Origin of the sequence: Bradyrhizobium sp. STM 3562, assembly GCF_045571435.1 — a bacterium.
Taxonomy (GTDB): domain Bacteria; phylum Pseudomonadota; class Alphaproteobacteria; order Rhizobiales; family Xanthobacteraceae; genus Bradyrhizobium.
In genome coordinates, this window is the sequence record NZ_CP120694.1 from 3,082,493 (window position 1) to 4,002,302 (window position 919,810).

The following is a 919,810-nucleotide window of genomic DNA, read 5'->3' on the forward strand; positions in this document are numbered from 1 at the left end:
AATGGCGCGGTCGCAATCACTCACCAGCACCTCGACGGCGGCGCGCAGCGTCAGCATGGTCGCGGTGTCGATCACGTCCTGGCTGGTCGCGCCCCAATGCACGAAACGGGCGGCCTGTGCGTCAGCCTTCGCCACCTCGGCCGTGAGTGCCTTGACCAGGGGAATGGCAAGATTGCCGGAGCGGGTCGCGGCCTGCGCAAGCTGGGCGAAGTCGAACGATGCGGCGCTGCAGGCCGCACTGATCGGCGCGGCCGCGCTTTGAGGAATCACCCCGGCGGTCGCTTCGGCGCGCGCCAGCGCTGCTTCGAAGTCGAGCATGGCCTGCAGATATGCGACATCGTCGCAGACGGCGCGCATCGGGGCGCTCGACAACATCGGCGCCAGCAGGGGCGAAAGGGACGTACTCATGTTGGGCGCGACCTAACCACTAAAGCATGATCCGGAAAAGCCTGGACCGCGCGATGTGAGGTGGATACTGGTGCAGCCGCTCTGGCAAAGCCAAAGCGCATGCGCAAGGCTTTTTGCGGTTGCGAATATGCATCGCAAATCCTCGTCATGCACACTTTCCTTCTGTCGTCGCCTGCTTTACTTGGGAACGAGTGACCACAGTGATCCGGGGAGGCCCTCATGGCGATGACAATGAACGGGGAAGTCGAGCTTCCAGCTTCGCGCGAAGCGGTGTGGGCCAAGCTCAACGATCCCGAGGTGCTCAAGGCCTGCATTCCCGGCTGTGAGGAGCTGGAGAAGACCGACGAGCAAGGCTTTCGCGCGGTCGCGAAGATGAAGGTCGGGCCGGTGTCGGCGCGCTTCAAGGGCAAGGTCACTTTAAGCGATCTCGATCCGCCCAATGGCTACAAGATCTCGGGCGAAGGCGAGGGCGGGGTGGCCGGCTTCGCGAAGGGCGGCGCGACGGTGAAGCTGGCCGACAAGGACGGCGGTACGCTCCTGAGCTACGACGTCGAAGCCCAGATCGGCGGCAAGCTCGCCCAGCTCGGGCAGCGCCTGATCAACGGTGCGGCGAAAAAATTGGCGGACGAGTTTTTTGCGAATTTTGCCAAGGCCGTACAGGGTTAGTCCGATCCGATGAGGTAACAGGTGAGGTTGCCCATGACCGTGTTGACCCATATGATGGGTTTTGAACGATTTTAAGACGACGCTGCCGTGCAATGCGGCAGCGGTAGCTGCGGCCTGCCGCGGCGGCGACAACAGAGAGTGCTGATGGCCAAAATTTCCCTGATCGTGAACGGCAACCCCGTAACCGCCAATGTCGACCCGCGTACGCTGCTCGTGCAATTCCTGCGCGAGAATCTGCGGCTGACCGGCACCCATGTCGGCTGCGACACCTCGCAATGCGGTGCCTGCGTCGTGCATCTCGACGGCAGGGCGGTGAAGTCCTGCACCACGCTCGCGGTGATGGCCGACGGCCATGAGGTGAAGACGATCGAAGGGCTCGCGCCGGATGGCGGGCCGCTGCATCCGATGCAAGAGGCTTTCCGCGAGCACCACGGCCTGCAATGCGGCTTCTGCACACCGGGCATGATCATGACCGCGGTCGACATCGTGCATCGCAAGGGCCACGAGCTCTCCGAAGATGTCATTCGCGAGGAGCTCGAAGGCAATCTCTGCCGCTGCACCGGCTACCAGAACATCGTCGCCTCGATCGCCGCCGGCGCCAAGGCGATGGCGAAATCCGATCTCGCATAACAATCACTTTCCGCTTCGCGGGGCATAACATCCCATGTACGAATTCAAATATCATCGTCCCGGCACCGTGCGGCAGGCGGCCAATCTGCTCGCCAAGAACGAGGATGCCAAGGTGATCGCCGGCGGCCACACGCTGGTGCCTGTCATGAAGCAGCGACTTGCGAACCCGCCGCATCTGGTCGATCTCTCCCATATCGAAGGTCTCAACGGCATCGAGATGAAGGGCCGTTCGCTGGTGATCGGCGCAACTGCGACCCATTTCGACGTCGCCACTTCGCCCACTGTCGGCGAGGCGATTCCCTCGCTTGCCGAGCTCGCCGGCATGATCGGCGATCCCGCGGTGCGCCATCGCGGCACGATCGGCGGTTCGCTCGCCAACAATGACCCCACCGCCGATTATCCCGCGGCGGTGATGGCGCTGGGCGCGACCATCGTCACCAACAAGCGGCGGTTAAAGCCGGAGGATTTTTTCCAGGGCCTGTTCTCGACCGCCCTGGAGCCGGACGAGATCATCACCAGGGTGATGTTCCCGCTGCCCAAAAAAGCAGCCTATGTGAAATTCCGCAACCAGGCCTCGCGGTACGCGCTGGTCGGTGTCTTCGTCGCCCGGCGTCCGTCGGATGTGCGGGTTGCGGTGACCGGTGCCGGGTCCAACGGCGTGTTCCGCGTCGCCGCTTTCGAGGAGGCCTTGAAGAAGCGCTTCTCGCCAAAAGTGCTGGAAGGTTTGAATGTGCCGGCGGAAGGACTAAATAGCGATATACACGGCAGCGCAGAGTACCGCGCGCATTTGATCGGGGTGCTGACACGCCGGGCGGTCGAGGCTGCGAACGCGACTGCCAAAGAGTGACACCCGGCCCTCACGGCCCATCAACACTGGCTCATTCATGACGGCATCGGCAATTCCTGCATCCGTCGATGCGATGCTCGACCTCTTGGGAACGCGCGGCTACTTCGCCGAGCGTTCGCTCGCCACCGTGGCTTTCCTTTCGCTCCGCATGGGCCGGCCGCTGTTTCTGGAAGGCGAGGCCGGCGTCGGCAAGACCGAGATCGCGAAAGTTTTATCGGCCGCGTTGGGGCGGAAGCTGATCCGCCTGCAATGCTATGAAGGTCTGGACGTCGCTTCCGCCGTCTACGAATGGAACACAGCCGCGCAGATGATCGCGATCCGACTGGCGGAGGCCGCCGGCGAGACCGATCGCGAGCAGTTGGGCGCGGACATTTTCGCCGATCGCTATCTGATCAAGCGGCCGCTGCTGCAGGCGCTGGAGCCTGACGTTGCGGGGGCGCCGGTGCTGTTGATCGACGAACTCGACCGCGCGGACGAGGCGTTCGAGGCGTATCTGTTGGAAATCCTTTCGGACTTCCAGGTGACGATCCCCGAATTCGGTACCGTGAAGGCGCCGCATCCGCCGATCGTGATCATCACCTCGAACCGCACCCGCGAAATCCATGACGCGCTCAAGCGGCGCTGCCTCTATCACTGGGTGGACTATCCGTCCGCCGAGCGGGAGCTCGCGATCGTCAAGTCGCGCCTGCCGGGCATCTCCGCAAAGCTCTCCCAGCAGGTGGTGCGCTTCGTACAGGCGCTGCGCGAGCAGGATTTCTACAAGTCGCCGGGTGTGGCCGAGACCATCGATTGGGCCACCGCGCTCACCGAGCTCGATGCGCGCTCGCTCACCCCGCAAGTGGTCGGCGATACCTTGGGCGCGCTTCTGAAATACCAGGACGACATCGCGCGGATGCAGGGCGATGCCCTGCAGAAGGTGGTGAAGGAAGCAACGAGCGAGAGTTAGCGTCGCCGTTGCCGCGAACTCGCTTCACCTCTCCCCGCTAGGGAGAGGTGAAGACCAGGTTGGACGCTCAAGATGCCCATCGATCATCTCTCACCGCCGACCGGCCAGATCGCCGACAATGTCGTCGGCTTCGCGCGCGCGTTGCGCGCGGCCGGCATTCCGGTCGGGCCCGGTGCCGTGATCGATGCCATGAATGCGCTGCAGCTCATCGACATCGGCAGCCGCGCCGACGTGTTCGCGACGCTGGAGGCGATCTTCGTCAAGCGCCATGAGCATGCGCTGATCTTTGCCCAGGCTTTCGACCTGTTCTTCCGCGCCGCCGAAGACTGGAAGCACATGCTGGATTCGGTGCCGCTGCCCGATCATGCCCAAAAGAAGCCTCCGCCGGCCTCGCGCCGCGTACAGGAGGCGCTGGCGCAGCCCTCGATGCGCGAGGAGCCGCAGGTCCAGGAACAGGATCTGAAGCTTTCAGTCTCCGACAAGGAAGTGCTGCAGAAGAAGGACTTTGCGCAGATGACCGCGGCCGAGATCGCGCAGGCGATGCGCGCCGTGGACCAGATGCGCCTGCCCCAGGCCGAGCTGCAGACGCGCCGTTACCAGGTCGACCCGCGCGGGCTCAAGCTCGACATGCGCCGCACGGTGCGCCGCAGCTTGCGCACCGGCGGCGACATCGTCGACATCCAGCGGCTGGGCCGGATCGAGAAGCCGGCGCCGATCGTCGCGCTGCTCGATATCTCGGGTTCGATGAGCGAATATACCCGCCTGTTCCTGCATTTTCTGCATGCCATCACCGATGCCCGCAAGCGGGTCTCGGTGTTCCTGTTCGGCACGCGGCTCACCAATGTGACCCGGTCCTTGCGCGAGCGCGATCCGGACGAGGCGCTGGCGAGCTGCTCCGCGGCGGTCGAGGACTGGGCCGGGGGGACAAGGATCGCGACCTCGCTTCACACCTTCAACAAATTGTGGGCACGCCGGGTGCTCTCCCAGGGCGCCATCGTGCTCCTGATTTCCGACGGGTTGGAGCGCGAGGCCGATGCCAAGCTTGCCTTCGAGATGGACCGGCTGCACCGCTCCTGCCGCCGGCTGATCTGGCTCAACCCCCTGTTGCGCTTTTCCGGCTTCGAGGCCAAGGCGCAGGGCATCAAAATGATGCTGCCCCACGTTGACGAATTCCGCCCGGTGCATAATTTGAGCTCGATCGAGGCTTTGATCAAAGCCTTGTCGTCCCCGGTGCCGCCGCATCACCGCAGCCTGATCCGTTCCGCAGCCTGATGGAGGTTTTCATGCTCAACCGCGACGAGGATATCCTGAAGGCGGCCGAGGACTGGCAGAAGGCCGGCCACGGCGTTGCGCTCGCAACCGTGGTGGAGACCTGGGGCTCGGCGCCGCGTCCTGCCGGCTCGAGCCTCGTGATCAATGACGACGGCACGTTTTTGGGATCCGTGTCCGGTGGCTGTGTCGAGGGCGCGGTGGTCACCGAGGCGCTCGACGTCATCGCCTCGGGCCAGCCGAGGATGCTGGAGTTCGGCGTGGCCGATGAGACCGCCTGGAATGTCGGCCTGTCCTGCGGCGGCACCATCCGCGTCTTTGTCGAGAAAGTGGGGTAGGCCGTGAAGCTTGCGACCCTTCATGAGCTCAATGCCGAGCGCGCCGCGCGGCGGCCGGTGATCATTGTGACCGACGTCGGGAGTGGCGAGCAGCGACTGGTCAAGGCCAAGGATTTTGCCCGCGATCCCCTCGGGGCTGAGCTTGCAAAGCAGCTTCGCATGGGCAAGAGCGGCATGATCGAGGCCGGCGGCAGGAAGCTGTTCCTCAATGTCTATGCTCCGACCGCAAAACTCGTCATTGTCGGCGCGGTCCATATCAGCCAGGCCTTGGCGCCGCTGGCGCGCTCGCTGGACTATGACGTGACCGTAGTCGATCCGCGCACGGCCTTTGCCAGCCCCGAGCGCTTTCCCGACGTGCCGCTGATCGCGGAGTGGCCCGACGTGGCGCTGCCGCCGCTCAACATCGATCCCTACACCGCCTTCGTGGCGCTGACGCACGATCCCAAGATCGATGACCCGGCGCTGCTGCACGCCTTCAAGTGCGACTGCTTCTACATCGGCGCGCTCGGCTCGCGCAAAACCCACGCCAAGCGCGCTGAGCGTCTGCGTGCATTGGGCGCCAACGAGACGGATATTGCGCGCATTCACGCGCCCATCGGCCTGCCGATCGGCGCGGTCTCGCCGTCGGAGATCGCGGTTGCGATCATGGCCGAGATCACCGCGGAGTTGCGCCTGCCGCCAAAGGAAAAAGAACAAGCCGCATGAAATTCGGGCCTGCCAGTCCAAGGGATGCGGTTGGCGGGGTGACGGTTCACACCCTGCGCCAAGGCGCGCTGCTGCTGAAAAAGGGCACCACGATTGGCGCCGCCGAAGTCGAGGCGCTGGAAAAAGCCGGTGTGAAGGAAATCGTGGTGGTGCGGCTGGAGCCGGGCGACGTCTCCGAGGACGAGGCCGCATCCGCGATCGCGAATGCCGTCACCGGCGAGGGCGTCAATGTCGAGCGCGCCTTCACCGGCCGCGCCAATTTGTTCGCCGCGCGCCCGGGCGTGCTGGTCATCGACCGGGCCGCGGTCGACCGCATCAACGGCATCGATGAAGCGATCACCTTTGCGACCTTGCCGGCATTCAAGCCGGTGGTCGAAGGCGAGATGATCGCGACCGTCAAGATCATTCCGTTCGGGGTCGAGGCGAAGTTGCGCGACGCGGCGGTGAGCGCCGCCGGCGCCGGTGCCCTGCGGATCGCTCCTTACGTCATCAAGCGCGTCGGCGTGGTCTCGACCCTGCTGCCGGGACTGGCGCCGAAGGTGATCGAGAAGACGCTGCGCGTCACCGCCGAACGGCTGGCGCCAGCGGGTGCGACCATCATCGCCGAGCGCCGCGTGCCGCATGATGAGGCGGCGCTCGCCCCCGCCATCAAGGACATGCTGGCGCAAGGGGCCGAGCTCGTGATCGTGTTCGGCGCGTCCGCAATCGCCGACCGGCGCGACGTGATCCCGGCAGCGATCACCGACATTGGCGGCGCCGTCGAGCATTTCGGCATGCCCGTCGATCCAGGCAATCTGCTCCTGGTCGGCAGCGCCGATGGCGTGCCGGTATTGGGCGCGCCGGGCTGCGCCCGCTCGCCGGTCGAAAACGGCTTTGACTGGGTGCTGATGCGCCTGCTCGCCGGCCTGAAGGTCTCGCGCACCGAAATCATGGGGCTCGGCGTCGGCGGTCTGCTCATGGAAATCGTCACCCGCCCGCAGCCGCGCGCCAAATCCGAGACCGAAGGCAACCGCAACGTGGTGGCGATCGTGCTGGCGGCGGGACGCTCGACCCGGATGGGCGGTCCGAACAAGCTGCTGGCCGAACTTTCCGGCAAGAAGCTGGTGCGGATCGCGACCGAGCAGGCGCTCGCGTCCAAGGCCTCCGAAGTGATCGTGGTCACCGGCCATCAGGCCGAGCTGGTCGAGCAGGCGCTGGCCGGGCTGAAGGTGAAGTTCGTACGAAATGCGGATTTCGCCGGCGGGCTTGCCGGCTCGGTCAAGGCCGGCATTGCCGCCGTGCCGGATAAAGCCGACGGCGCGCTGGTCTGCCTTGGCGACATGCCGCTGATCGATGCCAAGCTGATCGACCGGCTGATCGAGGCGTTCGATCCGGATCGCGGCAATTTGATCGTGGTGCCGGCAGCGGATGGCCGGCGTGGCAACCCTGTGCTGTGGTCACGGCGCTTCTTCGGCGAGCTGTTGACGCTCGATGGCGATGTCGGCGCGCGGCATCTGATCGCAAAGCATGCCGAAGCCGTCGCCGAGGTGCCGGTCGAGGGCGACAGCGCCTTCCTCGACATCGACACGCCGCAGGCGCTGGAAGCGGCAAGGCGCGGATAGAGCGTTTCACGTTTTGATGGAAGCGTATCCGGCGTTTTCGAAGTAGTTGCTGCATTCGTTGGGCTGGATGGTTGTGACGAGGCTGCCGATATGGCGGCAAATCTCGTCGATGGTGCGCTTTTGGGCGGTGCGCATCCAATGCTTGATCTTGGCGAAGGTCTGTTCGATCGGATTGAGGTCCGGCGAGTATGGCGGCAGATACCAGAGCCTTGCGCCGGCGGCTTTGATCAGGCGGCGCAGGGCCGCCGACTTGTGGCTGCCGAGATTGTCCATGATGACGATGTCGCCGGGCCGGAGCTGGGGGACGAGAAGCTGCTGAACATAGGCACGGAAACATTCGCCGTTGATTGGGCCGTCGAACAAGCACGGTGCGGTGAGGCGGTCGCAGCGCAAGGCGCCGACAAAAGTCAGGGTGCGCCAGTGGCCATGTGGCGTGAAGCTCCGCACCCGCGCGCCTTTTGGCCCCCATCCGCGCAATGGGGCCATGTTGGTCTTGATCCAGGTCTCGTCGATAAAGACCAGGCGCCGAGGGTCGAGCTTGGCCTGCCATGAGCGCCAGCGCTGGCGTCTACGTGCGACGTCGGAGCGAGCCCGCTCGAGGGCGAGCAGCGTTTTTTTGAACCGCAGCCCTTCGCGGCGCAGAAACAGCCAAACTGCATTGTGGGAGACCTTAACCCCTCGCGCGGCGAGTTCGTCCTTCAAGGCATGCAGCGTCACATGCGGCGTCTGGCTAATCCGTTCCCTGATGAAGGCGCGATGCGGTTCAAGCACCGGCTTACGGTGGCCGCCTATCTTGCCAGGCGCTACCGAGCCGGTCTGGCGATGACGCTGCGACCACTTCACCACGGACGACACCGCAACGCCAAACCTCGCTGCGACCGAACGACAGCTCTCACCCTTCGCAACCGCCGCAACAACACGCTTACGCAGGTCATTGGAAATTGGTCGAACCATCGGATGCTGGCCTCCAGTCCCAGCCAGCATCTTGAATCACATTCGCCCCAAAACCGGAATCCCTCCCGATTCAATTAAGCTGTGAACCGCTCCTCTAGCCGTGAATTTGTGGGGTGGGCAAAGGCGCGGAAGCGCTTCGCGCTGCCCACTCTACCAAAGTCAATTTCAACTTCCCGTTCACCAAGTGGAAACGACCGCTCCGTAAATTTCGCGGCGCTGAAGGGGTTGGGGAGGGGGTCGTGCTCTCGTTCACGGTTGCGCGCGCGCATGTTGCTGCGCGGTTGCTGGCGCTCGCAGTATTGGCAATTCCGACGCCGCTATTGGCAGCGGGCGCATTTGCCATGGGCCAATGCGGCGCTTATGGCCAGGCCTACGACTATGCCGGCGAAGACGCTGCGCGCGCCGCGGCGCTCAAGCAATGCCAGGGCAATTGCGTCGCGGTCACCATGAAGCACGCCTGCGCCGCCTTTTCCATCGATATGAGCAACCCATGTGGCCCGCATGGCTACGCGGTGCGCCCGCAGATCTCGAGCTCGCTAAACGAAGCGACGCGCGAATGCTATAAATACGGCGGCAAGCAATGCGTGATCCGCGCCTGGGCGTGTGACGGGCGAGGCTGATTTCTTGGAATGTCATTCCGGGGCGGTGCGTAAGCATCGAACCCGGAAATCTCGAGATTCCGGTCTGCGCTTCGCGCATTCCAGAATGACGGTACTACTAATCTAGCGCAATTGACGTCGCTCAACATCGCCGCGATCGCAGCCGCTAGCTTGCTCCCTCGCAATCAAGGAGCAAACAATATGGCAACGACAATGAAAGCCGCAGTCGTGCGGGCCTTCGGCAAGCCGCTTGTGATCGAGGACGTGCCGGTTCCGGTCCCTGGGTCGGGCGAGGTCCTGGTCAAGGTCAAGGCTTGCGGCGTCTGTCACACCGATTTGCACGCGGCGTCCGGCGACTGGCCGGTGAAGCCGGTGCCGCCCTTCATTCCGGGCCATGAGGCGGCCGGCACGGTTGCGGCGCTGGGGCCCGGTGTCACCAATCTGAAGGTCGGCGATGCCGTCGGGGTGGCCTGGCTGCACGACGCCTGCATGGCTTGCGAATATTGCGAGACCGGGTGGGAGACGCTGTGCGAGCATCAGCACAACACCGGCTACAGCGTGAACGGCGGCTTTGCAGAATATGTCATCGCATCCGCGCCGTTTGCCGCGCGTCTGCCTGCCAACGTGGACTTTGCAGGCGTAGCGCCGATTCTCTGCGCCGGCGTGACCACCTACAAGGGATTGAAAGAGACGGAAGCACGGCCCGGCGAATGGGTCGTGATCTCCGGCGTCGGTGGCCTCGGTCACATCGCCGTCCAATATGCCAAGGCGATGGGCCTGAAGGTGGTCGGCGTCGATATCGCCGAAGACAAGCTTGCGCTGGCAAAGGAGGCTGGCGCCGATCACGCCGTCAATGCGCTCTCCAATGACGCGGTGGAGAGCGTGTTGCAGGCGACCGGCGGCGGGGCGCATGGCGTGCTGGTGACGGCGGTATCGACGCCCGCATTCGCACAGGCGCTGCGCATGGTCCGACGCAAGGGGACGGTGAGCCTGGTCGGCCTGCCTCCGGGCGAATTTCCGACGCCAATTTTCGACGTGGTGCTCAAGCGCATCACGGTGCGCGGCTCGATCGTCGGCACGCGGCGCGACCTCAACGAGTCCATCGCCTTTGCCGCCGACGGCAAGGTGAAGGCCGAGATCACCAAAGCGCCGCTGTCCGACATCAATGCGATCTTCGACCGCATGAAGGCCGGCAAGATCGACGGCCGCATGGTGCTGGAGTTCGACTGAAGGGGGTGTCCAGCCGCAGGCCGCGTGGGCGACTGGTCCGCGGCTCGCTTAAGAGCGAAGGCGGAAGGCGACGCGCGGGCGGGTCCCGCATGTCGCCCTTCGCTTATGCGGGCTACGGATCGGGGCTCATCTTGGGCGGCAGGAGTAATCACCGATCGGTTGGTCAAATACGTTGACATTGACTGACTGGTCAGTCATATTTGAACCATGTCGGACAGACCACGAAAACCAGCAGCGAGTAGGGCGCCTCGCGCCCGCACAGGAATCGCAGCCCCATCGCGGGCAGCGCCGGCAAGCCGTGCCGAGCGTGCGGCCGAACGGCGGGCGGCCATCGTGGACGCTGCACTGGATGAGTTCATCGCGCGCGGCTTCACCGCGACCCGGCTTGACGACGTTGCGAGGCGCGCCGGGGTGGCAAAAGGCACGATCTACCTGCACTTCAAGGACAAGGAGACGCTGTTCGAGGAGCTGGTGCGCACCGCGATCGTCCCGCTGGTGGGGCGGCTCGCCACGCTGCCGCCGCCGGCCGGCTCGGTCCGCGACGCGCTGGAAGCATTTGCAAAGACTTTCATCCAGGAGGTCGCTAGCACGCGACGGGGCGACATCATCCGGCTGATCCTGGCCGAGGGGCCGCGCTTTCCCGCCATCGCCGATTTCTACTACCGCGAGGTGATCTCGCGCGGGCTCGGGGCCATGCGCGCGCTGATCGCGCTCGGCATCAAGCGGGGGGAGATCCGCGAGGCCGCGCTCGCGGATTTCCCGCAGATCGTGGTGGCACCCGCCATCATCGCGGTGATCTGGAAGAGTCTGTTCGACCGCCACGCCCCGCTCGACGCCCACGCGCTGCTGCGCGTCCATCTCGATCTCATTTTCGGCGAACGGAGTGCGCCATGAACGGCCGGACCATGATACGCGCGGTGGCGGCGCTCGCATTGCTCGTCGCGCTCGCCGGCTGCAACGACAATCGAGATCCCGGTTTCCAGGGCTGGGTCGAGGCCGACATGATCTTTGTCAGCCCCGATGAATTCGGACGGGTGACGAAGCTCAACGTTCGCGAGGGCGAGGAGGTCAAGGCCGGCGATCCGCTTTACACCGTCGATGACGATCTGCAGCAGGCAGATCTCAACCAGAACAACGCGACGCTGGCGAATGCGAAGCAGACCTATGATCGCGCGCTCGCGCTCTCCAAGACCGGCGCCGGCACGCAGGCGACGCTGGACGCCGCCGTCTCCGCGCTGCGGGTGGCAGAAGCGCATGTGATAACCTCGCAGACGCGTCTGGCCCGGCGCAAGGGTTTCGCACCGGTCGCCGGCACCGTGCAGCAGATCTATTTCCGCGAGGGCGAAATGGTGCCCGCGCAGCGGCCGGTGCTGTCGATCATGCCGCCAGGCAACATGAAGATCCGCTTCTTCGTCTCCGAAACCGAGCTGCCGAAGCTTGCCATTGGCGACCAGGTGCGGGTCACCTGCGACAATTGCGCCGCCGATCTCACCGCGCGCATCTATTTCATCGCGACCTCGGCGGAATACACCCCGCCGGTGATCTACAGCCTCGATGAGCGCCACAAGCTGGTCTACCTGATCCAGGCGCGACCTTCGCGGCCCGATGCGCTGCGCGTCGGCCAGCCGATCAGCGTCTATCTCAACCCCAAGACGCCCGTGGCGGAGCAGCGATGAATGGCGTGCCGTCATCCCCGATCGCGATTGAGGTCAGGGGCCTGACCAAATCGTTCGGTGGCCGGGAGGTCGTGCATGACCTCTCGATGCAGGTGAGGCGCGGCTCGATCTACGGCTTTCTCGGTCCCAATGGCTCCGGCAAGACGACGACCATCCGGATGCTCTGCGGCCTGCTGACGCCTGATAGTGGCGAGGGCACCTGCTTAGGGTTCGACATCCGCCGCGACGCCGAGAAGATCAAGCGCCGGGTCGGCTATATGACGCAGCGCTTTTCGCTCTATCAAGACCTGTCGGTGCGGGAGAACCTGGAATTCGTGGCGCGACTCTATGGTGTGCCGGACCCGCGCGGCGCCGCGCGCGAGATGATCAGGCGGCTCGGGCTCACGGGACGCGACGGACAGCTCGCGGGCGAGCTCTCCGGCGGCTGGAAGCAGCGGCTGGCGCTCGGGGCCTGCACGCTGCCCAATCCGCAGCTCTTGCTGCTGGACGAGCCGACCGCCGGCGTCGACCCCAAGGCGAGGCGCGATTTCTGGAATGAGATCCACGCGCTGGCGGCGGAGGGGCTGACCGTGCTGGTCTCGACCCACTACATGGACGAAGCCGAACGCTGTCATGAAATCGCGTATATCGCCTATGGCCATCTGCTCACGCATGGCACGGTGGAGCAGGTGATCGCGAAATCAGCGCTCACCACCTACACTGTGACCGGGGACGATCTGAATGGTCTTTCCGGGGCGCTCGCGGGTCAACCCGGCGTCGACATGGTTGCGCCGTTCGGCAATTCGCTGCACGTCTCCGGGCGCGACAAGGCTGCGCTGGAAACGACGATCGCACCCTGGCGCGAGAAGGAGGGACTGCATTGGCAGTTCTCCGCGCCGTCTCTGGAAGACGTGTTCATCGAGCTCATGAACCGCTCCAAGGATAATTTCCAATAAGGATAATTTCCAATGAGCGCCGTCGACACATCCGCGCCTGCCGCCGAAATCCGCGAGCCGTCCTTCGGCCTCTGGCGGCGCGCTTACGCCATGGTGCTGAAGGAGTTCATCCAGCTCCGTCGCGACCGGGTGTCGTTCGCGATGATCGTGATGATCCCGGTGATGCAGCTCTTGCTGTTCGGTTATGCCATCAACACCACGCCGCACAATCTGCCGACCGCGGTGCTGCTGCAGGAAGACACCGATCTCGGCCGCTCCATCCTGAAGGCGCTGGAAAACACAGCTTATTTCCGCTTCGTCCGCGAAGTGCACGATGTCGACGAGTTCGATAACCTGCTCAAATCCGGCAAGGTGCTGTTCGGCGTCGAAATTCCGCGCGGCTTCGAGCGCGCGGTGCGGCGTGGCGACAAGCCGGCGCTTCTCGTGGCGGCCGATGCAACCGATCCGGTGGCCGCAAGCTCGGCGCTGTCCTCGCTCAGTGTGCTCGTGCAGACCGCGCTCGAGCACGACCTCTTCATCGGCGATCCGCCCTCGCTGCCCTTCGAGATCCGGGCGCATGCCCGCTACAATCCGGCCGCATCCTCGCGGCTGAACATCGTGCCCGGCCTGGTCGGCACCATCCTCACCATGACGATGCTGATCTTCACCGCGCTGTCGGTGACACGCGAGATCGAGCGCGGCACCATGGAGAGCCTTCTTTCGATGCCGATCAAGCCGGTGGAGGTGATGTTCGGCAAGATCATCCCTTACGTGATCGTCGGCTTTCTGCAGGCCGCGATCATCGTCTCCATCGGCATCTTCCTGTTCGGCGTGCCCGTCTTCGGCAGCCTGCTCCTGCTGGCGCTGCTCTCGACGCTCTTCATCACCACCAATCTTGCGATCGGCTACACCTTCTCGACACTGGCGCAGAACCAGTTGCAGGCGATGCAGCTATCGATCATGTTCTTCCTGCCCTCGATCCTGTTGTCCGGTTTCATGTTTCCCTTCCTGGGCATGCCGGTGTGGGCGCAATATGTCGGCGAATGCCTGCCGCTCACGCATTATCTGCGCATCGTCCGCGCGATCATGCTGAAGGGCTCGACGCTGCAAAACCTGCAGTATGATACGCTCGCGCTGTTCGCCCTGATGCTGGTCGCCATGACCATCGCCGTGACGCGCTTCCGCCGCACGCTGGATTGAGGCAGTATCTCTCTCGTCATTCCGGGGCGATGCGACAGCATCGAACCCAGAATCTCGAGATTCCGGGTTCGCGCTAACGCGCGCCCCGGAATGACGGGGCATCATATGACCGCAATAGCTGATTTTTGGCATGGGCTAGTTGGCAGCGCTCGTTCGGTGGTCTCGGCCGACTTCGAGCACGCGCTGATGCGCGAGGTGATGGCGTCCGAGCTGCTCCGCGTCAAGGCGCTGATCATCACCGCCGCGATCCTCGTGATCGTGATCGGGACCACCTATTACTTCGAGGAGGCCGCGATCGAGCGTCTCTGGCGGGGCGGAATGCGGCCGGTTTACGTCTATGAAATTCTCCTGCCGCTCATCCTGTTCGAACTGTTTGCCTATACCGCGATCCGGCGGCACATGAACAAGGATCGCGATCTGCCGGTCTATCGACGCTATCTCGGCGCGCTGATCGAAACCTCCATGCCCACCATTGCGCTGATGCTGCACATCCAGAATATGGGCACGATCGAGGCGCTCGGCTTCGTTGCGCCACTCGCCTATTGCATCTTCATCGTGCTGTCGACGCTGCGGCTGGATTTCTGGCTGTCGGCGTTCACCGGGCTTGTCGCGGCGGTCGAGATGTTCTGTGTCGCGGTCTTCTTTCATCCGACCGTCGCCTCCGATCCCGTGCCGGATCTCTACTATCATGGAGCTCGCAGCATACTCGTTCTGATTCTCGGCGTGCTCGCCGGGGCCGTCGGGCTGCAGCTCAGGCGCAGTTTTGCCGCGAGCATTCGCGCCGCAACCGCGCGCGATCGCATCACCGACTTGTTCGGCCAGCATGTTTCGCCGCAAGTGGTCGAACGGCTGATGGCAGAGGGCGCGAGCACCCAAAGCGATATCCGCCGGGTTGCCGTGATGTTCGTCGATTTCCGCAGCTTTACCGCGTCTGCGCGCTCACGCTCGCCGCAGGAGGTGGTCGAGCGCCTGGACGGCGCCTTTGCCGTGCTGGTGGACGTGCTCGATCGTCACGGCGGCATCGTGAACAAGTTTCTGGGCGACGGATTTCTGGCCTTGTTCGGCGCGCCGCTCGATGCGGCCGACGCGGCGCACCGGGCCGTCGCCGCGGCCCGCGACATGCTGGCTGCGATGGAGCACATCAATGCAGGCTCCGACTGGAAGCTGCGGATCGGCATCGGCATCCATTTCGGCGAGGTGGTCGCCGGCAATATCGGCTCGCCGCGGCGCAAGGAATATACCGTGATCGGCGACACCGTGAATTTCGCCTCGCGCCTGGAGGCGTTGAACAAGGATTTCGGCTCCCAGCTCCTGATCTCCGCCGCAGTGCGCGAGGCGCTGGGCGCGGACTGCGGGGATGCGGTGCCGTTGGGCGAGGTCCCGATCCGCGGCTACGAGCAACCCATGACCGTCTGGCAACTAGGATAGGAGGACAGGCCCCAGTGGACCGGCTTGACGCGTCTTCATATAGTCATCTATATGACTATATGAGCATGCTCGACCAGCGCCTGCCGCGATATCAGAGGCTAAGGGACGACCTTGCGACCCGGATCAATCGCCGGGAATTGCGTCCCGGCGATTTGATCCCCTCGGAAGCTGAGCTTGCCGCGCAGCACGGCGTTGCCGTCGGCACCGTCCGCAAGGCGATCGATCAGCTCGTCGCCGATGGCGTCCTGGAGCGGCAGCAGGGCCGCGGCACCTTCGTCCGTCGCGCCCGCTTCAATTCCTCGCTGTTTCGCTTCTTCCGCTTTCAGTCCGAAAGCGGCGAGCGCCGCATTCCGCAAAGCCGCATCCTGCGGCGCGACGTCGTCGCCGCGCCGCCCGCGGTGGCATCTGCCTTGCGTATTGCGATCGGAGAGTCCGTGATCAGCCTGTCGCGCCTACGGCTGATCGATGGCGAACCGTTGCTGGCGGAGGAAATCTGGCTGGAGAGATCGCGCTTCGAAGCGGTGCTGGACATTCCACCTGAGGATTTCGGCGACTTGCTCTATCCGCTCTATGAGGAGCGCTGCGGGCAGGTCGTGGTCTCCGCGGACGAAAACTTAAGCGTCGAAATTGCGACCGACATGCAGGCGCAGCTCTTGCGTCTGGAGAAGGGCGCGCCGCTGATCGTCATCGAGCGCCTCGCCTTCGATCTCGAACGCAGCCCAATCGAATGGCGCCGCTCGCGCGGGCCCGCGAAGCGGTTTCGCTATCACGTCGAAATCCGCTGAGCTCGAACGTTCACAACGACAACAACACGGCAGCGAGGAAACAAATGGTCAACTGGTACAGCGAGAGCACGCCGCTGGAGCGGAGGACGTTCTGGGCGAGTTTTGGCGGCTGGGCGCTGGATGCACTCGATGTGCAGATGTTCTCGCTCGCGATTCCCGCCCTGATCGCATCATTCGGCATCAACAAGGCGGAAGCGGGACTGCTGGGCTCGATCACGCTGTTCTTTGGCGCGATCGGTGGCTGGGTCGGCGGCGCGCTGGGCGATCGTTTCGGTCGGGTGAAGGCGCTGCAGATCACGATCGCGACCTTTGCGCTTGCGACCTTCGCCTCGGCTTTCGCAATGAGCTACGGTCAGCTTGTGGTCCTCAAGGCGGTCCAGGGACTGGGGTTCGGCGCGGAATGGGCCTGCGGCGCGGTGCTGATGGCCGAGATCATTCGTCCCGAACATCGTGGCAAGGCTTTGGGCGCCGTGCAGAGCGCCTGGGCAGTCGGCTGGGGCGCCGCGGTTGTACTCTCGGCACTCGTCTTTACTTACGCGCCGGCCGAGACCGGCTGGCGGATTCTGTTCGCGCTCGGGCTATTGCCGGCGTTGTTGATCCTGTTCATTCGCCGCGGACTGAAGGAGCCGGGGCGGCTCGACAAGAGTGAGGCGCGGCCCGCGCTGCTGGCGACGCTGTCGGGGATTTTTCACGCAGATGTGCTGCGTTCGACCTTGATCGGCGGTTTGTTCGGCATTGGCGCCCATGGTGGTTACGCGGCATTGACGACCTTCCTGCCGACTTACTTGCGCGAGGTGCGGCATCTCTCCGTGCTCGGCTCCAGCGCCTATCTTGCGGTGATCATCGTCGCCTTCTTCTGCGGCTGTGTCGCCAGCGGCATCTTGAGCGACCGGTTCGGACGGCGCGCCAATGTCACCTTTTTCGCGGCCGCGTGTATCGCGACCGTGCTCGCCTATATCTTCGCGCCGCTGTCGAACGCGGAAATGCTCGTGCTCGGTTTTCCGCTCGGCTTCTTCTCGGCAGGCATTCCCGCCAGCATGGCCGCGCTGTTCAGCGAACTCTATCCGGCCGGCGTGCGCGGCACCGGCGTCGGCTTCTGCTACAATTTCGGCCGCGTTGTCTCCGCCGCGTTTCCGTTCCTCGTTGGCTTTCTCGCCGATCGGATCGGGCTTGGCCCCGCGATCGGCATCGACGCAGCCTTTGCCTATTCGCTTGTGTTGCTCGCGGTGCTGATGCTGCCGGAGACGCGCGGAAAAGTGTTCGAAAAAGAAGCCGTGGCCACGCGCGCCTAACTCACAAGAAATCGGGAGAAACGGATGAGAGTATCGGAGCGTGGCCTCACGCGACGGAGATTTTGCGCCGCCGGTGCCGCATTGGTGCCATTGGTCGGATCAGGAACGAGGGTTTTGGGCGAGGTGACGACACCGCAATTGGCTATCGATACGCATGCCCACGTCTTCCATCGCGGTCTGAAGCTCGCTGCCGGCCGGCGCTATGCGCCCGACTACGATGCGCCGCTCGAGCTTTACCTGCAACAGCTCGACGCGAACGGAATGACCAACGGGGTGCTGGTACAGCCGAGCTTTCTCGGCACCGACAATTCCTATTTGCTCGAATGTTTGAAGCAGGCGCGGGGCAGGCTGCGCGGCATCGCCGTGGTCGATCCTGCGGTCTCCTCGCAGGAGATCATTGCGCTGGAGAAGGCCCGCGTTGTCGGCATCCGTCTCAATCTGGTTGGACAACCGCTGCCCGATTTCTCCGCATCCGAATGGAAGGCGCTGCTGGCTCTCGTGAAGTCCGCAAACTGGCAGGTCGAGGTGCAACGCAACGCCTCCGATCTCGTGGGCTTGGCGCCAAAGCTTCTCGACGCGGGCGTCAATGTCGTGCTGGATCATTATGCGCTGCCTGATCCCAAGCTCGGCGTCGACGATCCTGCATTTCAGTCGATCCTCAAGCTCGGCGCCTCAGGGCATATGTGGGTGAAGATTTCTGCGCCCTATCGCAACGGCCCGGGCGGCGCAGCATTCGCCAAGCAGGCTTATCCCTTGCTGCGTGTGAGCTTCGGCCCCGACCGGCTGCTGTGGGGCAGCGACTGGCCGCATACCCAGTTCGAGTCTTCAGAGACCTACGAGAAGAATCGACGATTCCTGAATGAGCTCGTGACCGACGGGCGCGAGCGCGCCGACGTGCTGATTGCACCGAGAGCATTGTTTCGCTTCTAGGGCGCGCCAGGGTCATGGTAAGGCTGCATGCCAATGACCCAACGATATTAACGAGGGCAGCATGCAGCGGTGCTACATCACTGTCGACGTCTTCACCGATCGCGCGTTCGGCGGCAATCCGCTCGCCGTGGTGCTCGATCCGCAGGGCCTTTCGACCGCGCAGATGCAAGCCATTGCGGCCGAGTTCAACTATTCCGAAACCACCTTTGTGCTGCCGCCGCGCGAAGCTGGGCATGACGCGGAGGTGCGGATATTCACCGTGCGATCAGAGATTCCGTTCGCGGGCCATCCCAATGTCGGCACAGCGTTCGTGCTGGCCTCGCAAGCGGCGCACACACCGGCCCGGTTGCAGTTCGAGGAAAAAGCCGGGCTGGTGCCGGTGGAAATCCTGCAGGAGCAGGGCAGGGTCATCGGTGCGGAATTGACGGCCCCGCAACCGCTGAAGCGGCTTTCAGCGGTGAGCGTCGAGCAGGCGGCCGCCTGCCTTTCGCTCTCGCCCGGCGAGATCAAGACCGATCGGCACGCGCCGCACATCATTTCTGTCGGCCTGCCGTTCCTCGCCGTCGAGCTTGTCTCGCGCGAGGCGTTGCGGCGCGCGAGGCCCGATGCTGATGCGTTCGCGCGCACTTTCCCGCTCGACAACAGCGATGCGGTCTATTTCTACACGCGCGATGTGCCGGAGAGCGAAAAGCCATGCGAGCTGCAGGCGCGGATGTTTCATCCCGGCGCGAGCGGCCTTTCGGAGGATCCCGCGACCGGCAGCGCCACCGCGGCCGCCGCGGCGCTGCTCGCCGAACTCGACGCAAAGCAGGACGGCGAGTTGCGGTTGACGATCGGGCAAGGCTTTGATTTGGGACGGCCGAGCCTGTTGTTGACACGTGTGATCAAGAAGAACGGTAAGATCGTCTCCGCCCATGTCGGCGGCCGCTGCGCGCCGATGATGCAGGGGACGTTGTGGTTGGAAGGGGATAGCCGATAGGTTCGGTCATTCCCGGGCGCCTCGAAGAGGCAAACCCGGAATCTCGAGATTCTCAGATGTGCAATTGCACATCAGAGTTCGATGCTTCGCATCGCCCCGGAATGACAGTGGAATGAAAGCCACGCTGTCATTGCGAGGAGCGGAGCGACTAAGCAATCCAGTGTCCTCCGCTGGGCGGCGCTGGATTACTTCGGTGCGCTCGCAATGACGGGGGAGTTAGACCAACGGCGGCGCCAAATTCTCGATTCTCACGCCCTCGCGCTGCTCGATGATCTCCGCGATCATCTGGCGATGGCAATGGCGGTGGTCGCGCTCGTAGCAGAGCAGGCAGACCGGGCCTGCCTTCTTCACCAAGGCCGACAGCTCCTCCAATTCGTGCCGCGCCTCCGGCTTCTTCAGATGCGCGGAATAGATCTTCTCCAATTCCGGGTAATTGCCGCTGCGCGCGGCCTGCCGGCCCTCTTTCGGCGTGCCCAATGCCTTGAGATGAATATAGGCGATGCCGCGCTCGTCGAGCCCGGCGGCGAGCTGGTTCTTGGAAAAACCGGGACGGCGGGAGGAGGTCACCGCGCGGACGTCGACCAGAAGCTTGACGCCGGCGTGTTGCAGCTCATCCAGCACCGCCTTTTGCGGCGTCTGCTCATAGCCGATCGTGAAGAGTTTTGTCGCCTTGGCCATGAATGCTTCACTTCACGCGTTCGATCAGCTCCATCGCACCGGCCGGCGCGCGCACCTTGCCTTCGTGGATGACGTAAGCGAACACGTCGCGCGGCTTCTTCTCGGACTTGCCCGAGTCAACGCGCGGCAAATCGTCCGGTTCGCCCCCGGCAGCCCAAAGCTGCAGGCGCTTGGCCCAGGCATCAAGCTGTTTGGGCGGATAGCAGGTCTTCAGCTCGTCATTGCCCTTCTGCAGCCGCGCATAGACGAAGTCGCCGACCACGTCGGCAATCGCCGGGTAAGTGGCGTGCTCGGCGAATACCACGGGGATGCCGAATTGCCGCAACAGGGCGATAAAAGCCGGCGCGCGAAAACTGTCATGACGCACCTCGACAACATGGCGTAGCGTGCGCCCATCCATTTCGCGCGGCAACAATTCCAGAAATTTGCCGAAATCCGTCTCATCGAATTTCTTGGTCGGCGCGAATTGCCAGAGCACGGGACCCAGGCGATCGCCGAGCTCCAGCACGCCGGTGTTATAAAAGTGCTTGATGGAATCGCCGGCTTCCGCCAGCACGCGGCGGTTGGTGGCAAAGCGTGGGCCCTTCACCGAGAACACAAAGCCGTCAGGCACTTCGCGTGCCCATTTGCGAAAGCTCTCCGGCTTCTGCGAGCCGTAATAGGTGCCGTTGATCTCGATCGAGGTCAGTTTCGAGGCGGCGTATTCGAGCTCCTTCGCCTGCGGCCATTTCTCCGGATAGAAAACGCCCCGCCAGGGGGCAAAGGTCCAGCCTCCGATGCCGATATGGATTTGGCCCGATTTTTTTGCAGCGGTTGAGGATTTGGCCACGCGAGTCTCGTTTCCAAAAAGCGGGAATGCTTGCCGGAAAGACTATTCAAATTGACCGCCATTGACCAGTTCGCGAAAAGCCGCTCTTTCGCAACCGCTTGCCTTGCTTCAACGATGGTGGCGGGGGTGATGCCGATGCGGATAATAGGGCCGGACCGGCATTGGCGCGGCGTAAGCGCGCGGGGGGCCAGCGGGCCCGTAGCTGCCTGGGTAGAGCGGGTTGCCAGGGCCGTAATTCTGGCAGTTGGCGTTCGGATAGTACTGGGCGCAATAGCCGGGATCCTCGACCACAGCCTGCGCGCGCGCCTCACCGCAGAATCCGGCCGCGAGCAGCACCGCGCCCATCACCGCACTTCTGATCAAGAACGACATTCCCGTTGATCCTTTCCATGGAACACCGCCTCCAACCGTCTATTCCGCGCGGTCGTTCGAACGGTGATGTGCTTAACGGCTTCCGGTGTTCAAGCTAGGATGCGTTCAAGAGAAGGAGAGCAAAATGCGGATGATGTTGGCTGCCGCGCTCACGCTGGCCGCCTCGCACGCGCTTGCGGACGAGGTGGAGGACGCTCACAAGCTGGCGCTGCAGGGACGGGACTCCTATTGGCATTGCCTGGCGCGCGAATATTCCCGCCCCAACGCCAAGGGCATGTCCGCGCAGGATTTCACCGCCGATGTTGCGAGTGCCTGCCCCTCCGAACGGCAGAATTTTCGGGTGAGGCTTTTGGATTACCTGAGCCTGCAGTTCCCAGGTGCGGAGTCGGACGCCAATCTCAGCACCGCCAATCGCGCCATTGAGCTAGCGCAAAAGGATGTTGTGACGGCCTTTGTCCATCGCAAGGGGGCAGCCAACTAGCAGTTGCAGCCAACTAGCAGTTGATGGGGCGCCGTTCCGTGCTATCAATCGGCTTGCGCCAGGGGGGAACGTGAGCATGACTTCTCAATCATTCGCGGGCCTGTTGGGCACGATCATCGCGATCGTTGCGCTGGCCGCTGCGGTCTATTACGGGCCGATCGGTCAATTCGGCAAACCGCCCAAACCCGCACCGGTCGCGCAACCGGCAGAACCGGCGCCTGCTGCGCCTGCTCCGCGCGGACCGGTGGTGCGGGAAGTTCCGAATTAGCGGCGCACCCTTGCGGAACGCAGTCAGGGTTCCTATTTGGCAGGTAACGGCGACGTTGACGCTCTGAGCCCACGAGCTCCGCCGCCGGGCGACCACGAAATAGCGAGGCAGCGCCGGATGTACGCGCGCCTGTTATTCGTGGTCGTAGCGTTTTCTCCACGGCTTTTGCGCCGGTCACGGCGGTTTTCCCGGGGCGATCCGGCTTGGCATCACCTGATGCGGCAGATATACGCTTCCCCGGCATGAACGAAATCCTCAGACCGACCACCGAAAGCTCGCCGGCCGTCGTCGCGGGCCTGCCGGTGCTTTCCGTCGTGGTCCCCACCTTCAACGAGCGCGATAACGTCATCAAGCTGTTCGAGAAGCTGGAGGCGACGCTGAAAGGCATTGCCTGGGAGGTCGTTTATGTCGACGACAATTCCCCTGACGGCACCTGGGACGTGGTGCGGGAGCTGGCGCGCCGCGATGGAAGAGTGCGCTGCATCCGCCGGATCGGGCGGCGCGGCCTCTCCGGAGCCTGCATCGAGGGGATTTTGGCCTCCTGTGCGCCCTATGCTGCGGTGATGGATGCCGATCTGCAGCACGATGAGACGCAGCTCCCGAAGATGCTCTCGTTGTTGCAGAACGGAGCTGCGGAACTGGTGGTCGGCAGCCGGTATATCGAGGGGGGCAGCGCCGACAGCTTCAACAAGCAGCGTGCCAGCGCCAGCGCATTCGCAACCGAAGTGGCAAAGCGGGTGCTGGGCGTGGCGGTCGCCGACCCCATGAGCGGCTTTTTCATGATCCGCCGCGACCGCTTCGAGCAGCTCGCGCCGCAGCTCTCCACGCAAGGTTTTAAGATCCTGCTCGATATCGTCGCGACCGCGCATGGCAAGCTGAAGACGGTCGAGATCCCCTACAGGTTCGGCTCGCGGCTGCACGGCGAGAGCAAGCTCGATTCCATGGTGGCGCTGGATTTCCTCGGGCTGGTGCTTGCCAAGCTGACCAACGATGCGGTGTCGTTGCGCTTCCTTCTGTTCGCGATGGTCGGCGGCACCGGCCTGTTCGTGCATCTCGGCACGCTGTTCATTGCGTTGAGGGTTTTCGAGCTGCCGTTTGCCGAGGCTCAGGCCTCCGGCGCGCTCGTGGCCATGACCTCCAATTTCATCTTGAACAATTTTCTCACCTATCGCGACCAGCGGCTGAAGGGCTTTGCCATCCTGCGCGGCCTGATCGCGTTCTACCTCGTCTGCAGCGTCGGCCTGTTCGCCAATGTCGGCGTGGCCTTCTCGGTTTATGACCAGGAGCCGATCTGGTGGCTCGCCGGTGCCGCGGGGGCGCTAATGGGCGTGGTCTGGAATTACGCAATGTCCGGACTGTTCGTCTGGCGCAAGCGATGAACCCCGACGATCGGCAGCTCGTCCGCAACGCGGCTGTCACGATCCTCGCGCTCACGGCATTGCGGCTGGTGGCCGCGGCCTGGACGCCGATCACTTTCGATGAGGCCTATTACTGGCTGTGGTCCAAGCACCTGGCCGGCGGTTACTATGACCACCCGCCGATGGTGGCGCTGGTCATCCGCGCCGGCACGATGATCGCGGGCGACACCGAGTTCGGCGTCCGGCTGGTCTCGGTGCTGCTGGCGCTGCCGATGAGCTATGCCATCTATCGCACCGCCTCGATCCTGTTCGGCGGTGTGCGGATCGCGGCGACCGCGGCGCTGCTGCTCAATGCCACGCTGATCGTGTCGGTGGGCACCATGATCGTCACACCGGATGCGCCCCTCCTGGTCGCCTCGAGCTTTGTGCTGTTCTTCCTGGCCAAGCTCTTGGAAAGCGCGCGCGGCGTCTGGTGGCTCGCGGTCGGCGCGGCGGTGGGCGCGGCACTGCTGTCGAAATATACGGCACTGTTCTTCGGCCCGGCGATCCTGATCTGGCTTTTGATCATTCCGAAGCAGCGGCGCTGGCTGCTCACACCCTGGCCCTATCTGGGCGGACTTGTCGCGCTTCTCTTCTTTGCGCCGGTGATCCTGTGGAATGCGGATCACCAGTGGGTCTCCTTCATCAAGCAGATGACGGGGCGCGCGCGTATCGAGGATTTCCGTCCCGGCTATATTGCCGAACTCGTTCCAACCCAGTTCGCGTTCGCAACGCCGCTCGTCTTCATCCTTGGCGTGATGGGGCTTGATGCGCTGATCCGGCGCAGGGCGGGCACTTCGCCGGCCCGTGCGCTGGTGAATTGCATGTTCTGGACCATCACGCTCTATTTCGTCTGGCATTCGCTGCACGCGCGCGTCGAGGCCAACTGGTTCGCGCCGGTCTATCCCGCCTTTGTCATCGCGGCCGCGGTGGCCGCGCATCTGGTGAGCTGGGAAGGATGGCGGCGGCGGCTCGCCGATGTCTGCCTGCGCTGGGCCGCGCCGGTCGGCATCACCATGTTCGCGCTGCTGATCGTGCAGGCCAATACCGGCATTTTGAGCGGCTACCGGCGCGATGCCACGGTGCGCAGCGTCGGCGTCGGCTGGCGCGACTTGGCAGGCGAGATCGAAGCGGTCCGCGCCCGTGTCGGCGCGAGCTGCATTCTGGTGCCGGACTACGGCACGACGGGCTGGCTCACCTTCTATTTGCCGCCGGGCACCTGCGTCGTGCAGCCGATCCAGCGCATCCGCTGGGCCAACATGCGGGAGCCGGATGCGGCCAAGCTCGCCGGTCCCTTGCTTTATGTCGACGAAGTGCGGCCGATGCAGCCGCCGTACCTGAAAGACCGGTTCGGCAGCATCGAACGCCTCACCGAATTGCCGCGCAAGCGCGGACCGCTGGCGATCGAGACCTACGCGCTAGATCTCTTGCGCGACCCGAAAGGCGACGTGCTCGACCGCTCGCCGCCGCCGGAGCTGTCGCCGTAAGCGCAGGCGCGCGGGTCCGCGCGCGATGCACGCACGACGCATCCACGAGTGCGCGGCACCATTCTCGGCTTGCTCTCCAGCTCCATGCGCGACCGAGGTAAGCCGTCTGACGTGAGGACCTTCGGTCCGTCACGTTCTGGTTCTGTCCAAATCTGATCTTAAAAAAGCCATGCGTGGCAGGCACTTCCTGCGCTGATGGGGCTCCCTCCTGATTAATCCGCATTTAACTAAAAGTCGCCTTAATGACGCTTTGCGCCGATGCGAGATGCTGTGCCGCCGGAGAGCCGATCCGCACGGTATCGAGCGAACAAAAGTGGATGGTTCCGGGCGCTGGGTGGGTCAGCAAGAGTAGAGTAGCGTTGAGTAGAGTTGCGCTGGCGGGGCAGAACCGCAAGAAGTCTTCCGGGAAAGCCGTCTCCCAGAACCTGCTGGGCGGCGCTGCGATCGCCTGTCTCGTGCTCGGCTGCGGCTGGACCGTCTACAACAACATCATCTCCGCAAGCGTTTATCCGACGCTGGGCAGCGCGGGTTATGACGAGCCCGTCGTCGTGAAACCCGCCGACCAGGTTGCGGGACGCAGCGCCGCGCAGGCGATTAGCGACGCATTTGCGTCGCTGCCCGCGCTGGCCCAGCGCGCGACATCAGCGACCGTGGCCGCGATCACGCCGGACCAGTTCAACGACCGCTTCGCGGCCGCCGCGCCGACGAGCGTCGCTTCGCACGCGGCGGAGGGAGCACCGCCGTCACCGCAAGTCGCTGAAGCGTCAAAGCCGGTCAACGCGCCAAAGCTCGGCGAAGTCGCGAAGGCAAAGGAGGTCGCACCGAAACAGGCGCCAAAGCAGGTCGCGATGAACGTGCCGCCACCGCCGGCGCCGTCTGCGGTGGAGGCAAAGCCGGCAAAGGCCAGCGGTGTGTCATTGCGGGACATGGCCGAGCGCGCCAAGGCGACGATGATGTCGATCACCTCCGGCGGCCGGTCGAGCATGGTCGAGAAGCTGTGGGGCAAGCAGCCGTCGCAGGGCTCGCTGCTCGCCTATGCGTCGGCCGATGCCGGCGTAACCGCCCCGATCAGCCGCGAGCAGAACCCGATGCATGGCGGCTCGCCGCCTTATGATCGCGACACCGCAGTCTACGACATCTCGGCGCACACCGTTTACCTGCCTGACGGGAGCCGGTTGGAAGCGCATTCCGGCCTCGGCTCCCGGCTCGACGATCCGAGCTCCGCGCCGGTCCGCATGCGTGGCGTGACGCCGCCGCACATCTATTCGCTGAAACCGCGCGAAGCGCTGTTTCATGGCGTGCCGGCGCTGCGGTTGACACCGCTCGGCGGCGAGGGCGCGATCTACGGGCGTGAAGGCCTTCTCGCGCACACCTACATGCTCGGCCCGAACGGCGACTCCAACGGCTGCGTCTCGTTCAGGGATTACTACGCCTTCCTCGAGGCCTATCGCAACAAGGGCATCAGGAAGCTCGCGGTACTGGCGCGGGTCGAGTGAGACCGACGCACAGGGTGCCATAGCGCGGCCCGTCAATCCGGGGCGCCCGCGGGGCGAGCCCGCAACCCATAACACGGCTGTCAGAGACGGTCATTCGCTGCGCGCAATGCGGCTCGCGCGCCCATGGCGCGACCAGGGCCATTGCTCTTTGCCCCTCACGCAGCTCGTTATTTACAAATCGTAGAAATCGTGTATGAGCACGCGCGCAACCTCGCCGATATGCACTTGCGAGAGACCGATGCTGTATTCGTACTCACGCCCGATCAAGCAAGCGGCCCTGCCGATGAACCGGCACGGTCGCGTCTCCGCGCGCGTGCTGCAGGTCTCAGCAGCGAAGGCGCAGCCAAAAGAGCTCAGGCTGAGAGCTTAAGGGGGCAGCGGTTTTCCTCTGCCCGGCAGAGAGAAAATCCGCAAACCGCCCCTCAGGGCTCGTTGCATCTCCACATATCTCTCTGCCTGCACTGCGATCCGGCCGGCGCAAATTGATATCGCGCGCCAGGCGGACGTCCGGAACGACCCCCTGGCGGGGTTCCAGTTTGATATGTGAAGCAAGACGAGGAGGGTCCGATGCGATCCGATCCCTATCGAGAGCGAGCCAGGGCCAAGGCGATCGAAGCCGGCCTTGACCCCGACGCAAAAATCGACCGTCCGGGTCAGCGGCCGATGCCGCTATGGTGCACATTCCGTGATGCTGCTCGCAAGGAGCATCTGGCGCGGGAAGCGGAAGAGCTTGCGGCCGGCGTCGCAAGCGGGCCGCAGGCGCCGCAATACCGGAACAGTCCCCTGAAGATCTTCGGTGAGCATCACGATGCGACGATCGCGCAGATGCGGAGCTGCATGTCGGTCGGCAACGCTGTTGCCGGTGTGATCTGTGCCGATGGTCATCTCGGCTATGCGCAGCCGGTCGGCGGCGTGATTGCCTATGAGAAGCAGATCAGCATCTCCGGGGTCGGTTTCGATATCGGCTGCGGCAACATGGCAGCGCGGCTCGATACGCGATTTAGCGATGTGGAGAACCGGATCGGAACGATCGTCAGGGACATCCACAAGGCGATCTCGTTCGGCGTCGGACGCGCCAACGACGAACGTGTTGAACATGAGCTGTTCGACGACGAGGAGGCCTGGCGCGAGTCCGACATGGACGCCTATCGGGCGAAAGCGGTCGCTCAGCTCGGCACCGTCGGGTCCGGCAACCACTATGTCGACCTGATGCGGGACGAGAGCGGCTTCGTCTGGATCGGTGTGCATTTCGGCAGCCGCGGCCTCGGGCACACCAGCGCCACACGCTATCTCAAGGCAGCGGGCGGCAAGGACGGGATGAATGTGCCGCCCGCTGTGATCGACGAGGACAGCGAGATCGGGCGGCGCTACATCGCGGCCATGCAGCTCGCCGGACGCTATGCCCATGCCGGGCGGGAGTGGGTGGTCGAGCGTGTTCGCAAGATCGTTGGCGGCGCCCTGACCGACACGGTTCATAACCACCACAACTATGCCTGGCGCGAGAACCATGGCGGCAGGGATTTGTGGGTCGTTCGCAAAGGCGCAACGCCGGCGTTTCCCGGCCAGCGCGGCTTCGTCGGCGGATCGATGGGCGACGACGCCGTCATCATCGAGGGCATCGAGTCGGAGGAGGCGAAAGCATCGCTCTATTCGACCATCCATGGTGCCGGGCGGCTGTTCGGACGCAAGGAAGCCAAGCGCAGGTTCAGCCGCGCCGAGATGGACGCGTGGCTGCAGTCGCGCGGCGTCACCCTGATCGGCGCCGATCTCGATGAGAGTCCGATGGCCTATCGGCGCCTGCCGGAGGTCCTGGCCGCGCACGCCGGCTCAGTCAGGGTGTTGCACAGCTTGCGCCCGTTTGCGGTAGTCATGGCCGGCGCGAACGAGTTCGATCCATTCAAGGATTGAAGTGTTTGCGCTCTCCCACTGTCGACCGATCGGGGAGAGCTCACTGCCGATGGCCTTCCTCCAGGCGAACAAAAACCCCGGCATTGCTGCCGGGGTTCTGCATTCGTGTTCGCTTCAGTGGCGAGCAGGACCTTAGAAGTCCATGCCGCCCATGCCGCCGCCCGGAGGCATGGCGGGGCCCGCGGCCGGCTTCTTCGGCAGCTCAGCGACCATGGCTTCGGTCGTGATCAGGAGCGAGGCAACGGACGAGGCATTCTGGATCGCGGTGCGAACCACCTTCGTCGGGTCGATGATGCCCTTGGACACCATGTTGCCGTACTCGCCGGTCTGGCTGTCGAAGCCGTAGGCGTACTGATCCTTCTCCAGGATCTTGCCGACCACGACCGAGCCGTCCTCGCCGGCGTTGATCGCGATCTGGCGGGCGGGCCAGGACAGCGCCTTGCGCACGATCTCGACGCCGGTCTTCTGGTCGTCGTTCTTGGTGCGGATGCCCTTGAGCTGCTCGGAGGCACGGAGCAGGGCGACGCCGCCGCCCGGCAGAATGCCTTCCTCGACCGCCGCGCGGGTCGCATGCATCGCGTCATCAACGCGATCCTTGCGCTCCTTCACCTCGACTTCGGTCGCGCCGCCGACGCGGATCACCGCGACGCCGCCCGCGAGCTTGGCGAGGCGTTCCTGCAACTTCTCACGGTCGTAGTCCGAGGTGGTCTCCTCGATCTGCGCCTTGATCTGGGCGACGCGCGCCTCGATGTCGGCCTTCTTGCCGGCGCCGTTGACGATCGTGGTGTTCTCCTTGTCGATCATCACCTTCTTGGCGCGGCCAAGCATGTTGAGGGTGACGTTCTCGAGCTTGATGCCGAGGTCTTCCGAGATCGCCTGGCCGCCGGTCAGGATCGCGATGTCCTGCAGCATGGCCTTGCGGCGATCGCCGAAGCCCGGCGCCTTGACGGCGGCGACCTTCAGGCCACCACGCAGACGGTTGACGACGAGGGTGGCGAGCGCTTCGCCTTCGACGTCTTCCGCGACGATCAGCAGCGGCTTGCCGGTCTGCACCACGGCCTCGAGCAGCGGCAGCAGCTCGTTCAGCGAGGAGAGCTTCTTCTCGTTGATGAGGATGTAAGGATCATCCATTTCAACGCGCATCTTGTCGGCGTTGGTGACGAAGTAGGGCGAGATGTAGCCGCGGTCGAACTGCATGCCCTCGACGACGTCGAGCTCGGTCTCCAGCGACTTGGCTTCCTCGACGGTGATGACGCCCTCGTTGCCGACCTTCTTCATGGCGTCGGAGAGGAACTTGCCGATCTCGGAATCGCCGTTGGCCGAAATGGTGCCGACCTGGGCGATCTCCTCGTTCGAGGTGACCTTCTTGGAGTTCTTCTCGAGATCCGCAACCACCGCCTCGACGGCGAGGTCGATGCCGCGCTTCAGGTCCATCGGGTTCATGCCGGCGGCAACCGCCTTGGCGCCTTCGCGCACGATCGCGGCCGCGAGCACGGTCGCGGTGGTGGTGCCGTCGCCCGCCGCGTCAGCGGACTTGGAAGCGACTTCGCGAACCATCTGCGCGCCCATGTTCTCGAACTTGTCGTCGAGCTCGATTTCCTTGGCGACGGTGACGCCGTCCTTGGTGATGCGGGGAGCGCCGAACGACTTGTCGAGCACCACGTTGCGGCCCTTCGGGCCGAGGGTGACCTTCACGGCATTGGCGAGAATGTCGACACCGCGCAGCATGCGGTCACGCGCGTCGACGCCGAATTTGACTTCTTTGGCTGACATATCTGGTTTCCCTGAGTTGAATTTTTCTCACCCGGTCGGAGGCCCTTGCAGGCGCTCCTCAGGGTGAGCGTTGCAAGAGGCGGATTAGGCGGCCTTCTTCTTGGAGCCGACGTCGGTGAGGACGCCCATGACGTCGCTCTCCTTCATGATCAGGAGCTCCTGACCGTCGATCTTGACCTCGGTGCCCGACCACTTGCCGAACAGCACGCGGTCGCCGACCTGGATGTCGATCGGGATCAGCTTGCCGCTCTCGTCGCGACCGCCGGGGCCGACGGCGATCACTTCGCCCTGGGAGGGCTTTTCCTTGGCCGTGTCGGGAATGATAATGCCGCCAGCAGTCTTCTCTTCGGCGTCGATGCGCTTAACCACGACGCGGTCGTGAAGCGGACGGAATTTCATGCAGTCCTCCTAAGATACTGAAGATGTTAGAGAGTTCCCTGATGTTAGCAGTCTCGCACTGCGAGTGCCAGCACGAGCGCGCTTGGAGATAGGCGGGAAATTTGCCCCGGACAAGGCCTTTTAGCGAAAAAATTGGCACTCCCAAGAGGCGTCTGCCAAAACCGGTCAGCATGCTTAATGCCGCGCGGTAGGTCCTGCAACTGATGTTAGCAGGCGCGGTAAGCTGCTGCCAAAGCGGGAAATTTCAACAAGACGTTAAACATTTAGGCTTGTGATGGATTGGTTAATTGCGTCACATTTCTCTCATGTGAGCGCATCTCGACCGGGTGGCTCTTAAGGGGTCTTTGGCCATCTCTGACATGCGCTCCAGCAATGGAGGTTGGAATGGTTTCGCAGGTTGGGGTTGTTTCCGAGGACTTTCGGAAGCAGGTCATGGGGTACGGGCTGACGACGGCGCAGATCCTCTATCGCATGCCGGATCATCCCTCGCTGCTGCAGACGTATGTCTGGCAGAATTACGATATGTTTCCGAAATTCCCGGCGCTTCAGGATTTCCTCGCCTTCTGGCAGGAAAAGCTCGATGGGCCGCTGTACTCGGTCACCGTGGCGCATTCCAGGCTGATCCGGCCGACCGAGCTGCGCGCCGTCGACGGCGTATTCCGCCTGCATTGAGTCCGGCCGTCCCGGCGGAAAGCCGGGCCCCATACCGCGGGCGAGCTTCGCGCAATCGGGGCTTGTGGGCGACGAAGGACAGAACGCCCACCCCAGTTTTGCCAACTGTGTTAGCCTTCCTCCGCTCAAGCGATCAGGGAGGCACACATGCCTAAGCGAAAGGCGACAACGAGGCAGGCCGCTCGGCCCGCGGTCACGAAAAAGTGGAGTGGCCGACACGGCACCGCCAAATCATCCACCCGCAAGCCCACAAAGTCCAAGGCCCGCAGCGTGCCTGCGAACGCACGGACCACCACCAGGCCCAAACAGCGCATCGCGGTCAGCCATCATCGCGAGGAAGACTTCAAGGCCGACGGCCTGCGCGCCTATGCGAAGTACCGCGATCTCGGCATTGCGGATGCAACAAGCGGGCTTGCGCGCGCGCATGTGATCCGCTTTACGGGTCCGTGCAAGCCGGAGGAAGTTTCGAAATTGCATTTTCACGATGTCGACTTTCAGATGGTCTATGTCCTGAAGGGCTGGCTGAAGACCTACATGGAAGGGCAAGGCGAGACCTTGATGCGCGAAGGCAGCGCCTGGACCCAGCCGCCGCGCGTGAAGCACATGATCCTGGACTATTCCGATGACGCCGAAGTGCTCGAAGTGATTCTGCCGGCGGACTTCAAGACGGTTGAATTGACGGCATAGACGATTCAAGACTTGCCCGCCAAAGCCAAGCCCCTCATCCCTCTCTCGCATTTTGCGGGGGAGGGATTTTCCCGTTCGCCACTCCTCATGACGTCAGGCTATCGCGAAGACATCGACTGGCTGCGCGCCATCGCGGTGCTGTCCGTGGTCGCCTTTCATTTCGAGGCGCCGGCGGTCTATGGCGGCTTTGTCGGCGTCGTGCCGACGCAGAAGCGCCATCCCTATTCGCCGCTTAGCGTCGCAAAATTCTTCGGCCAGATCTCCTATTCGCTTTATCTCTGGCATTGGCCGCTGTTCACCTTCGCACGCTTTTCCAAGCCTGGTCTGGTGCTGGAGGCCGGCGACAAGGTCGCGTTGTTCGCGGTGGCCGTGATCATCTCCTACCTTTCCTGGCGCTATATCGAGCAGCCATTTCGCATGCGGCAATTCGCACCCTCGCGCGGCAGCCATCACGTCATCACCCCCACGATTGCGCCCATCAGGCACGTCGTCAGCGTGCCCGAGACGATCGACTTCAGCCCCAGCGAATTGATCTCGTCGCGGCGTTGCGGCGCCATGGTGCCGAGCCCACCGATCATGATGCCGAGGCTGCCGAAATTGGCAAAGCCGCACATCGCGTAGAGCATGATCAGCCGGGAGCGGGGATCGAGCGCATCCGGGGCAAGCTTCGACAGGTCAACATAGGCGATCAGCTCGTTGAGCACCGTTTTCGTGCCCATCAGGCTGCCCGCGGTGACCGCTTGCGACCAGGGGAGCCCCATCAGCCAGCACACCGGCGCCATGACGAGCCCGAGCAGGCGCTGCAGCGAAATCGCGCCGCCGCCGACATGCGGCAGCAGACCAAGGATCGCATTGGCGAGATAGACCAGCGCCACCAATACGATCAGCATGGCGACGATATTCAGCAACAGTTCGAGCCCGGCTGTCGTGCCCTTGACGATCGCATCCATGGTGCTGGAAGCGGCCATCTTGGGATCGTCGCCCAGCGCACCGCCGGTGAGATGATCGCCGGTTTCGGGCACCATGATCAGGCTGATCAGGATGGCGGCGGGGGCGCCGAGCACCGAGGCGATCACGAAATGCGCGGCGGAATCCGGAATGATCGGCGCCAGCAGCGTGGCATAGAGCACCAGCACCGTGCCGGCGATGCCGGCCATGCCGCCGGTCATCACCAGAAACAATTCGCTGCGCGTCATCTGCGCCAGATAGGGCCGCACGAACAGCGGCGCCTCGACCATGCCGAGGAAGATGTTGGCCGCCGTGGACAGCCCGACCGCGCCGCCGACGCCGAGCGTGCGCTCGAGCAGCCAGGCCATGCCGCGCACGATCGGCGGCAGCACGCGCCAATAGAACAGGAGCGTCGTCAGCACGCTCATCACCAGCACGATCGGCAGCGCCTGGAACGCCAGGATGAAATCGGCACCCGGCGCCTTGACGTCGAACGGCGCGGGTCCGCCGCCGATATAGCCGAACACGAACGAGGTGCCGGCGCGGGAGGCGGCCGAGATCGTGTCGACCGCATCATTGATCGCGCCGAAGGCGTGCGCAACCAGCGGAAGCTTGATGAGAACGACCGCCGTGACCAGCGTGGCCGCAAGGCCGATGGCCGCTTGCTTGAGCGACACCGCGCGGCGGTTCTCGCCGAAAGCCCAGGCGATCGCCAGCAAGGCAACGATGCCGATCGCCGATTGCAGTTGAAGCATGTATCCCCCGCGGAACGCGCCCTTGCGCGATTATGCCGAGGCGAGATGGCAGCGCAATGCCGGACCACCCCGCGTCAAGAGCAATTGACAAGCCCGCCTTCCTCAGCCACCGATCGGCCATGTCCTCCACAACGTCCACGGGCGCCGGCGCGCTGCTCAGGCAAGGCTCGTTTCTCTTCTTCCTGTCGTCGCGAAGCCTCTCGCGCTTTTGCAGCCTGATCGGGATCGTGGCGATGGGCTGGCAGATTTACGATCTCACCGGCAGCGCATTCGCACTCGGCGCCGTCGGCCTGGTCGGTTTTCTCCCGAGCGCGCTGCTGGTGTTCGTGGCGGGACACGCGGTGGACCGCTACGAGCGCAAGCGGATCGTGCAGGCCTGCCAGCTTGCGCAAGCGCTGACGGCCGCCTTTCTCGCCTGGGGCGCGTTTGCCGGCTGGCTCACGGTGATCGACATCTTTGTTGCCACCCTCGTGTTGGGAACCACGGCCGCCTTCGAGATGCCGGCAACCGCGGCGCTGTTGCCCTTGATCGCACCCGAAGGCTCGCTCCAGCGCGCCACCGCTTTGTCGAGCGGTTCGGCCCAATTGGCGACGATCGCGGGACCTGCACTCGGCGGCTTTGCCTATGCAGTCTCGCCGGCTTTGCCTTACGCATTGATGGTGCTGTTTTGGCTGTCGGCCGCGCTGTTCGCAGGCGCGATCCAGCTCACGCACTCGGCCGCGCCCAAGCGCGCCGCCACGCCGGGCGATTTGTTTGCCGGTGTGCATTTCATCCGCAAGAGTCCTCCTATCCTCGGCACGATCTCGCTCGACCTGTTCGCGGTGCTGTTCGGCGGCGTCACGGCGCTGTTGCCGATCTATGCCCGCGACATCCTTGCGACCGGGCCGTGGGGGCTTGGCATCCTGCGTGCCGCGCCTGCGGTTGGTGCGCTGTTGATGACCACGCTGTTGGCGCGCCATACCATCCACCGGCGTGTCGGCATGCGGATGTTTCAGGCCGTGATCGTGTTCGGCGCGGCCACCGTCGTATTCGCGCTCTCGCAATGGATGTGGCTGTCGGTGCTGGCGCTCGCGGCGCTTGGAGCGGCTGACACCGTCAGCGTCGTGATCCGCTTCTCGCTCGTGCAATTGGCGACGCCTGACGAGATGCGCGGGCGAGTGGGGGCGGTGAATTTTCTCTTCATCAACGCCTCCAACAATCTCGGCCAGTTCGAGAGCGGCGTCACCGCAGCCTTGTTCGGCACCATGCCGGCGGCCGTGCTCGGCGGTGTCGCCACGGTCGCCATCGCGCTGCTCTGGATGAAGCTGTTCCCGAGCCTGCGCGATGTGGACAGGTTGGAGTAGGGGACGAGCGTTTGCAGGGTGGGTAAAGCGAAGCGAAACCCACCATCTTTCCTGGCGCAGAAGTCGTGGGTTTCGCTGCGCTCTACCCACCCTACATTTCTTCGCACCTCGACCGGTTGGAATAATCAGCCCCGCCCCACGAACGGCATCTTCGAGGCCATCACCGTCATGAACAGCACGTTGGCGTCGAGCGGCAGCGTCGCCATGTAGGCGACCGCATCGCCGACGGCTTTGGCGTCCATTCGCGGCTCCGGCACCTTGCGGCCGTCCGGCTGCAGCACGCCCTCGACCATGCGGTCGGTCATCGGCGTCGCGGCATTGCCGATGTCGATCTGGCCGACCGCGATGTCATAGGCCCGGCCATCGAGGTTGCTGGCCTTGGTCAGGCCGGTGATGGCGTGCTTGGTCGAGGTATAGGCGGCCGATAACGGCCGCGGGGCATGCGCGGAGATCGAACCGTTGTTGATGATGCGGCCGCCGCGCGGGGTCTGGTCCTTCATGATGCGGAAGGCGTGCTGGGTGCACAGGAAGGGACCGGTCAGGTTCGTGTTCACCACCGCCTGCCATTGCGACAGGGGCAGGTCCTCGAACGGCACCGCGGGCGCGCCCATGCCGGCATTGTTGAACAAGAGATCGAGCCGGCCGTAGGTCTCCGTGACCTTCGCGAACAGCGCTGCGATCGAGCCGGGGTCGGTCATGTCGGCCACGACAGGCAGGCTCTTGCCGCCATTCTCCGCGCCGAGCTTTTGCGTCTCCTGCAGCTTGTCCAGGCGACGCCCTGCAAGCACCACGGTGAAGCCGATCTTCATCAGCGCCAGCGCCGCGGCGCGCCCCACGCCGGTGCCCGCGCCGGTCACCACCGCAATCTTCTGTGCTTCGCTCATAGGTTTCCTTCCTTGTTCTGCCTCTTGGCTTCGTATTCGCTCTTGTAGGGCGGCAGCGGAATATTCCGATGCGCGGCGCGCAGCGCTGCCGACCAGCGCGAGCGCAGATCATGGAAATAGGGCTCGCCGGCCTCGATGCGGTGATTGAGATCGGCGTCGCACACGTCGGTGCGTACCACCAGCACGTCGATGGGAAGACCGACGCCAAGATTGGAGCGCATGGTCGAGTCCATCGAGATCAAGCTGGTCTTGAGCGCTTCATACAGCTCGACATCGTAATGCATGGCACGGTCGAGCACCGGCTTGCCGTATTTGTGCTCACCGATCTGCAGGTACGGCGTATCGGTCGTGCATTCGATGAAGTTGCCGGCCGGATAGATCATGAACAGCCGCATCCGCGCGCCCTTGATCTGGCCGCCGAACAGGAAGGAGACGTCGAAGTTGATGTCTTCGGCCCTCAAGGCCGCGCCTTCGGTCGCGTGCACCGCGCGGATCGCCTTGCCGATGCGCTGCGCCGCCTGGAACATGGTCGGCGCATTCATCAGCGTCTCGATCTCGCCGGTGTGTGGGTCTTCCATGCCTTCCGTCAGCGTCGATAGCACCGACTGGCTGATGGCGAGATTGCCCGCGCTTGCGATCGCCATGATGCGCTCGCCGGGCTTGGCGAAGATGTGGAGCTTGCGGAAGGTGGAGACGTTGTCGAGTCCGGCATTGGTCCGGGTGTCCGCGATCATGACAAGCCCGTCCCGCACCAGAATTCCGCAACAATAGGTCATTTCCGTCCCCCGAACCGTCTTAGGTGATCGGCCGGCAACTAGTAGCCAATTTCGGCCGGTCCTCCAACCCAAATCCCAAAGGCACGCCTACGCGTTCCCGCAGCACAATTGTGCCCCGGGTTGAAGGGAAAAAGCGCCCCATCGAGAGCAGAGGGCGCAGGGAAGGCCGGGTGGCCGCTGCACCCGGGGCCCCCGCGCAAAAGAAATTTGCGCGAGCGCGTTGACCACAGGTACAGGCGGAGACACTCCGGCCTTCCCTGCGCAGTGGTTTACGGCTTATTCCGCGCTCTCCCCGGTGAACCAGCCTTTGCCACCGTCATCGGCACGATGCGTGGGGCATCACTGCCGACTTAGCGCCTGCCTGGGCGCGCCAGGACCACACGGCTTCGCCGTCCGCAAAAGCCGCCGCTCGTCTATCGGCGCATCTGCGTCCACCGCATCCCGCCTCACGTTTCGTGACGACCGCGATACGCCCTCTGCGAACGAGGCGGGATGGGCGGAGGATACGACTGATTCTGGTTTCGGAAAAACAGAAATATTTTTGTGAGTGAGCATTGACAGGATTTTGCGCTCGCTGCCCGTCGGGCAAATCACCGCCAAGGCGATGAGGATGAGTAGGGCGGATTAGCGAAGCGTAATCCGCCGTTAGGCCGGCAGTCCGGATAACGAGTAATGTCGGTCAGGATACTGTTTTCCGACTCCGTCGTGCCTCGTGCCTCACCGCGAATTACGGCTTCGCCAATCGGCGCTACGAGTTATTGGTTGATTTCGGGCTCGACCAACTTTGCCAGGTTTCGCAGTGACTCCTGCCAGCCAAGATAACAAGCCTCGGGTGGAATCGCGTCGGGTATGCCTGCCTGCACGATTTCCAGTTCGGTGCCGACTGATACCTTTTTCAACGTCACGGTCACCCGCATCTCGCCGGGCAGATTGGGATCGTCGAATTTGTCCGTGTAGTGCAGGCGTTCGCCCGGGACGAGTTCGACATATTCGCCGCCAAAGGCGTGGCTTTTGCCCGTTGTGAAGTTCCGGAAGGACATTTTGAACGTGCCGCCGACCTTTGCTTCCAGGTGATGCACAGTGCAGGCAAAGCCGTTGGGCGGGAGCCATTTCGCGAGCGCGTCGGCCTCGATGAACGCGCGATAGACCTTCTTCGAGGACGCGGTGCAAGCGTACGGTGTTGGGCATACTCGTTTTTTCCTTGCGAACGGAGGGAAGGGACGTCGACGCCGATCAGGCGCCATACCCCGAGGACGAATGACGCTCCGCCGGTCCGACACTGCATCTCGGATTTCTTGAGAGCGCGCGGCAACCTTTGGATTTTCCGGGTTCGCTCGCTGGCGCGAGCGCCCCGGAATGACGGAGCCGAGGAATCACGACTGCGATTGCGACTGCCACTGTCCGGGCCGCCCGGCTTGCTCGACCTTCACCGCAACCGAGAGCGTCTCGGTGCCGCCGCCGTAACGGGTGCCGCGCACCGGGGCGGCGCCGAGATAATCGAGGCCGATGGCGACGCGGACATGGGCATCGGTGGTGCAGATGCAGTTGGCGGCATCAAAACCGACCCAACCGAGATCGGGCACATAGGCTTCCGCCCAGGCGTGGCCGGCGGGCTGATTGATCATGCCGTCGGAGCGCAGGAAATGGCCGGAGACGAAGCGGGCAGGCACGCCGCCGCTGCGGGCGCAGGCGATGAAGATGTGCGCGTAGTCCTGGCAGACGCCGCGCTTGAGCGCGAAGGCGTCCGCAGCCGAGGTGCCGCTGTGGGTCGGGTCCTCGTCGAAGGTCATGTGCTCGTTGACGTGGGTCATCAGCGCATGCAGGAAGCCGAGCACGTCACCTTCGGATTCCGCGCGCAGCTCGCGCACGAAATTCGTCATCGCGGGGTTGATCGCGGTCAGCGCGGTCGGGCGCAGGAATAGCCCTGGCGGAAAGCGCTCATCCGTGCCGCGCAGCACGCCGCCATTGTCGTGGGTCTCGACCTGTCCCTCCACGGTGATGGTGAGATCGGCGGTTGTGCCGTTCGTCATCACATGGATGACGTTGCCGAACGCGTCCTCATGGGCGTCGAGACGGGAATCGGTGGAGACGTCGATCTGCCAGTCCGCGACGTATTGGCCGTCATGGCTGCCGGGTGTCATCCGCAGGATCTGGATCACGCCGGAGGCGGGCGGATCGTAGCGGTAGGTGGTGGCGTGGAAGATTTTCAGGCGCATGGCGGTCGATCATGGCTCGATGCAGCTAAAGAGCGGTCATTCTGGTTGGGCAGACCCATCTCCGTTCCGTCATCCTTAAGGTGCCGTCGCGAAGCGGCGGCCTCGAAGGATGAACGGCCCCGCAGCAACCACCGGGGCCGTCGCCCCTCGAGGCTCGCTCCGCGAGCACCTCAGGGTGACGGTGATGGTTGGGAGCCCGTTTCTATGTAGCACGTTTATGCTCTGGAATATCCACGGCAACCGCGATCGTCATGCCCAGCCCTGATACGTGCAGTTAAGTATCACTCCGTCATTCCGGGATGCTCCGACAGGACCAAGCCCGGAATCTCGAGATTCCGGGTTCGCCTCTTCGAGGCGGCCCGGAATGACGGAAACCGTGGCCGCACCGCGCCCATCAAATCAAATACTGCTTCGCGATGATCTCCCCCAGCCGCGCATTATCCGCGATGAACTCCTGGATGAACTCGTGCACGCCTCTCTGGAAGATATCGTCCATATGGCTGTGCTCGAGCCGGTTGCGGATGCCGCGGGCGTGGCGCTGGGCGGGGCCCTGGCGGCCATAGGCGACGCCGATCTGGTCGAGGTTGCGCGCTAGGTTGCCGTAGCAGCTCGCGAGCGAGCGCGGCAGCGTGTCGTTGAGGATCAGGAGGTCGGCGATCAGCCAGGGTTTTAGGGTTTCGCGGTAGACCCAGTGATAGGCTGTCAGCGCCGAGACCGAGCGCAGGATCGAGCTCCATTGGTAGAAATCCAGGGGACCGCCGACATGCTCCTCCTCGGGCAGCAGCACGTGATATTTGACGTCGAGGATGCGCGCGGTGTTGTCGGCGCGTTCCAGGTGCAGGCCGAGCCTGGAGAACCAATAGGCATCGTTGCGCAGCATGGTACGATAGGCCGAGCCGTCGAAGCGCAGCGAGGTTTCCTGCACGAAGCGCAGGAAGCGCGCGAGCTGCTCGCGGCTCGTCGTACCCTTGGTCCAGACCTCCTGCAGCTCGATCCAGGCGCCGTTGATGGTGTCCCACATTTCGCTGGTCAGCGCGGTGCGCACCGAGCGTGAATTGAGCCGTGCCTGCTCGATGCAGTTCTTGATCGAGGAGGGGTTGGCGGGATTGAAGGACAGATATTCGACGACGTTGTGCTCATTGGCTTCGTCGTAAGTCTCATAGAAGCTCTGGCTGACGCCGGCGGTGAGCAGCGCCGACTCCCATTCGTTGGTCTTGCCGATATAGGCGGCGGGCAGGGCGGTGACGCGCAACGTCGCGTCGATGGTGCGCGCGATATATTCGGCACGTTCGACATAGCGGGCCAGCCAGAACAGGTTTTCGGCGGTGCGCGAGAGCATGCGTTACTCGTCCAATATCCAGGTGTCCTTGGTGCCGCCGCCCTGGCTGGAATTGACCACCAGCGAGCCTTCCTTCAGCGCCACGCGGGTGAGCCCGCCGGGCACGATGGTGCTGCGGTCGCGCCCCGTCAGCACGAACGGGCGCAGATCGACATGGCGCGGAGCGAGGCCGGATTCGGTGCAGGTCGGGCAGGTCGAGAGCGCCAGCGTCGGCTGGGCGATGAAGCCTTCGGGCTCGCGTTTGAGCTTGTCGCGGAAGGCTTCGATGGTGGCCTTGGTCGCGGCGGGGCCGATCAGCATGCCGTAGCCGCCGGAGCCGTGCACTTCCTTCACGACGAGATCGTCGAGATTGTCGAGCACGTAAGCCAGATCCTTGGGCTCGCGGCAGCGCCAGGTCGGCACGTTCTTTAAGATCGGCTCTTCGGCGAGGTAGAATTTCACGACGTCAGGCATGTAGGAATAGATCGCCTTGTCATCGGCGATCCCGGTGCCGACCGCATTGGCGAGCGTGATGTTGCCGGCCGCATAGGCCGACATCAAACCAGGCACGCCAAGCACCGAGTCGGGCCGGAAGGTCAGGGGATCGAGGAAGTCGTCGTCGACCCGGCGGTAGATCACGTCCACGCGCTTGAGGCCTTCCGTGGTGCGCATGAAGACCTCGTCGTTCTTGACGATGAGGTCGCGTCCCTCGACGAGCTCGATGCCGAGCTTGTCGGCCAGAAACGAATGCTCGTAATAGGCGGAGTTGTAGACACCCGGCGTCATCAACGCGACCGTCGGTTCGGCCGAGGCGCTTCGGGGCGCCACCGAGCGCAAGGCGGCGAGCAGCTCGTCCGGGTAGCGCTCGACCGGCGCGATACGATGCCGCGCGAACAGGTCCGGAAACAGCCGCATCATGATTTCGCGGTTTTCCAGCATGTAGGAGACGCCCGAGGGCGTGCGGGCATTGTCCTCCAGCACGATGAAGTCTTCGGCATCGACCCTGACGACGTCGATGCCGGCAATGTGAACATAGACGTCGTGCGGCACGTCCTGCCCGTTCATCTCCGGGCGGAACACCGGGTTCTGGAAGATCAAATCGTCCGGGATGATGCCGGCGCGCAGGATATCGCGGTTATGATAAATGTCGCTCAGGAACATATTGAGCGCGCGCACCCGCTGCTTCAGACCCTTTTCCAGGATGGTCCATTCCTTCCCCGACAGGATGCGGGGGATCACATCGAAGGGAATCAGCCGCTCCTGGGCCTCGGAGTCGCCATAGACGGCAAAGGTGATGCCGATCCGGCGGAACAGGAGCTCCGCCTCCTGGCGGCGATATTGGAGGGCGTCCGGCGGGGTCTCCTTCAGCCAGCGGGAGAGCTCGGAATAGGCCGCGCGGATATCGCCGCCGGGGCCGTTCATTTCATCGAACGCGACTGCCATCGAACCTGGGGTCCCCCTTGAGCCAGTGCGTAACAGTGCATGACTTGAAGGGATGGTAGCAAGGGTCGGGCCAGCGCGATATGCATTGGGAGGCGGCATTTGCCGACGAAGTTTCGAATGCTGCCCGAAAAAATGGCTCGCGGGTGCTTATTTCGGCAGCAAAATCCCGTGACTTCAAGCTGTCGGCCCGGCAAGTTGGGGCGGCGCGGGAAGGGACAAGGTTTTAGGGAGAGGTCATGACTGAGATCGTCACCGCCGGGCTGCTGGTCATCGGCGACGAGATCCTGTCCGGACGGACCAAGGACAAGAACATCGGCTTTATTGCGGAATACCTGACCAATATCGGGATCGACCTGAAGGAGGTGCGGGTGGTGGCGGACGATGAGGACGACATCGTCGCGGCGCTGAATGCGCTGCGCGCCCGTTACACCTATGTCTTCACGACCGGCGGCATCGGCCCGACCCATGACGACATTACCGCCGATGCGGTCGCAAAAGCGTTCGGCGTCGGCATCGATCATCATCCCGAGGTGGTGGCGCGGTTCAAGGAACGGTTTCAGAACCCGGGCGAGCTGAACGAGGCCCGGCTGCGGATGGCGCGGATTCCCGATGGCGCCGAGCTGATCCAAAGCGCGACCATCCTGGCGCCGGGCTTCAAGATCGGCAATGTCATCGTAATGGCCGGTGTGCCCTCGATCATGCAGGCGATGATGGACATCATCTCGCCCAAGCTGAAATCAGGCGTCAAGATGCTGTCGGATACGGTGCGCGCCAATTGCAGGGAGGGCGACATCGGCGGCCCGTTGCGGGCGATCGCGCAGGCGCATCCCGACACCATCATCGGCAGCTATCCCTTCATCGACGAGAACAAGAAGCCCAACACCAATCTCGTGGTCCGCTCGCGCGACCCGGACAAGCTCAACGCCGCGATGGAGGCCGTGAAGGAGATGCTCAAGCAACTGCATGGCAGCACGACTTCCTGATACAATGGATCTGATAGCATGGTTGAACGAAGCTCTGAACTCACCGCGCAGGAGCGCGCGGGCAAGGCCTTTCCGGTCTCATGGGACCAGTTTCACCGGGATTGCCGGGCGCTGACCTGGCGGCTGAACGAGGTCGGGCCGTTCCACGCGGTGATCGCGATCACCCGCGGCGGGCTGGTGCCGGCGGCGATCGTGGCGCGCGAGCTTGGCGTGCGCGTCATCGATACCGTCTGCATCGCAAGCTACGATCACACCAAGCAGGGCGATCTCAAAGTATTGAAGGGCATTTCGGAGGAAACCGCGAAGCTCGGCGGCGGCACCGGCAAGGGGCTTCTGATCGTCGATGATCTCGTCGATACCGGCAAGACCGGGCGGCTGGTGCGCGAGATGCTGCCCGATGCGCACTTCGCCACCGTCTACGCCAAGCCGAAGGGGCGGCCGCTGGTCGACACCTTCATCACCGAAGTGTCGCAGGACACCTGGATCTTCTTCCCGTGGGATACCGCGCTATCGTTCCAGCCGCCGATCCGCGATGGGGCGGCGTGATGGGGCGCGCCGTCATTCCGGGTTCGCTCGCTGACGCGAGCGCCCCGGAATGACGGTGGAGCGCTTGGCACCATGCCCCTGCAGAACCGCGTCACCCCAACCGGCGAGATCGTCGCCACGCCCGAGCGTGGCCTGTTCGTCGGCAACCGCGGCATCATTCACGATCCCGCCACCAAGACGCTGCTGCGAAAGCGCTGGTCGACGCCGGCCTGGCTCACCTGCGTGCTGGAGTTTCGCGGCCGCCGGCGCAAGGTGATGGCGGGGCGAAGCTGGACCGAGCTGTTCTTTCTCGATGAAGCCACCGCGCTCGCGGCCGGGCATCGGCCGTGCTTTTTCTGCCGACGCGAAGACGCCAATCGCTTTCGCGCAGCGTGGGAGAAAGGCAATGGCTGCGGCCACCTGTTGGCCGGCGAAATGGATGCGGTTCTCCATCGTGAGCGGCTGGACCGCGGCAAAAAACGGCTGCATGAGCTGCCGATGCCGCTGCGAGAGCTGCCGGATGGCGCGATGGTGCAGGCCGGGACGGACAGCTTCTTGATCGCACAGGGCAGGCCGCTCAAATGGTCCCCGGCGGGCTATGTGAAAGCATCGCGTGAGTTGCAAGAGCCGATGCTGCTGACGCCGCCCTCGACCTTGCGGGCACTCATCGCGGGCTACCGGCCGGTGCTGCATCCGAGCGCGAGAATGGAGAGAATGTAGCCCGCATAAGCGCCAGCGCGATACGGGACACGCTCACGCGGGCTACAACGGCCAACATCGCTTAGCGCATCAGCCGAGCTTCTCGCGCGCCAGCCTTGCGCCGGCGCCGAGCGCGGCGAGCTTGGCTTCGGCAATATCCCGGCGCATCGGCGCCATGCCGCAATTGGTCGTCGCGATGATGTTGCTCTTCGGCACGAATTTCAGCACGGCCTCGATCACCTTGACGACATCCTCCGCCGTCTCGACCTCGTCGCTGGCGACGTCGATCACGCCGGCCTGCACCAGCTTGTTCGGGAGAGCCGACAACAGGTCCAGCGGCACGTGCGAATTGCGGCATTCGATTGCGACCTGCTGAATGCTGCTCTTGTCGATCGCCGGAAAGATCAGTTCATATTGTCGCCATTCGCTGCCCAGCGTCTGCTTCCAGTCGGTGTTGGCCTTGATGCCGTAGCCGTAGCAGATGTGCACGGCGGTCGCGCAAGGCAGCCCTTCGGCGGCGCGCTCCAGCGCCTTGATGCCCCAGTCATTGACCTCGGCCATGTAGACGTTGAAGGCGGGCTCGTCGAACTGGATGAGGTCGACGCCGTCGGCGGCGAGCGCCTTGGCCTCCTCGTTGAGCAGTTCGGCGAAAGCGAACGCCATCTTGACGCGGTCGCCATAATAGCGGTCCGCGATGGTGTCGATGATGGTCATTGGGCCGGGCAGCGTAAATTTCAGTTTTCGCGTCGTGTGGGTGCGGGCGATGCGCGCCTCATCCGCATGGACGCGGCCCTTGAGCCTGAGCGGCGCCACCACCTGCGGCACCATCGCCTTGTAGCGGTCGGCGCGGATTCCCATCTCGACCTTGTGGGCGAAATCGATGCCATCGATCTTCTCCAGAAAGCCGTGCACGAAATGCTGGCGCGACTGCTCGCCTTCGGTGACGATGTCGATGCCGAAATCTTCCTGCAGCTTGAGCCAAAGCAGGGTCGCGTCGCGCTTGGCGCGTGAAAGCTGCTCGCCGGCGCTTTTCCAGGGGGCCCAAAGGATGTTGGGCTCGGCGAGCCATTCCGGCTTCGGCAGTGAGCCGGCGATGGTGGTCGGAAACAGCATGGGCACCTCCCTTTCTGTCTGATTGAGCCCCTCTGTGCCATGCCTTATGCTCAAGGTACAGAACAACAATCATCGTCCCGGCGGGCAAGCGCGAAGCGCGTCTTTCAGCCAAATCCTGCCGGGGCGTACGGGGAAACCATGATCGACCTCTATTACGCGCCGACGCCGAACGGCTGGAAAATCTCGATCATGCTGGAGGAGCTCGGGCTTCCCTATAAGGTGATCCCGGTCAATATCCGCGCCGGCGAGCAGTTTCGCCCCGAATTCCTGGCGATCAGCCCCAACAACCGCATACCGGCGATCGTCGATCATGAGCCGGCCGATGGCGGCGAGCCCTTTTCGGTGTTCGAGACCGGCGCGATCCTGATCTATCTCGCGGAAAAGACCGGCCGCTTCTTGCCGACGGACCTGCGCGGCCGTTCCGGGGTCGTTCAATGGGTGATGTGGCAGATGGGCGGCTTAGGGCCGATGCTCGGCCAGCACGGCCACTTCGCGCTCTATGCGCCGGAAAAAATTCCGTATGCGATCCAGCGCTATCGCGACGAGGCGGCGCGGCTCTATCACGTGCTCGACGTTCAGCTCGGCAAGACCGGCGCCTATGTCGCCGGCGATTATTCGATCGCCGACATCGCCTGCTTTCCCTGGACCATGACTCACAAGGCGCAGGGCTTTACGCTGGACGATTATCCCAACGTCAAGCGCTGGTACGCAGCGGTCCGGGCGCGGCCGCAGGTGCAGGCCGGGCTTGCGATCGGCAAGTTCGTCAAGGAGCCGTTCGATGAGGAAGCGCGCCGCAACATGTTCGGGGCTCGCGCGAAGGAGATGGCGGAGGGGAAGTGAGCGCCCGTGCCCCACCGTCATTGCGAGGAGCGAAGCGATGAAGCAATCCAGACTGCATCCGCGGATGCAAAACTGGATTGCTTCGCTTCGCTCGCAATGACGGTTAAGCTGGGCGAACAACAAAGGAAACGCCAATGATCGAGTTCTTCTTCGACTGTTCCAGCCCCTGGACTTATCTCGCCTTTCACAACATCCAGCCGCTGGCAAAAGAGTTCGGCGAGGAGATTTCGTGGCGACCGATCCTGGTCGGCGGCATCTTCAACACCGTCAACCCGAGCGTCTATGCCTCGCGCGAGAAGCCAGTGCCGCTGAAGCAGCGCTATATGCTCAAAGACCTCGGCGATTGGGCGCGCTCGGCCGGACTTGCGATCAAGATGCCGCCGACGGTGTTTCCGGTGAACAGCGTGAAGGCGATGCGCGGCTGCATCTGGGCGGGCAAGGAGATCGTGCCGTTCGCGCGTGCGGTGTTCGAGGCCTATTGGGGCGAGGACAAGGACGTCTCGCAGGACGCGGTGCTCGCCGAGATCTGCCGCCGCGTGGGTGTCGATCCCCAGACATTCTTCGCCGGGATCGGCCAGCAAGCGATCAAGGACCAGCTCAAGGCCAATACGGATGAAGTCATGGCGCGCGGCGGCTTCGGCTCGCCCACCATCTTCCTCGACGAGACCGATATGTATTTCGGCAACGATCGCCTGCCGCTGATCCGGGAGGCGCTGGCGCGGCGCAAGGAGCGCGCCGCCTGATGCCGAAGGCGGTGGTTTGCCGCGAGCTCGGAGCGCCGGAGCGGCTGCGGCTGGAAGAACGTGCATCGCAGCCGCTGAGCGAGGGCGAGGTGCGGATCGCCATCCGCGCGGCCGGGATCAACTTTCCCGATATATTGATGGCGGCGGGCGAATATCAGCTCAAGCCGGAGCTGCCGTTCACGCCCGGCGTGGAGGCGGCCGGCGACGTGGTCGAGGTGAACGGCGTGGCATCAGGCATTGCCCTCGGCCAGAAGGTGATCGTGCGCATGCGCTACGGCGCCTATGCGGAGGAAGCGGTGGTCGCGCCGACGCAGCTCACGCCCTTGCCTGGAAATTTCGATTATGCGGAAGGCGCGACCTTTCTTGCCGCGCACGGCACAGCGTATCACGCGCTGGTGGACCGCGGGCAGCTTCAGGCCGGCGAGGTGCTGTTGGTGCATGGCGCGGGCGGCGGCGTCGGGCTGGCAGCCGTCGAGATCGGCAAGCTGCTCGGCGCGACCGTGATCGCGGCCGCATCATCGGAAGAGAAGCTTGGCGTGGCGCAGGCGCGCGGCGCCGATCATCTCGTGCTCTATTGCCGTGAGCCGTTCCGCGATGCCGTGAAACGCATCACCGGCGGGCGCGGCGCGGACGTGGTGTTCGATCCGGTCGGCGGTGAGGTCTTCGAAAACAGCCTGCGCTGCATCGCCTGGGGTGCGCGCCTGCTCGTGATCGGCTTCACCGGCGGCATCGGCCTCGCACGCACCAATCTCGTGCTCATCAAAGGCGCAAGCGTGCTGGGCGTGCGCGCCGGGGAGGCGGCGCGGAAAAATCCCGCGCTGGCGGAAGCCCGGATGCAGGCGCTGTTACAATGGGCGGAGCAGGGGCGCGTCCGCCCCAACATCTCGCATCGCCTGCCACTCGCGCAGTGTGCGCAAGCGATGCGGCTTTTGATCGAGCGCAAGGCGATCGGAAGAGTGGTGCTGGTGATGTAATGATGTAGGGTGGGTAGAGCGTAGCGAAACCCACCATTTTTCGCGCGGCTTGAGACGTGGTGGGTTTCGCTTGCGCTCTAACCACCCTACGGCTTCGTCATTTGTACTCCCGCTCCTCCCACCACGGAAAATAATCCGGCATGTCGGCGGAGACCTTGTTCTTGAACACGGCCGGCCGCTTCTCCAGGAACGCCATCACGCCTTCCTTGACGTCGTCCGAGCGTCCGCGCGTGTAGATGCCGCGGCTGTCGATCTTGTGCGCTTCCATCGGATCGTCGACCCCCAACATGCGCCACATCATCTGCCGGATCAGCGCGATCGAGACCGGCGCGGTCTTCTCTGCGATCTCGCGCGCCAGCCCCTGCGCCGTCCGCAACAATTCGTCCGCTGGCACCACCTTGCTGACGAGACGGCCCGCAAGCGCCTCCTGGGCTGGAAACACGCGGCCGGTGTAACACCACTCCAGGGCTTGCGCGATGCCGACGATGCGCGGCAGGAACCAGCTCGAGGCCGCTTCGGGCACGATGCCGCGTTGGGAGAACACGAAGCCGAAACGTGCGGCCTCGGAGGCAATACGGATATCCATCGCAAGCTGCATGGTGACGCCGATGCCGACCGCCGGTCCGTTCACCGCGGCGATGACAGGCTTTAAGCATTTGAAGATGCGTAAGGTCACCTGGCCGCCGCCGTCGCGCACGTTGGCATCGCTATAATCCACTCTGCCGTCGGGCAGGCGCCTGACCGGCCCGCGCCGCGCATCGCGATCAAAAGTATCGGCGCCGGAGGAAAGATCGGCGCCCGCGCAAAATGCGCGGCCTTCGCCCGTTACGATAATGGCACGGACGTCGTCATCCTTGTCGGCGCGGTCGAACGCATCGATCAACTCCCGCTGCATTGTGGCGTTGAAGGCGTTCAGCTTTTCCGGCCGGTTCAAGGTGGTGGTGAGGATATTTTCCGCGACCTCGTACTTGATCGTCTCGTAGGTCATTGGGTGCTTCCTTCCCTGTGATTTTATTTGCCGTCGTCATGGCCGGGCTTGTCCCGCCTGCCCGGGCCTTCGCCTCGCCGAAGCGGCTCCGGCCGCGCAGGCGGGACAAGCCCGGGCATGACGGAGTTGAGAGAGCGCTACTTCTTCGGCGGGCTCGGCCAGGGGCGTTGCGGACCACGCAGGCTCTCGAATGCCTTGGCCATCGCCAGCACGCCGAGATCGTCGAAGCGGCGGCCGATGATCTGTACGCCGATCGGAAAGCCCTTGTCGTCGTAGCCGCCATTGATCGAGATGGCGGGATTTTCCGACATGTTCCATGGCACGGTGTAGCAGATGTGCTCGAACGGCTTGTCCGGATCGTTGAGCGGCGCCGCGTATTCGGCCGGGAAGTTGACCACCGGCGACACCGGCGAGATCACATAGTCGAGATCGCAGAACAGCTTTGCGGCCGCGGCGCGGATTGCCATGGTGGCATTGAAGCCGCGGATGACCTCGACGCCGGACAGTTTCGCGCCGCGTTCGCCCCATTGATAAATGTAAGGCAGTATCTTGCGCCGTTCGTCCGGCGCGAGCTTCTCGATCTCGTCCCACATCCGGGCGCGCCAGAAATTGTCGAGCCCATCCAGCATCTCTCGCGTGAGAATACCGTCGACCTCGGTGACGACGCTGCCAGCGGATTCGAACGCCTTCGCCGCTTTCACCACCACCTCGCGCACCGGCTTCTCCAGCGCCTGGCCGACGTTGAGGTTGAGCATCAGGCCGAGCCGCAATTTGCGCGGCGATTTTTCCAGCGTCTTCCAGTGGAAGTCGTTGGGCGGCAGGCTCATGCCGTCGCGGCGATCGGGCTTGGACAGCACAGCCATCATCAGCGCGGCGTCATCGACGATGCGCGTCATCGGGCCGGCGACGCGGCCGACATAGGGCGGATCGATCGGCACGCGCCCGAGGCTCGGCTTCAAGCCGACCAGGCCGCACCAGCAGGCCGGCAGCCGCACCGAGCCGCCGATATCGGTGCCGAGATGCAGGGGACCGTAACCGGCCGCCGCCGCCGCGCCCGCGCCCGCGCTGGAGCCGCCGGGATTTTTGGAAAGATCCCAGGGGTTGCGCGTCAGCGGATGGAAGCTGGAGAGGCCTGACGACAGCATGCCGTAATCCGGCATGGTGGTTTTCGAGAAGATGATAGCGCCGGCTTCGCGGAGCCGCGCCGCCGGCGGCGCATCGGCCGCCGCGGGCGTGAGCTTGGTGCTTGCCGCGCCCAGCGGCATCGGCACGCCCTTAGTGGCGATGTTGTCCTTGACGGTGACCGGCACGCCGTCGAGCGCGTGGGTCTTTTCGTCCTTTTGCCAGCGTTCGGTGGAAGCCCTGGCAGCCGCACGCGCCCCCTCGGGATCGAAGGCGTAGAGCGCCTTGATGTGTGGCTCCCAGGCTTCGACATGCGCCAGCACCTCTTCCAGCACTTCCGAGGGCGAGAACTGTTTCGCGCGATAACCGGCGAGCAGGTCGACGGCGGAGAGGTCGTGCAGGGAGGTGACGGTCTCGTCGGGGGCTGAGTTATGCATGGGCGCCTGCCGGAAGCCTTGTTTCAACGATGCGCGCGAACATGCTGGCGCCAATGGGCAGAATCTTGTCGTCGAGCACGTAAGCAGGATTGTGCACAGGCACCGAGCCGTCGTGACCGATCCAGAAATAGGCGCCGGGAACGGTCTGCAGCATGTCCGCGAAGTCCTCACTGCCCATCTTGGGCTGCGACCGGGTCAACACCTTGGCCGGATCGACGATGGTGCGCGCGACGTCCTCGACCACCCTGGACTGCTCTTCCTGGTTGACCAGCACGCTGAAAATGTCGCGGATATCGACGGTGATCTCGCAATCGAAGGCGGTGGCGACGCCGGCGCACAGCGCGCGCATGCGCTCGCGGATCAGCGCACGCACTTCATCGGAGAACGCGCGCACGGTGCCGCAGAGCTTGGCATCGCCCGGAATCACGTTGTAGGCGGAGCCGGCGTGGATCTGCGTGATCGACAGCACCGCCGCCTGCAGCGGATCGACATTGCGGCTGACGATGGTCTGCAGCGCCTGACCGAGCGTCATGGCGATGACCACGGCGTCCTTGGAACGTTCGGGCATCGCGCCATGCGCGCCATAGCCGTTGATGTTGATGTCGAAGAAGTCGGCGCCGGCCATCGCCGGTCCCGGCAGGATAGCGATCTCGCCGTGGTTGAGATCGGGCGCGTTGTGCAGCCCGTAGAGCTCGTCGCAGGGGAATTTCTCGAACAGGCCGTCCTTGATCATGGCCCGCGCGCCGCCGAGACCTTCCTCGGCGGGCTGGAAGATAAAATGCACGGTCCCGTCGAAATTGCGGGTCTCGGCGAGATAGCGCGCGGTGCCGAGCAGCATGGTCGTGTGGCCGTCATGGCCGCAGCCATGGAAGCGGCCGGGAATGGTCGAGCGCCATTTCAGATTGGTATTTTCCTCCATCGGCAGCGCATCCATGTCGGCGCGCAGCCCAATGCGCCTGCCGCCATTGCCCTTGCCTTTGAGCACGCCGACCACGCCGGTGCCGCCGAAGCCGCGATGCACCTCGATGCCCCATTGCGCCAGCTTCTCGGCGACGATGCCGGAGGTGCGCACCTCTTCGAAGCCGATCTCGGGGTGGGCGTGCAGGTCGCGGCGAATGGCGGTCAGTTCGTCGGCATAGCCTTGGATGCGGTCGATGGTCGGCATTTCTCTCTTATCCGTTTGAACGGGAATTTGCTTGGGGCGTGAACACGGGACCGTTCGGCCTGAGACGAACGCCCGGGCGCAGCCGCGTCCAGGGCAGGCTCGCAGGATCGGCCGGCATCGCGCCGGGCGCGGCGCAGATCAGGAGCTTTTCGGCGATCGGCTCGAAGTCGGCGCGGAAATGCACCGAGCTCTTGTTGACGAGGATCGCCTGTTCGGTCGGCTCGATGCCGACATAACGGTACATCGCCTGGTCGGCGAGCTGCGCCTTGTGCGAGGCGACGACGACACGGATGTCGCCGATGCGCAAGCAGGCGGAGGGCCCCATCTCCATTTCCCGGCCGCCGAAATAAGGCCCGGGCGCGATGAACTTGCCGTCGGACAGCCGCTCGACGACAAAACTTTCTTCATAAGGCGCGTCGCCCGGAATGCCGGATTTGCCGCCGAGCGCGAGCGTAACGGTTGCGCCGACGCCCGCCTCATGCGCGGCCCTGGCCGATTGCGGGTCGTAGATCACGCCGATCGCGGCGCGGCTTGCCCGGTTGCGGACCAATGCGCGCAGCATGCCCGTGGTGTCGGAATCGCCCCCGGCGCCGGGATTGTCCTGCGTGTCGGCGATAACGATCGGCCTTTTCGCCGATCTCGCGAGCTCCATCGCGTGGCGCACACCTTCGTCCGGCGAGTAGATCCGACCGTCGAAATCGTGTTCATGACTTGCGACCAGGCGCGTGACCGCATCCGCCGCGGCATCCGCATCGGCTTGCGTTCGTCCATAGGCGAATACGCTGGGGCCGCAATCGGCAATGTCGGCGGCGGGAAAGCCCGGCGCGAAGGAGAGGGTGGGCACCGCATCGCTCTCGATCGCGGCGAGTTTTTCGTAGATGCCCTTGGTCGGCTGATCGTTGGTGCACTGCCAGCTAATCGGAATCAGGAACGGCAATTGCCGGAACGCCTTGGCGAAACGTTGTCTGGTCCGAAGCAGCAAGGCGAGATGCCTGGCCGAGGCGCGCCCGGTTTCGGCCATGTCGACATGCGGATAGGTGCGATAGGCGATCAGCGCGTCCGCATGCGCGATCATTTCCGGCGTGACGTTGGCGTGGAGGTCGAGGCTCGCGACCAGCGGCAGATCCTTGCCGATCACGTTGCGCACCCGCGCCAAAATTTCGCCTTCGCCGTCGTCGAGATGCTCGGTGACCATGGCGCCGTGCAGGTCGAGATAAACGGCATCGATCGGGCCGGCCGCTGCGATGCCCTCGACCATGACTTTGACGACGCGCTCGAACGCATCCCTCGTGACGTGCGCGGATGGGCTCGCGCCGCAGGCGATGGTCGGCACCAGGTCCCAGCCGTAGGTCCCGGCGACGTCGACAAAGCCTGCAAGACCCACATTGATGCCGCGCATCACCTTCAGCACGTCGGCGCCCGTCGTCATCGAGGGCCAGCCGCCGCCATGCACGAAGTCATCATAGGTCGCCTTGGTGGGCGCAAAAGTGTTGGTCTCGTGCAGAAAGCCGCCGACGGCGATGCGTGTCATTCCAGGAGTCTCAGTTCAGATTGGTGCGCGCGACGTTAGCTCGGCCATTGCAAGATGCAAGACAGCGAGCAATTACACTTTTGCATGCCGTATGAGCGTGTGCGCTGCGGCGTGGCGAGATGAATAAAGTCCCAAGAGAGATGGATGCAATCGCACTCCGTCATTCCGGGGCGGTGCGTTAGCACCGAACTCTGATGTGCAATTGCACATCTGAGAATCTCGAGATTCCCCGATGCGCACTTGCGCATCTGAGGTTCGCGCTTCGCGCGCCGCGGAATGACGGTGCAAATGATTCACATCGTCGCCACCGCGCCCTCTGCCACGGGACGGAAATTGGCAAAATCCCAGCTACGGCCGGGGGCGGCGTCGAGCAGGGCCTTTGTGTAGGGCTGCTGCGGGTTGGTCAGCACCTCGGCGGCGGGTCCCTGTTCGACCACGCGGCCGCTCTGCATCACGACGACCTCGTCGCAGATTTGCGCCGCAACCCGCAAGTCGTGGGTGATGAAGAGCAGCGCGATGCCAAGTCGCTTCTGGATCTCGTCGAGCAGTTCCAGTACCTGGGCCTGCACGGACACATCGAGCGCGGAGACGGCTTCATCCGCGACCAGCACGTCGGGGTCGAGCGCAAGCGCGCGCGCAATGGCGATGCGCTGGCGCTGGCCGCCGGAGAACTGGTGCGGGTAGCGCGAGCCGGCGTCGGCCGGCAGATCGACCAGTTCGAGCAGCTCGCGCGCCTTCGCCAGCGCTTCTGCGCGCGGCACGCCATAATTGATCGGCCCCTCCGCGATGCTTTCGCCGGCGGTGATGCGCGGATTGAGCGAGCGATAGGGGTCCTGGAAGACGATCTGGATGCGCCGGCGGTGCGGCTGCAGGAGGCGGCGCGACAGGTCGGAGATTTCGCGGCCCACCAGCCGGATACCGCCGGAGGTGGGATCGATCAGGCGAACGATGCAGCGCGCCACCGTCGATTTGCCGGAACCGCTCTCGCCGACGATGCCGAGCGTGCGACCCCTGCGCAGCGTCAGGGTGACGTTGTCGGCGGCGTGCACCTCGCGCGGTTTGCCGAAGAAGGAGCGCTCGCGATAGACCTTGCTGAGCTCGTTGGCTTCCAGCACCACCGGCTCCGTGGTCTCGGGGCGTGGCTGACGGGGCACGAGGCTCGGCACCGACGCAAGCAGGTTGCGGGTGTATTCCATCGTGGGCGCGCGCAGGATGGCATCGAGCGCGCCGGTTTCCACCAGGCGCCCCTGGCGCATCACTGCGACGCGATCGGCGATCTCGGCGACCACGCCCATGTCGTGGGTGATGAACAGCACGGCGGTGCCGTGATCGCGCTGCAGGTCGCGGATCAAGGTGAGGATCTGCTTCTGCGTGGTGACATCGAGCGCGGTGGTCGGCTCGTCCGCAATCAGGAGTTTGGGTTCGAGCACCAGCGCCATCGCGATCATGATGCGCTGGCGCTGGCCGCCGGAAAGCCGGTGCGGGTAGGAGGCGAAGATGCGCTCGACCTGCGGCAGCCGTACCTGCTCCATCATGTCGAGGATGCGCCTGCGGCGCGCGCGGGCGTCGAGCTTGGTGTGGGCGCGCAGCACCTCATCGATCTGCCGCCCGACCGGCACCACCGGGTTCAGCGCCGTCATTGGCTCCTGAAAGATCATCGCCATCGTGGTCGCGCGCAATTGCCGCAAGCGGCGGTCGCTCGCGGTGAGGAGCTCCTCGCCGACCAGCTTCACGCTGCCGGCGGTCGGCATCAGCGCGCCCTTTTGCAAGAGCCCCATCACCGTGAGCGAGGTGACGGATTTGCCCGAACCGCTTTCGCCGACCAGGCACAGCGTCTCGCCGCTGCCGACCTGCAGCGACAGGCCGTCAATGATGCGCGGTCCTTCGCCTTTCTTGCCAAGGCTGACGACGAGGTCGCGGATGTCGAGGACGGTGTTGGTCATGCTCTTATCTCTCCACCGTCATTGCGAGCGAAGCGAAGCAATCCAGAATGCCTCCGCGGCGACGGTCTGGATTGCTTCGTCGCGGAGCCTGTCATCGGGCGCGCGTTCGCGCGACCCGTTGGCTCCTCGCAATGACGAAATCCTATCTTCACTTCCCGCCCTCCCGCTGCTTCATGCGCGGATCGAGCGCGTCGCGGGCGGCATCGCCGATCAGGTTGATGCTCAGGATGGTGATGGACAGCAGCAGGCCCGGCCAGAAGATCAGCGACGGCTTGATCTGGAAGTAGGCGCGGCCCTCGGCCATGATGTTGCCCCAGGTCGGTGTCTCCGGGCTGATGCCGGCGCCGAGGAACGACAGGATCGCCTCAGTGAGAATCGCGGAGGCGCAGACATAGGTGCCTTGCACGATCAGCGGCGCGATCGTGTTCGGCATCAGATGCCGCCACATGATCTTGGGCAGGCTGGAGCCGACGGAGATCGCGGCTTCCACGTAGGGCTCCTCGCGCGCCGACAGCACGACCGAACGGACCAGGCGCGCAACGCGCGGGATCTCGGGGATGGTGATCGCAATCGTCACGGTCGCAAGGCTGGCGCCTGATAGCGAGACCACGGCGACCGCGAGGAGGATTGAGGGGATCGCCATCAGGCCATCCATGATCCGCATCATCACGGCGTCGACCCATTTGAAGAAGCCGGAGACGAGCCCGATCGCAAGGCCGATGCCGATGGAGAAGATCGCCGCACCAAGGCCAATCAGGAGCGAGATGCGCCCGCCATAGATGACGCGCGACAGCAAATCGCGGCCATAGGCATCGGTGCCGAGCAGGAATTGGGCGCTGGACGGCTTCAGACGCAGCGCCGGCGTGAGCTGCAGCGGGTCGTGCGGCGCGAGCCAGGGCGCCAGCACCGACATCACGATGATCAGCGCCAAAAGGACACTGGCGACCGCAATGATCGGCGTGGCCGTGAGAAAGCCGAGCCTCGGCCGCAGCGGCGTCGTGATCGGAATGGAAGGTGAGGGGACGGATTCGATCGCCATCAGTATCTGATCCTCGGATCGAGAAGCGTGTAGGCGACGTCGATCAGGAGATTGACGGCGACGTAGATCAGCGATGTCAGAAGGATCATCGCCTGGATCACCGGATAGTCGCGCGCCAGAACCGCATCGACGGTGAGACGGCCGATGCCCGGCAGGTTGAACACGCTTTCGGTGACGACGACGCCGGAGATCAAGAGCGCAAAGCCGCTGCCGATGACGGTGATGACCGGCACCGCGGCGTTGCGCAAGCCGTGGCGCAGCAGCACGGCGCGCTCGCCGATGCCCTTGGCGCGTGCGGTGCGGATAAAGTCCTCGCCCATCACGTCCAGCATCGCGGCGCGCGTCATGCGCGCGATCAGCGCGATGTAGATGAAGGAGAGCGTGAAAGTCGGCAGGGCGATGCGCTCGAAGAACGGGCCGAAACCGGCGCTGATGCTCTTGAAACCCTGCACCGGAAGCCAGCGCAGATCGATCGCGAAGAGCTGGATCAGCACATAGCCGATCACGAACACCGGGACCGAGAAGCCGAGCACGGACAGGCCCATCACAAAGCGATCGATCCAGGTGCCGTGCTTCCAGGCCGCGATCACTCCGAGCGGGACCGCGATCAGCACCGCGAGAACAATGGTGGTGAGCGCAATGCTGATCGAGGGCTCGACGCGCTGGCCGATCATCTTCAAGACCGGCACGTTGGAGATCAGGGACACGCCGAGGTCCCCATGCAAGAGCTTGTTGATCCAGGTGAAGAACTGGATGTAGAGCGGCTCGTTGAGGCCGAGCGAGGCGCGAATGCGCTCGAGCTGCGCGGGCGTTGCGTTGTCGCCGGCGAGCACGGCCGCGGGGTCGCCGGGCGTCAATCGCAAGAGCAGGAACACGAACAACGCGACCACGCCCATCACGGGAATGGCGGCGAGGACGCGGCGAACGAGGTATCCAAGCATCGTGACGTCTCAAGTCTCAGCGCGCGTTTGCGCGCTGTCAACACGCAACTGTGAATGCATCTGCATCACCTTGAATGAATCCGGCATTTTTTCAACAGCCTGGGATTTGTCCGCCCAATCGCCTGCAAGCCCTATGCCATCGCTTTCCGTGTTCCGCAGGTCCCGCGCGCGATTTGTTCACGCCGCGTGGTATTCGGAGCCGCGGTTTTCCCCGATCGACATCGCGCAGATCCGGGACAGATGCACGTAAGCCAATCCGGTCTCCTCGGCCCAGGCATTGAACTGCGCCTGCACTTTGGCGAGATCGCTCTTCGATTTTGCCTCCGGGCCGATGTCGAGGCCCGCATCGCGTAGGCAGGCGACCACGTCCTGTGAAGTTACGAAGCCGTCATAGCCGACGAAGCGAAGGAACATCTGCCCGGTGTTGCCGCCGAGCCGGCTACCCCGCTTGGCCAGGAGATCAAGCAGGCCGACTTCGTTCGAGGGAGGCCATTGCGCAAGGAATTGTCCGAAGGAGCCGTGCTCCCTCGCGACCTCGAGCACGAACGCGGCGTTTTCGCGGGCCGAGACGATCTTGGCGCCGTTGCGCACGATGCGCTGATCGCGCATCAGGCCTTCCCAATAGTCGTCCGGCTGAAAGCTCAATCTCGCCGGATCGAAACCGAGGAAGGCTGCCTCGAAGCCTTCCCATTTGGCCTCGATGACGCTCCAGGCAAAGCCCGCCGAAAACACCCGCCTGGTCATCTCGGCGAGGATGCGATCGTCGCTGAGCCTTGCGAGCGCCTTGGGGTCGGGCCTCTTCGGCAACAGGCTTTGCAACGCCTCCGGACCGCCCTTGCGTTTCTCAGCGCGGGCGCGAATGGTCTTGAATGGCGTGATGCGGGAAGCGGCTGGCGCTTTGGGCATGAGGGCAGCCTAGCGCAGATCCAGAAAAAATGGACACCGGTTTTTCGCGTGGGATCGGCGCCGGACCAAGAGGCTTACTCCAGCGTCGCCAGAAGGCCCGCCATCAGGCGCCCGCGTTCGGCGAGGCTTTCGACGATGATGTGCTCGTTGAGCGTGTGCGGATCGGCGCCGCGCACGCCCAGGCCGTCGAGGGTGGGGATTCCCATCGCGCCGGTGAAATTGCCGTCCGAACCGCCGCCGGCGCTGCCATGCGGCAACTCCATCCCGAGCTCTTTCGCAATGCCGCGCGCCTTTTCGTAGAGCGCCATCGTGCCCGCATCCGCCTCCCAGACCGGGCGGGTCACGCCGCGCGTCACCGTGAAACTCACGCCGTCGCTCGTGCCGGAGAGCGCGAGCATCTTGTCCACGCCGCGATCGAGGTCAGCCTGGCGCTTGGCCATGCTCAAGGCTTCGCCGGTGCAGGTGGTGGCAACGCAATTGACCCACTGGCCGCCATGAACGATGCCGACCGAGAAGGTGCAGTCCTCGTTGCTCATGCCGTCGATGACCAGAATCTGCCGCGCCATTTCCCGTATGGCGGAACGTCCCGAGGACAGATTGGCGCCGGCATGGCTCGGCTTTCCAACCGCTTCCAAATTAAAGCGCGCGATCGCGTAGCGTCCGGTGACCACGCCGTTATTGGCGCGGCCGGGCTCGGGCACCAGCACATATTTGTTGCGCGCGGCCTCCGCCTCGATGATGTCGCGCGTCGATGGCGTGCCGACCTCCTCATCGGGGGTGAACAGAACGGTAATCGGCAGCGGCGTCGTGACATTGGCGCGGATCAACTGCCTGATGGCTTCGAGCGAGAGATAATTGCCGCCTTTCATGTCGTAGATGCCGGGACCAAAGCACTTGTTGCCCTCGCGGCGGAACGGCAGCTTTTGCAGCGTGCCGACCGGATGAACCGTATCAAAATGTCCGGCGATCAGGATGCCGGGCTCGCCCTGCCTTGGATGCGGAAAGCGCGCGCGGACGCAGCCGCCAAATCCCTGCCGTCCCGCGATGCGCTCGATTGTCGCGCCCATCACGGCCATGTCGCGCGCGGCGATATCCAGCATGCGGTCAACCGCGGCAGCGTCCCAGGTCGGGCTTTCGCATTCCACCCAGACGCGCAGACCCTGCAGCATGGCTTCGGAATCAAAGGGAAGGTTGGCGGGATTCATGACGCTCTCGTTAATGTTCGAAAGAAGGACCAGGTGGGAGCGGTTAGGAGTAGGCTGTGCTGCGTCGTTGTAAAGTGAAAGCTGCGCGTTGCTGGCACCAACCAAATCGCGATTGACGTGCCTCGCGCTTGGTGCAAGTCTCGAAATTGATGCGTTTACAGCGTGTTAGTTCGCCCAAATAACGGACGACATGCATAATCAGTGACCGGCCTTTGACTGCTTTGACGTCACTTCAGGAGACCAACTGATGCTTCAGATCTCGCGCCGCAAACTTCTCAAGCTCGCGGGCGTTGCACCAATCGCGTCTGCATTCTCGGGCGCATGGATGTCACGGGCCTCGGCCGCCGGCAAGAAGACCATCACGGCGGTGATGCATTCGGATTTGCGCGTGATCGATCCCGGCTTCACCACCGCCTATATCACGCGCGACCATGGCTACATGGTCTACGACACGCTGCTCGCGACCGACTCCAATTTCAAGATCCAGCCGCAGATGGCGGATTGGAAGGTCTCCGACGACAAGCTGACCTATACCTTCACGCTCCGCGACGGCTTGAAGTGGCACGATGGCGCGCCGGTGACGGCGGAAGACTGCGTCGCCTCGCTCAAGCGCTGGGGCAGGAACGACGGCATGGGCCAGAAGCTGATGGACTTCACCGCCAGCATCGAGGCGCCGGATGCGAAGACGATCGTGCTCAAGCTGAAAGAACCTTATGGGCTGGTGCTGGAATCGATCGGCAAGCCATCCTCGCTGGTGCCGTTCATGATGCCCAAGCGCCTCGCCGAGACGCCGCCGGGCAAGCAGATCGCCGAACAGATCGGCTCCGGTCCATTCAAATTCGTCCAGGCCGAATTTCAGCCGGGCGTGAAGGCGGTCTACGAGAAGTTCACCGACTACGTGCCGCGCAAGGAGCCGCCGAGCTGGACCTCCGGCGGCAAGGTCGTGAAGGTCGACCGCGTCGAATGGATCACCATGCCCGACGCGCAGACCGCGGTGAACGCGTTGCAGTCGGGCGACATCGATTTCATGGAGCAGCCGTCGTTCGAACTGCTGCCGATCCTGGAAGGCAACCCGGATATCACGGTCGAGACGCTGAACAAGTTCGGCTATCAGACGCTGGGACGCATGAACTTCCTGCTGCCGCCCTTCGACAACGTCAAGGTCCGCCGCGCCGCGCTGCTGGCACTGAACCAGAAGGACGTGCTCGACGCGCTGGTCGGCAATCCCAAATACTACAAAGTCTGCGGTGCGGTGTTCGCCTGCGATACCCCGCTTGCAACCGACGTCGGCGCCGGCGATCTGATCAAGGGCGGCAACATCGAGGCGGCGAAAAAGGCGCTGGCCGCGTCAGGTTATGACGGCACGCCCATCGTCATCATGGCGCCCGGCGACGTCACCACGCTGAAGGCGCAGCCGGTGGTCGCGGCGCAACTGTTGCGCCAGGCCGGCTTCAAGGTCGACCTGCAGGCGACCGATTGGCAGACGGTGGTGAGCCGCCGCGCCAGCCAGAAGCCGGTGAGCGAAGGCGGTTGGAACATGTTCTTCACCAACTGGGTCGCGGCCGACATCATGAATCCCGTCGTGAACGTCTCGCTCGGCGGCCGCGGCAAGAACGGCGGCTGGTTCGGCTGGGCCGAGGACGCCAAGATGGAGCAGTTGCGCGACGCCTTTGCCCGCGCCTCCTCGCCGGAGGAGCAGAAGAAGCTCGCGGCCGAGGTGCAGCAGGAGAACTACGATCAGGTGATCTACATTCCGCTCGGGCAGTTCGTTGTCCCGAGCGCCTGGCGCAAATCGCTCACCGGCATTCTCGACGGCCCGGCGACGCCGATCTGGTGGAACGTCGACAAATCGGAGTAGGGCAGGCGGCCGGCGCAGATCGCAGGAACCCTTTTTCCCTGTTTGATGGCGCCCGTCCGGCGAGCGGGCGCCTCAAATTTGCCTGACTGACCCTGGCCAACTTGGCGGTCCCACGATTCCATTCGCGGGGCAGGGACGAGTGCGGTTCCGAGTTCCAGAAAGGTTCTCACAATGCGTCTCGCCAGCCGGTTAGCCGCTGCTGCAATAGCTGCGTTCATTTTCGGGGTCGTGGACTCGCCTGCGCAAGCGTCGGGTGCGTGCGGGGAGATCTCGGTGTTGCCGTCGCCCTTTGCGCCTTGGAAGGGCGCGCCGCTGCGCGTCATGATCGTGGCCGAAAAGCCGCTCGAGGGCGTGATGTCGCTGATCGCGCCCGATGGCAGCGTCGCGGCCAAATCGTCCGACCGGCACGGCGGTGCGCCGTACTCCTGGTTCGCCGAGGTCGCCGAGCCGGCCGCGGGCACGTGGCGCGCCACGCTCGCGCTCGATCAGCCGCAAGCGGATTGCAGCACGATCACGCGCGAGATCCCCGTGAGCGCGCGCAAGCCGGCCCCTCCGCCCGTTCCGTCCGGCGCCTTCTGGAAGGTGCGCAATAGCTGGGATCACGCGACGGAAGCTTTGTTTTCGGCCTGGATCGAGAAACTATTCGACGCGCCCCCCGATCAGGATTTGTCCTGGAAAGCCTGGCATGAGGTCCTGCACGACCGATCGCGCAATTTCCTGTTCAACTATCTAGGTCGCGGCGAAGACAATGCGCAGACCGGCCTTCGCCCCGACTGCGCCGATTTCGCGTATTTCCTGCGCGCCTATTTCGCCTACAAGATGGGGCTGCCGTTCGGCTATTCGAATTGCTCGCGCGGTGCCGGCGGCAAGGCGCCCAAGTGCTATCAATGGTTCGACATGGAGCATCCGGACCTCACGCGTCCGCCGCCGCCGCCCGAACAGGAAGTCGCCTCGGCTACGATCGCCGCCGCCGCGCCGCCGGCCCAAGCGGCTCCAGTTTTGAACCTGTTTGGCCGTCCCCAGACGGCTGAGGTGCCGACGCTGTCGCCCGCGGTTCCGCCAAAGCCCCAACCCAAGCGGCCGACGACATTCAACGAATATCTGCGCGACGTCGGCGACGTCGTTCATACCGGCGCCGTACGCGTCGCCGCGAGCGACGAAAACACCGATTTCTACACCGTCCCGCTGACGCAGGATGCGCTCCACCCGGGCACGGTGTATGCCGACCCCTACGGCCACGTGCTGATGCTCGTGCATCGCGTTCCGGAGGCGAACGGCAAGCCGGGCGTCTTCCTTGCCGTGGATGCCGAGCCCGACGGATCGATCACGCGAAAGCGCTTCTGGCGCGGCAATTTCCTGTTCGTGCACGATCCTGCGCTCGGCAGTCCCGGTTTCAAGCACTTCCGCCCGATCGTGCGCGACAAGAACGGTTCGCTGCGGCGCTTGAGCAATGCCGAAATCACCGGCAATCCGCAATACGCCGATTTTTCGCTCGATCAGGCGCGGATGAGTGCCGAGGATTTCTACGATCGCATGGACGACGTGATGTCGCCCGAGCCGCTCGATCCCGTGAAAGCGATGACGGACGCCATCGCGAGCCTGAACGAACAGGTGAAGACGCGCGTGACCTCGGTCGAAAATGGACGAAAATACCAGGAAAAGCAGGCCGGCGACGTGTCCATGCCCGATGGCCCCTCAATCTTCGAGACCTCGGGCCCGTGGGAGGATTACTCGACCCCGGCGCGTGATTTCCGCCTGTTGATCGCGATCGACGTCGTGCGAGGATTTCCCGATCGCGTCGTGCGGCGGGCGGCGCGCTATGCGATGCCCAGCGGCAAGAGCGTCGAGGACGTGAAAACCGAGTTGCAAGGGGTGCTCGCCTCGGAGCTTGCCTCGCGAAAAATATCCTACACGCGCAGCGACGGCTCGCAGTGGACGCTTTCGCTCAAGGAGGTCATCGACCGGGCCCCGAATTTCGAGATGGCCTACAACCCGAACGACTGCGTCGAGGTGAGGTGGGGCGCGCCTGACAACAGCGAGGAGGCATCGACCTGCAAGCGGCATGCGCCGCAGGTGCAGCGCGCGAAGATGTCGTCCGAGTACCGCACCTGGTTCCGCGAGCGGCACTGGCCGACGCACACCTGATGGCGTTCGATCTGATCCTGCGCGGCGGCCGGGTGATCGACCCTTCGCAGAGGCTCGACGCCGTGATGGACGTCGCCTTTGCTGGCGGCAAGGTCGCTGCGGTCGGAAGCGGGTTGAAGGCGGATCCGGGGACGGATGTGCGCGACGTCTCCGGCGCCATCGTCACGCCGGGGCTCATCGATCTCCACACCCACGTCTATTGGGGCGGCACCTCGCTCGGCATTGATGCAGAGGAGTTTTGCCGCACCTCCGGCGTCACCACCGCGGTCGATACCGGCAGCGCGGGGCCGGGCAATTTCGCGGGCTTCCGCAAACACGTGATCGAGCCGAGCGAGGTCCGCATTCTCGCCTACCTGCACGTCTCGCATGCCGGCATCTTCGGTTTCTCGAACCGGGTGATGGTCGGTGAGAGCGAGGAGCTTCGGCTGATGAATCCGATCGATGCCGTCGAGGTCGCGAACGCCAACCGCGACCTCATCGTCGGCATCAAGGTGCGGGTCGGCCGTAACTCCTCGGGCACGTCGGGGATCGTGCCGCTCGAGATTGCGCTCGAAGTCGCCGAAGCGGTCGGCATGCCGCTGATGGCGCATATCGATCACCCGCCGCCGAGCTATGAGGAGGTGGTCGCGCGGTTGCGTCCGGGGGATGTGCTGACCCATGCGTTCCGGCCGTTTCCAAATTCCGCGGTAACCGCACAAGGCACAGTCAAAAGGGTCGTGCTGGGGACGCCACCGTCATCTCGATCAGGGAAGGGCGGTTCGACTATGTCGACGTGGTCGGCGAGCACCTGGTCGGCGATCGCAAGATTGCATCCGAAGGCGTGGTCATCGGTGGCCGCTGGTGGCACCCCAAGCAGTCGCCGCAGTTGCAACAGCGCGCAGGTTAGCCGGAACAAACCACGCGCGCGGTAAACGACCAGGCCTGCGCCGCACCGATCATCGCCGCGGTCTTGTGGACCGGCACTGCGCGGTGGCGCTTTCACAATTTGTGTGAGTGGGCAATCCGGAAGATCACTCCGGGCCGAAATATATTCTGTCAACGGTTGTCATGACGTCGAGGGTAGATTGCGCTGCCGCGTCATCCTGCGGCTAGTTCAGGAGATCCTGCATGACCGTGCATCACCTCGTGCCTAATCCGATGCCCAGCGCCAATCGCTTCGCAAAGACAAGGCGCCCGCCGCTCGAGCCGATTTCAGATCCGAAAAACAATCCGCATTTCGAAAAGCCCCCGATGACCAACAACGTGAACCTCACGCTCCCGCTTCGCGTGATCGTGCCGGAGGTGGCCGCGCTCGCGCAAGCGAAGCAAAAGCTCGTATTCCATGTCATCGGCGATTCCGGCGGCGTTCACGGTGACGACGTTCAAGTCGCCGTTGCCGAGGCCATGGAAAACCAGGTCAAATCGGCGCAGGGGGCGGACAAGCCGGCCTTTCTTTATCACCTCGGCGACGTGGTCTATTTCAACGGCCAGAGCGAGCTTTACGGCGCGCAGTTCTACGAGCCCTATCAATATTATCCCGTGCCGATTTTCGCCATTCCGGGAAACCATGACGGCGACACACGCGTTCGCGCCGGCGATGCGGCTGATGGCGAGCCGTCGCTCTATGGCTTTACCCAGAACTTCTGCGCGCCCCAGCCGCATCAGATCAGCGCCTATCGCGCGACCATGACCCAGCCCTATGTCTATTGGACATTGGATGCGCCGCTGGTCAGCATCATCGGGCTCTATTCCAACGTCGAAGGCACGCTCGATGCGCGCGGAACCTTCGAGCAGCAGCGTTGGCTGGAGCAGCAGCTCAGCGATGCCAAGGCCAAGGACGGATTCATCGTGGTCGCCGTGCACCATCCGCCTTATTCGCTGGACAAGACGCATGGAGGCTATCTCGACGTCGTCGTCGCGCTCGACCAGGCCATGAAGACCACCGGCGTCATTCCGCATGCGGTGCTGTCGGGCCATGTGCACAACATGCAGCGCTTCACGCGGCGGTACGAGGGGCGGGAAATTCCATACGTGATCGACGGCCGCGGCGGATACGCCAACACCGAGCGCCTCGTCCATAAGCTGCAGAAGGATGCGCAGGGCCAATATCCGGCCGCGCCGCTGACGACCAAGTCGCAGCGCGATCCAAGCCTCGATCTTGATCTCGAGTATTATGATCAGGAGAGCGCCGGGTTCTTGCGCGTCACCATAACCCCGGAAACCCTGACCATTGATTCCTTCAGCGTGCCCTTCACCGAAGACTTTGAGGACATCGTCCGTGACACGGTAACGGTGACACGCGCCGGCCGCCTCAACGCTCCCGCCGCCCGCCGGCGGGGCCGGCGCTGAAACTCGTGGGAGCATTACACACGCATCCAGATATCACCGCGAGTGGAGAACGCCGCTCGCGGTGCTTGTTTTGCCCCTGCAGGGTCCGCTTTACCGACTGAGCCTTCCGTCGGTTGACATTCCGTAATTCGTGACTTACGGTTAGTCATGGCTTACGGAAGCGCATTGGCCGTCCTGGCCGATCCGACGCGGCGGCAGGTGTTCGAACGCCTGCGCGCCGGACCGCGCGCGGTGAATGCGATCGCGGCCGGCATGCCGGTGTCGCGGCCGGCGGTGTCGCAGCATCTGAAGGTCCTCAAAGGGGCCGGCCTTGTCGAAGAGCGCAGCGAGGGCGTACGGCGAATCTATTCGGTGCGACGGGAAGGGCTCGCCGAACTGCGCGCCTGGCTCGACAGTTTCTGGGGCGATGCATTGGATGCGTTCAAGCTGGAAGCGGAAAATTCCTACCAGGCGAAAAAGAGGCAGAGATGAGCGAGCGCGTTGCCATCGCCCCCGTGCGCAAGACGGTTCACATCAAGGCGCCGATCGAGCACGCCTTCGAGGTCTTCACCAGCGGACTGACGCGCTGGTGGCCGCATGATCACGGCGTCGGCAAGCAGCCGATCGCGAAAGTCATGATGGAGCCGCGGCTCGGCGGCCGCTGGCTGGAGATTTCGCAAGATGGCACCGAGACGACGGTTGCCACCATCACGCTATGGGAGCCACCGCACCGTCTCGTGCTGATCTGGCAGATCAACGCGCAGTGGAAGCCGGATCTGGCCATGAAATCGGAGGTCGATGTGCGCTTCACCGCCATTGGGCCGCAGGCAACGACCGTCGAACTCGTGCATCATAAGTTCGAGACCATGGGCGCGGAAGCAGGCGCTTCGATGCGCAACGATGTCGACCGCGGTTGGCCGGGTCTGTTGGAGAAGTTCGTGCGCGAGGCCGAGAAGCAGCAAAGCTAAGAAGATTGTCAACATAAGAGGAGGAGACCATCATGGCGGAATTCACGGTGCATTCTCATCCGGGAAGCCCGTTCGGACGCGCGGTCATGGCGACCCTCGAAGAGAAGCGCGCGCCGTTCGTCCTGGCCCGGCTCGTGCCAAAGTCACCCGAACATCTGGCGTTGCATCCGTTCGGTCGCATTCCAGTCTTCGAGCATGACGGTTTTCGTCTGTATGAAACCCAGGCCATCCTGCGCTATCTCGACCGCGTATTGCCGAGCCCGCCGCTCACACCTGATGATCCGAAGCGGGCAGCGCGCATGGACCAGGTGATGAACATCAACGACTGGTACCTGTTTCAAGACGTCGGCAACGTGATCATTTTCCATCGCGTGGTCGGCCCGCGCGTGATGGGCACGACGCCGGACGAGGAGGCAATCAAGGCGGCGATGCCGAAGGCGCACGTGGTGTTTGCCGAGCTTGCACGATTGCTTGGCCAGCAACCCTACTTTGCGGGTGATGCGCTCTCGCTGGCCGATCTCATGATCGCTCCGGCGATGGCGTTCTTCCGACAAACACCGGAATGGCCGGCGCTTGGTACGCCACATCCAAATCTCGTGGCGTGGCTCGATCGCATGGAAGGGCGACCGAGCATGCAGGCAACGACCTGGGAACGCCTCACCGCGCGCGTCGCGCAGGCGGCGTGATACGTTAGGCCCTCATGGCGCGGAGGCGCGTGAGCGCCGTCTCGTGCCATGAGGATTTCCGGCGCCACATCCTTCGAGATGCTTGCTTCGCAAGCTCTTCAGGATGAAGGAGAGAAAGCCGGGTTATGACGCCGTAAGACCAGAGCGTCCGCCGATCAAGTTGCAGAGCCGGACGAGTGGCTTCAACCAGCCCCGTCATTGCGAGGAGCGAAAGCGACGAAGCAATCCAGTGTACCTGCGGAGAAAGTCTGGATTGCTTCGCAGAGCCTGTCATCGGGCCGCGCTTCGCGCGGACCCGTTGGCTCGCAATGACGGCGGAGCGCGCGCCCTCCGGTTCGCTCAGCTCGACGACTGCTCTTAGGGCGCGGTACCTGCACACAGCAAGATCAGCCGTTTCAATGTTGAGGCGCCGCGCCGGCTGACGCGCTATCCGATCGATAGCCATCGGTCAGCGTGCCGAGGAACGCGATCACGTCGGCAATTTCCGAATCGTTGAGCGCGGGTGCCTCGCCTTGTTTGCGGTCGTAAGGCGCGTCGATCACATCGACATTGCCGCGGTACGGCGCGGGCAAGTCGTCATAGCGGTCGATCTCCCCGTTCGGCAGTTTCGGATACCATTTTTCCGGCTTGGTTTCGCGCTCGACATAGAAGTGCAGCACCTGGTCGAGCGAGTGGAAGACGCCATTGTGGAAGAACACTTTCCGGGTCGCCACATTGCGAAGCGTCGGCGTCTTGAACAGGCCGCAATAGGAGGGGGCGCTGGCGTAATCCTTGCGCATCGGGCCGCACAGGCCAAGGTCGTGGAAGTCGGCGTCGCGGTTGGCCGGCAGCTCGCGATTGCGCGGCACGCCGAGTGCCTCGAACTGGTAGTCCGTGAACGCCGGCCGGAAGATGCCGTCACGCGACGGCCGGTCGATATGGCAGGATGCGCAGTTGCCTTTCAGCGGATCCTCGAACAGCCTCAAACCCCGCTGCTCCGCCGGGCTCAGCTCAGCCCGACCTGCGAGATAAGCGTCGTATTTGCTATCATAGGGGTGAAAGCTCGGCTCTTCCGCCTGGAAGCGCGCCAAGGCAAACATCGCCTCATCCAGGGCAAGCCCCGGCTGGCTGAAGATGTTTGCGCCGAACAGCTTCTTGATATCGTCGGCATAGGCCGCGCGCTGCAGACGCTCGAGCACCTCCGTGGCGCTGCGATTGTCCATCTCGTTCGGATCGAGCAGGGGGCCGAGCGCCTGCGCCTGAAATGTGTCGGCGCGGCCATCCCGATCCAGTCCTCCTTGCGGCACGTTCGCCTCGGCCGCCCCACGCGCCGCGGCATCGGCTGTCGCCTTGGCGACCGAGGCGACCTTGACGTCGCCGGCCGGCGCCGGCAGCGCGGCCGCGCTGGTGTCGAGCGGGACCGGATCGTTATCCGCCATCTCCTGGTTCGGGCCGATCGAAAAGTTGGGCGTGTGCTCGAGATAGCGCAACGAGGGCACCGCCCGAATGCCCGGCCGCTTTAGATCGGGGCCGCCCAGTTGAACCGCGAGGTCGTTTGGCGGGCCGTAGGCGGCGCTGGGGCTGTGGCATGAGGCGCAGGAGAGTTGGCCGGAGCTCGATAGCGACGGGTCGAAGAACATCTTGCGCCCGAGCTGAGCGACCGCCGAAAGCTCGGTTGTCGCCGCACCAGAGCTGCTTTGGGGCGGACTCGTCTGCGGGATGGGATCGGCGCTGGCGAGGCTTATGACAAGCAGAGCTGACAGCAGGATGGACGCGGGCCAGGCCTGGGATGCGATCGGCTGCAGTTTTAACAAGCGTGTCACCAATCAATCCCTGGAGATCGAGGAGCGTGGAATTGTGATGGGGCGGGCGCAACCAGTCCGTCCGCCCCATCCGGTTTAGGCATCCTCCGCAGGGCTGCATCGGCGCAAAGTGTGCAGCGGTTTTCCGCAGAGATCGTGCTCAAACCAAAATTCAGAGCGCGATGACGATTCGCATCGCGCTCTGGCGCCTAAATGCGCGACCCATCGTGGTCACGATCGGCGCGATCGTGATCGTGGTCGTGGTCGTGATCGGAGTTGACCAGCGTGCCGAGGGTGGGGTCGAGCAACAGTTTCCGATCTGACCTGTGATCAAAGTCGAACATGCTGTCGATCTTGCCCGCGATCGCGTCGAACGAGCCCTGGCCGATGCGCTCGCCGTTCAGCCAGTTGTCCTCGATGAAGGCCAGGATCGACGACTGGTCGGTCAAGGTGTGATCGACGAAGTTGCGCTTGGCGAAGGGTGAGATGACCAGAAGCGGCTGACGCGGACCATAGCCGCAGCGGCCCTGGACCGGCTTTCCGTCGAGGCCGGGCAGCGGCGTGGAGAGCGCGCCGTGGGTCCCTGGCAGCGGCGTGCAGTTTTGCGCGGCGGTGAAATCGTCTTGCGCGCTGTGCGACGGATTGATGACCATGTGGGCATGGTCGTACCAGCCGTCGGAATCGTCATAGGCGATGATGACCGCAGTGCTCTTCCACTCAGGGCTCTTCTGCAACATGTTGATCATGTTGACGACGAAAACCTGCTCGTCGAGCGGGTCCGAGTTGCTCGGATGGGCGTCCTGGATCGCCGGCGCTTTGAGAAAGCTGACCGCCGGGAGATTGCCCGCCTGAACCGCGGCAATGAAGTCGTTAGTATCGTATTGGTGATTGGCGCCGCCGTCGAAGGAGGTGCCGATCGCGGCGACCGAGGTCGGACGCGTGTGGCTGAGATTGCGCGTCGACGCATAATACTGGAACGGCTGGTGATGCGGGACGTAGTCCTTCACATTGCTTCCGACCACCGCGGACGTCGAGCTGCGATTGCAGCCGGTCGTGCCGTTGGGATTGGTGGCGGTGAGATCGAAGCCGCCTTCGAACCAGCCCCAGGAAATGTTGCGGGCGTTCAGGAGGTCGCCGATGTTCTTGCCGGTCATCTCGGTCGTCGCACTCGTGGTCGACGAGCACACATCGCCGAAAGGATCGCTGTCGCCGTACATCGTGAAGCCGCCCTGGCCGTCGGCGACGATGTTGTTGATCGTATTGGTGCTGGAGCCATTGCTGGGAGCATGACCCACTGCGCCGTTGGTCTGGCCGGAGATCAGGTTGACCGCGCCCGGCGTGGACGGGCCGAAGGTCGAGCTGTAGGAATTGTCGCTCATCGCGAAATGCTGGGCGTAATTCCACAGCGCGGTGACGGTGTTGCCGTCGTAATAACCCATCACCAGGCCCTTGGTGTTGAACACGCCGGTGCCGCCGGTGCCGGCCGCGCCGGTGTTCAGGGGGAAGAGGTCCATCTTGCCGTCGTCGAAGGCGGCTTGCTCGGGACCGTAAGCGTGATTCTGGCTGGAGGTGTGGGCCTGCGAGCGATCGAGCCGGAACGGGTTGGTCGCGCCGGTGCCGTTGGCCGGGTTGAGATTTGGGTTGTTGTTGAGGAGCTCTGCCGTGAAGCCGTTGACCGCAGGCGTATCCCGCTTCGCAGTGAAAGCCGGTTCGCCGGGCGGGTTGGTCGCGTGCGGATACGTACCAAAATAATGGTCGAAGGATTGATTCTCCCCGAAGATAATGACGAGGTGCTTGATCGGAGTGGCGGTGCGGAGCGCGTCCTCGCGCGGTGCGGCGAGGGCCGAGAGTGGGCCGTTCGCGGCTAACATCATCGACAGGCAAAGGGTCGAGGCGGCTCTCCTAAACGAAGCGGCCCTCTTGAAGCTGTGTGGCATGGGTTTCTCTTGGTGTGGCGAGACCAAACGCCTCCGCGCGAAAGACGGAAGCGGCCTTTGTGGGGCCGCAGCCTTCTAGGTTTTGCGGGTGACACACAAATGACCGATGAAAGTCAGATTCTTATCGCTTCCGTGAAAAAAATTACGTTTGAGGCGCGACCGAAGCGCGCAGGAGAGGGAGCCGTGGATCAACAGTTGTTCCGCTTCTGGAGCTCTCAGGCCACACCTTCGGGAGAATGTCACGAATTACACAACCACCATTAACTCAACCTTAGAGCGCGTCGCCGTAGATTTGCAAGGGAAGTGGCAGAAGATGGCGCGGCATGTTTATCCACGGCGAGCCGAATGAGGGCTGGCAACTTTACACGCTGAACTGGATCGTTCTGAGCATCATGGCGCTGCTGCTAGGCGTCGGCATCGCCGTATCCGGCTTCTCCGTCGAGATCGAAAGCGGGTTGTTGAAGACCATTGCGATGGCCGCGGTGTTCACGCTTGTGGGCTGCTATTTGAGCTCGCATCGCTGGGGATCAAGGCCGGCGCTTGTTCTCCTGTCGCTCGCCCAACTCGATATGCTGTTCCTTTTTGGAACGCCGCTCTCCTACATCACGGCATCCGCGGATCTGCCCTTGCAGGACGGAGGCCTCGCTCACCTCGATCAACTGCTGGGGCTGGACTGGGTGGCCTATCATCGCTTCATCATGGACCGGCCGGCGCTGCTGCCCTACGCGGTCTTCTTCTATGCGATGATTGGGTGGCTGGGGCTAGGCGTGCCGTTGCTGCTGGGCCTGACCAAGAACCACGTTCGTCTGCATCAATTCACGATGGCATGCATCCTGACGGTGTGTGTCACCGCGCTCATCTCGGCACTGTTTCCGGCCATCGGCACCTATCAGGAATACGCCGTGCCCGCGGAAACCCAAAATTTCAGGGCGACGGGCTACCTGGTACAGCTCGATCGGCTGCCGCTCGTGCGAGACGGCTCTCTGCGCCTTCTCAATGTCTCGCAACTCGGAGGCATCATCACCTTTCCGAGCTTTCATGCCGCCGCGGCGATCCTCGCCGTTTGGGCATGTTGGGGCGTATGGTGGATTCGCCCGCTCGCCTTGATCACGAATGCCGGCATGTTGCTCGCGACCCCTCTGGTGGGAGGCCACTACTTCGTCGACGTGATCGCAGGATCTGCTCTCGCGGCGCTCGGAATTGCCGCGGCAAAATCGCTGGGAACACGCTGGGCTGCTGCCGCGCAGAGGAGGGAGATCGTCGCCCCGTTGGGGAGTGGGAACGTGGCGCTGATCGCGGGCCGGAAGCGCGAGAGCGCACTTTAGGGCGCCCCGAGCGACTCTCCGCTCGTCCGTGCTGGTGCGGGCGGCGGGACTCGAACCCGCACGACGTTGCCATCGAGGGATTTTAAGTCCCTTGCGTCTACCAATTCCGCCACGTCCGCGATGTTGATTTGCATAGCTTTTTCGCGTTTTTCCCGCAAATGTTTTCCAACCAAACCCTTGCGTTTTCCATTTTGGATTCAAATCTGTTCACGCCTTGTCCGGACGGTCCTTGATCCTGTTGAATGCCCGGATGATGTTCTGCTCCGCCTCAACGTGCCGGGTATAGTGGGCGCCCATGCGTTCAGATTCGTCGCCGATCAGATCGGCCACCTCACGCGTGTTGGCGCCGTTGCGTCTCCACCAAGCCGCGTAGGACACGCGTAGACCGTGCAGGGTGGTGCCGGCGCCAATGTGGGCGGCGCGTTCCTGGCCGCGCAACCAGTGGCTCACCCGCGTCTGCATCTCTTTCTCGGACGGCCATGCGGTGCCGTCGTCGCGGACGGCGATCAACCCGTCTGCCCGCTGCACCTTCAGATCACCCATGAAGGCCTGTAGCTCGGGCAGCACCGGTAGGTTCACGAATTTGTCGTTCTTGCGTGCCTTGTACCGGACGGCTTGCCCCGTAAGCGGATGCGCCTTGAATTGCTTGCGATTGACCTGAACGATCGTCTGGCCGCGGAGACCAGCGTAGCGTGCGAGGAACAGGCAAATCTTGATCTCGAGCGGAGCGTTCTCGCGCGCGAATTGCCACTCCTCTGGTTCCCACTCGCGGTTAGCGTTCGGATCGGCCTTATGGGCCTTGTCCATGCCTAGACACGGGTTGAAGGGCATCTTGCCGCGCTTGACGGCTTGCCGGAACATCGAGGATAACGCGGCGATCATCTGGTCGGCGAAGCGGGGCCATTTGTCGTTCGCGCACGTGTCGCGCACTTCATAGAGAGCCGGCTGCGTGATATCCTTAAGCACAATATCGAACTCGGGCCGCAGATAATCGAAGGCGTCGAGATAATCGTTACGAGTAGACCTGGCGAGCTTCCACCACTTGGGATAGCCATCGACTTCGCCTTCTTTGGCGTCATCGATCGCAGCGCAGGTGTACCAATAGACGAAGCCGCCTAGTGTCTCGATCGGGAAATCGCCAGACCGACGCTTGAGCAGTCGCGGCCGGTTGTAGACTTGAATGAACTCAGGATCTTCCAACTTCCGCAGCAGTTCGGCGCGTGATCCAAGGAAACCCTTGATCAGTGGTTCGCCGGTCTCTCGTCGATAAACGTAATACTTGCTCCGAGCGGTCGCGATTTTAAGCCCCTTGAACTTCACCCTGACCACCATTGAGCTTCTCCCCGAACCGTCGGACGGGCCGGGATGGTTGCGCATTTTGATTTGCCAACGCAAGATTTTGAGTAGAACGGTGCCGGCTCTTCCTCCACTGGTCGATGGCATCAAGGTCGAACATGCCCGTGTCAGGGTCCGGCTCAGGGAAGCCGCGTTTGATCAGGCTCGGCAGCAACTGGTTGAAGCGAGCCAGGGTGAGGTGTAGCCGCCGTGCCGCCTTCACGGGCGGCACGTCACGTGGATCGACCCGGTACCGGATCTCTGCTTGTCGAAGAGCGGTCATCCAACCATCGCGTCCTTATGTACGGCCCTGAATGGTCATGGTTGCGCGCAGTGCCTTTCGAGCGGAAAACGAAAGACATATGTGACATGAGCTTCGCAATCGACCTAGTCTTCGATCGATTCATTCAATCACGGTCGCAATGAGGTCTCTACTGAAAATAGAGTAGGGTTGGGCTGCCTCCGGACAACTGGAAGGCACTCAACGCCAATATCCGCCAGCTAAATCGAACAGGAGAGAGCGATCATATTTTCTTGACGGAGACTCCCGGGGCAACAGGACCACGAACGGCCTCTGTTGATTGTGGTACCCTGGGGTCCGGGGTTCGAGTCCGCCCCTGGGCACCACGGCTCTTCTAAGAGCCTGATATCCAAGGCATTTCAGCAATTTCAACGGCTTAGCGCTACCCGTTTGGTACAAGAGGGTGGTACAATGCCGCTTGCAATGTCACGTCCGTGGAAGCACCCGAAAACCGGAATCTATCAGCTCCGAAAAGCCGTACCGGAGAACCTGCGCAAGCTCATCGGCAAGCGCGAAGAGAAGCTGAGCCTCCAGACGCGTGATCCAGTCGAGGCGAAGCAGCGCTTTGCGAAGGCGCTCGCTGACCTCGAGACCCGGTGGGCTAACCTGCGCGCCGGACCGAAACCCCTGAGCGAGCTTGAGGCGCACCAACTAGCCATCGTGGCGCACGATCAATGGCTAGAGCAGTACAGGGACAATCCAAGCCAACAAACCAACTGGGACGTCCAGCTTGGGCATCGCCTATTTGGCCCCCGAAAGACCAGCAAGGAGATACTCGCTGCGGCTCAGCGGGCAATCGATCTTTCTGCCCCGAGATGCCGGAAGATAAAATATTCCGGATGGAGCAGGCCTGTTTGGAAGCGGCGGACGGCTACCTTACTGCTAACGGGCTCGCCGTCGATGATCAGAACCGCCGGACGATGGCTCGCGCGCTCGGTGCAGCGATGCAGCGTGCGAGTTCGACTTTGGCCAAACTGGCAAGGGGGAAGTTATCCCAGAGTTTCCCTTCCCGCACCTGTCCGTGTCGCCTGGCCCGGCGATGTCTCGCCCGCTGCAGCGAGCGGTCTCCTTCCAGGATCTTCTGGATGGTTGGAAAGCCGAGCGACGCCCGGTCGCTAAGACCGTTGCGCTATAGACAAGTCGATCCATTACGACCCAGTAGTCAAAGCTGATTTCGCTGACCCAGTAATCGGATTTATTCAACTTGGCGACGTGTTCCTCGACGTCCCAGCCGTTTTCCCGCCACGAGTTAGCAACCTCATAATGGCGTTTGTGCAACGGTCGCCATCCCCGAGTCGTCTTGATATAAAGCATGGCCCGAGTGCCCCTGTCGCCGAGAGTTCCACTTACTGTAGCACACGGTCAGCGCGTGGCCGTTCCCATTAGGCCGGTCACCCACACGGCAGCCGCGTCCGATGTGTTTCCAAGGTCTCGCCGGGTACGACACGCCCAGTACGGACTGCCGATTGTCCCCATACTACCGGAATGGTAGCAACTCACGCATGGCCGAAGGCGACCCCGTCCGCATCATTCCGATCTTGCGGAAGATCCTTGCGGAGGCAGGAGGCAGCGCATGGCGCTGTTGCCGCTTGCGCTGCCGATAAGCGCGTTGTCGTTCGGCACCCGACTTGGGGCGGCGGGTTTCGTGCGGGGGGATAGTTGATGTCGCGCTGTCGTCAGCCACTGGAAACCGCTCCTAGTGGTTTTGACGGAGCGGGTCGTTACGGGCGACCGCTTCCCAGACCAACTCCTCGGCGGGCTGCTTGGACCAGGAGCCGATTGGCATCGGATTGTAGGTGATTGAGATGCCACGCCGCTCGGCCCATTGCTCAAGCGCCGGCGACGACGGGGCGGTGTCGACGATCCTGATGGTCTTCGGAGAGCCGAATTTCGCAACGATTTCGTCCAGCGAGCCGGCGGGGTCGCCATCGCGCACGGACGCCTCCGTGACATACAGAGGAAGGCCCGTGAGGTCGTGGATGACGGCGATTACCGACGGCCGCTCGACAAAGCGGAGAGGTTTAATGTCGATTTCCCAGACTTCGTTGGCGTGGATCGGGGTGACGGCCATGAACTTGGTTTTGGTCTTGGACGGCATGTCGAATTCCTTCACTGGTCGCCGTTGGTGACTGCGGGGAAGGCACGGGGTGTCGGTGCATAGCGCTTGCGCCAGCGTTCGATGTCATCACCGAGCTCGATGAGCGTCGCGAAATGCTTGTCGTGGAGGTGAGCGCCGAGATCGCGCAAGGCCGCCTGCGTGAGATCCTTCGCCCGGGGCAGCACGCCGTAAATGAGCGAGATGCCATGCCGATCGGCCCAGGTCATAAACGGGAAAGAGGCGTGGTCGTGGACATAGTCGACCCAGATCGCCTCCGGACGTTCGAACGACCGGACGAGCCGGTCCAGCCCGTCGGTGACCGCTCCGGAGATCGTGGGTGACACGGTCGCGCTCAGCGGGCAGCGCGTGTGGACGTCGATCACCAGCGTGACAAGCGGGCTGCCGCCCAGGTCGAGCATTGCGATGTCGACTGCCCAGGCCTGGTTTCGTCGCGTGGCCTGGCGGGCGCCCGGGAACTTGTTGTCCGGCTTCATCTCATACTCCTCCTTCGCCCTTACGATTGGGATGACATCCGGGCGCGACGTCGCGCCGCGCATCCCGGCCCGCCCGTCACTTGGCGACGTGGCTCCGTGACGTGGGCGGTGAAAGGTAACGTGACGGGCAACGTGACGGGGGTGACGGACGTGACGGTGACGTTGGGCGTGATTGGCGGCGCAATCTGGCACTGTTGCCGCTTGCGCTGCCGACAAGCACGTTGTCGTTCGGCAGCCGTTTTGGGCCGGCGAGCGTCTTGCTGGGGGATAGTTGATGCAACGCCGTCGTCGGCCATTGGAAACCGCTCCTATCGGTTTTGATGGTCAGGCAATCAGGTGTCGGCCTAGAGCGGGTCGTTGCCTGCGGTCGCTTCCCAGGCCGGCTCCTCCGTGGATTGCCTGGCCCAAGAGCCCGTCGGATTGGCGCGGTCCAGCAACTCGCGCGCGACCTCGCCCAGCCCGGCCGCGTGCAGCACGGCCATCTGGAACGCGTCGCGCGCGGCGAAGTCCTCGTCCGGGAGTTCCTCGTCGAGGAGGCTGAGCGGCTTCTCGGGATCGCGACGGAGGTAGGTGTACCAGTCTTTGAAGCCGCAGAGGCGGGCGGCGAGCTCGAGGCAGGCGGAATGTTTGAGCTCGACGCCGACCCCGCGCAAAACCTTGTGCAGGCGCTTCGTCATCTGCTTCATGCGCCGTTCGGACATCATGATGATCATTGTGTACTCCTCTTGCTGGTTGACGTTGGGAATGGCTGCGACGGTGTAGGACTGGCGCCACCGTTCGATGTCCTGACCGAGCTCGATGAGCGTCGGGAACTGCTTGTCATGGAGGAAGGCCGTGAGCTCGCGAAAGAGCCGGTCCGATACGCGACTTGTTCGGAGCATCGGGTCGTGGGTCAGTCGGATGCGATGCTGCTTAGCCCAAGACCGAACCGCCGGGTGGAAGTCGCCCAGGGGCGAGTTGTAGGCGAGGTTGCCCTCCATCCAGATCTCGTCCGGACGCCCCGACCGCCTGACGCGCCGCTCCAGCGTGGCGATGATGTCTTGGACGACGACGACGCTCACGGTGGCGCTCAGCGGACGGCGCGTGCCGACGTCGGCGACCAACATGACGGACGGCCTGTCAGGGAAATCCAGCGCCATGAAATCGGCCGCCCATGCCTCGTTCGGGCGCGTCACCCTGCGTGTGGGGTTCATCGGCTTGAACCGCAGGTCGAACTTCATCGTGAGACTCCTTTTTCGGTTCCTAGGATTGGGTTAGGAGGGTCTGGAGCTCGGCGACCTGCCGCGCGTCCCGGTCCGCGAGTCCGATCCCGAAGCGTTCGAGCGCGTTCCAGACCGCGGTCTTGCTGGCCTTCACGCCACGCTGGCCGAGCGCGTCGTGGACGTGCGCGAGCTTGATGGTCGGCTGCGCGGCGACGAGCTGCCGGAGGAAGCTTTCGTGGTCGTCGAGCTTCGAGCGGTACCCGAACTTTCGGGGCGCGACGGCACCGGTCTCGCGCCAGACCTCGATCCAGCGCTTGGCCTGGCGATAGGGCACGCCCATCGCCTCCGCGGTCGCCTTCGGGCCGGCGCCCGCTGCGACCGCCTTGATCAGCCGCGTACGGACGCTGTCGCCGGCGCGGTCGAGAGCGGCTTGCATCTCGGCGGTCTCGCCGGCGAACTCGGCCAGCAGCGGCTCGACCGCGAGACGCACGTATCCGAAGTCGCGGTTCTCCTGCAGCGCGATCTCGGGATGGACGCCCTTGGAACGCAGCCACGTCGGCACCCGGCGCGGATGCATCCCGCAGCGGTGCGCGATCTCGGACACGAAGATGTACATCCCGGCGAGCGCGTGGACCTCGATCGTCGAGTAGGGCGTGTACAGGGGGCCGCGCTGCGACAGCAGGTCGGGCATGGCGTGGGCGAGGCGGGACAGGAAGGCCACGTTGACGTGCAGGATCTCGGCAGCGGTCGACTGGGCGCTCCATTCGGGCAGCTTGAAATCCGAAGGGACGTCGCGCAGGTGCTCGGAGACGCCTACGACGAACGCATCCACGTCTTCGACGGCGAGGCTGAAACGGATGTTGCGGTACTTGGTGTTCTTATCGAAGATCTCGACGTCGCCCGCGACGATGGCGGAGATGATCGCGGCCCATGGCGTCTCGCCGGGGCCGATCGAGCGGGCGGCGACCGCGATCGAGCGGCCCTTGCCGACGGCGGGGCGGGCGGCCGACCAGATCTTCGCCATGAGCTTGTCGACGGAGGATTTGGTGTAGCCGCCATAGCCCGGGATCAGGCCGCAGACCGGACCTTCGAGGCGTTTGATCAGCCCGCGGTCGAGGAGGCTCGGCAGCACGGTGAGCGGAAGCCCGAGCATGCGGGCGGCTTCGGTTTCGCTCATGGCGTCCTTCATCTGCGCGAGCAGCGGCAGCACGTCCGTCACCGCCATGCGGACCGGCGACCGCACCTCCTTGGCGCGCACGACGGGAATGAGCCCGCTCCTGGCGAGCCGCTGCAGGATCGGGCGCTCGACACCGAAGGCCGCCGAGAGCTGCTGGATCGACAGCATCGAGCCGTCGGCGTCCGCGCCCCTGCGCAGGGAGCGGTCGTTGCTGGTGGCCTTCATGTTGGCGTCGATCAGGCCGCCGAGCAGATCGCGGATCTTGGGATGAATGTGCTTGTCGTGGATGATATAGGCCAGCGCCCCCAATTCCTTGCGGCGCGTACGCGGGACCTCACCATAGTCATCGGCCCTATTTGGCCGGACGTCAGATCGAGTTCGAGGAGATCGGCGCAGGCCAGCGCGAATATGGCCATCAGCGGATCCCGATCGCTGCGGATCATCTCTAACAGCCGGTCGAGCTCGATCGGGCCGTCGTCGGCAAGCGCCTTGAGGATGCGCAGCCGCAGCGGGAGGGCGACCTGCCAGTTCCTATACGCCCAGACCTGACGGCAATTCGACCGGCGGGGCTCCTGCTTCAGGTCCTCCGCGGTGACGACGAGTTGCTGCAGCCCGAGCTCGCGCAGCGCGATCTGGACCAGTCCTTCCTCGTCGATGTCCCTGATGCGGCGCGCGGCGACGACGTCGAGCGCGTAGCGGCCATCGTCCTTTCCGAGGATGATGACGTCGACGTCTACTTGCGCGGTCCCAGCAGGCGCCGTCGGAACATGAAGGATCGACCGGACCGCCGGATCGAGCGAAGCCTGGATGAGAGCCTCGCTGAGCGCAGGGTGTCGCGCAGGGACCGGGGCTGGGGTCTTGGCGGAGGTGAAGAGGTCCGGGACGGCTGGCCTTGAACATGGCGAAGCATCCGAAACCATGTGAGGGGCGGGGCGGGTCTCGGTGTGTTTCAGATCGTCGGCGTCGGTCACGGTCGGCTCCCGTTTCAGATTTCGATGACGAAGTTCGCGTTGAAATCTCGGTTGTCCCAGGTGCGCTCGCGCGGCAGCCAAGGTCCATAGCCTTTCTGATTCGAGACGAAGCGCGTCGATTCCACCATGAAATCGCGGGTCTCATGGGTGTGGCCGTAGATCCAGAGTTCGGGCCCGCACTCCCGGATCAGCGGGCTCAGGTCGCTGGTGTAGGCGGCCGAGGAGATGTCGCGCTCGAAGCCGCGCCCCGCAGCTTCCGGTACCGGCCCGTGATGGGTCACCACGACGCGGCGGCCGTCCTTGCGCAGCTCGCGTGCGATGAAATCGCGCGATTCCATGTGGCGCTTGAGAGTATCCGCCGGCCGCAGCCGGTGTGTGTAATTGCGCGTCCGGATCTTGCGGTAGTCGTTCATCGTCTCGCCGGCGACCATCATGGCGTAGTCGGCGTCGTCGAACAGGTCGAAGTCGGTCCACAGCGTGGCGCAGATGAAGGTGATGCCCTCGATGGCGCAGCGGTCGTTCTGCATGACGCGAACGTTGGTGCCGGCGGCCGCCGCGCGCGCCTTCTCGACCGTGAGGTCGACGTCGCAGCCATAGAATTCATGATTACCGGGGATGTAGAGGACCGGGTGGTCTTGCACACGCTCCAGCAGCCATTTCACGCCGCGTTCCATCTTTGGGACCAGGTCGCCGGCGACGATCATGACGTCGAAATCCGGACGCTCCTCCGGCGCCGGCAGGTCCCAGCCGCGGGTGAGCTCTAGCAGGCTGTTGAAAAAGGCGCTCGCCGCCGACCGGCGACCGTGATTCATTGGCTCCGATGAGATTCGGAGATGGTGCGTGCGCGGCGGCGACAATCGAACGGGCGAACTGTTCAGCTACGTCGACCTGGAGGCGCGGGTGCGGCGTAATCATCCGCTGCGAGCGATCCGGACGATTGTGAACGAAGGCCTGTCGGCGCTGGAGCGAGAGTTTGCCGCGCTCTATTCGCCAATTGGGCGGCCGTCGATCCCGCCGGAGAAGCTGCTGCGGGCGATGCTGTTGCAGGCGTTTTATTCGATCCGCTCGGAGCGGCTTCTGATGGAGCGACTGGAATACGACCTGCTGTTCCGCTGGTTCGTCGGAATCGGCGTTGACGACGCAGCCTGGGACCATTCGGTGTTCTCGAAGAACCGCGACCGGCTGCTGGAAGGCGACATCGCGGCCAAGTTCCTGGCGGCGGTGCTGGCGCAGCCCAAGGTGAAGAGGCTTCTGTCGAGCGATCACTTCTCGGTCGACGGTACGCTGATCGAGGCCTGGGCCTCGATGAAGAGCGTCAAGCCGAAGGACAGCTCCGGCGAGCCGCCAGCGCCAGGCGGCGGGCGCAATGCCGAAGCGGACTTCCATGGCCAGAAACGCTCGAATGACACCCATGCTTCAACCACCGATCCGGACGCCAGGCTCTACCGCAAGGGCAAAGGCAAGGAGACGAAGCTGTGCTTCATCGGGCACGGGCTGATGGAGAACCGCCACGGCCTGCTGGTCGACGCCTGCCTGACGCAGGCCGGCGGGCATGCCGAACGGGTGGCCGCGCTGCACATGATCGAGCCTCGTGCCGATCGACCGACAGCGATCACGCTTGGCGCCGACAAAGCCTACGATGCAGAAGACTTCGTCAACGAACTGCGCTCGATGAACGTGACGCCGCATGTTGCACAGAACACCAGCGGCCGTAGTTCTGCGATTGACGGACGAACGACCCGGCACGGCCGGCTATGCCATCAGTCAGCGCATCCGCAAGCGCATCGAGGAGGCATTCGGCTGGATCAAGACGGTCGCCGGGCAAGAGAAGACCAGCTTCCGTGGCCGTGATCGCGTCGCATGGGCCTTTACCTTCGCTGCCGCCGCCTACAATCTGGTGCGGCTGCCCAAGCTGATTGCGGAGACTGGCTGATGGCCAAGGTGCCCGGCTTCGCCAAGGCCTTTGTCGGCCGCTGGCGCATCGTCGAGATGGACGTCTGGGACAGCGAGTTCCTCGATCTTGCCGAAGAGGCGCATCTCACCTTCCAGGGCAAGTCCGATGGCGAAATCGCCTTTGGGGCTCTCAAGGGCTTCCTGGACGTGCGCTACGGCGCCCGCGACGGATCGGCCTGCGCCGAGTTCTCATGGGAAGGGCAGGACGAGAATGATCCGTCCTGCGGTCGCGGATGGGCTATGATCGGCACTGCGGGCAGGCTCGTCGGCCACTTCTACATCCACAATGGCGACGATTCAGCCTTCGTTTGCGAACGCGGCTGAGTTCTTCAACAGCCTGCTAGGTGGAGGTCGGACAAGGCCCAGAGGCGCATCTCAGCGATCCTCCTCGTCGCGGTGGTCGTCGAGCGGTTCGGCCGAATTGATCGCATCCAGGACTTCGTCCGGCAGCTCTTCGATCCCGAGCGCGAACACCACGTCCGGCGAACCGCACAGCGGGCACCGATGATCCTTCCCGTCGTACTCGCACTCGCTCTCGCGGCCGCAGGCGCCGCAGCGAAATCTGGCCATCTAGTCCTCCGATTCCTTCTTCGGGCGCTTGTTGGCTTCCTCTGTTGCGAGTTCGTCCATCCGCTTTGCGGCCGGGTCGTCGTCGGGCAGTTCGTGCCTGAACACGACGAAGTGCACGTCGATGGAGCCGCAGGCCGGACACGTGTAGCGCTCCGGGTCGTAGACCCAAGTCCCCTCCTGACCGCAGGCGCGGCAGCGAAATTCAGCCATCCCGGCCCTCCTGATTCTTGGAGGGCGGCGGCACCTCGGTCAGGGTGTCGGTCGCGCGGTCGTATCGTGCGAAATAGCCGCGCCACTGCCTGAGCCGGTGAACGTGCTCGAAATTCGATTCCGAAGCGGGGCGGGACGCGCTCGCCGGTGCCGTCTTCGGCGCAGCGCGTTGAGAGCCAACCCTTGTGGTTGTACAGGCGGCCTTCGCGGCCGCAGATCTCGCAGGTGCAAGCGGACCGCGCGACGGCGAGATTCACGGCATGACCGATCGTGTCCTCGGTGCCCTCGGAGGCTTCGGCCTCCCAGTCGACACGGAGGTTGCCGAGCTTCTGCTTGATGCGCGCGAATTCGCACGTCTCGCCATCGCGCAATGCGTCTTCGATCCGGCCGCAGAGCCGTTCCAGGATTTCCAGCCATCCGCGCCCGCAGAACGGGTAGCCGAACGAGCGGAAGGGCTCGTCGGCATTTATCGTGAAGAGGCGTCGATGGCGCCGCATGAGGTCGCGGCCCCAATCCTCCGTGGCCATCTCAATCCTCCTCGATGCCGAGGGTGGCGGGGTCGACATCGACGAAAACATCGTTCTCGCGGTCGTACCGACGGCAGGAGACGAAGCGGTTGCCGCCCGTCACGTAGCGGACGATGTGCATGTTCTCGAAGCCGCTCCGGGCCTCGACCACCGGCCGGCCTTCGGCGTGGGTCGCGCAGCGGGTCGTCAGCCAGGCGCCGTCCCGGAGGCGGCCTTCCTCGCCGCAGATCTCGCAGGTGACCGCACTGCGGGCTTCCGCCAGCGCGATGACCTCCTCGACCTGGGCGTCCGCCTCCGGAGAAAGCGCGCCGTCCCAATAGACGCGAAGGGTCCCGTACTTTTGCTTGATCTGCGAGAGCTTGAAGGGGCCGCCATCGGCTTGGACCGCGGCCCGGATCCGGACGCAGAGCCTGTCGAGCAGGTCGTACCAGCCGGCATCGCACTCGGGGGAGCCCTGGGCCGCGCCCGGGAAATCGGCCGGCGGCCGGAAGAGATCGGGATAGGCCTCGATCAGCTCGACCCTCCAATTCCGCACGACGCCCATCATTCCAGCACCAAGACACGTTCTAACGATCGATATATGTATATAGTTATATATGTCTTGGTATATGTATCTTTGGAGACGCGACTTTCGAGACGTTGGCACGAAAGCAGGAGACTGCCGAGCGGGCTAAATTCGGGGGAAATCAGCGTATACTTGACGTTTACTTCTTGCTCTTCAAACGCGCAGCATGGAACGGTTCTCGCGATCAAAGAGGCTGACGGGCGTCAGAATGGTCGACAAGAAAAAGCTGAAGCGGGGAAAGAAAAATCCGATCGATGATCGGATAGTGTTTTTTATGAAGATGACCCCCCGGGTCATCAAAGAGATCAAGCAGGCGGCGCTCGAAGAAGATCGTGCAGCTTGGGCGGTGATGGAAGAGGCCGCCGAGCAATGGTTGGCAAGACGGAGGGCCGGGCGAAGGCCCTGAGTGGCCCCGTAGCTCTCTTGCCGGAATGAGGCGATGATCGTAACGGCTTCAATTCTGTACAATCTCGTCGAATGCCCGCAGCGGGTCGCTTTGGATGCATTCGGCGATGTCGGAAAGCGAGACGAGATAAACCCCTTCATCCGACTGCTGTGGGAGAGGGGCAGTTTGTTCGAGCAGGAAACGATCTCCAAGTTGGAAATCCCCTTTGTCGATCTCTCGGGCGCCAAAGAGAGCGACCGCGAGCGGCTCACGCTAGACGCCATGAGCAACGGCGAGCCTCTAATCTACGGAGGATCCATAAGCGCTGGTGATCTGCTTGGTAGGCCGGACCTGTTACGCAAGGAGGTCGGCGGCTACATCCCAGGCGACATCAAATCAGGGCGCGGCAAGGAGGGCGGAGATGACGATCATGACGGCAGGACGAAGCGCCATTACGCCGTCCAGCTCGGTCTCTATGTGGACATCCTCGAGCGAATGAATCTTTCGGCGGGACGTCGGGCTTTCGTCTTGGACATTCACGGAGACGAGGTCACCTACGACTTCAGCAACCTGTCCGACCAGAATCTTTGGGCTGACTACGAAGACACCCTCTCCGAAGCGCGATCGATACTTGCGCGGCAAGTCATCCCGCTCCCCGGTTATGCCAGCGTCTGCAAACTGTGTCACTGGTACTCATTCTGCCTCGAACGCCTCACGGCTTCTGACGATCTGACGTTGATCCCGTTTCTTCGGCGATCAGATCGCGATACGATGAATGATCAGATACCCACGATTGCATCTCTGGCGGAGATCAATCCGGATGCGTTCATCAGGGGAAAGAAGACTGTGTTCGCGGGGGTAGGGGCGGATCGCTTCCGCGCATTGCAAGCGATCGTGTCCCGTGGCGTGGTGTAGCTGAGTGCGGGTCACCACGTTCGCCGGCATGGGCCGGATCGGTCAGCTGGCGATTGCCGGGAAGCTGACGGCAGGATCATCGCCCAACGGGGCGATGGTTTCCAGTGTCATGTAGCGGCCGCGCTGGACCGCCCACTCGTCGTTCTGCTCGAGCAGGATCGCACCGACGAGGCGGACGATGGCGTCTTCATTGGGGAAGATGCCGACCACTTCGGTTCGGCGCTTGATCTCGCCATTGACCCTTTCGAGCGGATTGGTAACCGGTATGAGATGTCTCGGTGCCAACGTTCCCGCTGCGGTGTTCTACATCGTGGCGTATGGTGCGACCATCGGGACAGAGGCACCGGGAGCACGAAGTGCGGGCAGGCCGATGTTATTCGATGAGCCGAGAGCTCGAGTTAGTAGCTGGCCGCCTCTGCGACTCGCCCGGTTGCGCTGGGAGCGCGAATCCGTAGTTGTCGTGTCGCCCGCAGCTCCCGTCATATGTCTGGCAGGAGGTGCGAATGCGACGGGTGATTGGCATCGACGTCCACCGAACTTTCGGCGAGGTGGTGTTTTGGGAGGACGGCAGGCTCCGACATGCGGGCCGCATCGATATGACGCGGACTGCGCTGGAGGGATTTGGCAAGACCCTGCTGGCCAGTGATGAGGTGGTGGTCGAAGCGACTGCCAACAGCATGGCGGTGTCGCGGGTTCTGGCGCCGTTCGTGGCACGGGTGATTATCGCCAATCCGCTGCAGGTGAAGGCGATCGCCCAGGCTCACGTTAAGACCGACAAGATCGATGCCGGCACGCTCGCCAGTCTGCAGGCGGCCGGGTACCTGCCGCAGATCTGGACGCCTGACGCGGAGACCGAACGCAAGCGTCGGCTGGTGGCGCGGCGCTACCAGGTCGTGCGGCATCGCACGCGGCTCAAGAACGAGGCGCATTCGATCCTGCACGCGCACCTAATCCCGAAGTGCCCGCATGCCGATCTTTTCAACGCCCGCGGCCGGGCGTGGTTGGGGGCCCAACAGCTGCCGCACGATGAGCGCGCGGCCATCGATCGGCATGTCCGTGAGCTTGACCGGCTGGCGGAAGACCTGGCTCTGCTCGACCGTGAAATCGCGCAGGACGCCATCGACGATTCAGCGGTCAACCGACTGATGACGATCACCGGCGTCAATCTGGCGGTCGCCGCCGGTATCGTGGCGGCGATCGGCGACATCAGCCGGTTCAACAGCCCGCAGAAGCTGGTGAGCTATTTCGGGCTGAACCCGCGGGTGCGGCAGTCGGGACTGGGAGCCACCCATCACGGTCGCATCAGCAAGATCGGCCGCAGTCACGCGCGCGCCATGCTGGTCGAGGCCGCCTGGGCCGCGGCCAAGGCGCCCGGTCCACTGCATGCTTTTTTCGTGCGGATTCGCGCCCGGCGTGGCCATCAGGTCGCCGCGGTGGCCGTGGCTCGCAAGCTCACGGTGCTCTGCTGGCATTTGTTGACGAAGGGCGAGGATTACCTGTGGGCGCGTCCGGCGCTGGTCGCTAACAAGACCCGCGCAATGCAACTTCAAGCTGGACATCCGCAACAGAAGGGCAGCCGGCGCGGACCAGCCTATGCCTACAACATCGCGGCGCTGCGCAACCGTGAGATGTTGATTGCCGCCCAGGCGGAGCGAAACTACGAACGAATGGTGTCGCAATGGAAACCGCGGCGGCCAAAACCCGGCGCGCGGGCGCCTCAGCTCGGCAGGACAAAATAGGCAGTCCGGCGACGCTTGCAGCCGACGCGTCACGCTTCGCCACGAGGTCGCCCGCGCCCGACAACCATAACCGCCGCTGACGGCAAGTGCCAGCCAGGAATGCAGTCCCGTTCCACGCCAGCATGCCGCCGTGCTCGGGCCGGTCAAGGCCAAGCCGTGCGGTGGCCGCAAACGCGGCCAGCCTTGACCGACCCTGCGCGCGGCGGCTGCGAGATCGGTGGCCGGGACGGAAGAATGGCCCCGCCGCGGCCGAACAAAAGAATGGACGCGATTTCCCCAATCGTCATCGGGGCGATCATTAAAAATCGCTTGTCCATCTCATCCGTCGAGTGCAGCTTGGCGCGGTGCGCAGCCGGGAAGCTCATGTAGGCAAGCACGTCGGTCTCGGCCTCGTCGAGGAAGGCGGCAAGCTTCGGCAGTTTAGGGCGGAGCTGGTCGGCAATGCGTCGCCATTGCGCCCGCGCCGCCTCCGCATCGTCCTGGGCGAAGGCGGTGGCGATGAAGGCGGAGACGACGCGCCGTCCGCTCTTGCCGGCATGCGCCAGCGCGTTGCGCATGAAGTGCACGCGGCGACGCTGCCAGGTGGCGTTGAGCACCTTGCCGACCGTGGCTTTGATGCCTTCGTGGGCGTCGGAGACGACGAGCTTGACGCCGCGCAGGCCGCGCCGCGCCAGCTTGCGCAAGAACGCGGTCCAGAACGTCTCGGCCTCGGAGGGGCCGATGTCCATGCCGAGCACCTCGCGCCGGCCGTCGCTGTTGACCCCGACCGCGATGATCACCGCGACCGAGACGATGCGCCCGTTCTGGCGGACCTTCACATAGGTGGCATCGATCCACAGATAGGGCCAGTCGCCCTCGATCGGACGGGCGAGGAAGGCCTTCACCTTGTCGTCGATCTCGCCGCACAGCCGCGACACCTGGCTCTTGGAGATGCCGCTCATACCCATCGCCTGCACCAGGTCGTCGACCGAGCGGGTGGAGACGCCCTGGACATAGGCCTCTTGCACCACCGCGGTGAGCGCCTTCTCGGCCATTCGCCGCGGCTCCAGGAAGCCCGGGAAGTACGAGCCCTTGCGCAGCTTGGGAATGCGCAGTTCGACCGTGCCGGCCCGCGTCTCCCAGCTCCGATCGCGATAGCCGTTGCGCTGGACCTGCCGCTCCTGGCTCTTCTCGCCATAGGCGGCCCCGGTCAGGCCTTCGACCTCCAGCTCCATCAGCCGGTGGGCGGCAAAGCCGATCATCTCGCGCAACAGATCGGCATCAGGGGTCTTCTCCACGAGCGCGCGCAGGTTCATCATGTCGTCGGTCATCGGTGGTTCCTCGAATCAGGTTGGCTGTCGCAATCCAAACCTTACCGACGAATCATCGGTGACCACCCGCAAAGGCGCTCGCTCGCTACGGCGCTATATGAGGGCGCGCGTCGCGAGCGGCTTCGCTCCAGCTACACCACTCCCTGGGACACGACCTTGCAAGCGCGTGCCGTCATGCTCAAAGCTCCTTTGCCCAAACCCTATTTGCGCGCACCAATAAGGCTCGATCCATTCTCGCTTGAGTTGTTTTTCGACATCGAAGTCGATCCGCTCCGGAGAGTAGGTGCCGGCATCTATTACTACAGCAAGTATGAGCGAACAATCTATCGGAAGCTCCAAGAGAAGTACCCAGACGTCTGCACGCCCGAGGACATCGAACAATTGTTCGACCCACGCCGAGCGATTGATCTCTACGGAGATGTGGTTTTGAAGGCGACTGAATGGCCCACTCGCGATCATTCGATTAAGACTATAGCCCGGTATCTCGGATTCGGCTGGCGCGATACGCATCCTTCCGGTGCTGCATCGGTCGAATGGTTCGACCGGTGGTGCCGCGAACGAGACCCGATGATCAAGGAACGCATACTCGCCTACAATGAGGACGACTGTCGAGCCACCCGAATTCTGTTAGACGGAATCCGAGCACTTGCGGACTGATGCCGACGAGTCTTCGTCGAGAGCCTAGCCTGGTGCCCATCCTTTCGGTGTGCGCTTGCCCAGTGCCAAGCGACCCACGATGGTTCTGTCATCCATCGAGTACAGCAAGCCAGCTTGTTGAACTCTAAAGCCCAGTAGGGTGCGAACCTCCGTGCAAACCGCCAAATGCCGCTTATCCGGCGAGGTGAGGGCGAATTCCACACGACAGCGGCTTCCGCGCAGGGCATCGGATGCCCTTAGGGCAATCGCGTCCCAACGATCTGACGCGTCGGTCGCACGGCGCACGCCATGCAGTAAATCACCGAGCGGCTGCAGATAGGAATTGCCGCCGGGCGCGGCGAACTCGGCATGGAAAGAAATTCCCGTGAGGCTGCAGACCCTAAGATCATCCGGGTGCGATCTGCGTCCAGTCCACATGCAGACTCTGGCTTCGGCTGGAGCGCAGTATTTGCCCGCAACCGAGCGGATGGCTAGTTGATGCTGGATGCGAGCGCCAGAAACGCTGCTGGGAACAAGCAGCCCTTTCAACACTCGAATATCCGTGACCGCGCAGCGCTCCAGCTCGGACGGTAAGACGGCCTTTCCTGTTGCGCCGCACCGCTCGAGCACGCCAGGCCGCACGAATTTCCCGCTGACGTCGCACTGCTCTGCCTCTTGCTTTGTTATCGGTTGCCGGGTCTCATGACAAAGAAGGAACTCGTCCTTGTGGCCCGTCTGCTCCGATACGACTGACCTTAGTTGCTGGTCGCGACGATAGGGCTTGCCAGAAATATCGCTGACGGCCAACTCGCTCTTTAGAACCTCCAGGGAAGTGAACTCGCATCGACCGAAGTGCTGGGGTTCTGCCCGTTTTCCGGTGAGGCTGCACGTCTCCAGAGCCAAACTCGCAACGGGATTTCCGCTGACTGCGGATACTTCTGCTTCATCGCTCAAGACGAGTTTGCCTGTGAGACTGCAGCGCAGCGCGTGATCCGGAAGAGCCATTCGGCCGCTGACCTCCGATGTGACGAGGAGATGTCGCAAGACGTTCACTCCAGTCATGACACAACGACTAAAGCATTCCTTCGGCGCGACCGTGCCGCTTCTGTCGCAGCGACCAAGTTCGGGGGCCGAAAGACAATCACCCGTCCGCGGGACTACGGTCAGTCGGCTCTCATATGCCGGACCAGTGTCGAATTTGTATTGCACCTCCGTGGTCACCTCGCGATGAATACCGCCTTCCAAAGCGACGACCGTCAGTCCAAGGCGGGGCGTGAAGTCGTCCTCCATCTTCTTGCGCCTTCGGGCGTCATCGCCGGCGGCAACCGTTTCCTGAACGCGCCGTTCGAGGTAGAAACGGCAGAACTCGCTGATGCCTTGATCACGCCCGGCTGCATCGGCCAGCCGTTCGGTATCGATTCCGAGATGCTGGGCGTTCTCAATCGTGTCGGCCAACTTGTAAAGTCCGGACCGGACTGCATGAGCTTTGTGTTCGCCGGGTCGACATTCCACTTCGACCAGACGCTCGTAGCTGTCGTGAGCAACGGTCGCACGCACTCGGATGAGCGCCTTTCCTTCGAAACAGCGCCGCACCCCTTCCACCTTGGTCGTGATGGGTGACGCGTCGAAGCTGTCGACCCAGCGGCGGCAGATTTCATCGGCCTGGCCAGCGGGGTTCTCGTCGTTGTCCTCAACTTTGTGCACGCCGGTAGCGATCATCCGGCTTACCAATCGCGAAAACGCGGCCGATCCGGGTGCGTACAGGGTGGCCCGACTATTTGGGGCACGTTCGTCGAAACAAATCCATTCGCGGCCGGTATCGTCCTCCGACAGATAAATTCCGTCTTCCTTGGGCGTCACGGTTGCTCCAAGGCTCTCGAGAGCCGCGACCGCGAAGTCCCGCGGCTCCATCGAGCGCATGATCGGAGGAAGCTTGGGAGCTCGCGGTCCGACGTACTCCGCGCCGTCCATGCTGCCGAGCATGTCGTTGATGTTGGCCTCTTCCGCTTCCAGCTTGGCTTTCGCGTCGACTATGCTCTGTTCTGCCTGTCTGGTGGCCTTCTCGACGTCCTTACCGGCAAGCGCCGCCAGCACTAGTCGAAGAATCCTGTCCTCGAAATCTTCCCCATTCTCGTCGTCCACACCCGAAGGCTCGAGCAGCGATTCGATATCGCCTATCGCATGTGCTGCCATCTGCAGCTTTTCCATCAATCGGCCGACGATATACTCCTCGAATGTCCCTCTGAGCGTGATGTTGAGGATGCTGACGCTCGCATGTTCGGACGCGAGCCGCTGAATTCGGCCGATCCGCTGTTCGACAATCATCGGGTTCCAAGGCAGGTCGAAATTCACCAGTACGTTGGCGACCTGCAAGTTCACGCCCTCTGAGCCTGCTTCGGTCGAGACGATCACGTGGCAGGCGGGCGGAGTCTTCCAGAAACGAGCTATAGTGTCCTGATTGCGCTGTCCTGAATTGCCGTTGATGATTCCAACCTTGAGGCCCCGCGCTTCTAGGAACGCCTGAATTGTCGTCTGCGTCTCAAGCCGACCGGTAAACACCACCATGCGCCACCGCTCCGGGTTTTGACGCATTAATTGGTCGATCAGTGTGCCGAGTCCGTTTAGCTTCGCGCTAGTGCTCATGCCTGCGACGATGCTGCAGACGGCCGCAGCGAGCTCCTGTGGCACGGTTCCATTTCGCGCCATGTTGGTAAGCTGGGCCATCACCGCATGAGGACTGCTGGTGAGCGCTTGCAGGATTCCAATTTGAGCCAGCCTATTGAGCTTTTGAATCGGTTTGCTGATGACCCGGATAAGTTCAAGCTCGGCAGGCGTCGGGTCCACGCGGTGAAGCTGGACGAACCGATCTGGAAAATACAGTTTGGCGTCCCCGCGCCGCACCCGTGACATGTAGCCGTACACGATTGAGCGAAATTGCTCGCGGGCTTCAGCCTTGAGCTGACGAGCCGTGTCGCGCTTGTCGGCGATGAACTTGCGGGCGAACATGCCCTCGCTTCCGAATGGGTTCTGGTGACCTCGCGCGACCGTAAGGAGGTCGACGAGAGAATAGAGATCCCACAACCGGTTCTGGATCGGGGTGGCGGTTAGCATCAGTACGTAGCGAAAGCGCCTCTTTTCAAGAGCCTCCTTGAAGCGCAATGCGACTTGCGGCGGTGGATCGACGCCGTAGAGGTTGCGCAGTTTGTGCGCCTCGTCGAGCATCAGCATCTGAAAACGATCTTCGGGGATTTTTTCGAGATGCAGACGTGCCGAAGCATAGGTCGTTATCACCGCGCCAACATCGTCCGGTTCGGCGGCTATCAGCTCTCTGCCGGTGGCGATTTGAGCAGGGACGTCGAATTTTGCCTGTAATTCCGCCTGCCATTGCGGTCCAAGCAGTTTCGGACACACGATAAGGATCTTGGACCCTCGCTCGCGCGATAAGTTCGCTGGCAATCAGGCCGGCGCTTATAGTTTTGCCCAGGCCTACGTCGTCGGCGAGCAGCGTCACCGGGAGGCGCCTGCAAAAGGTGATGAGGTTAGTGACCTGATGATGATAGGGTTTTAGGTGGTCTTGCCACCGCTTTTCGGATTTGAGGTCCTTGCGTGTCTCGATGACGATGGGGTCGGTCAGGTCCCATTCGAGGGCCGCTCGATACAGTTTGTATTCGTCCGGAAAGACGCTGCGCCGCAAAATTTTCGTTTGAAATTCGGATGACGATGCCGCCATTCCTCGACAGCCCGGAATTTGGTTGTTCTAATTGCAGTAGCATGCCCGGTTTGGCGCCCGTCGGCAACTTTTGCGGGTAGCTCGGCTGCCGGCGGCTGCGAGCCTCTCGAGAACCTTGAGGGTAGAACCCTTCGCCTCCGGCCGCGCCAATGCCCTGATCGAAAATCGATTGACGTTGGCCGAGCGCGGCTGCGCCTTCGAGTCCTCGGCCGTGGCGACCACGGGCGCGAGATCGCGCAGCGCGATCTAGATGCGATGGCGGAGAGAGTGGGAATCCCTTCCCCTTCGCATCGACTGCGCAAAATCCGCCGACAAATAAGGATTCCTGTAAAGGCCGGCCGTGATTTGTGACCACCGCCGTGTACCACCCGTTCGGCGATTCGGGGCGTCAATCTCGGCCGATTTCGGGCCGACCGGAGACGTCTCGAACGCGCCGGATCGGCGCCAGGCCGGGAGGAGCGGATCCGTCCGCACAACAGCGTTTCTTAAGCTTCGCAGTCCATATTTCCTGTGATTGCAGGATCACTCGATCACGGGATCACACGATCACCGGATCACAGGATCATAGGATCATAGGATCGGGTCGAGGCTTGGACGAGGAGCGGCGAGGTGGCGACACGGAAGAACCTTCTTGAAGACCTCGTTTCGGACGCGCCGGCGCTTGCGCCCGGTCTCGCGTCCGATCGTGGTGCCCTCGACGGTCCGGTGCCGGCGCCCGGCGCCGCCCGGGCTGAGCGGCAATCGCGCTGGCGGGTGTCGGCCAATCCTGCGGAGGCCACGGCGCCGGACCCGCCGCCGCGTGCCATGGGCACGCTGAAGGAACGAGCGCGCCAGATGTCGCTCTATCTGGAGCCGGCGACGTACGACTCGCTGCGAGAGATCGCGCATCGAGAGAGGACCAAGATGCATGTTCTGCTGCTGCAGGCAGTGGACGAGTTTCTGAAGAAGCGCGGTCCGTCGGAATGACGGGATCAGGCTCCCCTATGCTACAGCCGAAGAGCGGATAAAGGCGGCCGGCGCCTTCGCGTGATCACTCATGGGCCTCGGCTGAGGCCAGGTCGCGTCAATCGAGCCGCCTTACTCAGTCGAAAGCCTGTAAACCTCGCCGGGTTGAAGGTGTACTTCCTCGAACATTTTTTGCTGCTTTTCAGACAGAACGCTTGGCAAAACGTGTGCTGTCCAGCCTTCCGGTACGGCCGCAAGGACAAGGGTTACAGCCTGGCTCGGCTTGGCGAGAGCGAGCCATATTTCCGTCGTTGAGCCCGAGTCCGAGGTCACCTCGACGATGGTAAACTCTCTGCCGAACGACTCTGCCATGAGGGGTCAACTAGCACCGGCTGCAGCAGTTTCTAGCTGGAGCGGCTCACTCGGGCGGCTTCAATCCCGGCGATCGCAGCCAGTCGCTCATGTGCGAGCCGGTCTCACATTGCCGCGCCTTCCGGATGACCTGCTCCCGTAGGGGCCCGTGCGGAAGCAGGCGCGCTTCCTCGCGCAAACGCTGAGCCTCTTCGGCTAGGCGCTCTTCCAAAGATCGAGTCTGTTTGAAACGACGCCGCTTCGTCATGGCGCTGCTCCCTTGTTCGATGAGGGCGGGAGCGCTACCGGCGTTCTCATCACAGATAGCAGCCAAGGTCCGGGCTGTGATGGCCACAGCGTGCGCCTGTCCGCAGCCGCCGAGCAAGGACTATCTTTCGCGCCTCTGGCGGAACTCTTCAGGAATGGCTCAAAGGGCGTAATCGGCTCAAACCAAGGATTCGGCGGCACTACGTTCAATTTGGCCGGCGAGCGAAAGCATCGGGCCGCCTGGACGGTGTCGCGCGGACGGCCAACCAGCCCATTTTCCTTTGTGAACGGTCTGGCCCCATATTAGCCTAGTGGGAAACCGTCCGAGGCGAGAGGCCCGATGAATCTCGAAGACTTGTACCGTCTCCTGCGCAGCGAGCACGTTCAGGCGCAAGGGATCGTCGACACCCTCGAGGAACCCCTCCTTGTGCTTGACCAGGGCGGATCTGTCCTGACGGCCAACCGCGGGTTCTACGAAACCTTCAGGGTTGGACGGGACGACACGGTTGGGCGCAGCCTTTTCGAACTCGGCGACGGTCAATGGGACATACCTGAACTCAGGCGCCTCGTCGGCGAGATCATTCCGCGGTCTACGGCTGTGGTCGGCTACGAAGTGGCAGCCAATTTTCCGACCATTGGTCCGCGAACGATGCTGGTCAGCGCCCGTCGTTTGGTTCACCCAGATAACAACAGCACCAGCGTCCTGATCCTGTTTGAGGACGTGACCGATAGACGCCACAGCGAAGCCCAAAAAGACATTCTCCTCGCCGAGACGCGGCACAGGATGAAGAATCTCCTCGGGATCATTCGCTCGCTTGCCAATCAGGGCGATGTGGAAGGCCGGTCAGCCAAGGATTACCGGGACGCATTCCTGGGCCGGCTCCAAGCTGTGACCGAAGCCGAGACCCTCGCGCTGGCCGGCAGCGCCGAGGCCGATCTGAGTGCCTTGGTGGAGCAGTCGTTGAAGGCTGCGGGCCCGGACCGCTACCGGGTGATCGCCGGACCGGCCGTTCGCCTTAGCCAACGACAGATCGTGCCGATGAGCCTCATCTTGCATGAACTGGTCACCAACGCTTGGAAATACGGTGCGCTCTCCAAGCCCGGAGGTCTGATACACTTGGGTTGGCGCACGTCGGAGGAGGAGGGCAAAGCCATCCTTCACATCGATTGGCGCGAGGAAAACGGCCCTCCGGTCACTCCGCCGACACGCTCCGGCTTCGGCTGCAGGCTGATCGATCTCAGCGCGGTGCAGGGCTTAAGGGGCTCCGTGGAACTGAAGTACGAGCCCGCCGGTTTACGCGTTCACATCGCAGCGCCTGTGGAGTTTTGAAGACCGGGGGGCACATCGTGGACGACGTTCCCCGAATATTGGTTGTCGAAGACGAGTACCTCATTGCACTGGAGCTCGACACCGAGCTGAGGGCCGCCGGATATCGCGTGATCGGCCCAGTCCCGGACATAGATGGCGCTTTAGGGGTCTTGAAGGTCGAGTGGCCCGACGCCGCCATTCTCGACGTCAACTTGGCGGGAAAATGGGTCACCCCGGTTGCCGAGACGCTCCGGTCGATGTCCGTGCCCTTCATTCTCGCCAGCGGCTACGTTGCTGCCGATCTCCAGGCGCAGCCGGTTCTGCGGGATGCCGTCAACGTCGGAAAATCTTGGAGGTCCGAATTTCTCCTCAAGAGTCTTCGTGACGCTCTAGATGGGGCGTAAACCGGAACTCCGGTGCTGCATCGGCAATGCCGGTTCCTTCCAATCGGGCCTCAACGATCATTGACGTCGGAGCCAAATCAGACCGTTCCCATCGGTCGGAGCTTACCGCTCGTTGGCGTAGGCGATCGTACTCAGTGCCTTGTTCGCGTCGCCACGGCCCTGATAGAGGCCAAGCAATTCGCCTTTGTCTTCGATCGTTTTTATTCGATAGAGGGTCCAGCGCTTATCCTTGCCTTGCACGATGCGGAAGGACCGGCCGTTGCGACGGCAGTAGAGAGCCCCGGATCCGCCGACCGGCGTCCAGCCACAATCGGCTCCGGAGAGAAAGCGCTGCTCCAGCTTTACTCGCTCCTCTTCTTTCAGCTTGCGATACCTCTCCTCCTGCTCTCGCCGGAGCCTTTCGTCCTCACGCTCCAGATGCTCCTGAAGCATTCCGATGATTGCGCGCATCTCGGTGCCTTGCGCCTTTTCGGCGAGATACAGCGCCAGGCAACCGTCCTTGAGGCCTTCGTTGGGATAGCTTGCGTAGGGCTCCTCCCAGATCGCGCGCAGACGCTGTTCTACGTCCGTTTTGGTGAGCGGCGGGCCGGGCAAATTGTTGAGAGTGACGCGCAGGTCTTCGATCGGTATCCAACACGGAGCGGCAGCCTTCGCCAGCTCCTGCCGCTCACCTTCCCATTTGCTCCAGATCGAGCTCGCCCGATCGATCGCATTCACGATTTCCCGCGCAAGCTTGTGCACGCTGTGGGGATCGCGGAGATGCCGCAGGGATGGGCTTTTCACGTAGTCGAAGAGCAGTGACGTCACGGCATACTGGCGGTCGGAGTTCATGCGCGGCCTCCCTGGTTCGTGCACTCGACATCCTAACAACCGGCGATGGTGGCCGGCCAGAGGTCGCATCTCGAAGGATTGATCGGAACGCTCCCTCATGTCCCTCACATGTCTTCGCGCAGCCCTTTGAAAAACGGGTGCCTGACCTTTCCTTCCGCCGACTTGGCCCGATATTCGACCTCGGCGAGCAGCTTCGGCTCGACCCAGATGCCCTTGTGGGCGACCCGCTTCGCGTACGGCTGCGTCTTCCGGATGAGTGGTTTCAGTCGCCTTTGCAGGTCGGCTGCGGAGACCTTATCGAAGCCGTGGTCGACCTTGCCGGCGTAGGCCAGGTCGTCCCCCTTTCGCCTACCGAGATAGATGCCGTCCCACTTGCCTTCGTCGAGCGCGAAGCCGGCGATCGTCAGCGTCTCGCGCTGCGCGCATGTCTTCTTCACCCAGTTGTTGCCGCGGCCACTGGCGTACGCGCTGTCGCGTACCTTCGAGACCACGCCCTCCAGCCCGATCTTGCAGGCGTGCGCGAACATCTCGCGGCCCTCTATCTCGAAGCTTTCGCTGAATTGAACCTCGGTGCCGTGGATGATCTTCTTCAGTTCGGTCTTGCGCTGGAAGAGCGGCAGCTTCCGGAGGTCGCGGCCGTTCAGGTACAGGAGATCGAAGGCGACCAGAACGATGCTGGTCGACCTGCCTTTCAGTTCGTTCTGAAGGACCGAGAAGTCCGTGGTGCCGTCCGCGGCGGGGACCACGATCTCGCCGTCCACGATCGCCGAGCCGGCCTTGATGTGCCAGGCGTCGTCGGCGACCTTCTTGAAGCGGTTGGTCCAGTCGTGACCGCGGCGGGTGAAGACCTTCACGGCTTCGTTCGCCAGATGGACCTGGACGCGGTAGCCGTCGAACTTGATTTCGTGAATCCATCGCGCTCCGGACGGCACCTTCTCGATCGACGATGCCAAAGCCGGTTCTACGAAGCCCGGGAACGGCGCCTTCACGCCGACCGCCGCCGGTTTACGCCGCTGAAACGCCACGCAACGAACTCCAACGCAACAACCGGTGGACTCAAGCCGGGACGGCAGAATTCGTTTCCGGAACCCGCGAATCCTTGCGGCGTTGCCCCGTCATCAGTTCGCAAGAGGAGGAGCCGATGGCGGCAGCGAAGAAGAAGACCGCGCGTGGACGCAAGCAGGACCGGGCACGCGTCGCCAAGGGACAGGACTACGAAGTCCGCTACGAGGCGAAGAAGACCGGCCGCTCGGCCTCGGCGGTGAAGAAGGCCGTCAAGAAAGTCGGCAATTCCCGCAAGCGCGTCGAGAAGCGTCTCGGCCGCTAGGCCGCCTCAGATCCGGCCGGAGAACCGTGTGAATGCGGTCAGCCTCTGCACGGTTGGCTCGACGTCCTGCATGTAGATCTCGGTCCGCAGAAACGCGATCTCATCGTCGAGCGCGGTCTCGTCGACGTCTCTGAACCAGGACTTCGGCCTGCCGTCGCTGCCGTCGTTCCAGCGGTAGCCGCGCCTCTTCAGCGAGTCCTTGAGCTCAAAAGCGGTCTGCTCCGCCCAAACGCGCAGGGTCGGCTTGCGGGCGGTCTCGAGCAGGAGTGCGAGCGCCGGCGCGCCGGTCGTCGGGAGTACGAAGTCGAGGATCTCCAACAGAGCGTGGCAGTCGTCGACGGCCCGGTGCGCCTGGTGGAAGTAGCCGGCTCCGTTTAGGAGATAGCCGAGCTGCGAGCCCGCGAAGCCATGTTTGCGCCAGTCGATCTCGCTCATGCTGCAGCCCCAGGCCTTGTGCTCGAACACGGGCCAGTAGCGTTCGGCAAATTTTCTGTCGAAGCCACTGTTGTGCGCGATCGTGATGACTGCGCTTTCGACGAAGGCTGTGACGGCGGCATCGTCGAATTTGTGTCCCGTGACCATTTCGTTGGTAATGCCGGTGAGTGCCGTCACTTCCGCGGAGATCGGCACACTCGGTTCGTTGAAGGCGGAGAACGTGTCTCTGACGCCGAGTATCCGCCCGTCGGCCGCGTAGTCAAATTTGACCATCCCGAGCTCGATGATCTCGTCCTTGGCGCAATCGAGGCCGGTCGTCTCGGTGTCGAGAAGAATGCCCGTCCGGACCTCCTGCCCGGCCTCCGGGGTGTAAGGAGACCGGGGGAACAGGCGTCGAAGGACCCTGTAATCGGCCGACTGAGCCAACGCGTCGGCCATTGCCGCCAAGTCCGCCGGGTCCAGAGTATGCCCGTCTCTGAGGGGCTGGGTCAGCGCGTCCATGGGCCCACAATACCGCCCAAAAGCTCTACGAGGTACCTAGAAAACAAGCGATTCACGACGTTTTCGGACGTGCCCGGGGCGCTGCGGGCAGATTGTCAATTTTCCGGGTGGCGGGCCAGGAGCATGTCGGAACCGGCAGGCTCCATTCGTCTTGAATCCAGCACTGTGCCTTCGGAGTACCGCGTTCATGGCCCCCCGCGCCAACTGGAAAGGCTTCCTGCGTCTCTCCCTCGTCACCTGCCCTGTGGCGCTATATCCGGCCACCTCCGAGAGCGAGAAGATCTCGTTCAATCAGCTCAACCGGCAGACCGGCCACCGCATCAAGTACCTGAAGGTCGACGCCGACACCGGCGACGAGGTGCCGAACGAGGATATCGTCAAGGGCTACGAACTCGACAAAGGCCAGTACATCGAGGTCTCCAAGGAGGAGCTCGAGGAGATCGCGCTGGAGTCCACGCGGACCATCGAGATCGACGAGTTCGTCGATAGGGCCGACATCGACCCGCGCTACCTCATCCGCCCCTACTATCTGCGTCCGGACGGCAAGGTCGGCCAGGACGCTTTCGCCGTGATCCGCGAGACCATCCGCGAGATGAACAAGGTCGCGATCGGGCGCGTCGTGCTGACCAACCGGGAGCACATCATCGCGCTCGAACCGATGGACAAGGGGCTGGTGGGTACGCTGCTGCGCTATCCGTATGAGGTGCGTAGCGAGCAGGAATATTTCGAAGACATCCAGGACGTGAAGCTGACCAAGGACATGCTCGACCTCGCCAGGCACATCGTGAACCAGAAGGCGGGGCGGTTCGAGCCTGAGAAGTTCGATGACCACTACGAAACCGCGCTGATCGACCTCATCAATCAGAAGCGTGCAGGCAAGGTGATCACGCCGAAGGAGCGCCCAGCATCCACCAACGTCGTCGATCTGATGGAGGCTCTGCGCCGATCCGTCGGCAAGGAGGCCGCGCACGCGAAGGCCTCAAAGCCCGCCAAGAAGCCGCGAAAGGCGGCGGCCGGCCAGAAGGAAATGTTGATGCCGATCGAGGGCAAGAAGCAGCCGAAGGAGGCGGCGGCGAAAAAGCCGGCCGCCAAGCCGCAGCGGAAGTCGGCGTGAGAGTTTGCGGTAGTGGCCGGTCCCCGGATTCCTACGGTCGCATCGAGGCGTGATCGTTTACGATCCGCGATTATATTTCAGTCCATGAACGTCGAGTACGACCCCGAGCGCGAGGCGGTCGCGGCGATGAAGCTCGCCGCCGACGCCGATGGAGCCGAACGACAGAGATGGATCAACGCCGCATTGGCGTGGATCGAACTCACTCGTCTGCGGGTCCCGTTCGGCCGCGAGCCGCGAGAAGAGACGGCCTAGTCGGCCTCAGAGGGACACTCGGGGCAGGTGTCGCCGATCGAATCCAGGACATCGCGAACCTCGGCCACGCCGGCTTCCGGCGAAATGCCCGGCGGCGGATTCCGGCGGGCGATATCGAAGGCGCGATCGCGCGCATGCGGATCGGCCCTGTCCTGCATCCACCCGTGCTCCTCACATTCGCGGATGGCGCCGGCTTCCTGCAGCACCGATATCCCCCAGCCCCGCAGCGTCCGGATCGCCGGCCGTCGTTCCTTCGTCATCAGCATCGAATTCGCTCCTGCCTGGACGAATCCTTCCGCCCGCCAGCTCGTTCCGGGCGGTTAGCACGGGTCAGGGATTCGCAATCGTCAGGGCTAGAGTTTGTCCACTTGTTCCGCGGCTCTAGAGCAATTCATGGCTAGGCTGAATCGGGAGGGATTCCCCTGAGGGTTGGTTTGTGATTCAAGATGCTGGCTGGGCTGGGGGCCAGCATCTGATGAGCCGACCTCTTTCCAATGATCTGCGAGAGCGAGTGGTGGCGGCGGTGGCAGCTGGCGAGAGCTGCCGTACGGTAGCGGCACGGTTTGGTGTTGCAGTGTCGTCGGTGGTGAAGTGGTCGCAGCGCCATCGGGCGACCGGCTCGGTGAGCCCGGGCAAAATGGGCGGGCATCGCAAGCCGGTGCTGGAACCACACCGCGCTTTCATCAAAGAGCGGATCCGACAGACGCCGCATCTGACGCTGCACAAGCTGAAGGACGAACTCGCCGCGCGCGGGGTCAAGGTCTCGCACAATGCGGTCTGGACATTCCTGCGGCGCGAAGGACTGCGATTCAAAAAAACGCTGTTCGCCCTCGAGCAAGGCCGCGCTGACGTTGCGCGTCGGCGGCGACGCTGGCGGTCATGGCAGGCCAGCTTGGATCCCCAGCGCCTGGTTTTCATCGACGAGACCTGGATCAAAACCAGCATGGCCCCGCTGCGCGGATGGGGACCGAAGGGCGAGCGGGTGCGAGGTTTTGCCCCGCACGGCCACTGGCGAACGCTGACTTTTCTCGGCGCTCTGCGCTGCAATGGTCTCACGGCCCCTTGCGTCTTCGACGGGCCGATCAACGGCGAGTGCTTCCGAGCTTATGTCGAACAGCAACTCGTTCCCGTTCTCAAGCCCGGCGACATCGTCATCATGGACAATCTCGGCAGCCATAAGTCGGCCGCTCTGCGCCGCATCATCCGCGGCGCCGGCGCCAGGCTCTGGTACCTGCCGCCTTACTCACCAGATCTCAATCCGATCGAGCAGGCCTTTGCCAAGATCAAGCATTGGATGCGCATCGCCCAGAAGCGCACCATCGAAGACACTTGGCGTTGCATCGGCGACCTCGTCACAACTATCCAGCCCCGCGAATGCAGCAACTATTTCGCCAACGCAGGTTACGCTTCCGCCAAATCGTGAAACGCTCTAGAGCCCCGCTGGGATTATCGGCTCGTCCGGATCGTGCGGGCCGGGAACGTGGCCGGAGGCAACCACTTGGGATGCGCCGAGGACGTGCTTTTCCTGGTCGTCAAAGAAGATATGGGCGCCCAGCGCCTTCAGTATCGGGCCCTTGGGACGCACGCCCACGAAATGCGCTTCGTCGGCTGGCGTCCCCCAATCGCGTAACGTGTGCACCACGCGCGCGTGGGCGGGGGCATTTCGTGCGGTGACGATGGCGATCCGCACTCTGCTGACCCCGCGTTCATTCATGAAGATTTGCCGGAGGATCGAGAGCTTCCTCAGGAATTTGCCAAATGGACCGCCGGACATCGGCGTTTTCGCGTTCTCCCGTTCGTGCTTCAGGAAAGCCTGCAGACCTTGAAGTTTGAAGACTTCATCGGATTCGGCACTGAAGACGACGGCATCACCGTCGAACGCGATGCGAACTTCGTCGCCGGGATCCTCCGGACGAACGTCGGGTGCAATGCCGAGTTTCGCTGCGGCGGCGCCTGCCTCGATAGCCGCCCTCACGTCGACGATCTCGTTGGAGAGAAAGAGGTCCAGTTCCCAGGCGGAGATGAAGGGGCCGAGCGACCGCCCGCTGGTGAAGCTGCCGGCCTTGATTCCGAGACCATACCGGTCGATCGAATTGAACGCCCGGAGGGAGAGGTCGGGTGAATTCCGCGAGAGAAGAAACACCTCGACGTACGGCTTTTGGTCGGGCTCGTTCAACCGCAGCAGCCTCTCCACGACCTCGAATCCCGGTCCCTTTCCGATGAGGGTATCCTCCCTCTCGAGCTGCAGTGCGGAGTAGGCCGCCACCCCCTCGTTCTCGAACACCGCGTGCTCCTCTTCGAGATTGAAGAGCGCGCGTGTCGAAATGCCTATCCGCAGCGGCTGGGACCTCAGGGTGTCGCGTATGTCTGTCATGGAGGCCTTCTAGCCGAAGGTGTCTTCTTTGACGCCGCGGGCGACGATCCGCAGCGCTCCGTCCGGAAGCGGCCGCTGCAGCCGCAGCGCCTCGTCGGCCGGAGCGGTCATCCAAGTCTCGACCTCTTCGGGCGTCGTCAGGATCACCGGCATCGCCTTCGGGTGGATGGCGCCGACCTCTGCGTTAGGATCCGTCGTCAGGAACGCATAGAGATCGTTGGTGGTCTCGCCTTCCTTGACTTTGCGGACCGACGTCCAATTGGTCCAAATGCCGGCGAAGCACAGGAGGGGCCGGCTCTCGTCGAGGGCAAACCAGATGTCGCCGCCTTCGGCCTTGTTGAATTCGCTGAACGAGTTGAACGGCACCACGCATCTATTCTCGACGCCGAGCCAGCGCGTCCAGTGTTTGCTCTTGACGTTGCGGATGTTGGTCGTACCGCCGTCCGGCTCCATGCGAAGCAGTTGGTTGAAGTCAATCGTTTTGCCCTTTGATCGCAGTTTATCGGCGCGCTTCTTCGTTGCGTCCATCAACGCCTTGGACGAGGACGGCATGCCCCATCGGGCGGTGGCGAGCTCCCGACCCGCGCCGCTGTCTCGCACGATCGGCGCCTTGTAGTCGGGAAAGACGCCGGGCATCGGTGCGAGGTTGCCGACGTACTGGTTGACGACGCGAAACAGCGCGCTGATGGCGGCCTGGTTGGTGGTGATGGAGTACAGATTACACATCATTCGCCCTCTGCGGCGGAGACTGTCATGCCATGTTCTTCGATCGAAGCGATAAGATCGAGAATCAGCCCGCGCATGTATTTCAATGTGTCCACCACCTCGCGAGCGTAGGCCATGAACTCGGCCCAGATAAAACCCATGATGCCGGAGTGCTCCCACGAATCGAAGATCTTGGACTTCTCCGCGTTGCTGTGAGCCAGTCCGCCGTAGATGATCGTGTCGACTAGTGCGCGCACCGATATGTGCCCTTCGGGAAAAGCGATCGTCGAGGCGCTATCGAGATGCCCGTTCAACTGAGCTCTTGCGTCTTCGAAACATTCGCGTGCGCGCGGATGCATCCAGTCCTTCGCGAAGACTTTGCTTAGGTTGCGGATGGAAAGGCGGTCGTTGTCCTGCGTGAAGAGGCGATAACTCAGTACAAATGCGTCGATTTCGTCCTGACTGAAGTCTTCGACCCAGGACTCTATGCGGGCCACGATCGAGAAACGCGGCCCCTCTTCGCGCTGAAACGAAGGCTCGCTCATTTTTGCGATCACGTTGGGAACATCAGCCTCAAATCGCTTGCTGAAGCCGGACTGCTCAAGTCTGTCGACGCGTCGGCAGAAGGCCCGAAGCAGGTCCAAGTCCCGTTCCACCGATGTCGCAATTTGGTCGGCTTCGGCCGGCGTCAGTCCGGCTGCCTCGGTGCCATTGACCTTAAGCATGCTTGGTTCAGTTAGGTGTTGCGCGGTCGTGTTGCCAGTTGCAGGAGCGTCGCCGCCGGCCGGCGATTGGCCTTGGCGCACTTGCTGCAGAGGAGCCGACTGGCCAGGTCGTGAACGAACGTGGTCGGCGGGTGGCGCAGCACGGCCAAGTCAACGTCCCGCTTGGTCCTGCAGCGCGAGCACTCGATCCCGAGCCACGGATAGCCGCCGTTCACCGCTTGGTCGATGGTCGGCGACGGCTCAATCGGCCCGCCGTCCGCCCAGAGGCGCTCGTTGAACGATTCGCAGAGCAGCTTATCCGCGGTCCGGATCAGAGCCTCACCTTTGGCCCGAGCGTCGGCGGACTGCGCCGTGAGGATCGTCGTCATTGCTCGCGCGCGGCCGAGCTCCTTGGCGAGCGCCTTGCGGTCTCCTCCGGAGAACGGCGTCGGGTGGTGCTTGGGCGCCATTCCGTCCCGACCGGCTACGGCACGTCGTACGACGGCCAGCAGCCGTCTTCCTCATGGCGACCTGTCCGGATTGTGCACGTGTTGTCCAGCAGGCGGTGGCCGACATCCCGCCAGATCGCGACCTGCCCGTACAGCCGGACAGCATCGGCCTTTTGGATCTCGATGGTCCGCCCGCAGCGGCGGCAACTCACCCTCAGTAAATGCTGAGGAATTTCGTCCAGCCGCAGCGCGCGTGCGGAGAGGCCAGACCTAGCCTCGGTGCGCGGGTCGTCGAGGAGCGCCTGCCAGTATTCCGCCGGCAGATCCGCGTCCGGGGCCAATCCGGGCTTCGTCGGCACGTTTCTGCCGACGAGAGCGGCCATCTTTTCCATCTGCTTGGGTGTCGGCATGCGCCAGCTCGCGGGTCGGTCGGACATCACTGAATTAGAACATAAAGAGAACAAATGTCGAGTCCGCTTGGATGATGGAACTCGAAAGTGGTCCTAGTCAGGATGCCAGCTTGCCACCTTGCTCCTGTGTGCATTCGGGGCACGTGTCGCCAAGCTCGTCGAGAACATCTCTTATGAGAGCCACGGCCGCTCGATCTGAAAGCCCGACGAGTGGCTCGCGACGTGCGATCTCCAAGGCACGATCCCTGGCATGGGGATCGGCGCGATCCTGCATCCAGCCGTGCTCCTCGCATTCCCGGATCGCGCCAACTTCCTTCAAGATCGAGAGAGCCCATCCCCGGGTTGGCTCCGCCTTCAACGTATGGATTTTTATCGAGGGCTCGACGGCCTTCGCGATCTCACAGAGGTGGCGGTGATGAGTGAAGTAAACTATCTGGCCTTTGCTGGCCATCGCGGCCAGCAAACGGAACGCCTCTTCCGCCCGAAAATCGTCGAATGTCTCCATGATGTCGTCTGCAAGGAACGGCGCTGGAGCGCGGGTTCGGGCGAACTCATGATAGCCGGCGACCCGCAGCGCCAAGTAGAGCTGAAACCGCGTCCCCTTCGACAGCTCGGAAGCGATCTTGGAGCTGCCGTCGACTCCCTTCGCGATCAGAAGCTCGCTGCCGTTCGAGGGCTGCGTTAGGAGTTTGGAATAGGCGCCCCGACTTATCAGCGCGAATGCCTGCGACGCTCGAGCCATCATCGAGCTTCGATGACGGTCGCGGTAGGCTCGAAGCGCCCGATCGGCTGCCGCTATTCCGAGCTTCAATTTGAGATACTCGATGGCCCGGTCTTCCATCGTCATCAAGACCGTGCGCCGCTTCGATTCAAGGACCGCGACCGCGGCATCGCCTCCGACAGCGGCGATCCTGTCTTCCGCCCTGTTGCGTGACGCGAAAAGTTCGCGGCTTCGGTTATCCTCGTCCTCAAACCGTGCCTTCAATTCGATCAGTTCGGCTTCCAGCGAGCCTCGTTCCACAGCGTCGAGCGCATCCTCGGCCTGCTCGATCGTCTCGACCTTCAATCCTTTGAGTATCTCCTCGCGCGCCTGACTCAGGCGGGTCTCGATATCCGACCTGCGAGCGAGCGACCGCAGACGACCGTCGACTTCTGCTAAGGAATCCGTTCCGAAGTGGTTCATCATGACGCTCGCCCGGCTCTGCACCTCCGCCAATTCGTCTGCGGCCGATCGGGCTTTGTCCTGCTCCGCCGCGAGCCGCGCTTCGATTTCGAGTCGACGATCGAGCGTCTTCGTCGCGGAGGCGACGCAGTCAACGACGGCCTCGCAGCGCCCGAGAACGTCCGGAGGGTTCGGAGGCAGGCAGATCAGATTCGCAAGATCCTCCACCTCGGCACGAAATCGGGTTTGATCGCGCTCCATCTTCGAGATTCGATCGGTCAATTCGGCTTTCTTCTCAAGCGCCGCCCCCAGGTCGATGAGCGCTTCCAATGTTTCTCGCACGACGGCCATCGAGGGTTGACTCCCGCGTTCGCCGAGCCAACACGCCATGCAAGCCTCTCGCCATGCCGTGTTCCATGATCGCTCTGCCAATCTGGCCTGCTCGAGAATTCTCTCGCGAGCCTTCAGATCGCGAGCTCGCGCTTCGGCGATCATACGCAAGTTCCTGGCGCCGGCAGCACGGTCCAAAGCGGCTTGGCCTGCCGCCAGCACCGCGGCAGTGTCGTCGCTGCGCGAGATCTCGACACCTGCCGCACGGATAGCCTCCGCGATCCGCTCGCGCGAACCGGCCGCATCATCCTGCGTGCGCCGCCATTCCCGTTCGGCGGCGGTCAGCTTTCCTTGCGCGTCGATCGCCCGGTCGCGCTTCTGCATCCACAGATTCAGCCCGGCAAGACCGATGGCATCTTCAAGCCCATTGCCGATGGCGCGGACGGATTCCCCGATCTCGCCGACGAACGTCGCGCGTCTCCCGAGGCTCTCGTCCAATCGCCGTCGCGCCTGCTCCATAGATGCTCCGGCCTCGGCCATATCAAGAAGCGCATGGTTCAGATCCGCAATGCCGGCGGCCTGACTTGCCCGCTGCTCCGTGATCAGATCGAGCTTCCGCATCGCGGTCTCGAAGTCGGTCGCCGTCGCTGCGTCAAGCGTCGTCTTGTGCACCGCCCAAGCGGCTTCGCGCGCGGACCTGGCATCTCCCGCTTCTCGGTCGCTGATCACGCCCGCGACGGAGCGTAGGACCTCGATCTTCGCTTCGAGGCGCTTTACCTCAGCATCGAGGCGGTCGAACTCGCCCTGCCGAACGGCGATTTCGCGGGAAACATCCGCTTCGGTTGATATCCATTGGCGAAGCCTGTCCGGCGTCGGCACGGGGACAGAAAGGAGCTCGTTCCTATCTCCGGTCCAGGGAAGCAGTTCGATGAGGCAATCCTCGAGTTCGTCGGCACGCTCTGCGCGAACGCGATCCGCCGCGCGCAGCCGAGCCGCGTCGTCGGCCTGGCGGGCGCTCGCGATGATCGCCGTCAATGTCGCCGTGGTCGCGTCGTCCAGTCCGGCGCCTTGTTCGCCAACCGTCGCCTCGGCCTCCGAAAGGGCGTCGGCGGCCTTCGCGAGCTCGGCCTCGGCCGAAGCCAAGGCTGCATCGACGCCCGATCGTTGCTCCATCAAATCGCGGAGAGAACCCGTCACGGCGGCCGGCAGGACGAGTCGCGCGGGGTTCTGCTCGGAGCCGTGATCGACGAGCGCCAGAATACGCGCGATCGTTTGCTCGGCAAGCCCCAAGCTGAGGCGGCGTTCCGGAAGATCCTTCTCGGCCGTGATGTACCGCGCCCGCAAATCCGTCAGCAATTCGATGCGGCTTTTCAGCCCGCAAGCCGAAGCGTTCACGACGAGACCTTCGAGTTCCTTCCGCAGATCTGCGATGGTTTCCGCGACCGATTGTGTCTGCGCCGCCAGTCTCGTCTGCCGGATCATCAATGCGGGGAGATCCTGGCTCCACGACGCCGGCGCTTCGGGCAGCGGCGCGAGAGGAAGAAGCTCCGCGCGCAAGGCCCGAAAGGACTGGAGTCGCGGCATGGCGTTGATGAGGCATTGCACTTCGTCGATCCGCGACTGCGTCCGGCCCCGTTGGGAGAGAGCGTCGGCATAGGCTGCGGCTGCCTCGTCGCGCTCGATGACCAGGCGAGCGTATTCGCTTGCCAGCGTGTCTATCCGCTCCCGTTCCTCCTTGAGGCCTGCCAGGGTCTTCTTGAACTCGGCAAGTAAACCCGATCGTCTACCCGGCCGGAAGAAGGCATCCGTCTCCTCCTGTGCGGAGCCTAATCGATCGCTCAGATCTGCGAGCCCGGCGGTGGCCGAGAACAGCAGATGACCGAGATCGCCCTTGCTGGCCAGGATACTCTCTCCGCCCGCCTCGAGGGTCTCGTCGTCGAGGCAAAACATCGTCTGATACGCGTTGCGATCGAGGCCTCCGAGCTCGCCGAGAAACAGGGTGTCGGGAACGGCATTGCCGGCTTCGTCCAGCAAGCTGTTGTTGGGACGCTTGATCCGGGAGAAGCCGCGGACCCTTCCCGAGATTTCGATCTCGGCTTCGATGCGCATAGTCGCGTAGGGGTGAAGAAAGTTGAACCTGCTCTGCGGCGGGATGCCGTACATCATATCAGTGCATGCCGAGATCGCCGTCGATTTCCCGGCCTCGTTGGGCCCATAGACGATGTGCATGTCGGGCTTGCCGGCGGCTGGCTCCCCGAAATCGATGAAGGCGTCCGTAAACTTGCCGTATCGACGCAGACCTAGCTTCCGGATGCGCATCAGCGCGCTCCGTCCGGGTCGCCGGCCGCGAGCCGCGCCAGAATTTCCTCAGCTCCCTCGCCCGCCAACCGTTCGACGAGCTGGCCGAGCCCGCTACCGTCCGGGACGATGTTGCGCCGGCATTCCGGAGGCAACTGCGCGATCAAATTGTTGACGATATCGTTGGCTTCTGTGCGAAATCCTTCGGATCCGACGACCTCGTCATTCATCATCCTTCGAAGGTCTTCGACTGGGTCTGCATCTTCGGCCGCGACGGGGACAGGACGCCGGCAGTCGATTTCCAACTTTTCGATCCATATGTTGCCGATCGACTCCGCGCGGGCTTCGGACTCGGTCCGCAATAGGTCGGCATCGCGGCGTATGTTCCAAGCCAAGGGTGTCGTTCCCGAAATCGCGAGCCGAGCGACGAGATGGTCGGACGCGGATCGGGCCGCGGCGTCGCCAAGCGTCGTCTCGAGCCTTGCTACCAGATCGGGCCACGATGCCGCTCCGGAAGGGTCGATGCTGATGCGCTCGAATTGCGCCAGGCTGACGATCCGTTCGTTGAGGACGATCGAACCGTCGTCTAGCACGCTCGCCAACGTCACGGATTTGGGACCGCTTTCGCCGATGTCCCGCCCCTGCGGGATTCCGGGCATCACGATGGCGCAGGATCCTTCCGTCGCCGAGCGCTTGTGGATGTGCCCGAGAGCCCAATAGCGGAAACCGGAGTTGAGGAGGTCGTTCGTACTGCACGGGGCGTAGACGTCGTGAGGTGGCGATCCGCCCAAGCTGGTGTGCATCAGTCCGATGTTGATGGCTCCATCGACCGGCGGACGGTATTTGGCGAGAAGGCTTTCGGGCGCTTGCGGTTTCGCGAAGCTGAGGCCGTGCATCACGATCGCCCGTTCTCCGCGGTCGCGCTCGATTTCGATCGCCTCGGCCCGTCCGCCGAACAGGTGCACGTTTTCCGGAAGAATGAGCTCCTTCGTGATCCTGGAGAGCGCATCGTGGTTGCCCCGGATGACGAAGACCTTGATACCGGCAGCATCCAGACGGCGAAGTTGCTCGCCGAGAAAGCGCGCGGTCTTCATCGATGTCTGATCGCCGTCGTAAAGGTCTCCGGCGAGCAGAAGCGCCTGCACCTTTTCTTCGAGACACAGATCGATGATGCGCGTGAAAACCAGACGGCTGGCGTTGCCGATGAATTCGGCCAGCGCGGGATCGCGCAGAGCGAGTGAGCGCAGAGGTGAATCGAGATGAATGTCGGCCGCATGGACAAAGCGGTAGGCGGTCATCGTGGTGCTCGCTTTTTATCGAATCAGTGAAGTTTACCGCACGTGGGAATCGTCAGTTCGTTCTTGGAGAACCTGCCGCCCCAGTAGAACCTGAGCGCGCCTGTCGCTCGACGATCTTCTCGAAATAGGAGTGGTCGTGATCCCGCAGCGCCGCGTCGATCCGGACGCAGCACCGGTCGATGATGGCCTGCCAGCCCGCCCCGCACTCCGGCAGGCATGCGGCGCGCATCGACGGCCGGCCAGTCGGTCGAAGAAGTCCGGTAGAGCCGCCTTCAGCTCGACGCTCCAATTCCGAGCGACGCCCGTCATGACCGACCTCAACGCTACCGTGAACTGAACAAGAACATTCAAAACAGGAAGGTCAGCTGGAGTCAAGGGCTTAGCGCCTCCTTCTTATATAAGAAGCCATCGCCTTGTTATATAAGAAGATCTCGACCTAGGCTGGCGCCGACGCCGCTGGGGCCGTATGGTTAGCGAAGCATTTCGCGCAGCGGATGGCTAGATGGTCGGGAAAAGGAAGGCGCCGAAGCGAGGCAAACGGACCCCGATCGGCGACCGGGTCACGTTCATCGCCATGATGGACAAGGACGTCATCGCCGACATCAAGCAGGTCGCCATCGATGAGCATCGGGCCGCCTGGGACATCATGGAGCAGGCGGCGAGGGAGTTTCTGAAGCGGAGGAAATCAAGGAGAACGCCCTGAAACTCCTCTGTTTATTCTTGCGGTTGCGCGGGCGGGACGGTTCAATCGGCCGGCTGAAGGACCGATAGATGAAGCTGTTTGGCTATCTTCCGGAGACCCTTTTCAAGCCCTTGTCGGGGCCGAAGAAGCACGTCTATGCCCGGCTTCTGATGCGCCTGTACGAAAGGGTCTACTCGGCCCGCATCCTCGAGACGCCGCTCAGGGAAGAGGTCGTGAAGCAAATCGAGATCGGGCTCTCGGATTTTGGCATCGGGTCGATGGGCGACCTTTCCGAGGGCGATCCGGACGAGGACCAGACCACAAGCCAGGCTCACCATCTTGCCTACTATCGGCTGCGCGATACCGGGTGGCTCACGGAAGAAACCGAGAAATGGCGCACCTATGTCGATATGAACCCCGACGCGTTCATGGTGCTGGGCGCGATCACCGACTTCGGCAATAGCCGCGTGCGAGTCGCCGGCGCCGTGGTCGATGTCAAAAACAACCTCGAAGCCGCCTTCCGCGAGCCCGAGACCATGGCCCAAGGTCTCGCCAACGCGCACGACACGGCCTTGCGGTTCGCCCGCAGCATGCGCCGCATCCTCGCCGGCATGCGCGAGATCGAGGACCGCATACTCGGCAATCCGAACGCGGCAGCCATCCTTCGCACGTTCTTCCAGGACTTCGTCGACGGGCTGCTGATCGCAGACTACAAGCAACTCAAGACGTCCAACAATCCATACCGTCATCGCCGCACGATCGCGTCGCTGGCCGGCGATATGCTCGCGGACGCCGATCGCCTCGGCAAGATCGCGCGCGCCTACATCGAGCAGGGTGTCATGGCCGCCGGCGCCACGATCGCCACGGCCGAGGAACGCGTCATCGCCGAGCTCGAGAAGATCAAGAGCGTGTTCGAGGACGTCGGACCGTTCATGGACAAGATCGAGGACTTCCGGGATCGCCTCGAACGCCGCATCCGTACCACCGTCCACTACATGGACGTTATGGGAGAAGGGTCCGCCGAGCGGATCGTCTGATCGAGCAGCTCTCGAAGATCGGAAGCGACGATGTCGAGATCCGCCTGAGGTCGCCGGATGTCGGTCTGCCGATCACGTCGCTCGCGCTGTACACCCCGCCGCCGCCGAAGGCGCCGCCTGAGCGGACGCGCTTCAAGGTGCCGAAGCAGGATCCCTATCTGCGCGCCTACGTCCAGGCCACGACGGAATTCGACCGGATGGTGCGCGTGACGGACCAGAAGCTGCTCGAGTTCGTACGGCGTCAGATGCAGGGGCGTGACCGCGTCTCGTCCGAGGAGATCGAGATCGGAAGCATTCCGGACCTCTTCGCCTACCGGGCTATCCCGAACCTGGCGGCGGTTGGTCGCTCGGTGCGGTTGGGTGAATTCACGATCAAGCTTGAGGAGGGGCGCAGCGCAAACGAATGGATCGACGTGACCGCCTTCCGGATCGAGAGGACGAGGACCACGGCCGATGCTGCGTGATCTTTCCAAACTGATCGACGACGAGGATTCTGAGGGCGGCGACGGCGACCGGTTGCAGAAGGAGTTGCGTCAGGCTGCGCAGTCGCTCTGGCGCGCCCAGTTCATCTACGAAAACGACTGGGGCATGAAGACCTCCTATGAGGTGCTCCGGCGCTACACGGGCTATTTCGAGAACCTGTTCGATGCGCTGGGTTATCGGGTCGTGGGCAGGCCGAACGACGGCTACGTTGGCCTGGTCGCGAACGAACTGCCTCCGCGCCAGAGCATGAAGCTCGATGAGAGTCTGCTCCTGCTGGTGCTGCGGCTCCACTACGAAGAGGCGTTTACGCGGTTCGAGGCCAAGGAATTCGGCGAGGTCGAGGTCGAGAGCGAGCAGATCCTGCAGATCTACGAAGATCGCACGCATCGCGAGCGGCCCAACTTCGGAAGGGTGAAGGAAATCCTGGCCGGCTTCAGGCAGCGCGGGCTCGTCCGGATCGAGGATCGGGACGACAGAAACTTCACCCTTTTCCTGCGGCCCGCCTTGCCGATCGTGGTCTCCAAGGACACGCTCGGGTCTCTCGAAGAGTTCGTGTCGCGCTCCACCGCGGCGACGGCAAAGCCCGATGCCGCGAGCGAGGTGCAAGCGTGATCGAGCTGCGTCGCATTATCTTGGTCGACTGGTATCTGTTCCGGGCGCAGCAGGTCGACATGCGCGGCATGACCGCGATCATCGGTCCGAATGGGGCGGGGAAATCGGCGATCATCGACGCCGTGCAGACCGTGCTCTCCGGCGCGAGCATGGCCAGCATCCGGTTCAATCCGAGCGCTCAGAGCAACGTCAGGAGCAAGCGGACGCTGCGCGACTACTGCCTCGGCGTGGTCTCGCTCGACGAGAAGGGCGAGCGGTCGGAGCCGACGCGCCAGCATGCCTACACCTACATCATCCTGGTCTTCGAGGATCTGGACGACGGCTCGGCGGTGAGCCTGGGCGTGGCCTTTTCGGCATCGGCATCTAGAAGCGACGAGTCCTGCGAGGCGCGCTTCATCGCCAAGGGCGAGCTGACCAAGGACGACATCCTCGCTTCGGTCGGCGACGACGAGGTCGAGACGCTGCAGTGGCATGCGGTGCGCACCGCGCTACGTGCCCGGAATATCGAAGTCGACGACGCGTTCTCGAGCGCGACCGACTTCGTGGCGGAATCGCTCAGAGCCTTGTCACCGGCAGGGTTCCCGCTCGACCCCAGGCGCTTCCAGAAGGCCTTCCGGAATGCCCTGCTGCTGAAGCCGGTGGACAATCCCACGGACTTCGTCCGGAACTACGTTCTCGATGTCCAGCCCCTGCAGGTCGACAGGCTTCGGCGCGGTATCGAGCATTGGCGATCGCTGACCTGCCGCATCGAGGAATTGAAGGCACAGAGCGCGAGCCTCGCCGGGATTCTCCGCATCGTCGGCCGCGCCGTCGAAAACGAGCGGGTCATTGCGGTTACCAGTTGGCAGATCGCCCGCCTGGAATGGGAGAAGTTCCGGCGGGAGGCCAGGCGACAGGAAGAAGCTCTCGCGCAGCTCCGGAGCGCCGCAGGCAAGGCCGAAGTCGAGGCGACCGCGGCCGCGGCCAGACACGCCACGCTCGATGCCGAGCACAAGACCGTTGAACTCTCGATAAGGACCAGCGACGCCGAGCAGCTTGCCCAGATGTATGAGTCGGACAAAACCACAACTCTGAGCCAGCGCGCCAACGCCATGGCGCCGGTCAAGGACATCGATGGTCTCATCGCTTCGATCAAGAAGGCCGTCGAACTCAATCTGCTGGTTCGTCGCGACGACTTGCTGCATGCGCTACTGAGCGCGGTCGTCGTCGCCCGAGGAAGGGCGCCACTTTCCGAATGGGACAAGACAATCCCGGGCGACTGGAAGGATAGCGCCTCGCATCTCGACGCGGCGCTTGTCGCCGTCGACCAGGAGAGGCTTGCGGCGGTCCGCAAGACGTTCTCGGATGCCCATTTCACCGCTCGTGTCGCGACCAAGGATCTTCAGGATCGCATCGATCAGATCGATAGCAATCTGAAGCGGATGGACCAGGGGCTCAGTCCTATCGAGCGCGGCACCCGGGATCTGATCGATCAGCTTCGCTCGCATGGCATCGAAGCCGAGCCGCTGTGCGATCTGGTTGAAATCCGCGACGACAAATGGCGGATGGCGGCCGAGGCCGTCCTGGGTCGCTCCCGTGAGGCGCTGATCGTCGAGCCCGGTCGGGCCGTCCGCGCCCTGGAGATCTACCGTGAGGGCGGGGAGTATTCGTATCAACACGCCGAAGTCATCAACACGACCAAGACCGACAATACCCGACCTGCCGAGAAAGGTTCGCTGGCCCAGATTATCAGCACGGAAAACCGGCATGCCCGGGCCTTCCTCAACTATCGGCTTGGCCGGCTCATGATGGTGGAGACCATGGACAGGATGGTCGCCGCCGAGAACGCCATCACGCCCGACCGCATGATGCAGGGCGGTCGGACGGTCCGACGGCTACCCAGGCCTGAGCACCTCAAGCTCGGGCGCGCCACGCAGGGCCAAATGCGTCAGCAACTTGAGGCCGAGCGAAAAGAACTTGAGCGGCAGCTCGCTGAGCGGGCTCGCGAAGTTGGCCGGCTGGAGGATGAAGCGCGGTTGTTCGAGGACATGTTTGCTCGCTTCCAGAAGATCATCGAAGGTGGTCTGACCTGCTCCGGATGCGGTTCCGACCTGGCTGCTTTCGATCGGAAGCTCGCCTCGGGAAAAACATCGAGGACGCCAAGCGGAATCGCGATCCCAAGCTCGTCGCCGATCTGGAGCGCCTCGCGAGCGAAGTCGAGACGGCCGGCCGTAGGAAGTCGGAGACGCAGAAGGCCTTTGATGCTGCGAAAAGTGCGCGAGATAAGGCGAGGGTGCGTACGATGACTACATGCAAAAGAACCGCGACGCCGCGCGCGCAGCTCGACGCGACCGTGCGCGTCAGATGCGGCAAGATTTCCCGCAATCAACGGCCATGCGTGATTACCGGCCGGAGGTCGCGGGGATGGCGACTGAGGCGATACCGAACCGCGTCGACGGCCTGACCGCGGACAGGGAGACTCGTTCCACGACACGGCGCTCCAGCCTCATGCGCGAAATGACCAACGCGATTAACAAGCACGATCAGGACTTCCATGTTGCGCCGCCCTTCACTGCCGAAGAAGCGACGCCAGCGGCAGTCGAGCGGTGGGCAACGACCGAAAAGGAACGCCTCGATGGGCACGAGCTGGTCCAGTACGAGGAGCAGTGCCGGAACGCCGCGACCGAGATGACATCGGCCTTCCGTGACGACCTCCTTCACCGGCTGGACGACGCCTTCATGGGCATCAAGAACACCCTGAATGAGCTCAATCGTCATTTGAAGGATCGCCAATTTCACGGGCGCGACTACTACTCGTTCAAGGCGCTGGAAGCTCCGACCCATGTCGACATGATCGAGCTCGTCGAGGAATCCAGAAAGCCCGAATTCAATCTGCCGCTCTTCGGGGATCGCAATCAGGACGTCAACTCGCCCATGATGAGGACCGTGCGCCAGATCGAGGAGATCCTGTCTAATCCCGAGGCGAGGACCGAGGAAATCGAGGACCCGCGCAAGTATTTCAATTTCGAGCTCTACATCCAGGATGCCGAAGGCAAGATCCGATCGTCTCTGACGAGCCGCGCGGGTACGGGATCCGGCGGCGAAGGGCAGTTGCCGTTCTACATCGCTATCGGTGCCTCGTTGGCCGCGACCTACCAGAACCGCCGCACCGGCGAGAGCGGACTGTCGCTCGCCATCTTCGACGAGGCCTTCAATCGCCTGGACACCAAGGCCATCGGCCAGTGCTCGGAGTTCATGCGGGACCTGGGGCTCCAGGTCATGCTGGCGACCCCGGACGAAAAGCGCCACGTGTTTATGGAGGTGGTCGACACCGTCGTCAACGTGAACCGCCTGGGTAACCAAGTGATGATCGACACGGAGTTCCTGACAGACAAGGCTCGCGACGCGATCGTTGCCGCCGATCCGTACCGCAAGGGCTTCGACGTCTTCAAATCCGAGATGATCGCAGCCGAGAAGGCGGAGGCTGTCCCGCGGGATCAGGCCGCTGAATGACCGACGTTCGCACAGTAGATGTCGGCGTCGAGTTCCTCGAACGGCTGCTGGAGCGGAGCGAGCGTAATCCGGATCGCTCCCGGCCGGCTTCTGCGGCTCCGGAGTACGACAGGCTCTCGACCGCGCAGCAGGTAAGCCGCTTTCACGACCAGATGGCGGCGGCGCAGAGGTTCGGCGCCGTCAAGGTGGAGCGAGGCAAGAGGGATCGGGGTCACCTGATCGAGCGGGTCCGCGTCCTAGATCCCGAACTGCTCGCCAGGCATCTCGGTCGCCCAACCGCGCCGGCGGTCGCGCAACGCGTCAGGGACGAATTGCTTCCCGTAGCCACGACCGGAGAACCGTGGGTCGTCAGCCTATTGGACGAGATGACGGCCAAGTGGGCCCGCAGCGAGGCAGCCTATCGCCTGACGGCTGGCCAGTCCGACGCTGCCAAGGAGTTCTTCACGTTGTTGGCGTCCATCTCGCGGCAGGAAGCCCGAGGACTGGACGCGCGAACCTTCTCTCAAAAGGCGACAAACGATACGAAGGCCTTTGATCGGCACGCTTCGCGACTCGCCGCTGTTCTCGGAGTCCGGATTGGGCAGCCGGGAGCTGCGGCCGATGTGGTCTGGGCTCACATCGGGTTGGAGCGTTTCAGCCATCCTGTTCATCTGAAGGGGCCCGTCGCCGTAGAGGGAGAAAAGGGGCGCCTGATCGATGGTCGTGCGAGCCCGTTTGCCTCAATCCATCCAGAGATGCTCTCGCGACTTTCGGTCTTGGAGCGGCCGACTGCCGTACTGACGATCGAAAACTACGCGAGCTTCAATCGGCAGGTCCGCGAGATCGAGGACGGCAGTCTGGTCGTGTACACCGGCGGTTTCCCGGCGGCGGGGGTTATCGAGCTTCTAGCGAAGGTTCTGACGACCGTGCCGGCCGACGTGCCATTCCTTCACTGGGGCGACGTGGATGCCGGCGGCGTGCGCATTTTCAGGTACCTGGAGGAAAACCTGCCTCGCGGGCCACGACCGCACCTGATGACCAAGGAGCTGGCCGAGAAATCCGGCCAGCCGGCAGATGCGGATCTTAGCCTGGCCTCGATCGCGGGGTCTGACAGCGCGATCCGTGAGCTGGCGGAATGGTTGGCGTTCGGAACGGATGTACGCCACCTGGAGCAGGAGGCCCTGGAGCCGGAAAGCCCGGGGTACGGCCGGTACTGTCAATGAGTGAGCGAGAGGGCTTTGGCCAGGTCTTCGGCCTCCTTCACGCAAATTGCCGAGATGTCTAGATGGCCAAAGGTTCGGCCCCGCAACCACGATCTGGTCTCGTTCAAATTCATGTCCTTGTTGGTCACGTATTCGGATAACGCTTCCGCTGTGGTCCTGGAGAGGCCGAGTGCCATCAGGTTGATCATCGCGCCGGACGATCCTCCGACTTCAAGGAACAGAGGCACATTCGGGATTAGCGGAACAAAGTCGGCGGCACCGAGCCGCTTCAGCACCAATTCGAGTATCGAATTGTAGCACGTGAAGAATTTCACGTACCTAAAGCGCAGATGCTGTTCGACGTTCTCCATCGTGTCTCGAATGATCTTCGCTACACTGGTGGGCTTCTTGTTCTTCTGATGGTAGGCGATCGCTGAATCGATCAAGACGGGGAGCGGGTCACCCCTCATCCACCTCAATGCCAAGGGCGCAAAGAAATACTGCCGTCGGTCACCGCTCGGGAAGCCGAGCAGATGAGTGTGAATCCTCTTGAATGCGCGTTCGTAGCTCCGCCGCGCCTCATCGAATTCAGCCAAAGGATCCGCCGGTATTAGGTAGCTCGGGTCATTCTCTTTGACCCGCCCGACCATGTATTCGTACAGGGCTTTCTGTCGAAATACTGATACGCCAACGTTCCGATCCAATACCTCGGTCGGCAGATCGATCTCAGAAGAAATCTTCTCGATGCGTTGGGTGAGCAGCGTCAGAGAACCTTGGTTGTCAGGCTTCTGATATCTCGCGATCGTCCTGGCGAGACGGCCGTTGCGCTGATCGATCACCAACTTGCCGCAGGCAATCTCGAGTTCGGGCTTCTTCTCTGAGGGTAGTTGCTCGTCGTCCAAAAAGCCGAGAAGGTCGCCCACACGATCTACGATGGCCTCTTTGAGGGCCGAACTGACGGAGACCTCGCGCTGCTTCCCCACCGGTTCGGTTTTCCAGTCCGAGTAGTCGATCAGGTAGACATTGCCTTCTAACTCATGGCCCAAGCGACCGGCTCGGCCCGCCAAGTTCCAGAAGGCGGACCCGGAAATCTCCACGTTTCGCCCCGTGGTCGGTTTGCGCATGAAGATGTTCCGCGCAGGCAAATTTAAGCCGTAGAGGAGCGTGCTCGTGCAGACCAGAAATGAGAGTTTCCTTGCCTTGAAGTATTCCTCCAGAGTTTTCCTCAGGAGGCTAGGCATGTGACCGTAGTGGAAGCCGACGCCTTTCTTGAGGGTAATGGCGAGCGCGTAATCCTTGTGCACGTGCTTCTTAACGAAATCGATGAGCTGCTTGATTTCATCCGAAGCGTCAGCTTCGGCCAGATCGGCAATCTTCAGCGAGACCTTCTCGGCGTCTGACTTGCCGTTTACGTACACAATGCTGCTGCCGTTCCGTCCGAAGAGGTGGCTTACATAGCTGAGCCGGTCGCTGTCAGTTTTCAGCGCGTGTTCGATGGGAACGCGGGCCACCTCATCTGTCTGGCCCTCTACCTGCAGACGCACCGCGATTTCCCGCTTCGGCTTCGCGGCGTAGTCCAAATAGATCAAGTTCTGGGTGACCGGTGACAACTTGGTGGTGCACGGCTTGAATTCGCGCAGATCGAACACGTCTCCGAAAAAAGACGGGTTTTCGATCATTGGGCCGCTGAAGACGAATTGCGCCTTCGGCGAACGGCTCAAAATGCGGTCAATCACCGATTCCAGCAAAACCCCGCGATTGCCGTCTGACAGCATTTGCGCTTCGTCGATGACGACCACGTCGATAGTCAGATCTTTTACTGCGATCAGGAGAGCCTCGAGCCGCTCCTGCGTGAGGATGTAGAACGTCTTCGTGGGTGCTCCCTCGGCGCGCAGGTCCAGCGGAATGGTGGTAACGCTGATGTCCTTGCTGATGCCGGCCTCGGTCAGATAACGGTTGGCGTCATCGTAGACCTGGTTGATCAGAGCGCGCGTCGGAACGATGTAGACGAAATTTGCGCTTGTAGCCTGCCGGAATCGCTCCACAAGGTAGGTCATGAGAAGATATGACTTTCCGGCAGAGGTCGGCGCACTCAGGGCCGTCGATTTTTGAGCGTAGAGCGTGTTCCATCCATCCAACTGGAATTGCGTGAGCAGCAGCTCCTTGCCGCTGGGCGTACGGACGGTCTGTCGGCGGCGATTTTCTTCGAATTCGTAGATCAGCCGCAAAGGGGTGAGCTCGGACAGCGTACCATCTCTCAGGGCCGGGAAATTGCTCAAGCGGCCTTGGATGATGGCAAATATCTCGCGAGCGGTCTGGTCTTCCGCTTGGGTTAGACTGAAAGCCGCCGTGGATATGCGTTGCGCAATACGGCAGAAGTCGTCCATCCCCGCAGACGAGAAGATGAGGGCGGATTGCAGCAGCCTCGAAAGGATGCCTTGATCCAGTGCGCCGTCGCGATCCGTCAAACTGGACTTCCGCATTTCGGACAGCAAGTGGGCATGCTCAAGCTGCGACATCTCAGCCCGGAACTGGGGCGATGACGCGATGTCAGCGGCGATCTCGGCGGCGAAGCCCATCAGTTATCCCCAGAGCACCTTCTCGAACCGCTCCCTCGCAGCTTTTACTGACGGGAACGGCAAGACGAAATACGAGAACCGCACTTTTTCTAAGCCGGCCTTAGCCGTCTTGTCTATGATCTGCGTGACGATGGAATCCATCTTGGCCTCTAGCTTCTCTCGAAAGCTTTCGTCGCAAGTGTCGTGGGATAGATTGGCGACGGAGTCGTAGAGGTCAGAGTCGAATCCGACTAAACATGCGTGGCAGTCGGCGACTTTGTTGTAGTTGGGATGGTACGGGTGGAAAAATCCCTTTGCCGCTTCGCGTGTCTCTTTCGGTAGCTTGTCGAAATCCAAGTTGCCGTTCATCGTCAGTATTCGAATCTCATTGACCCGTTTTCCGACGCTCGACTGGTGTTCTTGGACCGACTCCAGCACGCTGTCTAAGGCGGATGTTAGGGATGCGTGGAGCTTCGACTCTCCCCAATAGACCAGGAGCTGGTCCCCATCGAAGCCAAGATGGATGCCGTCAGTGCCATGTACCGGCATGGCCTGCGACGTTTTGAGGTACATCTTGCAGGCGACTATTGGGGCTTCAAGGATCCACTCAAGCAGCATGTAAAGAAGCAACTCGCCGAATTCGCCGCTCCGCTTGGTTTTCCCTTTGGTGTTCATAAAGAGTTCGCGCGCCTCTCGCATCAGAGCGGCGGCTGCATCGCGTGCCTTAGGATTCGAATATCGGGCTTCGATTTCCTCGATGCGGCGCTGCGGAAGCGCAAAGTTTATGATCCGATCGTGGGCGAGTTCGATGAGCCTGTCGACGTCCGGTTTGCTGTCGCGAAACGCAACATAATGTAGGCTACAGTCGATTTTCGTCGGGGATCCGCCCCATGTCTTGTCAAAACGGCCAATGCAAGCTGAAAGGTCTGGGGTGGTCGTAGAAAGTAACTCTACGACCTCAGAGGCCTTAGCTGCTGATCCCTCCTTTTGGGAGGACCCATCCATCGATTCGATCCCTAGTTGTGCGATGTCCTATCGTTAGACTGACTAAGACGACGCGTATACTTTGGATTCATTGAATCAACAGCTCCTCGGCGGGACCGAGAGATGCTGACAGACCCCCCTCGGTTTTTTCGGGCTCAAAAATCGACTGAAAAATCGAAGACAAATTCTTCTGTGTCGCCAGTGGGATATAAAATCGAATCGTTCTCAAAACGAAATCGAGTCGTTCTTAAAGCGGGAATCGAGTCGTTTTCAAAGTGGTCTCACACGATGCTGCCGAATGGTGGGCCCGGCAGGACTCGAACCTGCAACCAGACCGTTATGAGCGGCCGGCTCTAACCACTGAGCTACGAGCCCCCTGGTAGCGACGAAGCAACAGTGCAGCCCAATTATGGACGCGCGAACGTCTCGCGTGCCGGTACCATCGCATCTGGAAGCTGAGCCGGACATTTTGTCGATTCTTGATGCAACCCACGGCCGCGCGGGGACCACACGACTTTACGATCAAGCACTTAGGCATAACAGCTCGTTAAGGATGACGGGCGGTGAAAAGAAAGCGTCATTTTGCGGTGTTGTGGCGTTGCCACGCGAGCCTTCTTTGCCGCGACCGCGCGATCGTCGCGACGCCCCCATTAAGATGCCATTAACCACGTCCTGATCTTAATGACCTCGGTAACCGCCGGGTAAGAAGTCCGGGGGCTGAGGTCAGAGAGAGCTGACATGGGGACCATCATTGAATTTCCGGCGTCGCGGCGGCCGGGCTCGCCTGCGGAATTTGCCCCGCACGAGACGGCTGGCACCGTGGTGATCCTTCCCGTCATTCGCATCGAGCGGCAGACCGAAGAGACGAGCGGAGGTAGCGGGCCACAACAAGGCACCGCAACGGGTCGACGGCGCCGTCGGCGCTGAGCGGGCCGGATCGTTCGACATGCCGGAGTCCTCTTCGCCGATCAGGTTCGTTCTGCCGCTATCGATGCTGCTGGCCACGCTCGCGCTTGCGGGCTGCAGCGGCGGCGATTTCTGGCGCACGCGCGATGACATGCGCAACGACGACATGCATAGCTGGATCGGCCGCGAGGCCACCGCCAGCGTCGGCGTCCGCCCATCCCAATTTCAGCTCACCGAAAGCGAGCGCCAGCTCCGCGATTATGCCTATCCGCTGATCGAGCCGCCGCATTCGCGCCCGGCGTGGAAGAGCGTGTTCGGCGACTACACGCCGATCGCATCGCCCTGGCGGCAGGCGCCGCCCTTCGATCGCACCGCCTATGGCCGCACGCTGATCGACGAGCCGCACCGTACGCATTCCTCGCGCTATGCGCAGTTGATCGACGATGTGCGCGACGACATCACCCGGTTCGAACAGTTCTATTCCACGGCCGTGCATGTCATCGACATGGATCGCAAGCGCAACGCCACCATGGCGCACATGTCGGAGCTGTCGCCGCGCGAGCGCGCCGATGCGGTCGCCCGCATGCAGGAGAACTCGCTCATCGTCCAATGGGTGCAGCAGTGCCTGGAGCGCCGCGTCTCGTCCTATCGCTGGGCCTTGGAACGGCTGGTCCTGCAGGCTCCCGACCCCATGGCGGCCGATGCCGATCGCTTGATCGGCGAACTCGCCGCGCAAACGGCAAACCCGCCGGTCGCGGCAAGTCCGCCTGTGATCGGCCGGCCGCTGACGACGCGCGGATAGACCGTCAGCGTCTTGAGATCTGGGTCGGCTGCGCGCCCTGCAGGCAGCTCACGGTGCGGAGGTCGAGATCATCAACAGCCACGATCCCGTACATTACGAGAATTGCCGCTGTGGCGGGCATTGAGCGGTGATCTTGATGATGGCGCGCCTCGCTCTACCGCCGCGCCTGCGGAGCTTCGGCCTGCTTTGCAGGCTGGTCGGTCTGAACGCTGCAGCTTGAGGCGGCGAGCGAGGCCTGCGCCTGCGGCATCAGGCCGGGCTCCGGCGCCAATGCCTTCAGCACGATCAGGCCGGTCGTGGTGGGAGAGTCGATGATCAGGCGGTCGGCCGCGGTGATGTCTTCGTCCTCCGGCAGATCATTGTGCTGCGCTTCCGTCATCAGATCGAGCTCGATCACCTTCTTGCCGGCCGAACGGTCGTTGATGGCGTAGTAGGCAAGCTCGTTGCGGGTATAGAACGACACGGAGGTGTAGGCTTGGCTGACCGGGACCTTCAGCTTGATCGGCCCGCTCGACAGATCGTAGCGGCAGACCGCGACCGCGAACGCCGGGTCCATATAGGGCATCAGCGCGTTGCCCGGATCGGCCGGCGGAAGCTGCGTGACGGCGTTGAGCTTGGTGAGAGGCGTCAGGCGCGAATAGGCATCCTGGCTCGCGATCCGCGGCAGCGCCAGCACGCTGACGAGATGCACGACGCCGCCGAGCAGCACACCCGCGAGGATGGTGAAGACGAGCCGGATCACGGGCACCCCACTGTGGCAATCGCGGGCATCGGCGCATCGCGCGCGCTGCGCGTCGCGACCCCGACCGGCGTGTCGTAGAGCCTGAACATCAGCGTATAGCGTTCGATGCCGCCGGTGGGCAGCCAGTTTCCGGCGCGCGAGCGCGAGGCGATGTGGATTTCGAACGAGCCGTCGGCGCTGCGCACGATCTCCTGGCTGGTGAAGCCGTAGCGTTGCAGCGAGTTGGCGACGAGGTGGCCCTTGCTGTCATACAGCGTGAGTGTCCAGAACCGGGCAGGCGGTGTGACGCCGCTCACCACGACGTCGCAGCGCCCGTCGAGCAGCCTCTTGCGGTCGTCCCGTCTTGCGGTGAAGGCGATGCCGTCGCCGGTGCCGATCGGCAATTCGCCGTTGCGGATCAAGGTCGCGCGCGAATAGGGGTCGATGTCGGCGGTGCCGATCTTGGGGCGGGCGGTCCAGGCGCCGATGGTCAGCGTGCCGAACTCGGTGCCGCGGGTCGTCGCCATCCAGGTGGCGCCGACGCCGACGACGGCGGCGATGCATAACGTCAGCAGGGTCGAGAAGAGCAGCCGCACGGGTCAGTTCTTGCGCGAGGCCGGCGCGACCTGGTCGCTCGGCGTCGCCGCCGCCAGGCTGTCGGGGAAGGGCAGTTCGCTCGATGAGACGGGTTTGACCGGCTTGGACGGCTCGGTCGCCGAGGTCTTGTCGGCGGCTTTGGCCGCGTCGTCGAGCATCTTCTCCACCTGGACCAGAATATCGGCACCACGCCTGGTCAGCACGGGAGGCGGTCCCGGCTTGATCTCGGGAGCCTTCGGTGCGGCGCGCGCCTCGGCCATGGTCGGCTTTTCAGCTTGTTTGGGCAGCTTCTGGGCGGTGCTGATGCCGGGCAGCTCCCTGATCTCGATACCCTGATGCGCCACCGTCATGATGTCGTGCCAGGTCTGCGCCGGCAGCGAGCCGCCGGTCATGCGATTGGTCGGCGAGTAGTCGTCGTTGCCGTACCAGACCGCGCAGACGAAGTTGCCCGTATAGCCGACGAACCAGGCATCGCGGTAATTGTTGGTGGTGCCGGTCTTGCCGGCGGTGGGGATGCCGTCGAGCGCTGCGCGTCGGGCCGTGCCTTCGCTGACCACGTGGCTCATCATCCCCGCCATCTCCTCGGCAACGTTCGGAGGGATCGCCTGCCGCGGCTTCGGGCCGTCACGGTCCCAGCGCCACACGAGATCGCCGCCGCCGGTGCGGATCTCCAGCACCGCATGCGGTGTGACGGCCCTGCCCTTGTTCGGGAAGGTGGCGTAGGCCACCGCGTGCTCGAGCACCGTGACTTCGTCGGCGCCGATCGGCAGCGACGGCGTGTCCGGCAGCGGCGCCGTGATGCCGAACCGGCGCGCCACTTCCACGATCTTGGCGCGTCCGGCCTTGGGCCCGCCCTTGCCGCCGAGCGCGATCGAGAGCTTGACGGGAATGACGTTGATCGAGCGGGTGATCGCCTGCGTCAACGTCACCCGGCCGGAATAAGAGTGGCCATAGTTTTGCGGGCACCAATTGCCGATGCACACCGGACCATCGACCATGACGGAGTCCGGCGTAAAGCCGTTGAGCAGGGCGGTGGTGTAGACATAGGGCTTGAACGAGGAGCCGGGCTGGCGATAGGCATCGGTCGCGCGGTTGAACTGGCTCGCGCCATAGTCGCGGCCGCCGACCATGGCGCGGATGCCGCCGTCGAGATCGGCGACCACGGTGGCCGCCTGGGTCGCGTGATAATCGCGGCCGAACTGGCGCAGCTCGTTCTCGATGGCCTCGTCAGCCGCGTGTTGCACGTTCATGTCGATCGCGGTGCGGACCACGAAGACGCGCTCGTTGTAGGATTTCGGGAACGTGTCGACCAGCTTGCGAACCTCGTCGAAGGCATAGTCGAGATAGTAGTTCGGCGAATTCTCTTCGCGCCGGTCGACCACCGAGGCCGGATTGCGCCGGGCGCCGAACACCTGGCCTTCGGTCATGAAGCCGGCGTCGACCAGATTGTCCAGAACGACGTTGGCGCGGGCACGCGCGGCCGGCAGGTTGATGTGCGGCGCGAACTTGGTCGGCGCCTTGAACAGGCCCGCCAGCATCGCCGCTTCCGCGAGATTGATGTCGCGCACCGACTTGTTGAAATAGAAATGCGCCGCGCCGTCGACGCCGAAGGTCCCGCCGCCCATATAGGCGCGGTCGAGATAGAGCTTTAGGATCTCGTTCTTGCTCAGCCGCCACTCCAGCCAGATCGCGAGGAACGCCTCGTTGATCTTGCGCTCGATGGTGCGCTCGTTGGACAGGAACAGGTTTTTCGCAAGCTGCTGGGTGATCGAGGAGCCGCCCTGGCGCACGCCGCCGGCCTGCGCGTTGGTGACGAGCGCGCGCGCCGTGCCGGCGATGTCGATGCCGAAATGGTCGTAGAAGCGGCGGTCTTCGGTGGCGAGTGTCGCCTTGATCAGATTGTCCGGAAAGTCCTCCAGCGGGATCGAGTCGTTGTGCTTGATGCCGCGGCTGCCGATCGGATTGCCGTAGCGGTCGAGGAAGGTCACCGCGAGATCGGACTTCTTCAGCCAATCCTCATCGGAGGTTTCGCGGAAGGCGGGGATCGCCAGCGCCAGCAGCACGATCAGTCCGCCGAGACCGAGCGTTGCCGCCTCCGACAGCGGCTCGATGAAGACCCAGCGCTGCCAGCGGCCGACATAGAAGCGGTCCATGAAAGTCGAGTAGCGCTCGTAGAGCTCCCGCAAGCCCTTGGCGGAGGAGAACAGCGTCGAATCGAGCCGCGCATCCAGGTCCAGCAGCCGGTGCCGGAGCTTGGTTTTCCAGTCTGGCGGTAGGATCTGGCGCACGTGGATCTTCTATCGGTTCGAAGGCGTTCACGCACCCACCCGGGCGCCGACGAGACGTCTTGCTGCAGTGTTGCGGCAAACCCAAGGCGCTTGTTGCGCCTTAAGGGACTCGCTTCTATCTAGCCGAGCGTGGACTATAAACCAATGGCCCGGCTCACGATTTTGATTCCTTTGGGAATAGTGCCATTCAAGCTGCCGTGCGGGTGATAAGCCCCCGCTTGCGGCTTGGTTTGACGATCTCAGGTGAGCTGCCAACTCTTTCACGTTGCGTCTTTCACGTTACGCCGGAACCGCTTAACCCATGACTGCGCCGCCCAAACGCTCCTCGGCCCAAGAGGGATTTTTCTGGAAAACCAAGACGTTGGAGGAAATGTCTGCGGCTGAATGGGAAAGCCTGTGCGACGGCTGCGCGCGCTGCTGCCTGGAGAAACTGGAGGATGAAGATACCGGGCGGATCTATTTCACGCATGTTTCCTGCAAGCTTCTGGATGCGGGCCTATGCACTTGCAAGGATTACGCAAACCGTTCCGAACGGGTTCCGGATTGCGTTCGCTTGACGCCTGAGAATGTGCGCACCCTCAATTGGCTGCCGCCGAGCTGTGGTTACCGCCTGGTGGCCGAGGGGCGCGATCTCTATTGGTGGCACCCGCTGATTTCCGGGGACCCCAACACGGTGCATGAAGCCGGGGTTTCGGTGCGCGGACGGGTGGAGGGCACCGAGGAGGAGATCCCGGATGCCGATCTCGAGGACCACATCGTGAGCTGGCCGGCGCTGCTACCCAAGCGCGCCCGGCTGAAGAAGCGGCCGAAGGGCTGACGAGAGCTGAACCCTAGCTGAACGGCCGCCAAAGTCCTGCGATCACGTGCTCGCGAAGGGTTTGAGGCGGGACCCTCCCATGCGCATAAGGCGCTGCCTCGCACCGCGTTTAGTTCCTAAATTGGCAGCGAGCTAGCGATTCCGCGCCGTTCCTCTGGCGCTTCCGAGTAAAATATTCCGAGATGAACAAGTTTGACCGGCAGGGACATCAACCTGCCGCCTCCGCTTCCTTGCCTGCCGACATCGCGGCCGAGCTGCCGGAACTTTCGCACCGGGTGTTGGCCGTTGCCGATGCCCCCTCGATCGCGCCGCGCGCCCCACTGACGCAGCGTGAGGTGCGCACCATCCTGATGAGCCTGTTGCTGACGATGTTCCTGGCCGCGCTGGACCAGACCATCGTCGCCACCGCGCTGCCGACCATCGGCCGCCAGTTCCAGGATGTCTCCAGCCTGTCCTGGGTGATCACCGCCTATCTTCTGGCCTCGACCGCGGTCGCGCCGGTGTTCGGCACGCTGAGCGACATCTATGGCCGGCGCGTCATGATCATCGTCTCCTTGAGCCTGTTCGTGGCCGGCTCGGTGCTGTGCGCGCTGGCGCCGAACATGCCGATCCTGATCCTCGCCCGCGGTCTGCAGGGGCTTGGCGGCGGCGGGATCATGCCGGTGGTGCAGACGGTGATCTCCGACGTGGTGAGCCCGCGGGAGCGCGGCCAGTACCAGGCCTATTTCAGTGCGGTCTGGATGATCGCCGGCCTCAGCGGCCCGGTCCTGGGCGGCGTTTTCGCCGACCATCTGCACTGGTCGATGATCTTCTGGATCAACGTGCCGCTTGCGCTTGCCGCGCTTGCGCTGCTGTTGCCGAAGATGGGCAAGATTCCGGTCTATCACCGGCTGCGCAAGGTCGACTGGCTCGGCGGCGTGCTGCTGATGGCTTCGGCCGTGGCCTTCATGCTGGTGCTGACCTGGGGGGGCAACCGCTACCAGTGGCTTTCCCCGGCGATCCTGGCGATGGTCGGGGCGGGGGTGGCGCTCGCGCTGGCCTTTGTCTGGCAGGCGGGGCGGACCGACGAGCCGTTCCTGCCGCTGTCGCTGATCGGCGGCTCGGTCGTGCCTTACGGATTGGTCACCAGCGGCTGTGCGCTCGGCGCGATGATTGGGCTGACGGTCCATCTGCCGCTCTATTACGAGGTGGTCTATCATTTGAGCGCCAGCGAGGCCGGGCTTGGCCTGATTCCGCTGGCGGCGATCTCGACATTGGGCGCGGCGATCGCCGGACGCACCATGGCGCGAGTCAAGCACTACAAGCGGGTGGCGATCGCTGGCGCGATCATCGCCACCCTGGCGGGCGCAGCGCTGACGCTGACCGCGCCTCCGCTGTGGCTTCTTTTGGTGCTGCTCTCGGTCTTCGGCGTCGGCCTCGGCACCGTGTTTCCGATCACGGTGGTTGCGTTGCAAAACGCGGTGCCGCGCTCGCAGGTCGGCACCATCACCGGCGCGATGAACTTCTTCCGCGCCATGATGTCGTCCTTCGCCGTGGCGGCGTTCTCGGCGATCTTGTTGATGGCGCTGGGGTCGGACATCTCGTTGGGCGGCGAGCATCAGGGGTTCGTCGGCTCGCTCTCGGCGGGCGACATGGTGATGGCCTTCCGCTACGTCTACGCCGCGGCCACCATCATGCTTGCCATCGCGGCGGTCTGCATGATCGCAATGGAGGAGCGGCCGCTGGCCGGCCCTGCGACGCGAGCGCCGGTGGAGATGGCAGAGTAGGGGCGGAGGCGCGTTCGCCTGCGGGAGCCGCTACTGCCGGCGCCAAAGACACCATCCAGACTCCCGCGGCGACGCAGGCAACGCCGGCGGCGCGCGCGACCCACCGTCCCCATGGCGTAAGCTTCTCCAGAAGCACAAGCAGGGCCAGCAGCGCGATCCAGAGCACGTTCATCACGCCGACCACGAACAGGAGCGCCATCAGGACCCAGCAGCAGCCGACGCAATAGGTTCCGTGGCGCAGCCCCAGCCCAAGGCATCCCGGCACATCGCCGCGAAAGCCGCCGTGGCGCATCAGGAATCCGAACGGCGTGCGGCATTGGGCGAGGCAGACGTCCTTGAGCGGCGTCCACTGGTAGACGCCCGCCGCGATCAGCACGGCCGCGCCGAGCCAATTGCTGGCGCTTGTCATGCGGGGATCGAGCAGGGCCTCGCGTTCCAGCATCCATTGAACCAGCGTTGCCGCCAGGGAAAAGCCGATCCAGGCCAGGAAGTAGCCGGCGGCGAACCAGCCGGTCGCGGCGAGCGGCTTGCCCGCAATCTTTCCCTGCCGGCCGACGCGGGCGTAGATGAGGATCATCGGCGCCGCTGAGGGCGCCATCATGCCGACCATCATCACCGCCCACATGGCGAACACATAGGCGAACTCGATCGCTCGCCATGGCTCGTTGGCCGGCAGCATGATTCCAATCCCGGCCGGGATCATGCGGAACCCGGTCATGTCCATGCCGCCCATGTCCATGTCATTGGCGAGCCAGAGCACGTAGGCCCACGCAAGCGCGACGATCACCGCGAGGGCGCCCGCAACGATGAGGCGATCCCGCCGCAGCACCGCTTCCAGGGTGCCGTCGCTCATGTGCTGCGAAGCTCACCGGTCCGGCCGACGGGCCGTGTCGCGACATGCGTCACGACTGGTTCGACCAGCGGATGGAAGCGTAGAGGCCGTTCTTGCCGGAATTATCCCAGCGCATGCCGTGATCGTTGTACGTGTTGCCGGTGGCTCCGACGGCCATCGCCATCCTATCAGGGCTGACCGGATGGCCGATGTTCGCCCACATCTCCCCACTGGGATGCATGGTCGGCAGCGGATCGACGGACATGTGCAGAATGCCCGGGATTTCCGCGGAGCGCGTCTTGCCGTCGACCCGGAATGTGATCGGGACCTTCCTCACGCCCAGGTTCGTGCTGATGAGCGGCGTGAACGCAGCCATGGGTCCCCCGGCGGCGCCGGTAAAGATCGCACCCAGGGCCTCGGTCTGCTTGTCATCGGCACGCTCATCGATATAGGCGGCCACCGACCAATTTCCGTCTGCCATCACCCCGGGCGCGTGGAGCATGATCGCGACATTGAGGTTGTCGAGCGCGACGTCGCCATAGCGGCCGCTGTCGATGTGGAAAAGCAGCGGCACGTTGCAGAAGCCCTCGGTCGGTTGCGCGGTCAGGGGAGCGGCTGCCGACACCAGGCACGGACACACGACACTGCAGCTACAATTCTCGAAATAGTCACCGGAAAGGTGCCATTGGACCTGGTCCGTCATCGCTCCCTCCTGCTGGTCTGAAACCGACCGGTTGCTCTCGGATGAGCTATCGTGCGGAGATTGTACACCGTTCGGGAAAGTGCCGGAAGCCGCTTCCCCTGTGCTAGATTGATCAGTCCGCAGAGGAGCGTCTCCGCTCCTGGTGAAGCCACTCTGACGTCACGCCAACGATCGCCCGGCGACGCGCGCCGGCTGGCCAGGGTGGATAGCCGCCGGGGTAACGTCCGGCCTGCGGATCAGCCGGTTCCGGCCAAGACGTGGTTCGGCTGTCTGCAGCCGAAGAGGCGCGGCTAAATCCGCGCACGCTGGCTCGGTCTGGCCTGCTGGTCCCGCCACGCGCAAAGCAGTCTGCGGGCATTGATCGGGATCAGGAGGCTGTGGAGGATCAAAATCGGCGCCAGATGGAGCAGCCCCGCATAGACGAGGAACGCGACATTGCTGCAAAGCGCGATCAACCGAAGCGCGACCATGTCCTTCATGTAAAAGGTCAAGAAAACGAGCGACGAGGCAATATAGCCGGCGAAATCTACCCACCGCACGGCAGACATCCCTTATTCAAAAAGGCGGGCGATTAAATCGTCGCCAGCATGAGCGGACGCGCTCCGTCCGTCATCACCCCAACGGGTGATGACATGGAGCATTCGTCGTCCTGATCTGACTGCGTCAGTCAACGCTCATGGCGCGACTGAGTGGCAGGAAGCAAAGAGCCGGACCAAGTACGGCTTGCGAGCACGGTTGCAGTTTCGGTAAGTCCGACGCCGCTCCCTAGCAGCGCGGCAACGCGCGTCTCGGCGGGGGTCAGTTCCACCAGTACGCGCAGCCGTTCGGCCTGGCCGTCGCCAGAGGCCTGCGGATCGACGATCTGGACCATCACGCGCGCCGCCGTCGATCGCGGCCCATGGCGCCAGGGCCGGAGCCGGTAAAGGCGTCACCTGCACCAGCAACGCGCTTCGGCCGGACGGACGCTTGATCTGCAATATGCCCGCGAGATTCTGCGGCTCGCCGCGGGCCACCGCAAGCGCCTGCTTGATGCTGCTCGCGAGCGCTGCGGAATGCTGGCGCGCCCGCGCGCCGAGGGTGAGCTGGCCGCGCTTGACGATCAGGAGCGCGTCGCGGTCGCCGAGCAGCGTCTCCGCCGCCGCTGTCATCCCTAGAATGCTGCCGTCGCCGTCCAAGAGAACGATGGCATTCCCCATGCTGGCGAGCAGGCGATCGACCTGTAGCTGGCTGGCATTCAACCGGCTCGTCAGTAGCGTGAGATCGATGGCGCGGAACAGATGTGAGATCAGATCGTCGAGACGCGTCGCCGCGCGTTCGACGCTGTCCGCCCGCGGTTTCGAAACGTTGAACAGGATGCCGCCGGCGCCCTCCCGGGATAAAGCGGAATGCCTTGCGGCGATGATCTCCACGATTCCTTGTGGCGCGAGAATGTCGGCGTAGAAGGCGCTGCGGCGCAGGACCTCTTTGTCAACGAGCGCTGCCGTCACGAGCGCCTTGCCGATCGGGGCGCGCGCGAACGCCAAGCCATAGGCATTGGCGGTGTGGTGCTGCAGAAAGAGTTCGTTCAGGTCCTCGCGCAGGCGCCGGTAGACGATGAAGTTGCCGTTCCGCGATGTGCACAGGTGCAGCACCATCCCGCTATCGACCTCAAGATAGTCGGCGACAAGCTCCAGCACGCCGGCCCAGAGTTCCGGCCGTAGCGCCGCCTGATAGATGGCGCTGACAACGTCGGTATAGCCAGGGCATGGCATGGATCGACGGCCTATCACACGCCGCAGACCGTCATCGGCCGCAGCCGAGTTGTACTCTGCATCGCCTGCGGGAGCCGGTTCGGACATCAGCCCGAGTGCATTGGTGCTGACGTCAGGCATTGCGGGTCGCGCGAGCGACTCCAAGTGCATATCATGACGCGAGAATCGTGACGAATTTTTTACGTCTAGAACATCACCCGATCGGGTGATGAAAAAGCCGTCACACCGGATCAGTGCGCAGCTTCGCTGCGGAGCCTCCATTTAATGCTGAGGCGGACGCCGATGCACAGCTCGGGCGGGACATGCGTCGCAAGAGTGCGCAGTCAGAGATGTCGCCATGCCCGCGAGGCGGGCATCCAGCACGCTGCGGCGCTGTTGAACACCGACGTTTCTGGAATACTGGAGAATGCGAGTTCGCCGCGTCTTCGGCCGGCGAACTCGCCCCCTCAAGTCCCGGGCCGCGCGACCTCGGTTTCCTTGCTGGTGATGAACTCGAGCAGCACGGGAATGCCGGCCTGCGTCTTCTCGATGCCGCGCTTGATCGCGGGCACGATCTCTTCGGGGCGGGCGACGCGCTCGCCATAGCCGCCGAAGGCGCGCGCCATCGCGGCATAGTCGCCGGAGATGTCGGTCGAGCGGTATTTCTCGGTCGAGATCGGCATCACCTTGAGCTCGATCGCCATGGAAAAATTGTTCAGCAGGATCGACATGATCGGGATCCGCTCGCGCACCGCGGTCTCGAAATCCATCCCCGTGAAGCCGATCGCGGCATCGCCCCAGACATTGATGCAGAGCTTGCCCGGTTTTGCCAGCTTGGCGCCCATCGCAAGGCCGAGGCCGTAGCCGAGCTGGGTGGTCTTGCCCCAGCCGAGATAGGAGAGGGGCTCGACCGCCTTCCAGAACGGCGAGAGCTGGTCGCGCGGGCTGCCGGCGTCGTGCGTGATGATGGTGTTTTTCACGTCGACCGTGCGCTGCAGGTCCCAGAGCACGCGATAGGGATTGAGCGGCGCGTCGTTGGAGGTGAGCTTGGGCATCCATTTCGCCAGCCAGTCCCGATGCGAGGCGGCGATCTCCGCGGCGACGCCGCTCGCGTCGCGATCCGCGGTCACGGTCTTGCCGATCTCGTCGAGCAAGGCGTCGAGCACGAGGCCGGCATCGCCGATCAGGCCGATCTTGGCTTCCACATCCTTGTTGAGATGGTTGGGATCGAGCGTCGAATGAATGATCGTCTTGCCCTTCGGCATGGCGATGCCGAAATTGGTTTCGGTGAACGAGCAGCCGATGCCGAAGATCACGTCGGCTTCGCCCAGGAATTTCGGCACCGCGCGCGGCACGGCCAGTCCGCCGGAGCCGAGCGAGAGCGGATGGGTCTCGGGGAAGGACGATTTGCCGCCCAAGCTCGTGGTCACGGGAATGGCGAGCCGCTCGGCAAGCCGGCGGAGCTGCGGCCAGGCGCGCGCGTAATGCACGCCCTGGCCGGCATAGATCACCGGGCGCTTCGCATTGATCAGCAGCGCGGCGGCCTCTTTGATGTGGGCGGGATCGGCGCCGTAGCGCGTGCGCAGCACCGGCGTGTAGTTCAAGGGCTCGGGGACCTCCTCATTCCACATGTCGGAGGGGATTTCGACGATGACAGGTCCGCCGCGGCCGTTCTTCAGCTTCGTGAAAGCACGGCGGAAAATGTTGCCGACTTCGCTCGGCAGGAAGATCGCTTCGGAGGATTTCGAGAACGCCTTCATGGCCTGGCTGGAGTTGAAATTCGGCTCGACATTGGCAAGCCGGCGCGCATAGCCCATCGGCAGCACCAGGACCGGGACGGACTCGCCAAAACATTGTGCGACGCCGCCCATGGCGTTTTCCGCGCCGGGGCCGTGCTGCATGCAGAAGGCGCCGATCTTCTCACCCGAAGTGACGCGCGAGATCGCGTCCGCCATATGGAGCCCGACGCGCTCCTGGCGCACCATGATCGGGCGGATGTCGGCATTGGCGGCATATTCGATCAGATGATTGACCCGGTAGCCGCAGAGAATCTCGATGCCTTCGCGCTTGAGGATTTCCGCAATTGCGGTGCCAAGTTTCATGCCCGTCTCTCCCAGAACTGGCCGATTGTCGGCTCGGCCTCTCGAAGGGCTAGTAGGAACAGGATTTTCGCGGCCGGTAAAGCGCGGCGGCGCTTTCACCGCGAAGCCCTGCTATGCATCCCGGGTGCCGATCGCAAATCCAGGTGCGCCGGTCGACCTCGGAAATTCCCGCATCCGGAACGATCCGCTTTGCGAAGAGGGCCAGGGGCCCGCAATCGTGCAAACCACGATTTCGCGGAGCAGCCGGGACGCGGGTCGTCTGCGAAAGTCGAATGCCGGGTTTAACGGATTGTTGAGGCTGTTTTTCAACCTCAGGGAAATCTGTCCAACTCTAGATTGCGCCGCCGTGACCGATGCGGGAGAATCCCGCCAGCAAACGTGGCAGGAGTTTCATTGTGCGAAGGCTGATTGCGAAATTCCTGGCGGATCGATCCGGCGCGACGGCCATCGAATATTGCCTGATCGCGGCTGGCATCAGCATTGTCATTGTGGTCGTCATCAGCGGCATCGGCAGCCAGCTCAACACCAAATACGGTGACGTGAACACTGCGCTGCAATGATCGGCATCGTCGCGCCGAGCCGCGCGAAGATGGCGCTGGGCGCGAGCTCGTTCCGAAAGGCTTAGCCCGCCTTCCTTGAGCGGGCAGGGGCGCGCGCAGGCTTCTCGGCCTTTCTCGGCTCTTCCTTCTTCGCTTCTTCCTTGGGCTTCTTGCCGCTGATCGGCAGCAGCATTTCGCGCTGGCCTTCGACGCGTTTTTTCGCCCGCTTGCCGCCCTTTGGCTTGGCGGCAGGCGCGCTTTCGCCCGTGCTCGCCAGGCTCCGTTTGAGCGCGTCCATCAGGTTGATGACGTTGCCGCCGGTCTTCGGCGCGGCCTTGGCCGGGATGCGTACGCCGGCGCGCTTCTTGTTGATGAGATCGACGAGCGCGGCCTCGTAATGGTCCTCGAAATTCTCCGGCTCGAACGCAGCGGACTTCTTCTCGACGATATGCTTGGCGAGATCCAGCATGTCCTTGGTGACTTTGACGTCCTGGATGTCGTCGAAATAGTCCTTCTCGTCGCGCACTTCGTAAGGGTAGCGCAACAGCGTGCCCATCAGGCCCTTGCCGAGCGGCTCCAGCGCGATGATGTGCTCGCGGTTGGTCAGGACCACGCGGCCGATCGCCACCTTGTTCATGCTGCGTACGGTCTCGCGGATCACCGCGAATGCATCATGGCCGACCTTGCCGTCGGGCACGAGATAGTAGGGGCGGATCAAATAGCGGCTGTCGATCTCGGCTCTCGGCACGAACTCATCGATCTCGATGGTGTGCGTCGATTCCAGCGCGATGTCCTCGAGCTCTTCCTTGGTCACCTCGATATAGGTGTCGGTGTCGACCTTGTAGCCCTTGACGATGTCTTCGCTCGCGACCTCCTCGCCCGTATCGGCATCGACCTTGGTGTATTTGATGCGGTGGCCGGTCTTCTTGTTGATCTGGTTGAAAGAGACCTTCTCCGCGTCCGACGTCGCCGGATACAGCGCAACCGGGCAGGTCACCAGAGAAAGCCGCAAAAAACCCTTCCAGTTGGCGCGGGGGGCCATGGCACACTCCAAAACGCACAGGACGACAACCGATAAGGATAACACCGGGGGGCGAGGAAACAAGCAAGTGAACCCAACAATCTCCCAACGACGTTAACCCGCGGTGCGTTGCAGCGGGCTTGGAGAATGCCGCTCAAGGGCCGCCAGGCGTCGTATCGCCGCGCCGCGGAAGCGGAACATCGCCAGCCATCTGGCGTTGCCCATAGCAGGCGGCAAGGATTGCCGATCCTGTCTTTGGGCGAAGCCCAAACGCGGAATTGAGGGCGCGATGGCAAGGACACGGGAGCAACGTCAGATCGTCGAAACGCCGACGGAGGCACGTCAGGGCGAGCCTGGCCCGTCGGTCGCCGCCTTGCTTGCGGTGTCGCTGGGGCTCGCGATTCTGATCCTTGCGGTCGTCTGGTTCGTCTTCTTCCGCACCTAGCCGATCGTGCCCTGGCCGAGCAGGCGTCGCGGGGCAAAGCGCCTACCGCCATACCAGGGTCTTCCCATGCGCGCTTGCGCGGTCTAACTACCGCGTCGAAGGCATGGCATGGGCCGGGCGCGCCAAACAACTCACCAACGCGCTCTTTTCATGACGAAAAAGTAAGGTTGCCAAGCTTGGCCTGTTCATGGACGGTTCACGCCATCAAGGTTCATCTTGATGGCATAACCGTGCAGTTCACCTTTGGAGGCAAGCGTGCGCCTGCTCGTTGTGGAGGACGATCCGGATCTCAACCGTCAACTCACCACCGCGTTGAGTGACGCCGGCTATGTGGTCGATCGCGCGTTCGATGGCGAGGAGGGACATTTCCTCGGCGATAGCGAACCCTACGATGCGGTGGTGCTCGATATCGGCTTGCCGAAGATGGACGGCATCTCGGTTCTGGAGGCGTGGCGCCGCAACGGACGCGCGATGCCGGTCCTGATCCTGACCGCCCGCGACCGCTGGAGCGACAAGGTGCAGGGTTTTGACGCCGGCGCTGACGACTATGTGGCAAAGCCGTTTCACCTCGAAGAGGTGCTGGCGCGGATCCGCGCGCTGCTGCGTCGCGCCACCGGCCATGCGCAGAGCGAACTCACCTGCGGCCCGGTCACGCTCGACACCCGCACCGGCAAGGTCACGGTGTCAGGCAATCCGGTGAAGATGACCTCGCATGAATACCGCCTGCTGCAATATCTGATGCACCATGCGGGGCGCGTGGTCTCGCGCACCGAGCTGGTCGAGCATCTCTACGATCAGGACTTCGATCGCGACTCCAACACGATCGAGGTGTTCGTGGGGCGCATCCGCAAGAAGCTGGACGTCGACATCATCCAGACCGTGCGCGGGCTGGGTTATCTGCTGGCGCCGCCGCCGAACGGAGCCTGACGGGGTGGCGCAGGTCCGGCGGCAGTCCTATGCTGCCGGATATCCCCAACCGCCGCCATGGCCTGCGGGCACGCTTTTCGCTATTGTGACTTCATGCGCCGCAGTTCGCTCGCGACCAGGCTGTTTCTTTCCGCGACCGCCTGGGTGGTGGTGATCCTGATCATCACCGGATTCATTCTCTCCTCCGTTTACAGGGACGCCACCGAGCGCGCCTTCGACCGCCGGCTCAATCTTTATCTGCGCACGCTGATCGCGGAAGTCGCAACCCCGGACGAGCCGCCGGACCACCAATTCCAGTCCTTGGGCGAGCCGCTGTTCGAATTGCCGCTGTCCGGCTGGTATTGGCAGATCACCCGCACGGATGCCGAAAAGCCGGACGTGCGCGCCTCGCGTTCGCTCTGGGACAAGAAACTGCCCAAGCTCGAAGACCAGGGCATCGAGCTGACCCCGGCCGGAATCCGGATCGGCTATGTCGACGGCCCGGAAGGCCAGACGCTGCGTATCGTGGAACGGCCGGTCGATCTCGGCGCGGACGGCAAGTTTCTGGTTGCGGTGGCCGGGGATGCCAGCGAAATTTTCGATGAGACCCGCAGCTTCGATTACTATCTCGGCGGCACCTTCGCAGCGCTTGGCATCGTGCTGCTGCTCACCACGATCTTCCAGGTCCGCTTCGGGCTTGCGCCCCTCAAGCGCATCTCGGAGGCGATTGCCGCTATCCGTTCCGGGCGCGCCGAGCGGCTGGAGGGCGATTTTCCCGTGGAAATCGCGCCGCTCGCACGCGAGACCAACGCGCTGATCGATGCCAACCGCGGCATCGTCGAACGCGCCCGCACTCATGTCGGCAATCTCGCGCATGCGATCAAGACGCCGCTGTCGGTGATCGTCAACGAAGCATCCTCGCATGGCTCGGACCCGTTCGCGAGCAAGGTCCTGGAGCAGGCCGAGGTGATGCGCAACCAGGTCGCCCATCACCTGGAGCGCGCGCGTATCGCCGCGCGCGTCACCATCGTCGGGACGGTCACCGAGGTTGCGCCCACGATCGAGGCGCTGCGGCGGACGATGGAGAAGATCCATCGCGACCGCGACATTGCCATCGAGGTCAAGGCCGATCCGCAGGCCAGGTTTCGCGGCGAACGGCAGGATCTCGAGGAGATGGCCGGCAATCTCGTCGACAATGCCTGCAAATGGGCATCCTCGCGCGTCTTCATCGAGGTGATCGTCGAGCGGCCGGCCGCGCCCGGCGCAGGCCCCATGCTGCGGATCATCGTCGACGACGACGGCCGCGGCCTGTCGACCGCGGAGCGCGCCCAGGTCTCGCGCCGCGGGCAGCGGCTTGACGAATCCAAACCGGGGTCCGGGCTGGGGCTGTCGATCGTGACCGATCTTGCCGCCCTTTATGGCGGCAGCCTGTCGCTGGGCGCCGCGCCAATTGGCGGCTTGCGGGCTGAACTGTTGCTGCCCGGGCTGTGAGCTGTCCAACGATTTCGTCGCCGTGCAAGCTCTCATCCTAAAGGACTTCTTAACACCGCGACCCTTATGGTGGGCGGCGGACGCGCGTACCGTCCGCGCGACAGAACGTGCTGACCCGCCCGTATGAGCCAGACATCACACGAACGGTTGAGGGATTATCTCGCGCAGCTTCCGCCGCGCTCGCAGGCGCTGCTGATGCGCGAATTCGAGCGTGCGCTGGAGCGCGGCGAGGATACCGTCGTCGCCAGCTTTGTGCTCGGAGAATTGCGCAAGATCGTGCGCGAGGGCGACGACACGCAGCCCCGCACCGACGATCCGGCGCGGCTGCTGTTCCGTTGCCTGGAGCCGTTTCTGATCGATGGCAGCGCGCCGGTCCGCCCCGGCCAGATTCGCCGCACTTCGCTTGCGCCGGTGTGGCAATGGCTGCACCGCGAGGGCGCGCCCGAGCCGGCCCGCGAATTCGAGGCGGTGCTGGCCCGCACCGGGGACGGGCGAAGCTCGCCCCACGTGGAAACGGCGGTCCGCAAGCTGCAGCTTGCCGCCGCGGATGCCATCTTCAAGATCACGGGACCCGCAGCCGGCGGGGACAAGCAACGCGCCTTGAGTCGGGTCGGGCCGCCCAATGTCATCGAAGACCTGCTGCCGATGGCTGCGGCGCTGCAGGCCCGTGATGCGCTGGATACGCTCAACGGGCGGCTGCCCGGCTATTTGCGTGCCTTCGGGGATTCCCAGATCGCCGCGGTGACCTCGGCGCTCAACGTCCCCTCGCTGCAGACGCCGCTGCTGTTGCCGTTCGCGCTGTCGCTGGTGATGCAGCGCCTGAGCGCGCCCTGGCAGATCATCCGCCTCGCGATCAAGATGGCCGCCTCGGACGATGAAATCAGGGTCGCCGCGACCCCCTATGGCGTGGCGGTCACCATCGCGCTGCACGATCTGTCCTGTCTTGCGGCCGGCTTGCGCGCGGATATCAGGCGCGGCCATTTCGCCAATATGGGGGAGAACCTCAAGGCGCTGCATGACGGGGTGCGGGGCTTGCGCACCGAACTGGACCTGCGCAGCGATTCGAATTGGGGCAAGCAGCTCACCTCGATCCGGGCCGATATTTCCAACGCACTGCAATCGGAAATTGACAGCGTGCCGGGCCGCGTCCGGCGCATCCTGCGCCAGCGCGCGGACAAGGACATCGTGGCCGGTGCGCGGATCGACACCACCGAGGTCGAGGAAGTCGCGGCCCTGATCGATTTCGTGGCGGTCTGCCGCACCTATGCCAGCGAGCTCGCGATCAACGAGGTCACGTTGCGGACCTATTCCGACCTACAGCAATATGTCGAGCAGGCCACCGGAGCGCTGGTGCAATCGCTGCGCGGGGGCGACGCCAGAGCGCGCGCCTACCGGCAAATGCAGTTTTCGGCGGCGATCAGATTCTGCGAGGTCCTGTTCGGCCAGGACTATGCGGCGCTGATGAGCCGGGCGGCGGAAAGTGCGCTGACCGGGGAACGGAAACCGTCGCGGGCCAGCTAAAGATCGTATTAGGCTCAATTTACAATTCCAGGTTGACGACTGGGCAATGAGCACGTACGGTGCGCGCGTGAAGCGACGTGCCGAATTTCGCAGATGCATTCAGTCATCAATTTCGTCGGCCTTGAGAACGGCGTGATCTCGGCGACCTACCGGAACCTGATGATCAAAGCGAAAGTGGTGCTGGTCGAGCAGGCAAGCGGGGTGGTGCTATCCTATCCGGTGACCACGATATCGTCGCCGGTCCCAGTGGGTTCGCTCAGAATCAAGCTGCCTGGTACGATCAGGCCGGGAACCTATTATCTGAAGGCGCTCAACGCCCATGGTCAGGACGCAGCACGGAGCGCCGAATTTCATATCGGCTAACCGTCTAAGGTCGCTGGATTTTTGGCTTCTGTCGCGGTGACGCCGAATTGATAATTGTCAATTGCGGGCCTCTGGAGGCGTGGTGTAAAGCGGCACAATGGTGCACGAAGGGCTGCGCCTGCCGGAACCCGCTTCGATGACCCTGTGGTTTGTGTTCGCGCTTATGACAGCCGCGGCGATCTTCGCCGTGCTGTTGCCGCTCGGCCTGCGCAGCCGCGCGCCGGTCCAGGGCAGCGAGACCTCCGTTTACAAGGACCAGCTTGCCGAGATCGATCGGGACCTCGCCGCCGGCCTCATCGTCGCCGTCGAGGCCGATGCCGCGCGCACGGAAATTGGTCGGCGCCTGCTGGCGGCCGCCGACCAGGCCGACCACGCACCCCTGCAGTCAAGCCGCAGGCTGCGCCGGGCGGCGGCCGTGCTGGCCCTGGTCGGGCTCCCGGCCGTCGCGCTCGCCGTCTATCTGCCGCTGGGCTCGCCCCGACTGCCCGATTTTCCGTTGGCCGCACGCAGCCACGCGCCCGATGCTCAGTCGCTTGATGGCCTGGTCGCCCAGGTCGAGCGGCACCTGGAGAAAAGCCCCAGCGACGGCCGCGGCTGGAGCGTGCTCGCGCCGGTGCTGTTGCGAACTGGACGCTTTGAGGATGCGGTCCGCGCATTCCGAAATTCCATCACCTATAATGGCGAGAGCGCGGAGCGCAGGGCCGATCTCGGCGAGGCAATGACCGCCGCCGCCAGCGGCGTGGTCACCGACCAGGCAAAAGCCGAGTTCGAGCGCGCGCATGCGCTGAATGCCGACGAGCCGAAGGCGAATTATTTCCTCGGCCTTGCCGCGGAGCAGGACGGCCGCAAGGCGGACGCTGCCTCGATCTGGCGCGCAATGCTGGACAAGGCGTCCGCCGACGCCCCCTGGCGTCCGTTGGTGCAGCAGGCGCTGGCGCGCGTCGGCCAGCCGGTCGCGCCCGCGCTCTCGGACCAGGCGGCTGCTGCCGGGCAAAACATGAGCGAAGCCGATCGCGAGACGATGATCCGCGGCATGGTCGATCGGCTGGCAACGCGGCTGAAGCAGAATGGCGAGGACGTCGACGGTTGGCTGCGGCTGGTGCGTGCCTATGTGGTGATGGGTGATCGCGAGAAGGCGAAAAGCGCGCTCACGGATGCCCGTCAAGCCGTTGGCAAGGATGCCGAAAGATTGCGGCAGCTCAACGAAGGTCTGAAGAACCTCGGGCTCGATGGCTAGCGCATGATGCCGAAAAGTGTGCAACGGTTTTCGGACGACATCATGCGCCAACAAAAGCGCATGATGCCGAAAAGTGTAACGCGGTTTTCGGATAACATCATGCGCCAGGAAAGACTCATGATGCCGAAGGAACAATGTGCAACCGGCTTCGGGCAACATCACGCTGAGTGAAAGAAATCAGGCATGACGCGCAAGCAACGGCGTTTGACCATTATCGGATGTTCGCTCGCGGTGCTCGGCATCGCCGCGGCGCTGGTGCTCAATGCGCTGCGCGACTCCATCGTGTTCTTCTCGACGCCGAGCATGGTCGCCGAACAGCATATCGCTCCCGGCCGGCGGTTCCGGCTCGGGGGGCTGGTGCAGCCGGGCTCGCTGACGCGCGGTGATAATCTGGCGGTCCGCTTCGAGGTGGCCGACGGCAAGGACAAGTTGCCGGTCACCTACAAGGGAATCCTCCCGGATCTGTTCCGCGAGGGGCAGGGCGTCGTCGCCGAAGGCTCGCTTGATCCCTCCGGGGTCTTCCGCGCCGATACCGTGCTTGCCAAGCACGACGAGCGATACATGCCCAAGGAAGTCGCGGATGCGCTGAAAAAGCAGGGTCATTGGAAGGACGATTATAGCGATTACGGCAAGTCCGCGGGCGCGGTGGCCTCGGAGGCGAATGTGCAGACCGGGCAGGGGGCGACGCGATGATCGCGGAAGCCGGACATTACGCGCTGGTCTTGGCGCTCGGGCTTGCACTGATCCAGTCCACCGTGCCGCTGCTCGGCGCACGCTGGCGCGATCCTGCTTTGATGAACGTTGCGCGCTCCGCCGCGCTGGCGCAGCTCCTGTTCGCAGGCCTGGCGTTCGCGGCGCTGGTGACGCTGCACGTGACTTCGGATTTCTCCGTGCTCAACGTGTATGAGAATTCGCACTCGGCCAAGCCGCTGCTCTACAAGATCACCGGCGTCTGGGGCAGCCATGAAGGCTCGATGCTGCTGTGGGTCTCGATCCTGGCCCTGTTCGGCGGCCTGGTCGCCGCCTTCGGCAACAACCTGCCGCTCTCGCTGCGCGCGCATGTGCTGGCCGTGCAGGCCTGGATCGCCGGCGCTTTCTATCTGTTCATTCTGACCACTTCGAACCCCTTCCTGCGCCTCCCCAATCCGCCGATGGAGGGACGCGATCTCAATCCGGTGTTGCAGGACATCGGGCTCGCGCTGCATCCGCCGATGCTCTATCTCGGCTATGTCGGGTTCTCGATCTCGTTTTCGTTCGCCATCGCCGCGCTGCTCGAAGGCCGCATCGATGCGGCCTGGGCACGCTGGGTGCGGCCCTGGACGCTGGTCGCCTGGATCTTCCTGACGCTCGGCATCGCCATGGGCTCATACTGGGCCTATTACGAGCTCGGCTGGGGCGGCTGGTGGTTCTGGGATCCGGTCGAGAACGCCTCCCTGATGCCCTGGCTCGCCGGCACGGCGCTTTTGCACTCGGCGCTGGTGATGGAAAAGCGCAACGCGCTGAAGGTCTGGACCATCCTCTTGTCGATCCTCACCTTCTCGCTATCGCTGCTCGGCACCTTCCTGGTGCGCTCCGGCGTGCTCACCTCGGTGCATGCGTTTGCCACCGATCCGACCCGCGGCGTGTTCATCCTGTTGATCCTCTGCGTCTTCATCGGCGGCAGCCTGACGCTGTTCGCGGGGCGTGCATCTTCGCTGAAGCAGGGCGGCCTGTTCGCGCCGATCTCGCGCGAGGGCGCGCTGGTTCTCAACAACCTGTTCCTCACCACGGCCTGCGCCACGGTCTTTGTCGGCACGCTCTACCCGTTGGCGCTGGAGGTGCTGACCGGCGACAAGATTTCGGTCGGCGCGCCGTTTTTCAACCTGACCTTCGCGCCGTTGTTCGTGCCCTTGATGATCGCGGTGCCCTTCGGGCCGATGCTCGCCTGGAAGCGGGGCGATCTGTTGGGCGCCATGCAACGGCTGATCGCGGCCGGCATCGTCGCGGTCTTGGGCGTCGCGTTCGCCTGGGCCTGGGCGCGCGGCGGCAGTGCGCTGGCGCCGCTTGCGATCGGGCTTGCGGTGTTCGTGATTGCCGGCGCGGCGAGCGATATCGCCGAACGCGTTGGCCTGCTCCGCGTGCCGCTTGCCCACGCGCTGCGACGCGCCCGCGGCTTGCCGCGCTCGGCCTGGGGCACGGCCTTTGCCCATGCCGGCATCGGCATCGCGCTGATGGGCATTGTCTGCGAGACCACCTGGAACAGCGAATATATCGGCACGATGAAGCCGCACGACAGCATCCCGCTGGCCGGCTACCAGTTCACGCTCGACGGCCTGACGCAGCGGCAGGGGCCGAACTACCACGAGCTGGCGGCCGTGTTCAGCGTGGCCGCGAATGGCAGGCCGCTCAGCCTGATGACGCCATCGAAGCGGAACTTCACCACGCGGGGCATGTCGACGACGGAAGCCGCGCTGCTCTCGCGCGGTCTCAGCCAGCTCTACATCTCGGTCGGGGACACCACGCCCGACGGCGGCATCGTCGTGCGCATCTATCACAAGCCGCTGGTGCTTCTGATCTGGTTCGGCCCCGTGCTGATGGCACTCGGCGGCCTGTTGTCGCTGTCGGACCGGCGCCTGCGCGTTGGCGTGCCCAAACCGGCCAAGGCGCTGCGCGGCCTGCAGCCCGCGGAGTGAGCTGGATGCGACGTCTCCTTGCCATCCTCTGCCTGTTCGCGGCGATCGGATTGTCGGCCGCGCACGCGGTGTTGCCGGACGAGGTGATGTCCGATCCGGCCAAGGAGGCGCGCGCGCGCAACTTGTCGCGCGAGTTGCGCTGCATGGTCTGCCAGAATCAGTCGATCGATGATTCCGAGGCGCCGCTGGCGCGCGACCTCCGTTTGCTGGTCCGCGAGCGCATCGCGGCCGGGGACAGCGATTCCCAGGTGATCGACTTTCTGGTGGCGCGCTACGGCGAATTCGTCCTTCTGAAACCGCGCTTCGAGCCGCAGACCCTGCTGCTCTGGCTGGTGCCGCCGCTGGTGTTTCTCGGCGGCGGTCTCGCGCTGTGGATGAACGCGAGACGACGGCCCAAGGCCACGCCGCAAGCCAATGCTTCGCTGACGGCGCAAGAAGAGGCGAGGCTTGCGGCGCTGATGTCGGGCGAGGCGCCGGCCGAGAAGTCCTGAAGTCGGCTCGTGCGAGTGGCTTTCGTTCGCAACAAGCGCACCCGCGGCTCGATATCGGCACCTACGTAATCATACGGAGGCCTGCGGCTTGAGCCGCATGATCTGCCGCGGCCTGGCCTTCATGCAATTTTGACCTTTGTCTGAAAGGTTTCGCGGCAGTTTTTGGAATGTCCGCCGAGCCGCCTCATGTTTTCCGATAGCAAGTTGACGATCCGCTTCCTGGTCGGCGCGGTCGTTGCTTCCCTTCTGTTCCTGCTCGCGATCGGCGGCGGCACCGGCTTCGTTGCTGTCCTCTATCTGAACAACGAGATCACCTCGCTTTCTTCGGAGTTCAATGCGCTGAGCGGGCCGGGCCGCGACCACGCGCTGCAGATCTACCAGCAGGCGCAGGCGGCGTTCTCCTATTTCCTGACGGCCTGCGTCGCCATCTCGATCGTGGCGGGCGCGGTATGCCTGATGACCTATTTCATCATTCGCAACGGCATCATGCGGCCGCTCGCGGCCATCGTGCACGCGATGCGGGAGGTGGCCGACCAGAAATACGACACGCCGATTCCCGGATTGGGCGGCTCCAATGAAGTCGGCCTGCTGGCGGGTGCGCTCGAGGTCTTCAAGACCAATGGCATCGAGCGACAGCGTCTGACCGAGCAGAAATTGCTGGAAGCGAGGCGCCAGGGCGAGCGCAGCCAATATCTCGACGGCAGAATAGAGAACTTCAACAGCCTGGTGGCAAGCGTCGTCTCGAGCGTTGCGTCCTCCGCCGTTCACCTCAAGAGCAATGCGGAGACGCTCTCCCGCGTCGCCAACGAAACCAGCAGCAAGGCCAATGCGGTCGCGACGGCCGCAAGCCAGGCGAGTGCCAGCGTGCAGACGGTGGCCGGATCGACGGAACAGATGACGACGTCCATCGGCACCATCAGCCGGCGTGTCAGCGACGCCACCCAGCGCGCTGAAGGGGCCGCCTCGCAGGCCGAGAAGAGCCGCGATACCATTCACACCCTTTCCGAAGCGGCCGAGAAGATCGGCACCGTGGTGCAGCTCGTTCAGGCCATCGCTTCGCAGACCAATCTGCTCGCGCTCAACGCCACTATCGAGGCAGCGCGGGCAGGGGAGGCCGGCAAGGGATTTGCGGTGGTCGCCTCCGAGGTCAAGAATCTCGCGCATCAGACCAGCAAGGCCACCGAGGAGATTTCCGCCCAGGTCACCAGTATTCAGGGCATCACCGCGGAGACGCGTAGCGCGATCGACGACATCTCCAATACGCTATCGGAGATCAGCGCGATCATGTCGGGCATCGAGGTCGATACCGCCCAGCAGCGGAACTCGACCGAGGATATTTCCAGGAGCGTCCAGGTCGCCGCCCACGGCACACTGGAGGTCTCCAACCACATCGGCCAGATCACGCTGACGTCGGCCGAAACCGGACGGATGGCAAACGAAGCCCGTGACGCGGCCGCCGATCTGTCGCAGCAGGCCGAGACCTTGAAGCACGAGGTCGACGACTTCATCTTAAGCGTCAAGGCGAGCTGACGGCCGCATCGGCGCGGCGAGGTAATTTCTTGCCGCCGCAGGGACTTAAGTCCTCCTGCGATAAACTGCCGCATTCGACAACGGTCTTTATTACAAAAGTTTAACTCCGCCGCCAGCGCGCTGTAAGGCGTCCGTCCCCATCTTCGTCTCCGAGTGGTGTCTACATCTGCACCGAAATTTTCAGCTCAGGTTCCTGGAGAAAGCTTTATGACCGATCGTCCGACCGATCTCTCGTCGTTCCCATCCTTCCGGCCGGGTCGCCGCTCGCTGTTGTCTGCGCGCAAATTTGCGCTGATGGCGTCGGTCGTGGCCGGGCTGGGCGTGGCCGTTTACGGACTCGGACCCTCGGGCGGGCCGGCGAACGTGTTTTCGACGCCGGCGCACGCACAGGTCAATAACGAAGTGAGCAAGGTCCAGCAGCCGATCGGTTTCGCCGACATTGTCGAGCGCGTGAAGCCCTCCGTCATCTCGGTCAAGGTCAACATCAATGAGAAGGTCGCCAAGGACGATGGCGACGATGATCTTCCGTTCCAGCCCGGTTCGCCGATGGAGCGATTCTTCCGCCGCTTCGGCGGGCCTGATTTTCCGCGCGGTGGCGGCCACCGGGTGATCACCGGTCAGGGCTCGGGCTTCTTCATTTCGGCTGACGGTTACGCCGTCACCAACAACCATGTCGTGGACGGCGCCAGCAAGGTCGAGGTCACCGCCGACGACGGCAAGATTTACAAAGCCAAGGTGATCGGAACCGACGCACGCACCGATCTCGCCCTGATCAAGGTGGAGGGCGGCTCGAACTTCCCGTTCGCCAAGCTTGCCGACGGCAAGCCGCGCATCGGCGACTGGGTGCTCGCGGTCGGCAATCCCTTCGGCCTCGGCGGCACCGTGACCGCCGGCATCGTCTCGGCCATGGGCCGCGACATTGGCAACGGTCCCTATGATGATTTCATCCAGATCGATGCGCCGGTGAACAAGGGCAATTCGGGCGGTCCGGCCTTCAACACCGCGGGCGACGTCGTCGGCGTCAACACCGCGATCTACTCGCCCTCGGGCGGCAGCGTCGGTATCGCTTTCTCAATCCCCTCTGCCACGGTCAAGAGCGTGGTCGCCCAGCTCAAGGACAAGGGGTCCGTGAGCCGCGGCTGGATCGGGGTCCAGATTCAGCCGGTGACGCAGGACATCGCCGACAGCCTCGGCCTGAAGAAGGCGGAAGGCGCGCTGGTGGCCGAGCCTCAGAAGGACGGCCCGGCCTCCAAAGCCGGCATTGAGTCGGGTGACGTCATCACCAAGGTCAATGGCGAGACCGTCAAGGATGCCCGCGAGCTTGCGCGCACGATTGGTGGCTTGCCCCCCGGGACCGCGGTCAAGCTCGATGTGCTGCACAAGGGTGAGGACAAGGTCGTCAACCTGACGCTTGGCCAGCTTCCCAACCAGGTGGAAGCCAAGGCGGACGACAGCGACAACGGCAACACCTCGCCGCGCGGCACCGACGTGCCCAAGCTCGGTCTGACGGTCGCGCCCGCCGCCAGCGTCGCCGGCGCCGGCAAGGAGGGTGTCGTCGTCACCGACGTCGACCCGAAGAGCGCGGCGGCCGATCGCGGCTTCAAGGAAGGCGATGTCATTCTCGAGGTCGCGGGCAAGACGGTCGCCAACGCCGGCGATGTGCGTGAGGCGATCAACACGGCACGCAACGACAACAAGAACAGCGTTCTGATGCGGGTGAAGACCGGCGGCCAGTCGCGTTTTGTCGCGGTGCCCCTGGCCAAAGGCTAGAGCATGATCGGGATCCGGAGGGCCGCGTTAGCGCAAAGCGGTTCTCCGGAAAGGTCACGCTCAAACAAGGAGGCATGATCCGGACCATGCCCGATTGAGTTTACGAGTTGGAGGGTGTCGCCGGCATCTGTCGCCCCCGCCGACGGCTCTTTCCAGGGAGCGGGCGCAAGCCCGCTCCCGCCTCCTCCTTCCGGTGGAAAACGCCCCCCTCCGTCGGAAGGGTCTCAGGGCGGTGAAGTCCCCCAGCTTCACCGCCCACTTTTTCGATCAACCTCGTGGCGCGAGCGCGCCTTGCATCAAACTGTCGCTCGCGCCATTTTGAAGGAAAGTCGATCCACTTGAGTACGTCCGACAAGCATATGCGCCTGTTGATCATCGAAGACGATCGCGAGTCTGCGGACTACCTCGTCAAAGCGTTCCGCGAGGTCGGTCATATTGCCGATCTCGCAGGCGACGGCGAGGAGGGCCTGGCCATGGCCGAGAACGGCGACTACGACGTGCTGGTGGTCGACCGCATGCTGCCCAAGCGCGACGGCCTCTCGGTGATCGGCGCCTTGCGAGAAAAGAGCAATCGGACGCCCGTCCTGATTCTCTCCGCACTCGGACAGGTCGACGACCGCATCAAGGGCTTGCGCGCTGGTGGTGACGACTACCTGCCAAAACCCTATTCATTCGCCGAGCTCTTGGCGCGAGTGGAGGTGTTATCGCGCCGCAATGTCGGCCCGGCCGAGGAGACCACCTACCGCGTCGGCGATCTCGAACTCGACCGCCTGTCGCACCGCGTCTCCCGTGGCAAGGACGAATTGACGCTGCAGCCGCGCGAATTCCGGTTGTTGGAATACCTGATGAAACATGCCGGGCAGGTGGTGACGCGCACCATGTTGTTGGAAAATGTCTGGGACTATCATTTCGATCCGCAGACCAATGTGATCGACGTGCACATTTCGCGGCTACGTTCCAAGATCGACAAGGGATTCGACCGGCCGCTGCTCCATACGATCCGCGGCGCCGGTTACATGATCCGTGACGGCATTCGCTGAAGCCATCGGCGTGACCGCCGCATAGCCAAGCAAGCGACGCGGCTGTGCTGCGAAGCGATACTCATGGCTTCACCTGGTTGCTTTGGTCTCGAACAACGCCGTTGCGAGCGCTTTTTTATTGTGACCCGCTCATTTTGGCGTACCATGCGCCCGCATGAGGCTCAGTTTGGAGCGTGCTCACCTCGCCGAGGCGGAGCGGCATATTGCGCTCGGCGAAAAGCATATTGCCCGGCAGCTCGAGATCATCGGTAACCTGAAGCGCGCCGGCCATCCGACCGCACTGGCGATCGACCTGCTCGCGACCTACCGTTTGCTGCTTGCGACCCACATCGCCCACCGCGATCTGATCCTCCACGAACTGGAGCGATGAGCGGGAGGCGCGGTCTGATCAAGCGGACAGGACCAGGCCATAGCCGTCGCGGCTGTGGCCGCCACATGGCGAAGATTTAAGTTTTGCCGGCCTTAACAAGACCTTAGTCTCCAAATCGGTAATTCTGGCGGTGGCGCGCCCGCAAGCGATCCGAACGGCCGAAAAACCAGCGAAATTCGGCTTGTCAGTCGGTGGGTCCTGGCGCGTTCTCGACCGCCTTGCCGTCACGGATCGATGCCCCGAGTGAGGCGCTTCGCCTCGATAAGGCGCATGATGTACTTTGGAAGAGGCGCGCCCGCTCGCTGACCGATCTCTGACCGCCTCAACTTCGCGCTTGGAGAATAGCAGGTGATGAATGATGGCAAAAAATGAAGCTAAGCCATTGCAATTGTTCAAGTCTGCTCATTGCGGGCGAGGGGTCGTGGCGGACCGCAATCACCTCCAGATCGGTGTGTGATCCGTGACCGCATTCGGTAAGCTGATCCGAACCACGGCGTTCCGGCTGACGCTGTTTTATCTTTTTCTCTTTGCGCTGTTTGCCGCCTCGCTCGTCGGCTATTTCGCCTGGAATACGCGTCGGCTGATCACCGAGCAGATCACCAGCACGGTCAATGCCGAGACCGGCGAGATCACCGACATCTACAACCGCCGCGGCCTGCGCGGGCTGGTCTTCACCATTGAGAGCCGTGCGCTGCGACCCGGCTCCAATCTCTACCTCGTGACGACCCCGGAGGGGAAGGCGATCGCCGGCAATGTGGGCTCGCTCGCGCCCGGCGTGCTCGCGACGACCGGATGGTCCGAGACCGCCTACCGGCGGCTGGAGGATCAGGACAGGGCGGACCATCGCGCGCTGGTGCGCGTGACGGAGCTTTCCAGCGGCTTCCGGCTTTTGATTGGTCGCGATCTCGACGAGCGAAGGCGCATGTTCGTGATCGTCGCCAAGGCCGCCCAATGGTCGGTCCTGGTGGTCGTGGTGCTCGGCATCGCCGGCGGCATTTTCGTCGCACGGCGGGTGCTGCAGCGGATCGATGCAATGACCGGCACCGCCCAGCAGATCATGGCGGGCGATCTCTCTGGCCGGCTGCCGGTCGGACGCAGCGGCGACGAACTCGATCGCCTGGCGGGGAACCTCAATGCCATGCTCGAGCGCATCGAAGCGCTGATGAAGGGATTAAAGGAGGTCTCCGACAACATCGCGCATGACTTGAAGACGCCGCTGACGCGCTTGCGCAACCGCGCCGAGGAGGCGCTGGCGAAATCAAGCTGCGAGGCCGATTACCGCGCAGCTCTCGAGCGCACCATCGAGGAGTCCGACGGGCTCATTCGCACCTTCAACGCGCTGTTGATGATCGCGCGCGCCGAGTCGGGGCAGGCGCGCGGCAACATGGATGATTTCGATGCCGCCGACGTCGCCAGCGGCATTCACGAACTGTACGAGCCCCTGGCGGAGGAGGATGATATGAGCCTGCGGCTGAAAACCGCACCGGCCCCGCTGTACGGCAACCGTGAATTGATCAGTCAGGCGCTGGCCAACCTCGTCGAGAATGCGATCAAATATGGCAAGCCGGTTCCCGCCAGCCAGCCGGGTACGGTGGTCAGCCTGGATGCCAAGCAAATCCTGATCGAAGCCAGGCGCGAGGGCGACCAGGTCCTGCTCAGCGTCACCGACCGCGGCCCCGGAATCCCGTCCGCCGACCGCAAGCACGCGGTGGAACGCTTTGTTCGGCTGGACTCCAGCCGCACCCAGCCTGGGTCTGGGCTCGGGCTGAGCCTTGCATCCGCGGTGGCGACGCTGCATGGCGGCGAGTTGCGCCTGGGCGATGCCCATCCCGGACTGATCGCGACGCTCGCGATACCGGCGCGCGCCGCCTCCAGTGACAGGCTTGCAGCTCAAACGCAGGATGTGCCACAGAAGGTGGCATGATCCTCACCGCGCCGGGCAATGCGGATCAGTTGAGTTTAGCCGCACGGTTCGTCGAAGGACCGTATATTGCCGCACCCGAAAAGGCCGAACAGAAACTGGCGGACTGGCTCGCCGAACTCGAGCCGGAACAGTCGGCCGCGTTCGCGCCACTGCTCGACCATCGCTTTGCCAAACGCGTTTTGCTCGGGATTGCCGAGTTTTCGCCCTATCTGTTCGACCTCGTTCGCAGCGATGTGGCGCGCCTGATACGGCTGTTGCGTTGCGAGCCGGACCGCCATCTTGCCGCATTGATCGAGACGACTTCGGCCGAGGTCTTTGCCGCGCCCGGCGAGGCCGAGGTGATGCGTTTGCTTCGTCGCATGAAGTCGGAAGCGGCGCTTCTGATTGCGCTTTGCGACGTCGGCGGCGTCTGGCCAGTGATGCGGGTCACCGCAGCGCTGACCGAGCTCGCGACCGTCTCGGTCCAGGCGGCGCTACGTTATCTGCTGCGGCAGGAAACCGTGCGCGGGCGGTTATCGCCGCCGAATCCCGAGCGCCCCGAGGAGGGCAGCGGCCTGTTCGTGCTGGCCATGGGGAAGATGGGGGCGGGCGAGCTCAACTATTCCAGCGACATCGACCTCATCGTGTTCTTCGATCCCGCCGCACCGAGCTTGGCGCGCGACATCGAGCCGCAGCCCTTCTTCGTCCGTGTCACGCAGGCGATGGCGCGCCTGCTGCAGCAGCGCACCAGCGATGGCTACGTGTTCCGTGTCGATTTGCGGCTGCGGCCGGATCCCGCCTCCACCCAAGTGGCGATGTCGACGGAAGCGGCGCTGCATTATTACGAGCGGGAAGGACGCACCTGGGAGCGTGCCGCGATGATCAAGGCGCGCGCCTGCGCCGGCGACCTCGCGGCGGGTGAAGCGATGATCGCGGAGCTTGCGCCCTTCGTTTGGCGCAAACACCTCGATTTCGCCGCGCTTGCCGACGTGCATGAAATGAAGCGGCAGATGCAGACCTACCGCCGCCAGAGCGAGATCGCCGTCGAAGGTCATAACGTCAAGGTTGGGCGCGGCGGCATCCGCGAGATCGAGTTTTTCGCGCAGACCCAGCAGTTGATCGCCGGCGGCCGTCATGCGGAGTTGCGCGTGCGTCCGACGCTGGACGCGCTGGAGGTGCTGGCCACCAGCAACTGGATCACCGTCCAGGCGCGCGACGAATTGAGCGCGGCCTACCAATTCCTGCGTCGCGTCGAGCACCGGCTGCAGATGGTCGCCGACGAGCAGACCCACAGCCTGCCGGAGGAGGTGGAAGCTGTCGAACGCTTTGCGCACTTCTTCGGCTACGACAGCCGCGAAACCTTTGCCAGGGATCTGCTGGTCCAGCTCAACATCGTGCAGGGCCATTACGGCAAGCTGTTCGAGGCAGACGATCCCACCGGCACCGCAAAACTGCCGCCGATCGATTACGGCGCCGGGCCCGAAGACCCGCGCTTGCTCGAGCATCTGAGAACGCTCGGCTTCAAGGAGGCCGCCAAGGTCGCGGACACCGTGCGGCAATGGCTGGCAGGCGAGTACCGTGTGTTCCGAACGGAATCGACGCGAAGCGCCTTCGCGGAGTTCGTGCCGGCGCTGATGGATGGCCTGGCCCACGCGGAAGAGCCCGATCACGCGGTCGCCGCTTTCGACCGCTTCCTGCAGGCGCTGCAGCGGGGCGGTCGGCTGATTACGCTTTTGAGCCAGAACCGCGAGCTGGTGGCGCTGGTTGCGCTCGTGCTCGGCGCCGCGCCCCGGCTCGGCGAGATGCTGGCCCGGCAGCCGCAATTGATGGACGGCCTGATCGATCCGCGTTTCTTCGGCGCCATGCCGGACAAGCGCGAATTGTCCATGCGGCTTGCGGCGACATTGACGGATGCGAATGCATACGAGGAGTTTCTCGATCGCTTGCGGCTGTTCGGGCAGGAGAGCCTGTTTCTGATCGGCACGCGCATTCTCTCCGGCACGGTGTCGGCGCAGCAGGCCAGCACGGCGTTTGCCGATGTTGCCGAAGGTATCGTTCACACCGTGCACGGATTGGTCACCGATCGCTTCGCGGCCCAGCACGGCCGCATCAAGGGGCAGGAGACGGCGATCCTCGCCATGGGCCGGCTCGGCAGCCGGGAAATGACCGCATCCTCCGATCTCGACCTGATCCTGCTCTACGACTTCGACCCTGAAGATCCGGATTCCGACGGCGCGAAGTCGCTGCACGGCGCGCATTATTTCGCGCGCTTCACCCAGCGGCTGATCAGCGCCTTCACCACGCGCACGAATTACGGCGTGTTGTACGAGATCGACATGCGGCTGCGTCCCTCAGGGCGCGCGGGCCCCCTGGCGTCGCATATCAAGTCGTTCGCCGAATATCAGGAGCGCGAGGCCTGGACCTGGGAGCACATGGCGCTGACGCGGGCGCGGGTGATCTCGGCTTCGCCGGAGTTCCGGGCCCGGATCGAGCAGGTCATTCGTACCGCGCTGACCCGGCCGCGCGAGGCCAGCAGCATTGCTCATGACGTTGCCGACATGCGCCGTGCCATCGCACAGGAGAAGGGCGAGGGCGATCATTGGGACCTGAAACATGCCGCCGGCGGCACGCTCGACATCGATTTCATCGCGCAGTACCTGCAGCTCGTGCATGCCAGCGAAAAACCCGACATTCTCGACGTCAGCACGCTGCAGGTCCTGGAGAACGCCGAGCGACTGGGCGTGCTCCCGCACGCCGAAGCGGAGGTGTTGCGCGCGGCGGTGCGGCTTTATCACGATCTGACGCAGATCCTGCGGCTCTGCGTCAGCGAGCGCTTCAGGCCTGAGACGGCCGGCGACGATCTCCTCCACGTGATGGCCCGCGCCGGCGACGCGCCGGATTTCTCCGCGCTGGAAGCGCGCGTCATGGAAACGCAGGCCGAAGTGCGACGGCTGTTCGGCGTGATCGTGGAGGGGCGATAGGCTTGTCCCGTCATCCTGAGGCGCTCGCGCAAGCGAGCCTCGAAGGATGAACGGCCTCCGCTGCGAGGGCCGGGCCGTCGCCCTTCGAGACGCTTGCTCCGCAAGCTCCTCAGGGTGATCAGACTGGTGGGGACCCGCTCTACGCCTGCTTCAGCGTCGCAAGCGCATCGCGCACATCAGGATCGAGCCCTGTGCCGCCCTGGTCGAGATGGGCGAGGATGGCGGAGCGCATGCGCGGGTCCCAGAACTTCCTGATATGTTCGGCGATGCCCGGCACGGCCTTGTCGTGGCCCTGGCTCTGAAAGAACTTGCCGATCTGGTTGGCCATGTAGATCAGCCGGTCAGGCGACATTGTCCATCTCCCTTGCGCTGACGTCGGCGACAATTCGCTCCGGATGGGTGAAGACTTCGAAACCGTCAGCGCGCGCAATACCAATGAGGGTTATTCCCGCGGCTTCCGCCATGCGTACCGCGAGCGCTGTGGGCGCGGAGACGGCGACGATGACAGCGGCGCCCAGCGCCGCCGTCTTCTGCACCATCTCGACCGAGACCCGGCTGGTCAGCAGCACCATGCCCTCGCCCGCGGAAACCTGCGCAAGCGTCAGCGCGCCGCAAAGCTTGTCCAGCGCGTTGTGCCGCCCGACATCCTCGCGCAGGCTGACGATGCCGCGCGACGGCGCCCAGAACGCCGCCGCATGCACGGCGCGGGTCTCGATGTTGATCTGCTGCAGCGGGGCGATGCCTTGCATCGCCGTCATCACCTCCCGCTGTGAGAAGCGGCCGCCCTTGGCCACGATGGCGGGCGGACGCACGGCCTCCGCAATCGAATCGATGCCGCAGAGGCCGCAGCCGGTGGGGCCGGCGATCTGGCGCCGGCGTTCATTGATGAGTTCGGCCCGCGCGGGGGAAAGCCACATGCGCAGCTCGATCCCATCGTCGAGCGCGACGATGTCGAGCGAAGCGATGTCTTGCGGCGACTGCACGATGCCTTCATTCAGGCTGAAGCCCACCGCAAAATCCTCAAGGTCCTGCGGTGTCGCCATCATCACCGCATAGGTGCCGCCATTATAGGTCAGCGCGACCGCGGTCTCCTCGGCGATCGTGCGCCTGCCGCGGCCGGCGCTATCCTCGCGCCAGACCTGTCGATCGACTGAGCGGACGGGGAGGTGCATGCGCTACTCCGCGGCTTCGACCACGGGCGCGATGCGGCGCGAGCGGCGTGCCTGTTCCTCGTACGACTTCTGCCATTCGCTCGGACCGTTCGACGGCGAGACCTGCACCGCCGTGACCTTGTATTCCGGACAGTTGGTCGCCCAGTCCGAATAGTCGGTCGTGATGACGTTGGCCTGGGTGTCCGGGTGATGGAAGGTGGTGTAGACCACGCCCGGCGCCACACGTTCGGTGATCAGCGCGCGCAAGGTCGTCTCGCCGGCGCGGCTCGCGAGCCTGACCCAGTCGCCATCGCGGATGCCGCGCTGTTCGGCGTCGTGCGGATGGATTTCGAGCCGGTCCTCCTCATGCCAGACGATGTTGTCGGTGCGCCGGGTCTGGGCGCCGACATTGTACTGGCTGAGAATGCGCCCGGTGGTCAAAAGCAGCGGGAAGCGCGGGCCGGTGCGCTCGTCGGTTGCGACATATTCGGTGACGACGAACTTCCCCTTGCCGCGGACGAAGCCGCCGATATGCATCACCGGCGTTCCCTCCGGTGCTTTCTCATTGCAGGGCCATTGCACCGAGCCGAGCTCATCGAGCTTGGCATAGGACACGCCGGCGAAGGTCGGGGTGAGTGCGGCGATCTCGTCCATGATCTCGGACGGATGGGTGTAGTTCATCTCGAAGCCCATCGCTTTCGCAAGCCCGATGGTGACTTCCCAGTCCGCAAGACCGTTGCGCGGGGACATCACCTTGCGCACGCGCTGAATGCGGCGCTCCGCATTGGTGAAGGTGCCGTCCTTCTCCAGGAAGGTCGATCCGGGGAGGAACACATGGGCATAGTTCGCGGTCTCGTTCAGGAAGAGGTCGTGCACGATGACGCATTCCATCGCCGAGAGCGCAGCCACCGTGTGCGTCGTGTTGGGGTCGGACTGCAGGATGTCCTCGCCCTGCACGTAGAGGCCCTTGAAGCTGCCCTCGATCGCGGCGTCGAACATGTTGGGGATGCGCAGGCCCGGCTCCTTGTTGAGCTTGACGTTCCACATCGCCTCGAAGCTCTCGCGCACCGCATCGCCTGCGATGTGCCGGTAGCCCGGCAGTTCATGTGGGAACGAACCCATGTCGCAGGAGCCCTGCACATTGTTCTGGCCGCGCAGCGGATTCACGCCGACGCCAGGCCGGCCGATATTGCCGGTCGCCATCGCGAGATTGGCGATCGCGATCACGGTGGTCGAGCCCTGGCTGTGCTCGGTCACACCCAGGCCGTAGTAGATCGCGGCATTGCCGCCGGTGGCGTAGAGCCGGGCCGCGGCGCGCAGCTCCTTCGGATCGACGCCGGTGTAGATCGCCGTGGCTTCCGGGCTGTTCTTTGGCAGCGAAACGAAGCCCGCCCAATCCTCGAACTCGCTCCAGTCGCAGCGCTCGCGCACGAACGCCTCGTCGACGAGGCCCTCGGTGACGATCACATGCGCCATCGCGGTCAGCACGGCGACGTTGGTTCCGGGCATCAACGCCAGATGATGCTGCGCCTTGATGTGCGGCGACTGCACGAGGTCGATGCGGCGCGGATCGATGACAATGAGTTTTGCGCCTTCGCGCAGGCGCTTCTTCATCCGCGAGCCGAATACCGGATGCGCGTCGGTCGGATTGGCGCCGATCACCAGGACGACGTCGGTGTGCTCGACCGAATCGAAGTCCTGCGTGCCGGCCGAGGTGCCGAAGGTGGTGGCAAGGCCGTAGCCGGTCGGCGAATGGCAGACGCGGGCACAGGTGTCGACATTGTTGTTGCCAAAGCCCGCGCGTATCAGCTTCTGCACCAAATAGGTCTCTTCATTGGTGCAGCGGGAGGAGGTGATGCCGCCGACGGCGTCGCGGCCGTATTTGCTCTGGATTGCACTGAACTTGGCCGCGGCGAAGGCGAACGCCTCGTCCCAGGAGACCTCGCGCCAGGGCTCGCTGACGCTCTCGCGGATCATCGGCTTGAGAATGCGCTCCTTATGCGTGGTGTAGCCCCAGGCGAAGCGGCCCTTGACGCAGGAATGGCCGCGATTGGCCTTGCCGTCCTTGTAGGGCACCATGCGCACCACTTCTTCGCCGCGCATCTCCGCCTTGAAGGCGCACCCGACGCCGCAATAGGAGCAAGTGGTGACCACGGAGTGCTCGGGCTGGCCGATCTCGATGACGGATTTCTCCGTCAGCGTCGCGGTGGGGCAGGCCTGTACGCAGGCGCCGCAGGAGACGCATTCGGAGCCGAGAAAGCTTTCGCTCATGCCCGGCGAGACGCGGCTGTCAAAGCCACGCCCGGAGATCGTCAGGGCAAAAGTGCCTTGCACCTCCTCGCAGGCGCGGACGCAGCGCGAGCAGACGATGCATTTGGCGGGATCGTAGGTGAAGTAGGGGTTGGATTCGTCCTTCGGCATCCAGGCCGCATTGGCCTTGCCGTGGGCTTCCGCGAAGACGTGGTTTTCGCCCTGATAGCCGTAGCGCACGTCGCGCAGGCCGACCGCGCCGGCCATGTCCTGCAGCTCGCAATCGCCGTTGGCCGCGCAGGTCAGGCAGTCCAGCGGATGGTCGGAGATGTAGAGCTCCATCACGCCCTTGCGCAGCTTCTTCAGCCGCTCGCTCTGGGTGTGGACCACAAGACCCGGCATGACAGGCGTGGTGCAGGAGGCGGGCGTGCCCGCGCGTCCCTCGATCTCGACCAGGCAGAGCCGGCAGGAGCCGAAGGCGTCCACCATGTCGGTGGCGCAGAGTTTTGGGATCTGCGTGCCGGCCTCCATGGCCGCGCGCATGATCGAGGTGCCCTCCGGCACCGTGACGCTCTGGCCGTCGATGGTGAGCGTTACGAGGTTCTCGGATTTGGCGGGGGGCGTGCCGAAGTCGATTTCCTGGATCAGCGACATCATGATCCTCCTATTCCGCGGCCTGCAGGCGGGTGGGCGCCGGGCCGAAATCTTCCCTGAAATGTTTCAGCGCGCTCATGACGGGGTAGGGCGTGAAGCCGCCGAGCGCGCAGAGCGAGCCGAATTTCATGGTGCTGCAGAGATCCTCGACCAGCGCGATGTTCTCCGCCACGCGCTCGCCACGGCGAATCTTCTCGATCGTCTCGGCGCCGCGGGTCGAGCCGATCCGGCAGGGCGTGCACTTGCCGCACGATTCGATCGCGCAGAACTCCATCGCAAAGCGCGCCTGCTTGGCCATGTCGACGCTGTCGTCGAACACCACGATGCCGCCGTGCCCGATCAGGCCGTCGCGGGCGGCGAACGCCTCGTAGTCGAACGGCGTGTCGAACAGCGCACGCGGGAAATAGGCGCCGAGCGGCCCGCCGACCTGCACCGCGCGTACCGGGCGGCCGGTGAGGGTGCCGCCGCCGATGTCGTCGACCAACTCGCCGAGGGTGATGCCGAACGCGGTCTCGAACAGACCGCCGTGTTTGATGTTGCCGGCGAGCTGGATCGGCATCGTGCCGCGCGAGCGGCCCATGCCGAAATCTGCGTAAGCTTTGGCGCCCCGATCGAGGATGAAGGGGATCGCCGCGAACGACAGCAGGTTGTTGACCACCGTGGGCTTGCCGAACAGGCCGTGATGCGCGGGCAGCGGCGGCTTGGCGCGGACGATGCCGCGGCGGCCTTCCAGGCTCTCCAGCAGCGAGGTCTCTTCGCCGCAGACATAGGCGCCGGCGCCGACGCGCACTTCAAGATCGAACGTGTAATTGGAGCCGGCGATCCGTTCTCCGAGCAGCCCGGCGCGCCGGGCGACCGCGATCGCCTCGTTCATCGCGGCGATGGCGTGCGGATATTCGGAGCGGCTGTAGATATAGCCCTTGGTCGCGCCGACCGCGATGGCGGCAATCGTCATGCCCTCGATCAGCACGAAGGGATCGCCTTCCATCAGCATGCGGTCGGCAAAGGTGCCGCTGTCGCCTTCGTCGGCGTTGCAGACGACGTATTTGCGATCCCCGCTCGCCTGCGCCACGGTCTTCCACTTGATCCCGGTCGGGAAACCGGCGCCGCCGCGGCCGCGCAGGCCGGACGCCGTCACCTCAGCGATGATGGCCTCAGGGGTGAGCGTCAGCGCCCGCTGCAATCCCTTGTAGCCGTCATGCGCGCGATAATCCTCCAGCGAGCGCGGATCGATGATGCCGCAGCGTGCAAAGGTGAGGCGTGTCTGCCGTTTCAGCCAGGGGATTTCCTCCGCAAGGCCAAGCCGCAAAGCGTGAGGGCCGTCACCGACCATCGCCTCAAGCACGGAGGCCGCATCAGCCGCCGTCACGGGCCCAAACGCGACGCGTCCCGCCGCCGTCGCCACCTCGACCATCGGCTCCAGCCAATAGAGGCCGCGTGAGCCGGTGCGGACGATGTCGATCGCAACGCCACGCTTGGCGGCAGCTTGCTCAAGCGCCTGTGCGACCTCGTCTGCGCCGACGGCGAGCGCGCCGGCGTCGCGGGGGACGAAAATGCGGATCGTCATTGTTGTGCCTCCGCGATCAGCGCGTCGAGGCGGGCCTGATCGAGCCGTCCGACCAGGCGGCCGTCCAGCATGGCCGAGGGCGCCGTGGCGCACAGCCCAAGGCAATAGATCGGCTCCAGCGTCACGCGGTTATCGGCCGTCGTGTTGCCGCAGGCGATGCCGAGCTTGGATTCGGCGCGCGCGGCCAGCGCGTCGCCGCCGGCCGCCTGACAGGCCTCGGCGCGGCAGAGTTTCAGCACGTGTCGGCCGGCGGGTTCTTTGCGGAAATCGTGGTAGAACGTGAAGACGCCGTAAACCTCGGCTCGCGAAAGGTTGAGTGCCGCTGCGACCATCGGAATGGCCGGCTCCGGCACGTAGCCGAAAGCTTCCTGCAGGGCATGCAGGATCACCAGCGTGGCGCCTTCGCGATTGGCATGTTCGGCGATGATTTCGGCGCCACGTGTTTCATCCCAGGGTTCGTAAACGGCCATTATTGGGCTCTCGATGACAAATTGTGCTTCACCCACAGAGACTGAATTTGTGCGAAATATCAATAAAGCCGTCCCATGCTGCGATAGTGCAAACCGATTAATCGGGAAGTGGTATCGTGTCATACGAAACCTCGATGGAAACCGATGCAGGCCGGTGCAGGCTGCTGCCGGGCATTTGGCATGTTGGCCCGGAGAGGGGCATGCTATTGGTGGCAAGCAATGGGCGAGTGAGTTGCAAAGGCGTTTTTCGTGATCGACAAGCTTGAACTTCTGCTGGCGTTGGCGCAGGAGCGGCACTTCGGCCGCGCCGCCGAGGCCTGCGGTGTGACCCAACCCACGATGTCGACCAGCATCAAGCAGCTTGAGGAGATCCTCGGCGTGATGCTGGTGCAGCGTGGCTCGCGCTTCCAGGGCTTTACGCCGGAAGGCGAGCGGGTGCTCGATTGGGCGCGGCGGATCGTCGGCGATACCCGCGCGATGCGCCAGGAGATCAACGGGCTGAAGGACAAGCTGTCAGGTGAGATTAGGATCGCGGCGATTCCGACCGTGCTCGGCATGGTCGCCTCCCTGACCACGCCGTTTCGCGCGCGTCACCCCGACGTGCGCTTCCGCATCGTGTCCTGCACCTCGGCGGACGTTCTCGGGCTTCTTGAAAATCTCGAGGTCGATGCCGGGCTGACCTATATCGAGAACGAACCAATCGGCAAGGTTCGCACCATTCCGCTCTACAACGAGAGCTATCGGCTGCTCACCTCGCCGGATGCGATGTTCGGCGATCGCGACCAAGTCACCTGGAAGGAAGTCGGGCAGGTGCCGCTCTGCCTGCTGACGGCGGACATGCAGAACCGCCGCATCATCGACCGCGCGCTGCGCTCGGTCGGTGCCGAAGCTACGCCGAGCCTGACGTCGAACTCGCTGCTGGTTCTCTTCACCCATGTGAAGACCGGGCGTTGGGCCAGCGTGATGCCGGCCAAGCTTGCGGAGACGCTTGGCCTTGCGGACGCCGTCCGCAGCATTCCGATCATCGACCCAGAGGTCAATTACAGCATCGGCATGGTGCTGCCGCAGCGCGACCCGATGACCCCGCTGATCGCCGCGCTCGTGAACGTCGCGCGCGAAGTCGCGCCCAAGCTGCAGTCGTCTTAGAAGCTTGTTGTTTGTAGTGACGCGCGGGTACCGCTCTTTGTCCGTTACCCTGTGAGGCGCTCGCGAAAGCGAGCCTCGAAGGGCGACGGCCTGGCTGCTGCAGAGGGGCCGTTCATCCTTCGAGGCCGTCGCTTTGCGACGGCGCCTCAGGACGACGGGGCAATTGAGAGTCCGTTTCAGCAGCGCCGTAGGGCGGATTAGCGAAGCGTAATCCGCCGTCTATCCGAGGATGAGTTTCGCTAACCCAACGCTTCGATCTCCGTCAGGTCGGCTGCGCGCCGGCCGGCCAGGCTGTCCCTCCGACCGGTCGCGCCACCAACTTCTGCCGCATCGGCTTTAGAACAAAGATAGCCATCAGCGCAGCAATGATGTTGAAGACCGAGGCGATGATAAAGGCGCCCCTCCAGCCGCCGGTCTCCATCACCAGCACGTTGGCGAGCGGCACAAGCAGCGAGGCCGTTCCTTTCGCCGTGTAGAGCAAGCCGGCATTGGTGGTGGCGTACTTCACGCCAAAGCAATCGGTGCAGGTGGTGGGAAAGAGGCTGTAGATTTCACCCCAGGCGAAGAACACGACGCCGCTCAGGAGCACAAACCCCAATGGGTTTTGCCCATACGCATATAGAGCCCAAATCCCGATGCCCTCCAACACGAAGGCGATGAACATGGTGTTCTCGCGGCCGAGAAAATCAGAGACCCAGCCAAAGAACGGTCGCGTCAGTCCGTTGAGAACGCGATCGATCGTCAACGCAAACGTCAGCGCGGGCAGGGTAATGCCGATGAGCGTGACCGGGATGGTGTCGAGATGGAAATCCTTGGCGATAGGCTTGAGTTGCGCCGTTGCCATCAGTCCACCCGCCGCCATCAGCACAAACATCACATACATGATCCAGAACGTCGGCTCTCTGAGCACCTGCAGCGGTTCGTATTGAATGCGACTTTGCTGCACGAGCGCGCTGGTCGAGGCCTCGGGGGCTTGGCCGGGCCGCGGTGCGAACAGCAACAGGGACAGCAGGATCACGACCACGCCTTGGCCGATACCGAACGTGAAGAATGTATTTTCGTAGCCGTGGGTCGAAATCATCTTTTGAATGGGAATGATCGTGAGCGCCGAGCCAATGCCGAATCCTGCGGCGGTCAATCCGGTCGCGAGCCCGCGGTGGTCGGGAAACCATTTGAGCGCGTTGCCGACGCAGGTCCCGTAAACGGCGCCCGCTCCAAGGCCTCCTAAGATCTGAGCGAGGTACAACATCGCAAGCGAGCTTGCGAAGGAGTTGAGAATCCAGGCGAGCCCGGTGAGACACCCACCCGCAAACACCATGATCCGCGGCCCGAAGCGATCGACGAGATAGCCCTCGGCAGGCACCAGCCAGGTTTCAAACAGCACGAACAGCGTGAACGCGACTTGGATCGATGCGAGGCTCCAACCGAATTTGCGGCTGATGGGAATTGTGAAGAGCGTCCAGCCATATTGGAGGTTGGCGATCATCACCATGCAGATGATGCCGATGATCAATTGGCTCCAACGGGTCGCTTCGGAGACCCGCGCGGCAGGCCGATCGGTTTGTGACATCGCGATCATTGGGATCACTCCTCGCCCTCATGTCCGGCGCGGTACATGTTCGCGTAGCGTCGAAATGCTCTGTCGGGGTGCGGCGGACAGCTAAAGTAAGCTCCTTCCTTCGCACCCCAATGTCCGGAAGTTGTTCAAGTTCCGGACATTAGCCTTTGTGCTAAATCCGCGCGGGACGTCGGGCCTCGGTGCGACCGTGTCGATTTTTCTGCGGCTCAGATCCAACCGGCAGCCGAGGTGAAGACAGGTGCTATGGTAGGACAGAACCGGACCTGTCCTCCGCAAGCGAGGCCGCGAGCGACCACCTCAATGTCGACGCCAGGCGAGTAACGTGGTACTGCAATTTTTCTCGGTACGCCGAAGCGACGCGAACGCGAGAGGCCCGCGATAACTCCGCGACCTGGCCGTCGAGCCAGCCGAGGGGCGTTGCCATGGCGCGTTGCTCGACCGCGAGTGAGCGCGGGTAGCGGTCCATTTGACGCGGCATACCGCGCGGACGCTTTCTTGGGGGTCATCATGCCCGAGACCCACGCCGACGGAAGTGAGCACGCCCACCAGCACTCTGATCATCACCTCTGCGCCAATCTCTTCGGCTGCGGCGACGAGAAGGGCACAGGTGTCATCCGCGAGGACATCAAGGATGCTGCCTTCGGCCATCGCGCCCGCGACAGCCTCCTGCACATGGACGAGGTCGATCAGGAGAGCCTCGACGGCTATCTGTCGGCGCGCGGCCATTGGCGCCGCAAGTTCCTGCAAGCAAGTAGCTTCATGGGTGCGCTCGCCGCGGTCGAGCCATGGTTCGCGAGGCTGGCGCGGGCGCAGGAGCCCGCCGCGAGGCCGGGGCGGTCATCCGACGCTGGAGGCCGCGTGCACGTGGTCCCCTCAACGAAGGAGACGGTGCGGCTCGGCGTGTTCGACGCCAACCTGGCGCCCATTCTCACCATCGACTCCGGCGAAATCATCAGCTTTCCCGACACCTGGTCGCATTTCCTCAATGAAATGCAGCCGGGCGTGCCGATCGACACGCTCGCGAAGCTGCGCGTCGACAATCCGGGCAAAGGGCCGCACTCGATCATTGGGCCGATCGCCGTGAACAAGGCCGAACCAGGCGACGTGTTGGAGATCCGCTACGAGCGGATCCGGCCCTACGAATGGGGCGCTGTCTTCAACAACCCGGGCGCGCTGGGGACCGGCCTCTTGCCGCAGGACTATGCTCAGGGGCAGGTCAAGTACGTCGATCTCGACCTGCGCGCCATGACGAGTGAATTCCTGCCCAATATCACCATTCCGTTGAAACCGTTCCAGGGCACCTTGGGCGTTGCGCCACCCGACGGCTATTTCCCGCCCTTAAGTCCCGGCGTCACCAGCTCGGTGCCGCCAGGCCCGCATGCGGGCAATCTCGATCTCAGCGATCTGTCCGAGGGCTCGACGCTCTACATTCCGGTGTGGAAGCCCGGCGCGCTGGTCTATACGGGCGACAGCCATGCGGTGCAGGGCGACGGCGAGATCTCGCTGACGGCCCTTGAGACCCGCATGAAGGAGCTGCGCATCAAGGTCATTCTCCACAAGCAGAAGAACATGGCTTGGCCGGTCGCCGAGACAGATTCACACTGGATCATCATGGGTCTCGACAAGGACCTGAACGCAGCGATGACGCTCGCGGCGCGCAACGCCATCAAGTTTTTGGCGACCCGGGCGAAGATCGGCGAGCTCGACGCCTACGCGCTGTGCAGCATCGCGGTGAGCTTCCGCGTGACCCAGGTGGTGGATATCGTGCGCGGCGTCCACGCGCTGATACCCAAGTCCATCTTCGCCCCCGAGCTCCGGCGGGAGATGACGATGGTGTGAGCGGTGCGTTCGAATGGCCCTTGCGCGGACTTTGGCTCCGCGCGCGTTCCTCGAGCCGAACCGAGTGTCGGCGCCAGACAAATACGAAAGGCTGTTTCAATTCGCCGTCTCTAACCAGTGCTTGGCGCTCTTGAGATCAGTGATGTCGAGACCCTCATCAAATTTGCAATAGATCGGCGCAAGTATCCCCTCGGCCTCCCTGCGCCGGCCTCGGGCTTGGAGCAGCTTTGCGAGGCTCGTTGCCGCTCGCAACTCCAGAAGGCGAGCTTCCTGGGCACGGGCTGCTTCAAGAGCTCGGCGCAGACAGCTTTCCGCTTCATCACCGTCGCTGATTTTGCAGAGCAGCTCACCCTTCAATCGATCCAGTTCGGGTGCGAACCAGACGTCGCCGCTGTCGACGTCCGCCTCATCGATGAGCCGCAATCCATCCTCGGTCCTTCCGGCCATCAAATGCGCCTCCGCAGCGCGTGCGAGCCGATAGGGAACGTGAAATCTGGAGCCTGTTCTACGCCAGTTGGCCAGCCCTTCCTGCATCAGAGCGATGCCGTCGTCACTCTCTCCCTGCATGACACGCGCCCAGGCGCGCAGCATGGTCGCGTTCGCTATGCCAACGGCTGATCCGTGCATCGCGAGCATCGGCAAGCCTTCGGCGACGTAGTGCTCTACCTTCGCTGGCTCCCGGCGAATCTGGTGCAGCTCCGCTGCGAACCAGAGCGCCTGTGCAAGAGTGGGCGGATGGTCGAGATCGCGCGCGAGCGCCAGGCCTTTCTGCATTTCGTCGACGGCCTGATCCGGATATCCCATCGTCGCTGCGATAATCGCGTCCGATGCGTAGGCGCAAACAGCGGGATCATGGCCTCCATATTGCAGGGCTTGCCGGCCATGTGCCTCGCGCCGATAGAGCCCAACTCCTCTTTCGATATGGTGACGCGCCGTTGCCAGGCGACCTGTCACCATGAATGACGGCCAGGCTGCGTGATGCGCCTGTAAGGCGAGCTCGGAATTTCCGCTGGTGTTGGCCATCCCGAATAGCTCGTCCACCAGGCGCGCGGCCGTCGCAAACTCGCCGCGTGAAAAGGCGACGAGCCAAGCCCCCCACACGGTCGGGAAAAGATCTGGGACCCGCTGCCCGGCACTCGCCAGCTCCCGGGCTCTCGCATACACTTGGCCGATCTCAGGCGCCGCCGACGACCGCGTCGTCATCAATGCAGGCCCCAGAGCGATCAGGAGCTGCAACTCCTGGTCCGCGTAGCTGGCCCTGTCGGGGAGCGTTTCCAGAAGCTGCAGCGCGTTTCGAAAATGCGCGATCGCCTCCTTGTTGGCCGAGCCCTTGGTTGCGCGGTCTCCTGCGCGTTGCCAGCAGGTGATGGCCTCTCGCGGCATTGCGGCGAGGGAATAGTGCCGCGCCAGAAGCTCGGGCTGACCGTCGCCGACATCGAACTGTTGGTCAAGAACGGTTGCGATGCGTGCATGGAGCTGCTGTCGCCTTTCGCGGAGCAGGGTGTCGTAGGCAACATCCTGCACGAGCGCATGCTTGAACAGGTAATGCGCGTCCGGAGGCAGGCCCTGCCGAAACAGCAAGCCGGCGCCGACGAGACGATCGAGGGCCAGTGCCAGCTCGGCCTCGGGCCTTTGCGCGACGGCTGCCAGCACGGCATGCGAAAATTCCCGCCCGACCGCCGCACCGATCTGCGCCACCTCCTTCGCCTGGCCAAGCCGATCAAGGCGCGCCAGCAACGAGGCGTGCAGGCTCGCCGGAATTGCTTGACCATGTGACGCAACCATCGAGGCGGTTCGTCGGGCCGCCCCTTCGTTCTCGGCCTCCAGCACCGCCTTCGTCATCTCCTCGACAAACAAGGGAATGCCATCGGTGCGGTCCACGATCTCGGCGCTCACGTCCGCCGGCAGCTCCTTTGTCCCGACCAGACCCGCAATGATCGCCGCCGCGTCGCGTGACGGAAGCCGATTGAGCGTCATGCTTGTGACATGGGCCTGCCCTTCCCAAGCTGCCTTGAACTCGGGACGGAAGGTGATGAGAAGCAGGGCGTGAAGGTTTTCTATTCGCTTTACGAGCAGGTCGAGCACTTCAAGGCTCGTCGGATCGATCCAATGCACGTCCTCGAAGATCATCAGAATTGGATTCCGGGACGCCAATCGGACGAGCTGTGACGTTAAGGCTTCGAGCGTCCTTTGTTTGCGCTGTTCGGGGGTGAGCTCGATGCTCGGATATCGTCCGTCGTTCGGAAGGGACAGCATCCCTGCCAGGAGCGCCGCGTCGTGGGGAGAGGTCGATGTCTGCAGAAGAAGGGCATCGAGCTTGTCGAGCTTCGCTTGCGGCTTGTCGTTGTGCAGCAGCCCAGCGGCGCGTTCCATGTGCCGGGCAATGGGATAGAGCGCACTGTCGGTGTGCTGGGGCGAGCAGAAATAGCGCAAGCGCGTGTGCGGTTCGGTTGCGACGTGCTCCATGATCGCGACCGTAATCCGGGATTTTCCAATGCCGGCTTCGCCCGAGAGCAATACGACTTGCCCTTCGCCCATTTTGGCGCTGGACCACCGGCGCAGAAGCAATTCGAGTTCTTCCTTGCGCCCAACCACGCGGGTCAAGCCGGTTGTGTGTAGCGCGTCAAATCGGCTTTCCGTGGTACCCGCTCTCAATGCCGCCCAGGCGCGCACCGGTCCGGAAATGCCCTTGAGCTTTCTCGAACCGAGATCCTGGAATTCGAAGAGATTGCCGAGAAGTGTTCGCGTGGTCTCGGCGACGACGACGGCATCTTGATCGGCGATCGCCTGCAGGCGCGCGGCAAGATTGGGTGTCTCACCCACGACGGCCTGCTCCTGAGCCGCACCCTTGCCGATGAGATCGCCGACGACCACGAGCCCTGTCGCGATGCCGATCCGCACCTGCAATGGTGAGCCAATTGCGGTCTTGAGGTTTGGAACGGCCTCGACGAGAGCAAGGCCGGCGTGTACCGCGCGTTCCGCATCATGCTCGTGGGCTTGCGGATATCCAAAATACGCCAGTACGCCGTCTCCCATGTACTTCGCGACGTACCCGCCATTGCGCTCGACAATCGTCGTGCAGCAGCGGTGATAAGCCTGGACGATTCCACGCAGGTCCTCTGGATCGAGTTGTGCCGAAAGTGCAGTCGAGCCGACAAGGTCGCAGAACATGACCGTGAGCTGACGGCGTTCCGCCTCGTCGCGCGTCTTCTCGGCAGGGTCGGGATCTGGAGCTGAAGCGGGAACGGGGTGCACAAGCTGGCGGATGGCGCGGAGCATCTTTCGACGATCTCCAAGCAGGACCCCGAGCTTCTCGAGATCCTGGTCGGTCAGGTCCGGGAGAACAGTGACATCAATGCGGTTGGCTTCGAAGCGCTCGGCGTATTCGGACATGCCGAGCTTTTCCAGCCAGTCGGCAATCGGTTGCATGACTCACCGCCGGTCGCGAGATACCCACCGCGGAGTTTGGAGCCAGTAGCAACATTCTATTGTGGCGTTCGGCTGATTGCACGCGAATGATAATGCAGCGCAGCCGGCTATTGGCCTTGAGGACGCCGGCCGTCGGCATTGGGGTAGGGCGCTCCCGCATCGCGAATACTTCTGAACCCGCAGCCCCGCGTGATCGACAGATAATGGGCGCGTGCAATGGAGGCCGATCATGCAAACAGGAACGGTTACCGCGGTATTGCTCCTCGTCGGCGCAACCGGTGCTTTCGCCGATGACATGAAGATGCCGGTCAACGCCTCTCAGATCGAATGGGCACCGGCACCGAATTTCGTGCCAGAGGGTGCCCAGATCGCCGTGCTGTCCGGCGATCCGTCAAAGGATGGGCTCTATGTGATCAGGTTGAAAATGCCTGCCGGATACAGGATCCAAGCCCACAATCATCCGACCACGGAAATGGTCACCGTCATTTCCGGCGATTTCCACCTCGGAATGGGCGATGCGCTCGATGAAGAGAAGAGCATGCTGCTCACTGCCGGCGGCTATGCGGAGGCGCCTGCCCAGATGAACCACTACGCCTGGGCGAGCAGTCCGACGATCGTGCAGGTCCACGGTCAGGGGCCGTTCGCGATCACCTACGTCAACCCCGCGGATGATCCGAGAAGCAAGCCGCAGGCGTCAAAGTAGCAGACCGCGGCATGGACGGAAGACCGGGACCGGCGGCATCCTCGCCGCCGTCTTCGGCGCGGCTAGCGCTATATTGAAGAGCTGAGCGATCCGCAGGGCTAGCGCACCAGGTAGTGGGTGTCTTCAACCAGGCCCGTCATTGCGAGGAGCGAAAGCGACTAAGCAATCCAGACTGTATCCGCGGCTACAGTCTGGATTGCTTCGCTTCGCTCGCAATGACGGCGGAGCGCGCGCCCTCCGATTCGCTCGGCTCGGCGACGCCCTAGAGAAACATTTTTTCGAGATCGAGCGTCGAGCGAGACCCGATGTGTTCGAAATTTTGATCGAGCCACTTGCTTGCGGTCTCCCGTCCCGCATCCCGCAGTCTGCACAGCAGCTTCCATTCGGGATGAAATTGCGTTGCCGTGCCAAGCTGCGACATCAGATAGTCGTTGCCGATCCAGTGCATGAACATGCGTCTGTGCCTGTTTGCGTCCAACTCGCCGCTGTCGATCAGCCTCGTGGCAAAAGCGATGGCGCGCATCTCTCGCATCAATGACGAGTTGAAGCTGATCTCGTTGATCCGATGCAGGACGTCCGCCGCGCTCGCCGGCAATTCGTCTCGCGTGATCGCCGTCACCTGCACAATGATGACGTCTTTCGCGCCCTTATAGTAGATCAGCGGGAAGATCGCGGGGTTTCCAAGGTAGCCACCGTCCCAGTAGTGCTCGCCGTCGACTTCGACGGCCTGGAAATAGGGAGGAAGGCAAGCGGAGGCGAGCACTGCGTCAACGGTGATAGCGGGTGTCTCGAAGACCTTGATTTTGCCGGTGCGGATATTGGTGGCATTGAGGAAAAGCTTCGGCGCCTGCGGCGAGTGATTGAGCTGTTCAAAATCCACCACTCTCAAAAGCAGATCCCTGAGCGGATTGACATTGAATGGATTGAGCAGCGTCGGCGGAAGCGTGTGAGTCAAAAAATGAATCAGCGCATGGAATGGATGGTATTCAGGCGGCAGCCTGAACGCTTGAATCCACTGATTCCAACGCGAGAAAAGGTCGAACATCAAATCCATATGTGAGACTTCGGCCCAAAAGATTTCGAGGTTCTGTCGGGCCGCCGTGGGGCCGCCGGCGACCATGCCGGACGCAAGAACCACGGCGTTCATGGCGCCCGCGCTCGTGGCGCTGATCGCCTCGATCCTCAGCCTGCCGTCCTCGAGCATTCGGTCGATCACGCCCCAGACAAAGGCGCCGTGGGCTCCACCGCCCTGCAGCGCCAGGGTCACGTGCTTCAACGGATGGGTTGTCACCTTTTCACGCCCGTCGCCATGGTCCGCGCTGATGCCGGGAGCATCACCGCTTGTAGCGCGACCAACCTATGATCTTTTCGCGCTGATAGACAACCGGTTGGCGCGTTGGGGACGGCTCAGCGCCGCCAAAATCGCGTGCGCGCAAAATCCAATTTCGCGAGCCGATTCAAGCTGATCAGGCCTGTCCAGTCGAGCAGTCAAAAATATTTCGCTTTCGTTTTTTCAGAAATCGTGATTATTCATGCGCATCCCGCTTCGGCATGAGGGGCGTTACGGCCGATCGTCACGAACGTGGAGCGGAATGCGGTGGACGCGGATGTGTCGAAGACGAACGATACGGAAGCGGACGGCGAAGTCGTGTGGTCCTGGCGCCCCAAGGCTGGCGCTAAGTTTCGCGAAGATGCGCTTTGCGCATCGCGCAGGCGACGGTGACAATAAAGTCTGGCTCACCGAGGAGAGCGCGAAGTAAGTCGTAAACCACTGCGCAGGGAAGGCCGGTGTGATGCCGCCTGTACCTGTGGTCTTCGCGCGCCTCGCGCAAGTTTTTTTGCGCGGCGGCCGTGGGTGCAAGCGGGCACCTGGTCTTCCCTGCGCCCTCTGTACCTAATGAGGGACAAGGTTGATGCAAAACTCGGGCGCAAGTTGCGCCGCGAGAACGTGAAGTCACATTTGAATCGCCACGTCGCCCTGGCCAAGCGACATGTCCGCCGTAGCTCGAAGAGCCAAGGCGGAAGCGCAGAGCCGGGACCCATAACCCCAGCGCGGTGTTGTTGCGAAGGTCGTCAGCCAAAGGTGCCACATTGAGGGATTCCGCGGTATGGGTCCTGGCGTTCGCCAGGACGACATCGGGGTGACCGTCATCGCGATCTGGGTTTTGGCCTCAAGCCGCCACTTGCATCCTCGCGTTCGCCTTGCGCGCATCGCGCGGCAGGATCACGCGGACCACGGTGCCGGCGCCGAGCTTGGAGCGCAGCTTCATCGAGCCGCCGTGCAGATGGGCGAGCGAGCGAGCGATCGCAAGCCCAAGCCCCGAGCCGTGGTAGGTCTTGGTGAGCTGACTTTCGACCTGCTCGAAGGGGCGGCCGAGCCGCGCCAGCGATTGCGGCGCGATGCCGATGCCGGTGTCGCCGATCAGCAGCACGATCCGATCGGTCATGACGTGGCTGCGCACCACCACGCGGCCGCCTTCGGGCGTGAACTTCACCGCATTGGACAGCAGGTTGACCACGATCTGCTTGGTCGCCCGGCGGTCCGCGACCACGGGAATGGAGCCCTGAATATCCGCGTCGATCACCAGATCCTTGTCCTGCGCGCGACCCGAGACCACCCGCAGCGATTCAGCGAGCGTCTTGGACAGATCGAGCGTTTCCAGATCGAGCCTCATCCGTCCCGCCTCGATCTTCGACATATCGAGGATGTCGTTGATCACGTCCAGCAGGTACTGACCGCTGGTCAGGATGTCGTGGCAATATTCGCGGTATTTCTCCGAGCCGAGATCGCCGAACATGCCGCTGCCCATGATCTCGGAGAAGCCGATGATGGCGTTGAGCGGCGTGCGCAGCTCGTGGCTCATATTGGCCAGGAATTTCGACTTGGTCTGGTTGGCTTCCTCCGCGCGGTTCTTTTCGCGCGCATATTTTTCGGCGAGATCGGCGAGCTCGATGGCCTGGCGCTCGAGCTCGGCCTGCGAGCGCTTGAGATCATTGACGGTGGCGCGCAGGCGCAGGTCGTTCTCGACCAGCTTCTGCTCGTGCGCCTTGATGCGGGTGATGTCGGTGCCAACGGAGACATAGCCGCCATCCTTGGTGCGGCGCTCACTGATGTGCAGCCAGCTCCCGTCCTCGAGTTGGGCCTCGAAGGTGCGCGCGCCCGGGGTCGAGCTGACGACATCATGCTGGCGCGTGCGGACCTCCGGCATGCTGCCGACCTCGATGATGGTCTCATAGGACGTTCCGGGGATCACGGCGGAATCCGGAAGCTTATGCAGCCGCTGGAAATGCGAGTTGCAGAGCACCAGGCGATCGCTCGCATCCCACAGCACGAAGGCCTCGGGGATGGTCTCGATCGCGTCGCGCAGCCGCAGATCCGCCTCGACGGTTTTTTCCGCAAGACTCTTCTGTTCGGTGATGTCGACCGCGATGCCGATCAGGTGCAGGCTGTCGTCGCCATGGATGAGCTCGCAGCGCACACGCAGCCAGATCCAGTGTCCGCCGGTGTGCTGCATGCGGAAGCTCTGGTCGATGTGGTTGATCTCGCCGGAGATGAGCTGTTCGGCGATCGCGAACAGGTTGATGTCGTCGGATTTCACCAACGCGTTGACCTCGCCGAAGGTCAGGAGATCGCTGCGGCTGTCCAGCCCGAGCATGGTGAACATCGATTGCGACCAGAAGATGCGGCCGCGCGACAGGTCCCAGTCCCACAGGCCGCAGCGGCCGCGGTTGAGCGCGGTATCGATGCGCCCGCGCACTGCATCGTTGATGAGGTCGCCCTCGCGGGCGCGGGTCGATTGCCAGTGGAAGGCAAAGCCGAGGATCAGCACCACGAATCCCGTGGTGGCGGAGAGCGTCACCGACAGCGCCGCGTCCGAGCCCCAGATGGGCTCGTTCTTCTCCTGAATGACCATGATCTGCCCGGGCAGCGATTTGATCAGGCGGGAGACCGCCAGCGCGCCGCCGCCATTGGGCAGCACCATGTCGCTGGCATCGTCCTGCCGGCCGGGCGCCGTCAAGAGCTGCGCGGTGCTGATGACGTCGAGCAGGCGGTCGGCTTCGCCGAGCGAGGCGTCGATCGGCAGCCGTGCGAGAACGCGATGGTCGGCACTGCTGACGATGAAATGCCGTCCCGGAGCAACGCCCCAGAGCGGGATCAGGTCGGGCAGGATGTCCTGCAGATGCGCGATGTTGCCGAGCCGCTGCATGCGCGGCGAGGCGAGGCGGTCGATCCGCTCGGCCAGCAGGTCGGCGAGCGCGGCGAGATCGCGCTTGGTGGCCGCACGCTTTTGCCGGTTCTGATCGAGCACCTGCACGAAGGCGCCGAGGCAGATCGTGATCAGAAAGGCGATGATGAGGGTCGGCACAGCGCGGCGGAGCGTCGGCTCCGCAATCAGGAGCCGGTGGTAGGCTGGTTTCGCGATCGACTGCGCCAATCCCTTGATCGAATCGGATTGGACGCACGCATCCGCCGCGTGCGCGCGCGCCATGCCCTAGACCCCCACGGAAGTATTTCTTGCACCAGTCCGGAAGGTCCCCAGCACCTCCCGAATCATGATGATTTGAATCCAGTTTTTGCGGACTGTCGAGAGTCAACGATTCCTTAAAGCAAATAAATCTTGTCCAATGAAGAATCGCGCAGGCGAATTTGCAGTCCGCATGAGTCCGAAACGGGAACGCTGTGCGACAAGCGTCAGACGTGAGGCGGCTCGGCGTGACTGATGACACGCTTCACGCTGGGAAAAGCGCGGCGCAGTGCGCGCTCGATCGCATCCACATTCTCGTGAACCTTGATCACGCTCATCGAGGGCGCAGCTCTGCAATGGAAGTTGACGATTTCGCCGGCCGCGGTGTCGCGCACGCGGACGTTATGAATGTCGCTGATCGCGGTATCCGCGGCAAAGCGCGACAGCGCCTGCGCGATTGCCTCCACCCGCTCGGGCGCGGCGTCGCTGCCGAAAGGCAATTCCGGCTCCAGGGGTTCGATGTGGGTGTCGACCTCGACATCCTCGCCGAATTCCTCGCGGATGTTGCGCTCGAGCCGGTTGGCGATCGCGTGCGCCTCGACCAGCGGCATCTCGGCGTCGACCTCGAGATCGATGCTGACAATCAGCTTGTCGCCGAGGTCGTGCACGGTGACGTGGTGGATGGCCAGGCCCGAATTGCGCGCGATCACCATGATGCGTTCGCGCACGCTTTCATTGCTCAGCGCGACGGGGACGGCGGTGAAGGTCAGATCGGCGTCGCCCAGTGCCTTGGCGACTCCGGCCTGCGATCTCTGCTTGATCTCCTCGACGCGGTCGATCGGCAACGTGCGCGGCACTTGCACGACCGCATCGATGAAATGGGTCGCGCCGACCATGCGCGCGCGCAGGCGCTCGACGTCGACCACGCCCGGCACCATCCTGATCGCCGCCGTGGCGCGTTCCGCAACGCCCTCCGGCGCGCGATCGACCAGCGTTTCCACCGTGGAGCGCGCCAGCCGCAAGCCGAGCGCCGAGATCATCACCGCGACCGCGATGGCCGCCGCGGCGTCGCCCCAGCCGACGCCGAATGCGGAAAGCGCAAGCCCGATAATGACGGCGACCGATCCCGCGACGTCGGAGGCAAAATGCAGCGCATCGGCGGCCAGCGCCTGGCTCTGGGTTTCGTGTGCCGCACGATGCAGCGCCCGCGCGCGCCAGAGGTTGACCGCGATATCGACCAGCAGCACGAGGAAGGGAATCAATGAAATCGTCGGCGGCGGCGCGCCTTCATGCAGACGGCTATAGGCCTCGACCAGGATGCCGCCGGCCAGCACGTAGAGCAGGGCGATCACGCCGAGCGCCGAGATGCTCTCGAGCTTGCCGTGGCCGTAGTGATGTTCCGCATCCGCGGGACGGTCGGACACGCGTACCACCATCCAGGTGATGATGGTGGCAACGACATCGACCGAAGAGTGGAGGGCTTCCGAGATCAGCGCGAGCGAACCGATGATGATCCCGACCGCGAGCTTCGCCGTCGCCATGGCGGCGCTGGCAAATACCGAGATCGCCGCGACGCGGGATTTTGATGGGAGATTGGCCTCGCTCATGGCGTGCGGGTTTAGCAGCCCGTCTTGCGACATGAAAGCGCGGATCAGGCGCCGCGCGGCGCCTGCTCACAGCTTCGCTTGTTGCAAATTGTTCCGATTTGAAACCGCGCTGTCAAAGCGTCACGACGATCTTGCCGAGATGCTTGTTGGCCTCCATATGCGCGAAGGCCGCGCCGATGTCGCCGAAGTTGAACACCTTGTCGATCGGCAGTTGGAGCTTGCGGCCTTCCACCGCAGCCCAGATGTCCTTCTTGATCGCGTCGAAGATCTCGCGGATTTCCTCGACGGTGCGGGTGCGGAACGTGACGCCGATATAGTTGATGCGCCGCGCCGCATGCAGGTCGAAGTTGAAATCCGCATGCGTGCCGCCGAGCCGGCCGACATTGACGATGCGGCCCTTGATCCGAGTCGCGGCCAGATTTTGGTTTGCGACCTTGCCCGAGACCTGGTCGACGATCAGGTCAACGCCTTCGCCGTTCGTCGCCTTGAGCACCTGATCGACCCAGCCGGGGTCGGCGGAATCGATCGCAAGATCGGCGCCAAACTCCTTCAGTCGCCCGCGGCGCGTGGCGTCGGTCGAGGACCCCACCACGAGGCTGGCGCCCTTGAGCTTGGCGATCTGCATGGCCATCAATCCAACGCCGGAGCTCGCGCCCTGGATCAGCACGGATTGTCCGGCCTGCAATCCGCCGACGGTGACGACGGCATTATGCATGGTGGCGAGCGCGACGGGGAGGGTGGCCGCCTCCTCGAAGTTCATGTTCGAGGGCGTGCGGAACAGCCTGCCGTGATCGGCAAGCGTATATTCGGCAAAGGCCGCGCTGCCCGAACCCATGATCCGGTCGCCGACCTTGACGCCCTTCGCCTCCGGGCCGAGCGCGGCGACTTCGCCGGCCCATTCCATGCCGAGCACCGTGCCGGCGCCGCCGGCGCTGCCATGGGCGTGGCCCTTGGCCATGCCGAGATCGGCGCGATTGAGGCTGCAGGCGTGCACCTTCACCAGCACCTGCGTGCCTTTCGGTGCGGGCTTCGCAATGTCGGCGATGGCGGCGCCGCCTGCGCCGTAGACATAGGCCTTCATGGGATCAACTCTCGCTTCGGATCTTCGATATCGCCGTTATGCCGCGACTTCGCGCTGCGCCGGCGACATCATGCCTTCCAACCGGCTGCGGATGATGGTTTCCGCTTCCCGCACGATGCGGGAGACGAGTTCGGCGCAGCTTGGAATATCGTGGATCAGGCCCTGCGCCTGGCCGGCGGACCAGATGCCTTCGTCCGCATCGCCGGTCGTATAGACCATCTTGCCGCGTGCGCCGGCCACGAGCTCACGCACCTGTTCGAAGCTTGCGCCTTCCTTCTCCATCGCCACGACCTTGGTCGAGACGGCATTCCTGGCGACGCGCGAGGTATTGCGCATGGTGCGGAAGATCAGCTCGGTCTCGCGCTCGTCATTGGTAACGATCCGCTCCTTGATGAGCTGATGGATCGGGCTCTCCTTGGTGCACATGAAGCGCGTGCCCATGTTGATGCCCTCCGCGCCCAGCGCAAGCGCCGCGACCAGCCCGCGGGCATCGGCAAAGCCGCCGGATGCGATCAGCGGTATCTTCACCTTGTCGGCGGCGGCGGGAATCAGGATCAAGCCGGGCGTGTCGTCCTCGCCAGGGTGGCCGGCGCATTCGAAGGCGTCGATGGAGATCGCGTCCGCGCCCATGCGTTCCGCGGAGAGCGCGTGGCGGACGCTGGTGCATTTGTGCAGCACCTTGATGCCGTGCCTCTTGAATTCGTCGACATGCTCCTGCGGCTTGTTGCCGGCGGTCTCGACGATCCTGATGCCGCTTTCGATGATGGCCGCGCGGTATTCCGCATAGGGCGGCGGCTTAATCGTGGGCAGGATGGTCAGATTGACGCCGAATGGCTTGTCGGTCATCTCGCGGCAGCGTGCGATTTCCCTGGCAAGATCCTCCGGAGTCGGCTGGGTCAGCGCGGTGATGAAGCCGAGCGCGCCGGCATTGGCGACGGCCGCGACCAGTTCGGCGCGGCCGACCCATTGCATGCCGCCTTGGACGATCGGGTGCTCAACGCCGGCGAGCTCCGTGAACCGTGTTTTCAGCATGTCTTGCCCTGCGCTCCCTTCGCATTTTCGGCGCGCAGGATGGCGTCGGGACAGGCAAAAGTCCACGGCCAAGGGAGCGGCTCAGGCAGTCAGGTCATGCAACGCCAACCGCCTTCGTTTCCGCACGACGAACAATTCCGTCGTGGAGGCTTGCGATCCTGGCGCGGCGCGCAAACAACGGCGGAACCGAGTCCGACGTCGGGACATTGGTCACGGCCTCGGCTGACGCCAAGCGGGCCTCGAAGCGGAGCAGGGCGGCCTTCAGGCCGCGCGCGGCTCGCTTGTCGTCATCTCATCGACGGCCGATGCGATATCGCGCATGCTGATCACGCCCGCGAGCGCAAAATTGTCGATCACCGGCAGATGCCGGATGTGATTGACATTCATCAGGTGGCGGACCTCATCCAGCGTGTCGTTGGAGCTGCAGGCGACCAGCTTCTGTACCGAGATGAGCTGGGACACCTGCACATTGACACCGGCGGCGCCGTGCTCGGCGATCGCGCGCACCACATCGCGTTCGGTGAACATGCCGACCGCGGTGTTGCCTTCGGAGCGGACGACATCTTTGACCACGAGCGCGCTGATGTTGTTGGCGCGCATGAGGCGCGCCGCAACGCCGACAGTCTCGTTCATTCTGATGGTGACGACGCGGGCGGTTTTCTTACGCAGGACGTCTCCGACTTGCATTGCAACCTCCTGTGGCGGTGGTCAACTCGCTAGTAACCTAATTCTGGTATACATTATGCCAACTGTCAATCGCACACGAGCAGGAACTTCCAAAAAAGCCTGGCGGCCCGCGCTCCGCAAGGCCACCGTCGCGCTAAGCTGCCAAAGGACTTTGCCAACAGGGTCAATCCAGACCGCCCATGGAATCAAGTGCGACAAGAAGTTGCGGCGACTGCACGGCCTGCTGTGACGGCTGGCTGCAGATCGAGGTGCGGGGCCACCGGGTTCGCCCGGGAAGCCCGTGCCCGTTCCGTGCCGCCCACGGATGCTCGATTTACCAGGAGCGCCCATCCAATCCTTGTCGCGAGTTCGTTTGCGGATGGCTCGTCGGCTCGAGCCCATTGCCCGACTGGATGCGCCCAGACCGCTCCGACATGATCATGCTGGCCGCGAATTTCACCTGGCGCGGATTGCCGGTTGACGTGGTCGTGCCAGTTGGCGAGCGCCCGAAAAGGAAGGCGTTAGACTGGTTGAGAGAGTTTAGTTCGGTGCACAAACGGCCGCTGCTTTATCAGATGCAGGGCGAATGGTTCGCGTTTGGCCCGCCGGCTTTCCAGGCGGAAATCTCCGAACGTATCCGGCGTGGCGAAAAGCTCTGGCACGAGTGAGATTGCTGCAATCTAAGATTGCTGAAATTCGTCACGAGCATTGCTGGTGCTAAGGGAACTTCATTACCGAATACCGTGCAGCGCAGCAATTTTGCTGCAATACGATGCGACATTTTGTAGCATTTTTACGACAGGTTACCGAAATTTCATTTATTCACGCTGAGCGCCTTCCCTTTGGTATTTGGTATACCTTAGGCTTCCTCGCCTCGGAGTTGAATCCGACAAAACAGGTGGGGACACGCTATGAAAGGAAAGTTTCTATCCGGTACGGCCTGTGCTGCGCTTTGTTTGCTCTCATTCGGCGGGGCGGCGCGCTCTGCGACACTCGACGACGTGATGGCACGCCTCGATAAAATCGAAAAAGAAAATGCCGAGTTGCGAGCCAAGGTGCGCGCCTTGTCCACGGCAAAGCCGGCGCCGCCGGCCGCTGCTGCGGCTACGGACAAAGCAAAAAGCAATCCGGTGGTTCACGCCGCCGTCGCAACGTCGCCGGCCCCAGTGCCGCCTCCGGCTCCGAGGATTGGCGGCATTCCGGTTAAGGCCGGTCCGTTGGCGCCGCTGATCGATAACACGACCGTTACCTTGTACGGATCGATCGATCTGTCCGCCGACGTCTTCAATAATTCCGTGTTCGATCAAGGCACGAAGTGGGGCGTCGCGAGCAACATCTCCAGCTTCGGCGTGCGGGTGAGGCACAATCTGGCGCCCTATGGCTGGGACGGCATGGCGGTCGTGGCGCAGTTGGAATCCCAGGTGGATTTCGCCGCAGCGCCGAACGAGCGGGCGGCATTCGGCACGCGCGACAGTTATCTCGGCGTAGAGGGGCCGTGGGGCGCGGTTAAGGCCGGTAAGAGCGACACACCCTACAAGCGAGCCACCAATGCCTGGGATCCGTTCTCCCGAACGCTTGGCGACTACAATTCGATCATGGGGAATACGGGCGGCGATAACCGCGCCGAGTTCGATTGGCGCATGAATCACGCGATCTGGTACGAATCTCCAATCTGGAATGGCCTCCAGTTCAGCGCACTGATCTCGCCGGGCCAGAACTATGCCCGGGACAATAGCGACTACGCCTATGGCGACTATTTCCAGTGCAACGGCGCGTCGACGCGCGGAAGCGGGAGCAACTTTCCAGGCACGGGCGGAGCCGTTCCGGGTAATATCGGCGGCAACGGGTGCACCGATGGTTCGTATGGCAACGCCTATAGCGCTGCGCTGAACTATAAGAACGGTCCTTTTACCGCGATGGCCGCGTACGAACTCCACGAGGGCGTCAACCGGCACGGCGACGACGGGCTCCAACCGGGCCTGATTGCTCCCGTCTTCCTCGCCGACGGCTCTCAGGTCTTCACCGGGATCCACAACGAATGGGCAGCAAAGATCGGCGGTGGCTATCGCTTCAACGACGGCATCGGTGATCTTCAATTCTACACGTATTATGAGTGGATCCGGCGCGAAGTGACACCAATTGAGCAACCGTTCAATGAACGGTCGCGCGATGGCGTCTATGCAAGCGTGACGCAATTCATAGGCAAGCAGTGGTCCGTAAGTGCGGCCTATGCTCACGCCTTCAGAACGCCGGGTAACCCCGCAATGTTGAGCGTCAACGATCCGGTGCTTGCGCCGGCGGCGACGCTGCAGGCAAACCTGTTCGACGATTCCGCAAACCAGTATACGATCGGCGCGCGCTATTACTTCAACGATTGGGCGAGCTGGTACATCGTCGCGACGGAGCTCACGCAGGGGCCGGGTGCTCATTACTGCCTCGGCGCAAGCGGCCACGGTTATCAGGTCTGCGGCCGTGATGCGGCCAACGACGTCATCGGCGGTGCCACGATTAAGGCTGCGACGACAGGCATGACGTTCAACTTCTAGAGCATTGACGAATAAGATGAAGGGGACTCGTAGACGAGTCCCCTTTTTCGATTGAGTGATTGGGCACGATTGGCTGTGAGACCTCCAGAACGCTCATATCCTCAAATCGGCTGGGCAGACCGATTTTTCCGGACCCTCGCACAGATCAATTTGATAGAGTTGCAAAGGCTACAGGGGACCATGCGATGGATATGCAACCGCCGCCGGCCATCGTGCAGCTCGCGCAAACCGAGCAGCCGCCAGAGGCTCCCGTCGAGCCCGTTCCCATCAAGGTCGACGTGTCGAAATATATCCCTGAATCGGCGACCGCCGTGACCATGATCGTCACGCTCAGCCCACCGACCGGTCAGGCGCTTATATACGCCGCGGGACACGAGAAAGATGCGACGCTGTTCAAAGCCCCGCGATCGATTGAGGAGGTCAAACTCGACGGTCCCGTTATCTATGTGAAGCTCTATGGAGCGACGTCCTTCGATATCCAATACACCAATTACCGTCAGCCCTATTGAGGGGCCGTGCCTTTGGGAACGGGACGACGCCGTGGAACGACTGGAACAGCAACAGCTCCTGGAAAAGGCCCTGGCAGCACAACGGAGGGGTTCGATCGCGGACGCCAAGCGTCAATACGCGTTGCTGTTGGAGATTGATCCCGATAACGCGGCTGCCTATGGCAATCTCGCGATCATTGCTGCCCAGCAGGGCGATCTTGCGGAGGCAGAACAACTGCTTCGGCGCGCGACTTCGCTGCGCCCTGACGATGCCTTGAGCTTCAACAATCTCGGGCTGGTGCTGTTGCAGCAGGGACGAACAACGGAAGCGATCGTTGCGCATCGTCGTGCCATCGAGCTGAGGCCGGCCTATGCTGAAGCTCATTTCGCGCTGGGCAACGCATTCAAGCAACAGGGCGCCCTTGCGGACGCGATCGCATCCTATGGCAACGCCATCGCAATCCGGGCAGGGTATCCAGAGGCGTTCAACAATATTGGCGTCGTGTTGCAAAGACAGGGCAGGCGATCCGAGGCGATCGCCGCCTATCATAAGGCGCTTGCGCTGCGGCCGACTTACGGGGAGGCGAGCTTCAATCTCGGTGTGGTCTTGCATGAGAGCGGCGAACTCGCGGCCGCCGAGGCCGCGTACCGCGAGGTGATTCAGTCTGGAGCTGATATTCCCCTGCTGCACAATAATTTGGGAGCCGTCCTGCAGGACCAAGGTCGCCTCGACGAGGCGATCGTGGCCTTCGACAAGGCGATCGCACTCGCCCCGGATTTCGCCGAGGCACACTATAATCGTGGCCTGGCTTTGCAATCGCAAAAACGGCTTGGCGAAGCACTGGCTGCCTATGGCCAGGCCATCAAGCTGCGGCCGGATTATATCGATGCCGTCAACAGAAGCGGCATCGTGCTTCAGGAGACCGGTCGCGCACCCGAGGCTGTCGCCCTTTACCGGCGATTGCTCGAATCGATCGGCAGCCAGGCCGACGTGCTCAACAACCTTGCCGCGGCGTTGATGGCCGATGGACGCCCGCGCGAAGCGCTGGACGCGCTGCATCAGGCGTTCGCGCTCAAGCCCGATTTTCCTGAAGCGCTCTATAATGCGGGCAATGCCTGGCGAGAACTCGGCGATCTCGAGCAGGCCATTGCGGCCTATCGGAACGCTTGGCGGCTCCGACCTGATTACGACGATGCGTTCGGCCAACTCGTCTATCACCGTTGGCGCGCCTGCGACTGGGAAGATTACGAGGGCGCCTCGCGCAGGATCACTGACATGCTGGAACGGGGAGCCCGCGTGCCGCCGTTTTATCTGCTATCGACCCCGGCATCCGCAGCCGATCAACTGGCCTGTGCGAGACACTGGCTGCAGCCGATTGTGCCGCCGGATCGAGATGCTTTCTCTCACCGCGAGGTGGCGAACGGCACGCGCATCCGCATTGGCTACTTGTCTTCGGATTTTCACCAGCACGCCACGGCCCATCTGATGGCCGAACTGTTTGAACATCACGATCGCGACCGATTCGAGGTGATCGCGTACTCCTACGGTGAGCATGATGACAGTGCGATGCGAGCACGGCTTGAGCGCACATTCGATTGCTTCGTTGATATCAGGCATCTGTCCCATCGCGAGGCGGCCGAGCGCGTCCGTTCAGACCGAATTGGAATTCTGATCGACCTCAAGGGGTATACGCATCATGCGCGGCCGCAGATTGCAGCTTATCGTCCCGCGGCCATCCAGGTGAGCTATCTTGGGTATCCCGCCACGACCGGGGCCTCGTTCATCGATTACATCATTGCCGACGAATTTGTCGTGCCCGTTGATCAACAAGAGTTCTTTTCGGAGAAGGTCGTCTATCTTCCAGGCTGCTATCAGGTAAATGACCGCAAGCGTGAAATCGCGCTGAATGCGGCTTCCCGGCAGGAGTGTGGGCTGCCCGCCAAGGGCTTCGTGTTTTGCAGCTTCAACAACGCCTACAAGATCACACCTAGCTTCTTCGATATCTGGATGCGTCTGCTCAAAGCGGTGCCAGGCAGCGTGCTTTGGCTCCTCGAGACACATCGTTTGGTCAAACGCAACCTCCGCCTCGAAGCCGAGAGGCGCGGTGTCGACCCCGATCGGCTGGTGTTCGCGCCGATCGTGTCGCCGGCGGCGCATCTCGCGCGCCACCGCAATGCCGACCTGTTCCTGGATACTTTGCCTTGCAACGCGCATACGACTGCGAGCGACGCCCTTTGGGCGGGGCTCCCTGTGCTGACGTGTGCCGGAAAGACATTCGCCGGTCGGGTGGCAGGCAGCCTGCTCGCCGCGGTCGGCCTGCCGGATTTGATAACGACGTCACGCGAAGCCTACGAGCGGAAGGCGCTTGCACTGGCAACCGATCCGGACCTTCTGTCGGAACTTCGCGCCAGACTGCAGAGGAATCGCGATATGTCGCCGTTGTTCGATCTGCCCAGAATGACCAGAAACATTGAAGCGGCGTATGCACGGATGTGGAGCGCGTGGTGCAATGGCCAACAACCTATCAGCTTCTCGATTGAAGACCAAAGCTGAACATTGACCCCGATGCCATCGGTCTCGGTCGCGCACGCTGCTCAAGTGCATTCTAAGGTTTGATGCGCGCCAGCGGTGGTGTAGGCTACCCAAATTGCGCGCAGCGACATCGTCAACGGGGAATTCGCGTCATGTGGATACGGACAACCATCGCGCTGATCACCGCTCTCGCATTTGGTTGCGCGTCGACCGGAGTCGCCAATGCCCACAAGCTCAGAAAACATCGCGGCCCTTATGTCGTTGGCTACGGCGGCCCGCCCGCGACGCCAGGACCGTATTACGGGCCCCGGCTTGTCCTGCACCCGGCGTTGAATATCGCTTGCATGACGAACTATCAGTCGACGCGTGCTTTGCCATGTGATCAGCCCGTCTGGGTTTACGGGAGTCCCTGCGAGGTCGATCTCGGTCTTGGACGCTCTCGTCCATGCGAGTGACCGCATCGCAGAGATGTTGCGTCTGAGCGTTGCCATGAACGCTGGCAGCCGTTCCGAACAGGTATTGGTGGCTGCGATAGCCCATCATCGGTCGGGGCGTCTGGTTGATGCCGAGCGCCTTTGCCGGCAGGCTTGCGATATCGATCCGGATAATGCACGGGCCTGGCACTTGTTGGGGGTCGTGTCGCATCAACTTCACCGAGATGACGCTCCGGCGCATCTCGCTCGCGCGGTGACGCTGGCACCCGATTTCGCGGAGGCACACAACGACAGAGGCGTCGTGCTCGCCGCCAATGGTCGATTGCCGGAAGCAATGCCTTGCTTCGAAAGGGCGCTCGCTCTCAATCCCGCTTACGCCGAGGCTCGCGGCAACCTGGCGCGCACGCTCCGATCGCTCGGGCGTCTCGATGCGGCCGTGAAGCATTTCGAGCGCCTTGTGGAAACTGCGCCGGGATCTGCGGGGGCACATTTCGAGTTGGCCGCCATCCTAGAAATGATGGGGCAGACGAGCCGTGCGGAGCATCATTATCGGCAGGCGGTCACGTTGCATCCGCGTTTCTTCGAGGCCTGCGTCCAGCTTGCTCGGCTATTGCAGGCCGAGGGTCGTCCCCTGGAGGCCCTGGGCTACGCCGAGCGCGCGCTTACATTGCGCCCGGACAGCGCTGGCGCGCACAACAATCTCGGCAACGTGCTGCGCGCCTTGGGGCGGCTGCAGCCCGCGATTGAGCAATACGAAGCGGCGTTGCGGCTCGATCCCAATCTAGTTATGGCGCATTACAATTGCGGCCTGGCCCTGCGTACCGAGGGGCGAATTGCGGAGGCGCGGGAGCATTTTGCGCGCGCATTCGCGCTTCAGCCAGCGGTGCTCGAGGTGGAACTGGCCTTGTGCATGGCTGAGCTTCCGGTGTCTTACGACTCTTCGGCCGAGATCGACGAGCGGCGTTCGGCCTACGCCAGTCGCCTTGCACATCTTGCCGCGGATGTGGAGAGGGCGGGATTCCCGGCGGGGCTGGCCGACCAACTCGGATCGCACCAGCCCTTTTATCTGCCTTATCAGGGGCGCAACGATCGCGAACTTCAGTCCATCTATGGTCAGCTTGTGTGCAAGGTCATGGCGGCCAGATACCCAGTGCCGCCGATGGCCAAGGCGCCGGCACCGGATGAGCCGATCCGGATCGGGATCGTCAGCGGTTTCTTCAGACAGCACTCCAATTGGAAGATTCCGATCAAGGGCTGGTTGAAGATGCTCGACCGCAATCGGTTTCAACTGTTCGGCTATCACACCTCGTCGGAGCGGGACACCGAAACCGAGGTGGCAGCGGCGCTATGCAGCCGCTTTGTCCAGGGGCCGCTGTCACTCGACGCCTGGCGGCGAACTCTTATGGACGACGCGCCCCACGTCTTGCTGTATCCGGAGATCGGCATGGACAAGGTTTCGGCGCAGCTCGCCGCGCAGCGGCTGGCGCCGGTGCAATGCTGCTCCTGGGGACATCCAGTCACCTCGGGTTTTCCGAGCATGGACTATTTCATCAGCAGCGATCTGATGGAGCCGGCCCACGCAGCCGACCATTATTCAGAACATCTGGTGCGCTTGCCGAATCTGTCGATCTACTGTGAGCCCCCTGACGTTGCGTTGCTCGAAGTCGATCGTGCGCAATTTGGGTTGCGTCCCGATGCGGTGGTCTATTGGTGCTGCCAATCGCTCCCGAAATATTTGCCGCAATTCGATGCTGTGTTTGGGCGCATCGCGCGCGAGGTTTCCGGATGCCAGTTCACCTTCATCGAGTCTGTCGCGGGCGAGGCTGTCACCCGAATGTTCCAGCAAAGGCTGGATCGCGCGTTTGCGCCGCTGGGGCTTCACGCGAGCGATCACTGCGTGTTCCTGCCGAGACTAGCGCCCGAGCGTTTTGCGGCGGCTATCGGTCAATGCGACGTCGTGTTGGACAGTATCGGCTGGTCCGGCTGCAACTCGATTCTCGAGAGTCTCGCGCACGATCTGCCCATCGTCACCTTCGAAGGCGACTTGATGCGCGGTCGCCACAGCGCGGCGATGCTCAAGATGATGGGCATTCGCGAAACCATCGCCCGAAACGTGGACGATTATGTTGCGATTGCCGTCCGCCTGGGACAGGACCGGTCAAGGCGCGCAGCGCTGTCCTCACAGATCGCCGGCAGCAAGCATCGGCTTTATCGCGACCGGGAATGCATCGCGGCGCTCGAGGCTTTCCTCGAACGTGCAGTTCGTGGCCCGCTTTGATCGCGCCTTGTAGAGGCAAACGAGGCGCACCCAAAGTACGCCTCGGCCTGGCATGCTGCTGGCGACCATCGAGCCGGGCGCTTACTCCGCCGCTTGCACCACTGGATTCTTCTTTTCCGACGCATTGAGCCGCAGCGGTCGCACCACGAACAAGGCGAGTGCGACCACGATGAAATTCATGATCGCAGCGACGGCGAACACGGAATGCCAACTGCCCGAATATGTCTTCAGCACGTTTGCCAAGGGGACGACAAAGGCCGAAAGTCCTTTGGCGGTGTACAACAGGCTGGTGTTGGTGGTGGCGTATTTCGGGCCGAACATGTCGGTGCAGGTCGAAGGGAACAGGCTGAAGATCTCACCCCATGTGAAGAAGACAATCGCCGCGCAGATCACGAAAGTCCATGGCGTCGTGCCTGCCGTTCCGAGCAGCCAGTAAGCCAGCCCGCCCAAGGTGAAGGCGATGGCCATCGTGTATTCGCGGCCGATCTGGTCCGACACCCAACCGAAGAAGGGGCGGGCGCTGCCGTTCGCCACATTGTCGATGATGCCTGCGACGGTCAGCGTGGTCGCACCGAACAGGAGCACCGTCTGCGACACGCCGTAGTCCTTGGCGATGATCGCGAGCTGGGCTGCCACCATGAGGCCGCTCGCGGACACCAGGACAAACATCAAATAGAGCAGCCAGAACATTGGGGAAGCCAGCATCTGGCCCGGGGTGCTGCTGGTCTTGGATTGCAATACTTTGACGGCCGATGCAGGCGGGACTTCACCCGGCAGCGGCGGGCGGAGGAACCAGGCCAACACGAAAATGACCCCGCCCTGACCCAGCGCGAACCAGAAGAACGTATCGGCGTAGCCGATCGAGGCGATCATGATCTGGATGGGGATGACGGTGACGGCGGCACCCGCACCGAAACCGGCAGCGGTGCAGCCGACGGCCAGGCCGCGGCGGTCAGGGAACCATTTCACGGCGTTGCCGACGCACGTGGCATAGATGCCGCCCGCACCGATGCCCGACACAACCGCGCCGAGATAGAGCATCTCCAGCGACGTCGCCTTGGCGTTGATGAGCCAGCCGAGCGCGACGAAGATACCGCCGGCTGCGACCATCAATCTGGGGCCGCGCTGGCCGAGCGAGTCGACGATCCATCCTTCGAGCGGCGTCAGCCAGGTCTCGAGTGCGACGAAGATGCTGAATGCGACCTGGATGCTCGCGACGTCCCAGGCATGCGCTTTCGCCATCGGGCTGACGAAGAACGTCCAGCCGTACTGCAGGTTGGCGATCATCGCCATGCACACGACGCCGATGATCAATTGAAGCCAACGGAAGCCGCCGGAAGGCGGAGCTGAAGCGTTCGTGCTGTAAGCCATGTTTCCTCCCAATGCGCGTTTTTTTCAGTTGCGACTGAGTGCCGCGGAACTTGTGGCTTATCGTCGCAAGCGCTAAAGCGCGATCGTGGTATATTATATTCCAGTAGGCAAGGCCCATCTTGTGATGCGTTGCAGCATTCTTGCGGGCGGTTCGAAGGAGCCGAGGGGCGCTGCTGGCTCACGTTTCTCAAATTCTTCAAGCGTTCCCAATGCTGTAGGGCCAAAGCCGCAAGGGGGCGGCCAGCGAGCGGCTTGCAATCGCAGCGTCGCAAAAAAAGCGCCCGGCCAGCAAGGGCCGAGCGCGCGGTGCGCTGATCCGAAGGTCTATTAGGCGTTGGCCTGCGCGACCACCGCCTTGCGCCACGGCTTGAGCACGGCGATCGCCAGGACCGAAGCCAGAATGTTGGCGCCGGCGGCAATGATGAAAACCGTGTCCCAGTGTCCGGACGACTGCTGCATGTAGTTGGCGAACGGCACCAGCAGCGCCGCCGTTCCCTTGGCCGTGTACAGCAGGCCCGCATTGGTGGTCGCGAATTTCGGGCCGAAGGTGTCGGTGCAGGTCGAGGGGAAGAGGGAATAGATCTCGCCCCAGGCAAAGAACACCAGGCCCGACAGAATCACGAACCACACCGGGTCATGCCCGAGCACGTAGAGCGCCCAGATGCCGACGGCTTCGAGGCCGAACGCAATGAACATCGTGTTCTCGCGACCGATCACGTCGGAGACCCAGCCGAAGAACGGCCGTGTCAGACCGTTGAGAATGCGATCGATCGTCGCCGCGAAAGTCACGGCCGTCATGGTCATGCCGACGAGCGTGACGGGAACGGCATCGACCTTCCAATCAACACCGATCGGCTTGAGGTTCGCCGTCACCATCAACCCACCAGCGCCGACGATGACGAACATGACATACATCAACCAGAAGATCGGGTGCCGGATCACTTCCGTCGGCGCATAATTGCGACGACTCTGCACCAGGTTGGCGCTTTGCACGGCGATCGGCACCTGTCCCGTCTTCGGCGCAAGCAGGAAGAAGGACAGGATGACAATGACGATGCCTTGTCCGAGCCCGAAGTAGAGAAACGTGGTCTGGAAGCCTGAATCCTTGATCATCGCCTGGATCGGCGCAACGGTGAGGGCCGATCCCGCGCCAAAACCTGCGGCCGTAATTCCGGCGGCCAGCCCGCGCTTGTCGGGAAACCATTTCAGCGCGTTGCCGACGCAGGTGCCGTAGACGCCGCCAGCGCCGATGCCGGCGATGATCATGCCGAGATAGTAGCCGTTGAGCGATGTTGCGTGCGCGTTGATGATCCAGCCGATCGCGCAAAGCACGCCGCCGACGAATACCACGATCCGCGGTCCGTATTTATCGACAAACCAGCCCTCGACCGGCACGAGCCAGGTCTCGAACAGCACGAAGAGGGTGAACGCCCACTGGATCGATGCGCGATCCCAACTGAATGTCTTCTGGATGTCCGGAACGAAGAACGTCCAGCCATACTGATAATTCGCAATCATCACCATTGCGGCGACGCCGATCGCAAGTTGCGTCCAGCGAAAGGTGTCGCTGACCCGCGCCGCCGCAGGCGCGGTCCCCTGAACTATATCGGTCATATACCCTCCCAAGCGCGCTCTTATCTGAAGGCGAGCGCTGCGGGGCAATTGTGTATCCAATATGCCAAGGTCGCCGCGCGACACGCGGTCGCGGGTGCGCAAATGCCGCAGCAAGCGGCGGGGTCCATTGAAGCAATGAAAAAAAATGGCTCCGAAAAACTCGGAGCCATCAGTCGGGAGGATGCCTCGCGGCGGGAAAACTGGTTGCCGGCTCAGGCGTCGGCCGGGGCGACTGCTCGAAGCTCAGAGGCCGACGCGGGGAACGTCGCCATTGCGGATCTGAATCTCGGCATAGGCCAGGAGCAGGCGGTCGATGGTGGCGAACAGGCGACCGAACAAACTGGTCGAAGGGATAAGGCCGATAGTTGCAGTCTTGGACATCTTCTTTCTCAGGTTGCAGCCAAGCGCCATGCGCTTCTGTTATCGGCAATCTAGGTATACCAGATGCCAGACACAACGCTCGTGTTTGCATAGCAGCGTAACGCCTTTTGCAATGCAGCATTCAACATGCGGCATCCAACATCGCGGAAAGCAAAAAAAGGCCGCCCGTGGGCGGCCTTAGCGAAGGTTTCAAACGTGAAACCAGATCTATTCCGCAGCCTGCTTGCGCGGCGGATCAAGGGCGCCGGAGTCGTGGATCTCGGCCACCTGATGGTCGGAAAAGCCCAGCACCTGGCGCAAAATCTCGTCCGTATGCTCGCCGAGCAGAGGCGAGCGCTTGACCTCGCTCGGGCTGTCCGAAAGCTTGATCGGATTGCCAACCGACAGGTACTTGCCACGGGTGGGGTGATCGACCTCGACCACGGTGCCGGTGGCACGCAGCGACTGATCTTCCGCGAGCTCCTTCATGGACAGGATCGGTCCGCAGGGGATGTCGTATTTGTTTAGGATTTCCATGGCCTCGAACTTGGTCTTGGTCATGGTCCACTGCTCGATGCGCGCGAAGATCTGGTTCAGGCGCGGCAGTCGGGCCGGCGGCTTGGCGTAGTCGGGATGGGTCTTCCAGCCGGGCTCGCCGATGACGTCGCAGATCTTCTCCCAGACCGGTGCCTGGGTGATGAAGTAGATGTAGGCGTTGGGATCGGTCTCCCAGCCCTTGCACTTCAGGATGCGGCCGGGCTGGCCGCCGCCGGAATCGTTGCCGGCGCGCGGCACGGCGTCGCCGAACGGGATGCCTTCACCGAACTGGCTGTATTCCTTGAGCGGACCGTGGGCGAGGCGCTGCTGGTCGCGCAGCTTGACGCGGCAGAGATTGAGCACGCCGTCCTGCATCGCCGCAGTGACGCGCTGGCCCTTGCCAGTGTGTGTACGCTGGTAGAGCGCGGTGACGATGCCGAGCGCAAGATGCAACCCGGTGCCGCTGTCGCCGATCTGCGCACCGGTGACGAGTGGGACGTCGTCGCGGAAGCCGGTGGTGGAGGCGGCACCGCCGGTGCATTGCGCGACGTTCTCATAGACCTTGCAATCTTCGTAAGGTCCGGGCCCGAAACCCTTGATCGAGGCCACGATCATCTTCGGGTTGATGCTCTGGATCTTCTCCCAGGAGAAGCCCATGCGGTCGAGCACGCCGGGGCCGAAATTTTCCACCAGCACGTCGCATTTCTTGATCAGCTCAGTGAGCACCTCCTTGCCCTTGGGGTTCTTGGTGTCGAGCGTGATCGAACGCTTGTTGTGGTTGAGCATGGTGAAATACAGGCTGTCCACATTCGGGATGTCCTGCAATTGGCCGCGTGTGATGTCGCCGACGCCGGGACGTTCAATCTTGATCACGTCGGCGCCGAACCAGGCGAGCAATTGTGTGCAGGTCGGTCCCGACTGGACGTGGGTGAAATCCAGAATACGAACGCCCGTCAGCGCCTTGGTCATGATGTCGTGTCTCCTCGAATGATTTCGTTTGCGCCCTTCCGCCTGTCGCGCGGAATGACGGGTTTAGGGCTCACTTCTTCTTCAGCACGCTCTGCGGATTGAGGTTGCCGATACGGCCGCTCTCCGACCCGGCTGCTGGATCGATCACCGCGTTGATCAGCGTCGGCTTGCCGGAATCCATCGCCGCATTCACCGCGCGCTTCAGCTCATCGGGCGTCGTTGCATTGATGCCGATCCCGCCGAACGCCTCGATCATCTTGTCGTAGCGCGCACCCTTGACGAATACGGTGGTGGCGGGATCGTGACCTGCCGAATTGATATCAGTGCCGCGATAGATGCCGTCATTGTTGAAGATGACGACGCAGACGGGAAGGTTGTAGCGGCAGATGGTTTCGATCTCCATGCCGGAGAAGCCGAAGGCGCTGTCGCCTTCCACCGCAAGCACCGGCTTGCCGGTCTCGACCGCGGCGGCGATCGCATAGCCCATGCCGATGCCCATCACGCCCCAGGTGCCGACGTCGAGCCGCTTGCGCGGCTGGTACATGTCGATGACGCCGCGCGCGAGGTCGAGCGTGTTGGCGCCTTCATTGACCAGGAACGCGTCGGGACGCTCCTTGATGATGGTGCGCAGCGCACCGAGTGCGCCGTGATAGTCCATCGGCGACTTATTGTTCATCAGCCGCGGCGCCATCTTGGCGACGTTCTCCTCGCGCTTGGTCTTCACCGCATTGACCCAATCGGCCGGTGCTGCCGGCCAATTGCCGCCCATGGCCTCGAGCAGCGCGGTGACGCAGGAGCCGACATCGCCGACCAGCGGCGCTGCGATTTCGACATTGGAGTCCATCTCCTTGGGCTCGATGTCGACCTGGATGAATTTCTTGGGTTGATCGCCCCAGGTTTTGCCCTTGCCGTGCGACAGCAGCCAGTTGAGGCGCGCGCCGATCAGCATCACGACGTCGGAATCCTTCAGCACGGTGGAGCGCGCGGCACCGGCGCATTGCGGATGGGTGTCGGGCAGAAGGCCCTTGGCCATGCTCATCGGCAGGAAGGGAATGCCGCTCTTCTCAACGAGGGTGCGGATGGCATCATCGGCTTGCGCGTAGGCCGCGCCTTTACCGAGAATGATCAGCGGGCGCTTGGCGCTCTTGAGCACGTCGAGCGCGCGCTTGACCGCGGCGGGGGCGGGGAGTTGCGCCGGCGCTGCATCGATCACCTTCACCAGCGACTTCGCGCCCGCATCCGCATTCATCACCTGCGCGAACAATTTCGCCGGCAGGTCGAGATAGACGCCGCCCGGCCGACCCGAGACCGCGGCGCGGATCGCGCGGGCAAGACCAATACCAATGTCCTGGGCATGCAGCACGCGATAGGCCGCCTTGCAGAGCGGCTTGGCGATCGCGAGCTGGTCCATCTCTTCATAATCGCCCTGCTGCAGGTCGACGATTTCGCGCTCGGAGGAGCCGGAGATCAGGATCATCGGGAAGCAGTTGGTGGTGGCGTGCGCGAGCGCCGTCAGACCATTGAGAAAGCCCGGCGCGGACACGGTCAGGCAGACGCCCGGCTTCTTGGTGAGGAAACCCGCGATCGATGCCGCATAGCCGGCGTTCTGCTCGTGGCGGAAGGAGAGCACGCGAATCCCTGCGGCCTGCGCCATGCGTCCAAGATCGGTGATGGGAATTCCGGGCACGCCGTAGACGGTGTCGATGCCGTTGAGCTTGAGCGCGTCGATGACGAGATGGAAGCCATCCGTCAGCTCGTGCTCGGTGCCCGATGCCTCGGTTTTTTGTGCGGTGTTCAGCATGGGCTCGTCTCCCTTTTGGTCGTGCCTGGACGATCTGTTGATCGTCTTCTGGTTGAAGGTTCAGTGGTGGTTAGGGCAGTTCCTGGCCATGCTCTTCGACGAAGGATGCAAGGCTGAGCGTGTGGTCGCGCGCGCGCTTTTCCGCGAGTTCGGTGTCGCGTGCTTCCAGTGCTTCGATGATCGCGAGATGCTCCGGCAGCGAGGCCGCGATGCGTTCGGTGCGGCCGATGGTGAGTTGGCGGTAGCCGCGCACATGCAGCAGGATGTCGTTGGTCATGTCGACCAGAACAGGCGATTCCGACAGCGAGATCAGCGCCTGGTGGAAGGCGATGTTCGCCCTGGAATATTCCTCGATGTGATCCTGCGGCAGGCGGTCCTTGCCGAAATCCCTGAAGAAATCGCGCAGCGCCGAAATGTCCTTTTTGCTGGCGGTGGTCGTGATCAGCCGCGCGGCCATGCTCTCCAGCGCCGCCCAGGCGCGGATCATGTCGACGATTTCGCTCTTGGTCCGGCGCACCACCATGATTCCGCGGCGCGGTACAGTTTTCACGAAGCCGTCCTGCTCGAGCATCGCGATCGCCTCGCGAATCGGCGTCCGGCTGACGCCCAGGCGCTCCGACAGCGCGCGCTCGTCCAGCATCACCGGGTCGGGCGTGGCATAGATGTCCATCTTGAGGATCGCTTCCTTCAGCGCCTCATAGGCCTTGTTCTTGAAGCTCGTCTCCGGGGCAATCCTGACGATTGCGATGTCTGCTTCGGCCATGGTCGCCGCCACCTTGGTTTGTTTCCTGATGGACACGACAAATCTTCTCCCGGGGGAGATGTCTATAGTGATGTAGTGATAATGGTTTTGGCATGCCAGATGCCAGAATGTCAAGTTGTCAGCTTTTTCGGCGTTTTCGCCCAGCGGCTTGTCTTGACAAATCCGCAGGCTGGCATACCAAATGCCATGAAACAAGTCGCAGGAGGAAGCGAATGTCCAGTGCCAAGGAAGCCGTCCGTAAAATTCTCGATCAGGTCAAGTCGGACAAACGCACCAGCCTGACTGCCCCCGAGGGCAAAGTGGTGTGCGATGCCTATGGCATCCCTGTTCCGAAGGAGGGCCTGGCCAAGTCCGCGGGCGAGGCGGCGAAGATCGCGAGCGGCATGGGCTTCCCGGTGGTGATGAAAATCGTCTCGCCGGACATCCTGCACAAGACCGAGGCCGGCGGTGTCGTGGTCGGCGTGAAGAGCGCCGCCGAGGCCGAAAAGGCCTACGACACCATTCTCGGCAACGCCAAGAAGTACAAGGCCGACGCGAAGATCGAGGGCATCCAGGTTCAGCAGATGCTCGCCGGCGGTACCGAGGTCATCATCGGCTCCATCACGGACGGTTCGTTCGGCAAGCTCGTTGCCTTCGGTCTTGGCGGCGTCCTGGTCGAAGTCCTCAAAGACATCACCTTCCGCCTGGCGCCGGCAACCAAGGAAGACGCGCTGTCGATGCTCGACGGCATCCAGGCGCATGAAATGCTGAAGGGCGTGCGGGGCGGTGATCCGGTCAGCCGCGAGGCGCTCGCCGACGTCATCGTCAAGGTCTCCCAGCTCGTCAGCGACTTCCCCGAGATCGTCGAGCTCGATCTCAATCCCGTGTTCGCCACCAAGAAGGACGCCATCGCCGCCGACGTTCGCATCGTCGTCGATTTCGACTACAAGCCGCGCCCTGCGCCGCGCTCGAACGACGAAATCGTGGCGGCCATGAACCGCATCATGCAGCCGAAGGCGGTGGCCGTGATCGGGGCCTCCGCCGAGGACGGCAAGATCGGCAACTCCGTGATGAAGAACCTGATCAATGGCGGCTACAAGGGCGAGATCTATCCGATCCACCCGAAGTCGCCCGAGATCCTCGGCTACAAGGCCTATAAGAGCGTCAAGGACGTGCCCGGCGTCATCGACGTCGCGGTGTTCGCGATCCCCGCGAAATTCGTCGCCGCGGCGCTCGCCGAATGCGGTGAGAAGAAGATCCCCGGCGCGGTTCTGATTCCTTCCGGCTTTGCCGAAGCCGGCCATCCCGAATTGCAGGCGGAAATCGTCGAAGTCGGCAAGAAATACAACGTTCGCCTGATGGGCCCGAACATCTATGGCTTCTACTACACGCCGGCCAATCTCTGCGCCACGTTCTGCACCGCTTACGACGTGAAGGGCCACGCGGCGCTGTCGTCGCAGTCCGGCGGCATCGGCATGGCGATCATCGGTTTCTCGCGCTCGGCCAAGATGGGCGTTTCCGCGATCGTCGGTCTCGGCAACAAGGCCGATATCGATGAGGACGATCTGCTCGCCTTCTTCGAGCAGGATCCGAACACCAACCTGATCGCCCAGCACTGCGAAGACCTGAAGGACGGCCGCGCCTTCGCCGAAGCCGCCAAGCGCGTTTCCAAGAAGAAGCCGGTGGTGGTCTTGAAGGCGGGGCGGACCTCGGCCGGCGCCAAGGCGGCGTCGTCACATACCGGCGCGCTCGCCGGTAACGACAAGATTTATGAGGACGTTTTCAAGCAGTCCGGCGTGATCCGCGCCCGCTCGCTGCGGCAACTCCTGGAATTCGCGCGCGGCGTGCCGGTATTGCCGACGCCGAAGGGCGAGAACGTGTTGATCATCACCGGCGCGGGCGGTTCGGGCGTGCTGTTGTCGGACGCTGTGGTCGACAACGGGCTGTCGCTGATGACGATGCCGCCGGATCTGGATGCCGCGTTCCGCAAGTTCATCCCGCCGTTCGGCGCGGCCGGCAACCCTGTCGACATCACCGGCGGCGAGCCGCCGATCACCTATGTCAACACGGTCAAGCTCGGCCTCTCCGATGACCGCATCCATGCGCTGATCCTCGGCTACTGGCATACGATCGTGACGCCGCCGATGGTGTTCGCCCGCAACATGGTCGAGGTGAAGAAGGAGATGGAGGCCAAGGGCTTCGTCAAACCGATTGTGGCCTCGCTCGCGGGCGACGTCGAGGTCGAGGAGGCCGCTGAATATCTCTACGAGAACGGCATTCCGGCCTATGCCTATTCAACCGAATTGCCGGTCGAGGTGCTCGGCGCCAAGTACAAATGGGCGCGCGGCGCAGGCCTGCTCTGAGGCGCAAGCAGATCATTTGCGGAGTTATGCCGCCCGGGATCCCCGGGCGGCATTTTCTTTGAGCACGATCCGGAAGAATGTACTCTGGTCCTCCGAAAAGATCATGATCAAACAAAATTTGGAGCGGCGATGACGGTCTAACCTGATCTCATCGCGCTCTAGGATGCTTCCGACCGCCGCTGCAGCGCCCAATCCAGCGCGGCGGCGAGTGCAAAACCCGCGATCGCGGCCAGCGCATCGACCGCAAAATCCTCCAGCCGCGCATGCCGTCCCGGCACGACCAGTTGCAAGAGCTCGAGCACGCCGATCGCCGGCACCGAGATCATCGCCGCGAGCAGCCGCTGTTGCGGATAGGCGAAGGCGAAAGCAAGGCCCACCAGCACGAAGGCGAAGGTATGCTCGCCATCCTGGCCAAGAGAGGAATGCGGGCGGTAGCTCGGCGGGCCGAGGGTTGCGAAAGTTACGGCAGCCGCGAGCAGCCAAGCGAACAGGCGGAGGAAAATCGTCATCCCTCCCGCATAGCACAAATCAAAGCCGTTGGGGGCTTTCGTCGGCGCTCGGATACCTGGGTAGTTAATGCGCAAATCGGCGATCAGAGCGGCTGCCGCACGCCGAGCCCGAGCATGAAGCGCTCGCGGATCTGCACGGGGTCTCGCCGTGTCGTGCCGACCCCGGGCTTATCGTCGATGCGCACGCCAATCAGCGTAGGCCCGGTCGCCGACAGCGCCTCATCGACCAGCCGCTCGAAATCCTCTTCGTCGTCAGCCCATGCACTGTTGGCAAGGCCGCTGGCGGCGGCAATCGCCACGATGTCGGCCACCTCGGCCGCCGGCGTCGGCTGTGCGCCGGTAATTTGGTAGATACCGTTGTCCATCACGACCATGGTGAGGTTCGCAGGCGCGAGCGTTGCGATGGTCGTAAGCGAGCCTAGCTGCATCAGCAGTGAACCATCGCCCTCGAGCGCGAAGACGCGCCGCTCGCGCTGCGCCAGCGCCACCCCGAGCGCGATCGGGAAGGCGAGCCCCATGCTGCCCAGCATGTAAAAATTCTGCGGACGATGGCCGGCGGCCCAGAGGTCGAAATTGGTGTTGCCGATGCCGCCGATCACGGCCTCCTCGTTCTGCAGTTTCGCGAGTAGGCGCGAGGTGAGATCAAAGCGGTTCATCACCTTGGTGTTGCGCATTGCGGTATCCATTCGATCGCTCACTTGTCGAACACTTTGCCGCCGGTGAGCAGCGGCGAGAGGATCAGCGCCACCGGCGCCTGCGTGGTGACGGCCTGCTTGATCGAACGGTCGACGATGAACTCCAATTCATCAAGCCGGGTGATGGTGTGATGCTCCATGGCGAGCGAATCCAGCACCGGGCGCATGGTGCGGCACACCAGCGACTGCCCGTAATTGAACTCGCCGAGCGTGCCGCGCTCGGAGACGAACATGATCAGCGGGATCTGATAGGGGATCGCAAGCGAAGCCAGCACATTGGCGAGCGTCGCAAAGCCCGAGGTCTGCATCAGTACCGCGCCGCGCACGCCGCCCATCCAGGCGCCGGAGACGATGCCGACCGCTTCTTCCTCGCGGGCGGTGGGGAAGGTGGTGAAAAATGGATCGGCGTGCAGGCTCTTGATCAAGCCCGTCAGCACGCGATCAGGAACGTAAGGGATGATTCTGACGTCGTTGCGCTTGAGCGTCTCCAGCACAATGCCGTGCCAGCTCCGTGGCTGCGCGGCGTGCTCGGAAGGTTGCGGCGCGGCGTGTCCCTCGGCGGCTGCCATCATTGTCTCCTCGGCTCCCTGTTCGTGGCTCGCGGCAATTTTCAGGCCGTCTTGTCAAGCCGTCTTGGGCCGAACTTGACGCGACCGGCGCGATTGTCAACATGCCGCAATCGCAACGTGACCTGCGCCGCGCGCCGATACAGCGGGGCCGTCCAGCGTGCCATAACAACCATAACGATAAGATCGGGAGGAACAGCCATGGGCAGGTGGTTTGGGGCGGTCGCGACCGCGTTCGCTCTGCTGGCGGCAAATGGCGTCGCCGCCGCGCAAACGGCTTTCCCGTCAAAACCGGTTCATATCTTCGTGCCATATGCTGCGGGCGGCGCCGTCGACATTCTCGCGCGCACGCTGGGCGAGGTGGTGTCACGGCAATGGGGCCAGACCGTCGTGGTGGAGAACCGCCCCGGAGCCGGCGGCGTGGTGGCTTCGCAAGCGCTCACCGCTTCGCCGCCTGATGGTTACAGCCTGATCGTGGTCGCGAGCGGCCACGCCACCAACCCGTTCCTTTATCCAAAACTGCCCTACGACACCTTCAAGGACTTCACGCCGATCTCGCTGCTTGCGTCGTCTCCCAATTTTCTGCTGGTGCGGGCCGATTCACCGTTCAAGACGCTTGGCGATGTGATCGCGCAGGCCAAGGCCAAGCCCGGCAGCCTGTCGTTTGCGCATGCGGGGCTCGGAACCTCCACTCATCTTTCCGGCGAGCTCCTGAAGAATCTTGGCCAGATCGATCTCGAGGCCATTCCGTACAAGGGCGGTGCGCCCGCGATCAACGATCTGCTCGGCGGGCAAATCCCGCTGTCCTTCAACAACGGGCCGGAGTCGGTCGGCCAAGTGCAGGCCGGGACGGTGAGGGCGCTTGCGGTGACCACCGCGAGCCGCGCGCCTTTCCTGCCTGATGTGCCGAGCATCGGCGAAAGCGTGCCAGGCTACGACACCGAGGTGTGGTGGGGATTGCTCGGACCGGGCGGCATGCCGCGCGACCTCGTCGAGAAACTCAACAAGGATTTTGTGACGGCCTTGAACACCGAGGCCGTGAAGGAGCGCCTGAACGAGCTCGGCGCTTATCCCATCGGCAGCTCGCCAAAAGCTTTCGATACCAAGATCCGTGCGGATTACGAGAAATGGGGCCCCATCATTCGGGCCGCCGGTATCAGGGCTGAATGATGTCGAGCGCGCCACCCTGCCTGCCGCCGCGCGAGGTCACGCGTCCCCGAAACCCGCCGCCGGCGGGTGCATGCGACACGCATGCGCATGTGTTCGGTCCGGCGGATCAGTTCGCCTACGCTGAGGAGCGCAGCTACACCCCACCTGACGCGCCGCTCGCAAAATATCTCTCCATGCTCGATACGCTCGGCTTTGCCCGCGGCGTGCTGGTGCAGGGCAGCGCGCACGGCCGCGACAATTCCGCGATGCTGGACGCGCTGACGCGATGCCCCGACCGTCTGCGCGGCATCGCGGTCGCGGATGCCGATGTCGCGCCGGCCAAATTGCGTGAATGGAACCGCCGTGGCGTGCGCGGACTGCGCTTCAACCATTTCTTTCGCGGCGGACAGTTGCACTATCGCGGTGGCGTGCCGCTCGAGGCGGCAAAAACCCTCGCCCCAAGGATGGCGGAACTCGGCTGGCATCTGCAGCTCTGGATCGATGTGAAGGACCTGCCCGACACGATTCCGCTGCTGAAGTCGTTGGGCCTGCCGGTCATGATCGATCACATGGGCCGCACCGACGCGCGAGCGGGGACACGGACGGCCGGTTTCCAAAGCCTCTTGCGCGCGGTCGGCGAAGGCTGGTGCTTTGCCAAACTGTCCGGCGCCCACCGCCTCAGCCAGCAGGCGCCGGACTATCCCGACGCACGGCAGTTCCACCAGGCGCTGGTCGCCGCCAATCCGGAGCGGCTGGTCTGGGGCAGCGACTGGCCGCATCCGCGCGTCGAAGGTAAAATGCCCGATGCGGGCCATCTGTATGAGCTGTTCCAGCAGTGGACGCCGGATCCGAGCATCCAGCAGCGCATCCTCGTCACCAATCCCGCAACGCTCTACGGATTTTTCGAACCGAAAGCCGATCGATGACTGTCAACAGCAAGCGCGTCTTCTACGTCAGATATCTCGCCCATCCGATCTATGCCGACATGCTGCGCGCGCGGGCAGACGTTCGGCTGGACAAGCTCGAGAACGAAAGCCCGGAGGAGGTCTTTGCGCCGATCTTGCGCCAGGCGCACGCCTACCAGATCGGTGCCGCGCGCGATGAGCTTGCGCCCCATTTTCATGTCCATGCCGACCTCTTGCGGCGGGCGCCCAACCTTCTGATCGTCTCGTCCAACGGCGCGGGCTTCGATCCTGTCGACGTCGAGGCCTGCACGGCCGCCGGCGTCCTCGTGGTGAACCAGTCCGGAGGCAACGCGCATTCGGTGGCCGAGCATGCGCTCGGCATGATGCTCACGCTATCCAAGCGCATCATCGAGGCCGACCGCACGTTGCGGCGGCAGTCGGGCGTCAACCGCAACGATCTCATGGGCACGGAGGTGCAGGGCCGGACCATCGGCATCATCGGCATCGGCAATGTCGGCCGCCGCATCGCCGAGCTCTGCAGCGGCCTGCTTGGCATGAAGGTGCTGGCCTACGATCCCTATCTCTCGCGCGAGGAGATCGCCGCGCGCGCGGCGGAGAAGGTGGAACTTGATGAGCTCCTGCGCCGCTCGGACTACGTCTCGATCAATTGCCCGCTGACCAGGGAAAGCCGCGGCATGATTGGGGCGCGTGAATTCGCGCTGATGCAGCCGCACGCCTATTTCGTCACGACGGCGCGCGGGTTCATCCATGATGAGGCGGCGCTGGAGGACGCGCTGCGCAACAAGCGCATTGCCGGCGCGGGGCTCGACGTGTGGGCCAAGGAACCGCCGCCGCCGGAGCATCCGTTGCTGCAGTTCGACAACGTGCTGGCGAGCCCGCATACCGCAGGCGTCACCAGGGAGGCGCGGGAAAACATGGGGCGGATCGCCGCCGAGCAGATCCTCGATGCGCTCGACGGCAAGCGGCCGCCGCGCATCATCAATCCCGAAGTCTGGCCCCGCTACAGCGAGCGTTTTGCCCGCGCCTTCGGGCTCAGGCCGCAATAGCCCGCCGGCCTGAAGGCGGCGGAGAAGATTTTCTTCGCCGCGAGCAGGCTGAAAGCAACAAATGGGCTGCCGTCGGCGCGGTCGGCGACGGCGCCATTGCTATTTGCGTCGGCGCCTCGACAGCACGCTCGCGCCGGACCATTTTGCCCTCCGCGCCATGATTTTTGCGGGCTTTTCCGCTGGGCGCGAGGGTTCCTCTCGATGCAACGGATTGGTTCATTGCTGCGCTCCGCGCCGTCGCGCCTCCGGCGGCGCCTTACGCTGATCGCCGCGATCGCGGCGGCGAGCCTGCCAGTCGCCGGCGCCTAAGATTGTTCGCCGACAAATTTCTTGCGCAATCTTAACGCTTGATCCTTGTCAACAGGCTCACGTTGGAGGAGCTTAAGCAGGGAGTTGAGTAATGTCGCAGGAGAGGCCCATGTCGCGCTACGTCGTCAGCTTCATGAAAGATGTGCTCGGCGGTAACGGCCGGCAAATCGAGGTGTGCCAAAAGACCCTCGAAATCGATGCTTCGAGCGAGGGCGAGGCCACGGAACTCGCCAAGCAGAAATTCTGTAAGGTCGAGCACCTTTGCGAGTGGTCCCTGCACGCCGACCGGATCCAGATCAAGGCCGCGGATTTTTCGTCATAACAGACAAGACCGACCGCTCATTGCATTAGATTACATCGCCGGCGAAAGCCGCCTTACTTCAACGGCACGAATTTCAGCGAAAAGCATGCGCCATGGGGGCGGCGGTTTTCGACCGTGATCGTCGCCGAATGCAACTCGGCGATCCGCTGCACGATCGAAAGGCCAAGCCCCGTGCTGCCCGCCTTTCGACGATCGCGACGCCAGAAGCGGCGGAAAATGAGCTTGCGCTCATCCTCGGGAATGCCGGGTCCGTGGTCGAGAACGCTCACTGTCCCGCCGTTCTCGACGAGAAATTCGACGGTCGATCCCGGCGGGGTATGATTGATGGCATTCTCGGCCAGGTTGCGGATGGCGCGGCTGAGCATCTCCGGATTGCCTTTCACCCAGACTGGCTCGGTTGTCCCGTAGAGGGCGACATCCTTGCCTTGCGCGAGCGCGAGCGGCGCCACGAACTCCGCCACCTCGGCCGCCACCGACTGCAGGTCGGCCTTTTCCGAAGGCTCGATCGCCAGAGCGTCCAGTTCGGCGATATCGAGCAGTTGGCTGATGATGTGCGCCATGCCCTCGACGTTTTGGCGCAGGGCCTGGCGTGTCTCCTGATCCTCGAGAAAGTCGATGCGCGTGCGCAGGATGCTGAGTGGCGTGCGCAGTTCATGCGCGGCATCGGCGGTAAAATCACGCTGAACCTTGAAAGCCTCCTCCAGCCGATCGAGTCCCTGGTTCACCGCCGAGACCAGCGGGCGAACTTCGCGCGGGATTTCCTCGGTCGGCAGCCGCAATCCCGGACGCGCGGGGCCGATCTCGGCGGCGATCTCCGACGCCTGCCGTAGCGGCCGCAGCGCGCGACGGAAGATTGCGATGTCCGTGATCAGGAGCACCAGCAGGATCGGCAGCGTGATCCAGCCGACGTTCTTGTAGAAGTCGGCCACGATGTCGTCGGTCAGGACGTCGCGGTTGGTCAGATCCTCGCCGGCCTGTACCCAGACGTTCCGGTCGCCGACGGTTTTGCGAACGCTGGCGCCGGAGACGGTGGCATTGCCGCGGCGCTGCTGCAGGAAAGCGACATCGGCGGAGCGGCCGTCGGCTCGAAACAGCGCCGCACGATCCTTGAGCGAGGAAAACAGCACCCGGCCCTGATCATCGATCACCGCATAGGAATAGCGTCCATATTCCTGCGAGTAGAGCCCGCGCAGATCGGAGGGAAGGTTCAGCTCCAGGTGCCCGTCGGGCGAGAGGCTCAAATGCTCGGCCACCGCGTTGGCCTGCTCCTGCATCGCCTTGTCGTGAATGTTGTTGGTCGCGTAGCTGAGCAGCCAGGACAATCCGACCGACATCAGGATCGAGGTGATGACGACGGCAACGACGTGCAGGATCACGATGCGCGAGATGATGGACTCAAATCGCGGCACGCTATTTCTCCTCCGCGATCAGATAGCCGACGCCGCGAATGGTGTGCACCTGAACCCTGGCGCCGCGGTCCGATAGCTGCTTGCGCAGGCGATGGACGTAGACCTCGATGGCGTTGGAGGCGACGTCACCGGAATGACCGTAGAGGTGGTCTTCGACCTGTTTCTTGGAGACCACGCGTCCCTTGCTGCGCATCAACAATTCCAGCACCGCCGTCTCGCGCGCCGACAGCGCCTGCGGCTGCTCGTCGATCGAGACCTGGCGGTTTTGCGTGTCGAATTCGAGATTGGCGATGCGCAGGCAGTTGCCGAGCAGTTGTCCAGGACGCCGCAACTGCGCCTCCAGCCGCGCGATCAGTTCCTCCAGCGCGAACGGCTTCACCAGGTAATCGTCGGCCCCGCTGCGCAAGCCCTGAACGCGGTCGTGCAGCCCGCCGCGTGCGGTCAGCACCAGGACCGGGATCGGATTATGGCGGTGCCTGATCTCCCGCAAAAGCTGCAGGCCGTCGCGGTCGGGCAGGCCAAGGTCGAGGATGAGGGCGGCATAGTGCGTCGTCTGCAACACGCTTTGCGCCTGTTCGGCGGTCGAGAGGATGTCCGCCCCATAGCCTGCCGCCCGCAGGCCCTTGGCCAACAGCTCGGCAAGCTCCTCATTGTCTTCGACGATCAACAATCTCATACGAGGTCACCTGCGCACTTGGAGCCGACGTCAGCCTTGAGCCGGAGGATCGGGGGCCCACCCGGCCAACCGAATCGAGCCCTCCTCGTTCCGGATCGACCTCCGCCGCCGCGCGCTCCGCATCCGCAAAGCGCTGTAAGGCTGGTGTAAGCCTTTGCGGGCTTTCGTGGTGTAGAGTGCGGTCGCATCGCATCATTTCACGGTCACAAAAGCAAGATTCTTACGGTCTATTCATGTGCCGGAAGACATTTGTCGAATCGGTTAGGATCCGTTGGAGCGCGCTATTGCAGCAGTCCGAAATCACCAATATGACGAGGCGGCAGAACGCAGGACCGCAGCAAAATACGCATGTGTCGCTGCAACAGACGATAGGTGCGTAGGTCCATGGACATATTTGCAGCATGAATACTGGCGCGAATTGGAAAGGGCGAGGGCTGGCGATCGCGCTGATGCTCATCGTGGTCGCTGGCGTGGCGGTCGTCGGCGCCAACAGGATATTCGTCCAACATGCCAAGTCCGACACGGCGGGCGCCTCGAAGCGCGACCCTGCGCGTTTCGTGCCGACCCCGGCTGAATGGGCGAGCCTGTCGACCGAACCTGCCTCGGAACAGGTCTTCCGTACCGAACACATCACTGAAGGCAAGATCGCCGTCGACGAGGACAGTTCGACGCCGATCTTTTCGCCTTATGCTGGCCGCGTCACCAAGCTTCTGGTGAAGCCGAGCGACGTCGTGAAACCCGGCCAGCCGCTGTTCATCATCGAGGCCACCGATACCGTTCAGGCGCTCAACGATTTTGCCACCGCGCTCAGCACGCTCAACACCGCGCGCTCCAAGCTCAACCTGGCGCAGATCGTCGAGAAGCGTCAGAACGATCTCTACGCGGGAAAGGCGGTGCCGCTGAAAGACTGGCAGCAGTCGGAGGCCGATCTCACCGCCGCACAAAACGACATGCGCGCCGCGGAGACGGCGGTCGAGGCGGCACACAATCGCCTGCGCATTCTCGGCCGCTCCGAAGAGCAGATTTCGACCTTCCAGCAGAGCCGGCAGATCAGCGCCGATACGCCGATCTATTCGCCGATCGGCGGCACGGTCGTGCAGCGTAAGGTCGGTCCGGGCCAGTTCATTTCGAGCGGCGCCAGCGACCCGGTGTTCGTGATCGGCGATCTCTCCACGGTCTGGCTGACCGCCTTCGTGCGCGAGAGCGAGGCGGCGGACGTGAAACTCGGCCAGCAGATCGACTTTACCGTGCTCGCGCTGGCCGGCCGCGTCTTTCATGCGAAGATCGATTACGTCTCGGCCGCAATCGATCCCACGACGAGAAGGCTGATGGTCCGCGCCACGATCGACAACAAGGAAGGCCTGTTCAAGCCTGAGATGTTTGCCAATGTCACCATCTATGCGGGCAAGGGCCAGACCTCGGTCGGTGTACCAAGGCAGGCTCTGATCTATGAAGGGGAGCGTGTGCGGCTGTGGGTGGCGCATGGCGACAAGTCGATTGAGCTCCGCGAAATCGAGACCGGGCTGACCAACGGCGACCTCGTCGAGGTCGTCAAGAATCTGAAGCCCGGTGAGAAGGTCGTCACCAGGGGCAGCCTGTTCATCGATCGGGCGGCTTCCGGCACTTAAACCGCAGCAGACCGAATGGATCGCCTAGTCTCACTCGCAGTCAGCCGCCGATTTCTGATGGTCGGGCTGTTCGCCGCCGTCATCATCGGCGGTCTGATCGCCTTCCAGCAATTGAACATCGAGGCCTACCCCGATCCCACGCCGCCGATGGTGGACGTGGTCACCCAGAGTGCCGGCCTGTCGGCCGAGGAGATCGAGCGCTACATCACGATCCCGCTGGAAACCCAGCTCTCCGGCATCAAGAACCTGAACGTCATTCGGACGATCTCGCTCTACGGCTTGTCCGACGTCAAGCTGCAGTTCACCTTCGACTATACCTACGAGCAGGCGCTGCAGCAGGTTTTGAACCGGCTCTCGCAGCTTGCCCCGCTGTTGAACAACGCGCAGCCGCAGATTTCTCCGCTCAGTCCGATCGGTGAGATCTATCGTTACCGGCTGGTCGGGCCGCCCAACTACTCGGTGCTGGATCTGAAGACCCTGCAGGACTGGGTGCTGCAGCGCCGCTTCCGGACCGTTCCGGGTGTGATCGACGTCACGGGATGGGGCGGCAAGACCAAGACCTATGAGCTTCAGGTCGACTTCAACAAGCTGGTCGCCAACGGGCTGACGCTGCCGCAGCTTCTGCAGGCGGTGAGCAATTCCAACATCAATGTCGGCGGCAACACCGTCAACATCGGCTCGCAATCGGCCGTCGTGCGCGGCGTCGGCCTGATACGCTCGATCGACGCTCTCGCCAATACCATGATTGCGTCGAACAGCGGCACGCCGGTCCTGGTCAAGGACGTCGCCACCGTCGAGGTCGGCTCGCAGCCGCGGCTCGGCATTGCCGGCATGAACGACGACGACGACATCGTGCAGGGCATCGTCTTGATGCGGCGGGGCGAGCAGAGCTCGCCGACGATCGAGCGGGTCGAGAAGCTCGTCGAGCAGATCAATCATTCAACCGTCCTGCCGCCGGGCGTCCATATCGAGCGCATCTACGACCGCAAGGACCTGATCCAGACCACCACGCGGACGGTGCTGGAGAACATGACCTTCGGCATCCTGCTGATCGTGCTGTTGCAATGGATCTTTCTCGGCGACTTGCGCAGCGCCCTCATCGTCGGTGCAACGATTCCGTTCGCGCTGTTCTTTGCCGTCGGCATCCTGGTGCTGCGGGGTGAATCCGCCAACCTGCTGTCGGTCGGCGCGATCGATTTCGGCCTGATCGTCGACGCCACCGTGATCATGGTGGAGGCGATCTTCCGCCGCCTGTCGCATACCGAGGAGCTGTCGGAAAGCGAGCAGGCGGAGATCTCGCCGCGAACGGTGACGGCGATGAAGCATCACGCCATTCTCACCGCGGCCGCCGACGTCTCGCGATCGATCTTTTTCGCCGCCGCCATCATCATCGCCGCCTTCCTTCCGCTGTTCACCTTGAGCGGCGTCGAAGGCAACATCTTCAGCCCGATGGCGCGGACCTACGCCTACGCGCTGGCCGGCGGTCTCCTGGCGACCTTCACCGTTACCCCGGCGCTGAGCGCCATCATCCTGCCGGCGCATGTCGAGGAGACCGAGACGTTCATCATGCGCTTTCTGCACCGGCTTTACGCGCCGGTGCTGGGGCGCTCCCTGCAGAACCGCCGCCTGGTGTTGATCAGCGGCGCTGCGCTCATCGTCATGGCGAGCTTTGCCATCCGCCTGCTGGGGCTGGAGTTCCTGCCGAAGCTGGAAGAGGGCAATCTCTGGATTCGCGCCACCCTGCCGCCGACGATCTCGCTGCAGGAAGGCAATTCCTATGTCAACGAGATGCGCCGGCTGATCGAAAGCCGGCCCGAGGTGGAGGCGGTCGTCTCCCAGCATGGCCGACCCGACGATGGCACCGATGCCGCCGGCTTTTTCAACGCCGAGTTCTTTGCGCCGCTAAAGCCCGCGAAGGAATGGCCGGCCGGCGAGGACAAGGATGAGCTCACGGCCAAGCTGCTTGCCCAGTTGCAGGACAAATTTCCGGGCGTCGAGTTCAATTTCTCGCAATATCTGCAGGACAACGTCTCCGAAGCCGTCTCCGGCGTGAAGGGCGAGAACTCGATCAAGCTGTTCGGCAACGACCTGCAGGCGCTCACCACCACCGCCAACAAGATCAAAGACGTGCTGTCGACGGTGCAGGGGATCACCGACCTCGCCGTGTTTACCTCGCTCGGCCAACCGACGATCCAGATCGAGATCGATCGCGCGCGGGCCGCGCGTTACGGGCTGACGCCGGGCGACATCAACACGACGATCCGCACCGCAATCGGCGGCGACAGTGCCGGCGATCTCTATGAGCCCGGCAGCGACCGCCATTTCCCCATCATCGTCCGTCTCGCGCCGGAATATCGCAAGAGCGCGGAGGCGATCCAGAACTTGCGGATTGGCGCGCAGGGGCCGAACGGCATCACCCAGGTGCCCCTGAGCGAGGTCGCTTCGATCAAGCTGGTCTCTGGCGCCGCCTACATCTATCGGGAACAGCAGGAGCGCTACCTGCCGATCAAATTCTCGGTCCGCGAGCGCGATCTCGGCGGCGCCATCCGGGAGGCGCAGCAAAAGATCGCCGAGCAGGTGCAGCTACCGCCGGGGTCGCGGCTGGAATGGGTCGGCGAATACGGCAATCTGCAGGACGCGATCAGGCGGCTGTCGATCGTCGTGCCCATCAGCCTCGCGCTGATCGCGATGCTGATCTGGTTCAACTTCGGCTCTGTGGTCGATACCATCCTGACCCTGAGCGTCATCCCGATGGCGGTATTCGGCGGTATTGTCGGGCTGCTCGTGACCGGGATCCCCTTCAGCGTCTCGGCGGCGATCGGCTTCATCGCCTTGTTCGGCATTTCGGTCATGGACGGAATTATCATTCTCTCGCAATACAACCAGCTCATCGACCAGGGCATGGAGCGGGGCGCAGCCATCCTGAGAACGGGCGAGCTGCAGCTCCGCCCGGTGCTGATGACCTGTGTGGTGGCAGGGGTGGGGCTGCTGCCCGCGGCGTTGTCCACCGGCATCGGGTCGCAGGTGCAAAAACCTCTGGCAGTTGTGGTGGTTGCGGGCATGATGGTGGCGCCGGCCGTGATCCTGATCACGTTGCCTGCGCTGATCTCGACGTTCTCGCGGCGGAGCCGGAACGGGGGCAGGGGTGAGGGTCCGCTGGCGCCGGCGGAATGATGGACCAGGCCGTGGTCGAGGTGGGATTTGAGTAGAGCCGCTTTCCAATGCTCTCGTTACGTCCGCGCGGCTGCGGCGCGGTCCGCCTGCATCGGGCTTGGCCTCTTTACGTTCGTCAATGCCCTGATGATGGCTGCGGCGTTTGCCGAGACATTGCCCGACGCGCTGGCCAAGGCTTACCGGAACAATCCCCAGCTCAATGCCGAGCGCGCCAGGCAGCGGGGAACCGACGAGAACGTGCCCCAGGCCTTGGCCGGTTATCGGCCGCAGCTCGTCGCGACCCTGAGCGCCGGACTGCAGGCGGTGCGCAACCTGCTGCCGGACAATACGGTCCAGGGCGCGACCTTGCATCCCTGGACAATCGGCCTGACGGTCTCCCAAGTCCTGTTCAACGGCAACAAGACCGCCAACAGCGTTCGCGTGGCGGAGTTTCAAGTGCTGTCGGGCCGCGAGGCCCTGCGCAATGTCGGCCAGGGCGTGTTGCTCGACGCGGTGACGGCCTACATGAATGTCATGGCCAATTATGCCCTGTACGAGGCCCAGCGCACCAACGTTCAGGTGCTGAAGGAAATCCAGGCGACGACCCAGCGGCGCCTCAATGCCGGAGACGTGACCCCGACCGACACGGCGCAGGCGGAGGCCCGGGTCAGCCGGGGATTAGCCGATCTGAACGCGGCCGAAGTGCAGCTCAAGATCAGCAAGGAGGTCTATGCGCAGGTCATTGGGGAGCCGCCTCCGCAACTGACAGCGGCAAGCCCGGTCGATCGCCTGATGCCTTCCACGCAAACCGCGGCCGTCGACCTTGCCGCCCACGAAAATCCTGCGGTGCTGGGCGCCAGCTACGACCTGGATGTGGCACAGACTTCGATCAAGCTCGCCGAAAGCGCCCTGCTGCCAACCCTCTCCGTCCAGGCGAGTGCCAGCCGCGCCGTCGACTCGGACCCGACCCTGAGCACGTTCAGGACCGATCAGGCCTCGGTGACCGGCCAACTCAACGTGCCCATTTACGACGGCGGGACCGCCGCCTCGCAAACAAGGCAGGCGAAGGAGCTGGCGTCCCAGAGCCGCCTGGTGCTCCAGCATGTGAGGAATCAATCGCGAACCGCGGTTGTCAGCGCCTGGGTCTCGAACGAAGGAACCAAGGTGGCGCTCAAAGCGGCGGAATCCGAGGTGCATGCAGCCGAAGTCGCGCTGCAGGGTGTCCAGCGCGAAGCCGCCGGCGGCCAGCGCACCACGATCGACGTGCTCAATGCGCAGCAGGACCTCACCAATGCCAGAACCAGGTTGATCACGGCGCAACGCGATCGGGTCATCGCGTCCTACACGATGCTGAGCGCGGTGGGGCGGCTGGATGTCCGCAACCTCAACCTGGACACGCCCGACTATCTGCCGGAAGTTCACTACCACCAGGTACGCGATGCCTGGCACGGCCTGCGCACGCCGTCCGGCCAATGAAACGGGGGCGGCTTGTCGAGGAAATGCCATGCCCAGCCACATCATAGTGACGGACGAGGGCGCCACCCGCACCATCGTGATGCGGCGTCCGGAAAAAAGAAACGCCATCACGCACGAGATGTTCGTCGCGATGAGCGAGGCGATCGACTCGGCGCAATCCAACCAGGCGATCCGCTGCCTGATCCTGACCGGGCGTTCCGGCGTTTTCAGCGCGGGCGACGATATCGCCGACGTGTTGGAGGATGCAACGACTGAGCACGATCCCGGCAAGCCGAGAAAAGCCGTCATTTTTCTGCGATCGCTGATCAACAACAAGAAGCCGATCATTGCCGCAGTCGACGGCGCAGCCGTCGGCATGGGCGCCACGATGGTGTTTCACTGCGACTATGTGATCGCCACCACCACTTCGTCGTTTTCATCGCCGCTCATCAAGTACGGGCTCGTTCCCGAAGGAGCCTCGAGCCTGCTGCTGCCGCGCATGGCCGGCCATCAGCAGGCCTTCTCCATGCTGGTGCTGGGTCGCTCGATGAGTGCGGAGGACGCGCGGCAGGCCGGCTTCGTCAATGTCGTCGTGCCGCCCGGGCATGCGCTCAGCGAAGCGCACAAGGTCGCGCGCGAGGTCTGTGAATTGCCACCGGACGCGGTCGCCATGTCCCGCAAGCTCCTAAAGCTGCCGACCGAGGACCTGCTGCGCCGGATGGAGCAGGAGGAGCATCTCTTCGGCGACCGCTTGCGCCTGCCGCCCATGGTTGCCGCGTTCAAGAGATTCCTGACCCGCAACGAGGAGTGAGGAGCGGAGTTGCGGACGCGCCGGTCTGCCTACCAGATCAGCACCGCGCACAGCAGCGACAACGGCAGCAGCGCAAGGCCGAGATAGAGCCAGGTGCGGTAGCCGCCGGGATCCTTGGGCAGGATGAAGAGGTGGACCGCCAGCCACAGGCACACCGCAAAGCCGAGCGCCACGCGCACAAGATCACCCGGCGTATCCAGCAATGTCCAGTACTGTTCGATCTGGGGACTGGCAACGCGCGCGGTGATAACGATCAAAATCGCAATGAAAATCGTTCGCGACACCAATCCGGCAAACCAGACGGCTCTCGATACGTCGGTGTCCGAAGCCTTTTTTCTCGCCGTTGGCACCAGCAACCCGCTTGCAGGACATTGCACAGGAATCGACGAAGATAACGAGAAAATAGCCCTCGCATTCCACCTGGGCAAGCTGGCTGGTCACAGGTCAGGTGAACGTGACGGGAAGCCGCGTTATCGGCCCGCCATCATCAGCGCGCCGTGATGCGCGGCCTTGTGATCGTTGCGATCGAACAGCACGAGGTCACCGTCGGTGACGAGCGCGCCCAGCGCCACTTTGTCGGAAGTCGAGGTGCCCTCGAGGTTGCGGCTCGGGGAGCGCGTCGGGGCCGGCGCAAAGTGTCCGAAATGGGGCACCTCATCGCCATCAGGCGCAAGCGGGAATAGGAACCGCCGGGTCGGCCGGTGCGTTCAACCGGTCGCGGCAAAAAGTAACAGGCGGTGGAAGCGGAAATGGTTCACGGATGTTTGCCTTTCGACCGGCCTCGCAGGCCGGTATTGGGCGGCACGGTCGGGTGCGCGCTCATGCTGATCGCGAATGGCGCGCTGGCGCAGCCCCTTGCCGGATCTTCGGACGGTATCTCCGGCTTGACGATGCGGGTTGCGGATCAGACTGTCCGTGCGCCCAACAGTTTCGCGGATCTTGCCGAAAAAGTTGAGCCGGCGGTGATTGCCGTCGTCTCCAAGAACGCTGCGGGTGACAAGTCGTCATCGGACCAGCCCTTCCAATTCGATACGCCCGACCGGGCTGATCCGGGACAAACCGATCCGGGACAAGACGAGCTTCCTCTGCCGCATATGCCCGATCTGGGCAAGGCGCCGAAGCGAACTGAGTCGATCACGCTGGGATCAGGCTTCTTCATCTCCGCGGATGGCTATGCGGTGACCAACAGCCACGTCGTGGAGAACGGCGATACGGCCGAGGTCCGCACCAATGACGGCAAGACCTACTCGGCGAAGGTCGTGGGAAGGGACGCCTTGAGCGACCTCGCTCTAATCAAGGTCGATGGACGCAAGGATTTCAGCTACGTGAAATTCGCCGCTCAATCGCCGCGCATCGGCGAGTGGGTACTTACTGTCGGCAATCCCTTCGGGCTCGGAGGCACGGTGACGGCCGGCATCGTCTCGGCGCGCGATCGCACTATCGAAATCGGCGCAGGCGGGGATTTCATTCAGATCGATGCGCCTATCAACAACGGCGATTCCGGCGGCCCGAGCTTTAATGTCGATGGCGACGTCATCGGCGTCAACAGTATGATCTTTTCCCCTTCGGGAGGCTCGGTCGGTGTCGCATTCGCGATCCCCGCTGAAACGGTCAAGCTGGTGATACCGCAGCTCAAGGAGAAGGGCTCGGTCACGCGCGGATGGATCGGGGCCGAAGTGCAGTCGATCACGCCGGAGATGGCCGATAGTCTCGGCAAGAACGACCTGCGCGGCGCCATCGTCGCGAACGTCAAGCGCAACGGTCCCGCCGCCAACGCAGGGCTGACAAGCGGCGACGTCATCACCTCGGTCAGCGGCCAGGCGATCAAGAACGCGAATGAGTTGACCAAGAAGATCCATGCAGCGGCCCCGGGATCGTCCGTGCAGCTCGGCATGCTCAGAGGCGGAAAAGAAAGCTCGGTCAATGTAACCTTGGGGCGGCTGCCGGATCAGTCCACCGTCGGCGCCGCGCAGAAGTGATTGATAACCGCTCGATCTCAACCGTCGCCGTTTGAGGCTCACTTCGCAAGCACCTCAAGGTAACGGTGAGAGAGGGGCACTCCAGCATCCGCTTGAACGCAGCCCATTCCGCGCCAGGCTTTCCCTGCACTTCGATGCCGTCGTAGAAACTGGCGCATTGCTGCGCGGTGTGGCGCGCGATGCTTTTGGAGAGTGGCGCGATTTCAACGCCCCGACGCCAGGATCGCGAGCTCCGCGCGGCCGGAGCGCTCCAGATTGTGCATCAGCTTGAAGGCTTCGGCGACCGAGCAGCCGCAGGTGAGCATGCCATGGTTGCGCTGCATGGCATGGATCGATTATCACATCGGCCATGCCTGCCGTGAAGTGGGCAGGCTCGTGCACGAGATTCCAGTCGGAACGTCCATCACCACCGAATGAATTGACGGCGGCGCGCACGACGGCAATGCGGCGCGCAGGAGGAATCGTTTTGCGCAGGAGCGTTTTTGCAAAGGAGCAATCGCGTGAAGGCAGTCTATACTGAACGGCATCGGAGCCACGATCCGCAATTCTTTCTGGTGCGTGGCGTGGTGAAGCGAACCACCGAGCAGCCCGAGCGCGCCGACCGGCTGCTTGCGGGATTGAAGGCGGGCAACCACCAGCTCATCGAGCCTGTTGCGTTCGGGCAGGGGCCGCGCCTGCGGGTGCACAGTCCGGAATATCTGAATTTTCTCGCTGAGGCCTGGGAGGCTTGGTCCGCGCTCGGCGACGCGGGCCCCGAGATGATCGCCAACATGCATCCCGTCCGCAACGCCGCCACGTACCCCACCCACATCGTCGGCCGGCTCGGCTGGCATACGGTCGACACGGCCTGTCCGATCGGCCCGGGCACCTGGGCCGGCGCCTGCGCCGCCAGCGATGTCGCAGCGACGGCGGCGCAAATGCTCTTGGATGGCGAAGATGCGGTCTACGCACTCTGCCGTCCGCCTGGGCATCACGCCTATCGCGACCTCGCCGGCGGATTTTGTTTTCTCAATAACAGTGCCATCGCAGCGGCGCATCTGCGGCAGAAGCATGAGCGCGTGGCGATCCTCGATGTCGACGTGCATCATGGCAACGGCACCCAAGGCATTTTCTACGAGCGCTCGGACGTGCTCACCGTTTCGATCCATGCCGATCCGACCGCGTTCTATCCCTTCGTCTGGGGCTTTGCGCATGAGCGCGGCGCGGGCGCAGGGCTTGGCGCCAACCTCAACATTCCCCTGGCGATCGGCACCAGGGACGACGGCTATCTGCAGGCGCTCGACGTCGCAGCCAAGGCGGTCAAGAACTTCGCGCCGGGCGCACTGGTGATCGCGCTCGGGCTGGACGCCTCCGAGCACGATCCTTTGGCCGGCCTTGCGGTGACCACCGAGGGCTTCCGCCGCATCGGCGCTGCGATCGCGCGGATGGGGGTGCCGACGGTGTTCGTCCAGGAAGGAGGGTATCTCTCGGATATTCTCGGCGCCAATCTCACCGCGGTGCTCGGTGGATTCGAGGAGGCGCGCTAGGCGCGGTCGTCCTCAACGGTCTCCCCGACGAGGATTCTTCAGGCTACGGATTATCGATGCCGTGACAGCTTCGAGCGGCAAACGCTCGAAGCTGTCGGAGCACGCGCGGCGCCCCTCACTCTTTCGCGCGATATTGCTCCGGTATCACGAACACCTCGTCGGCGCGGCCATAACCACCGTCCCGCACCTCTTCGATCAGCACCATCGTGTGCGGCCGCGCCGCCTCGCTGAAATAGTCGACGAACATCGCGGTGATGCGGTGGACGATCTCCTCCTTCTGAGCCTTGGTCAGGGCCGCTTGGGGGACCTTGATGTTGGCAAATGGCATGATGAAGCTCCTGGTGATGTGCCGCATCAGGCGGCGGAATGAAGAGAGTCGGAAAGGTCGGTCCGTTCGAGGACGTGGCCGTGGACCCGACGATCTCCCTTTGCCAGGGTGACGTTATCTGCTCGCCCGTTCCGGTTAATCTGGCGGAACTTGACATCACTTGTCGGATTGGGCGAACAATCGCGGATGGATCGGTTTGAGGCCATGCGTCTGTTCGTCCGCCTTGTCGAGCGGCGGAGCTTTACGCTGGCGGCCACCGACCTCGATCTGCCGCGGTCGACAGCCAGCGAAGTCATCAAGAACCTGGAATCCCATCTCGGCGTGCGGCTGCTCGACCGGACCACCCGCCACGTGACGCCGACGCTGGACGGCGAGGAGTATTACCGGCGCTGCGCTGCCATTCTGTCCGAGTTGGAGGAAGCGGAAGCCGCGCTGCGTGACGCCCGGCCGCGCGGTCTTTTGCGTATTGATGCGCACCCCTTGCTCACCCGGACTTTTCTGCTCCCGCATCTCCCCGACTTCCTGGCCCGTTACCCGCTGCTCGATCTGCGCATCGGCCAGGGCGATCGTTGGGTGGACCTCGTGCGCGAAGGCATCGATTGCGTGATCCGCGCAGGCGAGCCCGAGGACAGTGGAATGATCCGGCGGCGGCTCGGCAGCATTGAGGAAATCACTGTCGCAAGCCCCGGCTATCTGGCGAGGCGCGGCGTGCCCAACACGCCCGATGAGCTCGACGGGCATCAAATGATCGGATTCATCTCGTCGAGGACAGGCGAGGTGATGCCGCTTGAATTCAGCGAAGACGGACGGCTGCGACACGTGGTGCTGCCGAGCCGCGTCACGGTGAACAATTCGGACACGATGGCCGATCTCGCCCGGCTCGGGCTTGGGTTGGTCCAAGCGCCGCGCTACCGCTTCGCGCAGGATCTTGCGGATGGCGTGCTGGTGGAAGTCTTGCCGGAACATCCGCCGTCGCCGACGCCGCTGACAGCGCTTTACCCGCAAAACCGGCAGCTAACATTGCGCCTGCGCGTGTTTCTGGACTGGATCGCCGACATCCTCGGCAGCGCCAAGCTTTCCGCCGTCCGACGCAGGGCGGCGCGAGCGCGGACCCGCGCCGTCTGAGCCACACTTGCCTCTGCCGCGTAACTCAGAACGGATACCAGCGCAGCGAGGTCATGACGATGTTGTCATCGGTCGAGGGCGCACCGCCGAGGCCGGCAAAGGCCTGGCGCCTGATATATTCGTATTGGGCGCCGGCGGCCACGCGGCCGAAATCGCCCTTGTAGAGGTTCTGCCAGAAGCCCACGGTTACGTCTTCCAGCCGGCGGTTGTTCGCGATGCAGTTCGTCGGTGTCGTGCCCGCAAACGAGCTCGGCGTCGTGATGGTACAGCCGACATTGCTGAAGCCGGGATTGCCATAGCCGAGCAGGGTCGTGCCGGAATTGAAGTACTTCGCCTCGACCTGCTCGAGGCCAGCGTAAGCGTAGACGTCCAGCCCCTCGGTCGGATGGCCGATCAGGCCGATCATGGTCTGCAATCCCGTCAGCGGCGTGAGCGAGCCGTCGGCTCCGATGGTCACGTCCGGCAACTGGCCGGCCCCGTAACGGCCGATGCCTTGCCCGTACAAGACGCTGCCGGTGAACTCGAGATATTTGGGAATGACCGGCAACAGCACCGAGCCGCCGATGCCCCAGCCGAACGCCGACCTGTCGGAGGTTGTGCCCGCCTGTCCGACCGAGCCGGCGATGCATGGTCCGAGCGCGCAAGTGAGCGTGCTGTCGTTGAAGAACCGCTGCAATGCGACCGCTTCGTAGTGACCCCAGCCAGGATCGAACGCGGCCTTTTCGATGAGGTCCGGCGCCTGATCCGTCGTGATCGGCACGGTGCTGAGGAAGCTGCTGCCGGTATTGCTGAAATTGGTGACGACGCCGTTGACGATGCCGCCGCTCGCGAAGGTACCGCCGGTGCCGGCGGGCGCGGTGGCGGTCGAGGCGCCGACGATGCTCGCGGGGTTCTCGACCGATATGCCGAACGACAGCTCCGGCCCAAAGTCCTTCACGAAGCGGATCTGCCAGTTGCGCGTATAGTTGAAGCCGACGACGTAGCTCGCATCGATGGTGAGCGGGATGTTCTCCTTGCGCGGGGTGATGCCGGTCTGGTTCTGCGTGAGCAGGCTCCACGACTGGCCGGCAAGGACGTGGAATCCCCAATCGGCGTTGTCATAGCTGCCATAGGCCTGGCGCAGGCGCGGCGCCCAGCTATTGCTCTGATTGTAGTTCGATGTGGTGCCCACGCCGAGGAAATCCGTTTCGAAATAGCCGGACAGCTTCTGCTGCGGATCGATCGCACCCTCGATGAGGAGGGAAATTCTGCTCTGTCGCGCCGAACCATGAAACTCGTTCTCGTGATAGAGCGGGGAGAACGGATAAGGGATGCCGGCGAAACTCGATCCCATATCGGCAGCCTCATTGCGCTGCCGCCAGACCGACTCCGCCGCGATGAAGCCGCCGAGCGTCACCTTGACCTTGTCCGATATCGCGAGCGTCGGAGCCTTGAGGATCGGGCCCTTGTCGGCCGGCGGAGGTGAGGCGGCTCGAGGTGCCGCGGCCTGCACTGCTTCCACCTTTGCGGTTCTCTGGCGCGTCTGCGCGATTTCGCTCTGCAGCGCCTTGAGTTGCTTCTGCAGCGCCTCCGTTTGGCGCTCCAGCCGTTCGATCTTTTCGGCGTCCGACATCGCTTGCGCTGCCGCAACAGATGGAACCGACAGACAGGCGACGCACAGCGCCGTCGCCGCCATTAAATGATACCTGCAATGCATCGTCGTCTCCCGCATGAAATCTGCAAAGGGAAAAGCGCTCGGCAGTGCTGATTAGAAATATCGGATCCGACTGTCGGGGCAGGTCATGAAGGCGCGATGACACCGGCGAGGCTGGCTGCGATGTCGTGGATCGGTGTGACCCAAAGGCCGCGGTTAGGCACTGTCAAAGCTGTGATGCGTGAGTATGGCGGCAGCGAAGCTGACGGGCGCGTGATGGCGTGTCCGTACACCGCTCCTGGACTCGGTCAGCGAGACTCTGATCTTTCGATCTGAAACAGCCGCGTCGTGCTCACTCGGCCGACATCCGAAGTGGTTTGCCCGGACGGCCGAAGAGCTCGATTTTCATGACCGCCGGCTTGCGCGTGCGTTTCGTGTGCAGAACAGGCTGTGCCGAACGAGAATCTCCCGAGCGCGATCGGCGGGCGGCATTCCCAGCGCCCTCATTGGTTCAAAGAGGGCGGCCGTGAGCCAAAACCCGGGCGCTATTTGTGCCGCGGGAACGCGGGCGCCTGCTGACGTGTTCGCGTGCGATCGAACGGAAGTCGGCCTTGGAAGCCCCGCAATGGGAACCTACTTTTGTGCTTCCTGGTTCTTGTTCCAGCCCGGCTTCCCACCCACAAAAGTCAAAGCCATGACCAAAACGCGCCTGCTCATCTCCAGCCTGATCGCAGCAATCCTCGTCGTTCCCCTGATCTCCGCGTTCAGGACGCAAGGGGAGGAAGGGCCGGCTCCGGACCTTGCTCTGCTCGCGGGCGTGATCCAGCTCGTGCGGCACGATTATGTCCATCCTGTCAGTTCGAATGAACTGACCGAGGATGCGCTGAAGGGAATGTTGAACAAGCTGGATCCGCATTCCGACTACATGGACGAGGAGGAATTCAAGCAGTCCCAGGCGGACACCGCCGGCCGGTTCGGCGGTCTCGGCATGCAGATCTCCGAACAGGAGGGGCTGCCCAAGATCATTTCTCCCATCGATGGCACGCCGGCAGCGCATGCTGGCATCGAGCCCGGCGACGAAATCGTGCTGATCGATCACACGACCACGCGCGGCATGGCCTTGCGCAAGGTCGTGACGCTGCTGCGCGGCGAGCCCGGCACGGCCGTGACACTGACCATTCTGCGCGGCAAGCAGGCGCCCTTCGACCTCACCTTGACGCGGCAGATCATCCGCGTCGACTCGGTCAAGTCGAAACTCGAGCCGAATGATATCGGCTATGTCAGAATCAGCCAGTTCGGCAGCGACACGTCCGATGCATTCAGGCAGGCGATCACTGATCTCCAGCGCAATGCGAACGGGCACCTGAAGGGGCTGGTGATCGACCTGCGTAACGATCCGGGCGGGCTATTGACCGCGGCGGTCGACGTCGCCGGCGATCTGCTGGATGGCGGAACCGTGGTCAGCATCCGCGGCCGGCGCTCCAGCGAGACCAAGAATTTCGATGCGCCCGCGCATGGCGACATGCTCGCCGGTGTTCCCGTGGTGGTCCTGATCAACGGTGCTTCCGCCTCTGCCTCGGAGATCGTGGCCGGCGCGCTGCAGGACCGCCACCGCGCGGTGGTGATGGGAACGCAGAGCTTCGGCAAGGGCTCGGTGCAGACCATCATTCCCCTGAGCGGCAAGGGCGCGGTCAGGCTCACCACCGCGCTCTATTACACACCCTCGGGACGCTCGATCCAGGACGAAGGGATCGCGCCCGACGTCGTCGCGGAGGCGCCCAAGGACCAGCAGATCAGCGGCGGCGCGCTCGTGCGCGAAAGCGCCTTGCACGGCGCGTTCGCAAATCCGGGCCCGCTGCAGCAGAGCCAGAAGCCGGAGGAGGCGCGCTCGGCGGCGGAGAAGAGCCAGTCCGTCTATTCGGCGCCGATCAAGGTGGAACTGATCGGCAAGCCCGACGATGCCCAGCTCAAGACGGCGCTGTCCTATCTCGACCATGCCGGGGACACCGCGAGCCAGCCGCACTGAGGCCGGAGAAGAATTCTTCCGTGCAAGCCGCTCATATTGGGAATCGGAACAGGAGAAATGAGCACCTGGGAGCATGGATGAGATGTCGAGGCTCCCTGGCGTAGAAACCTATTTCCGACATCGGCCAAACTATGAAGTTTATTCTCGGCTAAAGCGTCTATCATATCGTTGAAACGCAAACGATTTGCGCAGACCCGCTGCTATCATCCTCGCGAACACGAAAGATGTTGCAAGGAGCGAGCAGCCGGACATGCGGATGATTGGCTTGATCGGTGGAATGAGTTGGGAAAGTACTGCCGTCTACTACAGGCGGCTGAACGAGCAGATCCGCAGTCGTCTGGGAGGTCTTCATTCCGCTGAAATCCTGATGCGGTCAGTCGACTTCGAGACCATCGTCAATCTGCAAAAGCAGGGGCGTTGGGACGAGGCGGGCGAAATTCTTGCCAAGATCGCGCGCGATCTGGAAGACGGCGGCGCGGACTGCCTGCTGATCTGTACCAATACGATGCACAAATTGGCTGACGACGTGCAACAGGCGGTCTCGATCCCGCTGCTCCACATCGCCGATGTCACGGCAGCCGCGATCAAGGCGGCCGGGTGCGATCGGCCGCTGCTGCTGGCCACGCGCTACACGATGGAGCACGCCTTCTATGTGCAGCGCCTGCGCGATCAGTTTGCGCTGGATCCGATCATTCCCGACGACGATGACCGTGCCGTCGTGCACGACATCATCTTCGACGAGCTATGTCGGGGCGTCGTCAGTGATCGTTCGCGCGCGCTCTATCTCGACGTCATTGCACGCGGCAAGTCGCGCGGCGCCGACAGCGTGATCCTCGGCTGCACGGAGATCTGCCTGCTGGTCGGCCCCGAGCATATCGATCTGCCGGTCTTCGACTCGACCGCCTTGCATGTCGATGCCGCGATCGAATTCTCCATGACCAAACAGACGCCGCATCCGCGCGCAGCGCAGAGCGTCGCGTCGTAAAATGGCATTGATCTTGCTACGTAAACGGACGCAACGCGCGGGTTTGTGACGACATGACTGACTTGCCACCAACGATCGATTCAGTGCGGCCGGTGCTCGATCACGCCGTCATCAATGTGATGGACAGGCTTGATGAGGCGGCCGCGCAGTATGAGCGGTTTGGCTTCCATCTCACCGAGCGTGGTCATCACTCGCTCGGCTCGAGCAATCATCTGGCGATCTTCGGCGAAAACTATCTCGAGCTGCTCGGCTATCTGCCGGGTCGTGAAATGAACCGCGCCGATCTGTGGAAGCATCCGCCCGGTCTGACCGGACTGGTGTTCAAGTCGGTCGACCCCGATGTCGTCTTCGCTGCGTTAAAAAGCCGCGGGGTTCCGGCCGAGCAGCCGTTGAGCTTCTCGCGTCCCGTGCCGCTTCCCACGGGGGCGGAGGATGCGCGCTTCCGCGTGGTGCGGGTGACTGCGGAGCAGGTGCAGAACGGTCGCACCTTCTTCTGCCATCATGACACGCCGCAACTCGTCTATCGCCCGGAATGGCGCGCGCATCCCAACGGCGCCCTCGATATTGTCGAATTCGTCATCGCCTCCACTGCGCCGCAGCGGACCGCCGCGCTTTACGAGCGGATGTTCGGCGCGCCTCTGCTCATATCCCGCTCCGGCGGCGTCGCTTTCCGTGCCGGCGTGGCGACCGTGCTGGTGCTGGAGCCATCGGCGGTCGCCGAACGCTACGCGAGCGCGGCTATCGTGAGCGAGGACGGATCGGACCGGATGGTTGCGTTGACCTTCAAGGTGGGTTCGCTGGATCAGCCGCGCGCGCTGTTCGACGCCGCGGGTGTGAACTACCGCCCATATGCCGACGGCATCGTCGTGGGGCATGCGGACGCCGCCAATGTCGCGCTGGGGTTCACCGCGCGATGAGGAGCGATTTCGGGACAGAGTTCGCTTCGGCGCTGCCGAGCTGGCGCAAGTGCGGCTTGTTGCGAGCGATCTCGAGACGTCAACGGGCGATCGACGGGCGGGCGCGAAACCCGCTCGTTGTCGTCGCCGAACAACGGAGCTGAACAAGAACATGAGAGCCGTAGTCCTTCGCGAGCATGGCGATAACGACAAACTGCAATTCGTCGCGGACTATCCGACGCCGAAGGCCGGCGAGGGCGATGTCGTCGTGCGGGTCAGGGCCTCCTCGATCAATTACCATGACGTGTTTACCCGTCGCGGCATGCCGGGGATCAAGGTGCCATTGCCGGTGATCATTGGCCTCGACGTGGTGGGCGAGATCGCTGAGCTCGGCGCCGGCGTGACTGGCTGGAAGCTGGGCGATCGCGTGCTGATCGATCCGGTCAACCGCGTCGAGGGCGGCCTGATGGGCGAGACCCAGGACGGCGGGCTCGCCGAATACTGCCGCGCCAAGGCGCATCAGCTCGTCAAGATTCCCGACAATGTCAGCTTCGAGCAGGCGGCCGCGCTGCCGGTGGCTTACGGCACCGCGATCCGCATGATGAACACCATCGGCAAGATCAAGCCCGGCGAAAAGGTCTTGATTCTGGGCGCGAGCGGCGGTGTCGGCGTTTGCTGCGTCCAGCTTGCCAAGCTCGCGGGTGCCTATGTCATCGCCTGCGCCGGCAGCGAGGAGAAGGGGCGACGGCTCACCGAGCTCGGGGCCGACGAAATCATTCTCTACACCGAAACTGATTTCATGAAGGCCGTATTCGAGCGCCATGGCAAGCCGCATCGCCGGCGCTTCGTCCAAGGCGGCGGCGTCGATGTCGTGGTCAATTTCACGGGCGGCGATACCTGGGTGAAGTCGCTGCGCTGCTTAAAGCTCGGCGGCCGGCTTTTGACCTGCGGCGCCACGGCAGGCTTCGCCCCGACTGAGGATATTCGCTTCATCTGGACGTTCGAATTGCAGGTTCTCGGCTCCAACGGCTGGGAGCGCGAGGACATCGAGAAGCTCTTCGATCTGGTGCAGAGCGGTAAGCTGAAGGTGCTGATCGACAAGAGCTACCCGCTCGAACAGGCCAAGGAGGCGGTGCGCGTGATCGAGGATCGCGCGGTGTTCGGCAAGGTCGTGGTGACGCCATGAGCAAGCCGCAAGTTGTCGCGCTGAGCGCGGCCGATATCCAGAAGCTGCTGGATGCATCGCCGTTCAACCTGTTCCTCGGCCTCAACGTTGTGAGCGCCGATCCGGTCAAGCAGGAGGTCACCATGCGCTCGGCGATGCGGGCCGAATTCGAGCGCCGCCCCGGTTCGAAACAATGGCATGGCGGCGTCATCGCCTCGCTGATCGATACCGCCGGCGATTTCGCCGTCGGCATGATGGTCGGCAGGGGGCTTCCGACCGTCAATTTCCGCGTCGACTATTTGCGGCCAGCGATCGACACGGCGCTGATCGCCGTGGCGCGAGTGCGTCGCGCGGGAAAAAGCGTCGGCGTCGCCGATGTCGACGTGTTCGATGAAAAGGGATCATTGCTGGCGGTTGGAAGAGGCACCTATTCGACGCTGGAGTCCTGATAACGACATTGGGGATGGACGACGCCACGACGAGGAACCGGTTCAAGCAATCAAGAGGGTAAAACGATGAGCAGGTTTTCGCGACGTGACTTTCTGATGACGACGGCAGGCGCCGCGCTTGCTTCCCGCTTGTCGGGTCCCGCTTTCGCCGCGACCGAGGCGCCGAAGCGCGGCGGTACGTTGCTTGCGACCTGGGGCGGTTTCGAGCCGCAATCCCTGTTCGTGCCACCCGGCGGCGGCTCGAGCCCGTACTTCACCTCGACCAAGGTGATCGAGCGCCTCGTCCGCCTTACGGTTGACCTGAAGTTCGAGCCGGTCCTGGCCGTCGATATCAAGCCTGCGGAGGATTTCCGCAGCTACGTGATCAAGCTCCGCGAAGGGGTCACCTGGCATGACGGCCAGCCTTTCACGGCCGATGACGTCGTGTTCAACGTGCTTGAATATTGGAAGCCGATCTCGGCCGGGGTCTCGCTGGATGCGCTGGACAGTGCGGAAGCCGTCGATCCCCTGACTGTACTCTTGAAGTTCAAGGCACCCGTGCCGGAGTTTTTCCTGAAATCCGTGCTCGCCGGCAAGTCGGGTCTCGTCATCCCCAAGCATATCTATGCCGGCAGCAACATCATTACCAATCCGATCAACAATACGCCGATCGGCACCGGCCCCTTCAAGGTCAAGGAATGGGTGCGCGGCAGTCACGTCGAATATCTGCGCAACGAGAAATACTGGAATCCGTCGTTGCCGTATCTCGATCGCCTGGTGATCCGCTGGTGGCGCGATCCGGCGTCGCGTTCGGCGGCGTTCGAGGCGAACCAGCTCGATATTGGCGTCTTCAATCCCGTTCCGATGCCGGATATTCCGCGGCTCACCTCAGGCGGCAAGTTCATCGCGGAAACCAAGGGCTACTCGAATTCGGCCTGGATCACGACGATCGAATTCAACCAACGCCGCGACGTCTTCAAAAAGCGGGAAGTGCGGCAGGCATTGATGCAGGCCATCGATCGCCAGTTCATCTCGGACACGATCTTCTTTGGCCGCGCCCATCCTTCGATCGGCGCTATTCCTTCGTCGAATGCAATCTTCTTCACAAAGGATGTTCAGGACTACCCGTTCGATCCAAAGAAGGCCGCGAAGATGCTCGATGCCGCCGGCTATCCGGTGAAAAGCGGCTCGCGGTTCAGCCTCAATCTTGTTTCGGCGGGATGGTTCGAGGAGAACGTCAAGATTGGCCAATATCTCAAGCAGGCCTTCGAGGACATCGATATCACGGTCGACCTCGCGGTGCCGGATCGCGCCACTTCGCTCAAGCGCATCTACAGCGACTATGACTATGACGTCGCAGTCTCCAACAATTCCGGCAGCATCGAGCTGATTCCAAGCACGACGCAATACTACACCACGGACGGCATCGTGAAAGGCGCTGCCTTCCGCAACGCCACCGGCTATTCCAATCCCGAGCTCGATGAAATCGTCGCGAAAATGGCGGTGGAAACCGACGAGCCGAAACGCATCGCGCTGGGCAAGGATTTCGACCGCCTTGTCGCGCGAGAAGCGCCGTTGCTGCCGATGGTCGATCTGGAGCCGGTGACGATCGCCCGCTCCGATGTCCGCAACCACTCCACGACCGCCGACTTCATGGGAGAAAGCTGGGCGGAGCTCTGGCTGGACCGCTAGGGAAGGGAGGTCGCCTTGCGCCGCATCGTCCTTCGCCGGTTGGCTCAGATCATTCCGCTGGTCCTGGCGGTGATCGTGCTCAATTTCGTGCTGATCCAGCTCGCTCCGGGCAGTCTGTTCGACGTCATGACATCCGACCAGCAGATCACGGACCCGGCGATGCTGGATCAGTTGCGTCACACCTACGGGGTGGATCAGCCGACCTGGGTGCAGCTTGCCAAATACATCTGGTCGGTGATGCGGCTCGATCTCGGCTTTTCCTATCGCCAGAACGCGCCGGTGCTGGACGTGATCATGGATCAACTGCCGGCCACGTTGATCCTGATGCTCGCGGCGGTTGCCGTGGCGCTGTTGGTCGGCATGACGGCCGGCGTGCTGGCGTCGGTCCGGGTCAATACGATTTGGGACAATCTGATCTCGCTTGCGGCGGTCTTCTTCTTCGCCGCGCCGAGTTTCTGGCTCGGCATCATGATGGTGGTGCTGTTTTCCGTCAAACTCGGCTGGTTTCCGGTCGGAGGCATGCGCACCATCGGCGCCAACAACGGTGCGATCGGTGACGCGCTGGACGTCATGCATCATCTCGTACTGCCCGCGACCGCGCTCGGCTTGTTCTACGCGGCGACCTATGCGCGGGTGATGCGGGCCTCAATGCTTGAGGTATTCCGGCTCGATTTCGTGCGCACCGCCCGCGCCAAAGGCTTGTCGCGGGCGCGGGTTGTCCTCGTGCACGTCATGCGCAATGCGCTGCTGCCGATCGTCACGCTCCTTGGGCTGCAGCTCGGTACCATTCTCGGCGGCAGTGTGGTCATCGAGTCCGTCTTTAGCTGGCCGGGCATTGGAAGCCTGTTGTTCGACAGCGTCATGAGCCGCAATTTCCCGATGGTCCTGGGAGTGCTTGTTCTCGGCTCGCTGCTGGTTGCTGTCGCCAACGCGGCGGTCGACTTGGCTTACCTGCGGCTCGACCCGCGCATCAGGGCGAGATAAGCGATGTTCCCGCACAGCCTCGACTTTGCCCGGCGCTTCGCCCGCAACCGCGCCGCCCTGGTCGGTCTCCTCCTGGTGATCCTCGTGATCGGCATCGCGTTGGCCGCACCATGGATGTATCCGCGCAACCCCTTGCGGATCGTCGGCCGTCCCGAGATCTGGCCCTTTGTCAATTCGCGCTTTCCGTTGGGCACGGATTCGCTCGGCCGGGACATCGCGGCGATGATCGCGTACGGCGCGCGCACCACGCTCCTGATCGGCCTTTGTGCCAGCATCACGGCGACGCTGATCGGCATCACCGTCGGGGCGGCCGCCGCCTATTTCGGCGGGTGGATCGATGAGATGCTGATGCGCTTCACCGAACTGTTTCAGACCATCCCCAATCTGATCTTCGTGCTGACCATCGTCGCGATCCTCGGCCAGAAGATCGAATATGTGACGATTGCGGTCGGCGTCGTCACCTGGACGCCGATCGCGCGGCTGACGCGCGCGGAGTTCCTGTCCCTGCGTGACCGTGAATTTGTCCAGGCCTGCCGCGCCATGGGGATGGGCAATCTCCGCATCATGTTCGGCGAAATCCTTCCCAATGCCTTGCCGCCGGTGATCGTGCTGTCGTCGCTGGTGATTGCCGGTGCCGTGCTGTTCGAATCCGCGGTCTCCTTTCTCGGCCTCGGCGACCCCAATGTGTCGAGCTGGGGCCGGCTGATCGGCGACGGCCGGACCCTGATCCGCACCTCCTGGTACATCTGCGCCGTGCCCGGGCTTGCGATCATGCTCACCGTCCTCGCACTCAACCTGGTCGGCGACGGTCTCAATGATGCGCTCAACCCGAAGCTCAGGGATCGCTGAGATGGTGGTGAGCATGTCGGAGCGGCCTGTGATCCTCGACATCGATAGCCTTCGGGTGTCGCTGTTCACGCGCCGTGGCGTGTTACCCGCCGTCGACGGGCTGTCCCTCACGGTTGCGGCCGGCGAGACGGTCGCGATCGTCGGTGAATCCGGCTGCGGCAAATCGCTCACAGCGTTGGCCGTGATGCGCTTATTGCCTGATCCGCCGGCCAGTGTCGTCGGAGGCGCCGTACGCTTTATGGGACGTGATCTTGCCGCTCTATCCGAGCGCGAGATGCAGCGCGTGCGCGGCAAGGACATCTCGATGATCTTCCAGGATCCGATGACCTCGCTCAATCCGGTCGCGACCGTCGGTGATCAGCTCATCGAGGCGATCCGCTGGCACGACAAGGTTTCGCGTCAGGAGGCACGCGCGCGTGCGGTGGAACTGCTGCGGCGGGTGCGCATTCCCGATGCCGAGCGGCGGCTGAACGATTTTCCGCATCAGATGTCGGGCGGGATGAGCCAGCGCGTGATGATCGCGATGGCGATCGCCTGCGGCCCCAAGCTTCTGATTGCGGACGAGCCCACGACCGCGCTCGACGTCACCATCCAGGCGCAGATCCTCGAGCTGATGAAGGAGCTGCAGGCCAATTCGGGTATGGGGTTGATCATCATCACCCACGATCTTGGCGTCGTCGCCGAGACGGCCGACCGCGTCGTGGTGATGTATGCCGGCCGCAAGGTCGAGGACGCGCCGGTCGAAGCATTGTTCGAGCGGCCGCTGCATCGCTATACCCGCGGCCTGCTCGGAGCCACGCCATCGGCCAGGCAGCGGCGTGGCAACAGGTTGGCCGACATAGCCGGCAGCGTTCCGGCCCTTTCCGAGCTGCCGCCCGGCTGCGCCTTCCAGAACCGCTGCGCTGATGCGTCCGATCGCTGCCGCGCGGAGAAGCCTGCCTTGATGCCGTTGCTGCCGGGTCGGACGGCGGCCTGTTTCGCCGCCGAAGAGGAGTTGTCGCGACATGGCATTGCTGTCGGTCCTTAGCCTGTGCGTCCAGTACCAGACCGCTCAGGGCACTGTGCGCGCGGTCGATGACGTCAGCCTGGAACTGGAGGCCGGAGAGACGGTCGGGCTCGTCGGCGAGTCCGGCTGCGGCAAGTCGACCTTGGGCAAAGCGGTGATGCGGCTGGTGCCGGCGACCGAGGGCAAGGTCGTGCTCGACGGCGAGGATGTCACCCGCCTGGAAGGCGCGCGGCTGAAGGCGGCGCGCAGGACCATGCAGATGATCTTCCAGGATCCCTACGGCTCGCTCAATCCCCGCCACGACATCGGCACGAGCATCGGCCAACCGCTCAGCGTTGCCGGTTGGTCACGCCACGACATCCGCGAGCGCGTCGCTGAGCTGATCGCGCAGGTTGGCCTGCCGGCGGACGCAGCGCGCCGCTATCCGCATGAGTTCTCGGGCGGCCAGCGCCAACGCGTCGGCATCGCCCGCGCGCTGGCGCTGCGGCCCAAGGTCATCATTTGCGACGAGCCGGTATCAGCGCTGGACGTCTCCGTCCGCGCCCAGGTCATCAACCTGCTGCAGGACCTGCAGGAACAGACGGGCGTGGCCTATCTGTTCATTTCCCACGACCTGTCGGTGGTCGAACACGTCTCCGACCGGCTGATCGTGATGTATCTCGGGCGCATCGTTGAAAGCGGTCGCAGCGAGGACATCTGGCAACAGCCGGCCCATCCCTACACGCTCGCGCTATTGGCTGCCGCACCGGTCGCCGATCCGAAATTGGCGCGCAGCCGCGGCAAGACTGTGCTGCAGGGTGAATTGCCGAGCCCGCTCAATCCGCCGCAAGGCTGCAGTTTTCACGCGCGCTGCCCGATGGCGCAAGAGCGGTGCCGCACGGAACGGCCGACGCTGCGGCAACTCTCCGGTGGGCGGGCGGTGGCGTGCCACTACGACCTGCTCGCGCAATCTGCCGAGTTGCCGCGCGCGCTCGGCGCGGCGAGATAGATGTTTTGAAGGGGAGTCCCACCGATGCGTTGGCACAATCTCGGCGACCTCGTCGACCGTAACGGCAATCTCGACAAGGAAGCGGTGATTGACCTCGCCTTGCCGACGGGACCGCGGCTCTATTCGCACCGGCAAATCGATCGGCTCGCGAACGGTGTCGCGCGCTACCTGACCGAGCGGGGCTTCGAGCGCGGCACTCACGTCGCGATCGTATCGCTCAACCGCGCTGAATACGTCATCGCCTATTTCGGTATCATGCGCGCTGGCTGCGTCGCTGTGCCAGTCAACATCAAACTGGCGCGCGATACCATCGACTATGTGATGGATGATGCCAACGTCGCGTTGGCCTTTGCCGACGCCGCCAATCGCGCGCTGGTCCGCGACGACATTCCCGTGATCGATTTCGATGATGCTGGCTCCAATGGTTTTGCCGCCCTCATCAAGCCTGCCGATTTCGACAGCGTGGTTGCCGGCACGGACGAGGTCGGCCAGATGCTCTACACGTCAGGGTCGACCGGCCGGCCCAAAGGTGTGCCGCTGTCGCACCGCGGGCAGCTTTGGGCATTGTCCACGCGGACGAGCGGCGCGCTCAACGAAAGCGAACGTTACATCATCGCGCAGCCCTTGTTTCATATGAACGGGCTGTTTGCGACCAAGACGATCTTCGCCACCAACGCCTCGGTCGTGCTGCTGCCGGCGTTCGAAACCCGGAGCTATATCGAGGCGATCGCGAAATACAAGGCGACGGCGGCGACCGCGGTGCCGACCATGTGGGCGAGGGTGGTCAAGGAGACTGGTCTTCTCGCCGAGAACGACATCTCCTCGATTCGGCGGCTGATGCTGGGCTCGGCGCCGATGACGATGGCGCTGTGGGACAAGATCAAGCAGGCGCTGCCGAACGTAACGCTCACGATCGGCTACGGCACCACCGAGGCGGGGCCTGCGGTGTTCGGACCGCACCCGAAGGGCCTGCCGACTCCGCCGCTTGCGCTCGGCTATCCGATCAGCCTCGAGAACGTCAGACTCGTGAACGGCAGCGAGAACGAGGGCGTGCTGTTGATGCGCAATCCTGCGCTGATGGACCACTACCACAATTTGCCGCAGCAAACGGCGAAAGCAATCGTCGACGGCTGGTACTATAGCGGCGACGTGATGCGCCGCGACGAAAACGGCTTCTATTACTTTGTTGGGCGGGCCGACGATATGTTCGTGTGTTCGGGCGAGAACATCTATCCGGGCGAGGTCGAGAAGCTGCTTGAGCGGCATCCGCAGGTGCAGCAGGCGGCGGTGGTGCCGCTGGCGGACGAGGAACGCAGTCAGGTGCCGGTCGCCTTCATCGTACCGCGCACCGGGGCAAGACCAAGTGTCGAGGAGATTCGTAAGTTCGCCATCGCGAACGGTCCGGCCTACCAGCATCCGCGCCGAGTAGAGTTCGTCAGCGAGTTGCCTTGGGCGGGTACCAACAAGATCGACCGCAAATCGTTGATCGAGCGGGCGCGGCAGTTGGAGGCCGCTCAAGGGTGGTCGGCGTGAGGGCGCTGGCAGGGAAGGTCGCGCTGGTCACCGGTGCAAGCCGCGGTATCGGAGCGGCGATCGCAGGAAGGCTTGCCGCCGACGGTGCGATCGTCGCGGTCCACTACAATTCCGCGGCGGAGGCCGCACATCGCGTGGTTACCGATATCGTCGGGTCGGGCGGAACCGCGTTCGCACTGCAGGCCGATTTGTCAGAGCCGAGCGGAGCGAAGAACCTTGTCGGGACATTCACGGCGGAACTGACACGGAGATGCCCGAAGGCGGAATTCGACGTCCTCGTCAATAACGCCGGCGTAAGCAAACGCGCCACCATCGAAGACATCACGGAAGAGGATTTCGACCGGTTACTTCAAACCAATCTCAAATCGCCGTTTTTCCTGATCAAGGCCCTGTTGCCGCATCTGCGCGATGGCGGCCGCATCATCAATATTTCCTCCATGGGAACTCGCGCAGCCTATCCGGCGATGGCGGCCTATGCGCCGGCTAAAGCCGGCCTCGAAGCGCTGAGCCGGCTGTTGGCGGTTCACCTGGGCGGGCGGCGGATCACCGTCAATGCGGTCATGCCGGGCGCGACAGCCACCGACATGAATGCGAATGCACGCGATCCCGTCGCGAGCCGCGCGCTTGCGGAGACGATTGCCCTTCGCCGCGTCGGAACACCCGAGGACATCGCCAAGGTGGTTGCCTTTCTGGCTTCGGAGGACGGAGCGTGGATCACCGGCCAATCCATCGAGGCCAGCGGCGGCCAGCGCCTGTAAAGAGCAGGGAACTGCAACGTCCGCACGCTCCGCGATGCACTCGCTTGCACGTGGAACCCACATTTCAGTGCAGGACCGCGTTCGCAATCTTGAAGCAAGGAGATTCGCGACACTACGATTGCGCATGAGTCGAAGGCGGCCAACCGCCTCGTACGCGACCGCAACGTCGGTCATTTGGGGGCGACCATGCTGATCGATCGGAACATAGTTCGCAACTTGGGGCTGGCGTCGGCTCTGGCGTTCTGCCTGGCGCTGCTGCCGCTGACCGCCAGTGCATTCACGTATGAGGATCAGCGCAGGCTCTGCATGGGCGACGCCTTTCGACTGTGTTCCTCGGAAATTCCCAATGTGGCCCGGATCACCGCTTGTATGCAGCGGCAGCGGGCGCATCTCAGCGAGGGCTGTCGCCGGGTTTTCGGCAAGCCGACCGAGCAATCCGCGTCCGCCAGATGAAGCTCGTCGTTCATTGAGCGAGTTGGGATCGCCCCGACACCAATTGCTCCGGGGTAAAGCTCGGCACGCATTGTGTATGCCGGATGCAATGGCGATCGCGCGCTGACGCGATGGCGTGAGCCTTCATGGCGCGGCGCACAATAGCGTGCTGCTTCACGCGAGGTCACGCAGAGCGTAAAGTGAGATAGCTGCTCGCCTTCTTTTTGGCGGAGTCGCAGCGCTCAACTTGCGCCATGCCTGAATCCAATTCGAACGTTGATCGCACAGCCGAACGGATCGAGCCGGAGATCGAGACGGGGACGCTGTGTCCGAAACTCGCACGACGTGCGTTGCTGCTGACGGCCTTGGCCGCCGGAGCTTGTTTGGCAACCAGACCGGTCGCCGCCGATGAAGATCAGCCCGGTAGCGATGAGCGGCCGCAAAAGGGCGATCTTCTCGTTTTTTCCGAAGGCGAGCACGAGGGCCAGCTCATCAAGCCCGACGATCTGAAGCTGGGTGGACCCCCGGTGCACGCTTGGCCGAAGGATCCGAAGACCTCAGTGGTCCGCAGCGGTTCGCGGCTCAACGAAATCCTGATCGTCAAGCTGGATGCAAGCGAACTCGACGACGACACGCGGTCCCGCTCGGCCGATGGTATTGTGGCCTACTCGGCGGTTTGTTCTCACGCGGGCTGTCCTGTCACCGAGTGGGTCAAGGGAGAGAGCACCGACAAGACCGTGCTCAAGTGCCCTTGTCATAACTCGGAATACGACCCCCGTCAGGCCGCGCAGGTCGTGTTCGGCCCGGCACCTCGCCGTTTGGCGGCGCTTCCGTTGGTGGTCGTCGACGGGTCGCTCACCGTCGCGGCGCCTTTTGTCGGAAAGGTAGGTGCCCAGCAAGCAGGATGACGTTTGCACCGTCGTATCGCAGTGATCGCGCGACTAATGAAGCGTCACCAACCGCAGAGTGGGTGACCGGAAGAAGATGACAGGGAGATAGCGTCCATGACCCGAAAACAATGGCTATTGTCAAGCTGTGTTGCGTTCACTTGTCTTGTTTCAACCGTTGCCGTTGCCGGACCGATCGAAAACTACAGTCCGGTTACGCCCGCCCGTCTGGAGAATCCCGAACCCGGCAACTGGATGCTTTATCGCCGGACCTATGATGGTCAGGGCTTTAGCCCGCTCAATCAGATCAATACGTCGAACGTGAAGAGTCTGACCCCGGTATGGACCTTCTCCACCGGGGTGGTCGAAGGACACGAGGCGCCGCCGATCGTCAATAATGGCGTGATGTTTGTTGCAACGCCAATGGGACAGGTGATTGCGCTGAACGCAAAGACCGGTGAGGAATATTGGCGTTACAAGCGTCAGTTGCCTGAGGATCTCTTTCAGTTGCATCCCACCAGCCGCGGCGTGGGCTTGTGGGAGGACAAGCTTTATCTCGCCACCACTGACGATCACCTCGTTGCGCTGGATGCCAAGACCGGCAAGGTGGCGTGGGACAAGAAGGTTCAGGACTACAAGAAGGGCCAGTACATGACCCTGATGCCGCTGGTCGTTGATGGCAAAGTCATCGTCGGCGGCTCCGGTGGCGAGTTCGGCGTGCGTGGCTACGTCGCTGCGTTTGACGCCAACGATGGCAAGGAGTTGTGGCGTACCTTTACCATCCCGGGTGAGGGCGAGCCTGGTCACGACACCTGGCGGGGCGACGACTGGAAATCGGGCGGCGGTTCGGCCTGGATGACCGGCACATACGACAAGGACACCAAAACCATCTACTGGGGTGTCGGCAACGCGGCGCCTTGGCCGGGTGAAGCGCATCCGGGCGATAATCTCTACACCAGTTCCGTGATCGCGCTCGATCCCGAGAGCGGCAAGATCAAGACCTACCACCAATACCATCAGAATGATTCTTGGGATTGGGATGAGGTCGACGCGCCGATGCTGGTGAATCTGGAAAGGGACGGCCGCCCGATCAAAGCCCTCATTCACCCCGGACGTGACGCCATCTTCTGGATTTTGGAGGCGAAGCCCGATCGCATCAATTACGTGGCCGGCTGGCCCTTCGTCCATACCGACGTCTGGAAGGGAATCGACAAGGAGACCGGCAAGCCGATCGTCGATCCCGAGCACAAGCCGGTACTCGGAAAGCGTGTCACGTTCTGTCCGTCGCTGTGGGGCGGCAAGGATTGGCCGTCAGCGGCCTACAATCCGAACACCAAGCTCGTCTACGTGCCGGCCAATGAGAACTTCTGCGGCGGCTTCACCGGCGAGAAGGTGCCGCTCAAACCCGGCGAGCTCTGGCTCGGAACCAAGGCTGAAGATATCGGTCTGACGGTGCGTCCTGGTGCCGATCATTTCGGAGAATTGCAGGCCTGGGATCCGGCCACGGGCAAGAAGGTTTGGTCGCACAACTTCCCGAAGTCGCAGTTGTTTGCGTCGGTGACGACGACGGCGGGCGACCTGATCTTCGCCGGCGGCACCAACGACCGCGACTTCCGGGCCTTCGACGCCAAGACGGGAGAGGTGCTCTGGCAGCAAAAGACCAATTCCGGCATCGTCGGAATGCCGATCGCCTATGAAGTGGACGGTACGGAGTACATCGCCGTCCAGTCCGGCTGGGGTGTCGACGCCCAACGCATCCAGGATGCGCTGGTCGGCAACAACATTGGTCTTGAGAACAACGTTCCTCAAGGCGGCGTCGTCTGGGTCTTCGCCGTCAAGAAGTAGGCGGCCAGCCAACGCGCCGAGTCAGACGAACGGCAGGCAGAAAGCGGCGGATCGAAAGGTCCGCCGCTTTTCATTTCGGGGCTACTTGCCCTCTCTCTCGACTTTGCTCTTCGCGTCCTGGTTCATCCGCCGGGTCGTCGGATCTTGACTGCCTTGACCGGTCGTCTGACTCGGGGTGGCAGCGGGCGCGTTGTTGGGCGTCGACGTCTGATCCGGCGATTTTGCCGGCCGCGTTGCGGTCGCTGGCGGCGGGTTGCCCTGAGCGCTCAATGCGTGGGCGCTCAGAAGAAAGGCGCTCGTCAGTAGCGATACCGCGAGCGCCTTGGCCTTGAGATTCATCGATCCGGCTCCTGTCAGTCAGATCGACGAAAACGGTCTGCTGGGACGAACGTTCCCTTTAGGTCTCTAGCTGCTTGCCGATCGGCAGCGCGCGGATGCGCTTACCGGTCGCGGCAAAGATGGCGTTGACCAGGGCCGGCGCGAACGGCGGCAAACCGGGTTCGCCGACACCGCTGGGTGGCGTGTCCGGTCCTGGAGGCACGATGTGAACATGCGTCACCGACGGCGACTCGTCGATGCGGAGCAACGGGAAGTCGTCGAAGTTCTTCTGCTGGACCTTGCCATCCTTGAAGGTGATCTCGCCATATTTGGCAAGGCTCAGCCCCATGATGGCGGCGCCTTCGATCTGCGACTGGATTCGCTCCGGATTGACATATGTGCCGCAATCGATGGCAGTGTCGACCCTGGGTACCGTCAGCTTGCCCTTGTCATCGACGGCCACCTCGACGATGGTCGCGATATAGCTGACGAAGCTGCGATGAGCGGCGATTCCGAGCCCGTGGCCCTTGGGCAGCGATCGTCCCCATTCGCCCTTTTCGGCAACCAGCTCGACCACGCGCCGCAATCGCGCCGTGTCGATCGGATAGCTCGCGTAGGGCTCGCCGTAGTTCCAGGGATCCTTCACCGAAGATAGGTTGACGATCCGCGGCGAGCCGATGAGCTCGAGCAGCATCTCCTTCTGATCGCGATTGGTGGCATGGGCGAGCTCGCCCACCATCGACTGTACCGCAAAGGCGCGCGGGATGTTCGAGACCGAGCGGAACCAGCCGATGCGGGTGTGCGCGGCGGCTTCCGGATTCTCGCACTGGACGTTGGCGATCTCGAACGGCATGTCGATCAGTCCCATGCCGAGCTCGAACGGCGCCTGATGCACCGTATTCGCCGCGAAGGTCGAGGCGATGCTCGGTGCGACACTGCGATGCCGCCAGGCGATGACCTTGCCGTTCTTGTCGAGCCCGGCCTCGATCCGCTCAACCGAGACGGTGTGGAGGAAGTCGTGGTGAACGTCGTCTTCCCGCGTCCATTGCACCTTCACAGGCGCGGCGAGCTCCTTGGAGAGCAGGGCCGCTTCCAACGCATAATCGCATTTCGACTTGCGGCCAAAGCCGCCGCCGAGCAGCGTTACGTTAACGGTGACGTTCTCCTCGGGAATGCCGAGGGTCTTCGCGACGTCTTCGCGCGTTCCCCCTGGGCTCTGCACCGGCGCCCAGATTTCGGCCTTGTCGCCCTTGACGTCCGCGACGGCGACCGGTGGCTCCATGCTGACGTGGGCGAGATGCGGCAGGTAGTACTCGCCGACGATCACCTTGTCGGCGGTCTTCAAGGCGGCGTCCACGTCACCTTCCTTGCGCACGACCAGTCCGGGTTTTCGCGCGGCTTCTTCGAGTTCGGCCCGATAGGCGACCGAGTCGTATTTGGCGTTGGCGCCGTCGTCCCAAACGATCTTCAGCGCGTCGCGCCCTTTGATCGCGGCGCCGGTATTGCGCGCGATCACGGCGACACCACCGAGCGGCTGGAACTTCGATGGCCACGGCCATCCCTTGACCTGCGTGACCTTTTCGACGCCCGAGACTTTCAAGGCGTCGGCGGGGTCGAAGGACACCAGCGTTCCGCCCGTCACCGGGGGGCGGGCAATGACGGCGTATTTCATGCCGGGCAGGCGGACGTCGGCACCATAGCCCGCCTTGCCGGTGGTGATGTCGTGCAGATCGACGATGCTGACCTCGCCTTTGCCGAGGTAGCGGAAGTTCTTCGGGTCCTTCAGCTTCAGGCCTTCGATGCTCGGCACCGGCTCTTTCGAGGCATCGGCCGCGAGATCGCCGAAACCGAGTTTCCGCCCGGTCGCGTCATGGACCACCGCGTGGTTGACAGCCTTCACTTCGGTGGCGGGCACGCCCCAGCGCTTTGCCGCCGCCGACTCCAGCATCGTGCGCGCGGAGGCGCCGATCTGGCGCATCGGTATCAAGTAGTGCCGCGTGCTGCGCGATCCGTCGGTATCCTGGTTGCCATATCTGACCTCATCGCCAGGGGCTTGCTGGACGCGGACGCGCGACCAGTCGGCGTCCATCTCCTCGGCAACGATCAGGGGCAGGCTGGTGCGGACGCCGGTGCCCATCTCGGAACGATGCGCAATGATGGTCACGATGCCGTCCGGCGCGATGGCGACGAACACACGCGGGTCGACAACGGTACCGTGCGGCATCTTGCCGGCGCCGGTCTCATAGGCGGCGAAGGAAGGCCGACTGAGAATAGGCGCGGCAAGCACGAAGCTTCCAGCGATCCCAAGTCCCTTCAGCACGCTGCGGCGCGAGACGTTCTCGACCCTGCAGGCTTTCTCAAAGCCGCGAAGCTTTTTCGGATTCGTGATGATGTTCATGATCACACCCCCGTCGATGCGAGATGGACGGCGTTCTCAATGCGCTGGTAGCAGCCGCAGCGGCAAATGTTGCCAGACAGGGCTTCACGTATCTGGGCGTGGGATGGTTTCGGATTATCCATCAGCAATGCCGCAGCCTGCATGATCTGACCGGCTTGGCAAAAGCCGCATTGCGGTACGTTGACCTGACGCCAGGCCTTCTGCACTGGATGATCGCCGGTCGGATGAAGGCCTTCGATCGTGGTGACCTGGCGGTCGGCCACATCCGAAACTGACGTGATGCAGGCGCGTACGGCTTCCTTGTCGACGATGACGGTGCAGGCGCCGCACAGTGCCTGGCCGCAGCCAAATTTGGTGCCTGTTAAACCGACCTCATCACGGAGAAACCAAAGCAGGGAAAGATCCGGGTCGCCATCCCAAGTTCGTTCCTGGCCATTAATCTTCAACTTGATCATGATCGTTCTCGCTCTTTTTAAGCTGCTGATGTCCGGTTCAATGCAGGCCGGAACATGTTTCCATTCGCCCGCATCAACCGCCGCGACTTCCCCACGAGCGAATCGTGTCAGGAAGACTGACAGACCTCATTGCACGACCTGTTTGGTTTTCCGTGTCTGGGCGCTCCTCCCGTTTTCTTATGTTTTGGTTCTTAATTGTTCTTTTGGTTTTGGTTCTTGTGCAGTCGGCCCGTTATCGCGAAGTCACAATGCTATCAGAAACCGACGCCGAACGGACTTCACAGAGAGTTGTTTTGCAACTGCATTTGTCAAAAGCAGGGCGGCTGCCGGAAGATGTTCGACCTGCAGCGAAAGAGGCGTGCGCGTGGGGCGACGCCAAAAAACAAAAGCCTCGCCCACTAAGTGGAGCGAGGCCAGGGACTCCAAGTCAAGGGAGCAACATCGCATGATCGATCGCGCCTGAGGGGAGGTGGGCGGTCGATCCGAGCAAATCCTCGTGCGTCGGGCTAGAGGTCCGATTCGCGTTGGCTGTTCGCCAACGCGAATCGGCGACGATTGTCGCCGGCGAGGATCAAACGATCAGGCCGCTTTTGCCTTGGCCTTCGCTGTGTGCGTTGCGATCGCATCCATCAGCGGCGGAGACAGGCAATCGTAGGGCTCAAGGCCGAGCTCCTTGAGGCGTGCGCGTATGCCCTCCATCTCTTCCGGTTTGACACCGGACTCGATGACGGACGACACGAAGGCCGCGAATCCCGGCGCCGCCCAGCCGCCTTCCTGGAACAATTCGGGATGGATGAAGTCGAGGCCGTAGAACGGATGGCCCGTATTCTCGATACGGCCATACATATGCGTGCCGCAGACCTTGCAGGCGTAGCGCTGGATCACCGCCGACGGATCGACGATCTGGAGCTTGTCGCCGTTCTCGAGCACCGTCACATTTTGACGCGGTACGACCGCGACGATGGAGAAGGTTGCGCCTTCCGGCTTCCAGCACTTGGTGCAACCGCAGGCGTGATTGTGCGCAACGTCGCCCTTGATGCCGATCTTGACCGGTCGGTCCGTGCATTTACAGACCAGGGTACCCCCGGCGAAGGTTCCCGAGCCCTGTTTTACGCCGCTGTCAACCGCCGGGTGGATGTGAACAGTCATAGTCAATCCTCCTTGTGTGGGACATTCTTGCTTCAGTAAACGACGACCGAACGTATCGACTTGCCTTCGTGCATCAGATCGAAGCCCTTGTTGATGTCCTCGAGCTTGAGGACATGCGTGATCATCGGATCGATCTGGATCTTTCCATTCATGTACCAGTCGACGATCTTCGGCACGTCGGTGCGGCCGCGTGCGCCTCCGAATGCGGTGCCTTTCCAGACACGTCCGGTGACCAACTGGAACGGCCGGGTTGCGATCTCCTTGCCGGCTTCCGCAACGCCGATGATCACGGAGACACCCCAGCCGCGATGGCAACATTCCAGCGCCTGGCGCATGACGGTGGTGTTGCCGGTGCAGTCGAAGCTGTAATCGGCGCCTCCGTCGGTCAGCGTCACCAGGTGCTGCACGATATCGCCGCTCACCTTCTTCGGGTTGACGAAATGGGTCATGCCGAACTTGCGGCCCCATTCCTCCTTGGAGTCGTTGACGTCGACGCCGACGATCTTGTCGGCCCCCACCATCTTGGCGCCCTGGATGACGTTGAGGCCGATCCCGCCGAGACCGAACACCACGACGTTCGAACCTGGCGTGACCTTCGCGGTATTGACCACCGCACCGACGCCGGTCGTGACGCCGCAGCCGATGTAGCAGCTCTTGTCGAAGGGGGCGTCCTCGCGAATCTTCGCCACCGCGATTTCTGGAAGCACGGTGAAGTTCGAGAAGGTCGAGCAGCCCATGTAGTGATAGATCGGCTTGCCCTTGTAGCTGAAGCGCGATGTGCCATCAGGCATCAGGCCCTTGCCTTGGGTGGCGCGAATCGCGGTGCAGAGATTGGTCTTCTGGCTGAGACAGCTCTTACACTGGCGGCATTCCGGCGTGTAGAGCGGAATGACGTGATCGCCGGGCTTGACCGAAATCACGCCAGGGCCGACCTCACGGACGATGCCGGCGCCTTCATGACCAAGAATCGATGGAAAGATCCCTTCGCTGTCGAAACCGTCCAAGGTGTAGGCGTCGGTATGACAGATGCCCGTTGCCTTGATCTCGACCAGGACCTCGCCGACCTTCGGGCCTTCCAGATCGAGCTCGACGATTTCAAGTGGTTTCTTCGCCTCGAAAGCGACGGCTGCGCGCGTCTTCATTGCTCAACTCCTTTCTCGCTCTTCAAGGCCATACCATAGTTCGTGCAGTTGAAATTCTCTCGTCATGTTCAATGATTGCCCATGCACGCGTTTTCTGCCTCGGTATAGGCCTCCGGTTTGTCCTCGTGTTTGGACGGTCGCGCGCGACCCCATGCGTCATTGGCGCGGGCGCGCAGATAAACGTAGATGTCGTCCATGTAGCAGGCCACGTTCGGGTTGGTGCCGAAGGCCGGCATCACGTTCTCCGCCGCAGTACTGACGTTCTTGCGGCCGCTCGCAACGACAGAAAGAAAGTCCGCGTAGCTCATGGTCTTCAGCGAATCTTTCAGCGCCGGCGCGTAAGTCGACCCCATGCCATCAGGCCCATGGCAAACGTGGCATTCGGAATGATAGCGGCGGTATCCGGAATAGGTGTACCAGTCCACGGTGCCGTCGGACGAGATTTTGTAGGTTGGATTTCCTTCCTTGTCGAAATACTTGCCGTCCTCGGATTTCACCGCGGTGGGATCCCCCGAACCGTCAGCGAAGGCGACTCCTCCTGCAGCCACGAGCAGTGCCGCGGCAACCACTAAGCGGGTGATGCGCAATATAGCTAATCCTTGACTCTTGGTGGCAGATCGACCGGCGCGTGGAATGGCTCCACGCGCCGGAAGCGAGATGGCTTCGTCTGACTTACGGCAGCGCGAACACTGTGAGCGTGCCGCCAAGGGCCGTGTAGTTGCTCAGTGCCGCATAACCGCCGACGGCGCCAAGGCCCGCGGTCGGATCGGTCAGGCCAGCCGCGAGACCAATGCCCGCCCAGCCGCCGACACCGGACAGCACTGCAACGTACTGCTTGCCATTGTGCTCATAGGTCGTGACGTTGCCGATGATACCGGACGGGGTCTTGAACTTGTAAAGCTCCTTGCCCGTCTTGGCATCGACAGCCTTGAGGTATCCCTCAAGCGTTCCATAGAACACAACGCCGCCGGCAGTCGCGAGCGCGCCCGACCAGACCGAGAACTGCTCGGGGTTCGACCAGACGATCTTGCCGGTCTTGCCGTCCCAGGCGATGAAGTTGCCCATGTTGTGGTCGCCGGGAGGCGGATACATCGAGAGCGTCGCCCCCACATAGGGCTGGCCCGCGGTGTAGCTCACCTTGAACGGCTCATAGTCCATGCAGACATGGTTGGTTGGGACGTAGAAGAGCTGCGTATCCGGAGAGTACGCCGCCGGTTGCTCGTCCTTCGTGCCGAGCGCGGCCGGGCAGATGCCCTTGCTGTTGTGGTCTTCGCCGTTGTGCTCGGTGGAGAACTGCGCCACGACCTTCGGACGGCCGTAGGTCGGCGAGTTCTTGTCCATATCGACGCCGGTGGTCCAATTGACCTTCGGATCGTACTTTTCGGCGACCAGCAATTCGCCGGTTGCGCGATCGAGCGTATAGCCCAGCCCGTTGCGATCGAAATGGGTCAGAAGCTTGCGGGCCTGGCCACCGACCTGCTGATCGCTGAGGATCATCTCGTTGACGCCGTCATAGTCCCATTCATCATGGGGCGTCATCTGATAGACCCATTTCGCCATGCCGTTATCCGGGTTGCGCGCGAAAATGGTCATCGACCATTTGTTGTCACCCGGACGCTGCTTGGGATTCCAGGTCGAGGGATTGCCCGAACCGTAATAGACGAGGTCGAGCTGCGGATCGTACGCGATCCAGCCCCAGGTGCAGCCGCCGCCGATCTTCCACTGATCGCCTTGCCAGGTTTTCAAGCTGGAGTCCTTGCCGACCGGCTTGCCGAGCGCGGTGGTCTTCTCCGGATCGACAAGGATCTGGTCATCCGGTCCTTCGGAATAGGCCTTCCACACCTGCTTGCCGGACTTGATGTCGTAAGCAGTCATACTGCACTGCACGCCGAACTCGCCGCCGGACGTGCCGACCAGCACCTTGTCCTTGATAACGACAGGGGCCGACGTGCCGGTCTGTCCCTTGGAGGGATCACCATTGGTCGCGCTCCAAGCGAGGTTGCCGGTCTTGGCATCCAGCGCGATCAACTTGTCGTCCGCCTGGTGCAGGAAAATCTTGCCATCGCCGTAGGACAGGCCGCGGTTAACGGTGTCGCAGCACATCACCGGGATGACGTTGGGGTCCTGCTTGGGCTCGTACTTCCAGACGATCTTGTTGTCCTGTGAGAGGTCAAGAGCATAGACCTTGTTGGGGAAAGGCGTGTGGACGTACATCATGTTGCCGATGATGAGCGGTCCGCCTTCATGGCCACGCAGCACGCCGGTCGAGAAGGTCCACGCGACCTGCAGCTTGCCGACGTTCGACGCATTGATCTGGTTGAGCTTGGAATAGCGGGTATTGGCATAGTCGCCCGACGGCATCACCCAATCCTTTGGGTTCTGCGCCATCTTGATTAAGTCTTCATTGGCTGAAGCACCGCCTACGGTGAGTGCCGCTGCGGAGCCAAGAAAGGTAGCCAAAAGCACCTTGCGCATACTTAAGTCCTCCCTGGTTTCGTTTGTTTGGCTCGTCACGTCGCTTGCCCGCTGGCCTTCCTCCGGCCAGTGGACGCATGCTGTGGGATATTTCGAGTGTCTCCTCCTGAGGTGAGATCGGGTGCCGTGGCAACGGCCCGCTTTGCTTCGATTTCGGGCGTCGTTCCTAGCCGGTTCACCAATGGGAAACTTGCCCAAAAGCGAAACGGGTTTGCTCGAAAGCGAAACCGGATGAACTTTTTTGCCTCGAGCAAGGCGTTTTGTGGGCGCCGCATCCATGCTGCGGAGCATCAATTCACGGCGCCGGTCAAATCGCTTGGCTAGGTCGCTAGCACATTGCGCCCGATGTTTTTCTTGACGACGCAGCCAGTAAGGCGGAGGATCATCAAAGGGATGTCAGGAGGAATACAGCTTAAACTCTAACATTGCCTCAAGTTGAGGTAATCTGTTTGTATCATGGCCGGGTCCTTCGCAGCGATATGCGCTGCTTTCAAATCGGTGGCTGGAAATGTCCGATACAGTCCATTCGCTCAGCACTTCCGGATTGTCGCCGAAGCAGCAGGTCCAATGTTGGTCAGATACCTTGACCGATCTGTGCGGTCGGTTTGATATCGATCCGCTGGAGGCCTCGTCTCTGGATGGTCGGGTCAACTACACCACGGTCTCCCGCCTGAAGCTCTGCCAGATCGAGGCGAGTCAGCATCGCGTTGGCCACACCGACTGGCGGATAAGATCGACCGAACACCCCTACATCAAGATCCATTTCCAGACTTACGGCATATCCTATTTCGAGCAGGACGGTCGTCGGATGGAAATCGTTCCGGGCGATATTCTCGCTTACGACGTATCCTGCCCGCATACGATCACCAGCCCGATGCTGACGCGGCATGATGTTGTCATCGTGCCGAAAGAGCTGCTGCGGGAGCGCGGCTTCCATACGGAGCGCATGTCGGCGTGCAAACTCTCCTCGCGCGCGGGAACTGGCAGGATCGCGCACGAATTCGTGCATGCCGCGTTTGACGAGGCCACCAAGCTGTCGCCGAACAGCGCAGCCGGCGTGGCCGAATCGCTGATCGACCTGTTGCTGTTGCCGCTTCGTGAAGCTGACAGGACGTTCGATCGCGTCGGGCCGGAGGCGATGTACATACGGGCGCAAGCCTTCATCCGCGAGCATTTGCGCGATCCTGATCTCTGCATCGATCAGATTTCGGCGGCATTGGGCTGTACCAAGCGTTATCTGCACATGCTGTTCAGCGAAAGGGGCATGACCGTCAGCGATTATATCTGGCGGGCGAGACTGCAGAACTGCCGGCAGGAGCTGGAAACGCATGCCGGAAAGACCATCACCGACGTCGCGTTTTCGTGGGGCTTCTCAAGCTCCTCGCACTTCAGCCGTGTGTTCCGGAAGTATTTTGGCGTTGTGCCGTCGTCCATCCACCGGGCCCAACACGCGGGTTCTGCAGCTCAGACATAAGGTGCGGCCAAGAGCTGCGGCCAAGCAACGTTTTTCGCCGGTCCGCGCCGCCGCTGCTCGTCGATCGCAGGTTTTAAGACCCTGGTGCCGCCCCGGCGCAAGCGCTTGGGCGCGGCTTGGTCCCGCGCTTGTCGGTCGGCACATTGCAATTGTCGATCCGCTGCTCGTCCGTCCACTTTCGGCCGAGGCGCTCCTTGCCGGTCAGGGTAGCTGGTGTGTCGGATGATTCGACGTGCGGCCTGACCGGATCAGGCAGCCTGTCTTTGGCAGACGCCGACAATACAACGCCCATCGCGAGCACTGAAGCGAGCAGGAATTGGCAATATGGTCGCATGATTTGCTCCGCAACCCACGTCTTGCTGCGGCGCATGCCGCGCATCTCCGATTAAACAGGTTCGCAATCCGCGCCTCCACCCGAAACCCGCAATGTGCAGGCTCTCGGTTCGTTCAGGCCGGCCGTCGTGTTCCACTGTCCAAAGGATAGTGACGGTTCGACGCTGGCGGCGAGGACCCGCGCGCGTTACCTTGATCTCACGGATTTGGCCCAACCAGGAAGGAGAATAAATCATGGTATCGCGCCGGTCTGTGCTTCTGACATTGGCCGCGACCGCGTTCGCGACCGGAGATTTGCAGGTTTTCGCGGCAGGGCGTCGCCCCGATCCAATCAAGATGTTCGACACCGACAATGATGGGACGCTGGACCTTGCCGAGACGAAGAAGGCTGCATCGGCGCTGTTCGCCAAGCTCGATCGCGATCATGACGGCACGCTCGACAGGCGCGAGCTGGGAGGACGGCTGAGTGCGCGCGAGCTCGCGGCCGCCGATCCCGATCACGATGGCACGCTGACCTTGGACGAGTACCTCGCCGTCGTGGAGCAACGGTTCAACGCGGCCGATCCGGACAAGGATGGAACGCTGGACGCCAAGGAGCTGAAATCCAGGGCCGGGCGAGCGCTGTTGCGCTTGCTGGAATAGTGGAGGGGAGGGCAGTCGACAAGGCATCGGATGTGCGCCGGGCAAAAGCGAGCGATGCCCCGCACGGACGCCAGGCAACCACTTGCGTTAGGCTCGAGGCGGCCCTACCCTTGGTGTCGGCGCAAGCATCGCGCCAAAAGTTGGCCAACATACTTGGGAGGACCCCCCGAATGACTTGGAAGACTCCGAAGATTGTCGAAGTGCCGGTGGGCATGGAAATCAACATGTACGCCTGCGCAGCGCGCAAGTAACACAGCAAAGCGATCTGCCCGGCTCGATCGCATCGAGCCGTGGCAGACGTTTCCAAGATTTCGCCCAAGATTTCGGACGTAAGTATTTCGGACGTCAGTCCAATCGCTTAATTCTCACGCTTTTCGTGAGCCACCTAAGTGCACCGGCGGGTTCCTAGCGGCAGAGCAGGCCAGCCAGGCCAATTGCGGGCGAAACCGGGTTGGGGAATTTTCACGCCGTATTGAAACTTGCCGAGCGGATTCGCGTAGTTCATCGTGGTATTCCTCCGATTGAAGCCAACGCAGGAATGTTAGGCATGAATCCGATGGCCCTGGTCATAACGGTGTGCGCGGTATTATCGCCCAACACCTGCCAAGAGACGCGTATGGTATTTTCGAGCGGTGGCTCCTTGGCGCAGTGCGCCATGGCCGCCCCACCTTACATCGCCCAGTGGGTGGGGGAGCACCCCAAGTGGACGGCGGTGAAGTGGCGCTGCGAATATCCGCACAGCGACGACAAGGCCGACGCAGCCAAGACGATTCCCGCGGGCTGACAGACCGTCCTTGCAAGGGCTATTTGCTGCAGTCCTTCAGGTCCTTGTCGGCAATCGAAAACACCGCATCTGCCTTGATTTCGATATTCCGAACGAAGCATTGCCGTGAATCCGGATAGGTCACCTTGGCGTCATAGCGCCCCGGTTCCACGCCTGTGATCCTCAGGCGTTCGTCGTGGTCGACCTCCTTGTCTTTGTCGTTCAGCGTCTGGTTCGGTCCCCACTCGTCCTTTCCGGCAGGCGAGAGCTGAAATCCGGAAATGGTCGAAGCGGTCAGATTCCATAACCGCACGCCCTTGCCTTGCGCGGATAATGCGGCCGTGCCGGCGAGCAAGAGCGCAATCGCAGCCAAAATCCATCGCATGAGCCAAACCCTTCCTAAGGTACCGCTTGCGCCGTCATTCTCTGATCAGACGTTCGCGATTTCTCGCATGATCGAAATTCTTGGCGCGTTCAAGCCCAATTGGATCGATGAGCTTGGCGGATGTCAGATCGGCGCCGTCGAAATCGGTGTCGATCACGGTAACCCCGGTCAGATTGGCGCCCCCAAGCTGGGCGCCCTTGAGGGACGCGCCTGTCAAGTCGGCTTGCTTGAGTGACGCAAATTCCAGATCGACGCGAGACAGGTCCGCGCCCCGTGCGTTCAGTCGATCGAGATTGGCGGATTTCAACACCGCGCGCATCAGGCCCATCGACTGGTTGCGCATGTCGGCTCCCAGATGCGCGCCCTCGATCGACGCGCCGACGAGGCTCGCGTCAGACAGGTCGGCGGCAACGCGCGCTCCCGACAGGTCCGCGCCATCGAGACGCGCGCGAGGCATTTGAGAGGCAAAGAGAGTGGCGCCCTTCAGGCTTGCGCCCGTCAGATCTGCCTCGGCCAGCCATGCCTGATCGAGGACCGCGCGATCGAGCTTTGCGCCCGCAAGTTTCGTTCTGTTGAGCCGGGCCGCGCGAAAGATCGCACCGGAAAGATCGAGGCCGGAGAGATCGAGCCCGGACAGTTTCTTTCCGGTGAAATCGGCGGGCGTCGCAGCATTTGAGGTGTGAAGCGCAGCCTCGACATCGCCGCGGGTCATTTCCGCCGAGGTCATATCGGGCGACGACATATCAATATAGCGCGTCATATCCTGCGCCGGCGCCACGGTCGCCGGGATAGCAAGGTAGAGCAGTGCGGTTGCGATCACCCGTTTCATGGCCAACCCCCGCCGCTGGTGCTTTTTAGCACATGCTGCAATCACTGCCCATGTGGCCTCTGCTCGGTGCGACCGCCATTGGTCCACCGCGTGATCTCTGCCTTTATTGCGGCAATTTCGGCTTCGCCACGCACGCTGCGCGGTGCAGGGACGGATATATCTGCGATGATCCGCGCGGGTCTTGCCGATAACAAGAACAGGCGATCGCCGAGGCGAACGGCATCGTCCAGGTCATGGGTGACCAGGATCGTCAGCACCGAGCGATTTGCCACGAGGGTGACGATCTCGTCTTGCATACGCACGGCGAGAGCCTTGTCGAGCGACGCAAATGGTTCATCGAGGATAAGAAAGTCCGGCTCGACCGCAAACGCACGGGCCAGAGCCACACGCCGGGCGAGGCCGAGCGACAATTCGCCCGGAAAATGGTTACGATGCGCGCTCAGTTCCAGAACTGAGAACAGTTCGGAAAGCCTGGCTTCATCGATCAGCGGCGCTGCAAGTCGCACATTATCTTCGACCGATCGCCAGGGCAGAAGCCGCGGCTCCTGGAATACCATGCCGATCCGCGCGTCTTGTGGACGCGAGATCGTGCCCTGGTAGTCCTGGTCGAGGCCGGTCAGGATGCGGAGCAGCGTGCTCTTGCCGCAGCCGGAAGGGCCGACGAACACCCCGACCTCACCCGAGTTCAGCGAGAACTTAATGCCGGCCAGCACGTCGTGCCGTTTGCCGGACGCACTCTTATACGCTTTCCCCGCGATATCGACCTCAAGCCGCACGGAGTCGCCACCGTGTTAGCCTGGTTTCAAAGGGCTGCACCAAGGCCGTTTCGATGACGAGCACGACGGCTGCGAAGCTCAACGAATAGGCAAGCAAGCGAGGGGTGTCGAAGAGCTGGAAAGCCACGCCGATTTCAAAGCCAACGCCGTTTGGACGGCCGAGCAACTCCGCGACCAGCACAATCTTCCAGACCAACGATAGCCCGGAACGGGATGCAGCGGCGATATAGGGCGCGAGTTGCGGCAATATAATGTGCCGGAATGCCCTCCAGCGCGGGATGGCAAATACGGTCGCCATTTCGTCAAGCGAAGAATCGAGCGCGCGCGTCCCCTCGCGCACCGTGACCACGGTCGCCGGTAGCTTGTTGATCGCGATCGCCGCGATCGCGGCAACCTCCGTCAATCCGGCCCAGATATAGGCCAGCACAATGACGACGAGCGCCGGAAGATTGAGGAGCAGGATCAGCCAGGGATCGCCAAGCCGGTTGGCCAATCTGACCCGTCCCATCAAGTATCCGATGGCAACGCCGAGCGTGATCGCAAGCGTGAAGGCCAAGACAACGCGTGCCAAGGTCACGCCGACATTCAGAAACAATGCCCCGGAGGCAGCCTCGGTCATTGCTACGTTCAGGACCGCCGGAGGGGTCGGAAGCTTCGTGCTGCCGGCGAGCACGGCCGCGATCCACCAGCAGCCAAGAAACACGGCAAATGACAGTAAGCGCAACACCTCAATCTCCGGGGATCAAGTGGTAGAATGTGCCCGGGGCGAGCTCTGGTCCGGGCCCCACGAGTTCGCGGCCGCCAATCGTCGCCAGCACGCGATAGAGAACGCGTGCATCTTTCTCTTCATCATCGATCGAACGCCGCGGAATGCCTTCGCGATAGCGCTCGCGATAGGCCCTCAAGGTGGGCGCGTCGGGAGCCCCCGTCAGCCCCGAAATGCTGTTCCACTCGGTATCCGAATTTGCCAGGATCTCCTTTGCCTTTCGCGTCATTTCGATGAAGCGCGTCAGCGCGTCGCGATTTGTGCTGCCCCAGCCTTCATCGAACACATAGCCCAGCATGGCGATAGGGCCCTCGGCGCCCAGTTTGGTCACCAGGTCCTGGGTCGTGGCGATCCGACGGAAGCCCTTCTCCTCGAGCGCGGCGCAAAAATTCCAGTAGTTCAGCGTAGCGTCCGCATCGCCGTTGAGCATCGCGGCCGTCAGAAGCGGTGGCGCGCCGTAAACGACGGTCGACTCCGATTTCAGGTCAATGCCGTCCCGTTGCAGCGAAGCCTGCATCAGCAGCCAGTTCTTATCGAGGGGACCGCCGGCGATGGCCAGCTTGTGCCCTTTCAGGTCGGCCAAGGTCTTGATGGGAGAGGAGTTCGGCACCATCACTCCGCCGAGCGCGCTGGAATAGGGATAGAAAGTTAACTTGGCCCCAAGCGCACGCTCGCGGGACACCCATAGCCAGTCGGAGATGATGATGTCGGCCTGGCCGGCGCGAAGCGCGATCTTACCCGCCTCCGGGCTTGCGAGTTCTTGAACCTGGAGTGAGATATCCGCCTGTCTATCGAGCCCATGCGCGCGAATGACCGCAAGTTCCCAGGCAAACGTTCCAGTCTTCTGCACCGCAACGCGTATGGTTTCCGCACCCCTGCAGACATTAGTCTGTGCTGCGGCAAAGGCGGCCGCAGCAATGAGCATGCAAAGCAAGCGTTTCATTGGCTTGTGAGCGCTTCCTCGAACGTCTTCTTTTCAGCCTCGCAGGAATAGCATAGCGTCAATTTCGAGCGGAGGAAGGCCATTGACGCATAGCGGGTGGGTACGACTTATTGTCACGGCAGGCGCCCTTTTGGCGGCGACGGCGGCGTTGGCATACGCGAAGGACGTCAACGATTATCCGACGTCAGCGCGTGCGGAGTATGTCTATGGCTGCATGAAGGCGAACGGCGAAACGCGGCAGGCCATCGACCAATGTTCTTGTTCGATCGACGTGATTGCTTCGCTCTTGCCGTACGACCGGTATGTCACCGCCGAAACCGTCTTGAGCATGTCGCAGGTGCGGGGAAATCTTGGCGGCGAGTTTCGCTCTTCCGAACAGGCGGCAAGCGCGGTGGGCGACCTAAGACGCGCCCAGGCCGAGGCGGAAGTCAGATGTTTCTGAGCTGTGTCGCCCGCTGATGCGGGCGAAGACCCGCCCCATCAGCTTCCCGACGTGTCGACCTTCCATTCGCTCCGGAACACATGACCGGCCGTATCCTTGGCCTCCGCCCGGAAGCGCTTCGCGCCGTTTGAAACATAGGTGAAGCGCAGGTTGGGATCTTCCGAGATCGAAATTCCGCCTTCCATCGCCAGCACGGGGCTGTCATCCTGCCAAAGCCGCAGCTCGTTGACGAAGAAAGCCGGAATATAAAGTTGCGTCAGTTGATCCATCTGCAATCCGGAATTGTTGGGATGGCGGATCATGATCTGCGCTTCGCGCGCGCCATCTGCCGGCGCCTGGTCTGACCGGCTGAATTGCCGGTATTTCATCCGGCCAAGCTGATTTTGGGCCTCGTCGGCGTTCTTCGCGGCCGGCGCCGAGCAGCCCCCGGATGCTTTGACGAAAGTCTTGGTCGCGTAGAGTTTGCCGTCGCTGAGCTCGGCCACCGCATGGACGTCGGTATAGTTGTTGACCCGAACGCGCGTTGAAATCTCCGAGACATGCGCATCGGGTCCGAGCTCGAACCTGGCGGCCATGGGCGCGGGATTCTGGTCGATGACCAGCGTAATCGCCACCACGCGGCGGCTGTCAGTGGGCGCAAGCTTGGTGCGTAGCGTGACCGGCACAATTGCCGCATCCTCGGCGCGATACGGCATTTCGATGGCGATCACATCGCTGCCATCGTTGATCGGACGGTTACTGAAAATGTCCTGCACCAGGCCGGGCCAAGGATCATAGGCCTCCGTACTCAGCACCGGGGCGGGCGAGGCTCCGACCAGCCCGCTCACGAGAGCAGCCATACGAAGCATACGGAAATGACGTCCGAGCATGATTGCAGTCCTCGCGACGACGGAAGCACCGCGTTCAATATAGGTCATTGTCGTTACTATTCCCATTCCATTTCGGCGAATGCTGCAGTTGCGTTGCGGGCATTATAATCGTCGAAGAGTGCCCAACGCGGCCGCTCCGAGGCCGCGGCTTTGGTGGCGGCAGTACTTATGGGCTCGCCGCGCGCGAGCGAGGCGCGGACATCCGAAGCCAATGTTTCGAAATAGCGGTGCTCCTCGGCAAGCGCAGCAGGCCATGCGCTCACCGGGCCATGACCGGGAACGACACGTTGCGCCGGCATGGCACCAAGTGCGTCGATCGCGCCCAGAAAGCCGCGCAGATTGCCGTCGAGGACGGGAATGTGGTCGACAAAGACCAGGTCGCCCGCGAACAGCGTTCCCGACTTCTCGTCAAAGACGGTGATGTCGTTGTCGGTATGCGCTGCCGGCCAGGCCCGCAAGGTGAGGGGACGTGCCCCCAGGTCGAGCTTAAGACTGTCCTCGACGAGCAGGGTCGGAGCTATCAACCGTACGTCGTCGATCAGTTCAGAGCCCATGATCCGGCGAAAGGCGTCGATGTAAAACTGGCCGTGCGTCGCCAGGGCCCTTGGCAGATTTCTGTGGCCGACGAAAGTCGTATCGCCGCCCCTGAAAGCCGCATTCCCAAAGAGGTGGTCCGGGTGGGCGTGGGTGTTGATGACATACCGGATCGGCTTATCGGTGCGGCTGCGGATCGAAGCGAGCAACTGCCGGCCTTCGCGGACGCTGCCGCCGGTATCGATCACCGCCACCGCATTCTCGCCAACGATAAATCCAACATTGGCAATCGCGCCGTCGTTGTCATGTGACATCAGGGCGGTCACGCCTTGATGCACGTAGACTCCGGGCGCGATTTGGGTCACGGGCAACTCCTGTTGCCCTGCCTGCGAAACTGTCGAGGCACAGAGCAGGACCAGTGAGGCGAGCGTCCATAGCCTATGGATCATATCGTCGCCTCCGTTTCACCACGAAGGGAGGCCGAGAATGTCTGTTCCACGATGCCCGTTTGCATTGCAGCACGCGCGGCACCGCCGTCGCGCCGATTATGCCGTTGCACGCCTGAAGTGAGCAGCATAGCATTTTGATGGGCTTCTATCGCTTTCAACGTATCGCCTCTCATTGAAGAGATCTCCTGGAGGTTTGCAACGATGCCGATGCTGGAACCGCGACTGTGTGCGACGACGCGTGGCCCGCTGCAACGCTGGCTGGGAGTTTCGTTGCTCGCGATCTTTGCTGCCTTGGGCGGCTTGGCGGCGTCGCGAGCCCAGGTCAATGAGAGCGGCGATCTCTCCATCGAGCTGGTCGATCCGAAGGTATTGAGGGTGTGCGCCGACCCTCGCAACATGCCGTTTTCGAACGAGCAGGGCGAGGGCTTCGAAAACAAGCTCGCTGAATTGTTTGCCGAAAAGCTTCAGAAGAAGCTGGATTACGCCTACTATCCCGGAGCCAGCGGCTTCGTACGCAATACGCTCGGCTCCCATCGCTGCGACGTCATCATGGGCTTTCCGCAAGGTGACGATCTCGCGCAAGGCACCAACCCCTATTATCGCACGGCTTATGCGCTCGTTACCAAACAGGGGAGCGGCCTCGAGGAGGTGACGACGCTGGAAGACGAGCACCTCAAAGACAAGCATATCGGCATCGTCGCCGGTACGCCGCCCGCGACCTACATGGCCGTCGATGGACTGATGGCCAACGCAAAGCCTTACCCGCTGATGATCGATACGCGTGTCGATTCCTCGGCGGAAGCCATGATCAAGGATCTCACCTCGGGCGCGATCGATGCCGGCGTGCTCTGGGGGCCGATGGCCGGGTATTATGCCAAGAAGGCGGGAGCGGTGTTGCACGTCACGCCTTTGGTCAAGGAAACCGCGGGGCCGAAACTGGTCTATCGAGTAGGTATGGGCGTTCGGCCTTCCGACCAGAACTGGAAGCGGCAGCTCAACCGCTTGATCGAAGAGAACCAGCCGGCGATCAACAAGATATTGCTCGAGTTCGGCGTGCCCTTGCTCGACGAGAACGACCAGCCGATCACGCTGGAGACGGCATCAAAGTCGCCATGAGGCCAAAGCTGGCGGGCGTGATCCTGCTGGGCATCGCATCAGCAGCCGTCGCGCAGCCGAATGTTACAGAACCCCGGGATTACCGAACCGAGAACTACCGCGCGCCGGTGCCGGCGACGCTCACCGGAGCACGGGTGTTGACGACCGCCGAGGCTGCGGCGATCTGGCGCGCGAACAGCGGGGTCTTCATCGACGTGCTGCCGCGGCCGCCAAAACCGAAAGGTCTGCCTGAAGGAACGGTCTGGCGCGACAAGCCGCGGTTCAATATTCCCGGCAGCATCTGGTTGCCTGACACCGGCTACGGAAGACTGGCGCCGATGACCGAGGACTATTTGCAGCGCGGCGTTGCGCGCGCATCTCACGGCGACAGAGCCGCGCTGCTCGTGGTCTATTGTCAGGCCGATTGCTGGATGTCGTGGAACGCCGCCAAGCGAATTCTTTCCTACGGTTATTCCAACGTTGCCTGGTATCCGGAAGGCACGGATGGCTGGGAGCGTGCCAACCTGCCGCTGACGGAGGCGCAGCCCGAGCTTCGCCCTGATGAGGAGACGCCACCTTCCCATTAGCGGAGCGTGGCGCGGGCTTCGACCGTCGATGCAATCCGTTGCGCGGTCAGGATTTGTTTCGGAATGTCACCGTTTTTGAAGCTTGGTGATGGTCTTGGAGCCATTTCCGGCAAGCGAATAGGTCACTCTGTCGCCGGCATGGACGGCATCGAGCAGTTTCCCGTCTTGCACCTTGAACTCCTCGGTCGGGCCGCCGGTGCTTGCGCCGACCGTGTTGTCTTGGATCTGCTGGATCGCAACGGTGCCGTTGAGGCGGTTAATCTGCGTAATCATTCCCGCAACGTCGTTCTGGGCCAGCGCTACGTTTGCCACGACATTGATGGCTATCACGCTCGCCAGAATGCTCTTTGCTGCTTTCATCGACGCCTCCGATTTTGCGGTCCTGCAACAAGAGGTCAGCCTTGGATTTGGTTCCCGCGCAGCAGGCTCCAGTTCCCTGCAGCCGGGCCAATCGACGCGGAGGGCTTGCGGCATACCGTCCGCGCTATTCCAATTCCTGCTGGATCTCGCGGCCAAGCGCGAATAGTCGTTGATCGATGGTGGTCGGCACTTCACAAACATATTTGACGACGCGCCGACGGTCTTCGAAAATTCGCGTCTCCCAGAGCAGTTGATTGCTGAGCTCGTCGACCTTGGCTTGATCGGGTGACGAGGAGCTTTGCATATTTTGCAGGTTGATGGTGTCGGACCGGATTTTGTCCGCCGCATCGCGCTGTTTGCGCATCACCCGTTCGAGCCCGTTCATCACGGACGAGCGCTCGGCATTGAGCGTCTCGAACAGGCCTGCGAAGACAAGCTTGCCGGCCATCACCTTGTCGCCCGCCGAGTTCGCCAAAAAGTCCTTGACGTCTTTCTCTGCTTCTTCAAGGGGCGTGCGCCTTGCGGCGACTTTCGTCACTAATGCGCTCACCTTGGGATCATCCTTCCATTTGTTCTGCACATCGTCGATCGGCGGACCGGCCCACACTGCGGCCAGCGAAATCTCCGGTACTTTGGCCTGGGCGCACGGCCAATCGGGGTAGCGCGGATCGGCGGCATGGCAGAGTTGGCTCGATGCCGCCAGCGCGAGCAGTGCACCCGTGATGATCGGCCATCTCATGTTTCACCTCCGGCAGGGCCGCGGCGGCTGAAGCCGCGCGATGGATCGTAGGCCAGGATCGCACCGATCATGAAGACGGCCGTGCAGCCGGCAACGACGGCCAAGGAGATCCAGTTTATCTTTCCGTAAAGGGCGAAGCGGATCAGTTCGACCGCGTGGGTGAACGGATTGGCCTGGCACACATAATAGAGCATCGGGCTGCCTTCCTGAACCCGCCAGAGCGGATAAAGCGCCGACGAAGCGAAGAACATCGGGAAGATCACGAAGTTCATCACGCCGGCAAAGTTCTCGAGCTGCTTGATGCCGGAGGAGATCAGCATGCCGAGTGCACCCAGCATCAGCCCGGACAGGACGAGCGCCGGCAGCACCGTCAGGTATCCGATCGGCGGCGGTTCGATGTCCCAGAACCAGGCGATCAGCAGGAAGGCATAGACCTGCAGCAGTGAAACCGCCGTGCCGGCCAGGAGCTTGCTGAACAGAAGATACCAGCGCGGTATCGGGCTCACCAGCAAGGTGCGCATGTTGCCCATCTCGCGGTCGTAAACCATGGAAAGCGAGGATTGCATGCCGTTGAAGAGCTGGATCATCGCCATCAACCCGGGCGCGATATAGACCTCATAGAGGATGTAGGTCTCATAAGGCGGGATGATGGAGATGCCGAGCACCTGCCGGAATCCGGCCGCAAAGATGAACAGCCACACCAATGGCCGCACCAAGGCGGAGATGAAGCGTTCGCGTTGATGCAGGAAGCGAAGCCCCTCGCGCCAGACGATGCCGGTCAGACACGTGATATATTCGCCAACAGTAAAGCCCCTTGCCCTGTCGCTGATCGTCGTTGTGGTCACGGCTCAGATCCTCCGAGGCCCATGGACTGGGTCAGGCGCATGAATGCGGAATGGACGTCCTGACCTCCAGCCGTGGCAACGACGTCCGAGACCCGACCGCGCGCGAGCATTTTTCCCTGGTGCAGGACCACGAGATCATCGGTCGCGACGATCTCGTCGAACAAATGGGTGGCCCACAGCACGCCGATGCCCTGTTCCGCCGCCACGAGCTGCCTGACATGACCGAGAATGTCGGCGCGAGCCTTGACGTCGAGCCCCACGGTCGGCTCGTCGAGTAGAAGCAGACGCGGCCGATGCAGCAAGGCGCGCGCGATTTCCACGCGCCGCATCTGGCCGCCGGAGAGGTCGCGCACCTTGCTGCCGGCGCGGTCGGCAAGACCGATGCGCGAAAGCAGTTCGAGGCTGCGTCGGCTGGCTTCGCCTCGCCCAATGCCATGCAGGGCGGCGTGATACAGCAGGTTCTGTTTGACCGACAGGTCGAGATCGAGGGTGCGCGGCTGGAATACCACGCCCATGAGCCGCAGCGCCTCGCTGGGCTCGCGGCTGATGTCGTGGCCGAAAATGCTGATCTGTCCGGCTTGAATGCCGAACAGGCGCGTCACCAGGGAGAACAGCGTGCTTTTGCCGGCGCCGTTGAGGCCGAGCAGGGCTGTGAAGCTCGCGGGCGCGACCGTAAAGCTGATGTCGGCCAATGCGCGCCGTGGGCCATAGGAATGGCTGACGCCGACGATCGACAATGCCGGTATGTCGGCGGGCATCTGTCTCGGATTTGCGGCCAACTGCGCCTGCGCGCCGCCGGGCGAGTCAGCCATCGTCATCGCGGCGACATCGTGATGCCCCATGGCAACTCTCCAACCTGGATTGTCTTGATCACCTTTTGCGCGGCCACATCGATCACCGAGACGTCGTTGGAAACGCCGTTGGTCGTCAGCAGGTATTTTTCATCAGGCGTGAACGCCATGTGCCAGACCCGCTGGCCGACCAGTAGATATTTGATCACCTTATGGCTCGTCGCATCGACCACGGCGACGCGATTGGCAGGACCTAGCGCGACAAAGGCCGTCTTGTCGTCTTTCGTGATACCGATGCCGACAGCCTGGATCGCTTCGCGTCGCAAACCGGGAATGCTGAATTCGATCTTGCCGGTCACCGCATGCTTGACCGGATCGATGATGGACACCGTGCCTCCGATCTCGGAGGACACCCACAATTCGGAGCCACCAGACTTGAATGCGGCAAATCGCGGCCGGGAATCCACGAGCACGCTGGCAACGACCTGGCGCTTCGCCGTGTCGATGAAATGCGCCATATTGGTGGTTTCGGAGGTGTTGATCAGAATCTTGCCGTCCGGACTAATCGCCATGCCCTCGGGCTCGACACCGACCTGAATGTCACCGAGCCGGGCGCGCTTTTCGAGATCGATGACCGTGACGGTGTTGTCGTTCTCGTTGGCGACATAGAGGATCTTGCCGGCGGCATCCTGGGTGAACAATTCAGGATCTGGTCCCGAGGGCAGGGTGTCGACCACCTGCTTTTTCGCGGTATCGATTACATCGATGGTGTCGTCATCCCCGACTGCGACCATCACGAACTTTCCGTCCCGCGAGAACTCGATGCCGCGCGGCCGCTGGCCCACTTTGATAGTGTCGGTGACGGTCCAACTGTCAGTATCGATCACCGAGACGGTGTTGCCCTTCTCATTCGACACATAAGCAATGAAGGCTTGCGCGGGCGACATCGCCGCGAACCACACGGCCAGTCCGGGAAGCAGGCAGTAGCGCCACATGCGCGTTTCACTCCATCCTCAACGCAGCTTGCATTTGGTTTCGGGCCGATCGACGCCGAGTGTGTCGAGTTCCGAAACTTGATGTAGAAAGCCCTCCTGGGGCGAGACCGAAACCACCATGCGCCCATCAGCCAGCAGGATGGGCTGGCGTAGCTGCAAATTCCAGTCCCGCAGGGTCAGCGGCTGGCCCTTGAAGGCCGCAAGGGCAAAGTCCGGCCCTCTGATGAAGTCGACGAGCTTCTTGAGATCGCTGGAGTTGGTGCGTGATGCCGCTTCGCCGACCATGCGCGCCGCGGTCCAGGCCTGCATGTCCAGCGCCGTCATGCGCCGCGAGTTCAGTTTCACGAATCGGTTCTGCAATTGGATTGCGCCCCATTGGTCGTGCGCGGCGTCCCAACTGGTCGGCACCAGGCCCGCGGAGCCCGCGACCGGCCGCGGGTCCCACGTCCGGTAGGGCAGATAGGAGGCAAAGACTTCGCTTTCGTCGGCCGCGACCAGGACGTCATAGGCGGGGGCCTGCTGCGTGAACACAGGCATCTGGCGTTGGATCAGCGTCACCCCGCTGTCGGTGCGGCGCGCTCCACCGGTATCCTCGAACGTACGCTCCTGGACAATCTTGGCGCCAAAACGCATAGCCGAGCGGCGCAACGCGTCGGCATAGAGCTTGTCTTTCTCGTGCGAGCCAACCACGAGCAGCCAGCGCTTCCATTGCTTCCACACCAGATATTGGGCGAGCGCATCCGCTAGCATCGAACGCGTCGGGGCGACATGGATGACGTTGGCGCGGCAATCCTCCTCGCGTAAGCGATCGTCGATCGCCCCGGCATTCAGCAGCACGGTGCCGCGGTCGCGCAGTGCGTCGGCCACCTTGAGCAGTTCGTCCGGGGGGAGATCGGCGATGATGAAACCATCGTGGCCGGCCAGCGTCGTGGCCGTCTTGACCACGTCATCGCCATGCTTGAGCCTGACTTCGTCGAGCGTAAAATGCTGATTGAGGAATTTGCCGGTCGTGTTGTTGTCCTCGATGGCAAGACGCGCGCCCGCGACACCGTTGTTTTCCGTCGGCTGCTCCACCAGGGATAATGTCGATTGGATGGCGGCGCGGTGCAGGTAGCCAATGTCGATCTCGATCGGGTCCGCTGCAAGCACGGGCGTCGCAAGCAAGCCCAAGCCAACCGCGCCGATCAACCACCGGACCATGATTCCTCCCGAAAACTCATCCTTCGCCTGAACCGACGATAGGCCTCTTGGCTTGAAACAAGACTGAATTATGCTGGTGTTGCAAGCCCGCATTTTGTCGTCATGCCGTCAGGGGATCACCATCATGAGAGCATGGCTCGCCGCTATGGTGCTAGCGCTCGCGATTTCAGTGCCCGCACGCGCCGGTCAACCCAAACTCGCGGTGTTCGATTTCGAACTGCTCGACACCAGCCTGCAGGGGCAGATGAGCGGGCCGCGAAAGGACGAGCAGGAGCGGCTCATGCGGGCCGGCGATCAGCTACGCAAGGAACTTGCGGAATCCGGCAAGTTCCAGCTCCTTGACATCGCGCCGGTCAATGCTGCAGCGCATGCCAGCAATCTGCAGGCCTGCGGCGGCTGCGACGTCAAGCTGGCGCAGCAACTCGGCGCCGATCTCTACGTCACCGGCGTCGTGCAAAAGGTCTCCGAGCTCATCCTGATCATGAGCATCTCCATGCGGGACGCGCATACGGGAAATCTGGTTACAGCGATGAACGCCGACCTTCGCGGCAACAATGACGAATCCTGGTCGCGCGCGACGGCCTATCTCGTGCGCAACCGGTTGCTTGCCCCGAATTACGGTGCGCCGCAGCCGCAATAGAGTGCGGGTTCAAGCCTTCAGGCGAGCAGCGTGCCAGCGCAGATGATCGCTCATGAAGGTCGAGATGAAATAGTAGCTGTGGTCGTAACCTTCTTGGCGGCGCAGGGTGAGGGGAATTTTGGCCTTCTCGCAGGCGGCCTTCAGCAATTCCGGGCGAAGCTGCTCGGTCAGGAATTGGTCGGCATCGCCGTAGTCGACCAGAAATTCGGAGAACCGCGCCCCGTCTTCGATCAAAGCGACGGTGTCGTGCTTGCGCCAGGTTCCCTTGTCGGCACCGAGATAGCCTCCGAGTGCCTTGATGCCCCAGGGCACTTGTGACGGCGCCACGATGGGCGCAAAGGCGCTTGCCGCGCGGTAGCGCTCGGGGTAGCGCAGCGCAACCGTGAGCGCGCCGTGTCCGCCCATGGAATGCCCCAGGATGGACTGGCGTTTCGGATCAGCCGGGAAATTTTCGGCGATGAGCTGCGGCAATTCTTCCGTGACGTAGCTCCACATACGGTAGTTGCGCGCAAAGGGCTCTTGCGTCGCGTCGACATAAAAGCCCGCGCCGAGCCCGAAATCATAGGCATTTGCGGGATCGCCGGGCACATCGGCGCCGCGTGGGCTGGTGTCGGGAGCAACAAAGATCAGGCCCAGCTCCGCACATGCGCTGCGAAACTCGCCCTTCTCCGTCACATTGGCATGCGTGCAGGTGAGCCCGGAGAGATAGAACACGACCGGCAGTTTTGTTCCGTCCTGGTGCGGCGGGACATAGACCGAGAACGTCATGTCGGTCTTGGTCTGCTGGCTGGCATGCCGATAGACGCCCTGCATGCCGCCATATGATTTGTTGCGGGAAACCGTCTGTATCGTCATGAGATTCAATCCTGCGCAAATGCGATGGCGGGAGCGTTGGGCTATCGAACCTATGGATGCAATATGGTCCCTTTAAGCAACGCCGCTCTCGATTGCCAGCCGGACCAGCTCGACCGACGTACGCACGCCGAGCTTCTGGCGCATGATCGAGGCCGTGTTGGCGACCGTCTTGTATGAGGCTTGGACCAGCCAGGCGATCTCCGAGAGGCTCTTGCCGGCGCTGAGCAGGCGCAAAATTTCCATCTCGCGCGAAGTCAGCTTTGACAGCGGGCTTTGGGCGAATGCCGGTCCGGCAAAGGCGATGCTGCGCGCCATCGCGCTCGGCAGATAGGTTCCGCCGCTTCCGACTTGCCGGATGGCTTCGACCAGGTCGCAAGGATCGCCGGATTTTGAGACATATCCCTTCGCGCCGACTTCGATCGCGCGCGCGGCGAAGATCGGATCATCGTTCATGCTGAACATGATGATGCGGGCCGAGGCGTCGCGCGCAAGGATGCGCCGCGCCAGCTCAAATCCCGACACCGTCGGCAGGTTGATGTCGATGACGCTGACATCAGGATGTTCGGCGGTAAAAACACGTTCGCCGCTTTCCGCGTCGGCGGCTTCCAAGATCATCATCTCGCCTTCGTCGGCGAGCACGGCCCGACAGCCCGAAGCGACAATGGGATGATCATCAACGATCAAAACACGCATCGGCCTTGGTCCCAAACAGCCGCGCCGGTCCGCTTTGTTGCAGCGCACTAAACCGAACGCTCGCCAAAATCTCTCCGCGATGCGTGTCCACACCGGCCCATGCATCGCGAGCAATGTTGCTATACGCTGGATTAGATAGTCGGCTCATTTATCTGTCAACGCTTCTCAAGGAAGCGAAATGCGGCGGTCGGGGGCGAATGGCATGTGGCAGAGACTTTCCTTGCGCGCGCGCATCACTTTGCTGCTGGCACTGGTTTTGGCGCTGGGCCTTGCCATCAACATCGCGCGGCTGGTCGTGGAGGCAGGGCCGCGCGTCCAGGCCGAGGATCAAAGCGTCATCCGATTGACGCGCGCCTTTATCGAAACGGTCGCGGCGGACTTGAACGAGGCTCCGGATCCCGATGCGAAGTTGAGGCAGATCGCGGGCGATCTCAGCCGGCTTCGTCACGTCAGCATCACACGCCGGGGCGAGGCGGGAGCAGCTCCGCGCGTTGATCGCGTCGCCGAAAGCGACGATCCCCACGCGCCGCCCGCCTGGTTCGTCAGTCTCGTTCACCCGGAGACGACGGCGGTTGATGTTCCGGTTTCGATCCACGGAAAACCGGAATGGCTCGTGATCACCTCGCACCCGAACGACGAGATCGCCGAAATCTGGGACGGCATCGTCACCCAGCTCGAGGTGGGCTCCGCGACCGCGGTAGCTCTCTTCGTGGTCACGATGCTGGTCATCGGTCGCGCTCTTGCGCCGCTCAAGGCGCTGTCGCAGGCCATGACTCGCATCGAGCGCGGGTCTTACGATGTGCGGGTCAAACCCGGCGGAGCACCCGAACTGGCCGCGATCTGTGCCAAGCTGAACCATCTGGCGGCCGTTTTGGGCGAAGCGGTCGAGGAGAAGCGCAGGCTGGCCGAGCGGGCGGTCTCGTTGCAGGACCTGGAACGCAAGCAGATCGCCCGCGAACTTCACGACGAGTTTGGGCCATACCTGTTTTCGCTTCGCGCCCATGGGAGCGCGTTGATGCGGCTGTCGCAGAATCCTGAGCCGATTGGGGAAGCGGTAGGGAAGCACAGCAGCGCCATTCTCGAGCAGGTCAATGCCCTGCAGCAGTTCAATCGCCGGGTTCTGGAGAAGCTGCGGCCGGTGGGGCTTGCCGAACTCGGACTGCACGGGGCGCTTCAGGCGCTGCTCCGCTTATGGGGCGAGTCGCATCCCGATGTGTCCATAGAAACCAACATTTCGCGTGCGCTCGGCGAAACCGGCGAAACGACCGATTTGACGATCTATCGCGTGGTCCAGGAAGCGTTGACCAACGTCTTTCGCCACGCCGACGCGACCTCGGTCAACATCACCATCGAGCCTGCTGAGCAGCAGCAGGGAACACAGGACGGGCGAAGCGGTGCTCTGGTGCGCGTGCGGGACAATGGGCGCGGCTTGCGGCCCGATCATAGGCTCGGCCTTGGATTGACCGGCATGCGCGAGCGGATATTGGCGCTGGGAGGCACGCTCTCGGTGGCCTCGGGCGAGGGCGGCGTCACGGTGGAGGCGATCATCCCCAAAGCCGCGCATTAGCGAGAAGATCGGGAATTCTTCCCGATCGTTCCAGGAAAAGGTCATGACAGAGAACGCGACCTTTTGCAGCTAGCGTGTCCCGCGCCGCTTACTAATATCGCTCCCATCGCAACACCGGAATTCAGAACGTCCGGGACGGGGTGGGGACGGCGGGAATGGGCGCTCGAGTTCGGCTGATCGCATCGGTTTCAGCGATCCTGATGTTGGCGACCGAGGTTGCGTTCGCACAGGATGAGCCGGCGGGCGGCCACGTCTTGCCGACTTTGCGCGTCCGGGCGCCGACACAACATCCGAAGCGGAGCCCTCCAAGGAGCGCAACGCCGGTTGCAAGTTCGACGGAGCGGCTCCGCGTTTATCCGCTCGCAACCGGGTCAAGCGGAGGACTGGAGGCCGACAAGGTGCCGGCCAGCATCAATGTTGTCGGCACCAGCGAGATCGAGCGCACCGGCTCGCCGGTTGTCACGGATGCCCTCAAACAATACGTCCCGAGTACGAACACCACCGACGTCGCCGGCAATCCGTTTCAGCCCAATTTGGAATTCCGCGGCTTCGTCGCGTCTCCGGTATCGGGTACGCCGCAGGGACTTGCGGTTTATCAGAACGGAGTGCGCATCAACGAGGCCTTCGGTGACACGGTCAATTGGGACTTGATCCCGACCGCTGCCATCCAGTCTGTTACGATGGTGACCAATAATCCCGCTTTCGGCCTGAATGCACTGGGTGGGGCCGTCAACATCCAGATGAAAAACGGCTTCATCTATCACGGTGCCGAGATCGATACGATGGGCGGCTCGTACGGCCGCATCCAGAGCTCGGCGCAATGGGGAAAGCAGGTCGACAATTTCGCCGTGTATGGCGCTCTGGAAGGAGTTCATGACGACGGCTTTCGTAACTTCTCGCCCTCCGACATCAGGCGCTTCTACGGCGATGTCGGTTACCGGAGCGACGGTAACGAATTTCACATGAACATGGGGATAGCCGACAACAAGTTTGGCGCGACGGCTACCGTCCCGGTCGAGCTGCTCGATCAATTTTGGGGCGCGACCTATACGACACCGCAGACCACCGAGAACCGTGTCGGATATCTCAACTTTACGGGAAAGGTCGAGGCGACGCCGACCTGGACGCTCGAAAGCGCGGCGCATGTGCGTTTCTTTGAGCAGGGCGTGGTGGATGGAAATCCGACCGGAACGCAGCCATGTGCCGATCCGACGCTTTTGTGCTTTCGCGATGATTCCACGCCTGCAAATGGCCTGAACGGCGCGCAGCTCGCCAATCCCTTTGCGCCCGACGCCGTTCTTGGCGAGCTTGACCGCTCGCTGACGCGCTCAACGACGACAGGCCTATCGGTGCAGGCGACCAATAGCGATGAGCTGTTTGGCCATACCAATCGTTTCGTCATCGGCACAAGCTTCGACTACAGCACGACCCGGTACAACGCCAGCGCCGAACTTGGTTCGATTGGCCCCAATTTCGTGGTCAGCGGCAGTGGCATATTTCTGGGACAATCCGGCAGCCCGGTGTCGATCGGCCCGGTCGCGCTACGTACCACAAACCAATATACCGGACTTTATGTACTCGACACGTTTGATGTGACGAAGGCTTTTTCGATCACCGGCGGCGGCCGCTTCAATGACGCCCGCATCGCCTTGCGTGATCAGTTGGGGACGTCTCTCAACGGCAACGAAACCTTCGACCGCTTCAACCCCATCATCGGCGGCACCTACAAGATCACGCCGGAGCTGACCGCCTACGCCAGTTATTCCGAAGCCAACCGCGCGCCGACCCCGCTGGAACTCGGGTGCGCCGATCCGGCGCATCCCTGCATCATCGCGGCCTTCCTCGTCTCCGATCCACCGCTGCAGCAGGTGGTGTCGCGCACCGTCGAAGCGGGCTTTCGCGGCACCGAGCAACTCGGCATCGGAACGCTGAATTGGAAGTTCAGCGCATATCGGGCCAAAAATACCGACGACATCCTGGCCATTCCAAGCCCGGCGCTGCAGGGGTTCGGCTATTTCCAGAACGTCGGCGACACCCGGCGGCAAGGTGTCGAGGCCGAAGTCAATCTCAAGTCATCTGCGCTGCAGATGAGCGCAAGCTACGCGTTCGTGGACGCACGTTTCCTCAATGCGTTGAAGGTCGGCTCCAACAGTCCGTTTGCCGATGCCGAGGGCAACGTGCAGATTCTACCGGGCAACCAGATTCCGGCGATCCCGCGCCACCGCATCAAGGCCAGTGTCGATTATTCGATCACGGACGCCTTCAAAATTGGCGGCGATGCGCTGTTCGTCAGCAGCCAGTATTTCGTCGGTGATGAATCCAACCAGGCGGCAAAGCTGCCCGGATACGCCGTCTTCAATCTTCGCACCTCCTATCAGATCGATAAGACGTTCCAGATCTACGCACGCGTCGACAATGTCTTCGATAACCGCTACGCGACCTACGGAACGTTCTTCGACACCGGTGCCATCCCGAATTTTGCAAATGGCGGGGCGCCATTCACCGATGCGCGCTCGCTCAGTCCCGCACGCCCGCGGTCCTTTTATGTGGGCTTGAAAGCGACCTTCTGAGCCGACACTCAGGACAACCGACTGACCCGCCAATGGTGCGCGCGGCGCACCCTAGACTAGCGGGGATCCAGCCGCTCGCGCGACCGCGGCACGCTTGGCGCCAGAGGGATCGGGGCCCAGTTCAGCGCCAGCCGTTGCCCCACGACGATCTCGTTCGTTGACATCTTCGACGCCACCGCGTCTCGGAATCGCGTGTAGGCATCGCGCTCGTGACCGCGTGTATGCGCCGCGGCGAGATTGAGCCACATGTAAGCGAGCACAAAATCCTGCGGAACGCCGTGCCCCTTGTCGTACATCAGGCCCAGCATGGCTTGTGCGAACGGATTGCCGAGGGCTGCTCCTTGCGAATAGAAATCGGCGGCGGCGTCATAGGCCTGCGGGGCGCCGAAGCCGTGTTCATACATGAAGCCCAGCATGCCGAGCGCCCTTGCGTTTCCGCGATAGGCCAGGGGCGCGAGGTCACGGAACGCGCGAACATAGTCGCCGCGCTCGAAGGCTGCCGTCCCGCGCGACAGCGCGTCGGCATGTGCGCACGGGATGACGCCGGCGCAGAGCAGGGCGGCGAGCAGCAGTCCCGGTACGCGTCGCCTCGCATGTTCGCTCAGAACGCGGCGAAAGCGTTCAATGGAAGCTGGTGGTGATAGGGGCATTGGTCGAGGTCGTGGCGATACTTCCGCGCAGTTTCGATCGAAGCTCTTCCGCAATGATGTGGGCGTCCGAGCCATCGCGGATGATTTGCGGCCGGATGAAGATGATCAGCTCGGTGCGTGCGGTGGCGTTGCTCTGATGTCCGAAAGCATCGCCGAGCCCCGGAATCTGGTCGAGCACCGGGATGGCGTTACGGGTGCCGTTCTGCTGCTCGCTGATCAGGCCGGCCAGCAACACCGTTTGACCGTTCGCCACCGAGATCTGGCTCTTGACCCGGCGCTCCGACACCGTCGGCGTCAGGCTGTTGGCACTGCTCGGCGGCACATTGCTGATCTCCTGCTCGACGTCGAGCCTCACATTGCCGTTGACGCTAATACGCGGCGACACCCGCAAGATGACGCCGGTGTTGCGGTAGTCGATGGTGTTGACGACGGTGTTGCTCGTCGTCAGCACCGTGGCGCTGCCGGTGGAGACAGGCACCACGTCACCGACCTGCAGTGTCGCCACCTGGTTGTTGATGACGACCAGGGATGGATTGGACAGCACCTTGACGCTGGTGACCGCGTGCAGCGCATCGAGGATAAGGCTGGGCTGCGTCGCCGAACCGACCAGGAAATTGAAGCCAGGGAAAGCCTGGTTGACGAAGGCGTTGGTGAGCGATCCCGCGACGCTGACCGCGCCCGTCGTGGAATCGGTCGTGGTAGCCGGCGCTGTCGTTGCCTGGGTGTTGAGAATGGAGCCGGTGTTCGGCTTCAAGCCGAGATTCTGGCTGGTGATGTAGGCCTGAACGCCATAGGCCAGGGTGTTGTTCAGCGTGACCTCGGCGATCGTGGCATCGATCGCGACCTGCTGCTGCGGCTGATCGACCTGCAGCAGGGTGGATTCGATGATTTGGTAGTTGGCCTGGTCCGCATAGATCAACAGGGTGTTGTTGACGGTATCCGGCGTTATTCTGACGTCCTGCATGACCGGCTGGCCGTTGCCGCCGCTGTGGCCGCTGTCCAAGGCGCCGGCGCCGTTTTGGTTGTTGTTGCTGTTGGCGACTTGCCCGCCAAACGCCTGGCTGCTTCCGCTTCCCGAGCCCATTCCGCCCAGTCCAGCGCGCCCACCGAAGCTATTCGCCGTCGGCGAGGAGTTGGAGTTGGCATTGAGCGACAGACGATCGGCACTTGAACTCGCCGTGGTCCCGGAGCCCGGTGCGACCTGATTATCGGCACTGTCCAGCAGACTGGAGGAGGACGATCCGCCCAGGAACATGTCGGTGAGCACGCGCGCGATCTGGCGGGCTTCTCCGTATTTTACTCTGTAGACATGGACCGTCGTTCGGGCCATGTCGGTGCGGTCCAGGCGCTTGATCCAGGTAGCCGCAGTATGCAGCATCTCCGGCTTTCTGCTGACGACCAGCACCGCGTTGAGGCGGGCGATCGGCATGAATTTGATCACGTTCTGGCTGAGGCCATTCTCACCGGAATCAACGATCTTTTCCAATTCGGCAATGATCGGGGCGGGCGAGCCGCTTGAGATCGGGAAGATGCCGACCGATTGGCCGCGCATCCAGTCGACATCGAAGCTCAAGACGGTATCGACCGCGGTGCGACGCTCGGGGCCTGTCCCTTGAACCAAAATGAGATTTCGTCCGACATCGGCGCGGACCGCGCCGGCCTTGGTGGCAAAGCTGTCCATCAACTTCAACAGCGTCTGCGCCGACACATATTGTAAGGGCACGACGGAGACGCCAAAGCCGGGCTCGGGGCTGGCGCTCGCAGCATCGACCCGGCCCGCGCCGACCGCGTCGCCCAGTGGTGTCAGCCGATAGCCGCTCGTATCGCGCAGCAGCACGACCCCGCTCAACCGCAACGCGTTTTCCAGCACGAAGACGATGTCTGACTTGGGTACCGGCCGGACCGACACCAGACTGACGGTGCCCTGTACCCGCGGATCGATCGTGTAGCCGACATGCAGGATGTCGCCGAGCACGACCTTCGCGACGGTCGCGACCGGCGTGTTCTCGAAATTCAGGTCGAAGCCGCCGCCACTCGCCGCCATTTGCGGGCGATCGTCCGAAACGCCTGTGACTTCAGTACCTTCGTACATGGCCGCGCGGACGCCGCCGCTGCCTTGATCGGCTGCCATTGCCGGGGAATTCATCGGCCGTGGCTGTCGCGGCAGGAGGTCGATCGACCGTACCTTGTCGACAATATCTAGCTGTGACGCATCCACGCTTTCGCCAACCGTCGCGGAGTTGCACGAGGCCAACAAAGCCAGCGAGATCAGAGCAAATACAGCGCCACCGCTGCGATGGACCACTGGGTACCGGCCAAGCCTGCCGACGCGTACCATAATTCTTTTCGCCATTCCGTCCGGGTGGGTGACCGCAGAGCGTTTGCGACGATCCATCCCTGCAGGCGAAAGTACTTAGCGAGGGAAGATGACAGAAATAAATTGCCTGCATGATCGGCCGAACGAAGGTGGTGCGTGTTGATCCCGGAACACACGATCCGCGGCCACTCTCACCGACATTGCCTGTTGAAATCTTTTTGAGTCTTGAACGGACCGGCGGCTTCGTACGGCTGTCACACTTCGGATCAATAACCGCACGGCCCGGCCAAGCGTCGCCGCCACCCGCGACCTCGCCTGATCCGCCGATCGATCCTTGAAAGTCCTATGACAGGAATGATGAATGGCCAGCGAGCTGTCCTCGCAATTCCTGGATTACCTTCGCCAGAAAAGCTTTTTGGCGGCGGTCGACGACGATGCGGCTGGGCAGGCTGGTCCCGATCGCGCTCGCGACAAGCTTTGGGAGCGCACTGAACTCTCGGCTATCGAGTTCGCCGACGAAGCGGCGCGCTTTTTCGGGTTCGAGCGCGTCACTCTGCAAGACATGATGTCGGCGGAGCCGCTGGTTGCCTCGTTCTCGCAGCGATTTCTGCGCGAGACTGTCGTGTTTCCCTACAGAATTGCCGGCGGGGAGGCGATCCTCGCCGTTGCCGATCCAACCGACGAGGCGGCGCAGCGCGCGGCGCAAATCGTGCTTGGGGCCGGTATCGTCGTCAAGGTCGCGACGTCGGAGGATCTGGCGGTTGTCCTCAACCAACGGCTCGACGAAAGTCAGGCCGATGCAACCGCCGACATGGTGGCGCAGCCGCGCGAAGACGATATCGAAAGCCTGCGTGACCTTGCGAGCGGGGCGCCCGTGGTTCGCGCGGTCAACGACCTTCTTGAAAAAGCTGTCGAGCTTCGCGCGAGCGACATCCATATCGAGCCGTTTCCCAGCGGACTTGCGGTCCGTTTGCGCATCGACGGCCTGCTCCGGCCGGTAGCGGCGCCGGCCGGTGTGCTGCCGCAGGCCGTGATTTCCCGCATCAAGATCATCGCCAACCTCAACATCGCCGAACGCAGGTTGCCGCAGGATGGCGCGGCGCGGTTGCGGGCAGGGCGGACCGACAGCGACATTCGTGTCGCGATCATGCCGACGCAGCATGGGGAGTCCGCGGTGATCCGCATCCTGCCCAAGGATCGCGGGCTGCTGGTCGTCGAGAAGCTCGGGTTCTCGCAGTCCGATGAGGTCAAGCTGCGGCGGCTGCTGAAACTGCCGCACGGCATGATCGTGATCACCGGCCCGACCGGCAGCGGCAAGACGACGACGCTGGCCACGATCCTCTCGATCCTCAATGAGCCCGTTCGCAAGATTCTGACGATCGAGGATCCGGTCGAATACGAAATTCCGGGCATCAATCAATCCCAGATCAAGCCTGCCATCGGCTTGACCTTCGCCGCGGCGCTACGCTCGTTCGTGCGCCAGGATCCCGACGTGATCATGGTCGGCGAAATCCGCGATTCCGAAACCGCGCACGTGGCCGTTCACGCGGCGCTGACCGGGCATCTGGTGCTGACGACGCTGCACACCGAGACCGCGGCGGCCGCGGTGCCGCGAATGCTCGATCTCGGTGTCGAGGGCTATCTGCTGAGGTCGGTGTTGCGCGCCGTGATCGCCCAGCGGCTGGTGCGCCAATTGTGCGAGCGGTGCAAGTCGCCGCGCTCCCTCGGCGAGGCGAATTTCGTCGAGGACCCGCGCCTGGCGGCCTTTGGCTTCCGCCCTGGGGAAACCCTCCACGAGCCGTGCGGCTGCGACCGCTGCGGCGGTACCGGCTATCGCGGTCGGCTGGGCGTGTTTGAGCTGCTCGAGCTGACGAATGAGATTCGCGAGCTGATTGGGGAGAAAACGGATGGGCTCAAGATCGACGAGGCAGCCATCCGCGCCGGCATGACGACGATGCTCGACGACGGCATCGCCAAATGCCGGGCGGGCCTGACCTCGCCCGCCGAAATCCTCCGTGTCACGACCATGCGGTGAAGGCGTGCCCAATTATCGCTACCGAGCCTTGACCCAGAACGGCGAAATCGTGAATGGCACGATCAGCGCGCCGACGCTGACCGAGGTCGCCCGCCGCATCGAATATCTGCGGCTGCTGCCGATCGAGACCGTCGAGGACAAGCGTGCCTCGACCGCCTCCGGCGGCTACGGCCTGTTCGGACGGCCGAGCGCCGCCGAGATTACGACATTCACGCGCGACCTCGCACTGTTGCTCAAGGCAGGCGCGCGCCTTGATGACGCGCTGGAATTGCTGGCCAGTGATGCGGACGTCGGCAGGTTGCGGCCGGTCGTCGGCAAGCTGCGCGCGGCGCTTCTCGCGGGCGAGAGCTTTGCCGATGCGGTTGCGGATCATCCGGCATTGTTTCCGCCCATGTATGGCGCGCTGGTGCGCGTCGGCGAAGTCTCGGGCACGCTCGACCAGGTGCTGGACGCGCTGGGAGCGGAGCGCGCGCGGTCCGAGTTGATGCGGCGGAAGCTCACCGATGCCATGCAGTACCCGGCCTTCGTCCTGTTTGCCGCCGGCGCCGTGATGCTGTTCTTCATTCTTTTCGTCCTGCCGCAGTTCTCGACCGTGCTCGGCGATTTCGGGGCGAAGTCGGATACGACACTCGGGACCTTCATCAGCCTGTCCGATTTCCTGCGGGCCAACGCGACCGCCGCGCTGTCCATCACGGCTGCGACGATCGCCGGAGCCTGGTGGGTGTTGCGTCGGCCGGGCGCACGCGGCGCAATCGTGACGGGGCTTTCGCGCCTGCCCGGCATTGGCCTCATCTTCCAATTTTATCGAACCAGCCTGTTTTGCCGCAATCTCGGCGTTCTGCTTGGAAGCGGCGTCAACCTGACCGCGACGCTGCGTATCCTCGTCGACATCATGGCGGTGACCGGCAACGAGGAAAGCTGGACGGCGGCAGCCGATCGCGTTCGCCACGGCGGCAAATTATCGGATGCGCTCGCTGTGGCAAGCAGCCTGCCGCCCATGGCGGTTCGCATGCTGCGGCTGGGGGAGGAGACCGGACAATTGCCGGTGCTGGCAGGGCGGGTTGCAGAATTCTATGAAGCGAAATTGCAGCGCAGCCTCGACCGCGTCGTCGGCATCATCGGGCCGCTCGCCATCGTAACCATCAGCACTGTCGTTGGCGGATTGATCGTATCCGTCATGACGGCATTGCTTTCCGTGACACAACTCGTCGGCTAGAGCAGAGGTTGCCTGATCATGAAATCGCTCAGAACCATTGGCGCATCGTTCGGGGCGCGCCGGCAGCAGGAGACGCTCCGGGACAGGAGCGTAGAGGATGTCGGTCAGCAGGGCTTCACGCTGGTCGAAATGCTCGTGGTGATCGCCATTATCGGTCTCATCATGGGGCTGATCGGTCCACGCGTCCTCAACTATCTCAGCGAGTCCAAGGTCAAGGCTGCCAAGATTCAGCTCCAGAGCTTTGCGAGCGCGCTCGACCTGTATTACCTCGATGCCGGTCGCTATCCGTCGAGTGCGGAAGGTCTCGCCGCGCTGGTCCGGCAGACTCCCGGTGTTGTCGCCTGGAACGGACCCTATCTGAAAGGCGGCAACGTTCCCAACGATCCCTGGAATCACCCCTACATCTATCGTGCGCCCGGCGAACACGGCCCCTACGACATCATGTCCTACGGCTCCGACGGGCAGGAAGGCGGTAGCGGCATCGCCGCCGACATTTCGCTCGAGAACACGGCCGCCAGAAATGAATGACGAAGAATGAATGACGTTGCCCAGCGTGGTTTTACGCTGCTCGAGATGGTGTGCGTGCTCGCCATCATCGCGTTGCTGGCCGCCGTGCTGTTGCCGTTCATCCCGCGGGAGACAACGCGGTCGCGGTTGCAGGCCTATGCGCTGGAGACTGCAACCCTTCTGAAAGCCGATCGCAACGCGGCGATCAGCCGTAGCGCCAGCGTCGCAACGCTCATTGATGCGCCTGATCGCGTGATCCACTCCGGTGCGTCGCGAATGACCATCCGGATCCCGGACGACGTCCGTTTCGACGCACTGCTGCCGGAGACTTGTCAACGGCAGGCCGCGCTGTCGACCATCCGCTTTTTCGCCAATGGCAGCTCGTGCGGCGGCACGATCGCGCTGACGCGCTTCGACGCGGGCTATGAGATCCGCGTCAACTGGCTGACTGGAAGGGTCGAAATTGTCTCGCGCGCTACCAACTGACCGCGGCGATGCCGGCTTCACCATCATCGAGGTGCTGGTGGCGCTCGCGATCGTGGCCGTCTCGATCGTCGCGATCGGCTCGTTGATGGCGGGCAATGCGCGGGGCGTGCGATCACTGGAGCGGCACGTCGGGCTGATGCAGGCTGCGCGCACATTGATGGCCGTCGGGATTCCGCCGCGCGCACAGCTTCGTCCGGGTACGTTGACGGGACAGCTCGAAGGGCATTCTTGGACGATCGATGTCACGCCGCTCGGCGGTGGCTGGACGGTCGATTCCGCCGATACCCCCTGGACTCCCGAACTCGTGAGGATGCGGGTCAAATCGGCCGCCGGCGCGGTATCCGATATTCGCACTGTTCGTCTCGTGCCGAGGCCATCCGAATGAGCATCGGGGCGGGTGCACACCACGAAGGCGAGCGCGGCTTTACGCTGATCGAGACCATCGTCGCCTTGGCGTTGATGGGGCTTCTGCTATCCGCCCTTGCCGCCATTACCGCGCAATGGCTGCCGAATTGGAATCGAGGCTTCGGCCGCATTCAGCGCAGCGAGTTGATCGGGATAGCGCTGCAGCGCATCAGCGCCGACCTCGCGGCCGCCGAATATGTTCCGCCCAACCGGGACACGCGCCACCCGCTGTTCGATGGAACCGAATTGTCGGTCATGTTCGTGCGAACGGCGATGGGGCCGAACGCAGGCCCTGGGCTCGACATCGTGCGGCTCGGCGAGACCCGCGACCAAGGTGAATTCGTGACGGTGCGTTCGCGGGCGCGCTTCACTCCGCTGGCGGCCGGAGTGTCGTTATCCGAACAGACCCATTTCGGTGACCCGGTGGTGCTCTTGCGCGCGCCGTATCGTCTGTCGTTTGCCTATGCGGGCCCTGATCGCATCTGGAAAGCCGCCTGGCGGGACGCCGACAAGCTGCCGGCAATGATCAAATTGACGATTCGCGATGCGGCGAGCGAGCGTGTCCTGTCGGTTTCGACCATCGCGGGCCTCCATGTCCAGGTGCCCTTTGATTGCACGAAGGCCGACGGCAAGTGCGATGACGACAAGCCGGATACGGGCGATAGCGCGCGAGCCGCGGGGCAGGGAGCAAAACGATGAGCGGAGACGACGCCGGCAGAATCCCTGCGCAGCGCGGCTTCGTCATCGTCGCGGTGCTTTGGATCTTGCTGGCGCTCTCGGCCTTGGCGATGGTCTTCGCTGCCTATTTGTCCGCATCAACGCGCGAACTCGCCATTAGCGATAGCGCACTGAAGGCCGAGGCGTTGGTCTCCGCGAGCGTCGAACTTGCGGCCTATCAGTTGGCACTGGCGGGGGACAAGGAGCGGCCGCCGCAAGGATCATTCCATTTCGGCATGGATGACGCGAATGTGCTTGTCACTTTCACATCCGAAGCGGCTCGCGTCGACCTCAATTTCGCGCCGAAGGAGGTGCTGGCCGGCCTGTTCGCCGTGCTTGGTGCCAGCAAGGATGCGGCAAATGAAGACGCCGACCGGATCATTGGCTGGCGCACCCGTCCCGTGTCAGGCGGCACTAATGAGGAAGAGGCGCGCTACAACGCCGTAGGCTATTCGCCGCGACAATCACTGTTTGCGCACGCCGATGAGCTTGCGCTTGTGGTCGGCCTGCCTCCGGCGCTGGTTAAACGCGCGCTGCCGTTCGTGACGGTGTTCAACGGATCGCCTGATGTCGATCCCACAATCGCGGCCCCAGAAGTCCTCGCCGCGCTCCCGGACACCGGAGCCGGCAAACCTCAGGATCCTTTCAACGCAGGAACGGTGGCGGGACCCGCGCAGGCCATGAGCAACGCGCCGACCGCAAAGAGCGCGTGCTATCGGATCGAGACATTGATCAGTTTCAGAGGCGGCCGCCGCACCGCCTCGGAAGTCGTGATCGCGCTCGGCGACCAGGTTGAGCCCTTTCGCATCCTGTCCTGGCAAGACGATGTGCAGCCCCGGCATAGTCCGCCCCGGCGGGGGAGTTCGTGATGTCGATGATTTCCGAGACGAGGCAGCTCTTCGATCAATGGACGGCGTCGGTCGCGCGCGGTATCGATACCGCGGCGGGCCGGTTTGTGCGTTCGCCGCGGATCCTGCTTGACGAAAATGCCGACGGGACGTTCACGGCCAGAACCACCTCGGTGAAGAATGGCGGGAGCTTGGCGGCTTTCGAGTTCCGGCTGGAGGACCGCAAGCCGCAGCCGTCGCTGCCCGCTGATTGGAAGACTGCATTCCGCGGCAGCCGCGTCGAAGTGGGATTGCGAGTTGATCACGTGATGATCCGCGCGCTCGATTTCCCGAGCAGGGCTGGCGATTTTCTTGATGGCATGATCCGGTCGCAGATCGATCGCCTGACGCCATGGAGCGCGGCCGACGCCGTCTTCGGCTGGAGCCCGCCGGTTCCGACGGCGAACGACCGGATCGAGGTGGCGTTCGCCGCGACATCGAAGTTGAAAGTGAGGCCGCTCGTGCAGTTCGTGCAGGCGCTCGAGGCGGCCGCTGTCGCGGTCCACGTTGCGGCAGAGGCGGGGAGCGGGCTGCCGGCGCGGATTACGCTTCTCGATCAATCGCTGCGCGGTGTGGTCGGCCTGGCCGTGAACGTGCCACGTTTGTTGCGCGTGACCTTGCTTTCGGCTGGCGTCGCCGCTGCTGCATCGCTTCTTGTCGACACCTATCTCGGCGGCTCGCTGCAATCCGAGCTGGAGGGCCTGCAGCACCGGATCGCGCAGCGTCGCGCCGCGCTGCGCCTGGATGCGAACGGCGCAACGTCCGGCTTTGGCCTGCTGGCCAAGCGCAAGCAGACGACGCCGTCAAGCGTCATGGTGCTCGATGCGTTATCACGGATCTTGCCGGATTCCACGTATGTGACGGAGCTGCGGATCGAAGGCGACAAGGTGCAGGTCATGGGCATGACCCAGGATGCGCCATCCCTCATCCGTCTGATGGAGCAGTCGCCGCAATTCACCCGGGCCACGTTCTTTGCGCCGACCACTCGCGCGGCTAACGAAGCCGGCGAGCGCTTTCATATCGAGGCTCACATCACTCCCTACTTCGGATCTGGCTCGTGAACATATTGTCTGCATCGGCCAAAGCCGTCACATCATCACCGCTGCCGGCGACAGCGACCTATGTCGCCCTCTTCCTTGCGCTGCTGTTGACGTTGGTGACGACCATTACCGATCTCATCGATCAGCGCAGCGACGTTGCGGCATCGACCGCGATGCTGGAGCAGCTAGAAGGCCGTAAGCCCGCCGTCAGCGGCGTAGGCGGCGACACCACGGCGCCCTCAGGTTCGCCCTACCTTGAGGGTGCGACAGTGACGGTCGCTGGAGCTACGCTGTTGCAGCGCGTGGCCGGCTCGGTGATGAAATTCGGCGGCAATGTGTTGTCGACCCAGCTCGACGTGCCCAATACCCCCGCGAAGGCCGGGTTCATCAGCATGATCGCAAGCTGCGAGATCGAGCAGCCGCAATTGCAGCAGGTGCTCTACGACATCGAGGCGGGCATGCCGTTTCTGTTCATAGACCAACTGGTGGTGCAGACTCCCGTGAACGGCTCTGAACCCGAGAAGGGGAAGTTGCGCGTGTTGCTGGGCGTCTCCGGACAATGGCGGGGGGCAAAGTGATCAGGATGAAACCGAATCGTGCAGCCGTTGCATTGCTGGTGTTGTCGGCCCATTCTGTCGCCGCGGCAACGTCGGCGATATCCACCGATAGCCTCGATGCCGGTCTTCTCGACGAGACCCGGCTCGCCAGGCCAGCCGGTGCGCCGTCGGTGCCGGATGAGCCGGTCACGACAGTGCGCGTTGCGCCGCCGCGCGCACCGGAGCGGCCTTCCCTCAGCGCCAACCCGCTGTGGGGCATTCCGCTTTCGCAACTGTCCGCCACGCGCGATCGTCCGATTTTTTCACCTTCGCGGCGGCCACCGCCCCCAGTCGCCGCTGCCGAACCCGTCGTCGTCAAGGCTCCGCCGCCCCGGAAAAAAGACGTAACACCGCCTCCGCTTTCGCTGGTCGGCACGATTGCCGGCGAGGATGAAGGTTTCGGCATCTTTCTCGATCAATCGAGCAAGACCGCGCTGCGGCTGAAGCTCGGCGACGATTACCAGGGCTGGAAGCTGCGTTCGATCCGAGGTCGCGAGGTGACCATGGAAAAGGACGAACAGGCGGCCGTGCTGAGCTTGCCGGAGCCGGGCGGAGCGGACGGCGGCGAGGTCCACCTGGTGCCGGTCAGCGCGGTCAATGTGCCGGTCGCGCGGCAGCGCTAACCTATTCCGATCCAGCGCTGAGCGACCAGCGTCAGCAACAGGCCTGCTACCAGAAATGGGCCAAAGGGCAGGGAGGTCTGGCGCGTCATTTGCTGTCCGGCGAGTTGGAGGCCACCGGCGGCAGCGAGAGCCGTGAGAGCGGCGATCACAAGCAGGGTGGGAATGCCGGCAATCCCGACCCACATCGCCGCGGCCGCCAGGAATTTGACATCGCCGAGCCCGAGGCCGTCGGTTTTTCGCCACAAGAAGTATAGCCGTCGCAACAGCCAGAAAATCGCGCCTGCAGCGATGCCTTCGCCGATTGTCTCGATGCCGTCGGCTGGGCTGCCCGCAGCGACCGCTTGGGCAAGGCCAAGCCCGGCAATCAAAAAATTCAGCCCGTTCGGAATGATGCCGCGGCGGAGATCGATGAGCGCGATCGCGCCGCAAAGTACAGAGAGCAGCAGGTAAAGGCCGAAAAACCAGGGAGCTTCGCTGTTTGTCGCCATATGAATTGAGTTGATCCGCGAGCCAAGCCCATCTCTTGGACGACGAGCCCCATCCCTTCAAGAGATTGTTTTCGGCCGCACGAGGAGCAGCGCACTTGCGCATTGTGTCATCCACAAGAACACTCCGCCAGAAAAACTCGCTTCGTTCGGCGGAAATGCATGACGTGAAATCGTCTCGTCACAAAACGGCATACTAACCCGACAATATTACCCGCCGCTTCAAATGATGAGCACTCCGCCTTGGGGGGCGGACAATGATGATCAAGGTAAGAGCAGCGGCGCATCTCGCCGCGCTGGGGCTTTTGTTCGCCGCGAATCCGTCGAGCGCCGCAGCGCTTGATGATGCAGTCGAACGGTATCGGCCATACATGGTCGAGGGCATCGGCGATGCGCTGACAGGCGCGCGGGCGTTGCGCGAGCGTGCCGCTGCAAAGGATCTTGCTGGCGCGAAGAGAGCCTGGATTTCCGCACGTGCGGGCTGGGAACGCTCGGAAGTCTTCACCGCAGGCTTTGTTCCCGAGCTCGACGCGTTGATCGACGCCTGGCCCAATGCGAACAGCGGCTTCCATGCTGTTGAGGCACGACTGTTCGGCGCAGGCAGGACAGACGTTGACAACGACGCCGCCGCATTGGTCGGTCATCTCGACGATCTCTATGGAAAGCTCCACGATATGCCACTCACGCCGCAAGGTCTGCTCAATGGCATCGTTCGCCTCGCGTACGAGGTCGGTGAAAGCAAGGCTGACGGCGGCGAATCCCGGATCAGCGGTACGTCGCTCGACGACATGCGCAACAACGTGGCCGGTATCGAGTTCGCCTATCGCACGATATTCGCGGATGCCTTGCGGGCGGCCGACGGCGGGCTCGCCGATACCGCGTCGGCCAAGATCGAACAACTTAAGACGATCGTGGCGGCGCCAGATCTGCCGCATGTCGACATACACAAGCTGCGTCGCCTCAGCGAGGAACTCGTGATCGTGTTGCAGGCTGGATCGGCCAAACTGGGCTTGCAGCGGCCCACGCTGGAGGCTCAGTCGCGATGATCGGTCGTCAAGCCATCGGCGTGCTCATATGCAGCCTACTGGTCGCCGGGCTGCTTGGCCGGGCAGTGGCCTTTCCGGTCGACGGCGACCAGACCGTCTTGCCGGCCAAGACCGAATTTAACGAAGACGCGCTGGATAGGCCGCGCGAAGTGTTTCGGTCCGAACTCGCGGGCGGCAAGTCCTATCTCATCAGTCTCGGCAATCTGGCGTTCAATTCCTCCGCAATACTCGGCGGTGTTGCGCGGCAGGCCAGCGTGAGCTGCGGGACATGCCATGTCAACGGCGCCGGCAACGCCAAGTTCTTCATGCCCAAGATGTCGACGCGGCCAGGGAATTTCGATACGACCGGCCCGTTGTTCAATCCGAAGGCCAACAACTTTGTGCTCGACCCTGTGAGGATCCCGAGCCTGCGCGGCGCGCGCTATCTTGCACCTTACGGACAGGACGGGCGCATGGCATCCCTGCGGGATTTCGTTCGCAACGTCATCGTCAACGAGTTCGCAGGGCCAGAACCGTCGCCTGCCATTGTCGATGCCATTGTTGCTTATATCCAGGACATCGATTTTCTGCCAAATCCGAGTCTCGGTCCGGGCGGACATCTAGTCGGCAATATCAGCGATTCGGAGCGCCGCGGAGAGCTGCTGTTCTCCAAGCCGTTTCCTCATGATCCGGGCATGAGCTGCGCCGGCTGCCATGTTCCGTCGGGAACATTTGTCGATCACCAGCAGCATGATGTCGGCTCCGGCGGTCTCTTCAAGACGCCGACGCTGCGCAATGCCGACTTCAACGCGCCATATTTCCACGACGGCCGCTACGATACCTATGATCAGGTGGTTGCACATTTCGATCGCGTCTTCGATCTCGGCTTGTCGGCTCAGGATCGCAAGGATCTGGTCGCCTATCTCACTGCCGTTGGCGATGGCGCTCAGCCTTACGAACGTGAGGGTGCCGGTGCGACTTTGACGGAGATCAATGACTTCAACAACGTGCTGGCAACGGCGATCCCCGCCCAGGACAAGGACATCGTTGCGCTCGCCGTCGACACGATCGGCAATGAACTGCGTGAATTGACCGAGCAATATCCCGATCGGAAAAATACCAGTGTATCCGGCGGCGAACAGGAGCGCGTGCTTGCGCGTAACGCGCTCAAAGAGCTCGTGCTTATATTGCGCCGCATCGACATGGAGGTCGGCGATGGCCGAAGCTCCGATGCTGCGGCGGATTACAAGAACTATCGCTCCTTGATGGCCGCGGCGGTTCCGGCGCTGCTCGCAGGCGCGGAGCGCTGGTCGTTGTTCAATCCGCAAGTGCACGATGCGCATTACGCTGCGCTGCGTCAGGTCCTGCAGTCGCGGCATACGTCGCGCTAGAGCATTCCAGCGTCCTGGGAATCGGAACTTGATCTCCAAGAGCATCGCGCCAGCGATGCCAGTGGTCACGCGCTCTGCGGCGTGGATTGTTGGGCCGTCCATCCGCGAAAGGCGATGCATAAAGTAGGACCGAAACACCTGTTGCGCGGCGTTATTCCTCGGTCGAAGGAAATCGTCAGAGCGCCATGCACGGGGCTGAGGTCGTAAAAGCGCATCGACTCGCGAGCAGCCGGACATGATCGGTGTTGTTGCTACTCCGCAGTAAGTTGCGAGCGAAGCGTTGTTGATTGCGGCGACTTTCTTTCGCGCTTTCACAACAACGATAAGCCTGCGTCATGTTGACACACTACACACGCGACGCTAACCGCAAACTCTCTGGGGTCGACAATGACTTTCAATTTGAAGAAGAGGTGGAGAACCACCACTGCGCTGTGTGCTGTCTCGACGCTGGCGATCGTGACGGCAGCCTATGCAGGCTCCTATCCGAATGGCCGCAGCACTTGGGATACGCGTGCGCATCCTAACCGCTATGCCGTGATCCAGAATATATTCTCGAAGATCCAGGCCGATACCGACAAGGCCAACAAGAGCAAGGATCCGACGGAGACGATCAAGACGGCATCGCCGATCAAGCACGTTATCATCCTGATCGGCGAAAACCGCGGGCTGGATCACACCTTCGGTGTCTACAAGCCGAAAGGAAAGGGGCAGACCATCTCCAACCTGCTGTCGAAGGGTATCGTCAACGAGGACGGCTCGCCTGGTCCAAACTTCGCTCAGGCGCAGCAGTTCTCGGTCGCGGCGCAGCCGTCGTACTACATCGGTGCTCCCGCGATCGGCAAGTCGCCCTATAACGCCACCAACGCAATGCCACAGCCCAACACCAACGGGGCTCCGAGCGCGCAGAGCGATACCGGCGCTCCGTTCAAGACGATCGCAGAAGCGAGCGTCGAGAAGGACATGGATCCGAGCGACCTCGACATCCTGACCACTGGAGCGACCGGCCTTGCGACCGGCGTAACCGATACCCGCGTGCCGGGCGCGGGCAGCCTGACCGGGCCGTATCCGCTGCAGGGCCCGCAGATCAGTGACGACGATTACACTGGCGACACCACGCATCGCTTCTACCAGGACTGGCAGCAGGAGGATTGCAGCGCGGCCAGCGCGACGAAGTCCAACAACTCCGGTTGCTTGAACGACCTGTTCCCGTTCGTGATGGCGACCTACTCGTCGTCCAACAAGAGCATGGGCAACTCCATGGGCTTCTACAACGCCGAGCAGGAGCAGGCGCCGATCTTGAAGATGCTGGCGGACCGGTTCACTCTGGGTGACAACTTCCATCAGTCGTTCCATGGCGGCACTGGTGCCAACCACTTCATGCTTGGCACTGGTGACGCGGCCTATTGGAGCGACGGCAAGGGCAATCCGACGACACCGCCTGCGAACGCGATCGCGAACCCGAATCCGGTTTCTGGTACCGTCAACCGCTACACAGTTGACGGCAACTTCAGCAATTGCGCTGACGTGTTCCAGCCGGGCGTGAAGCCGATCGTGAGCTATCTGGAAAATCTGCCCTATGCGGCGGAGCCGAACTGCAAGCCCAACCACTACTACATGCTCAACAACGTCAATCCTGGCTATCTGCCGAACGGTGCGTTGTCGGGCGGCAGCAATCTGCCGCCGTCGTCGGTGCGCAACATCGGCGACGCTTTAAACGAGAAGAAGATCGCCTGGGCCTATTACGGCGGCGCCTATAACGACGCTGTCGCGCTCTCGAACGCTGCCGTCGCGGCGAACCCGAGCAACCCGAACCTGTCGACCGCGGCGCTCGCCGATCCGGCTCACGCGCTCGGCGCGGCCTACTGCCAGATCTGCAACCCGTTCCAGTATGCGACCTCCATCATGGCCGATCCCACCGTGCGGCAGGCGCATATCAAGGATACTGCCGATCTGATCACGGCGATCCAGAACAACACCCTCCCTGCGGTGTCGTTCGGCAAGCCGGATGGTCTGCTCGACGGCCATCCGCAGAGCTCGAAGGTTGATCTGTTCGAGGCCTATGTGTTGAACGTTCTGGGCGCCCTCGACGCCAATCCGCAGTTGAAGGCGGAAACTGCGGTGTTCGTCACCTGGGACGAGGCTGGCGGTTATTGGGATTCGGGTTACATCCAGTCGATCGACTTCTTCGGCGACGGCCCGCGCATCCCGATCCTGGTCCTCTCGCCGTATTCGACGGGCGGCAAGGTCTACCACAATTACAGCGATCATGTTTCGCTGCTGAAGTTCATCGAGCGCAACTGGGGTTTGCAGCCGCTCACGAACCGCAGCCGCGACAACCTGCCGAACCCGACCTTCACGAAGAACAACCAGTATGTGCCGACCAACAGCCCGGCGCTCGCTGACCTGTTCGACGCGTTCGACTTCAGCAAGCCGGTCAACATTTCCTACACGGAGTGATCGACCCTGATTGTCACGATCTGATCGTGATTTGATTGACTTGGCGCCGATCGGGCCGAATCGCCCGGTCGGCGCTGTCCACGCAGGCGCAGGGGTGCGGCCGCGTGTCGCGTAATGAGTATTGAATATGGAGATGCCCAGAGTTTGGATAGCCGTGGCGCGATGCGGGGCACGGTGGTGCATGCTCGCCCTGATAAGCCTTTTGCCGAGCGCAGGGGCTTTCGCCGAGGGGCAGCAACCGACATTTTCCGCCAAGCTTGTGATCAGACAGGGTAATGCCTCGCCCGCGCCCGCAGGCCAAGTGCTCGTCTCCGCCGAGAAGGTGCGGATCGAGACGCCGGATTTGCCGGATGGTTTCTTCCTGATCGATGCAGCGAAGCCGAGCGCTTATTTCGTCCGGCCCGCCACGCGTGTGTACATGGAAGCGCGCCAAACCAGCCGGCTTACCCGGCTCTTCGTGCCCGTCGATCCCGATGATCCCTGCCGCCGATGGCAAATGATGGCGCAGCTCGCAGGTGTGACAGAGCACAACGATTGGCATTGTGAGCGCCTCGGCGAGGAGACGATCGGTGGACGAAGCGAGATCGCCTATCGCGCCGTCTCCGGCTCGGGCGATCAATTGCTCGGCTGGATTGACCCCCTGCTCAAGTTTCCGGTGCGGGTCCAGACGAAGGACGGCACCGTCATCGCCATCGACGACGGTCGGGAGGAGATGCGGTCCACATCGCTTCTGGAACTGCCCTCTGACTTTCGGAAGTTCGATCCGGCGATGATCGTTAAGCAGATCAAACAGAGCGATGTTTGGGTCGAGCCGCGTTAGCGCAAAGGCGCCGAGTGCCGTGACTGTCCTAGGCGTGCGAAAGCTTTGATACGCAGGTCTACGCTTAGACGCGAGCGGTGCGCCTTCAACGATAACGGTGTCTCTATCGCGCCGAAACGGGGCCGATCAGTGTGCGCGCACGTCCTGTAATGTGCCCGTCATACTCGTGAGGGAAGAGACAGATTGGTACGTGCCGGCTGGGCATGTAACACGCAATGGCTTTGGGTAATGGACCGATACGGTTATTCGATTTTTTGTGACGATATTCGCAACGAGCCAGGGGGCAAGCTCAGCTTCATCGGCTGCTACAATGGCGTGATCTTCATCGCGGGCCAGTTTCCCCTGGTGCTTCCAAAACTCTGCGTGCACACGCATATCTTCTCGCCGGCGTCGCGGCCGTTCAAGTCGATTGCCGTGCGCTGCTATCTCCCCGGCGGTGACAGGCCCTTTGCCGAGGAGCCAATCGAGACGCCAAAATCGAGCGAACAGGCCGATTTGGTCGCTAATCTCAGAACCGATACAGGCGCGCCACTCTACATCGTCGCCGCGACGAGCCTGATTTTCACGCCGTTGGAAGTGCGCTGTCCTGGCCTCATGCGCATAAGGGGCTTTATCGACGCCGAACAGGAAGTTCGGCTCGGCTCGCTGCGCATTGAGCATGCGCCCTGATCTGGCCCTCAGGTCTGTCGTAGCCACGCGCTTGTTGCCCAGTGCGCATGAGATCAGCGCATGTCCGATCGCGGCTGTCATTCGCCCGTTAGGTTAACAATGGTTTAACGCGCGGTGAGGGCGGCGATCCCCGCCGGCCCCGCTTTGGAAAACAAGGGACTACGTTCCATGAAAACGACGATGACTGCCCTGGCGCTCATCCTGGTGAGCGCGCCGGCGGCCTACGCCGCAGGTTCGCTCACCAATGAATCCTTCATCGAGCAGATCGGCAGCGGGAATGACGCGACGATCACGCAAAAGAATGGCAACAACGGCCAGGCCACCTTTCAGGCAGGTAAGAAGAATTCGGTCATCACCGATCAGGTGAGCAAGCTTGCCGGGGGCAAGAACACCTCAGGCAATGTTCAGGTCGGCAAAGGTAACACTGCTTCAACCGGGCAAACCAACACGCCTCCAAACTCGCAGTTCACGACGGCGACGTTTACCAACAACTCGTTCAGCGGACAGTATGGTACGAAGAACGACGTCATCGTCGACCAGTCCGGCGGCAAGAACAGCCAGGGTGCCTTGCAGGTCGGCAAGAAGAACGTGGCGGGCGTGGCGCAGTCGGACACCAGCGTCACGGCTGCTTCCGCTACCCCGGTCGGCGGTGCCAACACCTCGTTCACAGGTCAGTTCGGCAACAAGAATACGGCCGCTGCAATCCAGACGAGCGCCGACGGCACCGGCAGCGGCGGCCAGTTCGAGACCGGCCACAGCAATGCATCCGCCGCGGTGCAGATTGGTGACAAGAATGAAGCGGGCACGCAGCAGACCTCGGTCGGCGGCAGGGCGCAAGGGCCGAGGAATGTCGCGGCGACGGTTCAGGTCGGCCACGGCAATCTCGAGACCACGACACAGGGCGGCAGCGTTGCCGGCGCATTCGGCGCCACGACTGAAGACCAGGTGGCGAACTATACGAACGCCTCGTTCTTGAGCCAGGTCGGCACCAAGAACGTTGCGCAGATCGATCAGGAGAACGGGGCGAATACTCAGGCCACGTTCCAGGTAGGTGCGAAGAACAACGCGACGATCGATCAGCAGACGCAGACCTTCGGCACCGGAAACGGCGCGAATAATGCCGTGACGACCCAGATTGGCACGAAGAACATGGTCAATGTCGGTCAGTCGATGGCCGTTCCGCTGGCGCTGGGTAACAACAACTCGTTGATCACTCAGATCGGTGGCTCCAACGTCGTGAACGCTGCGCAAAGCGTTGGTCAGCAGGCGGTTGCCGGCAACAACACCCAGGTTGCGCTGCAAGTTGGTACCGGCAACTCGCTCTCGCTGGTGCAGGCGACCGGCGCGAACGTCACGAACACCTCCTTCACTGCACAGTACGGTTCGCACAATAGCGCATCGGTATCGCAGAGGTGACGAAAGCAGGCGGCGGGCCCAACGTCCGCCGCCTGTCTCTTCAATCCCGGAATAGCCGGACCTCTCGCGGTCAGTCGTTCGGCAGTTTGGGTGCGATGATCCTGACCGGCTGATAGCCGACGGTTGATGTTGTTGGCGCGATGTTCTGTCCCAGCGTGCTTTCGGGGCGGCGCAATTCGAGCGTGATCTCCCGGTCCAGAGCCCAGGCGATGTCTGCAAGGGAGCGCAAGGTTATTTCGGCTTCGCCCGATAATTGACGATTGATCTGCGATCGGGCGGTCTGCAGTCGCCGGGCGAGCTCCTGCTGCGTCAGGCCGGCGCGCTTCTCTTCCGTGATCGCTTTAAGGAGCTCCCGGCGCACCCGTCCCATGAACCTGGCAGCCTTTCGGGATCGTGCATCGATGTCAAACCGAAAGAACGTCATCAGGTGCAACCCCCTCTACGCAAAGCGTCGCATCGATGCCAAGTTCACGACGCAGCCGTCGGATGGCGATGCGATAACCCCGATAGAGATCATGGTCCTTTATTGTGTCAGTCCAATTTCCGAATACGGCAACGAAGCAATCCTTCGACATGAACCATCCAAAAATCCGGACGTCCGGCGTCTTCAGCTCCCAGACCGCATTGTCCTCGGCGCGGATGGCACGGAATTGCCTTGTAAAGACGAGCTGCGCGCCGCTCAAGAACGAATAGAAGAGGTCGTCGATCTGTTCGGCCGCGGACATGTGTCCGATGCGGCGAGGAGGCTCGGCGCCGTCAAGCACCTGCCGCAGCCAGTCCACGAACTGCGGCGTGCCGTACAGCAAGCGAAGCGGCTGATCGCGTGGCGCAAGATCGAGTTCGATCTTTACGATCGCGCCACTGGTCACGAGATCTGAGATGGTCGTCATGAACCCAACGATCAATGCTCAAGCGAGATGCGAATCCGCTCAATTGGCGTTGCGGGATTTCATCCGGCTATTGCGCCGCATTTATGGATATCAGCCACGCGTAAGTGAGGGGCGATCATCGTGGCGACGGCCTGATTGTCAAAAAAGGGCAAAGAACGGTCGATAGTTTCGCCGCAAAGTTCCGCACCCGCGGTCCCTTGATGAGGTGGAAGTAGTCCGATGCAGATGGCGGCGACTGCTGCGATAGAGTGTACGATTCGCGCCGAGCCGGACAACAAATCCCTGCGGCTCGCGGCCGTCGCGCGCTCCGCTACCGCCGTCAGTGGCCGCTACGACTTCCTGATCATCAAGCGCAGCGAGACCGGAAGCAGCAAGAACGTACAGAGCGGTACCTTCATTCTGCAGGGCGGCCGGGAACAGGTTCTGACGACCGTCGCCCTGGACCGCTCCGCCATCGGCCATTATCGCGCCGAGCTCGCTCTTCAATCGGACCATGAGAGGTTCACGTGCACTTCACCTTAAGACCGCGGACGTCGCTTCGAGCCGGGCTGGCTGCTATCGCGATGGTCGGCTGTTCGCCCGCGTTCGCCGAGTCGGCTTACATCACGCAGGTGAATCCGGGCGCGACGAGCACGACGCCAGGAATGCCGTCGCAACCGGTTCAGATGATCCCGGCCGCTGCCTATGCGCCGCATCAGGCGGCTTTCGTTCCCACGCCTGAGACGACGCGTCCTGCGCGGAATGGAAACGTTGCCGAGACGATCCAGATCGGAAGCTTCAACCGTGTATCGCAGTCGCAGTCGGGCGGAAACAATTTTTCCAATGTCGGCGTGATCGGCGGAAAGGACAACAACGTCGGTGTGTGGCAGGCAGGCCGGGACTTCTCGAACCTGAACCTGATCAACACGCAGGGCCTTTCCGTTGCCGTCATCCAGCCGCCTGGTGCCGCGCCGCTGAACATGCTGATTGCGCGGCTCCCCAATGGAGGCCTGTTGGTCAAGCGATGACAATTTCGGGTCAGAACCCAGTATCAGTCGAGGTATGTTATAATGCGTAAGATTTATTGGATCATTCCAGCCATCATGGCGCTGGGCTTCGCCGGACAGTCGGCGGCCTTCGCATCGGAGATGGTTTATCACCCCGTCAATCCGACGTTCGGCGGCAATCCGCTGAACGGAAGTTCTTTGCTCTCCCAGGCTCAAGCGCAAGGCGAGGGCGTCAAGTCCGGCTCGCAAGGTCCGGATCTCTCCGGCCTCAGCAGCGCGCTGAGCAATCTTGGTTCTGGCGCGGTGATTATCGGCGGCAATGGAACGGGATCGACAAGCAGCGGGAGCAGTAGCACCAGCGGTACGACGACCACCAACGCTGCCCGCAGTCTCGTTCCTTAGCGGAAGCTGCGCTGGATTTTCAAGCACATGAGCAGACATTTCTGGAGCATCGCCGCGGTTGCGATGCTCTCCCTGAGTCTGGCCGGCTGCATGAGCGGCTCGGCCAAGGATCCCATGGCAAAGCCCGCCACGCTCGTGCCGGACACGAAGACGGGGCTGGTCCTCGAGAACCTGCCGCCGCCGCGGCGAAAGCTTGACGTATCGGTCTATAACTTCCCCGACCTGACCGGGCAGAACAAGCCGAACGACAACTTTGCCGAATTCTCCCGCGCGCTCACGCAGGGCGCGAGCGCGGTCCTGATCGATGTGCTCACCAAGGCCGGAGGAGGAGCGTGGTTCAACGTGGTCGAACGGAACGATCTGCAGCCGCTCTTGCAGGAGCGCCAGATCATCCAGAACACGCGGACCGCTGCCGAGGGCGACAAGGCACCCATGCTTCCGCCGCTGCGTTTCGCGGGCGTGCTGCTGGAAGGCGGCATCATCGGCTATGACAGCGACGAAACGACGGGAGGTATCGGCGCCAACTATCTCGGGATCGGCGCCGACACCCAGTACAGGCAGGACATCATCACGGTCGCGCTGCGCGCGGTCAGCGTGCAGACCGGGCGCGTGCTGGCCTCCGTCACCACCACCAAGACGATCTATTCGGTACAGGTTCACAGCGCTGCCTTTCAGTTTGCGGCGGTCGATCAGCTCCTGCAGGCCGAGCTCGGATTCACCAAGAACTCTCCAGCGACGTTGGGTGTGCGGGAGGGCGTGCAGCTCGCGGTCTATGCCCTGATCTTTGAAGGCGTGAAGAACCACCTTTGGGAGTTCAGGGATCGCGGGGCCGGCGAAGCGTTCATGCGTGAACTGGACAAGCAGCGTCAGGCCGCTTTCATTCACCCCAGCGCGACGGATACGCCGAAGAGCTAGCACCGAGCCGGCACGAGCTTGGCCCGATTTACCGCGCCGGGGATCGTGACTGCTGGGTGGCCGTGTAGCAGGCTTGTGATGAGGCGGCGTTCTGGGCATTGCAGGTCTCGGGCGTCGCCGGCGGTGAGGCTCCTCCGGACGGGGTGGCTGCGGGAGCCCCGACTTCGGGCGGCGGCTTGGTCTGAATGACGTTGCCCGGGGCCACATGGCCGCGCGATTGCTGGATATAGACTTCAGAGGCTGCCATCGTCGGGAGGGGCGAGGATCGCGGCTCGGGGGGACCCAAGAGGGCAGCGGAGAGCGCCGCCATGGCCGCCCACACTGCTGGCTGACTTGGTACCATCCGCTTGCTCCTGGCGCATTTCATTGCACGACCGTACGGCGGTGACATAGGGCGCATTGTCTTCGGTTTGATGACGCGCGATGAGCAGAACGCATTGCGTGATCCTGCCTCCACAGCTTCTCCTTGTGGCGCTCAAGTCTATCGCTACCGGGCAAACAGCCAAACGCCTTATCCCGGCACCGGGTCGCCCGCTCAATTCGTCGTAATTGCCGGGTCATGCTCCGTCCGTTGGGAGGAAATTATTCCGCGCGGGCAGGGCGGCAGAGCCGTCGGCTGCTAGGAACCCTGTGCATTGCATCATCGGAAGACGATTCCGGCGAAGTCGCCCGTGATCACCGGGCAGGTGCGCGGCGCTCCCCAAGAAGTCTACACAAGTGCCTATATATTGGTGCTGGCGTCTCAAGCCATGCTGGCACAAGCCAGCCAACCGGGAGGCAGTACCATGACGATAAGGCCAGACCCAACCTTCCACGCATCGCCGAAGCTCGCGATGGAAGCTCCGACGGAGAACTTCGCCTACACTGTCTTGCTGAGTCCGGATTTCTCCAAGCCCGATGCGCTCGCCGTCATCGACGTGAAGCCGGGCTCGCCGCACTACAGCCAGATCGTTCACACCGTGACGATGCCGAACAAGGGCGACGAATTTCATCACTTCGGCTGGAATGCGTGCTCGTCGGCATTGTCGCCGCTGTTTGGGCACGCCTTCATCGAACGACGTTACCTCATCGTGCCCGGTCTGCGATCCTCGCGCATCTACATCATCGACACCAAGCCCGATCCCACGCAGGCCCGGATTCACAAGATCATCGAGCCCGAGGAGGTGTTCAAGAAAACAGGCTACTCGCGGCCGCACACCATCCACTGCGGACCGGAAGGCATTTACGTGAGCACGCTGGGCGGCAGGGGCAAGGACGGTACCGATGGGCCTCCGGGCGTTTTCCTCATGGACTGCGAGACGTTCGAGGTACTCGGGCGCTGGGAGCTCGATCGCGGTCCGCAGAAGCTGCATTATGACTTCTGGTGGAATCTGCCGCGCGACTACATGGTGACGAGCGAATGGGCGCTCCCGCCGCAGTTCGAGAACGGCATCGTTCCGGAAGATCTGCTGTCGAACAAGTACGGCCACCGACTCCACTTCTGGGATCTGAGGGAGCGGCGGCACGTTCAAACCCTCGACCTCGGTGCCAACCATCAGATGGCGCTCGAAGTGCGGCCCGCCCATGATCCCGCGCGCGAATATGGCTTCGTCGGTGTCGTGGTCGATACGACCAATCTTGAGGGCTCGATCTGGACCTGGTGGCGCGAGAACGGAAAATTCCATGTCGAGAAGACGGCAACGATTCCCGCCGAGCCCGCGCCGAAGGAGAAGCTTCCACCGCTGCTCCAGGGCTTCGGTGCCGTGCCGCCGCTGGTGACCGACATCGATCTGTCGATGGACGATCGCTTCCTTTATGTCGCCTGCTGGGGCACCGGCGAAATGCGTCAGTACGACGTGAGCGATCCCCACAAGCCGAAGCTTGCGGGCTCCGTGCGCGTCGGCGGCATCGCGAACCGCACGCCGCATCCGAACGGCAAGCCGTTTGCGGGCGGTCCGCAGATGGTGGAAATCAGCCGCGACGGCAAGCGGGTCTATTGGACGAACTCGCTGTACTCGACGTGGGACGACCAGTTCTATCCGGACGGCATCCCGGGCGTCGAAGTGATGGCGAACGCCGGTCCAAGCGGAGGCCTCGAACTCGCCGCGGATTATTTTGTCAGCTTCCCTGACGGATATCGGGCCCATCAAATCCGGCTTGAAGGCGGCGACTGTTCGACCGATTCCTTCTGCTATCCATCGGCCTGACAATTGAGCGGCGCGGATTGGACGCCGGCCTGGCTTTGGCTGGCCGTCATAGCGAGCGGCCTCTATCACGGCATCAGTCCGGGAATGGGCTGGCCGCTCGCCGTTTCGGCTGGGCTCATGGAGCGAAGTCCGCGCGCGCTGTTCGCGGCGCTCGGACCGCTCTCGGTCGGCCATCTGCTGGCGACGTTGTTGATGCTGCTGCCGTTCGTGCTGCTGCTGGTCCTTGCGGAATGGCAGCATCAGATCAGAACCTTTGCGAGTCTGCTGCTCATCGCCTTCGGCATCTTTCGGCTCTTCAACCGGCGCCACCCGCGCGCGCTGGCGCGAATACCGCCGGCGCAGCTCGGCCTCTGGTCGTTTGCGATCGCGCTCGCGCATGGCGCGGCGTTGATGCTCGTGCCGATCTATCTCGGTCTGTGCCAGGCATTGGCGCTGGATACCGGCCACGAAGCGGCCGGCGCGCTCATGGGAGCAAATCTCGGAATGGCGGTGCTGGTTGCGATGATCCATGTCGCGGCGATGATCGCCGCCGGCGGCAGCATGGCCTAGGCGGTTTACCGCTATCTCGGGCTGAAATTTGTTTCGCTTAGCTGGTTCAATCTCGAAGCAGGTTGGGCCGCGAGTCTCATCCTGGTCGGTGTTGCTGCACTCGCTTTCAACCTCGCGGACTAGCGCGGAAACCGGCTCGGTCAGCGAGCGATTGAGTGTCGCTCCACAATGGGCTTCGGACGCCAACCTCAAGCCGCCTTGGTATCTTCCGGCGCTGCAACAAAAGGCGACGATGGATGCTGACGATGCGCTCGAGGCCACCGCCCAGATCAAGTGCAGGGCCAGGCAAAATCCGCCGCTCTGCGGGCAAAGCGTGCCGCGACAGCCGGCCGGCGTTGCGCTCAGCGGCGTCACGCTTAGATAAACCTCCGGTGCCGGCCTGCAGATCGGGTGTTCGCCGCGACAGCGGGCGGCGCGGCGTTCGGCCGTGGAAAATCGAGACAGGGAAGTCGCACCGGTTTCTTGAACTTGTCGACGCGGCTGCCGTGCCGAACGCTTATGGCCGGTCGGAACCTTGGAAGCTTGATGCCAGTCCATCATGACGTTTGGCAGCGCCGATAGTCTCACCCCAGTTCGCGAAAGGATGGCTTCGCCATGCTGTTTCAGAACCGAACCGATGCGGGCCGGCAGCTCGCGCAGGCGTTGCTCAAATACAAGGACCGGCATCCGGTCGTCCTGGCGCTGCCGCGCGGGGGCGTGCCGGTCGCTGCCGAGGTCGCGGCAGCGCTCGAGGCTCCGCTCGATCTGCTGCTGGTCCGCAAGATCGGCCTGCCGGATCAGCCGGAGCTCGCGATGGGGGCGGTCGCGGATGCTGAAGAGCCGATCATTATCCGCAACAGCGACGTCATCGAATTGTCCGGCATCAGCGCGAAGGGGTTCGATGCCGTCTGCAAGGAGGAGCTTGCCGAGATCGCGCGCCGGCGCAAACACTATCTGGAGGATCGGCCGCGGTCGGCGGTGAAGGATCATGTAGCCATCGTGATTGATGACGGCGTCGCCACGGGGGCGACAACGCTCGCGGCGATCAGGACGGTTCGGGTGCGGCAGCCGAAAGAGCTGGTGCTTGCGGTTCCCGTCGCGCCACTCGACACCGTCGAGAAACTGCATGCCGAGGTCGACGCGCTGGTCTGTCTGGACACGCCCGAAGATTTTGGAGCAATCGGTTATTTCTACCGCGATTTTCATCAAGTCAGCGACGACGAGGTGATTGCAACGCTCAAACGATTTCCGGCGAACAGGACACAGGCGCCGCAGGGGTAGTGCACTTTCGGGTTCGGCACCCCCGTGGTTCGAGACGGCGCGTTGCGCCTTCTCACCATGAGACTTTGAGAGCGCCACACGTCATGACCTCATCGTGAGGAGCTTGCGAAGCAAGCGTCTCGAAGGACGGGCCACAGCAAGAGCGCTTCCGCGAGTCCTCGTTCTCGCGACGCCATTCGCATCCGAGTCCTGCAACATCCTTGTCCCTCCGGAACATCGAGGGCGCAGGGAAGGCCGGGTGGCCGCATGCACCCGGGGCCCCCGCGCGAAAAAGCTGCGCGAGGTGCGCGTTGACCACAGGTACAGGCGGTAATCACACCGACCTTCCCCGCGCAGTGGTTTACGGCTTACTTCGAGCTCTCCTCGGTGAGCCAGACTTTGTTGTCACCGTCGTCAGCGCGATGCGCAAAGCGCATCGCCGCGAACTTAGCGCCAGCCTTGGGGCGCCAGGACCACACGACTTCGCCGTCCGCGTCGCGCACTGCTCGTCTGTCAGTGCCGGCGCGTCCACCGCATCCGCAAGCCCAACGTTCGTGACGATCGCGAAACGCCCCTCTTATTGGGCCGGGACACGCTGAGTAATCACCGATTTCTGAAAAAAAGAAAGTGGAATATTTTTCGCGTGAGATCTGGACGACCCAAATCAGCTTGAATTGTCTCGAGAAATTCGTTTTTGCGCGCGGGCGAATTCGGGCCGTCGGCGTTGACGCATTCGCAAAGGCGGCTCGTGACCCCGAGCCGACCTCCTGGCTGAATTTGTGATAGCCTGTGTCCGGCTGGCGGTAAGGACACCTGACGAGAAAGGGTCTCCGCAATGTCTAACGATCAGGGACCGGACAGCCTTAATCGCCGCAACTTCATGGTCACCGCAATCGGTGCCTCAGCCGCGCTCGCGGCCAGCGCTGACGCCCCGGGTACGCGGGCAGCAGCTTCATCACGAGGGACCGCTTTTACCGGAGACACGATAGACGGAAAGAAGATTGTCAGCGCGCTTGACATCAACGATCTAGAGCCCGGCAAGAAGCACCTTTTGTATTTTCAAGGCGTTGAGATGCCAACCGGACAGCACTGGTATGTGTCTGTGACCGTCGCCAAGGGAGCAAAGCCAGGCAAGCGCGGCGTCCTGACCAGTGGCGTGCACGGCGACGAGGTGAGTTCTGTGCATACGGTCCAGACCGTGATGAGCCAACTCGACCCGGCGCAGATGTCGGGCACGGTGATGGCGGTCACGGACGTGTCCCGCCCGGCCCTGGAAAGCATGCAGCGCAGATGGCCCAACCAGGGCAGAGGCATCGATCTGATTGATATGAATCGGGAGTGGCCCGGCAACGAGAACGGCGCAACCGCACCCAGCCGACACGCTGGGCTTCTGTTCAACCGGCTGCTGCGGCCAAACGCCGACTTCGCGATCGACTTCCACACAGGGACAACCGGATTCGAAGTCACCGCATTCAATATTGGCGGCATGGATGTGCCCGAGGTCAAGGCGATGGTGGAGCTCTATCCCGTCGGCCAGATCTTCGACAATCATGTGTATCCCGGTGTCCTGCACAACGCGTTTATGGACGTGGGCATCCCCTCCTTCACGCCGGAAATCGGCGCTGCGCGCGTCCTCGACCTTGAGATGATCTCGCTCTTCGTGGAAGGCACAATGAACGTCCTCAAGCATCACGGCATCGTTGCCGGGCCAATGGGACGTACAGGCAAGGACGTGGGTGTCTTTGTCGGCAACAGCGCGTACCCGATCCTGGCCACCGCGGGAGGTCTCGTTGAGCATCTGGTCAAGCTCAACGACAAAGTCAAAGCCGGACAGAAGGTTGCCATCCAGCGCGACAGCTTTGGCGAGGTGGTTGCGGAGTATACAAGCGGCGTGGACGGAGAGATAACGGGCCAGCGCAGCGATGCAATGTCCGAGCCGGGCAATCCCTTGGTATTCATCCTTTTCAACAAGCCAGGGCGGGAGGACGTTCAGGTCTATCCCGAGTAGTGCCGCATCGAGCTCAAGGCGGTAACGCGATTTTCACGAGTGGCCGTTCACGAGGTTCACTCGTCCTAGTCAATGTCTCCGACTGGCCCATAGCGTCATTTCACGGCGACACAGCACTTCGATCGCTTCCGGAGCGAAGCAGGTATTGTTCAGCGCTACAGGGCGATTCTCCAGGCATACAGCCTAATGAACATTCTGCTGCGGCATCCAGTACTCGCCGACTTTCACGTAGGATCGTTTGACCGCCGCCCAGGCCGTGCGATGGGCGATCTCCTCCTGCCGCACGTCTCCTGAGTGCGAGGCGAAGGCATGGTTGAAGGCTTCGCGGTAAATGTCTTGCGCGTGCGGCGGCAGGTGGCTGCGGACGGGCGGGGGCAGGTCGTCGTTGGAGCGATAGGGCATGGTCGTCGCCTCGCGAGACTAAACCGGCTGTTCGAACTCTTCCGGCGAGTGGCCGAAGGTTGAAAGACTCTCCTCAAGATAGTCACCGAGCAACGGGATACCCAAGAGATACTCGGCCGTCCGTCTGTTATGCGCGCGCGAGGCCTCGGCGCGCAGGTCCGGCCAATCGTCGAGACTGCCATCGCCCCGGCCGAGCCACGTCAAGGCCACGAGATCGACCTGCTCGTCCTCGTTCAGGGAGCGAATGATGGCGGCGAGTTCGGTCCGGACGGGATCGTCAGCGTGATCCTCCAAGACCGACAGCATGGCGTCGTCGCTTGCATTCGAGCCGGAGTCGGGATCGGTGACCACGTCCTTGACGTCGAACTGCCGGGCTTTGGCGAGGATCGCGGCGACCTTCTCCAGCGATATCGCAAGATCCGGGATTTCTTTCATGTTCGACCCCCCAAAGGCATCCATTTGGCGCATCATAGCCGTGGCAGGGCAGGTGCTTGTTGATGAAGGTCAAATGGCGGCTTGCCAGAGTTCCGACAAGGTGAACCGATCGGCCGGTTGGCGCTTGACCCGGGACAACGCCGAGGATCGCGGATGGAACCCGTATCGAGCGCCCTCCTGACCGACCTGTACCATCTGGCCATGATCCAGGCCTACCTTGAGGCCGGCCAGACCGAAATCGCCGTGTTCGAATTCTTCGTTCGCAAGCTGCCGCCGCAGCGCAGCTTCCTCATGGCGGCGGGGCTGGAGCAGGTGCTCGAGCGCATCGAAAGCCTGAAGTTCTCGGCCGACGACCTCGCCTGGCTTGAACGAACCGATAAGTTCAGCGCAGAACTGATCGATTATCTAGCTAATTTCCGCTTCACCGGCGAGGTGCACGCGATGCGGGAAGGCAGCCTTTTCTTCGGCAACGAGCCGATCCTGCGGGTCACAGCACCGTTGCCCCAGGCGCAGCTTCTCGAAACGCACCTCATCAACATCCTGCATTTTCAAACGCTGATCGCCTCCAAGGCCGCGCGCATGGTGCTGCTCGCGCCGGACAAGCTCCTGGTCGATTTCGGGCTGCGTCGGGCCCATGGCGCGGATGCCGGGCTGATGGCTGCGCGCGCCAGCTACATCGCAGGTTTCGCCGGGTCCGCGACCGTTCTCGCCGAGAAGGTGTTCGGCATTCCGAGCTACGGCACGATGGCGCATTCGTTTATTCAACCGTTCGATGACGAGACCGCCGCCTTCGAGGCCTTTGCTCGCGCGCGGCCGGACAATCTGGTGCTGCTGATCGACACCTACGATACCGAGGCTGCTGCGCGCAAAGTGGTCGCGTTGGCGCCGCGCCTCAACGAGGTGGGGATTGCCGTGCGTGCGGTGCGTATCGACAGCGGCGACCTGGTGGCGTTGGCGAAAAGCGTGCGCAGAATTCTGGATGCCGGCGGGTTGAGGGACACCACCATCTTCGCAAGCGGTGGGATCGAGGAGAGCACGCTCATTGCTTTTGCGCGGGAGAAAGCGCCGATCGGCGGCATCGGTATCGGTAGCAGCCTGACGACCTCTTCCGATGCGCCTGCGCTCGACTGTGCATACAAACTGCAGGAATATGCCGGCTTGCCGCGCCGCAAGCGTTCGACGGGAAAAGCGACCTGGCCCGGCCGCAAACAGGTCTGGCGGCGCTATGATGGGGATGGGCGAATGGTCATGGACATTCTCTCCACGGAGGAGGACAAGCAGGAGGGCGAATCGCTGATCCGTCCCGTGATGGCCGGCGGCCGGCGTATCGCTGCGCAGCCCTCGCTGCACGACATTCGCACGCATGCGCGTCGAGGGCTGGAGCGGCTGCCGGCGGAACTGCGCGGTTTCAGGCCGCTGGTATCTTACCGGGTGCAGGTGTCAACCGCGCTGGAGCAGCTCGCCGCCGTCGCCGATTGGAGAATGAGCTTACCGGAGTGGCCACCATGAAGATCTCGAACAAGGATGCGCTGATCGTCGTCGACGTGCAGAACGATTTCTGCAGCGGCGGCGCACTTGCCGTGCCGGGCGGCGAGAAGGTCATTCCAGCCATCAATCGCATGGCGGCAAAATTCGAGAACGTCATCTTGACCCAGGACTGGCATCCCAAGGATCACGTCTCCTTCGCCTCCAACCACACGCACAAGCGTTCGTTTGATGCGATCGAGCTGAACTATGGCACCCAGGTGCTGTGGCCCGATCACTGCATTCAGGACAGCGTCGGCGCCGAGTTTCACAGGGCGCTCGTGGTCCCTCACGCCAGCCTCGTGCTGCGCAAGGGCATCCACCGCGACATCGATTCCTATTCGGCCTTTTACGAGAATGATCACAAGACGCCGACGGGGCTCGCCGGCTATCTCCGCGAGCGCGGCTGGCAGACACTGTTCTTGGCCGGACTGGCGTTCGATTTCTGCGTTCGCTACTCGGCGGAGGATGCCCGCCGTGCCGGCTTTGACGCGGTCGTGATCGAAGAGGCGTGTCGCGGCATTGACATCGATGGTTCAATTGCCGCAACCCATCATAGCTTGAAATCGCAGGGCATTCCGGTTGTCGGCATCGAGGCCTTCTTTTGACAGGCCGCCCTGATGCGGCTGACGCATTGGCGAGATGAGCCCCACAGGAGCAAGACCGTGGGAGAGAAGCGAACAACGCCTGGACAAGATAGACCCGCGACGGCTTGGCCGCAGGACCCGATGCTGTGGCCCTATACCGCCGCAAAATTTGCCCTGGATGCCTGCTCGTGGTGGATCGAACTGGGGGTGGGCGCGACCGAGAAGCGCGACGACACCGAATTGGCCTGGACGACGCCGAACAAGGTCGCGCTCGACCTCGCCACCTTGCGCCTGCGCGACTTTTCGCGGGCGCAAGGCGGCAATCCCGTTCTCATCTGCGCGCCCTATGCGCTGCACGGCGCCTTGATCGCCGATCTTGCACCTCGCCACAGCCTTGTCGGGGCGCTGCAACGCGGCGGGCTCAACCGTTTGTATGCGACGGATTGGCGCTCGGCCTCCTCTGACATGCGCTATCTGTCGATCGACAATTATCTTGCCGATCTCAATGTTGCGATCGACGAGATCGGCTGGCCGGTCGATCTGGTCGGGCTATGCCAGGGTGGCTGGCTGTCGCTGGTCTATGCCGCACGGTTTCCGGAGAAGGTGCGTCGGTTGGTGCTCGTCGGCTCGCCCGTCGACATGTCGGTCGAGTCCGATCTTTCGCTGATGGTTACCAATGCCTCCCTGGCCGCATTCGAAGGATTGGTAAATAGCGGCGGTGGGATCGTGAGGGGCGATGACATCCTCCGCTTCTGGAGTCCTTCGGCTGACGCCGAAGTGGTGCTGCAAAGAAGTCTGTCGCCAGATAGTGCTGCCGACAAGGCGTTGCGGGAGCGGTTTGCCCGCTGGCACAATCAGACCGTGGATCTGCCGGGGACGTATTACCTCCAGGCGGTCAACTGGATCTTCAGGGAGAATAGACTGGCAAAAGGCGGCTTCGTCGCGTTGGGGCGCGAAGTTCACCTTGATCGGCTGACGGTGCCGGTCTTCCTGCTGGCCGGCACTGACGATGAGGTGGTGCCGGCGGCGCAGGCGCTGGCGGCGGCCCCGTTGCTGGGAACGCAGGCGGCGTTCATCGAGCGCGCGATCGCACCTTCCACTCATCTCGGCCTGTTCATGGGTGCGAGGACGCTCACGACCTCGTGGCGGCGCGTTGCCGCCTGGCTGCAAAGCGGCGAGGCGGCCTTGCGCGCGCGCGAAATCGCATAAGTCTGACAGTGCGGGACCTACTTGCGTTGTACATCCTTACGTTATCCTGAAAGGACCTGACCATGAGAATGGCGGAACGGCTTGGTGCTGTTGCGGTCGCGGGATTGCTCGCGGTGATGACGCCTGTTCGCGCGGATGGGGGAGGCGGCCGGCTCACCCTCGCTCACAGCCGTGCGGCGATCGGCATCGGCTATCCGATGCAGGGCCCTGGCGAGCTGCGGCCGGGTCCTTATAGGGATGCCGCTCAGTTCTGGAAGAACTATCAATTCTACTACGACGAATGCCGACATCCCCCGGTTCGGCCGGAGCTGGATTGGGATTACGTGCTGTCGTGCTATTTTGGCTATTGAACTTCGGCGTCGCGTCGTCTGATCTGTTGTCTGGCCTGATATGTATCAACGCGCGTGATACGTAATCGCATCGCCGTTGATGCATGTCGTAAGCGGCAGGACAACATGCAGATCTTTCCGATCGCGCAGGCGCTCGCGCTTCTGATGCTTGCGAACGGAACGCCGGTCATCGTCAAGAAGATCTGCGGATCCCGTCTGGCGGTCCCGCTGGATGGAGGAGGGCGCTTTCTCGATGGCCAGCCGCTGTTTGGTGCATCGAAGACGATCCGCGGCGTGGTCTCTTCGATCGCCGTCACGGCGGCGGTGGCGCCGTTGCTTGCGGTGTCCGCCGGCGTGGGCGCGCTGATGGCGACCTTCGCCATGATCGGCGACCTGTTCTCGAGTTTCATCAAGCGACGCTTGAAGCTGGCGCCGAGCAGCCAGGCGATTGGTCTGGATCAGATCCCGGAATCGCTGTTTCCGCTGCTGGCGTGCCAAGGCATGCTGGCGCTGAGCTTCGCCGATATTGTCGTCTGCGTTGGCATCTTCATGGTGGGCGAACTGATCGTCTCGCGCATTCTGTACAGTCTGCGCATTCGCGATCAGCCCTATTGACGATCAGGCGCGCGTCAGGCGGTGCAGGGTGATTTCTGGCGGGCAGTTGTAGCGCACCGCGACGACGCTGGACCCGGCGCCGACCGAGGTGTAGCCGGCCATATTGCCATAGTGCCAGGCACCGGCGCCCATCCGGCGCGGCAGCACCGAATCCAGCGTGATCGGGATCGCGCCGGGCAGGCAGATCTGCCCGCCATGGGTGTGGCCGGAGAGCAGCAGGTCGAAGCCGGCATGTGCGGCCTGCCGATAAATTTCGGGCGTGTGCGACAACAGGATCGCGAATGTGCCTTCAGGTATGGCCGCGGCGGCCTTCTCGATATTGTCGACCCTGAAATAGTGGGCATCGTCGATTCCAGCGAGATAGATCGACTCTTCGCCGCGTGTGATGACGTCGCATTCGTTCTGCAACATCCGAATGCCCATGGCTTCCAGCTCGGGCAGCATCTGGATGGTATCGTGATTGCCGAGCACGCCGAAGATCGGCGGCTTCAAATGCGCGACCAGCCGTTCCATGCCGTTCAAGGCCGCATCAAAGGGACCGAACGTCGCGCCGCGGAAGTCACCGGTCAACACGCAGATGTCATATTGCAGTCCCGTGACGAGTTCGGCCAGCCGCTGCATGGCGCGCTGGTTCATGTCGACATGGGTATCGCTGATATGAAGGATGGTGAAACCATCGAATTGCGCGGGCAGCCTGCTTGAGGGGACGTGGTTTGTCTTCACAACGATGCGCTCGGCGTTCTTGCGCCCGCGCCAATAAAGGCCGCACAACTTCAGCGTGTTGCGGATGACGGAGTGAACCGAATACCAGTTCTCGATATGAAAGAAGTTCAGGCCCTGGCCGAACACCTGCGCCTCGTGATCGGCCTCGATGCCCAGCCGCTGGCGGGCGTGCAGCCGCCCGAGGCGTTGCTCCAGCGCGGCGAGGAGTTCGTTTTTCTTCAGCAAGCGATGCCCCTACGGACGGAACTTGGCTCTCCGACGGGCAAGAATAGTACAAACTCGAGGGCGGGGGAGCCTCATTGCGCCGGGGAAGCGACCCGATTTCATCGCGCGCAAATCCAAAGCGGGCAGCGAGCTTGATCATGCTCGGGCCATGGTCGGGCCGTGGCTTCCGCTCGGGACGCTGTTTTGCGCGGATGTAGGGCGGAAAGCCCCGCTTGACCTGTTCAGCGCAACGGCCGATGTCCTATAAGCGGGAATAAGGAGGTACCGGGCGAGATGAGCTTCCACTCGATCTATCGGCACGGCTTTGCCCGCGTGGCGGCCTGCGTCACGGTGTCCAGCGTGGCCGATCCGACCGCCAATGCGGCGGCGATTCTCAAGGCGGCGCGGGCCTGTCATGAGAATGCCGCTGCGCTCGCCGTATTTCCCGAGCTTTGTCTCTCGGGCTATGCGATCGAAGATCTCGTCATGCAGGATCCGCTGCTCGATTCCGTGGGGCGGGGGCTTGCCACGATTGCCGAAGCCTCGGCCGAGCTGATGACGCTCCTCGTGATCGGCGCGCCGTTGCGGTTCGGGGCGCGGATCTACAATTGCGCGGTGGTGATCCATCGCGGCCGCATCCTGGGCGTCGTGCCCAAGACCTATCTGCCGACCTACCGGGAATTCTATGAAGGCCGCCACTTCGCCTCCGGCGCGGGCATGGCGGGATTGGAGATCGCGATCGCGCAGACGAGGGCGCCGTTCGGCGTCGATCTTCTGTTCGAGGCTGAGGACGTCCCGGCTCTCACCATCGGGGTAGAGATCTGCGAGGACATGTGGATCCCCGTGACGCCGGCCTCGGAGCTCGCGCTGGCCGGCGCCACCGTGCTCGCCAATCTCTCGGGAAGTCCGATCACCATCGGCCGGGCGCGGGCGCGCGCGCTTCTCTGTCAATCCTGCTCTGCGCGGTGCCTTGCGGCCTATGTCTATGCGGCGGCGGGCGACGGCGAGTCGACGACCGATCTGGCCTGGGACGGCCAGACCTCGATTTTCGAGAGCGGCGTCTTGCTGGCCGAGGGCGAGCGTTTCCGCCGGGGCGGACAGATCACCTTCGCCGACGTCGACCTGGACCTGCTCCGGCAGGAGCGCGTGTCGATGGGCACCTTCGACGACAACCGGCGCGAGATCGCCACGCGCGGCGGCAGCTTTCGCCGCATCGCCTTTTCGCTGCGGCCGCCTACGGCCGATATCGGATTGATCCGAAGCGTCGAACGTTTTCCCTTCGTGCCGAGCGACGAGACGCGGCTCGCGCAGGATTGCTACGAGGCCTACAACATCCAGGTGGCCGGTCTCGTGCAGCGGCTGCAGGCGACCGGCACCAAGCGCGTCGTCATCGGTGTCTCGGGCGGCTTGGACTCGACGCACGCGTTGATCGTCGCCGCGAAAGCGATCGATCTGCTCGGCCTTCCCCGCTCGAACGTGCTTGCCTACACGTTGCCGGGTTTTGCAACGGGCAGCCAGAGCAAGAGCTACGCGCTCGCGCTCATGAAGGCGCTGCACGTGAGCGCGCACGAGCTCGACATCCGCCCCACCGCGACCCAGATGCTCAAAGAGCTCGGCCACCCCTTTGGCCGAGGCGAGCCCGTGTACGATATCACCTTCGAGAACGTGCAGGCGGGCCTGCGCACCGACTACCTGTTTCGGCTGGCCAATCATCACGGCGGTATCGTCATCGGCACCTGCGATCTGTCGGAACTGGCGCTCGGCTGGTGCACCTATGGGGTCGGCGACCAGATGTCGCACTACAACGTCAATGCCGGCGTGCCGAAGACCCTGATCCAGCACCTGATCCGTTGGGTCATCGCTTCGCAGCAGTTTGCCCCGGAGGTGGGAGATACGCTCGGCGCCATTCTGGCGGCGGAGATCTCCCCGGAACTCGTGCCCGCGGCCGCAGGCGAGAAGCCGCAAAGCACCGAGGCCGCGATCGGCCCGTATGAATTGCAGGACTTCAATCTGTTCTACACACTGCGCTACGGATTTCGTCCCTCCAAGATCGCGTTTCTGGCATGGCACGCATGGAAGGACCGCGGGGCCGGCCTGTGGCCGCCCGGCTTCCCGGCCGACCAGCGCCGTGCCTACGGCCTGGCGGACATTCGCCATTGGCTGGAGGTGTTCCTGCGCCGGTTCTTTGCCTTCAGCCAATTCAAGCGGTCGGCGTTGCCGAACGGTCCGAAAGTCTCGGCAGGCGGCTCGCTGTCGCCGCGAGGCGATTGGCGCGCGCCGTCCGATGGCAACGCAGCAGCATGGCTGGAGGATCTGCAGCGCAACGTGCCGCCGCCATAGCGAATAGCGCCCTCAATAGGGCGGATAGTAATATCGCGGGCCGTAATAGGAGCCTGGCCCGTAATATCCGGGGCCGTAATAATAGCCGTAGTTCTCATAGTATTCGCGCCGTTGCTGGGCCGCGATGGCGCCGGCGGCCAGTCCAAGCGCCATCCCCATGAAGGCCGCGCCGGCCGCGCTCGGCCCGCGATGGTAACGGCGGTGACGGCGGGCCGCGCTGAAATCCGTCGCATCGCTCGACGCCGTCACAGAGACGCCGTTCGAGCCCGTCGCGGAGGCTGCGGCGAGCGGCGAAGCCGATGTGGTAAGAGCCAGTGCCGAGATGGTGGCGAAGATAATGCCTCGGCCGGTTGGAGAGATCACTCGTTCGCGCGCCACGGTCTGAACCTCCTCTGCTTAGCTCCCTGGAGGTAAGTTGAACACGGCTCATGTCAATTGATCAAGATCAAGGCATCCGTTCGCGTCAAGCGTAGGCCCCCTCCGAGGCGAGAGCATCCTGGTGGTGAAAGGAACCCTCTCTCCGGCTTTGCGCAAGCGAAGGCAGGTGTTGAACGATGGTCGAACGTCATCGGGTCACAAGGATGTGTTGCGGCCGTTGCGCTCCCGCGCTGTGCGGTCGGGAACGGCACGGCGCGGCGACGGATTAGTGAAAGACGTCTCGCAAAGCGCTGGAGTGTCAGATGCAGCACGGAGCGCTTCGCAGATTGCGAAGTGCACCTTACGTCATTGTCGTCGGCAACGGGAAGGGCGGCTCGGGCAAGACGACGCTGGCGATGCACGTGGCCATCGGCCTCTTGAAGGCCGGGCAAAAGGTCGCAGCGCTTGATCTCGACCCCGACCAGCGCAGCCTGACGTGCTACATCGAAAACCGCCGCATATGGGCGAACCATCAGCGCATTGAGCTCGAGGTTCCGCTGCACCGGCACATCGCCGCCGCCCAGGGCATGAGGGCCGACGAGAACGAAGCCAAGGAACTTGACTGGCTGCAAGAGGCGATCGCGAGCTTCGAGGCGTCCTGCGACTTCCTCGTGATCGATACGCCTTCGCACGACAGCTACCTCATGCGCGTGGCCCATTTGGCTGCCGATACGATCTTAACCCCACTGCAGGACAGCTTTCTTGACCTTTGCTCGCTGGGCCTGATCGATCCTGTCACCCATGAAATCATCCGAACCGGTCATTACGCGACAATGGTTTGCGCGGCGCGAGCGAAAAGGCGGCAACTAGATCCCGGCTTCATCGATTGGGTGGTGATCCGTAACCGCATGTGTGAAGGCGCGCTGGTCAAGCACAGTCTCGCCGAACTCGGCCTGCGCGTTGGCTTCAGGGACGCCGAAGGCTCCGCCGAGCGGGCGGTCTATCGGCAGTTCTTCCCCTTGGGAATGACCGCGTTCGATCCGCCGGACGAGATCACGCCCGGGGCCGGTCCGAACCAGTCCCATCTTGCGGCCCAAGCGGAGATGCAGGCGCTGTTCGAGCGTCTGCAACTGCCGATCAGCGAGCGCGGTCTGCGCCGCGCCGCTGCCCGCTCCGAATGGTCGCTGCGGAAGGAGACGCCGCTTGCGCTGGACGAGATTCTTGCCGACGAACGGTGATGCGCGCGTGGTTATAATCGGAGATCCGCTCGCGCCGGGGCTGGGGGCCGAGCCTCTCGCCCGGCACCAATCCGATCAGATGACATGGAAGTTGGATACGGAATCATTGGCAAGCTGCGCGACGAGCTGCAGCTCCCAGTCGATATAGGCCTGCATCGCGGCGGTCGCATTATCCGTGCCCTCGTAGGGGCGCTTGTAGACGTCATCAGGTTGCGACACCCAGGAGTGATGATCCCGCTCCAGTGAACGATCGCTTTCCACCCAGGCGCGCGTTCCCGCCTTGAGCACCGTGACCTTGCGCGGCGTCGCCGTCGCCGCATCGGCAAGCGCGAACAGCGCTTCATCGCCGTCGGCACTGGTCAGGACGATCGGTCCGTCGCCGGGCAGGCGGGGCAGATCCTCGGCGAAGCGCGAGGCCAGAACGAAATGCGCGCCCGGAATATGGCCCGCCGTGTAGGCAGGACTGCGCGCGAGATCGACGACCGTCCAGTTCACCGCATGGGCGGCGAGTTCTGCGACCGCAATTGCGTCACCGCCCGGATCGGGGGGAACGGGGCGGCGCGGCGCCGGCGTTCCGGCACGCGTCGCCGCGATCACGTCCGGTCCAACGACGTGGGCTTCCCAGCCCATCTGGACCAGCCAGGACGCGGTCATTCGCGCGCGGATTCCATCATCATCGAACAATACCAGCCGCGCGCCGCGGACCGCGACCCATTCGTCGATCGCCTGCACGAGCTGACCGCCCGGCGCCGAGGCAAAGCCGGCCGGATGTCCACGCTCATATTCTTCCGGCGTCCGCACATCCAGAAGATGGAGCGTGCGCTCGTTCGCCTGCGCCAGGAAAAGAGCGAACGTGGCGCGGTCCAGGACCGAAACGCCGACGCGGTCGGCCCAGGCTTTCGCGTCGGCAAGGGCGGTGGGGTAGGTCGTCTCGGGCCGCTGCAGGAAGCGGTCGGTCTTGCCGCGCTCGACCGTGTGCCCGGCCAGCGTCCAGCCGATGGTGCCGTTGCGGAGCGCAAAGACCTTGTTGGGGAGGCCGGCATTGATCAGCGATTGGGTGCCGATGATGCTGCGGGTCCGGCCCGCGCAATTGACGATGATGGTGGTGTCGGGCGAAGGCGCGATTTCGCGCGCACGAAACGCAAGCTCGCCGCCGGGAACGCTGATGCCCCTGGGAATGCTCATGGTGCGGTATTCCTCGAACCGCCGCGCATCGAGCACCACGAGGTTGGGTTCACTCTCGAGCAGCGCCTTGGCCTCGCGTGCGGAAAGAGAAGGAGTGTGGCGGATCGCTTCGACGAGCTCTCCGAACGCCTTGCTCGGCACATTGACATCGCGGAAGACCTCGCCGACCTCTGCATAAGCGGCAAGACCGCCGCGGAGGATGGAAACGTCCGTAAACCCAAGCCTCGAAATGCGTGCCACCGCGCGCGCCGCATATCCCTCGCCATTATCGTAAACGACGATCGGCGCGGTCAGCCGCGGGATCAGATCGAGAATGCGCAGTTCGATTTGCGAGAGCGGCAGCGAGACCGCAAAGAACGGATGGGCGAGGGAATAGGGCCCTTCCTCGCGGACGTCGAGCAAGGCGATTTCTTCGCCGGCACGCAGCGACGGCGCAGCTCGCGCGGGGTCGTTTCGGCTATCCCGTCGGGCCGCGTCGTGCCGGGGATTTGGGATTGCGAGACGCTGGTCATCGCAATCAGCCTCGGAAGCGTTCGGGAAACAAGCCTCGTGCCACGAAGGCGCCAACCGGGGAGCGGCTGCTCGGTTGCTCGCGCTGCAGGAGCCCGGGCGGCAAATGTGCGCCATCGCCTTTGCGGCCGACCGCAATCGCAATCTCGACCGCAAAGCCGTCGGGCACCCCGAGCACGACCTTCGCCTTCTCGACGTCAAATCCGCTCATGCCGTGCGCCGACCACCCCGCGGCTGTCGCCTGGTTGGCGAAATTGGCCCAGGCAGCGCCACTGTCGAAGGAATGGGTGCGCGAGAATTGCGGCTCCGATTTGCCCGGTGCCGTAAACTCCTTCTTCGACAGCAAATAGATCAGGGCCGCGGCGTGGCGCGCCCAGTCCTGATTGAACGCAATCAGAGGCGTCAGAAAGGTCTCGAATTCCGGCTGGCCGCGCAAAGCATAAAGAAAGCGCCAGGGTTGGGAGTTGAAAGCGGATGGTGCCCAGCGCGCGGCCTCGAAGAAGCCGTGCAGAACCGTTTCTGGGATTTCCTCTGGACTAAACCCGCGCGGCGACCAGCGGTCAACGAAGATGCGATCGGCCTCGTATTCGGGGGCACGGCTGGTCGAAACCTGCTTCTCAATAGTCACCTTCTTCTCCTCGTTGGCAGCACGCGGCGCGCCAGCATTAATCGAAATTGTCGGGCAGTGTGAAGCGGTCATCGAGCCGATGCGAGCGGATCGCGCTCGTGAACGCGCGCGGCAGGTGGGAAGCGGGACGCAATGGCCTGGCGTCTCCGAAAAGACCTATATTGCCTGACCGCAAAAATCTTCTTTTGGTGCGACGGTCAGAGAAAGCTTGGCCTATCTTGACGCCGATATCTGAAATTGCCAGGGACGCGGCTGCAGGCCATGTTATTGTGCGGTGCGGTACCGGGTGCAGGTGGTCCACGAAAATCGCAGCAAATCGCTCGGCGGGCCAAGGCCGTCGGACGGCGATCGGAAGCGCCGCGACAGGTGCACCGGCCGCGCCGCTCGCCATCGTCGATAGCGATCTCCAGCTATTCGGCCACTGAGTTGTTGCGTTCTTGATCCGTGGAGACTGTGACGCGGCCGCGCCATGAGAGTTGGAATTGTCGAATGAATGCACATCAATCGCTGGCAGTCGCGCGAGCCATCCCATCAGCTCCGCCCGTTTCCGAAAGTCCCGTCGAACAGGACGCGATGGTCCGGTTCGAGGCCGTTTCGAAAATCTATCCCGCCTATCGCGACAAGCCAGGTGTCCAGGCGCTGCAGCACATCGATTTTGCCATCCCGCGCGGATCGATCACCGGCGTGATTGGCCGGTCGGGCGCGGGAAAGTCGAGCCTCGTCCGGCTGATCAACGGGCTGGAAAAACCGACCACCGGGCGGGTCGTTGTCGACGGCCGCGATATCTCCAGCCTGGTGGGTCGGGAGCTGCGCCTGGCGCAGCGCTCGATTGGCATGATCTTCCAGCATTTCAACCTGTTGTCGTCGCGGACGGCGGCGGACAATATCGCCCTGCCGCTCGAAATTGCCGGTTGGTCGAAGGCCGATATTGCGGTGCGCGTTTCCGAACTGCTGGACCTCGTTGGCATTGCCGATAAGCATGATCGCTATCCATCCGAGCTGTCCGGCGGCCAGAAGCAGCGCGTCGGCATCGCCCGTGCGCTCGCCACCAGACCGAACGTCCTCTTGTCGGATGAGGCAACCTCAGCGCTCGACCCGCAGACGACGCGCGCGATCCTCGATCTGCTCGCCAACATCAATCGCGAGATCGGCGTCACTGTCGTCCTGATCACCCACGAGATGTCGGTCGTCCGTCAGCTCGCCAAGGAAGTCGTCGTGATCGATGCCGGCAATATCGTCGAGCGGGGACATGTCGCCGACATCTTTACCCAGCCGAAGCACCCGATCACCCAGAGTTTCCTTGCCGAGGTGCTTGGCGACACTATTCCGGTCTCGCTGGCGAGCCGGCTCGAACCGCAGCCGATCCCGGGCGGCCGGGCCGTCATTCGCCTGCAGGTGCGGGGGACGGATGCCGGCGACACCATCGTCGCTCGCCTCGCGCGCGAACTGGCAATCGACGTCGCGTTGCTCTCGGCCCGTATCGACGAGATCGGCGGCCAGCATGTGGGCTCGCTGATCATCGGCATTCCCGGTGGCGAGGCCACGGCGCGGCAGGTGCTGGCCCATCTCTCGCAGCAGCAATTCTCCGTGGAGCGCCTTGGCTATGTCGCGTGAGCTCATCAACCTGATCATCGAGGCGACCGGCGAAAGCCTGTTCATGGTCTCTGTCGCCGCGCTCTTGGCGACGTTGTTCGGACTGCCGATCGGGATTTTCCTGGCGACTAGCCGCAAGGGCGAGCTGTTCGCCGCACCGGCCATCAATGCGGTGCTGGGCATTATCGTCAACGCGACGCGGTCGACGCCGTTCATCATCCTGGTCGTCGCCATCATTCCTTTAACGCGGCTGGTTGCGGGCACTTCGATCGGCTCAGGGGCCGCAATCGTGCCGCTCACGATCGCCGCGACGCCGTTCATCGCGCGCCTGGTGGAAGCTGCGATCCGCGAGGTCGATGCCGGGCTGATCGAGACGGCGTCCTCGTTCGGGGCGAGCCCGCTGCAGATCGTGTTCAAGGTGCTGATCCCCGAGGCGCTGCCGGGACTCGTCATGGCCTTGACGCTGGCCGTCGTCAGCCTGCTCGGCTATTCCGCAATGGTCGGCGCTGTCGGTGGAGGCGGCCTGGGCGATCTCGGCATCCGCTATGGTTATCAGCGCTTCATGCCGGAAATGATGCTGGCCGTGGTGCTGGTTCTGATCGCGCTGGTGCAGACGGTGCAAACCGCAGGCGATTATCTGGCACGCCGCGTCAATCGGCGCCTGCGGCACCGCTGAGACCGCCGCTCGAATTTAGTCCATTAACCTGTTTGGAGAGATGAATGCGTAGCTTTGCCGCGATTGTTGCCGTTGCTCTTGCGCTGTCGATGCCCGCGAAGGCCGAGACAATCCGCGTCGGCGTGACGGCGGGACCTCATGCCGAGATCATGGACGTGGTCAAGAAGGTCGCCGCCGAGCGCGGCCTCGACGTCAAGGTCGTCGAGTTTACCGATTATGTCATCCCCAATCAGGCCCTCGCGCTCAAGGACATCGAGGCGAATTCGTTTCAGCACGAGCCTTACCTGAAGAACCAGATATCGAAAACCGGCTGGAAGATCGTGAAGGTGGCCAACACCATCGCCTCGCCGCAGGGCGTCTATTCGCTGAAGTACAAGAAGCTGAGCGATCTGCCCGAGGGGGCGCGCGTTGCGATCGCCAATGATCCCTCGAACGGGGCACGCGGCTTGATGATCCTCGCCTTGCACGGCGTGATCAAATTGAAGGATCCGAACAACGTTGCATCGACGGTCGCCGACATCACGGACAATCCGAAGAAATTGCGGTTCGTCGAGCTGGATGCGGCACAGCTTCCGCGCGCGCTGCAGGACGTCGACCTGGTGGCGATCAACAACAACTACGCCGTGCAGGCAGGGCTCAATCCGGCCGTCGACGCGATCGCCCACGAGAATGTCGAGGGGCCCTGGGTCAATATTCTCGCCGTTCGTGAGGAGGACAAGGACAAGCCGTGGGTGCAGCAACTCATCGCGGCGTATCACTCGGACCCGGTGAAGGAGTTTCTCGATAAGCGCTTCAAGGGGACCTACCTCGCGGCCTGGTAGCAAGGCTGGCCCTCCAGGCGCCTATCGGCATCTCGTATGTCGATATTCGCGCCAGAGCCGGCCACGACGAGGCCACCGCCCAACCTCCGGCTCGTTGGGAGCCAACGGGTCCGCGTGAAGTGCGCCGCCCGATGACAGGCTGCAGCGAAGCAATCCACGCTTTCTCCGCGGATGCAGTCTGGATTGCTTTCCGCCTACGCGCAAAGGCGCTTCGGCGGGACTTCACGCCTCGCCATAGCTCGCGCAGCGAGCGACGGCGGGTCGTCGCTTTCGCTCCTCGCAATGACGGGCTCGGCCGAAGAGCAGCCTGATCAGCGTCAAGGTCAAGCGCAAGAGGCGTGTTCCAGACGCGAAATTGTGAATAGCGGGTGACAAGTGGTCATTCGTCCGGGTCGGTTCGACGGGGCCTGGTTTTCGCTTGCTCCGGCACCGAGACTCACCTTAGAGCGGAAACGGTCCGAGAGGGCCGAAGAAGCTAATTTCAAATCTGGTTTTGCTGATGCTTAGGTTGAACCGAGAGCTGCCGACCAGCGGCTACGCGCTTGTGATTGACGGTCGAGTCAAGACGGAGTTCAAGACCAAGGAAGGTGCCGAGACTGGCGCGCGGGACCTGAAGCGACGCTTTCCGATGCTGCAGATCAAGATCTACGACGCGCAGGCGCGATCGGACGAGGAGGTGCGGCTCGCCTGAATGAAGCCTGGCGCGGTGCCGGCTTAAGACATTAGGCGTGAGTGATCATCCGGAAGGAACCGGCTGGTGCGGTCGCGCGGCCGGCTGCGCTTGTCGGCTTGGCGAAACACAGTAGCTCTGGCCTTGCGAACGTGTTTAAGCTGACGACGAGGTCAAGCGTTCTTGCTCGGCCACGGCTTTGCAAAGGTCAAAAGGCGTGTCCCGACTTACAGTTTCCAAGCCGGAATTGATGCCGGATGGCACCGACATCCGCTTTCGGCAATTCATTCATGATTTTCTCGCGTTCAGCGCCCGCGTCGATGAGTGCCGCGCCTATTTCGGCCGACGGCTCGGCATCTCAGGAATTGCCTATACGACGCTGATCTCGATCGCGCATCTGGAGGGCGAGGAGGGGGTCGGCGTCAGCCGAATCGCCGAGCACCTGCACCTTTCGGGGGCCTTTGTCACGATCGAGGTTGCCAAGCTGGTCAAGGCGGGCCTGGTGAAAAAGCGCACCAATGACGTCGACCGCCGGCGCGTGTTGCTGACCGTGACGGCGAAGGGGCGCAAGATGCTTGACGATCTCGTTTCGATCCAGGCGCCCGTCAACGATGCCCTGTTCGATTGCCTCAGCGCCGACGACTTCACGCGGCTGTCGGCGATCATGGCGCGTCTGGTCGGATGCGGTGATCATGCGGTGGCGATGCTCACCTACATGGATGCCGCCCCCTCGGACAGCCGCAGGGTGGCTGCGTCCGAACGGCCGGCGCGCAAGAAGGCCGCCCGCGCACGGTAGACGCGACGGAATCAGGTTGGATCGCGCTCGCGCTCCAGGTCCTTGCCTGGGCACGATCTCTTCGCAAAATTGGTTCGCGCTTTGGTCGTTGCCGCGCGCGACCATCTTAAGCCGATCGACGCACGAGCTTTTTCGATCTTCCCGCCCTCATCTGGCGCGGTTTGTGCAGAGCCTTTCAGGACTGCATCCCGATCTTGTCGCGGGTGGATCAAAGTAGCGCAGCAGCCAAGAAGATCAGTTCAACGCCTTTGATGTGCTGCGCATCCGCTTTGCAGTGCAGCACAAAAAAGATGCGAGCCGCTATCATTTTCATCTTGACCGATCTGGATCAATAGCTTTGAAATAAAGCTAGTAATTAAAGGTAGATAGATACGTGCACCCATCGATCATGCGAGCGCGAGCCGTTCGTCCTTGCGCGGCATGAAAAATCCCCAACAGCCAGGAAATAGAGGCGAAGGCGACATGAAGAGACTCGGCCTGTCCGCGGTTGCGCTTACGATTGGACTTGCGGCGGCTTGGCCCGCCGCGGCGCAGGAAAAGCCCGATGCGTTGGGCCTCGGCATATTCACCTTCACGTCGGGGCCGGCGGCGGCCTACGGCATGCCGGGCAAGAACGCGGCCGACCTGATGATCGAGCAGATCAATGCAAAGGGCGGCATCGGCGGCGTGCCGGTCAGTGCGACCTATGTCGATGAAGCACAAGGCGCGCAGGGCGTGATCGCGGAGTACCGGCGCCTGGCGGGCGATGCGAGGAACCAGGTCATGGTGGCCGCGCTATCGAGTGCAAATTGCCTGGCGCTGGCTCCGATCGCCGAGCAGCTCGAAATCCCGACCGTCGGCTGGAATTGCGACACGCACCAGCTTCTGACCGATGGCAAGAGCAAATATGTATTCCGGCCCAACGGAAACACGGTTCCGGAGTTCATCGCGTATGCGATCTATCTCCTGGACCGCAAGCCGGATGTGAAAACGGTCGCCATCATCAATCCGGACTATGCCTTCGGCCACGACGCGGCGACGATTTTCAAGGCGGCGCTGAAGGCCTTGAAGCCGGATGTCGAAGTGGTGGCGGAGCTCTATCCCAAGCTCGGCTCGCCGAACTACCAGACCGAGATCTCGCGCCTGACGACCGCGCATCCGGATGTCGTGTTCTCCAATCTGTGGGGCGGCGACCTCGAGAACTTCGTGCGGCAGGCTTCACCACGCGGCCTGTTCCGTTCGAGCCAGGTGATCCTCGCGCTTGGCGAGACCGTGCTGCAGCGGGTCGATTTGCCCGAAGGCGTGATCGTCGGCGTGCTCGGCGACGGCTGGTGGATGTCGCCGGACGCCAAGGCTAATCCAGAGACTGCCGCTTTCGTCGCCGCCTACAGGGCTCGTTTCGGTGAGTATCCCGTGTTTCCTTCGATCAAGATGGCCAACACGCTGATCTACGTGAAGGCGGCGTATCAGGCGGCGATGCAGAAGAACGGCGGCAAGTGGCCGACGCGCGCGGAAATCGCCGAAGCGATGAAGGCAAGCAAGGTGGCGACGCTGACCGGCACGACCGAAACCCGCGCCGACAATGATGGTCTCGTCGACCAGATCGTGGGCGTGACCGTGAAGTCGCCGGAGCAGCCGTTCCCCGTCATTGGGCAGATGGTCCGCTACAAGGGCGACAAGCTGATGCCGCAGGCTGGCCAGGATCCGATCGGCTGGATCTCGACCCTGACGCCGGAGTTCGCCAAGAGCCTGCCGAAGCCGGGAAGCTACAAATAGGGTGGCGGCACCGCTGCGTGCGATGCCGGGTGAGGGCCGATGTTGAATGCGATCATTCCCCTGCTGCTGGACAGCCTCGCCAGTGCGGCGCTGATCTTCTTTGCGGCGGTCGGCCTGACCCTGGTGTTCAGCGTGCTTCGTGTGCTGAACGTCGCGCATGGCAGCCTCTATTCCATCGGCGGCTATGTCGCGGCATCGGTCTGCCTGTTCATCGCGAGCCGGCAGATGAACCCGTATCTCTCCTTCGTGGCGCTCCTCTTCAGTGCTGTCTTCGTCGCCGCGATCTTCGGGCCGCTCGTCGAGCGCAGCCTGATCCGGTGGACCTACGGAAGGTCGGAGGCCGTTCAGATCCTGATCACGTTCGGACTCTTCCTCATGCTCGAAGACCTGCAGCGCATGATCTTCGGCGTGCAATCCTATTACGAGGACGCGCCGATGCGTCTGCTCGGCACGACGAACCTCAGTGGCGTCGTCTATCTGAACTACCAGATCGTGCTGATCGTGATGGCGATTGCGGTGGTGGTCGGCTTGCGCTTCCTGATCCGGCATACCCGGATCGGGCGATTGATGACGGCGGTCGTCGCCGATCGCGAAATGGCGCAGGCGGTCGGCATCGATACAAATCGGATTTTCATGCTGGCCTTTTCTCTCGGCGTGTTCCTGGCCGCGCTCGGTGGCGCATTGGCGACACCGACCTCCGGCATCGCACCCGGGCTCGGCGCCGACACCATGGTGCTCGCCTTCGCGGTCGCGGCGATCGGCGGCCTCGGTCAAATCGAGGGGGCTGCGGTGGCTTCGCTGATCGTGGGGCTGGCGCGGGTGCTGGCAATCTATGTGGCGCCGGAGCTGGATGCTGTGGCGCCTTATGCGGCGATGCTGGTCGTGTTGCTTATTCGCCCTTACGGCCTGTTCGGATCAGCCAGCGTGAGGAGGGTCTAGGGTGCGAACGATCCTTGCCGCAGCCGGGATCCTTGCGATCGCGGCCCTTCCTCTCGTCGCGCCCTGGCTTCAGTTCGTGCTGACGCTCGCGGTCGCCAAAGGCTTTGCGGCGCTGGGCGTCGCCGTTCTGCTGCGCGCGGGATTGATCTCGATCGGGCATGCGATGTTCTTTGCCGCGAGCGCTTATGCGATCGCGTTCCTGGCGCGCTTTGGCATCAACGACTTCGCGGTTTTACTGATTTTCTCGGTGCTCGCCGCCGCGGCCGTCGGCGCGATCGTCGGTTCGTTCCTCGTCCGCTACCGCGCGATCTTCTTCGCGATGCTGAACCTGGCGGTGTCGATGGTCTTCTATGCGCTCTGCGCCAAGCTCTACGGCGTCACCGGCGGGACGGACGGCATGCCGGTGCCGATCCCGACCCTATTTGGGATTTCGCTCGGCGAGGTCGCGTTCAAGCAGGTGCTGTTCTATGTCAGTCTGATGCTGATCGTGATCGTCGGCGCGGCCGTGCACCGCTATCTCGACAGCCCGCTGGGTCATGCGCTGTCGGCCGTCCATACCAACGAGATACGGCTTGAATATCTGGGGATTCCGGTCTGGGCCGTTCTCCTGATCGCTTACGTCATCTCCGCTGCGCTGGCCGGGCTTGGCGGTGCCATTGCGGGCTTTGCGATCGGACGCGTGGTGCCCGATTTTGCGTTCTGGACCGCCTCCGGGCATCTCGTGCTTGTCGCCGTCCTCGGTGGAATCGGCGGCGTGCCGGGTGCCTTCATCGGCGCATTCTTTCTGGAGCTGTTGCACAGCGCCGCAGTGACCGTGACCGACGCCTGGAATCTCGTGGTCGGCGCTGCGCTCATCATCGTGATCATGTTCTTGCCGCGGGGCTTTTACGGCTTCTTCGAACGCGAGAAGGGGACCGCGCTATGAAGCCGGCCATCCTCGAAACCAGCGACATTCACGTTGCGTTCAACGGCGTCAAGGCGGCCGACGGCGTGAACCTGAGGGTGGGCGAGGGTGAATTCCTGGCGGTCATCGGGCCCAATGGTTCCGGCAAGACGACGCTTCTGAACATCTGCACCGGCTACATCAAGCCCCAATCAGGACGCGTATGTCTCGGAGGAAAGGACATCACGCGCCTTGGACCGCGGGCGATCGCGCGGCTGGGGGTTGCACGGGCGTTCCAGATCCCGCAGCTCTTTTCGGACCAGCGCGTCATCGACAACATGATGCTGGCGCTGGCTGCCAAGGACGGACTGTGGAGCGCGGTCAGGCCGCTTGAAACCGAAGCGCGGCGTCAGGAGGCAGCGAGGCTGCTTGAGTTGGTCGGGCTGGCCGATGATGCGAAGCGCATCAGCCGTACCTTGCCGGAAGGCCATCGCAAGCTGCTCGACATCGCTATCGCGATGGCGTTGAAGCCGCGCCTGCTGCTTCTGGATGAGCCGACCAGCGGGGTCAGCGTGCTGGAGCGCTTCCCGCTGATGGAGGCGCTGATGGCCGCGCTGCGGCAGGCGCGGATCACGGCCTTGTTCGTCGAGCACGACATGGAGGTGGTGGCCCGCTACGCCAATCGCGTCCTGGTCTGGAACGCAGGACAGATCATGGCCGAGGGACGCCCCGACGACGTCTTCAGCGATGCGCGGGTACTTGAGCGCGTCGTGGGAGTGGCCTGATGCTTCGCCTCGAAAAGGTCAGCGTCTCCATCGAGGGCGTCCGTGTGCTTCGCGACGTGAGCTGCGAGCTGATCGATCGCAAGACCACGGTGCTGATTGGGCGTAATGGCGCGGGAAAAACCACCACGCTGCGCGCGATCATGGGGCTGATCGGCCTGGATGGCGGCACGATCCGGCTGGACCACCACGAACTCGACAGGCTGCCGGCGTACCGACGCGCCCACCTCGGTATCGGCTATGCGCCCGAGGACCGTCGATTGATCCCCGACTTGAGCGTCGAGGAGAACATTCGCCTGCCCACGCTCGCGCTCAAGCTCGACAAGTCCGAGTGCCGGCGCCGGCTGGACGAAGTCTACACGCTGCTGCCCGAACTGCATGTGATGCGGGCAAGACCCGCGGGCGGCGTTTCCGGCGGGCAGGGGAAAATGGTCGCGCTGGGCCGCGCGCTGACCGTGGCGCGCACGGTGCTCCTGCTCGATGAGCCGTTCCAGGGCCTCGCCCCGGCGCTCGCGCTCAACTACGCGCGTACGCTTGGCGAGCTGCGGAAGCATCGCCCCGAACTCGCCTTGCTGATCACCGAATCGACGCCGGCGCTGCTCGATCGTATCGCCGACTGCACGCTGCAGATCGAGCGCGGCGAAATCATCAAATCCAACGAGAATGAGGGAAAGTCATGTTCCTGCAATTCGAGCGCATCGCGCGAGACAGAACCGACCGTGTCGGGCTTGAGATCGATGCTCTGATCATCGCGGGCTGGGCCGGCAGGGATAGCGCGGCGATCGAGCACCACATCGAGGAACTCGCCGCGATCGGCGTGCCGCGCCCGTCGACGACACCGCTCTATTACCGCGTCGCGGCGCAGACCTTGACGCAGGCAAGCCGCCTTGTCGTGCTCGGCCCGGATACCTCGGGAGAAGTGGAGCCCGTCGTCGTCGCGATGGCCGACGGACTTTGGATCGGCCTCGGCTCGGACCACACCGACCGGAAGGCGGAGGCCGCGGGGATTGCGCTATCCAAGCAGCTTTGCGGCAAGCCGGTGGGGACGCGGCTATGGTCCTATGCGGATGTTGAAGGGCATTGGGATGAGCTGATCCTGCGGTCGTGGGCATCAATCGCGGGCGAGCGCGTTCTTTATCAGGAGAGCCCGGTCTCGAGCTTGAGGACGCCGCGGGATCTCATTCGCAAGCACACCGGCGCCGATACGCTTCCACCCGGTACGTTGATGTTTTGCGGAACGCCGGGCGCGATCGGCGGGATCCGGCCGGCGGCCCGCTTCGAGATGGAGCTGCAAGATCCCGTGCTCCAGCGCTCGCTGACGCACAGCTATGAGATCGAGGCTCTTCCGGTCATCTCCTGAAGGCGCGACGATGGCTTGAGGCGGAACGGGCATGCAGTGCAGCATAAGAATGTCGCGACAAGCCATCACTTCTGTCTTGACCGCCTTCAAATAATAGCTTTGAAATAAAGCTATCTTCTAAAGCGAAACCTGGATGTCACCTGAACTCTCATTCCGTCGCGCTCTGTCGCAGTTCGCCACCGGTGTTGCCGTCATCACGGCGCGCGGGGCGACGGGCGAGGCGGTCGGCATGACCATGAGCTCGTTCAATTCGGTTTCGCTCGATCCGCCGCTGGTGCTGTTCAGCGTCGACCGCCGCGCGCTGAGCCTGCCGGCCATGCGCGATGCGGCGGGCTACGCCGTCAACATCCTGAGCCGTCAGCAGGAGGCGCTGTCGAACCAGTTCGCCAAAGCGCTCGGCGACAAGTGGCGCGATGTCGCCCATTCGCTTGGCCATGCGGAGGCGCCCTTGATCGAGGGCGCGCTGGCGCACTTCGAATGCGAGCCTTACGCGCAGCACGATGGCGGCGACCACGTCATTTTCGTCGGCCGTGTCGTGCGTTTCAGCGCGCGGGAGGGCGAATCCCCGTTGGTGTTCTTTCGGGGCAAGTACTGTGCGCTGGCCGAAGCTGGCCAGCGCGAGCCAACCTGGCCGTTACCGATCCATTACTGATCGGCGCACGCCACTCCAATGCGAGGAGCAAGACGAATGATCAAGACAGGCGAACAGCACATTGCATCGCTGCGCGACGGCCGGACGATCGTGATCGACGGCACCAAGATCGATGATCCGACGGGGCATCCCGCCTTCACGCGCCTGGTCCATTCGGTTGGCCGGCTCTATGACTTCGTGGCCGCGCCCGAGAACCGCGAACTGATGACCTATGCGACGCCAGATGGTGAGCGTGCCAACCGGATCTGGGAACTTCCGCGCAGCCGCGAGGATCTTGTCGGCCGCCGCCGGGCACTGGAAGCCTGGGGAAGTCTGCACGCCGGCTTTCTCGGCCGCGCGCCGGATCACGTCGCCTCCTGTATCGCCGGGATGTATATGGGCCTTGACGTGTTCGAAGCCTATGACCCCGCGCGCGCCAAGGCGCTTGCCGATTACTATGCCTATGCGCGCGACCGTGATCTCTATTTGACCTACGTCATCATCAACCCGCAGGCGGACCGCTCCAAGCCGGCCTCGCAGCAGAAGGATGCATTCCTGACCGCGGCGGTGGTGGACCAGGATGCGACAGGCATTACCGTGCGCGGCGCCAAGATGCTGGCCACGGGCGGCGTGGTGGCGAACGAGGTGTTCGTCACCTGTATCCAGCCGCTGCAGCCTGGCGACGAGCCCTACGCCTTGTCGTTCGCGGTGCCGATGAACGCAAAGGGCCTGACGCTGCTGTCGCGCAAGTCGTACGAGGCAGCGTCGCCGTCGGTGTTCGACAATCCGCTTGGCAGCCGTTTCGACGAGAACGACGCGGTATTGTATTTCGACGACGTCAAGGTGCCGTGGGAGCGTATCTTCATCTTCAAGAACCTGGAGATGTGCCAAAAGCAATTCCACGCAACGCCCGCGCACGTCTACCAGAACTACCAGGCCATGGTCCGATTGTCGGTCAAGGTGCGGTTCCTGCTCGGCATCGCCCGGCGCATCTCCGAGGTCAACGGAGTGCTCGCGTTCCCGCAAGTGCGCGAGACGCTCGGCCAACTCGCCGCCGAGGCCGGCATGATCGATGCCATGGTCGCGGCCATGGAAGCGAAGGGGACGAACTACAACGGCTACTTCGTTCCGGACCGGCACACCCTGTACGCCGCGCAGACGTTGACCCAGCAGCTCTATCCGAAGATCATCAACACGCTGCGCGACCTCGCGGGTGGCGGCATGATCATGCTGCCGTCATCGGTGAAGGACTTCGCCAATCCCGAGGTCGCCGCGCTGATCGACGCGACCCAGCAATCGCCGGTGGCGAGCGCCACCGAACGGGTCAAGTTCTTCAGACTCGCATGGGACGCGGTCGGCTCCGAATTCGCCTCGCGCCACCAGCAGTATGAGATGTTCTACGCGGGCGCGACGTTCGTCACCAAGGGACATTCATTCCGAACCTACGACTGGGCCGCCGCCGGCGCGCTCGTCGACGGCATCCTCGGCGGCTACCAACTCGCCGACGAGGTGAAGCATCAGCAGGCCGCGGCCTGAGAGGAGAACGCACGATGGCAATCAACAAGATCCACGACGAATTCCACACCCTGGACATGAACGAGGGGTGGGAAACGCCACCCGGCTATCCCACGGGCATCAAGCAGAAGATCCTTTCGGGGGCGCTCGATGAGGCCCGGCGCGGCGGCAGCCGTACGCGGCTTTTAAAGTTCGATCCGGGTGTCTACACCACAGCGCCGTTCGTCCACGAATATTGGGAAGAGGTGTTTCTGGTCTCCGGCGACCTGACGGTCGGCAATGACGCTCAGGGCAATGGCGGCGAATCGTTCAAGCCCTACACTTACGCCTGCCGTCCCCCGGGGGCGGTACACGGTCCGTTCAAATCCGAGAAGGGTTGCCTGCTGCTCGAGATCCACTACTTCGATCCGGCCTAAAGCGGTCGTGCGCTGGTCGGAATGCCCAGCTTGCTCGCATGGTTGGGCCGCGCTCTCGCACGTGGCACGAATGGTGCTCGCGTGCTAATGGCGGCGATGAACGCAAGCGTTCATCTAGCATGCGTTCAAGAATGGGATTTCGGGGTGCAGCGGGAAGTAGGGACACATCTTAAGACGGATGTGCTTGTGGTCGGTGCGGGCGGCGCGGGGATGTATGCCGCGCTCGAGGCCGCGCGCACCGGCGCGGATGTGACATTGGTCGACCGCAGCCTGATTGGCCGCGGCGGGGCGACCGTGATGGCGCAGATGACGGTCGCGGCGGCGCTCGGTGAGCAAACGCCGGATCATTGGGAGCATCATCTTGCTGATACCATCGCCGCCGGCCGCGGGCTCTGCGATGAAAAGCTCGCGGCGATCCTGTGCGAGGATGGCCCACGGCGCATTCGCGAGATGGACGGCTGGAAGGTGGGATGGGCCCGCGAGGACGGCCACATCAAGCAGGTCCAGGCGCCCGGCCATGATCGGCCGCGCTGCGTCTATGTGGATTTTCTCTCCACCGGCCCGGCCGTGTCCAAGACGCTTCGGGGCAGACTGAACGAGGCGAGCGGCATTCGCCGGATTGGCGATCTCCTGATCGTCGATATCACGGTTCGCGACGGCGAAGCCTGCGGCGCGACAGCCCTTCATCTTGCGACCGGGACCATCGTGACGATCGCGGCGCGGGCCGTGGTCATCGCGACCGGGGGATTGACGCGACTCTATCGGCGTAACAGTGCCTCGTCCAATATGGGCGGTGATGGCTATGCGCTGGCGCTTCGCGCCGGCGCGGAACTCGTCGACATGGAGTTCGTGCAGTTCTTTCCGATCGGCCATCTCGCACCGCGGCTGGTCGGCATGGACCCGATCATGTGGGACCCTTTCCGCTACAAGCTCGGTGGCAAGCTCTTGAATGCCGAGATGCGCGAGTTCGAGGCGGATTACGCCAATCGCGACGGGCGCAGCGATGGCCGCTACGTTCTGACGCGCGACCTTGCGACCTACGCCATCTCCAAGGAAGTGGAAGCCGGGCGCGGCAGCCCGGCCAGCGGGGCCTATCTCAGCTTTCGGCACGTCCCGCCCGACGAGATACGCCGCGCCTTCGGCCCCGTGGTCGATCGGCTTGCCGCCAATGGCATCGATCTCGCGCGCCAGCCGATCGAGGTGGCGCCCATCGCCCACTATCATATGGGCGGAATCCGTGTGGACGAAACGCTGCAAACACGGGTTACGGGACTTTTCGCCTGCGGCGAGGCTATCGGCGGTGCGAACGGCGCCAATCGGCTGTCCGGAAATGCAATCACCGAGACTTTCGTCTTTGGTGCCCGCGCCGGACGCCATGCCGCTTTGCGCGCGCTGAAGCACTCAGGGGCGGCGGAGCCGGACGCCGCGGCCATCGACCTTCTGCACCGCGCGGCGCGCCGCGATGCACCGAACACCGCGGCGCTCGTTGCTGCCGTGCAGTCACTGATGGCGGAGAAAGTCGGGCCTTTTCGTACCGACGATAAGCTGCGGTCCGCAATCGCAGAGCTTGCCGAGATCAAGAACGAGATCGGCGACGATCCGATCGCGTCGTCGGCCGGCGGCTTCGATCCCGTGCTGGTCGATTGGCTTGACCTGCGCAACATGTTGCAGGTGGCGCAGGCCGTGGCCTTGCCGGCACTCGCCCGCACCGAAAGCCGGGGCGCGCATCAGCGGGAGGACTATCCCGTGCAGAGCGACGATTGGGGCGTCAACCAGATCGTGGAGCTTGCGGATCAGGCCCTGAACATCACGCTTGCGGAAAAGAGGATCGCCGCATGAAAGCCGTGCTCGCCGTTCAACGCGGTACCCCGGGCGAAGCGCCTCGTATGGAGACGTTCGAGCTTGAGTTCGAACCCGGTCAGTCGGTGCTCGATGGCTTACGGGTGTTGCGTCGCGATCAGGATCCTTCGCTCGCCTTCCGCTTCTCCTGCATCAACGCCAACGCCTGCAAGGAATGCATGATGCTGATCGACGGCGAGGTCGATTATGCCTGCACCGTCCGTCTCAAGGAGGGCGTGACGAAGCTCGCGCCGCTGCCGAAAAAGGCGCTCGTCCGCGATCTCGTCACCGAAATCGCACCTCCCGACGAACGGCTGGAGCGCGTCAGCCGAAACTGAAAGGGGACGGAAGAAATCCGTTTCCAAAATGCACGGCAATCAAGGTTGCCGTGCCGCAATATCGCTTGCTTGCGGGCGTGAGCTGACGAGGTTTTGGCCGGGAGCTATCCGAACAAGGAGATAGAGCGATGCGCTTGCCCGTCATTCCGCCCGACAAGCTTAGCGAGGAACAGAAGTCCCTGGCGGCCGATATGAAAGAGGGGATCACCAGGAGCTTTCAGGGCTTCGTGAACATCCGCGATGACGGGGCGCTATTGGGGCCCTGGAATCCCTGGTTGCAGGAGCCGAGGTTCGGCAAGCCGGTTTGGGAGCTGACCAAGGCGATGGCATTTGATCCTTCGCTGCCGCCCGCGGTCCGGGAAATCGCGATCCTTGTGACGGGCGCGCATTTCAAGGCGGCCTACGAGCTCTACGCGCATGTGATCGTTGCCGAGCGGAAGGGATTGTCCGACGAAAAGCTCGCAACCATCGTCGCCGGCCAGCGTCCGGTCGACCTGACCAAGCAGGAGGCTGTCGCCTACGACTTCGCATCCGCGCTGGTGTCCGGTGGCGTGTTGCCGGAACTGACCTACAGGGCGGCGCTGGAGCAGTTCGGGCCGCACGGAGCGGCGGAATTGTCTTATTTGATTGGCCTCTACTGCATGGTCTCGGTCACGCTCAACACGTTCGATGTGCCCGTTCCGGAGCTTTGAGCGACGCGGTCCCATCCCCGTCCGATCATGATGAAATCGAATACAACCAGGGTCCGATCCGCGAGATGATACCTGCGATCGGACCCAATTCATGATTGCACTACGGCCAGATCAGATCGAGACGTCTTAAGCTGGCCAGACAGTCAGCGCGCGATCCGAACCGCTGAAGCGTGGTCGCAATATCAGGGAGAGCAGACTAACGGTGGAGGTTACGGATGTAACCATTATTCGTTTGAAAGATCTTCGCGCCGTTCTTGGAACGGGATGACGAATACCCCACTTTCGCAATTGTATACGCTCGCGACGGGTCAGTGCCTGTGATCCGCTGTCGGCGGGCGAGGCTCACTGAGGTCCGGGCTCAGGGCATGAAGCGCGATGCTGTTGGTGGGAGTGAGACAATGAACGAAGTGGCAGTGATAACCGGGGCTTCGCAAGGAATCGGCGCCGCCCTCGTTCAGGCATTTCGAATCCGTAACTGCCCCGTCATTGCGACCTCCCGATCCATAAGGCCGAGCGACGATCCTCACCTCGTGACGGTGCGGGGAGATGTTTCGGATCCGCAAACGGCTCATATTGTGTTCGAGGAAGCGACGGCCCGCTTCGGCCGCGTCGATACGCTGGTCAACAACGCGGGCGTGTTCATACCGAAGCCGTTCACCGCTTATTCGATGGAGGACTACACCGCCTATGTGGCCGCCAACGTGACGGGATTTTTTCACATGAGCCAACGCGCGATCGAGGCCATGACGAAACGGGGACGCGGTCATATCGTTACTGTCACGACAAGCCTGATCGATCAGCCGATGGGCAGCGTCCCTTCCGCGCTTGCATCGCTCACCAAAGGAGGCCTCAATGCGGCGACGAAATCCCTGGCGATCGAGTACGCAAAAGAGGGCATACGAGTGAATGCGGTTTCACCGGGCATCATCAAGACGCCGATGCACCCGGTCGAGACGCACCCCGCGTTGGCTAAGCTGCACCCGATGGGCAGGATGGGAAGTGTCTCTGATGTCGTGGATGCCGTCATGTTTCTGGATGCCGCGGCATTTGTGACAGGAGAGATTCTCCATGTCGACGGAGGGCAGGCGGCCGGCAACCATATGAACTAAACGGTGGATTCAAAATGCCGTGCCGGCATAATGTAGCATCGGGGATCATGAAAACCAAAACCATAACGCGCCGCGACTGCCTGGCTGCGAGCGGCATCGCACTCGGCAGCTTTCGTCTTGCCCGGGCTGCCGCGGGAACGGAGTCGATGTCACATTCTCTTGTCCGCCTGTCGCTCAATGAAAATCCGCTCGGGCCCTCGGCGGCCGCGAAAGAAGCGATCCGGAACGAGATGGATCAGATTGGTCGCTATCCGGGCCAGAAAGCCGATCTGCTGACGAAGGCGATCGCGGCGAGGGAGGGGGTGCCGAGCGATCAGATCGTGCTTGGAGAGATTTTGGGCCAGTTGGGATTTCAATTGGCGGCGAATGGGCCGATCGGAGGAGAGTTCATCTACTGCGAGCCAGGCTACACGGCGTTGGTCGATGCTGTCGCGCCCGGGGGTGGAATTGTCGTTCCCGTTGCGCTGAACGAGAAGCTTGAGAACGATCTTCCCGCCATTTCCTCGAAAATGAGCTCGCGAACTCAGGCGATTTACCTTGTCAACCCGCATAATCCGAGCGGCACCGTAAGCGACGGCGAGACGTTCCTGCGGTTCGTGCGCGAGATGTCTACTCATACCACCGTGATCGTGGACGAGGCCTATCTCGAGTTCGCGCCGGACTTCGAGCAGCGGACCGCCGTTGGACTGACGCGCGCGGGAGACAATGTGATTGTGTTCCGAACCTTCGCCAAGATCTTCGGGCTCGCGGGTCTTTCGATCGGCTACGCCGTTGCACCCAAGGCGCATGCGGGCGCCTTGAAGCGCGCCGGGATCGGCGGCCCCGACGCATTTGACCGGTTCGCCCTTGCAGGGGCGCTCGCCAGCCTGCAAGACACCGGATACATCCCGATGATGAGGGCCAAGGTGACGGCCGAACGCGACAAGTGGCATCGGCTGTTTGACAGCTTGAATGTTCGGCACACGGACTCGCACGGCAATTTCGTCTTCTTCGAGACGCGCCGGCCGCACGCGGAGTTTTCGCAGGCGCTGCAGGCGAAGGGGATCGATATCGGTCGCGCCTTCCCACCCCTCGATCAATGGGCTCGAATCTCGATCGGGCTGCCGACGGAAAACGAGATCGCCCGCAAGGCGGTCGCTGCGGTGCTGGGCTAGTCAGGTCGTCCGATCGCAATCCTGCATCCGGAGCTGTGTGCCGCAATCCGTTGGGGCCGCCGGGCGGCCCGCGGGTTACAGTCGTAACCACATCTCCTGCAAATGACATCGCGCCGTGACACGGCTCGCTCATCGTCTCCTCTGAGACAAAAGGAGCCCGCCGATGTCCGATACACTAGTCACCACCTCACCCGCCGAGATTCCGACGCCGACAATAGCGGAGCTGGAGGCGGACCCACATGGCGTGTTCCGGCGATACCGCGCCACAATGTCCGTGATCGGGCACGAGGGGCTGGGGTTTCTGGTGCTCCGCGCGGGCGACATCGATCGTCTGATCCGTGATCCGCGCGTGCGCCAGATCGAGACGGAATTCGCGTTGGCGCGTGGCATTACCGGCGGCACCTTGCTTGAATTCTTCACCGAGGGCATGCTGACGTCCAACGGCGCGGTGCACCGACGCAGGCGATCACCGTTCAGCCGCAGTTTCGCGGCTCGCGTGATCGCGGAGCTGCGCCCCGTGCTGCGCCGTAACGCCGAAGAGCTGATCGACCGCTGGAGACCGGGCGAAGAGATCGACTTCATCGAGGGGTTTGCCGGGCTCTTACCGGCGCAGGCTATCGCAGGTTTGCTCGGCTTGCCGCCCCAGGATATTCCGCGCTTTACGCAGCTCGTCTATGGAGCGACGCGCGCGCTCAGTCTCAGTTATGCGCCGGAGGATCTCCCGGACATCGAGGCGGATATGCGCAGTCTGAAGGCCTATGTGGAGGGTCTGCTTGCGGAGCGCCGTGCGGCGCCACAGAACGACTTTCTCTCGGCTTACCTGTGCGATGCCGATCAGAAGGGCGAGATGTCGGCCCTGGAGATCGTCATCCAGGTGATGCAGATGATCATAGGCGGCACCGACACGACCCGCGGCGCCATGGCGGCGCAAGTGTCCCTGCTGCTGCAACGCCGCCATCAGTGGGACATGGTCTGCCGGGATCTCGCGCTCGTCCCTGCCGCGGTGACCGAGGCGCTCCGCTACGAGCCGAGCGTCGCGTCGGTCGGGCGCTTCCTTCAGGAGGACGTCGAACTCGATGGGCTGACGCTGCCCGCCGGACAGATGGTGACGCTGGCGCTGATCTCGGGGCTGCGCGATGAGCGCGTGTATCACATGCCCGATGTTTTCGACATACGGCGGACAGAGCAGCCGCGCTTGCATCCGGTGTTCGGCGGCGGACCACATCGTTGCATCGGCGAGGCGCTCGCCCGCGCCGAGCTGGAGGAAGGTCTGGCGGCGCTGGCGACGCGCGTTCCGGAGCTCGAGCCGGTTGGCGAGCCGTTCCGGCTGCTCGGGCATTTCGGTATTCGTCGCGTCAGCCCGATGCGCGTGAGGCGAGCGCGCTAGGGCCTGACGCGCCGGCAGCCCGGATCGCGCGAAAATAGCGTCTGGCAATCGCGCGCATGGCGCATTAAATGAGCGTGACCATGGAACGTCACGCACTCAGGGATTTCATTAGACAGCACCAACGCCTGTTCGTTCTGACGGGGGCGGGGTGCAGCACGAATTCCGGCATCCCCGATTATCGCGACGGGCACGGCAACTGGAAGCGGACGCAGCCCGTCAGCTATCAGGCCTTCATGGGCGATGAAGCGACCCGCCAGCGCTATTGGGCGCGAAGCCTGATCGGCTGGAGGCGCTTCGGCCGGGCGCAGCCGAACGATGCCCATCATGCACTGGCCAGGCTGGAGGCGAGGGGCCGGTGCGAGCTTCTCCTGACCCAGAACGTCGACCGGCTGCATCAGACCGCCGGCAGCCGGCAGGTCATAGATCTGCACGGGCGGCTTGATCTGGTGCGCTGCATGGGATGCGGATCGAAAACTCCGCGCGAGGCATTTCAAGACGAGCTGGGCCGCTTGAACAGCGACTGGCTTGACATGGATGCCGCGGATGCCCCGGACGGCGACGCCGACCTGGAAGCGGCGGATTTCTCATCCTTCGAGGTGCCGGTCTGCCAATCTTGCGGCGGCGTTCTCAAGCCCGATGTGGTCTTCTTCGGCGAGAACGTTTCGCGCGATATCGTCGCGACGGCCCAAGCGCATCTGGGTCAAGCCGATGCCATGCTGATCGTGGGCTCCTCGCTCATGGTCTATTCCGGCTTTCGCTTCGTGCAAACGGCAGCCCGACGGGGGATACCCATCGCGGCCGTCAATCTTGGCCGGACCCGCGCCGACGAACTCCTTGCGCTGAAGATCGAAGATCGCTGCGAAAGGGCGCTCTCCTTTTTGCTCTGAGCTTGCGCCATTTTTCACGAGGTGACACGAGGTGACCGAAGCGGAGAAAGCTCGCCAAGTCTTGCTGGCCTTGAAATCGGCTGAGTCTGCAGCTCCAGATGCTGCGTTGGCGATCCTGAACGGCTTGATGGGACTGGTGCGCAGCGAAAGCGGCAATCAGCCGCTCGACGTCGAGGAGGCGCGCTCGACTGCGTTCCTGTCGGTTTGCGAAGTCGGCAAGGCGCTGCATCGAGGCCAACCTGTCGGCTCGCTTTGGGCGAGTGCAATTGCTGCGACCGAGCATTGGATGGCATTGGCGAAGTGAGCCACCCGCCGGCGTCGCGCGCGTTCAAATCAACGCATCTGCGGCATCACTGATTCCGGCGTATATCGCGTCGAGGTCGGCCGCGGTGATGCAATAGGGCGGCATCACGTAAATCGTATTGCCGAGTGGGCGCAGCAAAAGATTCCGGCTGCGGAAATAGCTCTGAAGCTGCGGACCGATGCCGGCAAGATAACCGCCGTCGGGTACGTCCAGTTCGAGTGCCGTGATGGTGCCGCTCCGCCGAACGTTCCTGAATCGTGCATCGGCGCGGAACGGTGCGAGTCTCTTCTCCTGCATTGCTGCCACGGACGCGACCCGCTTTCGCGTTTCCTGACATTGCCAGAGCTCCAGATTTGCTTTCGCCGCGGCGCAGGCGATCGGATTGGCCGTATATGAGCTCGAATGAAAGAAGGTCCGCTGGCGATCCCTGGAATAATGTGCGTCAAAGATATCCGCGCGGCAAAGCGTGACCGCGAGCGGGAGCGACCCGCCCGTAAGACCCTTTGAATAGCAGGCAATGTCAGGCGACACGTCCGCTTGCTCGCACGCGAACAGCGTTCCCGTGCGACCCCAGCCGGTCATGACCTCATCGGCGATGAACAGAACGTCATGCGTTTCGCAGATCCGCTTCATCTCCTTCAGTACCCAGGCGGGATACATCAGCATCCCTCCCGCGCCCAGGATGAGCGGCTCCACGATGAAGGCGGCCGGATTGTCGCTCCGGCACGCCGCTTCCAGCGCATCGAACGTCGCCTGCTCGTGGCCGCGCTCAGGAAATGGCACCGATGTCACGTCGAACAGCATGGGCTCGTAGGCAGCGTTGAAGACGCCTCGCGCTCCAACCGACATCGTGCCGATGGTGTCGCCGTGATAGGAGTGCTGCATCACGACGATGCGTGATCGTGGCTCGCCGATATTGCGCCAGTACCCCAGCGCCATCTTGAGTGCGACCTCGACACTGGTCGAGCCGCTATCGGAGAAGAAGACGTAATCCAGACCGGCTGGCCTCAATTTGAGGAGGAGCGCGGCAAGCTCTTCGGCCGGCTCATGCGTGAAGCCGGCGAAGATGACCTGATCGAGCTGTTCGGCCTGTTTCCGGATGGCGGCGACGATCTCCGGATGGCAATGGCCATGTGTCACCACCCACCAGGACGCAATGGCGTCGATGATGCGGCGGCCGTCGGCGGTGTAGAGATAGGCGCCGTCCCCGCGGACAATTTTGGGCGTCTCGTCCTGCAGTGCGTGCTGAGTAAACGGATGCCAAATCCGCGACGTCGTCTCCGGTCTCATGGCATGAAGTCATCATGGTTGAAGGAGGCTGCGAAGGCAGGGCGAAGCGTGGCGGCATCCAGAGGCGTAAGCCAGGGCAGCCGGCCAAGCTTCCGGACTTGGCCAATTCTGCAGATCGTGTTCTCGGTATCGAGATTTTCGTCGCCAATGAAGGCGATGCCGAGAATATCGATCTGGCGATGCCGCAGCGCTTCAATCGACAGCAGGGAATGATTGATGGTGCCGAGGGCCGTGCGCGCGCAAAGCAGGACCGGCAGCCGCCATCGCGCGAAAACGTCGATAAAGAGCGTGTCGCGGCTCAGTGGCACCATCAGCCCGCCTGCGCCCTCGATGACGAGCGGATGTTCTCCGGTATCGGGCACGTCAAGCGCGTCCACGTCGATGCTGATTCCGTCAATGTCCGCCGCCCTGTGGGGCGAGGCGGGCGTGTTGAGGCGGTGCCGCTCGGGCAGGATGCGATCATCGGAGAGGCTGCCCAGCCGCGCCACGTGCTGGCTATCGGTCTGCCCGTCGAGGCCTGCCTGAACGGGCTTCCAATATTTGGCGGAAAGGAAATTGGCGAGACCCGCCGAGAACACGGTCTTGCCGATTCCGGTGTCGGTACCGGTCACCACAATCCGCTGTCTCATCGAGACGCGCGCTCCGCCTCTTCGAACAGGGCGTCAAGCATGGCCCGCACCTCATCCTCGCCGACGTTAAGGGTCAGCGAAATTCGCAGCCGGGCCGTGCCGAAGGGCACCGTTGGCGGCCGGACTCCGCGAATGTCAAAGCCTCGCGCCTGCAGGGCCGATGCCAGCGCCATCGCACGCGCATTGTCGCCGACGATATATGGAACGATCTGCGAGCGGGAGCCGATTTGGCCGCCGCGCGCTGCAATCTCCCGATGCGTGAATGCGACCAGGCTGGCCAGACGCTGCTGACGCGCAGGTTCCTGCTGCAGGATTGACAGCGCCTCCCGGACCGCGACGGCCATCAGAGGAGAGGGGGCGGTGGCGAAAATGAACGGACGGCAGCGATTGACCATGAAGTCGTGCAGCACGCGGGTCATGGTGACGATCGCCCCGGCGGCGCCCAGCGCCTTGCCGCAGGTATGAATGACAATCAGATTGTCGCGCCCCTCATAGGGAGCGGTCAGCCCTCGTCCCCGTTCACCATAGATGCCTGTGGCATGGGCTTCGTCCACCACGAGGAATGCATCGTGCCGGTCGGCAATCGCAATGAGCTCCTCAAGTGGCGCGAAGTCGCCATCCATGCTGTAGAGGCTTTCGACCACGATCCAGGCCCGTCCAACTCCGCCTTTCGATCGCCAGTTGCGAATTGCATCCTCAACGGACTGCGCGTCATTGTGGCCCGCTTCGCAGAACTCGGCCCGGCCGGCTCGGGCTCCTTCATGAATGCTCGCGTGGACGAGGGAATCCATGACCAGCAGATCGCCTCGCTGCGGCAACGTGGTCAGAACGGCGAAGTTTGCGACATATCCTCCGCCTAGGAACAGGGCCGTCTCGGCGCCGAAGAACGCGGCGGCCTCCGCTTCGAGGCTCTCGTGCTCTTCGCAGTTTCCGCGCAAGAGCCGCGAGCCGCCGCTGCCGATGGGCGTGCCCCCCTCGAGTGCCGTCGCGACGGCGTTTCTCATGCGTGGGGCGCTCGCCAGCGCGAGATAGTCGTTCGACACGAAATCGATGCCCGCACGCGGCTTGAGATTGCGCAGCCGATGGTCACGGTCCAGCGCCTTAAGCGCGTCGGCATAGGTGGCGAACTTATCCGCGTGGATCACGTTCATGTCCATTTCGGGGGCGGGCATTGGCTACGACGGCCGCTCGTCTCGCGATCATGACTGAGTCTGGATGAGGCGAGACGTGATGCCGAGCCGCTCAAACAGCTTCTCATCGCGGTCGCGCTGCGGATTCTTGGTCGTCAGAAGGACATCGCCAATGAAGATGGAGTTGGCGCCGGCCAGGAAGCAGAGGGCCTGCAACTCGTCGGTCATGTACTGACGCCCGGCCGAAAGCCGCACCACGCTTTTCGGCATGAGGATGCGGGCGACCGCGATCAGCCGCACCAGCGCGAAGGGATCCGGCCGCTCCGCGGTGTCGTTGACCGGTACGCCCTCGACCTCGTTCCAGAGGTTGATCGGGACGCTCTCGGGATGGCTCGGCAGATTGGCGAGCAGGAGCAGCATGCCGAGACGATCGTCGACGCGTTCACCCATGCCGATGATGCCGCCGGAGCAGACCTTGATGCCGGCCTCTCGCACGTGCTTGAGCGTATCGATACGATCCTGCAGCGTGCGGGTGGTGATGATCTTGTCGTAGAACTCGGGTGAGGTGTCGACATTGTGATTGTAAAAGTCGAGCCCGGCTTCGGCGAGGCGTGTCGCCTGCGCCGGGGTCAGCATGCCCAGGGTGACGCAGGTCTCCATGCCCAGGCGTTTGACGCTGCTCACCATGTCACTGACCTTCTCGAGGTCGCGGTCTTTTGGATTGCGCCATGCCGCGGCCATGCAGAACCGTGTCGCACCGGCATCCCTGGCGCGCCGCGCGGCCGCGACCACATCCGCTTCCTCCATGAGGCGCGTGGCCTTCAGCCCGGTGTCGTAATGCGCGCTCTGGGAGCAATAGCCGCAGTCCTCCGGACAACCGCCGGTCTTGATGCTGAGCAGGCTCGCGGTCTCGATGTGGTTGGGATCGAAATGGCAGCGATGAATGCTTTGGGCCCGAAAGATCAGGTCGGCGAAGGGCAGGGCGTAAAGTGCGTCGACCTGCTCGCGGGTCCAGTCGGTCCGAACCGGTGCGACGCTGCCGCTCTCGCTTTGTCTGGCTTCCGAGGCGTGGAGCATGTGATTTGCCTTTCCATTTGCATTCTAATCATAGATAATCATGTAAATTATCTATGATATTGGTTCCTGACTTATGCTAACTCAGACCCGATGCTGCTGCATCTCCTTTTATGATAGATAATCTATGACAGTCGAGGGTGAGAATACGACCACGGCCGCACGCATCGCTGATGCGATCGCAGACCGCATCATCAGCGGTGCGCTGGCGCCGGATGCGCCGCTTCGGCAGGACCACATTGCGCGCGAGTTCGGCTCGAGCCACGTCCCGGTCCGGGAGGCGTTTCGGCAACTGGAAGCCCAGCATCTTGTCGTCGCAGTGCCCCGTCGCGGGGTGCGCGTTGCGCCGCTCGATACCAGGTCGGTGAAGGAAATTGCCGAGATGCGCGCGGCGCTGGAAGTCGTCGCCCTGCGGAACGCTGTGCCGAGATTCACGTCCGCCCATTTGGCGCGGATCGAGCTCTCCCTGATCGAGGCCGATAACGCCGAGACGATCCAAGAGTTTGAGACTGCCAACCGCGCCTTCCACCAGGCCCTCGTGGCGCCTTGCGCGATGCCGCGATTGCTCGCCAGTCTTGATGGCCTGCAACTTGCAAATTCACGATTGGTCTTTGCGATGGCACGCAGCGCCGGCTGGCAACCGCGGTCCAATCAGGATCATCGCCTGATCCTGCAAGCGCTGCGCGCGCGCAATCTCGATCAGGCCTGCAATCTGTTGGCGCGTCACATTCAAACCATCGAGCGCCTCGCGATTTCGGCATCCTGAGCGGGCGCGTTACGGCTCCAAGGACGCCTTCGCGGACGAGCGCGCGATCATGTCAAGCGCGGCTGTCGCTGCCGCCTTCACGTGCTTGACGCAGCATTCCTCGGCGCGGTCGGGATCGCCATCCTGGATCGCGCGCCAGATCGCCGTCACTTCGCGCAAGCTCTTGTTGATGCGCTTGGGTTGCGACATCGAGGTCGCCCGCAACAGGGTGATGCGATCATGCAGCGGCTTGAGCATTCGCTCGATGAAGCTGTTGCGGCATCCGCCGATCAGCGCTGCATAGAACTCGGTCTTGGCCTCCAGGCATCCGGCCAGATCGGAGCTGGCCGCCGCCGTCTTCAACTTGGCAAGCGCCTCGCCGATCCTGCGCACCACGACCGGATCATGGAGGCGGGCGCATTCGCGGCCCGCGAAACCTTCCAGGACCGCGCGGGCGGCATAGAGCTCCTTGGCCTCATCCAGGCTGATCGTGCTGACGACGGGGCCCCGGTGGGGAACCGTGTTGACCAGGCCATCGGCTTCCAATAGCCGCAGCGCTTCGCGGATGGAGGGGCGGCTGACGCCCATCATTTCGCAGAGCTCGCGCTCGACCAGACGCTGGCCCGGCTTCAGCGTGCCCGACATGATCGCTTCGCGCAGTTTCTGCGCCACCATGCCCCTGACAGTCGGAACGTCGTCTATACGGAGTGTGGACTGCAGTTCAGTGCGTTTGTCCATCGTCTGCTGCCTTCGTTGGCTGCCGGCAAATCGAGGAGGCTGCTTGCGTTACGCGATCGACCAGCCTCCGTCGATCGGAAGAGTGGTCCCCGTTATATCCTCGGCGGCCGCGCTGCAAAGAAAGACCACCATCGCGCCCACAGCTTCCATTGCAACGAACCGCCCGGAGGGCTGGCGGTCGGCGAGATAAGCCTTTGTCGCCTGCTCGAACGATTGGGCGGCATTCGCCGCCATCGACGCGATCTTGCCTTGAATGGCAGGCGTCGGCAGTGTGCCGGGGCAAATCGCGTTGCAGGTAATCCCGCTCCCGGCGGTCTCCAGGGCTACCACGCGAGTCAAGCCGAGGATGGCCGTTTTGGTGGTGACATAATCGATGCGCTCTTCGACCGCGCGGGTGGAGTAGATCGAGCCCATGTTGACGATGCGGCCCCAGCTCCGCGCCTTCATCGCGGGCAGCACGAGGCGGGTGACGTGAAAGGGGGCCGACAGGTTTACCGCAAGGGCTTCATCCCAATCGTCGGGCGAGAACCGCTCGACGGGGGCGAAGTGCCTGACGACGGCGTTGTTGACAAGGATGTCGATCGCGCCGCACCGGGCGAGCAGGTCGGGAACCATGTTTTCGATGGCGCCCCGCCGCGACAGATCACCGGCGACGCTCAGGACCTCGACGCCGGACTTGGCACGGAGGCGGTCGGCTGCCTCTTTCGGTTCGGCGAGATCGTGCAGGGCGATGTTGGCTCCCGCGCCGGCAAGACTCTCCGCGATGGCGAATCCGAGCCCGGCCGTGGCGCCGGTCACGAGCGCCCACTTGCCATTTAACATCGCGCTGGAGCTTTCTGCCATTTCACGTGCGCCTACGCTGCGAAAGGCTTGTTGGCGTTGCGGAAAGCATAGGAGACAACGGGACCTTTCTCGTGCGATGCCTCGTCCATGTCGGTCTCCTCGTTGCGTTGGGCATGCGGCCGGCTTTTGATGTTAGCTTTTCGGCCAAAACGGCTGCGCCAGCGCGAGCTCCGGCGGGAATACCGTGACTGGCACACCCGATTGCCATTGTACGATGGTCATGCCGGCGCCGAGACGTCGGCCCTTGTCATCGAACTTGATTTCACCGAGCGGATAATATTGCGAGGGACCGCCGTCCATGCTGTGCAACGCCTCGGCGACGGCGGCGCGGTCGGCCTTGCCGGCTTTTTCGAGCGCGTCCTTGATCACCCACATGTCACCATAGGTGGAGATGGCGTTCTGCGTCATCCACGGCTCCTTGTAACGCTTCTTCAGCTCGGCAATGAGCGCCTCATGTCCCTTGGCGCCCCAGCTTGCGACGCAGGTCAGGACGCCCTGCAGGAGTTCGGGGCTGACCGTCTGCAGCATGTCCGGCTCGGCAATGGCGATGCCGAAAGAGATGGTCGGCACCTTGCCTTGGCCGAGCCCGAACTCATTCATCTTCTCAAGCAGCAGCTTGGCGTCCGAGATGACGGTGGGGAGGAAAAAGAGGAGGTCGGGCCTGACCGCTCGCACCTTCTGCACCAGTGGGGTCGCGTCCGCGAGAGGGGGCGTGAAGGTCTCGTCCACCGTGAGCTGCAGGCCGTTTTCCGCCAACAGGCCATCGCGCATCGATTTTGCCGAGGCAACGGAAGCGGCGGTGTTGTCGGTCAGAATCGCAACCGTCTTGGGCCGCCTGCCGGAGGCTGTTTCGGCCAGTTTGACGATCTGCGGCAGGGCCTGGCGCGCCTGGGAGCCCGCGGTCGCCGAGGTCTGAAACACATATTTGAAGCCGCGATCGGTGATCAGGTCGGAATATGAGAGCGTCAGCACCGGGAGGCTGGCCCTTTCGGTGACCTCGGTGACGGCAAGCGTAAAGGAGCTGAGATAGGCGCCGCTCGCCGCCACCAGATCGGGCTCCTGGGCCACCATGCGTTGTGCGGCGTTCTTGGCCTTTTCCGTGGTGTCGCCGGAATCGAGCACGACCAGCTTCAGCTTGGCTCCGCCGAGCGCCTTGATGCCGCCTTGCGCGTTGATGTGATCGACCGCCATCTCGGCGCCTTCCCGCATGACGGTCCCCGGGCGCGCATAGAGTCCGGAGAGCGGCACCAGAAGCCCGACCTTCACCTCGGATGGTCCTTGCGCCGATGATCGCGACACGATCATCGCGCTCGATGCGCCCGCGAGCAGCATGCGCCGCGTGATTGAACTCCCTATTCTCCGGTTCATGGCTATTCCTCCTCCCTGAATGGTCGCGAGGCGTGGTGGTCAGGATTTTTTCGGCCAGAACGGCGTGGCTTGGGCGAGCTCGGGTGGATAGACGGTGACCGGCACACCCGATTGCCACTGCACGATAACGACGCCGGCGCCGACGCGGCGCCCCTTGTCGTCGAATTTGAGCTCGCCGCCCGGATAGTATTTGGAGGGCCCGCCATCCATGGTGCGAAACGCTTCCGCGACAGCGAGCCGGTCCGCCTTGCCGGCCTTTTCGAGCGCGTTCTTCATCAGCCACATGTCGCCATAGGTCGAGATGACGTTCTGCGTCATCCAGGGTTCTTTGTACTTGCTCTTCAACTCGGCGATCAGGTCTTCGTGGCCCTTCGAGCCCCAATTGGCGACGATCGTCATGATGCCCTGCACGACGTCGGGCGTGACGCTCTGGAGCATATCGGGCTCAGCGATGGTGATGCTGAAGGAGACGGTCGGTATCTTGCCCTGGCCGAGCCCGAATTCGCTGATCTTTTCCAGGCCAAGCTTGGCGTCAGAAACGGCGTTGGGCATGAACAGCAACAGGTCGGGCCGCGCCGACCTGACCTTCTGGATCAGCGGGGTGGCGTCAGAGAGCGGCGGCGTCCAAACCTCTTCAACAACGAGCTGCAAGCCCTCCTGCGCGAACAGCTTTTCCTTTAGCGCCTTGGCGGTTGCGACCGACGTCGCCGTGTTGTCCATCAGCATCGCCACGGTCTTGGGGCGCTTGCCGGATGCGGATTCGGCGAGCTTCATGAGCGTCGGCAGCCCCAGTTCGGACTGACGACTTGCGGTGGCGGCGGTCTGGAAAATGAAGTTGAAGCCGCGCTCGGTCAAAAGGTCCGAATAGGACAGGGTCAGCATCGGCAACTGCGCCCGTTCCGTCACTTCGGTGACGGCGAGCGTGAAGGACGAGAGATAAGCGCCGGTTGCGGCGACAAGATCGGTCTCCTGCGCCACCATGCGCTGCGCCGCGTTCTTGGCCTTTTCGGTGGTGTCTCCGCAATCGATCAGCACGAGCTTGAGCTTTGCGCCGCCGAGCGCCTTGATGCCGCCTTGCGCGTTGATGTGCTCGATCCCCATCTCGGCGCCCATCTTCATGACCTGGCCGGGTCGCGTGTAGATACCGGACAGCGGAACGATCAGCCCGACCTTGACCTCCGGTGGCTGCTCTGCGCGCGCCACTCGCGACAGCCCCATCGCAGCCGCACCCGAGAGCACCGTGCGCCGGGTGATGCCCCCTTTGTACGTCCTGTCCTTCTTCATTCTCTTCCTCCCAAGTTCTTGTTTGTTTGATCGCTGTCCTCACATGCCGAGATAGGCCTTGCGCACACGGTCGTCGGCCCGCAGCGTCTCGTTGTTGCCTTCGAGCACGACGCGCCCGGCTTCGAGCACATAGCCGTGGTCGGCGGTCTCGAGAGCCTCCGCGACGCGCTGTTCGACCAGCAGGATCGTCAGTCCCGATTGGCGGCGGATCTGGATCAACTGCTCGAAAATGAAGTCCGCGGTCGAGGGGGCGAGCCCCATCGAGGGTTCATCGAGCATCAAGAGTTTCGGCGAAGAGGCGAGGCCCTGCCCGATCGCCAGCATCTGCTGCTGGCCGCCGGAGAGCGTGCCGGCGAACTGACCGCGCCGCTCCGCAAGCACCGGCAGCCATGCGAAGATGCGTTCGATGTTTTGCTTCCAGTCGCGCTGGCCGGCTTCGGTCATCGCGCCCATTTCGAGATTTTCCATCACCGTGAGCGAGGGGAAGACCTGGCGGCCCTCGGGCACGTGCGCGATGCCGAGATGGGCGCGTCGCGCCGGCGGCACCGCCAACAGATCAATATCGCTGAATGTTATCCCTCCCGCGCTCGGTCGCAGGATTCCGGAGATCGTCTTGAACAGGGTGGTCTTGCCGGCCCCGTTCGGACCTACGATCGCGACGAACTGGCCGGCCTCGACGTTGATCGAGACGCCGTTCAGCACCGGCTTGGACGAATAGCCGGCGCTCAGCCCTTCAATGCGGAGCATGGGCCACCCATTTCTTGCCGAGATAGGCTTCGATCACACGGCTGTCGCGGGTGACGGCTTCCGGCTCGCCTTCGGTGATGACGGCACCATGGTCGAGCACCAGAAAGCTGTCCACGAGGCGAACCATGGCCTGCATCGTGTGCTCGATGATGGCGATGGTCATGCCGTCGCGGGCGAGCTGCTGAATCACGGCGACGACTTCGTCCGCTTCGCCATGACCGAGACCGGCGAGTGCTTCGTCAAGAAGCAGAATGCGCGGCTGCCCCGCCAAGGCGCGGGCAAGCTCCATCAGCCGCAGTTCCTTGGTCGAGAGCTCGCCGGCGAGGCGACCGGCGACTGCGGACAACCCGACGCGAGAGACGGCGTGGGCCGCGAGTTGTCGCGCCTGCGCGTCGCTCTTCGCGGCGACATAAGCGCCGACGACGACGTTATCCAGGATCGACATGCGCGGAAACGGGCGCATGACCTGAAAGGTGCGGCCGATGCCGGCTTCACAAATCGCGTGCGGCTTTTGACCGGACATGTCGCGGCCGTCGATCAGGACCTTGCCCCGATCGGGGCGCAGAAAGCCGTTCAACAGGTTGAACACCGTGGTCTTACCGGCGCCGTTGGGGCCGATGATGCCGAGGATCTCGTTCTTGTGCAGCTTGAAGCTGACATCCTGAACGGCTTTCAACCCGCCGAAGGAGCGTGAGAGGTTCTGCACTTCGAGCACGATATCCTCGGAGGCAGGCCGCTGGCGCGGTTCACGCTGCAAGGTGGTTATGCTCGCAGTTGGCATGGGAGCTCGCTGCGCATCGCCGGCTTTCGGTGCGAACCGCTTGCGGTAGAGATCACGCAGTTTCCAGAAAAGTCCCTCGGGCGCGACCAGAATGACGCAGACGATGGCGAGCCCGAAGATCACGCCCTGTATGCCGGGAAAACGCGAACCGGCTTCGGCGTTCAGCGTCTCGGCCAGCGGGATCAGGATCGCCGATCCGATGACCGGGCCCCAGACCGTTCCGACACCGCCGAACATCGCGACCGTCAGGGCTTGGGCTGATACGAGCATGCCGAAGACAGATTGCGGCGTCACGACCAGCAGCACCACGGCGTAGAACGCGCCGATTGCCCCAGCGATCGCGCCGCTCAGGCTGATGGCCCGCAGCTTCCAGGCCAGCGTGTTGATGCCTGCGGCTTCCGCGGCGGCCTCGTTCTGCTTGATCGCCAACAGCGCCATGCCAAAGCGCGATCGTTCAACGAGCCGCGTCAACAGGATGGTCGCAAGCATCATCGCCAGTGCGAGCAGCGTATAAAGCCGGGGATCGCCGAACTGCATATAGGCGATCGGGTTGTCTCGCTTGATCGGCAGGGTGATTTCCTGAAAGCCAAGCCATTCGAATACGTAGAGGATGGCAAGCGGGTAGGCGAGCATCGCCAGCGCGAAGTAGTGCCCCTGCAGGCGGAAGGTCGGATATCCGATCAACAGGCCGGCGACGCCGCCAAGCAGGGCAGCGATCGGGATCAAGAGCCAGGGCGAGAGATCGAAATAGATCTGGCCGAGCGCGGTCGCATAGGCGCCGATGCCGAAGAACGCCGCATGGCCGAACGAGATCAGCCCGGTGTAACCGCTGAGTAGATTCCAGGACAGGCCGAACACGGCCCAGACCGGGACCAGCGTGAGCACGAGCTGATAATAGGAATTGCTGACATTCAGGGATATCGCCGCGTAGATCGCGGTGAAGACGAGCGCGGGGAGCAACGAGCGCAACGCAGGCATGCTCATGTCCTCTCGACCATGCGCCCGAAAAAGCCCTGCGGACGGAAGAAGATGATCAGGAGAAACACGACGAAGATTGCCGCATTCTGCAACTGGGTCGGCAGCACCAGCGTCGACATCTGCTGGACCAGGCCGATGGTCATGCCACCCCAGAACGCGCCGATAATGCTACCCATGCCCCCGAGCACGACGCCTGCGTACATCACGATCACATATTCGAGACCGACAAAAGGATGAAACGGATAGTTGGTGGCAAGCAGCCCACCCGCGATCGCGGTGATGCCGCTGCCAAGCGCAAAAGCGATCCGGTGTGCGCGATCGACGTCGATGCCCTTGTAAGTCGCCGCCGTCGGATTGTCGGCGGCGGCGCGCAAGGATTTCCCGATCCGCGAGCGCGTCATCAACAGCGTGAGCAGCGCGAGAATGAGCAAGGAGGCGATCGCGTCAATGCCGCGTGCCTTGTTGATGAAGACACTGATGTCGAAGAACGGCCCGAGCTCCCACGCTGAGCTCGAGAGCGGAGTGCGGATCGAAGCCAGCACCGATCCGAAGATGATCAGCCCGCCGTTCTGCAGGATCAAGGCAATGCCGAGCGTGAGAATGAGTTGCGCGTAGTGACCTTCTCCCTCGAGCAAGGCCGTGCGCGTGCCCGAGACGCGTGAAATCAGTGCAAGGTGAACGAGATAGCCGAACAGCGCGAGCAGCGGACCGGCAAGCAGGATCGCGACGAAAGGGCCGACGGCATTGCCGAAGGCCGCCTGGATGCCAAACGTGGTGAAGAGATAGAAGGCGGTGTACATCCCGAGCATCATGAAATCGCCATGGGCGAAGTTGATGACGCGCATGACGCCGAAGATCAGGCCGAGCCCGACACACATCAGCCCGTATACCGCCCCGATCAGCAGGCCCGCGGCGAGCGCTTGCAGAAATCCCTCCATTAGCGACGGCTCCTTGCCGGCTCTGTGTTGCTGGCCCGCAGGTCATATGCTGGTCTCATCGCGAGGCTTGGCTTCAGGTCTGTCATTCTGATCGTCCTCGGGGGTGAGACCGCTATGATGCTGATCGCACAGTTTGCTCGGAGGGCTGTCGGCAGTGTGCGGCGATCACACGGGCATTCGGCAGGGAGTCGCAGGCATCAACGAGATGCTCCAGCCGCTTCGCGCGGTCTTGGCCGATGGAGTGACCCGCTGCATCGCGAAACCGTGCGCGAATTTGCGCAGGGCTCGCGGGAATGACGTCAGCGAGCCGCTGCCGGATCGTCTTGCCTTGACGCAGGCGGACGATGACCTCCGCGCCCTGCTTGGCGGGAAACGCGGCGGTGAAGCCGGGATCGCCCTGCAGGTCGGTCAGCGCGAGCAGCCGCGCAATTTCGGGATCGTCCAACTGGAGATAATTGTCTTCTTCGATCTCGCCCCGTACCAAGGTCGACGCCACGCTGAAGGGAATGCTCATCTTCGCCTGGAGCGCATTCCGATATGGACCCTTCGAATCGCATCCGGGATAACGAACCGCAGCTTGAGGAGCGCGGATCGCGATGGATTCGATCTCGTCGGAGCCGGCGAGCTCGTACGTGATACGCAGCGCCGCCTGCGAGGCCGTTTGCGCGAAATTGCAGGCCGGCGCCGGCTTGTTGTAGACGGCCATGAGTTCGGCCTCGCCGCCAGGGAACAGCTCGATCCGATCGGGCGCGCGCTTGCGGCCATAGGCGGCGAAGAGACCTGCCTCTCCCTCGATAATGGTCTCGGAGGCGATTGCGCCCGCCGCGGCAAGCTGCACGGCCCTGACCGCGTTGGCCGCGGCAAAGCCGGGATGGAAATACATTTCCGAGCCGCCGCTATGCGGCCATTCGTTGAGTCCGCCGGACGTATTGGCGGCAATGGCGATCGCGCTGGTCGCGGCGCCTTCGGACAAGCCAAGCGCGTAGCCGCCCCCAAGCGCAGCGCCAAGCGGCGCCACCAGCCCGGTCGGGCGATGAAGGCGGGCAAGCTCGGGCGTCATAAGCGCGCGGCCGATCCGCGCTCCGGTCTCGTAGCCGATGATCGCGGCAGCGAGCAGGGCGGCGCCCGACAGCGCAGTTTGTTCCGACAGCGCGAGCAGCGTCGGCCAGATCACCACGCCGTGGTGCGAAATGCTCGCCGCATGCATGTCCTCGCGAACCAGGCCATGGCCCATGACCGCATTGGCGAATGCGGCATCACCGGGATTTGCCAGCAGGCCGGGGCCGATGATCGTGGAGCCGTTGTTGGATGCATAAACGGTCGCAATGGCCTGACGGCTCCAGGGATGATCGGAAGCCTCGAATGCACAGGAGAGAAAATCCAGAAGGCAGATCTTTGCCTTCGCGATGACTTCGGCATCGAAATCCGCCAAGCGGAGGGCGAGGGCGGAGCGCGCCATTTGCCGCGCCATGGACGTTTCGCCGGATCCGCTCAGGCCGATGCTCATGAGGATCGCCGCTCCCGCGATTGCTTTCGTCCTTACCCGCGCATCTGCACCCCGGCCCATTCCTCGACGACCTTCGCAATCGAGGTGAAATCGGAAGACGCGCCGTATTTCGCGTTGGTGATGGCCAGCATCTGGCGGACGACCGCGCCGCAGACCATCGGTACGCCCATCGCCTCTGCTTCATCCACGCAGAGCCTTACGTCCTTGTATGAGAGGCCGGTCGCAAAGCCGAAATCGAACGTGCCCGGAAGCACGGAGCGCGGAAATTTGTCTTCGGAAGCGCTGTTGCGGCCGCTGCTGGCATTGATGATGTCAATCAGCACCTTGGCATTCACGCCGCCCTTGACGCCCATGGCCACCGCTTCGGAGGTGATCACCAGAGCCGCGGCCGCCATCAGATTGTTGGCGAGCTTCGCCGTCTGGGCGACGCCCGGCTTGTCGCCGGTGTAGAACAGCTTGCCGAAATTCTTCAGGATGGGCTGAACAGTCTCGTAAGTCGCCTGTGGGCACGACACCATCACGGCAAGCGTGCCGTTGACCGCGCCCTTGATGCCGCCGCTCACCGGCGCATCGACGAGCGTCACGCTGCGGGACTTCAATCCCTCCGCGACTTGCTTGGCCGCGCCCGGGCCCGTCGTCGACAGGTCGATCATGATCCGCGCGCGGTCTCCTCCGACGATTCCATCGGATCCCAACGCGACCGTCTTGACGATGTCCGGCGTAGGCAGGCTGGTCAGGACGATCTCGGCGTGGGACGCCACGTCGGCCGGCGATGCGGCGACCCGCGCGCCGCGCGCTACGAGCGGCCTGGTGGCCTCGCTCTGCGCGTCGTAGACGATGAGGGAATAGCCCGCGTCGAGCAATCGCCCCGCCATGGGGCCGCCCATGCGGCCCGTGCCAATGAAGCCGAGTGTCTCTCCCGCCATGGCTCACTCCCTGCAACGCGCTTTTGAGCTGCGCGCTCTTATGGTTGTCGTTGTTATTGTCTGTCGTTGTTATGCGTTCGTCGTTGTTGACGACGCACCGGCACGTTCGGGGCCGGTGCCTAACTGTTAAGATTGTCAGTCAATCTGTCAAGCCGGAGAATTTGCAGTCGACAGTTGGTCGCAGCTCGGACTAGGATCGCGAAAACAATTCGGGGAAATCGCCCAGTGCAAGGGAACGAGGCTTCCGGCATCAGCAAGACGCTCGGGGATTTCGTCGCCGGCGCGTCATGGACGGAGGTTGCGGCGCAGAGTCATGAAGCGAAACGCTCAATCCTGAACTTCTTCGCCACAAGCCTGGGATCTGCCTTTGATCCGGCGGTCAGCGTCGCGCTTCGCACCTTGGCTCCGTTCAGCGGTGCGGCGACCTCGGCGATCATCGGCCGGACAGAGCGGCTGGATGCGCTTTGCGCGGCGTTCGTCAACGCCATCTCGGCCAATCTGTTGGATTACGACGATACGCATCCCGACACGATCATTCACCCGGCCGCACCGGTCGCGGCTCCGGTGCTGGCGCTTGCGGAAGCACGCAAGCTCCCGGGGCGCGATGTCTTGACCGCCTTTGTGCTCGGGGTGGAAATCGAGTGCCGTATCGGCAACGCTGTTTCGCCCGGCCATTATGCACGCGGTTGGCACATCACCTCCACCTGCGGGATATTTGGAGCGGCTGCCGCTAGCGCCAAGCTGCTCCGGCTGCCGGCCGAGAGGATAGCGAACGCGATCGGGATTGCCGCCAGCCAGTCGTCGGGTGTCGTGGAGAACCTGCCCACCGCCGCGAAGAATGTGAGCGTTGGCAACGCCGCACGGAACGGACTCTTTGCTGCTTTGCTGGCGGCGGAAGGATATGCGGCGGCGCCGCGCGCGATCGAGGGACCGCTGGGCTGGGCGCGTGCCATGGCAGACGAGCCGAACCTGCAACGTCTCACGCGCCGATTGGGCGAAACCTGGGAGGTCGCCAAGAACACCTATAAGCCTTATCCGGCCGGGATTGTGTTTCATGCGGTGATCGACGCCTGCTTCAGGCTGCGATCTCGCCTCGAGGGACGCCTCGATCAGATCGCCTCGGTCACGGTGGCGGGATCGCCGCTGCTGCTTGCGCGCGGTGATCGTGCGGTCGAAAACGAACGAGATGCCAGGGTCAGCATTCATCATTCCGTCGCCTGCGGCTTGTGGATCGGTGCCGCCGGCGTGGAGGAGTTCTCGCCGGCTAGGGTGTTTCGCCCGGAGCTTGTGCGGCTGCGGAGAAAGGTCAAGGCGGAGCTCGACGCGTCGTTGCCGGACGGAGCCGCGCGCGTCACCGTCCTGCTGCTATCGGGCGAGACCTTGAGTGAAACCGTGATGTCGCCGCGTGGCAGTCTCGCGGATCCGCTTTCCGATCGCGATATCGAAGCGAAGCTGCGCGCGAATCTAAGCTTGGGCGGAAGCGATTGGGACGCGGAAAGGCTTATCGATGCCGTGTGGCGCCTCGATACGCTCGACGACATCACGGCGCTGGTGAACCAGTCGGGTAGGGGCGGGCGGATCGCTCAACCATCTACAACCGAACCATTTCCCTCAAACATGGAAGGACGATCATGAGCAACAGCAGTCTGTTCGAGAAGGGTCTAAAGGTCCGCAAGGAAGTTCTCGGGGAAGACTACGTCAACAAGTCGATTGCAGGCGCGGACGAATTCACCCGCACCATGGCGGAATGGTCGACCGAGTTCTGCTGGGGCGCCCTATGGACCCGACCGGGTCTCGACCGCCGCACCCGCAGCATTGTCAATTTGGCGATGCTCGGGGCGTTGAACCGGCCGCACGAACTGAAGCTGCATGTCAAGGGTGCGCTGAAGAACGGACTGACCAAGGATGAGATCAAGGAGATCCTGCTGCAGGTCGCGGTCTATTGCGGTGTGCCTGCGGGCATCGACGCCTTCCGCAATGCGCGTGAGGCGTTCAAGGAGCTGGAGGGGCAGTGACGAGCTCCTCAGTGAGCACCTCGAGCCGATCCTAATCAAAAAGAGCCGACATTCGCGGAGCGGAGACCAATAGGTCGCGTCGGATCGCCGCGCCGTGCGCGCTTCACTTGGCCGGACGGTCGGCGCTTGGCGCGCTTGTCGCTGCACCCCGCAAGGGCGCGCGGCTGAGTTCGTTGCCGGCGGCGATTGCTTTTCGCAGCAGTCGCATCAATTCACCGGCTTCGTTTGCGGTGAGCCCCCGCAACATGGTGCGCTGCGCGGCCTCGACCGCCGGCGTAACCCGGCGCAGCGTCTGCTTGCCCTCATCCGTGATCTGGAGCTGGCGGACGCGCCTGTCGTGACTGCTGGACTGGCGGATCACCAGGCCTTTCTGCACGAGACGATCGACGACGCCCGTGATGGTGGTGCGGTCATAAGCGATCAGGCCCGCAAGGGTCGCTTGATCAATTGCAGGATTTGCCCTGATCGCCAGCAGCGCCGCATATTGCACGGGCGTGAGGTCGTAGCCCGCTTCCTCGACTTCGGTCAGGAACACCGCCACCGCAATCTGCTGGAAACGTCGCGCCAGATGTCCGGGCATGTCGTTGATGTCGCTCACCGAATTCTCCATGAGGTGCCCGCGATTTGACAAGTATACTGATCATCAGCATGCTTATCAATATCGAAACGCCGCGACCTGCCTGAGCGGCTGAAAAGGGAGGACCGGTAGCATGCAATTTCACCTGAACGGATTTGCGCCGGGCAACCCTGAAATTTTTGACCCGGCGGAGCGCATTCTGGCCTCGGGCGCGTCCGGCTCCGTTCCGCAGGAGGTCGACGTCCTGATCATTGGTTGCGGGCCGGCTGGCCTCAATCTGGCGGCCCAGTTGTCTGCTTTTGGTGACATCAAGACCTGCATCGTCGAGCAGAAGTCGGGCCGGCTGCTGCTCGGGCAGGCCGATGGCATCGCCTGCCGTACCATGGAGATGTTCCACGCCTATGAGTTCAGCGAGCGTGTGCTGAAGGAGGCCTGCTGGATCAATGAGACGACGTTCTGGAAGCCGGATGCAAAGACAAGCGACAAGATCGTCCGCAGTGGCCGGGTGCAGGACGTCGAAGACGGGCTGTCGGAGTTTCCGCACGTCGTTTTGAACCAGGCACGGGTGCATGATTTCTTTCTCGACGTCATGGGCAGGTCGGCCGCAAAGCTCGAGCCGTACTACGCGCGACGACTGCTGGATGTTCGCACCGAGCCTGCGGCCGACTTTGCAGATCACGCGGTGACTGTCAGGCTCGAGCGGATAGATCCAAAGCATGAAGGACAGATCGAAAGCGTCAAGGCCCGCTACCTGGTCGGTTGCGACGGCGCACGCAGCACCGTGCGCAAATCGATCGGGCGCGAGCTTCATGGCGATTCCGCCAACCACGCCTGGGGCGTCATGGATGTGCTGGCCGTCACCGACTTCCCGGACATTCGATTCAAGTCGTTGATCCAGTCGGCCTCCGACGGCAGCATGCTCATCATCCCGCGGGAGGGGGGCTATCTTGTTCGGCTCTATGTGGAACTCGCAAAGCTTGAAATCGGCGAGCGGGTCGCAAACCGCAACATCACTCTGGACGACCTGATCGCGAAAGCGCGGCGGATTCTTAAGCCCTACACGCTGGAGGTCAAAGAGGTCCCCTGGTGGTCGGTCTACGAAATCGGTCAACGGCTCTGCGACAAGTTCGACGACGTGCCGGAACGGGAGCTGACGACGCGCCTGCCTCGCGTGTTCATCGCCGGCGATGCCTGCCACACGCACAGCCCGAAAGCGGGGCAGGGCATGAACGTCTCCATGCAGGACACCTTCAATCTCGGATGGAAGCTTGCCTCGGTCCTGCGCAAGCAGTGCGCGCCACGCCTTCTGCACACCTATTCGGCGGAACGTCAGGCCGTCGCGAAGGAGCTGATCGACTTCGATCGCGAATGGGCCGCGATCCTCGCCTCTGCCAATCGGCAAGGTGAGACCGTCGATCCTGCCGAGACGCAGAGCTATTTCGTCAGGCACGGGCGCTATACCGCGGGCACGGCGACGCACTACCGTCCGTCAATCATCACTGCTGACCCGACGTACCAGCATCTCGCCGAAGGATTCGTGATCGGCAAACGCTTTCATTCGGCGCCGGTCATCCGCCTTGCGGATGCGAAGCCTGTCCATCTCGGTCACGTCGTCAAGGCGGACGGGCGCTTTCGGATCTTCGCCTTTGCCGGAGCGAAAGATCCCGCGGCGGGCAACTCCGCCCTCCGCGCGTTGTGCAGCTTTCTTGCCGACAGCGGGGAGTCTCCTGTCAGGAGGTACACCCCAACGGAGGCGGACATCGATTCAGTGATCGACGTCCGGGCCATCTTCCAGCAGGGTCATCGCGAACTTGCCATTGAGACCATGCCGGCGCTTCTTCTCCCGCGAAAGGGTCGCTACGGGCTTTGCGATTACGAAAAAATGTTCTGTCCGGATCTGAAATCCGGTCACGACATCTTTGCGATGCGCGGCGTCAAACGCGAAACCGGGTGCATGGTGGTGGTGCGGCCGGATCAGTACGTTGCGCACGTTCTCCCGCTCGATGGCTATAAGGAACTCGCGGCGTTCTTCGATGGCTTTATGGTGCAGGCGAACTGAACTCAGGGGCGTCTGATCAGCGCCTAATCGTTGGTCTCGGGCGAACTTGCGGCCGGGGTGTCCCCGCCATGCAGCCGCAGGAAGCGGAGTAGCGTTGCAACCCGCGGCAGGTGCAATCTTTCCACCGGCACCATCGCCTTGACCCACAGGTCAGGCACGGCAAACCCGGGAAGCACGCATGTCAGCGCGCCGGTCTTCACATCCTGCGCCGTGACGTAGTCGCTGAGCAGCCCGATCCCCATGCCTTCCTTTGTCGCGTCCACAAGCATCAGCATGTCATTGCTCGACAGCCGGGAAGGAACGGTGACGCTGATCACCCCGGTTTCACCGAGGAACGACCAGCTCGCGCCCGTCGGCTGGTAGACGATGCAATGATGCGCTGCGAGCTGCCGCGGATGCTCAGGTGTACCTTTCGATGCGAGATATTCGGGGCTGGCAACCAAGCTGCGACGAAGCGGCCATAGGAATTCGTCCGCAACCCCGGCGAAGCTTGCCGGAAATGCCGTGATGGCGATGTCGATCCCTTCAGCACTTGGATTGAGGGGCCCGTCCAGAAGAAGCACCTCCACGTCGATCCCGGGATGCTCGTTGACGAACTGGCGGATCAGGCGGTTGAGGCGTACCAGACCAAGCGTGCTCGGCACCTTGATGCGGATCGAACCTTCGAGCTTCTGGGTGCCTTTGCGGATCGCGGAAATGGTTTCGTCGTAAGCGGAAACGGCGGCCGTAATCCGGGCGAGGTGATATTCGCCTTCGGCAGTCAGGCCGACTCGTCTTGTGGTGCGGTGGAGAAGCGCCGTCCCAACCGCGCGCTCGAGCTGCGAAACCCGCTTCGTGAGAACGGAGGTCGCCAGATTGAGCGCTTCCGCTGCCGCCGTGAAGCTGCCGGCTTTCGCGACCGCGACGAAAGCCCGCATGTTTTCAAGCATGTCCATTATTCACGATTCACGAAAAGTGAATGCTTGGCAAGCTGGTTTTTCCGGCCGGGCGGGCGTGGTTACGGTCCCGGCAAATCAACAAGCGGAGCTGAGGGAGAGATGCCCGGGTCGATCGTCGAACCGCAACGAACCACGCCTCTCTTTGGAGAATATGAACTCGTTGTGTTGGGTGGAGGGCCCGCCGGCCTCATGGCCGCCGTCGCCGCCGGGCGCGCCGGCCGCAAGGTTCTCCTGGTTGAGCGCCACGGTTTTCTCGGCGGAATGGGCACCGCCGCGGGGGTCACGAACTTCTGTGGCCTCTATGCCAATGTTCATGGCGAGCACATTCAAGTCGTCCGTGGACTTGCCGACGAGCTGCTCGCGAGGATCGAGCGCCTGGGCGGCTTGAACACGCCCCACCTTATCTTCGGCAAGATCCTTGCGCGGTCCTACGACGTGCCCGCCTTTAAGCTTGCCGCCGACGACTTGCTGCTTCAGTCCAAGGTCGATGTCCTCTTTCACGCCTTTGCCGTCGGCGTTGCCATGGCCTCGGAGGGCCTCGTCGACGCGGTGATCTTGGAAACAAAATCCGGACGCATGGCCGTCAAGGGCCGCCTGTTCGTCGACGCCTCCGGCGACGGCGACCTGGCCGTCTGGGCGGGCGCGCCCTTCGAAAAGGGCGATGGCTCCGGCAACATGCTCTATCCCTCGACGATGTTTCGGATCAATGGCGTCGATCCGGAGCGGGCTGGTGAGGCATGGTCGACGATTCCGAAACTGATGGAGCAGGCGGAAGCCGAAGGACGCTTCTCCTTTCCGCGCAAGGGAGCCATCGTCAGGCCGCAGAAGAATCCAATCGAATGGCGCGTCAACATCACCCAGCTTCATGAGGCGGATGGCTTGGCCGTCGACGGCACTGACGCCGCCAGCCTCAGTCGCGGCGAGCTGCAGGGCCGCGAGCAGGTGCTGCGCACCTTTCGATTCCTGCAGACAGTGCCGGGCTTTGAGAACTCCTACATCGTCGACATCGCGCCGCAACTCGGCATCCGCGAGACCCGGCGGATTACTGGCGATTACGTTCTGTCGGAGGACGACGTGCTCGGCTGCGCCGATTTCGCAGACAGTATCGGTCGGAATGGCTGGCCGATCGAGGAGCACGCGCAAGGCGATGTAGCCTGGCGCTGGCCGGATATCCCGAAGGCGCGGGGCTACAATCAATTGCCGTACCGAATGATCCTTCCGCGCGCGATCGACAACATGTTCGTCGTCGGCCGCTGCGCGTCGATGACGCATCTTGGTCAGTCCGCGGCCCGCGTAACGGGCGCTTGCTTTGCCATGGGAGAGGCCGCCGGCACGGCCGCGGACATCGCCCTGCGCGGTAATATTCGCCCGCGCGCCGTCGATCCGAAGGCGCTGCAGGATGCTCTCGCGGCGCAGGGAGTGCTCCTGTGAGCTCCGTTTCGCCCATTTCCGCCACGGCGGCATCCGACGGACAGACGCGCCTTGCGCCGGCCTTCCGCTGGGCCGTTCTCTTTATCTCCTGGACCGCCGTGACGCTGACCTTTACGGATCGGCTCGCATGGGCAACCGTGGCCGTCGCCGCGGGCCAGTCGCTTGGTATTCCGGTGGCCGCGCTCGGCGTCTTCGTCACGGCCTTCTACACCGGCTACGTCGTTTCGAACGTGGTTGGCGGACTGTCGAGTGACCGGCTAGGGCCCGAGCGCGTGATGTTGATGTCGCTTGTGCCGCTCGGGATCGCGACGTTCTGCTTCGGCTTTACGTCGAACGTTCCTTTCGGGTTCGCCCTGCAGATGTTGATGGGCCTGTCCGCTGGGGCCAATCACTCGGCCACGGTCAAGTTGATCGTATCCTGGTTTGGCCTGGCCGAGCGAGGTCGCGCAATGGGCCTGCTGACGAGCGCCAATTCGTTCGGCGTGGTGGTCGCGAACGCGCTCGTTCCCAACCTGAGCGTCATCTTTGGGTGGGGCGGTGCTTACCATGTGCTGGGGCTCGCAACCTCGCTGTTCGGCTTGCTCGCCTTCTTCGCCTTGCGCAACCGCAAGGCTCCGGGAGCGCCGCCACGGAGTGCGCGGTTCGATCCGCTGGTTGTCTTCCGCGATCGTAATTTGACGCTGCTGGCCGTCGCAGGATTCTGCGCGATGTGGGGAACGTGGGGCGTCGCATTCTGGGCCAATGCGCTCATGACCAAGCGGTTCGGCATGACGTCGGTGGAAACGGGAAGCCTGATGGCGCTGTTCGGTGCAGCGGGCCTGGTATCGAAGCCTGTGATGGGATTTGTGCTCGACCTCGTCGGCGCGCCGCGGAAAAAGGCGGTTCTGGTCGTGCTATTTGGTGGATTTGCAATCACTCTCGCGGGATATGGCCTGTTGAGCGATGTCGCCCAGCTTCGGTTCGTAACCCCGGTGCTTGGTCTCTTTGCGTTCGTCTACACACCCGTGTTGGTGGCTCTGGTCAGCGAAATTGCCGGGATGCAGCGCACCGGGACCGCCGTCGGCATAACGAACGCGGTCTGGCAAGTCGGCAGCATCGTCGTTCCCATCGTGATCGGGCTCGTATTTTCCGCGACGGCATCCTTCAAGCTCGCATTTCTGACGCTTGCCGCGGGTCCTCTGGTTGCCGCGTTACTCACGCTCTTCGTCCGCTACAAGGCCGGAGATGAGATCACCCGTCACGCGGCTTGATCCTCAGGGCCGAGGCAGTTTGGCCGGCCGACTTTGCCGCGATCTGCCCGAATCTCGGAGCAATGGACCGGCGTTCACGATTGCCGGTCCGGCAGCCGCAGAGTCAAACCATCCAGTGCCGGCGTGACCTTGATCTGGCAGGCCAGCCGGCTGTTTGGGCGACGAATAGCTGCAGTGGTGTCGAGCAGCATATCCTCGTCTTCGCCAACAAGTCCGAGCGTCGGCAGCCAAGCTTCATCGACATAGACATGGCAAGTGGCACAAATCGCGTTGCCGCCGCATTCCGCGACGATGCCTCCGACGCCGTGGTTGACCGCAGCACTCATGACGGTGCTGTTGTTCTTGGCATCGATGCTGCGGGCGCGGTTTTTGCCGTCAATGAAGATGATTTTCGTCATGGGTTCGTCTCCGTTAGGAAAGAGCGCTCAGACATCGGCGATTTCTGCACCGCGTAGGCCAGGGGCGCACCCCTTCGTCTATGCGGCGCGCAGAACCTGTGGCTTCTTTTGCGAGCGACCCAGCCATCCGACGAAACGTGCCATGAGGCCGGCGTGATCGCCATTGCCGGGGTCCGGCACGAATGGATCCGTGAAACACCTGGCGCCCGCGGCCTTGGCAATCTTGGCGACCGCCTCAGTCATGGCCGGCGCACCCGAGGTGTACACGAGATCTGAAGGCGACAGGACCGGCATGTAATCGGTCGGCCTTCCCGTTCGAATGGCGGACGAGACGTGCTGCGGCTCCGACACTACCGGAATGATGGTGACGTTAGGGAATAGCGCGAGGCGGCACAGCGCGCGGTCCATATAGAACGACTGGAGCTTGCGCGCGCCAACGATGAAGACAAGATCGCGTTGGGGTCGTTCGGTGATCGCCGCCACGGCGACCGACCACATCGGAGCAAATCCCGTTCCGGTGGCGACCAGCACGATCCGGCCGGGATGTTTGAGCCGGTGAAACGCGCTGCCAAGCGGGCCGGATATCCTGACGCGATGACCGACGCCGATCGTCCCGCCGAGCGCGGAGGACACAACTCCCCGCGGCAGTCGCCGGATGTGAAAATGCAGGCGACCCGCCTGCGGGCCGCCCTCAAGCGGGTAGGTCGGGCTGTAGTATCGCGCGGGGAAGCCGCGAAACTGCAACTTGCAATACTGGCCGGAGAAATACGGGAAAGGCCGCTGCAGCACGACATCGACGCCAACAACGTCTGGTGCCAGCCGAACAAGCCCAGCCACGCGTCCGGTGACCGAAACAGGTTCGGGAGAAGCGTCGGCCTCCAGTTTAAGATCCGATACCACCCGCGCCTGACACGCATAGATCTGGTCGCTGGTCTCCTCCGTGCCGCCAAAGACCTTGCCGTCGACCAGCCGTACCCGACAGGAGCCGCAAACGCCGCTGCGGCAGTCGTGAGGAAGCTCCACCCCGCTCATGATTGCGCCATCGAGCAGCAAGTCGCCGCAATTGACGTAGAACGTCTCGTTGTTGAACGTTACCCTGCAAGTCCTTGTCATTACTCCACCTCAACACGAATGGGTCGGACGTGCCGCGTATGCCTGATCTGGCTGTGATCGAAGGCTGAGACACGCATGAAAACGCCGCTTTTGATCGGCACGTCATATTTGCTTTGCGTTTCGAGACGTCGCGCGACCTCGAGAGCCCAGTGTCCGGAGGCCCAGCGCGCAGCGCAGCGAATGTCGGCGCGATCGCCGGAGAATTCGCCCGAGACGATGACGCCCGGAACGACGGTCCCGACCGGAATTTGTCGGTCGCGCTCTTGCGTGTAAGGAACGGACTCCGCTTCCGTCATGAACCAACGCGCGCCGTCGCTCTCGCCGACGTTAGGATCGAGACTGATCAAGCCCATGGCCGCGGTCATCGCCGCAACATCCTTCGGCAACCGGCGCGGTTTGACGAACTGATCGGCGGCATCCAATGGCACGATGAAGTTGTCGCTGTAGTTGGCCGTGCCGGGATCATGCGCAAAGCCGCCGCGATAGGGCGCAAGCCTCTGCAGTTGCGCTGGCGTCGGCTCGAGCGGCGGGCCAAAATGATCGTCATCCATCCACCCCGTCGGGCCGCCACTGGTGGCCTTCCATTGCCATACGTCCGCATAAACGCCTTCCGCCGGTGTGAAGTGCAGGCCTCGCCCGGTCTTGGTGGAGGGCGCGTCCGCAATCGGATGCGGGCTTGCGTGGAATGTGCGATCGCCCGCGAGCGTGACGTTCATCGTCGTGAACAAAACCGAGAATTTGTCCTCGTTGAAGGCGTGCTCATCGCCGTTTTCATAGCCGTCGTGCAGCAGGTGCCAGCCATCGGCGCGCTTGATCAGCGGCAGTTGCTTCAGAGAGCGCGTCGGGTCTTCCCAGGTGAACAGGAAATACGCCCATGTGCCGTCGTGCACCGCACGAATATCGATTCGAGACTCACTCTTGCCATCGAAATTGCCGCCCTGATTGGTCATGACGGAAACAGGTTGAATGTTTCGCCACGCTGCGTCCGAGGTGTCACCGTCGAGAACGGGGGCATCGGCGGCGGTAATGCGATGGACATGCAAGCTGTCGGCCGTCATCCAATCGGTCGCGACCGCAAGCCATAGGCCGGTGATCGCCACGGCTGCCGCGACGAGAAGCGGGTTGGATTGCAGGCTCACATCTCGTCGCCTCCCAACATTGGGTGATGCGGCCATGGGAGATGTGGGCTGTCGCGCCTGGCGCTGCTGCGGGTGCCGATCATGCCCGTCGTCGCCGTTCGGCCGGACCAACTGTGGGTTCGTTTCCGCTGCGCTGTCAGTCTCCGGTGTTGACGGGGATCGCTCCACCAACAGCCTCAACAGATCCACGGCATCAAGTCGGGGGGGCGGCGGCGGCAAGCGTCCGGGGCGGAGGATCCGAAGCAACTGGGACGCGCCACCGATCATGGCGTGGACAAGAACATGCAGACAAACAAAGAGCGGAAGGGCCCAGGTGGCCCACCAGTGCGACGTCGCGGCGCCGTAGCCGGCGTACAGGCCGAAGTAGAGAAGCGCACCGCTTGCGATCAATGTGACCATTGCGGCGAAGAAGCCCCAGGTCAGAAACACGCTGATCGCACCAATTCTCGCGTGCTTGCGGCCGAACAGGCTGCGCAGGCGAATTTTGTCGAGGCGGATGCGGCTGCCGAGGCCGGATCGGAGCAAATAGACAGCGTAGGCGATCGCGATACCGATCAGCACCACGGCGGACTTCATATGCAGCGTCCAAACGCTTGCGCGCGGCAAGAGCGTGTCGAACAGATTGATCCAGGTGCGGTCAGGCGCTTCCGACGCGATGCGCAAGCCGCTCACGAACGCAGCGCCGATTGCGGCGACCAGCAACCAGTGCAAGATGACAGTGCCGTAGTCGGTTTTGCGCCGCTTCATCTCCGCACCCCATCTCCTGGGGTGCGGGAAGTCTCGATACCGGTGCGGAATACGGACTGCTGACCGACTGCCAGATCAGCGTGCTGCCGCAGGTTGCAGATGCCAGATGGCGGCCATGCGATACGCTGCAGTGAGCCGTTATTACACGTACACAACTACGTCTTCCCCCAGATACGGATCGCCCTGACGGCGAACGAACAGTCCTTTCTTGGTTTGGCCGACAGGCGCGCGGACACTGTTCAGGCGGCCCCGGTGCGACTGAACAAAGCGGTCTATCGGTCTTGTGTGTGATTGCTGTTATTGCCTGATGTTCAGACCAGCGTCGTTGTTCGCATGATTTGCGAAGCCAGCCATTTCCGTTTCTTCCCCTTGCCGAGTTCAAAATTTGAGAAAACTGATCGACCCCATCGACCGAGCAGGGTGAAGAGTCATTTAGCTTCGTGGCGTCATTCGGCCGAGACGGCGGCCAATGCGTGCGGAAGAAAGGTGATAGACGGACGATTCCATGACAAGCGAAGCCGGTCATCAGCACGTTACTTACTCGCGGTTGTCCCGCGTCGGCGCGCTGGCGATCGCATGCTTATACATAAAGTGTTGGCAGCACTCGCTTGCGCTGTCCGGTCCGCCAATTGATCGTCGCTGGGATACTCGCCTGCTGGTTGAATCGTTCGGATAGCATCATCCGGCCGGTCAGCAAAACCGCGATCGGCCAAATTGTCGCCGGAAAATCGTGAGCATCGACTGTCATGCGCCATGAGCCAGCGCCAACTCATCGGGGGGAGACACGGGGGATGAGTGTCGTACAGGGTCGTTCGCGACCAAGCTCAGGACGCGAGCCGGGGAGCTCGCTCGCGGCTGAGAGAGATCCAGTATCTCAAGGGTTGCGCGAGAGTGCGCGCCGAATGACGGGTATCGCCGTGTTTAGCGGCGTGATCAATCTCTTGATGCTGTCCGGCTCGCTCTACATGCTACAGGTGTACGACCGGGTCATTCCCAGCCGCAATCTTGCGACCCTCGCCGGTCTGTCGCTGATGGTGCTGTTTGCCTATCTGATGCAGGGATATTTCGAGGCGCTTCGCTCCCGCATGCTCTGCAAAGTCGCGACCCTGTTCGATGTCGGCCTGCAGGACGCCATCCACACCGCATTGGCGACGCTGCCACTTCGCGGCGTCAAGCCCATCGCGATGCAGCAGCCGCTGCGCGATCTCGATCAGATCCGCTCGTTTTTGTCGAGTATGGGGCCGACCGCATTCCTGGACATGCCGTGGATTCCGATTTTTTTGTTGGCGCTGTTTCTCTTTCACCCGGCGATCGGCATAACCGCGATGCTTGGGACCGTGGCTATCGTGGCAATGACGTTGCTGACGGAGCGCCTGTCGCGCAGCGCGGCAAAGGCCGCGATCGACGGCAACGCCAGGCGGCAGGTGCTCGCAGACGCGACCCACCGCAATGCCGAGGTCATCCAGGCGCTTGGCATGACGGAACGTTTCAGAGCACGTTGGTCGCGCGCCAATGAGCGTTACCTGCGGGAAAACATGCGCGCTTCCGACATGTATTCAACTCTCGGCTCCAGCGCCAAGGTGCTGCGCTATGTCCTGCAGTCGGGGATGTTGGGCGTGGGAGCCTATCTCGTGGTGTCGGACAAGGCCTCGGGAGGCATCATGATTGCCTCCTCGATCATGATGGGCCGTGCACTTGCGCCCGTGGAAATCGCACTTGGTAGCTGGAAGCAGCTCGTCGCGGCGCGCCAGGGGATTGCGCGATTGCGCGAGGTTTGCAAAGCGACCGCGAGGCCGGCGCTGCCGGCGGTGGCGTTGGCGCGTCCGTGCCGCGAACTCTCGGTCCAGCAACTCACAGTCGCGGCGCCCGGGACGGATACGCCGATCGTGTCCAATATTAGCTTCTCGCTCAGGGCTGGGATGGGCCTGGCCCTGCTGGGCGCGAGCGCATCCGGCAAGACTTCGCTTTCCAAGGCGTTGGTCGGCGTCTGGCCCGCTGGACAAGGAACGGTGCGGCTGGACGGCGCGGCGATCGACCAGTGGCCGAACGAGGAGCTGGGGCGACATATCGGGTACCTTCCGCAAGACGTCGCCTTGTTCGACGGGACCATCGCCGAAAACATCTGTCGCTTCGACGAAGGCGCTACATCGGAGGCGGTCTTGAAGGCCGCCCAGATCGCGGGCGTGCACGACATGATTCTGCGCCTGCCCGACGGCTACTCGACCCAGATCGGGCAGGGCGGATTTTCGCTCTCGGCTGGCCAGCGCCAGAGAATCGGGCTGGCGCGCGCGGTTTACGGCGATCCGTTTCTGGTCGTACTCGACGAGCCGAACGCCAATCTCGATACCGACGGCGAGAATGCTTTAGGCCGCGCCATCCAGAGTTTGCGCCAGAACGGCAGCATCGTCATCGTGATATCGCACCGTCCAAGCGCCATTGCCGCATTGGACATGGCGTTGGTGCTCTACGAAGGCCGAGCGATCGCCTTTGGCTCGCGTGAGGACATCTTCTCGCGCGTCCGCGGACCGCGAGCTCCGGCTGCACCGCCGGCGCAGCCGGCGGGTGAGGTCGTGCGGCGTGCCGCCGCCGTTGGGAGCGTCTAGTCATGCGATCCCTGAAGGAAGGTCACCGCATCGATAACGTCGCGCAAGACTGGAGCAGCGGGCAAGACGTCGTTGGGCCGCAGGGGGCGGCCCTCATCCGCGAGCTGCAGCGACTGCGCAAGGCGCTCGACGGCGAGCACGGGGATGATCAGCCCAGGCGTCGGACATCCGGTCGGGAGGAGTCGCCGAAGCGGCCTGCGCAACCCAGGCGGTCCAAGCGAAAATCCAAGGGCGGGCTCGGGCAAGCGATCAGGATTTACCTGAAGCCTTTTGGCAAGCAACCTGCCGTGGAGGCCGCCGCTCGACGCGCTCCTTCGGCCGCGCGTGCCGGCACTCCGCCTGGGCGATCGAGTCCCTCGATCGCGCCGAACGATCCGATCCTGATGGAATTGAACAAGCCCGGGCCCGATATGCCCGTATTGGCGGAATCGCCTCACGCCGTGAAGGACGGCGATGCCGCAGCCGCACCATCGATCAGACCGGGAACGGGCCTCACGAATCTGATCGCCCGGTGTGGCGGTGGCGTGATGGCGGGCATCGCCTTTGTCCTCGATCGTGGCGGGGGCGCTCCGTACGAGGGGACGGACGAGAGGCTTGATGTCGGGGCGCGCCGGGCGTTCGAGCATGAGCTGCGCGTCGGATTCAGAATTCTGCTTTTGGCAGCGCTGCTCGGAGGAAGCTGGTTTGCACTCATGCCGCTCGCCGCTGCGGTCGTCGTGCCGGGCAATCTGGTTGTGCAGTCCAACGTCAAGGCTATTCAGCATCCGACGGGCGGCGTTGTTGCCGCGATCAATGTGCATGACGGCAGCCGGGTGCAAGCCGGCGATCTTCTGATGCGGCTGGATGCAACGCAGGCGCAAGCCGGTCTGCAAATGGTGAGCAAGCAGCTCGACGAGGTTCGGGCAAAGATCGCCCGGCTCGTTGCCGAGCGCGACGGCCTCACCGAGATGGAAGTGCCCGCGGAGCTGGCACGGCGATCGACGGATGAAACGGTCAAGAGCCTGCTTGCATCGGAGAGCTCACTTTTCAAGGCCCGTTCCAGCGCCCGCCGAAGCCAAAAGGATCTGCTGCAAAGTCGGGTTGCGCAGCTCACCGAGGAAATTTCCGGGCTCCAGTCCCAGCTCGATTCCAAGGGGAGGCAATTGGAGCTGATCGCCGGTGAGTTGACCGGCGTGCAGGAGTTGTATGACAAGCATTTGGTGCCGTTGGCGCGGCTGACTGCTCTGCAGCGAGAATCCGCCCGGATCGATGGGGAGCGCGGACAATTGGTGTCCGGCATTGCCGAGACGGAGTCCAAGATCGGAGAAGCCAAGCTGCAAATCGTCCGTATGGATCAGGATTTCCGCACCGATGTCGTCAAAGAGCTCGGCGAAGCCCAAGGCAAGGAAGCCGAGCTGGTCGAGCGCAGTATTGCCGCGCGCGATCTGCTCGACCGCATCGAGATCCGTGCGCCGGTGGCCGGAGTCGTTCATCAGCTTGCCGCGCATACGATCGGTGGCGTTATCCGCGGCGGCGACACCATCATGGAAATTGTGCCGGATACGGAGGATTTGCTGGTCGAGGCGCGGCTGCAACCGAAGGATATCGACCAGGTCAGGACCGGCGGGCCGGCTTATGTGCGGTTTTCCGCCTTCAATCAGCGCATCACCCCGCAGCTCACCGGCACCGTCTCCTACGTTTCGGCCGATACCAGCCGCGACCAGCAGACGAATTCGCCTTATTTCACCGTGAGGGTGGTGTTGTCCGATCAGGAGCGCCGCCGACTCGCCGGCCAGCAGCTCGTGCCGGGGATGCCCGCCGAGGTCTTCATGCAAACCGGCAGCCGTACCATGATGAGCTATCTCTTCAAGCCAATCGCCGATCAGATGCGGCGTGCTTTCGTCGAGCAGTGATCATCGGAGCGCGATGAGATCGGGTTGAGGCACGTTCGCGCTCTGGAGTCGAGGTTTGGGCCTGGTCTTCGGAAAACCTTTCCGACGTTCTCCGCGAATGCGGTCTTTCGCTCCTCAAATGCATAGAATGGCCGTAATCATATAATGACGGAGCCCAACTGCCGACATACTTGCGACACGCTGGGAACTGATGGTCTCGCTCGTGCGCGGTACTTTCTGGGGAATCCCAAGTCGGAGAAGATAGATGACGACTGTACCAACGCTCGTGCGAAATGACGCGCTCGCGCTCACCACTGACGTGGCTCAGGCCGGTGCCGTGTTCAATGACGCGACCCGCCTGCTTGACGGCGGATTGTGGAGTACGCCCGCCGATAACAGCAATCAACAGGCCTATATCGGCCTGTATACGACCGATGTCACGGCGGTGCTGAACGACGTCAAGGCGATGCTCGCCGATCCGAACGGCGTCACGGTGGGAGGCACTGCTTATACCTTGTCCACCGCCGACACCACGGTGTTGACGCAAGTGGAAGCCCAGCTACAAACGTTGTTGACCGAAGCGCCGCATTCCGTCGGCAACGGCCACGCCGCGATAACGGCGCAGGAGTCGCTTCACACGATCCAGACGTCGATCCTCAATGAGATCAATGGCGATGCCGCGTTGGCTAAAGCGCTCGCCGCCAATTCATACGCCGCCAATACCGGCGCGAACGATGTCGGCTTCCAGGCCCTCCCGACCGGATCCGACAGCGCAGCCGCGCTTGCGAAAGCCTCCGCACCCGGTGCAACCCTGGCGGATATCGGTTCGGTGTTTAATGCGGCCGCTGATCTCGCGGTGGGAGGGCTGAACCACTCGAATTTGGCGCAGTTCAACGCCGACATGAAGGCGATCGCTGCGGGGCTGACTCATTTGATCAACAGCCCGACAGCTCTCGCCTCCATCGAGGCAGGCGAGGGGGCGGCCGATGCCGCGGCGACGACCATTCACCTTGATACCGTGCTTAACCAGATCAACCTTCAGATCGATCAGTTCGACAAGGAATACGCCAGCAATCCGAACGTCGCTGCACGCGCGACCAACGACAATCTGCTCGACATTATCGATATCATCCAAGGCGACGGCGCCTTGAATGGGGCGGCGGGTGGCCATGGCGATCCCGGAACCGTCGGCGGATTTGCCGAACTTCCCGGCTATCTGACTGGGACGATCGGCAAGTTTCAGGACAACCAGGCCCAGACGAATTTCTGGGCGAAGTTCATCGCCGAAGGCAATGTCATCAACAATCAGCTTACCGATGTCGCGGCTGGGCACAACAATTCGCCCGCGGAGCTCTCCGCGCTGATCACCGAAATTCAGAACTATCAGAAGTTCGGCGCCTCCTTCGCGCAAAGTCAGGGCGGCATCTTTGGCGCCCGTTTCGACAACGAACTGCAGGGAGGGACGCTGCTTGCTGATACCAATAATGCCGTGCACGGCCTCAAAGGTATCCTGAACGGAGATACGGGTGATGCCCTTGCGGCGGATCAGGCGCAAATCCAGGCCGCGGGCGCCGGCTTCGTCGCGGATGCCACCGACGTCTCCGGCAACAATCTTCCGGTCGGAGGGGGCACCTATGTCGGCAGCTCGACCACGGTTGCCGGTGCAACATCGGTGGCAGGTCTCGCGCAGGGCACGCTCCCGGTGACCGGTACTGCGTCCGGATCGTCAGGAGATCCGGTTGCGCAAAATTGTGGACACGGTTCGGGCGATCATCACGGACACGGCGATCAGGTCGCGTGGGATTCCGGTGGGCAGGGCCATCATCATTTCGAGATGATCTGGCATCACGCCTAGGGACCATGCCGACCGCTTGAACCAGCCGGGCTGCGAGCTCCGGCCTCGCCGCCGCTCGCACTCGGCTGAATTCCGGATCATCGCTCGGATTTGCACGGGCTGCAATTCGAGCGCAGCGCGCCTGTGGCTACAGACGATTTGGCCCCCCGCAGTCTTTGTTCCAAAGCGCGGCCTTTTCGCGTGTGGCGCGCGAGGTTCCTGAAGCAGCTAGACCGCGCGCTGGTCTCGTCGTGCCTTCGCCTCTTGCTCGGCGGGCTGCCGACCGGCAGGACGGGCGCCGGGGCCGGGGTGCGTGATGACTTCCTTGGCAAACAGCGGTTCGCCGCATTCCGAGCAAACCATGACGGGGTCGAACAGCTTTCCGCATTTCTTGTGTTCATGGAGTAGCGGGCGGCCGCGCTCGTCGAGCATGTGGGTGTCGCCCCAATGCACCAGAGCCATCATGATCGGATGGAGATCGAGACCCTTCTGGGTCAAGATGTACTCGTAGCGCTTGGGTGACTCCTGGTAGGGAACGCGACGCAGCACCCCGTTGCGTACCAGTTTCTTCAAACGCTCGGCCAGGAGGTGGCGGGTGATACCGAGCGCCGACTGGAATTGCTCGAAGCGCCGCTTGCGAAGAAAGCACTCCCGCAGAATGAGCAGCGTCCATCGATCGCCGATCACGCCGATGGTTCGCGCCAGCGAGCACGGCTCTTCTTCGAGGGCATCCCACTTCATCCCAACTCTCCGATGTGCCGCCGCACCTGCCAGCCTCGGCCCCCGGGACGGCAGAGCCGGCATTCTAAATGGGCACTTTGCCAACGCCAAACATGCCTCTCCGGCGCATTCGACAGTTTAATTTACAACCAGCGACGCTCAGTTGACAGTTCAAATTCAGAACTATAGTAATGGAGAGTACACGTTCGCGGCTGCATTCCCAGCGCTGGCTGACGGGCGTGACGCTCTGGGCGAAGGAGGACGGCCGGTGGCAAGTCCCTTGAAGGTTGAGTTCCAGTTCGATTTCGGCAGCCCGAATGCCTACCTGGCTGAACTCGTCATTCCCTCGATCGAACGCCGCACGGGTGTGAAGTTCGAATACGTGCCGGTGCTGCTTGGCGGCATCTACAAGGCGACCGGCAACAGGTCGCCCGCGGAGTCGCTTCGCGGCATCAGGAACAAGCCCGAATACATGGCGCTCGAGACCCAGCGTTTCATTCGCCGCCACAACATCACGACGTTTCGCCAGAACCCGTTCTTTCCAGTGAACACCCTGATGCTGATGCGGGGCGCGGTCGCAGCGCAATTGGAGGGGGTGTTCGAGCCGTATTTCCGGGCGGCTTACCACCACATGTGGGAGGAGCCGAAGAAGATGGATGATGTCGAGGTCTTCCGCGCCGCTTTCAAGTCATCAGGACTTGACATCGACAGGCTCATCGCGCGGGCGCAACAGGACGACGTGAAGAAGCGGCTCATCGATCTGACCGCCGATGCCGTCAACCGCGGCGCCTTCGGCTCGCCCACCTTCTTCGTCGGCAACGAGATGTTCTTCGGGAAGGACCAATTGCGCGACGTCGAGGAGTCCATTGTCGAACAGACGCGGTAGCTCGCGGCCAACATGGCATAAGTTGCGCTCGCCTCGTATTCCCGCGCAGCCGCGGAAGGGCGACTGTCGAACAACGAAGCGGCAGGCGCTCGCAAGGAAGTAAATAGTTCAAAAAGAGAACTGATTGCAGTGTCCCTGAAGCTGGCCGCTTCGGCCCGATGACCGGGATCAAAGCCAAATGACCGGGAGGCAATCATGCAGAAGAGGAACGCGACGGCAGCCGTGATCGGCGCTGGCGATTATATCGGAGCGGAAATCGCCAAGAGATTCGCCGCAGAGGGCTTTGAAGTTTTCGCCGGCAGGCGCAATGGCGATAAGCTCGCGCCGCTCGTAAAGCAGATCGAGGAGAGCGGCGGCGAAGTCCAGGCGCGCTCGCTCGACGCGCGGAAGGAAGATGAAATCATCTCCTTCCTCAACGATGCCGACAGGCACGCACCGCTTGAGGTCTGCATCTTCAACATCGGCGCCAACGTCAACTTCCCGATCCTCGAGACCACCGAGCGCGTCTTCCGCAAAGTCTGGGAAATGGCGTGTTACTCGGGATTCCTTGCGGGTCGTGAGGCTGCCAGGTTGATGCTCCCCCGCGGCAAGGGTCACATCTTCTTCACCGGCGCCACCGCCAGTCTCCGGGGAGGGGTCGGCTACGCCGCCTTCGCAAGCGCCAAATTCGGCTTGAGAGCTGTGGCGCAGGCGATGGCTCGCGAGTTGGGACCGAAGAATATCCATGTCGCTCATCTCATCATCGACTCCGGCGTGGACACCGAGTGGGTCCGGCAGCGACGGCTCGAGGCGCTGGGACCAGACGCGCTGAACGACGCCGATGCCCTGATGCCGCCCGCATCCGTCGCCGATGCATATTGGCAGCTCTATCAGCAGCCGCGCAGCGCCTGGACATTCGAAATGGAGATACGGCCGTTCAAGGAGAAATGGTGACGCAGGCCTCCTGCTTTGCGCAGAGCAGATCATCCGCGGCCGGCTTTGTGGATCTCTTGACGGGGAGGGAGGTGGGCTCAAGGTCGCATGACCAATCTGGGCCGTAGCGCGTGTCAGCCGCGTCCATGAGTCATCGGCCCCGCCCGATGAGATTTTGATCTTCGGAGAGAACCGGACTATATCGCCGCTCGAAAGGACGAGCGATGTTCGGAAAGAAGCGGCAAGAGAAGATAGCGCAAGATCAAAAGGCGCGGGAGGCTCAGGCCCGATTCGAGCGAAACGAGAGTGTCGGCAAGGAGATCTATGCCGGGATCGCGGATCTGAAGAACGTGCCGCGCGACAACTTGCCTGACGCAGCCTTTGTGCTGTTCATGCAGGCAAAGCAGCAAAGCGAGCTGATTCGGCGCTCGATCGAAAACGGCGCAGATCATGACTTCACTTTCGGCGGGGTAGCCGACAGCGACTTCGCGACCTACCTCGCGCAAGGGGTCACGGGCGCGCTGCGGGATCACGTCACGCGTTCGCAGACATTCTTCGAGGCGATCTCCGAGCAGTTGCCCGACGTACATTTCACGATCGAGCAGCAGGACGCCATCTCAATGGTTGCCGCGATGCTCCGTGAGCAGCGGTTGGAAGGGATCCTGCAAGGTTTGCGGCTTGCCGGTCTCCTGACTGGAGCGCCAGACCGCCGCCGCACCAGCCTGGAGACGGACGAGATCTAGCCCGGGGAGCCGGCCGACCGGGCTGTCTCGAAGATCCACGCATCAACGCAAAGCTGCACAAGGTTATCAGCGTCGACGACGTCGAGTTCGCCGTGAACGTGGCGCACGCGTTTGATGGTTTTCTCCAACATGGGGTGAATGCCTCGCGAACTTCCGTTGCAGGCAATTTATTCGCCGAGGAACGTGTTCAACCGTTCGATCGCGCATGTTGCAATCTGGACCGAAAGGCGCGTTCGACCGTTATGGGTGTGGGAAACACCTCGTACCCGTTTCCTGGCGCGGCAATTCCCGGGCTTTTCCCGGCTTCCCGCAGTGGAGAACGATGATGCAGCTTCGCAGACTGTCCTGGGCTGGCATTGAGATGGTCAGCAACACCTTGCGAATCTTGATCGATCCCCTGGAGAATGTTGCGCCGCTGCAGGATTTCCTTGGGACGCCGCGTGATCAGATCGTCGATCTCGATCCGATCCCTGGTACCACCCATGCCTTGATTACACATCGCCATCCCGACCACTTCGATCCCGCGACACTCAGGCGCGTCGTCGAGAATTCAGGAACCGTGTTCTGCCCGCGCAGCATGGCACAGGAGGCCGCCCGCAATGGACTGCGGGTCGAGGGAATGGATGCTTGGGAGCGGCGCGATTTCGACGGCTTCGCGGTCATCGCCGTTCCTGCCGCGGACTGGCGGGGAGACGATCAGGTTTCCTGGGTCGTCGAGAGTGACGGGCATCGGATTATTCATTGTGGTGACACGATCTGGCACGGCCAATGGTGGAACATTGTCCGCAAGTATGGACCGTTCGAGTGGGCTTTCTTGCCGATCAATGGGGTGATCGCGATCTATCCTGGACTGGAGCCGAGCGGACTACCTGCGACGCTCACGCCGAAACAGGCCTGCATCGCGACGCGACTATTGCAAGCCGGAACCTTGTGCCCGATCCACTACGGCACCTTCAACAATCCGCCCGTCTACGCGGAACAGCCGAACCTGCTTGATAGTCTCGCCCGAGCTTCACATGAGGAACATGTCAACGTGCGGCTTGCGGCGGCAGGAGAGACATTGATCGACAGAGGGGCTGCGAGTTGAGCGTCAATCGATCTCGAATGGTGAGCGCTGCGAACTCGCACGTGCCGGGCGCGGAGCGCAAGGGTGACGCGCAGGGCCAGCCGATGCGCTGGTGGGGCGGACTGTTTCTTGGGACGCTTGGCATGCTGGCGTTCAGCGGCACACTGCCGGCGACGCGACTCGCCGTTCCCTGGCTCGGGGGCCGTTTTTGGCGACGCCGGTCGTGGTCCTGGTGTCGATGGCGATCTGCATCCGCAGCCGCGTCCCGGTGATGGAGAAAGACCGCACGCGAGTGCGATCGCATGGAACGTGACCGTCTCAACACCTGCACACAACGGCTTCCGAGACCTCCCGCGATAGGGGGACCAAATCATTGCATCGTGAAGGAGCCGGTCTGCTGGTTTAGACCGGGGCCGCCGCCGCAGCGGGGCCGGCCGCCGGAGCCCTTGTAGGCGCTCGCCGAGACGAAGCCGGTGGTGGTACCACCGACGACATTGACCTGGATCTGGAATTGGCAGCCATTGGAGCCGTTCTGATACCGAACGGTGCACAGGAGAGTGCCTCCCGTCGCTGATGCGCTGAAAGTACCGGTTTTGTTATTCGCTATACTGAAGGGTGGCGAAATCGAAGCCTTGGGTGAGCAGTTTGCGGTATCGAGCGAGATTGCCGCACCAAACGAATTCTGCACTGAAAATGTGGTGCTGACCGTCTGGGCATTGGCTGTATTCGTCAAGCCGAGCGCGAGCATCCCGGCGAATAATATGTCCGAAGAGGCTTTTGAAAGGGTTCTTCGCATTGCAATCCTGGTCGTCTGTTCGAGTTTCCTGCTTCTGCTCGCTCTGTGTCTTTTGAGCGCGGCCGTCTTGCGGACCAGACGATATCTGCGCAGCGGTTCTCGGCCAACGGGTTCGGGCAGACCATTGTCGGACGTCACCGCTCCCTGGCTATTCCGAAGCGATCCAATTTCGGAGCCCGCCGAGCGTGCGAAATCCGTCGGCCGAATAGCATCGAATTGAAGGGACAAAGGTGCGCATCATGTCCGCAAGTGCAGAGCCCGGACCAAGGTCTAACACCCTCTCTGCGCCCAATTCCGCAACTGCCTGGAGGGTTGCGGTCCAGTCGACCGGGCGCGCGACCTGCCGCGCCAGTTTTGCCATGGCCTCGGTTGCCGAAAAGATGCGCTCTCCGTCGCCTCCAGCCAGTAAGATGCGGTCGCTTGCGATGGCCGAATGCGCACTTGAGCCAAGCGCCTGCTGGAAGGGCCCGCAGGCCCGCGCGAGTCGTGCCGTGTGCGACGCGATCTTCACTGCGAGCAGACCGGTGCGCGCGGCTCCCTGTGCTGTTGCCTCGTCGCAGAGCTCGGTGACATCGCGCTCGGTGCCCCCGACCACGAAGAGAAGGTTGGGATTTCCGATCGCAATCTCGCAGCGGTGCTTTACGGCCAGACGTTCCAACGCACCTTGATCAAGCCCGCGGACATATCCCAGGCGACCGTCGGGTCCGGCCACACCTTCCATGATGCGGGCGCGAATATCGGTCAGCCGCAACGCTTCTTCGGCACGCCAGATTCCTGCAATGCTCCACGCCGCCATTTCGCCCACGCTGTAGCCTGCGACTGCGATTGGCTTCGGCAGCACGTCCGCAATGCATGCATGGATTGCAAGGGCTGCTGTAACCGTCAGAATTTGGCTGGTCTGATTGGTCGCGAGTTCGTCAGCGCCTTGCGTCAGGACCAACGCGCGCGGATCGTATCCCAGATAGGCCTTTGCAGCGACAAAGACCGGTTCTGCGGCCGCTTGATCGGCGATGAGGTCGAAGGTCCTTGGCGACAGGTTTCCTTGTCCGCCACAGAGGAGCGCAAGCATCACGAGCCCAGCCGGTCAACGAACATGGCCATCGCGAGCAGATCCGCAGCGCCGCCCGGGCTCAAATTGCGGGCCACGAACGCTTGATGGATCTCGACTGCCCGCGCACGCCAGCCCGCGCATCCAACGCCTCCCAGCGCGAGGAACGCAGATGCGCATGCTTGTGCAAAGCCTAACCCCTCCGATCCGCCGCGATGCAAGAGATTGGTATCGACGATCGCAGCGATCAGCGCCATGCAGGCCTGAATGCGGGCTGCCTCCTCATCATAGGGAGCGATCCTGCGCCCTACACGCAGTGCGGGAATAGCGATGCGATAGACCGACGGGAAACCGCAAGCGGCCTCCGCCCGTGCGCCGCCGGCGCCGTAGCGCCGCGCGGCCAAGGCGCCGTGGCTGCGAAAGGGCACCGGACCCGACATGATGGCTTCGCCCCAGCGTTCGGAAATCAAGCTGCCGAGCGGCTTGCGGATGTTGAAGGCGTTCCGGCACCCGGCCGCAGCACAGAGGACGCCCAAGCCGAAAATCGCGCCGCGATGCGTGTTGACGCCGCCAGTCGCCGCGAGCATCGCGCGCTCGGCCGCAATCCCGATCGCGCGCAGCCGCTCCATTCCGGCGCCCGCGGCACCGGCGATCGCCAGATCTCGAAAGAATGGGCGCAGCGTATCGGCACTTCGGCACAGAAGTTCTGCGTCCATGTCGCTGTGTGAGCCAGTATCGACGTGACTGACGAGTCCCGGCTTGGGAAAGGTCTCCACTTCGAGCTTCAGGCAAAGCGTTGCCAGATCGCCAAGCCGCTCGGCATGGTCTTCGAACCTCGGCGGCGATTGCCATCGCAGTGCAACGGTCATGGCACGGCGCCGGAGAGAAATGCCGTCCTGGACATGGTGTGGACGGCGACCGGCCCCTTCACGAGAATGTCGTGCTCGTCAGCAGCGATCAGTTCACGCCATTGCACCCCGCCTGCCGCGCCCACGATTTCTCCGTCCAGTCTCATCGGCGCGTGGCGCGCAATCTCGGCGATGGCAGATAGCAGAGCGTTGGTTTCCCTGGTTGACGACAACGGCCAGAGCAGGTCGAGGTCCGAACCATCCGAAAGATACGGCAACCCGGTGAGATGTTGCCAGGCCAGACTGCCGAACGTGCGGGTCTCCGGGAGAAGGCGGAGGAGGCGATCGATGGTCTCCTGCCAAGCCGGAGGTGCGGTGGTTGCGGCGTCCGCCAGCAGCGGAGGTGGCGCGCGCTCGATGATCTCGCTGGATGCGAGCGCGAGGGTAATGCGCCGCTTTCCGTAGAGGGGTGGCAGCGGCAAGCCGAGCGGAATCATGCCCGCGAGATCGCCGCAATTTGGCCGGCGCACGACGAGGGGATGGCCGGCCCGCGCCCAACTCTCGATGATCGGCTGCTCGGCGAGTTCCGGATGCTGTGCCAGGATCGCCGTCCAGCCTGCTTTCGACGGCTTCACCATGGTATGACGGTGTAGAGCTTCAGACATGACGCGACTCGGCGGGTGAGTTCGCCGCCAGCGAAGTAACGCGCTCGGCGATCTCGGCCGCTTTCAGCCGTCCGCCGCGCGCGACGCCCAGCCGGTCGCGCTCATCCTGTCCGGCAGGTTGCTCCAGAATCGCCGCGAGTTGCGCGGCCAAGGACGTACTGTCGTCCCAAACAAGTTGGATGCCGCCGGTCCGCACCATATTGTCGAGCCCCGGGGCAAACACCGGCGTCGCCTCCGCCTTGGCCTTCAGAACCTCGATCGGTAGCTTGGTCACCCGGGCCATCGACGGCAGATCCATGACCGCGGGATGCGCGCCGGGAAGCGCCACCAGCCTGCCGGTGGCCAGTGCCGTTGCGATGAACGCGCCGGCGGCGCTGCCGCCATAGAGCAGGCCGATGGTGCGGTGCCCCTCGGCTTCCGCGAGCAGCAAGGTCTTGGCAAGGTGCGCAAGGTATTCGTTGAGGCCGAGCAACTCGTCGCGCCTGCTCATGCGCTGGCTGGCGGAATCCACCAGGAGCAGGATCGGAGTTCGGTCGCCCGATTTGATGATCCCGATCACGCGCCGTGCCAGCGCAATCGCTTCGTCAACGCCGAGCGGCAACCCCTGCGCAACGCCAAGCACGTGGACCCGGCTGTCTCCAGCCAGAATGCCCTTTCCAGCTACGATGCCGCCGGTCAGCGTGATATCGCTTCCGTTGGGGAAAAGCCCGGCCAGGACTTCATCGAGCGTCATCGGCGTTCTCCCTCTTGTCCGCCGTGCGGCGAACAAACTCTTCAGTGGGAAGCGTGGGGATTTCGGCTGGCTTGTCGATGCCGACGGCCTGCCAGATCTCAAGCGCGTCGTTTGCTCGGCCGAAGTGCTTCAACCGCCGTTCGAGTCGCCGCTGCTCAGCTTCAAGGACCGCGAGATCGCACAGCCCCCGGCCCTGGAGCGCTTCGATCGCTGCCTGGCGGAAAGCGGATGCGTCATCGTCGACGAATATGTCGGCACCGCCGATCAGATAGCGATGCTTGCCGCCCATCGTGCGCCACACGAGAGCGCGGTCGCGCGAGTCGAACTCCTCGACGCCTTTGTTGGTTTCGATGACCTCTGGGCCACTGACACTGATCCGACCTTGTTCGGATACGATCAGGCGCGAGCAGGTGCCGGCGATGAGGCTGCCGCCGCCATAGCATCCGGCGCGTCCTCCGATCAGCCCAATTACTCTGACGCCTGCTCGTCGTGCCTCCACGACGGCGCGCATGATTTCCGCAATCGCGAGTTCGCCGGCATTCGCCTCCTGAAGACGCACGCCGCCCGTGTCGAACAGGATCAGCACGTTCTGGTCGAGCACGCGAGCGGCGCGTAGCAGGCCGGTGAGCTTCGCGCCATGGACTTCACCGAAGGCGCCACCCATGAAGCGACCCTCCTGCGCAGCGAGCAGTACCGGCAGCCCGCCGAGGCGGCCGCGGCCGACAATGATGCCGTCGTCGAATTGCTGGGGAAGGTCGAAGATCGGGAGATGCGGACTCGTTTCGCGCTGCTCAGGGCCGATGAATTCGCTGAAGCTGCCGGGATCGAGGAGAGCCTCGATGCGCTGGCGCGCGCTTGCTTCGTACCAGCTCAGCGAGCTCGTCTTGGCGGTAGCTGCTGTCATGCTTCCGGCTCCTCGATCATACGGACGCCTTGCGCGAGGCGTAGCGCCACGGTGTCGGGCCGGGCGCCACCGTCATTGACGGAAATCCGCAAGCCGCCGGCGGCCCGGCGGGTGACGAAGTCGCGGACCACGGATTCCCATACCGCGCCGAATCCATGGGCCGCTGTAGCGATATCGATCATGCAGACATCCGGCGGCAGGACCCGCTCCAGCAGGACCTCGAGATTGCCCGAAGCGACGACGCCGACGATCGCCTGCGCGCGGGTCCCCCTCGCGCGGTTCGGGGCGTCCAGTTTGAAGTTGAGCTTCTCCATACGACGGCCTCACGCTCACCAATTGCGAAACCGGCTGGGTGGGCGATAGAGCCCGCCGGATGCCAGCATGAGATCCTTGATCGAGCGAGCCGCGAGGAGGCTGCGGTCGGCGTCGAGCGGATCGATATCGAGATCTTCGGGACGTCGGATCACGCCGCGCTGCCGCAGCCGTTCGACAATTTTGGGATCTCGGGCCCGGCCGATCTCCGTGTAGCCCGCGACACCGCGTATCGCCTGCTCGCGCTCGTCGCTGTTTCGGCACAGAAGCAGATTGGCGATTCCTTCTTCTGTGACGATATGCGTGACATCGTCGGAGTAGACCATCACAGGTGCAAGATCGAGGTCGAGTTCGCGCGCGAGTTCGAGCGCGTCCAGCCGCTCAACAAAAAGCGGGACGTTGCGGTCACCGAAGGTCTCGCCAATCTGCACCACGAGCTTGCGGCCGCGGCGCAGCGGAGCGGGGGAGTCCGGTGCCGCCTCGGCGCCGGCTTTGAGCCAGGGCTCGCTTGGATGACGGCGGCCCCGTGGATCGGAGCCCATATTGGGCGCGCCCCCGAACCCGGCGATGCGGTTGGTCGTCACTGTCGAGCTGTGGCCCTCAAGGTCAATCTGGAGCGTCGATCCTATGAACATGTCGCAGGCATAGAGGCCGGCCGTCTGGCAGAAGGCGCGATTGGATCGCAGTGACCCGTCGGGCCCTGTGAAAAAAATGTCGGATCGCGCGGCGACATAGTCCTCCATGCCGACTTCCGATCCAAAACAGTGAATTTGCTCGACCCATCCGGATTCAATCGCTGGAATCAGCGTCGGATGCGGATTGAGCGCGAAGTGACTGCAGATCCTGCCCTTGAGGCCGAGCCGCTCGCCATAGGTCGGCAGCAGGAGTTCGATCGCGGCCGTGTTGAAGCCGATTCCATGATTGAGCCGACGCACGCCGTAGGGTGCGTAGATCCCCTTGATGGCGAGCATCGCCGTCAGGATTTGGGTCTCGGTGATGGCCGCGGGATCGCGGGTGAAGAGCGGCTCGACGTAGAACGGCTTGCCTGCTTCGACCACGAAGTGCACGAGGTCGCCGGGAATATCGACGCGCGGCACCTTCTCAACGATCTCGGTTACTTGTGCCACGACCAGACCGTTCTTGTAACTCGTTGCCTCGACCACGGTCGGGGTGTCTTCGGTATTGGGCCCCGTATAGAGGTTGCCGTCCTTGTCGGCGCTCACCGCGGCGATCAGAGCGACCTGCGGCGTGAGATCGACGAAGTAGCGGGCGAACAGCTCCAGGTAGGTGTGAACGGCGCCGAGTTCGATCTTGCCGCCGAACAGCATACGCGCAATGCGCGCCGACTGCGGACCGGAGTAGGAGAAATCGAGCCGGCGCGCGATGCCCTTTTCGAAGATGTCGAGATGGGCGGGCAGCACCACGCCCGACTGGACCATGTGCAGATCGCGAATGTCACCGGGATCGAGGTCGGCCAGGGCCGAGGCGAGGATATCGGCCTGCTTTTGATTGTCTCCCTCGAGACACACCCGATCGCCGCTCCTGATCACCGCTTTCAGGAACTGGGGAAGCTTCGGGATTGGGACGACCTTTCCTGCTGCGTGTCGCCTGCCCGCCGCCAGGCGCTCTCCCAGGGCCGTCTTTTGCATACCCCAATCGGTCATTCTCGCTCCTGGCATGCGCTGTCGGTCGCGTCCTGCCTATCTGTATGCATATTGCGGACGAATGTCAATTGGTGTATACACAAAGTCGATAATCACAATTATTTGCACACACAGGAGGAAATTCGAAATGGCAATGCATGCAAGTAAACGCTTGTCCGCAAAGGGATTTGCGAGCCATCGTCGACCGGGGAGGGCGCAATCGTGACGATCTCCGGCGTGGCACTGCTCGCGATCTGCACCTTGCTGGGTGTTCTGCTCGGCGACCTCCTTGGCGTGGCGCTCGGCGTCAAAGCCAATGTCGGTGGCGTCGGCATTGCGATGATGTTTCTGATCGGAGCCCGGCTCTGGTTGGTGCGACGTGGCTTGCTCAGCCACGGGCTCAAGGCCGGTGTTGAGTTCTGGGGCAGCTTCTACATCCCGATCGTGGTCGCCATGGCCGCACAGCAGAATGTCGTCGCCGCGGTGGAAGGTGGTCCGATCGTGATCATTGCGGGAATCGGCGCGGTCGTGGTGTGTTTTGCGATGGTTGCCCTGATAGGTCGCCTCAGCGGTCCTGTTGAAACGATGGACGAGATCGAGGCGCGGGAGGCCGGCGCGGTCGCCGACGCCGTGGTCGGGCTTGGGGCGGGGAGGAATTGACGATGATGTCGCACGTCCTCATCGCGAATTCACTTTTGACAGCGTTCGCCGCCGTCGGGATCCTGATGTGGCTCTCCGGAGCGATCTCCAGATACCTCACCTTCGGGCGTGTCCACGGATCGGCCATCGCGATCATGCTGGGGCTTGCGCTGGCCTTCTTCGGAGGTGTCGCAACCGGCGGTCAAAACGGTGTTGCCGACCTGCCGGCGCTGGCCGGGATCGGTTTGATGGGAGGGGCGATGCTGCGGGATTTCGCTATCGTCGCCACGGCCTTCGAGGTCGATATTGTCCATGCGCGGAAGGCGGGTGCGATCGGCGCGGTCGCGCTTGGATTGGGAACGATCCTGCCGTTCATCCTCGGCGTTCTCGTGGCTGCAGCGTTCGGCTATACCGATGCCGCCTCGCTGACGACGATTGGAGCCGGCGCGGTCACCTACATCGTCGGACCGGTGACGGGCGCCGCGATCGGAGCGCCTTCACCGGTGATTGCGCTTTCGATTGCGACAGGTGTATTCAAGGCAGTCATCGTAATGGTCGGCACGCCTTTCGTCGCGACGATGATCGGTCTCAACAATCCACGCAGCGCGATGGTGTTCGGCGGATTGATGGGGACGGTCAGCGGCGTTTCGGGAGGTCTCGCCGCGACCGACCGCCGTCTGGTGCCTTACGGTGCGTTGACCGCGACATTTCACACCGGCTTGGGATGTCTGGTCGCACCGTCCGTCCTCTATTTCGCGGTGCGCTCGATTACAGGAAACTGAATGACACGTTTGTTTGAAGTCGCGGCCGAAGCGGAAGAGGATGGGGGCCTTCTTCTCTCCGACCGCATCCGCAACGCGCTGACTGACGAGATCGCATCCGGCGCACTCGCTGCCGGTTCAGCATTGGAAGAGCAACAGCTTGCCGATCGCTTTGGGGCTTCGCGCACGCCGGTGCGCGAGGCTCTTCGCCAACTCGTGGTCAGCGGCCTGGTGGAAGTGCGCGGACGTCGCGGCGTCGTCGTTGCGCGGATGACACCCGAGCGCATCATGGACATGTTCGAGACCAGCGCGGAGGTGGAGGCCATGTGCGTCAGGCTTGCGACCTATCGCATGACGCCGCTCGAGCGCAGCCATCTGATCGAGCTTCACGAAGCCTCGCGGGCCATGGTCGAAGCGAGCAATGTCGACGCCTATGACGCGTTCAACCGAGAGTTCCATGAATGCATGTACCGGGCGACGCACAATTCTTTCCTGGCCGAGCAGGCGCAAGCTGTCCGTTCGCGGCTCAGCGGCTTCCGCCGCACCCAATTGCGCCAGGGCGATCGTATCAGGCGGTCCCGGGAGGAGCACGAGGCCATCATGCAGGCGATCGCGGAGGGCGATGGCGATACCGCGGCGCGTCGCATGCGTGCCCATATGCTCAATGCCGCCACGGCGCTCAGGCGCTATATCGATGATCGCTTCGGCGGAGCGGGATCTCGCGGAGAGGCCGATAGCTCGGGGCCGGATCGTGTCTAGCTGACGAGACTATGGCAATGGCTCTCCGCGCAGCCAGTGCTCACCTAATGCGTACAGGGCTTCAACTTCCGGACCTTTCAGGCCCGGCATGTCCTTCTTGACGGGATATCCGATCTGAGACTGCAAATAGGCCAGATGGCGATAGCCGACTGGGAACTGCGAAAGCAGGTTGTCGTCGAGCTTCAACGAGGCGCTGGGATCGACCGGATCGATCCGGTCCTTCTCATAGATGGGTTGGCGCAGCACCAATCCCCAACGACCCCGACGCTTCTCCAGGAAATCATAGAAACGCCCGGTGCAAACGACGTCGCAAAGAACGCCATGAACCTCGGCTCTCTGGGAGATCGTCATCTTGGTCTGCGCAATCGCGCGCTCGCCCGAAAGATCGATCGAAGTGCCGCCAAGGAAATGGAGAATGCTGACGCCCCGATTCCAGCCTTGGATGGACGCCTCGATGAACTCGTCCGCCGTTCCCTGTTTCCAGGTGGCATTCATGCGCCCGTCATCGTGCCACACGGTTCGAAAGCGTTCCCAATCGCCGGCATCACGCCAGATCGCCCAGTTCTCGATCAAGTCGCGAATTGAGCGCCGGTCTCTCTCTTCCGAAGGAGCAGTGGCTTCGCTGGTCATTGCTTGGACTCCCGTGTTAGATCCGAAAAACTGAACTTGCCTCGTCAGGGGAGGTTTCGCCATGTCCACGCGATGTCCTTCTTGTCGCAAGCGGGCGCTTCCGTGGCGCGGGTTTGGTGTCTTCGTCCAGCCGCTGCATAATCGTGCAGGATGATATTGCGGCTGGCAAGCTCGTGCCGGCGCCGATTGATCGGCGGCCGGCCGCGATTGATCATAACCATTGCCGACCAGAATCGGGGCTTGATTGCCGGTGAAGATCAACGTGCTCTGGCCGTCGATTCGTTATCGTTGTCCATCCAAGCAGGGACGCTGGTTCAGGTGCGAATTGGAGTTATTTCGGACACCCACGGCCTCTTACGTCCAGAGGCTGTGCAACGCCTCGCCGGAGTAGCGCAAATCATCCACGCCGGCGATATCGGTCGGCCGGAGATCATTGCCGAGCTGCGCCGAATTGCGCCCGTGATCGCGATCAGAGGGAATGTCGATACGGGGCACTGGGCGGAAGGTTATCCCGAGACCAGGATGGTAAAACTCGGTGGGCGCTCGATCTACGTCCTGCATGACATCCATCAACTGCAGCTCGATCCGGCATCGAGCGGAGTTGACGTGGTCATCTCTGGCCACTCGCACCGGCCCCGGATCGAAACCATCGGCGGTGTGCTCTATCTTAATCCAGGAAGTGCAGGGCCCCGGCGCTTTAACTTGCCCATTACTCTTGCAACACTGGAGCTGAGCAAGAGCGGGCTGCGGCCATTCCTTCACGAGCTTGGTTCTGCCGGCACCCGCTAGTCTGGTCCGGTCCGTTGTGCTCGAGTTCCATATCCAGCGGTCAACAATCGCGACTGCCAGGTGGACATGGGGCAGTGGCGTCCTTATGCGTTGTCAAATACCCGGGGAGCGGCAATATGCTGCTCTATCGAAACACGAGTGCGGGACGGAAATTGTCGCTGAGTATGGACGGCACCAAAGGGTTCAGCGTGAAGCGCGCCGCATTTGCCGCGACCATCGGCAATATGCTCGAGTTCTACGACTTCATCACCTACAGCTTCTTCGCGATCCAGATCGGGCACACCTTCTTCCCCTCACAAAGCGAGTACGGCAGCCTCATGCTGTCGCTCGCGACCTTCGGCGCCGGCTTTATCACCCGACCGATCGGCGGCATCGTGCTCGGTATCTATTCCGATCGCGTCGGCCGACGGCCGGCAATGATGCTGAGCTTTGCGTTGATGGGAGGTGCGATCCTGGCCATCTCGCTCACCCCATCCTACAAGGCGATCGGTCTTGCCGCGCCGATCATCGTGATAATAGCACGCATGACACAGGGCTTCGCGCTCGGTGGCGAAGTCGGGCCCACCACCGCCTATCTCCTTGAGATCGCCCCGCCGGAACGCCGGGCGCTGGTGGTATCGTGGCAGCCGACGAGTCAGGAGATCGCCGCGACCGCCGGTGCATTGGTGGGCGTGATCCTCAGCAAGACCATGACTCCCGAGGCGCTCGAAACCTATGGTTGGCGCTTGGCATTCCTGATCGGGGCGGTCTGTCTGCCGTTCGGGCTTTGGATGCGGCGGGCTCTGCCGGAGACGATCCCGCAAAATGAATCTGGTGCCGAGCGCGAGACCTCGAACCATCTCGTGCTGGCGCGCCGGCACATCCGTGTGATCGTACTGGCCCTGATGATTTTGGCGAGCGGGACGATTGCGACCTATGTGACGCAATACATGACGACCTATGCGCAGAACACGCTGCATGTGCCGTCGTCTCTGGCCTTTGCCGTTTCGCTGGTGAGCAATGGTCTTCAGATCGCCGGCGCACTCCTGGGAGGCTGGCTTGCCGACCTCCTGGGCCGCAAGCCGGTGATGATCTGGCCCCAGCTCATCGCGCTCCTGCTGACCTATCCGACCTTCGTGTGGATCGTCCATGCGCCCGGCGCGCTGTCGCTGCTGTTCGGGTTTGGCGTATTGTCGCTGATCGGATCACTGCCGTTCACTGCTTTTTACGCGACCTTCACCGAGGCGCTGCCGCAAAACATCCGCGGTGGGGTGTTCGCCACCGTTTACGCGCTCGCGATCGCAAGCTTTGGCGGCACCGCGCAGCTCGTCGTCACCTGGCTGCTTCACGTTTCAGGCGATCCGCTCGCGCCGTCCTGGTATCTCCTTGCGGCGGCGATGGTCGGACTCATCGCGATGAGTTTGATGCCGGAGACTGCACCCGCGAAGGTAAAGCGGACCTGAGCTTTGCAAGGCCCAAGGGGCGAAAAAGCTGATCCGCGCGGCATTGGGAACGGGCCCGTACGATCGGAAGTGGCCGGATAGAAGGCCTGGGCTATTGCTCAATCGCTGAGCATATGATCCGATGGCGGGATGACGTTCGGCTTTCCAGAACCTGATCTGATCATCTTCGACTGCGACGGCGTGCTCGTCGACAGCGAGGTCTTGAGCTGCAGGTGTCTGTCCGACGTCCTTGCGCAGTGCGGGATTGAGCTCAGCGAGCACGATACGCTCGACTTGTTTCTTGGGCGAAGCACGGCCGCGGTCTTGCAGCACTATGACGGCCGTCTCGTTCCTGAGGACTTTCTGGCGGCGCTCAAGGCCCAGGTGTTTCAACAATTCAGGCGTTCGCTGCGGTCCATTCCGGGCGTGAGCGGGGTGATATCGCAGCTTACCATGCCGTTTTGCGTCGCCTCCTCGAGCGATCTCGACCGCGTCCGCCTGTCGCTCGCGCTGACCGATCTTGCGCGCTACTTCGGCGACCGGCTGTACACCGCGCAGATGGTGGCGCGCGGCAAGCCCGCGCCCGATCTCTTTCTTCATGCGGCGGCGCAAATGCAGGCCGATCCGCAACGCACCTTGGTGGTCGAAGACAGCGTCAGCGGCGTCAGCGCGGCAAAGGCTGCGGGCATGATGGTGTGGGGATTTGTCGGTGGCAGTCATTACCGCTCCCGCGATGGCCGCAGCATGCTGATCGACGCCGGCGCCGATCGCGTTTTCGATCAGATGGCGAACTTCTGGAAGGGAGCCTAGCGGACCACCATGGCTGCGCCCGAGAATGAAAAGTCCCGTCTTGATGATGCCGCGCGCGCCGGCTGGCTCTATTTCATCGCCGGTCATACTCAGGATGAGATCGCGAAGATGCTGCAGGTGTCGCGCGCCTCGGCCCAGCGCCTGGTATCGTTGTGTCTTGCGGAGCGTCTGATCACCTTTCGGCTCGAACACCCCATCGCGGCATGCATGGAGTTGGCATCGCAGCTAAGGGACCGCTTCAACCTCGTGCACAGCGAGGTGGTGCCGACCGATCCGGCGGCGCCGAACACAACCGCCGGAATCGCGGAACGCAGCGCCAATCTGCTCGATCTCACCCTGCGCTCCGAGACGCCCGTCATCGTCGCCTTGGGGACGGGGCGGGCAGTGCGCGCTGCCGTGGAACGGGTCACGCCGATCGAGAGGCCCAATCACCAGATCGTCTCCCTGGTCGGAAATATCTCGGCCGACGGGTCGGCGAGCTTTTTCGATACGGTCGGGCGCCTTGCTGATCGCACCGGTGCCCGCCATTACCCCATGCCGCTGCCGTTTCTGATGTCGTCGGAAGACGAGCGCAACCGTATGGTCCGGATCGAGCCGATCGCCAAGGTCAAGGCGATCGCTGCCAAGGCCGATCTGCGCCTGGTCGGCATCGGCCAGATGGATCAAAAGGCGCAGGTGCATGTCGACGGCTTCGTCACCCGCGAAGAACTGTTCGAGATGATGCGACTGGGCGCCGTGGGTGAGGTGACCGGCTGGGCCTATGACGAAAAAGGCCGGCTTATCAAGGGCGGGACGAACAAGCGTTTGACCAGCATTCCTCCCCAGGCGCCGGCGCAGACGACGACGATCGCCGTCGCGGTCGGGGCCGCCAAGGTCGCTGCAATCCGTGCCGCGTTGATCGGACGTCTCGTCAACGGTCTCATCACCGACGAAGCGACGGCACAGGCCATCCTCGATCGATAAGCCTCACGCACCGCAGCAGATCATACGTTGTCGCGGCCGGAAGGGCTGGCGTCGGCTTGACAAATTCGAGCGGTTGATGTGAACATACGCCCAACGCGTGGGCATATGCTCAAAGCACGCGACTATGGGAGGTTACCGTGAAAAACGTCCATGGCGCCCTTCTGGGCGTGGCTGCGCTTTTGCTTTCTGCCCCCTCGATCGCCCAGACCACCCTGACTATTGCGACCGTCAACAACGGCGACATGATCCGCATGCAGGGACTGACGGGCGAGTTCATCGCCAAGAATCCGGATATCGCGGTCAAATGGGTGACCCTTGAGGAAAATGTCCTGCGCCAGCGTGTCACCACTGACATCGCCACCAAGGGCGGCCAATTCGACGTGCTGACCATCGGCACTTATGAAGTGCCGATCTGGGCGAAGAAGAATTGGCTGGTTCCGCTCGACAATCTCGGTGCGGATTACGACATCGCCGATCTGCTTCCCAAGATCAGGGATGCGGTGTCGGTGTCCGGAAAACTCTATGCCGCACCGTTCTATGGCGAGAGCTCGATGACGATGTACCGCACCGACCTGTTCCAGAAGGCCGGGCTTACCATGCCGGAAAATCCAAGCTGGGATTTCGTGATCGATGCGGCGAAGAAGCTGACCGACAAGGAGGCCGGCGTTTACGGCATCTGCCTGCGCGGCAAAGCGGGCTGGGGCGAGAACATGGCGTTTCTGACCGCGATGGCCAACTCCTACGGCGCGCGCTGGTTCGACGAGAAGTGGCAACCCCAGTTCGACAAGCCGGAATGGAAGAAGACGCTATCGGTCTATGTCGATCTGATGAAGCAGGCCGGCCCGCCCGGTGCAAGTTCGAACGGCTTTAACGAGAATCTGGCGCTGTTCAATGCCGGCAAATGCGCGATGTGGATCGATGCGACGGTCGCGGCATCGTTCGTGAGCAATCCGAAGGACTCGAAGGTCGCCGACAAGGTAGGCTTCGCGCTGGCGCCTAACGCCGGTCTCGGCAAGAATGCGAATTGGCTTTGGGCCTGGAATCTTGCGATCCCGGCTGGCTCGAAGAAGGTGGAAGCCGCCGAGAAGTTCATCGCCTGGGCGACGGGCAAGGATTACACCAAGCTCGTCGCGTCCAAGGAGGGCTGGGCCAACGTGCCGCCGGGGACACGTACATCGCTGTACCACAACCCCGACTATCTCAAGGTTGCGCCGTTCGCCAAGCTGACCTTGGCCTCGATCGACGCGGCTGATCCCAACAAGCCGACGGTCCAACCTGTACCCTATGTCGGAGTGCAATACGCGGCGATCCCGGAATTCCAGGGCATCGGCACGGCCGTCGGCCAGCAATTCTCGGCGGCGCTGTCGGGTTCGACCACGGTTGATGCGGCGCTGGCGGCTGCGCAATCGTCGACCGAACGGGAAATGAAGCGCGCCGGCTATATCAAATAGGCGGCCAACGTCAGCTCACTCTCCCGAGCTGAGCCTTGCGGCCATCCCGTCGGATGGCCGCTCTCTCTCTCCCGGGCGGGCGGAGGCATTTATGGCGACCAGACAGACGCAATTACTTGCGCGGACCCTGCTGACGCCGGCGGTTGCGCTGCTGTTCGTCTGGATGATCGTTCCGCTGGCGCTGACCATCTACTTCTCGACGCTGCACTACAATCTGCTCGAACCCGAAACCCAGCAATTCGTCGGTCTCGAGAACTTTCGCTACTTCCTGACCGATCCCGCTTTCCTTGCATCGCTGCAGAACACACTGGTTCTTGTCGGCTCCGTGCTGGGGCTCACCGTCGCGCTTGGCATTCCGCTCGCGCTGTTGCTTGACCAGCCGGTCGTCGGCCGCACCATTGTCCGGCTGATGGTCATCGCGCCGTTCTTTGTCATGCCAACCGTGAGCGCATTGGTCTGGAAGAATCTGCTGATGCATCCGGTATCTGGATTGTTCGCCTGGATTGCGAAGCTGTTTGGTCTGGCGCCGATCGATTGGTTCAACGATGCGCCGCTCTTTGCCATTATCCTGATCGTCTCCTGGCAATGGCTGCCGTTCGCCACGCTTATTCTGCTCACGGCGCTGCAATCGCTCGACGAGGAGCAGAAGGAAGCCGCCGAGATGGATGGAGCCGGTCCGCTGTCGTCCTTCATCTACATCACGTTGCCGCATCTGGCGCGACCTATCACGGTCGTCATCCTGATCGAGACAATCTTCCTCCTGACCGTCTTCGCCGAGATCTTCGTGACCACCGGCGGCGGCCCCGGACTGCAGACCACCAACATCGCCTTCCTGATCTATTCGCAGGCGCTCATCCAGTATGACATCGGCAGCGCATCGGCCGGCGGATTGGTGGCCGTGGTTATCGCCAACATCGTGGCCTTCTTCCTTGTCAGGATGGTGGGCCGCAACCTGGAGGCCTGAGCCATGGCCCGCATGGCAACCAGGAGGCGTATAGCGCTCTCAACCATCGTCGCCTGGCTGGTCGGTTTCTTGATCTTCTTTCCCATCCTCTGGATGGTGCTGACCAGCTTCAAGACGGAGTTGGAGGCCTTCGCGATCCCGCCATCGTTCCTGTTCTTCGACTGGACGCTGGAAAATTACGTCACGGTGCAGGGGCGCAGCGACTATCTGCACCACGCTTTCAACTCGGTTGTCGTTGCCGGAGGCTCAACACTCATCGCCCTCTTGATCGCGATCCCCGCCGCCTGGTCGATGGCCTTCTCGCCGACCAAGCGCACCAAGGACGTACTGCTGTGGATGCTGTCGACCAAGATGATGCCGGCGGTCGGCGTATTGGTTCCGATTTACCTGATCTATCGGGACTTCGGCTTGCTCGACTCGTTAACGGGCCTCGTCATCATTCTTTGCCTTGGCAATTTGCCGATCGTGGTCTGGATGCTCTTCACCTATTTCAAGGAAATCCCTCGAGACATCCTGGAGGCGGCGCGCATGGATGGCGCAACGATCGGCCGCGAGCTCATCTATGTTCTGACGCCGATGGCCGTGCCGGGGCTCGCTTCCACCTTGCTGCTCAACCTGATCCTTGCCTGGAACGAAGCATTCTGGACGCTGAACCTGTCGACCTTGCAAGCCGCGCCGCTCACCGTCTTCATCGCATCCTATTCGAGTCCGGAAGGGCTGTTCTGGGCCAAGCTCTCGGCGGCATCGACGCTTGCCATCGCTCCGATCCTCGTGCTCGGCTGGTTCAGTCAGCGGCAACTCGTCCGCGGCCTGACCTTCGGCGCCGTCAAATAGCAGGAGGGCTTTGGAATGGGTCAGATCACGCTCCAGAACGTCCAGAAGGCCTTCGGGCCCGTTCACATCATCAAGGGCGCCAACCTGGAAATCGCCGACGGATCGTTCGTCGTGTTCGTCGGCCCGTCGGGTTGCGGCAAGACGACGTTGTTGCGGCTGATCGCAGGTCTCGAGGACGTCACCGACGGCAAGATTTTCATCGATGGCAAGAATGTCGTCGCTGTTCCGCCCGCCAAACGCGGGCTGTCGATGGTGTTTCAGTCCTATGCGCTCTATCCGCATATGAGCGTTCGCGGCAACATAGGGTTCGGGCTGAAGATGGCCGGCCTGCCGAGAGCCGAGATCAGCCGTAGGGTCGAGGCCGCGGCCGCGACCCTTAACCTGACACCCTATCTCGATCGGAAGCCGCGGGAGCTGTCGGGCGGCCAGCGTCAGCGCGTTGCGATCGGTCGCGCCATCGTCCGCGAACCGAAGGCATTTCTGTTCGACGAGCCGTTGTCCAACCTCGACGCCGCGCTGCGCGTGCAAATGCGGATCGAGGTCACGCGGCTGCAGAAGCAACTCGGCACGACGGCCATCTACGTCACGCACGACCAGGTCGAAGCGATGACCATGGCGGACAAGATCGTCGTGCTCAATGCAGGCCGTGTCGAGCAATATGGCACGCCGCTCGAGCTCTACGAAAAACCGGCTAATCTGTTCGTGGCCGGCTTCATCGGCTCGCCCAAGATGAATTTCATCTCCGGCGAGATCGCAGCAAAGTATGGTGCTGCCACGGTCGGTGTCCGCCCAGAACACCTGAGAATATCACGGGATGGCGAGGGATGGCCGGGAACGATCACGGTCGCTGAGCACCTGGGCAGCGACACTTTTCTCTATGTGGATGCTGGTCCGATCGGAACTCTGACGGCGCGTTACGTCGGCGAGCTCAGCCTGAGCGCCGGCGATCGTGTCGTGCTGTCGCCGGAGCCGGCGCGCCTTCATCGTTTCGACAAGGACGGCAATTCGCTGTGGACATAGGCAGGAAGACGAAGATGTATCTCGAGAAATTCAAGCTACCGGGCAAGATCGCGATCGTGACGGGCGCGGGGCAGGGGATCGGATTCGCCTGCGCCGAGGCACTGGCCGAAGCCGGAGCAAGGGTCATCATCGCCGACCGCGATGCAACGATCGCGAAGACCGCGACTGGCGCTCTGACGGGCAAAGGATACGAAGCAGAGATGGCGCAGATCGATGTGACGGACTCGCGTCGCGTCTCCGAACTCGCCGATGAGCTGGTGTCGCGCTATGGCCGGGTCGATATCCTCGTCAATAATGCCGGAATTGCACGAAGCGAAACGCCTGCCGAAACGGTCACCGACGAGCACTGGCTGAACGTCATCGACGTCAATCTCAACGGGACCTTCTGGTGCTGCCGTGCCTTTGGCAGGCATATGCTCGAGGCCAAGGCCGGAACCATCGTCAATATCGGTTCGATGTCGGGCTTTATCGTCAATAAGCCCCAGGAACAGTGCTATTACAACGCCTCCAAAGCTGCGGTGCACCATTTGACCAAATCGCTGGCGGCGGAATGGGCCGCGCGCGGCGTACGCGTCAATGCGGTTGCGCCGACCTATATCGAAACCCCGTTGAACGCGTTCGTGAAAGACAACCCCCGCATGTACGACGCCTGGATCGGCGGCACGCCGATGGCGCGGCTGGGCAAGGTGGAGGAGATCGCCTCCGTCGTTCTGTTCCTGGCGTCCGAGGCCGCAAGCCTGATGACGGGAAGCATCGTTCTTGTCGATGGCGGATACACTTGCTGGTAAGCTTGCGTCAAAACTGACGGGAGCGAACATGCGGCAGGCCTTCATCGGCATAGACGTGGGGACGTCCAGCACGCGCGCAGGGATTTTCGATGAGAAGGGAGCCTTGCTCGCAACCGCGAGACACCCGATCGCGGTCTGGCATGAGGCGGGCGACATCGTCGAGCAGTCGTCCTCCGATATCTGGGACGCCTGCGCGGCTGCCGTCCGTGGCGCCATGAGGGAAGCGGCGATATCCCCCGACCTCGTGAAGGGTCTCGGATTTGATGCGACCTGCTCGCTGGTGGTGTTGGACAGGGGTGGGCGGCCGCTCAGCGTCAGCGCTTCCGGTGACAACAGGCGCAATGTCATTGTTTGGATGGACCATCGCGCCGTCGCCGAAGCGCGGCTGATCAACGAGACCCAGGACGATGTGCTCCGCTATGTGGGAGGTGCCGTCTCGCCCGAGATGGAGATGCCCAAGCTGCTGTGGTTGAAGCGGCACCTGCGCGAAAGCTTCGATCGGGCCGGTCACTTCTTCGATCTGGCCGATTATCTCTCTTTCCAAGCAACCGGATCGCTGGCGCGCTCCACCTGCACGGTCACCTGCAAATGGAACTATCTCGCACATGAGCAGCGCTGGAGCGCACCCTATTTCCAGCGGATAGGCCTTCGGGAATTCGTCGCCGACGCGTACCTGAGGATCGGCACGACAATCCTCGCTCCAGGTACGCCGCTCGGCTCGGGCCTGACCGAGGCGGCTGCGCGGGACCTCGGCTTAAATCCGGGAACGCCGGTCGGTGCCTCTCTGATCGATGCGCATGCGGGTGGATTAGGCGCGATCGGAGGGCGGGATGATTCGGGTGCAACCGCGGATGTCTGCGACCGCCTGGCCTATATCATGGGGACCTCCGCCTGCATCATGGCGACGACGGCGGAGCCATGCTTCGTGCCCGGCGTCTGGGGGCCTTACTACTCGGGCATGGTGCCCGGATTTTGGTTGAACGAGGGTGGGCAATCGGCCGCGGGAGCCGCAATCGATCATCTCGTCCGGTCGCATCCGGCACATGAAGAGGCAAGCGCTGCGGCGCGGCGCGAGGGCGTCGACATCATCGCGTTTATCGAGAAGCGGATCATGGAGCGTGCGGGAAACGCGAGCGAGGCTGCGCTTCGCGCGCGCGACATTCACGTTCTGCCGGAGTTCCTTGGCAATCGCTCGCCTTACGCCGATCCCGATACCCGCGCGGTGATCGCAGGCCTCGATCTCGATACCGACATCGGCGCGATCGAGCGCCTGTTTGTCGCCGGATTGTGTGGACTTGCTTATGGCCTCGCTGATGTCGTGGACGCCTTCAGGGCGCAGGGGGTGGGCAGCAAGGTCATGGTCATGGGAGGCGGCGCAGGGCGCAGTCCGCTTGTGCGGCAGATCATGGCGGACACGACGGGGCTCACCGTGGCACTGCCGCAAACGCCGGAGCCGGTGCTGCTTGGCGCGGCCATGCTCGGCGCAGTCGCCGCAGGAGCTTACGCCTCGCTCGGCCAAACCATGGCCGCGATGTCGGCACTCGGTCGCCTAACCGAACCGGCTGCGCCGGGAATGGTCGAATTTCATCGCAGGAAGCGCGAGGTGTACGGGTTGCTGCGCCGGCTTGATCACGCAAGCCGCGGGGTGATGCGCGGGCTCGCTATCAGCAGCGGCTGAAAGATCGGAAGGCGGGAAGAATGATACTGAGCTGTGGCGATGCGCTCATCGACTTCGTGCCCGTTACCGCTACCGATGGACGCGAGGCGGTGCGGCCGGTGGTCGGTGGATCCTGCCTCAACGTGGCCGTGGGGCTTGCACGGCTTGGCGCGCCGACCGGTTTTGTCGGCGGCATCTCCAATGACCTGTTTGGTCGCATGATCGCGGAGCACGCGTTGGCCTCAAACGTCGACCTTCGCTACGCAACCCGCAGCGAGCGCCAGACCACGCTGGCCTTCGTGCGAATGGTCGCCGGCGAGTCCCAGTACGCGTTTTATGACGCGCAGACTGCATCGCGCGAGTGGACCTATCGGCACGGAGCGATCGAGTTCGCAAGCGTCGATGCCGTTCACGTGGGATCGACGACACTGGTCAACGAGAGCGGAGCCGCGCAGACCGCCGCAATGATCGCGGAGGCAAGGCAATCGGCCACGATATCGTTCGATCCGAATTGCAGGCCAAACCTGGTCAGGGACAAAAGTATCTATCTCGACCGCATGGGCGCATTTGCCGACAGTGCCGACATCATTCGGATGTCAGATGTGGATTTCGACTATCTTTACGGGAACGAGGTGTACCCGGCCAGGGCGGAGGCGTTGCTGGCCCGGGGCTGCAGCCTTTTTGTGATGACGCGCGGGATGGAGGGCGTTCAGGCCTGGCATCCAACGGCTGGATTCATTGAAGTCGAAGCGCCCACCGTCACGATCGTCGATACGATTGGCGCTGGCGACAGCTTTCATGCGGCGCTCCTGTTCGCGCTGCATAAGCAGAACAGGCTCGGCAGGGCCGAACTGCAGGATATCGGTGCGGACGAGCTTCGGCGCGCTTTGGCGTTTGCGTGCCACTGTGCGGCGCTGACCTGCACGCGAGTGGGGGCAGATCCGCCTCGCAGCGACGAGGTGGTTTGGAGATGAAAGCGTATGATGCGCTTCCTGATCGTACCGGGCTTGCGATTGAGGGAAGCGCCTTCGGGCAGCAAGACATGCCAGCGCAATTGGATGAATGAGAAAAGAAGGTCGTCTCACATGACTGTACTGTCCGCATTGCCACGCCGCGCCTTGGGCCGGACAGGGCTCAATGTCTCGGTCCTGGGGTTCGGAACCGCGCCGCTCGGTGACCTCTATGTTCAGCTCGACGACCGTGCAGCTATTGCGGCCGTGGAGCGGGCGTTCGAATTGGGGATCAATCTTCTCGACACCTCTCCGCTCTACGGGCATGGGCTCGCGGAACATCGCTGCGGCACTGCGATCAGGCGCGCATCACGCGAGCAGATCGTGGTCTGCACCAAGGTGGGACGTTGGATGGATCCGATGCACGGGCGGGGTGATGGGTCGGGCTTCGTTGGCGGGCAGCCGCATCGGGCCGTGGTCGACTATTCTTATGACGGCACCATGCGTTCGGTGGAGCAATCGCTGCTCCGGCTTGGGACCGATCGGCTGGACCTGCTGCTCATTCACGACGTCGACATTTGGACCCATGGCGCCGATGCAATCGAGGAGCGTTTTCGCGAGGCAATGGCCGGAGCCTATGTGGCACTGGACCGGCTGCGGGGCGAGGGCGTCGTCGCGGGTATCGGAGTCGGCGTGAATGAGGCGGAGATGTGTGTGCGCTTCGCAAAGGCGGGATCGTTTGATGTGATGTTGCTGGCCGGGCGCTATTCCCTGCTGGAGCAGCCGGCGCTCACTCATTTTCTGCCGCTCGCCCAGCAGCAGGGCATCGGCGTGCTGCTCGGCGGTGTCTTCAATTCGGGTATCCTGGCGACCGGGGCGGTCAGTGGCGCCAAGTACAATTATCGCGATGCGCCGCCTGAAATTCTGGCCAAAGTGGCGGAGATCGAGCGCGTTTGCGCGGCCCATGGCGTTGCCTTGCCGACGGCGGCGCTGCATTTTGCTCTGGGCCATCCGGCGGTGGCCTCCGTCGTATTGGGAGCGCAGGCGCCGCAGGAGCTCGAGCGCAACGCGGCTGCACTCTCTACCAACGTGCCGACCGCGCTTTGGGCCGATCTGAAGGCCGCGCATCTGCTCGATGCCGATGCGCCTGTTCCGCCAGCCGGATCGCGCTGATGCGGATCGATGCGCATCATCATGTCTGGACTCTCGCCCGCGGCGACTATGGTTGGCTGACTCCCGACCTGGCGCCGATCTATCGCGACTTTCATCTTTCGGACCTCGCCCCGCATCTCTCGGCGGCCGGCATCGAGGGAACGATCCTGGTGCAGGCCGCGCCAACCGACGCGGAGACTAGAGTTCTGCTCGATGTCGCTGAAGGAAGCGAGATTGTGCGCGGCGTTGTCGGCTGGACCGATTTCGATGCCGCGGACGGCGTGGCGCGGATCGATGCGCTCGCGACGCAACGGCTACTGGTCGGCTTGCGGCCGATGGTGCAGGACATCGCTGATGACGATTGGCTGCTTGGTCCGCATTTGGCGCCGCTGTTCTCGGCGATGGCGGCACATGATCTGGTGTTCGACGCGCTGGTGCTGCCGCGCCATTTGCCGCGACTGTTGCGGGTGGTCGAGCGCCATCCGAATTTGCAGTTCGTGCTGGATCATTGCGCCAAGCCGCGGCTTGCGACCGGCGACCTTGCGATGTGGCAACACGACGTCGCGCTGCTTGCCGAACGGCCGAATATCGTTTGCAAACTGTCGGGACTGGTGACGGAGGCAGCAAAGGACTGGCAGCTCGCGGATCTGCGCCAGGCCTTGGATCACGTGCGTGCCTGCTTCGGGCCGCAGCGCATCCTATGGGGAAGCGATTGGCCGGTGGTCAACCTGGCGGGAGGCTATGCAAAATGGTTCGCTGCCGCCGAAACCCTGCTGGCCGATCTGTCGGCCGGAGAAAGGGCAGGCGTGTTCGGCGAGAATGCAGCCCGCATCTATCTCTCCAAGCGAGGCCGGCCGGCGTTTTGACGCTCCATCCGCTATTTGCCCGCGCCTGTTGTCAGGCCGCTGACGATGTAGCGCTCGAGAAAGATTCCGACCAACACGAGCGGAGCGATTGCCGCGGTCGACAGTGCCGCCATTGACCACCAGTTGATCCCCTGCGAGCCGGTCTGGCTGGCCACCATGACGGGTAGAGTTTTCGCGTCGGTGCTCGTCAGCAGCGCTGCGAAGAAATATTCGTTCCAGCACAGCACGAGCGAGAGGATGAAAGCCGCTCCCATTCCGGGTACCGCGAGCGGCAGCACGATGCGAAGGAACGCGCCCCAGACCGACAGGCCGTCGACGAAGGCGGCTTCGTCGAGTTCGATCGGGATCGAGTTGAATTGGTCGCGCATGATCCAGATGACGATCGGCAACACCGTCAACGTGTAGAGCAGGATCAGGCCAAATCTCGTGTCGAGCAGCGATAATGCCTTGTAGAGTACGAGGAACGGCAAGGCCAGGACGACGGGCGGCAGGATCAACTGCGACATGAAGAAGAACAGGATGTCATCATTGCGCATCCAGGCGAACTTGTAGCGGAAGCGGCTAAGTCCATAGGCTGCCAGCGAACCGAGTATGAGCGCCAGCGTCGATGCGCCGACCGAAGTGATCACGCTATTTTCGAACCGGCTCATGAACTCGTCGCGGGCTGTGGACGTTCCCCGAAGCGTGTCCGGCGACAGTCCGATGGAGCGCCAGCCTTTCCAATCGGGCTGAAAATCCAGCCAGGGGATCAGGTGACCTTGCGTCACGTCAACGGCCGATTTGAACGAGGTGGTAACGGTCCAATAAATGGGAAACAGGCAGATGAAGGCCCAGAACAGCAATGCGCTGTAAATCAGCGCTCGGCTCAGGAGCCGCTTTGTCCTCCATCGGCTGCGATGCTTTCGGACCGTCGTTGCGGCTGGACTGAAGCTGGACAATCGAGCAACTCCCTTACACGACCTTCTGTGTCCAGCGCCTGGAGAGGCGCAGTAATAGGCTCAGGAAAACGACGATCAGGAGAAGATAGAAGATGGCGAGTCCGGTGCCGTAGCCGACGTTCGATCGATCGCGGTAAACGCGGTAAATGTAGCTCGAGACCGTGTCGGTCGCGCCGCCGGGGCCGCCCGCCGTTACGTTGATCACGATGTCGGCGAGCTTCAATTTGAAGATGATCCGGATGATGAGGACGGTAACGCTCACCGGCAGCATGATCGGAAAGATCACATGCCATAACGACTGCCAACCGTTCGCGCCATCGACCTTGGCCGCTTCCAGGACTTCCTTGGGCATCGCCTGCAGCCCGGCGAGCAGGATGATCATGACGAACGGAATGGATACCCACGCATCCATCGCCTCTATGCTCAGCCGCGCAATCCAGGGGTGCGCGAAAAATGCCGGATTGTCCCATCCCAGAGCGCGCGCCAGCGTGGCCGCCGGGCCAAAGCGGTACTCCATGAGCGACTTGCCGATCATCCAGCTCACCGCAACGGGACTGAGCATCATGGGCAGCAGGAAAACGACGCGAAGGAACCTCCGCCCTCGTATCTCGGCGTTCAGCAATAAAGCCAATCCGAATGCGATCGCATACTCGCCAAGCACGGCCACCGTGTAGAAGACCATGTTGCGCAGCGCGTTCCAGTAATAATCGTCGTCGAACAATCCGATGAGATTGTTCAGGCCGTTGAAGTGCGGGCCTTCGAGCGAACTGAGATTCCAGTCCAACGTGGCGATGTAAAACCCGAACACCGTCGGAAAGATCACCACGGCAATGGTGAACAGGGCCGCCGGGAGCAGGAACAGCGCGCGTTGGCCGCGCTCGCCCCGGACCATGACCTGCCCGATCCCAAACGCGATCGCCCAGACAAGATAGGCGTAGAGGAGGGGACGCCAATTGACGAACCCGGCCGCGGTCGCGCCCGTCGCATGAAGGATTTGGATGAGCAGCACGATCAGGGCGCCCAGCGAGGCGACCGCAATCAGCGCGCGTCCCGCGCGCTTCCTTCCGACGAGCTGACGATGCGGTCGAGGTTTGTGGTGCCGGCCATCCGCAACGGCTGACGACTTCTGCATGAGGATCGCACTCTACCACATTGGGCCTGTCCCCTTGAGAGGGAATGGGTTCGGCTGGTGCCGCTAGGGCACCAGCCAAGCCTATGGTCTGCCGCCTGAGAGACGAACAGGAAACTAGACGCCGAGAGACGCCTTGTAGAGCGCAATCTGCTTTTCGCGACCGAGCTGGTCGGTCAGCTTTTCCCACGCCGCCGCGATGTTGTTTGCGCCGGTCTGCGCGTCGTACTGGCCGGCGAATATCTTCGTCAGCTCGTCCTCCGCTATGCTGTAGTATTGGAAGATGCCGGGAATGCGCGGCTCGACCGCCCGGTTCGGGTGATTGTAGGAGCCGAGCTGCGAGTTCAGATACGAGGTGATGTATTTCCGGTCGTAACCCGCCGCCACCCATTCGTCGATCTTGAAGTGGCTGGTGCGGTGGACTTGGAAGCCGGATGGATACATTACGGTCCAGAGCGACAGATCCTTGCCGCCGATATGCGCTGCGGCGCTCCACGCCGCCTTGTGTTTGCGCTCGTCGCCATTGACCCGTGCCATGACATAGATGCCCCAGCCGAGATAAGCGCAGTTCGGAGCATGGTTCGGGCCGCTCGCGAGCTTTTCCCATTTGCCGGTCTTGGAATTGTACACGTCGTCCGATCCGGGCAGAATGTCGAACCCGACGACGTCGCCGACCACGGACGTATCGCTCGCCTTTGCCACTTGGCCAATATCTCCCCACCAGGGGATCATCGAGCCAATGCCGGCCAGAAATTGCTGGAAGCCGGTGGTATTGGGATCGGCGTTGAGCTGATCGGCCGGCTCAGAGGGCAGTGCGTCGATGACATCCTGAGTGGCGCGAACCCAAGCGGGATTGTTGATGCGCGGCTTCATCGTGTCCACGTCAAACAGCCATGCCTTGTCGTCCGGATGCTTGGCATAGGCAGTGGCGCGGCTGCCCAGGAAATAAAAGCCAAACCCGCCCCATGGCTTCGGCGCATCAAGATAGCCGTAGGCATTCTGACCCTTGAATTTCTTGCCTTTGAGGAATTTGGTCACGGCCTGGACCTGCTGCCAGGTCTTCGGCACGCCCCATTCGCTCTGATTGCCCGCATCCTTCCAGGCCTTGGCAAGACCAGGGTCGGAAAAGTAGTCGGTCCTGTAATTGAAGTTGTGGCAATCGCCGTCGATCGTCACGCGATAGGTCTTGCCGTTCCAGGTTCCGACCGGCGGCTTCAGGTAGTCGACATAATCGTCGATATCGATCTGCTTCTTCACCCAATCCGGCATCTCCGATGCCAGGCCCTTGCCGCACACATCGCCCTCGAATGGCGCGCCCATTTCAAGGATGTCGAAATCGACCGTTCCGGTCGCGATCGCCTGTTGCAGGCGCGGATTGTAGTCGGCCTGGGCCAGGTCGATCCAGGAAATCTTCGCGCCCGTGTAAGCTTCCCATGGTTTCAGGAAACCACGGAAGAGCAGGTTATGGAGATTTTGATTGTTGAGCCCCATGAAGGAGAGTTCGACACCCTTGAACTCTCCCGCCTGAACGTTCGCCTTGGTGGGGCCGAGGCAGAGCTCGCCCACCTTCTGCCAATCAGCGTCAGTGGGAGCACCTTTACCAACGCCGGGGATTTGCGAAATCTGCGCGCGCAGATTGTCCTGCGCCAGCGCACGGCTGGTCAACGCACCGAGACCGCCGGTTGAACCCAAGGCTGCTGCGCCCACTGCTCCTTTGAGGACAGCGCGTCGGTTCGGTCGCATTTGGGGATGCTGATCGCGCTCTTGCTGTTCCACCACGAAACCTCCCTGTTCTCATGTTTTCGCCGCCTGAGCACCGTTCTGAAGACATGACGCTCGCGGACTTGTTGCGCCTTCCGCTTCGGTTGCGTAACGCGGACAGGGGTGACAGAGGCCTTTTCGAGTATGCAGCAGGCCTTATCCAAGTCAACGATCGCGGTCGCAGAGTGCATTGGGTACGCGGCACATCGTGGCCCTATGCGGCGCTGCAAGATAGGTAGAGGTCTGGTATCCGCCGAGATCGCTCGGGGTGCACGGATGCGTTTGGCAATGGCGCGAGGCCCGGACAAGCCTGGCTCTCGCGCGATGAGCCGCGAGCATGAGGGCGCCTCGGCCGCTCGCCGGCCTCCGGTCGATACGTTCAGCTAGGCCGCGTCGGGCGCGATGACGCCCTTTTTGAAGACAAAGCAGCCATAGAAGCGGCGTTCGCCGGTTTGAATGACGCAATAGGCCTTTTTTGCGAGTTCATAGAAGGCAAATCGCTCGATCGACCCCATTGGATATGGGCGCCCCTCTGCCGCATCGATCTCCTTCTGCACCTCGGCCTGGACAGGGGGAACCTCGTCGGGCTGGCCGACGATCTCCATCCGCAAGACCGCCTTGTCGACAAAGGAATCGAGCGGCAGCACCGAAAGTATCGCACGCGCCGCCCGGCCCGCGGTGACGTTATCGATCCGAAGAAGTCGTCCCAGCCCGCTCTGGCGAGCGATCGCATCGGCCGGAAAATTCGCATCGCAAAGGACGAGGTCGTCACCATGTCCCATGGCCCGCAACGCGTAAAGAACATCCGCATTGAGAACTGGATCGATCGTTTTAAGCATGCTGCCGCTCTCTCGCACCCGACGGGCTTTCTTGGTGGATTGACTGCTCCGCCCATTCGCTGTCTCTGCCAACTATAGAACATGGATTGCCCGAACAGCCAGCCCGATACACCCGAGCGTGCAAGCTGGCGCTCGGCGCATCGTTTGACGAGCGGTGGATGCCGATGCGATAGGGGCGCGCAGCATTGCCGCGCCGCGAACAGCCGATATCAGGTGCTTGGCGGAGGTCCGCTGTCCGATGATGAGGGAGCCGCGCTGGCGGCGATTACCCGATCACCTTGCCTGGGTTCATCAAGTTGCCGGGATCAAAGGCCTGCTTGAGAAGCTTGAGCGCGTTCAGCTCTGCCGGTGATTTGTAGCGGAACATCTCCGATCGACGGAGCTGGCCCACGCCGTGCTCTGCGCTGATCGAACCGCCGAGATCCGCGACGATATCGTGGACGATCCGGTTGATTTCGGTACGACGCTCAGCAAACTGACTGGGGCTGATACCGAGCGGCGGCATCGGGTTGTAGTGGATGTTGCCATCGCCGAGATGACCGAAGGCGAAGGGACGGATGCCAGGGATCGCCTCCGCGAGGGCGGCATCGGCGCGTCCGATGAACTCAGGCACCCGCGAGACCGGGACCGAGACGTCGTGCTTGATGCCGGCGCCGCCCGCCTTCTGCGCTTCGGCCTGACCTTCGCGAAGGAGCCAGAGACGCCGGCGCTGCGCCTCCGAATCCGCGAGCACGCCATTGATCACGAGGCCCTTGTCCATCGCTTCCGACAGCATCTGCTCGGTCGGGCCGCGCAGGGCCCCGGGCTCCCCCTGGCCCGCCGCCTCGATAAGCACATACCACGGATATTCCTCGGCAAAGGGCGAGGTCGCTCCCGGCAAGGCCACCAGCACCCATTTCATGCATTCGCGCCGCATCAGCTCGAACGCACTCAGGCTTTCGCCGATATGGCTGCGGGCGAGGTGGAGCAGATCGAGCGCCGCGGCAGGCGTTGGAACTGCAACCAAAGCGGCGACGATGTCGCGTGGTCTCGGGAAAAGCCTCAGCGTGGCCGCCGTGATGACCCCGAGCGTGCCCTCGGCGCCGATGAAGACCTGCTTCAGGTCGTAGCCGGTCGAGTCCTTGCGTAGCGCCCGCAGCCCGCTCCATATGCCGCCGTCGGGAAGTACGACTTCCAGGCCGAGTGTCAGGGCGCGCATATTGCCGTAACGCAGCACCTGCGTTCCGCCCGCATTGGTCGAGAGATTCCCCCCGATCTGGCACGATCCTTCGGAGGCAAGGCTGAGCGGAAATATCCGGTCGATGCCGGCTGCATGCGACTGCACCTCGGCGAGCGTCATTCCTGCCTCGACCGTGATGGTGTCGTTATGGGCGTCGATCGCGCGCAGGGCGCGCATCCGCTCCGGAGAAATGATCACACTGCGGGAATCAACCGGCTGAGCACCGCCCGCGAGACCCGTATTGCCACCTTGGGGCACCATCGGAACGCCAGCCTTCCGACACGCTGTCACGACGGCAGAAAGCTCGGCGGTGGAGCAGGGGCGCGCGACATACCGGGCGCGTCCCCGGAACGCGCCGTCGAAGGAGATGCAATAACGCTCGAGCTCGGCATCCTGCTCGATAAAGCCTTGAGGCCCCAGGATTGCACGCAGGCGCTCGCCAAGATCGTCCGTCAGCATTTCTCCCGTTGCGATGATGTACACGATCGCTGCCTTTCCTTGCGCGCGGTCAGGTGAAATCGAAGGCGCTGCGATGGCGGCGCGTCAGCCTGGTGAGCGCGTCGAGCGACGGCGCACCGACCTGGCCCATCGCGGTCTCTAGCTCTTCCTTCAAGAGTGCGGCAACATAGGCCGCGCCTCTCTCACCGAGTGCACCAAGGCCGAGAAGGAATGCGCGGCCTGCAAACGTGCCGCGGGCTCCGAGCGCAACGGCACGCGCCACGTCCAGGCCCGATCGTATGCCGCTGTCGAACAGGAGCGTGGCTCTCGTTCCGACGCTTGCAGCAATGGCGGGCAGGACATCGATCGCAGCAGGGGCCGCATCGAGCTGGCGACCTCCGTGGTTGGAAACCAGGATGCCATCCACTCCCACTGCAACTGCCTGTCCGGCGTCGGCAGGATGCAGCACGCCTTTCACGATCAGTGCACCCGACCAGGCATCCCGCATCCGTTTCACGGCATCCCATGAAAACGTGCCCTTGATCTGGCTCTGCACGAAGCCGGCGGTCCTTGCCAGGGTCGCCGGCCTTTCGACGTAGCGTTCCATATTGCGAAAGGCCGGCGTGCCCTCTTTGCCCAGCGCCAAGAGCCAGGCTGGCGACGACGCCATATCGAAGAGGGTCTTTGCCGTGGGGCGGAACGGTACGACCAGGCCGTTGCGCAGATCGCGCGGCCGCTTGGAGCGAACCGGTGCATCCAAAGTCGCGGCAAGCACGCGCACGCCGGCCGCCCCGGCCCGCCTGATCAGATCGAAGGTCACGGCGTGGTCGTTTGCCGGCAGGCCATAGAGCTGAAACCAGGCGTAGGGGCCGGCGAGCTCCGCGACGTGCTCGATCGCAGCGGTAGCGAGCGTGCCCGCGATATAGGGAATTCTCGCTTGAGCGGCGGCCGCTGCAAGAATCTTGGTGGCGCCGGGCCAGATGATGCCATCGACTCCCACGGGAAGAAATGCCGATCGGTGCCGCGCAGCGGACGCCGAACAGCTCCACCTCCGTGCTGACCGATTCAGGCGTGCCGTAGCGCGGGATCAATTCGACCGCATCGAGCGCCTGCCGATTGCGCATCGCATTCAAATCGCCACCCGTGCCGCCCTCGAGAAAATCGAAGGCAAAGCGCGGAATCCGGCGGCGGGCGCGGTGCTCAACGTCGTCCAGCGTCGGCAGCCGCCGACGCAGGCGGGCCTCGGGGCTGGTCGCGCTGCCGGCACCCCAGGCCTGCACATGTGGCGATGCGGTGCGGCGGAGATCGCCCGACATGAGAAACGCTCATTGGTTGCGTGACGGCACTCCTCATAGGATGCATCCGGTCATCACCGCAAATAATTAGGGATGATGACTGCGATAGCTTCGGATGATTGCCGGCGGAATGGCTACCGCGATTTGGCGCGCCGCGTCGCTCGGCGCCTTGCACCATCCCCGGAGGCCGGCTGCACATAGTTGCTTGCCGAGGTCGCTGCCTCGACCAGGTCGTGGCGAATGATATCCAGCACGGCTCTCGCGGCGGCCGACACCGTCCGGCGCGGGTGATGCACCCAGGCGATCGATCGAGCGATCCGCGGTTCGGCAAAACGATGTGCTTTCACCCTGCCGTCCGCCAACGATTGCTGAAGCGCAATTGTCGGCAGCACCGTCACCAGATTCGTGGTCGCAATCACATCGCAAACCGCGGGCAGGGTATCGAGCTCCAGCCTAGGCTTCAATTCGATGCCGGCTGCGGCGGCGTGCTCTTCGAGGATCATGCGCAAGCCGTGCCGCTTCGAGGGCATGACCAGGTCGAACTCGGCCAGATGCCCGAACCGCAGATTGGCCGGTGGCTTAATTGGCGCATCCTTTCGACAGGCGAACACCATTTCCTCGTCCATCACATGATGCGCCGCGAGCGAAACCCGCCGGCGCGGCACATTGATCAGCGCAAAGTCGAGCTGTCCGGAGTTCACCCAGTCGGTCAGGGTTTCCGTGTATCCCTCGCAGGCCGAGAGCGTGATCTCCGGATAGAGATGGGCAACCGTTGCGGACGAGCTCGCCATCGTGCTCTGCGCCACCGACGTGATCAGTCCGACCGCCACCCGGCCGGAAATGCGGCCGTTCAGCCGCGCCATTTCCTGCTTGGCATATTCGACATCGCGCACGATCGGGGACACGAGCCGGGAGAATGCCTCGCCGGCGACTGTCAGCGTCATTCCGTGGATGCTGCGCTCGAACAGCTTTTGGCCAAGCTCGGCCTCCAGCTTGGCGATCTGCATGCTGAGCGCCGGCTGCACGATATTGAGCTGCCGGGCGGCGCGGGTGACGTTCCTCTCTTCCGCCAGGCAAAGGAAGTATTGCATCTGCCTGAATTCCATCGGTGTTTCCTTCCTCTCCTGACCACGCGCCGGTGCCTGCGGGTCGCGCCAGGTCAATCATTTAAGATGATTGAGTTTATCATCAATCATTATTTGTTCTGATCTTAGCTTGCCTCTACTGTCCATTCAAACGCTTAGGGCGCGCGCATGCGGCCCAAGCAAACAACGTTCTTGGATCGCTGCGATGGCCTTGCGGACGCTTGGCGTCATTTGCGTCGCGGCATGGGGAGCCGAAGCGAAACGTCATGCAGGATCGGACGCCCACGCGGCTGATTATCGGTATTTCCGGGGCGTCGGGTGTTACCTATGGCGTGCGCCTGCTTCAATTGCTGCGCAATGCCGGCATCGAGACGCACCTCGTGATGTCGAAGACCGCCGAGCAGACCTTTGCCTATGAAACCGACCTGAAGATCGCCGAGGTGAGGGCGCTCGCCGATGTCAGCCATGCCATCGACGACATGGCTGCCTCGATCTCCAGCGGCTCGTTCCGCACGGCGGGGATGATCGTCGCGCCGTGTTCGATGCGATCGATGTCGGAGATCGCGTCCGGCGTCACCACGACGCTCCTGACTCGGGCCGCCGACGTCGTGCTCAAGGAGCGTCGCCGGCTGGTGCTGATGGTCCGCGAGACGCCCCTGCACACGGGCCACCTGCGTACCATGACCGCGCTTTCAGAGATGGGAGCGATCATCGCGCCGCCGGTGCCGGCGTTCTATGCCAAGCCCGACAGCCTGGACGACATGGTCGAGCATACGGTCGGGCGCGTGCTTGACCTGTTCGACATCGACATCGGCGTGGTGCGCCGCTGGGGCGAGGACGAGGCGTTGAAGCGTCGTTCGCTGCGAAAAATTGCTCCCTGATGCTTGAAGAAGACCGCGGAAAGGATCGCAACATGCGGACCGAGAACCTGGCCAGAGCCGCTGCGGCGGAGGCGCCAAAAGATTTGCGCGCGTGGCTCGCCCACCTCGCCGAGCGCGGCAGGCTCGCCGTCGCTCGCGAGGGGGTGGGGCTCGCCGATGAGCTCGCTGCCGTTTCGAAACGACTGGAGCGCGAGCGCGCGGTGTTGTTTCCAAAACCCGGCGGACATGACATCCCGGTGGTCGCCAATCTGTTCGCGGCCCGTGGCTGGGTCGCCGATTCCATCGGCGTCGCCGAGGAACAGTTGCTGACGCGCTTTCTCGCGGCAGCGCGCGAACCGCTGGCGAGCCGTGAGGTGGCAAGCGGACCAGTGCAAGAGATCGTTCACAACGAGGTCGATCTGCTGCGGCAGTTGCCAATTCCGAAACACAACGAGCACGACAGCGGTCCCTACATCACGGCCGGCTTGTTGATAGCGCGCAATCCGCGCAACGGCATTCAGAACGTGTCGATCCATCGCTGCCAGATCAGCGGTCCGAACCGGATCGGCGTTTTGCTGTTGCCTCGGCACACGCTTTCCTATTTCCGCATGGCCGAAGAAGCAGGCGAGGCGCTCGAGATCGCCATCGTCATTGGGGTTCATCCGGCCCTGATCCTGGCGTCGCAGGCGATTGCCGCACTCGACGAGGACGAGATGGGAATTGCCGGCGCGCTGCTCGGCCATCCCGTCGACGTCGTGAAATGCAAGACCAACTCCGTTCGCGTGCCCGCCCATGCGGAGATCGTGATCGAAGGACGGATTCTTCCACGCGTGAGGGAGCCGGAGGGCCCGTTCGGCGAATTTCCCCAGTACTACGGACCGCGTGCGGATCGTGAGGTGATCGAGGTCGACATGATCACCCACCGCACCCAGCCGATCTATCACACCATCGTCGGCGGTGGCTACGAGCATCTCGTGCTCGGTGGCGTACCGCGCGAGGCGACGCTGCTGCAACATTTGCGGCGCAGCTTTCCGAACGTGCTCGATGTCCGCCTCACCCGGGGCGGCACCTGCCGCTATCACCTTGCCGTCAAGATCGACAAAAATGCCGATGGCGAGCCGAAGAACATCATCATGTCCGCCTTCGGCGCCCACTACGACATCAAGCAGGTTGTCGTCGTCGACAAGGACGTCAACATCGGCGATTCCGAGGAGATCGAATGGGCGGTCGCCACCCGCTTCCAGGCGGACCGCGATCTTCTGGTCGTGTCCGGGGCGCTCGGCTCCAAGCTGGATCCGACCACCAATAACGGGATCGGCGCCAAGATGGGGCTCGATGCGACCGTGCCGGTCGCTGCGCCCGAGCTCGATTTCAAGCGCATCCATGTCAAGGGGGAGGAGGATATCGACCTCGCGACGGTTTTGCAGAAGGATCCCAATGCCGCCTTCTCCCGCGTTCTTGCAAGAGCGCGATAGGTAAGGGGCCGATCCCAGCACGTTAACAACGAAGCGCGTCCGCACAACAAGTGGAACGCAGACAATCATTTGGGAGGTGGTTGATGTTTCTTAGGAAGATGATTGGCGCGAGTCTGGTTCTCGGAATCGTGGCAGCATCGAGCGTGGTGCCGGCGCTGGCGGAGGCCGACGAGGTTAAGGTCGCCATCAATAACGTGGTCAGCGACGTCGTCTTTCACCTTGCCGCCGAACGCGGGTTCTTTGCCGAACAGAACCTAAATGTCACGTTGATCAGCTTCGACTCCGGACCGAAAATGATCGCGCCACTGGGCGCAGGGCAGGTTGACGTCGGCGCGGGCGCATCTTCCGCGGGACTCTATAATGCGGTGGCGCGCGGCATCAATGTGAAGGTCGTAGCCGACAAGGGCTCCACGCCAAGCTCTTACGATTACATGCCGCTGCTCGTCCGCAAGGCACTGGTCGACAACGGCACTGTCAAAAGTGTCGCCGACCTGAAAGGAATGAAGTTCGGTGAGGTCGGTCCGGGAGCAGCGACCAATGCAAAGCTCAGCCACATCCTCGGCGGTGCAGGGCTGACCTATAAGGACGTCACCCATAACTATATCAACTATCCCCAGCAGATCGCGGCCTTCACCACGGGCGCGATCGATGCGGCGATCACGACGGAGCCTTCGGTAACCCAGGCGATCAATAGCGGCGTGGCCGTGAAGTTCGTGGCCGATGGCTATCAGGATCAGCAGGTCGCCGTGCTGCTTTATGGCGGCGACTTCATCGCCAAACGTCCCGCGGTCGCCGAGCGCTTCATGATCGCTTACCTGAAAGCGGCGCGGGTCTACAACGATGCCACGGCTGGCGGAAAGTTCACGGGCAAGGGCGTCGACCAGGTGATTCGAACCATCATGAAGAGCACCGGCCTGAAGGATCCGGAGCTGTTTCAGAAGATGGTGCCGAACGGGATCGATCCCGACGGCAGAGTCAACGTGAAGAGCATGGCCGACGATCTGAAGTTCTTTGCCGACAATGGCTATCTGGAGCGGCCGGCCAAGGTCGAGGACGTCGTCGACGCCTCCTTTGCCGAGAAGGCGGTGCAGAAGCTCGGGCCCTACAAGCCCGCCGAGAACTGAGGGCAAACCGCGGGGATACGTCATGGCTATTGCGAGCGTGTTGAACAAGCAGGGACGGCCGGAGCTGGTGCCGTCGACACCGCAGCTTTCGCTCGCGGGTGTCAGCAAGTATTTCGGAACCTCGGGCTTCGTTGCCCTCGACGGCATTACCATCGACATTCGTCAGGGGCAGTTTTTCGTGATCGTCGGCCCGAGCGGTTGTGGCAAGACCACGCTGCTGCGGATCCTGGCCGGACTGGACACGCAGAGCGCGGGCACGGTCGCCGTCAACAGGACCGATGTGAAGCGCCCGGTCAATTCCATGATCTTCCAGGGCGACTCGCTCTTCCCCTGGATGACGGTATTCGACAACGCCGCCTACGGCTTGCGCATGCGGCGCGTTCCCGAGGCGCAGGTCTCCGACGCCGTTCGCTCGTGGCTCGAGCGGATCGGCTTGTGGCGGTTCCGCGACCGCTATCCGAACCAGCTATCGGGCGGCATGCGGCAGCGCGTCTCGATCGTGCGGGCCTTTGCCAACGATCCGGAGATCCTGTTCATGGACGAGCCGTTCTCGGCGCTGGATGAACAGAACAAGCTGCTGCTCCACGAAGAACTGCTGCGGATCTGGGAGGCGACCAAGAAGACGGTCGTGTTCATCACCCACAGCGTGGATGAAGCAGTCACCCTCGGCGACCGCATCATGATCATGACAGCCAACCCCGGGCGCGCGAAGGCGGTCCTCGATGTGCCGTTTCCGCGTCCGCGGAACGTGCTGGAGCTCCGGCAAAAGCCGGCCTATGGCGATCTCGTGTTCCACATCTGGGAGCAATTGCGCGAGGAGGTGCAGCGCGCGCGGCAGCATGCGGAAGGAGAGAAGACATGAGCGCTGAGGTCAAGGGCCGCGACCGGCTGGTCGGAATCGTCACTCCCATCGTCTTGCTGGGGCTCTGGGAGCTCGCCGCGCATTTCAAACTTCTCGACGCACGCTTCTTTCCGCCGCCGTCGGCTATCGTTCACCAGTTTGCTGCGTTGATCGCCTCCGGCGAGCTTGGCACCAATATCCTGGCAAGTCTTAAGCGGCTTGGGCTCGGCATGCTGCTCGGCGGTCTGCCCGCGCTGTTCCTTGGTCTTGCCATGGGCGTATCGCGACCGCTGCGCGCGGCGATCGATCCCTTGATCTCGGCCACCTATCCGATACCGAAGAGCGCCATTCTCCCGCTCGTGCTGCTGATCTTCGGCCTCGGCGAAATGTCGAAGGTGGTCATGGTCGCATTGGGCGCGTTCTATCCGATCATCATCAATACGGTTGTCGGCGTCGCCAATATCGACAAGATCTATCTCGACGTCGGCCACAACTATCGGGCCAGTCGCTGGCAGGTGTTTCGAACCATCGCTTTGCCGGGAGCGCTGCCCTCGATCATGGCCGGCGTCAAATTGGCGGTCGGCATGGGGCTGATCCTGATCGCGATCTCGGAGATGGTCGCCGCAAATGACGGCATCGGCTACATGATCTGGAATGCCTGGCAGGTGCTCACGGTAGACACGATGTATGTCGGGCTTCTGGTGATCGCAGTGCTTGGCTTCCTGTTCTCCGTCGTGCTCGACGAAATCGAACATCGCCTCATTCCCTGGAAGGGCAGGGCGTGACTGCTGGCCGGCTCTCCTTCCTCAAGCCATCGTGAGCTGAACGAGGAGCGATGTTGACGACCTCAGGCCCGCGCAGCGGCGGCGAAATCCTTGTGGATACGCTGAAGATCCACGGCGTGGACACGGTGTTCTGCCTGCCGGGTGAAAGCTTTTTGGCTGCAATCGATGCGCTGGCGGGAGCCGCCAAGGCGATCCGGACCATTGTCGCGCGTCATGAGGCCGGCGCGGCGCACATGGCCGAGGCCTATGGCAAGCTGACCGGCCTGCCGGGCATTTGCTTCGTGACGAGAGGGCCGGGCGCGAGCCACGCAGCGATTGGCGTGCATACCGCCTCGCAGGATTCGACGCCGATGATCCTGTTCATCGGACAGGTCGCCCGCGGCATGCTCGGGCGCGAAGCGTGGCAGGAAGTCGATTTCCGCCAGATGTTCGGTGGGCTGGCCAAGTGGGTCGTCGAGATCGACCGCGCCGAGCGCATCCCGGAATTGGTCAGCCGTGCTTTTCACGTCGCGGTCTCGGGACGGCCGGGACCGGTCGTGGTTTCGCTACCGGAGGACATGCTGTCTGAAGAGGTCGTGGTTGCGGATGCCGGCCCCTTTCAACGCTCCGCGGCACATCCGAGCGCTGATCAGCTCTCGCGTCTTGTTCAGATGATAGACCGTGCCGAGCGGCCGCTTGTCATTGTCGGCGGCGGCGGATGGAATGCGCGTGCCTGCGCGGATCTCAAGGCCTTTGTCGAGACGTTCGAGCTGCCGGTTGTTGCAGGCTTCCGACGACAGGACATCTTCGATAATCGCCACCCAAACTACATCGGCCAGGCCGGGCTCGGTCCGAGCGCGGCCCTGGTGGCGCGTATTCGCAGCGCAGATCTCATCATTGCCGTCGGCGGCCGCCTTGGCGAGACAACGACATCAGGATACAGCCTGTTCGAGGTGCGGCGGCCGGCCCAGCCCTTCGTTCACGTGCACGCCGATCCGAACGAACTCGGCCGTGTCTATCAAGCCGATCTCCTGATCAACGCCGGCATGCCGGAATTCACTGCAGCCCTCGCGCAACTGCGGCCGGACGCGGGATCGGTGTCAAGCTGGAAGGCGCGACGGCAGGCCTGGGTCGCGGCAGGGCGTGCCGAGTTCGTTGCCGATCAGACGCCCGGATCGATGCCGGGGCCGGTCGATCTTGGTCGGGTGATGCTCCATCTGCGCGAGGTGCTGCCCGCGAACAGCATCATTTCGAATGGTGCCGGCAACTACGCCATATGGGTGCACAAATTTCACCGCTATGGCGGCTTCAGGAGCCAACTCGCGCCGACCTCGGGAGCAATGGGCTATGGCCTGCCCGCGGCGATCGCCGCGAAGCTGGTTCATCCCGAGCGCGCGGCTGTCTGTTTTGCCGGTGACGGCTGCTTCTTGATGAGTGCCAACGAACTCGCCACCGCGGTCCGTCATGGCCTTGGCGTCATCGTCATTGTCGTGAACAACGGCATGTACGGCTCGATCCGCATGCATCAGGAGAAGGAATATCCTGGACGGGTGCATGCGACCGCGCTGGACAATCCGGATTTCGTGGCGCTCGCGCGCGCCTTTGGCGCTCATGGCGAGTTGGTCCCTAAGACCGATGACTTTGCCGCGGCGTTTGCGCGGGCCATGGCCTTCGCCGACAAAGAGCGTAAGCCCGCCGTGCTGGAACTCAGGATCGATCCGGAGGCGATCACGCCCACCGCAACGCTCACGCAATTGCGCGAACGCGCGCTGGCCACGCGCGATGTTGCCCCGCAGCCATAATAGCTTACCGTAGGCGCCTCCCGCATTGACAGATCATCCGACCTATGCTGACCGGAAAGGAAGCAACAATAACGACGTCTGAAGGGAGGCCTGGATGTCGACAGCTCTGCGCATCGCTCATGGCGCCTTCGGCCGGGTCGCGCTACTGGATATGGATCGTTCGTTGGTACGCCACGCGCATCCGCATTGCCATGTCCTGCTGAAGGTCGAAGGTGCCGATACACAGTTCCTGGTGGGAGATCGGGTCTACCCGCTGACGGATACCAGCGCCGTCCTCGTCGACGGCTGGAAGCCGCACGCCTACGTTCACGACCCCGCGCGGCCGCGAACCCTCATTCTGGCGCTTTATATCGAACCGGAATGGTTGAAGGAGTTTCGGCCCGGTTGGGCAGCGAGCGGTGCGCCGGGCTTCTTCGAACAGCCTTCCGGTGAGGTTTCGCCGCGGATCCGCCAGCTCACGATGCGGCTTGCCACCGAGATGATGGCGCATCCGGGCTGTGTGCGCGCCCATGAGCAGACTCTCTCGGACCTGATGATCGCGGTGATCGAGCGCTTTACGCCCTGGCGCAGCTTTCCCAGTTCGATCCGCGGCATGAATGCAATGACCTGCGACTGGCGCATCCGGCGCGTAACGGACGCGATGCGCGCAGAGGAGGGAGTCGGCGCCAATGTCGATCAGTATGCGAAGAGAGCGGGGCTGTCGCGCGCGCAATTCTTCCGCCTGTTCGAATCCTCGCTCGGGGTTTCGCCAAAGATCTATCTGAACGTGGTGCGCATGGAGCGGGCGCTCGATGCCGTGATCCACCAGGACACGTCGGTCGCGGATCTCAGTGAGCGCTTCGGCTTTCCCGAGCCCGCGCATTTCACGCGGTTCTTCCGCGATCATGCCGGAGTCAGCCCGCGCGAATTTCGCAATGTCTCGCGCCTTGCCAGTTGATATTGCGGTGCACACTTCCAAATGAGACGATTTGGTAGGTCGTGAGATCGGACGGCATGGCCCGCATGGCCGACATTCTGACAACTGCTCCACGTTGCGTCGGAAAGCGCGACGGGGAGAAGTGTCGGAATGCCCGAGACCGCGGTTCGATCCGCATCATCTGTCGATCAGAACAGGGCTGACGTCCGGCCTTGGGTAGGCCGCTCGATCGAGCGCGTCGAGGATGCCGCACTGCTCACCGGTCGCGGGCGCTTCATCGACGATCTCGGCACGCCGCCCGGCACGCTGCATGCTGCGATCCTGCGCTCCCCGCATGCCCATGCCGATATTGTTTCTGTTGACGCGGAGGCGGCCCGGCGCGCGCCGGGCGTTGCGGCTGTTCTCACCGGCGAGCAGGTCAAGGCGCTGACGTCGAGCCTCGTCGTTGGCGTGAAGGCACCGGTCGAATGCTGGCCGATCGCGATCGATCGCGTGCGCTATGTCGGCGAACCCGTTGCCGTGGTCGTCGCGAGCGATCGCGCACGAGCGGAAGATGCGATCGAATTGATCAACGTCGAATATCGGCCGCGCGCCGCCGTGGTCGATCCCCTCGCGGCGCTTGCGGCCGATGCGCCTGTCCTGCACGACGGCTTCCCCGGCAATCTCGCCAGCGATCGCCGCTTCTCCTACGGCGATCCCGAGCTCGCATTTGGCGAAGCCGCGCATCGCTTTTCGATCGACATCCGATATCCACGCAATTCCTGCACGCCGATCGAGACCTATGGCGTGATCGCCTCGCACGATGCGGCTGAGGATGCCTACGACATCCTCGCCAATTTCCAGGGGCCGTTCAGCATCCACACCGTGATCTCCCGCGCGTTGAAAGTACCCGGCAACCGGCTGCGATTGCGCACGCCGCCGGATTCCGGGGGCAGCTTTGGCGTGAAGCAGGGCGTGTTTCCGTACATCGTGCTGATCGGCGCGGCGTCGCGCGCCGTCGGACGACCCGTGAAGTGGATCGAGGACAGACTGGAGCATCTGAGCGCCTCGGTCTCGGCGACCAACCGCGCGACGACGCTGTCGGCGGCCGTCGCCGCCGACGGCAAGATCATCGCGCTTGATTGGGATCAGGTCGAGGATTGCGGCGCGCATCTGCGCGCGCCCGAGCCGGCAACGCTGTATCGCATGCACGGCAACCTCACCGGTGCCTACGACATTCGCCATGTGAGGGTGCGCAATCGCGTCGTCGTCACCAACAAGACGCCGACCGGGCTCAACCGCGGGTTCGGCGGACCGCAAGTCTATTTCGCGCTCGAGCGCCTGGTGCAGCGGATCGCGATCGGGCTGCGTCTTGATCCGCTCGACGTCATCAAGCGCAATCTCGTTCCGGCCGATGCGTTTCCCTATCGCACGGCGACCGGCGCGCTCCTGGATTCCGGCAACTATCAGGAGGCGATCGCCAGAGGCGTCGAGCAGGGGCGACTCGCGGAACTCAGGACACGACGCGATGAGGCGCGCGCGCAAGACCGCCTTTATGGGATCGGCTTTACCGCTGTCGTCGAGCCCAGCGTCTCCAACATGGGCTACATCACCACCGTTCTCACCGCTGCCGAGCGGCAGAAGGCGGGACCGAAGAATGGAGCGCAAGCAACCGCAACGGTCACAATCGACCCGGTCGGCAGCGTAACGGTCCACGTCGCGTCGGTGCCGCAAGGGCAGGGCCACCGCACCGTGTTGTCGCAGGTGGTGGCCGACGTATTCGGCCTCAAGCCGCAGGACGTGCGCGTCAACACCGAGATCGATACCGCGAAGGATGCCTGGTCGATCGCCTCCGGAAATTATGCGAGCCGGTTTGCCGCCGCTGTGGCCGGCACCGCGAAACTGGCGGCCGAACGCATTGCCGCTCGTCTCGCGCGGGTCGCTGCCAGCCGGCTCAATGTCGAGCCAGCTGATATCGTATTCGGCGAGGGGTTCGTGGCCTCGAAGCGCAACCCGGAAAACAGGATTGCCTTTTCTCGCCTCGCCGCGTTGAGCCATTGGTCGCCGGGCTCCTTGCCCGATGATGCCGGCCAGACCATCCGCGAAACCGTGTTCTGGACGCCGCCGGAGCTGACCGCGCCGGACGATGAGGATCGCATCAACTCATCGCTCTGCCATGGCTTCATCTTCGATTTCTGCGGCGTCGAGATCGATCGCACGACGTTCGAAGTCCGCATCGATCGCTACGTGACCATGCATGACTGCGGCACCATTCTGCATCCGGGCATGGTGAACGGACAGATCCGCGGCGGCTTCGCGCAGGCGCTGGGAGCGGCGCTCTTTGAAGAATACGCCTATGCCGCCGACGGCAGTTTCCTGACCGGAACGTTTGCCGACTATCTGCTGCCGACGACGGCCGAAGTCCCCGAGCCGCAGATCGTTCACATGGAGACGCCGTCACCCTTCACCCCGCTCGGGGCAAAGGGCGTCGGCGAAGGCAACTGCATGTCCACACCGGTGTGCATCGCTAACGCCGTTGCCGATGCACTAGGACTCGCCGACGTGACGTTGCCGCTGGTGCCGGCGAAGCTCGCTGAACTGGTGCGTGGTCCGGAACCCAAACCGCCGGCTGGACAACAGACGGCGGCGCCCGCACGCGAAGGGGACCGTCGGCTGCACGGCGAGGGCAGTGCGTCAGTCAGCGGGACGCCGGAACAGGTCTGGACGATGCTGCTCGATGTCGGGACATTGCAAGCCGTGATCCCCGGATGCCAGCGCGTCGACAAGGTCTCCGACACGCATTTCCGCGCCGACGTCACGCTCGGTATCGGTCCTGTCACCGGCCGCTATCGTGCCGATGTCCAGTTGTTCGATCTTGACCCGCCGCGTGCGGTTACGCTGCGTGGCAGAGCGGAGGGCGCGCTGGGGTTCGGCAGCGCTGAGGGACGCATCACGCTCGAACCCGACGACAAGGGCGGCACGCGGCTGCGCTACGCTTATGACGCGGCGATCGGCGGGAAGGTCGCCAGCATCGGAGGCCGGCTCCTGGACGGCGCCACGCGCGTGATCATCGGACAGTTCTTCGCCGCGCTTGCGCGCAAAGCCGGCGGCGGAGGGCCCGCAAGCGGCTTCTCGCCGATTGCGCTGCTCGGCAAGCTTGCGACCCTGTTCGGGAGGCGACCATGAAACCGGCCGCCTTCGACTATCTCCGGGCCGAATCCGTCAACGAAGTTCTTGAGGGACTTTCGAACGAGGGCGGCAATGCCCGCGTGCTTGCCGGCGGCCAGTCGCTGATGGCGATGCTCAACATGCGCCTCGCCAAGCCAAAACTGCTGATCGACATCATGCGCCTGAAGGAGCTCAACCGCATCGAGGAGCAGGCGGGGGTGGTGACCATCGGCGCTGGCGTGCGCCAGGGCGCCTTGCTCGCATGGCCGGAATTGGCGCGGACACAGCCGCTGCTTGAGCTGGCGTTGCCGTGGGTAGGCCACGTCCAGACACGCAGCCGCGGCACGATTTGCGGTTCGCTCGCACACGCTGACCCGAGCGCCGAGATGCCGCTCGCGCTGGTCGCGCTCGGCGGCGAGGTGCATCTGCGCAATGCGCGGCGGCGTCGACGGGTTGCCGCAAACGAGTTCTTTGTTGGTATGATGGCCACCGCACGGGCAGAGGACGAATTCATCGAGGCCGTATCCTTTCCGGCTCAGGGGCCCGGCAAATGTGCGTTCCGCGAGGTGGCCCGGCGTCACGGCGATTTTGCCATCGTGGCTTGTGCGGCGGTTGCGACTTCGAAAGGCATCCGCTTTGCCGTTGGCGGCGTCGCCGATGTGCCGATGGCGCGGGACTGGCCGCGCCTGGACGGAAGCGCGCTCGACGACGCACTGAACGGCTTTGCCTACGAGCTCGATGCGCGGGACGACGTGCACGCGACCGCGCGGTATCGGCGCGATCTGGTCCGGATCATCGGCCGCGATCTGGTGCGCGAGGTGTTGCAATGACCCGTCTCGGCGCCGATCGCCGGCATCCGATTCGTTTCAAGCTGAACGGCAGGCCGGTTGAAGCCGAGGCCGAGCCGCGCACGCTGCTGTCCGACTTCCTGCGCCAGCAGCTTGGCGCGACGGGAACCCATGTCGGCTGCGAGCATGGGGTTTGCGGCGCCTGCACGGTGATTGTCGATGGCATGCTGACGCGTTCATGCCTGACGCTCGCGGCGCAGGCCGATGGCTGCGAGGTCCGAACCGTCGAGGGGCTCGCTCCGTCGCCAGACCGGCTTGGCATCCTGCAACAGGCGTTCCGCAGTAATCACGCACTGCAGTGCGGCTTCTGCACCGCCGGCATCCTGATGTCGCTCGACGACTATCTGCGCCGGCATCCGATGCCAAGCGAAGCTGATGTCCGCGACCTCCTGAGCGGCCATCTCTGCCGCTGCACCGGCTACACCCCGATCGTCAAGGCGGCGCTGGAAGCAGCCGCCGAACTCGCCACCACCAGCGAAGAGAAGTCAGATGCTTGATCTCGGCAGCAGTTTTGTTGCAAGCGTCGCGCGCGATCCGGATGCGCTTGCAATCGTCGACGGTGAGCTTCGCCTGACTTACCGCCAATGGTATGGCAGGATCTCGTCGCTCGTGGCCTCGTTCGATCGTATGGGGCTGAAGCCCGGTGATCACGTCCTCACCGTGCTGCAGAACCGCTGGGAGGCTGCGACCCTGCACTGGGCCTGTCAGCTTGCGGGACTCGTCATCACCCCGATCAATTGGCGCGCCAAGGCCGACGAACTCGATTTCTGTATCGAGGATGCCGAAGCCTGCGCCGTCTTCTATCAGGATGTTTCCGCGGGCACCGTAAGAGACTCCGCGCGTGCAGCCGGCTTGCGACGCGTTGCGGTCGGCACGAATGCCGACGGCGATCTGGCCTTCGCCGAGATGGTGGAGGGCGACACTGCCGGCGCCCAGCCCCGGGTCGGGGCCGACGCATGGTCGATCATGCTCTACACCTCGGGCACGACATCAAGGCCAAAAGGCGTGCCGCGCCGTCATCGCGCCGAGCGCGCGGCGGCCATCGCCCATGTCGCGCAAAATCTCTATGGCCGCTACGAGCGCACGCTCGGCGTGATGCCGCTCTATCACACCATGGGTGTGCGCTCCTTGCTCGCGATGTCGCTGATCGGCGGCACCTTCGTTTGCCTGCCGCGCTACGACAGCCGCCAGGCGCTGGCCCTTATCGAAGACGAGAAGATCAGCAATCTGTATCTGGTGCCGACGCTCTACCATGACCTCGTTCACCACGAGGCGTTTGCGGCGACCGACGTATCGAGCGTGCGGAAGCTCGGCTTTGCAGGTGCCTCGATGACGGACGGATTGCTCAAGAAGTTGAACGACGTGTTCAAGCCCGAGCTGTTCGTCAATCACTACGGCAGCTCCGAAATCTACACCTTCACGATCGATCAGAACGCCCCTCTCAAACCCGGCTCGGCCGGCAAGGCCGGCGTCAATCAGCACATCAAGGTGGTGCGGACCAACGCTCGTTCCGTGCTCGAACTTGCTGCTCCGGGCGAAGAAGGCGAGATCATTGCCTCGCTTGCCGGCGACGAAGCGTTCGAGGGCTATTGGCGACGGCCCGAGGCCGATGCCAAGGCGCTGCGCGAGGGCTGGTATTTTACCGGCGATACCGGGTTCATCGATGCAGACGGCGATCTGTTTGTTACCGGCCGCGTCGACGACATGATCATCACCGGCGGCGAGAATGTCTCGCCGATCGAAATCGAAAGCTGCCTCTCGCTGCATCCGGCGGTCTCTGAAGTCGCGGTGGTCGGACTCGCCGACGAGAAATGGGGCAAGATCGTCACTGCCTTCGTCAAGCGGAGCCGACCAGTCTCCGAGGCGGAGCTCGAGCAGTTTTGCCGCACATCCGGTCTTGCCAATTTCAAGCGTCCGCGCCGCTACGTCTTTGTCGATGCCATTCCCAAATCGCCGGTCGGCAAGCTGCTGCGGCGTCTGCTTGTCGCCGGGGAATACGAAGCCGAGCATCGGCCTCCTCCCTCGGACGCCGCCTGACCACACGGCACCTAACAGAAGGAAGCAACCACATGCCGTCACTGTATACTTTTGCCGACCCTCGCCTGGCCAAGCTCGATGGGTTCAGGGTCGAAATTGACGAGGCGCACGAGCGTGCCGATATCATCCTCGGCCGGCCGCCCTACAACGTCGTCTCGATGCCGCAGCGCGACCAGCTCAGGCTGACCTTCGAGATCCTCGATGAAGATCCGCGCGTTCGCGTCATCGTGCTACGGGCCGAGGGCGAGCATTTCTCCAGCGGCGGCAACATCGGCGGCTTCATGGAGGCGAGCCCCGAGCATGTGTCGAAACTGGCCTGGAACATCGCGGCACCCGCGCGTTGCGCCAAGCCGGTGATCGCGGCCAATCGCGGCTATTGCTTCGGAGTCGGGTTCGAACTCTCGCTCGCCTGCGATTTCCGCATCGCCTCGGAAACGACGCAATACGCCTTGCCGGAGCAGAAGCTTGGACAGATCCCGGGCTCGGGAGGATCGGCGCGTCTGCAGAAAATGGTCGGGATCACCCGCACCAAGGACATCGTGATGCGGTCGAAGCGGATCTCGGCAAAGCAGGCGCTGGATTGGGGGATCGCGACCGAATGCGTGCCGGATGCCGAGCTTGAGAAGGCGACGGACCGCCTGGTCGATGAGCTGCGCACCTTCTCGCCTTTGGCGCAGCGCACCGCGAAGAAGCTCCTGAACGACACCGAGGACTCGACGCTAGCGATCGCGATCGAGCTCGAGGGGCACTGCTACAGCCGGCTGCGTCAGTCGGAGGATTTCAAGGAAGGCGTGGAAGCCTTCAATGCCAAGCGTCCGCCGAAATTCGTCGGACGCTGACGACAAGACGACTAACAACGCCGCGGACGGCCATCGGCCGCCGCGGCAATCATCATGCGGGGAGGGTAAAATGGCTGAGATGGATGTGCCGGTCGCGACCATGCGAACGTCGGCGGGCAATCAACAGATGGTCAACGCGATCATTGCCTCGGTACTTGGCTGGGCGCTCGATCTTTTCGATTTGTTCATTCTGCTCTATGTCGCGCCGGTCCTCGGCGCATTGTTCTTTCCATCGAGCAATACGGCGTTGTCGCTGGCCGCGGTCTATGGATCGTTCGCCGTCACGCTCTTGATGCGGCCGCTCGGATCGGCCGTGTTCGGCCACTATGCCGACGTGCACGGACGCAAGCGCGCCATGCTGGTCGCGATCTTCGGCGTTGGCATCAGCACCGCCGGGTTTGGTGTGCTGCCGACGATTGCCCAGGTCGGTGTGGCCGCGCCAATCGTGTTCCTGATGCTCCGTCTGGTGCAGGGCGTCTTCGTCGGCGGGGTGGTGGCCTCGACCCATACCATCGGCACGGAATCCGTCCCGGCACATTGGCGGGGCGCGATGTCGGGCCTCGTCGGTGGCGGTGGCGCCGGGATCGGTGCGCTGCTGGCGTCGTTCGTGTTCCTGATCACGTCCTCGATCTTTCCCGGTGAAGCCTTCGCGCAATGGGGCTGGCGCTTTATGTTCTTCTCGGGCCTGCTGAGCTCTTTGCTCGGCTGGTTCATCTTCAAGAACCTCGAGGAATCGCCTTATTTCAAGGAGCTGAAGCGGCAGCAGAAGACACGCAAGGCGGAATTATCGAAGGCTCCGGTCAAAGAAATATTTTCAGGGGAGTATCGCAAGGTCTTGCTCCTCAACCTCCTGATCACGTTCGGCGGCGGAGCGGGCTATTATCTGACCTCCGGATATCTTCCAAGCTTTCTTAAGGTCATCAACGCGGTCCCGAACCAGACCTCGTCGCTGATTCTGATGGGCGCCAGCGTCTCGGCGTTCTTCTCGGCGATTCTGATCGGATCGCTGAGCGACAAGATCGGGCGGAAAAGGACCTTTCTCCTGATCGGAGCAGGTGCAGCCGTGCTGCTTCCGCTGTGCTATCTCGGCCTTGCCGCGACGAAGGACATGACGGAGATCACGCTCTACGCGCTGGCGATCGCCTTCATCGGCAATGCCGGCTACGCGCCCGTGCTGATCTTTTTGAACGAGCGCTTCCCGACGGCGTTGCGCGCGAGCGGCACAGGACTTTCCTGGAATATTGGCTTTGCGCTCGGCGGCATGATGCCGACCTTTGTTTCGCTGATGAGTGCCGGCGCCGCCCAGATTCCGACATCGCTCGCCATCTTCTCGGTCGGGGTCTTTGCGGTCTACCTGATCGGGGCAATCGTGATCCCCGAAACCAAAGGCCACTTCAAGTGAGGACAAGCGGCGGCGCGCTCGTGCCGCGCCGCCGCAACCGACGTGAAGCCGCGGACGGTGGCACGATCCTGCTCGGCGGCACCGGGGCCGTGACGACAGGTTCGGACAGCGGCAATAGCTGGTCCTATCCGATCGCCAGCGATGCCTTCGTCATCATCAGGCCGGGTGCACTGCTCGACGCCTCCGGCGCTTCGGCGACGTTGGATCTTCCGGCCGTGTCGGCGAGCGGCCTCTCGTCCGTTAGAGCATGATCCGGAAAAGTGGAAACCGGTTTTCCGAAAAGATCATGCTCAAACAAAGAGATGAGATCATGATCCGATTCCGTCTAATCGGATCATGATCTAGCCAGGTGGTCGATGCCGGCAGCGGCGGAACGATCGGGATCTATTGGCAATGTCGCGCTGGGTCCGACGGTGCCGTCAAGCGGCGCAGGCATCGCGACGCTCAGGCCGCTTGCCGAAGTGCCTCAAGGCAACGTCAATCTGGTGGCGCCGCTGGGTATCATCGATGCTGGCGAGGCAGGCATTCGCGTTTCCGGCAACGTCAATCTCGCGGCCGTGCAGGTCGTCAACCCGGCAAATATCCAGGCGCAGGGAACGACGACCGGCTTGCCGACCGTGTCCGGACCACCCATAGCCGCGCTGACAATGGGCAACAACACGACCGCGGCGACGCAGCAGGTGCAACCCGCCGCGTCCGGCAACGGCAACCAGCCTTGGATCATCATCGTCGAGGTGCTCGGCTATGGCGGATCATCTGACTCCGCGCCTAAGGATAACGATGACAGCCGGCGCGGCAATCGCGAGCAGCATTCCTACGACGCGAGCAGCCCGTACCAGGTGCTTGGCCTAGGTCCGCTGTTCGATGATGATGTGGCGGGCTTGGCGGCGGAGAAGAAGGCTCTCAATGCCGCCGATGCTAATCCTCAGCGTTAGGTATGGTAACCGGGCGCAAGGTCCTACAGCCTGGACCTTTGCGCGCCGGCCCTCGCGAGAGCGCGCCTACGATCGCACGCGATCTTCGCAGTTCTTCCGGCGGATGTGGACGCGCCAGTTTCCAGAGTCGCGATGTAACAGTTGTTGCCGCCTGCGCAGAGGCAACAGCAGGATTCCGGTTTTATTCCGGTGGTCTTGCCAGGCAGTAAGGATCAAGCTTTGCGCGAGCGTCCGATATCCGTCTGTAGCGCCTGCAATTCCTTGCGGACGGCGCGCGCGGCATCGCGCTCGATCTTGCGGTAACGCGCGACCAGCGAAGCGCCGAACGGGGTGAGCATTGCACCGCCGCCATTCTTGCCGCCGGTCTGCCGGGCGACCGCGGCATGTCCGCAAATCCGGTTGATCTCTTCGACCAGATCCCAAGCGCGCTTGTAGGACATGTCCATCGCGCGCCCCGCGGCCGAGATCGAGCCGAAGTCGCGGATATGCTCAAGTAGCTGGATTTTGCCTGGCCCGATCCGCTCCTCGCCATCGAGATCGATGCGAAGGCTCAAGTGCGGAAGCGATCTGGCGTCTGGCTTTGGCATAAAGGTTTGCTCGTCAGTCCGGCGGACACATTGCCATCGAGGCTTTGCGCTCACAAGAAGAACCGGCGGGATATCCCTAGGCGGCGTGTGCCTTGCTCAGATGGCCTTCGGTCAGGCGGACCGTGGATGCGACCGATGATCAGCTTGAGCGAGCCGTCAGAGAACGGTTGCGAGGGTCGATGGGTCGAATCTGGTGGAGCCAGCCGGTGAAGACGGGATCGGCCTGGGCAGCCAGACGATTCGCGAGATTGGCCGTCGCGGCCCGGAGCTCTGGCACCGACACATTGGCCGCCGCAAGCTCGACGGAGTGGCCGACATACCATTCCTCAAGCTGGCGCGGTTCGGCTTCCAGGTGAAACTGCAGGGCGAGTGCGCGGTCATCATAAGCGAATGCCTGGTTCTCGTAATTGCCGTTCGATGCAAGCCTGGTGGCGGCTGCGGGCAGATCGAACGTATCGCCATGCCAGTGCAGCACGGATGCCTCGCTGCCGAGGGATTTCAGGCAGGAGGCAGCGCCGGCCTCCGACAGGCTGATCGCCCCCCAGCCGATCTCCTTGATGTGGCCGGCATAGACCCGGCTGCCCAGCGCCTTGGCCATGAGTTGCGCGCCGAGGCAGATGCCAAGTGTGGGCAAGCCCTCGCTCAATCGTCGCTCGATCAGCGCAATCTCGCGAGTGACAAACGGGTAGCTCTCGGTCTCATAGACCCCAATCGGCCCGCCGAGCACGACAAGGAGATCGGCGTTTCTGATGCTGGGGTGGGCCAGGTCGTCGACTGCCGCTTCGCAAAACGAGACGTTCCAGCCTTCGCGCTCCATGATCGGAGCCAACATGCCCAGGTGTTCGAACGCGACATGGCGTAGGGCAATGGCAGATCGTTGCGGCTGAGACATCGGATGCGATCGAGCGGAGTCAGTGCTTAATTTGCGTGCCATCGGGAAGCGGGTCGGAAGCGTAGAGCGTCACGTTTGAGGTCATGAGGGCTGGGCACGGCGGTCTCAGTGGCAGTGGCCCGTGTGACGCGAGCCGCATGGTTCGCGTCAATCTGCAGCTTATCTCAATCAGCCGGACGATGTCGTCCTGCGAAAGCATGGCTACTTCGGCAACGCCACCGGCTTGAGCGCGAACGGGCCGGGATCCTTATTCTTGTTGTCGCCGATCAGATAGGACAATTTGCCTTCCGCGACCCAGCCGATATCGCCGACCTGGGTCACCGAGACCGGTTCGGCAAAGCGGTCCTTGATGACTTCGATCTTGGCCTCGTCGCCCTTGATGGTGACGCTGTCCAGCCGGCCGGCGCCTTCGATCAGCAGGAAGCCGCTACCGAAAGCGCGCATCGCATCCGCATGATCCAGTGCGCGCGACGGCTTCAACTCGGTGACGCTGCCTGCCTTGCCATCTTTGACCGCGATCCGGAACAGTTTTGCCGGAATGTAGGTGGTCACGTAGAGATCGCCGTCCGACCCGACCGCGATGCCGTCGAGTCCGACGCCGTCCTTTGCCGGCGCCAGGGCTGGGTCGGTGGCCCACACATCGAGGGAAGTGCCGCCGGGCTTGAGGCTGTAGACGTAAGGCGCAAACGAATCGGTGACATAGGCGCTGCCATCGCTGCCGACGGCGATATCGTTGCACAGGGATTTGGGATCCTTGAGCGGAAAGCTGCCCTTCGCCGCGCCAGTCCTGAGATCGAAGGTCTTCAGCGACGCGCCCTTGCTGTCGCCTGGTCCGGCGACGCCCATGGCGCTGAGGTCGTTCGAGCAAACATAGAGCGTGCCGCTCTTCTCATCGGCGAGCACGCCGAGCGTGGAGCGGCTTCCGCCGGCTCCAGGCTTCACGAGTTGTTCAGTCTTCCCGTCGGGCGCAACCTTAAGCACACCGCCAAGATTGAAGCTGCCGACATAGAGGGTGCCGTCGCGCGTCGATGTCACGCTCTCCGGAAAGCTCTTGTCGGGAATCGAGAGCGTTGGTGGTTCGGCTCGCGCCTGACATCCCGATGCAATGCTGAAGCCAAGCGCCAATCCCATCGCACGCAGCGCATGTGCGCGATGGTTCTTGAGCGAGTCTCCCTTTATAAGCGGACGCGAAGCAGCGCCATATTCTTGTTTCATGATTGATATCCCTGATGGACATGACCTGGACAAGGCAGGAACATCAAAGGACGATCATCAGCAGTCGCAGGTTTGCTGCACGTGGCAAAATCCCGACCTGAGTTCCTCCCATCTGCCTTGTCGCATTCGATATATACAACAGAATATATCGTTGGGAAAGGCGATCAAAGCCGGAGAGGATTGACGCAGATGGGCCGCGCCAGAGGCGACGATGGAGGGATCACGGCCGAAGCTGGTTCGAAAACGCGGCGGAGATTCTGTTCGCTCGGCACTTCTGATAGGTGTGGGGAAAAGCGGTAGGGATCCAGCGACTCAGACCCCGACACCGAATACGCTGGTCCGCCTGCCATTGGGCTTCACGCCGGCCGGCCATGCTTGACCGGGCCGCTACTCAGGACGAGCGGAGCATCTTCTCGACCTTGCGAATCTCGGTCCGTAGCAGACGCGCGATCTTTTCGATGCGATCCGGCGGCAGCCGACTTTCGATCGCGGCGATGCTGATCGAGCCGGCGAGACTGCCATCCGCCCGGCGCACGGCCATGCCGATCGCCGCAATGCCCGGTGCACGACGCGGATTGACCGCATAACCGCGCGTGCGTGCCGCTGCGACGAGCTCGGCGAGCTCCCCCGCTGTCATGTCGCCATGCGCCGAGAGACGCGGAGCGTTGTATGCGAGAATGCTCTCGGCTTCTTCTTCGGGCAGGGCCGCGAGCATGGCGACGCCGCCGCAGCCGATCCCTAACGGGAGCCTGCTGCCGACCTCGACCGTGAAGGCCTTGATGGGAAAGTTGCCGGCCTTGCGCTCGACACACAACGCATCGTTGCCGCCGCGTACCGCGGCAAAGACTGTGTCGCCGGTCTGATCTGCCAGCAAATCAATTGCCGGCCGCGCCATCTCCCGCAAATGAAATCGCGGCTCTGCGAGCAGTCCGAGTTCATAGATGAACGAGCCGAGATGATAGCGGCGCGTCGCCTCGTTCTGGCTCGCCATGCCCTCCGCAATCAAGCCCTGAAGGATGCGGTGGGCGGTGGGGCGTTCAAGCCCGGTCTCGCGCGCGATGTCGGCCATGCGTGCTCCCGACTGGCTGCGCAACGCCAGCGCGCGGAGCACTGCGGCCGCACGTCCAATGCTCTGGGTCCCGGTTGGTCTGGTGTCGTCGTCCGTCACGATTATCCAAAAGTCCAATATATGAAACAAGAGCACCGCGCGGCCAGCTCGCATTTTTCGGTCATTGACAAGTCAGAATGTTTGATGACACAAGGCGCGCCGCGGCAGTGATCAAGAATAGTCCACATAGTGGATCAAATCAAGATGGGAGGACGCGTAAATGGGGTTAAGGTGGCTGGCGGCGATGGTCGTCTCGATTCTGATGTGGGGGGCGTCGGGCCCGATCTCCCTTGCCGAGACCTATCCTTCGAAACCCATTCACCTGGTGGTCGGTTATGCGGCCGGTGGTTCGACTGACTTGGTTGCGCGCCTGGTAGGGCAGCAATTGTCGGAGGCGCTGGGGCAGCCCGTGGTGATCGAGAATCGGCCGGGCGCGGGCGGGAGCATCGCATCGGAGCAAGTGGTGCGATCGGCGCCAGACGGTCACACCCTCTTTATGAGCACCATCGCCAACACGATCAACACGACCCTCTATCCGAAGCTGCCGTTCAATTTCGCTAGCGACTTAGCGCCCATCAGCCTGATCGCGACAGTGCCCAATGTGCTGGTGGTCAATCCTGCCGTGCCGGCGACGAACTTGAAGGAGTTCATCGCGCTGGCAAAGAGCAAGCCGGGCCAGATCAACTTCGCGTCCTCCGGGGCTGGCTCCTCGGTCCACCTGAGTGGCGAATTGTTCAACCTGGTCGCGCAGGTGAAGCTGGTGCATGTGCCTTACAAGGGCAGTGCGCCGGCGCTGGTCGACCTGATCAGCGGTCAGGTCCAGTCGATGTTCGACAACCTGTCCTCGTCATTGCCCTACATCAAGAGCGGCAAATTGCGGGCGCTCGCGGTAACGAGCGCGCATCGCTCCGCGGCTGCACCGGACATCCCGACCATGGCGGAGGCCGGCCTTCCAGACTGCGAGGTCACCTCTTGGTTCGCGCTGGTGGCGCCGGCGAAAACTCCGAAGGAGATCGTCACGCGCCTCAATGAAGAGGTCCGCAAGATCCTCGATCGGCCCGCCGTCAAGGCGCGCCTCGCCGAGCTCGGAGCCGATGTCGCGCCGAGCACGCCCGAAGCGCTCGCCGCGCTGATCGCGTCCGAGACGGAGAAATGGGCCGGGGTCATCAAGGCCTCCGGGGCCAGCGTCGAATGAAATCCCGCCATCCAGCGCGCAAACTTTTTAATGGAGTGATCGAGACCATGAACCAGCATGTTGAAATCAAGGCCGAGTCGGACACTGGCTCCCTGAAAATCACCGGCGGCGAGGCGATCGCCCGCATGATCCAGGCCTTCGATGGCGGCGCCATGTTCGGCATGGGCGGGTTTCAGTTGCTGCCGTTCTATGATGCGGCGAGGCGCTTCGGGCTGCCCCACTATCTGATCAATGACGAGCGCACCGGTATCTTCGCGGCCGATGCATACGCCAAGGTGTCGGGCCGGGTCGGTCTCGCCGATGCAACGCTCGGACCCGGTGCCACCAATCTGGTGACCGGACTGATGGAGGCTCTCAATTCGGGCACGCCGCTGGTGGTCCTGGTCGGCAATACGCATCGCGACCACTCCTGGAAGAACATGACCCAGGAATGTCGCCAGACCGACGTGCTTCGTCCGGTGTGCAAGGAGGTGATCCGCGTCGAGCAGGTCGCGCGGATTCCCGAATTGATGCGCCGCGCCTTTGCGGTGGCGACCTCGGGACGGCCGGGTCCGGTGGTGGTGGATATTCCCGAGGACATCTCCCACGCCGTGCATTCCTTCAGTGCCGCCGATTTCCAGGGCGATAGCATCTATCGCGCCGTGCCGGCCTTGCGCGCCCGTCCTGATGGGGCGAGCATCGCTCACGCCGCCGAGCTGATTGCCGCCGCGAGGGCGCCTGTCATTCTCGCAGGCGGTGGCGTACATCTGTCCGGCGCGGCCGAGCAGCTCACCGAGTTCGTCCGTGCCTTCAACCTGCCGGTCGCGCACACGCTGACGGGCAAAGGCGCGATCCCCTGCAGCGATCCGCTCAATGCCGGCCTGTTCGGCCGCTATGACCGCTTTGCCAATCAGCTCATCGAGGAGGCCGATCTCTTGCTCGTGGTCGGCTGCAAGCTCGGCGAGATCGCGACCAAGCGCTACACCGTGCCGGCGCCGGGCAAGCGCCTGATCCATCTCGACTGTGTGGCCGAGGAATTCGACCGCACCGTGCCGGCGACCGTGCGGCTGTGGGGCGATGTGCTGCTCGGCATCGCCGATCTATCGGCGGCGCTCGCGCCCGAGAAGGAGCGGCTGCAGGCTCGGTGGGCTGGCCGGCCGGCCGACACCGCCGAGCGGATGGCGAACTGGCGTCGCAAGGTCGGCGCGCGCCTCAACTCCGATGAATGTCCGGTCGACATCGCCCGTCTGCTGACGGAGATCAATACGGCGCTGCCGGCCGATGGCTATCTCGTCGCCGACGGCGGGTTCGCCGCTCATTGGGGTGGGCTCCTGTTCGATACCAAACGTCCCGGCCGTGCCTTCGTACCGGACCGCGGCTCGGCTTCGATCGGGTATGGCCTGCCGGGCGCGATCGGCGCGGCGCTGGCGGCGCCGGGGCGGCCGGTCTTCGCGCTCACCGGCGACGGCGGCTTCAACATGATGATCGGCGAATTGGAGACGGCGCGCCGCCTTGCGCTCGATTTCACGATCATCGTCGTCAACAACGCCGCCTCGGGCTATGTGAAGGCGCTGCAGCACCTGATGTACGGCCCCGGCGCCTATCACGCATCGGACCTGAGCGAGACCAACTACGCCGATGTCGCGGCGGCGATGGGCTGTCGTGGCATCCGGGTCGAACGTCCCGACCAACTTGCCCCCGCGTTCAAGGAGGCGCTGGTACGCCGCAAGGTCCCAACGGTGATCGACGTCGTGGTGACGCGCGATCCCGCCAAGATGCTGCCGGGCGTCGACAGCCGCACTGTGCAGGTCAAGAAGGGCGACAGGATTGCGTGAGCGGGCCGACGTCATGACCGATCGCATCGCGGGCCATCACCGCTCCGTGTCCCTGGTCCAGCGCCTCGGCAAGGACCGGATCGGCGCCATGCTGCTGATCCTGATCGGGGCGGGCGTGGCTGCCATGGGGCTGACCTACCGCATGGGCACAGCAACCCGAATGGGACCGGGATACATGCCGTTCTTCTACGGCGTGCTGATGATGCTCGTCGGCTTCGCCATCGCCCTTACAGCGCGGCCGAGCGAGGAGGAGAAACGCAAAGTCATGCGTGTCAACTGGCGGGCTTGGCTTTGCATCCTCGGTGGTCTCATCGCCTTTGCGGTTATCGCTGATCATGGCGGCTTGGTGCCGGCGACCTTCGTCGCCGTCTTTGTCGCGGCGCTGGGAAGCACGGCCAACTCGGTGCGCGATGCGGCGCTGCTGGCGGCGGGGCTCGTCGTCGCCGCGGTTCTGGTCTTTAGCTACGGCCTGCAGCTACAGCTTCCGCTGTTCGCCTGGGGTTGAGTATCGGATTGATTGTCGGGGGGAGGGAATGGAACAGGCGCTAGCCGATCTCTGGTACGGTTTTGGTGTCGCACTGCAGCCGGCGAACTTGATGTGGGTCGTGATCGGCGTGGTGCTTGGCAATTTGATCGGCGTGCTGCCCGGTATGGGCGCGATGACAACCATCTCCATGTTGTTGCCGCTGACCTATGTCATCCCGGCGGTGCCCGCGATCCTGATGCTCGCGGGCATCTTCTATGGATCGATGTATGGCGGCGCCATCTGCGCCATCCTCCTCAACCTGCCTAGCCATCCCCCGCATGCCGTGACCTGCATTGATGGCTATCCAATGACGCTGAACGGGCGCGGCGGCGCCGCGCTCGGCATCACCATGATGGCCTCGTTCTTCGCCGCGTCGGTCGGGATTGCGCTAATGGTGTTCGTCTCGCCATTGCTCGAGGCGGTTGCCTTCAAGTTCGGGCCGACCGAGATCAGCGCGGTGATGCTGCTCGGGCTGCTTGCCGGATCGACCATGGCGCGGGGATCGCCCCTCAAGGGCATCGCCATGACGCTGTTCGGGCTCTTCCTCGGTGCAATCGGCACCGACGTCAACACCGGCGTCCAGCGCTACACCTTCGGCTTGCAGGATCTCGCTGATGGCGTCGACCTGGCGGCGCTCTCCTTGGGGCTGTTCGGCGTCGCGGATTTCCTGCTGACGGTCAACCGGCGGGAGGTCGCGACCACGACGACGCGCGTCACCATGCGGCAGATGATGCCGACACGCAGGGAACTGAAGGCCGCCATCCTGCCGATGCTGCGCGGTACCGGCGTCGGCGCCATCTTCGGTGCCATGCCCGGCACCGGGCCGACCATCACCACCTTCGTCGCCTATGCGCTGGAGCGCAAGATCGCGAAAACGCCGGAACGGTTCGGCAAGGGAGCCATCGAAGGGGTGGCCGCGCCTGAGGCGGCGGCCCATTCGAAAACGCAGATCGATTTCATTCCGACCATGTCGCTCGGCATTCCCGGCGATCCCGTGATGGCGCTGCTGCTCGGTGCGCTGATCATCAAGGGCATCAACACCGGACCGCAGCTAATTACCGAACATCCCGACGTCTTCTGGGGATTGGTCGCGAGCTTCTGGATTGGCAATTTGTTGTTGATCGTCCTGAACGTGCCGCTCATCGGCATCTGGGTGAGGCTATTGCGTCTGCCCTATCGCTTTCTGTTTCCGTCGGCGCTGTTCTTCATCGCGGTCGGGGTCTACAGCACGCACAACAACGTGTTCGATATTCTCCTCGTCGCTGCCTTCGGCTGCGTCGGCGCGATCTTCCTGATGCTGGATTTTCCCGTAGCTCCCGTCGTGCTCGGCTTCGTCCTGGGGCCCATGCTGGAGGAGAATTTCCGCAGGGCGATGGTGCTGTCGCGCGGCGATCTGATGATCTATCTGCAGCGGCCGCTCAGTGCCGCATTCATCGTGGTCTCCGCGGCCCTGATTCTGCTCCAGATCTACGGCTACCTGCGTCTTCCGCCATCGTCCCGGCCGGTGCGCGCCTCACATTGAATAGCTGCGTTGAGCGATTGTCCTTTGACGGAGAACCACGTCTCGATGTGATTAGCCAGGACAAGCGCGTTGGCGTGAATGGAAGCGAGCCTGGCCGGCATCGGCCGTGGTCAGACCCAGCCGCCATCGACGATATAGTTCTGGTTGGTGCAGGCGCCGCTGTCGTCAGCGGCGAAGAAGAGGACGACGCGCGCGACCTCGTCCGGCATGAGCTTGCGCTTAAGGCATTGGCGCTGCATGAGTTCGGCCTCACCTTCGGGCGTCAACCACAGATCCTGCTGCCGCTCGGTCATGATCCATCCGGGCAGGATGGAATTGACCCGCACGTTGTTCGGCCCAAGATCGCGGGCGAGCGCACGGGTGAGGCCCTGAACCGCGGACTTCGCGGTAGTGTAGCAGGCCATGTTGCCCTGGCCGATCACCCAGCTCACCGAGCCCATGTTGACGATCGAGCCGCCTCCGGCATGGATCATGTCGGGCGCGACCGCCTGGGCGCTAAAGAACTGATGCTTCAGGTTGACGGCGATTCGCTCGTCCCAGTATTCCGGCGTGACGTCCTCGATCGCGTGACGGTCGTCACGGGCCGCGTTATTGACCAAGATGGTGATCGGCCCGAAGGCCTCGCGAACGCCTGCGACCGCCTGCCTCAGGGCGCTGATGTCGCGCACATCTGCGTGCTCGAAATGCACGCTGGCATGCGCCGGCAGGCTACTCAGTAGCTGCTTTGAGGCCCTCTCATCGATGTCGATGAAACCGACCCGTGAGCCTTGGCCGACGAACTGCCGGACGATGGCCTCGCCGATGCCCGAACCGCCGCCGGTCACCAGTACAGTCCGGTCCTTGAGGCTTGGATAGATGGCGCCTTGCATTGGCATCCTCTTGATTTGGGCGCCTGGACGGCGCCGGTTGCGTTTGCTGCGGCTCAAACAAGCGCCGCAGCTCCCGGTGTTCACTCGGTCGTCTCCATGAGATTTCGGTCCACGACCCGCAGCGTCCGCCGCACCATGCCGTCGACGATTGCCGCCGACTCGCTTGGACGCAGGTAGATCGCCGTGGACTGGAGCAGCCACGGCAACACCGCCTGGTCAAGCCGCTCCTCATAGGCGTGGCGCATCATCTCAAACGCCTGCAGTCCGGGGCCCGCCAGGATGACATGATGCGGGCGCAGCACCGATATCGTTGCGGCGACCGCCTCCGCAAGCGCGCGGCCTGCCTGCCGGAATAAATGCTCGAGGCGGGGATCGCCGCCCAGAGCTCGCTCGTGCAGCAGTGCCATCTGCGCTTCGGACGGCTGCTGCGACACCGCCGGCGGCAGGTCGAGAAAGGTGCGGGCGTCGCGGTAGAGCGCATAGTCGGCGAGATAGGCCTCGATGCAGCCGCGCTGACCGCAGCGGCATTGCGGACCGTCCGGCGCCAGCTTGACATGGCCGATTTCGCTGCCGGCGCCCCAGCGCGCTTCACCGTCGACAACGACACCCATACCGACGCCGTGGCCGACCATGATCGTGGCTGAGAGGCCCTGCGCAAGTGCCGGTTCCGCGGCTACAAGGGCCAGCGCAACTGCGACAGCGTCGTTCGCCATGACGACCTCGACCCCGAATGCCTCACGGATCGGCCTCGCCAGATCGATGTCGGTGACCGACAGCGCAGGACTCCACAGATGCTGGCCGGTGTCGGCATTCACGATGCCCTGCAGCGCAATCCCGATTCCCAACAGTCGATGGCGCGGCGTGGCGGTCGCGTCAAGCATGGCATCGATCTGCGCGATCACGAGATCGCGCAACGCCCGGGCATCGAGCGCGCGCGTCGAGAGTTCAAGTCGCGATTGCGCCAAGCCAGAGCCACTGAAATCCGCGATCAGTGTCTCGATCAGGTTCATGCGTAGCGACACCGCAATGATGCGGCCAAACTCCGGGTTCAGGGTCAGCAGTACCGCCGGCCTGCCGCGGCGGCGGCCATTCAGCGCGTCCGCATCCTCTTCGTCGGTGTCGTCGGGCCACGAGGTTGCCGCTGCCGTCTCGGATTCTGCCTCGCACAGCAGCTCTTCCGCGATCAGTCTCGACGTTATGGCCGAAATGGCCGGGAAGCTCAGCCCCGTACTACGGGCGAGCTCCACGCGCGGCAATGGGCCCTGACGTCGCAACACTTCGATGAGTCGGCCGCGGCTCGATCCGCGGGCCACATTTGAAGCACGTCTAGGCGGTTCAGGCTGCTCATCCATGCCGCCCCTTTAATTTATTCAGTGAAATTAATCAACGGAGATGGCGCTAGGTGTAATCTAAAAAGCACAGATGGAGGCTGTCGTATCGTACCGATATTTACTATTGTCGCACCCTGTGTACTATTGCTGCTTGAAGAAGGGGGCGGGGACACTCTTGACTGGATATGTCTCTCCGCTAATTTCTTCGAAACAAAAATAAAATAGGGCGCAAGAATGCGTCGCGCGTGAATCCCCTTATGCCGGGGTGACGAAAGGGAGGTGCATATGAAGGGCTCAGTGAAGAAATTGATCGTGCCGCTGCTGGCGAGCGCAGCAGCGCTCGCGATGGCCGCGGGGGTGGCGCAGGCGCAGCAGAAAAAGACCATCGCGCTGGTGACCAATGTCGCGGCCGACTTCTGGACCATCGCCGGCCGCGGACTTGAGAAGGCGCAGAAGGAGCACCCCGAATACAACATCGAGTTGATCGTGACCAACGAAGGCACCGCGGCAGGCCAGCGGCGCGAGTTGGACGACCTGTTGGTGCGCGGCGTCGCCGGCATCTCTATCTCTGTAGACGATGCGCCGCACGCAACCGAAGAACTCAACAAGGTTGCGGCCAAGACCGTTTTGATCACGACCGATAGCGACGCGCCGCAGAGCAATCGTCTCGCCTATATCGGCACCGACAACGTCGCGGCCGGGCGGCAGGCGGGCGAGGAGATCAAGAAGGCGCTGCCGAACGGTGGCAAGATCGCGCTGTTTGTCGGCACGATGGACGCTGACAACGCCCGCGAGCGGGTGCAAGGTATCAAGGAAGCGATTGCCGGCACCAAGGTCGAGCTGGTCGACGTGTTCACCGACCAGGTGGACTTCGCCAAGGCCAAGGCGAACATGGAGAACGTGCTCGTCAAATATCCCGACATTGCGCTGTTGTCCGGCCTGTGGAGCTACGAGACACCGCTGATTTATGATGCGGTGAAGGCGGCGGGCAAGGCCGGCAAGGTGAAGATCGTCGGCTTCGACGAGGACCAGCGCACGCTGCGCGGCATTTCCGACGGCACGATCGAATCCACGGTCGTGCAGCAGCCGTACGAGTTCGGCTATCTCTCCGCCACCAACATCATCAAAACGCTGAACGGCGACAAGTCGTGGATCCCGGCGGACGGCAAGCTGATCGTGCCCACCAAGGTGATCAGCAAATCCAACGTCGCGGAGTTCACCGCAAATCTGAAGGAACTGCTGAAGAAGTGACTTCAGTGCGCTTCACCGCCCGGCTGCCGCGAGCCGCCGGGCGTGTGCGGGAGGAAACGACGAATGGCGGAGACGCTGCTGGAGCTCGCCGGGATCAGCAAGACTTATCCCGGTGTCAGGGCCCTCGACGATGTCAGCCTGCGCGTGTACCGCGGCGAGGTGCTGGGCCTCATCGGTGAGAACGGTGCCGGCAAATCGACGCTGATGCGCGTGCTGGGTGGCGTGATCGCGCCGAGCGAGGGCGTAATCCGCATCGGCGGCAACGACCACGCCCGGATGACGGTGAACGAGGCGACGCAGGCCGGCATCGCCTTCGTGCACCAGGAACTGAACCTGTTCGAGAATCTCGACGTAGCGGCCAACGTCTTTATCGGCCGCGAGAAGCTGACTGGCGGCCCGCTGAAGCTGGTCGACAGCGCGGAGATGCGCGCCCGCGTGGCGCCGCTGCTGGAACGGCTGGGCGCCGATTTTACGCCGAACACGCTGGTCGACAACCTCTCGATCGCGGAGCGTCAGATGGTGGAGATCGCCAAGGCGCTTTCGATTGACGCCCGCGTGATCATCATGGACGAGCCGACCTCCAGCCTGACAATTTCGGAAACTGAACGGCTACTGGAGGTGATTGCCGACCTGAAGGCGCACGGCATCTCGGTAATCTATATCTCTCACCGGCTGGGCGAGATCATGACCTGCGCTGACCGCGTCGTGGTGCTGCGCGACGGGCGCACGGTAGGGGAGTTGGCGCGGCACCAGTTAACCCATGCCGCAATGATCCGGCTGATGATCGGCCGTGACCTGAAGGCGCTGTATACGCCGCCGAAACGGCCGCCGCAGCCGGGCGGCTGCGATATCGTCGGCCTCGTCACCATCGCCTTTCCCGACCGGCAGATTAATCTCTCCGTGCGACGCGGTGAAATCCTCGGCCTGGCAGGGCTCGTGGGCGCTGGCCGCACCTCCCTTGCTCGCGCGGTCTTCGGCATTGATCCGCTGCTGGGTGGCGAGATCAGGATCGACAACGTACCGGTCGATGTCGCGTCGCCGCGGGACGCGATCAGGCAGGGGATCTATCTGGTGCCGGAGGACCGCAAGAAATCCGGGCTAGTGCTGGAACTGCCGATTCGGGAGAACGTGACGCTCGCGAGCCTGCCGAATTATGCGCGGATGTGGCTGATAAACGGCGCGGCCGAGCGCACGGTTGCGAACGAACAGGTCAGGAGCCTTTCGATAAAGGCGCCGAGCATCGACATGGAGGCCGTGACGCTCTCCGGCGGCAACCAGCAAAAGGTAGTGCTGGGCAAGTGGCTTTCCATGCAGCCGCGCGTGATGTTCTTTGACGAGCCGACCCGTGGCATCGATGTCGGTGCCAAGAGCGAGATCTACGCGCTGATGCGCAATCTCGCCGACCACGGCGTCGCGATCGTGATGATCTCCTCCGACATGGAGGAGGTCATCGGCGTCTCCGACCGGGTGGCAGTGATGCATGAAGGCAGTGTCAGCGGTGTGCTGGAGCGCGAGCAGTTCAGCGAATACAACGTGCTGCGGCTAGCGATCGGCCAAGCGCTGGAAACGATGGAAGCCGCCGCGCCATGATGAAGAAGGAACTCGGCCTGTGCCTGCTGCTGGTGGTGATCTCCGCCATCACCGGCGTGATCAATCCGGCTTTTCTATCGTTGGTGAACTTGCTGAATATGGCCAACCTGATCGGCCTGTTCGGCGTGTTCGCGCTGGGCGAGGGGCTCGTGATCATCACCGGAGGCATCGATCTTTCGCTCGGGTCGATGTTCGCGCTGCTTGGCGTCGTATTCATCGATCTTCTGACGACGTATCAGGTTTATTGGCCCTTCGCGCTGCTGCTGGTGCTGCTGGGCGGGCTGGCGCTGGGGGGCATCCAGGGTTTTCTGATCACACGGCTGAAAATGCAGCCGTTCATCGTGACGCTGTGCGGGTTGCTGATCTATCGCGGCGCCGCGCGCTACTACACGAGCGATTCGACGCGCGGCTTCGGCTACGGCGACGAGGCCGGGACACTGAGCAACATTGCCTCCGGGAATATCGCGGGCATCCCGAACACCTTCATCCTCCTTATCATCCTTGCGCTGATCCTCGGCGTGCTGCTGCACCGCTCGGTCTACGGGCGCTGGCTCTACGCTGTGGGCAAGAACGAGGAAGCGGCGCGCTTCTCCGGCATCAGCACAGATATGGTGATCGCGACCGCCTATATCATCAGTGGCGGGCTCGCCGGGGTTTCCACGGTGTTGTTCGTATTCTACACGAACTCAGTCTCTCCGAGTTCGTTCGGCAACTTCTACGAGCTCTACGCGATCGCGGCTGCCGTCCTGGGTGGCTGCAGCCTGCGCGGCGGCGAGGGCTCTATTCTCGGTATTGTGCTGGGGACGGCGCTGCTGCAGGTGCTGCAGAACCTTGTGAACATCCTGGGCATCCCCAATTCCCTGAACTTCGCGGTGATGGGGACGGTGATTCTGCTCGGCGTGCTGGTGGATCAGCAATTGCAGGCCCGTCGGCGGCGCAAGATGGCGCTGGCCGGCCTGGCCCGCACGGCGCCGAGATCGACACTTGTGCAAGGAAAGCAGAGCGCATCACCGCGCAGCGCGACTGCGTTGTCGGCGAAAACGGGTGATCAGGCATGACAGCTCCGACCTCCAGTTGACATACGGCCGCTTCTTCGGCGGCTGAAATCTGTGTGTGCTGGGGAGAGAGCACGTTCCAGGCTCGGGGGCTTTGGGCGGGAACGTGACGCAAAATACACAAAGCCTGGGGACGCTGGGAGGACCAGAAAAAATGTTGCAGAGGTCTATAAACGCCGCACGCGTGTGCAGCGTCGGGATTGCCTTATCATCTCTGTTGAGCGGTGGAGCGTATGCGGCCGACCTTTCAACGAAAGCGCCGGCTGTTCCTTATGTTTCGGTCGATGATGATTTTTGGACAAGACCCTATCTGTTTGGCGATCTCGGCCGGACCAAGCTGAAGGAGCAGGGCATCTCTCTGGGCCTGACGCTCGGCAATGAAACCGTCGGCAACCTGTCGGGCGGAAACAGGAACACCGCGGCCAACGCTGGACAGCTATGGTTCGGGGCCAAGCTCGACATGGCGAAGCTTGCCGGCATTCCGGGCGGTACGGTCGGCCTCACGCTAGTCCAGCGTTTCGGCGACAATCTGAATACCGAGGCAGGCATTCCGGCCTTACAGCTAACGAACGAAGTTTTCGGCCGCGGCAATATTTTTCGCCTGACCGAACTCTACTACTCGCAGAAGCTTTTCGATGATCGCCTTGAACTCAAGGGTGGCCGTCTTCCAGTCGGCTCTGACTTCTTCTTCGGTCTGTGCGAATTCATCAACCTGACCTTCTGCGGCGGCCAGCCCGGCAACATCCAGGGCGGCTACATCTATAACTGGCCGGTGAGCCAATGGGCCGGTGTCGCCCATTTCAACTTGACCAAGGAATTGAAGATTTCGGCCGGTGTCTACGACTCCAATCCGAATTATCTGACGACCTCAGATCCCACCATCTACTTCTTGCCGGGCGTCCCCTCCTCAAGACCCGTCTCGGGTGTGCTGGTGCCGGTGGAGTTGACCTACAGCCCGAGCGGTGCCCTGTTCGGGACCTGGAGATTGGGCGGCTGGTACGACAGTCAGTCGACCATTGATGGGGGCCTCCCGGGTATCATTGCGACCATCCCAGTCGGCGGTGGTGTTCCGGATCAAAACCTGAGCGATCAAAGAGGCCGCTACGGCATTTATGAGTCGATCCTGCAGCGGTTGACCATCGACGGTCCCGACGCGCAGGGTTGGTACACCTTCCTCAATTCGACCTTCGCCGATCACCGGACCTCGTTCCAGGACTATCAGATCGCCTTGGGCTTCAAGCACACCGGAACATTCGCCTGGCGCCCGAAGGACGAAGTCGGCTTCGCGGTGGGCACGACTCACGTGAACTCGGCCGCGCTCAGCCCGAATGCGGGCGGTAACGAAATTCCGCTCGAAGCTTGGTACGGTTGGCAGGCGACCGGCTGGATGAACCTCAAGTTCGACGTCCAGTATGTGATCAATCCCGGCGGGCGCGGGTTTAATGCCGACGGCGTGAAGACCGACAATGCCTGGGTTCTTGGTATGCGCACCGAGGTCCATTTCTGACGCGGCGGTAGACTTGTCGGGGTCAAAACATTGAGCGACTCCGACACGAAAGCTGTGTGCATGCCCGCATACGGGCATGCGAAGAAGTGTCATTAGAGCGCAAGCAACTTGCGCGAACTCTGCCGGTCAGGCACCTCGACGGCGAGGGCCTGCACGGACATTTGCGCATGGTCGAAGCCGATCGGGTATTTTCCGGTGGAGCTTCTGTCTGCTGACGCAGCTAAGCGCGGCGGAGAGACGTTCTTGCCCTCGTTAACACGAGGCCGATCGGGTTCTTCCTCTAACTCTATTCGCTAAGGCCGAAGACGATCCGAACAACTTCGCACTCCGCGACCCGGGGCATCCTAGGTACAAGGCAGGGCGACTTCCTTTAGCGAAGCCTTGCAGATGGTGAGGCGCGATGTCCGCCAGTCGCTTTTCGCATGTAGGCGTGCGGGCTGGACCCCATCTCCGTCCGGAACGCGAAGATGAAGGCTGACGTGGACCCATAGCCCAATTGCATCGCCGTCTCGGTCACCGACGCGCCGCTGCTCAAAAGTTCGATCGCACGGAGCAGCCGAAGCCTCCGCCGCCACGATCGTAGGCTCGAACCCATCTCAGCTTCGAATTGGCGCGTGAGCTTGCGCGAGGACATGCCTAGCGTTTTGGCCCATTCGTCCGAACTGCGCGTGTCGGCAGGGTCGATGTACAGCGCTTCGCAAAGCCGCAGCAGACGTTCGCCGCGAGGCCAAGGCAGTCAAGCCGCCAGCCATTGAGCCCTGCGCAATTGATCGAGGATGAGAGTCGCGATGCGGTCCGGGTAACCGTCGCCGTCTTGGCTTCCCTCGACCGCGGCGGCTTCCACGATCAACTCCTTCAGCAGCGGAGAGACCGCGAGCACCGTAGGGTCCGAGGGGAGATTCCGCCCTGCATCGACGGCGATCCAAAGGCTGCGAAACTCGGCGCCTAACAGTGAGCCCACCCGATGGCAGACGCCGCTCGGCAGCCAGAAGGCCTGGTCGGGCGAGATGACGAACGAACGATTCTCCGCGCTCACCATCAGCACCCCGTCGATCGCGTAGACCACCTGGTGCCAGTCATGCGCATGCTCCGCGAATTCGTGCCGAGCCGGAATCGATTCGGCACGCATAGTGATGGGGCGCGGGGGCAAGACGCCCGGAGGGGCCGATATGGGTGTCCAGGTCATGTCGTCTCCGGTTGGCTGATATTCTATATAAATTGGCAAAACGTCGAAAGACAGCCTGACTGCGCTCTGATAGCGATCGAAGCCCAAGGCTGGCGGCAGACCGACGACTTAGGCTGCGCCCCGGCCGATCTGCCTCAACCCCGTATCAGGAGCAGAGCATGGCCGAGTTCGACAGTCGGGGCCTCCAGCTCTCGACAGAGTCGCCGCAAGCGGCGAGCCGCTACCGCGAAGGCGTCGACCTTCTGCTCTCGGCTTGGCCGGGAGCGGAGAACGCGCTGCGGCAGGCGATCAATCACGATCATGAGTTCGCGCTGGCGCATGCTGTCCTCGCGCGATTGCACACGATCCGGGCCGAGCGCGCGGAGGCGCGCGCAAGCATCGCCACCGCGGAGGAAATCGTGGCGCGAAACGGCTCGCCACGAGAAGCCAGTCATGTCTCGACCCTCTCGCTCACGGTGAACGGCCACTCGGCCAAGGCGTTGGAGAGCGCTCTCGCCCACCTGGACAAGTGGCCGCGCGATGTCCTGATCCTTTCTCTGCCGCTCGGAGCCTTCGGCCTGTTCGCCTTTTCGGGAATGGCGGACCATGATCGGGCGCGCGTCGACCTCTGCGAACGAGTGGCCGCTCAATATGATGCGGACGATTGGTGGTTTCTGACCTATCGCGGCTGGTCTCACGCCGAAAACGGGTCGGTCAGCCGAGGTCGCGACCTCGCGCAGCGCGCCCTCGAACTGCGCCGCGCCAACGCGAACGCCGCGCACGCGGTCTCGCACGCCATGTTCGAACAGGGAGCGACGCAGGAAGCCGAAGCGCTGCTCGAAGGCTGGCTGCCGGGCTACGATCGGGCAGGGCCGCTTCACGGCCATCTCGCGTGGCACGCGGCTCTCTCCGCACTGGAGCGCGACGATCCGCAGCATGCCTTGGCGATCTATTCCGAATATGTCCAGCCTTCGGTCTCGCTCGGTGTACCGATCAACGTCGTGAGCGATACTGTCTCACTGCTGTGGAGACTTCAGGCCTACGGCCATGCAGTGCCGTCCGGCCTTTGGGAGGACGTCGAAAGTTACGCCGAGTCCCGGTTTCCGAAACCCGGACTCGCGTTCGTTGAGGTCCACATGGGTCTGCTGGCCGCGGCGACGGGAAAGGTCACGGCAGCCGACGATCGCATCGAAGCCAATACGCGACGCGTCGCTGATGGCACGCTCCCGGCTGGTCCGGTCGTACCATCGATCTGCCGCGCGGCGGTCGCGTTCGCGAAAGGCCACTTTGCGGAGTGCGTCCGGATCCTGGAGCCCGCAGCCAGCGACGTTGCTCGCATCGGCGGCAGCGGCGCGCAGAGGGAAAGCATCGAGGACATGCTGCTGCTCGCCTTGATGCGGAGCGGCGAATCCGGAAAAGCGCGAGATCTGCTCGATCGCCGGCTACACCGTCGCCCTTCGCAGCGCGATGCGCGTTGGCGCCGCCAAATCGAGGTTTGAATGTCTCAACTCCTCGTTCAGGAGATGGCGGACGCTGTGCCGGCGTTCCGTTTCGAGCGCAGCAACGTTGTGAGGCTCGTGATCGCGCAGGCGTTGGCCGGCGCGAATTCGACGGTCATCTACGCGACAGGGGCCGTGGTCGGGGACATGGGCGCTGTCCGCGGTGATGGCGGGCGAGGTCTTCGCAGGCGTGATCGGGCCGCAGCTCGGTCGTGGCGGCTCCGCGACCATTTCGCCGCGATGCAACGACCCGATGTGGATGTTCTCGGTCGAGCTGAAGGACTAGGATTGCCTAACGACCTGATCGGTTCGCTCGATTGACCTCGATGAAGGAAGCCTGACGACCGATGGGGCCGCGAACGGGAGGTGGAACATGACTGATTTCGTGTCGCCCGAAACCATGGTGCAGATGATCCCCTCCGGCATCAAACTCGGCTTGGCTCCGGACGGTGCAGGATCGTGCCCCGCCATGATCCGGCTTCTGATCGAACGCGGAATTCGCGACCTTCACGTCGTTTGTGCCCCGATCGGCGGAATGCAGGTCGACATGCTGATCGGCGCCGGCGCGGTCGCCGTCCTGGAGACCAGCGCGGTCAGCCTCGGTGAGGCCGGTGGCGCTCCCTGTTTCGCGCGCGCGATCCGTAGCGGCGAGCTCCGCATGCTCGATGCGACATGTCCTGCGGTGTTCGCCGGCCTGACGGCGGCGGCGAAGGGCGTGCCGTTCATGCCCATCCGCGGCATCATCGGAAGCGACCTCCTGAAGAACCGTCCGGACTGGAAGGTGACGACTAATCCGTTTGATGACAGCGATAAGATCGTGGTGGTCTCGGCCATCCAGCCTGATATCACGCTGATCCATGCGCCTGAAGCCGATCGCTTCGGCAACGTCCGTCTCGGCCGACGCCGCGAAATCATGCTGCTGGCGCACGCGTCGAAAAAGACTTTCGTCACCGTTGAGCGGATCTCGGAAACCTCGCTGCTCGACGACGAGAAGCTGGCGGCCGGCGTGCTTCCGGCGATGTACGTCTCCGCGGTGGCGGAATATAGGAACGCGGCCTGGCCGACCGGCCTCTCCACCGAATACGATCTGGATGCGCGCGAGGTCGGGAACTATGCCCGTGCCGCGCGTTCACCAGAGGGCTTCCGGACCTACATGATCGGCACCAGGAACGTTGCATGATGCTCGAATGCACCAACCGCGAGCTGCTCATCTACACGATCTCGCGCCTGCTGGCCGGGGTGCGTCATGTCGCCGTCGGGATGTCGTCGCCGATGCCGGCAGCGGGGGCGATGCTTCTGCGAGCTCTGAACAAGAAGCAGGGGCGGGAAGACGTGCAGGTCTCGATCCTGGGATCCATCAGGCACAACTCCTTCACCGGCGGTTCCGAGGAGTTGTTCGATTGTGCCGCGCAGGGTCGGATCGATGCCTTCTTCCTGGGCGGTGGCCAAATTGATGGGAGGGGCAACGTCAACCTGGTGGGAGCGGGCGGTTATCCGAAGTCTCAGGTGCGATGGCCGGGCTCGTACGGATCGGCCTATCTCTACTTCCTGGTACCGCGGGTCATCCTCTTTCGCGAAGAACATAGTCCGAGGGTTTTGGTCGATCAGGTCGACTTCATCTCGGCGCCAGGCGTCAGCGAGAAAGGCATGTACAGACGGGGCGGGCCCCATGCGCTGCTGACCAGCGCCGCGCTATTCTCCTTCCAGCGTGACGTCGGTCGGTTTCGACTGGAGAGCGTGCATCCGGGTCACAGCGCGCGTGAGATCCGGGAGACGACCGGGTTTTCCTTCGACAACGATGGTTGCGAGGCCCAGACCCCGGGCCCCGACGCCGCTACGCTCGCGCTCATGCGAGGGCAGATCAGGACCGAACTCGCCGAGACGTACCCGCAATTCGCAGCATCTCTCCCGGAGGCGGCTTGATGGGTAACGACCTGCGTGCGTTCGCGCATCGAGACCACGCCATTGCAGAGAGCGGCGGAGGCGGTCGCACGGATGAAGTCCGGCCGGGCCAAATTCGGAATGGTGTTGACCATGAGGGAGGAGCGCGATGCGCATCAATGACGACCTGACTGTTCCGGTGATGGTTCACGCCGCGCAGCTCCCATGGATATCCAGCCCGGCGGCCGGCGTCGACCGCCGCATGCTGTTCCGCATCGGCGACGAGGTCGCCCGCGCCACATCGATCGTGCGATACGCCCCACGTAGCGCGTTTCCCCGCCACACGCATGGCGGTGGCGAGGAGATCGTCGTTCTCGACGGGGTCTTTCAGGACGAACACGGCGATTACCCGGCGGGCAGCTACTTCCGCAATCCTCCCGGGACCTCGCATGTCCCCGCATCGAAGGATGGTTGCACGATCTTCGTGCGCCTTTGGCAATTCCGGAACGGCGATCGTGACCAGATCGTGCGACGACCCGCGGAAGGTCGTCCGCTGGAGCCGAGATCGGGCGCGGCGAGTGCGATCGAATTGTTCGATGACGGATTCGAAAATGTACGTTTCGAAAGCTGGATGCCGGGCAAGACGATCATCGTCGAGAACGCTCGCGGGCTCGAAATGCTCGTTCTCGGGGGGAGCTTGTCGATCGGCGATCAGAAGCTGATCCCGCAAAGTTGGGTCCGCTTGCCGGCCGGACAAGTGCTGCGCGCTGTCTCCGGCCCGGAAGGCGCGAAAGTCTGGTTGAAGGACGCTCCCCTGCTTCATCCGGAGGTCTGCAGGCTGCCCTGAACGCGAGCGCGGATGTCCGAAGGGCCGTTCTTGCCGTAATCGGACCTTCAGCGTAAGGCCAACACACGAGAGGGCCTTCTGAAAGCTCGCCAGCCCCCGGATGCGAATTTTGCGTGGGCAGCCTCAGAGCGATAGATCGAGCATGCGGCCCTCGAATACGCGATCGCGCGAGCCTTCGAGATGGCGACGCATCAGTTCGCGCGCGCGTTCGCAGTCGCGGGCGCGGATCACTTCGAATATGCCGCGATGCTCGGCGAAGACATTTTCCAGACCAGTCTGCGCTTTCGTAATCGTATTGCCGTGGAATTTCATGCCCACGTAGATGTGGTCCTTCAGCGCGGTCAGGGAAGAGACGTAGTAGTGATTGTTGGTCGCCCTCGCGATTGCCAGGTGGAATGCGAAATCCGCGTCCTCGCGATGCAGATGAGCGACAGTCGCGTCGCGCATGAGGTCCAGCGCGCTGGCGATCTGGTCGAGCGCTTCGCCGTTCCAACGCAATGCCGCCCAATAGGCATGGTCGGGTTCAATCGTCAGGCGGAAGTCATAACAGCGCTGGATATCGGCAATCGTTTCAACGGGCGCGAAACCAACGGCAGGTGGGCTGGAGCCGAGATCGGGACGTGCGACGACAAAGCTGCCTGCGCCGCGTCGCGAATAGATCAACCGCTCCTCCCTTAGTTGCCGGAGGGCCTCGCGTACGATGGGGCGCGAAACGAGATAGGTCGCGGCGAGTTCGTGTTCACTCGGCAGCTTCTGCTCCGGCCCCAACTGACCCACGGTGATCTGAGCCCGGAGCGCCTGAAAGACGTTCTGAACCAAAGGACTGCGCGCGGCCGGCGCGCGATCCTGCCCCATGTCGTTGCCTTCGATAGCTTCAGCCATTCCCGTTCCAACTGTGGGATCCCGACGCATGTCACGGGAAGATTTAGCACCAACTTGTAAAGTTGTAAATTGATGGAGAGGATTTCGCGGAGCGATCAGTCGCGGCATGACATATTTGACAGGTAGTTGACAAGTTGATGCTCGAAGCTTATTCGCCGCCTTAATTTTAAGGCGGTGCACATCCGCCTGCGGAGGGGACGGGCGGACAATGAACGTCAGGACAATGTTCGGAACGGAAGGGACGCGGTTGACGCGTCTTTGTCTCGTCGCCGACGACCTGACCGGCGCCCTCGATAGCGCCGCGCAATTCGCATCCGTGTTTGGTCCGATTGGTGTCCGCTGGTGCGCGGCCGCGCCGGCGGTCGCGCACGGGGTCGAACTCGCGCAGGCAGGCCGGATTCACGGCATTGTCACCGCACCGCTCAATAAGGAAGCGCTCAACAAGGCCGGCCATCATTTCGCGGGCCATACCGACATGCTCGCCCATCTGACCGGCGCGCGCGGTTCGGTGATGATGCTGGCACGCGGCAACATGCGCGTCAGCCACGTGAGCACGCACGTTGCGCTCGAGGACGTTCCGAAGAAGCTGACGCCGGAACGTCTGCGCTACGTGATCGAGCTGACCGACGATGCGTTGCGTGGTCTCAGCTTATCTCGGTGGCGCATCGCCGTCGCCGCGCTCGACCCGCACGCCGGCGAGGGCGGCTTGTTCGGCCGCCAGGATATCGATGTCAGCGCTCCGACCATCGAACGTTGCGTGGCCGACGGGTTCGATGTCGTCGGCCCGGTGCCCGGCGACACCGTGTTCGTCAAGCTGCGCGCCGGTCAATACGATGCGGTCGTCGCGATGTACCACGACCAAGGGCACATCCCGGTCAAGCTGCTCGGGTTCAGCGTCGATCCTGCCACCGGGACTTGGAATGCCCTGTCGGGCGTCAACATTACGCTCGGCCTGCCGATCATCCGCACCTCAGTCGATCACGGCACCGCCTTCGATATCGCCGGCAAAGGCATCGCCAGCGAGACCTCGTTGATCGAAGCGATCGACTATGCCGTCAAGTTGGCTGCCGCTCGCCTACAAATCGGGAACGCTTAATGACCACCTCTCTGTCTCAACCGATCGACCTCGTCCGCCCAAAGCAGATTCTGTTCGGCTCCGGCGTCGCCGCACGCGTCGGCAACTGGGTCGGCAATCGTGACCTGAAGAAAGCCTTTGTTGTCGCAGATACGTTCAACGCGGCGCGCGTCGACGTCTTGCGGCTCGCCTGCGAGACAGTCGTCTTCGATGCCTTCCGGCCGGAGCCGGACGCTGCCGATCTGGAAAGGCTCCTGGCTGCCGTCGACGTTTCGAAACCTGATCTCGTCATCGGTTTCGGCGGCGGCAGCGCCATGGATCTCGCCAAGCTCGCCGCGGTCTTGCCCGGCAGCGGCCAGCATTTCATGGATGTGGTCGGTCCTGACAAGATTCTTGGCCGCTCGCGCGCACTCGTGCAGGTGCCGACCACCGCCGGCACGGGCAGCGAAGCGGGAACGCGCGCGCTGGTCACCGATCCGAAGACGCTCGCCAAGCTCGCCGTGCAGAGCGACCACATGTTGGCCGATCTGGCCGCGGTCGATCCGGATCTGACACTCAGCGTCCCCCGTGCAATCACGGTCGCGACCGGCGTCGACGCGCTCGCCCATTGTGTCGAAGCGTACACGAACAAGAAGGCGCATCCGACCATCGATCTCTATGCGCTGGAAGGCATTCGCCTCGTCGGACGTTGGCTGCCCCGCGCGGCAGAGAAGGGCGACGACCGCGAAGCGCGCGCCGGCATGGCGCTCGCCTCGCTCTACGGCGGTTTCTGTCTTGGGCCGGTGAATACGGCGGGAGGCCATGCCGTCGCCTATCCGCTCGGATCGCGCCATCACATCCCGCACGGCGCCGCCAATGCGCTGATCTTTCCGCACGTGCTCGCCTACAACACGCCCGCGGTTCCGGAGCGCACGGCGACGATTCTTGCCGCGCTAGGGCTTGAGGCGAAATCCGACCCCGCGAGCGTGTTCGCCGTGGCCCACAAATGGTGCGTCGATCTCGGCTGCGAGATGCGCCTGTCGGCTCTGGGCGTTCCTGCCGACGATCTCCCGGTTATGGCGGACGAAGCACACGCCATCCGGCGCTTGCTCGACAACAACCCGCGCGATCTCACGCGCGATGACATTCTCGCCATCTACCGTGCCGCCGCCTGAGGACAGGAAAGAAGACACATGACCCGGATCTTTGGACCATTCGTCGCCATCGTCACACCGTTCGATGCCAACGAGGAAATTGGTGAGGCCGCACTGCGTCGCCAGCTCGACCGCCAAGCCAAAGCGGGGAATGGCGTTTTCTGTGCCGGCACTAATGGCGAATTCTATGCCTTGTCTTTCCAGGAAAAGCTGCGCGTCGCTGAAATCTGCGTGGACGCTGCCGCCGGTCGCGTCCCCGTCCTCGCTCACATCGGCGAAATCTCGACACACGAAACGATCGCGCTCGGCAAACGAATCGAGAAACTCGACGTAAAGGCGGTGTCGGCGATCACGCCGTCCTTCATCGCCTGTTCGCAGCCCGAACTGGTCGATCATTATCGCCGTGTGGCCGATGCACTGTCGAAGCCGGTGTATCTCTACAATATCCCTGCTCGCACCGGGAATACGATCCAGCCGGAGACGGCTCGCATCCTCGCCGATCATCCCAACATCATCGGCATCAAGGACAGCGCAGGCTCCCAGGAAAGTCTTGATGCCTTTCTTGCCATCGCGCGCGAGCGCGACGATTTCGACGTGCTCGTCGGACCGGATTCGCTGGTTCTGCATGGTCTGCAGAACGGCGCCGCCGGTTGCATTTCCGGTCTCGGCAACATCTCACCGGTGACGCTCAATGCGATTCATTCGTCCTTTGTGGCCGGCGATGCGGCGGCGGCAGCGGCGCATCAGGACCGCTACTCGGCGTTGCGAAAGGATCTATACGCGCACGGCTTCCCACCGGCGATGGTGAAGCGCGCGCTATGCCTTGCGATGTCCGACGTGGGAGCAAGCCGCGCGCCGGTCCTGATTTCGGACGAGACAAACGCGAAGATCAAGGAGGTATCCAAGCGTTTTGCCGAACTGGTGGTTTGAGCGGCGCGCATCGAAAAACAAAAAGGGGAGGACAAGATGAGAGATGTCGTGACGCCGCCTGCGGGCGCCCTCGTGAAATCGACGAAAGTTCGCTGGATCGTTGGCGGATTGATGTGGTTGGCGATCGCGATCAACTACATCGACCGCACTGTCCTGTCAGCGGCGGCGCCGCATCTCAGCAAGGAACTGTCGATTCCTGCAGACCAGATGGGCTTCATCCTCTCCGCCTTCTTCTGGTCCTACGCGCTGTTGCAGATTCCCGCCGGTTGGTTCGCGGATCGCTTTGGCCAGAAAATCGGCCTGGGCGCTTCGGTCGGCTTATGGTCGATCGCGACTTCCGCGACCGGGCTCGCCACCGGGTTCTACTCTCTGTTCATCATGCGTCTTGGCCTCGGCATCGGCGAGGCCGGCGCCTACCCGAGCAATGCGGGCATCGCGTCCAAATGGTTCCCGGATCGCGAGCGCGCGACGATTTCCGGTCTATTCGACAGCGCATCCAAATTCGGCGGCGCGGTCGCCATGCCGCTCATCGTCTGGCTGATTGCCTTGGTGGGCTGGCGCATGACCTTCGTCGTGATCGGGGCATTTGGCGTGGTCTGGGCCATCGTATGGTGGTGGTTCTTCACGGAGACGCCGGAAGCGCATCCGATGGCGAACAAAGCGGAGGTTGCTCGCATCCGTGGCGACCAGGTGACGCGGCATGGCGAGGACAACGCCATTGCGATGAGGTGGTACGAGCTTCTCCGCTACCGCAACATCTGGGCGATGTGCCTCGGCTTTTTCACGATCAACTACATCTCCTACTTCTTCATCACCTGGTTGCCGACCTACCTCGTCAAGCAGAAGGGCATGGGGATGATGGAGATGGGATTTGTCGCATCATTGCCGCTGCTGTCGGGTCTCGTCGCCGAAATCATCGCCGGCATGCTGTCCGATCGCGTCGTCCGCTCCAAGCGCCTGTCGCTGACCGTGACGCGAAAGCTCTTTCTGATCACCGGCCTCACCATGGCGTTGTGCATCGGACTTGCCGCGATCGCGGAGAATGTATGGTTTGCGGTCGCTCTGCTGTGCATCGCGAAGGCCGGCACGACCGTCGCGGCCTCTCAAGTGTGGGCGCTGCCGGGTGATGTCGCGCCGAAAAATATGACGAGCGTGGTCGCGGGCCTGCAGAATATGGTGTCGAATTTCGGCGGAGTCCTCGGCCCGATCATCACCGGGTTCATTGTCGCGCAGACCGGATCGTTCAACGCGGCGCTGTTGTTCTCGGCGGCGATCGGACTGCTGGGCATTCTCAACTACGCCTTGCTGCTCGGCAAGGTCCGGCCGATCCAGGCGCGCGCCTGATCGGCAGAGAAAGGATTTCAATTATGGCGTTTACCGTCGTCAGTCTCGGCGGCCCCGTGGCTCCCGAGGGAGAGGACATGTTGCGTGCTGCTGGCGTCACTTCGCTGCATACCGGCGCCTATCCGGCGAAGATGGAGGCCGTCGATCTGCTCGCGTCTTCAGGCGCCGACGCCATCATCGTGCGGAATGTCGAGCGGATCGACGAAGATCTCATGAAGGCCTCGACGAAACTCAAGGTGGTCGCCAAGCATGGCGCCGGCACCAACGACATCGACCTCCCGGCGGCGAAGGCGCTCGGCCTGCCGGTGCTCGCCGCCGTCGGCGCCAACGCTCATTCGGTCGCCGAACACGCACTCATGCTGATGCTTGCGCTGATCAAGGACGTACGCAATCAGGATGCCTATGTGCGCGGCGGCGGTTGGGACAAGAAGAACTACCGAGGCAATGAATTGCGCGGCCGTATACTCGGGCTCGTCGGGATCGGCATGATCGGCCGGGCGCTCGCCTCTATGGTCGTACCTATCGGCATGACGCCGGTTTCCTACGATCCCTTCGCTCCGGCCGCGGCATTCGGCCCGCACGTGCGGAAGGTCGACACGCTCGATGAGCTTCTCGCCCAATCCGACGTGGTCAGCCTGCATTGTCCTTTGACTCCGGAGACGCAGGATCTGATCGGCACGCGCGAATTCGGCCTCATGAAGCCCAACGCGCTGCTGATCAACACGGCGCGCGGCGAGATCGTGAATGAGCCGGCGCTGGTCGATGCATTGAGATCGAGTCGGATCGCGGGGGCGGGCCTTGACAGCTTCGCGGTCGAGCCGCCCGCGAACAACAATCCGCTCTGGACTTTGCCGAACGTGATCGTGACGCCGCATTGCGGCGGTGTGACGGAAGAAGCTCGGCGCGAGGTCTCGCTGATGACCGTGCGCAATGTGCTCGCGTTTCTGCGGGGCGACACGGTCGATCAGCATTATTTCGTAAATCGATAGGTCCTATCGGACCTCAACAATAACAAGGGAAGAATACATGTCGGGGTTCTGGGACAATTTGAGGGAGTTGAAGCCGCATTGGCGTATCGTTGTGGCCGCCATGGCAGGATGGGGCCTCGACGGGTTCGATTTTACGATGCTGTTGTTTCTCATTCCCCACCTCAGCAAGATATTCGATGCATCACTCCCCGAGATGGCATTCGTGGTGACGGCAACCGGCTTGGCCAAGGTCGTCGGTACGATCGCCTGGGGGGCGGCGGCGGATCGGTTTGGCCGCAAGCTGCCGTTCATCGTAGCCATTCTCTGGTTTTCGTTCTTCTGCGGTCTCAGCGGCCTGGCGTGGAGCTATCTGTCGTTTCTCGTATTTCGAGCTCTGTTCGGGATCGGGTTTGGCGGCGAGTGGAGCGCCTCGGCGTCGCTGCTGATGGAGTCATTGCCCGAGAAGACGCGCGGCACCGCCGCGGGCCTGATGATGGCCGGTTATGAATTAGGCTATCTGCTCGCAGCGCTCTGCTTCCGCCTGGTGTTTCCATCGGCGGGCTGGCGCTGGATGTTCTTTCTTGGCGTGGTGCCGGCGCTGTTGGCGATCTTCGTCCGCTCTGGTGTTTCCGAATCCCCGGTCTGGCTCGAGCAGCGCGGCCGCCAAGCGGCTAAAGAGCCCTTGAGGATCACGCCTGCGGTCGTGCAGGGATGGGCGTTCATGGCGTTCGTCAACTTCATGCTCTGGGCGATCTTCTCGCTCTATCCGACGTTCCTGATCACGGTGCGCCACCTGGACCCCAGCGGCGTCTTTCCTTATGTGGCGATCTATTCGGTTGCCTCGATCTTCGGGAAGCCGCTGGCCGGTTATCTGGTGGAGAAGTTCGGCGAGCGGCGCACTCTCGTCTCCTACCTCCTTCTGACCATCCCCTCGACTCTCCTTTATACGTTGATCGATGATCAGCTTGCTCTGGCCGTCGGCGCGGTTCTCATGGGACTCGTCGCCAACAGCATATTCGGCATCGTGCCGATGTATCTGGCACGCCGCTTCACCGCCGCGCGTCGCGGCGTCGGTGTTGGCATCGGCTATGCGATGACATCGCTGAGCGTGGGCGCGCCTTACGTGGTTGCGATCTTCACGCCGATCTGGGGGCTTCCAACTTCGATGGCGGTCTTCATCGCGGCCGCTGCGCTGATTTCCGCTGTCATCGCCGCCTTCAATACGGAAATCTGGATTCCGAAGCAATCGGAGGCGCGCTGAGATGGCAGGATCCACCGCGGCACGCCCTCGCTGGACTCGGCGTCCCGACCACTCGACATGGGGCGACTTCGGTATGGACGACCAGGTCGGCCGCCTCAATCTGCTGACGCCGGAAAAGGTGAGGCAGGGCATTGCCGAGGTCGTCGAAGGCCGAACCTTTTGCCTCAGTCTGCCGCTGGATTATCCTGGCGGCGTCGCGTTGAACCCGCGCCGTCCACCGCCGCGGCTTTTTCCTGCGATGCGCGACGGCAAACCGAACATGACCTTTCCATTGTCCCGTCTCGGCGGCCGATACACCGACGTCATTTGTGACGACGCGGTCGAGCTGACGCTGCAATATTCCACGCAATGGGACAGTCTCGCTCATATGGGCCAGATGTTCGACGCCGATGGAGACGGCATCGCGGAGATGGTCTTCTACAATGGCTTCCGGGCGGTCGAGGATATCGCCGGTCCCGTCGACTATCGCGGCGCAACGGAGCGCGACCTCGGCGGCCATTCAGGTGCGCGCGCGCTCGGAATCGAGCATATGGCCGAGCGCTGTATACAGGGGCGGGGCGTCATGATCGACCTCGCTGCCCATTTCGGCGAGAGTGCTGTGCTCGTCGGATACGATCAACTGATGCGGATCATGGAAGCCGACCAGATCGAGGTGGAGCAAGGCGACATGATCTGCATGCGAACCGGCTTCGACCGCGTGTTGCTAGCCATGGGCAAATCTCCGGATGCGGCGCGTCTTGCCCAAACCGGCGCGGCTCTCGACGGCAGGGATGACACCCTGCTCAAATGGATCACGGATTCGGGCGTTGTCGCGCTGATCGCCGACAATCCAGCCGTCGAGCGCCTGCCGAACCTTTGCTGCGAGGCGCATGCCTTCGCCTTCCATCCGCTTCATGATCATTGCCTATTCCGCCTTGGCGTGTATCTCGGCGAGCTCTGGCTCCTCAGCGATTTGGCGGATTGGTTGCGCAACGCTGGCCGATCTCGTTTTCTTCTGACGGCTCCGCCCTTACGGCTGCCCGGAGCCGTCGGTTCACCGGTAACGCCGGTCGCGACCGTTTGATCTCTTGCAGCGCCGACGAGTTCCTCGGCGCGAGACCGCCATCCCCGAGATCGCCTGCCGCGACGTCATCGACCCCTGGCGGACATCTTCAGAACTGTTTTGCCAAGAGGGTGAAACTCTGACGGAGGTAATAAGCCAATGGGCGCGCCGCGTTGTTCTGTTTCCACTTGTCGAGGGCTAGGCGCAACGTGCCCATCGCCACCATCGCGACCAGGCGAAGTCCGTCCCGCCGTTCCGGCGACGGCCAAAGCTCGCACATCGCTTCCAACAGGATCTGCTCCGTCTCGACGAAAACGGCTTCCTTCCGCGCGCGGAGTGCCTCGGTCGATTGCATCAGGCGGTCGAAGACGATGGACTCCTTCGTCTCGTAGCGTGAAGCGAGCTTGATCAGGCACTTTTGGACGGCTTCGAGAGGAGCCTGATCGGGAGACTCGTCGAGCATTGCGGGCCTCAGCGCTTCGCGGAAGCCGCTATCATGCGCGGCCAGCAGCACGTCCTCCTTGGACTTGAAGTAATAGAAGAAGGTCCGGCGCGAGATACCGGCTGCTTCCGCGATCGCGTCGAGCGTAGTGCCTTCGTAGCCGTTCTTCACGAACAGTTTCAAACCCTTTTCGATTATCCGTTCGGACGTCTCGCGCCGCTTGCGTTCCCTAAGGCCCTCCGGCCTTTCGCACCTGCTTTTCATATGAACCGACCCTGCCGATGGCCGCTTGCAAAATTACACCGAGTGTAATAAAAAATCGCACTCGGTGCGAATTTTTATAGGAGGCTCGGCGACATGTCTCAAGCCAGGATTTGCTCCCTGATAGAGTCTTTTGGCAGCGCGACCATGCCGTGGATGCTGGCGCTGACGACAGCAATGGGGGATCTACCGCTTGCTGTATGATGTCGTGATCGCCGGCGCCGGCCCTGTCGGCCTGTTTCTGGCGTGTGAATTGCGCCTCGCCAAGTTGTCCGTGCTGGTGCTGGAGCAGAGCGAGGAACCGAATTCCCCTCTGAAGCGGCTTCCATTCGGCTTGCGCGGCCTTTCGGTGCCTACCATCGAGGCCTTCTATCGCCGCGGGTTACTGAACGACATCGTAACGCCACAACGCGCGAAAGATGACGCAGGCGGCGGCAGCGCGTCGAGCACCCCGCATTGGATGCAGTTGCCGCGCCGCCCGGGCGGCCATTTCGCCGGCATCCAGTTCTACCAGGACAACATCGATACCTCGAAGTGGCAGTATCGGTTGCCAAGTCCAGCCAGTAACAGCGTGGCGGTCGAGATGGAGCACCTCGAATCCGTCTTGGCCGCTCGCGCAAGCGCAATGGGAGTCGCGATCAGGCGCGGTATCGGCGTCGAGGATCTCAGGCAATCGGACGAGGAAGTCACCATTCGCGCTGGTGGTGAGACTTTTCGCGGACGCTGGCTCGTTGGATGTGATGGCGGCCGTAGCACGGTTCGCAAGGCCGGCGGCTTCGACTTCGTCGGCACCGATCCCGAGTTCACCGGCTATTCCGTTGAAGTCGATATGGCCGATCCGAACAAGCTCCGCCCGGGCCGCCACTACACGCCGACGGGCATGTATACTTATTCGTGGCCCGGGACGATCGCGATGGTCGATTTCGACGGGGGCGCTTTCCACCGAACCCAGCCCATTGCGCTTGAGCATGTGCAGGCGGTATTGCGCCGCATCTCTGGGGTCGATGTCACCTTGACGGCCCTCAAGCTTGCCACGTCCTGGACGGACCGCGCCTATCAGGCGAGCGCATACCGCAAAGGGCGGGTGCTGCTCGCCGGCGACGCCGCGCACATCCATTCCCCCTTGGGTGGCCAAGGCCTCAACCTTGGGCTTGGTGACGCGATGAACCTTGGCTGGAAGCTGGCTTCCACGATCAGTGGCAGCGCCCCGGTCGGCCTGCTCGATACTTATTTCAGCGAGCGGCATCCGGTGGGAGTGCAGATCCTCGATTGGTCGCGTGCCCAGGTCGCGCTCATGCGGCCGACCCGCAGTACGCGCGCGCTCGAAGCTATCATCCGTGACCTCATCGACACGCGCGACGGCTCGACATATTTTGCTGAGCGCGTGTGGGGTGTTTCTCTCCGCTATGATCTTGGCGGCGGCCATCCGCTGGTGGGTCTCAGCGCTCCCGACTTCGAGTTGGCCGACGGGACAAGGCTCGCCGAGCTCCTTGGCAAGGGGAAAGGCCTCTTCCTGGACTTTGACGCTCGGTCACAATTTCGAGCGCTTGCGGCTCGCTGGAGCGGTCGGATGGCGTATGTCGCAAGCGAGGTCAAGGATCGGCTGGGTCTGAGCGCTGTGCTTGTGCGTCCTGACGGCGTTGTTGCCTGGGCCGCTGAAGCCGTCCCTGACGCGGAGCAGGCTGCTCAAGCCGCATCGAGATGGTTCGGCGAACCCGGGGAGGGGGCGTGAACCACCTCGCAGTAATGCTCCCTGGGCCGTCCCCTCGTCTGGATGTCGCCGGTCGGGAATATGTTCACCGAGGCTTGCCCATTGAAGTTGCCGCAGGGTGATGTCGCTTCTGGCCCGCGAGCCGAATAACGCGTCTGCTGCCGGAATGTCGGCTGTCGGGGTGGACCTGGAAATTGCCAAACAAAGACTTGGCCACAATGTCCAGAACCGCTCTTACGGGCGCGAAGTGCCGTTGACGTCCAGCTCGTCCAAAAGGGTCTTGGCATCCTTGAGGTCGGGGGTATCGAATCCTTCCGTGAACTGATCGTAGACCTGCCGGAGAAGGTCGCGCGCTTCGCGGCGCCGGTCCTGGTCCTGCCACAGACGGGCGAGATTGGTGGCAGCACGGAGCTTGAACGCAAGCGCCCCTTGCCGGTCCGCGGTCTCGATCGCCTGCAACAGGCGACGCGCGGCCTCCGCGACCGCTTCGCCGCCGCGAGCCGCGAGGCATGCTCCCGCCAGCCGATGCGCTTCCGCCTCGAACAGGCGGTTGCGGCTGGTCGTGATGACCTCGAGCGCCTCCTGGACGACTTGTTGCGCACGGTCGAGCTCCCCGGCCTTCAGCAGGGCCTCAGCGAACACCAGAAGCTCATACTCGTAATAGAAGCGTCGCACCGACTGCCGCGTGGCCTCGACGGCATCCTCCATGCGCTCCAGGCCTTCTGACATCTGCCCGCATTGGAACACGGTCCAGCCCAGAAGCAGCGGGCACACGACGAACATGTTGCTCCCTTGGTCGCGCCCGATGCGTATCGTCAGCTCGGCATATTCGCGGCACGGCTCCGGGGCGCGAAGCATTTGCCGAAGCGCTGCCGACCACCATGCTGCATGGGCCAGGCTCGGAGGATGGCCGAGCCGACTGCCTAGTTCGAGCGCGGCAATCGACATTTGTATTGCTTTCTTCGCAAAGCCGGTGACCCAGAGCGTGATGGCGCTGTGCGCATAAGCGCATACGCCCGTGTCGTGACCGCCATAATCGTACGCATGCGCGTGATGACGCTCGGGATCGTACAGCGCGATGCCGCGCTCGGTGTCGGCAAGAGTGATCGAATTGAGGCCGAGCACATGGGAGTTCGCCCAGCGCGAATGATAGGCCTCGAGCATCAGATCGGGATCAGAAAGCCGTTCGGCCACCTCAACGAGCTCGTTGGCCATTCCGAGCGCTTGCTCGGTGCGCCCCGTAATCAGGTTCGTGTACCAATTGCCCCACATCGCCCTGAAGAGCTTCTTGTCGTCGCCTAGCCCCCGACCGAGCGTGACGGCTCGGGCGTAGTGATCGACGATTTCGTGCCCCGCCGAGCGAAAACCGCGTGCGATGATCAGGGCGGTGCCCAGTCCAAGCCGGATGTCGAGCTCCTGCTGCCAGCGCTCCGCTGAATCTGGCATCTCATCCAGAAGCTGCAGCGCGCTGGAAAAATGCTTCAGTGCCTCGCTCCCGGCCGAGCGGCGCAACGCCAGCTCACCGGCGCGCTGCCAATAGACCGCAGCCTGCTTCCTCAGACCCGCTTCGGTCCGGTGGCGCGCCACCACTTCGGGCTGGCTCTCGACGATCTCGGGAAACATCTCCTCGATCGCCTGCGCAATGCGCGCGTGCAGGCTTCGGCGCCGGTCCCGCAGCAGGGTGCTGTAGGCGGCATCCTGCAGCAGGCCGTGCTTGAACAGAAAGTTGGATTGCGGTGGCTCGCCGCGCTGGAAGATCAGGCCGGCCTCGACCAACCGACCGAGCGTCTCCTTGATCTCCCTCTCAGGCCGCTCGGCAACCTTGGCCGCGAGCTCGTAAGAAAACTCCCGGCCAATTGTCGCGCCGATCTGCGCGATCTCCTTGGCCGCGGGGCCGATGCGGTCAAGCCTCGCCATCAAGGAGGCATGCAGTGTCGGTGGCACCGAGAGCGACGGGCGCGACGTTGAGGATTCGGCCCGCCGAGCCGGCCCGGCATCAACGACGGTCTTGGTCACCTCTTCCAGGAACAACGGAACGCCATCCCCGCGCTCGACGATTTCTCCTATCAGGTCACTCGGCAATGATTTCGCTTTCGCCGCGAGCTGCCGGACCAAGGCCTCGCTATCGAACCGGTTCAGACGGTTGAGCGTCAGCGTGGTCACGTGCGGCTGGTCTGCCCATGGCGCGACAAAGTCCGGGCGAAACGTTGCAATCAGCATGACGGGCATGCGGCCGATCCGACGAATGAAGAGGTCGAGCAGCTCTTGCGTGGTCGGATCAATCCAGTGCAGGTCTTCAAAGATCATCAACACCGGCTTCCTCCGCGCCAACGCGGTGAGCTGGTGCTGCAATGCCTCGAAAGTCTCCTCCCTCCTGCGTCGCGGGTTGTGCTCAACGCTGCCATAGCGTGCCGTGGGCAGCAGCAAGAGGTCAGCCAGCAGCGCCACGTCCCGCTCGGTCGCGGAGGTTTCGGCCATCAACGCTTCCAGTTTATCCAACTTTGCCGCGGGCGTGTCTTCCCGCCCGAATCCGGCGGCACGCTCGAGCAGATTGATGACTGGGAAGAGTGCGCTGGCCTGGTGATGAGGCGAGCAGAAGTAATGCAATTCGGTGTACTGCTCGGTATCAAGCAAATCCCGGAGCGCCACCGTCAGCCGCGATTTGCCGATGCCAGGTTCGCCGGAGAACAGGATGACACGCCCTTCGCCGGCTCTTGCCTGTGTCCAGCGCCGAAGCAAGAGCTCGGTTTCCTCCTGGCGATCGACGAGCGGTGTCTCGGCCGAGCGCAGCGCCTCGAAACGGCTCTTGAAGCGGTTCTCGCCCAGCACCCGCCAAGCGCGTTGAGGCTCGGTGAAGCCCTTGAGGTCCTTGAACCCGAGGTCCTCCAGCGCAAAGACCGACCCGATCTGTCGCCGCGTGCTCTCGGCGATCATGATCGTGTTCGGCTCGGCCAGAGCAAGCAGCCGGGCGGCCAGATTGGGTACCTCGCCCAGAACCTCCGCGTCGTTTCCCGATCCGATCAGATCACCCACGACCACGAGGCCGGTGGCGATGCCGATCCTGATCTGAAGCGGCTCCGGGCTCTCAAGGCGCCCGATCCCTTCGATCAAGGCGAGGCTGGCCCGCACGGCCTGCTCGGGATCATCTTCATGAGCGTCGGGGTAACCGAAATAGACCAGGACACCGTCACCGACGCGGCGGGACACGAACCCGCCGAACCGGGGCACGATCTCTGCAACGCGCTTGTGGTACGCGCCCATCAGGTCGTGAAAGTCTTCGACGTCGAGACGGACGGACAGCGCCGTCGAGCCGACAAGGTCGCAGAACATTATCGTGAGGTGGCTACGCTCGGCGAGCGCTGCTCGGGGCAGGCTTGGCGCGAGTTCGGGACTTCGGATTGCCCCGCCCGAGCCCGCGAGGCTCGTGCCGCATTTGCCACAAAATTTCGAACTGGGCGCTTCGCTGTTGCCACAGGAAGGACAGCTCAGCACCAATGCCGATCCGCACTGGCTGCAGAACCTGGCAAGTTCTGAGACGTCTGCGCGGCAGTTAGGGCACTCCATACCACACCTTACAGACCTGGCGGATTAGGATAGCACGGGCGCCGTTCAGTGCCCATCTGCGCCAGTGTGGCGTTCCAGTGGGGGACGTGCCTGCGGCAGGCAGCCTTGAAGGGACTATTGTCATAATAAAAAATACGTCGGTAAATGAAGTTAGAGCGCCGGCGCTGGTTGAAGACCCCACGCAAGCATTCACTCGGTCGCAACCGTAGCGGCACTTTATGGCGCCAGGGTGGTACAAATTGCAAGCCGATGCCGCCCGCTAAGCCGGCAAGAAGGTGCCGGATACAAGTCAAAGGTCTATCCAGCCGATACGTCAGGCCACCCGCAAATGAGGAAATTGGGCTTGTATTCCCACACGGCGTGGTTGTTGAATAGGCGTGAGGGCAGGGCGGCTAATTCCACAAATACGTGATCATCGGCTGCCCCTAGAACACATCCGGGTGTCGGGCCGATCTCATCGGACCAGTGCCCCGGGGAGGATTGGAGGCGTGGCGATGAAGTCGAGCACGTTGTTTACGTCTGTCGTTCTGATGATGGCGGCTTATTCGGTGCAGGCCGCCGAGCAGCCTAAGCCAACCGAACCACCCGTCAGTCATTTCCAGGGGACGTGTGACAGCGACCCGGACGGCAAGAAGTTTGCGGAGAAGGCCTGCTACACCTCCTATAATCCAGGGAAGGCTGGCACCGACGGGACATACCGGCCCCCGGCCTGCGACAAGCGCAAGGTGTCCGATCAGCAAAAGGCCGTGCTGGCAAAGGCGTATAGCCGGGCGCCGGACTACATGAAGGGCAAGCTGTGTCGGTTGACGCAGTTGTTCGTGACGAAAGCGGACGTGTGGGGCCCATGGGGGTGGGGCTTTTGGGAAGGCGCGGACCGCCCGCCAGGCAAGGGCGTTTATCTCGCCATCTCCGACTCCGAGCTGGCGACCAGAAAATCAGTCGCCGAAACGGAAAACGAGACCGTGGACAGGCTTGTGCGACTCCGTGGTCGATTTGATCGAGCGCGGCTGCTGCGTTTGCGATCGGCCGCTCCTGCCGATCCGGAGCTGACGGTTCTGGCCGGACTAGCCCACGAGCTCGGCCATACCCTGCTCGCCGATTCCAACGGAGATGGAGTTGACCCGGCCCACCCGCGACGGGAGGTGAGCGGTCCACCGCAAAGCGCGTGCTTCGAGGACGCCTTCATTAACGCATCGTGGGATTCGCGCCGGTTTCATCAGAACATGCGGCGATGGGTCGATTTTGGCGAGCAATACAACAACAGGCCGAAAAATCCTGATGTCAGCCTCAGCCGACTGAGAACGCTGGCGCGGCAAGGCAGGATTGGGGCTGCAAACGACGTGATTAGAAGCGTGTACAGCAGCCACGAATTCGCCAGTCCTGCGGCGATTCCCAATCCCATGGAAGATGTAGCTGAAACGTACAAATACAAAGTGCTGGCGGATGCGACACCAAATCAGGCCATCGAGTTTCGGCTGGGTGGCCAGGACGTGAATGTGTCCGACTTACTCAACTCCAACGTCCTGGCAAAGAAGGTCGAGTGCTTGCGCGCGCTCGGGTTCCTGACGGGTCAGCCATGACGAACGCGGCCCGCAGGATGTGACACCAAGCTCAGGAGGGCGGGTCCAAGGCCGCGCCGCTTGCCCGCTTGATGAGCTGGCGAGCTTCCTCCCAGGCGAAAGTGTGGGCGAACTGGTAAGTGACCTCAAGCGGGGTCACGCCGCCTTCGAGATGGGCCATCATGGCGTGGAGCATCTCTTCCGCATCGATGCGCTTTTGATCAACCAGTCCGCGAGGGAGCCACGCCGCGAAGCGATCAAGTGCCTCCTGCGCAAGGCCGCGCCCGGTCGCGCGTTTCAGGATCGCCTCGTAGGTCCGCTCCTTATAGAAGAGCGACTTGGCGATCTCGACGAGGGCGGATGCGAGGTCCGGCCCGACGATGCCTGACTGCCGTGCGCGGTCGACGGTCGCACGCACATTCACCATGGCCTCGGTGACCTGGACATAGTTGACCTCGGCGGGCCCGTGCAGAACGGCGACTTCATCGTCATCGGTCAATTCGCCGGCGCGGAATTTCCGGTAGACATGACCGATGCCTGTCATGCCAAATTCTGTGAGCTCCGCGGCCCGCAGCGCTCCAATGCTGGCGGCACCGTAGACATGGACGCCCTGTGCCATCGCCCACAGGATTTCCTTGTGCCAGACCGTCGGCACGGTTTCGAAATATCCGTCGACGACGCCGATCAGCGCCGGCCGCTGCAAAGCGGCCAAATAGAGGTCGCCGCGGCGCAGCGGCGGCCGCCATTCAACCCCCGCCACATGAGGGCGCACGTGCGGCGGCAGTGACGGCCCGGCAAAGATGACGGCGGTCATTCGGCGCGACCGCCGGCGCGTCGCGCCCGAGAGCCCGGGACGTACCGGGGATGGGTGCAATCCCATTCGAGGCCGGGGATCACCATCCTGACAACGGGGATACCAAGATCCGGACGCGTGAGATCGACCGCAACCGCCCGTTCCACGCCGACCGCGCGCAATCGGTCAAGCTCCCACCGTAAGTCCGCCGTGACGTCATCCGCGTCGAAGCTGGGGACATCGGTAAAGGCGCGTGCTTCGGCCGCTTGCGACGCCGCATCGAGCAGGGCTGCGCCCAATCTGTCCCTTGCCGACTCCGTGTAGTCTAGGAGATCGTCCCTGATGCCGGCGATATAAGTGAGCCGGGTTTGTGCCGCTTCGGTCAGGGCCCGGGCGAGCGCGATGGTCCGATTGGGGTGGCAGCCGGCTCCTCGATATCGTCTCAATCCGCCTGAGGGATCGTCGGTCGCGGCCGGGATGTCGCAAATGAATGCGGGCATCCCGAGGTTGGACGTGACGTCCCAAAGCCGGGGCGAGATTCGTGCCCTTTCGTAGAGGTCAAGCAGGCCACGGCAATCCTCGTCGGTGATGGAGGCGACATCCACCCGGCAGCGCGACCGCGCGCGCATGTCCTGCGCATGCCACAGGGCGACGGCGTCGCGTTCGACGAGCTCGCAAATGGCGGCGCTGATCGCCTCAGCGAGATGGTTGCCGGACGCCAATCCGTTGGTGCCGGACAGAAAGTGCTCGCCGCTGTGACTGGTCGGCAGCGTGTAATCGGTATGCACCACTTCCCAGGGCACGCAACAGGGCTCGCGGCCGAGCAGATCATAGCCCTCGATCCAGGCAATCTCGGCTTCATCGAGAAGCGGAATACCGGTGCCGCAGAGCAAGTCGGGGGACACCACGCGGGTTTCCGCCGAGAGCCGCCGGAAGCTCGCGACCACCGTGCGCTCCGTGAGGTTCTCACCATGAAACAGCTCGATCGCTTCCATCATGGCGGAGGCCAGTGCCTGGGGAAGCCCGAGCCCCTTGCCCTGCGAGACCGAAAATGACCGCGAATTCGGGCGAACGGCGACGGTGACCGGAATTCCGATGCGATCCAGTCCCGTCACATTGCCGAGACGGGTGATGCCGATCTGCCGTGCCAGCGGGGCCACGCGCGCCAGCGTCTCTTCCGGCGCGGTCGTTCGATGCGTTCCATGCCTGAACGATTTGAGCACCGGGCCATGGAGGCCATCCGCCAGGCTGGCGAAATCCGGCCGCTCCATCGGCGAGGGCGGTCCCTAGTGGTCGCGTTGCCGCAAGAGCGGGATCATTTGCTGTTTCCGATACTGCCCGGTGCCCGCGAGTGCTTGGGCTTCTCGCCCTTGCCGCTCCCGCCGCCGCTTGCGACGATCATCGAGCCGATGGGAACGGACACCGAACGTCCGTCAGCGCCCTCATGGCGCAAAAGCGTCTTCAGATACGCAGCCTCGGGACTATCGCCCAGGCGTAATTCCTCGAACCTGTCGCCATCCTGCGAGATGTAGATCTTCTCGCCGTCGATCCTGACCAACACTTCGTCCGCCCTTGATGCCGATCGACTTGACGGCTCTGGCGTCGTTCCGGATGGCCCGAGTGCAGGCCTGTCCGCCCGGGCCTCGCCAATCAGCGTTCCGAAACCCAGCAACAGCGCTCCCCAAGCCGGTAGGTGCGACCAGACGTTCCTCAGCTTCGCGCGCGACATGTGACCCCCTCACACGGGCAGGATGTGGGACTTGAATAGAACACAGCTCGGTATCGCGGAGTCAAGTGAGCTGGTTCAAATGCCGTGTGGGCGAGGGGCGGCGGCCCGCGAAACGGCCTGTTCGGCCGCTCGGCAGCTCCTCGGAGAGGAAGCGACCTGCAGCACCAACCCGCATCCAGCGCATAGGCATGCGGGTTGCTTCTGGTGCCGGGCTGGTCTTTCCTCGACCTCTGCTTTTCGGAATTGGGGCTAAATCGATGCGATTGGTTATCTGGCTTCGTAACGCGATACCGGTGGTTTGCATGACGCTTGCGACGGTGGCCCCGGCGCTTGCGGAAAAATCGGCCGACACGCTGCGCATCACCTGGCGCGAAGCCATTCCTGACGTCGATCCCTATTACAATTCGCAGCGCACCGGCATGGTCGTGGCATTCCAGGCCTTCGACTGCCTCGTCTATCGCGATCCCGTGACCATGGAGATCAAACCTGCGCTGGCGACCTCTTGGCACCAGGTGGATCCGACCACCATCGACTTCACCTTGCGCCAGGGCGTCACATTCCAGAACGGCGACCCCTTTACCGCCGACGACGTGGTGTACACGATCAACACGATCATCCATGACAAGCGGGTGGCGATTCCCGCCTACTATTCGTCGTTCGCCGGCGCCGAGAAGCTCGACGACTTTCGGGTGCGGCTGAAACTGACCGGCGTGTCGCCCGCCGTGATGGAATACCTCGCCATGGTGACGCCGATCTGGCCAAAAGCCTATCGCGAGAAGGTCGGTCCCGACGGCTTCTCCCGTGCCCCGATCGGCACCGGTCCCTACAAGATCACCAAGGTGGACGGCACCACGCAGATCGAGATGGAGCGATACGATGGCCACTACGCCGGCAGCCCCAAAGGGCGGCCCGCGATCCGCTACATCAAGATCCATGAGGTGCCGGACGCCACGACCGAAATGACCGAGCTGCTCGGCGGCAAGGCCGATTGGATCTGGGGCTACAATGCCGATCAGTTCGCCAATATCGCGAGGATGCCGAATCTGGAAGCGCTGCGCTTTGGCACGATGCGGGTCTATTTCATGACGATCGATGCGGCCGGCCGCACCGGCGCCGACAACCCGCTGACCAAGCTGAAGGTCCGCCAGGCGATCCTCTCGGCGATCGACCGCCAAACCATGGCCAAGCAGCTAATCCAGGGCGACTCGCAGGTGATCGACACGCCGTGTTATCCGAGCCAGTTCGGCTGCGACGTATCGGCGGCCGTCAAATATCCCTACGATCCGGCCAGGGCGAAGCAGCTTCTGGCCGAAGCCGGCTATCCGAATGGCTTCGATACCGAGCTCATTTCCTACAACACGCCACAGATCAACGCTGCATTGCAGAACTACCTCAAGGCCGTCGGCATCAACCTGCGCATCCAGCAACTGCAGATCGGCGCCGCCATCCAGAAGGCGGAGGCGGGCGAGGCGCCGCTGTATTCTGGCAGTTGGGGCAGTAACTCCATTAACGACGTCTCTGCCTTCATGCCTTATTTCCTCGGCGGAGGGCTGGACGACTATGCGCGCGATTCCGACGTGCAGGAGCTGCTGAAAAAGGCCGGAACGACGCTTGATCCGGAAGTGCGCCGCCACGCCTATAGCGAGACCATCCGGCTCGCCACCGAACGGGCCGAGTTCGTGCCGCTGTTTGGTGCCGTCCGTTACGTCGCCTTTTCAAAACAACTGAGCTTTCAAGGCTTCCCGGACGATCTGCCGCGCTTCTACCTGTCGAGCTGGAAGTGAGCCACCGGACCGTCTCGTCGATCTGCTCTCGTCTGGTTGTCAACAGCCAGCAGACATTCGACAAGGCGGCCATCCTTGCGGATGTTGTCGGGCGCAGTTGCCGGGCATTCGGAAAATGCCTTCGGGCAACGGGGATGGAAACGACAGCCCGAGGGGATGTTGGTGGGATCGGGGTAGGTGTCGCCGAGACCTACATCAGGGACGCCGAGCGCCGGATCCGGCGTCAGGACGGAGGCGAATAGCGCCTGCGTATAGGGGTGCATCGGCTGCCGGAACAAATCTTGCGTCGACGCGTGCTCGACGATCCGGCCAAGATACATCACCGCCACTTCGGTCGCGATATGTTCGACGACCGCGAGATTGTGGCTGATGAAGAGATAGGTCAGCCCGAGCTCGCGCCGCAATTCCGCGAGCAGGTTGAGAATTTGCGCCTGCACCGAGACGTCGAGTGCACTGGTCGGCTCGTCGCACACCACGATGCGCGGATGCAGCACGAGCGCGCGGGCGATGGCGACGCGCTGCCGCTGGCCGCCGGAGAGTTGGCCAGGCAGCCGCTCGGCCATCTCAGTGGAAATTCCGACCCGCGCCAGCATCTCCATGACGCGCTCGGTCTGCCGCGCCTTCGGCAGGTCGCCCTGCGATGCCAACGGTAGGCCGACGATGTCACGCACGCGCTGGCGCGGGTTGAGCGAGGAGAACGGGTCCTGGAACACCGGCTGGATCAGGCGGGCGCGTTCGCGCCGGTCCATGCGGGCGAGGCTGCGGCCATCGACCAGGATTTCGCCGGAGCTTGGCGGCAACAGCCCCATGATCAAGCGGGCCAGCGTCGACTTGCCGCAGCCGGATTCACCGACGACGGCGAGCACATCGCCTGCGGCAAGCGAGAATGTCACCCCGTCGACGGCGCGCACCGCGCCCCGCGCGCGCCCGAGACTGCTGCGTTGCTGGAATTCCCGGTACACATTGCGGACTTCGATCGCGTGCGTCATGCCAAAGTGCCCCGCTTCCAGTTCGGCGGCAGCCGGCAGCGATAGAAGTGATTGGCGCCCGCATCACGCAGGCGCATGGTCTCGGCGCATTCGGCCGTCGCCAATGCGCAGCGGTCGCGAAAGCCGCAACCCGAAAAGCCCGGCGCCATGCGAGGGACGACGCCCGGAATGCTGCCCAGGGGCTCGCCTACCTTGGTCACGCCGGGCACTGGAATGCAGTCCAGCAGACCTCGCGTGTAGGGGTGTGTCGGCGCTTTGAAGATCTGCTCGACTGGGCCGCTCTCGACCACTTCTCCGGCGTACATGACCGAGACACGCTGCGCCATGCGCGCCACGATGCCGAAGTCATGTGTGATCAGCAGCAGGGCCAGGCCCATTTCCTGCTGCAGCTTCTGCAGCAGGCGCAGAATCTGCGCCTGCACCGTGACATCGAGGGCCGTCGTGGGCTCGTCGGCGATCAGCAGTTCCGGATCGCACATCAGCGCCATGGCGATCATCATGCGCTGGCGCAGACCACCGGAGAGCTGATGCGGATATTGGGCGAGGCGTATGCCCGGCGCGGTGATCCCGACACGGGCCAGCAATTCGGCCGCCCTGTCCAGGGCCTGCCGCCGCGTCGCCCGCCGGTGGCGTTCGAACACCTCGGCCATTTGCGAACCAACCGTGTAGGCCGGGTTCAGGCTCGTCATCGGCTCCTGGAAGATCATCGCGATCTTATCGCCGCGCAGCCGGGCGATCTGCCGCTCCGACATGCCGAGCAGATCGTGCTCGCGAAAGCGGATGTGATCGGCGCTGCGGACGGCACCGCGCGGCAGCAGGTTCATCACCGACAGCGCCGAAATGGACTTGCCGCACCCGGACTCGCCGACGACGCAATGCACCTCACCGCGGTTGAGCGCAAGCGAGACGCCGCGCACCGCCTCCATCCGGGGGAACGATACGCGCAGATTGGCGATGCTCAGCACTGCGTTCGGCATCACGAGCGCCATTGCCGCAAATCGGCGCGCAGCATGTCGCGCAGCCCGTCACCCAGCAGATTGATGCCGAGCACCAGAACGAACAGCGCAACGCCGGGAGTCACGATCACCCACGGGCTGAAGAACATGTACTCCTTAGCCTCGGCGATCATCAGCCCCCAGCTCGGCAGGGGTTGCGGAACGCCGAGCCCGAGGAATGATAGCGCCGCTTCGAGCAGGATCGCGAGCGCCATCTCCAGCGTCGCCACCACCACAAGATGGTTGGCGATGTTGGGAAGCACCTCGCGCAAGAGGATGTGCGCGCGCGAGGCACCGGCGGCCTGTGCGGCTGCGATGTAATCGAGGTTCCGCACCTGCATGGTGGTCGTGCGCGCCACCACGGCGAACCGTTCCCACAACAGCAGCCCGAGCGTGAGGATCACCACGGTCAATGAGCTGCCGACGAGCGCCACCACCGTCAGCGCCACCAGGATCAGCGGAATCGAGAGGCGGCAGGTGATCACGAACATCACGACGGCATCGATCCGCCCGCCATAGAACCCGCCGAGGATGCCAAGCGTGATGCCGATGATGCCGGACGTGACGACCGTCAGCACGCCGATCAGAACGGAGATGCGCGTGCCATAGATCAGACGCGACAGGTAGTCGCGCCCAATCTGGTCGGTGCCCAGGAGATGCGTAGCCTGGCTGCCCTCCATCCATATCGGAGGGATGAGGCGCAGATTCAAATCCTGGGCGAAAGGATCATGCGGCGTCAAATAGGGCGCGAAGACCGCGACCAGGAATGCGGCGATCACGATCACCGCCCCGAGCAGCGTTGCGAGCTGGCCGAAGGTGGGCAGCCGCCAGCGCTTCGACGCGGCGTAAGTGTCGGCAGCCGCTTTCATGCTCGTAACCTCGGATCGAGCAGCGCGTTCAACATATCCGCCAGCAGTGTCATCACGATATAGATGATAGCGAGGAACAGCACGACGGCCTGAACCACCGGAAAGTCGTTCTTGGTGATCGATTCCCAGGCGAGATAGCCAACGCCCGGCAGCGCGAACACGGATTCCGTCACGACGGAGCCTCCGAGCATGAAGCCGAGCTGCACCGCTGCAATGGAGACCACGGGCATCGCCGCGTTGCGCAAGGCGTGCTTGAGAATGATCATCGAGCGGCTCAGACCCTTGGCGCGCGCGGTGCGGATGTAATCCGCGCACAACGCCTCGATCATTCCCGACCGGGTGAGGCGCATCAGCGCAGGGACAGCCGAGAAGGCCAGCACGAATCCCGGCATGATATAGCCCTGCCAGGTGTCGATGCCCGATATCGGCAACCATTGCAGGTTGAGGCCGAACACGACGATCAGGATCAGGCCCAGCCAGAAGCCAGGCATCGCCTGCCCGAGAAGCGCCACCAGCATGATCCCCCGGTCGATCGCCGAGCCCTCGCGCACCGCAGCGAGGATGCCGAGCGGCAGGGCTATCAGCAGCGCGATGACCAGGCCGGTCAGGCCAAGGGTCAGCGTCACCGGAAGGCGGTCGCGGATCAGTCCTGAAACTGGAGCGTGGAAGAGGTAGGAGCGGCCGAGATCGCCCTCGGCGGCGTGGCTGGCCCAATCGATAAACTGCACCACCACCGGCCGGTTGAGGCCATAGTTCTTGGTAATGATCGCAATATCCGCCGCCGTGGCGTTTGGCCCTGCGATCGACGCGGCCAGATCACCGGACAGGTGTGTCAGCGTGAAGCTGACGACCAGGACGGTGAGGCACACCAGCGCGGCCAGCCACAGCCTGCGGAGGATAAACGACAGCATTGCCGACAACTACGTCAGCCGATGGACTACGGCAAGTTTGAGATGCAGACCTCGGGTCGGCAAATCGCGCACGTGACTGCGCCCCTTTTGCTGTTGACGCCGAGCGGGTTCAGCTTTGGCGAAGCTTGACCTCGCATGAGCAAGCCGAGCGGGCAGCGCGATATCCTGTCGCAATTCTGGCCCCGCGGGAGACGCTTGTCTGGCGATCTCAACGTAGCTTTGTCCAGCAGGGGGGTGATAGACCCCGGGGGCTATTCGGCCGACAGCGGATCTCCAGTCAGGTTCCAGCTTACGCCGTCGAAGACGGCGATCTGCAAGGTCTTGAACGCCGCGTAGTCGTCCGGCTTCGTGCTGATCGAGAGACCCGGCAGCATCATGGGCAACCGCACTCCGTGCAGCGAGGTCGCTTGCCGGATGAGGTTTTCCCGGGTCAACCGGTCGCCGCATTTCTTCAAAACCAGCTCGATGGCATGCACGTTCATGTAAGCCACCAGCACGGAATAATCGTCCGGATTGGCCGAAGGCGCATATTTCTTCAGGAATTCCTTGTAGGCCTTGACCTCGTCATCATTGGCCCAGGCAGGATCTCCAGGCTGCTTGAGGAACTGTGTCGTCACCAGCCCCTTCGAGGCGTCGAGGCCTGCAGGCTTCAGGATGGTTTCGACCGACGCGGTCGAGCCGCCGATGATATGAAGTGGGCTCCAGTTGAGCTCGTGAACCTTGCGGATCGACTGCGCCGCAGCCTTTGAGGAGGATTGCTCGACCAGTGTATCGATGCCGGCGGACTTCAACTGCACGATCTGCGAATCGATCGTCGGATCGGCGAGCTCATAGGATGCCTCCAGCACGATCTGCGACGCCTTTTCGCCCAGTCCGGCGCGCAATCCCCTGAGGTAATCCTTTCCGTAGTCGTCATTCTGGTAGAGAACGCCGATCTTGGCGTCGAGCCTGTTCTTCAGGAGATACTTGGCGACAATCCGCCCTTCAGTTTCGAAATCGGGATATAGCGGTACCGTCCACGGGAAATTCTTGGGATCGTTGAAGCGCCGTCCGCCGGCCGTGATGAACAATTGCGGCACGTGCTTCGCGTTCAGGAATTTCTGGATAGCGACGTTGGGCACCGTACCGATGGTGCCCACCTCGGCGAGTACGCCGAGGTCCTCAACCAGCCTACGGGATTGCTCCAGGGCTTTTGGCGCACTGTAGGCGTTGTCAAGCTGGCTAAAGCTGATCTTGCGGCCGTTGATGCCGCCCTGTTCATTGACCATGTCGAAATAGCCGACGACGGTGCGTCCCGCGCCGGCGCCAAAGGCGGAGGCCGGGCCGCTCAGCGGCGTCGACTGGCCGAGCTTGATTTCCGTATCGCTGGCGCCCGGATCGTAGGTTTTTTGCGCATGGGCGGGTCCTGCGACGAGTGTTGCCGACAACGCAACGGCGACCAGAGCTCGAATGATCGTGCTGTCCAAAGTGCTTCCTCCCCGGAATGTCCTTATCTGCAATCTTTATCGTAGTAGCTCGCGAGCGATGACCATCCGCTGGATCTGGTTGGTGCCCTCGAAGATCTGGGTCAATTTGGCATCGCGCATCATGCGCTCGACCGGGTAATCCATGGTGTAGCCGTAACCGCCGAATATCTGCACGGCGTCCGTCGTCACCTTCATGGCCATGTCGCTGCCGACGCATTTGGCCATGCTGGCAAGCACGTTCAGGCGCTTCCAATCGCCGGCATCGCCGGCGCGGGCGCATTCATAGACGAGCGCGCGTGCAGCCTCGATCTGCATGGCCATGTCGGCCAGCATGAACTGCACGCCCTGAAATTCAGAGATCGATTTCTTGAACTGCTTGCGCTCTTTCGCGTAGGCGATGCAGGCATCGAGCGCGCCTTGGGCCAATCCGACGGACTGAGCGCCGATGGTCGGACGGTTGAGATCGAGCGCTCGCATCGACGCGCGAAAGCCCTTGCCTTCCTCTCCGACCAGATTTTCGACGGGAACGCGAACATTGTCGAAGAAGATCGGCGTATTTGGCGCACCGCGAAAGCCCACCTTTCGCTCGTGCCTTCCGAAGGTGATTCCCGGCATGCTTTTCGGTTCGACGATAAAGGCGCTGATGCCATCGGCGCCCGGATCGTCGCTCGTTCGTGCCATCACGACGATGAAGTCGGCGACAACGCCATAGCTGCACCACTGCTTGCGGCCGTTGAGGACGTAGCAGTCGCCGTCCCGCTTGGCACGCGTATTGATCGCGGTGACGTCGGAGCCGGCCTGGGGCTCTGAGATCGCGATCGCCGTCACGACGCCGCCCTTGGCTATGATTGGCAAGAACTTCTGCCGTTGTTCCTCCGAACCGAAATGGAGGAGGGGCATGATGAACATGGTGTTGAGCGCCGCGATCGAGGCGCAAGCCGCCGAGAATTTTGCGATTTCTTCGCGCGCGATGCAGGCCAGCGTCAGGTTACCGTTCGGCCCGCCATATCGTTCGGGCACCCAGAGCTGCATCAGCCCCATCTCGCCGAACAATTTTACGATCTCGAGGGGGAAGCGGTCCGTCTCGTCGATCTCGGCCGCGATCGGCGCGACATGTTTGGCAGCCATCCTTCGGATGTTGTCGCGGAACGCGATCTGCTCCTCCGCAAAGCTCATGGATGTTCCCCGTTGTTCTTTGTTGTTGGAAGCCAAAAAAGACTTCCATTGAATGGGTGATCCATTTAATAATTCATCGCATGTCGCCCAAGTCAAGCCCTCGTACGCCCGCCAGCCCTCGACTGCCGTCGCTCAAGCGCCGGGAGCGGGCATCTGATAATCGTACCGCGGGCTCGCCAGCTCCGCTGACATTTCGGCCCATTCACACCCGCCGCGCCTTTGAGGAAATCTGCGAGCGAATTCGCGAGCAGCTCGCGCTCGGCGTTCTCAAGCCGGGCGACAAATTGCCTCCCGAGCGGGATCTCGCGCAGCAGCTTGGGGTGAGCCGCAACGTTCTGCGAGAGGCGCTGCGCAGCCTCGAGATGGCCGGCGTGCTTCGGCTACGGAAGGGCGTCAAGGGTGGGGCGTTCGTCCAGAGGGGCGACACCGGGCGTATGAAAGATGTCATGCGAGACATGTTGAGCCTTGGCACCATCTCCGTTCGTGAATTGTCGGAGGCGCGAATCCACGTCCTCGAACTGGTGGTCCGGCTGGCTTGCGCCAATGCCCGCGAGGCCGATTTCGCGGCGCTGGAGGCGAATATCGAGCGCACCGATCTCGCGACCCGCGAAGGCCGATTGCTCGATCGCGTCGAATGCTCCCGGGAGTTTTACAAGGTCCTCGCTGCAGCGACGGGCAACAAGGTCATCGCCATGATTCTGGACTCCGTGACGGAGATCCACATGCGCTTTGTCTACGCGAAGGTCGCGTCCAGCGGGGTTGCCATGCCACGCCTTGCCGAACGGCGACGGCAGTTCCTGTCGGCGCTTCGCGAGCGGAACGTCACATCAGCAAGCCGGCTCATGCGGGCGCACCTGGAGGCCGTGCAGCGGATGCTGGAGCAGGATCCCGGCGCGATGTCACTTCAGGTCGCGTTGGCCGAAATACAACCCGGCATACGCCGATGACCGGCAGGACATCCAGGCAAACGAGATGCCGGAGAGAATAATAGATTGGAGGAAAACGTGTCCCGATACGCCAAATATGAATGCTTGAAGATCGACGTGGCAGACAAGATCGCAACCGTCACGCTGAATCGGCCGGAGGCGCGCAACGCGATCAACCAGAAGCTGATTCGTGAGCTTCGAACGATTTGGGATGATCTGGCCGATGATCAGGCCGTCAATGTCGTCGTGCTGACCGGCGCCGGCGAATTTTTCAGTGTCGGCGGCGACGTCAAGGCGATGTCCGAGCGGTCCGGCGGCGATGTGCTGGAGGAGGGTGAGGTCCACGACCCCATGATCAGCCGCCGCGGAGTCACCCGTCAGCTCGAGCTCGACAAACCGATCATCGCCGCCATCAATGGCGATGCCATCGGGCTTGCGGCGACCCACGCGCTGCTTTGCGATATCACCGTGATGGCCGATGATGCACGTATCGGCGACACCCATGTGTCGCGCGTAGGCCTGGTGGCCGGCGATGGTGGGACGGTCATCTGGCCTCTGCTCGTTGGCATCAACAAGGCCAAGGAGTTCCTCATTCGCGGGACTCTCCTAAAGGGGATCGAAGCTGAGCGGATCGGCCTGGTCAATCACGTCACTCGGCGTGCCGAGGTGCTGGTGAAGGCCCGTGAGATCGCACTCGAACTCGCCAACGGTCCGACCTGGGCCATTCGCTGGACCAAGCTGTCGATCAACCAGATTGTCAAGGATCGCGTGAACATGCTGCTCGAGGCGTCCATGGCGCTCGAACAGGTCACGTTCGACACCGCCGATCACAAGGAAGCGACCCTATCATTCAAGGAGAAGCGCAAGCCCCGGTTCGGCCAAGGCTAGGTGCGGCCATGGACGTGGCGCAGCTCCCGACCGATGACGTCCGCGAAATGCTGCGGGAGTGCCTGCGCGGCTTTCTCGGTGAGCATTGGAATGCGGATTGCGTGAGGCAAGGACCATCTCCGCAAGACGTCTCTGCGATATGGACCAGGCTCGTTGGGCAGGGGATCGCCTCGCTCGGCTCTGTTCCCGCCGAAGGAGGGCTTCGCGAGGTCTTGGTTGTGCTTGCGGAGTTGGGCCGTGCAGCGTGCCCGGCGCCGATGTGGTCCGCAGCTCTCGCCAATTTCGCGCTCTCGACTTCGCAGGTGCCGACGGCGGTCGAGCTTCTGAGAGGGCTGCACGGCGGTTCGGCCAGGGTTGCGCTATCGTTTGGTGCGCTCGATCCCGATCGCGGTGCCGGCTGGGTTCGGGTCGTGGATCACCGCGCGACTGGACTGCTTCGCTTTGTCGAGGCCGCGGGGGGCGGCGCCCACATGCTCGTCGCGGTCGATCGATCAACGCTTGCTCTTGTCCCGTTGGATGGCGCTGGGACGGAGGTTGTGCCGACCCGCGCCATGGGCGCCTGGGGGCTCTATGAAATCCGGTTGAATTCAGCGCCAGTCACCCTCATTGCGCTTGCGGAAGACGTCCTCGACGATCTCCTGCTCAAGGCCAAGCTGGCACTGGCGGCAAGGGCCCACGGTGCGGCTCGCCGCGCCTTCGAGCTGGCGACCGACTACGCGAGAGAGCGTTACCAATTCGGCCAGCCAATTGGAAAGTTCCAAGCCGTCCAGCATAAGCTCGCCAATTGCCTCATCGCCCTCGAAGGCGTGCGCCTGATCATCGAGCATGCGGCCAAGCTGCACGATCATGAGGATCGGAACTGGCGCTACTTTGCCAATTGCAGCGTCGTATTTGCAAGCGACGCCTTGCGGCGAGTTTCGCTCGAAACCCAGCATACGTTCGGGGCGATCGGCTACGCCGACGAACATGAGGCGCCACTGCATTTCAAACGTGTGCACCTTGATACGATCGCCCTGGGCGGATCGGCGCACGCGAAGCGGTTTCTGGCTTCGTCCCTGCTGGCTGGCGAAAGCCAAGGCCTGCCCGAATATGACCTCGGTCCCGCCGGCAACGCGCTGCGCGAGCAGGTTCGCATCTGGCTTGAGCAGAACTGGTCGGGAGACAGAAAGACGGAATTCGACAGCAGGCCATTTGCCAAGCGGGAGTTCGACGCCGACTTCGCCCGCGATATCGGCAGCACAGGTTGGATCGGCCTCGGCTGGCCTAAAGAGTTCGGCGGCCAGGCCCGCTCACCGCTTGAACAGATCGCCTTCATGGAGACCATGGAGCGGGGCGAGGCGCCGCGAATTGGCGCGGCGATCCAGGCGAATGCCCTGATGATGTTCGGCACGCCTGAGCAGCAGCGAAGATATCTGCCTGAAATCCTTCGCGGCGAGGCCATGCATGGCATGGGGTACAGCGAGCCGCAGGCCGGTTCCGACCTGGCGGCGCTACGCACCACGGCCGCGCGCGAGGGCGATCACTGGGTGATCAACGGCCAGAAGATCTGGACCACCACCTGGTGGGGCAAATACATGTTTCTTGCCGCGCGGACGGACAGGGATGCAAAGCCGCCGCATGCCGGCATCAGCATGTTCATCGTGCCGATGGATGCCCCAGGCATCACGATCCGGCCGGCGAGCACCATGTACGACGGCTCCTTCGCCAACATCTTCTACGACAACGTTCGCATTCCCCTGGAGAACATCGTCGGCGAGGTCAATGGCGGATGGAGGGTGTTGACCGGTGCGCTCGCGTTTGAGCGCGGTCTGGTCGGCGGTGGCATCGTCCTGAAAGTCGTGCACGCCTTTGAGCAATTGCGCCGCTATGTGATCGCGAAGGACGATACCGGCTGGGCGCTGAGCGATGATCCTGTTGTCCGCGACAGGATGGCGACGCTTGCGGCCGACATCGAGGTCGGGCGCCAATTGATGATGCATTGCGCGGAGCTCGCCGCCAATGGCGTGACGCCGCCGGAATATGGCGCGATCAGCAAGGTCTTTTCCGGCGAATTGATGGAGCGCTTCGGCGAGGCGGCGCTTGAGATCCTCGGCATGCGCGCGGCGCTCTCTGAACAAATGCCGGGTGCAATCGACAACGGCAGGTTCGAGCAAAACCTGCGCCATTCGCTGATGTGGGTCATCAGCATCGGCACCAACGAGATACAGCGCAGCCTGATTGCGCAACGGGCGCTCGGGCTGCCGAGATAGGAGGGAGCACATGCAGGAGCAGCCAACAAGCGCTCCGCCTCTTGAGGGCATACGCGTGCTTGACTTTTCGATCATGCTGGCCGGCCCCTATTGCGCGCGGCTGCTCGCCGACGTCGGCGCGGAGGTGATCAAGATCGAGCCGCCCGAGGGCGATGACATGCGGCTGCGAACACCGCTGCGCGACGGCCATAGCGCCTATTTCGGTCAGCTCAATGCCGGAAAGCAGAGCCTTGCGCTCGATCTCAAGAACCCCGATGCGATCAAGCTGGTGCATCAATTGGTGGCCGAGACGGACATTCTGGTCGAGAATTTCCGGCCTGGAGTGATGGACCGTTTTGGTCTCGGCTACGAGGCGCTGCGCGCGATCAATCCGCGCCTGATCTATTGCTCGATCTCTGGCTACGGCCAATCCGGCGCCGCCGCGGAGCGTGCAGCCTATGCCATGATCGTTCACGCCGAGAGCGGCTTCGATCGCTCTTTGATGCGCTATGCCGGTGATCGAGATCGGCCGGCAGCCGGCGCCGTCTTCGTCGCCGACGTGCTTGGCGGGATCTTCGGTTACTCGGCGATCCAGACAGCACTGGTCCAACGCACGCGGACGGGGGTGGGCCAGCGGATTGACGTCGCATTGATGGACTGCATGCTGAACCTGCTCGTTTATGAACTGCAGGAGGCGCAGTTCCCGATCCGCACGCCGCGTGCAGCCTACGGTCCGGTACGCGCCCTGGATGGCGACATCCTGATCGCGCCGATCACGCCGCGAAACTTTGCGGCGCTCTGCGATGTGACGGGGCAGCGCGAGCTCGCCGATGACCCACGGTTCAAGACTGTACCGGGTCGGGCCGCGAACTGGACCCCGATGATGCAGATCATCGAGAAGTGGACCGAGCGGCACACCGCGCGCGAATGTATCACCGCTCTCGACCGCGCTGGAGTGCCGTGCGCCGAATATCGCGATCCAGGCGCCGCGCTGACCGACCCGCATCTGCTGCAGCGGGGTGCGTTCGCTACGATAGCAGACGGGGCGGGCGAGTTCATGGGGGTCAATGCGCCCTGGAAAATGTCGGCTGCCGACACATCCATGCAGCGGGAAATCCCCGCCATTGGCGCGCACCGCGATGAGGTGTTGGCGCGAGTCCTCGGGCTGTCCGGTGACGCGATTGCGAGCCTTGTCGAAGCGGGCGCGTTCGGGAGCAGCACGGATCAGACGAAGGGTTAGCCAGATGCCGGCGCCAGAATCGAATCGCGCAACGAATGTCTTGGCCGCAATCGCCAATGGTCCGCGGGATCCGTTTGAAATCGCGACCTGCCAGATCGCGCCTCCGCAGGCCGGCGAGGTTCTGGTCCGCGTGCACGCCTGCGGGATCTGTCACACCGATCTGGCGGTGAAGCTTCAACATATTCCAATTCCGATGCCGAAGGTTCTGGGCCACGAGGGCGCCGGCGTGGTCGAGGAGGTCGGCCCTGGGGTAACGCAGGTCCGGCCTGGCGATCACGTGCTGATGAGCTTCGGTTCTTGCGGCGAATGCCCGAACTGCCGCGATGGCGCCCTCGGATATTGCGACCACTTTCGTGCCGTCAACCTATTCGGAACCAGGACCGGAGGATCAGTGCTGATGCGCAACGGGAGCGAACTGGGCGGGCATTTCTTCGCCCAGTCCGCATTCGCAACCCATGCCATTGCGACGACGAGGAATGTCATCAAGATCGGGGACGATCTGCCGCTTGAACTCGTCGCCCCGCTGGGATGCGGGGTCCAGACCGGAATGGGTACTGTCATAAATGTCCTCCGGCCGCGGCCCGGCACGTCGATCGCGGTCTTCGGCGTCGGCGCGGTCGGCCTCTCCGCCATCATCGCAGCGGGGATCGTCGGATGCTCGACAATCATCGCGGTGGATGTCGTCCCAGAGCGGCTGCGCGTCGCCCAAGAATTGGGCGCGACCCACGCGGTGTCCGGCCGCGCCGACGATCCCGCCGCGGAGATTGTCGAGGTCACGCAAGGCGGTGCAAATTTCTCGCTGGATACGACGGGCGTGCCGGCAGCCGCGACAAACTCGATCAATTGCCTGCGCGCGAGAGGTATCTGCGCGCAGGTCGCGGCGCCGCCTCGCGGCACGCTCTATGCGGCCGAAGCCAGCGTTCTGGTTGGCCGGGGACTCACGGTTCGCGGCGTCGTCGAGGGAGATGCCAACCCCAAGCTGTTCATTCCGCGGATGATTGGCTTGTTCCGTGATGGCCGATTGCCGCTCGACAAATTCGTCAAGACCTATCCGCTCGAGAAGATCAACGAAGCCGTTGACGATCTCGAGCACGGCCGTGTGGTCAAGCCGGTCCTGACCATGCGGGAAATTGGGAGCGTTGTATAGGACATAGACACGCGGGGAGGAATAAAGATGCTCGATCTTGCACTCGACAATGCCATTGCCGATCACAAGACCTACGGCAATGTCGACCTTCAGCACCGTCTCTTTGCCGGCTTGCGTCGCAACGATCCGGTCCATTGGACTGAGCCGGATGGCTACCGTCCATTCTGGACGATCACGAGGTATGCGGACATCATCGAGATCGAGCGTCAGGCCGACCGCTTCATCAACGCGCCCCGGACAAAGCTCCTCAGTGTCGAGTTCGAGAGCAAGGTGAGGGAAGCCATGAATGGCAGGCCCATGCTGGTCCGTGCCCTGCCGCAAATGGATAATCCTGATCATGCGAAGTATCAGAAGCTGACGCACGCTTGGTTTCAGCCGCGCCACATCCGAACTCTGGCGGAGCGGATGGAGGCACTGGCAAGAGAGAGCGTTGACCGACTTCTTGTGATCGGCGGCGAATGCGACTTTTACAACGAGATTGCGATCTACTATCCGCTGCGCGTCCTGATGACGATCCTGGGAGTGCCGCGGGACGATGAGGAGCGGCTGTTGAAGATCACCCAGGCCTATTTCGGCGGTGGCGATCCCGACATGCAGAAGGGGACGGACCTGATCGATGCGACGCTTGCCTATGTCGATTATTTCAAGGATGTCGCGAAGGAGCGACGGCAAAGCCCTAAGGACGATGTGGCAACGGTCATCGCAACTTCCGAAATCGATGGAAGGCCCATTGAGGATTTCGAAGCCTATTCGTACTACATCGCTCTTGCGAGCGCCGGCCACGACACCACGAGCGCCACGATTGCCGGCGGCCTGCTCGCACTGATCGAGAATCCGGATTGCATGGACCGCCTGCAGCGCGACCCGGGCCTTGTGCCCGACGCCGGTTCGAACTTGCGGGCGAGCCGGCCTGGACGGAGACTTCCTTCCTCGGCGGCGTAAAGCGGCTGCCGGTGCGGTATCGGGCGCGATAGAGGAGTCTGAGAGTGCTTTGGCTGCGCGCCGTTTGCATCCAAGGAAAGTCAATCTTTTGAAGGAGAGGAAGGCTCCGTCGGTGTGGCCTTCGCGATGGCCAGCATGCACCTGAGGAAATGCGCGCGATCCTCCTTACGCAAAGGCGCCAGCATGGTGTCTTGCAACTCGGCTGCAGCGGGAATGACGCCCAGGAGCGCTTCCTCTCCCTTGGCGGTGATCTGAACCTGAATCGAGCGGCGGTCTTCCGAATTGCTTCTCTTGGAGATCAGCTTGCGTGCCGTCATCCTCTTGAGCATCTCGCTCAGCGTATTCCGATCGCAGCTAATGCGTTCCGCCAGCGCGGAAGGGATCATGGGGCCATTTTGATAGAGGGCGAGCAGCACGCCAAACTGCCGCGGCGTGACATCGCTCTGACCGGTCAGCTTTTGATAGAGCAGGTCATAGCGCGCTTCGAGCAAGCGGAGGAGAAATCCGATGCCGCCCTCCAGCCTCCAGTTGCGGGCGAGATCTGCGGGCGCTTTCGTTTCCTTGTCCGCCGACATCCGTTGTTGATCCGAGTTATCCTCTTGATGAGAACCGCTAGCCGTTAGCAGCTTGGCCATCCGCCCTCAACCCTCCGCCAGAGGCGGTAGGAAGCCGTCCGTACAAAACCGCCGATCGTGCTCTCATTGGCTCTTGCGTGTCATTCGCGAAGGTAGTACGTATACGTAACAAAATAGAAGAACGACGTCCGGGGAGGATCCTTTGGATCTGCGCGAACTCCTGTCCATTCCTTATCTCCTCGAGGCCGAGGCGGTCGAAACCGAGCCGGGCAAGTGGCTGGTGCGGCTCGCCTATCCGGAACTGCCGGGCTGCACGGCCGAAGGCCTCGTTGTCGAAGACACGCTGAAGGAATTGGAGCGGCGCCGGATCGAAATCATCGTCAATCTGGTGGAGGCAGGCAGGGCGCCTCCCGTCCCGCGAAAGCCGCTTGCCGCAAGCGATCCGCTTTGGACCGCCCAGGATCTCGGGCTGTCCAGCCGCGTCGCCGCGCTTCTGGGACGTTCCACCAAATAGCTAGCTTGGAATGCGCCGCTCGTTCAATGGAGGAAGCTCATGCTCTCGCGTGAAGACAACGAAAGACTGGTGAGGGTCGGCAAGGGCACGCCACTTGGAGACCTCTTCCGTCTTTACTGGATTCCCTTCCTGCCCTCGGCGGACCTCGTCAACGATGGGCAGCCGAAGCGAATCCGACTGCTCGGGGAAGACCTTGTTGCGTTCAGGGACTCCGAGGGCCGCGTCGGTCTGGTAGACCACGCGTGTCCGCATCGTGGCGCGCCAATGATCTTCGCGCGGAACGAGGATTGCGGCTTGCGATGCGTCTATCACGGCTGGAAGTTCGATGTGTCGGGCTCGGTTACCGACATGCCGGCCGAGCCGGTCCGCAGCCGCCTTAAAGAGCACGTTCGGATCAAAGCCTATCCCTGTCGCGAACGGAACGGTATGTTGTGGACCTATATGGGGCCTGACGCCGCCAATCCTCCGCCTCTCCCGAATTTGGAATGGAATCTGGTCCCGCCAGAGCAGGTGCATATCTCGGTTCGAGTCCAGGAGTGCAATTGGCTGCAGGCCGTCGAGGGCGAGATCGATTCCGCGCATGCGCCGTTGCTCCACGGCCGTCTCGATTCACAGGGTACGACGAGCGCGTGGATCCAGAAGCGCGATCTTCGTCCGACGTTCGAATGCATTAGGCAGGACTTTGGAATGAGCATCGCCGCACGGCGAAACTACGACGCAAATACCCTGTACTGGCGCGTCAATCAGTTCCTGCTGCCATTCTATACGCTCGTGCCGCCCCTGTCGCCGTTTCCGGATCTCAGTGGTCACGCCTGGGTGCCGATCGATGATGAGAACACGCTCTGTATCATGTTCTCGTATCATCCCGCCGCGCCGCTATCGCCAAAGACGCGTCAGATCTTCGAGGAAGGCCACAATGGCCGGGAGAGCGGGCATGCCAGCCGCCATTCGCTCGTCCAGCATCCGGTAACTGTGCCGTACGCAGGCTATTGGACCAAATACAATCCGCAGAACGGATTTCGGTTTGACTATGGCGCACAGCAGACAACCTGGTTCTCAGGCCTGCCTGGACTGTGGGTGCAGGACGGCGCCTGCCAGAGCGGTGTCTCGCCGATCTTCGACCGCACCAAGGAGAACCTCTGCTCCAGCGACACGGGCATTGCGATGACGCGGCGCCTGCTGCTTGAGACGCTCGGCGCCTATCGCGATCACGGTACCAAGCCGAAGGGGGTGACCGACCCCGATGTCTTCATGGTGCGAGCGGTATCCCTGCGATTGCCGCCTGAGGATTCCTGGGTCGATGTCGGCGCACCATTCATGCGGGCACAGCTCGGTGTCGATTTCGGGTATGAGCTGTGAACTCTTCCTTCATGGCTGAGCGCAGCATGCAGCTCCGGGTCAAGCGCATCAGCCTTGAGGCGGAGACCATCAATTCCTACGAATTGGTCTCTCCGGCAGGCGAGGATCTCGCGCCTTTCACGGCCGGCTGTCATATCGACCTTCATTTGTCGAACGGAATGATTCGCAGCTATTCGCTTCTGAACGAGCAGAGCGAGACCAAGCGCTATGTGATTGCGGTCAACAGGGAAACAGCAGGTCGAGGCGGCTCGAAGTTTATCCACGAGACGGTTCGGGTGGGAGACATCATCACGGTCTCGCAGCCCAGGAACAACTTTGCCCTTCACGAGAACGCAACTCATTCGGTCCTGATCGCCGGCGGAATCGGAATTACGCCTCTCTTGTCGATGATCCGTCGGCTCCAGTCGCTCGGCCGCTCCTGGGAGCTGTTCTACGCCGCCCGGACGCGGGTCTCCGCCGCGTTTGTCGACGAGCTGAGCGCCATTCGCCCGGACGCCGGCCGCTTCCTGCACGTGAATTTTGACCGGGAGCCGTCGGGTCGGATGTTCGACCTGTCGGCCATCGTCAAAGCCGCGCCTTGGGATGCGCATCTTTATTGTTGCGGTCCCGTTCCCATGCTCGAGGCGTTCGAAGCGGCCGCCGCCAGCCGTCCCGCCGACCATGTGCATGTCGAATACTTCAAGGCCCGAGAGAAGCCGGCGCTCGCGGGCGGCTTCGAAGTGCAGCTCGCGCGGAGCAAGCGAACCATAAAGGTCGAGGCGGGGAAGACAATTCTCGACGCGCTCCTGGATGCCGGAATAGCCGCGAGCTACGCCTGCACCGAAGGCGTCTGCGGCACCTGCGAAACCAGGGTCATTGAAGGCATACCGGACCATCGTGACCTGTTTCTCAGCAAGGAAGAGCAGGCGGCGAACAGGACAATCATGATCTGCTGCTCGGGCTCGAAGTCACCGACGCTCGTTCTGGATCTCTGAAGTCATGCTGATCAACCATCTGGTGAAAAATATGGGAATCCTGTTACGGCTGCTGCTTGGAGCATCTCTTCTGGCCATCTGCGCATGGTGGCCTGTCCTCGCAGAGGGCTCGCGCGCCATCAAAATTGGCGTGCTCAACGATGCCTCCGGTCCTTACTCTGACAATGCCGGCGAAGGTTCGGTTACGGCCGCGAAAATGGCTGCCGAAGATTTTATGCATCAACATCCCGATTTCCGGGTCGAGATCATTTCGGCGGACCACCAGAACAAGGCCGACGTCGGAGCGGGCATCGCCCGCAGGTGGATCGATCAGGACAGGGTCGATGCAATTGCGGACGTGCCCAACTCGGCGGTCGGCCTTGCCGTGAACGAGGTCGTTCGAGGGACCAAGGCAGCGCTGATCGCTTCGAGTGCGGCATCGTCCGATCTGACGGGAAAATACTGCTCGCCCAACACCATCCAGTGGACCTTCGATACCTGGGCGGCCTCTCACACCATAGCCTCCTACCTTGTGCGCCACGGTGCCAAGAAGTGGTACTTCATCGCGACCGACAATGCGCTTGGCAAATCGATGGTCGTGGACGGAACGTCGGTCATCAAATCTGGCGGAGGCAGTGTGCTGGGATCGGTCAACGTTCCCATCAACACCGCGGACTACGCATCCTTCATATTGCAGGCAGATAGTGCCGGCGCCGACGTCATCGCATTTGCAACCGCCGGCGGCGATACCGTCAATCTCATCAAGCAATCGGCGGAATTCGGCCTGAAGCAGAACGGCCGCACCTTTGCAGCATTGCTCACCACCACCAATGACGTGGAGTCGAGTGGTCTCGCGGTCGCGCAGGGTCTCATTATCACCCAGCCTTTCTATTGGGACCTGAATGATACCAGCCGGGCCTGGTCGGCAAGATTCAGTGAGCGGCAGCATGGGCACTCGCCGACCGCGTTTCACGCCGGCGTCTATTCCTCCATTCGGGCCTATTTGAACGCAGCGCTAGCCGCCGGGACGAACGATGCGCAGGCAGTCATCCGCAAGATCAAGGAGAACCCGATCGACGACGACCTGTTTGGACGGGTTGTTGTTCGCGCCGACGGGCGCGCCATTCATGACATGTACATCCTGAAGGTGAAGGCTCCGGCGGCATCCAAGACCAAATGGGATCTGCTGGAGCAGGTCGGTGTGCTCACGGGCCCGGAGGCATTCCGACCTCTTGAGGAGGGCGGATGCGCGCTGGTTCAACAATCGAAGAGCGATTGATCGTGGAAGGAGGCGGGGTGAGAAGAATGTTGGATCAGCTCGAAGCGGAATTTCCCGAACATTTGCCGCGTCCGTCCAATGCGCCAAAGGCGTTGGAGGGAATACGGGTCGTCGATTTCTCTCATTTCATCGCCGGGCCGTTGGCCACCATGATATTGGCCGATATGGGCGCCGAAATTATCAAGATCGAGGCACCCGGCCGCGGGGATGATCTTCGGCGTTATCCGCCGATGCATCCGGATCTGAAGCATGGCGCGCCGTTTCTCTGGACCAACCGCAACAAGCGCAGCGTGGCGATCAACCTGAAGTCACCGGAGGGACTTGAGATCGTGCGCGAATTGATCGCCAAGGCCGACGTGGTCATCGAGAATTTCTCGACCGGCGTCATGGAAAGACTGGGGCTCGACTACGAACGCTGCCGCAAGATCGCGCCGGAGATCGTCTACTGCTCGGTGTCCGCCTATGGGCGCGACGGCGCATTTGCAGATCGGCTCGGCTTCGATCCGATCGCGCAGGTCGAGAGCGGGTTCGTTTCCATGAATGGCTACTCCGACCGGGAGGGTGTGCGAGCGCTGTCGCCGGTCATGGACATAAGTACCGCGATGATGGCCTCGAACGCGATACTCGGTGCGCTGATGGCCCGCGAACGAACCGGGCAGGGGCAGGGCATCGAGGTCTCTCTGTTCGATACCGCCGTGTTGATGACCGGCTATGCGCCGCTGCAGCATCTCTTTAGCGGGACGGGACCGGAACGGCATGGCAACACCAGCCCGGACACATGCCCATCGGGGGTGTTCAAGGCGAAAGATGGCGCCTTCTACATCAACTGCGGCAACGACAAGATCTTTCAACGCCTGATGTCGCAGGTCCTTGATCGCGCCGACCTGGCGTCGGCGCCAGCCTACGCGACCGGGCCCGACCGGATTCGGCGGCGAGACGAATTGTTCGCGATCCTCGGCGAGGCCTTCGCGCGGGAGCCATGGTCGCATTGGCAAGCGCGGATGCGGGTGGCCGGCGTGCCGTGCGGACGGGTGCGTACGGTCGGAGAGGCGATCCGTTCGCCGGAAGCGAAAGAGCGTGCGATCGTGACCCGGATCCCGCATCCGACGGCTGGATGGGTGCCCAATGTCAGATCGCCGATCCGATACTCCCACACTCCGGTGGCGGATCCCGTGGCCGCGCCGGCGGTCGGCCAACATACAGAACAGGTGTTGAGCGAGTTGCTGGGTTACGACCGAGAGCGCTTGGCGCGGCTCGTCGAGTCCGGCGTTCTCGGCAGGTCTGACGGGCGGACCGAACACGCCCAAGGACAACCATGATGGCCCGGACGATGGCAGAGCGAACGCTCCGCGGCCGCGTCGCCGTCGTCGGGATTGGCGAAACCGAATACTACCGCCATGGCGGCTCGCCGGACCCGGAGTTCAAGCTTGCCCTCAGGGCAATTTTGGCCGCCTGCGCGGACGCAGGCCTGGACCCGCGTGATATCGACGGGTTTGCTTCCTATAGCGACGATCGCAGCGACGCGTCTCGGCTGGCCGCCGCCCTGGGCACGCGACAGCTTCGTGCAGCCAGCATGCAATGGGGCGGAGGCGGTGGCGGCTGCTGCGCGGCGGTTGCCAATGCCGCCGCGTCGATCGTCGCGGGTCTTGCGGATTGCGTCGTCGTGTTTCGGTCATTGGCCCAGGGGCAATACGGCCGCTTCGGGCAGACGACCGGCATCAACACGATTTCCGGCGAGAAGGCCTACCTGATGGCTTATGGCGTGCTGGCGCCTCCGCAGCGCTTCGCCATGCAGGTGCGCCGCTATATGCACGAGCATGGCCTACGGCAGCAGGCTCTGCGCGCGATCGCACTGGCGTCCTACCACCACGCACAGGCGAATCCGCGTGCGGTCATGTACGGCAAGCCGCTGGACGAGGCGAAATACGATACGTCGCGCTGGATCGCCGAACCGTTTCATCTGTACGATTGCTGCATGGAAAACGACGGCGCCGCTGCGCTGATACTTGTGCCTGCGGACCGCGCCAGCGAATTCCGGAACAGGCCGGTCTACGTGCTCGGTGCGGCCGTCGGTTCTGGATATCGCGCGGGAGCGGTGCCCCACAATTCACCCTTCTACGCCAGCGCGAATTTCGGCACCGTGGCGCCTGATCTTTACCGCATGGCAGGTCTTGGTCCATCCGATGTCGGCGTGGTGCAAAGCTATGAGAACTTCACCGGCGGTGTGGTCATGGCGCTGGCGGAGCATGGTTTCTTCAAGCCGGAGGAAGCCAATGAGTTTCTCACGCTCGAGAACCTCACTGCCCCCTCCGGGCGGCTCCCACTCAACACCAGCGGCGGCAACCTCGCCGAATGCTACATGCATGGTTTCGAGCTTGTGCTGGAAGCCGTGCGCCAGGTGCGCGGCACGTCGGTGAACCAGGTGCAACGGAATGACGTCGCAATGGTGATCGGCGGCCCGATGGTCACGCCCGTCAGCAACCTTCTCCTTGGCTCGGAAGCGACACAATGAGCGGTAGCGCAAACTCGCCCTATCTTCCCGCGGGCCTTCCCATTCCAGTGGCCGAGCCCGACGGCTTGTCTGCGCCTTACTGGGAGGGACTGCGTCAGGCGCGGCTTCTGGTGCAGCGCTGCACTCATTGTCACACTTGGCGGTTTGGGCCTGAGTGGATATGCCATCAGTGCCACGCCTTTGACCCAGAGTGGACCGAGGTCGAGCCCATTGGCCGGATCTTTAGCTGGGAGCGCGTCTGGCACCCCTCGCATGCGGTGCTCAGGCAACACGGTCCCTACCTCGCGGTGCTCGTGGAGCTCCCGCACGCCGGCGGCGTGCGGCTGGTGGGCAACCTGCTAGGCGATCCGATGCAGACCGTCGTCATCGGAGCGGCCGTGGCAGGTGTGTTCGAGCATCATCTCGATTCGGATCCGCCGTACTCCCTGCTGCAGTGGCGGGTGATCTGATGTGGCAGTGGTCGGAATGTTCTATGCGAGATGCTGGAACGAAAGCTCTTCTTTGCCTTGCGGGAGCTGACTCCCGTGCCAATGGCGCGCTCTGGACAGCTCTTGGCGCGCAGAGCGGACGTTCAGCAGGCCGTCCGGCAAGAGCCAAACGCGCTTTCACGGGCTCGCATTGAACGTTCAGTAAAGTTTTTTGCTAAACAAGGCCGCAGTCGGGACTAGGTCGCAGCGTGACGATCTCGGTTGCGGGTGGGGTCCAGGCCCTCAAATCCGTAACTCCCGCGCTCCCCTGTTTCTGACGAGCCATCGCATGCACATCGCGGGTCCGAGCACCGGTGAAGGTTTTTCGTTCGCAGCCAAAGAAACCCGCTTGACGGTCCCTCGAATTTAGTAATACGTTTAGTATCACGAAAAATAATAAACATCGCACATCGAGCCGATGTGTGGGAGGAGCCCAGCCATCCGGACCCCTTTTCCGGAAACGCCCCGTCTCGCTCTCCATCATCGCTCATCAACTCGGTTTCAGGTCTCGACGTCGTTCCGGCAAGGCGCGCGCCGAGCGGGTTATGTGCTCCAACGATAGAGAGGAAACGGACATGCGAAGATTGAAATGGCTACGCAGCGCGGCGACGTCTGCGTTCCTTGCGGCCGCCGCGCTTGGGGGCCTCGGTGGCAGCGAAGCCGCAGCCCAGAACAAGCAACTCACGCTTTGCTGGGCGGCATGGGACCCGGCCAATGCCCTGGTCGAACTGGGCAAGGACTTCACCAAACAATCCGGCATCGAGATGAAATACGAGTTCGTCCCCTGGACGAGCTATGCCGATCGCTTCCTCAACGAACTCAACTCCCACGGCAAGCTCTGCGACCTCATCATCGGCGACAGCCAGTGGATCGGCGGGGCCGCCGAGAACAAGTGGTACGTCAAGCTCAACGATTTCTTCGACAGCGAGAAGATATCGATGGATGACTTCGTCCCGGCGACGGTCGTGGGCTATTCGCAGTGGCCCAAGAACTCGCCGAACTATTGGGCGTTGCCGGCCATGGCGGACGCGGTGGGCTGGACCTATCGCAAGGACTGGTTCTCGCGGCCCGACATCCAGTCGGCTTTCAAGGCCAAGTACGGCCGCGACCTGGCACCGCCGAAGACCTACGACGAGCTGAAGCAGATCGCGGAGTTCTTCCAGGGGCGCGAGATCGACGGCAAGAAGGTCTACGGTGCCTACATCTTCACCGAGCGTGGGTCCGAAGGCATCACGATGGGCGTGACCAACGTGCTCTACAATTACGGCTTCAACTACGACAATCCGAAGAAGCCGTATCAGATGCAGGGCGTGGTCAATTCGGCCGACGCGGCCAAGGGGCTCGAGTTCTACAAGGAGCTCTATAAGTGCTGCACGGCCCCTGGCATGACCAACGCCTACATGCAGGAAGGGCTGGATGCCTTCAAGTCCGGCCAGGTGGCGATGCAGATGAACTGGTTCGCCTTCTTCCCCGGCCTCTACAAGGATCCGAATGTCGGTGGCGACAAGATCGGTTTCTTCGTCAACCCGGCTGGTCCGAACGGACACTTCACCCAGCTCGGCGGACAGGGCATCTCGGTCGTGGCGACCTCGGACCACAAGGACGACGCGCTCGCCTACATCAAATGGTTTGCGCAGCCCGCCGTGCAGCAGAAATGGTGGCAGCTCGGCGGCTACTCGGCCCTGAAGGCGGTGGTCGATGCCCCCGACTTCCCGAAGAGCGCGGCGTTCGCGCCGCAATTCCTGGAGTCGATGGGCATCGTCAAGGACTTCTGGGCCGAGCCATCGTACGCGCAACTGCTGCTCGACATGCAGAAGCGGGTGCATGACTACGTCGTTGCGGACAAGGGCACGGCGCAGCAGGCGCTCGATCTCCTGGTCAAGGACTGGACCAAGGTCTTCAAGGAGCAGGGCAAGCAGGTCGCCTCGCAATAGACGCGACCCGGATCAACCGGACTGGTTTCCCCGGGACGTGTCTCGGGGAAACCGCACCAGCCAGCCGATGGACAAGATGACCACGATCTCTCAACCTGATCATGCCACGATCGCCGGCATGGGCGAGCCCGCGAGGTCCCGCACCACGCGTCGCGTGCGCGGCCTGTCGGACCGCACCATCGCCTGGCTGTTCGTCGCGCCCACGATCGCGCTTCTGCTCGCGATCAACATCTTCCCGCTGGTGTGGATGATCCGGCTGTCCTTCACGAGTCTCAACCTCAGCATGTCCTATCTGCCGTTGCGGTTCGTTGGGTTCGACAATTTTAGCGACATACTCACCGACGAGGACGTCTGGCTCCGGCTCCAGACCACGGCGCAGTTCGTGATCTGCTCGGTGACGCTCCAGGTGATCATCGGGTTCGGCCTGGCGCTCCTGATCAACCGTCAGTTCCGCGGTCACAGCTTCTGGACCACGATCATCCTGCTGCCGATGATGCTGTCACCTGCGGTGGTCGGCAATTTCTGGACGCTGCTGCTGCAGCCGCAGATCGGCCCCTTCAATTATGTGATCAGCCTGTTCACCGGCGTGCCGCCGAGCTCGTTCAGCATGACCGGGCAGGTCTCGCTCGCGCCCTGGACCATAGTGCTCGTCGACACCTGGATGTGGGCGCCGTATGTCATGCTGATTTGCCTCGCCGGGCTTCGCTCCATTCCCGACTACATCTACGAGGCCGCCGAAGTCGATCGCGCCTCGGCCTGGCGGCAATTCTGGTCGATCACGCTGCCGATGACGGTGCCGTTCCTGATGCTCGCGGTGCTGTTCCGCGCGATCGAGAACTTCAAAATGTTCGACATGGTCAACCTCCTGACGTCGGGAGGGCCGGGGTCGACTACCGAGCTGGTGTCGATCACGCTCAAGCGCGCGGCATTTGAGAAATGGCGCACCGGCTATTCCTCCGCGCTCGCCATCATCCTGTTCGTAACAGTGTTCGGTGCCGCCAACATTTACGTCAAAGCGCTCAACAAGGTGAAGCAACGATGACCGCCGCTGTGGCCGGATCCACCGCTCATTCCATCGTCGAGGCCTCGCCGCGCGCGAAGGCCGTGGCGGGCGGTCTCGTCATCCTCTACGCCGTGATCACGATCCTGCCGCTGCTCTGGATCGCCGCCACCGCTTTCAAGTCGCAGAGCGACGCCATCGCCTATCCGCCCAAAGTGATCTTCGAGCCGACGCTCGAAGGCTACGTCAACCTGTTCACCGTGCGCACCCGCCAGACGCCCGATTTCATTGCCAAGCTGCCGCCGCCGCAGACGTGGTACGACAAGCTCGTGCGCCAGCACGACATGGTGATTGCCGGACCGTCGAAGGTCGTGCCGCGCTTCGTCAACTCGCTGATCATCGGATTCGGGTCGACGTTTCTCGCCGTCTTTCTCGGCACGCTTGCGGCCTACGCGTTCTCGCGGTTCCGTATTCCGCTCGCCGACGATCTCCTGTTTTTCATCCTCTCAACGCGCATGATGCCGCCGGTCGCGGTCGCGATCCCGATCTATCTGATGTACCGGCAGCTCAATCTGACCGATACCAGGCTCGGAATGATCCTGCTCTACACCGCCGTGAACGTCTCGCTCGCGGTCTGGTTGCTCAAGGGATTCATCGACGAGATTCCGCGCGAATACGAGGAGGCCGCTCTGGTCGATGGCTACACGCGACTTCAGGCTCTGCGCAAAGTGGTGCTGCCGCAGGCCGTCACGGGTATCGCAGCGACCGCGATCTTCTGCCTGATCTTCTCCTGGAACGAATATGCCTTCGCGGTTCTCCTGACGAGCGGCGAGGCGCAGACCATGCCGCCTTTCATCCCATTCATCATCGGCGAAGGCGGGCAGGACTGGCCGGCCGTTGCCGCCGCGTCCACACTGTTCGTCGTTCCGATCGTCCTGTTCACCGTGTTGTTGCGCAAGCATCTGCTCCGCGGCATCACCTTCGGAGCTGTACGCAAATGAGTGGTTCTGCTGCGGTTGCCAAGAGTGGAATGTCTCGCTGGTTCCGTCGCGGGCCTTGGGAGGCGGGCGCGACGACCCTGATCGGGGGCGGCATCATCATGCTGGTGCAGCCCTGGTCGATCGACCTCTACAGCTATTCCTTCGTGACGATCCTCGCCGGCACAGTTGGCTACGTCATCGTGAGCCATTTTCCGGAATAAGGCGGTCAACAATGGCACAGATCCGCGTCGAAAACCTGCGCAAGTCGTTCGATCAGTTCACCGCCGTGCACGGCTCGAACTTCACGATCGACGATGGCACCTTCTTTGCGATGCTCGGCCCCTCCGGCTGCGGCAAGACGACCACGCTGCGCATGATTGCGGGGCTCGAGCTGCCGACGGAAGGAAAGATCTTGCTCGACAGCGAGGACGTGACGTTCCGCCGCGCTGCCGCGCGCGATATCGCCTTCGTGTTCCAGCTTTTCGCACTCTATCCGCACATGAACGTCGCCGGGAATATCGGCTTTCCCTTGAAGTGCCAGGGCATGGCGCGGCGCGAGGTTCGCGAGCGCGTTCAGGAGACGGCGCGGCTGTTGCGGATCGAGCACCTCTTGCCGAGCAAGACCTCCAAACTGTCCGGCGGCGACCGGCAGCGTGTCGCCCTTGGGCGCGCCATGGTGCGGCGTCCCAAGGCCTTTCTGATGGATGAGCCGCTGGGTGCGCTCGATGCCGAGTTCCGCCATCTGATGTGCGGTGAGCTTCGCGACCTGCACGATCGCATCGGCGCAACCACGATCTACGTGACGCACGACCAGCTCGAGGCGATGTCCATGGCTGATAAGATCGCCGTCATGAACAAGGGGCGCGTCGAGCAGATCGGCTCGCCGCAGGAGATCTATGATCGGCCGGCGAGCATGTTCGTGGCCGACTTCATTGGCTCGCCGCCCATGAACTTCCTGCGCTTCGAAGGCGGCCTGCGATCGGGGGATCGGGCCATCAGCTTCCATGAGGCCAAGATCGCGGTGCCTGAGATCCGCGAGGACCGCGCGAGCGCTCCGCTGGCGCTCGGGATCCGTCCGGAGCACATCCGCTTTGCCGACGCTGCCGCCATTCGCGGGGAGGTCTTCGGCGCAGAATATCTTGGTACCACCCAAATCGTCACCATCGATACCGCCCATGGACGCATCGCGGCGCGGCTACCCTCCAGCTCATCGGTGCGGATCGGCGAGACGGTGGGTCTCGAATTCCGGTCCGAACGCCTGGCGCTGTTCGATGTCGGTAGCGGCCTTGCGATTCGGACCGCCAATGACGGGAGTGCTCGCAATGGCTGACGTGGCCTTACGCAACATCAGCAAGCGCTTCGGCGCGGTCGAGGCGCTGCGCGAGCTCTCGCTGACCGTGAACGACGGCGAGTTCCTGGTCCTCCTCGGCCCGAGCGGCGCCGGCAAGACCACGACGCTGCGGCTGATCACGGGGCTCGAGAGCCCCGATGCCGGCTCGGTCATGATCGATGGGCGGGATGTGACGCACGATCCGCCGGGATCGCGCGACATCGCCTTCGTCTTCCAGCAATACTCGCTTTATCCGCACCTCACCGTCTACGACAATTTGGCGTTCCCGCTGCGCTCGCCGGCGCGGCGCGTGCCGGAGCCGATCATCCGCAAGCGCGTCGAGCAGACGGCGGAACTGCTGCATATTGCAAGCAAGCTGAATAATGGTGCAACGCGCCTCTCCGGCGGCGAGATGCAGCGGGTGGCCATCGGCCGCGCGCTGGTCCGCGATCCCTCGATCTATTTGATGGACGAGCCGCTGTCGTCGCTGGATGCCAAGTTGCGTGCCGAGCTTCGTCTCGAACTCAAGCGGATCCAGCTCGAGCTTGGCGCGACCATTCTCTATGTCACTCACGATCAGGTCGAGGCCATGACCATGGCGTCTCGGATCGGTGTGATCAGGAACGGCCAGCTTCTTCAGCTCGGCACGCCGCGAGAGATCTACGAGAGCCCGGCCTCGAGCTATGTCGCTTCGCGTCTCGGTACGCCCCAGATCAATTTCCTTCCGGCTCGCCTGTTATCGGACGTGCCGATGCCACCCGGAACGGAGATGGTTGGGATCCGCACCGAGCATCTCCGCCTGGCTGCGCGCAGCGGCGGACGGATGGTCGGACGCGTGCACCGCGTCGAGCATCTCGGCGAGCAAAATCACGTTCACCTGGACTATAAAGGGGAGAGGCTGGTAACGCTGGCTGATCCGCATCAGCCGCTGCATGCTGGCCAGGAGGTTGAATTGCATCTGGTCCAACCGCTGTGTTTCGATCGCGCGGGACAACGGCTCTCTTCGATGGTTCACTGAGAGGATCAATCGCGATGTCGCTGCAACCCGAGACGTTCAAGTCGCTGGTCAAGGTGGCCGCAGAGCAGGTCATTGCCAGTGCGCCGGAGCTCACGAGTCTGGATCAGGCGATCGGTGATGGCGACCACGGAACGAACATGAAGCGCGGCTTTGAAGCCGTGCTCGGCAAGCTCGATGCGATCTCGGCACAGCCGCTGGATGAGGCGCTGAAGATGATCGGCAAGACCCTCGTGATGACGGTCGGCGGCGCCTCCGGGCCGCTCTACGGCAGTTTCTTTCTCGCCGCGGGCGAAGCGCTTTCGCATGACAAGCATCTGCCCGAGGATCTCGCGGATGTCTTCGGCAGCGGCGTGAATGCGGTGAGCGCACGCGGTCGCTCGCAGGCAGGTGAGAAGACCATGCTCGACGTGCTGGTTCCTGTCCTGGAGACGCTGAAGACGGCCGCCGGGCAGCCTGACCTGATCTCGCGGGTCCGAACCGCCGCCGCCGAAGCGGTTGAGCGGACCGCGCCGATGCAGGCCACCAAGGGGCGGGCGTCATTCCTCGGAGCCCGCAGCGTCGGACATGTCGATCCCGGCGCGCGTTCGAGCTGCGTTCTCGTGCAGGCGGTATGCGCGAGCCTGGAGGGAGAGCAATGAGCGAAACCGTAGGGATCGTGATCGTCTCGCATTCGAGGGATATCGCCAAAGGCACCGCCGACATGGTACGGCAGATGGTCGGCAGCGAGGTCAAGGTTGCCTTCTGCGGCGGCAATCCCGACGGCGGGCTCGGCACCAGCGTCTCCCTGATCATCGACGCCATCAACGATGCCTGGTCGGCGAAGGGCGTCGCGATCCTCGTCGATCTTGGCGGTGCCGAAACAAACAGCGAGATGGCGGTCGAAATGCTGGAGCCGGCACGGCGCGATCTCGTTGTCGTATGCAACGCGCCGATCGTCGAGGGCGCCGTGATGGCGGCAACCGAGGCGGCGGGCGGCAGCTCGCTGGCCCAGGTGAAGGCCGTGGCCGAGGAACTCTCTGCCGGCTGACATGTCGGCGATATGATGACGGAATATGAGCATGCTGGACAAAGCGGATGGACAGACTTTCACTGATCATGTGCGGCTGGTGCACGCAGTGGGCATGCATGCGCGCCCGGCGGTCAAGCTGACCAAACTCGCCAAGAGGTTCCAGGCACAGATTTCCGTTCGGGTCGCCGGCGCGGCCGAATGGATCAATGCCAAGAGCGTGGCCAAAATCATGGCCATGCGTGCGGCGCACGGCAGCACGATTGAGATCCAGGCATCGGGCAGTGACGCAGAGGCTGCTGTCGCGGCGCTGGTCAAGCTGATTGCAACCGATTTTCCGGACGAGGCGTCCTAGATGCAGGGGAGCGCTGCAGGACTGGCGTATCGCGGCAGAACCGCCTCGATCGGCTTTGCTCACGGCCCGTTTGTCCGTGTCGATGCCGGCACTCATGGCGAGCGGGTTGCAGGCGCGTTGGCCGAGGAGGCGCTTGCGCTGCGCAAGGCGATCGACGCGGCAAGCGGTCAGATCGCGGAGCTTGCCGCGGTCGCGGGCGGTGAAGCCGCGCAGATTCTCGAATTCCAGGTTGCGCTCTTGGAGGATGAGGATTTCCTCCAAGCGATCTTCGCATCGATCGGCCAGGGGGCTGCTGCGGATGTCGCATGGCGTTCGGCGCTCGACGAGCAGATCGCGGATTACGAGTCGGCGGAGGACGAATATCTGAAGGCGCGCTCCTCCGATCTCGCCGACCTCCGCGACCGCGTGATCAATATCTTGCGGGGCGGCGAGGGGCAGGCCCCGAAGATTCCGGGTGGTTCCGTGGTCTGCGCCGACGATCTGCCGCCCTCGCGATTTCTGGAGATCGATTGGTCCGCCGGCGGCGGCCTGGCGTTGTTGCGCGGAAGCCCCACGAGCCACGTCGCGATGCTGGCGCGCGCCCGGGGCATTCCCATGGTCGTGCAACTCGGCGCTATTCCGGAGGTCGGAGTCACGGCGCTGCTCGATGGCGAAGGGGCCACGCTCGAGCTCGATCCAAATGCCGAGCAGCTTCGCCTGTTCGAGAAGCGGCGCGAAATCCACCGCAAGAGCAGGGCGTCTGCCCGGGCAATTCTGCGACGGCCGACCGCGTCCTGGCGCGGGGAGCGGATCAAGCTGCTCATCAATATCCAGCGCGTCGAGGAGCTTGATCATGCGGACGCGCAATATGCCGATGGCATTGGCTTGATGCGCACCGAGTTTCTGCTCACCGACCGGGGCGGCCTTCCCGACGAGGAGACGCAGTTTCGGGCCTATGATGCGGTCCTGCGTTGGGCCGAGCGGCGTCCGGTCACTATTCGCACCTTTGATGCGGGCGGCGACAAGCCGGTGCCCGGGTTCACCATCGACGGTGAAGCCAATCCCTTCCTGGGCGTGCGCGGCCTGCGGCTCTGCCTGGCCCGGCCCGAGATCTTTATTATTCAGCTCCGCGCGCTGGCGCGCGCCGCCGTGCGTGGAAACCTCAAGGTCATGTTCCCGATGGTCACGGCGCCGGACGAGCTCGAGGCGGGGCGGAAGCTGTTCGCCGAGGTTGTGCAGCGCTTGCAGGCGGAAGGCATTGCCGCAATGCTGCCCGAGCTGGGAATCATGGTTGAAGTCCCGGCGGCGGCCCTGGCAATTGCGAGCTTCAAGGCCGCCTTCTTCTCAATCGGCTCGAACGACCTCGCGCAGTATATTTTTGCGTGCGATCGTTCCAACGGAGCTCTGGCCTCTTTGGTGAATCCTTTGCATCCGGCAGTGCTCGAACTGATCGCGCGGACCGCGGAGCATGGGCGGCGCTCCGGCATAAGCGTCAGCCTGTGCGGCGACATGGCGAGCGACCCGCGCTGCCTGTCTGCGCTATTGAACTGTGGCTTGCGCGAGCTGTCCGTGAATGCATCGGCGCTCGCGCAGATCAAGCAGACGATCGACCGGCTGAGCAGCGGAGCCGGCCTTGGCTGACACGGCGATCGAAGAACCGGCCGAGACCGGCGCTGTTGCGGTTTACAAGCGCATCTTCAAGGAGGTGCTGGAGAGCCGCCCCTCGGGCATGCGACTTCGCCTTGCGCATGCCATGGGCAAGAATCGCAGCTTCGTCAGCCAGATCAGTAATCCGGCCTATCCGGTGCCGATACCCGTGCAGCATCTCAATACGATCTTCGATGTCTGCCACTTTCCTCCGCAGGCAAAGGCCGCCTTCTTGCGCGCCTATGCGCGCGCGCATCCGCGCCGGATCGGCCGGCTGACCGAGGGGGCGCATGAGCGGACCCTCACGTTGCATCTGCCGGATCTCGGCAACGCCAGGCGGAACGCCGAGCTGGATGCACTGCTCCAGGAGTTCGCGCGGCGCCTGAGCGCTATCATGCGCGAAAAATAGCGAAAGGCCGAAGGACGAAGCGGGAGGAAACAATGAAAAAGTTCATCAACTCGGTCGACAGCATGCTCGCGGAGAGCCTCGACGGGCTTGCGGCCGCGCACGCGGACATCCTCGCGCTCGGGCCGGAGCGGAAATTCGTGCGCCGGCGCGAACTGAACCCGAAAAAGGTCGCGCTGGTGTCGGGCGGTGGCAGCGGACATGAGCCGCTGCATGCAGGCTTCGTCGGCCGTGGCATGCTCGACGCCGCCTGCCCGGGACAAGTCTTCACCTCGCCGACGCCGGACCAGATCGTCGAAGCCGCGCAAGCCGTTGGCGGAGAGGCCGGCGTGCTCTTCATCGTGAAGAACTATGCGGGTGACCGCATGAACTTCGAGATGGCGGCCGAGATCGCCGAGGGGCGCACGGCCAGCATCGTGACGGACGATGACGTCGCGGTCGAGAGTTCGACCCACAGCATCGGCCGCCGCGGCGTGGCCGGCACCCTGATCGTCGAGAAGATCGTCGGCGCGGCCGCCGAGAAGGGCGTTGACCTCGAGGGCTGTGTCGCGCTCGGCGAGCGCGTCAACGCGCGCACACGCTCGATGGGGGTAGCGCTGACGAGCTGCACAGTGCCAGCCGCGGGCACGCCGACTTTTGCGCTTGGTGAGGACGAGATGGAGATGGGGGTCGGCATTCACGGCGAGCCGGGACGCCGCCGCGTCAAGCTGGAGCGGGCCGATGTGATCGCCCACGAGATGACGACGGCGATCGCAGAGGATCTCGACGCGCGCAATGGCGCCGAGGTGCTGCTTCTCGTCAACGGATTTGGTGGCACTCCGACGATCGAGCTCTATCTGATGTACAATGCGGCGCGCCGGATGCTCGAGAACCGCGGCTTGCGCATCGCCCGCTCGTTGGTCGGCAGCTTCGTCACCTCGCTGGACATGGCCGGGTGTTCGCTCACAGTGAGCCTGCTCGATGCCGAGACCACGGCGCTCTGGGACTATCCGGTGCACACGGCCGCCTTAAAATGGTGATCGCAGTTCCTCCCTCATGGAGGATCGCATGCCAACGCCTCACTGCAACGTCCGTTCGGTTTTCCCTCCCTGAAACTTGCCGTGTCTGTCGGACGCTGCATTGTCTTTGCCTGCCCTTTTCCAACGAGTTCGTATCTCCTCTGGCGATATTTGTCTGAATTCGTTGAGTTGCTTCGAGTTGAAGTAGTGACGGGAAAGTACGAGGGCTGTGCAACAGCTCTTCGTCGGAAACCGGTGTGGTGTGGCGGTTTTGATGCCGGGCAGCCGTTTTGCGGAAAACGAATTTCTGGTTCGTCCGGATGCTCAGTGTTTTGCAGCTTCGACGCCGCGCAAATAAACAGAAAACGTCTTATTTTCGGGCGTGCATTGACTTGCGGCGCCTGATGCGCCGACACTCGTGCATGCAATTGGTCCAAGGGGATCGAACGGTGGTTGAGATTGTTCGCTGGTCCCCCAGTCGGCGCGTTGCCCCTCGTACGGCAACGGCGGCGTGTTGAATTACACGCCTAACGCAGCCAGCAATGTCAAACCTTCAAATCGGGAGACGCCGATCATTATAACCGGCGAATTGGCCAGCCATGTCCCTTGCATTCGTAATTGAAATTCAGTCCCACGCAGTCGGCCTTGTTGTCCGAGATGGCAACCGCTGCCGGTTTCATGCCGCGGTTCGTGAGCTCAGCCGTTTCGACGGGCGGTCGTTTCGGTCGCCGCGAGATGCGGAGAAAGCAATCTTGCGTCAGAGAGCCAAGCAACTCAGCGGAGCAGCCGGCGCTGGGCCGTCGCGCCCCGACGCGGCTGGATCTGATCCCGTGAATGTGCAGCGGTGAGTGTTCGACGCCACAGCCTTGGGCTGCGACGTAGGCCTTGTGTTGCTCCGATCGCTGTCGGCTCTGTCGGATTTGCCGAAAGGTGTGGACCTCGCCGTGATCCCGAGCTGAGGGCGCAATTAGTGCAGTCTTCGCGTCGAAACCATCACGACGCTTGGCTTACCGGCAAGGGCGCTTCTTCGAGCCTAATCGCTATCGAAATGTAGCAGCGCCGCCTTGAAAGTCGCTGGATCCTCAAGACTCCGAATGGCTGGTGTCGGGCAGGATTAACAAGCAGCGTTGGGGATATGGCGGCGATGTATTCGATGCGTGCGCGCTCGGTCGCTTCGCCATGATGGCCATCCACCACCATGGCCTACGCTCGAATCAAACGTAGCTGGTCGTCGCTCCAGTTAATTCGTCATGTCGCATATTGGTCCATCACCCAGATCAAAGCGCAGCTTCCTGTTCAAGCGCTCTTTCGCCTGACTAGAAAGTTGCACAAAGCGCGCCCGATTTGGGTTGATCATTCTCGCGATGTCGGGCTCCCAAGGGTTTTAATTTCAAATTTCGTGCGAAGCTTGACAGTGCCCGCTCGCCTTCTAAACAGGCCGCGATAAACATTGGGTTTTTCTAGAGGACAATCGATGGTCATGCCGACGTTTTCTCGCCGCAGAGTCTTGGCCCTGGGCGGTGCTGTTGTTCTGTCGGGGTCCTCGGCCTTCGCGCAGTCACGGCGTGTTGCAAAAATCGGGTTGGTGCAGTCAACCACGGGAGGCTCGGCTGCGCTTTACGGCACCGAGCAGAAGCAGGCGATCGAACTGGCCTTTGCCGAAATCAATGCGTCGGGCACTCTTAAGGACATTACCCTCGAGGCGATCTATGCTGACGATGGCGCAGATCGCGGCCAAACGGTAAATATCTTTCAGCGTCTCATTCGTCAGGACAACGTTATCGCAATCCTCGGGCCGTCACTTTCAAATTCGGCCTTTGCAGCCGATCCCATTGCCCAGCAGGCGGGGGTCGTCGTCATCGCGAGCTCGAACACCGCGCCCAACCTGACCAAGATTGGCGACTTCGTGTTTAGAACCAGCGTGCCTGAAGATCAGGTCTTTCCGACTGTGCTTCGTTACGCGGTGAAGAAGCATGGAATCAAGCAGGTCGCGTTGATCTACGGCCTTGACGATGCGCTCACGCGCAGCGCCCACGAGGTTCAAAAGAAAGCCGTCACTGAACTTGGGCTACAGCAGGTCGCCATCGAGAGTTATCAACGCGGCGATGTCGATTTTTCGGCCCAGCTCACGAAAATTCGCGAGCAGAAGCCTGATGCGATCATCCTGGGCACGCTCGCGGAGGAGGCTGCAGCAATTCTTAGGCAGGCGCGACAGCTCGGCATCGATGACAAGGTGGCGTTCATCGGCTGTAACGCCAATATTTCGGCCAAACTCTTTGAATTGGCGGGGCCGGCGGCGAACGGCATCATCGTCGGTGCGTCGTGGTTCGCGGGATATGACAATGCCCGCAGCAAGGCATTCGTGGAAGCCTATCGCAAGCGGTACGGTACGACCCCTGATATCTACGACGCACAAGGCTACGATGCGGCCTATCTGCTGGCCGAAGCTGTCCGCCGTGCAGATGACGTCAGCAGCGGCAAGGTGGTGCGCGACAAGCTGGCGGCCATAACCGATTTCGATGGTGTGCTGGGACATTTCGGGTGGTCGGCGGACCGGGATGCGACGGTTCAACCCAAAGTCCTCATCGGTGATGGCAGCAGCAAAGTCTTCGTCGCTGCGCCGAGCTGACAGATGTTGTTGCAGCAATTCGTGAACGGCCTCTCGCTCGGGGCCGTTTACGCCGTGTTCGCCATTGGCTTTACGCTCATCTTCGGCGTCATGAACGTGCTGAACCTGTCACAGGGCGCGGTGTTCATGTGGGGCGCCTATGTGGGCCTCGAGATGGTACGGACCCTGGCGCTGCCGCTGCCGGCCGCAATCGTCGTTGCGGCGACAATTGCGGGCCTGCTCGGTGTATTGAGTGAGATGGTGGTTTTCCGGCCCCTGCAGCAGCGCGGTGCGCATCGCTGGATGGGCATGGTTGGCAGCCTGGCGTTGGCGCGCATTCTAATTGGTCTGGCTCAGGAAATATTTGGAACGCAGGTGGTGCGCTACCCGGACAACGCGCTTGCCGGTGCCGCCGTCGAACTTCTCGGCGCGAGGCTGCAGCTTCTGCAAATCGTTGCGATCGCGGTTGCGCTGGCGATGATGCTCGCGGTTGCATCGCTTCTGCGGTTCACGAATCTAGGGCGCGGCATCCGCACTGTGGCTTTCAGCGAGTCGGTCGCGCGCCTGGTTGGCGTTCCCGTGGGAAGCATCCGGCTGTTGACCTTCTTCATCTCCGGAGCGTTGGCGGGCGGTGCAGGCGTGCTTTGGTCCTTGCTGTTCCAGTCGGTGTCGCCTTTCATGGGAGACAACATTCTCCTGAAAGGTCTAACGGTGCTGATCCTGGGCGGCCTTGGAAATGCCGCCGGTGCGCTCGCCGGCAGCCTATTGCTCGGGGCCGTCGAGGTCGGAAGCGTCGTGATTGTCGGCTCGGGCTACAGGGACGCTGTTGGCTTCGGGCTTGTGCTGCTCATTCTGCTAACCCGACCATCAGGCCTGTTCGGTGCACGAGAGACCAAACGGGCATGATTGAGCTTTTCAGCGCCTATCACAACGTGATCGATCTGTGCCTGCTGAATTCATTGCTGGCCTTTAGCTGCTTCCTGTTGTTGGGCGTCAATCTCTTTTCGCTGGCGACGGGTGGCCTGATGGCTATTGGCGCCTACCTGTCGGTGTGGCTAACCATGCAGCATGGCTGGAGCTTTGCGCCCGCTCTGATCGCGGCCGTAGCAGCCGCTGCCCTCGCTGCGCTGGGTCTCGGGACTCTCGTCTTGCGGCTGCGCGGTGACTATTTCGCGATGGCGACGCTCGCCTTCACCGAGGTGACGCGGATCATCGCGCTGAACTGGGATTCCGTGACCGGAGGCGCACTCGGAATATTCGGTATCCCGCAATATACCCAAACCTGGCAGCTTATACTGCTGCTCGCGGCGGTGGTCTATCTGACGTGGGCCGTGCGCAATTCGAGCTTGGGCGAGCGGATGCGGGCCGTTGCCTCAGATGAGCTGGCGGTGACAACGGCCGGACATGACGTCGCGCTCTTCAAGCTGTGGATATTTGCCGCCTCCGGTGGCATAGCGGGCCTTGGCGGGGCGCTCGCGGCACACCTGAACATGTTTGTCTCGCCAGGCGACTTCGGCTTCTTGCGCAGCGTCGATGCCGTGGTTGCGCCGGTGCTAGGCGGCGTGTGGAATATCGTAGGTCCACTGCTCGGAGCAACGATCCTGACGGTTCTTCCGGAAGCGTTGCGGTTTTCCGCCCAGATGCGCGAGATTCTGATCGGGGCAGCGATGCTCGCCGTCGTCCTATTTGTTCCGACAGGCGTGGCGTCGCTGCCAGCCCTTCTACGCAAGAGAGCCGCATGACGGCGCTGCTGGAGCTGAAAGATGTTTCCCGCCAATTCGGCGGCGTCGCCGCGCTGTCAGGCGTCTCGCTGTCGCTGCGAGAAAAGTCGGTGACGGGCCTGATCGGACCGAACGGATCGGGAAAGACGACCCTGATGAATGTCATCAGTGGAGTCGACAATCCCTCTGCCGGCCACGTATTGCTCGATGGAGCGGCTGTGAGCGGCCTGCCGGCGAACATCCTGGCGCGCCGTGGTATCGCAAGAACGTTTCAGCACATTCGGCTCATCCCGGATTTGACGGCGACGCAGAACGTGGCGCTGGCCCTCCACGAACCCGAGACACGTCTGCTCAATATTCTGTTGCGATTGCCCGGCATGAGACGCAGCGATCGTCAGCGAGGTGAGCTTGCGTTCGCGCTGCTCGAAAGGGTCGGCGTGGGCCGGCATGCGCGCACGGCGGCCGGCGACTTGTCCTATGGTGATCGACGGCGTGTGGAGATTGCGCGTGCGCTCGCTTCAAACCCCCGCCTGCTTCTATTGGATGAGCCTGCCGCCGGCATGACTCACAGCGAACGTACCGCGCTGCGGGATCTGATAGCGCAGCTTCCGCCATTGGGCGTCGCGGTCCTGTTGGTCGAGCATGATATGGATCTGGTGATGGGTGTCTGTGACGTGATCCATGTCCTTAATCAGGGGCGTCTTATCGCGTCCGGTCGGCCGGAGCAGATTCGTTCCGATCCGCATGTGATCGAGGCCTATCTCGGAGCCGAGGATGCTTGAGATCAGCGGCCTGTGCTCGGGTTATGGCGGGCCCGATGTTCTGGACGATATCTCCCTGCGTGTGCAGGCCGGAGAAATCGTCGCGGTTGTCGGCGCGAACGGGGCCGGCAAGACGACGTTGCTCAACACCATCGCAGGGCTGATTAAACCATCGGCCGGTACCATAAGTCTGAGCGGGACCGAAATCGGCGGACGTCCGGCTGAACGCGTCGTGCGCGCGGGCCTCTCGCTCGTGCCAGAAGGACGGCAGGTCATCGCGCCGCTGAGCGTCGAGGACAATCTGCTGGTCGGTGCCTACAGCCGCCGGGACGGCGGAGCAAGAGTCACGCTTGCAGAGGTATACGACCGTTTTCCGAGGCTGAGAGAACGTAGCCATCAGCCGGCAGGACTGTTGTCGGGCGGAGAACAGCAGATGCTCGCGATCGGCCGCGCGCTGATGGCCGCACCGCGCGCGCTGCTGCTGGATGAGCCCTCGATGGGTCTCGCGCCGCTGGTCGTGACGGAGATATTCGCGCTGCTTTCGGATCTGAACAAGCTGGGCCTGGCCATTCTTCTGGTGGAGCAGAACGCGCGCAAGGCGCTCGCACTTGCCGCGCGCGGCTATGTAATCGAAGGCGGTCGCATCGTGCTGCAGGGGCCTGCCGGAGAATTGGCGAACTCGCCGGCCGTCGTCGAGGCCTACCTTGGAGCCGCCGGATCGCGGGAGTTCGCGGTGTGACGGCGCGTACACGCATGCGGATCTGAAAAAGGCTTTGGTGCGCGACCTTGTCACCGAATCGCGCCTGCCGACGAGCGGCTGGGACATGCAGGACGAAAGGGTTGAGCGCAGTCGCGGGCGACATTTGGTTTGATTGTCGCCGCTCACGTCTGGCCGAACACGACCTATGGTCTCACCGGCATCGGCTCCGCTGAAAAACATAGAAGGAAATGCGTCGGTCGAGTTATTGGGCGATGAATGCGTATCAAGCGCGCGCTCAAATAGAAAATACCATTTGCTTGCGGGCGCCGTGTCGCTGTGATGACCTGTCCGCAACATAGGAGCGGGTGCGCTTGGGATGCGGGAGGGCAGCGGCCACGATGCGCTGCGAGTCGCGTGCGTGAGCGTCCATGTATTGATGGAGTGGTTTGTCCATGGCGCTTGTGGTCGGAGCTCACGCCCAGAATTTGTCCCTATCGGTGTTGTCGCGCCGCGCCGATAAGGTCGAGGCGTTGCGCAACGCGGGGCTCGAATTCTTCGTCTATGATGCAGGATCGCAGACGATACCGCTTTTGAAGGCGGGCGTCTTGCATCTGGTCGGGACCGGCGCGACGCCGCCGATTCTCGCCGAGGCGCAAGGATTGCCGTCCGCAGTGTTCGGTGTGTCCGGCCCGCGCCATGAAAATGGCGGTCTGCTGGTACGCGGTGACAGCGACATTCGCTCGCTGAGCGATTTGCGTGGTCGCGGGATCGGACTGATGCCGATCTCATGGCACACGCAGTTCCTGGCCGCCGAACTCGATGCAGCGGGAATTGCGTGGAACGAGGTGAATGCCGCCGAAATTATTCCGGCGACGGCCCGCGACTCATTTCTCCAGCGCAGACTTGATGCCATCGTCGCGACCGACCCTCTGTATTCCAAGATCGCGGCCCGTGTTCCAGTGCGCATCCTGGCTGCGCCGGGGCAGGCATTCTCGAACCGCTCGGTGTATTGGGCACGTCGCGAAACGCTGCGCGATCATCCCGATCTTGTTCGTCTGCTGCTGGACGCTTTGATCGACTCCGACCGGCGCACCCTTGAGAATCCTCGGGAAGCAGCCTCGTTGCTCGACGGCCTTAACGGCAATTCGTCGGTGGAGTGGCTCCCGGCCATCAGTTCGCGTCCGTGGGGCGTCGAGCCGCCCGGTGCCGAGTTTGTGACCGAACAGCAGGCCCATGCGAATATTTTCGCCAAATTCGGGCTGATTCCGAGGCCAATCGACGCCACGCCGACCGCCAATGCGACGTTCTTGGCGGCGGCCTGACGCCCAATCGAGAAAGAGGCTGTGATGGAAGTTCTTTGGTATCTGACTGGCCCGGATGGCCGTTATCCCTGGCGGCCTGACGGAGCGCGCGAACTAAGCTATGCCTACTTCCAGCAGCTCGCGCGCGCGGTCGACCACCTCGGGTTCACCGGCGCGTTGCTGGCGACCGGGTCGCACGACGCCTGGGTGCAGGGGGCGTCGCTCATTCCCTATACAGAGAATTTCCAGCACCTGATCGCCGCGCATCCGCCGATGATTTCGCCGACATTGCTGGCGAAGATGATGACGACCTTTGACCATTTTTCCAAAGGTCGCCTGCGGGTCAATATCGTCAACGGCGATGCAAAGCTGATGGCGCAAAGCGGCGTTCATCTCAAGCATGATGAACGCTACGCCTATACGGATGAGTTTCTCACGGTACTGACCGGCCTCTTGCGTGGGGAGTCCGTGACCTTCAAGGGCAAGCATATTCATGTGGTCGATGCCGGCTTGCCCCTGCGGCCCTATCAGAAGGGGGGCATTCCCTTGTGGTTCGGCGGTTCGTCGGATGCGGCGCACGAAGTCGCGGCCAAGCACATCGACACATATCTGTCGTGGGGTGAGACTCCAGAGCAAACTGAAACCAAGATCCGCCACGTCAAATCCCTTGCGGCGAAGCACGGGCGTTCTGACAAGATCAGGTTCGGCGTCCGCCTCTATGTGATCGTACGCGAGACGGAGGAGGCGGCCTGGGCCGCCGCGCAGGACCTCTATGATCACATGGATGAGCGCGCGATCGCTGGAGCCCAGTCCTATGTCGCGGGGATCGATTCGATCGGTCAACAGCGGATGTCCGCACTTCATGGCGGCCGCAAGCCGGCGAACCTGCGCGAACTGGAGGTCGCCCCGAATTTGTGGTCGGGTATCGGCCTCGTTCGCCACGGTCCGGGGACCGCGCTGGTCGGAAACCCAAAACAGGTTCTTGCCCGCATCGACGATTATCGCAGTGCGGGGATCGATGTGTTAATCGTTTCCGGTATGCCGCTGCTCGAGGAAGCCTATCGCTTTGCCGAGCTCGTCCTGCCGCATTTGCCCGTCAACCGCTCGGCTGAAGGCGGCATTACGTCGGCGTGGACGAAAGAGCGCGATGCCGCCTGGAAAAGCGTCGCTTGAGACGAGAGTAGAGTCGGTGGTCATCGGTCAGGGGCGGCGCTCCTTGCGCTCCGAAAACGACATTTCCTGTCGCATAGGAGGTCGAGCCTATATCTCCTCTGGTCGTGCCTATTCCGGCGACTCCATATCCATGGGGTAAGGTCCGTGTCGTAGATCCGTCGGCGATCGTGACCGAGACCTTCTTGGTCGTTACGTCGGCGCAACTGGTTTGTCCGGCGCCGAAATAAGTGTCTCGCCGGCACGATCGATCAGGGGACCGTTCGGACAGGAAGCGCCATGCGTCATGGCGACGATTTTGTCTCGGCGGTTGCGCAATCGGGCTTCAACCTGCGGGAGACCAGATACTCGCCTGCGTCAGAGCACCGTGTTGATGCGGAAGACATTCTCTTCCGGATCGAGCAGCACCGATTGATACCAGTTGTAGTAGGTGCGATAGGGCTCCTTGATGAGCCGTGCGCCGCGGCTGACCGCGATCGGTGTCAAGCGATCGACCTCCTCCATGGACTCGACGTCGAAGTTGAGCAAGAACTTCACGCCGGTCGGATTGGCGTAGTCGGCAAGCTTCAAAAGGCCGTAGGCGTCCTGGGCGTTGAAGCCCAGATTGCTTTTGCCGGTGCTGAGGCCGACAAAGATCGGCGACCTGATTTCGGCAATCTCCTCGAATCCGAACACGTCCCGGTAGAAGCTGGAAAGCGCGACCACGTCCTTGGCGAAGATGTTCACATACGAGAGCATCTGAAGTCCTTGTGTTTGCCTGCGACCACCGTGTGGCGGTGCGCCTGAATGCCGCTGCGCCCCGGCGGGCCCTCGTGGTCGGCGTGGCTCAGGCCACCTTTTCACCCTTGCCGAATGTCGTCTGCTTGACGAACTTGCTCCGCAGGTGATCGCCTGAGGTGATCGGTTCGTATTTCGCCGGATGCGCGGCGTCGGTGCAGCTCGGTAAGCATTCAATCACGGCGTCGTAGTTCGGTTGATGGAAGAACACGATCGAGAGCCGGTCCTTGTTCTCCTCGGAGGCGAGCGGCGGATTGACGACGCGGTGAACCGTCGACGACCACTGATCGTTGGTCCACTGCTGCATCAAGTCGCCAATGTTGACGATGAAGGTGCCTTCGACGACCGGCACGCTGACCCATTCGCCGGCCCGGTTCTTGACCTGCAGGCTCCCGTCCGTCAGCTCCTTGCGCAGTATGGTCATGCTGCCGTAATCGGAGTGCACGCCGGCGCGCAGTTGGCCGGGAAGCGGCTCGCTGGTCTGCTTCGGATAGCGCAGCACGCGCATCATCGAGATATTGCGGTCGATGGTGTTGTCGAAATAATTCTCGTCCAGATCGAGCGCGAGCGCAAAGATGCGCATCATGTCGGTCGCGAGCGCGTCAACCGCGCGGAAATAATCTTCCCAGATCGGCTTCAGCTCGGGTGGCGTCAGCGGCCAGACGTTCGGCGCGAAATGGGGGCCGGCGGCTTCGCTGGTGAAATAGGGATCGTTCGGGGGTACGTCGACCGGGCCAATCGACAGTGATTCCTTGATGTCGGGCGGTGTCGGCTCGTCGAGGCTGTAGGAAAGTCCTTCGCCGCCGACCGCGCTATAGCCGCGGACCTGATCCGGTGCGGGCCTGTCCGCCTTCACCTTTTCACCGTGCGGCAACGAGAAGAATGCGCTCGACACGTCGTAGGTCTTGCGGATGAGATCTTCAGATATCCCGTGTCCAGAGATGACGAGGAAGCCGATATCGCGGCACGCCTGTCCCACTTGCTCCGCGACCGCTTTCTTTCCCCGGAAAGTTCCCTCCCGATACGGCGTGAGATCGATTACAGGCACGTGAAGCAGCGTCATCAGTCTGTCCCTCTCGATTCAATTCGGCGGCAAAGGTGCGTGGCGGACACGCGAAAAAAAAGCAATAACCGTGCCGAGCAACGCGGACATCGACAGGCATTTCAGCGTTCCTCACGGACATGTGGCTGTCCAAGCGCGCCGGGCTCCAGGCTGCCGCTGCGATCCTTGGCTCCGACCCAGATCATCACGGCGATGGTCGCAAGGTAGGGCGTCATCAGCATCAAATACTGAGGGACGTGGATGCCGACGGCTGCGATGTGCGGGATCAGCGCTTCGATGCAACCGAACAGGAGCGCGCCGGCCAGCGCCGGCCATGGTGCCCAGCGCGCGAACACGACCAGCGCGACGGCGATCCAGCCTCGTCCACCTGTCATCCCCGTCACCCACAATTTGACGCCGACCACGGAGATGTAGCCGCCGGCAAGGCCGATGAGAGAGGAGCCCGCGACAATGGCAAACAGGCGATGCAGCGTGACGCTGACGCCTGCCGCATCCGCCGCGCCCGGGTTCTCCCCGACCGCGCGGATGCGCAAGCCCAGTATGGTCCGAAACAGCAGGAAATTGACCGCAACGAAGATCAGGATGGTGAGATAGACCACCGGATCCTGCATGAAGAAGATGCGACCGATGCCCGGAATTTCCGACAGCGGCCAGATCTTCAGCGGGGCAAGGCCGGTGAGCTGCTTGTTCTGCCATTTGGCGAGCGTGCCGATCAGGCCGGTAAAACCCTGGCAGAAGAACACGATCGATAGTCCCGCGATCACCTGGTTGATGCGCAACACCACGACGAGTGCGGCGAACAGCAGTGAGACGAGGCTTGCTGCGACCGTCGCGGCGAGCAGCGCGACGGCGGGATGGCCGGCGAGTGTGATGCAAGTGCCGGCGCCGGCCAGCGCGCCCACCAGCATCAGGCCTTCAGCCGTAAGGTTGAGGACACCGGAGCGTTCCGCGATGATCAACCCGAGCGCGGCGAGTGCATAAGGCACGGCCGTGACGGGCGTGTTGGCGAGCCAATTGATCAGGAAATCGATCATGACGAAGCCTTCAGCGAGTCCAGCGGATGCGATGGCGGATCAGGAACTCGGATGAGGCGACCGCCATGACGATGATGGCCTCGATCATCTGCACCATGGTGAATGGGATCTGATAGAAGACCTGCAGCGTCTGTCCGGTGATGAACAGCACCGCAATCAGGAAGCCGACGACCGCGACCACGATCGGATCGTTGCGCGACAGAAAGGCGATCAAGACCGCGGAAAACACGTAGCTGTTGGCAAAGGACTGGGTCAGCCGGCCCTCCTGGCTTGCGACATTGACGAATCCCGCAAGGCCACAGCAGGCGCCGGACGCCGCGACGATCCAGATCGACAGCGCGCGCACGGGAACGCCGACGATGCCTGCCATGCGCGGATTGGCGCTGATGAAGCGGGTGTAGAAGCCGATGCGGCTGAGATGCACAAGCCAGGCGACAACCAACACGGCGCCGAGCGCGATCAAAAGGCCACTGTTGAGGCCAAGTCCGATGTCGGAGAGCCGCTCGAACGGACGGAACGGGGAGGACTGCGGAAACGCCGTCTTGGAATCCTGCCAGGCGCCGTAGAGCAGATGGAACAGGAAATACGTCGCGACATAGTTGAGCAGCAGCGTCGCGATGATCTCGTTGACACGAAAGCGCATCTTCAGGAGCATGACCAGCAGCACCCAGAGGGCGCCGCCGAGCGCCGCCGCGCAGCCCATCAACAGGAGGCGGGTAGACGGCGGCCCGATGTCGTAGATCGAAACAGCCGCGGCAAAGATGCCGCCGAACACCATCTGCCCCTCGATGCCGAGATTCCAGAAGCCGATGCGGAAGGCGAGGCTCGCGCCGAGCCCGACCAGGATCAGCGGCGCCGCCTGGATCAGCACACCGCGCAGATTTTCCGCCGTCATCACGCCGGCAAGCTCGCTGGCCAAGGTGAGCGGTGCAATGCCGGCGAGGGCGAGGATCGCGACCGAGATCGCAACGCCTGCAAGAAGCGAGCTCCCGACAAACAGCGCCTGTTTCCACGGCGCCAGGTCCTGGCGCATGTCGAGCGTCAAGCGGCCGAGGCCGCGCGATGCGGAGGAAGGAGCCGGCACCTTCAGCCGCTCCGCTCGAGGCGAGAGGTCATGCATGATCCACCATCGCACGGCCGATGGCCTGGCGGTCGGCAGGTCGTTCGAACTCCGCGACGATCCTGCCGCGGGTCATCACGCCGATGCGATCAGACAGGTTGAGAATTTCGTCGAGGTCCTCGCTGATGAGAACGATGGCCGCTCCGCGCTCGCGCGCGGCGATCAGGCGCTGGTGCACCGCCGCGCAGGCGCGTACATCGAGCCCCCGGCTCGGGCTGTGCGCGACCACGACCTCCGGCTCGCGGCCGAATTCCCGCGCGATCACGAGCTTCTGAGCATTGCCGCCGGACAGCAGCGAGGCCTTTTGGCTCACGCTGCGAACGCCCTGGACGTCGTAATCCTTCACTGCGGCCACGGCGTCGCGGCGCATCGCCGCGCGATTGATGCGCATCATATTGCCGTAGCGCCCGGAACGGATCTGCGCGACCGCAAGATTGTCTGAAATCGGCAGGTTCCCTGCGAGCGCATAGGCGTAGCGGTCCGCTGGAATTGCGGCGATCGCCGCTTCGCGCCGCTTGTTCCGTCCGGCGCGGCTGATGTCGCCGGGGCCGTCCAGCCAGATCTCGCCGGAGGACGGCTCGATGGCGCCGATCAGTGCTTCGGCGAGCTCGGCCTGGCCGTTGCCGCTGACGCCTGCGACGCCATAGATCTCGCCGGCGCGGACGAAGAAGCTCGTATTGTTGAGCATGGTGCGGCCGTCGCCGCGCGTATAGGTCAGGGCGCCGACGTTGAGACGCGTGGGACCGCCCTGGTGCGGCGTGCGCTCCGTCAAGGCGGAGGTCCGTCCGACGGTGAGCTCGGTCAGCTCCTCCGCACTCGATTGCCTGGGGTCGAGGGTTGCGACCGTCCTGCCGCCGCGCATGATGGTGACGCGGTCCGCATAGCGCTTCACCTCGTGAAGCTTGTGCGTCACCAGCACCACGGCCGTGCCGCAACGGGCGAGACGCTGCACGATCTCGAGCAGGCCGGTTGCTTCCGCATCGGTCAGCACCGCAGTTGGTTCGTCGAGGATCAGGATCTTGGCGCCGCCGACCAGCACTTTGACGATCTCGACCTGCTGCTGCTCGGCGACCGTCATGGTGTCGATGCGGCGATCGGGATCGATGGAGAACTTCAGCGCCTCGACCTGGCGGGCGATCGCGGCGCGGACGTCCTTGATGCCGGAGGAAAAATGCGGTCGCGGATTGGCAAGAAGCACGTTCTCCGCGACCGTGAAAGGCTTCACCAGCTTGAAATGCTGATGCACCATGCCGATGCCGTGCTGGTGGGCCGCGGCCGGCCCGCTCAGCGCGACGGCGGTGCCGTCGATGATGATCGATCCGGCGTCCGGCGCATAGAGGCCGGCGGCGACATTCATCAGCGACGACTTGCCGGCGCCGTTTTCGCCCAATAGCGCATGCACCTCGCCGGGCCGGCTCTCGAAGGACGCGCCATCGAGAGCGGGAACGCCGTCGAAGGATTTGCGGATACCTTCGAGTTGCAGGGCCGACGTCATCGGCTGTTGATGCCTGGCTATTTCTGCGTGATCACGCCCGGGACATACCAGTCCATGTTCCAGAATCCTCCATCGTCCAGCGTTTTGCCTTCGGCCACGCGTATCGTGCCCGCAGTGTCCTTGAGGGGACCGGTGAAGATCTGCTTGCCGGCGATGATGGCATCGCGTTCGGCCATCACCTTGTCGACCACGTCCTTCGGCACCACGGTGTTGCAGCAGGCGATATCGGTGCCGCCATCCTTGATGCCAACAAAGGCGCCGTACGGGTTGGGCTCCCAATTGCCCGCGGCGACCTTCTTCAACTCGGGCGACAGAAACTTGTCCCAGGTCCAGGCCGAGGAGCACAGCGTCGCCTTTGGCGCGAACTCGCGCAGATCGCGGTGGTGTCCGGTGCCGTAGATGCCGCGCTCCTGCGCCACGATCTGCGGCGTCGGCGTATCGACGTGCTGGCCGATGACGTCGATGCCCTGGTCGGCCATCGCCTGCGCCGCCGCGCGTTCCTTGACCGGGTCGTTCCAGGCGCCGGTGAAGATGACCGTGACGGTCGCTTTCGGGTTCATCTTCTGCGCGCCCATCTCATAGGCGTTGATAGTCCAGTTCACCGGACCGATCGGATGCGCCGCCACGAACCCGAGCTTGCCGGTCTTCGACATCGCGCCCGCGACCATGCCGCAGAGATATTGGCTCTCATAGGTGCGGCCATAAAAGGATTCGAGGTTCGACCCGTTGGTGGTGCCGGACGCGTTGAGGAAGGCGACCTTCGGATATTTCTGCGACAGCTCCTTGAACGTGTCGGAGTAGCCGAAGGCGGTGCCGATGATCACATTATAGCCGCGCTGGATGAAGCGCTCGGCCGCGGGCGTGATCTGGCCCGCCACCTCGGGCACGTTCTCGACAAAGGGAATCTGTTGATCGAGGGCCTTCTCGATCTTCGGCCGCGCCTCGTCGAAGGCCTGGGTCCAGCCGCCGTCCGTCTTGTCGGCGAAATACAGGAACGCGATCTTCGGCTGAGCCGGGAGAGTGAAGCCGGCGGCATAGGCGATTGCGGCGCCGCCGGTGAGGGCAACCGTAACAACAGGGATTAACGTCCAGCGCATCACGAGAAATCCTTTAGCTAGTGCGAGTTCTGTAACCGCCCGGCACGGTCCTCGAAAAATCCTCGCATTGTTGGGAAAAAAGGCACGCCAATTGTTTAGTCACCGTCGAGCCAATCGATAGGCAATCCTCCTCCGTGTCGTGATCACGCACCGGCTGCGTGCCGGAGCGAGGTGCAAGCTACTTAACGTACGCACCGCTGCAATTGCTGCAGCAGTGCCGCGGCCAGGCTGCCGCGCGTGGTCGCCCCTGCGGTATCCGGGGCCGCCATGAGCTGCGCACGGCCTGGATATTGCTTTCAGAAAGGCCGGGATCGTTTGTACGCATACATTCTCGCGCGGCGATCCATTGTCGGGCGATCTGCAAGAGGAGATGTCATGAAAGCTTATGTGTACGGCGCGCGGCGCGACCTGCCGCAGGGATTCGAGGATTTCACGCAGCCCTCGCGCGCGGCGATCGTCTCGGTCGACATGCATCAGGGCCATCTTGCCGATACGCCGGATTGTCCATGTCCGGCGCCGCGCGCGCGTGAGATCGTGGCTCCGATCGATGCCTTTCATGCGGCTGCGCGCCGGATCGGCGTGCCCGTCATTCACGTCAAATCCGTGCTGCGCAAGGGCGGCGTCGACGACATCGCCGGAATTCCGTCGGCGTGGCGGCGGACATTCCCGCTGCATGTCGGGCCGATCCCGAACTCCGATGCGCATGCCATCGAAGGCTCGCGCTGGACCAAGTTCGTCACCCATGTCGAACCGCAGGATCTCGTCGTGGCCGGCAAGAAGCGGCTGTCGCCGTTCTTTGCCACCGATCTCGATTTCCTGCTGCGGCAGATGAGCGTGCGTACCGTGGTCCTGAACGGCGGCATGACCGATTGCTGCATTCTCAATGCGGCGTTCGATGCCAGCAATCTCAGCTATCGCGTCGTCGTGCTGCGCGATCTCGTGCGCGGCACCAACGAGGAGATGGAGGAGGCGGCGCTGCGCATGGTGTCGCTGCATCTTGGCATCGTGACCGATGCCGCTGATCTCCTCGCCGAATGGGGTGGGCGCTGAGCGGCGCGGACTGAGCGAAAGGGCGAGGCGGTTGTTCGTTGCTGTCCGCCTTCGTGTCCCGGCCTTGGCCCAACCCATGTTTTGCTCACCGTCCCAAGGAGTGGACACCGTCACGGGTTCATGTTAATCAGACTAAATAAATTTGAGCAAGGTTAAAATGTGAAGCCGGCCGCGTTCGACTATTTCAAGCCTGCAAGCGTCAGTGATGCGCTGGCGCTGCTCGCCGAACATCCGGATTCATGCAAGATTCTGGCCGGTGGCCAGAGCCTCGTCCCGGCGATGAATTTCCGCCTGGCCCGGCCCGATATCCTGATCGATATCAACGACCTCAGCGAACTCGACTACATCAGGACCTCATCCGATCGCCTGCATATCGGGGCCTTGACGCGCCACGCCGCGTTTCATCGTCCGGTGATCGCGGCGCCGCTCGGCCGGCTGTTGTCGAAGGTCGTCCGTCATATCGCGCATTATCCAATCCGGCAGCGCGGCACTTTTGCAGGCAGTGTTGCGCACGCCGATCCCGCCTCCGAATGGTGCCTGGTTGCGACGACGCTCGGCGCCGAAATGGTGGCGCACAGCGTGCGCGGCGAACGCCTGATCGAGGCGAGCGCGTTCTTCCAGGGCACGTTCACGACCGCGCTTGCGGCCGACGAACTCCTGGCCGAGGTTCGCCTGCCGCTGCTGTCGGAGGGATGGCGGACCGGCTTCTACGAATTTTCCCGACGTGCCGGCGACTTCGCGCTCGGCATGGCGGTCGCGGCGCTCAAGGTCCAAGCTGGAACGATCTGCGTCGCGCATCTCGGCGTCGGCGGGGTCGGCGACCGCGCGATCCGCCTCGTTGCACTGGAGCGCCAGCTCGTGGGCCAGTCTGCTTCGATTGCCATCGTCGACGAGATCGCGCGCGCGGCGCGCGCTTTGGTCGAGCCGGACGGCGACATCCACGCTTCGCCCGAGTATCGGCGCGACCTTATCGCCACTTCCGTCAAGCGCGCGCTGACGGAGGCGCTGACATGAGCTGGATCGGCCGACGCTTGCCGAGGCTCGAGGATCCCTCGCTCCTGAAGGGTGGGGGAAGCTATGTCGCCGACCGTGTCGGCAAGGCGGCCGCCGTGCGCTTCGTACGCAGCCCGGTCGCAAGCGGGACCATCACCGGCATCGAGATCCCGCCTGATGCCACCGTGTTCACCGGGCGCGATCTCGCCGGCATCAAGCCGATCCGTCCGATCCTGCATCGCCCCGACTATGTCGCGATTGGCCAGCCGATCCTGCCGGTCGATCGGGTCAGTTTCTGCGGACAGGCGGTCGCGGTCATTGTCGCGGACGACGCCGCATCGGCCGAAGACATTGAAGACCAGGTGCTGCTCGACATCGAGGTCACAGAGGCGGTTGTCGATCTCGATGCGGCGCTGGCGCCGGGCTGCGCGCCCGTTCATCCCGAGGCGCCGACGAATGTTCTGGTCGAGGGGCGGATGCGGACGGCAGGGCTCGATACTGCTTTCGCGGCCGCTGCCGACATCGTGACGCTTCAGTTGCGATCGCATCGACAGTCGGCTGCGCCGATGGAGAACCGCGGCGGCCTCGCCGAATATGACGCCGCATCCGGGCGCGTCACGCTGTCCGCCTCGGTGCAGATGCCGCATATGCTCAGGACGGGGATCGCCGACACGCTCGGCATGCCGGAGTCCAATCTGCGCGTCATCGCGCCCGATGTCGGTGGCGGCTTCGGCCAGAAGATGTCGCTGTTTCCGGAATATGTGGTGCTCGTCTGGCTCGCGAGCAGGCTGAAGCGCAGCGTTGCCTGGATCGAGGACCGGCGCGAAAATTTTCTCGCCGCTGCCCACGGCCGCGATCAGTCCTTCAGCCTGCGCGGCGCCTTTGCCAAGGACGGCAGCTTGCTGGGCCTGGAAGCGGATCTGCGCTCCAATGTTGGCAGCTTCTCCTGCTATCCCGTGACCTGCGGGGTCGAGCCTTTAATGGCATTTGCCGAGCTGCCGGGGCTGTACGATTTTTCCGAATATGGCGTGCGGTCGCGCGGTGTCACCACCAACACCTGCATGATGGCGCCCTATCGCGGTGTCTCGCGTCCGATGCTGACATTCTCGATGGAGCGGCTGATGGAGGTCGCGGCAAAGCGCCTGGGACTCGATTCCATCGAGATCCGCCGCCGCAATCTGATCAAGAGCTTTCCGCATCGCTCGCCGACCGGCCTTGTCTATGACCAGGGATCCTATGTGCAGGCGATGGACGCCGCAGTCCAGGCAATCGATGTGCCGGCCTTTCGCGCGCGCCAAGCGGCGATGCGGGCTAAAGGCCGCTATCTCGGCATTGGCCTGTCGGTGTTCAGCGAGCGCACCGGCTATGGCACCCCGGCCTATGCCGCGCGGGGCATGGATATCGTGCCGGGTTATGAGATCGTCGATTGCACCATGGATCCATCGGGCGACGTGGTGCTGCGCATCGGCTCGTCACCTCATGGCCAGGGCCTGAAGACGAGCCTGGCGCAGCTCGTCGCCGACGAGATCGGCATCGAGCCTGCGCGCATCAGGATCATCTCCGGCGATACCGACGCGACGCCCTATGGCTGGGGCACCTTTGCCAGCCGTTCTGTGGTGATCGCGGGCGGCGCGTCGAAGCTCGCCGCAGGCCGCATTGCGGTGAAGCTCAAGACCATCGCAGCCACGCTGATGGAAACCACTGCCGAGAACGTCACCCTCGAGGATGGCTGGGCGCGGGTGAATAACTCCAACCAGGCGATGGACATCGGCGCGCTGGCGCGCGCTGCCTATCACCAGAGCCATCGCTTTGCGGGCCTTATGCCCGGCTTGCATGAAAACGCCGTCTACGATCCGGCCGGCACCTTCTCCAATGCCTGCCATGTCGCGATCGTCGAAGTCGACGTCGCAACCGGCGGTACCCGTATCGAGCGCTTTCTGGTCGTCGAGGACGCAGGCCGCCTGATCAATCCGATGATCGTCGACGGGCAGATCACGGGCGGCATCGCGCAAGGCATCGCTAACGCGCTGCTCGAGGAGATCATCTACGACGACACCGGCAACCTGGTGACCGCCTCGTTCGCCGATTATCTGCCGCCGACCGCGGCGGAGATCCCTGACATCGAGATCATCCATATGGAAACCATCTCGGCGGAAAGCGTGACGGGGGCCAAGGGCGTCGGCGAGGGCGGCGCCATCGGCGCACCGGCGGCCATCGTCAACGCGATCTGCGATGCCTTGTCGCCCTTCGGCATCGATCTGTTCGAGCTGCCCGCAAGCCCGCAGCGCATTCGCGACGCGCTGCGCCGGGCCGGAGTTTCCATCCATGCCTAGCAAGCACGCGCTCAATCTGAACGTCAACGGAAACACCTACGCCGTGTCTATCGAGCCTCGCAAGACGCTCGCCGATGTGCTGCGCGACGAATGTGGCCTGACCGGCACGCATCTTGGCTGCGAGCATGGCGTCTGCGGCGCCTGCACCGTGCTGGTCGAGGGCAAGCCGGTTCGCTCCTGTCTGATGTTCGGGGTGCAGGCCGAGGGCAAGGCGGTGCGCACGGTCGAAGGGCTTGCCGACGGCGACCGGCTGCACCCGCTGCAGCAGGCGTTCTGGGACAATCACGGCCTGCAATGCGGCTTCTGCACGCCCGGCTTCCTGATGCTCGCGGCCGGCGCCTTGCAGGAAAACCCCGATATGTCGGACGAGGAGATCAGGGAGGTGCTGTCGTCCAATCTGTGCCGCTGCACCGGCTACCAGAACATCGTCAAGGCCGTGCGGCTTGCGGCGCGGCAGATGCAGGCAGCGGCCCAGGAATGAGCTTGGAGCGCATGAGCCTGGACGGCATAACCTCGCACGACATGCGTTCGGATGGCACCGCCTTCATCGGCCGCTCGCTGCGGCGGATCGAGGATCGGCCGCTGCTCGAAGGCAAGGGCTCGTTCGCGGCCGACTGCAACTCGCCGGGCCAGCTCCACATGTGCGTGGTGCGCTCACCGGTCGCCTTTGGACGCATTCGCGGCATCGACAGCGCGGAGGCCGCGCGCATCGACGGCGTGGCCGCGATCTGGACCATTGCCGACCTCGCCGCGCTGCCGCCGATCGACTTCCGCCAGATGGGGCTGGAGGGGCTTTCGCCCTACCGGCAGTTCGTGCTGGCGCGCGACTATGTGCGCTATGTCGGTGAGCCCGTGGCGGTGGTGTTCGCCACCGACCCCTACATTGCCGAAGACGCTGCCGATCTCGTGTTTTGCGATATCGAACCGCTCGAGCCGCAGCTCGATGCGACCGCCGAGCCGGTGGCCTTCATGCCGGACGTGCATCCCGGTCTGATGTCCGAGCCGGCGGTGATCCGCCGCGCCTATGGCGACCTCGATGCGGCATTCGCTCGCGCCCATCGTGTGGTCACGCTCGACGCCAGGGTCGGACGTCACACCGGCGTTCCCATGGAGACTCGCGGCGGGCTCTGCGTCCATGATCCCGAGAAAGACCGGCTGACACTGTTTGGTGCATCCAAGGTGCCGCATTACAATCGCGACGCCATCGCTAGGATGCTCGGCCTTGCGCCGGGCCGGCTCGAGTTGAGCGAAGGGCATGTCGGCGGCGGTTTCGGCATTCGCGGCGAGCTCTATCCCGAGGACGTGCTGCTCTGCGCCGCGGCGCTGCGGCTGAAACGCCCGGTCAAATGGATCGAGGACCGTCGCGAGCATCTCCTCGCCGCCAACCATTCGCGCGATCAGGCCTATCGGCTGCAGGCGGCGGTCGACGAAAGGGGATTCATTCTCGGCCTCAAGGCGCAGTTCTTCACCGATCAGGGCGCCTATGTGCGCACCCACGGCACCACGGTCACCGATCTCTCCGCGGGGCTGCTGCCCGGTCCCTACATCATTCCCGCCTATCAGGTGGAAGGGCATATCCGCCTCACCAACAAGACCCCGGCGGGCACCTATCGCGCGCCGGGCCGCTATGAATCGACCTTCGCGCGCGAGCGGCTCTTGGACAGGATCGCCGACGAACTCGGCCTGTCGCGGATCGATGTGCGCCGCGTCAACCTGATCGAGGAGAGATCGATGCCGTTCGCGCGCGGCTTCGAGACGCTTGGCACCAAGGTGGTCTACGATTCCGGCAGATACCGCGACCTGCTCGACCGCGTGCTGTCGCATGTCGACCACGACAGGCTGGAAGCGGAGCTTGCCGCCCGGCGCGAGCGCGGCGAAAAGGTCGGACTCGGACTTGCCTTCTTCGTCGAGAAGAGCGGTCTCGGCCCGCAGGATCTGGTGCGGATCTATGTTGCAGGCAGCGGCGACATCGAGATCGTCACCGGCGTCGCATCGGTTGGGCAGGGGGTCGAAACCGTGCTGGCCCAGATTTGCGCCGAGGCGATCGGTGTGCCGATCGAGCGGGTCAGGGTCGTTCACGGTCAGACCGACCGGATCGAGATCGGCTTCGGCGCTTTCGCCTCCCGCGTGACCGTGATGGCCGGCTCCGCCGTGAAGATCGCAGCCGAAGCGTTGCGGGCACGCGCGCTGGAGGTGGCGGCGAGCCTTCTGCAGACAAAGATCTATGCACTGCGCCTGAGCCGCGGCCGCGTCGAGGCGGTCGGCAGCAGCGCATCGCTGTCGCTTGGCGAAATCGCCGCGCATCTTGCCGGCAGTGGCGGGCTGTCAAGCGAGGGCCGCTTTGTTGCGTCCCACATGACCTATCCGTACGGCATTCACCTCGCCCAGGTGCGCATCGATCCTGAAACGTCGGGCATCAAGATCGAGCGTTATCTGGTTGCCTATGATGTCGGGCGCGCGATCAATCCGATGCTGGTCGAGGGCCAGATTGCCGGCGGCGTGGCGCAGGGCATCGGCGGTGCGCTGCTGGAGGAGTTCATTTACGACGAAAGCGGCCAACCCTTGGCGGCGAGCTTTGCCGATTATCTTCTGCCGACCTGCCGCGAGGTGCCCGAGGTCGAGATCATGCTGCGCGAGGATGCACCGAGCCCGCTCAATCCGCTCGGCGTGAAGGGCGCTGGCGAGGGCGGGATCACCGCGGTCGGCGCCGCGCTTGCAGCCGCTATCGACGCCGCGATCGGAAGGCCGGGCGCCGTCACGGAGCTGCCGGTTTCACCCAGCCGCCTGCATGCGATCCTGCGGAAGGCCGCCGGATGAGACGACACTCTCAGTCGCGGTCGAGATTGAACCAGAGCGTGCGCACCTTGGTGCGGCCGTGGTTCCAGATTTTGTGCTTGCGGCGGGAGCTGTAGGCGATGAGGTCGCCCTGGCGCAGCACATGCTTGGTACCGTCGACCTCGACGGTCAGTTCGCCCTGCAGCACGAAGCCATATTCGAAACCGTTGTGTGTGATCGGATGCTCCGCGCTGCCGGTGTGGGGCGCATATTCGTTGACGGCGACCGATACGCCGCGGCTGCGGTCCTCGCGCATCAGACGCCGCACCACGTGCTGGGCGGTTTCCACCACCCGCGCCTCGGCGGCCCGCACCACGATCTTTTCCTCGATCTCGCTGCCGCTGACCAAGAGGTCCGACATGCTGACCCCGAGTGCGCTCGCGATCACGATCAGCGAGCCGATCGAGGGCGATGCGCGTCCGCGCTCGACCAGGCTGAGCATCGATGTCGACAGGTTCGACACGTCGGCCAGCTCCTGCAAGGTCAACCCGCGCGACTGCCGCAATTCGCGGATGCGCAGGCCGATGGCCGCAAGCGTGTTGGCGGTGGTTTCGGCGATCTCGCCCGACAAATGGGCAAGAGATTCGATGTTCGCCTCGGTCTCGGACTGGCTCATGGCCTTCAGGGCTCCATGCGCGGCCGCCCTTCCGAAAAGAAGGCGTTGCGCGCCGCTTCGTTTTCATTATACTAAAATCGTTTTATAAATACTCAAAAAATCGGATGGCGATGGCCGATATCCAATCTCCCCGTGTTCGCGTCATCGACAGCGCCGTCGGTTGTCCAGAGATACCCATCGTTCGGGGTGAGGGCAACGCCAAGCTTGTGTTGTCGCCGCACAACGGCGCGAGCTTCCGCAGCTTTCAACTCGTTTCGCTCGGGTCTGGTGCCTGTACCATCGAGCTCCGCCATCCGTCCGACGCCGCCTATTACGTGATCGAAGGCGAGGGCGCGATCGTCGATGCGACGACCGGCGTGCGTTTCGATCTCGCCGAGGGCCATATGGTCCATATCGATGCCGGCGACCGCTACCGGATCGAGGCGGGAGCCGCAGGCATCAACGTGATCGGCGGGCCGTGTCCGCCGGACCAAGATCTCTATGGCGGGATCACATCGGACAAGGGCTAGCATCATGGCCATTCGTATCTTTCATCGCGATCATCCTTCGCTGCGCCTGCCTCTGATCTCGAAGGACGCGCGGTTCGTGATCTGGCCCGGCGTCGGTGCCTGGGACGCGAACCTCAACTATGTCCGCCTCGAGGTCGGCGAGGCCAATGTTCCGCATATTCATGTGCAGTCGGAAGACACCATCTTCATTCTCGAAGGAGAGGGGACGATCCACGACTACACCAATGATATCGCGCTGCCATTCCACGCGCGCTGTGTCGTGCATGTGCCCGTCGGCATCAAGCACGCGGTCAAGGCGGATCGCGGCAGCAAGATCGTCAGCGTCGGCGGTCCGGCACCGGCGGACGTGCCGCTGTTGAAGAAGGCCGGTGCGCTGCCGGCGGATGCCGAGCCGCCCCGGAAGTGATCGGGGCTCCAGCGCAGCACTTGAAAGAGATATGAGCGAAGGAACGGACGATGAAGATCGTTGACATGACCCATCTGATGAATGTGCACACGCCGGGCTGGGTCGGCTATGCCGGCAACAAGATGTATTATGCGCAGAATCTGCAGACCAAAATGATCGTGGCGCAGCGCATCGATACAGCGCTCCATGTCGGCACTCATATCGACGGCGCGATGCACGGCACCGACGGCATGGGCGACATGGCGTCCTATCCGCTCGACTTTCTCGTTGGCTCTGGCGCCGTGGTCGACGTGTCTGCGCACATGGACGACTGGGCGGTGATCACGCCGGAAATGATCGAGGCCGCGCCGGTGGAGGTGAAGGAAGGCGATATTCTCATCCTGCACACCGGCTGGCACCGGTATTGGGAGGGGCAGCCGCAGCAGGATCTGGTGCGCTATTTCTGTATGCATCCTGGCGGAAAGATCGAGCTCTTGGAGTGGATGCTGAAGAAGAAGATCAAATGGTTCGGCGTCGATTGCGGCTCCGGCGACCACGCCATGAACACCTCGATCCGCCTGATGCGTCCCGATCTCGCCAAGCGCTTCGAGGCCAAGGTCGGCATGAGCTGCGACGAGTTCTTCGGCGAATACAACTATGTCCACAAGAAGTCCGGCCGCATGGTGTCGGAGGACATGTTTCCATTCCACTCCTACGCCTTCCAGGAAGGTCTCATTCACGCCGAGAATGTCGGAGGCGATATCGAGAAAATGCTCGACAAGCGGGCGATCATCGGCGCCTTCCCGTGGCGCTATGAAGGCCTGGAAGCCTGTCCGTGCCGGATCGTTTGCTTCGACGGAATGGATGAGGACGTCGAAGCCATCGGCGACGTCGCGAAAGCCATTTTCCGGCGGCGCTAGCTGGTGACCTCGGTCTGGCGCGATTATTACGTCGCGATTGTAAGCGATGATTGCCGTTTCACCTGGCGATGGGAAATCAAACGCCGCAGCCAGCCGATGGGCGTTAGGCTGACTGGCGAAAGTTATCCGTCGCAGAGAGCCGCGGAGGACGCCGGAAGGCGTTCGCTGGCGGAATTCCTCGCCGCCATCGCGTCCCAGAAGCTGAATAGCGACCCCGCGGAATAGCCTTTGTGAATGCGATGGGCCGTGGTGAGCGAATGCCCATCGGGACTGCACGCGCCGTAGGCGAACCGGCTCCCCGGTTCGCCTGCGATGCCTTGCAGATGTCCTGATAGCAGTCTCAATCACCCGCAAAGCTGAGAAAAGGCAGAATGGCCATTGCGGGGCTTATGAAATTTCCCGACGTCCAAGCTGAATACGAGCCTTCGTATCCATCGCGTGCTCCAATATTGGAGTGGCATCGGCCCAGGACCGCGACCCGCACACTCACGAATCTCACAGCTCAGAGCGGAAGAGGCGCATAGCTTTTGACCTCTTCCATGACGGCGTAGGTCCGGGTTTCTTTGACGCCAGGCAACGGCAGCAAGACGTCGCCGAGGAAGCGCCGGTAGGCGGCCATATCAGGTAGCCGTGTCTTCACCAGATAATCGAAACCGCCCGCGACCATGTAGCATTCGAGCACCTCAGGGGCCCGCTGAATCGATTTGGAAAATCGTTCGAACACGTCCGGCGTCGTCTTGTCCAGAAGCACCTCGACGAACACGAGGAAGCCGAGGTCGATCTTGTGCGGGTCCAGCCGTGCGCCAAATCCGGCGATGTAGCCCTCACGCTGCAGGCGCCTCAGCCGTTCGCCCGTTGAAGTGGGCGATAGCCCAATCTTGTCGGCGAGTTCGACCGCGGCGATGCGTCCGTCCATTTGCAGGATCGCGAGAATTCGTCGATCGGTCTTATCGAGCGGGCTCATAGAATCCTCCGAAAACGCGAGATGGCCGTTGTTAATACGCAAAATGCGGGAAATAAGCGATAGTAATACGCTCGACACGGGCATATTCCTCAAATGCATTGGAGAGGAAAATGTCGATCATATCTTCGGTTGTTGGATCTTATAGCCAGGACGATGCTGATCTTGCCCGCTCGCTTTTGGAGGGGCCGGAATTGACCCCGGAGCAGGAACGAAACATCGATCAGGAGGCGTTGCTCCTGATCGCTGCCATTCGCGGTTCTCAGCGAGGAATCGGCGGACTGGAGGACGTTCTTCGCGAATATTCCCTCTCGACCAAGGAGGGGCTCGCTTTGATGACGCTTGCCGAGGCACTGCTTCGCGTTCCCGACGCCGAGACCGCTGACCGGTTCATTGAGGACAGGCTGGGCCACGGCAATTTTGCGCTCCATGAGCTTCGTTCCGATACGCCGTTCGTCAACGCATCGTCATGGGCGCTCGGAATGGCAGCCAGAATTGTCCGGCCCGACGAAACGATCGATGGCACATTGGCCAGGATCACCAAGCAGCTCGGCCTCCCCACGATTCGCGTCGTTGCCCGTCAGGCGATGCGCATCATGGGAAATCATTTCGTGATGGGACAAACGATCGAGGCGGCACTCGACCGCGCCATGGCCGATACCAATGTATCGCGGCGCTATTCGTTCGACATGCTCGGCGAGGGGGCTCGCACCCGCGCGGATGCCGAACGCTATTTCCAGTCCTATCATTCGGCGATCGAGGCAATCGGCCGTCGGGCCGGGGCCCAGCCATTACCCGATCGGCCCGGCCTGTCGGTCAAATTATCCGCCCTGCACCCTCGCTTCGAGGCGATCAGCCGGTCGCGCCTGATCGACGAACTCGTTCCGCTCGTCCTGCAACTCGCTCGCCGCGCCAAGGCCTACGACCTCAATTTCACGCTCGACGCGGAGGAGGCCGATCGGCTCGAGCTGTCGCTCGACATCGTAGATGCGGTGCTGGAGGATGGTTCGCTTGCGGGCTGGAAGGGATTTGGGCTCGCGATCCAGGCTTATCAGAAACGCGCCTTGGCGGTGATCGACCATATCGCCGCGCTGGCGTCAAAGCTCGACCGGCCGATGATGGTGCGGCTGGTGAAGGGCGCGTATTGGGACACGGAGCTGAAGCGCGCGCAGGAGCGCGGACTGGACGGCTATCCGGTCTTCACCCGCAAGGCGATGACCGATCTCAACTACATCGCATGCGCTCGCAAGCTGTTGTCCCTGAGGCCACTGATCTACCCGCAATTCGCCACGCATAACGCTTTGACCGTGGCCACGATTCTCGAACTGACCAAAGGATCGTCCGGTTTCGAATTGCAGCGGTTGCACGGCATGGGCGACGCGCTCTATGCCGATATCGAACGGCGCCATCCCGGCATCGCCTATCGCACCTATGCTCCGGTGGGAGGGCATCGCGATCTCTTGGCCTATCTGGTGCGCAGGCTGCTCGAGAACGGCGCGAATTCATCTTTCGTGGCGCAGGTCGGCGACAAGGCGATACCTGCGGAAAAGCTGCTCACGCGGCCGGCTTCGATCATTTCTCGTCCCGAACAGGCTGCAAACAGCGGCATACCGTTGCCGCGGCATCTATTCGCTGACAGACTAAATTCCGCAGGCGTGGAGATGGGAGACCGCACCGCGCTGGAGAATCTGGTTCGGCGCGTTGCGGCGGCGGCAATGCCGGCCGAGGTTGCGCCGATCGTGGATGGCAATGTCGTGACGGGCGCGCTACGTAGCGTGCGCAACCCCGCCACGGGCGAACAGGTCGGTCAGGTCAGCGAGGCCGACCTCGAAACGGTCGATGCCGCTGTGGAGGCTGCAGCAAGAGGCTTTGTCCGGTGGCAGGCGACCGACGTGGGCGCGCGTGCGGCAACGATCGAACGTGCCGCAGATATGCTCGAGGCGCAGACACCGGAATTTATTGCGCTGCTGCAGCGCGAGGCCGGCAAGACGCTCGACGATGCCATCGCCGAAGTCAGGGAAGCCGTCGACTTCTGCCGCTACTATGCTGGTCAAGCCCGCAGCCTGTTCGGCAGAGACAATGTCCTTCCGGGTCCGACGGGAGAAAGCAACGTTCTCCGGCTACGCCCGCGGGGCGCGTTCGTCGCCATTTCGCCGTGGAATTTTCCGCTCGCGATCTTTATGGGGCAGGTCGTGGCCGCCCTGGTGGCCGGCAACACCGTTGTCGCAAAGCCGGCCGAGCAGACGCCATTGATTGCGGCTCAGGCGGTCAGGTTGCTTCTCGCGGCAGGCATTCCGGCCCACGCACTCCATCTTGTCATCGGCGACGGCTCGGTCGGCGCCAGGATCGTACAGCATCGCTCCGTGAGCGGCGTGGTCTTTACCGGGTCAACGGCGGTCGCCCGGTCCATCAACCGTCAACTGGCGGCCAAGGAAGGCCCGATCCTGCCGTTGATCGCGGAAACCGGCGGCATCAACGCGATGATCGTCGACGCGACATCGCTCGCCGAGCAGGTTACCGACGACGTCGTCACGTCTGCATTCCGCTCGGCGGGGCAGCGATGCTCCGCGCTCCGCATCATGTATGTCCAGAGCGACGTGGCCGACCAGATAATCGACATGATCGCAGGCGCGGCGAGCGAGTTGAAGGTCGGCGATCCCAGCGAGATATCGACCCACATTGGCCCCGTGATCGATGCCGAGGCAAAGGCGCGGCTGGACGCGTACATTGCCGGCGCCAGATCGACCATGAAGCTCCACTATGCCGGCACGGCACCTGCCGCCGGCACGTTCGTCGCTCCGCATGTTCTTGAGCTCGATCGGCTCGATGGCCTGCGCGAGGAAGTGTTTGGGCCCGTTCTGCATGTCGTTCGTTACCGTGCCGAGCAGCTCGACGATGTCATTGCCGCGATCGAATCGAGCGGATTTGGTTTGACGCTGGGCATTCACTCGCGGATCGACGACGTGGTTCAGCGCATTGCGTCGCGTCTCGCGACCGGTAACGTCTACGTCAACCGTAACATGATCGGCGCGGTGGTCGGCGTGCAGCCGTTCGGAGGCTGCGGTCTGTCAGGAACCGGCCCTAAGGCCGGGGGTCCGCATTATCTGCTGCGCTTTGCGACCGAGCAGACGGTGACGATCAATACGGCCGCCGCCGGAGGCAATGCAACGCTCATGGCACAAGCATAGCTTCACCGCAGCGGCTTTTCGACGGTATGGGCTTTGTACGCCAGGCCTGCGGCGGCGAGATCCGCGAGCGCTGTTCCGACCGCCTTGAACAAGGTGATCTCGTTACGCGACCGGCGTCCCTGAACGGCTCCGCTGCAGATCTCGAACAGTGATGCCCTCACGTCCTGGCGCGACAGGATTCCGGCCTTGATCGGATGGACGAGATCCCCGGCCTCATGCATCGCTTCATAGGTGTCCACGAACACGGCAGACCGCCTGACCGCCTCGTCGTCGGATTCCCGCATTGCCGGCGTGAAGGCGCCGATGAGATCGACGTGGACGCCGGGCTGCAGCCATTCGCCCTTGATCAGAGGCGACGTTGCCAGTGTTGCCGATGTGACGATATCGGCGGTCCTGACGGCATGCTCGAGATCGGAGACCACCATGGCATCCAGTCCTTCGCTACGGAGGCGATCCACCATGCGCGAGGCGCTGTCGGCGTTGACGTTCCAGACACCGATCCGGCTGACGTCGCGGACGGCGCGATAGGCGTCCGGCAAAAGGCTCGCGACCCGGCCGGAGCCGAGGATGAGCAGGTTGGTCGCGTCCTCGCGCGCCAGATAAGATGCCGCCAGCGCCGACGTCGCTGCCGTACGCCTGGCGGTGAGGACGTCGCCTGCAATCGTCGCGAGTTGCGCGCCGGTGCCGCTGTCGAACAGCAGATAGACCGACGTGAGCGCCGGCATTTTGCGCGCGGCGTTGCCCGGGAAGACGCCGACGAGCTTGACTCCGAGCAGGCCTCCATTTTCCGATTTCTGCTGCCATGACGGCATCAGCAGCAGTGTGGCGTCTGGTTCGCCCGGAACCGGAATGGTGTGATGATGCCGCGGCGGAACCTCGCACCCTCTCACGAAAGAGCCGCGGAGATGGTTGATCAGCGCGTCCATCGGAAGCAGGTGCGTCGCCTGTTCAGCGTCGATCGTCTGCGGCATTTGTTTTTCGGTCACAGCTTTCTTATCGCAAGAGTTCGTATCGCAGATATTGGGAATAGCGGACAGGCTCGCAGCCGGGACGTCCATCCAGCCGTCCCGGCATACGCCTTCGTCCCGCCGGGACGATCAGTGAAGAATTGGCGGGTGGTAGGTGAAGGTCGTCATCAGGATCGCCGCCAGGATCATGATGATCGGGAAGTGCACGAAGAACTGCACGGAGGTGTAACCGATCAGGTCTTTTGACTTCAGGCCGAGTATGCCGAGTAGGGGCAGCATCCAGAACGGGTTGACGAAGTTCGGCAGCGTCTCGGCGATGTTGTAGACCATGACGGTCCAGCCCAGATGAGCGCCGATCTCGTTGGCCGCCTTCATGATGTAGGGCGCCTCGATGACCCATTTGCCGCCAGCCGACGGGATGAAGAAGCCAAGCACGGCAGAATAGACCCCGACCAGGAACGAAAAGACGGTCGAGTTGGCGGACGCGTCGACGAACCAGTGCGCGATGGTGTCGGACAGCGTGATGCCTTTGGCGTTCGGCACCTTGGTCAGCATCTGCGCGATGCCGGCGTAGAAGGGAAACTGCAACAGGACGCCCGAAACGCTCGGCATCGCCTTGGAAAAGGCTTCGAGCAGGCTGCGCGGCCGCCAATGCAGCAGGATGCCAAGCACCAGAAACACGAAATTGTAGGTGTTCAGGCCCGACATCGTGATCAGCGGATTGCCGGATCGGAAGGTCTGCCAGAGCCAGCCCAGCGCCAGAGCCACAATCAGAATTGTCAGAATGGGGCTGAACTCGAGAAAGTCGCCGGGCCGTGCCGGTCTCTTCGGCTCGATCCGGTCGTCGTCAAGGGACACGCCGAGATCCTCCGCGGTCTTAACCAGCATTGGATTTGGCGCCGTCAGATAGCAGATCGCTGCGGACAACGCCGTCATGATGACAGTGGTTACGAGATTCTGCCATGTCAGGATGGTCTCGGAGAAGCCGATGATACCGGTGATCGGCAGCAGCGAGTTCGGAATGCTGGCAGCATTGGCCTGAAGCTGAGCAGCCGACGAGGTGATGCCGAGCGTGAAGCCGCAGCCGAGACCGAGATAGCCGGCCGCACCGGCCGCGCGATAATCCAGCTTGATGTCCTTGCGCCGTGCGATTTCGCGCACCAGCAGGCCGGAGAAAATCAGACTGAGGCCCCAGTTCAGCAGCGACAGGATGATGCTGAGCACGCCGACAAAGACCACCGCGCCGCGCGCGGTGGAGGGCACTGCTGCCAGCCGCTTCAGCACAGCCGCGACAGGCGGCGACATTGCGACCACATAGCCTCCGATCGCGACCAGTGCCATCTGCATCGTGAACGGAATGAGATTCCAGAAGCCGTCGCCAAAGGCCTGACTGACCGCAACCGGCGAGCCGCCATGCACGATAGTGCCAAGCGCGATCACTACCACAGCAATCAGCACGAACACATAAGCATCCGGAAACCAACGCTCGGCGAAACCGACCATGTATTGCGAGAACCTGGCAAGCAGGTTGGCTTGCGTCGGCATCTTGTCCGGAAAGGAATTCCTATGCGTCGTGTCGGTCATTGCAGCCCCCGTCGTTATCGTGTTCGTGTTGCTCTCGTTTCGTCATTGCCGGTCAGAGCGCGAGCGTGAGCTCAGAGAGAGGCACGGCCTGACAGGTCAGGCACAGGTCCGTCATGCCGTCGTCGCCGCCGATTTGCACGATATCGCCCTTGACGATGCGCATCGCGCAGCTTTCGCATTGGCCGACGCGGCAGCCGCTGGGAAGCGACAGACCTGCCGCCTCGGCGGCATCGAGAAGGGTTCCGAGCTCGGGCGACCAGACAAAACTTCTATCGCTGCCGGCGAGATGGACTGTCTGTGGTTTGAGCGTCTTCGGCACGGTCGGCTGCGATGCAAACGCCTCCGTGAACACGTCGAAGCGCGGCATGCCCCTTTCGACCAACCGAGCGATCATTGATGTCGTGAAGTCCGGCGAGCCGCAAAGATAGGCGAGAGGCCTTTGCGGCAGCAGCGGATCGATCGCCGACAGATCAAGCCGGCCCGCATAATCGTAGTCCTGCGGGTAGCGGTCTTGCGGGCGTGGAGCCGAATATGAAGTGACGATATCGAGCTCCGGAAGCAGCTTCGCAAGTTCGCGCAGCCGTCGGCCGAACGGATGCTCACCACCGTTGCGGCAACCATGCAGCAGAAGTACCTTGGCGACGCGCTCGCCCGGCGCGCGTTCCGCCAGCGCTTCGAGATGACCGATAAAGGGCGTGATGCCGATTCCGGCCGCAAGGAAAATGAGAGGCCGCGCCGCCCGCAGCGGCGGAGTGAAGATACCCCTCGGCGCCTCGATCAGCACGGTATCGCCGGTCGCCAGACGATGGATGTGGTCGGATAGATGAACCACATTGTCCGTGTGGCCCAAACCATCGGAACGACGCTTCTTGACTGCGATCGAGAGGCCATCCCGGCCGTCATGGCCGATCAGCGAATAGGCGCGGGCGACATCGAGACCCGGCAGGCTCACCATGACGTGTTGTCCCGGACGAAATGCAGGAAGCGGGCCGCCATCGCGCGGCGCGAGCGCCAGTGCGACGGTATCGTCGGATTCGCTGCGGATGCCCGTGACGGAAAAGGCGCGCCGGCCGGACCAGCGGCCGCGGCTCGCCATTTCGTCCTTGCGAATGTCGCAGCGGACCGCGCGCAGCGGCACCGAGCCGCTGACCGGATCGCGCGTTGCGTCGCTCAGCGCATCGTTCATGTTCGATGTCGTAAATCCAGTGGCACCGATCGCCTCGCGGCCCAGCGGCGGACAGTCCTCCCACCAGCCGAACTCGGCGATGGCGACGCGATCGTCGAGAGAGTCGTTCAGCCGCACCCGCAGCCGAACCTTTCCTGTCGGCGTCTCGACAATCGCCCAATCGCCATCCTGAAGTCCACGCTGCGCCGCGAGCGTGCCGTTGATCTCGATCGCGGGATCGGGCGTCTTCTTGCGAAGCGAGGCGATATGGCGATGCGACGTATGCACGAACCAGCCGCTCTTGGCGGTCGTGAGCACGAGCGGGAAACGGCCGTCGGCGGTCTCCGCAAATGGGCTTTCGGCGGGCTCGATATGGCCCGGCAGCGGCGCGTAGCCATGATCGCGCATCAGTTCTGAATAGATCTCGACACGGCGGGTCGGCGTGGCAAAGCCGGCAACCGTGCCGTCCTCGCGTTGCAGCGCATATTTTTCATGGCAAAAGGCCTGAGGGAAACGCAAGCCCTCGGGATGCCGGCGCAGTTCGTCGATCGTGACGCCAAGCGGAGCGAGCTGATAATTCCAGCCGGCGCGGATGTCGCCGCCGAAGAATTCGTTCGAGAGGCCGAGCCTGACGGCGAGTTCGGCAGCGATCTCATAATCTGCCTTGCACTCGCCGAGACGCGGCAGCATCTGCGGACGGAATTGTATCGTCTCGACAGCCTCCTGCGTGATCTCGAAGCCTATTCTCAGGGCCTCCCGCTCCCAGGGCATATTGGCCGGCAGGATGATATCCGCGTTTTCGGCCGTCGGATTCATGAACATGTCGACATGGACGTGGAAGTCGAGCGCACGCAGTGCCTCACGATTGCGCGAGGAATGGCCCTGCGACACCATGAGATTGGTGCCGAAGCTCATCAGCGCCTCGACGCGATAGGGCTCGCCCGTCAACACGGCGCGGCTGAAATCCCGCGCCGTGATCCATCCTCGGCTGGGCGGGCCGAGCGGCAACTCATCCAGGCCGAGTGCCTTAGCCTTCTGTTCCGGCGGCAACAAGGCATACTCGTTGAGGGCACGGGTCGGCGGCGGCACCGGCCAGACATTGCCGCCCGGCCGGTCGCAGGCGCCGGTGAGCGCGTAGAGCGTCGCGATCGCGCGCTCGGTCATTGTCGCATTGGTGTGCTGGCCGACACCGGTCCAGGAATGGTAGGCGAGCCGCGGACCGCTCTCGAACAGGCTGTAGAACGCGGCGATGTTGCGCTCGTCCAACCAGGTGATCTCGGCGACGCGAGCGATCGTATAGGGGGCGGCCTCGGTCGCCAGCAGAGAAAACGCGGTCGCGGCAGCGATCGTGCGGCCATCCCGCCCGACGAGCGTCGTTCGCTCGTTCAGCGTGCAGCAGCCCGGATCGAGCAGCGCAATGCGAGGGTCATAGCTGCACGCCGCGCCGGACTGATCCAACACGACGAAAGCGTCCGGCGATTGATCGTCCCAGAGTTCGCTCGCGCGAACGAAGCGGCCCGTGCTGGTGTCGACCAGGAACGGCCCGTTGGTCCAGCGTGTCACGAAGCCCGCATCGAACGACTTGGTCGCGATCAGATGCCGGATTGCGCCCATGGCCAGGGCGCCGTCCGCGCCGGGACGGATGCGCAGCCAGATGTCGGCCTCCTGTCCCGATCCGTTTGGTTTGGGATCGACCACTGCAACGCGCGCGCCGCGCCGTCGCGCATTGGCGATGCGGGTCGCCTGGGCAAGCCACGTCCGGGCCGGGTTGTGTCCCCACAGCACGATGACGTCGGCGCGGTCATAGTCGGCAACGCCGATGCCGCGGCCGAAAGTCAGGGCATGGGCATAGTCCTTGTGCCAGCCGCAGATTTCGACCGCATAGATCAGGTTTGGACTGCCGAAGCACCTGATGAAGCGCTCGACCCATTCGAAGCTGTCGACCATCGGCGTGCCGCTGGGTGTCGTGACGGCGAAGGCCACGGCTTCAGCGCCGGACACTTTGCGAATCTCGCTGAGCCTTTGGGCGATCTCGTCCAGAGCCTCGTCCCAGGAAATTTCACTCCAGCCCGGATCGGCGGCTTCGCGTGGCGCAGTGCGACGAAGCGGCTTGGTCACGCGGCGTGGACTATGCGCCATCTCGGGCGCGGCGCGACCCTTGGCACATAGCGCTCCGCCCGTGGGATGCCCGGGCAGACTTTCGACACCGATCAGCCGGCCATTGTCGACGACCATCGTCGAGCCGCACCGTGATCGGCAGAGCGTGCAATAGCCCGGAAGACGCTCAACCATGAAGAAGCCGTGTCGTTGAAGTAATGCGCTACTGTAAAGCTTTACACACCATCCTCTGTGGGCGTATCTTTCGTCAAGCGCATTTATTGTGCTGCACTGCCGAACGGGAGGGCTCTGGAACCGGCAGCAGGAAGAGGGGCGATGGAGCAGAATTTAAGGGAGCAAGTGCTACAGCAGGTGCGCGCCGAGATCATTTCTGGTCAGAGCATGCCAGGAACGATGTATTCCGTGCCGACGCTTGCGGCGAGCCTTGGCGTTTCGACGACGCCGGTGCGGGAAGCGCTGCTGGAATTGACGCGCAGCGGACTGATCGAGCCCATGCGCAATCGGGGCTTCAAGGTGGTCGAGCCGACCTTGACCGAACTCCGCAACCTGTTCGATCTCCGCGAGGTGCTGGAACTCCATGCGGCGGCGATCGTCGCACGCAAGCCGAAGAAGAATCTCGATGGACTATCGCGTTTCGCAGACGACATAGCGCGCGCGGTGAGAACGGAGGACATCAGACTCTATCTCGAAGCCGACCGAAGCTTTCACCGGTCGCTGACGGCGGCGGCGGACAATGCGCGCCTCACCGAAATGGTCATGGGACTGCGCGACCAGATGCGACTTTACGGCATCAAGTCGCGCGCAGGCCTCGCACGGCAAAATGAATCCATCGAAGAGCACTACGAGATCATCGAGCTTGCGATGGCCGGCAAGGAGCAGGCGCTCGCAGATCTTCTCAGGCGCCATATCCGGGCTTGGGAGCCCATTTTTGTCGAGGCGTTGTCGCAGGTGGCTATCCCACGCGCGCCGATCGTCGGGAAGCGCAGTCGTGGGTAGTGATCGCGGAGTAAAAGGGCCCGAAAGATTCCGGACGCATCATTCGTGACCACCATGCGGCTTGCCGAAGCCCCTGATCATCAATCGCGAGCCGACGCGTATGTCGGCATCGGGCGATGCGAATCCCCGCAATCTTGCTGGCGATCGGAATAGTTCGGCCTTTTCTCTTTCAACTTTCGACAGCCTCGCGCGGCTGACGATCCGCGCGGCCAGATCGCACCTGATTTCGCGACTCCTGCAAAGATCTCCGAATCCAAAGCTACCATTTCTTCGGATCGCAGTAGGCGGCCAATGCATTTTTGGCGGCAGCCTTGAGAAAATTTTGATCATTCGAAACAACGTAGGCGGTCGCACCGATATCTCGCAACGCCGCAGCGTCCTCCGGGCTTGATACCAGCACCATCATCGGCATCCTCGCGGCATTGGCCGCCGCGGCAATCTTTGCGACCGCCTTTTTCATTCCCGCGGGGCCCATCGAGGCAGTCAGATCACCCCTTCCGATGAAGAAAGCATCGATCCCACTTTGCGAGGCGATAGCGTCGATTTCGTCCAACGCGGCTTCATCCTCGATCATCACCACACAGGCGACCCGGGCATCCTGTTCGTCCATGTGATCAGATAGTGAGGCATCGCCGAATCGCCCGGCTCGGGTCGTGTTCGAAAAGCCTCGGCTTCCCCCGCGATAGCGACAGGCTTGAGCGATCGCTTTCGCCTTGGCCAATGAATCACAATGGGGAACGAGGACGCCGGTGGCACCGCAGTCTAGAACAGACAATATGCTGGCGGCTGTCGGCTCCGAAATCCGGACGAGCGCCGCCGTTCCACTCGCTTTGGCAGCGAGACAAGCCAGATCGATCGTTCCGCGATCGAAGGGAGCATGCTCTTGATCGACAATGACGAAATCGTAGCCAACGTCGCCGATAATCTCGATCGTGTGACTCGTCGGCGTCTTGATGAATGTTCCGAGAACATGCTCACCTTTTCTGAGCCTTGAGCGAAACTCGATAACGGGCGGACGCAGGCTGGCCATGTTTTCTTCCTCTTGCAGAAAGCAATGTCGACCTTGCGGCCGCACAGTCTCAGCGGGTTCTCAATGAGAATACGCTTGCGGGTGTTTTAGTCGGGCACCAATCAGCCAGCGGGTCCAGGAGGGCGGCATCGCTTGGGCCTTTCGGATGTGGCGCTCGGTTGGACGATGACCTTAAGGCTCTGGACGTTTGTTCTGGAGCGCTTTCGACAGTGATTTCACCCTACGAAATTCGGTTTTTGCGCACCCGCGCCGCGGGCCGCTTGCCGGGCAGCTCCGGACCGCAGTGACGAACGGCTGCTCTGGAAACCAGAATGTTTCATCTGGTGAAACATTTCTCGAATTGCGTTGGCGAGGGGGATAATCGTGTTCAGTTTAGGAGACGGGCAGGTTAGTTCGGCAACGCGCTAAACCGCCCCATTCACGGCGAAGCGCAAATAAACAAGGTCCGATCAATGGGCCGGTATCGAACGGGCACGGGGAGGCTCTTGAAATGAAGCTTGATTCATCAATCTTGATCGATTCCTGCGCCAGCCATCTGCAAGACTGGCCTGCCGCTGAGCAAGGCCGCGCCCGTGGCGTGTCGCCTGCGGTGGCAGCGATCAAAGCACGCCAAGCTTCCGCTGAAGACGCTTGCATTGAAGACGGGCCGACATTGCCTGCGAAAAAGTCTTGTCAGGTCTCATCCCGCCGACTGTCTGATCCGGGTTTGGCTTCCAAAGGTGCGGTCTACCCTCCGCGAGGGCGCATAAAGCAACAAAGCGGTGATCGTTGTCGGTCCAACTCGAAACGGGGTGATGCACTGCCGGCTGAGTGCTCCTATCAGCCCGTCGAAGCCGCACAACGGGTCCTGCGCGTGCTTCGCGCGATGAATTCACTACGCTCCGCATCAGTGGCCGAGCTTCACGCGATCACCGGGCTTTCGAAATCGACCATCGTCAGGATGCTCGATACGCTCATCCATGAAGGCTATGTCCTGCGTGACAATTTCATCGGCGGCTATCGCGTAACCTCCGAGGCGCAGCACCTCAGCAATGGATTCCGAGGGCTTCCACTCGTCATCGAGGCACCGCGGCCGTGGGCGGTGAAACTCACAGAACGGATCAAGTGGCCGGTTAGCGTTGCCACGGTCCACCACGGCAAACTCAGTGTTGATTTTACCACCTCGCCGGTCGGGGCCTGGGATGCTGCCTCGCCGATCCCTTCGTCGTGCGATCGAGCGGTGTGCCGGACTTGATCCTACGGCCCTTCAAGCCCGCCTTTCCGTTGCATTATGGCTTTCTCTATCCGGCCTGGCAGTCGCGTTCCAAGGTCGTCACGGAGCTCGCGAACGAGATCGGGATCGTCGCCGCTTCCCAGGTGGCGCGCATGACCGATCCGAATGCGCACACTGGCGTGTGAGCGGTCGGCATCAGGCCGCCAGGGCGAGCCCATGCGAAGCCGCTCGCCGGTGGCGCGGTGGCCTGACTGCCTTGGCCGTTATTTTCAAGGGCAGTAGCGTAGCACAGCGTAGAAATCGGTGGGCTCCCACTCTGTAGGCGTGATCGCTGCGGCTGGCGAACAGGATCTCGATCAAGGGACATTCGGGCAGGATGCCGTCGGCACAACGCTCGACCACTCTCTTGAGCGTTGTTGGAACGCCAATTGCGGCTTCGCGACGTTCGTGTAACTGTCATGTTGGACATTTATGCGGAACAGGCGCTTTCCGACGGGCGGTGTAATCGGACCGGTGCCTTGTGCATTCTTGTAGCGGACGACATGCGGACATCTCAAATGGCTCTCTTGGCGGCGTCGCCATTGGGCGTGTGCTGAAATCCGTTTGGGCACTGCTGCTTATTGGCACTGTTGGCGGGGTGTGCGGCGAGGCCCCGCGCGGCGAGTTTGCTTTCGACCTCCCTTCGCAACCACTTGGAGCCGCGCTTGAAGGCTATGCCCGGATATCCGGTCGGGAGGTCCTCTATGATGGGAGGCTCGCAGAGGGACGCCGCTCAAGCCCGGTCCAGGGCGCCTACACAGCGGAGACCGCCTTACAGATCTTGCTTGCGGGCTCCGGACTTAAGGCGGACGCGAAAGCCGATGGCTTCTTCGTACTTTCACGGGTGCCGGCGAGATCGGCCGCGGAGCGCGGCTTGAGGCTATCAGCGGCGGATACGCACTACTATGGCGTTCTTCAGGCTGGCCTCCGGGCTGAGTTGTGTGGTTCGCACGCATTGCCCGAAACCGGCCGTATCGCTGCACGGCTTTGGCTCAGCCAGACTGGGGCGGTCCTCCAGGCCAGGCTGCTCGGCTCCACGGGAAACAGTGAATGGGACCAGCGAGCCATTGCTGCTCTGCGTCGCCTGCAGATAGCAGGACCACCGCCTGGATTTGCACAACCGGTAACGATCGTGGTCTTGCCGCGTCCGTCAGACGGCGATGACGGCTGCGCCGCGCAGCGCCAATCTCCGACGAGAGCCGGCCGATGACAGACACCAGTCTGCTGGTCCTGCGTCAACTGCTCGTGACGGGCTACGACGAACTCAAGGCAAAGCTCGCGCGGCGGCTGGGATCAGATGAGGTCGCTGCGGATGCCGTTCAGGACACCTGGCTGCGGTTGCAGCGCTTCAAGAGCGTTGGCCAGGTCGACAATCCGGCAGGCTATTTGTTGCGCATAGCGCTGAACGTCGCGCGCGACCGCCTGAGGGCAGAGCGTCGCTATCTGACCGCCGAACAACTTGAGAGCATGGTCGATCTGCCCGACGACGCGGCAGATCCGGCGTCGGTGATGGAGGCGAAATCCGAGCTGGAATTAATCGAAATGCTGATCCGTGAATTGCCGGAACGGCAGCGTGCCATTCTGATTGCAGCCCGTTTGGATGGTCTGCCACGCCATGAGATTGCGCGGCGCATGGGGATATCACTAAGCTTGGTGGAGAAAGAGCTGAAGCAGGCTCATGAATATTGCCTTGCGCGGCGGGCGCGGATGAGGAAATCGGCGGCCGGGGAGGAATAGCCATGCGGTTTTTGTTGCTTACGACAGTCTTTGTATCGAGGGGCATGACCAGAGCCCGAGGTCTGCAGTGCCGCTCATAGCTCCATTTTGATCGAGAATGTCAGTGATCGACGATAGCGCCGACGAAAGGCGGCTAAGGGCCGAGGCGGTCGACTGGGTTCAGCTTCTGGACTCCGGTCAAGCCACTGCGGCCGACATCGAAGCGCTCAAAGCCTGGCGTTCGCGCAGCGCCGCCCACGAGGCAAGCTTTGCGGAAGCGGACCAGCTCTGGAGAAATTTTGCTGCCGCCGCAAGGCGCATGCGTGAAAGGGGAGAACTGGCTTCGCCATCGCTGCCCAAGGTGGCATCTCGGCCCATTCTAAGCCGACGCGCGGCTCTAGGTGGAGGGATCGCACTTGCCGCGTCGGTCGCCGGTCTCTGCGCAGGCGCCGACCCGCCGCTCGGTCTCTGGCCATCATTCGCTGAACTTGCGGCGGACTATCGAACGACAACGGGCGAGCAGCGGCGCCTGACGCTCGCAGGTGACGTCACCATGCACCTGAATACGCAGACAAGTGTTGCGTTGCGACCGCCGGATGGAAGCGTCGACCGGGTGGAACTTGTTGCGGGTGAAGCCACCTTTTCGGCCGGAGAGCGCACGGGCCGATCGCTTGTCGTCCTCGCGGCTGAAGGCGCGGCAAGCACGACGAACGGACGCTTTGATATCCGCCGCATCGGTACCTCCGTCTGCGTCACTTGCATCGATGGCGATGTGCGGGTCGCATCCAGCACCGACGCCGCAGCGCTGGGGCGGTCGCAACAGGTCCGCTACGACGAGCGGGGCTTGGGGCGAGTTGTGCCTACCGATCTCGAACTCGTGACAGCCTGGCAGGAGGGGGTCTTGATCTTCCGAATGATGCCGCTTGCCGATGTCGTGAACGAGATCAACCGCTATCGGGCGGGCAGGGTGGTTTTGATCGATCGACGACTTGCGGACTTGCCTGTCAGCGGGCGCTTTAGAATCGATCATATCGACGAGATCATCGCACGCCTGGGCCAAGCCTTTGGTGTCACCAGCAAATCGCTGCCGGGTGGCATCGTGCTGCTTGGTTAGGCAGCCGCGGTACGCTGGGAAAGGCCGGCGGGAAAAATTTACGGTTTTCGCGGTGTCGACCGGTCAGAGGGTAGGCGCTCCTCGAAAGCGGGGACGCGCCGTTCGATGAGGGCCGCTGATGTCGAGAATCCCAACGAACTCCATCGATGCTCGTGGAGCAGCACGATCGGAGGCGGATACGTCTGATCGTTTGCATCGGTTGCGACGTGCCCGGAGAACGGAGCGTCTCGTCTTTCTCACCACGGTCAGTGTCGTGGCGCTGTTCGTGAGTTCGCCCCTGGCGCAAGCGCGTCCATTGTTCGGTGCGAATTCGGTGATCGCGCCGGTTACGGCGATTAACGACGCGGTATCGAACGCGCAAGCGGCGGCCCAGGTGGCGCGGGATGCGCAGCGATCGCTTAGCCGGACGATCCAGGCATTGCAGGACATGCAAGGCCTGCAGAATGCAGCCCGCGCAGCCGCTCAGGGCGTGCCGAGCGGCGTTCCGAACGGCCTCGTGCCGGGCGGGCTGGTGCCGAACATGCCGGCAGGCTGGAGTGGGGCCAATGGGCCGACGCAAAATGTGAGCGGCGGTCAAACGAACGTCACCATCCAGCAGACCGCGCCGCAGGCGATCCTGAACTGGCAGACATTCAACGTCGGCGCTCAGACCACGGTCAACTTCAATCAGCAGGCCAGCACCTGGACGGCGCTGAACCGCGTCGTCGGCAATCTCGGCCCGAGCCAGATCCTCGGCAGCATCAATGCGCCGGGCCAGGTCCTCATCATCAACCAGAACGGCATCATCTTCGGCGGCGCGAGCCAGATCAATGTCGGCTCGCTGATCGCTTCGACCGCAGCCATCACCGACAGCCAGTTCCTGACGAACGGCATCTATTCGACCCAGACCAACGGCGCGTATCTGCCGAGCTTCACCGGCGCCGGCGGCGAGATCGTGGTGGAGGAGGGGGCGCTGATCACGACCAGCGCGCCCGCTTCAGTCACGCAAGGCGGCGGCTTCGTGCTGTTGATGGGCAGCGAGGTCAGCAATTCAGGCTCGATCACGACGCCGGCCGGGCAGACCGCGCTCGCCGCCGGCAATGACTTCATCCTGCGCGCCGGCTACGGCACCCAGGCCAACCAATATTCCACCACGCGCGGCAACGAGATCGCGCCTGTCCTCTATGCAGGCAGCAGGAGCGGCGCGGTGGACAACACCGGCCTGATCTTCGCCCAGCAAGGCGACATCACGCTCGCCGGGCATGCGGTGCTGCAGGACGGCATCCTGCTCTCGACCACCTCGGTGAACCAGCGCGGCACCATTCATCTTTTGAACTCGGCGAGCGATACTAGCGGCAGCGTCACGCTGACCGGCAATAGCGTTACCCTGGTTGCGCCCGAGCTCGACTCGTCCGACACCGCGCTGAACTCGCAGCGCGACGCCCTGATCGCGGCCTCCGGACCCAATGGCCTCGCCACCGGGCAGTTCGACAATCTCTCGGCGCTCGCCGATCGGAAGGATCAGTCCCGCATCGAGATCGTCGGCGGCGGCCTGGTCGACTTCCAGAACGGCTCGCTCACCATGGCCCAGGGCGGGCAGGTCGTGGCCTCCACGGGCAAGCGCGTGTTTGCAGAAAGCGGCGCGGTGATCGACGTCTCCGGCACGGTCGGCACGTTGTTGCCGATGTCGGCCAACAACATTTCGGTCAATATCCAGGGCAACGAGCTGCGCGACGATCCGCAAAATCGCGACAGCGGTGCGCTCGCCAACAGCAATCTCTGGATCGACGCGCGCGATCTCACACTCGTTCCTGCGGGCACCGGCGGCTATGCCAGCGACCGCTACTACACCGCAGGCGGCCTGCTCGAGGTCTCCGGCTATCTCGCCAACGCGCACCACACCATCGGCGAATGGACCGCGGTCGGCGGCACGATCACGCTGGCCGCGCCCGAGGTCGTCGCCCAGCAGGGCTCGACCTTCAACATCTCCGGCGGCTCGGTGCAGTACCAGGGCGGCTATCTCAACGAGAGTTATCTGCTCGGCAGCGACGGGCGGATCTATAGCGTCAACAACGCACCGGCGGATTTGACGTACAGCCTCTACAGCGGCTTCACCGTCGATCACGCGCATTGGGGGGTGAAAGACATCTACGTGAGTCCGTTGCGGCCGCAGCGGGTCTATGAGCAGGGCTATATCGTCGGACGTGATGCCGGCAGCCTGATTCTGTCGGCGCCGACGGCGATCTTCGAAGGCACGGTAGAAGCCGATGTCATTGATGGTGCGCGGCAGATCGCCGCACGTCCCGCCGGCATCACCGACGGCTACAAGCTGGCGCAGAACACGGCGCCGCTCGCCGGCGCCCTCGCGCTCGGGCAGTACACGGGCCTTGGTCTCACCGGCGCCTACAACACCGATGTGCAATTTGGCAATGTCGCGTCCGTCACGAGCGGACTCGGTGTAACGTCGGCGTTGCCGTCTGCTCGCGCCAACACCGCCTGGTTCGATGCGCCGACACTCGACAGTTTTGGTTTAGGCGGCCTCAACGTCGCAACCGGCGAAAAGATTTCCGTCAACGCGCCGCTGACGCTCGCCGCAGGCGGTCAATTGACCTTCGCCGCGCCGACGATCGACGTCAATGCGGACCTGACGGCGCATGGCGGCAGCGTCACGCTCGGCAACAGCATGCATGCGCCGACCGGGCAGAGCGGCAAGATCGTGTGGTGGGCGCTGACGTCGGGCAATGCGCAGCCGTCCGTCGTCATCGAGCCTGGCGTGACCGTCGACCTGACGGGAGTATGGACCAACGCGCTGGCCGATCCCACAGACCTGTCCGGTCTCGCTCATGTCAATGGCGGAACGCTGACCGTGTCGACCACCGGTGGCATCACGGTTGCGAGCGAAAGCCTCATTGATGTGTCCTCTGGCGGTGCCGTTCTTGCGACCGGCAAGCTCGGGGGCGGCGCCGGAGGCAGCGTCAGCCTGATCACAAATGACTATTCGCAAGTGACATCGGCACTGCCCACCGGTGACCTCTCGGCGCCGCTGCTGTTCGACGGCACCGTACGCGCCTATGGCTTCAATGGTGGTGGCACGCTGAGGCTTGCCGCCGGGCAGACCGTCGTCATCGGTGACGGTGCTTCGCTCGCGGGCGGCACATTGGCTGCCAACACGCCGGCGGCGACCAGCCTGCGACTCACCCAGGACGTTACCATTGCCGCGGGCAGCAAGATCCCGTTCGACTACAGCACCCAGATGCCCGGCGTCCCGCTCGATGTGCCAACCACGGTCGCGCTGACGCCGGTCGTGCTGCAGCCAAATGCCATCGTCATCGGCGCTGATTGGGTCGTGCCACCGGGCATCACCGTGATTCTGCAGAATGGCGGGTACTATTATTTCAACTCGGGGCAGGTCCTTCCCGCACGCTCCTCGATCTACCAGATCAGGGGCACGCTGCCGGTCGGAACGATTTTGCCGGCAGCCGTGTTCGGCTCCGGCTTCCCGGCGGGCACAATGACTTTCGTTGCCAATTATCAGGCCGGTGGCGTTGCGCGCGCGTCATTCACCATTCCGGCCGGCTCCATTATTCCCTTTGGGGCGGTCTTCGATCAATCGGTCCAGATTCAACCGGTCTTGACGTTGCAGCCCGGCCTGTTTCAGTCAGGCTTCACCCATTACGACGTCAGCAGCAACACCGGTCTCCTCGTTACACAGGGAACGACGGTCGCGGCCGCGGTCCCGGTCTACCACACGTCGAGAGCAAGCTATGACGCGCCGAGCGGAAGCCCGATGGCCGAGGCGGCGTCGCCGTGGTTACCGCCGCTCGTCACCGATAATCCTTTCGCCCGCACTCTGACCCAGCGCGCCGGCGCCGATCTGACGTTGACCAGCGAATTCGATTTCACCCTGCAGCGCGGCGCCTCGCTGACCGTCGACCCGACCCAGGCGGTCTCGATCTATGCCAACAGGCAGGCGACGATCGACGGTGCGATCACCGCGCCATCGGGCAGCGTTCTCGTCACCAGCGCGCCGGATAGTACCTATGGCTATTTCACGCCGACGCGCTCGATCTGGGTCGGCAGCAATGCAAGCCTCAACGTTGCCGGCCTTGCACTGATAGCAACCGATCCGACCGGCTACAGCTACGGTTCGGTCGAGAACGGCGGTTCGATCGTGCTCGGCGGCGTCGGCGTCAATCGCGACGGTCAAACCGGAATTCCGTCCGCAAGCGACGCGTTTATCATCATCCGTCCCGGCGCGGTGCTTGATGTGTCCGGCGCCTCGGGTGTGCTCGACGTCAACGACAAGGGGAAGCCTCGACCCACCTTGGTCGCAGGGAGTGGCGGTTCGATCGGCCTTTACTCTGCGAGCGGGCTCTACATCGATGGAGTGCTCCGCGCCGACGCAGGCGGGACGGGCGCGGCCGGGGGGACGCTCACCGTCGCAATGGTCGCCCACCAGTTGGAGACCAGCTTCCCGAGCGCGGCACTGCCGTATTCGACCGGCGTGGTGCCCTCTCAAAGTGAGACATTGCGCAATCTCACCATCGTGCAGCATGCGCAGTCGAGCGGCCTTGGAGGCAATGTCGCGCCGGGCATGTCGGACCTGACGCTTCAGTTCGGCAACGCCGTGGTCAGCGTCGATCAGATCCACGCCGGCGGATTCGATTCGCTCTCGCTGTTCACCAACGACTCGTTCGTATTTCAGGGCAACGTCAATCTCGCGATGAACAGGAGCTTGACGCTCGGCGGCGGCATCCTGACTTCATCGCCAAAGACTCCGAATCTTAATGTTAGCCTGGCCGCTCCCTATGTGCAGATACAAGGATGGACTGACCAGACTCCCAGCGTCAATTTCTACTATCCGGGCCTGAACACCAATCGTGGTCCGAGCCTGAGTGCGCCGGGCAGCAACAGCTTTACGGTCTCCGCCGACCTCATCGATCTCTCTGGCGCCATCCAGTTCGGGGTGCACGCGCATCAAGGCGCGGGCTCTGTTGTGCACGTCACCGACAGCAACGCGGTCTTGGCAACCTACACGGACGACGCCACCCATATCACCGGGCCTGGCATCATCGACGAGCCCGGCTTCGCGCAAGTTACGTTGCAGAGCCAGGGCGATATTCGTTTGGGCGACGGCTCCCTGGTCAGCGGCGGCAATTTCACCTTTCAGGCTGCCCAGATCTATCCCCTCAGCGGCGCGACGGCGAGTATTGCGGCTGGCAGAGTACTGCAAGTGAGCCCGTTTGGCGGGACCGGTGCTATCACCTACGCTCCGAGCGGCAGCATCACGATTCTTGGTAACGGCGGCGCGGCACCGGCGGTGCCGGCGTCGGTCTTCGGCAGCCTGGCCTTGCTTGCGTCGAATATCGACCAGGGAGGCGTCGTCCGCGCGCCGCTCGGGACCATCTGGTTCAACAACAGATTCGGCAACGTCAGCGATGTGCCGTCGACGAGCGAGGTCACCTTCCGCAGCGGCAGCGTCACTTCGGCGAGCGCGGCCGGACTGACCATGCCGCTCGGTGGCACCACCGGCGGAAACACCTATAGCGGCGCTGACGGCACCCTGAGCGAACTGGGGGCCACCGTGGGCAACGTCAATGGCACCACGCGCGTCCTGACCGGGATTGTCATCAATGGAACGTCCGTCGTGGGAGAGGCCGGTGCGGTGCTCGATCTGTCGGGTGGTGGCAGTCTGACAGGTGCAGGCTTCATCTCCGGGCGCGGCGGCTCGGTCGATGCGCTCAAGACGGCACTGATCAACGCAAACCCGGCCAACACCTTCAGCTCGGCGAACGACAAGGTCTACGCCATCGTACCGGGCTACGCATCGGCCTACGCGCCGATTATCTCCAGCAACGGCGCCGGCAATCCGACCATCGGCCAGCAGGTCACGATTCCCGCCGGCGTGCCGGGTCTGCCGGCCGGCACCTACACATTGCTACCGTCAAGCTATGCGCTGCTGCCCGGCGGCTATCGCGTCGAGGTCGGCGGCACCGCGTCGGCGGCCGCCGCACCCGTCGCGCTGCCGGATGGCTCGATCATCGCCTCAGGCTATCTCGGCGTCGCCAATACGTCGATCAGGAACGCGCTGCCGACAACCCTCATCCTCACCTCCGGGGCTGAGGTACGGCACTATTCACAATACAATGAGACGAGCTACAGCGACTTCGCGATCAGCCAGGCTACGCTGTTCGGCGGGGTGCGGCCACGTTTGCCTGAAGACGGTAAGACTCTGGAGATCAATGTCGGCGTGTCCACTGGCGGCGCGCCATCGCTCTCCTTCGACGGTGTCGCGCTGTTCGGCGGCGCAGACGGTGGTGTCGGCGGCGCCTTGATGCTGACGTCGTCGGTTACCGGTGCCACCATCGATATCACTGCGCCGGGTGCGGCGCCTGTTGCGGGCCATGCGTCGATCGCAAGCGATGTTGTCAACGCTTTCAGGGCGCCGACCGTGATGATCGGCGGCGGCGCCAGCTATGACAATTATGAGGGAAGTGGTCCTCGCATCGACTTCACGAGCGGCGACACCGGCACGATCAACGTCCTCCCCGGTGCGGATATACGCGCTGGCCAAGTGTTCCTCATGGGGAAGAGCATCAATATAGCGGGTGGCGCAATCATCGATACCCGTGGACTTGGCAACAGCGGCGTCGATTCAAGTTTCGGCTATGTCTTTGCAAACACGGCATCGGAACTCACCAACAATTTCGGCCCGGCGGTGCTCGCGGTGGCGAACGGCTGGTTCAACTTCCTGCCGTCGGTCGGCACCGGAACGATCAATGTTTCGAGCGGGGCTTCCCTGCTCACGGAAGGCAGCATCGTGCTTGCCGCGGCAGGATCGCTCACCATGGGCGATGTCAATCTTGGTGCGCGCTATCTCACGGTGTCACAGAACGTGATCAATGCAGGCACTGACGCTTCGCTTGCCGCTGCTCAGGCAGCCGGCGTGCTGCCGCCGGGTTGGAACCTGACGCAGAGCGTGCTCGATCGCCTGCTGCATCCTTCATCCAGCAGCGGCGTTCCGCCACTCGAACAGCTCATCCTGACGGTAGGCGGCTCGTTCAACCTGATCGGCAGCGTGACGCTCGATGCGCGCGGTCAAGGGGGAGAGAGCGTCGAATTCGTGATCAAGACGCCGGCGATCTATGGGCTGGGGACGGCGACCGATACTGCCAGCATCGCCGCCGATACGCTGGTCTGGAACGGCATTCGCACGGGCAACGGCATTGAGGGATCTGGCGGCATTCCGTATGGGGGCCAGCCGCCGGCCACGATCTTGTCGGGCGGTCCGGGAACCGGCAGCGGAACGCTCAACATCGCGGCGGCGAACATCACCTTCGGTTACGACGCCAACAGCCGACCGACGGATGGTGCAACGCTCGACCGCGTCGCGCTCGGCTTCGCCGATGTCAACGTCAGCGCCAGCAATAAGATCACCGCCAACAGCGACGGCACGCTCTCGGTAGGCCTGAGCCGCGATGCCTCGGGCAACCTGCAAGGCGGAAATCTTACGCTGACCACGCCGCTATTGACCGGCATGAACGGGTCGACCATGGCGTACAAGGCCGGAGGCGCGATCCGCGTCGTTGCGCCCGCAGGGGCAGCATCCGCCGATACGTCGGCAGTTACCGATCTGGGCGGCACGGTGTCGTTCACCGGCGACAGCGTGTTGCTCGATACGGCGATCGGCCTGCCCAGCGGCAAGCTTACGCTCACGGCCGCTAATGACATCATGCTCGGTGACCGTGCAGACGTGGACCTCTCCGGGCGCGCGATCACCTTCTTCGATGCGACCAAATATAGCTGGGGCGGCGACCTCGTGCTGCAGAGTGCGCAGGGCAATATCACGCAGTCGCTGGGCTCGATGATCGGCCTGTCGGCGGTCAACAACGTCGCCGGCACGATCGCGGCCTCGGCGCCGAACGGGATCGTGAGCTTCGGTGGTACGTTGAGGGGCGCTGCCACGGCTGGCTACCAGGGCGGGCAGCTCGCGATCGCCGCGCAGAGCCTGGGTGATTTCACCGCGTTGAACCTCAAGCTCAACGACGGCGGCTTCTTCGGCGCGCGTTCGTTCGATATCAAGCAGGGCGACCTCGTCATCGGTGACGGGGTGGTCAAGGCACATCAGGTCACGATTTCCGTCGACCATGGCGCGTTGACGGTCGCTGGCACCATCGATGCCAGTGGCGTAACGCCCGGCACCATTCGCCTGGCTTCCAGCGGCGATCTTGCGCTCGATCCAAATGCCCAGCTCGACGCTCATGGCAGCATGCTGCAGCTCGACGGCTACGGCCATCCGATCGAGGCCAACAACGAAGCCGCGGTCGAGCTGACGACCACGAACGGCACGCTGACGATCAAGGGCAGCTCCAATCCGGCGATCAAGACATTCGACGTCAGTGTCACATCTCCTGCGGGCGTGCTGCAGGCGTCCTATGGGCAGATCGATCTGAACGCCCAGCGTACGGGTGAAACCTCGGGCAACATCAAGATCAGCGCGTCGGGCCCGATCACAATCGTCGGCGCGAAGAGCGTCGCGGTGAATGCCTTCTGGACCTACTCTCCTTCACCAAGTGATCCCAACGGCACTGTGGTGCAGGACAACGGCGACACGAATCCAGTCTCGGGCGTGACCGGCTATCTCGGTCTGAACCAGATCGACACGCGCAGTCAGCAGTTCATCAACCTCGCTTGGGGCAATTCCGACCTCCAGGGGCGGCTGGCGGGCCTGAAGGCTTATGGCAACGCCTTCCACCTCCGCCCGGGGATCGAGATAGACAGTTCGTCACCGAATGGGAAGCTCACCATCTCCGGCGATATCGATTTATCCGGCTTCCGCTATGGGTCGAATGCCGACCGCGATCCGACGTCACCGACCTACGGTGCCGGCGAGCCATTGGCGCTGGTGATCAGAGCCGGCGGCAATCTCAACATCCAGGGAAGCATATCGGACGGCTTCAAGACGCGGCCACCGGTCGCCGGCATACCGCCGACCTATTCCATTGTGACCACCCCGGCCGGGACCATCCTCGACGCCACATGGGTGTTCACAACGCCGGTCACCCTGACGACGGACTGGGTGATGCCGAACGACTCCTATTATCAGACGGTTGCATGGCTGACGGATATCAATGGCAACCAATACTTTCCGGGGCAAACCGTGCCGGCAGGTGTGACCCTGATCGCCGATGGCTACGACTCCTTTGAACAAGGAATCACGCTCCCAGGGTATTCCTATCAGGCGGTAACAAACCCCGGAACGCCTCCGTCTCCAGCTATCGCGGCCACGTCGCCGCTCGCACCGATGCTTGCGCCCGGCATGCTTTCCGCGTCCATCCGGTTGGTCGCGGGCGCCGATCTCGCCGCAGCCGACACACGAGCGCTGCAGCCGAGCGCAGTTCTGCGTGGCAACGGCAATCTGGCCCTCGGCAACCCGTCTTACGATCCTTCCCAGAACGGCACGCTGCTAAACGTGGTGCGCACCGGGACCGGCAATCTCGAGCTGTTGACCGGCGGCAATTTCAGCGAGACGAGTCCATATGGCATCTACACCGCCGGCAGCCCGATTCCGGAAACCGGCACTGCGGCCAATGATCCGTTCAACCCGGCTCGCGCCCGCTATCTCGACGGCACGGTGCTCGGATCGGCAAACAGTGCCTATGAAGGCCTGCTCGGCTCGCAGTTCGTGTACTACACCGAGAACGGCGGTAATTTCCTGCTGAGCGCGCGAGGCGACATCACCGGCTACCAAGCGCTCAACGCAAACCAGGTCGGCGGCTGGCTGTGGCGGCAGGGTGGCGACGGTCTCGGACAACCGACTGCGTGGGGCATCAATTTCGGCAGCTATACGTCGGGCTCCGCGTCGTCGATGGCCACCCTGACCGGCTTCGCCGCCGTGGGCACGCTCGGAGGCGGTAATGTCACCGTGACCGCGGGTGGTGATATCGGCAACGCCGGAGCCGGCTCAGGCATCATCATTGCCGTCGGCGGCAGCGGACGCGTGATCGACGGTAAACTTGTCCAGACCGGCGGCGGCACGTTGTCGGTGACGGCGGGCGGCGCGATTGGCGGTGGCGGCAACCAGTTCGTCGATTTGCGCGGCGATATCAGCATTGCATCGGGCAGCTTCGGGAGCCTTACCGGCACCTCTTTCGGTTCCAACACAGCTCTGGATCCACGTTCGCTCAGTTCGCTCGTACCCTACGTCATGAACCAGGTCGGCGGCGGCACGATCATGCCCGGCGACGGCATCGTGAACGTTCGCGCGCGCGGCGGGCTTGCACTCGACGACATCAGCGATCCGGGCCGCGTCGGACTCTTGCAATTGACTGATCCAGGAAGCGGATTGAATGCAGGTGTTGCAGGGGCGACCTGGTTCACCATGTGGACGCAGCGCACCGAGATCGACCTGTTCTCTGCCGGGGGCAACGTGGCGCCGTTCACCCAGGTCCAGGGGGGATACGGCGGCAACAGCCATTCAACTTTTTTCCTGCCGTCGATTCTGCGCGTGACGGCCGCCGGCGGCAGTATCTATCTGAACCCGGGCGATAATGACGCAAATCTGATGATGCCATCAGTATCCGGTGAGCTCGATCTGCTGGCGCACGGATCGGTGATTGAGGAGCGCAACAGCCAGATCGGTGCGCTCTCCACTTCGTTGTCGACGCTCGCAACGCCATTCGACCCAGGTTGGGCTACGATCCAAAGTTCGGGCACCAGTTCGAGCATTGCGGCATCGAATTTCTGGGGCAATCCCAATGCGCTGACCCCGTTAGATGGAGGCGTGCGAGTCTACAACGTCGGCTTCAATGTCGGCGATCTGACCTACTACGGAACCGGCGGCACACCGTTCATGTTCGGTGCCAACACCGTGACCGATGCCAGCGCTGTGAGCAACAGTGCCATTTCCCGGATCTACGCCGTCGAGGGCGACATTCTCGGCCTCGCCTACGGCGGCATCCATTTCGGGGCGCTATCGAACGGTACCCAGTATGCCTACGAAGCCTTCTATCGCGCTGCCAAGCCTGCTCAGATTTTCGCCGGCGGTGACATCGTCGACCTCAGCGGGCTGATTCTACAGAACGCCCCGACGGATATCTCGATGGTCGCGGCGAGCGGCAATATCATCTATGCGGGGCCGACGGTGCGCAACAATGGCGTGACTTACGCCGGACTCGAAATCGCGGGGCCAGGCACGCTCGAGGTCACCGCAGGCGGATCCATCTATCAGGGGGCGAGCGCGTCGATCGGCAGTATTGGCGCGCTGGTGACCGGTGACACGCGGCCAGGCACGAGCGTCGTGCTGCAAGCGGGTGTCGGCGGGGGCACGCCCGGCGTCGGGCAGGTGGATTGGAGCCATTTCGCCGAACTCTACCTCAATCCAGCCAATGCGGCCGATGCATCCAAGCCGCTGGCCGATCAACCAGGCAAGGTCATGCAGACGGCGGACACTGTCGGCACGCTCGGCGACCTCTACGCCTGGGCAAAAGCCCAAGGGTATGGCGGCGATGAGGCGGGAACTCTGGCTTATTTCGATTCACTGCCGGCTGCCCAGCAAGCGAAATACCCGACCAATCTGCTGCTCTACACCTGGCTCAAGGATCAGGGCTACACCGGCTCGCAGGGCGCCGCGCGCGCCTACTTCCTCGGCCTGAGCGCCGATCTCAGAAGCAGGTTCAACTACAATGCAATGCTCGAGGCGTGGGTGCAGACACGGTTCGGCTATACGAGCGATCAAGCGGGCGCGCTGCTCTTTTTCAATGCCCTGCCTGCGGCTCAGCAACGCGTCTTCCTGCGTCAGGTCTACTACGGCGAGCTCACTGCAAGCGGGCGCGAATACACTGATGCCAACGGTCCGCGCGGTGGCAGCTATCTGCGCGGTCGAGACGCGATCGCGGCGCTGTTTCCGGATCAGGCCACCTATCGCGGCAACATCACCATGTTCACCACGGCAGTCGGTATGCCGGGACAAGCCAATTACAGCATCAACAGCGGTTATGTGCACACTGATTTCGGCGGCGACATCCAGTTGCTGGCACCGGGTGGCGACGTAACGCTCGGCTCCGAAGGCCTGGCTCCGGGGCCCGACGCCGGCCTCATCACCCAGGGGGTGGAGCGCGGCGGCAGCGACATTCAGGTCTATTCACAAAGCAGCGTGCTGCTTGGCCTGTCGCGGGTCATGACAGCCGGTGGAGGCAATATCCTGATCTGGTCGGCCGAGGGCGACATCAATGCCGGTCGTGGCTCCAAGACCACGGTGGTCTATACACCTCCGAAGCGGACCTACGACAATTACGGCGGGATTCAGCTCTCCTCGCAGGTGCCCTCGACGGGCGCCGGCATCGCGACCCTCAATCCGATTCCAGAAGTGCCGCCAGGCAATATCGACCTGATCGCGCCGCTCGGTACCATCGATGCCGGCGAGGCGGGAATCCGCGTGTCCGGCAATGTCAACCTGGCGGCATTGCAGATTGTCAACGCGGCAAATATCCAGGTGCAAGGCACCGCGACCGGTCTACCCGTCGTGTCGGGTCCGCCGGTCGCCGCGTTGACCAGCGCCAACAACACCGCGGGAGCTTCGCAGCAGACTGCCGCGCCGCCACAGCAGAACAACGATCGTCCCTCGATCATCATCGTCGAAGTGCTCGGCTATGGCGGCTGCAGCAACAAAGGTACACCGGATCAGGACTGCTCCCCGCCGCGGCGCGACGATCGCCGCAGCCAAGAAGACGGCTACGACCCGCACGACAGATTTCAGATCATCGGCAATGGCGAACTGACGGAAGACCAGAAAGGACGATTGACGGTCGAGGAAAGGAGCGGCCTGTAGCTTATTCGCTCGAGGAGCGCGGCAGTCGAAGGCTCGCAGCCGCTCGAAATTTGAAACTACATCTGTTGGCCATCGATCTCGCGTGTGCTGGAATGGCCGTCGAGCTTCCGAATTTCCCCCGACGCTAAGGGTCGAACTCGGTACTCGTTGGGTCTGTCGGGTTCCGGTCTGAATCGCTCAGCGGAGACAGCACAGTGCAGTTGATGCGAGCTCCATCGGCAGGCATGGCGTGGAAGCAACTGCCGTCGCATCTTTAGCGGTCGAACAGAAGATTCGTTTTATCGGCTGCGAGCAATATGGAAACATCGCCGCGAAGTTTCATCCTAGAGTGACGATCGGCGCGCAATGGTGCATCCCGCACTCTTAAAGCTCGTGCATTCGAGCTGCGGTCCGCAATATGTGTGCGAGTTCAAGCCTCGAGGTGAAAAAATGACAACCCAACATTCCTCACGCGTCATCTGCATTTCTCCGAACCCTCCAGTTTTTGATCTGACGATTCTGGTCGCGCTGGAGCATGGCCTGTTCGAAAAGGCGGGCCTGAACGTCGGTTACTCGGTGAAGTATTCCGACCACGACGCTCTCGAGAAGGATGTTTTGAAACGTCAGAAGGAGGCGCTCTTTGAGCAGCAGTCCGCTGAAGCGTTCAATGTGTGCGAGTGGGGCGGCATCGATCGTCTCGAGCGTGGCGCCGGTCGCGGCAAGATTGCCGCGCTGCGTCCCGCCATCGCGGCGCAAGCCATTGTGACATTCGATCCGCTGCTGCAGTCACCCCGCGATCTCGCCGGCGTCACTATTGGCGTCAACGAATTCACAGGCTCCCACTACACGACGGTCGGGCTGCTCGAAGGCGCGATCGGAAAAAGCGCCGTGGTGTTGAAGCACATCGGAGCACCCGAAGTGCGCCTGGCGGCGTTGAAGTCCGGGCAGGTCCGCGCCGTAACCGTGATGGAGCCGTTCATCAGCCTGGCGCTGAAGCAGGGGGCGCATCTCATCGCATTGACGTTCTATCGCGGCGCGGAAGTTGTCTCGCCGGATCTGGAACCCTCTCAGATCGAGACGTACTTCCAGGTGCTTGACCAAGCGGTAGACCGCATCAATGAGGATCTCCGCAAGTACACGCACTACATCACGGCGATCGCGAAGAATGAGAGTTCCCCGGAGGAGCTGGACGGACGGTTTATCCGTTATGCGCATGTGCAGCGAGAGGGATTGTCCGCGAACGATGAGGATCGCGAGTCTGAATGCTTGCTGTCGCCGGGCTAATGGCGATGAGCACCCGCGTTATGCCATGGCGCATGTGTTGACGGAGCGTGTGGTCGCGTGCAAATCTCGCTCGTGATATCAATGATTTAGTGTGATGTGCTCCTGCATGGACAAAATGAGAAAAATTTCTATTCGAAGCAGATCGTGCAGGAGATTCCCCTTCGTTCGCGCTTTCATCCTGGCAGCGTGTCTGACGCTGACCTGTCAATCGACGGTGCAGGCTGCGGATCGGGTGAAGGTGGGTCTTGCCATTCCGCCCACGGTGACCGATGGCGGCGTGCAGGCGATCGCAGACGAATTGGGATTGTTCCGCGACGAGAACCTTGACGTTGAATATGTGGTGCTCGCCGGTGCCGGTGCGCTTCTGCCGCAGCTCTTGCAGAAGAATATCACGATCGCTTTGCCGCTTCCGGAAACGCTGCTCTCTGCGCACAAGGCCGGCGAGCCGCCGCTGCCGGTCAGCTACTTCTATAATGCAGGTCCGTCGAATACGCTCGAGATCGCCGTCAAGGCGGATTCCGACATTCGAGCGTTGGCTGATCTTCGAGGCAAGAGCATTGGAGTTGGCGCGCTGACCTGGGGGACGATTCCGCAAACGCGCGCGCTGCTGCGCTCGGTCGGATTAACTCCGGGGCGCGATGTACAAATCGTAGCCGTCGGAGTTCTTGGAGCCGGCTTCCACGCCCTGCGCGAGGATCGCGTCCAGGCCTTGAACTTCAACAGCACGTGGATCGACCTGCTGGAGCAGGAGGGCGTGCCGGCGCGGCGCCTCGTCTATCCGCCGAGCTTCCGCCGGATGGTGGTGAACGGCTACATCGCCCATCGCTCGACGCTCGACGACAATCCGGGCTTGCTCGAACGGTTTGGCAGGGCGTGGACGAAGGCGCTGATTGTTTGCGACGTCAATCCGCGAGCCTGTATCGAAGCGTTCTGGCGCAAGAACCCTTCTGCGAGACCGCAGGGTGACAACGAAGGCGCGCTAGCGGCGAATGTGCGGCTTCTCCAGCGCTGGATTGAACCCGTCCTCCGCGACGAGACTGGAAAAGCACGCGTGCCGGGCGCCTACGATCTCGACATTATCCGGACCTATGTCGGGGAAATGCACCGGTTCGGGGAGTTCGACTCGGACAATATTCCGCTCGATGCCTATTTCAGCGATGCGCTGGTGCCGGGCTTCTCGAAATTCGATCGCGATGCGCTGATTGCGCGTGCTCGATCATTGCCGTGAACGCGTCCGCCACCGCCATTCCGGAGGCGCTCGTCACGCTCTCGGGTGTGAAGTTTGCCTATCCTGGCCGCTCGAGGTCCCCGATCCTGGATGACCTTTCGCTATCGATCGGCGAGGGCGAGTTCCTGGCCGTGTTGGGGCCCTCTGGGGGCGGCAAGTCGACGTTGCTGAAAATCCTGGCTGGGCTCGTTACGGCTCAGGCAGGAAGCGTCGTCGTCGGTGGAACGGAAATCCGGCGGCCCCGCCGCGATGTCGGCATGGTCTTCCAGAGACCGACGCTGTTGCCATGGCGTAACGTGCGGGACAATGTACTTCTGCCGGCTGGTTTCGCCATCGGCGCGAGCAAAGCAGAACTGGACCGCGCTGACCGCTTGCTCGCGATGACGGGTCTGCGCGAGAGTGCCGGCCTTTATCCCAACCAGCTCTCGGGCGGCATGGCGCAGCGCGTCGGACTTACCCGCATGTTGCTGCATGACCCGCGTCTGCTTCTCCTCGACGAACCTTTCTCGGCGCTTGATGCCATGACGCGCGAGAGGCTGTCGCTGGAACTACAGCGCATCTGGATGACAGAGCGGCGAACCGCGATCTTCGTGACGCATTCCATTCCGGAGGCACTGTTTTTGGCCGATCGCGTCGTCGTTCTGGCCGGTCGCCCAGGCCGCATTCTTGCGGATTTGCCGGTCGATTTGCCGCGCCCTCGCACGCTTGAAACCATGGGCGGTGCGCGGTTCAACGCGTTGGCCCTCGAACTCCGTCGTCTCTTCGATACCGTGGCCGCAACGGGAGTGCCGGCGCAATGAGGTGGGTGCGAAGCCTGGTGCCACCGCTGGTCACCCTCCTGCTGGTGCTGGCGGCCTGGAGCTACGCCACTCGGCCTGGCGGCTTGCCCGCCTATCTGCTTCCAAATCCTTCTGCCGTCGCCGTGGCGCTGTGGTCCGGCTTATCGACGGGTGAGCTATGGCCTCATATCGTATTCACGCTGAGTTCGACGCTCGCCGGCTACGTGATCGGGTCGGTCCTTGCCGTCGTCAGCGGCGTGCTGGTGGCCGAGAGCCAGCTCTTCGAACGCTTTCTTTTTCCCTACATCGTGGCGATCCAGGCGACGCCGAAGGTGGCGCTTGCTCCGTTGATCCTTGTCTGGTTCGGGTTCGGATTGGCTTCCAAAGTGGTGCTGGTCGCACTGATCTGCTTTTTCCCGTTGCTCGTGAACACGATCAGCGGCATCCGACGAACCGATCCGGAACTGATCGCGATGGCGAGATCGTTCTCGCGTCCCGGCTGGTGGGTATTTCTTCATATCAAGTTGCCGGCGGCGGCCAGCGCGATCTTCGCTGGCCTGGAGATCGGCATCGTTCTCGCGCTGATCGGTGCGGTCGTCGGCGAGTTCGTGGCCGCCGAAAGGGGCATCGGATATCTGATCGGCTCTGCAACAGTGAACATGAACACGGCCGTGATGTTCGCGGGGGTCCTTATTCTGGCGCTCTTTGGCGTCTTGAGCAGCCTCGCCGTGCGCTGGGTTCATAGACGCATCGTCTTCTGGGAGCAGCCGTCCGCGGATCTGACAATCGGAGAAAGCTCATGACGTCGAACTCGAATGGGATCGGACCGGTCCTCGCATTCGCGTCGGCAACCGAACTACTCGATCGGCTCGCGCGCCGTGAGTTCACGGCTCGGGAATTACTCGAATTTCATCTTGACCGGCTCGATCGCCTGAATGGCTCCGTGAATGCGATCATCTTCACCGATCTCGCCGCGGCGCGCACACGTGCAGATGCTGCGGATGCCGCCACGGCGAAGGGAAAACGCTGGGGTCCGCTTCATGGCTTGCCGATGACGGTGAAGGAGACCAACAACGTTGCCGGCTGGCCGACAACGTATGGTGATCCGGCCATGGCGAACTTCGTGCCCTCGCGGAACGCCGCCGTCATCGAACGACTGCAAGCCGCCGGCGCCGTGATTTTTGGAAAAAGCAATGTCCCGCTGAACGCGCTCGACTGGCAGAGCTACAACGCGATCCATGGCACCACCCGCAATCCCTGGAATCTGGAGCGGACGCCGGGCGGCTCTTCCGGCGGCGCCAGCGCGGCGCTGGCCGCTGGATTGGCTCCACTCGAACTTGGGAGCGACGCGGGCGGCTCCATTCGCTTTCCATCGCATTTTTGCGGCGTGTTCGGCCATAAGCCCACGCCTGGCATCGTTCCGGCATTCGGCAACGAGCGTAACGAAAGCTTGCTCGACAATGATCTCGTTACGAGCGGACCGATGGCGCGCTCGGTGGCGGACCTCTCGCTGGCGCTCGAGGTGGTCGCCGGCGCGGCGGGACCTGCGGCTGCCGCATGGCGTCTTGAGTTGCCGAAGGCTCGGGCGACGCGGCTGAAGGATTTCCGCGTCTCCGTGATCACCGACTCGCCGGTCGCGGAGGTGGATGAACCGTACCGCGCCGCGATTCGTTCCCTGGCCGCCCGGCTCCGCGCCGAGGGCGCCGAAGTCATTGAGGAAGCACTGCCCTTCACCGATCACGCCGCGCATCATACGACCTATCTCCAGCTTCTGCGCGGCTCCGCCTCGATCCGGCTGCCCGACGCGGCATTTGAAGATGCGGTGCGCAGGAGTGCCGAGCCGAACTCGAACGCCAGCCGTTACATCTGGCAGACGGCGCAGGCCTATGCGCAGCGTCACCGCGACTGGTTGAAGGCTGAGGAAGCGCGCGCTCGGTTGAAGCGCGAATGGGCAGCTTTCTTTCAGAAAGTCGACGTTGTCGTTGCCCCGGCCACGGTTTGCGCCGCTTTTCCGCTCGATGAGGCGAGGCCTCGCGAGGAGCGGTTACTTCGCATCAACGGCCGCGATGTGGACTATAACGACCAGCTCTTCTGGGCAGGGCTGGCTACCCTTCCATCTCTGCCTGCGACTGCAGCGCCGATCGGACTTGTCGAAGGCCTTCCTGTTGGCGTGCAGGTGATCGGACCCTATCTCCATGACCGGACTACACTTGCTTTCGCAGCGGAACTGGAGCGGCTCCACCCGTTCGTTCCACCGCCGGGCTTCGGAGCATAGTGCCCTGGCGACAAGGAGACATACCGCGCGAGCCGACCAAGTCTCGCGTTACGAGATTCGCGAGCCGGTGGCGATCGGCGAGCAGGAGCTTGCGGCGCTGGAGAGCCTCAACGACTGGCTGGTCTCACAGAAGCTGCTCCCGCACCGTGTTGCCATTCGCGATCACCTGATCGCCTTGCCCTGAGACCGACTGAGCCTGCGACGTGCGATCGATGACGCCCGGCATCGATCCGCGCCGCAATTGAGGCTCGACCTCAAGCGAGCGGGCAAAGCTGTCCATGCGGTGTCTGTTCTGTGCACGGCTTGGCTAAGAAGCCTGGCAGATTTAGTAGATGATTTCAGTAGATTATCGGAGGCGTTGGCCTAACCTCGGAGGGGGCGCCGTACGCGGTCCAATGGGTCACTCTGACCGGTCCGGCGGCACAACTGGCCGCGCTTTATTCCAAGGCCATCGATATTGGACACATGGGCGATACATCGTCGGCCGTCGCGCAGCGTTGACGGACTGTCTCGATGGAGAAGACCGCGGAGCCAGAGGAGAGAATGAGACATGACGCAGATCGATCTTGGCTGGGGCAGCGGTCCCAGTGCGCGATATGAGCAGTTGGCCGAGCCGTTCCGGCCGCTGTTCCAGAAGATCCGGTCGACCGCGGTCGCGCGGGATGTCGAGCGCCGGCTGCCATATGACGAGATCAAGGCTTTGCGTGCAGCGGGCTTCACGGCCGTGCGCGTCCCGAGTGAGTTCGGAGGTGCGGGAGCGACACTGCCAGAATTGTTCAATCTCCTGATCGAACTATCGGAAGCCGGCTCCAACGTCACCAACGCGGTTCGCGCACATTTCGGGTTCACCGAGGATGTGCTCAATTCGCCAAATCCCGAGCGTCGCGCACTGTGGCTTGGCCGCATCGGCGAGAAAACGCTGTTCGGCAACGGCCATACCGAGGTCGGCGACAGCAAGCTGCAGGCCTTCTCGACCACGGTGTCGAAGAAGAATGGCGGCTATGTCTTGAACGGCCGCAAATATTATACGACGGGCACGCTGTTTGCCGACTGGATCAACATCGCCGCGCAGCACGAAAATGGCGAGCCGGTCGGCGTGGTCGTGTCGCGCCATGCCAAGGGCGTCGACGTGCTCGACGATTGGGATGGCTTCGGCCAGGCGCTGACTGCGAGCGGCACGACCATCTTCACCGATGCGCCCGTGGAGCCGGGCCAGATCGTTCCGGTCACCGATCGCTTCAAATACTCCAATCCGTTCTACCAACTCGTTCATCTGGCGGCGCTGGCCGGAATCGGCCGTGCCGCCGCCGGCGACGTGGCGCGTCTGGTCAAGGAGCGGACGCGTGTCTTCAGCCATGGCAATGCCAATAGCGTATCGGCCGATCCTCAGATCCTGCAGATCGTCGGACGGGTGCGCGGCAACAGCTACGCCGCAGGGCTCATTGTACTGAAGGTCGCTGAGGCGCTGCAGCGCGCCCATGAGGCGCAGCTATCGGGTGACGAGGGACGTACTGCAGCCGCCGTCACAATTGCGGAAATTGAGCTCGACCAGGCGGTCACCGTGGTGTCAGACCTAATCCTAGAGGCAACCACCATTCTGTTCGATGCGCTCGGCGCATCATCTTCTGCGCGCAATCTCGCACTCGACCGCTACTGGCGGAACGCACGAACGATCGCTTCGCACAACCCTCGTGTCTACCGCGACCGTATCGTCGGCGATTTCGCCGTCAACGGCACACCTCCGCCCGGACAATATCGGATCGGCACGCCGGGATAGGCACTCATCCATCAGTCGCGGCGATCTGGCCGCAAAAAAACGCAGTGAAAATCACCTGTCGGGCTTCGCGTCGAGCCGTCGCGCACTGGCTGGCGCGAGCGCCGCGACATGGGAATTGGCTGGGGCGACTGGCCGGCATCAGTGATGACCGATAAGCCTTGATTTCTTCATCGGCGCATCGGCCGGCACTGTGGCAGGTGAGGCGGCCATAGAGGACGGCCCCGACATTCTTGCGGCGTTCTGGACTATCCGCGCAGCCAGCTCGACGCACTGGTCGCGGATATCGGGGATGGCGATGATTTCCCAGAAGGCAGCGCGCGTGAGCGGACCGATCGCAAACAGCCGCCGCGAGGGCAAGCCGGCGCGGTTGATGATCGCGCAATCGGGGGCGACCTCGAGGCCAATGTGCAACGGATCGACCCGCGCCAAGCCTTGCTCGAACAGGCTGCGCACGACCGGGTTGCCGGTTGCGTGGGGATTCCGGGCGATCCCGGTGCAATCGACGATGGCGCCGACGTTAAAACTTTCGATCGTGGTCTGCGCGCGTCGGCGGTAGCGCACCTTGGCTCCAGTCGCGTTCGGCGAGACGCCGACCAATTTGCCCGCCAGAATGGTCAAGCGGTGGTCTGCGATGGCCCTCGTCACCATCGCTTCGACCTCGGGCGCCATGCGGTGGCGATGGACATCCCACCAGGCGCGTGCATGCTCGAGAAACCTCCGCCGGGAATCGACATCAAGCTCGCGCCACAGGCGCTGCGTGAACGGTCGGATTCCATCGACGACGCTGCGCCAATTGCCGCCTTGCGCGTTGTGAGCATCAACGCGATCCCGAATCCAGCGGAGCAACTGGCTGACACTGGCCCCGAAGGGCACTTCGGTCTCATCAAGCCGCAGCGGAGGTACGCGGCGGTGCGCCTTCGGCAGGAGCCCGCGGCGCGACAGCGCAACCACTGGGCCGCTATGGCCGTCGCGCAATAGCGACAACGCGTAGTCGACCATGGTGAGACCAGTGCCCAGGATCAGAACCGCGGAATCCTTCCTGATTTGCGCATTGGATCGCAGTCCCCATGGATCAGCATAGCAGGCCGAAGGCATTTTCGGCGAGTCGTGACCTGTCGCCAAGACCGCAACGTCGCCCGCGAGTTCTGCGCCGTTTGCCAGCTCAACCAAGACCCCGTTGGCATTTTCGCTGATCGAGATGCATTGGCTGTTCAATATCCTCAAGCCGTCCGCATCGTCTCCTCGCGAAAGCAATGGCTTGACCAGGCTCGCGATGTAGTCGCCGTAAATGCGCCTGGGTACGAAACAATAGCGATCCCCGCAACGGCTGGCGTCCCGCGCGGCCAGCCAGCGCCAGAAATGATCCGGATCTTGCGGCAGCGCGCTCATGTTGGCGGCCCGCACGTTGAGCAGATGGTCCGGATTGCCCGTATGATAGGCGAGGCCACGCCCGATTTCGGGACGCTGCTCGATCAGAGTAACGCGGAACGCCGAATTGCTCCGACGGAGGAGCTGATAGGCAAGCAGCGCACCGCTCGCGCCGCCACCGATAATGATCGCATGTCGCTTGGGCATGTGATGGTTTCCTCGCTCGCAGCCGGAGTTAACGTCATTCACAAACGCGGCGGGGATATGTTCGTTGCAGGATGAATGTAAATGGCAAGACCATTCTCTTATGAGGGGGCTCGACAAACAAAACATCTGCGGAGGGATGATTTGCGTTGCGCCGACCATGCTTTCGATAGGAGTTTTTCCTAGATCGTGCCAAAAGGAAAATGTTGCGGAGGCGCCTGTCACAATTGGAAGTGCCGCGCTTCGCGAGGAGATGACCTCGCGTGTGACGAGACGCAGGTTGGCGACGCCGGCACTGGGTCTGAACGTCGCCGCAGTGCGCCGCGTCGAACTCTGTGCGCGCCGGCCGGGCAGAAGCGAGCTTTTGAGATTGCGCGCAACATCGTTGAATCTCTCCATCGGTTGCCCGGCTCCGCGAATTATTTTTCAAACTTTGCATGCGCATGTCCGATCGGCCGTTTGCATGTTGCGTTTGCGAGCCGCGCCGAATTAGATCGCGCTGCAACGAAAAATGTCATGTCGCGACGGACCGATGAACCGACGAGCTGTCGGCTGGCTTCCATCGATGGCGTAGAAAGCAAACGAGAAGTGGTTCGGATGAAAAACAATAATTCGCTGGTCGTGGGACTCGCTATCGCAATGCTTGCTTCCAACATGGCGATCGCGGCAGAGCAGCCGGTTGCAGGCGGGACGATCACCTGGGGTGTTACCACCGAGCCGGCTTGCTTCGATCCGCACCGTTCGTCGCAGCAGGCGGCGTTCTTCGTGGCCAGGAACTACATTGATTCCCTGATCGCGAAGAGATCAGATGGTACGTTCGCGCCTTGGCTTGCCACGGAATGGTCGATTTCTCCCGACGGCAAGGAATACACGTACAAGCTCCGTGAAGACGTCGTGTTTCACGACGGCGAAAAATTCGATGCCGCGGCGGTGAAGGCAAATTTCGATTTCGTCAAGAAGCCGGAAAATGCGGTGACCGCGGTATCGCTGCTGCAATACTACGATCATGCCGAGGTGATATCGCCCGATGTGATCAAGCTGGTGCTCTCGCGACCGGACTCGACCTTCCTGGAATCGACCTCCAATGTGAAGCTCGGGCTGATCTCGCCGAAGGCACTCGAGAAGGGCGATCTCTGCGGCGGCGGGCCGGCGGTCGCTGGAACGGGACCCTTCATCTTCCAGAGCTATACGCGCGGTCAATCAGCCGTCTTCGTCCGCAATCCCGCCTACAACTGGGCTCCCGGGAATGCGGCTCACAACGGGCCCGCCTACCTGGACCGCGTAACTTTCCGCTTCTTGCCAGAATATGCGGTTCGTACCGGCGCGTTGACCTCGGGGCAGGTCGACGTGATCGAGGGCGTGCAGGCGACCGACGTGCCGCTGTTTGCCGAGCAGCCGAATTTCAAGCTCCTGACGGGTCCGTCAGGTGCCAGCACATCCTTCACATTCAACATCAATTACACGCGGCCACCGGCCGATGACGTTCGTGTCCGCCGTGCGTTGCGGGACGGGTTCGATCTCGAACCGCTGGTCAAGCAGGTCTATCTCGGCACCGTGCCGCGCGCCTGGTCGATCATCGGCCCAGCCAACCCGGCCTACAACCAGTCGCTGGTTGGGTCCTGGGGCAACGACGTTGCCGGCGCCAACAAGCTTCTCGACGAAGCCGGCTGGACCGGGCGCGACGCGCAGGGGTTTCGGACTAAGGACGGCAAGCGGTTGAGCATCGAAGTCGGCTATCCCCAGCCGTATGTGCGCGACAATCGCGACATTCTCATTCAAGGTATTCAGGCGGCGTTACGCAAGAACATTGGCCTCGACCTCAACTTGCGGATCATCACGGCCGGCGAGTACGCCAAGAACAATGCCAACGGAACCTGGGTGATCTATCCCAACACCGATAATCCCTCCGATCCCGCGCGGGAATTGTGGGACATGCTGGGGGCGCAGGGTTTTCTCTACGCGAATATTCCCAATCCTGACGCGGAGATCACGCGCCTGATCGAGGAGTCGCTGCAGGCAACCGATCCGGTCCGCAAACGGGAGTTGACGGACGCGATCCAGAAGCGGGGCGTCGACCAGGCGTTCATCGTGCCGCTGTTTGCGCCGAGCTGGTTTCTCGCGGCCAAGAACAACATCAACGGCCTGAGCTTCGAGCCGGGCCTCGACTCGCCGTCGAGCGCATATGATGTCTGGGTCGCGAAGAAATAGGCTCTGAGCGATGTGGGTGCGCATCGTTTCGCGACTCCTGACCAGCCTCGTCGTGGCCTGGGGCAGCGTCACCGCCACCTTCGTGGCGCTGCACGCGCTGCCCGGGCGCATCGAGGACATCCTTGCGGGCGACGTGGAATATCCCGGTCTGCGGGAGGCCATCGCTGCCGAATGGGGACTGGATCACAGCCTTTTGGCGCAATATTTCGATTTCCTGTTCCGGGTCTTCCGCGGCGATTTCGGCACGTCTTACGTCTTGCGACAGCCCGTAATCGAGGTGGTGGGCTCGCAGCTCCTGCCGACTGTCGAGCTTGCCCTCACGGCGGGGCTGTTGGCGCTGCTCATCGCGGGCGGGCTGGCGCTGCTGACGGCCGGCCGCGGCCGCCTGTCGCGGGAGTTTTCTTCCGTGCTCGAGCTGGTGTTTGCTTCGACCCCGGTGTTCTGGCTCGGAATCCTGCTGTTGATGGCCTTCTCGTTCAATCTCAAATGGTTTCCGGTCTCCGGCGCCGACGGCTGGAGCTCGATCGTGCTGCCGTCGATCACGCTGGCGCTCCCGACAGCGGGCTTGCTGGCGCAGGTGCTGCGCGAAGCCATGGAGAAGACGCTGGATCAGCCGTTCGTCACCACGGTGCGCGCGCGCGGCGTCAGCGAGTTCACAATTCGCGCGCGTCACGTGCTCCGCCATGCCCTATTGCCGGCGGTCACCCTCGGCGGCTGGTTGATCGGTGGGCTGCTCGGGGGCGCTGTCATCACCGAGAAGGTATTCGGCCGGCCGGGGCTCGGCACGGTCACGCTGGGCGCGGTGCTGACCCATGATGTGCCGGTGGTGCTAACGGTTGTGCTGCTCGCAGCTTTTATCCACGTCGCGGCCTCGACCTTGCTCGATGTCCTCTACGTTCTGATCGATCCACGACTGAGGGCGCAATGAACGCACCGTCACAGCCTTCGCTCGACCAGGCGGTTCCATTCGCTTCGCAACACGCTTCGCTGATCGTGCTCGACCGTGAGCAGCCGACGCGCAGGGTCGGGAAGCGCCGGCGGCCATCAACCGGGCTCATGCTCTCGCTCGGATTCGTCGCGCTGCTGATGCTCGCCGCCGCTGCACCAGGTCTGTTCACGCATTTCGACCCGCTGATCGGAGATTTCTCCGAAGGATTGCAACCGCCGGGCTGGACCCACCTGTTCGGAACGGACCGGCTGGGCCGCGACGTGTTCGCCCGAACCGTCTATGGGGCCCGCTATTCGCTCCTGATCGGATTTGACGGTGTTGCTGTCGGCCTTGGCTTCGGCGTCCTGCTCGGCGTCGTCTCTGGGCAGCGCAACCGTGTGCTGGACGATACCGTGTCAAGGTTGTTCGACATGCTCTCCTCGTTTCCTGGCGTGCTGCTAGCGATGCTGGTCGTCACATTCCTGGGCCAAGGCATGCTCAATATCGCGATTGCCGTCGGTATCGCCGGGATCCCGAAATTCGGCCGCGTGGTCCGTGCCCAGACCCAGCTCGTGCGCGACGCCGACTATGTCACGCAGGCTGCGATCTATGGATTGAGCGGGCCGCAGATCTTTCTGCGTCATGTCCTGCCGAATGTGCTGGTGGCGATCCCGATCATCGCCACGGTTTATATTGGCAGCACGATCCTGATCGTGTCCGGCTTGAGCTTTCTCGGTCTCGGGCCGCAGCCGCCGACGCCGGAATGGGGCGTCATGCTGGCGGAGAGCCGGGACGTGTTGCGTGTCGCCTGGTGGCCGGGCGTATTTCCCGGGCTCGCCATCACATTGACAGTGATCGCCTTCAGCGTCGTCGGCAATCATCTTCAGCAAAGATTTGAAGGTCGGCTGGCATGAGCTCCCAGTGGCAGCCTGCCAACGCACCGGCGCCTCTTGTCGATGTTCAAGGCCTCTCCATAGGCTTTGCCGGCGTCAACGGCGGGAAGCCGATCGTGGTCGATATCGACCTGAAAATCCACGCCGGCGAGTGCGTCGCGCTGGTCGGGGAGTCCGGCTCCGGTAAGAGCATCACGGCGAGAAGCCTTCTGAACCTCGTCGGCGAAGGCGCGAGGACGAATGCCCGGCGCTTTGATCTTAGGGGCCGCGATGCGCGCAGCTTCAGCGAGGCCGACTGGCGTAAGCTGCGCGGCACCGTGACCGGCCTCGTGATGCAGGATGCGCTGGTTTCGCTCGATCCGCTGCGGACCATCGGCCAGGAGGTCTCGGAGGTCATCGCGACGCACCGGCTTCATGCTGGTGCCGATGCCGTCAAGGCCCGGGCGCTGGCCGTGCTGAGCAAGGTCGGCATTCCAAATCCGGCCGATCTCGCGCTGCAATATGCGCATCAACTGTCCGGCGGCCTACGGCAGCGGGCGCTGATTGCGTCGGCCATTGCAGCCGATCCCGATCTCATTATCGCGGACGAGCCGACCACCTCGCTCGATGTCACCGTCCAGGCCCAGGTGCTGCAGGTGTTGAACGAGCGGCTTCGGGACGGGGCGGGGCTGTTGCTGATCAGCCATGATCTCGCCGTCGTCGCCGGTATCGCCGATCGCGTCATCGTGATGCGAGAAGGTAGGGCGGTCGACAGTGGTCCGACCGCGGAGGTCCTCGCTCGTCCTCGTCACCCCTACACGCGCGCGTTACTGGCCGCCGTGCCCTCGCTGCAATCCCGCGGCACCCGTCTCGCCTCGGCGCGCTTGGACGCTCCGGCACAACGGACGTCACTGTCGGACGAAAGCAGATCAACGCGCGAGCCCTTGCCGCGGCGCAAGGAAACCGGCGAACCCGTTCTGACGGTGCGAAACATCTCCAAGAGCTTCATCACGGCAAAAGCCGCAGGACGCAGCCGGTCACGGGTGCTGCGAGATGTGAGCTTCGACGTCAGGGCCGGTGAGGTGCTTGGCATCGTCGGGGAGTCCGGCTCGGGCAAATCGACATGCGCGAAAATCGTCCTTGGCTTGCTCCCGCCGGATGAGGGTGAGGTGCGGTTGCTCGGTCAGCCTTGGTCGGAAGCTCCCGAGGCGCAGCGTCGCTCGCTCCGCCGCAGGCTCCAATACATCCCACAGGACGCGTTGAGCAGCTTTGATCCAAGATATCGGGTCGCGGATGTCGTCGGCGAAAATCTGGCCGATGTTCATAGCCGCGCAGTTCGTCGCGAAAGAATATTGTCATTGCTGGAGCTGGTCGGCCTGAATGCCGGTCATCTTGAACGGTCGCCGCGATCGCTCTCGGGCGGCCAGCGCCAGCGGGTCTCGATCGCACGGGCGCTCGCGGCAGAGCCCGCCATCATCGTCTGCGATGAGCCGGTCTCAGCACTCGATATCGGCATCCAGGCGCAGGTGCTCGATCTTCTTGTCGAGCTGCAATCGAAACTCGGGACCGCCTTGCTCTTCATCTCGCATGATCTGGGTGTCATTCAGCACATCGCCGATCGGGTGCTCGTCTTCCATGACGGCCGCATCGTCGAGGAAGGCGGTGTTGAAGCGGTGTTCGGGCAGCCGAAAGACGCTTACACGCAAAGCCTGCTTGCTTCGGTTCCGGACATCAGACGGGGCTTGCGCGCGGCGACGCACGCAATTGAGCGTCGCTCGGGCTGAGTACCACGAGAGCAATGGCGAGCTATCAGCCAATGCAGCGGTGCGCCTTGGGCCAGTATCTTCGAGACCACAATATGAGGACCACAGCGATGAATCAGGTTGTGAGCAAGCCACGCAAATACTCCCTGGTCGAGCGGGCACCCGCTGAGAGCGTCGAGGCGGAGCGCCTTCATCGCAAGCAGCGGCTGGCGGCAACCTTCAGGCTGTTTTCACGCTATGGGTTCGACCAGGGCCTGGCAGGACATGTGACCGTGCGGGATCCCGAATTTCCCAACCAGTTCTGGATCAATCCGCTCGGCAAGTTCTTTGGGCAGATCAAGGTCTCCGATCTGCAGCTCGTCGACCATGACGGCAACATCCTGATCGGCGACAAGCCGATCAACCAGGCCGGTTTCGTCATTCATTCGGCCATCCACGCCGCGCATCCCGAAGTGCTCGCCGCCGCCCACACGCACTCGACATACGGCAAGGCTTGGTCGGCGCTGGGGCGGCTGCTGGATCCGCTCACCCAGGATTCTTGCGCGTTCTACGAGGATCACGCGCTGTTCGATCCGTTCTCCGGGGTCGTGCTTGCGGCCGACGAAGGCCGGAAGATCGCAGAGGCGCTGGGCAGCAAGAAAGCGGTGATCCTGCAGAACCACGGCCTGCTAACGGTCGGACCGACCATCGAAGCGGCCGCTTGGTGATTCATCTCGATGGACAATGCGGCGCGGACCCAGCTTCTTGCGGAAGCCGCAGGCGCCACAAAGCCCATCCCGCATGAAGTCGCAAAACTTACGGCGGGCCAGGTCGGTACACACAAAGGCGGCTGTTTCAGCTTCCAGCCGTTGTGGGACTGGATCACGGCCGAAGAGCCTGATCTGTTCAATTGAGCGCCCAGCAAGCGCCGAGCCGGGTCCTCCCCATCATTTCCAAAGGTCAATCATTGAACGCATGGTTTGCGCCGCTCTCCCGCGAACGGCGCAAGCCCGTCGTGAGGACTCTCTGATTTTGAAAAGGCGATCGTTCAAAGCCGATCAGGTGTCATGCCGAGTTCTCGCTGTGCAGGATTCAAGTCGACGCGCCCGCGATGGTTCGGGGGAAGCCGTCCTATCCCCGCAGTGCGCGCCGCAACAGTCCGATGAAATCCTGCGCCACCTGCGAGAGCGCTTCATGCGTGGGGGACAGGATCGCGATCTGGTACTGGATCTTCGGCTTGAACGGGCGGGTGATCAGGTCGTCGGTAAAGGGGCGGCTCACCACCGGATCGACGATGCCGACGCCGCGGCCTTCCGCGACCAGTTGGCACGCGGTCGAGAAGAACTCCGTCTCCGCAACGACATTCCAGCGCGCGCCGTATTCGGAAAAGGCGGACGCGAGCTGCTGATAGACCGGATCACCGCGAAACAACGTGACGAACGGGACCCCGTTGAGATCATCGGGCGTGATCTGCTTGAGCTTCGCCAGTGGATGCGCCTTCGGCAGCATGCACCGGCATTCGTATGAGAACACCTCCATGTGTGAGGTCGGATAATCGAGCGGCAGTTCGGCGACCGCGAGATCGAATTGCTGCGTCGACATCAATTCCCGGACGGTTGCGGAATTCCGGGTGATGATCTTTATCTGCAGCTCGGGCCGGTTCTTGGCGAATTGCGACAGCAGGTGCGGCAACAGGCTGATGGAAATGCTCGGATAGGCCGCGATCGCAAGATGTCCGCGCCGCCCGGACCGGATCTCGGCGGCCACGCGCGAGGCACTCTCGACGGCTTCGAGCGCGCGCGCAGCCTCGACATAGAACAATTTGGCTTCCGGCGTCGCTTGCAGGCGGCCACCGCGGCGCAGGAACAGGGTCAGCCCGGTTTCGCGCTCGAGGCCCGCGATCATCGTGCTGATCCCGGGCTGCGACATGCCGAGCAACTCGGCCGCCCTGGTCATGGTGCCGTGGAGCATCAGGGCGCGAAAGCATTCGAGCTGTCTCAGGCGCATGTGCGACTATACGAATAAGCTATAATGCACGCAATCAATATTATTAGAATTACATGAGCTGCGGTGCTTCAATGCCAAACGCTGAAGGAGACCTCACGTGAATGCTGCAATGCTCGATCTCACCCGTGCCCGCCTGATTCCGGCCCAGCATGGCGTGGCGGCGCGCCTCAAGGCCGGCGAGACGGTGACCATCGTCAACACCCACGGCAAGCAGGTGGTCGACACCTGGGCATTCAATGCAAGCGACACCAGCGAATTCATGTCGATGGAGCACAGCCGCGCTGCGATGCTGCGGCTCATTCCCAAGGTGGGCGATACGCTGACGACGAATCGGCGTCGCGCGATCCTTACCCTCGTCGCCGATACGACGCCCGGAATCCATGACACGCTGATCGCTGCCTGCGACATCCATCGCTATCGCCAGCTCGGCGCCATCGGCCATCACGACAACTGCACGCAAAACCTGGCGCTGGCGCTCGAGGCGGTCGGCGTGTCTATCGCGGTGACACCGCCACCGCTGAACCTGTTCATGAATGTGCCGGTGACCGATGGCGGCGAGCTGAGCTTCAAGGCGCCGGTCAGCGAGGCCGGTCAATACGTCACGCTGCGCGCCGAGATGGACCTCATCATCGTGTTCTCCGCCTGTCCGCAGGACATGGTGCCGGTGAACGACATGAAGCCGACCGACGCCCATTTCGTGATCGCCTGATCCTTTCTCAAGCCTTCGCGGAGGATGACCATGCGCAAGCTGCCGCCTCTCAACGCCATCCGTGCGTTCGAAGCCGCCGCACGCCACGAGAGCTTCACCGCCGCCGCCAACGAACTTTGCGTCACGGTGACGGCGATCAGCCACCAGGTCCGGCAACTCGAAGCGATGCTGGGGCGCAAACTGTTCGAACGCTCCGGCCGTGCGGTGGTGCTCACCGCGGAAGGGAATGCGGTGTTTCCGCTACTGCGCGATGGTTTCGATCGCATGGCGAGCGCCTTTGCCACAATCCGCCCGCCGGCCGACGGCGACGCGATTACCGTGTCGACCACACGGGCCTTCGCCGAACGCTGGCTGATGCCGCGGCTCGCGCGCTTCAATGCGGCGTTTCCCTCGGTCGTGGTTCACATCGATGCGACGGAGGACGTCGTCACGCCAGGCATCAAGGGGATCGACCTCGCCGTGCGTTACGGACCGGTTGACCGCGCCCACGACGCCTCCGTGCTGTTCAAGGACAATTACATCGCGGTCGCGGCGCGCGCCATCTGTCCGTCCGCCGCGCGTCTTGCCATCGACGATTTCCGTCCGCGGCCGCTATTGGCCTATCGGTGGAAAAACGCCACGCTGGATTCGCCGGCCTGGTCGGCGTGGCTTGCGGGCATATCCCACGATCCAAGCCGGGATTTCCGCATCTCCTGGTACAGCGAGGAGCCGCTGGCGCTGCATGCCGCCGAACGCGGCCTTGGGCCTCTGTTGTGCAGCGATGCGCTGGTCGACGATCAGTTGCGGGAGGGAACGCTGCGCCGGATCGACGGGCCGGCACTTCCCGGCTTCGCCTTCCGCCTGGTGAAAGCCGGCGGTGCCGTGCGGCACAAATCCGTCGCAGCGTTCGTCGACTGGTTGCGCGGCGAGGCGGCGACGTTTCGCGCCGCCTCGGCACCGCTCATGACACGGGCTGCGTGAAGTAGGGCAGCGTCTCGACACGGATCTGATAGCTGCCGGAGGCGACCAGGCCATCGATATGGGCGGCGATCGCCTCGAGCGGCGCGAACCACACCTTGCGCTCAGTGACGACCTTTTCGAGCCAGCGCTCGACCACGCTCCAGCGGGCCAGCCGGCCGGTCAGGAACGGATGCCATATACCCATCCAGAACCCCCCAGCTTCATAGGCAGCCTCGAACTCCTCGAACGACGCAGCCAGGCCCTCGCTTGGCGATTTGACCGGCATCATGTAGCCGATCTCCGCGTAGTGCGCGAATGGCGGCCAGTCGTCCGATCCCCAGTGCGGCGGCATCTCGTACAGCGATCCGCGCGCAGTGCGCATCAGATACGGAATGTCGTCGGCCATCAGCGACGAGTCGTAGGCGAAACCGTGCTCGATCAGCAGGTCGATCGTGGCCTGGTTGGCGTTGTAGACCGGCGCGCGATAGCCGCGCGGCTTGCGTCCGGTCATCGCGACGTGAATCTCAAGGGCACGCTCGAAGGCCTCGCGCTGCTCGGCGATCGATATCGTGGTCGGGTCCTCGTGAATATAGCCGTGATGGCCGATCTCGTGCCCGTCCTTGAGGATCGCCTCCATCGCGCCAGGATACCGCTGCATGGTCCAGGCCGGCATGAAGAACGACTGCTTGAGGCCGAACCGGCGATAGGTCTGAAGGATGCGCGGCACGCCCACCGTCGGCCCGTACCGTCCCATCGTGATCGGATAGAGCCGGTCGAACGAGTCGTTCGGCCGGGCGATGTGGATCAGGCTGTCGGCGTCGACGTCGAAGGTAATCGCGCAGGCGCAGCGCGCCCCGTTCGGCCAGGGGATGGGATTGCGGATCATAAGACTATCCTGTTGCCGCGAGTGGCCGCGGTCGATCATTCGGCCGCCACCCTAGCAGGACCGTCGATGCCGAGACACTGCCGGACCAGCACCGGGATCGCGGCAAAGGCGTCGGCGACGGACTGCCGGTGGCGTTCGTCGTTGAACTCCTGATAGTCGACGGCGATCAGATGGCTCTCCTGCACGCCAACATAATGCGCGCAGGTGAAGATGTGGGTCTCGAGATGATTCATGTGCTCGCGCACCCCGCCGGGCCCGAAGCCAAACTCGCCCCGCGAACTGAGCACCACCAGCGTCTTGCCGCTCATGGTCGGCTCGAGCGGAAAATCGCCGCGGGCAAGATCGAATGTGAAGGTCTTGCCGATGCGGATCACCTTGTCGAACCACGATTTCAGGGCCGACGGCATGCCGTAATTGTGCATCGGCGCGCCGATAACGATGACGTTGGCGCGCTCGAGTTCGTCGATCAGCTCGTCGGAGAGGCGGAGCTCGTCACGTTGAGCAGGCGTGCGCTCGTCGGCCGCGGTGAAGGCTGCGGCCACCCACGCTTCCGTGATGAGGGGTGGCGGATGATGCCCGATATCGCGAGAGATAATGATGGCGCCGGGTTCATGCGCCAGCCATTGATCGACAAAGGCCTTCGAAAGCTTCCGGCTGACGGAACGATCGCCGCGTGGACTGGCGTCGATATGCAGAAGTGTCGTCATCCCAAAACCTCGGCTGGTGGAGTATCAGTGCGGCCGCACCATGGCCGAGGGCAGCGCTGGGTGTGAGTGATGAATTCGTCAGGTGGGTTGAGAAATTCTCAACAGTGAACCGTCGCGACACCATGACGGCGAATTCGGTACGACGACCACGGCTTTGCTCGAGCGAATGTCCGCAAACTGCATTGGCGCGCTTCACTCTCGAATCGTCGTCAACTGCGCTTGAGCAATTCTCATTACCGCCCGAGACCCGATCTTGCTGAGATGCTCCATCCCGGCCGAAACCGATACGCCGGACAGGGGAGAAACATGTTGGCCAAGCAGACACAAGATGCGGCATATGAGGAGACCGGTTTCGACGCGCACGGATTGAGCCGGTGCCGGCGGCGCACCGAACGTCGTCACCGGTCGACCAGTTCTGGATCTGGACCGGCGCCAACATCGCGCCGATCAACTGGGTGCTGGGCGCGCTCGGCATCCAGCTCGGCCTCAGTCTGCTGCAAACGCTTGCCGTGGTCGTGATCGGCAACCTGTTCGGCGCGGCGCTGTTCGCGGCCTTCTGCCTGATGGGACATCGCACCGGCGTGCCGCAAATGGTGCTGGGCCGCCTGGCGTTCGGCCTCCGCGGCGCCTATTTGCCGGCGCTGGCGCAAGTGCTGATGCCGATGGGTTGGGTCGCGATCAACACCTGGATCGTGCTCGACCTCTGCATGGCAGCGCTGGAGCGGATGGGGTTCAGCGGTGGCCCCGAAGTCAAGTACATGGTCGCGGCGCTGGTCATGGTGCTGCAGGTCGGCATCGCGGCCTGGGGCTTCAACGCGATCAAGGTGTTCGAGCGTTACACCATGCCGCTCATCCTCTTCATCATGGCTGTGATGACCGCGCTCGCATTCCTGCGGGTCGACATCAAGTGGCAGTCGCCGACCGTCGGCGGCATGGCGGCGTTTGCCGCAGCCACGCAATTGATGACTGCGATCGGCATCGGCTGGGGTATTTCGTGGCTCACCTATGCTTCCGACTACACGCGCTTCACGAAACCCTCGCTCGGCGCCGGTAAGGTGTTCCGCGCGACATTCCTCGGCATGTTCCTGCCGACGGTCTGGCTCGCCTTCCTGGGCGCTGCGATCGCGTCCGCCGGCGCGGGGTCCGATCCGTCGAAACTGATCATCGCCGCCTTCGGCGTGATGGCGCTGCCGGTGCTTCTCGTACTGCTGCACGGCCCGATCGCGACCAACATCGTCGTCATCTACTCGGCCGCCCTGTCGAGCCTCACGCTCGACTTGCGCTTGCCGCGCTGGATCATCTCGGGCGCGATCGCCTGTGCGATCCTCTATGCGTTCCTGCAATCAGGTGACTTCGCGCATGCCTTCGATAACTTCATGGTCGCCCTGATCGTTTGGATCAGCCCGGGGCGGGCGTCACGCTCACGGATTTCTATCTGGTCAGGCGCGGACGGATCGATGTCGCAGCGCTGTATGCGATTCCGGATCGCGATGGTGGCGTCAACTGGGCAGGCCTCATCGCCTTCGCGATCGGGCTGGTGGCGGCCTGGGTGTTTCAGATGGGCACGATTGCTGCCATGCAAGGGCCGCTTGCACTGGCGACCGGGGGGGTCGATCTGTCCTGGCTCACGGGAATGGGTGTCGCCGGCGCAAGCTATCTCCTGCTGCATCGTTCATTCGGACGTCCGTTCGCGTCAGGCAACCACTTACGGTCTGCGGATGCGGCGTCGGTCGAGGCCGCGCCCACCTCGCTCTCGCAGGTTTAGGCATCCCCGATCAGCGATGGGCCCCTGCACGGCTGATCTTGCTGGGCGCCTCGCTGAGGATCATGCGGTGGCCATGTCACGCCCTGTTCGGCGAACAAGTGTTGCCCCATTTGGCTAGGGCCGTGAGTTATGTCACAAGCTCGCGCGCCTTGAGGGGCATTCCTTAGATCGATCGTTCTGATGAAGCTTTGCGGCCGCCTTGGAACGACGGGGTGGGCGGACCTCCTGCATGTCATCGACATGGAGGTCGAGGATGTCACCGAGAGTACGAACCTGGAGGGGCGCTCGTGGGTTGGGTGATCTGCTGCGATCGATATTCCGTTCGATGTCGAGTGCCCACTCTTCTCCGTCCTTGCGGCGCCGAAAGGTCTCTGCCAGCTTGGGGTTCTTGCGGCGGACCTGGACGCGCCAGTTCCCGGACAGCAACTGAGTGCACCTGGCCATGGCCGTGTGCACTCCCCAATTCGTGTGCGCTACGTGTGCACTGAGACGTCAAAACGGGTACAGACGTGTGCAATTTCGGCCGATTTGGAGTGCACACGTTCATGTTTCATCCTATTAAGAGGATAGAGTAAATCATTGAAATCGCAAGACTATCGCTTTTCCGTCGCCCCATGATGGATTGGAGCGAGAGTTAAAGTCTTTCAATTAGTTAGAAAACGGCAGTGCACGACGTGTGCACCGGGAGATCAAGAAAACTCTTGCAGCGGCCAATATGAGCAAGACTTCTGAACTGAGAGAGCGCATCGGTCGGCGGAAGGCATGACAAGAATTTGCGACGGGATAGGCGAGCGCTGCGGCGTGCATGATAGAATTCTCTCCGAACCATTGCGCAGCAAAGGCGCATCGCTCCAGGGATAAAAGGCAAGTCGGGGCTCTGGACTCTCCCGTTCGCCTCAAAATCGCGCGGCCATATCCGCAAGCCGCCGATGTGCACTCTCTCGGGCCACGCGGATCGGCTCAGCCGGTCCGGTCGTGGGGCCGATCGGCACGAAGCGGACGTCGTTGATGCCGATGAAGCGGAGCGCCTCGCGCAAATAGGGTGTCGCCATATCGGTGCGGCCGCGGTTCATGCCGGTGGCGTAGTCGCCGCCGCTGGCAAGAATGACCAGCGTCGGCCTGTCCTTGAGCAGAGGCCGATAGCCCCGTGACGGATCAAAGCGGAACGTCAATCCGGGCTGGATGATGACGTCGAACCATTGCTTCAGCCGGTAAGGAATGCCGAAATTCCACATGGGGGTTGAAATCACCACGCGCTCGGCAAGCGCAAAGCGAACGGCAATGCGCTCGGCGACCGCAAACTGATCGCGCTCTGCATCCGTGAAGGCCTGCCCCTTGATACGCGCATATTTGGCATCGAGCAGGGCGCCCGTGAACTCTGGCAGGTTGTCGCGCCACAAATCCATGACGTCGATATCCCAATCCGGCCTCGCCTTTCGAAAGCGGTCGAGAAAGGCTCGGGCGCCGGCCGCCGATTCGGAATCGGCGCGCGGCGAGCAGGCGAGATGCAGCAATTTGGGCATCAGCGGCCTTCACCCTTCGTTCACCGCAGCGCCTTGACCACCGCATCGGCGTTGGTGACGACAGAGACGTTCTGAAGAGCAAAATTGATCGAAGCGTTGTGCCACTCGGCATTCATGGTCGAGCAGCAATCCTGGGGCGTGATCATGAAGTACCCCTTGTCCGCGCCGGTGCGTGCGGTGTGCTCGACGGACATGTTGGTCCAGGCCCCGGTGTTAATGATGAAGTCGCGGCCCGTCGCCTTGAGAATTGTCTCGAGCCGGGTGCCTTCCCAGGCGCTCATGCGCATCTTTTCGACGGTGAAGTCGCCGGACCTCGGCTCGAGCCCCGATACAGGTGCTGCGCCCCAACTGCCACGTACCATCGCCTTGCTGTCGACCAGCCCCTCGAACAGAGGCGCATTCAAGGTGACGCCGGGCGCGCCCGGCTCGACGACGAACCAGACATGGATGACGACCACGCCGCGGGCCCGTGCAACGTCAGCCAGACGGCGGACGTTGTCGACCACATGCTGCTGGCGCGCATGAGCGGGCGCGCCGGACTCGGCAAATGCGCCACCATCCATGATCACGTCGTTCTGCAGGTCCTGAATGATCATGGCACAACGCTGCGGATCGAGCCGCATGTCGCCGTCCATCAGTCTCGGCGCCTGTGCGGCGGAAGATCCGGCGCCGCCGCCGGCCCGCTTGGCGCTTATATAGGGCTCAGGGCGCGGTCCGACTTTGGTCGGGATCGCATAGACCGAATGGGTGGCCGTCAGATAAAGGGTGCGGAAATCGGCACCGCCCCAGGCGAGATTGGCGACGAGCTCAGGCACGCGCACCTTGCCGAGCAGCTCGCCATTGGACGAATAGACCCACACGCCTCCGGGCGCGGTGACCCAGACATTGCCGTGCTGATCGCATTTCATTCCATCCGGCACGCCGGGCTCGAGTTCGGAGCGAATGCCGCTGGCGAAGATACGAGGATTGGAGAGCTCGCCATTGGCCTCGACGTCGAACAGACGGACCAGCGCCTGCGTGGTGTCGTTGACATAGAGGTGACGCTCGTCCGGCGAAAAGCAGAGGCCATTGGGCTGGTCGAACAGATCGCGATCGACCACGAGCTTTGGCTCTCCGCCGCCCGGCGGCACCCGATAGACGCCCTGAAAGCCGAGCTGGCGCGGCCGCTCGACGCCGTAGACCGGCATGCGCCCGTACCAGGGATCGGAAAAATAGATCGCGCCGGTGGAATGCACGCAGACGTCGTTGGGACTGTTGAGCTCCTGCCCCTGGAAATGCGAGGCCAGCACCTCGCGCCGCCCATCGGGGCGCTCGCGGACCAGCGAGGATGTGGCGTGCTCGCAGACAATCAGATTGAGCTCGGCGTCGTAGGTCATGCCGTTGCATTTGTTGGAGGGACGCCTGACCTCCACGAGCCCGCGCCGCGCGTCCCATCGCCTGCGAACATCGGCCGGCATGTCCGAGAACAGGAGGTAATGATCGACTGGATGCCAGATCGGTCCCTCCGTGAACTCAAAGCCCGTGCCGACCTGGCCGACCGGCGCGTAAGGATCGATCAGGCTTTCAAAACCGCTCCGCAAGGTGACGTGTGTCATGAGCCGGCCCTCACAAGCTTAGGCGGGAAACCAGTCACGCCGGGGCAGCGTCTGAACGATGGGGCCAGGGACCTGATCGTGCAGCCGCCCGACCACCGCGCCGCCTTCGATCTTCGCCGGCCGGTCGTGAACGGGAAGGAGATAACGCGCATTGCTGAGCAGCTTCTTGATCGCGGCTTTCTCTGCGCGCTTGCTGGTGCCGTGATTGCCCGTAGTGCGTGGCTCCCAGTCCTGGATCTCACGGAAGGGCGTGACGATCTGGTCATTGAAGTCGTAGATCACGTCACCGCAGATGGTCGCAATGCCGTCGGCGGTGTGGACATGGATGTTCATCGATCCCTCGGTGTGCGCATTGGCGGCCTCGCAATAGACGCCCGGCATCAACTCGATCGGTCCGGTGATCTCGAGATCGAGGAAGCGCAACCCGCCTTTGGTATGGAGGCGGTCGACGAGATGCTTGATATCCGGCGCCGGATATTGCGGATGCATCAAGCCGGATACGGAATATTCCAGCTCACGGCGATTGAGCACGACGGTGGTGTTCATCGGGAACAGGTCGTCCTTCCCGGCGTGGTCGATGTGCAGATGCGTATGGCAGACAAAGCGCACATCGCCCATGCGCACGCCATGGCGGGCCAGTTGGTTCTCGATCATGTTCTCATGGAATTGCAGGCCGCGCATGCCAAGCGTTTCCATGATCTGGTTGGAGCGATAGCCGGTATCGACCACCACAGGATAGGGGCCGCCAAGGATCAAAAAGCCCAGCGTCAGGACCCGGCGGGTCCGGCCGCAGTCACGGCCGAGCACGAGGAAGCTCGATTCAAGTTCGATATCGCCATAGTCCAGGATCTTGATTTCCAATGGCATCCCGTTTCCTCCCCGATTTCTATTTGTTGCTGCCCCCGCTCCCTACGGACCTAAGCGGTAGACACGCATGGCTGTTGTCCTGAAGATGGCATCACGCTGATCCGCACCAAATTGCGCGGTCGCGGCAAGATAACCGTCAATCAGGCTCCGATAGCTGGCCCACAATTTCTCGATCGGGAAGTTCGAGCCGAACAGGCAGCGCTCGGCGCCGAACATTGCAACCGTCTGCTTCAGCACGTCGGCCACGTGCGTGGGATCGTTGCGATGAATGAACGTACCGAGCCCCGAAAGTTTGGTCACGACGTTCGGACAGGCGGCGAGTTGCTCCATGCCGGCGCGCCAAGCTGCACGGCCCGCGGGCGAAAGGTCCTCGGGCATCCCCGCATGCTGAAGGATGAGAGTGACCTTGGGACTGGCTTGGGCCAGGACTGCGGCATCGGCCATCTGCGACGCAAAGACTTGCAGGTCGAAGCTCCAACCATAGTCGGCGAGATACGCAATATTGCGCTGGATGACAGGGTCTGCGCAGAGATCCGCTCGGGCCGCAAAGCGGTACAATGGGTTTTCGTGCCAGTGCAGCTGCATGCGCACGCCGCGCACGAGCGGATAGCGTGCTAGCCGGTCGAGCCGCGGGCGGACGTCGTCGACTGCGAAATCGGCATAGGCGACGATCGCGTGCGGCCAACCGTGCTCGTCGGCGGTGCGCTGCACCCATGATGCTTCGTCCTCAAAGCCTTCCTTCGCCCAATTGGTCTGCACATAGACCGAGCGCGTGACGCCCGAGCCTGCGATGTCGTCGAGATATTCCTGGATCGTGTAGTCACGCCGGATCGGCTCATAGGGCCCAAAGATGCGCGGCTGCATCGGGCCGGATAGCCACGGCAGATCGACCTGACGCCAGATATGATGATGCGCGTCGACAATTTGCATTATGCCGCTTTCCTCGATCCGAGTGACAACAGATGCGAAACGACCGCTGCACTCGATCCGCCCTCGACCATGTCGTCGACGAACGGTGCGACCGCGACCAGCGCCTCGGTTTGCGGCACAAAGCCGGGGCTGGTCGCGAGCGGGGTGAGCCAGCTGAGCCGCCAGGCGCGCCGCGACAGCTTTGCCGCCGCATCGCGTAAGTTCGCGGGATCGCCGCGTTCCAGTCCGTCGGAGATAACGACGACCGCCGCGCCGCGTGCATATCCGGCAAATCGCGGCACGGCCAAAAAGGCTTGCAGCGCGTCGCCGATCCGAGTGCCGCCATCCCAGTCGCTGACCAGATGCGCCGCCGCGTTCAGCGCCTGCTCGCGGCGCTTCAGGCGGAGCGCGCGGGTGACACGGGTCAGGCGCGTACCAAAGGTGAAGACCTCGGTATTGAGGGTAGCCTGCACAAGTGCGTGCGCAAGCCGCATGTTCTCGTCGGTGCCCGACTTCATCGATCCCGACACGTCGATCAAGAGCAGCATCCGGCGTAGCCGCGTTCGTCGCTTCAAGCGTGCCAGATGCAGGATCTCGCCGTCGTTTCGTACGGATGCACGCAAGGTGTGGCGAAGGTCGGCCCAGGGGCCGCGCCGGGAGCGCCGGTGCCGATAGCCGCGGCTCCGCGGCAGTCGGGACGATGCTTCGCGCGACAGGCGCCGCAAGACATTGCCGGCCGCAGCCGGTGCGAAGCGGCGCTCGACCAGAGCTTCGGCGCGCGTTGCGGTCAAGCCTGATTCATTGATGTCGTCAGCAACCAATAGCTCTTCGTCGCCGCGTCCTTCCTCCTGCAGGAGAACGATCTCCTCGTCCTCGGCGCCTTCAATCGTGAGATGCTCATGGCGTATGAAGTGAAGATCGAACAGCCGGTGAAAGGTGGCGTGCCGCTCGGGCGGCGGGGCCAGTGTCGCGAGGCCCGCCTGTCGAATGTGATCGAGGCTCTTGGGTCCCAAGAGTTCGATCGCAGCGAGGAACGCGGTGGTCTGCTCCGGCGCAACTGCAAAGCCGTTGGCGCGCAAGAGTGCGACGAAGGAGACGAAGACGCGCGCAGCGCGCGGCAATTGAGCTTCGTCGCTCATGCGGCTGCCTCCGCGATCAGGAGGTCCAGCCGCGGCGCGATGAAGCGCAGGTCCTCTTCGTCCTTCAGCGCAAGGCCGATGGAGCGCTTGAAAGCATCCGGCCAGCGTGCGCCAGCTTGATGCAACACGGTCGCCGCCTCTGCCCAGTCGACGGCCTCGGCAATTCCGGGCGCCTTAGTCAGCGGCTCGCGTCGCAGCCTGCCGACGGCCGCGACGACCGCGCGAGCGGTCGCTTCCGCGACGCTCGATGCGCGCATCATCACGATGCGCGCCTCGCGCTCGGCTGAGGGATAATCGATCCAGTGATACACGCAGCGGCGGCGCAGCGCCTCGTGCAGATCCCGCGTGCGGTTAGAGGTCAGCACGACGACCGGGCGTTCGGCCGCGCGCACCGTGCCGCGCTCTGGGATGGAGATCTGGAAATCGGAAAGAAATTCCAGCAGAAAGGCTTCGAATTCCTGATCGGCACGGTCGATCTCATCGATCAGCAGCACGGCGGCGTCAGGGGCGCGCAAAGCTGCGAGCATCGGCCGCTCGATCAAAAATGTCTCCCCGTAGATATCGATGCTCTCATCGCCAGCCTGGCGGATCGCGAGCATCTGCCGCGGATAGTTCCACTCGTAGAGCGCAGCGGCTGCATCGATCCCCTCATAACATTGCAGACGGATCAGGCGTCGGCAAAGCACCGCCGCGATCGCCTTGGCCGCTTCGGTCTTGCCGACCCCAGGCGCGCCTTCCAACAGCAGCGGCTTGCCTAACGCCAACGCCAGGTAGGCTGCGGTCGCGAGTCCCTCGTCGGCGAGGTAATACGCCGCGCGGAGCGCCTTCCCCAGCGCTTCCGGACTATCGATGCCGACGATGTTGTTGCGGATTGCCATGGCCAAAGGACCTCAGCGCCGCGCCTGCGGTCGTGCGCCGCCTTGCGCCTTGATCGCGCGCAACACTTTTTCCGGCGTGATGGGCAATTCATCGATCCGCACGCCGACGGCATTGAAGATCGCATTCGCGACGGCCGGCAGCACCGGATTGGCGCACATCTCGCCAGGCCCCTTGGCACCGAACGGTCCGTCGGCTGCGGGACGCTCCAGCACGGCGATATCGTGCGGGCAGATATCGCCGGGCCCGGGCATCAGATATTCGACGAAGTCGCGCGGCCCGTGGCTCGAGTCGGGATAATAGGGCTCCGTTGTCTCGTAGAGCGCGTGGCTGATGCCCATCCATGCGCCGCCGACGAGCTGCTGCTCGACCAGCCGCGGGTTGAGCGCGCGCCCGAGCTCATAGGCACTGTCCATGCGGATCACGGCGACGTCACCGGTCTCGTCGTCAACTTCGACCTCGGCGACGAGGCAGGCGTGCGCGTAGCACGTGGCCGGCGTCATTTCTCCGGTCTCGGGATCGACGTCCGACAGCGGCACCAGGAAAATGCCGCGTCCCGAGATGGTCTTGGCCTGTTTGAATTGCGCCGCGATTGCGACGTCCTTGGTCGAAATCGACCGATGCGGAGCGCCCTTGACGTGAATATTGCCGCGCCCGTCAGTCTCGAGATCCGCCGCATTGACCTCGAGCTCCTCGGCCGCGGCTTCCATCATGACGCCGCGCGCTTCCTTGGCCGCGGCCATCACCGCATTGCCGACGCGATGGGTGCCGCGCGAGGCGAACGAGCCCATGCAATGCGGCCCGGTGTCGGAATCGGCGGTGTCGACATAGACGTCCTCGACCGGCACGCCTAAGGTCTCGGCACAGATCTGGCGCGTAACCGACTTCATGCCCTGGCCGAGGTCGATCGAGGACAGCGACACGGTGAACTTGCCGCTGGGGTTGGAATGGACCAGCGCCTGACTAGGATCGCCGCCGAGATTCATGCCGATCGGATAATTGATGGAGGCGATACCGCGCCCGCGATGCTTTGTCATCTCAGCGCCTCCTGGTGCCGAATACGGAGGAAAAACGGGTCGCGCCATGCGACGGGGTTTGCGGGCGCGGAGGAGGGGGTGGGGGCGGAAGAGTCGGCGGCTCTCGGGACGCCGTTGCAGGCGCTCGATCGTAAGCCGTGCGCTGCTGGGCGGCCGCGGGCACCTGCGCTTGGCGCGGCGTTTGCGGCACGTCCGTCCGTGCGCCGCCGCCACCCTGGCGCGATGTAGCGCGCTTGAACTCCTCCCGCAGGGACCATTTGGCCTTTTCGGCCGCGACCTGGACGCATTCGATAAGTGCGGTGTTCTTCGCCTCGCGCCGGTGCGCTTTCATGTCGCCGTCGCGATAGGCGTTGAGAATACGAAACTCCAGCGGGTCCATGCCGACGAGATGGGCGAGCTTGTCCATCTGGCACTCGATCGCGAAATCCATCGCGGTGACGCCGAAGCCGCGCATCGCGGTCGCCGGCGTCCGATTGGTAAAGACGCAATAGATATCGCCATAGACATTGGGGATGGTGTATGGCCCGGGCAGATGCGCGGCGCATTTCACCGCGGCATAGCTGGACAGCCGTGTATAGGCGCCGCTATCGAAATAGGCGCGAACTTTGCGCGCGACGACGCGACCATCGCGCATCGCGCCATCCGTAATGTAGATGCGCTCGGCGCCGCGCGGCGGGCCGTATTGCATTTCCTCCTCGCGCCCGAGCACGTAGCGGACCGGCCGGCCGGTCAGCATCGCCGCAAGGATGCAAAGCGGCTCGGTGATGGTGTCGACCTTGCCGCCAAATCCGCCACCCACCGTGCCGCCGATGAAGTGGAAGGTGTTGGACGGCACGTCCAGGATCTTGGCGCAGGTGTCGACGGAGAAGAACAGTGCCTGCGTCGAGGTATAGACCGTGTAGCGCCCGTTGGTGTCGGGTGCAGCGATCGAACCGTTGGTCTCGGTTGGCGCATGCTCGATCGGCGACATCTGGTAGCGCTGCTCCAGCACATGATCGGCCTGCGCGAGGCCGCGCTCGACGTCGCCGAAGCGCAGCCTCTGATGATCGTACTTCTCGTAATACGTAAACGTGTTTTTTGGATAGGTCTCGTTGACGACAGGTGCGCCGGGCTTCAGCGCATCCTCGACATCGAACACGGTCGGCAGCGGTTCGTAGTCGATCCGCACCTTTGCCATTGCTTCATAGGCTTCGCGCGGGCTGTCGGCGACGACGGCAACGACCGGCTCGCCCTTGTAGCGCACCTTGTCGACCGCCAGCGACGGCTCGTCATCCTTGCCGAAATTAATCAGGCTGAGCAGCGTGTTGAGATTGCGCGGCACGTCAGTGCCGCGGATGATGCGGCGCACGCCTTGCGATCGCTCTGCCTCCGTCGTGTCGATGCGGCGCAGGCGAGCATGCGAATGCGTGCTGCGCACGATCTTCAAATGCAGCATGGCCTGCAGCTTGTGGTCATCGAAATAGGTCGATGTGCCTGTGACATGGCCGAGCATATCCTGCCGCTGCGTCGGTTTGCCGATTTCCTTCAGATTGTCATCGCGCTCGTCGGCGAAGATGTCCTTGCGCAGTTCCAGCATGGTCTTTTCCTCTAGGCGCGGGCGCGGTTGCCTGCGGCCGCGAGCACGGAGTTGATGATCGGCTCGTAGCCGGTGCAGCGGCAGATGTTGCCCGAAATCGCTTCAACCACCTCGGCGCGGCTCGGCTGCGGATTGCGGTCGAGCAGCGCTTTGGCCGCCATCAGCATTCCGGGCGTGCAGTAACCGCATTGGGCGGCAAAATTGTCGGCAAAGGCGCGCTGTAGCGGATGCAGGTTGGGACCTTCCTTCATGCCGTCGAGCGTCTCGACCGAGCGCCCTGCGACGGTCTCGGCCAATGTCAGGCAGGAGAGGTGCAGTTCGCCGTCGATCAGCACGCTGCAGGCGCCGCAGCCGCCCTGACCGCAGCCGAATTTCGGGGTCATGTCGCCGATCAATTCGCGCAGCGCGACCAAGAGATTGGTGCCGCCATCGACAAAGATTGCGGCATCGCGGCCATTGTGACGAAATTGCAGGGCAGTCTTGGACATGAGATCTATTCCCGGGATCTATTCCTGGCCGGACAACAAGCGCCGAAAATGCACGCCGACGATCTCACGGCGATACCAGGCGCTACCCAGCGCATCGTCGACAGGCGAGGTGCCTTCGGTGATGGCTGAAGCCGCCGCAGTGATCGTAGACGCATCGAGGGGGCGACCTTCGAGCGCGCGCTCGGCGGCTCTGGCGCGAATCGGCGCAGGCGCCATCGAGCCGAGCGCCAGGCGCGCGCCCAGCACCCGGCCGCTGCTCATCGGCACGTGGGCAGCGAGGGTGATGACAGAGCCGCCCTTCGGTCTGATACGCGTGACCTTGCGATAGCGGAACGCGTCCGAGCTGATCGGCTTCTGGCAGGAGAGCGAGATCACGAGATTGCCAGCTTGGCGCTCACGTGATTGTAGAAACTCCTCGATCGGCACGTCACGTGCGCCGAAGCCGCCCTGCACGGCCACAGTGGCATCCAGCGCAAGCAGTGCGACCGCGAAATCGCCGTAGGGGTTGGGCGCGAACAGATTGCCACCGACGGTGCCCATGTTGCGGACGGCAGGTCCACCGATCGAACGTGCCGGGGCATGCAGGAAGGCAAGATCGCGCTCGGCAAGGACCTTCGCAAAGGTCACGCCGGCGCCGATCGTCACCCGCGGGCCCGCCGCGTCGATGCGCTGCAACGCCTGGTCGTTGGCGCGAACGACGGTCGAAATCGAAATGTCGCCCTCGTTCACGGCGCGCATCACCAGCGTGCCGCCGCCAAGGTAGCGGGCGGAGCGGTCCGATGACAGCGCCGATGCGGCTTCGCCTGCACTGCCGAATGTCTTTACCGTGATAGGCATGTTGCCTCCGCTCTCATGCGGCCATCTTCAGATGCGCCCGTATGGCCTCGAACCCGGCCTGATAGATCTGCTCCGCGACCATCTGGGTGATGCTTTGCGCATCTTCCAGCCTGGTCGTGAAACGCGATTCCCAGTGCCAGAAGGTGCGGTCGCCGTCCGTGACGGGAAGTAGGCGGACATGGGCCACATAGTTGAACATCGGGATCGGCGTATCGAGCAGGCAATAGGAGAACGTCTGTTCGAGATCGGAGAGTGCGAGAAGCTGTTCGCGCAGCTCCGCGCCGTCCTTCAACTTGAAGCGGCGCACGCAGCCGATCTTGTCGGACGGCTGCGCCCGCTCGATGGTGGAGGTCGCCACCGCCGGATGCCAACGATCATGACCGTTGAAATCGCGCAGCACCTCCCATACCGCGCTGGTCGGTGCATCAAGGATGGTGCTCATGACGATATGCGGCACGGCTAGCCTCCGAACGCCCGTTTCAGCGCATCGAAGCCGCCCTGGAACACACCGCTGCCGATGTTGTTGACAAGCTCCGCTTCCCGCTCGGGCGCGCAATCGAACTCGGCGGTCCACTCCAGGAAGGTCTTGTCGCCGTCGGTGACCGGCGTGAGCCGCAGCGTCGCGACATAGTTCTCGACCCCCATCGGAGATTCCAGGATCGAATAGGTGCAGAACATGTCGTAGTCGGAGAGGCCGAGCAGCTTCTCGCGGATGCGGTCGCCGTTGCGCAGGCGAAAATCACGCACGCAACCGATCTTGTCGGCGGGCTCGCCGCCTTCGATGCGGCTTTCCGCAATGGCAGGATGCCAGTTGGGCAGGCCGTTGAAGTCGCGCACGCGGGCCCAGACGCGATCATTGCGGGCATTGACGATAGAGGACACGTAGACTCTCGCCATGGCGCCGTTAGCCTTTCTTGCGCGGGCTGCGCTCGGTGGGCGTCTCAGTCGGGGCCGCCGCCGCGGGCGCTGGGGCGGCCTTGTTGTCGCCGGCACCTTTGCGTGCGGAATCCCTGATGCCCTGCATGTCACGCGCCTCGCGGATCAGGCCCGGCATCCTGGCAAGGCTGCCGCCTTCGACGCCGATGTCGGAGAGGATGGAGTCGATCAGCGGCGCCTGCACGCGGTAGCGCAGCGCCGAGTCGATCACCTCGTCGGTGGCGCTGCGACCGGAGCCATTGGCCTGACCGTTGCCGTTGAGGCCGTCGACCTGCAGGATGCGGATTCCCTCGATCTTCTCCATCGGCTTGACGCTTTCGCGCACGATGCCTTCGATGCGGTCGAGCAGCTTTCTGCGGAACAGCGAGTAGCGCGCCTCGTCGGTGAGGACGTTCTCGGCCTCGTTGAGCAGCCGCTGCGCCTCGGCTTCCACCGCCGCACGCACGCGCTCGGCCTCCGCCGCGATGCGGGTCTCCTCGGCCTGCTTCTCGGCGAGCAGCACTTCGACCGTCTTGCGCCGTTTGGCGATCTCGCTCTCCCGCGCCGTGACCACGCGCTCGGTGGCTTCCGTTGCGCGCATCCGAGCTTCTTCGGCCGCCGCGCGAGCTGCGGACTCCTCCAGCGACTTCTGATGAATGGCGATTGCCTTCTCCATCATCGCCGTCTCCACGTCCTTCTCTCGGCCAACCTCCAACCTGCGCAGATCGCGCTCGCGGCCAATCCGCGCCTCGTCGAGACCGCGGTCGGATGCGATACGGGCGCGCTCAACCTCCTCGCGCGAGGCGATCTCGGCTTCCTGCAGCGCCTGCACGCGGGCGATTTCGAGCTGCTCGGTGGCGCGGCGCCGTTCCAGCCTTGCTGCATCCAGCGCCTGCTCGCGTGAGACGTCGGTGGCTTCGACCTCCTTGCGCGCAACAATCTCGGCCTGCTTGACCTGGCGATCGGCGTCGACGCGCTCGGCGCGTTTGGCGGAGAGTGCAATGACCCGCTCTTCGTCGGCGATTTCGATCGTCTTTTTTTGCTCGATGTTGAGCACTTCGCGGGTCTTCGACGAGGCAATGCGCTCCGATTCCAGCGCCAGTTCGACGCCAATGCGCTGCCGCTCGATGGCGTCGCGGCGCTTGAGCTCTGCGGCCTCAAGCGCTTCGGTGCGCTCGATCTCCAGCGATCGGGTTTCGCGTTCGGCGCGGATGCGCTCGGCGGCAACGGCCTTTTCTTGCGCAATGCGGGCGGCTTCGATGGCCTCACGGGAGGCGATATCGGCCTCTTCGACCGCACGATTGCGGGCGATCTCGAGCGAACGGACGCGCTCCTCCTGCGCGATACGCGAGGCCTCGGTGGTCTCGCGCGCGGCAATGCCGGCGACCTCGATCGCCTGATTGCGCTCGATCTCCAGCTTGCGGGTGGCGTGCTCGGAGGAGATGCGCTCGGCGGAGAGCGTCCGCTCGCGCGCGATTCGGGCAGCTTCGACGGCGCGCTGCGCTTCGATCTCGGCCTCCTGAACGGCACGCACTTGCGCAATTTCGAGTGCACGCGTTTTCTCGTCCGAGGCGATGCGCTCCGCGTTGACTGCGGTCGTCTGAAGGATACGCGCCCGTTCCGTCGCTTCGCGCGCCGCTATTTCGGCTTCCTCAACAGTGCGGGTGCGCTCGATCTCGCGGCGGCGGGTTTCCTCCTCGTTGGCTATGCGCGCGTCGGTGACGACGCGATCCTGCTGGATTCGCGCCTTTTCGACCGCTTCGCGGGCGGCGATCTCGGCTTCTTCCACCGTGCGCATACGCTCGATGTCGCGCTGGCGCACCTCGCGCTCGGAGGCGATCCGTGCGGTATCGACTGCCCGCTGGTTGGCAATCCTGGCCTTCTCCACCTCCTCGCGGGCGACGAGCTCCTTCTCCTCGATGGCCCGGGTGCGTTCGATCTCCTTCTGGCGGGTTTCGCGTTCAGAGGCGATACGCGCTTCCGCGATTGCCTGCTCGTTGGCGATGCGAGCCTTTTCGATGGCCTCGCGCGCGGTGATCTGGGCCTGTTCGGATTCGGTCTCGCGCAAGGCGCGCTCGCGCGCCACTTCCGTGCGCTGCAGCGCCCGACGCATCTCGATATCGCGCTCCTGTTCCAGGCGTGCGGTCTCGCTCTCGCGCTCGATCTCGAGCGCCTGTCGTTCGGCTTCGAGGTTGCGCGAGCGGATCTTGATCATCGAATCCTGTTCGATGTCGTTGCGCAGCTTGCGCTTGGCCTCGATGTCCTCCATCAGGCGGGTGAGGCCTTCGGCATCGAAGCGGTTCGACGGGTTGAAGAATTCGAGATCGGTCTGGTCGAGATCGGTGATGGCGACCGATTCGAGCTCGAGACCGTTCTGTGCCAGCGCCTCGGCGGCCGCAGCCTTGACGCGCGCAACATAGTCGCCGCGCTGCTCGTGCATCTGCTCCATGGTCATTTCGGAGGCAACCGAGCGGATCGCTGAGACGAATTTGCCCGACAGGAGCGCATGCAGTTTCTCCGGCTCCATGGTGCGGCGGCCGAGCGTGGCGGCAGCGATCGCCACGGCTTCGCGCGTCGGCTGCACGCGGACATAGAAATCAGCCTCGATGTCGACGCGCATGCGGTCGCGGGTGATCACCGCGTCCTGCCTGGCGCGTACGATGCCCATCGGCAGCACGTTCATGTTGACCGGCGTGTAATCGTGGATGAACGGCAGCACAAAGGCGCCGCCATTGATCACCACGCGTTCGCCGAGAAAGCCGGTGCGGACGAAGGAGATTTCCTTGGACGAGCGGTGATAGAGCCAGTTGACGATGTAGACGCCGATTACGATCAGAATGATGGCCACGATCAGCCAGAGGATCAATTGGCCGATGAGAATCCCTGACATTGTCGTTCTCTCCCGAAGTCGAGCGATCAGCGCGCGCCGATCGCCTTGAATTTGCGAACCTGGTCCGTGAGCGCCCGCTCCACCGGCAGCCGCTCCATCGAGGAGGCGCCATAGAAGCCATGGCAATGGCGGGTCTTCTTCATGATGAAATCGGCATCCGCGGGATCCGCGATCGGGCCGCCGTGCGCGAGCACGAGAATGTTCGGGTTGATGCTGAGCGCCGCCGAAGCCCAGGTATCGATGCGCTTTGGGCAGTCTTCCAGTTTGAGCGCCGTGTGCGCGCCGATCGATCCGCCTGTCGTGAGGCCGAGATGGCAGACGATGATGTCGGCCCCGGCAATCGCCATGGCGGCGGCTTCCTTTTCGCTGAAGACGTACGGCGTCGTCAGCATGTTCTTCTCATGCGCCTTCGCAATCATCTCGATCTCCAGCGCGTAGGACATGCCGGTTTCCTCGAGATTGGCGCGGAAGATGCCGTCGATCAGCCCAACGGTCGGAAAGTTTTGCACGCCGGAAAAGCCGAGCGCCTTGAGCTGGTCGAGAAAGAGATCCATGTCACGGAACGGATCGGTGCCATTGACGCCGGCGAGCACGGGCGTTTTGGTCACGATGGGCAGAACTTCGGCGGCCATCTCGACCACGATGGCGTTGGCGTCGCCATAAGGCATAAGCCCGGCGAGCGAGCCGCGCCCGGCCATGCGGTAGCGGCCGGAGTTGTAGATGACAATGAGGTCGACGCCGCCGGCCTCCTCGCATTTGGCCGAGAGCCCGGTGCCGGCGCCCCCGCCGACGATCGGCTGGCCGCGGGCGACCATGTCGTGAAACTTCTCCAGGAGCTCTCCGCGTTCGAACCTGCCCATGGTCACCTCACCACTCTGCGCCGCCCGCCTGCGCGCCCGAGCAGGCCTCGAAACGTGCTGACAATGTTGGCGGCGAACGCGGGATCGTTGATGTTCTGGTTGGCGCGAATGAGCTGACGGTTGCTGGTCTGGCGCACGGTGCGCTCCAGCGCGCAAAACAGCGCCGCGTCCGCTTCCGGATCCCAGAACGGTTGGCCGGGCGCATCGAGCGCGGACACGCCGCCTTCGGGCAGGAAGAAGCGCACCGGGCCATCCATCTGGTTCAGCCGCTCGCCGATCCAGCGCCCCATGCGTTCGTTCTCCTCCGGCGTGGTCCGCATCAAGGTGACCTGCGGATTGTGGGCATGGAATTTACGCTTGTGGTAGCGCTCAGGGATCGTGTCCGGCGCGCCGAAATTGACCATATCGAGCGCGCCGACCGAGCCGACATAAGGCACGCGCTTGCGGATGACCGCTCGGAAGCGGTCTTCCGTTGCCGGAAACACGCCGCCCATCAGAAGATCGCAGACCTCGGTCGTGGTGAGGTCGACAACGGCCGCGAGCTGTCCGGACTCGACGAGCATCTCCATCGAACGGCCGCCGACGCCGGTGGCGTGAAAGACCAGGCATTCGAATTCGTCGTGCAGATCGGCCGTAATCTTCTGCACGGCCGGCGTGGTCACGCCGAACATGGTGATGCCGATCGCGGGAAGGGCCGTGCCCGGCTGGCGCTCCTCGCCCGCGCGCTGATCGAGCCGCGCCTTAACCATGCCGATCAGCGCATTGGCGCCGTTGGCGAGGATAGCGCGCGAGATCGAATTCAGGCCCTGCACGTCGGTGACCGAGTACATCATGGTGATGTCGGCAGGCCCTACATAGCGACCGACGTCGCCCGAGGCGACGGAGGAGATGATCAGCTTCGGCGCGCCGACGGGCAGGGCGCGCATCCCCGGCGCGACCAGCGACGCGCCACCCGAGCCGCCGGCCGAGATAATGCCGGCGATATTGCCCTGGCGCCGCACCCAGCTGGCGAACGCGTCTGCCATCGCCGTCACCGCCGCCCCGCGATCCGGACCGAACACGGCCGATCCGCCGCGCCCGTGGTTGAGGGCAATTTCCTGCGCCGTGACGTCGCAGGTGGACGGCTTGCCGCTGGTGGAGAGATCGACCAGCCGCGTGCGCAGGCCGCTTGCGGCGATGATGTCGCGGATGTAGCGCAGCTCCGTGCCCTTGGTGTCGAGCGTTCCGGCAATCAGCACCACCGGCGGGCCGGACGTTTGCGCAACTGTTGTTTCGCGCCGCTGCCGCATCTCCTCGATCCGCGCGACGCCTGTCGACAGCGTTCGCGCGGCCGCCTCGATGCGGGCAATTGGTACCGGCTGCGACCAGCGCGTCGGCGGCGTGGGGTTGGAGATATAGACGCGGGCGGGTCCTTTCGGAGGCGCAGGCTGTGGCGCGCGCTCCGCCTCGAGACGTTGCGGCTCGGCCGCGATATCCGGATCGATTTCGGCGTGCAGCCCAACGCCGAGCAGCCTTTGCTGCAGGTCGCGGTCGGCCGCAAGCCGCGCCGAATCGATGATGCGGTTGACACGTCCGTTGACCATGACGGCGACATTGCCCGAGACCGCGGTCGCCACGCCGATGTTCTGCTCGATCACCAGCACGGCGATGTCGCCATCTTCGCCAAGCCGCACCAGCATCTCCTCGACCTGGGCGACGATCACCGGCGCGAGGCCTTCCGTCGGCTCATCCATGATCAGGAGATGCGGATTGGTCAGAAGCGCGCGCGAGATTGCAAGCATCTGCTGCTCGCCGCCGGAGAGCTGGCCGCCGCTATGGTTCTTGCGCTCGGCAAGGCGCGGGAAGGTCTCGTAGATGCGCTCGACGGTCCAGGGCCCACGCCGTGTACCCGCGGCGAGACGCAAATGCTCGTCGACGCTGAGCGAGCGCCAGAGCCGTCGCCCTTGCGGGACGTAGCCGACACCAAGCCGTGCAATCGAGGCTGGCGCAAGCCTGGTGATGTTTTTGCCGCGCACGCGGATCGAACCGCTCCTGGTGCGCACCAGGCCCATGATGGCGTTGCACAGCGTAGTCTTGCCCATGCCGTTGCGACCGACGACCGAGAACACGCCCTGCTCGAGCGTCAGGTTGACGCCCTGCAGCGCATGTGAATGGCCGTAATAGACATCTAAGCCTTTGACCTCGAGCGCAGGCGAGGAGGCCCGGCGGATATCATTCATGGCCGCCTCCGAGATAGAGCTCTTGTACCTCGGGATCGGATTCGATCTCGCGTGGTAGGCCTTCCCTAAAGATGCGGCCGTTGTGCATCATCGTGACGCTCTCGACCACACGTAGCGCCACATCCATGTCGTGCTCGATGATGATGTAGCCGATATGGGGAGGCAAGGCGGTCAGGATCTCGATCAGCTCCCGGCGTTCGGTGGGCGAAAGCCCCGCAGCGGGTTCATCGAACAGGATGAAGCGGGGCGCGCCGGCGAGCGCCAGCGCGATCTCGAGTTGCCGCTGCTGCCCGTGCGCAAGTTCGGCGACGCGTTGATCCTTGACCGCGCTCAAATGCACGGCCTGAGCCAGGGCTTCGGCCGACTGCATCAGGGCATCGTTCTGGCCGGGACGCAGCATGGAGAAACGCCCGCGCGAGACGCCGCGGCAGGCGAGATAGATATTGTCCTGCACCGTAAGCCCGGGAAACAGCGCGGAAATCTGGTAGGTGCGGCGCAGCCCACGGCGGATGCGCTCATAGGGCGGGAAATGCGTAATGTCTTCGCCGAAGAAGCGGATGGTGCCCGAGGAGAGTGGAAAGTCGCCGGTGATGCAGTTGAACAGCGTCGTCTTGCCGGCGCCGTTTGAGCCGAGCACCGCGCGCCGCTCGCCCGGCCTCACGGTGATCGTGACGTCGGTCAGTGCCGCGAGCGCACCGAACATCCGCGTGACGCCGCGAAGCTCGAGCGCAGCGCCAGCGCCGGACAGACGGTGGGCGACGCTATCCATGGCCATGACGCCTGTCTGCAGCGGCCACTCCGGATCGGCTGCGCGTCCAGCGCTCCCACAGCCCGATCACTCCATCGGAGGACCAGAACACGACGGCGAGAAAGCCAAGCCCGATCAGCAGGCGGAAGCGGTTGCCGTCCAGCCCGATCTTGACCAGGAAGTCGAGCGCGAAAGTGCGCAGGATGACGAAAACGAAGGCGCCGATGAACGGGCCGACCGGCCGCGTGATGCCGCCGACAACGGCGATGATCAGGATGTCGATGGCAGCGCCGACGCTGACCGAGCCCGGGGCAATTTGCCGGTAGTTCCAGACCTGCAGGATACCGCCGAGCGCGGCAATGAAAGAGGCGCCGGCGTAAGCGGCGACGCGATGCGCGTTGACATTGAAGCCGAGCGCGGCCATGCGGCGCGGATTATCGCGCACGCCCTGCAGCGCAAGCCCAAACGGCGCGCGCGACAGATATCCGACCGCGAAATAGCAGAGCGCAGCGACCGCGAGCACCACATAATAGAAGGGAATATCGGCGCGCCAGTCGACGCCCAGGAAATGCGGGGTTGCAATGGTGTTGATGCCGGTGTGGCCGTTGAAGAGGGGCCAGTTCTGATTGGTGAAATAGAAGAACGCCGCGGCGATCGCCAGCGTGATCATGATGGTGTAGATGCCGGCGGTACGCACTGCCAGCGCGCCGCCGAGCGTGCCGAAGATGGTCGCAAGCGCGAGCGCCATTGGCGTTGCGAGCCACCAGGGCCAGCCTAGGCTGATGTTCGCGCTCGCGCTCATGCCGAGGATGGCATACATGTAGCCGGCAAAGCCCGCGATGGTGAGCTGCATCAGGCTCACCATGCCGCCATAGCCGGCAAGAAACATCAGGCTGAGCGCCACAGTCCCGAGGATCAATGTGGTGCCGAAGATCTCGATCAGGAAGAAGCCGTTGGCGATCAGCGGCATGATCAGCAGGATGATGACGACAATCCAGGCGGCTGGATTGTTGATCTCCGGCCAGGTGCGGAGGGACGGGCGCGCCGCAATGGCCGAGGGGGTCGCATGAGCGTGGGCGCCATGGCTGAGCGACATGTCAGCGCCTCGCCAGCAAACCCTGGGGCCGCAGCGCCAGCACCATGACCATGATCAGGAAGGTTACGACGATCGCATAGGTCGGGATGTAGACCGAGCCGAGCTGCTCGGCGAGGCCAATGATGAGCGCGCCAAGTGCGGCGCCCGGAATCGAACCCATGCCGCCGACAATGACAACCACCAGCGACGCCAGCAGAAAGCGTGTATCCTCGCCAGGCGAAAGCGACGAGAACGTGCCGCCGACAACGCCTGCGATCCCAGCAAGCCCCGCACCGACCGCGAAGACGAGCACAAAGACGAGCTGAATGCGCACGCCGGTGGCTGCGAGAATGTCGCGGTCATCGACGCCGGCGCGGATGATCATGCCGATCCGCGTGCGGTTGAGCACAAGCCACATCCCGATCCCGATCGCGATCGAGGCCACGAAGATGACGAGCCGCACCAGCGGATATTGCAGATAGATCGCTTCGCCCGATGAGCGCACGGCGGTGACCAGCGGCACTTCGACCGGGCCGATCAGCCAGCTCGGCGTCTGGATCTGGTAGAAGTCTCCGCCGAACACCCAGAGCATCAGATCGGCAAACACGATCGATAATCCGATGGTCACCATGGTCTGCCGCAGATCCTGGCCCTCCATGCGGCGGAACACGATGATCTGCAGCAGCATGCCGACCAGCGCCACGACGATGAAAGCGACGATGAAGCTCAGGATCCACGAGCCGGTCGAGCTGCTGATGCCGTAACCGATATAACCGCCAAACAGGTACAGCGATCCGTGCGCCAGATTGACGTTGCGCATCAGGCCAAAGATCAGCGTGAAGCCGCTCGCGACCAGGAAATAGAGCCCGCCGAGCGTGATGCCGTTGAAGACGGCATTGAGGAATACCTTTTTCCTGCCGATCGCTTCTTCAAGGCCCGGCGGCCAGACCGCGAAGATCAGCCAGAGCAGGATCGCAATCGCAAGGATCACGATCAGCGCCCAGGCTGGATGCCGCTCGATGAACCGGGTCACGTGCGCCACCTCGTCGCTGAAGCGACGCTTCGGCTGTTGTCCCAGCCGAGATCAGACGCATGGCAAGCGGCTAGCGGCCTCGCCACCGACGTGTCCTCCCGCGAAATGCGACCTCTTGCGGATCGCGTTCTCGGGCATCCTAGCGTGACCGCCGGCTCGGCGTTTGATCCTCAGTATCTTTTCGCGTGGGTGTTACGCTCGCAAAACCTTGGCGGCGCGACGGTATTCAGTCGGCGCAAGCCCGACATTGGCGGCAAAGAAGCGTGTGAACGCGCTCTGGGACGAGAAACCGAGATCGACACTGATATCGGCGATCGGAGTCTCCGACGTCACCAGCGAGTCCAGCGCGTGTTCCATGATCAGCGTATTGAGATAGAGGTTGGGCGTGACACCCGTCTGCGTCCGGAACAGCCGGTAAAAATGCGGCCGTGACAGGCCGGATTCGCGGGCGATGGTGTCGAGTTCGATCTCGACGCCAGGCGATTGGGACATCAGCTTGATGCATTTGCGCACCCGAAAATCCGTAATGGCTGCCGTCGCCTTGGCGTCCTGCACCTGCACGGATTGCAGCCAGCTCTCGACGTGGCAGATGTCGATCAACTGTCGGAGTTCGCTGTCGAGGCTGGCCAGCGAGGGCGCGCCGCAGACGAGCGCGGCCGTATGCCTGATCTGCTTCTTCAGGCTTGATGTTCGCGTAAACGAGCTACGGCCGAAGCGCATCCCGTTCGCATTGGCCGCGCTTGGGGCGAACCATTCCCAATTGACATAGAGCACAAAGAAGATCGCGCCGCTGTCGATATCGGTGGGAAGAAAATTGTGCGGCTCCCACGGGTTGACGGCGACGACCGAATCCTCCGCGAGAAGATGCCGCTGGTCGCAAACGTCGATCTGGGCCGGCGTGCCGCCAACGTGAAAGATCAGATGCCCTTCACGATGCGCATGCACGTTGAAGGGGCGGTTCAATTGGTAGACCGTCGCGCGGCCAAAGCGGCCGTGGAAGACGGCGAGCGCCCGGCTCATGCCCTCCCTCCCGCTGGATGCTTTTGTTTTTCGTCTAGCGTTCAACATCCGGGGAGGGAATGCAAGTCCAGAGCGCAGACCGATCCTGTTTCTACCGGTCGAGCGCTCGCACGTGCAAAAAAGGTCAGTACTTCTTGCATTCCGGTACTGTGCGGCTGGGCAGACCGATCTTGGCAAACACCGCCGGCTCATAGCCAAGCGTCTGATTCACATTCGGGATCACCTTCACGACCTTGGAAAATAGTGCGCCCTTGCCGTCGTCCACGACTTCAGTCACGAAGTTCGTGCCGATAGCCTGGCGGTTGGAGTCGAGCTTGATCTTGCCGTTGGGCGCATCGATCTCGAGCTTGGCGAGTGTCGCCTTCAGTTCTTCCTGGTTGTTGCTGAGGTCGCCATTCACCGCCCGCAGCGCCAGGATCAGCGCCATCGTTGCGTCATAATAATTCGTTGCGAGCAGGGATGGGCTCGGGAAGCGTTTCTCAGGCGGGAAGGAATCCTGATAGGCCTTGACGAATTTCTGCCAGCCCGGATCGTCCCAGGTATCGGCCTGGCCACTGGCGGCGATCGTGCCGATCAGCGCATTTTTGGCACTGCCCTTGGCGGACAGGATGGTCTGATCGACCAGGATCGAGCCGCCCATCAGATGCGCCTTGCCTCCGGCCTGCTGATATTGATTGAGGAAATTGACGGCGTCAGCGCCGCCAAGCCCGAGATAGATGGCATCGACATCGTCAGGCAGTGATGCGATCACCGAGGCAAAATCCTTGGTCCCGAGCGGCACCCACTGGCGGCTCGTCACTTGTCCGCCGGCGCCACAGAAATCGAGCACCAGACCGAACACCTGGGTGTAGACGAACGAATAGTCCTCGCCAACGGTCGCGATCTTGCGATAGCCCTTGGTTTCATAGGCATATTTGCCAAGGCCCACCTGCCATTGCGCGCCGTCCATGTTGAAGCGGAAGAAATTCGGTGCCGGGTCGACATAGGTCGTCTCCTGCGCGCCGGATGCCGCGTTGACAAAGGTGAGCTCCGGATGCGTCTTGGCAAAGTTTTTCACTGCAATGCCTTCGTCGCCGGAGAGCGGGGAGAGGAGGACCTGCACCTTGTCCTGTTCGATCAGCTTGCGAACCGCGCGCACCGCCGAATCCGGCGTCGCATCGGTGGAGGCCACGACATAGTCCAGTTCCTTGTCGCCGATCTTCTTGCCGAACGTATTGAGCGCTGTCTGGAAGCCGCGCATGCCGTCCTCGCCGAGCACTGTGTAGGTGCCCTCGAGCGTCGCAGTGACACCGACCTTGATTTTTTCCTGAGCCATGGCTGTGCCCGACAGGAACAGGCCGCTCAATGCAATCAGTCCGATACTGCCTTTCAACATTTGTCTTCCTCCCTCTGTCGCCAAAGCCCAAGTCGACAAGCCGCGTTGCCGCGTTTGCTCGCGGCTTGCGCAACCGTCGGGTGATGACGCAAAGGCTAGCCGAAAGATGAGACCACGGGCGCGCCGCCGCTGCGTACGGCTTGGCCGGCAGTCTCATTTCGCATGTTGCGTCGCAGAACCTCGCACAGCCGGTGTGAGCAGGGGACGGAATAAATTGTACTGACCAGATTTGCCGACGGCAGTGAGACGTGGCGAACACCTCGCGAGTCGCAGCGGGCCATCGGCTGTCTGTCGACCGGGACGAGGCGTGGCGGGCGGCGAACGCCGCCTCGTCGTCTTCGGTCTTGAGAAGACAGGCTCGCGTCGTATCGAGGAGACGGTAGGGCATCATGGCCGATCGGGCGCGGTGCGACCATCGACTTGGCGACGAGGCTATCAATGGCATCGAACCGAACGGAGCGGTCGACGCGATCCTCCGGCACGACCCCGAGCGCGGCGTCGATGGTGAAATGTCCGGCGAAAACAGCCAACCTGCGTAGCACGAGGCGTTCGAGATCGGACAACAGCCCGTAGCTCCAGTGCAGCGTCGCCTGCAACGTCTTCTGCTTGGGCGGCAAGATCAACAGCATCCGCTTGTCCCGCAGATGAAGGAGTGCGGGCATTGGATCGTCGGCCCGGGCGGGCAGACCGAGCATCAGCAGGATCGAGTGATGACGGGATCGGGATCGACGCCAATCAGAAAGCTTGCGGCACGATTGCGTTGCAGCATGAAGAAGGGCTTGACGGCACCGACCGCCTCTGCAATTTTTTGCAGCATGTGAAGAAATTTGCAAGCGAGCTTTTCCGAGCATGGCTGCACCTTCCGACAGGCTGCCGATGATCGATGGCGAAGCGTCGCTTGCGACGCGGGCGGCCTGGCTCTATTTCGCGGCCGGGATGACGCAGTCGGAAGTCGCGGACCGGCTGAATATTCAGAGCACCAAGGCGCACCGCTTGATCGCGCGCGCAAGCCGCGAAGGCATGATCCGCGTCTTCGTTGAAGGTCCGGTGGCCGAATGCGTCGCCCTGGAGAATACGCTGGCGCAGCGCTATGGCCTGGCCTTCTGCCGCGTTGCGCCTGATCTCGGCGAAGGTGAACTGCCGCTGAAGGCCCTGGCGCTCGAGGGCGCGAGCTTTTTGCGCCAGATCCTCGAGCGCGGCGACGACAAGGTGATCGGCGTCGGCCACGGCCGCACGCTCGCTGCCGTCGTGGAGCAGTTGCCGCAGACGCCGGCGCGGGACGTGCAATTCGTCTCGCTGCTTGGCGGATTGACGCGAAAATTTGCCGCCAATCCATTCGATGTGATCCACCGGCTGGCCGAACGGACCGGCGCCGAAGCCTATCTGCTGCCGGTTCCGGTGTTTGCGAATTCGGTCGCCGACCGCGCAATCCTCATGCAGCAATACGGCATCGCCGAAGTGTTCGCACTGGCGCGCAAGGCCTCGCTGCTGTTCGTCGGCATCGGTCAGATCAGCCGCGACGGCTTTCTGGTGTCGAGCGGCATGATCAAGCCCGACGAGGTCGTCGATTTGAAGCGGGTGGGCGCCTGCGCCGACCTGCTTGGGCATTTCTTCAGCGAGGACGGCCGCATGCTGGACATCGATCTGTCGGCTCGCGCCACTTCGATGAGCGCGGCCGATCTGAAAAAGCATCGCATTGTCGCGATTGCTGGCGGGCTGGCCAAGGTGACCGCACTGCGTGCCGTGCTGCGTAGCAGCATGCTGCACGGACTTATTATCGACGAAGCGACCGCGCAGGCGCTCGTTGCGGAAAAGCCGGAGAGGACATCCGGCAGAGCAAGAATCAGAAGCCGAAAGGGCAGGTAGACGCGTAAGCAGGGAGGACTGAATGTACGATCGTGAAAAGAATCTGTTCGAATCCTACACCGCCAAACGCATCAGCCGCCGCGATCTGCTCGATGGCGCGGCCAAGCTCGGTATTGCGGGTGCCGCCGCAAAGGCCGCATTCGTCTCCGCGGTCTCGCAGGCGATGGCTGCGGATTTCAATTGGAAGGCCTACAGCGGCAAGAGCATCAAGCTGCTCTTGAACAAGCATCCCTATGTCGATGCGATGATCGCAGACCTCGATGCGTTCAAGACCCTGACCGGGATGAACGTCACCTACGACATCTTCCCCGAAGACGTCTATTTCGACAAGGTGACGGCCGCTCTGTCCTCGAAGTCGGACCAGTACGATGCCTTCATGACCGGGGCGTACATGACCTGGACCTACGGTCCGGCCGGCTGGATCGAGGACCTCAATCACTACATCAAGGACCCCGCAAAGACCAATCCGGCATTCAATTGGGAGGATGTGCTGCCGAACCTGCGCGCGTCGACGGCATGGGACGGTAAAGCTGGTTCCGAGCTGGGTTCGGGCAGTGCCAAGCAGTGGTGTATTCCGTGGGGCTTTGAGCTCAACAACGTCACCTACAATCGGGTCATCTTCGACAAGGTGGGGGTGAAGCCGCCGAAGAACATGGATGACATGATCGAGGTCGCGGCCAAGATCAGCAAGGATGCAGGCGGGCCTTACGGGATCGGCGTCCGCGGCTCGCGCTCCTGGGCCACGATCCATCCCGGTTTCCTGTCGGCATATTCGAATTTCGGCCAGAAGGATTTTGTGATGGAGGGCGGCAAGCTGAAAGCCGCCATGAACACCAAGCCGTCGAAAGACTTCCATGAAAAGTGGGTCAGGATGATTCAGCAGTCCGGACCCAAGAACTGGTCGACCTACACCTGGTACCAGGTCGGCACCGATCTCGGCGCCGGCGCCTCCGGCATGATCTTCGATGCCGACATCCTCGGCTATTTCATGAACGGCGGCGAGAACAAGGAGAGGGGGCATTTGGGTTACGCGCCATTTGCGGCCAATCCGGCGGCGAAAGCGCCGACGCCCAATGTCTGGATCTGGTCGCTCGCAATGTCGAGTTTCTCCAAGCAGAAGGACGCGGCCTGGCTCTTCATGCAATGGGCCGCATCGACCGAGCACGACCTGTTCGGCGCACGCAAGATGGACTTCGTCAACCCGGTGCGCACTTCCGTGTGGAACGACAGTGATTTCCGCGACAGGATCGCCAAGTCCTATCCCGGCTATCTCGAGCAATACGATGTCTCTTCACCCGGCGCGAAGATCTACTTCACGGCTCAACCTCTGTTCTTCGATCTGACCACCGAATGGGCCGCGTCGCTGCAGAAGATGGTCGCGAAGGAAGTCAGCGTCGACGAAGGGCTCGACAAACTCGCCGAAAGCATCAACCGCCAGCTCAAGCAAGCCGGCCTCGGTTGATACAGCCCGTGGTGCCGGTTCCTCCGCACCATGACAGGCCGTCGGCCCGGATAGCAGCAGCGTCCCGGCCGGCGTCGCGGCAGCGAAGCTTCGATCGGTTGTCACCATGAGCATGCTCCAGCTTCTTCAGACGAACGTATTGACCGGGCGCACCGCGAAGCCGCGGGGCCGCATTCTGCCCTATGTGCTGAGTCTGCCAGCCTTGCTCGTCTGCGTGGCGATTCTGGTCCCGTTCGTGACCGCCGCAGTCTACTCGCTGCAGCGCTATCGGCTGAACCTGCCGTATTTGCGGGGCTTCGTCGGTCTGGACAATTACATCGATTTTCTGTCCGACCCCGCCTTCTGGAATACGCTCCGCATCTCGCTCGTCTATACCGCGCTCACCGTTGTACTCGAGCTTCTGCTCGGGCTTGCCATCGCACTTCTGCTGCGACGGCCGACCCGCTTCCACAATGCCGTTTCCATCATCCTGCTACTGCCGCTGATGACCGCGCCGGCAATTGCGGCCCTGATGTGGAAGCTCATGACCAATCCAGGATTCGGCATCCTATCCTATCTGGTCAGTCTGTTCGGCATCACCGATTTCAAATGGGCGTCGGATCCCTCGACCGCGCTGTTTACAGTCGTGCTGGTCGACATCTGGGTCTACACACCCTTCATCATGATCCTGCTGCTGGCAGGGTTGCGCTCATTGCCGCGCCAGCCGTTCGAGGCGGCCGCGCTCGATGGCGTGCCTGCGAGCTTCGTGTTCTTCCGGATCACTCTGCCGATGCTGGCCCCGTACATCATCACGGCCTCGTTGTTCCGCCTGCTCGACTCGATCCAGCAGTTCGACATCATCTACGCCATGACGCAAGGCGGGCCCGGGGACCGCTTGATGGTATTTCAGGTGCAGTCCTATCTGGAGTTCTTCCAATACACCAATGTCGGCCGTTCCGCCGCATTGTTGATGATCCTTTGGCTCATCACGAACATCCTGTCCAACATCTTCATCAAGCACTGGTTGCGGCTGCGTGCGCGCGCCCACCGCCAGGCATGACGTCGAGGAGAGCGACGATGGACCATGGCAGCGCTGCAGGCCGTATCTTCCGGGGCGTCGCGCTGACGCTCATCCTCGTGTTTTTCATGTTTCCGATCGTCTGGATCTTGTTGATGTCGTTCCAGACCAACGAGCAGATCCTGCGGATTCCGCCCCGCATTCTGTTCGAGCCGACGCTTGCCAATTACGAGGCGCTGATCTCGGGCCAGTTGCGGACCGCGGCGGGCAATCTCGAGATCTCCTTTATGCACAATCTCTGGAACAGTTTTGTGCTCTCTAGCTTAGCGGTGGTGCTGGCGCTGCTGCTTGGCGTGCCGGCGGCCTATGCGTTTGCCCGCTACAAATTCAAATTGGGCGAGACCATCGCGTTCACGCTTCTGTCGTTCCGCTTTGCGCCGCCATTGCTCGTGCTGTTGCCGCTCTCGCTCTATTACCAGGAGCTCGGTTTGAACGACACGTATGTCGGGATCGTCTGGGTCTACCAACTGATCGCGCTGCCGCTGATCCTGTGGATCGTCCGTGGCTATTTTGAAGATATCAGCCCTGACATCGAGCACGCCTACCGCCTCGCAGGGCATTCCTGGCGCGAAGCGTTCACGCGTATCGCAGTGCCGCTGGCCGGCCCCGGCATTGCTGCCGCGGGACTATTGTCCTTCATCTTCTGTTGGAACAATTTCATCTTCGCCCTGATCCTTGCCTCTGCCGACAAGCAGCCGGTGACGGTGGGTGCGCTTGCTTTCGTGACGGCGTCCGGCATCCAATACGGCCAGATCGCCGCGGCGATCGTACTGTCTGTCATGCCGACTTTGCTACTCGCGCTCTATGCGCAGCGCTACCTGGTGGAAGGCCTATCGCTCGGCGCGGTGAAGGGCTGACGTCATGGCGCGACTGGAACTCAAGCAGGTTCGCAAAACATTTGGCGGCGGATGCTCGGCCGATGGCGTGTCGCTCACCGTTGAGCCCGGCGAGATCGTCGCCGTATTCGGTCCGTCAGGTGGCGGCAAGACAGTTCTGCTTCGCATGATTGCCGGCATGTTCGAGCCGGACGAAGGCGACATCCTTGTCGGTGGCCGCTCGATTGTCGGCGCCGCACCCGAGCGGCGTGGGGTCGGCATGGCATTCCAGAACTTTGCGCTGTTTCCGCATATGAGCGCGCGCGACAACATTGCAAGCGGCTTGCGGGCGAAGACGGCCAAGGCGGCGGCCACACGGATCGATGCGATCAGCCGGCTGCTGAAAATTGAGCATGTGCTTGGGCATCTGCCGCGCGAGCTGTCGAACGGACAGAAGCAGCGCACCGCGCTTGCGCGCGCACTGATCGGTAATCCGGAGGTGCTTCTGCTGGATGATCCGCTCCGAAACGTAGACGCCAAGCTGCGCTACGAAATGCGGCTCGAGCTGCCAAACCTCTTGCGGCGGGGCGCAGCCTCTGTCCTCTATGTCACACAGGACTACCGCGAGGCGATGGCGATCGCCGATCGTATCGCCGTGCTCGTGGACGGTCACGTGGAGCAAATTGCTGCGCCTGAGGACATCTATTCCCGGCCGACCTCGGTCGCGGTCGCGCGCTTGTTCGGGGATCCCAGCATCAACCTTGCCGAGGTCGCGCCTTATGACGAGCATGGGGCGTTGGTCGCCGCGGTTGCCGGCGCAAAGGTGCGGCTGGGCGCGAACGTGGGCACGGCCACGGATCGGCCATGCTGGCTCGGCGTGCGGCCGGAGGATCTGGCGATCTCGCTCACGGCGAGCGAGGACGCCATTCCGGCGCGCATTCTCGCGATCACGCCGATGCACGAAAAGGCGGTACTGCTGCTCCGGCTTGCGGATGGGACGGAATGGTTCGTAGCGCTGCCGCCCGATGCGCCGCATGGGGCTGCAGACGACGCCGTCTTTGTCCGCTTTGCGCCGGAGGCAGCATTGCTGTTCGATCGGGCAACCGGTCTTCGCGTCGGCCTGCCGCATCATCGGCAGGCTGCTTGAGGGGAGCGGAAGGCCATGGGCATGCTGGAGCTTCGACATATCGACAAGACCTACCGCAGTCGCGGAAAGCCGCCGGTTCATGCCGTGCGCTCGCTCGACATGGAAGTCGGCAAGGGCGAGATTGTCGCTCTCTTGGGGTCGTCGGGATGCGGAAAAACCTCGACCTTGCGCATGATCGCGGGCTTCGAAAGCGTCACCTCGGGCACGATCGCATTGCAGGGGCGGCGTATCGAGCATCTGCCGCCGGCCCGGCGGAAGGTTGCGATGGCTTTCGAGGGCTATTCGCTGTATCCGCCGTTGACGGTGCGGGAAAACATCGCTTTCGCGCTGAAGTCGCAACAGATCGCGCGCAGCGAAATCTCGCGACGGGTGGAAGCGGTCGCGCGGCTGGTCGAGATCGAGGGCATCCTGGAGAGCTTTCCGCGCGCGATTTCCGGAGGGCAGCAGCAGCGCGTGTCGCTCGCCCGCGCGCTGGTGCGCGATGCCGATCTGTATTTGCTCGACGAACCGATGGGACAGCTCGAGCCGCAGCTTCGCGCCGTGCTGCGGGGACGGATCAAGAATTTGCTCGCCGAGCGCGGTATGACCGCGATCTTCGTTACGCATGACCAGACTGAGGCGAGTGCGCTCGCCGATCGCATCGCGGTCATGGAGGATGGCGTATTGCAGCAATTCGCAAGCGAGCGCGAGCTGAAGAACCAGCCTGCGAATCTGTTCGTCGCAAGCTTTATCGGCGAGCCGCCGATGAATTTGCTGGAAACGGATGTGAGCCGCTCAGACGGCGGCTTCCGTCTGTTGATGAACCGCGAGGTGGCCTTCGAAATTCGAGGCGACGTGCTCGACCGTGTGGCGCAGAAGACGCTTGAGGACACCGCGAGCGTGCGGATCGGCATCCGGCCGCAGAAGATTGCTGTCGGGACCGGAGATGTGCGCGTGCGCGTCTTTTCCAATCAGTGGCTCGGCGACCAATCGCACGTTGCGGGCGAATGTGGTGGCAAGCTCTTGATCGCGGTGACACCGAGCCGGGTCGCAGCGCGGCCCGGAGACAACATCCAGTTCGGGCTTGATCCGCGTGACATCCACATTTTTGGGGCCGATGGCACCTGCATTCGGCACGCGGAGGTCTCCTGAGTATGCCAACTGCCCAGCGCCGCGATGTGATCGTCGGTATCGATGCCGGCACCTCGTTGATCAAGGCTGTGGCGTTTACGCGCACCGGTCGGCAGCTTGGGAATGTTTCGTTGCCGAACAGCTACAATGCCTCCATTGGCGGGAGGGTCGAGCAGGACATGGCGCGGACCTGGCGCGATGCAGTCGCGGCGCTACGTGGACTGGCCGGCGCGGTACCCGAGCTTGCGTCGCGGATAGCAGCGATCGCTGTCACCGGACAGGGGGACGGCACCTGGCTCATCGACGAGGAGGGGCGGCCGGTTGCGCCGGCGCTGCTGTGGCTGGATTCGCGCGCAGCGGTTCTGGTCGAGGAGATACGGGACAGCGAGCGCAATGCGGCTCTGTACCAGCGAACGGGTTCTGGACTCAGCGCCTGCCAGCAGGGACCGCAACTGGCCTGGATGCAGGCGCATGCGCCGGAAGTCCTCGCGCGCGCCGACACAGCGTTCCACTGCAAGGACTGGCTCTATTTTCTGCTCACGGGACAGCGGGCGACCGACCCGTCGGAGGCGACGTTCACGTGCGGGGATTTCCGCAAGCGCTGCTTTGATGTCGAGACGGCGCGGTTGATGGGCATCTCCGATCTCGTCGGCCTGTTTCCGGAAGTGGTCGATGGGGTATCGGTAACCCATCCGCTCAGCCGGGCTGCGGCGTTGGAGGCCGGGTTGCCCGAGGGCATTCCGGTGTCGCTCGGCTATGTCGACGTGATCTGTAACGCGCTCGGTGCCGGCCTCTATGATCCCGCGCCTGATGTCGGCTGCACAATCATCGGCTCGACCGGCATGCACATGCGCCTTGTCCCCGACGCAGGTGCCGTGACGCTGAACGCCGAGGCGACTGGCTACACCATGCCATTCCCGGTACCCGGACACTATGCCCAAATGCAATCCAACATGGCGGCAACGCTGAATATCGATTGGCTATTGGATCTTGTGCTTGATGTGCTCGCCGCTGAAGGCGTCACGCGCTCGCGCGCCGATCTCATCCACCGCATCGACAAACACGTGCTTCAGGTGAAGCCGGGCGAGATGCTGTTTCACCCATTCATCTCGGATGCTGGCGAACGCGGCCCGTTCGTGGCTCACGAAGCTTGCGCGCAGTTTCTCGGCCTGCGCTCGCATCACCGTTATTGGGATCTGATGCGCGCCGTGATGGAAGGGCTCGCGTTTGCCGCACGCGATTGTTACGCCGCAATGGGCCGTCTGCCGTGCGATGTGCGGATCACCGGTGGCGCGGCGCGCAGCCGCGCGCTTTGCACCATCCTCGCCGCCGCGCTCGATTGCAACATTCGCGTCTGCAGCCGCGCTGAGGCGGGTGCGGCAGGCGCGGCGATGATCGCCGCTGTCGCAACCGGCAGCTATCCGGACATGACAAGCTGTGCAGAGGATTGGGTACGGCCTCATCTCAGGGAAGCGCAGCAGCCGGATACGGGACTGGCCGTGCGCTACGCCCAGCTGTTCCCGGCCTATCTCGAGGCGAGATTGGCGTCGCGGCCGGTCTGGAAGCAGCTCGCCGCGTTGCGGGCAGGAGGCGCACATGTCTAAGTCCATCGCCATTGTCGGCGACCGCTTCATGCTGCCGTCAGTGTTTGCCGAGCGGATCGCGTCCGCGTGCGGCAACGGCGTCGACATACGCACGCTGGAGCAGCCTTGGCCGGATGAGCCAATGGAGCATGGCTATGCCGGTTCCTCCCTCCACGGGTTGAAGGAGTTCGTGGGTGATCCGGAAGAGGTCGCGGCCTTCATCGGCGATGCCGTGCTGCTTGTCACGCATCTGGCGCCGATCTCGCGGTCGATGCTTGAGCGGCTGCCCAAACTCAAATTCATTGCGGTGTCACGCGGCGGTCCGGTCAATATCGATTTGCAGGCTGCGCGCGATCACAACATCCTGGTCGTCAACACCCCCGGCCGCAACGCGAGCGCCGTGGCGGAGTTCACCGTCGGCGCCATTCTTGCCGAGACCCGCCTTATTCGCAGCGGCCATGAAGCGCTGCGGACAGGCGAGTGGCGCGGCGATCTGTATCGCGCCGATCGGACCGGGCGAGAGCTCAACGAGATGACTGTCGGGATCGTCGGCTACGGCGCCGTCGGCAGCCGCGTAGTTAAGCTCCTGAAGGTGTTCGGCTGCAAGCTGCTGGTGGCCGATCCCTACGTCCAGCTTAGCGCCCAGGACCGCAAGGACGGCGTGGAGCACGTCGGATTGCACGAGCTTCTGGCACGCGCCGACGTAATCAGCCTTCATGCGCGAGTCACAGCCGAAACCACCGGATTCATCGGCCGCGAGGCGTTAGGCTGCGTGAAGACGGGCGCATTCCTCATCAACACTGCGCGCGGTCCACTGCTCGACTACGAGGCGCTGTACGAGGCGCTTGCGTCCGGACAACTCGGCGGGGCGATGCTTGACACCTTCGCCGTCGAACCTGTGCCATCCGATTGGCCGCTGTTGCGGCTGCCCAATGTCACGCTGACGCCGCACATCGCCGGCGCCTCGGTGCGCACCGTCACTGTTGCCGCCGAGCAGGCGGCCGAGGAGGTTCGCCGCTTTCTGGCTGGCGAACCGCCGCTCAATCCGTGCTGAACATGAAAGGTTGCAGGACATGACCCGCGAGGAACGAGAATTGCGTGAGGCGATCATCGCCAAGTGTCGATGGATGAACGCCTCGGGTCTCAACCAGGGGACATCTGGCAATATCTCCGCACGCTATGAGGACAGGATGCTGATTACGCCCTCGGCCACGTCGTACGATGCGATGAAGCCGGAGATGATTGCGTCAATGCCGCTTGAGGGCGCTTATGGCGAGTGGACGGGGCCATTGCAGCCGTCGACCGAATGGCGATTCCATCTCGACATCATGCGAGCGCGCCGGGATGTGGGTAGCGTCGTCCACACCCATTCCACCTATGCGACCGTGCTGGCAATCGCGCGCAAGTCGATCCCGGCCTGCCACTACATGATGGCAGCTTTCGGCGGCAACGACATTCGCTGCGCCGGCTATGCGCGCTACGGCACCAAGGAATTGTCGGAGTTTGCCCTCGCAGCGCTCGAGGGCCGCAATGGCTGTCTACTGGCCAATCACGGCATGATCGTCGTCGGCGCCAATCTGGATAAGGCGATGTGGCTCGCCGTCGAGCTGGAGACGATCGCGCGCCAGTATTACCTCTCCCTTGCGCTCGGGCCGGTCATCCTCAGCAGTGAAGAGATTGCCGACACGGCCAAGGGATTTGCGACCTATGGTCTCCAGACTGCGCGGCCGAAGCCTGCGGCAGATGCGCCCGCAACCGCGAAGGCGGCGCGGCAGCGGACAGAGAAGAGAGTTAGCGGCAAACGATGACGGGGACTGCGCCGGTCGCCGGAAGGGACCATGGTCTGGTCGACGTCGCCGTGATCGGCGGCGGAATTAATGGTGCCGGCATCGCGCGCGATGCCGCCGGTCGTGGCCTCAAGGTCCTGCTGTGCGAAAAGGACGATTTTGCCGAAGGGACGTCGTCGCGCTCGGGCAAGCTCGTGCACGGCGGCTTGCGCTATCTCGAATACTACGAATTTCGTCTGGTTCGTGAGGCGTTGATCGAGCGGGAGGTCCTGCTCGCCTCCGCGCCTCACATCATTTGGCCGCTGCGCTTCGTGCTGCCGCATTCGCCGGAGCAGCGTCCCGCGTGGCTGATCCGGGCCGGCCTGTTCCTTTATGATCATCTCGGCGGCCGCAAGCGGCTGCCGGCGAGCCGGAGCCTCGATCTTGCAGATGCGCCTGAAGGCCAGGCGCTGCGGCCGGAGTTCGGTCGCGGCTTCGAATATTCGGATTGCTGGGTCGACGATGCGCGGCTCGTGATCCTCAATCTGATCGATGCGGCGCAGAACGGCGCTCGCGTGCTGCCGCGAACCCGCGCGGTTCGCGCATACAGGGCAGAGGGCGTTTGGCGGCTCGAGATGCAAAACGAGCAGGGCAACGCAGAGGTGGTCTCCGCGCGCGCTCTGGTCAACGCGGCGGGGCCCTGGGTCCAGCATGTCGTTCAAGGCGTGGCGGGCGTGAATTCGACGTACAGCGTCCGGCTGGTGAAAGGCAGTCACGTCGTGGTGCCGAAATTCTGGCGAGGCGCGCATGCCTACCTCCTGCAGAACGATGACCGGCGCGTCATTTTCGTCAATCCCTACGAAGATGATTTCGCCCTGATCGGCACCACGGATATTCCTTATGATGGGCGTCCCGAGGACGTGGCGGTCGACGATGCCGAGGTCGTGTATCTCCTGCGGATATTGCGGCGCTATTTTTGCAATGCTCCCGATGTGCGCGACATCGTCCATGCGTTCTCGGGCATTCGCCCGCTTTACGACGACAATGCGCAGAACCCGTCCGCGGTGACGCGAGATTATGTTTTCGAGGTCGATGGCGCCCTCGGGGCTCCGCCGCTGCTGTCGATCTTCGGTGGCAAGATCACGACCTATCGCAAACTGGCGGAACATGCCCTGGAGCGTCTGAGGCCATGGTTTCGGAACCTGCCATCAGCGTGGACCGCCAGAAAGCCGCTCCCCGGCGGCGACATTTCCGGAACGTTCGCAGAGTTTGCCGCGGCTCTGGCGCGCGACTACCCGGGCCTTCCGTTGTCAGTGGTACTGCATTATGCGCGATTATACGGCACGCGCGCACGCGGGCTTCTAGGTGGAGCCCGTAGCTGTGCGGATCTCGGGCGCCACTTCGGAGGAAATTTCTACGAACGTGAAGCCGCCTATCTCAGGCAAACGGAGTGGGCTACGAGGGCTGATGATTTTCTCGATCGACGAACGAAGCATGGCCTTCGCCTGACGCCAGCTCAGCGGGCCGCATTCGAGGCCGAGTTCGGAAAGTGAGGAGTAGGTCCATGAAACTGAAACTAGCTCAAATTGCCCCATGATGGATTGGAGTCCAAGAGTTTCAATTGCCTAGAAGGCGGTGTGTGCACCGGGAGATTGAGAGAAATCTCATTCCAGCCAATGTGAGCACGCGTTCTGAAGTGGGGCAGAGCCGGCTCTGGTTGGCGCACGTCCACGACCAAAATTCGGAGAATAGGGGGACAGGCGAGTGCTGACGAGCGGCGATCGCTGGAGCAAACGGAGGCCGAACGCACACTGGAGACAAGGACAAAGCTTGAGAAATGGGGGGCGACGCAAATGTCGCGCTGCGCTATCTCTATGATAGAGCGGCCTAGGATCAATTGAGGGCGCTCATGGAAAAACGAGAGCTGAGAACCTGGTGATCCACCGCGAGTTGCCGGTTAGGGGGCTTCCCCGTCCGCACATCAGGGAGTTTTTGTAGAGGGGTGGCGCAAAAAATCGACCGATAACCGCGCGCGGTATCGCCTTCAAGTCTCCGCGAAGGGAGGGACCGCGCCTTAGAGCGGGTTGGGATCGAATTGAATCGTAGGGGATTCCCAAATCAGGCGAACCATGATTCATCCTCAAGGCCGGGAGGAGGCTGGCAGGGATGGCGCATGGGGAGGCTCTTCGGATTCGGGTGATCAAGGCCGTGGTTGAGGACGGCCTTTCGCGGAACGAGGCGGCGCGGATTTTCCGGGTCGGGATCGCGAGCGCGATCCGTTGGGTGAAGGAGTTCGAGGAGACGCGCCGCGCGGCGGCTTTGCCCACCGGCGGGGACCGACGTTCCGTGCTGAAGCCGCACCGGGATTGGTTGCTGGAACTGCGTCGTAGGGAGAACGATCTGACGCTCGATGCGATCGCCGAGCGTCTGCTTGGCACGCACGGCGTGGAAGCCGACAAGTCGATGCTGTCGCGCTTTTTCGCCGCGGAGGGGATCAGCTTCAAAAAAACCGTGCGCGCCAGCGAACAGGATCGTCCCGACGTCGCTGAGCGCCGGGAAGCGTGGCGGCGCGCGCAGAAGGACCTTGGTGGCCGGTTGATTTTCCTCGATGAGACTTGGACGACGACCGCGATGACACGTCGTTACGCCTGGGCCGACGTCGGCGCACGCGCCATCGGCGATGCCCCGAACGGCCATTGGAAGACAACGACGTTTCTTGCGGGCCTCACCTGCGAGGGGTTGATTCACCTTTTGTGCTCGACGGGCCGATCAACGCCGAGTGTTTCCTGGCCTATGTCGAGCAGATCCTCGTCCCCGTGCTGCGCCAGGGCGACACCGTGATCCTCGACAATCTGTCGAGCCACAAGAACGAAGAGGCCGCTCGCCTCATCGCAGGCGCCGGTGCGCGCCTACTATTCCTGCCGCCCTACAGCCCCGATCTCAATCCGATCGAGATGGCATTCGCCAAACTCAAGGAACTGTTGCGGCAAGCCCAGGCCAGAACCGTCGACGCCCTCTGGGATTTCATCGGACGCACCCTGAACCTGTTCACCCCTGAAGAATGCGCCAACTACGTCCGCCATTGCGGATACAATCCGCTTTGATCGCAACAGGCTCTAGAATTCACCGGCCTTCGCGAGGTTCGCCGCGATGCGTGGTGTGCGCCATCGCGGCGTCCTGATCAACTTGCTCGGATCGGATCCCGTGCGGACTCACTCCATATTTGTCGACGATGTGAGTGTAGTAGCGCACGCAGTCGGACTAGGCCGGCGCGTTTCCGGCTTCCCGGTGACAAACGTAAGGCCTCTGAGCAAAAGGGAGAGGAGTTCTCGGGCGGCGCAGGTTTCCTATCGGCGAAGGCGTAAGTCGCAAACGCTGGCTGCTTGGAATGCGCGTGTCGCGAAATAGGGTGATTTTCTCTCGGGCACTCGGGTGATTGCCCGATGTTCCCGCCAAAGTGAGAACGATAGCTTAGCCTCGTCCTGCGGCCGGGAGATAGGAGCCGAGCGATGACAAATTATGATCCAGACCTGACGGTCTCAGGTGCCGACAGGAGTGCGCTTGCAGTCGACGCCGGACTGCGCGCCCATATGCTACGCATCTACAATTACATGACGGCGGGCGTCGGCCTGACTGCCGTTGTCGCGTGGCTAACTTATCAGCTCACGGGTCCCGCTCTGCTTCAGAATCCACTGATGTGGATTTTTATCCTGGCGCCACTTGCGCTGGTGTTCTTCATCTCATCGGGTATCAACGCGCTGTCGGTGGGAACAGCGCGGCTATTGTTCTTCGTCTATGCCGCGCTGGTCGGCGTATCGCTCTCTATCCTGTTCCACATCTACACCAACTCCTCGATTACACGTGTCTTCTTTATCGCAGCCGCGACGTTCGGGGCCCTGAGCGTCTTTGGCTACACCACGAGGCGCGACCTGTCGGGGCTTGGCAGCTTCCTGTTCATGGGCCTTATCGGCATCATCATCGCAAGCCTGGTCAATCTTTTCCTTAGGTCGACCGGGCTTGACTGGCTGATCTCGGTTATTGGCGTGGGGGTGTTTGCGGGACTCACGGCCTACGACACGCAGCGCATCAAGGCGATGTACGACAGCAGGGACGATGAGACTGCGACCGGTCGCAAGTCCGTGCTCGCGGCGCTCTCGCTGTACCTCAACTTCATCAATCTGTTCATGATGCTGCTACGCCTGGCAGGCGGACGACGATGAGCGGTTCAGGCCGCCGGCCGCTCTTCCGCGCTCGCGAGCGCATCGCGCAGGATCTTTTGCTTGATCTCGTCCAGGGATGTCCTGCCGGGGGCAGCACTCCTGATCGGGCTCGCCCTGACCTTTTGGCTTCGTGGAGATCAAAGTCGCAACGAGAGAAGTTGAGTCGAGGGCCTGAAAATGACAACGATCCGGGTCCTGGGAGCTATTTGCGCCTCCATGCTGATTTGCGCCGACGCGACTTATGCGCAAGGCGAGCCATTTAGGGTCGGAAGACTGTTGTGCGTCAGCAGTGCAAGAGTCGGAAGGGTTCTTGGATCGACGCAGTCATTGCGTTGCGTCTTCCACCACAGTGGCTCCTCCCAGCGTTGCATCTACGAAGGAAGAATAAGGAGGGTCGGCCTCGACGTCGGCGTTACTCAGGCTGGCACGTTGTCTTGGGCAGTCTTTGCCCGAAACTCACGCCGGCTTGGCCCGGGCAGACTGACGGGCAGGTATGTGGGGGCAAGCGCCAGCGCTGCACTGGGACCGGGCTTTGGAGCCAACGCTCTGATCGGTGGCTCGCGCAGAAGCATTGTCCTGCAGCCACTATCGGTCGAGCGCGCGATAGGGATCAATCTGGCGGCCGGATTGACCAATTTGACACTCTCAGCGAGGGGCGTGCGATAAGTCTGCTGACCATCGAGTCCTCCATCCTCCCTCTAACGCGGAGGTTCCCGTTCGCTCAACTTCTTATTGCAGCGAGTTCGAGCGGCCACATAGGTAGTCCGCACATGCGAGGTGCGGTGTCACGCGATCGCGATGCGAGGTGGTCAGCCCGCCCTAGGTCTGCTTGCGCCGCGCCTCCGGCAATGGTTTGAGATCAAACGACAGGAGTCAAGATGACAAGCTATTTGGGGAAAAGCCTCTTAGTCAAGAAATCTGCGGCGGTCCTTCTTCTGCTGCTTGGCATCGTGTTGATCGTGGTCGGCCTGCACGAGAACTCTTGGCCGATTGCCTCGCTCGGAGCTCTTTCTTTGCTTGGCGGCGTTTTCCTCCTGGTGCTTAAGATTGTCGCGCCCAATCAAAGTATTCAGCTCTAGAGCCGCGCTGAGGCTTGGCGAGTCGACGTAGTCGCTACGCACGACACGGGTAGGTCGCGCCAAACCGCTCCTAGCGGAGATGGCAGCTCAGGCCGAACAGTCGCCCCATTGCTTTTTTTCATCCACGCTCCCCTTTCTTGCCGATCTAGTTTCGTCGCTTTGTGCCGCGTCGAGGCAGGCAGCGCTCAGTCTCAAAAGCCTTCAGTAGAGTTTCTCTCCATTCGAGCCTCGGAGCCGTCCGCGCGAGGGATGTCTTGGCGCTGAAGGCCTCATGGTAACGCTAGATTGCACTGTGCGACGCACCGCTCCTGCTTGCGATAAGGCCGATGCCCGTGAGAGTGAGCGCGAGACCCCACACGTTCAGTCCAAGACTCCGATAACCACCAACTCCCTGCGCCGCAAGCAGCGCAAGACCGGCGCCGGTCATGAGGGCGCCGAGCACGTAGCGCCACGCGGGCGCCGGTTCGCCTCGGCTCGCGCGCGGTCGCTCAAAGCGTCCGAAGGCCACAACAAGCGGAATGAGCGCGATCGCATTCGCTGCGAGCCAGGGGAACCGCGACCACCACCACTCAGAGCTTCCTGGTTCAAGCCGCAGACCAAAGCCACCGGCGAGATAGGCGGCGAGGATCACAAGAGTGGTGGCCGTCAGGTGCCAGATGAACAGCGTCATGATATTGCTATTCATCACCACGGTGGCCGTCCACGCTGCGCGGCCAGCAAGCCAGCGGCGTGCGGGGGCTTGGACAGCAAGCAGCAGGCCGCCCTGCATTGCTGCGAGCGCTATCAGCGTGACCTTCGGCGGAGTCGTGGTGCTGATCGGATCGCCAGGGACGCCAATCATTGAGACAGGATAAGGCCCGATGTGCACCAGCAAGAGTAGCACGGCAACACCCAAAGCGGCGCCGACAAGCAGCGTCGTGCGCTCCGAAAACCGCTCGTCGAGCCACGCATAGCCGAGCACGGAGATTGCACCCCAGACGAAGAGATAGTTGGCGCACCCAAGCCAGCGTAAGCCGACGGCAAAGTACATGACATCGACAGCGACCGCGGCAATTGTCAAAGCCCAGAACGATGTCATGCCAAATCGGGTCCACGCAGCCTCCGTGGCTGGCACGAGCACAACAATCCCGATGTACACCGCGAGGAACCAGATCGGTATGAACGCCGCCTGCGAACCATAGCTGATCAGCTCCGGCCGCACGCCGCGGGCGTACTCGATTGCAACGATAGCTACCCAAACCACGAGCAGTGGGAGAATTGGCCACACGAGACGGCGCAACCGGCCTTCAGGCCAGGCTGCGTATGATTTGTGGTCCCGTCGCGCGGCACGCCAGCTCATGCCGTTCGCGTATCCGCCGACCATGAAGAAGATCGGCATGACCTGGACGATCCATGTGAGCCGAGCAGTCCAAGGAACGACCGTCAGGATGTGGAATGTCGTCAACGTGTTGGTTGCATCGAAGTAGGGCGCGGCGGCGAGCCAGTGCCCGACCGTCACCACGAGCATCGACACAGCTCGTAGGAAGTCGACGTAGCGGTTTCGGGACGGGGGCGTCCGGTCAGCAAGCTCGGCAGCACGAGACCACACCGCCATGATCATTCTCCAACGTACCGTTCAGCCTGTACGGTCAAGCATACAGAGGTACTAACGGTTTGGCGGCATGGACCGCTGATTGCGGGCCTAGTGCCGCCAATGTGACTTTCCCGGGCCGCATTTGCCGCAGGCTCGTTCAGGACCTCGATTCAAAAAGGACTTGGAACCATATTTGCTGGCGCCCGTTTGCTTCCGCGGTTCGTGTCAGAATACTTGTCATATTTTATGGAGTTCGGAAGCGGGGTATTGGCTGGACTTGCCAGCAGCCAACGGAAAGCCGATTTCTTGCGGGGGTCTGATCAGCCGGGTGACGGTATCAAACCGGCCATCAGGAGCAGTGCCATGGAGCGCATCTGGCTCAAGCACTACCCGCCGGGAGTCTCGACGGAGATCGAGCCGTCGCGATACACATCGCTTGTTGCGATGATCGAAGAAAGCTTTGCCAGATATCGCGAGCGCGCAGCCTTCATCTGCATGGACAAGGGGCTGACCTACGGCGAGACCGACGAGATGTCACGCGCCTTCGGGGCGTGGCTGCAGAGCAGAGGCCTCGGGAAAGGTGCGCGCGTCGCCATCATGATGCCGAACGTGCTGCAGTATCCGGTGGCGATCTGCGCCGTCTTGCGTGCCGGCTTCACCGTGGTGAACATCAACCCCTTGTACAGGCCGCACGAGCTCGAGACTCAGCTCAAGGATGCTGGCGCCGAAGCCATCATCGTGCTTGAGAACTTCGCGTATGCCCTGCAACAGGCGATCGGCAAGACCAGCATTAAGCACGTGGTTGTTGCCTCTATGGGCGACCTCCTGGGAATGATCAAAGGCACGGTCGTCAATCTGGTGGTGCGGCGGGTGAAGAAGATGGTGCCGGCCTACTCACTGCCCGATGCAACGCCGTTCAATGCAGCCATCGCGGCCGGCAGGAGTATGACCTTGACCAAGCCGCAGCTTGGACCCGAGGATCTCGCCTTCCTGCAATACACCGGCGGGACCACGGGCGTCGCCAAAGGCGCGATGCTGCTGCATCGCAATGTCGTCGCCAACATGCTGCAAATCGACGAGTGGCTGAAGCCGGTGTTGGAGAGGGAGCCGAAGGTCGATCGTCTGATCGTCATGGCGGCGCTGCCGCTCTATCACATCTTCGCGTTGACGGCATGTTTCCTGCTCAGCGTCCGTACCGGCGGCCAAAGCATTCTCATCCCCAACCCGCGTGATATTCCCGGCCTCATCAAGGAGCTTGCCAAGTACAAGATGAACCATTTCCCGGCGGTGAACACGCTTTACAACGCGCTGCTCAATCATCCGGATTTCGGCAAGATCGACTGGAGCATGCTCAAATGCGCCGTCGGCGGCGGCATGGCGGTGCAAAAATCGGTGGCGGACCGTTGGTTCAGTGCCACGGGCTCGCCGCTGTGGGAAGGTTATGGCCTGTCCGAGACGTCACCTGTCTTGACCTGCAATTCGCCGACCGAGCCCGAATGGGACGGCACCATCGGACTGCCGATGCCGTCAACGGAGATCTCGATTCGCGACGACGACAACAACGAGGTGCCGCTTGGGCAGCCGGGCGAGATCTGTACGCGCGGCCCGCAGGTGATGCCGGGCTACTGGAAACGTCCGGATGAGACGGCCAACGTCATGACTCCCGACGGCTTCTTCCGCACCGGCGATATCGGCATCATGGACGAGACCGGCCGGACCCGCATCATCGATCGCAAGAAGGACATGATCACGGTGTCCGGGTTCAAGGTCTATCCGAACGAGGTCGAGGCGGTGGTGTCGAGCCACCCGGGAGTGCTCGAATGCGGGGTAATCGGCATACCCGATCCGCGCTCCGGCGAAGCGGTGAAGCTGTTCGTCGTCAAGAAAGACCCAAACCTTACTGAAGCGGACCTGATCGCCTACTGCCAGAAGCGGCTCACACCCTACAAGGTCCCGCGGCTGGTGGAGTTCAGGACCGAGCTACCGACGACCAATGTCGGAAAGGTCTTGCGCCGGCAGTTACGCGAGGAGTCGCAAAAGATCGACACTCGAGCCGCGTGAAGCGCTCGCGGCCTCTGTGAGCTGGAGAATGGAGCGCGCCTATCGGCTCTTCCGGCTCGATGAGCCGGTGTTTCCTTCCGAGGACCACGGGGGGCTGGCGCGCGTCCGCCGCGAGGGACAAACGCGGATTTCGGCGGGCGAAAATGCCGGCGGGGGCCTGCACGATTTCGCCGACAGCTTCGAGAAAGGTGCCATTGACGTCGCGCAGCCTAGCGTGACCAAGATCGGCGGCATCACCGAAATGCGCAGGATCATCGCGCTCGCCGAGGCGCATTCCGTCGAGCTCATCCCGCACTGCGTTTATTTCGGGCCTGGCAATCGCGCCTCGATCCACATCGTTGCGTCGTTGCCGACCGATACCCCGCTGGAAATCCTCTACGCCAATCTGGAGGCGTCTCCTTTTGGCGATGCGATGACGGCGAAAGGCGGCAAGGTGTCCGTCCCGCAGGGGCCGGGCCTCGGCGTCGAGCCGGACATGAGGATCGTCAAAAAAATACCGGCAAGGCGCGGTCGTCAGCATCCGATAGCTCCGATGCCTGCCGGCGCTCCGGCTGCCAGCTAGAAAGAGTTACGCACGCTCTTCGCCTTCCGCATCATGCTGCATGGACGACGCAACTGCTGGCAACATCGATCCAAAGGTGAGGGGAGCCCGTGCGGCGAGCTGGCAAGCGCGCCTCGTAGCCCTTCCTCACCACGCCACTCGCCATGATCGCCTCCTGGGCAGAGGACGGCTGAGCCGAAAATCAGCGTGCTGGTGTGCGTGGGACGCTCGAGCGGACTATCGCTGTGATGCACAACACAAGACGAACGCCTTCGGAGACCCTGCGATCCGCGCAATCACGGGTTGATGATTGTTCAAACTCTGCCGAAGATGCATAGTCGGCGAAGTTATCGAGAGCGAAGGTCCCTTTGATTTGATCAATGGTCGAGGGTGCTAGACCGGTCGTAACCTCGTGGTGCCGATTTTGGGGAGGCCGCTATTCTACGTCGTAGCGCGCAAACTCCTCTGCGATGTTGGCTTGTATCGCCGCGCGACATCGTTGTTATCTGGTCGCGGAGCTTCAAGTTCGCTAGGCCGGAGTGCTGATCATGGTTCTGCGTCTTCTCATCTTCCCCTCGGCATTCACCCCGGGATGGACGCTTTCAGATCTCGTCAAGCTCCACTCTCTTGCAGGTATATCTGAGAGCTTCCGCTAACCCTCGCCTCAAGCCGAGGTTCGCATGCCACCTTCATCCCGCTCCTCTCGGTTTTTCCGATGGCTGCGGAGCTTGTCACTTGCAGTCGCGCCGGCGCTCATCCTGACGCTCTCCGGCTGCAAACGCGAGGTCGCCAGAGAAGCGCCGCCTCCACGTCCCGTCCGTACGGTGGTCGTCGGAAAGGGTGGTCTCGGTCAGTCAATCGTCCTTACGGGACAGATTCAGGCGGAAAAGGAAGTCGCTCTCGCCTTCCGTATTGGCGGTCGGATCATCGAGCGCACGGTAGATGCGGGTGATCGCGTCAAGGCGGACCAGGTGGTGGCCAAGCTCGACCCGCAGAACGAATTGAACTCGCTTCGCACCGCGCGCGCCGCGCTTGCTGCTGCCAATGCTCGACTTGAGCAGGATTCCAATCATTTCCACCGCCAGGAGACACTGCTGCAGCAAGGCTGGACAACTCGCGCCAATTTCGATCAGGCCCAGCAAGCATTGCGAACAGCACAAGCAGCCGTGGATGATGCCAAGGCTCAGGTCGAAATAGCGGAGGACCGCGTCAGTTACACAGAACTCAAAGCTGGTGTGAACGGCACGATCACCAGCCGCGCGGCGGAATCCGGAGAGGTGGTGCAGGCGGGTCAGACGGTGTTCATGGTCGCGCGCGAAACCGGTTGGGACGCGGTGTTCGACGTTCCGGCTCGAATGTTGCGTACTGCCCCGGCGGACGCGGATGTGATCATCGCCCTGACCGACGATCCCAGCGTTACCACAAAAGGCCGTGTGCGGCAGATCGATCCGCAGGCTGATCCGGTCACGCGCACGTTTAAGGTCCGCGTGGCCATCAACGATCCACCACCGGCCATGCGGCTTGGTGCGACCGTGTCGGGCCGAATGGAAGTCGACCATGGCCACGGGATCTCGCTCCCTGCGAGCGCCTTGACGGCCACAGAGAAAAATCCGGCAGTTTGGGTGGTCGATCCCGACAGCATGACAGTCGCCCTAAAGCCGGTCGACATCTTGCGGTTCGATCCCGGGACGGTGGTGCTTTCAGGAGGTCTCGACGGTGGTGAGATCGTTGTCACCGCCGGTGTGCAGGCGCTGCATCCGGGCCAAAAGGTCAGGCCGCTGGGAGTGAGGTCATGATTGGCCCCAATCTTTCCGATTGGGCGCTGAAACGTCGATCTTTTATCGTTTTTGCGATGATCTCGATCGTAATTGCCGGCTTGTCGTCCTACTACCGCCTTGGACGCAGCGAAGATCCGGCCTTTACCTTCCGCACCATGATTGTGCAGGCGGCATGGCCCGGGGCAACGCTCGACGATACATTGGCCCAGGTCACCGAGCGCCTCGAGCGCAAATTGCAGGAAACCAAAGGTTTGGACTTCCTGCGCTCCTATACCAGTCCGGGCCGGACGACGATTTTCGTCAACCTCAAAGGCTCGACCCCCGCAAGGCAAGTGCCGGACATCTGGTACCAGGTGCGTAAGAACATTGGCGATATACGCTGGACTTTGCCCCAGGGCGTGGTCGGTCCCGGCTTCAACGATGATTTCGGCGACACCTATGGCCTTATCTACGCATTCTCTGCCGACAGCGGCTTCAGCCATCGTGAGCTGCGGGATTATGTCGAAGATATTCGCTCGAAGCTTTTGCAGGTTCTGGACGTCTCCAAGATCGAGCTTCTTGGTGCGCAGGACGAGCAGATCTACATTGAATTCTCGACGCGACAACTCGCTGGCCTTGGGATCGACCGAGCTGCGCTGATTGCCGCAATCCAGGCTCAGAACGACGTGATTCCCGCAGGTTCGCTCCAGACCGGCGATGAGAAACTGTCGATCCGTGTGACCGGCGCCTTCAAGTCCGAGAATGATCTGCTCGATGTCAATTTTGTTTCGAACGGACGCCTGATCCGCTTGCGAGATATCGCCAACGTTCGCCGTTCACTATCCGATCCGCCGCAGCCGATGTTTCGAGTCAATGGTAAGCCAGCGATCGGCCTTGCCATCGCCATGCGTGAGGGTGGCGACATCCTGGCCTTGGGCGAAAATGTAAAAAAAGCGATCGATTCCAGCATGGTTGATCTGCCGATCGGCATTGACGTGACTTTGGTGTCCGATCAACCCGTCGTCGTGAAAAACGCGATTGGCGAGTTCATGGAATCCCTCTGGCAGGCCATTGCCATCATCATGGCCTGCAGCATCGTCAGCCTTGGTTTTCGGCCTGGCGCGGTGGTCGCCTTGTCCATCCCTCTCACGGTGGCGATTATTTTTCCGATCATGGAATTTACCGGGATTGATCTGCAGCGCATTTCGCTCGGTGCGCTGATCATTGCGCTCGGCCTGTTGGTGGACGACGCAATGACGACGGTCGACGTCATGACATCGCGCATGGCGGCTGGCGACAGCAAGGAAAGAGCGGCGACTTTTGCGTACGATACACTGGCATTTCCGATGCTGACCGGCTCATTCGTCACCGCCGCGGGGTTCGTGCCAATCGGCTTTGCGCGGTCTTCGGCTGGTGAATATACGTTTTCGATCTTCGCCGTCGTATCGATCGCACTGATTGTCTCTTGGTTCGTTGCGGTGCTGTTTGCGCCTTTACTTGGGGTCTGGCTGCTGAAAGTACCCGAGCAGAGAACGGATCAGAAACCGAGCCGCATCATGAGCGCTTTCCGCGCGCTTCTGCTGACGGCGATGCGCCGTCGCTGGATAACCCTTGCTGTCGCTCTTGCATGTTTCGTCGCGTCCCTTTTAGCCCTGCCGCTGGTGCCTCGACAATTCTTTCCGGCGTCGGACCGTCCTGAGCTGGTAGTTGATCTGAGCTTGCCACAAAATGCATCGATCTTCGCCAGCGATACTGCGGCGACCAAACTCGACACTATGCTCAAGGACGATCCCGACGTCGCAAGCTGGAGCACCTATGTCGGTCGCGGCGCGATCCGTTTCTATCTTCCGCTGAACGTACAGCTCAATAACGACTTTTTTTCTCAGGCTGTGGTCGTCGCCAAAGATGTTGCAGCACGCAAAAGGCTGCAGATAATGCTTGAGAGAAAGTTGGCGGAGGAGTTGCCCAATATTGTTTCTCGCGTCTCACCATTAGAGCTTGGACCACCGGTGGGATGGCCGATACAATACCGTGTCAGTGGACCGGATTTGACCCGAGTACGAATGATCGCTTTGCAACTCGGCCAGGTTCTCGGCTCTAATAATGATCTGCGACGGGTCAATTTCGACTGGATGGAGCCGGCGCGGAAGGTGCGAGTTGTGATCGATCAGGATCAGGCCCGGCTTCTCGGGCTGAGCTCGAATGCGCTTTCGTCCAACCTCAATGCGGTAATGACGGGTGCGCCGATCACTCAATTGCGTGACAATATCTATCTCGTGGACATCATCACCCGAGCTCAAGATGAGGAACGTGTCTCGCTTGACACACTGCAATCTTTGCAGGTGCCATTATCCAATGGTCGCACGGTTCCCCTAAGCCAGATTGCGCATTTTGAGTTCGATCAGGAATATCCGCTGGTTTGGCGACGCGATCGGGTGCCGACCCTCACAGTCCAAGCCGATGTCACCCCCGGCTCGACTCCAGAAGCCGCGGCGGCCTCTTTGGCCTCTGAGGTGGAGAAGTTGCAGGCGAGCTTACCTGCGGGCTATCGCATCGCGGTGGGCGGCACAGTTGAGGAAAGCGCCAAATCGCAGGCATCAGTTTATGCCATGGTCCCGGCGATGCTATTCCTGATGCTGCTGTTCCTTATGGCGCAACTGCATAGTTTCAGTCGGCTCGCGATGGTGCTCTGCCTCGTGCCAATGGGACTGATCGGTGTCGTCGCGGCCTTGCTGGTTTTTAACCGGCCTCTCGGCTTCGTCGCGATTCTCGGAATTCTGGCGTTGATGGGCATGATTGCGCGCAATGCGGTCATTCTCATCGAGCAGATCGAGGCGGAGCGCGCCCAGCGGCGCGAGTTGTGGGATGCGGTTGTTGAAGGCGCGATCTCGCGTTTCCGGCCGATCATGCTGACTGCAATCTCGACTGTTCTGGGCTTTATTCCGATTGCACCGACTGTGTTCTGGGGGCCGATGGCGTTCGCGATCATGGGAGGTCTGTTCGTAGCGACTATGCTAACTCTCGTCGTCCTGCCTGCGCTCTACGTGATTTTTTTCCGCATCCAGGAACCGAAGGAGCAGCTAGCTTCGTGAGACGCTTGCTGTCAGCAGGGCCAGGGTAATTAGCAACGAGACGGCCGCCGCCGGCCATTGCCGGTGACGCGCGTCAAGTGTTTCGAAGGACGGGCCAGTACCGAGGAGGTGGCGGCAAGCGATCTCCTCAAGGGCTATGCTGTCGCGACCGGTACGTGAGGCAGAAACCGGCCGATCCCCAGTACCAGGCGAGGCACACGCCGCGCACTACCGGCCAGAGCCGATCAAGCAGATTACCGAATTCGTATGCACTTGAGGCATCGCCCCGTGCCGGACAGAAAGCCCATGGCAGCAAGATCGCGCCGAGCGCCAGCACGCACCAGAAACGGATCAGGCTGGCGGGCTCCTGAGCGGCGCAGCGCTCGATGTGGTGCTGCACGCGACGGAGCAATAAGGACTGCCCCTCGCATCGGACTGCAGATGCCTTCAACGGAGATCTCGATTCGCAACGACGACAAGCGCTCGCGGCCTCTGTGAGCAGGCGCAGCAATTCATGCCGGCACAACCGCGACGAGAGGCCAGTTCGGCAGGTATCTATTCATCGAATCTCGATCAGACGTTGAATAATAATGTTGAGAGGTAATCAAAGTTGACACCTCAATCGAGCTTGCATACCCTTTAATCTGCTGGATGATCCAAGCCGCTTACACCAGTATAGGTTGCCGCGAATAGGAGCGCCGCGCTTGGCCGGCGCCGGATGTTTGGGTCCGCAGGTTCAACGGGCGCCCCCGATCGTCCCGAGCGCGCGAGATCACTGCTATGCCCGAGTTCGGCGCCACTGCATTTTTTCTTTTCCGACCCGGCGGCCGATAGCGTCCCGCCGAGAGTAATCCTCTGACCGGCTCGTTCGCGTTCGCGGCCGAGCGATGAAGGGGCAGGACAATGACGTCTTCGACAGCGTCGTCTACGCCTTCGGTGTCCTCAAAGAGCGAGCAGAAGCTTCCGCTCTCCTCGCTGACTGCCATGGTCATCGGCTCGATGGTCGGGGCCGGGATTTTCAACCTTCCCGGCCGGTTCGCGACGGCGACCGGCCCCTTCGGCGCCCTCATCGCTTGGGCAATCGCGGGAACCGGCATGTACATGCTCGCGCGCGTGTTCCAGGCTCTCGCCGAGAAACGGCCGGACATCGACAACGGCGTCTTCGCGTACGCCAAGGCCGGGTTCGGCGATTACGTGGGTTTCCTGTCGGCCTTCGGCTATTGGATCGGCAGCGTGCTGGGCAACGTCTTCTACTGGGTGCTCATCGGCACAACGCTCGGCCGATTCTTCCCCCAGATCTTCGGGGACGGCACCAGCGTCATCGCGATCATCGTGTCGCTCGTCGGCGTCTGGGCGTTCCATTTCATGATCCTGCGCGGCGTCAAGGAGGCCACTTACGTCAATACGATCGTCACAGTGGCAAAGATCGTGCCGCTGATCCTGGCGGTCCTGCTATTCGTCTTTTTCTTCAACTATTCGCAGTTCTCGGAGAATTTCTTCGGCGGGGTCGGAATGCCGGACAAGAGCCTCGTGGCGCAGGTGCGCGACACGATGCTGATCACGGTGTTCGTCTTCATCGGTATCGAGGGTGCGAGCGTCTACTCCCGCTACGCAACAAAGCGATCGGACGTGGGCGTTGCGACGATTCTCGGCTTCGTGGGCGTCACCGGCCTCATGGTCGCGATCACGCTGCTTCCCTATGCGGTGGCGCCGCGCGCGGCGATCTCCGAGGTGGCGAACCCGTCACTCGCCGGCGCCCTGGAGCTCGCCGTCGGGCACTGGGGCGCGGTGCTGATCTCGATCGGCGTGCTGATTTCGGTCTTGGGCGCGTTTCTGGCCTGGACGCTGATCTGCGCGGAAGTGCTGTTCGCCGCTGGCAAGTCGCAGGACATGCCGCGGCTCTTCGCCGCGCAGAACAGCAACAAGGTTCCCGCCATTGCGCTTTGGCTCTCGAACATCGTTGTCTCGCTGTTCATCATCTCGACGTACTGGTCGCGGGACGCCTTCAACTTCATGCTCGATATGACCAGCGTGACGACGCTCTTGCCCTATCTGCTCGTAGCGGCTTATGGCGCGCTGGTGGCGCGCAGCGGCGTGGGCTATGAGACGACGCCGAACGAGCGCGGCCGCGACCAGATCTTCGCCTGGATCGCCGTCGTCTACACGATCTTCATGTTCATCGCCGCCGGGCTCAAATACGTGCTGCTGATGACCGTCCTCTTCGCTCCGGGGACAATTCTTTATTTCTGGGCGCGGTGGGAGCAGAAAGCGCGCCTGTTCACCCCGGTCGAACTCGGGCTTTTCGCCGTCACGCTGATCGCAGCCGCTATCGGCGTCTACGGGCTCGCGACCGGCCTCATCACGCCGTGAGGGAACAGAACAACAAGACTTGAAAGCGCATCCCGTCTGCAATCCGGAGCGTAGAGAACTGTCGTTACGAGGAGATCACGGCGATGACGGATACTTCGATGACGTTTGGCGTCCACTCGGAAGTTGGCCAGCTTCGTCTGGTGATGGTTTGCGCGCCCGGACACGCGCACCAGCGCCTGACCCCCAACAATTGCGACGATCTTCTGTTCGACGATGTCCTGTGGGTGGACAACGCCAAGCGCGATCACTTCGACTTCATGACCAAGATGCGCGACCGCGGCGTCGAGGTGCTGGAAATGCACAACCTACTCGCCGAGACGGTCGCAGTTCCCGAGGCGAAGAAATGGATCCTTGATAGCCAGGTGACGGCCAATCAGGTCGGCGTCGGCCTCGTCGACGAGGTTCGCGGCTATCTCGAGGCGCTCAAGCCGCGCGAACTCGCGGAGACGCTGATCGGCGGCCTGTCGACGCAGGAGTTTCCGGAGCGTATCGGCGGCGAGATGCTGGCGTTGGTGCGCGACGCGGCCGGCGTCAACGAGTATCTTCTGCCGCCTTTGCCCAACACGCTCTACACCCGCGACACAACCTGCTGGATCTATGGCGGCGTCACGCTGAACCCGCTCTACTGGCCAGCGCGGCACGAGGAAACGATCCTCACAACCTCGATCTACAAGTTCAACCCCCGTTTCGCCGGGAAGGTCAACGTCTGGTGGGGCGACCCCATCAAGGACTGGGGCCTCGCGACGCTCGAGGGCGGGGACGTGATGCCGATCGGCAAGCGCAACGTGCTCATCGGCATGGGCGAGCGAACGTCGCGGCAGGCGATCAGCCAACTGGCGGCGAGCCTGTTCGAGAAGGGCGCCGCCGACCGCGTGATCATTGCCGCCATGCCGAAGCTGCGCGCCGCCATGCATATCGACACGGTCTTCACGTTCGCGGATCGCGACTGCGTCCTAATCTATCCGGACATAGTCAACAAGATCGAGTGCTTCTCCTACCGGCCCGGGTCGAAGCCCGGAACACTCGATCTGCGAAAGGACGGAGGCCTGATCGAAACAATTCGCGACGCCCTCGGACTCAAGGAGATGCGCGTCGTCGAGACCGGTGGCACCGACTACATGCGCGAGCGCACACAGTGGGACAGCGGGGCCAACCTCGTCTGCGCCTCGCCTGGCGTCGTCTTCGCCTACGATCGCAACGTGTATGCCAACACGCTTCTGAGAAAAGCGGGCATCGAGGTCATCACCATCGTCGGCGCCGAGCTCGGCCGTGGACGCGGCGGCGGACACTGCATGACTTGCCCGATCATCCGTGACGCGGTCGACTACTGACGCGGCGCGCGGGCAGGGGATCTGTGCAACTTGCGTTGCGTCGAGGAGCAGAAGCGGTGGCTGACGGCGGGCCAGATCATGCGACCACAACGACCGTCAACGCCCGGGGGCACGCCAAAAAGAGCGAGCCCGTTCGGAGGGGCGCGACATGGAGGACTGGGAGATGGCTGACGCGGCGATTTGGAAAGGAAGGCAGAGCACGAGCGGTTTGGCTCGGTCCGCGGCCGCGCTCGCACCTGTCATCGCGCTTTTCGCCATCGTGTCGACGCTTTCGAGCGCGGGCGCGCAGGCCACCGCAGACCGGAGCGCTGTCGGAGACCGGAGCGACCCTGGGCTCGACGCCGACGACGTGCGTACGGATGCGATACTCGCTGGCAACAACTACAACAACCTTTACGCGACCGCGCCAGGCGCCCAGCAGCAGGCCGTGAGGCCACAAATCCGGCTCAACGCTCTCGTCCCCCTCAATTTCGATTCGAACCCGCTGGAGCTCGGCTCGGGAAGCCCGAGCAGTTGGGGCACATTCCCGGTCGTCGATCTCTCGGCGACGGCGCCGCTCGGCGATTTGCCGTTCCGCCTCTCGGTCAGTGCCCGTTCGCAGTTCAAGCGCTTCTCCGATACTCCGGACGCCGACATCGACCGCCTGACATTCTCCGGGCGCGTGCAATATGTCGATCCGACCAATGATCAGGCCTTCTCGCCCTATTTCGCCATCACGCCGCGCCTCAGCTATCTCCCAACATTCTCGGATCAGACGGAAGCGCGGCAGGACTTCAACCTCGGCTTCAGCAAGAGTTTCCATTTCGACGGTTCCTTCCAGCCAGTGCCAATCGCGGCCGACACGTCCGCCGAGACCGTCTGGTCCTTCGGCCTCACGGCCTTCGTCCAGAGGCGCCTGCGACAGCCGCAGCTCTCGTCAGACGCCGTAGCCCTCATTCCGTCAGTGTCGTGGGCCATCTCGAAGGATTGGAACGCGAGCTTTGCCGTCGAGCTGCTCGGCCGCTGGTACGAGCCCGACCGCTTCGGCCAAACGAGCCGCGATTGGGAGGTGCTGCCGATTGCGACGCTCGAATACATCATTCCTGCATCGCTGTTCGGCAGCGAAAGAGTCGCCAAGCTGCTCGGGCGTCCGGCGATCGACCTGCAAGGCTCACACCTCAAGGTCTGGTCGACTGTGCCGGGCGTCAGCTTCAACCAATGGGAAGCAAGCGCTACGTTGAAGCTCGGCTGGCGGTTCTGAGGGGCGATGCTCCGTCAGATGATCGGATGCGCCGCGGACGAGATCGCAAAACTCGATGCGCAGAAGTCGAACGCATCGATTTCAGATCAGGAGTACGCCCGCAAGCTGGTCGGGTAATGGCATGTCTGCATCGCGGACGAACCACGGCGAAGATTTGGAATGGAGGAAACAACCAATGCCGACCTTCAGCTCCGGGCAACGGTAGGCCTCGCGCCACCCGAGGAGGGCTGGGCAGTTCCAAGGTGTGACGCTCCTGCGGCGTGGTGCGATTGGGGGGACTCGCCAGCAATGAGGAAATGAACCTGGAATTCGCATCATATGTCACGGCTTGACGCTGGTCAGCCTATACCGTGCGACGAGTACGAATTGCGCGACTGTCTTGGACGACGCAATGAGCGAAGCTGCCCGACCGGCTTCCGATAGCCTCGGTCCCGCCGATGGGGGGAACGCTTCTCCGTCCGCGGCTGGCGAGAAGCGCAAGCGCGGTTTCCGGGCGCCCGTCACTATCCTCTGCTTCGTTCTCGTCCTCGTCTGGATCGCGGCCTTCTTCATCCCGTCGGGCCAATATGAACTCGATGGCAGCGGCAGCCCGATCGCCGGCTCCTTTCGATATGTCGCGGCCCCGCTCGATTTTGCCGGGCGGGTTCAAGATCTACTGCTTGCGCCCGTGAACGGGATGTACGGGATTCAGGATCGCGAGACCGGGATGGTCGGGCCGTTCAAGAGGGGAACCATGTTCGGCTCTGTAGACGTCTTTCTGTTCATTCTCTCGATCGGCGGATTCATGACGGTCGTGTTCGCAACGGGTGCGCTTGACCTCGGCATCCACCATCTGTCCTATCGCTTCGGCGAGCGCGGACCCGTGCTGATCGCGATTCTCACGGTGCTGTTCGGCGTACTGGGCTCGATCAAGGGTTGGAGCGACGAGACTCTCGGCCTCTACGCAATGATGGTCCCGTTGATGGTTGCGCTGGGCTACGATCGCTTGGTCACGGTGGCGGTCGTCACCGTCGCGCCCTTCGTCGGCGCACTTGCATCGACGATCAATCCGTTCACGACCGGAATCGGGTCTTCGAAAGCCGGCGTGTCCATCGCCGAGGGCATGGGTCTGCGCCTGCTGCTGCTCGCGCTGACGATGGCGGCGACGGTCGCCTACACGCTTTGGTACGCGAGGCGGGTGAAGCGGGACCCGGCGAAGTCCCTGTGCGGGATCCGCGCTGAGGACGCAGAGCTCGCGCAAGCCGACGCCCGCGCTCCTGAACCGCTGACCGCCACGCACGTGGCCGTCATCGGTCTCGTGTTCTTCACCTTCGCGCTGCTCGCGTTTTCCATCGTTCCTTGGGGAGCTATTCTCAATAGTGCCGCGGTCGACCCTTACACGAACAAGACGATCAACTCTCCGCTTTGGTGGGAGCTGGGGTGGTGGCTCCCGGAACTCGCGGCTCTGTTCTTCCTCATGACGATCGTAATTGGAGTCGTCGGTCGTCTCGGCGAGGAGGCTACCGCCAAGGCCTTCATCAGGGGCATCATCGATTTTACTGGTCCGGCTTTTCTCGTGACGCTCGCGCGCAGCGTTTCGGTGGTCATGACGAACACCAAGACAATCGACACCGTGTTGCACGCCATGGAGGGGCTGGTCGCGGGCGCCTCGAGCGTCGTGTTCGTCACGCTGACTTTCATCGGCAGCCTCCCTCTATCCTTCCTCGTCGGCGGCGGGGCGGCCGGCACGGCGCTCACCATGCCGGTTCTGGCGCCACTCGGCGACTTCGCCGGAGTCGATCGAGCGCTGGTGATTACAACATGGTCTGCAGCCGCTGGCTGGCTCAGGCTTGTCCTTCCCACGAACGCAATTCTGATCGCCGGCCTTGCGCTCGCAAAAGTCGGCTTCGACCAGTACCTCCGGTTCGTCGCGCCACTGATGGCAATTCTGCTCGTCGTTATCATAGCGCTGCTCCTGTTTGGCGCGCTCCTTTGACTGCTCACGCGAGGCATGTTCGCTGCCGGCAGATTGCACCATTGAATGCGCTGATCTGCGCCTAATGGAAACATGACTGCACGCTGCTGATCATCTTCAGCCAGCCAACAGCTAGCAGTACAAGTCCAGGGTGCTGCTCACATTCACGGGAGCAGAACGTCGTCCAGCGCGCCGGATAAGCCGTGCATTGGAGGCGGCGGTCCAGCAGGCCTCGACGACAAGCGCCTGATCGCGCAGGGTCAAACCAACAAATCCATCAGGCGATCCTGAAGCTAAGTGTAAAGACCGTCGAGACGTATCGGGCCTCATCAATACGAAAGCTTGGAATGTCATCGACTGCCGAACTTGTGCGACATGAGATCCGTGAGAAGTTGGTAGCGCGCTAGGTTGCGCAGGACCGTTGGTCGCGCGCCGACTCGTCGGCGAGCTGGCTTTTCGCTCCTGAGAGCGTTTGCGCTCCATCCGGGTTACGACGAAGGGCATGCGATCATGAACATGATCCGGGAGAATCCCCGCCGTTGCTCAGGCAATCACCCGATATGACGAACTCTGGAAAGGTGCATCGTTCAGGTTCAATGGAGCGAGTGAGGTCGACCGCACTGAGTTGGTTACTTGGAGCCCGACCGGTCGCCGAGCAAATGTTTCCGCGACCGCCGCGATGCTGGTGGGCCCGTGGCTGAACGCATCGCGAACGTCACGAGCCAGCTTTGACCGAATATATCGGCTGGATCTGATCAGGAGGAGCCAAGATGCGAACGTTAGTGTTGCTGATATCCGCAATCCTTGTGGTGCTCGGCGTGACGGCCATGCCGATGTCGGCGAGCGCTCAATCGAGGCAATGGTGCGCGAGACAGCATGGAGTGCTCCACTGCATGTATGAGACCGAGGACCAATGCCGCGCATCCGTGAGCGGAAGGCACGGGACTTGCGTCCGCCGCCATCGGTAGATGCGGCAATTGGTCCGCAGCATGCGTATGTGCGGTTCGGGCCTTGGAATCGACAAGCAGGATTGTCATTTCTTGGGTCAAACCGCCACGCCAAGCATTCCTCCAACTTGTCGGGCGGCATTGAGGACTCCGGACGCCTGCGCGAGAGTACGCGACATTCGTCGCCGTCCGTCTCGTTGAGAAGTCTTCTTCGCCACGCATCGCCACCAAATGGAGTTAGGCACGAAACTCAGATCGGAGTCCTGCGAGCAGAAACCCTATGAGCAGCACCATCACAACGACGTTCCAGCCGGCGAGCGACAAGCCGAGAACGCGAATGCGTGGATCTGTACAAGAGACGACATGAGCCGTGCTTAACTCGGCTAGGAGATCTTGAGCCTCGAGGTGCACATGCGCCGCGCTACAACTGGTCCCCTCCAGCCAGAACCCCCACTCGGCACCCGCGTGATAAACCCCGAGCACAGCGCCATAGGCGAAAAGGCTCCCGAGGAGAAACAAACAAAGAATCCGCCCTGTACGGGGCAGGGCCATGCCGCCGGCCGAAAGCGCCAGAGCAAAAGGTACACCAAGATAATACGGCCATCTCTGTTGCAAGCATAATTCGCAGGGTTCATAACCAAACCCGTATTGGAGAATCAGAGCAGACGTTATGACAATGAGCGCGATGAGGCCCACGCCGAGAAGGGCTTTCTGACTTGGATACCTGTTGAGAGAAGAAGACTCCCGTGCCGAAGTTAAAGCGTTCTCCGTCGCCATGCTGCTTTACCTCTGCTCATGGTTGCTTCCGCGGAATATTGCTTGTGCGCACCGAGGGCTCTGACGAGTTAAGACCCAAACTAGAAGCGCACATAGATTTAACATCACGCCGACGACGCACACGCCGTTCCACCCTGTCCGGGCGTAAACAAACGTCGTGACGGCAGCCCCAGCGGCGCAGCCCGCTGCATAAAACAGCATGTAGGCCGCTGCCAGGCGGCTGCGTGCCTCGGGTCTGATTTGAAAGATCAGCGCCTGGTTAAGAACGTGAGTGGCTTGTAGGCCGAAATCGATTGCAACCACGCCGATAAGGAGCGCGATGAGCGACCAAGGGAGCAATGCGATCGGGACCCAGGCCAAGATCATCGTGAGCAACACGAGGAGTGTCGCGCTGTCCGCGCGCCCCCGGTCGGCCCATGCGCCCGCCCTGGCGGCCGCTACGGCGCCGGCCGCGCCAGCGAGGCCGAACAGGCCGATCTCCGTATAGGAAAGAGAAAAAGGCGGAGCGCTCAATGGTAGCGCCAGTGGCGTCCATAAAGTCGTGACGGAAGCAAAGATGAAGAATCCAATGGCGCCCCGAGCACGTAGAACTGGTTCATGGGCCCACAGCCGGAATACCGACCCGACGAGGTTCCAATAGCTAAGGCGCGGTTTGAAAAGCTCGCGGTGCGGCAGCAACCGAAACAGGACCATGGCGGTGAGGGTGATCGCAACGGTGGCAGCCAAGTAAACCGAGCGCCATCCGGCAATATCAGCCACAATGCCGGCGATCGTCCGAGCCAGCAGAATGCCCAGAACGATCCCACTGGTGACGAAGCCGACGATACGCCCCCGCTCGTCGGGCGAAGCCAGCGACGCCGCGTAGGCGACAAGGATTTGCGTCACGACGGAGAGCAGTCCAACTGCAACCATGCCAATCATCAGCACGCTTGCGGTGGGCGCGGCCGCGATAGTGAGCAGCGCCACGGCGGCTGCAAGCAATTGCGCAACAAGAAGTCTGCGACGGTCGAGCAGGTCACCCAGCGGAACCACCAGGAGCAGACCCACGCCATAGCCTACTTGCGACGTGGTGATGACGATGCCGAGCTCTTCGTGGCGAATACCGTATGTGCCTGCAATGGCGGCGAGCAAGGGTTGGGCATAGTAGACATTGGCGACCGCGAGTGCCGCGGCAACGGCCATCGTGAAGACCAAACTTCGGGGCAACTGGCGATGTGGCTGGGGCGCGTTCTCATCGAGGACGCGCCCGCTCGCCCGGCGAGCAAAACCATCCATTGCCGCGGACGCGCGCCGATCTCGTGGCTCGAGTCCCTTCACGGCGCCTGCTTCCCGTCGAAGCTCGCTAGCCAAGAGCGGCCTCGAAGGCGGCCGTGTCCTCGAAAATCCGCCAATGGGTGATGAGTCCGTTGGCGGTGTTCACCACCAACGCGAACTCACTCTTGACGACACCGCCGGTCTTGCGGACGCGATGCTGCATGAAGCCATGCGCAAACACGACGTCATCGGCTTCGGCCCACTTCCTGATTTCGAACGTCTCGGTCTCGAACTCCTGCGCCAGCGTCTTGAACAGCCGCTCGACGCCGGTCTTGCCTTCGAAGCGCCCATAGATCGGTAGATGGGTCGGACCTTGAGGCTCGAAGAGGACGTCGTCCGCGATGAATCCGAGGGCGAGTGGCAGTTCGCCACGCCCAATATGGCCGAGGAAGTGCTGGACGGGATTGGACAAGGAAGTCTCCAGATTTCTTGTTGCAATATGAAACAACTTGAGCGTTATCAGAACATGTCCTATCTTGCAACAAGATCCTTTTTTGTTGATCGGGGAAACGCCTACTGACGCAAATGTGCAAAGCGAGGATGTGAAATGGCGAAACGGCGGAGCCTTTCAGCTTCTCCCTGCCCGGTCGGGCGGTCGGTCGATGCCGTGGGGGATTGGTGGTCCTTGATGATCGTTCGCGATGCGCTCGATGGCGTTCGCAGGTTCAGTGATTTTCTCGCAAGCCTTGGCATCGCCAAGAATATGCTCGCTACTCGTTTGCGTACCTTAGTGGAGCGCGAAATCCTCGAAATCGTGCCCGCATCTGACGGGAGCGCGTATTCCGAGTATGTGCTGACCAGCAAGGGGCGCGGGCTCTTCCCGGTGATCGTGGCGCTACGGCAGTGGGGCGAAGAGTTCTTTTTCGATTCTACTGAACGGCATGTGCGCCTTGTCGATCGAGCCGAACGTCAACCCGTCCGCAAACTGGAACTTCACGCTCACGACGGGCGACTTTTGAAAGCCGAAGACACTATCGTCTGTTAGGCATCACGAGCATTAGGCGGATCGAGACGTCCAAGCGCACAAGACAGTCCGCGCTCGGCTATCACGTATCTCGTCGCATCGGCGGACTATTGCCTCCGAGGGCAATTCGTCTCCTCTCAAATCATCTCGGCAACTCGCCAAGACGCTAGGGTTTTCGGCACGACTTGCACGGCGCTGGGCCATTGTTTCATATTGAAACAATTGGCAAGAGATGAAGCGTGGACGGTGGCCGACTCGGAAATCGATCTGATCTCAGGAACAGACGAGCGGGCGCGGCATCGGTGCTCGGCCGCCATTTCCGGACAAAACGGCGTGAGGTCGCACTCAGTCCACGATGAACAATTTCACGCCCGTGCTGGTGAACGAGCGGTGGGCCGCATCACCGAAATCGGAGACCTGGTAGCTCATGCCCGGCGTCAGCTTGAACTTTCGTCCGTCCCGGAGTTCCGTTTCGAGCTCGCCTTCGAGGACGAGGAGAACATGACCCCGATCACACCAGTGGTCGGCGAGATATCCGGCTGAGTATTCGACCATGCGCACCCGGAGGTCGCCGATGTCGAGGGTGCGCCATGTTGCACTTCCAGTCTCCCCTGCGTGCGTCGTGGGATTCACCTTGCTCCAGTCCGTGATTGTGAAAGGACAGGCGGGAATTTTCATCGGTTCAGTTCCTGGTGCTTCGCTGGTCAACGGGATGTACGCTAGGGCCCGACTTCGTTCATGACGAGTCGACCTGAGCGGCGGATTTTCTGGCCACGATGCGCCGGATCACCTTACCGGACGAAGCACTCTGGAGCCGTTCGTCAAGCAGGATCGTCGCGGCATTCAGCGCGCCTTTCACCAGCTCCTCATCAAAGTATGCATAGAGACGCCCATGTTCATCTCGGCTGCTGCCAGTCTCATTCACGCGCCAACTGAGGTATAGCGTGCCTTCAGGTTCGAGAACACAAAGCAGCCGGCGCACCGCAGCAGGGATCACTGCGGGCGCAAGATGCATGATAACGGTTTCGCAAAGAACATTGGCGAATGCGCTGTTGGCGACGTCCTCAAGCTCGGGGAGAGCGTTGCGCCGGAACTGAATGCTTGGATGGAGGCGGCGCGCTTCGGCCAGCAATCCTTCGGATGGGTCATAGCCGATGGCTGGGAAACCGTTTTGGCAAAGCCATGCTGTGTCACGACCGCTTCCACAGCCGATGTCCGCCGTGAGCCCGCGCCTGAAAAACCGTCGAATGATCTCCTGAAGGTCTGTCGGCGTGGGCTGTGCGCCCCAGTCCGCCGCAAAGAATGCTGCTTTACGATCGTAGGCTTCAAGAGTCGATTGGTCCATCGCTGTCACCGGACCGCATTTGCGAAGGTGATGCCGAATGGGCCAGGGGCTTGCCAGGTGCCTATATCATCGATCTCGAAGCACAGGTCGGGCAGCCGCCGTCGGGCCGCCACCACCATGGCCTCCGAGCTGTCCACTCCTGTCACAATGGCACCGGGGAAGCGGCGCCAGAGCAGTTCGGTGGAGTTGCCGGCGCCCCAGCCGAGATCGACCGCGCCTTTGACGGTTGTAGCGCGAACGTTGGCCAGAAGGTCGGAGATCGGACGATTACGCTCACTCTCAAATTTGGAATACTGCTTCGCGGACCAACTCATCTAGCTGCTCTCCGGATCGCATCATCATAGATCTGCCGGGCTGGCGGCTTCTGAAAAAGCACAGAGACGCGGCAAGCGTCTTCCCGCCAATCATCTGGCCGAGATAGACGCTGTCGATGGTGCCAAACAGCGCGAGCAGGATGTCGCTCAGCATCATCGCCGTGAGCAGCAGGAACGCGGCCACGCCAGCTTCCGAATCCCTGCCAGGCTCGCAACTCGCGCCTTATGCGAGGGCGGGATCGTGATCGGATTCGAGATGGAATCCTTTCGACGTGATCAGCCATTTGCCGTCGATGCAGTGCCAGGTCAGATAATCCACGAATGTCATCTCGCTAATCCTGAGGCGCACTTTCACGAACGCCATGGTGGCGGAAGCAAAGTCCATCAACAGAATCTCGTCTGCGCGAGGCGCATTCAGCGACTTCGGGGATTGACGCTTGTCAAGAATGTCCCGGTAGGTCGAGGCGGACCACATCACCATCTGGCCGTCTCGAAATCCGTGCAACTGGACCGTTGATCGAAAGACCTGATCGAAGCGCGAGGTGTCGCAGTCGTACATGAGATCGAAATATCTTTGCAGCGCGTCGGTCAGGTCCGCAACACATGGCGAAGCCATACAGGCTGCGGAATCCTTGCTCTGTTGGCGCAATTGCGTTGGTTCACGGGGAATGGCGGTCATCGAAAATTCCTTGCTCGATCCCAGCGAGCCGACCGACGGTTCGCGCGTCGCGGTTGAGATGGCAGCGCTTCGGTGCGCCTCAATTACGCCAACGCGTATGTTGTTACAAATTCATAATGTACAATATCAATAATCCGTAATGGTCACCCATAACCATAAAGCGTGCTCGAAAGTGTCTGCTCCACAACGTCCAGCGGCCGCGACAAGCGCCCGAGCTGGCGCCTGCGAATGAACCAGGTCGACACCGTGAGCCGGAGATCAGGAACGTTGAATGCCTTGATCTTCTGCTTAGGCGGAATCTTTTTCACTTGGCTTGCTGGCAACAAGCCAAATCCTGTGCCGCGCGCGACCACAGAGAGCTGCAGGTTCTTGCCGAACGCCTCGACAATAACCCGGGGAGGCCCTGCACCGGCGCGTTCGAGGGCCTGCGTCAGGGCCACGCGGTAACCACAGCTCTCCGGCTGGATCACCCAGCCCACTTCGTTCAGTGCGCGCAGTGAACGCCAGCGCGTCGATGCATAACTGGCGGCGCCGACGATCCGTACTTTCTCTCGACCTAGGCAGCGCGCCGTCAATTCCGTTTTTGGCGGGCCGTCCGTCAGCAGCGTGATGACTGCGGCATCGAGGGCCCCGGCATGCAGCCGGTCTAACAGCGGCGCGGTCCAGTCGATCGAAATCTGGAGTGTGAGATCCGGGAAGCTGGACCGCAGTTGATCGAGCGGTTGCTCCGCCACAGTTTCAGCCAGCGCGTGAGCGGTGCCTATGCGCAAGACGCCCATCGGCGGCGCTGCAGGAGAAAGAGCATCCGAAAATGCTTCTGCCGCATCGAGAACCCGCCGTCCGTGATGGAGGGCTGCCTGACCGTCGTGGGTGAGGGCCAACGGCTTGGTTTGCCGATCGAACAATGTGGCGCCGAGGTCCCGTTCCAGGCGTTGAACCAGCCTCGACACCGCGGACTGCGTCATGTGGAGCTGCCGGGCAGCCGCCTGGACCGATCCCGTCTGCGCGACCGTCACAAACGTGCGAATCTCGTTCAGCTTCAAGGAAAGTCTCCTGTCGCTACTATTCCGTATCGGTATCATATTTTCCAGGGCCGAGGCGATAGCGCTGCCCGACTGCTCACGCCTCCAGATCGACGGGCGCAATGCGATCGATGAACAGCGAAGGATAGCTATTGCCGCCGACCAACGACCGGAAACCGTTGCAGTCAATTCAGTTCGGTGACGGGGCCAGCGCCTAGAGCTGCGGCATGGTGGGCCGGCCTGATCAATGACATCCCGACGGTGAAGGAACTGATCGACCGGACCGTGGCCGAGCCTGAGCGCCTTGTCCGTCAGCGGCTGACCGGCTTGCTTGAGGGGACGCTAGAGGAGACGCCGCGCAAGAAGACCATGCGCGCCGTCGCTTGACTTCCGAAAGAGAGGATAACCGGTGACCGAACACGTCAAGACAGCGTTTTCCGACGGCGTCCTGGTTGTGAGGCTGCAGTGTTCCGAAGAGGAAGGCCAATCTCGGGCAATGGCTGTGCGTTAATATGCGATGCTTGGCGAGCCGTTTGGTCAATCGCCTCGATAACGATCTGATGGAGCGTGGACGGCAGATCATGCCCCATACCGTCGATCAACATGAGGCGCGCATTCGGGATCGAACTGGCTGTGTCCTTGCCGCAGGTGGGGAGAATGAGGGGATCGTCTGTCCCATGCACGACCAGCGCGGCGCCGTGATGGTCGCCAGCCGTGAACGACGGTCGCCGGTGACAGCCATCGCCGCGATCTGTCGCCCGGTGCCTCCGGGATCGTATGCGCGCCTCGTTTCTTCCAGAATGAGGAGACGGTGAGCCTCCTCGTCGAACGGGTATCGAGACCCGGAGATACGGCGCGCGAAGGCCATGGTATGCACCAGAAATCCCGGCTGGTCGGAGAATGGATCGGGTACGAGGCGCGTCATTATCGCCATGATGTCGGGCGCGGCTTGCGGAAGTGTCGGATTGCCTGTGCTCGACATGATGGACGTCAGCGACAGCACCCGCTCGCTATGCTTGCTCGCCATGATCTGCGCCTCCATGCCACCCATCGACTGACCGACGACATGCGCGCGATCGATGGATAAAACCTCGATCAGGCCGATCGCGTCCATAGCCATGTCGTAGAGGGTGTAGGGAACGTCCGGCGGTTCTCCGGCCATAAGCCTAATCGCCAGCGCGCGGAAATCCGGCGGAGGGCATTGGCGAAAATGTGTCGAACAGCCGGCGTCGCGGTTGTCGAAACGGATCACGCGGTAGCCGCGCGCCGCCAGTTCTTCGCAGAACGGGCTCGTCCATCGGATCATCTGCGTGCCTAACCGGCGATCAGCAGGATCGCTTCGTTGGTTTCGCCGCCGAAGCTGCCATAGGCCAGCTCAATGCCGTTGGCTTGCACGGTGTTCATGGGTGTGGCTCGTCCGGATCAAGCTGGAGGCTGGAGTTCAACCACGGGAAGAAGGCGTGAGTCTACTACGCTAAATTACGCTGTCTTGCGCGTTCAAGGATGCGGCGGCCGCGCTCATCCAAGACGTGTTGGCCGAATGCAGCCGGCGCGGTCTGCCGCTGCCGGCCGAGGTCGAGGTTCTGGAAGTCGAAGGCGTGCCCGATGGCGGTGGCCTCAAGGCCCGCGCGCGGCTCCGCTTTGCCACTGCGATTAGGGGGCCGCTATTGCTGGGTAAGGACAGCCACCGAGGAGGGGGACTGTTCGTCCCGGGCGGATAGCGTAGGCAAAGTAAGCGGCGCGGGTTTGCCGCGCCGCGACGCTGCGACCTCATTGAAGATCGGTTTCTAACTGCGCAGTGTTTTCACGCCAACATCTTCTTCGCAGCGTCACCTCGTTTTCGAAAGGAACCCTCACGCCGCCTCATCACGTCCCGCCCTGATAAGCGACTCCGCAGGAATGCCCAGTCCCTCGTGGAGGCGACGGACCATGGGCAGCGTCAGCGGACGTTTGCGGGAGAGCACCTCGTAGACGCGGTTGCGGTTACCGATGAAGGGGACAAGGTCTCGCGGCGCGAGGCCTTGCTGCTCCATGTGGTACTTGATCGCCTCGACCGCATCGGGAAGATCGAGTGGATAATGTTTCGTCTCCCAGGCTTCCACCAGCGTCACGAGAACATCGAGGCGATCGCCTTCGGGCGTGTTGCGCTTGGCTGTCATCAGGCTTTCGATCTCTCTGAGACAGCGCTGATAGTCGCGGTTCGTTTTGATTGGTCTGACGTTCATATTTCGAGGCTCCAATGAGATCAGCAAACACGCTGAGAAAAACGTTGGGGACGTCCGCAGCGCCGAGGCGCTCGAGCTGCTGCTTCAATGAGGTCGCAGCAGAGATGCTGCGAAGAACCGCCACGAGCCCGATACCCTTTCCACAGCGCGTGGGCGCGCTTCAATGAGGTCTCAGCGAATTCCTCTTAGTTTTGTTCGGCTCCATCCACCTTCAACGTGACTCTCGATTCTGTCGGTCTAAACCCGGCGTCCAACACGACGAGCATCGGACGTCAGGTTCATATCGTTTGCGCATCGATCCGGTCATATTGCGCGTGCGTGCCGACGAACCGGACATAGACTACGCGATAGGGATAATTGATCCATACGACCACCCGATATTTGTTTCCGGCGATGTTGAACACCACGCGGCCGTCCCGCAGGATGCTGGCTGACCGGATGTCCCGCTTCACGTCCGCGGGGCCGGCCCAGTTGGCCACCTTGACCTGCCGAGCCCAGGCCATCAGCGGATCATGCGCGTCGCGATGAGCTTTCCCTCGAGCTTTTGGCACCTCCTGCGACGGCCGAGACGCCCCTGGTCCCGGCGCGCATGATCAACGAATTCGTCTACTGCCCGCGGCTCGCCTTTCTCGAATGGGTCGACGGCGAATGGGCGGATTCGGGCGACACCGAGGAAGGCCGCCGCGCCCACGTCCGCGTCGATTCCGGCGGTGGCAAGTTGCCGGCGGCAGACGCGGTCGACGACCGGCCGGATTTTGCCGCCCGTTCAGTGACGCTCGCCTCCGAGCGTCTCGGCATCATTGCAAAAATGGATTTGATCGAGGGCGAGGACGGAACGGTCACGCCGGTCGACACCAAGAAAGGCAAGCGGCCGCATGTCGCCGAAGGTGCTTACGAGCCCGAACGGGTGCAAGTCTGCGCCCAGGCGCTGATCCTGGAGGACGCCGGATACACGGTCGACGAAGGCGCGATCTGGTATGGCGGTTCGCGCGAGCGCGTGCGCATTGCGCTTGACGACGAATTGCGTGCACGCACCCGGGCGGCGATCTCCGACCTGCGGCTCGCCGCCGCGTCGGGACGCATGCCGCCGCCGCTGGTCGACAGCCCGAAATGCACGCGCTGCTCGCTTGCCGGCATCTGCCTGCCGGACGAGGTGACCTTCTTTCGCCGCGGCTTGGCGCCGCGCCCGCTCAATCCGTCGGCCGATACGGCCCTGCCGCTCTATGTCCAAGAGCCGGGCGCGCGCGTCGGCAAGTCCGGCGAGGTGCTCGTCGTCGAGACCGAGGCGGGCAAGACCGAGGTGCCGCTCGGCGACATCTCCGAGCTCGTGCTGCATGGGCCGGTTTCGCTCTCGACGCCGGCGCTCGGCGCGCTTCTGCGCGAGGAGGTGCCGGTGACCTACGCATCGACCGGGGGATGGGTGCTGGGGCACACGGTCTCCACCGGCAGCCGCAATGTCGCGGTGCGGATTGCGCAATACCGCGTTGCCTTCGACGAGCGGCGCTGCTTGGCCTTTGCCCGCAGCCTCGTCGTCGCCAAGATCAAGAACAGCCGCGTCTTCCTGCGCCGCAATTTCAAGTTCGGCGACGAGGCCGAGCGTGATGAGGCGCTCGAAGCCTTGGCGCGGATGGCCGACCGCGCGGCGCATGCACCGAGCGAGGCCGAGCTGCTCGGCATGGAGGGTGAGGCGGCTGCGCGCTACTTCCGGCTGTTCTCGACCATGTTCGGCGAGACTGCGCGAGATTTTCCCGCTTTCGCCTTCGACAAGCGCAGCCGGCGGCCGCCGGCTGACCCCGTCAACGCCATGCTGTCGTTCGGCTATGCGCTATTGACCCGCACCTGGTTGACGACATTGTCCGCGGTCGGGCTGGATCCTTATCTCGGCTTCTACCACAAGCCGCGGTTCGGTCGACCGGCGCTCGCGCTTGACATGATCGAGCCGTTCCGTCCCATCTTGTCGGATTCGACCGTGATCCAGGCGATCAACAACGGCGAGGTGAAGGCCGACGCATTTGTCGCCGCAGGTCCGGCCATCAACCTGAAGCCGCATGCCAGGCGCGCTTTCATCGCAGCTTACGAACGCCGGCTCGACCAGGAAGTGACGCATCCGGTGTTCGGCTATCGCGTCTCGATGCGGCGGCTGCTCGAGGTGCAGGCACGGCTTTTGGTCCGCTTTCTCGGCGGCGAAATCGATGAATATCCGCATTATCTCATACGGTGACGGCGATGGTCGAGGAACGGCTCTACATCGTGACCTACGATATCTCCAACGAAAAGCGCTGGCGCCGCGTATTCAAGATCATGCGCGGCTATGGCCGATGGCTACAGCTATCTGTGTTTCAATGTCGTCTGACTGCCCGCCGCCGCGCCGAACTGGCGCGCCGCCTCGAGGAGGTGATCCACGGCCGCGATGATCACGTGCTGATCCTCGATCTCGGGCCGGCCGACAAGGTCGACCCGCGGGTCGAGAGCCTGGGCAAGACATTCGAGTCGGTGCAACGGACGGCAATCGTGATCTGACGTTGGGGGTGTCCTGCGAACATTGCAGGAAATCGTCCAGGTTACGTCGAACATCCCGGCATATGGATGGAGCCGATCGGTCGTGGTATGCTTGTAACGCTTCATGCTGCCGCAGGCAGGCGAGGGCTGTGATTGTAGCAGCCACCGCGACAGCTCTCGCGGTCCGGAAGATTGATCTGATTCAGTGGGTTGTTTGACATGGTGAAGCAATATGGAAGGGGGCGCGGCCGTTTGCCGGCGGGCGTACTTGCCAGCGCTCGCGACTGGCGTCAAAATGCTAGTTGTCCTCTCAACTTACGGGCAAGCCGTTCTTCGCAGCATCTCCGCTGCGACCTCATTGAAGCCTCGATCGCTCCCTCAAGCTCGTCCTCGGGGTGTTGAGGTTCTTCGCAGCATCTCCGCTGCGACCTATTGATCCTCGCCCTTTAACGGGAATGGCCGCGACGTATTCTTTGCTAATTTTCGCTGTCGCAAGTTTTCTCACGCCGCGGCCGCCAAATGAACGATCGGCGCGATGTCGATCTAGTCGAAGAGACAATGCAGCGTTATTTGTGCCATGTCATCGACGCCATGATGAACGCTTTTGGTGAATGCCTTGTTGCCGGGCGCGGTACTGCGCGCCGAAATTGGTACTGCGACGCCGTACCGGGTGGTTAAGGGTTACGAAATCGGTGTTGGCGGGTAAGACCGCGATCGCAATAACCACTTGAACGAAGAGAGGAACGCTATAGCTTCAATGGTATCGGAACCTTTGTCGGCCCAAAAACTGCATGGACGGATCCACGTTTGGAGTGCTAACAGAATCAATATGTTAGCGCATCGCTTTTCCGTCGCCCCCATGATGGACTGGACTGACCGGCATTGCCGCGTCTTCCATCGTTTGCTGACGCGGCGGGCGCGGCTTTACACGGAGATGCTGACGAGCGCTGCCATTGTCCATGGCGACCGCGCGCGGCTGCTGGCCTTTGATGCGAGCGAGCATCCGCTCGCGCTTCAGCTCGGCGGGTCGGATCCGCGCGAGCTCGCCGCGGCGGCCGAGATCGGCGCGGACTTTGGCTACGACGAAATCAATCTTAATGTCGGCTGTCCGTCGGACCGGGTGAAGGAGGGTCGCTTCGGCGCCTGCCTGATGGCCGAGCCCGAGCTGGTGGCCGCCTGTGTCGATGCGATGAAGCATGCGGTGGACATTCCGGTGACGGTGAAATGTCGGATCGGCATCGACGATCAGGACCCGGAACAGGCGCTGGACCGGCTGGCGCGCGGCGTCGTGGCCGCAGGGGCCGACGCATTGATCGTACATGCGCGCAAGGCCTGGCTGCAGGGGCTGTCGCCAAAGGAAAACCGCGATATCCCGCCGCTCGACTACCAGCGCGTGTATCGCCTGAAAGCGGCAATGCCGCACGTGCCCGTCATCATCAATGGCGGCATCGCCAGCCTGGCCGAAGCAAAGGCGCATTTGGCGCATGTCGACGGTGTGATGCTGGGGCGGGCCGCGTATCAGGAGCCATGGCATCTGCTCGAAGTCGATCCGGAATTGTTCGGCGAAGCGGCGCCGCACACGACGATGAAGGACGCGTTCGAGGCGATGATGCCTTACATCGCGCGTGAGCTTGCCAAGGGCACGCGGCTGCACGCCATCACGCGGCATTTTGTCGGCGCCTATCATGGGGTGCCGGGCGCACGCGCGTTCCGTCGTTACCTCGCTGAGCACGGCGTCAAGCCGGATGCCGGCCTCAATGTCCTGCGCGAAGCGATTGCGCAGGTCGAAGAGCGCAAGGCTGCGGCGATGGCCGCATAGAGGCATGATCCGGAAAAGTGGGCACCATTTTCCCGAACAGGTCATGCCCAAGAAAAATAGAGTGAGCGACGATTCGAAGACGCGTCGGCTACTCGACGCGTTATGGATATCCGCGTCACTGCGACCATAGCTCATACGCAGCAGCTCTTGAGCGGACCTTGATCGGCGCTCGGCCCACTGACAGGTTGTGGCATTAACCGTCGTATCCGTCCATGCGCCTTTCGGGGTTGCGGTAGCATCGGAGTCGCGGCCTCTCGCACGGCGCGAGAAACAGTGTCTGGAAGGCGTGATGCGTGGCGAGGTGCCTGCGCAGATTGCTGCATCGCTGGATCTCTCGGTGAGCGCAGTGCATGCCTATCTTCGCTCGGCGCGCCGGAAGCAGGAATGTACGACGCTGACGCAAGCGGTCGCCACGGCCGTGCGGCTGGAGATTCTCTGCTGATGGAGTGAACTGCGCTCTGTCAAGCTGTGAAAAGGACGCGCATGCGTTTCCAGGGAGATGGATCGTAGTCGATCGGCCGTCCGACACCAATCGATGCTGGCGCTGACTGCGCGTGTCCTTGTCAAGCTTATAAAAACCAAGATTGTTGCCGCCGCTTCTTTGCGTCTCAATCGCGCTCATCCGATTGGGGACCGTATGCTTGCATCGCACCAAGGCGCAGCGCGCACCGGCGATGCCGAAGGGTCTTCAGCAAGAACAGGCAGCGACAAACGTGACTTGGTCGCGCCGATTGATCAGCCCTGCAGGGTCGCGGGGCCAACGAGGCAGGCGGCATGTCGCGGCATCTGCGAAGCAAGGGGAGCGACTAGCTAGGATGAAGACTCCGAAATCTGTCACGAAACTGATGGCCGGCTCGATCTTCGCTGGCCTGCTGGCGATCGCGGGCACGAGCGTGGCATCAGCGCAGAGCGCCACGGCGACATTCAATATCCAGAACAGCGGTACGGCGCTGACTCTCGACATCGCGAGCTGCTCGCCGAGCGCACCGATTTCCGCGCCGTTTTCCATCGGTGCCAATGGCAGCGCCAGCTTCAGCGCAACAGGGAGCGGATCGATCCTGTGCACCGTTCGGTACAAGAGTGGATCGGATGGATGCCAGTTCGTTGTGGATGCAACTAACTTCGGCAGTTTCGGTGGGTTTGCCAATTCGAACTCCTACATGGGCGACTCGACTCCTCCGTCCTGCACGACCACAAACCAGAGCACAACGACGACTGGCTATCAGGGTTCTTTCCAGATGACGCACTGACATCTGCTCGACGGTCGTCGGCTGGCGGTCGGGTTCCTCGCCCGCCAGCCAAACCTGATGATGGATGCGGCCAGAAACTTGTCCTGTTGGAGCAGCTTTGCCGTTGGGAGCGGCGCCACGCGCGAATTGGAGAAGTATCAGTTGGTGATTCCGCTCATGGGCAGGCCTCGCTCGAGACCCATCGATGACCTGAAGTGCCTCGTCGCGGAAAGGCGACAAGGCAAGGCTGCGGCGATGGTCGCCGGATTTTTTACGGATATCCGCGCAGCATCAGGTGGTCCGAGCGCACCTCCCAGCTTTCCAGCCGGTCGAGAAAGCTCATTCCGAGCAGGTTGGTCTTCATCTGTCCGTGCTGCACCACCAGCGCCGGGACCGAGCGCTCGACCAGCCTGCCGATCGCGAGCCGGTCCAGCGTGAGCCGCGCCGCCTTGGTGTGGCCGCCCGCCGTTTCGACATCGACGTTATAATCCAACAGCTCCAGAGGCAGCCCGGCGGCTTTCGCGGTCTCGTAGGTCAGCACCACCGAGGTCGCGCCGGTGTCGACCACCATGGGTGCGGTGACGCCGTTGATCTTGGCGCGCAGTGCGAACTCGCCGTTGCGGCCGCGCGGGATCTGCACGGCGCGGGGTGAGGAGGCAAGCGCGCGTTCGCGCATGAACTCCGAGACGGTATCGCTTGCGCGCGCGACCGCTTCGGGATCCTTGTAGGCGACGAAGCCCGCGGTCGCCGCCAGTACCAGCGCAGCGAACAGCATCCGGCTCACGGGACGGCTCCCGTGTGCCGATGATTCACGCCGGTGGCGGCTGGCTCCCCGGCGGCGTGAGGCCGGCATCCGCCATGCGCTGCGGAAGCCGCGCCATCAGTGTCCGACGTTCGGCGCTGTCCAGGCGATGCCAGCTCGCGATTTCCGGCAGCGTCCGGCCGCAGCCAAGACAGAGGCGGGTCGCGGGGTCGATCATGCAGACTGCGATGCACGGCGTTTCTTTGCTCATCTATACACAATGAAAGGCATTCCAGTGCCGGCGCAAGCGCTAAAGTCCGGTGCCGGCGCTCATGATCGGCTTCTGCCGCACCCGCCATCGCTGATCCGTCACCCCCGTGCTGGGGGTCTCCGGTTGCAGCGGCGGCGCCTCATCTGCGATGGAGTCCTCGGCCATCGGCGCAAGCGCCGACATCACGCGCTCCGGCGGGAAGGTGACGATCACTTCCGTGCCGATGCGCAGCTTCGATTTCAGCGTGAACGTGCCGCCGTGCATGTCGACCAGGCTCTTGGCGATCGGCAGGCCGAGGCCGGCGCCCTGTTCGGCGGACTTGATCGAATTGGAGCCCTGGCCGAACGAGGCCAGCACGATCGGGATCTCGTCTTCGGGGATGCCGGAGCCGGTGTCCTTGACGCTCAGATATTGCCCGCCCGAGGCTGTCCAGCCGACCTTCAGCCAGATCTCGCCGCCCTGCGGGGTGAACTTGATCGCGTTGGACAGCAGATTGAGCACGATCTGCCGGATCGCGCGCTCGTCGCCCCAGATCTTCGGCATGTCTTGCTCGAACACCTCGTGAATGCTGATGCCGCGGCTCGAGGCACGCAGCTTCAACAGGTGGTGGCAGTCGGCGACGACATTGACCAGCGCCACCGCCTCCTCGTTGAGCTCGTAGCGTCCGGCTTCGATGCGCGAGAGATCGAGGATCTCGTTGATCAGGTTGAGCAGATGCACGCCGGAATTGTGAATGTCCGCCGAATATTCCTTGTACACCGGCACGGCGTGAGCGCCGAAGATCTCGCTCTTCATCACTTCCGAAAAGCCGAGGATGGCATTGAGCGGTGTTCTCAGCTCGTGGCTCATCTGCGCGAGAAAGCGCGATTTCGCGACATTGGCGGCTTCGGCGCGGTAGCGCGCCTCGTCCGAGATCGCCTTGGCCTGTTCGAGCTCGCCGATCAGCGCGTCCTTCTCCGCGCGCGCTTCCAATGTCGCGAGCGTCGTCGAATGCAGGCGATAGGCGAGCAGGGCAAAATAGCCTTCCGCGGCAAGCGAGAGCGCGGCGAGGACGTATTTGTCGAACGTGCCGCTGAGCGCGAAATCGAGCGCAATCGTGATCGTCACCGGCACGGTGGCCGCCAGCGCCGCGATCGGCAGGTTGGCGGCGAGCATGCTGGAGACCGCCACCACCAGCAGCATCAGGAACATCATCACGGTGTCGGAGACGGCGTCGAGCGCCGGATGGACCAGGATCGCCATCCAGCACAGGCCGTAGAGCAGGTCGAGCAGCACGAAGCGCGTGCGCCAGCGGCGCGTCGCCCCCGGCGATGACGGCTCGGCGAGGAAAAGGAAACAGTTGCGCATGATCGCGGCATGGACGCACAGAATGCCGCAGGTCCAGGCCGCCGCCGAAATCGGCGGCATCCAGATGCCGAACAGAAGGCCTGTCGCCACCACCAGCAGCATCACCACATAGGATGCCGATATCCGGGTCTGCGCGTATTGCCGCAGCAGTTCCTGGTCGAAGGCGGGGCGTGTGCCGCTGGTCGACGTTAACCTATCGCGCGCCTCGCGAACACGTTGTTGAGCGGCCCGCCGGTTGCTGACGGGAGCCGCCGCTGGCGGCTCAGCCGGAAGCTGCACGACTTCGGGCTTATCGGCGGGAACGCTCATGAAACAACACAAATCCTGCCCACGAACCGCGCGGGCTTTTTGCATTGTCTATCTCTCGCTCCAAATCATTAAGAGCTGGCTTAAGAAGCTAAAAATTCTCCTTAACGGAAGGTTAAATTAACTCTTTAAAGCATGATCCCGATGGGGACGGACCATCCTCTATGTCCGTCAACGGCGTCGCCGTTTGTCGCTGGAGGCGCCGTCGCCAACGGGTCCGCGCGAAGCGCGGCCCGATCACAGGCTCCGCGGCGGCCTCGAAGGGCGACAGCCCGGCTCTCGCAGCGAGGCCGCTCATCCTTCGAGGCGCGCAAGAGCGCGCACCTCGGGATGACGGGTCGAGATGGGGCTGCTCTGACACGCGGCAATGGCGCGTTTACTTCTCCAGCCGCGCGAGGAGGCTTGAGGTGTCCCAGCGCTTGCCGCCCAGTTTCTCGACCTCCGAATAGAACTGGTCGACCAGCGCTGTCACCGGCAGGTGGGCGCCGTTGCGGCGGGCTTCGGCGATGCAGATCGACAGGTCCTTGCGCATCCATTCCACGGCAAAGCCGAAATCGTATTTGCCCTCGTTCATGGTCTTGTAGCGGTTTTCCATCTGCCACGATTGGGCGGCGCCCTTGGAGATGGTCTCGATCACGGCTTGGACGTCGAGCCCGGATTTCTTGGCGAAGTGAATGCCCTCGGAGAGCCCCTGGACCAGGCCTGCGATGCAGATCTGATTGACCATCTTGGTGAGCTGGCCGGAGCCGGCGGGCCCTAAGAGCTTGCACATCCGCGCATAGGCGGAAATGATCGGCTCGGCGCCGGCATAGGCGGCTGCATCGCCGCCGCACATCACCGTCAGCACCCCGTTCTCCGCGCCGGCCTGGCCGCCGGAGACGGGCGCGTCGACGAAGTTGAAGCCGCGCTTCTTGGCCTCGGCGTCGAGCTCCCGGGCAACCTCGGCGGACGCGGTGGTGTGATCGACGAAGGTCGCCCCTTTCTTGATGCCGGAAAAGGCGCCATCGGGGCCGATGGTGACCGCGCGCAGGTCGTGGTCGTTGCCGACGCAGCACATCACGAAATCCTGGCCTTCGGCAGCGGCCTTGGGCGTCGGCGCGGTACGCCCGCCGAACTTCTCCGCCCATTGCTGGGCTTTGGCGGATGTCCGGTTATAGACCGTTACCTCGTGGCCGCCCTTTTTCACGAGATGTCCTGCCATCGGAAATCCCATGACGCCGAGACCGATAAAAGCGACTTTAGCCATATGTGCTACCTTGGGTTCTTGCCGGCGATTGACCTCGCCGGGCGGGCTATCGAGCATGATCCGGAAAAGTGGGTACCGGTTTTCCGAATAGATCATGCTCAATCGAAAACCTGGAGCGCGACGGCGGTCAACCCGATCCGGTCGCGCTCCAGAAAGAGGGGGCAACATAACCCCTCGCGCGTCAAGGGCAACGGCTTCGTGTGCTGCGGAGAGCCGGTTTTGTGTTAGGATCGACCGTCAACGAACTTCACAAAAAAGGGAGTGTTTCGCTATGGGCGTGAGCGTGGGCGTGCTCGATCATTTCAATATCCGGACCCGGAAACTCGCCGATACGGTCCGTTTCTATGAGGATGTCCTGGGGTTGGAAAAGGGCGCCCGGCCGAATTTCGCCTTCCCCGGCGCCTGGATGTACAGCGAAGGCAAGCCGGTGGTTCACCTCGTCGATATTTCGCCGACTGACGAGGCGCAAAAGCCCGATTCCGGCTGCGTCCATCACGTCGCCTTTGTCAGCCGGGGCTTTGAGGCCATGAAGCAGCGCCTGCAGTCCAAGGACATGCGGTTCGAGGCCCGCCAGGTTCCCGGCGGCGATCTCTGGCAGATCTTCGTCTACGATCCCAACGGCGTCATGATCGAGCTGAACTACGAGGCCGCCAAGGAAAGCGCCACATCCGCACCGGCGGAGGCCACCGACGATATCGGGACCAAGGTGGTGTGATGGTGCGTAAGGCGCGCATTGGCGCGCAGGCCCCGCCGTAGCTCGGAAGAGCGAAGGCGGACGCGCAATGCGCCGCCCGCGAAGAATGGCGGGTTGCGCCTTCGGCCAGCCCGCCTTGCGCTGACGCCCGATCACGCAAGCGCTCTATTGGTTGCTCCGGCGCAAAATCGGACCCCGGAACCGCTGTTCTTTTCCGCTGATACGTCCTATCTGTCGCGTGAGGATAGATCGGCAGGAGAAGCGCTTTGAGCGTGACGCAGCAACAGGTTCTCGATGCACTCGCCAAGGTGAAGACGCCGCGCGGGGTCGCCTTGACCAACGCGAACGTGCTGTCGCCGGTCGCAGTCAATGACGGCAAGGTGTTCTTCTCCATCAATGTCGATGCGGCGGAGGCGCGCGCCTGGGAGAGCGTGCGCGCGCAAGCCGAAAGCGCGGTGCGTGCGATCCCCGGCGTTGCCACCGCGATGATCGCGCTCACCGCCGAGCGCAAGCCGGGCTCCGCACCGGCCTCGCGTGGTGCGCCCGGCGTCGCGCCGGTTTCCGCACACCGGCCGCCGCATAGCCCCGCCGGCTCGCCGATGGCGCGGCAGGCGGAGATTCCGGGCATTGCCGCCGTCATCGCGGTCGCCTCGGGCAAGGGCGGCGTCGGCAAGTCGACCACCGCGCTCAACCTTGCGCTGGGACTGCGCGATTTGGGCCTGCGCGTCGGCCTGCTTGATGCCGACATCTATGGCCCCTCGGTGCCGCGGCTGACCGGCATCCGCGAAAAGCCCGAACTCAACGACGAGCGGAAGATGATTCCGATCGAACGTTTCGGCCTTGCCATCATGTCCATCGGCTTTCTGGTCGAGGAGGATACCGCGATGATCTGGCGCGGCCCGATGGTGATGTCGGCGATCACGCAGATGCTGCGCGACGTCGCCTGGGGTACGCTGGACGTGCTGGTGGTCGACATGCCGCCGGGCACCGGCGACGCGCAGCTTACGCTTGCGCAGAACGTGCCGCTGAAAGGTGCCATCATCATCTCAACACCGCAGGACCTTTCGCTGATCGATGCGCGGCGGGGCCTTGCGATGTTCAAGAAGGTGAACGTCCCCGTGCTCGGCATCGTCGAGAACATGAGCTATTTCCAATGCCCGCATTGCGGTACGCGCTCGGATATTTTCGGTCATGGCGGCGCGCGGCATGAGGCGGAGCGGCTAGGGGTGCCATTCCTGGGTGAGATTCCGCTGCATATTGCGATTCGCGAGACGTCGGATGCCGGCAATCCCGTGGTCGTCAGCGAGCCCGATGGGGCACATGCGGCGATCTATCGCGCCATCGCCGGTGAAATCCGCGCGCAGCTCAAGGGTGTGATTGCGGCGGCCTGAACGGGGCTTCGGCCCCTCTATGCGACTTTCGTTTAATCAGCGCAGTCATGCCATTGTCGCGTTTTCGTGGGCCGGGTTTCCGTGTAAAAGGCGCCCCCGGAAGCGCTTCGGTTCGATTGCAAGCCATCGTGTCACCGGAAGATTGCTGCAGGAATTGGGAAAACGCGCCAACAAGGAGAAGGCCTTAAAATGAAGCGTCGTGATTTTTTGAAGGTTTCGGCGACCGGGGCGGCGGTCGCGGCGGTCGCATCGCCCGCGATTGCGCAGTCCTCGCCCGAAATCAAGTGGCGCCTGACCTCGAGCTTTCCGAAGTCGCTTGACACGATCTATGGCGGCGCGACCGAGTTCGCCAAATACGTCGCGGAGATGACCGACAACAAGTTTCAGATCCAGGTCTTCTCTGCCGGCGAGATCGTGCCCGGCCTGCAGGCGCTGGACGCGACCTCCAATGGCACCGTGGAGATGAGCCACACCGTCTCCTATTACTACGTCGGCAAGGACCCGACCTTTGCGATCTATGCTTCGGTGCCGTTCGGGCTGAACGCGCGCATGCAGAACTCCTGGTGGTACCAGGGCGGCGGACAGGAGCTCGGCAACGAGTTCTTCAAGAAGTTCGGCGTGATCGCATTCCCGTGCGGCAACACCGGCACCCAGATGGGCGGCTGGTTCCGCAAGGAGATCAAGACGGTCGCCGATCTCTCCGGGCTGAAATTCCGCATCGGCGGCATCGCAGGGCAGGTGCTGCAGAAGGTCGGCGTCGTGCCGCAGCAACTCGCCGGCGGCGACATCTATCCCGCGCTGGAAAAGGGCACGATCGACGCCGCGGAATGGGTCGGGCCTTATGACGACGAGAAGCTCGGCTTCCAGAAGGTGGCGAAGTACTACTACTATCCGGGCTTCTGGGAGGGCGGACCGACCGTCCACGCCTTCTGCAATCTGGAGAAATGGAATTCGCTGCCGAAGAACTACCAGGCCGTTCTCACCAACGCGGCGGCCAACGCCAATAGCTGGATGGCCGCGCGCTACGACATGCAGAACCCGGCTGCGTTGAAGCGGCTGGTCGCCGGCGGCACCCAGCTCCGTCCCTTCACCAACGAAGTGCTGGAGGCCTGCCTGAAGGCGACCAACGAATTGTGGTCGGAAATCTCCGCCAAGAATCCCGACTTCAAGAAATCCATCGAGGCGATGCAGGCCTATCGCTCCGATCAATATCTCTGGTGGCAGGTTGCCGAATACACCTTCGACAGCTTCATGATCCGCTCGCGCACCCGCGGCTGATCCTATCCTTAAGTCTTAGACGACAGAGCCCGGCCTCCGCATGAGGCCGGGCTTTTTTTGCGTGGCAACAGGCCAGGCGATGTTCCATGCTGGCTCCCAAGCCTCGGCAAGAAGGCACCACAAGCACACCAGAGGGAGAGAACATGAAACGTCGAGACTTTATCAAAGTCACCGGCTTGGGCGTCGCAGGCGCCGCAACGGTGGCGGCTCCGGCGATTGCGCAAGGCATGCCGGAGATCAAGTGGCGCATGACGACGAGTTGGCCGAAATCGCTCGACACGCTGCACGGCGGTGCCGAGATGATGGCCAAGTTGGTCGGCGAGGCCACCGACAACAAATTCCAGATCCAGACCTTTGCCGCCGGCGAGATCGTGCCGGGCCTGCAGGTGCTCGACGCGGTGCAAAGCGCCACGGTCGAGATGGGCCACACCGCGTCCTATTACTATTTCGGCAAGGACCCGACCTTCACCTTCGGCTCGTCCGTGCCGTTCGGCCCCGACATGCGCATCAACCAGGCCTGGTACATGCTGGGCGGGGGCAAGGAGATCCTCAACAGCTTCTACAAAAACTACAACGTGACCTCATTGCTCGCCGGCAACACCGGCTGTCAGATGGGCGGCTGGTTCCGCAAGGAGATCAACACGGTTGATGACCTGAAAGGCCTCAAATTCCGCATCGGCGGCTTCGCCGGTCGCGTGATGCAGAAGCTCGGCTGCGTGCCGCAGCAGCTTGCCGGCGGTGACATCTATCCGGCGCTCGAAAAAGGCACGATCGATGCGGCCGAGTGGGTCGGCCCCTATGACGACGAGAAGCTCGGCCTCTACAAGATCGCGCCGCACTACTACTATCCCGGCTGGTGGGAGGGCGGCCCGATGCTGCTTGCCTTCATCAACCTCGACAAGTGGAACGCGCTGCCGAAATTCTATCAGAGCGTTCTCGAGCAGGCCGGTCATTACGCCAACAACTGGATGATGGCGAAGTACGACTCGACCAATCCAACGGCGCTACGCAAGCTGCTCGCCGGCGGCGCCAAGCTGCATGCGTTCTCGCCGCCCATCATGGAGGCCTCGTTCAAGGCAGCGAAAGAGCTGCACAACGAGGTCGCCGCCAGCAATCCCAATTTCAAGAAGGTCTATGAGTCGCTGACCAACTATTCCAACAACAGCTACGCCTGGTTCCAGGTCGCTGAAGTCGGCTATGACAACTTCATGGCCCGGCATTCGCAGAGCTGACTACAGGTATTGCCTAAAACAAAGGCCCCGGAGTGAGAGCTCCGGGGCTTTCGATTGCTCTCCGAAGCGGCTCGAATCTCTATCACCGTCACCCCTGAGGCGCTCGCGGAGCCTGTCATCGGGCCGCGCTTTCCGCGGACCCGTTGGCTCGCGCCTCGGGATGACGGTCCGAGATTTGAGCCCGTCAGATCATGCCGCTACTTGCTCGGCGGGCCCAGATCCAGCGGCGGCAGATCGATCTGCGGCACCTCGATCTTGATCTTGTTCAGGTCGACATCGGCCGGCTTATCCAAGAGCCCTGTCACCGTCACCGGGAAGGCGATCACCAGCGCCACCATCAAGGCCTGCAGCCCGATCCACGGCATCGCGCCCCAATAGATGTCGGAGCTCTTGACCTCCTTCGGGGCGACGCCGCGCAGGTAGAACAGGGCGAAGCCGAACGGTGGATGCAGGAACGAGGTCTGCATGTTCACGCACAGCATCACGCCGAACCAGATCAGCGCCGCGTCGGCCCCAACGACGGGAGCGAGAACCTTCTGTGCGATCGGCGCGATCATCGGCAAGATGATGAAGGCGATCTCGAAGAAGTCGAGGAAGAACGCCAGGAAGAAAATGAAGACGTTGATGAAGGCGAGGAAGCCCCAGGCACCGCCGGGCAGCGAGGTCAGCATGTGCTCGAGCCACTCGCCTCCGGACACGCCGAGGAACACCACGGAGAAGCAGGTCGAGCCGATCAGGATGAAAGTGACCATGCAGGTGATGCGCATGGTCGTCTGATAGCCCTGCTTGATCAGGTCGCGCAGCTCGGGGATGCGCGCGGCCTCGATGCAAATCCAGGCCACGGCGAAATAGGTGATTGCAAAGGCGATCTTGAAGACGATGTTCTCGGTGTAGAACATCGCGACGATCGTGCCGATGCCCGCTGCGATCACCCCGGCGATCAGGATCTTGCTGCCGATCCGGCTGAAATCCTTGTGGTGGATCGCCGCCAGCACGATGGCGCCGACCGCGCCCATGGCGCCGGCTTCCGTCGGCGTCGCAAGGCCCATCATCATGGTGCCGAGCACGACGAAGATCAGCACCGCGGAGGGGATGATGCCGAGCAGGCATTTCTTCCACAGCGCCCAGCCGGTCAGCGTGCGCGCTTCCTTCGGCACCGCCGGCACGTGATGCGGCTTGAAGATGCCGAGCAGGAAGGTGTAGCCGGCGAACAGCACGATCTGGAAGATCGACGGTCCCCACGCACCGAGATACATGTCGCCGACCGACTTGCCGAGTTGGTCGGCGAGCACGATCAAGACCAGCGAGGGCGGCACAAGCTGCGTAATGGTGCCGGAGGCCGCGAGCACACCGGTGATGTAGCGCATGTTGTAGCCGTAGCGGATCATCACCGGCATCGAGATCAACGCCATGGCAATGACCTGCGCCGCAACCGTTCCGGTGATGGCCCCAAGGATGAAGCCGACGATGATGACGGAGTAGCCGAGACCGCCGCGGATCGGACCGAACAACTGGCCCATCGAATCCAGCATGTCCTCGGCGAGCCCGCACCGCTCGAGCACTGCGCCCATGAAGGTGAAGAAGGGGATCGCAAGCAGAAGCTCGTTGGACAGCACGCTGCCGAATATGCGGCCCGGAATCGCCTGCAGGAAGTTCAGGTCGAAGAAGCCTTGATGAATGGCGAGGAAGCCGAACGACAATCCGACGGCTGCGAGCGTGAACGCGACCGGGAAGCCGATCAGCATCGCCAGAACCAGGCCGCCGAACATCATAGGCGGCATCATTTCCAGCGTGATCATTGGGTCGGCCTCTCATATTTCGCGTCGATCGTCACTTCGCCCTTGAGCGCTGCCATGCGCTTGATCACTTCGGAGACGCCCTGCAAGGCCAGCATGACGAAGCCGGAGGGGATAACGAATTTGATCGGCCAGCGCAGCAGGCCGCCGGCATTGCCCGACATTTCGCCGACGTTGTAGGACTGCATGAAGAACGGCCAGGACAAATAGGCGAGCAGCAGGCAGGACGGGATCAGGAAGAACAGCGTGCCGATCAGGTCGAGCCAGAGCTGGCCCCGCTCGGACAGATAGAGGTAGAAGATCTCGACCCGAACGTGCTCGTTGCGCTTGAAGGTGTAGGAGGCGCCGAACATCACGACGATCGCGAACATGTACCATTGCGCCTCGAGCCAGCCGTTGGAGCTGTAGTCGAAGGCATAACGGATCATCGCGTTACCGGCGCTGAGCAGGCAGGAAAACAGCACCAGGAGGTTACAGACGTAGCCGATCTTTTCGTTGAGCTGGTCGATGGCGGTGCTGACTGCCAACAATGGGCGCATCTCGTTCTCCGCGGCCACGCTTCAATGCGCGCCGATAACTGCCAAAGGCATTGCTTCGCCGTCGCGCGGGGAATGCGCGCGGCCACGGCTCACCTTGTGGAGCGATTGCAATGCCAGTCCCTCCCCACATCTCGCCTTCGCCGTCTTGGCTGCGCAAGCGGCGCAGCGGCCCATCTGGGCGGGCCGGCATTGAAAGCCACCGCACGTAAATCAGCGCGTTTTCGCGCCGTCAATCGGAAAATGGACAAATTGACGCGGTGCCAAGCATCTGCCGGGGCTTGGTAAATCCGGAGGGGTCAGCCTCCGGACCTGCTCGTCTGATTTGCTTTCGAAACGAGGGGCGGGTCGCGCTGCAGGGCGTCGGCAAATTTCCGCATCAGCCGCACCAGCTCGTCGAACTCGCGCGAATCCCAGGTGGCGAAGATGGCGCGGCCGATGCGCTCCCGCGCTGCGTCAACAAGGTCGGTCATGGCCTTGCCTCTTGCCGTGATGGCTGCCTGGCGCACGCGCCTGTCGGCTTCGCTCCCCTGGCGCTCGACCAGCCCGAGGCTCTCGAGCTTGGCGACCTGACGGCTGACGGTGGTGTAGTCGCGTCCCACGCGATCGGCCAGTTCCACCACGCCGATCGGCCCGAACCGCTCGACGAAGACGAGCAGTGGAAACAGGGCTCGATCAAGGGGAATCCCTGCCTCCTTGATCAGCACCTCGTCGCGTTGCGGCCGGTTCATCGTAACCACGATATCGAGCAGCGCACCGTGCAGTTCGCGCAGGCGGCTGCCGATATGTGTATTTTGCACTTTCTTTCTTGACGGCATCCCGACATTCCTCTTAAGTATGTGCATTATGCACATATATTCGGATGCTGGAAGGAAATCGGTCATGAAAGCCGCGATCGTTCGGGAGGCGGGGCAGGTTCCAGTCTATGGGGACTTTGCGGAGCCTCTGCCATCGCCCGGCGAAAACCGCGTCGCGGTCACAGCCGCAGCCATCAGCCATGTCGTCAAGGGCCGCGCATCCGGCACGCATTACAGCGCATCTGGCCGCTTTCCTTTCGTGGTCGGCATCGATGGCGTCGGACGGCTCGATGACGGACGCCGGGTCTATTTCGTTCTGCCAAGAGCGCCTTACGGCAGCATGGCCGAACTGGCGGTGGTGCCTGCAGCGCAGTGCGTGCCGGTGCCTGACGCGCTCGATGATGGAACGGCGGCGGCGATCGCCAATCCCGGCATGTCGTCCTGGGCAGCCTACACCGAACGCGCGCGCCTCAAGGCAGGGGAGACCGTGCTGGTCAACGGTGCGACGGGAACGGCGGGCCGGCTCGCGGTGCAGATCGCGAAACACTTCGGGGCGCGCAAGGTCATCGCGACGGGCCGCAATACCGAGGCTTTGCGTTCACTCGCCGGTCTTGGCGCCGACGTCACCATTCCGCTTGCGGTTGGCGAAGCAGAGCTGGAGGAGCGGTTCAAGGAGCAGTTCGCCGAGGGGGTCGACGTCGTCATCGACTATCTCTGGGGTAAGAGCGCGGAGCGCCTGCTTATCGCCGCGGCCAAAGCCGGCGCTGAAGCCGTGCCCATTCGATACGTGCAGATTGGTGCCCTCAGCGGGGCTGACATCAAGCTGCCAAGCGCGGTGCTGCGCGCATCGGGGCTCGAATTGATGGGAAGCGGTATCGGCAGCATACGCCTTGAGCGCCTCGTCAGCGCTGTCGGCGCGCTGCTGCAAGCGACCGCCTCCGCTGGTTTCAAGATCGCGACGACACCGCGTCCACTGTCGGAGGTCGAACAGGCATGGCCCAGCGATGACAGCAAGCGCCGCACCGTCTTCATCGTGGATGCGCAGAATGCGTAAGATGCGGTCTGCGACGTGAGGTGTGGGGGCTAGCCCCCGGTCACACTCATATGCCGGGAAACGCTCGGACGGTTATGCCGGCGATCGATGATGAAGTCGTGGCCTTTCGGCTTCAGGCCGATGGCGCGGTCGATCGCGGCCGAGAGCAGCTCGTCATCGCTCGATGCGCGCAGCGGCTTGCGCAGATCGGCGGCATCCTCATGGCCCAGGCAGGTGTGCAGGGTACCGGTGCAGGTCACGCGCACGCGATTGCACAGCTCGCAGAAATTATGCGTCATCGGCGTGATGAAGCCGAGCTTGCCGCCGGTTTCGCTGATGCGGACGTAGCGCGCAGGTCCCCCGGTGCTCTCATCGAGATCGGTCATCGTATAGTGCTTGGCAAGCCGCGCGCGCACGAGTGACAGCGGCACATACTGGTCGATGCGGCCTTCGCCGATTTCGCCCATCGGCATGACCTCGATCAGGGTCATGTCCATGCCCTTGCCATGCGCCCATTCGATCAGGGCAGGGATTTCGTCCTCGTTCAGGTTTTTCAGCGCCACCGCGTTGATCTTCACCGCAAGCCCCGCCGCGCGCGCCGCCTCGATGCCGGCCAGCACCTTATCGAGCTCGCCCCAGCGGGTGATGCTCCGGAATTTGACCGGGTCGAGCGTGTCGAGCGAGACGTTGATCCGGCGCATGCCGCAGTCCCGCAAGTCCGCTGCATAGCGCGCGAGCTGGGTGCCATTGGTGGTCATGGTGAGTTCGCGCAGCGCGCCGGTCGCAAGATGACGCGACAACGAGCGCACCAGCGACATCACGTTGCGCCGGACCAGCGGCTCGCCGCCGGTGAGGCGGAGCTTGCGAACGCCCTTGGCGATGAAGGCCGAACAGAGCCGGTCGAGCTCTTCCAAGGTCAACAGGTCGGCCTTGGGCAGGAAGGTCATGTCTTCCGACATGCAATAGAAGCAGCGCAGATCGCAGCGGTCGGTGACCGACACCCGCAAATAGCTGATCGTCCGACCGAACGGATCGGTCATCGGACGCGAGGTATGGGGCAGGTTATCGAACGGAGCATCGGTCATGCGAAAAAGCACTCAAACCAGCTTGCGGCCGTAACAGGCGCGGCACAGGACATATGGGTGCAATCTAAGCATGGCGCGGCGCCTCGACAATCGGGGATGCCGATATGAGGCGCTAGGCGCGTGCGATGCTGCAACGAGGGGATCAGCGGGTCGCAGGCGGCGCGTTGGGATCCGGGAACGCCGAATCGGTCGCAGCGGCAGGGGCGGCGGCCGACTTCGGTCTCTTGCTTCTCGGATGCATTTTGTGCGACTTGGGCGGGGGACCCGAAAGCTGCAGTTCCGCGAACACCGGATTGGGGTCGGTCACCGTTGTGGCGGGTGTGGTGAGGTCGCCCGGGTTGCGGATCACCTTCACCTGCACGGTGGCGGGCTCGTATTTGGCGAGCGAGTAGGCGACGGAGAAGCCGGCATCGGGTGCGGCCACCGAAACAGAGCAGGGGGTTTTGCAACCCGGCCCCAGCGAGGTCGTGGCATCCGCGCCGGACGGCTGGGATTCGAGCTGGACCTGAATGGTCGGTGGGGTGGACTTGAAATAGTCGCTCAGCGAGGACGACGAGCAGCCGCCCAGGCTCGCCCCGGCTAAGGCAATCGCGAGAACACGACGCATGATCAATCCGTCACTCTACTGCGGCAGGGCGCCGCAATCCCCGGCGCGACCATAGGAGCCTCGGGACGGCGGTGCAACCGGATGGGGCGTTAAGTTAATTGATGGTTAACAGAATCCTGCAGGGGCCGAAATTAAAGCGGTGCCTCAGGGGCTTACGCGAAGCTTTGATGGAACCGAGAGATCTTCCACCGCAGAAGGCAGATCCCGCATGTGGTGGATCACCCGATCGGGCTTCAGCTCGGCGATGGGAACATCGGTATAACCGAAGCTGACCCCGATTACGGGAACCGAGGCGCGGCGGGCGACGCCGACATCGGTTCCGGAATCGCCGACCATGATGGTTGAGGAGACCTCGCCGCCGGCCCGCCCCACGGTCTGACGCAAGATCGCCGGGTCCGGCTTTGATACTCCGAAGGTGTCGGCGCCGCAGATGGCGGCAAATCGCCCACTCAGCCCGAGCTGGTCCAAGAGCCGCTTGGACAGCCATTCGAGCTTGTTGGTGCAGACCGCGAGCAGATGGCCGCCGGCAGCGAGGTCGTCCAGCGCCTCCTCCAGCCCCTCGAAGGGGCGCGAGGCGTCGGCGATGTGGTCGGCATAATGATCGATGAAATCGGCGGTCAGGCGCGTGACGTCTTCGGCGCTGGTGAAGCGCCCTTCCGCCTCGAGCCCGCGCTCGATCAGCTTGCGGGCGCCGGCGCCGATCATCTTGCGGGCGGAGGCCAGCGGGACGGCGGGCAAACCCTCGCGCTCGAGCACGAAGTTCAAGGCGCTGATCAGGTCGGGCGCCGTGTCCACCAGCGTTCCGTCCAGGTCGAAGACAATGAGGGGGAGAGCGGCCATCCCGAAAACCGCTAGCGGTCCTGATCCGATCCTGCAAGGGCAGGGAAATCAGGCTGTGGACAGCGATCGTGGCGAGATTTCGCCCGCGCCCCCGCCAATTGCGCTATTCCGCCGCACCAAACGAGGCTAGATATGCGCGCGCCGGGCGCCCGGACCCGGCGGGACCGGCGTCATGCCGGTGCCGGGAGCTTCGAGTCGAGGGGCTTAAGATCGTGTCGATGGACGAATTGAAACGGCAGGCAGCGGCGCGCGCGCTGGAACAGGTGCGCGACGGCATGCGGCTCGGCCTTGGTACCGGCTCGACCGCCAGGCATTTCGTGGAACTGCTCGGCGCGCGCGTTCGCGCCGGGCTTGACGTCGTGGGCGTACCGACCTCGGAAGCGACCAGGGCCCATGCTTTGGCTTCCGGCGTTCCCTTGACCACGCTGGATGAGATCGACCGGCTCGACCTGACGGTCGACGGCGCCGACGAGATCAATCCCGAACTCGACCTGATCAAGGGCGGGGGCGGCGCGCTGTTGCGGGAAAAAATCGTCGCCAGCGCCTCCGATCGCATGATCGTGATCGCCGATGATTCGAAATGGGTCGATGCGCTGGGCCACTTTCCGCTGCCGGTCGAGGTGATCCCGTTCGGCATTGCCGCGACGCAGCGGGCCATGGCCAACGCTTTCAGGGAAAGCGGCGTCTCCGGCCAAATGATGGTCCGCACGGCCAAGGATGGCCACGTTTTTGTCACCGATGGCGGACACTGGATTGTCGACGCCCATCTCGGTCGCATACAAGACGCCCGCCGCCTGGCAGCGCTGCTCAGCGCGATCCCGGGTGTGGTCGAGCATGGGCTGTTCGTGGGGTTAGCCAGTACGGCGATATTGGCAGGCGCGCAGGGAATACGCGTTGTTGATCGGCCTTAAGCCGCAATCCATCAAGGAGAGACGGGAATGAAGAGCGTTTTCAGAATGTTGCCGGCCGCCGGCATTGTACTGGCCGTTGCGTTGGCCGGTCTGCCGGCCGGGGCACAGCCACAGCAGCAGGCAGCGCCCACGCTGAAGCCGGGCTCGCCGGCGGCGATCGCCGCGGCCAAGGAAATCCTGGCCATGAAGAACGCCAGCGCCATGTACGCCAACGCCGTTCCGAACATCGTGCAGCAGACCAAGGACACGCTGCTGCAGACCAATCTCAACTATCAGAAGGACCTCAACGAGGTCGCCGTCATCGTCGCGCAGAAGCTCGCCGGCCGCGAGAAGGAGATCGGCGACGGCATGGCGCAGATCTATGCCAATGAATTTACCGAGCAGGAATTGAAGGACCTGGTGACGTTTTATAAGTCCCCGCTTGGTCAAAAGCTGTTGGCGAGTGAGCCGCGCGCGATCCAGTTCAGCATGTCCTATATGAACCAGTGGGCGCAGCAATTCGCCGAAATCGTCAACGGCGAATTCCGCGCCGAGATGCGCAAGCGCGGCAAGCAGATCTAGCAAGGGTCTGCAACAGGTCGAGGTGAAAGATGGCTGAATTCGACGTCGACCTGTTTGTCATCGGAGGCGGTTCGGGCGGGGTTCGTGCCGCCCGGATCGCGGCGGGCTACGGCGCCCGCGTCATGGTCGCCGAGGAATACCGGATGGGCGGCACCTGCGTGATCCGCGGCTGCGTGCCCAAGAAGCTGTTCGTGCTGGGCTCGCATGTCAGGCACGAGATCGAGGACGCCGCCGGCTTCGGCTGGACCATTCCGCAGGCGACCTTCGACTGGCCGACGCTGATCGCCAACAAGGACAAGGAGATCGCGCGGCTGGAGGCGGCCTACACCGCCAATGTCGAAAAATCCGGCGCCCGGATCGTCAAGACGCGCGCGGTGTTCGAGGATGCGCATACGTTGCGGCTTGCGACTGGCGAGAAGGTCACTGCAAAGCACGTGCTGATCGCGACCGGCGGTGCGCCGAACCATGGCCGCATGATCGAGGGCATCGAGCATGTGATCTCCTCAAACGAGGCGTTTCATCTGCCGGAGCTGCCCAGGCGCATCGTGATCCAGGGCGGCGGCTATATCGCGCTGGAATTTGCCTGCATCTTCGCCGGCTTCGGCTCGGACGTGACGGTGATCTACCGCGGCGACAACATCCTGCGCGGCTTCGACGACGACGTGCGTGCGCATGTGCGCAGCGAGATGGAGAAGGAAGGCATCACCATCCTGACCGGCTGCACGATCGAGAAGGTCGACCGCTATGGCGACGAATACGTCTCTCATCTCTCGAGCGGATCGAGCGTCGCCTCGGAAAAAGTGATGTTCGCGATCGGGCGGCATCCGAATGTCGCCAATCTCGGCCTGGAAAAGGCCGGCGTTGCCATCAATCCGAGCAATGGCGGCATCGCGGTCAACGCGTATTCGCAGACCAATGTGCCGCATATCTACGCCATCGGCGACGTCACCCATCGCCTCAACCTGACGCCGGTCGCGATCCGCGAAGGTCATGCCTTTGCCGACACCGTGTTCGGCAAGCGCGACGTCAAGGTTGATCACGCGGACATTCCGACCGCGGTGTTCTCGCAGCCCGAAGTCGGCACGGTGGGGCTGACGGAAACCCAGGCGCGCGCGCAGTTCAGCCGCGTGGACATTTACAAGGCGACGTTCCGGCCGCTCAAAGCCACGCTGTCGGGCCGCGATACCCGCGTCCTGATGAAGCTCGTGGTCGACGGGGTGAGCGATCGCGTGGTCGGCTGCCATATCGTTGGCGATTATGCCGCCGAGATCATCCAGGCGGTGGCGATCGCGGTGAAGATGAAGGCGACGAAAGCCGATTTCGACGCCACGCTCGCGCTGCATCCGACCGCCGCGGAAGAGCTCGTCACCATGCGCACGCCGACCGCACGCCATGTGCGGCAGGCGGCGGAGTAGGGCTCGGCCTCTCCGTTATTGCGAGGAGCCATCCAGACTGCATCCGCGGAGAAGTCTGAGTTGCTCCGCCAGTGTTGTGTCTCTGATATCTGATTCATGTCATTCCGGGCTCGCGAAGCGAGAACCCGGAATCTCGCGCCACAACCTCTGGATTCCGGGTTCAGCCCTGCGGGCTGCCCCGGAATGACGGAATGGATCGTCAGAGTCACAACACTAGCGCTTACAATCACGCCGAAGGATCGATCGCATGACTTTGCCGATGAGCTGGGATGGGTGGGCGCAGCATGACGGCGTGGCGCTGGCGGCACGCGTCAAGACGGGCGAGCTGACGCCTGTGGAATTGGCAAGCCAGGCGGCCGCAGGCATCGCGAAGGTCAATCCTGCGCTGTCCGGGGTCGTCGAGGTCTTTGAAAACGCCATCGCCGATCCCGGCACCGAGGGGACTGATCTCACGGGGCCGTTTGCCGGGCTGCCATTCCTGATGAAGGATCTGGGGCCGACAATGCGCGGCCGCCTGCAGGAAATGGGCTCGCTCTTGATGCGCGGCAATCGCGCCGCGGCGGATACGTTCCTCACCACGAAGATGCGCCAGGCCGGGCTCAACCTCATCGGCCGCACCACCACGCCGGAATTCGGGGTTTGCAGTTCGGCCGAAAATCCCGCCGTCTACATCACGCGCAACCCCTGGAATACGGATTACACCACATGCGGATCATCGGCCGGCAGCGCGGCCATGGTGGCCGCGGGCGTCGTGCCGATCGCGCACGCGACCGACGGCGGCGGTTCGATCCGCATTCCCGCGGGCGTCAATGGAAATATCGGGCTTAAGGTTTCGCGCGGGGTGTTCTCGCTCGCGCCGCATTTGTCCGACTTGACCGGGCTCGTCTCGATCCAGGGCTGCCAATCGCGCTCGGTGCGCGACACCGCGGCCTTCGTGGACTCCTGCCGAGGGCCCCCGCCGGGTGAGTTCATGCCGTTCTGGAGCCCGCCGGAGCCATATACCGAGATGATCAAGCGCGATCCGCATCCGCTGAAAATCGCGCTCTCCCATCAATGGGGCGACTATCGTGCCACGCCGCAGATCGCGGCGGAGCTCGAACGCGTTGGCCGCTTCCTCGAAGGCCTCGGCCATCAGGTCGACTACGCCTTGCCCGACGTCGATTATCGCGCCGCCTTTGCCGCCCAGACGACCTGCTACATCAGCAATTTCGCGCAAGTGATCGGCAATCTGCTTGCCGCGCGCGGTCTGGACAGGCCGCCCGCGGATCTTGTCGAGCCCATGAATATCAGGATTTGGGAAGCCGGTCGGCACACGACATTCGCCGAGCGGGCACGGATGCAGGCGGTCTTCAACACTACATCCCGTGGTTTCGGCGCATTTTTTGACGACTGGGACATCATCCTGACGCCGATCACCGCGCTGCCGACACCGAAAGTCGGCACAACCGAATTCCTGACGATCAGCGACAATCTCTCGGTCCTCGACTGGTTCAGCAATCTCTGGCGCAACTTCGCCTTCACGCCGCTCGCCAATCTCTGCGGCATCCCCGCGATCTCGCTGCCGCTGGCGGCCCATGAAAACGGCCTGCCGCTCGGCATCCAAGCGCAGGCGAAGCAGGCCAATGACGGCTTGCTGCTGCAACTCGCCGCGCAGATCGAACGGGCCATCGGCGGTCGCTGGAACGCCGGACAAAAGCCGCCCGTGCATGTGACGAGCGCTTAGTCGCGTTCAATTCAAGGCTCTTTAGCGGGTAGGCTGCACTCCCCAGGACCAGCCGAAAAGTCTGGCCATCACGGTGCCACCATCGGGATGGGGCACCAACCCTGTGCGTGTCGCAATGCGCCCGCGAGCGCGATCAAGCCGGCCCACACACATTTTTGTCACGCGGAACCGTCATTTTATGACAGAATTGCTACGTGAGGGTGTCAGTTCGATTAAATCCGGAGCGGCCAATGAAGCTGTGGCGGGCGCGGTCAAATCCCCTGGCCTGGTGGTGGGGTTTGTTGACCCTGGTGAGCGGCGCAAACATCGCGTTCTGGTTCCTGCTCTACCACAGTTTCCGCGAGATCCCGACCGCCAGCCTGGGCCGCACTTCCGACCTCCAGCTCATGCTTCTGCTTTGCGCGGCTTATGTGTTCGGTTGCGCCTTCCGGTCGGTTCTGCCGCGCGCGGATGTTCAGCGCATCTGCCTTTTCGATACCTGGCTGTCCAGCGTTCTGGTCGGCCGGTCGGTCGCGACCGTGGCCGAGGTCTGTTTCGCGGGGCAATGGGCGATCATTCTGAGCCAGCTCGGCGGAATGACGGGAGCGGACACCACCCTGAACCTCGCATGGCTGATCGTGCCACTGATCCTGATCGCCGAGTGCTTCTCATGGTATGCGGTGCTGACCACCAATTACCTTGGTAACGCCATCGAGAATTCGATCTGGGCCGTCACCTTCCTCATTGTCGGAGTCGGTCTTGCTCGGCTGCTGCCCGAGTTCGAGGGGCCGCTTCGCTGGGCGCTCGTGATCGCGATCATCGGCATTGCGGGCTATCTGGCTTTTCTGGTGACAATCGACGTTCCCATGTATCTGAAGCGCTGGAAGGCGGGGCATGCCGAGGGCAGCAAGCTTCTGGGCCTGTTGGAGGGCCTTTACGACGCGGCCACGCGGTGGGTCGTCACGCACGACATCGCGCACTGGAAGGACGAGATTGCCTGGATGTCGCTCTATTTCAGCGCGGCGGTCTGGGCGAGCCTTGCGCTTTGCGTGATCTACTCGCTTGACGGTCATCTTCCGCAGTACCGCACCGAGGCCGCGGCCGTGAGCCTCGGTCCGGCGGCCGCGCAAGATCTGGTGACGGTGCCTACGCCGATCACGTATCTGCAGTAAGCGGCGGAGTAGGGCAGATCCTTGGCCACGCGAGTTGAGTTGCGGCGCCTGGACTCGCGGGCTCAGGCCTTTGCGGAAGAGAGGCGCATGCCGGGAACGGGTTAGGCGTTAGCGCGTACCGATGCGTTGGTGTCGCAGCCAGAAACCGGCAAAATGAGCTACGTCCGCCATCTCCGTTGTGGCCGGTTGTCACCCAGCATGCCCTGGTCAACGCAGTGGGGCGGTCTTCGGTTCGGCGCCCTTCGCATTCCGTCATTTCGCGGAACCGACCGGCCGGGTCCCACGCCGTGCATAGCCTAACCTCGGCCGATCGTCTCGTAGACGGCGCGCTCGAACCTGTCGAACGCCGCAAGCACGATGGGATCGGCGAACGGCAGGATCTGCGTCATGAACACGCCCGCGACCTTCGCGCTCGGATCGAGCCAGAAATAGGTGTTGTTGAGACCCGCCCAGGCTAGGCTGCCGGCACGCCGCGCCCCCGGCACCGCTTCGGCGTTGATGAGGAAGCTCAAGCCCCATTTCTTGGGTATGCCGGGCATGAGATCGACATGGGCGGACAGTTGCGGGTTCTGGCTCGGCAGCGGCTGCACATCGAGCGCACCCATGTGGTTCTCGCTCATCAGCGCCACCGTCTCTGGTTTGAGGATGCGCGCGCCGTCGAGTTCGCCGCCATTCATCAGCGCGCGCAGAAAGCGCAAATAGTCTGATGCGGTCGAGTATAGGCCGCCGCCGCCCGGGAAGAATTCGCGGCGAGCTTCATCGATGGGGGGACTGGCGATCATCTCCAGCGTGCCGTCCTCTCTCCGGCCATGAAGTGCGGTGAGGCGGCTCTCCCATTCGCCGCGCGCGATGTAGCTGGTGTCGCGCATGCCAAGCGGGCCGAGAATGTGCCTCTGCAGATAGGTTTCGAGATCGAGGTCGCTCGCCGCTTCCACCATGCGACCGACCATCTCGATGTTCACGCCATACTCCCAGCGCTCACCGGGATCGCGGACGAGCGGCACGGCGAATGCTGCAAGCCTCGCCGTGCGCATCGGAGGGATCTCGCTCTCCTTCATGTAGCGCGCCATGTTCGCGTTCCACATGTCGTAGGCAAAGCCCGCGGTGTGGGTGAGCAGGTTTCGCAAGGTGATTTCCGAACGCGGGGCCCGCAGGATCGGCCCGTTGGCATCAAAGCCAACAAGGACCTTGGTCTCGCCGAGGAGGGGCAGGATTTCCCGTGCCGGCTGATCCAGCGCGAGCCTGCCTTGCTCGACGAGCTGCATCGCCGCCGCCGCCGTGATCGCCTTGGTCATCGAGGCGATGCGGAAAACGGAGTCCGCCGCCATCGGCTCGGGGCGCTGAATGCTCCTGCGTCCGACCGCGCCCTCGAAGATCACCCCGTCAGCGCTCGCGACTGCCGCCGCGACGCCTGCAATCCGCGCGTCCTCAACCGCTGCCTCGAGCGCCTGGCGGATCGGTTCGATGCTCCGCATCAGAGTTCTCCCAAACGTGTCTTGAATGCGCGCGGTAACGGCGCGCCCCGTGCGATCGTAGAATCCTTCGGCCCCAAGGTGAACTATCTTTGCGGCCAAGCAGCGTCCTAACGAAGAGAAGCCATCATGATGAACAGACGTGTGTTTTCGGCCGCTTTGGTCGCGGGTGCGGCAACTTCACTGATTTCCACACGCGGCATGGCCGCCAACGCGGCTCCAGGCAAGGCGCGCAACGTCGTGCTCGTGCACGGACTGTTCGCCGACGGCTCCTGCTGGTCCGAAGTGATTCCGCGCTTGCAGTCGGTGGGACTGAACGTCACCTCCGTGCAGAACCCGCTGACGACGCTGCCTGAAGCCGTGGCCTCCGCCGAGCGCGTGCTCGCGCGCCAGGATGGTCCGACGGTCCTGGTTGGCCACTCCTTTTCCGGCATGATCGTCACCGAAGCCGGTGTGCATCCGAACGTCTCGGCGCTGGTCTATGTGGCGGCGCGTGCGCCGGATGCCGGTGAGGATTACACGGCCCTGGCCAAGACATATCCGACGCCGCCTGCCTCGGCCGGTATCGTGTTCGACGGCGACGAGGGACGCCTCTCGGAAGAGGCCTTCCTGCGAGATTTCGCCGGCGACCTGCCGGAAGCCAAGGCAAAAGTGCTCTATGCGGTCCAGGAGCCGTTCCACAAGGCGCTGCTCACCGGCAAGACCACGCATGCGGCATGGCGATCCAAGCCCAGCTACTACGCGGTTTCTACCGAAGACCGCACGATCAACCCGGACCTCGAGCGCTTCATGGCGAAGCGGATGGGCGCCACGACCATCGAGGTCAAAGCGAGCCACCTTGCGATGATGTCGCACCCCGAGGAAATCACGCGCCTGATCCTCGAAGCCGCCGGACAGCAAGCCTGACGACGCATGCATGACACGAATGGAGCGAAGCCATGAAACGCTTTGGATCTACGACGTGGAGCGGCAATCTGCATGACGGCAAGGGGGCAGTCTCGACCGAGAGCGGCGCTCTGGAGAATTATCCCTATAGTTTCCTCACCCGCTACGGCGAAAAGCCGGGTACCAACCCCGAAGAGTTGCTCGGCGCCGCTCACGCCGCGTGCTTCACCATGTCGTTGGTCAGAATGCTCGGAACGGCGAACTTTGTGCCCGAACAGGTGGACGGCAAATCGGAGGTTGTCATCGAAAAGGACGGCGACGGCTTTTCCATTAGCTCGGTCCATCTCACCGTCACGGCGAAGATACCGGGCATTGATCAGGACACGTTCCAGTCAATTGCGACGGAAGCAAAGGCGTGGTGCCCTGTTTCCAAGCTGATGAAGGTCGAGGTTGGTTTCGAGGCCACGCTGGTGCCGTGAGGCTAAAGCGGGACGGCTCGGTTGGATCAGTTTTGGTTGGATCGGTTTCCGCGAATGCGGTGCACCTCTCCGTAGGGGAGAGGTGCATCACGCCGCAAGCCACGATGGATTGACCTAATCTCATCACGCTCAAGTCGTCGCTCTGTTGCGTCACAGTTGGAGTTCGGCGAAAACCGACAGATCTCTATCCGACCCGAGCCTTCAGTCTCCATCCGGCATCGCGCGGGAATGGACCAGGTTTCATTGCTGTCCGATGACGACGAATCCGACCCGAGCGGCGATCTTCGCCTGGGCTTGGCCTGGCGACAGGAACGCGTCGCCGGCGGCATCGCAGGAGCCGAAACACCAGATTGCTGCGCGGTACACACGATCTGGCCTGATGTTGAAGTACGGCGCCTCGTTTCCGAAGATAAAAGCATAGCTGTTGTCTTCCGCCGGGGCGCTCGGAGATTGGTTGTCGTCGTGAACACCGCTCGTGCTCTTGCTCCATGCCGAGTAGCGAAAATCCTGTTCGAGCGTTTGATCGCCGCCAGCAAGATCCCAGCTCAGCACGAGAATGCCGAAGCCCGCATCGTTGTGAGTCGTGGAGATCCAGGACTCGTCGCGGTAAATGTAATTGTAAGGCGTGTAGGCGCGCACCTGGGCCTGGCCTGTCGGGTTCGGCACGAAATCGACCCACACTGCACCGGCGCTGTCGGCCCATCCTCCTTCGCCGCCGACAAAGTGCAGGAAGCCGAAGCTTCCATCCTGCTTGTTGGCCCATGCCATCTGCTGCCGATGAGGGGACGGATGTCCGCTCATGCTCGTCCATTGCTCGTCGTAGGGCGGACCCACGACGTCGACGATCTGATCTTCGAAGATGAAGTCTTCGATCCTTCCGCCGCCGGTGGGCCGCAAGGTCAGCGCTTCGATCAAAGGTGATCCGGCGCGAACCACGCTTTGCCCGGCGATCTCGCGATGGAAAATGTCGAACTCGCCGGCGCGGCGCTCGTCTCCCCCGAGCAGTTTCGCGAGGCGGTCAGTCATCGGCTTCTCGTATTCGGTGCGACGGCGACGAGCGGCCTCCCTCTCTTTGGCGAAAGCCGCGAACCTGTCCGTCAGTGCCTTGTCGGCTGCCCGAGCGACGCTCCTGAATACGTCAGCATGGCGTGCCTTGCGCGCGTCGTGCTTTCGCGACAGCTCCTGCAAGTAATCCGTCCGCATGGCCTCATCTCCGTTGGCGAGGCCCCCCTTGACGGAAACTGTAAACCGAAGACCACGGCTTTGAATGTGAGTGATCTCACAGCCAGCGCGAAACCGCCGACGGGTGGGCGTCACGAAACAGGTCGGGCAAACAGTTCAATTGTCGGCCCATTGCTATGCTCACGCATCCTGGAAAGCGGACGAAATCACCTGCGCGCAAAAACGAATTTCGCAAGCCGCATCAAGTTGATTTGGGTCGTCCAGATCTTTCGCAAAAAATAATTCGTTTTGCGATCACCCCAAATCAGTCGCATCCTGCTCGCGTCCCGCCTCGCTGAGGGGCGTACGCGTCGTCACGGACGTTGAGCGCGGGATGCGGTGGACGTGTGAGCGCTGACTGACGAGCGGCGTTGGCGCGGACGGCGAAGTCGTGTGGTCCTGGCGCGCCCATGCAGGCGTCAAGTTGGCGACGATGCTTACGCATCGTGCTGGCGACGGTGGCAATCAAGCTCGGTTCACCGAGGAGAGCACGGAGTAAGCCGTAAACCACTGCGCAGGGGAGGCCGGAGTGATTCCGCCTACCTGTGGTTACCACCCGTGTGCGCTTTTGCGCACTTTTTTGCACACGGGGCCATGGGTGTGGCAAACACCCGGTCTTCCCCTGCGCCCTCTGCATTCTCGGAGAGCGTGATGGAGCAAAACTCGGGCGCCGATCGCGCCGCGAGAACGGGACGGTGTGTCTGATGAGAGCATGCCCACGACCTTCGCCGTTATCGCTGCTCGAAAGCGGGCGATCCAGTATTCCAGAGGCGTTAGTGATGGAATCGAGAAATGCCCGCCGGAGCCTGTCATCGGGCGGCGCTTTGCGCCGACCCCGTGGCCTGGCATGACGGAGGAGGAGGGGCACCTCGACTTCCCCGCGCCATTCTCGTTTGGGGTCTTGAGCAAGGTAAATTCGGCTGTCACAGCAAGGGCTTATCGCGGAATCCGAATTCGATGGTGGCGGCTCTGCAACAGCCCGTATATAAGGCAGCACGCAGAATTGCCGATAAGTTGCGGTTTTTGCTCAGGAGTTGAATTTGATGTCCGAGCGGTGGACCCCCGATAGCTGGCGTTCCATGCCCGTGGTGCAGATCCCCGACTATCCCGACGCCAAGGCGTTGGCCGATGTCGAGGCGCAGCTCGCGACGTTCCCGCCGCTGGTTTTTGCCGGCGAGGCACGGAACCTGAAAAAGGCGCTGGCCCGCGTGGCATCAGGCGAAGCCTTCCTGCTGCAGGGCGGCGATTGCGCCGAGAGCTTTGCCGAGCATGGCGCCAACAACATTCGCGACTTCTTCCGCGTCTTTCTCCAGATGGCGGTGGTCTTGACCTATGCCGGCGCGGTGCCAGTGGTGAAACTGGGCCGCATCGCCGGCCAGTTCGCCAAGCCGCGCTCCTCGCCGACTGAAAAGGTGAATGGCGTTGAACTCCCGAGCTATCGCGGCGACATCGTCAACGACATCGCCTTTACCGCTCAAGCCCGCACGCCGGATCCGCAGCGCCAGCTCGATGCTTACAGGCAGTCGGCGGCGACGCTGAACCTGCTGCGCGCCTTCGCGACCGGCGGCTTCGCCAATTTGGGCAGCGTTCACCAGTGGATGCTAGGCTTTCTTAAGGATTCACCGCAGTCTCGCCGCTACAAGGAGCTGGCCGATCGCATCTCGGAGGCGCTGAATTTCATGCGCGCCTGCGGTCTCGACCTGGAAAGCCACCCCGAACTGCGCGCCACCGATTTCTACACCAGCCACGAGGCGCTGCTGCTCGGCTACGAGCAGGCCTTGACCCGCGTCGATTCCACGACCGGCGACTGGTATGCGACCTCGGGCCACTTCATCTGGATCGGCGATCGCACCCGTCAGCTCGACCATGGTCACGTCGAATATTTCCGCGGCATCAAGAATCCGATCGGCCTGAAATGCGGGCCCTCTTTGAAGGCGGACGATCTGCTCAGGCTGATCGATGTGCTCAATCCCGACAACGAGCCGGGCCGGCTGACTTTGATCGGCCGCTTCGGTGCGGAGAAGGTCGGCGAGCACCTGCCGCAGCTCATCCGTGCGGTGAAGCGGGAGGGCCGCGTCGTGGTGTGGTCCTGCGATCCCATGCACGGCAACACCATCACCTCGACATCAGGCTACAAGACGCGGCCGTTCGACCGCATCCTATCGGAAGTTCGGGGCTTCTTCTCGATCCATGCCGCCGAGGGCACCCATCCCGGCGGCGTGCATCTGGAGATGACCGGCAAGGACGTGACCGAATGCATCGGCGGAGCGCGCGCCATCACCGATGAGGACCTCAACGACCGCTACCACACCGTCTGCGATCCCCGTCTGAATGCCGAACAGTCGATCGACATGGCGTTCCTGATCGCGGAGCTGCTCAAGCAGGAGCGCGTCGGCAAGGTGAAGCCGGTGCCGGCAGTCGCGGGATTTTAGCAATTTGCTGCGGTTCTGGCGGGCAACCATCAATTCCTGGAACGGCCTGATCTTTGCCATCCGCTCCGAGCAGGCGGTTCGCGAGGAGCTGGCAGCGCTGATCCTGGCGCTGCCCGCGGCCTGGCTGGTCGGCGCGACCGTGATGCGTGCCGTCGAGCTGGTCGCCACCGTCGTGCTGGTGCTGGTGGTCGAGCTGCTCAACACCGCGATCGAAAAGCTCGCCGATCGGCTGACCATGGATCGCGATCCCAAGATCAAGCATGTCAAGGATATGGGGTCGGCCGCGGTCGGCGTCACGCTCATCATGGCCGGCCTGTTCTGGCTGTTCGCCATCGCCGAACGCCTGGGCGTGATCTGATCTGGCATTTGCCGATGATGCGACTTAAGTGCAGCATAATCCCATGACCGAGCGCACCGACCAGTTCGCGATCACCTTGGCCCAGATCAATCCGATTGTGGGCGATGTCGAGGGCAACGTCGCCAAGGCGCGCGCGGCGCGGGCGCGCGCAGCCGCGGATGGCGCGGATCTGGTGGTGTTTTCCGAATTGTTCATCGCCGGCTACCCGCCGGAAGACCTGGTGCTGAAGCCTGCCTTCCAGGCGGCCTGCCGCGCGGCGATCGAAACGCTGGCGCGGGAAACCGCCGATGGCGGGCCCGCGATGCTGATCGGCACTCCCTGGGTCGAGGAGGGCAGGCTCTATAACGCCTGCGCACTGCTCGATGGCGGGCGTATCGCATCGCTCCGCTTCAAGGCGAACCTGCCGAATTACGGCGTGTTCGATGAAAAACGCGTGTTCGCGCGCGGACCCGCATCTGGACCGGTGACCGTCAGGGGTGTTCGCGTCGGCGTTCCCATCTGCGAGGACATCTGGGTGGAGGAGGCCGAGGACTACGAAAACATCGTCGAGTGTCTGGCCGAGACCGGCGCGGAAATCCTGGTGGTGCCGAACGGGTCGCCTTACGCCCGCGACAAGAATGATGTGCGGCTGTCGGTTGCGGTCGCGCGCGTCACCGAGAGCGGTCTGCCGCTGATCTATCTCAACGAGGTCGGCGGCCAGGACGAACTCGTGTTCGATGGCGCCTCGTTTGCGCTGAATGCTGACTTGTCGGTTGCGGCGCAGCTCCCGTCCTTCGTCGAAAGCATCACGACGCTGCGCTGGATGAGGGGCGACGATGGCTGGCATTGCAGCGGGCCGGTGGCGCCGCTGCCCGAGGGCGACAAGGCCGATTATGCCGCCTGCGTGCTTGGCCTGCGCGACTATGTGCGCAAGAACGGCTTTCCCGGCGTGCTGATCGGCATTTCCGGCGGCATCGATTCGGCGCTATGCGCGGCGATCGCAGTCGACGCGCTCGGTGCCGACCAGGTACGCGGCGTCATGCTGCCGTATCGGTTCACCGCGCAAGCCTCGTTGGATGATGCCGCAAAACTCGCGGGGCACCTGGGCATCCGCTATGAGGTGCTGCCGATCGGAGCGGCGGTGGAAGGCTTCGAAGCGATCCTGTCGGATACGTTCGCGGGCCTGCCGCGCGACATCACCGAGGAGAACCTGCAAGCGCGCGCCCGTGGCACGCTGTTGATGGCGATCTCCAACAAGACCGGCGCCATGGTGGTGACGACCGGCAACAAATCGGAGATGTCGGTCGGCTACGCTACGCTTTACGGCGATATGAACGGCGGCTTCAATCCGCTCAAGGATATCTACAAGACCGAGGTCTTCCGCCTCGCTAGCCTTCGTAACGCCTGGAAACCGGAAGCAGCGTTGGGGCCCTCGGGCGAGGTCATTCCGCCCGATATCATCACGCGCCCGCCGAGCGCGGAGCTGCGCGAGAACCAGACCGACCAGGATTCGTTGCCGCCGTATGATCTCCTGGATGCGATCCTGGAGCGGCTGATCGAGCGCGAGGAGCCGCTGGCCGCGATCGTGGCCGCAGGCTTCGATCAAGAACTCGTGGCGCGGATCGATCGGCTCGTGAACATCGCCGAGTACAAGCGGCGGCAGGCCGCGCCGGGGGTGAAGGTGACCAGCCGGAATTTCGGCCGTGACCGCCGTTATCCCATCACCAACCGCTTTCGCGATTCCGGCAAGCCGCTGCCCGAAGCCGACCAGGCCCTGGCCGCGCGCGGGAGCCGTGCCGCGGTGCAGGCCTTTGACGGATAATCTTGCCGAGGAATCCGCTTTAGCGCGCCGGGATAAAGGTCGGTCCCACCGTGCGGATCTTGCCGTTGTCGGCTCCGCCCGAGCTGGTCGCAGACGAATTGCCAGGCCCTTGAGCCGCAGCATCGGCGCTCGCTGGCGCCGTCGTGGAGGGCGTTGCCGCCGTCGCGGGCGCGGCGCCCTTCTTGCTGCTGGCTGGCGATGCCTTCGTGAGCTGCCGCTGCTGCATCTTCCTGGCGCTCTCTTCGGTGACGATGATGTCGCCCTGCTGTTCGGCCGCGGCCTTGTCGTCGATGCCCTTCAGCGCCTCGGCCCAGGTCTGGCCGGGCGCCTTGCAGGAGCAGGTCGGGTTGTATTCGCTGCGGTAGCGGAACGCATTCGGCAGCGCGGTGTAGGGCGCACCATTGATGGAGACAGCCTGGTTGATGTCCTCGCCGGGATTGCGATAGGCGTACAGCGTCGCTTCGGTCGCCGGACACAGCGCCTTGCAGGTCTTCTCGTCGTCGGCGAAGCGCGCCGGCACCGTGGCAAAGGAAATCGGGAAATAGCCGCCGTCACAGGTGCGCACGCAGACGGTGCGGTAGGTGCCGGATTGCGGCCCCGCATCGACGCCAGGCGGAGGAAGGGGGCTGGCCGGGTTGTTGTTGCCGCCGCCGCCGAACAGATTGTTGAAGAAGTTGCCGGGACCGGTCGCCGCATTGGCAAACTGCGCATATTGCGGCCCGCAATTGTTCTGTCCGAGCGCGGTCAGCACCGAGCGGCGCTGGTTGTCGCGCTCGCCGCCCATGCCGCCGGTCCGCAGCCGCTCCAGATTGCTCGTGATCTGATCCAGATTGGCGCGCATCTGCTGGATCTGGTTGTTGACCGGACCGCATTGCGAGGACTGGCCGGAAAACAGCGAGAAGAATCCCGAGCTGTCGCAGCCCATGTGCCGGGCCTGCGCGGTCATCCGATCCAGCTCGGCCTGCTGGCGTGCGGCCGCATCCTGATAGCGGCGGATCTGATCGTCCCTCACAGGATCACTGCTGCCGCCGCGATCGATCGACGCAAGCTGGGCTTCCAGGCGCGGGCAGATCGGATTGACGCCGGGCGGGGCGCCTTGCGGCACCGGTTGCGGCGGCATGTTTGGATCCATCTGTTGCGCCAGAGCAGTCGAACCCAGCGCGAGGCCGCCGAGCAATGCCGCGCGGGCCAGGAGTCCGGGAATCGAGCGTCGGGATATGGATGCGGAGAAGAAATGAGGCATGTCAGGCCGTCAGAGGGAGTTCGCAGCCTTCAAGCCGCAACAGCCTCCCATAGCCGCTTCCTTCGGCAACGTCACGTCGTTTCCGGGGCACGGATATGGCGCGCAACGCCGGGAAACGCCTGGCTTCAGCGCTGGCAGGTAATGGCGACGTACTCGTTACAGCCGCCGCGCGGGCATTTTGCGGCTGCTTTCGGCACCGACCCGGTAATCTCGTCAGGGTCGACGCGACGATAGGATGAGGCCTCTGCAAAATCGCGTGATCGGCAATAGGAGAGCGCAGCATGCGCACCGCATTTATCACCCTTCGCCAGGCACTGGTCGACGCCATAGCCGTCGCCTTCGTTGGCGATGATGAATACGCGGGTTTCGGCTTGCGCAGCTCCGCTGGCTGCAAGCGCCAAGAAGAACAGGCAGGCCATGAGGGATCGCATGATGCACCGATGAGCGAAGGAACCGCCTTCATCCGAATAGATCCAATTCGTTAAGAATGATTAACCATGACGGCGGGCGGGAGCGGTTTTGGCGTCAAAAAAGGCTTTTTCGCGGCCCTTGACGCCATGGCCCCGCTTGCCCCATGGTGGGTCCATGAACGGTTTCCTCGCCATCATCTGCATTTGCAGCGAGATTATGAGCTAGCGATTCGCTGGCTGAGGCCGTCTTTTCTCACAATTGAGATCATTGGACGCCCGGCCGGCAGGGACGGGATCCATGGAATTGCGCCTTTACGATACGTTTTCACGGGAAAAGCGTCCCTTCGTGCCGCTCGATCCCACCAATGTCCGCATGTATGTCTGCGGACCGACGGTTTATGACTTTGCCCATATCGGCAATGCGCGGCCGGTCATCGTGTTCGACGTGCTGTTCCGCCTTTTACGCCATCTCTACGGCGAACGGCACGTCACCTACGTCCGCAACATCACTGATGTCGACGACAAGATCAACGACCGTGCCGCGCGCGACTACCCCGGCGTGCCGCTGAACGAGGCGATCCGCAAAGTTACCGAAGTCACGGACAAGCAGTTCCATGAGGATGTCGATGCGCTCGGCGCCCTGCGACCAACCGTCGAGCCGCGCGCGACGGAACACATTCCGGAGATGCGCGCGCTGATCGAACGGCTGGTGGCGGGCGGCTTTGCCTATGTCGCCGAAGATCATGTGCTGTTCTCGCCGCAGGCGATGAATGCCGCCAATTCGGTGCTGCCGCGCTATGGCTCGCTCGCCAAGCGCTCGCTGGATGAGATGATCGCGGGCGCGCGTGTCGATATCGCGCCCTACAAGCGCGATGCCACCGACTTTGTGCTCTGGAAACCCTCAAAGCCCGGCGAGCCGTCCTGGCCCTCGCCGGCGGGCATCAAGGTCGAGGGCCGCCCCGGCTGGCATATCGAATGCTCGGCGATGTCCTGGAAACATCTCGGCGAGCAGTTCGACATTCATGGCGGCGGCATCGATCTCGTCTTTCCCCATCACGAGAACGAGCTGGCGCAAAGCTGCTGCGCGTTTCACTCCGGCCGCATGGCCAATGTCTGGATGCACAACGGCTTCCTGCAGGTCGAAGGCGAGAAGATGTCGAAGAGCCTCGGCAATTTCGTCACCATTCGCGAGCTGTTGGCGGATTGGCCGGGCGAGGTGCTGCGCCTTAACATGCTGAAGACGCATTATCGCTCGCCGATCGACTGGACGTTGAAAGGACTGGAGGAGAGCGAGAAGACGCTCGACGATTGGTATGGCGTCGCCGCCGATGTTCCGACCGGATCGCCGGCTGAAAGCGTGCTCGAGGCGCTGGCGGACGATCTCAACACGCCGCAGATGATCGCCGCGCTTCATGGCCTGCGGCACGATGCCGGGCGCAATGATGCCGATCGGAGCGCGCTCGCCGCGTCCCTTCGTCTGCTCGGATTTTTGTCCGAGAGCGCGGCGCAATGGCAAGGTCGAAAGCAGCAGGCGAGCGGGATCGATGCGGCGAACATCGAGGCTCTGATTGCCGAGCGCACCGCCGCCCGCGCGCGAAAGGACTTTAAGGAATCCGATCGGATTCGTGACGAACTCGCGGCAATGGGTGTGGTGTTGAAAGACGGCAAGAATGCCGAAGGCAAGCCGGTGACGACGTGGGAGATCGCGCGATGAGTAAGTCTCAGCCAAAAGCCGCGCTGCGGCCGTTTCTCGCGGCCGACACGCCCATGCTGGCGGCGATCTTTGTGGCCGCCATTCAGGAACTGACCGGCGATGACTACGGCGAAGCGCAGCAGGAGGCCTGGGCTGCGGTCGCCGATGACGAGGTGGCATTCGGCAAGAAGCTCGCCGGAGAACTTACGCTGATCGCGACGATGCAAAACTCGCCGGTCGGCTTCGCGTCGCTGAAGGGAAACAACCAAATCGACATGCTCTATGTTCATCCGAGCGTGGCGGGCCAAGGCGTCGGCGCAATGTTGTGCGAGGCGCTGGAGAGACTTGCAGCCGGCCGCGGCACCAAGAGTCTCTTCGTCGACGCCAGCGACAATGCCTTGGATTTTTTCAGAAAGCGCGGCTACGTCGCCCAGCAGCGCAATAGCGTCACCATCAACGGCGAGTGGCTCGCCAACACCACGATGCAAAAGGTGCTGGCGAACGGGCAGGCGGGAGGTGCGCCACAATGAGCCGCGAACGCCTCTATCTCTTCGACACGACGCTGCGCGACGGCGCACAGACCAATGGCGTCGACTTCACGCTCGCCGACAAGGCGGTCATTGCGCAGATGCTGGACGATCTCGGCATCGACTATGTCGAGGGCGGTTATCCCGGTGCCAACCCGCTTGACACCGAGTTTTTCGCCGAGAAGCCGAAGCTCGCTCACGCCCGCTTCACGGCCTTCGGCATGACGCGGCGCGCGGGCCGCTCGGCCTCGAACGATCCGGGCCTTGCCGCGCTGCTGGAAGCCAAGGCGGACGCGATCTGTTTTGTCGCGAAGTCGTCGGCCTACCAAGTGCGGGTGGCGCTGGAGACGACGAACGAGGAAAACCTCGCTTCCATCCGCGATAGCGTGAGTGCCGCAAGAAAAGCGGGCCGCGAGGTCATGCTCGACTGCGAGCATTTTTTCGACGGCTACAAGGAGAACCCGGAGTTCGCGTTGGCCTGCGCGAAGACGGCTTATGACGCCGGGGCGCGCTGGGTGGTGCTTTGCGATACCAATGGCGGCACCATGCCGCATGAGGTCGAGACCATCGTCGGCGAGGTGACCAAGCACATTCCGGGCGATCACATCGGCATTCACGCCCATAACGACACCGAGCAGGCGGTCGCCAATTCGCTCGCCGCGGTGCGCGCGGGCGCACGGCAGATCCAGGGCACGCTGAACGGGCTGGGCGAGCGCTGCGGCAACGCCAATCTCTGCTCGCTGATCCCGACGCTGAAGCTGAAACGGGAGTTTTCCGATCGCTTCGAAATCGGCGTCTCCGATGCAAAGCTGGAGGGCCTGGTGCAGGTGTCGCGCACGCTCGACGACATGCTCAACCGGGCTCCGAACCGCCATGCGCCCTACGTTGGCGAGAGCGCCTTCGTCACCAAGACCGGCATTCATGCCTCTGCCGTGCTGAAAGATCCGCAGACGTACGAGCATGTGCGGCCCGAATCCGTCGGCAACCATCGCAAGGTGCTGGTCTCCGATCAGGCCGGCCGCTCCAACGTGATCGCCGCGCTCGAGCGCGCCGGCATTCCCTTTGACAGGAACGATCCGAAATTGGCCCGCCTGGTCGAGGAGCTGAAGGAGCGCGAGGCGGCGGGCTTCGCCTATGAATCCGCAAACGCGTCTTTCGAACTCTTGGCGCGCCGCACGCTCGGCAATGTGCCCGATTATTTCGAGGTCGAGCAGTTCGACGTCAATGTCGAGCAGCGTTACAACGCCAATGGTCAGCGCGTCACCGTCGCGCTCGCGGTGGTGAAGGTCAATGTCGCCGGCGAGCGGCTGATTTCCGCGGCCGAAGGCAACGGCCCCGTCAATGCGCTCGACCTCGCGCTGCGCAAGGACCTCGGCAAATACCAGAAATACATCGAAGCGCTGAAGCTGATCGACTACCGCGTGCGTATCCTCAATGGCGGCACCGAAGCCGTGACGCGGGTTCTGATCGAAAGCGAGGATGAAGCGGGCGAGAGCTGGACCACGGTCGGCGTATCGCCGAACATCATCGATGCTTCGTTCCAGGCGCTGATGGATTCGGTGATTTACAAGCTGGTGAAATCAGGGGCGCCGGCGTGAGGCCATTGCAGTCATTCCGGGGCGGCTCGAAGAGCCGAACCCGGAATTTCGAGATTTCGGGTTCGATGCTTCGCATCGACACGGAATGACGACGTATATTTCGGCGAGGGCCTCATGATCGACCACATCTCTCTCGGCGTCAGTGATCTCGAACGCGCCGCCCGTTTCTACGAAGCGACCCTGGGCGCGCTCGGGCTCTCGCGCCTCGTGACGCGGCCGGCTACCGTCGGCTTCGGCAAGAACTATCCTGAGTTCTGGATCAATCTGCGCGCGGGCATGGCCAAGGTCTCGCCCGAGAGCGGCACGCATATCTGCCTGCGCGCCAGGTCGTCAGCCGAGGTCGACGCTTTCCACGCCGCAGCATTGAATGCGGGAGGGATCTCCGATGGCGCGCCCGGGTTGCGCCCGCATGATCGCGTGAAATATTACGCCGCGTTCGTGCTCGATCCCGACGGCAACCGCGTCGAGGCGGTCACGTTTCCGCAGGAATAATGACTACAGCCGCCGTGCGACTTCCGGTGCCAATTCGGTGGCGCTTTCGGGGATGCGCGCCGCAGCCGTCTTCAGCTTGGGCAGGATGTCCTCGACCCGGTCGGCCTTCAGGATCTCGACGCTGAGCCCGGCACGAATGAACTGGGTCTGTCGCATATGCGCAACCAGCGCGAACAGCGGCTCCCAGAAACCGTCGATATTGGCGAGCAGCACGGGCTTCGAATGCCGTCCGAGCTGTTGCCAAGTGAGCTGCTCCACCAGCTCCTCCAGCGTGCCGAGGCCGCCAGGCAGCGCCACGAAGGCATCCGAGCGCTCGAACATCAACCGTTTGCGTTCGTGCATGTCGGGCGTGACGATCATTTCCTGCACGCGGGTCAGCGCGTTCTCGCGCAGCGTTAGGAAGTCCGGGATGATCCCGGTCACCATGCCGCCATGATCCAGCACGGCAGTCGCAACGGCTCCCATCATGCCGAGCGAGCCGCCCCCATAGACCAGGCGAACGCCGTTCTCGGCAAACGCCTTGCCGAGCGCCTTGGCTGCTTCGATGTATCTGGGGTTGGTGCCGGGGCCGGAGCCGCAGTAGACACAGACGGTTCTGATTTTGGTCATTTTCAGCATGTCGCACTGCAGCGTAAGAGCGTCAAGGCAGTAGTCAAACGGGTATTGATTCGGCGGAACGGTAAAACCTACCTGGGAATACCGGATCGAGGCGAAAGAATTGCTACGCCAATGGGTGTACGGAGCCTCCAAACGCTTTATATGAGCTGCACATGAACAAGGCAGTGTGCTTTCCGTTCCCGCAGGCGTCCATTTGATGGCCCAACCCCCTTCGTCTCCGCACGCCGGCCACGCCCTGCCTGCCAGCCGACAATCCGCCGAACAGGGGACCCTGTTCGGGACCTTGGTTCATCTTTGGCCCTATATCTGGCCGAGCGACCGCTTCGACCTGAAGATGCGGGTGGTCTGGTCGTTCGTGCTACTCCTGATCGCCAAGCTAGCGACCCTGTCGGTGCCCTTCACCTTCAAATGGGCAACCGATGCGCTGACAGGGAAGGGTACCGCGCCGGTATTTGCCTCCGACTGGCTCGTCTGGTTGATTGCCTCGCCCCTGATCATGACCGCGAGCTACGGCGGCGTGCGTATCGTGATGGCGGTGCTGACGCAGTGGCGTGACGGCATCTTCGCGCGGGTGGCGATGCATGCAGTGCGCAAGCTCGCCTATATTACTTTCGTCCACATGCACGAATTGTCGCTGCGCTTCCACCTGGAGCGCAAGACCGGCGGATTGACGCGCGTCCTGGAGCGCGGCCGCAACGGCATCGAGACGATCGTGCGCATGATCATCCTGCAGTTGATCCCGACCATCGTCGAAGTCTCGCTGCTGATGGTCGTGCTGCTCTGGCAGTTCGACTGGCGCTACGTGCTCGCCACGCTGTGCATGGTCGTGGTCTATATGTACTACACTTACAAGGCCACCGAGTGGCGGATCGGTATCCGCCGCAAGATGAACGATTCCGACACCGACGCGAACACCAGGGCGATCGACTCGCTTCTGAACTACGAGACCGTGAAGTATTTCGGTGCGGAGGCGCGCGAGGCCGCGCGCTACGACCGCTCGATGGAGCGCTACGAAGAGGCGAGCGTCAACACATACACCTCTCTCGCGCTGCTTAATGCGGGGCAGGCGGTGATCTTCACGCTGGGTCTTACGGCGACCATGCTGATGTGCGCCTATGGCGTGCGCAACGGGCGCAATACGGTCGGCGATTTCGTGATGATCAACAGCATGATGATCCAGCTCTATCAGCCCCTGAATTTCATGGGCATGGTCTATCGCGAGATCAAGCAGGCGATCATCGACATCGAGAACATGTTTGGCGTGCTGGCCCGCCCGCCGGAGATCAAGGATGATCCGGGCGCCAAACCGCTGCTCGTCACGGCGGGCGCGGTGCGGTTCGAGGATGTGCGCTTTGCCTATGAGCCTGAACGCCTGATCCTGAAAGGGCTGAGTTTCGAGGTTCCAGCCGGCAAGACGGTCGCGATCGTCGGCCCCTCAGGCGCCGGCAAATCGACGATCTCGCGGCTGCTGTTCCGCCTGTACGACGTTTCCGGCGGCCGCATCCTGATCGATGGTCAGGACATTCGCGAGGTCACGCAGGCCTCGCTGCGGGCCCAGATCGGCATGGTGCCGCAGGACACGGTGCTGTTCAACGACACGATCCGTTACAATATCCGTTACGGCCGCTGGGATGCGACGGACGCCGAGGTCGAACAGGCCGCGCAGCTCGCGCAAATCGACACGCTGATCCGCATGGCGCCGAAGGGGTATGAGACGCAAGTCGGCGAACGCGGGCTGAAGCTGTCCGGCGGCGAGAAGCAGCGGGTCGCGATCGCGCGCACGGTGCTGAAAGCGCCCCCGATCCTGGTGCTGGACGAGGCGACCTCCGCGCTCGACAGCCACACCGAGCACGAGATTCAGGGCGCGCTGGATCGCGTGTCGCGCAACCGCACCTCGCTGGTGATCGCGCACCGGCTCTCCACCATCGTCGCCGCCGACGAGATCATCGTGCTCGACGGCGGCCGCATCGTCGAACGCGGCACCCATGTCGCGCTTTTGGCAAAAGGCGGGCTCTATGCCAGTATGTGGAACAGGCAGCGTGAAGCCGAAGCCGCGCGCGAAAGGTTGGCGCAGATCGACGACGAGAACGATTCGCCCGATCGCACCCCGCCGCCGATCGATGATGCGATCGCGACTGCCGCAGAATAGTTTTTCTTCCACCCAGTGACCAGCAACCCATGTCGATTGCGAATTCCATCCGCGGGCAAATTCCGCCCATTCATCCCGAGGGCTATCCTTTCATCGGCGGCTTTGCGCTGGCGAGCCTGATCCTGTTCTGGCTATGGACGCCATTGGGATGGATCGGCACCTTGCTCACCATCTGGTGCGCGCTGTTCTTCCGCAACCCGGCGCGGGTCACACCGCTGCGCGATGGGCTGGTGGTGGCGCCCGCCGATGGCCGCGTTTCGATGGTCACGCATGCGCTGCCCCCCGCCGAGCTCGGGCTCGGCGACCGGCCGCTACCACGTGTCTCCATCTTCATGAGCGTGTTCAACTGCCATGTGAATCGCAGCCCCGCGGCCGGCCGGATCGAGCGTATCGCGTACCGGCCGGGCGTGTTCATCAATGCCGAGCTCGACAAGGCGAGTGAGGACAATGAGCGCAATTCGCTCGTCATTTCCACGGCCAATGGGCGCATCGGGGTGATTCAGATCGCCGGGCTGGTGGCACGCCGCATCGTTTGCTTTGTGCGGGAGGGCCAGTCGATCGGCGCCGGCGAACGGTTCGGCCTGATCCGCTTCGGCTCCCGGCTGGATGTGTTCCTCCCGGAAGGCACCAAGCCGCTGGTCGCCGAAGGCCAGACTGCGATCGCCGGCGAAACCATCTTGGCTGATTTCAGGCTTGCCGATCCCGGCCGCAGTTATCGGACGGATTAACCAATTGGCCCGCCTGCACGTACGGTCTGTCGCAATGGCGCGGGCTCAGCGGGATTGCTATATGAGAGGGTGAGGAAGGTTTGTTCCCCTATCCCCGCAGGTGGGGAGAGCTGAGCCGCATGCGCAGAGAAACAAAGGATCGCGCCGTCATCCATGTCCTTCGATCCCACCCAAGCCGAATTGCGCCGCCGCCGGTTTCGCCCGATTCCGGTGCGAATGCTGGTGCCCAACGTCATTACCCTGCTTGCGATCTGCGCGGGTTTGACAGCCATTCGCCTCTCCACGGAGGGGCGGATGGAGCTGGCGGTGGGCGCAATCGTATTTGCCGCGGCGCTTGACGGCATCGACGGCCGTATCGCGCGTCTGATCAAGGGACAGTCCAAATTTGGTGCCGAACTCGACAGCCTTGCGGATTTTGTCAATTTCGGTGTGGCTCCCGGGTTGATCCTCTATTTCTGGCAACTGCATGAACTTCACAATGGCGGCTGGATCGCGGCGATGGTGTTCGCGATCAGCGGCGGTTTGCGGCTCGCGCGCTTCAACGCCAGCATGGACGATCCGAACAAGCCGGCCTTTGCCGCGAACTATTTTACCGGCGTTCCGGCACCGGCCGGCGCCATCACCGTGCTCTTGCCGATCTACATCGCTTTCCTCGGCATTGGGCAGCCGCCGGCGGCGCTCACGGCGTTTTATACGCTGCTGGTTGCCTTCCTGATGGTGTCGCGCCTGCCGGTGTTCTCCGGCAAGACGGTACGGATGCGCGTCCCGCCGGAATTGGTGCTGCCGGTCTTCGTCTCCGTGATCTTCTTCATCGCGCTCTTGATCAGCTATCCCTGGTACATCCTCTCGGCGGGCTCGGTGCTTTACCTCGTCAGCCTGCCGATGGGATGGAAGTCCTATCGCGATCAGGCGCGCGCGTTCGCGGCAGCAGGGGCGGGAAGGGCTCAAGACGTTGGACCGGGCGCGGCGCCGGCTTTTCCGCCTGTGGTCTCTGATCACGACGAGCGGCCCGAACGGCTGCACTGACGCCGGCGCGGTCTTCCTCATCCCGCAATATCTGCCATGACAAGCAGCGAGTTGGGTTGGCCCCCATTCTCGGCTATAGGGCGAGCCGAGGGGCGGCGCGCAACGGCCGTCCTCAACCCCTGGAGAAGACGCCCGTGAACAAGCCCATCACCGCCCCGCTGCCCGCATCCGTCCTCGAGGCGCTCGCGCGTTACGACACGCCGACCATCTGCAACGCCATGGAGATCGTGGCGCCGGAGCGGCGGCTGATCGGCTTTACCACCAAGCCGCTGGTCTGCCCGTTTCCCGATCTGCCGCCGATCGTCGGCTACGCCCGCACCGTGACCATCCGCTCGGTGCTGCAGTCCAGCCTGCCGGCGGCCGAGCAGGCCAGGCGCCGCATCGAATATTATGAATATGTCGGCACCGGATTCGGTCCGCGCATCGCCGTGATCCAGGACATCGATGGCCCCGATGTGGGCTATGGGGCGTTCTGGGGCGAGGTGCAGAGCAACGTGCACAAGGCGCTCGGCTGCCTCGGTGTCGTCACCGACGGCTCGATCCGCGATGTCCCGGCATGGGCGCCGGGCTTCCAGGCACTGGCCGGCTCGATCGGCCCTTCGCACGCTTGGGTGCATGCCGAGAGCTTCGGTGGCGAAGTGCGCGTTGCCGGCATGACCGTGCGGTCCGATGACCTGATCCATGCCGACCGCCACGGCGCAATCGTGATCCCGAAGGATCTCGCGGCGCAATTGCCGGCAGCAGCCGAACTCTGCGGCCGCCGCGAGCAGCCGATCCTGGAGATCGCACGTTCGCCGGACTTCTCGCTGGAGAAGCTGAAGGAGGCGCTGAAGCGCTCGGCGGAGATCCACTAAACTCAAGAGGAGGCCGCCATGGACATCAACGGCAAGACGGTCCTGATCACGGGGTCGACCGACGGGGTCGGCCGCTATGTCGCCAAGCGGCTCGCCGTCGAAGGCGCCAAGGTCCTGGTCCATGGCCGCGACGAGGCGCGCGCCAAAACGCTGATCGAGGAGGTTGTGCGCGACGGGCACGCCGCGCCCAGCTTCTATGCGGCTGATCTGTCGTCGCTGGCGGGCGCGCGCCGGCTTGCCGATACTATCAAAGCCGAGCACAAACGGCTCGATGTCTTCGTCAGCAATGCAGGGATCGGTTCGCAGACGGACGGTGCAGGCCGGCGCGAAAGCGCTGACGGCCACGAGCTGCGCTTTGTCGTGAACTATCTCAGCGGGTTTCTGCTTGCCTATCTCCTGTTGCCGCTGCTCAAAGCCGCCGCTCCGTCGCGCATCGTCAATGTCGCCTCGCTCGGCCAGCATCCCATCGATTTCGACGACGTGATGATCAGGAAAAACTACAGCGGCACCCGCGCCTATGCGCAGAGCAAGCTGGCGCAGATCATGTTCACCATCGATCTCGCCGAGGAGCTGAAGGGCTCGGGCGTGACGGTGAACTGCCTGCATCCGGCGACCTATATGAACACCACCATGGTGCGCGCCGGCGGTATCACGCCGGTGTCCACGGTCGAGGAGGGTGGGGAGGCGATCCTGCATCTTGCAAAGGGCGATGACGTCGCCGACAAGAGCGGACTGTTCTTCAACGGGATGCGGGAGGCGCGAGCCAATCCGCAGGCCTATGATGCGCAAGCGCGAAGGCGCCTGCGCGAGCTCAGCCTCGAACTAACGGGGCTGGCGGATTAACCGTATCGCGGTGATCGTATCGTCGCGCGCCCCAGATACAAATGCGCAGTTCACCGTAAGCGGCCGCGTGCTGTCCCGATCATTCGGCGGCCGCGGCCGGCTGCGTCGTCTCCGACAAAGCGTTGGCGATAGCCTCGTCGACCTGCTCGAGCCAGATGAACTCCAGCTTGTCCCGCGCGCTCTTGGGGATGTCGTCGAAGTCGCGGCGGTTTCGCGCCGGCAGCATCACCCGGGTGAGGCCGGCCGCGGCGGCGGCGACAACCTTCTCCTTGATGCCGCCGACCGGCAGCACCAGGCCGCGCAAGGAGATTTCGCCTGTCATCGCAGTGTCGTTTCTGACCGTGCGATTGGTGAGCAGCGAAACCAGGGCCGTGAACATGGCGACGCCCGCGCTCGGCCCGTCCTTCGGGGTCGCGCCGGCGGGGACGTGAACGTGGATGTCGCTCTTCTCGAACAATGACGGGTCGATGCCGAGCTGGGGAGCGCGGCTTTTCACCAGAGTCAGCGCGGCCTGCACACTCTCGCGCATGACATCGCCGAGCTGGCCGGTGAGGATCAGGCCGCCCCTGCCGGGGACGCGTGTGGCCTCAATGAACAGGATGTCGCCGCCGACCGGTGTCCATGCAAGTCCGGTGGCGACGCCGGGAATGCTGGTGCGCAGCGCGATCTCGCCCTCAAAGCGTGGCGCGCCGAGAATGGCGGTGAGGTCCTTGGGCGTGATGCTGACCTTCTGAGTGCTTCCTTCCGCGATCTGCACCGCGGCGTAGCGCAGCGCCCGGCCGATCTCGCGCTCCAGCCAGCGCACGCCAGCCTCGCGGGTGTAGCCCTTGATGATCTGCCGCAACGCATCCGGATCGATCTCGGCCTGGTCGGCCTTCAGCCCGTTCGCCTCGACCTGGCGGCGCACCAGATAGCGCTTGGCGATCTCGAGCTTCTCCTCCTCGGTGTAGCCGGCGAGGCTGATGATCTCCATGCGGTCCAAAAGCGGGCCCGGGATCGTGTCCAGCATGTTGGCGGTTGCGATGAACACGACGCGCGAGAGATCGAACGGCACGCCGAGATAATTGTCGCGGAAGGTCGCGTTCTGCTCGGGATCGAGCACCTCCAGCATTGCCGCCGACGGGTCGCCCTGAATGCCGCGTCCCATCTTGTCGATCTCGTCGAGCATCATGATGCAATTGCGGGCGCCGGCCTTCTTGATCCCTTGAATGATGTTGCCGGGCAGGGCGCCGATATAGGTGCGCCGATGGCCGCGGATTTCGGCTTCATCATGCACGCCACCGAGGCTGACCCTGACGAATGGCCGGCTCATGGCGCGCGCGATCGATTGCCCAAGCGAGGTCTTGCCGACGCCGGGCGGGCCGACGAAGCACAGGATCGGCGCCTTGCCGTGCGGCGCCAGCTTGCGGACGGCCAAATATTCGATGATCCGGGTCTTGATCTTCTCCAGCCCGAAATGATCCTCGTCGAGGATGCGGCGGGCCTCGGCGATATCGATCGGCTTCTCCTCCGGCAGCGCCCATGGCAACTCGATCAACCAATCGAGATAGCTGCGCACCATGCCTGCTTCGGCGGCAGCTTCGGGCATGCGCTCGTAGCGACGCAGCTCGTTGCGCGCCTGATTTTCCGCTTCCGGCGGCATCTTGGCCTTGGCAATCGCCTCGGTCAGCTCGGCGACTTCGGCTGTCTTGCTGTCGCCTTCGCCCAATTGGCGCCGGATCGTTGCCATCTGCTCGCGCAGGATCGCCTCGCGCTGGCGCTCGTCAAAGGCTGCCTTGGTCTTCTGCCCGATCTCATTGGTGATCCGCAGCACTTCGAGCCGCTCGGCGAGATGGGCCGAGACTCGCTCCATTCGCTTGGAGAGATCGACCGTCTCCAGGACCTCCTGTTTGTCCTGCGGCTTGATATCCATGTAGGACGTCGCGAGGTCAGCCAGCGCACCGGGAGAGGTGGTCGACTGGAAGGCGGCCAATAGCTCGGGCGGTGCCTGCGGCAGCAATTGCACCGCCTCGATGGCCTGTCGCTGCAGGTTCAGAAAGCGTGCCTCGATCTCCGGCGACGTTCCGGCAGGCTCCGGAATTTGCAGAAAACGCGCCACCATGAATGGCGTGCCGGGCAGAAAATCGAGAATGCGGGCGCGCCGCACGCCCTGGCAGATGACATGATGGGTGTCATCGGGTGCGGTGACGTAGCGCACGATGTTGGCAATGGTGCAGACCCGGTAGAGATCATCGGCGGTCGGATCATCCGTATCGGGATTTCGCTGCAGCAGGATGCCGATCGGACGCTGATCGCGCAGCGCCTGTTGGGCCGCGGCAATCGATTTCGGTCGACCAACCGTGATCGGCGCGACCACGCCCGGAAACAGTACGATGTTACGTACCGGGAGAATGATCAGGGCATCGTCCGGAATCCGAACCTGATTGGCATCTTGATTGGCGGCAGAAGCCGCTGGTCCATTTGCGGGAGGCATGACGGGCCCTCAAGATTTCGCAAGGCGGACTGCGATGCAGCCGTTCACCGCGAAGCGGCTCACGGCATAGCGCCCCCCTGGCAATGCAATGCGGCGCTCAAATTGGCCTTGTGGCAGTTCAAGCCGATGAATGCGGGCATTGCGTAACTCCGCCGGCAGTGTTCGGTGCCCACTGATCACGAGCACTCCGTCCTGGATGACAGCTTCGACCTGCTCGGGGTCGACGCCGGGCAGAGCCACAAGGATCAGTAGCTCCTTGTCGGTCTCCAGCACATCGATCGGCGGTTCCCAGCAGGTCTCCCGCGGGCCGGCCGACTGCAGCACAAAGAATTGCTGGCGCAGCCGCTCGGCACGCGCCAGCGAGCCGATGGCTTCGGACAGCATCCAGTTGAGGGGATCCTTGTTTGACATTGGCTGCCTCGATACTGCCGGTGGCTGGTTTGAAAACTCATCCGGAATGAGCGGGTTGCTAATCCGCCAGAAGATACCGGCCCTTATATGGTTAGCAGAACCTTGAAGTCACGCCCATGTCTCCCGACAGGGCCCCATTCGCGACGACCCGTGCCCCGGATAGCCATGCGCTGCGATCTCGCCTCGGTTTAACCTTTACGCGTCTTTAATGGCGGCCGTTTTAGGGTCTCCAAGCGCGGCTCAAAACGGGCTGCGGGCCGTCCAGAATGGCGGCTGTTCGCGTACGCGTTGGAGTGTCCTATGGATATCATGACAGGCGCAGGCCTGGTAGCCGGCACCATTGTCATCGCAACGTTGATGTTGCTGGGCGGCGACCTCGGCATTTTCGTCAGCGACCACGCGGTCATCATCATCTTCGGCGGCTCGATCTCGGCGACCATGATCCGCTTTCCGCTCGGCGTGATCCTGCACGGCCTGCCGCTCGGCTTGAAGTACGCGTTCACCATGAGCCGGCTCTCGGCCCGCGACCTCGTTGACGAGCTCGCGCGTATCGCGGAGATCGCGCGCAAGCAGGGGCCGGTCGGCCTGGAGAAGGTCGAGACCGACGAACCGTTCCTCGCCAAAGGCATCCGCTACGTCGCCGACGGTTATGATCTCGAGTTCATCCGCGACAATCTCGAGCGCGATCGCGACAATTTCCTGATGCATCTGGACGAGGGCAGCAAGATCTACCGCGCGATCGGCGACTGCGCGCCAGCCTTCGGGATGGTCGGCACGCTCATAGGCATGGTGCAGATGTTCGCCAACATGACCGATCCTTCCAAGCTCGGCCCCTATATGGCGACGGCGCTGCTGGCAACGCTGTACGGGGCGGTGCTCGCAAACCTGATCTGTCTGCCGATCGCCGACAAGCTGCATGGCAAGCTGCTCGACGAAGAAACCAACCGCACCCTGATCATCGACGGCATCCTGATGATCCGCGATTCCAAGAGCCCGGCCCTGGTACGCGAGATGCTGCTCGCGTATCTGCCGGAGAAACTTCGCCATGAGGAAGGCGAGCCGGTGCCGGCCTAAAGCACTGATCCGGAAGAGCTCGAGGCGGAGCTGGGGGCGATGGCCAAGAAGAAACGCGGCGAAGCGCATGGTGGCGGCCACGGCTGGTTCGTGACCTTCGCCGACCTGATGGGCTTGATGATGAGCTTCTTCGTGATGCTCGTCGCCTTCTCCACCCAGGACGCGGCAAAGCTCAAGATCGTCGCGGGTTCGATGCGTGATGCCTTCGGCGTGCAGACGCAGTCGCGTTATTCGGGCATGATCGAATCCGACGGCCTGCCGACGCGTCCCAAGGCGAAGAACCTCGATCATATCCCACCGGAGGAGGCTTCCAACAACCCGGCCCCGGAGGACGAGAACAAGCGGGCGGTCGGCGCGAAGACCAAGATCGACCGCGAATTCGCGCTTGCCTCGGCCTCTCTTCGTCAGGCCCTGCAGGACATGCCGGAGCTCACCGAAATCTCCAAGCACGTCATGTTCGAGGAGGCCAAGCAGGGCCTGAACCTGGAGATCGTGGACCAGGATGGCCGGTCGATGTTCGCCGACGGTTCCAAGGAGCCGTATGAGCGCACCCGGCGGCTGATCGAAAAGCTTGCCATTCCGCTCAAGCAGACGCCGTTGCGCATTTCGATCGTCGGCCACACCGCGGCCGGACTCGTTCCCTCGCGCGGCGACTACGGCCCCTTCGATCTATCGGCCGATCGCGCCAACGCCGTGCGCCAGATCCTGGAGCACGAGGGGCTGCCGGTCTCGCACATTTATTCAGTGGCCGGTAAAGCCGATACCCAGCCGCTCTTTCCTGACGATCCCTCGCTTGCGGCCAACCGTCGCGTCACCATCACGTTGATGCGCGAAGATCCAGCCCTGCCGCCCGATTTGAAGCCTTAGGATGACTAAAGTATAATACTACCCGATCATACTTGGTCTATGGACATCCGCGATCGGCGGGTCCATATGGCGCCGTTAGGGATTTCGGCTGTTCTGTGAACAGTTTGATGGCAGAGGCAACAATCCGAAAATTTATGCGTTTTCGCATGCCGTCATCCCGAAATCAGGCTAGGCTATGCAGTCAGCGCAGGACTATAAGCCCGCCTCGTTTTGCAAGCTTTGCCAACGGTGCAGTGTAGCCTTTGAGGCTCAGTTCCCATGACCAGTGACGTTGCAGCTCACGCCCCGGAGACGAGGGCGGCCACCGGGCATGTTGATGCCCACTCGACCGCCGGCTTCGCGGCGTTGACGCTGGGCAGCATCGGTGTCGTCTACGGCGACATCGGCACCAGCCCGCTCTACGCCTTGCGCGAGGCGGTGGCTGCCGCAAGCAACGGCGGCACCGCGACCACGCAAGCCGTGATGGGCGTCATATCGCTCATCCTGTGGGCGTTGATCATCGTCGTGACACTAAAATATGTGGTGATCCTGCTGCGCGCGGATAACAATGGCGAGGGCGGCACGCTGGCGCTGATGGCCTTGGCCCAGCGCGGGGTAGCGAAGGCGGCCGGCACCATCGTCCTGCTCGGGATCATCAGCGGCGCGCTGTTTTATGGCGACGCGGTGATCACGCCGGCGCTGTCGGTATTGTCGGCGATCGAAGGCATCAAGCTCGTCACGTCATCGTTGGACCCCTATGTCGTTCCGGTCACGGTGGTGATCCTGATGGCGCTATTTGCGGCCCAATCGCGCGGCACCGCGCGGGTGGCGGCATTCTTCGGACCGGTCATGCTGGTCTGGTTCGCCGTGATCGGGATCGGTGGCATCGTCGCGATCGCGCGACAGCCGGAGGTGCTGTACGCGCTCAATCCGCTCTATGCGGCGTCCTTCATGCTGCATCATGGCATCATCGGATTTGTCACTCTGGGCGCGGTGTTCCTTGCCGTGACGGGAGCGGAAGCGCTCTATGCGGACCTCGGCCATTTCGGCAAGCGGCCGATCCAGACCGCCTGGCTGTTCATTGTGCTGCCATCGCTGGCGGCCAACTATCTGGGGCAGGGCGCGCTTGTGATCGTCAATCCCAAGGCGGTCGAGAACCCGTTTTTCCTGATGTTCCCGGATTGGGCGCTGCTGCCGATGGTCGCGCTCGCGACGGTAGCGACCGTGATCGCGAGTCAGGCGGTCATCACGGGGGCCTATTCGCTGACGCGTCAGGCGATTCAACTTGGCCTGCTACCGCGCTTTGAAATCCGCCACACCTCGGAATCGCAGTCCGGTCAGATCTTCATGCCGCGCGTCAACACGCTTCTGTTCGTGCTGGTGATGCTGCTTGTGCTGATGTTCAAATCATCGAGCGCCCTGGCGTCCGCCTACGGCATCTCGGTGACAGGGACCATGGTGGTCACCGCGATGATGGGCTTTGTGGTGATCTGGCGGGTGTGGCGCTGGTCGGTTGTGGCCGCCGCTGCGCTGATCGCGCCGTTCCTGTTCCTCGATCTCACCTTCCTGGCCGCAAATCTGCTCAAGGTGTTTGAAGGCGGCTGGGTGCCGCTGGCACTCGGCGGCATGGTCATGCTGCTGATGTATACGTGGCGGCACGGCAGCCGGCTGCTGTTCGAGAAATCGCGCAAGCTGGAATTCCCGCTCGCCGATCTCGTCGCCATGCTGGAAAAGAAGCCGCCGCAGCGCGTACCCGGCACCGCAGTCTTCCTCACCAGTGATCCCGTCAGCGCGCCGACCGCGCTCATGCACAGTTTGAAGCACTACAAGGTGCTGCATGAGAAGAATGTCATTCTCACTATCGAGTCCGCACCGACGCCGCGGATCGATCCGGCGGAACGGGTCCGGCTGGAGCAGATCAGTCCGACCTTCTCCAAGGTGACGCTGCGCTTCGGTTTCATGGAAACGCCCAACGTGCCCAAGGCGCTTGCGATCGCGCGCAAGCTCGGCTGGCAGTTCGACATCATGTCGACCTCGTTCTTCCTGTCACGCCGCGCGTTGAAACCTGCCGCCCATTCCGGCATGCCACGCTGGCAGGACCATCTGTTCATCGCGCTCAGTCGCACGGCGAACGACGCCACCGATTATTTTCAGATCCCCAGCGGGCGCGTGGTCGAGGTTGGCACCCAGATCACGATCTAGGTTCGGTGGTCCCCCTAAGCGCTTGCGGTGCTTGATTTTTGTCGCGTTAGGGGCGAGGTTGCGACGCGCGTGAGGCTCGTTCGCGCGTGGGATGAAGTTGTCGGAGGAAGTGCGTGGCGGACCACAAGGTGCAGGATTTGACGCCGCAAGAGGTGTCGCAGGGTATGGCGGACGGGCGTTACCTGCTCGTCGACGTCCGCGAGCCCAATGAGGTGGCTGTGGAGGCCTATCCCGGCGGCGTGGTGGTTCCGCTCTCGACCTTCGATCCGCGAGAGATTCCCGATCCGCAGGACAAGCAGGTGGTTTTCGCCTGTCGCTCCGGCAAACGCTCGGTGACCGCGTCGCTTGCGGCGCAGGCCGCCGGGCTTCCTTACGATAAGCATCTGGCCGGCGGAATCCTCGGCTGGAAAGCGGCGGGGCTGCCGACCAAGACCGCCGGTTGAGCCCTGCCATGACGTCCATGAACAAGGTCTTTGCGGATCTTCCCGTCACGATCTTTGAGGCCATGTCGCAGCTTGCCCGCGACAACGACGCCATCAATCTCGGCCAGGGCTTTCCGGACGATCCGGGCCCGGAGGATATCCGCCGCGCCGCTGCTGACGCCGTCGTCAACGGCTATAATCAATACCCGTCGATGATGGGAATTCCGGAGCTGCGCCAGGCGATCGCCAGCCATTACGGGCACTGGCATGGCCTCAAGCTCGATCCGATGAGCGAAGTGATGGTCACATCGGGCGGCACCGAGGCGCTGACCTCCGCGATCCTCGCCGTGGTCGAGCCCGGGGATGAGGTCATCGTCTTCCAGCCGGTCTATGATTCCTACCTGCCGATCATTCGCCAGGCCGGCGGCATCCCGCGGTTGCTCAGGCTCGAACCGCCGCATTGGCGGCTCTCGGAGGAGATGCTGCGCGGCGCTTTCAACCGCAAGACCAAGGCGGTGCTGTTCAACAACCCGCTCAACCCGGCCGCCGTTGTCTATCCGCGCGAGGACCTCGAGCTTCTCGCACGCTTCTGCCAGGAGTTCGACACCATCGCGATCTGCGACGAGGTCTGGGAACACGTCATCTTCGACGGCCGCGAGCACATTCCGCTGATCACGATTCCCGGCATGCGCGACCGCACCATCAAGGTCGGCTCGGCGGGCAAGATCTTCTCACTCACGGGCTGGAAGATCGGCTTTGTCTGCGCCGCGCCGCCGCTCTTGCGCGTCGCCGCCAAAGTCCACCAGTTTCTCACCTTCACGACCGCGCCCAATCTGCAGGTCGCGGTGGCCTACGGCCTCTCCAAGCCGGACGAATATTTCTTCAACATGCGGAAAGACCTGGCGCGCAGCCGCGACCGGCTCACAGAGGGATTGAAGAGCCTGGGCTTCCCTGTCTTGCGCTCGCAAGGCACCTATTTCCTCACCGTCGACCTCTCGCCCTTGGGGCTGAACGAGACCGACGAAGCATTCTGCCGGCGCATCGTCACCGACTACAAGGTGGCGGCTATCCCGGTTTCCGCCTTCTACGAGCAGGATGCGGTGACGTCGGTGGTGCGGTTCTGTTTCGCCAAGAGGGACGCAACGCTGGATACCGCGCTGGAGCGTCTTGCGGACGCGGTGCATCGGCGGAAAAGAGTGAGCGCATGATGAAGGGCTTGGGCCGGTTTCGTATCAATGGCGCGGCTGCGATTCTCGTCGCAGCCGCGTTTTTGTCTCCATCGGCCAAAGCGGAGGAGCGCACGGTCAATTTCTACAATTGGTCGAACTATATGGCGCCGGACGTCCTGGAGAATTTTACCAAGGAGACCGGCATCAAGGTCGTCTACGACACGTTCGACGCCAACGAGACCTTGGAGACGCGGTTGCTTGCAGGCAAGTCGGGCTACGATGTCGTGGTCCCTACAGCCTATTTCCTGCAACGGCAGATCAAGGCGAATGTGTTCCAGAAGCTCGACAAGTCAAAGCTGCCGAACCTCGCCAATGCGTGGCCATTCGTGACGCAGCATCTGGCCACCTACGATCCCGGCAATCTCTACGCCGCCAATTACATGTGGGGCACGACCGGCATCGGCTACAACGTGAAGAAGGTGCAGGAGATTCTGGGCCCCGGCGGCAAGATCGATAGCTGGGACATGGTGTTCAAGCCAGAGAATCTCGCCAAGTTCAGGGATTGCGGCGTGCACATGCTGGACTCGGCGGACGATATCTTTCCCGCTGCGCTCGGCTATCTCGGACTGGACCCGAACTCGACCAGGCAGGCGGACCTGGAGAAGGCTGCCGAGCTTGTCAGCAAGATCCGGCCCTACGTCCGCAAGTTTCATTCCTCGGAATATTTGAGCGCGCTCGCGACGGGAGAAATCTGCCTGGTCGTGGGCTGGTCGGGTGACATCATGCAGGCGCGCAGCCGCGCCACGGAATCCAAGAACGGCATCGAGATCGGCTATTCCATCCCGAAAGAGGGCGCGCAGATGTTCTTCGACAATCTCGCGATCCCTGCCGACGCACAACACGTGGCCGAAGCTTATGAGCTGATCAACTATCTCTACCGGCCCGACGTCGCCGCGAAGAATTCGGATTTCCTGTCCTATGCCAACGGCAATCTGGCCAGCCAGAAGCTGATCGATCCGAAGATTTTCAACGACAAGAACATCTATCCGGACGAGGCGACGCTTTCGAAGCTGTTCGTCATTACCGCCCGCGATCCGGCGACACAGCGGATCATCAACCGGCTGTGGACACGGGTGAAGACGGGGCGGTGAAGCGCCGTCATTCCGGGGCGATGCGGAGCATCGAACCCGGAATCTCGAGCTTCCGGGTTCGCGCTTTCGCGCGCCCCGGAATGACTCCGCGAAACAGTTACCGCCATCTCCGGTGCAGCCACAACCACTGCTCCGGATGCTCGCGGATCCAGCCTTCGACCACGGAGGTGACGGCCTGCATCGTGCCCTGGATGTCGATCTGGCCCTTTTCGTCGCGCACCGGCTTGACTTCGTCTGAGAGTTCGGCGCGGAAGCGACGGTTGGGCAGGCGGATGATGCGCACGCCGTGCACGGGGCATTCGACCTGCCGCAGCAGACGCGCGAGCGTTGGATTCGCGCGGGTCTTGCGGCCGAAAAAGGTGACTTCGACACCGCTGCCAAGATACTGGTCGACCAGCATTGCGACATGCTGGCCGCGTTTGAGCGCTTCGGCCAGTCGTAACGGCGCATCGCGCCCAGCGGGGATCAGCGTCCCCATTTTCACCTGCCGGATCTCCTGAATGATACGGTCCGCGGAGGCGATGTTGGGCTTGCGGTAGAGGATCGCGGCATCGAGGCCATGAGCCACGGCCGCGAGCGCCGGCAACTCCCAATTGGCGAGGTGGCTTGCGAAGATCAACGCCGGCTTGCCGTCGAGCCTGAGCTGATGGAACAGCGTACGCGTGCCCGGTGCAAGCTCGATGCGGCCGTTGTCGGGATATTCTTCCTCGAAATCCCAGATGTGATCGAGGTGGGCGAACTCGGCTCCGATCCGCCCGAGATTGTCCCAGACGCCGGCGAGGATTTCCTCGATCTCCTGTGGCGATTTTTCCGGGAAGGCCGCAGTGAGGTTGGCGCGGCCGATGCGCTGCTCACGCAGCAGAGGCCCGATCAGGCGGGCAATGCGGCCGAAGGCGTCAGCCGTCTTGTCCGGATCGAAATAGCGGGTGGTCCGCAGCAGGGCGACGGTGAGCGCACCGACGACGGCTTCGCCGAGCGGTTTGGCTGCGCGGCCAAGCCCGGCCTTGGTGCGAACGAGCAGTGAAGGCATCAGGTCCGGGTCAGGCCGGTTCGCGCGTCAGGATCAGCGAGGCGTTCTGGCCACCGAAGCCGAACGAGTTCGACATCACCGCGGTGACCTTCGCGTCGCGCGCCTTGTTCGGCACCACGTCGAAGGGGATGGCCGGGTCCGGAACCTCGTAATTGATGGTCGGCGGGATCCGCTGATGCTCCAGCGTCAGGATCGAGAAGATGGCTTCCACCGCGCCGGCGGCCGAAATGGTGTGGCCGACCATCGACTTGTTGGACGAGATCGGAATCTGCTTGGCGCGCTCGCCGAACACGGTCGAGATGCCGATATACTCCATCTTGTCGTTTTCCGGCGTCGCCGTGCCGTGGGCGTTGATATGGTCGATCTGCTCGGACTCCATGCCCGCATCGGCCAGCGCCTTGCGCACGCAGCCGATGATCGGCTTGCCGTCGGGGCTCGAGCGTGTGCGGTGGAAGGAATCGGTCAGCTCGCCGCAGCCGGCGATAACGCCGAGGATCTTCGCGCCGCGCGCGGTGGCCGCCTCGTAGCTTTCCAGCACCAGCGCGCCGGCGCCTTCCGCCATGACAAAACCATCGCGGTTCTTCGAGAACGGCTTTGAGGCGGCTTGCGGCGGATTGTTCTGGGTGGACAAGGCCGAGAGCAGCGAGAAGCGGATCAGCGCTTCCGGATTGACCGAGCCTTCGGTGGCCACGCAGAGCGCAGCATCGGTTTCGCCGCGGCGGATCGCCTCGACGCCAAGCTGAATAGCGGTCGCGCCCGATGCGCAGGCGGTCGAGAGCGAGATCGGCGAGCCCTTGGTGCCAAAGCGTTCCGCGAGGTGATCGGACACCGATCCGAACAGGAAGCGGCGATGCCACGGCGTGAATTTTCCGCCGCCGCTGACCCGCAGCATATCGCTGTAGCTGATTTCGCTCTTGCCGATAACGCGTGCGATCTCATCGCGCTGCGGCCATTCGAGCTCGATCGGTGCATTCGCCAGAAACAGCGGACCGGGAAAATCGCCCGTATTTCCGATTCCGGCCTGGGCGATGGCTTCTTCGGCGGCGAGGTCGGCCAGGCGTTCGGAAAGATCGGTCGATGAGAACGGCTCGACCGGCACGAAATCGACCGTCCCGGCCATCGTCGTCCTCAAGCCGTCGATCGGAAACCGCGAAATGGTGCGAATGCCGGATTCGCCGCCAGTGAGCTTTTTCCAATTGTCGGTTTTGCCCGCGCCCAGCGAGGTCACCACGCCCATGCCGGTGACGACAACGATCGGCCTTCCGAATTTATCGCGTGGTGCTGTCATCGTATCCCCCGCCAGCGCCGTATGATCGATCTTCTCGGAGAACTGCCACCCAGCTCTCCGAGTCCGCTCTAGCTGATCGCTTCGACCAAGGCCATGCCTTCGCCTCGCCAGTGGCCGGTCCCAACCACTACAATCTGGGTCGGCGGCGTCGACATTTCAATCTCAAAGCCGCTGGAATCGTTAGGTGGAAACAGCGCCCCGCGCGAGATCGACAGCGCCGCCAGTGCAAGCCCGATCGGGAATTGCGCCTCCATCGTGTGGCCAAAAGCCGTTCCGGTCGCCCGAATGGCGTGGCCGGGATGCGCCGCGAGGAACGCGCGCTCCTCGGACGTCGCGGGCTCGGCGCCGGTCGCGCCGGTAATGACAGCGGCGTTGTCGCTAGTCACGTTCAGCTTCGACCACAACGCTTCCAGCGACTGGGTGATCTGGCCGGGCTCCTTGCGGCGGGCATGATCACCGAGGACGCTGGTCAGGCGAGCAAACGGCTTTGCGCCGCGCGCCTGCGCATGCGCCTTGGACTCCAGAACCACGAATGCGCCGGCAGAGCCCAGCGCGAAACCGGGATGCCCCGTTCGTGTCCAGATCGGCGCAAACTGCTCCTTCAGATTGAAGCCGCCGAACTCGTACAGGACGAGCAGGTCCTTGCGTTCGCCGTTCTGCGCGCCGCCGATCAGCGCAATGTCGCTCTGGCCGTCGACGATACGGGCCAACGCAATGCGCGCTGCATCGACCGCGGCGGTCTCTTCGCCCATGAAAGTCCGCGACGTCCCGGTGACGCCGTGGACGATCGCGATGTTGCCCGCGAGCAGGTTGGACAGTTGCGCCAGGAACAGCGTCGGTCGCAAATCGCCCATCAGCCGTTCGTTGAGAAAGTTGGGCGCGACGTTGCCCTTGGCCTGGGCGGTGAGAATGCCCTCATCGACCGCGAGATCGCGCTCGCCGCCGCCGGCAGCCACGATCATGTCCATCCGGGAGAGGATCTCCTTGTTGCCCTTCACGCCCGCGGAGTCCAGCGCCAGCCCGGCGGCATAGGTCCCGATGCGCTGCCAGGCCTCCATCTGCCGCTGATCGCCCTTTTTCGGGATCTGGCTGTCGAAATTGACCGGCGCGAAGGGGTGAACGACATAAGGCGCGAACGTCTTTTCATCGACGTTGACGCGCCGCTCCTGCAAGGCCTGCCAATTGGCATCCAACCCCTCGCCAAGCGAGGTGGCGAGGCCGATGCCGGTAATCCAGACTTCCGCTGGTCCCGACTTCGCGGAGTTGCTTTCAGTCATGATTGGAGGGCCTGTTGGGGAAAGCCGATCCGCTTAGCCACGGCATCCATGTGCCCGCGCAAATCCGGATTGGGGAAGGGGACGTGGCTGAAGGTGATCGTGGAATTGCACCTGAGTTTGCCGCCGACTTTGATCTTGGCATCCGTGATCGCGTAGCCCGAACCCTCGTGCACCAAGCTCGCCTCGATCGTGAGCAATTCGCCGGGCGGCACGAAGCCGCGCATCTTGGCTTCCTTGACGGCTGCCAGGAACGGCATGCGCTCGAACTTGAACAGCGCGAGCAGAAGCCAGCCGGAGGTCTGCGCCATCGATTCGATCAGAAGCACGCCGGGCATGATCGGATAGCCCGGGAAGTGCCCCTCGAAGATAGTGCTCTGTTTGGGAACCTGGGCTTCGACCGTGATCGTCTTCTCGTCCAGATTGAGGTCGAGAATGCGATCGATGAGCTGGAAATATTCGAGCTGCATGGCGCCGCGGCTAGGCACCCGCATTCTTGGCGGCGACGAGCTCGTCGATCCGCGCACACAGGTTTTTCAACACAAAATACTGCTCGGTCGTTGCCTTGCCGTCGTTGACTTCCTGGGTCCATTTCTCCAACGGCAGCTTGATCCCGAACGCCTTGTCGATGGCGAACGCGATGTCAAGAAAATCGAGGCTGTCGATGCCCAGATCGTCGATGGCGTGGCTGTCAGGCGTGATCGTGTCGCGCGGGATGTCGCAGGTTTCGGCGATGATCGTGGCGACCTGATCGAATGTTGAGGACATCACTAAGCCTTTGATATCGTGGGTATAATTTCTGGAGCGGCGCGGCGGGCGGGCGGGCGATCCGCGCCTAAAGGGCCCTGTACTCACCTGCCGACCGGGAGTCGAGAGCCCGTATATCGGAGCGCCGCCGTTAGTTCAATGGAGGCGGAAAGGGCCCGATCTGTTGAAATTTGGGGCTGTTTCGGCCCTCGGTCGGCGGCTGGCTCGTCTTACTTGGGGGAAATGCGGATGCAGTCGTGGCGTCCCATCAGCACGCAATCCTGGGTTTTGCGCAGATCGGCGATGCTCATCGCAAGCCAGATGCCGACCGCGGTCAGCGCCACGGTAAAGGCAAAGGCCGCGATGTTGGCGAGCATGCGATGGCGGAAATCGTCGGGTTGGGGCCGCGGCCGTTCGTAGCGCGACAGGTCCAGCGGCTCGGGCGGGTTGTCCTGGTGCCGCGGCTGGACGGCCACCGGCGAGTTACGCAACTGGGGCGAGTGCAGCGCGCTGCGCGGCCGGAATTGGAGCACGCGGTGCTCGTCATCTGCTGGGATCGGCCGCTGGGTCTTCACGGCTTCCGGCTCCTAAAATCTAGCCAGCTATTTAGCACGTGCGCCGCGCCGCTGACAAAAAATGTTGCGAGCGACGCGTCAAATCAGGTGAACCAGGCTTCGAAAGTACCATGGAACCGGCCGCAGCCGATGCGGACCCGCCCATCCTCCGTGACGCCAAGGACATCGACATAGCGATGACCGAAGCGGATGGCGTGATGCTCGCAAGGCTTTCGCGCGTGGACGGTTTGCGCCGCAACACATCGTCGCGCGACACCATCACCGGCAGCGACGCATCGGTGGCCTTGAGATCCTCGGCACTCACACGTAAAGCGGACAGTTCTTGTCGAGCGCGTGACGAGCGTCCAGCTCAGGGCAAGCGCAGGGCTCTCATTGCGCAAGAGCGGCAGCTCCTCGAGGCGCCGAAGCGGCTGGCCCTCGGCGGTGACGACGTTCTTAAGCATCTATCGCCGCGCGGTGGCATTGCCGATGGTGTTGTGACGTTCGTTGCGAAGCGGATCGATCAGGATCGGCATGCCCTCATGATTCGAAATCACCGGACTTCTGGCGAACAACAGCCGCGCGCTCGGCGGGGAGAAGCGGGCGACGATCAAGCCGGTGATGGACGACATCGAGAGGATGCCGGTAAAGAGCTCGATGGTGGCGATGAATGTCCGGCCTTACTCTACGTTCGCTGCGGCCGTTCACCGCTATTCGCGTATCTCTCACAAGCTGCAGGGCCGTCCTGACGTCTTGGCCTTGCGCCCGCCATCATGTCATAATCACTGCATTTTCAAAAAAGCCATTTCGTGAAGCAGGCACAGAGGTAGAGTCATGCACAGCACGCGCGAGCCCAGAGTCCATCCGATCCCTATTCTGTCGCTGCGTCCAACGCAGATGACGGTTGGCATGCGTGAGGTCAAAGAAAAGCGCAAGCGCTTCCGCGAGCAGAAATCCGCAAAGAAGCAGCAGGAGATGATCGGCAAGCACATGATCCCGGTGGTGTTCGGACCGGACGAGCGATACTACGTGGTCGACCATCACCATCTGGCGCGCGCCCTGCACGATGAAGGGATCAAGGACATTCTGGTGACCGTGATCGGCGATTTGAGGATGGTGGAAAAGGACGCCTTCTGGGGCGTGATGGACAACAAGCGATGGGTCTATCCATACGACGCCAAGGGCGAACGGCGGCATTTCAAGGATCTGCCGAAATCGATCGGTGATCTAAAGGACGATCCGTTCCGCAGTCTCGCCGGCGAGTTGCGTCGGGCCGGCGGCTTTGCCAAGGATACCACGCCATTTTCCGAATTTTTGTGGGCGGATTTCTTGCGGCGCCATGTGCCGCGCAAGCTGATCGAACAGGATTTTGATCACGCGATGGAAAAGGCGCTGCAGGCCGCGAAGAGCCACGACGCGATCTATTTGCCGGGTTGGTGCGGACCGGCCGGAGACGATTGATCAACGGATGCCGGCGCGCAGGAAGCTCTGGATGAAGGCGCGTTGGAAGAACAGGAAGGCGATCATCAGGGGCGCGGACGTCATCAGCGCGGCGGCACAGATCACCGACCAGTCGATGCCCTGATCGACGGAGGCGAACACCTGCAAGCCGACCGTTAAGGGACGGGTCTCGACCGAATTAGTCACGATCAGCGGCCACAGGAAGTTATTCCAGTGGTAGCTGACCGAGACGAGGCCGTAGGCCACGTAGACGGGGCGGGCGAGCGGCAGATAGACGCGCCAGATCGTCTGCAGCGTGCTTGCGCCTTCCACGCGCGCGGCATCGTCGAGTTCCTTCGGGATCGACTTGAAGTTCTGTCGCAGCAGGAAAATGCCGAACGCCGAGGCGACGTAAGGAAGCCCGACACCCGTCAGCGTGTCGATCAGATTGAGCTTCTGCAGCGTGCGGTAGTTCTCCAGGATCAGCACGTCGGGCGTCACCATCAACTGTATCAGGATCAGCGCGAACAGGAGCTCGGCGCCGAAGAACTTCCAGCGCGACAGTCCAAAGGCCGCCAGCGTGCAAATCACGAATTGCGCCGTCATGATGCCGAGCACGAGCAGTACGGTGTTGAGGAAATAGCGGGCAAACGGCGCGGCAGTCCAGGCGCGCTCGAAATTCTTCCATGTCAGCGGCGCAAAGAGATCGAAATTGGTCGCGAATGCGGATGGATGAAATGCGGCCCAGATGCCGTAGAGGAGCGGCAAGGCCCAAACGAGCGCGAAAAGCCAGACCGCAATCGTCGAGATGAGTTTTGTCAGGCGGCCGGACATGGGCTGCAAATCTCGTCAGCGATAGTGAATCTTGCGGTCGAGCATGAAGAACTGCACAATCGCGATGATCGCGAGCACCGACAGGAGCACGGTCGAAAGCGCGGCCGCATAGGCGGTGTCCCAGAAGCTGAACGCGACCTGGTAAACATAGAACAGCAAGAGTGTGGTCGCGTTGTTCGGTCCGCCGCCGGTCATCGCGATCACCTGATCGACCACGCGAAACGCGTTGATCAGGGCATTGATGGCCACAAACAGCGTCGTCGGCATGATAAGCGGCCAGGTGATGCGGCGAAACGTGAGCCAGTGGCTCGCATTCTCCATCCGCGCGGCCTCATAAAGCACCGGCGGGACCTGCTGCAGGGCCGCGAGGAAGAAGATCATGAAGAAGCCGGCCTCCTTCCAGATCGTCACCGCCATCAGCGCGGGCAGGGCGGTCGTGGAGCTGCCGAGCCAATTGACGCTGGCAAATCCAAACAATCGGCCGATCTGGTTGAGCAGGCCATAATCGGGCGTGTAGAAAAACAGCCAGATATTGGCGGCCGCGACCATCGGCAGAATGGTTGGGGTGAAGAAGGCGAGCCGCAGCGCGGCGCGGCCCGCGATCCGGCCGTTCACCCAGAGCGCCATCGCCAGCGCCAGCCCAATCGCGATCGGCACGGTGATCAGCGCATAGAGCAGGTTGTTCTTGAGCGCCAGCCAGAAGATCGGATCGGCCAGCATGGTGCGGTACTGGTCGAGACCGATAAAGACGGCCGGACGTCGCCCATGTGGGGTCGAGAAGAAGCTATCGATGATGGTCGCGACCGCAGGCACATGCGTGAACGTCGCCAGCAGGACGACGGCCGGCAACGCCAGGAGCCAGCCTTGCACGTGAATATTGAGTCGCGGTTTGGTGCGTTCCATCGCTGCGAGAGGAAGCCGGCCGGTCGCTAGAATGAGGGCGACCGGCCGGCTGCGTTTGTTAGTGCTGATAGCTGGCGAGGATGCGGTTGGCTTCCGCCTGCGCCTCGTCGAGCGCCGCTTGCGCCGGCTTGGCGCCGGTCAGGATCGCCTGCAAGGCATCATTGAGCGCCTTGGTGACGCGCTGGTTATCATGTGTCGACAGTTCGGCGACGGCATCCTTGAGCTGGTCACGTGCAACCACCGCCGGCGGGAAATCCGCAGCGTATTTCTTCATGGCCTCGGTCTCCCAGGCGTCGGGGCGGGTCGCGACGTAGCCGGTGGCGATGCCCCAGTCGGCCGCGCGCTCCGGCGTCGACAGGAAGCGGGCGAACTCCAGCGCCGCCGCCACCTTGGCCTTATCGCTGTTCTTGAAGATGTAGATGTTGCCGCCGCCCGTTGGCGAGCCGCCGCGCACCTTCGAGGGCATCGCCGCGACGCCGAAGGCGAATTTGGCATTGTTGCGAACGTTGGTCAGGTTGCCCGTGGTGGTCCACATCATCGCGGTCTTGCCTTCGAAGAAGTCCTTCGGCGTCGTGCCCCAGTCGATGATGCCCTTCGGCATGACCTCGTATTTCTGGCTGAGGTCGGCGAAGAATTGCGCGGCCTCGACCACCTTGGGATCGTTATAGGCGACCTTGGTGCCGGCCTGATTGGCGAGGATGGCGCCGTTCTGGGTCGTCAGCGCCTGAAACAGCCAATAGGGAAATCCGGAGGAGGGAATTTCCAGGCCCCATTGGGTGACCGCGCCGGAGGCATCGCGCTTGGTCAGCTTCTTGCCGAACGCGACCATCTCGTCCCAGGTGGTCGGCGGCTTTTCGGGGTCGAGGCCCGCGGCCTTGAACGCGTCCTTGTTCCAGTATTGCACGATGGTGGAGCGCTGGAACGGAATGCCCCAGGTGTGACCCTCGGCCTGGCTGTTCTCCATGAAGGCGGGATAGAACGACTTGATCCAGGCCTGATCGCCGTCCGATTTGACGATCGCGTCATAGGGCTCGATCAGATCATCGTCGATCAGGGTGAACATGTCGGTGGACAAGAGCACGGCGACATCAGGCGCGTTGCCGGCCTTGGCCGCGGTCATCGCCTTCACAATGGAGTCCTGATAGCTGCCGGTATAGACCGGCTTCACGGTGATATCCGGATGCGCCTTGGTGCATTCGGCGGCATAGCCGTCCACGACCTTGGTGATCGGGCCGCCGACCGCGATCGGATAATAGAACGTGATCTCCGTCGCGGACGCGGCCGTTCCGCCAAGAAAACTGGCCGCCAGTGTTGCAGCAACTGTAAGCCGGGCAAATCTGTTCATGCGCGAATGCTTCCCTGATTGGAAACGGTGTGTAACTGTGGCGACAGTGATCCGGCGCCGGTTTCGCTGAGGCGTCTCCCGCTTGTGGCGTCGAACAGATGACCCGCCGCGGCGTCCCAGACGAGGCCGACTGCGGCGCCGACGGGTGGAGCGCTATCGCCCCGTGTGCGGGCCAGTAGCGCGCGCTCTCCGAGCATGCAGGTGACAAGGGCCTCGGCGCCGAGATATTCGACCGCGGTGACAGTCGCATGAAGCCGGCTGCGTCCGCTCACGCTGTCCACGGTCACGTCCTCCGGCCGCAAACCCAGCACGCGGCCGCGCCCCGATGCCGTGAACAACGCAGGTCCCGTCGTCCCTGCGATCACAGCGCCATGCGGCCCGTCATCGAGATCGAGGAAATTCATGGGCGCCCCGCCGATGAAGCGGGCGGTGAACAAGCTCGCCGGACATTCGTAGAGGTCTGCGGGGCGGCCGTTCTGCTCGATCCGGCCGCCGCGCATCAGGATGACGCGGTCGGCCATGCTCATGGCTTCGGTCTGATCGTGCGTCACATAGATCATGGTAATGCTGAGGCGCTGCTGAAGCGCGCGGATCTCGCGGCGCAGATCTTGCCGGAGCTGTGCGTCGAGGTTTGAGAGCGGCTCGTCGAGCAGGCAGACCGGCGCTTCGGCGATCAGGGCGCGGCCGAGCGCGACACGTTGCTGCTGCCCGCCGGACAATTGCGCCGGCTTGCGCTTGAGCAACGCTTCCAGCCCGAGCAGGCCTGCGATCTTCTCGAGCCGCTGTGCCATCTGCGCCCGTGCAATGCCGCGCACCGAGAGGCCGAAAGTGATGTTATCGGCCACCGTCAAATGCGGAAACAGGGCGTAGGATTGAAACACCATGGCAACGCCGCGCGCGGCGCCGGTCAGGCCGCGGACATCGCGGCCCTCGATCGCAATCGCTCCTGCCGTCGGCTCATCGAGCCCCGCGATCAGGCGCAGCATGGTCGATTTACCGCAACCGGACGGTCCGAGCAGGACGACGAGTTCGCCCTCGTTGACGGCGAAAGAGACGTCATTGACCGCGAGCGTGTCGCCCCACGCCTTGCTCACCGATCGGACGTCGACGCTGACCATGATTTGAATCCAATAGCCCGACAAACGTCGGCGCTTCCAAATAAAAATGGCGTATGAATGTTATGTGACGCTCGGCCTCACTCCTCACAGAACGAGCAGCGCGACAAGAGCATGCCGGCCAACCCGTCTGCAAAATCTAGCAGAGATCTTTCGACTCTACACCGGAGCTCTGATCCCGGTCTGGATCGACTCGATCCGCCTGCAGCCCTATGCCGCAGGTGATAAGGGCCGTGCGAAACTGAGCTCGTGGCCATCCGGATCGGTCAGGTGAAAGTAGCGCTCGCCCCAGGGGGCATCGCACGGCGTGGTCGTGGGCTGGCATCCGGCCGCCAATGCGCGATCGTAAAGTGCATCAACGTCGGCCACGTAGAAAATGATGCGCCCCCACCAGCACCACTGCCGTTGCTCAGGCTGGGCAATCAGGTTGAGATAGCCCGGGCCCGCCCGAAAGCTGGTGAATGAAGCCGCTTCGCCGCCGTATCGCATCTTGAAACCGAGCGAGCGGTAGAATTCTACTGCATGTCGCATATCGTGGGTAGCGAGCGTGACTGCGCTGATCCCTTCGATCATCACAAGACCTCCTGGACAAGCTGAAATGGCCTTACGCCAATAGCGCCGACCGGCCGCCGATCCAGGTTTCGACGACCTCAAACCTGCTATTGAGGGCGACGAGGTCGGCGCGGTAGCCGGGGGCAATCGAGCCAAGCTCGGATGCGAGGCCCAGGAAGGTGGCCGGCGTGCGCGAGGCCATGATCAGCGCGTCGTCAATTCCAACGCCGAGCAGTGCGACGGCGTTGCGCACGGCATCGATCATGGTCAGATGGGCGCCGGCGAGCGTGCCATCGGGACCCGTCAGGCGATCTCGTTCAAGCGTTATCTCCCGGCCTTGCAGCAGGAATTTCTGCTCATCCGTGCCGACCAACGGCATCGCGTCGGTAACCAGCATCAGCCGATCACGCCCCTTGCAGCGGAGCGCGATGCGCAAGCTTGCGGGTTCGACGTGAAGGCCGTCGCAAATGATCCCGGCAAACAGCCTGTCGTCATCGAGCGCGGCGCCGACCACGCCCGGCGCCCGCGCCGTGAGCTGCGACATCGCGTTGAACAAATGGGTGATACCAGTGACCCCATGATCGGCAGCCAGCCTGAGCTGGCTTGCCGCTGCGTCAGTATGCCCTGCCGAAACCCGCAATCCGGCGGCGACGAGCTCATCAATCAGCGGCTGCGGCACGCATTCCGGTGCCAGCGTCACAAGCGAGCGCCCGCAATTGCCAAATCGCTTCATCGCGGCAAGGTCGCGCGCATCAAGCACCCGAACCTCGGATTCCAGATGAATGCCCTTGCGTACCTTGTTGATCGCGGGGCCTTCCAGATGAAAGCCGAGCACGCCGGGGATCTGCGATGCGGCGGGCGCAACGGCGGCGAGACGCTCCATCACATCAATGCGATCGGTGATCAGCGTCGGCAGACACCCCGTCGTTCCTGCCTTACGGTGAGCTTCGACGATACGGCGCACCCCGGCCGCGGTCGGCTCGTCATTGAGGAGAACGCCGCCGCCCCCGTTGACCTGGACATCGATAAATCCCGGCGCCAGGATCGCGTCGGCTGGCAGCGTGATGGCGTCGGGCGGCGACTGAGTTGCGAATCTGACATCCTCGATTCGTCCGTCGGAGATGGTGACCAGCGCCGGTCCTCGCAGCGCCGCTCCGTCGAAGAGTTGCGGCGTGGCAATCGTGAAGGTTGTGGGAGCATGGGAATGGTCCATGATGTTCGTCCGCGCCACGGTTAAATCGCTGCCCGTAAACCCTATATCGACTGAACCCGCCAGGTAAGATTTGAACTGAGCTCTGCCGGCGGTGCCCATGGACCCGGAACCAGGTTCCTGCGTTGGAACGGCATGATGACGAGTGGTGCGCTGTACCTAGGGATTGATGGCGGAGGCAGCCGCTGCCGCGCCCGCATCGAGGATGAAGATGGCGCGGTGTTGGGCGAAGGCGTGTCGGGACCGGCCACGACGCGGCTTGGCATCGATAACGCCTGGCGCTCGATCATGCGCGCCAGCGAAGCCGCAGCCGGCCAGGCGGGATTGCTGCGCGAGGATTTTGCGCGAATGTACGCAGGCATCGGCCTGGCGGGCCTCGGACGTCGCGGGGCCGAAGCGGCCTTGAAGGAGATTATCCACCCGTTCGCGTCCGTCCGCTTCATTAGTGATGGTATCGCCGCCTGTCTCGGTGCCCACAGCGGGGCCGACGGCGCCATCGTTGTCGCCGGGACCGGATCGATCGGTGTCGGGCTGATGGGGGGACGCGAGCTCCGCTTCGGCGGCTACGGCTTCCCCATCTCGGACGAAGGCAGCGGGGCCGATATCGGGCTGCAGGCTATCAGGCTCGCGCTCCTCGCTGCCGACGCGCGCGGCGAGCTTTCGCCGCTGCTTGCCGAAGTGCTCGGCGCCTTCGACCACGACCCCAGCCAGGCCGTGGCCTGGTCCGAACAGGCGACCGCGACGGATTATGCGACCTTCGCGCCGATGGTGCTGCGCCACGCCGGCCAGGGCGATCCGATCGGCCGGCGCATCGTCGAACGGGCGGCGGACGCGATCGGCGATCTCCTCGACATGTTCTTGCGAAAGGGCATTGAGCGGCTGTCGCTGGTCGGCGGGCTGTCCGAGCCGATCACGCCGTGGTTGACGCCGGATCTGCGCGACCGCCTCAAATGTCCTGATGGCGATGGTGTTTCGGGCGCGCTGCTGGTGGCGCGCCGGGGCTTGGGCGAGGCTGAGAATGCCTCTGAACGCACGGCGGTTTCCGGCTGCCCGGTTCCAAATCTCTGATAGGAGCGGATCGCGCATGGCCACAGAAGACGTCGATCCTCGCTTTGCGGACCTCGATGCCTGGTCGCTCGCTTCCGCAATGGACGCGATGTGGGAGGGCCAACTCGCCGCCGTCGCGGCGATCGGGCACGCGCTGCCCGCCATGACCGCCGCGACACATGCAGCCCATGAGGCGCTGGGGGATCGCGGACGCCTGGTGTATGTCGGCGCCGGCACCTCGGGCCGGGTGGCGGTGCAGGACGGCGCCGAGCTGACGCCAACGTTCGCCTGGCCGCGCGAGCGGCTTCGCTTCATCATCGCCGGCGGCGAGAGTGCATTGGCCACCAGCGTCGAGGGCGCGGAGGACGATGTCGCCGATGCCGTCAAGCAGGTCGATGCGGCAGCGCTTTCGCCGCATGACGTGGTCATTGCCGTTTCGGCCTCGGGCACGACGCCGTTCACGGTGGCAGCGCTGCAGCAGGCCGGCAGCTACCGCGCCGTCACCATCGGCCTTGCCAACAATCCCGGCACGGCGCTGCTTACGTCCGCAAACTATCCGGTCCTGGTGGAGACCGGACGCGAGCTGATTGCCGGCTCGACGCGGATGAAGGCGGGCACTGCGCAAAAGGTCGTGCTCAACCTGATATCCACCGGCATCATGCTGCGCCTGGGCCGCGTCTATCGCGGCATGATGGTCAACATGCCGCCTACCAACGCGAAACTCAAACGTCGCGCCGAGATCATGGTCGCCCGCATCGCCGGTTGCAGCGAGGCGCAGGCGGCAAAAGCGCTCGATCAGGTCGAGGGCGACATCAAGATGGCCGCGCTGGTCGTGCTCGGCTACGACAAGGCGGAAGCCGAAAGCATTCTCGCGAGCCACAAGGGCAATCTTCGGCGCGTGTTTGCCGACCTCGCCGACGGCCGCGGCGGGTGATGCGGCGTTCTGGCCGCGCAGAAAACATGGAGCCCATTAGCCATGGCTGATGCCGCTTCCTCCGCGATGGCGCGCGAGACCTGTGAAAGCGCGGACGTCGTTTCGCGGATCGTGGGCAACCGCGATGACATTGCCAAGATCGCAAAATGCCTGGATATCGGCACCGCGCCCCTTGCCGTACTATGCGGCCGCGGCAGCTCCGGCCACGCCGGCGTGTTTCTGCGCTACCTGATCGAAACGCGGCTGCATTTGCCGGTATCGGCCAGCGCTCCCTCCGTGATCACCGCCTTTCGCAAGCCGCTGACGCTACGCGACGCGTTGTTCATCGTGATCTCGCAGTCGGGACGCAGCCCCGATCTGGTCGCCGCGACGCAGTCCGCGCGCGCTTCGGGCGCGCGGACCATCGCCATCGTCAATACCGTGCCGTCGCCGGTCGCGGATGCCGCTGAATTCGTCATTCCGATCGAAGCCGGGCCCGAGCACTCCGTCGCCGCCACCAAGACGGTGGTCGGCTCGATGGCCGCAGGGGCCGAGCTCATCTCCGAGCTGGCTGACGATGCGGATCTCAGGTCGGCCCTCGACCGCTTGCCGGAGCGGCTTTTCCGCGCGGCGACGCTCGATTGGTCCAAGATATCGGATGATCTCGTCCGAGCCTCCGCCGTGTTTGTCGCCTCGCGCGGGCTGGGCCTCGGCTCGGCGCGGGAAATCGCACTCAAGCTCGGGGAGATCCTGCGGCTACCGGCGCTCGGCTTCAGTGCCGCCGAGCTGCAACACGGCCCGCGTGCCGCCGTCTCCACGAAAACGCCTGTCATTCTGATGCGTTTGATGGATGAGACGGCTGCCACGGTGGATCAGGTTGCGGCCGACCTCTCCGAAAGCGGGGCGGCGTTGCATCTGTGCGGTGGCCGCAAGAGCACGTTGCCTTGGCTCGGCGACGATGATCCCGCAACCGACGCCATCACCATGCTCGTTCCGGCCTACCGCTTGATCGAACGCACCGCGCGCGCCTGGGGCTTCGACCCGGATCGTCCGCCGCAGCTTTCCAAGGTGACGGAGACGTTCTGAACGGCTCGGGCGTCCTTAGTCTGCAGACCGGTGAACGGGTTCAACGCGACCGCCCAAATTGTCGGCTTGCGAGACCCTTTCTCCTGGAGGAAGTTGCGCGCTGCTGCCTCCGTCCAGCTCAATTGCAGACACAGGAGGAATTTCCATGAAACCGATAGGGAGCGTTTTCGCTGCAGCGGCATTTGCAGGCATATTAGCCGCGTCAACTCCGGTCGCGAGCGCCGCGGCCGAACCCGGCAACCAAATCACGATCCTCTACGATGCGTTTGGCACCGACGCCACGATGACCAAGGACTGGGGCTTCTCGGCCCTGGTGGAAATCGCGGGAAAGCGCATACTGTTCGACGCCGGCGACAACGCCGAAATCTTCGCGGCGAATGTCAAGGCGAAAGGCGTCGACCTCACCAAGCTCGACTTCGTCGTTCTTTCGCACCGGCATTCCGACCACATGGCGGGCTTGAGCCATGTCCTGAGCGTCAATCCGACCGTCAAGATCTATGCTCCGAAGGAAGGGTTTGGCATTTATGGCTCGTCGCTGCCGTCCAGCTTCTACCGCAAGGACGAGTCACTGCCACCAGATATGCGGTATTACGGCGGCAAGCCGCCGGAGATCATGAAATTCGGCTCCGCATGGCCCAACGCTCACTTTGAACTGATCGATCAGACGACCGAAATCGCGCCCGGCATTACCTTGCTGGCGCTGGTGTCCGATGCGCCCGGGACGAAGGAGCTCAAGGAACTCTCGCTTGCCGTCAACACGTCTGACGGGATGATTCTTGTAGTTGGCTGTTCGCATCCCGGAATCGAGCGGATAGTGGAGGCGGCTGCCGTCATCAATCCGAAAATTCACCTGATCGTCGGCGGCTTCCATTTGGTCGTTGCACCTGACGATGTGATCGCAAAAGTCGTGGACGCACTCAAGGAGCGCTTCAAGGTCGAAACCATTGCACCAGGGCACTGCACGGGCGAGCCGACCTTCGCGGCCCTGAGGCAGGCTTTTGGCAAGAACTATCTGTACGCCGGGCTCGGTACGTCAATTCCGCTCGGAGCAACTGCGGGCTCTGACGTGAGGCGCGGCGAGGGGCCTGCGCAAGATGACCTCGCCACCTATCGCAAACTGGCCGCTCGCGAAGATCCTTTTGGCGTCACGCGGGCGCAACAGGCGCGGTTGGGCGGAAATCTCTGAACCCTATTTCGGCACGCGGCCCATCAAATAGAACTCGTCGTTGGGCCGCATGCCCGTGACGTTTGCCAGGCGGTTGGACAGAGCGAAGAAGGCGGCGATCGCCGTGATGTCCCAGATGTCGTCGTCGGAAAAGCCGTGGCCGGAGAGCGCCACAAAATCCGCGGCCGACACCACATACGCCTCCAGCGCAACCTTCATCGCAAAATCGAGCATCGCCTTCTGGCGCGGCGTGATGTCGGCTTTCCGGTAATTGACGGCGATCTGATCCGCGATCAGCGGGTTCTTGGCGCGAATGCGCAAGATCGCGCCGTGGGCGATCACGCAATACTGGCACTGGTTGGCGGCGGATGTCGCGACCACGATCATCTCACGCTCGGCCTTGGTGAGCCCGCTTTCCTTGTCCATCAGCGTGTCGTGATAGGCAAAGAAGGCGCGGAACTCGTCGGGCCGGTAGGCAAGCGTCAGGAACACGTTCGGAATGAAACCGGACTTTTCCTGCACGGCGAGCAGGCGGGTGCGAATGTCCTCCGGCAATTTGTCGATCGGCGGCACGGGAAAGCGTTTTGCGAGCGGCTGGGTCATGGACGGGATTCCGGGTCAGGTCGTGCGAAGGCGTTGCGCGAAACCATAATCGATCGCGCCGTCGGCGCAACCGGATCGCTTCGCGCCTGCGCTTCAATTTTCAACCGGCAGGCCGGCGGCTCTCCAAGCCGTCCACGATCCCGGCACATTGGCCACGTGTGCGAAGCCATGTCGCTGCAACAGGCTTGCCGCGATGGAGGCGCGATATCCGGTGCCGCAATAGGTCACGATACATTTGTCGCGAGCAAGCTTGTCGGCTTGCCGCGCCAGATGTGGCACGAAGATGTGCCGGGCGCCCGGCACATGACCGCGCTGCCACTCCTCCTCGGTGCGAACGTCGAGGACGAGCACGTCGGCGTCGCGCCGGCGCGCGTCCAGTTCGTGCACGGTCCATTGTGGGGTGCGCGCGAGAGCAAGACCGGCATTTTGCCAGCTCGTCATGCCGTCGTGCAGATAGCCCTCGACCTTGTCGATCCCGATGCGGAAGAGATGAGCCGCCACGGCCTCCAGGTCGTGGACATCCTCGACCACCACCGCAACCCCTATTTCAGGATCGAGTACACGGCCCGCCCAGGTGGGGAATTCCGGTCGCAGCGCCACGTTGAGTGCACCTGGAATGTGGCCGCCCCCGAACGCCAGGATGGAGCGGCAGTCGAGAATCGTTGTTCCTCCTGTCTGCCGCCGCTGCAACTCCGCCGGTGGCAGCGGCGGGACCGGCGGCACTCCGCCCCGGATCGGCGCGCCCGCCGCATTGAGGTTCTTCAGCCGGGCATAATGAGCCGGCGGCTCCGGCATTCCGCTCAAGAGCCAGGCCACGAACGCCGACTGCGAGCGATCCTGAAGCGCGGGATTGAACAGACGCTCGTTTCCGATGGTGCTCTGCAGGCGGTCGCCAATGGACTTTCCGCAAGCGGATCCGGCACCATGGCACGGAAACACCTCGATCCGGTCGCCGAGCGGAAGCAGCTTGTGAAACAGCGAGTGGTAGAGATCGGCGGCCAGCTTCTTCTCTGTTCCATGCCCCACAAGGTCGGGCCGACCTACGTCCATGTTGAACAGCGTGTCGCCGGTGAAGACACCAAAGGCCTGGTCGCCCTGGTTGCTGTCGAATGCGAGCAGGCTGACATGTTCGGGCGTGTGGCCGGGCGTATGCAGGACGTGCAGGCTTGCGCCGCCGAGGCCGATCCGGTCGCCCTCGTGGAGCCGGCGTAGCTTGAACGCGTAATCGCCATCGCCGCCGGCGATGTCGGCGCCCGTGCGAGCGCTCAGTTCATGGGCTCCGGAAACAAAATCGGCGTGGATATGCGTTTCGATGATATGGGCAAGACGTAGCCGCCGGTCCCTCAAGGTCGACAGATACACGTCCACGTCCCGCCGCGGATCGATAACGGCGCCAACGCCTGCGGCATCGTCGCCGATCACGTAGGACAGTTGGGCCAATCCGCCGGTTTGAATGCGTTCCAGAACCAGTCCCATCCAACGCCTCCTGGCGCAAAAACGCGTGGGTGGTCAGGAGGTTCTTCTGTCGCCTGGCAGGAACAAGGCTTGCTGTAAACGTTCACGTTCAGGGACCGGCGACGGTCACCTTGGTCTTATGCCAGGCGTTGTTGACATATCCCTTGAAGTTCCAGACATCTTCCAGGCGCGCCGGCTGGGTTTGCGCGGCGCTGTCCCAGGCGCGGACGACGATTTCATGCTCACCCGGCGGCAGTTCGAGCTCCACATGCCAGATCGTCCAGCTCCAGCGCTGCGAGCTTTTCAGCTCCGCGATCTTCCAGCCTCGTCCACCGTCTCCGGACACTTCCACCCGGTCGATCGAACGGCCGCCGCTGCTGATGGCGTAGCCGCTGACGTTTACATCGCGCGACGCCAAGCGCGACTGATCGCTTGGGATGCATATCACGGAATTGACCGGCAACTCCCCCAGCATGAGTCCGGCATGCCAGTCGAGATTCGATTGATCCATGTCGTCGGGGAGCAGCTTGTACGCTTTCTGTTGAAAGAAGTTGGACGACGGCTCGTCCTGAACCGAGATCGTCTGCAGCCACTTGACGCTGCGCGCGCCGATGTAGCCGGGGACCACGAGCCTGATCGGGTAGCCATGCTCCCTGGCGAGAGCCGTCCCGTTCATCTCGTACGCGAGCAGCACGTCCGGACTTTTCGCCTTGGATAGCGGAATTGAACCGCCAAAGTTGATACGCTTGCCTTCTTTCTGAACCTCGTCGGCTCCCTCAAACGCCACATGCAGGTCGTCGCCATTGCAGCCTGCCTGCCGCAGAACGTCTGCAAGCCTGGTGCCGCGCCAAACCGCGGTGCCGATCGCGCCCTGTTGCCAGGCCGTTCCCTCCACCTCGTCCACAAAGCTCAATTCGTCGCGCCGGTTTCCCGCGCATTCGAGCGTTGCGGTGATAACATGCGGTTCGAAGTCGCGGCGGAGGTCTTCGAGCCCCAGTTCCAGCTCCCGTGAGACGAGACCGCAAACCCGAACGCGGTGTTTTGAAGCATCGAGCTCCGGCATCGTCCCATGAGTGCGGATGTAGAATGCCTCCGCGGGTGTCACGAACGACGAGATCAAGAGATCCAGCGGAGGCTCGGCGTTCAGCGGCTCCTGCCTGCGGACGATCAGCCGCGAACCATGCGCGATCGGCTTCGCCATGTCCGACACCTCGGCTGCAATGCTTACGACGAGGCAACGTGCGCGGCGGCGCGGGGTTTCAAGCGGCCGTCGGATTGAGCGCTTCGCCTGGTCGCTGAATCAGCGCAGCGGCTTTTTCAGAAGCGAGAAGCGCTCGGGATCCAGCCCCATCGAGGGCTGCAGCAATGGCGCCTCCGCCGCGGACAGCGAGCGCGCGACGGGGCGTTCCGCGAAACCGGGATCGCTGGGCGCGTCGCGATTGGAGGTGGCGCCGCGCCAACGTTCCAGAACCGCGCTGACGAAATGCGTGTCGTGCCCGGCGACGACCGAAGGCACGGTCGCGATGGTGGCCTCGCTGCGCGGCAATTGATGCGGCGGCACCTCCTTGAAGCGGAGCCGCGTCGGCAGCGCCACGCCTTCGCCGAAGGCCAGCACCTCGCGGGTGCCGAGCGAAGGCACAAACGACAGCAGATTGGCGGCGGCGTCCGACACCGCGGAGCGCATCAGCGCCTGGTCGCGCTCGTTGGCAAGACGCATCGAAAACAGCGTGTTGCACTGAGAGATGATGGTGGCATCGAGCTCGGCCGGCCGCTGCGTCACCAGCCCCAGATAGACGCCGTATTTGCGTCCCTCCTTGGCGATCCGCGAGATGGCTTTTCGGGTGGGCCCAAACCCGATGTTGCGGTCGGCGGAGGCATAGCGGTGAGCTTCCTCGCAGACGAACAGCATCGGTGAGACCCCGTCGCTCCAGAGACCGAAGTCGAACGCCATCCGGCAGAGCACCGACACCACGGAGTCCACGACCTCGGCGGGGAAGCCGGCGAGCTGCATCACCGTCATCGGCTTGCCGTTGGCCGGCAGACGGAACAGATGGCTGATGACTTCCGCCATGGTGTCGCCGCCGACATTGGCATTGTCGAACATGAAGCCGTAGCGCGGATCGTTGCGCACGGTCTCGATGCGCGAGATCAGCTTGTGATAGATGATGCGCGAGGAGCGGTTCTCGAGCTTGCCCATCCGCTCGTCGATCAGCGAGATGAGATCGACCAGGCGGTACGGCACCGGCGTGTCGACGGTGTAGCCGACCCCCTTGGGATCGGTGCGCTTCAGGCCCAGCCGATCGCTGTTCTGATACTGCGTATAGATGGCTTTCGCCTGCGGGATCACTTCCGCGAGGATGTCGAGCTCCTCCGGCACGCCGGGGCGGCCGCCGAACAGCACGTCGACGATTTCCTCAAAATTGAACAGCCAGAACGGCAGCTTCAGGTTGCGCGGGTTGAGCACCAGGGAGCGGCTGCCGAAGCAGCGGCCGTATTCGTTGTGCACGTCGAGAAGGAAGATGCGCAGATTTGGCCGCGCGAGCAGAATTTCATTGAGCAGCAGCGACACGCCGGTCGACTTGCCGACGCCGGTCGAGCCGAGCACCGCGAAGTGCTTGGAGAGCATCTCCTCGACATCGACATAGGCGATGACCGAGCGGTCCTGCTGCAAGGTGCCGACATTGATCTGGTCCGAGCCGGTCGGCGCGTAGATCGTGCGGAGCTCCTCTGCGCTGATCAGTTCGACCGCATCGCCAATGGTCGGGTAATTGGTGACGCCGCGCTGGAATTTGGGGCGATCGCCGGAAAGAATTTCGCCCAAGAGGTCGACGCCGGCGGTCGCGATATAGGCGTCGGAGATCGGCAGGTCCTCGCAAGAAACGTCGGTGATCATGGCGACGATGGTCGATGAGCCGGACCGCAGGCTGACGAAGCGGCCGACGGTTGCCCGCACTTCGCCAGGCGGCATTTGGCTGGCGGTCAATATGCCGACCCGGGCGAAGGAGCCGCGCACCGAAATCACACGTCCAAGAGATGTCACGGCAATCGAACCCGGTATGTCCTTGAGAAGAGGTGGGACCACGACTATGCCGGGCGCCGCTGGAGAAACGGTTAAGCCGCCTTAGTAAAATCTCCAGCAATGTTGGTTTATGCTCTCATTCCGCCTATTGGACGAGCCGTTGGCGGCAAAGGGCACGGAAAAACCTGCGAGATTTATTGCTGCGGGCATGTAGGCGGGCGCGTGCCGATTAACCTCGCCTTTACCAATCCTTCCAAACCCAGGCCGGAGGGCCGCCGTGGGAAGGGGTGGTGCGATTGATCCGGGCCAATCCACAGAGGCCCCAAAGCGTGCTACGCGCAAGGTGGCGAAGCCGAAGCGCCGGAAGAGTGCTTAAGGCGAGGTCGAGGAAAGCGCAAAGTAGGGGGCGGGGCCGGACATGCCTCATCATCGGAGCGATGTCTTGATCATCGGCGGCGGGATCGCGGGCATCACATGCGCGCTCGACCTGCTCGATGGCGGCAAGACGGTGACGCTGCTCGACCGCGACGAGGAGGGCAGCTTCGGAGCGCTTGCGCGCGAAAGCTTTGGCGGCATGTTCTTTGTCGATTCGCCCGAGCAGCGCCGCCAGGGCATTCGGGATTCCCGCGACCTGGCCCTGCGCGACTGGTTCAGCTTTGCGGAATTTCCGCCTGACGATCACTGGCCGCGCGCCTGGGCCGAGGCATATATCGAGCGTTGTACCGCCGATGTCTATCGGTGGGTGCGCCGCCATGGCGTGAGCTTCCTGCCCGTCGTCAATTGGGTCGAGCGCGGCGAATTCGCCCCCGGCAATTCGGTGCCGCGCTTTCATATCGCCTGGGGCACCGGCAGGGGCATCGCGGATGCGTTGATCGCGGCCTTGCGGACGCACCCGAACGCCGGCCGGCTCACGCTTTGCTTCAATCACCGCGCCGAGCGGCTCGCCTTGCGGGCCGGCCGTATCCAGGGCGCGGCAGGGATCGACGAGAGGAGCGGCACGGCCTTCGAAGCCGAGGCCGAACAGGTCGTCTTGGCGTCCGGCGGCATCAACGGCGACCTGGAACGGGTGCGCCAGAACTGGCATCGCGATTGGGGCGCGCCGCCGGCCGAGTTGCTGAACGGCTCGCATCGCTTTGCCGACGGGAAGCTGCATGACGCGACGGCGGCGATTGGAGGCGTGCTGACGCATCTGGACAGGATGTGGAACTATGCAGCCGGCGTGCACCATCCGCGGCCCCGCAAGCCCAATCATGGGCTATCGCTGGTGCCACCCCGCTCGGCACTGTGGCTCAACTGGCGGGGTGAACGGATCGGCCCGCAGCCATTGGTATCCGGTTTCGACACGCGCCGACTGGTGACCGCCATCTGCGCGCAGGAGCGCAAATACTCCTGGCAGCTCATGAACCGGAAGATTGCACTGAAGGAGCTCGCGATTTCGGGTGCCGAGTTCAATCCCTCGATCCGGGACAAGAACCGGCTCGGATTCTTGCGCGACATTCTGTTCGGCAATCGTTGGCTGGTGAACGAGATGATCGACCATTGCCAGGATTTCGTCACCGCGAACTCGCTGCCTGAACTCGTCGACAAGATGAATGAGCTGCAAGGCGATCGGTCGGTCGAGCTTGGGGCCGTCGAGAATGCCGTGCGTCAGTATGATGCGACGATCGCGCGCGGCGAGAGCCTGATGAACGACGAGCAGCTCCGCCGCATCGCTTATTTGCGAAAGTATCGCGGCGACCGCATCCGCCTGTGCAAGTTCCAGCCGATCAACGACGCAAAAGCATTGCCGCTGATCGCGGTTCGTGAATTCATCATCAGCCGCAAGAGCCTCGGCGGCATCCAGACTGATCTATCGAGTCGGGTGCTTGACGGCGCTGGCCGCCCGATCGAGGGACTGTATGCGATCGGCGAGGCCGCGGGCTTTGGCGGCGGTGGCATGCACGGCCTGCGCGCCCTCGAAGGCACCTTTCTCGGCGGCTGCATTCTCTCAGGCCGGATTGCGGCGGCCGCGATCGATGGCAGAATGTCTTTTCTGAAGGGATGAGGGGACAAGATGAAGAGAACGGGAGCGTGGCTCACGGTTTACGCGCTGGAGCAGATCGGCGCGCGCTTCACCTTCGGCATTCCCGGGGTGCACACCACCGAGCTCTACGACGCACTTAACAACTCCAACCGCATCACCCAGGTGCTGGTCACGCATGAAGGCGGTGCCTCCTTCATGGCGGATGCCATAGGCCGCCTCACCGATTCCATCGGCGTGCTGACCGTGGTGCCCGCCGCGGGATTGACGCATGCCGCAAGCGGCATCGGCGAAGCCTTTCTCGACGGCGTGCCCATGCTGGTGCTCTCGGGCGGTCCGCGCACCGACACCTCCCATCGCTATCAGTTGCACCAGATGGACACGCACAAATTCATGGGCGGCCTGACCAAGGCGACCTTTCGGGTCACGCGCCACGACGAGGTCGTGCCGACGCTCTTTGAGGCCTACACGATCGCGACCTCCGGCGAGCCGGGACCGGTGTTCGTGGAATTGCCGGTCAACATTCTTCTGATGACCGAGGACATCGGTGAACTGCCTCAGTTTCAGCCGCCAAAGCCGCCGCCGATCCAAGCGAGCGCAGAGATCGCGCGGGCGGCGGAATTGCTGCTGGCCGCCAAGCGTCCCGGCATCTTCGCGGGTTGGGGCGCCCGCGATGCGACGGCCGAACTGATCGCATTGGCCGAATGGCTGGAGGCGCCGGTGGCGACGACCTTGCAGGGCCTTTCGGTCTTCCCTGGAAATCATCCGCTGCACGCGGGCTTTGGCTTCGGCGCCTCGGCTGTCCCGTCTGCGCAGAACGCGTTCAGGGGTTGCGATGCCATGGTTGCCATCGGCACACGTTTTGCCGAGATCGCAACCGGCAGCTATGGCGCCAGCGTGCCGGAGAATCTGATCCATATCGACATCAACCCTGACGTCTTCAACGCCAACTATCCGGCCAAGGTCGCGCTCGCCGGCGATGCACGCGCCGTGTTGAGGCAGCTCTTGGAGACGCTGCAGGCAAGGGGAGCCGGGCGTGCCCAGGGCGCATTGCGCGAGCAGATCAGGAAGGACAAGGCCGCCTATCGTGAGAGCTGGTATCGGCACGATGCGAATGGCCTTGTCAATCCCGTGCGCTTCTTTGAAGAGTTGCGGCGCCAGATGCCCGACGACGGCATCCTCGCCATCGATGATGGCAATCACACCTTTCTCACGGCCGAGCTGATGCCCATCCACGCTCCGAAAAGCGTGATCCTGCCGACCGACTTCAACTGCATGGGCTACGCGGTGCCGGCGGCGATCGGCGCCAAGCTCGCATTCCCCGACCGCTCCGTGCAGGCGATCGTCGGTGATGGCGCGTTCATGATGACCTGCATGGAGATCCTGACCGCCGCCTCCAACGGTCTCGGCGTCGTCTATTACGTCTTCAACGACGGCGAGCTGGCGCAGATCGGGCAGGCCCAGGCCATTCCCTATGGGCGCAAGCCCTGCACCACCATCGGCAAGCTGAACATCGAGGGCGTCGCGCTCGCAACCGGCGCGGCCTATATGCCGATGAACGACAATAGTGAAATCGCGGGTGCAATCAGCAAGGCGCGGGAGATCGCGAACGCGGGCCGTCCTGTGATCGTTGCCGTACGCATCGATTATTCCAAGCGCACCGCCTTTACGCTGGGTGCGGTGAAGACCAATTTCGGGCGCTTCCCGCTGAACGAGAAGCTGCGCTTTCTGGCGCGGGCGGCGGTGCGGCACGTGGTGGGTTAGAATGTGTTCGCTCAGGACTGAATCAAACGTCAATCTCGATCCGCCATCCTGAGGCGCGAGCGCGGCCCGATGACGGGGTCCGCGACACTCGAAAGATGAACGGCTCCGCTGCAGCAGCCGGGCCGTCGCCCTTCGAGGCTCGCTGTCGCGAGCACCTCAGGGCGACGGTTATGGCTGCGAGTTCGTGTCGGTCCGACACGGTCATGCTCCGGGGAATGACAAAAGGATTGTCCACCATCTGGACCGCCAGCTTAAGGCGGGGGTCGTGAACCGCGATCACACCACGGCGCGAAATTCCACGCCGTGCAAGCGAATGGTCGGGGCCATGCCGAAATGATTGCCGCCGAACACGCGCAGGCGCCGTTCGAGGTCCTCCTTGGTGATATCGAGCGGGATATCGCACATCGCGCGATAGGTGCGTCGTGAATATTTGGTGCCGTTCCACCGCAACTCGGAGGCCGGCGGTGGCGCGGGATCGCAGGCCATCCGCTCCGCCAGCTTCCAGAACAGCCGCGCCAGGTGCGCGTAAGCGAGCTCTTCGAGGCCGAGCACGTCGACGCCTGGAGGGATCGGAAACCGCACCACGTTCAAGATTGGCCCCGAATCCACCCGCTGCGCCATTTCATGCACGGTCACGCCGAATTCGCTCGCCTGTTCGTACAGCGCGAAATGGGCCGGCGCCCAGCCGGGATAGCGCGGCGGGCCGGGATGGAAATTATAGGCGCCAAAGCCGAGACCGCTCAGCACCTGCGGCGGCACGATCACCGTTGTTGCGAAAGCAAGCAGGCGGCTTTGCGCCAGCGTCGCTTGGTCGAATTCCGCGAATTGATCCGGTGTCGCCACGGGATGAATGGTGAGCACAGGATTGCGCGCGCGCAAAACGGCCGCCAGCGCCATTTGCTCGGGCGGCTCGGTGAGGAGAATGATGCTGTCGAACATCGGCACCCCGGGCGCACAGACTGATCTTCGAGTCAGAATGTCGCACGCGGGCGTAAAGATCGCGTCAACCATGGACCGCAAGACGTCTACAGCGGAACGAAGGTCGATTGGCGCGACTACAAGTAGTAGCTGTCGCAAAGCATCACTGTCCTGCGATGGCGCGGTCGAACCGAGCAGACTAGCAGATCTTCTGTTGTAGATGTTGAATGCAGGTACAGGTCACGGAAGATGTTAATTTGACGTCATAGTAGGGAAAGTTTGAAGTGCTAGGGCCGTTCGTCGAGCAGCGCGGAAACAAGTAATAGCTGTCGGAAAGCGTCACGGTCCCCGCGACCGTGTAGCCGAGATTGGGTGTGTAGGCATAAGAAACCTCGGCCAGAATGAGCGAAATGTTGGCGTTGCTGGGATTGCTTGTGGTGAATGAGGATAATGTCATCTTTTGAAGATAAGGCCTCGCTCCGGTCGGACTGGTCGATTGACTCCATTGAACCGTCGCGTTGCCATTGGCGTCTGTCGAGACCTCAGACACCGTGACCGTGATGAGCGGGTTGCCCTTGCTATCGGCGACTGGATATGGCGCAATTATTGCCGTCGAAGCGCCAAGAATGTTTTGCATCTGAGCCGCGCTAATCTGGGTGTTCTGCGAAACCATATCGGCAACGGAGTGCGCCGTTTCGCTGACCTTGACGTTGATCGCCATTCCATTCCCGAGTTCGACGCCGCCGATGTAAAGCAGTAACATGAACGGCAGCACGATGGCGAACTCGGTCGCTGCCACGGCATTGGCGTCGCTCCATAACTCCCGCGCGCGAAATGAAAAGCTGGTCATACACGAATCCCTTCTAGGATTGCGGCTCATTCTGGAACGCGGCGGACGCCATGATCAGTCGGTTGCCGTTCGGTAGGTTTGACAGGTTGAAACCGAGAGGCCCCATGAAGACCGGCCACTGATACATGACCCGGACAACAACGATATCGCCCGCATTCCCTGCATTGTATTGCCAGGTGTTCGTCACGTTTCCCTGGGCATCGAACTGCAGCACGGGCATTGACGTGTTCGCCGCAGACCAGTTGGGAGAGACTTGCACGTCGACCATCAAGCCACCGCAGTTGAAGAGGATGACGACCTGACCGCAGACCTTCTTCGCGAATCCGGTCTGGTCCAACTGCTGCGACTGCACTTGTCCCGTCATGATGAGGCGGCTCGATTGACGCACCACGGATTCGAGCAACTCCTGTGCAAAAAAGACGAGAAACGTCTGTATGAGCGCGACGATGAGGGCGAGGAACGGCGCGGCGACGATCGCGAATTCGACGGCCGTGGCGCCCTTGCTGTCGGTGACGAAGGCGGCGTAGCGTTTCTTTCCTGATGCGGTTTCGACTTCGATCATGGCGCTTTTCTTACTGCACGAGGCTGGCTGTACTTGTCGCGACCTTGAGGAACAAGTTCGTCAGCGCCGCCGAAATATCACCACCGGTCGTGACGCTTGCGTACAGGCCGGGTGATGCACACGATTGCAGTTTTTGTGCGATCTGCCCCGTTAAGGAATCAGGCTGGTTGAATTGCGAAATATACGTGTTGTACCAGCCGTCGCTCAGCGGCAGATACTCCGTGTAGAGAATCGCGATGCGAATGCCCTTGTTCTTGATGGTCGTGCAGATCGATGGATTGAGCGGCTGCTGGCATCGATACTTCGTGCTGCTGAGCTTGTAGGGAGTAGGGCTGCTGCAGGCCGAAGTGCTCGAGACGAGCATGTCGTCAACCCCGTCGGTGACCAGGAACACCACCTCCTGCGGGGTATCGCCCGCCTGATTTGTGCCCATGCCGGGCGCGGGCATGATGGCGTTGACGCCCGCCAGTGCGCTTTCGATGTTTGTGCCATTGTCGGTGGTGCAGTTCGTCGATAAATTGACGCAGTTATGATGGTCGACCGTGAAAAGCTGGATGTTGGAAATCTGCGTTCCAGCGGTGGACGGACTGGTGAGCGATTGGATCGTGTTCAGGGTGAGGTCGAACGTGTAGATCCCCGCCTTATAGGTGGTGTTATTCAAAGTTGACATGCATTGCATGACGCCGCCTGAAACGCCCGCCTGCGGGCACGTCCATGGTCCGACAAGTAATTGTTTGACGGCGTTCTGCACGAGATCGATCCGCAGCGTGATATTGTTCGAGCGTGCGATGCTGAGGTTATCCTTGGTTGTAGAGGTTGCGCCGGGGTCGCTGTTGGGATGCAATTCATGGCAGGCGAATCCGCAGTTTGCGGCGAACGAGGGCTGATTTTTTGTGGCGGTTTGCAGGTTCGCGATGTCTTTCAGGGTCGCTCCAATCGCCATGGACGGCGAGTCGTCCAGCAGCAGATAGAAATTGATGTTGGGCGCACTCGATGCCTGCGCTGTCGACGAGCCCTTGATCGGCCAGGCCGGAGTGCCAAGCACGCCAGGAAAATTATTGATGGACTGTGCGGTATATGAAACTGTGACGGTCCGTTGGAGTCCGGAATCGACGACGTTGATTGTCGGCACTGGGACTGCCGTCAGGCCGGGAAGATTCGCCTTTGCCGCAAAGACGGCCGCCGCGGTCGCTTGGACAATGCTGTCATCGGTCTGCGTGAGCATCGCCGGCCTGACGGCAGCGATTGCGGCCGCGTCTGCCGCCGCGTCCAACTGCTCTTGCTTGCGCAAGGCTTGCGTGTAATCGAGCGCCATTCCCAGCAGATAGATCGTCGGAACCATCATGATCGCGAAGATGACGGCGACATTGGCCTCGCGATTTCGGGCGAAACGATGCACTAAACGGCGGAGCATTGACCTTCATCCTGATTGCCGTCGCTGCGGCAGAGGCGCTTCCCTGGCGTGTTGCGGATCGAGGATCGGAGAAGGCAATCAAATATCCTCCGCCAATGGCTCTTTCGGCGGAGGCGGAATCTGAAGGTTCCCTGTTAAGCAATGCTTACTTGGAATCCACGAACATGGGCTGGTCAAAATGAGCTTCCGTCAGATTGAAGCAGCATCATTAACGACACTTAAACATCCGAGCAGAAAACGGCGGTAGGCCGATCGGTGGCGAGACTCACCGCGCGGTCGCTGGCTCACCTCCGGCCGGCGAATGAAAAACGGTCGGTTCCGATCTTGTCGCCATGCTGGCGCGTCCCATTTTGATGGCGCAAGTCATCCCCGGGAGGAGCCCATGGAGCAGCGCGTCGACTTCGCGAGCGAGGCGTTTTTTCGTGATCCGGGCGCGGCCATTGCGCGGCTGCGTGCAACCGCGCCGGTGGTTGCGAGCCATTTTCCGATCACGGGCCGGGTCTGGGTCACCACCACCCATGAGGCGACCGCCAAAGTCCTGAAGGATTCTGCGAATTTCAGCTTGCGCAAGGACGACGGCACGGTGGCCGGGCTGCGCTGGTGGATGCCGTCGTCCATTACGGTGCTCGCCAACAACATGCTCACCACCGACGAGCCGGACCATACGCGTCTGCGCGGTATCGTTGATGAAGCCTTCCGCCGTCGCGCGATACTGGATATGGAGCCGCACATTCGCGCCATTGCCGATCGGCTGGCCGATGAGCTGTTCGCGGATGGTGAGCCGGCGGACCTCGTGGCGCGCTTTGCGCGCATCCTGCCGCTGTCGGTGATTTGTGAGCTGCTTGGCCTGCCGCAGCAAGATCGGCCGCAATTCATTGCCTGGGCGAATGCGCGGTCGCGGCTCACCGGCCCGATCAGCTTCTTTCGCCTGATTTCGGTGGTCAAGAAGATGCGCCGCTATTTCGAGCAGCGGCTGGCATTTGCGCGTGCGCGAGGCGGCGAAGGGTTGATTGCCGAGCTGGTGCGGGTGGAAGGCGAGGGCGGCGGCATCAGCGCCAACGAGCTGGTCTCCATGCTGTTCCTGCTGCTCGTTGCGGGATCGGATACGACCACGCATCTGATCGGCGGCTCGGTGTTCGAGCTTCTGAAAGACCCCTCGCGCCGGGACTGGCTCGCATCCGATTGGAGCCGGCTGCCTCTCGCGATCGAGGAATTCCTGCGCTTCGTCTCGCCGGTGCAATTCTCCAAGCCGCGCTACGTGCGGCAGGACCTCGCGCTCGAGGGCGTGCGTCTGAAGAAGGGCGACAAGATCATGGCCATGATCGTCGCCGCGAACCTCGATCCTGCCGCGAACGAACATCCGGAACAGCTCGACCTCTCGCGCCGGCCGAACCGGCATCTTGCGTTCGGCACCGGGATCCATTTCTGCCTCGGCCATCAGCTTGCGCGCATCGAGGCGCAGGCCGGCCTGCAGGCGCTGTTCACCCGCTGGCCGAAGCTGCGGCTGGCGGCAAAGCCCGCGGACATCCGCTGGCGCCGTCAGCCGGGTCTGCGGGCGATCGACAAGCTGCCGGTCGTGGCGGCGTCTTGATTAGAGCATGATCCGGAAAAGTGCGAAGCGGTTTTCCGAAAAGATCATGCTCAAACAAGAATCTAAGGCGCGATGGCGATTCGACCTAATCTCATCGCGCTTTAGGCAGAAAACAGGCTGCCCCAGCCCCTGATGGCGCGCGGATCGCATCCGGCGAGGCGCAGGCTCTGATAGAGCGTCACGGCCACGGAGTCGTAGACGGGCACACCGAGCTCGCTCTCCAGCGCGGGGACGATCGCCGCGCCGCGCATATTGGTGCAGACGATGGCGACCGCATCGCAGCCCTCGGCGACCACCGCGCGTGCCATCGCGGCAATCTCCTCAGGGAGCACGGTCGCAAAGGAGAAATTGTCCCGCAAGCCGAGATGCCGCTCCGCTGTGCAGGCAAAACCCGCGGCCGACCAATTGGCCATGATCTTGCTCTGCACGTCGTCCAGATAGGGCGTCACCAGGCCGACGCGCTGGGCGCCGGTTCGCTCAAACAGGTCTCGGAAAGCAAGGACCGAGGTGCAGGCGGTAATGCCGGTCGCGGCGCGGATGCGTTCGCACAAATGCTCGTCGCGATCAAAGCCGAGCCACGCGGCCGAGGTGCCGTTCCAGGCGATGACATCGACTTTGGCGTGCGCCAGCAGTTCGGCTGCGCGCAACAATTCGGTGTCGTCGAACTGCTGCAGCGCCTGATCCGACAGCGCGATTTCGGTGACGCGAAAGCGGGAGAAATGCGCGCTCACATCCGGAACACCCGCGAGCATCGCCGCCGTCATCGGCTCGAGCACGGTGTTGGACGACGGCGTCAGCATGCCAAGGCGCACGGGAGGAGGCATGGGAGGGTCCAAAAAGAGAGCTGAAGGATAGGTTAGCCTCGATAGCGGCAGCAAGGCCCGACCTCTCCCCGACGGGGAGAGGTCGATTTGCGCAGCAAATCGGGTGAGGGGCCGCAGCTCTCAGGAGACACCGTAACCTCTCACCCGGCTCTACGCCGACCTCTCCCGATGGGAGAGGTAGACCAGTCGCCGACCCCGATTTGAGATCACGCCGCCTCTTTGGCGGCGACCTCTTTAATCAGGTTCAACACGTAGCGCTTCATATCGTTGAATTCCGCTCCCGTCACGTCGCGCGGACGCGGCAGGTCGAATTCGACGAGGTCGCGGATGCGCCCGGGCCGTCGCGTCATCACCACGATCTTGTTGCCGAGCACCAGCGCCTCGTCGACGCTGTGAGTCACGAACACGATCGTGCCGCGATGCCGCTGCCAAATGCCGACCAGCTCTTCCTGCATCTCACTCTTGGTTTGCGCATCGAGCGCAGCGAAGGGCTCGTCCATCAGGATGACCCGTGGATTCATGATCAGCGCACGAGCAATGCCGACCCGCTGGTTCATGCCGCCGGACAATTCGGCCGGGTAGTGCGCCTCAAACCCCTTCAGCCCGACGATATCGATGAACGCTTGTGCCCGCTCGCGCCGCTCGGCCTTGCTGACGCCCTTGAGCTTGAGGTGGAAGGCGATGTTTTCCGACACCGTCAGCCATGGCATCAAGGTCGGCTGCTGAAACACCACGCCGCGGTCGGCACCGGGGGATTCGACGAGCTTGCCATCGACGTTGACGCGACCGCGCGTCGGTTTCTCGAAACCGGCGATGATGTTGAGCAGGGTAGACTTGCCGCAGCCGGAGGGGCCGAGCAGGCAGACGAAGTCATTGCTGGCGATCGAGAGATTGATATCGTCGAGCGCCGCGACGTCGCGGCCGCGCGATTTGTCGTGGAAGATCTTGCTGATCCCTTCGATGCTGATCTCGGCCATCGCCCTAGCCTCCACGGCCGGCGACGGTCGTCGCCTTCTGCCAGTGCAGCACCGCGTTCATGAGCTGCTTGATCAGGAGATCGGATACGAAGCCGAGCACGCCGATCGAGATCATCGCCGCCAGCACGATGTCGTAGCGCAGGAAATAATAGGAATCCCACAGCACATAACCGAGCCCGCTCTTTACCGCGACCATTTCGGCTGTGACCGTGAGCATCCAGGCCGAGCCGATCGCGATGCGCAAGCCGGCAAAAATGGAGGGCAGGGCGGCCGGCAGCACGATGTGCCAGAGCATCTGCCGTTCGGAGGCGCCCATCATCGCGCCGGCCCGGATCAGGTTGCGGTCGACGGCCTTCACGCCATGGATGGTGTTCATCAGGATCGGGAAGAACGCGCCGAGGAATACGAGGAAGATCGCCGGCTTGTCGGCGATGCCGAACCAGATGATCGCCAGCGGAATCCAGGACACCGGCGGGATCGGCCGCAGCATCTGCAAGGTCGGTTCGAGCGTGGCTTCAGCGGTGCGCCACCAGCCGATGGTGGTGCCGAGCGCAATGCCGGCCAGCGCGGCGATGGCAAAGCCGGTCGCCACGCGCCAGGCGGAGGAATAGGCATCATGCAGCCAATGGGCGGAATAGCTCTGCGTGGTCTGGTCGATGCCAAAGACCCAGTCGGCGAGCGCGTGCAGCACGGCGGTTGGCGCCGGCAGCAGCGCCGGCGGCAGAAAGCCGGCGCGCGCGAAGGCTTCCCAGCCCGCGAGCAGCAGCGCCGGGACGATGATGCGGTCGAACCGTCGTCCGAGTTTAGGGAGCGCGGCGATACGCCCGGTCAGCTCAATAGCCGAGCTCATTCTTCGACCTCTTCGTCACAGCTTCGAGGAAGGTATAGTCGCTGGTCTTGTCGATCAGCGGCGTCACGTCGGTCGCGACATATTTCAGATCCTTCATCATCTTCGCGATCGCGATCGTCTCCGGCTTGTGGATGGCGTAATCCGGGAAGGCATTGTCGAGCGCGGCTTGGGCGATTGTCTTGTCCAGTCCCGTCTGTTTGACGATGACGTCGGCCCACACGCTTCTATCGGCCTTGATCTTGTCGACCATGGCGACCACGGCCGCGACCGTTGCCTGAACGTCGGCGCGGCGCGCGGCGATCACGTCGGACCGGGTCACGATGATGTTGGTCAGGTTTCCCGCGGCCTGGTCGTAGGGCAGCACGAAGGAATTGCCCGCGCCGGCCGCGCGGATCTGGGAGGCGAAGGGCTCGACCGAGCAGACCATGTCGATCTCGCCGCGCCGGAGTGCGGCGATGTGGTCGGACGGGTTGGGAATGTTGACGAACTGGACGTCCTTGTTGACGTCGATGCCCTGCTTGGCGAAGGCGCCGCGCATGTGAATGTCCTGCGCGTTGCCGCGCGATGCCGCCACCTTGAGCGGGGAGCCGGCCGCCTTGCCCTTCTCGATCAGCGCCTTGAAGGCTGTCCAGTCGCCCTTGGGCAGATTGAGTGCGGGCGCGGAGAGGCATTCCGAGCCGCCGTTCACCTCGCCAGATATGGCGACGACATCAAAGCCTTTATCGAGCGCGGTAACATAGTGGAGATAGGTGACCTGCGCGACGTCGATGCTCTTCGAGACGAGTGCGGTCAGCACATCGTTGCCGGAATTGAAGCCGGTGGCCTCGATGGTCACGCCTTGCGCGAGCCCTGGTGTCAGCGCCATCGGCAGGCAGTGCGCGCATTTGGCGTAGCCGAGCTTGATCGGCGCGCCGTCCGCCCAGGAGCGTTCGGGCATTGCGCCGAGCAGGCCCGCGACAAGGCTGAGAGCGAAGGCGGCGGAGAGCTTCTTTCGCACGATTAAGAACCTCCAAACGAGCTTTGGTAGAACCGGCGTTGCGCGCGAGCCTCGCAGGAGAAAAATGCACTCGCAAGGAATTTTTGAATGCTGCATACAATTTGTGCCAAGTGACTATGAAACAAACAGGTTTTGTCTATAATAAAGGCGAGAAAACCACGTCCCTTCCTGCAATAGATGAGGCTTCGGAGGAATAGGTTTTGGAGCGACAACCGAGGAAACGCGGCCGTCCGCGCAAAAGCAGCATCGATCAAGGGGTCGGCCAGAGCTTGCGTTTGCGCCGGGTAGCCTTGCACGAGCGCGCCGTCGAGCGGCTGCGCAGACTCATCGTTTTCGGCGAGCTGCCCCAGGGGACGGAGCTCATTGAGGCCGAGCTGTGCGCGCTGCTCGGACTGTCGCGCACGCCGCTCCGCGAGGCACTGAAGCTGCTCGCGGCCGACGGTCTCGTGGAATTGCGCCAGAACCGCAGCGCGCGGGTCGCGGTGATGAACTCCGAGGAGATCGTCAACCTGTTCGAGGCGCTCAGCGGAATCGAGCGCCACGGCGCGGAGCTTGCCGCCGCGCGTATGAATGCGGCGGAAATCGCGCAGCTCGCCGCCATGCAGGAGGAGATGGAGCGCCATTTCGCGGATAACGACATCGGTCCCTATTTCAAGCTCAATCAAGCGCTGCATCAGGCGATCATGAGCGGTGCGCGCAATCCGCTGCTCAGCGAGACCCATGCGCGGCTGATCGCGCGCGCCGAATGGGCGCGCTATTCCGCACTGGGCTCGCGACGGCGCTGGGACGAATCGGTGCAGGAGCATCGCGGGATTCTTGCCGCGCTGGAGGCGCGCGACGCGGACGCCGCCGGCCGGCTGCTCGCCGAGCACGTCATGAATACCGGCAGGGAGGTGGTGCAGGCGCTGGCCACCGATGCGCGGTCGCGGGCCAACACCGCGGCGGCGTGAGAGGACGCAATATGCGAATCTTGATCTTGAATCCCAATACCACCGAACCCGTCACTGGCCTGCTCACCGCCGCGGCGCGCGCGGTGGCATCTCCGGGGACCGAGCTGGTGCCTTTGACGGCCAGCCGCGGCCTTCCTTATCTGGCGACCCGCGCGGAAGCGCAGATCGGCGGCGCCATCGCGATCGAGATGCTGGCCGAGCATCACAGCGACGCGGATGCGGCGATCATCGCGGCGTTCGGCGATCCCGGCCTGTTCGGCGCGCGGGAGTTGTTCGACATTCCAGTGATCGGCATGTCGGAAGCGGCGATGCTGACCGCCTGCCTGCTCGGCCGGCGCTTTGCCATCATCACCTTCACCGCGGCCTTGACCGGCTGGTACCGCGATTGCGTCGAGATGCACGGGCTAGATGAGCGCTGCTGCGCCGTACGCGCCCTCGACCAGTCGTTTGCCTCGATTGCCGAGGTGCAGGAGGAGAAGGAAGAACTGCTCGTGGCGCTCGCCAACAAGGCGGTGGACGAGGATGAGGCCGAGGTGGTCATTCTCGGCGGGGCGCCGCTTGCGGGACTGGCATCGCGCGTCCGCGAGCGCGTGGCCGTGCCGCTGGTCGATCCCATCGCCGCCGCCGTCAAGCAGGCGGAAGCGCTGGTGACGCTACATCCTCGCAAAGCGGTTGCGGGCGCGTTCCGGCGGCCGGCTGCCAAGCCGACGCGGGGCCTTTCCGACAAGCTCGCGGCCTGGATCGAGCATCGCGACATCGCGTCCGCCGCCGAATGATCGGCTTATCCTCACAGCAGGGTGGATCAGGACATGACATTCGATACCATCATCCGCGGCGGCACCGTGGCGACAGCCTCCGACACCTTCGCTTGCGATGTCGGCATCAGGGACGGGCGCATCGCCGCGCTGGGCCGTGATCTCGGCGATGCCAAAGAGATCATCGATGCCAGCGGCCGCCTGGTGCTGCCCGGCGGCATCGATAGCCACGTGCATATCTCGCAGCCGAGCGGGCCCGGCATCGTCATGGCCGACGATTTCGAAAGCGCGACGCGCGCCGCCGCCTTCGGCGGCAACACCACGGTACTTCCGTTCTGCCTGCAGGAGCGCGGCCAGAGCCTGCGCCAGGCGGTTAAGGATTATCACGCCAAGGCCGAGGGCAACTGCTACATCGATGTCAGCTTTCATCTGATCATCTCCGATCCCTCCGAGCAGGTGCTGGGCCAGGAACTCCCGGCGCTGATCAAGGACGGCTACACCTCTTTCAAGGTGTTCATGACCTATGAGGACCTCGCGCTGAGTGATCGGCAGATCCTCGAGGTGATGGCGGTTGCGCGCGAAACGCAGGCGCTGGTGATGGTGCACGCCGAGAATTTCGACGCCATCCGCTTTCTCACCGATCGGCTGGAGCGGCTAGGGCAGACCGCCCCGCATTTCCACGGCACCTCGCGCCCCATTCCGGTCGAGCGTGAGGCGACGCACCGCGCCATTGCGCTGGCCGAACTGGTCGATGTGCCCGTGATGATCGTCCACGTCTCCAACCGCGACGCGATGGAGGAGATCCGCCGCGCCCAACAGCGTGGCCTGAAAGTGTCCGGCGAGACCTGCCCGCAATATCTTGTGCTGACCGAAAAGGACATGGAGGGCCTCAACATGGAGGGCGCTAAATATGTCTGCAGCCCGCCGCCGCGCGACGCCGCAAGCCAGGCCGCGTGCTGGGAGGGCCTGCAGCAGGGCGTGTTCAGCGTGTTCTCCAGCGATCATTGCCCGTTCCGCTATGACGAAACGGGCAAGCTCGCCCCGAAGGGACGCACCAGCTTCCGCTGGGTGCCGAACGGCATTCCCGGCATCGAAACGCGGTTGCCGATCCTGTTTTCCGAGGGCGTGGTGAAAGGCCGCATCGATCTCAACCGCTTCGTGGCGCTTTCCTCGACCAACCACGCCAAGACCTACGGCCTCTATCCGCGCAAGGGCACCATTGCGGTTGGCGCCGACGCCGACATCGCGATCTGGGATCCCGCGCGGGAGGTCACGATCAGCCAGAACATTCTGCATCACGGCGCCGACTACACGCCCTATGAGGGCCTGCACGTCACCGGCTGGCCGGTGACGATGCTCGTGCGCGGCGAGACGGTCGTCGCCGACGGTGCGCTGGTGGGCCGCAAGGGCGCCGGACAACATCTTGCCCGCGATCCGTCGCCGTTCGCCAAGCAGTCGTAGGATGGGCTGACCCGCCCGTCGCCCGAATGCGCGCCGGATGACGGGCTCCGCGAAAACCCATCATTTTTCTGCGCCCGCGATGGGCTTCGCTTTCGCTCGACCCTTACACGCCAAACCGGCGCCGCGAGGAACCTCTTTCCGGATCTTTCGTTCCGTCTTCGCTTGATGGACGTGGAGCCCGAAACCATGGCCGATAGGAAGACGGCACGGCGCGCGCCGCTGCTCACGCTGACTGTGGTGGTGGTCACAATCATGGGCATCGCGCTGGTCGCCGGCGGTGCCTGGCTGGCGCTCTTGGGCGGCTCCACTTATTACCTGATCGCCGGGGTTACGCTGCTGCTCACCGCCTGGCTCCTGTCCATCCGCCGCGCCGAGGCGCTATGGCTCTATGTGGCGCTGCTATTGGGAACGATGGCATGGGCCATTTCCGAGGTCGGTTTCGACTTCTGGTCCCTGGCGCCGCGCGGCGACATTCTCGTCCCGCTCGGGGTCTGGCTGCTGCTGCCGTTCATCACCTCGCATCTCGCGCCCGGCGCTCGCCTCGGCAGGCTCGCGCTCGGCGGCGTACTCGCCTTGGCGCTGGTGGTGCTCGGTCTTTCGCTGCGCGCCGACCGCTACGACATCGCCGGCACCTTATCGGCCGAAGCCAATGCCGCCCCGGCCAATGCGCCATCTGCGGAGCCTGCGACAGCACGAGCAGACTGGACCGCCTATGGCGGCACCGGCTTCGGCACGCGCTATTCCGACCTCAGCCAGATCACCAAGGACAATGTAAATGATTTGAAGCTCGCCTGGCAGTTCGAGACCGGCGACAAGAAGGGGCCGGACGATCCCGACGAATTCACCAATGAGGCGACCCCGCTGAAAGTCGGCGATCTCCTCTACACCTGTTCGCCGCACCAGATCGTGTTCGCGCTTGATGCGGCCACTGGCAAACTGCGCTGGAAGTTCGATCCGCAAATCGAGCACAACAAGACCTTCCAGCACATGACCTGTCGCGGCGTCGCCTACCACGAGACCAGGCCGGGCGCGGTGACCGCCGACGGCGCACCGGCGCCGAGCGAATGCCCCAAGCGTATTTTTCTGCCGACCGACGATGGCAGGCTGTTTGCCCTGGATGCCGAGACCGGCAAGCCTTGCGACGGCTTTGGCAATCACGGCCAGATCGATCTGAAAGAGGGCAACGAGATCAAGACGCTCGGCTTCTACGAAGGGACCTCGCCGCCGGTCGTCACCGACAAGATGCTGATCATGGCGGGCGCCGTGATCGACAATTATTCCGACCGCGTGCCGTCCGGCGCCATCCGCGGCTTTGACATCTATTCCGGCAAGCTGATCTGGGTGTTCGATGCCGGAAATCCCGATCCCAATGAGATGCCGTCCGAAACCCACCATTTCGTCCCGGGATCACCGAACTCCTGGGCGGTCGCTTCCGTCGACGAAGACCTCGGTCTGGTCTACGAGCCGCTCGGTTCGAGTTCGCCCGATATCTGGGCCGGCAATCGCACGCAGGATAACGAGCGCTACGACTCGGCGCTGGTGGCGCTCGACATCGCGACCGGAAAATTGCGCTGGTCGTTCCAGAACGTCCATCACGATCTCTGGGACATGGACATGCCCTCGCAGCCGAGCCTGGTCGACCTGCACACCGATCAGGGCGTGACGCCCGCGATCTATGTCCCGGCGAAGACCGGCAATATCTTCGTGCTCGACCGCCGCGACGGGCGCCTCTTGGTGCCGGCGCCGGAGAAGCCGGTGCCGCAGGGTGCCGCGCCCGGCGATCACGCCGCGCCGACGCAGCCATTCTCGGATCTGAGCTTCCGCCCGCGCGAGAAGCTCACCGAGGCGCAGATGTGGGGCAGCACGATGTTCGACCAGTTGATGTGCCGCGTCAAATTCAAGCGGCTGCGTTACGAGGGGCCGTTCACGCCGCCATCGGAGCAGGGGACGCTGGTCTATCCCGGCGATTTCGGCATGTTCGAATGGGGCGGCATTGCGGTCGACCCCAAGCGCGCAATCGCCATCGCCAATCCGCAATCTGTGCCGTTCGTCTCGCGCCTTGTGCCGCGCGGCGAAAACAATCCGGCCGCACCGAATTCCGCGCACCCGCCGGGTACGGAGCTCGGGGTGCAGCCGATGTACGGCACGCCTTATGGCGTGGATCTCGGCGTTTTCCTGTCGCCGCTCGGCATTCCCTGCATGGCGCCGCCCTGGGGCAGTCTCGCGGCGCTCGACTTGAAGACCAACAAGATCGTCTGGCAGCACCGCGTCGGGACCATCCGCGACGAGGCGCCACTGCCGCTGCCGTTCAGGCTCGGCGTGCCCATGCTCGGCGGCCCCATCGTCACCGCCGGCGGCGTGGCGTTTCTCACGGGCACCATGGACGACTACATCCGCGCCTTCGACGTCAATGATGGCAAGCTGTTATGGCAAGACCGGCTCCCGGCCGGCGGCCAATCGACGCCAATGACCTATGAGGTCGACGGCAAGCAATATGTCGTCACCGTGGACGGCGGCCACGGCTCGTTCGGCACGAAGCTGGGTGATTATGTGCGGGCCTACGCGTTGCCTTGAGGCTCGTAGGATGGTTGAGCGTAAGCGAAACCCATCGAAGTGCTGGTGAGAGAAACGGTGGGTTTCGCGGTTGCTCAACCCACCATACGAACTTTCATCACATCACCTTGCGCGGATCGAGCGCATCGCGCAGGCCGTCCCCGATGAAGTTGATAGCGATGACAGTGAGAAAGATTGCACCGCCCGCGAATAATGCCCAGTGCGGCGCGATGTCGAGATAATCCTTGGCATCATAGAGCAGGCGGCCCCAGGTCGGGATATCTGGCGGAAAGCCGAGGCCCAGGAACGACAGCGTCGATTCCGCGATGATCGCCGCCGCCACGTCGATGGTGCCGGCGACGATCACCGGCCCCAGCGCGTTGGGCAGGATATGCCTGATCACCAGCCTGAGATCGGAGGCCCCGAGCGCGCGGGCGGCTTCGACGAACTCTGCTTCGCGTAAGGAGAGGAACTGCGCCCGCACCAGGCGGGCCACCGGCATCCAGCGAAAGGCGCCGATCACCAGCACGATCATGATGAAGACGCCGCCTTCCGGACCAACGAGGCCCTTGAGGAAATCGCGAAACAGATAGATCACCAGCAATAGCAACGGCAATTGCGGGAGTGACAGGAACAGGTCCGTGATCCACATCAGCGCGGCATCGATCGCGCCGCGCGACATGCCGGCGATGGCGCCGATGATGGTGCCGGCAATCATCGCCACCGCCATCGCGGCGAAACCGACCGCAAGCGAGATCCGTCCGCCATAGAGCATCCGGGCCAATAGGTCCTGGCCGAGATCGTCGGTGCCGAACGGATGCTCCCAGGAGGGCGCGCTCAAGCGCGCCGTAAAGTCGATGTCATTGATCGGAATGCGCCAGAGGAATGGCCCGACAATGATCGATAGCGCGAGCAGTGCCAGGACCACGACGCTGGCCGCCGCGAGCCGGTGCTGCCAGAAGCGCCGGAAAGCGTCACGGCCCGGCGAGAAGCGCGGCTCGCGCGTGGCGGCCGGGGCGGTCGCCTCAGCCGTAGGAGATGCGTGGGTCAAGCCAACCATAGATGATATCGGCGAGCAGGTTGAAGAGGACGACGAGGCAGGCGAACACGAAGGTGACTGCCATGATGACAGGCGTGTCGTTGGCGAGGATCGCGCTGATCAGGAGCGAACCAATGCCGGGAATGCGGAAGATCTGCTCGGTGACGATGGCGCCGCCGAACACGCTGGGCATCTGCAGCGCCACCAGCGTCACCACCGGGATCAGCGCATTGCGCAGCACGTGCTTGACGATGACGTTGGCTTCGCCGATGCCCTTGGCGCGCGCCGCCATGACGTAATCCAGCCTGATCACGTCGAGTACCGCGGATCGTACATAGCGCGTGTAGGAGGCGGCCTGGAACAGTCCGAGCACGGCAATCGGCATGATCGCCTGCTTGAAATACTCCCAATACCAGTGCCAGCCGGTGGCGGAAATATCGGCGCGATAGACGAACGGCAGCCAGCCCAGATTGACGGAAAAGATCAGGATCAGGAGCAGGCCGGTGAAGAATGTCGGCAGCGAAAAGCCGATGAAGGCGACGGTATTGGCGATCTGGTCGAAGATCGAGTAGGGCCGCATCGCCGCATAGACGCCAACCGGCAGCGCCACCGCGAGTGCCAGGAGTTGCGCCGTGCCGACAACGTAGAGCGTCGTTGGAATGCGCTGCAGGATGAGTTGGTCGACATCGACGCGGCTGGCAAAGGAAAAGCCCCAGTCGCCATGCAGCATCGCCACCAGCCAATGGAAGTAGCGGACGAGAATGGGATCATCGATCCCGAACTTCACCCGCAGTGCTTCCCGAACTTCCGGCGGAATGTTCGGATTGCTCGCAAGCTCGCCGAAGGGATCGCCCGGGGCGAGTGCGAGCAGCACGAACAGTATGAGACTGATGCCGAGCAGGCTGGGAAGCGCGATGACAAGTCGCCTGAGCAGATAGTTTCCCATCACTTCCCCGCTGAGATTAGATCGAGCTATCGGCGGCGCCTTGCCTCTCCCTCTATGCTTCGCGATACCAATTCGCGATCTGCCAGAGATCGTTGTCCCACCCGCTCTCATGCAACACCATGCCGTTCTTTAGTGCGGTCGCGCGCGGGCGGTTGATTTCGGGCAGAATGTAATGGTCGGCGACGACCAGATCGTTCAGCTTGATGAACAACGCCGCGCGCTTCACCGGATCGAGTTCGCTCTGCGCCTGACGAAAGACGTCATCATACTCCTTGTTTTGCCAGCGCGAGATATTGCGGCCCTGCCACTTGTTCTCCTTTGTCGCCACTTCCCATGAGGTGAATTGGTTCATGAAGAACTGCGGATCGGCCTGCGGCATTGTGGTCTGATACATCTGGGCATCGCAGTAGAAATGCGAGTAGGTGTCGGGATTGGCTGTATCGGAGGAGAAGAACACCGAGGCGACGACCGATTTGAGCTCGACGTCGATGCCTGCCTTCTGACAGGCCTGCTTGACGATGGCCTGGTTCTTCTGCCGAGGCGAGTTGATCGAGGTCTGGAAGGTGAATTTGAGCTGTTTACCGTCCTTGGCGCGAATGCCGTCCGGGCCCTTCTTCCACCCTGCCGCTTCGAGGATCTGATTGGCCTTCTCGATATTGAATTCGAATTTGGTGTTCTTCGAGCGGAAGCGTTCGGGGTTATTGAGGAAGTTCGCCGTAGCGATGCCGGCACGACCGTAGATGAATTTCTGCACCGACGCGCGATCGATCAGCAGGTTGATCGCCTCGCGCACGGCAGGGTCGGAGAACAGCGGATGCTTGGTCTTGATGCTCGCGCGCTCGCCATCGACCTCGACGTTCGGGTCGGTGACGTTGAGCGCGATATATTCGATATTGCCGGTCGGAACGAGCGACACCTTGCCCTGGCCGCCATTTTCCAGCTTCAGCAGGATCTCGTCCTCGACCTGCATGTTCCAGCCATAATCATATTCGCCTGTCTGCAGCACGGCGCGTGCCGCCGAAACGGCATCGCCGCCGCCCTTGATCTCGACCGTGTCGAAATAGGGCCGACCCGCCTGATGGTAGTCGGGATTGCGCTTGCCCGAGACGCTGTCGCCGGGCTTGAAATCGGCGAACAGATAGGGGCCGGTGCCGACCGGCTTCAGATTGGTCGGCGCATCCCGCGATTTGCTCCCCGCAAATTGCGCGAACAGATGTTTGGGAATGATCATGCCGTAGGAAGCGACAAAGGCGTCGGCCCAGAACGGAGTCGGCTGCGCGAAGGTCACGCGCACCGTATGGTCGTCTACCTTCTCGACCAGCTTCATATCCTTGTAGCTGCCGATGGAGACGGCGGCGGTCTCCGGATTTTTCGCATATTCCCAGTTGAACACGACATCGTCGGCGGTGAAGGGCGCGCCGTCATGCCATTTGATGCCGCGCTTCAGTTTCCAGACGACCGACAGGCCGTCTTCGGCTAATCCGTCGTTCTCCTTGCTCGGGATCTCGGCGGCAAGGATCGGCACGAGATTGCCGTCCTTGTCCCACCCGGCCAATGGTTCGTAGAACAGGCGGCATGCTTCCTGGTCCTTGGTTCCCACCGCAAAATGCGGATTGAGCAAGGTCGGCGCCTGCCAGAGCAGCAGTTTGAGCGGACCGCCGCCGCCGGCCTTCGGCGGCTTGTAGGTGATCGACGGCTCGGCCATTGCCACCCCTGATTGGCTCAACATCATGCCGGCCATCGGCGCGGTGAGGCCAAGGGCAACCATGCTGCGCACGAAGCTGCGGCGCGACAGGCGCCCGTCCCTGACCTTCGCGATCAGGTTTCGAAGTTCCCGCTCGTTCATCGGATTGGCTCCACGGTGGTGCTCGATCGTCACATCGCGTCTCCATGCTTGAGCCTGGAGCGGGGCGAAAGTGGATCAGCTTCGACGGGGCCTGTCAAAGCAGAATCCGGGCCAACTCCTGGGCCAAAAGCCGAACGTTCTGCGGCGCGGCAACGGAAGTCGGTAGCGGCGAAACATCGAGCCTTGAAGGCCCCGCGCGTATGACCACCTTTAATGTTGTCCGCCTGTGGCAGTCCAGCCGCGACGATCCAACGCGACAATCGAAAGAGCGAAGAGAAGCAGGCGGCTTGACGCGGTCTGCTGCTGGCTCTGCACGTCCGCAGACGCGGATCTCGCACGGCGGCGCGAAAGTTTGCCAAAACGTGCTTAGAAAAAAGGAGGACATGATGGCAATCACTGATCTCATTCCCTGGGGCCGCGGCCGCAACGTGGCCGTACGACGCAACGAAGACTACAACCCGATCCTCACCTTGCATCGGGAGATGAATCGCCTGTTCGACGATGTCTTCCGCGGCTTCGATCTCGCGCCCTTTGGCGACCGCTTCTTCGATCGCGCGATGGGCTGGCCGAGCATCGAGGTCAACGAGAGCGACAAGGACGTGAAGGTCACGGCGGAATTGCCGGGACTGGACGAGAAGGACGTCCAGGTCGAGCTTGCCCACGGCGTGCTTTCGATCAAGGGCGAGAAGAAGACCGAGACGGAAGACAAGGATCGGCTGTTCAGCGAGCGCTATTACGGCCGGTTCGAACGACGCATTCCGGTCGAGGACGTTGACGAAGACAAGGTCTCCGCCGCGTTCAAGAACGGCGTGCTGACCGTCACCATGCCGAAGCTGCCGCAGGCGGAATCGAAGGTGAAGCGCATCGCCATCAGCAAATAACGCTCGCGGGAGCATCTGGTGCTCCCGCCTCACCTGCGCGAGCGGGAATGCTGCGCGCAAGGGCTCGGACCTCGCCTTGAAATCGACGCCGGCCGCAGCTAGGCCTGCCTGCATGAGTTCCAACATCGAGCCCCTGGCCAGAGAAATGGCCGCGCGCATTTGCAGGCGGGAAGGCATGCCCGAACCTGAGATCGACGCTTGGGTCGAGCTGCATTGGGCCTGCGCCGCGGCCATGCTCGAGGCCGGGCTGATGGACGAACGGGGGGAATGGGTGCCTGGTCAAGACCTGGTGCGGGGCTTTGAAGCCTACCGAGAGCGGCTCGAACGCTCGCCCAAGCGCTCGGTCGGCTGAGCCTTCGAGGCGCCTCAAGTTGCGGGCGCCGGAGCCTGCCGGGTAGCCTTTAGGCCTATATTTAGGCTCTGAATCTACTGTGACGTGCAAAAAACCCCGAAAATCCCCGGAAAAAACGCGACAAAACTGTGCAGAAGGCTCTAGGTTTTTGCCGGTTCGATTATTATCGCATTCGGACGAATCAGAGGAGACACAATGGCTACCCAACTGTCCAAATCGCAGCTACTCGAGAGAATCTCGACGGCAACCGAACTTTCCAAGCGCGACGTGAAGAACGTCCTGGATACGCTGACCGATGTCGGTCACAAGGAGCTCAAGAAGAACGGGGTCTTCCTTGTGCCGGGGTTCGCGAAGTTCGTGGTCGTCAAGAAGCCGGCGACCAAGGCGCGCAAAGGCACTAATCCATTTACCGGTGAGGAAATGATGTTTAAGGCCAAGCCCGCCCGCAAGATCGTCCGGGCAAGGCCGGTTAAAGCCGCGAAGGACGCAGTCTAAGATAACGACGCAGTCTAAGATAAAGGCCCCCGAAATGGGGGCCTTTTGTTTGAGGGCTGGCGCTACAGCCTGTCGGTCCTAATCGGAGATCACCTCCAGCGCATACACGTCGATCGCGGGCTCCTCATAAGGATGCGCCCTTCGGATAGCCTGCAGAACTTGGCGCAGTCTCTCTTCGGCGCACACGGTCTCGATCCGCTCCTCGTCCACCTCTTCAAGCTTGCCGACTTCGCCAATCGAGGGGTTTGCGCCCGCATTGGGTCTGAATCGGCCGACCCCTCTGGTGGTGAAGGAGCAGTGGGAGTAGTTGCCGATCTGTCCGGCGCCGGCTTGCGCCATTGCGTCGCGCACCTGCTCTCCGAGGGACGCAGGCACAAAGACGACGATCTTGTATTGTCTCATCGAAAACCACTCGCATGCGATCGCCTTGCCGGCGGCCGGCCGGCGGCATTCTTCTTGCTTTTGCCTCGGCGATCGATCGGAGGCAAACCACAATGTCCGCAACGGCCGACATGATTATCAAAAATGCGCGTTTACCGGGCCGGGCCGATGGCCTAGTGGACATCGCGATCTCCGGCGGCGTCATTCTCGCTGTGAATGATCGACTTGCCGTCGATGCTTCCGTGATCGTCGACGCCGAGGGCCGCCTTGTCACACCAGCCTATGTCAATCCGCATCTGCACCTCTGCAAGGTCTGGACCCTGCCGATGATGTCGGAGGCCGCGCTGGAGGGCTATCAGGGCGCCGGCATGAGCGAGGCCGCGAAGGCGATCGATCTGGCCGCCGCGGTGAAGGCCAAGTATGACGCGTCCTGGATCATTCAGAATGCACGGCGCGCCGTGGCCCTGGCGGCGCTCCACGGCAATCTCCATGTCCGTGCCTTTGCCGATGTCGACAGCAAGGCGCGGCTGGAGGGTGTGAAAGCGCTGCTCGCGGTCCGCGAGGAATTTCGCGGCATCGTCGACATCCAGGTCGTTGCTTTCGCGCAGGATGGCATCTTGCGCGAGCCGGGCACCGAGGCCTTGATGCGCGAGGCGATGACGATTGGTGCCGACGTCGTCGGCGGTATCCCCTGGATCGAGACGAGTGAGACCGATCAGCGCAAGCACATCGAATTCTGCTTCGATCTCGCTGCCGAATTCGATGCGGATATCTCGATGCTGCTCGACGATGTCGGTGATGCTGATATGCGGACCTTGGACATGATGGCGCGCGAGGCGATCCTGCGCGGGTTCGAGGGCCGCGCGCTCGCGCACCATTGTCGTGCGATGGCGCTCTATCCGGCAACCTATTTCGGCGAACTGACCGCGCTGTTGCGGCAGGCACGGGTCTCGATCGTCAGCGATCCCCATACGGGTCCGCTGCATGCCCGAGTCAAGGAATTGCTGAATGCGGGCGTCAATGTCTGCCTCGGCCAGGACGACATCTCGGACGCGTACTATCCGTTCGGCAGAAACAACATGCTGGAGGTTGCCTTCCTGGCCTCGCACCTGCTGTGGATGACCAAACGGCGCGAGATCGAGGCTTTGCACGAGATGATCACGAGGCATGCGGCCGAAGCCATCAACCTCGGGCGATACGGCCTGGAAGCCGGCTGCGAGGCCAACCTGGCGGTCCTCCATCAGTCCGATGTCACCGACGCGCTTCGCTTCCACGAGCCGCCACGCCTCGTCGTCAGCCACGGCCGCATCGTCGACGCGAGGCATATGCGAGAGCTGGCGCAGCTTGGGCATGGATGATTTTTGAGCGCGCGGACCGCGTTCTTGCCGAATATTTGAGCGTTGCGAGACGTGCGCTCCGGGCTACCAAGATGCGACGGGGCGTCTTCATGATCGTGAAGCGCGAGTGCGAGGGAGAGCGACCAAGATGCTTGAAGCAATGCGGGTGTCTCAGACCAGTCTGCCGGTGATCGACATCGCCGGCCTGTCATCACCGAAGCTTTCCGACCGACAGGCGGTCGCAGCCAGATTGCGGGCGGCTTGCTTACACAACGGGTTTTTCTACATCTCAAATCATGGCATCGACGAGGCCCTCGTCAACGATGTCTTTGCCGAGGCCGCCGCGTTTTTCGCTTTGCCGGCGGAGGTGAAAGCCGAGGTGGACAAATCCCGTTCCAAGGCCAATCGCGGCTATGAGCCGCTGCAGGGGCAGACGCTGGAGCCCGGCGCGCCGCCGGATCTGAAGGAGGGTTATTACATCGGTCCCGAACACGCGAGCGATGATGCCAGAGTGCTCGCCGGCATGTTCAATCATGGCGCCAATCAATGGCCCGCCTCGCGGCCGCGCTTCAAGCTGGTGATGGAAGCCTATCTCAACGTTATGCTCGAATTGTCCGCACGCATGATGCGCGGCATCGCGCTGTCGCTGGATCTGCCCGAGGACTATTTCGCCGGCTACTGCACGGATGCGATGGCGACGGTGCGGCTGTTGCATTATCCGCCGCAGCCCGCACACGGCAATCCGGCGCAGAAAGGCGCCGGCGCGCATACCGATTTCGGCGGGCTTACGCTGTTGCGTCAGGACGATATCGGCGGCCTGCAGGTCTGGAATCAGGGCACCGGCGGCTGGATCCATGCGGACCCCGTGCCTGGCACCTATGTGGTCAATCTCGGCGACATGATCGCGCGCTGGACCAATGACAGCTACCGCTCGACCTTGCATCGCGTCGTCAACGCTTCGGGCCGCGAACGCTATTCGGTGCCGTTCTTCTACACCGGCAATTACGCGCACAAGGTCGAATGCATTCCGACCTGCCTTTCGCCCGGCGAGCAGCCGAAATATCCGCCGATCACGGTCGAAGAGCATATGCGCGCGATGTACAGGCGGACGTACAAGTAGGAAATGCTCGCGTCTTAGTCGCGATGGAAAGCCGGCAGAACACAAAACAAAGCCGCCAAGCGGATGGTCTCGCTTGGCGGCTTTGCGCTGGGTGGGACCGGACGTTTGGGGATGTGTCCGGCGTTCGATCGATAGCGGATCATTCAGTTGGCGCAACAAAGGCACGCCATTAGCCTAACCGGTCAACCTTAACGTCGCCCCGGCTTAGGTACGGCTCGCCCTGACTTTGGTCGCGATCCATGGGAGTGGTGCTCCGTTCCGCTCCGTCCGGGCAAAAGGAGACGGTCAGGGTCGCAACGAAGATGGCGGCTTTAGCGTTTGTTAACGATCAGTGATGATTGTTAAGACCTGTCGAAGGCGGGCAGTGCTGATGTTCCGGCTATTCTGGCGCGCACGGGCGCCCAATTTTCTCGGCATGCGCTTGGGCGGAAAGGTGTTCAGGGCGCGCTCGGCGGAGCGCGACCTGCAGACGGACCGGCAGCGTGTCGGCTCGATCATGAGTGCGATCGAGACTGCGCTCAGCGAAGCCAAAAACGAACAGGCCGGCCTGACCAAGCGGGTTGATGACGCGTTGGCGCGGGCATCCGTGACCTTTGGCAACGGCACGGACGAATATCTGGGGCGCGAACCGCTCGACAATTATCACCAGGATCTTTTCGCCGCCGAGATTGAGAACGGTCAGCGCCGGCTCGGTGAACTGGCCTCCATGATCGCGCATCTCGAGGGCGTCAAGGCCGCCATGCTGACGCACTTCCCGAACCTTCCCCAACAAAACTAGCGCATGACCCGCACACGCGGGGCCACGCAAGTCCGGCGCATCCGGCGATCGAGTTGCAGAACGAGCGCCTTCAACCCGACCCGTCATTGCGAGGAGCGAAGGCGACGAAGCAATCCAGAATCTCTCCGCGGAAAGATTCTGGATTGCGTCGCTCTCGCTCGCAATTGTGCATGTTCACTAATTCGCTGATCGAATGGTTTGAGTCTGGGCGGCGGCGAAGTCCTTTGGGGTCTTGCCGCCGAGGGCCTGATGAGGTCTGAAGTTGTTGTAGTAGATCAGGTACTCGAACAGTTCATTGGCGAAGTGCTCAAGGTTATCGAAGGTGGCGCCCTCGATGACGTCATCGTCCAGGGTTCGCCAGAACCGCTCGACCTTGCCATTGGTCTGCGGCCGGTAGGGCCTGGTGTAGCGGTGCTTGATGCCGAGCTCGATCAGCATGGCTTCGAAGGGGTGCTCCTCCGGTTTATTGCGGGAGGCGAACTCGGCCCCGTTATCAGAGAGGATCTCGGCGAACTGGACCCCATAGGTGACGCTCAGGGTGTTGATCATCTTCAGGGCCTTGAACATGACCGGCAGCGCCTTTTTCGAGGTCAGGACTTCGGCCCAGGCCAGGCGTGAGCAACTGTCGAGCAGGCTGATGATGAAGGCAGGGCTTGGCGGCGGCACCAGGAACATGTCGCGCGGCAGTTGGTGCAGGTCAATATGGCCGAGTTCCCCGATCTTGTCCTTGATAATGCGGCGTTTCTCCTCACGCATCGCCGGGGTGCGGCGGTTCAGCTCGTGGCGCTTTAGGACGCGATAGATGGTCGATGGCGAGGGTACCGTATCGCGCTGTTCACGCAAGGCGGCATGGATCTCGTATCGGTTCATGCCGCGCTTGCGGCAGGCGACGATCTCCGCCTCAATGCCTTCCGGCTGGCGGCGTTCGCGCCATTTCGGCCCGCGGCGCTGCGGCAGCAGGTCGGCCTCCGCGCCGCTGCGCAGGTAGCGGTTATAGTACTTCCGGAAGGTCTGCGAGCACGTGCCGTGGTGGCGGTAGAAATCCCCGACCCGCCGGAATGTCGCCGATCGCCCCGCTTTCACTTCCTCATACTCTGCGATCAAGAACCGCCACTTCTGAATGTAATTCCGTTCAATCGTCCGGTCGAAGCTGTTGTCGCGCATCGAATCCCCCCTGCGGGCTGGATTCGATCAGCGAATTAGTGAACATGCACAGCAATGACGACGGAGGCGGATGCGCATCCCCTCAATTCGCTTTGCTCGGCGACCGATCGAGCACGATGTATGCAGCGGTTTTCCAGGATCATGCTCAAGCAACGGGAGTGATTGAGCCAAATCTGAGGCTGAGACGAGGCTCAGCGCACCAGCTATTCGTGCCTGGCGAAGTAGCGGAATCCGTGCTGCTTGACGAGTTCGTCGCGCTTTGCCGATTCCAGATCCGCCTGCATCATTTCGCGAACCAGCGCACGGAAGGATGTCTTTGGCCGCCAGCCGAGTTTTTGTTCGGCCTTGGTCGGATCGCCGAGCAGGGCGTCGACCTCGGTCGGCCGGAAGTAACGCGGATCGACCGAAACGACGCATTTTCCCGTGCTCGCGTCGAATCCCTTTTCGTGAACGCCGCTGCCTTCCCACCGGATCTTCAAGCCAATCTCATCCGCCGCGATATCGACGAAGTCGCGAACCGAATGTTGCTGCCCGGTCGCAATGACGAAATCCTCGGGCTGGTCCTGCTGCAGCATGAGCCATTGCATCTCGACATAGTCGCGCGCATGGCCCCAGTCACGCCGCGCGTCGAGATTGCCGAGATAAACCTTGTCCTGCAGACCGAGATGAATCCGCGCAAGTGCCCGGGTGATCTTACGGGTCACGAAGGTCTCACCGCGAACCGGCGATTCGTGGTTAAAAAGGATGCCGTTGCAGGCATACATGCCGTAAGCCTCACGGTAGTTAACCGTGATCCAATAAGCGTAGAGCTTCGCGACAGCGTAAGGCGAGCGTGGATAGAAGGGCGTGGTCTCCTTTTGAGGGGTCTCCTGAACCAGCCCATATAATTCCGAGGTCGAGGCCTGATAGAAGCGGGCCTTCTTCTCCAGGCCCGCGATGCGGACGGCCTCGAGAATGCGAAGCGTTCCCAACGCATCGGAATTTGCGGTGTATTCCGGTTCCTCGAATGAAACGGCCACATGGCTCTGCGCGGCCAGATTGTAGATTTCGTCCGGCTGGACCTGGCTGATGATGCGGATGAGGCTCGAGGAGTCCGTCAGGTCGCCGTAATGCAGCCTGAATGAAGGATCGGGGTCATGGGGATCGAGGTAGAGATGGTCGATACGATCGGTGTTGAAGAGCGAAGTCCGGCGCTTGATGCCGTGAACCTCATATCCCTTCTCAAGAAGGAGCTCTGCCAGATAGGCGCCATCCTGACCGGTGATTCCGGTTATGAGTGCTCGTTTCTTAGCCATCAAAAATCCCGCACAATTCGTTGAAAATCCAGCAATCAGCTCCGCACCGGGAAAGCGGCCTCGGGCTTTGATCGAAAGACCGGATTAATCCACGGCTCGTTGGAACCTATATCGCCCGCGAGATTGCAGGTGAAGAGGACGTCGCGCCTTCCCGATTTGAAGGCCGTGCCGGTGGCCTTGGCCCCGCTGGGCTGAGCAGGCCTTTTCGGACAATGCGTGGCTCAGTGCAAGCGGCAACTTATGTCGCGGGGCTCACGGTCAGCCGCGCCGGACGTGTCGGTTAGCCGGGCGTTTCAGCCCGCAACATGGTCGACCAAGAGGGCCGACGCGGAACGACGCAATTTCCGGTTCCAGGATTGTCGTGCTGGCGGCGAACGCTGACGGTTTCGATCCCCGGTGACGCGCCACCTCACAGCAACTCTTCCGCAGGCAAAACCTCCTGAGACGTGCGTGTCAAGTCGCCGGCGCATGTCGAGGCCGCATACAGATCCCGCAAGCGGTGCTCTGGATCGATGCGGAGGCGCTGACTAGTGTTGCGCCAAACAACAAGCGAGGAAATGATGTCCGGGATAGAGCAGGCGACACCGCGTCTCAAGTTAATCCAGCGTGTCGCGCTGACCATGCTGGTCGTGGCAGGCGTGGTCAATTACATCGACCGGGCAACTTTGGCCGTTGCGAACCCGCTGATCCGCGAGGAGCTCGGGTTATCGATTGCGGATATGGGTTACCTGCTCTCCGCCTTCCTTTGGGCCTACGCCTTCGCGCAGTTGCCCACCGGCGCCATGGTCGACAGGCTGGGCCCGCGAATCCTGCTGACGTTGGGTTTGAGCCTGTGGTCCCTGGCCCAGCTCCTCGGCGGCCTCGTGCAGAGCTTTGGCCAATTCTTCGGAGCTCGCGTTCTGCTCGGCCTCGGCGAGGCACCGCAATTCCCGACTGGTGCGCGGGTCGTCCGCGATTGGTTCAATCAGCGTGATCGTGGCCTCGCTACCGGCATCTTCAACTGCGCATCGTCGCTTGGCACGGCCATAGCAGTACCGTTGCTCACCTTCCTGATGCTGACGTTCGGCTGGCGCGCGATGTTCGTGATCATGGGCGTTGCCGGCCTGATCGTTGCGGCCGTGTGGTATTTGCTTTACCGCAATCCCCACGAACTTGCGTTGACCCAGCAAGAAAACAGGTACCGGACGCAAGGCGATCCGCCCGGCCAGCGAACAAAGGTGACGTTTCGCGAGTGGAAGCTGCTGTTCCGCTTCCGCACGACCTGGGGCATGGTCTTCGGCTATTTCGGCTGCATCTATCTGACCTGGATCTACACCGCCTGGCTGCCCGGCTATCTCGAGATCGAGCGCCACATGAGCGTCAAATATACCGGATGGGCGGCGGCCGTTCCATTTGCCTGCGGCGTCGTCGGTGGCGTGTTCGGCGGATACATCGCCGACATGTTGGTGCGCCGAGGTGTGGCGCCGCTCAAGAGCCGCAGCTATCCCGCCGCCATCGCTTTGCTCGGGACTGCCGCCTGCACCGTCGCCGCGGCCTATGTCAGCAGCAATGCACTGGCGATCGCGTTCATCTCGCTTTCCCTGTTTCTGGTCTATGTCACGAGCACCTGCGCCTGGGCTTTAAGTTCGGTCGCGGTCCCGACCAATTGCACGGCTTCAATCGGGGCCGTGCAAAACTTCGGAGGCTATCTCGGAGGTGCGTTGGCGCCCACCGTCACGGGGCTGATCGCGCAGAAGACGGGATCCTTCGTGCCGGCGCTGGTCGTCGGCGCGCTGATTGGGGTTGTCTCGGCGGGCTGCTATCTCTTCGCTGTCGATCGGCCGATCACAGCGTCGGATATGGACGCGATGTCTGATCCGCAGATGCATCCCCTAGAGGTCGGCGCGAGCCCCACGGAATGAGGCCTACTGCAGTCGCGATCTGAGTGAATCGAGAGAACGCGCGCCCTGCGCAACGACGGTCTCGGTTGAAGACGTTCATCCGGCTCGGCAACTTGATCGGCGGATGCGCTAAAGCCTAGCCGATGATCCCACGCGTGGTCAGACCGTCGATCACCTTCTCGGCGAGGCGTTCTGGCGAGTCTTCGACGGTTTGCAGATAAACCTCCGGCGCTACCGGAGGCTCATAGGGCGCGTCGATGCCGGTGAAGTTCTTGATCTTGCCAGACTTCGCCTTCGAATAGAGCCCCTTCGGATCGCGCCGCACGCATTCGTCGATCGGCGTATCCACGAAGACTTCGATGAACTCGCCGTCGCCGACCAGGTTGCGCACCATGTCGCGTTCAGCCTTGTAGGGGGAGATGAACGAGCAGATCACGATCAGGCCGCTGTCGACCATCAACTTTGCCACCTCGCCGACGCGACGGATGTTCTCGACGCGGTCGGCCTCGGTGAAGCCGAGGTCCCGATTGAGACCATGCCTGACGTTGTCGCCGTCCAGCAGCATCGTGTGATGCGATCGCGCGAACAACTTCTGGTCGACCATGTTGGCGATAGTCGACTTGCCGGCGCCCGAAAGCCCGGTGAACCAGATGATGCACGGCTTTTGGTGCTTCAGTGCGGCGCGCTCCTGTTTGCCGACCGTGAGCGGTTGCCAAGCGATGTTCGTGGCGCGTCGTAACGGAAATGCGATCATTCCCGCGCCAACCGTGCGGTTGGTATAGCGGTCGATGATGATGAATGATCCGGTGCGCCGGTTGGCCTCATAGGCATCGAAGCTGGCGGGCAGGGCAGTGGCGATGTTGCAGAAGCCGATTTCGTTGAGGCCCAGGGTTCGGGCTGCCAGATGTTCCCTGGTATTGACGTCGATCTTGTATTTGATCGCGGTGATGCTGCCGGTTGGGATCGACTGGGTGCCGACCCGGATCGCGTATGACCGGCCGGGTACGAGGGCCTCCTGATCCATCCATATCACATGGGCCGCGAATTGATCGGCTACCTCCGGGCGCTCCGTGGGCCTCGCCAGCATATCGCCGCGGCTGATGTCGATCTCGTCTTCCAGCGTGATCGTCACCGCGTCGCCAGCCTCCGCGCTCGCGACATCGCCGTCGTAGGTCACGATCCGCCTGACCCGCGAGATCCGGCCCGAAGCGGCCGCCACGATGTCGTCGCCCACCGCCACGCTGCCGGAAGCGACAGTGCCGGCGTAACCGCGGAAGTCCAGGTTCGGGCGGTTCACCCATTGCACCGGAAAGCGGAACGGCAGGCCGGCCACCTCGGACTGGATGTCGACACTCTCGAGATAATCCAGCAGGCATGGGCCGTGGTACCATTCCGTGTTGCCGGACCGGTCGATGATGTTGTCGCCATAGCGCGCGGAGATCGGAACGGGCACGATCGAGGTAAAGCCCAGCGTGGAGGCGAAAGCGACGTAATCGCCGACGATGCGGTCGAACACCTCCTTGCGGTAGTCGACCAGGTCGATCTTGTTCACCGCCAGCACGACGTGGCGAATGCCGAGCAGCGAGCAGATGAAGGAGTGGCGTTTGGTCTGGACCAGCACGCCCTTGCGGGCATCGATCAGGATGATCGCGAGTTGCGCATTGGAAGCGCCGGTGGCCATGTTGCGGGTGTATTGCTCATGGCCCGGTGTGTCCGCCACCATGAAGGAGCGCCGCGGCGTGGTGAAAAAGCGATACGCCACGTCGATGGTGATGCCTTGCTCGCGCTCCGCCTCGAGGCCGTCGACCAGGAGAGCAAAATCGATATCGCTGCCGGTCGTCCCGTGCTTGACGCTGTCGCGCGCCAGCGCCTGAAGCTGATCCTCGTAGATCATCTTGCTGTCATGCAGCAGCCGGCCGATCAGTGTCGACTTGCCGTCGTCGACCGAGCCGCAGGTGATGAAACGGAGCTGATCCTTGTTTTCGGGCGCGCCCAGCCCCTGCATGGTGGCCGTATCCATCAGAAGTAGCCTTCCCGCTTCTTTTTCTCCATCGAAGCTGCTTCGTCGCTGTCGATCAGCCGTCCTTGGCGCTCGGAGACTCTCGCGACCTGCATCTCCACGACGATCTCCTCGATGCTCGCAGCCTTGGAATCGATGGCACCGCTGAGCGGGTAGCAGCCGAGCGTCCGGAAACGGATCATTCTCATTTCGGGCGTCTCGCCCGGCTCGAGCGGAAGGCGCTCATCATCGACCATGATCAACGTGCCGTTTCGGCGCACCACGGGGCGCTGTTTCGCGAAATAGAGCGGGACGACCGGGATTTTCTCCAGCATGATGTATTCCCAGACGTCGAGCTCCGTCCAGTTCGACAGCGCAAACACGCGCATGGTTTCGCCCTGCCTGATCCGGGTGTTGAACAGATTCCAGAGCTCCGGCCTTTGGTTGCGCGGATCCCAGATGTGTCCAGGCGAGCGGAACGAAAAAATACGCTCCTTGGCGCGGCTTTTCTCCTCATCGCGCCGCGCGCCGCCGAACGCCGCATCGAAGCCGTAGAGGTCGAGTGCCTGCTTGAGCGCATCCGTCTTCATCACCTGCGTGTGCAGGGAAGACCCCGACGTGATCGGATTGACGCCGCGCTCAATCCCTTCCTTGTTGACGTGCACGATGAGATCGACCCCGAGCCGCTTGGCGGTCTCGTCGCGGAAGCTGATCATCTCGCGAAACTTCCAGGTCGTATCGACGTGGAGGAGCGGGAAGGGCAGTTTGGCCGGATAGAACGCCTTCACTGCAAGATGCAGCATCACGCTGGAATCCTTGCCGATGGAATAGAGCATGACGGGCTTTTTGAACTCGGCCGCCACGTCGCGCATGATCTCGATCGACTCGGCCTCCAGTCGCCGCAAATGCCGCGGCAGCGTACGGTTTGCCGGTTTGACCATGGATTGAAAATCAGTTTGAGCCGTAGCGTTCATATCGAAGATTCCGGGGCTGCTCCCCATGCGATGAAATTGCCATTCCGGTAACCCGGCTTGCCGTAGGTCATCGGATGTCCCGCGAGATCCGTGACGCAGCCGCCGGCCGCCAGCAGAACGGCGTGGCCCGCCGCCGTATCCCATTCCATGGTCGGGCCCATGCGAGGATAAACGTCGGCTTCGCCTTCGGCGATGACACAGAATTTGAGCGACGAACCGGAGGGCTGCAGATCGGCGATCGGGTGCTGCGCGATCCATTCCTTGGTCTGGGCATCGAGATGCGAGCGGCTGACGACGGCCCGCCATCCCTCAGGCGGCGCGTTGCGGACGCGTATAGGATGCATTTTGCTGAAGGTGACGCCGTTCGCGTCCAACCTCGCGTCGAGCCTGTAAGCCTCGGCGCCGCCGATATAGAGCTGATGCAGAGCCGGCGCGTAAACGGCGCCCGCGACGGGAGCACCACGCTCGATCAGCGCGATATTGACCGTGAACTCGGACCTGCCCTGGATGAACTCCTTGGTCCCGTCGAGCGGGTCGACCAGAACAAACCGCTCGGCACCGGTCGGTTGACCGCTCGCACAGGTCTCTTCGGTGACCACGGGCACGTCGGGCAGGTTCTGCTCGAGGCAATGACGGATGACCTCGTCGGCCTCGAGATCGGCGGCCGTGACGGGCGAGCCGTCCGCCTTGTAGTCGGGGCGTCCGATATTGGCCCGAACCTTCATGATCACCTTGCCGGCGCTCGCGGCGATCAAGCCAAACAAGCGTGCGAGTTTGTCCAGCTCGTGCAAATTGCATCTCTCGCTCAAGGGGCGCTCCGCATTGATCGGATCGAGCCGGCTGACTGATCCTCGGCGCCTGGCCGTATAGCCTGGCTGCAGAATCGCGGCCACAGGCCTCTGGCGATCTCGATAGCGGGGTAATATAGTAGTTCCTTGAAGCAATTCCTACGAATCTCTCTCGGGCGCGTCGTTAGGCTCCATCAAGCCAAGCCGCATCAAGCACGGAGAAACGTTCTGCGCCAGCGCTCTCGCCCGTTCGTAGCGTTCAGGAAAGCCGGGCGGCCCCTACGATTTTCCGGCCGCTGTTTCGAATTTTCCACCAGGGCTGCGCCGGATAGGAGAACTTTATGCGCCGAGCGCGCGTAACGCGCGTTTCTTTGCTTTTTGCACATCCTGCCCTCGAATTAAAAAAATCGCGCAAAGGCGGCGCAGTGCGGCGGTCGGGTGGCGCGCGCACCTGCCCTGGACACCTATTCATTCAGCAGCTTCGGACAGAGGCGGCGCCTCGGGGAGAGGCTGGATCTGGCGCGGCCGCCCCATTAGCACCGGCTGGAAGAGAACCGCCGCCGCCATGGTGCACACCAGCGCGAGCGCCATCATCTTGCCCATGCTCGACATCCCCGGATAGCTCGACACCCACATGCTGCCGAACGCGACCGCATTGGTCATGGCGCTGAACACCACGGCCCGCGTCAGCGTCGATTGCAACAGCCCGGTTTTGCCGGCGCGCCAGGCCATGATGTAATAGATCTTGAAAGCCACGCCGACCCCGAGCAGCAGCGGCAGCGCGACGATGTTCGCGAAATTGAGCGGCAGTCCCCACAGCACGGAAATTTGCAAGGTCACTGCGCCGGCGAGAAGGAGCGGGATGAGCGTGAGCAGCACGTCGGTGATGCGGCGCAGGGCGACGATCAGCAGGATCGTGATCGCGACCAGCGCCAGGATGCCCGCCTCGATGAACGCGGTGGTGACGGTTTGCCCGGACTCGTAATAGCTCACCGCAGCTCCCGCCGCCGAAGGTTCGGCCTGCAGGACGGCGGAGGCGAATTTCCGCAGCACATTGATGTCGTTCGGATCGCCCTTCGGCAACGCCTCGACGCGGGCCCGCCCGTCGGGCAAAAGCCAGCCGCGGACCAGATCCTGCGGCAGGCTCTGAACCGTGATCGTTTGCGGAGAGAGGCTCCTGCGGAGCCCATCGAGATCGTGATTCAAGGACGGAATGATCGCGGCCTCGGCCTTCCGGCGGACGTCCGCATTCGCCTCGGCGAGGCGGTTGAGCAGGGTGGCGACTTCGCGCGCATCGTCGGCTGACTGGCCGGTTGCGCCGGCGGCGGCCTTGGAGAGCGCCTCTGCAGCGCCGCGGATCGCCGCGACATTGTCCTGATCACTCGGTGCGGGCTTTCGTCCCCGTGGATTCAAGGCCGGGCCGAGCGCTTGCGCGGCTGTGCGCAAGGCCCCGATCTTCTGGTCCTGGTCCGCCGGGATGAAGCTATCAAGCGTCAGCGCCTGCGAAACTTCGGGAACCGCTGCGAGCCGCTTGGCAATCGCGTCGGCCTGCGCGAGCGACGGGGCCAGGACCTCGGCGTCATTACCGCTGGTCTGCGGCTCGGATTGCAATTGCCGGTAGGTCACGACGGATGGCGAGTCCGGATTCTGCAGGTTGACCGGGTTGAAATCGAATTGCAGATGGAACAACAGAGGGATGCCTGCCAGCACGACGAGAAAGGTCGCCGCGATCACGGCGATGCGGTGGCGCTGCAGGAAATCGTCAACGGGGGCAAGCCTCGTAAAGCCAACGGGAGCGGCTTCGCCCGGCGGATTGAGCGCCATCAGCATCGCCGGCACCAGCGTAATGCTGCAGATAAAAGCAATCAGCATGCCGCATCCGGCGATCAAACCTAGCTCCGACAGTCCGCGATAGCTCGTTGGCAAAAAGGCGAAGAAGCCAACCGCGGTCGCTGCGGCGGCGAGCGCAAGCGGCTTTCCGGCCTTCTGCGCCGCGCTGCACAGCGCTTGCCGCAGCTTGCCCAGCTCGTACCTTTCCGTGCGATAGCGTACGCTGAATTGAATCCCGAAATCGACGCCCAGACCGACGAACAGCACAAAGAATGCGATCGAGATCAGGTTGAAGGAGCCGACCATCGCAAGGCCCAGCGCGGCGGTTGCCGCGAGCCCGACGATCAGGCTGAAGAACACCGAAGCAATCAGCTTGAAGGAACGCAAGGCGAGCCACAGCACGATCAAGACGCCGAGCGCAGCGGTCAGGGTGTCGCGCAATGCACTGTTGCGGATCACGGAGAACTGATCATCGTTCATCGGCACCTGACCGGTGAGGCTCACTGTGGCGCCAAGATTCTCCTTCAGCTTGAGATCGGCAGCCGCCTGGTGGATGCCCTCGGTTGCGGCGCGGCCCGGCTGCAGCGCGGCAAAATCGAGTTTGGGCGCGATCCCGACAAAATGTCGACGCTGATCGATGGGCAGGGTGTGACCCTGCAGGAGCTCCTGCCAGGAAAAGAAAGCCGGCCTGTCCGCGAGCACGTCGTTCAATGTGTTCTTGGCGAGCGAAAGCGGCCACGCCAGTTGCTCCAGTTTCAGTCTGCCGGCCTGGACGCCCTGTGCGGCGGAGGAGAGCACGTCCATGACGCCGCGCAGGCTGGGATCGGAGGCAAGCGCAGCCACGAAAGGCTGCGCATGGCTCAGTCCTTCGGCGGTGCGTTTCACATCGGACAGCGAGCCGAACAGCAACCCATTGCGCTCGAAGAAATCGCCGCTGTCGGGTCGCGCGACCTGACGAAACAGGTCGGGATTCTTAGCAAGGGCCTGCGCCAGTTGATCGGTGGCGAGGTCCGCATCTTCGGCGGTCGGTGCCGTAACCACCGCCGAGATCCCCCTCTGCGGAAAGGCCCGCGTGAGCTGCGTCTGACGTTGGTGCCAGGGCAGGTTTGGCGCAATCAATGCCTCGATGTCGGTGTTGATGGAGAAACGGGCGACATCAAAGATCGTTGTTCCGAGCAGCACGACTATGCCGGCGAGGATGACAATCCGCCGATGGCGCGCGCATAGATCGACTAGCCGGACAATCGCTTTGTTCATCATCGGACGCTTGAGCTGCCGAAGTACCGATGTTCCACCAAGACGAATTATGTTCGAAGCAGGACCGCAGCTTGAGGATGGTGCGGCTCGTGTAATAAGGCGGTCATGCGCGGAACGTTCCGCCGGTGCTGCGTCAAGCGGACACGGACCCGTATGGCGTCGCCCACTTTCGCGGAGCCGGAGAACTCCGTGCGGGTGAATCGGAATGGAAATTAACAGGTTATGGAGACCGCTTAAGCGCCCTGGCTGTCCGGGCTACTTGCGACCGCCCTGCGACTGCGAGAAGCGCGACGCATCCAATCCGAGATCGGCGACGGTTTGTTGATCGAGCTGGCCATTCGCCTGAATCTGCTTGCGACGGCAGGCGTGCCAATCACGGTCGATGCAAGCAGCGCGATGGCGATCTTTCTCGTGTGATCCTCGCTGGTTATGGAACGAACAGCCGCCATTGCTTCAGTTTTGCGGTCAACGCGTGCAAAATTTCACCGTTTCGGCGCGATCGGGTACGAAACGTGAAAACTCCGTGGGCTCGGAAGGGGCGACTGGGGCCCGCAAGGGGCCTCACATTGCGGTCATTTGCGCGTCGCAAGACTTGGGACCGGCCAGTCAATCGCCTATAATGGCCTGGGCCAACTGGGGGCGACGCCTGACGGCCATCGATCAGCTACTCATCCGGCGTCGTGTTTGCGATTTTAGCCCGTTGGCCATTTCTGCTACGTTGATGGAGCGGAAATTGGAACAGCAACAGGGCAAAAAGCATTGCCTGCTTCGAACGCGGAAATCGAACCATTCGCGAGGAGATTGGTCATGGCGACGCAGATCGTGATGGACCACAGCGGCGACACTCGTCATCACTTCGATGCAAAGGACCTCGAGGCGCTGGCGAAGGCGGAGGCACGCTTCAAAGAATTGACAGGGCGCGGGTTTACCGCCGCGGTCCGAACCGGCCCGGGGGAGGTCACGCGCATCAGGTCGTTTGATCCGGCCGCAGAGGAAACCTTATTCTTCCCGCGGCTGGTCGGCGGCTAAACGCCTCCGCCGGACCATGTCCTTGTTTCGTCGAGCCGCAACGACGGAACGCTCACGTTTCGATTGTCTGCGGGCGCTCTACCGCAAGTTCCGGGCGGAAAATACGCGCGAAGCGCGCGGGCTGCGTTTGTTGCGAGATTGGCTCTCGCCGGCGCAGCGCGCGCAGTTCGAAGCCAAGGGCTATTTCGACGTCATCGGTTCCGACAGCGGAAGAAAGTACCGCATCTATGAGGGGACGATGACCAACGTCTACGAGCTTGATGAGATCGGCCGTCCGAGGATGGGCTGGTGCTTCGTCCCCTCAGGCTATCTGGTGGCAGGCGATGTGATGCTTGCGCAAAAAATCGCGCTGGAAACGGCCGAGTCCGCCAGTCTGGCCGTCGCAAACAGGTTTCTGCCGAAGGCGGCGCAATTCCGCGTCCTGCGGTGAGCACCCGGCTCCGGCGCGGTTCGCCCCTATCGTTCATACCAGCCGACGAGGATGGCTTCCGCGAGTGTCGACTTGCGGGCCTCCCGCTCCACGTCGCGGCAGGACGCATTGGCCTCGAGCCGCAGATGGTCGGCCGAAAGGGCAAGCAGCCTGAAGTGATAGTGGTGGGGGCCATGGCCGTGAGGCGGACACGGTCCGCCATAGCCTGTTTTGCGAAAGTCGTTCACAGCCTGCTTCATGTCCGTCTTCTGTGCGGCGCCTTCCGCGAGCTGCGCGACGGTCGGGGCCATGTCGTAGACCGCCCAGTGATGCCATGTGCCGCCGGGCGCGTCCGGATCATCGCAAAGCAGGACAAAGCTGTGCGTGCCCTCGGGCGCGCCGGACCATTGCAGAGGCGGGGAGAGGTTCTGGCCGTCACAGGTGAAGCGTCGCGGAATTGCCGCGCCGTCGGCGAAGGCGCTTGAAACGAGCTTCATGGTTTTCTCCATGTGGCTGCAGCAGATATCGGCTCGGGCTGACGAGTTCTTCGAGTTGCAGTTCGCGGCAGCGAGCCACCAGCAGCTCTCGGATGGTATCGCGCAATCGGATCAAAATCGATGATCGACCGGTCACATACTGTACGGCTCTTCCTGAGCGGAGACGTCATGTGCGGCCGCGGCATCGACCAGGTGTTGGCACATCCCTGCAGCCCGGAAATCGACGAGGATTATCTGCGCTCCGCGCAGGCCTATGTGCTGCTGGCGGAGCGCGCGAACGGGCCCATCCCGCAGCGCAACGGCCCGTCCTACGTCTGGGGCGCGGCGCTCGACGAATTGGAGCGTATGCAGCCCGACGCGCGGATCGTCAATCTCGAAACGGCCGTAACGCGGAGCAACGATCGCGCCGACAAGGGGATCAACTACCGCATGAGCCCCGAGAATGCGGAATGTCTTTCAGCCGCGAAGATCGATTGCTGCGTATTGGCCAACAATCATGTCCTCGATTGGGGACCCGCCGGCCTGAATGAGACACTTGCGACACTCGAAAGGCTGGAGATCGCCACAGCGGGCGCGGGCCGCAATGCGCCGGAAGCCGGCTCGCCCGCGGTGATCGAGCTTGCCGAGACGCGACTGCTGATCTTTTCATTCGGATCGCCCTCGAGCGGCGTCCCCTATGCCTGGGCCGCCACGAGCCACGCCGCTGGCGTCAACGTGCTCGGTGATCTGTCCGAGGCGAGCGCATCGGAGATTGCCGACCAGATCGCGGCCATCAGAAAGCCCGGTGACCTCGTCGTGGTTTCGATCCATTGGGGATCCAATTGGGGCTACCTCGTTCCCCCGGAGCAGGGGATCTTCGCGCGGGCGCTGATCGACAAGGCCGGCGTATCCGTCATTCACGGCCATTCGTCGCATCATCCGCGCGCCATCGAGATCTATCGTGATCGCCTCATTCTGTATGGCTGCGGCGACTTTCTCAACGACTACGAGGGCATCGGGGGGTACGAGCGTTACCGCGACGATCTGGTGCTGATGTATTTCGCGGATCTGGAAACGGCCGATGGACGGCTCCGCGCGCTTACGCTTGCTCCCCTGCAGATCAGGAAATTCTGCCTCTGCATTCCCTCAGGTTCGGACATAGCCTGGCTCCAGCAGACGCTCGATCGGGAGTGCCGGCGCTTCGCCACGCAGGTCGCGCTGAGAGCCGATCGTCGGCTCGTGGTCACGCCAGCGGCGGCAACGGCGTAAGGCTAGCCGCAACCGATCCGTGCCTGTCCATTGCCACGGCCGTGAAAGCGTCGAGCTTGTCCTTCGAGCTGAGTTGAAAGCGCTTGCCGTGCGAAGGCAAGGTTTTCCCCGATGTCGCCGTTGCAGCCTTGTCCCCGCGGAGAAGTTTACCGTCCAATTACCGTATTCATCGGCAGAGCCACCCGCTATATGAAGAAGCGCTGATCATTTCCTATGTTCGTTACGTGCCGGAAGACATAGTCGACTGGCTGGCGTTCAATTTGATTGGTGAGTGAGTCCTTGGGCAACCAAAAGCAGATTTTTGTCCTCGAGGTGGATGGCAGGCCGACGCTGGCCTTCGAGGCCGCTGGCGCCGACGAGGCCGCCGAGATTTCGCGTGATGCGGATCTCAGGACCGATCTTTGCGCCCTGACCTCAGTGGGCGTCCCGATCTGCACCGCCACGGCCACGCTGGCACCCCGGCCGGCGAGCCGCGATGAGATCGCCGCATTCGAGCGGGCCGTTCATTTAGCTCCGGCCTCGGACGAGCCGACGATGGCGTTTCTGATCCAGGTTGACGGGGTCGTGGTCGTCTCCATGGACCCGGAGTGAGTTGCGCAGCGCCCGACGGCTGAATTAGTACGTCGCCCTTCCGCCCGACAGGTCGAAAACAGCACCAGTTGAGAATGAGCATTGATCCGAGGCAAGCCATGCGGCCAGCGCGGCAACCTCGTCCGGCCGCCCGGCGCGTCCGAGGGGGATCTTTGCTAGCACCGTCCGATAGGCCTCGTCGGACATCTGCTTGAGGAGATCGGTGGCAATGAGGGCAGGCGCAATGGCATTGACCCGGATTTCAGTGTTGGCCAGCTCTTTCCCGAACGATTTCGTGAGCGCGATCACACCGGCCTTGGCGGCGGAATAGCCGGTCATGCCGGCATTGCCCTCCTTGCCGGCGATCGATGCCAGGTTGACGATGCGGCCCGCGTTCTGTCGTCGCATCGGTGCAATAGCTGCCTTGCAGCAGAGGAAGGTGCTGGTGAGATTCACATCGAGCACACGTAGCCATTCGGCAAGGCTGTACTGCTCGATGTTGACGGTGGGGCCGGTAATGCCCACGGCATTGACGAGGACGTCGATGCGGCCAAACTGCGCGAGGAGGCGCGCCATCGCGTCGTTGACGACAGCCTCGTCGGTGAGATCGATCCGCTCGTCGGCAGCCTGGGCCACATCCCAGACGACCACGGTGGCCCCGCATGCAGCAAGTCGCTCGCGAACGGCTTGTCCGATGCCGCCGCAGCCACCTGCGATGACGGCGATGCGTCCAGCGAAATCGAGACCGGTCATCCGATTGTCCTTTCTTCTGTGGCCTTGGTGACAATCCGGCGCGCCGCGGCCAGCGCGCGCCGCCCCCATTCCTCCGCGCCGAGTTTCGGCAGCCATTCGTCATTTGGAATTTCGAGGCTGAGCGGCAGGTCATCGGGCAGCGTGCGGACGAGGCCTGCGAGATCGATGCCACCTTCACCCGGGATGAGCCGGGCGCAGCGGGCGGTGTGGATCAGTTCCTCGTTGGTGGCGGGAATGCCCGCGGGCGCATCGCAGAGCTGGGCATAGCCGAGCAGGTGCTGGGGCAGGGAAGCGATATCGTCGAGCGTCGTGGCCGAGCGCGCCGCATGCAGCGCGTCAACCAGCACCCGCCCGTTTGGCTCGCCTGCACTGGTCACGATGCGAAGTGCGGCCTTGGCATTTTTCACCGCGGTCCACGGCATGAATTCGAGGTCGGCCGTCAGACCGTAAGGCGCGGCGGCGCGACAGAATCTGGCAAACGAATCCGTCAGCCGCGCTTCGTCCGGATCGTCGCCGGCGACCAGGATCGCGCGCGCCTTCAACTGTCCCGCAGTCTCGAGAAAGCGGGCAAAGTGATCCGCTTCGAATTGCGGGCCAAGCCGCGCGATCTCGACGTCGAATACCGGCACGCCGGTGTCGTCGATGCGGCGAATGGTCTCCCGCAGCATGGCCGGGTCGGTGGTCAGCGGCGAGAAGTCGCCGTCGGGCCCTGCTGGCGCGATCCTGACACCGATGGCCTGGTAGCCGAGCTTCTTAGCCAGCGCCAGCGCATCGGGCGGCGCCATCGGCGCCGAGGTGAGATAGGCAAGAGAATAGATGTGGGTCATGACGATCGCTTTCGCGTCAGGCCAGCGGCGAGATCGCCGTCGGCAAGGCGACGATCGAGCGCATGTCGCCGGTCAGCCAGTCGGGTCCGCCTCGCGGCGGCCAGACGCCCTTCGTAACCGACTCGGTGCGCACTGCAGTGCGGGCATCCAAGCTTGCGAACGGCCAGATATGGGTGAAGCGCGGCGGTCCATCCAGCGCATACATCGCGATCGCCAGTGGCTACAGCTTGCCGCGTTCGGGCATCGCCGCTTCCCACGCCGCGATCGTGTGAGGAACGCCGCCAGGCTTGAGACGGTAGGTGCGGATCTCGTAGACGCCGCCGTATTTGCCCGGCGCGACCGGCGGCAGGAACGGGAAGGGAGCATAGGTGTCGAAGTCGAGCTGGGTGATGGAATCGCCTGCGTTGAACGGATTGGTGGTACGCAGTGTCCGTTCGCGCTCGCTCCGCCACGCGTCATAGCCGTCGAAGGAACGCAGCAGCAGGAGCTGGTTGAGCTCGCCGATCTCGCTGGCCCAGCAGCCGAGCAGCGTGCCGGCCGCGCCCGGTGCCCTGACATATTCATCGATCCCGCTCACGGCCTTGGCCGCGGTGCCAAGCTTCACCGTCAGCGTTGCGATCTCGTACAGCATGTTTTCTCTCCTTCCGGTCATGCGGCGGTTGACCTGTTGTTCTTGAGCGGAATTCCACTGGCGTGATGAGCAGCGACGTAGCCGAAAGTCATGGCAGGACCGAGCGTGATGCCGCCGGATGGATAGCGACCGGCCATGATGCTCGCCATGTCGTTGCCGACGGCGTAGAGGCCGTCGATCGGCTTGGCTTGTGCGTCGAGTACGCGGGCGTGCTCGTCGGTGTTGAGGCCGGCAAAGGTGCCGAGGCTGCCGGCAACGATCTTCACGGCGTAGAAGGGACCAGCACCGATCGGCGCGACACAGGGGTTCGGATGATGCGCCATGTCGCCCTGAACGCGGTTGTAGGGCGTGTCGCCCCGCCTGAAGGCGGGGTCCTCGCCGCGCACCGCAAAGCGGTTGTAGGACGTGATCGTCGCCCGCAGTCCTTCGGCGGAAATGCCGCAGGCCTCGGCGAGCGCCGCAATGCTCGCACCTCGCTTCAGATAGCCGTTGCGCAGCCAGGGCCCGATCGGAAAGGGCCACGGGCGCACGCGGCCGAGGCCATAGCGCCTGAGGAATGTCGCATCGCAGATCGCCCAGGCTTCCGCCGGCGCGCCTGCGGGCGTGGCGGCGAACAGTGCCTTCATGACGTCGTGATAGGAATCGGCTTCGTTGGCAAAGCGCTTGCCGTCGCTGCGCACCATGATCAGCCCCGGCTTGGCGCGCTCGATCAGATGCGGGAAGCGGCCGAGCGAGCCGTCGCGATGCGGAACCAGCGAGACCGGCGCCCAGGCGCCGGCGTCGGAGAGATCGGTCCGCATCTTTCCGCCGGCGCTTTCGCCGAGGCGGATGCCGTCACCGGTGTTGCTCTCCGGTGCCGCCGACCAGTGCTCGCGGCCGGTCGGTGCATGTGGAAACAGCGAAGCCTTGCGCGCGGTGTCGTGCGGAAAGCCGCCGCTGGCCAGCACGACGCCGCGCCTGGCGCGGATGTCGCGTGGCGAGCCGTCGCCGGCATGCGCTGCTCGCCAAGGCCAACGACCGGCTGATGGTCAGCTTTCGCGAAGCCTTTGCCCGCATTCACGACAAGGCGACACGCGCCGGCGTGCCGATCATCCTCGAAAACCACCCGCAGGGTCTTCTCGCCAGCGCGGCCGATATCGTTCGCTTCCTCGACGCCGAAGGCTACACCGACATGCCGGTGATCTACGATGTCGCCAACGCCGTTGCGATCGGCGAGGATCCGGTCGAGGGTCTCAAGATCCTGTGGCCGCGTGTCGGTATCATTCATCTGTCCGACAGTCCGAAGGGACAATGGCGGCACGATCCGATCGGCTCCGGCGAGATCGACTTTGCCGCCATCGCGGCAGAGCTGAGACGGCGTGCCTATGCGGGCAGGATCGTTCTCGAAATTCTGTCGGAGCGGCCGCTTCAGGACATCGGCGAGGGTGCCGCGGCGCTACGGCGGCAGGGACTGCACTTTACGCGCGACGGCTGACCGCGCAACTCAGCTTGCCCGCGCGCTTCAATCGGCAACCGCGCGGGTCTCGCCCGGCAGGAGCCGGTCGCGGAAGCGGCCGGGTGACAAGCCGACATTGCGGGAGAAGAACCGGTTGAAATAGGCCGGATCGGCATAGCCGAGCGCCGCGCCGATCTCGTTCACGGTCATGTGGGAATAGAGCAGGTTGCGTTTGGCCTCGGTGATGAGGCGATCGTTGATCAGCGCCAGCGATGACTTGCCGGTCGTGATGCGGCAACAGGCGTTGAGGCGGGCCGCCGTCACGCCGAGCCTGCGCGCGTAGAAATCGAGCGGCGGGTGATTGCGATAGTGCCGTTCGACCAGTTCGCGAAAGCGCATCACCGTGTCCGCATCGCGCGCGGTGGACACCGGGGGCGCGCGCTCCTGCTCGAGCAGCCGGCGCACGGTCACCGCGAGCAGTTGCAGATAGGCCTTGATGGCGGTGCGGCGGCCCGGGGCCGACCAGACGAACTCATGCTCGAGCGAGGCGAACAGGCCGACAAGGTCGATGTCGCGCCCGATTTGCTGCGGGAGAAAGCGGACCGGGATACGAAAGCCCTCGAGGAGATCGGCGTCGTGGTCGAGCGCGGATTGCAGGAAGGGCGGGGCCACGGTGATGACGTAGCCGTCGGTATTGGGCTTGAAACGAATGGCGTGGATCGTGAGCGCAGGGATGATCACCAGGGAGGGCGGCGACACCTCCCAACTCACGCCTCCGACCTCTATGGCACCGCCGCCCTTGCTGATCACCAGGATCTGGTGGTGATCCGGGTGCGAGTGAGTCCGGATTGTCCAATCATGACGACCGCTCCGCACTGGAATCGGCTCGATGTGGAGAAACGACGGTTCGACCTTCGGAACCGCTTCTTCGTACAGAAAGTAATGCGGAATCATTCCGTGGCGTCCTCGGCAGCCTCCGATTTGCGACGGTTGGTGGCTGCGCCGTACTTATGAAAAGTACAATACGAAGGGAATTTCGTCCATTGGCGGCGGCCGCGTCCGCCCTTATCCAGATGCCAACGCGTGGCCGAACGCAACAATGGGATGCCGGTAGAAGCGACACGCGAGGAGGACGTCAATGCCAGGACAGCAGCGTGATCTGTCGTGCGACGTGCTGGTCGTGGGCTCGGGCGCCGGTGGATTGTCCACCGCGATCACGGCCAAGAAATCCGGCCTCGACGTCATCATCATCGAGAAAGATCGCTATTTCGGCGGCACCACCGCGTTTTCCGGTGGCGTGCTCTGGATTCCCGGTAACAGGCATGCCCGTGATGCCGGCGTGGCGGACAGTCGCGAGGCTGCGCGCACTTACCTGAAGCACGAGACCGGCAATCATTTCGACGACGCGGCGATCGATGCCTTTCTCGACGTTGGCCCGCGCATGCTCGATTTCTTCGAGCGGGAGACCGAAGCGAAATTCGTTCTGTCCGCCTATCCCGACTATCATCCGGACGTCGAGGGCGGCGCGAGGCTCGGCCGCTCCGTCACGGCGGCGCCCTATGATGCCCGCGCGCTCGGCGAGGAGATCCGCAGGCTGCGGCCGCCGCTCGAGACCATCACCTTCATCGGGATGATGTTCAACTCGTCCAACGACGAATTGAAGCACTTCTTCCGCGTGACCAGTTCGCTCACCTCGGCAATCTATGTGGCCAGGCGGCTTGCCAGCCACATTAAGGATCTCGCCCTCTATCGCCGCGGCATCAAGGTCACCAGCGGCAACGCTTTGGCGGCGCGTCTTGCCAAGACGGTGTTCGACCTCGGGATCCCGCTGCTCACGGCAACGCCGGCGCAGCGGCTGATCAGCCAGAACGGCGCCATCACGAGAGCGGTCGTGAGCGATGAACACGGCAAGTACCGGATCACCGCGCGCCGTGCGGTGGTACTGGCGAGCGGCGGATTTCCGCATGACCAGGCGCGGATCGCCCGTGCCTATCCGCACCTCGCCCGAGGCGGCGAACATCTGTCGCCGACGCCCGAGGCCAATACCGGCGATGGCATCCGCATGGCGGAGGAGGTCGGCGGCAACTGCGATATCCGCTTTTCGAACGCCGCCGCCTGGATGCCGGTGTCGCGTGTGCCGCTCGGCAATCGCACCGGCGCGTTTCCGCATCTCGTGGACCGGTACAAGCCCGGCGTGATCGCGGTGAACCGGAAGGGGCGCCGCTTCACCAACGAGTCGGAATCCTACCATGACGTCGGCGCTGCGATGATTGCCGACGGCGCCGGCGGGAAGGAAACCGCAGCCTGGCTGATCTGCGATCACGCGACGATCCGGAAATACGGCCTCGGCTACGCCAAGCCGGCGCCGGTGCCGGTCGGCGTCTTCGTGCGCAACGGCTATCTGACCCGTGGGACGACGTTGCGCGAGCTTGCCGCGAATGCGGGCGTCGATGCCGACGGCCTGGAAGCAACGGTTCGCGAGTACAACCAGGGGGCGGTTCACGGCGTGGACGCCGCGTTCAAGCGCGGAAGCACCGCCCAATCGCTATCTCGGCGATGCCGAGCACAAGCCAAATCCGAATGTCGCTCCGATCCGCGCCGGGCCCTATTACGCGCTGAAGATCATCATGGGCGATCTCGGCATCTTCGATGGATTGACCACCGACGTGGTCGGCCGCGTGGTGCGTCACGACGGCACGGCGATCGGCGGACTTTACGCCGTCGGCAACGATCGCGCCTCGATCATGGGCGGCAACTATCCCGGCGCCGGCATCACGCTCGGGCCGATCATGACCTTCGGCTACATCACCGGCCGTCATCTGGCCGGCCAGCAAGCCTGAACGCAAATCGTCCAACTGGACCAACGAAAGCCCGCGCCAGCACGGTGGGGCAGTGAGGGAGAAACGACATGAACATCACCCGGCGCGGTTTTGGGCCGATCGAGGAAGGCAACCGCGCGCTGGTGCGCAGCCAATGTTGACACGAGGAGAGGTCCGATGACAGAGCACGCCATCGTCGATTTGCGCGTGTACACCATTGCTCTGCGAAAGATGGCCGAGTTCATCGATGTGTTCGACCGGCTCGCGATGCCGGTCCAACTCAAATATCTGGGACGGCCGCTCGGCATGTTCACGAGTGCGGTCGGGCCGCTGAACCAGATCGTGCACCTCTGGGGCTTCCCCGATATGGGCGAGTTCGAGCGCCGGCACGCCGTGCGCGACAAGGATCCGGACTGGCCCGCTTATCTCAAGGCCTCCGAGCATCTCATCGTCGCCCAAGAGAACCGCCTGATCCGCAGGATCGATTTGCCGTCCCTGGCTCGCCTCGCCCCGTGATGCGCTGGCTGTCCCTTCTCAACGAGCGGAGCACTGCATGACATGGATCGATCTCTTGTCGAAAGTCGCCGTGGTCACCGGCGGTGGCGCAGGCATCGGGCGCGGCATCGCCCTTGGCCTGGCAGCGGTCGGCGCAAGCGTGGTCGTGCTCGATCGGGACGAGGCGGGCTTGGCCGTCGCGGAGGAGATCCGCGGCAGTGGCGGTCGCGCGGAATTTTTCGCCTGCGATGTCACCAGCGACGACAGCGTCGCGCGTGTCGCCGAGCAGGTCACGGCGAAGGTCGGCCAGGCCGCGATCCTCGTCAACAATGCCGGCACCATGCTGGCCGGCGGCCTCGATGCCATGAGCATGGCGGATTGGGACCGCATTCTGTCGCTCAATCTGACGGCCTACCTGCGCTGCGCGCGGGTCTTCGGCGGGCCGATGCTGGAGCGGGGCGCAGGCGCCATCGTCCATATTGCGTCGATCTCGGCGTCGTTCCCGCAGAGCTACAGCGGCGCCTACAGCGTGAGCAAGGCCGGTGTCGTCATGCTGTCCCGTCAGCTCGCCGTGGAATGGGGACCGCGCGGTGTACGCAGCAACGTGGTGAGCCCGGGCATGATCCGCACGCCGATGACCGAGGCGATCTATCAGGTTCCGGGCGTCCACGACGCACGGCCCGCACTGGTGCCGGCGCAGCGCATCGGCCGGCCGGCGGACATCGCCGATGCGGTCGTGTTTCTCGCCAGCGAGCGCGCAAGCTACATCACCGGTGAGGAGATCATCGTCGACGGCGGGTTCACCCGGACGATCATGGGCGTGATTCCGCGCCCCGGCTTCGAGAAGGACTGAAGGTGGCGAGCACGTGACTGGCCGGGCAGGAGGATCGATGCTGCTGGAGGGGAAGGTTGCGGTGGTCACAGGTGCCGCCTCCGGTATCGGGGCCGCAATCGGGCGCGTATTCGTTGCCGAGGGTGCGAAGGTCGTGCTCGGCGATCTCGCCGAAAGCGGTGCAGCGCTTGCGGCCGAACTTGCCGCCGAAGGATTTGACGTCGCGTTTCAGCGTGTCGACGTCACTGATGAGCGCAGCGTTGCAGCGCTGATGCAGGCGGCGGTGACGAAATTTGGCCGGCTCGATATACTCGTCGCCAATGCGGGAATTCCCGAGCGCAAGGCGCCGATCCATGAGCTCGATCTCGCCGACTGGCGGCGCGTGATCGACGTGGATCTCACGGGTGTCGCGATCTGCAACAAATTCGCCGCAGGCGCGATGTTGGCGACCGGCGGCGGCGCCATCGTCAACATGGCATCGATCCTCGGCCATGTCGGCCAGGAGAACAGTAACGCCTATTCGGCCGCCAAAGCTGCGGTCGTCAACCTCACGAGCTCGGTTGCGCTGACCTATGCGCGCCAGGGTGTCCGAGCCAATTGCGTCTCCCCGGGCTATGTCGATACCCCGCTACTTGCAAAGCTGCCCGAGGCGACCCGCCGCACGATATTGATGCGGCAGCCGATCGGACGATTGGCGCGGCCCGAGGAGATTGCAGAGATCGTGGCATTTCTCTCCAGCGACAGGGCCTCGATCGTAACCGGCGCATGCATCAACGCCGATGGCGGCTATACGGCGGCCTGACCTATCCCCAGCGCGGTTGTGCGCAGAGCCGACGATCTCGGATCGGCCCTGGAACAATCCGGTCCAAGCTCGATCGACTTGGCCCATGATGGATTGGACCGAGAGTTCGAGTTTCAAGCATCCGATCGGACCATGAGGCGCTCGCTCAGATGCGTACCGGCGATGGCTCGTTAGCCGCGCGGCGGCTACTTCGACCCGCGGCTTGCTGGCGATTGGAACGACCCATTTGCGCTGCAATAAAGATCCGCTGGCACGGAAAATGCTGAAGGGCCTCGGCGATGGCGAGCGCAAAGCCCGCCGGGCAGACGGAGGACAGCATGAGAGCCCAAGTATTGAGAGCGTATGACGAGAAACTTTCCAGCGAGAAGTGGGTCAGCGAGGAAAGAGTGCCGGATCCGAAGCTGACAAAATCGACCGATGTCGTCGTCCGCATCGGTGGGGCGGGCGTGTGCAGGACTGATCTTCACATCATCGAAGGCGTCTGGAGGCCGCATATGGATCCGACCGGCGATAAGTTGTTGCCCATCATTATGGGACACGAAAATGCCGGCTGGATCGAAGAAGTCGGGAACGAGGTCGAAGGGTTGAAGAAGGGTGACCCCGTGATCGTTCACCCGAAGATCACCGGCGGCACCTGTCTGGCCTGTCGCCGTGGCTTCGACATGCATGGTCCCGGCACTTTTCCGGGTCTCGATTGCAACGGCGGCTACGCAGAATTCCTTTGCACCTCGGAACGCAACATCGTGCCGCTGCCGCGGACTCTGGCGCCAAAGGATGTGGCGCCTTACGCGGATGCTGGCCTCACCGCCTATCGCGCAGTCAAGAAAGCTACGCGTCACCTTCTGCCAGGAGAATCTTGCGTCGTAATCGGTGCCGGAGGATTGGGCCACATTGGAATCCAATGCCTCAAGGCGATGTGTGCGGCCGACATCATTGTGGTCGACAAGTCCGAAGCGTCGCTGAAACTGGCCGAAAAGTCGGGCGCCGATCATTTGGTGAAAGCCGACGGCAACGAATTGGCAGCCGTTCTGGCTTTGACTGCTGGAAACGGCGCGGAAGCAGTGATCGATTTCGTCGGCGAGAAAGGCACGACATCTAAGGGGCTGGCAATGACCCGCCCGATGGGCAGCTATTACGTTGTTGGCTATGGTGAGGACATTCGTGTCCCGACTGTCGACATGGTGATCACCGAGAAAAACATTGTCGGCAACCTGGTCGGCACATGGGCTGAGCTAACGGAGTTGATGGCGCTGGCGGACCGAGGCCTGGTTGAACTCGCAACAGCCGAATACCGCCTCACGGATGCAAACAAGGCGCTGCACGATCTCAACGCCGGCAAGATTCACGGACGGGCGGTTCTGATTCCTTGATCCAGAATTGCGTAATCCATCGCGAGCATGCGCCGCTCGCGATGGATCTGTCGTTCGTCGTCCAAGCATCCGCGCAGACTGCTCATATTGCGGCGCAAACGCTACGAGAGACGAATAGCCCAGCGGGTCTCAGAGAGTCTCATTTTGCGTCGTCGTCGCAATTTGCAACGCGATCGATCTCAGTGCGACATCCACACCACCCAATCTCGTTCAGCCCCGTCTTCTGTTGGTAAGGCGATCCCGAAAGAGGCCCTGGATGTTCTGGCATGACCGTTGCCCACCTGTGCAGGTGCTCGCCGGCGAAGCACACTGATGCGGCCAAGAGCGCGCCGCGTCGCCTTCAGGCGTACATCAGAGGCAAATGCCTGCGCCTGGCGTCCGTGTCCGCTGCGAGACATTGGCAAGTTCACGACATCCTCGACGCCGCCCTTCGTGCGGTCGCGGCGCCATGGGGAAGCGCGGGAGAACAATTCATGCCGACAGGAGGCCAGAATGCACAAGAGCTCCAGGAGTCCTCACAACGGTACTGTGAATTGCTGCGCAATCTGCGGCGGGAGGTTTGGGCTTATCCGTTACTACTGCTGGCGGACGGCGTTTTGCTCCAAGAAGTGTGTCGACCGGTTCAGAGTGCGCAGAGAGGGCGACCACAAACGGCTGAACTGGGTGCGAGCCGCTTAGACTGTTTAGCGAATACCAGCCGACGTTGCACTGCTTTGCATTGGGAGGCGCCAGAGTGTCATCGGATAAGCGAAAGCAGGCTTATCGCTTGGCGCGATCAGGTGATCTTTCTTGGTCCTGAAAGCGCCCCGAACCATTGGTGCGCGGACGAAAAACGCTGCCGCGCCGTCGTTCTCAAGCTCCAAGTGACCGATCCATACTGCGACGCAAACGTTGCGGTGCAGAATTGACGCCCATGCGTCCTTGCGAGTCTCATTTTGCAATTTCTGTCGCAATTTGTATCTCAGCCAGGCGCGAGCCAAGAGTTGCGACGCCCCCGCCTTCTCATTTCCGCGGCTGTCCCAGTCATAAAATCACTTGGTGAGGTCCCAGAACGCGCTGGCACGCCCATTGCAAAGCTTCTGAGCACAACAACGCTGACTGGTCCGTCTGGGGCGAGCCGCGAAAAGAACGAGGGAAGGGACGCCTAGCCGAGAGCACGCTTGCTGCTGGATGTCACGATTGCGATCGGAAGACCGGTGGCTCCAAAGGACTGTCATCCTCTGCGTGCTTCACAGGCATCTCAAACCCTTGCCGATATCAAACGTCCGGTCGTGCGAACGGCCGCGAGGTGGCCCGTAACGCACGGGTAAGCACTGCCCGGTCCGTCGACGTCCCGGGTAGGCGGAATATCGAAGTGGTTTCTGACCCGATCAGGAGGATAGACCAGATGTCTGGAACGTTAACACTCAACAAGATCACCGCTCAGCGTGGAATTTCCGTCGGTGAGGCTGCAAAGAAGATTGCGGATCTCGGGTGGAATCCTTCCTACGTGCAGGAAGCGATGACCTTTCCCACGGACTACAAGATCACGAAGGCGCCGAAGGATCCCATGAAACAGGTCCTCCGCTCCTATTTCCCGATGCAGGAGGAAAAGGACAACCGCGTCTACGGCGCGCTTGACGCGGCTCTTCGCGGCGACATGTTCCGCAACGTCGAGCCGCGGTGGATCGAGTGGATGAAATTGTTTCTGGCGATCATCCCATTTCCCGAGATCTCGGCGGCACGCTCGATGGCCATGGTCGGCCGTCTCGCTCCGGGTGAGGATCTTCGCACCGGCTTCACGATGCAGATGGTCGACGAGTTCCGTCATTCGACGATCCAGATGAACCTGAAGAAGTGGTACATGGAAAACTATATCGACCCGGCCGGGTTCGATATTACGGAAGAGGCGTTCGGCAAGTGCTATGCGACCACGATCGGGCGTCAATTCGGTGAGGGCTTCATCACGGGTGACGCAATCACCTCGGCGAACATCTATCTGACCGTCGTGGCGGAGACCGCCTTTACGAACACGCTGTTCGTGGCGATGCCGTCCGAAGCCGCGCGTAACGGCGACTACGCTCTTCCCACCGTATTCCTTTCCGTCCAGTCGGATGAAAGCCGGCACATCGGCAACGGCCACTCGATGCTGATGTCCATGCTCAAGGAGCCCGAAAACCATCTGCTGATCGAGCGGGACCTCCGCTATGCCTTCTGGCAAAACCATGCGATCGTCGATGCTGCGATCGGAACCTTCATCGAGTACGGCACCACGAACCGTGACAAGAACAAGGAGTCCTATGCGGAGATGTGGCATCGCTGGATCTTCGAGGACTACTACCGCACCTATATGCTGCCGCTCGAGAAATACGGCATCAAGATCCATCACGACGATGTCCAGACAGCCTGGAAGCGCCTCACCGAAAAGCACTACGTCCACAAGGTCGCGCAATTCTTCGCGGTTGGCTGGCCGGTGAACTTCTGGCGGATCGAAGCTCAGACCGACAAGGACTTTGAATGGTTCGAGCACAAATATCCGGGCTGGTACGCCCAGTTCGGTGAATTCTGGAAATGGTATGAGAAGCTGTCGCATCGCGGCCAGACCAACATCCTCTTCAACAGCGATGTCGGCTACGTCTATCCACATCGTTGCTGGTCGTGCCTTGTGCCTTGCCTGATCCGCGAGGACATCGTCACCGGGGAGATCGACGGCCAGCTCTATACCTTTGCGCATGAGTTGGATCGCTGGACCGCTATGCAGGCATTCGCCGACGAATATGAGGGACGGCCGACGCCCGCGATGGGCAGGTTCAGCGGACGGCGCGAATGGGAAAGCTGCTACCATGGCTGGGACCTCGCCGATGCGATCAAGGATCTTGGCTTCGTACGGACCGATGGCAAAACGCTGGTCCCGCAGCCGCACCTGCGTTTTGACGAGAAGGAAATGTGGACGCTTGATGATCTTCGCGGCCACACCCTCAAGAGCCCGCTGACGACGCTGCGGGAGATGAGCCCGGCCGAACGCGAGGCGCATCTCGCCGACTATCGCAAGGGATTCACCATCAATCCTTGCAATTGAGCGGGACGGAAGGAGCCAGCTCTGGCTGGCTCCTTCCCGATCAATCTCCGGAAGATCTGCAAGCCTTGGTTCGAGGAGGCCCCCATGGGCGCGCCCGCTAACGTCGTTCGCCTGCAACCGGTAGGCATAGAATTCGAGGTTGAGGAGAACGAAACGGTTCTCGATGCGGCATTCCGCCAAGGCATCGCGCTGCCCCACGGCTGCAAGGAGGGACAGTGCTCGGCGTGCAAATGCGTGCTCACCGGCGGTGATGTCGAGCTGAAGAAGTATTCGACCTTTGCCCTCAACGAGATGGAGCGGAGCCAGGATTACATTCTGCTGTGCCGGACTTTGGCCTACTCGGATCTTGAAGTGGAGCTCCTCAACTATGATGAAGAGGTGCTGTCAAAATCGATCCCAGTTAAGGAGTTCGCGGGCACAGTTACAAGCATCTCCGCGCTGACCCATGACATCCGCCGCCTCGAAATCTCGCTGGAGCAACCTCTGAAGTTCTGGGCGGGTCAATATGTCGACATCACGCTCTCGGGGCCAGAGACGATTACGCGCTCGTTTTCCATGGCAAATTCGCCGATCGAGGGCCAAGAACTCGCATTCATCATCAAAAAGTACCCGAACGGACGCTTCTCATCCCGGCTCGACGGGGACCTCACCGTCGGAACCAAGGTCGGGATCAGGGGACCTTACGGGACCTGCTTCCGGCGAGAAAACCGAACCGGAGCCATGATCCTGGTCGGCGGCGGATCCGGGATGTCGCCGCTGTGGTCGATCCTGCACGATCACATGAACTCCGGGGAAGTGCGCCCGGTGTACTTCTTCTACGGAGCCCGGACGCAGAACGACCTCTTCTATCTCGATCGTTTCGCAGAAATCTCGGCCAAGCATCCGGAGTTCACGTTCGTCCCGGTACTGTCCCATGCAGCCGACGACACCGCCTGGCGCGGAGAAAAGGGCTTCGTGCACGAAGCGGTCGGAGCCCACCTTCGCACTTCCGGATATGGCGAAGACGTCGATGTCTATGCCTGCGGGCCATCGCCGATGATCGAGGCGCTGACGCCGGTGCTGCAGATGAATGATGTCGAGTCCGACCGAATCTTCTTCGACAAGTTCACGCCAGCCAACAACTGAGACCTTTGAGGCTTTTGGAGTGCATACCGCGCAATTGCAGAGCCCAACAATGGGAGGAGGAAGACAACCATGACTGCCGTTCAAAGTGTTCTAGTGAAATCCGGTGCAGCGGGCGCTGCGGTGTTTCCGGATTCGGACAGCCGCAGATACCGGTATTTCGAGCCGCGCAGTAAGCGAGCGACACACTACGAGGACGTGACTGTCGACGTGCAGCCGGATCCGGAACGCTACCTGTTGCAGGATTGGATCATCTCCTTCCCAGACGGGAAGGGCGCCTACACCAAGGACAACACTGCGGCGCTGAGCTCGAACTGGCACGCGTTCCGAGCGCCCGACCAGGAGTGGGAACGCACGCACTACCAGCGCCAGTCCAAGATCGAGGCGATGGTTCAATCCGTGATCGCCAATGGGCGCAAGTCCGGCGCGCCGGCGACGTTCGACAAAGCATGGATCAAGATCCTGCAAAACCATCTGGGCGCGTGGAAGCATGTTGAGTTCGGGCTTGGCACGTCCCTGATGCAGGCCCAGCGCTACGGCTATACCCAGATGATCAACAACGCGACGCTGACAAACTCGTCCTACAAGCTTCGCCTGGCCCAAGACATCACGCTCTATCTCGCCGAGATTGGAATGGACATTCCGGGCTTCGATGATGCTGCGGGCAAGCGCACCTGGCTGGAAGACAAGGGCTGGCAAGGCACCCGGGAAGCGATCGAATCGATCATGGGGTCGGCCGACTATCTCGAGCAGTATTTCGCAACCAACATCGTGTTCGAACCCCTGGTGGGCGAGTTGTTCCGCAGCGGTTTCCTGATGCAGGTGGCCTCGTCGAATGGCGACTTCATCACCCCGCCGGTCATTTCGGCAGCCGAGGCGGACTATGAGCGCAATCTCGCGAACACGATCGATCTGATGCACCTCCTGGTGACCGACAACCAGCACGCCGCGCACAACAAGAAGCTGTTCCAGGGCTGGGTGAACAAGCACGTGGCGCTCGCGGGCAAGGCGGCCGCCGGCCTGCAGCCGATCTGGTCGCAGCCGCATTCGAAGCCGGTGCAGTATGCCGACGTCCGCGCGCAGTCGGTCGAACGCATCAAGAAGATTCTCGGTGAGCTCGGTCTCGCCTTTCCCAAGGAGTAAATTGCAATGTCTGTTGCTTCCAGATCTGCGACCAACCAGAACATCTTCCAGAAGATGGGAGACCTTCGTTTCGAGCAAACGATTTCTCACCAGTGCGGCGTCACGATGAACGACAGCGTGGAGGCGCGCGCCATCGCCGAGTTCATGGCGAAGAAGCCCAAAGTGATCGTGACCTATCAGCCGGCCCTGATCCGCATCGATGGCGAGGGCAAGCTAGTCTTCAAGATGGACGAAATCAGCGAGATTCTCGGAAAGGAAATGACAGCCGAGATCTTCGAAGTAAACACCTCAACGCATTATGGCCGAATGGTGCGCATCGACGACAATACGGTGACGTTGTTCGGCAACATGGACGAGATCCTCGAATACATCGAGTGAACCTTCCTCTCGAGACTGGGTGGGGCTGCGTCTGTCCGGATTGCAGCTCCACCACCTTCTCGCGCGGTCGGCCGTTCGCGACATCGATGGAAAAGCATCTGCAAAACTTTGGAGACTATCATGTTCATCACTCCTTCTGGCGAGGAAGTCTTCGTCATCGACGGCCACACCCATTTCTGGGATGGTAGCCCGGCGAACCAGCTCAACATCCACGGCAAACAGTTCATTGACTGCTTTTACGCGTACCACACGTCATTGAGTCCGTCCGACAAGCTCTGGCCGAAGGAACAATTCGAGAAGTACAGCGCCGAGCAGATGTATCATGACCTCTTCGTCGACGGTCCGGACGATATGGCCATCGTGCAGTCGACCTACCTGACGGAGTTTTACAAGAACGGATTCAACACCATCGACCGCAATGCGGAGATGGCGAAGAGGTACAAGGATCGCTTTATCGTCAACGGCGCCTTTGACCCGCGCGATGGAGAGCGGGCGCTCGAGTACATTCATTATATGAAGGAGACGTTTGGCATTAAGGGCGTCAAGCTCTATACGGCCGAGTGGAAGGGCGAGTCGCGCGGCTGGAAGCTCTCCGATCCCAACGCCTATCGCTGCTTCGAGCTTTGCGAAAAGCTTGATATCAAGAATATTCATGTCCACAAGGGGCCCACCATCATCCCGCTGGACAAGGATGCGTTCGATGTTCACGACGTCGATCACGCGGCGACCGACTTCCAGGGTCTAAACTTCATCATCGAGCATTGCGGCCTGCCGCGGCTTGACGATTTCTGCTGGATCGCGGTGCAGGAGACCAACGTCTACGGTGGCCTGGCGGTGGCGCTGCCGTTCATCCACGGACGTCCCCGCTATTTCGCCGAAGTGATCAGCGAGCTCTTGTTCTGGGTCGGCGAAGACAAGATCCTCTTTGGTAGCGACTATGCAATATGGACTCCTCGTTGGCTGGTCGAAAAGTTCTGGAACTTCGAATTGCCGGCGGATCTGAAGCAGGAGCACGGTGTCGATCTCACTCCGCAGGCAAAGAAAAAGATTCTGGGACTCAACGCCGCGCGCCTCTATGGCGTCGACGTCGAAGCACAGAAGGCGAAGCTTGCGGAAACAACGCCCGCGGTCGCAGCGGAGTAACGAGGATGGACGAGGTCCTCTCAGATCGCGACCGAAAAGCCAGTGAGGTGTGGGCGCGCCTCGCAACGGTCACGGATCCCGAGCTAGACGAGCCAGTGACCGAGCTTGGGTTTGTCGAGCTCGTCACCGTCCATGATGATGGTGGGGTCGACATCGTCTTTCGCTTGCCGACCTACTGGTGCTCAGCGAACTTCGCATTCCTCATGGCTGATGACATGCGTCAGGCGGTGTCAGCGCTGCCATGGGTTCGCGGGGCGCGACCGCAGCTCCGGGATCATATGGTCGCTCAAGAGATCAATCGGGGCGTCGGCGAGGGGAAGTCATTCGCCGACGCACTCAAGGATTTTGCGCCTGGAGGGTCTCTTGGCGACTTGCGCGAGAAGTTCCGCCGGAAGGCGTTCGAGCGGCGCCAGGAGTTCATGATACGGGCCTTGCGCGGCCTGGGCTATGAGGATCCGGCGATCTGCCGGATGACTCTAGGCACTTACGATGAGGTAAGCTTCGGGTCTGAAGAAGCTGCTCGCCAGAAGCCGCGCTATCGTGAGCTTCTGGTTGAACGACGCCTCGCCTATCTACGCGACGACCGCGCCTTCGTCACTTACGAGGGGCGCCCCATCAGACGCCACGAGCTGGCCTCGTATCTGCAACGGTTGCGGGGAGTGCGGATCAATATGGAGTTCAACAGCTCACTGTGCAGGGGCCTTCTTGCTGCCCGCTATCGCGAACTCGATGGGAGTAGTGCGGAGGGGACATCTGCATGCGGAGGCTGTGGCAGTGGCTGTGCCGTGCAGTCGATCGCGCTGCCTGCGGCCGGCGAGAAACATATCGTCGCGCCCGCGTGAGGCGCGTCTTGCGAATGCCGACGACGGAGCGGTCAGCAAGTCCGCCCGATCTGACAAACAAGAGACGACGTGGGGAGTGAAACGCAGATGCCAAAAGTTCTCTTGCATGACATAGAAGCCCGTCGCGCTCTTGCGCGCGGAGTCCAGAAGCTTGCCGCGGCCGTCGAATCGACGCTCGGCCCAAAGGGTATGAACGCGATGGTCGACAGGCCGATCGGCACGCCCATCGTGTCGCGAGATGGCGTTACCATTGCCTCCGAAATCGAATTGCCTGATCGCTTCGAGAACATGGGTGCGCAAGTGGTGCGCGAGGTCTCGATGCAAACCAACGAAGTCGCCGGCGACGGTACGACAACGGCCATGGTGCTCGCAAATGGTCTCATTCAAGGAGGCGTTGCGGCCCTTGAGCGCGGTGCCAAGGCGGTGGATCTCTGCAAGGGTATTGACCGGGCCGTCGAGGTGGTTGTCGAGGCCCTGAAGAGCTCAGCGATTGCTGTCGCGGACCGCAAGACGTTGCAGGCGGTCGCGACGATTGCGTCGACGGACCCACATCTTGGCGGCCTAGTCGCCGAGGCGGTGGAGCGCGTCGGCAAGGACGGCATCATCAGTTCCGATTACGGGCTCACGACCAGCACGACGCTTGAGGTCGTCGAAGGCATGTCGTTCGATCGCGGTTACATTTCCCACCATATGGTGACTGATGTCGAGAAGATGGAAGTGGTGCTCGATCAGCCCTACATTCTTCTGACCGATCTGAAGATCAGAACGCCGGGCGAGCTGTCGAGGGTGCGCGCGGCGGTCGCCTCGACCGGGCGGCCGCTTGTCATCGTCGCTGAAGAGATTGCGCCAGAAGTTGTTCCGACGCTGCTCGGCGACGGCAACCGCGGCAGGGTCCTGGTGGTCAATCCGCCCGACTATGGCCACTGGCGCAAGGCGATGATGGACGACCTCGCCATTATAACTGGGGGACGCGTGATCGCCCGCGAGCTTGGCGGCAAGCTGGAAGAGGCCAGCCTTGCCGATCTCGGCACCGCCCGCCAGGTTCGTGCAAGTGCACGCGAAACAGTGATCATTCGCGGTGGAGGCGACAATGCGGCGATCGCGGCCCGGCGCCAGCAGGTGGCCAAGCAATACGAACTGGCACCACCGAACATCGAACAGGACAAGCTCAAGGAGCGGCTGGCTAAGCTTTCAGGCGGGACTGCCGTGATTTTGGCGGGGGGCGTCACGCCCGTGGAACAGAAACGGACGATCCAGTTGATCGACGATGCGCTCAGCGCGGCGCGTGCCGCAGCCGAAGAGGGCATCGTGCCTGGTGGCGGCACGGCCTTGGCGCAGTGCGCGCCGGTGGTGACGCGCAAGCTCGGCAACGTCAATGGCGACCTCGGCGAGGGCATCAAGCTGGTGCGGGAGACGCTATCTCGTCCCGCCGCTTTCATTGCAAGGAATGCGGGCCATGATGCAGAGAAGATTGTGGCTGACTTGCAGAGCGCGCCGGCGGGCGTCGGATTCGACGCCGCCAACGGTAAGTTCCTCGACATGGTATCAGCCGGCATCGTCGATCCTGTCCGTGTGACCTATACCGCCCTTCGAAATGCGGCCTCCGTCGCCACGCTGGTGCTGACCACGAACACGCTGGTTGCCGACGTGCCGGAGTACATCGACCCGACCCAGGGACCGGCACTGGGCGGCGGGGCAGAAAAGCTTGGGCGCGCATGAGGCATGTGCACGCGGTCCGCATTCCGCCGCGGCGGTCCCCAGCGTGACCGGCCCTGACTGCTGATTGTGCTGGGACGACGCAACGGAACCGACTACAATCTCGAAGGACTTGTGGACCGAAGGAGACGACACAACAGATCTCCACGGACATCGGGCGGAGTGGGAGGGAACAGACATGGTCTACATCATCGCCAAGCGCGACGGTCCGCACCGGGAAGAGGTGGCGGCGAAGGACTTCATTCAGAAGAATCGCACGAAGATCAACGCGCTCGCCAATCATCTGACGGGTGGGCGCTGGCAGGAGTTGCGCAATCCCACACCTCCTCAGCGGCCCGAGCCGTCTGGCAAGCTCTGGTACACGCCGCCGGGCCAGCCGAGAGAGGCGGAACCCTATGTGCGGATCAGCCTTAACGGCCGTGTTGTGATTGCCGATCTGGCGTCAGGGCGGCAACTCCATTTTATCGGCGAGCTGCGTGGCAAAGGACTATCCAGGTCGTTCGCTTTGGCGACCCGGGAGAACGGAAGCTTCGATCCGCTGGATCACGGGATCTATGAGGTTCTCGCCGACCTTGAGGGCGTGAGCGTGCCCGACGACGCATCCGAGGAGCGCCTGGAACAGATCATCACAGACCGTCTCGGGTTGGGTGCGATCGGCAAGGGCGTCGAATGATCGCCCGTGAGCCGGACCTGCAGCGATGCAATCCCGGCTAGCCTTGGTGAAGATCCTTTCTGCCGATCGGGTTGCCGTTTGCCAACGTACGTATGGTGCTCCAAATGCTGACGGAAACGCTCATGGCTAAGCCGCCATTTTCCCTGGAAGGTTACAAAATTCCGGGCTCCGCCGATGCGGAGCAGGGGCGGCCCTACGATGAGCGCGAGACCAACAGGGCGTGGGAAAACTTCCTGACGTTTGGAGATCTGAGGCGCGAGAACGCGCCGGTGCGAGGTGTCATCGAGGAATCATGGCAGCGCAGTGTCAAATCCGGGGTCAGCGCTCATGGCAAGGGAAGCAATCTCGTCGCCTCACCAGATGATCTCTATGAGCTGCGTCTGAAGAATGATGACCTGCTCGCTTCGAGCGCGCAGACCTTCCGCCGCGTCGCGGAGGTGCTTGGTGACGCGGCCACGATGCTGGTCATTACCGACAGCAACGGCGTCGTGCTGGACGTGGGAGGCGATCAGCGGACCATTGATGCAGGGCACGACATTCGCCTGGAAATCGGAGCGGCCTGGGGCGAGACGGTCACCGGCACCAATGGTATCGGGACTGCACTTGTGACGGGAAAACCGGTTCATGTCCATGCGGCCGAGCATTTTTCCGAAGGTATCAAGGCATGGACCTGCGTCGGCAGTCCCATTCGTAGCCCGATCGACGGCAGCATCATCGGCATCGTCGATTTTTCAGGACCACAGGCGATCTTTCACCGGCACAATGTCGCACTGGCGGTGATCGCGGCCAATCACATCGAGCTCGCGCTCTCGGAAAAGATTCGCCTTGAAAGATTGCGGCTGCTTGAAGCAAGCATTTCTCGAATGCCGGGGATGAGCAGCACTGACGGTGTGGTGATCCTCGATCGTTTCGGCCGGGTCGTTCACCACAACGACATGGCGTCGGCTCGCTGGCAACGGATCGCGCAGTCCGGCGACTTGAGCATCGGGACTCAGATTCTCCCGAGCAGCGATGGTCGTTTGGCCAGAGACTTGATCAATGGGCTGCCCGAGGAACTGCGCGAACAACGGATCGAGCCGCTGCTGGTCGACGGTGTCGTGAAGGGCGCGATGCTCGTGCTTGCATCGAGGCCGCGGATAAATTCCGCCGCGCCCCAGGTCCCGCCGACGGCACGCGCAGCCCTCATGTCGGCCAAGGAGGCGATTGTCGGATGCAGCGAAGCATTGCTGCAAGTGGTCGAAAAGGTGGAGCGGGCGGCACTCGGCCGGACGGCTATCCTGCTCGAGGGCGAGACCGGAGTTGGCAAAGAACTGTTTGCTCGTCTCGTTCACGCCGCCAGCCAGAAGACCGGCAAGGAGCCTTTCGTCGCCTTCAATTGCGGTGCGGTCTCGAAGGAGCTTCTCGGCGGGGAGCTGTTCGGACATGCGCCAGGGGCCTTTACCGGTGCCACACGGGAGGGAAAGCCCGGCCGGTTTGAATTTGCCAACGGCGGCGTGCTCAGCCTCGACGAGATCGGCGAGATGCCGCTGGATCTGCAGCCTTACTTGCTGCGTGTGCTGGAAGAGCGTGCGGTGTACCGCCTCGGTGACAACAAGCCGCGTCCGGTGGACGTCCGGCTCGTCGCGTCGACCAATCGGAATTTGAAGCAGGAAGTTGCCGAGGGACGTTTCCGGAGGGACCTGTATTTCCGGATCGGTGTCGTCAAGATCACCATCCCGCCGCTCCGGGAGCGCTTGGGCGACGTCGAGATCCTGATCGATCACTTCAACCGACAATTCGCTGAGACCTATAGCACCCAACCACTGCGTTTCGAGGCCGCCGCGATGGAATTGCTGCGGCGCTATAGCTGGCCCGGGAACGTCCGCGAACTGCGCAATCTCGTCGAGAACCTCGTATTGATGACGCTCACTGGCGTGGTCACTCCCAGAGACTTGCCTGAGGATTTCGTCGAAGCGGCGGCTCAGCCGTCCTCGTTGCCGTTGCAAAGTGGTCATGGCTCAACGTCGGAAGGCGACGAGGTCGCGCGTTTCGACGAAATGGAGCGTCGTGCCATCGAGCGGGCCGTCGCAAACGCAGGCGGCAACATTGCAGCCGCGGCCGAGAAGCTGGGGCTTTCGCGTGCCACTCTATATCGCAAACTGCATCAATATCGTTCGCGGACCTGAGGCAGGATCGGAGATGGCGATCTGGGACGGACAAAAGGGGGAGGAAGAGCCTGCGGCCGCGACGCTCGCGTCGCAGATCCTTTCGCGCGCGGACCGCGACGTGACTTTCATGATGCACCTGGTTGGCGAAAGCCAAAATCTGCTGGTCCGGCATTTCGTAGTGTTCATCGAGACCGAGCTCTCGAAACGCGGCATCAGTTATGGTGCGCATCCGCTGTTGCGTCCTTTCATCGAAACGCATGCACGCGAACTGACGGATTTTGTTTTGCAGGGCATCGGGTTACGCCATCAGTTCGGTCTGCAAGCGCTCGAGACCATGGCCGGCGATCCATCGCGGTTGCTGCGGGTCGATCTATGGGACACGCTGCAATCTCATATTAACGATGCGCGTCGCCACTTTGTATCGGGCGTCGGTGGCTTGCAGCGTATCCTGGCCCAGATTGAGACAGGTGTATGAGTGCCGGTCCCCTGACGGTCGTCGAAATGCTGATCCAGCGGCTGCAGGTCGTTCAGGAGATATCGTCCGCCCAATCGCGCAATCTGCTCAATCGTCAGCTTAGCGGCGGCGCCGAATTCGAGATCCATGGCATCGAGCAAGAGATTGCAATGTCCGGTTGCTCGCATGAGCTCGCCAGGGCTCTCGCTGATGCGCGCGAACGCTTGCAAAAGGCAAACGCAGAAATGGCGGATTGCGAGGCTCATTGCGCCGCGCTGGAGCAACGCCTTGAAGAACTGGACAGGTGGATTGCCGCCGGAAGATGAGACGATCCGAACGAGAGGCGAGCGATGGATATGATGGAAGCAGAGACCGCAACGCTCTATGAATTGCTTGGGCGGCACTGGACGGTGGGGGCGGCTGTTACGAATGTGGCCTTCGATCCTGCGGGACAGGGCGTTGCGTTCGCGCTCGGTGATGGCGCGCTGGCCATAGCTCCGCTGACTGATATCGAGCCCGCGCAAGATCGTTGCCGCGTGGCACTCGACCAAGGCCGGACGACGATTTCACCGCGACGGAAACCGGTGCCGCCGTTGACGAAAGTGATGGTCGGCGATGCGCCGCTCCATCTCGCCCCGCTCGCGACCTCGCATTTTGTCGCTGGTGATCACGGCCGGCTGCTTCTCGTGTCGGCGTCCGGCGCCGCGCGGGTCATCTCGAACCACGGGGCGCCCATCGATCGCATTGCCCCGGTACCAGCGGGCGGCGTCCTGACAGCTTCCGGCGGGTCGATCATATTTTACGATTCCAATGGCGAGGTCGCTTGGCTGCAAGAGCGGATCGGAGGGCATGCGTCGGCAATGGCTGTATCGCCGGGTGGTCGGCGCTTTGCGATCGGAACCGACGGTCGTCTGCTCATCCGAGCCTTCGGGCCACGACCCGAGCCCTCCGCTTCATTTGAGTTGGGCTCGGTCTCAACCTTGTCGTGGAGCCCCGACGGAAGCTGGCTGGCCGTATCGGTCGTCAAAAGTGGCATCATTTTGGTGCGGCTCGCCGATGCGCGGATCGTCCGGATTCCAACCTATCCCGCAACCGTTGCATCTCTTTCGTGGAGCGGGGACTCCCGCGTCCTTGTCACGAGCGGAGCCTATCGGATGATTGCATGGGACGTTTCGAGCCTCAGCGACGAAAGCGATCAGCCGACGAACCTCGCGACAGGCCGGGCCCGGTTCGTCCTCGTTGAGACGGTAGATACGCACCCAAAGCGTCCACTGGTGGCGGCAGGTTACGGCGACGGTAGGGTCGTGGTCGCGAGGATCGGACAATCCGACGAATTGGTCGTCAAGCCACCCGGCCGAGGTGGCGTCCACGCCCTGCGTTGGTCTGGAGGCGGCCAGCATGTCGCATTCGGAACAAGCGACGGGGAAGCGGCGATCGTGACGCTTCCTCCGCACATCTTCAAATAGCTGGCCGCTGCCAGGCCAGGGAGGTTTTGTCGATACAATCAGGAGACAAATCATGACAGCTACCCAATCCCTGAATGAAGCCGAAAGCAAAGATCGATCTTCAAGGAGCTGGCTGAACTTTCCGAGCGAATGATCGCCGCGCACGGAAAGGAGTTTTCGATGGGCGCATTGGTGCTGGCTGCAAGGTTCATCGCCGAGAACAAGCCCTTTGAGCGAAGCGCAGCAACGCAGTGATGTGCTTGTCTGCTCAGGGCAAAAATTGGTGATGGAGAAAATCTATCCAAAAGTAACGTAGGGGCACTCTCAGCGCCGCTTCCGCGTTAGCGATCGCTGAAGAAGGCAGGCATTGGTGCGCGTAGACTCACGAAGTGACGCAGGTCGGGGGCGCGCGCGATCAGCCCTCGCGTAGGGAATCAGCCGTCAAAATCAGAGGAGCCGATAATGGGGCAGGCCGATCCGGTCTGTTCGCAAAGGCCAGGGCTTGCCGCAGGCGCCGTACACCGGCGGGCGACCGATCAGCGCGTAAAACTCTGGGCGTTTCCGGCGTCGACGTTGATGATGTTGCCGGTCGATTTAGCCGACAAGTCCGAGGCCAGGAAATAGACGGCTTCGGCGACATCCTCCGGAAACACCGAGCGCTTGAGCATGGAGCGTTTGCGATAGTGTTCTTCCAGCTCGTCCGGGTGCATCGAATAGGCAGCAGCACGCTGCTCTCGCCATTTGCCGGTCCATATCTTGGAGCCGCGCAGCACCGCGTCGGGGTTCACCGTGTTCACCCGGATCTGATGCTCCGCACCTTCGAGCGCAAGGCAGCGGGCGAGGTGAATCTCGGCCGCTTTCGCCGTGCAGTAGGCGGCGGCATTGGGGGAGGCGGCAAGCCCGTTCTTCGATGCGATGAAGACGATGTTGCCGCCGAGTTGTTGCTGCACGAAATAGCGGAACGCCTCGCGCGAGACGAGAAAGTAGCCTTTCGCCAGGATGTCTAGATTGCGGTTCCACGTGGAAAGCTCGGTGTCCACGATCGGGGCGGACGACGAGATGCCGGCATTCGAAACCAGAATGTCGATGCCGCCGAACTCAAGCGCGCAATCAACGAAGGCGGCGGCTACGTCGCGTTCCTCGGTGACGTCGAGCTTCACCCCGCGCACACAGTCCCTGCCGAAGGCGGCGCCGAGCTCCTCGTTGGTCTGTGCGAGCGAGGCCTCGTCGATATCGGCGATGACGACGCATGCGCCTTCAGCCAGCAGCCGCGTAGCGGCCGCCGTGCCGATGCCGCCGGCGCCGCCGGTGACGAGCGCGACGCGTCCCGCCAGCGATTTCGGCTTCGGCATGCGCTGCAGCTTCGCTTCTTCGAGCGACCAGTATTCGATGTCGAAGGCTTCCTGCTCGGGCAGGCCGACATAGGACGAAACGGCCGAGGCACCGCGCATGACATTGATCGCATTCACGTAGAACTCGCCGGAAACGCGCGCCGTGGTGTTGTCGGCGGCGAAGGTGAACATGCCCACGCCGGGCATCAGATAGACCACAGGGTTCGGGTCGCGCATGGCTGGCGACCCCGAGCGTTTGCAGCGATCGTAATAGGCCCGGTAATCGGCGCGATAGGCATCGATCTCACCGGACAGGCGGGCCAGCACGGCATCGACATCCGGCTTGGCGGGGTCGAACTCGATCACCAGCGGCCGAATCTTTGTGCGCAGGAAATGATCGGGACACGATGTGCCGAGGGCCGCCAGTGGCCGCAGATTGTTCGAGTTGACGAACTCCAGGACAGGGGCGGAATCGTCAAAATGGCCGAGCTTGTAGCTTCCGGCCGAGATCATCCCGCGAATCCTCGGCATCAATCTCGCGGCAATGGCCCGCCGCTGTTCGGCGCGCAGCGATTTGACCGCAGCTCCGCCGAAGGCCGGCTGACCCTTGGTTTCACCCTCGAGCCACTGGATCGCTCTGTTGATCGTCGCAATGGTCGTCTCATAGCATTGCTTCGACGTGTCGCCCCAGGTGAACAGCCCGTGACTTTCGAGTACGACGCCATCGGCTTCGGGGTTCTCTCGGCAGAATTTTTCGAGCCAGAGGCCAAGCTCGAAGCCTGGCCGTCTCCATGGCAGCCAGCCGATCCGGTTGCCGAAGATCTTCTGCGTGAGCATCCTCGAGTCCTTCGCCGCCGCGATCGCGATGATCGCATCGGGATGCATGTGGTCGACGAAGGGCTTTGGCACGAAGGCGTGCAACGGCGTATCGATTGAAGCTGCGCGAGGATTGAGATTGAAAGTGCAGTGCGGCAGGTAGCCGACCATCTCGTCTTCGTGCTCGGGGCCGCGGTAGAGGCGCTTCAGTGCGCGCAGCTTGTCCATGTAAAGGGTGGCGAATCCGTCGAGCTTGATCGTGGCGCTGTCGCCGCCGGAGCCTTTGACCCAGAGGACCTCGACCTGCTCGCCGGTCAGCGGATCTGTCTGCCAGATCTTGGACGAGGTGTTGCCGCCGCCATAGTTGGTGACGCGTTTGTCGGAGCCGAGAATGTTGGAGCGATATACCAGCCGCTCGGGTTCGCTCATCCCTGTCGCCTTGGCGTCGTCCCAAAGGTTCGCGAGCCGGGCTGCAGCGTGTGCGTCTGACATGGAATTCTCCTAGGCGGCACGGACGAGGGCGCGGTCCATTCACGGTCGCCGACGACAAAAGTCAATCATAAAAAGATGCAAGATGACCATCTTGCACCGCACATGATCGTATTCGATCAAAATCTGCTTGCGTTCGGCTTTGTCGTGCGTAAGTTAGATCAAGGCGCTGAAGCGCGGCGTGGAGGAAATCATTGAACGATTTGGTCCGTCAGCGGCTGATCGTGGAATTGCTGCGCGATCGCCCGTTCGCGTCGGTGCGCGAATTGCAGGAGCGCCTTGGCGTTTCGGCCGCGACTGTCCGGCGCGATATCGACAAGATCGACGAACTGGGCAGCGCGCGTAAGGTCTACGGCGGTGTTTCAGCACTCGACGCCGCATCGAAGGCGGGCACGGCTTTCGCGCGCCCTTATGACGAAAATCGCGACCTGGCGGTGGAGGCCAAAAGGCAGATCGCCGAACTCGCGGCCACCATGGTGCAAGACGGCGAAGCGGTGATCGTCAATGGCGGATCGACCTGCTTCCACCTCGGCGTGAAGCTCGCCGATCGCAACATCCGGCTCTTCACGAACTCCATGCCGCTGGCCGGCTATCTTGGCGACCACGGGTGCTGCAGCCTGACAGTTGCGGGGGGCGATCTGCACCGTGAGCCGCGGGTGATTTATTCGCCGCATCATCCGCCGCAGTTCTATGCGTCGAAATATTTCGTCGGCGCCCAGGGCATTGCAGCCGAGGGCCTTTTGGAATCGCACCCGCTGATGGTGCGTTCGATCATCGAGCTCAGCCAGAACGCCGACCAGATCATCGTCCTGGCCGACAGCCGCAAATTCTCGATCCATGCGCGCAACGTCTCGTTGCCGCTGTCGCGCGTCGGCACGGTGATTACGGATGAGGCACTGAGCGACGCCGCCGCCCGCATGCTGGAGAACGCCGGGGTGAACGTGCGGATCGCGCGGGCCACGGGACAGGACGCCTGACATGCTCAGCGCCAAGCCGACGCCCATGCTGGACATGCGCGACATCAGCAAGACGTTCGGCCCGGTGCAGGCGCTCAAGAGCGTTTCCCTGACCGTATTTCCCGGCGAGCTGCATGCGCTGATGGGGGAAAACGGGGCCGGCAAGTCGACGTTGATGAAAGTGCTGTCGGGGGCCTGCCGCCCCGATCCCGGCGGTGAGATCCTGATCGACGGAAAGCCGGTGGCAACAGGAGATCCGATCAGGGCGCGGGCGAATGGCGTCGCCGTGATCTATCAGGAACTGTCGCTGGCGCCGAACCTCACCGTGGCGCAGAACATTTTCCTCGGCAACGAGCCCCGCCGTTTCGGCATCGTGGACGCCGGCAAGGTCGTGGCCCGCGCCGAGGCGATCCTGGAGCGCTTGGGCGTTTCGTTTTCGCCGCGCACCAAGGTGGCGCGGCTGTCGCTCGGCGAGCGCCAGCTCGTCGAGATTGCGCGCGCGTTGTCGAGCGATGCGCGGATCATCGTGCTTGACGAGCCGACGACATCCCTCACATCGCGCGAAACCGACCGCCTGTTCGAGGTCATCGCCGGCCTGAAGGCGCAAGGCATCGCCATCATCTACATCAGTCACCGAATGGAAGAGGTGTACGAGCTCGCCGACCGCGTCAGCGTGCTCCGCGACGGCGGTTATGTCGGCACATTGGAGCGTCGCGAGCTCAGCGCCTCGGCCTTGGTGTCCATGATGGTCGGGCGCGACCTCTCGGCTTTCTACAAGAAGGAGCATCGCCCGCCCGGCGCGCGCCGTCCGGTCGCCCTGGCGGTGCGTGGCATGTCCGACGGCGTGCTGGTGCGGGACTGTTCCTTCGATTTGCATGAAGGCGAGGTCCTCGCGCTGTCAGGGCTTGTTGGCTCGGGCCGCACGGAGCTGGCGCGGCTGATCTTCGGCGCCGATCGCAAGACGGCGGGTTCGTTGGAACTCAACGGCAAGCCGATCGACATTTCCTCACCCGCAGCCGCACTGAACGCGGGGATCACCTATCTGACCGAAGACCGCAAGGAGCTCGGCCTCTTTCTCGACATGTCGGTCGCCGACAATGTCAACATGAGTGTGCTGTCGCGCGATGCGAGCCGGTTCGGCTGGCGCAACTATGCGGTGGGGGACAGGCGCGCCGCGCAAGCGGTCTCGAATCTGTCCATCCGTACCAAATCGACCAAGGTGAATGTCGGCTCGCTGTCCGGCGGCAACCAGCAGAAGGTGCTCCTCGGGCGCCTGCTCGAAACGAAGCCGAAGATCGTCATCCTGGACGAGCCGACGCGGGGTGTTGATGTCGGCGCCAAGTCCGAGATCTACCGCATCATCGACGAGCTCGCCAAGAGCGGCATCTCGATCCTGATGATCTCCAGCGAACTGCCCGAAGTCGTCGGCGTCGCTGACCGGGCGCTGGTGATGCGCGACGGCGCAATCGTCGGCGAGGTGGCTGCCCGCGAATGCAAGCCGATCAGTCAAGAAGCGATCATGGAGCTTGCGACCGGAGCATCGGCAACATGAGTGATAGAGCGACGACATCGACCGCTCCGATAGCGACTTTGCGCCAGGCGCGTTTCCAGACGGCTTTTGCCGCCTTGGGCATGCTGCCGATCCTGGTGCTGCTGGCCGTCGGCTTTCAGCTCATCAATCCGCGCTTCATGACGGATACTAACCTGCTGATCGTCATGCAGCAGTCGTCGATCAACATCGTGCTGGCGGCCGGCATGACATTTGTCATCCTCACGGGCGGCATCGATTTGTCGGTCGGCTCCGTCCTGGCGGCCTCGGCCATGGTCGCCGTCATCGTCTCGCTGATGCCCGACATCGGCATGCTCGGCGTGCCGGCTGCCATTCTGGTCGGCCTCTGCTTTGGTCTCGTCAACGGGCTCCTCGTCGCTTATGTCAAGTTGCCACCCTTTATCGTCACCTTGGGTTCGCTGACGGCCGTGCGCGGCATTGCGCGCTTGCTCGGCAACGACACCACCGTCTTCAATTCCTCCCTGCCTTTCGACTTCCTGGGCAACGGAACTTTTCTCGAGATTCCCTGGCTCGTCATCATCGCGCTCTCGGTCGTCATCATCTCCTGGCTCGTGCTCACGCGCACGGTGCTCGGAACCTGGATCTATGCGGTCGGCGGCAACGCCGAGGCCGCGCGGCTCACCGGCATCAAGGTGCCGTTGGTTCTGCTCTTCGTCTACGGTGTCTCCGGCCTGCTGGCAGGTCTCGGTGGCGCGCTGTCGGCGGCCCGGCTCTATGCCGCCAACGGGCTTCAGCTCGGCCAGTCCTATGAGCTCGACGCCATCGCCGCCGTGATTCTCGGCGGCACCAGCTTCGTCGGTGGTGTCGGCTCGATCTGGGGCACGCTTGTCGGCGGTCTGATCATTGCCGTGCTGTCCAACGGCCTCATCCTCGCCGGTATCTCCGACATCTGGCAATACATCATCAAAGGATTGGTCATCATCGTTGCGGTCGCCCTCGACCGCTATCGCCTCCAGGCGGGAGCGCGGACATGATCGACCTCAATGCGCCGGCTAATGCCCGCTTTGCAACTTCGTTGCATTCGCGGCGAGTTCTGTACGGACTTGCGAAGCGATCAGCACTGGTCAGGCTTTACACAACGCACCGCGACAGGTGCGGCATCATGGGAGGAACTAAATGAAATGCATCACCAGACTGCTCTGCGCCACCGCCCTGGCGTCGATCGCGTTTGCCCCGGCATCCGCCAAGGAACTCAACAAGGTTGGCATCTCGGTTGGCCTGCTCGGCAATCCGTTCTTCGTCGCCACCATCAAGGGCATCGAGGACGCCGCCAAGAAGATCAACCCGAAGGTCCAGGTCACGTCCGTGTCCGCGGACTATGACCTCAACAAGCAAGTCTCGCAGGTCGACAACTTCATCGCCGCCGGCGTCGACGTGATCATGCTGAACGCCGTCGATGCGAAGGCGATTGCGCCGGCGGTCAAGAAGGCGCAGGCGGCCGGCATTGTCGTCGCTGCATTCGACGTCTCGGCACCCGGCGCCGACGTCACGGTGATGACCAATAATGTCAAGGCGGGCGAGGAGGCCTGCCAGTATCTGGTCGAGCGAACGGGCGGCAAGGGCAACTATATCATCCTCAACGGCCCGGCCTCGTCGTCCATCCTCGACCGCGTGCAGGGCTGCAAGAAGCTGCTCTCCAAGTATCCCGACATCAAGATCCTGTCGGACGATCAGAATGCGGAAGGCTCGCGTGACGGTGGTTTAAAGGTCTTTCAGGCCCTGCTGACCCGTTTCGACAAGATCGACGCGGTCTTCGCCATCAACGATCCGACCGCGATCGGCGCGCAGCTTGCCGCTCGCCAGCTCAACCGCAAGGAGTTCATCATCACGGCGGTCGATGGCGCGCCCGACATCGAGAAGGAGTTCGCCAGCGGCAAGTCGCTGATCAAGGCCTCGGCCTCGCAGGATCCGTATGTCATGGCCGGACAGTCGCTCAACATGGCGGCGGAGGTCCTTGCCGGCAAGAAGCCGGCCGAGTCGACCGTTCTGCTCGACCCGAAGCTGATTACGGCCGAAAACCTCAAGGACTACAAAGGCTGGACTGCAGCCCGCTAACTCGCCTCAACGGGCCCGGCCGCGCCACGGCGGCCGGGCACTCTGATCTCAATGGGGAGCAGCGCCATGGCACATGTGGGCATCCATTCTTTTGTCTGGTCGGCCAGTTCGGATCGAGCTGCGTTGGACCGCACGCTGGAGAGCACCAAGGAGGCAGGTTTCGACCTGATCGAATTCTCATATCTCGATCCGGCCAGTGTCGACATCGATCGGCTCGCCAAGCAGATCGCCTCGCTCGAGCTCGGCGTCGCGACCAGCATCGGGCTGCCGGCGGACGGCGATATCTCCAGTGCCGACAAGGACCTTGTCGCGCGCGGCATTGGAATTCTCGATCGCATGGTCGCGCTGACGCGAGATATCGGCGGCAGGACGCTCGCCGGTATCCTGCAGACAAGTCATGGCCTGCAAACCGACATGCCTACGGCGGACGGATGGAATCGCAGCGCACATACGCTGGCGGAAGTCGCGGAGAGGGCCAAGCGCGCCGGCGTTTCGCTCAATGTGGAGGTTGTCAACCGCTTCGAATGTAACCTGCTTAATACCGCGGCCCAGGGCCTCGCCTACCTTGAGACCGCGGGCTCGGACAACATCTTCCTGCATCTTGACACCTTCCACATGAATATCGAGGAGGCCGACGTGGCGCTCGCGATACGGCATGCCGGAGACAAGATCGGTTATTTCCACATTGGCGAAAGCCATCGTGGCTATCTCGGCACCGGCAGCATCGACTGGCCGTCAGTGTTCGACGCGCTCATCGACATCCGCTATTCGAAAGACATCACCTTCGAATCCTTCTCCTCGGAAATCGTCGATCAGAACCTGTCGCGCAGGACGGCGATCTGGCGCAATCTCTGGTCTGACAACAGGGACCTTGCCAGGCATGCCCGGCGTTTCATCGACGTCGGCATGGAGACGGCACGCCGGAAGAGCGAGCTCGTCAAAGCGGAACACAGGCCGTGACCAAACCTGTATCGCAACACGGTCCGCTCGCTGTTTTCGATCTCGGGAAGACGAACTCCAAGCTGTTTGTCTTTGCGCCGGATGGCGCGGTTCTGGATGAGCGACGCGCCAAGCCGGTTTGGGGGTCATACAAGGGGAGGGCGGTGCTGGACGAGCAGCATTTCTTCCACTGGATGCGCCGCGAATTGACGGATGTGGTGTCCAAGCATGGGGTCACCGGGCTGATGGTCTCGGCTCATGGCTGCACCTTTGCACTTGTGCACGGGCAGGACAGGTTGCTGCATCCAATTCTCGATTACGAGCAGGAGATTCCAGACGCGGTTGCCGCAAAGATCGCTCCGATCCTGCCCGATTTCTCCGAAACCTACACGCCGCATTTGCCGTTGGGGTTTTGTATTGCGCGCCACATCTTCTGGCTTAAGGAGGAGGAGCCGCAGGCCTTCGCTGAGGCCGAGTCGATCCTGTGCTATCCGCAATACTGGATCTGGCGGTTCACAGGCCGGCATGTCTCCGAGTATTCCTATCTGGGCGCGCACAACCAGCTCTGGGCGCCGCTGAAGCGCGACTACAGCTCTCTCGTCGATCGTCTCGGATGGCGGTCCAAGTTCCCCGCGATCGTCCCCTCCGGCGCGATCGTTGGCCAGGCGACCGTGCGCCTCAATGACGGGTCCGAGACGACCATCGACGTGCACAATGGCGTCCATGACTCCAATTCGGCGCTCGCCTACTACCGCATGACCGGGCTCGAGCATTTTACGATTGTCTCGACCGGAACATGGGTCATCATCATCAATCTCGATTGTCCGCTGGGCGCGCTTGATGCGGAGCGCGACATGCTCTCCAATGTGACGGTCAACGGCGAGCCGGCGCCATCGTTGCGCTTCATGGGCGGCCGTGAATACGACCTGATCAGCGGCGGCTGGAGCAAGCCGATCGGCCAAGCCGCGGTTCAGGCGGTGATGGCGCGCGGCGTGTTCGCGTTGCCGTCATGGGCTGCCGGCGGTCCGTTCCCGGAGATCAAGGGCGAGATCGTCGGCGGCGAGGTTGTGGGCGAGGAGCGCGCCGCCGTTGCCGCGCTGTACGTCGTGATGATGACGGACTTGTCGCTCGACCTGATCCGCTCGACCAACAAGGTGGTGGTCGATGGCGGGTTGGCGAAAATCGGGCTCTACACGTCCATGCTGGCGCAGCTCCGCCCCGCGCAGACGGTCGTACGCAGCACCATGAGCGAGGGGTCCGCCACGGGCGCCGCTGCGCTCGCCTTCAAGGCGCGGGGCTCGTTCCCGTTCAAGGACGAGACCGTGCCTGTCGGCGCGAGCGGCATCGCCGGGCTCGAGGTCTACCGCGATCGGTGGCGTGATCTCGCGAGCGCGGCGCGGGCAAGAGCGCGCCGCGCGGCGGGACTGGAGTGAGCGGAATGCCTGACACGCCCGCCTTTGTGACCTTGAGCGGCATCTCCAAGGCCTTCGCCGGCGTGAAGGTGCTCAAGGACGTCGGTTTCGACGTGCGTCCGGGCGAGGTGCATGCGCTGCTTGGCGAGAACGGCGCGGGCAAGTCGACGCTGATCAAGATTCTGTCAGGCCTCTACACGCCAGATACCGGCACGATCGTCATTGATGGCGAGAGCGTGAAATTCGCTTCGCCCCGCGATGCCACGGCCGCGGGCATCGCGACCGTCTATCAGGAGCTGCTGCTCTTTCCCGAGCTTTCGGTCGCCGAGAACGTGTTTCTCGGCAACTACCCGCGCACGTCGATGGGCATCATCGATTGGGCTGAGGTGCGGTCGCGCACACGTGAACTGCTCGATTCGCTCGACACGCACGATCTCGATGTCGACGACAAGGTGCTGTCGCTTTCGGTCGCGCAGCGCCAGCGCGTGGAGATCGCCAAGGCGCTGTCGAAGAACGCGCGCGTGCTGATCATGGACGAGCCGACGGCCTCGCTGGTCGAGGCCGACGTGCGCCGGCTCATGGATATCCTACGCCAGTTGCGCGCCCGCGGTGTTGGCATCATCTATGTCAGTCATCGCATGTCCGAGATCTTTGCGCTGGCCGACCGTGTCACGGTGCTGCGCGACGGCGCCTTCGTGGCGACCAAAGATATCGGCGACGTCGACGAAGCCGGGCTCGTCTCCCTCATGGTCGGCCGCTCGATCGAGAGTCTGTTCCCCAAGCTCGATGTCCCGATCGGCGAAACGGTGCTGGAGGTGAAGAACCTCAATCACGGCCGGCATGTCCGCGACATATCCTTTGCCTTGCGCAAAGGTGAGATTCTTGGCGTGGCCGGTCTTGTCGGTTCAGGTCGAACGGAGTTGGCGCTGACGCTCTTCGGCATGACGCCGGCGACGTCAGGGGAGATTTTGCTCGACGGCAGGCCGGTGTCGATCAGATCGCCGTTGCAGGCGCGCGATCTCGGGATCGCCTATGTGCCCGAAGACCGTGGGCTGCAGGGATTGGTCAAGCCCATGGCGGTTCGCAAGAACGTGACCATGGCGACTCTCGAGAAGGTGTCGAGCGGCATCTTTCTTAAGGCGCGCGAAGAGGCCTCGCGCGCCGTCGCCGCAGTCAAACGCCTCGGCATTCGCTGCCGAAATATCGACCAGCCGGTGGGGCAGCTTTCCGGCGGCAACCAGCAGAAAGTCGTGATTGCCAAATGGCTGCAGACGAACCCGCGCATCCTCATTCTGGATGAGCCGACCCGCGGCGTCGACGTCGGGGCGAAGTCGGAGATCCACCTGGTCATGGGCGAGCTCGTGAAGCAGGGCGTGGCCATTCTGATGATCTCCAGCGAACTGCCCGAGGTGCTTGGCATGAGCGACCGGGTGCTGGTGATGAGCGACGGAAGGATCACGGATGTGCTCGACCGCGCCGAGGCGACGCCCGAGCGCGTCGGGGCCGCGATGACTGCACGAAGATCGGCGGAGGCTGCGTGATGGCCGTGACCGGGGTCGAGCTGTCGTCAACCCGTTCCCAGCGGTCTCGGCGCTCTGGCGTGCTAAAACGCCTGATGGCGGACTATGGACAGGAGGTCGTGGTGTTCGCTGCGATCATCACCCTCTTCGTCGTTGTCACGATGATCAACCCGCGCTTCATCAGCGCCAACAACCTGACCTCGATCTTCTCTGGAAACGCCTATATCGCGGTGGCTGCGATCGGCATGTCGATGGTCATCATCACCGGCAACATCGACGTTTCCGTGGGAGCACTGATCGGCGTGTTGGCGACGATTTCGGGCACGCTCGCGGTCGCAGGCTATCCGATCTGGATGGCGTGGTTCCTCCCCGTGCTGGTCGGTATGGCCATCAACGCGGTCATCGGCGTGCTCGTCGCCTACGCCAGGATCCCCTCGATCGTGGTAACACTCGGGGCATTGTCCATCCTGCGCGGCGGTCTCATCAGCGTCACTGGCGGGACTTGGATATCCAACCTGCCGCCTGATTTTCTGATCGCGCAGAAGAGGCTTCTTGGCGTTCCCGTGCCGCTGATAGCGATGGTGGTGCTGACGCTCGCTGCCGCGGCCTGGATGCGCTATTTCGCCTTCGGACGATCGCTCTATGCGCTCGGCGGGAACCCCGAGGCCGCGGTGGCCAGCGGCATCCCGGCCGAGCGGCGCACCGTGGCGGTTTTCATTATCCACGGCTTCTTCGCAGGGCTGGCGACGATCCTCTTCGCCACGCAGCTTCAGGTGATCCAGTCCACCGTGCCGCCGAATCTGGAGCTGACCATCATCACGGCTGCGGTCATCGGAGGCGCCTCGATCCTGGGAGGCAGCGGAACGGTCGTCGGCTCCACGCTGGCGGCGATCCTCTTCGCGGCGATCGGATCGGCGCTGATCTTCACAAATGTCTCGGCCTATTGGCTGCGCGCGGTCATCGGCCTGCTCATACTGGCGACTGTGCTCGCCGACATGCTGCGCCGCCAGCGCAGCACTTGAGAGGGGTGATGACGCTTCGATCCTTCATTCGCCACGAAACCCTGCTGGCACTGCTGCTGGCGCTGGTGCTGGTTGTCCTGTCGTTACAGTCTGACAAGTTCTTCACGGTGCAGAACCTGCTGAACCAGGGCCGGCTGATGACCGAGACAGGTCTGATCGCGATCGCCATGACATTTGTCATCGCGACGGGCGGCATCGACCTTTCGGTTGGCTCGATCCTCGGCCTTTCAGCGATCCTGACGGGCGTGTTCTGGCAGAACGTCGGCTTGCCTCTGTCCGTGACCGCCGCCGCAGCAATCGCGGTCGGCACCATCGCCGGCCTGGTCAACGGGATCATCATCACGCGCTTCAAGGTGCCGCCGCTGATCGCGACGCTGGCCACGCTGGCGCTCTATCGCGGCCTGGCTGAAGGCATCAGCCAGGCACGTTCGGTGCGCGGCTATCCGGAGTGGTTTTACGTGCTGGGGCAAGGAAATGTGTTGGGCGTGCCGACGCAGCTCTGGATCCTGCTCCTGGCCGCGGTCACGGCTTCCATCGTCCTTGCCTACACGCGCTATGGTCGAACCGTGTATGTCATCGGCTCCAACGAGGTTACGGCGCGGTTTTCCGGTCTTTCCGTCGAGGGGACCAAGCTCGCCCTCTACACCGCATCAGGTTTCGCCGCTGCGGTGGCAGCCGTGATTTTCGTCTCGCGTGTCTCGACAACCCGCTCTGACATGGGCACCGGCATCGAACTCGATGCCATCACGGCAGTCGTCCTTGGCGGCACGTCGATCTTCGGCGGGCGAGGTACCATTCTTGGTACGATTATCGGGCTCTGCCTGATCCAGGCGCTCAAGAATGGTCTGTCGCTCGCCGGCGTCAAAGGCGACGGCACGATCATGCTGATCGGTGCAGTCCTGATCCTGGCGATCCTGGCCAGCAACCTTTTCGAGAGAAGCGGCCCTCGATAGCTCGGAGAACGTCGTCGCTCATTGCCGCATGAAGTGACCGGACAACACTGGAGGAAAAATGAGTAGAACACTTCTGTCCGCGCTGCTGGCGCTATCGTTGTCGACCGGCCTTAGTCATGCCGCATCGGCCTGGACCGGCGGCGACGACCTGCCGACCAATCCGCTAGCTTGCGATGCGACACCGGCGAAGGCCGCGCCGAAGCCATATGACGGCGGCCAGCCGAGCAAAGCTCCCGACCGCAAGGGCAAGACGCTCAATGTCGTCGACGTGCCGAAGCTGGTCGGGATCGGATACTTCAACGCGACATCCAAGGGGATCGCGGACGCGGCCAAGGAAATGGGCACGATGAAGGCCAAGACCGACGGTCCGAGCAAGGCAAACATAGACGACCAGATCACGCTGATCGACAACTACATCACCAGCGGTGTCGACGGCATCCTTTTCGCTGCGAACGATCCGGTGGCGATCTCGCCCGTGCTTAAGAAGGCGCTGCAGGCGGGCATCAACGTCGTCGGCTATGACGCCAACTCCGAGCCGAGCGCACGTCAGTGGTTCGTCAATCAGGCTGAGTTCAATGGTATCGCCAAGACGATGGTGGACTCGATGGCCGCCGAGATCGGCGAGGAGGGGGCTTTCGCCATCGTGACCTCGACCTTCACCACGCCAAACCAGGCGCGCTGGATCGCCGAGATGGCCGCCTATCAGAAGAAATGCCATCCCAAGATGAAGTGGCTGGAAACGGTTGAGGCACAGGAAGACAACATTTTGTCCTTCAACCAGTCCAACACGCTCATCAACAAGTATGGCGACGAATTGAAAGGCATCTTCGGCATGACGTCCGTCGCGACGCCCGCTGCAGCCGACGCAGTGACGCAAGCCAAGAAGTGCGGTCAGGTCGCCGTCGTCGGCCTGGCGACCCCGAACGCGATGAAACCCTATGTTTCGTCCGGCTGCGTGAAGTCGGTGGTGCTGTGGAACCCGGTCGATCTCGGCTACGCCGCGGCCTATGTTCTGCGCGCCGTTGCCGACGGCACGCTACAGCCAGGCGCGACGTCGGTGAAGGCCGGCAAGCTGGGCGAGCTCAAGGTTATCAATGGTTCGGAAGTTCTGCTCGGTTCGCCGACCGTCTTCACCAAGGACAACATCAACAACTTCGATTTCTGATCGAAGCGGAGGAGACGCGACATGCGTCTCCTCCGCAAGCGTCGTACGACGGCCGCTGAAGCGGCGCCTTGCCATACCGATGACTCAATCCATGAAGCCTCCAGATTTGCACGCGGAACTCCAGGCCTTGCGCGACTTTTCCGCGCGCATCGGCGCCGACCTGCTGCTGACCCAGGCCGCCGGCGGCAATACCTCGCTCAAGGAAGGCGATACGCTCTGGATCAAGGCCTCGGGCACCTGGCTCGCGCATGCGCGGGAGCGGGACATCATGGTTCCGGTGCGGATGGCGCCACTGCTCGACGCCATTGCGAACGCGCTACCGGAGGCCGAACAGGCCCAGCTCTTCGTCCTCGCCGACCAAAATCCATCCGGCCTGCGTCCATCCATCGAGACCACGGTCCACGCCCTGATGCCGCACCGCGTTGTCGCGCATGTCCATTGCGTCGACACCATCGCCTTGGCTGTCCGCGAGGATGCGATGCCGATCCTGCAAGGCAGGCTGCGCGGATTGAACTGGGTCTATGTGCCGTATCGGCGGCCGGGACTACCTCTGGCGCTCGGTATCGCCGAACACCGTCGCGATCGCCCGGATGTCATCATCCTCGGCAATCACGGGCTGGTCATCGGGGCGGAGACGGTCGCCGACGCGGAGGCTCTGCTGGCGCACGTGAAGATGTTGCTGAAGCAGGATGCACGCCCGGCGCCCGCCGGTAATGAGGAGGCACTGTCGAAGCTGGCAGGCAACAACTACCGGCTTCCGGCAGATACCGCCGCACATGCCGTCGCGATGGATACGGGCAGCACAGCGATTGCGATCGGAGGAAGCCTTTATCCCGATCACGTTATATTTCTGGGCATGGGTTCCGTTGCCGCAAGGGCCGCTGAGACAGCGGATGACGTCGTCGCTCGTCTCGGGATGGCGCCAGTAGAGATTCTCTTTCCCGGCAAGGGCGTGCTGATGCGCCGGGATGCGACAAGCAGCGCGGATGCGATGGCGAGATGCCTTGCCGACGTCGCTGCACGCGTGCCCGAAGGTGCGCCTCTCCGCTATCTGACCAGCGAGGAGAATCTCGAGCTGACCGATTGGGATGCGGAAAAATATCGGCAGAGTGTCGACGCCATGGCGTCATCGGCGATCCGGGATGTCTCCTGATGTCCGCGGTTGTCATCGGCATCGACATCGGAACGTCGGGCGCGCGCGCTGTTGCCATGGATGCCACGAGCACGATTGTCGCCCAGTCGACGGCCCCCTTGTCCGACTTTGGCGATAATCATCTCGACCCGGACATCTGGTGGGCGGCTGCGGCGCGCAGCATTCGCGGCTGCATGGAGGCGATCGACGGCAGCGAGGTTCGCGCCATGGCCGTCGACGGCACGTCCGGCACGGTGCTTCCGGTCGACTCGACGGGCCGGCCGTTGGCTGCGCCGCTGATGTACAACGATAAGGTCGCGGATGCCGGCCTGCTGGCCCGCATCGCACCGTTGATGCCGCCCGAGAGCGCAGCGCATGGCCCCACATCCGGCTTGGCGAAGATGCTGGTTTTTCAGCTTGTGCCCGGCGTTGCCAAGCTCTTGCATCAGGCGGACTGGATTGCCGGAAGGTTGTCCGGTCGCTTCGATGTGACGGACGAAAACAATGCGCTGAAGTCCGGCTACGATCCGGTCGCTGGCCGCTGGCCGGGGTGGATTGCCGACACGGGGCTGAAGCCGGAATTTCTCCCCGAGGTGCTTGCGCCCGGCGCCGTGATCGGAAACATCCTGGGCGCGGTGGCCGACCAGTTCGGGCTGCCATCGGACGTTCGCATCATCGCCGGTACGACGGATGGCTGCGCGTCCTTCCTGGCAACAGGTGCAAGCGAGCCTGGCGACGGCGTCAGCGCGCTTGGCTCGTCACTCACCCTCAAGCTGCTCTCGAGCGCACCGATCTTCGCGCCGGAGTTTGGCATCTATAGCCACCATATCCTCGGCGTGTGGCTCGCGGGCGGAGCTTCCAACACGGGAGGCAAAGTGTTGGCGCATTTCTTCGATCCCGACAGTCTGCGGCGCTTGTCGGCAGCCATCGATCCATCTCGGCCGAGCGGCCTCGACTACTATCCTCTGCTGTCGCCCGGCGAGCGATTTCCGATCATGGATCCATCGCTGCCGCCACGTCTTGAGCCGCGTCCCGCACAAGAGAGCGAATTTCTCAAGGGCCTGCTCGAAGGCATCGCCGCGATCGAGCAGCTTGGTTATCAACGCCTCGAGGAGTTTGGCGCGCCAAAGCTCAAATCCGTGCGCAGCGTCGGCGGCGGCTCGGCCAATCCGCATTGGACAAGCATTCGTCGACGCCTGCTGGGCGTGCCATTTCTCGCCGCGGCGTCGGGAGAGGCCGCGGCCGGTGCGGCGCGGCTCGCGCTTGCGGGCGCACGCGAGGCCGGGATCCTCTGATGCACAACATCCGGACATCTCGGGGCATTCAGGACCTTGTCGACCTGTTCGACTGCTTCATCGTGGACCAATTCGGTGTGTTGCATGACGGCATGCGGCCCTATCCCGGCGCGGTTGACGCGCTCGTCATGCTGAAGCAGGCCGGCAAAACGATCCTGGTTCTGTCGAATTCTGGACGCCGGTCCGCCCCCAACGAGCAGCGGCTGCTGCGGCTCGGCTTCCAGATCGGAAGCTGGGATTATTTTCTATCCTCGGGAGAGATTGCCTGGCAACGGCTCGACACACTGCTGAGGGAGCGGGGCGGGGCGGAGCCGCTGAAATGCCTCCTCATGGCGCGTGGAGGCGATCGTTCCGCGGTGGAGGGATTGCCGCTGCAAATCGTGGATTCGGGGGCGGATGCCGACATCGTGCTCCTGTCGGGCAGCATGGGGGATCGTTTCGACATGGATCACTACCGCCGGCTGCTGGAACCAGCGGCTGCGCGCAAGGTGACGTGCATATGCACAAATCCCGACAAGATCATGCTGACGGAGGTCGGGCCGCGCTTCGGCGCGGGACGGATTGCCGAGGTCTATGCCGAGATGGGAGCTCCCGTGATTAGGATCGGCAAGCCATTTCCGGAGATCTATCAAATCGCCATGGAGATGCTCGGCCGCCCGCGCGCCATCCGTACGGCCTGTGTCGGCGATAGCATCGAGCATGACATCGCCGGCGGGCGAAGGGCCGGCCTGCCGACGGTGCTTGTCGGCACCGGCATTCTCGGCGCGCTGTCCCATGCGGAAAAGGCCGATCTGTTTCGACGGCATGGCGCGGCGCCGGACTATTTTCTCCCGGCATTCGTTTGGTGAAGTTGACCGGAGGCTGGCATGGACAATGTCATCGCTGCCGATATTGTTGCCGCAGGCAATGCGGAGCGTGAGAAGGCGCTGCGGACGGACTATGCGGCGCTCGGTGAGCAGCTCCAACGCCGCGCCATCGATATCGACGGCATTTTGAAGAAGGTCGAAGGCTTCGGCGTGGCCATCCCGTCCTGGGGCGTCGGAACGGGGGGAACGCGCTTTGCCCGTTTTCCGGGCCAAGGCGAGCCGCGCGATATCTTCGACAAGATCGAGGATTGCGCAGTCATTCAGCAATTGACCCGCGCCACGCCAAGGGTGTCGTTGCACATCCCCTGGGACAAGGCCGATCCGAAGCGCTTGAAGCAGGCGGCCTCCCGTCATGGCCTTGGCTTCGACGCGATGAACTCGAACACCTTCTCCGATACGAAGGATCAGAAGCATTCCTACAAGTTCGGATCGCTCTCCCATGCCGATCCCGGTACACGCCGGCAGGCGGTCGAGCACAATCTCGAATGTATCGAAATCGGCAAGACACTCGGCTCCAAGGCGCTGACCATCTGGATCGGGGACGGCTCGAATTTCCCCGGGCAGGTGAATTTCGCCAGAGCGTTCGAGCGCTATCTTGACTCGGTCAAGACCATCTACGCGGCGTTGCCCGGCGATTGGCGTCTCTTCACCGAGCACAAAATGTACGAACCGGCTTTTTATTCGACGGTCGTGCAAGATTGGGGGACGAACTACATCGTCGCGAAGGAGCTCGGCGACAAGGCCTACTGCCTCGTCGATCTCGGTCATCACGCGCCGAACGTCAACATCGAAATGATCGTTTCGCGCCTGGTTCAGTTCGGCAAGCTGGGTGGTTTCCATTTCAACGATTCGAAGTACGGCGACGACGACCTGGACGCAGGCTCGATCGATCCTTACCGGCTGTTCCTTGTCTTCAACGAGCTGGTCGATGCGGAACAGAAGAAAAAGGACTTCGATCCGGCGCATATGCTCGACCAGAGCCATAACGTCACGGACCCGATCGAGAGCCTGATGCTGTCGGCCATCGAGGTGCAGCGGGCCTACGCGCAAGCGCTCTTGGTCGACCGGCATGCCCTTGAAGCGTACCAAGAGACTAATGACGCGCTGATGGCGACGCAGACGTTGAAATCCGCTTACCGCACCGACGTCGAGCCGATCTTGGCAATGGCGCGCCTGAATAGCGGCGGTGCCATCGATCCCGTCGCCGCCTATCGCGCCAGCGGCTATCGCCGGAAGGTCGCCTCCGAGCGCCCCTCCGTTGCGGCCGGTGGCGTGTAGCATCGTCTAATCATCCGAGGTTGAGAAAAGAAAGTTCATGACGGACCAGAACGCATTGCGCCAAGAGATGGTGGACATCTGCCGCCGCATGAACGCGAGCGGCATCAATCAAGGCACGGCGGGCAATCTCTCCGTTCGCGCGGGCGAGGGGTTTCTCATTACGCCGTCCGGCCTGCCCTACGATACGATGACGCCGCAAGACATTGTCGAGATGGATTTCGACGGCACCTATGTCGGCCGCCGGCCTTCCTCCGAATGGCGCTTCCATCGCGATATTCTCAAGGTCCGCGATGACATCAACGTCGTTCTGCATTGCCATTCGATCTATGCGACGACACTGGCCTGCCATCACAAGACGATCCCAAGCTTTCACTACATGACTGGCGTCGCCGGCGGCACGACGATCCGCTGTGCAGACTATGCAACTTTCGGCACGCAGGCGCTGTCGGACAATGCGCTTGTCGCGCTGAAGGATCGACTGGCCTGCTTGCTCGGCCAACATGGCCAAATCTCGCTTGGCAAGACCCCAGAGGCGGCGCTGTGGCTGGCGATTGAGGTCGAAGCGCTGTCACGCATGTATGTCCACGCGCTCACACTTGGCGATCCGCCCATCCTGCCCGACGAGGAGATGGCGCGGGTCATCGAACAGATGCGTAGGATGAGCTACGGGCTCGCTCCGGACGCCGAAGGCACCAATGACGTGCCGCGTCCGCAGACGCGTTAGAGCGTTTCACGTTTTGATAGAAGCGTATCCGGCGTTTTCGAAGTAGTTGCTGCATTCGTTGGGCTGGATGGTTGTGACGAGGCTGCCGATATGGCGGCAAATCTCGTCGATGGTGCGCGTTTGGGCGGTGCGCATCCAATGCTTGATCTTGGCGAAGGTCTGTTCGATCGGATTGAGGTCCGGCGAGTATGGCGGCAGATACCAGAGCCTTGCGCCGGCGGCTTTGATCAAGCTGCGCAGGACAGCCGACTTGTGACTGCCGAGATTGTCCATGATGACGATGTCGCCGGGCTGAAGCTGCGGAACGAGAACCTGCTGGACATAGGCGCGGAAGCATTCGCCGTTGATTGGGCCGTCGAACAGGCACGGCGCGGTGAGGCGGTCGCAGCGCAAGGCGCCAAGGAATGTCAGCGTCCGCCAATGGCCATGTGGCGTGAAGCTCCGCACCCGCTCGCCTTTTGGCCCCCATCCGCGCAGTGGGGCCATGTTGGTCTTGATCCAGGTCTCGTCGATAAAGACCAGGCGTCGGGGATCGAGGTTGGCCTGCCATGAACGCCAGCGCTGGCGTCTACGCGCGACGTCTGAGCGAGCTCGCTCGAGGGCGAGCAGCGTTTTTTGAACCGCAGCCCTTCGCGACGCAGAAACAGCCAAACCGCATTGTGGGAAACCTTGATCCCGCGCGCCGCCAGTTCGTCCTTTAGGGCGTGAAGCGTCACATGCGGCGTCTGACTGATCCGTTCCTTGATGAAGGCGCGATGCGGCTCAAGGACGGGTTTGCGATGGCCCCCATCTTCCCGGGCGCTACCGAGCCGGTCGCGCGATAACGTTGCGACCACTTCACCACGGACGACACCGCAACGCCAAACCTCGCTGCGACCGAACGACAGCTCTCACCCTTCGCAACCGCCGCAACAACACGCTTACGCAGGTCATTGGAAATTGGTCGAACCATCGGATGCTGGCCTCCAGTCCCAGCCAGCATCTTGAATCACATTCGCCCCAAAACCGGAATCCCTTCCGATTCAATAAATCCGTGAACCGCTCTAGATTTTGCGGGACATGGGTCGGCCGGCGGTCGACGGCCCGCCGGGGCGGATGGTGGCACGTCTGACGTGAGAGAATGGTCGTCTCTGGTTGGTCTACGCTCTCGCATGTCGGCTGGAGATGGCTCGAAGCCCATCCCATGTGCCGCAGAAAATGAGGTCGCCCGGTGCGCTCGTGCGTCCGTCCATTCGGCATTCAATTGCCGCACTCCGACCAGATGTTGCAACGGTGAAATGCACCGCATAAAAATTTAGGCGAGGAACGGTCTCATGAGATCGAGCTGTTCATCAGACCCGGCTCGCCGTCAGCCGTTTTTGCGCGAAGGATTGCGGCACTTGTCGCGGCTTCGCTGCCGAAAATGAATGTGCGTCGCATCGGCTTGATCACGAACAGGGCCATGAGGGCCGCGGTGGCATTGAGCGCGACCGCAACCACGAACACCGCCTGCCAACCCAGATGGGAGGAGATGACGCTCGCCAGCGGCACGAGCAGCGAGGCGGTACCCTTCGCCGTGTACAGCATGCCGTTGTTCGTCGTTGCGTATTTGGCGCCGAACGTGTCGCCCGATGTTGCCGGGAACAGGCTGTAGATTTCGCCGAAAACACCGAAATAGACGGCCGTCGATAACACGAAGACAATCGGGATGTGGCCATAGACGGACAGCGTCAGCAACATCAGCGCTGCGGTCCCGAACGCGATGAACATTGTATGCTCACGGCCGATCGTGTCGGACACCCAGCCGAAGAACGGGCGGCCGAAGCCATCGAAGATGCGATCGAGCGAGATGGCGAAGGTCAGCGCGGCCATTTGAAAGCCGGCCAACGTAACTGGCGTATTGGCTATCTTGAAGTCATGGGCGATCGGCCCGATTTGAGCGGCCGCCATCAGCCCGCCCGAAGCCACCATGACGAACACGAGATACATGACCCAGAAAATGGGGGTGCGCAGCACCTGTGGCGGCGTGAAGTCGATTGCAGTCTGCGGCAGATTGAGCTGTTTCTTCTTGGCCGCCACGGCAAGCTCCGGCGGGCGGACGAACCAGGCGAGGAGAAGGACCGTGAGGCCTTGCCCGATTCCGAACGTAAGGAATGTGCTCTGGTAGCCGCTCGAGGCAATCATGTTCGCAATCGGAACGACCGTGAGGGCCGCACCTGCCCCAAACCCAGCGGCGGTCGCGCCCGCGGCCAGACCGCGCCTGTCCGGAAACCATTTCAGCGCATTGCCGACACAGGTGCCGTAAACCGCGCCGGCGCCGATGCCGGCAATGATCGCCCCTGCATAGAGGGTGACGAGAGAGGAGGCATAGGAGTTCAGCACCCAGGCCGATCCGATCATCACCCCGCCCACCATGATGACGATCCGAGGGCCGTATTTGTCCACGAACCAGGCTTCAATAGGCACAAGCCAGGTCTCGGTCATGACGAAAATCGTGAAGGCGAACTGGATGGCTGCCCGACCCCAATGAAATTTAGCGTCGATCGGATCAACGAACAGCGTCCAGCCGTATTGCAGGTTGGCGATCATCGCCATGCAGACGATGCCCAGAGCGAGTTGAAGCCAGCGAAAGCCGCCGGCCGACGGCGCCAATTTCGTGCTGAAGGTCAATGAATCCTCCCAAAGCAGAGGTTTGTTGTTCGATTTGCTGTTAATGTCGCTTCCCAGAGTCCAATGATTTTCCTGCCACCGCTCACTGGCGAAATTCGTTAGTCAGCTCGCCAATGCCATCGATCGCGACGGTGACCATATTGATGGCTTCCTTCATCACGCCGATGCCGATCGATGTTCCGCAGCAGATGAGATCGCCCGGGAGGAGCGTCATGTCGTGCGAGATCTTGCTGACCAGTTCTTGCGCGCTGAAAATCATGTCTGCGATCGCGTAATTCTGACGCTCCACACCGTTGAGGATGGTGCGTACCACCAGACTTGCGGGATCGAGGCCAGAGGCGATCACGGGACCAAAGGGACCATAGCCATCGAAGCCTTTGGCCCGTGCCCATTGGGCGAAGGTCGGATCGCGATTGAGGATATCGGCTGCAGTGATGTCGTTGGTGCAGGTGTAGCCGAAGATGAAGGCCTCCGCCTCCTCGGGAGCGACCGCGGTGCAGGTCCTGCCGATGACGATACCGAGTTCGCCTTCGTAGGTCGTCTTGCCCTCGTAGGTCGATGGGCGCCTGATGACGGCGCCGGGCGCGGTGACGCTGGTCGGTGCTTTCAAGAGATACAGTGGCTCGGGCGGCTCGGGCGATTTCAGCTTGGCCGCCAGTGCGTGGAAATTGTTCCAGAGCGCGACGATCTTGGTCGGCTGCGTCGGCGCGAGCAACTCGACATCGTGCAGCGCCAGCATCCGTCCACTCGGGCGCGCGTCGCTGAACATATCGCCGGTGTGCACGGAGATGCCCGACGAGGTGAGCTGTCCAAAGCCGGTCTCGGCCTGGTGGCGGAAGCGGACCCAGCGTGTAATCTCGGCCATCGTGATCACGCCACCTCCAGTGATCTTGCTTCACCAAGACCGCCTGTGCCGTCGTAAAGACCCGCGAGGCGGCAGCGCTGCGCGACCAGCGCCAGCACCGCATCGATCGCAGGCGTTGCAATCCCGGTCATCCGGCCCATCTCCTGGACCACGGTGATGAGGGGATCGATCTCGACGGGGCGTCCGCGCTCGAGATCCTGCAGCATCGATGTCTTGTGCGCGCCGACCTTGCGGGCGCCTTCGATGCGGCGTTCGACATCGACGCGAAACTTGACGCCAAGATTTTCCGCAATTGTCTGGGCCTCCAGCATGATCGTCTTGGACAGCGCGCGGGTGCCGACATCCGTGCAGATCACGTCAAGCGTCGCGTGGGTCAGCGCGCTGATCGGGTTGAAACAGACATTGCCCCACAGCTTGAGCCAGATCTCATCGCGGATGCGTTCGAGGACCGGCGCCTTCATGCCCGCCGCCGTGAACAGATCGGAAAGACCCTTGATGTCGGGCGTGATGTCGCCCGAGGGCTCGCCCAGCGGAAAATTGTTGCCATAGACGTGACGGATCACGCCGGGCGCTTCGATCTCGGTCGCTGGATAGACAACGCAGCCGATGGCGCGTTGGGGGCCAAGCTCGCGCCACTGCCGGCCGCCAGGATCGATGCTCTCAAGCGTTGAGCCTTCGTGCCGGCCGCCGTGCTTGTAGAAATACCAATAGGGAATCCCGTTGACGGCGGTGACGATGCGCGTCCGCTGGCCGAGCAGGGGCTGCATCCGCTCGATTACGCCGGTGATCGAATGCGCCTTGAGGCAGATGATGACGAAATCCTGCTCGCCAAGTTCGGCAGGATCGTCGGTGCAGCGCGGATGCACCACGCGCTCCTCACCACCGATCAGGAGCTTCAACCCGTTCTGCCGCATCGCGGCGAGATGGGCACCGCGCGCGACCAGGCTGACATCGGCGCCTGCGCGCATGAATTCGACACCGAGATAACCGCCGATCGCGCCGGCGCCGTAGATGCAGATCCTCATGAAACCCTCGCGAGCAGAGTGAAGACACAGCACGAGCCGCGCCGGCTCGAACCGATTTGCGTGGTCGTGACGAAAAAAGCCGTCAGGCCGCCTGCACCGCGCCGGCGGCAGTCTCATCGTAGGCAAAGGCGATGTCCCGCAGGCTGACGACCCCGACGAGCCGTCCATTGTCGATGACGGGGACGTACCGGATTTGGTGGCGGCTCATGAGATGCTCGACATGAGCGAGCGTGTCCTGCGAACTGCATGACACCAGCGGCCGCGGCGAGACGAATTGGCAAAGCTTCAGGGCAAGGCCGCTCGCGCCGCGCTCGGCGATCGCGGTGACGATATCGCGCTCGCAGAATATCCCGACCACTGCGTACGAAGCATTCCTGACGACAAGTGCGCCGACGTTGCTGGTGCGCATGAGGCCCGCCGCAATGCCGACAGTCTCGTCCGAGCCGATCGCGACCGCGCGCAGGCTTTTGTTGCGCAGGATGTCTCCAACGTACATGGCAACGTCCTCCCGGATTGAGAATGAGTGTTACGACACGATCGTGGTATACATTATCCCAATAGTCAAACAGAAACTGACGGCAGATTCCGATTATAAACGGCACGAATGCTGACCTATTTACGCCGTCTACAGTCTTGACACCGCCTCTTATTGGCATGCCAAATGCCACAACGGTTTCCTTGCATGTGCAACGAGATCCGAACCGCGAATCCAGAAGGCACCTCCTCATGAAAAGAGAGCTGGTCCGGCGCAAGCCATCCGATCCCGGCATTCGCGCCCAGTTGGATCAGGATGCGCGAGACGGCGGCGTTCAATCCGTCGATCGCGCACTGCAAATCATTGAGACACTTGCTGAGGACGACGAAGGTTATCGGCTCACCGATCTTGCGATCCGCACGGGCTTGTCGCCCTCGACCGTTCATCGCTTGCTGACGACGCTCGAGAACCGCCGGTTCGTGCAGTTCGACCGCGAGGAGTCCAAATGGCACATTGGCGCGCAGAGCTTCGTCGTCGGTTCAACTTTCGTGCGCCGCCGGAATTTTGCCGCCCAGGCGCTCCCATATTTGCGCAAGCTGCGTGACCAGACCAGGGAAACGGCCAATCTTGCCGTTGTCGACGATGAATCCATCATTGTCGTGTCCCGCATCGAGAGTCGGGAGATCATGCGTTCGCTGACCAAGGTTGGTGGACGCGTCGCAATGATCGCTTCGGGGCTGGGCAAGGCGGTGCTCGCCACTTATTCCGATGCCGACGTCAACGCCATCATTCGCCGCCAGGGCATGCCGCGCGTGACGGAAAAGTCGATCGTGCGACCTGGTGAGTTGTTCAAGGAATTGGAGGCCGTGCGGCGCCAGGGCTATGCAGTGGACAATGAAGAGGCTCGGCTCGGCCTGCGCTGCGTGGCCGCGGTCGTCTTCAATGATTGCGGCGAGCCGTTTGCAGCAATCTCGGTATCGGGTATGGCGGATCGGTTGACGGACGAGCGCTTGCCGGAGATCGGCGCAATCGTGCGCGAGGTCGCAGCCGAATTGACCGCCGAGCTGCGCGGGAGCGGCCGCGCGCGGGTGGAACGGGCGTGAAGCTCGTTCCTTCCCATCTGGCGCGATTTTCCAACGTTTTGCTGTGGCTAATCGTTTGAAGACGCGCGGAAAATCGCACACGCTGCCATAGCGCGGAAAAATTCAATCGATTGCATTGAGATCGATGCTCCCTGCCTTGATGATCCTGCTCAGGCCAACTCGTAACGAAGCGGGGTCATCAGATGAAAATGCGAGCGGTGGATGCAGCGGTGCGCATTCTCGAACGAGAGGGGATCACTTGCGCGTTCGGTGTCCCCGGGGCCGCGATCAACCCGCTTTACTCGGCGCTAAAGCGGCGCGGTTCGATCCGCCACATCCTGGCGCGTCACGTCGAGGGTGCCTCCCACATGGCCGAAGGCTACACGCGCGCCAAGGCGGACAATATCGGAGTGTGCATCGGCACGTCGGGGCCCGCTGGCACCGACATGATCACCGGTCTCTATTCGGCGATTGCGGATTCGATTCCGATCCTCTGCATCACCGGACAGGCGCCGCGGGCGCGGCTCTATAAGGAAGACTTCCAGGCGGTCGACATCGAGGCGATCGCAAAGCCGGTGACGAAATGGGCGGTCACGGTCCGTGAGCCGGCGCTGGTGCCGCGCGTGTTCAGCCAGGCCTTTCACATCATGCGCTCGGGACGGCCGGGGCCCGTCTTGATCGACCTGCCGCTCGATGTGCAGCTTGCTGAGATCGAATTCGACGACGAGACCTATTCGTCATTGCCGGTCTATAAGCCCACAGCGACCCGCAAGCAGATCGAGAAGGCGCTCGAGATGCTCAATGCGGCGGAGCGTCCATTGATCGTTGCAGGTGGCGGCGTGATCAACGCTGATGCCTCGGAGCTTCTGGTCGCCTTCGCGGAGACGGTGAACGTTCCCGTGGTGCCGACGCTAATGGGCTGGGGCGTCATTCCCGACGATCACCCGCTCATGGCGGGCATGGTCGGCTTGCAGACCAGCCATCGTTACGCCAATGCCACCATGCTCGAATCCGATTTTGTGCTCGGCATCGGCAATCGCTGGGCCAACAGGCACACGGGCTCGATCGAGACCTACACAAAGGGGCGCAAATTCGTCCATGTCGATATCGAACCGACCCAGATCGGCCGCGTCTTCAATCCCGATCTCGGCATCGTGTCGGACGCCAAAGCCGCATTGGAATTGTTTGCGAGCGTTGCCACGGAGTGGCGCAAGTCGGGGCAGTTGCGCGACCGACAGGCCTGGCCTGCCGCCTGTCGCGACCGCAAGCGCTCGATGCTGCGCAAGAGCCACTTCGACAATATCCCAATCAAGCCGCAGCGGGTGTACGAGGAAATGACCAAGGCCTTCGGCCGCGACACCTGCTATGTGACGGTGATCGGATTGTCGCAGATCGCCGGTGCGCAATTTCTGAGCGTCTATCGACCGCGCAACTGGATCAATGCGGGGCAGGCGGGGCCGCTCGGGTGGACGCTGCCAGCCGCGCTCGGGGTGCGTGCCGCCGATCCGGACCGCGAGATTGTCGCGTTGTCCGGCGACTATGATTTCCAGTTCCTGATTGAGGAGCTTGCGGTCGGGGCGCAGTTCAATCTGCCCTACATTCACGTCGTCGTGAATAATTCCTACCTCGGGCTGATCCGGCAGGCCCAGCGCGGCCTCGACATGGATTACCAGGTCCAACTGTCGTTCGAGAACATCAACGCGCCGGAGATCGGCGTCTATGGCGTCGATCACGTCGCAGTGGCCGAGGGTTTGGGCTGCAAGGCGATCCGCGTCACCGATCCCGAAGATGCACAGAGGGCATTCGCGACCGCGCGCGATCTGATGGCCAGACATCGCGTGCCCGTGGTGGTCGAATTCATTCTCGAACGCGTCACCAACATCGCGATGGGTACCGAGATCGACAACATCGTCGAGTTCGAGGAGGTGCTGGATCTCCCGCTCGACGACGTGCCGAGCGCGCCGAAGTCCGGCACCCTGCTGCCGGCCTGATGCCATCTGTTCAAGCGAAATTCGAACGCGAAGGACGTTGAACCGTGCCGCAATTTGCCGCCAACCTGACCATGCTTTTCAACGAGCTACCATTTGTCGACCGCTTTGCGGCCGCCAAGAGCGCCGGCTTCGCCGCTGTCGAGTATCTGTTTCCCTATGAGCACGACAAGGCGCTGCTTGCGGAACAGCTAGCGCGCTACGGTCTGATGCAGGTGCTGCACAATCTGCCTGCGGGCAACTGGGCCGCCGGCGAGCGCGGCATCGCCATCCTGCCCGATCGGATCGAGGAATTTCGCGACGGCGTGGCTCGCGCGATCGAATACGCCAAGGCGCTGGACTGCCGTCAGCTCAACTGCCTGGTCGGGATCGCGCCGCCCGACGTGGATTCGACTCTGCTGAACGAGGTGCTGGTCGGCAATCTGCGCTTTGCGGCGGCTGCGCTGGGCCAGCAGGGTATCAAGCTCCTGATCGAGCCGATCAACACGATCGATATTCCCGGTTTCTTCCTGAACCGAACGGAGCAGGCGGTGCAACTCATCTCGGAAGTACGCTCGCCCAATCTGTTCATCCAATATGATATCTACCACATGCAGATCATGGAAGGCGATCTCGCGCGAACGCTGCAGAAGCATCTCCATCGCATCGCCCATGTGCAGCTCGCCGACAATCCCGGCCGGAATGAGCCCGGCACCGGCGAGATCAACTACTCCTATCTGTTCAGGCATCTCGATGCGATCGGTTATCGCGGCTGGATCGGATGCGAATACAAACCGCGCACCACCACGCTCGAAAGCCTCGGCTGGCATGCCGCGCATACGTTCGAGACCTAATCACAGCTCACAGGATCGACCACGATGAAAAACATTGGCTTCATTGGCCTGGGCACCATGGGGCGCCCGATGGCGCAGCATCTGCTGGCGGCAGGGCATCGCCTGTTGCTGCACGACGTCGCGCCTGTCGCGCCGGAGCTGATATCGGCCGGCGGCATCGTGTGCGACTCGGCAAAGCATGTGGCGCAGGAGTCCGATGCCGTGATCATCATGGTGCCGGATACGCCGCATGTGGAGGCGGTGTTGTTCGCCAAAGGCGGCGTTGCGGAAGGGCTTTCGAAGGGGATGATCGTCACCGACATGAGTTCGATCTCGCCGCTCGCGACCAAGGAGTTCGCGCGGCGGATCGAGGCGCTCGGGGCCGATTATCTCGACGCGCCGGTCTCGGGCGGCGAGGTCGGCGCCAAGGCTGCAAGCCTCACCATCATGGTCGGCGGCAAGGAGCGCGCGTTCAACATGATGAAGCCCGTGTTCGACAAGATGGGCAAGAATGTCACGCTGGTCGGCGGCAACGGCGATGGCCAAACCACCAAGGTTGCGAACCAGATCATCGTGGCGCTGACCATCGAGGCGGTGAGCGAGGCCTTGCTGTTTGCGTCCAAGGCCGGCGCCGATCCCGGGCTGGTGCGGCAGGCCCTGATGGGCGGCTTTGCGTCGTCCCGGATCCTCGAAGTGCACGGCGAGCGCATGCTGAAGCGCAATTTTGATCCGGGTTTTCGCATTGAGCTGCATCAGAAGGATCTCAATCTCGCGTTGGAAGGCGCGCGAGCGCTCGGGCTATCCCTGCCGGGTACAGCCTCAGCCCAGCAGCTTTTCAATGCCTGTACCGCCCTTGGCGGCAAAGCGTGGGACCATTCGGCCATTTTGAGAGCGCTGGAGGTGATGGCCGGCCACGAAGTCGGGGCTGCCTGAGCTGCACGCCGTTCCCAGCTCCTTTGGAGGCGGGTCACCCCAACCCAGATTACGCCGTCACTCTCGATCAGAAGCATACGGTTCGAGGACCAGATGAAGGTCGCCACCGACGGCCGGAAGCGGCTGCGCCTTGTCAACAAGGAGGACTGGACCGCGAACGCCGACGACGCTATATGGACACCGTCAGACCGGCCGATTTGCAAAACTCTGGCCGGCCTTGCGAAACTACCGAAAAAAAGTGCTGCAATATCAGCATCTTCGGTGGGGAATGGTGTAACGGTAGCACAACAGACTCTGACTCTGTTTGTCTTGGTTCGAATCCAGGTTCCCCAGCCAGCAAATCTGTCCCCTCCGCATCCTAGACCTCCAGGCTTATGGCCGGCTTGATGCCGCCGTCGGTTCGTGGCCGGCGGAACGTCCGGTCCCTTATGCGCCGGGCGCCGAAACCGCGCGGGTGGGGCGGGAGGCTGGGGCGAGCGAGTGGTGGCCAGGCGCTTTCGATCGGGCCTCTTCCGGGGAGGACTTCGTGCGCGAGTCTTTGGCGATGTGAGACGTCCGCCATGCGAGCACACTTGCACCTGTCGGCAAGGTCGTACGCGCTATCGACTAACGATCTAGCGCCACAAACCCATTGTGCCCGATGCATCAGCTTGCCGGGGCCTATGGCGCATGTAATGCTGCAAGAAAAGAAGGGGCTATGCTGCACGCGCGTCTCGCCCCTCTAAAAAATTGACATTGGGACCACGTTTCGGGAGGCCATCGGATGCAATTCAAGCAGCTCCTCGGGCTTACCTGCGCCGCCGCGATCGCGATTGGGCTGACGGGCCGGGCGTTGGCCGAGGACAAGGTCATCAAGATCGGCGCGATCTTTCCGATGACCGGTAACGCCGCCAGTGCCGGCCTCCATGCCAAAGCCGCGCTCGAAGTCGCCGAGGATATCATCAACAACGCGCATCCCGAGCTTGGCGATTTGCCGCTCGCCAAGAATGCCGGTCTTGCCGGCCTCGGCGGCGCCAAGGTCCGGGTCACCTTCGCCGACAATCAGGGCAGCCCCGCTACCGGGCAGAACCAGGCGCTGCGGCTGATTACCGAGGAAAAAGTAGTCGCGCTGACCGGCGCGTATCAATCCGGCATCACGCTGACCGCCAGCGCCATTGCCGAGAAATACGGGATCCCGTTCGTCAATGGGGAGTCGGTCGCGGCCAATCTCACCGAGCGCGGCTTCAAATGGTTCTTTCGAACGACGCCGATCGCGACCGATATCGTGAAGGTCTACTATGACTTTCTGGCCGACATGAAGGCGCAGGGCATCAAGGCGGACAGCATCGCGCTGGTCCATGACAACACCGAATACGGCACCTCGGTCGCGAACACCATCGCCGCAGGCTTCAAGGAAAAGGGCCTGAATCCTCTCGATATCGCCTATGTTTCAAACGCGACGGACCTGCAGAGCCAGGTGTTGCAGCTCAAGGAAAAGAAGCCCGACGTCGTCATCATGATCAGCTACACGTCGGATGCGATCCTGTTTGCCAAGACCATGCAGGCCCAGGACTACAAGCCGTCGATGCTGCTCTGCGACGATTCCGGCTATTCCGACCCGTCCTTCATCAAATCTGTCGGCAAGATTTCGCAAGGCGTCCTCAATCGCTCCTCCTGGAGCGTCGGACCTCCGGGCTCGCCGACGGCAATCATCGCCGAGATGTACAAGAAGAAGAGCGGCGACGAGATGGATGACACCGCGGGCCGCGAGATGCAGGGCTTTTTCGTACTGGTGGACGCGATCGACCGCGCCGGCTCGACCGATCCGGCCAAAATCCAGGCGGCGCTGCGGGCCACGGATCTCAAGCCGAACCAGTTGATGATGGGCTATAAGGGCGTGAAGTTCGACGACAAGGGCCAGAACATCCTCGCCTCCGCCGTCATCATTCAGCTACAGGACGGCGAAAATTACGTCCCGGTGTGGCCGAAGGCCAATGCCGCGAAGGCGCCGGTCCTGCCTTACAAAGGCTGGTGATTGGTTCGAGGGTGGACTGAGATGTCTTGCCCTCGCTGTTTGAACCAGGCGGCAATCGCTTCGACGCAATGGCGCGCGGCCAGATGTCCTTTATTCTTGTCCAGGTAATCGTCGGCGGGCTCCTGTTGGGCGCGGTCTATGCGCTGTTTTCCTCGGGGCTCACCCTGGTCTGGGGCATGATGAACATCGTCAACTTCGCCCATGGCGATTTCGTCATGCTCGGCATGTACGTGGCGTTCGTGGTGTTCACGCTGTTCGGCGTCGGTCCGCTCGCCGGCGTGCCGTTCGCGACCCTGCTGTTGGCGTTGCTCGGCGTCGTGGTCTATTTCGCCCTGATCCGCGACATCATGAAAGGGCCGATGCTGGCGCAGATCCTCGGCACGTTCGGGCTCGCGCTGCTATTGCGCTATTCGGTGTTCTGGTGGTTCGGCGCGAACTTTCTCTCGCTGCCGCAGGACATCGTGGGCGGCACCTTCGCCTTCCTGGGCCTGCGCATCGAGGCCTCGCGGCTGCTGGCCGGTGTGGTCGCGCTTTTCGTGACGCTCGGCTTGCACCTCTTGCTGACGCGAACATCGCTGGGCTCGAAGATGCTCGCGGTAGCCGAAGACGCCACGGCGGCGCAACTCATGGGCATCCGGCCCGACACCATGCAGGCGATCGCCTGGGCGATTGCTGCGGGCGCCACGGGACTCGCCGGCGCGCTGATCGCGACCTTCTTCTATATCGTGCCCACGGTCGGGGAGACGCTCGGTATCGTCGCCTTCGTCACGGTTTCGCTCGGCGGCTTCGGCAGCGTGCCCGGCGCGCTCATCGCGGGGCTTTTGATCGGCGTCATCGAGTCACTCTCCGCCTATCTCATCGGCGATGTCTACAAGGACATCGTCGTCTACGCGCTGTTCCTTTCCTTCCTGTGGTTCCGGCCGCAGGGGCTGATGGGCAAGACGTGATGCGCCGTTTTCTTTGGCCCGCGCTGCTGTTGGCGCTGATAGTCGCCTATCCGCTGGTGTTTTCGACGCCATTCCTGCAGCGGCTCGGCGCGCTGGTTCTGCTCTATGCCATTGCCGCTTCGAGCTGGAACGTCATCGGCGGCTACGCCGGCCAGGTATCGGTCGGGCACGCCGTCTTCTTCGGCTGCGGCGCCTACGCGGCGATGGGCGCCTATTCGCATTTCGGCCTGTCGCCGCTGGTCGGCATTCCCGCCGGGATCGCGCTGGCGGCCGGCATTGCCGCCATCGTCGGCGTGCCGACGCTGCGGCTGTCCGGGCATTATTTCAGCATGGCGACGATTGCGGTCGCCGAATTGGTACGGCTGGTCGTCACCAATACCGATTATCTCGGCGCGGCGGTCGGCCTGAGCGGCCCGACCGTGCCGCGCAGCGTCTTTGATCTCTCCTTTATCTCCGCACTTCCGTACTATTACCTTTTCCTTGTCGTGCTCGCGGTGACGCTCCTCATCACCTGGTGGATGGCGAACAGCCGGATGGGATTTTACCTGCGCGCGATCAGGGATTCCGAACGTGCCGCGCGTTCGCTCGGGGCGCCGACCAGCCGCACCAAGCTCTATGCCTTCATGCTGAGCGCGGGGCTCACCAGCGTGGCCGGCGCGCTCTATGCCATGATGTTCGGCTTCGTCGATCCGGAGTCGGGCCTCGGCATTCTGATTTCCGTGAAGATCCTGATCATGGCGGCGCTCGGCGGCGCCGGCCTGCTGTTCGGGCCGCTGGTCGGGGCTGCGATCCTGGTGCCGCTGGAAGAGATTTCCAACAGCCTGCTGGGCGGGCAGGGCGCAGGGCTGACCTTTGTGGTCTATGGCGCGATCATCGTGCTGATTGCGCGCTTTCAGCCCGGCGGCATTCTCACGCTGATCAAGCGCGAGCTGGAGCGGCGCGGCAGGGCTCCGGGCAAGCAAAAGCCGCTGCCGGCAGGAGCAAGCCATGCTCCTTGAGGCACACGGTCTCACCAAAGCCTTTGGTACCTTCAGGGCGGTCGATGCGGCGAGCCTCGCATTGGAGCAGGGCGATATCCTGGGCCTGATCGGGCCCAACGGCGCCGGCAAGTCCACTTTCTTCAACTGCCTGACCGGCGATCTGGCGGTGACCTCCGGCAGGGTGCTGTTCGAAGGACGCGACATCACCGGCCTTTCGCCTGAGGCGCGCGCGCAACTGGGGCTCGCGCGCACCTTCCAGGTGCCGCAGACCTTCGAGGGCATGACCATGCTGGAGAATGTGATGATCGGGGCCTTTCTGCGCGCCTCGCATCGCACGGAAGCGGAGAAAAGGGCGCGCGCCGTGCTCGAGCGGGTCGGCATGATCAGGCTCGCCGAGTCCCCGGCGCGGTCGCTCGGCACGCCCGGCCGCAAGCGTTTGGAAATCGCCCGCGCCCTGGCAACCGAGCCAAAGGTGCTGCTGCTCGACGAGGCGATGGCCGGATTGACCCAGCACGAGGTGCAGCTCGCGATCGATCTGGTGCGCGACATCCACCGCTCTGGCGTTACGCTGGTGATCGTCGAGCACATCATGGAAGTGATCATGGCGCTGGCGAGCCGGGTCATGGTGTTTCACCAGGGCCGCGAGATCGCGCGCGGATCGCCCCGCGAGGTGACCAGCAATCCGGACGTGATCGCTGCCTATCTCGGCACCCGCGCCGCCAAGGCGGCGGCCGGCCACACGCCGCTCGAACTGATGGGCGGGCCCGTGACATGAGGGCAGCTCTGCTCAAGATCGAGCATCTGGAAGTTCGCTACGGAGATCTGATCGGGGTTTCCGACGTGTCCTTTGAGGTGCCCGAGGGCAGCGTGGTCGCGCTGCTCGGCTCCAATGGCGGCGGCAAGACCACCACCTTGAACGCGATCGCCGGCCTGATCCCCGTGCATTCCGGTTCGATCACGTTTCGCGGCGAGGAGATCGGCGGCCAAAGCGCGTTCGCGATCGTACGCAAGGGGCTGGCGTTGTCGCCGGAGGGTTGGCGGCTGTTCGTGCAGCAGAGCGTCGAGAACAATCTCCTGCTCGGCGCCACGCCGCTGAGCGACAAGGCGCGCAGGGCCGCGCTGCTCGATCGAGTCTACGGGATCTTTCCGAAATTGAAGGAGCGCCGCAATCAGCGCGCCGGCACCATGTCGGGCGGCGAGCGGCAGATGCTTGCGGTCGGGCGCGCGCTCATGAGCGACCCGAAGCTCCTGATGCTGGATGAACCCTCGCTAGGGCTCGCCCCGGCCGTCGTGGAATCGATGTACGAAACGTTTGGCCGGCTGCACCGGGAGGGCTTGACCATTCTCCTGGCCGAGCAATCCATCGAGCTGGCCCTGGAGGTGTCCGACTTTGCCACCGTGCTGCAGGTCGGCAAAAGCGTGCTGTCGGGCACCGCAGCCGCCCTGGCGCAGGACCCGCAGGTGCAACGGGCCTATCTCGGGACGGCATAACCGGCGATGGGAGACATCACCCGTCCTGTCTCGGCCGCCGCGGCGGAGCTCACTCCGCCGCCTGTTTGACCGCGCGATGCTCGTCGACGTGCTCGCCGTCCACGTCCGAGCGGCCCCAATTGGCGAAGGCGTTGGAGAGCTTGTCGAGATAGAGGTAGATCACCGGCGTCGTGAACAGCGTCAGCGCCTGGCTGACCAGCAGACCGCCGACCATCGCATAGCCGAGCGGCTGGCGGATCTCCGAACCGGTCCCGGTGCCGAGCATCAGCGGCACGCCGCCGAGCAGTGCCGCCATCGTCGTCATCATGATGGGACGAAACCGCAGCAGCGCCGCCTGCCGGATCGACTGCTCGGAGGTCATATGCTCGTCGCGCTCGGCGGCAATCGCGAAGTCGACCATCATGATGCCGTTCTTCTTCACGATGCCGATCAGGAGAATGATGCCGATCAGCGCGATCAGGCTGAAGTCGTAGCCGAACGCCATCAGGATCGCCAGCGCGCCCACGCCGGCCGAGGGCAGGGTGGAGAGAATCGTGATCGGATGGATGTAGCTCTCGTAGAGAATACCCAGGATCAGATAGACCACGACCAGCGCCGCCAGAATCAGCAGCGGCACGGTGCCGAGCGATTGTTGGAACGCCTGCGCGGTGCCCTGGAAGCTCGAGTTGAGTGTTGCCGGCGCCCCCAGATCGGTCATGCCCTTCTGCACCGCCTCGGTCGCCTGCCCGAGCGCCACGCCCTGGGCGAGGTTGAAGCTGATGGTGATCGCCGGGAACTGGCCCTGGTGGCTGATCGAGAGCGGCCGCACCGGCGCGTTGGTCCAGCTTGCAAACGCCGAGAGCGGCACCTGATCGCCCGTGCTCGGCGAGCGGACGTAGATCTTGTCCAGCGAGTCGATCTTGCCCTGCAATTCCGGCAGGATCTCCAGGATCACGTGATAGCTGTTGAGCTGGGTGAAATATTGCGTGACCTGGCGCTGTCCGAAGGCATCGTAGAGCGTGTCATCGATGAGCTGCGGGGTGATGCCGTAGCGTGAGGCAGTGTCGCGGTTGATCTTGAGCGTCAGCGTGGTGCCCTGGGTCTGCTGGTCGGTGGCGACGTCGCGCAGCTCGGGCAAGGTCTGCATCTTCGCCAGAATCTTCGGCGCCCATTCGTTGAGCTCGTCGAGATTGGCATCCTGCAGCGTGAATTCGAACTGGGTGCGCGTGGGACGGCCGCCGAGACGGACATCCTGCGCGGCCTGCATGTAAAGGCGCGCGCCGATGACCTTCTCCAGCTTGGGACGGAGCCGGGCAATGATCTGCTGCGCCGAGGCGTCGCGCTGGTCGCGCGGTTTCAAGGTGATAAAGAGGCTGCCGTTATTGCCGGCGCGGCCGCTGCCGCCGATCGCCATCGCGACGGTGGCCACGCCAGGGTCCTCCTGCACGATCTTGCCGAGGGTTTCCTGCTGCTTGACCATGTCTTGGAAGGAAATGTCCTGCGCGGCCTCCGAGGTTGCGGTGATTAGGCCGTTATCCTGTTGCGGAAAGAAGCCCTTGGGAATGATCATGAACAGGTAGACCGACAGCCCAAGGGTCGCGAAGAAGATCACCAGCGTGGTTCGCCGCCAGCGCAGGGCGAGGTCGAGCCCGCCCTCATAGGCACGCAGCATGGCGTCGAACGCCGCCTCGCTCCATTGATAGAAGCGGCCGTGCTTGACCTCGCCATGGGCGCGCAGGAAGCGCGACGCCATCATCGGCGTCAGCGTCAGCGACACGACCATGGACACGAAAATGGTCATGGCGAGCGTGACCGCGAATTCGCGGAACAGGCGGCCGATGATGCCGCCCATCAGCAGCAGCGGGATCAGCACCGCGACCAGCGAGATACTGATCGACACGATGGTGAATCCGATCTCGCCGGCGCCCTTATAGGCCGCGGCCAGCGGACTTTCGCCCTCCTCGATGTAGCGCGATATGTTCTCCAGCATCACGATGGCGTCGTCCACGACGAAGCCGACCGCAATCGTCAGCGCCATCAGCGACAAATTATCCAGCGTGTAGCCGAACACCCACATCAGGGAACACGCGCCTAACAGGGCCAGCGGCACGGTGATTGCCGGAATCACGGTCGCCCAGAAGCTGCGCAGGAAAATGAAAATCACCATCACGACAAGTGCGACAGTGAGCAGCAGCGTGAACTGAACGTCCTCGACGGCGGCACGGATAGTCTGAGTGCGATCGCTGATCAGTTCGATCTTGATCGAGGGCGGAATCGCGGCGACCAGCCGGGGCAAGAGCGATTTGATCTTGTCGACCGTCTCGATGACGTTGGCGCCCGGCTGCTTGTAGATGACGAGGAACACGCCGCGCTTGCCGTTGGCCCAGGCCGCTTGCTTGGCGTCTTCAGGCCCGGTCACCGCCCGGCCGATGTCGCGGATGCGCAACGGGCCGCCATTGCGATAGGCGATGATGACGTCGTTCCAGTCCTTGGAATCGAGGAGCTGGTCGTTGGCGTAGATGGTGTACGCCCGCTTGGTCCCATCGATATTGCCCTTGGGACTATCGACCGTCGTCAGCGCGATCTGGCTGCGGACGTCCTCGAGCGAGAGGCCTTTGGCGACCAGCTTGGCCGGATCGACCTGGACGCGGATCGAGGGTTTCTGCTGCCCGCCGATGATGACCTGCGCCACGCCGGAGATCTGGCTGATCTGCTGCGCGAGCTGGGCGTCGACGGCGTCGCTGACGGTCGTCAGCGGCAGGGTGTCCGAGGTTGCCGACAACAACAGGATCGGCGAGTCCGCCGGGTTGACCTTGCGATAGGTCGGCGGCGAGGGGAGGTTCTTCGGCAGTTGGCCGCTCGCCGCGTTGATGGCGCCTTGAACGTCATTGGCGGCGCCGTCGATGTTGCGGTTGAGATCGAACTGAATGGTGACGGCCGCGGTGCCCAGATAGCTCGTCGAGGTCATCTGGGCGATGCCGGGAATCTGCGCGAATTGCCGCTCCAGGGGCTGCGCCACCGAGGTTGCCATGGTCTCGGGGCTGGCGCCCGGCAGGGTCGCGGTGATCTGAATGGTCGGGAAGTCGACCTGGGGCAGTGGTGCGACCGGCAGAAGCGGGTAGGCCACCAGGCCGACGAACAAGATCCCCGCCATCAACAGCGAGGTGCCGATGGGGTAGCGAATGAAGGGTGCCGAAATTCCGCCGCCGTTCATTCCTGCCGAACCTTGCCTTGCGCCGCATCGGTGCTCGCCACCGCGGTGGAGACAAGCGTGCCTGGCTGGACCTTGAACTGGCCGCCGGTGATCACCTGGTCTCCCGGCGTCAGGCCCTCATCAACGACCGTGCGGCCGTCGATGGAATAGCTGACCTTGACCTTGTGCAGTTCGGCTTTGTTGTCCTTGCCGACCGTATAGGCATAGAGGCCGTTGGTTGAGTGCTGGACGGCGTCGTCAGGGACCACGGTGGCATCCTTCAATGTCTTCACCAGAAGGCGCGTGGAGACCGATTGGCCGGGCCACAGCGCATGGTTCTTGTTATCGAACACCGCTTTCAGCCGGATAGTCCCGCTGGTCGTATCGACCTGGTTGTTGATGACCGCGAGCTTGCCTTCCGCCAGCACCTTCTTGCCATCAGTGGTGATGGCGATCACCTTCAGCGGACTGACCGCCTGCGCCTCGCTGATGTAAGGAAGCTGGTCTTCCGGCGCGGTGAAGATGACCGCGATCGGCTCGACCTGTGCGATGCTCACGATACCGGTTTGGGTCGCGGCATTGACGATATTGCCGATGTCGACCTGGCGCAGGCCGACCACGCCTGAAATCGGCGCCTTGATCTGGGTGTAGTCGAGTTGGGTCTGGGCGTTGGCGATGGCAGCGTCGTCGGCCGCAATCTGCGCGGTGAGCTGCGCGACGGTCGAGCGCTGGGTGTCGGTCTGCTGGCGCGTCGCAAACTCGCCGAGCTTGGTATAGCGCTGCAGGTCGAGATTGGCGTTGGCGAGATTGGCCTCATCCTGTGCCTTCTTGGCCTTTGCCTGGTCAAGCGCCGCCTGGAACGGGCGCGGATCGATCTCGGCGAGCAGGTCGCCCTGCTTGACAAGCTGGCCTTCCTGGAAACCGATCTTGTCGATCTGCCCGTCGACGCGGGTGCGCACCTGCACGGTGTTAAAACCCTGAACCGTGCCAAGTCCGGTCAAATAGACTGGAAAGTCGGCCTTTTCGGCCGGTGCCGTGCTGACGGGAACGGCCTTGGGCTGTGCAGCGGCGGCCTGCTGGGCGCTCTTCGCTGCTTCAGAGGCTTGATAGTGCTGCCAGCTCAGATAGCCGGCACCGCCGATCACCACCAGCAGTAACAGCCACCAGATCGTCCGCGACTTCTTCATGTCGGCTCATGGGCTGAAAGGATAAGAATAATGGGTCTTCAAAACCGTTCCCAGCGCAACCAGATATAGTATGCGTGCACTTTATGTGTAAACACACTATGACTTGAGAATCCTAAACAATTGGCAATCTTCGAGGGAACGCCGGAGTCATGTCGCTCGACCTGAAACGGAAGCTCATTTCACAGCTCGTCGAAAGCTCGAGACTCCTGCGCAACTATATCGATCACCGCGCCAAGGCAAAAGGCACCACCCGCGCGCAATGGATCGTGCTGTTTCGGCTGCGCGAGCAGGAGGGATTGTCGCAGGTCGATCTTGCCGATGTGCTCGAGCTGCAGCCGATTTCGCTGGTGCGTCTGCTCGATCGGCTGGTCGAACATGGCCTGCTCGAACGACGCCACGATCCGAAGGACCGGCGCGCCAACCGCCTGTTTCTGACTCCACAGGGCCGTCAGCTCGTCGACGATCTCGACAGCCTGCGCGATGCCATCGCCACCGATGTTCTCGACACCGTCTCCACTGAAGCGATTGAAACCAGCCTGACCACGCTGCGCGACATCAAGGAGCGGATCAAGACGTTGTCCGATCCATCGGGGCACGTCGCGGCGAAGTAGCAGGGTGCGCGGACACGCGCGCCGTTCGCGCAAGACGCGTGGCTGCATTTTTGAGCGATTATCGCCGCCGGGTCATTAGCGGCATCGCCGCATCCCTCTTGGGCGTTGTACCTGCAGCTCTGCTCGGCGGCATCGGCACGATCGCGCTGGCGCTGATTTGGATGAGGCTTTTTCCCGCGCTCCGCCGGGTCGATCGTCTGGAATAGTTCGGTCGCGGAGAGTTTCGCCCTGGCTTTGGGCGCGGTGCCGGCGCAGCGCTGCTTCTCAATTTAGAACGAATTCAAATGTGCGGCGCTCCCGTTGTAAGCCGGCGGCGCGTCGGTCATACCACGTGACGCACGAATGCGCGGAGCTGTGGATGGACGAGTTGAACGGAAAAATGATCGCGTGCCAGATCCTGATCACGGGGCTGATCGCGCGCGTGGCCAATGATTCGCGCGATCCCTTGCGGTTCCTCACCGATTTTCGCGACGAGATCAAAGCGGTGGTGAAAGGCGTCAATATCGCCGGCACGAAGGATACCGATCGCGTGCGGCTCATCGCGCAGCAAACGGTCGATGAGCTGTTCTCGCTGATGAAGCCGCCGAGCAGTGACTAACGCGTCTCGCGTTGAGCACTCTTTAGAACGCTTACAAACTTCCTTTAGAACGATTTCAAACTGCAGATTAGAATCGTTTTGATCTGGACCTTTTCAAGCGTCTTCGCGTCCCGATCGCGTTGACCGCGAAATTCCCGCTCGATACCAAGGCCCAGCGCGCACGCTTGTTGCGCGCCATTGAATAATAAGTCGTGGGGCGCATGAATATGGGGCAGGTGGTCGCACCGCGATCGTTGCGTTCGTTGGCAACGGTCGGAATGGTGAGCGAAAATTTCGACGGCAATTCCGGGAAGAAAGTCTCCGCGGTCGCAGGGCTCATCGCGGTGGCGTCAGTGTCCGGAGCCGAGGCGCAGCAATCCAATCTGCCGCCGGTGACGGTCGATGCACCGGTCGCGCATCCGCGGCCTACCGCCTCAAAGCCGACGCAGGAGCAGATTCGCGCCCGCAATGCGCTCCGCCGCGCGGCGCGACAGCAGCAGCGCGTGGCGGCGGTGCCGTTTCCCAATGCCGGCGGTTTGCCGCCGGATCGCGATCCCTATGCGGATCCGGCTGCACCTTACAAGGTTGACCATCTTGCGGAGTCGGGCAGATTTCCCGAGCCGGTGTTGAATACGGCGAGGTCGGTGACGGTGCTCAGCAGGCAGGTGCTGGACGACAAGAATGCCACCAACCTCAAGCAGGCGGTCTTGAGCACGGCGGGCGTCACGCTTGGCACGGGCGAGGGTGGCAATGCCTTCGGCGACCGCTTCTTCATCCGCGGTTTCGACGCGAGAAACGACATCTTCATCGATGGGGTGCGCGATTCCGGCGTCAGCGTCCGGGAAAACTTCTTCACCGAGCAGGTCGAGATCCTGCGCGGACCCGCCTCCTCGTTCGCGGGCCGGGGTACCGCGGGCGGCGCGATCAACATCGTGACCAAGCAGGCGAACACCGAAAACAGCTTCTACAACATGGACACGACGTTCGGCACGGATAAGACCAAACGGGTCGTGCTCGACGTCAACCAGGTCATCAGCCCGACCTTCGCGGTTCGCGCTGGCGGATTGTTTCAGGACGCCGGCATCGCGGGCCGCAGCTACGTCACCGACGACCGCAGCGGCGGCTTCGTTGCGGCGAAATGGACGCCCGTTGACGCCGTCAAGATCACCGCCGATTACATCCACACCGACATCCACGGTTTGCCGGATTTCGGTGTGCCCTACTACCGGCCGAGCACGGCGAGCACCGCTGGTGGACCATTTCCGGATTTCGGCGTCAATCGTAACAATTTCTACGGTTTCGCGAATCGTGACTTCTTCCAGGTCCGTCAGGACATTGGGACGGTGAACACCGAGCTGCAGATCACGCCCGATCTCACCATCAGCGACAAGGTGAGGGCGTCGCGCTCGACTTTGAACTATATCGGGACCATCCCGGAATCGCCGGTCCTGACCAATCCGTTGTCCGCATCGACGCTGAGCGCCAATCCGCAAAGCCGCTATCAACCGACCGAGGTGCTCGCGAACCAGACGGAAGCGAGCTACAAATTCAATACGGAAGGCTGGAATCACACGGCTCTTGGAGGCGTGGAACTCTCGCGCGAAACCTCCAGCATCGACAAATATGCCGGCCTGAGCTCAGAGGCGCTCCCGGGCGGCTTCAGCGGCTCTGGTTCGTTGACCGGCGTCAGCGTGTTCTATCCGCAATACACACTGCTGCCGTTTAGTGGAACGCCGACGCTGACGGGGCTCCCGACCAAGGTCAACATCGACACCAAGAGCGTCTACCTGCTGGATTCCGCCAACTACAATGATTTCGTCATTTTGAATGGCGGTATCCGCTACGACGACTACAGCATCGCGACATCCGGCTACGGAACTGTGAATGGCGTCGCCAACGTCTTCGGCTCACAATCCGCCGATTTTGGTCTGCCCAATTTCAACCTGGGCCTGACGCTCAAGCCGCTGCCGATCACCAGCGTCTATGTCGCCTATGCGACGTCGTCCAATCCGGTCGGCGCCGAGTTCGACGGCACCAGTTCGACCTATGGCGGCCTGGCACCGGTCCTCAACGGCGCCTCCAACCAGATTTTTGGGCCTGAAAAGAACACGGCGATCGAAATCGGCAACAAATGGGAATTGTTCGACCGGCATCTGTTGGTCACCGGTGCGCTGTTCCAGACAGAGAAAGAAAACGCGCGCGAGTCGCGAAACATCACGTCGCCCGCCACCGCTACGGCGGCCTGTCCCTATCCGACCGGTACAGTTGGCACTGTCTCCTGCATCACCGCCGGCGCCGCCTATCGCATCAGGGGCATCGATCTCGAAGTCGGCGGCAAGATCACGGACAAATGGAGCGTGTTCGGCGGCCTGGTCTTGATGCAATCGGAAGTGACAAAGTCGCTTGTGCCGCCGGCCAACACCACGCTCTACACGACCAATGTGGGGCTGCCGCTGGCCAACGTCGCGCATCAATCCTTCAGCATGCTCTCCAAATATCAGTTGGATGACATGTGGGAGATCGGCGGCCAGGCGGTCTACCGCTCGAAGATGTATGGCGGCACCTTACTCGCCGCCAACCAGGGGACGTCGCTGCCGAGCTATTGGCGCTTCGACGCGTTCGCGGAAGCCAAGATCGACAAGCACTGGACGGTCAAGCTATTCGTCAACAACATCTTCGACAAGCGCTATTACGACGCCTTCTACCAGAGCGCCGCGCCATTCGTGCTCGAAGCGCCCGGCCGCGCCGCCTATCTGGTCGTCTCGGCAAGATACTGACGACGCCCATGCTGATCTGCGTCCCCGATGTTTTGAGCAAGCAGGATGTGGCGGATTTCCGCCGCATCATGGACGCCTCGGCTTGGGAGGACGGCCGCTCCACAGCAGGCGCGCAGTCGGCGCTGGTCAAGCGCAATGAGCAATTGCCGCCGGACGGCGAGGTGGCACGCAAGCTCGGCAACCGCATCATTTCGGCGCTGACGGCCAATCCGCGTTTCCTTTCGGCCGCGGTGCCTCAACATATCTTCCCGCCGCTGTTCAATCGCTATACCGCGGCGGCCGGTCATCATTTCGGTATTCACGTCGACAATGCCGTGCGCGGCGACCGCCTGACGGGCCTGCGGATTCGGACCGATCTGTCGGTGACGCTGTTCCTGTCCGAACCGGAGGAATACGACGGCGGCGAACTCGTGATCGAGGACCTCTACGGCTCTCACGAAGTCAAGCTGCCCGCCGGCGATCTCGTGCTTTATCCGGCTTCGAGCCTGCACATGGTAACGTCGGTCACGCGCGGCGCGCGCGTTGCGTCCTTCTTTTGGCTGCAGAGCATGATCCGCGACGCTCATGCGCGCAGCATGATCTTCGACCTCGACACCGCGATCCAGGCGCTCGCCGAGCGGCTGGGCCGCGATGACCCCGAAACGGTCAAGCTGACCGGCATCTATCACAACCTCATTCGCTACTGGGCCGAGGTTTAGAGCAGTCGCCGATCTGAGCGAATCGACGAGACGCGCGCCCAACCTCCGACGTCATTGCTGTGCATGTTCACTAATTCGCTGATCGAATGGTTTGAGTCTGGGCGGCGGCGAAGTCCTTTGGGGTCTTGCCGCCGAGGGCCTGATGAGGTCTGAAGTTGTTGTAGTAGATCAGGTACTCGAACAGTTCATTGGCGAAGTGCTCAAGGTTATCGAAGGTGGCGCCCTCGATGACGTCATCGTCCAGGGTTCGCCAGAACCGCTCGACCTTGCCATTGGTCTGCGGCCGGTAGGGCCTGGTGTAGCGGTGCTTGATGCCGAGCTCGATCAGCATGGCTTCGAAGGGGTGCTCCTCCGGTTTATTGCGGGAGGCGAACTCGGCCCCGTTATCAGAGAGGATCTCGGCGAACTGGACCCCATAGGTGACGCTCAGGGTGTTGATCATCTTCAGGGCCTTGAACATGACCGGCAGCGCCTTTTTCGAGGTCAGGACTTCGGCCCAGGCCAGGCGTGAGCAACTGTCGAGCAGGCTGATGATGAAGGCAGGGCTTGGCGGCGGCACCAGGAACATGTCGCGCGGCAGTTGGTGCAGGTCAATATGGCCGAGTTCCCCGATCTTGTCCTTGATAATGCGGCGTTTCTCCTCACGCATCGCCGGGGTGCGGCGGTTCAGCTCGTGGCGCTTTAGGACGCGATAGATGGTCGATGGCGAGGGTACCGTATCGCGCTGTTCACGCAAGGCGGCATGGATCTCGTATCGGTTCATGCCGCGCTTGCGGCAGGCGACGATCTCCGCCTCAATGCCTTCCGGCTGGCGGCGTTCGCGCCATTTCGGCCCGCGGCGCTGCGGCAGCAGGTCGGCCTCCGCGCCGCTGCGCAGGTAGCGGTTATAGTACTTCCGGAAGGTCTGCGAGCACGTGCCGTGGTGGCGGTAGAAATCCCCGACCCGCCGGAATGTCGCCGATCGCCCCGCTTTCACTTCCTCATACTCTGCGATCAAGAACCGCCACTTCTGAATGTAATTCCGTTCAATCGTCCGGTCGAAGCTGTTGTCGCGCATCGAATCCCCCCTGCGGGCTGGATTCGATCAGCGAATTAGTGAACATGCACAATTGCGAGCGCAAGCGAAGCAATACGGATTTTCTCCGCGGATACAGTCTGGATCGCTTCGTCGCTTTCGCTCCTCGCAATGACGGGACTGGTTGAGGGCGCTCGACCGGCCCTGCAGCTTGGCCGGCGGATGCTTTAGAGGCTAAGCTGGTTTTTGCCGAAGACCGTTGCGACTGCGGCCGGTGAGCCTCAGGCATTGACCAGAAGCTCCGTTTCGGCCGCAGCTTGCGCGGCGATGCGTTGGATCAGAACTGCACGGTGAGGCGCCCGTTGAATGAGCGGCCTGGTCCGGGCACGTTGAAGCCATAGAGCGTCCCCGCCGCGCCCTTGTAATCGGTGAGGTCGGCGCCGCCGAGCGGCAGGACATAGTATTCATTGAAGAGGTTGTCGATGCCGAAGTCGATGCGGACCTGCTGCCATTGATAGCCGGTGCGGACGTTGACCAGCGCGTAGGATGGCGTGGTCAGTTCATTGCGGACCTGGCTCACGAAGTCCTTCGATCCCACCAGTTGCAGTTCCACACTGTTGGTCCAGTTACCCAGCGTGTGGTCGAGCGCTAACTTCGCATTGACAGGCATGACATGATAGAGATCGATGCCGTCGGTGCGTTGGCCGCGGGTATAGCTCAGCACCGCGCGAAAGACGCCCCGGCCGTAGCTTTCATTATCCCACATTGCGACCTTGCCCGAGAGATTGACGCCATAGAGCGTCGCGTCATGGTTGGCGAAGCGCAGGTACACGAAATCGTTCCGCTCGGTGAGATTCATGGCGCCGCAGGACATCGACGTCGCAGCGGTGAAACAACGATCGACATCGATATAGTCCTGAACATAGGTGTAGTACGGCGTGATCTTGATGTCCCAATCCTTCTGCGCAGCATCGTGCCAGCCGGCGGTGATGCTCGCGGTGTGGGCCTTCTCCGGCTTGAGGTCGATGTTGCCGACATAGCCATTGCCGTCGCCGAACCAGCCGATCATGTTCATGGCCATCATATTGGTGGACCATGCGTACCGCTCGTACAAATTCGGCGAGCGGGTTTTGCGGGCGAAGCCGAGTTCGAACACGCTGAGCTGATCCGGCTCGTATCGCACGAGCGCGGAGCCGTCGAGATTGAGATCCGTCCGCGCGTGGTCGAGTGCGTTGAATGCCGCGGCATCGGCGGCATACATCATGTTGTAGCCCTGCACATTGCCGGTGTTCATCCACACGATGTCGTTGCGCAGGCCGATCAGGGTGGTCCATTCGCGGCTCCACTTGTGCTCCCATTCGGCGAACGTCCCGAGCCGGTTGCGTGTGCCATCATTGAGGCTGATGAAGGCGTTGGGGCTCATCATCATTGATCCCGCAACCGGATCCCACCAGTCCCTGAGCTGATTGTGGTACAGTTCGTTGCCGAAGCGGACCACATCCCGGGTAGAGGCGGCGACCGTCGCCTTCAGCGAATAGCCGATGTCCGATCCTTTGGTATCCATCGGCATCTCGCCGATCTTGTCCGGCGCGATGAAACCCATGGTGTGGCGGATCTGGTGCGCGAAAGCGCTTGCTTCCAAGGTTCCCCAGTCGAATGCGCCCTCATAGCGTCCGTTCACGAACAGGCCGCGGTTATAGACCATGTCCATGTATTGGTTGACGTAGCCCTGATAGGGGATGAATTGGCCGCCGACCTGCACCGAGAACAGGTTGCCGAATGTCTGCTTGGAAATGGTCAACGCGTGATTCTGCGTCTCGTATAGTGTCGACTTGACCGTGGTGCCGTCGGCCGCGTGATAATCGCCGGCACGGACCCAACCGCCGGTATAACTGACGCTGGTATCGTGATTGGCGATCGAGGCAGAGGCATCGACGCCATAGCTGTTGTTGTTGCTTCGAAAGAAGCCCGACAGCATGGCACTGGTGACCCAGCCCTGGGATTCCAGCGAGAATTTCGGCGGCGCGGTTTCGACGATGATCTTACCGCCCGTGTAATCGCCGCCCGCGCTGACCGGCGCGACGCCAAGATAGGCGCGCATGCTGGAAATCATCGACGGATTAACGAAGGAGAGCGGCGGGTTCATTTCGTTGGGACAAGCGGGGCTGATCAGCATGCTGTTGATCGCGACCTGAACACGATCGGCACCCATACCGTTGAGGGCCGGAAGGCTGGAGACTCCGCCCGCTCCCCAGACGGCCCCGCCGGGAATATCGTTCACGAGAGCGGCGCTGTCGCTGGTCGCGAGCGCGCGGTCGGATACGGCCTCGCCGGACAGCGTTGTGGTGTTGGCGGTCGTCACCAAATCCCGCGCCCGTGGCGTCGATGCGACAACCGCCTCGGCCGGAGTTGCGCGTGCGGCTGCGGCGGGCTGCACCACATGTGGCTTCCGCTTCGGCTTCTGCACCACGATTCGGGGAAGCGGCTGCGACGCCTCGGCCTGGGCCAGTACGGGCGTCGGGCTCAGCGACACCGCCGAGGCGAGCGCCGCGACGGCCGTGAGCGCAGTGAATGCGCGCGGCGCGCGCAGAACGGCGGATCGCTTGAAGTCGGGCAATATTTGGATGGGTGTAGAGTTAGGCTTGGGGATTTCGAACACAATTGTGCTCCGCGCATGCGGATTGAACCGCCGAGGATTCACTCCCGGACAGGAAACGGTCTGACAGGTTGCTAGAGAAAGGGCGTCAGGACGCTGGCGGCGGTGCGCGGGAGCTGTAGGGGACAAAGGCCAGCGCTACAGCGCCCCGATGGTCCCGAGATATTTGGATCGCTTGCGCTTGGGCCGGCCAAGGGAAGACGTCCGCCGCCGCTTGAGGTGGGACGGCAAGGTGGCTCGCGTGAATCAGCACGCAAATTGAGCAGCAATCGTTTGGATGCGCATCGTCGAGCGGCTTCGGGCCACCGGCCTGATCCGAATGATCGCCGCCACTGCCGCTGCAGATGATCCCAAAATCGGGATCCGCCAACGCTTGCGCCCTTGCGTGGAGCGCGAGCACGGGCAGGAGAGTCTGAAGCAACAAGCCAAAGGCAACGGCCCACGCCACGACGACGCGGGTCGGACCGCTCCTTAGCTGCGTTAGAAACTTTTTCATCACCCCACTTCGGAGCGCGCGACGCTCCGATTGCCGCCGATGCGGAGGATATCCTTCCGGATCAGAATGGCAATCGGGCATGAGATCATGGCGCCCAACTGAATCACCGATAGCACGCCTGGGCGAGGGTGGCATTTGAGCTGGCGCAAGACGCACCAGCTTCATCCTCGATATGACGAACAAATTACACCCGGCCCGATATTTTCATCGGATCGCTTGGATCGTCCTGCGGCATTTTGCGCCTTGCCCAGCGAATTGAGCGGCGATGCCGTCGGCCACAATCGAGATCTGCAAGGCTGCGATGCGATGGAAGATCACCTGGAGCGCAAGGACTGGAGCGCAAGGAGACGCGCGGTGGCCATTCCTGGGCGCACCGAAGCGCCGCTGGGCCCCGCGCCGCCGTTTTCAGCGCGCAACACCGTCGCGGAGGAGAACGCTAACCGCGTTCAACTTAGATTCGCTCTCAAACCTGTCCCCGGGTCTTGAACCGTGCCGCCCAAGCGGCTTAACCACAGGCCTCGCTGGTCGGAGATGGTGCGGCAATGTTTAGAACAATTCTTAATTGGGTAACCGCACTCGCGATCCTGTCGCAGGCAGGGGTTGCGTTGGCGCAGCAGCCCGCCCAGGCGCAGCAGCAGGCACCCGCTGCGAGCCAGGCGCTGACGCAACAAGAAAATCCCACGCAAGCGCCTGCAGTTCCGGCAAGCGCGGCGCCGGTGGCGGCTTCTGCCAGCGCGGCGGCAGATGCCGCCGACGCGGATAGCGCCGCAAAGGCGCTGAAGCCGTCACTGCACGAGCTGTCGCCATGGTCGATGTTCCTGTCGGCCGACATCCTGGTCAAGATCGTGATGAGCGGGCTTGCCTTCGCCTCGCTGATGACCTGGACCATCTTCATCGGCAAGACGATCGAGTTGTCGGTGATCCGGCGCAAGTTGACCGCGGCGCTCGGGAAAATTCGCGGGGCGAGGTCGCTGGCGGAGGCGCAGTTTGCGCTCGGAGGAAGCGATGTCGTCCTGTCACAGCTCCTTGACGCAGCGATGCAGGAGGCGCGGCTGTCGGCGGGAATCGCCAATGACGGCGGCATCAAGGAGCGCGCCGCATCGAGCTTTGCGGAGATCTCCCGCGCGGAGGCGCGTCGCATCCGCCTGGGCATGGGCCTCCTGGCATCGATCGGTTCGACCTCGCCCTTCGTCGGACTGTTCGGCACAGTGTGGGGTATCATGAACAGTTTTATCGGGATCTCAAAAGCGCAGACGACCAATCTTGCGGTGGTCGCGCCGGGCATTGCGGAAGCGCTGCTTGCGACTGCCGTCGGTCTTGCGGCGGCGATCCCGGCCGTCCTCATCTACAATCACTTCGCGCGCGTGACCAAGACCTATCTCGAACTGGTCGCCCGTGCTTCCGGCGCCGCCGCGCGCCTTTTGTCGCGCGATCTCGACCGCGGTCATCGCGGTGTGCTGGCGCGGGCGGCGGAGTGAGCGGGGGAGCTTGAGCGATGGGCGCTTCGATCGCGGAAGGCGGGTTGGACGACGACGAGGAGTTTTCGGAAGCCCACGATATCAACGTCACGCCGTTCATCGATGTCATGCTGGTGTTGCTGATCATCTTCATGGTGGCGGCGCCGCTCGCGACGGTCGATCTGCCGATCAATCTTCCGACATCGACCGCGACACCTGAGAAGAAGCCGGACAAGCCGACCTATGTCAGCATCAAGCCCGATCTGTCGCTGGCGATCGGGGAGACGCCGGTCAAACGCCCCGACCTCGTGCGCTCGCTCGATGCAATGGCCGACGCCAGCAAGGATCGCTTCATTTTCCTGCGCGCGGACCGCGCCGTGCCCTATGGCGAGATGATGGACGTGCTGGAGATCCTTCGTGCGGGCGGTTACGCGAAGATCAAGCTGGTGGCGCTCGAGGGCGTGCCGGCGGCATCCGGGCAGTCGCCGCCGGCCGCCGTTGCAAAGCCGTGATCGCGAAGGGCAGCATCGGCATGGGTGACCTCGACAGCAGACGCACGTCATCGCGGCGCTTATGGATTTGCGCCGGCGTCGCCTCGCTGGCGCTTCATCTCGGCGGAGCGGCGTTCGCGTTGTCGCATCGTAGCGTCGAGAGCGACGACGACGGCCTTGGCGCGAATGCGGTCGAGATCGGCTTCGAAATGGCCTCGCCAAAGGTTCCCGATGACGATCTCCCGGCCGGACCGGACTCCTCCGCTTCGCAGGCCTCGCCCGAGGTCGCGGAGCAGAAGACCGAGGTTAAGGAGACGGATCTGCCAAAGGACGTTCCGGACGAGACGAGCGATGCGGATCGCGTCGTCACCACCAACGATTCGAAGAAGCCCAAAGAGGATGAGGCCAAGGTCGCGGCGGTGCAGACCCAGGCCAGCCAAGCATCGGAGAACTCGGAAGAGAGCTCGCGCAAGTCGCTCGAGGACAGCGCCGTCGAGTCGGAGAAGGCGAAGGCGCCCAATGTCGGCATCGGCAAGGACAAGCTGAGGCTGACAGCCAATTGGGGCCGAAAGATCAGCGCTTATTTTGAACTGCACAAGCGGTTCCCCGCCGGCAAGAACAAAGCCGCGAAGGTGCGTTTGAATCTTGTGCTGAACCGTCGCGGCAACGTGGTCTCGGTCGATGTCGCGGAATCCTCGGGAGACGCCGCTTACGACGCGGCGGCGATCGCGATGGTCCGCCGTTCCGATCCGGTACCTCCGCCGCCCGCGGGCCTCACCGACGATCAGTTTTCCTTCAGTTTGCCGGTGGACTTCAAGGCCGCCAAATGAGCGGCGATCGAGCGCCGAGGCGAAACCGTGGAGCGTCAGTCGCGGAACTTGGTCCTAACGCCAGAAATACCTGATCCCGACATAGACGATGACGAGACAGGTGAAGATCAGCGCCACCGGAAGCCGCTGCTGTTGACCTTGCCCGCCGAAGCCGAAACTGGCTCGAAAGCTGGACGGTTTCGATCGCGCCGCCGGCCGCCTAAAGGCCGTGACATTATCGGCCACCGGAGCGGTCGGAGCCGGGCGGACCTCCGGCGGCGTGCCGGCCCCGCCCATCTCTTTATAATACGTCGCATACATCTGGCGGATGGTGGCTTCGGTTGCATCCGCCTCGCTCATGTCCTTGAGCAGGGCCTTGTAGCTTGCGAGGAAATTCTGGGCGCTGGCGGGAAGAGAGGAGGCACCATTGAGCTTGGCGATCATTTTCCAGGTCGCGAAATCGGCGCGGGCCCTGGTGTCGGCGCGGCGCGCGATCATCATATCAGCAGCTTTGACCAAGGTGCCCTCGGCTTTCTCTCGCCAGTCCTTATGATGGGCTACGAATTACCGGTTAAAATGAGTATGAGGCGGATCAAAAAATCGGTCACCGTCCTCAGCCCCGCTGAAATAACATTAAGATTTAGACCGAACTGCGAACCTGCCAAGGGCAGCAGGATCAAAATTCCTATCAGAATCAACATGCCAAACGGCTCGAGGCGGGAGAGCGGCACCGCCAGCGGCCGCGGCAATATCCCGACCGCGACGCGTCCGCCGTCGAGCGGCGGAATCGGCATCATGTTGAAGACCGCCAGCACCACATTGATGAGAACGGTGTTTTTCAAATTGGCCGCGACCCACAATGCCGCATTCGCTGGAACGATCGGGAGCAGGTGAAAAGCGGCGGCTGCGGCGAGCGCGAGCAAGATGTTGGTGCCCGGCCCGGCCAGCGCCACCAGAATCATGCCGAGCCTCGGCGTGCGGAGCTTGCGGAAGTTGACGGGAACCGGCTTGGCGTAACCGAACAGGAATGGCGAATGCGACAGCAGCAACAGTGCCGGCAGTAGCAGGGTCCCGAACGGATCGATGTGGCGCAGCGGATTGAAGCTGACCCGCCCGAGATTCCAGGCCGTGCTGTCGCCAAAGGCGTGCGCGACGAAGCCGTGCGCCGCCTCGTGGAAGGTGATGGCAAACACCAGCGGCAGGATCCAGGTGGAGAACTCGTAAGCGGTAGCGTTCAGGGGCACGCGACGATCTCGTTCGGTTCGGCCGACGCAACAGCGCTAGCACGGGCTCGTTGCAACGGCACCTCGTTTCGGATGGCCGTCCGCAGGTGATCCGCCAAAAGGACCCCGGCGCGCGACAGATTGGTGGCGCGATGCAGGCAGATGTCGGCGGCGGGCAGGGGCGGCATGCCATCGCGATCAGACAGCGGGCGCAGCCGTGGCGGGAAAGTGCCGGCCTTCACCACTGTCACGGCCAGGCCTTGGGTCGCGATCGCCTCCACAGCCGCGAGGCTGTGGCTGACGAAGGCCAGGCGCCAGCGGCGCTTGGCGGCGTCGAGTGCTTCGATGGCCCATTTCCGGAACAGGCAGCCCTGGGGATAGAGCGCAACGGGCAGCGGATCCTGCTCCTCGATCGAGTGAGCGGCGCCGGCGGCCCAGACGGCCTGCTCGCGCCGCAGGAACTCGCCTTCGCCGCGTCCTGCCGGGTGCATGGCAATGACGAGGTCGTAGGCCTCGCCGAGTCGGCCCGGCATCGAGGCCGTTAGCCCGGTCTCCATCTCGACATGAATGAGCGGATAGCTGGCGATGAAACTCGCCAGCAAGGGCGGCACGATGAAGGTGCCGTAATCGTCCATCACGCCGAGCCGAACGACGCCTTCGACCTTGTGCTCGCGCAGCCGGCCGACCGCTTCGTCGTTCAGCATTAGGATGCGTCGGGCATAGCCGAGCAGACCTTCGCCGGCGGATGTCAAATCGACATTCGCTTTGGTCCGCTGGAACAGTTCCACCCCGAGCCGATCCTCAAGACGCTTGATCTGCATGCTCACCGCCGACTGGGTGCGGTTGAGGCTGGTCGCCGCGCGCGTAAACGAGCGGTGATCGGCGACGGCGACAAAGGCCTTCAGGAGATCGGGATCGAGGACGGGAAGGTTCATCAGCAAGCGTGATATCTTTGATCAAAGAAATTCCATTCCTTGATTAGTAGCGCCTTCCTATCCTCGTCGGCAATCGAAGAAGCGCGAAGGTCGAACAAGGAAGGTCGATGATATGGGGGAAGCCTGGGGCGTTCTGGCTGCGGTCCTATCCAGCAGCTTGGGGGGAACCTCAATCGGAGCCACGCGGTACCTGGTCAATGCGATCGATCCTCTCGCCATCGGCTCCTTCCGCTTCGGCATCGGTTTTCTGCTCCTGCTGCCGCTCGCGGCTCTCAAAGGCGATCGCTGGCCCGCGCGGCGGGACTGGACCGGCACGGCGGGACTGGGCGTGTTGTACTTCGCCCTGTTCCCGATCCTCTTTAACGCGTCCCTGATTTTCACGACCGCAGCGCGCGGCGCGCTGGCGTTATCGACGCTTCCGCTCCTGACGATGGTTGTCGGTGCGTCGCTCGGTAGCGAAGCCTTGACGGCCCGCAAGTCGATCGGGGTTCTGGTCGCGATGGTGGGCGTCGCGCTGGCGCTGCTCTCCGGGCTCTCCAGCGCGCCGAGCGGGGCCTGGCGCGGTGATCTTCTGATGATTGCTGCCGCGCTCTGCATGGCGCTTTACAGCATCTGGTCCAAGCCGCTCATCCGCCGTTCTGGCCCGATGTCCTTCACCGCGACGTCCATGGGCATTGGCGCGGCATGCCTCATCATCGTCTCATGGCTGCGGGGCAGCTTCGGCCCTGTCGCGGCATTCGGCGCGTCGCAATGGCTCGCCGCTGGCTATCTCGGCGCTTTCGGGGCTGCGCTTACCTTCTATCTCTGGGCGTTCGCGCTGCAGCGGACGACGCCGACGCGCGTTGCGATCTCGGTCTGCGTCAATCCGATCGCCGCGTCAGCGGTTGGAGCGGCGCTGCTTCACGAGCCGCTGCACTGGAATCTGGTCCTCGGCATCGTAGCGGTCTTCGCCGGCATCTGGATCGCGACGACGGAGCGTCGCCGCGCCCAGCCGGCGGATGGATTGATGTCGAGCGAGCCCTGACTAATACGTCGCCCGCCCGCCGGAGATATCGAACACGGCGCCGGTGGAGAAGCCGCAATCCTCCGACGACAGCCAGGCGACCATCGCCGCGACTTCCTCGACCAGCACGAACCGGCCCTTCGGAATCTTCGAGAGCATGAAATCGATGTGCTGCTGCGTGAGCTGGTCGAAGATCGCGGTCTTCGCCGCGGCCGGCGTCACCGCGTTGACCATGATGTTCTGCTGCGCGAGCTCCTTGCCGAGCGATTTTGTCAAAGCGATCAGGCCGGCCTTGGAGGCCGAATAATGCGCGGCGTTCGGGTTGCCTTCCTTGCCGGCAATGGAGGCGATGTTGACGATGCGGCCGTAATTCTGTTTCACCATCGTCGGCACGATCGCCTTGCAGCAGATGAAGGGGCCGTCGAGATTGATGCGCAGAACCTTGCGCCATTCCTCGAGATCGGTCTCCCACACCGTCTTATTGACGCCGGCAATGCCGGCATTGTTGACGAGAATGTCGATCTTGCCGAAGGCCTTCAGCGTGGCGTCGCGGGCGGTTTCGACCGCGCCCCAATCGGTGACGTCGACCTTCACGGCGGTGACGGCGCCGCCGATCTCCTTCGCGGTCTTGTCCGCGAGCGTCTGATCGTGGTCCCAGATCGCGACCTTGGCGCCGGAGGCGGCAAAGCGCTCCGTGATGGCGCGTCCAAAACCCTGCGCGCCGCCGGTGACGACGGCGCAGCGTCCGTTGAGATCGATCTTGTTCATGGTGAGGATCCTCTGTGTTGTTTCATTCCGTCACTCCGGGGCACGCGAAGCGTGAACCCGAAAATCTCGAGATTCCGGGTCTGGTGCTAGCGCACCATCCCGGAATGACGGAGAATTTGTCTACAGCGTCCAGCCGCCGTCGATGACATGGGCAACGCCCGTGGTAAAGGCGCTCTCGTCGCTGGCGAGATAGACCGCGAGCGCGGCGATCTCTTCCGCCGTGCCCAGCCGGCCCATTGGTTGGCGCGCGACGAACATCTCGCGCCCGCCAGGGCCCGCCGCTGCTGCACGCTGCAGCATGGACGGCGTCTCGATCGTGCCCGGGCAGATGCAGTTGCAGCGAATGCCTTTGCCGATGAAGTCGGCGGCGACCGAACGGGTCAGCGCCGCCACCGCGGCCTTGGTTGCACCATAGACGTAGCGATTTGGCGCGGCCTTGAAGACGCCGGCGGCCGAGGAGATGTTGACGATGGCGCCACCGCCGCCCTCCAGCATGGCCGGCAGGAACGCTCTGATGATCCGGTGCATCGACTTGACGTTGAGGTCGAACGAGAAATCCCAATCCTCGTCCGAGCAGTCGAGAATGGTGCCGTGATGCACGAACCCCGCGGCATTCAGGAGAACATCGACCTTGCCGATGCGCTTGGCGGCCGCCGCGACGGCGGCGGTGTCGCGCACGTCAAGCCGCGCCACTTCGGCAATGCCATCGTTCTTGAGCGTGCTCAAGCCTTTCTCATCGACATCGGTCGCGAACACCGTGGCGCCCTCGCGCGCAAAGGCGATGGCGCAGGCGCGGCCGATGCCGGCCGCCGCCGCCGTCACCAATGCGCGTTTGCCCTTGAGGCGGTCTGACATAGGGGGGTCTCCTGAATTTTCGATTTTCGTTAGTTCGTTGTGGCCGCCGAGTTGAGCAACGCCATTCCGGGATGGTGCGAAAGCACCAGACCCGGAATCTCGAGATTCTCAGATGTGCAATTGCACATCAGAGTTCGATGCCTCGCATCGCCCCGGAACGACGGTGGTCCTAGTGATTGTCCCGCGCCACGCCGACCTTGTTGGCGATGTCGTGATAGCGCGTGGCGAGCTCCATGCAGGCGCCGGTGGCGTGCTGGCCCACGGTCTTGCGGTAGAGCTCCTGCCACGGCGTCTGGTCGGCAGGATGCGGATAGCCGCCCTTGGCCTTCAGCTCGGCGCGGCGGCGCTCCAGCTCGTCCTCCGAGATCAGGATATTGGCGCTGCCCTTGTTGAGGTCGATGCGCACCTTGTCGCCGGTCTTCAGGATCGCGAGGCCTCCGTTGGCCGCAGCTTCCGGGCTGGCGTTGAGGATCGAGGGCGAGCCCGACGTGCCCGATTGCCGGCCGTCGCCGACGCAAGGAAGCGCCAGGATGCCGCGTTTGATCAGCGCGGCCGGTGGTTGCATGTTCACGACCTCCGCGCCGCCGGGATAGCCGATCGGCCCTGCGCCGCGAATGAACAGGACGCAGTGCTCGTCGATGTTGAGCGATGGGTCCTCGATCCGCGCGTGATAGTCCTCGGGGCCGTCGAATACGATGGCGCGGCCTTCGAAGGCGTTCGGGTCCTTCGCATTGCTCAAATAGCGCTCGCGGAATTCCTTGGAGATCACGCTGGTCTTCATGATCGCGGAATCGAACAGATTGCCGCGCAGCACCAGGAAGCCGGCGTCCTTCACCAGCGGCTTGTCGTAGCTCCAGATCACGTCGCTATCAGGCTTGGGCGCGTCGCGGCAATTGTCGCCCATGCTGCGGCCGTTGACCGTGACGGCGTCCTCATGGATGCGTTTGTGCTTCATCAGTTCGCGCACCACGGCCGGCACGCCGCCGGCGCGGTGAAATTCCTCGCCGAGGTAGAACCCGGCCGGCTGCATGTTCACCAAGAGCGGCACGTCATGGCCGATCTTCTGCCAGTCGTCGATCGACAGCTCCACGCCGACATGGCGCGCCAGCGCATTGATGTGGATCGGCGCATTGGTCGAGCCGCCGATTGCGGAATTGACCACGATGCAATTCTCGAACGCCTTCCGCGTCAGAATGTCCGAGGGCTTCAAATCCTCCCAGACCATCTCCACGATGCGCTTGCCCGTCTCATAGGCGATCTGGCCGCGCTCGCGATAGGGCGCGGGGATGGCGGCGCAGCCGGGCAGGGACATGCCGAGGGCCTCCGCCAGCGAGTTCATGGTCGAGGCGGTGCCCATGGTGTTGCAATGGCCGACCGACGGCGCGGAGGAGGCGACGATCTCCATGAACTCTTCATAGTCGATCTCGCCGGCGGCGAGCCGTTCGCGGGATTTCCAGACCACGGTACCGGATCCGGTCCGCTCGCCTTCATGCCAGCCGTTGAGCATCGGGCCGCCCGAGAGCACGATCGCCGGCAGGTTGACCGTGGCCGCTGCCATCATGCAGGCGGGCGTTGTCTTGTCGCAGCCGGTGGTCAGCACCACGCCGTCGAGCGGATAGCCGAACAGCACTTCGACCAGACCGAGATAGGCGAGGTTGCGGTCGAGCGCCGCAGTGGGACGCTTGCCGGTCTCCTGGATCGGATGGGTCGGGAATTCCATGGCGATCCCGCCGGCCTCGCGGATTCCCTCCCTGACACGATGGGCCAGTTCGAGATGATGCCGATTGCAGGGGGAAAGGTCGTTACCGGTCTGGGCGATGCCGATGATGGGCTTGCCCGACTGCAACTCTTTTCGTGTCAGCCCGTAGTTCAGATAGCGCTCGAGATAGAGCGCGGTCATGCCGGGATTATGAGGGTTGTCGAACCACTCGCGGGAGCGGAGCTTGCGCTGCTTGCCCTTGCTGGCAGTCCCGTGGCCGTTTGTGTCGTTTTTTGTCATTTGGTCCTCCCTGCAATGTGAATGCGCTACGCAGGCTCTCTTGGAGCCCGTTGGCTCCTAACATGCTTCAAAATGACGCGAGCCACAAACTTGCGGCAAGCGGCTGCGAGCATTTCTCACGACACTAGTCCAAAGTCGATGCTAGCGCTACCATTTTGTCCATTTTGATCGTTCCGACATATCGTTCCGACATCAAGGCCAGATGTTTTCGCAAACAATTCCTCATGAGCGTCGCGGCAATGAGCTTTGGCGCTCCATCACCTTGAAGCCGAGATCGACGATTGGTTCCTGCGGCCGCCGGCCTTCGATGCTCTCGACAAGCATCACGGCGGCGTCCCGACCCATTTCGTAGCGATTGGTCCGCACGCTCGTGAGAGTAGGGACCGTCGCTTCCATGAATTCAAGATCGTTGAATCCGACGATCGCCAATTGGTCGGGAACCGAGATTCTGCGCCGCTGGCATTCGAACAAGACACCCAAGGCAACGTCGTCATTGGCGCAGAAGACGGCATCGACATCGGGGGCTTTCGACAGCAGATCGGCCAGCAGCGCGCCGCCGATTTTCACTGAGCTCGGCAAGGTCGTGGTGACGACGAGGCGCGGATCGAGCAGGGCGGCTTGCTTCAGCGTAGTCTGATAGCCTTCGAAACGCCGTTGCACCCGTGGGTCCATGCGCGCACCGAGAAAGCCAATGCGGCCGAATCCCTGCGTGAGGAGATGCGAAATCGCTGCGCGGCCAGCCTCATAATGCGAGAAACCGATCATCATGTCGATCGGGTTGGAGCCGATCTCCATGATCTGGACGATCGGGCAATCCACCGATTCCATGATAGACCTGGATTCCGCGGTCTGATCGATCCCCGTCACGATCAGGCCGGCCGGCCTTTGCGCCAGAAACAGGCGAAGAAGCTTTTCCTCTTGCAGGATGCTATAGCGCGTGTTGGCAAGCTGAATGCTGTAGCGGCTCCCGTCCAGCGCATCATAGATGCCGCCCAGGACATCGGAGAAAACATTGTTGGTCAGCGAAGGGATCAGGACGCCGATCACTTCGGTCCGCTGCGAGGCGAGCGCGCGAGCGGCGAGGTTGGGGACGTAGCCGAGTTCCTTGGCCGCGCTTTCCACGCGAACCCGCTTGGCAACGGACAATGCTTCGGGAGTCCTGAAGAAACGCGATGCGGTGATCGGGCTGACACCCGCCAGTCGGGCGACCTCCGCGAGCCGGACCTTGCCGGGTTTGGTGCGTTTTCGTCCCATCAGGCGCTCATACCATAGGCGCCTTGTCAAACAAGCCAATATTGACAGCGCTACCACGCGAAGGCTAAGCAAAGAAATTGCCAAGACTGCACAAACAACCGACAATATCGATCGGATAAGCTTCGCTGCGAGCGAAGCCACAACAAGAACAGCGTGGCAGCGACGCGTGTCGCATGTGGTCGGGAAACGGAGGGAGTAAGCTTAATGTCGTCGGTGCACATTCGCGACGTGCGGAAGTCGTTCGGCGGGTTTGAAGTCCTGCACGGCGTGACGATTCCGATCGAGGACGGGCAATTCGTCGTCCTGGTGGGGCCCTCCGGTTGCGGCAAATCGACCCTGCTGCGCATGCTTGCCGGGCTCGAAAACATCACCTCCGGAACGATTTCGATCGGCGAGCGGGTCGTCAACAATGTCCAGCCGAAGGAGCGGGACATTGCCATGGTGTTCCAGAACTATGCGCTCTATCCGCATATGACGGTCGCCGACAATATGGGCTTCTCCCTGAAGTTGCGGGGCGCCAGGCCGGACGAAATCAAGAAGGGTGTGAAGCGCGCGGCCGAGATTCTGGCGCTGACCCCGCTGCTCGACCGCTATCCCCGGCAACTCTCCGGCGGCCAGCGCCAGCGAGTCGCGATGGGCCGCGCCATCGTGCGCGATCCGCAGGTGTTCCTGTTCGACGAGCCGCTGTCCAATCTCGATGCCAAGCTGCGGGTGGCGATGCGCACCGAGATCAAGGAACTGCACCAGCGGCTGAAGACCACGACCGTCTACGTCACCCATGACCAGATCGAGGCCATGACCATGGCCGACAAGATCGTGGTGATGCATGACGGAATCGTCGAGCAGATGGGCGCGCCGCTCGAACTTTATGACAAGCCCGCCAATCAATTCGTCGCCGGCTTCATCGGCTCGCCCGCGATGAACTTCCTGAACGGACATCTGCGCTCCAACGGACAGGCCTATGTCGAAACCGACAACGGCAGCAAATTGCCGCTGGCGAGCGCACCGACGGCTTCGGACGGCCAGCCGGTCGTCTACGGTGTCCGGCCCGAACATCTGGAGCTGGCAGGCGACGGCATCGAGGCCGAGGTTGTCGTGGTCGAGCCGACCGGCTCCGAGACGCAGATCGTGGCGCGCATCGGCACGCAGGACATCATCGCGGTGTTCCGTGATCGCCACGACGTCAGCCCGGGCGAGAAGATTCGCTTAAGGCCGCGCGCCTCGGCCGCGCATTTGTTCGACAAGGAGAACGGACGGCGTATTTAACGGCCCCCGCGCAGGCCCATAACAACAACCAAACAAAATTACGAAAGCAGGGAGAACACTTACTATGACTGATTTTTCGACGAGCCGACGTTCGCTGCTCAAGGGCGGCGCCAGCCTGTTGGCCGCGGCGGCCACCATGTCGGGCGATGAGTTGCTCGGCTACGCCAAGGCCTGGGCGGAGACCTCGCAGTGGAAGCCGGAAGCGGGCGCAAAAGTGAATCTGTTGCGCTGGAAGCGCTTCGTCGAGGCCGAGGATGTGGCGTTCATGAAGATCGTCGACGCCTTCCAGAAGGCCAACAACGTCACCATTAATGTCTCCAACGAATCCTACGACGACATTCAGCCCAAGGCGTCGGTCGCGGCCAACACCGGCCAGGGGCTCGACATGGTCTGGGGCCTTTACTCCCTGCCGTTCCTGTTCCCGGCCAAGTGCGTCGACATGAGCGACGTCGCCGATTACCTCGGCAAGAAGTGCGGCGGTTGGGCGCCTTCCGGCGAGGCCTACGGCAAGTACAACGGCAAATGGATCGGCATTCCGGTCGCCGCGACCGGAGGCCTCGTGAACTATCGCATGGCGGCCGCCGAAAAGGCCGGCCACAAGGAGTTTCCCAAGGACCTCGCCGGCTTTGCCGATCTCGTCAAGGGCATGAACAAGAATGGCACGCCCGCCGGCATGGCGCTGGGCCACGCCTCGGGCGACGCCAACGGCTGGCTGCATTGGGCGCTGTGGGCCCATGGCGGCAATCTGATCGACAAGGACAACAAGGTCATCATCAACTCTCCTGAGACCGCCAAGGCGCTGGAATATGTGAAGGGCCTGTACGAGAATTTCGTGCCGGGAACGGCGTCCTGGAACGACAGCTCCAACAACAAGGCCTTCCTGGCCGGTCAGCTCTATCTGACCGTCAACGGCATTTCGATCTACGTCACGGCGAAGACCGAAAATCCGCAGATGGCAGCCGACATCAACCACGCTCATCTGCCGGCGGGCGTCGATGGCAAGACGCGGGAATTGCATCTGGGCTTCCCGATCCTGGTGTTCAACTTCTCCAAGTTCCCGCAGACCTGCAAGGCGTTCACGGCCTTCATGCTGGAGCCGGATCAGTTCAATCCGTGGGTCCAGGCCGCACAGGGTTATCTGTCGCCGTTCCTGACGGGCTATAACAGCAATCCGATCTGGACCTCCGATCCCAAGAACACGCCCTATCGGGATGTGGCGGCGACTGCGAACACGCCGGCGGGCATTGGCAAGATGGGCGAGGATGCGGCGGCCGCGATTGCCGACTTCGTGGTGGTCGATATGTTCGCGAATTACTGCACCGGTCGCGAGGATCTCAAGACCGCGATGGCGACGGCGGAGCGTTCCGCCAAGCGCATCTTCAGATAAGACGAGAGGGCCGGCGCGCTATGTCGCGCCGGCCTGTTTTTTGGCTTGAGAATCGACCGACGCTCCCTCCACGGGTGAATGCGTCCAGCGGCTGGAAACAGGGTGGAATGAGTACCCTTCAAACGTCTGTTACCGTAGAGGCGCCCCGCGCGGATACGCCTTCGCTCTGGTCGCGGCTGCGGGTCAACCGCAACTGGCTGGGGATGTGGTTCATGCTGCCGGCGGCGGCATTCCTGATCCTGTTCCTCGCTTATCCGCTCGGTCTCGGCATCTGGATGAGCTTTACCGACGAGCGCATCGGTCGCCCGGGAATCTTTATCGGCCTCGAGAACTATCAATGGCTGTGGGATGATTCCATCTTCTGGCTCTCGGTGTTCAACACACTGCTGTATACGTTGATCGCCAGCGCCATCAAATTCGCCGTCGGGCTCTATCTCGCGCTGCTGCTAAATCGGCACATGCCGTTCAAGGCGCTGATCCGCTCGATCGTGCTGATCCCGTTCATCGTGCCGACCGTGCTGTCGGCGATCGCGTTCTGGTGGATCTACGACGCCCAGTTCTCGATCATCTCGTGGTCGCTGATCAAGCTCGGCATCATCGAGCACAACATCAACTTCCTCGGCGACGGCAACTGGGCGCGTGCCAGCGTGATCTTCGCCAACATCTGGCGCGGCGTTCCCTTCGTTGCCATTACGCTGCTGGCTGGCCTGCAGACGGTGTCGCCCTCGCTCTATGAGGCGGCAACGCTCGACGGCGCGAGCAATTGGCAGCGGTTCCGCTATATCACCTATCCGCTGCTGACCCCGATCATCGCCGTCGTCATGACGTTCTCGGTGCTGTTCACCTTCACCGACTTCCAGTTGATCTGGGCGCTGACCCGCGGCGGTCCCGTCAATGCCACGCATCTGATGGCGACGTTGAGCTACCAGCGCGGCATCATCAGCGGCAGGCTCGGCGAGGGTGCCGCGATCGCGACGGCCATGATCCCGTTCCTCCTGGCGGCGATCGCGATTTCCTGGTTCGGCATGCAGCGCCGGAAATGGCAGCAAGGATCGAACAATGACTGATTCAGCCTTGCAATCCAAAGCGCCCGCCATCGTCCAGAGCGACGAGAGCGAAGGCATGAGCTATCTGGAGTCGCTGCCACGGCGGCTGGTGACGCTCTATTTGCCGCTCGGCATCATCCTGTTCATACTGCTGTTTCCGTTCTATTGGATGGCGCTGACGTCGATCAAGCCGGACGAGCAGTTGATCGACATGAACACGTACAACCCGTTCTGGGTTGTCCATCCGACGTTCAAGCACATCTACAAGCTGCTGTTCGAAACCCAGTATCCGCGCTGGCTGTGGAATACGATGTATGTGGCGATCGGCGCAACGACGCTTTCGATCATCGCCAGCGTGCTCGCGGCCTATGCGATCGTGCGCCTGCGTTTTAAGGGCGCGGAGACGGTCGGCGTCCTGATCTTCTTCGCCTATCTGGTGCCGCCTTCCATTCTGTTCATCCCGCTGGCTTCGGTCATCCAGGCCTATGGTCTGTTCGACTCGCCGCTGTCGCTCATTCTGGTCTATCCCACGCTGCTCATTCCGTTCTCGACCTGGCTCTTGATGGGATACTTCAAGACCATTCCCTATGAGCTTGAAGAATGTGCGCTGATCGACGGCGCGTCGCGCTGGCAGATCCTGGTCAAGATCGTGGTGCCGCTGGCCATTCCCGGCCTGATCTCGGCCTTCATCTTTTCCTTCACGTTGTGCTGGAATGAGTTTATCTACGCGCTGACGTTCCTGCAGTCGACGCCGAACAAGACCGTTCCGGTCGCGATCGTGAACGAGTTCGTCGATGGCGATGTCTATAAATGGGGCTCGTTGATGGCGGGTGCGCTGGTCGGCTCGCTGCCGCTCGTGATCCTCTATGCGTTCTTCGTCGAACATTACGTGTCGGCGATGACCGGAGCCGTGAAGGAGTGAAGACGCGCTTTGAGCGTGATAGGCTTACATCGAAGCGAACGACGCTCCACCTCTCCCCAGCGGGGAGAGGTCGGATCGCATCGAAAGATGCGATCCGACTGAGGGGGCGCGGCTCTCAGGAGAGATGGTAATCTCTCACCCGATTTGCTGGCGCAAATCGGCATCTCCCTTTGGGAGAGGTCGGCCCATCCGGGCGGTCGAAAGAAGACAATCGTGCGCCTGCGCGCGTAAAGACAAAGGAGTTGGCTGTTGCATATTCTGGTTCTGGGCGCCGCCGGCATGGTCGGCCGCAAATTGGTGGAGCGCCTGCTGCGCGAGGGCCGGCTCGGCAACAGCGACATCACCCGCCTGACGCTGCATGATGTCGTCGCTCCCGCCAAACCCGATAAGGCCGGCTGTCCGGTCGAGACCGTTGCCGGCGATTTCGCGGTGCCGGGCGCGGCGGAGAAGCTGATCGCGGGCCGGCCCGATGTGATCTTCCATCTCGCCGCGATCGTCTCGGGCGAAGCCGAGCTCGATTTCGACAAGGGCTATCGCATCAATCTCGACGGCACGCGAATGCTGTTCGATGCGATCAGGCTCGTGGGCGGTGGCTACAAGCCGCGGGTGGTATTCACCTCATCCATTGCGGTCTATGGCGCGCCGTTCCCGGAGGCGATCGGCGATGAGTTCTTCCACACGCCGCTCCTGAGCTACGGCACCCAGAAGGCCATCGGCGAACTCTTGCTGGCGGACTATTCGCGCCGCGGCTTTTTTGATGGCATCGGCATCCGCCTGCCGACCATCTGCATCCGCCCCGGCCTGCCCAACAAGGCCGCTTCGGGGTTCTTCTCCAACATCCTGCGCGAGCCCTTGGCAGGCAAGGAGGCGATCCTGCCGGTCTCCGAGGATGTCCGCCATTGGCATGCGACGCCGCGCTCGGCGGTCGGCTTCCTGCTGCACGCCGGCACCATGGATCTTGCCGCCGTCGGCCCGCGCCGCAATCTCACCATGCCGGGCCTTTCCGCCACCGTCGGCGAACAGATCGCCGCGTTGAAGCGCGTGGCCGGCGAGAAGGTCGCGGCGCGGATCAAGCGCCTGCCCGATCCCTTCATCATGGGCATTGTCGACGGCTGGCCGCGCAATTTCGAAGCCAAGCGGTCGCGTGCGCTCGGTTTTACGACCGCGGAAAAGACCTTCGACGACATTATTCGTATTCACATCGAGGACGAGCTTGGCGGCAACTTCGTCGCTTGAGCCGATCCGGACAGGCGGATCGGCCTTGGCCAAAGTCGCCTGCATCGGCGAGTGCATGGTCGAGCTGAAGCAGGCGGAAGGAGGCTTGTATTCGCGCGGGTTTGGCGGTGACACCTTGAACACCGCCGTCTACCTCGCCCGCCTCGGCACCGCCGTCGACTATATCACCGCGCTCGGCGATGACCCGCTGAGCGATGAGATGATCGCGGGCTGGTCGGCGGAGGGCGTCGGAACCGGCCGGGTCGCGCGGCTGCCTGGCAAGCTGCCGGGCCTCTATTTGATCGAAACCGACGAGAAGGGCGAGCGGCGGTTCTTCCACTGGCGCGAAAGCTCCGCCGCGCGCAGCCTGCTCGATCTGCCGGATACGAACGAGCTTCTGGAATCGCTTGGCAGTTACGATCTCGTTTACCTCTCGGCGATCACGCTTTCGATTTACAGCGAAAGCGGACGGGCGCGACTGCTGGCTGCGCTGGCATCGGCGCAGCGCCGCGGCGCCTGCGTTGCCTTCGACACCAATTTCCGCGCCCGCGGCTGGCCGGATCTCGACGTTGCGCGCCGCGTCTTTCGCGAAGCATTCGATATCGCGAGCATGACGCTGGCCTCGACGGAGGATCTCCTGCCGCTCTATCCCGGAGAGAACGCCGAAACTCTGATGGCGCGCATCAGCAGTCCCGAGACCGTGCTGAAGCTGGCCGAGCCCGCCAGCATCGTGCGCTCCGGCGGCGTTTCGCAGCCGCTGCAAGCTGAGCCCGTGAGCGGAGCCGTCGTGGACACGACGGCGGCGGGCGACAGCTTTGCGGCGGCCTACATCGCCGCGCGGCTTGCGGGCGCCGGGCCGATCGAGGCCGCACGCGCAGGTCATCGTCTTGCCGGCGTCGTGGTCTGTCATCCCGGCGCGATCATTCCGCGCATTGCCATGCCGGACAATGCCGCGTTTGGCCCGGCTTCATCGCACAAGGTATCCCCATGACCATCGCTGCAAAACAACAGAAGCTTGCCGCGCTGTTTGAAGCCGCGCGCGTCATCCCGGTGCTCACGATCGAGCGGCTGGAGGACGCGGTGCCCCTGGCAAGAGCGCTGGTCGCCGGCGGCGTGCGCACGCTCGAAGTGACGCTGCGCACCGAGGTCGCGGTGGACGCCGCCAAGGCGATCATCGCCGAGGTGCCGGAGGCGATCGTCGGCATTGGTACGATTTTGAACGAAGGCGATCTCGCGCGCGCCGCCGCGCTCGGCGCCAAATTCGGCATCAGCCCGGGATTGACGCCGGAGCTGTTGCAGGCGGCCGCCAACCATGACCTGCCGTTTGCGCCGGGCATTGCGACCGCATCCGAGCTGATGCAGGCGCTGGCCCACGGTTTTGAGGTGACAAAGTTCTTCCCCGCCGAGCAGGCCGGCGGCATCAAGGCCCTGCGTGCCCTGGCGGGGCCGTTCCCGAATGTGCGGTTCTGCCCGACCGGCGGCATTGGCGAAGCCAATGTGGCGCAGTGGCTCGCCGAGCCCAACGTGATCGCGGCGGGCGGTTCCTGGTTGTGTCCGGCGGCGGAGGTCAGGGCCGGCAACTGGGCGCGCATAACGGCCATCTGCGAGCAGACGATGCGCTCGCTGAAAGCTGCGTGAACTCTTCGGCCCGATAGGCTAAAACCTTGGCGAACAGCCAGGGAGAAAGCCATGACCGCCAGCATCGTCGGATGGGCGCATACGCCATTCGGCAAATTCGACACCGAAACCGTTGAAAGCCTCGTCGTCCGGGTTGCCAACGAGGCTCTGGCCGATGCGGGCATTTCCGCCGCCGATGTCGACGAGATCATGCTCGGGCACTTCAACGCCGGCTTCTCGCCGCAGGATTTTACCGCTTCGCTGGTGCTGCAGGCCGATCCGCAGCTTCGCTTCAAGCCGGCGACCCGGGTAGAGAACGCCTGCGCCACGGGGTCGGCGGCGGTGCACCAGGGCATCCGCGCCATCGCGGCCGGGCAGGCGAAATTCGTTCTCGTGGTCGGCGTCGAGCAGATGACGCGTACGCCCTCGGCCGAGATCGGCCGCAACCTGTTGAAGGCATCATACCTTCCGGAAGACGGCGACGCGGTCGGCGGCTTCGCCGGCGTGTTCGGCAAGATCGCGCAAGGTTATTTCCAGAAATATGGCGACCAGTCGGATGCGCTGGCCATGATCGCCGCCAAGAACCACAAGAACGGCGTCGCCAACCCGTTCGCGCAGATGCGCAAGGATTTCGGCTTCGAGTTCTGCCGCTCCGAAAGCGAGAAGAATCCTTATGTCGCCGGTCCGTTGAAGCGCACCGACTGTTCGCTAGTCTCCGATGGCGCCGCGGCGCTGGTGCTGACGGATTCCGAGACGGCTAAGACCATGAGCAAGGCAGTCAATTTCCGCGCCACTGCCCATGCACAGGACTTCTTGCCGATGTCCAAGCGCGACATCCTGCAGTTCGAAGGCTGCACCGTGGCCTGGCAGCGCGCGCTGGAGAAGGGCGGCCTCAAGCTCTCCGATCTCTCCTTCGTCGAGACGCATGACTGCTTCACCGTCGCCGAACTGATCGAGTACGAGGCGATGGGGTTGACGCCGCGCGGGCAGGGCGCACGCGCGATCAAAGAGGGCTGGACCCAGAAGGACGGCAAGCTGCCGGTCAATCCGTCGGGCGGGCTGAAGGCCAAGGGCCATCCGATCGGCGCCACCGGAGTCTCCATGCATGTGATGACTGCGATGCAGCTTGTCGGCCAGGCCCCCGAGGGCATGCAGCTCAAGAATGCGCAGTTGGGCGGCATCTTCAATATGGGCGGCGCCGCGGTGGCGAACTACGTCTCGGTGCTGGAGCCGGCAAAGTAGCGCACAGGCGTGGGGTCGGCAGAGGCGCGCGAGCGCCGTGCCCGCCGGGACGCCGCTCATTCCAAGGCGACGGACATGGCGATTCTTGCTCGCTTGCGTAACCGTGCCCGTTTCGTGTTTGCCGGATTGTCGGCGCTTTGCGCGTTTCACGCCGCCACGCATGCAGCCTCGAGCGAGCCCGCCAGAGTGTCTCTCCGTGACTCGACGATCACATGGAGCACCGTCAAGTACGCAACCGATGCCGAGAACGGCTTCATCAGCGGCTCGCTCGACAAGAGGACTATTGTCGATCGCACCTTCAAGACCCACGTGCTCGAGAACCGCTATCTGAAGGTCACGCTGGTGCCCGAATTTGGCGGCCGCATTCTCTCGATCATTTACAAGCCGACCGGCCACGAAGAACTCTATCGCACACAAGTCGGCGTGCCCTACGGGATCAAGGCCGGCAATTTCTATTACGACTGGCTGATGGTGTATGGCGGCATTTTCCCAACCTTCCCTGATCCCGAGCACGGCAAGACCTGGCTGAAGCCGTGGAATTACAAGGTGGTGAAGGAAGATGCCGATGAAGTGACGGTGTCGATGTCGCTGAAGGACGACTTCGACTATTCGGCGGCGCCAAGCAAGTTCAGGCATTCGACAGGCTTGGAAGCGACCTACTACGTCACGCTGAAAGCGGATCGCGCCGCGCTCGATGCCCGCATGGTGCTGAAAAATCCGCAACCGCGGACGCTTCAATACGAATATTGGACGTGCACGACGCTCGCGCCGGGATCGGATCCGGCCAATCCCAAGACGACCGGCGGTGCCGAAATCATCGCGCCGATCAATGCCTACACCACGCCTGCGTGGTCCGCCAATCTCTCCCACGGCGATACGCCGGCAGGCATGGGAAGCTTTAGCTTCGATAAACTGCGCTATTTCAAGAACTGGCCGACCATGGGCATTGCCTACGCGGCGCCAGACATGGAGGGCAGGAATTTCTGGGGCGTGATCAACCACGACAACGAAGAGGGCATCATCCGTATCGCCGACAACAGGATCACGCGCGGCTTGAAGATGTGGACCTGGGGATTTCCATCGTTCACAAACGAAACCGACCCGCGCAAGGATCCGAGCGAGCAGCGGCCTTACGTCGAATTATGGGCGGGCGTGTCGGACCAGTTTTTCCACAATGCCAGCTTTCCGGCACGAGGCGAAGTGGACATCCCGGAAACCTACAGCCCGACGGTCGGCATGAGCAACGTGACGGATGCGAACGAGCACATCCTGGTCGATCTCTCGGCTGGCGCCGCCGCCGTAAACGTGCAGTTCTTCAGCATCGAGCCGGCCACACCGCTGCGTGTGACGCTCAAGCGCGGCGATACGGTCCTGTTCGACGACGGCGTGACGGCCGATCCGAGAAGGGGAAATCGCATTTCCGCGGCTCTTGCAGCCGGTGGCGGCGATCACGTGCGGCTGACGATCAGCACCGCGGAGGGCAAAGAACTGATCGCGGCCGAGACAAGGATAAAATAGCCGTCGTGTTGAGGCTGGAAGCTCGCCTCTCAGGCCCAGAACGCCCGGAGCGCGACGATTTACGCCTGATCATTGCGCCTCGGCATCCATGCGGTCAGGCCTTGGCTGTGGCCGGGCCTCATCGGCGCGGGCTTGGGACCGTAGCAGGCTGTAGCGACCGACGACGCGGGAGACCTTCTTCTTCGTGCCGTAGATCATGATGCCGAGATAGCGAAGCGCCTCGGGGCTGGTCTCGCTCACCAGGCGCTGGAACTCGGCATAGTCCGTCGTCTGCTGTCCCTGCGCGGGAAAATCCACGACCTCAAGGCCAGCGGCGAGGGCCTCGCCGCGGACGGCGGGAAGTTCATCCGCCGGAGCGCCAAGCACGGGGATGCCGATCGGAATCAGGCCCGGGTGAGCGTCGCCCGACGCGTCGACCAGCGGTTCGCCCGCAAGGTGCGGCTGTCGCTTGCCCATCGTCAGGGCCAGCACGGCGGCGGCATTGGCGGCGTGACCAATCGGAAGCGCATGATCGATCACCGCGACGCAGCGCATGGGCTCGACGGCCGGTTCGTCCATTTCGGTTGTCACGCGCAGGCCTCCATGCCAGCGTTCCCTTCCATACGAGTAGCTAGTATGCAAGCTAAATTGCTTGCGTGCAAGGCGTATGACTTGCGTGCGAGCCATTTCGCTCGCGCTGGCGATGGACCAGGATGCAGGAGGGGATCGTGGAGCGGCTTGAGGACTGCCTCAGCTTTCTGATCGGCAAGGCGCAGCAGCAGGTGACGAAGGCATCGCGTGAAGCCTTGGCGCCCTACGGCGTGACGCCCGTGCAGTTCGCGATCCTGAAGGTGCTCTGGGAGCGCGATGGGCTGAACGGCGCGGAGCTGTGCGCGCGTCTCGTGCTCGACAGTGCCACCGTGACCGGGCTGATCGACAGGATGGAGGCGGGTGGCTGGCTGGAGCGCCGTGCCGATCCTGGCGGTGACCGGCGGATGAGCCGGGTCTATTTGACCAAGAAGGGCGCGCAGTTGGAGGCGCCACTGGACGCGGTCATGGACCGGGTCAACAAACAGTTCGTGAACGCGCTGGGCAGGGACCGGGCTGCAAGTCTGTGGCGGGACCTGGAAGCGATCGGAGGCCTATCGACAGCGCAGCGAAAGGCGGCGAGACGCAGTCCGGCGTCTTCGAGATCCGGATAGCGGTGCGGATGCCGCCGTCGGCGCTACCGGCGTGTCCGTGCAGGTGACGGCTGCGATACGGCTCTGGGGGAAGGCGCTTGAGCGGTGCCAAGGGACGATGCGGCGCGCATCGATAACAATCGATTAAGATCGATAACAGTCAATTAAGGTTGTGTTGCTATCCGTGAGCTACTTGCAGGGGGCTAACGGATGCGCCATTTCACGATTTATCAGCGCCTGGCGACGATCATTGCCGTGCTTTCGGTCGCCTTTTTCGCCATTTCGGTCATGCAGATCATGGAGCTGCGTGACACCGTCCTGGATGAGCGGCGAACCACGATTCGCAACATGGTCGATGCTGCGGTCAAGGTGCTGGCTTTCTACGATGGCGAAGTCAAGGCCGGTCGGCTCGATCCGGACCGGGCGCGTCAGAGTGCCTTCGCCTCGATTGGCGCCATGCGCTGGGGCCAATATGCTGACTATGTCGGTGTCTATGGCGCGACGAGCTCGGACGCCGGGGTCACCTATGTGCACAGCAATCCCAAATACATCAACGTCAACCGTTGGGATTTCAAGGACAGCCACGGCAAGCTGCTGATCCAGGACATTGTGCAGACCGCGCGCGCCGGCGGCGGTTATGTCGAATATTTCGCGCCCCGCTCCGGCGGTGGCGCCGAACTGCAGAAGCTCTCCTATGTCGGCGCCTTCACCATGGGCGACAAGCTTCTTGCACTTCAGGCCGGCGCCTATGTCGACGACATCGACGCCGTCGTCCTGCATCGGTCGATCTGGGCTGCGATCATCGCGCTGTGCGGGCTCATGATCGCCGGATTCACTGCATTTTGGCTTGGCCGCGGGATCGTCGTTCCACTCGCCCGGACCTGCGAGGTGATGGACGGTCTCACCAAAGGCAAGCTCGATGTCGATGTTCCGTTCGTCGATCTGAAGAACGAGGTCGGCCGGATGGCACGCAGCCTCCAGGTCTTCAAGGATCACCTGGTCGAGACCACACGGCTGCGCAACGAGCAGGAGGAGCTCAAAGCCCGCGCCGTCGAGGATCGGCGGGCCATCCTGGTCCGCATTGCGGACGAATTCGAACGCAGCATCGGCGCTGTCATCGAGGCGACGGCCGCCGCTGCCGGCGAGTTGCAGACTTCGGCGTCATCGATGTCCAAGATCGCCGAGGGAACGACGGGTCAAAGCGTGAAGGTCGCGGCGGCCGCGGAGCAGACCGCCTCGAACGTCCAGACCGTTGCCGCCTCTGCGGAGGAGCTGTCGTCCTCGATCAAGGAGATCGCCCGCCAAGTCACCCAATCGACGTCGATCGCGCAGAACGCCGTCGAGCAGGCAACGCGAACGGAATCCATGGTCGAGAATTTGGTGCAGTCCACGCACAAGATCGGCGAGGTCATGGCCCTGATCCAGTCCATCGCGGGACAGACCAATCTGCTGGCCCTCAACGCGACGATCGAAGCGGCGCGCGCGGGCGAAGCAGGCAAGGGCTTTGCCGTCGTCGCCAACGAGGTCAAGGCGCTCTCGTCGCAGACGGCCAAGGCCACGGACGAAATCGCAAGCCAGATCCAGGCCATCCGCGAGGCAACCGGCTCCACCGTCGATGCCATCCGCGAGATCGGCACGACGATCGGGCAGATGAACGAGATCGCCGGCTCGATCGCCGCGGCCGTCGAGCAGCAGGGCACCGCAACCCAGGAAATTGCGCGAAGCGTGCAGCAGGCGGGGCAGGGCACGCAGGATGTCATGCAAACGATCGTGAGTGTCCGCGAAGCATCCGGCCAGGTCGACGCGGCGGCGAACCTCGTGCTGAATGCCGCCGGACAGCTCACCGCCCAATCCGACCGGCTCAAGGGCGAGACCGGAAAGTTCCTGAGCAACATCCGGGCGGCGTGATCGCTGTCGGCGCATCTGCCGAGCGGGACGATTCTTCGTCAGCGCGCTCATGTCCTACGCCCGATCAGGCGAGCACTATTCGCTCGCCTTGACGCTATGACGACGTCGAAACCGCGATCGGGACGACGATCACGCGCAGCGTTTGCCTAGGGCGCGCGGCACGGGTTAAGGCTGCGAAGCGGTTATGGCATATTATGCCATAGGCCGGCCCCGCTTTCGAGCGATCTGAGAGGATGCCAATGCCCACCAGAAATGTCGTGCTGACGGAGCGCCAAGAAGAACTCCTGGAGAACCTCGTCAAATCCGGCCGCTACCAGAACGCCAGCGAAGTGCTGCGTGATGGGTTGCGGCTTGTGGAGCAACGCGAGGCCGAGAATGCGGGTAGGCTGAAAGCGTTGCGAGCGGTGGCGCGCGCCGGTATTGGGGCGTTGGATCAAGGATCGTTCAAGGAATTCGACAACATCGAGGAACTGCAAGCCTGTTTGCATGACCTCTCGGAAAAGGTCATCTCCCGCACAACCGAATTGCGCCCTCATGGCCGAGCGTAGATGGCGCGTTCGTCTCGGCGCTGCCGCAGAAGTGGACTTTGCCAACATTCTCAAATGGACCACGGAGAATTTTGGTGCGCTAAATCGCGCGTCTATCAGGATACGCTCGTTCAGGCGATTGGCGAACTCGCTGACGGTCCCCATGTCGCAGGCTCCATGGCTCGGGACGAGATCATGGCAGGCCTTCGCACGCTGCACGTTGCGAGGCGGGGACGCCGCGGAAGATCGAGAGACGTGCGACATTTCTGTCTCTTTGCTGGATCAGTTCGAGAAACGTCACCGCGAAGCAGTGAGAGTGCGCGACGATGTCTGCGCTGGCCGCCTGCCATTTCCACCAGAGATCATTCGACGCTGAGAGGCCCGGGCAGCCGGTCGTTCAATGGCTGATCTTCGAGTTGGGTCCAGAAGCGGCCGTCAAATGCGCGTGTGATCCGCGTCAAGTGCGCCCCGGCAACGGGTCAAGGGCAGGGCGGGCGTTCGGCTCCCTCCTCCCGATAGGCTATCCCTGCTCGTGCGGGCGCTGCGGCGGCTGGGGATTGTTGGCTGGATTGGTATCGTACTTGGAAATTCGGGTGATGAGCCCGCTGGTGGCGAAGGGTTGCAAGTCGGCCTCCAGCGCGTCGGCAATGTCTTTGGCATAGACCTCTTGGTCGTCCACGTAGAGCGCAAAGGATTTCAGATATTTTTCCTTCTTTGCCGGGTTCTCAATCGTCGCCTTCGTCCATTGATAGAGCGGATCGCTTTCGACGCCTTGCTCCTCTGCTTCGGCGACGTATTCCGCAAAGGCGTCGAACTGGCATTTTGGCGTAGCGCGATGCTTGGCGAGCGCATCGAGTAGCGGCGCCACCGCCGGAGCACGGTGCTTTCGGCGCAGCGATTCCGCGGTCGCAGAATCCTTCGCATCAAACCTGACCTGATACTGCCACTCAGAAGTCACGCTGGCCTCGCTTTCTGGCCGCCCCGATTTGCGCGTTTCCGAACGGGCGGCCGGGACACTGTCGTAGCTTACGGCGACAGCGCCGGTGACGGAAGACCGCAGTTTTGCCGCACATGGGCTCGCCCTCGTCTGGCTCGCCTGCGAGCCGATGCCGGCGGAGATCACCGCAGCGAGATCGCATCAATCGATTTGCCCGTCGAGCGGTAAATCAGTTCGATTTTCATGGTCGCGGGTTCATTTTGTTGGGCGAAATCGCTTGCGCGAAAAAAATCAATTTTGCGAGCCGCTTCAAGATGATTTGGGTGGTCCAGATGCTTCCGCAAAAATATTTCGCTTTCGTTTTTTCAGAGATTGATGATTACTGGCGTCGTCCCGCCTCTATTGCGGAGGGGCTTATCGCGATCGTCACGACACGCGAGGTGGGATGCGGTGGACGCGACGGTGCCGAAAGACGAGCGGCATCGGCGCGGACGGCGAAGTCGTGTGGTCCTGGCGCCCCAAGGCTGGCGCTAAGCTCGCGAGGATGCATTCGCATCGCGCGGGTGACGGTGACAACAAAGTCTGGTTCACCGGGGAGAGCTCGAAGTAAGCCGTAAACCACTGCGCAGGGAAGGCCGGTGTGATACCGCCTGTACCTGTGGTCAACGCGCTCTTCGCGCAATCTTTTGCGCGGGGGCCGTGGGTGCAGAGCGGGCACCCGGTCTTCCTTGCGCCCTTTTTTCCAAGAGGGGGTGGATCCTGCAAAACTCGGACGCTGCGCGCCGCGAGAACGCGGAACTGCGGCAGCGGTGTCTTAGGGCCGATCCTTGGAGACGCTTGCTGCGCAAGCTCGTTAGGATGAGGTCGTGTGTGGCGGGCGCTGAAATCCTCATGGTGAGGAGGCGCGCAAGCGCCGTCTCGAACCACGAGGCCCGGACGTATGCCGCCATCGCGATGACCGACGAACTGGAGCCGAGCGCATAGCCCCATGCCCCTGCCGCAGCTTGATCTCACTTCCGCCCTGCCGTTAGGTGGCTCGATCAAAACATCGGGAGGAGAAATGGGGCCGCTGCAGGGCATAAAAGTCGTCGACATGACCACCGTGCTGATGGGGCCGTACGCCACCCAGATGCTGGGGGATTACGGCGCCGACGTCGTCAAGGTGGAGTCGCTCGATGGCGATGTTACGCGCCTGATCGGTCCGACCCGGCATCCCGGCATGGGCCCGGTATTCCTCAACACCAACCGCAGCAAGCGCTCGATCTGCCTGGACCTGAAGAAACCGGCCGGGCGCGAAGCGGTGCTGCGGCTGATCAAATCCGCCGATGTGCTCGTTTATAATGTGCGCCCGCAGGCGATGGCGCGGCTCAATCTCGGGTACGATGTGGTCGCGAAGATCAATCCGCGGCTGATCTATGCGGGCGTGTTCGGCTTCGGCCAGGACGGGCCCTATGCCGCAAAACCCGCCTATGACGATCTGATCCAGGGCGCGACTGCGCTGCCCGCGCTGATGGCGCAGACCGGCGACGGGGTTCCGCGCTACGTTCCGAATGCGCTGGTCGATCGCATCGTCGGCCTTACGGCCGTCGGCGCCATCTGCGCCAGCCTCGTGCACCGCGACCGCTGCGGGCGCGGCCAGCGCGTCGACATTCCGATGTTCGAGACCATGGCGAGCTTTGTGATGGGCGACCACATGGGCGGCCTCACCTATGAGCCGCCGCTCGACAAGGGCGGCTATCCGCGCCACCTCTCGCGCGACCGCAGGCCCTACAAGACTGCCGACGGCTATATCAGCGTGATCGTCTATAACGACAAGCAATGGGAGAATTTCTTCCACGCAACCGGCCGTGACGATCTGCGCGCCGACCCGCGCTTCGTGACCTTCTCGGGGCGCGCTGCCAATATCGATATGGTCTATGGCGAGCTTGCGCGCATCTTCGAGACGCGCACCACGGCCGAATGGATGGAGCTTCTCAACAAGGCCGACGTTCCCGTCATGCCCATGCACGATCTGCAAAGCATCCTGCAGGACGAGCATCTGGTCGCGACCGGCTTCTTTCCGGTGGTTCAGCATCCGACCGAGGGGCCGATCCGCAGCATGAAGGTCACTGCGAACTGGTCCGATACGAAAGCCGAGCCGGTGCGGCTTGCTCCGCGCCTCAATGAGCAGGGCGAGGAGATTTTGCGCGAGGCCGGTTTCTCAGGCGAGGAAATCGCCGCCATGATCCGCGATGGCGTCACCCGGCCATCGCCGGCAGCGGAAGGATAAGAGCTATGGATTTCGCACTCACTCCCAACCAGGAATCGATCCGCGACGCCGTGGCCAAGATCTGCGCGCGCTTCGATGATGCCTATTGGCTGAAGAAGGACAAGGAGGGCGGTTTCCCGGCCGACTTCCACAAAGCGCTCGCGGAAGCCGGTTGGCTCGGCATCTGCATCCCGGAAGAGTATGGCGGCTCAGGCCTGGGCATTCTCGAAGCCGCGATCATGATGCGGACGATCTCGGAATCCGGTGCCGGCATGTCCGGTGCCTCCGCGGTGCATATGAACGTGTTCGGGCTCAATCCCGTGGTCGTGTTCGGCACGCAAGAGCAGTGCAAGCGCATGTTGCCGGGCATCGTGGAAGGGCGCGAAAAAGCATGCTTTGCGGTCACCGAGCCGAACACGGGCCTCAATACCACGCAGTTGAAGACGCGCGCGGTTCGCCAGGGCGACAAATATGTCGTCAATGGCCAGAAAGTCTGGATCTCGACCGCGCAGGTGGCAAACAAGATCTTGCTGCTGGCCCGCACCACGCCTTTGGAAGAGGTGAAAAACCCGACCTTCGGCTTGAGTCTGTTCTACACCGATTTCGATCGCAGCCGCATCACGGTGCACGAGATCGAAAAGATGGGCCGCAAGCCGGTCGATTCCAACGAATTGTTCTTCGAGAATTTTGAGATCCCCGTCCAGGATCGCCTCGGCGAGGAGGGCCGCGGCTTCGAATATATCCTGCACGGCATGAACCCGGAGCGCATCCTGATTGCGGCGGAAGCCGTGGGTCTCGGCCAGCTCGCACTGTCGCGCGCCAGCGGCTATGCCAAAACGCGCAACGTCTTCAACCGCCCGATCGGCAAGAACCAGGCGATCCAGCATCCGCTCGCGAAGAACTGGATGGAACTGGAGGCGGCGTGGCTGATGACGCTGTCGGCGGCATGGCACTACGACAAGGGCCTGAGTTGCGGCCCAGCGGCCAATTCGGCGAAATATCTCGCGGGCGAGGCCGGTTTCCACGCCTGTGAGCAGGCGGTGATGACGCACGGCGGCTTCGGCTACGCCAAGGAATTTCACGTCGAGCGCTATTTGCGGGAATCGCTCATTCCCCGCATCGCGCCCGTCAGCCGCGAACTGATCTTGAGCTTTATCGCGGAGAAGGTGCTGGGCCTGCCGAAGTCGTATTGAGATGCTCGTCGCCGTCAACCCTTGCTCGTCATTCCGGGGTGCGCGCAAAGCGCGCGAACCCGGAATCTCGACATTGGCTTGCGTGCGTTCCCACCTCGAGAGTCCGGGTTCGGCCCTGTCGGGCCGCCCCGGAATCACGGAACGAGAGGCATCAGCATGAGCTACATCACCGGCGTCGGGCTCACATCATTCGGCAAGCACGAAGGGTCGTCCTCGCTCGACCTCATGAGCAAGGCAGCAAGCCTCGCCCTTGACGATGCCAGGCTGAACCGCGACGACATCGATGGCATCCTTTGCGGCTACAGCACGGTCTCGCCGCATATCATGCTAGCGACCGTCTTCGCCGAGCATTTCGGCATCCGCCCCTCTTATGCGCATGCGGTGCAGGTCGGCGGCGCAACGGGACTCGCGATGACCATGCTTGCTCACACGCTGGTTGATGCCGGCGTCGCCCGAAATGTGTTGGTGGTTGCCGGCGAGAACCGGCTGACCGGCCAGAGCCGGGACGCCTCGATCCAGGCACTGGCGCAGGTCGGCCATCCTGATTACGAGGTGCCGCTCGGGCCGACCATTCCCGCCTATTACGGCCTCGTCGCCTCGCGCTACATGCACGAGTATGGCGTGACGCAGGAAGACCTCGCGGAGTACGCCGTGCTGATGCGGCGCCATGCGTTGGCGCATCCCGGTGCACAGTTCCATGAACCGATCACGGTCGCGGATGTGATGGCATCGAAGCCGGTGGCGCTGCCGCTAAAGCTTCTGGACTGCTGCCCGGTCTCCGACGGAGGCGCCGCCTTCGTCGTGAGCCGCGACCCGACGACGGAGGCCCGCGTGCGTATCCGCGGCTGCGCGCAGGCTCATACGCATCAGCATGTCACGGCGGCGCCGGCCTTGAGTGAGCTCGGCGCGGAGATCGCGATCGCCAAGGCGAAGGCTGCCGCGGGCGTCAGCATCTCCGACGTGCGCTATGCTGCCGTCTACGACAGCTTTACGATTACGCTGGCGATGCTGCTGGAGGATCTGGGATTGGCGGGCCGCGGCGAGGCGGCGGCGCGGGTTCGCGCCGGCTATTTTTCTCGCGATGGCCAGATCCCGCTCAATACCCATGGCGGGCTGTTGAGCTATGGCCATTGTGGCGTCGGCGGCGCCATGGCGCACCTGGTTGAGACGCATTTGCAAATGACGGGCCGCGCGGGCGACCGCCAGGTGCGCGACGCATCGCTAGCGCTCCTGCACGGCGATGGCGGGGTGCTCTCCTCACACGTCAGCATGTTCTTGGAGCGGGCGCGATGAACGAGAAGCTTGCCGATTGGACCATGGGCGAAGCCGCGATCGTCTATCAGAACTGCGCGTGCTGCGGCGCCAAGCAATACTTCCGCCGCGCCTTTTGCGCGTCCTGCGGGGCGACGGATTTGGTCGAGCAGCGCGCCAGCGGCGAGGGAACGGTCTACGCCACCTCCTTGGTCTGCCGCGCTGCAACGCCGGAGACCCGCGCCCATGTGCCGTACAATCTTGTGCTGGTCGATACTGTGGAGGGCTTTCGGATGATGGCTCACGGCGAGAGGGATCTCGCCGTCGGCGATTCCGTCACTGCGCGTTTTGTTCAATTTGGTGGACGGCCCGTGCCTTGCTTTGCGAAGGCTTCTCGACCCGATAAAAAAGAATGCTGGCGATGACGAGCATCGCCGTCACCGCCAGCAAATGCGCAAGTGCCTCCGAAGTTGCCCTCTTGGTGGCATGCTTCATGCCTGTTTTCTCCCTAAACTTGGGCGCGACTCATCGTTGCGCGACGCACGCGCTCGACGGTCAGTTTCTTGACTCGGAACACCCCACGAAACGAATTCGCCCGATTGAGTCCCCACTCGGCGAATATCGACTGTATCAAGGTCGAACAGTAATGCGGCGGCAATTTGACTCACTTATGTTGCCCTTGCGTCGGACGGGCGAGACTCTTTCAGCAACTGATCGCTGAAGAAAATTAGTAGAAGGTCGGAAAGCTCAAGGTGGATCATGGCCCGAATTTCATACAGCGATCCCGCAAAGCACAATGAGCGCACGCAGGAACTCCTGGGCAAGAACCGCAACGCCAACATCTTCCGGATGATGGCGCATTCGCCCAGCTATCTTGAGCAGTATTGCCGGCTGGGTGGTGCTATCAGGCACAAGGGTGAGCTCGATCCGGTGGTGCGGGAGCTTGCGATCACCCGCACCGGCATTTTGTGCGAAGCGCCCTATGAAGTCGCGGCCCACAAGCGCATCGGCAAGAATGTCGGCGTCACCGATGAGCAGAATGAATCGCTCGAAGACTGGCAATCCGCGACCTGCTTCAACGAGGTGCAGCGCGCCGCGCTTGCTTTCACCGACGAGATCGTCAAGCTGCGCCGCCCACAAGATGCGACCTTCAACGCGATCGCGTCCAAGTTGACGCCCGCGGCGCTGGTTGAGCTGCAGCTTGCGGTCGGCTTCTACATCATGACATCGAAGTTTCTCGAAACCTTCGAAATCGACATGCAGCCGGTATCGGAGATCGTCTAAGGTTTCGAGCGGGGACGTACACCATGGACAACGGCTGGGATCTCTCAGCACAAGCCTGGATCGATTCCGTGGGCGAGCGCGGCGATTGGGCGCGCGAGCACGTGCTCGATCCCGTCATGCTGGGTCGTATTCAGGGCAGGGGCTTTCAGCGCGCGCTTGATGTCGGCTGCGGCGAAGGGCGCTTTTGCAGGCTGCTCAACGCGGCTGGTATCCACACGACGGGAATCGATCCCACGCCAGCCCTGCTTGAGACGGCACGCCGGCGCGATCCCGCGGGCGATTATCGGCTTGGCCGCGCCGAGCGGCTTGAGTTCGGACCGGCAAGCTTCGACCTGGTCGTCAGCTATGTGACGCTCGTCGATATCGCTGATTTCAGGGCAGCCATCGCCGAAATGGCAAGGGTGTTGGAGCCTGGCGGCTCCCTCTTGATCGCGAACTTGACCGGTTTTGTTTCTGCACGCGCCAATGAAGGTTGGGTCAAGGACGAGGAAGGGCGTAGCCTTCATTTCGCAGTCGACCGTTACCTCGAAGAGTATCCCCTCTGGCTGGAATGGGCCGGCATCCGGATCGAGAATTGGCACCGGCCGCTGTCTGCCTATATGGCCGCCCTGTTGGAGACCGGTTTGACGCTGACATTCTTTTCAGAGCCAGCACCAGTCTCCGGCGAACCAGAGCGCAGGAGGTTTTTCGGCGCGTGCCGTGGTTTGTGGTGATGGAATGGATGCGGCCCGCCGTCGCTTAGTTCGCCGTCAGGAGATTCAATTTCGTGTTCGCGAGGATCAGCCGGTCGGCCAGGAGCTGCGCGAGGTTGCGCATGATGCGCTCGCCGGCGCGCGGATTGTCTTCGCGAAAGCGCTCGAAATCGGCCAGCGGCACTTCGAGCGCGGTTACGGAAGCATCGGCATAAACGTCGGCTGAGCGATGCGTCTCCAAAAGCGCCATTTCGCCGAACGCCATGCCGGCGCTCACTGTCGCAAGGCGGATGCCGCTCGGCAGTTTGACGTGCACCACGCCCGACCTGAGGAAGAACAGCGACCTTGCGGGCGCGCCAGCCATGATGATTTTCTCGCCCGGCCGATAGGTCTTGAGACCGCCGAGCGATGCGAGCCGATCGAGTTCCGTGTCATTCAACCCCGCGAGCAGGGCCTGCTCGGAAAGCTCGGCGGTTTCGACGGCGTAGATATTGCCGCCATGGCGGTACACGACCTGGTCTTCGGCCCATTCGATGGCGTCGTCGAGCAAGGGATAATTGCGCAAGTTGGAAAGCCCCGCCGTCCATTCGCAGATGCTCTTCCATTGCGCGGAGGCGCGGTCGATGCCGGACAGGATCACGGTGACGTTGAATCGAGCCAGCTCCCAAAACTCCTCAGCCAGGAGCCGGCTACCCGCCGGCGTTACCGCCGCAACCCTGCGCAAATCGAAGATGACGAATTGCGGACGCGGTCGGCTCGCGAGCTCGCGCGAGACATAGTCGACATTGGAGAACGACAGCGTGCCCACGAGTTCGATGACGCGGACATCTTGATGGTGGTCAGCGAGGATCTTGCGCTCCTGCGGCCGACGGCTACGGCGCGACGCGCTCTTGCCGATATTGTAATCGGCGATCACCGAGTTGCGTGCGTCGTCGCTGCGGCTCAGTATATGCAGGCCGTAATGCGACGACAGCGCCTCGCAAACTCGGATGCCGCGCACGCTGTTGCCGTGGCTGTCCAGCCGCGGGGAGTAGCTGCCCAGGCCCAATCGCGCCGGCAGCGCCGCCAGAATGCCGCCGCCGACACCGCTCTTGGCCGGAATGCCGACGCGATAGATCCATTCGCCGGCATAGTCGTACATGCCGGACGACGTCATCACCGACAGCGTGCGCGAGATCGCGTAAGGGGTCATGACCTGCTCGCCCGTGACTGGATTGACGCCGCGGTTCGCGAGCGTTGCCGCCATGATCGCGGCGTCGCGCGCGGTCAGAAGCACGGAGCATTGCCGGAAATAGACGTCGAGCACCTTGCTGACGTCCGCTTTGATCACGCCGGAGTTGCGCAGGAGATAGCCGATGGCGCGGTTGCGGTCGCCGGTTGCGCTTTCGGAAGAATAGACTGCGTCATCCATATCCAGTTCGCGGCCGGCAAACCGGCTGAGCGCCTGGCGGATGGTGTCGAACGCCGCATCACCCTTCGCCTCGAGGATGAGGCCCGAGCAGGCGATCGCGCCGGCATTGATCATCGGATTGAACGGATGGTTCTCGGCATTGAGCCGGATCGAGTTGAAAGGATCGCCCGAAGGCTCGACGCCGATCACGCCTTCCACGCGGCCCGCACCGAGAGTGTCCAGCGCCAGTGCGAACACAAACGGCTTCGACATCGACTGGATCGTGAAGGGCACGCGGGATTCGCCGACTTCATAGACATGGCCATCCAGCGTCGCGAGACTGATGCCGAAATGATCGGGATGGGCTTTGCCGAGTTCGGGAATATAGTGGGCAATTTCGCCGGAATTGTCCGAGCCAAAATCCCGATGGCACGCGTTCAAGAACCGCAGCAGTGGCGGGGTGGAGGCCGCCCAATTGCCGGCGCTGGCGACCGGCGCCGTTGGCATCATGTCCATAGCAAGTTCCGAGGTGAGGCAGCTTGGCGGAGGGCGATGTTATGCCAGGGCGAGGCAAGGCGAAACGTCCGTATCGACTGCTTGATGCGGCAGCGTGATCTCAGGAGGAGCAAGGGTGCATCAGGTCTCGAGGATCGCCACCACCTGGCCCTCGGCCACGACGTCGTCGATCGCGACGAGCAGGGACTTGAGTGTGCCCGCCGCAGGCGAGGCGACCGGAATTTCCATCTTCATCGCTTCGACGAAGATGATGTCGTCGCCGCCGCCGACGCTGGCGCCAGGCTCGACGGGAAGCGCGCAGATGCGTCCGGCGACCTCGGTAACGATCCTGATATCTGGCATGCCAATTCACTTATTGTTGTCGGCGCAGATTGCCTGATGTAGCTTGTTCTTCAAGTGGAATTTTATTCCGCATAACGGAATTGGGTGGAAGCTATGGGACGACGCTCGGAGCGGCTCAGCAGGCCGAGAATGCTTTGCGGTGATGCGGCAGGCGAGGGCGACGTCATCCAGGTGGTCTCGCGCGCCTTCGACGTGCTCAGATGTTTCGAGGGTCATGAAGCGCGGCTTGGCAATCTCGAAATTTCCAATCGCTGCGGCCTGCCGCGCTCCACAGTGTCACGCCTTACACACACGCTGACGCGGATGGGCCAGCTCGTATACCTGCCGCGCGACCAGAAATATCGCATTGGCCCGAGCGCGGTGGCGATGAGCACCTCGATGATGAAGGGCTTGCAGCTACGCAACCTGATCCGGCAGCGGCTGCAGGATATCGCCGAGCAATTGCCCGGCACCGTCGGCTTCGTGATCCCCGATCGCTACCATCTCGTCTATCTCGAATTTGCGCGCTCGGCGAACGCGCTCGGCCTGCATGAGGTCACCGGCAGCCGCATCTCGATGGCGAGCACGGCCGCGGGCCACGCCTATACCGCCGCGCTGGAGCCCCAAATCGGCGATGCGCTGCTGGCCGAAATGGAGCGCGAGGTGCCGGAAAGCGCCAAGATTCTCAAACCCCGGATCGAGAACAACCGTCGCTTCCTCAAAGAGAACGGTTATGTCGTTGCTTGCGGCCTGTGGTCGCCGCACATCAATGGGGTCGCGGTGCCATTGTGGTCGCCGCAGTATCAAACTTTCGTCGTGGTGACGATCGGACTGCTCGCTGCGATGTATGACGAAAAGCGTCTGCACCAGGAGGTCGCGCCGCCCATGCGCGAGCTCGCCACAGCGATCGGCAGCCTGCTCGAGAGTGCGGAAGGCGATCTCTTCAACAACCGCTTGGAGCGAAAGCCGCTGGCAGTGGCCGCACCCAATAACAAGATCACCCGGACGGAGGAAGCGAATGAACTGGAAGCCCGAACTCGACGAGCTCGCTCGGCGCGAGGCCTTCGCGCGCGAGATGGGAGGCGTTGAGAAGGTCAAGCGACAGCGCGACCAGGGGCGCCTCACCGTCCGCGAACGGATCGATAAGCTGGTCGACCCGAAGAGCTTCCACGAGATCGGCGCGATCTCCGGCATCGGCGAATATGACGAGCACGGCGAGCTCAAGCACGTAACGCCGGCGAATTGCGTGTTCGGGCGTGCCAAGCTCGACGGCCGCACCGTGGTCGTGGTTGGCGACGATTTCACCGTGCGCGGCGGCTCCGCGGATGCATCGATCTCGGCCAAGCCCTTGATGGCGGAAGAGATGGCACATGATTTCCGCCTGCCGATCATCCGCATCATCGAGGGGTCCGGCGGGGGCGGCTCGGTGAAGACGATCGAGACCAAGGGCGCGGCCAATCTGCCCGGCGGCATCGGCGGCAACCGTTGGTACCGCTACACGACGGAGAACCTCGCGCATGTGCCGGTCGTGGCGTTGGGGCTCGGTTCGGTCGCAGGTCTTGGCGCGGCGCGGCTTGCCGCGAGCCATTACTCCATCATGACGCGCGAATCCGCGATGTTCGTGGCGGGACCGCCGGTGGTGAAGCGGCTGGGCCAGGACTTGTCCAAGCAGGAGCTCGGCGGCGCCGATATCCAGACCCGCGCCGGTGGCGTCGATGACGCCGTCGACACCGAGGAGGAGGCGTTTGCACGCGCACGCCGCTTCCTCTCCTACCTGCCGCCGTCCGTGTTCGAGTTGCCGCCGACGCTGCGCTCGAGCGACGATCCGGAACGCTCTGAGGAAGCGCTGATCAGGGCGGTGCCACGCAACCGGCGCCAGGTCTACAAGATGCGCCCGATCATCGAGTCCGTGGTCGACAAGGGCTCGTTCTTCGAGGTGAACAGCAATTTCGGCCGCCCCATCATCGTGGGGTTGGCGCGACTCGAGGGACGGGCGGTGCTCTTGCTCGCGAGCGATCCCTTCCACTATGGCGGCTCATGGACCGCCGAGGCTTGCCAGAAGGTGGTGCGCTGGGTCGACTTCGCCGAGACCTTCCATCTGCCGATCGTCTATCTGATGGATTGTCCCGGCTTCATGATCGGGCTTGAGGCGGAGAAGGCGGCGACCATCCGCCACGGTGTGCGCGCAATGGCTGCGGTCAACCAGACCACCGTGCCCTGGTGCACGGTGATTATCCGCAACTCCTTTGGGGTCGCGGGCGTTGTGCACCAGCCGGCGGATCGCTTCTCGATCCGCTACGCCTGGCCCTCGGCCTATTGGGGTTCGCTGCCGCTCGAGGGCGGCATCGAAGCGGCATATCGCGCCGAGATCGACGCCGCTGACGATCCGGTCGAAAAACTCAAGGAGATCGAGGACCGCCTCAACAAGCTGCGCTCGCCCTTTCGCTCCGCCGAGAAATTCTGGGTGGAGGAGATCATCGATCCGAGAAAGACGCGATCGTTGCTCTGCGAATTCGCGCGCCTCGCCGAGCCGCTGCGAACGCCGGGACTGGCGAAGAACATGGCGATCAGGCCGTAATCTTCGTTGCGTCCAACGCGACTGCGCTTCCGCCTGCGCGTGCAGTGGCTTACGGCGCACTCCGCACAAAGCATCATGCGGGGCGCCGGGTGTGCACAATTACGTCGCCACCGGCTTTGAATGGCGCGAAATAGCGAGCACACTCGCGGCCGCGATGATACAGAGCGCACCGGCGGCGAAGAAGGCGGGCAGATAGCTTGCGAGCAGCGTCCGCGACAGCCCCGCGCCGAAGGCTGCCGTTCCGGCACCGAGTTGGTGGCCGGCGAAGATCCAACCGAACACCAGATTGGCCCGCTCCGGGCCGAAGCGCTGTGCCGTGAGCCGCACCGTCGGCGGCACGGTCGCGACCCAATCGAGCCCATAGAACATCGCAAACAGCGACAGGCCATAGAAGGAGAAGTCGCTGAACGGCAAGAACACCAGCGACAACCCGCGCAGCCCGTAATACCAGAACAGGAGCCAGCGATTGTCGTAACGATCCGACAGCCAGCCGGACACGATGGTGCCGAAGAAGTCAAAGATGCCCATCGCCGCGAGTAGGCTTGCGGCCTGGACCTGCGGGATGCCGTAATCGAGGCACATCGGAATGAGGTGAACCTGGACCAAGCCATTGGTGCTGGCGCCGCAGATGAAGAAGGTCGCGAAGAGAATCCAGAACACGCCCGACCTGGATGCGTCGCGGAGCGTGCCGAGCGCGGCGGCTATGATCGACGCGTTGCCGGCGGGTGGCGCGGGCAGCGGGTCGGTCTCCTTGTCGCCAAACGGCCGCAGGCCCACATCACTCGGGCGGTCGCACATCACCATCGCCACCGCAAGCGCGGATGCGCCAAGCACCGCGCAGACAAGGCCAAGCGCAATGCGCCAGCCGAAGCGCTCAGTCAGGCTGGCGAGCAGTGGCAGGAACACGAGTTGCCCGGTAGCGACGCTCGCGGTCATGATGCCTATCACGAGCCCGCGGCGCGCAGCGAACCAGCGGGCGGCAATCGTTGCGCCAAGGACCAGCGCGGTCATGCCGGTGCCGATGCCGATCACCACGCCCCACAACAGGATGAGCTGCCAGACCTGCGTCATCGCGAGTGATGCCAGCAGGCCGCAGACCACAATGAGCTGCGCCGTCAGCGTCACGTTGCGAAGCCCGTAGCGGTTCATGAGTGCTGCCGCGAATGGCGCCATCAGACCGAACAGGACGAAACGGATCGAGAGTGCAGAGGAGATTTCGGCGGTATTCCAGCCGAACTCGCGCTGCAACGGAACGATGAAGACGCCGGGGGAGCCGACCGTGCCGGCCGCGATCAGCGACGCGAGGAAGGTGACGCCGACCATCACCCAGCCGTAGTGAATGTTGCGGCGGGCGAGGGCCCCCGCGAGCCAGTTCGAAATCATTGATCCTCAGAAAAATCTAGGTGGAGGTCCGTTTGACCCTGCACATCCTGATGCAAGGGTCGCGTGACTTAAATGCCATAGTTCCCTCATTTTCGGACATATGCCGAAACACTAGATCATGATCCCGATGAAACGGAATCGGATCATGATCTCATCTCTTGGTTTGAGCATGATCTCCGCGCCAACGCGCCGCGTTCGTTAGCTAACGCAAAGCCGGTTTACGCTTTGCGCTCACGAAGCCCCGGATCATGCTCTAATGCCCGATCCGTTCCAGCGCGATCGCGGTTGCCTCGCCCCCACCGATGCAGAGTGCGGCGATGCCGCGCTTGGCGTTGTGGGCTTCCAGCGCATGCAAGAGCGTCACGATCAGACGCGCGCCGGTGGCGCCGATGGGATGGCCGAGCGCGCAGGCACCGCCATTGACGTTCAGCCGATCACGGGAAATGCCGAGGTCGCGCTGCGCCGCCATGGCCACGACCGCAAAGGCTTCGTTGATCTCGAACAGATCGACATCGGAGACTTGCCAGCCGACCTTGTCGAGCAGTTTGCGGATCGCAGGAATCGGCGCGGTGGTGAACCATTGCGGTTCCTGGCTGTGAGTGGCGTGGCCCCTGATTTCCGCGAGGATTGGCAGGCCGTCGCGGTCCGCAAGCGAGCGCGTTGTCAGCACCAGCGCGGCGGCGCCATCGGCATTGGCGGAAGAGGCCGCGGGCGTAATGGTTCCGTTGGCGCGGAAGGCCGGCTTCAGCGCCGGAATCTTGGCCGGATCAACTTTCAGCGGATGCTCGTCATCGGCAATGATTTTGGGGCCAGTCTTTTCATCGATGATGACCGGCGCGATCTCGGCCCTGAAGGTGCCGCTCTCGACTGCCTTGCGCGCCCGCGTGAGCGTCTCCATCGCGTAGGCATCCTGGTCCTTGCGGGTGAATTGGTAGGCTTCCGCGGTCGCCTCGCCAAAATCGCCCATGGAGCGGCCGGTCTCATAGGCGTCCTCCAGGCCGTCCATCATCATGTGGTCGATGATGCGGTCATGGCCGGCGCGATAGCCGGCGCGCGCCTTGGCAAGCAGATAGGGCGCATTGGTCATGCTCTCCATGCCGCCGGAAATGACGATATTGGCGGACCCGGCCTTGATGATGTCGTGCGCGAGCATGGTCGCCTTCATGCCCGAGCCGCAGACCTTGTTGACGGTGGTGGCGCCGGTCGCATCCGGCAGTCCGGCGCCGCGCGCCGCCTGTCGCGCCGGTGCCTGGCCTTGTCCCGCCGGTAGCACATTGCCCATGAAAACCTCGTCGATCCTTTCTGGCGCCAGTTTCGCGCGCTCCAGCGCGGCACCGATCACGTGGGCACCGAGCTTGTGGGCGCTCAGCGGCGAAAGCCCGCCCATGAAGCGGCCGAGCGGGGTGCGAGCAGCGGATACGATGACGACGGGGTCGGAGGCGGCGGCCATGGCGGATCTCCTTGGCATCAAAGTTGTATGATTATTATCATATGATGCGCCGCAAGATTTGCAATGGCGGGAAGGAAGGAAACTCGGCGCGAGCTGGGAGCTGCCACTTGCCGCCATCAGGCTCGGCGTCGCCGAGATGGTAGGGGAGTGGCGAGTGTCGGGCTTGGCCGCGAACTTCACCGTTTCTCACTGTGAGAAAGATGTCCCGGACGTACTCCAACAGCTTTGCTGCCGCTGATTGCCCCGGTTTTTGCCACGAATCAGCGCTTACCATCGGCTTGCCATTTCGAACGGGCGGTCCCCACGGGATGGTCAAGGCCCGAGGAGTGCCGTCCGGACTCGTCGCGCATCGGGCCGCTTTTGCTCACGGGGTAAGTCCGGTCCCGAGTAAAAGGATGGACCTATGGCAAATGTCGAGCAATTTCCAAAGTCCAAGACGCTGGACTTAGCCAAGCTTGAAGCAGATGTCACAGCGAACCTTCCGGTTCCGGCCAAGGGGACGCCTGGTCAAACGGAGCCGTTGCCAAGCTATGTCGAGCACCAAAAAGGTGTTCCGCGCGTCGGCGTACTCAGCGCCGAGGCGGTGGTGCGCGACTATGAAGCGGCCGCCAAGGAAATCGAAGCCATGGGAGCCGAGCTGATCAGCGCGGCGAAAAAATGCGAGGCGATGACGGCCGAGGTGCACAACGCGATCGCGTATATGCGCGATACGGCAGCGGCTTATCGTGAAGAGGCCAAGAAGATATTCAAGCGCATCGAGGATTGCGCGATGTTCACCGAGGACGTTCGCAAGACCTGCGAGAGCGTTAAGCGTAGAATGATGGACGGCGGCGGCCCGGCCTAGACGGATCATCATTCGACCTTGCGGCGTAGCAGGCCCGACGTGATTTTCTTGCGTTATGTCGAGCGTCGGGCCGCTTCGCTTACGCCGCTGTGCAATGAGCGAGAACACGGCTTTGAGCGGAGTCGTGCTGTTCCTCCGAGTGTTCCTCGCTCATCCGGGCTGCGTTTCCTGTGTTCCAATCTCGGATCCACCATCATCGCCTCAGACCGCACGGCTGGAACGCCGTTCTTGCAGCGGGCGTTTCCTCCTATGCAGTATCAGGAGGAGAGCATGACCCGGATCCTGTTCCTCACGATGACGGTAGCGGCGTTACTTGCTGGTTCACCCGCGATGAGCCAAGTCACCTCCCATAAGCAGCAACAGGCGATCGAATCGACCGGCGAGTCAAATTCGCAGAAGCAACTCGGCGGCCTGAAGCGCGATCGTCAGATCACACGTCACATCCTGCGGCATGAGCGGCACGGATACCGCCATGCCCACGCCCAGTACTGAGGGCGCTGATTGACGATCGAACGATGTAAGACGGTATCAGCTACCGCTTCCGATCAATGAACGCTTGCATCAGGCGCTTGGGTTCGTCGGTCAGAAACGACTGGCCGAATACGCCGATGCTCAAATCGACCGACTGCTTCAATGGCAGTTCCTCCCACGCGCGCAGGAGCGCCTTTTGTGCGCGGAGCGCTTCCGCACCGCACTCAAGCAGCGCGCTCAGCGTATGCTCCACCGCTTCATCCAGCCCGCCTTCCGGGGCAACCTTGTCGACCAGTCCCCAGGCGAGCGCGGTGGGGGCATCGATATTCTCGGCCGTCATCACCAGCCAGCGGGCGCGACCCCAGCCGATCAGCCGCGGCAGCAACGCGGCGTGAATCACCGAGGGAATGCCGACCCGCACCTCGGGCATGCCGAATCTGGCATCGTGCGCTGCAATCCGGAAATCGCAGGCCGCCGCGACCTCCAGCCCGCCGCCGAGGCACCAGCCGGGCATGCGGGCGATCACAGGTGCGGGAAAGGCGCGCACCGCCTCGCAAAGGTCGCGCAGCCGCGTGATAAAGGCTTCCGCGGAGGGCTGGTCGAGTCCTGCCATCTCCTTGATGTCGGCGCCGCCGATCAGGCTCTTTTCGCTGCCTCCCTTCAACACCAGGGCCCGGATATCCCGATCCCCCGCGAGCTGCTCCAGCCCCTCGCGCAACGCCCTAATCACTGGCGAGCTCAAAATATTGAGCGAACCCGCATTGCTGATCGTGAGCGTGACGACGCCGCGGCCGTCGCGATCGACGCCGCAATGGTGATTGAGCATGTGCATCAGAGGTTCCGTCGCTTGGGGGTGAGCGAGAATGCACTTCCGGCTCAAGCCGGGGTGTTGTCAAGCTGCCAATAGCTTGGACATGAACGCGAGTTAACGAAATAGGGGCAGCTTTTGCCCGGCCTCGATGCTATTATATGACTACGGACATTCCATAGGACGCCCATGCGCTATTCCAAGGAACACAAGCAGGAAACCCATGCGCGGATCGTGCGCAAGGCCGCGGTGCGGCTGCGCGAGAAGGGCGCGCATGGCGTTGGCGTCGCCGACCTGATGAAAGAGGCCGGGCTCACTCATGGCGGGTTCTATGCCCACTTCGATTCGCGCGACGCCCTGGTCATCGAGGCCTTCGCCTATGCGATGGATCGCTCGATCGAGCATTGGCGCAAGATCGCCGAGCAAACCCCGCCGGACAAGCGGCTGGCTGCGATCGTGGAGAGCTACCTGACGCCGGCCCACCGCGACGATCCCGGCCATGGCTGTGCCATCACCTCGCTGGGTGCGGAAGTCGCCCGCGAGAGCCCGAAGACCCGCAAGGCTTTCGCGGCGAAGGTCGAACAGCTCATCGACCTGATGGCAGACCAGATTCAAGGCGTGCCGCGGAAGGCGGCGCGCAAGCAGGCCGCCGGCCTACTCGCCACCATGATGGGATCGCTGGTGCTGGCCCGGATTGCGGGCAGCGGCGAGTTTTCGGATGAAATCCTGCAGGCCGGGCGCGACGTCGCGCTCGGACGCGCAGCGAAGCCGATGCTGAAGAAGGCGGCCGCCAAGAAAACCGCGGTGAAAGCCGCGATCGCGCGCCATTAAGCCGCAGGAAGCTGCAGATTTCCTGGTATTGACCTACGCCTTTAGGCGAAGCCGCGCCGGACCGGGCGTAGGCCAGCATTTTCGCAAAACCGCCGCGCGGAAAAGAACTTCCCAAACGCTCCAAACACTGCAAGATGCCGCCCCAAAACCGGCATCGAACAGCATTGGAGGAACGCATGCGTTCAATCGGACATTTTATCGGCGGGCGCGAGGTCAAGGGCACTTCGGGGCGGACTGGCGACGTTTTCGAGCCGATGACCGGGGATGTTCAGGCCAAGGTCGCGCTCGCCTCGAAAGCGGAAGTCCGTGCGGCGGTGGAAAATGCCAAGGCCGCGCAGCCGGAATGGGCTGCCACCAACCCGCAGCGACGCGCACGGGTGATGATGAAGTTCCTCGAACTGGTGCAGCGCGACTACGACAAGCTTGCCGAGCTGCTGGCGCGCGAACACGGCAAGACCGTTCCTGATGCGAAGGGCGATATCCAGCGCGGCCTCGAGGTCGTCGAGTTCGCGATCGGGATTCCGCATCTGATGAAGGGCGAATATACCGAAGGCGCGGGGCCCAGCATCGACATCTATTCCATCCGTCAGCCGCTCGGTGTGGTCGCGGGCATCACCCCGTTCAATTTCCCGGCGATGATCCCGATGTGGAAATTCGCCCCCGCCATCGCCTGCGGCAATGCTTTCATCCTGAAACCTTCCGAGCGCGATCCGGGCGTGCCAATGCGGCTCGCCGAGCTCATGATAGAAGCGGGCCTGCCGGCGGGTATCCTGAACGTGGTCAATGGCGATAAGGAAGCGGTCGATGCGATCCTCGACGATCCCGACATCAAGGCCGTCGGCTTTGTCGGCTCGTCGCCGATCGCGCAATATATCTACGAGCGGTCGGCCGCGACCGGCAAGCGCTGCCAGTGCTTCGGCGGCGCCAAGAACCACGCCATCGTGATGCCCGATGCCGACATGGATCAGGCCGTGGATGCGCTGATCGGTGCGGGCTACGGATCGGCCGGCGAGCGCTGCATGGCGGTGTCGGTTGCCGTCCCCGTCGGCAAGACCACGGCCGACCGGTTGATGGAAAAGCTGATTCCGCGCGTGGAATCCTTGAAGATCGGCACCTCGATCGATCCGTCCGCCGATTACGGCCCACTGGTGACGCGCGAGGCGGTCGAACGGGTGAAGAATTATGTCGATATCGGCATCAAGGAAGGCGCGACGCTCGCGGTCGATGGCCGGGGCTTCAAGATGCAGGGCTACGAGAAAGGCTTCTACATGGGAGGCTGCCTGTTCGACAACGTCACAAAGGATATGCGGATCTACAAGGAGGAGATCTTCGGGCCTGTGTTGAGCGTGGTGCGCGCGCACGACTACAAAGAAGCGCTGGCGCTGCCGTCCGACCATGACTACGGCAACGGGGTTGCGATCTTCACCCGCGACGGCGATGCCGCGCGCGATTTCGCGGCCAAGGTGAATGTCGGCATGGTCGGCATCAACGTGCCGATCCCGGTGCCGATCGCCTATTACACCTTCGGTGGCTGGAAGAAGTCGGGGTTCGGCGATCTCAATCAGCATGGTCCGGACTCGATCCGCTTCTACACCAAGACCAAGACGGTGACCTCGCGCTGGCCGTCCGGTGTGAAGGAGGGCGCGGAGTTTTCGATCCCGACCATGAAGTAGCTGGCAAGACTAGACTTCGTCATTGCGAGGAGCGAAGCGACGAAGCAATCCAGACTATCTCCGCGGATCGCTTCTGGATTGCTTCGCTTCCCTCGCAATGACGGCAAGAGCCGTTTGCTGGCGGCGTGGGCAAGGCTGAGGGAACGCGGATAGAGCATGCAATTCGCACTGAACGAGGACCAGATCGCGGTTCGTGACATGGCGCGGGATTTCGCCGCGGAAAAGATCGCGCCGCATGCGATCCGCTGGGACGAGGAGAAGCATTTTCCGGTCGACGTGATGCGCGAGGCCGCCAAGCTCGGCATGGGCGGCATCTATATTCGCGACGACGTCGGCGGCTCCGCCATGACGCGCTTCGACGCGGCGCTGATCTTCGAGGCGTTGGCGATGGGGTGTCCGACCGTGTCGGCCTTCATCTCGATCCACAACATGGCCTCGTGGATGATCGACGCCTTCGGCAACGAGCCGCAGCGTAAGAGATGGCTGCCAAAGCTCTGCACCATGGAGTATCTGGCGAGTTACTGCCTGACCGAGCCGGGCTCGGGTTCGGATGCGGCGGCGCTGCGTACCCGCGCGGTGCGCGACGGCGACCATTATGTGCTGAACGGCCAGAAGCAGTTCATCTCGGGCGCGGGCGGCGGCGATCTCTATGTCGTGATGGTGCGCACCGGCGGCGAGGGGCCATCGGGCATTTCCACGCTGGTCGTCGAAGGCGACACGCCGGGCGTCTCGCTCGGCGCCAATGAACGGAAGATGGGCTGGAACGCGCAGCCGACGCGGGCCGTGATCTTCGAGAACGCCCGCGTGCCGGTTGCAAACCGGCTGGGCGAGGAGGGCATTGGCTTCAAGATCGCGATGGCCGGGCTCGACGGCGGACGGCTCAACATCGCCGCCTGTTCACTCGGCGGCGCGCAGGCAGCGCTCGACAAGGCGCTCGCGTATATGAGAGAGCGCAAGGCATTTGGCAAACGCCTCGACGAATTCCAGGCCTTGCAGTTTCGCATCGCCGACATGGCGACAGAACTCGAAGCAGCGCGCACCTTTCTCTGGCGTGCCGCGGCCGCGCTCGACCGCAAGGACCCCGATGCGACCATGCTCTGCGCGATGGCGAAACGCTTCGGCACCGATGTCGGATTCGAGGTCGCCAACCAGGCGCTGCAGCTCCATGGCGGCTATGGCTATTTGAGCGAATACGGCATCGAGAAGATCGTGCGCGACTTGCGCGTGCATCAGATCCTCGAGGGCACCAATGAAATCATGCGTCTCATCGTGGCGCGCAAGATGATCGAGGGCGCGCGATGACGACGGCTCCCGCGACGGCGGAAAGCGAAGGGGACCTGATCGTTCGCCGCGAAGGCTCGGCCGGCATCATCCGGCTCAACCGCCCGAAGGCGATCAATGCCATGACGCTGGAGATGTCGCTCGGGATCGATGCGGCGCTCGACCGCTTCGAGGCAGATCCTGCCGTCGCGGTGGTGCTGCTGGAAGGCGCCGGCGAGCGCGGCCTGTGCGCGGGCGGCGATATCCGCGGGCTCTATGAGAGCTCGAAGGCGGACGGCGATCTCGGCAAGGTGTTCTGGCGCCAGGAATACGTCATGAACGCGCGGATCGCGAAATATCCCAAACCCTATGTCGCGTTCATGGACGGGCTTGTCATGGGCGGCGGGGTCGGTCTGTCCGCGCATGGCCGGCATCGCGTCGTCACCGAGCGCACCAAGCTGGCGATGCCCGAGGTGGGCCTGGGGTTCTTCCCCGACGTCGGCGGCACCTGGCTGTTGTCGCATGCACCGGGCGAACTCGGCACTTATTTCGGCCTGACCGGGCAAACCATGAACGGGCCGGATGCGATCTACGCGCGCTTTGCGGATGCGGTCGTGCTCTCAAGCCAGCTTGCCGAACTGCGAGATGTCCTGACCAAGGTTCGACCAGGAACGTCGTCGGACGAGATCGCGGCGCTGATCGGAGGCTTTGCCGCGGGCGAAACCTCCGGCCCCGTGGCCGTGTTGCGGCCGCAGATCGACAAATGGTTCGCCTTTGACCGCATGCAGGATATCCTCGCCGCCCTGCGGCAGGATGGATCGGAACTTGCGTGCTCGACGCTGAAGACTCTCGGCGAGAAATCGCCGCGCGGCATGGTGGTGACGCTTAAATTGCTGCGGCTGGCGCGAAGCGCGTCCTCGCTGGAGGAGTGCCTGGTGCGCGAATATCGTGCCGCGCTGGAAGTATTCCGGAGTGATGATTTTCGCGAAGGCGTGCGCGCGGCCGTGATCGACAAGGACCGCGATCCCAAATGGTCGCCTGCGGCAATCGAGGGTGTCACGGCGGAGATGATCGCGCCCTATTTCGCCGAGATCGGCGCCGATGAGCTGGTGTTCGATCCGGCAAGATAACATCATTTTGAAGGGGAGGAGATCGAGATGGCAACCGTCGCATTCATTGGCCTCGGTAACATGGGCGGACCGATGGCGGCCAATCTGGTGAAGGCCGGCCACAAGGTGGTCGCCTTCGACCTGGTGGAAGCCTTGCGCAATCAGGCGAAAAGCGACGGCGCCGCGATTGCCGACAGCGCCGTGTCCGCGGTGAAGGGCGCCGAGGTCGTGGTCACCATGCTTCCCGCCGGCAAGCATGTGCTCGCGGTCTGGAACGACGTCGTTCCCGCGTTGGACAAGGGCGCGCTGATCATCGATTGCTCGACCATCGATGTCGAGAGCGCCCGAGAGGCGCATGCGCTGGCGGCCAAACACGGCACTCTCTCCATCGACGCGCCGGTCTCGGGCGGCACCGGCGGCGCCAAGGCGGCGACGCTGACCTTCATGTGCGGCGGCGAGGAGAAGGCGTTTGCGGCTGCAAAGCCGGTGCTGGAGAAGATGGGCAAGAAGATCGTGCATTGCGGCGGCGCCGGCGCAGGGCAGGCGGCCAAGATCTGCAACAACATGATCCTCGGCATTTCCATGATCGCGGTGAGCGAGGCCTTCACGCTCGCCGAGAAGCTCGGACTCTCGCACCAGGCGCTGTTCGATGTCGCCTCGACGTCGTCGGGGCAGTGCTGGTCGCTGACGTCCTATTGCCCGGTTCCGGGCCCGGTCCCGGCTTCGCCGGCGAACAACGACTATAAGCCGGGCTTTGCCGCGGCATTGATGCTGAAGGATCTGACGCTGGCGCAGGATGCGGCCAAGGCTGCTGGCGCGGCGACCCCGCTCGGCAAGCACGCGCAGGAGATCTACAAGGCGTTTGAGGCCGCCGGTCACGGCGGGGTGGATTTTTCGGGCATTATCCGGCACGTTAGAAGCCTTGCCGGGACGAGCTGATGACCACCTTTCAGGAAGCGCGCGCCTTTCTGCTGAAACATCGCACCGACTACGATGCGGCTGTCAAAGGTTTTCGCTGGCCTGACCCCACGCCGTTCAACTGGGCGCTGGATTGGTTCGATGCGGAGCTGGCGCATAATCCCCAGAGCAGGGATCGCGCCGCGCTGTGGATCGTCGATTCCGGCCAGAACCGCGAGACAAAGCTGTCATTCGCGGCGCTGTCGCGCCGTTCCAACCAGGTCGCCAACTTCCTGCGCGCGCAAGGCTTGAGGCGCGGCGATCATCTGTTGCTGCTGCTCGGCAACGTCGTGCCGCTCTGGGAGACCATGCTGGCGGCAATGAAGCTCGGGATCGTCGTGATCCCCGCGACCACGCTGCTGACGGCGGACGAGTTGCGTGACCGCCTCGATCGCGGCCGCGCCAAGGTGGTGGTGGCGGCGCAGGACCAAATCGCGAAATTCGCGCAGCTCGGCGGCAGCGATCTGGTACGCATTGTGGTGGGCGGCGACGCTCAGGACGGCTGGCTGCCGTTCGATCAGGCGGCGGCTTTCCCCGAGACATTTGCTCCGGATGGTCCGACGCAGGCCGACGACCCGATGCTGCTCTATTTCACCTCGGGCACCACGGCAAAGCCGAAGCTGGTGCGGCACAGCCAGCGCAGCTACCCGGTCGGACATCTCTCGACCATGTATTGGCTCGGCCTGCAGCCAGGCGACGTTCACCTCAACATTTCTTCGCCCGGCTGGGCCAAGCATGCCTGGAGCTGCTTCTTCGCGCCATGGAACGCCGGCGCCACGGTGTTCGTGGTCAATCAGCCGCGCTTCGATGCCAAGGGCCTGCTCGCCACCATCGGCCGGTGCCGCGTCACCACGCTCTGCGCGCCGCCGACGGTGTGGCGGCTGTTCATCCAAGAGCGGCTGTCCGATTTCAAGGTAAGCTTGCGCGAAGTCTGCGGCGCTGGCGAGCCGCTCAATCCGGAAGTGATCGATCAGGTGCGCGCCGCCTGGGGCCTGACCATCCGCGACGGCTACGGCCAGACCGAGACCGCCGCGCTCGCCGGCAACTCGCCGGGACAGAAAGTCAAGATCGGCTCGATGGGGCGGCCGCTGCCCGGCTATCGCGTACAGATCACCGATCCCGATGGTCATGCGACAAGGGAAGGCGAAGTGACGCTGCTGTTGGGGACCGATCGCCCCGCCGGCCTGATGCAGGGCTATCAAGGCGAGGACGGCAAGCTGTCAGGCGCCGACGGCGCGCTCTATCGCAGCGGCGACGTGGTGTTCGTCGACGACGAGGGCTATCTGACCTTCGTCGGCCGCTCCGATGACGTCTTCAAATCCTCCGACTATCGCATCAGCCCGTTCGAGCTGGAAAGCGTGCTGCTCGAGCATGAGGCCGTCGCGGAAGCCGCCGTGGTGCCGTCGCCCGATGCGATCCGGCTGGCCGTGCCGAAAGCCTATGTGCTGCTCGCCGCCGGCGCTGGGCCGTCGCGAGATACGGCGCTCTCGATTTTCCAGCATCTGCACAGCCATCTTGCGCCCTTCAAGCGGATCAGGCGCGTCGAGCTGGTGACGGAATTGCCCAAGACGATCTCCGGAAAGATCCGCCGCGTGCAACTGCGACGGCTGGAGCAGGACAACAACCGCGACGATCCGCTGCGCGGGGTCGAATTCCGCGAAGAGGATTTTCCGGAACTGCAGAAGCTGCGTCCCGCAGGAGCGGCGGACCATTAGCGCATGATCCGGACCCGGAGGGCCGCGTGAGCGCAAAGTGGACACCGGTTTTCCGAAAGCGCCAACATAGAGAGAAAACAGCGAAGAATGAACGAAATCTGGAAGAAGCCGCCGATCTCCCTGGAAGCGTATCGGAACATGGTCGGCCGCGAGATCGGCGTGTCCTCATGGCATCTGATCGATCAAAGCCGCATCAACCTCTATGCCGATGTGATCGAGGACCATCAGTTCATCCATGTCGATCCGGAGCGGGCGAAACGAGAAACGGCGTTCGGCACCACGATCGCACACGGCTTCCTCACGATGTCACTGATGAGCATCATGTCCTATGAGGTGATGCCCGTGATCGAAGGCACGACGATGGGCGTCAATTACGGCTTCGACAAGCTGCGTTTCATTTCGCCGGTGCGCGCGGGCTCGCGCGTGCGCGGGCGGTTCACGCTCGCCGAGGCCAAGCTGCGCAAGCCGAAGGAGCTGCAGTCGCGCACCAGTGTCACGGTCGAGATCGAGGGCGAGGACAAGCCCGCGCTGGTCGCCGACTGGATCGGCCTCATTTATTTCAGCTAGCTCCGCGGTCATTGCCGGGCTTGACCTGGCAATTCATCGTTGATCAAAGAACTTCTAGATTTGTGATGCATGCCCGGGCCATCCCCGATCGGATCGGATCGCGGACAGGCGCCGGGCACGACGAAAAACGAACATCCGGGAATTGCACTCATGACAATCAGGTTTGACGGACGCGTGGCCATCGTGACCGGCGCGGGCAATGGTCTTGGTCGGGCGCATGCGCTGGGGCTCGCCAGCCGCGGCGCCAAGGTCGTGGTCAACGATTTCGGCGGCGCGCGCGATGGCACCGGCGGCTCGCTGACGCCGGCGCAAGCCGTGGTGGAGGAAATCAGGACAGCGGGCGGTGTGGCGATGGCCGACGGCGCCGACGTCTCCAATTTCGAGCAGGTCAAGGCGATGGTCGATCGTGCGACCAAGGAGTGGGGCAGGGTCGATCTGCTCTGCGCCAATGCCGGCATCCTGCGCGACAAGTCCTTTACCAAGATGGAGGCCGCCGATTTTGCCAAGGTGCTGGACGTGCATCTGGTCGGGACCTTCTACTGCTGCAAGGCGGTGTGGGAGGGCATGCGCGAGCGCAATTACGGGCGCATCGTGCTGACCACCTCGTCCTCCGGCCTCTACGGCAATTTCGGCCAGGCGAATTATGGCGCGGCGAAATCCGGCATGGTCGGCCTGATGAACGTGCTTGCGGAGGAGGGGCGCAAGTACGACATCCGCGTCAACACGATCTCTCCGACCGCGGCGACCCGCATGACGGAAGAGCTGCTGCCGCCGCAGGCGCTGCAGTTCATGAAGCCGGAAGCAATCACGCCGGCGGTGGAGTATCTGCTGAGCGACGACGCGCCGACCCGCACCATCATGGGCGCGGGCGCCGGCTCGTTCGCGGTGATCAAGATCTTGGAAAGCGAAGGCATCAACCTGCCGGAATCGGAATGGACGCCGGATGCGGTCGCCGCGCACTTTGCGGAGATCGCCGACATGTCGCAGGCCAGGGCGCTGGAGGGCGCCTTCCAGCAGACGCAGAAATATGTCAGCCAGGCTGCGGCGCGCTTGGGCCTGAAACTTTAGCCGCGCCGACGACCCATACTCCGCCGTCGTGGCCGGATAGGGCCCGGGCATGACGACCGTTTCTGTGGCCGAAGCGTGCAGCATGTTTTCAACGGCAAATGACACCGCCGTCATCGGTGCCGGTCCTGCCGGGCTGATGGCGGCCGAGGTGCTGGCGCAGGGCGGCGCTGGCGTCACGGTGTTCGACGTTATGCCGTCCGCGGGGCGCAAGCTTTTGATGGCCGGCCGGGGCGGGCTCAATCTCACCCATAGCGAGCCGTTGCCGCAGTTTCTGACCCGCTACCGCGAGGCAAGGCCGAAGCTGGAAGCGGCGATCACGACGTTTCCGCCGGAACGCTTGCGCGAATGGAGCGAGGCGCTGGGCCAGCCGACCTTTGTCGGCTCCAGCGGGCGGGTGTTTCCCGAAGCATTCAAGGCCTCTCCGTTGCTGCGCGCCTGGCTGCGGCGGCTCGGTGCCGCGGGCGTGCGCTTTGCGTTTCGTCATCGCTGGGCCGGATGGGATGCCGAGGGGCGCTTGTTGTTTCGCGCTCCGGATGGAGAAGGAGTCGTCCAGGCGCGCGCCACCGTGCTGGCGCTCGGCGGCGCGAGCTGGCCCCGCCTCGGCTCGGACGCGGGATGGGTCGAGATCCTCGCAACAAAGGGCGTCACGATTGCACCATTGAAGCCGGCCAATTGCGGCTTCAACGTTGACTGGTCGGATCTCTTTCGCGGCCGTTTTGAGGGGCAGCCGCTCAAGGGCGCTGCGTTGTCGTTTGGCTCGGCAAGCGTGCGAGGCGAAGCCATCGTGACCCGTAACGGGCTGGAGGGCGGTGCAATCTATGCGCTTGCGGCGGACTTACGTACCGCAATCGAAAGCAATGGCGCGGCGATCCTCCAGGTTGCCTTGCGTCCCGATCTCGAGCAGAGCGAACTTGCAAAGCGGCTGGCGGCCCCCCGGGGAAAGCAATCGCTGTCGAATTTCCTCCGCAAGGCTGCCCAGCTATCGCCTGTCGCGATCGGGCTGCTGCAGGAAGCGGCGATCGCTTCCGGCGTTTCGCTGTCCTCGCTGTCTCCGGAGAAGCTTGCCGCGCTGATCAATGCAGTGCCGATCAGGCTGACCGGCGTGGCGCCGATCGCGCGCGCGATTTCGAGTGCCGGCGGCATTGCGCTTGACGAACTCGATGCGGATTTCATGGTCCGCCGCTTGCCCGGCGTCTTCGCCGCGGGCGAAATGCTGGATTGGGAGGCGCCGACCGGCGGCTATCTGTTGCAGGCCTGTTTTGCTACTGGCATCGCGGCAGGCGAGGGCGCGCTACGGTGGCTGAAGAGGATTGAGTGCGATACGCCAACGCGGATCGTGCGCTAAGGCTCGTGGGAATTTCCAAAACCGTTCGAGTGTGATTCACGCAGATCAATTTCCACAGGTCCTAGCGTTCGATGCATCACCGGGCATCTTCGCAGGCTGATCTTACGGAGATCCGACACGACCGCCTATCGGATGGTCCCGATGCCCGCCAGGATCATGTCGATGCCTGCAAGGAATTGCTCGCGGTCGTCGTGCTCGCGTAGTTGCGTCGCCGCCTGGCGCACAAAGGAATGCTCTGAGGGGTCGAGCTGCGCCCACCGTGCGGCGACGGCCCCGAGGAACGTCGCCCGATCCGTCCCAGGCGGGACGAGGCGGGCGTTCGCGGCATTCTGTCCGGCGACGCCGAGGATGTAGTTCACGAGCGCGGACGCGGCGTCGAACTGCGCGCGTTGGGGGACGCCGAGCGCCTGGAGCCGGCCGCCGACGCCCTCGAAGATCTGCAGCATCGCGGGCCGCCACGGCTCTCGGAAGAGCTGGGCGCCCACCCAGGGATGCGCGTCGATCGCATCGAACACGCCAAGGGCGATGGCGCGGATTGCCTGCCGTGGCTCCGCGCCACTCACGACCCCAGCCATGACACGGGCGATGACCTCGTCGGTGGCGGCCGCGAGCAACTCGCTCTTGTCGGCGACATGCCAGTAGATCGCTCCGCTCCCCGTCGCCAGGCGAGCCGCGAGCGCGCGGAAGGTCAGGGCGCTCTCGCCATCACTGTCGAGGATCTTGATCGCAGCCTCGACGATCCGCTCCTTCGAGAGCGCGTCGGTGCGCCGTTCGGTCCGTGGAGTCCTGGTCGCCATGAGCGCTATCTTGACATGAATGGAACGTTGTTCCAATACACTAAGGCTATGGAACGTCGTTCCAACCGCTCCCGAAAGGCACAGATGACGATACCCATCACGATCGTCGGTGCGGGCCTCGGCGGCCTCACCCTCGCACGCGTCCTCCATATTCACGGCATCCCCGCGACGATCTACGAGGCGGAGCCCTCGGCAGACACCCGCACGCAGGGCGGGATGCTCGATATCCATGAGGATGACGGCCAGTTCGCGCTCAAGGCGGCGGGACTCTTCGACGCGTTCCTCGGCTTGATCCACGAAGGCGGCCAAGCCTCGCGCGTGCTCGACCAGCACGGGAAGGTGCTCCTTGAGGAGCCCGACGACGGCAAAGGTGGACGGCCCGAGGTGCTTCGGGGCGACCTGCGGCGCATTCTCCTCGACTCCCTACCAGCGGGGACGGTGCTGTGGGGGAAGAGGCTCACCGGTGCAGTGGCGCTCGGCGACGGCCGGTATGCGCTGACGTTCGCGGATGGCTCCACCGTGAGCACCCGACTCCTTGTCGGCGCCGACGGCGCCTGGTCGAAGGTGCGGCCGCTGCTGTCGGGCGCCAAGCCCGAGTATATCGGGACGACCTTCATCGAGACTTACTTGTACAACGCCGACGAACGGCACCAGGCGGTGGCCGAAGCGGTCGGCGGCGGCGCAATGTTCGCGCTCGCCCCGGGAAAGGGGATCTTCGCGCATCGCGAGCCAGGGAGCGTCCTTCACGCATACATCGCGCTGAACCGCCCCGCCGAATGGATTGCAGGCATCGACTTCACCGATGCCACCACCGCGACGGCCCGGATTGCGGCCGAGTTCGACGGGTGGGCACCGGCGCTCACCGCGCTGATCACCGACGGTGACACCCCGCCGGTCCCGCGCGTGCTTCACGCGCTCCCGAACGGCCACCGATGGGACCGCATGCCAGGGGTGACGCTGCTTGGTGACGCCGCGCACCTGGCGCCGCCGGCCGGCGAGGGCGCGAACCTGGCGATGCTCGACGGCGCCGAACTCGGGAAGGCGATCGCCGCGCACCCCGACGATGTCGAAGCGGCGCTCGCCGCCTATGAAGAAGCGATGTTCCCTCGCAGCGAGACGGCCGCCGCGGAGTCGCACCGGGTCCTGGCGCTCTGCCTCGACGACCGCGCGCCGCTCGGACTCATCGACTTCTTCAATGATGCGCTCGAGGGGAAGCGCTAGCAACCCGCATAGTCCTGATCCACACCGCTGATGCGCGACTGCGCCTGTGCGGCGCGTCTCACTCACCTGGAACCAGGCTTCCGACTGGCGGCCGCGAGACTCGCCTGATCTTCCGGCGCGACAGATACAACAGAATGCCTGTGACCGTGAACAGCGGCATCAGGCTAGCAGCCAGCATGAACAGGAGCTTGCCCGACCAGCCAAGAATGCTGCCGCGGTGAATGTCGAGCACGCTCGACAGGATCCGCTCGCCGATGGTTTTGTCCGCGTAGATCTCGGACGATACGATCTGGCCGGTAACGGCATCTACGCGAAACTCGTCGCGCGCGCCCTCATGCGATATGCCCTGCGCCCAGGAGCGGATGCGCACGATCGTCCCGGCGCCGGCGGGCAGCGTGAGCTGGGCGGTTGCAAAGCGGCTGCCCTGTTCGTGCAAGAAGGTGGACCATGCACGATCGAGTGCGACCGCTCCGCCATCGGCTCTGCCGGTGCCGCGCGGCGGTTTTGGTTGCATCGTCGCAGCGGTCGGACGAGACAGCAGCCAAGTGGCGCCGTTCCGATACCACTCGAATGAATACCAGAGGCCCGTGAGGGCGATCACCAAATAGATCAGCAAGACCCAGGTGCCGATGACGGCATGCAGCGACCTGTGCAGGCCCCGGCCGCGCAACATCAGATTGGGCTTCAGCCACATCTTCACGCTGCCGGCGCGAGGAGGCCATCGCAGCACGAGGCCTGTGATCAGGAGCACGATCAGGCCGAGGGTTGTGATCCCTGTGATCGTTCGGCCATGGCCATTGCCGTCGCCCGGCAATAACAGCCAGCGATGGAGTTTCCGGACCGTGGCGAAGAAGTCCTCGCCGCGTGGCTTGCCAAGCACGTGCGCATCGTAGGGATCGACATAGACCGACGACGGCCGCGAGCTGTCCTCGCTGCGCACAAACCGGACGCGCGCCGCCGCGGCAGGATCGCCCGACAGCGTCACTGCTGAAACCTTCCCAAAACCGCCAGCCGCCTGCAGTCGTGCGATCAGCTCATCGGGCCTCAGCCTCGGGGTCGGGCGAGCCTCAACCCGCATGAGCCCGGCATTCAAATAGGCCTCGATTTCATCTTCGAAGCTCATTGTCGCGCCAGTGATCCCCATCAGGGCCAGCACCAGCGAAACCGCAAGGCCAATGATCGAATGGACCTGCAACAGAGCGGCTTTGACGACGTGCTTTCCCATGGTCATCCCGTGCTCGCGCAAGATCACTCGTCGAAGCCGACTTTTTTGATCAGGGCGATCGCGGCCTGCTGATGTGCGGCAATTTGATCGATGGGCAGTGGATCGGCGGGGAAGGATCCAATCTCCACGAGGGCCGGATTGCGGTCTGCCGACGCAAGCACCGGATATTCCAGCTCGGCGGCGGCATAGAGTCGTTGCGCTTCCGGCGCAACGAGGAACTCCAGGAATTTCAGCGCGGCAGCCGGATGCGGCGCGTGCTTTGCGATGGCCGCCCCAGTAAGGTTCACATGACTGCCGCCGCCCTCGAACATGCTCGGAACGGCCTTGACCACGCGCGCCCATTCGCGCCAGGCGCTGCCTTCCCGGCCGTCCCGAAGCTGCGCCAGCGCCACGGTATTGCCGAGGCCGATTTCGCACGTGCCTTCCGCGACCTCGCGGATGACGTCATTATCCTTGCCTGCTGGTTTGTGGGCGAGGTTGGCCTTCAACCCGCTGAGCCAGGCTTCCGTCGATCCTGCTCCATGGTGGACAAGGTAGGCGGCGATCAGCGCGACGTTGTTCTGATGCAGGGGCGAGCGCATGCATAATTTGCCGCGCCACTTGGGATCGGCGAGATCTTCGTAGTCGATCTCGGCGAGCGCGCTGTCGTTGCGCGCCATCACGACGCGCGGCCGAAGTGAGAGTGCAACCCATTGCGAGCCGTTGGCGCGCAAATGCGGCGGCATGGCCTGTTCGAGGCGCGGTGATGCAAAGGCTTGCGTCAATCCGCGACTGGCGAGCTGGGTGGTTTTGTCCAGGCCGATTGTCATCAGGACGTCTGCAGGCGCGGTGTCAGCTTCCGATGTCAGACGCTTGATCAGGCTGTCTTCCTCAAAGACGACCTTGACCTTGATCCCACTCGCCTCGGTGAAGGCCGCGATCACCGGCTCGATAAGATGAGCTTCTCTGGTCGAATAAACGGTGATCTCATCTGCGCGTCCAAGCCCTGTGCCGGCAACAGCCGTGGACAGCAGCGCAATGAGTACCGCGATGGATTTCCGTAGCGCTGCCATCGCTAGAACTTCACCGTCGCCGACAGCGACACGCGCCGTGCATCACCGATCGCCACGAAGTACTGGCTCACGGCGGACGGGTAATAGACGCTGTCAAACAGGTTCTTGATGTTGAGCTGGTAGATCACCGGCAAGTTCTGGTGCTTGGTCTCGTAGGTCGCAAAGGCGTCCGCGACGACATAAGACGGCAAGGTGAAGGAGTTCGCTGCATCGCCCGGCCGGTCGCCGACATAATGCGCGCCGCCGCCGACCCGGAGCCGGCCCGGCAGGGCGGTACCGAAATCGTAGACGAGATAGAGCGAAGCCGTGTTCAGAGCGACGTTCTGCAGGGCCTTGCCGGCCAGCGTCGGATCTTCCGTCACCCGAGCGTCGGTATAGCCATAGCTTCCGATCAAGCTCCAGCTCTCCGTCAATCGCCCGGTAACGTCGATTTCGACGCCGCGCGACCGCACCTTGCCGGCGGTGCGATACTCGACGACGCTGGTCGCGCTATTGAGCTGCGACACCAGCACGTTCTTCTTGTCGATGTCGTAGAGGGCCACGGTGCCGGAGAGGCGCTGGTTGATGTCGAATTTGGCGCCGGTTTCCCAGGAGACGCCTTCTTCGGGCGCGATATTGGAGCCGATCACGGCGCCGCCGGTGAGGGGGGCGATGGTCGAGCTTGGCTTCAGCGACTGCGTATAACTCGCGTAGAGCGAAATCTGCTCGGTGAGTTTGAGGATGGCGCCTCCGAGCGGGAGCGCCTTGTCGCCGCTGAGATTGGTGTTGGCGACGAAGGGGCGCCCACGCCCCGCTAGCTGCTCATATTCCATGTAACGCACGCCGCCGACCAGTGCGAGGCGGTCGGTCAGATGAAGCGTGTCCTGGAAAAACAGCGCCCGCTCGCCAAGCTTGTCGGTCTGGTCGCTGTCGCCGGCCGAGACTTTCGTGCCGGGCTGCAGCAGGCCATAGACAGGATCGTAGAAATTGAACACGTTGGGGGTCGCCTGCCGGATCAGGTCCTTGCGGTAGATCGTGCGATATTGGGCGTCGCCGCCGAACAGCACGTCATTGCGCATTTCGCCGAACCAAAAACCGCCCTGGAGGTAGGACGTCCCGTAGCTGATATTGCTGAGCGCGCCTTGCGTGCCGTCGTTGCTGCGCGTCACGCGGCCGGTGACGGGGTTGACTGCGGTCACGCGGAGCTGGTTGGCGCCGTAGGACTCGGTGTTGTAGCTGTAGCCCGCGTAGAGCTTCCAATCCTCGTTGAGGCGGTGGTCGACCGAGGCCTGCATCAGGTCGGACGTTCCCCACATGTTGTTATAGGGTTCGTCGAGCCGGCGCGTCGCCGGGATAGCCAGCGGCTTGTTGGTGCGGGAATCGAGCGCGGTACCCCGGTCGAACGGATAGAGAAAATCGCGATGCTCATAGTTGAGCTGGACCGTGGTGGTCTCGCCATACCACGCCAGGGATGGGGCGATCAGCGTTTCGCGGTGGCGCCCGAAGTTGCGCCAGTAGTCCTCGTTGACGCCATAGGCGATGAAGCGATAGGCGAGACCATCCTGCCCGATCGGGCCGGTGATGTCGAACGTCGCGTCGGCTCCGTTCTTGTTGCCGTAGGTCGAGCCGAGCAGGGTGATTGAGCCGTGTTGATAGAGCTCGGGGCGCTTGCTGATCGTGTTGACGATGCCGCCGGGGTCCATGATTCCGTACAGGAGCGACGCGGGGCCCTTCAATACCTCGACGCTTTCGACTGCGGCATTGAGGCTGCGGCCCTGAACCAGAGGCATGCCGTTGCGCATGATCGAGCCGTCGCGATTGTCGCCGAAGCCGCGCCGGATGACGGCGTCCTGGGTGCCGGCGAGCGTGTTGGTCTGGGTGATGCCGCTGACGTTGACGAGCGCGTCGTCGAGGTTGCGCGGCAATTGATCCTTCAGCACCTGCTCGGGCACGACGTTGACGACCTGCGAGGTATCGAGCGGCGATGCGCCGCTGCGCAGAGTGGTCGCGCTGGGCGTCGCACGATAGCCGAGCTTGGTTTCATACAGCGTTGCCGCTGCAGCGGCGGCGCGCTCAGACGGCGTTGGTTGGGCGGGCGTGGCGTTTCGATCCTGCCGATGCGCCGCCGCCGCTTGGGCCCGCCGAGCTGACGACGCGGTCGCCGTCGCCGGCTTCCGCCTTTGCGCCGGTGCATCGACCGTCACGGACGGCAACGGGACGCTCGATTGGGCGCCTGCGGTCGTGGTGGAAAGGGAAACATCGGCAAGAAAGATGGCAGCACCGATGAGAAGATGCGCGTGACCCTTGCCCGTTCGATTTTGATCATCTCCTGCCCGCAGACAACGACAATCGACATTGATCGTCACTTCGATTCACTTCCAAGTCAGACAACAACGTTCGCGACGGCGCCTCTAGCAGCCGCTGCGGATGAAGAGAACATCTGCCGGAATTGAATCTCTCTAAGCGCGAATGAACATCGCGAGCCGCTCGTGAACAGCGGCCGGGAATGCGCTTGATAGTTGGCGACGCGCACCTCGGGAGCCTCGACCAGCGGCTTTCTGTCGCAGGCTTCTCGTAAGGCGGCTTGTGCAGCGACACCCACTGAAAGATGCGGAGCCCGTCGCCGAGCGCGTGTGTCCGCGCGCCCTCGATCTGGGCTCAAGGATCCTGGCCCTCACACCGCGCCACCGAGACAGCGAACCTGTCCTGTCGGAAGGGGGAACGTTGACCGACCGGCGGCATTGACGGTCGTCGGCAACCAGGGCCGGCATGCAAAGAGGAGGGAATGCAGATGAGGAACGCGTATCTCGCAGCAGCATGCGGCATCGCATTCCTGAGCGTTTGCAGCGTCGCAAACGCGCAAGGAACCGGGACGGGTTCAGCTTCGACCGGCACCGCAACGAACCAGTGCTGGGACGTGAGCAACAATGTGGTCCGCGACAGAAGCGGCACCAATGCGACCGGACCATCTGGAAATAGCACGGTCGGATCGGCCGCATCGGAAAAACCAAGCTCCAGCACGTCTGCTTCGGGCTCTTCTGGTACCAGCGCTTCTTCCGGGACCAGCGCGAACGCCAATGCATCGGCACGCCCGCCGGGAATGCCGGACTGCTAGGTGCGGAGTACCCGAGCTGGTGTAGCCCGGCGAAAGCCGAACGAGTGGGACGGGGTGATGGGTTCGCGGAGCCCGTCACCCGGCGCGTCCGCCTGACGTATTGGATCAACTCCAGTCGAGATTGCGGATCTCGTCGCAATAACGCGGCGCGTTACCGCAGCTTGCCGCGGGCGGCAACCGGCAGCGTGCCCAAAATCTCCTCGCCGCGGACCATGACTACCTCATCCATCATGTTGACGACGACACACACATGGTTCGGCACGATCCGCACGACGTCGCCGACATTGGGGCGTGTGTTGCTGCGGGAGAGGTCGAGGAAGCCGTGCTCCTCGGCAAAGCGCGCGATCCTGGCCTCGGGATGTTCGAGGATCAGACCATAACCTTCCAGGCCGCCGCTGTCGGAGGTCAGGGTTTTGGAGCCGGCGTCGAGAATGCCGCGCTCGGGCGTGGCGCGGCTCACCACCGTGGAATAGATGTTCAGCGCGCAATCGTCCCAGGTTGCAACACCGGCGGCGACCTGCATGCGGTCGTTATAGATATAGGTTCCGAAGCGGTGTTCGGTCGCGCCCTTGAGGCTGCCGAGGTTTTTCAGGTTCGGCGTACCGCCGGTCGAGACGATCGCGGCATCGAGCCCGTCCTCGCGCACGCCGGCGAGCGCCTGGTCGAGGAACTTCTGCGCCTCCGGCCAGCCGGTCTCAGTGGGATAGAGCATGAAGCCCGCGAATCTCAGCCCCTTGGACGCGGCGATCTGACGCGCGAGCGCAATCGCTTCCGCCGGCGTTTCGACGCCGGCGCGCTTACGCCCGGTGTCGCACTCGACCACAACCGACAAGGGGCGCCCGGATATGTCGGCGGCTTGCGGCAGGCCGGCGATGACCACCGGATTGTCGGCGGCAACGGTCATGTTGGCCTTCGCCTGCAGCGCGCCGAGGCGAGCCATCTTCTCCTCGCCGATGAGATTGTAGCTGATCAGGATGTCGTCGATACCGGCTTCCGCCATCACCTCGGCTTCACCCAGCTTCTGGCAGGTGATGCCTTTCGCCCCCGCCGCAATCTGCATCTTGGCGAGCGTGGGGTTCTTGTGCGTCTTGATATGGGGCCGGTTGGCGACGCTGGCGGCATCGCAGGCCGCCTGGATCCGTGCGAGGTTGCGCTCGACCTTGTCCATATCGACGACGGCGCAAGGAGTGCCGTATTCGCGGGCGATTTTCGCGGCGAGGGGAGTTGTCATTGGTTAAGCCTGTTCAATTTCTTCGCGTAACAGTTCGAGCTCCAGCCAGCGATCCTCGGCCGCAATCAGCTCCGCTTGCGCGGTCGCGATCGCGGCGGAAGCTTGGTCGAAGGTCTTGCGGTCTTTCTGGTAGAGATTGGGATCGTCGAGAAGCCTCTGCTGCTTGCCGATCTCGGCCTGCAATCTTGCGATCGTCTTGGGCAGCGTCTCCAGCGCGTGCTTTTCGTTGAAGCTCAATCGGCGCTTCGGCGCGGGTGCGGTCGGGGATGCCGCCCTCGTTTCCTTTTTCTCCTCAGTCGCCTGCGCCTTCACATCCTCGCGCTTTAAGTCCGCGCCGCGCTGGGCCAGCATGTCGCTATAGCCGCCGGCATATTCGATCCACTTGCCGCCGCCTTCAGGGACGATCACCGAGGTCACCACGCGATCGAGGAAATCGCGGTCGTGGCTGATCAGGATGACCGTGCCCTCGTAGTCGCCGAGCATGTCTTCGAGCACGTCGAGCGTTTCCAGGTCGAGGTCATTGGTCGGCTCGTCCAGCACCAGCAGATTGGAAGGCTTTGCCAGCGCGCGCGCCAGCATCAGCCGGCCGCGCTCGCCGCCCGAGAGCACCTCTAAGGGCGTGCGCATCTGCTCCTGCGCGAACAGGAAATCCTTCATGTAGCTGACGACGTGCTTCGGCTTGCCGCCGACCATCACATGATCGCCACGGCCGCCGGTCAGCGCCTCGCTCAGCGTCGATTTCGGATCGAGGCTTTCGCGATGCTGATCGAGCGTCGCCATCTCGAGATTGACGCCGAGCCGCACGCTGCCGCTGTCAGGTGCAATGGCGCCGGTCAAGAGGTTGACCAGCGTGGTCTTGCCGGCCCCATTCGGCCCGACAATACCGACGCGGTCGCCGCGTTGGATGCGGGTGGAAAAATTGTCGACGATCTTGCGATCGTGATAGGCCTTGCTGATGGCCTTGGCCTCGATGACCAGCTTGCCGGATTTCTCCGCCTCCGCCGCGGTCAAATTGGCGTTGCCGGCGGCGCCGCGGTAGTTGCGCCGCTGCGCGCGTAGCGCGTGCAGATTAGCGAGGCGTTTGACGTTGCGCTTGCGTCGGCCGGACACGCCATAGCGCAACCAGTGCTCCTCATCGACGATCCTGCGCTCGAGCTTGTGCTGCTCGCGCTCCTCTTCCGCCAGCACTTCGTCGCGCCAGGTCTCGAAGGCGGCGAAGCCGCGGTCGATCTGCCTGACCTGGCCGCGGTCGAGCCACGCGGTCGAGCGTGAGAGGTTGGTGAGAAAGCGGCGGTCGTGGCTGATCAGGACCAGCGCGCCGCGGCGGTTTTCGAGTTCTGCCTCCAGCCATTCGATCGTCGGCAGATCGAGATGGTTGGTGGGCTCGTCGAGCAGGAGAATGTCGGGCGATGGCGCGAGCACCCGCGCCAGTGCCGCGCGACGCGCCTCGCCGCCGGAGAGATGGGCAGGATCTTCGTCGCCGGTGAGTCCGAGCTGCTCTAAAAGATAGCGCGCCGGATAGTGGTCATCGCCGGGGCCGAGGCCGGCTTCGACGTAGGCCAGCGTCGTCGTGTGGTCGCTGAAATCCGGCTCCTGCGGCAGGTAGCGGATGGTCGCCCCCGGCTGCACGAAGCGGGTGCCGCTGTCAGCCTCGACCAGGCCTGCCATGATCTTCAGCAGCGTCGACTTGCCGGAGCCGTTGCGGCCGATCAGGCAGACGCGCTCCATCGGCGATACCGAGAGCTCGACGCCGGTGAGCAGCGGCGTGCCGCCAAAGGTGAGGCGGATGTCCTTGAGTTGGATCAGCGGCGGGGCCATGAGTAGTTCGGTCGTCCGTTCCGTCTTGCGTGACTTGCGCGGGTGGTACTCCATCCCGGCATAAATGGCGAGCGAAAGGCGGGCCTTGCCAGCGCAGTTCCCGGGCGTACCATGATGGCTGAACCGGCCCATCAATCACGGGAATAAGCCATGAGCAGCGCGTTTCAAAGCTATCGCGTGTCGGCCTACAACACCGCGAAACAATCCGAAAACAAGATGCATGACGATACGGTCGCGCGCCAGTTCGGCTTCTCGGGTGGCCTCGTGCCCGGCGTCGATGTCATGGCCTATATGATGCATCTGCCGGTGGCGAAGTGGGGCCGCGCGTTTCTGGAGCGCGGCCTGATCGAAGCGCGCTTCGTGAAGCCGGTCTACGACGGCGAGACCGTCGACTTGAGGGCTACCGAGAGCGACGGCGCGTTGGCCATCGAGGTCGAAAGCCGCAGCGAAGTCTGCGCGACGGGGAGTGCTTCCTTGCCGGCCGCCGCGCCAGCGGTTTCGCGGGCCGATTTCAGGGAGGTTGCCGCGGTCGCGGAGCGCAAGCCCGTGAATGCGAGCTCATACGAATTTGGCAAATGGCTCGGCACAGTGCCACGGAGCTGGGCGGGCGATGCCGCCAAGAACTACCTCGCCGATATCAGAGAGACCGATCCGATCTACTTACGCGAAAGCCTTGCCCATCCCGGCATGCTGCAGAAGGTGATGAACCGCGTGCTGGTCGACAATGCCATTCTGGGACCTTGGATTCATGTCGGCAGCCGCATGCAATTGTTGTCCGCCGGCAACGCTGGCGATGAGATCACCGCGCGGGCCAAGGTGATCGGCAACTATGAGAAGAAGGGCCACCGTTTCGTCGAGCTCGACGCGCTGGTGATAGCCAACGGCGCCACGCCGCTGGCGCATTGCTGGCACATCGCGATCTACCACCCGCGCGGGCAGGCCGCGGCGTGAGAGAGTTACAGCGCGCCAATCTTTCCGCTCGTCATGCCCGGGCTTGTCCCGGGCATCCACGTCTTTCCGCACGTGATGCGCCACGTGGATGGCCGGGACGAGCCCACGGCTGTCCGGTTTAGAATGTCGTCCGTGAAAATGAGCCGAGGCCGTTGAGCGGGAATCGGTTTTTGGCGCCGGTTGCGGTTTTGAGATTGCAAGCTTTCGAGGGTTGAGGCCTCGAAAGCTTGCAATTTCGTTTTCGAGATTCCCTCGAATCGCCGGGCATGATTCTGTGGTCGCAGCGGAGGGGACCGATGCGACCGAAAAAGTCGGAACCGACAGCGGAAGGCGATCTGTTTCGCGCCAGGCTGGATCAGATCATCAATCTGAAGCACGAGCTGGTGCAGCTCGGCGCCAAGATCGACTGGGATTGGATCGATCGCGAGATCGCACCGCTCTACAGCGACAAGGGCCGGCCGGGCGTGGCGAGCCGCTTCCTGATCGGGCTGCTGCTGCTCAAGCACATCTACGGCTTGTCCGACGAAGGCGTCTGCGAGCGCTGGGTCTACGACCCGTATTTCCAGCACTTCACCGGCTTTGAATTTTTCCAGCATGAGTTCCCGCACGAGCGTTCCGGCCTCAGCCATTGGCGCAAGCGGCTTGGTAGCAAACTGGAGCTGTTGCTGGCCGAGAGCCTGAGGGTAGCGCATGAGACTGGCGCGTTGCGGACGCGCGATCTGAAGCGGGTGACGGTGGACACCACCGTTCAGCCCAAGGCCATCACCTTCCCGACCGACGCCAAGCTCGTCCATGCGGCGATCAAGGGCCTCAATCGGCTGGCACGCGCGCACGGCGTGCGGCTGCGGCAGTCCTATCTGCGTATCGCCAAGCGGGCGGCGATGATGGCCGGGCGCTATGCCCACGCCAAGCAGTTCAAGCGCCATCGTCGGCAGTTGCGCAGCTTGCGAACCTGGCTCGGCCGGCTTATCCGCGACATCCGCCGTAAGATCGGAGGTCAGTCGAGCTTGAGGCTGCCTTCGAGCAGGCGCTTTTGCGCGCCGCGCAAATCCGCTCCCAGGAGCAGCGCCAGCGTGGCTGGAAGCTCTATTCCTTCCACGCGCCCGAGGTCGAATGCATCGGCAAGGGCAAGGCCTCGGCGCCTTATGAGTTCGGCGTCAAAGCCTCGATCGTGACCACTAACGCCCGCGCTCCGGGCGGCCAGTTTGTGCTGCACGCCCAGGCGCTGCCGGGCAACCCATATGACGGCCACACGCTCGGTGACGTCATCGAGGCCACCGAGAAGCTCACCGGTTGCGCGATCGAGCGCGGCTATGTCGACAAGGGCTATCGCGGCCACAAAACCGAAAACCCGCGCCGCGTCTTCATCTCCGGCCAGAAGCGGGGCGTCTTCGGCGCAATCAAACGCGAGCTCAAGCGCCGCTCAGCCATCGAGCCCGTGATCGGACACATGAAGACCGACGGTCAACTCGGCCGCTGCTATCTCAAGGGCCGCGAGGGCGATGCGGCCAACGTCATCCTCTCTGCCGTCGGCCACAATCTCCGCCTCGTCCTCGCCTGGCTTAGCCTTCTGCTACGCTTGATCTTGAACGCCTTGATGCGACTGCTCGCCGCCCCAACCGCGCTCAAATGGGCTTCTTAACGGACGACCAGAATTTGTGGACAAGGGGCATGGCGTTGATTCTAGTCTGTTCTGGACGTCTGCAAGCGTTCCGGGACACGACAGGAGATCAGCGCCATGCCGCATCACAATACAGTATTCCGCGAGGTTCTGAAGCTCGTGCCGTGGCATCGGTTTGAAGCGCTTGTGGAAGGACATGATGCGGATGCGCGCGTGCGGCGGCTGCCGACCAAGGTGCAGTTCCTGGCATTGCTGTACGGCCAACTTTCGGGGGCGGCGGGGCTGCGCGAGATTGTGACGGCTCTTTCGAGCCATGAGGCGCGGCTCTACCACCTTGGCGCAGCGCCGGTCCGGCGATCAACTTTGTCCGACGCCAACGCCAACCGGCCTTTCACGGTGTTTACCGGGCTGCTGGAGTTGATGATGAAGCAGGCCCACCGTGGCTTGCGCCGCAAGGTGGCCGAGGCGGTCTATCTGATCGATGCCACCAGCGTGCGGCTGAACAGATATAGTGCCGACTGGGCGCAGTTTTCGGCCGGCGTCTGCGGCGCCAAGGTGCATGTGATCTACGACGCCGACGCCGATCAGCCGATCTATGCGGCGGTCACCGCGGCCAATGTCAACGATATCACGGCAGCCCATCAGATGCCGGTCGAGCCGGGTGCGACCTATGTCTTCGATCTCGGCTATTACGACTATCTTTGGTGGGCCGCGCTTGATGCCGCCGGATGCCGGATCGTCACCCGCTTCAAATCCAATACGCCGCTGGACGTCATCGAGGAGCTTGCGGTCGTTCCCACCAGCAACATCCTCTCCGACCGTATCGGCTTCTTGCCCGCGCGCCAGGCCAAGAGCCGCCGCAATCCGATGCAGGATGCCGTGCGCGAGGTGCGGGTCAGGACCGACACCGGCAAGGTCCTGCGCATCCTGTCGAACGATCTCGATGCCCCCGCCGAGGAAATCGCCGAGCTCTATCGCCGGCGCTGGGCCATCGAGCTGTTCTTCCGCTGGGTCAAGCAAACCTTGAAGATCACCCGCTTCGTCGGCATCTCCGAGAATGCGGTGCGCATCCAGATCGCCGTCGCTCTGATTGCCTTCCTGCTGCTACGTCTGGCTCAAGCTGCCCAAAAAGCCGTCCGAAGCCCGCTCGTCTTCGCCAGGTTGGTCCGCGCCAACCTCTTGCACCGCAGATCAATCCACAATCTGCTCGATCCGCCACCGCTCCTTCAAGATCAGCAACAGACGAGCCTTCCTCTATGCTAACTCTCAACCGGACAGCCGTGGGACGAGCCCGGCCATGACGATCGTGGAGGGGGAGCGTGCGTCGCTCACATCCTCACGCCGCCCTGGCTTTCGCCTCCTGAATCGCCCGCCAGACGCGCTCGCTCGTCAGCGGCATATCGATGTGTTTGATGCCGTAGTCGGAGAGCGCATCGATCACCGCGTTGACGATGGTGGAGAGGCTGCCGGCGCAGCCGGCTTCGCCGCAGCCCTTGGTGCCAAGCGGATTGGTCGTGGCCGGCACCGGGTGATCGCCCACCGTCATGAACGGGATGTCCTCCGCGCGCGGCATGGCGTAGTCCATGAACGAGCCGGTCACGGGCTGGCCGCTCTCGTCATATTGCACGTGCTCCATCAGCGCCTGGCCGATGCCCTGCGCGACGCCGCCGTGGAGCTGGCCTTCGACCAGCATCGGGTTGACGACGGTACCGAAGTCGTTGACGCCGGTGTAGCGGACCACTTGCACGACGCCGGTGTCCGGATCGACCTCGACTTCCGCGACATGGCAGCCGTTCGGGAACGCCGAGGGCACCGGCTCGGTGGTGTGGTCGACATCGAGCGAATTGGGCACGCCTTCCGGCATCTTGCCTTCGCGCAGGCGCTTTGACAGCTCGATGATGTCGATGCTGCGATCGGTGCCCGCGATGGTGAAGCGGCCGTCGCCGAATTCGATGTCCGCTTCGGAGGCTTCCAGCAAATGCGCCGCGGCGCGCTTGCCTTTTTCGATCACAAGCCTGGAGGCCTCGACGATGGCCATGCCGCTTGCCGTGATCGAGCGCGACCCGCCGGTGCCGTTACCGGTGTGCACGATGTCGCTGTCGCCCTGTTCGAGCTTGATGCTCTCGAAGGGCACGCCGAGCTGGGCGGACAGCACCTGCGCGAACGGCGTGGCATGACCCTGGCCGTAGTCGAGCGTGCCGGTGATCAGCCGCACGCTGCCGTCGGCCTCGAACATGATCTTGCCGAGCTCGACGCCGGGAGGGGCCGTGACCTCGAGGTAGGAGCCCACGGCAATGCCGCGCAGCTTGCCGTTCTTCTTGCTCTCGCGCTTGCGCTTGGAGAAGCTCTCGTAATCCGAGAGCTCCAGCGCCTTCTCGAACACGCCCTGGAAATCGCCGCTGTCATAGGTGACGCCGGACGCCGCATTGAACGGCATCTGGGCGGATTTGACGAAGTTGCGCTTGCGCAACGTGACGCGGTTGATGCCCATTTCGTCCGCGGCGCGGTCGATCAGGCGCTCCATGTAGTAATTCGCCTCGGGCCGCCCGGCGCCGCGATAGGCGCCCATCAGCGTCGTGTTGGTCAGCACCGTCTTGATGTCGATTTGGATCAGCGGCGTGCGGTAGACGCTGGGGAGATTCTTGCCGGTGTTCAGCGACAGCGGGCTCGGCGCGACGCCCGTGATATAGGCGCCGAGATTGCCGTAGCCGGACAATTTGACCGCCAGGAAATGGCCTTCGGCGTCGAGCGCGAGCTCGCCATGGATTTTCTGCGCGCGGCCCTGGCTGTCGGACAGAAAGCTGGTCGAGCGCTCGTCGGTCCATTTCACGGGGCGGCCGAGTTCCTTCGCGGCATGCAGGATGCAGATATATTCGGGATAGTTGATGTTCTTCATCCCGAACGAGCCGCCGACATTGGCGGTCAGCAGGTGAACCTTCTCGGGCTCGACCTTCAGCAGGGTCTTGAGCATGTTGCGGTTGCCGGACACGCCCTGCGTCGGCACTTGGATCGTGTAGCGGCCGCTGTTCTTGTCGAAGGAGGCAAGGCCTGCGCGCGGCTCCATCGGCACCACGGCGACGCGGGTGTTGATCATATCGAGCTTGGCGATATGCGCGGCCTTGGCAAAGGCCGCCTCGACCTTGTCGGTGTCGCCATAGTGATAGTCGAGCGCGACATTGTTGGGGATGTGATCATAGAGCTGCGGCGCGCCCGGCTTTGCCGCCTCCTCGGGGTCGGTAACGGCCGGCAGCGGGTCGATGTCGACGACAACCGCCTCGGCCGCGTCGCGCGCCTGAGCGGCCGTCTCCGCCACCACGAACGCGACGGGATCGCCGACGAAACGCACCTTGTCGGTCATCAGCGCGGTGCGGTTGGTCTGCAGGAGCGGCGTGCCGTCGCGGTTCTTCAGCGGCAGGCCGCAAGTGAAGGGGCCGTAGCCGGCGGCAGCAAGATCGGCGCCGGTCCACACCCCGAGCACGCCGGGCATGGCCTTGGCGGCCGAGGTGTCGATGCCCCTGATGATGCCGTGGGCGTGGGTGGAACGCACGATCCAGGCATGCACCTGGCCGGGCAGGTTGAAATCGTCGGTGTATTTGCCCTTGCCGCGCACCAGCGTATCGTCCTCCTTGCGGCGGACGGGTTGGCCGACGCCGAATTTTTGCAGTGCGATAGCGGTTTCCAGAGCGGACGCGGGCGTGTGATCTTGCATGGGAAATGCCTAATTTGCGCGAATTCGCGGGGGCATCCCTCAAATATCGCACCGATACCGCCCGGACAACGCCCGTTTGGACATGGTCCCATTGGCCTGTTGCACACCCCCTTGGCACTGCTAATGTTTCAGTCGAATGAGAATTCCGGGCCGGTCGATGAGGCTGGCGGAAAGACTTTTTGAATGAACGATGACACGCGGCTTCGCGACGGCCCCGGGCTGGCCGAAGAGCTGCAAAGGCCCGTTGCTGTGGATACGGCGCCGGAGCTTTCGCGCACCCCGGGAACCAGCGTCTACGCGGCGCTGGATCTCGGCACAAATAACTGCCGCCTGCTGATCGCCTGTCCGTCCGACGACGGCTTTCGCGTGGTGGATTCCTTCTCGCGCATCATCCGCCTGGGCGAGGGTATTTCCGCCACGGGGCGCATCAGCGAGGCCGCGATCGAGCGCGCCGTCGCCGCTCTGTCCGTTTGTCGCGACAAGATCGAGGCGCGGAAAGCAAAACGGCTGCGGTTGATCGCCACCGAGGCTTGCCGCGCGGCCTCGAACGCGGACCGTTTTCGCGATCGGGTGGCCGCTGAGACCGGCATCGCGCTCGAGGTGATCGACCGCGAGACCGAGGCGGCGCTGGCGGTGATCGGCTGCTCGCCGCTGGTCGATGCCAGAGGCCGCGGTGCCATTCTGTTCGACATCGGGGGCGGCTCGACCGAGCTGGTGCGCATCGAGCGCGATCCGGGCGAGCCCAACACCGAGCCGCGCAGCAAGGCCTGGATGTCGATCCCGCTCGGGGTCGTCACGCTGGCGGAGCATTTCGGCGGCCGGGACGTGACGCGGGAATCGTATCGGCGCATGGTCGCGGAGGTGGCGAGGCACGTCGCGCCGTTTGCGGCGGAGCATGGACGCGACCTCCGGGACATGCACCTGCTCGGGACCTCCGGCACCGTAACCACGCTCGCCGGCATTCATCTCAACCTGGCGCGCTACGATCGCAGGCGGGTCGACGGCATCTGGATGAACGGAGCCGAGATCACCACCACCATCGACCGCCTGCTCGCGATGAGCTATCAGGAGCGCGCCAGCAATCATTGCATCAGCGTCGACCGGGCCGATCTGGTGCTGGCGGGTTGCGCCATCCTCGACGCGATCCGCAGCGCCTTTCCGCTGCCGCGGCTGCGGGTCGCCGATCGCGGCCTGCGCGAGGGCATGCTGGTCGAGATGATGCGCGAGGACGGCGCGCTGCGGGCTTTCTGACTGATGCCTCACGACATCTCATTCCGGCCCACCTCCCGTCATTTCCGGGGCGGCGCGGAGCGCCGAACCCGGAATTCCGAAGTTGTGGGGCGGGATTCCGGGTTCGCGCTAACGCGCGCCGCGGAATGACGACAAGGATCGATATGGCAAAGGATTCCACCGGCCGGCTGCACGTTACCGTTAGAGCCAAGGGCAAACGCAAACTGTCCTCAAAACTCTGGCTGGAGCGGCAGCTCAATGACCCCTATGTGGCGCAGGCCAAGCGGGAGGGCTTTCGCTCGCGCGCGGCCTACAAGCTGATCGAGATCGACGACAAGTTTCATGTGCTCAAGCCCGGCATGACCGTGGTGGACCTCGGCGCCGCGCCCGGCGGCTGGAGCCAGGTCGCCGCCAAGCGCGTCGGCGCGCCGGCCAAGGGCAAGGTGATTGCGATCGATCTCTTGGAGATGGGGGAGATACCAGGCGTCGATTTCGTGCAGCTCGATTTCCTTGACGAGAGCGCGCCGGAAAAGCTGATCGCGATGCTCGGCGGTCGTGCGGATGTGGTCATGTCGGACATGGCCGCCAACACCACCGGCCACCGCAAGACCGATCAATTGCGCATCGTCGGCCTGGTGGAAGCCGCCGCGTTGTTTGCGAGCGAGGTGCTCAATCCGGGCGGAGCGTTCTTGGCGAAAGTGTTTCAGAGTGGCGCCGATGCCGAGCTCTTGGCGCAGCTCAAGCGCGATTTTTCCGGCGTGAAGCACGTGAAGCCGGCAGCGAGCCGGCAGGATTCATCCGAGCGTTACGTGCTGGCGACGGGGTTTCGGGGTGGACCGAGGCCGCTGTCAGCGGCGTGAAGGCTCTCTCCACTCGTCATGGCCGGGCTGTCCCGGCCATCCACGTCTTAGCCTGGGGGGAAGAAAGACGTGGATGCCCGGGACAGCCCGGGCATGACGGTGGGGAGAAATCGTTCGCTCCAATCGCGCCGGGCCTTAAGCACCCTCGAATTCGCTCAGGGACGAAGCCTGCTTCCGCTGCTTGATCTCATAGCAGATGCAAATCAGCCCAAGAGCAAAGCCCGCGGCAGATGTCGCGCCGTGGCTGAACAGACCAATAAAGATGCTGAACGGCACAATGATCCTGGCGACATCCCGCGAAACGATCTGATGGGTCATTGTTGCTCCTCCAAGAGGAACCGATAGTCTGGGGCGGATGAACCTATTCTGAACGCTGCCCAAGATTGATACGTGAGGCGCAGCTCATGCCAATTGTCGGAGAACGACTTCTGCGAGTCAGCGGGGCAGGAGACACAGGTGGTAAATGTCCACCGCGACACCGATAGCGGCCGCGATCGTCAGGCCCGCTGTTGCTAGTTGCCTCAGGATTTTCTTGTAGGCAGGCTGCATCCCGCGCAGGTAGCCAAATTCCTTGGCGAATCCCTTCGAAAGCAACAGGATCCATGAGCAAGTCAGACAGAGCAAGCACGCAAGGATCACGAAGCCTGTGCCTAAGAGCGAGCCTTTGCCAAAGTTGATGAGCACGGGCCAGCCGAGCGCTGCCCCCAATGCCAAGAACCACACGCCGCCAATATAGCGGGCGAGGGTGCTCTGAACCCAAATCCCGAACAACACAGCGATGCCGATGCCAATCCGTTCGATCGATCCGCCGGCATTGCCGGGCTGAACAGTCGTCACATAAAGTGACAGAGATAAGTCCATTAGGCAGATCGCCAGGACGAGTAAAAGCGTCGGTCCGTAGTATTTTCTGTCGCCTGCAAGCTGCAAAATGTGCTCCCCATCCGCAATTCACGCTTACCGGACAACGCTCCGGCGGCTCAGCGTCAGCGGCTACCCACGCGCAGTATGTCCGTGATTTGCGCCCTTGGCGAGTACCTGATGCTTCGACAGGCGCGAGTCGGCGGCATGAGCTTTTTGCAAGCGGGGCGAGGTTTGGATCACCCCAGCCGCTGATCCCGCGCGTCTTCCGTCGTCTCGCTCGGTGCCGATGCCGCCGCCAGCGCTGCACGCTTGCGGCTGGAGATCGCCGCCGCCTTGCGTCCGGAGATCTCGTGGCCGGCATCATCGGGCATCTGCCAGAAGAAATAGGAAGAGGCGGCCGAAATGACCGCGACCACGACAAACGCCGGCGCGAACATCGTGGCGTTGAGCTCATTCACATGCCGCAACCACATCGTGGTCTCCACAGAGAACGCGCCGACCGCAACGCCCGCGGAGACCGCCAATTGCTGGTTGACGCTCACCAGCGTGGTGGCCCGGCTCATCTGGGTGGGCTCGACTTCCGCATAGGCCACCGTGTTGATCGCCGTGAACTGCAGCGAACGGAAGAAGCCGCCGACGAGAAGGATGATCATGATGAGCAGCAGCGGCGTCGTCACCGTGAACAGCGCGCAGGCCGCCAGGAAGAAGGCGCTCACGACGGCATTGACGGTCATCATGTTGCGAAAGCCGAAGGCGCGGATGATCCGCGCGGCAAGGGCCTTCATGCCCATGGCTCCGGCCGAGGACGCGAACGTGACGAGACCGGATTGAAACGGCGTCAGCCCGAAGCCGACCTGCATCAGGAGCGGCAGGAGGAACGGCAGGGCGCCGATGCCAACGCGGAACATGAATCCGCCGATAATGCTCGCCCGCAGGGTCGAGAGCCGCAGCATCGAGAAATCGAGCACCGGCGAGCCGGTCCGCCGTGCATGGATGATGTAGAGCGTCATCGAGATAATGCCGATCCCGATCAACGCGATCACGACGCTCCAGGGCAGCAGGTTGAGCCCGGCAACCGAGAGCCCGAATGCAATTCCCGCAAGTCCGATGCCGGCCAGCACCAACCCGTAGAGATCGAAACGCTCAAGCTCCTCGCTCTTGATCGGATCGATGAAGCGCAGCGCCATGAAGATGCCGAGCAGCCCGATCGGGATGTTGATCAGGAAGATCCAGTGCCAGGAGAAATAGGTGGTGATGAAGCCGCCGAGCGGCGGGCCGATGACGGGGCCGATCAGCGCCGGCACGGTCACCCAGGCCATCGCGTTGACCAGCGCGCTCTTGTCGATCGAGCGCAGCAGCACCAGTCGGCCGACCGGCGTCATCATCGCACCGCCCATGCCCTGCAGGATGCGCGCGAACACGAAATCGGTCACCGAGGATGAGATCGCGCAGCCGATCGAGCCCATCATGAAAACGCCGACCGCGATCGCGAACACCAGGCGCGCGCCAAAACGGTCGGCGGTCCAGCCGCTCGCCGGGATGAATACGGCGAGCGACAACAGGTAGGAGGTGATGGCGAGCTTGAGCGTGAGCGGGCTCGTGCCGATATCGGCGGCGATCGCCGGCAGCGAGGTCGCAATCACCGTGGAGTCCATGTTCTCCATGAACAGGGCGGTGGCCACGATGAGCGGAATCACGCGTTCTTTGTTCATCCAGGCTTCGACGGCGGCGAGAAGCGGAAAGGAGAGGGGCCTGTATCATCCCGTTGCCGCGGAGGCTATTGCGGAACCTGCATGGCCCCCTACATCCTCTGCGGCGCGATATTCGCGGCCGGAGCCGTCAAAACGATGATCTACATCCTTGCAGCGCTGCTGCCGCCGTTGGGTCTGCTTTTGAACGGACAGCCCTTTTCGGCGGTTTTCAACCTGGTTCTGCTGGTCTTTTGCCTGGTTTTGGGGCTGTTTTTCCATGTCCTGCTGCTGGTGCCCTCGGCGCACGCGCTCATTGCGGTTCATATGAAGCGGGAGGAGCGGAGGCACCGCGAGGTGGTGGCGGCGATCCGCAGGTACGGGCCGCCGCCGGGCTATCCACGCTACTGAGGTGCGGCGCGAAAGGCCTGTGCGAAAAGTCGCTGTACGACACTTTGATTCGTCACGGGCCCGTGCTATCGACCAGCGTCAACCCCACCGATGGGCATCGATTCGGCGGCGTCGCCTAAGGCTTCGCCGGTGGTCGTGTTCATCCCAGAATTTGCTGCGGCCGGTTTAGGGCCGCCAGAATAAGGAGTTGGCGATGGCGAAGGTCGAGGCCCTTCAGGGCATCCGCGAAGCCTATACGTTCGACGATGTGCTCCTGAAGCCCGGCCTCTCGGACGTGCTACCCGGCGAGGTCGATATCCGCTCGCACGTCACCCGTGCAATACGGCTCAACATCCCGATCATCGCCTCCGCGATGGACACGGTGACCGAGGCGCGGATGGCGATCGCCATGGCGCAATCGGGCGGGCTCGGGGTCATTCACCGCAACTTCGACCCCGAAGGCCAGGCCGCCCAGGTGCGGCAGGTCAAGAAGTTCGAATCCGGCATGGTCGTCAACCCGCTGACCATCGCACCCGAGGCGACGCTTGCGGATGCGCTCGCCTTGATGAGCCATCACGGTATTTCCGGCATTCCGGTGGTGACGGGCGGTGGTGGCGGCAAGCCGGGCAAGCTGGTCGGCATTCTCACCAATCGCGACGTGCGCTTCGCCACCGATCACAGCCAAAAAGTGTCCGAGCTGATGACGCGTGACAATCTCGTCACCGTTCGCGAAAGCGTGAGCCAGGACGAGGCGAAGCGGATGCTGCACAAGCATCGCATCGAGAAGCTCCTGGTGGTCGACGATCAGTACCGCTGCGTCGGCCTGATCACGGTGAAGGACATCGAGAAGGCGGTCGCGCATCCGCTGGCCTCGAAAGATGAGCACGGACGGCTGCGCGTGGCGGCCGCGACGACTGTCGGCGAGGGTGGTTTCGAGCGCACCGAGCGGCTGATCGATGCCGGCGTCGACCTGATCGTGGTCGATACCGCGCACGGCCATTCCTCGCGCGTTCTCGAAGCGGTCAACCGCATCAAGCGGCTGTCCAACGCGGTGCAGGTGATCGCCGGCAACATCGCGACGAAGGATGGCGCGCAGGCGCTGATCGATGCGGGCGCGGATGCCATCAAGGTCGGTATCGGCCCGGGCTCGATCTGCACCACCCGAATCGTCGCTGGCGTCGGCGTGCCGCAGCTCACGGCGATCATGGATGCGGTGGAGGCTGCAAAGAAAGCAAATGTCTGCGTCATCGCCGACGGCGGCATCAAGTATTCCGGCGATCTCGCCAAGGCGCTCGCGGCCGGCGCCGACATCGCCATGGTCGGTTCGTTGCTTGCCGGCACGGATGAGACGCCCGGCGAAGTGTTTCTGTGGCAGGGCCGTTCCTACAAAGCCTATCGGGGCATGGGTTCGGTCGGCGCGATGGCGCGCGGCTCGGCCGATCGCTATTTCCAGCAGGACATCAAGGATACGCTGAAGCTCGTGCCCGAGGGCATCGAGGGGCAGGTGCCGTATAAGGGCCCGGTCGCCAATGTCATGCATCAGCTCGCCGGCGGCTTGCGCGCGGCGATGGGTTATGTCGGGGCGAAGAACCTGCAAGAATTTCACGAGAAGGCGCAATTCGTGCGCATCACTGGCGCGGGCTTGCGCGAGAGCCATGTACACGACGTGACCATCACGCGCGAGAGCCCGAACTATCCGGGCGGGGCGTAACAATATTCGTCATTCCGGGGCGCTCGCGAATAGCGAGCGAACCCGGAATCTGGAGCTTGTGGTGCGAGATTCCGGGTTCGCGCTTCACGCGCGCCCCCGAATGACGGTGAAACAAAACAGGAGGAATCACCATGCCCCAAGGCAAGCGCATCGTTCTGGCCTCGCGTCCTCTCGGCGAGCCCAAACCGTCCGACTTTCGCACCGAAGACTATGAGGTGCCGACCCCGACCGAAGGGCAGGTTCTGCTGCGCACGATCTGGCTGTCGCTCGATCCCTACATGCGCGGTCGCATGAGCGATGCGGCCTCCTATGCGCAGCCGGTGCCGATCGGTGGAGTGATGGAAGGCGGCACGGTGTGCGAGGTGATCGCTTCCAAGAGCCCGGACTACGAGAAAGGCGATATCGTGCTGGCGCGCGCCGGCTGGCAGACGCATGCGCTCGCCGACGGCAAAGGCTTGCGCAAGATCGACCCGAAGCTTGCGCCGATTTCGACCGCGGTCGGCGTGCTCGGCATGCCCGGCATGACGGCCTATACGGGCCTGCTCGAAATCGGCAAGCCGCAACCAGGTGAGACCGTCGTCGTTGCCGCAGCCTCGGGCGCGGTCGGCTCCGCTGTCGGCCAGATCGCCAGGATCAAGGGGGCGCGCGCGATCGGCATCGCCGGCGGCAAGGAGAAATGCGATTACGTGAAGCACGAGCTCGGCTTCGACGACTGCGTGGATCACCGCGATCCCGAGCTCGCCGCCAAGCTCAAGCACGCCTGCCCCAAAGGCATCGACGTCTATTTCGAGAATGTCGGCGGGGCCGTCTTCGAAGCGGTGTTCCCGCTGCTCAACAATTTCGCGCGCGTGCCGGTTTGCGGCCTGATCGCGCACTACAACGACACTGAGGCAAAGCCGCCGAAATGGGCGGCGAGCCTGATGCGCGCCATCCTCACGAAGCGGCTGACCTTGCGCGGCTTCATCGTCAGCGACTTCGCCGCGCGCCACGACGATTTCCTGCGCGACATGTCGCAATGGGTGCGCGAGGGCAAGGTGAAATATAAGGAGTTCATCACCGAAGGTCTGGGCAGCGCGCCTGCCGCGCTCATCGGGCTGCTCAAGGGCGCGAATTTCGGCAAGCAGCTCGTGCGCGTCGGGCCCGATAAAGCGTGATGGATTGCCACAGCGCAGGGCCGGCGCAGGGGAACGCGGGAACTTCACATCTCCTTGAAGAGTATTCAGAAACTCCGCGTCTGTATCGTCGTTGCTTCTCCAGTCAACGGAGGCATAAATGACGAGATTGAAACTTTTATCCGCCGCTGTTCTAGCCGCGGCGGCGTTCACAACTCCAGCGATGGCCGGTTGGCAGGCAACCCAGGAACCGGGCAACGTCGGGTTCAACTACCCCGACTCGCAGTATCTGACTGGCGGCTACGGCGTGCGGGCCGCGCCGGGGCCGGGCTTCTATTTCCGCCATCCAGCGCCCGGCGCGATGTATGAGATACCGGCGCCCGTCTATGGCTATGGTTATGTGGGCGGTGGCTATGTCGGCGGGCCGGCCGTCTGGTACGGGCCTTAAGGTCGCTCTTTAAGTAGTTCGTCCAGATCGAGATCGATCTGGCCGGGTGCTCTGACGTGACGAACTTCGAACGAGTCGGGCTGGAAACGATATTCCACCAACCCGACTTCTTTTATGCCGATCCGCTCTTGCCGCCTGTCGGAGATGATGAAGCCGGCGGACGGCGCCCAGATATGCCGGACGCCGCGCCAGGTGAAATCCCGCCGTTGATGCACGTGGCCGCTGGCGATCAGGCGAACATTCGCCGCACGCAACATCTGGACCAGCCGCGGCCGCGCAGGGAACGGAACGTAGCGAATGGCGGTCGCCTCCAACTCCGGATCCTCTGGTGTATTGAGGAAGATCGGCTTGTGCAGGAACAGTGCGACCGGCTTGCCGCCGCTGCTGGCAAGCTGCGACGCGAGCCAATCGAACTGCTCGGCCTCGCTGATGAGGCCTGAGTTCATCACGAGCGAATCGAGGCCGATGAAGCACCAACCGGCCGCATCGAATCGCCAGTAGTCGTCGCCAAAAGCCGAGATGAAGGCTTGCCGGCCCTTTTCATTGACCGGTTGCGCCGGCGCCGGGCCGATCTGGGTCGGATTGTCGCCGATGTCGTGATTGCCGGGCAGATAGCGGCAGGCGACGGGGAGGGCATCGTGCAGCGCGCGGGCAAATTCGAGATCATCCGCTTGCGTGGGCGCGTCGAACGCGAGATCGCCGCTGTTGACGACGAGATCAGGGCGCGTGGCGTCGATATAGTCGGCGACCTTGTCGAAATTATAGGTCAATTTCGTCAGGCGCCGCGCAAGATGCGTGTCCGAAATCTGCGTCAGGCGAAGTTCGCTCATGTGTCAGGTCCTTCCCCCCTCCAGCATACAGCGCGCCGGCTTCGGATTCGTGACGTGTGGGCGAGCCTTTGTTGTCAGGCATCGCCGCGGCCGGTATTACATGTGATGGCACGAGACCGCGAGGGGGGATTCCAATGTCGGTTCAGATGGTTTTGCTGCCGCTCTTCGTGCAGATCGGCCTCACTTTCGCACTTCTGATATGGATGGTCGGCTTGCGGCGGCAGACCCTGGTCTCGGGTGAGACCAAGATCAGGGATATTGCGCTGGGTCAGCCGAATTGGCCGGCTCGCGCCACCCAGGTCGGCAATTGCTACCGCAATCAGTTCGAACTGCCGCTTCTGTTTTACGCCTTGATTGCGCTGGCGCTACCGCTGCGTCATGCCGATCTGTTTATCGTCTTGATGTCATGGCTCTTCGTCATCACTCGCTTTGCCCATGCCGGCGTGTTCGTGAACTCCAACGATCTCGGACGCCGCTCGATCGCCTGGCTCGCCGGTGCACTGGTGCTATTGGTGATGTGGATCTATTTTGCGCTCAAGATTCTGCTGCTGATCTAAGCAGTTGTGTCCACTTGCGAACTGAAAGTCTGAGATGACCCCCGCTGCCCGGCTGTCCGCGGCGATCGAAGTGATCGATACGATCGAGGCGCAACGCATTCCGGCGGCGCAGGCGCTGAAGGAGTGGGGAACTGCGCATCGCTTCGCAGGCTCCGGCGATCGCGCTGCCATTGCCGGCCTGGTCTGGGACGTGCTGCGGCGGCGGGCCTCCAGTGCTTACCTGATGGATGAGGAGAGCGCGCGGGCGCGCGTGCTCGGCATGCTCAAGCTCGAGCGCGGCCTCGATGTCGAGGCGATTGGGGCGCTGTGCGACGGCGGTCGCTTTGCACCAGCGCCGCTGACCGAGGCCGAGCGCAAGGCGCTCACCGAGCGTTCGCCGAAAGATGCGCCGCCGCCGGTCGTCGGCGATTATCCGGAGTGGCTCGATCCCTATCTCGAGCAGGCGTTCGGCGCGGACCGTGCGCTGGAAGCCGCGGCGATGGCGAGCCGGGCGCCGCTGGATCTGCGCGTGAACACCCTGAAGGCCAAACGCGAAAAGGTGCTCAAATCGCTTGGCCATCTCGGCGCGAAGCCGACGCCGTGGTCGCCGGTGGGCTTACGGATCGAGCTGTCCGCCGATGCCCGCAATCCTGGCATCCAGGCCGAGGAGGATTTCATCAAGGGCTTCGTTGAAGTTCAGGATGAAGGCTCGCAACTGGCGGCCTTGTTTTCGGCGACAAAACCCGGCGAGCAGGTCATCGACCTCTGCGCCGGGGCCGGCGGCAAGACGCTCGCGCTCGCCGCGTTGATGCAGGGCAAGGGCCGGCTGATCGCGACCGACCGCGATAAGCGCCAGCTCGCGCCGATCCATGAGCGGCTGTCGCGGGCGGGCGTCCACAACGCCGAGATCCGTGCGCCCAAGGGCGAGGCCGATCCGCTGGCCGACATCAGGGCCTCCGCCGACCTTGTCGTGATCGACGCCCCCTGTACGGGAACCGGAACCTGGCGGCGCAACCCCGATGCCAAGTGGCGCATGCGGCCAGGGGCGCTCGAAATCCGCTTGAAGGACCAGGCGGAAGTGCTTGATCGCGCTGTCGGCCTGGTGAAGCCGGGCGGCCGGATCACCTACATCACCTGCTCGGTGTTACCGGTGGAAAACGGCGATCAGGTTCGCGCCTTCCTGGCACGCCACAGCGAATTTTCGATTCTGCCTCCGGATCAGACTGTGACGGTGCTCTGGGACAAGGCCGAGGACTTTGCCGCGGCTGCCCTGCAGACGCCCGAGGGCTGGCTGATGACCCCGCGCCGGACCGGAACGGACGGGTTTTTCGTCTCGGTGCTCCGGCGGACGGGGTGATCTCGCCAAGAGATGTAGGGTGGGCAAAGGCGCGCTTGCGCCGTGCCCACCGGGCTCGTGGCTGGTGGGCACGCTGCGCTTTGCCCACCCTAGGACTACGGGTCCACCGTCACCGCAAAACACGTGGAAGGCCCGCCAAACCTCGGCTGAAGGGTTGCGGTGCAACCTTTCGTCGCGTACTTCCTATCCATGACAGCCAGCACGCAAGCCCGCCCGCCGTCGACGCCGCCCAAGGCCTCGGCGCATGAAAAGATTCTGATTGTCGATTTCGGCAGCCAGGTCACCCAGCTCATCGCCCGCCGCGTCCGCGAGGAGGGCGTCTATTCCGAGATCGTGCCGTTCCAGAAGGCGGAGGACGCCTTCAAGGAGATGCAGCCGAAGGCGGTGATCCTCTCCGGCGGCCCGGAGTCGGTGCATGTCGAGGGCTCGCCCCGCGCGCCGCAGCTCATCTTCGACTCCGGCGTGCCGGTGCTCGGCATCTGCTATGGCCAGATGACGATGGCGGCCCAGCTCGGCGGCGAGGTCGAGGGTGGTCACCACCGCGAATTCGGCCGTGCCGATCTCGAGGTGAAGGCGCCAAGCTCCCTGTTCGAGGACGCCTGGCTGACCGGCGAGAAGCATCCGGTGTGGATGAGCCACGGCGATCGTATCACCAAGATGCCGCCGGGCTTTGCCGTTGCCGGCGTCTCGGCCAATGCGCCGTTCGCCGTGATCCAGGACGAGAGGCGCAAATATTACGGGCTGATGTTCCATCCCGAGGTGGTGCACACGCCCGATGGCGCCAAGCTCATCCGCAACTTCGTCCGCAAGGTTGCAGGCCTCACGGGCGACTGGACCATGCGCGCTTTCCGCGAGGAGGCGATTGAAAAAATCCGCAAGCAGGTCGGCGACGGCAAGGTGATTTGCGGCCTCTCCGGTGGCGTCGACTCCGCCGTTGCCGCCGTGCTGATCCACGAGGCGATCGGCCACCAGCTCACCTGCGTGTTCGTCGATCACGGCCTGCTCCGGCTGAACGAAGCGGAGACGGTGGTCGACCTGTTTCGGCATCACTACAACATTCCGCTCGTCCACGTTGATGCGTCGAAGCAATTCCTGGCCGAACTTGCCGGCGTCACCGAACCCGAGCAAAAGCGCAAGACCATCGGAAAACTCTTCATCGACGTGTTCGAGGAAGAGGCCAAGAAGATCGGCGGCGCGGAATTTCTCGCGCAAGGCACGCTCTATCCTGACGTGATCGAGAGCGTCTCCTTCACCGGCGGCCCGTCGGTGACCATCAAGTCGCACCACAATGTCGGCGGCTTGCCTGAGCGCATGAACATGAAGCTGGTCGAGCCCTTGCGCGAATTGTTCAAGGACGAGGTGCGCGAACTCGGCCGCGAGCTTGGCTTGCCTGAGATCTTCGTCGGCCGGCACCCGTTTCCCGGGCCGGGCCTGGCGATCCGCTGCCCCGGCGACATTACCAAGGAAAAGCTGGACATTCTGCGCAAGGCGGACGCCGTCTATATCGACGAGATCCGCAAAGCCGGCCTGTACGATCGGATCTGGCAGGCCTTCGCGGTGCTGCTGCCGGTGAAGACCGTGGGCGTCATGGGCGATGGCCGCACCTACGATTATGTCGTGGGTCTGCGTGCGGTGACCTCGACCGACGGCATGACCGCGGACTTTTATCCCTTCGACATGAGCTTCCTCGGCCGCACCGCGACGCGCATCATCAACGAGGTCAAGGGCGTGAATCGTGTGGTCTATGACGTGACGAGCAAGCCGCCAGGGACGATCGAGTGGGAGTGAGGGGTGTGGGATGCCGTGGATGGGGTTTGGAGGGGAATAGCGTAGGAAAAATAGAGGGTTATGGGATAGTCCGTTGATCATTCGCCCTCCATCATCTCTCCGCGCCGTTGTTGGTCCAAGTCATTGATTTGACAGGAGTCGACGTTCGCGGCGGACGGACAAGCCGATCCATCTGACGGTTCTTCCGACGGTTTGATCAGGAACTCGCGAGACGCGACGGAGAAAAGATCGTGAGGAGTTGTGATCGTTCTGACGGTCTTTTTCTGAGACCGGTTGCTCGAAGCTTGCAGCGCGGTCCTTCCTGGAATCTTCGAGAAAGCGCGAGCTATTGCAAGCTTGGCTACGATTCACGCACCAAATCCGAATTCGTCGGCAGGAAGCGCGCACGCGGTTAAAGATCGCCAACGTGTTTCTGCGCCCGCTTCGCCAGTTCAGCGAGTCGTTGCTTTCTGAGAATATCAATGAAGTCCAAGGATGAGACCCGGCTCCTGGTCAGATTCCGGCGAGCATTCGCGAGAAACGCAATCATCAGGTCTGGAATTTCGTCATAGAGGCCGGACAGAAATGCATCTGGAGTCTCCCTCCGAAGACCGAACTTCTTCAACTCCTTTGCGGGGAAATGACGAAGGTTCCACGTAAGAATGACGGAGGCGCCTGCGGCGATACCGGCCCCGACGACATGACGATCATTCGGGTCTGGTAAGTTCACGGCCGGGATGTGGTCCTCATGCCCGCTGACCATCGCCGTCGGTAGCGCCTCGTTCATCAGTCGGCGTGTCGTGTCGAGGCGGTCTGCCGGAATGGCGGGCGCGCCTGCCGTCAGATTTCGGACCCATTCGTCGTTGATCGCGTCTGTCCAACGCGCTTCGATAAGGCGATCTACCGCAGCCTGGACGAGAATGTTTCTGAGATGAAAAGGATAGAGGATGCAGGCGTTGAAAACCGCGACCGAAGGCTCAAACGCCATAGCGTCGCCTGAGGTCCTCGGCGTCCTCGGCGAGCGCCTCCATCGCCTGCCGCTGGACGTCCATCTTCGCCTTCAATGCCAGCACGTCCATGAGTTTCGCGCGGCGATGCTTGCCCACATACCGGAACGGCAGGTCGCCGAGATCCATGCGATGGACCACCAACGGTCGGGAGACTCCCAGGATTTCTGCAGCATCATTCGGGCTGAGTTCCTGATCCTCGGTGAGAACAGCGACACGCTCTCCCTGGAGAAGACGGCTGAGCGCAGCCTCGAGCAACGCCGCGGCTTTCGGCGGAAGCCGCACGACCTTGTCTCCGCCCGACTTGCGTCGGACCCGGACTTCGACCTGATCGCCCTTGCCAAGCTTGCCAAGGGGCTTGGCCGCCTTGCGGTCCTGGTCTGAAAGCTCGACAAATTGCAGCACGTGGGTGGTCATGGACGATTCCTTTCCGAGCCCCAATATAAAGTTCAACCCATCTAACTGAAATATCTGAAATTTCTTCCGGGGACGAATGCTGTTGGGGATGCGTGCCAGCCGTGGGGGCTATTAGCTAAGCGGGCTCTGAAAGACACTATCGTTCCACGCGGAGGTGCGTGGAGTCTTTGATACAATCCCGCGGAGCATGTTTGCGCCCATCCGAGGAAATGTATCATTTCGACGTCAACCGGACCGCGCTTACCTTCCCGCTTTCCAATTCCGAGGACTGGCTGCCGAGCATGAGTGAGTATCAGTACTATGAATTTCAAGCGGTCGATCGGCCCCTCGATAAAGACGCCCAGGAGGCGCTGCGATCGATTTCGTCACGGGCGCGGATCACCGCGACGAGCTTCTCCAACCATTACGAATGGGGCGATCTCAAGGGCGATCCGCGCAAGTTCATGGAGCAATGGTTCGACCTTCATCTCTATCTCGCGAATTGGGGCACGCGGCGTCTGATGATGCGACTGCCCAAGCGTTTCCTGAACAGCATGGATGTCGATCCGTTCCTTCGCGAGGTCGATTGGGTGGACGTGCTGACCTCAGGCGGCAATGTGATTGTCGATATTCACCGGGACGAGGTAGAGCCCGGTGACGACTGGGATGATGGTTCCGGTCGGCTTGCCGCGCTGGCACCGCTGCGAGCCGATGTGCTTTCAGGCGATCTAAGAGTATTCTACCTCTTGTGGCTGACGGCGGTGCAGGATGAGCTGATCTCCGACGATAAAGTCGAGCCATTGTCGGGCATCGGTCCGTTAACGGGAGCGCTCGAAGCCTTCGCAGAGTTCTTCGACATTGATCGCGAACTCGTGCAGGCGGCTGCGGAGTCCGGCGTGGATGACGAGCCGATATCCGGGAATGCCCTGCGCGAAGCATTGACCGCTATCGCCGAGGACGAAAAGACAGAGCTGCTGCTGCGTGTTGTCGAAGGTGACAGCCACGTGGCCGCCGAGCTCAGGAGCAGAATCCGCGACAAGCGTTGCGCCCCGCCATCCGCATCGTGTCGCACGGTCGGCGAATTGCGGAGACGGGCGCAGGAGATTAGGGAGGCGAGTGAACGCGCAAAGGCCGAGGCCCGAGAGGCGGAGCGGCGCCGGCAAGCCGAGGAAGCCGAAAGGGGGCGCCGCGCTCGGTTCAAGGCTCTCAAGCAGCGCGGTGACGGCGTGTGGGGCGAGATCGAGGCGGAAATTGAGCGCCGCAGTGCGTCTGGCTATGACAACGCGGCAAGTCTGCTTTCCGACCTGCAGGCGCTGGCCGCCGAAGAAGGAAGCCAAAGCGAATTCGCTCGTCGCCTGGCCTCGATCCGGACGAGACACGAAAAGAAGAGGAAGTTCATCGAGCGACTGATTAAGCTCGGATGCGAAAGTGACGACTGAACATGTCGATTTTTCCGGGTGTCAAGAACGCGATCACGAGATTGCCGCGATCCGCGAGAGGTTGGCACGGCTTGAGTCTGAGAGGGAGCAACTTGAAGCAAACCTCGCCCGGCTACTTGCGGCGCAGGAGGACAAGTATCGCCCGAACGCGCGCCCGGTCAGCTCGGCTACCGATAAGCTACACCACCAACCGGGACACGACCTCGGCTGCGGTTTCGCGGAACGGGGTGGTTGCTCGTCCGATGAGCCGGGAGAGTTCTTTACCATCATCGAACATCGCGCCCTTCGCTATGCCGGCATCGATTTCCGACAGGAGCATGACGTGCTTTTCCGGTACGCCCGCCTGCAGCAGCGCCGCCCGAAATTCTTCTGTGGCCATATTCTGGAAGGGGAGCGGCTTGCCCATGTGATCCGCGACCATGGCGACAAGCTCGGAAATAGTGAAAGATGCATCGCCCGCGAGTTCATACACCCGGCCCGCATGATCTTCGCCGGTAAGCACGGTTGCTGCGGCCTCGGCATAATCGGCCCGGGAGGCGGGCGAGACGCGCCCCTCGCCAGTCGCCCCGGGATAGACGCCCAGCTTCAGCGCCAGCGGCAGCCTCCAGAAAAAGACCTCAGAGTACCAACCGTTCCGCAACAGCACATAAGGCACGCCTGACGCTGCAAGATCGGCTTCCGTTTCGCGGTGCTCTTCGACGATACTGAGCGGTGTGGCATCGGCATGCAGAACGCTGGTATAGGCGATCAGATTGACGCCGGCGCCCTTTGCGGCTTGGATGACGTTGCGGTGCTGCGCGCGGCGCTGCCCCAGCTCAGTGCCCGAAATCAGCAGAAGCCGGTCCACGCCCCCAAGCGCGCTCGTCAGCGTTTCGGGCTGGGAATAGTCGGCAACCCTGACCTCCACGCCCTTTTTGCGGATGGCAACCGCGGTTTCCTTGCCGGGATCGCGGACACCCGCCACGATGTCATCGGCAGGCACTCTCTCAAGCAGAGCGTCAATCACTAGGCTGCCGAGGTGGCCGGTGGCGCCGGTTACGAAGAGCTTGAAATTTGTTGACATGCTCTGCCTTCCTTCTGGTCTCTATTTGCTACAAGGTACATATTTGAGACCGCAACCGGCGTGAAGGAGGCAGGTTTGTGGGACAAGATGAGGCAGAAGTAACCACTGCGGCAGCCGGAGGGCCGGTCGACCACCTCGTTGCGGAATGGCAGGTCCGGCCGCCCGGCGAGGATTGTCCGGTGCGGGATGTCCTGGACCGCATCGGAGACAAATGGTCGGCGCTGATAATAGGGACCCTCGCGGCGGGGCCGCATCGCTTCAGCGCACTTCAGCGCGCGATCCCAGATATTTCCAAACGCATGCTGACGCAAACGCTTCGCGATCTCGAGCGCGATGGCCTGATTTCGCGAGAGGTGTTTCCGACCAAGCCTCCCAGTGTCGAGTACCGGCTGACACCCCTTGGTGCCACGATCCTTGAGCCGTTCGCTTTCCTAGTCCGCTGGGCAGATCGCAACCACGCGGCAATCAGTGCCGCCCGTTCGGCCTTTGACGAGGCCCTGTAGCCTGAGACAATCGCGAGTCTTCCTCCTTCCGAGGCACGACCTTCGGCATCCGCGATGGTCTTCTTCCGGGCGCAGGCAGGGTTTGCCTCTACGGCCGCGATGCGGCGCACAGCAATCCTTCGTCACGTGTGGCGGGAACGACTGAAATGGGGCAATTCGCATCATAGCGTGTTTCATCCAGTAGGGCTTTGTCTCACTGCTGACGGTCTTTTTCCGACTGGAGCCACGTGCGACCACTCACGCGGAGATTGGAAGAATCGACCGGTCGATGCCGATAGTCGCTGAAGCCGGGATATTCTCGACTCGACGAATTTCCCGTTTGAAATCAAGAGTGCAAATTTCTGACGGACCGACGAGACGGTTCTTCATCGCACACGGAAAAATTTGCACTGAAAATCCAACGCATTACCATGACTCAAAACAATCGAGTGGGAATGAGGGGGAGTGCCGTGGAGTCGTATCGGATAGCAGAGGACGCCCGGGCGAATCCTAGGCGATCGATAGCAGTCGATAGAGTCTAAGGGCCCCGCCGATCTGTTGCTCCGTCAGCATCTTCCCCTTGTCAACGGCGCCGATACGCCGGTTACGGCTCCTTCTTGAACAAATCCTGGAAGATCAACGGGCCCCAAGTGCGGCCGCGTGCGTGGACCAGCGCGCCACCCTCGTTGAGCTTTCCAAGCCTGACGGGTGCGAAGCCGAGTTGTTTGGCCAAGGCCGCCACGGGAGCGATCGCGTCTTCGTCGTCGCTCGACAGAAAGACGACCCGGTGGCCACCCTCGACGATCGGATCGGCAGCCAGGGTGGCCGCAATCAGGTGATTGAAGCCTTTCACGAACCTGGCGCCGGCGAACGCCTTCGCGACGAAGGCGGAGGACAAGAGACCGTCCAGCTCCTCAAGGGGAACTAACGCGTTCATCGCGTCGATGACCGTCTTGCCTTTCCAGCTCGGCAGGGCCTTCGCAACCTCGCGATGCTCCCCGAACGGGACCGCCAGGATGATTGTGTCGGCCTCGAGTGCATTCCGCAGCGACTTGGCGACGACCGTGGGTCCAATCGCCCGAGCCTGCGGCGCCAACGCCTCGGGTGGCCGGCGGCTCGCGACGGCCACCTTGATGTTCTTACGGGCGAAGGCCCGGGCGAGGGCCTGGCCTACCGCACCGAATCCTACAATCGCATAACTCATAATGCTTCTCCGATCCGTGTTGATATTGATTTCCCGGCGCGAATTCAGATGGCTGAGAAGCCGCCGTCGACAGACAACTCCACCCCATTCACGAAGCTGGAATCGTCCGAAGCAAGAAACAGCGCGGCCGCCGCAATTTCCTCAGGACGACCCATCTTTCCTCGCGGGATCAGGGATTCGAACATCCGCTTCGCCTCGTCGTCGAGAACTTGGTCCTGCATCGGTGTAGCGATCGGCCCCGGGCTCAGCACGTTCACCCGGATATTCCTGCCCTTCAGTTCGTTGAGCCACCCGCGTGTGAATGCGTGCAGCGCCGCCTTGCTCGCCGCATACACGCTGTAACCAGGAAAACCTTTGATCGAAGCAACTGACCCGGTCATGAAGATCGATCCGCCATCGTTGAACAGCGGCAACGCCTTCTGGACCGTAAACAGCGTGCCGCGCGCATTCAGGCCGAAGGTCGCGTCGAAATGCTGCTCGGTAATCTCGCCCAGTGGGACGGCTTCGCCCGTGCCGGCGCTCGCATACAGGATGTCGATCTTGCCCTTTTCCCGCTTGACCGTATCGAACAGGCGGTCGAGGTCGTCGAGATTGGACGCGTCGCCGCGCACGCCGGTCACGTTGCGGCCAATCAGCCTGGCGGCCTCGTCGAGCGCCTCCTGCCTCCGGCCTGTGATGAAAACATAGGCGCCTTCTTCAACGAACCGCTTGGCGCTCGCCAGCGCCATGCCGCTCGATCCACCCGTGATGACTGCAACCTTGCCCTCAAGCTTTCCCATGACTTCTCCTTTCACGCTCCGCGTTTGGTCGTTCGGGGAGGCCCCCCGAGAGCCTCGACATGGGTCTGCCGGCGTCAGGCGTTGAGTGCGGAGGCGCGCACATCGGTGGTGCGAAATCGATCCGGCTGGACGGCTGACGCCAGCCGCGACGATCGGTATCCGCCGTTCGGGATTGGGCCGCGTTTCTCGGCATGGGCTATGATGACCGCTCGTGCTAGCCACATACGAGATGCTGTCCGATGTGTTGGACACGGGCTTTGGAAGGCGCACCCCAGCGGTGCCGGATTGCACCATGATCGACTGGGATGACGTTCGCTACTTTCTTGCCGTCGCGCGCGGAGGCTCAGTGCGGGCTGCCGCCGAGCGCCTCGGGGTGAACCACTCGACCGTGCTGCGACGCGTCGCCCAGCTCGAGGAACGGCTCGGGGCGCACATGTTCGAGAAGCTGCCTTCGGGCTACCGCCTGACGGATGCGGGGGAGGAGGTCCTCGAATTCGCGGACCAGATGGAAGCGTCGTCGCACCTGCTGGAGACGCGCGTCCTCGGCCGCGACCAGAGCGTGCGCGGGCTTCTGCGGGTGACGCTGGCACCGAGCCTCGCGACACACCTGCTCATGGCGGACTTCGCTGATTTCGCGCGTCTTCATCCGGACATCGAGATGGAAATCTTGTCGTCCGGCGAGTTGGCAAATCTGACCAACCGGGAGGCCGATGTCGCGATCCGCGTCGTCTACGACCGCAAAACCCTGCCGCTCAATCTTCACGGCCTGAAGGGACCGGAGCTGTTCGGCGGCATCTACATGTCCCGCGATCGACTAGCCGCTTGGCGTGCGGGCGCGCCTGATCCCATCCGGTGGATCGTCATAAGCATTCATGGAATTCCGGATTGGGTCCGCGAGGGTGAGGTTCGCGCCACGGGGGTTCCATTCAGGATTACAGACGCCGAGGCGCAGATCGTTGCAGTACGGCAAGGGCTCGGGATGACGACACTGCCGTGCTTCGTCGGAGATGCCGACCCCCTGCTGGTGAGGGTGCCGGGCACCAACCTGCACATGTACGGAACGCTCTGGCTTCTCACACAGGGGGAGACACGCAAAACGAAGCGCGTGCGGCTTTTCACTGAGTTCGTATCCCGCAGGCTCGCCGCATACGCTCCGCTTCTCGCGGGGCTGTCCGTATCGCGCGACTGACGCGCGGCGCGTCGTCGGCGACGCTTGGCGTAATCCGGTCGGAAGCGGAGCCGCGATGGGTCGAGACGATAACGGGATTGCTGCTACTGGTCCCGGCTACGTCGTGGGCCGGCGCGATAGGCAGTGTCGTGATCCTGGTGGCCGCGGTGATTACGCTGATCCGTTGTCGCGAGTGGGGCCATCTGCCAGGCGCCGTCGTTCTGACTGCGGCGGCGGTGACGGCCGTGGCGATCCGTGGTTAGAATCTGGCGAGCGGCTATTCGCGCCCTGCGCCTCGATGGTAAAATCTGCAAGATGATGTCGGGGTCCGAACGCGCCGTTCGTCGTTCCGATGCGAGGCCAATGAGGCCGGCTAAAGCACAAGGAGACAGATGATGCGCGTGATGGTGCTCGTGAAGGCTACCGATGACAGCGAAAAGGGCATTCTTCCAACGGCTGAGGCCTTCGAGGCGATGGGCAGATTTAATGAGGAACTGCGCAATGCCGGCATCATGCGCGCCGCCGACGGCCTCAAGCCTTCCTCGCACGGCAAGCGTATTGCGTTCGATGGTCCCGGCCGTACGGTCATCGACGGGCCTTTTGCCGAGACGCGCGAGCTGGTCGCCGGCTTCTGGCTCTGGGAGGTCAAGGACATGGACGAGGCGGTCGCCTGGGTGAAGCGCTGCCCCAATCCCATGCCGGGACCGAGCGAGATCGAAATCCGGCCGTTGTACGAGATGGCTGATTTGCGATGAGGATCTGGTGCCGGAGGTCACGGAGATCCATGGCCAGACGCCGCAGAAAAATGCCTTCAGTCGCGATCGCAACAGTCGGCGGCAGGCCGCCGATTGTTGCGCGAATGTGAACGCGATGCGCTGAGCTAACTTGGCGGTTCGAACCGGTGCAGCGCTCTATTGTCTCCGCCGTGAGATCGCGAGAATGGCTTCAGCAAATGCCTGCGGCGCCTCTCGCGGCACGGCTTTGACGTCACCGCTGCGGAGATCACGAAGCGCATTCACCGTCCGGACTGGCAACCACCACCACGTAGCCGTCGGGATCGCGGAGCCAAATCTCCCTATGTTGAGGCGCAGGGTTGATGTGAGGTTCTTGGATGATCTCGGCTCCCAAGCCGCGAGCTCTCTGCACGACCGAGTCAAAATCATCTACCTGGAACCACAATAGGACACCGTGTCCAGGCGGCGCCGCGTCTGCGTTGACGAGATTGGGATGGTTTTCCTCGTCCCAGGCGTGCAGTTGAAGAAGCAACTTGCCTGAGCACGAGATCCGATCGTACACGTCGCGATGGCTGTGTTCTGGAAGCGCGTCTGCGCCGAACAGTTCGGCGTACCAGCCACTGCTTGCCCTGACATTGCGCACTGCTATGAGAGGCTGAGCCTCGACGGTTGATTTCCGGGCAGTGGAGCTCATGAGATCCTCGTTTTGATAATTACCACGAAGCTCTGCGACTGCTCTCGCCGTAGGTAAAGAGAATGACTCTGAAAACCAGCACGTCGCTGGTTCCGGGTCAGGAGCCGTTTGCCCGGTTGAGCCTGCGCAATTTTCGGGCGGTCGTCGCGCCGCGCGATACATCGGCATTCCGGTGTTTGATGTGATCGATGAAGGCCCGCAGCTTCGGCAAGAGCTGACGTTTACCCGGGTAGTAGAGGAAAACGCCTGGCGTTGTCACGGCAAAGGACGTCAGCAGCGCTTGCAATTGGCCACCGGCAATCGCCGCTTTGGCAAGCGGACCGGGCACCTGCGCAAGTCCCAGGCCTTGGATCGCCGCTCCGAGAAGTGTCGGATAGTCGTGCGCGATGAGTGGTCCGGAGACGATGACCTCGATCGTCTTGTTGCCGTCGATAAAGGGCCAGGGCGCGATCGATCCGTTCGAGCGGCGCATGCGCAGGCAGGCGTGATCGCGCAGATCATCGACGCGCTCTGGCCGCTTCCGCGCGCCCAGATAATCAGGGCTGCCAACCACCACGAATGAGAACGGCGGCGTTAGCCGAACGGCCACCATATCCGGCGCGATGAATTGGCCAAGGCGAATACCGGCGTCGAAGCCTTCGGCCGCGAGATCGACCAGCTCCTCGCTCGCGGCGATCTCCACCTCGATCTCGGGATAGCTCTGATGGAAAGAGGCGATCACCGGCTCCAGGATCAGCGGGACGACCGCTCGCGGAACCGCGAGGCGCAAGAGCCCGGTCGGACGTTGCCCCAACTCACGCGCGACTTCGCTGGCGGCAACGAGCTCCTCGAAAGCCGGTTTTGCACGCGACAGGAAACGCTCGCCGGCTTCCGTCAGGCCGACACTGCGCGTCGTGCGTATGAAGAGGGCCGCGCCGAGGCGCGCCTCGAGCGCGCGTATCGCCTGACTCATCGCCGATGGAGTGACGCCGAGCCCGGCGGCGGCTCGGCGAAAGCTACGATGCTGGGCAACACTTAAAAACGCCTCGACGCCGTCGAGCGCGCCTTGCCGTACTGTGAAGTTCTGCTTCATAGCCCCTCGAGATTATCCCGGATAGTCGCTCGCGGGAAGCGCGCAATGGTTTCGCGGAGACATCGGGGCGGTCCGACAGATCTCGATCGTCTGCGGAACCGAGAAAAAAGTCGCTCGCGTGCTGGGTACCGTCCTGTTTTGCCCGTCGCTGGCCGGTTTTGAAAATCGACCCGGCCTAGTTTGGGAAAGGCGGGAACGTCGGACCCGCCCATTCATTAGGGGCTGAAGGAGCACGGTCATGCTCACGAGGACGCATGTAGAAAAGATCATTGGCCTCTGCACCGAAAAGGCCGACCTCGACGCGTTTCGGTCGTACACGGCGCCTGACTATGTATTCGAGATCATGGGCACGCAACCCGCCGCCGGCGAATGGCGAGGGGTTGACGCTATGAAGCGACATTTCAACGCGTTCAAGGAAAACTTCACCGAGGAGTTTCGGTTCAGGGCGACCGACATCCTCGTGGACGTCGAGAAGAGGTCGGCAGCGGTTCGCCTGCATTCTCACGCACTTACCGATAAAGGTGGCGGTCAGTACCACCAGCACTGCGGTTGGTTCATCTACTTCGACGCCAATGACAAGATCAGCCGTATCGTTCAGTACGATGACAGTAAGCTGGTTGACGATATGACCGTTCGCGTGGCGACCGCCGAGATGCAGGCCTTGCGGTAGGCTGCGGGACGCCCAAAGGAGCCGTCTTGGACGGATCCCGTGCATGCGTGCGCGATGCACCGGCTCATCGTGTTAGCCACTATACCAGGATAATCTCACTACTTTACCGGAACAGAGCGTGAGCACAGATTGTCTCCAACGTGAAAGCTGGAGATTTTGCTCATGCGTGTGTTTGTGACCGGCGCCACCGGATTCATCGGCTCGGCCGTCGTCAAGGAGTTGATCGCGACCGGCCATCAGGTGCTCGGCCTCTGTCGTTCCGAGGAAAAGGCGGCGGCGCTGATCGCCGCCGGCGCCGAGGTTCATCGTGGATCGCTCGAGGATCCGGAGAGCCTCAAAGACGGGGCCGCGCGATCGGACGGCGTCATCCATCTCGCGTTCAATCACGACTTCTCGAAATTTGCGGCGAACTGCGAGGATGATCGACGCGTCATCAGGGCGCTCGGCTCGGCGCTCGCCGGGTCTGATCGGCCGCTGATCGTGACCTCGGGGACCGGGATGGCCAATACCGTGCCTGGTCAGCCGGCCAGGGAAGACGGCGCGGTCATCAGCTCCGACGTGATTCCTCGCGCAGCCTCGGAAGAAGCGGCCGCCGCTGTCGGCGCGGAGGGGGTGAATGTGTCGGTGGTGCGCCTCCCGCAAGTCCACGACACGGTCAGGCAGGGCCTCGTCACCTATGCAATCGCGATCGCGCGTGAAAAGGGCGTGTGCGCCTATATCGGAGACGGGCACAACCGCTGGCCGGCGGCGCATGTCCTCGACGTAGCCCGCCTTTATAGGCTGGCGATCGAAAGGGCACAGGCGGGCGTAAAATATCACGCCGTCGCGGAAGAAGGCGTCTCGCACCGGGATATTGCCGACGCGATCGGCCGACGCTTGCAGATACCGGTCAAGTCCATCCGGCCCGAAGAGGCTCAGGCCTATTTTGGCTGGCTCGCAATGTTTGCGGCGCACGACATGCCTGCCTTGAGCGAGCAAACAAGGAAAAAGTTGGGCTGGCAGCCGACCGGGCCCAGCTTGATTGCCGATCTCGAGCAGCTACAGCTCTCCGAGATGTGAAGCTCAAGGCTAACGAAATACATCTTTGTTGGCCCTAAGGCGCCGTCGTTCGAGATCACCGACGCCTTGCCGTAATGGGAGGAGCATGCCATGGAATGGCGAACGCGGCGAGACGGGCGAAAGAACGACGGAGAGCAATGGGATGGCACGCGTGCGCTGTATCACCGAAATGGGCATGGGCGTGGACGTTCACGGCAAGGATGCCACCAAGGCTGCCAAGCGTGCGGTATCGGATGCGATTCGACACTCGAGCCTCGGCTTCTTCCGCATGCTCGGCAAGACTGCCAATGACATGTTCGTGGACGTGACGATCGGTGTTCCAGACCCGAGCGGCGTCGACACTGCAGCCGTCGCAAAAGAGCTGCCCTACGGCACCGTGACCGTCACTGCGGTGAAAGGCGGGCTTGAGATTCCGGCCGAGAGCGGCGGCGATGCGATCATCATCGCGAACGCCGCCGTGATCGTGAGCCTCGACGACGGATCTCCCGCCTAAAGGTTTGGGTACCGGTCGGCTCTCGATGGCGATGTGCTAAGCGCATACGAAGGCCTGCAGCGGTTTGCCGAAATGATCATTCAGGATGTTCTTGCTCGTTGGCCGAAGCGCGCTGTTGTCCTGCCGTTGAAAGCATCACGACCTCGGTCTTGATCTCACCGCCGTCGATTTCCAGGATTCGGTAGCCGGACGCGCGGGTATCGACCTCAATGCGCTCGGCTCGCTTCACGATCTGGTAGGATACGGCCGGCGTGACGAATTGCCGGATGTTTGCCTCCGATGCCTCATCCTCCATGTGGTAATGGCCGCAAAATGCCGAAATGTCGCAGCGCGTGCGGGTCAGAATCATCTTGAGCTCATCTCGATCTCGTAAGATCGCGCCTGCTCGCTCCACTGGAGTGTCGATGTCCAGGATCGGGTGATGCAGGAACAGCGCGACCTTGCTCGCCCCCGTGAGTTCGCGCTCAAGCCAGGCAAGCTGTTCGCCGCCGACAGTGTTGTCGGACGTGTCAAGAAAGACATATCTTAGACACCCGTCGTCGCGGGAATAACACATCTTGCCGCCGACTGCGCGGGCGCCCTCACTCCTGTATTCCGCGACATCAGCATAGACATCGTGGTTGCCAAGGATAAGAGATGCCGTGAAGTCATATGCGCCTAGCAGCTCAAAGAAAGTCGCGAGGCGCTCCCTGGCGCCGATATCGCCGCCAAAAATGAGCTCCGAGATTCCGTTCTGGGCAATATGGTCAAGGACCAGCCGCAAGTTGGTCTCGTGCTCTTCGGGCTCGCCATCATAGCGCATTTTGTCGCCGGCAATCTCGCCGCCAATCACCAATTTTTGGCCCAAATGGGCATCCGTGAAGTGGGCGATTACTTTCTTCGTCATTTGTTTCGTGCCTTTGGTCCTGAATGGCCGGTGCATGCGAGAAGACGAGAGGTCGAGCGAGTCGGGAGCCCCAAATACCGACGAGTAGCTCCAGATACTCCAACCGACATCGTCCGATCCTGGATAGCTCATTGCGGCAGCCATACGTTTCGGTCCTGGTTGAAATGTCGAAGCGCGCAAAAGCAGCAACGATCTCGCGTCGTGGAGGAGCTAACCCAGGCTGGTGGGATATGTTGCCGCGTTTCAGGGCGGCATGAGAGGTCTTGGTTTTCCAAAGTCCCAAGGCGCGCTAATTCGTCCGGACGGAAGAAAAGGGGATCGTGATGTCCAAGGCGACGCGCGCGACGAAAATGCTGGAGCAGGCGGGCATCGCCTTCACGGTCCACGCTTACGACTACGATCCGGATGCCGACCGGGTCGGCTTGCAGGCCGCCGAAGCTCTGGGCGAGACGCCCGGGCGGGTGCTCAAGACGTTAATGGCAGTGGTCGACGGCAAGCCGGTCTGCGTGATCGTGCCCTCCGATCATGAGGTGTCCATGAAAAAGCTCGCCGCCACCTTCGGTGGCAAGTCGGCCCAGATGATGAAGCCTGCGGAGGCGGAGCGGTTGTCAGGTTACAAGGTCGGCGGCATCAGCCCGTTCGGCCAGATGCGCAAGATTCCAGCCGCTATTGAAGAGCAGGCGATGGCACATGAGCTGGTGTTCATCAATGGCGGCCAGCGTGGGCTGCAGGTGCGATTGGCACCCCCTGATGCGGCGGCCGCGCTGAATGCGATCGTTGCGCCGCTGGTGGCATGACAAGCCGCGCGTCCCCTCCGCTCACTCCGCATCGTATTGGGCCACGTCCCGGAGCAATTCGATGAGTTGGGGCGCGTCGCGGCGAATCTGCGCCAGATGCGCGGCCGATAACTTCTCCAGGATCTTGTTGGCTTTTGCGGTCAAGCTCAGGAAGACCCGGCGGCGGTCGATCTCGTCGCGCTCCCGCCGCACCAGCCCCGCATCCACCAGGCGATCGACCAGTTCGACCGTGGTCTGCGGCTTCAACAGCAAGTGCTCGGCCAGCTCATGGACCGACATGCCGCGATCCGGTGCGAGGCCGCGAATTGCCAGGATCGCCTGATGCTGTCGCGGCGGCAGCCCGGCCTTTCGGGCCGCCTCCTCGCTGAACGCCAGAAATCTCCTCAAAGAGCGACGGAACGAGGCGAGGATGGCATAGTCGCGCTGATCCAGCTCTCCATTTTTGGCTCGCCGCTTCTGCTTCTCGCTCATAAGTCCCCGTCTTGAATTAGTTCGTAATGCGATGTATTCGCCATGCGATTTTTCGGACCGCAAGGCTCCGCCCGGCGGGCGCGTGCCCAAACAGTGCCCAAAGAGAGGCTGTCTTGCATCGTTCGCATTCCGTCGGCGCCCCCTCGCGGCTGGGCGACTTTACCACTGACCGGCGAGTCCTCGTGCTGGTTGCCATGGCCGTTTGCGTCGGCGCGGGCGGCATAGCGGCGGCCTGGGTCCTCTTGCGGGCCATTGCGCTCGTAACCAACCTGGTCTGGTTTCAGACCGTCGACGCGCACGCCATGTCGCTTGCCGGCGCCAAGGCCAATTGGTGGATGGTGGTCGCTCCGGCGCTGGGCGGCCTGATCATCGGGCTGATGGCCCGTTTCGGCTCGGAGAAGATCCGCGGCCACGGCATTCCGGAAGCGATCGAGGCCATCCTGATCGGCGAGAGCCGGATGTCCCCCAAGGTCGCGCTGCTGAAACCCCTGTCCTCCGCCATCTCGATCGGCACCGGCGGGCCGTTCGGCGCCGAGGGACCTATCATCATGACGGGCGGCGCGATCGGATCGCTGTTTGCGCAATGTTTCAGCCTCAGTGCCGCCGAACGCAAGACGCTGCTTGTCGCAGGCGCCGCGGCCGGCATGACCGCGATTTTCGGCACGCCGATCGCAGCCGTTCTCCTGGCCGTTGAATTGCTGCTGTTCGAATGGAAGCCGCGCAGTCTCATTCCTGTCATCACGGCATGCGCGCTGTCGGCGGCGCTGCGGCCGCTGGTCATTGGATCGGGACCACTGTTTCCGTTCGCAGGCTCGCTCGACCCATCCTGGTGGAGGCTTGCGGCGTCGATCGGCGTCGGCATGGTCGCGGGGCTGCAATCGGGATTGCTGACGGGCCTGCTGTACAAGGCCGAGGACCTGTTCGGTGCGCTGCCGATCCACTGGATGTGGTGGCCGGCGCTCGGTGGGCTTGCGGTCGGGCTCGGCGGCCTCGTCGAGCCGCGGGCATTGAGCGTGGGTTACGACGTCATCGGCGATCTCCTCGCAAGCCATATGACGATCGCGGAGGCCGCGACGATCCTCCTCGTGAAGTCGATCATCTGGATCATCGCGCTGGCCTCGGGCACATCCGGCGGCGTGCTGGCACCGCTTCTGATCTTCGGCGGTTGCCTCGGCTGGCTGGAAGGCCAGTTGCTGCCCGGCGACGCCGGCGCCTGGGCGCTGATCGCCATGGCGGCGATGATGGGCGGCACCATGCGCTCGCCGCTGACCGGCATTCTGTTTGCCGTGGAGCTGACCGGCAATCTGGCGCTGCTCGGCCCGCTCCTGGCGGCAACGGGCGCGGCCTATGCCGTGACCGTCCTGCTGCTCAAACGCTCGATCCTGACCGAGAAGATCGCGCGCCGCGGGCAACATGTCGTGCGCGAGTACAGCATTGATCCATTCGAGCTGCTGCGCGTTTCCGACGTCATGGTGCGCGAGGTGGACACGCTGCCGGCGGAGATGACCGTCGATCAGGCCATCACCTTTTTCTCAACGGAGGAGCCGCGGCACAAATCCTACCCGATCCGGAGCCGCGACGGCCGCGTGATCGGCATGGTGGCGAGAGCCGATATCCTGCGCTGGCGAACGGAGGAGGACGCGCACGGCGAGACGCTGTTCGAGCGGCATTCCGATGACTCGCTGATCGTCGGATACGCGGACGAAACCGTCGCGCAGCTTGCCGACCGGATGGCCGCCGCGGAAGCCGGACGCGTGCCGATTGTGGAGCGCGACACCATGCGCTTGGTCGGTCTTGTCTCGCGCAAGGACCTCCTGCGCATCCGCCGGTCGGCGCGCGCGGCCGAGGAAATCCGGGCCGCCTATTTCCTCAAGCCGGACACGGTCGCAACGCGCGAAGCGATGCAGCAATATTGAACGGCTGATTTCTCCCGGGCCTTCGACATACGTACCGTGCGCGCGGCGCGCTCGGAAACCTCGGTGGCGCGGCAGGCGCCGTCATGTTTATATTCCGCCGGAATCCCCCAAACGAGGTGAGACGATGGCGCTGATCGACATGAATTGCGACATGGGGGAGGGGTTCGGCGTCTATTCGCTCGGTGATGACGCCGAAATGCTCAAGATCGTCACGTCCGCCAACATCGCCTGCGGCTTCCATGCCGGCGATCCCCTGGTGATGCATCGGACGCTGAACGAGGCTAAGTCCAATGGCGTCGGCGCCGGCGCGCATCCTGGCTTCCTCGATCTGTGGGGTTTTGGCCGCCGGCCGATCCAGGGCGAGCGTCCCCAGGACATTGAAAAGATCGTGCTCTATCAGGTCGGTGCCTTGATGGCACTGGCCGCGGATGTCGGCCACAAGGTCAGCCACGTCAAGACCCACGGCGCGCTCGGCAACATGGCCGCTGAAGATCGCGATCTTGCCGAGGCGGTAGCGCGGGCGATCCGCACGCTCGACAGAAACCTGATCTTCGTCGTGATGCCGGGGCAGGAGACGGAGCGGGCGGGAGAGAAATTCGGCTTGCCGGTCGTGCGCGAGATCTATGCCGATCGGGCCTATGCCGATAACGGCAATCTCGTCTCGCGCCGTCTCGAAGGAGCGGTGATCCATGATGCGGAGCTAGCGGCGGAGCGCGTGATCCGCATGATCGGAGATCGCGAGATCACCTGTCTCTCCGGCAAACGGCTGCCGACCCGGATCGACAGCGTCTGCGTCCATGGCGACACGCCCGGCGCAGTTGCCATGGCGCGGCGCCTGCGCGAACGGCTGTCAGCGGTGGACATCAAGCTTGCGCCGATGTCGGAGGTGATCGGGGTTTGAACGAGCGGGCCACGCGGCTGCGGACCGCGGTCGCGGAAGCCTCGCGCGCCGGCTCAACAAATTTCGAGCTCACTCGCTCCCGGCCGCCTTGCAGCCCGCGGCACGCGCGGTCTGGAGGGCATCTTCATAGGATTTCCGGAACTCCGCCGATTTCGGCGCAAATCGTTGCTTGCCGTCGGCCTCATGCACGGCCGACATCAACCCGAAGCAGCGCAAGGCGTGCGCCCATGGACTATCGTCATTGCTGATGATGATGAAATCCTCAGGGAAGCTTTCGATATAGCTGACGTTGAACACATCGCCCTGCTGGGGGTAGTAGACGCCGTTCGCGGGCGGATAGACGTTGAAGTCGTCATCCTCGAAACTGGTTTGGATCGTGCGTTCGTCCGCCGTCTTGATCAGGACGTTGTGACCCATCACCCGGCGATCATTGTAGGAATTGCCGGTGTCATATGAGCCGGTGACGGTCGCCTGTCCTTTCGTGCCGAAACGATGGACGAGCACCGTGCTGATGTCCGGCCCGAAGATCAGGTTGCCGACGCCAAGAGCGATGCCGAGGGGGAGGGGGATAAGGCTCCGAAACCGGGCCTGTCCGTCCGCGCGCGGCCGAAAAGGAGGAAGCGCTGACGCGGCAAGCGCCAGCATGATGCAGGCGAACAGCATCAGGAAGCGCCACTGTGCCAAGGTGTAGAGAACGTGCAGGATCGCGTCGGTCAGCATAGGCTTCTACTCGCCCAATGTACTCGCAATTTCCGCGCTGGCGCACCGCCGTTGTCGTCGCGATGTCAAGTTGCCCACCATCTATTGGAGATCGACAACAGGCGTTTGACGGCGCGTCAGGACGAAAACGGCGGCAGGAATGATCGTGAAGAGCAGCGCGAACGGGGCCAGAAGCAGCGTTGCGAGCCAGACATTGCCGATGGAATCGATCTCTGCGTGAGCGGGATCATGCGCGTCATAGAGCACAAGAACTTTCTGGCCATCTTCGTACGGTTGATCGGTGGAGCCGGAGGGCGACGTAAATATGATCCTGCGGCCGTCTTCGGTCGTGAAAGTGAACTGAGGGTGCAGGAACGTGCCGCCGTGATTGCCGCCGCGCTTCGCGACGGCGCCGACGAAGGTGGCCTCGGTTCTGGTGGCACCGACGATAAAGACCAGGGTGCGCGCGAAAGTGACTATGGTCGCGACGAGAAAGACAAGACCAATGATGAATGGGATCGCTAGGGGGATGAGGCCACGCCCGGACATCGTTGCTTTCTGCTGGGCGTGAACTCTGGGCATTGGCTTGCGAAGATAGTACTTTCCGCGATGTCGTGAAATCTGGAATACATTCCGGACGGCTTGCCCCAGGGCTCATCGTTTCCTTCGCATCGCCTATCCGGAATTTTGCCCCTGTTTGGAGGAAGGCGAGGTTCTGCCACCAGGCGCCGGTTTGCCCGATGGAGGCGTCAGCTTCCGACGGGGATTGTAGGGGCTTTGCGGATTGACGTCGAGATCGACGTCCTCGATGCATGTTTGTGGGCTCTTGTGGCTTGTGCCGGTATGCCAACCTCCGCTGCGGAGTTTGACGTCGCGCATTTTATGCAATGCCAGACATTTCCACGCGCCGCCTGGCGGCAAGCCTTTGCTGGCGCCGCCGGCGAACTGATAAGCGAATGCGCGTTCCTGGCCCTTGGTGTGCCCGAGAATCGTCGGACAGAGCTCGCGTGCGAAGCCTTCATAGAAGCAAAGCACCTGCTTACGCTCGGCCATCGCCGTTTCGATCAAT

Annotated in this window: 836 protein-coding genes, 3 tRNA genes and 16 pseudogenes (1 of these 855 only partly in view); 508 read left to right on the plus strand and 347 right to left on the minus strand. The window is 62.8% G+C overall.

Annotated elements, in window-relative coordinates:
* Positions 1-408 carry the 5' end (the start) of a 3-carboxy-cis,cis-muconate cycloisomerase gene (locus tag P6U23_RS14115; protein ID WP_407180347.1) on the minus strand. Its footprint begins 945 nt before the window's first position, so 408 of the gene's 1,353 nt are visible here — the first part of the coding sequence; the start codon lies at positions 406-408; the stop codon falls past the left edge of the window.
* A 219-nt stretch (positions 409-627) separates the two neighbouring features.
* Here P6U23_RS14115 and P6U23_RS14120 point away from each other — a divergent pair, with 219 nt between their 5' ends.
* From P6U23_RS14120 to P6U23_RS14155, 8 genes are all read left to right on the plus strand, one after another.
* Entirely contained in the window at positions 628-1,074 is a 447-nt protein-coding gene (locus P6U23_RS14120) for a CoxG family protein (RefSeq protein WP_407180348.1), read from the plus strand.
* A 144-nt stretch (positions 1,075-1,218) separates the two neighbouring features.
* Positions 1,219-1,704: a (2Fe-2S)-binding protein gene (locus tag P6U23_RS14125; RefSeq protein ID WP_024507101.1), complete on the plus strand. Its 486-nt coding sequence runs from the start codon at positions 1,219-1,221 to the stop codon at positions 1,702-1,704.
* 34 nt (positions 1,705-1,738) lie between these two features.
* The gene (locus P6U23_RS14130) at positions 1,739-2,551 is read left to right on the plus strand and encodes an FAD binding domain-containing protein (RefSeq protein WP_407180349.1); all 813 of its coding nucleotides are present in this window, start codon (positions 1,739-1,741) and stop codon (positions 2,549-2,551) included.
* A 37-nt stretch (positions 2,552-2,588) separates the two neighbouring features.
* Complete coding sequence (locus P6U23_RS14135; RefSeq protein ID WP_407180350.1) at positions 2,589-3,497, plus strand: AAA family ATPase; 909 nt, start codon at positions 2,589-2,591, stop codon at positions 3,495-3,497.
* A gap of 72 nt (positions 3,498-3,569) precedes the next feature.
* Positions 3,570-4,769, plus strand: a complete 1,200-nt coding sequence (locus tag P6U23_RS14140) for a vWA domain-containing protein (RefSeq protein WP_407180351.1) — start codon at positions 3,570-3,572, stop codon at positions 4,767-4,769.
* An 11-nt stretch (positions 4,770-4,780) separates the two neighbouring features.
* Complete coding sequence (locus P6U23_RS14145; RefSeq protein WP_407180352.1) at positions 4,781-5,104, plus strand: XdhC family protein; 324 nt, start codon at positions 4,781-4,783, stop codon at positions 5,102-5,104.
* A 3-nt stretch (positions 5,105-5,107) separates the two neighbouring features.
* Positions 5,108-5,809 (plus strand): XdhC family protein, encoded by a 702-nt coding sequence (locus P6U23_RS14150; protein ID WP_407180353.1) that lies wholly within the window; start codon positions 5,108-5,110, stop codon positions 5,807-5,809.
* Positions 5,806-7,410, plus strand: coding sequence for an NTP transferase domain-containing protein (locus P6U23_RS14155; RefSeq protein WP_407180354.1), 1,605 nt, complete (start codon positions 5,806-5,808; stop codon positions 7,408-7,410). Before P6U23_RS14150 ends, P6U23_RS14155 begins: the two co-directional genes overlap by 4 nt.
* Before the next feature lie 6 nt (positions 7,411-7,416).
* Here the strand turns inward: P6U23_RS14155 and P6U23_RS14160 are convergent, their stop codons facing one another.
* Positions 7,417-8,364, minus strand: a complete 948-nt coding sequence (locus P6U23_RS14160; protein ID WP_407180355.1) for an IS630 family transposase — start codon at positions 8,362-8,364, stop codon at positions 7,417-7,419.
* 281 nt (positions 8,365-8,645) lie between these two features.
* Between P6U23_RS14160 and P6U23_RS14165 the strand changes: the two genes are divergently transcribed.
* From P6U23_RS14165 to P6U23_RS14215, 11 genes are all read left to right on the plus strand, one after another.
* Positions 8,646-8,984: a DUF4189 domain-containing protein gene (locus tag P6U23_RS14165; protein WP_407181451.1), complete on the plus strand. Its 339-nt coding sequence runs from the start codon at positions 8,646-8,648 to the stop codon at positions 8,982-8,984.
* 180 nt (positions 8,985-9,164) lie between these two features.
* Positions 9,165-10,193, plus strand: a complete 1,029-nt coding sequence (adhP, locus tag P6U23_RS14170; RefSeq protein WP_407180356.1) for an alcohol dehydrogenase AdhP — start codon at positions 9,165-9,167, stop codon at positions 10,191-10,193.
* 207 nt (positions 10,194-10,400) lie between these two features.
* Positions 10,401-11,087, plus strand: coding sequence for a TetR/AcrR family transcriptional regulator (locus tag P6U23_RS14175; RefSeq protein ID WP_407180357.1), 687 nt, complete (start codon positions 10,401-10,403; stop codon positions 11,085-11,087).
* Between the two features lie 11 nt (positions 11,088-11,098).
* Complete coding sequence (locus P6U23_RS14180; protein ID WP_407181452.1) at positions 11,099-11,869, plus strand: HlyD family secretion protein; 771 nt, start codon at positions 11,099-11,101, stop codon at positions 11,867-11,869.
* Positions 11,866-12,804 (plus strand): ABC transporter ATP-binding protein, encoded by a 939-nt coding sequence (locus tag P6U23_RS14185; RefSeq protein ID WP_407180358.1) that lies wholly within the window; start codon positions 11,866-11,868, stop codon positions 12,802-12,804. Before P6U23_RS14180 ends, P6U23_RS14185 begins: the two co-directional genes overlap by 4 nt.
* Positions 12,805-12,816: 12 nt before the next feature.
* Entirely contained in the window at positions 12,817-13,983 is a 1,167-nt protein-coding gene (locus P6U23_RS14190; RefSeq protein ID WP_407180359.1) for an ABC transporter permease, read from the plus strand.
* A 105-nt stretch (positions 13,984-14,088) separates the two neighbouring features.
* The gene (locus tag P6U23_RS14195; protein ID WP_407180360.1) at positions 14,089-15,411 is read left to right on the plus strand and encodes an adenylate/guanylate cyclase domain-containing protein; all 1,323 of its coding nucleotides are present in this window, start codon (positions 14,089-14,091) and stop codon (positions 15,409-15,411) included.
* A gap of 59 nt (positions 15,412-15,470) precedes the next feature.
* The gene (locus P6U23_RS14200; protein ID WP_407181453.1) at positions 15,471-16,196 is read left to right on the plus strand and encodes a GntR family transcriptional regulator; all 726 of its coding nucleotides are present in this window, start codon (positions 15,471-15,473) and stop codon (positions 16,194-16,196) included.
* A 44-nt stretch (positions 16,197-16,240) separates the two neighbouring features.
* A complete protein-coding gene (locus P6U23_RS14205) occupies positions 16,241-17,488 on the plus strand; it encodes an MFS transporter (protein WP_407180361.1) in 1,248 nt (415 codons plus the stop codon).
* 24 nt (positions 17,489-17,512) lie between these two features.
* Positions 17,513-18,418: an amidohydrolase family protein gene (locus P6U23_RS14210; protein WP_407180362.1), complete on the plus strand. Its 906-nt coding sequence runs from the start codon at positions 17,513-17,515 to the stop codon at positions 18,416-18,418.
* A gap of 61 nt (positions 18,419-18,479) precedes the next feature.
* Positions 18,480-19,397, plus strand: coding sequence for a PhzF family phenazine biosynthesis protein (locus P6U23_RS14215; protein ID WP_407180363.1), 918 nt, complete (start codon positions 18,480-18,482; stop codon positions 19,395-19,397).
* A gap of 216 nt (positions 19,398-19,613) precedes the next feature.
* On the opposite strand, the gene P6U23_RS14220 is transcribed toward P6U23_RS14215, so the two are convergent.
* From P6U23_RS14220 to P6U23_RS14230, 3 genes are all read right to left on the minus strand, one after another.
* Positions 19,614-20,075 (minus strand): DUF488 family protein, encoded by a 462-nt coding sequence (locus P6U23_RS14220; RefSeq protein ID WP_407180364.1) that lies wholly within the window; start codon positions 20,073-20,075, stop codon positions 19,614-19,616.
* Positions 20,076-20,082: 7 nt separating this feature from the next.
* A complete protein-coding gene (locus P6U23_RS14225) occupies positions 20,083-20,904 on the minus strand; it encodes a DUF72 domain-containing protein (RefSeq protein WP_407180365.1) in 822 nt (273 codons plus the stop codon).
* 108 nt (positions 20,905-21,012) lie between these two features.
* Complete coding sequence (locus tag P6U23_RS14230; protein ID WP_407180366.1) at positions 21,013-21,276, minus strand: hypothetical protein; 264 nt, start codon at positions 21,274-21,276, stop codon at positions 21,013-21,015.
* A 133-nt stretch (positions 21,277-21,409) separates the two neighbouring features.
* Here P6U23_RS14230 and P6U23_RS14235 point away from each other — a divergent pair, with 133 nt between their 5' ends.
* The 6 genes from P6U23_RS14235 (at position 21,410) to P6U23_RS14260 (ending at position 28,313) form a co-directional block, all read left to right on the plus strand.
* Complete coding sequence (locus P6U23_RS14235) at positions 21,410-21,757, plus strand: hypothetical protein (protein ID WP_407181454.1); 348 nt, start codon at positions 21,410-21,412, stop codon at positions 21,755-21,757.
* 76 nt (positions 21,758-21,833) lie between these two features.
* Complete coding sequence (locus P6U23_RS14240; RefSeq protein ID WP_407180367.1) at positions 21,834-22,025, plus strand: hypothetical protein; 192 nt, start codon at positions 21,834-21,836, stop codon at positions 22,023-22,025.
* Between the two features lie 242 nt (positions 22,026-22,267).
* Entirely contained in the window at positions 22,268-23,404 is a 1,137-nt protein-coding gene (locus P6U23_RS14245) for a glycosyltransferase (protein WP_407181455.1), read from the plus strand.
* Positions 23,401-24,909: a glycosyltransferase family 39 protein gene (locus P6U23_RS14250; RefSeq protein ID WP_407180368.1), complete on the plus strand. Its 1,509-nt coding sequence runs from the start codon at positions 23,401-23,403 to the stop codon at positions 24,907-24,909. Before P6U23_RS14245 ends, P6U23_RS14250 begins: the two co-directional genes overlap by 4 nt.
* 374 nt (positions 24,910-25,283) lie before the next feature.
* On the plus strand, positions 25,284-26,405 hold the full coding sequence (locus P6U23_RS14255; protein ID WP_407181456.1) for a tlde1 domain-containing protein: 1,122 nt from the start codon (positions 25,284-25,286) through the stop codon (positions 26,403-26,405).
* A 567-nt stretch (positions 26,406-26,972) separates the two neighbouring features.
* Positions 26,973-28,313, plus strand: a complete 1,341-nt coding sequence (locus P6U23_RS14260) for an RtcB family protein (RefSeq protein WP_407180369.1) — start codon at positions 26,973-26,975, stop codon at positions 28,311-28,313.
* Positions 28,314-28,445: 132 nt separating this feature from the next.
* Here the strand turns inward: P6U23_RS14260 and groL are convergent, their stop codons facing one another.
* Both groL and P6U23_RS14270 read right to left on the minus strand, forming a co-directional pair.
* Positions 28,446-30,086, minus strand: a complete 1,641-nt coding sequence (gene groL / locus P6U23_RS14265) for a chaperonin GroEL (RefSeq protein ID WP_407180370.1) — start codon at positions 30,084-30,086, stop codon at positions 28,446-28,448.
* 84 nt (positions 30,087-30,170) lie between these two features.
* Positions 30,171-30,485 carry a co-chaperone GroES gene (locus tag P6U23_RS14270; RefSeq protein ID WP_407180371.1) on the minus strand — a complete coding sequence of 105 codons (315 nt, stop codon included), beginning with the start codon at positions 30,483-30,485 and terminating at the stop codon, positions 30,171-30,173.
* A gap of 384 nt (positions 30,486-30,869) precedes the next feature.
* On the opposite strand from P6U23_RS14270, the gene P6U23_RS14275 reads away from it, so the two are divergent.
* Entirely contained in the window at positions 30,870-31,157 is a 288-nt protein-coding gene (locus P6U23_RS14275; RefSeq protein ID WP_024507129.1) for an usg protein, read from the plus strand.
* Positions 31,158-31,304: 147 nt separating this feature from the next.
* Positions 31,305-31,844 (plus strand): cupin domain-containing protein, encoded by a 540-nt coding sequence (locus P6U23_RS14280; protein ID WP_407180372.1) that lies wholly within the window; start codon positions 31,305-31,307, stop codon positions 31,842-31,844.
* A gap of 449 nt (positions 31,845-32,293) precedes the next feature.
* Here the strand turns inward: P6U23_RS14280 and P6U23_RS14285 are convergent, their stop codons facing one another.
* Positions 32,294-33,547 (minus strand): NupC/NupG family nucleoside CNT transporter, encoded by a 1,254-nt coding sequence (locus tag P6U23_RS14285; protein WP_407180373.1) that lies wholly within the window; start codon positions 33,545-33,547, stop codon positions 32,294-32,296.
* A gap of 119 nt (positions 33,548-33,666) precedes the next feature.
* Here P6U23_RS14285 and P6U23_RS14290 point away from each other — a divergent pair, with 119 nt between their 5' ends.
* Entirely contained in the window at positions 33,667-34,890 is a 1,224-nt protein-coding gene (locus P6U23_RS14290; protein ID WP_407180374.1) for an MFS transporter, read from the plus strand.
* A 125-nt stretch (positions 34,891-35,015) separates the two neighbouring features.
* Here the strand turns inward: P6U23_RS14290 and P6U23_RS14295 are convergent, their stop codons facing one another.
* The 6 genes and pseudogenes from P6U23_RS14295 to P6U23_RS14320 form a co-directional block, all read right to left on the minus strand.
* Positions 35,016-35,774, minus strand: a complete 759-nt coding sequence (locus P6U23_RS14295; RefSeq protein ID WP_407180375.1) for an SDR family oxidoreductase — start codon at positions 35,772-35,774, stop codon at positions 35,016-35,018.
* The gene (locus tag P6U23_RS14300) at positions 35,771-36,550 is read right to left on the minus strand and encodes a peptidase (RefSeq protein WP_407180376.1); all 780 of its coding nucleotides are present in this window, start codon (positions 36,548-36,550) and stop codon (positions 35,771-35,773) included. The genes P6U23_RS14295 and P6U23_RS14300 overlap by 4 nt, the downstream gene beginning before the upstream one ends.
* Positions 36,551-37,305: 755 nt before the next feature.
* Positions 37,306-37,738, minus strand: a pseudogene (locus P6U23_RS14305) (SRPBCC family protein).
* 185 nt (positions 37,739-37,923) lie between these two features.
* Positions 37,924-38,766: a transglutaminase domain-containing protein gene (locus tag P6U23_RS14310; RefSeq protein ID WP_407180377.1), complete on the minus strand. Its 843-nt coding sequence runs from the start codon at positions 38,764-38,766 to the stop codon at positions 37,924-37,926.
* Between the two features lie 394 nt (positions 38,767-39,160).
* A complete protein-coding gene (locus P6U23_RS14315; RefSeq protein WP_407180378.1) occupies positions 39,161-40,105 on the minus strand; it encodes an alpha-E domain-containing protein in 945 nt (314 codons plus the stop codon).
* Between the two features lie 3 nt (positions 40,106-40,108).
* Complete coding sequence (locus P6U23_RS14320; RefSeq protein ID WP_407180379.1) at positions 40,109-41,527, minus strand: circularly permuted type 2 ATP-grasp protein; 1,419 nt, start codon at positions 41,525-41,527, stop codon at positions 40,109-40,111.
* A 236-nt stretch (positions 41,528-41,763) separates the two neighbouring features.
* Here P6U23_RS14320 and P6U23_RS14325 point away from each other — a divergent pair, with 236 nt between their 5' ends.
* The 3 genes from P6U23_RS14325 (at position 41,764) to P6U23_RS14335 (ending at position 43,755) form a co-directional block, all read left to right on the plus strand.
* Positions 41,764-42,510, plus strand: a complete 747-nt coding sequence (locus tag P6U23_RS14325; RefSeq protein WP_407180380.1) for a competence/damage-inducible protein A — start codon at positions 41,764-41,766, stop codon at positions 42,508-42,510.
* Between the two features lie 18 nt (positions 42,511-42,528).
* Positions 42,529-43,056, plus strand: a complete 528-nt coding sequence (gpt, locus tag P6U23_RS14330; protein ID WP_407180381.1) for a xanthine phosphoribosyltransferase — start codon at positions 42,529-42,531, stop codon at positions 43,054-43,056.
* A 72-nt stretch (positions 43,057-43,128) separates the two neighbouring features.
* On the plus strand, positions 43,129-43,755 hold the full coding sequence (locus P6U23_RS14335) for a hypothetical protein (protein WP_407180382.1): 627 nt from the start codon (positions 43,129-43,131) through the stop codon (positions 43,753-43,755).
* A gap of 69 nt (positions 43,756-43,824) precedes the next feature.
* Here P6U23_RS14335 and P6U23_RS14340 read toward each other — a convergent pair whose 3' ends face one another.
* A complete protein-coding gene (locus tag P6U23_RS14340; RefSeq protein ID WP_407180383.1) occupies positions 43,825-44,847 on the minus strand; it encodes a methionine synthase in 1,023 nt (340 codons plus the stop codon).
* 138 nt (positions 44,848-44,985) lie between these two features.
* Between P6U23_RS14340 and P6U23_RS14345 the strand changes: the two genes are divergently transcribed.
* The 3 genes from P6U23_RS14345 to P6U23_RS14355 all read left to right on the plus strand — a co-directional run bounded on the left by P6U23_RS14345 (position 44,986) and on the right by P6U23_RS14355 (position 47,404).
* Complete coding sequence (locus tag P6U23_RS14345; RefSeq protein WP_407180384.1) at positions 44,986-45,687, plus strand: glutathione S-transferase N-terminal domain-containing protein; 702 nt, start codon at positions 44,986-44,988, stop codon at positions 45,685-45,687.
* A gap of 134 nt (positions 45,688-45,821) precedes the next feature.
* Positions 45,822-46,430: a 2-hydroxychromene-2-carboxylate isomerase gene (locus P6U23_RS14350; RefSeq protein WP_407180385.1), complete on the plus strand. Its 609-nt coding sequence runs from the start codon at positions 45,822-45,824 to the stop codon at positions 46,428-46,430.
* Positions 46,430-47,404 carry an NADPH:quinone oxidoreductase family protein gene (locus tag P6U23_RS14355; protein WP_407180386.1) on the plus strand — a complete coding sequence of 325 codons (975 nt, stop codon included), beginning with the start codon at positions 46,430-46,432 and terminating at the stop codon, positions 47,402-47,404. The genes P6U23_RS14350 and P6U23_RS14355 overlap by 1 nt, the downstream gene beginning before the upstream one ends.
* A gap of 97 nt (positions 47,405-47,501) precedes the next feature.
* On the opposite strand, the gene P6U23_RS14360 is transcribed toward P6U23_RS14355, so the two are convergent.
* The 9 genes from P6U23_RS14360 to P6U23_RS14400 all read right to left on the minus strand — a co-directional run bounded on the left by P6U23_RS14360 (position 47,502) and on the right by P6U23_RS14400 (position 58,681).
* On the minus strand, positions 47,502-48,392 hold the full coding sequence (locus P6U23_RS14360; RefSeq protein WP_407180387.1) for a crotonase/enoyl-CoA hydratase family protein: 891 nt from the start codon (positions 48,390-48,392) through the stop codon (positions 47,502-47,504).
* A gap of 137 nt (positions 48,393-48,529) precedes the next feature.
* Positions 48,530-49,951 carry an amidase gene (locus P6U23_RS14365; RefSeq protein ID WP_407180388.1) on the minus strand — a complete coding sequence of 474 codons (1,422 nt, stop codon included), beginning with the start codon at positions 49,949-49,951 and terminating at the stop codon, positions 48,530-48,532.
* Positions 49,944-51,116: a M20 aminoacylase family protein gene (locus P6U23_RS14370; RefSeq protein WP_407180389.1), complete on the minus strand. Its 1,173-nt coding sequence runs from the start codon at positions 51,114-51,116 to the stop codon at positions 49,944-49,946. Before P6U23_RS14370 ends, P6U23_RS14365 begins: the two co-directional genes overlap by 8 nt.
* A 7-nt stretch (positions 51,117-51,123) precedes the next feature.
* Positions 51,124-52,647 (minus strand): M81 family metallopeptidase, encoded by a 1,524-nt coding sequence (locus tag P6U23_RS14375; RefSeq protein WP_407180390.1) that lies wholly within the window; start codon positions 52,645-52,647, stop codon positions 51,124-51,126.
* A gap of 293 nt (positions 52,648-52,940) precedes the next feature.
* Positions 52,941-54,590 carry an ABC transporter ATP-binding protein gene (locus P6U23_RS14380; RefSeq protein ID WP_407180391.1) on the minus strand — a complete coding sequence of 550 codons (1,650 nt, stop codon included), beginning with the start codon at positions 54,588-54,590 and terminating at the stop codon, positions 52,941-52,943.
* A gap of 148 nt (positions 54,591-54,738) precedes the next feature.
* Positions 54,739-55,629, minus strand: a complete 891-nt coding sequence (locus P6U23_RS14385; RefSeq protein WP_407180392.1) for an ABC transporter permease — start codon at positions 55,627-55,629, stop codon at positions 54,739-54,741.
* Positions 55,629-56,570, minus strand: coding sequence for an ABC transporter permease (locus tag P6U23_RS14390; RefSeq protein WP_407180393.1), 942 nt, complete (start codon positions 56,568-56,570; stop codon positions 55,629-55,631). Before P6U23_RS14390 ends, P6U23_RS14385 begins: the two co-directional genes overlap by 1 nt.
* A 177-nt stretch (positions 56,571-56,747) precedes the next feature.
* Positions 56,748-57,449 carry a DNA-3-methyladenine glycosylase I gene (locus tag P6U23_RS14395; protein ID WP_407181457.1) on the minus strand — a complete coding sequence of 234 codons (702 nt, stop codon included), beginning with the start codon at positions 57,447-57,449 and terminating at the stop codon, positions 56,748-56,750.
* Between the two features lie 101 nt (positions 57,450-57,550).
* On the minus strand, positions 57,551-58,681 hold the full coding sequence (locus P6U23_RS14400) for a M20/M25/M40 family metallo-hydrolase (RefSeq protein WP_407180394.1): 1,131 nt from the start codon (positions 58,679-58,681) through the stop codon (positions 57,551-57,553).
* A gap of 247 nt (positions 58,682-58,928) precedes the next feature.
* Here P6U23_RS14400 and P6U23_RS14405 point away from each other — a divergent pair, with 247 nt between their 5' ends.
* The 7 genes and pseudogenes from P6U23_RS14405 to P6U23_RS14435 all read left to right on the plus strand — a co-directional run bounded on the left by P6U23_RS14405 (position 58,929) and on the right by P6U23_RS14435 (position 66,645).
* Positions 58,929-60,539, plus strand: a complete 1,611-nt coding sequence (locus P6U23_RS14405) for an ABC transporter substrate-binding protein (protein WP_407180395.1) — start codon at positions 58,929-58,931, stop codon at positions 60,537-60,539.
* Between the two features lie 171 nt (positions 60,540-60,710).
* The gene (locus tag P6U23_RS14410) at positions 60,711-62,684 is read left to right on the plus strand and encodes a hypothetical protein (RefSeq protein WP_407180396.1); all 1,974 of its coding nucleotides are present in this window, start codon (positions 60,711-60,713) and stop codon (positions 62,682-62,684) included.
* Positions 62,684-63,570, plus strand: a pseudogene (locus P6U23_RS14415) (hypothetical protein). Before P6U23_RS14410 ends, P6U23_RS14415 begins: the two are co-directional and overlap by 1 nt.
* Positions 63,571-63,791: 221 nt before the next feature.
* Positions 63,792-65,012 (plus strand): metallophosphoesterase family protein, encoded by a 1,221-nt coding sequence (locus P6U23_RS14420; RefSeq protein WP_407180397.1) that lies wholly within the window; start codon positions 63,792-63,794, stop codon positions 65,010-65,012.
* Between the two features lie 147 nt (positions 65,013-65,159).
* Positions 65,160-65,483, plus strand: a complete 324-nt coding sequence (locus P6U23_RS14425; RefSeq protein ID WP_407180398.1) for an ArsR/SmtB family transcription factor — start codon at positions 65,160-65,162, stop codon at positions 65,481-65,483.
* Positions 65,480-65,959, plus strand: coding sequence for an SRPBCC family protein (locus P6U23_RS14430; RefSeq protein ID WP_407180399.1), 480 nt, complete (start codon positions 65,480-65,482; stop codon positions 65,957-65,959). Before P6U23_RS14425 ends, P6U23_RS14430 begins: the two co-directional genes overlap by 4 nt.
* Before the next feature lie 32 nt (positions 65,960-65,991).
* Positions 65,992-66,645: a glutathione S-transferase family protein gene (locus P6U23_RS14435; protein ID WP_407180400.1), complete on the plus strand. Its 654-nt coding sequence runs from the start codon at positions 65,992-65,994 to the stop codon at positions 66,643-66,645.
* 395 nt (positions 66,646-67,040) lie between these two features.
* Here P6U23_RS14435 and P6U23_RS14440 read toward each other — a convergent pair whose 3' ends face one another.
* Positions 67,041-68,447: a cytochrome-c peroxidase gene (locus tag P6U23_RS14440; protein WP_407180401.1), complete on the minus strand. Its 1,407-nt coding sequence runs from the start codon at positions 68,445-68,447 to the stop codon at positions 67,041-67,043.
* A 188-nt stretch (positions 68,448-68,635) separates the two neighbouring features.
* Entirely contained in the window at positions 68,636-70,363 is a 1,728-nt protein-coding gene (locus P6U23_RS14445) for a phospholipase C (protein ID WP_407180402.1), read from the minus strand.
* A gap of 323 nt (positions 70,364-70,686) precedes the next feature.
* Between P6U23_RS14445 and P6U23_RS14450 the strand changes: the two genes are divergently transcribed.
* A complete protein-coding gene (locus tag P6U23_RS14450) occupies positions 70,687-71,688 on the plus strand; it encodes a phosphatase PAP2 family protein (RefSeq protein WP_407180403.1) in 1,002 nt (333 codons plus the stop codon).
* Between the two features lie 32 nt (positions 71,689-71,720).
* On the opposite strand, the gene P6U23_RS14455 is transcribed toward P6U23_RS14450, so the two are convergent.
* From P6U23_RS14455 to P6U23_RS14465, 3 genes are all read right to left on the minus strand, one after another.
* Positions 71,721-71,807: transfer RNA gene (locus tag P6U23_RS14455), tRNA-Leu, on the minus strand.
* Positions 71,808-71,895: 88 nt separating this feature from the next.
* Positions 71,896-73,065: a tyrosine-type recombinase/integrase gene (locus tag P6U23_RS14460; protein ID WP_407180404.1), complete on the minus strand. Its 1,170-nt coding sequence runs from the start codon at positions 73,063-73,065 to the stop codon at positions 71,896-71,898.
* A complete protein-coding gene (locus P6U23_RS14465; RefSeq protein ID WP_407180405.1) occupies positions 72,989-73,306 on the minus strand; it encodes a hypothetical protein in 318 nt (105 codons plus the stop codon). Before P6U23_RS14465 ends, P6U23_RS14460 begins: the two co-directional genes overlap by 77 nt.
* A 441-nt stretch (positions 73,307-73,747) precedes the next feature.
* Here P6U23_RS14465 and P6U23_RS14470 point away from each other — a divergent pair, with 441 nt between their 5' ends.
* Complete coding sequence (locus P6U23_RS14470) at positions 73,748-74,443, plus strand: DUF6538 domain-containing protein (RefSeq protein ID WP_407181458.1); 696 nt, start codon at positions 73,748-73,750, stop codon at positions 74,441-74,443.
* 577 nt (positions 74,444-75,020) lie between these two features.
* On the opposite strand, the gene P6U23_RS14475 is transcribed toward P6U23_RS14470, so the two are convergent.
* The 6 genes from P6U23_RS14475 to P6U23_RS14500 form a co-directional block, all read right to left on the minus strand.
* A complete protein-coding gene (locus tag P6U23_RS14475) occupies positions 75,021-75,422 on the minus strand; it encodes a hypothetical protein (RefSeq protein ID WP_407180406.1) in 402 nt (133 codons plus the stop codon).
* A gap of 11 nt (positions 75,423-75,433) precedes the next feature.
* Positions 75,434-75,916, minus strand: a complete 483-nt coding sequence (locus P6U23_RS14480) for a hypothetical protein (protein ID WP_407180407.1) — start codon at positions 75,914-75,916, stop codon at positions 75,434-75,436.
* Positions 75,917-76,260: 344 nt separating this feature from the next.
* Positions 76,261-77,136, minus strand: coding sequence for a glyoxalase superfamily protein (locus tag P6U23_RS14485; protein ID WP_407180408.1), 876 nt, complete (start codon positions 77,134-77,136; stop codon positions 76,261-76,263).
* Positions 77,137-77,158: 22 nt separating this feature from the next.
* The gene (locus P6U23_RS14490; RefSeq protein WP_407180409.1) at positions 77,159-78,604 is read right to left on the minus strand and encodes a helix-turn-helix domain-containing protein; all 1,446 of its coding nucleotides are present in this window, start codon (positions 78,602-78,604) and stop codon (positions 77,159-77,161) included.
* Complete coding sequence (locus P6U23_RS14495) at positions 78,532-79,266, minus strand: DNA-directed RNA polymerase subunit omega (RefSeq protein WP_407180410.1); 735 nt, start codon at positions 79,264-79,266, stop codon at positions 78,532-78,534. The genes P6U23_RS14490 and P6U23_RS14495 overlap by 73 nt, the downstream gene beginning before the upstream one ends.
* Positions 79,267-79,280: 14 nt before the next feature.
* Positions 79,281-80,078 (minus strand): metallophosphoesterase, encoded by a 798-nt coding sequence (locus P6U23_RS14500; protein WP_407180411.1) that lies wholly within the window; start codon positions 80,076-80,078, stop codon positions 79,281-79,283.
* Between the two features lie 28 nt (positions 80,079-80,106).
* Between P6U23_RS14500 and P6U23_RS14505 the strand changes: the two are divergent.
* A pseudogene (locus P6U23_RS14505) lies at positions 80,107-81,199 on the plus strand (IS5 family transposase).
* Complete coding sequence (locus tag P6U23_RS14510; RefSeq protein ID WP_407180412.1) at positions 81,199-81,543, plus strand: hypothetical protein; 345 nt, start codon at positions 81,199-81,201, stop codon at positions 81,541-81,543. Before P6U23_RS14505 ends, P6U23_RS14510 begins: the two are co-directional and overlap by 1 nt.
* Before the next feature lie 51 nt (positions 81,544-81,594).
* Here the strand turns inward: P6U23_RS14510 and P6U23_RS14515 are convergent, their stop codons facing one another.
* The 3 genes from P6U23_RS14515 to P6U23_RS14525 all read right to left on the minus strand — a co-directional run bounded on the left by P6U23_RS14515 (position 81,595) and on the right by P6U23_RS14525 (position 83,073).
* Complete coding sequence (locus P6U23_RS14515) at positions 81,595-81,789, minus strand: hypothetical protein (protein ID WP_407180413.1); 195 nt, start codon at positions 81,787-81,789, stop codon at positions 81,595-81,597.
* Positions 81,790-81,999 (minus strand): hypothetical protein, encoded by a 210-nt coding sequence (locus tag P6U23_RS14520; RefSeq protein ID WP_407180414.1) that lies wholly within the window; start codon positions 81,997-81,999, stop codon positions 81,790-81,792.
* A 528-nt stretch (positions 82,000-82,527) separates the two neighbouring features.
* A complete protein-coding gene (locus P6U23_RS14525; protein WP_407180415.1) occupies positions 82,528-83,073 on the minus strand; it encodes a hypothetical protein in 546 nt (181 codons plus the stop codon).
* Between the two features lie 226 nt (positions 83,074-83,299).
* Here P6U23_RS14525 and P6U23_RS14530 point away from each other — a divergent pair, with 226 nt between their 5' ends.
* Together P6U23_RS14530 and P6U23_RS14535 are read left to right on the plus strand one after the other, a co-directional pair.
* Positions 83,300-83,497: a hypothetical protein gene (locus P6U23_RS14530; RefSeq protein WP_407180416.1), complete on the plus strand. Its 198-nt coding sequence runs from the start codon at positions 83,300-83,302 to the stop codon at positions 83,495-83,497.
* Positions 83,498-83,530: 33 nt separating this feature from the next.
* On the plus strand, positions 83,531-84,391 hold the full coding sequence (locus tag P6U23_RS14535) for a PD-(D/E)XK nuclease family protein (RefSeq protein ID WP_407180417.1): 861 nt from the start codon (positions 83,531-83,533) through the stop codon (positions 84,389-84,391).
* Between the two features lie 42 nt (positions 84,392-84,433).
* Here the strand turns inward: P6U23_RS14535 and P6U23_RS14540 are convergent.
* Positions 84,434-84,649 (minus strand): annotated as a pseudogene (locus P6U23_RS14540) (transposase); the annotation flags it as partial.
* A 263-nt stretch (positions 84,650-84,912) separates the two neighbouring features.
* On the opposite strand from P6U23_RS14540, the gene P6U23_RS14545 reads away from it, so the two are divergent.
* Positions 84,913-86,130: an IS110 family transposase gene (locus tag P6U23_RS14545; RefSeq protein WP_407181459.1), complete on the plus strand. Its 1,218-nt coding sequence runs from the start codon at positions 84,913-84,915 to the stop codon at positions 86,128-86,130.
* A gap of 308 nt (positions 86,131-86,438) precedes the next feature.
* On the opposite strand, the pseudogene P6U23_RS14550 reads toward P6U23_RS14545, so the two are convergent.
* Positions 86,439-87,440, minus strand: a pseudogene (locus P6U23_RS14550) (IS256 family transposase); the annotation flags it as partial.
* Positions 87,441-87,596: 156 nt separating this feature from the next.
* On the opposite strand from P6U23_RS14550, the gene P6U23_RS14555 reads away from it, so the two are divergent.
* The gene (locus P6U23_RS14555) at positions 87,597-88,097 is read left to right on the plus strand and encodes a TM0106 family RecB-like putative nuclease (RefSeq protein ID WP_407180418.1); all 501 of its coding nucleotides are present in this window, start codon (positions 87,597-87,599) and stop codon (positions 88,095-88,097) included.
* A gap of 24 nt (positions 88,098-88,121) precedes the next feature.
* On the opposite strand, the gene P6U23_RS14560 is transcribed toward P6U23_RS14555, so the two are convergent.
* The gene (locus tag P6U23_RS14560; RefSeq protein WP_407180419.1) at positions 88,122-91,487 is read right to left on the minus strand and encodes a helicase-related protein; all 3,366 of its coding nucleotides are present in this window, start codon (positions 91,485-91,487) and stop codon (positions 88,122-88,124) included.
* Positions 91,488-92,415: 928 nt separating this feature from the next.
* On the opposite strand from P6U23_RS14560, the gene P6U23_RS14565 reads away from it, so the two are divergent.
* Entirely contained in the window at positions 92,416-92,772 is a 357-nt protein-coding gene (locus P6U23_RS14565) for a hypothetical protein (RefSeq protein ID WP_407180420.1), read from the plus strand.
* 397 nt (positions 92,773-93,169) lie between these two features.
* Here the strand turns inward: P6U23_RS14565 and P6U23_RS14570 are convergent, their stop codons facing one another.
* The gene (locus P6U23_RS14570) at positions 93,170-93,370 is read right to left on the minus strand and encodes a hypothetical protein (protein WP_407181460.1); all 201 of its coding nucleotides are present in this window, start codon (positions 93,368-93,370) and stop codon (positions 93,170-93,172) included.
* A gap of 339 nt (positions 93,371-93,709) precedes the next feature.
* On the opposite strand from P6U23_RS14570, the gene P6U23_RS14575 reads away from it, so the two are divergent.
* Complete coding sequence (locus P6U23_RS14575; protein WP_407180421.1) at positions 93,710-94,699, plus strand: sensor histidine kinase; 990 nt, start codon at positions 93,710-93,712, stop codon at positions 94,697-94,699.
* A gap of 17 nt (positions 94,700-94,716) precedes the next feature.
* Positions 94,717-95,082 carry a response regulator gene (locus P6U23_RS14580; RefSeq protein ID WP_407180422.1) on the plus strand — a complete coding sequence of 122 codons (366 nt, stop codon included), beginning with the start codon at positions 94,717-94,719 and terminating at the stop codon, positions 95,080-95,082.
* 102 nt (positions 95,083-95,184) lie between these two features.
* On the opposite strand, the gene P6U23_RS14585 is transcribed toward P6U23_RS14580, so the two are convergent.
* Both P6U23_RS14585 and ligD read right to left on the minus strand, forming a co-directional pair.
* Positions 95,185-95,913, minus strand: a complete 729-nt coding sequence (locus tag P6U23_RS14585; protein WP_407180423.1) for a hypothetical protein — start codon at positions 95,911-95,913, stop codon at positions 95,185-95,187.
* A 104-nt stretch (positions 95,914-96,017) separates the two neighbouring features.
* Positions 96,018-96,938 carry a non-homologous end-joining DNA ligase gene (ligD, locus tag P6U23_RS14590; protein ID WP_407180424.1) on the minus strand — a complete coding sequence of 307 codons (921 nt, stop codon included), beginning with the start codon at positions 96,936-96,938 and terminating at the stop codon, positions 96,018-96,020.
* Positions 96,939-97,054: 116 nt separating this feature from the next.
* On the opposite strand from ligD, the gene P6U23_RS14595 reads away from it, so the two are divergent.
* Positions 97,055-97,240 (plus strand): DUF3606 domain-containing protein, encoded by a 186-nt coding sequence (locus tag P6U23_RS14595; protein ID WP_028133503.1) that lies wholly within the window; start codon positions 97,055-97,057, stop codon positions 97,238-97,240.
* 6 nt (positions 97,241-97,246) lie between these two features.
* On the opposite strand, the gene P6U23_RS14600 is transcribed toward P6U23_RS14595, so the two are convergent.
* Complete coding sequence (locus P6U23_RS14600) at positions 97,247-98,176, minus strand: 3'-5' exonuclease (protein ID WP_407180425.1); 930 nt, start codon at positions 98,174-98,176, stop codon at positions 97,247-97,249.
* 187 nt (positions 98,177-98,363) lie between these two features.
* On the opposite strand from P6U23_RS14600, the gene P6U23_RS14605 reads away from it, so the two are divergent.
* Positions 98,364-99,290, plus strand: a complete 927-nt coding sequence (locus P6U23_RS14605; RefSeq protein ID WP_407180426.1) for a Ku protein — start codon at positions 98,364-98,366, stop codon at positions 99,288-99,290.
* 84 nt (positions 99,291-99,374) lie between these two features.
* Positions 99,375-99,542, plus strand: a complete 168-nt coding sequence (locus P6U23_RS14610) for a hypothetical protein (RefSeq protein WP_407180427.1) — start codon at positions 99,375-99,377, stop codon at positions 99,540-99,542.
* Here the strand turns inward: P6U23_RS14610 and P6U23_RS14615 are convergent.
* Complete coding sequence (locus tag P6U23_RS14615; protein ID WP_407180428.1) at positions 99,539-99,808, minus strand: hypothetical protein; 270 nt, start codon at positions 99,806-99,808, stop codon at positions 99,539-99,541. The two genes, P6U23_RS14610 and P6U23_RS14615, sit on opposite strands and share 4 nt — an antisense overlap.
* 209 nt (positions 99,809-100,017) lie before the next feature.
* Between P6U23_RS14615 and P6U23_RS14620 the strand changes: the two genes are divergently transcribed.
* Positions 100,018-100,965 carry an IS630 family transposase gene (locus P6U23_RS14620; RefSeq protein ID WP_407176024.1) on the plus strand — a complete coding sequence of 316 codons (948 nt, stop codon included), beginning with the start codon at positions 100,018-100,020 and terminating at the stop codon, positions 100,963-100,965.
* A gap of 6 nt (positions 100,966-100,971) precedes the next feature.
* Here the strand turns inward: P6U23_RS14620 and P6U23_RS14625 are convergent, their stop codons facing one another.
* The 8 genes and pseudogenes from P6U23_RS14625 to P6U23_RS14660 all read right to left on the minus strand — a co-directional run bounded on the left by P6U23_RS14625 (position 100,972) and on the right by P6U23_RS14660 (position 109,272).
* On the minus strand, positions 100,972-101,916 hold the full coding sequence (locus P6U23_RS14625) for a 5'-nucleotidase (protein WP_407180429.1): 945 nt from the start codon (positions 101,914-101,916) through the stop codon (positions 100,972-100,974).
* A gap of 9 nt (positions 101,917-101,925) precedes the next feature.
* Complete coding sequence (locus P6U23_RS14630; RefSeq protein ID WP_407181461.1) at positions 101,926-102,642, minus strand: SOS response-associated peptidase; 717 nt, start codon at positions 102,640-102,642, stop codon at positions 101,926-101,928.
* Positions 102,642-103,346, minus strand: a complete 705-nt coding sequence (locus tag P6U23_RS14635) for a hypothetical protein (RefSeq protein ID WP_407180430.1) — start codon at positions 103,344-103,346, stop codon at positions 102,642-102,644. Before P6U23_RS14635 ends, P6U23_RS14630 begins: the two co-directional genes overlap by 1 nt.
* Before the next feature lie 11 nt (positions 103,347-103,357).
* Positions 103,358-103,795 carry a hypothetical protein gene (locus tag P6U23_RS14640; protein WP_407180431.1) on the minus strand — a complete coding sequence of 146 codons (438 nt, stop codon included), beginning with the start codon at positions 103,793-103,795 and terminating at the stop codon, positions 103,358-103,360.
* Positions 103,796-103,809: 14 nt separating this feature from the next.
* The gene (locus P6U23_RS14645; protein WP_407180432.1) at positions 103,810-104,184 is read right to left on the minus strand and encodes a hypothetical protein; all 375 of its coding nucleotides are present in this window, start codon (positions 104,182-104,184) and stop codon (positions 103,810-103,812) included.
* A 97-nt stretch (positions 104,185-104,281) separates the two neighbouring features.
* Positions 104,282-104,557, minus strand: coding sequence for a hypothetical protein (locus P6U23_RS14650; RefSeq protein ID WP_407181462.1), 276 nt, complete (start codon positions 104,555-104,557; stop codon positions 104,282-104,284).
* Between the two features lie 2,895 nt (positions 104,558-107,452).
* Positions 107,453-107,995 (minus strand): annotated as a pseudogene (locus P6U23_RS14655) (AAA family ATPase); the annotation flags it as partial.
* Positions 107,995-109,272: an exonuclease SbcCD subunit D gene (locus P6U23_RS14660; protein WP_407180433.1), complete on the minus strand. Its 1,278-nt coding sequence runs from the start codon at positions 109,270-109,272 to the stop codon at positions 107,995-107,997. The gene P6U23_RS14660 and the pseudogene P6U23_RS14655, both read right to left, overlap by 1 nt.
* A gap of 502 nt (positions 109,273-109,774) precedes the next feature.
* Between P6U23_RS14660 and P6U23_RS14665 the strand changes: the two genes are divergently transcribed.
* The 7 genes from P6U23_RS14665 (at position 109,775) to P6U23_RS14695 (ending at position 116,780) form a co-directional block, all read left to right on the plus strand.
* Positions 109,775-109,975 (plus strand): hypothetical protein, encoded by a 201-nt coding sequence (locus P6U23_RS14665; protein ID WP_407180434.1) that lies wholly within the window; start codon positions 109,775-109,777, stop codon positions 109,973-109,975.
* A gap of 68 nt (positions 109,976-110,043) precedes the next feature.
* Entirely contained in the window at positions 110,044-110,991 is a 948-nt protein-coding gene (locus tag P6U23_RS14670; RefSeq protein ID WP_407180435.1) for a Wadjet anti-phage system protein JetA family protein, read from the plus strand.
* A 71-nt stretch (positions 110,992-111,062) separates the two neighbouring features.
* The gene (locus tag P6U23_RS14675) at positions 111,063-111,455 is read left to right on the plus strand and encodes a Wadjet anti-phage system protein JetA family protein (RefSeq protein WP_407181463.1); all 393 of its coding nucleotides are present in this window, start codon (positions 111,063-111,065) and stop codon (positions 111,453-111,455) included.
* Positions 111,445-112,086 (plus strand): DUF4194 domain-containing protein, encoded by a 642-nt coding sequence (locus P6U23_RS14680; RefSeq protein WP_407180436.1) that lies wholly within the window; start codon positions 111,445-111,447, stop codon positions 112,084-112,086. The genes P6U23_RS14675 and P6U23_RS14680 overlap by 11 nt, the downstream gene beginning before the upstream one ends.
* The gene (locus P6U23_RS14685; RefSeq protein ID WP_407180437.1) at positions 112,083-114,371 is read left to right on the plus strand and encodes an ATP-binding protein; all 2,289 of its coding nucleotides are present in this window, start codon (positions 112,083-112,085) and stop codon (positions 114,369-114,371) included. Before P6U23_RS14680 ends, P6U23_RS14685 begins: the two co-directional genes overlap by 4 nt.
* A gap of 4 nt (positions 114,372-114,375) precedes the next feature.
* Positions 114,376-115,578: an SbcC/MukB-like Walker B domain-containing protein gene (locus tag P6U23_RS14690; RefSeq protein WP_407180438.1), complete on the plus strand. Its 1,203-nt coding sequence runs from the start codon at positions 114,376-114,378 to the stop codon at positions 115,576-115,578.
* The gene (locus tag P6U23_RS14695; RefSeq protein ID WP_407180439.1) at positions 115,575-116,780 is read left to right on the plus strand and encodes a Wadjet anti-phage system protein JetD domain-containing protein; all 1,206 of its coding nucleotides are present in this window, start codon (positions 115,575-115,577) and stop codon (positions 116,778-116,780) included. The genes P6U23_RS14690 and P6U23_RS14695 overlap by 4 nt, the downstream gene beginning before the upstream one ends.
* Here P6U23_RS14695 and P6U23_RS14700 read toward each other — a convergent pair.
* From P6U23_RS14700 to P6U23_RS14710, 3 genes are all read right to left on the minus strand, one after another.
* On the minus strand, positions 116,774-119,338 hold the full coding sequence (locus P6U23_RS14700; RefSeq protein ID WP_407180440.1) for a DEAD/DEAH box helicase: 2,565 nt from the start codon (positions 119,336-119,338) through the stop codon (positions 116,774-116,776). The two genes, P6U23_RS14695 and P6U23_RS14700, sit on opposite strands and share 7 nt — an antisense overlap.
* Positions 119,339-119,341: 3 nt before the next feature.
* Positions 119,342-120,322: a DUF1837 domain-containing protein gene (locus P6U23_RS14705; RefSeq protein ID WP_407180441.1), complete on the minus strand. Its 981-nt coding sequence runs from the start codon at positions 120,320-120,322 to the stop codon at positions 119,342-119,344.
* Positions 120,323-120,600: 278 nt separating this feature from the next.
* Positions 120,601-120,676: transfer RNA gene (locus P6U23_RS14710), tRNA-Ile, on the minus strand.
* Between the two features lie 363 nt (positions 120,677-121,039).
* Between P6U23_RS14710 and P6U23_RS14715 the strand changes: the two genes are divergently transcribed.
* Entirely contained in the window at positions 121,040-121,228 is a 189-nt protein-coding gene (locus P6U23_RS14715; protein ID WP_407180442.1) for a hypothetical protein, read from the plus strand.
* A 19-nt stretch (positions 121,229-121,247) separates the two neighbouring features.
* The gene (locus P6U23_RS14720; protein WP_024512486.1) at positions 121,248-122,009 is read left to right on the plus strand and encodes a hypothetical protein; all 762 of its coding nucleotides are present in this window, start codon (positions 121,248-121,250) and stop codon (positions 122,007-122,009) included.
* Between the two features lie 154 nt (positions 122,010-122,163).
* Here P6U23_RS14720 and P6U23_RS14725 read toward each other — a convergent pair whose 3' ends face one another.
* Genes P6U23_RS14725 through P6U23_RS14735 form a run of 3 tightly spaced genes read right to left on the minus strand, consistent with a single transcriptional unit; the run spans position 122,164 to position 125,615 of the window.
* Entirely contained in the window at positions 122,164-122,751 is a 588-nt protein-coding gene (locus P6U23_RS14725; RefSeq protein WP_407180443.1) for a DUF1254 domain-containing protein, read from the minus strand.
* On the minus strand, positions 122,748-123,326 hold the full coding sequence (locus tag P6U23_RS14730; RefSeq protein WP_407180444.1) for a DUF1214 domain-containing protein: 579 nt from the start codon (positions 123,324-123,326) through the stop codon (positions 122,748-122,750). Before P6U23_RS14730 ends, P6U23_RS14725 begins: the two co-directional genes overlap by 4 nt.
* A 3-nt stretch (positions 123,327-123,329) precedes the next feature.
* Positions 123,330-125,615 (minus strand): PBP1A family penicillin-binding protein, encoded by a 2,286-nt coding sequence (locus tag P6U23_RS14735; protein WP_407180445.1) that lies wholly within the window; start codon positions 125,613-125,615, stop codon positions 123,330-123,332.
* Positions 125,616-125,916: 301 nt separating this feature from the next.
* On the opposite strand from P6U23_RS14735, the gene P6U23_RS14740 reads away from it, so the two are divergent.
* Together P6U23_RS14740 and P6U23_RS14745 are read left to right on the plus strand one after the other, a co-directional pair.
* Positions 125,917-126,432 carry a YcgN family cysteine cluster protein gene (locus tag P6U23_RS14740; RefSeq protein ID WP_407180446.1) on the plus strand — a complete coding sequence of 172 codons (516 nt, stop codon included), beginning with the start codon at positions 125,917-125,919 and terminating at the stop codon, positions 126,430-126,432.
* Positions 126,433-126,614: 182 nt separating this feature from the next.
* Positions 126,615-128,198, plus strand: coding sequence for an MDR family MFS transporter (locus P6U23_RS14745; protein ID WP_407180447.1), 1,584 nt, complete (start codon positions 126,615-126,617; stop codon positions 128,196-128,198).
* A gap of 37 nt (positions 128,199-128,235) precedes the next feature.
* Here P6U23_RS14745 and P6U23_RS14750 read toward each other — a convergent pair.
* The 5 genes and pseudogenes from P6U23_RS14750 to P6U23_RS14770 form a co-directional block, all read right to left on the minus strand.
* Positions 128,236-129,051, minus strand: a pseudogene (locus P6U23_RS14750) (DUF2182 domain-containing protein); the annotation flags it as partial.
* Positions 129,052-129,100: 49 nt separating this feature from the next.
* A complete protein-coding gene (locus tag P6U23_RS14755) occupies positions 129,101-129,733 on the minus strand; it encodes a DUF1326 domain-containing protein (protein ID WP_407180448.1) in 633 nt (210 codons plus the stop codon).
* Positions 129,734-130,023: 290 nt separating this feature from the next.
* Positions 130,024-130,281 (minus strand): cyclic nucleotide-binding protein, encoded by a 258-nt coding sequence (locus P6U23_RS14760; protein WP_407180449.1) that lies wholly within the window; start codon positions 130,279-130,281, stop codon positions 130,024-130,026.
* A 126-nt stretch (positions 130,282-130,407) separates the two neighbouring features.
* A complete protein-coding gene (locus P6U23_RS14765; protein ID WP_407180450.1) occupies positions 130,408-131,604 on the minus strand; it encodes a hypothetical protein in 1,197 nt (398 codons plus the stop codon).
* A 326-nt stretch (positions 131,605-131,930) separates the two neighbouring features.
* On the minus strand, positions 131,931-133,565 hold the full coding sequence (locus P6U23_RS14770) for a thiamine pyrophosphate-requiring protein (RefSeq protein WP_407180451.1): 1,635 nt from the start codon (positions 133,563-133,565) through the stop codon (positions 131,931-131,933).
* A 395-nt stretch (positions 133,566-133,960) separates the two neighbouring features.
* Here P6U23_RS14770 and P6U23_RS14775 point away from each other — a divergent pair, with 395 nt between their 5' ends.
* Complete coding sequence (locus tag P6U23_RS14775) at positions 133,961-134,125, plus strand: Flp family type IVb pilin (RefSeq protein ID WP_407180452.1); 165 nt, start codon at positions 133,961-133,963, stop codon at positions 134,123-134,125.
* 61 nt (positions 134,126-134,186) lie between these two features.
* Here the strand turns inward: P6U23_RS14775 and P6U23_RS14780 are convergent, their stop codons facing one another.
* A complete protein-coding gene (locus P6U23_RS14780; protein WP_407180453.1) occupies positions 134,187-135,146 on the minus strand; it encodes a Ku protein in 960 nt (319 codons plus the stop codon).
* Between the two features lie 268 nt (positions 135,147-135,414).
* Between P6U23_RS14780 and P6U23_RS14785 the strand changes: the two genes are divergently transcribed.
* The 15 genes from P6U23_RS14785 (at position 135,415) to P6U23_RS14855 (ending at position 153,845) form a co-directional block, all read left to right on the plus strand.
* Entirely contained in the window at positions 135,415-135,570 is a 156-nt protein-coding gene (locus P6U23_RS14785) for a hypothetical protein (protein WP_407180454.1), read from the plus strand.
* Between the two features lie 255 nt (positions 135,571-135,825).
* A complete protein-coding gene (locus tag P6U23_RS14790; RefSeq protein ID WP_024512471.1) occupies positions 135,826-136,497 on the plus strand; it encodes a response regulator transcription factor in 672 nt (223 codons plus the stop codon).
* 93 nt (positions 136,498-136,590) lie between these two features.
* A complete protein-coding gene (locus tag P6U23_RS14795; protein ID WP_407180455.1) occupies positions 136,591-137,967 on the plus strand; it encodes a sensor histidine kinase in 1,377 nt (458 codons plus the stop codon).
* Between the two features lie 123 nt (positions 137,968-138,090).
* The gene (locus P6U23_RS14800) at positions 138,091-139,488 is read left to right on the plus strand and encodes a hypothetical protein (protein WP_407180456.1); all 1,398 of its coding nucleotides are present in this window, start codon (positions 138,091-138,093) and stop codon (positions 139,486-139,488) included.
* A gap of 93 nt (positions 139,489-139,581) precedes the next feature.
* Positions 139,582-139,851, plus strand: a complete 270-nt coding sequence (locus P6U23_RS14805) for a hypothetical protein (protein WP_407180457.1) — start codon at positions 139,582-139,584, stop codon at positions 139,849-139,851.
* A 136-nt stretch (positions 139,852-139,987) separates the two neighbouring features.
* The gene (ccmI, locus tag P6U23_RS14810) at positions 139,988-141,088 is read left to right on the plus strand and encodes a c-type cytochrome biogenesis protein CcmI (protein ID WP_407180458.1); all 1,101 of its coding nucleotides are present in this window, start codon (positions 139,988-139,990) and stop codon (positions 141,086-141,088) included.
* Between the two features lie 183 nt (positions 141,089-141,271).
* The gene (ccmE, locus tag P6U23_RS14815) at positions 141,272-141,781 is read left to right on the plus strand and encodes a cytochrome c maturation protein CcmE (RefSeq protein WP_407180459.1); all 510 of its coding nucleotides are present in this window, start codon (positions 141,272-141,274) and stop codon (positions 141,779-141,781) included.
* Complete coding sequence (locus tag P6U23_RS14820; protein ID WP_407180460.1) at positions 141,778-143,760, plus strand: heme lyase CcmF/NrfE family subunit; 1,983 nt, start codon at positions 141,778-141,780, stop codon at positions 143,758-143,760. The genes ccmE and P6U23_RS14820 overlap by 4 nt, the downstream gene beginning before the upstream one ends.
* A 5-nt stretch (positions 143,761-143,765) precedes the next feature.
* Positions 143,766-144,251, plus strand: coding sequence for a cytochrome c-type biogenesis protein (locus P6U23_RS14825; protein WP_407180461.1), 486 nt, complete (start codon positions 143,766-143,768; stop codon positions 144,249-144,251).
* 186 nt (positions 144,252-144,437) lie between these two features.
* Positions 144,438-145,781, plus strand: coding sequence for a methyl-accepting chemotaxis protein (locus P6U23_RS14830; RefSeq protein ID WP_407180462.1), 1,344 nt, complete (start codon positions 144,438-144,440; stop codon positions 145,779-145,781).
* A gap of 207 nt (positions 145,782-145,988) precedes the next feature.
* Positions 145,989-147,551 carry a Do family serine endopeptidase gene (locus P6U23_RS14835; RefSeq protein ID WP_407180463.1) on the plus strand — a complete coding sequence of 521 codons (1,563 nt, stop codon included), beginning with the start codon at positions 145,989-145,991 and terminating at the stop codon, positions 147,549-147,551.
* A gap of 359 nt (positions 147,552-147,910) precedes the next feature.
* Positions 147,911-148,591, plus strand: a complete 681-nt coding sequence (locus P6U23_RS14840) for a response regulator transcription factor (protein ID WP_407181464.1) — start codon at positions 147,911-147,913, stop codon at positions 148,589-148,591.
* Positions 148,592-148,745: 154 nt separating this feature from the next.
* On the plus strand, positions 148,746-148,961 hold the full coding sequence (locus P6U23_RS14845; RefSeq protein WP_407180464.1) for a hypothetical protein: 216 nt from the start codon (positions 148,746-148,748) through the stop codon (positions 148,959-148,961).
* 460 nt (positions 148,962-149,421) lie between these two features.
* Complete coding sequence (locus P6U23_RS14850) at positions 149,422-150,885, plus strand: sensor histidine kinase (RefSeq protein WP_407180465.1); 1,464 nt, start codon at positions 149,422-149,424, stop codon at positions 150,883-150,885.
* Positions 150,882-153,845 carry a bifunctional [glutamine synthetase] adenylyltransferase/[glutamine synthetase]-adenylyl-L-tyrosine phosphorylase gene (locus P6U23_RS14855; protein WP_407180466.1) on the plus strand — a complete coding sequence of 988 codons (2,964 nt, stop codon included), beginning with the start codon at positions 150,882-150,884 and terminating at the stop codon, positions 153,843-153,845. Before P6U23_RS14850 ends, P6U23_RS14855 begins: the two co-directional genes overlap by 4 nt.
* 139 nt (positions 153,846-153,984) lie before the next feature.
* Here the strand turns inward: P6U23_RS14855 and P6U23_RS14860 are convergent, their stop codons facing one another.
* The 5 genes from P6U23_RS14860 to P6U23_RS14880 are packed head-to-tail and all read right to left on the minus strand — an operon-like array spanning position 153,985 to position 159,940.
* A complete protein-coding gene (locus P6U23_RS14860) occupies positions 153,985-154,197 on the minus strand; it encodes a formate dehydrogenase subunit delta (RefSeq protein WP_407180467.1) in 213 nt (70 codons plus the stop codon).
* On the minus strand, positions 154,187-155,017 hold the full coding sequence (gene fdhD / locus P6U23_RS14865) for a formate dehydrogenase accessory sulfurtransferase FdhD (RefSeq protein ID WP_407180468.1): 831 nt from the start codon (positions 155,015-155,017) through the stop codon (positions 154,187-154,189). The genes P6U23_RS14860 and fdhD overlap by 11 nt, the downstream gene beginning before the upstream one ends.
* Before the next feature lie 3 nt (positions 155,018-155,020).
* A complete protein-coding gene (fdhF, locus tag P6U23_RS14870) occupies positions 155,021-157,900 on the minus strand; it encodes a formate dehydrogenase subunit alpha (protein WP_407181465.1) in 2,880 nt (959 codons plus the stop codon).
* 10 nt (positions 157,901-157,910) lie between these two features.
* Complete coding sequence (locus P6U23_RS14875) at positions 157,911-159,467, minus strand: formate dehydrogenase beta subunit (protein WP_407180469.1); 1,557 nt, start codon at positions 159,465-159,467, stop codon at positions 157,911-157,913.
* Positions 159,464-159,940 carry a formate dehydrogenase subunit gamma gene (locus tag P6U23_RS14880; protein WP_407181466.1) on the minus strand — a complete coding sequence of 159 codons (477 nt, stop codon included), beginning with the start codon at positions 159,938-159,940 and terminating at the stop codon, positions 159,464-159,466. Before P6U23_RS14880 ends, P6U23_RS14875 begins: the two co-directional genes overlap by 4 nt.
* A 246-nt stretch (positions 159,941-160,186) precedes the next feature.
* Between P6U23_RS14880 and P6U23_RS14885 the strand changes: the two genes are divergently transcribed.
* The gene (locus P6U23_RS14885; RefSeq protein WP_407180470.1) at positions 160,187-161,083 is read left to right on the plus strand and encodes a LysR family transcriptional regulator; all 897 of its coding nucleotides are present in this window, start codon (positions 160,187-160,189) and stop codon (positions 161,081-161,083) included.
* Between the two features lie 262 nt (positions 161,084-161,345).
* Here the strand turns inward: P6U23_RS14885 and oxlT (P6U23_RS14890) are convergent, their stop codons facing one another.
* The gene (oxlT, locus tag P6U23_RS14890) at positions 161,346-162,653 is read right to left on the minus strand and encodes an oxalate/formate MFS antiporter (RefSeq protein ID WP_407181467.1); all 1,308 of its coding nucleotides are present in this window, start codon (positions 162,651-162,653) and stop codon (positions 161,346-161,348) included.
* Positions 162,654-163,169: 516 nt separating this feature from the next.
* Between oxlT (P6U23_RS14890) and P6U23_RS14895 the strand changes: the two genes are divergently transcribed.
* Entirely contained in the window at positions 163,170-164,501 is a 1,332-nt protein-coding gene (locus P6U23_RS14895; RefSeq protein WP_407180471.1) for an acetamidase/formamidase family protein, read from the plus strand.
* Between the two features lie 96 nt (positions 164,502-164,597).
* Here the strand turns inward: P6U23_RS14895 and P6U23_RS14900 are convergent, their stop codons facing one another.
* Positions 164,598-167,930 carry an adenylate/guanylate cyclase domain-containing protein gene (locus tag P6U23_RS14900; protein WP_407180472.1) on the minus strand — a complete coding sequence of 1,111 codons (3,333 nt, stop codon included), beginning with the start codon at positions 167,928-167,930 and terminating at the stop codon, positions 164,598-164,600.
* Positions 167,931-168,159: 229 nt separating this feature from the next.
* Here P6U23_RS14900 and P6U23_RS14905 point away from each other — a divergent pair, with 229 nt between their 5' ends.
* Positions 168,160-168,633, plus strand: a complete 474-nt coding sequence (locus P6U23_RS14905; RefSeq protein WP_407180473.1) for a cupin domain-containing protein — start codon at positions 168,160-168,162, stop codon at positions 168,631-168,633.
* Between the two features lie 262 nt (positions 168,634-168,895).
* Here P6U23_RS14905 and P6U23_RS14910 read toward each other — a convergent pair whose 3' ends face one another.
* From P6U23_RS14910 to P6U23_RS14935, 6 genes are all read right to left on the minus strand, one after another.
* Positions 168,896-169,924, minus strand: a complete 1,029-nt coding sequence (locus P6U23_RS14910; RefSeq protein WP_407180474.1) for a patatin-like phospholipase family protein — start codon at positions 169,922-169,924, stop codon at positions 168,896-168,898.
* Positions 169,925-170,804: 880 nt separating this feature from the next.
* Positions 170,805-173,123, minus strand: coding sequence for a PAS domain-containing sensor histidine kinase (locus tag P6U23_RS14915; RefSeq protein WP_407180475.1), 2,319 nt, complete (start codon positions 173,121-173,123; stop codon positions 170,805-170,807).
* A gap of 203 nt (positions 173,124-173,326) precedes the next feature.
* Positions 173,327-174,706 carry a cation-efflux pump gene (locus tag P6U23_RS14920; RefSeq protein ID WP_407181468.1) on the minus strand — a complete coding sequence of 460 codons (1,380 nt, stop codon included), beginning with the start codon at positions 174,704-174,706 and terminating at the stop codon, positions 173,327-173,329.
* A gap of 112 nt (positions 174,707-174,818) precedes the next feature.
* Complete coding sequence (locus P6U23_RS14925) at positions 174,819-175,787, minus strand: zinc-binding dehydrogenase (protein ID WP_407180476.1); 969 nt, start codon at positions 175,785-175,787, stop codon at positions 174,819-174,821.
* 36 nt (positions 175,788-175,823) lie between these two features.
* Positions 175,824-176,819, minus strand: coding sequence for an NAD(P)H-dependent flavin oxidoreductase (locus P6U23_RS14930; RefSeq protein WP_407180477.1), 996 nt, complete (start codon positions 176,817-176,819; stop codon positions 175,824-175,826).
* Positions 176,820-177,080: 261 nt separating this feature from the next.
* Entirely contained in the window at positions 177,081-177,506 is a 426-nt protein-coding gene (locus P6U23_RS14935) for a CBS domain-containing protein (protein ID WP_407180478.1), read from the minus strand.
* Between the two features lie 380 nt (positions 177,507-177,886).
* Here P6U23_RS14935 and P6U23_RS14940 point away from each other — a divergent pair, with 380 nt between their 5' ends.
* The 5 genes from P6U23_RS14940 (at position 177,887) to P6U23_RS14960 (ending at position 185,764) form a co-directional block, all read left to right on the plus strand.
* Entirely contained in the window at positions 177,887-178,153 is a 267-nt protein-coding gene (locus P6U23_RS14940) for a hypothetical protein (protein WP_407180479.1), read from the plus strand.
* 549 nt (positions 178,154-178,702) lie between these two features.
* Positions 178,703-180,031: a porin gene (locus tag P6U23_RS14945; protein WP_407180480.1), complete on the plus strand. Its 1,329-nt coding sequence runs from the start codon at positions 178,703-178,705 to the stop codon at positions 180,029-180,031.
* A 185-nt stretch (positions 180,032-180,216) separates the two neighbouring features.
* Entirely contained in the window at positions 180,217-180,540 is a 324-nt protein-coding gene (locus P6U23_RS14950; protein WP_407180481.1) for a hypothetical protein, read from the plus strand.
* The gene (locus P6U23_RS14955; protein WP_407180482.1) at positions 180,488-183,073 is read left to right on the plus strand and encodes a tetratricopeptide repeat protein; all 2,586 of its coding nucleotides are present in this window, start codon (positions 180,488-180,490) and stop codon (positions 183,071-183,073) included. The genes P6U23_RS14950 and P6U23_RS14955 overlap by 53 nt, the downstream gene beginning before the upstream one ends.
* 468 nt (positions 183,074-183,541) lie before the next feature.
* Complete coding sequence (locus P6U23_RS14960) at positions 183,542-185,764, plus strand: tetratricopeptide repeat protein (protein ID WP_407180483.1); 2,223 nt, start codon at positions 183,542-183,544, stop codon at positions 185,762-185,764.
* A gap of 81 nt (positions 185,765-185,845) precedes the next feature.
* Here the strand turns inward: P6U23_RS14960 and oxlT (P6U23_RS14965) are convergent, their stop codons facing one another.
* The 6 genes from oxlT (P6U23_RS14965) to P6U23_RS14990 form a co-directional block, all read right to left on the minus strand.
* Positions 185,846-187,135 (minus strand): oxalate/formate MFS antiporter, encoded by a 1,290-nt coding sequence (gene oxlT, locus P6U23_RS14965; protein WP_407180484.1) that lies wholly within the window; start codon positions 187,133-187,135, stop codon positions 185,846-185,848.
* A 327-nt stretch (positions 187,136-187,462) separates the two neighbouring features.
* Positions 187,463-188,749, minus strand: a complete 1,287-nt coding sequence (gene oxlT / locus P6U23_RS14970; protein ID WP_407180485.1) for an oxalate/formate MFS antiporter — start codon at positions 188,747-188,749, stop codon at positions 187,463-187,465.
* 243 nt (positions 188,750-188,992) lie between these two features.
* The gene (locus P6U23_RS14975) at positions 188,993-189,130 is read right to left on the minus strand and encodes a hypothetical protein (RefSeq protein ID WP_198026422.1); all 138 of its coding nucleotides are present in this window, start codon (positions 189,128-189,130) and stop codon (positions 188,993-188,995) included.
* Between the two features lie 207 nt (positions 189,131-189,337).
* Complete coding sequence (gene frc, locus P6U23_RS14980; RefSeq protein ID WP_407180486.1) at positions 189,338-190,615, minus strand: formyl-CoA transferase; 1,278 nt, start codon at positions 190,613-190,615, stop codon at positions 189,338-189,340.
* 70 nt (positions 190,616-190,685) lie between these two features.
* Complete coding sequence (oxc, locus tag P6U23_RS14985) at positions 190,686-192,416, minus strand: oxalyl-CoA decarboxylase (RefSeq protein ID WP_407180487.1); 1,731 nt, start codon at positions 192,414-192,416, stop codon at positions 190,686-190,688.
* A gap of 70 nt (positions 192,417-192,486) precedes the next feature.
* Positions 192,487-193,179 carry a GntR family transcriptional regulator gene (locus tag P6U23_RS14990; RefSeq protein ID WP_051386749.1) on the minus strand — a complete coding sequence of 231 codons (693 nt, stop codon included), beginning with the start codon at positions 193,177-193,179 and terminating at the stop codon, positions 192,487-192,489.
* A gap of 212 nt (positions 193,180-193,391) precedes the next feature.
* On the opposite strand from P6U23_RS14990, the gene P6U23_RS14995 reads away from it, so the two are divergent.
* Positions 193,392-195,521: an acetate--CoA ligase family protein gene (locus tag P6U23_RS14995; protein WP_407180488.1), complete on the plus strand. Its 2,130-nt coding sequence runs from the start codon at positions 193,392-193,394 to the stop codon at positions 195,519-195,521.
* A gap of 158 nt (positions 195,522-195,679) precedes the next feature.
* Here P6U23_RS14995 and P6U23_RS15000 read toward each other — a convergent pair whose 3' ends face one another.
* The 3 genes from P6U23_RS15000 to P6U23_RS15010 form a co-directional block, all read right to left on the minus strand.
* Complete coding sequence (locus P6U23_RS15000) at positions 195,680-196,030, minus strand: VanZ family protein (RefSeq protein WP_407180489.1); 351 nt, start codon at positions 196,028-196,030, stop codon at positions 195,680-195,682.
* A gap of 83 nt (positions 196,031-196,113) precedes the next feature.
* Positions 196,114-196,716, minus strand: a complete 603-nt coding sequence (locus P6U23_RS15005; RefSeq protein ID WP_407180490.1) for a thiamine pyrophosphate-dependent enzyme — start codon at positions 196,714-196,716, stop codon at positions 196,114-196,116.
* A gap of 8 nt (positions 196,717-196,724) precedes the next feature.
* Positions 196,725-197,294, minus strand: a complete 570-nt coding sequence (locus P6U23_RS15010) for a decarboxylase (protein ID WP_407181469.1) — start codon at positions 197,292-197,294, stop codon at positions 196,725-196,727.
* 198 nt (positions 197,295-197,492) lie between these two features.
* Between P6U23_RS15010 and P6U23_RS15015 the strand changes: the two genes are divergently transcribed.
* The 4 genes from P6U23_RS15015 to P6U23_RS15030 all read left to right on the plus strand — a co-directional run bounded on the left by P6U23_RS15015 (position 197,493) and on the right by P6U23_RS15030 (position 201,043).
* Positions 197,493-198,461, plus strand: coding sequence for a Bug family tripartite tricarboxylate transporter substrate binding protein (locus P6U23_RS15015; protein ID WP_407180491.1), 969 nt, complete (start codon positions 197,493-197,495; stop codon positions 198,459-198,461).
* The gene (locus P6U23_RS15020; protein WP_407180492.1) at positions 198,458-199,366 is read left to right on the plus strand and encodes an amidohydrolase family protein; all 909 of its coding nucleotides are present in this window, start codon (positions 198,458-198,460) and stop codon (positions 199,364-199,366) included. Before P6U23_RS15015 ends, P6U23_RS15020 begins: the two co-directional genes overlap by 4 nt.
* The gene (locus P6U23_RS15025; RefSeq protein ID WP_407180493.1) at positions 199,363-200,412 is read left to right on the plus strand and encodes a hydroxyacid dehydrogenase; all 1,050 of its coding nucleotides are present in this window, start codon (positions 199,363-199,365) and stop codon (positions 200,410-200,412) included. The genes P6U23_RS15020 and P6U23_RS15025 overlap by 4 nt, the downstream gene beginning before the upstream one ends.
* Before the next feature lie 418 nt (positions 200,413-200,830).
* On the plus strand, positions 200,831-201,043 hold the full coding sequence (locus P6U23_RS15030) for a hypothetical protein (protein ID WP_407180494.1): 213 nt from the start codon (positions 200,831-200,833) through the stop codon (positions 201,041-201,043).
* 53 nt (positions 201,044-201,096) lie between these two features.
* On the opposite strand, the gene P6U23_RS15035 is transcribed toward P6U23_RS15030, so the two are convergent.
* Positions 201,097-202,452 (minus strand): ATP-binding protein, encoded by a 1,356-nt coding sequence (locus tag P6U23_RS15035; protein WP_407180495.1) that lies wholly within the window; start codon positions 202,450-202,452, stop codon positions 201,097-201,099.
* Between the two features lies 1 nt (position 202,453).
* On the minus strand, positions 202,454-203,128 hold the full coding sequence (locus P6U23_RS15040) for a response regulator transcription factor (RefSeq protein WP_407180496.1): 675 nt from the start codon (positions 203,126-203,128) through the stop codon (positions 202,454-202,456).
* A 401-nt stretch (positions 203,129-203,529) separates the two neighbouring features.
* Here P6U23_RS15040 and P6U23_RS15045 point away from each other — a divergent pair, with 401 nt between their 5' ends.
* From P6U23_RS15045 to P6U23_RS15060, 4 genes are all read left to right on the plus strand, one after another.
* Positions 203,530-204,756: an efflux RND transporter periplasmic adaptor subunit gene (locus P6U23_RS15045; RefSeq protein WP_407180497.1), complete on the plus strand. Its 1,227-nt coding sequence runs from the start codon at positions 203,530-203,532 to the stop codon at positions 204,754-204,756.
* 15 nt (positions 204,757-204,771) lie between these two features.
* Positions 204,772-207,930 carry an efflux RND transporter permease subunit gene (locus P6U23_RS15050; protein ID WP_407180498.1) on the plus strand — a complete coding sequence of 1,053 codons (3,159 nt, stop codon included), beginning with the start codon at positions 204,772-204,774 and terminating at the stop codon, positions 207,928-207,930.
* 126 nt (positions 207,931-208,056) lie between these two features.
* Entirely contained in the window at positions 208,057-209,385 is a 1,329-nt protein-coding gene (locus P6U23_RS15055; protein WP_407180499.1) for a TolC family outer membrane protein, read from the plus strand.
* A 28-nt stretch (positions 209,386-209,413) separates the two neighbouring features.
* The gene (locus P6U23_RS15060; RefSeq protein WP_407180500.1) at positions 209,414-210,175 is read left to right on the plus strand and encodes an enoyl-CoA hydratase-related protein; all 762 of its coding nucleotides are present in this window, start codon (positions 209,414-209,416) and stop codon (positions 210,173-210,175) included.
* Between the two features lie 29 nt (positions 210,176-210,204).
* Here P6U23_RS15060 and P6U23_RS15065 read toward each other — a convergent pair whose 3' ends face one another.
* Positions 210,205-210,432 (minus strand): hypothetical protein, encoded by a 228-nt coding sequence (locus P6U23_RS15065; protein WP_407180501.1) that lies wholly within the window; start codon positions 210,430-210,432, stop codon positions 210,205-210,207.
* Between the two features lie 7 nt (positions 210,433-210,439).
* On the opposite strand from P6U23_RS15065, the gene P6U23_RS15070 reads away from it, so the two are divergent.
* Positions 210,440-210,676, plus strand: coding sequence for a hypothetical protein (locus tag P6U23_RS15070; RefSeq protein ID WP_407180502.1), 237 nt, complete (start codon positions 210,440-210,442; stop codon positions 210,674-210,676).
* Here P6U23_RS15070 and P6U23_RS15075 read toward each other — a convergent pair.
* A pseudogene (locus P6U23_RS15075) lies at positions 210,652-210,774 on the minus strand (hypothetical protein); the annotation flags it as partial. The gene P6U23_RS15070 and the pseudogene P6U23_RS15075 sit on opposite strands and share 25 nt — an antisense overlap.
* A 222-nt stretch (positions 210,775-210,996) precedes the next feature.
* Between P6U23_RS15075 and P6U23_RS15080 the strand changes: the two are divergent.
* The gene (locus tag P6U23_RS15080) at positions 210,997-212,154 is read left to right on the plus strand and encodes a trypsin-like peptidase domain-containing protein (RefSeq protein WP_407180503.1); all 1,158 of its coding nucleotides are present in this window, start codon (positions 210,997-210,999) and stop codon (positions 212,152-212,154) included.
* A 203-nt stretch (positions 212,155-212,357) separates the two neighbouring features.
* On the opposite strand, the gene P6U23_RS15085 is transcribed toward P6U23_RS15080, so the two are convergent.
* On the minus strand, positions 212,358-212,477 hold the full coding sequence (locus tag P6U23_RS15085) for a class II aldolase/adducin family protein (RefSeq protein ID WP_407180504.1): 120 nt from the start codon (positions 212,475-212,477) through the stop codon (positions 212,358-212,360).
* 177 nt (positions 212,478-212,654) lie between these two features.
* On the opposite strand from P6U23_RS15085, the gene P6U23_RS15090 reads away from it, so the two are divergent.
* Entirely contained in the window at positions 212,655-213,680 is a 1,026-nt protein-coding gene (locus P6U23_RS15090) for a histone deacetylase family protein (protein WP_407180505.1), read from the plus strand.
* Between the two features lie 115 nt (positions 213,681-213,795).
* Here the strand turns inward: P6U23_RS15090 and P6U23_RS15095 are convergent, their stop codons facing one another.
* Positions 213,796-214,008 (minus strand): 4-oxalocrotonate tautomerase family protein, encoded by a 213-nt coding sequence (locus P6U23_RS15095; protein WP_407180506.1) that lies wholly within the window; start codon positions 214,006-214,008, stop codon positions 213,796-213,798.
* A gap of 186 nt (positions 214,009-214,194) precedes the next feature.
* On the opposite strand from P6U23_RS15095, the gene P6U23_RS15100 reads away from it, so the two are divergent.
* Complete coding sequence (locus P6U23_RS15100; RefSeq protein WP_407180507.1) at positions 214,195-215,133, plus strand: LysR family transcriptional regulator; 939 nt, start codon at positions 214,195-214,197, stop codon at positions 215,131-215,133.
* A gap of 25 nt (positions 215,134-215,158) precedes the next feature.
* Here the strand turns inward: P6U23_RS15100 and P6U23_RS15105 are convergent, their stop codons facing one another.
* The gene (locus P6U23_RS15105) at positions 215,159-216,829 is read right to left on the minus strand and encodes a hypothetical protein (RefSeq protein WP_407180508.1); all 1,671 of its coding nucleotides are present in this window, start codon (positions 216,827-216,829) and stop codon (positions 215,159-215,161) included.
* Positions 216,830-217,460: 631 nt separating this feature from the next.
* Between P6U23_RS15105 and P6U23_RS15110 the strand changes: the two genes are divergently transcribed.
* The 15 genes from P6U23_RS15110 (at position 217,461) to P6U23_RS15180 (ending at position 233,240) form a co-directional block, all read left to right on the plus strand.
* Positions 217,461-218,792 carry a S41 family peptidase gene (locus P6U23_RS15110; protein ID WP_407180509.1) on the plus strand — a complete coding sequence of 444 codons (1,332 nt, stop codon included), beginning with the start codon at positions 217,461-217,463 and terminating at the stop codon, positions 218,790-218,792.
* 250 nt (positions 218,793-219,042) lie between these two features.
* Positions 219,043-219,777 carry an aspartate/glutamate racemase family protein gene (locus P6U23_RS15115; protein ID WP_407180510.1) on the plus strand — a complete coding sequence of 245 codons (735 nt, stop codon included), beginning with the start codon at positions 219,043-219,045 and terminating at the stop codon, positions 219,775-219,777.
* A 53-nt stretch (positions 219,778-219,830) separates the two neighbouring features.
* A complete protein-coding gene (locus P6U23_RS15120; protein WP_407180511.1) occupies positions 219,831-220,694 on the plus strand; it encodes a VOC family protein in 864 nt (287 codons plus the stop codon).
* Positions 220,695-220,845: 151 nt separating this feature from the next.
* Positions 220,846-221,859: a zinc-binding alcohol dehydrogenase family protein gene (locus P6U23_RS15125; RefSeq protein ID WP_407180512.1), complete on the plus strand. Its 1,014-nt coding sequence runs from the start codon at positions 220,846-220,848 to the stop codon at positions 221,857-221,859.
* Positions 221,856-222,287 carry a PaaI family thioesterase gene (locus P6U23_RS15130; RefSeq protein ID WP_407180513.1) on the plus strand — a complete coding sequence of 144 codons (432 nt, stop codon included), beginning with the start codon at positions 221,856-221,858 and terminating at the stop codon, positions 222,285-222,287. The genes P6U23_RS15125 and P6U23_RS15130 overlap by 4 nt, the downstream gene beginning before the upstream one ends.
* A 66-nt stretch (positions 222,288-222,353) precedes the next feature.
* A complete protein-coding gene (locus P6U23_RS15135; protein ID WP_407180514.1) occupies positions 222,354-223,958 on the plus strand; it encodes an ABC transporter substrate-binding protein in 1,605 nt (534 codons plus the stop codon).
* Between the two features lie 15 nt (positions 223,959-223,973).
* The gene (locus P6U23_RS15140) at positions 223,974-224,942 is read left to right on the plus strand and encodes an ABC transporter permease (RefSeq protein WP_407180515.1); all 969 of its coding nucleotides are present in this window, start codon (positions 223,974-223,976) and stop codon (positions 224,940-224,942) included.
* Between the two features lie 3 nt (positions 224,943-224,945).
* Positions 224,946-225,791 (plus strand): ABC transporter permease, encoded by an 846-nt coding sequence (locus P6U23_RS15145; protein ID WP_407180516.1) that lies wholly within the window; start codon positions 224,946-224,948, stop codon positions 225,789-225,791.
* 13 nt (positions 225,792-225,804) lie between these two features.
* A complete protein-coding gene (locus P6U23_RS15150) occupies positions 225,805-226,818 on the plus strand; it encodes an ABC transporter ATP-binding protein (RefSeq protein ID WP_407180517.1) in 1,014 nt (337 codons plus the stop codon).
* The gene (locus P6U23_RS15155) at positions 226,796-227,785 is read left to right on the plus strand and encodes an ABC transporter ATP-binding protein (protein ID WP_407180518.1); all 990 of its coding nucleotides are present in this window, start codon (positions 226,796-226,798) and stop codon (positions 227,783-227,785) included. Before P6U23_RS15150 ends, P6U23_RS15155 begins: the two co-directional genes overlap by 23 nt.
* A gap of 24 nt (positions 227,786-227,809) precedes the next feature.
* On the plus strand, positions 227,810-229,318 hold the full coding sequence (locus P6U23_RS15160) for a class I adenylate-forming enzyme family protein (protein ID WP_407180519.1): 1,509 nt from the start codon (positions 227,810-227,812) through the stop codon (positions 229,316-229,318).
* Positions 229,306-230,076 (plus strand): SDR family oxidoreductase, encoded by a 771-nt coding sequence (locus P6U23_RS15165; RefSeq protein WP_407180520.1) that lies wholly within the window; start codon positions 229,306-229,308, stop codon positions 230,074-230,076. Before P6U23_RS15160 ends, P6U23_RS15165 begins: the two co-directional genes overlap by 13 nt.
* Positions 230,077-230,262: 186 nt before the next feature.
* The gene (locus P6U23_RS15170) at positions 230,263-230,529 is read left to right on the plus strand and encodes a hypothetical protein (protein WP_407180521.1); all 267 of its coding nucleotides are present in this window, start codon (positions 230,263-230,265) and stop codon (positions 230,527-230,529) included.
* Between the two features lie 233 nt (positions 230,530-230,762).
* Positions 230,763-231,416: a ubiquinol-cytochrome c reductase iron-sulfur subunit gene (locus P6U23_RS15175; RefSeq protein ID WP_407180522.1), complete on the plus strand. Its 654-nt coding sequence runs from the start codon at positions 230,763-230,765 to the stop codon at positions 231,414-231,416.
* Positions 231,417-231,512: 96 nt separating this feature from the next.
* The gene (locus P6U23_RS15180; protein ID WP_407180523.1) at positions 231,513-233,240 is read left to right on the plus strand and encodes a methanol/ethanol family PQQ-dependent dehydrogenase; all 1,728 of its coding nucleotides are present in this window, start codon (positions 231,513-231,515) and stop codon (positions 233,238-233,240) included.
* Between the two features lie 81 nt (positions 233,241-233,321).
* On the opposite strand, the gene P6U23_RS15185 is transcribed toward P6U23_RS15180, so the two are convergent.
* From P6U23_RS15185 to xoxF5, 7 genes are all read right to left on the minus strand, one after another.
* The gene (locus P6U23_RS15185; protein WP_407180524.1) at positions 233,322-233,579 is read right to left on the minus strand and encodes a hypothetical protein; all 258 of its coding nucleotides are present in this window, start codon (positions 233,577-233,579) and stop codon (positions 233,322-233,324) included.
* A 58-nt stretch (positions 233,580-233,637) separates the two neighbouring features.
* Entirely contained in the window at positions 233,638-235,956 is a 2,319-nt protein-coding gene (locus P6U23_RS15190; RefSeq protein WP_407180525.1) for a molybdopterin cofactor-binding domain-containing protein, read from the minus strand.
* A gap of 2 nt (positions 235,957-235,958) precedes the next feature.
* Positions 235,959-236,411, minus strand: a complete 453-nt coding sequence (locus tag P6U23_RS15195; RefSeq protein WP_407180526.1) for a (2Fe-2S)-binding protein — start codon at positions 236,409-236,411, stop codon at positions 235,959-235,961.
* A gap of 579 nt (positions 236,412-236,990) precedes the next feature.
* Positions 236,991-237,560: an S-(hydroxymethyl)glutathione synthase gene (gene gfa, locus P6U23_RS15200; protein WP_407180527.1), complete on the minus strand. Its 570-nt coding sequence runs from the start codon at positions 237,558-237,560 to the stop codon at positions 236,991-236,993.
* 32 nt (positions 237,561-237,592) lie between these two features.
* Complete coding sequence (locus P6U23_RS15205) at positions 237,593-238,702, minus strand: S-(hydroxymethyl)glutathione dehydrogenase/class III alcohol dehydrogenase (RefSeq protein WP_407180528.1); 1,110 nt, start codon at positions 238,700-238,702, stop codon at positions 237,593-237,595.
* A gap of 68 nt (positions 238,703-238,770) precedes the next feature.
* Positions 238,771-239,289, minus strand: coding sequence for a c-type cytochrome, methanol metabolism-related (locus P6U23_RS15210; protein WP_407180529.1), 519 nt, complete (start codon positions 239,287-239,289; stop codon positions 238,771-238,773).
* 85 nt (positions 239,290-239,374) lie between these two features.
* Positions 239,375-241,177, minus strand: a complete 1,803-nt coding sequence (xoxF5, locus tag P6U23_RS15215) for a lanthanide-dependent methanol dehydrogenase XoxF5 (RefSeq protein WP_407180530.1) — start codon at positions 241,175-241,177, stop codon at positions 239,375-239,377.
* Between the two features lie 508 nt (positions 241,178-241,685).
* Here xoxF5 and P6U23_RS15220 point away from each other — a divergent pair.
* The 4 genes from P6U23_RS15220 (at position 241,686) to P6U23_RS15235 (ending at position 244,410) form a co-directional block, all read left to right on the plus strand.
* Positions 241,686-242,651, plus strand: coding sequence for a helix-turn-helix domain-containing protein (locus tag P6U23_RS15220; protein WP_407180531.1), 966 nt, complete (start codon positions 241,686-241,688; stop codon positions 242,649-242,651).
* Positions 242,652-243,218: 567 nt separating this feature from the next.
* The gene (locus P6U23_RS15225; RefSeq protein WP_407180532.1) at positions 243,219-243,626 is read left to right on the plus strand and encodes an EF-hand domain-containing protein; all 408 of its coding nucleotides are present in this window, start codon (positions 243,219-243,221) and stop codon (positions 243,624-243,626) included.
* Between the two features lie 170 nt (positions 243,627-243,796).
* Complete coding sequence (gene pqqA, locus P6U23_RS15230) at positions 243,797-243,877, plus strand: pyrroloquinoline quinone precursor peptide PqqA (RefSeq protein WP_035721241.1); 81 nt, start codon at positions 243,797-243,799, stop codon at positions 243,875-243,877.
* Positions 243,878-244,173: 296 nt separating this feature from the next.
* Entirely contained in the window at positions 244,174-244,410 is a 237-nt protein-coding gene (locus P6U23_RS15235; protein ID WP_407181470.1) for a hypothetical protein, read from the plus strand.
* Positions 244,411-244,429: 19 nt separating this feature from the next.
* On the opposite strand, the gene P6U23_RS15240 is transcribed toward P6U23_RS15235, so the two are convergent.
* The 5 genes from P6U23_RS15240 to P6U23_RS15260 are packed head-to-tail and all read right to left on the minus strand — an operon-like array spanning position 244,430 to position 248,088.
* On the minus strand, positions 244,430-244,774 hold the full coding sequence (locus P6U23_RS15240) for a hypothetical protein (RefSeq protein WP_407180533.1): 345 nt from the start codon (positions 244,772-244,774) through the stop codon (positions 244,430-244,432).
* Positions 244,775-244,808: 34 nt separating this feature from the next.
* Positions 244,809-245,603, minus strand: coding sequence for a pentapeptide repeat-containing protein (locus tag P6U23_RS15245; protein ID WP_407180534.1), 795 nt, complete (start codon positions 245,601-245,603; stop codon positions 244,809-244,811).
* 41 nt (positions 245,604-245,644) lie between these two features.
* Positions 245,645-246,379, minus strand: coding sequence for an ABC transporter ATP-binding protein (locus tag P6U23_RS15250; protein WP_407180535.1), 735 nt, complete (start codon positions 246,377-246,379; stop codon positions 245,645-245,647).
* Positions 246,369-247,106 carry an ABC transporter permease gene (locus P6U23_RS15255; RefSeq protein WP_407180536.1) on the minus strand — a complete coding sequence of 246 codons (738 nt, stop codon included), beginning with the start codon at positions 247,104-247,106 and terminating at the stop codon, positions 246,369-246,371. Before P6U23_RS15255 ends, P6U23_RS15250 begins: the two co-directional genes overlap by 11 nt.
* A 1-nt stretch (position 247,107) precedes the next feature.
* Complete coding sequence (locus tag P6U23_RS15260) at positions 247,108-248,088, minus strand: ABC transporter substrate-binding protein (RefSeq protein WP_407180537.1); 981 nt, start codon at positions 248,086-248,088, stop codon at positions 247,108-247,110.
* A gap of 130 nt (positions 248,089-248,218) precedes the next feature.
* Here P6U23_RS15260 and P6U23_RS15265 point away from each other — a divergent pair, with 130 nt between their 5' ends.
* Positions 248,219-248,530, plus strand: a complete 312-nt coding sequence (locus P6U23_RS15265) for a hypothetical protein (RefSeq protein ID WP_407180538.1) — start codon at positions 248,219-248,221, stop codon at positions 248,528-248,530.
* 38 nt (positions 248,531-248,568) lie between these two features.
* On the opposite strand, the gene P6U23_RS15270 is transcribed toward P6U23_RS15265, so the two are convergent.
* The 3 genes from P6U23_RS15270 to P6U23_RS15280 all read right to left on the minus strand — a co-directional run bounded on the left by P6U23_RS15270 (position 248,569) and on the right by P6U23_RS15280 (position 250,555).
* On the minus strand, positions 248,569-249,369 hold the full coding sequence (locus P6U23_RS15270; protein ID WP_407181471.1) for a quinoprotein dehydrogenase-associated SoxYZ-like carrier: 801 nt from the start codon (positions 249,367-249,369) through the stop codon (positions 248,569-248,571).
* A gap of 86 nt (positions 249,370-249,455) precedes the next feature.
* Positions 249,456-250,382 (minus strand): quinoprotein relay system zinc metallohydrolase 2, encoded by a 927-nt coding sequence (locus P6U23_RS15275; RefSeq protein WP_407180539.1) that lies wholly within the window; start codon positions 250,380-250,382, stop codon positions 249,456-249,458.
* Entirely contained in the window at positions 250,379-250,555 is a 177-nt protein-coding gene (locus P6U23_RS15280) for a hypothetical protein (protein ID WP_407180540.1), read from the minus strand. Before P6U23_RS15280 ends, P6U23_RS15275 begins: the two co-directional genes overlap by 4 nt.
* Positions 250,556-250,589: 34 nt before the next feature.
* Here P6U23_RS15280 and P6U23_RS15285 point away from each other — a divergent pair, with 34 nt between their 5' ends.
* The gene (locus P6U23_RS15285; RefSeq protein ID WP_407181472.1) at positions 250,590-251,498 is read left to right on the plus strand and encodes a substrate-binding domain-containing protein; all 909 of its coding nucleotides are present in this window, start codon (positions 250,590-250,592) and stop codon (positions 251,496-251,498) included.
* Positions 251,495-252,064 (plus strand): PQQ-dependent catabolism-associated CXXCW motif protein, encoded by a 570-nt coding sequence (locus P6U23_RS15290; RefSeq protein ID WP_407180541.1) that lies wholly within the window; start codon positions 251,495-251,497, stop codon positions 252,062-252,064. The genes P6U23_RS15285 and P6U23_RS15290 overlap by 4 nt, the downstream gene beginning before the upstream one ends.
* A 66-nt stretch (positions 252,065-252,130) precedes the next feature.
* Here the strand turns inward: P6U23_RS15290 and P6U23_RS15295 are convergent, their stop codons facing one another.
* The 6 genes from P6U23_RS15295 to P6U23_RS15320 all read right to left on the minus strand — a co-directional run bounded on the left by P6U23_RS15295 (position 252,131) and on the right by P6U23_RS15320 (position 256,994).
* Positions 252,131-252,424: a copper-binding protein gene (locus tag P6U23_RS15295; RefSeq protein ID WP_407180542.1), complete on the minus strand. Its 294-nt coding sequence runs from the start codon at positions 252,422-252,424 to the stop codon at positions 252,131-252,133.
* A 124-nt stretch (positions 252,425-252,548) separates the two neighbouring features.
* On the minus strand, positions 252,549-253,163 hold the full coding sequence (locus P6U23_RS15300; protein WP_407180543.1) for a hypothetical protein: 615 nt from the start codon (positions 253,161-253,163) through the stop codon (positions 252,549-252,551).
* A complete protein-coding gene (locus tag P6U23_RS15305) occupies positions 253,160-254,008 on the minus strand; it encodes an ABC transporter permease (protein ID WP_407180544.1) in 849 nt (282 codons plus the stop codon). The genes P6U23_RS15300 and P6U23_RS15305 overlap by 4 nt, the downstream gene beginning before the upstream one ends.
* Positions 254,005-254,766: an ABC transporter ATP-binding protein gene (locus P6U23_RS15310; protein WP_407181473.1), complete on the minus strand. Its 762-nt coding sequence runs from the start codon at positions 254,764-254,766 to the stop codon at positions 254,005-254,007. Before P6U23_RS15310 ends, P6U23_RS15305 begins: the two co-directional genes overlap by 4 nt.
* A gap of 56 nt (positions 254,767-254,822) precedes the next feature.
* Positions 254,823-255,794: a YVTN family beta-propeller repeat protein gene (locus tag P6U23_RS15315; protein WP_407180545.1), complete on the minus strand. Its 972-nt coding sequence runs from the start codon at positions 255,792-255,794 to the stop codon at positions 254,823-254,825.
* Between the two features lie 18 nt (positions 255,795-255,812).
* Complete coding sequence (locus P6U23_RS15320; protein WP_407180546.1) at positions 255,813-256,994, minus strand: ABC transporter substrate-binding protein; 1,182 nt, start codon at positions 256,992-256,994, stop codon at positions 255,813-255,815.
* A gap of 124 nt (positions 256,995-257,118) precedes the next feature.
* Here P6U23_RS15320 and P6U23_RS15325 point away from each other — a divergent pair, with 124 nt between their 5' ends.
* Positions 257,119-257,634, plus strand: coding sequence for a DUF3280 domain-containing protein (locus P6U23_RS15325; RefSeq protein ID WP_407180547.1), 516 nt, complete (start codon positions 257,119-257,121; stop codon positions 257,632-257,634).
* A gap of 9 nt (positions 257,635-257,643) precedes the next feature.
* On the opposite strand, the gene fghA is transcribed toward P6U23_RS15325, so the two are convergent.
* Together fghA and P6U23_RS15335 are read right to left on the minus strand one after the other, a co-directional pair.
* The gene (fghA, locus tag P6U23_RS15330) at positions 257,644-258,489 is read right to left on the minus strand and encodes an S-formylglutathione hydrolase (RefSeq protein WP_407180548.1); all 846 of its coding nucleotides are present in this window, start codon (positions 258,487-258,489) and stop codon (positions 257,644-257,646) included.
* A 72-nt stretch (positions 258,490-258,561) separates the two neighbouring features.
* Positions 258,562-259,182: a response regulator gene (locus tag P6U23_RS15335; RefSeq protein WP_407180549.1), complete on the minus strand. Its 621-nt coding sequence runs from the start codon at positions 259,180-259,182 to the stop codon at positions 258,562-258,564.
* A 202-nt stretch (positions 259,183-259,384) separates the two neighbouring features.
* On the opposite strand from P6U23_RS15335, the gene P6U23_RS15340 reads away from it, so the two are divergent.
* Positions 259,385-260,749 carry an ATP-binding protein gene (locus P6U23_RS15340; protein ID WP_407180550.1) on the plus strand — a complete coding sequence of 455 codons (1,365 nt, stop codon included), beginning with the start codon at positions 259,385-259,387 and terminating at the stop codon, positions 260,747-260,749.
* A gap of 155 nt (positions 260,750-260,904) precedes the next feature.
* The gene (locus tag P6U23_RS15345) at positions 260,905-263,319 is read left to right on the plus strand and encodes a TonB-dependent receptor (protein ID WP_407180551.1); all 2,415 of its coding nucleotides are present in this window, start codon (positions 260,905-260,907) and stop codon (positions 263,317-263,319) included.
* Positions 263,320-263,375: 56 nt separating this feature from the next.
* Here the strand turns inward: P6U23_RS15345 and P6U23_RS15350 are convergent, their stop codons facing one another.
* Positions 263,376-263,969, minus strand: a complete 594-nt coding sequence (locus tag P6U23_RS15350; protein WP_407180552.1) for a tetratricopeptide repeat protein — start codon at positions 263,967-263,969, stop codon at positions 263,376-263,378.
* Positions 263,941-266,307 carry a type II secretion system secretin GspD gene (gene gspD / locus P6U23_RS15355; RefSeq protein WP_407180553.1) on the minus strand — a complete coding sequence of 789 codons (2,367 nt, stop codon included), beginning with the start codon at positions 266,305-266,307 and terminating at the stop codon, positions 263,941-263,943. The genes P6U23_RS15350 and gspD overlap by 29 nt, the downstream gene beginning before the upstream one ends.
* Before the next feature lie 340 nt (positions 266,308-266,647).
* On the opposite strand from gspD, the gene P6U23_RS15360 reads away from it, so the two are divergent.
* The 10 genes from P6U23_RS15360 (at position 266,648) to P6U23_RS15405 (ending at position 274,798) form a co-directional block, all read left to right on the plus strand.
* On the plus strand, positions 266,648-268,321 hold the full coding sequence (locus P6U23_RS15360) for a GspE/PulE family protein (protein WP_407180554.1): 1,674 nt from the start codon (positions 266,648-266,650) through the stop codon (positions 268,319-268,321).
* A 4-nt stretch (positions 268,322-268,325) separates the two neighbouring features.
* Positions 268,326-269,537, plus strand: coding sequence for a type II secretion system F family protein (locus P6U23_RS15365; protein ID WP_407181474.1), 1,212 nt, complete (start codon positions 268,326-268,328; stop codon positions 269,535-269,537).
* Between the two features lie 18 nt (positions 269,538-269,555).
* Positions 269,556-270,065 carry a type II secretion system major pseudopilin GspG gene (gene gspG / locus P6U23_RS15370; protein ID WP_407180555.1) on the plus strand — a complete coding sequence of 170 codons (510 nt, stop codon included), beginning with the start codon at positions 269,556-269,558 and terminating at the stop codon, positions 270,063-270,065.
* 6 nt (positions 270,066-270,071) lie between these two features.
* Positions 270,072-270,530 (plus strand): Tfp pilus assembly protein FimT/FimU, encoded by a 459-nt coding sequence (locus P6U23_RS15375; RefSeq protein WP_407180556.1) that lies wholly within the window; start codon positions 270,072-270,074, stop codon positions 270,528-270,530.
* A complete protein-coding gene (locus P6U23_RS15380) occupies positions 270,508-270,915 on the plus strand; it encodes a type II secretion system protein J (RefSeq protein WP_407180557.1) in 408 nt (135 codons plus the stop codon). The genes P6U23_RS15375 and P6U23_RS15380 overlap by 23 nt, the downstream gene beginning before the upstream one ends.
* Positions 270,912-271,634, plus strand: coding sequence for a type II secretion system protein J (locus P6U23_RS15385; RefSeq protein WP_407180558.1), 723 nt, complete (start codon positions 270,912-270,914; stop codon positions 271,632-271,634). Before P6U23_RS15380 ends, P6U23_RS15385 begins: the two co-directional genes overlap by 4 nt.
* Positions 271,631-272,521, plus strand: coding sequence for a general secretion pathway protein GspK (locus P6U23_RS15390; protein WP_407180559.1), 891 nt, complete (start codon positions 271,631-271,633; stop codon positions 272,519-272,521). Before P6U23_RS15385 ends, P6U23_RS15390 begins: the two co-directional genes overlap by 4 nt.
* Positions 272,522-272,808: 287 nt before the next feature.
* Positions 272,809-273,600 (plus strand): PilN domain-containing protein, encoded by a 792-nt coding sequence (locus tag P6U23_RS15395; protein ID WP_407180560.1) that lies wholly within the window; start codon positions 272,809-272,811, stop codon positions 273,598-273,600.
* Positions 273,597-274,157, plus strand: coding sequence for a type II secretion system protein GspM (gene gspM, locus P6U23_RS15400; RefSeq protein ID WP_407180561.1), 561 nt, complete (start codon positions 273,597-273,599; stop codon positions 274,155-274,157). The genes P6U23_RS15395 and gspM overlap by 4 nt, the downstream gene beginning before the upstream one ends.
* 5 nt (positions 274,158-274,162) lie before the next feature.
* The gene (locus P6U23_RS15405) at positions 274,163-274,798 is read left to right on the plus strand and encodes a hypothetical protein (RefSeq protein WP_407180562.1); all 636 of its coding nucleotides are present in this window, start codon (positions 274,163-274,165) and stop codon (positions 274,796-274,798) included.
* On the opposite strand, the gene P6U23_RS15410 is transcribed toward P6U23_RS15405, so the two are convergent.
* Positions 274,795-275,286: a prepilin peptidase gene (locus P6U23_RS15410; protein WP_407180563.1), complete on the minus strand. Its 492-nt coding sequence runs from the start codon at positions 275,284-275,286 to the stop codon at positions 274,795-274,797. The two genes, P6U23_RS15405 and P6U23_RS15410, sit on opposite strands and share 4 nt — an antisense overlap.
* Positions 275,287-275,540: 254 nt before the next feature.
* Here P6U23_RS15410 and P6U23_RS15415 point away from each other — a divergent pair, with 254 nt between their 5' ends.
* From P6U23_RS15415 to P6U23_RS15440, 6 genes are all read left to right on the plus strand, one after another.
* Entirely contained in the window at positions 275,541-276,329 is a 789-nt protein-coding gene (locus P6U23_RS15415) for an EfeM/EfeO family lipoprotein (protein ID WP_407180564.1), read from the plus strand.
* Positions 276,326-277,699 carry a cytochrome c peroxidase gene (locus P6U23_RS15420; protein ID WP_407180565.1) on the plus strand — a complete coding sequence of 458 codons (1,374 nt, stop codon included), beginning with the start codon at positions 276,326-276,328 and terminating at the stop codon, positions 277,697-277,699. Before P6U23_RS15415 ends, P6U23_RS15420 begins: the two co-directional genes overlap by 4 nt.
* 387 nt (positions 277,700-278,086) lie before the next feature.
* Positions 278,087-280,156, plus strand: a complete 2,070-nt coding sequence (locus tag P6U23_RS15425; RefSeq protein ID WP_407180566.1) for an alkaline phosphatase family protein — start codon at positions 278,087-278,089, stop codon at positions 280,154-280,156.
* Positions 280,157-280,478: 322 nt separating this feature from the next.
* A complete protein-coding gene (locus P6U23_RS15430) occupies positions 280,479-280,976 on the plus strand; it encodes a hypothetical protein (RefSeq protein WP_407180567.1) in 498 nt (165 codons plus the stop codon).
* A gap of 183 nt (positions 280,977-281,159) precedes the next feature.
* Positions 281,160-281,645, plus strand: a complete 486-nt coding sequence (locus tag P6U23_RS15435) for a hypothetical protein (protein ID WP_407180568.1) — start codon at positions 281,160-281,162, stop codon at positions 281,643-281,645.
* Between the two features lie 114 nt (positions 281,646-281,759).
* Positions 281,760-283,061, plus strand: coding sequence for a hypothetical protein (locus P6U23_RS15440; protein ID WP_407180569.1), 1,302 nt, complete (start codon positions 281,760-281,762; stop codon positions 283,059-283,061).
* A 70-nt stretch (positions 283,062-283,131) separates the two neighbouring features.
* On the opposite strand, the gene P6U23_RS15445 is transcribed toward P6U23_RS15440, so the two are convergent.
* Both P6U23_RS15445 and P6U23_RS15450 read right to left on the minus strand, forming a co-directional pair.
* The gene (locus P6U23_RS15445) at positions 283,132-283,431 is read right to left on the minus strand and encodes a helix-turn-helix domain-containing protein (protein WP_407180570.1); all 300 of its coding nucleotides are present in this window, start codon (positions 283,429-283,431) and stop codon (positions 283,132-283,134) included.
* A 34-nt stretch (positions 283,432-283,465) separates the two neighbouring features.
* Entirely contained in the window at positions 283,466-283,951 is a 486-nt protein-coding gene (locus tag P6U23_RS15450) for a hypothetical protein (RefSeq protein WP_407180571.1), read from the minus strand.
* A gap of 219 nt (positions 283,952-284,170) precedes the next feature.
* On the opposite strand from P6U23_RS15450, the gene csgH reads away from it, so the two are divergent.
* The 8 genes and pseudogenes from csgH to P6U23_RS15490 all read left to right on the plus strand — a co-directional run bounded on the left by csgH (position 284,171) and on the right by P6U23_RS15490 (position 292,236).
* Complete coding sequence (gene csgH, locus P6U23_RS15455; protein WP_407180572.1) at positions 284,171-284,473, plus strand: curli-like amyloid fiber formation chaperone CsgH; 303 nt, start codon at positions 284,171-284,173, stop codon at positions 284,471-284,473.
* A 122-nt stretch (positions 284,474-284,595) separates the two neighbouring features.
* Entirely contained in the window at positions 284,596-284,958 is a 363-nt protein-coding gene (locus P6U23_RS15460) for a hypothetical protein (protein ID WP_407180573.1), read from the plus strand.
* A gap of 42 nt (positions 284,959-285,000) precedes the next feature.
* A complete protein-coding gene (locus P6U23_RS15465) occupies positions 285,001-285,339 on the plus strand; it encodes a curli assembly protein CsgF (protein WP_407180574.1) in 339 nt (112 codons plus the stop codon).
* A gap of 27 nt (positions 285,340-285,366) precedes the next feature.
* Positions 285,367-286,254, plus strand: a complete 888-nt coding sequence (locus tag P6U23_RS15470; RefSeq protein WP_407180575.1) for a CsgG/HfaB family protein — start codon at positions 285,367-285,369, stop codon at positions 286,252-286,254.
* A 785-nt stretch (positions 286,255-287,039) separates the two neighbouring features.
* Entirely contained in the window at positions 287,040-288,440 is a 1,401-nt protein-coding gene (locus tag P6U23_RS15475; RefSeq protein WP_407180576.1) for a selenium-binding protein SBP56-related protein, read from the plus strand.
* 3 nt (positions 288,441-288,443) lie between these two features.
* A pseudogene (locus tag P6U23_RS15480) lies at positions 288,444-289,112 on the plus strand (hypothetical protein).
* A gap of 471 nt (positions 289,113-289,583) precedes the next feature.
* Positions 289,584-290,249 (plus strand): phosphoribosyltransferase, encoded by a 666-nt coding sequence (locus tag P6U23_RS15485; protein ID WP_407180577.1) that lies wholly within the window; start codon positions 289,584-289,586, stop codon positions 290,247-290,249.
* Positions 290,250-291,063: 814 nt separating this feature from the next.
* Positions 291,064-292,236 (plus strand): succinylglutamate desuccinylase/aspartoacylase family protein, encoded by a 1,173-nt coding sequence (locus P6U23_RS15490; RefSeq protein ID WP_407180578.1) that lies wholly within the window; start codon positions 291,064-291,066, stop codon positions 292,234-292,236.
* Positions 292,237-292,419: 183 nt separating this feature from the next.
* Here the strand turns inward: P6U23_RS15490 and P6U23_RS15495 are convergent, their stop codons facing one another.
* Complete coding sequence (locus P6U23_RS15495; protein ID WP_407180579.1) at positions 292,420-292,638, minus strand: ChaB family protein; 219 nt, start codon at positions 292,636-292,638, stop codon at positions 292,420-292,422.
* Between the two features lie 18 nt (positions 292,639-292,656).
* On the minus strand, positions 292,657-293,073 hold the full coding sequence (locus P6U23_RS15500; protein WP_407180580.1) for a DUF3775 domain-containing protein: 417 nt from the start codon (positions 293,071-293,073) through the stop codon (positions 292,657-292,659).
* Positions 293,074-293,226: 153 nt separating this feature from the next.
* On the opposite strand from P6U23_RS15500, the gene P6U23_RS15505 reads away from it, so the two are divergent.
* From P6U23_RS15505 to P6U23_RS15525, 5 genes are all read left to right on the plus strand, one after another.
* Positions 293,227-294,582, plus strand: a complete 1,356-nt coding sequence (locus tag P6U23_RS15505) for a nicotinate phosphoribosyltransferase (protein WP_407180581.1) — start codon at positions 293,227-293,229, stop codon at positions 294,580-294,582.
* On the plus strand, positions 294,579-295,205 hold the full coding sequence (gene pncA / locus P6U23_RS15510; RefSeq protein WP_407180582.1) for a bifunctional nicotinamidase/pyrazinamidase: 627 nt from the start codon (positions 294,579-294,581) through the stop codon (positions 295,203-295,205). The genes P6U23_RS15505 and pncA overlap by 4 nt, the downstream gene beginning before the upstream one ends.
* 120 nt (positions 295,206-295,325) lie before the next feature.
* Complete coding sequence (locus tag P6U23_RS15515; RefSeq protein WP_407180583.1) at positions 295,326-296,393, plus strand: alpha/beta fold hydrolase; 1,068 nt, start codon at positions 295,326-295,328, stop codon at positions 296,391-296,393.
* 62 nt (positions 296,394-296,455) lie between these two features.
* Complete coding sequence (locus tag P6U23_RS15520; protein ID WP_407180584.1) at positions 296,456-296,743, plus strand: hypothetical protein; 288 nt, start codon at positions 296,456-296,458, stop codon at positions 296,741-296,743.
* Positions 296,744-296,848: 105 nt separating this feature from the next.
* Positions 296,849-297,337, plus strand: coding sequence for a CDP-archaeol synthase (locus P6U23_RS15525; protein ID WP_407180585.1), 489 nt, complete (start codon positions 296,849-296,851; stop codon positions 297,335-297,337).
* A 3-nt stretch (positions 297,338-297,340) separates the two neighbouring features.
* On the opposite strand, the gene P6U23_RS15530 is transcribed toward P6U23_RS15525, so the two are convergent.
* Positions 297,341-298,282 (minus strand): metallophosphoesterase, encoded by a 942-nt coding sequence (locus P6U23_RS15530; protein WP_407181475.1) that lies wholly within the window; start codon positions 298,280-298,282, stop codon positions 297,341-297,343.
* A 276-nt stretch (positions 298,283-298,558) separates the two neighbouring features.
* Between P6U23_RS15530 and P6U23_RS15535 the strand changes: the two genes are divergently transcribed.
* Positions 298,559-300,604: an NAD(+) synthase gene (locus P6U23_RS15535; RefSeq protein ID WP_407180586.1), complete on the plus strand. Its 2,046-nt coding sequence runs from the start codon at positions 298,559-298,561 to the stop codon at positions 300,602-300,604.
* Between the two features lie 12 nt (positions 300,605-300,616).
* Here P6U23_RS15535 and P6U23_RS15540 read toward each other — a convergent pair whose 3' ends face one another.
* A complete protein-coding gene (locus tag P6U23_RS15540; RefSeq protein ID WP_407180587.1) occupies positions 300,617-300,982 on the minus strand; it encodes a hypothetical protein in 366 nt (121 codons plus the stop codon).
* Between the two features lie 302 nt (positions 300,983-301,284).
* Between P6U23_RS15540 and P6U23_RS15545 the strand changes: the two genes are divergently transcribed.
* Complete coding sequence (locus tag P6U23_RS15545) at positions 301,285-302,199, plus strand: division plane positioning ATPase MipZ (protein WP_407180588.1); 915 nt, start codon at positions 301,285-301,287, stop codon at positions 302,197-302,199.
* Between the two features lie 75 nt (positions 302,200-302,274).
* Here P6U23_RS15545 and P6U23_RS15550 read toward each other — a convergent pair whose 3' ends face one another.
* A complete protein-coding gene (locus P6U23_RS15550; protein WP_407180589.1) occupies positions 302,275-303,786 on the minus strand; it encodes a rhodanese-like domain-containing protein in 1,512 nt (503 codons plus the stop codon).
* Between the two features lie 115 nt (positions 303,787-303,901).
* Complete coding sequence (locus P6U23_RS15555; protein ID WP_407180590.1) at positions 303,902-304,522, minus strand: nitroreductase family protein; 621 nt, start codon at positions 304,520-304,522, stop codon at positions 303,902-303,904.
* A 489-nt stretch (positions 304,523-305,011) separates the two neighbouring features.
* On the opposite strand from P6U23_RS15555, the gene P6U23_RS15560 reads away from it, so the two are divergent.
* The 22 genes from P6U23_RS15560 (at position 305,012) to P6U23_RS15665 (ending at position 325,069) form a co-directional block, all read left to right on the plus strand.
* Complete coding sequence (locus P6U23_RS15560; protein ID WP_407180591.1) at positions 305,012-306,136, plus strand: methionine ABC transporter ATP-binding protein; 1,125 nt, start codon at positions 305,012-305,014, stop codon at positions 306,134-306,136.
* Positions 306,126-306,791, plus strand: coding sequence for a methionine ABC transporter permease (locus P6U23_RS15565; RefSeq protein WP_407180592.1), 666 nt, complete (start codon positions 306,126-306,128; stop codon positions 306,789-306,791). The genes P6U23_RS15560 and P6U23_RS15565 overlap by 11 nt, the downstream gene beginning before the upstream one ends.
* A 44-nt stretch (positions 306,792-306,835) precedes the next feature.
* Positions 306,836-307,612, plus strand: coding sequence for a MetQ/NlpA family ABC transporter substrate-binding protein (locus tag P6U23_RS15570; RefSeq protein ID WP_407180593.1), 777 nt, complete (start codon positions 306,836-306,838; stop codon positions 307,610-307,612).
* Positions 307,613-308,111: 499 nt separating this feature from the next.
* On the plus strand, positions 308,112-308,303 hold the full coding sequence (locus tag P6U23_RS15575; RefSeq protein WP_407180594.1) for a hypothetical protein: 192 nt from the start codon (positions 308,112-308,114) through the stop codon (positions 308,301-308,303).
* Positions 308,304-308,499: 196 nt separating this feature from the next.
* Positions 308,500-309,078 carry a MarR family winged helix-turn-helix transcriptional regulator gene (locus P6U23_RS15580; protein ID WP_407180595.1) on the plus strand — a complete coding sequence of 193 codons (579 nt, stop codon included), beginning with the start codon at positions 308,500-308,502 and terminating at the stop codon, positions 309,076-309,078.
* Between the two features lie 462 nt (positions 309,079-309,540).
* Complete coding sequence (locus tag P6U23_RS15585; RefSeq protein WP_407180596.1) at positions 309,541-310,833, plus strand: ABC transporter substrate-binding protein; 1,293 nt, start codon at positions 309,541-309,543, stop codon at positions 310,831-310,833.
* 39 nt (positions 310,834-310,872) lie between these two features.
* The gene (locus P6U23_RS15590; RefSeq protein WP_407180597.1) at positions 310,873-311,772 is read left to right on the plus strand and encodes a branched-chain amino acid ABC transporter permease; all 900 of its coding nucleotides are present in this window, start codon (positions 310,873-310,875) and stop codon (positions 311,770-311,772) included.
* 1 nt (position 311,773) lies between these two features.
* On the plus strand, positions 311,774-312,697 hold the full coding sequence (locus tag P6U23_RS15595; protein WP_407180598.1) for a branched-chain amino acid ABC transporter permease: 924 nt from the start codon (positions 311,774-311,776) through the stop codon (positions 312,695-312,697).
* A complete protein-coding gene (locus P6U23_RS15600; protein WP_407180599.1) occupies positions 312,694-313,440 on the plus strand; it encodes an ABC transporter ATP-binding protein in 747 nt (248 codons plus the stop codon). Before P6U23_RS15595 ends, P6U23_RS15600 begins: the two co-directional genes overlap by 4 nt.
* On the plus strand, positions 313,440-314,183 hold the full coding sequence (locus P6U23_RS15605; RefSeq protein ID WP_407180600.1) for an ABC transporter ATP-binding protein: 744 nt from the start codon (positions 313,440-313,442) through the stop codon (positions 314,181-314,183). The genes P6U23_RS15600 and P6U23_RS15605 overlap by 1 nt, the downstream gene beginning before the upstream one ends.
* Entirely contained in the window at positions 314,114-314,797 is a 684-nt protein-coding gene (locus tag P6U23_RS15610) for a DUF2848 domain-containing protein (protein WP_407180601.1), read from the plus strand. Before P6U23_RS15605 ends, P6U23_RS15610 begins: the two co-directional genes overlap by 70 nt.
* Positions 314,798-314,930: 133 nt before the next feature.
* Positions 314,931-315,449: a flavin reductase family protein gene (locus P6U23_RS15615; protein WP_407180602.1), complete on the plus strand. Its 519-nt coding sequence runs from the start codon at positions 314,931-314,933 to the stop codon at positions 315,447-315,449.
* 36 nt (positions 315,450-315,485) lie between these two features.
* Positions 315,486-316,964, plus strand: coding sequence for a 4-hydroxyphenylacetate 3-hydroxylase family protein (locus P6U23_RS15620; RefSeq protein ID WP_407180603.1), 1,479 nt, complete (start codon positions 315,486-315,488; stop codon positions 316,962-316,964).
* 14 nt (positions 316,965-316,978) lie between these two features.
* Complete coding sequence (locus P6U23_RS15625) at positions 316,979-317,359, plus strand: cupin domain-containing protein (protein WP_407180604.1); 381 nt, start codon at positions 316,979-316,981, stop codon at positions 317,357-317,359.
* 144 nt (positions 317,360-317,503) lie between these two features.
* Positions 317,504-319,198, plus strand: a complete 1,695-nt coding sequence (locus P6U23_RS15630; RefSeq protein WP_407180605.1) for an FAD-dependent oxidoreductase — start codon at positions 317,504-317,506, stop codon at positions 319,196-319,198.
* Positions 319,195-319,536, plus strand: coding sequence for a 2Fe-2S iron-sulfur cluster-binding protein (locus tag P6U23_RS15635; protein ID WP_407180606.1), 342 nt, complete (start codon positions 319,195-319,197; stop codon positions 319,534-319,536). Before P6U23_RS15630 ends, P6U23_RS15635 begins: the two co-directional genes overlap by 4 nt.
* 128 nt (positions 319,537-319,664) lie before the next feature.
* The gene (locus P6U23_RS15640) at positions 319,665-320,228 is read left to right on the plus strand and encodes a carboxymuconolactone decarboxylase family protein (RefSeq protein WP_407180607.1); all 564 of its coding nucleotides are present in this window, start codon (positions 319,665-319,667) and stop codon (positions 320,226-320,228) included.
* A gap of 398 nt (positions 320,229-320,626) precedes the next feature.
* Complete coding sequence (locus tag P6U23_RS15645; RefSeq protein ID WP_407180608.1) at positions 320,627-321,337, plus strand: SDR family NAD(P)-dependent oxidoreductase; 711 nt, start codon at positions 320,627-320,629, stop codon at positions 321,335-321,337.
* Between the two features lie 146 nt (positions 321,338-321,483).
* On the plus strand, positions 321,484-322,491 hold the full coding sequence (locus P6U23_RS15650; RefSeq protein ID WP_407180609.1) for a pyridoxal phosphate-dependent aminotransferase: 1,008 nt from the start codon (positions 321,484-321,486) through the stop codon (positions 322,489-322,491).
* 163 nt (positions 322,492-322,654) lie between these two features.
* Positions 322,655-323,878 (plus strand): cytochrome P450, encoded by a 1,224-nt coding sequence (locus P6U23_RS15655; protein ID WP_407180610.1) that lies wholly within the window; start codon positions 322,655-322,657, stop codon positions 323,876-323,878.
* Positions 323,879-323,958: 80 nt separating this feature from the next.
* Positions 323,959-324,765: an NAD-dependent protein deacetylase gene (locus P6U23_RS15660; protein ID WP_407181476.1), complete on the plus strand. Its 807-nt coding sequence runs from the start codon at positions 323,959-323,961 to the stop codon at positions 324,763-324,765.
* A gap of 106 nt (positions 324,766-324,871) precedes the next feature.
* On the plus strand, positions 324,872-325,069 hold the full coding sequence (locus P6U23_RS15665) for a hypothetical protein (RefSeq protein ID WP_407180611.1): 198 nt from the start codon (positions 324,872-324,874) through the stop codon (positions 325,067-325,069).
* Positions 325,070-325,093: 24 nt separating this feature from the next.
* On the opposite strand, the gene P6U23_RS15670 is transcribed toward P6U23_RS15665, so the two are convergent.
* From P6U23_RS15670 to bioB, 4 genes are read right to left on the minus strand one after another with little or no spacing between them, the layout of a single operon-like run.
* Entirely contained in the window at positions 325,094-326,359 is a 1,266-nt protein-coding gene (locus P6U23_RS15670; RefSeq protein WP_407180612.1) for an adenosylmethionine--8-amino-7-oxononanoate transaminase, read from the minus strand.
* The gene (gene bioD, locus P6U23_RS15675; RefSeq protein WP_407180613.1) at positions 326,356-326,988 is read right to left on the minus strand and encodes a dethiobiotin synthase; all 633 of its coding nucleotides are present in this window, start codon (positions 326,986-326,988) and stop codon (positions 326,356-326,358) included. Before bioD ends, P6U23_RS15670 begins: the two co-directional genes overlap by 4 nt.
* Entirely contained in the window at positions 326,985-328,139 is a 1,155-nt protein-coding gene (locus P6U23_RS15680; RefSeq protein ID WP_407180614.1) for an 8-amino-7-oxononanoate synthase, read from the minus strand. Before P6U23_RS15680 ends, bioD begins: the two co-directional genes overlap by 4 nt.
* A 48-nt stretch (positions 328,140-328,187) precedes the next feature.
* A complete protein-coding gene (bioB, locus tag P6U23_RS15685; protein WP_407180615.1) occupies positions 328,188-329,195 on the minus strand; it encodes a biotin synthase BioB in 1,008 nt (335 codons plus the stop codon).
* 124 nt (positions 329,196-329,319) lie between these two features.
* Between bioB and P6U23_RS15690 the strand changes: the two genes are divergently transcribed.
* A complete protein-coding gene (locus P6U23_RS15690; protein ID WP_407180616.1) occupies positions 329,320-329,958 on the plus strand; it encodes a GntR family transcriptional regulator in 639 nt (212 codons plus the stop codon).
* A 9-nt stretch (positions 329,959-329,967) separates the two neighbouring features.
* Here the strand turns inward: P6U23_RS15690 and P6U23_RS15695 are convergent, their stop codons facing one another.
* From P6U23_RS15695 to P6U23_RS15735, 9 genes are all read right to left on the minus strand, one after another.
* Positions 329,968-330,675 carry a GntR family transcriptional regulator gene (locus P6U23_RS15695; protein WP_407180617.1) on the minus strand — a complete coding sequence of 236 codons (708 nt, stop codon included), beginning with the start codon at positions 330,673-330,675 and terminating at the stop codon, positions 329,968-329,970.
* A gap of 48 nt (positions 330,676-330,723) precedes the next feature.
* The gene (locus P6U23_RS15700) at positions 330,724-331,518 is read right to left on the minus strand and encodes a 3-hydroxybutyrate dehydrogenase (RefSeq protein ID WP_407180618.1); all 795 of its coding nucleotides are present in this window, start codon (positions 331,516-331,518) and stop codon (positions 330,724-330,726) included.
* Positions 331,519-331,650: 132 nt separating this feature from the next.
* Positions 331,651-332,886, minus strand: coding sequence for an ABC transporter substrate-binding protein (locus tag P6U23_RS15705; RefSeq protein WP_407180619.1), 1,236 nt, complete (start codon positions 332,884-332,886; stop codon positions 331,651-331,653).
* A 39-nt stretch (positions 332,887-332,925) separates the two neighbouring features.
* On the minus strand, positions 332,926-334,170 hold the full coding sequence (locus P6U23_RS15710; protein WP_407180620.1) for an ABC transporter substrate-binding protein: 1,245 nt from the start codon (positions 334,168-334,170) through the stop codon (positions 332,926-332,928).
* Between the two features lie 39 nt (positions 334,171-334,209).
* Complete coding sequence (locus P6U23_RS15715; protein ID WP_407180621.1) at positions 334,210-334,917, minus strand: ABC transporter ATP-binding protein; 708 nt, start codon at positions 334,915-334,917, stop codon at positions 334,210-334,212.
* A complete protein-coding gene (locus P6U23_RS15720) occupies positions 334,904-336,682 on the minus strand; it encodes an ABC transporter permease subunit (RefSeq protein ID WP_407180622.1) in 1,779 nt (592 codons plus the stop codon). The genes P6U23_RS15715 and P6U23_RS15720 overlap by 14 nt, the downstream gene beginning before the upstream one ends.
* Entirely contained in the window at positions 336,679-337,614 is a 936-nt protein-coding gene (locus P6U23_RS15725; protein ID WP_407180623.1) for a branched-chain amino acid ABC transporter permease, read from the minus strand. Before P6U23_RS15725 ends, P6U23_RS15720 begins: the two co-directional genes overlap by 4 nt.
* 112 nt (positions 337,615-337,726) lie before the next feature.
* Positions 337,727-339,121 carry an MmgE/PrpD family protein gene (locus tag P6U23_RS15730; RefSeq protein ID WP_407180624.1) on the minus strand — a complete coding sequence of 465 codons (1,395 nt, stop codon included), beginning with the start codon at positions 339,119-339,121 and terminating at the stop codon, positions 337,727-337,729.
* A 32-nt stretch (positions 339,122-339,153) separates the two neighbouring features.
* Positions 339,154-340,047: an NAD(P)-dependent oxidoreductase gene (locus P6U23_RS15735; RefSeq protein ID WP_407180625.1), complete on the minus strand. Its 894-nt coding sequence runs from the start codon at positions 340,045-340,047 to the stop codon at positions 339,154-339,156.
* Between the two features lie 225 nt (positions 340,048-340,272).
* Between P6U23_RS15735 and P6U23_RS15740 the strand changes: the two genes are divergently transcribed.
* Both P6U23_RS15740 and P6U23_RS15745 read left to right on the plus strand, forming a co-directional pair.
* On the plus strand, positions 340,273-341,682 hold the full coding sequence (locus P6U23_RS15740; protein WP_407180626.1) for an MmgE/PrpD family protein: 1,410 nt from the start codon (positions 340,273-340,275) through the stop codon (positions 341,680-341,682).
* Positions 341,679-342,062, plus strand: coding sequence for a carboxymuconolactone decarboxylase family protein (locus P6U23_RS15745; RefSeq protein ID WP_407180627.1), 384 nt, complete (start codon positions 341,679-341,681; stop codon positions 342,060-342,062). The genes P6U23_RS15740 and P6U23_RS15745 overlap by 4 nt, the downstream gene beginning before the upstream one ends.
* A 103-nt stretch (positions 342,063-342,165) precedes the next feature.
* Here the strand turns inward: P6U23_RS15745 and P6U23_RS15750 are convergent, their stop codons facing one another.
* Positions 342,166-342,660, minus strand: a complete 495-nt coding sequence (locus tag P6U23_RS15750; protein ID WP_407180628.1) for a MarR family winged helix-turn-helix transcriptional regulator — start codon at positions 342,658-342,660, stop codon at positions 342,166-342,168.
* Positions 342,661-342,772: 112 nt separating this feature from the next.
* Here P6U23_RS15750 and P6U23_RS15755 point away from each other — a divergent pair, with 112 nt between their 5' ends.
* Complete coding sequence (locus P6U23_RS15755) at positions 342,773-344,698, plus strand: FAD-binding monooxygenase (protein WP_407180629.1); 1,926 nt, start codon at positions 342,773-342,775, stop codon at positions 344,696-344,698.
* 23 nt (positions 344,699-344,721) lie between these two features.
* Here P6U23_RS15755 and P6U23_RS15760 read toward each other — a convergent pair whose 3' ends face one another.
* Positions 344,722-345,627 carry a LysR family transcriptional regulator gene (locus P6U23_RS15760; protein ID WP_407180630.1) on the minus strand — a complete coding sequence of 302 codons (906 nt, stop codon included), beginning with the start codon at positions 345,625-345,627 and terminating at the stop codon, positions 344,722-344,724.
* A gap of 108 nt (positions 345,628-345,735) precedes the next feature.
* On the opposite strand from P6U23_RS15760, the gene P6U23_RS15765 reads away from it, so the two are divergent.
* Positions 345,736-347,067, plus strand: coding sequence for an FAD-dependent oxidoreductase (locus tag P6U23_RS15765; protein ID WP_407180631.1), 1,332 nt, complete (start codon positions 345,736-345,738; stop codon positions 347,065-347,067).
* Positions 347,064-348,317 (plus strand): nitrate/nitrite transporter, encoded by a 1,254-nt coding sequence (locus P6U23_RS15770; RefSeq protein WP_407180632.1) that lies wholly within the window; start codon positions 347,064-347,066, stop codon positions 348,315-348,317. Before P6U23_RS15765 ends, P6U23_RS15770 begins: the two co-directional genes overlap by 4 nt.
* Before the next feature lie 74 nt (positions 348,318-348,391).
* Here P6U23_RS15770 and P6U23_RS15775 read toward each other — a convergent pair whose 3' ends face one another.
* From P6U23_RS15775 to P6U23_RS15785, 3 genes are all read right to left on the minus strand, one after another.
* Positions 348,392-348,715: a 2Fe-2S iron-sulfur cluster-binding protein gene (locus P6U23_RS15775; protein ID WP_407180633.1), complete on the minus strand. Its 324-nt coding sequence runs from the start codon at positions 348,713-348,715 to the stop codon at positions 348,392-348,394.
* Between the two features lie 78 nt (positions 348,716-348,793).
* Complete coding sequence (locus tag P6U23_RS15780; RefSeq protein ID WP_407180634.1) at positions 348,794-349,828, minus strand: 2Fe-2S iron-sulfur cluster-binding protein; 1,035 nt, start codon at positions 349,826-349,828, stop codon at positions 348,794-348,796.
* Entirely contained in the window at positions 349,828-351,714 is a 1,887-nt protein-coding gene (locus tag P6U23_RS15785; RefSeq protein ID WP_407180635.1) for an ethylbenzene dehydrogenase-related protein, read from the minus strand. The genes P6U23_RS15780 and P6U23_RS15785 overlap by 1 nt, the downstream gene beginning before the upstream one ends.
* A gap of 791 nt (positions 351,715-352,505) precedes the next feature.
* On the opposite strand from P6U23_RS15785, the gene P6U23_RS15790 reads away from it, so the two are divergent.
* The 3 genes from P6U23_RS15790 to P6U23_RS15800 all read left to right on the plus strand — a co-directional run bounded on the left by P6U23_RS15790 (position 352,506) and on the right by P6U23_RS15800 (position 358,043).
* The gene (locus P6U23_RS15790; protein WP_407180636.1) at positions 352,506-354,317 is read left to right on the plus strand and encodes a type I secretion system permease/ATPase; all 1,812 of its coding nucleotides are present in this window, start codon (positions 352,506-352,508) and stop codon (positions 354,315-354,317) included.
* Between the two features lie 2 nt (positions 354,318-354,319).
* Positions 354,320-356,209 carry an HlyD family type I secretion periplasmic adaptor subunit gene (locus P6U23_RS15795; protein ID WP_407180637.1) on the plus strand — a complete coding sequence of 630 codons (1,890 nt, stop codon included), beginning with the start codon at positions 354,320-354,322 and terminating at the stop codon, positions 356,207-356,209.
* Between the two features lie 244 nt (positions 356,210-356,453).
* Positions 356,454-358,043 carry a hypothetical protein gene (locus P6U23_RS15800; RefSeq protein WP_407180638.1) on the plus strand — a complete coding sequence of 530 codons (1,590 nt, stop codon included), beginning with the start codon at positions 356,454-356,456 and terminating at the stop codon, positions 358,041-358,043.
* 207 nt (positions 358,044-358,250) lie between these two features.
* Here the strand turns inward: P6U23_RS15800 and P6U23_RS15805 are convergent, their stop codons facing one another.
* The gene (locus P6U23_RS15805) at positions 358,251-358,763 is read right to left on the minus strand and encodes a winged helix-turn-helix transcriptional regulator (protein WP_407180639.1); all 513 of its coding nucleotides are present in this window, start codon (positions 358,761-358,763) and stop codon (positions 358,251-358,253) included.
* Between the two features lie 247 nt (positions 358,764-359,010).
* Between P6U23_RS15805 and P6U23_RS15810 the strand changes: the two genes are divergently transcribed.
* The 3 genes from P6U23_RS15810 (at position 359,011) to P6U23_RS15820 (ending at position 361,283) form a co-directional block, all read left to right on the plus strand.
* Positions 359,011-359,628 (plus strand): 2-hydroxychromene-2-carboxylate isomerase, encoded by a 618-nt coding sequence (locus P6U23_RS15810; RefSeq protein ID WP_407180640.1) that lies wholly within the window; start codon positions 359,011-359,013, stop codon positions 359,626-359,628.
* A gap of 195 nt (positions 359,629-359,823) precedes the next feature.
* The gene (locus P6U23_RS15815; protein WP_407180641.1) at positions 359,824-360,561 is read left to right on the plus strand and encodes an SDR family oxidoreductase; all 738 of its coding nucleotides are present in this window, start codon (positions 359,824-359,826) and stop codon (positions 360,559-360,561) included.
* A 203-nt stretch (positions 360,562-360,764) separates the two neighbouring features.
* A complete protein-coding gene (locus tag P6U23_RS15820) occupies positions 360,765-361,283 on the plus strand; it encodes a hypothetical protein (RefSeq protein WP_407180642.1) in 519 nt (172 codons plus the stop codon).
* On the opposite strand, the gene P6U23_RS15825 is transcribed toward P6U23_RS15820, so the two are convergent.
* On the minus strand, positions 361,280-361,414 hold the full coding sequence (locus P6U23_RS15825) for a hypothetical protein (RefSeq protein WP_407180643.1): 135 nt from the start codon (positions 361,412-361,414) through the stop codon (positions 361,280-361,282). The genes P6U23_RS15820 and P6U23_RS15825 overlap by 4 nt on opposite strands.
* Before the next feature lie 191 nt (positions 361,415-361,605).
* Between P6U23_RS15825 and P6U23_RS15830 the strand changes: the two genes are divergently transcribed.
* A complete protein-coding gene (locus P6U23_RS15830) occupies positions 361,606-362,370 on the plus strand; it encodes an MBL fold metallo-hydrolase (protein ID WP_407180644.1) in 765 nt (254 codons plus the stop codon).
* Between the two features lie 349 nt (positions 362,371-362,719).
* Here the strand turns inward: P6U23_RS15830 and P6U23_RS15835 are convergent, their stop codons facing one another.
* The 8 genes from P6U23_RS15835 to mdcA all read right to left on the minus strand — a co-directional run bounded on the left by P6U23_RS15835 (position 362,720) and on the right by mdcA (position 369,319).
* Positions 362,720-363,145 carry a hypothetical protein gene (locus P6U23_RS15835; RefSeq protein ID WP_407180645.1) on the minus strand — a complete coding sequence of 142 codons (426 nt, stop codon included), beginning with the start codon at positions 363,143-363,145 and terminating at the stop codon, positions 362,720-362,722.
* Between the two features lie 148 nt (positions 363,146-363,293).
* Positions 363,294-364,214 (minus strand): acyltransferase domain-containing protein, encoded by a 921-nt coding sequence (locus P6U23_RS15840; RefSeq protein ID WP_407181477.1) that lies wholly within the window; start codon positions 364,212-364,214, stop codon positions 363,294-363,296.
* The gene (gene mdcB / locus P6U23_RS15845; protein WP_407180646.1) at positions 364,214-365,062 is read right to left on the minus strand and encodes a triphosphoribosyl-dephospho-CoA synthase MdcB; all 849 of its coding nucleotides are present in this window, start codon (positions 365,060-365,062) and stop codon (positions 364,214-364,216) included. Before mdcB ends, P6U23_RS15840 begins: the two co-directional genes overlap by 1 nt.
* Entirely contained in the window at positions 365,059-365,706 is a 648-nt protein-coding gene (gene mdcG, locus P6U23_RS15850) for a malonate decarboxylase holo-[acyl-carrier-protein] synthase (protein WP_407180647.1), read from the minus strand. Before mdcG ends, mdcB begins: the two co-directional genes overlap by 4 nt.
* Positions 365,699-366,439, minus strand: coding sequence for a biotin-independent malonate decarboxylase subunit gamma (gene mdcE / locus P6U23_RS15855; RefSeq protein WP_407180648.1), 741 nt, complete (start codon positions 366,437-366,439; stop codon positions 365,699-365,701). Before mdcE ends, mdcG begins: the two co-directional genes overlap by 8 nt.
* Complete coding sequence (locus P6U23_RS15860; protein ID WP_407180649.1) at positions 366,426-367,343, minus strand: biotin-independent malonate decarboxylase subunit beta; 918 nt, start codon at positions 367,341-367,343, stop codon at positions 366,426-366,428. Before P6U23_RS15860 ends, mdcE begins: the two co-directional genes overlap by 14 nt.
* The gene (mdcC, locus tag P6U23_RS15865; protein ID WP_407180650.1) at positions 367,340-367,657 is read right to left on the minus strand and encodes a malonate decarboxylase acyl carrier protein; all 318 of its coding nucleotides are present in this window, start codon (positions 367,655-367,657) and stop codon (positions 367,340-367,342) included. Before mdcC ends, P6U23_RS15860 begins: the two co-directional genes overlap by 4 nt.
* Before the next feature lie 15 nt (positions 367,658-367,672).
* Positions 367,673-369,319 (minus strand): malonate decarboxylase subunit alpha, encoded by a 1,647-nt coding sequence (gene mdcA / locus P6U23_RS15870; protein ID WP_407180651.1) that lies wholly within the window; start codon positions 369,317-369,319, stop codon positions 367,673-367,675.
* A gap of 201 nt (positions 369,320-369,520) precedes the next feature.
* Between mdcA and madL the strand changes: the two genes are divergently transcribed.
* The 3 genes from madL to P6U23_RS15885 are packed head-to-tail and all read left to right on the plus strand — an operon-like array spanning position 369,521 to position 371,457.
* Positions 369,521-369,958, plus strand: a complete 438-nt coding sequence (gene madL / locus P6U23_RS15875; protein ID WP_407180652.1) for a malonate transporter subunit MadL — start codon at positions 369,521-369,523, stop codon at positions 369,956-369,958.
* A gap of 2 nt (positions 369,959-369,960) precedes the next feature.
* Positions 369,961-370,719: a malonate transporter subunit MadM gene (gene madM / locus P6U23_RS15880; RefSeq protein ID WP_407180653.1), complete on the plus strand. Its 759-nt coding sequence runs from the start codon at positions 369,961-369,963 to the stop codon at positions 370,717-370,719.
* The gene (locus P6U23_RS15885) at positions 370,720-371,457 is read left to right on the plus strand and encodes a GntR family transcriptional regulator (protein WP_407180654.1); all 738 of its coding nucleotides are present in this window, start codon (positions 370,720-370,722) and stop codon (positions 371,455-371,457) included.
* 9 nt (positions 371,458-371,466) lie between these two features.
* On the opposite strand, the gene P6U23_RS15890 is transcribed toward P6U23_RS15885, so the two are convergent.
* Positions 371,467-372,087 carry a nuclear transport factor 2 family protein gene (locus P6U23_RS15890; RefSeq protein WP_407180655.1) on the minus strand — a complete coding sequence of 207 codons (621 nt, stop codon included), beginning with the start codon at positions 372,085-372,087 and terminating at the stop codon, positions 371,467-371,469.
* 318 nt (positions 372,088-372,405) lie between these two features.
* Here P6U23_RS15890 and P6U23_RS15895 point away from each other — a divergent pair, with 318 nt between their 5' ends.
* From P6U23_RS15895 to P6U23_RS15955, 13 genes are all read left to right on the plus strand, one after another.
* A complete protein-coding gene (locus P6U23_RS15895) occupies positions 372,406-372,876 on the plus strand; it encodes a metallophosphoesterase family protein (protein ID WP_407181478.1) in 471 nt (156 codons plus the stop codon).
* Between the two features lie 164 nt (positions 372,877-373,040).
* The gene (locus tag P6U23_RS15900) at positions 373,041-374,318 is read left to right on the plus strand and encodes an MFS transporter (protein ID WP_407181479.1); all 1,278 of its coding nucleotides are present in this window, start codon (positions 373,041-373,043) and stop codon (positions 374,316-374,318) included.
* A 129-nt stretch (positions 374,319-374,447) separates the two neighbouring features.
* The gene (locus P6U23_RS15905; protein ID WP_407180656.1) at positions 374,448-375,107 is read left to right on the plus strand and encodes an HAD family hydrolase; all 660 of its coding nucleotides are present in this window, start codon (positions 374,448-374,450) and stop codon (positions 375,105-375,107) included.
* 9 nt (positions 375,108-375,116) lie between these two features.
* Positions 375,117-376,070: a sugar-binding transcriptional regulator gene (locus P6U23_RS15910; protein ID WP_407180657.1), complete on the plus strand. Its 954-nt coding sequence runs from the start codon at positions 375,117-375,119 to the stop codon at positions 376,068-376,070.
* Between the two features lie 137 nt (positions 376,071-376,207).
* Entirely contained in the window at positions 376,208-377,521 is a 1,314-nt protein-coding gene (locus P6U23_RS15915) for an ABC transporter substrate-binding protein (RefSeq protein WP_407180658.1), read from the plus strand.
* Between the two features lie 91 nt (positions 377,522-377,612).
* Positions 377,613-378,485 (plus strand): carbohydrate ABC transporter permease, encoded by an 873-nt coding sequence (locus P6U23_RS15920; RefSeq protein ID WP_407180659.1) that lies wholly within the window; start codon positions 377,613-377,615, stop codon positions 378,483-378,485.
* Positions 378,486-378,488: 3 nt separating this feature from the next.
* On the plus strand, positions 378,489-379,319 hold the full coding sequence (locus P6U23_RS15925) for a carbohydrate ABC transporter permease (RefSeq protein ID WP_407180660.1): 831 nt from the start codon (positions 378,489-378,491) through the stop codon (positions 379,317-379,319).
* A gap of 15 nt (positions 379,320-379,334) precedes the next feature.
* Entirely contained in the window at positions 379,335-380,339 is a 1,005-nt protein-coding gene (locus P6U23_RS15930; RefSeq protein WP_407180661.1) for an ABC transporter ATP-binding protein, read from the plus strand.
* A 14-nt stretch (positions 380,340-380,353) separates the two neighbouring features.
* Complete coding sequence (locus P6U23_RS15935; protein WP_407180662.1) at positions 380,354-381,127, plus strand: SDR family NAD(P)-dependent oxidoreductase; 774 nt, start codon at positions 380,354-380,356, stop codon at positions 381,125-381,127.
* A 28-nt stretch (positions 381,128-381,155) separates the two neighbouring features.
* Positions 381,156-382,805, plus strand: a complete 1,650-nt coding sequence (locus P6U23_RS15940) for an FGGY-family carbohydrate kinase (protein ID WP_407180663.1) — start codon at positions 381,156-381,158, stop codon at positions 382,803-382,805.
* 20 nt (positions 382,806-382,825) lie between these two features.
* Positions 382,826-383,758, plus strand: coding sequence for a carbohydrate kinase family protein (locus tag P6U23_RS15945; protein ID WP_407180664.1), 933 nt, complete (start codon positions 382,826-382,828; stop codon positions 383,756-383,758).
* A 111-nt stretch (positions 383,759-383,869) separates the two neighbouring features.
* A complete protein-coding gene (locus P6U23_RS15950) occupies positions 383,870-384,907 on the plus strand; it encodes an aldo/keto reductase (protein WP_407180665.1) in 1,038 nt (345 codons plus the stop codon).
* A complete protein-coding gene (locus P6U23_RS15955) occupies positions 384,907-385,752 on the plus strand; it encodes an amidohydrolase family protein (protein ID WP_407180666.1) in 846 nt (281 codons plus the stop codon). The genes P6U23_RS15950 and P6U23_RS15955 overlap by 1 nt, the downstream gene beginning before the upstream one ends.
* A gap of 11 nt (positions 385,753-385,763) precedes the next feature.
* Here P6U23_RS15955 and P6U23_RS15960 read toward each other — a convergent pair whose 3' ends face one another.
* The 8 genes and pseudogenes from P6U23_RS15960 to P6U23_RS15995 form a co-directional block, all read right to left on the minus strand.
* Positions 385,764-386,621 (minus strand): carbohydrate ABC transporter permease, encoded by an 858-nt coding sequence (locus P6U23_RS15960; RefSeq protein WP_407181480.1) that lies wholly within the window; start codon positions 386,619-386,621, stop codon positions 385,764-385,766.
* An 82-nt stretch (positions 386,622-386,703) separates the two neighbouring features.
* Complete coding sequence (locus P6U23_RS15965) at positions 386,704-387,822, minus strand: carbohydrate ABC transporter permease (protein WP_407180667.1); 1,119 nt, start codon at positions 387,820-387,822, stop codon at positions 386,704-386,706.
* A gap of 114 nt (positions 387,823-387,936) precedes the next feature.
* A complete protein-coding gene (locus P6U23_RS15970; protein WP_407181481.1) occupies positions 387,937-389,562 on the minus strand; it encodes a sugar ABC transporter substrate-binding protein in 1,626 nt (541 codons plus the stop codon).
* Between the two features lie 401 nt (positions 389,563-389,963).
* Positions 389,964-390,419 carry an RbsD/FucU family protein gene (locus P6U23_RS15975; protein WP_407180668.1) on the minus strand — a complete coding sequence of 152 codons (456 nt, stop codon included), beginning with the start codon at positions 390,417-390,419 and terminating at the stop codon, positions 389,964-389,966.
* A 265-nt stretch (positions 390,420-390,684) separates the two neighbouring features.
* Complete coding sequence (locus tag P6U23_RS15980; RefSeq protein WP_407180669.1) at positions 390,685-392,121, minus strand: FAD-binding oxidoreductase; 1,437 nt, start codon at positions 392,119-392,121, stop codon at positions 390,685-390,687.
* A 25-nt stretch (positions 392,122-392,146) separates the two neighbouring features.
* Entirely contained in the window at positions 392,147-393,076 is a 930-nt protein-coding gene (locus P6U23_RS15985; protein ID WP_407180670.1) for an alpha-hydroxy acid oxidase, read from the minus strand.
* A gap of 52 nt (positions 393,077-393,128) precedes the next feature.
* Positions 393,129-393,392, minus strand: a pseudogene (locus P6U23_RS15990) (alpha-hydroxy-acid oxidizing protein); the annotation flags it as partial.
* Between the two features lie 113 nt (positions 393,393-393,505).
* The gene (locus P6U23_RS15995; RefSeq protein ID WP_407180671.1) at positions 393,506-394,477 is read right to left on the minus strand and encodes a LysR family transcriptional regulator; all 972 of its coding nucleotides are present in this window, start codon (positions 394,475-394,477) and stop codon (positions 393,506-393,508) included.
* A gap of 245 nt (positions 394,478-394,722) precedes the next feature.
* Here P6U23_RS15995 and P6U23_RS16000 point away from each other — a divergent pair, with 245 nt between their 5' ends.
* The 15 genes from P6U23_RS16000 to P6U23_RS16070 all read left to right on the plus strand — a co-directional run bounded on the left by P6U23_RS16000 (position 394,723) and on the right by P6U23_RS16070 (position 411,446).
* A complete protein-coding gene (locus tag P6U23_RS16000; protein ID WP_407180672.1) occupies positions 394,723-395,337 on the plus strand; it encodes a UbiX family flavin prenyltransferase in 615 nt (204 codons plus the stop codon).
* A gap of 32 nt (positions 395,338-395,369) precedes the next feature.
* Positions 395,370-396,791 carry a UbiD family decarboxylase gene (locus tag P6U23_RS16005; protein ID WP_407180673.1) on the plus strand — a complete coding sequence of 474 codons (1,422 nt, stop codon included), beginning with the start codon at positions 395,370-395,372 and terminating at the stop codon, positions 396,789-396,791.
* Between the two features lie 83 nt (positions 396,792-396,874).
* Entirely contained in the window at positions 396,875-397,915 is a 1,041-nt protein-coding gene (locus tag P6U23_RS16010; RefSeq protein ID WP_407180674.1) for an ABC transporter substrate-binding protein, read from the plus strand.
* A gap of 22 nt (positions 397,916-397,937) precedes the next feature.
* The gene (locus P6U23_RS16015) at positions 397,938-398,777 is read left to right on the plus strand and encodes an ABC transporter ATP-binding protein (protein ID WP_407180675.1); all 840 of its coding nucleotides are present in this window, start codon (positions 397,938-397,940) and stop codon (positions 398,775-398,777) included.
* Positions 398,774-399,541, plus strand: a complete 768-nt coding sequence (locus P6U23_RS16020) for an ABC transporter permease (RefSeq protein WP_407180676.1) — start codon at positions 398,774-398,776, stop codon at positions 399,539-399,541. The genes P6U23_RS16015 and P6U23_RS16020 overlap by 4 nt, the downstream gene beginning before the upstream one ends.
* 50 nt (positions 399,542-399,591) lie before the next feature.
* Entirely contained in the window at positions 399,592-401,322 is a 1,731-nt protein-coding gene (locus P6U23_RS16025) for a thiamine pyrophosphate-binding protein (RefSeq protein WP_407180677.1), read from the plus strand.
* A 94-nt stretch (positions 401,323-401,416) separates the two neighbouring features.
* On the plus strand, positions 401,417-402,259 hold the full coding sequence (locus P6U23_RS16030) for an AraC family transcriptional regulator (protein WP_407180678.1): 843 nt from the start codon (positions 401,417-401,419) through the stop codon (positions 402,257-402,259).
* Between the two features lie 129 nt (positions 402,260-402,388).
* Positions 402,389-405,403 carry a xanthine dehydrogenase family protein molybdopterin-binding subunit gene (locus P6U23_RS16035; RefSeq protein ID WP_407180679.1) on the plus strand — a complete coding sequence of 1,005 codons (3,015 nt, stop codon included), beginning with the start codon at positions 402,389-402,391 and terminating at the stop codon, positions 405,401-405,403.
* Positions 405,400-406,215, plus strand: a complete 816-nt coding sequence (locus tag P6U23_RS16040) for an FAD binding domain-containing protein (protein ID WP_407180680.1) — start codon at positions 405,400-405,402, stop codon at positions 406,213-406,215. The genes P6U23_RS16035 and P6U23_RS16040 overlap by 4 nt, the downstream gene beginning before the upstream one ends.
* Positions 406,212-406,730 carry a (2Fe-2S)-binding protein gene (locus tag P6U23_RS16045; protein WP_407180681.1) on the plus strand — a complete coding sequence of 173 codons (519 nt, stop codon included), beginning with the start codon at positions 406,212-406,214 and terminating at the stop codon, positions 406,728-406,730. Before P6U23_RS16040 ends, P6U23_RS16045 begins: the two co-directional genes overlap by 4 nt.
* The gene (locus P6U23_RS16050; RefSeq protein WP_407180682.1) at positions 406,723-408,270 is read left to right on the plus strand and encodes an AMP-binding protein; all 1,548 of its coding nucleotides are present in this window, start codon (positions 406,723-406,725) and stop codon (positions 408,268-408,270) included. The genes P6U23_RS16045 and P6U23_RS16050 overlap by 8 nt, the downstream gene beginning before the upstream one ends.
* 32 nt (positions 408,271-408,302) lie before the next feature.
* Positions 408,303-409,109, plus strand: coding sequence for an enoyl-CoA hydratase/isomerase family protein (locus tag P6U23_RS16055; protein WP_407180683.1), 807 nt, complete (start codon positions 408,303-408,305; stop codon positions 409,107-409,109).
* 70 nt (positions 409,110-409,179) lie between these two features.
* Complete coding sequence (locus P6U23_RS16060) at positions 409,180-410,511, plus strand: MFS transporter (protein ID WP_407180684.1); 1,332 nt, start codon at positions 409,180-409,182, stop codon at positions 410,509-410,511.
* Positions 410,508-410,762: a hypothetical protein gene (locus P6U23_RS16065; RefSeq protein ID WP_407180685.1), complete on the plus strand. Its 255-nt coding sequence runs from the start codon at positions 410,508-410,510 to the stop codon at positions 410,760-410,762. The genes P6U23_RS16060 and P6U23_RS16065 overlap by 4 nt, the downstream gene beginning before the upstream one ends.
* Before the next feature lie 105 nt (positions 410,763-410,867).
* The gene (locus P6U23_RS16070; protein ID WP_407180686.1) at positions 410,868-411,446 is read left to right on the plus strand and encodes a filamentous haemagglutinin family protein; all 579 of its coding nucleotides are present in this window, start codon (positions 410,868-410,870) and stop codon (positions 411,444-411,446) included.
* Between the two features lie 212 nt (positions 411,447-411,658).
* On the opposite strand, the gene P6U23_RS16075 is transcribed toward P6U23_RS16070, so the two are convergent.
* From P6U23_RS16075 to P6U23_RS16090, 4 genes are all read right to left on the minus strand, one after another.
* Complete coding sequence (locus tag P6U23_RS16075; RefSeq protein ID WP_407180687.1) at positions 411,659-412,033, minus strand: winged helix-turn-helix domain-containing protein; 375 nt, start codon at positions 412,031-412,033, stop codon at positions 411,659-411,661.
* Between the two features lie 139 nt (positions 412,034-412,172).
* The gene (locus tag P6U23_RS16080; protein ID WP_407180688.1) at positions 412,173-412,865 is read right to left on the minus strand and encodes a glutamine amidotransferase; all 693 of its coding nucleotides are present in this window, start codon (positions 412,863-412,865) and stop codon (positions 412,173-412,175) included.
* Between the two features lie 261 nt (positions 412,866-413,126).
* Positions 413,127-414,140, minus strand: coding sequence for a hypothetical protein (locus P6U23_RS16085; protein WP_407180689.1), 1,014 nt, complete (start codon positions 414,138-414,140; stop codon positions 413,127-413,129).
* A gap of 391 nt (positions 414,141-414,531) precedes the next feature.
* The gene (locus P6U23_RS16090; RefSeq protein ID WP_407180690.1) at positions 414,532-415,308 is read right to left on the minus strand and encodes an IclR family transcriptional regulator; all 777 of its coding nucleotides are present in this window, start codon (positions 415,306-415,308) and stop codon (positions 414,532-414,534) included.
* A gap of 160 nt (positions 415,309-415,468) precedes the next feature.
* Here P6U23_RS16090 and P6U23_RS16095 point away from each other — a divergent pair, with 160 nt between their 5' ends.
* From P6U23_RS16095 to P6U23_RS16110, 4 genes are read left to right on the plus strand one after another with little or no spacing between them, the layout of a single operon-like run.
* The gene (locus tag P6U23_RS16095; RefSeq protein ID WP_407180691.1) at positions 415,469-416,443 is read left to right on the plus strand and encodes a tripartite tricarboxylate transporter substrate binding protein; all 975 of its coding nucleotides are present in this window, start codon (positions 415,469-415,471) and stop codon (positions 416,441-416,443) included.
* 47 nt (positions 416,444-416,490) lie between these two features.
* A complete protein-coding gene (locus tag P6U23_RS16100) occupies positions 416,491-418,257 on the plus strand; it encodes a thiamine pyrophosphate-binding protein (RefSeq protein ID WP_407180692.1) in 1,767 nt (588 codons plus the stop codon).
* A gap of 13 nt (positions 418,258-418,270) precedes the next feature.
* Positions 418,271-418,762, plus strand: coding sequence for a tripartite tricarboxylate transporter TctB family protein (locus P6U23_RS16105; RefSeq protein ID WP_407180693.1), 492 nt, complete (start codon positions 418,271-418,273; stop codon positions 418,760-418,762).
* 28 nt (positions 418,763-418,790) lie between these two features.
* Entirely contained in the window at positions 418,791-420,305 is a 1,515-nt protein-coding gene (locus P6U23_RS16110) for a tripartite tricarboxylate transporter permease (RefSeq protein ID WP_407180694.1), read from the plus strand.
* 110 nt (positions 420,306-420,415) lie between these two features.
* Here the strand turns inward: P6U23_RS16110 and P6U23_RS16115 are convergent, their stop codons facing one another.
* Both P6U23_RS16115 and P6U23_RS16120 read right to left on the minus strand, forming a co-directional pair.
* Positions 420,416-421,174: an SDR family NAD(P)-dependent oxidoreductase gene (locus P6U23_RS16115; RefSeq protein ID WP_407180695.1), complete on the minus strand. Its 759-nt coding sequence runs from the start codon at positions 421,172-421,174 to the stop codon at positions 420,416-420,418.
* A gap of 80 nt (positions 421,175-421,254) precedes the next feature.
* A complete protein-coding gene (locus P6U23_RS16120) occupies positions 421,255-422,526 on the minus strand; it encodes an ROK family protein (protein WP_407180696.1) in 1,272 nt (423 codons plus the stop codon).
* Between the two features lie 264 nt (positions 422,527-422,790).
* Between P6U23_RS16120 and P6U23_RS16125 the strand changes: the two genes are divergently transcribed.
* The 4 genes from P6U23_RS16125 to P6U23_RS16140 all read left to right on the plus strand — a co-directional run bounded on the left by P6U23_RS16125 (position 422,791) and on the right by P6U23_RS16140 (position 427,908).
* Entirely contained in the window at positions 422,791-423,756 is a 966-nt protein-coding gene (locus P6U23_RS16125; RefSeq protein WP_407180697.1) for a sugar-binding protein, read from the plus strand.
* Between the two features lie 63 nt (positions 423,757-423,819).
* Complete coding sequence (locus tag P6U23_RS16130) at positions 423,820-425,346, plus strand: sugar ABC transporter ATP-binding protein (protein ID WP_407180698.1); 1,527 nt, start codon at positions 423,820-423,822, stop codon at positions 425,344-425,346.
* Positions 425,343-426,404, plus strand: a complete 1,062-nt coding sequence (locus P6U23_RS16135; RefSeq protein ID WP_407180699.1) for an ABC transporter permease — start codon at positions 425,343-425,345, stop codon at positions 426,402-426,404. The genes P6U23_RS16130 and P6U23_RS16135 overlap by 4 nt, the downstream gene beginning before the upstream one ends.
* A gap of 151 nt (positions 426,405-426,555) precedes the next feature.
* Complete coding sequence (locus P6U23_RS16140) at positions 426,556-427,908, plus strand: carbohydrate porin (RefSeq protein WP_407181482.1); 1,353 nt, start codon at positions 426,556-426,558, stop codon at positions 427,906-427,908.
* Positions 427,909-428,278: 370 nt separating this feature from the next.
* On the opposite strand, the gene P6U23_RS16145 is transcribed toward P6U23_RS16140, so the two are convergent.
* Together P6U23_RS16145 and P6U23_RS16150 are read right to left on the minus strand one after the other, a co-directional pair.
* Complete coding sequence (locus tag P6U23_RS16145; RefSeq protein ID WP_407180700.1) at positions 428,279-428,542, minus strand: helix-turn-helix domain-containing protein; 264 nt, start codon at positions 428,540-428,542, stop codon at positions 428,279-428,281.
* 102 nt (positions 428,543-428,644) lie between these two features.
* Positions 428,645-429,094 carry an AraC family ligand binding domain-containing protein gene (locus tag P6U23_RS16150; RefSeq protein WP_407180701.1) on the minus strand — a complete coding sequence of 150 codons (450 nt, stop codon included), beginning with the start codon at positions 429,092-429,094 and terminating at the stop codon, positions 428,645-428,647.
* Between the two features lie 158 nt (positions 429,095-429,252).
* Here P6U23_RS16150 and P6U23_RS16155 point away from each other — a divergent pair, with 158 nt between their 5' ends.
* From P6U23_RS16155 to P6U23_RS16175, 5 genes are all read left to right on the plus strand, one after another.
* Positions 429,253-430,572: a tetratricopeptide repeat protein gene (locus P6U23_RS16155; RefSeq protein WP_407180702.1), complete on the plus strand. Its 1,320-nt coding sequence runs from the start codon at positions 429,253-429,255 to the stop codon at positions 430,570-430,572.
* The gene (locus P6U23_RS16160) at positions 430,573-430,893 is read left to right on the plus strand and encodes a hypothetical protein (RefSeq protein WP_407181798.1); all 321 of its coding nucleotides are present in this window, start codon (positions 430,573-430,575) and stop codon (positions 430,891-430,893) included. It begins immediately after the preceding gene.
* A gap of 52 nt (positions 430,894-430,945) precedes the next feature.
* Positions 430,946-431,752 (plus strand): CoA transferase subunit A, encoded by an 807-nt coding sequence (locus P6U23_RS16165; RefSeq protein ID WP_407180703.1) that lies wholly within the window; start codon positions 430,946-430,948, stop codon positions 431,750-431,752.
* A complete protein-coding gene (locus P6U23_RS16170; RefSeq protein WP_407181483.1) occupies positions 431,752-432,495 on the plus strand; it encodes a CoA-transferase in 744 nt (247 codons plus the stop codon). The genes P6U23_RS16165 and P6U23_RS16170 overlap by 1 nt, the downstream gene beginning before the upstream one ends.
* 127 nt (positions 432,496-432,622) lie before the next feature.
* Complete coding sequence (locus P6U23_RS16175) at positions 432,623-433,300, plus strand: cupin domain-containing protein (RefSeq protein ID WP_407180704.1); 678 nt, start codon at positions 432,623-432,625, stop codon at positions 433,298-433,300.
* 123 nt (positions 433,301-433,423) lie between these two features.
* On the opposite strand, the gene P6U23_RS16180 is transcribed toward P6U23_RS16175, so the two are convergent.
* Positions 433,424-434,182 (minus strand): FadR/GntR family transcriptional regulator, encoded by a 759-nt coding sequence (locus P6U23_RS16180; protein WP_407181484.1) that lies wholly within the window; start codon positions 434,180-434,182, stop codon positions 433,424-433,426.
* Positions 434,183-434,390: 208 nt separating this feature from the next.
* On the opposite strand from P6U23_RS16180, the gene pdxA reads away from it, so the two are divergent.
* From pdxA to P6U23_RS16215, 7 genes are read left to right on the plus strand one after another with little or no spacing between them, the layout of a single operon-like run.
* Positions 434,391-435,278, plus strand: a complete 888-nt coding sequence (pdxA, locus tag P6U23_RS16185) for a 4-hydroxythreonine-4-phosphate dehydrogenase PdxA (protein WP_407180705.1) — start codon at positions 434,391-434,393, stop codon at positions 435,276-435,278.
* Positions 435,278-436,411, plus strand: a complete 1,134-nt coding sequence (locus tag P6U23_RS16190; protein WP_407180706.1) for an iron-containing alcohol dehydrogenase — start codon at positions 435,278-435,280, stop codon at positions 436,409-436,411. Before pdxA ends, P6U23_RS16190 begins: the two co-directional genes overlap by 1 nt.
* 18 nt (positions 436,412-436,429) lie before the next feature.
* Entirely contained in the window at positions 436,430-437,320 is an 891-nt protein-coding gene (locus tag P6U23_RS16195) for a dihydrodipicolinate synthase family protein (protein WP_407180707.1), read from the plus strand.
* A gap of 36 nt (positions 437,321-437,356) precedes the next feature.
* Positions 437,357-438,664, plus strand: coding sequence for an MFS transporter (locus P6U23_RS16200; RefSeq protein WP_407180708.1), 1,308 nt, complete (start codon positions 437,357-437,359; stop codon positions 438,662-438,664).
* Positions 438,665-438,687: 23 nt separating this feature from the next.
* Positions 438,688-439,653, plus strand: a complete 966-nt coding sequence (locus tag P6U23_RS16205) for a hydroxyacid dehydrogenase (RefSeq protein ID WP_407180709.1) — start codon at positions 438,688-438,690, stop codon at positions 439,651-439,653.
* A gap of 37 nt (positions 439,654-439,690) precedes the next feature.
* Positions 439,691-440,893, plus strand: a complete 1,203-nt coding sequence (locus P6U23_RS16210; protein ID WP_407180710.1) for an MFS transporter — start codon at positions 439,691-439,693, stop codon at positions 440,891-440,893.
* Position 440,894: 1 nt separating this feature from the next.
* Complete coding sequence (locus P6U23_RS16215; protein WP_407180711.1) at positions 440,895-441,956, plus strand: cyclase family protein; 1,062 nt, start codon at positions 440,895-440,897, stop codon at positions 441,954-441,956.
* Positions 441,957-442,044: 88 nt separating this feature from the next.
* On the opposite strand, the gene P6U23_RS16220 is transcribed toward P6U23_RS16215, so the two are convergent.
* Positions 442,045-442,560: a TetR/AcrR family transcriptional regulator gene (locus tag P6U23_RS16220; protein ID WP_407180712.1), complete on the minus strand. Its 516-nt coding sequence runs from the start codon at positions 442,558-442,560 to the stop codon at positions 442,045-442,047.
* A gap of 271 nt (positions 442,561-442,831) precedes the next feature.
* Here P6U23_RS16220 and P6U23_RS16225 point away from each other — a divergent pair, with 271 nt between their 5' ends.
* Positions 442,832-444,370 carry an FAD-dependent monooxygenase gene (locus P6U23_RS16225; RefSeq protein WP_407180713.1) on the plus strand — a complete coding sequence of 513 codons (1,539 nt, stop codon included), beginning with the start codon at positions 442,832-442,834 and terminating at the stop codon, positions 444,368-444,370.
* A gap of 213 nt (positions 444,371-444,583) precedes the next feature.
* Here the strand turns inward: P6U23_RS16225 and P6U23_RS16230 are convergent, their stop codons facing one another.
* On the minus strand, positions 444,584-447,679 hold the full coding sequence (locus tag P6U23_RS16230; protein WP_407181485.1) for an ATP-binding protein: 3,096 nt from the start codon (positions 447,677-447,679) through the stop codon (positions 444,584-444,586).
* 156 nt (positions 447,680-447,835) lie between these two features.
* A pseudogene (locus P6U23_RS16235) lies at positions 447,836-447,913 on the minus strand (zinc-ribbon domain-containing protein); the annotation flags it as partial.
* Between the two features lie 494 nt (positions 447,914-448,407).
* Between P6U23_RS16235 and P6U23_RS16240 the strand changes: the two are divergent.
* The gene (locus P6U23_RS16240) at positions 448,408-449,493 is read left to right on the plus strand and encodes a hypothetical protein (protein WP_407180714.1); all 1,086 of its coding nucleotides are present in this window, start codon (positions 448,408-448,410) and stop codon (positions 449,491-449,493) included.
* Between the two features lie 31 nt (positions 449,494-449,524).
* On the opposite strand, the gene P6U23_RS16245 is transcribed toward P6U23_RS16240, so the two are convergent.
* Genes P6U23_RS16245 through P6U23_RS16255 form a run of 3 tightly spaced genes read right to left on the minus strand, consistent with a single transcriptional unit; the run spans position 449,525 to position 451,826 of the window.
* Entirely contained in the window at positions 449,525-450,286 is a 762-nt protein-coding gene (locus P6U23_RS16245; RefSeq protein ID WP_407180715.1) for a TfuA-like protein, read from the minus strand.
* A complete protein-coding gene (locus tag P6U23_RS16250) occupies positions 450,283-451,536 on the minus strand; it encodes a YcaO-like family protein (RefSeq protein WP_407180716.1) in 1,254 nt (417 codons plus the stop codon). Before P6U23_RS16250 ends, P6U23_RS16245 begins: the two co-directional genes overlap by 4 nt.
* Before the next feature lie 44 nt (positions 451,537-451,580).
* Positions 451,581-451,826: a hypothetical protein gene (locus P6U23_RS16255; RefSeq protein WP_407180717.1), complete on the minus strand. Its 246-nt coding sequence runs from the start codon at positions 451,824-451,826 to the stop codon at positions 451,581-451,583.
* Between the two features lie 470 nt (positions 451,827-452,296).
* Here P6U23_RS16255 and P6U23_RS16260 point away from each other — a divergent pair, with 470 nt between their 5' ends.
* Positions 452,297-453,778, plus strand: coding sequence for an ABC transporter substrate-binding protein (locus tag P6U23_RS16260; RefSeq protein ID WP_407180718.1), 1,482 nt, complete (start codon positions 452,297-452,299; stop codon positions 453,776-453,778).
* Here P6U23_RS16260 and P6U23_RS16265 read toward each other — a convergent pair.
* From P6U23_RS16265 to P6U23_RS16290, 6 genes are all read right to left on the minus strand, one after another.
* Positions 453,757-454,767 carry an ABC transporter ATP-binding protein gene (locus tag P6U23_RS16265; protein ID WP_407180719.1) on the minus strand — a complete coding sequence of 337 codons (1,011 nt, stop codon included), beginning with the start codon at positions 454,765-454,767 and terminating at the stop codon, positions 453,757-453,759. The genes P6U23_RS16260 and P6U23_RS16265 overlap by 22 nt on opposite strands.
* Positions 454,764-455,756: an ABC transporter ATP-binding protein gene (locus P6U23_RS16270; protein ID WP_407180720.1), complete on the minus strand. Its 993-nt coding sequence runs from the start codon at positions 455,754-455,756 to the stop codon at positions 454,764-454,766. The genes P6U23_RS16265 and P6U23_RS16270 overlap by 4 nt, the downstream gene beginning before the upstream one ends.
* Positions 455,744-456,631 carry an ABC transporter permease gene (locus P6U23_RS16275; RefSeq protein WP_407180721.1) on the minus strand — a complete coding sequence of 296 codons (888 nt, stop codon included), beginning with the start codon at positions 456,629-456,631 and terminating at the stop codon, positions 455,744-455,746. The genes P6U23_RS16270 and P6U23_RS16275 overlap by 13 nt, the downstream gene beginning before the upstream one ends.
* On the minus strand, positions 456,628-457,542 hold the full coding sequence (locus tag P6U23_RS16280; protein ID WP_407180722.1) for an ABC transporter permease: 915 nt from the start codon (positions 457,540-457,542) through the stop codon (positions 456,628-456,630). The genes P6U23_RS16275 and P6U23_RS16280 overlap by 4 nt, the downstream gene beginning before the upstream one ends.
* A 251-nt stretch (positions 457,543-457,793) precedes the next feature.
* Complete coding sequence (locus P6U23_RS16285) at positions 457,794-459,008, minus strand: ABC transporter substrate-binding protein (RefSeq protein WP_407180723.1); 1,215 nt, start codon at positions 459,006-459,008, stop codon at positions 457,794-457,796.
* Positions 459,009-459,044: 36 nt separating this feature from the next.
* Positions 459,045-460,184, minus strand: coding sequence for an acyl-CoA dehydrogenase family protein (locus P6U23_RS16290; RefSeq protein ID WP_407180724.1), 1,140 nt, complete (start codon positions 460,182-460,184; stop codon positions 459,045-459,047).
* 80 nt (positions 460,185-460,264) lie between these two features.
* On the opposite strand from P6U23_RS16290, the gene P6U23_RS16295 reads away from it, so the two are divergent.
* From P6U23_RS16295 to P6U23_RS16320, 6 genes are read left to right on the plus strand one after another with little or no spacing between them, the layout of a single operon-like run.
* Positions 460,265-461,131 (plus strand): FadR/GntR family transcriptional regulator, encoded by an 867-nt coding sequence (locus tag P6U23_RS16295; RefSeq protein WP_407180725.1) that lies wholly within the window; start codon positions 460,265-460,267, stop codon positions 461,129-461,131.
* Between the two features lie 57 nt (positions 461,132-461,188).
* Complete coding sequence (locus P6U23_RS16300; RefSeq protein WP_407180726.1) at positions 461,189-461,998, plus strand: enoyl-CoA hydratase/isomerase family protein; 810 nt, start codon at positions 461,189-461,191, stop codon at positions 461,996-461,998.
* Positions 461,999-462,006: 8 nt separating this feature from the next.
* Positions 462,007-464,247 carry an acyl-CoA dehydrogenase family protein gene (locus P6U23_RS16305; protein WP_407180727.1) on the plus strand — a complete coding sequence of 747 codons (2,241 nt, stop codon included), beginning with the start codon at positions 462,007-462,009 and terminating at the stop codon, positions 464,245-464,247.
* 55 nt (positions 464,248-464,302) lie between these two features.
* Positions 464,303-465,466, plus strand: coding sequence for a CaiB/BaiF CoA transferase family protein (locus P6U23_RS16310; RefSeq protein WP_407180728.1), 1,164 nt, complete (start codon positions 464,303-464,305; stop codon positions 465,464-465,466).
* Positions 465,467-465,470: 4 nt separating this feature from the next.
* Positions 465,471-466,613 carry an NAD(P)-dependent alcohol dehydrogenase gene (locus tag P6U23_RS16315; RefSeq protein ID WP_407180729.1) on the plus strand — a complete coding sequence of 381 codons (1,143 nt, stop codon included), beginning with the start codon at positions 465,471-465,473 and terminating at the stop codon, positions 466,611-466,613.
* Between the two features lie 27 nt (positions 466,614-466,640).
* Positions 466,641-467,555, plus strand: a complete 915-nt coding sequence (locus P6U23_RS16320) for a cytochrome P450 (protein ID WP_407180730.1) — start codon at positions 466,641-466,643, stop codon at positions 467,553-467,555.
* An 80-nt stretch (positions 467,556-467,635) separates the two neighbouring features.
* On the opposite strand, the gene P6U23_RS16325 is transcribed toward P6U23_RS16320, so the two are convergent.
* Positions 467,636-468,190: a MarR family winged helix-turn-helix transcriptional regulator gene (locus tag P6U23_RS16325; protein ID WP_407180731.1), complete on the minus strand. Its 555-nt coding sequence runs from the start codon at positions 468,188-468,190 to the stop codon at positions 467,636-467,638.
* 142 nt (positions 468,191-468,332) lie between these two features.
* Between P6U23_RS16325 and P6U23_RS16330 the strand changes: the two genes are divergently transcribed.
* The 26 genes from P6U23_RS16330 to P6U23_RS16455 all read left to right on the plus strand — a co-directional run bounded on the left by P6U23_RS16330 (position 468,333) and on the right by P6U23_RS16455 (position 494,131).
* Positions 468,333-468,644, plus strand: a complete 312-nt coding sequence (locus P6U23_RS16330; protein WP_407180732.1) for a hypothetical protein — start codon at positions 468,333-468,335, stop codon at positions 468,642-468,644.
* A 39-nt stretch (positions 468,645-468,683) separates the two neighbouring features.
* Entirely contained in the window at positions 468,684-470,003 is a 1,320-nt protein-coding gene (locus P6U23_RS16335; protein ID WP_407180733.1) for a Rieske 2Fe-2S domain-containing protein, read from the plus strand.
* Positions 470,004-470,014: 11 nt separating this feature from the next.
* Positions 470,015-470,977: a PDR/VanB family oxidoreductase gene (locus P6U23_RS16340; RefSeq protein WP_407180734.1), complete on the plus strand. Its 963-nt coding sequence runs from the start codon at positions 470,015-470,017 to the stop codon at positions 470,975-470,977.
* A gap of 4 nt (positions 470,978-470,981) precedes the next feature.
* On the plus strand, positions 470,982-472,235 hold the full coding sequence (locus tag P6U23_RS16345) for an ABC transporter substrate-binding protein (RefSeq protein ID WP_407180735.1): 1,254 nt from the start codon (positions 470,982-470,984) through the stop codon (positions 472,233-472,235).
* 26 nt (positions 472,236-472,261) lie between these two features.
* Positions 472,262-473,554 carry a CaiB/BaiF CoA transferase family protein gene (locus P6U23_RS16350; RefSeq protein ID WP_407181486.1) on the plus strand — a complete coding sequence of 431 codons (1,293 nt, stop codon included), beginning with the start codon at positions 472,262-472,264 and terminating at the stop codon, positions 473,552-473,554.
* An 11-nt stretch (positions 473,555-473,565) separates the two neighbouring features.
* Entirely contained in the window at positions 473,566-474,747 is a 1,182-nt protein-coding gene (locus P6U23_RS16355) for a thiolase C-terminal domain-containing protein (RefSeq protein ID WP_407180736.1), read from the plus strand.
* A complete protein-coding gene (locus tag P6U23_RS16360; RefSeq protein ID WP_407180737.1) occupies positions 474,744-475,196 on the plus strand; it encodes a Zn-ribbon domain-containing OB-fold protein in 453 nt (150 codons plus the stop codon). The genes P6U23_RS16355 and P6U23_RS16360 overlap by 4 nt, the downstream gene beginning before the upstream one ends.
* 593 nt (positions 475,197-475,789) lie before the next feature.
* On the plus strand, positions 475,790-477,148 hold the full coding sequence (locus tag P6U23_RS16365) for an ABC transporter substrate-binding protein (protein ID WP_407180738.1): 1,359 nt from the start codon (positions 475,790-475,792) through the stop codon (positions 477,146-477,148).
* A gap of 67 nt (positions 477,149-477,215) precedes the next feature.
* Positions 477,216-478,190 (plus strand): carbohydrate ABC transporter permease, encoded by a 975-nt coding sequence (locus tag P6U23_RS16370; RefSeq protein WP_407180739.1) that lies wholly within the window; start codon positions 477,216-477,218, stop codon positions 478,188-478,190.
* On the plus strand, positions 478,187-479,149 hold the full coding sequence (locus tag P6U23_RS16375; protein ID WP_407180740.1) for a carbohydrate ABC transporter permease: 963 nt from the start codon (positions 478,187-478,189) through the stop codon (positions 479,147-479,149). The genes P6U23_RS16370 and P6U23_RS16375 overlap by 4 nt, the downstream gene beginning before the upstream one ends.
* Positions 479,146-479,349: a hypothetical protein gene (locus tag P6U23_RS16380; RefSeq protein ID WP_407180741.1), complete on the plus strand. Its 204-nt coding sequence runs from the start codon at positions 479,146-479,148 to the stop codon at positions 479,347-479,349. The genes P6U23_RS16375 and P6U23_RS16380 overlap by 4 nt, the downstream gene beginning before the upstream one ends.
* A gap of 11 nt (positions 479,350-479,360) precedes the next feature.
* Positions 479,361-480,458 carry an ABC transporter ATP-binding protein gene (locus P6U23_RS16385; protein WP_407180742.1) on the plus strand — a complete coding sequence of 366 codons (1,098 nt, stop codon included), beginning with the start codon at positions 479,361-479,363 and terminating at the stop codon, positions 480,456-480,458.
* Positions 480,451-481,476, plus strand: a complete 1,026-nt coding sequence (locus P6U23_RS16390; protein WP_407180743.1) for an ABC transporter ATP-binding protein — start codon at positions 480,451-480,453, stop codon at positions 481,474-481,476. Before P6U23_RS16385 ends, P6U23_RS16390 begins: the two co-directional genes overlap by 8 nt.
* Before the next feature lie 14 nt (positions 481,477-481,490).
* Positions 481,491-482,114, plus strand: coding sequence for a dihydroxyacetone kinase subunit DhaL (gene dhaL / locus P6U23_RS16395; RefSeq protein WP_407180744.1), 624 nt, complete (start codon positions 481,491-481,493; stop codon positions 482,112-482,114).
* Complete coding sequence (gene dhaM / locus P6U23_RS16400; protein ID WP_407180745.1) at positions 482,111-482,503, plus strand: dihydroxyacetone kinase phosphoryl donor subunit DhaM; 393 nt, start codon at positions 482,111-482,113, stop codon at positions 482,501-482,503. Before dhaL ends, dhaM begins: the two co-directional genes overlap by 4 nt.
* A 31-nt stretch (positions 482,504-482,534) precedes the next feature.
* A complete protein-coding gene (locus tag P6U23_RS16405; protein ID WP_407180746.1) occupies positions 482,535-482,837 on the plus strand; it encodes an HPr family phosphocarrier protein in 303 nt (100 codons plus the stop codon).
* Positions 482,838-484,457, plus strand: coding sequence for a phosphoenolpyruvate--protein phosphotransferase (gene ptsP / locus P6U23_RS16410; protein WP_407180747.1), 1,620 nt, complete (start codon positions 482,838-482,840; stop codon positions 484,455-484,457).
* A complete protein-coding gene (locus tag P6U23_RS16415; RefSeq protein ID WP_407180748.1) occupies positions 484,450-484,872 on the plus strand; it encodes a hypothetical protein in 423 nt (140 codons plus the stop codon). The genes ptsP and P6U23_RS16415 overlap by 8 nt, the downstream gene beginning before the upstream one ends.
* Before the next feature lie 32 nt (positions 484,873-484,904).
* Positions 484,905-485,888 (plus strand): dihydroxyacetone kinase subunit DhaK, encoded by a 984-nt coding sequence (gene dhaK / locus P6U23_RS16420; RefSeq protein WP_407180749.1) that lies wholly within the window; start codon positions 484,905-484,907, stop codon positions 485,886-485,888.
* A gap of 1,453 nt (positions 485,889-487,341) precedes the next feature.
* A complete protein-coding gene (locus P6U23_RS16425; RefSeq protein WP_407180750.1) occupies positions 487,342-488,496 on the plus strand; it encodes an ABC transporter substrate-binding protein in 1,155 nt (384 codons plus the stop codon).
* A gap of 3 nt (positions 488,497-488,499) precedes the next feature.
* Positions 488,500-489,381 carry a branched-chain amino acid ABC transporter permease gene (locus P6U23_RS16430; RefSeq protein WP_407180751.1) on the plus strand — a complete coding sequence of 294 codons (882 nt, stop codon included), beginning with the start codon at positions 488,500-488,502 and terminating at the stop codon, positions 489,379-489,381.
* Positions 489,378-490,217 carry a branched-chain amino acid ABC transporter permease gene (locus P6U23_RS16435; protein WP_407180752.1) on the plus strand — a complete coding sequence of 280 codons (840 nt, stop codon included), beginning with the start codon at positions 489,378-489,380 and terminating at the stop codon, positions 490,215-490,217. Before P6U23_RS16430 ends, P6U23_RS16435 begins: the two co-directional genes overlap by 4 nt.
* Positions 490,214-490,978 (plus strand): ABC transporter ATP-binding protein, encoded by a 765-nt coding sequence (locus P6U23_RS16440; RefSeq protein ID WP_407180753.1) that lies wholly within the window; start codon positions 490,214-490,216, stop codon positions 490,976-490,978. The genes P6U23_RS16435 and P6U23_RS16440 overlap by 4 nt, the downstream gene beginning before the upstream one ends.
* Positions 490,971-491,696, plus strand: coding sequence for an ABC transporter ATP-binding protein (locus P6U23_RS16445; protein WP_407180754.1), 726 nt, complete (start codon positions 490,971-490,973; stop codon positions 491,694-491,696). Before P6U23_RS16440 ends, P6U23_RS16445 begins: the two co-directional genes overlap by 8 nt.
* Before the next feature lie 413 nt (positions 491,697-492,109).
* Positions 492,110-492,979 (plus strand): ABC transporter substrate-binding protein, encoded by an 870-nt coding sequence (locus P6U23_RS16450; RefSeq protein WP_407180755.1) that lies wholly within the window; start codon positions 492,110-492,112, stop codon positions 492,977-492,979.
* 24 nt (positions 492,980-493,003) lie between these two features.
* Positions 493,004-494,131, plus strand: coding sequence for an LLM class flavin-dependent oxidoreductase (locus P6U23_RS16455; RefSeq protein ID WP_407180756.1), 1,128 nt, complete (start codon positions 493,004-493,006; stop codon positions 494,129-494,131).
* A gap of 354 nt (positions 494,132-494,485) precedes the next feature.
* On the opposite strand, the gene P6U23_RS16460 is transcribed toward P6U23_RS16455, so the two are convergent.
* The 6 genes from P6U23_RS16460 to P6U23_RS16485 form a co-directional block, all read right to left on the minus strand.
* Positions 494,486-494,866, minus strand: a complete 381-nt coding sequence (locus P6U23_RS16460) for a VOC family protein (protein WP_407180757.1) — start codon at positions 494,864-494,866, stop codon at positions 494,486-494,488.
* Between the two features lie 88 nt (positions 494,867-494,954).
* Positions 494,955-495,968, minus strand: a complete 1,014-nt coding sequence (locus P6U23_RS16465; RefSeq protein ID WP_407180758.1) for an isopenicillin N synthase family dioxygenase — start codon at positions 495,966-495,968, stop codon at positions 494,955-494,957.
* 101 nt (positions 495,969-496,069) lie between these two features.
* Positions 496,070-497,002: an ABC transporter permease gene (locus P6U23_RS16470; RefSeq protein WP_407180759.1), complete on the minus strand. Its 933-nt coding sequence runs from the start codon at positions 497,000-497,002 to the stop codon at positions 496,070-496,072.
* A 10-nt stretch (positions 497,003-497,012) separates the two neighbouring features.
* On the minus strand, positions 497,013-498,122 hold the full coding sequence (locus P6U23_RS16475; protein WP_407180760.1) for an ABC transporter permease: 1,110 nt from the start codon (positions 498,120-498,122) through the stop codon (positions 497,013-497,015).
* Positions 498,115-499,617, minus strand: coding sequence for an ABC transporter ATP-binding protein (locus tag P6U23_RS16480; protein WP_407180761.1), 1,503 nt, complete (start codon positions 499,615-499,617; stop codon positions 498,115-498,117). Before P6U23_RS16480 ends, P6U23_RS16475 begins: the two co-directional genes overlap by 8 nt.
* A gap of 17 nt (positions 499,618-499,634) precedes the next feature.
* Positions 499,635-500,714, minus strand: a complete 1,080-nt coding sequence (locus tag P6U23_RS16485) for a BMP family ABC transporter substrate-binding protein (RefSeq protein ID WP_407180762.1) — start codon at positions 500,712-500,714, stop codon at positions 499,635-499,637.
* Between the two features lie 375 nt (positions 500,715-501,089).
* Here P6U23_RS16485 and P6U23_RS16490 point away from each other — a divergent pair, with 375 nt between their 5' ends.
* The 5 genes from P6U23_RS16490 to P6U23_RS16510 all read left to right on the plus strand — a co-directional run bounded on the left by P6U23_RS16490 (position 501,090) and on the right by P6U23_RS16510 (position 507,907).
* Positions 501,090-501,764 carry a cysteine hydrolase family protein gene (locus P6U23_RS16490; protein ID WP_407180763.1) on the plus strand — a complete coding sequence of 225 codons (675 nt, stop codon included), beginning with the start codon at positions 501,090-501,092 and terminating at the stop codon, positions 501,762-501,764.
* Between the two features lie 159 nt (positions 501,765-501,923).
* Positions 501,924-502,778, plus strand: a complete 855-nt coding sequence (locus P6U23_RS16495) for an FAD binding domain-containing protein (protein ID WP_407180764.1) — start codon at positions 501,924-501,926, stop codon at positions 502,776-502,778.
* Positions 502,775-505,090, plus strand: coding sequence for a xanthine dehydrogenase family protein molybdopterin-binding subunit (locus tag P6U23_RS16500; protein ID WP_407180765.1), 2,316 nt, complete (start codon positions 502,775-502,777; stop codon positions 505,088-505,090). Before P6U23_RS16495 ends, P6U23_RS16500 begins: the two co-directional genes overlap by 4 nt.
* Positions 505,083-505,571: a (2Fe-2S)-binding protein gene (locus P6U23_RS16505; protein ID WP_407180766.1), complete on the plus strand. Its 489-nt coding sequence runs from the start codon at positions 505,083-505,085 to the stop codon at positions 505,569-505,571. The genes P6U23_RS16500 and P6U23_RS16505 overlap by 8 nt, the downstream gene beginning before the upstream one ends.
* Before the next feature lie 11 nt (positions 505,572-505,582).
* Positions 505,583-507,907 carry a xanthine dehydrogenase family protein molybdopterin-binding subunit gene (locus tag P6U23_RS16510; RefSeq protein ID WP_407180767.1) on the plus strand — a complete coding sequence of 775 codons (2,325 nt, stop codon included), beginning with the start codon at positions 505,583-505,585 and terminating at the stop codon, positions 507,905-507,907.
* Between the two features lie 10 nt (positions 507,908-507,917).
* Here P6U23_RS16510 and P6U23_RS16515 read toward each other — a convergent pair whose 3' ends face one another.
* Positions 507,918-508,541, minus strand: coding sequence for a helix-turn-helix domain-containing protein (locus P6U23_RS16515; protein WP_407180768.1), 624 nt, complete (start codon positions 508,539-508,541; stop codon positions 507,918-507,920).
* Positions 508,542-508,651: 110 nt separating this feature from the next.
* On the opposite strand from P6U23_RS16515, the gene P6U23_RS16520 reads away from it, so the two are divergent.
* Genes P6U23_RS16520 through P6U23_RS16530 form a run of 3 tightly spaced genes read left to right on the plus strand, consistent with a single transcriptional unit; the run spans position 508,652 to position 510,355 of the window.
* Positions 508,652-509,050, plus strand: a complete 399-nt coding sequence (locus P6U23_RS16520) for a hypothetical protein (RefSeq protein ID WP_407180769.1) — start codon at positions 508,652-508,654, stop codon at positions 509,048-509,050.
* A gap of 4 nt (positions 509,051-509,054) precedes the next feature.
* Positions 509,055-509,456: a cupin domain-containing protein gene (locus tag P6U23_RS16525; RefSeq protein WP_407180770.1), complete on the plus strand. Its 402-nt coding sequence runs from the start codon at positions 509,055-509,057 to the stop codon at positions 509,454-509,456.
* 50 nt (positions 509,457-509,506) lie between these two features.
* Positions 509,507-510,355 (plus strand): cyclase family protein, encoded by an 849-nt coding sequence (locus tag P6U23_RS16530; protein WP_407180771.1) that lies wholly within the window; start codon positions 509,507-509,509, stop codon positions 510,353-510,355.
* Positions 510,356-510,857: 502 nt separating this feature from the next.
* Here P6U23_RS16530 and P6U23_RS16535 read toward each other — a convergent pair.
* On the minus strand, positions 510,858-511,319 hold the full coding sequence (locus P6U23_RS16535; protein WP_407180772.1) for an Lrp/AsnC ligand binding domain-containing protein: 462 nt from the start codon (positions 511,317-511,319) through the stop codon (positions 510,858-510,860).
* 110 nt (positions 511,320-511,429) lie between these two features.
* Between P6U23_RS16535 and putA the strand changes: the two genes are divergently transcribed.
* Positions 511,430-514,504 carry a bifunctional proline dehydrogenase/L-glutamate gamma-semialdehyde dehydrogenase PutA gene (gene putA / locus P6U23_RS16540; protein WP_407180773.1) on the plus strand — a complete coding sequence of 1,025 codons (3,075 nt, stop codon included), beginning with the start codon at positions 511,430-511,432 and terminating at the stop codon, positions 514,502-514,504.
* Positions 514,505-514,506: 2 nt separating this feature from the next.
* Here the strand turns inward: putA and P6U23_RS16545 are convergent, their stop codons facing one another.
* From P6U23_RS16545 to P6U23_RS16555, 3 genes are all read right to left on the minus strand, one after another.
* Positions 514,507-515,490: an ornithine cyclodeaminase family protein gene (locus P6U23_RS16545; protein WP_407180774.1), complete on the minus strand. Its 984-nt coding sequence runs from the start codon at positions 515,488-515,490 to the stop codon at positions 514,507-514,509.
* A 111-nt stretch (positions 515,491-515,601) separates the two neighbouring features.
* On the minus strand, positions 515,602-517,056 hold the full coding sequence (locus tag P6U23_RS16550; protein WP_407180775.1) for a short-chain fatty acid transporter: 1,455 nt from the start codon (positions 517,054-517,056) through the stop codon (positions 515,602-515,604).
* Positions 517,057-517,108: 52 nt separating this feature from the next.
* Positions 517,109-520,513, minus strand: a complete 3,405-nt coding sequence (locus P6U23_RS16555; protein ID WP_407180776.1) for a molybdopterin-dependent oxidoreductase — start codon at positions 520,511-520,513, stop codon at positions 517,109-517,111.
* Between the two features lie 141 nt (positions 520,514-520,654).
* Here P6U23_RS16555 and P6U23_RS16560 point away from each other — a divergent pair, with 141 nt between their 5' ends.
* Entirely contained in the window at positions 520,655-521,335 is a 681-nt protein-coding gene (locus P6U23_RS16560; protein WP_407180777.1) for a GntR family transcriptional regulator, read from the plus strand.
* A gap of 259 nt (positions 521,336-521,594) precedes the next feature.
* On the opposite strand, the gene P6U23_RS16565 is transcribed toward P6U23_RS16560, so the two are convergent.
* Positions 521,595-522,365, minus strand: coding sequence for an HpcH/HpaI aldolase family protein (locus P6U23_RS16565; protein ID WP_407180778.1), 771 nt, complete (start codon positions 522,363-522,365; stop codon positions 521,595-521,597).
* Between the two features lie 490 nt (positions 522,366-522,855).
* On the opposite strand from P6U23_RS16565, the gene P6U23_RS16570 reads away from it, so the two are divergent.
* From P6U23_RS16570 to P6U23_RS16625, 12 genes are all read left to right on the plus strand, one after another.
* Positions 522,856-523,599 (plus strand): helix-turn-helix domain-containing protein, encoded by a 744-nt coding sequence (locus tag P6U23_RS16570; RefSeq protein WP_407180779.1) that lies wholly within the window; start codon positions 522,856-522,858, stop codon positions 523,597-523,599.
* Entirely contained in the window at positions 523,587-523,763 is a 177-nt protein-coding gene (locus P6U23_RS16575; protein ID WP_407180780.1) for a hypothetical protein, read from the plus strand. The genes P6U23_RS16570 and P6U23_RS16575 overlap by 13 nt, the downstream gene beginning before the upstream one ends.
* Before the next feature lie 452 nt (positions 523,764-524,215).
* Entirely contained in the window at positions 524,216-524,827 is a 612-nt protein-coding gene (locus P6U23_RS16580; RefSeq protein WP_407181487.1) for a TonB family protein, read from the plus strand.
* A gap of 35 nt (positions 524,828-524,862) precedes the next feature.
* The gene (locus P6U23_RS16585; protein WP_407180781.1) at positions 524,863-525,354 is read left to right on the plus strand and encodes an RNA polymerase sigma factor; all 492 of its coding nucleotides are present in this window, start codon (positions 524,863-524,865) and stop codon (positions 525,352-525,354) included.
* A 103-nt stretch (positions 525,355-525,457) separates the two neighbouring features.
* Complete coding sequence (locus P6U23_RS16590) at positions 525,458-526,447, plus strand: FecR family protein (protein ID WP_407180782.1); 990 nt, start codon at positions 525,458-525,460, stop codon at positions 526,445-526,447.
* Positions 526,448-526,712: 265 nt separating this feature from the next.
* The gene (locus P6U23_RS16595; RefSeq protein WP_407180783.1) at positions 526,713-539,255 is read left to right on the plus strand and encodes a filamentous haemagglutinin family protein; all 12,543 of its coding nucleotides are present in this window, start codon (positions 526,713-526,715) and stop codon (positions 539,253-539,255) included.
* A gap of 345 nt (positions 539,256-539,600) precedes the next feature.
* Entirely contained in the window at positions 539,601-540,518 is a 918-nt protein-coding gene (locus tag P6U23_RS16600) for an ABC transporter substrate-binding protein (protein ID WP_407180784.1), read from the plus strand.
* A gap of 232 nt (positions 540,519-540,750) precedes the next feature.
* Positions 540,751-541,746, plus strand: coding sequence for an ABC transporter substrate-binding protein (locus P6U23_RS16605; RefSeq protein ID WP_407180785.1), 996 nt, complete (start codon positions 540,751-540,753; stop codon positions 541,744-541,746).
* Positions 541,743-542,546 carry an ABC transporter ATP-binding protein gene (locus P6U23_RS16610; protein WP_407180786.1) on the plus strand — a complete coding sequence of 268 codons (804 nt, stop codon included), beginning with the start codon at positions 541,743-541,745 and terminating at the stop codon, positions 542,544-542,546. Before P6U23_RS16605 ends, P6U23_RS16610 begins: the two co-directional genes overlap by 4 nt.
* The gene (locus P6U23_RS16615) at positions 542,543-543,328 is read left to right on the plus strand and encodes an ABC transporter permease (protein WP_407180787.1); all 786 of its coding nucleotides are present in this window, start codon (positions 542,543-542,545) and stop codon (positions 543,326-543,328) included. Before P6U23_RS16610 ends, P6U23_RS16615 begins: the two co-directional genes overlap by 4 nt.
* Positions 543,325-544,800: an amidase gene (locus P6U23_RS16620; RefSeq protein ID WP_407180788.1), complete on the plus strand. Its 1,476-nt coding sequence runs from the start codon at positions 543,325-543,327 to the stop codon at positions 544,798-544,800. The genes P6U23_RS16615 and P6U23_RS16620 overlap by 4 nt, the downstream gene beginning before the upstream one ends.
* A 550-nt stretch (positions 544,801-545,350) precedes the next feature.
* On the plus strand, positions 545,351-546,577 hold the full coding sequence (locus tag P6U23_RS16625; RefSeq protein ID WP_407180789.1) for an acyl-CoA dehydrogenase family protein: 1,227 nt from the start codon (positions 545,351-545,353) through the stop codon (positions 546,575-546,577).
* A 138-nt stretch (positions 546,578-546,715) separates the two neighbouring features.
* Here P6U23_RS16625 and P6U23_RS16630 read toward each other — a convergent pair whose 3' ends face one another.
* A complete protein-coding gene (locus P6U23_RS16630; RefSeq protein WP_407180790.1) occupies positions 546,716-548,152 on the minus strand; it encodes an FAD/NAD(P)-binding protein in 1,437 nt (478 codons plus the stop codon).
* Positions 548,153-548,746: 594 nt separating this feature from the next.
* Between P6U23_RS16630 and P6U23_RS16635 the strand changes: the two genes are divergently transcribed.
* The 6 genes from P6U23_RS16635 (at position 548,747) to P6U23_RS16660 (ending at position 554,813) form a co-directional block, all read left to right on the plus strand.
* Positions 548,747-550,357: an ABC transporter substrate-binding protein gene (locus tag P6U23_RS16635; protein ID WP_407180791.1), complete on the plus strand. Its 1,611-nt coding sequence runs from the start codon at positions 548,747-548,749 to the stop codon at positions 550,355-550,357.
* Between the two features lie 16 nt (positions 550,358-550,373).
* Positions 550,374-551,285 (plus strand): ABC transporter permease, encoded by a 912-nt coding sequence (locus tag P6U23_RS16640; RefSeq protein ID WP_407180792.1) that lies wholly within the window; start codon positions 550,374-550,376, stop codon positions 551,283-551,285.
* Positions 551,282-552,199 (plus strand): ABC transporter permease, encoded by a 918-nt coding sequence (locus P6U23_RS16645; RefSeq protein WP_407180793.1) that lies wholly within the window; start codon positions 551,282-551,284, stop codon positions 552,197-552,199. The genes P6U23_RS16640 and P6U23_RS16645 overlap by 4 nt, the downstream gene beginning before the upstream one ends.
* Positions 552,196-553,941 carry a dipeptide ABC transporter ATP-binding protein gene (locus P6U23_RS16650; RefSeq protein ID WP_407180794.1) on the plus strand — a complete coding sequence of 582 codons (1,746 nt, stop codon included), beginning with the start codon at positions 552,196-552,198 and terminating at the stop codon, positions 553,939-553,941. Before P6U23_RS16645 ends, P6U23_RS16650 begins: the two co-directional genes overlap by 4 nt.
* Positions 553,942-554,030: 89 nt before the next feature.
* A complete protein-coding gene (locus P6U23_RS16655; RefSeq protein WP_407180795.1) occupies positions 554,031-554,627 on the plus strand; it encodes a class II aldolase/adducin family protein in 597 nt (198 codons plus the stop codon).
* A 9-nt stretch (positions 554,628-554,636) separates the two neighbouring features.
* On the plus strand, positions 554,637-554,813 hold the full coding sequence (locus tag P6U23_RS16660) for a hypothetical protein (protein ID WP_407180796.1): 177 nt from the start codon (positions 554,637-554,639) through the stop codon (positions 554,811-554,813).
* 217 nt (positions 554,814-555,030) lie between these two features.
* On the opposite strand, the gene P6U23_RS16665 is transcribed toward P6U23_RS16660, so the two are convergent.
* Positions 555,031-555,906, minus strand: a complete 876-nt coding sequence (locus tag P6U23_RS16665) for a LysR family transcriptional regulator (RefSeq protein WP_407180797.1) — start codon at positions 555,904-555,906, stop codon at positions 555,031-555,033.
* Between the two features lie 97 nt (positions 555,907-556,003).
* On the opposite strand from P6U23_RS16665, the gene P6U23_RS16670 reads away from it, so the two are divergent.
* Together P6U23_RS16670 and P6U23_RS16675 are read left to right on the plus strand one after the other, a co-directional pair.
* Positions 556,004-556,615: a DUF1989 domain-containing protein gene (locus tag P6U23_RS16670; protein ID WP_407180798.1), complete on the plus strand. Its 612-nt coding sequence runs from the start codon at positions 556,004-556,006 to the stop codon at positions 556,613-556,615.
* Between the two features lie 30 nt (positions 556,616-556,645).
* The gene (locus tag P6U23_RS16675; protein WP_407180799.1) at positions 556,646-557,575 is read left to right on the plus strand and encodes a LysR substrate-binding domain-containing protein; all 930 of its coding nucleotides are present in this window, start codon (positions 556,646-556,648) and stop codon (positions 557,573-557,575) included.
* On the opposite strand, the gene P6U23_RS16680 is transcribed toward P6U23_RS16675, so the two are convergent.
* A complete protein-coding gene (locus P6U23_RS16680) occupies positions 557,556-558,440 on the minus strand; it encodes a polysaccharide deacetylase family protein (RefSeq protein ID WP_407180800.1) in 885 nt (294 codons plus the stop codon). The genes P6U23_RS16675 and P6U23_RS16680 overlap by 20 nt on opposite strands.
* A gap of 35 nt (positions 558,441-558,475) precedes the next feature.
* Positions 558,476-559,147, minus strand: a complete 672-nt coding sequence (locus tag P6U23_RS16685; protein WP_407180801.1) for an FMN-dependent NADH-azoreductase — start codon at positions 559,145-559,147, stop codon at positions 558,476-558,478.
* A gap of 374 nt (positions 559,148-559,521) precedes the next feature.
* Between P6U23_RS16685 and P6U23_RS16690 the strand changes: the two are divergent.
* Positions 559,522-560,346: pseudogene (locus tag P6U23_RS16690) on the plus strand (cytosine permease); the annotation flags it as partial.
* 194 nt (positions 560,347-560,540) lie between these two features.
* Complete coding sequence (locus P6U23_RS16695; RefSeq protein WP_407181488.1) at positions 560,541-560,912, plus strand: cytosine permease; 372 nt, start codon at positions 560,541-560,543, stop codon at positions 560,910-560,912.
* Between the two features lie 896 nt (positions 560,913-561,808).
* Here P6U23_RS16695 and P6U23_RS16700 read toward each other — a convergent pair.
* The 22 genes and pseudogenes from P6U23_RS16700 to P6U23_RS16805 all read right to left on the minus strand — a co-directional run bounded on the left by P6U23_RS16700 (position 561,809) and on the right by P6U23_RS16805 (position 584,711).
* Positions 561,809-562,435, minus strand: coding sequence for an FMN-dependent NADH-azoreductase (locus P6U23_RS16700; protein WP_407180802.1), 627 nt, complete (start codon positions 562,433-562,435; stop codon positions 561,809-561,811).
* A gap of 20 nt (positions 562,436-562,455) precedes the next feature.
* Positions 562,456-564,030, minus strand: a complete 1,575-nt coding sequence (locus tag P6U23_RS16705) for an isochorismatase family protein (RefSeq protein ID WP_407180803.1) — start codon at positions 564,028-564,030, stop codon at positions 562,456-562,458.
* 18 nt (positions 564,031-564,048) lie between these two features.
* A complete protein-coding gene (locus P6U23_RS16710) occupies positions 564,049-564,897 on the minus strand; it encodes an MBL fold metallo-hydrolase (protein ID WP_407180804.1) in 849 nt (282 codons plus the stop codon).
* A gap of 42 nt (positions 564,898-564,939) precedes the next feature.
* Positions 564,940-565,830 carry an amidohydrolase family protein gene (locus P6U23_RS16715; protein WP_407181489.1) on the minus strand — a complete coding sequence of 297 codons (891 nt, stop codon included), beginning with the start codon at positions 565,828-565,830 and terminating at the stop codon, positions 564,940-564,942.
* Positions 565,827-566,945, minus strand: coding sequence for a VWA domain-containing protein (locus P6U23_RS16720; RefSeq protein ID WP_407180805.1), 1,119 nt, complete (start codon positions 566,943-566,945; stop codon positions 565,827-565,829). Before P6U23_RS16720 ends, P6U23_RS16715 begins: the two co-directional genes overlap by 4 nt.
* Positions 566,942-567,823, minus strand: a complete 882-nt coding sequence (locus P6U23_RS16725; RefSeq protein ID WP_407180806.1) for an AAA family ATPase — start codon at positions 567,821-567,823, stop codon at positions 566,942-566,944. Before P6U23_RS16725 ends, P6U23_RS16720 begins: the two co-directional genes overlap by 4 nt.
* A 12-nt stretch (positions 567,824-567,835) precedes the next feature.
* Positions 567,836-568,858: a xanthine dehydrogenase family protein molybdopterin-binding subunit gene (locus P6U23_RS16730; protein ID WP_407180807.1), complete on the minus strand. Its 1,023-nt coding sequence runs from the start codon at positions 568,856-568,858 to the stop codon at positions 567,836-567,838.
* A 1-nt stretch (position 568,859) separates the two neighbouring features.
* Positions 568,860-570,434, minus strand: coding sequence for a xanthine dehydrogenase family protein molybdopterin-binding subunit (locus tag P6U23_RS16735; RefSeq protein ID WP_407180808.1), 1,575 nt, complete (start codon positions 570,432-570,434; stop codon positions 568,860-568,862).
* A gap of 11 nt (positions 570,435-570,445) precedes the next feature.
* Positions 570,446-570,922 (minus strand): (2Fe-2S)-binding protein, encoded by a 477-nt coding sequence (locus tag P6U23_RS16740; protein ID WP_407180809.1) that lies wholly within the window; start codon positions 570,920-570,922, stop codon positions 570,446-570,448.
* 18 nt (positions 570,923-570,940) lie between these two features.
* A complete protein-coding gene (locus P6U23_RS16745) occupies positions 570,941-571,759 on the minus strand; it encodes an FAD binding domain-containing protein (RefSeq protein WP_407180810.1) in 819 nt (272 codons plus the stop codon).
* Positions 571,760-571,772: 13 nt separating this feature from the next.
* The gene (locus P6U23_RS16750) at positions 571,773-572,216 is read right to left on the minus strand and encodes an SRPBCC family protein (protein ID WP_407180811.1); all 444 of its coding nucleotides are present in this window, start codon (positions 572,214-572,216) and stop codon (positions 571,773-571,775) included.
* A gap of 2 nt (positions 572,217-572,218) precedes the next feature.
* Entirely contained in the window at positions 572,219-572,656 is a 438-nt protein-coding gene (locus P6U23_RS16755; protein WP_407180812.1) for an SRPBCC family protein, read from the minus strand.
* 7 nt (positions 572,657-572,663) lie between these two features.
* Positions 572,664-575,564, minus strand: a complete 2,901-nt coding sequence (locus P6U23_RS16760) for a flotillin domain-containing protein (protein ID WP_407180813.1) — start codon at positions 575,562-575,564, stop codon at positions 572,664-572,666.
* A 26-nt stretch (positions 575,565-575,590) separates the two neighbouring features.
* Entirely contained in the window at positions 575,591-576,424 is an 834-nt protein-coding gene (locus tag P6U23_RS16765; RefSeq protein WP_407180814.1) for a phosphoenolpyruvate hydrolase family protein, read from the minus strand.
* A 2-nt stretch (positions 576,425-576,426) separates the two neighbouring features.
* Positions 576,427-578,643 carry an ABC transporter permease gene (locus P6U23_RS16770; RefSeq protein ID WP_407180815.1) on the minus strand — a complete coding sequence of 739 codons (2,217 nt, stop codon included), beginning with the start codon at positions 578,641-578,643 and terminating at the stop codon, positions 576,427-576,429.
* Positions 578,636-579,412: an ABC transporter ATP-binding protein gene (locus P6U23_RS16775; protein WP_407180816.1), complete on the minus strand. Its 777-nt coding sequence runs from the start codon at positions 579,410-579,412 to the stop codon at positions 578,636-578,638. Before P6U23_RS16775 ends, P6U23_RS16770 begins: the two co-directional genes overlap by 8 nt.
* Complete coding sequence (locus P6U23_RS16780; protein WP_407180817.1) at positions 579,405-580,487, minus strand: branched-chain amino acid ABC transporter permease; 1,083 nt, start codon at positions 580,485-580,487, stop codon at positions 579,405-579,407. Before P6U23_RS16780 ends, P6U23_RS16775 begins: the two co-directional genes overlap by 8 nt.
* A gap of 1 nt (position 580,488) precedes the next feature.
* On the minus strand, positions 580,489-581,499 hold the full coding sequence (locus tag P6U23_RS16785; protein WP_407180818.1) for a branched-chain amino acid ABC transporter permease: 1,011 nt from the start codon (positions 581,497-581,499) through the stop codon (positions 580,489-580,491).
* 192 nt (positions 581,500-581,691) lie between these two features.
* A complete protein-coding gene (locus tag P6U23_RS16790) occupies positions 581,692-582,519 on the minus strand; it encodes an AraC family transcriptional regulator (protein WP_407180819.1) in 828 nt (275 codons plus the stop codon).
* Between the two features lie 124 nt (positions 582,520-582,643).
* Positions 582,644-583,894 (minus strand): ABC transporter substrate-binding protein, encoded by a 1,251-nt coding sequence (locus P6U23_RS16795; protein ID WP_407180820.1) that lies wholly within the window; start codon positions 583,892-583,894, stop codon positions 582,644-582,646.
* 301 nt (positions 583,895-584,195) lie between these two features.
* Positions 584,196-584,538, minus strand: a pseudogene (locus tag P6U23_RS16800) (transcriptional regulator); the annotation flags it as partial.
* Between the two features lie 50 nt (positions 584,539-584,588).
* Positions 584,589-584,711: a hypothetical protein gene (locus P6U23_RS16805; protein WP_407180821.1), complete on the minus strand. Its 123-nt coding sequence runs from the start codon at positions 584,709-584,711 to the stop codon at positions 584,589-584,591.
* Between the two features lie 32 nt (positions 584,712-584,743).
* On the opposite strand from P6U23_RS16805, the gene P6U23_RS16810 reads away from it, so the two are divergent.
* The 14 genes from P6U23_RS16810 (at position 584,744) to P6U23_RS16875 (ending at position 599,999) form a co-directional block, all read left to right on the plus strand.
* Positions 584,744-585,760, plus strand: a complete 1,017-nt coding sequence (locus P6U23_RS16810) for a sugar-binding transcriptional regulator (protein WP_407180822.1) — start codon at positions 584,744-584,746, stop codon at positions 585,758-585,760.
* A 22-nt stretch (positions 585,761-585,782) separates the two neighbouring features.
* Entirely contained in the window at positions 585,783-587,222 is a 1,440-nt protein-coding gene (locus tag P6U23_RS16815; RefSeq protein ID WP_407180823.1) for an extracellular solute-binding protein, read from the plus strand.
* 112 nt (positions 587,223-587,334) lie between these two features.
* Positions 587,335-588,261 carry a carbohydrate ABC transporter permease gene (locus tag P6U23_RS16820; protein ID WP_407181490.1) on the plus strand — a complete coding sequence of 309 codons (927 nt, stop codon included), beginning with the start codon at positions 587,335-587,337 and terminating at the stop codon, positions 588,259-588,261.
* A 17-nt stretch (positions 588,262-588,278) separates the two neighbouring features.
* Entirely contained in the window at positions 588,279-589,136 is an 858-nt protein-coding gene (locus tag P6U23_RS16825; RefSeq protein WP_407180824.1) for a carbohydrate ABC transporter permease, read from the plus strand.
* A gap of 4 nt (positions 589,137-589,140) precedes the next feature.
* Positions 589,141-590,241, plus strand: a complete 1,101-nt coding sequence (locus P6U23_RS16830; protein ID WP_407180825.1) for an ABC transporter ATP-binding protein — start codon at positions 589,141-589,143, stop codon at positions 590,239-590,241.
* Between the two features lie 21 nt (positions 590,242-590,262).
* Positions 590,263-591,372: an ABC transporter ATP-binding protein gene (locus P6U23_RS16835; RefSeq protein WP_407180826.1), complete on the plus strand. Its 1,110-nt coding sequence runs from the start codon at positions 590,263-590,265 to the stop codon at positions 591,370-591,372.
* A gap of 2 nt (positions 591,373-591,374) precedes the next feature.
* On the plus strand, positions 591,375-592,955 hold the full coding sequence (locus P6U23_RS16840) for an FGGY family carbohydrate kinase (RefSeq protein ID WP_407180827.1): 1,581 nt from the start codon (positions 591,375-591,377) through the stop codon (positions 592,953-592,955).
* Positions 592,948-593,988 (plus strand): 2-hydroxyacid dehydrogenase, encoded by a 1,041-nt coding sequence (locus P6U23_RS16845; protein ID WP_407180828.1) that lies wholly within the window; start codon positions 592,948-592,950, stop codon positions 593,986-593,988. The genes P6U23_RS16840 and P6U23_RS16845 overlap by 8 nt, the downstream gene beginning before the upstream one ends.
* A 19-nt stretch (positions 593,989-594,007) precedes the next feature.
* Positions 594,008-594,742 carry a class II aldolase/adducin family protein gene (locus P6U23_RS16850; protein ID WP_407180829.1) on the plus strand — a complete coding sequence of 245 codons (735 nt, stop codon included), beginning with the start codon at positions 594,008-594,010 and terminating at the stop codon, positions 594,740-594,742.
* Positions 594,739-596,253: a glycerol-3-phosphate dehydrogenase gene (locus P6U23_RS16855; protein ID WP_407180830.1), complete on the plus strand. Its 1,515-nt coding sequence runs from the start codon at positions 594,739-594,741 to the stop codon at positions 596,251-596,253. The genes P6U23_RS16850 and P6U23_RS16855 overlap by 4 nt, the downstream gene beginning before the upstream one ends.
* A gap of 613 nt (positions 596,254-596,866) precedes the next feature.
* A protein-coding gene (locus tag P6U23_RS16860; protein WP_407180831.1) for an IS630 family transposase occupies positions 596,867-597,804 on the plus strand; the annotation gives its coding sequence in 2 pieces (ribosomal slippage) (positions 596,867-597,443 and positions 597,443-597,804; 939 coding nt in all).
* Between the two features lie 405 nt (positions 597,805-598,209).
* Entirely contained in the window at positions 598,210-598,920 is a 711-nt protein-coding gene (locus tag P6U23_RS16865; protein WP_407180832.1) for a Bax inhibitor-1/YccA family protein, read from the plus strand.
* A gap of 216 nt (positions 598,921-599,136) precedes the next feature.
* Complete coding sequence (locus P6U23_RS16870) at positions 599,137-599,586, plus strand: DUF992 domain-containing protein (protein WP_407181491.1); 450 nt, start codon at positions 599,137-599,139, stop codon at positions 599,584-599,586.
* Between the two features lie 212 nt (positions 599,587-599,798).
* Entirely contained in the window at positions 599,799-599,999 is a 201-nt protein-coding gene (locus tag P6U23_RS16875; protein ID WP_407180833.1) for a hypothetical protein, read from the plus strand.
* Positions 600,000-600,279: 280 nt separating this feature from the next.
* On the opposite strand, the gene P6U23_RS16880 is transcribed toward P6U23_RS16875, so the two are convergent.
* Positions 600,280-601,593, minus strand: a complete 1,314-nt coding sequence (locus P6U23_RS16880) for an acyltransferase family protein (protein ID WP_407180834.1) — start codon at positions 601,591-601,593, stop codon at positions 600,280-600,282.
* A 342-nt stretch (positions 601,594-601,935) separates the two neighbouring features.
* Here P6U23_RS16880 and P6U23_RS16885 point away from each other — a divergent pair, with 342 nt between their 5' ends.
* From P6U23_RS16885 to P6U23_RS16930, 10 genes are all read left to right on the plus strand, one after another.
* The gene (locus P6U23_RS16885; RefSeq protein ID WP_407180835.1) at positions 601,936-603,633 is read left to right on the plus strand and encodes a long-chain-fatty-acid--CoA ligase; all 1,698 of its coding nucleotides are present in this window, start codon (positions 601,936-601,938) and stop codon (positions 603,631-603,633) included.
* 28 nt (positions 603,634-603,661) lie between these two features.
* Entirely contained in the window at positions 603,662-604,195 is a 534-nt protein-coding gene (locus P6U23_RS16890) for an enolase C-terminal domain-like protein (RefSeq protein ID WP_407180836.1), read from the plus strand.
* Between the two features lie 803 nt (positions 604,196-604,998).
* Positions 604,999-605,970 (plus strand): efflux RND transporter periplasmic adaptor subunit, encoded by a 972-nt coding sequence (locus P6U23_RS16895; protein WP_407180837.1) that lies wholly within the window; start codon positions 604,999-605,001, stop codon positions 605,968-605,970.
* Entirely contained in the window at positions 605,967-609,023 is a 3,057-nt protein-coding gene (locus P6U23_RS16900) for an efflux RND transporter permease subunit (protein WP_407180838.1), read from the plus strand. The genes P6U23_RS16895 and P6U23_RS16900 overlap by 4 nt, the downstream gene beginning before the upstream one ends.
* Positions 609,024-609,905: 882 nt before the next feature.
* Positions 609,906-611,372: a basic amino acid/polyamine antiporter gene (locus P6U23_RS16905; RefSeq protein WP_407180839.1), complete on the plus strand. Its 1,467-nt coding sequence runs from the start codon at positions 609,906-609,908 to the stop codon at positions 611,370-611,372.
* Positions 611,373-611,455: 83 nt separating this feature from the next.
* On the plus strand, positions 611,456-612,703 hold the full coding sequence (locus tag P6U23_RS16910) for an arginine deiminase (RefSeq protein ID WP_407180840.1): 1,248 nt from the start codon (positions 611,456-611,458) through the stop codon (positions 612,701-612,703).
* A 163-nt stretch (positions 612,704-612,866) separates the two neighbouring features.
* Positions 612,867-613,943, plus strand: a complete 1,077-nt coding sequence (locus P6U23_RS16915; protein ID WP_407180841.1) for a hypothetical protein — start codon at positions 612,867-612,869, stop codon at positions 613,941-613,943.
* Positions 613,944-614,334: 391 nt separating this feature from the next.
* Positions 614,335-615,918, plus strand: a complete 1,584-nt coding sequence (locus tag P6U23_RS16920; protein WP_407180842.1) for a YfcC family protein — start codon at positions 614,335-614,337, stop codon at positions 615,916-615,918.
* A gap of 182 nt (positions 615,919-616,100) precedes the next feature.
* Positions 616,101-616,304 carry a LuxR C-terminal-related transcriptional regulator gene (locus P6U23_RS16925; RefSeq protein WP_407180843.1) on the plus strand — a complete coding sequence of 68 codons (204 nt, stop codon included), beginning with the start codon at positions 616,101-616,103 and terminating at the stop codon, positions 616,302-616,304.
* A 363-nt stretch (positions 616,305-616,667) separates the two neighbouring features.
* Positions 616,668-616,865, plus strand: coding sequence for a DUF3551 domain-containing protein (locus tag P6U23_RS16930; RefSeq protein WP_407180844.1), 198 nt, complete (start codon positions 616,668-616,670; stop codon positions 616,863-616,865).
* A gap of 216 nt (positions 616,866-617,081) precedes the next feature.
* Here the strand turns inward: P6U23_RS16930 and P6U23_RS16935 are convergent, their stop codons facing one another.
* Genes P6U23_RS16935 through P6U23_RS16945 form a run of 3 tightly spaced genes read right to left on the minus strand, consistent with a single transcriptional unit; the run spans position 617,082 to position 619,347 of the window.
* The gene (locus P6U23_RS16935; protein ID WP_407180845.1) at positions 617,082-617,621 is read right to left on the minus strand and encodes a disulfide bond formation protein B; all 540 of its coding nucleotides are present in this window, start codon (positions 617,619-617,621) and stop codon (positions 617,082-617,084) included.
* A gap of 6 nt (positions 617,622-617,627) precedes the next feature.
* Complete coding sequence (locus tag P6U23_RS16940; RefSeq protein WP_407180846.1) at positions 617,628-618,938, minus strand: MFS transporter; 1,311 nt, start codon at positions 618,936-618,938, stop codon at positions 617,628-617,630.
* A 25-nt stretch (positions 618,939-618,963) separates the two neighbouring features.
* Entirely contained in the window at positions 618,964-619,347 is a 384-nt protein-coding gene (locus tag P6U23_RS16945; protein WP_407180847.1) for a nuclear transport factor 2 family protein, read from the minus strand.
* A gap of 135 nt (positions 619,348-619,482) precedes the next feature.
* Here P6U23_RS16945 and P6U23_RS16950 point away from each other — a divergent pair, with 135 nt between their 5' ends.
* Complete coding sequence (locus tag P6U23_RS16950) at positions 619,483-619,920, plus strand: winged helix-turn-helix transcriptional regulator (RefSeq protein WP_407180848.1); 438 nt, start codon at positions 619,483-619,485, stop codon at positions 619,918-619,920.
* A 324-nt stretch (positions 619,921-620,244) separates the two neighbouring features.
* On the opposite strand, the gene P6U23_RS16955 is transcribed toward P6U23_RS16950, so the two are convergent.
* From P6U23_RS16955 to P6U23_RS16980, 6 genes are all read right to left on the minus strand, one after another.
* Entirely contained in the window at positions 620,245-620,577 is a 333-nt protein-coding gene (locus P6U23_RS16955; protein WP_407180849.1) for a DHCW motif cupin fold protein, read from the minus strand.
* Between the two features lie 58 nt (positions 620,578-620,635).
* Entirely contained in the window at positions 620,636-621,244 is a 609-nt protein-coding gene (locus tag P6U23_RS16960) for a class I SAM-dependent methyltransferase (RefSeq protein WP_407180850.1), read from the minus strand.
* Positions 621,245-621,249: 5 nt separating this feature from the next.
* Positions 621,250-621,558 (minus strand): methyltransferase domain-containing protein, encoded by a 309-nt coding sequence (locus P6U23_RS16965; RefSeq protein ID WP_407180851.1) that lies wholly within the window; start codon positions 621,556-621,558, stop codon positions 621,250-621,252.
* Entirely contained in the window at positions 621,524-621,742 is a 219-nt protein-coding gene (locus P6U23_RS16970; RefSeq protein WP_407180852.1) for a hypothetical protein, read from the minus strand. Before P6U23_RS16970 ends, P6U23_RS16965 begins: the two co-directional genes overlap by 35 nt.
* A gap of 39 nt (positions 621,743-621,781) precedes the next feature.
* Complete coding sequence (locus P6U23_RS16975) at positions 621,782-622,237, minus strand: nuclear transport factor 2 family protein (RefSeq protein WP_407180853.1); 456 nt, start codon at positions 622,235-622,237, stop codon at positions 621,782-621,784.
* 143 nt (positions 622,238-622,380) lie between these two features.
* Positions 622,381-623,280, minus strand: coding sequence for a LysR family transcriptional regulator (locus tag P6U23_RS16980; RefSeq protein ID WP_407180854.1), 900 nt, complete (start codon positions 623,278-623,280; stop codon positions 622,381-622,383).
* A 177-nt stretch (positions 623,281-623,457) separates the two neighbouring features.
* On the opposite strand from P6U23_RS16980, the gene P6U23_RS16985 reads away from it, so the two are divergent.
* Entirely contained in the window at positions 623,458-623,646 is a 189-nt protein-coding gene (locus tag P6U23_RS16985; RefSeq protein ID WP_407180855.1) for a hypothetical protein, read from the plus strand.
* Between the two features lie 211 nt (positions 623,647-623,857).
* On the opposite strand, the gene P6U23_RS16990 is transcribed toward P6U23_RS16985, so the two are convergent.
* The 3 genes from P6U23_RS16990 to P6U23_RS17000 form a co-directional block, all read right to left on the minus strand.
* A complete protein-coding gene (locus tag P6U23_RS16990) occupies positions 623,858-624,565 on the minus strand; it encodes an alpha/beta fold hydrolase (protein WP_407180856.1) in 708 nt (235 codons plus the stop codon).
* A gap of 547 nt (positions 624,566-625,112) precedes the next feature.
* Positions 625,113-625,484, minus strand: a complete 372-nt coding sequence (locus P6U23_RS16995) for a type II toxin-antitoxin system HigA family antitoxin (RefSeq protein ID WP_407180857.1) — start codon at positions 625,482-625,484, stop codon at positions 625,113-625,115.
* A 278-nt stretch (positions 625,485-625,762) separates the two neighbouring features.
* Entirely contained in the window at positions 625,763-625,987 is a 225-nt protein-coding gene (locus P6U23_RS17000) for a type II toxin-antitoxin system HigB family toxin (protein WP_407180858.1), read from the minus strand.
* Positions 625,988-626,073: 86 nt separating this feature from the next.
* Here P6U23_RS17000 and cas1 point away from each other — a divergent pair, with 86 nt between their 5' ends.
* The 5 genes from cas1 (at position 626,074) to P6U23_RS17025 (ending at position 631,052) form a co-directional block, all read left to right on the plus strand.
* Positions 626,074-627,705, plus strand: a complete 1,632-nt coding sequence (gene cas1, locus P6U23_RS17005; RefSeq protein WP_407180859.1) for a CRISPR-associated endonuclease Cas1 — start codon at positions 626,074-626,076, stop codon at positions 627,703-627,705.
* Positions 627,706-627,710: 5 nt separating this feature from the next.
* Positions 627,711-628,004: a CRISPR-associated endonuclease Cas2 gene (cas2, locus tag P6U23_RS17010; protein ID WP_407180860.1), complete on the plus strand. Its 294-nt coding sequence runs from the start codon at positions 627,711-627,713 to the stop codon at positions 628,002-628,004.
* 838 nt (positions 628,005-628,842) lie between these two features.
* A complete protein-coding gene (gene dusA / locus P6U23_RS17015) occupies positions 628,843-629,802 on the plus strand; it encodes a tRNA dihydrouridine(20/20a) synthase DusA (protein WP_407180861.1) in 960 nt (319 codons plus the stop codon).
* A 289-nt stretch (positions 629,803-630,091) separates the two neighbouring features.
* Positions 630,092-630,244: a LuxR C-terminal-related transcriptional regulator gene (locus tag P6U23_RS17020; protein WP_407180862.1), complete on the plus strand. Its 153-nt coding sequence runs from the start codon at positions 630,092-630,094 to the stop codon at positions 630,242-630,244.
* 373 nt (positions 630,245-630,617) lie between these two features.
* Entirely contained in the window at positions 630,618-631,052 is a 435-nt protein-coding gene (locus P6U23_RS17025; protein WP_407180863.1) for a hypothetical protein, read from the plus strand.
* A 250-nt stretch (positions 631,053-631,302) separates the two neighbouring features.
* On the opposite strand, the gene P6U23_RS17030 is transcribed toward P6U23_RS17025, so the two are convergent.
* The 4 genes from P6U23_RS17030 to P6U23_RS17045 all read right to left on the minus strand — a co-directional run bounded on the left by P6U23_RS17030 (position 631,303) and on the right by P6U23_RS17045 (position 634,943).
* Positions 631,303-631,806, minus strand: a complete 504-nt coding sequence (locus tag P6U23_RS17030; protein ID WP_157450177.1) for a TIGR02281 family clan AA aspartic protease — start codon at positions 631,804-631,806, stop codon at positions 631,303-631,305.
* A 34-nt stretch (positions 631,807-631,840) separates the two neighbouring features.
* The gene (locus tag P6U23_RS17035; RefSeq protein ID WP_407180864.1) at positions 631,841-632,044 is read right to left on the minus strand and encodes a DUF1289 domain-containing protein; all 204 of its coding nucleotides are present in this window, start codon (positions 632,042-632,044) and stop codon (positions 631,841-631,843) included.
* 39 nt (positions 632,045-632,083) lie between these two features.
* The gene (locus P6U23_RS17040) at positions 632,084-633,700 is read right to left on the minus strand and encodes a sensor histidine kinase (protein ID WP_407180865.1); all 1,617 of its coding nucleotides are present in this window, start codon (positions 633,698-633,700) and stop codon (positions 632,084-632,086) included.
* A gap of 373 nt (positions 633,701-634,073) precedes the next feature.
* On the minus strand, positions 634,074-634,943 hold the full coding sequence (locus tag P6U23_RS17045; protein WP_407180866.1) for an NAD(P)-dependent oxidoreductase: 870 nt from the start codon (positions 634,941-634,943) through the stop codon (positions 634,074-634,076).
* 271 nt (positions 634,944-635,214) lie between these two features.
* Between P6U23_RS17045 and P6U23_RS17050 the strand changes: the two genes are divergently transcribed.
* The 4 genes from P6U23_RS17050 to P6U23_RS17065 all read left to right on the plus strand — a co-directional run bounded on the left by P6U23_RS17050 (position 635,215) and on the right by P6U23_RS17065 (position 639,538).
* Positions 635,215-635,658 carry a VOC family protein gene (locus P6U23_RS17050; protein ID WP_407180867.1) on the plus strand — a complete coding sequence of 148 codons (444 nt, stop codon included), beginning with the start codon at positions 635,215-635,217 and terminating at the stop codon, positions 635,656-635,658.
* A gap of 245 nt (positions 635,659-635,903) precedes the next feature.
* On the plus strand, positions 635,904-637,028 hold the full coding sequence (gene apbC / locus P6U23_RS17055; protein ID WP_407180868.1) for an iron-sulfur cluster carrier protein ApbC: 1,125 nt from the start codon (positions 635,904-635,906) through the stop codon (positions 637,026-637,028).
* 189 nt (positions 637,029-637,217) lie between these two features.
* The gene (locus P6U23_RS17060) at positions 637,218-638,306 is read left to right on the plus strand and encodes a TRAP transporter substrate-binding protein (protein ID WP_407180869.1); all 1,089 of its coding nucleotides are present in this window, start codon (positions 637,218-637,220) and stop codon (positions 638,304-638,306) included.
* Positions 638,307-638,449: 143 nt separating this feature from the next.
* A complete protein-coding gene (locus tag P6U23_RS17065; RefSeq protein ID WP_407180870.1) occupies positions 638,450-639,538 on the plus strand; it encodes a TRAP transporter substrate-binding protein in 1,089 nt (362 codons plus the stop codon).
* Positions 639,539-639,735: 197 nt separating this feature from the next.
* Here the strand turns inward: P6U23_RS17065 and P6U23_RS17070 are convergent, their stop codons facing one another.
* From P6U23_RS17070 to P6U23_RS17080, 3 genes are all read right to left on the minus strand, one after another.
* Positions 639,736-641,337, minus strand: a complete 1,602-nt coding sequence (locus P6U23_RS17070) for a TRAP transporter large permease subunit (RefSeq protein WP_407180871.1) — start codon at positions 641,335-641,337, stop codon at positions 639,736-639,738.
* On the minus strand, positions 641,334-641,873 hold the full coding sequence (locus P6U23_RS17075; protein ID WP_407180872.1) for a TRAP transporter small permease subunit: 540 nt from the start codon (positions 641,871-641,873) through the stop codon (positions 641,334-641,336). The genes P6U23_RS17070 and P6U23_RS17075 overlap by 4 nt, the downstream gene beginning before the upstream one ends.
* A 296-nt stretch (positions 641,874-642,169) precedes the next feature.
* Entirely contained in the window at positions 642,170-642,688 is a 519-nt protein-coding gene (locus tag P6U23_RS17080; RefSeq protein ID WP_407180873.1) for a MarR family winged helix-turn-helix transcriptional regulator, read from the minus strand.
* Between the two features lie 64 nt (positions 642,689-642,752).
* On the opposite strand from P6U23_RS17080, the gene P6U23_RS17085 reads away from it, so the two are divergent.
* Positions 642,753-643,721 (plus strand): zinc-binding alcohol dehydrogenase family protein, encoded by a 969-nt coding sequence (locus tag P6U23_RS17085; RefSeq protein ID WP_407180874.1) that lies wholly within the window; start codon positions 642,753-642,755, stop codon positions 643,719-643,721.
* A 29-nt stretch (positions 643,722-643,750) separates the two neighbouring features.
* Here the strand turns inward: P6U23_RS17085 and moaA are convergent, their stop codons facing one another.
* From moaA to P6U23_RS17100, 3 genes are all read right to left on the minus strand, one after another.
* Positions 643,751-644,785, minus strand: coding sequence for a GTP 3',8-cyclase MoaA (moaA, locus tag P6U23_RS17090; RefSeq protein WP_407180875.1), 1,035 nt, complete (start codon positions 644,783-644,785; stop codon positions 643,751-643,753).
* 142 nt (positions 644,786-644,927) lie between these two features.
* Positions 644,928-645,392 carry a hypothetical protein gene (locus P6U23_RS17095; protein ID WP_407180876.1) on the minus strand — a complete coding sequence of 155 codons (465 nt, stop codon included), beginning with the start codon at positions 645,390-645,392 and terminating at the stop codon, positions 644,928-644,930.
* A gap of 144 nt (positions 645,393-645,536) precedes the next feature.
* Positions 645,537-646,232 carry an HAD family hydrolase gene (locus tag P6U23_RS17100; RefSeq protein ID WP_407180877.1) on the minus strand — a complete coding sequence of 232 codons (696 nt, stop codon included), beginning with the start codon at positions 646,230-646,232 and terminating at the stop codon, positions 645,537-645,539.
* Between the two features lie 218 nt (positions 646,233-646,450).
* Here P6U23_RS17100 and rpiA point away from each other — a divergent pair, with 218 nt between their 5' ends.
* The 5 genes from rpiA to P6U23_RS17125 all read left to right on the plus strand — a co-directional run bounded on the left by rpiA (position 646,451) and on the right by P6U23_RS17125 (position 651,993).
* A complete protein-coding gene (gene rpiA / locus P6U23_RS17105) occupies positions 646,451-647,143 on the plus strand; it encodes a ribose-5-phosphate isomerase RpiA (RefSeq protein WP_407180878.1) in 693 nt (230 codons plus the stop codon).
* Between the two features lie 27 nt (positions 647,144-647,170).
* Positions 647,171-647,704, plus strand: a complete 534-nt coding sequence (locus tag P6U23_RS17110; RefSeq protein WP_407180879.1) for a DUF2059 domain-containing protein — start codon at positions 647,171-647,173, stop codon at positions 647,702-647,704.
* A 29-nt stretch (positions 647,705-647,733) separates the two neighbouring features.
* Entirely contained in the window at positions 647,734-649,119 is a 1,386-nt protein-coding gene (gor, locus tag P6U23_RS17115; RefSeq protein WP_407180880.1) for a glutathione-disulfide reductase, read from the plus strand.
* Positions 649,120-649,366: 247 nt separating this feature from the next.
* Positions 649,367-650,842, plus strand: coding sequence for an amidase (locus tag P6U23_RS17120; RefSeq protein ID WP_407180881.1), 1,476 nt, complete (start codon positions 649,367-649,369; stop codon positions 650,840-650,842).
* 230 nt (positions 650,843-651,072) lie between these two features.
* The gene (locus P6U23_RS17125) at positions 651,073-651,993 is read left to right on the plus strand and encodes a hypothetical protein (protein WP_407180882.1); all 921 of its coding nucleotides are present in this window, start codon (positions 651,073-651,075) and stop codon (positions 651,991-651,993) included.
* 296 nt (positions 651,994-652,289) lie between these two features.
* On the opposite strand, the gene P6U23_RS17130 is transcribed toward P6U23_RS17125, so the two are convergent.
* Positions 652,290-653,468: a serine hydrolase domain-containing protein gene (locus tag P6U23_RS17130; protein ID WP_407180883.1), complete on the minus strand. Its 1,179-nt coding sequence runs from the start codon at positions 653,466-653,468 to the stop codon at positions 652,290-652,292.
* 123 nt (positions 653,469-653,591) lie between these two features.
* Here P6U23_RS17130 and P6U23_RS17135 point away from each other — a divergent pair, with 123 nt between their 5' ends.
* Both P6U23_RS17135 and P6U23_RS17140 read left to right on the plus strand, forming a co-directional pair.
* Positions 653,592-654,371 (plus strand): alpha/beta fold hydrolase, encoded by a 780-nt coding sequence (locus P6U23_RS17135; protein WP_407181492.1) that lies wholly within the window; start codon positions 653,592-653,594, stop codon positions 654,369-654,371.
* Positions 654,372-654,403: 32 nt separating this feature from the next.
* A complete protein-coding gene (locus tag P6U23_RS17140) occupies positions 654,404-654,829 on the plus strand; it encodes an OsmC family protein (protein WP_407180884.1) in 426 nt (141 codons plus the stop codon).
* A gap of 240 nt (positions 654,830-655,069) precedes the next feature.
* Here P6U23_RS17140 and P6U23_RS17145 read toward each other — a convergent pair whose 3' ends face one another.
* Positions 655,070-655,744: a hypothetical protein gene (locus P6U23_RS17145; protein WP_407180885.1), complete on the minus strand. Its 675-nt coding sequence runs from the start codon at positions 655,742-655,744 to the stop codon at positions 655,070-655,072.
* A 24-nt stretch (positions 655,745-655,768) separates the two neighbouring features.
* On the opposite strand from P6U23_RS17145, the gene P6U23_RS17150 reads away from it, so the two are divergent.
* The 4 genes from P6U23_RS17150 to P6U23_RS17165 all read left to right on the plus strand — a co-directional run bounded on the left by P6U23_RS17150 (position 655,769) and on the right by P6U23_RS17165 (position 660,641).
* Positions 655,769-656,293 carry a hypothetical protein gene (locus P6U23_RS17150; RefSeq protein WP_407180886.1) on the plus strand — a complete coding sequence of 175 codons (525 nt, stop codon included), beginning with the start codon at positions 655,769-655,771 and terminating at the stop codon, positions 656,291-656,293.
* An 800-nt stretch (positions 656,294-657,093) separates the two neighbouring features.
* Positions 657,094-658,482, plus strand: a complete 1,389-nt coding sequence (locus P6U23_RS17155) for a class II 3-deoxy-7-phosphoheptulonate synthase (protein WP_407180887.1) — start codon at positions 657,094-657,096, stop codon at positions 658,480-658,482.
* Positions 658,483-658,486: 4 nt separating this feature from the next.
* The gene (locus P6U23_RS17160; RefSeq protein ID WP_407180888.1) at positions 658,487-658,840 is read left to right on the plus strand and encodes a diacylglycerol kinase; all 354 of its coding nucleotides are present in this window, start codon (positions 658,487-658,489) and stop codon (positions 658,838-658,840) included.
* Positions 658,841-658,883: 43 nt separating this feature from the next.
* Positions 658,884-660,641: an NAD+ synthase gene (locus tag P6U23_RS17165; protein ID WP_407180889.1), complete on the plus strand. Its 1,758-nt coding sequence runs from the start codon at positions 658,884-658,886 to the stop codon at positions 660,639-660,641.
* A 19-nt stretch (positions 660,642-660,660) separates the two neighbouring features.
* Here the strand turns inward: P6U23_RS17165 and P6U23_RS17170 are convergent, their stop codons facing one another.
* Both P6U23_RS17170 and P6U23_RS17175 read right to left on the minus strand, forming a co-directional pair.
* Positions 660,661-661,884 (minus strand): DUF2865 domain-containing protein, encoded by a 1,224-nt coding sequence (locus P6U23_RS17170; protein ID WP_407180890.1) that lies wholly within the window; start codon positions 661,882-661,884, stop codon positions 660,661-660,663.
* 125 nt (positions 661,885-662,009) lie between these two features.
* Complete coding sequence (locus P6U23_RS17175; RefSeq protein WP_407180891.1) at positions 662,010-662,315, minus strand: hypothetical protein; 306 nt, start codon at positions 662,313-662,315, stop codon at positions 662,010-662,012.
* Positions 662,316-662,592: 277 nt separating this feature from the next.
* Between P6U23_RS17175 and cysS the strand changes: the two genes are divergently transcribed.
* The 4 genes from cysS (at position 662,593) to P6U23_RS17195 (ending at position 666,604) form a co-directional block, all read left to right on the plus strand.
* A complete protein-coding gene (gene cysS / locus P6U23_RS17180; protein WP_407180892.1) occupies positions 662,593-664,008 on the plus strand; it encodes a cysteine--tRNA ligase in 1,416 nt (471 codons plus the stop codon).
* The gene (locus P6U23_RS17185; RefSeq protein ID WP_407180893.1) at positions 664,005-664,517 is read left to right on the plus strand and encodes a GNAT family N-acetyltransferase; all 513 of its coding nucleotides are present in this window, start codon (positions 664,005-664,007) and stop codon (positions 664,515-664,517) included. Before cysS ends, P6U23_RS17185 begins: the two co-directional genes overlap by 4 nt.
* Complete coding sequence (gene cimA / locus P6U23_RS17190; protein WP_407180894.1) at positions 664,514-666,112, plus strand: citramalate synthase; 1,599 nt, start codon at positions 664,514-664,516, stop codon at positions 666,110-666,112. The genes P6U23_RS17185 and cimA overlap by 4 nt, the downstream gene beginning before the upstream one ends.
* A 114-nt stretch (positions 666,113-666,226) precedes the next feature.
* On the plus strand, positions 666,227-666,604 hold the full coding sequence (locus tag P6U23_RS17195) for a VOC family protein (RefSeq protein WP_407180895.1): 378 nt from the start codon (positions 666,227-666,229) through the stop codon (positions 666,602-666,604).
* 3 nt (positions 666,605-666,607) lie between these two features.
* Here the strand turns inward: P6U23_RS17195 and P6U23_RS17200 are convergent, their stop codons facing one another.
* The gene (locus tag P6U23_RS17200; protein ID WP_407180896.1) at positions 666,608-667,213 is read right to left on the minus strand and encodes a TIGR00730 family Rossman fold protein; all 606 of its coding nucleotides are present in this window, start codon (positions 667,211-667,213) and stop codon (positions 666,608-666,610) included.
* 205 nt (positions 667,214-667,418) lie between these two features.
* Here P6U23_RS17200 and P6U23_RS17205 point away from each other — a divergent pair, with 205 nt between their 5' ends.
* The 5 genes from P6U23_RS17205 to P6U23_RS17225 all read left to right on the plus strand — a co-directional run bounded on the left by P6U23_RS17205 (position 667,419) and on the right by P6U23_RS17225 (position 672,822).
* Positions 667,419-669,371 (plus strand): ABCB family ABC transporter ATP-binding protein/permease, encoded by a 1,953-nt coding sequence (locus tag P6U23_RS17205; protein ID WP_407180897.1) that lies wholly within the window; start codon positions 667,419-667,421, stop codon positions 669,369-669,371.
* A gap of 29 nt (positions 669,372-669,400) precedes the next feature.
* On the plus strand, positions 669,401-670,099 hold the full coding sequence (locus tag P6U23_RS17210) for a phosphatidylserine decarboxylase (protein ID WP_407180898.1): 699 nt from the start codon (positions 669,401-669,403) through the stop codon (positions 670,097-670,099).
* A gap of 153 nt (positions 670,100-670,252) precedes the next feature.
* Positions 670,253-671,125, plus strand: coding sequence for a CDP-alcohol phosphatidyltransferase family protein (locus P6U23_RS17215; RefSeq protein ID WP_407180899.1), 873 nt, complete (start codon positions 670,253-670,255; stop codon positions 671,123-671,125).
* A gap of 218 nt (positions 671,126-671,343) precedes the next feature.
* A complete protein-coding gene (locus P6U23_RS17220; RefSeq protein ID WP_407181493.1) occupies positions 671,344-671,979 on the plus strand; it encodes an RraA family protein in 636 nt (211 codons plus the stop codon).
* Positions 671,980-671,997: 18 nt separating this feature from the next.
* A complete protein-coding gene (locus tag P6U23_RS17225) occupies positions 671,998-672,822 on the plus strand; it encodes an SDR family NAD(P)-dependent oxidoreductase (protein ID WP_407180900.1) in 825 nt (274 codons plus the stop codon).
* Positions 672,823-672,901: 79 nt separating this feature from the next.
* Here the strand turns inward: P6U23_RS17225 and lon are convergent, their stop codons facing one another.
* Entirely contained in the window at positions 672,902-675,295 is a 2,394-nt protein-coding gene (gene lon / locus P6U23_RS17230; protein WP_407180901.1) for an endopeptidase La, read from the minus strand.
* Between the two features lie 9 nt (positions 675,296-675,304).
* A complete protein-coding gene (locus P6U23_RS17235) occupies positions 675,305-675,706 on the minus strand; it encodes an Hsp20/alpha crystallin family protein (protein ID WP_407180902.1) in 402 nt (133 codons plus the stop codon).
* Between the two features lie 300 nt (positions 675,707-676,006).
* Between P6U23_RS17235 and P6U23_RS17240 the strand changes: the two genes are divergently transcribed.
* The 6 genes from P6U23_RS17240 to P6U23_RS17265 all read left to right on the plus strand — a co-directional run bounded on the left by P6U23_RS17240 (position 676,007) and on the right by P6U23_RS17265 (position 682,570).
* A complete protein-coding gene (locus P6U23_RS17240) occupies positions 676,007-676,780 on the plus strand; it encodes a motility protein A (protein WP_024510753.1) in 774 nt (257 codons plus the stop codon).
* Positions 676,781-676,819: 39 nt separating this feature from the next.
* A complete protein-coding gene (locus P6U23_RS17245) occupies positions 676,820-677,647 on the plus strand; it encodes a flagellar motor protein MotB (RefSeq protein ID WP_407180903.1) in 828 nt (275 codons plus the stop codon).
* 258 nt (positions 677,648-677,905) lie between these two features.
* Positions 677,906-679,828, plus strand: a complete 1,923-nt coding sequence (locus P6U23_RS17250; protein WP_407180904.1) for a potassium transporter Kup — start codon at positions 677,906-677,908, stop codon at positions 679,826-679,828.
* Positions 679,829-679,992: 164 nt separating this feature from the next.
* Complete coding sequence (locus tag P6U23_RS17255; protein ID WP_407181494.1) at positions 679,993-680,271, plus strand: rhodanese-like domain-containing protein; 279 nt, start codon at positions 679,993-679,995, stop codon at positions 680,269-680,271.
* 8 nt (positions 680,272-680,279) lie between these two features.
* Positions 680,280-681,458, plus strand: coding sequence for an aminotransferase (locus P6U23_RS17260; RefSeq protein WP_407180905.1), 1,179 nt, complete (start codon positions 680,280-680,282; stop codon positions 681,456-681,458).
* Positions 681,458-682,570 carry a polyamine ABC transporter substrate-binding protein gene (locus tag P6U23_RS17265; RefSeq protein ID WP_407181495.1) on the plus strand — a complete coding sequence of 371 codons (1,113 nt, stop codon included), beginning with the start codon at positions 681,458-681,460 and terminating at the stop codon, positions 682,568-682,570. The genes P6U23_RS17260 and P6U23_RS17265 overlap by 1 nt, the downstream gene beginning before the upstream one ends.
* 97 nt (positions 682,571-682,667) lie before the next feature.
* Here the strand turns inward: P6U23_RS17265 and P6U23_RS17270 are convergent, their stop codons facing one another.
* The 6 genes from P6U23_RS17270 to P6U23_RS17295 all read right to left on the minus strand — a co-directional run bounded on the left by P6U23_RS17270 (position 682,668) and on the right by P6U23_RS17295 (position 687,484).
* Positions 682,668-683,600, minus strand: a complete 933-nt coding sequence (locus P6U23_RS17270; protein ID WP_407180906.1) for a lipid A biosynthesis lauroyl acyltransferase — start codon at positions 683,598-683,600, stop codon at positions 682,668-682,670.
* 10 nt (positions 683,601-683,610) lie between these two features.
* On the minus strand, positions 683,611-684,888 hold the full coding sequence (locus P6U23_RS17275) for a beta-ketoacyl-ACP synthase (RefSeq protein WP_407180907.1): 1,278 nt from the start codon (positions 684,886-684,888) through the stop codon (positions 683,611-683,613).
* A gap of 68 nt (positions 684,889-684,956) precedes the next feature.
* The gene (locus tag P6U23_RS17280) at positions 684,957-686,165 is read right to left on the minus strand and encodes a beta-ketoacyl-ACP synthase (RefSeq protein WP_407180908.1); all 1,209 of its coding nucleotides are present in this window, start codon (positions 686,163-686,165) and stop codon (positions 684,957-684,959) included.
* The gene (locus P6U23_RS17285; RefSeq protein ID WP_407181496.1) at positions 686,162-686,632 is read right to left on the minus strand and encodes a 3-hydroxyacyl-ACP dehydratase FabZ family protein; all 471 of its coding nucleotides are present in this window, start codon (positions 686,630-686,632) and stop codon (positions 686,162-686,164) included. Before P6U23_RS17285 ends, P6U23_RS17280 begins: the two co-directional genes overlap by 4 nt.
* A gap of 10 nt (positions 686,633-686,642) precedes the next feature.
* Positions 686,643-686,930: an acyl carrier protein gene (locus P6U23_RS17290; RefSeq protein WP_024510763.1), complete on the minus strand. Its 288-nt coding sequence runs from the start codon at positions 686,928-686,930 to the stop codon at positions 686,643-686,645.
* Positions 686,931-687,139: 209 nt separating this feature from the next.
* Positions 687,140-687,484: a hypothetical protein gene (locus P6U23_RS17295; protein ID WP_407180909.1), complete on the minus strand. Its 345-nt coding sequence runs from the start codon at positions 687,482-687,484 to the stop codon at positions 687,140-687,142.
* Between the two features lie 110 nt (positions 687,485-687,594).
* On the opposite strand from P6U23_RS17295, the gene P6U23_RS17300 reads away from it, so the two are divergent.
* On the plus strand, positions 687,595-688,212 hold the full coding sequence (locus tag P6U23_RS17300) for a hypothetical protein (protein WP_407180910.1): 618 nt from the start codon (positions 687,595-687,597) through the stop codon (positions 688,210-688,212).
* Between the two features lie 85 nt (positions 688,213-688,297).
* Positions 688,298-688,924: a ParB-like protein gene (locus P6U23_RS17305; RefSeq protein WP_024510766.1), complete on the plus strand. Its 627-nt coding sequence runs from the start codon at positions 688,298-688,300 to the stop codon at positions 688,922-688,924.
* Here the strand turns inward: P6U23_RS17305 and P6U23_RS17310 are convergent, their stop codons facing one another.
* From P6U23_RS17310 to nagA, 6 genes are all read right to left on the minus strand, one after another.
* Complete coding sequence (locus P6U23_RS17310; RefSeq protein ID WP_407180911.1) at positions 688,925-689,737, minus strand: carbohydrate ABC transporter permease; 813 nt, start codon at positions 689,735-689,737, stop codon at positions 688,925-688,927. It abuts the gene before it with no gap.
* A gap of 15 nt (positions 689,738-689,752) precedes the next feature.
* Positions 689,753-690,640: a carbohydrate ABC transporter permease gene (locus P6U23_RS17315; RefSeq protein WP_407180912.1), complete on the minus strand. Its 888-nt coding sequence runs from the start codon at positions 690,638-690,640 to the stop codon at positions 689,753-689,755.
* A gap of 58 nt (positions 690,641-690,698) precedes the next feature.
* On the minus strand, positions 690,699-691,985 hold the full coding sequence (locus P6U23_RS17320; RefSeq protein WP_407180913.1) for an ABC transporter substrate-binding protein: 1,287 nt from the start codon (positions 691,983-691,985) through the stop codon (positions 690,699-690,701).
* Positions 691,982-693,103, minus strand: coding sequence for an ABC transporter ATP-binding protein (locus tag P6U23_RS17325; RefSeq protein ID WP_407180914.1), 1,122 nt, complete (start codon positions 693,101-693,103; stop codon positions 691,982-691,984). Before P6U23_RS17325 ends, P6U23_RS17320 begins: the two co-directional genes overlap by 4 nt.
* Positions 693,104-693,310: 207 nt before the next feature.
* Positions 693,311-693,673 (minus strand): VOC family protein, encoded by a 363-nt coding sequence (locus P6U23_RS17330; RefSeq protein WP_407180915.1) that lies wholly within the window; start codon positions 693,671-693,673, stop codon positions 693,311-693,313.
* A gap of 31 nt (positions 693,674-693,704) precedes the next feature.
* Positions 693,705-694,865 (minus strand): N-acetylglucosamine-6-phosphate deacetylase, encoded by a 1,161-nt coding sequence (nagA, locus tag P6U23_RS17335; RefSeq protein WP_407180916.1) that lies wholly within the window; start codon positions 694,863-694,865, stop codon positions 693,705-693,707.
* A gap of 132 nt (positions 694,866-694,997) precedes the next feature.
* Between nagA and P6U23_RS17340 the strand changes: the two genes are divergently transcribed.
* The 4 genes from P6U23_RS17340 to P6U23_RS17355 all read left to right on the plus strand — a co-directional run bounded on the left by P6U23_RS17340 (position 694,998) and on the right by P6U23_RS17355 (position 699,094).
* Positions 694,998-695,930, plus strand: a complete 933-nt coding sequence (locus P6U23_RS17340; RefSeq protein ID WP_407180917.1) for a BadF/BadG/BcrA/BcrD ATPase family protein — start codon at positions 694,998-695,000, stop codon at positions 695,928-695,930.
* Between the two features lie 16 nt (positions 695,931-695,946).
* Positions 695,947-696,843, plus strand: coding sequence for an N-acetylmuramic acid 6-phosphate etherase (locus tag P6U23_RS17345; RefSeq protein ID WP_407180918.1), 897 nt, complete (start codon positions 695,947-695,949; stop codon positions 696,841-696,843).
* A 42-nt stretch (positions 696,844-696,885) separates the two neighbouring features.
* The gene (locus P6U23_RS17350) at positions 696,886-697,908 is read left to right on the plus strand and encodes an SIS domain-containing protein (RefSeq protein ID WP_407180919.1); all 1,023 of its coding nucleotides are present in this window, start codon (positions 696,886-696,888) and stop codon (positions 697,906-697,908) included.
* 145 nt (positions 697,909-698,053) lie between these two features.
* Positions 698,054-699,094 (plus strand): MBL fold metallo-hydrolase, encoded by a 1,041-nt coding sequence (locus P6U23_RS17355; RefSeq protein ID WP_407180920.1) that lies wholly within the window; start codon positions 698,054-698,056, stop codon positions 699,092-699,094.
* A gap of 3 nt (positions 699,095-699,097) precedes the next feature.
* Here the strand turns inward: P6U23_RS17355 and P6U23_RS17360 are convergent, their stop codons facing one another.
* The 4 genes from P6U23_RS17360 to P6U23_RS17375 form a co-directional block, all read right to left on the minus strand.
* Positions 699,098-699,676, minus strand: coding sequence for a peroxidase-related enzyme (locus P6U23_RS17360; protein WP_407180921.1), 579 nt, complete (start codon positions 699,674-699,676; stop codon positions 699,098-699,100).
* 93 nt (positions 699,677-699,769) lie between these two features.
* The gene (locus P6U23_RS17365) at positions 699,770-701,152 is read right to left on the minus strand and encodes a rhodanese-like domain-containing protein (protein WP_407180922.1); all 1,383 of its coding nucleotides are present in this window, start codon (positions 701,150-701,152) and stop codon (positions 699,770-699,772) included.
* Between the two features lie 88 nt (positions 701,153-701,240).
* Complete coding sequence (locus P6U23_RS17370) at positions 701,241-702,194, minus strand: molybdopterin-dependent oxidoreductase (protein WP_407180923.1); 954 nt, start codon at positions 702,192-702,194, stop codon at positions 701,241-701,243.
* Positions 702,195-702,431: 237 nt separating this feature from the next.
* Positions 702,432-704,171, minus strand: a complete 1,740-nt coding sequence (locus P6U23_RS17375) for an ATP-binding protein (protein ID WP_407181497.1) — start codon at positions 704,169-704,171, stop codon at positions 702,432-702,434.
* 397 nt (positions 704,172-704,568) lie between these two features.
* On the opposite strand from P6U23_RS17375, the gene P6U23_RS17380 reads away from it, so the two are divergent.
* Complete coding sequence (locus P6U23_RS17380) at positions 704,569-706,194, plus strand: FAD-binding dehydrogenase (RefSeq protein ID WP_407180924.1); 1,626 nt, start codon at positions 704,569-704,571, stop codon at positions 706,192-706,194.
* A gap of 9 nt (positions 706,195-706,203) precedes the next feature.
* Positions 706,204-707,934, plus strand: a complete 1,731-nt coding sequence (locus P6U23_RS17385; RefSeq protein WP_407180925.1) for a thiamine pyrophosphate-binding protein — start codon at positions 706,204-706,206, stop codon at positions 707,932-707,934.
* A 276-nt stretch (positions 707,935-708,210) separates the two neighbouring features.
* Here the strand turns inward: P6U23_RS17385 and P6U23_RS17390 are convergent, their stop codons facing one another.
* From P6U23_RS17390 to P6U23_RS17405, 4 genes are all read right to left on the minus strand, one after another.
* Positions 708,211-708,873: a formyltransferase family protein gene (locus P6U23_RS17390; RefSeq protein WP_407180926.1), complete on the minus strand. Its 663-nt coding sequence runs from the start codon at positions 708,871-708,873 to the stop codon at positions 708,211-708,213.
* A 178-nt stretch (positions 708,874-709,051) separates the two neighbouring features.
* Positions 709,052-709,702 (minus strand): TadE/TadG family type IV pilus assembly protein, encoded by a 651-nt coding sequence (locus P6U23_RS17395; RefSeq protein ID WP_407180927.1) that lies wholly within the window; start codon positions 709,700-709,702, stop codon positions 709,052-709,054.
* A 13-nt stretch (positions 709,703-709,715) separates the two neighbouring features.
* A complete protein-coding gene (locus P6U23_RS17400) occupies positions 709,716-710,264 on the minus strand; it encodes a TadE/TadG family type IV pilus assembly protein (protein WP_407180928.1) in 549 nt (182 codons plus the stop codon).
* Between the two features lie 10 nt (positions 710,265-710,274).
* On the minus strand, positions 710,275-711,678 hold the full coding sequence (locus P6U23_RS17405) for a TadE/TadG family type IV pilus assembly protein (protein ID WP_407180929.1): 1,404 nt from the start codon (positions 711,676-711,678) through the stop codon (positions 710,275-710,277).
* 382 nt (positions 711,679-712,060) lie between these two features.
* On the opposite strand from P6U23_RS17405, the gene P6U23_RS17410 reads away from it, so the two are divergent.
* Complete coding sequence (locus P6U23_RS17410) at positions 712,061-713,269, plus strand: cytochrome P450 (protein WP_407180930.1); 1,209 nt, start codon at positions 712,061-712,063, stop codon at positions 713,267-713,269.
* Between the two features lie 101 nt (positions 713,270-713,370).
* Here P6U23_RS17410 and P6U23_RS17415 read toward each other — a convergent pair whose 3' ends face one another.
* The 4 genes from P6U23_RS17415 to P6U23_RS17430 form a co-directional block, all read right to left on the minus strand.
* Entirely contained in the window at positions 713,371-714,093 is a 723-nt protein-coding gene (locus tag P6U23_RS17415) for an aspartate/glutamate racemase family protein (RefSeq protein WP_407180931.1), read from the minus strand.
* 206 nt (positions 714,094-714,299) lie between these two features.
* Complete coding sequence (locus tag P6U23_RS17420) at positions 714,300-715,070, minus strand: ABC transporter ATP-binding protein (RefSeq protein WP_407180932.1); 771 nt, start codon at positions 715,068-715,070, stop codon at positions 714,300-714,302.
* A gap of 4 nt (positions 715,071-715,074) precedes the next feature.
* Positions 715,075-715,920, minus strand: coding sequence for an ABC transporter permease (locus tag P6U23_RS17425; protein ID WP_407180933.1), 846 nt, complete (start codon positions 715,918-715,920; stop codon positions 715,075-715,077).
* Entirely contained in the window at positions 715,904-716,857 is a 954-nt protein-coding gene (locus P6U23_RS17430) for an ABC transporter substrate-binding protein (RefSeq protein ID WP_407181498.1), read from the minus strand. Before P6U23_RS17430 ends, P6U23_RS17425 begins: the two co-directional genes overlap by 17 nt.
* A 335-nt stretch (positions 716,858-717,192) precedes the next feature.
* Between P6U23_RS17430 and P6U23_RS17435 the strand changes: the two genes are divergently transcribed.
* From P6U23_RS17435 to P6U23_RS17450, 4 genes are all read left to right on the plus strand, one after another.
* Positions 717,193-717,867, plus strand: a complete 675-nt coding sequence (locus P6U23_RS17435; protein ID WP_407180934.1) for a GntR family transcriptional regulator — start codon at positions 717,193-717,195, stop codon at positions 717,865-717,867.
* Positions 717,868-717,878: 11 nt separating this feature from the next.
* Positions 717,879-718,643 carry an aspartate/glutamate racemase family protein gene (locus P6U23_RS17440; RefSeq protein WP_407180935.1) on the plus strand — a complete coding sequence of 255 codons (765 nt, stop codon included), beginning with the start codon at positions 717,879-717,881 and terminating at the stop codon, positions 718,641-718,643.
* 33 nt (positions 718,644-718,676) lie between these two features.
* Positions 718,677-720,083 (plus strand): dihydropyrimidinase, encoded by a 1,407-nt coding sequence (gene hydA / locus P6U23_RS17445; RefSeq protein WP_407180936.1) that lies wholly within the window; start codon positions 718,677-718,679, stop codon positions 720,081-720,083.
* Between the two features lie 186 nt (positions 720,084-720,269).
* Positions 720,270-722,657: a membrane-bound PQQ-dependent dehydrogenase, glucose/quinate/shikimate family gene (locus P6U23_RS17450; protein WP_407180937.1), complete on the plus strand. Its 2,388-nt coding sequence runs from the start codon at positions 720,270-720,272 to the stop codon at positions 722,655-722,657.
* Between the two features lie 97 nt (positions 722,658-722,754).
* Here the strand turns inward: P6U23_RS17450 and P6U23_RS17455 are convergent, their stop codons facing one another.
* The 3 genes from P6U23_RS17455 to P6U23_RS17465 are packed head-to-tail and all read right to left on the minus strand — an operon-like array spanning position 722,755 to position 726,467.
* Positions 722,755-723,696: an ABC transporter permease gene (locus tag P6U23_RS17455; RefSeq protein WP_407180938.1), complete on the minus strand. Its 942-nt coding sequence runs from the start codon at positions 723,694-723,696 to the stop codon at positions 722,755-722,757.
* Positions 723,662-724,621, minus strand: a complete 960-nt coding sequence (locus P6U23_RS17460; protein WP_407180939.1) for an ABC transporter permease — start codon at positions 724,619-724,621, stop codon at positions 723,662-723,664. The genes P6U23_RS17455 and P6U23_RS17460 overlap by 35 nt, the downstream gene beginning before the upstream one ends.
* Before the next feature lie 52 nt (positions 724,622-724,673).
* The gene (locus tag P6U23_RS17465; RefSeq protein WP_407180940.1) at positions 724,674-726,467 is read right to left on the minus strand and encodes a peptide ABC transporter substrate-binding protein; all 1,794 of its coding nucleotides are present in this window, start codon (positions 726,465-726,467) and stop codon (positions 724,674-724,676) included.
* A 386-nt stretch (positions 726,468-726,853) separates the two neighbouring features.
* Here P6U23_RS17465 and P6U23_RS17470 point away from each other — a divergent pair, with 386 nt between their 5' ends.
* The 3 genes from P6U23_RS17470 (at position 726,854) to P6U23_RS17480 (ending at position 728,195) form a co-directional block, all read left to right on the plus strand.
* Positions 726,854-727,348, plus strand: coding sequence for an Hsp20/alpha crystallin family protein (locus tag P6U23_RS17470; protein ID WP_407181499.1), 495 nt, complete (start codon positions 726,854-726,856; stop codon positions 727,346-727,348).
* Positions 727,349-727,460: 112 nt separating this feature from the next.
* Complete coding sequence (locus P6U23_RS17475; RefSeq protein ID WP_407180941.1) at positions 727,461-727,700, plus strand: hypothetical protein; 240 nt, start codon at positions 727,461-727,463, stop codon at positions 727,698-727,700.
* Positions 727,701-727,895: 195 nt separating this feature from the next.
* On the plus strand, positions 727,896-728,195 hold the full coding sequence (locus P6U23_RS17480; protein WP_024510800.1) for an HU family DNA-binding protein: 300 nt from the start codon (positions 727,896-727,898) through the stop codon (positions 728,193-728,195).
* 78 nt (positions 728,196-728,273) lie between these two features.
* On the opposite strand, the gene P6U23_RS17485 is transcribed toward P6U23_RS17480, so the two are convergent.
* Positions 728,274-728,597: a hypothetical protein gene (locus P6U23_RS17485; protein ID WP_407180942.1), complete on the minus strand. Its 324-nt coding sequence runs from the start codon at positions 728,595-728,597 to the stop codon at positions 728,274-728,276.
* Between the two features lie 92 nt (positions 728,598-728,689).
* Here P6U23_RS17485 and P6U23_RS17490 point away from each other — a divergent pair, with 92 nt between their 5' ends.
* The 3 genes from P6U23_RS17490 (at position 728,690) to P6U23_RS17500 (ending at position 731,811) form a co-directional block, all read left to right on the plus strand.
* A complete protein-coding gene (locus P6U23_RS17490) occupies positions 728,690-729,934 on the plus strand; it encodes an amidohydrolase family protein (RefSeq protein ID WP_407180943.1) in 1,245 nt (414 codons plus the stop codon).
* A 127-nt stretch (positions 729,935-730,061) separates the two neighbouring features.
* The gene (locus tag P6U23_RS17495; protein WP_407180944.1) at positions 730,062-731,033 is read left to right on the plus strand and encodes an isopenicillin N synthase family dioxygenase; all 972 of its coding nucleotides are present in this window, start codon (positions 730,062-730,064) and stop codon (positions 731,031-731,033) included.
* A 370-nt stretch (positions 731,034-731,403) separates the two neighbouring features.
* The gene (locus P6U23_RS17500; protein WP_407180945.1) at positions 731,404-731,811 is read left to right on the plus strand and encodes a hypothetical protein; all 408 of its coding nucleotides are present in this window, start codon (positions 731,404-731,406) and stop codon (positions 731,809-731,811) included.
* 177 nt (positions 731,812-731,988) lie between these two features.
* Here P6U23_RS17500 and P6U23_RS17505 read toward each other — a convergent pair whose 3' ends face one another.
* Together P6U23_RS17505 and gmd are read right to left on the minus strand one after the other, a co-directional pair.
* The gene (locus P6U23_RS17505) at positions 731,989-732,975 is read right to left on the minus strand and encodes an integrase core domain-containing protein (protein WP_407176980.1); all 987 of its coding nucleotides are present in this window, start codon (positions 732,973-732,975) and stop codon (positions 731,989-731,991) included.
* Positions 732,976-733,178: 203 nt separating this feature from the next.
* A complete protein-coding gene (gene gmd / locus P6U23_RS17510) occupies positions 733,179-734,270 on the minus strand; it encodes a GDP-mannose 4,6-dehydratase (protein ID WP_407180946.1) in 1,092 nt (363 codons plus the stop codon).
* A 557-nt stretch (positions 734,271-734,827) separates the two neighbouring features.
* On the opposite strand from gmd, the gene P6U23_RS17515 reads away from it, so the two are divergent.
* Entirely contained in the window at positions 734,828-736,171 is a 1,344-nt protein-coding gene (locus P6U23_RS17515) for an MFS transporter (RefSeq protein WP_407180947.1), read from the plus strand.
* A gap of 115 nt (positions 736,172-736,286) precedes the next feature.
* Here P6U23_RS17515 and cysN read toward each other — a convergent pair whose 3' ends face one another.
* The 4 genes from cysN to P6U23_RS17535 all read right to left on the minus strand — a co-directional run bounded on the left by cysN (position 736,287) and on the right by P6U23_RS17535 (position 743,001).
* Complete coding sequence (gene cysN / locus P6U23_RS17520) at positions 736,287-738,170, minus strand: sulfate adenylyltransferase subunit CysN (protein WP_407180948.1); 1,884 nt, start codon at positions 738,168-738,170, stop codon at positions 736,287-736,289.
* On the minus strand, positions 738,170-739,090 hold the full coding sequence (gene cysD / locus P6U23_RS17525; RefSeq protein ID WP_407180949.1) for a sulfate adenylyltransferase subunit CysD: 921 nt from the start codon (positions 739,088-739,090) through the stop codon (positions 738,170-738,172). The genes cysN and cysD overlap by 1 nt, the downstream gene beginning before the upstream one ends.
* Before the next feature lie 29 nt (positions 739,091-739,119).
* A complete protein-coding gene (cysQ, locus tag P6U23_RS17530; protein WP_407180950.1) occupies positions 739,120-739,932 on the minus strand; it encodes a 3'(2'),5'-bisphosphate nucleotidase CysQ in 813 nt (270 codons plus the stop codon).
* A 447-nt stretch (positions 739,933-740,379) separates the two neighbouring features.
* Positions 740,380-743,001, minus strand: a complete 2,622-nt coding sequence (locus tag P6U23_RS17535) for an MMPL family transporter (protein ID WP_407180951.1) — start codon at positions 742,999-743,001, stop codon at positions 740,380-740,382.
* 804 nt (positions 743,002-743,805) lie between these two features.
* Between P6U23_RS17535 and P6U23_RS17540 the strand changes: the two genes are divergently transcribed.
* Together P6U23_RS17540 and P6U23_RS17545 are read left to right on the plus strand one after the other, a co-directional pair.
* On the plus strand, positions 743,806-744,027 hold the full coding sequence (locus tag P6U23_RS17540) for a hypothetical protein (protein WP_407180952.1): 222 nt from the start codon (positions 743,806-743,808) through the stop codon (positions 744,025-744,027).
* 16 nt (positions 744,028-744,043) lie between these two features.
* Positions 744,044-744,457, plus strand: coding sequence for a hypothetical protein (locus P6U23_RS17545; RefSeq protein WP_024510970.1), 414 nt, complete (start codon positions 744,044-744,046; stop codon positions 744,455-744,457).
* Positions 744,458-744,483: 26 nt separating this feature from the next.
* On the opposite strand, the gene P6U23_RS17550 is transcribed toward P6U23_RS17545, so the two are convergent.
* A complete protein-coding gene (locus tag P6U23_RS17550; RefSeq protein ID WP_407180953.1) occupies positions 744,484-744,933 on the minus strand; it encodes a YbhB/YbcL family Raf kinase inhibitor-like protein in 450 nt (149 codons plus the stop codon).
* 120 nt (positions 744,934-745,053) lie between these two features.
* Between P6U23_RS17550 and P6U23_RS17555 the strand changes: the two genes are divergently transcribed.
* Together P6U23_RS17555 and P6U23_RS17560 are read left to right on the plus strand one after the other, a co-directional pair.
* Positions 745,054-746,181, plus strand: coding sequence for a CapA family protein (locus P6U23_RS17555; RefSeq protein WP_407180954.1), 1,128 nt, complete (start codon positions 745,054-745,056; stop codon positions 746,179-746,181).
* 279 nt (positions 746,182-746,460) lie between these two features.
* A complete protein-coding gene (locus tag P6U23_RS17560) occupies positions 746,461-746,772 on the plus strand; it encodes a hypothetical protein (RefSeq protein WP_407180955.1) in 312 nt (103 codons plus the stop codon).
* Positions 746,773-746,796: 24 nt separating this feature from the next.
* Here the strand turns inward: P6U23_RS17560 and P6U23_RS17565 are convergent, their stop codons facing one another.
* Genes P6U23_RS17565 through P6U23_RS17585 form a run of 5 tightly spaced genes read right to left on the minus strand, consistent with a single transcriptional unit; the run spans position 746,797 to position 749,909 of the window.
* On the minus strand, positions 746,797-747,504 hold the full coding sequence (locus P6U23_RS17565; RefSeq protein WP_407180956.1) for an SDR family oxidoreductase: 708 nt from the start codon (positions 747,502-747,504) through the stop codon (positions 746,797-746,799).
* Positions 747,501-748,289, minus strand: coding sequence for a sugar phosphate isomerase/epimerase family protein (locus P6U23_RS17570; protein WP_407180957.1), 789 nt, complete (start codon positions 748,287-748,289; stop codon positions 747,501-747,503). The genes P6U23_RS17565 and P6U23_RS17570 overlap by 4 nt, the downstream gene beginning before the upstream one ends.
* A 58-nt stretch (positions 748,290-748,347) precedes the next feature.
* Positions 748,348-748,536 (minus strand): NIPSNAP family protein, encoded by a 189-nt coding sequence (locus tag P6U23_RS17575; protein ID WP_407180958.1) that lies wholly within the window; start codon positions 748,534-748,536, stop codon positions 748,348-748,350.
* Between the two features lie 15 nt (positions 748,537-748,551).
* Positions 748,552-748,962, minus strand: coding sequence for an NIPSNAP family protein (locus tag P6U23_RS17580; RefSeq protein ID WP_407180959.1), 411 nt, complete (start codon positions 748,960-748,962; stop codon positions 748,552-748,554).
* Between the two features lie 17 nt (positions 748,963-748,979).
* On the minus strand, positions 748,980-749,909 hold the full coding sequence (locus P6U23_RS17585) for an FAD-binding protein (protein ID WP_407180960.1): 930 nt from the start codon (positions 749,907-749,909) through the stop codon (positions 748,980-748,982).
* Positions 749,910-749,935: 26 nt separating this feature from the next.
* Between P6U23_RS17585 and P6U23_RS17590 the strand changes: the two genes are divergently transcribed.
* Complete coding sequence (locus P6U23_RS17590; protein WP_407180961.1) at positions 749,936-750,436, plus strand: sugar phosphate isomerase/epimerase family protein; 501 nt, start codon at positions 749,936-749,938, stop codon at positions 750,434-750,436.
* A 27-nt stretch (positions 750,437-750,463) separates the two neighbouring features.
* Here the strand turns inward: P6U23_RS17590 and P6U23_RS17595 are convergent, their stop codons facing one another.
* On the minus strand, positions 750,464-751,351 hold the full coding sequence (locus P6U23_RS17595) for a helix-turn-helix domain-containing protein (RefSeq protein ID WP_407180962.1): 888 nt from the start codon (positions 751,349-751,351) through the stop codon (positions 750,464-750,466).
* Positions 751,352-751,535: 184 nt separating this feature from the next.
* On the opposite strand from P6U23_RS17595, the pseudogene P6U23_RS17600 reads away from it, so the two are divergent.
* The 17 genes and pseudogenes from P6U23_RS17600 (at position 751,536) to P6U23_RS17680 (ending at position 770,857) form a co-directional block, all read left to right on the plus strand.
* Positions 751,536-753,237, plus strand: a pseudogene (locus tag P6U23_RS17600) (FAD-dependent oxidoreductase).
* Between the two features lie 156 nt (positions 753,238-753,393).
* Positions 753,394-753,732 (plus strand): NIPSNAP family protein, encoded by a 339-nt coding sequence (locus P6U23_RS17605; RefSeq protein ID WP_407180963.1) that lies wholly within the window; start codon positions 753,394-753,396, stop codon positions 753,730-753,732.
* Between the two features lie 37 nt (positions 753,733-753,769).
* The gene (locus P6U23_RS17610; RefSeq protein WP_407180964.1) at positions 753,770-754,564 is read left to right on the plus strand and encodes an SDR family NAD(P)-dependent oxidoreductase; all 795 of its coding nucleotides are present in this window, start codon (positions 753,770-753,772) and stop codon (positions 754,562-754,564) included.
* A 37-nt stretch (positions 754,565-754,601) separates the two neighbouring features.
* Positions 754,602-755,345 carry an SDR family NAD(P)-dependent oxidoreductase gene (locus P6U23_RS17615; protein ID WP_407180965.1) on the plus strand — a complete coding sequence of 248 codons (744 nt, stop codon included), beginning with the start codon at positions 754,602-754,604 and terminating at the stop codon, positions 755,343-755,345.
* Between the two features lie 317 nt (positions 755,346-755,662).
* The gene (locus P6U23_RS17620) at positions 755,663-756,715 is read left to right on the plus strand and encodes an NAD(P)-dependent alcohol dehydrogenase (protein WP_407180966.1); all 1,053 of its coding nucleotides are present in this window, start codon (positions 755,663-755,665) and stop codon (positions 756,713-756,715) included.
* Between the two features lie 1,387 nt (positions 756,716-758,102).
* On the plus strand, positions 758,103-759,773 hold the full coding sequence (locus tag P6U23_RS17625) for an aromatic/alkene/methane monooxygenase hydroxylase/oxygenase subunit alpha (RefSeq protein ID WP_407180967.1): 1,671 nt from the start codon (positions 758,103-758,105) through the stop codon (positions 759,771-759,773).
* 84 nt (positions 759,774-759,857) lie between these two features.
* Complete coding sequence (locus tag P6U23_RS17630; RefSeq protein ID WP_407180968.1) at positions 759,858-760,898, plus strand: 2Fe-2S iron-sulfur cluster-binding protein; 1,041 nt, start codon at positions 759,858-759,860, stop codon at positions 760,896-760,898.
* A gap of 69 nt (positions 760,899-760,967) precedes the next feature.
* Entirely contained in the window at positions 760,968-762,038 is a 1,071-nt protein-coding gene (locus P6U23_RS17635) for an aromatic/alkene monooxygenase hydroxylase subunit beta (protein WP_407180969.1), read from the plus strand.
* A 6-nt stretch (positions 762,039-762,044) separates the two neighbouring features.
* Positions 762,045-762,416 carry an MmoB/DmpM family protein gene (locus tag P6U23_RS17640; RefSeq protein WP_407180970.1) on the plus strand — a complete coding sequence of 124 codons (372 nt, stop codon included), beginning with the start codon at positions 762,045-762,047 and terminating at the stop codon, positions 762,414-762,416.
* 120 nt (positions 762,417-762,536) lie between these two features.
* Positions 762,537-763,559 (plus strand): amidohydrolase family protein, encoded by a 1,023-nt coding sequence (locus tag P6U23_RS17645; RefSeq protein WP_407180971.1) that lies wholly within the window; start codon positions 762,537-762,539, stop codon positions 763,557-763,559.
* A 5-nt stretch (positions 763,560-763,564) separates the two neighbouring features.
* Positions 763,565-764,401, plus strand: a complete 837-nt coding sequence (locus tag P6U23_RS17650) for a metal-sulfur cluster assembly factor (protein WP_407180972.1) — start codon at positions 763,565-763,567, stop codon at positions 764,399-764,401.
* An 87-nt stretch (positions 764,402-764,488) separates the two neighbouring features.
* Positions 764,489-766,120 carry a molecular chaperone GroEL gene (locus P6U23_RS17655; protein WP_407180973.1) on the plus strand — a complete coding sequence of 544 codons (1,632 nt, stop codon included), beginning with the start codon at positions 764,489-764,491 and terminating at the stop codon, positions 766,118-766,120.
* Positions 766,121-766,295: 175 nt separating this feature from the next.
* A complete protein-coding gene (locus tag P6U23_RS17660; RefSeq protein ID WP_407180974.1) occupies positions 766,296-766,790 on the plus strand; it encodes a hypothetical protein in 495 nt (164 codons plus the stop codon).
* Between the two features lie 122 nt (positions 766,791-766,912).
* On the plus strand, positions 766,913-768,955 hold the full coding sequence (locus P6U23_RS17665) for a sigma-54-dependent Fis family transcriptional regulator (RefSeq protein WP_407180975.1): 2,043 nt from the start codon (positions 766,913-766,915) through the stop codon (positions 768,953-768,955).
* Positions 768,956-768,968: 13 nt separating this feature from the next.
* Positions 768,969-769,412: a hypothetical protein gene (locus tag P6U23_RS17670; RefSeq protein WP_407180976.1), complete on the plus strand. Its 444-nt coding sequence runs from the start codon at positions 768,969-768,971 to the stop codon at positions 769,410-769,412.
* 26 nt (positions 769,413-769,438) lie between these two features.
* Positions 769,439-769,717 (plus strand): hypothetical protein, encoded by a 279-nt coding sequence (locus tag P6U23_RS17675; RefSeq protein ID WP_407180977.1) that lies wholly within the window; start codon positions 769,439-769,441, stop codon positions 769,715-769,717.
* A 24-nt stretch (positions 769,718-769,741) separates the two neighbouring features.
* Positions 769,742-770,857 (plus strand): WD40 repeat domain-containing protein, encoded by a 1,116-nt coding sequence (locus P6U23_RS17680; RefSeq protein WP_407180978.1) that lies wholly within the window; start codon positions 769,742-769,744, stop codon positions 770,855-770,857.
* Between the two features lie 515 nt (positions 770,858-771,372).
* Here P6U23_RS17680 and P6U23_RS17685 read toward each other — a convergent pair.
* The gene (locus P6U23_RS17685; protein ID WP_407180979.1) at positions 771,373-773,475 is read right to left on the minus strand and encodes a bifunctional rhamnulose-1-phosphate aldolase/short-chain dehydrogenase; all 2,103 of its coding nucleotides are present in this window, start codon (positions 773,473-773,475) and stop codon (positions 771,373-771,375) included.
* Positions 773,476-773,666: 191 nt separating this feature from the next.
* Between P6U23_RS17685 and P6U23_RS17690 the strand changes: the two genes are divergently transcribed.
* The 15 genes from P6U23_RS17690 (at position 773,667) to P6U23_RS17760 (ending at position 790,359) form a co-directional block, all read left to right on the plus strand.
* Entirely contained in the window at positions 773,667-774,449 is a 783-nt protein-coding gene (locus tag P6U23_RS17690) for a DeoR/GlpR family DNA-binding transcription regulator (protein WP_407180980.1), read from the plus strand.
* Between the two features lies 1 nt (position 774,450).
* Positions 774,451-775,980, plus strand: a complete 1,530-nt coding sequence (locus tag P6U23_RS17695; RefSeq protein WP_407180981.1) for a sugar ABC transporter ATP-binding protein — start codon at positions 774,451-774,453, stop codon at positions 775,978-775,980.
* Positions 775,977-776,972, plus strand: coding sequence for an ABC transporter permease subunit (locus P6U23_RS17700; RefSeq protein ID WP_407180982.1), 996 nt, complete (start codon positions 775,977-775,979; stop codon positions 776,970-776,972). The genes P6U23_RS17695 and P6U23_RS17700 overlap by 4 nt, the downstream gene beginning before the upstream one ends.
* A gap of 142 nt (positions 776,973-777,114) precedes the next feature.
* Entirely contained in the window at positions 777,115-778,053 is a 939-nt protein-coding gene (locus tag P6U23_RS17705; RefSeq protein ID WP_024510962.1) for an ABC transporter substrate-binding protein, read from the plus strand.
* 66 nt (positions 778,054-778,119) lie between these two features.
* Positions 778,120-779,013 carry a sugar phosphate isomerase/epimerase family protein gene (locus P6U23_RS17710; RefSeq protein ID WP_407180983.1) on the plus strand — a complete coding sequence of 298 codons (894 nt, stop codon included), beginning with the start codon at positions 778,120-778,122 and terminating at the stop codon, positions 779,011-779,013.
* On the plus strand, positions 779,010-780,425 hold the full coding sequence (locus tag P6U23_RS17715; RefSeq protein ID WP_407180984.1) for an FGGY-family carbohydrate kinase: 1,416 nt from the start codon (positions 779,010-779,012) through the stop codon (positions 780,423-780,425). The genes P6U23_RS17710 and P6U23_RS17715 overlap by 4 nt, the downstream gene beginning before the upstream one ends.
* 5 nt (positions 780,426-780,430) lie before the next feature.
* Entirely contained in the window at positions 780,431-781,945 is a 1,515-nt protein-coding gene (locus P6U23_RS17720) for a sugar ABC transporter ATP-binding protein (protein ID WP_407180985.1), read from the plus strand.
* Complete coding sequence (locus P6U23_RS17725) at positions 781,945-782,946, plus strand: ABC transporter permease (protein ID WP_407180986.1); 1,002 nt, start codon at positions 781,945-781,947, stop codon at positions 782,944-782,946. The genes P6U23_RS17720 and P6U23_RS17725 overlap by 1 nt, the downstream gene beginning before the upstream one ends.
* A gap of 8 nt (positions 782,947-782,954) precedes the next feature.
* Positions 782,955-783,899 (plus strand): ABC transporter permease, encoded by a 945-nt coding sequence (locus tag P6U23_RS17730; RefSeq protein ID WP_407180987.1) that lies wholly within the window; start codon positions 782,955-782,957, stop codon positions 783,897-783,899.
* Between the two features lie 58 nt (positions 783,900-783,957).
* On the plus strand, positions 783,958-785,064 hold the full coding sequence (locus P6U23_RS17735; RefSeq protein WP_407180988.1) for a substrate-binding domain-containing protein: 1,107 nt from the start codon (positions 783,958-783,960) through the stop codon (positions 785,062-785,064).
* A 91-nt stretch (positions 785,065-785,155) separates the two neighbouring features.
* On the plus strand, positions 785,156-786,217 hold the full coding sequence (locus P6U23_RS17740; protein ID WP_407180989.1) for a class II aldolase/adducin family protein: 1,062 nt from the start codon (positions 785,156-785,158) through the stop codon (positions 786,215-786,217).
* On the plus strand, positions 786,217-787,491 hold the full coding sequence (locus P6U23_RS17745; protein ID WP_407180990.1) for an FGGY-family carbohydrate kinase: 1,275 nt from the start codon (positions 786,217-786,219) through the stop codon (positions 787,489-787,491). The genes P6U23_RS17740 and P6U23_RS17745 overlap by 1 nt, the downstream gene beginning before the upstream one ends.
* Positions 787,491-788,339 carry a TIGR01459 family HAD-type hydrolase gene (locus P6U23_RS17750; protein ID WP_407180991.1) on the plus strand — a complete coding sequence of 283 codons (849 nt, stop codon included), beginning with the start codon at positions 787,491-787,493 and terminating at the stop codon, positions 788,337-788,339. The genes P6U23_RS17745 and P6U23_RS17750 overlap by 1 nt, the downstream gene beginning before the upstream one ends.
* Before the next feature lie 18 nt (positions 788,340-788,357).
* Positions 788,358-789,635 (plus strand): L-rhamnose catabolism isomerase, encoded by a 1,278-nt coding sequence (rhaI, locus tag P6U23_RS17755; RefSeq protein ID WP_407180992.1) that lies wholly within the window; start codon positions 788,358-788,360, stop codon positions 789,633-789,635.
* A gap of 37 nt (positions 789,636-789,672) precedes the next feature.
* Positions 789,673-790,359 (plus strand): class II aldolase/adducin family protein, encoded by a 687-nt coding sequence (locus tag P6U23_RS17760; RefSeq protein ID WP_407180993.1) that lies wholly within the window; start codon positions 789,673-789,675, stop codon positions 790,357-790,359.
* A 6-nt stretch (positions 790,360-790,365) separates the two neighbouring features.
* On the opposite strand, the pseudogene P6U23_RS17765 reads toward P6U23_RS17760, so the two are convergent.
* From P6U23_RS17765 to P6U23_RS17785, 5 genes and pseudogenes are all read right to left on the minus strand, one after another.
* Positions 790,366-791,311: pseudogene (locus P6U23_RS17765) on the minus strand (IS630 family transposase).
* A 359-nt stretch (positions 791,312-791,670) separates the two neighbouring features.
* Positions 791,671-792,933 (minus strand): oxalate/formate MFS antiporter, encoded by a 1,263-nt coding sequence (oxlT, locus tag P6U23_RS17770; RefSeq protein WP_407181500.1) that lies wholly within the window; start codon positions 792,931-792,933, stop codon positions 791,671-791,673.
* A 157-nt stretch (positions 792,934-793,090) separates the two neighbouring features.
* On the minus strand, positions 793,091-793,873 hold the full coding sequence (locus P6U23_RS17775; RefSeq protein ID WP_407180994.1) for a fumarylacetoacetate hydrolase family protein: 783 nt from the start codon (positions 793,871-793,873) through the stop codon (positions 793,091-793,093).
* Between the two features lie 5 nt (positions 793,874-793,878).
* Positions 793,879-794,898 carry a 2-dehydropantoate 2-reductase gene (locus P6U23_RS17780; RefSeq protein WP_407180995.1) on the minus strand — a complete coding sequence of 340 codons (1,020 nt, stop codon included), beginning with the start codon at positions 794,896-794,898 and terminating at the stop codon, positions 793,879-793,881.
* An 82-nt stretch (positions 794,899-794,980) separates the two neighbouring features.
* On the minus strand, positions 794,981-795,394 hold the full coding sequence (locus P6U23_RS17785) for a CBS domain-containing protein (RefSeq protein WP_407180996.1): 414 nt from the start codon (positions 795,392-795,394) through the stop codon (positions 794,981-794,983).
* Between the two features lie 230 nt (positions 795,395-795,624).
* Between P6U23_RS17785 and P6U23_RS17790 the strand changes: the two genes are divergently transcribed.
* From P6U23_RS17790 to P6U23_RS17835, 10 genes are all read left to right on the plus strand, one after another.
* Positions 795,625-796,476 carry an IclR family transcriptional regulator gene (locus tag P6U23_RS17790; RefSeq protein WP_407180997.1) on the plus strand — a complete coding sequence of 284 codons (852 nt, stop codon included), beginning with the start codon at positions 795,625-795,627 and terminating at the stop codon, positions 796,474-796,476.
* Between the two features lie 182 nt (positions 796,477-796,658).
* Positions 796,659-798,446 carry a glyoxylate carboligase gene (gcl, locus tag P6U23_RS17795; RefSeq protein ID WP_407180998.1) on the plus strand — a complete coding sequence of 596 codons (1,788 nt, stop codon included), beginning with the start codon at positions 796,659-796,661 and terminating at the stop codon, positions 798,444-798,446.
* A 44-nt stretch (positions 798,447-798,490) separates the two neighbouring features.
* Positions 798,491-799,276, plus strand: a complete 786-nt coding sequence (gene hyi / locus P6U23_RS17800) for a hydroxypyruvate isomerase (RefSeq protein ID WP_407180999.1) — start codon at positions 798,491-798,493, stop codon at positions 799,274-799,276.
* Positions 799,277-799,300: 24 nt separating this feature from the next.
* A complete protein-coding gene (locus tag P6U23_RS17805) occupies positions 799,301-800,188 on the plus strand; it encodes a 2-hydroxy-3-oxopropionate reductase (RefSeq protein ID WP_407181000.1) in 888 nt (295 codons plus the stop codon).
* A 262-nt stretch (positions 800,189-800,450) separates the two neighbouring features.
* Positions 800,451-800,524 (plus strand) — tRNA-Gln (locus P6U23_RS17810).
* 427 nt (positions 800,525-800,951) lie between these two features.
* Complete coding sequence (locus P6U23_RS17815) at positions 800,952-802,202, plus strand: ABC transporter substrate-binding protein (RefSeq protein ID WP_407181001.1); 1,251 nt, start codon at positions 800,952-800,954, stop codon at positions 802,200-802,202.
* A 26-nt stretch (positions 802,203-802,228) separates the two neighbouring features.
* Complete coding sequence (locus P6U23_RS17820) at positions 802,229-803,149, plus strand: branched-chain amino acid ABC transporter permease (RefSeq protein ID WP_407181002.1); 921 nt, start codon at positions 802,229-802,231, stop codon at positions 803,147-803,149.
* Positions 803,149-804,147, plus strand: a complete 999-nt coding sequence (locus P6U23_RS17825) for a branched-chain amino acid ABC transporter permease (protein ID WP_407181003.1) — start codon at positions 803,149-803,151, stop codon at positions 804,145-804,147. The genes P6U23_RS17820 and P6U23_RS17825 overlap by 1 nt, the downstream gene beginning before the upstream one ends.
* Complete coding sequence (locus P6U23_RS17830; protein WP_407181004.1) at positions 804,137-804,904, plus strand: ABC transporter ATP-binding protein; 768 nt, start codon at positions 804,137-804,139, stop codon at positions 804,902-804,904. The genes P6U23_RS17825 and P6U23_RS17830 overlap by 11 nt, the downstream gene beginning before the upstream one ends.
* On the plus strand, positions 804,901-805,620 hold the full coding sequence (locus P6U23_RS17835) for an ABC transporter ATP-binding protein (RefSeq protein WP_407181005.1): 720 nt from the start codon (positions 804,901-804,903) through the stop codon (positions 805,618-805,620). Before P6U23_RS17830 ends, P6U23_RS17835 begins: the two co-directional genes overlap by 4 nt.
* 49 nt (positions 805,621-805,669) lie before the next feature.
* On the opposite strand, the gene P6U23_RS17840 is transcribed toward P6U23_RS17835, so the two are convergent.
* Together P6U23_RS17840 and P6U23_RS17845 are read right to left on the minus strand one after the other, a co-directional pair.
* Positions 805,670-808,813 carry a multidrug efflux RND transporter permease subunit gene (locus P6U23_RS17840; RefSeq protein ID WP_407181006.1) on the minus strand — a complete coding sequence of 1,048 codons (3,144 nt, stop codon included), beginning with the start codon at positions 808,811-808,813 and terminating at the stop codon, positions 805,670-805,672.
* Entirely contained in the window at positions 808,810-809,979 is a 1,170-nt protein-coding gene (locus tag P6U23_RS17845) for an efflux RND transporter periplasmic adaptor subunit (RefSeq protein ID WP_407181007.1), read from the minus strand. The genes P6U23_RS17840 and P6U23_RS17845 overlap by 4 nt, the downstream gene beginning before the upstream one ends.
* 149 nt (positions 809,980-810,128) lie before the next feature.
* On the opposite strand from P6U23_RS17845, the gene P6U23_RS17850 reads away from it, so the two are divergent.
* The 5 genes from P6U23_RS17850 to P6U23_RS17870 all read left to right on the plus strand — a co-directional run bounded on the left by P6U23_RS17850 (position 810,129) and on the right by P6U23_RS17870 (position 814,642).
* Positions 810,129-810,590, plus strand: a complete 462-nt coding sequence (locus P6U23_RS17850) for a MarR family winged helix-turn-helix transcriptional regulator (RefSeq protein WP_407181008.1) — start codon at positions 810,129-810,131, stop codon at positions 810,588-810,590.
* A gap of 50 nt (positions 810,591-810,640) precedes the next feature.
* On the plus strand, positions 810,641-810,796 hold the full coding sequence (locus P6U23_RS17855) for a hypothetical protein (protein WP_407181009.1): 156 nt from the start codon (positions 810,641-810,643) through the stop codon (positions 810,794-810,796).
* Between the two features lie 152 nt (positions 810,797-810,948).
* A complete protein-coding gene (locus tag P6U23_RS17860) occupies positions 810,949-811,188 on the plus strand; it encodes a hypothetical protein (RefSeq protein ID WP_407181010.1) in 240 nt (79 codons plus the stop codon).
* Between the two features lie 206 nt (positions 811,189-811,394).
* A complete protein-coding gene (locus P6U23_RS17865; RefSeq protein ID WP_407181501.1) occupies positions 811,395-813,944 on the plus strand; it encodes a TonB-dependent receptor in 2,550 nt (849 codons plus the stop codon).
* Positions 813,945-813,952: 8 nt separating this feature from the next.
* On the plus strand, positions 813,953-814,642 hold the full coding sequence (locus P6U23_RS17870; RefSeq protein WP_407181011.1) for a Fe2+-dependent dioxygenase: 690 nt from the start codon (positions 813,953-813,955) through the stop codon (positions 814,640-814,642).
* Positions 814,643-814,712: 70 nt separating this feature from the next.
* Here the strand turns inward: P6U23_RS17870 and P6U23_RS17875 are convergent, their stop codons facing one another.
* From P6U23_RS17875 to P6U23_RS17885, 3 genes are all read right to left on the minus strand, one after another.
* Positions 814,713-815,699: an integrase core domain-containing protein gene (locus tag P6U23_RS17875; protein WP_407176980.1), complete on the minus strand. Its 987-nt coding sequence runs from the start codon at positions 815,697-815,699 to the stop codon at positions 814,713-814,715.
* 295 nt (positions 815,700-815,994) lie between these two features.
* Positions 815,995-818,316 carry a TonB-dependent receptor gene (locus P6U23_RS17880; RefSeq protein WP_407181012.1) on the minus strand — a complete coding sequence of 774 codons (2,322 nt, stop codon included), beginning with the start codon at positions 818,314-818,316 and terminating at the stop codon, positions 815,995-815,997.
* A gap of 85 nt (positions 818,317-818,401) precedes the next feature.
* Entirely contained in the window at positions 818,402-818,974 is a 573-nt protein-coding gene (locus tag P6U23_RS17885) for a DUF2946 family protein (protein ID WP_407181013.1), read from the minus strand.
* Here P6U23_RS17885 and P6U23_RS17890 point away from each other — a divergent pair.
* Genes P6U23_RS17890 through P6U23_RS17905 form a run of 4 tightly spaced genes read left to right on the plus strand, consistent with a single transcriptional unit; the run spans position 818,945 to position 821,587 of the window.
* On the plus strand, positions 818,945-819,295 hold the full coding sequence (locus tag P6U23_RS17890) for a hypothetical protein (protein ID WP_407181014.1): 351 nt from the start codon (positions 818,945-818,947) through the stop codon (positions 819,293-819,295). The genes P6U23_RS17885 and P6U23_RS17890 overlap by 30 nt on opposite strands.
* 56 nt (positions 819,296-819,351) lie before the next feature.
* Positions 819,352-820,287 (plus strand): tonB-system energizer ExbB, encoded by a 936-nt coding sequence (exbB, locus tag P6U23_RS17895; protein ID WP_407181015.1) that lies wholly within the window; start codon positions 819,352-819,354, stop codon positions 820,285-820,287.
* A gap of 17 nt (positions 820,288-820,304) precedes the next feature.
* Positions 820,305-820,778: a TonB system transport protein ExbD gene (gene exbD, locus P6U23_RS17900; RefSeq protein ID WP_407181016.1), complete on the plus strand. Its 474-nt coding sequence runs from the start codon at positions 820,305-820,307 to the stop codon at positions 820,776-820,778.
* Between the two features lie 20 nt (positions 820,779-820,798).
* Positions 820,799-821,587 carry an energy transducer TonB gene (locus P6U23_RS17905; RefSeq protein WP_407181017.1) on the plus strand — a complete coding sequence of 263 codons (789 nt, stop codon included), beginning with the start codon at positions 820,799-820,801 and terminating at the stop codon, positions 821,585-821,587.
* A 54-nt stretch (positions 821,588-821,641) separates the two neighbouring features.
* On the opposite strand, the gene P6U23_RS17910 is transcribed toward P6U23_RS17905, so the two are convergent.
* From P6U23_RS17910 to P6U23_RS17920, 3 genes are read right to left on the minus strand one after another with little or no spacing between them, the layout of a single operon-like run.
* A complete protein-coding gene (locus P6U23_RS17910; protein ID WP_407181502.1) occupies positions 821,642-822,067 on the minus strand; it encodes a hypothetical protein in 426 nt (141 codons plus the stop codon).
* 56 nt (positions 822,068-822,123) lie between these two features.
* Positions 822,124-822,804, minus strand: coding sequence for a site-2 protease family protein (locus tag P6U23_RS17915; protein WP_407181503.1), 681 nt, complete (start codon positions 822,802-822,804; stop codon positions 822,124-822,126).
* Positions 822,801-823,724 carry a LysR family transcriptional regulator gene (locus P6U23_RS17920; protein ID WP_407181018.1) on the minus strand — a complete coding sequence of 308 codons (924 nt, stop codon included), beginning with the start codon at positions 823,722-823,724 and terminating at the stop codon, positions 822,801-822,803. Before P6U23_RS17920 ends, P6U23_RS17915 begins: the two co-directional genes overlap by 4 nt.
* 112 nt (positions 823,725-823,836) lie before the next feature.
* Between P6U23_RS17920 and P6U23_RS17925 the strand changes: the two genes are divergently transcribed.
* The gene (locus tag P6U23_RS17925; RefSeq protein WP_407181019.1) at positions 823,837-824,748 is read left to right on the plus strand and encodes a DMT family transporter; all 912 of its coding nucleotides are present in this window, start codon (positions 823,837-823,839) and stop codon (positions 824,746-824,748) included.
* Here the strand turns inward: P6U23_RS17925 and P6U23_RS17930 are convergent, their stop codons facing one another.
* The 4 genes from P6U23_RS17930 to P6U23_RS17945 all read right to left on the minus strand — a co-directional run bounded on the left by P6U23_RS17930 (position 824,749) and on the right by P6U23_RS17945 (position 829,603).
* Entirely contained in the window at positions 824,749-825,495 is a 747-nt protein-coding gene (locus P6U23_RS17930) for an SDR family NAD(P)-dependent oxidoreductase (RefSeq protein ID WP_407181020.1), read from the minus strand.
* Between the two features lie 120 nt (positions 825,496-825,615).
* Complete coding sequence (locus P6U23_RS17935) at positions 825,616-826,350, minus strand: SDR family oxidoreductase (protein ID WP_407181021.1); 735 nt, start codon at positions 826,348-826,350, stop codon at positions 825,616-825,618.
* Between the two features lie 169 nt (positions 826,351-826,519).
* On the minus strand, positions 826,520-828,349 hold the full coding sequence (locus P6U23_RS17940; protein WP_407181022.1) for an IlvD/Edd family dehydratase: 1,830 nt from the start codon (positions 828,347-828,349) through the stop codon (positions 826,520-826,522).
* Between the two features lie 222 nt (positions 828,350-828,571).
* Positions 828,572-829,603 (minus strand): LacI family DNA-binding transcriptional regulator, encoded by a 1,032-nt coding sequence (locus P6U23_RS17945; protein ID WP_407181023.1) that lies wholly within the window; start codon positions 829,601-829,603, stop codon positions 828,572-828,574.
* A 204-nt stretch (positions 829,604-829,807) separates the two neighbouring features.
* On the opposite strand from P6U23_RS17945, the gene P6U23_RS17950 reads away from it, so the two are divergent.
* The 9 genes from P6U23_RS17950 to P6U23_RS17990 all read left to right on the plus strand — a co-directional run bounded on the left by P6U23_RS17950 (position 829,808) and on the right by P6U23_RS17990 (position 839,816).
* On the plus strand, positions 829,808-830,869 hold the full coding sequence (locus tag P6U23_RS17950) for an ABC transporter ATP-binding protein (protein WP_407181024.1): 1,062 nt from the start codon (positions 829,808-829,810) through the stop codon (positions 830,867-830,869).
* A gap of 64 nt (positions 830,870-830,933) precedes the next feature.
* Positions 830,934-832,256 (plus strand): ABC transporter substrate-binding protein, encoded by a 1,323-nt coding sequence (locus P6U23_RS17955; protein WP_407181025.1) that lies wholly within the window; start codon positions 830,934-830,936, stop codon positions 832,254-832,256.
* 107 nt (positions 832,257-832,363) lie between these two features.
* Entirely contained in the window at positions 832,364-833,323 is a 960-nt protein-coding gene (locus P6U23_RS17960) for a carbohydrate ABC transporter permease (protein WP_407181026.1), read from the plus strand.
* Positions 833,316-834,224 carry a carbohydrate ABC transporter permease gene (locus P6U23_RS17965; RefSeq protein WP_407181027.1) on the plus strand — a complete coding sequence of 303 codons (909 nt, stop codon included), beginning with the start codon at positions 833,316-833,318 and terminating at the stop codon, positions 834,222-834,224. The genes P6U23_RS17960 and P6U23_RS17965 overlap by 8 nt, the downstream gene beginning before the upstream one ends.
* Before the next feature lie 249 nt (positions 834,225-834,473).
* Positions 834,474-835,460, plus strand: a complete 987-nt coding sequence (denD, locus tag P6U23_RS17970; protein ID WP_407181028.1) for a D-erythronate dehydrogenase — start codon at positions 834,474-834,476, stop codon at positions 835,458-835,460.
* Positions 835,461-835,485: 25 nt separating this feature from the next.
* Complete coding sequence (locus tag P6U23_RS17975) at positions 835,486-836,430, plus strand: sugar kinase (RefSeq protein WP_407181029.1); 945 nt, start codon at positions 835,486-835,488, stop codon at positions 836,428-836,430.
* Positions 836,427-837,077 (plus strand): bifunctional 4-hydroxy-2-oxoglutarate aldolase/2-dehydro-3-deoxy-phosphogluconate aldolase, encoded by a 651-nt coding sequence (eda, locus tag P6U23_RS17980; protein ID WP_407181030.1) that lies wholly within the window; start codon positions 836,427-836,429, stop codon positions 837,075-837,077. Before P6U23_RS17975 ends, eda begins: the two co-directional genes overlap by 4 nt.
* A 51-nt stretch (positions 837,078-837,128) precedes the next feature.
* A complete protein-coding gene (locus tag P6U23_RS17985; protein ID WP_407181031.1) occupies positions 837,129-838,298 on the plus strand; it encodes an acetyl-CoA acetyltransferase in 1,170 nt (389 codons plus the stop codon).
* Between the two features lie 75 nt (positions 838,299-838,373).
* Positions 838,374-839,816 (plus strand): DUF5107 domain-containing protein, encoded by a 1,443-nt coding sequence (locus P6U23_RS17990; protein ID WP_407181032.1) that lies wholly within the window; start codon positions 838,374-838,376, stop codon positions 839,814-839,816.
* A 69-nt stretch (positions 839,817-839,885) separates the two neighbouring features.
* Here the strand turns inward: P6U23_RS17990 and P6U23_RS17995 are convergent, their stop codons facing one another.
* Positions 839,886-840,374 (minus strand): DUF2000 domain-containing protein, encoded by a 489-nt coding sequence (locus P6U23_RS17995; RefSeq protein ID WP_407181033.1) that lies wholly within the window; start codon positions 840,372-840,374, stop codon positions 839,886-839,888.
* A 149-nt stretch (positions 840,375-840,523) separates the two neighbouring features.
* On the opposite strand from P6U23_RS17995, the gene P6U23_RS18000 reads away from it, so the two are divergent.
* The 3 genes from P6U23_RS18000 to P6U23_RS18010 all read left to right on the plus strand — a co-directional run bounded on the left by P6U23_RS18000 (position 840,524) and on the right by P6U23_RS18010 (position 843,432).
* Positions 840,524-840,997, plus strand: a complete 474-nt coding sequence (locus P6U23_RS18000) for a MarR family winged helix-turn-helix transcriptional regulator (RefSeq protein ID WP_407181034.1) — start codon at positions 840,524-840,526, stop codon at positions 840,995-840,997.
* A 189-nt stretch (positions 840,998-841,186) separates the two neighbouring features.
* Positions 841,187-842,884, plus strand: a complete 1,698-nt coding sequence (locus P6U23_RS18005; protein WP_407181035.1) for a methyl-accepting chemotaxis protein — start codon at positions 841,187-841,189, stop codon at positions 842,882-842,884.
* A gap of 239 nt (positions 842,885-843,123) precedes the next feature.
* Positions 843,124-843,432 (plus strand): type II toxin-antitoxin system ParD family antitoxin, encoded by a 309-nt coding sequence (locus tag P6U23_RS18010; RefSeq protein WP_407181036.1) that lies wholly within the window; start codon positions 843,124-843,126, stop codon positions 843,430-843,432.
* A gap of 499 nt (positions 843,433-843,931) precedes the next feature.
* On the opposite strand, the gene P6U23_RS18015 is transcribed toward P6U23_RS18010, so the two are convergent.
* Together P6U23_RS18015 and P6U23_RS18020 are read right to left on the minus strand one after the other, a co-directional pair.
* Complete coding sequence (locus P6U23_RS18015) at positions 843,932-844,534, minus strand: hypothetical protein (protein WP_407181037.1); 603 nt, start codon at positions 844,532-844,534, stop codon at positions 843,932-843,934.
* Positions 844,531-844,692 carry a hypothetical protein gene (locus tag P6U23_RS18020; protein ID WP_407181038.1) on the minus strand — a complete coding sequence of 54 codons (162 nt, stop codon included), beginning with the start codon at positions 844,690-844,692 and terminating at the stop codon, positions 844,531-844,533. The genes P6U23_RS18015 and P6U23_RS18020 overlap by 4 nt, the downstream gene beginning before the upstream one ends.
* Positions 844,693-845,408: 716 nt before the next feature.
* On the opposite strand from P6U23_RS18020, the gene P6U23_RS18025 reads away from it, so the two are divergent.
* From P6U23_RS18025 to P6U23_RS18050, 6 genes are all read left to right on the plus strand, one after another.
* Positions 845,409-846,617 (plus strand): CaiB/BaiF CoA transferase family protein, encoded by a 1,209-nt coding sequence (locus tag P6U23_RS18025; RefSeq protein WP_407181039.1) that lies wholly within the window; start codon positions 845,409-845,411, stop codon positions 846,615-846,617.
* Between the two features lie 5 nt (positions 846,618-846,622).
* On the plus strand, positions 846,623-847,789 hold the full coding sequence (locus P6U23_RS18030; RefSeq protein WP_407181040.1) for an acyl-CoA dehydrogenase family protein: 1,167 nt from the start codon (positions 846,623-846,625) through the stop codon (positions 847,787-847,789).
* A gap of 156 nt (positions 847,790-847,945) precedes the next feature.
* Positions 847,946-849,082 (plus strand): thiolase family protein, encoded by a 1,137-nt coding sequence (locus P6U23_RS18035; protein ID WP_407181041.1) that lies wholly within the window; start codon positions 847,946-847,948, stop codon positions 849,080-849,082.
* Positions 849,079-849,465 carry a Zn-ribbon domain-containing OB-fold protein gene (locus P6U23_RS18040; RefSeq protein WP_407181042.1) on the plus strand — a complete coding sequence of 129 codons (387 nt, stop codon included), beginning with the start codon at positions 849,079-849,081 and terminating at the stop codon, positions 849,463-849,465. The genes P6U23_RS18035 and P6U23_RS18040 overlap by 4 nt, the downstream gene beginning before the upstream one ends.
* 334 nt (positions 849,466-849,799) lie before the next feature.
* Entirely contained in the window at positions 849,800-850,324 is a 525-nt protein-coding gene (locus P6U23_RS18045; RefSeq protein ID WP_407181043.1) for a carboxymuconolactone decarboxylase family protein, read from the plus strand.
* A gap of 68 nt (positions 850,325-850,392) precedes the next feature.
* Positions 850,393-851,037, plus strand: a complete 645-nt coding sequence (locus tag P6U23_RS18050; protein WP_407181044.1) for a class I SAM-dependent methyltransferase — start codon at positions 850,393-850,395, stop codon at positions 851,035-851,037.
* Positions 851,038-851,062: 25 nt separating this feature from the next.
* On the opposite strand, the gene glsA is transcribed toward P6U23_RS18050, so the two are convergent.
* Together glsA and P6U23_RS18060 are read right to left on the minus strand one after the other, a co-directional pair.
* Positions 851,063-852,916, minus strand: coding sequence for a glutaminase A (gene glsA / locus P6U23_RS18055; protein ID WP_407181504.1), 1,854 nt, complete (start codon positions 852,914-852,916; stop codon positions 851,063-851,065).
* Between the two features lie 126 nt (positions 852,917-853,042).
* A complete protein-coding gene (locus P6U23_RS18060) occupies positions 853,043-853,264 on the minus strand; it encodes an acetyl-CoA carboxylase biotin carboxyl carrier protein subunit (protein WP_407181045.1) in 222 nt (73 codons plus the stop codon).
* A gap of 93 nt (positions 853,265-853,357) precedes the next feature.
* Here P6U23_RS18060 and P6U23_RS18065 point away from each other — a divergent pair, with 93 nt between their 5' ends.
* Together P6U23_RS18065 and P6U23_RS18070 are read left to right on the plus strand one after the other, a co-directional pair.
* Positions 853,358-854,332 (plus strand): IclR family transcriptional regulator, encoded by a 975-nt coding sequence (locus P6U23_RS18065; RefSeq protein ID WP_407181046.1) that lies wholly within the window; start codon positions 853,358-853,360, stop codon positions 854,330-854,332.
* Complete coding sequence (locus P6U23_RS18070; protein WP_407181047.1) at positions 854,262-855,821, plus strand: acyl-CoA carboxylase subunit beta; 1,560 nt, start codon at positions 854,262-854,264, stop codon at positions 855,819-855,821. The genes P6U23_RS18065 and P6U23_RS18070 overlap by 71 nt, the downstream gene beginning before the upstream one ends.
* A 99-nt stretch (positions 855,822-855,920) precedes the next feature.
* On the opposite strand, the gene P6U23_RS18075 is transcribed toward P6U23_RS18070, so the two are convergent.
* Together P6U23_RS18075 and P6U23_RS18080 are read right to left on the minus strand one after the other, a co-directional pair.
* On the minus strand, positions 855,921-857,204 hold the full coding sequence (locus P6U23_RS18075; protein ID WP_407181048.1) for an MFS transporter: 1,284 nt from the start codon (positions 857,202-857,204) through the stop codon (positions 855,921-855,923).
* Positions 857,205-857,457: 253 nt separating this feature from the next.
* Positions 857,458-858,654, minus strand: a complete 1,197-nt coding sequence (locus P6U23_RS18080) for a thiolase family protein (RefSeq protein ID WP_407181049.1) — start codon at positions 858,652-858,654, stop codon at positions 857,458-857,460.
* 403 nt (positions 858,655-859,057) lie between these two features.
* On the opposite strand from P6U23_RS18080, the gene P6U23_RS18085 reads away from it, so the two are divergent.
* A complete protein-coding gene (locus P6U23_RS18085; RefSeq protein WP_407181050.1) occupies positions 859,058-859,498 on the plus strand; it encodes a hypothetical protein in 441 nt (146 codons plus the stop codon).
* Positions 859,499-859,768: 270 nt separating this feature from the next.
* Complete coding sequence (locus tag P6U23_RS18090; protein WP_407181051.1) at positions 859,769-859,990, plus strand: hypothetical protein; 222 nt, start codon at positions 859,769-859,771, stop codon at positions 859,988-859,990.
* A 40-nt stretch (positions 859,991-860,030) separates the two neighbouring features.
* Here P6U23_RS18090 and P6U23_RS18095 read toward each other — a convergent pair whose 3' ends face one another.
* Positions 860,031-860,801 carry an enoyl-CoA hydratase gene (locus tag P6U23_RS18095; RefSeq protein ID WP_407181052.1) on the minus strand — a complete coding sequence of 257 codons (771 nt, stop codon included), beginning with the start codon at positions 860,799-860,801 and terminating at the stop codon, positions 860,031-860,033.
* Positions 860,802-860,966: 165 nt separating this feature from the next.
* Here P6U23_RS18095 and P6U23_RS18100 point away from each other — a divergent pair, with 165 nt between their 5' ends.
* The 9 genes from P6U23_RS18100 (at position 860,967) to P6U23_RS18140 (ending at position 871,302) form a co-directional block, all read left to right on the plus strand.
* Positions 860,967-861,608 carry a TetR/AcrR family transcriptional regulator gene (locus P6U23_RS18100; RefSeq protein WP_407181053.1) on the plus strand — a complete coding sequence of 214 codons (642 nt, stop codon included), beginning with the start codon at positions 860,967-860,969 and terminating at the stop codon, positions 861,606-861,608.
* Positions 861,609-861,784: 176 nt separating this feature from the next.
* Positions 861,785-863,281 (plus strand): CoA-acylating methylmalonate-semialdehyde dehydrogenase, encoded by a 1,497-nt coding sequence (locus P6U23_RS18105; protein WP_407181054.1) that lies wholly within the window; start codon positions 861,785-861,787, stop codon positions 863,279-863,281.
* Positions 863,282-863,437: 156 nt separating this feature from the next.
* On the plus strand, positions 863,438-864,583 hold the full coding sequence (locus P6U23_RS18110) for an isobutyryl-CoA dehydrogenase (protein ID WP_407181055.1): 1,146 nt from the start codon (positions 863,438-863,440) through the stop codon (positions 864,581-864,583).
* The gene (locus tag P6U23_RS18115; protein ID WP_407181056.1) at positions 864,580-865,671 is read left to right on the plus strand and encodes an enoyl-CoA hydratase/isomerase family protein; all 1,092 of its coding nucleotides are present in this window, start codon (positions 864,580-864,582) and stop codon (positions 865,669-865,671) included. Before P6U23_RS18110 ends, P6U23_RS18115 begins: the two co-directional genes overlap by 4 nt.
* Before the next feature lie 27 nt (positions 865,672-865,698).
* A complete protein-coding gene (gene mmsB, locus P6U23_RS18120) occupies positions 865,699-866,589 on the plus strand; it encodes a 3-hydroxyisobutyrate dehydrogenase (protein ID WP_407181057.1) in 891 nt (296 codons plus the stop codon).
* Complete coding sequence (locus P6U23_RS18125) at positions 866,589-868,322, plus strand: AMP-binding protein (RefSeq protein ID WP_407181058.1); 1,734 nt, start codon at positions 866,589-866,591, stop codon at positions 868,320-868,322. The genes mmsB and P6U23_RS18125 overlap by 1 nt, the downstream gene beginning before the upstream one ends.
* 87 nt (positions 868,323-868,409) lie before the next feature.
* Positions 868,410-868,889: a MaoC family dehydratase gene (locus P6U23_RS18130; protein WP_407181059.1), complete on the plus strand. Its 480-nt coding sequence runs from the start codon at positions 868,410-868,412 to the stop codon at positions 868,887-868,889.
* Between the two features lie 150 nt (positions 868,890-869,039).
* On the plus strand, positions 869,040-869,957 hold the full coding sequence (locus tag P6U23_RS18135; RefSeq protein ID WP_407181060.1) for an SDR family NAD(P)-dependent oxidoreductase: 918 nt from the start codon (positions 869,040-869,042) through the stop codon (positions 869,955-869,957).
* Between the two features lie 49 nt (positions 869,958-870,006).
* Entirely contained in the window at positions 870,007-871,302 is a 1,296-nt protein-coding gene (locus P6U23_RS18140; protein WP_407181061.1) for an NAD(P)/FAD-dependent oxidoreductase, read from the plus strand.
* Positions 871,303-871,427: 125 nt separating this feature from the next.
* Here P6U23_RS18140 and P6U23_RS18145 read toward each other — a convergent pair whose 3' ends face one another.
* On the minus strand, positions 871,428-872,099 hold the full coding sequence (locus tag P6U23_RS18145; RefSeq protein WP_407181062.1) for a TetR/AcrR family transcriptional regulator: 672 nt from the start codon (positions 872,097-872,099) through the stop codon (positions 871,428-871,430).
* 84 nt (positions 872,100-872,183) lie between these two features.
* On the opposite strand from P6U23_RS18145, the gene P6U23_RS18150 reads away from it, so the two are divergent.
* Positions 872,184-873,320: an FAD-dependent oxidoreductase gene (locus P6U23_RS18150; protein ID WP_407181063.1), complete on the plus strand. Its 1,137-nt coding sequence runs from the start codon at positions 872,184-872,186 to the stop codon at positions 873,318-873,320.
* A gap of 58 nt (positions 873,321-873,378) precedes the next feature.
* Here the strand turns inward: P6U23_RS18150 and P6U23_RS18155 are convergent, their stop codons facing one another.
* The 3 genes from P6U23_RS18155 to P6U23_RS18165 are packed head-to-tail and all read right to left on the minus strand — an operon-like array spanning position 873,379 to position 877,849.
* A complete protein-coding gene (locus P6U23_RS18155; RefSeq protein ID WP_407181064.1) occupies positions 873,379-874,551 on the minus strand; it encodes a PepSY-associated TM helix domain-containing protein in 1,173 nt (390 codons plus the stop codon).
* A gap of 17 nt (positions 874,552-874,568) precedes the next feature.
* Positions 874,569-875,597: an extracellular solute-binding protein gene (locus P6U23_RS18160; protein WP_407181065.1), complete on the minus strand. Its 1,029-nt coding sequence runs from the start codon at positions 875,595-875,597 to the stop codon at positions 874,569-874,571.
* 2 nt (positions 875,598-875,599) lie between these two features.
* Entirely contained in the window at positions 875,600-877,849 is a 2,250-nt protein-coding gene (locus tag P6U23_RS18165) for a TonB-dependent siderophore receptor (protein ID WP_407181505.1), read from the minus strand.
* Between P6U23_RS18165 and P6U23_RS18170 the strand changes: the two genes are divergently transcribed.
* Positions 877,802-878,029 carry a hypothetical protein gene (locus P6U23_RS18170; RefSeq protein ID WP_407181799.1) on the plus strand — a complete coding sequence of 76 codons (228 nt, stop codon included), beginning with the start codon at positions 877,802-877,804 and terminating at the stop codon, positions 878,027-878,029. The two genes, P6U23_RS18165 and P6U23_RS18170, sit on opposite strands and share 48 nt — an antisense overlap.
* A 205-nt stretch (positions 878,030-878,234) precedes the next feature.
* Here P6U23_RS18170 and P6U23_RS18175 read toward each other — a convergent pair whose 3' ends face one another.
* From P6U23_RS18175 to P6U23_RS18185, 3 genes are all read right to left on the minus strand, one after another.
* Complete coding sequence (locus P6U23_RS18175) at positions 878,235-878,654, minus strand: hypothetical protein (RefSeq protein ID WP_407181066.1); 420 nt, start codon at positions 878,652-878,654, stop codon at positions 878,235-878,237.
* Positions 878,655-878,842: 188 nt separating this feature from the next.
* Positions 878,843-879,922, minus strand: a complete 1,080-nt coding sequence (locus P6U23_RS18180) for a D-TA family PLP-dependent enzyme (RefSeq protein ID WP_407181067.1) — start codon at positions 879,920-879,922, stop codon at positions 878,843-878,845.
* A gap of 3 nt (positions 879,923-879,925) precedes the next feature.
* Positions 879,926-881,740, minus strand: a complete 1,815-nt coding sequence (locus P6U23_RS18185) for an ABC-F family ATP-binding cassette domain-containing protein (RefSeq protein WP_407181068.1) — start codon at positions 881,738-881,740, stop codon at positions 879,926-879,928.
* Positions 881,741-881,890: 150 nt separating this feature from the next.
* Between P6U23_RS18185 and P6U23_RS18190 the strand changes: the two genes are divergently transcribed.
* The 3 genes and pseudogenes from P6U23_RS18190 (at position 881,891) to P6U23_RS18200 (ending at position 885,575) form a co-directional block, all read left to right on the plus strand.
* Positions 881,891-882,691, plus strand: a complete 801-nt coding sequence (locus tag P6U23_RS18190) for a hypothetical protein (RefSeq protein ID WP_407181069.1) — start codon at positions 881,891-881,893, stop codon at positions 882,689-882,691.
* Positions 882,692-882,987: 296 nt separating this feature from the next.
* Positions 882,988-884,333, plus strand: a pseudogene (locus tag P6U23_RS18195) (IS5 family transposase).
* Positions 884,334-884,429: 96 nt separating this feature from the next.
* Entirely contained in the window at positions 884,430-885,575 is a 1,146-nt protein-coding gene (locus tag P6U23_RS18200; RefSeq protein WP_407181070.1) for an IS4 family transposase, read from the plus strand.
* 73 nt (positions 885,576-885,648) lie between these two features.
* Here the strand turns inward: P6U23_RS18200 and P6U23_RS18205 are convergent, their stop codons facing one another.
* On the minus strand, positions 885,649-888,021 hold the full coding sequence (locus P6U23_RS18205; protein ID WP_407181071.1) for a xanthine dehydrogenase family protein molybdopterin-binding subunit: 2,373 nt from the start codon (positions 888,019-888,021) through the stop codon (positions 885,649-885,651).
* Between the two features lie 183 nt (positions 888,022-888,204).
* Between P6U23_RS18205 and P6U23_RS18210 the strand changes: the two genes are divergently transcribed.
* Together P6U23_RS18210 and P6U23_RS18215 are read left to right on the plus strand one after the other, a co-directional pair.
* A complete protein-coding gene (locus P6U23_RS18210; protein ID WP_407181072.1) occupies positions 888,205-889,272 on the plus strand; it encodes a Ppx/GppA phosphatase family protein in 1,068 nt (355 codons plus the stop codon).
* A 143-nt stretch (positions 889,273-889,415) separates the two neighbouring features.
* Positions 889,416-890,111 carry an RlmE family RNA methyltransferase gene (locus P6U23_RS18215; protein ID WP_407181073.1) on the plus strand — a complete coding sequence of 232 codons (696 nt, stop codon included), beginning with the start codon at positions 889,416-889,418 and terminating at the stop codon, positions 890,109-890,111.
* Positions 890,112-890,246: 135 nt separating this feature from the next.
* On the opposite strand, the gene P6U23_RS18220 is transcribed toward P6U23_RS18215, so the two are convergent.
* From P6U23_RS18220 to P6U23_RS18230, 3 genes are all read right to left on the minus strand, one after another.
* Positions 890,247-890,429 carry a hypothetical protein gene (locus P6U23_RS18220; protein ID WP_407181074.1) on the minus strand — a complete coding sequence of 61 codons (183 nt, stop codon included), beginning with the start codon at positions 890,427-890,429 and terminating at the stop codon, positions 890,247-890,249.
* Positions 890,430-890,546: 117 nt separating this feature from the next.
* Positions 890,547-891,038, minus strand: coding sequence for a hypothetical protein (locus tag P6U23_RS18225; RefSeq protein ID WP_407181075.1), 492 nt, complete (start codon positions 891,036-891,038; stop codon positions 890,547-890,549).
* A gap of 170 nt (positions 891,039-891,208) precedes the next feature.
* Complete coding sequence (locus tag P6U23_RS18230; RefSeq protein WP_407181076.1) at positions 891,209-892,684, minus strand: MFS transporter; 1,476 nt, start codon at positions 892,682-892,684, stop codon at positions 891,209-891,211.
* A gap of 135 nt (positions 892,685-892,819) precedes the next feature.
* On the opposite strand from P6U23_RS18230, the gene P6U23_RS18235 reads away from it, so the two are divergent.
* The 4 genes from P6U23_RS18235 (at position 892,820) to P6U23_RS18250 (ending at position 896,321) form a co-directional block, all read left to right on the plus strand.
* A complete protein-coding gene (locus tag P6U23_RS18235) occupies positions 892,820-893,071 on the plus strand; it encodes a hypothetical protein (RefSeq protein WP_407181506.1) in 252 nt (83 codons plus the stop codon).
* A gap of 193 nt (positions 893,072-893,264) precedes the next feature.
* Positions 893,265-894,761, plus strand: a complete 1,497-nt coding sequence (gene guaB, locus P6U23_RS18240) for an IMP dehydrogenase (RefSeq protein ID WP_407181077.1) — start codon at positions 893,265-893,267, stop codon at positions 894,759-894,761.
* Between the two features lie 131 nt (positions 894,762-894,892).
* On the plus strand, positions 894,893-895,915 hold the full coding sequence (locus P6U23_RS18245; RefSeq protein WP_407181078.1) for an NADP-dependent oxidoreductase: 1,023 nt from the start codon (positions 894,893-894,895) through the stop codon (positions 895,913-895,915).
* Between the two features lie 118 nt (positions 895,916-896,033).
* Positions 896,034-896,321, plus strand: a complete 288-nt coding sequence (locus tag P6U23_RS18250) for a hypothetical protein (protein ID WP_407181079.1) — start codon at positions 896,034-896,036, stop codon at positions 896,319-896,321.
* Here P6U23_RS18250 and P6U23_RS18255 read toward each other — a convergent pair.
* Positions 896,318-897,151, minus strand: a complete 834-nt coding sequence (locus P6U23_RS18255) for a metallophosphoesterase family protein (protein WP_407181080.1) — start codon at positions 897,149-897,151, stop codon at positions 896,318-896,320. The genes P6U23_RS18250 and P6U23_RS18255 overlap by 4 nt on opposite strands.
* A gap of 134 nt (positions 897,152-897,285) precedes the next feature.
* Between P6U23_RS18255 and P6U23_RS18260 the strand changes: the two genes are divergently transcribed.
* The 3 genes from P6U23_RS18260 (at position 897,286) to guaA (ending at position 900,832) form a co-directional block, all read left to right on the plus strand.
* Positions 897,286-897,708, plus strand: a complete 423-nt coding sequence (locus tag P6U23_RS18260; RefSeq protein WP_407181081.1) for an MAPEG family protein — start codon at positions 897,286-897,288, stop codon at positions 897,706-897,708.
* 34 nt (positions 897,709-897,742) lie between these two features.
* Positions 897,743-899,044 (plus strand): RsmB/NOP family class I SAM-dependent RNA methyltransferase, encoded by a 1,302-nt coding sequence (locus P6U23_RS18265; RefSeq protein ID WP_407181082.1) that lies wholly within the window; start codon positions 897,743-897,745, stop codon positions 899,042-899,044.
* 189 nt (positions 899,045-899,233) lie between these two features.
* Complete coding sequence (gene guaA / locus P6U23_RS18270; protein ID WP_407181083.1) at positions 899,234-900,832, plus strand: glutamine-hydrolyzing GMP synthase; 1,599 nt, start codon at positions 899,234-899,236, stop codon at positions 900,830-900,832.
* A gap of 391 nt (positions 900,833-901,223) precedes the next feature.
* Here the strand turns inward: guaA and P6U23_RS18275 are convergent, their stop codons facing one another.
* A complete protein-coding gene (locus tag P6U23_RS18275; protein WP_407181084.1) occupies positions 901,224-901,799 on the minus strand; it encodes a PIN domain-containing protein in 576 nt (191 codons plus the stop codon).
* Positions 901,789-902,235, minus strand: coding sequence for a DNA-binding protein (locus P6U23_RS18280; protein WP_407181085.1), 447 nt, complete (start codon positions 902,233-902,235; stop codon positions 901,789-901,791). The genes P6U23_RS18275 and P6U23_RS18280 overlap by 11 nt, the downstream gene beginning before the upstream one ends.
* Before the next feature lie 281 nt (positions 902,236-902,516).
* On the opposite strand from P6U23_RS18280, the gene P6U23_RS18285 reads away from it, so the two are divergent.
* Positions 902,517-903,653, plus strand: coding sequence for a hypothetical protein (locus P6U23_RS18285; protein ID WP_407181507.1), 1,137 nt, complete (start codon positions 902,517-902,519; stop codon positions 903,651-903,653).
* 178 nt (positions 903,654-903,831) lie between these two features.
* Here the strand turns inward: P6U23_RS18285 and P6U23_RS18290 are convergent, their stop codons facing one another.
* The gene (locus P6U23_RS18290) at positions 903,832-904,716 is read right to left on the minus strand and encodes an SDR family oxidoreductase (RefSeq protein ID WP_407181086.1); all 885 of its coding nucleotides are present in this window, start codon (positions 904,714-904,716) and stop codon (positions 903,832-903,834) included.
* 179 nt (positions 904,717-904,895) lie between these two features.
* Between P6U23_RS18290 and P6U23_RS18295 the strand changes: the two genes are divergently transcribed.
* Positions 904,896-905,219: a winged helix-turn-helix transcriptional regulator gene (locus P6U23_RS18295; protein ID WP_407181508.1), complete on the plus strand. Its 324-nt coding sequence runs from the start codon at positions 904,896-904,898 to the stop codon at positions 905,217-905,219.
* A 583-nt stretch (positions 905,220-905,802) separates the two neighbouring features.
* On the opposite strand, the gene P6U23_RS18300 is transcribed toward P6U23_RS18295, so the two are convergent.
* Positions 905,803-906,402: an NADPH-dependent F420 reductase gene (locus P6U23_RS18300; protein WP_407181087.1), complete on the minus strand. Its 600-nt coding sequence runs from the start codon at positions 906,400-906,402 to the stop codon at positions 905,803-905,805.
* Positions 906,403-906,446: 44 nt separating this feature from the next.
* Positions 906,447-907,181 (minus strand): SDR family NAD(P)-dependent oxidoreductase, encoded by a 735-nt coding sequence (locus P6U23_RS18305; RefSeq protein WP_407181509.1) that lies wholly within the window; start codon positions 907,179-907,181, stop codon positions 906,447-906,449.
* 292 nt (positions 907,182-907,473) lie between these two features.
* On the opposite strand from P6U23_RS18305, the gene P6U23_RS18310 reads away from it, so the two are divergent.
* From P6U23_RS18310 to P6U23_RS18320, 3 genes are all read left to right on the plus strand, one after another.
* Positions 907,474-908,370: a LysR family transcriptional regulator gene (locus P6U23_RS18310; protein ID WP_407181088.1), complete on the plus strand. Its 897-nt coding sequence runs from the start codon at positions 907,474-907,476 to the stop codon at positions 908,368-908,370.
* A 77-nt stretch (positions 908,371-908,447) separates the two neighbouring features.
* Positions 908,448-908,612, plus strand: a complete 165-nt coding sequence (locus P6U23_RS18315) for a hypothetical protein (protein ID WP_407181089.1) — start codon at positions 908,448-908,450, stop codon at positions 908,610-908,612.
* A 132-nt stretch (positions 908,613-908,744) separates the two neighbouring features.
* Positions 908,745-909,104, plus strand: coding sequence for a YciI family protein (locus P6U23_RS18320; RefSeq protein ID WP_407181510.1), 360 nt, complete (start codon positions 908,745-908,747; stop codon positions 909,102-909,104).
* A gap of 247 nt (positions 909,105-909,351) precedes the next feature.
* Here the strand turns inward: P6U23_RS18320 and P6U23_RS18325 are convergent, their stop codons facing one another.
* Both P6U23_RS18325 and P6U23_RS18330 read right to left on the minus strand, forming a co-directional pair.
* On the minus strand, positions 909,352-909,777 hold the full coding sequence (locus P6U23_RS18325; RefSeq protein ID WP_407181090.1) for a VOC family protein: 426 nt from the start codon (positions 909,775-909,777) through the stop codon (positions 909,352-909,354).
* Between the two features lie 97 nt (positions 909,778-909,874).
* Positions 909,875-910,849: a LysR family transcriptional regulator gene (locus tag P6U23_RS18330; RefSeq protein ID WP_407181091.1), complete on the minus strand. Its 975-nt coding sequence runs from the start codon at positions 910,847-910,849 to the stop codon at positions 909,875-909,877.
* 238 nt (positions 910,850-911,087) lie between these two features.
* On the opposite strand from P6U23_RS18330, the gene P6U23_RS18335 reads away from it, so the two are divergent.
* The 3 genes from P6U23_RS18335 (at position 911,088) to P6U23_RS18345 (ending at position 913,071) form a co-directional block, all read left to right on the plus strand.
* Positions 911,088-911,519 carry a nuclear transport factor 2 family protein gene (locus tag P6U23_RS18335; protein WP_407181092.1) on the plus strand — a complete coding sequence of 144 codons (432 nt, stop codon included), beginning with the start codon at positions 911,088-911,090 and terminating at the stop codon, positions 911,517-911,519.
* A 162-nt stretch (positions 911,520-911,681) separates the two neighbouring features.
* A complete protein-coding gene (locus P6U23_RS18340) occupies positions 911,682-912,578 on the plus strand; it encodes an SDR family oxidoreductase (RefSeq protein WP_407181093.1) in 897 nt (298 codons plus the stop codon).
* Positions 912,579-912,720: 142 nt separating this feature from the next.
* A complete protein-coding gene (locus P6U23_RS18345; protein WP_407181094.1) occupies positions 912,721-913,071 on the plus strand; it encodes a Lin0512 family protein in 351 nt (116 codons plus the stop codon).
* A 76-nt stretch (positions 913,072-913,147) separates the two neighbouring features.
* On the opposite strand, the gene P6U23_RS18350 is transcribed toward P6U23_RS18345, so the two are convergent.
* Positions 913,148-914,101, minus strand: coding sequence for a metallophosphoesterase family protein (locus tag P6U23_RS18350; RefSeq protein ID WP_407181095.1), 954 nt, complete (start codon positions 914,099-914,101; stop codon positions 913,148-913,150).
* Between the two features lie 179 nt (positions 914,102-914,280).
* Between P6U23_RS18350 and ybaK the strand changes: the two genes are divergently transcribed.
* Positions 914,281-914,754 (plus strand): Cys-tRNA(Pro) deacylase, encoded by a 474-nt coding sequence (gene ybaK / locus P6U23_RS18355; protein WP_407181096.1) that lies wholly within the window; start codon positions 914,281-914,283, stop codon positions 914,752-914,754.
* Positions 914,755-914,775: 21 nt separating this feature from the next.
* Here ybaK and P6U23_RS18360 read toward each other — a convergent pair whose 3' ends face one another.
* Positions 914,776-915,225 carry a MarR family winged helix-turn-helix transcriptional regulator gene (locus tag P6U23_RS18360; RefSeq protein WP_407181097.1) on the minus strand — a complete coding sequence of 150 codons (450 nt, stop codon included), beginning with the start codon at positions 915,223-915,225 and terminating at the stop codon, positions 914,776-914,778.
* A 113-nt stretch (positions 915,226-915,338) separates the two neighbouring features.
* Between P6U23_RS18360 and P6U23_RS18365 the strand changes: the two genes are divergently transcribed.
* Together P6U23_RS18365 and P6U23_RS18370 are read left to right on the plus strand one after the other, a co-directional pair.
* Positions 915,339-917,141 carry a chloride channel protein gene (locus P6U23_RS18365; RefSeq protein ID WP_407181098.1) on the plus strand — a complete coding sequence of 601 codons (1,803 nt, stop codon included), beginning with the start codon at positions 915,339-915,341 and terminating at the stop codon, positions 917,139-917,141.
* Between the two features lie 124 nt (positions 917,142-917,265).
* Entirely contained in the window at positions 917,266-918,042 is a 777-nt protein-coding gene (locus P6U23_RS18370) for a LamB/YcsF family protein (protein WP_407181099.1), read from the plus strand.
* 69 nt (positions 918,043-918,111) lie between these two features.
* On the opposite strand, the gene P6U23_RS18375 is transcribed toward P6U23_RS18370, so the two are convergent.
* The 3 genes from P6U23_RS18375 to P6U23_RS18385 form a co-directional block, all read right to left on the minus strand.
* On the minus strand, positions 918,112-918,762 hold the full coding sequence (locus P6U23_RS18375; protein WP_407181100.1) for a hypothetical protein: 651 nt from the start codon (positions 918,760-918,762) through the stop codon (positions 918,112-918,114).
* Between the two features lie 81 nt (positions 918,763-918,843).
* Positions 918,844-919,323 (minus strand): DUF3592 domain-containing protein, encoded by a 480-nt coding sequence (locus P6U23_RS18380; RefSeq protein ID WP_407181101.1) that lies wholly within the window; start codon positions 919,321-919,323, stop codon positions 918,844-918,846.
* A 93-nt stretch (positions 919,324-919,416) separates the two neighbouring features.
* Complete coding sequence (locus P6U23_RS18385; protein ID WP_407181102.1) at positions 919,417-919,794, minus strand: hypothetical protein; 378 nt, start codon at positions 919,792-919,794, stop codon at positions 919,417-919,419.
* Positions 919,795-919,810 lie beyond the last annotated feature (16 nt).

Coding starts and splice junctions, on each gene's coding strand:
- P6U23_RS14120 (WP_407180348.1), top strand. CDS start 628: ATGGCGATGACAATGAACGGGGAAGTCGAGCTTCCAGCTTCGCGCGAA.
- P6U23_RS14125 (WP_024507101.1), top strand. CDS start 1,219: ATGGCCAAAATTTCCCTGATCGTGAACGGCAACCCCGTAACCGCCAAT.
- P6U23_RS14130 (WP_407180349.1), top strand. CDS start 1,739: ATGTACGAATTCAAATATCATCGTCCCGGCACCGTGCGGCAGGCGGCC.
- P6U23_RS14135 (WP_407180350.1), top strand. CDS start 2,589: ATGACGGCATCGGCAATTCCTGCATCCGTCGATGCGATGCTCGACCTC.
- P6U23_RS14140 (WP_407180351.1), top strand. CDS start 3,570: ATGCCCATCGATCATCTCTCACCGCCGACCGGCCAGATCGCCGACAAT.
- P6U23_RS14145 (WP_407180352.1), top strand. CDS start 4,781: ATGCTCAACCGCGACGAGGATATCCTGAAGGCGGCCGAGGACTGGCAG.
- P6U23_RS14155 (WP_407180354.1), top strand. CDS start 5,806: ATGAAATTCGGGCCTGCCAGTCCAAGGGATGCGGTTGGCGGGGTGACG.
- P6U23_RS14160 (WP_407180355.1), bottom strand. CDS start 8,364: ATGGTTCGACCAATTTCCAATGACCTGCGTAAGCGTGTTGTTGCGGCG.
- adhP (WP_407180356.1), top strand. CDS start 9,165: ATGGCAACGACAATGAAAGCCGCAGTCGTGCGGGCCTTCGGCAAGCCG.
- P6U23_RS14175 (WP_407180357.1), top strand. CDS start 10,401: ATGTCGGACAGACCACGAAAACCAGCAGCGAGTAGGGCGCCTCGCGCC.
- P6U23_RS14180 (WP_407181452.1), top strand. CDS start 11,099: ATGATACGCGCGGTGGCGGCGCTCGCATTGCTCGTCGCGCTCGCCGGC.
- P6U23_RS14185 (WP_407180358.1), top strand. CDS start 11,866: ATGAATGGCGTGCCGTCATCCCCGATCGCGATTGAGGTCAGGGGCCTG.
- P6U23_RS14190 (WP_407180359.1), top strand. CDS start 12,817: ATGAGCGCCGTCGACACATCCGCGCCTGCCGCCGAAATCCGCGAGCCG.
- P6U23_RS14195 (WP_407180360.1), top strand. CDS start 14,089: ATGACCGCAATAGCTGATTTTTGGCATGGGCTAGTTGGCAGCGCTCGT.
- P6U23_RS14200 (WP_407181453.1), top strand. CDS start 15,471: ATGAGCATGCTCGACCAGCGCCTGCCGCGATATCAGAGGCTAAGGGAC.
- P6U23_RS14205 (WP_407180361.1), top strand. CDS start 16,241: ATGGTCAACTGGTACAGCGAGAGCACGCCGCTGGAGCGGAGGACGTTC.
- P6U23_RS14210 (WP_407180362.1), top strand. CDS start 17,513: ATGAGAGTATCGGAGCGTGGCCTCACGCGACGGAGATTTTGCGCCGCC.
- P6U23_RS14215 (WP_407180363.1), top strand. CDS start 18,480: ATGCAGCGGTGCTACATCACTGTCGACGTCTTCACCGATCGCGCGTTC.
- P6U23_RS14220 (WP_407180364.1), bottom strand. CDS start 20,075: ATGGCCAAGGCGACAAAACTCTTCACGATCGGCTATGAGCAGACGCCG.
- P6U23_RS14230 (WP_407180366.1), bottom strand. CDS start 21,276: ATGTCGTTCTTGATCAGAAGTGCGGTGATGGGCGCGGTGCTGCTCGCG.
- P6U23_RS14235 (WP_407181454.1), top strand. CDS start 21,410: ATGTTGGCTGCCGCGCTCACGCTGGCCGCCTCGCACGCGCTTGCGGAC.
- P6U23_RS14240 (WP_407180367.1), top strand. CDS start 21,834: ATGACTTCTCAATCATTCGCGGGCCTGTTGGGCACGATCATCGCGATC.
- P6U23_RS14245 (WP_407181455.1), top strand. CDS start 22,268: ATGAACGAAATCCTCAGACCGACCACCGAAAGCTCGCCGGCCGTCGTC.
- P6U23_RS14250 (WP_407180368.1), top strand. CDS start 23,401: ATGAACCCCGACGATCGGCAGCTCGTCCGCAACGCGGCTGTCACGATC.
- P6U23_RS14260 (WP_407180369.1), top strand. CDS start 26,973: ATGCGATCCGATCCCTATCGAGAGCGAGCCAGGGCCAAGGCGATCGAA.
- groL (WP_407180370.1), bottom strand. CDS start 30,086: ATGTCAGCCAAAGAAGTCAAATTCGGCGTCGACGCGCGTGACCGCATG.
- P6U23_RS14270 (WP_407180371.1), bottom strand. CDS start 30,485: ATGAAATTCCGTCCGCTTCACGACCGCGTCGTGGTTAAGCGCATCGAC.
- P6U23_RS14275 (WP_024507129.1), top strand. CDS start 30,870: ATGGTTTCGCAGGTTGGGGTTGTTTCCGAGGACTTTCGGAAGCAGGTC.
- P6U23_RS14280 (WP_407180372.1), top strand. CDS start 31,305: ATGCCTAAGCGAAAGGCGACAACGAGGCAGGCCGCTCGGCCCGCGGTC.
- P6U23_RS14285 (WP_407180373.1), bottom strand. CDS start 33,547: ATGCTTCAACTGCAATCGGCGATCGGCATCGTTGCCTTGCTGGCGATC.
- P6U23_RS14290 (WP_407180374.1), top strand. CDS start 33,667: ATGTCCTCCACAACGTCCACGGGCGCCGGCGCGCTGCTCAGGCAAGGC.
- P6U23_RS14295 (WP_407180375.1), bottom strand. CDS start 35,774: ATGAGCGAAGCACAGAAGATTGCGGTGGTGACCGGCGCGGGCACCGGC.
- P6U23_RS14300 (WP_407180376.1), bottom strand. CDS start 36,550: ATGACCTATTGTTGCGGAATTCTGGTGCGGGACGGGCTTGTCATGATC.
- P6U23_RS14310 (WP_407180377.1), bottom strand. CDS start 38,766: ATGCGCCTGAAAATCTTCCACGCCACCACCTACCGCTACGATCCGCCC.
- P6U23_RS14315 (WP_407180378.1), bottom strand. CDS start 40,105: ATGCTCTCGCGCACCGCCGAAAACCTGTTCTGGCTGGCCCGCTATGTC.
- P6U23_RS14320 (WP_407180379.1), bottom strand. CDS start 41,527: ATGGCAGTCGCGTTCGATGAAATGAACGGCCCCGGCGGCGATATCCGC.
- P6U23_RS14325 (WP_407180380.1), top strand. CDS start 41,764: ATGACTGAGATCGTCACCGCCGGGCTGCTGGTCATCGGCGACGAGATC.
- gpt (WP_407180381.1), top strand. CDS start 42,529: ATGGTTGAACGAAGCTCTGAACTCACCGCGCAGGAGCGCGCGGGCAAG.
- P6U23_RS14335 (WP_407180382.1), top strand. CDS start 43,129: ATGCCCCTGCAGAACCGCGTCACCCCAACCGGCGAGATCGTCGCCACG.
- P6U23_RS14340 (WP_407180383.1), bottom strand. CDS start 44,847: ATGCTGTTTCCGACCACCATCGCCGGCTCACTGCCGAAGCCGGAATGG.
- P6U23_RS14345 (WP_407180384.1), top strand. CDS start 44,986: ATGATCGACCTCTATTACGCGCCGACGCCGAACGGCTGGAAAATCTCG.
- P6U23_RS14350 (WP_407180385.1), top strand. CDS start 45,822: ATGATCGAGTTCTTCTTCGACTGTTCCAGCCCCTGGACTTATCTCGCC.
- P6U23_RS14355 (WP_407180386.1), top strand. CDS start 46,430: ATGCCGAAGGCGGTGGTTTGCCGCGAGCTCGGAGCGCCGGAGCGGCTG.
- P6U23_RS14360 (WP_407180387.1), bottom strand. CDS start 48,392: ATGACCTACGAGACGATCAAGTACGAGGTCGCGGAAAATATCCTCACC.
- P6U23_RS14365 (WP_407180388.1), bottom strand. CDS start 49,951: ATGCATAACTCAGCCCCCGACGAGACCGTCACCTCCCTGCACGACCTC.
- P6U23_RS14370 (WP_407180389.1), bottom strand. CDS start 51,116: ATGCCGACCATCGACCGCATCCAAGGCTATGCCGACGAACTGACCGCC.
- P6U23_RS14375 (WP_407180390.1), bottom strand. CDS start 52,647: ATGACACGCATCGCCGTCGGCGGCTTTCTGCACGAGACCAACACTTTT.
- P6U23_RS14380 (WP_407180391.1), bottom strand. CDS start 54,590: ATGACCAACACCGTCCTCGACATCCGCGACCTCGTCGTCAGCCTTGGC.
- P6U23_RS14385 (WP_407180392.1), bottom strand. CDS start 55,629: ATGGCGATCGAATCCGTCCCCTCACCTTCCATTCCGATCACGACGCCG.
- P6U23_RS14390 (WP_407180393.1), bottom strand. CDS start 56,570: ATGCTTGGATACCTCGTTCGCCGCGTCCTCGCCGCCATTCCCGTGATG.
- P6U23_RS14400 (WP_407180394.1), bottom strand. CDS start 58,681: ATGAATCCCGCCAACCTTCCCTTTGATTCCGAAGCCATGCTGCAGGGT.
- P6U23_RS14405 (WP_407180395.1), top strand. CDS start 58,929: ATGCTTCAGATCTCGCGCCGCAAACTTCTCAAGCTCGCGGGCGTTGCA.
- P6U23_RS14410 (WP_407180396.1), top strand. CDS start 60,711: ATGCGTCTCGCCAGCCGGTTAGCCGCTGCTGCAATAGCTGCGTTCATT.
- P6U23_RS14420 (WP_407180397.1), top strand. CDS start 63,792: ATGACCGTGCATCACCTCGTGCCTAATCCGATGCCCAGCGCCAATCGC.
- P6U23_RS14425 (WP_407180398.1), top strand. CDS start 65,160: ATGGCTTACGGAAGCGCATTGGCCGTCCTGGCCGATCCGACGCGGCGG.
- P6U23_RS14430 (WP_407180399.1), top strand. CDS start 65,480: ATGAGCGAGCGCGTTGCCATCGCCCCCGTGCGCAAGACGGTTCACATC.
- P6U23_RS14435 (WP_407180400.1), top strand. CDS start 65,992: ATGGCGGAATTCACGGTGCATTCTCATCCGGGAAGCCCGTTCGGACGC.
- P6U23_RS14445 (WP_407180402.1), bottom strand. CDS start 70,363: ATGCCACACAGCTTCAAGAGGGCCGCTTCGTTTAGGAGAGCCGCCTCG.
- P6U23_RS14450 (WP_407180403.1), top strand. CDS start 70,687: ATGTTTATCCACGGCGAGCCGAATGAGGGCTGGCAACTTTACACGCTG.
- P6U23_RS14460 (WP_407180404.1), bottom strand. CDS start 73,065: ATGCGCAACCATCCCGGCCCGTCCGACGGTTCGGGGAGAAGCTCAATG.
- P6U23_RS14465 (WP_407180405.1), bottom strand. CDS start 73,306: ATGACCGCTCTTCGACAAGCAGAGATCCGGTACCGGGTCGATCCACGT.
- P6U23_RS14470 (WP_407181458.1), top strand. CDS start 73,748: ATGTCACGTCCGTGGAAGCACCCGAAAACCGGAATCTATCAGCTCCGA.
- P6U23_RS14475 (WP_407180406.1), bottom strand. CDS start 75,422: ATGCCGTCCAAGACCAAAACCAAGTTCATGGCCGTCACCCCGATCCAC.
- P6U23_RS14480 (WP_407180407.1), bottom strand. CDS start 75,916: ATGAAGCCGGACAACAAGTTCCCGGGCGCCCGCCAGGCCACGCGACGA.
- P6U23_RS14485 (WP_407180408.1), bottom strand. CDS start 77,136: ATGAAGTTCGACCTGCGGTTCAAGCCGATGAACCCCACACGCAGGGTG.
- P6U23_RS14500 (WP_407180411.1), bottom strand. CDS start 80,078: ATGAATCACGGTCGCCGGTCGGCGGCGAGCGCCTTTTTCAACAGCCTG.
- P6U23_RS14510 (WP_407180412.1), top strand. CDS start 81,199: ATGGCCAAGGTGCCCGGCTTCGCCAAGGCCTTTGTCGGCCGCTGGCGC.
- P6U23_RS14515 (WP_407180413.1), bottom strand. CDS start 81,789: ATGGCCAGATTTCGCTGCGGCGCCTGCGGCCGCGAGAGCGAGTGCGAG.
- P6U23_RS14520 (WP_407180414.1), bottom strand. CDS start 81,999: ATGGCTGAATTTCGCTGCCGCGCCTGCGGTCAGGAGGGGACTTGGGTC.
- P6U23_RS14525 (WP_407180415.1), bottom strand. CDS start 83,073: ATGATGGGCGTCGTGCGGAATTGGAGGGTCGAGCTGATCGAGGCCTAT.
- P6U23_RS14530 (WP_407180416.1), top strand. CDS start 83,300: ATGGTCGACAAGAAAAAGCTGAAGCGGGGAAAGAAAAATCCGATCGAT.
- P6U23_RS14535 (WP_407180417.1), top strand. CDS start 83,531: ATGATCGTAACGGCTTCAATTCTGTACAATCTCGTCGAATGCCCGCAG.
- P6U23_RS14570 (WP_407181460.1), bottom strand. CDS start 93,370: ATGACGAAGCGGCGTCGTTTCAAACAGACTCGATCTTTGGAAGAGCGC.
- P6U23_RS14575 (WP_407180421.1), top strand. CDS start 93,710: ATGAATCTCGAAGACTTGTACCGTCTCCTGCGCAGCGAGCACGTTCAG.
- P6U23_RS14585 (WP_407180423.1), bottom strand. CDS start 95,913: ATGAACTCCGACCGCCAGTATGCCGTGACGTCACTGCTCTTCGACTAC.
- P6U23_RS14595 (WP_028133503.1), top strand. CDS start 97,055: ATGGCGGCAGCGAAGAAGAAGACCGCGCGTGGACGCAAGCAGGACCGG.
- P6U23_RS14600 (WP_407180425.1), bottom strand. CDS start 98,176: ATGGACGCGCTGACCCAGCCCCTCAGAGACGGGCATACTCTGGACCCG.
- P6U23_RS14605 (WP_407180426.1), top strand. CDS start 98,364: ATGGCCCCCCGCGCCAACTGGAAAGGCTTCCTGCGTCTCTCCCTCGTC.
- P6U23_RS14610 (WP_407180427.1), top strand. CDS start 99,375: ATGAACGTCGAGTACGACCCCGAGCGCGAGGCGGTCGCGGCGATGAAG.
- P6U23_RS14615 (WP_407180428.1), bottom strand. CDS start 99,808: ATGCTGATGACGAAGGAACGACGGCCGGCGATCCGGACGCTGCGGGGC.
- P6U23_RS14620 (WP_407176024.1), top strand. CDS start 100,018: ATGAGCCGACCTCTTTCCAATGATCTGCGAGAGCGAGTGGTGGCGGCG.
- P6U23_RS14625 (WP_407180429.1), bottom strand. CDS start 101,916: ATGACAGACATACGCGACACCCTGAGGTCCCAGCCGCTGCGGATAGGC.
- P6U23_RS14630 (WP_407181461.1), bottom strand. CDS start 102,642: ATGTGTAATCTGTACTCCATCACCACCAACCAGGCCGCCATCAGCGCG.
- P6U23_RS14635 (WP_407180430.1), bottom strand. CDS start 103,346: ATGCTTAAGGTCAATGGCACCGAGGCAGCCGGACTGACGCCGGCCGAA.
- P6U23_RS14640 (WP_407180431.1), bottom strand. CDS start 103,795: ATGGCGCCCAAGCACCACCCGACGCCGTTCTCCGGAGGAGACCGCAAG.
- P6U23_RS14645 (WP_407180432.1), bottom strand. CDS start 104,184: ATGCCGACACCCAAGCAGATGGAAAAGATGGCCGCTCTCGTCGGCAGA.
- P6U23_RS14660 (WP_407180433.1), bottom strand. CDS start 109,272: ATGACCGCCTACCGCTTTGTCCATGCGGCCGACATTCATCTCGATTCA.
- P6U23_RS14665 (WP_407180434.1), top strand. CDS start 109,775: ATGGTCGGGAAAAGGAAGGCGCCGAAGCGAGGCAAACGGACCCCGATC.
- P6U23_RS14670 (WP_407180435.1), top strand. CDS start 110,044: ATGAAGCTGTTTGGCTATCTTCCGGAGACCCTTTTCAAGCCCTTGTCG.
- P6U23_RS14680 (WP_407180436.1), top strand. CDS start 111,445: ATGCTGCGTGATCTTTCCAAACTGATCGACGACGAGGATTCTGAGGGC.
- P6U23_RS14690 (WP_407180438.1), top strand. CDS start 114,376: ATGCAAAAGAACCGCGACGCCGCGCGCGCAGCTCGACGCGACCGTGCG.
- P6U23_RS14695 (WP_407180439.1), top strand. CDS start 115,575: ATGACCGACGTTCGCACAGTAGATGTCGGCGTCGAGTTCCTCGAACGG.
- P6U23_RS14700 (WP_407180440.1), bottom strand. CDS start 119,338: ATGGGCTTCGCCGCCGAGATCGCCGCTGACATCGCGTCATCGCCCCAG.
- P6U23_RS14705 (WP_407180441.1), bottom strand. CDS start 120,322: ATGGATGGGTCCTCCCAAAAGGAGGGATCAGCAGCTAAGGCCTCTGAG.
- P6U23_RS14715 (WP_407180442.1), top strand. CDS start 121,040: ATGGGGACCATCATTGAATTTCCGGCGTCGCGGCGGCCGGGCTCGCCT.
- P6U23_RS14720 (WP_024512486.1), top strand. CDS start 121,248: ATGCCGGAGTCCTCTTCGCCGATCAGGTTCGTTCTGCCGCTATCGATG.
- P6U23_RS14740 (WP_407180446.1), top strand. CDS start 125,917: ATGACTGCGCCGCCCAAACGCTCCTCGGCCCAAGAGGGATTTTTCTGG.
- P6U23_RS14745 (WP_407180447.1), top strand. CDS start 126,615: ATGAACAAGTTTGACCGGCAGGGACATCAACCTGCCGCCTCCGCTTCC.
- P6U23_RS14755 (WP_407180448.1), bottom strand. CDS start 129,733: ATGACGGACCAGGTCCAATGGCACCTTTCCGGTGACTATTTCGAGAAT.
- P6U23_RS14760 (WP_407180449.1), bottom strand. CDS start 130,281: ATGTCTGCCGTGCGGTGGGTAGATTTCGCCGGCTATATTGCCTCGTCG.
- P6U23_RS14765 (WP_407180450.1), bottom strand. CDS start 131,604: ATGCCTGACGTCAGCACCAATGCACTCGGGCTGATGTCCGAACCGGCT.
- P6U23_RS14770 (WP_407180451.1), bottom strand. CDS start 133,565: ATGAAACTTGGCACCGCAATTGCGGAAATCCTCAAGCGCGAAGGCATC.
- P6U23_RS14780 (WP_407180453.1), bottom strand. CDS start 135,146: ATGGCCCCCCGCGCCAACTGGAAGGGTTTTTTGCGGCTTTCTCTGGTG.
- P6U23_RS14785 (WP_407180454.1), top strand. CDS start 135,415: ATGGCAAGGACACGGGAGCAACGTCAGATCGTCGAAACGCCGACGGAG.
- P6U23_RS14795 (WP_407180455.1), top strand. CDS start 136,591: ATGCGCCGCAGTTCGCTCGCGACCAGGCTGTTTCTTTCCGCGACCGCC.
- P6U23_RS14800 (WP_407180456.1), top strand. CDS start 138,091: ATGAGCCAGACATCACACGAACGGTTGAGGGATTATCTCGCGCAGCTT.
- P6U23_RS14805 (WP_407180457.1), top strand. CDS start 139,582: ATGCATTCAGTCATCAATTTCGTCGGCCTTGAGAACGGCGTGATCTCG.
- ccmI (WP_407180458.1), top strand. CDS start 139,988: ATGACCCTGTGGTTTGTGTTCGCGCTTATGACAGCCGCGGCGATCTTC.
- ccmE (WP_407180459.1), top strand. CDS start 141,272: ATGACGCGCAAGCAACGGCGTTTGACCATTATCGGATGTTCGCTCGCG.
- P6U23_RS14820 (WP_407180460.1), top strand. CDS start 141,778: ATGATCGCGGAAGCCGGACATTACGCGCTGGTCTTGGCGCTCGGGCTT.
- P6U23_RS14825 (WP_407180461.1), top strand. CDS start 143,766: ATGCGACGTCTCCTTGCCATCCTCTGCCTGTTCGCGGCGATCGGATTG.
- P6U23_RS14830 (WP_407180462.1), top strand. CDS start 144,438: ATGTTTTCCGATAGCAAGTTGACGATCCGCTTCCTGGTCGGCGCGGTC.
- P6U23_RS14835 (WP_407180463.1), top strand. CDS start 145,989: ATGACCGATCGTCCGACCGATCTCTCGTCGTTCCCATCCTTCCGGCCG.
- P6U23_RS14840 (WP_407181464.1), top strand. CDS start 147,911: ATGCGCCTGTTGATCATCGAAGACGATCGCGAGTCTGCGGACTACCTC.
- P6U23_RS14845 (WP_407180464.1), top strand. CDS start 148,746: ATGAGGCTCAGTTTGGAGCGTGCTCACCTCGCCGAGGCGGAGCGGCAT.
- P6U23_RS14855 (WP_407180466.1), top strand. CDS start 150,882: ATGATCCTCACCGCGCCGGGCAATGCGGATCAGTTGAGTTTAGCCGCA.
- P6U23_RS14860 (WP_407180467.1), bottom strand. CDS start 154,197: ATGTCGCCTGACCGGCTGATCTACATGGCCAACCAGATCGGCAAGTTC.
- fdhD (WP_407180468.1), bottom strand. CDS start 155,017: ATGCACCTCCCCGTCCGCTCAGTCGATCGACAGGTCTGGCGCGAGGAT.
- fdhF (WP_407181465.1), bottom strand. CDS start 157,900: ATGTCGCTGATCCAGGAAATCGACTTCGGCACGCCCCCCGCCAAATCC.
- P6U23_RS14875 (WP_407180469.1), bottom strand. CDS start 159,467: ATGACGATCCGCATTTTCGTCCCCCGCGACGCCGGCGCGCTCGCCGTC.
- oxlT (WP_407181467.1), bottom strand. CDS start 162,653: ATGTCACAAACCGATCGGCCTGCCGCGCGGGTCTCCGAAGCGACCCGT.
- P6U23_RS14895 (WP_407180471.1), top strand. CDS start 163,170: ATGCCCGAGACCCACGCCGACGGAAGTGAGCACGCCCACCAGCACTCT.
- P6U23_RS14900 (WP_407180472.1), bottom strand. CDS start 167,930: ATGCAACCGATTGCCGACTGGCTGGAAAAGCTCGGCATGTCCGAATAC.
- P6U23_RS14905 (WP_407180473.1), top strand. CDS start 168,160: ATGCAAACAGGAACGGTTACCGCGGTATTGCTCCTCGTCGGCGCAACC.
- P6U23_RS14915 (WP_407180475.1), bottom strand. CDS start 173,123: ATGGCGCGCGCGCACGCGGCGGATGCGTGCGTCCAATCCGATTCGATC.
- P6U23_RS14920 (WP_407181468.1), bottom strand. CDS start 174,706: ATGAGCGAGGCCAATCTCCCATCAAAATCCCGCGTCGCGGCGATCTCG.
- P6U23_RS14925 (WP_407180476.1), bottom strand. CDS start 175,787: ATGAAGGCCTATGTCTACGGCGCAGGCGGCGCCGCCATCGCCGACATT.
- P6U23_RS14930 (WP_407180477.1), bottom strand. CDS start 176,819: ATGCTGAAAACACGGTTCACGGAGCTCGCCGGCGTTGAGCACCCGATC.
- P6U23_RS14935 (WP_407180478.1), bottom strand. CDS start 177,506: ATGCAAGTCGGAGACGTCCTGCGTAAGAAAACCGCCCGCGTCGTCACC.
- P6U23_RS14950 (WP_407180481.1), top strand. CDS start 180,217: ATGGATATGCAACCGCCGCCGGCCATCGTGCAGCTCGCGCAAACCGAG.
- P6U23_RS14955 (WP_407180482.1), top strand. CDS start 180,488: ATGGAGCGACGTCCTTCGATATCCAATACACCAATTACCGTCAGCCCT.
- P6U23_RS14960 (WP_407180483.1), top strand. CDS start 183,542: ATGAACGCTGGCAGCCGTTCCGAACAGGTATTGGTGGCTGCGATAGCC.
- oxlT (WP_407180484.1), bottom strand. CDS start 187,135: ATGGCTTACAGCACGAACGCTTCAGCTCCGCCTTCCGGCGGCTTCCGT.
- oxlT (WP_407180485.1), bottom strand. CDS start 188,749: ATGACCGATATAGTTCAGGGGACCGCGCCTGCGGCGGCGCGGGTCAGC.
- P6U23_RS14975 (WP_198026422.1), bottom strand. CDS start 189,130: ATGTCCAAGACTGCAACTATCGGCCTTATCCCTTCGACCAGTTTGTTC.
- frc (WP_407180486.1), bottom strand. CDS start 190,615: ATGACCAAGGCGCTGACGGGCGTTCGTATTCTGGATTTCACCCACGTC.
- oxc (WP_407180487.1), bottom strand. CDS start 192,416: ATGCTGAACACCGCACAAAAAACCGAGGCATCGGGCACCGAGCACGAG.
- P6U23_RS14990 (WP_051386749.1), bottom strand. CDS start 193,179: ATGGCCGAAGCAGACATCGCAATCGTCAGGATTGCCCCGGAGACGAGC.
- P6U23_RS14995 (WP_407180488.1), top strand. CDS start 193,392: ATGTCCAGTGCCAAGGAAGCCGTCCGTAAAATTCTCGATCAGGTCAAG.
- P6U23_RS15000 (WP_407180489.1), bottom strand. CDS start 196,030: ATGACGATTTTCCTCCGCCTGTTCGCTTGGCTGCTCGCGGCTGCCGTA.
- P6U23_RS15005 (WP_407180490.1), bottom strand. CDS start 196,716: ATGGATACCGCAATGCGCAACACCAAGGTGATGAACCGCTTTGATCTC.
- P6U23_RS15010 (WP_407181469.1), bottom strand. CDS start 197,294: ATGGCAGCCGCCGAGGGACACGCCGCGCCGCAACCTTCCGAGCACGCC.
- P6U23_RS15015 (WP_407180491.1), top strand. CDS start 197,493: ATGGGCAGGTGGTTTGGGGCGGTCGCGACCGCGTTCGCTCTGCTGGCG.
- P6U23_RS15020 (WP_407180492.1), top strand. CDS start 198,458: ATGATGTCGAGCGCGCCACCCTGCCTGCCGCCGCGCGAGGTCACGCGT.
- P6U23_RS15025 (WP_407180493.1), top strand. CDS start 199,363: ATGACTGTCAACAGCAAGCGCGTCTTCTACGTCAGATATCTCGCCCAT.
- P6U23_RS15030 (WP_407180494.1), top strand. CDS start 200,831: ATGTCGCGCTACGTCGTCAGCTTCATGAAAGATGTGCTCGGCGGTAAC.
- P6U23_RS15040 (WP_407180496.1), bottom strand. CDS start 203,128: ATGAGATTGTTGATCGTCGAAGACAATGAGGAGCTTGCCGAGCTGTTG.
- P6U23_RS15045 (WP_407180497.1), top strand. CDS start 203,530: ATGAATACTGGCGCGAATTGGAAAGGGCGAGGGCTGGCGATCGCGCTG.
- P6U23_RS15050 (WP_407180498.1), top strand. CDS start 204,772: ATGGATCGCCTAGTCTCACTCGCAGTCAGCCGCCGATTTCTGATGGTC.
- P6U23_RS15055 (WP_407180499.1), top strand. CDS start 208,057: ATGATGGCTGCGGCGTTTGCCGAGACATTGCCCGACGCGCTGGCCAAG.
- P6U23_RS15060 (WP_407180500.1), top strand. CDS start 209,414: ATGCCCAGCCACATCATAGTGACGGACGAGGGCGCCACCCGCACCATC.
- P6U23_RS15070 (WP_407180502.1), top strand. CDS start 210,440: ATGAAAATCGTTCGCGACACCAATCCGGCAAACCAGACGGCTCTCGAT.
- P6U23_RS15080 (WP_407180503.1), top strand. CDS start 210,997: ATGCTGATCGCGAATGGCGCGCTGGCGCAGCCCCTTGCCGGATCTTCG.
- P6U23_RS15085 (WP_407180504.1), bottom strand. CDS start 212,477: ATGCAGCGCAACCATGGCATGCTCACCTGCGGCTGCTCGGTCGCCGAA.
- P6U23_RS15095 (WP_407180506.1), bottom strand. CDS start 214,008: ATGCCATTTGCCAACATCAAGGTCCCCCAAGCGGCCCTGACCAAGGCT.
- P6U23_RS15100 (WP_407180507.1), top strand. CDS start 214,195: ATGGATCGGTTTGAGGCCATGCGTCTGTTCGTCCGCCTTGTCGAGCGG.
- P6U23_RS15105 (WP_407180508.1), bottom strand. CDS start 216,829: ATGCATTGCAGGTATCATTTAATGGCGGCGACGGCGCTGTGCGTCGCC.
- P6U23_RS15110 (WP_407180509.1), top strand. CDS start 217,461: ATGACCAAAACGCGCCTGCTCATCTCCAGCCTGATCGCAGCAATCCTC.
- P6U23_RS15115 (WP_407180510.1), top strand. CDS start 219,043: ATGCGGATGATTGGCTTGATCGGTGGAATGAGTTGGGAAAGTACTGCC.
- P6U23_RS15120 (WP_407180511.1), top strand. CDS start 219,831: ATGACTGACTTGCCACCAACGATCGATTCAGTGCGGCCGGTGCTCGAT.
- P6U23_RS15125 (WP_407180512.1), top strand. CDS start 220,846: ATGAGAGCCGTAGTCCTTCGCGAGCATGGCGATAACGACAAACTGCAA.
- P6U23_RS15130 (WP_407180513.1), top strand. CDS start 221,856: ATGAGCAAGCCGCAAGTTGTCGCGCTGAGCGCGGCCGATATCCAGAAG.
- P6U23_RS15135 (WP_407180514.1), top strand. CDS start 222,354: ATGAGCAGGTTTTCGCGACGTGACTTTCTGATGACGACGGCAGGCGCC.
- P6U23_RS15145 (WP_407180516.1), top strand. CDS start 224,946: ATGTTCCCGCACAGCCTCGACTTTGCCCGGCGCTTCGCCCGCAACCGC.
- P6U23_RS15150 (WP_407180517.1), top strand. CDS start 225,805: ATGTCGGAGCGGCCTGTGATCCTCGACATCGATAGCCTTCGGGTGTCG.
- P6U23_RS15155 (WP_407180518.1), top strand. CDS start 226,796: ATGGCATTGCTGTCGGTCCTTAGCCTGTGCGTCCAGTACCAGACCGCT.
- P6U23_RS15160 (WP_407180519.1), top strand. CDS start 227,810: ATGCGTTGGCACAATCTCGGCGACCTCGTCGACCGTAACGGCAATCTC.
- P6U23_RS15170 (WP_407180521.1), top strand. CDS start 230,263: ATGCTGATCGATCGGAACATAGTTCGCAACTTGGGGCTGGCGTCGGCT.
- P6U23_RS15175 (WP_407180522.1), top strand. CDS start 230,763: ATGCCTGAATCCAATTCGAACGTTGATCGCACAGCCGAACGGATCGAG.
- P6U23_RS15180 (WP_407180523.1), top strand. CDS start 231,513: ATGACCCGAAAACAATGGCTATTGTCAAGCTGTGTTGCGTTCACTTGT.
- P6U23_RS15185 (WP_407180524.1), bottom strand. CDS start 233,579: ATGAATCTCAAGGCCAAGGCGCTCGCGGTATCGCTACTGACGAGCGCC.
- P6U23_RS15190 (WP_407180525.1), bottom strand. CDS start 235,956: ATGAACATCATCACGAATCCGAAAAAGCTTCGCGGCTTTGAGAAAGCC.
- P6U23_RS15195 (WP_407180526.1), bottom strand. CDS start 236,411: ATGATCAAGTTGAAGATTAATGGCCAGGAACGAACTTGGGATGGCGAC.
- gfa (WP_407180527.1), bottom strand. CDS start 237,560: ATGACTGTTCACATCCACCCGGCGGTTGACAGCGGCGTAAAACAGGGC.
- P6U23_RS15205 (WP_407180528.1), bottom strand. CDS start 238,702: ATGAAGACGCGCGCAGCCGTCGCTTTCGAGGCGAAGAAACCACTTGAA.
- xoxF5 (WP_407180530.1), bottom strand. CDS start 241,177: ATGCGCAAGGTGCTTTTGGCTACCTTTCTTGGCTCCGCAGCGGCACTC.
- P6U23_RS15220 (WP_407180531.1), top strand. CDS start 241,686: ATGTCCGATACAGTCCATTCGCTCAGCACTTCCGGATTGTCGCCGAAG.
- P6U23_RS15225 (WP_407180532.1), top strand. CDS start 243,219: ATGGTATCGCGCCGGTCTGTGCTTCTGACATTGGCCGCGACCGCGTTC.
- pqqA (WP_035721241.1), top strand. CDS start 243,797: ATGACTTGGAAGACTCCGAAGATTGTCGAAGTGCCGGTGGGCATGGAA.
- P6U23_RS15235 (WP_407181470.1), top strand. CDS start 244,174: ATGAATCCGATGGCCCTGGTCATAACGGTGTGCGCGGTATTATCGCCC.
- P6U23_RS15240 (WP_407180533.1), bottom strand. CDS start 244,774: ATGCGATGGATTTTGGCTGCGATTGCGCTCTTGCTCGCCGGCACGGCC.
- P6U23_RS15245 (WP_407180534.1), bottom strand. CDS start 245,603: ATGAAACGGGTGATCGCAACCGCACTGCTCTACCTTGCTATCCCGGCG.
- P6U23_RS15260 (WP_407180537.1), bottom strand. CDS start 248,088: ATGAAACGCTTGCTTTGCATGCTCATTGCTGCGGCCGCCTTTGCCGCA.
- P6U23_RS15270 (WP_407181471.1), bottom strand. CDS start 249,369: ATGGCTGCTCTCGTGAGCGGGCTGGTCGGAGCCTCGCCCGCCCCGGTG.
- P6U23_RS15275 (WP_407180539.1), bottom strand. CDS start 250,382: ATGATCCATAGGCTATGGACGCTCGCCTCACTGGTCCTGCTCTGTGCC.
- P6U23_RS15280 (WP_407180540.1), bottom strand. CDS start 250,555: ATGAGAGGCGATACGTTGAAAGCGATAGAAGCCCATCAAAATGCTATG.
- P6U23_RS15285 (WP_407181472.1), top strand. CDS start 250,590: ATGCTGGAACCGCGACTGTGTGCGACGACGCGTGGCCCGCTGCAACGC.
- P6U23_RS15290 (WP_407180541.1), top strand. CDS start 251,495: ATGAGGCCAAAGCTGGCGGGCGTGATCCTGCTGGGCATCGCATCAGCA.
- P6U23_RS15295 (WP_407180542.1), bottom strand. CDS start 252,424: ATGAAAGCAGCAAAGAGCATTCTGGCGAGCGTGATAGCCATCAATGTC.
- P6U23_RS15300 (WP_407180543.1), bottom strand. CDS start 253,163: ATGAGATGGCCGATCATCACGGGTGCACTGCTCGCGCTGGCGGCATCG.
- P6U23_RS15310 (WP_407181473.1), bottom strand. CDS start 254,766: ATGCCCGCCGACATACCGGCATTGTCGATCGTCGGCGTCAGCCATTCC.
- P6U23_RS15315 (WP_407180545.1), bottom strand. CDS start 255,794: ATGTGGCGCTACTGCCTGCTTCCCGGACTGGCCGTGTGGTTCGCGGCG.
- P6U23_RS15320 (WP_407180546.1), bottom strand. CDS start 256,994: ATGGTCCGGTGGTTGATCGGCGCGGTTGGCTTGGGCTTGCTTGCGACG.
- P6U23_RS15325 (WP_407180547.1), top strand. CDS start 257,119: ATGAGAGCATGGCTCGCCGCTATGGTGCTAGCGCTCGCGATTTCAGTG.
- fghA (WP_407180548.1), bottom strand. CDS start 258,489: ATGACGATACAGACGGTTTCCCGCAACAAATCATATGGCGGCATGCAG.
- P6U23_RS15335 (WP_407180549.1), bottom strand. CDS start 259,182: ATGCGTGTTTTGATCGTTGATGATCATCCCATTGTCGCTTCGGGCTGT.
- P6U23_RS15340 (WP_407180550.1), top strand. CDS start 259,385: ATGTGGCAGAGACTTTCCTTGCGCGCGCGCATCACTTTGCTGCTGGCA.
- P6U23_RS15345 (WP_407180551.1), top strand. CDS start 260,905: ATGGGCGCTCGAGTTCGGCTGATCGCATCGGTTTCAGCGATCCTGATG.
- P6U23_RS15350 (WP_407180552.1), bottom strand. CDS start 263,969: ATGCCCCTATCACCACCAGCTTCCATTGAACGCTTTCGCCGCGTTCTG.
- gspD (WP_407180553.1), bottom strand. CDS start 266,307: ATGGTACGCGTCGGCAGGCTTGGCCGGTACCCAGTGGTCCATCGCAGC.
- P6U23_RS15360 (WP_407180554.1), top strand. CDS start 266,648: ATGGCCAGCGAGCTGTCCTCGCAATTCCTGGATTACCTTCGCCAGAAA.
- gspG (WP_407180555.1), top strand. CDS start 269,556: ATGAAATCGCTCAGAACCATTGGCGCATCGTTCGGGGCGCGCCGGCAG.
- P6U23_RS15375 (WP_407180556.1), top strand. CDS start 270,072: ATGAATGACGTTGCCCAGCGTGGTTTTACGCTGCTCGAGATGGTGTGC.
- P6U23_RS15385 (WP_407180558.1), top strand. CDS start 270,912: ATGAGCATCGGGGCGGGTGCACACCACGAAGGCGAGCGCGGCTTTACG.
- P6U23_RS15390 (WP_407180559.1), top strand. CDS start 271,631: ATGAGCGGAGACGACGCCGGCAGAATCCCTGCGCAGCGCGGCTTCGTC.
- P6U23_RS15395 (WP_407180560.1), top strand. CDS start 272,809: ATGATCCGCGCGCTCGATTTCCCGAGCAGGGCTGGCGATTTTCTTGAT.
- P6U23_RS15405 (WP_407180562.1), top strand. CDS start 274,163: ATGAAACCGAATCGTGCAGCCGTTGCATTGCTGGTGTTGTCGGCCCAT.
- P6U23_RS15410 (WP_407180563.1), bottom strand. CDS start 275,286: ATGGCGACAAACAGCGAAGCTCCCTGGTTTTTCGGCCTTTACCTGCTG.
- P6U23_RS15415 (WP_407180564.1), top strand. CDS start 275,541: ATGATGATCAAGGTAAGAGCAGCGGCGCATCTCGCCGCGCTGGGGCTT.
- P6U23_RS15420 (WP_407180565.1), top strand. CDS start 276,326: ATGATCGGTCGTCAAGCCATCGGCGTGCTCATATGCAGCCTACTGGTC.
- P6U23_RS15425 (WP_407180566.1), top strand. CDS start 278,087: ATGACTTTCAATTTGAAGAAGAGGTGGAGAACCACCACTGCGCTGTGT.
- P6U23_RS15445 (WP_407180570.1), bottom strand. CDS start 283,431: ATGGGACGGGTGCGCCGGGAGCTCCTTAAAGCGATCACGGAAGAGAAG.
- P6U23_RS15450 (WP_407180571.1), bottom strand. CDS start 283,951: ATGACGACCATCTCAGATCTCGTGACCAGTGGCGCGATCGTAAAGATC.
- csgH (WP_407180572.1), top strand. CDS start 284,171: ATGCAGATGGCGGCGACTGCTGCGATAGAGTGTACGATTCGCGCCGAG.
- P6U23_RS15460 (WP_407180573.1), top strand. CDS start 284,596: ATGCCGTCGCAACCGGTTCAGATGATCCCGGCCGCTGCCTATGCGCCG.
- P6U23_RS15465 (WP_407180574.1), top strand. CDS start 285,001: ATGCGTAAGATTTATTGGATCATTCCAGCCATCATGGCGCTGGGCTTC.
- P6U23_RS15470 (WP_407180575.1), top strand. CDS start 285,367: ATGAGCAGACATTTCTGGAGCATCGCCGCGGTTGCGATGCTCTCCCTG.
- P6U23_RS15475 (WP_407180576.1), top strand. CDS start 287,040: ATGACGATAAGGCCAGACCCAACCTTCCACGCATCGCCGAAGCTCGCG.
- P6U23_RS15485 (WP_407180577.1), top strand. CDS start 289,584: ATGCTGTTTCAGAACCGAACCGATGCGGGCCGGCAGCTCGCGCAGGCG.
- P6U23_RS15490 (WP_407180578.1), top strand. CDS start 291,064: ATGTCTAACGATCAGGGACCGGACAGCCTTAATCGCCGCAACTTCATG.
- P6U23_RS15495 (WP_407180579.1), bottom strand. CDS start 292,638: ATGCCCTATCGCTCCAACGACGACCTGCCCCCGCCCGTCCGCAGCCAC.
- P6U23_RS15500 (WP_407180580.1), bottom strand. CDS start 293,073: ATGAAAGAAATCCCGGATCTTGCGATATCGCTGGAGAAGGTCGCCGCG.
- P6U23_RS15505 (WP_407180581.1), top strand. CDS start 293,227: ATGGAACCCGTATCGAGCGCCCTCCTGACCGACCTGTACCATCTGGCC.
- pncA (WP_407180582.1), top strand. CDS start 294,579: ATGAAGATCTCGAACAAGGATGCGCTGATCGTCGTCGACGTGCAGAAC.
- P6U23_RS15515 (WP_407180583.1), top strand. CDS start 295,326: ATGCTGTGGCCCTATACCGCCGCAAAATTTGCCCTGGATGCCTGCTCG.
- P6U23_RS15520 (WP_407180584.1), top strand. CDS start 296,456: ATGAGAATGGCGGAACGGCTTGGTGCTGTTGCGGTCGCGGGATTGCTC.
- P6U23_RS15525 (WP_407180585.1), top strand. CDS start 296,849: ATGCAGATCTTTCCGATCGCGCAGGCGCTCGCGCTTCTGATGCTTGCG.
- P6U23_RS15535 (WP_407180586.1), top strand. CDS start 298,559: ATGAGCTTCCACTCGATCTATCGGCACGGCTTTGCCCGCGTGGCGGCC.
- P6U23_RS15545 (WP_407180588.1), top strand. CDS start 301,285: ATGCAGCACGGAGCGCTTCGCAGATTGCGAAGTGCACCTTACGTCATT.
- P6U23_RS15560 (WP_407180591.1), top strand. CDS start 305,012: ATGAATGCACATCAATCGCTGGCAGTCGCGCGAGCCATCCCATCAGCT.
- P6U23_RS15565 (WP_407180592.1), top strand. CDS start 306,126: ATGTCGCGTGAGCTCATCAACCTGATCATCGAGGCGACCGGCGAAAGC.
- P6U23_RS15570 (WP_407180593.1), top strand. CDS start 306,836: ATGCGTAGCTTTGCCGCGATTGTTGCCGTTGCTCTTGCGCTGTCGATG.
- P6U23_RS15575 (WP_407180594.1), top strand. CDS start 308,112: ATGCTTAGGTTGAACCGAGAGCTGCCGACCAGCGGCTACGCGCTTGTG.
- P6U23_RS15585 (WP_407180596.1), top strand. CDS start 309,541: ATGAAGAGACTCGGCCTGTCCGCGGTTGCGCTTACGATTGGACTTGCG.
- P6U23_RS15590 (WP_407180597.1), top strand. CDS start 310,873: ATGTTGAATGCGATCATTCCCCTGCTGCTGGACAGCCTCGCCAGTGCG.
- P6U23_RS15600 (WP_407180599.1), top strand. CDS start 312,694: ATGAAGCCGGCCATCCTCGAAACCAGCGACATTCACGTTGCGTTCAAC.
- P6U23_RS15605 (WP_407180600.1), top strand. CDS start 313,440: ATGCTTCGCCTCGAAAAGGTCAGCGTCTCCATCGAGGGCGTCCGTGTG.
- P6U23_RS15610 (WP_407180601.1), top strand. CDS start 314,114: ATGTTCCTGCAATTCGAGCGCATCGCGCGAGACAGAACCGACCGTGTC.
- P6U23_RS15615 (WP_407180602.1), top strand. CDS start 314,931: ATGTCACCTGAACTCTCATTCCGTCGCGCTCTGTCGCAGTTCGCCACC.
- P6U23_RS15620 (WP_407180603.1), top strand. CDS start 315,486: ATGATCAAGACAGGCGAACAGCACATTGCATCGCTGCGCGACGGCCGG.
- P6U23_RS15625 (WP_407180604.1), top strand. CDS start 316,979: ATGGCAATCAACAAGATCCACGACGAATTCCACACCCTGGACATGAAC.
- P6U23_RS15635 (WP_407180606.1), top strand. CDS start 319,195: ATGAAAGCCGTGCTCGCCGTTCAACGCGGTACCCCGGGCGAAGCGCCT.
- P6U23_RS15640 (WP_407180607.1), top strand. CDS start 319,665: ATGCGCTTGCCCGTCATTCCGCCCGACAAGCTTAGCGAGGAACAGAAG.
- P6U23_RS15645 (WP_407180608.1), top strand. CDS start 320,627: ATGAACGAAGTGGCAGTGATAACCGGGGCTTCGCAAGGAATCGGCGCC.
- P6U23_RS15650 (WP_407180609.1), top strand. CDS start 321,484: ATGTCACATTCTCTTGTCCGCCTGTCGCTCAATGAAAATCCGCTCGGG.
- P6U23_RS15655 (WP_407180610.1), top strand. CDS start 322,655: ATGTCCGATACACTAGTCACCACCTCACCCGCCGAGATTCCGACGCCG.
- P6U23_RS15660 (WP_407181476.1), top strand. CDS start 323,959: ATGGAACGTCACGCACTCAGGGATTTCATTAGACAGCACCAACGCCTG.
- P6U23_RS15670 (WP_407180612.1), bottom strand. CDS start 326,359: ATGAGACCGGAGACGACGTCGCGGATTTGGCATCCGTTTACTCAGCAC.
- bioD (WP_407180613.1), bottom strand. CDS start 326,988: ATGAGACAGCGGATTGTGGTGACCGGTACCGACACCGGAATCGGCAAG.
- P6U23_RS15680 (WP_407180614.1), bottom strand. CDS start 328,139: ATGAACGTGATCCACGCGGATAAGTTCGCCACCTATGCCGACGCGCTT.
- bioB (WP_407180615.1), bottom strand. CDS start 329,195: ATGCTCCACGCCTCGGAAGCCAGACAAAGCGAGAGCGGCAGCGTCGCA.
- P6U23_RS15690 (WP_407180616.1), top strand. CDS start 329,320: ATGACAGTCGAGGGTGAGAATACGACCACGGCCGCACGCATCGCTGAT.
- P6U23_RS15695 (WP_407180617.1), bottom strand. CDS start 330,675: ATGGACAAACGCACTGAACTGCAGTCCACACTCCGTATAGACGACGTT.
- P6U23_RS15700 (WP_407180618.1), bottom strand. CDS start 331,518: ATGGCAGAAAGCTCCAGCGCGATGTTAAATGGCAAGTGGGCGCTCGTG.
- P6U23_RS15705 (WP_407180619.1), bottom strand. CDS start 332,886: ATGAACCGGAGAATAGGGAGTTCAATCACGCGGCGCATGCTGCTCGCG.
- P6U23_RS15710 (WP_407180620.1), bottom strand. CDS start 334,170: ATGAAGAAGGACAGGACGTACAAAGGGGGCATCACCCGGCGCACGGTG.
- P6U23_RS15715 (WP_407180621.1), bottom strand. CDS start 334,917: ATGCTCCGCATTGAAGGGCTGAGCGCCGGCTATTCGTCCAAGCCGGTG.
- P6U23_RS15720 (WP_407180622.1), bottom strand. CDS start 336,682: ATGAGCATGCCTGCGTTGCGCTCGTTGCTCCCCGCGCTCGTCTTCACC.
- P6U23_RS15725 (WP_407180623.1), bottom strand. CDS start 337,614: ATGGAGGGATTTCTGCAAGCGCTCGCCGCGGGCCTGCTGATCGGGGCG.
- P6U23_RS15730 (WP_407180624.1), bottom strand. CDS start 339,121: ATGAGCATCGGCCTGAGCGGATCCGGCGAAACGTCCATGGCGCGGCAA.
- P6U23_RS15735 (WP_407180625.1), bottom strand. CDS start 340,047: ATGGCGGGAGAGACACTCGGCTTCATTGGCACGGGCCGCATGGGCGGC.
- P6U23_RS15745 (WP_407180627.1), top strand. CDS start 341,679: ATGAGCAACAGCAGTCTGTTCGAGAAGGGTCTAAAGGTCCGCAAGGAA.
- P6U23_RS15755 (WP_407180629.1), top strand. CDS start 342,773: ATGCAATTTCACCTGAACGGATTTGCGCCGGGCAACCCTGAAATTTTT.
- P6U23_RS15760 (WP_407180630.1), bottom strand. CDS start 345,627: ATGCTTGAAAACATGCGGGCTTTCGTCGCGGTCGCGAAAGCCGGCAGC.
- P6U23_RS15765 (WP_407180631.1), top strand. CDS start 345,736: ATGCCCGGGTCGATCGTCGAACCGCAACGAACCACGCCTCTCTTTGGA.
- P6U23_RS15775 (WP_407180633.1), bottom strand. CDS start 348,715: ATGACGAAAATCATCTTCATTGACGGCAAAAACCGCGCCCGCAGCATC.
- P6U23_RS15780 (WP_407180634.1), bottom strand. CDS start 349,828: ATGACAAGGACTTGCAGGGTAACGTTCAACAACGAGACGTTCTACGTC.
- P6U23_RS15785 (WP_407180635.1), bottom strand. CDS start 351,714: ATGAAGCGGCGCAAAACCGACTACGGCACTGTCATCTTGCACTGGTTG.
- P6U23_RS15790 (WP_407180636.1), top strand. CDS start 352,506: ATGAGTGTCGTACAGGGTCGTTCGCGACCAAGCTCAGGACGCGAGCCG.
- P6U23_RS15795 (WP_407180637.1), top strand. CDS start 354,320: ATGCGATCCCTGAAGGAAGGTCACCGCATCGATAACGTCGCGCAAGAC.
- P6U23_RS15800 (WP_407180638.1), top strand. CDS start 356,454: ATGACGACTGTACCAACGCTCGTGCGAAATGACGCGCTCGCGCTCACC.
- P6U23_RS15805 (WP_407180639.1), bottom strand. CDS start 358,763: ATGAAGTGGGATGCCCTCGAAGAAGAGCCGTGCTCGCTGGCGCGAACC.
- P6U23_RS15815 (WP_407180641.1), top strand. CDS start 359,824: ATGCAGAAGAGGAACGCGACGGCAGCCGTGATCGGCGCTGGCGATTAT.
- P6U23_RS15820 (WP_407180642.1), top strand. CDS start 360,765: ATGTTCGGAAAGAAGCGGCAAGAGAAGATAGCGCAAGATCAAAAGGCG.
- P6U23_RS15825 (WP_407180643.1), bottom strand. CDS start 361,414: ATGTTGGAGAAAACCATCAAACGCGTGCGCCACGTTCACGGCGAACTC.
- P6U23_RS15830 (WP_407180644.1), top strand. CDS start 361,606: ATGATGCAGCTTCGCAGACTGTCCTGGGCTGGCATTGAGATGGTCAGC.
- P6U23_RS15835 (WP_407180645.1), bottom strand. CDS start 363,145: ATGCGAAGAACCCTTTCAAAAGCCTCTTCGGACATATTATTCGCCGGG.
- P6U23_RS15840 (WP_407181477.1), bottom strand. CDS start 364,214: ATGCTTGCGCTCCTCTGTGGCGGACAAGGAAACCTGTCGCCAAGGACC.
- mdcB (WP_407180646.1), bottom strand. CDS start 365,062: ATGACCGTTGCACTGCGATGGCAATCGCCGCCGAGGTTCGAAGACCAT.
- mdcG (WP_407180647.1), bottom strand. CDS start 365,706: ATGTCTGAAGCTCTACACCGTCATACCATGGTGAAGCCGTCGAAAGCA.
- mdcE (WP_407180648.1), bottom strand. CDS start 366,439: ATGACGCTCGATGAAGTCCTGGCCGGGCTTTTCCCCAACGGAAGCGAT.
- P6U23_RS15860 (WP_407180649.1), bottom strand. CDS start 367,343: ATGACAGCAGCTACCGCCAAGACGAGCTCGCTGAGCTGGTACGAAGCA.
- mdcC (WP_407180650.1), bottom strand. CDS start 367,657: ATGGAGAAGCTCAACTTCAAACTGGACGCCCCGAACCGCGCGAGGGGG.
- mdcA (WP_407180651.1), bottom strand. CDS start 369,319: ATGACCGATTGGGGTATGCAAAAGACGGCCCTGGGAGAGCGCCTGGCG.
- madM (WP_407180653.1), top strand. CDS start 369,961: ATGATGTCGCACGTCCTCATCGCGAATTCACTTTTGACAGCGTTCGCC.
- P6U23_RS15885 (WP_407180654.1), top strand. CDS start 370,720: ATGACACGTTTGTTTGAAGTCGCGGCCGAAGCGGAAGAGGATGGGGGC.
- P6U23_RS15890 (WP_407180655.1), bottom strand. CDS start 372,087: ATGACCAGCGAAGCCACTGCTCCTTCGGAAGAGAGAGACCGGCGCTCA.
- P6U23_RS15900 (WP_407181479.1), top strand. CDS start 373,041: ATGGACGGCACCAAAGGGTTCAGCGTGAAGCGCGCCGCATTTGCCGCG.
- P6U23_RS15905 (WP_407180656.1), top strand. CDS start 374,448: ATGACGTTCGGCTTTCCAGAACCTGATCTGATCATCTTCGACTGCGAC.
- P6U23_RS15910 (WP_407180657.1), top strand. CDS start 375,117: ATGGCTGCGCCCGAGAATGAAAAGTCCCGTCTTGATGATGCCGCGCGC.
- P6U23_RS15920 (WP_407180659.1), top strand. CDS start 377,613: ATGGCGACCAGACAGACGCAATTACTTGCGCGGACCCTGCTGACGCCG.
- P6U23_RS15925 (WP_407180660.1), top strand. CDS start 378,489: ATGGCCCGCATGGCAACCAGGAGGCGTATAGCGCTCTCAACCATCGTC.
- P6U23_RS15930 (WP_407180661.1), top strand. CDS start 379,335: ATGGGTCAGATCACGCTCCAGAACGTCCAGAAGGCCTTCGGGCCCGTT.
- P6U23_RS15935 (WP_407180662.1), top strand. CDS start 380,354: ATGTATCTCGAGAAATTCAAGCTACCGGGCAAGATCGCGATCGTGACG.
- P6U23_RS15940 (WP_407180663.1), top strand. CDS start 381,156: ATGCGGCAGGCCTTCATCGGCATAGACGTGGGGACGTCCAGCACGCGC.
- P6U23_RS15945 (WP_407180664.1), top strand. CDS start 382,826: ATGATACTGAGCTGTGGCGATGCGCTCATCGACTTCGTGCCCGTTACC.
- P6U23_RS15950 (WP_407180665.1), top strand. CDS start 383,870: ATGACTGTACTGTCCGCATTGCCACGCCGCGCCTTGGGCCGGACAGGG.
- P6U23_RS15955 (WP_407180666.1), top strand. CDS start 384,907: ATGCGGATCGATGCGCATCATCATGTCTGGACTCTCGCCCGCGGCGAC.
- P6U23_RS15965 (WP_407180667.1), bottom strand. CDS start 387,822: ATGCAGAAGTCGTCAGCCGTTGCGGATGGCCGGCACCACAAACCTCGA.
- P6U23_RS15970 (WP_407181481.1), bottom strand. CDS start 389,562: ATGCGACCGAACCGACGCGCTGTCCTCAAAGGAGCAGTGGGCGCAGCA.
- P6U23_RS15975 (WP_407180668.1), bottom strand. CDS start 390,419: ATGCTTAAAACGATCGATCCAGTTCTCAATGCGGATGTTCTTTACGCG.
- P6U23_RS15995 (WP_407180671.1), bottom strand. CDS start 394,477: ATGGAATTCAGGCAGATGCAATACTTCCTTTGCCTGGCGGAAGAGAGG.
- P6U23_RS16000 (WP_407180672.1), top strand. CDS start 394,723: ATGCAGGATCGGACGCCCACGCGGCTGATTATCGGTATTTCCGGGGCG.
- P6U23_RS16005 (WP_407180673.1), top strand. CDS start 395,370: ATGCGGACCGAGAACCTGGCCAGAGCCGCTGCGGCGGAGGCGCCAAAA.
- P6U23_RS16010 (WP_407180674.1), top strand. CDS start 396,875: ATGTTTCTTAGGAAGATGATTGGCGCGAGTCTGGTTCTCGGAATCGTG.
- P6U23_RS16015 (WP_407180675.1), top strand. CDS start 397,938: ATGGCTATTGCGAGCGTGTTGAACAAGCAGGGACGGCCGGAGCTGGTG.
- P6U23_RS16020 (WP_407180676.1), top strand. CDS start 398,774: ATGAGCGCTGAGGTCAAGGGCCGCGACCGGCTGGTCGGAATCGTCACT.
- P6U23_RS16025 (WP_407180677.1), top strand. CDS start 399,592: ATGTTGACGACCTCAGGCCCGCGCAGCGGCGGCGAAATCCTTGTGGAT.
- P6U23_RS16030 (WP_407180678.1), top strand. CDS start 401,417: ATGTCGACAGCTCTGCGCATCGCTCATGGCGCCTTCGGCCGGGTCGCG.
- P6U23_RS16035 (WP_407180679.1), top strand. CDS start 402,389: ATGCCCGAGACCGCGGTTCGATCCGCATCATCTGTCGATCAGAACAGG.
- P6U23_RS16040 (WP_407180680.1), top strand. CDS start 405,400: ATGAAACCGGCCGCCTTCGACTATCTCCGGGCCGAATCCGTCAACGAA.
- P6U23_RS16045 (WP_407180681.1), top strand. CDS start 406,212: ATGACCCGTCTCGGCGCCGATCGCCGGCATCCGATTCGTTTCAAGCTG.
- P6U23_RS16050 (WP_407180682.1), top strand. CDS start 406,723: ATGCTTGATCTCGGCAGCAGTTTTGTTGCAAGCGTCGCGCGCGATCCG.
- P6U23_RS16055 (WP_407180683.1), top strand. CDS start 408,303: ATGCCGTCACTGTATACTTTTGCCGACCCTCGCCTGGCCAAGCTCGAT.
- P6U23_RS16060 (WP_407180684.1), top strand. CDS start 409,180: ATGGCTGAGATGGATGTGCCGGTCGCGACCATGCGAACGTCGGCGGGC.
- P6U23_RS16070 (WP_407180686.1), top strand. CDS start 410,868: ATGCCGGCAGCGGCGGAACGATCGGGATCTATTGGCAATGTCGCGCTG.
- P6U23_RS16075 (WP_407180687.1), bottom strand. CDS start 412,033: ATGCCAAAGCCAGACGCCAGATCGCTTCCGCACTTGAGCCTTCGCATC.
- P6U23_RS16080 (WP_407180688.1), bottom strand. CDS start 412,865: ATGTTGGCTCCGATCATGGAGCGCGAAGGCTGGAACGTCTCGTTTTGC.
- P6U23_RS16085 (WP_407180689.1), bottom strand. CDS start 414,140: ATGAAACAAGAATATGGCGCTGCTTCGCGTCCGCTTATAAAGGGAGAC.
- P6U23_RS16095 (WP_407180691.1), top strand. CDS start 415,469: ATGGGGTTAAGGTGGCTGGCGGCGATGGTCGTCTCGATTCTGATGTGG.
- P6U23_RS16100 (WP_407180692.1), top strand. CDS start 416,491: ATGAACCAGCATGTTGAAATCAAGGCCGAGTCGGACACTGGCTCCCTG.
- P6U23_RS16105 (WP_407180693.1), top strand. CDS start 418,271: ATGACCGATCGCATCGCGGGCCATCACCGCTCCGTGTCCCTGGTCCAG.
- P6U23_RS16110 (WP_407180694.1), top strand. CDS start 418,791: ATGGAACAGGCGCTAGCCGATCTCTGGTACGGTTTTGGTGTCGCACTG.
- P6U23_RS16115 (WP_407180695.1), bottom strand. CDS start 421,174: ATGCAAGGCGCCATCTATCCAAGCCTCAAGGACCGGACTGTACTGGTG.
- P6U23_RS16120 (WP_407180696.1), bottom strand. CDS start 422,526: ATGGATGAGCAGCCTGAACCGCCTAGACGTGCTTCAAATGTGGCCCGC.
- P6U23_RS16125 (WP_407180697.1), top strand. CDS start 422,791: ATGAAGGGCTCAGTGAAGAAATTGATCGTGCCGCTGCTGGCGAGCGCA.
- P6U23_RS16130 (WP_407180698.1), top strand. CDS start 423,820: ATGGCGGAGACGCTGCTGGAGCTCGCCGGGATCAGCAAGACTTATCCC.
- P6U23_RS16135 (WP_407180699.1), top strand. CDS start 425,343: ATGATGAAGAAGGAACTCGGCCTGTGCCTGCTGCTGGTGGTGATCTCC.
- P6U23_RS16140 (WP_407181482.1), top strand. CDS start 426,556: ATGTTGCAGAGGTCTATAAACGCCGCACGCGTGTGCAGCGTCGGGATT.
- P6U23_RS16145 (WP_407180700.1), bottom strand. CDS start 428,542: ATGTCCTCGCGCAAGCTCACGCGCCAATTCGAAGCTGAGATGGGTTCG.
- P6U23_RS16150 (WP_407180701.1), bottom strand. CDS start 429,094: ATGACCTGGACACCCATATCGGCCCCTCCGGGCGTCTTGCCCCCGCGC.
- P6U23_RS16155 (WP_407180702.1), top strand. CDS start 429,253: ATGGCCGAGTTCGACAGTCGGGGCCTCCAGCTCTCGACAGAGTCGCCG.
- P6U23_RS16160 (WP_407181798.1), top strand. CDS start 430,573: ATGTCTCAACTCCTCGTTCAGGAGATGGCGGACGCTGTGCCGGCGTTC.
- P6U23_RS16165 (WP_407180703.1), top strand. CDS start 430,946: ATGACTGATTTCGTGTCGCCCGAAACCATGGTGCAGATGATCCCCTCC.
- P6U23_RS16170 (WP_407181483.1), top strand. CDS start 431,752: ATGCTCGAATGCACCAACCGCGAGCTGCTCATCTACACGATCTCGCGC.
- P6U23_RS16175 (WP_407180704.1), top strand. CDS start 432,623: ATGCGCATCAATGACGACCTGACTGTTCCGGTGATGGTTCACGCCGCG.
- P6U23_RS16180 (WP_407181484.1), bottom strand. CDS start 434,182: ATGGCTGAAGCTATCGAAGGCAACGACATGGGGCAGGATCGCGCGCCG.
- pdxA (WP_407180705.1), top strand. CDS start 434,391: ATGAACGTCAGGACAATGTTCGGAACGGAAGGGACGCGGTTGACGCGT.
- P6U23_RS16190 (WP_407180706.1), top strand. CDS start 435,278: ATGACCACCTCTCTGTCTCAACCGATCGACCTCGTCCGCCCAAAGCAG.
- P6U23_RS16195 (WP_407180707.1), top strand. CDS start 436,430: ATGACCCGGATCTTTGGACCATTCGTCGCCATCGTCACACCGTTCGAT.
- P6U23_RS16200 (WP_407180708.1), top strand. CDS start 437,357: ATGAGAGATGTCGTGACGCCGCCTGCGGGCGCCCTCGTGAAATCGACG.
- P6U23_RS16205 (WP_407180709.1), top strand. CDS start 438,688: ATGGCGTTTACCGTCGTCAGTCTCGGCGGCCCCGTGGCTCCCGAGGGA.
- P6U23_RS16210 (WP_407180710.1), top strand. CDS start 439,691: ATGTCGGGGTTCTGGGACAATTTGAGGGAGTTGAAGCCGCATTGGCGT.
- P6U23_RS16215 (WP_407180711.1), top strand. CDS start 440,895: ATGGCAGGATCCACCGCGGCACGCCCTCGCTGGACTCGGCGTCCCGAC.
- P6U23_RS16230 (WP_407181485.1), bottom strand. CDS start 447,679: ATGTTCTGCGACCTTGTCGGCTCGACGGCGCTGTCCGTCCGTCTCGAC.
- P6U23_RS16240 (WP_407180714.1), top strand. CDS start 448,408: ATGAAGTCGAGCACGTTGTTTACGTCTGTCGTTCTGATGATGGCGGCT.
- P6U23_RS16245 (WP_407180715.1), bottom strand. CDS start 450,286: ATGACCGCCGTCATCTTTGCCGGGCCGTCACTGCCGCCGCACGTGCGC.
- P6U23_RS16250 (WP_407180716.1), bottom strand. CDS start 451,536: ATGGAGCGGCCGGATTTCGCCAGCCTGGCGGATGGCCTCCATGGCCCG.
- P6U23_RS16260 (WP_407180718.1), top strand. CDS start 452,297: ATGACGCTTGCGACGGTGGCCCCGGCGCTTGCGGAAAAATCGGCCGAC.
- P6U23_RS16265 (WP_407180719.1), bottom strand. CDS start 454,767: ATGACGCACGCGATCGAAGTCCGCAATGTGTACCGGGAATTCCAGCAA.
- P6U23_RS16270 (WP_407180720.1), bottom strand. CDS start 455,756: ATGGCGCTCGTGATGCCGAACGCAGTGCTGAGCATCGCCAATCTGCGC.
- P6U23_RS16275 (WP_407180721.1), bottom strand. CDS start 456,631: ATGAAAGCGGCTGCCGACACTTACGCCGCGTCGAAGCGCTGGCGGCTG.
- P6U23_RS16280 (WP_407180722.1), bottom strand. CDS start 457,542: ATGCTGTCGTTTATCCTCCGCAGGCTGTGGCTGGCCGCGCTGGTGTGC.
- P6U23_RS16290 (WP_407180724.1), bottom strand. CDS start 460,184: ATGAGCTTTGCGGAGGAGCAGATCGCGTTCCGCGACAACATCCGAAGG.
- P6U23_RS16295 (WP_407180725.1), top strand. CDS start 460,265: ATGTCGCCCAAGTCAAGCCCTCGTACGCCCGCCAGCCCTCGACTGCCG.
- P6U23_RS16305 (WP_407180727.1), top strand. CDS start 462,007: ATGGACGTGGCGCAGCTCCCGACCGATGACGTCCGCGAAATGCTGCGG.
- P6U23_RS16315 (WP_407180729.1), top strand. CDS start 465,471: ATGCCGGCGCCAGAATCGAATCGCGCAACGAATGTCTTGGCCGCAATC.
- P6U23_RS16320 (WP_407180730.1), top strand. CDS start 466,641: ATGCTCGATCTTGCACTCGACAATGCCATTGCCGATCACAAGACCTAC.
- P6U23_RS16325 (WP_407180731.1), bottom strand. CDS start 468,190: ATGGCCAAGCTGCTAACGGCTAGCGGTTCTCATCAAGAGGATAACTCG.
- P6U23_RS16335 (WP_407180733.1), top strand. CDS start 468,684: ATGCTCTCGCGTGAAGACAACGAAAGACTGGTGAGGGTCGGCAAGGGC.
- P6U23_RS16340 (WP_407180734.1), top strand. CDS start 470,015: ATGGCTGAGCGCAGCATGCAGCTCCGGGTCAAGCGCATCAGCCTTGAG.
- P6U23_RS16345 (WP_407180735.1), top strand. CDS start 470,982: ATGCTGATCAACCATCTGGTGAAAAATATGGGAATCCTGTTACGGCTG.
- P6U23_RS16350 (WP_407181486.1), top strand. CDS start 472,262: ATGTTGGATCAGCTCGAAGCGGAATTTCCCGAACATTTGCCGCGTCCG.
- P6U23_RS16355 (WP_407180736.1), top strand. CDS start 473,566: ATGGCAGAGCGAACGCTCCGCGGCCGCGTCGCCGTCGTCGGGATTGGC.
- P6U23_RS16360 (WP_407180737.1), top strand. CDS start 474,744: ATGAGCGGTAGCGCAAACTCGCCCTATCTTCCCGCGGGCCTTCCCATT.
- P6U23_RS16365 (WP_407180738.1), top strand. CDS start 475,790: ATGCGAAGATTGAAATGGCTACGCAGCGCGGCGACGTCTGCGTTCCTT.
- P6U23_RS16370 (WP_407180739.1), top strand. CDS start 477,216: ATGGACAAGATGACCACGATCTCTCAACCTGATCATGCCACGATCGCC.
- P6U23_RS16375 (WP_407180740.1), top strand. CDS start 478,187: ATGACCGCCGCTGTGGCCGGATCCACCGCTCATTCCATCGTCGAGGCC.
- P6U23_RS16380 (WP_407180741.1), top strand. CDS start 479,146: ATGAGTGGTTCTGCTGCGGTTGCCAAGAGTGGAATGTCTCGCTGGTTC.
- P6U23_RS16385 (WP_407180742.1), top strand. CDS start 479,361: ATGGCACAGATCCGCGTCGAAAACCTGCGCAAGTCGTTCGATCAGTTC.
- P6U23_RS16390 (WP_407180743.1), top strand. CDS start 480,451: ATGGCTGACGTGGCCTTACGCAACATCAGCAAGCGCTTCGGCGCGGTC.
- dhaL (WP_407180744.1), top strand. CDS start 481,491: ATGTCGCTGCAACCCGAGACGTTCAAGTCGCTGGTCAAGGTGGCCGCA.
- dhaM (WP_407180745.1), top strand. CDS start 482,111: ATGAGCGAAACCGTAGGGATCGTGATCGTCTCGCATTCGAGGGATATC.
- P6U23_RS16405 (WP_407180746.1), top strand. CDS start 482,535: ATGCTGGACAAAGCGGATGGACAGACTTTCACTGATCATGTGCGGCTG.
- ptsP (WP_407180747.1), top strand. CDS start 482,838: ATGCAGGGGAGCGCTGCAGGACTGGCGTATCGCGGCAGAACCGCCTCG.
- dhaK (WP_407180749.1), top strand. CDS start 484,905: ATGAAAAAGTTCATCAACTCGGTCGACAGCATGCTCGCGGAGAGCCTC.
- P6U23_RS16425 (WP_407180750.1), top strand. CDS start 487,342: ATGGTCATGCCGACGTTTTCTCGCCGCAGAGTCTTGGCCCTGGGCGGT.
- P6U23_RS16430 (WP_407180751.1), top strand. CDS start 488,500: ATGTTGTTGCAGCAATTCGTGAACGGCCTCTCGCTCGGGGCCGTTTAC.
- P6U23_RS16435 (WP_407180752.1), top strand. CDS start 489,378: ATGATTGAGCTTTTCAGCGCCTATCACAACGTGATCGATCTGTGCCTG.
- P6U23_RS16440 (WP_407180753.1), top strand. CDS start 490,214: ATGACGGCGCTGCTGGAGCTGAAAGATGTTTCCCGCCAATTCGGCGGC.
- P6U23_RS16445 (WP_407180754.1), top strand. CDS start 490,971: ATGCTTGAGATCAGCGGCCTGTGCTCGGGTTATGGCGGGCCCGATGTT.
- P6U23_RS16450 (WP_407180755.1), top strand. CDS start 492,110: ATGGCGCTTGTGGTCGGAGCTCACGCCCAGAATTTGTCCCTATCGGTG.
- P6U23_RS16455 (WP_407180756.1), top strand. CDS start 493,004: ATGGAAGTTCTTTGGTATCTGACTGGCCCGGATGGCCGTTATCCCTGG.
- P6U23_RS16460 (WP_407180757.1), bottom strand. CDS start 494,866: ATGCTCTCGTATGTGAACATCTTCGCCAAGGACGTGGTCGCGCTTTCC.
- P6U23_RS16465 (WP_407180758.1), bottom strand. CDS start 495,968: ATGACGCTGCTTCACGTGCCTGTAATCGATCTCACGCCGTATCGGGAG.
- P6U23_RS16470 (WP_407180759.1), bottom strand. CDS start 497,002: ATGATCGATTTCCTGATCAATTGGCTCGCCAACACGCCCGTCACGGCC.
- P6U23_RS16475 (WP_407180760.1), bottom strand. CDS start 498,122: ATGCATGACCTCTCGCCTCGAGCGGAGCGGCTGAAGGTGCCGGCTCCT.
- P6U23_RS16480 (WP_407180761.1), bottom strand. CDS start 499,617: ATGACGTCGGCCCTGCAACTCGAAGGTATCCGCAAATCCTTCGACGGC.
- P6U23_RS16485 (WP_407180762.1), bottom strand. CDS start 500,714: ATGCGCTGGACGTTAATCCCTGTTGTTACGGTTGCCCTCACCGGCGGC.
- P6U23_RS16490 (WP_407180763.1), top strand. CDS start 501,090: ATGAAAGCTTATGTGTACGGCGCGCGGCGCGACCTGCCGCAGGGATTC.
- P6U23_RS16500 (WP_407180765.1), top strand. CDS start 502,775: ATGAGCTGGATCGGCCGACGCTTGCCGAGGCTCGAGGATCCCTCGCTC.
- P6U23_RS16505 (WP_407180766.1), top strand. CDS start 505,083: ATGCCTAGCAAGCACGCGCTCAATCTGAACGTCAACGGAAACACCTAC.
- P6U23_RS16510 (WP_407180767.1), top strand. CDS start 505,583: ATGAGCCTGGACGGCATAACCTCGCACGACATGCGTTCGGATGGCACC.
- P6U23_RS16515 (WP_407180768.1), bottom strand. CDS start 508,541: ATGAGCCAGTCCGAGACCGAGGCGAACATCGAATCTCTTGCCCATTTG.
- P6U23_RS16520 (WP_407180769.1), top strand. CDS start 508,652: ATGGCCGATATCCAATCTCCCCGTGTTCGCGTCATCGACAGCGCCGTC.
- P6U23_RS16525 (WP_407180770.1), top strand. CDS start 509,055: ATGGCCATTCGTATCTTTCATCGCGATCATCCTTCGCTGCGCCTGCCT.
- P6U23_RS16530 (WP_407180771.1), top strand. CDS start 509,507: ATGAAGATCGTTGACATGACCCATCTGATGAATGTGCACACGCCGGGC.
- P6U23_RS16535 (WP_407180772.1), bottom strand. CDS start 511,319: ATGAGCCCGCTCGATAAGACCGATCGACGAATTCTCGCGATCCTGCAA.
- putA (WP_407180773.1), top strand. CDS start 511,430: ATGTCGATCATATCTTCGGTTGTTGGATCTTATAGCCAGGACGATGCT.
- P6U23_RS16550 (WP_407180775.1), bottom strand. CDS start 517,056: ATGACCGACACGACGCATAGGAATTCCTTTCCGGACAAGATGCCGACG.
- P6U23_RS16555 (WP_407180776.1), bottom strand. CDS start 520,513: ATGGTTGAGCGTCTTCCGGGCTATTGCACGCTCTGCCGATCACGGTGC.
- P6U23_RS16560 (WP_407180777.1), top strand. CDS start 520,655: ATGGAGCAGAATTTAAGGGAGCAAGTGCTACAGCAGGTGCGCGCCGAG.
- P6U23_RS16565 (WP_407180778.1), bottom strand. CDS start 522,365: ATGGCCAGCCTGCGTCCGCCCGTTATCGAGTTTCGCTCAAGGCTCAGA.
- P6U23_RS16570 (WP_407180779.1), top strand. CDS start 522,856: ATGAAGCTTGATTCATCAATCTTGATCGATTCCTGCGCCAGCCATCTG.
- P6U23_RS16600 (WP_407180784.1), top strand. CDS start 539,601: ATGGTGCATCCCGCACTCTTAAAGCTCGTGCATTCGAGCTGCGGTCCG.
- P6U23_RS16615 (WP_407180787.1), top strand. CDS start 542,543: ATGAGGTGGGTGCGAAGCCTGGTGCCACCGCTGGTCACCCTCCTGCTG.
- P6U23_RS16620 (WP_407180788.1), top strand. CDS start 543,325: ATGACGTCGAACTCGAATGGGATCGGACCGGTCCTCGCATTCGCGTCG.
- P6U23_RS16625 (WP_407180789.1), top strand. CDS start 545,351: ATGACGCAGATCGATCTTGGCTGGGGCAGCGGTCCCAGTGCGCGATAT.
- P6U23_RS16630 (WP_407180790.1), bottom strand. CDS start 548,152: ATGCCCAAGCGACATGCGATCATTATCGGTGGCGGCGCGAGCGGTGCG.
- P6U23_RS16635 (WP_407180791.1), top strand. CDS start 548,747: ATGAAAAACAATAATTCGCTGGTCGTGGGACTCGCTATCGCAATGCTT.
- P6U23_RS16645 (WP_407180793.1), top strand. CDS start 551,282: ATGAACGCACCGTCACAGCCTTCGCTCGACCAGGCGGTTCCATTCGCT.
- P6U23_RS16650 (WP_407180794.1), top strand. CDS start 552,196: ATGAGCTCCCAGTGGCAGCCTGCCAACGCACCGGCGCCTCTTGTCGAT.
- P6U23_RS16655 (WP_407180795.1), top strand. CDS start 554,031: ATGAATCAGGTTGTGAGCAAGCCACGCAAATACTCCCTGGTCGAGCGG.
- P6U23_RS16660 (WP_407180796.1), top strand. CDS start 554,637: ATGGACAATGCGGCGCGGACCCAGCTTCTTGCGGAAGCCGCAGGCGCC.
- P6U23_RS16665 (WP_407180797.1), bottom strand. CDS start 555,906: ATGCGCCTGAGACAGCTCGAATGCTTTCGCGCCCTGATGCTCCACGGC.
- P6U23_RS16675 (WP_407180799.1), top strand. CDS start 556,646: ATGCGCAAGCTGCCGCCTCTCAACGCCATCCGTGCGTTCGAAGCCGCC.
- P6U23_RS16680 (WP_407180800.1), bottom strand. CDS start 558,440: ATGATCCGCAATCCCATCCCCTGGCCGAACGGGGCGCGCTGCGCCTGC.
- P6U23_RS16685 (WP_407180801.1), bottom strand. CDS start 559,147: ATGACGACACTTCTGCATATCGACGCCAGTCCACGCGGCGATCGTTCC.
- P6U23_RS16700 (WP_407180802.1), bottom strand. CDS start 562,435: ATGCCCAAATTGCTGCATCTCGCCTGCTCGCCGCGCGCCGATTCCGAA.
- P6U23_RS16705 (WP_407180803.1), bottom strand. CDS start 564,030: ATGACACACGTCACCTTGCGGAGCGGTTTTGAAAGCCTGATCGATCCT.
- P6U23_RS16710 (WP_407180804.1), bottom strand. CDS start 564,897: ATGCCATTGGAAATCAAGATCCTGGACTATGGCGATATCGAACTTGAA.
- P6U23_RS16720 (WP_407180805.1), bottom strand. CDS start 566,945: ATGAGCGACGAAGCTCAATTGCCGCGCGCTGCGCGCGTCTTCGTCTCC.
- P6U23_RS16725 (WP_407180806.1), bottom strand. CDS start 567,823: ATGGCAATCCGCAACAACATCGTCGGCATCGATAGTCCGGAAGCGCTG.
- P6U23_RS16730 (WP_407180807.1), bottom strand. CDS start 568,858: ATGACAAAGCATCGCGGGCGCGGTATCGCCTCCATCAATTATCCGATC.
- P6U23_RS16735 (WP_407180808.1), bottom strand. CDS start 570,434: ATGCTGGAACTGCGCAAGGACATCTTCGCCGACGAGCGCGATGACAAT.
- P6U23_RS16740 (WP_407180809.1), bottom strand. CDS start 570,922: ATGTCCAAGACTGCCCTGCAATTTCGTCACAATGGCCGCGATGCCGCA.
- P6U23_RS16745 (WP_407180810.1), bottom strand. CDS start 571,759: ATGCCTATCACGGTAAAGACATTCGGCAGTGCAGGCGAAGCCGCATCG.
- P6U23_RS16755 (WP_407180812.1), bottom strand. CDS start 572,656: ATGGCGAGAGTCTACGTGTCCTCTATCGTCAATGCCCGCAATGATCGC.
- P6U23_RS16760 (WP_407180813.1), bottom strand. CDS start 575,564: ATGTCAGGGATTCTCATCGGCCAATTGATCCTCTGGCTGATCGTGGCC.
- P6U23_RS16765 (WP_407180814.1), bottom strand. CDS start 576,424: ATGGGCAGGTTCGAACGCGGAGAGCTCCTGGAGAAGTTTCACGACATG.
- P6U23_RS16770 (WP_407180815.1), bottom strand. CDS start 578,643: ATGAATGATATCCGCCGGGCCTCCTCGCCTGCGCTCGAGGTCAAAGGC.
- P6U23_RS16775 (WP_407180816.1), bottom strand. CDS start 579,412: ATGGATAGCGTCGCCCACCGTCTGTCCGGCGCTGGCGCTGCGCTCGAG.
- P6U23_RS16780 (WP_407180817.1), bottom strand. CDS start 580,487: ATGTCGCTCAGCCATGGCGCCCACGCTCATGCGACCCCCTCGGCCATT.
- P6U23_RS16790 (WP_407180819.1), bottom strand. CDS start 582,519: ATGAGCCGGGCGCTCGCCGTCTTCCACGGCCGCTTTGGCCGCGCGACG.
- P6U23_RS16795 (WP_407180820.1), bottom strand. CDS start 583,894: ATGTTGAAAGGCAGTATCGGACTGATTGCATTGAGCGGCCTGTTCCTG.
- P6U23_RS16805 (WP_407180821.1), bottom strand. CDS start 584,711: ATGCTGCAAAAAATTGCAGAGGCGGTCGGTGCCGTCAAGCCCTTCTTC.
- P6U23_RS16810 (WP_407180822.1), top strand. CDS start 584,744: ATGGCTGCACCTTCCGACAGGCTGCCGATGATCGATGGCGAAGCGTCG.
- P6U23_RS16815 (WP_407180823.1), top strand. CDS start 585,783: ATGTACGATCGTGAAAAGAATCTGTTCGAATCCTACACCGCCAAACGC.
- P6U23_RS16820 (WP_407181490.1), top strand. CDS start 587,335: ATGCTCCAGCTTCTTCAGACGAACGTATTGACCGGGCGCACCGCGAAG.
- P6U23_RS16825 (WP_407180824.1), top strand. CDS start 588,279: ATGGACCATGGCAGCGCTGCAGGCCGTATCTTCCGGGGCGTCGCGCTG.
- P6U23_RS16830 (WP_407180825.1), top strand. CDS start 589,141: ATGGCGCGACTGGAACTCAAGCAGGTTCGCAAAACATTTGGCGGCGGA.
- P6U23_RS16835 (WP_407180826.1), top strand. CDS start 590,263: ATGCTGGAGCTTCGACATATCGACAAGACCTACCGCAGTCGCGGAAAG.
- P6U23_RS16840 (WP_407180827.1), top strand. CDS start 591,375: ATGCCAACTGCCCAGCGCCGCGATGTGATCGTCGGTATCGATGCCGGC.
- P6U23_RS16845 (WP_407180828.1), top strand. CDS start 592,948: ATGTCTAAGTCCATCGCCATTGTCGGCGACCGCTTCATGCTGCCGTCA.
- P6U23_RS16850 (WP_407180829.1), top strand. CDS start 594,008: ATGACCCGCGAGGAACGAGAATTGCGTGAGGCGATCATCGCCAAGTGT.
- P6U23_RS16855 (WP_407180830.1), top strand. CDS start 594,739: ATGACGGGGACTGCGCCGGTCGCCGGAAGGGACCATGGTCTGGTCGAC.
- P6U23_RS16865 (WP_407180832.1), top strand. CDS start 598,210: ATGACAAATTATGATCCAGACCTGACGGTCTCAGGTGCCGACAGGAGT.
- P6U23_RS16870 (WP_407181491.1), top strand. CDS start 599,137: ATGCTGATTTGCGCCGACGCGACTTATGCGCAAGGCGAGCCATTTAGG.
- P6U23_RS16875 (WP_407180833.1), top strand. CDS start 599,799: ATGACAAGCTATTTGGGGAAAAGCCTCTTAGTCAAGAAATCTGCGGCG.
- P6U23_RS16880 (WP_407180834.1), bottom strand. CDS start 601,593: ATGGCGGTGTGGTCTCGTGCTGCCGAGCTTGCTGACCGGACGCCCCCG.
- P6U23_RS16885 (WP_407180835.1), top strand. CDS start 601,936: ATGGAGCGCATCTGGCTCAAGCACTACCCGCCGGGAGTCTCGACGGAG.
- P6U23_RS16890 (WP_407180836.1), top strand. CDS start 603,662: ATGGAGCGCGCCTATCGGCTCTTCCGGCTCGATGAGCCGGTGTTTCCT.
- P6U23_RS16900 (WP_407180838.1), top strand. CDS start 605,967: ATGATTGGCCCCAATCTTTCCGATTGGGCGCTGAAACGTCGATCTTTT.
- P6U23_RS16905 (WP_407180839.1), top strand. CDS start 609,906: ATGACGTCTTCGACAGCGTCGTCTACGCCTTCGGTGTCCTCAAAGAGC.
- P6U23_RS16910 (WP_407180840.1), top strand. CDS start 611,456: ATGACGGATACTTCGATGACGTTTGGCGTCCACTCGGAAGTTGGCCAG.
- P6U23_RS16915 (WP_407180841.1), top strand. CDS start 612,867: ATGGCTGACGCGGCGATTTGGAAAGGAAGGCAGAGCACGAGCGGTTTG.
- P6U23_RS16920 (WP_407180842.1), top strand. CDS start 614,335: ATGAGCGAAGCTGCCCGACCGGCTTCCGATAGCCTCGGTCCCGCCGAT.
- P6U23_RS16930 (WP_407180844.1), top strand. CDS start 616,668: ATGCGAACGTTAGTGTTGCTGATATCCGCAATCCTTGTGGTGCTCGGC.
- P6U23_RS16935 (WP_407180845.1), bottom strand. CDS start 617,621: ATGGCGACGGAGAACGCTTTAACTTCGGCACGGGAGTCTTCTTCTCTC.
- P6U23_RS16950 (WP_407180848.1), top strand. CDS start 619,483: ATGGCGAAACGGCGGAGCCTTTCAGCTTCTCCCTGCCCGGTCGGGCGG.
- P6U23_RS16955 (WP_407180849.1), bottom strand. CDS start 620,577: ATGAAAATTCCCGCCTGTCCTTTCACAATCACGGACTGGAGCAAGGTG.
- P6U23_RS16960 (WP_407180850.1), bottom strand. CDS start 621,244: ATGGACCAATCGACTCTTGAAGCCTACGATCGTAAAGCAGCATTCTTT.
- P6U23_RS16965 (WP_407180851.1), bottom strand. CDS start 621,558: ATGAGTTGGTCCGCGAAGCAGTATTCCAAATTTGAGAGTGAGCGTAAT.
- P6U23_RS16975 (WP_407180853.1), bottom strand. CDS start 622,237: ATGACCGCCATTCCCCGTGAACCAACGCAATTGCGCCAACAGAGCAAG.
- P6U23_RS16990 (WP_407180856.1), bottom strand. CDS start 624,565: ATGATCCGATGGACGAGCCCGTTCTGCGAAGAACTGGCGGCGCGCGGC.
- P6U23_RS16995 (WP_407180857.1), bottom strand. CDS start 625,484: ATGAACGTCAGACCAATCAAAACGAACCGCGACTATCAGCGCTGTCTC.
- P6U23_RS17000 (WP_407180858.1), bottom strand. CDS start 625,987: ATGGCCTGGGCTCGGCAGGTCAAGGTGGCCAACTGGGCCGGCCCCGCG.
- cas1 (WP_407180859.1), top strand. CDS start 626,074: ATGATCAACGAATTCGTCTACTGCCCGCGGCTCGCCTTTCTCGAATGG.
- cas2 (WP_407180860.1), top strand. CDS start 627,711: ATGGTCGAGGAACGGCTCTACATCGTGACCTACGATATCTCCAACGAA.
- dusA (WP_407180861.1), top strand. CDS start 628,843: ATGATGGACTGGACTGACCGGCATTGCCGCGTCTTCCATCGTTTGCTG.
- P6U23_RS17020 (WP_407180862.1), top strand. CDS start 630,092: ATGCGTGGCGAGGTGCCTGCGCAGATTGCTGCATCGCTGGATCTCTCG.
- P6U23_RS17025 (WP_407180863.1), top strand. CDS start 630,618: ATGAAGACTCCGAAATCTGTCACGAAACTGATGGCCGGCTCGATCTTC.
- P6U23_RS17030 (WP_157450177.1), bottom strand. CDS start 631,806: ATGCTGTTCGCTGCGCTGGTACTGGCGGCGACCGCGGGCTTCGTCGCC.
- P6U23_RS17035 (WP_407180864.1), bottom strand. CDS start 632,044: ATGAGCAAAGAAACGCCGTGCATCGCAGTCTGCATGATCGACCCCGCG.
- P6U23_RS17040 (WP_407180865.1), bottom strand. CDS start 633,700: ATGAGCGTTCCCGCCGATAAGCCCGAAGTCGTGCAGCTTCCGGCTGAG.
- P6U23_RS17045 (WP_407180866.1), bottom strand. CDS start 634,943: ATGGCTAAAGTCGCTTTTATCGGTCTCGGCGTCATGGGATTTCCGATG.
- P6U23_RS17050 (WP_407180867.1), top strand. CDS start 635,215: ATGGGCGTGAGCGTGGGCGTGCTCGATCATTTCAATATCCGGACCCGG.
- P6U23_RS17060 (WP_407180869.1), top strand. CDS start 637,218: ATGAAGCGTCGTGATTTTTTGAAGGTTTCGGCGACCGGGGCGGCGGTC.
- P6U23_RS17065 (WP_407180870.1), top strand. CDS start 638,450: ATGAAACGTCGAGACTTTATCAAAGTCACCGGCTTGGGCGTCGCAGGC.
- P6U23_RS17070 (WP_407180871.1), bottom strand. CDS start 641,337: ATGATCACGCTGGAAATGATGCCGCCTATGATGTTCGGCGGCCTGGTT.
- P6U23_RS17075 (WP_407180872.1), bottom strand. CDS start 641,873: ATGCGCCCATTGTTGGCAGTCAGCACCGCCATCGACCAGCTCAACGAA.
- P6U23_RS17080 (WP_407180873.1), bottom strand. CDS start 642,688: ATGCCGTCAAGAAAGAAAGTGCAAAATACACATATCGGCAGCCGCCTG.
- P6U23_RS17085 (WP_407180874.1), top strand. CDS start 642,753: ATGAAAGCCGCGATCGTTCGGGAGGCGGGGCAGGTTCCAGTCTATGGG.
- moaA (WP_407180875.1), bottom strand. CDS start 644,785: ATGACCGATGCTCCGTTCGATAACCTGCCCCATACCTCGCGTCCGATG.
- P6U23_RS17095 (WP_407180876.1), bottom strand. CDS start 645,392: ATGCGTCGTGTTCTCGCGATTGCCTTAGCCGGGGCGAGCCTGGGCGGC.
- P6U23_RS17100 (WP_407180877.1), bottom strand. CDS start 646,232: ATGGCCGCTCTCCCCCTCATTGTCTTCGACCTGGACGGAACGCTGGTG.
- rpiA (WP_407180878.1), top strand. CDS start 646,451: ATGGACGAATTGAAACGGCAGGCAGCGGCGCGCGCGCTGGAACAGGTG.
- P6U23_RS17110 (WP_407180879.1), top strand. CDS start 647,171: ATGAAGAGCGTTTTCAGAATGTTGCCGGCCGCCGGCATTGTACTGGCC.
- gor (WP_407180880.1), top strand. CDS start 647,734: ATGGCTGAATTCGACGTCGACCTGTTTGTCATCGGAGGCGGTTCGGGC.
- P6U23_RS17120 (WP_407180881.1), top strand. CDS start 649,367: ATGACTTTGCCGATGAGCTGGGATGGGTGGGCGCAGCATGACGGCGTG.
- P6U23_RS17125 (WP_407180882.1), top strand. CDS start 651,073: ATGAAGCTGTGGCGGGCGCGGTCAAATCCCCTGGCCTGGTGGTGGGGT.
- P6U23_RS17130 (WP_407180883.1), bottom strand. CDS start 653,468: ATGCGGAGCATCGAACCGATCCGCCAGGCGCTCGAGGCAGCGGTTGAG.
- P6U23_RS17140 (WP_407180884.1), top strand. CDS start 654,404: ATGAAACGCTTTGGATCTACGACGTGGAGCGGCAATCTGCATGACGGC.
- P6U23_RS17155 (WP_407180887.1), top strand. CDS start 657,094: ATGTCCGAGCGGTGGACCCCCGATAGCTGGCGTTCCATGCCCGTGGTG.
- P6U23_RS17165 (WP_407180889.1), top strand. CDS start 658,884: ATGACCGAGCGCACCGACCAGTTCGCGATCACCTTGGCCCAGATCAAT.
- P6U23_RS17170 (WP_407180890.1), bottom strand. CDS start 661,884: ATGCCTCATTTCTTCTCCGCATCCATATCCCGACGCTCGATTCCCGGA.
- P6U23_RS17175 (WP_407180891.1), bottom strand. CDS start 662,315: ATGCGATCCCTCATGGCCTGCCTGTTCTTCTTGGCGCTTGCAGCCAGC.
- cysS (WP_407180892.1), top strand. CDS start 662,593: ATGGAATTGCGCCTTTACGATACGTTTTCACGGGAAAAGCGTCCCTTC.
- P6U23_RS17185 (WP_407180893.1), top strand. CDS start 664,005: ATGAGTAAGTCTCAGCCAAAAGCCGCGCTGCGGCCGTTTCTCGCGGCC.
- cimA (WP_407180894.1), top strand. CDS start 664,514: ATGAGCCGCGAACGCCTCTATCTCTTCGACACGACGCTGCGCGACGGC.
- P6U23_RS17195 (WP_407180895.1), top strand. CDS start 666,227: ATGATCGACCACATCTCTCTCGGCGTCAGTGATCTCGAACGCGCCGCC.
- P6U23_RS17200 (WP_407180896.1), bottom strand. CDS start 667,213: ATGACCAAAATCAGAACCGTCTGTGTCTACTGCGGCTCCGGCCCCGGC.
- P6U23_RS17205 (WP_407180897.1), top strand. CDS start 667,419: ATGGCCCAACCCCCTTCGTCTCCGCACGCCGGCCACGCCCTGCCTGCC.
- P6U23_RS17210 (WP_407180898.1), top strand. CDS start 669,401: ATGTCGATTGCGAATTCCATCCGCGGGCAAATTCCGCCCATTCATCCC.
- P6U23_RS17215 (WP_407180899.1), top strand. CDS start 670,253: ATGTCCTTCGATCCCACCCAAGCCGAATTGCGCCGCCGCCGGTTTCGC.
- P6U23_RS17220 (WP_407181493.1), top strand. CDS start 671,344: ATGGAGATCGTGGCGCCGGAGCGGCGGCTGATCGGCTTTACCACCAAG.
- P6U23_RS17225 (WP_407180900.1), top strand. CDS start 671,998: ATGGACATCAACGGCAAGACGGTCCTGATCACGGGGTCGACCGACGGG.
- lon (WP_407180901.1), bottom strand. CDS start 675,295: ATGCCTCCCGCAAATGGACCAGCGGCTTCTGCCGCCAATCAAGATGCC.
- P6U23_RS17235 (WP_407180902.1), bottom strand. CDS start 675,706: ATGTCAAACAAGGATCCCCTCAACTGGATGCTGTCCGAAGCCATCGGC.
- P6U23_RS17240 (WP_024510753.1), top strand. CDS start 676,007: ATGGATATCATGACAGGCGCAGGCCTGGTAGCCGGCACCATTGTCATC.
- P6U23_RS17245 (WP_407180903.1), top strand. CDS start 676,820: ATGGCCAAGAAGAAACGCGGCGAAGCGCATGGTGGCGGCCACGGCTGG.
- P6U23_RS17250 (WP_407180904.1), top strand. CDS start 677,906: ATGACCAGTGACGTTGCAGCTCACGCCCCGGAGACGAGGGCGGCCACC.
- P6U23_RS17255 (WP_407181494.1), top strand. CDS start 679,993: ATGGCGGACGGGCGTTACCTGCTCGTCGACGTCCGCGAGCCCAATGAG.
- P6U23_RS17260 (WP_407180905.1), top strand. CDS start 680,280: ATGACGTCCATGAACAAGGTCTTTGCGGATCTTCCCGTCACGATCTTT.
- P6U23_RS17265 (WP_407181495.1), top strand. CDS start 681,458: ATGAAGGGCTTGGGCCGGTTTCGTATCAATGGCGCGGCTGCGATTCTC.
- P6U23_RS17270 (WP_407180906.1), bottom strand. CDS start 683,600: ATGCCTTCACTGCTCGTTCGCACCAAGGCCGGGCTTGGCCGCGCAGCC.
- P6U23_RS17275 (WP_407180907.1), bottom strand. CDS start 684,888: ATGACAGCACCACGCGATAAATTCGGAAGGCCGATCGTTGTCGTCACC.
- P6U23_RS17280 (WP_407180908.1), bottom strand. CDS start 686,165: ATGACTGAAAGCAACTCCGCGAAGTCGGGACCAGCGGAAGTCTGGATT.
- P6U23_RS17285 (WP_407181496.1), bottom strand. CDS start 686,632: ATGCAGCTCGAATATTTCCAGCTCATCGATCGCATTCTCGACCTCAAT.
- P6U23_RS17290 (WP_024510763.1), bottom strand. CDS start 686,930: ATGTCCTCAACATTCGATCAGGTCGCCACGATCATCGCCGAAACCTGC.
- P6U23_RS17300 (WP_407180910.1), top strand. CDS start 687,595: ATGGAACCGGCCGCAGCCGATGCGGACCCGCCCATCCTCCGTGACGCC.
- P6U23_RS17305 (WP_024510766.1), top strand. CDS start 688,298: ATGCACAGCACGCGCGAGCCCAGAGTCCATCCGATCCCTATTCTGTCG.
- P6U23_RS17310 (WP_407180911.1), bottom strand. CDS start 689,737: ATGTCCGGCCGCCTGACAAAACTCATCTCGACGATTGCGGTCTGGCTT.
- P6U23_RS17315 (WP_407180912.1), bottom strand. CDS start 690,640: ATGGAACGCACCAAACCGCGACTCAATATTCACGTGCAAGGCTGGCTC.
- P6U23_RS17320 (WP_407180913.1), bottom strand. CDS start 691,985: ATGAACAGATTTGCCCGGCTTACAGTTGCTGCAACACTGGCGGCCAGT.
- P6U23_RS17325 (WP_407180914.1), bottom strand. CDS start 693,103: ATGGTCAGCGTCGACGTCCGATCGGTGAGCAAGGCGTGGGGCGACACG.
- P6U23_RS17330 (WP_407180915.1), bottom strand. CDS start 693,673: ATGATCGAAGGGATCAGCGCAGTCACGCTCGCTACCCACGATATGCGA.
- nagA (WP_407180916.1), bottom strand. CDS start 694,865: ATGGACCATTCCCATGCTCCCACAACCTTCACGATTGCCACGCCGCAA.
- P6U23_RS17340 (WP_407180917.1), top strand. CDS start 694,998: ATGATGACGAGTGGTGCGCTGTACCTAGGGATTGATGGCGGAGGCAGC.
- P6U23_RS17345 (WP_407180918.1), top strand. CDS start 695,947: ATGGCCACAGAAGACGTCGATCCTCGCTTTGCGGACCTCGATGCCTGG.
- P6U23_RS17350 (WP_407180919.1), top strand. CDS start 696,886: ATGGCTGATGCCGCTTCCTCCGCGATGGCGCGCGAGACCTGTGAAAGC.
- P6U23_RS17355 (WP_407180920.1), top strand. CDS start 698,054: ATGAAACCGATAGGGAGCGTTTTCGCTGCAGCGGCATTTGCAGGCATA.
- P6U23_RS17360 (WP_407180921.1), bottom strand. CDS start 699,676: ATGACCCAGCCGCTCGCAAAACGCTTTCCCGTGCCGCCGATCGACAAA.
- P6U23_RS17365 (WP_407180922.1), bottom strand. CDS start 701,152: ATGGGACTGGTTCTGGAACGCATTCAAACCGGCGGATTGGCCCAACTG.
- P6U23_RS17370 (WP_407180923.1), bottom strand. CDS start 702,194: ATGCCGGAGCTCGATGCTTCAAAACACCGCGTTCGGGTTTGCGGTCTC.
- P6U23_RS17380 (WP_407180924.1), top strand. CDS start 704,569: ATGCCTCATCATCGGAGCGATGTCTTGATCATCGGCGGCGGGATCGCG.
- P6U23_RS17385 (WP_407180925.1), top strand. CDS start 706,204: ATGAAGAGAACGGGAGCGTGGCTCACGGTTTACGCGCTGGAGCAGATC.
- P6U23_RS17390 (WP_407180926.1), bottom strand. CDS start 708,873: ATGTTCGACAGCATCATTCTCCTCACCGAGCCGCCCGAGCAAATGGCG.
- P6U23_RS17395 (WP_407180927.1), bottom strand. CDS start 709,702: ATGACCAGCTTTTCATTTCGCGCGCGGGAGTTATGGAGCGACGCCAAT.
- P6U23_RS17400 (WP_407180928.1), bottom strand. CDS start 710,264: ATGATCGAAGTCGAAACCGCATCAGGAAAGAAACGCTACGCCGCCTTC.
- P6U23_RS17405 (WP_407180929.1), bottom strand. CDS start 711,678: ATGCTCCGCCGTTTAGTGCATCGTTTCGCCCGAAATCGCGAGGCCAAT.
- P6U23_RS17410 (WP_407180930.1), top strand. CDS start 712,061: ATGGAGCAGCGCGTCGACTTCGCGAGCGAGGCGTTTTTTCGTGATCCG.
- P6U23_RS17415 (WP_407180931.1), bottom strand. CDS start 714,093: ATGCCTCCTCCCGTGCGCCTTGGCATGCTGACGCCGTCGTCCAACACC.
- P6U23_RS17420 (WP_407180932.1), bottom strand. CDS start 715,070: ATGGCCGAGATCAGCATCGAAGGGATCAGCAAGATCTTCCACGACAAA.
- P6U23_RS17425 (WP_407180933.1), bottom strand. CDS start 715,920: ATGAGCTCGGCTATTGAGCTGACCGGGCGTATCGCCGCGCTCCCTAAA.
- P6U23_RS17430 (WP_407181498.1), bottom strand. CDS start 716,857: ATGCCCGAACGCTCCTGGGCGGACGGCGCGCCGATCAAGCTCGGCTAC.
- P6U23_RS17440 (WP_407180935.1), top strand. CDS start 717,879: ATGCGAATCTTGATCTTGAATCCCAATACCACCGAACCCGTCACTGGC.
- hydA (WP_407180936.1), top strand. CDS start 718,677: ATGACATTCGATACCATCATCCGCGGCGGCACCGTGGCGACAGCCTCC.
- P6U23_RS17450 (WP_407180937.1), top strand. CDS start 720,270: ATGGCCGATAGGAAGACGGCACGGCGCGCGCCGCTGCTCACGCTGACT.
- P6U23_RS17455 (WP_407180938.1), bottom strand. CDS start 723,696: ATGGTTGGCTTGACCCACGCATCTCCTACGGCTGAGGCGACCGCCCCG.
- P6U23_RS17460 (WP_407180939.1), bottom strand. CDS start 724,621: ATGGGAAACTATCTGCTCAGGCGACTTGTCATCGCGCTTCCCAGCCTG.
- P6U23_RS17465 (WP_407180940.1), bottom strand. CDS start 726,467: ATGAACGAGCGGGAACTTCGAAACCTGATCGCGAAGGTCAGGGACGGG.
- P6U23_RS17470 (WP_407181499.1), top strand. CDS start 726,854: ATGGCAATCACTGATCTCATTCCCTGGGGCCGCGGCCGCAACGTGGCC.
- P6U23_RS17475 (WP_407180941.1), top strand. CDS start 727,461: ATGAGTTCCAACATCGAGCCCCTGGCCAGAGAAATGGCCGCGCGCATT.
- P6U23_RS17480 (WP_024510800.1), top strand. CDS start 727,896: ATGGCTACCCAACTGTCCAAATCGCAGCTACTCGAGAGAATCTCGACG.
- P6U23_RS17485 (WP_407180942.1), bottom strand. CDS start 728,597: ATGAGACAATACAAGATCGTCGTCTTTGTGCCTGCGTCCCTCGGAGAG.
- P6U23_RS17490 (WP_407180943.1), top strand. CDS start 728,690: ATGTCCGCAACGGCCGACATGATTATCAAAAATGCGCGTTTACCGGGC.
- P6U23_RS17495 (WP_407180944.1), top strand. CDS start 730,062: ATGCTTGAAGCAATGCGGGTGTCTCAGACCAGTCTGCCGGTGATCGAC.
- P6U23_RS17500 (WP_407180945.1), top strand. CDS start 731,404: ATGTTCCGGCTATTCTGGCGCGCACGGGCGCCCAATTTTCTCGGCATG.
- P6U23_RS17505 (WP_407176980.1), bottom strand. CDS start 732,975: ATGCGCGACAACAGCTTCGACCGGACGATTGAACGGAATTACATTCAG.
- gmd (WP_407180946.1), bottom strand. CDS start 734,270: ATGGCTAAGAAACGAGCACTCATAACCGGAATCACCGGTCAGGATGGC.
- P6U23_RS17515 (WP_407180947.1), top strand. CDS start 734,828: ATGATGTCCGGGATAGAGCAGGCGACACCGCGTCTCAAGTTAATCCAG.
- cysN (WP_407180948.1), bottom strand. CDS start 738,170: ATGGATACGGCCACCATGCAGGGGCTGGGCGCGCCCGAAAACAAGGAT.
- cysD (WP_407180949.1), bottom strand. CDS start 739,090: ATGGTCAAACCGGCAAACCGTACGCTGCCGCGGCATTTGCGGCGACTG.
- P6U23_RS17535 (WP_407180951.1), bottom strand. CDS start 743,001: ATGATGAACAAAGCGATTGTCCGGCTAGTCGATCTATGCGCGCGCCAT.
- P6U23_RS17540 (WP_407180952.1), top strand. CDS start 743,806: ATGGCGACGCAGATCGTGATGGACCACAGCGGCGACACTCGTCATCAC.
- P6U23_RS17545 (WP_024510970.1), top strand. CDS start 744,044: ATGTCCTTGTTTCGTCGAGCCGCAACGACGGAACGCTCACGTTTCGAT.
- P6U23_RS17550 (WP_407180953.1), bottom strand. CDS start 744,933: ATGAAGCTCGTTTCAAGCGCCTTCGCCGACGGCGCGGCAATTCCGCGA.
- P6U23_RS17555 (WP_407180954.1), top strand. CDS start 745,054: ATGATCGACCGGTCACATACTGTACGGCTCTTCCTGAGCGGAGACGTC.
- P6U23_RS17565 (WP_407180956.1), bottom strand. CDS start 747,504: ATGACCGGTCTCGATTTCGCTGGACGCATCGCCGTCATCGCAGGTGGC.
- P6U23_RS17570 (WP_407180957.1), bottom strand. CDS start 748,289: ATGGCGCCGCCCGATGCGCTGGCGCTGGCTAAGAAGCTCGGCTACCAG.
- P6U23_RS17575 (WP_407180958.1), bottom strand. CDS start 748,536: ATGTATGCGCTGGATGGACCGCCGCGCTTCACCCATATCTGGCCGTTC.
- P6U23_RS17580 (WP_407180959.1), bottom strand. CDS start 748,962: ATGCTGTACGAGATCGCAACGCTGACGGTGAAGCTTGGCACCGCGGCC.
- P6U23_RS17595 (WP_407180962.1), bottom strand. CDS start 751,351: ATGATTCCGCATTACTTTCTGTACGAAGAAGCGGTTCCGAAGGTCGAA.
- P6U23_RS17605 (WP_407180963.1), top strand. CDS start 753,394: ATGACAGAGCACGCCATCGTCGATTTGCGCGTGTACACCATTGCTCTG.
- P6U23_RS17610 (WP_407180964.1), top strand. CDS start 753,770: ATGACATGGATCGATCTCTTGTCGAAAGTCGCCGTGGTCACCGGCGGT.
- P6U23_RS17615 (WP_407180965.1), top strand. CDS start 754,602: ATGCTGCTGGAGGGGAAGGTTGCGGTGGTCACAGGTGCCGCCTCCGGT.
- P6U23_RS17620 (WP_407180966.1), top strand. CDS start 755,663: ATGAGAGCCCAAGTATTGAGAGCGTATGACGAGAAACTTTCCAGCGAG.
- P6U23_RS17625 (WP_407180967.1), top strand. CDS start 758,103: ATGTCTGGAACGTTAACACTCAACAAGATCACCGCTCAGCGTGGAATT.
- P6U23_RS17630 (WP_407180968.1), top strand. CDS start 759,858: ATGGGCGCGCCCGCTAACGTCGTTCGCCTGCAACCGGTAGGCATAGAA.
- P6U23_RS17635 (WP_407180969.1), top strand. CDS start 760,968: ATGACTGCCGTTCAAAGTGTTCTAGTGAAATCCGGTGCAGCGGGCGCT.
- P6U23_RS17640 (WP_407180970.1), top strand. CDS start 762,045: ATGTCTGTTGCTTCCAGATCTGCGACCAACCAGAACATCTTCCAGAAG.
- P6U23_RS17645 (WP_407180971.1), top strand. CDS start 762,537: ATGTTCATCACTCCTTCTGGCGAGGAAGTCTTCGTCATCGACGGCCAC.
- P6U23_RS17650 (WP_407180972.1), top strand. CDS start 763,565: ATGGACGAGGTCCTCTCAGATCGCGACCGAAAAGCCAGTGAGGTGTGG.
- P6U23_RS17655 (WP_407180973.1), top strand. CDS start 764,489: ATGCCAAAAGTTCTCTTGCATGACATAGAAGCCCGTCGCGCTCTTGCG.
- P6U23_RS17660 (WP_407180974.1), top strand. CDS start 766,296: ATGGTCTACATCATCGCCAAGCGCGACGGTCCGCACCGGGAAGAGGTG.
- P6U23_RS17665 (WP_407180975.1), top strand. CDS start 766,913: ATGGCTAAGCCGCCATTTTCCCTGGAAGGTTACAAAATTCCGGGCTCC.
- P6U23_RS17670 (WP_407180976.1), top strand. CDS start 768,969: ATGGCGATCTGGGACGGACAAAAGGGGGAGGAAGAGCCTGCGGCCGCG.
- P6U23_RS17675 (WP_407180977.1), top strand. CDS start 769,439: ATGCTGATCCAGCGGCTGCAGGTCGTTCAGGAGATATCGTCCGCCCAA.
- P6U23_RS17680 (WP_407180978.1), top strand. CDS start 769,742: ATGGATATGATGGAAGCAGAGACCGCAACGCTCTATGAATTGCTTGGG.
- P6U23_RS17685 (WP_407180979.1), bottom strand. CDS start 773,475: ATGTCAGACGCACACGCTGCAGCCCGGCTCGCGAACCTTTGGGACGAC.
- P6U23_RS17695 (WP_407180981.1), top strand. CDS start 774,451: ATGCTCAGCGCCAAGCCGACGCCCATGCTGGACATGCGCGACATCAGC.
- P6U23_RS17700 (WP_407180982.1), top strand. CDS start 775,977: ATGAGTGATAGAGCGACGACATCGACCGCTCCGATAGCGACTTTGCGC.
- P6U23_RS17705 (WP_024510962.1), top strand. CDS start 777,115: ATGAAATGCATCACCAGACTGCTCTGCGCCACCGCCCTGGCGTCGATC.
- P6U23_RS17710 (WP_407180983.1), top strand. CDS start 778,120: ATGGCACATGTGGGCATCCATTCTTTTGTCTGGTCGGCCAGTTCGGAT.
- P6U23_RS17720 (WP_407180985.1), top strand. CDS start 780,431: ATGCCTGACACGCCCGCCTTTGTGACCTTGAGCGGCATCTCCAAGGCC.
- P6U23_RS17725 (WP_407180986.1), top strand. CDS start 781,945: ATGGCCGTGACCGGGGTCGAGCTGTCGTCAACCCGTTCCCAGCGGTCT.
- P6U23_RS17730 (WP_407180987.1), top strand. CDS start 782,955: ATGACGCTTCGATCCTTCATTCGCCACGAAACCCTGCTGGCACTGCTG.
- P6U23_RS17735 (WP_407180988.1), top strand. CDS start 783,958: ATGAGTAGAACACTTCTGTCCGCGCTGCTGGCGCTATCGTTGTCGACC.
- P6U23_RS17740 (WP_407180989.1), top strand. CDS start 785,156: ATGAAGCCTCCAGATTTGCACGCGGAACTCCAGGCCTTGCGCGACTTT.
- P6U23_RS17745 (WP_407180990.1), top strand. CDS start 786,217: ATGTCCGCGGTTGTCATCGGCATCGACATCGGAACGTCGGGCGCGCGC.
- P6U23_RS17750 (WP_407180991.1), top strand. CDS start 787,491: ATGCACAACATCCGGACATCTCGGGGCATTCAGGACCTTGTCGACCTG.
- rhaI (WP_407180992.1), top strand. CDS start 788,358: ATGGACAATGTCATCGCTGCCGATATTGTTGCCGCAGGCAATGCGGAG.
- P6U23_RS17760 (WP_407180993.1), top strand. CDS start 789,673: ATGACGGACCAGAACGCATTGCGCCAAGAGATGGTGGACATCTGCCGC.
- oxlT (WP_407181500.1), bottom strand. CDS start 792,933: ATGGCGATGATCGCCAACCTGCAATACGGCTGGACGCTGTTCGTTGAT.
- P6U23_RS17775 (WP_407180994.1), bottom strand. CDS start 793,873: ATGGCCGAGATTACACGCTGGGTCCGCTTCCGCCACCAGGCCGAGACC.
- P6U23_RS17780 (WP_407180995.1), bottom strand. CDS start 794,898: ATGAGGATCTGCATCTACGGCGCCGGCGCGATCGGCGGTTATCTCGGT.
- P6U23_RS17785 (WP_407180996.1), bottom strand. CDS start 795,394: ATGTACGTTGGAGACATCCTGCGCAACAAAAGCCTGCGCGCGGTCGCG.
- P6U23_RS17790 (WP_407180997.1), top strand. CDS start 795,625: ATGAAAAGAGAGCTGGTCCGGCGCAAGCCATCCGATCCCGGCATTCGC.
- gcl (WP_407180998.1), top strand. CDS start 796,659: ATGAAAATGCGAGCGGTGGATGCAGCGGTGCGCATTCTCGAACGAGAG.
- P6U23_RS17805 (WP_407181000.1), top strand. CDS start 799,301: ATGAAAAACATTGGCTTCATTGGCCTGGGCACCATGGGGCGCCCGATG.
- P6U23_RS17815 (WP_407181001.1), top strand. CDS start 800,952: ATGCAATTCAAGCAGCTCCTCGGGCTTACCTGCGCCGCCGCGATCGCG.
- P6U23_RS17825 (WP_407181003.1), top strand. CDS start 803,149: ATGCGCCGTTTTCTTTGGCCCGCGCTGCTGTTGGCGCTGATAGTCGCC.
- P6U23_RS17830 (WP_407181004.1), top strand. CDS start 804,137: ATGCTCCTTGAGGCACACGGTCTCACCAAAGCCTTTGGTACCTTCAGG.
- P6U23_RS17835 (WP_407181005.1), top strand. CDS start 804,901: ATGAGGGCAGCTCTGCTCAAGATCGAGCATCTGGAAGTTCGCTACGGA.
- P6U23_RS17840 (WP_407181006.1), bottom strand. CDS start 808,813: ATGAACGGCGGCGGAATTTCGGCACCCTTCATTCGCTACCCCATCGGC.
- P6U23_RS17845 (WP_407181007.1), bottom strand. CDS start 809,979: ATGAAGAAGTCGCGGACGATCTGGTGGCTGTTACTGCTGGTGGTGATC.
- P6U23_RS17850 (WP_407181008.1), top strand. CDS start 810,129: ATGTCGCTCGACCTGAAACGGAAGCTCATTTCACAGCTCGTCGAAAGC.
- P6U23_RS17860 (WP_407181010.1), top strand. CDS start 810,949: ATGGACGAGTTGAACGGAAAAATGATCGCGTGCCAGATCCTGATCACG.
- P6U23_RS17865 (WP_407181501.1), top strand. CDS start 811,395: ATGGGGCAGGTGGTCGCACCGCGATCGTTGCGTTCGTTGGCAACGGTC.
- P6U23_RS17870 (WP_407181011.1), top strand. CDS start 813,953: ATGCTGATCTGCGTCCCCGATGTTTTGAGCAAGCAGGATGTGGCGGAT.
- P6U23_RS17875 (WP_407176980.1), bottom strand. CDS start 815,699: ATGCGCGACAACAGCTTCGACCGGACGATTGAACGGAATTACATTCAG.
- P6U23_RS17885 (WP_407181013.1), bottom strand. CDS start 818,974: ATGAAGCTGGTGCGTCTTGCGCCAGCTCAAATGCCACCCTCGCCCAGG.
- exbB (WP_407181015.1), top strand. CDS start 819,352: ATGTTTAGAACAATTCTTAATTGGGTAACCGCACTCGCGATCCTGTCG.
- exbD (WP_407181016.1), top strand. CDS start 820,305: ATGGGCGCTTCGATCGCGGAAGGCGGGTTGGACGACGACGAGGAGTTT.
- P6U23_RS17905 (WP_407181017.1), top strand. CDS start 820,799: ATGGGTGACCTCGACAGCAGACGCACGTCATCGCGGCGCTTATGGATT.
- P6U23_RS17910 (WP_407181502.1), bottom strand. CDS start 822,067: ATGATGATCGCGCGCCGCGCCGACACCAGGGCCCGCGCCGATTTCGCG.
- P6U23_RS17920 (WP_407181018.1), bottom strand. CDS start 823,724: ATGAACCTTCCCGTCCTCGATCCCGATCTCCTGAAGGCCTTTGTCGCC.
- P6U23_RS17925 (WP_407181019.1), top strand. CDS start 823,837: ATGGGGGAAGCCTGGGGCGTTCTGGCTGCGGTCCTATCCAGCAGCTTG.
- P6U23_RS17930 (WP_407181020.1), bottom strand. CDS start 825,495: ATGAACAAGATCGATCTCAACGGACGCTGCGCCGTCGTCACCGGCGGC.
- P6U23_RS17935 (WP_407181021.1), bottom strand. CDS start 826,350: ATGTCAGACCGCCTCAAGGGCAAACGCGCATTGGTGACGGCGGCGGCG.
- P6U23_RS17940 (WP_407181022.1), bottom strand. CDS start 828,349: ATGACAAAAAACGACACAAACGGCCACGGGACTGCCAGCAAGGGCAAG.
- P6U23_RS17945 (WP_407181023.1), bottom strand. CDS start 829,603: ATGGGACGAAAACGCACCAAACCCGGCAAGGTCCGGCTCGCGGAGGTC.
- P6U23_RS17950 (WP_407181024.1), top strand. CDS start 829,808: ATGTCGTCGGTGCACATTCGCGACGTGCGGAAGTCGTTCGGCGGGTTT.
- P6U23_RS17955 (WP_407181025.1), top strand. CDS start 830,934: ATGACTGATTTTTCGACGAGCCGACGTTCGCTGCTCAAGGGCGGCGCC.
- P6U23_RS17960 (WP_407181026.1), top strand. CDS start 832,364: ATGAGTACCCTTCAAACGTCTGTTACCGTAGAGGCGCCCCGCGCGGAT.
- P6U23_RS17965 (WP_407181027.1), top strand. CDS start 833,316: ATGACTGATTCAGCCTTGCAATCCAAAGCGCCCGCCATCGTCCAGAGC.
- eda (WP_407181030.1), top strand. CDS start 836,427: ATGACCATCGCTGCAAAACAACAGAAGCTTGCCGCGCTGTTTGAAGCC.
- P6U23_RS17985 (WP_407181031.1), top strand. CDS start 837,129: ATGACCGCCAGCATCGTCGGATGGGCGCATACGCCATTCGGCAAATTC.
- P6U23_RS17990 (WP_407181032.1), top strand. CDS start 838,374: ATGGCGATTCTTGCTCGCTTGCGTAACCGTGCCCGTTTCGTGTTTGCC.
- P6U23_RS17995 (WP_407181033.1), bottom strand. CDS start 840,374: ATGGACGAACCGGCCGTCGAGCCCATGCGCTGCGTCGCGGTGATCGAT.
- P6U23_RS18005 (WP_407181035.1), top strand. CDS start 841,187: ATGCGCCATTTCACGATTTATCAGCGCCTGGCGACGATCATTGCCGTG.
- P6U23_RS18010 (WP_407181036.1), top strand. CDS start 843,124: ATGCCCACCAGAAATGTCGTGCTGACGGAGCGCCAAGAAGAACTCCTG.
- P6U23_RS18025 (WP_407181039.1), top strand. CDS start 845,409: ATGGGGCCGCTGCAGGGCATAAAAGTCGTCGACATGACCACCGTGCTG.
- P6U23_RS18030 (WP_407181040.1), top strand. CDS start 846,623: ATGGATTTCGCACTCACTCCCAACCAGGAATCGATCCGCGACGCCGTG.
- P6U23_RS18035 (WP_407181041.1), top strand. CDS start 847,946: ATGAGCTACATCACCGGCGTCGGGCTCACATCATTCGGCAAGCACGAA.
- P6U23_RS18040 (WP_407181042.1), top strand. CDS start 849,079: ATGAACGAGAAGCTTGCCGATTGGACCATGGGCGAAGCCGCGATCGTC.
- P6U23_RS18045 (WP_407181043.1), top strand. CDS start 849,800: ATGGCCCGAATTTCATACAGCGATCCCGCAAAGCACAATGAGCGCACG.
- glsA (WP_407181504.1), bottom strand. CDS start 852,916: ATGATGCCAACGGCGCCGGTCGCCAGCGCCGGCAATTGGGCGGCCTCC.
- P6U23_RS18060 (WP_407181045.1), bottom strand. CDS start 853,264: ATGCCAGATATCAGGATCGTTACCGAGGTCGCCGGACGCATCTGCGCG.
- P6U23_RS18065 (WP_407181046.1), top strand. CDS start 853,358: ATGGGACGACGCTCGGAGCGGCTCAGCAGGCCGAGAATGCTTTGCGGT.
- P6U23_RS18070 (WP_407181047.1), top strand. CDS start 854,262: ATGAACTGGAAGCCCGAACTCGACGAGCTCGCTCGGCGCGAGGCCTTC.
- P6U23_RS18075 (WP_407181048.1), bottom strand. CDS start 857,204: ATGATTTCGAACTGGCTCGCGGGGGCCCTCGCCCGCCGCAACATTCAC.
- P6U23_RS18080 (WP_407181049.1), bottom strand. CDS start 858,654: ATGGCCGCCGCCTCCGACCCCGTCGTCATCGTATCCGCTGCTCGCACC.
- P6U23_RS18085 (WP_407181050.1), top strand. CDS start 859,058: ATGGCAAATGTCGAGCAATTTCCAAAGTCCAAGACGCTGGACTTAGCC.
- P6U23_RS18090 (WP_407181051.1), top strand. CDS start 859,769: ATGACCCGGATCCTGTTCCTCACGATGACGGTAGCGGCGTTACTTGCT.
- P6U23_RS18095 (WP_407181052.1), bottom strand. CDS start 860,801: ATGCACATGCTCAATCACCATTGCGGCGTCGATCGCGACGGCCGCGGC.
- P6U23_RS18100 (WP_407181053.1), top strand. CDS start 860,967: ATGCGCTATTCCAAGGAACACAAGCAGGAAACCCATGCGCGGATCGTG.
- P6U23_RS18105 (WP_407181054.1), top strand. CDS start 861,785: ATGCGTTCAATCGGACATTTTATCGGCGGGCGCGAGGTCAAGGGCACT.
- P6U23_RS18110 (WP_407181055.1), top strand. CDS start 863,438: ATGCAATTCGCACTGAACGAGGACCAGATCGCGGTTCGTGACATGGCG.
- P6U23_RS18115 (WP_407181056.1), top strand. CDS start 864,580: ATGACGACGGCTCCCGCGACGGCGGAAAGCGAAGGGGACCTGATCGTT.
- mmsB (WP_407181057.1), top strand. CDS start 865,699: ATGGCAACCGTCGCATTCATTGGCCTCGGTAACATGGGCGGACCGATG.
- P6U23_RS18125 (WP_407181058.1), top strand. CDS start 866,589: ATGACCACCTTTCAGGAAGCGCGCGCCTTTCTGCTGAAACATCGCACC.
- P6U23_RS18130 (WP_407181059.1), top strand. CDS start 868,410: ATGAACGAAATCTGGAAGAAGCCGCCGATCTCCCTGGAAGCGTATCGG.
- P6U23_RS18135 (WP_407181060.1), top strand. CDS start 869,040: ATGACAATCAGGTTTGACGGACGCGTGGCCATCGTGACCGGCGCGGGC.
- P6U23_RS18140 (WP_407181061.1), top strand. CDS start 870,007: ATGACGACCGTTTCTGTGGCCGAAGCGTGCAGCATGTTTTCAACGGCA.
- P6U23_RS18145 (WP_407181062.1), bottom strand. CDS start 872,099: ATGGCGACCAGGACTCCACGGACCGAACGGCGCACCGACGCGCTCTCG.
- P6U23_RS18150 (WP_407181063.1), top strand. CDS start 872,184: ATGACGATACCCATCACGATCGTCGGTGCGGGCCTCGGCGGCCTCACC.
- P6U23_RS18155 (WP_407181064.1), bottom strand. CDS start 874,551: ATGACCATGGGAAAGCACGTCGTCAAAGCCGCTCTGTTGCAGGTCCAT.
- P6U23_RS18160 (WP_407181065.1), bottom strand. CDS start 875,597: ATGGCAGCGCTACGGAAATCCATCGCGGTACTCATTGCGCTGCTGTCC.
- P6U23_RS18180 (WP_407181067.1), bottom strand. CDS start 879,922: ATGACAACTCCCCTCGCCGCGAAAATCGCCCGCGAATACGGCACTCCT.
- P6U23_RS18185 (WP_407181068.1), bottom strand. CDS start 881,740: ATGGCCCCGCCGCTGATCCAACTCAAGGACATCCGCCTCACCTTTGGC.
- P6U23_RS18190 (WP_407181069.1), top strand. CDS start 881,891: ATGAGCAGCGCGTTTCAAAGCTATCGCGTGTCGGCCTACAACACCGCG.
- P6U23_RS18200 (WP_407181070.1), top strand. CDS start 884,430: ATGCCGCATCACAATACAGTATTCCGCGAGGTTCTGAAGCTCGTGCCG.
- P6U23_RS18205 (WP_407181071.1), bottom strand. CDS start 888,021: ATGCAAGATCACACGCCCGCGTCCGCTCTGGAAACCGCTATCGCACTG.
- P6U23_RS18210 (WP_407181072.1), top strand. CDS start 888,205: ATGAACGATGACACGCGGCTTCGCGACGGCCCCGGGCTGGCCGAAGAG.
- P6U23_RS18215 (WP_407181073.1), top strand. CDS start 889,416: ATGGCAAAGGATTCCACCGGCCGGCTGCACGTTACCGTTAGAGCCAAG.
- P6U23_RS18220 (WP_407181074.1), bottom strand. CDS start 890,429: ATGACCCATCAGATCGTTTCGCGGGATGTCGCCAGGATCATTGTGCCG.
- P6U23_RS18230 (WP_407181076.1), bottom strand. CDS start 892,684: ATGAACAAAGAACGCGTGATTCCGCTCATCGTGGCCACCGCCCTGTTC.
- P6U23_RS18235 (WP_407181506.1), top strand. CDS start 892,820: ATGATCTACATCCTTGCAGCGCTGCTGCCGCCGTTGGGTCTGCTTTTG.
- guaB (WP_407181077.1), top strand. CDS start 893,265: ATGGCGAAGGTCGAGGCCCTTCAGGGCATCCGCGAAGCCTATACGTTC.
- P6U23_RS18245 (WP_407181078.1), top strand. CDS start 894,893: ATGCCCCAAGGCAAGCGCATCGTTCTGGCCTCGCGTCCTCTCGGCGAG.
- P6U23_RS18250 (WP_407181079.1), top strand. CDS start 896,034: ATGACGAGATTGAAACTTTTATCCGCCGCTGTTCTAGCCGCGGCGGCG.
- P6U23_RS18255 (WP_407181080.1), bottom strand. CDS start 897,151: ATGAGCGAACTTCGCCTGACGCAGATTTCGGACACGCATCTTGCGCGG.
- P6U23_RS18260 (WP_407181081.1), top strand. CDS start 897,286: ATGTCGGTTCAGATGGTTTTGCTGCCGCTCTTCGTGCAGATCGGCCTC.
- P6U23_RS18265 (WP_407181082.1), top strand. CDS start 897,743: ATGACCCCCGCTGCCCGGCTGTCCGCGGCGATCGAAGTGATCGATACG.
- guaA (WP_407181083.1), top strand. CDS start 899,234: ATGACAGCCAGCACGCAAGCCCGCCCGCCGTCGACGCCGCCCAAGGCC.
- P6U23_RS18275 (WP_407181084.1), bottom strand. CDS start 901,799: ATGGCGTTTGAGCCTTCGGTCGCGGTTTTCAACGCCTGCATCCTCTAT.
- P6U23_RS18280 (WP_407181085.1), bottom strand. CDS start 902,235: ATGACCACCCACGTGCTGCAATTTGTCGAGCTTTCAGACCAGGACCGC.
- P6U23_RS18285 (WP_407181507.1), top strand. CDS start 902,517: ATGAGTGAGTATCAGTACTATGAATTTCAAGCGGTCGATCGGCCCCTC.
- P6U23_RS18290 (WP_407181086.1), bottom strand. CDS start 904,716: ATGTCAACAAATTTCAAGCTCTTCGTAACCGGCGCCACCGGCCACCTC.
- P6U23_RS18300 (WP_407181087.1), bottom strand. CDS start 906,402: ATGAGTTATGCGATTGTAGGATTCGGTGCGGTAGGCCAGGCCCTCGCC.
- P6U23_RS18305 (WP_407181509.1), bottom strand. CDS start 907,181: ATGGGAAAGCTTGAGGGCAAGGTTGCAGTCATCACGGGTGGATCGAGC.
- P6U23_RS18310 (WP_407181088.1), top strand. CDS start 907,474: ATGATCGACTGGGATGACGTTCGCTACTTTCTTGCCGTCGCGCGCGGA.
- P6U23_RS18320 (WP_407181510.1), top strand. CDS start 908,745: ATGCGCGTGATGGTGCTCGTGAAGGCTACCGATGACAGCGAAAAGGGC.
- P6U23_RS18325 (WP_407181090.1), bottom strand. CDS start 909,777: ATGAGCTCCACTGCCCGGAAATCAACCGTCGAGGCTCAGCCTCTCATA.
- P6U23_RS18330 (WP_407181091.1), bottom strand. CDS start 910,849: ATGAAGCAGAACTTCACAGTACGGCAAGGCGCGCTCGACGGCGTCGAG.
- P6U23_RS18335 (WP_407181092.1), top strand. CDS start 911,088: ATGCTCACGAGGACGCATGTAGAAAAGATCATTGGCCTCTGCACCGAA.
- P6U23_RS18340 (WP_407181093.1), top strand. CDS start 911,682: ATGCGTGTGTTTGTGACCGGCGCCACCGGATTCATCGGCTCGGCCGTC.
- P6U23_RS18345 (WP_407181094.1), top strand. CDS start 912,721: ATGGCACGCGTGCGCTGTATCACCGAAATGGGCATGGGCGTGGACGTT.
- P6U23_RS18350 (WP_407181095.1), bottom strand. CDS start 914,101: ATGGCTGCCGCAATGAGCTATCCAGGATCGGACGATGTCGGTTGGAGT.
- ybaK (WP_407181096.1), top strand. CDS start 914,281: ATGTCCAAGGCGACGCGCGCGACGAAAATGCTGGAGCAGGCGGGCATC.
- P6U23_RS18360 (WP_407181097.1), bottom strand. CDS start 915,225: ATGAGCGAGAAGCAGAAGCGGCGAGCCAAAAATGGAGAGCTGGATCAG.
- P6U23_RS18370 (WP_407181099.1), top strand. CDS start 917,266: ATGGCGCTGATCGACATGAATTGCGACATGGGGGAGGGGTTCGGCGTC.
- P6U23_RS18375 (WP_407181100.1), bottom strand. CDS start 918,762: ATGCTGACCGACGCGATCCTGCACGTTCTCTACACCTTGGCACAGTGG.
- P6U23_RS18380 (WP_407181101.1), bottom strand. CDS start 919,323: ATGCCCAGAGTTCACGCCCAGCAGAAAGCAACGATGTCCGGGCGTGGC.
- P6U23_RS18385 (WP_407181102.1), bottom strand. CDS start 919,794: ATGGCCGAGCGTAAGCAGGTGCTTTGCTTCTATGAAGGCTTCGCACGC.